At 70.1% G+C, this 915,149-nt stretch carries 823 protein-coding genes, 20 tRNA genes, 3 rRNA genes, 1 other RNA gene, 7 pseudogenes and 3 riboswitches (2 of these 857 cut by a window edge); of the genes and pseudogenes, 403 read left to right on the forward strand and 451 right to left on the reverse strand.

The features are described from left to right. On the reverse strand, positions 1-1,272 hold the 5' portion of the coding sequence (gene dnaK, locus ACN20J_RS23410; RefSeq protein ID WP_055615524.1) for a molecular chaperone DnaK. The gene continues 594 nt to the left of window position 1, outside the view; only the first 1,272 of its 1,866 coding nucleotides appear in the window; its start codon is at positions 1,270-1,272; the stop codon falls past the left edge of the window. Positions 1,273-1,641: 369 nt separating this feature from the next. Here dnaK and ACN20J_RS23415 point away from each other — a divergent pair, with 369 nt between their 5' ends. After that, a complete protein-coding gene (locus tag ACN20J_RS23415; RefSeq protein WP_419666690.1) occupies positions 1,642-3,933 on the forward strand; it encodes a heterodisulfide reductase-related iron-sulfur binding cluster in 2,292 nt (763 codons plus the stop codon). A gap of 74 nt (positions 3,934-4,007) precedes the next feature. Here ACN20J_RS23415 and ACN20J_RS23420 read toward each other — a convergent pair whose 3' ends face one another. Beyond that, positions 4,008-4,415 (reverse strand): SgcJ/EcaC family oxidoreductase, encoded by a 408-nt coding sequence (locus ACN20J_RS23420; RefSeq protein ID WP_189844060.1) that lies wholly within the window; start codon positions 4,413-4,415, stop codon positions 4,008-4,010. A gap of 143 nt (positions 4,416-4,558) precedes the next feature. Between ACN20J_RS23420 and ACN20J_RS23425 the strand changes: the two genes are divergently transcribed. From ACN20J_RS23425 to ACN20J_RS23440, 4 genes are all read left to right on the forward strand, one after another. Then, positions 4,559-4,981, forward strand: coding sequence for a GntR family transcriptional regulator (locus ACN20J_RS23425; RefSeq protein WP_189844059.1), 423 nt, complete (start codon positions 4,559-4,561; stop codon positions 4,979-4,981). After that, positions 4,981-5,961: an ABC transporter ATP-binding protein gene (locus tag ACN20J_RS23430; protein ID WP_419668936.1), complete on the forward strand. Its 981-nt coding sequence runs from the start codon at positions 4,981-4,983 to the stop codon at positions 5,959-5,961. The genes ACN20J_RS23425 and ACN20J_RS23430 overlap by 1 nt, the downstream gene beginning before the upstream one ends. Further along, complete coding sequence (locus ACN20J_RS23435) at positions 5,958-6,980, forward strand: ABC transporter (protein ID WP_419666691.1); 1,023 nt, start codon at positions 5,958-5,960, stop codon at positions 6,978-6,980. Before ACN20J_RS23430 ends, ACN20J_RS23435 begins: the two co-directional genes overlap by 4 nt. Before the next feature lie 73 nt (positions 6,981-7,053). Beyond that, on the forward strand, positions 7,054-10,434 hold the full coding sequence (locus ACN20J_RS23440; protein ID WP_419666692.1) for a S8 family peptidase: 3,381 nt from the start codon (positions 7,054-7,056) through the stop codon (positions 10,432-10,434). 11 nt (positions 10,435-10,445) lie between these two features. Here ACN20J_RS23440 and ACN20J_RS23445 read toward each other — a convergent pair whose 3' ends face one another. Then, positions 10,446-13,457, reverse strand: coding sequence for an AAA family ATPase (locus ACN20J_RS23445; RefSeq protein ID WP_419666693.1), 3,012 nt, complete (start codon positions 13,455-13,457; stop codon positions 10,446-10,448). 228 nt (positions 13,458-13,685) lie between these two features. Between ACN20J_RS23445 and ACN20J_RS23450 the strand changes: the two genes are divergently transcribed. From ACN20J_RS23450 to ACN20J_RS23460, 3 genes are all read left to right on the forward strand, one after another. Next, positions 13,686-14,354, forward strand: a complete 669-nt coding sequence (locus ACN20J_RS23450) for a helix-turn-helix transcriptional regulator (protein ID WP_055615532.1) — start codon at positions 13,686-13,688, stop codon at positions 14,352-14,354. Positions 14,355-14,622: 268 nt separating this feature from the next. Beyond that, positions 14,623-15,291, forward strand: coding sequence for a DUF4255 domain-containing protein (locus ACN20J_RS23455; protein WP_189844054.1), 669 nt, complete (start codon positions 14,623-14,625; stop codon positions 15,289-15,291). Then, positions 15,288-17,363 (forward strand): ATP-binding protein, encoded by a 2,076-nt coding sequence (locus tag ACN20J_RS23460; RefSeq protein WP_419666694.1) that lies wholly within the window; start codon positions 15,288-15,290, stop codon positions 17,361-17,363. The genes ACN20J_RS23455 and ACN20J_RS23460 overlap by 4 nt, the downstream gene beginning before the upstream one ends. A 40-nt stretch (positions 17,364-17,403) precedes the next feature. On the opposite strand, the gene ACN20J_RS23465 is transcribed toward ACN20J_RS23460, so the two are convergent. Continuing rightward, entirely contained in the window at positions 17,404-18,837 is a 1,434-nt protein-coding gene (locus tag ACN20J_RS23465; RefSeq protein WP_190230507.1) for a hydrolase, read from the reverse strand. A gap of 2 nt (positions 18,838-18,839) precedes the next feature. Beyond that, complete coding sequence (locus ACN20J_RS23470; RefSeq protein WP_189844051.1) at positions 18,840-20,249, reverse strand: RICIN domain-containing protein; 1,410 nt, start codon at positions 20,247-20,249, stop codon at positions 18,840-18,842. 305 nt (positions 20,250-20,554) lie between these two features. On the opposite strand from ACN20J_RS23470, the gene ACN20J_RS23475 reads away from it, so the two are divergent. The 5 genes from ACN20J_RS23475 (at position 20,555) to ACN20J_RS23495 (ending at position 25,159) form a co-directional block, all read left to right on the forward strand. Continuing rightward, positions 20,555-22,225 carry a DUF4157 domain-containing protein gene (locus ACN20J_RS23475; RefSeq protein ID WP_189844050.1) on the forward strand — a complete coding sequence of 557 codons (1,671 nt, stop codon included), beginning with the start codon at positions 20,555-20,557 and terminating at the stop codon, positions 22,223-22,225. Positions 22,226-22,363: 138 nt separating this feature from the next. Continuing rightward, complete coding sequence (locus ACN20J_RS23480) at positions 22,364-23,941, forward strand: phage tail sheath subtilisin-like domain-containing protein (RefSeq protein ID WP_361991710.1); 1,578 nt, start codon at positions 22,364-22,366, stop codon at positions 23,939-23,941. Between the two features lie 107 nt (positions 23,942-24,048). Next, positions 24,049-24,492 carry a phage tail protein gene (locus tag ACN20J_RS23485; protein WP_143640089.1) on the forward strand — a complete coding sequence of 148 codons (444 nt, stop codon included), beginning with the start codon at positions 24,049-24,051 and terminating at the stop codon, positions 24,490-24,492. Continuing rightward, on the forward strand, positions 24,492-25,004 hold the full coding sequence (locus ACN20J_RS23490; protein WP_419666695.1) for a hypothetical protein: 513 nt from the start codon (positions 24,492-24,494) through the stop codon (positions 25,002-25,004). The genes ACN20J_RS23485 and ACN20J_RS23490 overlap by 1 nt, the downstream gene beginning before the upstream one ends. Then, positions 25,001-25,159, forward strand: coding sequence for a DUF6760 family protein (locus tag ACN20J_RS23495; RefSeq protein WP_186001281.1), 159 nt, complete (start codon positions 25,001-25,003; stop codon positions 25,157-25,159). The genes ACN20J_RS23490 and ACN20J_RS23495 overlap by 4 nt, the downstream gene beginning before the upstream one ends. Positions 25,160-26,436: 1,277 nt before the next feature. On the opposite strand, the gene ACN20J_RS23500 is transcribed toward ACN20J_RS23495, so the two are convergent. Then, positions 26,437-27,342, reverse strand: coding sequence for a hypothetical protein (locus ACN20J_RS23500; protein ID WP_419669106.1), 906 nt, complete (start codon positions 27,340-27,342; stop codon positions 26,437-26,439). 835 nt (positions 27,343-28,177) lie between these two features. On the opposite strand from ACN20J_RS23500, the gene ACN20J_RS23505 reads away from it, so the two are divergent. The 8 genes from ACN20J_RS23505 to ACN20J_RS23540 all read left to right on the forward strand — a co-directional run bounded on the left by ACN20J_RS23505 (position 28,178) and on the right by ACN20J_RS23540 (position 37,108). Continuing rightward, positions 28,178-28,891 carry an extensin gene (locus ACN20J_RS23505; RefSeq protein WP_419668937.1) on the forward strand — a complete coding sequence of 238 codons (714 nt, stop codon included), beginning with the start codon at positions 28,178-28,180 and terminating at the stop codon, positions 28,889-28,891. 57 nt (positions 28,892-28,948) lie between these two features. Continuing rightward, entirely contained in the window at positions 28,949-29,374 is a 426-nt protein-coding gene (locus ACN20J_RS23510; RefSeq protein ID WP_143640083.1) for a phage tail protein, read from the forward strand. A gap of 16 nt (positions 29,375-29,390) precedes the next feature. Continuing rightward, positions 29,391-30,113, forward strand: a complete 723-nt coding sequence (locus ACN20J_RS23515; RefSeq protein ID WP_190230504.1) for a LysM peptidoglycan-binding domain-containing protein — start codon at positions 29,391-29,393, stop codon at positions 30,111-30,113. After that, a complete protein-coding gene (locus tag ACN20J_RS23520) occupies positions 30,113-31,990 on the forward strand; it encodes a VgrG-related protein (RefSeq protein ID WP_362300182.1) in 1,878 nt (625 codons plus the stop codon). The genes ACN20J_RS23515 and ACN20J_RS23520 overlap by 1 nt, the downstream gene beginning before the upstream one ends. Before the next feature lie 85 nt (positions 31,991-32,075). Beyond that, a complete protein-coding gene (locus ACN20J_RS23525; RefSeq protein ID WP_143640485.1) occupies positions 32,076-32,507 on the forward strand; it encodes a GPW/gp25 family protein in 432 nt (143 codons plus the stop codon). Beyond that, entirely contained in the window at positions 32,507-34,465 is a 1,959-nt protein-coding gene (locus tag ACN20J_RS23530; RefSeq protein ID WP_419666696.1) for a putative baseplate assembly protein, read from the forward strand. The genes ACN20J_RS23525 and ACN20J_RS23530 overlap by 1 nt, the downstream gene beginning before the upstream one ends. Positions 34,466-34,514: 49 nt before the next feature. Further along, positions 34,515-35,072, forward strand: coding sequence for a phage tail protein (locus ACN20J_RS23535; RefSeq protein ID WP_055618562.1), 558 nt, complete (start codon positions 34,515-34,517; stop codon positions 35,070-35,072). After that, positions 35,069-37,108, forward strand: a complete 2,040-nt coding sequence (locus ACN20J_RS23540) for an NADase-type glycan-binding domain-containing protein (protein ID WP_419666697.1) — start codon at positions 35,069-35,071, stop codon at positions 37,106-37,108. Before ACN20J_RS23535 ends, ACN20J_RS23540 begins: the two co-directional genes overlap by 4 nt. 109 nt (positions 37,109-37,217) lie before the next feature. Here ACN20J_RS23540 and ACN20J_RS23545 read toward each other — a convergent pair whose 3' ends face one another. From ACN20J_RS23545 to ACN20J_RS23555, 3 genes are read right to left on the reverse strand one after another with little or no spacing between them, the layout of a single operon-like run. Beyond that, positions 37,218-37,931, reverse strand: a complete 714-nt coding sequence (locus ACN20J_RS23545) for a twin-arginine translocation signal domain-containing protein (protein ID WP_259334019.1) — start codon at positions 37,929-37,931, stop codon at positions 37,218-37,220. Between the two features lie 7 nt (positions 37,932-37,938). After that, positions 37,939-38,259, reverse strand: coding sequence for a hypothetical protein (locus tag ACN20J_RS23550; RefSeq protein ID WP_190230502.1), 321 nt, complete (start codon positions 38,257-38,259; stop codon positions 37,939-37,941). Positions 38,260-38,288: 29 nt separating this feature from the next. Further along, positions 38,289-40,487 (reverse strand): glycoside hydrolase domain-containing protein, encoded by a 2,199-nt coding sequence (locus tag ACN20J_RS23555; protein WP_189844042.1) that lies wholly within the window; start codon positions 40,485-40,487, stop codon positions 38,289-38,291. A 523-nt stretch (positions 40,488-41,010) separates the two neighbouring features. Here ACN20J_RS23555 and ACN20J_RS23560 point away from each other — a divergent pair. From ACN20J_RS23560 to ACN20J_RS23590, 7 genes are all read left to right on the forward strand, one after another. After that, complete coding sequence (locus tag ACN20J_RS23560) at positions 41,011-42,315, forward strand: FG-GAP repeat domain-containing protein (protein ID WP_419668938.1); 1,305 nt, start codon at positions 41,011-41,013, stop codon at positions 42,313-42,315. Next, entirely contained in the window at positions 42,315-43,784 is a 1,470-nt protein-coding gene (locus tag ACN20J_RS23565) for an FG-GAP and VCBS repeat-containing protein (protein ID WP_419666698.1), read from the forward strand. The genes ACN20J_RS23560 and ACN20J_RS23565 overlap by 1 nt, the downstream gene beginning before the upstream one ends. Positions 43,785-44,114: 330 nt before the next feature. Continuing rightward, entirely contained in the window at positions 44,115-45,593 is a 1,479-nt protein-coding gene (locus tag ACN20J_RS23570; RefSeq protein ID WP_419666699.1) for a VCBS repeat-containing protein, read from the forward strand. A 98-nt stretch (positions 45,594-45,691) separates the two neighbouring features. Then, positions 45,692-47,149 carry a VCBS repeat-containing protein gene (locus ACN20J_RS23575; RefSeq protein ID WP_419666700.1) on the forward strand — a complete coding sequence of 486 codons (1,458 nt, stop codon included), beginning with the start codon at positions 45,692-45,694 and terminating at the stop codon, positions 47,147-47,149. A gap of 185 nt (positions 47,150-47,334) precedes the next feature. After that, the gene (locus tag ACN20J_RS23580) at positions 47,335-48,795 is read left to right on the forward strand and encodes an FG-GAP-like repeat-containing protein (RefSeq protein ID WP_419666701.1); all 1,461 of its coding nucleotides are present in this window, start codon (positions 47,335-47,337) and stop codon (positions 48,793-48,795) included. A gap of 67 nt (positions 48,796-48,862) precedes the next feature. After that, positions 48,863-50,236, forward strand: a complete 1,374-nt coding sequence (locus ACN20J_RS23585; protein WP_419666702.1) for an FG-GAP and VCBS repeat-containing protein — start codon at positions 48,863-48,865, stop codon at positions 50,234-50,236. A gap of 62 nt (positions 50,237-50,298) precedes the next feature. Beyond that, entirely contained in the window at positions 50,299-51,054 is a 756-nt protein-coding gene (locus tag ACN20J_RS23590; RefSeq protein ID WP_419666703.1) for a VOC family protein, read from the forward strand. Here the strand turns inward: ACN20J_RS23590 and ACN20J_RS23595 are convergent. Next, positions 51,032-51,271: a DUF397 domain-containing protein gene (locus ACN20J_RS23595; RefSeq protein ID WP_419666704.1), complete on the reverse strand. Its 240-nt coding sequence runs from the start codon at positions 51,269-51,271 to the stop codon at positions 51,032-51,034. The two genes, ACN20J_RS23590 and ACN20J_RS23595, sit on opposite strands and share 23 nt — an antisense overlap. 11 nt (positions 51,272-51,282) lie before the next feature. Next, positions 51,283-52,125, reverse strand: a complete 843-nt coding sequence (locus tag ACN20J_RS23600) for a helix-turn-helix domain-containing protein (protein WP_419666705.1) — start codon at positions 52,123-52,125, stop codon at positions 51,283-51,285. Between the two features lie 198 nt (positions 52,126-52,323). Between ACN20J_RS23600 and ACN20J_RS23605 the strand changes: the two genes are divergently transcribed. The 4 genes from ACN20J_RS23605 to ACN20J_RS23620 all read left to right on the forward strand — a co-directional run bounded on the left by ACN20J_RS23605 (position 52,324) and on the right by ACN20J_RS23620 (position 55,869). After that, positions 52,324-52,716 carry an ATP-binding protein gene (locus ACN20J_RS23605; RefSeq protein WP_361890375.1) on the forward strand — a complete coding sequence of 131 codons (393 nt, stop codon included), beginning with the start codon at positions 52,324-52,326 and terminating at the stop codon, positions 52,714-52,716. Between the two features lie 59 nt (positions 52,717-52,775). Next, the gene (locus ACN20J_RS23610; RefSeq protein ID WP_419666706.1) at positions 52,776-53,171 is read left to right on the forward strand and encodes a nuclear transport factor 2 family protein; all 396 of its coding nucleotides are present in this window, start codon (positions 52,776-52,778) and stop codon (positions 53,169-53,171) included. A gap of 166 nt (positions 53,172-53,337) precedes the next feature. Beyond that, positions 53,338-54,792, forward strand: a complete 1,455-nt coding sequence (locus tag ACN20J_RS23615; RefSeq protein WP_419666707.1) for an integrin-like protein — start codon at positions 53,338-53,340, stop codon at positions 54,790-54,792. 60 nt (positions 54,793-54,852) lie between these two features. Next, positions 54,853-55,869 carry a Yip1 family protein gene (locus ACN20J_RS23620; protein ID WP_419666708.1) on the forward strand — a complete coding sequence of 339 codons (1,017 nt, stop codon included), beginning with the start codon at positions 54,853-54,855 and terminating at the stop codon, positions 55,867-55,869. Between the two features lie 17 nt (positions 55,870-55,886). On the opposite strand, the gene ACN20J_RS23625 is transcribed toward ACN20J_RS23620, so the two are convergent. Then, positions 55,887-57,329 carry an FAD-binding oxidoreductase gene (locus ACN20J_RS23625; RefSeq protein ID WP_419666709.1) on the reverse strand — a complete coding sequence of 481 codons (1,443 nt, stop codon included), beginning with the start codon at positions 57,327-57,329 and terminating at the stop codon, positions 55,887-55,889. Positions 57,330-57,486: 157 nt separating this feature from the next. On the opposite strand from ACN20J_RS23625, the gene ACN20J_RS23630 reads away from it, so the two are divergent. Next, on the forward strand, positions 57,487-58,716 hold the full coding sequence (locus tag ACN20J_RS23630; protein ID WP_419666710.1) for a sulfite oxidase: 1,230 nt from the start codon (positions 57,487-57,489) through the stop codon (positions 58,714-58,716). Here ACN20J_RS23630 and ACN20J_RS23635 read toward each other — a convergent pair. The 4 genes from ACN20J_RS23635 to dcd form a co-directional block, all read right to left on the reverse strand. Continuing rightward, the gene (locus ACN20J_RS23635) at positions 58,607-59,380 is read right to left on the reverse strand and encodes a hypothetical protein (RefSeq protein WP_419666711.1); all 774 of its coding nucleotides are present in this window, start codon (positions 59,378-59,380) and stop codon (positions 58,607-58,609) included. The two genes, ACN20J_RS23630 and ACN20J_RS23635, sit on opposite strands and share 110 nt — an antisense overlap. Positions 59,381-59,414: 34 nt before the next feature. Further along, complete coding sequence (locus ACN20J_RS23640) at positions 59,415-60,386, reverse strand: hypothetical protein (RefSeq protein WP_419666712.1); 972 nt, start codon at positions 60,384-60,386, stop codon at positions 59,415-59,417. 252 nt (positions 60,387-60,638) lie between these two features. Continuing rightward, positions 60,639-61,136 (reverse strand): phosphoribosyltransferase, encoded by a 498-nt coding sequence (locus ACN20J_RS23645; RefSeq protein WP_190230676.1) that lies wholly within the window; start codon positions 61,134-61,136, stop codon positions 60,639-60,641. A 53-nt stretch (positions 61,137-61,189) separates the two neighbouring features. Further along, entirely contained in the window at positions 61,190-61,765 is a 576-nt protein-coding gene (dcd, locus tag ACN20J_RS23650) for a dCTP deaminase (RefSeq protein WP_189844028.1), read from the reverse strand. Positions 61,766-62,321: 556 nt separating this feature from the next. On the opposite strand from dcd, the gene ACN20J_RS23655 reads away from it, so the two are divergent. Beyond that, positions 62,322-62,395: transfer RNA gene (locus ACN20J_RS23655), tRNA-Gly, on the forward strand. 78 nt (positions 62,396-62,473) lie between these two features. Here ACN20J_RS23655 and ACN20J_RS23660 read toward each other — a convergent pair. The 3 genes from ACN20J_RS23660 to ACN20J_RS23670 form a co-directional block, all read right to left on the reverse strand. After that, positions 62,474-62,929, reverse strand: a complete 456-nt coding sequence (locus tag ACN20J_RS23660) for a hypothetical protein (protein ID WP_419666713.1) — start codon at positions 62,927-62,929, stop codon at positions 62,474-62,476. A 213-nt stretch (positions 62,930-63,142) separates the two neighbouring features. Then, positions 63,143-63,463, reverse strand: a complete 321-nt coding sequence (locus ACN20J_RS23665) for a carboxymuconolactone decarboxylase family protein (protein ID WP_055611039.1) — start codon at positions 63,461-63,463, stop codon at positions 63,143-63,145. Positions 63,464-63,620: 157 nt separating this feature from the next. Continuing rightward, the gene (locus ACN20J_RS23670) at positions 63,621-64,088 is read right to left on the reverse strand and encodes a DUF1877 family protein (protein WP_419666714.1); all 468 of its coding nucleotides are present in this window, start codon (positions 64,086-64,088) and stop codon (positions 63,621-63,623) included. 423 nt (positions 64,089-64,511) lie between these two features. Here ACN20J_RS23670 and ACN20J_RS23675 point away from each other — a divergent pair, with 423 nt between their 5' ends. Both ACN20J_RS23675 and ACN20J_RS23680 read left to right on the forward strand, forming a co-directional pair. Further along, positions 64,512-65,144, forward strand: a complete 633-nt coding sequence (locus tag ACN20J_RS23675) for an RNA polymerase sigma factor (RefSeq protein WP_190230486.1) — start codon at positions 64,512-64,514, stop codon at positions 65,142-65,144. 89 nt (positions 65,145-65,233) lie between these two features. Beyond that, positions 65,234-66,031 (forward strand): hypothetical protein, encoded by a 798-nt coding sequence (locus ACN20J_RS23680; RefSeq protein WP_419666715.1) that lies wholly within the window; start codon positions 65,234-65,236, stop codon positions 66,029-66,031. Between the two features lie 146 nt (positions 66,032-66,177). On the opposite strand, the gene ACN20J_RS23685 is transcribed toward ACN20J_RS23680, so the two are convergent. The 4 genes from ACN20J_RS23685 to ACN20J_RS23700 form a co-directional block, all read right to left on the reverse strand. Further along, positions 66,178-67,281 carry an aldose 1-epimerase gene (locus tag ACN20J_RS23685; protein ID WP_419666716.1) on the reverse strand — a complete coding sequence of 368 codons (1,104 nt, stop codon included), beginning with the start codon at positions 67,279-67,281 and terminating at the stop codon, positions 66,178-66,180. A gap of 14 nt (positions 67,282-67,295) precedes the next feature. Then, positions 67,296-68,090, reverse strand: a complete 795-nt coding sequence (locus tag ACN20J_RS23690) for an ATP-binding cassette domain-containing protein (protein ID WP_189844021.1) — start codon at positions 68,088-68,090, stop codon at positions 67,296-67,298. Beyond that, the gene (locus ACN20J_RS23695) at positions 68,087-69,124 is read right to left on the reverse strand and encodes an ABC transporter permease (protein ID WP_189844020.1); all 1,038 of its coding nucleotides are present in this window, start codon (positions 69,122-69,124) and stop codon (positions 68,087-68,089) included. The genes ACN20J_RS23690 and ACN20J_RS23695 overlap by 4 nt, the downstream gene beginning before the upstream one ends. 144 nt (positions 69,125-69,268) lie before the next feature. Next, positions 69,269-70,387, reverse strand: a complete 1,119-nt coding sequence (locus ACN20J_RS23700) for a substrate-binding domain-containing protein (protein ID WP_190230483.1) — start codon at positions 70,385-70,387, stop codon at positions 69,269-69,271. Between the two features lie 148 nt (positions 70,388-70,535). Between ACN20J_RS23700 and ACN20J_RS23705 the strand changes: the two genes are divergently transcribed. Beyond that, positions 70,536-71,618 (forward strand): LacI family DNA-binding transcriptional regulator, encoded by a 1,083-nt coding sequence (locus ACN20J_RS23705; protein ID WP_419666717.1) that lies wholly within the window; start codon positions 70,536-70,538, stop codon positions 71,616-71,618. A gap of 94 nt (positions 71,619-71,712) precedes the next feature. Here the strand turns inward: ACN20J_RS23705 and ACN20J_RS23710 are convergent, their stop codons facing one another. After that, on the reverse strand, positions 71,713-72,579 hold the full coding sequence (locus ACN20J_RS23710; RefSeq protein WP_361992002.1) for a helix-turn-helix transcriptional regulator: 867 nt from the start codon (positions 72,577-72,579) through the stop codon (positions 71,713-71,715). Positions 72,580-72,730: 151 nt separating this feature from the next. Here ACN20J_RS23710 and ACN20J_RS23715 point away from each other — a divergent pair, with 151 nt between their 5' ends. Continuing rightward, complete coding sequence (locus ACN20J_RS23715; protein ID WP_419666718.1) at positions 72,731-73,690, forward strand: NADP-dependent oxidoreductase; 960 nt, start codon at positions 72,731-72,733, stop codon at positions 73,688-73,690. Positions 73,691-73,726: 36 nt separating this feature from the next. On the opposite strand, the gene ACN20J_RS23720 is transcribed toward ACN20J_RS23715, so the two are convergent. Beyond that, entirely contained in the window at positions 73,727-74,881 is a 1,155-nt protein-coding gene (locus tag ACN20J_RS23720; protein ID WP_419666719.1) for a hypothetical protein, read from the reverse strand. A 101-nt stretch (positions 74,882-74,982) separates the two neighbouring features. Between ACN20J_RS23720 and ACN20J_RS23725 the strand changes: the two genes are divergently transcribed. After that, complete coding sequence (locus tag ACN20J_RS23725; protein WP_419666720.1) at positions 74,983-76,578, forward strand: fused MFS/spermidine synthase; 1,596 nt, start codon at positions 74,983-74,985, stop codon at positions 76,576-76,578. Positions 76,579-76,609: 31 nt separating this feature from the next. On the opposite strand, the gene ACN20J_RS23730 is transcribed toward ACN20J_RS23725, so the two are convergent. Then, entirely contained in the window at positions 76,610-77,371 is a 762-nt protein-coding gene (locus ACN20J_RS23730; protein WP_419666721.1) for a DeoR/GlpR family DNA-binding transcription regulator, read from the reverse strand. An 89-nt stretch (positions 77,372-77,460) separates the two neighbouring features. On the opposite strand from ACN20J_RS23730, the gene ACN20J_RS23735 reads away from it, so the two are divergent. Both ACN20J_RS23735 and ACN20J_RS23740 read left to right on the forward strand, forming a co-directional pair. Further along, positions 77,461-78,735: an MFS transporter gene (locus tag ACN20J_RS23735; RefSeq protein ID WP_419666722.1), complete on the forward strand. Its 1,275-nt coding sequence runs from the start codon at positions 77,461-77,463 to the stop codon at positions 78,733-78,735. 82 nt (positions 78,736-78,817) lie between these two features. Next, positions 78,818-79,456, forward strand: a complete 639-nt coding sequence (locus ACN20J_RS23740; protein WP_419666723.1) for an HAD-IA family hydrolase — start codon at positions 78,818-78,820, stop codon at positions 79,454-79,456. A 38-nt stretch (positions 79,457-79,494) separates the two neighbouring features. Here ACN20J_RS23740 and ACN20J_RS23745 read toward each other — a convergent pair whose 3' ends face one another. Both ACN20J_RS23745 and ACN20J_RS23750 read right to left on the reverse strand, forming a co-directional pair. Then, positions 79,495-80,277, reverse strand: a complete 783-nt coding sequence (locus ACN20J_RS23745) for an FHA domain-containing protein (protein ID WP_213089924.1) — start codon at positions 80,275-80,277, stop codon at positions 79,495-79,497. A gap of 76 nt (positions 80,278-80,353) precedes the next feature. Further along, a complete protein-coding gene (locus ACN20J_RS23750) occupies positions 80,354-82,312 on the reverse strand; it encodes a serine/threonine-protein kinase (protein ID WP_361917393.1) in 1,959 nt (652 codons plus the stop codon). A 422-nt stretch (positions 82,313-82,734) separates the two neighbouring features. Between ACN20J_RS23750 and ACN20J_RS23755 the strand changes: the two genes are divergently transcribed. Beyond that, a complete protein-coding gene (locus ACN20J_RS23755) occupies positions 82,735-83,565 on the forward strand; it encodes a hypothetical protein (RefSeq protein ID WP_190230474.1) in 831 nt (276 codons plus the stop codon). A 279-nt stretch (positions 83,566-83,844) separates the two neighbouring features. On the opposite strand, the gene ACN20J_RS23760 is transcribed toward ACN20J_RS23755, so the two are convergent. The 5 genes from ACN20J_RS23760 to ACN20J_RS23780 are packed head-to-tail and all read right to left on the reverse strand — an operon-like array spanning position 83,845 to position 89,582. Further along, on the reverse strand, positions 83,845-84,501 hold the full coding sequence (locus tag ACN20J_RS23760) for a hypothetical protein (protein ID WP_419666724.1): 657 nt from the start codon (positions 84,499-84,501) through the stop codon (positions 83,845-83,847). Then, positions 84,498-85,970 carry an ATP-binding protein gene (locus ACN20J_RS23765; protein WP_419666725.1) on the reverse strand — a complete coding sequence of 491 codons (1,473 nt, stop codon included), beginning with the start codon at positions 85,968-85,970 and terminating at the stop codon, positions 84,498-84,500. Before ACN20J_RS23765 ends, ACN20J_RS23760 begins: the two co-directional genes overlap by 4 nt. Next, positions 85,967-86,650: a response regulator transcription factor gene (locus ACN20J_RS23770; protein ID WP_055611447.1), complete on the reverse strand. Its 684-nt coding sequence runs from the start codon at positions 86,648-86,650 to the stop codon at positions 85,967-85,969. Before ACN20J_RS23770 ends, ACN20J_RS23765 begins: the two co-directional genes overlap by 4 nt. Before the next feature lie 47 nt (positions 86,651-86,697). Continuing rightward, positions 86,698-88,311 (reverse strand): murein biosynthesis integral membrane protein MurJ, encoded by a 1,614-nt coding sequence (gene murJ / locus ACN20J_RS23775; RefSeq protein ID WP_419666726.1) that lies wholly within the window; start codon positions 88,309-88,311, stop codon positions 86,698-86,700. A gap of 59 nt (positions 88,312-88,370) precedes the next feature. Beyond that, positions 88,371-89,582, reverse strand: a complete 1,212-nt coding sequence (locus tag ACN20J_RS23780) for a lipid II:glycine glycyltransferase FemX (protein WP_419666727.1) — start codon at positions 89,580-89,582, stop codon at positions 88,371-88,373. 254 nt (positions 89,583-89,836) lie between these two features. Here ACN20J_RS23780 and ACN20J_RS23785 point away from each other — a divergent pair, with 254 nt between their 5' ends. Beyond that, on the forward strand, positions 89,837-91,063 hold the full coding sequence (locus ACN20J_RS23785; RefSeq protein ID WP_419668939.1) for a L,D-transpeptidase: 1,227 nt from the start codon (positions 89,837-89,839) through the stop codon (positions 91,061-91,063). 111 nt (positions 91,064-91,174) lie between these two features. Here the strand turns inward: ACN20J_RS23785 and ACN20J_RS23790 are convergent, their stop codons facing one another. After that, a complete protein-coding gene (locus tag ACN20J_RS23790; RefSeq protein WP_189844002.1) occupies positions 91,175-91,732 on the reverse strand; it encodes a hypothetical protein in 558 nt (185 codons plus the stop codon). A gap of 35 nt (positions 91,733-91,767) precedes the next feature. Then, the gene (locus tag ACN20J_RS23795; protein WP_419666728.1) at positions 91,768-92,247 is read right to left on the reverse strand and encodes a hypothetical protein; all 480 of its coding nucleotides are present in this window, start codon (positions 92,245-92,247) and stop codon (positions 91,768-91,770) included. Between the two features lie 191 nt (positions 92,248-92,438). Here ACN20J_RS23795 and ACN20J_RS23800 point away from each other — a divergent pair, with 191 nt between their 5' ends. Further along, complete coding sequence (locus tag ACN20J_RS23800; protein ID WP_419666729.1) at positions 92,439-93,212, forward strand: polysaccharide deacetylase family protein; 774 nt, start codon at positions 92,439-92,441, stop codon at positions 93,210-93,212. Positions 93,213-93,296: 84 nt separating this feature from the next. Here the strand turns inward: ACN20J_RS23800 and ACN20J_RS23805 are convergent, their stop codons facing one another. Next, positions 93,297-94,067 (reverse strand): SDR family NAD(P)-dependent oxidoreductase, encoded by a 771-nt coding sequence (locus tag ACN20J_RS23805; protein ID WP_419666730.1) that lies wholly within the window; start codon positions 94,065-94,067, stop codon positions 93,297-93,299. Positions 94,068-94,175: 108 nt separating this feature from the next. On the opposite strand from ACN20J_RS23805, the gene ACN20J_RS23810 reads away from it, so the two are divergent. The 9 genes from ACN20J_RS23810 (at position 94,176) to ACN20J_RS23850 (ending at position 106,764) form a co-directional block, all read left to right on the forward strand. After that, positions 94,176-94,790 carry a TetR/AcrR family transcriptional regulator gene (locus ACN20J_RS23810; protein ID WP_419666731.1) on the forward strand — a complete coding sequence of 205 codons (615 nt, stop codon included), beginning with the start codon at positions 94,176-94,178 and terminating at the stop codon, positions 94,788-94,790. 289 nt (positions 94,791-95,079) lie between these two features. Next, the gene (locus ACN20J_RS23815; RefSeq protein WP_419666732.1) at positions 95,080-100,704 is read left to right on the forward strand and encodes a glutamate synthase-related protein; all 5,625 of its coding nucleotides are present in this window, start codon (positions 95,080-95,082) and stop codon (positions 100,702-100,704) included. Continuing rightward, positions 100,701-102,431, forward strand: a complete 1,731-nt coding sequence (locus tag ACN20J_RS23820; RefSeq protein ID WP_419666733.1) for a diflavin oxidoreductase — start codon at positions 100,701-100,703, stop codon at positions 102,429-102,431. Before ACN20J_RS23815 ends, ACN20J_RS23820 begins: the two co-directional genes overlap by 4 nt. Before the next feature lie 2 nt (positions 102,432-102,433). Next, on the forward strand, positions 102,434-103,336 hold the full coding sequence (locus ACN20J_RS23825) for a hypothetical protein (RefSeq protein WP_419666734.1): 903 nt from the start codon (positions 102,434-102,436) through the stop codon (positions 103,334-103,336). Positions 103,337-103,606: 270 nt separating this feature from the next. Beyond that, positions 103,607-104,527: a helix-turn-helix domain-containing protein gene (locus ACN20J_RS23830; protein WP_419666735.1), complete on the forward strand. Its 921-nt coding sequence runs from the start codon at positions 103,607-103,609 to the stop codon at positions 104,525-104,527. A 265-nt stretch (positions 104,528-104,792) separates the two neighbouring features. After that, on the forward strand, positions 104,793-105,260 hold the full coding sequence (locus ACN20J_RS23835; protein WP_419666736.1) for a hypothetical protein: 468 nt from the start codon (positions 104,793-104,795) through the stop codon (positions 105,258-105,260). A gap of 236 nt (positions 105,261-105,496) precedes the next feature. After that, positions 105,497-105,880, forward strand: a complete 384-nt coding sequence (locus ACN20J_RS23840; protein WP_419666737.1) for a hypothetical protein — start codon at positions 105,497-105,499, stop codon at positions 105,878-105,880. Positions 105,881-105,921: 41 nt separating this feature from the next. Further along, complete coding sequence (locus ACN20J_RS23845; protein ID WP_419666738.1) at positions 105,922-106,314, forward strand: DUF3883 domain-containing protein; 393 nt, start codon at positions 105,922-105,924, stop codon at positions 106,312-106,314. A 183-nt stretch (positions 106,315-106,497) separates the two neighbouring features. Further along, a complete protein-coding gene (locus tag ACN20J_RS23850; RefSeq protein WP_189843992.1) occupies positions 106,498-106,764 on the forward strand; it encodes a hypothetical protein in 267 nt (88 codons plus the stop codon). Here the strand turns inward: ACN20J_RS23850 and ACN20J_RS23855 are convergent. Together ACN20J_RS23855 and ACN20J_RS23860 are read right to left on the reverse strand one after the other, a co-directional pair. After that, positions 106,747-107,382, reverse strand: coding sequence for a flavodoxin (locus ACN20J_RS23855; protein WP_419666739.1), 636 nt, complete (start codon positions 107,380-107,382; stop codon positions 106,747-106,749). The genes ACN20J_RS23850 and ACN20J_RS23855 overlap by 18 nt on opposite strands. A gap of 80 nt (positions 107,383-107,462) precedes the next feature. Beyond that, positions 107,463-108,314 (reverse strand): aldo/keto reductase, encoded by an 852-nt coding sequence (locus ACN20J_RS23860; RefSeq protein WP_419666740.1) that lies wholly within the window; start codon positions 108,312-108,314, stop codon positions 107,463-107,465. A 183-nt stretch (positions 108,315-108,497) separates the two neighbouring features. Between ACN20J_RS23860 and ACN20J_RS23865 the strand changes: the two genes are divergently transcribed. Then, the gene (locus tag ACN20J_RS23865) at positions 108,498-109,436 is read left to right on the forward strand and encodes a helix-turn-helix transcriptional regulator (protein WP_419666741.1); all 939 of its coding nucleotides are present in this window, start codon (positions 108,498-108,500) and stop codon (positions 109,434-109,436) included. A gap of 71 nt (positions 109,437-109,507) precedes the next feature. Then, a complete protein-coding gene (locus ACN20J_RS23870; protein ID WP_419666742.1) occupies positions 109,508-110,641 on the forward strand; it encodes a helix-turn-helix transcriptional regulator in 1,134 nt (377 codons plus the stop codon). On the opposite strand, the gene ACN20J_RS23875 is transcribed toward ACN20J_RS23870, so the two are convergent. After that, positions 110,590-111,624 (reverse strand): zinc-dependent alcohol dehydrogenase family protein, encoded by a 1,035-nt coding sequence (locus tag ACN20J_RS23875; protein WP_190230463.1) that lies wholly within the window; start codon positions 111,622-111,624, stop codon positions 110,590-110,592. The genes ACN20J_RS23870 and ACN20J_RS23875 overlap by 52 nt on opposite strands. 52 nt (positions 111,625-111,676) lie before the next feature. Then, positions 111,677-112,093, reverse strand: a complete 417-nt coding sequence (locus tag ACN20J_RS23880; protein WP_189843986.1) for a cupin domain-containing protein — start codon at positions 112,091-112,093, stop codon at positions 111,677-111,679. A gap of 402 nt (positions 112,094-112,495) precedes the next feature. On the opposite strand from ACN20J_RS23880, the gene ACN20J_RS23885 reads away from it, so the two are divergent. The 6 genes from ACN20J_RS23885 to ACN20J_RS23910 all read left to right on the forward strand — a co-directional run bounded on the left by ACN20J_RS23885 (position 112,496) and on the right by ACN20J_RS23910 (position 118,541). After that, positions 112,496-113,092 (forward strand): SigE family RNA polymerase sigma factor, encoded by a 597-nt coding sequence (locus ACN20J_RS23885; RefSeq protein ID WP_259334030.1) that lies wholly within the window; start codon positions 112,496-112,498, stop codon positions 113,090-113,092. Positions 113,093-113,094: 2 nt separating this feature from the next. Then, a complete protein-coding gene (locus ACN20J_RS23890) occupies positions 113,095-113,919 on the forward strand; it encodes a hypothetical protein (protein WP_419666743.1) in 825 nt (274 codons plus the stop codon). A gap of 74 nt (positions 113,920-113,993) precedes the next feature. After that, entirely contained in the window at positions 113,994-114,950 is a 957-nt protein-coding gene (locus ACN20J_RS23895; protein ID WP_361991861.1) for a hypothetical protein, read from the forward strand. Beyond that, entirely contained in the window at positions 114,947-116,509 is a 1,563-nt protein-coding gene (locus tag ACN20J_RS23900) for a peptidoglycan-binding protein (protein WP_419666744.1), read from the forward strand. The genes ACN20J_RS23895 and ACN20J_RS23900 overlap by 4 nt, the downstream gene beginning before the upstream one ends. Further along, a complete protein-coding gene (locus tag ACN20J_RS23905) occupies positions 116,506-117,276 on the forward strand; it encodes an ABC transporter ATP-binding protein (protein ID WP_419666745.1) in 771 nt (256 codons plus the stop codon). Before ACN20J_RS23900 ends, ACN20J_RS23905 begins: the two co-directional genes overlap by 4 nt. Further along, positions 117,273-118,541, forward strand: coding sequence for an ABC transporter permease (locus ACN20J_RS23910; RefSeq protein ID WP_419666746.1), 1,269 nt, complete (start codon positions 117,273-117,275; stop codon positions 118,539-118,541). Before ACN20J_RS23905 ends, ACN20J_RS23910 begins: the two co-directional genes overlap by 4 nt. Positions 118,542-118,697: 156 nt before the next feature. On the opposite strand, the gene ACN20J_RS23915 is transcribed toward ACN20J_RS23910, so the two are convergent. From ACN20J_RS23915 to ACN20J_RS23925, 3 genes are all read right to left on the reverse strand, one after another. After that, entirely contained in the window at positions 118,698-120,650 is a 1,953-nt protein-coding gene (locus ACN20J_RS23915; RefSeq protein WP_419666747.1) for a glycoside hydrolase family 5 protein, read from the reverse strand. Between the two features lie 111 nt (positions 120,651-120,761). Beyond that, positions 120,762-123,494 carry a SpoIIE family protein phosphatase gene (locus ACN20J_RS23920; RefSeq protein ID WP_419666748.1) on the reverse strand — a complete coding sequence of 911 codons (2,733 nt, stop codon included), beginning with the start codon at positions 123,492-123,494 and terminating at the stop codon, positions 120,762-120,764. Between the two features lie 224 nt (positions 123,495-123,718). Next, positions 123,719-127,117 carry a S8 family peptidase gene (locus ACN20J_RS23925; RefSeq protein ID WP_419666749.1) on the reverse strand — a complete coding sequence of 1,133 codons (3,399 nt, stop codon included), beginning with the start codon at positions 127,115-127,117 and terminating at the stop codon, positions 123,719-123,721. Between the two features lie 337 nt (positions 127,118-127,454). Between ACN20J_RS23925 and ACN20J_RS23930 the strand changes: the two genes are divergently transcribed. After that, positions 127,455-127,784 (forward strand): antibiotic biosynthesis monooxygenase family protein, encoded by a 330-nt coding sequence (locus tag ACN20J_RS23930; protein WP_361890237.1) that lies wholly within the window; start codon positions 127,455-127,457, stop codon positions 127,782-127,784. A 417-nt stretch (positions 127,785-128,201) separates the two neighbouring features. Here the strand turns inward: ACN20J_RS23930 and ACN20J_RS23935 are convergent, their stop codons facing one another. Further along, a complete protein-coding gene (locus ACN20J_RS23935; protein WP_419666750.1) occupies positions 128,202-128,813 on the reverse strand; it encodes a phosphoribosylanthranilate isomerase in 612 nt (203 codons plus the stop codon). A 321-nt stretch (positions 128,814-129,134) separates the two neighbouring features. On the opposite strand from ACN20J_RS23935, the gene ACN20J_RS23940 reads away from it, so the two are divergent. The 4 genes from ACN20J_RS23940 to ACN20J_RS23955 all read left to right on the forward strand — a co-directional run bounded on the left by ACN20J_RS23940 (position 129,135) and on the right by ACN20J_RS23955 (position 133,693). Next, positions 129,135-130,763, forward strand: coding sequence for an alpha/beta hydrolase (locus tag ACN20J_RS23940; protein ID WP_419666751.1), 1,629 nt, complete (start codon positions 129,135-129,137; stop codon positions 130,761-130,763). 338 nt (positions 130,764-131,101) lie between these two features. Next, entirely contained in the window at positions 131,102-131,305 is a 204-nt protein-coding gene (locus ACN20J_RS23945; RefSeq protein WP_055611897.1) for a cold-shock protein, read from the forward strand. Positions 131,306-131,624: 319 nt separating this feature from the next. Beyond that, positions 131,625-133,154, forward strand: a complete 1,530-nt coding sequence (locus ACN20J_RS23950) for a DEAD/DEAH box helicase (RefSeq protein ID WP_189843974.1) — start codon at positions 131,625-131,627, stop codon at positions 133,152-133,154. 203 nt (positions 133,155-133,357) lie between these two features. Continuing rightward, entirely contained in the window at positions 133,358-133,693 is a 336-nt protein-coding gene (locus ACN20J_RS23955) for an SCO5918 family protein (protein ID WP_189843973.1), read from the forward strand. A gap of 170 nt (positions 133,694-133,863) precedes the next feature. On the opposite strand, the gene ACN20J_RS23960 is transcribed toward ACN20J_RS23955, so the two are convergent. Next, positions 133,864-134,256 carry a hypothetical protein gene (locus ACN20J_RS23960; RefSeq protein WP_189843972.1) on the reverse strand — a complete coding sequence of 131 codons (393 nt, stop codon included), beginning with the start codon at positions 134,254-134,256 and terminating at the stop codon, positions 133,864-133,866. Positions 134,257-134,791: 535 nt separating this feature from the next. Between ACN20J_RS23960 and ACN20J_RS23965 the strand changes: the two genes are divergently transcribed. Then, positions 134,792-135,130 carry a MerR family transcriptional regulator gene (locus ACN20J_RS23965; protein WP_055618087.1) on the forward strand — a complete coding sequence of 113 codons (339 nt, stop codon included), beginning with the start codon at positions 134,792-134,794 and terminating at the stop codon, positions 135,128-135,130. On the opposite strand, the gene ACN20J_RS23970 is transcribed toward ACN20J_RS23965, so the two are convergent. Beyond that, entirely contained in the window at positions 135,078-136,739 is a 1,662-nt protein-coding gene (locus tag ACN20J_RS23970) for a PH domain-containing protein (protein WP_419666752.1), read from the reverse strand. The genes ACN20J_RS23965 and ACN20J_RS23970 overlap by 53 nt on opposite strands. 281 nt (positions 136,740-137,020) lie before the next feature. On the opposite strand from ACN20J_RS23970, the gene ACN20J_RS23975 reads away from it, so the two are divergent. Continuing rightward, complete coding sequence (locus ACN20J_RS23975; RefSeq protein ID WP_419666753.1) at positions 137,021-138,412, forward strand: S41 family peptidase; 1,392 nt, start codon at positions 137,021-137,023, stop codon at positions 138,410-138,412. A 69-nt stretch (positions 138,413-138,481) separates the two neighbouring features. Here the strand turns inward: ACN20J_RS23975 and ACN20J_RS23980 are convergent, their stop codons facing one another. After that, positions 138,482-139,864: an MFS transporter gene (locus ACN20J_RS23980; RefSeq protein WP_419666754.1), complete on the reverse strand. Its 1,383-nt coding sequence runs from the start codon at positions 139,862-139,864 to the stop codon at positions 138,482-138,484. A gap of 546 nt (positions 139,865-140,410) precedes the next feature. Here ACN20J_RS23980 and ACN20J_RS23985 point away from each other — a divergent pair. The 14 genes from ACN20J_RS23985 (at position 140,411) to fabG (ending at position 155,660) form a co-directional block, all read left to right on the forward strand. Next, positions 140,411-141,232: a 2-amino-3,7-dideoxy-D-threo-hept-6-ulosonate synthase gene (locus tag ACN20J_RS23985; RefSeq protein WP_364187728.1), complete on the forward strand. Its 822-nt coding sequence runs from the start codon at positions 140,411-140,413 to the stop codon at positions 141,230-141,232. Beyond that, on the forward strand, positions 141,229-142,479 hold the full coding sequence (locus tag ACN20J_RS23990; protein ID WP_419666755.1) for a 3-dehydroquinate synthase II family protein: 1,251 nt from the start codon (positions 141,229-141,231) through the stop codon (positions 142,477-142,479). The genes ACN20J_RS23985 and ACN20J_RS23990 overlap by 4 nt, the downstream gene beginning before the upstream one ends. Positions 142,480-142,547: 68 nt before the next feature. Further along, positions 142,548-143,912 carry a class I adenylate-forming enzyme family protein gene (locus ACN20J_RS23995; RefSeq protein WP_419668940.1) on the forward strand — a complete coding sequence of 455 codons (1,365 nt, stop codon included), beginning with the start codon at positions 142,548-142,550 and terminating at the stop codon, positions 143,910-143,912. Between the two features lie 105 nt (positions 143,913-144,017). After that, positions 144,018-144,293, forward strand: coding sequence for an acyl carrier protein (locus tag ACN20J_RS24000; protein WP_189843965.1), 276 nt, complete (start codon positions 144,018-144,020; stop codon positions 144,291-144,293). Next, a complete protein-coding gene (locus ACN20J_RS24005; protein ID WP_419666756.1) occupies positions 144,290-144,613 on the forward strand; it encodes an acyl carrier protein in 324 nt (107 codons plus the stop codon). Before ACN20J_RS24000 ends, ACN20J_RS24005 begins: the two co-directional genes overlap by 4 nt. Beyond that, positions 144,603-145,847 (forward strand): beta-ketoacyl-[acyl-carrier-protein] synthase family protein, encoded by a 1,245-nt coding sequence (locus tag ACN20J_RS24010; RefSeq protein WP_419666757.1) that lies wholly within the window; start codon positions 144,603-144,605, stop codon positions 145,845-145,847. Before ACN20J_RS24005 ends, ACN20J_RS24010 begins: the two co-directional genes overlap by 11 nt. Then, entirely contained in the window at positions 145,844-146,728 is an 885-nt protein-coding gene (locus tag ACN20J_RS24015) for a hypothetical protein (protein WP_419666758.1), read from the forward strand. The genes ACN20J_RS24010 and ACN20J_RS24015 overlap by 4 nt, the downstream gene beginning before the upstream one ends. Then, the gene (locus ACN20J_RS24020) at positions 146,715-148,430 is read left to right on the forward strand and encodes a class I adenylate-forming enzyme family protein (protein WP_361991921.1); all 1,716 of its coding nucleotides are present in this window, start codon (positions 146,715-146,717) and stop codon (positions 148,428-148,430) included. Before ACN20J_RS24015 ends, ACN20J_RS24020 begins: the two co-directional genes overlap by 14 nt. Next, positions 148,427-149,032: a hypothetical protein gene (locus tag ACN20J_RS24025; protein ID WP_419666759.1), complete on the forward strand. Its 606-nt coding sequence runs from the start codon at positions 148,427-148,429 to the stop codon at positions 149,030-149,032. The genes ACN20J_RS24020 and ACN20J_RS24025 overlap by 4 nt, the downstream gene beginning before the upstream one ends. A gap of 3 nt (positions 149,033-149,035) precedes the next feature. Then, positions 149,036-149,962, forward strand: coding sequence for an NAD-dependent epimerase/dehydratase family protein (locus ACN20J_RS24030; RefSeq protein ID WP_419666760.1), 927 nt, complete (start codon positions 149,036-149,038; stop codon positions 149,960-149,962). Next, a complete protein-coding gene (locus ACN20J_RS24035) occupies positions 149,959-151,863 on the forward strand; it encodes an FAD/NAD(P)-binding protein (protein ID WP_419666761.1) in 1,905 nt (634 codons plus the stop codon). The genes ACN20J_RS24030 and ACN20J_RS24035 overlap by 4 nt, the downstream gene beginning before the upstream one ends. Positions 151,864-151,868: 5 nt before the next feature. Next, positions 151,869-153,356 (forward strand): class-II fumarase/aspartase family protein, encoded by a 1,488-nt coding sequence (locus ACN20J_RS24040; protein WP_419666762.1) that lies wholly within the window; start codon positions 151,869-151,871, stop codon positions 153,354-153,356. Next, positions 153,353-155,059: an MFS transporter gene (locus tag ACN20J_RS24045; RefSeq protein ID WP_419666763.1), complete on the forward strand. Its 1,707-nt coding sequence runs from the start codon at positions 153,353-153,355 to the stop codon at positions 155,057-155,059. The genes ACN20J_RS24040 and ACN20J_RS24045 overlap by 4 nt, the downstream gene beginning before the upstream one ends. Continuing rightward, positions 154,941-155,660 (forward strand): 3-oxoacyl-ACP reductase FabG, encoded by a 720-nt coding sequence (gene fabG / locus ACN20J_RS24050; protein ID WP_189843956.1) that lies wholly within the window; start codon positions 154,941-154,943, stop codon positions 155,658-155,660. Before ACN20J_RS24045 ends, fabG begins: the two co-directional genes overlap by 119 nt. A 77-nt stretch (positions 155,661-155,737) precedes the next feature. Here fabG and ACN20J_RS24055 read toward each other — a convergent pair whose 3' ends face one another. The 3 genes from ACN20J_RS24055 to ACN20J_RS24065 form a co-directional block, all read right to left on the reverse strand. Continuing rightward, positions 155,738-157,567, reverse strand: a complete 1,830-nt coding sequence (locus tag ACN20J_RS24055) for a lysyl oxidase family protein (protein WP_419666764.1) — start codon at positions 157,565-157,567, stop codon at positions 155,738-155,740. 276 nt (positions 157,568-157,843) lie between these two features. Then, positions 157,844-158,662, reverse strand: a complete 819-nt coding sequence (locus ACN20J_RS24060) for a polysaccharide deacetylase family protein (protein ID WP_373310845.1) — start codon at positions 158,660-158,662, stop codon at positions 157,844-157,846. Next, complete coding sequence (locus ACN20J_RS24065) at positions 158,659-158,943, reverse strand: hypothetical protein (protein ID WP_189843954.1); 285 nt, start codon at positions 158,941-158,943, stop codon at positions 158,659-158,661. Before ACN20J_RS24065 ends, ACN20J_RS24060 begins: the two co-directional genes overlap by 4 nt. 170 nt (positions 158,944-159,113) lie before the next feature. Between ACN20J_RS24065 and ACN20J_RS24070 the strand changes: the two genes are divergently transcribed. The 9 genes from ACN20J_RS24070 to ACN20J_RS24110 all read left to right on the forward strand — a co-directional run bounded on the left by ACN20J_RS24070 (position 159,114) and on the right by ACN20J_RS24110 (position 170,615). Continuing rightward, entirely contained in the window at positions 159,114-160,502 is a 1,389-nt protein-coding gene (locus tag ACN20J_RS24070; RefSeq protein WP_419666765.1) for a sensor histidine kinase, read from the forward strand. Then, on the forward strand, positions 160,490-161,281 hold the full coding sequence (locus tag ACN20J_RS24075) for a response regulator transcription factor (RefSeq protein ID WP_419666766.1): 792 nt from the start codon (positions 160,490-160,492) through the stop codon (positions 161,279-161,281). Before ACN20J_RS24070 ends, ACN20J_RS24075 begins: the two co-directional genes overlap by 13 nt. 550 nt (positions 161,282-161,831) lie before the next feature. Further along, positions 161,832-162,479 (forward strand): DUF5994 family protein, encoded by a 648-nt coding sequence (locus tag ACN20J_RS24080; RefSeq protein ID WP_419666767.1) that lies wholly within the window; start codon positions 161,832-161,834, stop codon positions 162,477-162,479. A 296-nt stretch (positions 162,480-162,775) separates the two neighbouring features. Next, positions 162,776-164,212 carry a PP2C family protein-serine/threonine phosphatase gene (locus tag ACN20J_RS24085; protein ID WP_419666768.1) on the forward strand — a complete coding sequence of 479 codons (1,437 nt, stop codon included), beginning with the start codon at positions 162,776-162,778 and terminating at the stop codon, positions 164,210-164,212. Between the two features lie 124 nt (positions 164,213-164,336). Continuing rightward, a complete protein-coding gene (locus ACN20J_RS24090; RefSeq protein WP_419666769.1) occupies positions 164,337-164,891 on the forward strand; it encodes a hypothetical protein in 555 nt (184 codons plus the stop codon). Between the two features lie 84 nt (positions 164,892-164,975). Then, complete coding sequence (locus ACN20J_RS24095) at positions 164,976-165,518, forward strand: barstar family protein (protein WP_419666770.1); 543 nt, start codon at positions 164,976-164,978, stop codon at positions 165,516-165,518. A 73-nt stretch (positions 165,519-165,591) separates the two neighbouring features. Continuing rightward, positions 165,592-166,143 (forward strand): GNAT family N-acetyltransferase, encoded by a 552-nt coding sequence (locus ACN20J_RS24100; RefSeq protein WP_189843951.1) that lies wholly within the window; start codon positions 165,592-165,594, stop codon positions 166,141-166,143. A 200-nt stretch (positions 166,144-166,343) separates the two neighbouring features. Next, positions 166,344-169,454, forward strand: coding sequence for a beta-N-acetylglucosaminidase domain-containing protein (locus ACN20J_RS24105; RefSeq protein WP_419668941.1), 3,111 nt, complete (start codon positions 166,344-166,346; stop codon positions 169,452-169,454). A gap of 576 nt (positions 169,455-170,030) precedes the next feature. Continuing rightward, entirely contained in the window at positions 170,031-170,615 is a 585-nt protein-coding gene (locus ACN20J_RS24110) for a hypothetical protein (protein ID WP_362300393.1), read from the forward strand. A gap of 5 nt (positions 170,616-170,620) precedes the next feature. Here ACN20J_RS24110 and ACN20J_RS24115 read toward each other — a convergent pair whose 3' ends face one another. Beyond that, positions 170,621-171,031 carry a DUF5994 family protein gene (locus ACN20J_RS24115; protein ID WP_189843948.1) on the reverse strand — a complete coding sequence of 137 codons (411 nt, stop codon included), beginning with the start codon at positions 171,029-171,031 and terminating at the stop codon, positions 170,621-170,623. Positions 171,032-171,807: 776 nt separating this feature from the next. On the opposite strand from ACN20J_RS24115, the gene ACN20J_RS24120 reads away from it, so the two are divergent. The 3 genes from ACN20J_RS24120 to ACN20J_RS24130 all read left to right on the forward strand — a co-directional run bounded on the left by ACN20J_RS24120 (position 171,808) and on the right by ACN20J_RS24130 (position 173,889). Then, positions 171,808-172,191, forward strand: coding sequence for an STAS domain-containing protein (locus ACN20J_RS24120; RefSeq protein WP_189843947.1), 384 nt, complete (start codon positions 171,808-171,810; stop codon positions 172,189-172,191). A 79-nt stretch (positions 172,192-172,270) separates the two neighbouring features. Continuing rightward, the gene (locus ACN20J_RS24125) at positions 172,271-173,086 is read left to right on the forward strand and encodes an ANTAR domain-containing protein (protein WP_419666771.1); all 816 of its coding nucleotides are present in this window, start codon (positions 172,271-172,273) and stop codon (positions 173,084-173,086) included. After that, positions 173,083-173,889 carry a GAF domain-containing protein gene (locus ACN20J_RS24130; protein WP_419666772.1) on the forward strand — a complete coding sequence of 269 codons (807 nt, stop codon included), beginning with the start codon at positions 173,083-173,085 and terminating at the stop codon, positions 173,887-173,889. The genes ACN20J_RS24125 and ACN20J_RS24130 overlap by 4 nt, the downstream gene beginning before the upstream one ends. A gap of 15 nt (positions 173,890-173,904) precedes the next feature. On the opposite strand, the gene ACN20J_RS24135 is transcribed toward ACN20J_RS24130, so the two are convergent. From ACN20J_RS24135 to ACN20J_RS24145, 3 genes are all read right to left on the reverse strand, one after another. Then, the gene (locus ACN20J_RS24135) at positions 173,905-175,554 is read right to left on the reverse strand and encodes a protein kinase domain-containing protein (RefSeq protein ID WP_419666773.1); all 1,650 of its coding nucleotides are present in this window, start codon (positions 175,552-175,554) and stop codon (positions 173,905-173,907) included. A gap of 214 nt (positions 175,555-175,768) precedes the next feature. After that, positions 175,769-176,791, reverse strand: coding sequence for a hemolysin family protein (locus ACN20J_RS24140; protein ID WP_190230667.1), 1,023 nt, complete (start codon positions 176,789-176,791; stop codon positions 175,769-175,771). A gap of 5 nt (positions 176,792-176,796) precedes the next feature. Beyond that, positions 176,797-178,161, reverse strand: a complete 1,365-nt coding sequence (locus tag ACN20J_RS24145) for a hemolysin family protein (RefSeq protein ID WP_361890130.1) — start codon at positions 178,159-178,161, stop codon at positions 176,797-176,799. Positions 178,162-178,429: 268 nt separating this feature from the next. On the opposite strand from ACN20J_RS24145, the gene ACN20J_RS24150 reads away from it, so the two are divergent. Next, a complete protein-coding gene (locus ACN20J_RS24150; protein ID WP_419666774.1) occupies positions 178,430-178,909 on the forward strand; it encodes a hypothetical protein in 480 nt (159 codons plus the stop codon). On the opposite strand, the gene ACN20J_RS24155 is transcribed toward ACN20J_RS24150, so the two are convergent. From ACN20J_RS24155 to ACN20J_RS24180, 6 genes are all read right to left on the reverse strand, one after another. Further along, complete coding sequence (locus tag ACN20J_RS24155; protein WP_189843942.1) at positions 178,906-180,306, reverse strand: hypothetical protein; 1,401 nt, start codon at positions 180,304-180,306, stop codon at positions 178,906-178,908. The genes ACN20J_RS24150 and ACN20J_RS24155 overlap by 4 nt on opposite strands. A 51-nt stretch (positions 180,307-180,357) precedes the next feature. Then, a complete protein-coding gene (locus ACN20J_RS24160) occupies positions 180,358-181,428 on the reverse strand; it encodes a hypothetical protein (protein WP_189843941.1) in 1,071 nt (356 codons plus the stop codon). Positions 181,429-181,434: 6 nt separating this feature from the next. Continuing rightward, positions 181,435-182,316 (reverse strand): hypothetical protein, encoded by an 882-nt coding sequence (locus tag ACN20J_RS24165; protein WP_189843940.1) that lies wholly within the window; start codon positions 182,314-182,316, stop codon positions 181,435-181,437. Positions 182,317-182,422: 106 nt separating this feature from the next. Continuing rightward, positions 182,423-186,370 carry an FxSxx-COOH system tetratricopeptide repeat protein gene (fxsT, locus tag ACN20J_RS24170; protein WP_189843939.1) on the reverse strand — a complete coding sequence of 1,316 codons (3,948 nt, stop codon included), beginning with the start codon at positions 186,368-186,370 and terminating at the stop codon, positions 182,423-182,425. Positions 186,371-186,393: 23 nt separating this feature from the next. After that, positions 186,394-187,164, reverse strand: a complete 771-nt coding sequence (locus ACN20J_RS24175) for a hypothetical protein (protein ID WP_419666775.1) — start codon at positions 187,162-187,164, stop codon at positions 186,394-186,396. Between the two features lie 46 nt (positions 187,165-187,210). Beyond that, positions 187,211-188,497 carry an FxsB family cyclophane-forming radical SAM/SPASM peptide maturase gene (locus ACN20J_RS24180; protein ID WP_246575395.1) on the reverse strand — a complete coding sequence of 429 codons (1,287 nt, stop codon included), beginning with the start codon at positions 188,495-188,497 and terminating at the stop codon, positions 187,211-187,213. A gap of 489 nt (positions 188,498-188,986) precedes the next feature. On the opposite strand from ACN20J_RS24180, the gene ACN20J_RS24185 reads away from it, so the two are divergent. The 3 genes from ACN20J_RS24185 to ACN20J_RS24195 are packed head-to-tail and all read left to right on the forward strand — an operon-like array spanning position 188,987 to position 192,217. After that, positions 188,987-190,102: a TIR domain-containing protein gene (locus ACN20J_RS24185; RefSeq protein ID WP_419666776.1), complete on the forward strand. Its 1,116-nt coding sequence runs from the start codon at positions 188,987-188,989 to the stop codon at positions 190,100-190,102. Beyond that, the gene (locus ACN20J_RS24190; RefSeq protein WP_361917592.1) at positions 190,099-191,178 is read left to right on the forward strand and encodes a hypothetical protein; all 1,080 of its coding nucleotides are present in this window, start codon (positions 190,099-190,101) and stop codon (positions 191,176-191,178) included. Before ACN20J_RS24185 ends, ACN20J_RS24190 begins: the two co-directional genes overlap by 4 nt. A gap of 31 nt (positions 191,179-191,209) precedes the next feature. Next, the gene (locus ACN20J_RS24195; RefSeq protein ID WP_419666777.1) at positions 191,210-192,217 is read left to right on the forward strand and encodes a TIR domain-containing protein; all 1,008 of its coding nucleotides are present in this window, start codon (positions 191,210-191,212) and stop codon (positions 192,215-192,217) included. Positions 192,218-192,578: 361 nt separating this feature from the next. On the opposite strand, the gene ACN20J_RS24200 is transcribed toward ACN20J_RS24195, so the two are convergent. The 4 genes from ACN20J_RS24200 to ACN20J_RS24215 all read right to left on the reverse strand — a co-directional run bounded on the left by ACN20J_RS24200 (position 192,579) and on the right by ACN20J_RS24215 (position 196,601). Further along, on the reverse strand, positions 192,579-193,820 hold the full coding sequence (locus ACN20J_RS24200) for a cation:proton antiporter (protein WP_419668942.1): 1,242 nt from the start codon (positions 193,818-193,820) through the stop codon (positions 192,579-192,581). A gap of 5 nt (positions 193,821-193,825) precedes the next feature. Then, positions 193,826-194,311, reverse strand: coding sequence for a cation:proton antiporter regulatory subunit (locus ACN20J_RS24205; protein ID WP_189841378.1), 486 nt, complete (start codon positions 194,309-194,311; stop codon positions 193,826-193,828). A gap of 250 nt (positions 194,312-194,561) precedes the next feature. Continuing rightward, positions 194,562-195,980: a flotillin family protein gene (locus tag ACN20J_RS24210; protein ID WP_190230706.1), complete on the reverse strand. Its 1,419-nt coding sequence runs from the start codon at positions 195,978-195,980 to the stop codon at positions 194,562-194,564. A 105-nt stretch (positions 195,981-196,085) separates the two neighbouring features. Continuing rightward, positions 196,086-196,601, reverse strand: coding sequence for a hypothetical protein (locus tag ACN20J_RS24215; protein WP_361988800.1), 516 nt, complete (start codon positions 196,599-196,601; stop codon positions 196,086-196,088). A gap of 479 nt (positions 196,602-197,080) precedes the next feature. On the opposite strand from ACN20J_RS24215, the gene ACN20J_RS24220 reads away from it, so the two are divergent. Next, positions 197,081-198,172 carry a PucR family transcriptional regulator gene (locus ACN20J_RS24220; protein WP_259333690.1) on the forward strand — a complete coding sequence of 364 codons (1,092 nt, stop codon included), beginning with the start codon at positions 197,081-197,083 and terminating at the stop codon, positions 198,170-198,172. A 14-nt stretch (positions 198,173-198,186) separates the two neighbouring features. Here the strand turns inward: ACN20J_RS24220 and ACN20J_RS24225 are convergent, their stop codons facing one another. The 3 genes from ACN20J_RS24225 to ACN20J_RS24235 all read right to left on the reverse strand — a co-directional run bounded on the left by ACN20J_RS24225 (position 198,187) and on the right by ACN20J_RS24235 (position 202,806). Further along, positions 198,187-199,686, reverse strand: a complete 1,500-nt coding sequence (locus ACN20J_RS24225; protein WP_419668943.1) for a serine/threonine-protein kinase — start codon at positions 199,684-199,686, stop codon at positions 198,187-198,189. Positions 199,687-199,933: 247 nt separating this feature from the next. Further along, positions 199,934-200,929, reverse strand: coding sequence for an FkbM family methyltransferase (locus ACN20J_RS24230; RefSeq protein WP_189841382.1), 996 nt, complete (start codon positions 200,927-200,929; stop codon positions 199,934-199,936). Between the two features lie 41 nt (positions 200,930-200,970). Then, positions 200,971-202,806: a glycoside hydrolase family 15 protein gene (locus ACN20J_RS24235; RefSeq protein ID WP_419666778.1), complete on the reverse strand. Its 1,836-nt coding sequence runs from the start codon at positions 202,804-202,806 to the stop codon at positions 200,971-200,973. 151 nt (positions 202,807-202,957) lie between these two features. Here ACN20J_RS24235 and ACN20J_RS24240 point away from each other — a divergent pair, with 151 nt between their 5' ends. Continuing rightward, on the forward strand, positions 202,958-203,833 hold the full coding sequence (locus ACN20J_RS24240; RefSeq protein ID WP_419666779.1) for a hypothetical protein: 876 nt from the start codon (positions 202,958-202,960) through the stop codon (positions 203,831-203,833). Positions 203,834-203,863: 30 nt separating this feature from the next. Here the strand turns inward: ACN20J_RS24240 and ACN20J_RS24245 are convergent, their stop codons facing one another. Continuing rightward, a complete protein-coding gene (locus tag ACN20J_RS24245) occupies positions 203,864-205,987 on the reverse strand; it encodes a BTAD domain-containing putative transcriptional regulator (RefSeq protein ID WP_419668944.1) in 2,124 nt (707 codons plus the stop codon). A gap of 279 nt (positions 205,988-206,266) precedes the next feature. On the opposite strand from ACN20J_RS24245, the gene ACN20J_RS24250 reads away from it, so the two are divergent. From ACN20J_RS24250 to ACN20J_RS24260, 3 genes are all read left to right on the forward strand, one after another. After that, positions 206,267-207,154 (forward strand): alpha/beta fold hydrolase, encoded by an 888-nt coding sequence (locus tag ACN20J_RS24250; protein WP_419666780.1) that lies wholly within the window; start codon positions 206,267-206,269, stop codon positions 207,152-207,154. An 82-nt stretch (positions 207,155-207,236) separates the two neighbouring features. After that, the gene (locus ACN20J_RS24255; protein ID WP_419666781.1) at positions 207,237-208,298 is read left to right on the forward strand and encodes an ABC transporter substrate-binding protein; all 1,062 of its coding nucleotides are present in this window, start codon (positions 207,237-207,239) and stop codon (positions 208,296-208,298) included. A gap of 67 nt (positions 208,299-208,365) precedes the next feature. Continuing rightward, the gene (locus ACN20J_RS24260) at positions 208,366-209,199 is read left to right on the forward strand and encodes a class I SAM-dependent methyltransferase (RefSeq protein ID WP_419666782.1); all 834 of its coding nucleotides are present in this window, start codon (positions 208,366-208,368) and stop codon (positions 209,197-209,199) included. 61 nt (positions 209,200-209,260) lie between these two features. On the opposite strand, the gene ACN20J_RS24265 is transcribed toward ACN20J_RS24260, so the two are convergent. From ACN20J_RS24265 to ACN20J_RS24285, 5 genes are all read right to left on the reverse strand, one after another. After that, positions 209,261-209,617 carry a hypothetical protein gene (locus tag ACN20J_RS24265; protein WP_361911669.1) on the reverse strand — a complete coding sequence of 119 codons (357 nt, stop codon included), beginning with the start codon at positions 209,615-209,617 and terminating at the stop codon, positions 209,261-209,263. A 28-nt stretch (positions 209,618-209,645) separates the two neighbouring features. After that, positions 209,646-210,389 carry a SigE family RNA polymerase sigma factor gene (locus ACN20J_RS24270; protein WP_419666783.1) on the reverse strand — a complete coding sequence of 248 codons (744 nt, stop codon included), beginning with the start codon at positions 210,387-210,389 and terminating at the stop codon, positions 209,646-209,648. A gap of 155 nt (positions 210,390-210,544) precedes the next feature. Next, positions 210,545-210,985: a hypothetical protein gene (locus ACN20J_RS24275; protein WP_419666784.1), complete on the reverse strand. Its 441-nt coding sequence runs from the start codon at positions 210,983-210,985 to the stop codon at positions 210,545-210,547. Positions 210,986-211,251: 266 nt separating this feature from the next. Beyond that, positions 211,252-212,442 (reverse strand): PP2C family protein-serine/threonine phosphatase, encoded by a 1,191-nt coding sequence (locus ACN20J_RS24280; RefSeq protein ID WP_419668945.1) that lies wholly within the window; start codon positions 212,440-212,442, stop codon positions 211,252-211,254. Positions 212,443-212,634: 192 nt separating this feature from the next. Further along, positions 212,635-213,039 carry a YybH family protein gene (locus tag ACN20J_RS24285; RefSeq protein ID WP_361888730.1) on the reverse strand — a complete coding sequence of 135 codons (405 nt, stop codon included), beginning with the start codon at positions 213,037-213,039 and terminating at the stop codon, positions 212,635-212,637. A gap of 259 nt (positions 213,040-213,298) precedes the next feature. On the opposite strand from ACN20J_RS24285, the gene ACN20J_RS24290 reads away from it, so the two are divergent. Further along, the gene (locus ACN20J_RS24290; protein ID WP_189841391.1) at positions 213,299-213,724 is read left to right on the forward strand and encodes a luciferase family protein; all 426 of its coding nucleotides are present in this window, start codon (positions 213,299-213,301) and stop codon (positions 213,722-213,724) included. Here the strand turns inward: ACN20J_RS24290 and ACN20J_RS24295 are convergent. The 3 genes from ACN20J_RS24295 to ACN20J_RS24305 all read right to left on the reverse strand — a co-directional run bounded on the left by ACN20J_RS24295 (position 213,718) and on the right by ACN20J_RS24305 (position 216,454). Continuing rightward, positions 213,718-214,848, reverse strand: a complete 1,131-nt coding sequence (locus tag ACN20J_RS24295; protein ID WP_190230717.1) for a HoxN/HupN/NixA family nickel/cobalt transporter — start codon at positions 214,846-214,848, stop codon at positions 213,718-213,720. The two genes, ACN20J_RS24290 and ACN20J_RS24295, sit on opposite strands and share 7 nt — an antisense overlap. 198 nt (positions 214,849-215,046) lie before the next feature. Next, on the reverse strand, positions 215,047-215,955 hold the full coding sequence (locus tag ACN20J_RS24300) for a L,D-transpeptidase (protein ID WP_419666785.1): 909 nt from the start codon (positions 215,953-215,955) through the stop codon (positions 215,047-215,049). After that, positions 215,945-216,454, reverse strand: a complete 510-nt coding sequence (locus tag ACN20J_RS24305; RefSeq protein ID WP_189841394.1) for a SigE family RNA polymerase sigma factor — start codon at positions 216,452-216,454, stop codon at positions 215,945-215,947. The genes ACN20J_RS24300 and ACN20J_RS24305 overlap by 11 nt, the downstream gene beginning before the upstream one ends. Before the next feature lie 287 nt (positions 216,455-216,741). Here ACN20J_RS24305 and ACN20J_RS24310 point away from each other — a divergent pair, with 287 nt between their 5' ends. The 3 genes from ACN20J_RS24310 to ACN20J_RS24320 all read left to right on the forward strand — a co-directional run bounded on the left by ACN20J_RS24310 (position 216,742) and on the right by ACN20J_RS24320 (position 221,659). Then, on the forward strand, positions 216,742-217,809 hold the full coding sequence (locus tag ACN20J_RS24310) for a sigma factor-like helix-turn-helix DNA-binding protein (protein ID WP_419666786.1): 1,068 nt from the start codon (positions 216,742-216,744) through the stop codon (positions 217,807-217,809). Next, entirely contained in the window at positions 217,809-219,620 is a 1,812-nt protein-coding gene (locus tag ACN20J_RS24315) for a transglycosylase domain-containing protein (protein WP_419666787.1), read from the forward strand. Before ACN20J_RS24310 ends, ACN20J_RS24315 begins: the two co-directional genes overlap by 1 nt. A 191-nt stretch (positions 219,621-219,811) precedes the next feature. Next, positions 219,812-221,659 (forward strand): SpoIIE family protein phosphatase, encoded by a 1,848-nt coding sequence (locus ACN20J_RS24320; RefSeq protein WP_419666788.1) that lies wholly within the window; start codon positions 219,812-219,814, stop codon positions 221,657-221,659. An 18-nt stretch (positions 221,660-221,677) separates the two neighbouring features. Here the strand turns inward: ACN20J_RS24320 and ACN20J_RS24325 are convergent, their stop codons facing one another. The 3 genes from ACN20J_RS24325 to ACN20J_RS24335 all read right to left on the reverse strand — a co-directional run bounded on the left by ACN20J_RS24325 (position 221,678) and on the right by ACN20J_RS24335 (position 225,783). Further along, entirely contained in the window at positions 221,678-223,771 is a 2,094-nt protein-coding gene (locus ACN20J_RS24325) for a TerD family protein (RefSeq protein WP_190230912.1), read from the reverse strand. A 198-nt stretch (positions 223,772-223,969) separates the two neighbouring features. Continuing rightward, entirely contained in the window at positions 223,970-224,734 is a 765-nt protein-coding gene (locus ACN20J_RS24330; RefSeq protein WP_419668946.1) for a TIGR03943 family putative permease subunit, read from the reverse strand. Between the two features lie 20 nt (positions 224,735-224,754). Continuing rightward, a complete protein-coding gene (locus ACN20J_RS24335; RefSeq protein ID WP_419666789.1) occupies positions 224,755-225,783 on the reverse strand; it encodes a permease in 1,029 nt (342 codons plus the stop codon). A gap of 173 nt (positions 225,784-225,956) precedes the next feature. Here ACN20J_RS24335 and ACN20J_RS24340 point away from each other — a divergent pair, with 173 nt between their 5' ends. Then, positions 225,957-227,057, forward strand: coding sequence for a MerR family transcriptional regulator (locus ACN20J_RS24340; protein WP_419666790.1), 1,101 nt, complete (start codon positions 225,957-225,959; stop codon positions 227,055-227,057). A 55-nt stretch (positions 227,058-227,112) separates the two neighbouring features. Here ACN20J_RS24340 and ACN20J_RS24345 read toward each other — a convergent pair whose 3' ends face one another. Next, positions 227,113-228,084: a winged helix-turn-helix domain-containing protein gene (locus ACN20J_RS24345; RefSeq protein ID WP_419666791.1), complete on the reverse strand. Its 972-nt coding sequence runs from the start codon at positions 228,082-228,084 to the stop codon at positions 227,113-227,115. Positions 228,085-228,377: 293 nt separating this feature from the next. Here ACN20J_RS24345 and ACN20J_RS24350 point away from each other — a divergent pair, with 293 nt between their 5' ends. The 3 genes from ACN20J_RS24350 (at position 228,378) to ACN20J_RS24360 (ending at position 231,116) form a co-directional block, all read left to right on the forward strand. Then, the gene (locus ACN20J_RS24350) at positions 228,378-228,755 is read left to right on the forward strand and encodes a peptidase inhibitor family I36 protein (protein WP_055617145.1); all 378 of its coding nucleotides are present in this window, start codon (positions 228,378-228,380) and stop codon (positions 228,753-228,755) included. Positions 228,756-228,852: 97 nt separating this feature from the next. Next, complete coding sequence (locus ACN20J_RS24355; RefSeq protein ID WP_189841400.1) at positions 228,853-229,239, forward strand: peptidase inhibitor family I36 protein; 387 nt, start codon at positions 228,853-228,855, stop codon at positions 229,237-229,239. A gap of 533 nt (positions 229,240-229,772) precedes the next feature. Beyond that, on the forward strand, positions 229,773-231,116 hold the full coding sequence (locus ACN20J_RS24360) for a helix-turn-helix domain-containing protein (protein ID WP_055617147.1): 1,344 nt from the start codon (positions 229,773-229,775) through the stop codon (positions 231,114-231,116). 158 nt (positions 231,117-231,274) lie between these two features. Here the strand turns inward: ACN20J_RS24360 and ACN20J_RS24365 are convergent, their stop codons facing one another. Beyond that, positions 231,275-231,844, reverse strand: a complete 570-nt coding sequence (locus tag ACN20J_RS24365) for a TIGR03086 family metal-binding protein (protein WP_419666792.1) — start codon at positions 231,842-231,844, stop codon at positions 231,275-231,277. 169 nt (positions 231,845-232,013) lie between these two features. Between ACN20J_RS24365 and ACN20J_RS24370 the strand changes: the two genes are divergently transcribed. Further along, positions 232,014-233,261, forward strand: coding sequence for an amidohydrolase (locus ACN20J_RS24370; RefSeq protein ID WP_419666793.1), 1,248 nt, complete (start codon positions 232,014-232,016; stop codon positions 233,259-233,261). 105 nt (positions 233,262-233,366) lie between these two features. Then, positions 233,367-234,065 (forward strand): response regulator transcription factor, encoded by a 699-nt coding sequence (locus ACN20J_RS24375; protein WP_190230728.1) that lies wholly within the window; start codon positions 233,367-233,369, stop codon positions 234,063-234,065. Between the two features lie 207 nt (positions 234,066-234,272). Here the strand turns inward: ACN20J_RS24375 and ACN20J_RS24380 are convergent, their stop codons facing one another. Next, on the reverse strand, positions 234,273-235,511 hold the full coding sequence (locus ACN20J_RS24380) for a hypothetical protein (RefSeq protein ID WP_419666794.1): 1,239 nt from the start codon (positions 235,509-235,511) through the stop codon (positions 234,273-234,275). Between the two features lie 127 nt (positions 235,512-235,638). Next, entirely contained in the window at positions 235,639-236,802 is a 1,164-nt protein-coding gene (locus ACN20J_RS24385) for a PP2C family protein-serine/threonine phosphatase (RefSeq protein WP_419666795.1), read from the reverse strand. Positions 236,803-237,169: 367 nt separating this feature from the next. Between ACN20J_RS24385 and ACN20J_RS24390 the strand changes: the two genes are divergently transcribed. Next, positions 237,170-237,568, forward strand: a complete 399-nt coding sequence (locus ACN20J_RS24390; RefSeq protein ID WP_419666796.1) for a hypothetical protein — start codon at positions 237,170-237,172, stop codon at positions 237,566-237,568. A 124-nt stretch (positions 237,569-237,692) separates the two neighbouring features. Here the strand turns inward: ACN20J_RS24390 and ACN20J_RS24395 are convergent, their stop codons facing one another. Continuing rightward, complete coding sequence (locus ACN20J_RS24395) at positions 237,693-238,286, reverse strand: SH3 domain-containing protein (RefSeq protein WP_419666797.1); 594 nt, start codon at positions 238,284-238,286, stop codon at positions 237,693-237,695. Positions 238,287-238,626: 340 nt separating this feature from the next. Here ACN20J_RS24395 and ACN20J_RS24400 point away from each other — a divergent pair, with 340 nt between their 5' ends. The 3 genes from ACN20J_RS24400 to ACN20J_RS24410 all read left to right on the forward strand — a co-directional run bounded on the left by ACN20J_RS24400 (position 238,627) and on the right by ACN20J_RS24410 (position 241,545). Then, positions 238,627-239,673 (forward strand): ATP-binding cassette domain-containing protein, encoded by a 1,047-nt coding sequence (locus tag ACN20J_RS24400; RefSeq protein WP_419666798.1) that lies wholly within the window; start codon positions 238,627-238,629, stop codon positions 239,671-239,673. Continuing rightward, positions 239,670-240,530 (forward strand): ABC transporter permease, encoded by an 861-nt coding sequence (locus tag ACN20J_RS24405; protein WP_419666799.1) that lies wholly within the window; start codon positions 239,670-239,672, stop codon positions 240,528-240,530. Before ACN20J_RS24400 ends, ACN20J_RS24405 begins: the two co-directional genes overlap by 4 nt. Before the next feature lie 130 nt (positions 240,531-240,660). Further along, complete coding sequence (locus ACN20J_RS24410; protein ID WP_419666800.1) at positions 240,661-241,545, forward strand: hypothetical protein; 885 nt, start codon at positions 240,661-240,663, stop codon at positions 241,543-241,545. Here the strand turns inward: ACN20J_RS24410 and ACN20J_RS24415 are convergent. Continuing rightward, a complete protein-coding gene (locus tag ACN20J_RS24415) occupies positions 241,460-242,782 on the reverse strand; it encodes a PLP-dependent aminotransferase family protein (protein ID WP_189841409.1) in 1,323 nt (440 codons plus the stop codon). The genes ACN20J_RS24410 and ACN20J_RS24415 overlap by 86 nt on opposite strands. A 77-nt stretch (positions 242,783-242,859) precedes the next feature. Between ACN20J_RS24415 and ACN20J_RS24420 the strand changes: the two genes are divergently transcribed. Then, positions 242,860-243,636 carry an alpha/beta fold hydrolase gene (locus ACN20J_RS24420; RefSeq protein ID WP_419666801.1) on the forward strand — a complete coding sequence of 259 codons (777 nt, stop codon included), beginning with the start codon at positions 242,860-242,862 and terminating at the stop codon, positions 243,634-243,636. A gap of 145 nt (positions 243,637-243,781) precedes the next feature. Next, a complete protein-coding gene (locus tag ACN20J_RS24425) occupies positions 243,782-244,813 on the forward strand; it encodes an endonuclease/exonuclease/phosphatase family protein (protein ID WP_419666803.1) in 1,032 nt (343 codons plus the stop codon). A 113-nt stretch (positions 244,814-244,926) separates the two neighbouring features. Here ACN20J_RS24425 and snpA read toward each other — a convergent pair whose 3' ends face one another. Continuing rightward, the gene (gene snpA / locus ACN20J_RS24430) at positions 244,927-245,595 is read right to left on the reverse strand and encodes a snapalysin (protein ID WP_055614209.1); all 669 of its coding nucleotides are present in this window, start codon (positions 245,593-245,595) and stop codon (positions 244,927-244,929) included. A 227-nt stretch (positions 245,596-245,822) separates the two neighbouring features. Between snpA and ACN20J_RS24435 the strand changes: the two genes are divergently transcribed. Next, a complete protein-coding gene (locus tag ACN20J_RS24435) occupies positions 245,823-246,746 on the forward strand; it encodes a LysR family transcriptional regulator (RefSeq protein WP_362296940.1) in 924 nt (307 codons plus the stop codon). Between the two features lie 110 nt (positions 246,747-246,856). On the opposite strand, the gene ACN20J_RS24440 is transcribed toward ACN20J_RS24435, so the two are convergent. Next, positions 246,857-248,929, reverse strand: a complete 2,073-nt coding sequence (locus ACN20J_RS24440) for a PhoX family protein (RefSeq protein ID WP_419666804.1) — start codon at positions 248,927-248,929, stop codon at positions 246,857-246,859. Positions 248,930-249,175: 246 nt separating this feature from the next. Here ACN20J_RS24440 and ACN20J_RS24445 point away from each other — a divergent pair, with 246 nt between their 5' ends. After that, positions 249,176-250,870, forward strand: coding sequence for a VWA domain-containing protein (locus ACN20J_RS24445; RefSeq protein WP_419666805.1), 1,695 nt, complete (start codon positions 249,176-249,178; stop codon positions 250,868-250,870). Between the two features lie 163 nt (positions 250,871-251,033). Further along, positions 251,034-252,758: a methionine--tRNA ligase gene (gene metG / locus ACN20J_RS24450; RefSeq protein WP_419666806.1), complete on the forward strand. Its 1,725-nt coding sequence runs from the start codon at positions 251,034-251,036 to the stop codon at positions 252,756-252,758. A 90-nt stretch (positions 252,759-252,848) separates the two neighbouring features. Here metG and ACN20J_RS24455 read toward each other — a convergent pair whose 3' ends face one another. Continuing rightward, positions 252,849-253,568 carry a sortase domain-bontaining protein gene (locus ACN20J_RS24455; protein ID WP_419666807.1) on the reverse strand — a complete coding sequence of 240 codons (720 nt, stop codon included), beginning with the start codon at positions 253,566-253,568 and terminating at the stop codon, positions 252,849-252,851. Positions 253,569-253,713: 145 nt separating this feature from the next. Next, positions 253,714-254,760: a saccharopine dehydrogenase family protein gene (locus tag ACN20J_RS24460; RefSeq protein WP_190230740.1), complete on the reverse strand. Its 1,047-nt coding sequence runs from the start codon at positions 254,758-254,760 to the stop codon at positions 253,714-253,716. Positions 254,761-254,890: 130 nt separating this feature from the next. On the opposite strand from ACN20J_RS24460, the gene ACN20J_RS24465 reads away from it, so the two are divergent. Next, complete coding sequence (locus ACN20J_RS24465) at positions 254,891-255,841, forward strand: helix-turn-helix domain-containing protein (RefSeq protein ID WP_190230915.1); 951 nt, start codon at positions 254,891-254,893, stop codon at positions 255,839-255,841. A gap of 94 nt (positions 255,842-255,935) precedes the next feature. Next, the gene (gene map, locus ACN20J_RS24470) at positions 255,936-256,703 is read left to right on the forward strand and encodes a type I methionyl aminopeptidase (protein WP_361911742.1); all 768 of its coding nucleotides are present in this window, start codon (positions 255,936-255,938) and stop codon (positions 256,701-256,703) included. Between the two features lie 84 nt (positions 256,704-256,787). On the opposite strand, the gene ACN20J_RS24475 is transcribed toward map, so the two are convergent. Beyond that, a complete protein-coding gene (locus tag ACN20J_RS24475; RefSeq protein ID WP_419666808.1) occupies positions 256,788-258,131 on the reverse strand; it encodes a pectate lyase family protein in 1,344 nt (447 codons plus the stop codon). Between the two features lie 122 nt (positions 258,132-258,253). Next, a complete protein-coding gene (locus ACN20J_RS24480) occupies positions 258,254-259,063 on the reverse strand; it encodes a DUF3152 domain-containing protein (protein WP_259333698.1) in 810 nt (269 codons plus the stop codon). Between the two features lie 351 nt (positions 259,064-259,414). Here ACN20J_RS24480 and ACN20J_RS24485 point away from each other — a divergent pair, with 351 nt between their 5' ends. The 3 genes from ACN20J_RS24485 to ACN20J_RS24495 all read left to right on the forward strand — a co-directional run bounded on the left by ACN20J_RS24485 (position 259,415) and on the right by ACN20J_RS24495 (position 262,255). Then, positions 259,415-260,113, forward strand: coding sequence for a response regulator transcription factor (locus ACN20J_RS24485; RefSeq protein WP_189841428.1), 699 nt, complete (start codon positions 259,415-259,417; stop codon positions 260,111-260,113). A 76-nt stretch (positions 260,114-260,189) separates the two neighbouring features. Next, complete coding sequence (locus ACN20J_RS24490; protein WP_419666809.1) at positions 260,190-261,719, forward strand: sensor histidine kinase; 1,530 nt, start codon at positions 260,190-260,192, stop codon at positions 261,717-261,719. Further along, positions 261,716-262,255: a hypothetical protein gene (locus ACN20J_RS24495; RefSeq protein WP_361911757.1), complete on the forward strand. Its 540-nt coding sequence runs from the start codon at positions 261,716-261,718 to the stop codon at positions 262,253-262,255. Before ACN20J_RS24490 ends, ACN20J_RS24495 begins: the two co-directional genes overlap by 4 nt. Positions 262,256-262,312: 57 nt before the next feature. Here the strand turns inward: ACN20J_RS24495 and ACN20J_RS24500 are convergent, their stop codons facing one another. Next, complete coding sequence (locus ACN20J_RS24500) at positions 262,313-262,999, reverse strand: hypothetical protein (protein WP_190230748.1); 687 nt, start codon at positions 262,997-262,999, stop codon at positions 262,313-262,315. Between the two features lie 444 nt (positions 263,000-263,443). Between ACN20J_RS24500 and ACN20J_RS24505 the strand changes: the two genes are divergently transcribed. Then, positions 263,444-263,920 (forward strand): hypothetical protein, encoded by a 477-nt coding sequence (locus ACN20J_RS24505; protein WP_190230749.1) that lies wholly within the window; start codon positions 263,444-263,446, stop codon positions 263,918-263,920. 63 nt (positions 263,921-263,983) lie between these two features. Here the strand turns inward: ACN20J_RS24505 and ACN20J_RS24510 are convergent, their stop codons facing one another. The 4 genes from ACN20J_RS24510 to ACN20J_RS24525 all read right to left on the reverse strand — a co-directional run bounded on the left by ACN20J_RS24510 (position 263,984) and on the right by ACN20J_RS24525 (position 267,787). Continuing rightward, entirely contained in the window at positions 263,984-264,349 is a 366-nt protein-coding gene (locus ACN20J_RS24510) for a hypothetical protein (protein ID WP_189841433.1), read from the reverse strand. Between the two features lie 137 nt (positions 264,350-264,486). Next, positions 264,487-266,361, reverse strand: coding sequence for a carbohydrate-binding domain-containing protein (locus tag ACN20J_RS24515; protein ID WP_419666810.1), 1,875 nt, complete (start codon positions 266,359-266,361; stop codon positions 264,487-264,489). After that, entirely contained in the window at positions 266,358-267,164 is an 807-nt protein-coding gene (locus ACN20J_RS24520; RefSeq protein WP_419666811.1) for a polyphosphate polymerase domain-containing protein, read from the reverse strand. Before ACN20J_RS24520 ends, ACN20J_RS24515 begins: the two co-directional genes overlap by 4 nt. Next, entirely contained in the window at positions 267,161-267,787 is a 627-nt protein-coding gene (locus ACN20J_RS24525) for a DUF4956 domain-containing protein (protein ID WP_419666812.1), read from the reverse strand. Before ACN20J_RS24525 ends, ACN20J_RS24520 begins: the two co-directional genes overlap by 4 nt. 307 nt (positions 267,788-268,094) lie before the next feature. Here ACN20J_RS24525 and ACN20J_RS24530 point away from each other — a divergent pair, with 307 nt between their 5' ends. Together ACN20J_RS24530 and ACN20J_RS24535 are read left to right on the forward strand one after the other, a co-directional pair. Continuing rightward, positions 268,095-271,904, forward strand: a complete 3,810-nt coding sequence (locus ACN20J_RS24530; protein WP_419666813.1) for a tetratricopeptide repeat protein — start codon at positions 268,095-268,097, stop codon at positions 271,902-271,904. Positions 271,905-271,924: 20 nt separating this feature from the next. Further along, entirely contained in the window at positions 271,925-272,302 is a 378-nt protein-coding gene (locus ACN20J_RS24535) for a hypothetical protein (RefSeq protein ID WP_419666814.1), read from the forward strand. Here the strand turns inward: ACN20J_RS24535 and ACN20J_RS24540 are convergent, their stop codons facing one another. From ACN20J_RS24540 to ACN20J_RS24550, 3 genes are read right to left on the reverse strand one after another with little or no spacing between them, the layout of a single operon-like run. Beyond that, positions 272,303-272,779 (reverse strand): hypothetical protein, encoded by a 477-nt coding sequence (locus tag ACN20J_RS24540; RefSeq protein WP_419666815.1) that lies wholly within the window; start codon positions 272,777-272,779, stop codon positions 272,303-272,305. A 2-nt stretch (positions 272,780-272,781) separates the two neighbouring features. Further along, positions 272,782-272,970 carry a DUF397 domain-containing protein gene (locus ACN20J_RS24545; protein ID WP_419666816.1) on the reverse strand — a complete coding sequence of 63 codons (189 nt, stop codon included), beginning with the start codon at positions 272,968-272,970 and terminating at the stop codon, positions 272,782-272,784. An 8-nt stretch (positions 272,971-272,978) separates the two neighbouring features. Next, the gene (locus ACN20J_RS24550; protein ID WP_419668947.1) at positions 272,979-273,830 is read right to left on the reverse strand and encodes a helix-turn-helix domain-containing protein; all 852 of its coding nucleotides are present in this window, start codon (positions 273,828-273,830) and stop codon (positions 272,979-272,981) included. Positions 273,831-274,064: 234 nt separating this feature from the next. On the opposite strand from ACN20J_RS24550, the gene ACN20J_RS24555 reads away from it, so the two are divergent. Then, positions 274,065-274,505 (forward strand): ATP-binding protein, encoded by a 441-nt coding sequence (locus tag ACN20J_RS24555; protein ID WP_419666817.1) that lies wholly within the window; start codon positions 274,065-274,067, stop codon positions 274,503-274,505. 141 nt (positions 274,506-274,646) lie between these two features. Here the strand turns inward: ACN20J_RS24555 and ACN20J_RS24560 are convergent, their stop codons facing one another. The 10 genes from ACN20J_RS24560 to ACN20J_RS24605 form a co-directional block, all read right to left on the reverse strand. Next, complete coding sequence (locus ACN20J_RS24560) at positions 274,647-275,069, reverse strand: hypothetical protein (protein ID WP_419666818.1); 423 nt, start codon at positions 275,067-275,069, stop codon at positions 274,647-274,649. Positions 275,070-275,332: 263 nt separating this feature from the next. Continuing rightward, positions 275,333-276,310 (reverse strand): intradiol ring-cleavage dioxygenase, encoded by a 978-nt coding sequence (locus ACN20J_RS24565; protein ID WP_361988673.1) that lies wholly within the window; start codon positions 276,308-276,310, stop codon positions 275,333-275,335. A 173-nt stretch (positions 276,311-276,483) separates the two neighbouring features. Then, the gene (locus ACN20J_RS24570) at positions 276,484-277,431 is read right to left on the reverse strand and encodes a JmjC domain-containing protein (RefSeq protein ID WP_419666819.1); all 948 of its coding nucleotides are present in this window, start codon (positions 277,429-277,431) and stop codon (positions 276,484-276,486) included. Further along, positions 277,428-278,882, reverse strand: a complete 1,455-nt coding sequence (locus ACN20J_RS24575) for a hypothetical protein (RefSeq protein WP_419666820.1) — start codon at positions 278,880-278,882, stop codon at positions 277,428-277,430. Before ACN20J_RS24575 ends, ACN20J_RS24570 begins: the two co-directional genes overlap by 4 nt. Continuing rightward, positions 278,879-280,270: an MFS transporter gene (locus tag ACN20J_RS24580; RefSeq protein ID WP_419666821.1), complete on the reverse strand. Its 1,392-nt coding sequence runs from the start codon at positions 280,268-280,270 to the stop codon at positions 278,879-278,881. Before ACN20J_RS24580 ends, ACN20J_RS24575 begins: the two co-directional genes overlap by 4 nt. Then, on the reverse strand, positions 280,267-281,109 hold the full coding sequence (locus tag ACN20J_RS24585) for a hypothetical protein (protein ID WP_419666822.1): 843 nt from the start codon (positions 281,107-281,109) through the stop codon (positions 280,267-280,269). The genes ACN20J_RS24580 and ACN20J_RS24585 overlap by 4 nt, the downstream gene beginning before the upstream one ends. After that, on the reverse strand, positions 281,106-282,017 hold the full coding sequence (locus ACN20J_RS24590) for a DUF692 family multinuclear iron-containing protein (protein WP_419666823.1): 912 nt from the start codon (positions 282,015-282,017) through the stop codon (positions 281,106-281,108). The genes ACN20J_RS24585 and ACN20J_RS24590 overlap by 4 nt, the downstream gene beginning before the upstream one ends. 3 nt (positions 282,018-282,020) lie before the next feature. Then, positions 282,021-283,805, reverse strand: a complete 1,785-nt coding sequence (locus ACN20J_RS24595) for a B12-binding domain-containing radical SAM protein (RefSeq protein ID WP_419666824.1) — start codon at positions 283,803-283,805, stop codon at positions 282,021-282,023. 1 nt (position 283,806) lies between these two features. Further along, positions 283,807-284,097 (reverse strand): hypothetical protein, encoded by a 291-nt coding sequence (locus ACN20J_RS24600; protein WP_419666825.1) that lies wholly within the window; start codon positions 284,095-284,097, stop codon positions 283,807-283,809. A gap of 77 nt (positions 284,098-284,174) precedes the next feature. Continuing rightward, a complete protein-coding gene (locus tag ACN20J_RS24605; RefSeq protein ID WP_160147698.1) occupies positions 284,175-284,345 on the reverse strand; it encodes a hypothetical protein in 171 nt (56 codons plus the stop codon). Between the two features lie 370 nt (positions 284,346-284,715). On the opposite strand from ACN20J_RS24605, the gene ACN20J_RS24610 reads away from it, so the two are divergent. Then, positions 284,716-285,006: a hypothetical protein gene (locus ACN20J_RS24610; RefSeq protein WP_419666826.1), complete on the forward strand. Its 291-nt coding sequence runs from the start codon at positions 284,716-284,718 to the stop codon at positions 285,004-285,006. A 162-nt stretch (positions 285,007-285,168) separates the two neighbouring features. Here ACN20J_RS24610 and aspS read toward each other — a convergent pair whose 3' ends face one another. Then, entirely contained in the window at positions 285,169-286,932 is a 1,764-nt protein-coding gene (gene aspS, locus ACN20J_RS24615; RefSeq protein WP_419666827.1) for an aspartate--tRNA ligase, read from the reverse strand. A 179-nt stretch (positions 286,933-287,111) separates the two neighbouring features. Between aspS and ACN20J_RS24620 the strand changes: the two genes are divergently transcribed. Next, positions 287,112-289,319, forward strand: coding sequence for a SpoIIE family protein phosphatase (locus tag ACN20J_RS24620; RefSeq protein ID WP_419666828.1), 2,208 nt, complete (start codon positions 287,112-287,114; stop codon positions 289,317-289,319). Here ACN20J_RS24620 and ACN20J_RS24625 read toward each other — a convergent pair. Beyond that, positions 289,229-290,359, reverse strand: a complete 1,131-nt coding sequence (locus ACN20J_RS24625) for an AI-2E family transporter (RefSeq protein ID WP_419666829.1) — start codon at positions 290,357-290,359, stop codon at positions 289,229-289,231. The genes ACN20J_RS24620 and ACN20J_RS24625 overlap by 91 nt on opposite strands. A 91-nt stretch (positions 290,360-290,450) precedes the next feature. Here ACN20J_RS24625 and ACN20J_RS24630 point away from each other — a divergent pair, with 91 nt between their 5' ends. Next, on the forward strand, positions 290,451-291,857 hold the full coding sequence (locus ACN20J_RS24630; protein ID WP_419666830.1) for a cytochrome P450: 1,407 nt from the start codon (positions 290,451-290,453) through the stop codon (positions 291,855-291,857). A 123-nt stretch (positions 291,858-291,980) separates the two neighbouring features. Here ACN20J_RS24630 and ACN20J_RS24635 read toward each other — a convergent pair whose 3' ends face one another. Next, a complete protein-coding gene (locus ACN20J_RS24635; protein ID WP_361888557.1) occupies positions 291,981-292,952 on the reverse strand; it encodes a pirin family protein in 972 nt (323 codons plus the stop codon). A gap of 258 nt (positions 292,953-293,210) precedes the next feature. Then, positions 293,211-293,708 (reverse strand): SseB family protein, encoded by a 498-nt coding sequence (locus ACN20J_RS24640; protein WP_055615632.1) that lies wholly within the window; start codon positions 293,706-293,708, stop codon positions 293,211-293,213. Between the two features lie 275 nt (positions 293,709-293,983). Here ACN20J_RS24640 and ACN20J_RS24645 point away from each other — a divergent pair, with 275 nt between their 5' ends. The 4 genes from ACN20J_RS24645 to ACN20J_RS24660 all read left to right on the forward strand — a co-directional run bounded on the left by ACN20J_RS24645 (position 293,984) and on the right by ACN20J_RS24660 (position 299,179). Next, the gene (locus ACN20J_RS24645) at positions 293,984-295,810 is read left to right on the forward strand and encodes an acyl-CoA dehydrogenase (RefSeq protein ID WP_419666831.1); all 1,827 of its coding nucleotides are present in this window, start codon (positions 293,984-293,986) and stop codon (positions 295,808-295,810) included. Positions 295,811-296,014: 204 nt separating this feature from the next. After that, on the forward strand, positions 296,015-297,313 hold the full coding sequence (locus tag ACN20J_RS24650) for a M18 family aminopeptidase (RefSeq protein WP_419666832.1): 1,299 nt from the start codon (positions 296,015-296,017) through the stop codon (positions 297,311-297,313). 138 nt (positions 297,314-297,451) lie between these two features. Further along, the gene (locus ACN20J_RS24655) at positions 297,452-298,774 is read left to right on the forward strand and encodes a hypothetical protein (protein ID WP_419666833.1); all 1,323 of its coding nucleotides are present in this window, start codon (positions 297,452-297,454) and stop codon (positions 298,772-298,774) included. Between the two features lie 159 nt (positions 298,775-298,933). Further along, positions 298,934-299,179, forward strand: coding sequence for a DUF6458 family protein (locus tag ACN20J_RS24660; protein ID WP_189841457.1), 246 nt, complete (start codon positions 298,934-298,936; stop codon positions 299,177-299,179). A 48-nt stretch (positions 299,180-299,227) separates the two neighbouring features. On the opposite strand, the gene ACN20J_RS24665 is transcribed toward ACN20J_RS24660, so the two are convergent. Continuing rightward, positions 299,228-299,659, reverse strand: coding sequence for a cupin domain-containing protein (locus ACN20J_RS24665; RefSeq protein ID WP_419666834.1), 432 nt, complete (start codon positions 299,657-299,659; stop codon positions 299,228-299,230). Between the two features lie 52 nt (positions 299,660-299,711). Between ACN20J_RS24665 and ACN20J_RS24670 the strand changes: the two genes are divergently transcribed. Next, complete coding sequence (locus tag ACN20J_RS24670) at positions 299,712-300,749, forward strand: GlxA family transcriptional regulator (RefSeq protein ID WP_419666835.1); 1,038 nt, start codon at positions 299,712-299,714, stop codon at positions 300,747-300,749. Beyond that, positions 300,746-301,240 carry an LURP-one-related/scramblase family protein gene (locus tag ACN20J_RS24675; protein ID WP_361888535.1) on the forward strand — a complete coding sequence of 165 codons (495 nt, stop codon included), beginning with the start codon at positions 300,746-300,748 and terminating at the stop codon, positions 301,238-301,240. The genes ACN20J_RS24670 and ACN20J_RS24675 overlap by 4 nt, the downstream gene beginning before the upstream one ends. Before the next feature lie 275 nt (positions 301,241-301,515). Here ACN20J_RS24675 and ACN20J_RS24680 read toward each other — a convergent pair whose 3' ends face one another. Then, positions 301,516-302,310 (reverse strand): carbon-nitrogen family hydrolase, encoded by a 795-nt coding sequence (locus ACN20J_RS24680; RefSeq protein WP_361911828.1) that lies wholly within the window; start codon positions 302,308-302,310, stop codon positions 301,516-301,518. 154 nt (positions 302,311-302,464) lie between these two features. Here ACN20J_RS24680 and ACN20J_RS24685 point away from each other — a divergent pair, with 154 nt between their 5' ends. Beyond that, positions 302,465-303,289 carry a maleylpyruvate isomerase family mycothiol-dependent enzyme gene (locus ACN20J_RS24685; protein WP_189841461.1) on the forward strand — a complete coding sequence of 275 codons (825 nt, stop codon included), beginning with the start codon at positions 302,465-302,467 and terminating at the stop codon, positions 303,287-303,289. Positions 303,290-303,443: 154 nt separating this feature from the next. On the opposite strand, the gene ACN20J_RS24690 is transcribed toward ACN20J_RS24685, so the two are convergent. Further along, positions 303,444-304,754 (reverse strand): MFS transporter, encoded by a 1,311-nt coding sequence (locus ACN20J_RS24690; RefSeq protein WP_419666836.1) that lies wholly within the window; start codon positions 304,752-304,754, stop codon positions 303,444-303,446. Continuing rightward, a complete protein-coding gene (locus ACN20J_RS24695) occupies positions 304,751-305,401 on the reverse strand; it encodes a GntR family transcriptional regulator (protein ID WP_189841463.1) in 651 nt (216 codons plus the stop codon). Before ACN20J_RS24695 ends, ACN20J_RS24690 begins: the two co-directional genes overlap by 4 nt. 282 nt (positions 305,402-305,683) lie before the next feature. Between ACN20J_RS24695 and ACN20J_RS24700 the strand changes: the two genes are divergently transcribed. After that, on the forward strand, positions 305,684-306,580 hold the full coding sequence (locus tag ACN20J_RS24700) for a D-alanyl-D-alanine carboxypeptidase family protein (protein ID WP_189841464.1): 897 nt from the start codon (positions 305,684-305,686) through the stop codon (positions 306,578-306,580). Positions 306,581-307,048: 468 nt separating this feature from the next. Next, positions 307,049-309,940: a hypothetical protein gene (locus tag ACN20J_RS24705; protein ID WP_419666837.1), complete on the forward strand. Its 2,892-nt coding sequence runs from the start codon at positions 307,049-307,051 to the stop codon at positions 309,938-309,940. Between the two features lie 156 nt (positions 309,941-310,096). Here the strand turns inward: ACN20J_RS24705 and ACN20J_RS24710 are convergent, their stop codons facing one another. Genes ACN20J_RS24710 through pdhA (ACN20J_RS24720) form a run of 3 tightly spaced genes read right to left on the reverse strand, consistent with a single transcriptional unit; the run spans position 310,097 to position 313,762 of the window. After that, positions 310,097-311,602: a dihydrolipoamide acetyltransferase family protein gene (locus ACN20J_RS24710; protein ID WP_190230778.1), complete on the reverse strand. Its 1,506-nt coding sequence runs from the start codon at positions 311,600-311,602 to the stop codon at positions 310,097-310,099. Between the two features lie 10 nt (positions 311,603-311,612). Next, on the reverse strand, positions 311,613-312,593 hold the full coding sequence (locus tag ACN20J_RS24715; protein ID WP_143641408.1) for an alpha-ketoacid dehydrogenase subunit beta: 981 nt from the start codon (positions 312,591-312,593) through the stop codon (positions 311,613-311,615). Between the two features lie 2 nt (positions 312,594-312,595). Beyond that, positions 312,596-313,762, reverse strand: a complete 1,167-nt coding sequence (gene pdhA, locus ACN20J_RS24720; RefSeq protein WP_055613033.1) for a pyruvate dehydrogenase (acetyl-transferring) E1 component subunit alpha — start codon at positions 313,760-313,762, stop codon at positions 312,596-312,598. A 380-nt stretch (positions 313,763-314,142) separates the two neighbouring features. Between pdhA (ACN20J_RS24720) and ACN20J_RS24725 the strand changes: the two genes are divergently transcribed. From ACN20J_RS24725 to ACN20J_RS24735, 3 genes are all read left to right on the forward strand, one after another. Beyond that, positions 314,143-314,808 carry a response regulator gene (locus ACN20J_RS24725; protein ID WP_190230779.1) on the forward strand — a complete coding sequence of 222 codons (666 nt, stop codon included), beginning with the start codon at positions 314,143-314,145 and terminating at the stop codon, positions 314,806-314,808. 240 nt (positions 314,809-315,048) lie between these two features. After that, a complete protein-coding gene (locus ACN20J_RS24730; protein WP_190230780.1) occupies positions 315,049-315,477 on the forward strand; it encodes a pyridoxamine 5'-phosphate oxidase family protein in 429 nt (142 codons plus the stop codon). Between the two features lie 45 nt (positions 315,478-315,522). Further along, positions 315,523-316,548 carry a phosphotransferase gene (locus ACN20J_RS24735; protein WP_190230781.1) on the forward strand — a complete coding sequence of 342 codons (1,026 nt, stop codon included), beginning with the start codon at positions 315,523-315,525 and terminating at the stop codon, positions 316,546-316,548. A 137-nt stretch (positions 316,549-316,685) separates the two neighbouring features. On the opposite strand, the gene ACN20J_RS24740 is transcribed toward ACN20J_RS24735, so the two are convergent. Beyond that, entirely contained in the window at positions 316,686-318,230 is a 1,545-nt protein-coding gene (locus tag ACN20J_RS24740; RefSeq protein WP_361912083.1) for a protein kinase domain-containing protein, read from the reverse strand. Between the two features lie 346 nt (positions 318,231-318,576). On the opposite strand from ACN20J_RS24740, the gene ACN20J_RS24745 reads away from it, so the two are divergent. Then, positions 318,577-320,220: a protein kinase domain-containing protein gene (locus tag ACN20J_RS24745; protein WP_419666838.1), complete on the forward strand. Its 1,644-nt coding sequence runs from the start codon at positions 318,577-318,579 to the stop codon at positions 320,218-320,220. A gap of 135 nt (positions 320,221-320,355) precedes the next feature. Here the strand turns inward: ACN20J_RS24745 and ACN20J_RS24750 are convergent, their stop codons facing one another. Next, entirely contained in the window at positions 320,356-320,898 is a 543-nt protein-coding gene (locus ACN20J_RS24750; protein ID WP_055613039.1) for a bacterial proteasome activator family protein, read from the reverse strand. Between the two features lie 86 nt (positions 320,899-320,984). Beyond that, positions 320,985-321,572 (reverse strand): PadR family transcriptional regulator, encoded by a 588-nt coding sequence (locus tag ACN20J_RS24755; RefSeq protein ID WP_189841473.1) that lies wholly within the window; start codon positions 321,570-321,572, stop codon positions 320,985-320,987. Positions 321,573-321,736: 164 nt separating this feature from the next. Between ACN20J_RS24755 and ACN20J_RS24760 the strand changes: the two genes are divergently transcribed. Further along, positions 321,737-322,246 (forward strand): hypothetical protein, encoded by a 510-nt coding sequence (locus ACN20J_RS24760; protein WP_419666839.1) that lies wholly within the window; start codon positions 321,737-321,739, stop codon positions 322,244-322,246. A 49-nt stretch (positions 322,247-322,295) separates the two neighbouring features. Here ACN20J_RS24760 and ACN20J_RS24765 read toward each other — a convergent pair whose 3' ends face one another. After that, positions 322,296-323,276 (reverse strand): NAD(P)H-quinone oxidoreductase, encoded by a 981-nt coding sequence (locus tag ACN20J_RS24765; RefSeq protein WP_361911857.1) that lies wholly within the window; start codon positions 323,274-323,276, stop codon positions 322,296-322,298. Positions 323,277-323,430: 154 nt separating this feature from the next. On the opposite strand from ACN20J_RS24765, the pseudogene ACN20J_RS24770 reads away from it, so the two are divergent. After that, positions 323,431-324,141: pseudogene (locus tag ACN20J_RS24770) on the forward strand (phosphatase PAP2 family protein); the annotation flags it as partial. Positions 324,142-324,153: 12 nt separating this feature from the next. Here ACN20J_RS24770 and ACN20J_RS24775 read toward each other — a convergent pair. The 8 genes from ACN20J_RS24775 to pdhA (ACN20J_RS24810) form a co-directional block, all read right to left on the reverse strand. Further along, on the reverse strand, positions 324,154-324,834 hold the full coding sequence (locus ACN20J_RS24775) for a response regulator (protein ID WP_419666840.1): 681 nt from the start codon (positions 324,832-324,834) through the stop codon (positions 324,154-324,156). Between the two features lie 7 nt (positions 324,835-324,841). Further along, positions 324,842-326,314, reverse strand: coding sequence for a sensor histidine kinase (locus ACN20J_RS24780; protein ID WP_419666841.1), 1,473 nt, complete (start codon positions 326,312-326,314; stop codon positions 324,842-324,844). An 85-nt stretch (positions 326,315-326,399) separates the two neighbouring features. Further along, a complete protein-coding gene (locus ACN20J_RS24785; RefSeq protein ID WP_189841478.1) occupies positions 326,400-327,497 on the reverse strand; it encodes a potassium channel family protein in 1,098 nt (365 codons plus the stop codon). Further along, the gene (locus ACN20J_RS24790; protein ID WP_419666842.1) at positions 327,494-328,933 is read right to left on the reverse strand and encodes a molybdopterin molybdotransferase MoeA; all 1,440 of its coding nucleotides are present in this window, start codon (positions 328,931-328,933) and stop codon (positions 327,494-327,496) included. The genes ACN20J_RS24785 and ACN20J_RS24790 overlap by 4 nt, the downstream gene beginning before the upstream one ends. Further along, the gene (locus tag ACN20J_RS24795; RefSeq protein ID WP_419666843.1) at positions 328,930-329,997 is read right to left on the reverse strand and encodes an NTP transferase domain-containing protein; all 1,068 of its coding nucleotides are present in this window, start codon (positions 329,995-329,997) and stop codon (positions 328,930-328,932) included. Before ACN20J_RS24795 ends, ACN20J_RS24790 begins: the two co-directional genes overlap by 4 nt. An 89-nt stretch (positions 329,998-330,086) precedes the next feature. Continuing rightward, entirely contained in the window at positions 330,087-331,643 is a 1,557-nt protein-coding gene (locus ACN20J_RS24800) for a dihydrolipoamide acetyltransferase family protein (protein ID WP_419666844.1), read from the reverse strand. Next, complete coding sequence (locus ACN20J_RS24805; RefSeq protein ID WP_189841482.1) at positions 331,643-332,647, reverse strand: alpha-ketoacid dehydrogenase subunit beta; 1,005 nt, start codon at positions 332,645-332,647, stop codon at positions 331,643-331,645. Before ACN20J_RS24805 ends, ACN20J_RS24800 begins: the two co-directional genes overlap by 1 nt. Continuing rightward, positions 332,644-333,807 carry a pyruvate dehydrogenase (acetyl-transferring) E1 component subunit alpha gene (pdhA, locus tag ACN20J_RS24810; RefSeq protein ID WP_189841483.1) on the reverse strand — a complete coding sequence of 388 codons (1,164 nt, stop codon included), beginning with the start codon at positions 333,805-333,807 and terminating at the stop codon, positions 332,644-332,646. Before pdhA (ACN20J_RS24810) ends, ACN20J_RS24805 begins: the two co-directional genes overlap by 4 nt. Before the next feature lie 173 nt (positions 333,808-333,980). Here pdhA (ACN20J_RS24810) and ACN20J_RS24815 point away from each other — a divergent pair, with 173 nt between their 5' ends. Further along, a complete protein-coding gene (locus tag ACN20J_RS24815) occupies positions 333,981-334,481 on the forward strand; it encodes an Lrp/AsnC family transcriptional regulator (RefSeq protein WP_372505488.1) in 501 nt (166 codons plus the stop codon). 92 nt (positions 334,482-334,573) lie between these two features. On the opposite strand, the gene ACN20J_RS24820 is transcribed toward ACN20J_RS24815, so the two are convergent. After that, positions 334,574-335,164, reverse strand: a complete 591-nt coding sequence (locus ACN20J_RS24820) for a TetR/AcrR family transcriptional regulator (RefSeq protein ID WP_055613049.1) — start codon at positions 335,162-335,164, stop codon at positions 334,574-334,576. Next, positions 335,161-336,675, reverse strand: coding sequence for a 3-hydroxyacyl-CoA dehydrogenase (locus tag ACN20J_RS24825; RefSeq protein ID WP_419666845.1), 1,515 nt, complete (start codon positions 336,673-336,675; stop codon positions 335,161-335,163). The genes ACN20J_RS24820 and ACN20J_RS24825 overlap by 4 nt, the downstream gene beginning before the upstream one ends. A gap of 148 nt (positions 336,676-336,823) precedes the next feature. Between ACN20J_RS24825 and paaN the strand changes: the two genes are divergently transcribed. Then, complete coding sequence (gene paaN / locus ACN20J_RS24830; RefSeq protein ID WP_361988602.1) at positions 336,824-338,515, forward strand: phenylacetic acid degradation protein PaaN; 1,692 nt, start codon at positions 336,824-336,826, stop codon at positions 338,513-338,515. 90 nt (positions 338,516-338,605) lie between these two features. On the opposite strand, the gene ACN20J_RS24835 is transcribed toward paaN, so the two are convergent. Genes ACN20J_RS24835 through ACN20J_RS24845 form a run of 3 tightly spaced genes read right to left on the reverse strand, consistent with a single transcriptional unit; the run spans position 338,606 to position 341,855 of the window. After that, positions 338,606-339,382, reverse strand: a complete 777-nt coding sequence (locus ACN20J_RS24835) for a TrmH family RNA methyltransferase (protein WP_419666846.1) — start codon at positions 339,380-339,382, stop codon at positions 338,606-338,608. Further along, the gene (locus ACN20J_RS24840; RefSeq protein ID WP_419666847.1) at positions 339,379-340,803 is read right to left on the reverse strand and encodes an HTTM domain-containing protein; all 1,425 of its coding nucleotides are present in this window, start codon (positions 340,801-340,803) and stop codon (positions 339,379-339,381) included. The genes ACN20J_RS24835 and ACN20J_RS24840 overlap by 4 nt, the downstream gene beginning before the upstream one ends. Beyond that, positions 340,800-341,855 carry a DUF5819 family protein gene (locus ACN20J_RS24845; RefSeq protein ID WP_419666848.1) on the reverse strand — a complete coding sequence of 352 codons (1,056 nt, stop codon included), beginning with the start codon at positions 341,853-341,855 and terminating at the stop codon, positions 340,800-340,802. The genes ACN20J_RS24840 and ACN20J_RS24845 overlap by 4 nt, the downstream gene beginning before the upstream one ends. Before the next feature lie 315 nt (positions 341,856-342,170). Between ACN20J_RS24845 and ACN20J_RS24850 the strand changes: the two genes are divergently transcribed. Then, a complete protein-coding gene (locus ACN20J_RS24850; protein ID WP_361888477.1) occupies positions 342,171-343,307 on the forward strand; it encodes an acyl-CoA dehydrogenase family protein in 1,137 nt (378 codons plus the stop codon). A gap of 133 nt (positions 343,308-343,440) precedes the next feature. On the opposite strand, the gene ACN20J_RS24855 is transcribed toward ACN20J_RS24850, so the two are convergent. The 4 genes from ACN20J_RS24855 to ACN20J_RS24870 all read right to left on the reverse strand — a co-directional run bounded on the left by ACN20J_RS24855 (position 343,441) and on the right by ACN20J_RS24870 (position 347,289). Further along, positions 343,441-343,770 (reverse strand): rhodanese-like domain-containing protein, encoded by a 330-nt coding sequence (locus ACN20J_RS24855; protein ID WP_189841689.1) that lies wholly within the window; start codon positions 343,768-343,770, stop codon positions 343,441-343,443. 184 nt (positions 343,771-343,954) lie between these two features. After that, on the reverse strand, positions 343,955-344,830 hold the full coding sequence (locus ACN20J_RS24860; RefSeq protein ID WP_419668948.1) for a J domain-containing protein: 876 nt from the start codon (positions 344,828-344,830) through the stop codon (positions 343,955-343,957). Positions 344,831-345,330: 500 nt separating this feature from the next. Beyond that, positions 345,331-346,764, reverse strand: coding sequence for a DUF2252 domain-containing protein (locus ACN20J_RS24865; protein ID WP_190230796.1), 1,434 nt, complete (start codon positions 346,762-346,764; stop codon positions 345,331-345,333). A gap of 153 nt (positions 346,765-346,917) precedes the next feature. Beyond that, complete coding sequence (locus ACN20J_RS24870; RefSeq protein WP_055613058.1) at positions 346,918-347,289, reverse strand: winged helix-turn-helix transcriptional regulator; 372 nt, start codon at positions 347,287-347,289, stop codon at positions 346,918-346,920. A 225-nt stretch (positions 347,290-347,514) separates the two neighbouring features. Between ACN20J_RS24870 and ACN20J_RS24875 the strand changes: the two genes are divergently transcribed. Continuing rightward, a complete protein-coding gene (locus ACN20J_RS24875; protein WP_419666849.1) occupies positions 347,515-348,174 on the forward strand; it encodes an FMN-dependent NADH-azoreductase in 660 nt (219 codons plus the stop codon). Between the two features lie 160 nt (positions 348,175-348,334). Here the strand turns inward: ACN20J_RS24875 and ACN20J_RS24880 are convergent, their stop codons facing one another. Next, positions 348,335-349,006: an NAD(P)H-binding protein gene (locus tag ACN20J_RS24880; RefSeq protein ID WP_189841491.1), complete on the reverse strand. Its 672-nt coding sequence runs from the start codon at positions 349,004-349,006 to the stop codon at positions 348,335-348,337. Between the two features lie 469 nt (positions 349,007-349,475). Continuing rightward, a tRNA-Leu gene (locus ACN20J_RS24885) sits at positions 349,476-349,562 on the reverse strand. A 512-nt stretch (positions 349,563-350,074) separates the two neighbouring features. Between ACN20J_RS24885 and ACN20J_RS24890 the strand changes: the two genes are divergently transcribed. The 6 genes from ACN20J_RS24890 (at position 350,075) to pknB (ending at position 358,239) form a co-directional block, all read left to right on the forward strand. Next, on the forward strand, positions 350,075-350,920 hold the full coding sequence (locus tag ACN20J_RS24890; RefSeq protein WP_190230799.1) for an FhaA domain-containing protein: 846 nt from the start codon (positions 350,075-350,077) through the stop codon (positions 350,918-350,920). 10 nt (positions 350,921-350,930) lie between these two features. Then, complete coding sequence (locus ACN20J_RS24895) at positions 350,931-351,455, forward strand: FHA domain-containing protein FhaB/FipA (protein WP_055613061.1); 525 nt, start codon at positions 350,931-350,933, stop codon at positions 351,453-351,455. A 98-nt stretch (positions 351,456-351,553) separates the two neighbouring features. Next, complete coding sequence (locus ACN20J_RS24900) at positions 351,554-353,128, forward strand: Stp1/IreP family PP2C-type Ser/Thr phosphatase (RefSeq protein WP_190230918.1); 1,575 nt, start codon at positions 351,554-351,556, stop codon at positions 353,126-353,128. A 26-nt stretch (positions 353,129-353,154) separates the two neighbouring features. Continuing rightward, on the forward strand, positions 353,155-354,594 hold the full coding sequence (locus tag ACN20J_RS24905; protein WP_189841493.1) for an FtsW/RodA/SpoVE family cell cycle protein: 1,440 nt from the start codon (positions 353,155-353,157) through the stop codon (positions 354,592-354,594). Next, the gene (locus tag ACN20J_RS24910; RefSeq protein WP_189841494.1) at positions 354,591-356,081 is read left to right on the forward strand and encodes a peptidoglycan D,D-transpeptidase FtsI family protein; all 1,491 of its coding nucleotides are present in this window, start codon (positions 354,591-354,593) and stop codon (positions 356,079-356,081) included. The genes ACN20J_RS24905 and ACN20J_RS24910 overlap by 4 nt, the downstream gene beginning before the upstream one ends. Positions 356,082-356,250: 169 nt before the next feature. Beyond that, the gene (gene pknB, locus ACN20J_RS24915) at positions 356,251-358,239 is read left to right on the forward strand and encodes a Stk1 family PASTA domain-containing Ser/Thr kinase (protein WP_189841495.1); all 1,989 of its coding nucleotides are present in this window, start codon (positions 356,251-356,253) and stop codon (positions 358,237-358,239) included. 292 nt (positions 358,240-358,531) lie between these two features. Here the strand turns inward: pknB and ACN20J_RS24920 are convergent, their stop codons facing one another. The 6 genes from ACN20J_RS24920 to ACN20J_RS24945 all read right to left on the reverse strand — a co-directional run bounded on the left by ACN20J_RS24920 (position 358,532) and on the right by ACN20J_RS24945 (position 363,396). Beyond that, positions 358,532-359,272 carry a class E sortase gene (locus tag ACN20J_RS24920; protein WP_189841496.1) on the reverse strand — a complete coding sequence of 247 codons (741 nt, stop codon included), beginning with the start codon at positions 359,270-359,272 and terminating at the stop codon, positions 358,532-358,534. 119 nt (positions 359,273-359,391) lie between these two features. Continuing rightward, on the reverse strand, positions 359,392-360,606 hold the full coding sequence (locus tag ACN20J_RS24925) for a class E sortase (protein ID WP_190230919.1): 1,215 nt from the start codon (positions 360,604-360,606) through the stop codon (positions 359,392-359,394). A gap of 392 nt (positions 360,607-360,998) precedes the next feature. Next, positions 360,999-361,637, reverse strand: a complete 639-nt coding sequence (locus ACN20J_RS24930) for an aminodeoxychorismate/anthranilate synthase component II (protein WP_189841497.1) — start codon at positions 361,635-361,637, stop codon at positions 360,999-361,001. Then, positions 361,634-361,831 (reverse strand): hypothetical protein, encoded by a 198-nt coding sequence (locus ACN20J_RS24935; RefSeq protein ID WP_186001365.1) that lies wholly within the window; start codon positions 361,829-361,831, stop codon positions 361,634-361,636. Before ACN20J_RS24935 ends, ACN20J_RS24930 begins: the two co-directional genes overlap by 4 nt. A 16-nt stretch (positions 361,832-361,847) precedes the next feature. After that, a complete protein-coding gene (locus ACN20J_RS24940) occupies positions 361,848-362,555 on the reverse strand; it encodes a class E sortase (RefSeq protein WP_190230800.1) in 708 nt (235 codons plus the stop codon). A 61-nt stretch (positions 362,556-362,616) separates the two neighbouring features. Continuing rightward, positions 362,617-363,396 carry a DUF881 domain-containing protein gene (locus ACN20J_RS24945; protein WP_189841499.1) on the reverse strand — a complete coding sequence of 260 codons (780 nt, stop codon included), beginning with the start codon at positions 363,394-363,396 and terminating at the stop codon, positions 362,617-362,619. Between the two features lie 142 nt (positions 363,397-363,538). Between ACN20J_RS24945 and crgA the strand changes: the two genes are divergently transcribed. Then, entirely contained in the window at positions 363,539-363,793 is a 255-nt protein-coding gene (gene crgA, locus ACN20J_RS24950) for a cell division protein CrgA (protein ID WP_189841500.1), read from the forward strand. Positions 363,794-364,163: 370 nt separating this feature from the next. On the opposite strand, the gene ACN20J_RS24955 is transcribed toward crgA, so the two are convergent. Continuing rightward, positions 364,164-365,060 carry a rhomboid family intramembrane serine protease gene (locus ACN20J_RS24955; RefSeq protein ID WP_190230801.1) on the reverse strand — a complete coding sequence of 299 codons (897 nt, stop codon included), beginning with the start codon at positions 365,058-365,060 and terminating at the stop codon, positions 364,164-364,166. 144 nt (positions 365,061-365,204) lie between these two features. Next, positions 365,205-365,732: a peptidylprolyl isomerase gene (locus ACN20J_RS24960; RefSeq protein ID WP_189841502.1), complete on the reverse strand. Its 528-nt coding sequence runs from the start codon at positions 365,730-365,732 to the stop codon at positions 365,205-365,207. A gap of 338 nt (positions 365,733-366,070) precedes the next feature. On the opposite strand from ACN20J_RS24960, the gene ACN20J_RS24965 reads away from it, so the two are divergent. Then, a complete protein-coding gene (locus tag ACN20J_RS24965; protein ID WP_189841503.1) occupies positions 366,071-366,790 on the forward strand; it encodes a DUF5324 family protein in 720 nt (239 codons plus the stop codon). A 189-nt stretch (positions 366,791-366,979) separates the two neighbouring features. Here ACN20J_RS24965 and ACN20J_RS24970 read toward each other — a convergent pair whose 3' ends face one another. From ACN20J_RS24970 to ACN20J_RS24985, 4 genes are all read right to left on the reverse strand, one after another. Continuing rightward, positions 366,980-367,966, reverse strand: coding sequence for a hypothetical protein (locus ACN20J_RS24970; RefSeq protein ID WP_190230802.1), 987 nt, complete (start codon positions 367,964-367,966; stop codon positions 366,980-366,982). After that, positions 367,950-368,618, reverse strand: coding sequence for a sigma-70 family RNA polymerase sigma factor (locus tag ACN20J_RS24975; RefSeq protein WP_361988574.1), 669 nt, complete (start codon positions 368,616-368,618; stop codon positions 367,950-367,952). The genes ACN20J_RS24970 and ACN20J_RS24975 overlap by 17 nt, the downstream gene beginning before the upstream one ends. Beyond that, entirely contained in the window at positions 368,615-368,773 is a 159-nt protein-coding gene (locus ACN20J_RS24980) for a hypothetical protein (protein ID WP_189841505.1), read from the reverse strand. The genes ACN20J_RS24975 and ACN20J_RS24980 overlap by 4 nt, the downstream gene beginning before the upstream one ends. A gap of 653 nt (positions 368,774-369,426) precedes the next feature. After that, positions 369,427-369,499, reverse strand: a tRNA-Ala gene (locus tag ACN20J_RS24985). 182 nt (positions 369,500-369,681) lie between these two features. Between ACN20J_RS24985 and ACN20J_RS24990 the strand changes: the two genes are divergently transcribed. Both ACN20J_RS24990 and ACN20J_RS24995 read left to right on the forward strand, forming a co-directional pair. Next, entirely contained in the window at positions 369,682-370,233 is a 552-nt protein-coding gene (locus tag ACN20J_RS24990; RefSeq protein ID WP_055613072.1) for a helix-turn-helix domain-containing protein, read from the forward strand. Positions 370,234-370,363: 130 nt separating this feature from the next. Continuing rightward, positions 370,364-372,037 (forward strand): protein kinase domain-containing protein, encoded by a 1,674-nt coding sequence (locus ACN20J_RS24995; protein WP_419666850.1) that lies wholly within the window; start codon positions 370,364-370,366, stop codon positions 372,035-372,037. Between the two features lie 67 nt (positions 372,038-372,104). Here ACN20J_RS24995 and ACN20J_RS25000 read toward each other — a convergent pair whose 3' ends face one another. Beyond that, the gene (locus ACN20J_RS25000) at positions 372,105-373,511 is read right to left on the reverse strand and encodes a hypothetical protein (RefSeq protein ID WP_419666851.1); all 1,407 of its coding nucleotides are present in this window, start codon (positions 373,509-373,511) and stop codon (positions 372,105-372,107) included. 283 nt (positions 373,512-373,794) lie between these two features. After that, the gene (locus tag ACN20J_RS25005) at positions 373,795-373,923 is read right to left on the reverse strand and encodes a DLW-39 family protein (protein ID WP_003999697.1); all 129 of its coding nucleotides are present in this window, start codon (positions 373,921-373,923) and stop codon (positions 373,795-373,797) included. 327 nt (positions 373,924-374,250) lie between these two features. Between ACN20J_RS25005 and ACN20J_RS25010 the strand changes: the two are divergent. Further along, positions 374,251-374,550: pseudogene (locus tag ACN20J_RS25010) on the forward strand (DUF6344 domain-containing protein); the annotation flags it as partial. Between the two features lie 476 nt (positions 374,551-375,026). Here ACN20J_RS25010 and ACN20J_RS25015 read toward each other — a convergent pair. Together ACN20J_RS25015 and ACN20J_RS25020 are read right to left on the reverse strand one after the other, a co-directional pair. Further along, on the reverse strand, positions 375,027-375,263 hold the full coding sequence (locus ACN20J_RS25015) for a hypothetical protein (protein WP_246575460.1): 237 nt from the start codon (positions 375,261-375,263) through the stop codon (positions 375,027-375,029). 219 nt (positions 375,264-375,482) lie between these two features. Continuing rightward, a complete protein-coding gene (locus ACN20J_RS25020; RefSeq protein ID WP_246575461.1) occupies positions 375,483-375,890 on the reverse strand; it encodes a helix-turn-helix domain-containing protein in 408 nt (135 codons plus the stop codon). Positions 375,891-376,552: 662 nt separating this feature from the next. Between ACN20J_RS25020 and ACN20J_RS25025 the strand changes: the two genes are divergently transcribed. From ACN20J_RS25025 to ACN20J_RS25040, 4 genes are all read left to right on the forward strand, one after another. Continuing rightward, positions 376,553-377,185 (forward strand): RNA polymerase sigma factor, encoded by a 633-nt coding sequence (locus ACN20J_RS25025; RefSeq protein WP_259333706.1) that lies wholly within the window; start codon positions 376,553-376,555, stop codon positions 377,183-377,185. Further along, positions 377,182-378,333, forward strand: a complete 1,152-nt coding sequence (locus ACN20J_RS25030) for a BN159_2729 family protein (RefSeq protein WP_419666852.1) — start codon at positions 377,182-377,184, stop codon at positions 378,331-378,333. The genes ACN20J_RS25025 and ACN20J_RS25030 overlap by 4 nt, the downstream gene beginning before the upstream one ends. 4 nt (positions 378,334-378,337) lie before the next feature. Beyond that, positions 378,338-378,865, forward strand: coding sequence for a WhiB family transcriptional regulator (locus ACN20J_RS25035; protein WP_361911924.1), 528 nt, complete (start codon positions 378,338-378,340; stop codon positions 378,863-378,865). A gap of 85 nt (positions 378,866-378,950) precedes the next feature. Further along, positions 378,951-379,616, forward strand: coding sequence for a hypothetical protein (locus tag ACN20J_RS25040; protein WP_419666853.1), 666 nt, complete (start codon positions 378,951-378,953; stop codon positions 379,614-379,616). Positions 379,617-379,886: 270 nt separating this feature from the next. Here ACN20J_RS25040 and ACN20J_RS25045 read toward each other — a convergent pair. The 10 genes and pseudogenes from ACN20J_RS25045 to dnaA all read right to left on the reverse strand — a co-directional run. Next, a pseudogene (locus ACN20J_RS25045) lies at positions 379,887-380,021 on the reverse strand (VOC family protein); the annotation flags it as partial. Positions 380,022-380,160: 139 nt separating this feature from the next. Next, positions 380,161-380,237: transfer RNA gene (locus ACN20J_RS25050), tRNA-Ile, on the reverse strand. A 190-nt stretch (positions 380,238-380,427) separates the two neighbouring features. After that, a complete protein-coding gene (locus tag ACN20J_RS25055; protein WP_419666854.1) occupies positions 380,428-381,228 on the reverse strand; it encodes a DUF3566 domain-containing protein in 801 nt (266 codons plus the stop codon). A gap of 16 nt (positions 381,229-381,244) precedes the next feature. After that, positions 381,245-383,845 carry a DNA gyrase subunit A gene (gene gyrA, locus ACN20J_RS25060; RefSeq protein WP_189841515.1) on the reverse strand — a complete coding sequence of 867 codons (2,601 nt, stop codon included), beginning with the start codon at positions 383,843-383,845 and terminating at the stop codon, positions 381,245-381,247. A 42-nt stretch (positions 383,846-383,887) separates the two neighbouring features. Continuing rightward, entirely contained in the window at positions 383,888-385,972 is a 2,085-nt protein-coding gene (gene gyrB / locus ACN20J_RS25065; RefSeq protein WP_281402188.1) for a DNA topoisomerase (ATP-hydrolyzing) subunit B, read from the reverse strand. Positions 385,973-386,258: 286 nt separating this feature from the next. Further along, entirely contained in the window at positions 386,259-386,804 is a 546-nt protein-coding gene (locus tag ACN20J_RS25070; RefSeq protein ID WP_419666855.1) for a DUF721 domain-containing protein, read from the reverse strand. Further along, the gene (gene recF, locus ACN20J_RS25075) at positions 386,801-387,925 is read right to left on the reverse strand and encodes a DNA replication/repair protein RecF (RefSeq protein WP_190230809.1); all 1,125 of its coding nucleotides are present in this window, start codon (positions 387,923-387,925) and stop codon (positions 386,801-386,803) included. The genes ACN20J_RS25070 and recF overlap by 4 nt, the downstream gene beginning before the upstream one ends. 104 nt (positions 387,926-388,029) lie before the next feature. Further along, complete coding sequence (gnd, locus tag ACN20J_RS25080) at positions 388,030-388,911, reverse strand: phosphogluconate dehydrogenase (NAD(+)-dependent, decarboxylating) (protein WP_419666856.1); 882 nt, start codon at positions 388,909-388,911, stop codon at positions 388,030-388,032. A 128-nt stretch (positions 388,912-389,039) separates the two neighbouring features. Continuing rightward, the gene (gene dnaN, locus ACN20J_RS25085; protein WP_055611472.1) at positions 389,040-390,170 is read right to left on the reverse strand and encodes a DNA polymerase III subunit beta; all 1,131 of its coding nucleotides are present in this window, start codon (positions 390,168-390,170) and stop codon (positions 389,040-389,042) included. A 1,019-nt stretch (positions 390,171-391,189) separates the two neighbouring features. After that, positions 391,190-393,082, reverse strand: coding sequence for a chromosomal replication initiator protein DnaA (dnaA, locus tag ACN20J_RS25090; RefSeq protein WP_419666857.1), 1,893 nt, complete (start codon positions 393,080-393,082; stop codon positions 391,190-391,192). A gap of 397 nt (positions 393,083-393,479) precedes the next feature. On the opposite strand from dnaA, the gene rpmH reads away from it, so the two are divergent. The 9 genes from rpmH (at position 393,480) to ACN20J_RS25135 (ending at position 400,550) form a co-directional block, all read left to right on the forward strand. Continuing rightward, positions 393,480-393,617: a 50S ribosomal protein L34 gene (gene rpmH, locus ACN20J_RS25095; protein ID WP_006381191.1), complete on the forward strand. Its 138-nt coding sequence runs from the start codon at positions 393,480-393,482 to the stop codon at positions 393,615-393,617. 18 nt (positions 393,618-393,635) lie between these two features. Beyond that, a complete protein-coding gene (gene rnpA / locus ACN20J_RS25100; protein ID WP_079052841.1) occupies positions 393,636-394,007 on the forward strand; it encodes a ribonuclease P protein component in 372 nt (123 codons plus the stop codon). Continuing rightward, the gene (yidD, locus tag ACN20J_RS25105; protein ID WP_055611475.1) at positions 394,004-394,369 is read left to right on the forward strand and encodes a membrane protein insertion efficiency factor YidD; all 366 of its coding nucleotides are present in this window, start codon (positions 394,004-394,006) and stop codon (positions 394,367-394,369) included. Before rnpA ends, yidD begins: the two co-directional genes overlap by 4 nt. 3 nt (positions 394,370-394,372) lie before the next feature. Beyond that, complete coding sequence (gene yidC, locus ACN20J_RS25110; protein WP_189841522.1) at positions 394,373-395,662, forward strand: membrane protein insertase YidC; 1,290 nt, start codon at positions 394,373-394,375, stop codon at positions 395,660-395,662. A gap of 15 nt (positions 395,663-395,677) precedes the next feature. Then, positions 395,678-396,190, forward strand: a complete 513-nt coding sequence (locus ACN20J_RS25115) for a protein jag (protein WP_055611477.1) — start codon at positions 395,678-395,680, stop codon at positions 396,188-396,190. A 138-nt stretch (positions 396,191-396,328) separates the two neighbouring features. Then, positions 396,329-397,045, forward strand: a complete 717-nt coding sequence (rsmG, locus tag ACN20J_RS25120; protein WP_189841523.1) for a 16S rRNA (guanine(527)-N(7))-methyltransferase RsmG — start codon at positions 396,329-396,331, stop codon at positions 397,043-397,045. 386 nt (positions 397,046-397,431) lie between these two features. Beyond that, positions 397,432-398,505, forward strand: coding sequence for a ParA family protein (locus ACN20J_RS25125; protein WP_079052842.1), 1,074 nt, complete (start codon positions 397,432-397,434; stop codon positions 398,503-398,505). Then, entirely contained in the window at positions 398,502-399,605 is a 1,104-nt protein-coding gene (locus ACN20J_RS25130; protein ID WP_359844670.1) for a ParB/RepB/Spo0J family partition protein, read from the forward strand. The genes ACN20J_RS25125 and ACN20J_RS25130 overlap by 4 nt, the downstream gene beginning before the upstream one ends. Before the next feature lie 327 nt (positions 399,606-399,932). Then, positions 399,933-400,550, forward strand: coding sequence for a GNAT family N-acetyltransferase (locus tag ACN20J_RS25135; protein ID WP_189841525.1), 618 nt, complete (start codon positions 399,933-399,935; stop codon positions 400,548-400,550). Positions 400,551-400,708: 158 nt separating this feature from the next. On the opposite strand, the gene trxA is transcribed toward ACN20J_RS25135, so the two are convergent. The 7 genes from trxA to ACN20J_RS25170 all read right to left on the reverse strand — a co-directional run bounded on the left by trxA (position 400,709) and on the right by ACN20J_RS25170 (position 410,417). Beyond that, positions 400,709-401,041 (reverse strand): thioredoxin, encoded by a 333-nt coding sequence (trxA, locus tag ACN20J_RS25140; protein ID WP_143641354.1) that lies wholly within the window; start codon positions 401,039-401,041, stop codon positions 400,709-400,711. Between the two features lie 43 nt (positions 401,042-401,084). Beyond that, positions 401,085-402,056, reverse strand: coding sequence for a thioredoxin-disulfide reductase (gene trxB / locus ACN20J_RS25145; protein ID WP_419666858.1), 972 nt, complete (start codon positions 402,054-402,056; stop codon positions 401,085-401,087). Between the two features lie 194 nt (positions 402,057-402,250). Then, positions 402,251-403,192, reverse strand: a complete 942-nt coding sequence (locus ACN20J_RS25150) for an anti-sigma factor family protein (protein ID WP_419666859.1) — start codon at positions 403,190-403,192, stop codon at positions 402,251-402,253. Then, entirely contained in the window at positions 403,189-403,902 is a 714-nt protein-coding gene (sigM, locus tag ACN20J_RS25155) for an RNA polymerase sigma factor SigM (protein WP_189841528.1), read from the reverse strand. The genes ACN20J_RS25150 and sigM overlap by 4 nt, the downstream gene beginning before the upstream one ends. Before the next feature lie 27 nt (positions 403,903-403,929). Further along, positions 403,930-405,657, reverse strand: coding sequence for a protein kinase family protein (locus tag ACN20J_RS25160; RefSeq protein ID WP_189841529.1), 1,728 nt, complete (start codon positions 405,655-405,657; stop codon positions 403,930-403,932). Positions 405,658-405,775: 118 nt separating this feature from the next. Next, entirely contained in the window at positions 405,776-408,004 is a 2,229-nt protein-coding gene (gene murJ, locus ACN20J_RS25165; protein WP_189841530.1) for a murein biosynthesis integral membrane protein MurJ, read from the reverse strand. A 46-nt stretch (positions 408,005-408,050) separates the two neighbouring features. Beyond that, a complete protein-coding gene (locus ACN20J_RS25170; RefSeq protein WP_419666860.1) occupies positions 408,051-410,417 on the reverse strand; it encodes a DUF6049 family protein in 2,367 nt (788 codons plus the stop codon). Positions 410,418-410,651: 234 nt separating this feature from the next. On the opposite strand from ACN20J_RS25170, the gene ACN20J_RS25175 reads away from it, so the two are divergent. After that, positions 410,652-412,118, forward strand: a complete 1,467-nt coding sequence (locus tag ACN20J_RS25175; protein WP_189841532.1) for a CCA tRNA nucleotidyltransferase — start codon at positions 410,652-410,654, stop codon at positions 412,116-412,118. Between the two features lie 111 nt (positions 412,119-412,229). On the opposite strand, the gene ACN20J_RS25180 is transcribed toward ACN20J_RS25175, so the two are convergent. The 4 genes from ACN20J_RS25180 to ACN20J_RS25195 all read right to left on the reverse strand — a co-directional run bounded on the left by ACN20J_RS25180 (position 412,230) and on the right by ACN20J_RS25195 (position 415,996). Next, positions 412,230-412,727, reverse strand: coding sequence for an LppU/SCO3897 family protein (locus tag ACN20J_RS25180; RefSeq protein ID WP_189841533.1), 498 nt, complete (start codon positions 412,725-412,727; stop codon positions 412,230-412,232). A 114-nt stretch (positions 412,728-412,841) separates the two neighbouring features. Next, positions 412,842-414,107 (reverse strand): MFS transporter, encoded by a 1,266-nt coding sequence (locus ACN20J_RS25185; protein WP_361888388.1) that lies wholly within the window; start codon positions 414,105-414,107, stop codon positions 412,842-412,844. Between the two features lie 78 nt (positions 414,108-414,185). Further along, positions 414,186-415,268, reverse strand: coding sequence for an inositol-3-phosphate synthase (locus ACN20J_RS25190; protein ID WP_055610611.1), 1,083 nt, complete (start codon positions 415,266-415,268; stop codon positions 414,186-414,188). A gap of 44 nt (positions 415,269-415,312) precedes the next feature. After that, complete coding sequence (locus ACN20J_RS25195) at positions 415,313-415,996, reverse strand: PadR family transcriptional regulator (RefSeq protein WP_189841535.1); 684 nt, start codon at positions 415,994-415,996, stop codon at positions 415,313-415,315. Positions 415,997-416,370: 374 nt separating this feature from the next. Between ACN20J_RS25195 and ACN20J_RS25200 the strand changes: the two genes are divergently transcribed. Next, positions 416,371-419,064, forward strand: a complete 2,694-nt coding sequence (locus ACN20J_RS25200; RefSeq protein ID WP_190230816.1) for a transglycosylase domain-containing protein — start codon at positions 416,371-416,373, stop codon at positions 419,062-419,064. A gap of 131 nt (positions 419,065-419,195) precedes the next feature. Next, positions 419,196-420,710: a glycosyltransferase family 87 protein gene (locus ACN20J_RS25205; RefSeq protein WP_361988820.1), complete on the forward strand. Its 1,515-nt coding sequence runs from the start codon at positions 419,196-419,198 to the stop codon at positions 420,708-420,710. Positions 420,711-420,803: 93 nt separating this feature from the next. Here ACN20J_RS25205 and ACN20J_RS25210 read toward each other — a convergent pair whose 3' ends face one another. From ACN20J_RS25210 to ACN20J_RS25220, 3 genes are all read right to left on the reverse strand, one after another. Beyond that, on the reverse strand, positions 420,804-421,835 hold the full coding sequence (locus ACN20J_RS25210) for an alanine racemase (protein WP_189841537.1): 1,032 nt from the start codon (positions 421,833-421,835) through the stop codon (positions 420,804-420,806). Positions 421,836-421,900: 65 nt separating this feature from the next. After that, complete coding sequence (locus ACN20J_RS25215; RefSeq protein ID WP_189841538.1) at positions 421,901-423,022, reverse strand: lipid II:glycine glycyltransferase FemX; 1,122 nt, start codon at positions 423,020-423,022, stop codon at positions 421,901-421,903. Positions 423,023-423,234: 212 nt separating this feature from the next. After that, complete coding sequence (locus ACN20J_RS25220; RefSeq protein ID WP_189841539.1) at positions 423,235-423,555, reverse strand: hypothetical protein; 321 nt, start codon at positions 423,553-423,555, stop codon at positions 423,235-423,237. A gap of 276 nt (positions 423,556-423,831) precedes the next feature. On the opposite strand from ACN20J_RS25220, the gene rpsF reads away from it, so the two are divergent. The 4 genes from rpsF (at position 423,832) to rplI (ending at position 425,577) form a co-directional block, all read left to right on the forward strand. Further along, positions 423,832-424,122 carry a 30S ribosomal protein S6 gene (gene rpsF, locus ACN20J_RS25225; protein ID WP_055610618.1) on the forward strand — a complete coding sequence of 97 codons (291 nt, stop codon included), beginning with the start codon at positions 423,832-423,834 and terminating at the stop codon, positions 424,120-424,122. Between the two features lie 72 nt (positions 424,123-424,194). Further along, a complete protein-coding gene (locus ACN20J_RS25230) occupies positions 424,195-424,818 on the forward strand; it encodes a single-stranded DNA-binding protein (protein ID WP_189841540.1) in 624 nt (207 codons plus the stop codon). Positions 424,819-424,875: 57 nt separating this feature from the next. Continuing rightward, positions 424,876-425,112, forward strand: a complete 237-nt coding sequence (gene rpsR / locus ACN20J_RS25235; RefSeq protein WP_003949403.1) for a 30S ribosomal protein S18 — start codon at positions 424,876-424,878, stop codon at positions 425,110-425,112. An 18-nt stretch (positions 425,113-425,130) separates the two neighbouring features. Then, the gene (gene rplI, locus ACN20J_RS25240; RefSeq protein ID WP_055610620.1) at positions 425,131-425,577 is read left to right on the forward strand and encodes a 50S ribosomal protein L9; all 447 of its coding nucleotides are present in this window, start codon (positions 425,131-425,133) and stop codon (positions 425,575-425,577) included. A gap of 223 nt (positions 425,578-425,800) precedes the next feature. Here rplI and ACN20J_RS25245 read toward each other — a convergent pair whose 3' ends face one another. After that, positions 425,801-427,138, reverse strand: a complete 1,338-nt coding sequence (locus ACN20J_RS25245; protein WP_419666861.1) for an MATE family efflux transporter — start codon at positions 427,136-427,138, stop codon at positions 425,801-425,803. 459 nt (positions 427,139-427,597) lie between these two features. Between ACN20J_RS25245 and dnaB the strand changes: the two genes are divergently transcribed. Continuing rightward, on the forward strand, positions 427,598-429,073 hold the full coding sequence (dnaB, locus tag ACN20J_RS25250; protein WP_189841542.1) for a replicative DNA helicase: 1,476 nt from the start codon (positions 427,598-427,600) through the stop codon (positions 429,071-429,073). A 92-nt stretch (positions 429,074-429,165) separates the two neighbouring features. On the opposite strand, the gene ACN20J_RS25255 is transcribed toward dnaB, so the two are convergent. Beyond that, positions 429,166-429,729 carry a dihydrofolate reductase family protein gene (locus tag ACN20J_RS25255; protein ID WP_362296772.1) on the reverse strand — a complete coding sequence of 188 codons (564 nt, stop codon included), beginning with the start codon at positions 429,727-429,729 and terminating at the stop codon, positions 429,166-429,168. Between the two features lie 180 nt (positions 429,730-429,909). Further along, positions 429,910-430,494 (reverse strand): helix-turn-helix domain-containing protein, encoded by a 585-nt coding sequence (locus ACN20J_RS25260; RefSeq protein WP_189841544.1) that lies wholly within the window; start codon positions 430,492-430,494, stop codon positions 429,910-429,912. A 131-nt stretch (positions 430,495-430,625) separates the two neighbouring features. On the opposite strand from ACN20J_RS25260, the gene ACN20J_RS25265 reads away from it, so the two are divergent. Both ACN20J_RS25265 and ACN20J_RS25270 read left to right on the forward strand, forming a co-directional pair. Continuing rightward, the gene (locus tag ACN20J_RS25265; RefSeq protein ID WP_419666862.1) at positions 430,626-431,228 is read left to right on the forward strand and encodes a class I SAM-dependent methyltransferase; all 603 of its coding nucleotides are present in this window, start codon (positions 430,626-430,628) and stop codon (positions 431,226-431,228) included. Between the two features lie 130 nt (positions 431,229-431,358). After that, on the forward strand, positions 431,359-432,744 hold the full coding sequence (locus tag ACN20J_RS25270; RefSeq protein WP_419666863.1) for a serine hydrolase domain-containing protein: 1,386 nt from the start codon (positions 431,359-431,361) through the stop codon (positions 432,742-432,744). Positions 432,745-432,858: 114 nt separating this feature from the next. Here ACN20J_RS25270 and ACN20J_RS25275 read toward each other — a convergent pair whose 3' ends face one another. Together ACN20J_RS25275 and ACN20J_RS25280 are read right to left on the reverse strand one after the other, a co-directional pair. Then, positions 432,859-433,311, reverse strand: a complete 453-nt coding sequence (locus ACN20J_RS25275) for a GNAT family N-acetyltransferase (protein WP_189841547.1) — start codon at positions 433,309-433,311, stop codon at positions 432,859-432,861. A 131-nt stretch (positions 433,312-433,442) separates the two neighbouring features. Further along, on the reverse strand, positions 433,443-433,907 hold the full coding sequence (locus ACN20J_RS25280; protein ID WP_189841548.1) for a MarR family winged helix-turn-helix transcriptional regulator: 465 nt from the start codon (positions 433,905-433,907) through the stop codon (positions 433,443-433,445). A gap of 140 nt (positions 433,908-434,047) precedes the next feature. Here ACN20J_RS25280 and ACN20J_RS25285 point away from each other — a divergent pair, with 140 nt between their 5' ends. Together ACN20J_RS25285 and ACN20J_RS25290 are read left to right on the forward strand one after the other, a co-directional pair. Then, on the forward strand, positions 434,048-435,283 hold the full coding sequence (locus ACN20J_RS25285) for an MFS transporter (protein WP_189841549.1): 1,236 nt from the start codon (positions 434,048-434,050) through the stop codon (positions 435,281-435,283). 184 nt (positions 435,284-435,467) lie between these two features. Further along, positions 435,468-435,887, forward strand: a complete 420-nt coding sequence (locus ACN20J_RS25290) for a GlcG/HbpS family heme-binding protein (RefSeq protein ID WP_055610628.1) — start codon at positions 435,468-435,470, stop codon at positions 435,885-435,887. Between the two features lie 191 nt (positions 435,888-436,078). Here ACN20J_RS25290 and ACN20J_RS25295 read toward each other — a convergent pair whose 3' ends face one another. Beyond that, on the reverse strand, positions 436,079-436,945 hold the full coding sequence (locus ACN20J_RS25295) for a GNAT family N-acetyltransferase (protein ID WP_419666864.1): 867 nt from the start codon (positions 436,943-436,945) through the stop codon (positions 436,079-436,081). Positions 436,946-436,950: 5 nt separating this feature from the next. Next, on the reverse strand, positions 436,951-437,577 hold the full coding sequence (locus ACN20J_RS25300; RefSeq protein WP_259333708.1) for a DUF2269 domain-containing protein: 627 nt from the start codon (positions 437,575-437,577) through the stop codon (positions 436,951-436,953). Between the two features lie 76 nt (positions 437,578-437,653). Between ACN20J_RS25300 and ACN20J_RS25305 the strand changes: the two genes are divergently transcribed. Next, positions 437,654-438,286, forward strand: coding sequence for an HAD family hydrolase (locus tag ACN20J_RS25305; RefSeq protein WP_189841551.1), 633 nt, complete (start codon positions 437,654-437,656; stop codon positions 438,284-438,286). 417 nt (positions 438,287-438,703) lie between these two features. Beyond that, the gene (locus tag ACN20J_RS25310) at positions 438,704-440,440 is read left to right on the forward strand and encodes a globin domain-containing protein (protein ID WP_419666865.1); all 1,737 of its coding nucleotides are present in this window, start codon (positions 438,704-438,706) and stop codon (positions 440,438-440,440) included. 29 nt (positions 440,441-440,469) lie between these two features. On the opposite strand, the gene ACN20J_RS25315 is transcribed toward ACN20J_RS25310, so the two are convergent. The 5 genes from ACN20J_RS25315 to ACN20J_RS25335 form a co-directional block, all read right to left on the reverse strand. After that, positions 440,470-440,952 carry an NUDIX domain-containing protein gene (locus ACN20J_RS25315; RefSeq protein ID WP_189841553.1) on the reverse strand — a complete coding sequence of 161 codons (483 nt, stop codon included), beginning with the start codon at positions 440,950-440,952 and terminating at the stop codon, positions 440,470-440,472. 66 nt (positions 440,953-441,018) lie between these two features. Then, positions 441,019-441,924 carry a LysR family transcriptional regulator gene (locus ACN20J_RS25320; RefSeq protein ID WP_189841554.1) on the reverse strand — a complete coding sequence of 302 codons (906 nt, stop codon included), beginning with the start codon at positions 441,922-441,924 and terminating at the stop codon, positions 441,019-441,021. A 198-nt stretch (positions 441,925-442,122) separates the two neighbouring features. Further along, a complete protein-coding gene (locus tag ACN20J_RS25325) occupies positions 442,123-443,277 on the reverse strand; it encodes a cystathionine gamma-lyase (protein WP_189841555.1) in 1,155 nt (384 codons plus the stop codon). Beyond that, entirely contained in the window at positions 443,274-443,777 is a 504-nt protein-coding gene (locus ACN20J_RS25330) for a low molecular weight protein-tyrosine-phosphatase (RefSeq protein ID WP_419666866.1), read from the reverse strand. Before ACN20J_RS25330 ends, ACN20J_RS25325 begins: the two co-directional genes overlap by 4 nt. A gap of 8 nt (positions 443,778-443,785) precedes the next feature. Next, positions 443,786-444,163, reverse strand: a complete 378-nt coding sequence (locus ACN20J_RS25335) for a phage holin family protein (protein WP_189841557.1) — start codon at positions 444,161-444,163, stop codon at positions 443,786-443,788. A 60-nt stretch (positions 444,164-444,223) separates the two neighbouring features. Between ACN20J_RS25335 and ACN20J_RS25340 the strand changes: the two genes are divergently transcribed. The 4 genes from ACN20J_RS25340 to ACN20J_RS25355 all read left to right on the forward strand — a co-directional run bounded on the left by ACN20J_RS25340 (position 444,224) and on the right by ACN20J_RS25355 (position 446,485). Then, positions 444,224-444,541: a cupin domain-containing protein gene (locus ACN20J_RS25340; RefSeq protein WP_055610299.1), complete on the forward strand. Its 318-nt coding sequence runs from the start codon at positions 444,224-444,226 to the stop codon at positions 444,539-444,541. A 174-nt stretch (positions 444,542-444,715) separates the two neighbouring features. Next, a complete protein-coding gene (locus tag ACN20J_RS25345) occupies positions 444,716-444,928 on the forward strand; it encodes a DUF5326 family protein (protein ID WP_055610300.1) in 213 nt (70 codons plus the stop codon). A gap of 213 nt (positions 444,929-445,141) precedes the next feature. Continuing rightward, positions 445,142-445,945, forward strand: a complete 804-nt coding sequence (locus ACN20J_RS25350; RefSeq protein WP_257678060.1) for an IclR family transcriptional regulator — start codon at positions 445,142-445,144, stop codon at positions 445,943-445,945. A 99-nt stretch (positions 445,946-446,044) separates the two neighbouring features. Continuing rightward, positions 446,045-446,485, forward strand: a complete 441-nt coding sequence (locus ACN20J_RS25355) for an SsgA family sporulation/cell division regulator (RefSeq protein WP_055610301.1) — start codon at positions 446,045-446,047, stop codon at positions 446,483-446,485. A 240-nt stretch (positions 446,486-446,725) separates the two neighbouring features. Here ACN20J_RS25355 and ACN20J_RS25360 read toward each other — a convergent pair whose 3' ends face one another. Beyond that, positions 446,726-448,006 (reverse strand): YibE/F family protein, encoded by a 1,281-nt coding sequence (locus tag ACN20J_RS25360; protein ID WP_419666867.1) that lies wholly within the window; start codon positions 448,004-448,006, stop codon positions 446,726-446,728. Between the two features lie 21 nt (positions 448,007-448,027). On the opposite strand from ACN20J_RS25360, the gene ACN20J_RS25365 reads away from it, so the two are divergent. The 3 genes from ACN20J_RS25365 (at position 448,028) to ACN20J_RS25375 (ending at position 451,531) form a co-directional block, all read left to right on the forward strand. Then, a complete protein-coding gene (locus tag ACN20J_RS25365; RefSeq protein WP_307887691.1) occupies positions 448,028-448,270 on the forward strand; it encodes a hypothetical protein in 243 nt (80 codons plus the stop codon). A 17-nt stretch (positions 448,271-448,287) separates the two neighbouring features. Continuing rightward, positions 448,288-448,444, forward strand: a riboswitch (TPP riboswitch). Next, positions 448,437-450,284, forward strand: a complete 1,848-nt coding sequence (gene thiC / locus ACN20J_RS25370) for a phosphomethylpyrimidine synthase ThiC (protein WP_419666868.1) — start codon at positions 448,437-448,439, stop codon at positions 450,282-450,284. Its footprint overlaps the riboswitch before it by 8 nt. A gap of 143 nt (positions 450,285-450,427) precedes the next feature. Then, complete coding sequence (locus tag ACN20J_RS25375; protein ID WP_419666869.1) at positions 450,428-451,531, forward strand: hypothetical protein; 1,104 nt, start codon at positions 450,428-450,430, stop codon at positions 451,529-451,531. Between the two features lie 193 nt (positions 451,532-451,724). On the opposite strand, the gene ACN20J_RS25380 is transcribed toward ACN20J_RS25375, so the two are convergent. The 3 genes from ACN20J_RS25380 to ACN20J_RS25390 all read right to left on the reverse strand — a co-directional run bounded on the left by ACN20J_RS25380 (position 451,725) and on the right by ACN20J_RS25390 (position 455,308). Next, the gene (locus ACN20J_RS25380; protein WP_189841560.1) at positions 451,725-452,597 is read right to left on the reverse strand and encodes a hypothetical protein; all 873 of its coding nucleotides are present in this window, start codon (positions 452,595-452,597) and stop codon (positions 451,725-451,727) included. Between the two features lie 183 nt (positions 452,598-452,780). Beyond that, positions 452,781-453,983: a metallophosphoesterase gene (locus ACN20J_RS25385; RefSeq protein WP_190230829.1), complete on the reverse strand. Its 1,203-nt coding sequence runs from the start codon at positions 453,981-453,983 to the stop codon at positions 452,781-452,783. A gap of 212 nt (positions 453,984-454,195) precedes the next feature. Next, positions 454,196-455,308, reverse strand: a complete 1,113-nt coding sequence (locus ACN20J_RS25390) for a LacI family DNA-binding transcriptional regulator (protein WP_079052719.1) — start codon at positions 455,306-455,308, stop codon at positions 454,196-454,198. A gap of 432 nt (positions 455,309-455,740) precedes the next feature. On the opposite strand from ACN20J_RS25390, the gene hisC reads away from it, so the two are divergent. The 6 genes from hisC to ACN20J_RS25420 all read left to right on the forward strand — a co-directional run bounded on the left by hisC (position 455,741) and on the right by ACN20J_RS25420 (position 466,190). Further along, on the forward strand, positions 455,741-456,823 hold the full coding sequence (hisC, locus tag ACN20J_RS25395) for a histidinol-phosphate transaminase (RefSeq protein ID WP_189841562.1): 1,083 nt from the start codon (positions 455,741-455,743) through the stop codon (positions 456,821-456,823). 257 nt (positions 456,824-457,080) lie between these two features. Continuing rightward, complete coding sequence (locus ACN20J_RS25400) at positions 457,081-458,589, forward strand: cytochrome ubiquinol oxidase subunit I (RefSeq protein WP_189841563.1); 1,509 nt, start codon at positions 457,081-457,083, stop codon at positions 458,587-458,589. Between the two features lie 20 nt (positions 458,590-458,609). Continuing rightward, positions 458,610-459,614: a cytochrome d ubiquinol oxidase subunit II gene (cydB, locus tag ACN20J_RS25405; protein ID WP_189841564.1), complete on the forward strand. Its 1,005-nt coding sequence runs from the start codon at positions 458,610-458,612 to the stop codon at positions 459,612-459,614. A gap of 101 nt (positions 459,615-459,715) precedes the next feature. Beyond that, positions 459,716-463,216, forward strand: a complete 3,501-nt coding sequence (gene cydD, locus ACN20J_RS25410) for a thiol reductant ABC exporter subunit CydD (protein ID WP_419666870.1) — start codon at positions 459,716-459,718, stop codon at positions 463,214-463,216. A gap of 85 nt (positions 463,217-463,301) precedes the next feature. Beyond that, on the forward strand, positions 463,302-464,963 hold the full coding sequence (locus ACN20J_RS25415; RefSeq protein WP_189841566.1) for a GAF domain-containing sensor histidine kinase: 1,662 nt from the start codon (positions 463,302-463,304) through the stop codon (positions 464,961-464,963). Positions 464,964-465,143: 180 nt separating this feature from the next. Then, entirely contained in the window at positions 465,144-466,190 is a 1,047-nt protein-coding gene (locus ACN20J_RS25420; protein WP_419666871.1) for a M23 family metallopeptidase, read from the forward strand. A 148-nt stretch (positions 466,191-466,338) separates the two neighbouring features. Here ACN20J_RS25420 and ACN20J_RS25425 read toward each other — a convergent pair whose 3' ends face one another. From ACN20J_RS25425 to ACN20J_RS25455, 7 genes are all read right to left on the reverse strand, one after another. Further along, positions 466,339-467,226 (reverse strand): Cof-type HAD-IIB family hydrolase, encoded by an 888-nt coding sequence (locus tag ACN20J_RS25425; RefSeq protein ID WP_189841568.1) that lies wholly within the window; start codon positions 467,224-467,226, stop codon positions 466,339-466,341. A 215-nt stretch (positions 467,227-467,441) separates the two neighbouring features. Continuing rightward, positions 467,442-468,356, reverse strand: coding sequence for an LLM class flavin-dependent oxidoreductase (locus tag ACN20J_RS25430; protein ID WP_419666872.1), 915 nt, complete (start codon positions 468,354-468,356; stop codon positions 467,442-467,444). A 207-nt stretch (positions 468,357-468,563) separates the two neighbouring features. After that, a complete protein-coding gene (locus ACN20J_RS25435) occupies positions 468,564-469,112 on the reverse strand; it encodes an RNA 2'-phosphotransferase (RefSeq protein ID WP_419666873.1) in 549 nt (182 codons plus the stop codon). Between the two features lie 122 nt (positions 469,113-469,234). Beyond that, positions 469,235-470,179: a MerR family transcriptional regulator gene (locus ACN20J_RS25440; RefSeq protein WP_189841571.1), complete on the reverse strand. Its 945-nt coding sequence runs from the start codon at positions 470,177-470,179 to the stop codon at positions 469,235-469,237. A gap of 66 nt (positions 470,180-470,245) precedes the next feature. Continuing rightward, positions 470,246-471,169, reverse strand: coding sequence for a metal-dependent hydrolase (locus ACN20J_RS25445; RefSeq protein ID WP_364188015.1), 924 nt, complete (start codon positions 471,167-471,169; stop codon positions 470,246-470,248). Further along, positions 471,166-472,920, reverse strand: a complete 1,755-nt coding sequence (locus tag ACN20J_RS25450; RefSeq protein ID WP_419666874.1) for an SDR family oxidoreductase — start codon at positions 472,918-472,920, stop codon at positions 471,166-471,168. The genes ACN20J_RS25445 and ACN20J_RS25450 overlap by 4 nt, the downstream gene beginning before the upstream one ends. Further along, positions 472,917-473,798, reverse strand: coding sequence for a M24 family metallopeptidase (locus ACN20J_RS25455; RefSeq protein ID WP_362296715.1), 882 nt, complete (start codon positions 473,796-473,798; stop codon positions 472,917-472,919). Before ACN20J_RS25455 ends, ACN20J_RS25450 begins: the two co-directional genes overlap by 4 nt. A 364-nt stretch (positions 473,799-474,162) precedes the next feature. Here ACN20J_RS25455 and ACN20J_RS25460 point away from each other — a divergent pair, with 364 nt between their 5' ends. The 6 genes from ACN20J_RS25460 to ACN20J_RS25485 all read left to right on the forward strand — a co-directional run bounded on the left by ACN20J_RS25460 (position 474,163) and on the right by ACN20J_RS25485 (position 478,533). Continuing rightward, complete coding sequence (locus tag ACN20J_RS25460; RefSeq protein ID WP_361888286.1) at positions 474,163-475,158, forward strand: ABC transporter ATP-binding protein; 996 nt, start codon at positions 474,163-474,165, stop codon at positions 475,156-475,158. Further along, entirely contained in the window at positions 475,148-476,089 is a 942-nt protein-coding gene (locus tag ACN20J_RS25465) for an ABC transporter permease (RefSeq protein ID WP_419666875.1), read from the forward strand. Before ACN20J_RS25460 ends, ACN20J_RS25465 begins: the two co-directional genes overlap by 11 nt. Continuing rightward, the gene (locus tag ACN20J_RS25470; RefSeq protein WP_189841576.1) at positions 476,086-476,997 is read left to right on the forward strand and encodes an ABC transporter ATP-binding protein; all 912 of its coding nucleotides are present in this window, start codon (positions 476,086-476,088) and stop codon (positions 476,995-476,997) included. Before ACN20J_RS25465 ends, ACN20J_RS25470 begins: the two co-directional genes overlap by 4 nt. A 9-nt stretch (positions 476,998-477,006) precedes the next feature. Then, a complete protein-coding gene (locus ACN20J_RS25475; RefSeq protein WP_189841577.1) occupies positions 477,007-477,726 on the forward strand; it encodes an ABC transporter permease in 720 nt (239 codons plus the stop codon). A gap of 147 nt (positions 477,727-477,873) precedes the next feature. After that, positions 477,874-478,137 carry a hypothetical protein gene (locus ACN20J_RS25480; RefSeq protein WP_189841578.1) on the forward strand — a complete coding sequence of 88 codons (264 nt, stop codon included), beginning with the start codon at positions 477,874-477,876 and terminating at the stop codon, positions 478,135-478,137. 309 nt (positions 478,138-478,446) lie between these two features. Then, positions 478,447-478,533: transfer RNA gene (locus tag ACN20J_RS25485), tRNA-Ser, on the forward strand. A gap of 188 nt (positions 478,534-478,721) precedes the next feature. Here the strand turns inward: ACN20J_RS25485 and ACN20J_RS25490 are convergent. The 9 genes from ACN20J_RS25490 to ACN20J_RS25530 form a co-directional block, all read right to left on the reverse strand. Continuing rightward, the gene (locus ACN20J_RS25490) at positions 478,722-479,585 is read right to left on the reverse strand and encodes an HAD family hydrolase (protein ID WP_419668949.1); all 864 of its coding nucleotides are present in this window, start codon (positions 479,583-479,585) and stop codon (positions 478,722-478,724) included. Between the two features lie 17 nt (positions 479,586-479,602). Beyond that, the gene (gene serS / locus ACN20J_RS25495; RefSeq protein WP_189841580.1) at positions 479,603-480,880 is read right to left on the reverse strand and encodes a serine--tRNA ligase; all 1,278 of its coding nucleotides are present in this window, start codon (positions 480,878-480,880) and stop codon (positions 479,603-479,605) included. Positions 480,881-481,731: 851 nt separating this feature from the next. After that, on the reverse strand, positions 481,732-482,664 hold the full coding sequence (pheA, locus tag ACN20J_RS25500; protein ID WP_055613968.1) for a prephenate dehydratase: 933 nt from the start codon (positions 482,662-482,664) through the stop codon (positions 481,732-481,734). A gap of 133 nt (positions 482,665-482,797) precedes the next feature. After that, a complete protein-coding gene (gene efeB, locus ACN20J_RS25505) occupies positions 482,798-484,201 on the reverse strand; it encodes an iron uptake transporter deferrochelatase/peroxidase subunit (RefSeq protein WP_419666876.1) in 1,404 nt (467 codons plus the stop codon). Positions 484,202-484,209: 8 nt separating this feature from the next. After that, a complete protein-coding gene (locus tag ACN20J_RS25510; protein ID WP_419666877.1) occupies positions 484,210-486,231 on the reverse strand; it encodes a copper resistance CopC/CopD family protein in 2,022 nt (673 codons plus the stop codon). 14 nt (positions 486,232-486,245) lie between these two features. Continuing rightward, positions 486,246-486,788, reverse strand: a complete 543-nt coding sequence (locus ACN20J_RS25515) for a copper chaperone PCu(A)C (protein WP_419666878.1) — start codon at positions 486,786-486,788, stop codon at positions 486,246-486,248. Further along, on the reverse strand, positions 486,785-487,456 hold the full coding sequence (locus ACN20J_RS25520; RefSeq protein WP_189841584.1) for an SCO family protein: 672 nt from the start codon (positions 487,454-487,456) through the stop codon (positions 486,785-486,787). The genes ACN20J_RS25515 and ACN20J_RS25520 overlap by 4 nt, the downstream gene beginning before the upstream one ends. 127 nt (positions 487,457-487,583) lie before the next feature. After that, a complete protein-coding gene (locus tag ACN20J_RS25525; RefSeq protein ID WP_189841585.1) occupies positions 487,584-488,330 on the reverse strand; it encodes a YcnI family protein in 747 nt (248 codons plus the stop codon). Positions 488,331-488,457: 127 nt separating this feature from the next. Next, on the reverse strand, positions 488,458-489,288 hold the full coding sequence (locus ACN20J_RS25530; protein WP_419666879.1) for a hypothetical protein: 831 nt from the start codon (positions 489,286-489,288) through the stop codon (positions 488,458-488,460). A 224-nt stretch (positions 489,289-489,512) separates the two neighbouring features. Between ACN20J_RS25530 and ACN20J_RS25535 the strand changes: the two genes are divergently transcribed. The 3 genes from ACN20J_RS25535 to ACN20J_RS25545 all read left to right on the forward strand — a co-directional run bounded on the left by ACN20J_RS25535 (position 489,513) and on the right by ACN20J_RS25545 (position 491,177). Beyond that, positions 489,513-489,968: an ATP-binding protein gene (locus ACN20J_RS25535; protein WP_189841587.1), complete on the forward strand. Its 456-nt coding sequence runs from the start codon at positions 489,513-489,515 to the stop codon at positions 489,966-489,968. Positions 489,969-490,121: 153 nt separating this feature from the next. After that, positions 490,122-490,304, forward strand: a complete 183-nt coding sequence (locus tag ACN20J_RS25540; protein ID WP_419666880.1) for a hypothetical protein — start codon at positions 490,122-490,124, stop codon at positions 490,302-490,304. Positions 490,305-490,337: 33 nt separating this feature from the next. Next, on the forward strand, positions 490,338-491,177 hold the full coding sequence (locus ACN20J_RS25545; RefSeq protein ID WP_419666881.1) for a triphosphoribosyl-dephospho-CoA synthase: 840 nt from the start codon (positions 490,338-490,340) through the stop codon (positions 491,175-491,177). Here ACN20J_RS25545 and ACN20J_RS25550 read toward each other — a convergent pair. From ACN20J_RS25550 to ACN20J_RS25565, 4 genes are all read right to left on the reverse strand, one after another. After that, positions 491,152-492,441 carry an MFS transporter gene (locus ACN20J_RS25550; RefSeq protein WP_419666882.1) on the reverse strand — a complete coding sequence of 430 codons (1,290 nt, stop codon included), beginning with the start codon at positions 492,439-492,441 and terminating at the stop codon, positions 491,152-491,154. The genes ACN20J_RS25545 and ACN20J_RS25550 overlap by 26 nt on opposite strands. Before the next feature lie 113 nt (positions 492,442-492,554). Next, entirely contained in the window at positions 492,555-493,922 is a 1,368-nt protein-coding gene (locus ACN20J_RS25555) for a PLP-dependent aminotransferase family protein (RefSeq protein WP_419666883.1), read from the reverse strand. Between the two features lie 188 nt (positions 493,923-494,110). Beyond that, complete coding sequence (locus ACN20J_RS25560) at positions 494,111-495,598, reverse strand: aminopeptidase P family protein (RefSeq protein ID WP_419666884.1); 1,488 nt, start codon at positions 495,596-495,598, stop codon at positions 494,111-494,113. Between the two features lie 111 nt (positions 495,599-495,709). After that, on the reverse strand, positions 495,710-497,221 hold the full coding sequence (locus tag ACN20J_RS25565; RefSeq protein ID WP_189841590.1) for a PP2C family protein-serine/threonine phosphatase: 1,512 nt from the start codon (positions 497,219-497,221) through the stop codon (positions 495,710-495,712). Positions 497,222-497,693: 472 nt separating this feature from the next. On the opposite strand from ACN20J_RS25565, the gene ACN20J_RS25570 reads away from it, so the two are divergent. Both ACN20J_RS25570 and ACN20J_RS25575 read left to right on the forward strand, forming a co-directional pair. Continuing rightward, positions 497,694-498,359: a bifunctional DNA primase/polymerase gene (locus ACN20J_RS25570; protein ID WP_190230846.1), complete on the forward strand. Its 666-nt coding sequence runs from the start codon at positions 497,694-497,696 to the stop codon at positions 498,357-498,359. 55 nt (positions 498,360-498,414) lie between these two features. Next, complete coding sequence (locus tag ACN20J_RS25575) at positions 498,415-499,071, forward strand: hypothetical protein (RefSeq protein ID WP_361888240.1); 657 nt, start codon at positions 498,415-498,417, stop codon at positions 499,069-499,071. A gap of 243 nt (positions 499,072-499,314) precedes the next feature. Here ACN20J_RS25575 and ACN20J_RS25580 read toward each other — a convergent pair whose 3' ends face one another. From ACN20J_RS25580 to ACN20J_RS25590, 3 genes are all read right to left on the reverse strand, one after another. Beyond that, positions 499,315-500,280, reverse strand: a complete 966-nt coding sequence (locus ACN20J_RS25580) for a DUF5926 family protein (RefSeq protein ID WP_189841593.1) — start codon at positions 500,278-500,280, stop codon at positions 499,315-499,317. 214 nt (positions 500,281-500,494) lie between these two features. Beyond that, positions 500,495-501,124, reverse strand: coding sequence for an ATP-binding protein (locus tag ACN20J_RS25585; RefSeq protein ID WP_189841594.1), 630 nt, complete (start codon positions 501,122-501,124; stop codon positions 500,495-500,497). Between the two features lie 121 nt (positions 501,125-501,245). Beyond that, complete coding sequence (locus ACN20J_RS25590; RefSeq protein WP_189841595.1) at positions 501,246-502,058, reverse strand: glycerophosphodiester phosphodiesterase; 813 nt, start codon at positions 502,056-502,058, stop codon at positions 501,246-501,248. 279 nt (positions 502,059-502,337) lie between these two features. Here ACN20J_RS25590 and ACN20J_RS25595 point away from each other — a divergent pair, with 279 nt between their 5' ends. Then, positions 502,338-503,867, forward strand: coding sequence for a S1C family serine protease (locus ACN20J_RS25595; RefSeq protein ID WP_419666885.1), 1,530 nt, complete (start codon positions 502,338-502,340; stop codon positions 503,865-503,867). 41 nt (positions 503,868-503,908) lie between these two features. Next, a tRNA-Ser gene (locus ACN20J_RS25600) sits at positions 503,909-503,995 on the forward strand. 129 nt (positions 503,996-504,124) lie between these two features. Here ACN20J_RS25600 and ACN20J_RS25605 read toward each other — a convergent pair. Then, on the reverse strand, positions 504,125-504,994 hold the full coding sequence (locus tag ACN20J_RS25605; RefSeq protein ID WP_190230850.1) for a bifunctional DNA primase/polymerase: 870 nt from the start codon (positions 504,992-504,994) through the stop codon (positions 504,125-504,127). 383 nt (positions 504,995-505,377) lie between these two features. Between ACN20J_RS25605 and ACN20J_RS25610 the strand changes: the two genes are divergently transcribed. From ACN20J_RS25610 to ACN20J_RS25645, 8 genes and pseudogenes are all read left to right on the forward strand, one after another. After that, entirely contained in the window at positions 505,378-505,689 is a 312-nt protein-coding gene (locus ACN20J_RS25610; protein ID WP_055613949.1) for a hypothetical protein, read from the forward strand. A gap of 249 nt (positions 505,690-505,938) precedes the next feature. Next, the gene (locus ACN20J_RS25615) at positions 505,939-507,123 is read left to right on the forward strand and encodes an acyl-CoA dehydrogenase family protein (RefSeq protein WP_419666886.1); all 1,185 of its coding nucleotides are present in this window, start codon (positions 505,939-505,941) and stop codon (positions 507,121-507,123) included. Positions 507,124-507,161: 38 nt separating this feature from the next. Further along, positions 507,162-508,175: a bifunctional MaoC family dehydratase N-terminal/OB-fold nucleic acid binding domain-containing protein gene (locus tag ACN20J_RS25620; protein WP_419668950.1), complete on the forward strand. Its 1,014-nt coding sequence runs from the start codon at positions 507,162-507,164 to the stop codon at positions 508,173-508,175. A gap of 1 nt (position 508,176) precedes the next feature. Next, the gene (locus ACN20J_RS25625; protein ID WP_419666887.1) at positions 508,177-509,256 is read left to right on the forward strand and encodes an acyl-CoA dehydrogenase family protein; all 1,080 of its coding nucleotides are present in this window, start codon (positions 508,177-508,179) and stop codon (positions 509,254-509,256) included. A gap of 17 nt (positions 509,257-509,273) precedes the next feature. After that, the gene (locus ACN20J_RS25630; RefSeq protein WP_189841702.1) at positions 509,274-509,753 is read left to right on the forward strand and encodes a MaoC family dehydratase; all 480 of its coding nucleotides are present in this window, start codon (positions 509,274-509,276) and stop codon (positions 509,751-509,753) included. Further along, complete coding sequence (locus ACN20J_RS25635; RefSeq protein ID WP_189841603.1) at positions 509,750-510,922, forward strand: lipid-transfer protein; 1,173 nt, start codon at positions 509,750-509,752, stop codon at positions 510,920-510,922. The genes ACN20J_RS25630 and ACN20J_RS25635 overlap by 4 nt, the downstream gene beginning before the upstream one ends. 354 nt (positions 510,923-511,276) lie before the next feature. Then, entirely contained in the window at positions 511,277-511,822 is a 546-nt protein-coding gene (locus ACN20J_RS25640; protein ID WP_189841604.1) for a SigE family RNA polymerase sigma factor, read from the forward strand. A 217-nt stretch (positions 511,823-512,039) separates the two neighbouring features. Continuing rightward, a pseudogene (locus ACN20J_RS25645) lies at positions 512,040-512,294 on the forward strand (fatty acid--CoA ligase); the annotation flags it as partial. A 174-nt stretch (positions 512,295-512,468) separates the two neighbouring features. Here ACN20J_RS25645 and ACN20J_RS25650 read toward each other — a convergent pair. From ACN20J_RS25650 to ACN20J_RS25660, 3 genes are read right to left on the reverse strand one after another with little or no spacing between them, the layout of a single operon-like run. Further along, positions 512,469-512,783, reverse strand: coding sequence for a hypothetical protein (locus tag ACN20J_RS25650; RefSeq protein WP_147286251.1), 315 nt, complete (start codon positions 512,781-512,783; stop codon positions 512,469-512,471). Beyond that, on the reverse strand, positions 512,783-513,268 hold the full coding sequence (locus ACN20J_RS25655) for a hypothetical protein (protein WP_114528239.1): 486 nt from the start codon (positions 513,266-513,268) through the stop codon (positions 512,783-512,785). The genes ACN20J_RS25650 and ACN20J_RS25655 overlap by 1 nt, the downstream gene beginning before the upstream one ends. After that, positions 513,265-513,699 (reverse strand): ATP-binding protein, encoded by a 435-nt coding sequence (locus ACN20J_RS25660; protein ID WP_258565880.1) that lies wholly within the window; start codon positions 513,697-513,699, stop codon positions 513,265-513,267. Before ACN20J_RS25660 ends, ACN20J_RS25655 begins: the two co-directional genes overlap by 4 nt. Positions 513,700-513,837: 138 nt before the next feature. On the opposite strand from ACN20J_RS25660, the gene ACN20J_RS25665 reads away from it, so the two are divergent. After that, a complete protein-coding gene (locus ACN20J_RS25665; RefSeq protein WP_419666888.1) occupies positions 513,838-515,190 on the forward strand; it encodes a transcriptional regulator in 1,353 nt (450 codons plus the stop codon). 59 nt (positions 515,191-515,249) lie between these two features. Here the strand turns inward: ACN20J_RS25665 and ACN20J_RS25670 are convergent, their stop codons facing one another. From ACN20J_RS25670 to ACN20J_RS25885, 44 genes are all read right to left on the reverse strand, one after another. Then, positions 515,250-515,594, reverse strand: a complete 345-nt coding sequence (locus tag ACN20J_RS25670) for a hypothetical protein (RefSeq protein WP_114528236.1) — start codon at positions 515,592-515,594, stop codon at positions 515,250-515,252. After that, on the reverse strand, positions 515,591-515,854 hold the full coding sequence (locus ACN20J_RS25675; protein WP_114528235.1) for a hypothetical protein: 264 nt from the start codon (positions 515,852-515,854) through the stop codon (positions 515,591-515,593). The genes ACN20J_RS25670 and ACN20J_RS25675 overlap by 4 nt, the downstream gene beginning before the upstream one ends. Positions 515,855-515,914: 60 nt before the next feature. Continuing rightward, positions 515,915-516,973, reverse strand: a complete 1,059-nt coding sequence (locus ACN20J_RS25680) for a peptidoglycan-binding protein (RefSeq protein WP_114528234.1) — start codon at positions 516,971-516,973, stop codon at positions 515,915-515,917. A gap of 67 nt (positions 516,974-517,040) precedes the next feature. Continuing rightward, positions 517,041-518,642: a collagen-like protein gene (locus ACN20J_RS25685; RefSeq protein WP_114528233.1), complete on the reverse strand. Its 1,602-nt coding sequence runs from the start codon at positions 518,640-518,642 to the stop codon at positions 517,041-517,043. Next, positions 518,642-519,478 (reverse strand): hypothetical protein, encoded by an 837-nt coding sequence (locus ACN20J_RS25690; protein WP_114528232.1) that lies wholly within the window; start codon positions 519,476-519,478, stop codon positions 518,642-518,644. The genes ACN20J_RS25685 and ACN20J_RS25690 overlap by 1 nt, the downstream gene beginning before the upstream one ends. Then, entirely contained in the window at positions 519,478-520,575 is a 1,098-nt protein-coding gene (locus ACN20J_RS25695; RefSeq protein WP_114528231.1) for a hypothetical protein, read from the reverse strand. The genes ACN20J_RS25690 and ACN20J_RS25695 overlap by 1 nt, the downstream gene beginning before the upstream one ends. A 10-nt stretch (positions 520,576-520,585) precedes the next feature. Next, complete coding sequence (locus ACN20J_RS25700) at positions 520,586-521,593, reverse strand: hypothetical protein (RefSeq protein WP_147286250.1); 1,008 nt, start codon at positions 521,591-521,593, stop codon at positions 520,586-520,588. Between the two features lie 12 nt (positions 521,594-521,605). Next, positions 521,606-522,940, reverse strand: a complete 1,335-nt coding sequence (locus ACN20J_RS25705; protein WP_181849205.1) for a phage distal tail protein — start codon at positions 522,938-522,940, stop codon at positions 521,606-521,608. Between the two features lie 2 nt (positions 522,941-522,942). Then, on the reverse strand, positions 522,943-524,994 hold the full coding sequence (locus ACN20J_RS25710; RefSeq protein WP_031017681.1) for a phage tail protein: 2,052 nt from the start codon (positions 524,992-524,994) through the stop codon (positions 522,943-522,945). Positions 524,995-525,254: 260 nt separating this feature from the next. After that, positions 525,255-525,731: a hypothetical protein gene (locus ACN20J_RS25715; RefSeq protein WP_114528228.1), complete on the reverse strand. Its 477-nt coding sequence runs from the start codon at positions 525,729-525,731 to the stop codon at positions 525,255-525,257. A gap of 2 nt (positions 525,732-525,733) precedes the next feature. After that, positions 525,734-526,204, reverse strand: coding sequence for a phage tail tube protein (locus ACN20J_RS25720; RefSeq protein WP_114528227.1), 471 nt, complete (start codon positions 526,202-526,204; stop codon positions 525,734-525,736). Between the two features lie 11 nt (positions 526,205-526,215). Beyond that, the gene (locus ACN20J_RS25725; protein WP_114528226.1) at positions 526,216-526,638 is read right to left on the reverse strand and encodes a minor capsid protein; all 423 of its coding nucleotides are present in this window, start codon (positions 526,636-526,638) and stop codon (positions 526,216-526,218) included. Then, positions 526,631-526,984: a minor capsid protein gene (locus ACN20J_RS25730; protein WP_419666890.1), complete on the reverse strand. Its 354-nt coding sequence runs from the start codon at positions 526,982-526,984 to the stop codon at positions 526,631-526,633. The genes ACN20J_RS25725 and ACN20J_RS25730 overlap by 8 nt, the downstream gene beginning before the upstream one ends. Beyond that, complete coding sequence (locus tag ACN20J_RS25735; protein ID WP_234310881.1) at positions 526,981-527,199, reverse strand: hypothetical protein; 219 nt, start codon at positions 527,197-527,199, stop codon at positions 526,981-526,983. The genes ACN20J_RS25730 and ACN20J_RS25735 overlap by 4 nt, the downstream gene beginning before the upstream one ends. Positions 527,200-527,291: 92 nt before the next feature. Beyond that, positions 527,292-527,681, reverse strand: coding sequence for a hypothetical protein (locus tag ACN20J_RS25740; RefSeq protein WP_114528224.1), 390 nt, complete (start codon positions 527,679-527,681; stop codon positions 527,292-527,294). Between the two features lie 4 nt (positions 527,682-527,685). Beyond that, on the reverse strand, positions 527,686-527,874 hold the full coding sequence (locus tag ACN20J_RS25745; RefSeq protein WP_147286249.1) for a hypothetical protein: 189 nt from the start codon (positions 527,872-527,874) through the stop codon (positions 527,686-527,688). 3 nt (positions 527,875-527,877) lie between these two features. Continuing rightward, on the reverse strand, positions 527,878-528,885 hold the full coding sequence (locus tag ACN20J_RS25750; RefSeq protein WP_114528223.1) for a major capsid protein: 1,008 nt from the start codon (positions 528,883-528,885) through the stop codon (positions 527,878-527,880). Between the two features lie 17 nt (positions 528,886-528,902). Continuing rightward, positions 528,903-529,514 (reverse strand): hypothetical protein, encoded by a 612-nt coding sequence (locus ACN20J_RS25755; protein ID WP_114528222.1) that lies wholly within the window; start codon positions 529,512-529,514, stop codon positions 528,903-528,905. Between the two features lie 100 nt (positions 529,515-529,614). Then, a complete protein-coding gene (locus tag ACN20J_RS25760) occupies positions 529,615-529,800 on the reverse strand; it encodes an Rmf/CrpP fold protein (protein WP_114528221.1) in 186 nt (61 codons plus the stop codon). 2 nt (positions 529,801-529,802) lie between these two features. Continuing rightward, entirely contained in the window at positions 529,803-532,169 is a 2,367-nt protein-coding gene (locus ACN20J_RS25765) for a phage minor capsid protein (protein WP_419666891.1), read from the reverse strand. A gap of 18 nt (positions 532,170-532,187) precedes the next feature. After that, the gene (locus tag ACN20J_RS25770) at positions 532,188-533,666 is read right to left on the reverse strand and encodes a phage portal protein (protein WP_114528219.1); all 1,479 of its coding nucleotides are present in this window, start codon (positions 533,664-533,666) and stop codon (positions 532,188-532,190) included. A gap of 4 nt (positions 533,667-533,670) precedes the next feature. Continuing rightward, on the reverse strand, positions 533,671-534,927 hold the full coding sequence (locus ACN20J_RS25775) for a PBSX family phage terminase large subunit (protein ID WP_114528218.1): 1,257 nt from the start codon (positions 534,925-534,927) through the stop codon (positions 533,671-533,673). A 6-nt stretch (positions 534,928-534,933) separates the two neighbouring features. Beyond that, entirely contained in the window at positions 534,934-535,467 is a 534-nt protein-coding gene (locus ACN20J_RS25780; RefSeq protein WP_114528217.1) for a helix-turn-helix domain-containing protein, read from the reverse strand. A gap of 252 nt (positions 535,468-535,719) precedes the next feature. Next, complete coding sequence (locus ACN20J_RS25785) at positions 535,720-536,157, reverse strand: hypothetical protein (RefSeq protein WP_114528216.1); 438 nt, start codon at positions 536,155-536,157, stop codon at positions 535,720-535,722. A gap of 85 nt (positions 536,158-536,242) precedes the next feature. Next, positions 536,243-536,983: a hypothetical protein gene (locus ACN20J_RS25790; protein WP_419666892.1), complete on the reverse strand. Its 741-nt coding sequence runs from the start codon at positions 536,981-536,983 to the stop codon at positions 536,243-536,245. A gap of 64 nt (positions 536,984-537,047) precedes the next feature. Then, the gene (locus ACN20J_RS25795; protein ID WP_419666893.1) at positions 537,048-538,838 is read right to left on the reverse strand and encodes a hypothetical protein; all 1,791 of its coding nucleotides are present in this window, start codon (positions 538,836-538,838) and stop codon (positions 537,048-537,050) included. Between the two features lie 211 nt (positions 538,839-539,049). After that, a complete protein-coding gene (locus tag ACN20J_RS25800; RefSeq protein ID WP_114528214.1) occupies positions 539,050-539,877 on the reverse strand; it encodes a hypothetical protein in 828 nt (275 codons plus the stop codon). 19 nt (positions 539,878-539,896) lie between these two features. Beyond that, entirely contained in the window at positions 539,897-540,142 is a 246-nt protein-coding gene (locus ACN20J_RS25805) for a hypothetical protein (protein ID WP_114528213.1), read from the reverse strand. Next, positions 540,139-540,375, reverse strand: coding sequence for a hypothetical protein (locus tag ACN20J_RS25810; protein WP_147286248.1), 237 nt, complete (start codon positions 540,373-540,375; stop codon positions 540,139-540,141). Before ACN20J_RS25810 ends, ACN20J_RS25805 begins: the two co-directional genes overlap by 4 nt. Next, a complete protein-coding gene (locus ACN20J_RS25815) occupies positions 540,372-541,292 on the reverse strand; it encodes a hypothetical protein (protein WP_147286247.1) in 921 nt (306 codons plus the stop codon). The genes ACN20J_RS25810 and ACN20J_RS25815 overlap by 4 nt, the downstream gene beginning before the upstream one ends. Next, positions 541,289-541,438, reverse strand: a complete 150-nt coding sequence (locus ACN20J_RS25820) for a hypothetical protein (RefSeq protein ID WP_158718805.1) — start codon at positions 541,436-541,438, stop codon at positions 541,289-541,291. The genes ACN20J_RS25815 and ACN20J_RS25820 overlap by 4 nt, the downstream gene beginning before the upstream one ends. Beyond that, positions 541,435-542,103: a hypothetical protein gene (locus ACN20J_RS25825; RefSeq protein ID WP_114528212.1), complete on the reverse strand. Its 669-nt coding sequence runs from the start codon at positions 542,101-542,103 to the stop codon at positions 541,435-541,437. The genes ACN20J_RS25820 and ACN20J_RS25825 overlap by 4 nt, the downstream gene beginning before the upstream one ends. Before the next feature lie 86 nt (positions 542,104-542,189). Further along, positions 542,190-542,696, reverse strand: a complete 507-nt coding sequence (locus ACN20J_RS25830; RefSeq protein WP_114528211.1) for a single-stranded DNA-binding protein — start codon at positions 542,694-542,696, stop codon at positions 542,190-542,192. Further along, complete coding sequence (locus tag ACN20J_RS25835; RefSeq protein ID WP_114528210.1) at positions 542,696-543,217, reverse strand: HNH endonuclease signature motif containing protein; 522 nt, start codon at positions 543,215-543,217, stop codon at positions 542,696-542,698. The genes ACN20J_RS25830 and ACN20J_RS25835 overlap by 1 nt, the downstream gene beginning before the upstream one ends. Before the next feature lie 131 nt (positions 543,218-543,348). Beyond that, positions 543,349-543,510: a hypothetical protein gene (locus ACN20J_RS25840; RefSeq protein ID WP_181849203.1), complete on the reverse strand. Its 162-nt coding sequence runs from the start codon at positions 543,508-543,510 to the stop codon at positions 543,349-543,351. Then, positions 543,507-544,067 carry a hypothetical protein gene (locus ACN20J_RS25845; protein WP_114528209.1) on the reverse strand — a complete coding sequence of 187 codons (561 nt, stop codon included), beginning with the start codon at positions 544,065-544,067 and terminating at the stop codon, positions 543,507-543,509. The genes ACN20J_RS25840 and ACN20J_RS25845 overlap by 4 nt, the downstream gene beginning before the upstream one ends. Then, positions 544,064-544,762, reverse strand: coding sequence for a cell surface glycoprotein (locus ACN20J_RS25850; RefSeq protein ID WP_419666894.1), 699 nt, complete (start codon positions 544,760-544,762; stop codon positions 544,064-544,066). Before ACN20J_RS25850 ends, ACN20J_RS25845 begins: the two co-directional genes overlap by 4 nt. Next, positions 544,759-545,661 carry a hypothetical protein gene (locus ACN20J_RS25855; protein ID WP_114528208.1) on the reverse strand — a complete coding sequence of 301 codons (903 nt, stop codon included), beginning with the start codon at positions 545,659-545,661 and terminating at the stop codon, positions 544,759-544,761. Before ACN20J_RS25855 ends, ACN20J_RS25850 begins: the two co-directional genes overlap by 4 nt. 63 nt (positions 545,662-545,724) lie before the next feature. After that, positions 545,725-545,967 (reverse strand): aromatic ring-opening dioxygenase LigA, encoded by a 243-nt coding sequence (locus ACN20J_RS25860; RefSeq protein WP_114528207.1) that lies wholly within the window; start codon positions 545,965-545,967, stop codon positions 545,725-545,727. Then, entirely contained in the window at positions 545,964-546,620 is a 657-nt protein-coding gene (locus ACN20J_RS25865; protein WP_114528206.1) for a hypothetical protein, read from the reverse strand. Before ACN20J_RS25865 ends, ACN20J_RS25860 begins: the two co-directional genes overlap by 4 nt. Continuing rightward, entirely contained in the window at positions 546,617-547,873 is a 1,257-nt protein-coding gene (locus ACN20J_RS25870) for a recombinase RecT (protein WP_114528205.1), read from the reverse strand. The genes ACN20J_RS25865 and ACN20J_RS25870 overlap by 4 nt, the downstream gene beginning before the upstream one ends. Then, on the reverse strand, positions 547,870-548,250 hold the full coding sequence (locus ACN20J_RS25875; protein ID WP_114528204.1) for a hypothetical protein: 381 nt from the start codon (positions 548,248-548,250) through the stop codon (positions 547,870-547,872). Before ACN20J_RS25875 ends, ACN20J_RS25870 begins: the two co-directional genes overlap by 4 nt. Next, entirely contained in the window at positions 548,247-548,621 is a 375-nt protein-coding gene (locus ACN20J_RS25880; RefSeq protein ID WP_250748282.1) for a hypothetical protein, read from the reverse strand. Before ACN20J_RS25880 ends, ACN20J_RS25875 begins: the two co-directional genes overlap by 4 nt. A gap of 68 nt (positions 548,622-548,689) precedes the next feature. Continuing rightward, positions 548,690-548,884 (reverse strand): hypothetical protein, encoded by a 195-nt coding sequence (locus ACN20J_RS25885; RefSeq protein ID WP_181849202.1) that lies wholly within the window; start codon positions 548,882-548,884, stop codon positions 548,690-548,692. A 465-nt stretch (positions 548,885-549,349) separates the two neighbouring features. Here ACN20J_RS25885 and ACN20J_RS25890 point away from each other — a divergent pair, with 465 nt between their 5' ends. The 4 genes from ACN20J_RS25890 to ACN20J_RS25905 all read left to right on the forward strand — a co-directional run bounded on the left by ACN20J_RS25890 (position 549,350) and on the right by ACN20J_RS25905 (position 553,643). Next, positions 549,350-549,802, forward strand: coding sequence for a helix-turn-helix domain-containing protein (locus ACN20J_RS25890; protein ID WP_114528202.1), 453 nt, complete (start codon positions 549,350-549,352; stop codon positions 549,800-549,802). Between the two features lie 32 nt (positions 549,803-549,834). After that, positions 549,835-550,185: a hypothetical protein gene (locus ACN20J_RS25895; protein WP_181849200.1), complete on the forward strand. Its 351-nt coding sequence runs from the start codon at positions 549,835-549,837 to the stop codon at positions 550,183-550,185. After that, the gene (locus ACN20J_RS25900; protein WP_181849199.1) at positions 550,182-551,912 is read left to right on the forward strand and encodes a recombinase family protein; all 1,731 of its coding nucleotides are present in this window, start codon (positions 550,182-550,184) and stop codon (positions 551,910-551,912) included. Before ACN20J_RS25895 ends, ACN20J_RS25900 begins: the two co-directional genes overlap by 4 nt. Positions 551,913-551,999: 87 nt before the next feature. Then, positions 552,000-553,643 (forward strand): long-chain fatty acid--CoA ligase, encoded by a 1,644-nt coding sequence (locus ACN20J_RS25905; RefSeq protein ID WP_419666895.1) that lies wholly within the window; start codon positions 552,000-552,002, stop codon positions 553,641-553,643. Between the two features lie 145 nt (positions 553,644-553,788). Here the strand turns inward: ACN20J_RS25905 and ACN20J_RS25910 are convergent, their stop codons facing one another. Both ACN20J_RS25910 and ACN20J_RS25915 read right to left on the reverse strand, forming a co-directional pair. Continuing rightward, on the reverse strand, positions 553,789-558,483 hold the full coding sequence (locus ACN20J_RS25910; protein ID WP_419666896.1) for a PAS domain-containing protein: 4,695 nt from the start codon (positions 558,481-558,483) through the stop codon (positions 553,789-553,791). 300 nt (positions 558,484-558,783) lie between these two features. Next, complete coding sequence (locus tag ACN20J_RS25915) at positions 558,784-559,242, reverse strand: SSI family serine proteinase inhibitor (RefSeq protein WP_190230852.1); 459 nt, start codon at positions 559,240-559,242, stop codon at positions 558,784-558,786. Positions 559,243-559,619: 377 nt separating this feature from the next. Between ACN20J_RS25915 and ACN20J_RS25920 the strand changes: the two genes are divergently transcribed. Together ACN20J_RS25920 and ACN20J_RS25925 are read left to right on the forward strand one after the other, a co-directional pair. Beyond that, positions 559,620-559,710 (forward strand) — tRNA-Ser (locus tag ACN20J_RS25920). A gap of 231 nt (positions 559,711-559,941) precedes the next feature. Continuing rightward, positions 559,942-560,014: transfer RNA gene (locus ACN20J_RS25925), tRNA-Arg, on the forward strand. A gap of 136 nt (positions 560,015-560,150) precedes the next feature. On the opposite strand, the gene ACN20J_RS25930 is transcribed toward ACN20J_RS25925, so the two are convergent. The 13 genes and pseudogenes from ACN20J_RS25930 to ACN20J_RS25990 form a co-directional block, all read right to left on the reverse strand. After that, on the reverse strand, positions 560,151-560,291 hold the full coding sequence (locus ACN20J_RS25930; protein WP_361912849.1) for a hypothetical protein: 141 nt from the start codon (positions 560,289-560,291) through the stop codon (positions 560,151-560,153). Positions 560,292-560,597: 306 nt separating this feature from the next. Continuing rightward, positions 560,598-561,825 (reverse strand): annotated as a pseudogene (locus ACN20J_RS25935) (site-specific integrase). Beyond that, positions 561,822-562,028: an excisionase family DNA-binding protein gene (locus tag ACN20J_RS25940; protein WP_419666897.1), complete on the reverse strand. Its 207-nt coding sequence runs from the start codon at positions 562,026-562,028 to the stop codon at positions 561,822-561,824. The pseudogene ACN20J_RS25935 and the gene ACN20J_RS25940 overlap by 4 nt, the downstream one beginning before the upstream one ends. Then, positions 562,025-563,404, reverse strand: a complete 1,380-nt coding sequence (repSA, locus tag ACN20J_RS25945) for a replication initiator protein RepSA (protein ID WP_419666898.1) — start codon at positions 563,402-563,404, stop codon at positions 562,025-562,027. Before repSA ends, ACN20J_RS25940 begins: the two co-directional genes overlap by 4 nt. Continuing rightward, positions 563,397-563,588: a hypothetical protein gene (locus ACN20J_RS25950; protein WP_419666899.1), complete on the reverse strand. Its 192-nt coding sequence runs from the start codon at positions 563,586-563,588 to the stop codon at positions 563,397-563,399. Before ACN20J_RS25950 ends, repSA begins: the two co-directional genes overlap by 8 nt. Before the next feature lie 88 nt (positions 563,589-563,676). Beyond that, positions 563,677-563,991 carry a SpdD-like protein gene (locus ACN20J_RS25955; RefSeq protein ID WP_419666900.1) on the reverse strand — a complete coding sequence of 105 codons (315 nt, stop codon included), beginning with the start codon at positions 563,989-563,991 and terminating at the stop codon, positions 563,677-563,679. Between the two features lie 23 nt (positions 563,992-564,014). Further along, positions 564,015-564,170, reverse strand: a complete 156-nt coding sequence (locus ACN20J_RS25960) for a hypothetical protein (RefSeq protein WP_419666901.1) — start codon at positions 564,168-564,170, stop codon at positions 564,015-564,017. Positions 564,171-564,182: 12 nt separating this feature from the next. Next, complete coding sequence (locus tag ACN20J_RS25965; RefSeq protein ID WP_200396913.1) at positions 564,183-564,374, reverse strand: mobile element transfer protein; 192 nt, start codon at positions 564,372-564,374, stop codon at positions 564,183-564,185. 17 nt (positions 564,375-564,391) lie between these two features. Continuing rightward, positions 564,392-565,063 carry a DUF2637 domain-containing protein gene (locus ACN20J_RS25970; RefSeq protein WP_419666902.1) on the reverse strand — a complete coding sequence of 224 codons (672 nt, stop codon included), beginning with the start codon at positions 565,061-565,063 and terminating at the stop codon, positions 564,392-564,394. Between the two features lie 6 nt (positions 565,064-565,069). Continuing rightward, positions 565,070-565,237: a hypothetical protein gene (locus tag ACN20J_RS25975; protein ID WP_419666903.1), complete on the reverse strand. Its 168-nt coding sequence runs from the start codon at positions 565,235-565,237 to the stop codon at positions 565,070-565,072. 79 nt (positions 565,238-565,316) lie between these two features. Continuing rightward, positions 565,317-566,672, reverse strand: a complete 1,356-nt coding sequence (locus ACN20J_RS25980) for an FtsK/SpoIIIE domain-containing protein (RefSeq protein WP_419666904.1) — start codon at positions 566,670-566,672, stop codon at positions 565,317-565,319. A 2-nt stretch (positions 566,673-566,674) separates the two neighbouring features. Next, on the reverse strand, positions 566,675-567,028 hold the full coding sequence (locus ACN20J_RS25985; RefSeq protein ID WP_200396910.1) for a hypothetical protein: 354 nt from the start codon (positions 567,026-567,028) through the stop codon (positions 566,675-566,677). Positions 567,029-567,167: 139 nt separating this feature from the next. Continuing rightward, entirely contained in the window at positions 567,168-567,947 is a 780-nt protein-coding gene (locus ACN20J_RS25990) for a GntR family transcriptional regulator (protein WP_419666905.1), read from the reverse strand. Between the two features lie 18 nt (positions 567,948-567,965). Here ACN20J_RS25990 and ACN20J_RS25995 point away from each other — a divergent pair, with 18 nt between their 5' ends. The 3 genes from ACN20J_RS25995 (at position 567,966) to ACN20J_RS26005 (ending at position 570,851) form a co-directional block, all read left to right on the forward strand. Further along, positions 567,966-568,430, forward strand: coding sequence for an NUDIX hydrolase (locus tag ACN20J_RS25995; protein WP_266500074.1), 465 nt, complete (start codon positions 567,966-567,968; stop codon positions 568,428-568,430). A gap of 438 nt (positions 568,431-568,868) precedes the next feature. Continuing rightward, on the forward strand, positions 568,869-569,639 hold the full coding sequence (locus ACN20J_RS26000; RefSeq protein WP_419666906.1) for an AAA family ATPase: 771 nt from the start codon (positions 568,869-568,871) through the stop codon (positions 569,637-569,639). A gap of 18 nt (positions 569,640-569,657) precedes the next feature. Then, positions 569,658-570,851: a hypothetical protein gene (locus ACN20J_RS26005; RefSeq protein ID WP_419666907.1), complete on the forward strand. Its 1,194-nt coding sequence runs from the start codon at positions 569,658-569,660 to the stop codon at positions 570,849-570,851. Between the two features lie 114 nt (positions 570,852-570,965). On the opposite strand, the gene ACN20J_RS26010 is transcribed toward ACN20J_RS26005, so the two are convergent. Further along, a complete protein-coding gene (locus tag ACN20J_RS26010; protein ID WP_359718204.1) occupies positions 570,966-572,177 on the reverse strand; it encodes an AAA family ATPase in 1,212 nt (403 codons plus the stop codon). A gap of 1,337 nt (positions 572,178-573,514) precedes the next feature. Between ACN20J_RS26010 and ACN20J_RS26015 the strand changes: the two genes are divergently transcribed. Continuing rightward, positions 573,515-573,724 carry a hypothetical protein gene (locus ACN20J_RS26015; RefSeq protein ID WP_419666908.1) on the forward strand — a complete coding sequence of 70 codons (210 nt, stop codon included), beginning with the start codon at positions 573,515-573,517 and terminating at the stop codon, positions 573,722-573,724. Positions 573,725-573,896: 172 nt separating this feature from the next. Here ACN20J_RS26015 and ACN20J_RS26020 read toward each other — a convergent pair whose 3' ends face one another. Further along, entirely contained in the window at positions 573,897-574,211 is a 315-nt protein-coding gene (locus ACN20J_RS26020) for a hypothetical protein (protein WP_419666909.1), read from the reverse strand. A gap of 706 nt (positions 574,212-574,917) precedes the next feature. On the opposite strand from ACN20J_RS26020, the gene ACN20J_RS26025 reads away from it, so the two are divergent. Beyond that, entirely contained in the window at positions 574,918-575,382 is a 465-nt protein-coding gene (locus ACN20J_RS26025) for a hypothetical protein (RefSeq protein ID WP_419666910.1), read from the forward strand. Positions 575,383-575,574: 192 nt separating this feature from the next. On the opposite strand, the gene ACN20J_RS26030 is transcribed toward ACN20J_RS26025, so the two are convergent. Further along, complete coding sequence (locus tag ACN20J_RS26030; RefSeq protein WP_419666911.1) at positions 575,575-575,874, reverse strand: DUF6959 family protein; 300 nt, start codon at positions 575,872-575,874, stop codon at positions 575,575-575,577. A 595-nt stretch (positions 575,875-576,469) separates the two neighbouring features. On the opposite strand from ACN20J_RS26030, the gene ACN20J_RS26035 reads away from it, so the two are divergent. Further along, positions 576,470-577,117, forward strand: coding sequence for a DUF6082 family protein (locus ACN20J_RS26035; protein ID WP_419666912.1), 648 nt, complete (start codon positions 576,470-576,472; stop codon positions 577,115-577,117). Positions 577,118-577,983: 866 nt separating this feature from the next. Further along, complete coding sequence (locus ACN20J_RS26040) at positions 577,984-578,310, forward strand: hypothetical protein (RefSeq protein WP_419666913.1); 327 nt, start codon at positions 577,984-577,986, stop codon at positions 578,308-578,310. 318 nt (positions 578,311-578,628) lie between these two features. Here ACN20J_RS26040 and ACN20J_RS26045 read toward each other — a convergent pair whose 3' ends face one another. Next, positions 578,629-579,252, reverse strand: a complete 624-nt coding sequence (locus ACN20J_RS26045; protein ID WP_419666914.1) for a DUF6000 family protein — start codon at positions 579,250-579,252, stop codon at positions 578,629-578,631. Between the two features lie 247 nt (positions 579,253-579,499). Between ACN20J_RS26045 and ACN20J_RS26050 the strand changes: the two genes are divergently transcribed. After that, complete coding sequence (locus tag ACN20J_RS26050; protein WP_405568494.1) at positions 579,500-579,946, forward strand: hypothetical protein; 447 nt, start codon at positions 579,500-579,502, stop codon at positions 579,944-579,946. A gap of 180 nt (positions 579,947-580,126) precedes the next feature. On the opposite strand, the gene ACN20J_RS26055 is transcribed toward ACN20J_RS26050, so the two are convergent. From ACN20J_RS26055 to ACN20J_RS26080, 6 genes are all read right to left on the reverse strand, one after another. After that, a complete protein-coding gene (locus ACN20J_RS26055) occupies positions 580,127-580,522 on the reverse strand; it encodes a DUF6188 family protein (RefSeq protein ID WP_419666915.1) in 396 nt (131 codons plus the stop codon). Continuing rightward, positions 580,519-580,806 (reverse strand): hypothetical protein, encoded by a 288-nt coding sequence (locus ACN20J_RS26060; RefSeq protein WP_419666916.1) that lies wholly within the window; start codon positions 580,804-580,806, stop codon positions 580,519-580,521. Before ACN20J_RS26060 ends, ACN20J_RS26055 begins: the two co-directional genes overlap by 4 nt. Before the next feature lie 360 nt (positions 580,807-581,166). Then, complete coding sequence (locus tag ACN20J_RS26065) at positions 581,167-581,466, reverse strand: hypothetical protein (RefSeq protein ID WP_419666917.1); 300 nt, start codon at positions 581,464-581,466, stop codon at positions 581,167-581,169. Then, entirely contained in the window at positions 581,463-582,194 is a 732-nt protein-coding gene (locus ACN20J_RS26070; RefSeq protein ID WP_419668951.1) for a GntR family transcriptional regulator, read from the reverse strand. Before ACN20J_RS26070 ends, ACN20J_RS26065 begins: the two co-directional genes overlap by 4 nt. Before the next feature lie 8 nt (positions 582,195-582,202). After that, positions 582,203-582,427: a hypothetical protein gene (locus tag ACN20J_RS26075; RefSeq protein ID WP_419666918.1), complete on the reverse strand. Its 225-nt coding sequence runs from the start codon at positions 582,425-582,427 to the stop codon at positions 582,203-582,205. Between the two features lie 501 nt (positions 582,428-582,928). Further along, the gene (locus tag ACN20J_RS26080) at positions 582,929-583,207 is read right to left on the reverse strand and encodes a hypothetical protein (RefSeq protein ID WP_419668952.1); all 279 of its coding nucleotides are present in this window, start codon (positions 583,205-583,207) and stop codon (positions 582,929-582,931) included. Between the two features lie 71 nt (positions 583,208-583,278). Between ACN20J_RS26080 and ACN20J_RS26085 the strand changes: the two genes are divergently transcribed. After that, positions 583,279-584,034: a GntR family transcriptional regulator gene (locus ACN20J_RS26085; protein ID WP_419666919.1), complete on the forward strand. Its 756-nt coding sequence runs from the start codon at positions 583,279-583,281 to the stop codon at positions 584,032-584,034. A gap of 432 nt (positions 584,035-584,466) precedes the next feature. Here ACN20J_RS26085 and ACN20J_RS26090 read toward each other — a convergent pair whose 3' ends face one another. The 3 genes from ACN20J_RS26090 to ACN20J_RS26100 all read right to left on the reverse strand — a co-directional run bounded on the left by ACN20J_RS26090 (position 584,467) and on the right by ACN20J_RS26100 (position 587,591). Next, positions 584,467-585,039, reverse strand: a complete 573-nt coding sequence (locus ACN20J_RS26090; protein WP_419668953.1) for a HEPN domain-containing protein — start codon at positions 585,037-585,039, stop codon at positions 584,467-584,469. A 38-nt stretch (positions 585,040-585,077) separates the two neighbouring features. Then, positions 585,078-586,202, reverse strand: a complete 1,125-nt coding sequence (locus tag ACN20J_RS26095; RefSeq protein WP_419666920.1) for a ParA family protein — start codon at positions 586,200-586,202, stop codon at positions 585,078-585,080. 966 nt (positions 586,203-587,168) lie between these two features. Beyond that, positions 587,169-587,591, reverse strand: a complete 423-nt coding sequence (locus ACN20J_RS26100; RefSeq protein ID WP_419668954.1) for a MarR family winged helix-turn-helix transcriptional regulator — start codon at positions 587,589-587,591, stop codon at positions 587,169-587,171. Between the two features lie 241 nt (positions 587,592-587,832). Here ACN20J_RS26100 and ACN20J_RS26105 point away from each other — a divergent pair, with 241 nt between their 5' ends. From ACN20J_RS26105 to ACN20J_RS26120, 4 genes are all read left to right on the forward strand, one after another. Beyond that, positions 587,833-588,243 carry an HGxxPAAW family protein gene (locus ACN20J_RS26105; RefSeq protein WP_419666921.1) on the forward strand — a complete coding sequence of 137 codons (411 nt, stop codon included), beginning with the start codon at positions 587,833-587,835 and terminating at the stop codon, positions 588,241-588,243. Between the two features lie 117 nt (positions 588,244-588,360). Next, entirely contained in the window at positions 588,361-589,257 is an 897-nt protein-coding gene (locus tag ACN20J_RS26110; protein ID WP_364187907.1) for a DUF2797 domain-containing protein, read from the forward strand. A 105-nt stretch (positions 589,258-589,362) separates the two neighbouring features. Further along, positions 589,363-589,749 carry an antibiotic biosynthesis monooxygenase family protein gene (locus tag ACN20J_RS26115; protein WP_189841608.1) on the forward strand — a complete coding sequence of 129 codons (387 nt, stop codon included), beginning with the start codon at positions 589,363-589,365 and terminating at the stop codon, positions 589,747-589,749. 166 nt (positions 589,750-589,915) lie between these two features. Then, positions 589,916-590,773: an amidohydrolase family protein gene (locus tag ACN20J_RS26120; RefSeq protein ID WP_361920600.1), complete on the forward strand. Its 858-nt coding sequence runs from the start codon at positions 589,916-589,918 to the stop codon at positions 590,771-590,773. Between the two features lie 71 nt (positions 590,774-590,844). Here the strand turns inward: ACN20J_RS26120 and ACN20J_RS26125 are convergent, their stop codons facing one another. After that, positions 590,845-592,134 (reverse strand): PQQ-binding-like beta-propeller repeat protein, encoded by a 1,290-nt coding sequence (locus ACN20J_RS26125; RefSeq protein WP_419666922.1) that lies wholly within the window; start codon positions 592,132-592,134, stop codon positions 590,845-590,847. Positions 592,135-592,354: 220 nt separating this feature from the next. Here ACN20J_RS26125 and ACN20J_RS26130 point away from each other — a divergent pair, with 220 nt between their 5' ends. The 6 genes from ACN20J_RS26130 (at position 592,355) to ACN20J_RS26155 (ending at position 601,025) form a co-directional block, all read left to right on the forward strand. After that, on the forward strand, positions 592,355-593,095 hold the full coding sequence (locus ACN20J_RS26130) for a response regulator transcription factor (RefSeq protein WP_055616400.1): 741 nt from the start codon (positions 592,355-592,357) through the stop codon (positions 593,093-593,095). Continuing rightward, positions 593,092-594,726, forward strand: a complete 1,635-nt coding sequence (locus ACN20J_RS26135; RefSeq protein ID WP_419666923.1) for a sensor histidine kinase — start codon at positions 593,092-593,094, stop codon at positions 594,724-594,726. Before ACN20J_RS26130 ends, ACN20J_RS26135 begins: the two co-directional genes overlap by 4 nt. A gap of 14 nt (positions 594,727-594,740) precedes the next feature. Continuing rightward, positions 594,741-596,243, forward strand: coding sequence for a glycosyltransferase (locus ACN20J_RS26140; RefSeq protein WP_419666924.1), 1,503 nt, complete (start codon positions 594,741-594,743; stop codon positions 596,241-596,243). Then, positions 596,240-598,486: an ArnT family glycosyltransferase gene (locus ACN20J_RS26145; protein WP_419666925.1), complete on the forward strand. Its 2,247-nt coding sequence runs from the start codon at positions 596,240-596,242 to the stop codon at positions 598,484-598,486. The genes ACN20J_RS26140 and ACN20J_RS26145 overlap by 4 nt, the downstream gene beginning before the upstream one ends. Before the next feature lie 137 nt (positions 598,487-598,623). Continuing rightward, the gene (locus ACN20J_RS26150) at positions 598,624-600,165 is read left to right on the forward strand and encodes an MFS transporter (RefSeq protein WP_419666926.1); all 1,542 of its coding nucleotides are present in this window, start codon (positions 598,624-598,626) and stop codon (positions 600,163-600,165) included. Positions 600,166-600,245: 80 nt separating this feature from the next. Then, the gene (locus tag ACN20J_RS26155; RefSeq protein ID WP_361920565.1) at positions 600,246-601,025 is read left to right on the forward strand and encodes a TetR/AcrR family transcriptional regulator; all 780 of its coding nucleotides are present in this window, start codon (positions 600,246-600,248) and stop codon (positions 601,023-601,025) included. Positions 601,026-601,150: 125 nt separating this feature from the next. Here the strand turns inward: ACN20J_RS26155 and ACN20J_RS26160 are convergent, their stop codons facing one another. Beyond that, the gene (locus tag ACN20J_RS26160) at positions 601,151-601,621 is read right to left on the reverse strand and encodes a PPOX class F420-dependent oxidoreductase (protein WP_189841615.1); all 471 of its coding nucleotides are present in this window, start codon (positions 601,619-601,621) and stop codon (positions 601,151-601,153) included. Positions 601,622-601,658: 37 nt separating this feature from the next. Then, positions 601,659-602,003, reverse strand: coding sequence for an STAS domain-containing protein (locus ACN20J_RS26165; RefSeq protein ID WP_419668955.1), 345 nt, complete (start codon positions 602,001-602,003; stop codon positions 601,659-601,661). A gap of 241 nt (positions 602,004-602,244) precedes the next feature. Between ACN20J_RS26165 and ACN20J_RS26170 the strand changes: the two genes are divergently transcribed. Continuing rightward, positions 602,245-602,970 (forward strand): GAF and ANTAR domain-containing protein, encoded by a 726-nt coding sequence (locus ACN20J_RS26170; RefSeq protein ID WP_190230860.1) that lies wholly within the window; start codon positions 602,245-602,247, stop codon positions 602,968-602,970. Between the two features lie 7 nt (positions 602,971-602,977). On the opposite strand, the gene ACN20J_RS26175 is transcribed toward ACN20J_RS26170, so the two are convergent. From ACN20J_RS26175 to ACN20J_RS26185, 3 genes are all read right to left on the reverse strand, one after another. Further along, positions 602,978-603,802: a YceI family protein gene (locus tag ACN20J_RS26175; protein ID WP_419666927.1), complete on the reverse strand. Its 825-nt coding sequence runs from the start codon at positions 603,800-603,802 to the stop codon at positions 602,978-602,980. 102 nt (positions 603,803-603,904) lie between these two features. Further along, a complete protein-coding gene (locus tag ACN20J_RS26180) occupies positions 603,905-606,514 on the reverse strand; it encodes an MFS transporter (protein ID WP_419666928.1) in 2,610 nt (869 codons plus the stop codon). Positions 606,515-606,537: 23 nt separating this feature from the next. Further along, positions 606,538-607,017 (reverse strand): MarR family winged helix-turn-helix transcriptional regulator, encoded by a 480-nt coding sequence (locus ACN20J_RS26185; protein ID WP_419666929.1) that lies wholly within the window; start codon positions 607,015-607,017, stop codon positions 606,538-606,540. Positions 607,018-607,449: 432 nt separating this feature from the next. Here ACN20J_RS26185 and ACN20J_RS26190 point away from each other — a divergent pair, with 432 nt between their 5' ends. Next, the gene (locus tag ACN20J_RS26190) at positions 607,450-607,641 is read left to right on the forward strand and encodes a hypothetical protein (protein ID WP_055618259.1); all 192 of its coding nucleotides are present in this window, start codon (positions 607,450-607,452) and stop codon (positions 607,639-607,641) included. A 55-nt stretch (positions 607,642-607,696) separates the two neighbouring features. Here the strand turns inward: ACN20J_RS26190 and ACN20J_RS26195 are convergent, their stop codons facing one another. Continuing rightward, positions 607,697-607,996 (reverse strand): hypothetical protein, encoded by a 300-nt coding sequence (locus ACN20J_RS26195; protein ID WP_307887696.1) that lies wholly within the window; start codon positions 607,994-607,996, stop codon positions 607,697-607,699. 58 nt (positions 607,997-608,054) lie between these two features. On the opposite strand from ACN20J_RS26195, the gene ACN20J_RS26200 reads away from it, so the two are divergent. Next, a complete protein-coding gene (locus ACN20J_RS26200) occupies positions 608,055-608,372 on the forward strand; it encodes a hypothetical protein (RefSeq protein ID WP_419666930.1) in 318 nt (105 codons plus the stop codon). Between the two features lie 212 nt (positions 608,373-608,584). On the opposite strand, the gene ACN20J_RS26205 is transcribed toward ACN20J_RS26200, so the two are convergent. From ACN20J_RS26205 to ACN20J_RS26240, 8 genes are all read right to left on the reverse strand, one after another. Then, entirely contained in the window at positions 608,585-609,484 is a 900-nt protein-coding gene (locus ACN20J_RS26205) for an RNA polymerase sigma factor SigF (protein ID WP_055618261.1), read from the reverse strand. A gap of 244 nt (positions 609,485-609,728) precedes the next feature. Next, positions 609,729-610,628: an RNA polymerase sigma factor SigF gene (locus tag ACN20J_RS26210; RefSeq protein WP_055618262.1), complete on the reverse strand. Its 900-nt coding sequence runs from the start codon at positions 610,626-610,628 to the stop codon at positions 609,729-609,731. Between the two features lie 193 nt (positions 610,629-610,821). Then, positions 610,822-611,115 carry a Dabb family protein gene (locus ACN20J_RS26215; protein WP_190230866.1) on the reverse strand — a complete coding sequence of 98 codons (294 nt, stop codon included), beginning with the start codon at positions 611,113-611,115 and terminating at the stop codon, positions 610,822-610,824. Positions 611,116-611,123: 8 nt separating this feature from the next. After that, the gene (locus tag ACN20J_RS26220) at positions 611,124-611,303 is read right to left on the reverse strand and encodes a hypothetical protein (protein ID WP_055618264.1); all 180 of its coding nucleotides are present in this window, start codon (positions 611,301-611,303) and stop codon (positions 611,124-611,126) included. 206 nt (positions 611,304-611,509) lie between these two features. Next, positions 611,510-611,594, reverse strand: a tRNA-Ser gene (locus ACN20J_RS26225). Between the two features lie 81 nt (positions 611,595-611,675). Further along, complete coding sequence (tadA, locus tag ACN20J_RS26230) at positions 611,676-612,107, reverse strand: tRNA adenosine(34) deaminase TadA (RefSeq protein ID WP_190230867.1); 432 nt, start codon at positions 612,105-612,107, stop codon at positions 611,676-611,678. 56 nt (positions 612,108-612,163) lie between these two features. Further along, the gene (locus ACN20J_RS26235; protein WP_055618266.1) at positions 612,164-612,718 is read right to left on the reverse strand and encodes a hypothetical protein; all 555 of its coding nucleotides are present in this window, start codon (positions 612,716-612,718) and stop codon (positions 612,164-612,166) included. Between the two features lie 380 nt (positions 612,719-613,098). Further along, the gene (locus ACN20J_RS26240; protein WP_189841622.1) at positions 613,099-613,290 is read right to left on the reverse strand and encodes a hypothetical protein; all 192 of its coding nucleotides are present in this window, start codon (positions 613,288-613,290) and stop codon (positions 613,099-613,101) included. 154 nt (positions 613,291-613,444) lie between these two features. Between ACN20J_RS26240 and upp the strand changes: the two genes are divergently transcribed. Beyond that, positions 613,445-614,080 carry a uracil phosphoribosyltransferase gene (gene upp / locus ACN20J_RS26245; protein WP_055618267.1) on the forward strand — a complete coding sequence of 212 codons (636 nt, stop codon included), beginning with the start codon at positions 613,445-613,447 and terminating at the stop codon, positions 614,078-614,080. A gap of 42 nt (positions 614,081-614,122) precedes the next feature. Here the strand turns inward: upp and ACN20J_RS26250 are convergent, their stop codons facing one another. After that, entirely contained in the window at positions 614,123-614,764 is a 642-nt protein-coding gene (locus ACN20J_RS26250) for a LytR C-terminal domain-containing protein (RefSeq protein ID WP_246575471.1), read from the reverse strand. 265 nt (positions 614,765-615,029) lie between these two features. After that, positions 615,030-615,326, reverse strand: a complete 297-nt coding sequence (locus ACN20J_RS26255) for a type II toxin-antitoxin system VapB family antitoxin (RefSeq protein ID WP_003999914.1) — start codon at positions 615,324-615,326, stop codon at positions 615,030-615,032. A 173-nt stretch (positions 615,327-615,499) separates the two neighbouring features. On the opposite strand from ACN20J_RS26255, the gene ACN20J_RS26260 reads away from it, so the two are divergent. Next, positions 615,500-617,107, forward strand: coding sequence for a helicase HerA-like domain-containing protein (locus ACN20J_RS26260; RefSeq protein ID WP_419666931.1), 1,608 nt, complete (start codon positions 615,500-615,502; stop codon positions 617,105-617,107). Between the two features lie 58 nt (positions 617,108-617,165). On the opposite strand, the gene ACN20J_RS26265 is transcribed toward ACN20J_RS26260, so the two are convergent. The 5 genes from ACN20J_RS26265 to ACN20J_RS26285 form a co-directional block, all read right to left on the reverse strand. Beyond that, complete coding sequence (locus tag ACN20J_RS26265; protein ID WP_190230869.1) at positions 617,166-617,321, reverse strand: hypothetical protein; 156 nt, start codon at positions 617,319-617,321, stop codon at positions 617,166-617,168. A gap of 50 nt (positions 617,322-617,371) precedes the next feature. After that, on the reverse strand, positions 617,372-617,737 hold the full coding sequence (locus ACN20J_RS26270; RefSeq protein WP_419666932.1) for a hypothetical protein: 366 nt from the start codon (positions 617,735-617,737) through the stop codon (positions 617,372-617,374). Positions 617,738-618,011: 274 nt separating this feature from the next. Continuing rightward, positions 618,012-618,722, reverse strand: coding sequence for an HdeD family acid-resistance protein (locus tag ACN20J_RS26275; RefSeq protein ID WP_362305044.1), 711 nt, complete (start codon positions 618,720-618,722; stop codon positions 618,012-618,014). Positions 618,723-618,814: 92 nt separating this feature from the next. After that, positions 618,815-619,417 carry an HhH-GPD-type base excision DNA repair protein gene (locus tag ACN20J_RS26280; RefSeq protein ID WP_366769542.1) on the reverse strand — a complete coding sequence of 201 codons (603 nt, stop codon included), beginning with the start codon at positions 619,415-619,417 and terminating at the stop codon, positions 618,815-618,817. A 109-nt stretch (positions 619,418-619,526) separates the two neighbouring features. Beyond that, on the reverse strand, positions 619,527-620,255 hold the full coding sequence (locus ACN20J_RS26285) for a siderophore-interacting protein (RefSeq protein ID WP_190230873.1): 729 nt from the start codon (positions 620,253-620,255) through the stop codon (positions 619,527-619,529). A gap of 78 nt (positions 620,256-620,333) precedes the next feature. On the opposite strand from ACN20J_RS26285, the gene ACN20J_RS26290 reads away from it, so the two are divergent. From ACN20J_RS26290 to ACN20J_RS26305, 4 genes are all read left to right on the forward strand, one after another. Beyond that, positions 620,334-623,126 carry a GNAT family N-acetyltransferase gene (locus tag ACN20J_RS26290; RefSeq protein ID WP_419666933.1) on the forward strand — a complete coding sequence of 931 codons (2,793 nt, stop codon included), beginning with the start codon at positions 620,334-620,336 and terminating at the stop codon, positions 623,124-623,126. Between the two features lie 158 nt (positions 623,127-623,284). Continuing rightward, on the forward strand, positions 623,285-623,764 hold the full coding sequence (locus ACN20J_RS26295; RefSeq protein ID WP_189841709.1) for a cupin domain-containing protein: 480 nt from the start codon (positions 623,285-623,287) through the stop codon (positions 623,762-623,764). After that, complete coding sequence (locus tag ACN20J_RS26300) at positions 623,761-624,693, forward strand: SDR family NAD(P)-dependent oxidoreductase (protein WP_419666934.1); 933 nt, start codon at positions 623,761-623,763, stop codon at positions 624,691-624,693. The genes ACN20J_RS26295 and ACN20J_RS26300 overlap by 4 nt, the downstream gene beginning before the upstream one ends. A 213-nt stretch (positions 624,694-624,906) precedes the next feature. Further along, complete coding sequence (locus tag ACN20J_RS26305; RefSeq protein ID WP_419666935.1) at positions 624,907-626,802, forward strand: copper resistance CopC/CopD family protein; 1,896 nt, start codon at positions 624,907-624,909, stop codon at positions 626,800-626,802. A 41-nt stretch (positions 626,803-626,843) separates the two neighbouring features. Here the strand turns inward: ACN20J_RS26305 and ACN20J_RS26310 are convergent, their stop codons facing one another. Beyond that, a complete protein-coding gene (locus tag ACN20J_RS26310; protein WP_419666936.1) occupies positions 626,844-628,262 on the reverse strand; it encodes a DUF2079 domain-containing protein in 1,419 nt (472 codons plus the stop codon). A 750-nt stretch (positions 628,263-629,012) separates the two neighbouring features. Here ACN20J_RS26310 and ACN20J_RS26315 point away from each other — a divergent pair. The 4 genes from ACN20J_RS26315 to ACN20J_RS26330 all read left to right on the forward strand — a co-directional run bounded on the left by ACN20J_RS26315 (position 629,013) and on the right by ACN20J_RS26330 (position 632,371). Continuing rightward, positions 629,013-629,531 carry a toxin-antitoxin system HicB family antitoxin gene (locus ACN20J_RS26315; RefSeq protein WP_189841632.1) on the forward strand — a complete coding sequence of 173 codons (519 nt, stop codon included), beginning with the start codon at positions 629,013-629,015 and terminating at the stop codon, positions 629,529-629,531. A 96-nt stretch (positions 629,532-629,627) separates the two neighbouring features. After that, entirely contained in the window at positions 629,628-630,470 is an 843-nt protein-coding gene (locus ACN20J_RS26320; RefSeq protein ID WP_190230877.1) for a DUF4097 family beta strand repeat-containing protein, read from the forward strand. 102 nt (positions 630,471-630,572) lie between these two features. After that, entirely contained in the window at positions 630,573-631,583 is a 1,011-nt protein-coding gene (locus tag ACN20J_RS26325) for an ATP-binding cassette domain-containing protein (RefSeq protein WP_419666937.1), read from the forward strand. Further along, positions 631,580-632,371 carry an ABC transporter permease gene (locus ACN20J_RS26330; protein ID WP_361988363.1) on the forward strand — a complete coding sequence of 264 codons (792 nt, stop codon included), beginning with the start codon at positions 631,580-631,582 and terminating at the stop codon, positions 632,369-632,371. Before ACN20J_RS26325 ends, ACN20J_RS26330 begins: the two co-directional genes overlap by 4 nt. A gap of 116 nt (positions 632,372-632,487) precedes the next feature. On the opposite strand, the gene ACN20J_RS26335 is transcribed toward ACN20J_RS26330, so the two are convergent. The 4 genes from ACN20J_RS26335 to ACN20J_RS26350 all read right to left on the reverse strand — a co-directional run bounded on the left by ACN20J_RS26335 (position 632,488) and on the right by ACN20J_RS26350 (position 636,091). Continuing rightward, positions 632,488-633,387, reverse strand: coding sequence for an alpha/beta fold hydrolase (locus tag ACN20J_RS26335; RefSeq protein WP_419668956.1), 900 nt, complete (start codon positions 633,385-633,387; stop codon positions 632,488-632,490). 302 nt (positions 633,388-633,689) lie between these two features. Next, positions 633,690-634,310: a disulfide bond formation protein DsbA gene (locus ACN20J_RS26340; protein ID WP_419666938.1), complete on the reverse strand. Its 621-nt coding sequence runs from the start codon at positions 634,308-634,310 to the stop codon at positions 633,690-633,692. A gap of 149 nt (positions 634,311-634,459) precedes the next feature. Then, positions 634,460-635,563 carry a M23 family metallopeptidase gene (locus tag ACN20J_RS26345; protein WP_419666939.1) on the reverse strand — a complete coding sequence of 368 codons (1,104 nt, stop codon included), beginning with the start codon at positions 635,561-635,563 and terminating at the stop codon, positions 634,460-634,462. Between the two features lie 440 nt (positions 635,564-636,003). Further along, positions 636,004-636,091: transfer RNA gene (locus tag ACN20J_RS26350), tRNA-Ser, on the reverse strand. Positions 636,092-636,162: 71 nt separating this feature from the next. Between ACN20J_RS26350 and ffs the strand changes: the two genes are divergently transcribed. The 6 genes from ffs to ACN20J_RS26380 all read left to right on the forward strand — a co-directional run bounded on the left by ffs (position 636,163) and on the right by ACN20J_RS26380 (position 645,258). Next, positions 636,163-636,261: signal recognition particle sRNA small type (gene ffs, locus ACN20J_RS26355), an RNA gene on the forward strand. A gap of 151 nt (positions 636,262-636,412) precedes the next feature. Next, a complete protein-coding gene (locus ACN20J_RS26360; protein ID WP_419666940.1) occupies positions 636,413-638,725 on the forward strand; it encodes a DNA polymerase III subunit gamma and tau in 2,313 nt (770 codons plus the stop codon). A 126-nt stretch (positions 638,726-638,851) separates the two neighbouring features. Beyond that, a complete protein-coding gene (purD, locus tag ACN20J_RS26365) occupies positions 638,852-640,111 on the forward strand; it encodes a phosphoribosylamine--glycine ligase (RefSeq protein WP_190230882.1) in 1,260 nt (419 codons plus the stop codon). A gap of 325 nt (positions 640,112-640,436) precedes the next feature. Further along, complete coding sequence (locus ACN20J_RS26370) at positions 640,437-642,254, forward strand: hypothetical protein (protein WP_419668957.1); 1,818 nt, start codon at positions 640,437-640,439, stop codon at positions 642,252-642,254. A 402-nt stretch (positions 642,255-642,656) separates the two neighbouring features. Beyond that, positions 642,657-644,210 (forward strand): N,N-dimethylformamidase beta subunit family domain-containing protein, encoded by a 1,554-nt coding sequence (locus tag ACN20J_RS26375; RefSeq protein WP_419666941.1) that lies wholly within the window; start codon positions 642,657-642,659, stop codon positions 644,208-644,210. A 148-nt stretch (positions 644,211-644,358) separates the two neighbouring features. Further along, positions 644,359-645,258: a phosphoribosylaminoimidazolesuccinocarboxamide synthase gene (locus tag ACN20J_RS26380; protein WP_189841640.1), complete on the forward strand. Its 900-nt coding sequence runs from the start codon at positions 644,359-644,361 to the stop codon at positions 645,256-645,258. A gap of 60 nt (positions 645,259-645,318) precedes the next feature. On the opposite strand, the gene ACN20J_RS26385 is transcribed toward ACN20J_RS26380, so the two are convergent. From ACN20J_RS26385 to ACN20J_RS26420, 8 genes are all read right to left on the reverse strand, one after another. Next, positions 645,319-645,391: transfer RNA gene (locus tag ACN20J_RS26385), tRNA-Gly, on the reverse strand. Positions 645,392-645,414: 23 nt separating this feature from the next. Then, positions 645,415-646,035: a response regulator transcription factor gene (locus ACN20J_RS26390; protein ID WP_189841641.1), complete on the reverse strand. Its 621-nt coding sequence runs from the start codon at positions 646,033-646,035 to the stop codon at positions 645,415-645,417. Beyond that, positions 646,032-647,354: a sensor histidine kinase gene (locus ACN20J_RS26395; RefSeq protein ID WP_419668958.1), complete on the reverse strand. Its 1,323-nt coding sequence runs from the start codon at positions 647,352-647,354 to the stop codon at positions 646,032-646,034. Before ACN20J_RS26395 ends, ACN20J_RS26390 begins: the two co-directional genes overlap by 4 nt. A 23-nt stretch (positions 647,355-647,377) precedes the next feature. Further along, positions 647,378-648,184 (reverse strand): ABC transporter permease, encoded by an 807-nt coding sequence (locus ACN20J_RS26400; protein WP_190230884.1) that lies wholly within the window; start codon positions 648,182-648,184, stop codon positions 647,378-647,380. Then, entirely contained in the window at positions 648,181-649,143 is a 963-nt protein-coding gene (locus ACN20J_RS26405) for an ABC transporter ATP-binding protein (RefSeq protein WP_419666942.1), read from the reverse strand. Before ACN20J_RS26405 ends, ACN20J_RS26400 begins: the two co-directional genes overlap by 4 nt. A 163-nt stretch (positions 649,144-649,306) precedes the next feature. Further along, positions 649,307-649,382, reverse strand: a tRNA-Gly gene (locus ACN20J_RS26410). 81 nt (positions 649,383-649,463) lie between these two features. After that, a tRNA-Gly gene (locus ACN20J_RS26415) sits at positions 649,464-649,535 on the reverse strand. 145 nt (positions 649,536-649,680) lie between these two features. Beyond that, complete coding sequence (locus ACN20J_RS26420) at positions 649,681-649,998, reverse strand: histone-like nucleoid-structuring protein Lsr2 (protein WP_189841644.1); 318 nt, start codon at positions 649,996-649,998, stop codon at positions 649,681-649,683. A gap of 370 nt (positions 649,999-650,368) precedes the next feature. On the opposite strand from ACN20J_RS26420, the gene purS reads away from it, so the two are divergent. The 9 genes from purS (at position 650,369) to purM (ending at position 659,712) form a co-directional block, all read left to right on the forward strand. Further along, a complete protein-coding gene (gene purS / locus ACN20J_RS26425) occupies positions 650,369-650,632 on the forward strand; it encodes a phosphoribosylformylglycinamidine synthase subunit PurS (RefSeq protein WP_055613836.1) in 264 nt (87 codons plus the stop codon). Beyond that, the gene (gene purQ / locus ACN20J_RS26430) at positions 650,629-651,309 is read left to right on the forward strand and encodes a phosphoribosylformylglycinamidine synthase subunit PurQ (protein ID WP_055613835.1); all 681 of its coding nucleotides are present in this window, start codon (positions 650,629-650,631) and stop codon (positions 651,307-651,309) included. The genes purS and purQ overlap by 4 nt, the downstream gene beginning before the upstream one ends. Continuing rightward, positions 651,306-653,564: a phosphoribosylformylglycinamidine synthase subunit PurL gene (gene purL, locus ACN20J_RS26435; protein WP_419666943.1), complete on the forward strand. Its 2,259-nt coding sequence runs from the start codon at positions 651,306-651,308 to the stop codon at positions 653,562-653,564. The genes purQ and purL overlap by 4 nt, the downstream gene beginning before the upstream one ends. A 200-nt stretch (positions 653,565-653,764) precedes the next feature. After that, positions 653,765-654,259 (forward strand): ArsR/SmtB family transcription factor, encoded by a 495-nt coding sequence (locus ACN20J_RS26440; protein ID WP_189841646.1) that lies wholly within the window; start codon positions 653,765-653,767, stop codon positions 654,257-654,259. A gap of 53 nt (positions 654,260-654,312) precedes the next feature. Further along, entirely contained in the window at positions 654,313-655,248 is a 936-nt protein-coding gene (locus ACN20J_RS26445; protein ID WP_419666944.1) for a M23 family metallopeptidase, read from the forward strand. Between the two features lie 10 nt (positions 655,249-655,258). Next, positions 655,259-656,056 (forward strand): sterol carrier family protein, encoded by a 798-nt coding sequence (locus ACN20J_RS26450; protein WP_419666945.1) that lies wholly within the window; start codon positions 655,259-655,261, stop codon positions 656,054-656,056. Between the two features lie 86 nt (positions 656,057-656,142). Next, on the forward strand, positions 656,143-657,003 hold the full coding sequence (locus ACN20J_RS26455; protein WP_189841649.1) for an META domain-containing protein: 861 nt from the start codon (positions 656,143-656,145) through the stop codon (positions 657,001-657,003). A 62-nt stretch (positions 657,004-657,065) separates the two neighbouring features. Then, positions 657,066-658,592 carry an amidophosphoribosyltransferase gene (gene purF / locus ACN20J_RS26460; protein ID WP_055613829.1) on the forward strand — a complete coding sequence of 509 codons (1,527 nt, stop codon included), beginning with the start codon at positions 657,066-657,068 and terminating at the stop codon, positions 658,590-658,592. Positions 658,593-658,644: 52 nt separating this feature from the next. Next, entirely contained in the window at positions 658,645-659,712 is a 1,068-nt protein-coding gene (gene purM, locus ACN20J_RS26465) for a phosphoribosylformylglycinamidine cyclo-ligase (protein WP_189841650.1), read from the forward strand. Between the two features lie 212 nt (positions 659,713-659,924). Here purM and ACN20J_RS26470 read toward each other — a convergent pair whose 3' ends face one another. Continuing rightward, entirely contained in the window at positions 659,925-660,176 is a 252-nt protein-coding gene (locus tag ACN20J_RS26470) for a DUF3073 domain-containing protein (RefSeq protein ID WP_055613827.1), read from the reverse strand. A gap of 302 nt (positions 660,177-660,478) precedes the next feature. Beyond that, positions 660,479-661,576, reverse strand: coding sequence for a Leu/Phe/Val dehydrogenase (locus ACN20J_RS26475; RefSeq protein ID WP_361901622.1), 1,098 nt, complete (start codon positions 661,574-661,576; stop codon positions 660,479-660,481). Positions 661,577-661,809: 233 nt separating this feature from the next. Between ACN20J_RS26475 and ACN20J_RS26480 the strand changes: the two genes are divergently transcribed. After that, a complete protein-coding gene (locus ACN20J_RS26480; RefSeq protein ID WP_361988324.1) occupies positions 661,810-662,685 on the forward strand; it encodes a hypothetical protein in 876 nt (291 codons plus the stop codon). 626 nt (positions 662,686-663,311) lie between these two features. After that, positions 663,312-663,518, forward strand: a complete 207-nt coding sequence (gene bldC / locus ACN20J_RS26485) for a developmental transcriptional regulator BldC (RefSeq protein WP_027749187.1) — start codon at positions 663,312-663,314, stop codon at positions 663,516-663,518. A 508-nt stretch (positions 663,519-664,026) separates the two neighbouring features. Here bldC and ACN20J_RS26490 read toward each other — a convergent pair. The 7 genes from ACN20J_RS26490 to ACN20J_RS26520 form a co-directional block, all read right to left on the reverse strand. Continuing rightward, positions 664,027-664,227, reverse strand: a complete 201-nt coding sequence (locus tag ACN20J_RS26490) for a DUF6274 family protein (protein WP_189841653.1) — start codon at positions 664,225-664,227, stop codon at positions 664,027-664,029. Positions 664,228-664,545: 318 nt separating this feature from the next. After that, positions 664,546-664,620, reverse strand: a tRNA-Asp gene (locus tag ACN20J_RS26495). Positions 664,621-664,714: 94 nt separating this feature from the next. Continuing rightward, on the reverse strand, positions 664,715-668,683 hold the full coding sequence (gene hrpA / locus ACN20J_RS26500; RefSeq protein ID WP_419666946.1) for an ATP-dependent RNA helicase HrpA: 3,969 nt from the start codon (positions 668,681-668,683) through the stop codon (positions 664,715-664,717). A 107-nt stretch (positions 668,684-668,790) separates the two neighbouring features. After that, a tRNA-Phe gene (locus ACN20J_RS26505) sits at positions 668,791-668,864 on the reverse strand. A 23-nt stretch (positions 668,865-668,887) separates the two neighbouring features. Further along, positions 668,888-668,962: transfer RNA gene (locus ACN20J_RS26510), tRNA-Asp, on the reverse strand. 39 nt (positions 668,963-669,001) lie between these two features. Then, a tRNA-Glu gene (locus ACN20J_RS26515) sits at positions 669,002-669,074 on the reverse strand. An 80-nt stretch (positions 669,075-669,154) separates the two neighbouring features. Continuing rightward, positions 669,155-670,732, reverse strand: a complete 1,578-nt coding sequence (locus tag ACN20J_RS26520; protein WP_419666947.1) for a metallophosphoesterase family protein — start codon at positions 670,730-670,732, stop codon at positions 669,155-669,157. Positions 670,733-670,858: 126 nt separating this feature from the next. On the opposite strand from ACN20J_RS26520, the gene ACN20J_RS26525 reads away from it, so the two are divergent. The 6 genes from ACN20J_RS26525 to ACN20J_RS26550 all read left to right on the forward strand — a co-directional run bounded on the left by ACN20J_RS26525 (position 670,859) and on the right by ACN20J_RS26550 (position 678,346). After that, positions 670,859-671,209, forward strand: a complete 351-nt coding sequence (locus ACN20J_RS26525) for a metallopeptidase family protein (protein WP_055613650.1) — start codon at positions 670,859-670,861, stop codon at positions 671,207-671,209. Between the two features lie 271 nt (positions 671,210-671,480). Next, positions 671,481-672,002 (forward strand): hypothetical protein, encoded by a 522-nt coding sequence (locus tag ACN20J_RS26530; RefSeq protein WP_190230892.1) that lies wholly within the window; start codon positions 671,481-671,483, stop codon positions 672,000-672,002. Positions 672,003-672,314: 312 nt separating this feature from the next. After that, positions 672,315-674,507: a DEAD/DEAH box helicase gene (locus ACN20J_RS26535; protein ID WP_190230893.1), complete on the forward strand. Its 2,193-nt coding sequence runs from the start codon at positions 672,315-672,317 to the stop codon at positions 674,505-674,507. A gap of 205 nt (positions 674,508-674,712) precedes the next feature. Next, positions 674,713-676,248 (forward strand): amino acid permease, encoded by a 1,536-nt coding sequence (locus tag ACN20J_RS26540; protein ID WP_362304979.1) that lies wholly within the window; start codon positions 674,713-674,715, stop codon positions 676,246-676,248. A gap of 299 nt (positions 676,249-676,547) precedes the next feature. Next, positions 676,548-676,620: transfer RNA gene (locus ACN20J_RS26545), tRNA-Lys, on the forward strand. A 271-nt stretch (positions 676,621-676,891) separates the two neighbouring features. Beyond that, complete coding sequence (locus ACN20J_RS26550) at positions 676,892-678,346, forward strand: hypothetical protein (protein WP_419666948.1); 1,455 nt, start codon at positions 676,892-676,894, stop codon at positions 678,344-678,346. A gap of 129 nt (positions 678,347-678,475) precedes the next feature. Here ACN20J_RS26550 and ACN20J_RS26555 read toward each other — a convergent pair whose 3' ends face one another. From ACN20J_RS26555 to ACN20J_RS26570, 4 genes are all read right to left on the reverse strand, one after another. Beyond that, positions 678,476-679,051, reverse strand: a complete 576-nt coding sequence (locus ACN20J_RS26555) for an HAD domain-containing protein (RefSeq protein WP_419666949.1) — start codon at positions 679,049-679,051, stop codon at positions 678,476-678,478. 31 nt (positions 679,052-679,082) lie between these two features. Then, the gene (locus ACN20J_RS26560; RefSeq protein WP_419666950.1) at positions 679,083-679,781 is read right to left on the reverse strand and encodes a class I SAM-dependent methyltransferase; all 699 of its coding nucleotides are present in this window, start codon (positions 679,779-679,781) and stop codon (positions 679,083-679,085) included. Next, a complete protein-coding gene (locus tag ACN20J_RS26565) occupies positions 679,782-680,693 on the reverse strand; it encodes an aminoglycoside phosphotransferase family protein (RefSeq protein WP_419666951.1) in 912 nt (303 codons plus the stop codon). A 75-nt stretch (positions 680,694-680,768) separates the two neighbouring features. Further along, positions 680,769-681,536, reverse strand: coding sequence for a hypothetical protein (locus ACN20J_RS26570; RefSeq protein WP_419666952.1), 768 nt, complete (start codon positions 681,534-681,536; stop codon positions 680,769-680,771). A 223-nt stretch (positions 681,537-681,759) separates the two neighbouring features. Between ACN20J_RS26570 and ACN20J_RS26575 the strand changes: the two genes are divergently transcribed. The 3 genes from ACN20J_RS26575 to ACN20J_RS26585 all read left to right on the forward strand — a co-directional run bounded on the left by ACN20J_RS26575 (position 681,760) and on the right by ACN20J_RS26585 (position 685,494). Then, complete coding sequence (locus tag ACN20J_RS26575) at positions 681,760-683,115, forward strand: tetratricopeptide repeat protein (RefSeq protein ID WP_419666953.1); 1,356 nt, start codon at positions 681,760-681,762, stop codon at positions 683,113-683,115. A gap of 36 nt (positions 683,116-683,151) precedes the next feature. Further along, complete coding sequence (locus ACN20J_RS26580; protein WP_419666954.1) at positions 683,152-683,652, forward strand: NUDIX domain-containing protein; 501 nt, start codon at positions 683,152-683,154, stop codon at positions 683,650-683,652. A 1,440-nt stretch (positions 683,653-685,092) separates the two neighbouring features. Continuing rightward, entirely contained in the window at positions 685,093-685,494 is a 402-nt protein-coding gene (locus tag ACN20J_RS26585; protein WP_419666955.1) for a mCpol domain-containing protein, read from the forward strand. 212 nt (positions 685,495-685,706) lie between these two features. Here the strand turns inward: ACN20J_RS26585 and ACN20J_RS26590 are convergent, their stop codons facing one another. From ACN20J_RS26590 to ACN20J_RS26615, 6 genes are all read right to left on the reverse strand, one after another. After that, positions 685,707-686,066 (reverse strand): hypothetical protein, encoded by a 360-nt coding sequence (locus ACN20J_RS26590; protein WP_419666956.1) that lies wholly within the window; start codon positions 686,064-686,066, stop codon positions 685,707-685,709. A gap of 310 nt (positions 686,067-686,376) precedes the next feature. After that, complete coding sequence (locus tag ACN20J_RS26595) at positions 686,377-687,558, reverse strand: hypothetical protein (protein ID WP_419666957.1); 1,182 nt, start codon at positions 687,556-687,558, stop codon at positions 686,377-686,379. 370 nt (positions 687,559-687,928) lie between these two features. After that, positions 687,929-688,093, reverse strand: a complete 165-nt coding sequence (locus ACN20J_RS26600) for a hypothetical protein (RefSeq protein ID WP_419666958.1) — start codon at positions 688,091-688,093, stop codon at positions 687,929-687,931. Between the two features lie 1,198 nt (positions 688,094-689,291). Next, positions 689,292-689,795 (reverse strand): hypothetical protein, encoded by a 504-nt coding sequence (locus tag ACN20J_RS26605; protein WP_419666959.1) that lies wholly within the window; start codon positions 689,793-689,795, stop codon positions 689,292-689,294. Positions 689,796-690,115: 320 nt separating this feature from the next. Beyond that, positions 690,116-690,457 carry a hypothetical protein gene (locus tag ACN20J_RS26610; protein WP_362304974.1) on the reverse strand — a complete coding sequence of 114 codons (342 nt, stop codon included), beginning with the start codon at positions 690,455-690,457 and terminating at the stop codon, positions 690,116-690,118. 212 nt (positions 690,458-690,669) lie between these two features. After that, positions 690,670-690,939 carry a GntR family transcriptional regulator gene (locus tag ACN20J_RS26615; RefSeq protein ID WP_362304971.1) on the reverse strand — a complete coding sequence of 90 codons (270 nt, stop codon included), beginning with the start codon at positions 690,937-690,939 and terminating at the stop codon, positions 690,670-690,672. 182 nt (positions 690,940-691,121) lie between these two features. Between ACN20J_RS26615 and ACN20J_RS26620 the strand changes: the two genes are divergently transcribed. Next, positions 691,122-691,472 (forward strand): hypothetical protein, encoded by a 351-nt coding sequence (locus ACN20J_RS26620; RefSeq protein WP_419666960.1) that lies wholly within the window; start codon positions 691,122-691,124, stop codon positions 691,470-691,472. Further along, positions 691,472-691,855 carry a hypothetical protein gene (locus tag ACN20J_RS26625; RefSeq protein ID WP_362304966.1) on the forward strand — a complete coding sequence of 128 codons (384 nt, stop codon included), beginning with the start codon at positions 691,472-691,474 and terminating at the stop codon, positions 691,853-691,855. Before ACN20J_RS26620 ends, ACN20J_RS26625 begins: the two co-directional genes overlap by 1 nt. Positions 691,856-691,956: 101 nt before the next feature. On the opposite strand, the gene ACN20J_RS26630 is transcribed toward ACN20J_RS26625, so the two are convergent. From ACN20J_RS26630 to ACN20J_RS26640, 3 genes are all read right to left on the reverse strand, one after another. Then, entirely contained in the window at positions 691,957-692,364 is a 408-nt protein-coding gene (locus tag ACN20J_RS26630) for a hypothetical protein (protein ID WP_419666961.1), read from the reverse strand. A 58-nt stretch (positions 692,365-692,422) separates the two neighbouring features. Continuing rightward, complete coding sequence (locus ACN20J_RS26635) at positions 692,423-693,049, reverse strand: GTP cyclohydrolase II (RefSeq protein ID WP_419666962.1); 627 nt, start codon at positions 693,047-693,049, stop codon at positions 692,423-692,425. A 152-nt stretch (positions 693,050-693,201) separates the two neighbouring features. Further along, positions 693,202-693,738 carry a MarR family winged helix-turn-helix transcriptional regulator gene (locus ACN20J_RS26640; RefSeq protein ID WP_190230895.1) on the reverse strand — a complete coding sequence of 179 codons (537 nt, stop codon included), beginning with the start codon at positions 693,736-693,738 and terminating at the stop codon, positions 693,202-693,204. A 149-nt stretch (positions 693,739-693,887) separates the two neighbouring features. Between ACN20J_RS26640 and ACN20J_RS26645 the strand changes: the two genes are divergently transcribed. From ACN20J_RS26645 to ACN20J_RS26665, 5 genes are all read left to right on the forward strand, one after another. Continuing rightward, positions 693,888-695,027: a dihydrofolate reductase family protein gene (locus ACN20J_RS26645; RefSeq protein ID WP_364198062.1), complete on the forward strand. Its 1,140-nt coding sequence runs from the start codon at positions 693,888-693,890 to the stop codon at positions 695,025-695,027. A 157-nt stretch (positions 695,028-695,184) separates the two neighbouring features. Beyond that, positions 695,185-695,258 (forward strand) — tRNA-Met (locus ACN20J_RS26650). A gap of 147 nt (positions 695,259-695,405) precedes the next feature. Next, positions 695,406-696,524, forward strand: coding sequence for a PP2C family protein-serine/threonine phosphatase (locus tag ACN20J_RS26655; protein WP_419666963.1), 1,119 nt, complete (start codon positions 695,406-695,408; stop codon positions 696,522-696,524). Between the two features lie 289 nt (positions 696,525-696,813). Continuing rightward, positions 696,814-696,969, forward strand: a riboswitch (cyclic di-AMP (ydaO/yuaA leader). A gap of 11 nt (positions 696,970-696,980) precedes the next feature. After that, positions 696,981-698,030, forward strand: a complete 1,050-nt coding sequence (locus ACN20J_RS26660) for a M23 family metallopeptidase (RefSeq protein ID WP_361988306.1) — start codon at positions 696,981-696,983, stop codon at positions 698,028-698,030. A 130-nt stretch (positions 698,031-698,160) separates the two neighbouring features. Continuing rightward, the gene (locus ACN20J_RS26665) at positions 698,161-699,105 is read left to right on the forward strand and encodes an aldo/keto reductase (protein ID WP_419666964.1); all 945 of its coding nucleotides are present in this window, start codon (positions 698,161-698,163) and stop codon (positions 699,103-699,105) included. A gap of 99 nt (positions 699,106-699,204) precedes the next feature. On the opposite strand, the gene ACN20J_RS26670 is transcribed toward ACN20J_RS26665, so the two are convergent. The 4 genes from ACN20J_RS26670 to ACN20J_RS26685 form a co-directional block, all read right to left on the reverse strand. Beyond that, a complete protein-coding gene (locus tag ACN20J_RS26670) occupies positions 699,205-700,503 on the reverse strand; it encodes a PrsW family intramembrane metalloprotease (protein ID WP_190230900.1) in 1,299 nt (432 codons plus the stop codon). Positions 700,504-700,653: 150 nt separating this feature from the next. Further along, positions 700,654-701,460 carry a tRNA (guanosine(46)-N7)-methyltransferase TrmB gene (gene trmB / locus ACN20J_RS26675; RefSeq protein ID WP_190230901.1) on the reverse strand — a complete coding sequence of 269 codons (807 nt, stop codon included), beginning with the start codon at positions 701,458-701,460 and terminating at the stop codon, positions 700,654-700,656. A 299-nt stretch (positions 701,461-701,759) separates the two neighbouring features. Next, positions 701,760-702,971, reverse strand: coding sequence for an L-2-hydroxyglutarate oxidase (lhgO, locus tag ACN20J_RS26680; RefSeq protein ID WP_419666965.1), 1,212 nt, complete (start codon positions 702,969-702,971; stop codon positions 701,760-701,762). A gap of 367 nt (positions 702,972-703,338) precedes the next feature. Beyond that, complete coding sequence (locus ACN20J_RS26685) at positions 703,339-704,763, reverse strand: MFS transporter (RefSeq protein ID WP_143643663.1); 1,425 nt, start codon at positions 704,761-704,763, stop codon at positions 703,339-703,341. A 775-nt stretch (positions 704,764-705,538) separates the two neighbouring features. Between ACN20J_RS26685 and ACN20J_RS26690 the strand changes: the two genes are divergently transcribed. Then, positions 705,539-707,632 (forward strand): asparagine synthase-related protein, encoded by a 2,094-nt coding sequence (locus ACN20J_RS26690; protein ID WP_189841669.1) that lies wholly within the window; start codon positions 705,539-705,541, stop codon positions 707,630-707,632. A 456-nt stretch (positions 707,633-708,088) separates the two neighbouring features. Continuing rightward, positions 708,089-711,496 carry a BTAD domain-containing putative transcriptional regulator gene (locus tag ACN20J_RS26695; RefSeq protein WP_419666966.1) on the forward strand — a complete coding sequence of 1,136 codons (3,408 nt, stop codon included), beginning with the start codon at positions 708,089-708,091 and terminating at the stop codon, positions 711,494-711,496. A gap of 76 nt (positions 711,497-711,572) precedes the next feature. On the opposite strand, the gene ACN20J_RS26700 is transcribed toward ACN20J_RS26695, so the two are convergent. Both ACN20J_RS26700 and ACN20J_RS26705 read right to left on the reverse strand, forming a co-directional pair. Beyond that, positions 711,573-713,519 carry a sigma-70 family RNA polymerase sigma factor gene (locus tag ACN20J_RS26700; protein WP_419666967.1) on the reverse strand — a complete coding sequence of 649 codons (1,947 nt, stop codon included), beginning with the start codon at positions 713,517-713,519 and terminating at the stop codon, positions 711,573-711,575. Positions 713,520-713,818: 299 nt separating this feature from the next. Further along, the gene (locus ACN20J_RS26705) at positions 713,819-714,613 is read right to left on the reverse strand and encodes a TetR/AcrR family transcriptional regulator (protein ID WP_055618114.1); all 795 of its coding nucleotides are present in this window, start codon (positions 714,611-714,613) and stop codon (positions 713,819-713,821) included. A gap of 378 nt (positions 714,614-714,991) precedes the next feature. On the opposite strand from ACN20J_RS26705, the gene ACN20J_RS26710 reads away from it, so the two are divergent. The 3 genes from ACN20J_RS26710 (at position 714,992) to ACN20J_RS26720 (ending at position 719,013) form a co-directional block, all read left to right on the forward strand. After that, positions 714,992-716,356, forward strand: a complete 1,365-nt coding sequence (locus tag ACN20J_RS26710) for an NAD(P)/FAD-dependent oxidoreductase (protein WP_190230905.1) — start codon at positions 714,992-714,994, stop codon at positions 716,354-716,356. Positions 716,357-716,479: 123 nt separating this feature from the next. Next, entirely contained in the window at positions 716,480-718,126 is a 1,647-nt protein-coding gene (locus ACN20J_RS26715) for an ATP-binding SpoIIE family protein phosphatase (RefSeq protein ID WP_190230906.1), read from the forward strand. A 56-nt stretch (positions 718,127-718,182) separates the two neighbouring features. Continuing rightward, entirely contained in the window at positions 718,183-719,013 is an 831-nt protein-coding gene (locus ACN20J_RS26720; RefSeq protein ID WP_190230907.1) for a class I SAM-dependent methyltransferase, read from the forward strand. An 83-nt stretch (positions 719,014-719,096) separates the two neighbouring features. Here the strand turns inward: ACN20J_RS26720 and ACN20J_RS26725 are convergent, their stop codons facing one another. Then, positions 719,097-720,368: an MFS transporter gene (locus tag ACN20J_RS26725; RefSeq protein WP_419666968.1), complete on the reverse strand. Its 1,272-nt coding sequence runs from the start codon at positions 720,366-720,368 to the stop codon at positions 719,097-719,099. 148 nt (positions 720,369-720,516) lie between these two features. On the opposite strand from ACN20J_RS26725, the gene ACN20J_RS26730 reads away from it, so the two are divergent. The 4 genes from ACN20J_RS26730 to rrf all read left to right on the forward strand — a co-directional run bounded on the left by ACN20J_RS26730 (position 720,517) and on the right by rrf (position 726,938). Further along, on the forward strand, positions 720,517-721,065 hold the full coding sequence (locus ACN20J_RS26730) for a MarR family winged helix-turn-helix transcriptional regulator (protein WP_189841676.1): 549 nt from the start codon (positions 720,517-720,519) through the stop codon (positions 721,063-721,065). Between the two features lie 701 nt (positions 721,066-721,766). After that, positions 721,767-723,294, forward strand: a 16S ribosomal RNA gene (locus tag ACN20J_RS26735). Between the two features lie 317 nt (positions 723,295-723,611). Then, positions 723,612-726,733, forward strand: a 23S ribosomal RNA gene (locus tag ACN20J_RS26740). 88 nt (positions 726,734-726,821) lie between these two features. Beyond that, positions 726,822-726,938: ribosomal RNA gene (rrf, locus tag ACN20J_RS26745) — 5S ribosomal RNA — on the forward strand. The 16S, 23S and 5S rRNA genes sit together here, the layout of an rRNA operon. A 73-nt stretch (positions 726,939-727,011) precedes the next feature. Here the strand turns inward: rrf and ACN20J_RS26750 are convergent. From ACN20J_RS26750 to ACN20J_RS26765, 4 genes are all read right to left on the reverse strand, one after another. Further along, positions 727,012-727,680, reverse strand: coding sequence for a response regulator (locus tag ACN20J_RS26750; protein ID WP_190228844.1), 669 nt, complete (start codon positions 727,678-727,680; stop codon positions 727,012-727,014). Further along, positions 727,677-728,930, reverse strand: coding sequence for a sensor histidine kinase (locus tag ACN20J_RS26755; protein WP_419668959.1), 1,254 nt, complete (start codon positions 728,928-728,930; stop codon positions 727,677-727,679). The genes ACN20J_RS26750 and ACN20J_RS26755 overlap by 4 nt, the downstream gene beginning before the upstream one ends. 232 nt (positions 728,931-729,162) lie before the next feature. Beyond that, the gene (locus tag ACN20J_RS26760; RefSeq protein WP_190228845.1) at positions 729,163-729,936 is read right to left on the reverse strand and encodes an ABC transporter permease; all 774 of its coding nucleotides are present in this window, start codon (positions 729,934-729,936) and stop codon (positions 729,163-729,165) included. Then, positions 729,933-730,847, reverse strand: a complete 915-nt coding sequence (locus ACN20J_RS26765; protein ID WP_190228846.1) for an ABC transporter ATP-binding protein — start codon at positions 730,845-730,847, stop codon at positions 729,933-729,935. Before ACN20J_RS26765 ends, ACN20J_RS26760 begins: the two co-directional genes overlap by 4 nt. Positions 730,848-730,941: 94 nt before the next feature. Between ACN20J_RS26765 and ACN20J_RS26770 the strand changes: the two genes are divergently transcribed. Further along, positions 730,942-731,532 (forward strand): GNAT family N-acetyltransferase, encoded by a 591-nt coding sequence (locus ACN20J_RS26770; protein WP_190228847.1) that lies wholly within the window; start codon positions 730,942-730,944, stop codon positions 731,530-731,532. A gap of 54 nt (positions 731,533-731,586) precedes the next feature. Here ACN20J_RS26770 and ACN20J_RS26775 read toward each other — a convergent pair whose 3' ends face one another. The 7 genes from ACN20J_RS26775 to ACN20J_RS26805 form a co-directional block, all read right to left on the reverse strand. Continuing rightward, positions 731,587-733,182, reverse strand: coding sequence for a type IV secretory system conjugative DNA transfer family protein (locus tag ACN20J_RS26775; protein ID WP_419666969.1), 1,596 nt, complete (start codon positions 733,180-733,182; stop codon positions 731,587-731,589). Between the two features lie 14 nt (positions 733,183-733,196). Further along, positions 733,197-734,621 (reverse strand): ATP-binding protein, encoded by a 1,425-nt coding sequence (locus ACN20J_RS26780; RefSeq protein ID WP_055613372.1) that lies wholly within the window; start codon positions 734,619-734,621, stop codon positions 733,197-733,199. A gap of 12 nt (positions 734,622-734,633) precedes the next feature. Beyond that, positions 734,634-736,193, reverse strand: a complete 1,560-nt coding sequence (locus ACN20J_RS26785) for an SCO6880 family protein (RefSeq protein ID WP_189836695.1) — start codon at positions 736,191-736,193, stop codon at positions 734,634-734,636. Continuing rightward, positions 736,190-737,518, reverse strand: a complete 1,329-nt coding sequence (locus ACN20J_RS26790) for a hypothetical protein (protein WP_055613374.1) — start codon at positions 737,516-737,518, stop codon at positions 736,190-736,192. The genes ACN20J_RS26785 and ACN20J_RS26790 overlap by 4 nt, the downstream gene beginning before the upstream one ends. Next, on the reverse strand, positions 737,508-738,347 hold the full coding sequence (locus ACN20J_RS26795; RefSeq protein WP_419666970.1) for a hypothetical protein: 840 nt from the start codon (positions 738,345-738,347) through the stop codon (positions 737,508-737,510). The genes ACN20J_RS26790 and ACN20J_RS26795 overlap by 11 nt, the downstream gene beginning before the upstream one ends. Before the next feature lie 191 nt (positions 738,348-738,538). Continuing rightward, on the reverse strand, positions 738,539-738,847 hold the full coding sequence (locus ACN20J_RS26800) for a hypothetical protein (protein ID WP_055613376.1): 309 nt from the start codon (positions 738,845-738,847) through the stop codon (positions 738,539-738,541). Positions 738,848-739,427: 580 nt separating this feature from the next. After that, positions 739,428-740,780 (reverse strand): S53 family peptidase, encoded by a 1,353-nt coding sequence (locus tag ACN20J_RS26805; RefSeq protein ID WP_419668960.1) that lies wholly within the window; start codon positions 740,778-740,780, stop codon positions 739,428-739,430. A 356-nt stretch (positions 740,781-741,136) separates the two neighbouring features. Here ACN20J_RS26805 and ACN20J_RS26810 point away from each other — a divergent pair, with 356 nt between their 5' ends. Together ACN20J_RS26810 and ACN20J_RS26815 are read left to right on the forward strand one after the other, a co-directional pair. Beyond that, positions 741,137-741,523, forward strand: coding sequence for an ArsR/SmtB family transcription factor (locus ACN20J_RS26810; RefSeq protein ID WP_190228851.1), 387 nt, complete (start codon positions 741,137-741,139; stop codon positions 741,521-741,523). Next, positions 741,520-742,158, forward strand: coding sequence for an SRPBCC domain-containing protein (locus ACN20J_RS26815; RefSeq protein ID WP_419666971.1), 639 nt, complete (start codon positions 741,520-741,522; stop codon positions 742,156-742,158). Before ACN20J_RS26810 ends, ACN20J_RS26815 begins: the two co-directional genes overlap by 4 nt. An 8-nt stretch (positions 742,159-742,166) precedes the next feature. Here the strand turns inward: ACN20J_RS26815 and ACN20J_RS26820 are convergent, their stop codons facing one another. The 3 genes from ACN20J_RS26820 to ACN20J_RS26830 are packed head-to-tail and all read right to left on the reverse strand — an operon-like array spanning position 742,167 to position 743,453. Then, the gene (locus ACN20J_RS26820) at positions 742,167-742,412 is read right to left on the reverse strand and encodes a DUF397 domain-containing protein (RefSeq protein WP_269650197.1); all 246 of its coding nucleotides are present in this window, start codon (positions 742,410-742,412) and stop codon (positions 742,167-742,169) included. Further along, the gene (locus ACN20J_RS26825) at positions 742,405-742,596 is read right to left on the reverse strand and encodes a DUF397 domain-containing protein (RefSeq protein WP_419666972.1); all 192 of its coding nucleotides are present in this window, start codon (positions 742,594-742,596) and stop codon (positions 742,405-742,407) included. The genes ACN20J_RS26820 and ACN20J_RS26825 overlap by 8 nt, the downstream gene beginning before the upstream one ends. Positions 742,597-742,607: 11 nt before the next feature. After that, positions 742,608-743,453: a helix-turn-helix domain-containing protein gene (locus tag ACN20J_RS26830; protein WP_189836702.1), complete on the reverse strand. Its 846-nt coding sequence runs from the start codon at positions 743,451-743,453 to the stop codon at positions 742,608-742,610. Between the two features lie 186 nt (positions 743,454-743,639). On the opposite strand from ACN20J_RS26830, the gene ACN20J_RS26835 reads away from it, so the two are divergent. The 6 genes from ACN20J_RS26835 (at position 743,640) to ACN20J_RS26860 (ending at position 749,387) form a co-directional block, all read left to right on the forward strand. Further along, positions 743,640-744,065 (forward strand): ATP-binding protein, encoded by a 426-nt coding sequence (locus ACN20J_RS26835; protein WP_419666973.1) that lies wholly within the window; start codon positions 743,640-743,642, stop codon positions 744,063-744,065. A 207-nt stretch (positions 744,066-744,272) separates the two neighbouring features. Further along, positions 744,273-744,878, forward strand: coding sequence for a Uma2 family endonuclease (locus ACN20J_RS26840; RefSeq protein WP_362309412.1), 606 nt, complete (start codon positions 744,273-744,275; stop codon positions 744,876-744,878). A 91-nt stretch (positions 744,879-744,969) separates the two neighbouring features. Further along, positions 744,970-745,713, forward strand: coding sequence for a trypsin-like serine peptidase (locus ACN20J_RS26845; RefSeq protein WP_419666974.1), 744 nt, complete (start codon positions 744,970-744,972; stop codon positions 745,711-745,713). Between the two features lie 22 nt (positions 745,714-745,735). Then, positions 745,736-747,445 (forward strand): serine/threonine-protein kinase, encoded by a 1,710-nt coding sequence (locus tag ACN20J_RS26850; protein WP_362001601.1) that lies wholly within the window; start codon positions 745,736-745,738, stop codon positions 747,443-747,445. A gap of 112 nt (positions 747,446-747,557) precedes the next feature. Next, positions 747,558-748,502 carry a bifunctional lytic transglycosylase/C40 family peptidase gene (locus ACN20J_RS26855; RefSeq protein ID WP_362001622.1) on the forward strand — a complete coding sequence of 315 codons (945 nt, stop codon included), beginning with the start codon at positions 747,558-747,560 and terminating at the stop codon, positions 748,500-748,502. Between the two features lie 183 nt (positions 748,503-748,685). Beyond that, positions 748,686-749,387, forward strand: a complete 702-nt coding sequence (locus ACN20J_RS26860) for a phosphatase PAP2 family protein (protein ID WP_190228857.1) — start codon at positions 748,686-748,688, stop codon at positions 749,385-749,387. A gap of 170 nt (positions 749,388-749,557) precedes the next feature. Here ACN20J_RS26860 and ACN20J_RS26865 read toward each other — a convergent pair whose 3' ends face one another. Beyond that, a complete protein-coding gene (locus ACN20J_RS26865; protein WP_419666975.1) occupies positions 749,558-751,123 on the reverse strand; it encodes an FAD-binding oxidoreductase in 1,566 nt (521 codons plus the stop codon). 497 nt (positions 751,124-751,620) lie between these two features. On the opposite strand from ACN20J_RS26865, the gene pstS reads away from it, so the two are divergent. From pstS to pstB, 4 genes are all read left to right on the forward strand, one after another. Then, positions 751,621-752,745, forward strand: coding sequence for a phosphate ABC transporter substrate-binding protein PstS (gene pstS / locus ACN20J_RS26870; protein ID WP_189836707.1), 1,125 nt, complete (start codon positions 751,621-751,623; stop codon positions 752,743-752,745). A 104-nt stretch (positions 752,746-752,849) separates the two neighbouring features. After that, a complete protein-coding gene (gene pstC / locus ACN20J_RS26875) occupies positions 752,850-753,851 on the forward strand; it encodes a phosphate ABC transporter permease subunit PstC (protein WP_189836708.1) in 1,002 nt (333 codons plus the stop codon). Continuing rightward, complete coding sequence (gene pstA, locus ACN20J_RS26880) at positions 753,848-754,918, forward strand: phosphate ABC transporter permease PstA (RefSeq protein WP_419666976.1); 1,071 nt, start codon at positions 753,848-753,850, stop codon at positions 754,916-754,918. The genes pstC and pstA overlap by 4 nt, the downstream gene beginning before the upstream one ends. A 48-nt stretch (positions 754,919-754,966) precedes the next feature. Next, positions 754,967-755,743 carry a phosphate ABC transporter ATP-binding protein PstB gene (gene pstB / locus ACN20J_RS26885; protein ID WP_055612687.1) on the forward strand — a complete coding sequence of 259 codons (777 nt, stop codon included), beginning with the start codon at positions 754,967-754,969 and terminating at the stop codon, positions 755,741-755,743. Positions 755,744-756,091: 348 nt separating this feature from the next. Here pstB and ACN20J_RS26890 read toward each other — a convergent pair whose 3' ends face one another. Next, positions 756,092-757,090, reverse strand: coding sequence for an inorganic phosphate transporter (locus ACN20J_RS26890; protein WP_189836710.1), 999 nt, complete (start codon positions 757,088-757,090; stop codon positions 756,092-756,094). A 7-nt stretch (positions 757,091-757,097) separates the two neighbouring features. Beyond that, a complete protein-coding gene (locus tag ACN20J_RS26895) occupies positions 757,098-757,718 on the reverse strand; it encodes a DUF47 domain-containing protein (RefSeq protein WP_055614694.1) in 621 nt (206 codons plus the stop codon). 203 nt (positions 757,719-757,921) lie between these two features. On the opposite strand from ACN20J_RS26895, the gene ACN20J_RS26900 reads away from it, so the two are divergent. Next, on the forward strand, positions 757,922-758,293 hold the full coding sequence (locus tag ACN20J_RS26900) for a metal-sensitive transcriptional regulator (RefSeq protein ID WP_189836711.1): 372 nt from the start codon (positions 757,922-757,924) through the stop codon (positions 758,291-758,293). Positions 758,294-758,404: 111 nt separating this feature from the next. Here the strand turns inward: ACN20J_RS26900 and ACN20J_RS26905 are convergent, their stop codons facing one another. From ACN20J_RS26905 to ACN20J_RS26945, 9 genes are all read right to left on the reverse strand, one after another. Beyond that, the gene (locus ACN20J_RS26905; protein ID WP_189836712.1) at positions 758,405-758,599 is read right to left on the reverse strand and encodes a hypothetical protein; all 195 of its coding nucleotides are present in this window, start codon (positions 758,597-758,599) and stop codon (positions 758,405-758,407) included. A 100-nt stretch (positions 758,600-758,699) separates the two neighbouring features. Continuing rightward, entirely contained in the window at positions 758,700-759,539 is an 840-nt protein-coding gene (locus tag ACN20J_RS26910) for a hypothetical protein (RefSeq protein ID WP_189836713.1), read from the reverse strand. A gap of 492 nt (positions 759,540-760,031) precedes the next feature. Then, positions 760,032-760,466 (reverse strand): NUDIX hydrolase, encoded by a 435-nt coding sequence (locus tag ACN20J_RS26915; RefSeq protein ID WP_419666977.1) that lies wholly within the window; start codon positions 760,464-760,466, stop codon positions 760,032-760,034. 23 nt (positions 760,467-760,489) lie between these two features. Further along, entirely contained in the window at positions 760,490-761,551 is a 1,062-nt protein-coding gene (locus ACN20J_RS26920) for a CHAD domain-containing protein (protein WP_419666978.1), read from the reverse strand. Next, entirely contained in the window at positions 761,532-763,763 is a 2,232-nt protein-coding gene (locus ACN20J_RS26925; protein ID WP_055614689.1) for an RNA degradosome polyphosphate kinase, read from the reverse strand. Before ACN20J_RS26925 ends, ACN20J_RS26920 begins: the two co-directional genes overlap by 20 nt. A gap of 326 nt (positions 763,764-764,089) precedes the next feature. Beyond that, the gene (locus ACN20J_RS26930; RefSeq protein WP_419666979.1) at positions 764,090-764,974 is read right to left on the reverse strand and encodes a hypothetical protein; all 885 of its coding nucleotides are present in this window, start codon (positions 764,972-764,974) and stop codon (positions 764,090-764,092) included. After that, complete coding sequence (locus ACN20J_RS26935) at positions 764,971-765,987, reverse strand: hypothetical protein (RefSeq protein ID WP_419666980.1); 1,017 nt, start codon at positions 765,985-765,987, stop codon at positions 764,971-764,973. Before ACN20J_RS26935 ends, ACN20J_RS26930 begins: the two co-directional genes overlap by 4 nt. After that, positions 765,984-767,009 (reverse strand): ABC transporter ATP-binding protein, encoded by a 1,026-nt coding sequence (locus ACN20J_RS26940; RefSeq protein WP_361996414.1) that lies wholly within the window; start codon positions 767,007-767,009, stop codon positions 765,984-765,986. The genes ACN20J_RS26935 and ACN20J_RS26940 overlap by 4 nt, the downstream gene beginning before the upstream one ends. Beyond that, positions 767,006-767,395 carry a GntR family transcriptional regulator gene (locus ACN20J_RS26945; RefSeq protein WP_189836718.1) on the reverse strand — a complete coding sequence of 130 codons (390 nt, stop codon included), beginning with the start codon at positions 767,393-767,395 and terminating at the stop codon, positions 767,006-767,008. The genes ACN20J_RS26940 and ACN20J_RS26945 overlap by 4 nt, the downstream gene beginning before the upstream one ends. Positions 767,396-767,532: 137 nt before the next feature. Between ACN20J_RS26945 and ACN20J_RS26950 the strand changes: the two genes are divergently transcribed. The 6 genes from ACN20J_RS26950 (at position 767,533) to ACN20J_RS26975 (ending at position 772,298) form a co-directional block, all read left to right on the forward strand. Next, positions 767,533-768,075, forward strand: coding sequence for an RNA polymerase sigma factor (locus ACN20J_RS26950; protein ID WP_189836719.1), 543 nt, complete (start codon positions 767,533-767,535; stop codon positions 768,073-768,075). Between the two features lie 53 nt (positions 768,076-768,128). Next, positions 768,129-768,986, forward strand: coding sequence for a zf-HC2 domain-containing protein (locus ACN20J_RS26955; protein ID WP_419668961.1), 858 nt, complete (start codon positions 768,129-768,131; stop codon positions 768,984-768,986). Then, positions 768,986-769,147: a hypothetical protein gene (locus tag ACN20J_RS26960; protein ID WP_361893160.1), complete on the forward strand. Its 162-nt coding sequence runs from the start codon at positions 768,986-768,988 to the stop codon at positions 769,145-769,147. The genes ACN20J_RS26955 and ACN20J_RS26960 overlap by 1 nt, the downstream gene beginning before the upstream one ends. Before the next feature lie 90 nt (positions 769,148-769,237). After that, positions 769,238-770,116, forward strand: a complete 879-nt coding sequence (locus tag ACN20J_RS26965; protein WP_360763532.1) for an ABC transporter ATP-binding protein — start codon at positions 769,238-769,240, stop codon at positions 770,114-770,116. Next, entirely contained in the window at positions 770,113-771,657 is a 1,545-nt protein-coding gene (locus tag ACN20J_RS26970) for an ABC transporter permease (RefSeq protein WP_419666981.1), read from the forward strand. The genes ACN20J_RS26965 and ACN20J_RS26970 overlap by 4 nt, the downstream gene beginning before the upstream one ends. Continuing rightward, on the forward strand, positions 771,654-772,298 hold the full coding sequence (locus ACN20J_RS26975) for an ABC transporter (RefSeq protein ID WP_419666982.1): 645 nt from the start codon (positions 771,654-771,656) through the stop codon (positions 772,296-772,298). Before ACN20J_RS26970 ends, ACN20J_RS26975 begins: the two co-directional genes overlap by 4 nt. 221 nt (positions 772,299-772,519) lie before the next feature. On the opposite strand, the gene mshD is transcribed toward ACN20J_RS26975, so the two are convergent. Beyond that, complete coding sequence (gene mshD / locus ACN20J_RS26980; RefSeq protein WP_419666983.1) at positions 772,520-773,446, reverse strand: mycothiol synthase; 927 nt, start codon at positions 773,444-773,446, stop codon at positions 772,520-772,522. A 226-nt stretch (positions 773,447-773,672) separates the two neighbouring features. Here mshD and ACN20J_RS26985 point away from each other — a divergent pair, with 226 nt between their 5' ends. The 4 genes from ACN20J_RS26985 (at position 773,673) to ACN20J_RS27000 (ending at position 779,143) form a co-directional block, all read left to right on the forward strand. Further along, positions 773,673-775,481, forward strand: a complete 1,809-nt coding sequence (locus tag ACN20J_RS26985) for a bifunctional metallophosphatase/5'-nucleotidase (RefSeq protein ID WP_419666984.1) — start codon at positions 773,673-773,675, stop codon at positions 775,479-775,481. 91 nt (positions 775,482-775,572) lie between these two features. Then, positions 775,573-776,820 (forward strand): DUF2993 domain-containing protein, encoded by a 1,248-nt coding sequence (locus tag ACN20J_RS26990; RefSeq protein WP_419666985.1) that lies wholly within the window; start codon positions 775,573-775,575, stop codon positions 776,818-776,820. A gap of 241 nt (positions 776,821-777,061) precedes the next feature. Then, complete coding sequence (locus ACN20J_RS26995) at positions 777,062-777,190, forward strand: hypothetical protein (protein ID WP_257678082.1); 129 nt, start codon at positions 777,062-777,064, stop codon at positions 777,188-777,190. A 153-nt stretch (positions 777,191-777,343) separates the two neighbouring features. After that, on the forward strand, positions 777,344-779,143 hold the full coding sequence (locus tag ACN20J_RS27000; protein ID WP_419666986.1) for an ABC transporter ATP-binding protein: 1,800 nt from the start codon (positions 777,344-777,346) through the stop codon (positions 779,141-779,143). Positions 779,144-779,235: 92 nt separating this feature from the next. Here the strand turns inward: ACN20J_RS27000 and ACN20J_RS27005 are convergent, their stop codons facing one another. The 3 genes from ACN20J_RS27005 to ACN20J_RS27015 form a co-directional block, all read right to left on the reverse strand. Continuing rightward, positions 779,236-781,356: a pectinesterase family protein gene (locus tag ACN20J_RS27005; protein ID WP_419666987.1), complete on the reverse strand. Its 2,121-nt coding sequence runs from the start codon at positions 781,354-781,356 to the stop codon at positions 779,236-779,238. An 84-nt stretch (positions 781,357-781,440) separates the two neighbouring features. Beyond that, on the reverse strand, positions 781,441-782,292 hold the full coding sequence (locus ACN20J_RS27010; protein ID WP_361920807.1) for a hypothetical protein: 852 nt from the start codon (positions 782,290-782,292) through the stop codon (positions 781,441-781,443). A 165-nt stretch (positions 782,293-782,457) separates the two neighbouring features. Further along, positions 782,458-783,288, reverse strand: a complete 831-nt coding sequence (locus tag ACN20J_RS27015; RefSeq protein WP_419666988.1) for an intradiol ring-cleavage dioxygenase — start codon at positions 783,286-783,288, stop codon at positions 782,458-782,460. A gap of 293 nt (positions 783,289-783,581) precedes the next feature. On the opposite strand from ACN20J_RS27015, the gene ACN20J_RS27020 reads away from it, so the two are divergent. From ACN20J_RS27020 to ACN20J_RS27030, 3 genes are all read left to right on the forward strand, one after another. Next, positions 783,582-786,584, forward strand: coding sequence for an NACHT domain-containing protein (locus ACN20J_RS27020; protein ID WP_419666989.1), 3,003 nt, complete (start codon positions 783,582-783,584; stop codon positions 786,582-786,584). Further along, entirely contained in the window at positions 786,581-786,964 is a 384-nt protein-coding gene (locus ACN20J_RS27025) for a hypothetical protein (protein WP_190228875.1), read from the forward strand. The genes ACN20J_RS27020 and ACN20J_RS27025 overlap by 4 nt, the downstream gene beginning before the upstream one ends. A 271-nt stretch (positions 786,965-787,235) precedes the next feature. Further along, positions 787,236-787,454, forward strand: coding sequence for a DUF397 domain-containing protein (locus ACN20J_RS27030; RefSeq protein ID WP_190228876.1), 219 nt, complete (start codon positions 787,236-787,238; stop codon positions 787,452-787,454). On the opposite strand, the gene ACN20J_RS27035 is transcribed toward ACN20J_RS27030, so the two are convergent. Further along, positions 787,423-788,601, reverse strand: a complete 1,179-nt coding sequence (locus ACN20J_RS27035) for a methyltransferase (protein ID WP_372505585.1) — start codon at positions 788,599-788,601, stop codon at positions 787,423-787,425. The two genes, ACN20J_RS27030 and ACN20J_RS27035, sit on opposite strands and share 32 nt — an antisense overlap. Before the next feature lie 359 nt (positions 788,602-788,960). Between ACN20J_RS27035 and ACN20J_RS27040 the strand changes: the two genes are divergently transcribed. After that, a complete protein-coding gene (locus tag ACN20J_RS27040; RefSeq protein WP_190228877.1) occupies positions 788,961-789,653 on the forward strand; it encodes an RNA polymerase sigma factor in 693 nt (230 codons plus the stop codon). Beyond that, the gene (locus ACN20J_RS27045; RefSeq protein WP_190228878.1) at positions 789,650-790,768 is read left to right on the forward strand and encodes a CU044_5270 family protein; all 1,119 of its coding nucleotides are present in this window, start codon (positions 789,650-789,652) and stop codon (positions 790,766-790,768) included. The genes ACN20J_RS27040 and ACN20J_RS27045 overlap by 4 nt, the downstream gene beginning before the upstream one ends. A gap of 25 nt (positions 790,769-790,793) precedes the next feature. Here ACN20J_RS27045 and ACN20J_RS27050 read toward each other — a convergent pair whose 3' ends face one another. From ACN20J_RS27050 to ACN20J_RS27065, 4 genes are all read right to left on the reverse strand, one after another. Then, entirely contained in the window at positions 790,794-792,254 is a 1,461-nt protein-coding gene (locus ACN20J_RS27050) for a sensor histidine kinase (RefSeq protein WP_419666990.1), read from the reverse strand. After that, positions 792,251-792,982 (reverse strand): response regulator transcription factor, encoded by a 732-nt coding sequence (locus ACN20J_RS27055; protein ID WP_189836736.1) that lies wholly within the window; start codon positions 792,980-792,982, stop codon positions 792,251-792,253. Before ACN20J_RS27055 ends, ACN20J_RS27050 begins: the two co-directional genes overlap by 4 nt. A 126-nt stretch (positions 792,983-793,108) precedes the next feature. Continuing rightward, the gene (locus tag ACN20J_RS27060; protein ID WP_189836737.1) at positions 793,109-793,294 is read right to left on the reverse strand and encodes a hypothetical protein; all 186 of its coding nucleotides are present in this window, start codon (positions 793,292-793,294) and stop codon (positions 793,109-793,111) included. Positions 793,295-793,368: 74 nt separating this feature from the next. Beyond that, positions 793,369-794,526: a S1C family serine protease gene (locus ACN20J_RS27065; RefSeq protein ID WP_361893115.1), complete on the reverse strand. Its 1,158-nt coding sequence runs from the start codon at positions 794,524-794,526 to the stop codon at positions 793,369-793,371. 272 nt (positions 794,527-794,798) lie between these two features. Between ACN20J_RS27065 and ACN20J_RS27070 the strand changes: the two genes are divergently transcribed. Next, positions 794,799-796,556 (forward strand): trypsin-like serine protease, encoded by a 1,758-nt coding sequence (locus ACN20J_RS27070; protein ID WP_419666991.1) that lies wholly within the window; start codon positions 794,799-794,801, stop codon positions 796,554-796,556. Positions 796,557-796,736: 180 nt separating this feature from the next. Here ACN20J_RS27070 and ACN20J_RS27075 read toward each other — a convergent pair whose 3' ends face one another. After that, a complete protein-coding gene (locus tag ACN20J_RS27075) occupies positions 796,737-797,747 on the reverse strand; it encodes a hypothetical protein (RefSeq protein ID WP_190229175.1) in 1,011 nt (336 codons plus the stop codon). A gap of 155 nt (positions 797,748-797,902) precedes the next feature. On the opposite strand from ACN20J_RS27075, the gene ACN20J_RS27080 reads away from it, so the two are divergent. Then, entirely contained in the window at positions 797,903-798,565 is a 663-nt protein-coding gene (locus ACN20J_RS27080; RefSeq protein WP_190228882.1) for a TetR/AcrR family transcriptional regulator, read from the forward strand. A 229-nt stretch (positions 798,566-798,794) separates the two neighbouring features. Here ACN20J_RS27080 and ACN20J_RS27085 read toward each other — a convergent pair whose 3' ends face one another. Together ACN20J_RS27085 and ACN20J_RS27090 are read right to left on the reverse strand one after the other, a co-directional pair. Further along, a complete protein-coding gene (locus ACN20J_RS27085) occupies positions 798,795-799,817 on the reverse strand; it encodes a LacI family DNA-binding transcriptional regulator (RefSeq protein WP_055614665.1) in 1,023 nt (340 codons plus the stop codon). A gap of 23 nt (positions 799,818-799,840) precedes the next feature. Then, the gene (locus ACN20J_RS27090) at positions 799,841-800,668 is read right to left on the reverse strand and encodes a winged helix-turn-helix transcriptional regulator (protein ID WP_189836741.1); all 828 of its coding nucleotides are present in this window, start codon (positions 800,666-800,668) and stop codon (positions 799,841-799,843) included. Between the two features lie 277 nt (positions 800,669-800,945). Here ACN20J_RS27090 and ACN20J_RS27095 point away from each other — a divergent pair, with 277 nt between their 5' ends. From ACN20J_RS27095 to ACN20J_RS27130, 8 genes are all read left to right on the forward strand, one after another. Further along, the gene (locus ACN20J_RS27095) at positions 800,946-801,848 is read left to right on the forward strand and encodes an alpha/beta hydrolase (protein ID WP_419666992.1); all 903 of its coding nucleotides are present in this window, start codon (positions 800,946-800,948) and stop codon (positions 801,846-801,848) included. A gap of 95 nt (positions 801,849-801,943) precedes the next feature. Next, entirely contained in the window at positions 801,944-802,198 is a 255-nt protein-coding gene (locus ACN20J_RS27100) for a MoaD/ThiS family protein (protein ID WP_055614662.1), read from the forward strand. 7 nt (positions 802,199-802,205) lie between these two features. Next, positions 802,206-803,486 (forward strand): hypothetical protein, encoded by a 1,281-nt coding sequence (locus ACN20J_RS27105; protein WP_419666993.1) that lies wholly within the window; start codon positions 802,206-802,208, stop codon positions 803,484-803,486. Between the two features lie 562 nt (positions 803,487-804,048). Further along, positions 804,049-804,816, forward strand: a complete 768-nt coding sequence (locus ACN20J_RS27110) for a DUF2993 domain-containing protein (protein WP_189836744.1) — start codon at positions 804,049-804,051, stop codon at positions 804,814-804,816. A 310-nt stretch (positions 804,817-805,126) separates the two neighbouring features. Continuing rightward, complete coding sequence (locus ACN20J_RS27115; RefSeq protein ID WP_350310325.1) at positions 805,127-805,207, forward strand: putative leader peptide; 81 nt, start codon at positions 805,127-805,129, stop codon at positions 805,205-805,207. Positions 805,208-805,352: 145 nt separating this feature from the next. Next, the gene (locus tag ACN20J_RS27120) at positions 805,353-806,192 is read left to right on the forward strand and encodes a sulfurtransferase (protein WP_055617550.1); all 840 of its coding nucleotides are present in this window, start codon (positions 805,353-805,355) and stop codon (positions 806,190-806,192) included. Between the two features lie 36 nt (positions 806,193-806,228). Then, complete coding sequence (locus ACN20J_RS27125; protein WP_055617549.1) at positions 806,229-806,516, forward strand: DUF1416 domain-containing protein; 288 nt, start codon at positions 806,229-806,231, stop codon at positions 806,514-806,516. Between the two features lie 193 nt (positions 806,517-806,709). Beyond that, positions 806,710-806,970: a DUF3099 domain-containing protein gene (locus ACN20J_RS27130; protein WP_189836745.1), complete on the forward strand. Its 261-nt coding sequence runs from the start codon at positions 806,710-806,712 to the stop codon at positions 806,968-806,970. A 31-nt stretch (positions 806,971-807,001) separates the two neighbouring features. On the opposite strand, the gene ACN20J_RS27135 is transcribed toward ACN20J_RS27130, so the two are convergent. Continuing rightward, entirely contained in the window at positions 807,002-807,364 is a 363-nt protein-coding gene (locus tag ACN20J_RS27135; protein ID WP_189836746.1) for a DsrE family protein, read from the reverse strand. A 254-nt stretch (positions 807,365-807,618) separates the two neighbouring features. On the opposite strand from ACN20J_RS27135, the gene ACN20J_RS27140 reads away from it, so the two are divergent. The 6 genes from ACN20J_RS27140 (at position 807,619) to ACN20J_RS27165 (ending at position 812,435) form a co-directional block, all read left to right on the forward strand. Then, on the forward strand, positions 807,619-808,323 hold the full coding sequence (locus tag ACN20J_RS27140) for a hypothetical protein (protein ID WP_419668962.1): 705 nt from the start codon (positions 807,619-807,621) through the stop codon (positions 808,321-808,323). Then, complete coding sequence (locus tag ACN20J_RS27145; protein WP_419666994.1) at positions 808,320-809,234, forward strand: hypothetical protein; 915 nt, start codon at positions 808,320-808,322, stop codon at positions 809,232-809,234. Before ACN20J_RS27140 ends, ACN20J_RS27145 begins: the two co-directional genes overlap by 4 nt. Further along, a complete protein-coding gene (locus ACN20J_RS27150) occupies positions 809,231-810,082 on the forward strand; it encodes a hypothetical protein (RefSeq protein WP_419666995.1) in 852 nt (283 codons plus the stop codon). Before ACN20J_RS27145 ends, ACN20J_RS27150 begins: the two co-directional genes overlap by 4 nt. 223 nt (positions 810,083-810,305) lie before the next feature. Further along, positions 810,306-810,881 carry an FABP family protein gene (locus tag ACN20J_RS27155; RefSeq protein ID WP_055617545.1) on the forward strand — a complete coding sequence of 192 codons (576 nt, stop codon included), beginning with the start codon at positions 810,306-810,308 and terminating at the stop codon, positions 810,879-810,881. Positions 810,882-810,908: 27 nt separating this feature from the next. Further along, positions 810,909-811,373 carry a Fur family transcriptional regulator gene (locus tag ACN20J_RS27160; RefSeq protein ID WP_259333275.1) on the forward strand — a complete coding sequence of 155 codons (465 nt, stop codon included), beginning with the start codon at positions 810,909-810,911 and terminating at the stop codon, positions 811,371-811,373. 87 nt (positions 811,374-811,460) lie between these two features. Further along, complete coding sequence (locus tag ACN20J_RS27165; protein ID WP_190228888.1) at positions 811,461-812,435, forward strand: YgfZ/GcvT domain-containing protein; 975 nt, start codon at positions 811,461-811,463, stop codon at positions 812,433-812,435. Positions 812,436-812,473: 38 nt separating this feature from the next. On the opposite strand, the gene dtd is transcribed toward ACN20J_RS27165, so the two are convergent. Next, the gene (dtd, locus tag ACN20J_RS27170) at positions 812,474-812,899 is read right to left on the reverse strand and encodes a D-aminoacyl-tRNA deacylase (protein ID WP_189836750.1); all 426 of its coding nucleotides are present in this window, start codon (positions 812,897-812,899) and stop codon (positions 812,474-812,476) included. A gap of 183 nt (positions 812,900-813,082) precedes the next feature. On the opposite strand from dtd, the gene ACN20J_RS27175 reads away from it, so the two are divergent. Next, positions 813,083-813,793 carry a hypothetical protein gene (locus tag ACN20J_RS27175; protein WP_419666996.1) on the forward strand — a complete coding sequence of 237 codons (711 nt, stop codon included), beginning with the start codon at positions 813,083-813,085 and terminating at the stop codon, positions 813,791-813,793. Positions 813,794-814,147: 354 nt separating this feature from the next. Then, positions 814,148-815,410, forward strand: a complete 1,263-nt coding sequence (locus tag ACN20J_RS27180) for a GNAT family N-acetyltransferase (protein ID WP_419666997.1) — start codon at positions 814,148-814,150, stop codon at positions 815,408-815,410. A 249-nt stretch (positions 815,411-815,659) separates the two neighbouring features. On the opposite strand, the gene ACN20J_RS27185 is transcribed toward ACN20J_RS27180, so the two are convergent. After that, positions 815,660-815,845 carry a hypothetical protein gene (locus ACN20J_RS27185; protein WP_189836753.1) on the reverse strand — a complete coding sequence of 62 codons (186 nt, stop codon included), beginning with the start codon at positions 815,843-815,845 and terminating at the stop codon, positions 815,660-815,662. 204 nt (positions 815,846-816,049) lie between these two features. Here ACN20J_RS27185 and ACN20J_RS27190 point away from each other — a divergent pair, with 204 nt between their 5' ends. Beyond that, positions 816,050-816,958 carry a winged helix-turn-helix domain-containing protein gene (locus ACN20J_RS27190; RefSeq protein WP_189836754.1) on the forward strand — a complete coding sequence of 303 codons (909 nt, stop codon included), beginning with the start codon at positions 816,050-816,052 and terminating at the stop codon, positions 816,956-816,958. A gap of 73 nt (positions 816,959-817,031) precedes the next feature. Here the strand turns inward: ACN20J_RS27190 and ACN20J_RS27195 are convergent, their stop codons facing one another. Beyond that, positions 817,032-817,220 carry a hypothetical protein gene (locus ACN20J_RS27195; RefSeq protein ID WP_055618439.1) on the reverse strand — a complete coding sequence of 63 codons (189 nt, stop codon included), beginning with the start codon at positions 817,218-817,220 and terminating at the stop codon, positions 817,032-817,034. A gap of 216 nt (positions 817,221-817,436) precedes the next feature. On the opposite strand from ACN20J_RS27195, the gene ACN20J_RS27200 reads away from it, so the two are divergent. From ACN20J_RS27200 to ACN20J_RS27215, 4 genes and pseudogenes are all read left to right on the forward strand, one after another. Continuing rightward, positions 817,437-818,318 carry a winged helix-turn-helix domain-containing protein gene (locus ACN20J_RS27200; RefSeq protein WP_189836755.1) on the forward strand — a complete coding sequence of 294 codons (882 nt, stop codon included), beginning with the start codon at positions 817,437-817,439 and terminating at the stop codon, positions 818,316-818,318. Beyond that, positions 818,267-819,067: an HAD family hydrolase gene (locus ACN20J_RS27205; RefSeq protein WP_419666998.1), complete on the forward strand. Its 801-nt coding sequence runs from the start codon at positions 818,267-818,269 to the stop codon at positions 819,065-819,067. Before ACN20J_RS27200 ends, ACN20J_RS27205 begins: the two co-directional genes overlap by 52 nt. Positions 819,068-819,321: 254 nt before the next feature. Further along, on the forward strand, positions 819,322-820,413 hold the full coding sequence (locus tag ACN20J_RS27210) for a phosphotransferase (protein ID WP_419666999.1): 1,092 nt from the start codon (positions 819,322-819,324) through the stop codon (positions 820,411-820,413). Between the two features lie 81 nt (positions 820,414-820,494). Then, positions 820,495-821,250 (forward strand): annotated as a pseudogene (locus ACN20J_RS27215) (phosphotransferase family protein); the annotation flags it as partial. Between the two features lie 289 nt (positions 821,251-821,539). Here ACN20J_RS27215 and ACN20J_RS27220 read toward each other — a convergent pair. Beyond that, on the reverse strand, positions 821,540-822,511 hold the full coding sequence (locus ACN20J_RS27220) for a zinc-binding dehydrogenase (RefSeq protein ID WP_419667000.1): 972 nt from the start codon (positions 822,509-822,511) through the stop codon (positions 821,540-821,542). Between the two features lie 305 nt (positions 822,512-822,816). Between ACN20J_RS27220 and ACN20J_RS27225 the strand changes: the two genes are divergently transcribed. Both ACN20J_RS27225 and ACN20J_RS27230 read left to right on the forward strand, forming a co-directional pair. Continuing rightward, on the forward strand, positions 822,817-823,422 hold the full coding sequence (locus tag ACN20J_RS27225; protein WP_419668963.1) for a TetR/AcrR family transcriptional regulator: 606 nt from the start codon (positions 822,817-822,819) through the stop codon (positions 823,420-823,422). Between the two features lie 84 nt (positions 823,423-823,506). Beyond that, entirely contained in the window at positions 823,507-825,639 is a 2,133-nt protein-coding gene (locus ACN20J_RS27230; RefSeq protein WP_419667001.1) for a HelD family protein, read from the forward strand. A gap of 254 nt (positions 825,640-825,893) precedes the next feature. On the opposite strand, the gene ACN20J_RS27235 is transcribed toward ACN20J_RS27230, so the two are convergent. Next, positions 825,894-826,751: a nitroreductase/quinone reductase family protein gene (locus ACN20J_RS27235; protein ID WP_419667002.1), complete on the reverse strand. Its 858-nt coding sequence runs from the start codon at positions 826,749-826,751 to the stop codon at positions 825,894-825,896. A gap of 655 nt (positions 826,752-827,406) precedes the next feature. On the opposite strand from ACN20J_RS27235, the gene ACN20J_RS27240 reads away from it, so the two are divergent. Beyond that, positions 827,407-827,802 (forward strand): hypothetical protein, encoded by a 396-nt coding sequence (locus ACN20J_RS27240; protein ID WP_419667003.1) that lies wholly within the window; start codon positions 827,407-827,409, stop codon positions 827,800-827,802. A 79-nt stretch (positions 827,803-827,881) separates the two neighbouring features. Here ACN20J_RS27240 and ACN20J_RS27245 read toward each other — a convergent pair whose 3' ends face one another. The 3 genes from ACN20J_RS27245 to ACN20J_RS27255 all read right to left on the reverse strand — a co-directional run bounded on the left by ACN20J_RS27245 (position 827,882) and on the right by ACN20J_RS27255 (position 830,002). Continuing rightward, the gene (locus ACN20J_RS27245; RefSeq protein ID WP_189836762.1) at positions 827,882-828,298 is read right to left on the reverse strand and encodes a VOC family protein; all 417 of its coding nucleotides are present in this window, start codon (positions 828,296-828,298) and stop codon (positions 827,882-827,884) included. 41 nt (positions 828,299-828,339) lie between these two features. Beyond that, complete coding sequence (locus tag ACN20J_RS27250) at positions 828,340-829,212, reverse strand: GNAT family N-acetyltransferase (RefSeq protein WP_419667004.1); 873 nt, start codon at positions 829,210-829,212, stop codon at positions 828,340-828,342. A 250-nt stretch (positions 829,213-829,462) separates the two neighbouring features. Beyond that, the gene (locus ACN20J_RS27255; RefSeq protein WP_190228902.1) at positions 829,463-830,002 is read right to left on the reverse strand and encodes an ATP-binding protein; all 540 of its coding nucleotides are present in this window, start codon (positions 830,000-830,002) and stop codon (positions 829,463-829,465) included. Between the two features lie 190 nt (positions 830,003-830,192). On the opposite strand from ACN20J_RS27255, the gene ACN20J_RS27260 reads away from it, so the two are divergent. The 3 genes from ACN20J_RS27260 (at position 830,193) to gap (ending at position 833,029) form a co-directional block, all read left to right on the forward strand. Beyond that, on the forward strand, positions 830,193-830,756 hold the full coding sequence (locus tag ACN20J_RS27260) for an isochorismatase family protein (protein WP_419667005.1): 564 nt from the start codon (positions 830,193-830,195) through the stop codon (positions 830,754-830,756). 153 nt (positions 830,757-830,909) lie between these two features. After that, positions 830,910-831,866 (forward strand): GlxA family transcriptional regulator, encoded by a 957-nt coding sequence (locus ACN20J_RS27265; protein WP_419667006.1) that lies wholly within the window; start codon positions 830,910-830,912, stop codon positions 831,864-831,866. Positions 831,867-832,030: 164 nt separating this feature from the next. Beyond that, a complete protein-coding gene (gene gap, locus ACN20J_RS27270; RefSeq protein WP_419667007.1) occupies positions 832,031-833,029 on the forward strand; it encodes a type I glyceraldehyde-3-phosphate dehydrogenase in 999 nt (332 codons plus the stop codon). Positions 833,030-833,166: 137 nt separating this feature from the next. Here the strand turns inward: gap and ACN20J_RS27275 are convergent, their stop codons facing one another. Then, positions 833,167-833,361 (reverse strand): hypothetical protein, encoded by a 195-nt coding sequence (locus ACN20J_RS27275; RefSeq protein WP_419667008.1) that lies wholly within the window; start codon positions 833,359-833,361, stop codon positions 833,167-833,169. Between the two features lie 156 nt (positions 833,362-833,517). Here ACN20J_RS27275 and ACN20J_RS27280 point away from each other — a divergent pair, with 156 nt between their 5' ends. The 3 genes from ACN20J_RS27280 to ACN20J_RS27290 all read left to right on the forward strand — a co-directional run bounded on the left by ACN20J_RS27280 (position 833,518) and on the right by ACN20J_RS27290 (position 835,345). Continuing rightward, positions 833,518-834,135 (forward strand): helix-turn-helix domain-containing protein, encoded by a 618-nt coding sequence (locus ACN20J_RS27280; protein WP_246575141.1) that lies wholly within the window; start codon positions 833,518-833,520, stop codon positions 834,133-834,135. A 138-nt stretch (positions 834,136-834,273) separates the two neighbouring features. Beyond that, positions 834,274-834,864 carry a hypothetical protein gene (locus ACN20J_RS27285; RefSeq protein WP_189836769.1) on the forward strand — a complete coding sequence of 197 codons (591 nt, stop codon included), beginning with the start codon at positions 834,274-834,276 and terminating at the stop codon, positions 834,862-834,864. Positions 834,865-835,006: 142 nt separating this feature from the next. Further along, positions 835,007-835,345, forward strand: coding sequence for a DUF2516 family protein (locus tag ACN20J_RS27290; RefSeq protein ID WP_143639534.1), 339 nt, complete (start codon positions 835,007-835,009; stop codon positions 835,343-835,345). 190 nt (positions 835,346-835,535) lie between these two features. Here ACN20J_RS27290 and ACN20J_RS27295 read toward each other — a convergent pair whose 3' ends face one another. From ACN20J_RS27295 to ACN20J_RS27305, 3 genes are all read right to left on the reverse strand, one after another. Then, positions 835,536-836,990, reverse strand: a complete 1,455-nt coding sequence (locus ACN20J_RS27295; protein WP_419667009.1) for a PP2C family protein-serine/threonine phosphatase — start codon at positions 836,988-836,990, stop codon at positions 835,536-835,538. A 560-nt stretch (positions 836,991-837,550) separates the two neighbouring features. Beyond that, positions 837,551-838,636, reverse strand: a complete 1,086-nt coding sequence (locus tag ACN20J_RS27300; RefSeq protein WP_419667010.1) for an NlpC/P60 family protein — start codon at positions 838,634-838,636, stop codon at positions 837,551-837,553. 258 nt (positions 838,637-838,894) lie between these two features. After that, a complete protein-coding gene (locus tag ACN20J_RS27305) occupies positions 838,895-839,704 on the reverse strand; it encodes a class I SAM-dependent methyltransferase (protein WP_419667011.1) in 810 nt (269 codons plus the stop codon). A 407-nt stretch (positions 839,705-840,111) separates the two neighbouring features. Here ACN20J_RS27305 and mshA point away from each other — a divergent pair, with 407 nt between their 5' ends. The 4 genes and pseudogenes from mshA to ACN20J_RS27325 all read left to right on the forward strand — a co-directional run. Then, positions 840,112-841,449 (forward strand): D-inositol-3-phosphate glycosyltransferase, encoded by a 1,338-nt coding sequence (gene mshA / locus ACN20J_RS27310; protein ID WP_189836773.1) that lies wholly within the window; start codon positions 840,112-840,114, stop codon positions 841,447-841,449. Next, positions 841,442-841,942 (forward strand): YbjN domain-containing protein, encoded by a 501-nt coding sequence (locus ACN20J_RS27315; protein WP_189836774.1) that lies wholly within the window; start codon positions 841,442-841,444, stop codon positions 841,940-841,942. The genes mshA and ACN20J_RS27315 overlap by 8 nt, the downstream gene beginning before the upstream one ends. A gap of 365 nt (positions 841,943-842,307) precedes the next feature. Next, entirely contained in the window at positions 842,308-843,465 is a 1,158-nt protein-coding gene (locus ACN20J_RS27320) for an RNA-guided endonuclease InsQ/TnpB family protein (RefSeq protein WP_419667012.1), read from the forward strand. 117 nt (positions 843,466-843,582) lie between these two features. Continuing rightward, positions 843,583-843,831 (forward strand): annotated as a pseudogene (locus ACN20J_RS27325) (hypothetical protein); the annotation flags it as partial. Here the strand turns inward: ACN20J_RS27325 and ACN20J_RS27330 are convergent. Further along, a complete protein-coding gene (locus tag ACN20J_RS27330; RefSeq protein WP_190228909.1) occupies positions 843,818-844,618 on the reverse strand; it encodes a helix-turn-helix transcriptional regulator in 801 nt (266 codons plus the stop codon). The pseudogene ACN20J_RS27325 and the gene ACN20J_RS27330 sit on opposite strands and share 14 nt — an antisense overlap. A gap of 49 nt (positions 844,619-844,667) precedes the next feature. Here ACN20J_RS27330 and ACN20J_RS27335 point away from each other — a divergent pair, with 49 nt between their 5' ends. Next, a complete protein-coding gene (locus tag ACN20J_RS27335; protein WP_419667013.1) occupies positions 844,668-845,165 on the forward strand; it encodes a DUF2000 family protein in 498 nt (165 codons plus the stop codon). Positions 845,166-845,197: 32 nt separating this feature from the next. On the opposite strand, the gene ACN20J_RS27340 is transcribed toward ACN20J_RS27335, so the two are convergent. After that, complete coding sequence (locus ACN20J_RS27340; protein ID WP_419667014.1) at positions 845,198-846,514, reverse strand: MDR family MFS transporter; 1,317 nt, start codon at positions 846,512-846,514, stop codon at positions 845,198-845,200. 175 nt (positions 846,515-846,689) lie between these two features. On the opposite strand from ACN20J_RS27340, the gene ACN20J_RS27345 reads away from it, so the two are divergent. Beyond that, positions 846,690-847,451, forward strand: a complete 762-nt coding sequence (locus tag ACN20J_RS27345) for a phosphoglyceromutase (RefSeq protein WP_361893017.1) — start codon at positions 846,690-846,692, stop codon at positions 847,449-847,451. A gap of 98 nt (positions 847,452-847,549) precedes the next feature. On the opposite strand, the gene ACN20J_RS27350 is transcribed toward ACN20J_RS27345, so the two are convergent. The 6 genes from ACN20J_RS27350 to phoU all read right to left on the reverse strand — a co-directional run bounded on the left by ACN20J_RS27350 (position 847,550) and on the right by phoU (position 851,523). Further along, on the reverse strand, positions 847,550-847,999 hold the full coding sequence (locus ACN20J_RS27350) for a DUF7144 family membrane protein (RefSeq protein ID WP_419667015.1): 450 nt from the start codon (positions 847,997-847,999) through the stop codon (positions 847,550-847,552). A gap of 398 nt (positions 848,000-848,397) precedes the next feature. After that, positions 848,398-848,880, reverse strand: coding sequence for an SLATT domain-containing protein (locus ACN20J_RS27355; protein ID WP_189836781.1), 483 nt, complete (start codon positions 848,878-848,880; stop codon positions 848,398-848,400). A gap of 178 nt (positions 848,881-849,058) precedes the next feature. Next, a complete protein-coding gene (locus ACN20J_RS27360) occupies positions 849,059-849,295 on the reverse strand; it encodes a hypothetical protein (protein WP_189836782.1) in 237 nt (78 codons plus the stop codon). A gap of 201 nt (positions 849,296-849,496) precedes the next feature. Continuing rightward, positions 849,497-850,057: a DUF6082 family protein gene (locus ACN20J_RS27365; RefSeq protein WP_281402051.1), complete on the reverse strand. Its 561-nt coding sequence runs from the start codon at positions 850,055-850,057 to the stop codon at positions 849,497-849,499. 412 nt (positions 850,058-850,469) lie between these two features. Then, entirely contained in the window at positions 850,470-850,622 is a 153-nt protein-coding gene (locus ACN20J_RS27370) for a hypothetical protein (RefSeq protein WP_165450230.1), read from the reverse strand. A 223-nt stretch (positions 850,623-850,845) separates the two neighbouring features. Further along, positions 850,846-851,523 carry a phosphate signaling complex protein PhoU gene (phoU, locus tag ACN20J_RS27375; protein ID WP_189836784.1) on the reverse strand — a complete coding sequence of 226 codons (678 nt, stop codon included), beginning with the start codon at positions 851,521-851,523 and terminating at the stop codon, positions 850,846-850,848. 288 nt (positions 851,524-851,811) lie between these two features. Between phoU and ACN20J_RS27380 the strand changes: the two genes are divergently transcribed. Continuing rightward, the gene (locus ACN20J_RS27380; RefSeq protein ID WP_189836785.1) at positions 851,812-853,089 is read left to right on the forward strand and encodes a sensor histidine kinase; all 1,278 of its coding nucleotides are present in this window, start codon (positions 851,812-851,814) and stop codon (positions 853,087-853,089) included. Continuing rightward, positions 853,086-853,766 (forward strand): response regulator transcription factor, encoded by a 681-nt coding sequence (locus ACN20J_RS27385; protein WP_033322296.1) that lies wholly within the window; start codon positions 853,086-853,088, stop codon positions 853,764-853,766. Before ACN20J_RS27380 ends, ACN20J_RS27385 begins: the two co-directional genes overlap by 4 nt. A 101-nt stretch (positions 853,767-853,867) precedes the next feature. Here the strand turns inward: ACN20J_RS27385 and ACN20J_RS27390 are convergent, their stop codons facing one another. Continuing rightward, complete coding sequence (locus tag ACN20J_RS27390; protein WP_189836786.1) at positions 853,868-854,563, reverse strand: DUF461 domain-containing protein; 696 nt, start codon at positions 854,561-854,563, stop codon at positions 853,868-853,870. Between the two features lie 781 nt (positions 854,564-855,344). On the opposite strand from ACN20J_RS27390, the gene ACN20J_RS27395 reads away from it, so the two are divergent. The 6 genes from ACN20J_RS27395 to ACN20J_RS27420 all read left to right on the forward strand — a co-directional run bounded on the left by ACN20J_RS27395 (position 855,345) and on the right by ACN20J_RS27420 (position 862,122). Then, entirely contained in the window at positions 855,345-855,827 is a 483-nt protein-coding gene (locus ACN20J_RS27395) for a CarD family transcriptional regulator (RefSeq protein ID WP_003953493.1), read from the forward strand. 342 nt (positions 855,828-856,169) lie between these two features. Further along, on the forward strand, positions 856,170-856,922 hold the full coding sequence (gene ispD, locus ACN20J_RS27400) for a 2-C-methyl-D-erythritol 4-phosphate cytidylyltransferase (protein ID WP_189836787.1): 753 nt from the start codon (positions 856,170-856,172) through the stop codon (positions 856,920-856,922). Then, on the forward strand, positions 856,912-857,436 hold the full coding sequence (ispF, locus tag ACN20J_RS27405; RefSeq protein WP_419667016.1) for a 2-C-methyl-D-erythritol 2,4-cyclodiphosphate synthase: 525 nt from the start codon (positions 856,912-856,914) through the stop codon (positions 857,434-857,436). The genes ispD and ispF overlap by 11 nt, the downstream gene beginning before the upstream one ends. A 370-nt stretch (positions 857,437-857,806) precedes the next feature. Then, positions 857,807-859,204, forward strand: coding sequence for a cysteine--tRNA ligase (cysS, locus tag ACN20J_RS27410; protein WP_189836789.1), 1,398 nt, complete (start codon positions 857,807-857,809; stop codon positions 859,202-859,204). A 122-nt stretch (positions 859,205-859,326) separates the two neighbouring features. Beyond that, a complete protein-coding gene (rlmB, locus tag ACN20J_RS27415) occupies positions 859,327-860,283 on the forward strand; it encodes a 23S rRNA (guanosine(2251)-2'-O)-methyltransferase RlmB (protein WP_190228915.1) in 957 nt (318 codons plus the stop codon). A 171-nt stretch (positions 860,284-860,454) separates the two neighbouring features. Further along, a complete protein-coding gene (locus tag ACN20J_RS27420) occupies positions 860,455-862,122 on the forward strand; it encodes a DoxX family protein (protein ID WP_246575142.1) in 1,668 nt (555 codons plus the stop codon). A 132-nt stretch (positions 862,123-862,254) separates the two neighbouring features. Here ACN20J_RS27420 and ACN20J_RS27425 read toward each other — a convergent pair whose 3' ends face one another. From ACN20J_RS27425 to ACN20J_RS27435, 3 genes are all read right to left on the reverse strand, one after another. Beyond that, the gene (locus tag ACN20J_RS27425; protein WP_143639575.1) at positions 862,255-862,986 is read right to left on the reverse strand and encodes a nucleotidyltransferase family protein; all 732 of its coding nucleotides are present in this window, start codon (positions 862,984-862,986) and stop codon (positions 862,255-862,257) included. Between the two features lie 132 nt (positions 862,987-863,118). Further along, entirely contained in the window at positions 863,119-863,601 is a 483-nt protein-coding gene (locus ACN20J_RS27430; RefSeq protein WP_189836791.1) for a hypothetical protein, read from the reverse strand. A 197-nt stretch (positions 863,602-863,798) separates the two neighbouring features. Next, positions 863,799-864,935 carry an ABC transporter ATP-binding protein gene (locus ACN20J_RS27435; protein WP_189836792.1) on the reverse strand — a complete coding sequence of 379 codons (1,137 nt, stop codon included), beginning with the start codon at positions 864,933-864,935 and terminating at the stop codon, positions 863,799-863,801. A gap of 259 nt (positions 864,936-865,194) precedes the next feature. Between ACN20J_RS27435 and ACN20J_RS27440 the strand changes: the two genes are divergently transcribed. Continuing rightward, positions 865,195-865,271, forward strand: a tRNA-Thr gene (locus tag ACN20J_RS27440). Between the two features lie 24 nt (positions 865,272-865,295). Here the strand turns inward: ACN20J_RS27440 and ACN20J_RS27445 are convergent. Continuing rightward, entirely contained in the window at positions 865,296-865,937 is a 642-nt protein-coding gene (locus tag ACN20J_RS27445; RefSeq protein ID WP_189836802.1) for a helix-turn-helix transcriptional regulator, read from the reverse strand. Positions 865,938-866,083: 146 nt separating this feature from the next. Continuing rightward, positions 866,084-869,053 (reverse strand): AAA family ATPase, encoded by a 2,970-nt coding sequence (locus ACN20J_RS27450; RefSeq protein WP_419667017.1) that lies wholly within the window; start codon positions 869,051-869,053, stop codon positions 866,084-866,086. 197 nt (positions 869,054-869,250) lie between these two features. Between ACN20J_RS27450 and ACN20J_RS27455 the strand changes: the two genes are divergently transcribed. Beyond that, on the forward strand, positions 869,251-872,211 hold the full coding sequence (locus ACN20J_RS27455) for an AAA family ATPase (protein ID WP_419667018.1): 2,961 nt from the start codon (positions 869,251-869,253) through the stop codon (positions 872,209-872,211). Here ACN20J_RS27455 and ACN20J_RS27460 read toward each other — a convergent pair. Further along, on the reverse strand, positions 872,208-873,626 hold the full coding sequence (locus ACN20J_RS27460; protein WP_419667019.1) for a DMT family transporter: 1,419 nt from the start codon (positions 873,624-873,626) through the stop codon (positions 872,208-872,210). The genes ACN20J_RS27455 and ACN20J_RS27460 overlap by 4 nt on opposite strands. Positions 873,627-874,472: 846 nt before the next feature. Here ACN20J_RS27460 and ACN20J_RS27465 point away from each other — a divergent pair. After that, complete coding sequence (locus ACN20J_RS27465; protein WP_190228919.1) at positions 874,473-874,685, forward strand: hypothetical protein; 213 nt, start codon at positions 874,473-874,475, stop codon at positions 874,683-874,685. On the opposite strand, the gene ACN20J_RS27470 is transcribed toward ACN20J_RS27465, so the two are convergent. Both ACN20J_RS27470 and ACN20J_RS27475 read right to left on the reverse strand, forming a co-directional pair. Continuing rightward, positions 874,675-875,406, reverse strand: a complete 732-nt coding sequence (locus tag ACN20J_RS27470) for an alpha/beta hydrolase (protein ID WP_190228920.1) — start codon at positions 875,404-875,406, stop codon at positions 874,675-874,677. The two genes, ACN20J_RS27465 and ACN20J_RS27470, sit on opposite strands and share 11 nt — an antisense overlap. Before the next feature lie 15 nt (positions 875,407-875,421). Continuing rightward, the gene (locus tag ACN20J_RS27475; protein ID WP_190228921.1) at positions 875,422-876,888 is read right to left on the reverse strand and encodes an NAD(P)/FAD-dependent oxidoreductase; all 1,467 of its coding nucleotides are present in this window, start codon (positions 876,886-876,888) and stop codon (positions 875,422-875,424) included. Between the two features lie 70 nt (positions 876,889-876,958). Between ACN20J_RS27475 and ACN20J_RS27480 the strand changes: the two genes are divergently transcribed. Both ACN20J_RS27480 and ACN20J_RS27485 read left to right on the forward strand, forming a co-directional pair. Beyond that, complete coding sequence (locus ACN20J_RS27480; protein ID WP_419667020.1) at positions 876,959-877,792, forward strand: aminoglycoside phosphotransferase family protein; 834 nt, start codon at positions 876,959-876,961, stop codon at positions 877,790-877,792. 70 nt (positions 877,793-877,862) lie between these two features. Beyond that, a complete protein-coding gene (locus ACN20J_RS27485; RefSeq protein WP_190228923.1) occupies positions 877,863-878,345 on the forward strand; it encodes a GNAT family N-acetyltransferase in 483 nt (160 codons plus the stop codon). A gap of 49 nt (positions 878,346-878,394) precedes the next feature. Here the strand turns inward: ACN20J_RS27485 and ACN20J_RS27490 are convergent, their stop codons facing one another. Together ACN20J_RS27490 and ACN20J_RS27495 are read right to left on the reverse strand one after the other, a co-directional pair. Then, positions 878,395-879,378 carry a zinc-binding dehydrogenase gene (locus ACN20J_RS27490; protein WP_190228924.1) on the reverse strand — a complete coding sequence of 328 codons (984 nt, stop codon included), beginning with the start codon at positions 879,376-879,378 and terminating at the stop codon, positions 878,395-878,397. An 88-nt stretch (positions 879,379-879,466) separates the two neighbouring features. After that, positions 879,467-880,639, reverse strand: a complete 1,173-nt coding sequence (locus tag ACN20J_RS27495) for an FAD-dependent oxidoreductase (RefSeq protein ID WP_190228925.1) — start codon at positions 880,637-880,639, stop codon at positions 879,467-879,469. 169 nt (positions 880,640-880,808) lie between these two features. Between ACN20J_RS27495 and ACN20J_RS27500 the strand changes: the two genes are divergently transcribed. Then, the gene (locus ACN20J_RS27500) at positions 880,809-881,528 is read left to right on the forward strand and encodes a pentapeptide repeat-containing protein (protein ID WP_372505593.1); all 720 of its coding nucleotides are present in this window, start codon (positions 880,809-880,811) and stop codon (positions 881,526-881,528) included. 382 nt (positions 881,529-881,910) lie between these two features. Here ACN20J_RS27500 and ACN20J_RS27505 read toward each other — a convergent pair whose 3' ends face one another. Then, a complete protein-coding gene (locus tag ACN20J_RS27505; protein WP_143639596.1) occupies positions 881,911-882,411 on the reverse strand; it encodes a hypothetical protein in 501 nt (166 codons plus the stop codon). Positions 882,412-882,448: 37 nt separating this feature from the next. Between ACN20J_RS27505 and ACN20J_RS27510 the strand changes: the two genes are divergently transcribed. Continuing rightward, positions 882,449-883,861, forward strand: a complete 1,413-nt coding sequence (locus tag ACN20J_RS27510; RefSeq protein WP_246575144.1) for a M1 family metallopeptidase — start codon at positions 882,449-882,451, stop codon at positions 883,859-883,861. A 14-nt stretch (positions 883,862-883,875) separates the two neighbouring features. Here the strand turns inward: ACN20J_RS27510 and ACN20J_RS27515 are convergent, their stop codons facing one another. From ACN20J_RS27515 to ACN20J_RS27525, 3 genes are all read right to left on the reverse strand, one after another. Continuing rightward, the gene (locus ACN20J_RS27515) at positions 883,876-884,073 is read right to left on the reverse strand and encodes a DUF5708 family protein (protein ID WP_190228927.1); all 198 of its coding nucleotides are present in this window, start codon (positions 884,071-884,073) and stop codon (positions 883,876-883,878) included. Between the two features lie 168 nt (positions 884,074-884,241). Continuing rightward, positions 884,242-884,757, reverse strand: coding sequence for a GNAT family N-acetyltransferase (locus ACN20J_RS27520; RefSeq protein ID WP_190228928.1), 516 nt, complete (start codon positions 884,755-884,757; stop codon positions 884,242-884,244). Between the two features lie 117 nt (positions 884,758-884,874). After that, complete coding sequence (locus ACN20J_RS27525; RefSeq protein ID WP_189836814.1) at positions 884,875-885,450, reverse strand: TerD family protein; 576 nt, start codon at positions 885,448-885,450, stop codon at positions 884,875-884,877. A gap of 241 nt (positions 885,451-885,691) precedes the next feature. Here ACN20J_RS27525 and arfB point away from each other — a divergent pair, with 241 nt between their 5' ends. Beyond that, positions 885,692-886,120: an alternative ribosome rescue aminoacyl-tRNA hydrolase ArfB gene (gene arfB / locus ACN20J_RS27530; RefSeq protein WP_055617568.1), complete on the forward strand. Its 429-nt coding sequence runs from the start codon at positions 885,692-885,694 to the stop codon at positions 886,118-886,120. 145 nt (positions 886,121-886,265) lie between these two features. Further along, positions 886,266-887,276: a sigma-70 family RNA polymerase sigma factor gene (locus ACN20J_RS27535; RefSeq protein WP_419667021.1), complete on the forward strand. Its 1,011-nt coding sequence runs from the start codon at positions 886,266-886,268 to the stop codon at positions 887,274-887,276. A gap of 3 nt (positions 887,277-887,279) precedes the next feature. On the opposite strand, the gene ACN20J_RS27540 is transcribed toward ACN20J_RS27535, so the two are convergent. After that, a complete protein-coding gene (locus ACN20J_RS27540; RefSeq protein WP_189836816.1) occupies positions 887,280-887,843 on the reverse strand; it encodes a flavin reductase family protein in 564 nt (187 codons plus the stop codon). Between the two features lie 434 nt (positions 887,844-888,277). Here ACN20J_RS27540 and cdgB point away from each other — a divergent pair, with 434 nt between their 5' ends. Together cdgB and ACN20J_RS27550 are read left to right on the forward strand one after the other, a co-directional pair. Next, positions 888,278-889,960 (forward strand): diguanylate cyclase CdgB, encoded by a 1,683-nt coding sequence (gene cdgB, locus ACN20J_RS27545; RefSeq protein WP_189836817.1) that lies wholly within the window; start codon positions 888,278-888,280, stop codon positions 889,958-889,960. Between the two features lie 118 nt (positions 889,961-890,078). Beyond that, a complete protein-coding gene (locus ACN20J_RS27550) occupies positions 890,079-891,050 on the forward strand; it encodes a carbohydrate-binding protein (protein WP_189836818.1) in 972 nt (323 codons plus the stop codon). Between the two features lie 87 nt (positions 891,051-891,137). Here ACN20J_RS27550 and ACN20J_RS27555 read toward each other — a convergent pair whose 3' ends face one another. The 4 genes from ACN20J_RS27555 to ACN20J_RS27570 all read right to left on the reverse strand — a co-directional run bounded on the left by ACN20J_RS27555 (position 891,138) and on the right by ACN20J_RS27570 (position 894,931). Then, on the reverse strand, positions 891,138-891,488 hold the full coding sequence (locus ACN20J_RS27555) for a peptidase inhibitor family I36 protein (protein ID WP_189836819.1): 351 nt from the start codon (positions 891,486-891,488) through the stop codon (positions 891,138-891,140). A gap of 150 nt (positions 891,489-891,638) precedes the next feature. Continuing rightward, positions 891,639-892,577: a 1-phosphofructokinase family hexose kinase gene (locus ACN20J_RS27560; RefSeq protein WP_189836820.1), complete on the reverse strand. Its 939-nt coding sequence runs from the start codon at positions 892,575-892,577 to the stop codon at positions 891,639-891,641. 144 nt (positions 892,578-892,721) lie between these two features. Then, the gene (gene nagA, locus ACN20J_RS27565; protein WP_189836821.1) at positions 892,722-893,951 is read right to left on the reverse strand and encodes an N-acetylglucosamine-6-phosphate deacetylase; all 1,230 of its coding nucleotides are present in this window, start codon (positions 893,949-893,951) and stop codon (positions 892,722-892,724) included. Beyond that, positions 893,951-894,931, reverse strand: coding sequence for an ROK family protein (locus tag ACN20J_RS27570; protein ID WP_419667022.1), 981 nt, complete (start codon positions 894,929-894,931; stop codon positions 893,951-893,953). Before ACN20J_RS27570 ends, nagA begins: the two co-directional genes overlap by 1 nt. A gap of 187 nt (positions 894,932-895,118) precedes the next feature. On the opposite strand from ACN20J_RS27570, the gene ACN20J_RS27575 reads away from it, so the two are divergent. From ACN20J_RS27575 to otsB, 3 genes are all read left to right on the forward strand, one after another. Continuing rightward, positions 895,119-896,336 carry an extracellular solute-binding protein gene (locus tag ACN20J_RS27575; RefSeq protein ID WP_419668964.1) on the forward strand — a complete coding sequence of 406 codons (1,218 nt, stop codon included), beginning with the start codon at positions 895,119-895,121 and terminating at the stop codon, positions 896,334-896,336. A 32-nt stretch (positions 896,337-896,368) separates the two neighbouring features. Further along, on the forward strand, positions 896,369-896,608 hold the full coding sequence (locus ACN20J_RS27580) for a DUF3263 domain-containing protein (protein ID WP_189836823.1): 240 nt from the start codon (positions 896,369-896,371) through the stop codon (positions 896,606-896,608). 252 nt (positions 896,609-896,860) lie between these two features. Continuing rightward, positions 896,861-897,715, forward strand: coding sequence for a trehalose-phosphatase (gene otsB, locus ACN20J_RS27585; protein WP_361997866.1), 855 nt, complete (start codon positions 896,861-896,863; stop codon positions 897,713-897,715). Between the two features lie 40 nt (positions 897,716-897,755). On the opposite strand, the gene ACN20J_RS27590 is transcribed toward otsB, so the two are convergent. Together ACN20J_RS27590 and ACN20J_RS27595 are read right to left on the reverse strand one after the other, a co-directional pair. Beyond that, a complete protein-coding gene (locus ACN20J_RS27590; protein ID WP_419667023.1) occupies positions 897,756-899,177 on the reverse strand; it encodes an alpha,alpha-trehalose-phosphate synthase (UDP-forming) in 1,422 nt (473 codons plus the stop codon). Positions 899,178-899,334: 157 nt separating this feature from the next. Continuing rightward, complete coding sequence (locus ACN20J_RS27595; RefSeq protein WP_419667024.1) at positions 899,335-900,282, reverse strand: glucosyl-3-phosphoglycerate synthase; 948 nt, start codon at positions 900,280-900,282, stop codon at positions 899,335-899,337. Between the two features lie 202 nt (positions 900,283-900,484). Further along, a riboswitch (SAM riboswitch) is annotated at positions 900,485-900,642 on the forward strand. 17 nt (positions 900,643-900,659) lie between these two features. On the opposite strand from ACN20J_RS27595, the gene thrC reads away from it, so the two are divergent. The 4 genes from thrC to groL all read left to right on the forward strand — a co-directional run bounded on the left by thrC (position 900,660) and on the right by groL (position 904,950). Continuing rightward, positions 900,660-901,964 carry a threonine synthase gene (thrC, locus tag ACN20J_RS27600; protein WP_055617456.1) on the forward strand — a complete coding sequence of 435 codons (1,305 nt, stop codon included), beginning with the start codon at positions 900,660-900,662 and terminating at the stop codon, positions 901,962-901,964. A 74-nt stretch (positions 901,965-902,038) separates the two neighbouring features. Beyond that, positions 902,039-902,314: a MoaD/ThiS family protein gene (locus tag ACN20J_RS27605; RefSeq protein ID WP_189836828.1), complete on the forward strand. Its 276-nt coding sequence runs from the start codon at positions 902,039-902,041 to the stop codon at positions 902,312-902,314. 456 nt (positions 902,315-902,770) lie between these two features. Then, a complete protein-coding gene (locus ACN20J_RS27610) occupies positions 902,771-902,977 on the forward strand; it encodes a cold-shock protein (protein ID WP_007493268.1) in 207 nt (68 codons plus the stop codon). 347 nt (positions 902,978-903,324) lie between these two features. After that, on the forward strand, positions 903,325-904,950 hold the full coding sequence (gene groL / locus ACN20J_RS27615; RefSeq protein WP_189836829.1) for a chaperonin GroEL: 1,626 nt from the start codon (positions 903,325-903,327) through the stop codon (positions 904,948-904,950). 172 nt (positions 904,951-905,122) lie between these two features. Here the strand turns inward: groL and ACN20J_RS27620 are convergent, their stop codons facing one another. Continuing rightward, positions 905,123-907,615 (reverse strand): phospholipase D-like domain-containing protein, encoded by a 2,493-nt coding sequence (locus ACN20J_RS27620; protein ID WP_419667025.1) that lies wholly within the window; start codon positions 907,613-907,615, stop codon positions 905,123-905,125. Between the two features lie 278 nt (positions 907,616-907,893). Between ACN20J_RS27620 and ACN20J_RS27625 the strand changes: the two genes are divergently transcribed. Continuing rightward, positions 907,894-909,018: an NADH:flavin oxidoreductase gene (locus ACN20J_RS27625; RefSeq protein WP_419667026.1), complete on the forward strand. Its 1,125-nt coding sequence runs from the start codon at positions 907,894-907,896 to the stop codon at positions 909,016-909,018. A 169-nt stretch (positions 909,019-909,187) separates the two neighbouring features. Here the strand turns inward: ACN20J_RS27625 and ACN20J_RS27630 are convergent, their stop codons facing one another. The 3 genes from ACN20J_RS27630 to ACN20J_RS27640 all read right to left on the reverse strand — a co-directional run bounded on the left by ACN20J_RS27630 (position 909,188) and on the right by ACN20J_RS27640 (position 911,322). Next, on the reverse strand, positions 909,188-910,084 hold the full coding sequence (locus ACN20J_RS27630) for a hypothetical protein (protein WP_419667027.1): 897 nt from the start codon (positions 910,082-910,084) through the stop codon (positions 909,188-909,190). Between the two features lie 226 nt (positions 910,085-910,310). Further along, positions 910,311-910,499 carry a DUF397 domain-containing protein gene (locus tag ACN20J_RS27635; RefSeq protein ID WP_419667028.1) on the reverse strand — a complete coding sequence of 63 codons (189 nt, stop codon included), beginning with the start codon at positions 910,497-910,499 and terminating at the stop codon, positions 910,311-910,313. Then, a complete protein-coding gene (locus ACN20J_RS27640) occupies positions 910,483-911,322 on the reverse strand; it encodes a helix-turn-helix domain-containing protein (protein ID WP_419667029.1) in 840 nt (279 codons plus the stop codon). The genes ACN20J_RS27635 and ACN20J_RS27640 overlap by 17 nt, the downstream gene beginning before the upstream one ends. A gap of 115 nt (positions 911,323-911,437) precedes the next feature. Between ACN20J_RS27640 and ACN20J_RS27645 the strand changes: the two genes are divergently transcribed. Together ACN20J_RS27645 and ACN20J_RS27650 are read left to right on the forward strand one after the other, a co-directional pair. After that, positions 911,438-911,662: a hypothetical protein gene (locus ACN20J_RS27645; protein WP_189836838.1), complete on the forward strand. Its 225-nt coding sequence runs from the start codon at positions 911,438-911,440 to the stop codon at positions 911,660-911,662. Continuing rightward, on the forward strand, positions 911,659-911,859 hold the full coding sequence (locus ACN20J_RS27650; protein WP_055616380.1) for a hypothetical protein: 201 nt from the start codon (positions 911,659-911,661) through the stop codon (positions 911,857-911,859). Before ACN20J_RS27645 ends, ACN20J_RS27650 begins: the two co-directional genes overlap by 4 nt. An 8-nt stretch (positions 911,860-911,867) precedes the next feature. Here the strand turns inward: ACN20J_RS27650 and ACN20J_RS27655 are convergent, their stop codons facing one another. The 3 genes from ACN20J_RS27655 to ACN20J_RS27665 all read right to left on the reverse strand — a co-directional run bounded on the left by ACN20J_RS27655 (position 911,868) and on the right by ACN20J_RS27665 (position 914,131). Continuing rightward, complete coding sequence (locus tag ACN20J_RS27655; RefSeq protein WP_419667030.1) at positions 911,868-912,518, reverse strand: uridine kinase family protein; 651 nt, start codon at positions 912,516-912,518, stop codon at positions 911,868-911,870. A 78-nt stretch (positions 912,519-912,596) separates the two neighbouring features. Beyond that, a complete protein-coding gene (locus ACN20J_RS27660) occupies positions 912,597-913,394 on the reverse strand; it encodes a DUF899 domain-containing protein (RefSeq protein WP_419667031.1) in 798 nt (265 codons plus the stop codon). A gap of 71 nt (positions 913,395-913,465) precedes the next feature. Then, positions 913,466-914,131, reverse strand: a complete 666-nt coding sequence (locus tag ACN20J_RS27665; protein ID WP_361918289.1) for a nitroreductase — start codon at positions 914,129-914,131, stop codon at positions 913,466-913,468. Between the two features lie 159 nt (positions 914,132-914,290). Between ACN20J_RS27665 and ACN20J_RS27670 the strand changes: the two genes are divergently transcribed. Continuing rightward, positions 914,291-914,941, forward strand: coding sequence for an FMN-dependent NADH-azoreductase (locus tag ACN20J_RS27670; RefSeq protein ID WP_190228942.1), 651 nt, complete (start codon positions 914,291-914,293; stop codon positions 914,939-914,941). Between the two features lie 30 nt (positions 914,942-914,971). Here ACN20J_RS27670 and ACN20J_RS27675 read toward each other — a convergent pair whose 3' ends face one another. Then, positions 914,972-915,149, reverse strand: the 3' portion of a protein-coding gene (locus ACN20J_RS27675; RefSeq protein WP_419667032.1) for a MarR family winged helix-turn-helix transcriptional regulator. Its footprint extends 332 nt past the window's final position; only the last 178 of its 510 coding nucleotides appear in the window; its start codon lies off the right edge, out of view; its stop codon occupies positions 914,972-914,974.

Consider the following 915,149-nt stretch of genomic DNA (forward strand, 5'->3'; position numbering starts at 1 on the left):
CTTCTTGTTGTACGCCGCGATCTCGCGCTCGCCCTGGTAGACCTGGATCTGCACGGACGGCTGGTTGTCCTCGGCCGTCGTGAAGATCTCGGACCGCTTGGTCGGGATCGTGGTGTTGCGCTCGATGAGCTTGGTCATGATCCCTCCCTTGGTCTCGATACCGAGGGACAGCGGGGTCACGTCGAGGAGCAGGACGTCCTTGACCTCGCCCTTGAGGACACCGGCCTGGAGGGCGGCGCCGATGGCGACGACCTCGTCCGGGTTCACACCCTTGTTGGCGTCCTGGCCGCCGGTCAGCTCCTTGACGAGCTCGGCCACGGCGGGCATACGGGTGGAGCCACCGACGAGAACGACGTGGTCGATCTCGCTGAGCTGGATGCCGGCGTCCTTGATGACGTTGTGGAACGGCGTCTTGCAGCGCTCCAGCAGGTCGGCCGTCAGCTGCTGGAACTGGGCGCGCGTGAGCTTCTCGTCCAGGTGCAGCGGGCCTTCGGCGGACGCGGTGATGTAGGGCAGGTTGATCGAGGTCTCGGTGGACGAGGACAGCTCGATCTTGGCCTTCTCGGCGGCCTCGCGGAGGCGCTGGAGGGCCATCTTGTCCTTGCCCAGGTCCACGCCGTGGCCCGCGGAGAACTGCTTGACCAGGTAGTCCATGACGCGCTGGTCCCAGTCGTCACCACCGAGGTGGTTGTCGCCGTTCGTGGCCTTCACCTCGACGACGCCGTCACCGATCTCAAGGAGGGACACGTCGAAGGTGCCGCCACCGAGGTCGAAGACGAGGATCGTCTGGTCGTCCTTGTCGAGGCCGTACGCGAGAGCCGCCGCGGTGGGCTCGTTCACGATGCGCAGGACGTTCAGGCCCGCGATCTCGCCGGCCTCCTTCGTCGCCTGACGCTCGGAGTCGTTGAAGTACGCCGGGACGGTGATGACCGCGTCCGCGACCTTCTCGCCCAGGTACGCCTCGGCGTCGCGCTTCAGCTTCTGCAGGATGAAGGCGCTCATCTGCTGCGGGTTGAAGTTCTTACCGTCGAGCTCGATGGACCAGTCCGTGCCCATGTGACGCTTCACCGAGCGGATGGTCCGGTCCACGTTCGTGACCGCCTGGCGCTTGGCGACCTCTCCGACGAGCACCTCACCGTTCTTGGCGAAGGCGACGACGGACGGCGTGGTCCTGGCGCCCTCGGCGTTGGTGATGACGGTGGGCTCACCGCCCTCCAGAACGCTGACGACGGAGTTAGTCGTGCCCAGGTCGATGCCGACCGCACGTGCCATTTCAATTCCTCCAGCAATGACTTGAGTGGAACAGGCTCAAGTGTGCATGACGCTCGCCGCTCGGTCAACAGAGGTGAGTCGTGGGGGCTCAACTCTTATCTTGCCCTTACGCGCAATTAGGCCCTGACCTGCGGGTCGGATGGTAGGTGCGGGCCTGCTGGTGCCGGCCGCGCAGTTCCCCGCGCCCCTAAAGGGGCACGACTCACTCAGGCAAGCCTCAGCGACGCAGATCACCGCACCCCTGACTACAGTGCGGACACAGGAGTGGGTAGTCTCAGAGGACTGCATAAGTTACCGCTTAGTAATCAATCTTCGGGGAACCGGGAGACCCACCCCGAAGAGAACCTCGCAGGCCCGAGGAGTCCCGAAATGCAACTCGCCGCGATCATCGTGTCGCTGGTCCTGACCGTGGTCGGCGTTGCGCTCATCGCCCGAGCCGTCGCGCAGATCTACCGGTTCGTGAAGCTGGGCCAGCCGGTGCCGGCGGGCAGCCGCACCGACAATCCCAAGGCTCGCACGATCACCCTGGTGAAGGAATTCCTGGGTCACACCCGGATGAACCGCTGGGGCATCGTCGGCTTCGCCCACTGGTTCGTCGCGATCGGCTTCCTGACGCTGCCGCCGACCCTCGCGCAGGCCTACGGCCAGCTCTTCGAGGCGGACTGGACGCTGCCCGTCATCGGCGGCTTCCTGCCGTTCGAGATGTACACCGAGTTCATCGGCGTGATGACGATCATCGGCATCGTCGTGCTCATCGCGATCCGGCTGCTGAACCTGCCCTCCCGGGCCGGCCGCAAGTCCCGTTTCGCGGGCTCCAAGGCCTGGCAGGCGTACTTCGTCGAGTACGTCATCCTCACCATCGGCCTCGCCATCTACACGCTGCGCGGGCTTGAGGGCGCGATCCACCACGTCGAGCACTACGAGGCCGCGTACTTCGCCTCGTACCCCCTGGTCCTCGCCTTCAAGGGGCTCTCCCTCGGCGTGCTCCAGAACCTCGTCTACCTCGTCGCGATGATCAAGATCGGCACCTCGCTGATCTGGATGATCACCGTCGCGCTGAACACCAACATGGGTGTCGCCTGGCACCGCTTCCTGGGCTTCCCGAACATCTGGTTCAAGCGGAACGCCGAGGGCGGCACCGCGCTGGGCGCCCTGCTGCCGATGACGTCGGGCGGCGAGCCGATCGACTTCACCGATCCGGGCGACGACGACGTGTTCGGTGTCTCCCAGGTCGAGCAGTTCTCCTGGAAGGGCATCCTCGACTTCTCCACGTGCACCGAGTGCGGGCGCTGCCAGTCGCAGTGCCCCGCCTGGAACACCGGGAAGCCCCTCTCCCCGAAGCTGCTGATCATGTCGCTGCGGGACCACGCCCACGCCAAGGCCCCCTACCTTCTCGCCGGTGGCGGCAAGGACATGGAGGGCAACGAGAAGGCGACCGAGGAGCAGCTCAAGGACGTGCCCGCCGCCGCCCTCGCCGAGGCCGAGCGGCCCCTCATCGGGACGCTCGAAGAGAACGGCGTCATCGACCCCGACGTGCTGTGGTCCTGCACCACCTGCGGCGCCTGTGTCGAGCAGTGCCCCGTCGACATCGAGCACATCGACCACATCGTCGACATGCGCCGCTACCAGGTGATGATCGAGAGCGCGTTCCCGTCCGAGGCGGGCACGATGCTCAAGAACCTGGAGAAGAAGGGCAACCCCTGGGGTCTGGCGAAGAAGCAGCGCCTGGAGTGGACCAAGGAGGTCGACTTCGAGATCCCGGTCGTCGGCAAGGACATCGAGGACCTGTCCGAGGTCGACTACCTGTACTGGGTCGGCTGTGCGGGTGCCCTTGAGGACCGCGCCAAGAAGACCACCAAGGCCTTCGCCGAGCTGCTGCACATCGCGGGCGTCAAGTTCGCGATCATGGGCGGCGACGAGAAGTGCACCGGTGACTCCGCCCGCCGGCTGGGCAACGAGCCCCTCTTCCAGGAGCTCGGCATGGAGAACGTCTCCGCGCTGAACATGGCGTTCGGCGAGGAGATGGACGACGAGGGCAACTTCACCGCCGAGTCGAAGAAGCCCAAGTCCGCGAAGAAGATCGTCGCGACCTGCCCGCACTGCCTCAACACCCTCGGCAACGAGTACCCGCAGCTCGGCGGCGACTACGAGGTCATCCACCACACCCAGCTGCTCCAGCACCTGATCGACGAGGGCAAGCTGATCCCGGTGACCCCGGTCGAGGGCCTCATCACCTACCACGACCCCTGCTACCTGGGCCGTCACAACAAGATCTACACGCCTCCGCGCGAGATCATGTCGGCCGTCCCGGGCCTGCGCCAGCAGGAGATGCACCGCCACAAGGAGCGCGGCTTCTGCTGCGGTGCCGGTGGCGCGCGGATGTGGATGGAGGAGCGGATCGGCAAGCGCATCAACAACGAGCGTGTTGACGAAGCTCTCAGCCTCAACCCCGACATCGTCTCCACCGCCTGCCCGTTCTGCCTCGTCATGCTGACCGACTCGGTCAACGGCAAGAAGAACGACGGCAAGGCGAAGGAGTCCATCACGGTCGTCGACGTGGCCCAGCTGCTGCTCGACTCCGTGAAGACCCCGGTCGACGACGAGCCCCCGGCGGGCGAGTCCGAGTCGGAGAGCGCACCGGAGCCACAGCCCGTGAAGTGACCTGAGCGTCATCCCCGTAACGAAGCACCCCATGTCCTGGTAGCCCCGGGACATGGGGTGTTGTCGTGCCGGGCTCAGGCGATCGGTGTCGTCTGTGCCAGGGCTATGCGCCAGTTGTCGTCCTCGTCGCGGGTCGCTACGTAGGTCATCGCGCCGCGCGCGGGGAAGTCGGACGGGCCCTGTCCCTGTGTGTCCGGGCGTTCGTCGTGGACCGTCTTGGTCAGGCTCACGATGGCCACATCGGGACGTACGAACCTGATGTCGTCGACCTCCAGCGTGGTCCTGACGTCCTTGAGCGGGGAGGCGAGCGCCGCGGTCATGGCCGACTCGAAGGCCTCCCGTCCGAAGACGCGCCGGCCCGCGAGGTTGATGAGCACCAGGTCGGAGGTGTGCAGGGCCGGGAGCACCTCCGGATCGGTCTGGGCCTCCTGGCTGCGTGCGACGAGCTCTCGGATGGCGTGCGTGGCGTTCGTCGTGTCCATACGGGAAACGTAGAACCTCAACTTTGGTTCAGGTCAAGGGCGTTCATGTCGCAGACCTGGGGTCTTTGACAGGTACGCGAACCGTCCTCCATCATCACCATCATCAATCCACTAGTTCATTAGCTAAAGGGTGGTGACGGAAGTTGGAGTTCCGGATCGACAGGCGGAGCGGGGTGGCCGCCTATCAGCAGATCGTCCAGCAGACCAAGCAGGCCCTGCGCCTCGGCGTACTCGTGCCCGGCGACCAGTTGCCCACGGCCAAGGAGGTCGCGGCGACCTCCGCGGTCAACCCGAACACCACGCTCAAGGCCTACCGCGAGCTGGACCGGGAGGGCCTGGTCGAACTGCGGCCGGGTCTTGGCACCTTCGTCCGTCAGTCGCTGGCCCGTCCCCAGGCGGGGGCGGACTCACCGCTGCGGGGTGAGCTGGAGGCGTGGATGGACCGGGCCCACGAAGCGGGTCTGGAGCAGGAGGACGTGACAGCGCTCGTCACGTCGGTCATGGAGGAGCGGTACGCCGCGACCAGGGCGACCGCCGGGCATGGGGGACACGGGGGACACGGATGATGAGCAACGGGGCGGGTCACGGGGGACACGAAGGACACGACAGGCACGAGATATACGGGGGTCTCGCGGGCGAGTCCGCGATAGAGGCCCACTCTGTCGGCAGGAAGTACCGCAGGGGCTGGGCCCTGCGGGACTGCTCCTTCCGGCTGCCGGCCGGGCGGATCTGCGGTCTGGTGGGCCCCAACGGCGCCGGCAAGACCACGCTGATGTCCATCGCCGCCAACCTGCTGGAGCCGACCTCCGGCACGCTGCGGGTGTTCGGCGCGGCACCGGAGTCCGCGGAGGCCGGCCGGCGTACGGCGTTCCTCGCCCAGGAGAAGCCGCTGTTCAAGCGCTTCACCGTCGCCGAGACCCTGCGCCTGGGCCGTGAACTGAACCCCGGCTGGGACCAGCGGGCCGCCGAGAACATCGTCCGCGCGGGCAACGTGCCCTTCGGGGCGAGGATCGGCACCCTCTCCGGCGGCCAGCGCACCCGGGTGGCCTTCGCCGTCGCCTTCGGCAAGCGCCCCGACCTGCTGCTCCTCGACGAGCCGATGTCCGACCTCGACCCGCTGGTGCGCCACGAGTTGATGAGCACCCTGCTGGCCGAGGCCGCCGAGCGCGGCACCACCGTGCTGATGTCCACCCACATGATCGCCGAGCTGGAGAACACCTGCGACTACTTGCTGGTCATCGCCGAAGGAGGGCTGCGGCTCGCCGGAGAGGTCGACGAACTCCGCACCGCCCACGCCGTGTTGACCGGGGTCCACTCCGACGGGCGGACGCCCCCTGAGGTGGCGTACCACACGGTCGTCGAAACCCGCACCAGCGGACGGCAGTTCACCGCGCTGGTCCGCCCCGACGGGCCGGTCAGCGGCGGTCCCTGGCAGGCGAGCACCCCGAACCTGGAGGAACTCCTGCTCGCCTATCTGCGCTCCCCCGAGGCACCGCCCCTGATCAGCCCCAGTTCCTACGTCGCCCCGCAGGCGGTGGCGGCATGAGCACGATGACCAGCACGGGCAGTACCGGCGGCCCGGCCCCGGCCCCCTCCGACCCCGCTCGTACCAAGGCCGGCCGCGGCCCCCGGCTCAGCGGTATGAACTGGCTCGTCTGGCGTCAGCACCGCGCCGCCTACTGGACGCTCCTGGCCGCCACCGCGATCACCGTCGCGGTGATCGCCTACCAGCGCGGGCAGATGGTGACGTACCTCGAAGGCTACGGCTGGCCCGACCTCAAGTCCGGCTGGCAGGAGCGGTTCGACCAGGGGCCGCTCAACATGACCGCCCAACTGCTCGGTTACGCGCCCCTCCTGATCGGTGTCTTCATGGGCGCGCCCCTGCTCGCCGGGGACCTGGAGAGCGGCACCGCCAAGCTGGTCAACACGCAGTCCGCCGGCCGGGTCCGCTGGCTCGCCACCAAGCTCGGGGTGACCGCGCTCGTGGTCACGGTGTGCACCACGGCGGCCTCCGTCGCGTTCACCTGGTGGTGGTCACCGGTCAAGTCGTCGTCGTACGTGATGAGTTGGTCCGACGCTCTCGCCTTCGACAGCAGCGGGCCCGTGCCCGTGGCGCTCACCCTGCTGACCGTCGTCGGTGGCGTGGCGATCGGCATGCTGCTGCGCCGGACCCTGCTGTCCATGGCCGTCACCTTCGGCTTCGCCGTCGCCGTGCAGATGGTCTGGTCGCGCGTGCGGCTGTTCTTCGGGGACGTCGTCACCGTCACGACCGGCAACGGTGTCGGGGACGGGTCCTTCCCGAAGCTGCCCGACAGCGCCAACGTCCTGGACCAGTCCTACCTCACCGCGTCCGGCGACCTCATCGGCTGGGGCAGCTGCAACGAGGCGACGGACAAGGCCGCCGCCGCCTGCCTGGACAAGGCACAGGTCGTCGGCTGGCACATCGAGTACCTCCCGCTCTCCCAGATGTCCGCCATGCAGTGGCTCGGCTCCTCGATCCTGCTGGCGCTGACCGCCGGCATCGCGGCGTTCGTCATCCTCTGGGGCCACAAGCGCCTCTTCTGAGCCGCCGCCCCTTCTCTCCCTCTCCTCACCAGTACGCGGCCGAGCGGCCACAGCGTCGCTCCGCCGCGCCCCGATGCTGCCCCGAGCCGGTGATCACACCGCCATGAACCATGTCGAAAGGCCCGAGTTGAAGTCGCACAAGCACAGGAAACGAACGGTCATGACGGTCCCGTCGGCTGCCGCTCTCGCGGCGGCGCTCGGCGCCGGACTGCTGGTGAGCACGTCCGGCGGCGCCCAGGCCGCCCCCGCCGAAGCCCCCCTCCCCGCCTCCGCCAGGACGGTCACGCTCGTGACCGGCGACAAGGTGGCCCTGGACGCCAAGGGCAAGGTCACCGGTGTGGTGGCCGCCGAGGGCCGCAAGGGGATCGGCTTCCGCGTCCAGCAGGCCGCCGGTCACGCCTATGTCGTGCCGCGCGACGCCGAGCCGCTGATCGCGAACGGCACGGTCGACCGGCGGCTGTTCGACGTGAAGCGGCTGGTCGGCGGGCACTACGACGACGCCCGCCGCTCCGACGTGCCGCTGATCGTCACGTACGACAAGGGCACGTCCCTGTCGGCCGGTACGTTCCGGAGTTCGGGCGCGACCGTCCGCCGGGACCTGCCGAGCATCAACGGCGACGCCGTACGCGCCCGTAAGTCCGAGGGCTCCGCCCTGTGGGAGACGCTCACCAGTGGCACCGGCTCCGCGAAGGTCAGGAAGATCTGGCTGGACGGCAAGGTGAAGGCCACCCTGGACAGGAGTGTGCCGCAGATCGGCGCGCCCGCGGCCCACTCGGCGGGGTACGACGGCAAGGGCGTCAAGGTCGCCGTCCTCGACACCGGCATCGACGCCACGCACCCGGACCTGAAGGACCGTATCGACGCGGCGAAGAACTTCTCCGCCGCCTCGGACACCGTCGACCGCGCGGGCCACGGCACGCATGTGGCCTCGACGATCGCGGGCTCCGGGGCCGCTTCTCCCGCGGGCACCAAGTACGCGGGGGTCGCGCCCGGCGCCCGGCTCCTGGTCGGCAAGGTGCTCGACGACGAGGGCTCGGGCGAGGACTCCGGTGTCATCGCCGGTATGCAGTGGGCCGTCGAGCAGGGCGCCGAGGTCGTCAACATGAGCCTGGGCGGCGAGGACAGGCCCGGTATCGACCCCGTGGAACAGGCCGTCAACGACCTGTCGGCCAGTTCCGGCGCCCTGTTCGTGATAGCCGCCGGCAACGAGGGGCCCAAGGAGGGCACCGTCGGCACGCCCGGCAGCGCCGCCGCCGCGCTCACCGTCGGCGCGGTCGACCGGCAGGACGCCATCGCCGAGTTCTCCAGCCGCGGCCCCACGGCCGACGGCTCCCTCAAGCCCGACCTCACCGCGCCGGGCGTGGACATCGTCGCCGCCAAGGCCGCCGAGGGCTTCATGGGCGACCCCGCCGCCGACGGCTACGTCTCCATGAGCGGTACGTCGATGGCGACCCCGCATGTGGCGGGCGCCGCCGCGATCCTGGCCCAGCAGCACCCGGACTGGACCGGCCCGCGGATCAAGGCCGCACTCACCGCCTCCGCGAAGCCGGCCGCCGCCACCTCCGCGTACACGCAGGGCACCGGCCGGGTGGACGTCGCCGGGGCGATCACCCAGCAGCTCACCAGCAGCCCGGCCTCGCTGGGCTTCGGGACACAGGAGTTCCCCCACACCGACGACCGGCCGGTCACCAAGGACGTCACGTACCGCAACGCGGGTACCGGGCCGCTCACCCTCGACCTGGCCACCGAGGCCTACGGCGACGACGGAAAGCCCGCGGCCGAGGGCCTGTTCACCGTCTCGCCGCGGCAACTCACCGTCCCCGCGGGCGGGGAGGCGACCGCCACCGTGACCGCCGACACCCGTGCGGGAACGGCCGACGGCAGCTTCGGCGGCTCGGTGACCGCCACCACCGCCGACGGCACCACCACCGCGCGCACCTCCCTCGGCGTCGTCCGCGAGGTCGAGTCGTACGACCTGACCATCAAGCACCTCGACCTCGAGGGCAAGGTCCCCGACGACGCGGCGACGGACATCTACGGCCTGGACAACGACATCTGGACGGAAGTCTCCGACAAGAGGGACGGCGAGGTCACCATCCGTCTGCCTAAGGGCCGTTACGCCCTCCAAGGAATGTTCTTCACCGGCGACGGACGGTCCGTGCTGCTGCACCCGAAGTTCGCGCTGACCAAGGACACGACCCTGGTCATGGACGCCCGGAAGACGAAGCCCGTCAAGGTCACCGTGCCGGACGGCGCGGCCAGGCCCGCGGGCGCGATGTTCTTCTTCCACGTCGACGTCAACAACAAGCGGTACACGTCTCTGTACGACGCCCCCTCCTTCGGCAGCATGCGCGTCGGACAGCTCGGCGCCCCGGTGCCGGCCGCCGAGGCGTCCGCGATGTACCACGGCATCTGGACCCACAAGGCCGTCAACTACCGGCTGGCCTGGAACCGTACGGGCGACCTGTCCGGCTTCACCAAGAACGTCAGGCGCTCGCAGCTCACCAAGGTCAAGGTCGTCGCCGGGGCGCCGGTGAAGGGCAAGACGGCGACCGTCTGGGCGGCGCCGCTGATGCCCGGCGGCTACTTCAACCTCTTCCAGACGCCGGGCCGTCTGCCGCTGACCGGCACCGACTACGTACTGCCCAACGGGATCAAGTGGTTCTACCAGGTCAGCCAGTACGGCGCCCCCGACGAGGAGGGCGAGCCGACGTGGGAGAACACCCAGGTCGGCGCGCCCAGGGCGTACGCGGCGGGCAGGGACTACACGCAGCGTTTCAACATCGGCGTCTTCGGCCCGTCCCTCCCCTCGGGTGCTCTCGCGCACGGCTTCGACCGGCCGGGCGCGGTCCGCTCCGGCGACACCTTCTCGGCGTACCTGCCGCTGTTCTCCGACAGCGGCGGCAACGTGGGCAACTCCGCCTACACGAAGGCCAGGAGCTCGCTCCACGCCGACGGCGAGGAGATCTTCGCGGTGGACGAGCCGCTGGACGGCGAGTCCCACACGGTCCCCGCCGGCCGGCGCAGCTACCAGCTCGACGTGGACGTCTCCCGCTCCCCGGCGCAGTCCGCCGTCAGCACCCGGGTCGCCGCGACCTGGACCTTCGCCTCGGCGCACGTCGCCGGTGAGGCGCCCGAGCGGCTGCCGCTGACGGTCGTCCGCTTCACTCCGAAGCTGACGACGGCCAGTACCGCCAAGGCCAGGACGACCCTCACCGTGCCCTTCGCCCTCCAGGGCGCGGCCACCGAGGTCGGCTCGCTGCGCAAGCTCGCCTTCGCCGTCTCCTACGACAACGGCGAGACCTGGAAGAAGGCCCAGGCAGTGGACGGCAAGGTCCTCAAGCTGCGCAGCCCGGCCAAGCCCGGCGCGGTCTCACTGCGGGCCACGCTCACCGACGCCGACGGCAACACCCTGAAGCAGACGGTCTACGGGGCCTACCGCACGACCAAGTAGGCCCGCGCGCCCTACGCCTGAGTGCCTCGCCGGTGCCGGTCCCGGTCCCGATCAGGGCCGGGGCCGGGGCCGGTCGGGCCGGAGCGGGACCCGGCGTCCGTGAGCGCGGCGCCGAGTTCCGCCCTGCGGCGGATGCCCAACTTGCGGTAGGCACTGGTCAGATGGGTCTCGACGGTACGCCGGGCCAGGTGCAGCAGCTCCGCTATCTCCATGTTCGTACGGCTCTGCGCGGCGAGTTCCGCGATCCGGCGCTCGCTGGCGGTGAGCGACCCGGACCCCGTCCGTGCCGTCGCCGCGCGGCGGGCGCCGCCCTCGCGCAGGGCCGCTTCCGCGGAAGCCCGCATCCGGACCGCACCGAGGCGTTCGGCGCGTTCGGCCGCCTCCCGGAGCGCCTCGCGGGCCCGTGCCCGGTCCCCGACGGCGGTGAGCCCGCGCCCCTGGGCGATCAGCGCGGGTATCAGCTCCGTTTCGACCGGCTCGCCGCCCGGGGCCGCGCTGCCGTCACCGTCGGCGGTCGCCTCCGGGGCCGCCTCGGGCGTCACATCAGGTGTTCCGGCCGACACCCCGCCGGCCCCCTCCCGCAGGACCCGTACCGCCCGGTCCGTCAGATCGAGGCCGCGGCGGCCGCCGGTCGCCGTGCCCAGGACGCGCAGGGCCCGGCCCAGCACGCGGGGCGTGTTCCACACCGTGGCGAGGCGGAGTTCCTCCTCGGCCAGGGCGAGGGCCTGGCGGGGTCGGCCGAGCGCGAGGTGGCACTCCGCCGACGCGGTCCGCCAGGGGGTGACGACCGGGCTCACCACGTCCCGTGCCGACTGGTGACGCCCGCACTCCAGGAAGTCGCCGAGCGCGCCCGCCGGATCGCCGGTGGCCGCGCGCAGGACGCCGCGCGCGTACAGGAAGCGGTTCAACTCCCATGAGTCGTACGGGTTCTGGAGGTCGAAGCCGTCCGCGAGAGCTGTGGCCTCCTCCGTGCGGCCCGTCTCGACGAGCGCGATCAGCGCGTGGGCCTGCGCGTTGGCGGGATCCAGCCGGCCCACGACGGGACTCAACACCACTGGATCGTCGAGCAGTTCGGCGTACGCGCCACGGGCGGCGGCGATGTCGACCCGTACGTTCAGCAGCGCCAGGTGCATCGGGTGCAGCAGGGACGTGCGCTGCCCGGCCAGGCCTCGCCGTACGAGCCGTTCGGCCTCGTCGAGCTGGTCGGCCCACTGGGCGACCGCGGCGGCCGTGCCCAGCAGGAACCCCTCCGCGAGCGGGTCGGCCGGCTGCGCCAGCAGGGCGCGGATCCGGCGCATCGCCGACGCCGCCGAGGTCAGGCCGGCCGTCGACTCGTACCGTACGAGCAGCGCCTGCCCTGCCGTGCCGACGAGTTGGGGCGAGCGTTCGGCGGTCTCACGCAGCCAGCGGTACACCTCCCGCCGGGTCCCCGGATCGTGGTCGGACAGCAGCGCCGAGGCGGTCTGCACCGTGCGGACAAGGTCCGGATGGCCCGTCAGATGCTCGTTCTCCAGACCGCGCAGCACGTCGATCGCGACGCGCGCCTCGCCCTGCCGGGCCAGCGCCGTGCCCAGCGCGACCGCCGCGCGCACCCGGTCGCGCGGCAGACCCGGCAGTCGCATCGCCTCGGCGAGCCGCGGTATCCCGGCCGTCGACCGTACGGTGGCGTACTCCAGCGAGCCGAGCTCGGTGAGGACCACGCTCCGGCGGGCGTCCGGCATCGGCTCGTCCAGGGCGCGGCGCAGGAACGCCAGGGCGTCGTCGCTGCGGTCGTCCCGGACGGCCAGGTCAGCGGCGTCCAGCAGGACACCCGTCGCCCATGCCTCGCCGACCGGGGCGGACCGCAGCAACTGCCCGGCCACCGCCTCGGCGCGGTCGCCGCGGCGCAGCATCGCCTCGGCCGCCCGGTGGTGCGCCGCCTGCCGCAGGGCACCCGACCAGCTGCTCAGCACCGCGTCCCGCAGCAGCGGATGGGCATAGCGGGGCCGTCCGCCGGGGCCGGGGCGCAGCAGCCCGAGGCCGGTCATCGCGGTGAGCCAGCCCGGTACGCGGGCGGGGTCGGCGCCCGCCGTCCTGGCGAGCAGCTCGGCGTCGGCGTCCCCGTGTCCGCCCCCGCCGCTCGCGCTGTCCCCGTCCTTCTCGCCGGCTTTCTCGTCGGCCTTCTCGTCGGCCTTCTCGTCGTCGTCCAGGGCGGCGAGCGCGCGGGCGACCTCCGTGGTCGTGGGCCCGGCGCTGTCCAGCCACCAGGACACGGCGGCCGCGTACGAACCGGGGTAGAGCGCCGCGCAGTTGTCGGGCAGGGCCGCCGGGGCGTCCTCCGCGGCGGTGCCCCCGAGGTCGTCCAGCAGGGCACGCAGCAGCAGCGGGCTGCCCGCGCCCGCCCGTACGCAGTCGTCCACCAACTCGGCCGGGACGGGACGGCCGAGGGCCGAACGGACCAGCTCCTCGGCGGAGCCGGCGCTCAGCGGGGCCAGCGTGCGGGTGCGGACGAGGGCGGGGGAGAGCGCGTGCACCAGCCCGTCGGCCGGGGGATCGATGTCGTACTGGCTGCGTTCGGTCACCACCATCAGTACGGGTAATCGGTCGATCCGCCGCACCGCCTCGACCAGCCAGCGGCGCGAGGACTCGTCGGCGAGGTGCACGTCGTCCACGGCCACGAGGAGCGGCACGTCATCCGCGTACGAACGCAGCAGACGCCACAGCCGCGCGGGCCTGCCCCGGTGGGACGGGGTGCCGGGCGGGTCCGGCTCCTCCCCCGCGGCCGAGTCGAACCCCGGTCCGTGTGCGAGGAGTTGGAAGACGGCGCCGAACGGCACGGAGGTGTGGTCCGGCGAGCAGCGGGCCCGCAGTACGCGCATGCCGGCCGCCTCCGCCTGCTCGGCGACGGCCTCCAGCAGCGCGGTACGGCCGGTGCCGGTGGCGCCGCGCAGCAGGACGAGACGGCCGGCTCCGGCCCGGGCCCGCTCGGCCTCGGCGGCCACCAGCTCCAGTTCCTCCCGGCGTTCGCGCAGCGCTACGGACATGCCTGCCTCCCTCGTGGCCGTGGTTCGTTCCGCTCTGTGTGACGGCCCGGAGCGGGACCCTCGTTGCGTGACAAGACCCACGAGCCGAGAAAGCGGTGCCGCCGATCTCGTGGTGCGTCTCGTGGTGCTCCACGATTGCGCCGGCCACACGCGTCACAGAAGTGTGGTGTGCGCACGCCTGTCACGGACCTCACAGTGGTGACGGGCCCGCGGACATAGGGGAAACGGTTGCGCAGCTCATACGGGACCTCGGCTCCCGGCACGGACGGATCCGAGCCCCGGATACCGGTGTCGGTGCACGCGTGGGACCCGATCTCCCGGGAGGGAGTGCTCGGGCAGCTTCGGCAGCACCCGGTGATCGACCTCCGCGAGGAGACCGAGACCGGGCCGGACACCATCGCCCTGCTGGTCAACGACACGCTGGACGAGGCCACCCTCTCCCGGCTGCGCAGACTCGTGCGCAGCGAGGGCGCCCGTGCCGTCCTCGTGGTGAGCGCGATCCGCGAGAGCGAACTCCTCGACGCCATCGACTCCGGCGCCGGGGCCATCGTGTGGCGCCACGAGGCCACCGCGCACCGGCTCGTGCAGGCCGTCCTCGCGGCCTCCCGCGGCGACGGCGATCTGCCCGCCGATCTGCTCGGCCGGCTGATCAGCCAGGTGAGGTCGCTGCACCGCACCGCGACCGGCCATCCCGGCGCTCCCCCTTCGGGGCTCGCACCGCGCGAGGTGGACGTACTGAGGCTGGTCGCCGAGGGGCTCGACACCGGGGAGATCGCCAGCAAGCTGTCCTACTCCGAACGGACCGTCAAGAACGTGATGCATGGGCTCACCACCCGGCTGCATCTGCGCAACCGGGCGCATGCCGTGGCCCATGCCCTTCGGGAAGGCTACATCTGACCGAACGGGCAATCGGATGTGGACAATTGGGCAAACCTGTCTGCCCGGTGACCGTCCCCGGCGTGCCTGCGGAGCCGAAGGCTCCGCGGGGCACCATCGGTAGGGCACGATCGTCACGACGGCGGTACCCGTAGCGGCAGGGGCAGCGGCAGCGGCAGGAGCAGCGGTGTCGGCACGGGCCGGTCCGGCTTCCGGCTTCCGGCTTCCGGCTTCCGGCTTCCGGCGGCGACACTGCACAGGCAAGGCACGGCAGGGCAGGAGCACGACGGTGATCCACGAGGTGGACGAGGTCCTCAAGCGGCTGCTCGGGGGCGGCGCGCTCGCCGGTTCCGGCATCGAGATCGCCTTCGAGGCGCCGACCCGCGACTGGGCGGCCCGGCGCAACGCGCCCGCCGTCAACGCCTACTTGTACGACATCCGGGAGGACGTCTCCCGGCGCCAGCGCGGCCAGGTCTCCGTCCGTGACGAACGCGACGTGATCGTGCGCCGCCGCCAGCCGCCCCGCTGGTTCCGGCTGTCGTACCTGGTCACCGCCTGGACCAAGCAGCCCCAGGACGAACACCGGCTGCTCTCCGCGGTACTGACCACGATGCTGCCGCACGAACTCCTGTCCGCCGACGAACTCCCGGGCGCACTCGGCGCGTTGGGCCTGTCCGTCCCGCTCACGGTGGCGGGGCTGCACACCGAGTCCCGGTCCCTCGCCGAGATCTGGTCGGCCCTAGGCGGCGAACTCAAGCCGTCCCTCGACCTCGTGGTCACAGCGCCCTTCCCGGCCTTCCCCGAGTACGACGTCGGCCCCCCGGTCACGGAGGGCGTGGTCCGCGTCCGCGGCATGGACGGCACGCTGGACGGCTCGCAGGAGCGCACCCACCGCCAACGGCAGCCGGCACCCGTGCAGGACACGCCCGCGCAGGACACCGGAGAGCCGCAGCGGTGACCACGTACGCCTCCGCCGCCTCTCCCACGTCCGGCGCGCTTCTTGTCCGCCTCGCCCGACTGCGCGACCGGGTCGCCGAGTTGGTCGCGAGCCGCAGTGCCGTCGACCCCACGGCGGACGATCCGCTGCGGGGGCTGTACATCTCCGACGAGGCCGTACGGCATCTGCTGGCGCCCACGGCGGTGTCGTACGCCGACGTGTTCGAGAACGCGGCCGGCTCCGAGGACGGGTCCGGCCCCGGAAGCCCCGAGTCCGCCGCCCCGGACACCCGGCTGGAGCGGCTCGCGGTGCGGCTCGGGCTGACCGAGCTGGACACCCGGATCCTGCTCATCGCCCTCGCGCCGGACCTGGACCGCTCCTTCGAGCCGCTGTACGGGTACCTCAACGACGACGTCAGCAGGCGCCGGGCTACCGCCGGACTGGCGCTCGACCTGTGCGGGCTGCCCGCGCACCTCGCCGAGGCGCGGGCCCGGTTCCACCCCTCGGCGCCGCTGACCGCGCTCGGGCTGCTGACCGTCGAGGAACCCGAACGCCCCTTCCTCAGCCGCGCGTTGAACGTACCGGACCGGCTCGTCGCCCATCTGCTCGGCGACGACACCCCGGACGCCGCGCTCGCCGGCAGCGTCCACCCGCTCGACTCACCCTCGTCAGTGCCTCTGCCCCCGCCCTCGGCCTCGCACGACGAGTTCACCACCAGGCTGGCCGCCCGGCTGGCCGTCGGCCCCCGCACCGTCTATCTCCGCGAGCACCGCGAGGGCGACGGGCTCGTGTCCGCCGTGGCCGCTCTGCGCGCGGCGGGTGTCGGGGCGCTGCACTTCACGCCCGCGGCAGCCGGGGAGCCGGTCCCCGAGCTCCTCTCCGATGTCCTCCCCCGGGTGCTGCGCGAAGCCCGGCTGCGCGACCGGGCGATCGTCGTGTCACCGCTGCCGGAGAAGCCGGGCCCGCTGCTGCGGGCGATGACGGAGGCCGGCGTACCCGTGGTGCTCGTCGGGCACCGGCCGTACGACCCCCAGTGGTGCGACCGCGACCCGCTGGTGCTCGACGCGCCCCGGCCGCACGCGGGTGCCGTGGACGCCTGGGCGGCCGCGCTCGGCGCCGGGGCGGACGGTCCGGGTTTCGACCTGGCCGCCACCGTCGCCCCGTACCGGCTCGGCGGGGACCGTATCGAGCGGGCGGCCCGCGCGGCCCTGGACCTCGCGATATTCGACGGCACCGCGGTGACCGCCGCCCATCTGCGGCTGGCCGCGCGGCAGCAGTCCGCGTCCGGGCTCGAGCGGCATGCCCGCAGGATCCGGCCGGACGTCGGCTGGAACGACCTGGTCCTGCCGGACAGGCCCCTGGCCCAGCTGCACGAACTCGCCCTGCGCGCCCGCCACCGCGACCAGGTCCTCGGCGACTGGCGGCTCAGCGCCGGAGGCGGCCGGGGCCACGGTGTCCTCGGGCTCTTCGCGGGCGAGTCGGGCACCGGCAAGACGCTGTCCGCCGAGGTCGTGGCCGCCGAACTCGGCCTGGACCTCTATGTCGTCCAGCTCTCCTCGATCGTCGACAAGTACGTGGGCGAGACCGAGAAGAACCTCGAACGGATCTTCACCGAGGCCGACCGCACGGACGCCGTGCTGCTCTTCGACGAGGCGGACGCCGTGTTCGGCAAGCGCTCGGAGGTCAAGGACTCCCACGACAAGCACGCCAACATGGAGAGCGCGTACCTGCTCCAGCGCCTGGAGTCCTTCGACGGCATCGCCCTGCTCACCACCAACCTGCGGGCCAACATCGACGAGGCGTTCACCCGGCGGCTCGACCTGGTGGTCGACTTCCCGTTCCCGGACGCCGAGCAGCGCCGGGCCCTGTGGCGGCACAGCCTCGCCCACGTCCCGTGCGTCGAGGACATCGAACCGGCGGCGGTCGCCCGCGACTTCGAGATGGCCGGCGGCTCGATCCGCAGCGCGGTCGTCACGGCCGCCTACACCGCGGCGGGGCGCGGCGGGCCGGTCACGACGGACGACCTGCTGGAGGGCGCCCGGCGCGAGTACCGCAAGGCGGGCCGGCTGGTGCCGGGAGAGGGCGGCTGGTAGTCGCCGGCGTCCCCCTCCCGGGACCAATTTCGGCTCACCCTCACACGGTGAACTTCACGGCTTCGAGCCAGAGGTCGTTGCTGAGGGTGCCGCCGAAGATGTAGCCCTCCCCTTCGCCGGGCTTGTCGCACCCCATGCCGTGCCAGCCCTCGTTGCGGACGTGGGTGGTCTGGCAGACGGAGCCGCCGCCGTCGTCGACGTTGATGGTGAAGCCCAGCATGTTCGGGGCGTCCGCCTTGGTGCTGCCGAAGTAGTTGTCGATGCCGTCGGGCGCGAACGACCACGGCTTCCCGTTGTAGTCGCCCTTGCCATTGGTCGACCCCGGGTCGTGGACGAAGGCGGCGCTGCCCGTGCGCTTGGCGCCGGACACCGCGACGTTGATGGCCTTGAGCGCTTTGTTCTCGCCCACCGTGCCGGCCGTTTCGCCGTCGCACACGGCGTCCGTCCAGCCCTTGCCCGTGACGAAGACCCGGTAGCAGATGTGCCGCCCGCCCGGGTCGTCCGCGGCCAGTGCCTGGACGGCGGTGGCCGCGGTCTTCTCCGGAGCCTTCTTCTTCTCCTCCTCGGAACCGCCTCCACCGCCACCGCCGCCGCCACCGGCGGCCGGTGACTGCGCCGCGGGCGGGGGTGTCGAGGCGGGAGCGGTGGGAGTGGGCGGGGGAGGCGGTGTCGCCGAGGCACTGGGCGCCAGTGTGCTGACGCCGGCCTCGTCGAGCCTCTCCTTGGCCTCGCTGCGGACCTGGGGCTTGTAGGCGATCCACAGCATCACGAAGGTGATCGCGAGCGCCATGAAGACACCGAGGAAAGTGGCCAGCCAGCGCGGCAGGAACCCGCGCTGCACGTACGTTCCCTCGACATCCAGCGGAGCGACTCCCGACCGCTGTACGGCGAACTTGTACGGCCGCTCCTCCTTCGACCCGAACCAGATGATCTGCCGCGGCTTCAGCGTCGCCTTGACGAAGGCGGCCCGACCGGGCTCGATCTGCACATTGCTCGGATGAAGGTCGTACGAGAGCTGATCACCGTTGTCGCTCCCGCTGACCGAGGCGGTGAGCCTGGTGTTGCCGAGGTTGTCGACGGCGAGCTTGGGCCGCCCGCGGAAACGCCCCTTCACCGTCGGCGGCACGAGCTCGGCCCGCACCTCAGTGAAGGGGGTGATGGTGAGGTTGCCCTCGGGGACCGTAACCGCCTCGGGGTGTTCGGTCGGGGTGATGCGCACCGCGTAAGGGTTCGGCCCCGCCGTCGCGTCCGGCGTACGCGGCGGCGCGAACGTCAGCTCCACCGTGCCCGTCGTCCCGGGATACAGCCGGAGCGTCTGCGGCTCAACCACCGTCCAGGGAGCGACATCACCGACCGCCTCGAAGCGGTACTCGTCGACCACATCACCGGTGTTGCGCAAACGCAGCCGCACGGTCGTGCTGCCACCCGGGTCCACGGTCGCGGAGGCGGGCTCCAGGGAGGTCCAAAGGCTCACGATCAGTCCTCATTGGGTTGGATGATCTGCCACTCCTGGTCGTCGGTGACGGTGCAGTTGAAGATCATCAGGGTTACTTCGTTGCGGACGTCGTCGCTGCCCGCGACTTCGAGGCACTTGTTGTCGCTCTTGAAGTTGCGGATCCAGTAGGCGCCGCTCTCCTGCTTCGCGAGCCACCACAACTGGTTGTCGCTGTTCGTGCCGTCACAGGTGAACTCCGTGACCTTCGTGTGAATGGGAGCCGCCCCGTAGTTCGGCAGATCCATGCACAACTTGTCCTTGACGTTGCGGATCTGGAAGAGGTCCGTGCCGCCGGGGCCGCCCTTCTCGACCTTCACCTCAAGGTTCCAGAGCTGGTTGTCGGCGGCGGTCGGATCGCAGGAGTACTGCTGGACCCGGCCGTCCCTCTTGCCCACGCCCTCGCCGGGGACGTCGGCACACAGCTTGGTGGACAGGTTCTTCAGGACGATGTTGTTCGCGGGCAGGAGGCTCTTGGGCTTCTCCTTGGTCGGCGCGGGCGCGGGCTGCTCGTCCCCGCCTCCGCCGTTGTCCGCAGGGGCGGACGCGACCGGTGCGGAGGCCGACGGCGGTGCCGAGGGGGCCACCGGTGTCGGCGAGGCCGAGGGCGCCAACGTGCTGGCACCGGCCTCCTGAAGTTCCTTGGCCTCGCTGCGGACCTGGGGCTTGTAGGCGATCCACAGCATCACGAAGGTGATCGCGAGCGCCATGAAGATGCCCAGGAAGGTGGCCAGCCAGCGCGGCAGGAACCCCCGCTGCACATAGGTCCCCTCGACATCCAGCGGAGCGACTCCCGACCGCTGCACGGCGAACTTGTACGGCCGCTCCTCCTTCGACCCGAACCAGATGATCTGCCGCGGCTTGAGCGTCGCCTTCACGAAGGCGGCCCGACCGGGCTCGATCTGCACATTGCTCGGATGAAGGTCGTACGAGAGCTGATCGCCGTTGTCACTGCCACTGACCGAGGCGGTGACCTTCGTGTTCCCGACATTGTCAACAGCGAGCTTGGGCCGCCCCCGGAACCGCCCCTTCACGGTCGGCGGCACCAACTCCGCACGCACCTCCGTGAAAGGGGTGATCGTCAGGTTCCCCTCCGGAACGGTGACCGCCTCCGGATGCTCGGTCGGCGTGATCCGCACCGCGTACGGGTTCGGCCCCGCCGTCGCGTCCGGCGTACGCGGCGGCGCGAACGTCAGCTCCACCGTGCCCGTCGTCCCGGGATACAGCCGGAGCGTCTGCGGCTCCACGACCGTCCAGGGCGCGAGGTCGCCGACCGGCTCGAAGCGGTACTCGTCGACCACGTCACCGGTGTTGCGCAGACGCAGGCGCACGCGCGTGCTGCCGCCCGGATCCACCGTGGCCGACGCGGGTTCCAGGGATGTCCAAAGGCTCACCCTCGGACGCTACTCGCGGGGCCGACGCCGGGTCAGGAAGCCTCGGGGCATGATGCGTGCCCGAAGAGGCGGGCCCGACTGCCCCGGCTCGCGATCCTGCGACCGTGGACGATCTGCCACCGCTGGTTGTCGTCGGTCATTACCTCGCACCGGAGCCGTGCCGCAGGAATGAGGGCAGGGTTGACTGCCCGAAGGAGCAGACCAGTTGGCCCCCCGACCAGCGCACAGTGAGCCGGGAGTGCCCCTCCGGCTCTTCTGCCACAGGCGGGGCACCGGTACAACGGCGTGAGGAGAGAGGACGGTACATGCACGCATACGAGCGCCTCGGCACGGGTCTCGACGCGGGCCGCGACCGGGGGCGCGCTCCCCGGACGTCCGCCCCGCGGCCGACGACTGCGGCCCACTTTGCCCACCTCCAGAGCATGGCCGGAAACGCGGCGGTCGCCCGTGCCGTCCAGCGGGACCGGCACCAGCACGCGCCCGGCTGCGGGCACGGCGAGGACCAGGCGGTGGTCCAGCGGGACACGGTCGCCGACGCGGTGCGCTCGTCGTGGCGTCCGCTGGAGCCGCGCATCCGGGAGCGCGCCGAAAGCGGGCTCGGCATGGACCTCGGCGACGTCCGCGTGCACACCGACGCCGTCGCCCAGCGCTCGGCGGTGCAGTACGGCGCCCGCGCCTACACCAGCGGCAGGGACATCGTCGTAGGTCCACAGGGTGTGGACGACGAGACGATGTTCCATGAACTCACCCACGTCAGGCAGCAGGCGTCGGGCCCGGTGGCGGGCACCGACAACGGGGCCGGCGTGAAGGTCTCCCACCCGAACGACCCCTTCGAGAAGCACGCGGCCGAGAGCGGCCGCAGACTCGCCCAGGGCGTTGCCCCGAACCTCACGGTGCCGGGGACCGGCGGCGGCCCGAGTACGGACGGCGGCGCCGCCCCGGTGCAGCGGTACCACGTGTTCGAGCCGGGCCAGGAGGACTACCCGACCAAGCACCCGGACGCGGACGACCAGCAGTTCTTCGTCGGGCAGGACAAGAACGAACAGGGCAGCTGGTACGACCAGACCGACCCGCCCCTGCCTCACTACGTCTACGAGGACAGCGTCCGGCTGGCCGTCTCCGACGACTTCAAGCTCGCCGTGCAGCACGGCGCCGGCGAGCCGAAGACCTTCTTCGCCACGGAGGCGAAGATCAAGTCCGCCAACGACAAGCTGCCGGACCTCACCAAGGGCAGGGGCGTCTCGCTGGAGAAGACCGGCCGGCATCTGACCTTCGAGGGCTCCGGCCGCAAGGAGGTGCTGTACGAGGTACAGCCCAAGGGACGGCCGAGGGCGACCGCGACGGAGGAACAGCACGGGCTCGACGTGCGCGTCCCGCAGCGCTGCAACGCGATGACGGAGTTCGTGACCGGGCAGCGTTCCGTGGACCTCAAGGGCGGCGACGCGTACTGGGAGTCCCTGGCCAAGGCGCTCGACAAAATGGACCCGGGCAACAAGTACGAGAAGCGGATCAAGGCGTCCATCAAGGAACCCGAGTCCGGCGTCTTCCAGACCCTGACGCTCCAGATGAGCGGGCTGTTCCAGCGACTGTTCCAGGAGAAGCCGGACGACATGGAACGCGTGCTGAAGCGGCTGGAGCTCAACGAGCACGCGAAACTCCCGAAGGTCGGGGACGCGATGATGGTCAAGTCGGAGCCCGACGAGGAGCAGCTGCAGAGTATGAGGAGCGGCGAGATCACCGGTGTCGTGCCGTACCACTTCGGCGGTGTGGTGGCGAAGGCCGGCAACGACTACGTCACCATGGAGAACTACGCGCGCGGCGAACAGCCGCCCCGCTCCACGCTCGACGGGGGCGATCCCCTCTGGTACTTCGCGATGTACAGCAGTAGTCAGCCGGGGCGGACCTGGCACGAGTGCTGGGCCACGCCGAGCACCGGTCTGGTGGGCGCGGCACTGACCATCACCCTGCGGGGCTGACCGCACGCCGGACGGGTGGCAGTTGCCCTTGAGGGCAGAGGGACTGCCCCCGATCGGGCCCCGCAGGACGTTTCGGGGGACGCGCTTCGCGCGTGAGGGTGAGAGGCGTCCTGTCTCGTACCCCGAGGAGAGCAGAGCATGCCGTCCTACCTGTCGCCCGGCGTATACGTCGAGGAGGTGGCCAGCGGCTCGCGTCCCATCGAGGGAGTGGGCACATCGGTGGCGGCCTTCGTCGGACTCGCGCCGACCGGGCCGCTGAACGAGCCGACGCTGGTGACCAACTGGTCCCAGTACGTCGCGGCCTTTGGTGACTTCACCGACGGTTACTACCTCGCGCACTCGGTGTACGGGTTCTTCAACAACGGCGGCAGCGCCGCGTACGTAGTCCGCGTCGGCGGCACCGCCGAGGGCGCGGCGGGAAGCGGCGCCCCGGCGTCCGTCTCCGGCTCCGCCGCCCCGGCCGCGCTCCCGGCGGGCGAGCCGAAGCAGCTCGGCACGTTCAGCGTGACCGCCGTCGCGGGCGGCTCGATCAGCGTCGAGGTCGCCGACGCCGAGGGCGAGGGCCCCGCCGAGCGCTTCAAGCTGATCGTCAAGGAGGGCGACAAGCCCGTCGAGACGTTCGACGTGACCGCCAAGAAGGGCGGCCGCAACTACGTCGTCACGCAGGTGAAGGAGCGCTCCAAGCTCATCACCGTGCAGGAGTCGGCGCCCGCCGCGCAGCTCGCGCGCCCCGACAACCAGACCGTGGCCCTGGCGGCCCCCGCCGCCCCCGCGCCCGTCACCCCCGCCAAGGCGAGCGACTCCCACCCCGGCCCGGCGCACTACCTCGGCGACTCCGCCGACCGCACCGGCTTCGGCGGTCTGGAGGCCGTGGACGAGATCTCCATGGTCGCCGTCCCCGACCTGATGGCCGCCTACCAGCGCGGCGCGATCGACCTGGAAGCCGTGAAGGCCGTCCAGCTCGGCCTCATCGCGCACTGCGAGTTGATGGGCGACCGGGTCGCCGTCATCGACCCGCCGCCGGGCCTGAACGCCCGCCAGATCCGCGTCTGGCGCCAGGAGACCGCGGGCTACGACTCCAAGTACGCGGCCCTGTACTACCCCTGGGTCAAGGTCTTCGACCCGGCGACCGGCCAGTCCCGGGTGATCCCGCCGAGCGGCCACGTCTCCGGCATCTGGGCCCGCAACGACTTCGAGCGCGGTGTGCACAAGGCACCCGCCAACGAGGTCGTACGGGGAGCGGTGGACCTGGAGCTCCAGATCACCCGCGGCGAGCAGGACCTGCTCAACCCCATCGGCGTCAACTGCATCCGCGCCTTCCCGGGCCGCGGCATCCGCGTCTGGGGCGCCCGCACCATGTCCTCCGACCCGGCCTGGCGCTACCTCAACATCCGCCGGTACTTCAACTACCTGGAGGAGTCGATCCTGCTCGGCACCCAGTGGGTGGTGTTCGAGCCGAACGACCACAACCTGTGGGCCAGGATCCGGCGCAACGTCTCGGCGTTCCTCGTCAACGAGTGGCGCAGCGGCGCCCTCTTCGGCCAGCGGCCCGAGGAGGCGTTCTACGTCAAGTGCGACGAGGAGACCAACCCGCCGGAGTCGGTCGACGTCGGCCGCGTGATCTGCGAGATCGGCATCGCCCCCGTCAAGCCCGCCGAGTTCGTGATCTTCCGGCTGGCCCAGTTCTCCAGCGGCAGCGGGGAGTTGGAGGAGTAGGCCCGTCCGCCTGCGCCCCCCCCCAGCCCTAGCAAGCCTCTTCGTACGCCGGCCCGTACGTCGCGTCGTACGCAATCGCCAAGAACCCTCAGAAGGACAGAGAACAGATGAGTCTCAGCCCGGGTGACGCCCTTACCTCACATAATTTCGGTCTGCAGATCGACGGCGTGATGGTCGAGTACCTCGCGGAGGTCAACGGCCTCAGCATCGAACAGGACGTCATCAAGCACCTGTCGAACTCGGCGCAGGGCAGGCCCGAGGTCAGCCTGATGCCGGGTGTGCAGAAGGACGGGCAGTGCACCGTGGTGCGCGGAATGACCCAGTCCCCGGCGTTCACGACGTGGATCAACGACTCGATCGCCGGCCAGATGAGCACGGCCCGCAAGAACGCCTCCATCATCATGATGGATTACCAGAACAACCCGGTGAAGCGGTACAACATGCGCAACGCCTGGTGCAGCAAGATCGACGCCAGTGCCCTGAAGGCCGGCGAGGCCTCCGCGCTCACCGAGACCGTGACCATCGTCTTCGAAGAACTGGTCATCGAGTAATGCGGCGTACGGCTGCCAGGGCGGGCGCGGGCCCGGTCGTGGACGCACCACCGGCGCCGGGGCCGATGGCGGGGCCGGAGCAGACCGCTGCGCCGGCCCCGGCGCCCGCGCCTGCTCCCGCTCCCGTATCGGTGCCGCAGCAGTTGCGGACGGAGTTCCCCTTCGAGCTGCCGCGGGGGTACGTCGACGCGTCGGGCACGGTCCACCGGGACGGTGTGATGCGCCTCGCCACGGCCCGGGACGAGCTGATCCCGCTGCGGGACGTCCGCGTCCAGGAGAACCCGGCCTATCTGTCGGTCGTCCTGCTGGGCCGGGTCATCACCAGCCTCGGCACGCTGCCTTCGGTACACGACGGGGTGGTGGAGAACATGTTCGCCTCCGACCTCGCGTTCCTCCAGGACTTCTACCGCCAGGTCAACGCCGAGGGCCACACCCGCGCCGCCGTGGAGTGCCCCCACTGCTCGGAACCCTTCGAGGTCGAACTCGGCGGGAGCCGCCTGGGGGAATCGTGACGTACGCGACCGACCGGCTGCACGAGGAGATCGCGTACGTCGCCTACCACTTCCACTGGAGCCTGGAGGAGATCCTGGATCTCGAACACCAGGACCGCCGGCGCTTTACGGAACAGATCGCGTCCCTGGTGACGCGGGGCGGGGCGGAGGGCTGAGGAGTGGGGTTCTTCGACCGGCTCAGGGGCAACGGTTCGGCGACGTCTGCGGCTTCGACGTCTGCGGCTTCTGCAGCGTCGGGTTCGGCGGCTTCAGCCGCGGGGCGCGGGGCTGGGGCGGAAACGGTCGCCGGGGCGAACTCGGCTTCCGGGGACGGCAGTTCCGTCCACACGGATGGGAGTGCGGGTACGGACATGGGGGCCGGGTCGGCCTCCGTGGGCGGCTGGGTGGGGTTGCCGCCGATCCAGCGGGCCGCTGTCGGGCGGACCGGTGTCGCGGACTCCGGCTTCGGCGGGCGGCTGAGCACCTGGCAGAACCCCTCCTTCACCGGGACCCTGTCCCACGCCGTCCTCGACGGAGCACCGGGCGGGCTCGTCAGGAACGCGCTCACCACGTCGGCGAGGTCCGTCTCCGGACTCGAACCGCCCTCGCACACGCTTCTGCCGGTGCGGTCCGAGGAGCCCGAGGCTCCGGGCGGCGTACGCGACGACGCAGCGTCGGCACCGGCACCCGTAGCGGTACAGCGCGCTCCTCGTCCGGTCACGGCGTCCCGCCCGGCGGGGCCCCGGGTGACACCTGTTCCGCCCCGGACCCACCGGCCGAACTCGCTGACCAGGGCGTCCGCCACGCCTGCGGTGCAGCGACGGGCGCTGCCCGCTGCCCGACGGGAGGCCACCGGCGCGCCCTCCGCGCAGGCGGCGGCCGATGGCGAGCGGTCCACAGAGGTCGGCCCGGTCGGCACACCGGCCGCCTCCGGCAACCCGACTCCGACCGGTCCGGGGAGCGGCCCGACGACCCGCTCCGGCGGCGCGACCGTCAATGTCCAGCGGGCGGCGGCCAGTTCAGGCGGCACGGCCGTCTCACCGGCCACCACCGGATCCGCCGGTACGGCGAGCGGTGCCGGGAGCCCGGCGGCTCGCGCCGGTGGCGGGGCCGTCAACGTCCAACGGGCGGCGGCCAGTTCCAGCGTCACAGCTGCCGCTCCGGCCACGACGGGTCCCGGCAACCCGGCGCCCGGGCCTGTCCGCCCGACGGCCGATCCCGGCGCCCGGGCCACTCGCCCGGGTGGACCGGCGGCCAACCCTGCCGACAGGGCGGCGGCCGGTTCCACCAGTACGACACCCCACATCGGCACCGAGGCGGCGACCTCCTCCGCCGGTACGGCGAGCAGCGCGGCGCCCGCCGTCCCTGACGCCACGCCCACCACCACCGGGCTCGGCAAGGCAGTGGCCGACGTCCAGCGAGCGGCTGCCGCTCCCCGTGGCGCGGCCCCCGGTCAGGCCGGAGCAACCACCGGTCCTGGCCCCGCTCCCGCCAGGCCCGGCAACGCTGCGGTCAACGTCCAACGGGCGACGACCAATCCCAGCGGCACGACGTCCGATCCCGCCGCGACGACCACCGGTCCTGCGACGACGGCCGCCGGTACCGACAACGCGGCGGCCCGCGTCCAGAGGGCGGCGGCCGACCACAGCAGCATGCCGACCCGACCTGCCACGACGCCCACAGGCTCCAGCGGAACCGGGGACAACCTCAGCCGCCCGGCGGCCGGTCCCAGCCGCACGGCGAACGGCCCGCGCCGCGCGGCGCCCGGACCGAGCAGCGCGGCGACGCGGCCCGGCGATGCGGCGACGGGCATCCAGCGAGCTCCCGCCGCCCCCGGCGGCACGCCAACTTCCGCCGTTGGAACGGCAACCGGCCCCAGGGGCGCGGTGCCCGACTCCGGCGGCCCGGCGACCAACTCCGGCAACGCGAACGTCAACACGACTGCCAACGTGCAACGGGCGACGAGCGGCTCCAGCAGCTCGCCAACCTCCTCCGCCGGAACGGCAAACAGCCCCAAGAGCGCGGTCAACAACTCCGGTGACCCGGCGGCCCGTTCCAGCAGCGCAGCGGTCAACGTCCAACGGGCGACCACCGACTCCAGCAGCTCGCCCACCTCCTCCGCCGGAACGGCAAACAGCCCCAAGGGTGCGGACACTAACTCCGGCCCCACGGCGGCCCGTTCCAGCAACACAGCCGCCAACATCCAACGCGCGACGACCAGTTCCAGCAGCACGCCAACTACCTCCGCCGGAACGGCAAACAGTCCCGGGAATGCAGCAGCCAACTCCGGTGACACCGGGTCCCGTTCCGGCATCCCGGCCGTCAACGTCCAACGGGCGACGCCCAGTTCGAGCGGCACCTCCGCCACACCGCCCACAACCGGCTCCGCCGGTACGACACCCGGCCCCGTCCGTCCCACGGCCGGCCCCACCCACGACGGCCCGGCGGCAACTCACCCGGCCGGTCCGGCAACCGGGACCCCCGCCGAAGGCCGGACGCCCATCCCCGGCAGCCCGATAGCCCCGGGCCCCCAGGCAGGGCAGGCCCCCTCCGCCAACCCGCCTGCTCCCGGCCCGAGTCGGGGTGGACCCACCACCCCCACCACCTCCACCATCAAGCCGGTGCAGCGGAGCGCCTCCGCCCCGGCCCGGCGCCTGGGTCTCGGTGCGCCGACCTCGGGGAACGTGTCCACCACCGGCCCGACGGTCGCACGCCCGGGACCGGCGACCCAGCCCCCCGTCACCTCGGCCACCCCCGCACCCGCACCCGCGAGCACGCCGGACCAGCTCCCCGCCTCACCAACCGTCGCCCCGGTCCAGCGCGCCACCACGCCAACCCCCCGGCAGCGCCCCCTGCTCGGTGCACCCCTCTCCGCCCCGCCCCAGAACGCGGAACCCCTCTCCGGGCGTACCTCTCCCGGCAGTTCGGGCGTTGCCGGGCCGCCGACCGTCCGGCGTGCGGCGACCGCGCTCCAGGGAAAGGCACCGGACCGTACCCCCGGACCACCGGCCACCCGGATCCACGGAACCCCAGTTCCCGCACAGGCGGCACCGCCCCACCGCCCCCCGGCCGTACCTCTACGGACCCCGGCCGCCAACGCCCCTGCCGTACAACGCGCCACGGCGATCCCCTCCGGCGCGGGGCCCACGGCCAAAAGCGCCAGCCCCGCACCGGCACCCGCCGCAGGCACGCCCATGCGCAGCCTGACCCCCGCCCGCGCCCTCACCCCCGCCCTCGCTCCCGCCCCGACACCCGCAGCGGCCCCCGCCGCCCTGCGCCGGGCAACCCCCGCCGCGATCCCGCTGCGCCGGTCCTCGTCCTCGGGCACCGGACCTTCGGTACAGCGGGCCGTCGCCCCCAGCACTCCCGTCGGCCGTGCCGTGCCGCTTCTCTCGGCCGCCAAGTCCGGTTCCGGTACCGCGGCGCCCGTCGTTACCCCCGGGACGGCCCCGCAGACGCCGTCGCGGCCAACCACCTTTCCCGCCGCGCCAGTTGTCCAACGGCTCCCCGCTGCCGCCCCCAGGGCACCCGGCAGCGCGGCCGGAAACACCATCGCCACATCAGCGGCTCCCGCCCCCGTCTCCGTACAACGGGCCGGCGGTGGGCCGCCCCAGCCGACGCCCGCCAGGACCACCACGGCCGTCTCGGCGGTCACGGCGCACGGCTCGTCCGCGTCCGGCTCCGCGAGTGACCCGCACAAGACGGACAAGACGCAGAAGACGCCCGACCCCGACGAGCTGCCCGACTACACCCCGGTCGCCAAGGGCCAGTTCGACCCCCGTTCCCTGACCGACTTCCAGCTCGACGAGCTGACGCACAGGCTGATCGGCCGGATCACCCGGCTGGTCCGCACCGAACTGCGGCTCGACCGGGAGCGGATCGGCAAACTCCGCGACCCCCGCCGCTGACCACCCACCACCCCGCACGACCCCGCGCCACCGACGTCCGCAGAAAGGCCGCCCCCGATGTCCCGCGATCTCGACCCGGGCTCCACCATCTTCTTCACCCTGACCATCGACGGCGAGAGCCTCGGTTACTTCAACGGGTGCGAAGGGCTCTCGTCCGCGGTGGAGATCGAACAGCACCAGGAGGGCGGCAACAACGGGTTCGTGTGGCAGCTTCCGTCGCGCGTCACGTTCTCCAACATCAGGCTGACCCGCCCGCTGACTCCGGACACCACCAAGGTCGCGGCCTGGATCTCCTCGGTGACCACCGGGGTGAAGCGGCCGACCGCGCAGATCGCCGCGTTGCGGGCGGACGGTTCGGAGGTGGCCCGCTGGGGGCTGATCGACGTACTGCCGGTCAGCTGGCAGGGCCCCTCCCTGGACCCGGCCAGCCCGGCCGTCGCCACGGAGGTCCTGGAAATCACCCACCACGGGTTCACGGACTGAGGGGGCGGCACCACACATGGCAAAGGGAAGCAAGGGCGCGGGCAAGAGCCTCGTACGCGCCACGCTGGCCATCCACGAGCCGCCGGTCGGCACCAGCACCACCCCGGGCGCTCTGATCAAGACGTTCAAGCTGGACTTCAACCCGGCGCAGCTGACGCTGAGCCGCCGCGCCCAGTGGAAGACGACGCCGACCGCGGCCGTACGAGACGGCAACGTCCCGGAGTTCATGGGTCCCGAGCCCCGGGAGATGACGGTCGAGATCTTCCTGGACTCGTCCCTCGATCCGAACAGCAGCTCCGTGCTGAAGAAGGTGGAGTCGCTGATGGCCTGCTGCGAGACGACGACGAAGAGCATCGCCGCCAAGCAGCCCTCGCCGCCCTGGGTGGTGTTCCAGTGGGGGTCGTTCTCCACGGCCCGCTTCACGGCGTACGTGAGTTCCGTGCAGGCGAACTACTCGCTGTTCGGCACGACCGGTGTGCCGATCCGGGCCACCTGCCAGGTGACGCTGCACGAGATCCCCAGCAAGGCCAAGGGGCAGAACCCGACCTCGGGCGCGCTCACCGCGCAGCGTGTGCACCGCGTCGTCGCGGGCGACTCGCTGCAGTCGCTGGCCTGGCGCGAGTACGGCGACGCCGCGGCCTGGCGCGCCATCGCCGAGGTCAACGGCATCGACAACCCGGCCGATCTGCCGTCGGGCAGGGAACTCCTGATGCCCTCGGCCGAGGAGGTGCGTTCCTGATGGTGCAGCCCGCGTACTCCACGCTCATCCAGGTGACGATCGACGGCAAACCGCTGCCGCCCGACTACGCCCCGATGCTCGTCGACGGCTGGGTCGACCAGGGCGCCGGGGTGCCCGCCGCGTTCCGGCTCACCTTCCGGGACCCGGACCGCGAGGTCCTCGCCAAGCTGGGCATCAGGTTCGGGTCCGAGGTCGTGCTCACCCCTATCGCCGACGGCCAGGGTGCCGCCGATCCGCTGCTGACCGGCGAGGTCACCGGTCTGGAGGCGGACTACGACGGCACCGGCACCTTCACCGTCGTCCGCGGCTACGACGCCGGGCACCGCCTGGTGCGCCGGCGCCGGGTGGCCGCGTACAAGAACCAGAGCGCCTCCGACATCGCCCGCAAGCTGGCCAAGGAGGACGGTCTCCAGCTCGGTGTGATCGGTTCGACGAAGACCGTGTACGAGTTCATCAGCCAGGCCAACGTCACCGACTGGGACTTCCTCTCCCGGCTCGCCGACGAGAACGGCATGGTCATGTCGGTGAACGCGAAGGGGAAGTTCGAGTTCGCCAAGCCCAAGCCGGCCTCGGGGGCGCCCGGGGTCGGTACGGACGGGGACAAGAGTCCGTTCGTCCTTCAGGCCCGCCACGACATCCTGCGGCTGCGGGCCGCCGTCACCGCCGCCGACCAGGTCGGCAAGGTCCAGGCGCGCGGCTGGGACATCACCACGAAGAAGAAGCTGACCTCGATGTCGCTGGCGACCAAGAACCCCGGGGTCAGCATCGGCACCGCCCCGGGCGAGGCCGCCAAGAAGTTCAAGACCTCCACGCTGGTCGAGACGGGCACGCCCTACGACAAGCAGGCCGAGGTCAAGTTCGCCGCGGAGTCCCTCTCCGACGACGTGACCTCCTCGTTCGCCGAGCTGGAGGTCGCCGTGCGCGGAAACCCCAAGCTGCGGCCCGGCGTTCCGGTCACGCTGTCCGATGTCGGGGAGCCCTTCCAGGGCAAGTACACCGCCACGTCCGTACGGCACGTCTTCGGCGACGGGCAGCACTACGAGAGCTGGGTGACCTTCAGCGGACGCCAGTGGCGCTCGCTGTACGGGCTCGCCTCCGGGGGCGGGTCGGCCGTCGAACCCCGGATGCCCGGCGTGGCCAACGCCATCGTCACCAACGTCCAGGACCCGGACAAGCAGGGGCGGGTCAAGCTCCAGTTCCCGTGGCTGGACGACCAGTACGAGAGCGACTGGACGCGGGTGACGCAGTTGGGCGGCAAGGGCGGCGGCGGGATCTTCCCGCTGGACGTGGACGACGAGGTCCTCGTCGCCTTCGACCGGGGCGCGCTGGACCATCCGTTCGTCATCGGCGGCCTCTACAACGGCAGGGACAAGCCGACCCCCGTCACGGACGTCCCGCTGCACGACGGACTGCGGAACAAGGCGATCCGGCACACCCTGTCCGACCGGAAGGGCAACCGCATCGACCTGCTCAGCCAGACCACCGGCGCCCGCAGTCAGGGCGTGCGGGTCGCCAGCGGTGACGGCCGTCTGACCATCAACCTCGACCGCACCAAGACCGAGATCACCGTGGACAGCAAGGGCACGGTCAGCATCACGGGCAGCAGATCGGTGTCGGTGGAGGCCGGCACCGACCTCACCCTGAGCGCGCGGCGCAGGCTGACCATCAAGAGCGGCGGGCTGCTCAACATCACGGGCAGGAACGTCAACGTCAAGTCGCTCGGCGGGGCCGTGGCGGTGGACGCGGTGGGTGCCCTCAGCCTCAAGGCGGTCGGAACCGTCCAGGTCAGCTCCGTCGGCCAGGTGGGCATCCGGGCCGTCAACGTCGACCTCATGGGCATCGTGACGGTCAACAAGAAGCCGTATCCGATCCCGTGACGGCCGAGACGTACGCCCCACCCGCACAACGCGGAAACACCCGAAGCAGGACCGAGACGACCAGGAGAAGGCGGGTGGCCCACTGATGGCCGAGCAGTTCGTCGGATCCGGCTGGGCCTTCCCGCTGCGCATCGGCCCCACCGGGGGCATCGCCCTGGTCAGCGGGGAGCGCGAGATCGAGGAGGCCATCCGGCTCGTACTGGCCACCGCGCCGGGCGAGCGGCCGATGCGCCCGGAGTTCGGCTGCGCCATCCACGACCTGGTGTTCGCCCCGGTCAACGAGGCCACCGCGGGCCGCATCCAGCACGAGGTCTACACGAGTCTGGACCGCTGGGAGCCGCGCATCGAGGTGAGCGACGTCGAGGTGACCGCCGGCCGCGAGACCGAACAGGGCGTGCTCTTCATCGACGTCCGCTACTCGATCCGCGGCACCAACAACCCGCGCAGCCTGGTCTTCCCGTTCTACGTCATCCCCTCCCACGACGAGCCGGACCCGGCTCCCGAAAGCGACCGCTGATGGCCCTGCCCTCCCCGAACCTCGACGACCGCCGCTTCCAGCAGTTCGTCGACGACGCCAAGCGCTACATCCAGCAGCGCGCCCCGGAGTGGACCGACCACAACGTCTCCGACCCGGGCGTCACCCTGGTGGAGACGGTCGCCCACATGGCCGACCAGATCGTCTACCGGCTCAACCGGGTGCCCGAGAAGAACCACCTGGCGTTCCTGGATCTGGTGGGCATCACGCTGTTCCCGCCCTCCGCGGCCCGTACGGACGTCACGTTCTGGCTCTCCGCGCCGCAGGAGGAGCCGATCCTGCTGCCGGAGGGCACCGAGGTCGCCACCACGCGCACCGAGAGCGAGGAGGCCGCGGTCTTCGCGACCGAGCACGAACTGACCGTCGTGCCCTGCGAGTTGAGGCACCTCGTGGTCCAGAAGAACGGTGAGCCCGTCGCCGACCGGACCGCCGACCTCGCCGAGGGCAAGGACGTCATGTGCTTCTCCGAGGCCCCGCGGCCCGGCGACTGCATGCTGCTCGGGCTCAGCGCCGCCGTGCCGCACTGCGCGGTCGGGATGGAGCTGGACAGCCGGGTCGACGGCGTCGGCGTGGACCCGCGGCAGCCGCCGCTGGTCTGGGAGGCGTGGACCGAGGACGGCTGGACCGAGTGCGAGGTCGACCGGGACGGCACCGGCGGCCTGAACCGGCCCGGCGAGGTCGTCCTGCACATCCCCGGCGGGCACACGCTGTCCCGCACCGGCGGTCAGGAGGCCGGCTGGCTGCGCTGCCGGGTCACCGAACCGCTGCCCGACCAGCCCTTCTACACCACCTCCCCGACCGTCCGCTCCGCGGAGGCGTTCACCCTCGGCGGCACCACCACGGCCGTGCACGCCGAGACGGTGTACGACGAGGCGCTCGGCGAGTCCACGGGGCTGCCCGGGCAGCGGCTGCGCCTGGCCCACGCCCCCGTGGTCGGCGACACCCCTCCGGTGCTGCTGCAGACCGCCGAGCACGAGGGCTGGTCCGACTGGGACGTCGTCCCGTCGTTCGCCGCCTCCACCCCGCACGACCGGCACATCACCCTGGACGCCGCCACCGGTGACATCGCCTTCGGCCCGGCGGTACGGGAACCCGACGGCACCCTGCGCCAGTACGGGGCGGTGGCCCCCAAGGGCGCCGTCATCCGCGCCCTGCGCTACCGCACCGGCGGCGGCAGGACCGGGAACGTGGCCCGCGGCGCCGTCCAGGTGCTGCGCACGTCCGTCCCGTACGTGGCCGAGGTCGTCAACCGGGAGGCCGCGCGCGGCGGGGTCGACGGCGAGACGGTGGAGGAGGCGAAGACCAGGGCGCCCATCACCCTGCGCGCCCAGGAGCGGGCGGTGACCCTGCGCGACTACGAGGAGCTCGCCCGCCGGGCCGCCCCCGAGACCGCCCGGATCACCTGCCTTGAGGGCGACGAGGGCGAGCACGGGGCGTACGCGGTACGGGTGTTGGTGGTTCCGCAGGCCGTGCCCGACCCCGGCGGCCGGCTGCGCTTCGAGCAACTGGTGCCCGGCGACGCGCTGTTGCGCCGCATCACCCACTACCTGGACGAACGCCGCCTGATCGGTACGCGGTTGGCGGTGGGCCCGCCCTTCTACCAGGGCGTCACGGTGGTCGCCACGGTGCACGCGTTCCGCGGTACCGACACGGACCGGGTACGCCGTCAGGCGCACGACGCCCTCTACCGCCACCTCGACCCGCTGACCGGCGGCGCCGACGGGCGGGGCTGGCCCTTCGGCCGGCCCGTGCAGTCCGGCGAGGTCTTCGCCGTGCTCCAGCGCGTACCCGGCGTCGAACTGGTCGACGAGGTCCAGCTCCACCCGGCCGACCCGCTGACCGGCAAACGCGGCGACGCGACCAACCGCATCGACCTCCAACCCCCGTCCCTGGTCTTCTCCTTCGACCACCGGGTGCGCGTGATCGGGGACCGGCCGTGAGGGCCACGCCCCCGAAGGGGCGCGGTGCCGTGTCGAGAGGCGGCCACCCATGAGGGGCTCCGTCGACGGGCTGGGCTCGTCCGCGCCGATCGGCATGATGCTGCCCGCCGTGTTCGCCGACGACGATCTGGCACAGCGGTTCGTCGGAGGCCTCGACGACGTGCTCGCGCCGATCCTGGCCGTCCTGGACTGCCTGGACTCCTACTTCACCCCGGCCCTGGCCCCGGTGGACTTCACCCGGTGGCTGGCGGGCTGGGTCGGTGCGGAGACCGACGGCACCGAGCCCGACGACCGGCTGCGCGCGGCCGTCGCCGCCGCCGCGTATCTGCACCGGGTACGGGGCACCAGCCGAGGTCTGTCCGAGGCGATACGCCTGGTCTTCGGGGTGACCCCGGAGATCACCGAGAGCGGCGGTGCCGCCTGGAACGCCCGGCCCCTCGGTCCCGTTCCCGGCGACCGCAGCCCGCGCCTGCACGTCACGCTCCGCCTGCCCGACCCGACCCGCGCGGACGAGCACCGCCTCGACAGCCTCGTGGCGGCGGCCCGCCCCGCCCACATGCCCTACACGGTCCAGGTGACCGCCGCCGAAAGGACTCCCGAGAGATGACCAGCCAGAACTCCGGCACAGGACGGGAGCCCGCCCGCAGCTGCGCCGAATGCGGCACCCGGGCGGAGCCCGGCCAGTCCTTCTGCGACTCCTGCGGTGCGGTACTCGGCTGGTCCGGCGCCCCGGACCGGTCCGACGCGGCCCGCAGGGACCCCGTACGCGCGGAGGCCGCGGCACCGGCGCGGGACTCCGCGGCCGGGGGTGGCGCCGGGGGTACCGGCGGCTCCGGCAGCACCGGCAGGTCCGGCAGGTCCGGCGGCTCCGGCGGCAACGGTGATCAGCCAGGGTGGGACGCGTTCGCAACCCCCGGGGCCGGAACGGGTACGGCCCGTACGGGCCACGGCCCGGCCGTCGCGGCGACGCCCGGGCCGGACAGTGGCCGACGGGGAGAGGACGAGACCGGGTGGCCGCAGGCCGGAGCCGCCGGGCCGAGTACGGGTGTCCGCCTGGCGCGGAACGCTGGTCCGCGGCCGGGCGACGAGGACGCCGACCGCTCCACCGGCCGGTCCGGTGACGGCGAGGCGAGCGCCCGTTGGTCCGGTGACGGCGAGGCCGCCGCCGGCTGGTCCGGGGCGCGGCGCACGGACACGGCGCCCGACTCCGAGTCGGCGGCCGGGCAGCGGCGGTCGGGCAGCGCGGACGGTTCCGGACCGGCTGCCGGACACCGGCAGTCGGGCAGCGCCGACAGCTCCGGATCGGCCGCCGGACACGGGCACTCGGACGGCGCAGACGGCTCCGGGCGGGCCGGGGCACGGCAGTCGCCCGCCGCCGCGTCCGTGGGCTCCGGCGCCGCGCCGGACTCCCCGCCGCGGCACGACCACCCCGCCACCGCGCCGGACTCCCCCTCCGCGGCGTCCGCAGGCGCTGGTCCGGCGGGACTCCGGGAATGGGACACGAACTCCCCCGCCGCTCCGGCCTCCCACAGCTCCCTCGACCTCTCCCCCGGCGCGCGGGACAACGCCCGCCCCGAATCCGGCGGGGACACCCACCCGGGCATCCACCCCGACGACGACGCCGACACCGAGCCGGTGCCGACGACCACGAGCCGGGGCCACCACCCGTCCACCGACTCCGCCCCCTCCACTCACTCCAGCCGCGCCACAGGCTTCTCCGGGTCCACGGACTCCTCCGACTCCACCGCCGAACGGGCCAGGTCCCTCCTCATCCCGGTGAGCGATCCCGAGCCCCGCGCGCCCGCGTCCCCCGCCGTCGCGCCCGTACTGCCCGGCCGCCCGGTCGCGAACCGTCCCCAAGTCCGCGCCCCGGGCCCGGAGTTCGGCCCGCAGGGCGGCACCCCCTGTCCCTGGTGCGCCACCCCCAACCTCCCCGACCGGCACTACTGCGCCCGCTGCGCCATGCCGATGGCGGGCGGCGGGCCGTCGGCACCGGGCCGGCAGCCCTGGTGGCGCCGGATACCCGGCTTCGGCGTCGCGCAGACCCCGTGGGCCGGCGACCGCCCCCGGCTGCGCCGCGGCTTCGGGGCCGTCATGAACTGGGTGGTCGGCGGCCTCGTACTCGCCCTGATCATCACGCTCGTGCTCAACATCGGCGACGGGGTGAACGCGACCCGCGACCACTTCGCCAAGCGCGCCGCGGTGGGCCCGGACAGTGTCAAGGCGTCGCGCTCCTACCCCGGTCACCCCGCGCAACGCGCCTTCGACAAGCTCAGCAACACCTGGTGGGGGCCGGGTGTCTCGGGGACCGGCGAGGGGCAGTGGCTGGAGGCCCGGTTCGCCCAGCCGACCCGGCTGCTGGACCTGGTCATCACCTCCGGTGTGTCGACCCAGCCGGACAAGCTCTCGCAGTCGGCCCTGCCGCACCGCATCGAGGCCGTGATCACCACCGCCGACGGCAAGAAGAAGTCCCGGATCATCAACCTGGACCAGAGCGCGGGCGGCCAGCGGCGCAAGTTCCGGGTCGGGGAGGTCTCCTCGGTGCGCTTCATCGTGCGGTCGTCCTACGCCACCGACGCCAAGAAGCAGGTGTCCATCGCGGAGATCGAGTTCTTCACCCGGTCGAACAGCAACAGCTCCTGACGGACGGGCCCCGAACCACCCGCCACAGCACAGCACAGCAGGACACGACACGGCACTGGGCCGCCGAGCATGCCCGGCGGCCCAGTGCGGCAAGGCTGATGAGGCCAGGTCACTCCTCGCGCTGGGCGCGGGCCAGCCGGTCCGCACGGTCGCGCCGCGACGGGGACAGAACGTTCACCGTGACACCGGCGCCCTCGCCGGGCGTCGCGTCCCAGCCGCGGAGCTTGTCGGCGACCTTCGTCACGCGTACGTCGTCCGGTCCGGCGTCGATGTAGAACAGCGACTCGTTCACCTCGTCGTCGTCACCGCCCCAGCGCACCACGCCCTCGCAGTCGGCGAGGATGTCCCGCAGCGTCAGCTCCTGGAGAGGGAAGAGCCCGCCCTTCGCACTGGCGCCCGGCCGGATCCGTACCGCGGTGCCGGAGGCGAGGTTCGACTCGGGAAGAGCTTTGCGGAGCTTGCCGATCCCCTGCCAGCCCGCCAGGTCGATCCGCCGGATCTGCTCGACCTCGTAGTGGAAGCGGCGGATCACGTGGACGAGGATCAGCTCCACGTCTCCGATGCGGACGTCGACCTCAAGACCCGTACCGGCGACGGGGCGAGTCCACACCGTCGAGACATGGTTCGCCTCCTTCTCCAGGGTCCATCCGTTCGCGGACACCGGAAGCTTCTTCGGCGCGCCCAGTGGCCCGCTCTGCGGTGTCTCCTTCGGCGCGGCGACAGCGGTGCCCGGTACGACGGAGCCCAGGGCGGCCGCGGCACCGATCACCGTGGCACTCTTCACCACGGCACGCCTCGTCATGTCGTTCTGCACGTGTTTCATCCCTCTCTCATAGAACGATCATGAGCGCGAACGACGGCACCAGGGTCATCAGGACACTGACCGGCCAGTACACGCGGGGTTCCAGGGCCGACCTGCGCCGCAGCGGGCGGTTGGCGAGCCACCAGACCAGGCCGAACACCAGCAGCACCGGCCCGCCGACCAGCAGCCAGGGCAGCATGCCGTCGTTCTCCGTGGGCTCGCCGACGGTCCAGCCGAGCGCCTTGAGCGGCCAGTTCACCGCGAAGTACGACAGCAGCCACACCGGAACGACACCGGGGACTCCGAGCAACAGGTTCACGCCCAGGACGGCCGGCAAGGACTTCCGCATGCTCCCAGTATTCACGCCCATGATCGGGGTCACTTGCTGCGGGACAGCTGGTTGTAGCTCTCGAGAACGTTGTAGAGACCGATCAGTTCGCGGCCGTACTGGGCGGCGTCGTCGCCGGTCCCGTTGTAGCGGGCCAGCAGGGCCTGGGTGTCGGCCAGGCCGGTGGTCAGGCTCGGCCGCGGCTTGTTGAGCTGGTGCGCGTTGTAGACCGTCAGATAGGCGACCGACCGGATGTTGTACGTCGGGTCCCCGTTGAGGTCCTTCCACACCCCCGGGATGTCGTCGTCGGTCAGCGGGCTGCCGTTGATGATGCCCTGCTGCATGCAGTAGTTGCGGGCGTCGATGGTCACCCAGGCGAAGATCTGGCCCCAGCCGGTGCTGCAGTCGTCGTCCAGACCGGCCTTGACCGCCTCGTCGGCGGCGACGTCCAGGGGGTTCATCTTGCGCAGCTCCCACAGGACGGGAGCCTGGATCAGCGCCTTGCGGAGCTTGAGCTGCCGCGCCAGCGACGTGAACAGCCAGTCCGCGCTCAGCACGAGTTCGTACGCCTTGGTGGTGGAGATGCCGCCGAGCGTGGCCCAGTCCGAGTCGGTCCAGCCGTCGCCGCCGGTCTCCGGGACTCCGATCGACTCCAGGTAGGTCTTGACGTCGGTCAGCATCGGGGCCTGGTAGGCGTCCTTGTCGAGGTCGACGTCCACGCCGTCGGTGTAGCCGCCGGGGTCGAAGTCGCCCTGGCCGGTGTCACGGCCCGAGGCGATGTTCTTGTCGATCTCGATCGAGCCGCTGCCCGAGCCGACGGTGAGGGTGGCGATCTGGTCGAACGCCCAGTTCGTCGGCATCGGGTAGCCGAGGTTGCCGGAGAAGCCGCTCGACATGTCCGACACGAAGCTCGTCGCCGAGTATCCGGCGTCCGCGATGCGCTGGCACACATTGCGCGGTCCGTAGACACCCACGCCGTAGCTGGAGTTCTCGCCGATGGTGCGCATCACGCCGCGGAAGTGCGGAACGATGTACTCGGTGACCTCGCCGTCCATCGCGTCGTAGTCGACCGCGAAGTAGATGATCGTGCCCGGCTTGAAGCCGTGGTACTGCGCCCAGTCGATCGCCTTGAACGCGTCGCTGGTGCCCTGGTTGTAGCTGAAGTAGTCCGCCGACCGGCTCCACGTCTGGAAGATCGGGAAGCAGCGCAGCCCGGCCTCCTTGATCGTGGCCAGCTCGCCGGGCTGGATCTGCTTCTCCGGCAGGCTCGTGGTCGACGGATTGAAGAGATACCGGCCGATGTACTGGTATCCGGCGTCCTTCAGGGCCTGCGCACGCGGCGGCGTGATCATCGTGACGCCGTCGCACGCCGTGCCGGGGCGGGACTGGTCGCCGTAGGAGACGAGCAGCGAGGCCCACGTCGGGAAGTCGCCGTTGCCGGTGACCGGGAGCTTCACGAACGACTGGAAGCTCTCCACTCCGGACTGCACGGTCGAGGTGAAGTTCCCGAAGGGCACATTGCGCTTGTTCAGGATCATGGCGGCGGTGAACAACTGCGCCCATACGCCGGTGGTTCCGTTGGAGACCGTGTGGGACTTCAGGCCCGACTGGGTGCCGGGTCCGAACACGCCGTTCGCGGTGCCGTCGGCCATGCCCAGCTCGTACTGGATCGCGAACAGCATCGACTTGGCGACGTCGCGGGAGTGGTATCCGTCGCAGGGGATGACGTAGAAGTCCTTGCGGAGGATGTAACGGCCGTTCAGCCACTGCTGGATGGACCGGATGGTGTCCGAGCCGCCGCCGATGGTGACGTAGGCGTCCATGTTGAACAGGCCCTTGACGACTTTCGGCCACAGGGAGCTGCCCGGGTAGGTGGCGCTCACACCCATGTTCTGGTTGAGCTTCTCGACGGCCGCCTTGACCCGGGCGTTGTACGTGCCGTCGATCTCGCCGCCGTCATAGCCCTTGCAGTAAAGAGCGGACTGAAGGATGCGGGCGAAATTCGCCGAGGGGACCGTCGTCTCGTCCAGCTTGCCGTACTTCGAGCCGATCGTGGCGAGCGTGGTCGGACCGAAGGAGTCCGACAGGGCGGTGATGCCCATCTCGTACTGGAGCGCTCTGGTCAGGGCGTACATCACGGGCCAGCCGGTGACCCCGTTCTCGTCCAGTTTGGATATGCCGAGTGTCGCGCCGTTGTTGTACGTCGTGTTCACGAACCGCTGGGCGAGACGGACCATCTCGTCGGCCATGAGCTGTCTCCTGACTTCTGGTGCGGGCGGAAAGTGGCAGGCAGAAGGGGGTCGGCAGGGAAGGTGAGTTGGCAAAAAAAATAGGGCGCCGGAGGAACCGACAGGAATGTTCATTGGCGCCGCCAATTTCTGCAAGCCATTACATCGGCGCGCCCAACTGCGGGTTGTTGCCAGACCTTTACCCGAATCGCTACAACCGTGACAGGTGACACACGGCCGGCCGGCGCCCCGATGTTTCACCCTTCACGGATCTCCGAGGACCTTCGAAGAAAACCCAGCAATGCCACCAATTCAGGCATGTGCACAATTTGCCTCTTCGGGCCGCAGCGCTCTCAATTCAGGGCGGATCCTCACGATCATCCGGAAGACCACATTCCGCATGTCCGAAGGTCACGAATTCAGCACGAACACCTCAACGTGTTACCACCATTTACCCTCGGCTCGAACAAGTGCATGATGACCGGCGTTGTTGTTTCCGGGTCGGATGAGGTTCGCGGTGAGTGGGCGAAGAGTGAGTGCGCGGATGGTGGCGGCCCTGACCGTGTGCATCCTCGGCGGCGGACTCGCCGTCGGATGCGGCCCGACCGCAGACAGCGGCGACGGGGGCTCGGCGGGCAAGCGTGAGCCCCTCACCGTCGCCAAGGCCCCCGCTCAGCTCCCCGTGCCGCTCGGCAAGGGCAGCAAGGCAGCTGACGACTTCAACGGGGACGGGCACCCGGACCTCGTCCTCAACGATCTCGTGAAGCGCGACAGCCACGGCGACGACGCCGGGATCGGCGTCGTCTACGGATCGGCGCGCGGGCTTGCCCCCGGCGCCCGGCAGTTGCTGAGTGCCGCCCGCAACGCGGCCGCCACCAAGGGGCAGTTGCCCGCCGTCTTCGACGCCGAGGCGAGCTGCGACCTCGACCGGGACGGCTACACGGACCTCGTCGTCTCGACGGACCCGCCGTTCGACGGGCAGGGTCAGCCGCCGGTCCCGCTGCAGATCCTCTTCGGCTCGGCCCGGGGGCTGGTCGGCAAGGCCGTGAAGCTGGCGATTCCCCCGCAGGCACGTTTCGGCAACGACTGGCCGGACCAGCCGGTGTGCGGGGACTTCAACAACGACAAGGCCGACGATCTCGTCGTGCACGCCTCCGACGGGCGGCTCAGCTATCTGCGCGGGCCCTTCACGCGCAAGGGCGCCCCGAAGGCGGCCGGTGCGCCGCTCGCCTCGCCGGGGAACGTGCCCACGCCACCGGCCGTGGACGTCGACGGTGACGGGTACGACGACCTGCTCGTCCGTACCGCCGAGGGTTCCGCCGCCTCCGCGTCCACCTCCTCCCTCGTGCCGGGCGGACCGACCGGGCCCGCCGGGACCGCGGTGGCCCTCCCCAGCGGTGTCGACGTCGCGTTCGGCCGGTTCGGGAAGGGCAAGGGGCTCGACGCGGCGATCGGCTCGATGACCGGGACCGCGCTGCGCTACGACGTTCCGGGCACCCTGCGCGGCAAGCTCGACGTCGCCGGAACCGTCCTGGACTCCGGGGACTTCGACGGGGACGGGCTGAGCGAACTCGTCTCCAGCGGTACGGAGTTGCGGGTCCTGAAGGGCCGTACGACGGGTCTGTCCAAGGCCGGGATGGTGACCGTGCCGCCGCCCGCCCGGGGGACCACCCGCGTGCTGAAGGTCGCCGACTTCGACGGGGACGGGCGCGCCGATCTGGCCGTGCGCACCTACCGCGGGGACACGAAGGACACGATCGCCGTGTACCGGGGCTCGAAGCAGGGCCTGCTCGCGCGGGAGCCCGAACTCACCTTCTCCACCTCGGAGTTCCTGGGCATGGAGAGCTGATGCCGCCCCGCACTTCCAGGACCGGTCCTGCGGCGGTGGTCGTCGCCCTGGTCGCGAGCCTTGCCGTGGCGTGCGGCGGTGACGGCTCCACGGACCGCCCCGAAAGCGGACCGAAGAGGCCCGCCGCCGGAAAGCCGTCCGACAATCCGGACCCCGGGGACTTCAACGGCGACGGCTACGACGACTTCGCGACCTTCGTGTACTCCCAGTCCAAGGACAAGAAGCGGTACACCGAGACGCTCGCGGTGGTCTACGGCTCCTCCGACGGCCTCAACAAGGCCTCGGCCCAACGGACTTCGGCGGGCGGGAAGGGCTCGGGCTTCGTCTCGGCCCCGCTGCGCACCGACCTCGACGGCGACGGCTTCACCGACCTGGTCGTCGCCCGCGGGAAGGCCGGCACCCCGCTCGGGACCTTCGCCCTCTTCGGCGGCGCCCGCGGTCTGGGCAAGGCCACCGAACTGGCCCTGCCCGACGGCTTCCAGCCGCGCGCCGCCGCCGACTTCGACGGCGACGGTTCCGTGGACCTGCTCGACGGCGGACACGGCGGCACGGGCGACCCCAGCGCGACCGGGCCTGGCTCCGACGGGCTGCTGCTGTACGGCCCCTTCGACCGCACCGGCACCCCGAAGCGGCGGGCCGCCCTCGACCTCGACCAGCAGGGGTACGCGACGCCCGAATCGGCCACCACCGGCGACTTCGACGCCGACGGGAAGGCGGAGGTGGTGTTCACGTACGACTTCGACGCGGAGGAGGACGAGAGCGCGCCCGAGAGCCTGTACATGGTCGGCTACTACGAGGGCGGCGCGGACGGACTCGTACGCGACACCTCGCTCGAACCGCGCATCAGCAAGGCGGTGGGCACCTTCGAGGGGCCGCGTACGCCCGCCGTCGGTGACGCGGACGGCGACGGCGTCGACGACCTGCTGCTGCCCACGCAGCTCACCGTGGCGCCCGCCGACATGCCCGCGGAGGGCGGTGCGCTGACCATCCTGTACGGGGCCAAGTCCGGGCTGGGGAGCGGGCGTTCGGAGTCCGTCATCGAGGGCGAGGGCGGGGAGAAGCGGCGGATCGACTTCGGGTCGTCGCCGGCCGTCGGGGACGTCAACGGCGACGGGAAGCCGGACGTCGTCGTGAACACGCCGGGCTATCGGGGGCACGACGGGAAGGTGACGTTGTTGCCCGGCGGGGCGTCGGGGGTGCCGTCCGCGGACGGGGAGCAGGCCGTCGATCCCCTGACCGACTGGTTGCCGGGGACGCCCAACCCGTACAAGTGGAACGAGTTCGGCCATCAGCCGCCGTTGCTGGACGTGGATGGTGACGGGCATGACGACGCGGTGGCGTTCGGGCCGTTGTGGGAGAAGCGGGCGGGGGCGTTTCTGGTGTTGCGGGGGAGTGGGGAAGGGTTCGGCCCGGGGAAGGTGCAGCTCCTTACGCCCGGGGATCTTGGGGTGCCGCTGCGGTTGAAGTGAGCGGAGGGGACCACGGCGGGGGATGTGTGTTGGTGCGGGTCGGACGTGGCTGGTCGCGCCCACGCGGCGGAGCCGCACAATGTCACAGCCCCGCGCCCCTGAAAGCCAAGGCCGCCGCAAGAGGCCCCGTATGCCCCAGTTAGCCCTCTGACCTCGGAAGTCGTCCTCAAAAACTTCCGCCCCCCGTACAACCCTGCCCCCTCCCCGTGGGTCTTCTGATCGCCAACCGCCCGTAAAGCCCAGGAGAACTCCGGGCGAATGCGGGTGGTACGCACCCCATTGACTGCGGGCGCCCGCCAGGCGTCCCCGCATGCAGCAGGAGAATCCCGCATGCACAAGCATCTGCGACTCACCCTCGCGACGGCGTCCGTTGCCGCGCTGACGGGGGGTCTGCTCACCTTCTCGGCGGTGACGGCAACGGCCGCCGACTCGACGACCGTGCCGCACGCCGACTTCAACGGCGACGGCGTCGGCGACGTGGCCTTCTCGGCCGCGGGCGCCTACGTGAACGGCCGCGCGACCGCCGGCCAGCTCGTCACCTTCTACGGCACCGCCACCGGAGTGTCCTCCGCCAAGCGGTCCACGCTCAGCCAGGACAGCGCCGGGGTCCCCGGCACCGCGGAGGCCGGTGACGCCTTCAGCGCGGAGACCGCGTACGCCGACTTCAACGGCGACGGGTACGACGACCTCGCCGTGTCCGCCCCGCGGGAGAAGGTCGGCAGCGACACCAACGGCGGCACTCTCGCCGTGCTGTGGGGCTCCGCGAGCGGCCTGACCGGCAAGGGCGTCACCGTCGCCGACCCGGCCGTCTCCGCGCACGACTACTGGGGCAAGAACCTCGCCGCCGGCGACTTCGACGGCGACGGCACGGCCGACCTGGCCGTCGGCAACTCCTCCAGCACGGTCTACGTCTACAAGGGCGGCATCAGCGCGTCCGGCACCGCCGTCGGCGGCCGGTACACGCTCAAGCCCCCGATCCAGTCGGGCGGCGACGCCAGTGGCCCGATCAACCTCACCGCGGGCGACGTCAACGGCGACAAGAAGACCGACCTGGTCATCGACGGCTTCGAGACCGGGACCGACTACGGCTGGGCCAGGAACTACTTCGTGCCCGGCGCCGCGAGCGGCCTCTCGATCTCCTCGGCGCAGATCGTGAAGCCGGGCGCGATCACCGCGATCGGCGACGTCAACGGCGACGGTTTCGGCGACATCGTCTCCGGCGCGTACTGGCACAACACGTTGAGCGACGGCACGACGGTCCCGGACTCGGCCTTCGGCGGCAAGGTGAACGTCACCTACGGCACCGCGGACGGCCCGGGCGCGACCACGGGCATCACCCAGAACACCGGCAACGTCCCCGGCTCCTCGGAGAAGAACGACTACTTCGGCTACGAGCTGGACCTCGGCGACATCAACGGCGACGGGTTCCAGGACATCGTCGTCACCTCCGCCGGCGAGGACCTGAACTCCATCACGGACACGGGCGCGGTCACCGTCCTGTACGGCTCGGCGAACGGCCTCAACACCGCTTCCGGCACTCAGTACTTCGCGCAGAGCACGGCGGGTGTGCCCGGCAGCGACGAGAAGAACGACGCGTTCGGCGCGGACGCGAAGCTCGACGACGTCAACGGCGACGGCCGGGCCGACCTGCTGGTCGGCTCGTACGAGAACGCGGGCAACGGCGCGGTGCTGTACATGCCCTCGAACGGCACGAAGATCACCACGACCGGCTCGCGGTCCGTCTCGCCGAGCAGCGCGGGTGTGTCGACGAGCGGCACGCCGTCGTTCGGCGTCAACTTCGCCGACTGAGTTCGCCGACCGAGCACGTCCCGTCCCTCTTTCACCATCCGGCGGGCCCCGCACCGAACTGGTGCGGGGCCCGCCGTCCCCCCTACCGGAGACCTCTCTTGCGCAAGCGCACGCTCCTCCTCGCCACGACGCTCACCACCGCCCTCACCACCGGGCTCCTGATCGCCCTCCCCGTCACCGCCTCCGCCGCCCCCGCGGGCCTGAAGGGCGACTTCAACGGCGACGGCTTCGGTGACGTGGCCTTCGCCGCGCCGTACGCCAAGGTCGGCGACCAGGGCATGGCCGGGTACGTGGCCGTCGTCTACGGCAGCGCGACAGGCCTGGACCCGGCCAACCACACGGTGATCGACCAGAGTTCGGCCGGTGTGCCCGGCACGCCGGAGGCCGAGGACGCCTTCGGTTCGGCGCTCGCGGTCGCGGACTTCGACGGTGACGGCTACGCGGACCTCGCGGTCGGCGCGTCCGGCGAGGACGTCGAGAGCGATGTCGACGGCGGCACGGTCGCGGTCCTGTGGGGCGGCGCGAGCGGCGTCGCGGGCGGTACGACGGTGAAGGACCCGGCGGCCGGCACGCACGACGAGTTCGGCCGCGTCCTGACGGCGGGCGACTTCGACGGCGACGGCAAGGCCGACCTGGCCGCGGGCACGACCGCCTCGCACGCGTACGTCGTCAAGGGCGGCTTCACCCGCTCGGGCACGACCGGCGCGGCGCAGCGGATCGCACTGCCCGAGACCACCCCGTACGGCGTCGACGCGATCAAGGCCGGCGACACGAACGGCGACGGGAAGGCCGACCTCGTACTGACGTACCGGACCGAGCTGACCGGGGACGGCCCCAACAGCTGGTCCAAGGGGGTCGCCTACCTCGGCATGTCCACCGGCCTGGAGACCTCCGTGCCGCGCGGCCTCGGCGGCGGCACGACCATCGCGATCGGCGACATCGACGGCGACGGCTACGGCGAGATCGCCCTCGGCAACGTCTTCACCGCGGAGGACGACCACTCCGGCAGCCTCGGCGGCAAGGTGACGGTGGTCCGCGGTTCGGCGGGCGGCCCGGTCAACGGCGACGCGCCCATGGCCGAACTCACCCAGGACTCCCCGGGCGTGCCCGGCGCGGACGAGGAGCGCGACGGCTTCGGCAGCGCGCTCTCCATCGGTGACGTGAACGGCGACGGCTACGGCGAACTGGCCATCGGCGTCATCTTCGAGGACATCGAGACCATCGAGGACACCGGCTCCACGGTCCTCCTCCAGGGCTCGGCGGACGGCGTCTCCGAGACCGGCGGCCGCACCCTCTCCCAGGCGTCCTCGGGCGTCCCGGGCAGCGCGGAAGCCATGGACTACTTCGGCTCCGACGTCCTCCTCACCGACGTCACGGCCGACGGCAAGGCCGACTACACGGTCTCCGCGAGCTTCGAGGGCGAGGGCGTCGGCGCGGTCACCGCGATGCTCTCCGACGGCACGGGCATCTCCTCCGCCGGCGACCGCGGCTTCGGCCCCGGCGCGTTCAACCTGCCTTACACGTACGGGGCCTTCGGCGCCGGCCTCACCAACTGATCCGGAGCACTCCCTCACCGTCGAACCGGGCCCGGCACCTCCCAGGCGCCGGGCCCGGTTTGCGCGTGTACGTCCCCTTGGCCACACCGAAAACACCAGCCACGGAAATTCACCAAACTTCCGTACAACCGTTCCCCCAGCTCCAAAGGTCTCCTTTGAGCCAACCGACCACTTTGGGAGATCTCTTGCGAAAGCGCACCTGCCTCCTGGCCGCCGCCATGCTCGTCTCGGGCCTGAGCCCGCTCGCCCTGGCCGCTCCGGCCTCCGCGGCCGCCGCCAAGTACGTCGACGACTTCAACGGCGACGGATACCGCGACCTCGCCGTCGGCGACCGCGGTGCCAAGGTCGGCGAGGCGCAGAACGCGGGTGCGGTCGTCGTCATATGGGGCACGGCCAGGGGGCTGGACCCCTCCAGACGTACGGTCGTCACCCAGGACAGCCCGGGCATCCCCGGCGCGGCGGAGTCGGACGACTACTTCGGTACGGACGTGACGACGGCCGACCTGAACAAGGACGGGTACGCGGACGTCGTCGCCACCGCGATCGGCGAGACCAACGACGGCCGCTCCGGCGCGTTCACCGTGCTGTGGGGCTCCAAGTCGGGCCTCACCCACGGCAGTTCGTACATGAACCCCCTCTACAAGGACCGCGCCTTCGCCAAGGACATCGCGGTCGGCGACTTCAACGCGGACGGCAGGCCGGACGTGGTCGCCGTCGACTCCGAGAACATCCTGTTCATGCGCGGCCCGTTCACCACGTCCGGCTCCCACGGCAAGGTGACCGACTTCGACCCGCGCGGCGGCGAGGAGATCACTCCGGAGACGGTGGTCGCCGGAAAGGTCACCAAGGACGGAACCGTCGACTTCGCGGTCCTCGGCAGTGAATGGGACACGGCCGTCGGGGCGTTCAGGGACACCGTCTGGTTCTACAAGGGCGGCTCCGGCGCCCCGAAGCGCACCAAGACGGTCAAGCTCCCGTCCTCCACGACCCTCGTGTCGAGCGGCGCGGCGATCGCCGACTTCGACAAGAACGGATACGGCGACCTGGCCATCGGTGCCGAACGCGCGGGCACCGGCGGCGCCGTGTACGTCCTGCCCGGCACCTCGACGGGCCCCAGCGGCTCGGTGAAGACCATCACCCAGGCCACGTCCGGCGTACCCGGCACCCCGGAGACCGGCGACGACTTCGGCGGCGACGTCTCGGCCGCCGACACCAACGGCGACGGCTACGCCGACCTCGCCGTGGGCACCCCGGGCGAGATCATCGCCGCGGAGACGTCCGCCGACACGGGCATGTCCGTCAAGGCGGGCGGCCCGCCGCCCCGCATGGCCGCCGGCGCGGTCACCGTCCTGCGCGGCAGCGCGTCCGGCCTCACCGGCAAGAACTCCCGCGCCTACGACTACAACACCGCGGGCATCGAGGGCGAACCCGGCGAGCGGGCCGCGTTCGGATACTCGGTCAGCCTCCGCGACTACACCCGCGACGGCCGCGCCGAACTGCTCGCCGCCGCCCCGTCGACGCCCCAGCGCCTGCACCTCCTCACGGGCACCTCGTCGGGCCCGACAGGCACCGGCTCCCAGGTCCTCACGCTCGCGAGCCTGGGCCAGACCGCTCTCACCAACTTCTGGGCCGAGCTGGCGGATTGACCGCGGACCGGTCCCGGACGGACCGGCTCCCCTCCCCCTCACACACTCCTCTGGAGACCTCCACCCGATGAAGCGCTCGTTGCGCACCACCACCGCCCTCGCCGCGATCCTGGCGGCGGGCGTAGCCCCACTGACCCTCACCACCCCCGCCTCCGCCGCCGCGGCCAAGTACGCCGACGACTTCAACGGCGACGGATTCCGCGACTACGCCGTCTACTCGGGCGGCGACAGCAAGGGCGGTGGTGTCGAGGTCACCTTCGGCACGGCCAACGGCCCCGGTACGCGGACCCAGTTCATCGACCAGGCGAGCTCCGGTGTGCCCGGCGCCGACGAGACGGACGACCAGTTCGGCGAGGTCCGCACCGCCGCCGACTTCGACAAGGACGGATACGGCGACCTCGCCGTGGCCGCCATCGGCGAGGACGTCGACGGCCGCAAGGACCAGGGCGCGGTCACCGTTCTCTGGGGCGGCCCGAACGGCCTCTCCGGAGGCACGACCGTCCCGGACAAGGCACCCAAGGACTCCTACAACCGGATGGGTTCCGACCTCGCCACCGGCGACTTCAACGGCGACGGCAAGACCGACCTCGCCCTCGTCAACGACGACAAGACGTACGTCTACCGCGGGGCCATCAACCGATCCGGCGTCCACGGCTCGGTCACGACCCTCGACAAGACGACGTCCTTCTACTCCACCGCCCTCATCGCCGGAAAGGTGAACGGCGACGGCAAGACCGACCTCGTCGTCATCGGCGACGTCGTCACCGACTCGTACATCGCCTCCGACGCCTGGTTCGTGAAGGGCGGCACCACCCTGACCTCCGGCAAGACCCTGCGCCTGGAGTCCCTGTCGGGCAACGGCGGAAGCACGGACCGCGGCGGCGACGGCGTCATCGCCGACTTCGACAAGGACGGCTACGGCGACATCGCGGTCGGCACCGCCGTCCATTCCAAGTCCAAGGGCCGGGTCTCGGTCTGGTACGGCTCGTCGTCCGGCCCCTCCACGAGCACCCGCATCACCCAGGCGACGAGTGGGGTGGCGGGCACCCCGGAGACGTACGACGAGTTCGGCTGGTCCGTCTCCGCCGGTGACGCCAACGGGGACGGCTACAAGGACCTGGCGGTCGGCGTGATCGGCGAGGCCATCAACGGCAAGGAGTACGCGGGCGGCGTCCACGTGCTGTACGGCCGCGCGTCGGGGCTGTCCGGCACGCGCTCACAGTGGTTCGCCCGCAACTCGGCAGGCGTACCGGGCGCGTTGGAGGAGGGCGAGCACTTCGGCTACGCGGTCCGCCTCCGCGACACGAACGCCGACGGCCGCGCCGACCTGTACGTACGCGGCAGCGTGAACACGCTGCGCCTGCCTGGTTCCCCGACGGGTGTCACCACGACGGGGGCGGCGTCCGCGGAGGAAAAGCTCATCGAGGGCACGCTCCAGTAGGACTCGCGGTTACCCTCGGGGAGTCATCAAGTTTGACTACCGCGACTGCCCGAGGGAGCCGCATGGCCAACGAGGTAACCATCCCCCTGCTGCCCTGCCGGTCGATCGACGAGATCACCGAGTTCTACGGCAAGTTGGGCTTCACCACGACCTATCGGCAAACCCGCCCGAACCCCTACGTCAGCGTCCAACGCGAGGACCTCCAACTGCACTTCGCCGGGATCGAGGGCTTCGACCCCGAGCAGTCGTACGGCTCGTGCGTGGTGATCGTCCCCGACACCGGGGCCATCCACCAGGCCTTCGCCGAGGCCATGCGGGCCGCCTACGGCAAGGTCCTCGTGTCCGGCATCCCGCGGATGACCAGCCCTCGCCGCCGCAAGAACACCGGCAAGCGGTCCGGCTTCAGCGTCGTCGACCCCGGCGGCAACTGGATCCGCTTCTTCCCGGCGACGGAGGACGAGGACGTACCGGACGAGTCCTCGTACCCCACGGGCAGGCTCACCAAGGCCCTGGAGAACGCCATCGTCCTCGGCGACTCCAAGGGCGACGCCCACCAGGCGGCCCGCATCCTGGATGCGACCCTGACGCGCGAGCGCGCCTCCGCCCACCCTGTCGAGCTGGTCGAGACCCTCGTCTACCGCGCGGAACTCGCCCTCCGCCTGGACGACGCACCCCGCGCCCGCGCCCTCCTGACCGAGGCCGACGGTGTCCCGCTGGGGGACGACGAGCGCGCCCGCCTCACCAACACCCTTGCGGTGGCGAGGGAGTTGGAGGGAGCACTGCCGCCTACGGGCCTTACGAACGAAGGTGCCGTATGAGGGCGGCGAGCCCGGCGCCGGTGGCGGCTATGACGGTGTCGGGCTCGTCGCTTTCGCGGAGGAGGAGGGTGTCTTGGCGTGCGGCGAGCTCCACGCAGTCGTCGCTGTCACCCCCGCCGGAGAAGGAGGACTTCTGCCAGGCGCCAATCTCAACGCAGTTGGGCGCATCCTCTCCGTCAGAGAAGGAAGACTTCTGCCACTGTATGACCGGTGTCATTGCGAGGCCCCTCAGGTGAACTGAGCAAGTCGGTGGATGAGGTCCCTCGACTCTACGACTCCCAGTGCCGCGCCCTCCACGGAGTTGATCACCCTGCGGTACACGTTGAGCTGCTCCTCCGCGTCGATGAACGTCCCGGCGTGCGGAGAGTCCAGCAGGACGGTGTCCAGTTGAGGGACAGGGCCGCCCGCAAGGAGCACCGGCGTGCCGATCAGCGTGAATCCGTCCACGTCGAACGGGACCACGCGCACGGTGACTTGGGGCCGCTCGGACTGCTCCAGGATGTGCAGCAGCTGACGCTGGGCCACCTTGCGGTCGGCCAACCTGACACGCAGGGCCGCCTCGTGGACCACCACCTCGTAGTCGGCCTCTTCGAGGACCTCCTGCCGCCGCAGGCGAAACGCAACACGCGTCTCGACCTGTTCCTCGCCGAGCGTGGACACGGGCAAGGCGTACGTCGCCCGCACCTGTTCCTCGGTCTGCAGCAGCCCGGGGATCCGCACATTCTCGAACGACTTCAAGTACGGGGCACGCTGCTCCAGTTCAGCCAGGTCGAGGAAGCCGGGCGGCAGCAGATCCCGGTACTTCTCCCACCAGCCACGCCCTCGCTCGGTCGCCATGCCCACCAGCGCCTCCACAAGCGCGGCGTCATCACACGCGTACTGGTCGGCCAGATGCCGCACACGCTCCGCGCTCACCCCGACCCGGCCCGCCTCGGTCATGGAGATCTTGCTCTCGGCGATGCCCGACGCCTGGGCCGCCTCCCTCGCGGTCAGCCCCGCCCGCTCCCGGAGCTTTCGCAGCTCCGCGCCGAGCCGTTGCTGGCGCGCGGTGACGATGCTCCTTGCAGGCATACAGCCCTTCCTTCCCGGCAGTTGGGACTACGAGTATTCCAGTTCACCTTGACCGGGGTGATACACCACCCCTACCGTAAGTGATGCAACGAACACTCTTCGGAGCGGAAGTGCATCCCCCCGTCATGCCACGCCATGCCGGGCCAGACAGAGCCACCGCCCCGACGACCCCCCACCCACTCCCCACCAGGAGACCGCATGCCCATGCCCACCCCCTGGGAGTACACCCTCTACATCCCCCACGACCCCCGAGCCGTAGGCATCTGCCGCCGCGCACTCCGCGACATCCTCACCAGCCACCACCTCCCCGCCCTCGTCGAACCGGCGGAGCTACTCGCCTCCGAGCTCCTCGGGAACGCCATCCGGCACACCGAGGGCCCCGCCGCCCTGAAGCTCAGACGGTCGGGGAACTCGTTCCGGCTGGGCGCGTGGGACACGGACCCCGCGCCGCCGACGACGAAGCCGGAGGACGACGAGACGGGCCGCGGCCTGCGGATCGTGCGCGCGTACGCCGACGACTGGGGCTGGTTCCAGGTCAACGGGACGGCGGGCAAGTACGTGTGGTGTGAACTCGGCACAAAAACCCAATAACGCGGGATAATCAGAATGTCGGCCATGAGACGCCAAGCAACAGAAAGGCGGCGATCACGATGGCTGAACACCCGAACGCAATGCTCGTCCGCAAGGGCTACGACGCTTTCACCAGGGGTGACATGGACACCCTGCGCGGCATGATGGCATCGGACTGTACGCACCACGTACCCGGTAGTCACATGCTCTCCGGCGACTACAAAGGGCAGGACGCGGTCATGGAGCTGTACGGCCGGCTCTTCGCGGAGACCAACGGGACCTTCCAGGTCGAGCTGAGCCACATCCTCGTCGACGGCCGGGGCCACGCCGTCTCCATGCACCGCTACACGGCCGAGCGCAACGGCAAGCGGATCGAGCAGAACGGCTGCCTCATCTTCCGGATCGTCGGGGACAAGTTCACCGACATCGACGAATGCCAGGAGGACATGGAGAAGGAGGCCGAGTTCTGGGCCTGACGCCCAACGGAAGGCGCATGCGCCAAGGAACCCGCACGCCCCACCGAACGCGCACGCCCCAGCGAACGCGCACGCGGCAAGGAATGCGCCCGGGGCCACAACCCCTGGCATCCTCCAGGTGTCACACAGGTGAACCACAGTCCCCGGTCACCACCCTGGAGCCCCCGTGCAGATACGGACGTACGCAATCGCCGCCACCGTCGCCGCGGCGGTCACCGCGGGCCTGACACTCGCGCCCACCGCGGCCGCGGCCCAACCCTCCCCCACCACGAGCGACTTCAACGCCGACGGCTACGCGGACCTCGCCGTCGGCGTCCCCGACGGAGCCGTCGACGGCAAGGCGAAGGCCGGATACGTCAACGTCGTGTGGGGCGGCCCGAAGGGGCTCGGCTCCCGCGGCAGTATCCGGGTCAGCCAGGCCACCGCCGAGGTGCCCGGCTCTCCGGAGGCGGGCGACCGGTTCGGCGCCTCCGCGGTTCTGGAGGACCTCAACGGCGACGGCATCGCGGAGCTGCTCGCCGGCGCCCCCGGCGAGGACGTCACCGACCGTGGCGTGGACGCGGGCATGGTCACCGTCGTGGGCGGCGCGAGGGGCGGCCCGAGCCACGGTTCCACGGCTCTCACCGGCCCGGCGGCGTCGGCGGCGTACGGCGGGTCGGTCGCGGCGGCCGATCTGACCGGGGACGGCAGCAGGGACATCGTGATCGGCGGCCGGGACAAGGTCGTGCTGCGCACGGCCGACGGCATCCTCACCACCGTCCTCACCGCCCCCATGGGCGGTCGCGCGCCCGTCCTCGCCACCGGCGACTTCACCGCCGACGGCACGGCGGACCTGGCGCTGGCGTACTGGACGGTCGACGCCCCGTTCACGCAGTCGCACGTACGGCTGTGGGCCTGGGACGCGGCGGAGCAGGGCATGGCCAACACCTGGAACACCGACAACGCCGGTGTCTCGGCCCTCGCCGCCGGGGACTTCGACGGCGACGGCAACGACGACCTGGCCCTCGGCGAGTGCCGCGAGATCGCCGACGAGAACATCGACGACCCGTGCGGTCCGGAGGAGTTCGCGAAGGGCGGCGGCATCCATGTCCACTACGGCAGCGGCCCGGACGGCTCGTTCGGCTATCGCGCGCAGACCATCGGCCAGGACACGGTCGGCGTGCCGGGCGTGGCCGAGACCGGCGACCGCTTCGGCGCCTCCCTGGCCGTCGCGGACGTGAACCGCGACGGCCGCGACGACCTGGTCGCGGGCGCCCCCGGCGAGGCGATCGGCACGCGGGCGGGTGCGGGCGCCGCGACCCTCCTCTTCGGCGGCGCGACCGGCCTGGTCGACGCCGATGGCGAAGGCCACTCCGTCGCGTACAACCAGGGCACCCCGCGCGTCCCCGGCGCCGCGGAGGCGGGCGACGCCTTCGGTGCCGCCGTCGCGACCGGTGACTACGATCACGACGGCAGGCCGGACATCGCGGTCGGCTCCCCCGGCGAGAACGCGAAGTCCGGCGGCGTGTGGGTCCTCCCCCGCGCGAGCGCCGACGGCTCCTACACGGTCACGCCCACCAAGCTCGGCCTCCCGGCCGCGTCCAGCGCGCTCGCGTACGGCCAAACCCTGAGCAGCCACTGAAAAGACCCCGAGAATCTCCCCGGAGAACCCATGTCGGTCCCCTGGGAAGTCCCTTAGGGGATGTCACAGCTCGGCAGCAAAGCCGGGCCCGTTGCCCCGGGCCCGGCACGTCACTGTGCGGGACCAGGTACGTTCGATTACGTGGCTGGATTCAGGATCGGACGCGGCCGGGACAACCGCACGCAGCAGGCGCACCCGCAACAACAGGCGCGGCAGCAGCCTTACGGACAGCAGGCCCCCCAGGGCGGCCCGTCGTACGGCTATCCCCCCGCGCCCCAGCCGTACCCGCAGCAGCATCAGCAGCGGTACGGCAATGGCGGCGGTGGCGGTGGCAACGGGCCGCAGCAGTGGCCCCAGACGAACGGGCACGGTGAGCCGGAGTACTTCGGCGACCACGACCATCATGGTCAGGGCCAGGGCCAGGACCCGTACGCGGCGAACCAGCCGGGTCACACCACGGCGTTCTCCGTCGGCGAGGACCCGTACAACCCGGGCGGCACGTACCGCGCGGGCCAGACGACCGCACCCCCGGTGGGCCCGCGGCTGCACTGGAAGGAACTGCTGACCGGCGTCATCATGCGCCCGAACCAGACCTTCCTGCAGATGCGCGACTACACGATGTGGGCCCCCGCCCTCATCGTGTCGTTCCTCTACGGCCTGCTGGCGGTCTTCGGCTTCGACGGCGCCCGCGCGGACGTCATAAACGCCACCCTGTCGAACGCGGTGCCGATCGTCCTGACGACGTCGATCGCGATCGTCCTCAGCGCGTTCATCCTGGGCGTGGTCACGCACACCCTCGCCCGCCAGCTCGGCGGCGACGGCGCCTGGCAGCCCACGGTCGGCCTCTCCATGCTGATCATGTCGCTGACGGACGCGCCGCGACTGGTCGTCGCGATGTTCGCGGGCGGCGACGCGCCGTTCGTGCAGCTGCTGGGCTGGGCGACCTGGGTCGGGGCCGGCGTGCTCTTCACGCTGATGGTCAAGAAGTCGCACGACCTGCCGTGGCCCAAGGCCCTGGGAGCGTCGGCGATCCAACTGATCGCCCTGCTGTCGATCATCAAGCTCGGTACGTTCTAGCGCCTGTCCGACGGGCCCTAGGCGTCGCCCTGGGGCCAGTGCGCCGGCTCGATGTTCTGGTTGGCGTGGAAGAGGTTGTGCGGGTCGTAGGTCCGCTTCACCTCCGCGAGCCGGTCGTAGTGGTCGCGGTAGGTGGCCCTGACCCGCTCCTGGCCCTCACCCGGCCCGATGAAGTTCACGTACGCGCCGCCCATCGAGTACGGGTGCAGCTCCTCCCGGTAGTCCGTGCACCACTGCTTGATGAGCCCGGCGTTGTCCGGGTCCGGGTCGATGCCCGCGAAGACGCCCGACCAGACGGCGTCGCGGTAGGCCCACGCCGTGTCGAAGGAGCCGACCCGGGAGGCGGCCCCGTCGACCGGGTAGAGGTGCATGGTCGACAGGTCGGTCGGCAGGTTCTCGCCGTACTTGAGGTGGATGTCGACCGCCTCGTCGGTGATCCGGTCGAAGAAGTCACCGCTCCAGTACCACTGCAGGCCCTTGGGGATCAGCTCGTCGAACATGCTCTGCAGCGCCGGGTACGGCATCGGGCTGGTGAAGTGGAAGGCCGGGCGCCCGGCGTCGTTCACCACCGCGAGCGTCTCGTCCAGCAGCGCCAGGTCACCGGTCCAGCACCACACGACGGCACACATCCTGTGCCCGTGCAGCTCCTCGGGGAACGGCGGCCCGGGCGGCACGGAGAGCACCGCGTAGAAGCCGTTCAGGTCCTCGGGCGCCTGCGGCAGGAACTCCCGGTACCAGCGCAGCACTTCACGCGTGTGATCCACCGGCCAGACCGTGATGCCGACGCCCACGGAGTGCTGCGGGTGCAGCCGGTAGGTGAAGGACGTGACGATCCCGAAGTTCCCGCCTCCGCCGCGCAGCGCCCAGAAGAGGTCCGGGTACGAGGTCTCGCTCGCCGTGACGAAGCTGCCGTCGGCGAGGACGACGTCCGCGGAGATCAGGTTGTCCACCGTGAGCCCGTACTTGCGGGTGAGGTGACCGTGTCCGCCGCCGAGGGTCAGGCCGCCGACGCCCGTCGTCGACATGATCCCGGCGGGGGTGGCGAGACCGAAGGCGTGCGCGGCGTGGTCCAGGTCGCCGAGCGTGCTGCCGCCGCCGACCTGCGCGGTCTTCGCGACCGGGTCGACCCGCACCCAGCGCATCGGCGACAGGTCGAGGGTGACTCCGCCGTCCACCAGGCACAGTCCCGGGCCGCTGTGCCCGCCGCCGAGCACGGCGAGTTCGAGCCCGTGGTCGCGGACGAAGTCCACCGCGTTCATCACGTCCCCGGCGTCCGCACACCGCACGAAGGCGGCCGGCCGCCGGTCGATCATCGCGTTGTAGATCGACCGGGCCTCGTCGTACGCGCCGTCCTCGGGCGCGATGACCGGCCCGCGCAGTCCGGTCCGCATCGCCTCAAGGGTCGTACCGTCCAAACCGCCGCCGCTGTTGCCGGTGGTGCTGTCCGTGCTGCCGCCCATGACGATCGCTCTCCTCGCGAGGCCCGGTAGGTACGGTCCGTCCGCGATCGCACGTTTCATCCGCCCCAGGGCCGATATGTCAAGGGTCTCGCCGCTCGGCAGGACTGGCAATCGCGAGCGGGGTGCCCGGGCGGGGCGGGGGGAGCACCATGGAGCCATGGACGGCGACACGGACGGCGACACAGGCGGCGGCACGGACGGACGTGGACCTACGCGCGGGGCCGGCGGCTCACTGGCCGAGGTCAGCGCACCGGGCCGCGTGGCCGGGCCCGACGAGGGCATCAGCCAGGAGGAGCTGGGCCTCGCGGCCCGCAACCACGGCCTCCTCCTGGAGGCGCTGCGCCACGACGTGACCCCGCCCGGCCTGCACTACGTACTGGTCCACTACGACATCCCGTACGTCCCGCCCGCCGAGGCCGACACCTGGACGCTCACGGTGGGCGGCCTGGTCCGGGAGCCCCTGGTCCTGGACCTGTCCGCCCTGTACTCCCTGCCGCCCGTCACCCACCGCGTGACCATGGAGTGCGCGGGCAACGGGCGGGCCCGCCTCACCCCGCGCCCCGTGAGCCAGCCCTGGCTGGTCGAGGCGGTCGGCACGGCCGACTGGACCGGCGTACCCCTGCGGACGCTGCTCGCCGAGGCCGGGGTCGAGCCGGACGCCGTCGAGGCGGTCTTCACGGGAGCCGACCACGGCGTGGAACGCGGCGTCGAGCAGGACTACCGCCGCAGCCTGACGCTGGCCGACGCCACGGCCGCCGACCGGGAGGTCCTGGTGGCGTACGAGATGAACGGCGCCCCGCTCCCGCCGCAGCACGGCCACCCGCTGCGGCTGGTGGCCCCCGGCTGGTACGGCATGGCGCATGTGAAGTGGCTGCGGGACATCACACTCACCGACACCCCGTTCACGGGCTTCCAGCAGTCGGTGGCGTACCGCTACCGCCAGGACCCCGACGAGCCCGGCGCCCCGGTCACCCGTATCGCGCCGCGCGCGCTGATGGTCCCGCCCGGCTTCCCGGACTTCATGTCCCGCACGAGGGTCGTACGCCCCGGTCCACTGCAGCTGGAGGGCCGCGCCTGGTCGGGCCACGCGCCGGTGACGAAGGTCGAGGTCAGCACGGACGACGGCGGCTCCTGGCAGGAGGCGGAACTCGACCCGCCGGACGGCCGCCCGGGCCACGCCTGGTCGTGGCGCCACTGGCAGGCGCCCTGGACGGCGGCCCCCGGCACCCACGTGCTGACGGCCCGGGCCACGGACGCCGCGGGCAACACCCAGCCGGTCACGCAGCCCTGGAACCGGGGAGGCTTCGGAAACAACCTGGTGCAACGGATTCCCGTGCTGTGCGCACCGGTTGACGGGTCGTCATCCACACACTCCCGCCCGGCGTGAGGCAGACCGCACGCGGCCGGCGGAACCCGAGGGGCCGCAGCTGGTCCCCGTGCCGGGCGGAGAGCGTGACCGCGACGGCGGTGCCGCCCTCCTCGTCGACGGCACCCAGCCCGGGCGCCAGCAGGTCGGCGGCCACGGTGTGGTCCCAGGCGCTGGTGTCGTCCAGCGTGCCGACGACGACCACCTTCCAGTGGGACTCGTCGGGCTTCCAGCGGTCCGCGTCGGGCCCGGCCGACAGGAACAGGCGGTCCGGGCCGTCCGAGCGGTCCGAGCGGGCCGGGCAGTCCTGCGGGCCGAGGCCGAGCTCGCGGGAGAGCAGGCTGCTGAAGCGCCGGTCGGGCGGCTCGGCACCGGGGTTGGGAGGCAGCCAGACGGCCGCCGCGAGCAGCGTGCCGTCCTCACGCTCGGCCACCCACACCTGACCGTCCTCAAGGGCGTGATGGGCCAGCATCAGCCGCATGGCACGGCGGGCCCGGTCCCAGTCGACGGGGGCGGCGTCCGGGTGCGGCGGGACGTGCGGAACGGCTCCGGCGTCGGCCGGGGCGATGAGACGCGCCACGGCCGGTACGTCCACGAGTCCCGCGGCGCGCACGGTGGTCCGGGGCCGCAGCGAGAGAGGCGCCGCCATGGTCGAGGCGGAGACGGGGGTCAAGGCGGTGGTCATGTGTTGGTGTTCTCCTTCTCGGATTCTCGGATTCTCAGACGGCCCGGCTCGTGCCGGTGAGTTCGACGGTGACGGGGCGTACGCGCGCGGCGGACGGGAGCCCGGCGCGGAGGAGGCGGGTGGGGCGCGGTAGCCGGGGCTGATCGCGGGTGGCGGCGGGGGCGGAGGCGCGTCGGCCGGTCCGGTCCTGGTGGGACTGAGGACGACTGAGCAGGACCACGCCCCGGGCGGCCGCCACCGCACCGGCGAGGGCGATCAGGGTGCCGGTCGTGCCGTACTGGAAGCCCTCGCCGAGCAGACCGATGCCGATGACGGACGCGGTGACCGGGTTGACGAGGGTGAGCAGGGCCAGCGGTCCGCCGAGGCCGCTGCGGTACGCCTTCTGGGAGAGCAGCAGCCCGCCCGAGGCGAACGCGACGGTGAGCACCGCGACCACCGCCACGCTCCACGACAGCGTCGGCCCGACGGCGAGCTTCTGCGCCAGCGTGGAGCCGACCCCGGAAGCGATACCGGAGGCCGCGGCGAAGGCGAGCCCGCCGAGGGCCGAACCGCCCGAGGCGAAGCGGACGAGCACCGCGATGACGCCGAGGGCGACGAGCGCGACCGCGAGGACCTCGCCGGTCCCGAGGGTGTCGGCCGGCGCGCTCCCGGAGGCGGTGGCCGCCAGCAGCGCGGTAAGCCCCACAAGAGTCAGGGCCACCCCGCGCCACTGCGTACCGGAGGTCCGCCGCCGGGCAACCAGCGCCCCCAACGGCACCGCCACCACAAGGGTCAGCGCCCCGAGCGGCTGCACGAGGGTCAGCGGCCCGTACCGCAGCGCGACCACATGCAGCAGCGCACCGGAGGCGTTGAGCCCGACGGCCCCCCACCACGAGCCGCGCGCCAGCGTGCCCCGCAGATCAGCCGTACCGGCCGCGGTCCGCTCCTGAACCACGGCAGCCGCCGCATAACAGAACGCGGAGACCAGAGAGAGCGCGAGCGCGAGAACCACCGGACTGCTCATCATCGTGACCCGCCCTCCCTGCACCCGCGATCGATACGAAACGGTTTCGTACACGAACGCTACGGGGGCCACTAGCGAAACGCAAGCGTTTTTTTAAGGGCACGAAAAAACCGCCCAGGGCGACGGGGCCCTGAGCGGTTCATGGGTGCCGAGTGGAATGGGCGCCCCCTCAAGGGGCGCGGGGAACTGCGCAACCAGCCACAGCAACGGGGCCGTAGCCAAAAATCGGCCCCAGCGGAGCGCGAACGTGAAATGTCAGGCGTCGAGAACCTGGCCGGCCCGCTTCACCACAGGCGGCTCGACACTCCACGGGAAGTTGATCCACTCATCGGTCCGCTTCCACACGTACTCGCACTTCACGAGGGACTGCGACTTCTCGTAGATGACGGCGGACCGCACCTCCGCGACGGCGTCGACGCAGAAGTCGTACACGAGCTTCAGCGTCTTGCCGGTGTCGGCGACGTCGTCCGTGATCAGCACCTTCTTGTCGGAGAAGTCGATCGTGTTGGGCACGGGCGCGAGCATGACCGGCATGTCGAGAGTGGTCCCGACCCCCGTGTAGAACTCCACGTTCACGAGGTGGATGTTCTTGCAGTCGAGGGCGTACGCGAGCCCGCCGGCGACGAAGACACCGCCGCGGGCGATGCTGAGCACGATGTCGGGCTCGTACCCGTCGTCGGCGATGGTCTGGGCGAGCTCGCGGACGGCGAGACCGAATCGTTCGTAGGTGAGGTTCTCGCGCACGCCGCTCACGTCGCTCGGATCACTCATATCTCCACCCATGTCTCCACCCATGTCTCCGCCACTCACACCTGGGTCCGATGGAAGTTGAGGAAGGAGCGTGAGGCGGTCGGCCCGCGCTGCCCCTGGTAGCGGGACCCGTACCGGTCGCTCCCGTACGGGAACTCGGCCGACGAGCTGAGCTGGAACATGCACAGCTGCCCGATCTTCATGCCCGGCCAGAGCTTGATGGGGAGGGTCGCGAGGTTGGACAGCTCAAGGGTCACGTGCCCGGAGAAGCCGGGGTCGATGAACCCGGCGGTGGAGTGCGTGACAAGCCCGAGCCGCCCGAGCGAACTCTTGCCTTCGAGCCGGGACGCCAGATCGTCGGGAAGGGTGATGACCTCGTACGTCGACGCGAGGACGAACTCCCCGGGATGGAGGATGAACGGCTCGTCCCCCTCGGGCTCGACGAGCCGAGTGAGATCCGCCTGCTCGATGGACGGATCGATGTGCGGATAGCGGTGGTTCTCGAACACCCGGAAGTAGCGGTCGAGCCGCACGTCGACGCTCGACGGCTGCACCATGGATTCGTCGTAGGGATCGATCCGCACGCGCCCGGCGTCGATCTCGGCCCGGATGTCCTTGTCAGAGAGAAGCACGCCCCGAGGATACGCAGAGCGCCCGGGCCCACCACAATCCGGTGATCGTGGCGGACCCGGGCGACTACGAACAAGGCGAACGCGCGGCACCCGGCACTGCGTACCGCGCGCTTCGCGCACTCAGTGCTTCTGATACTCCACAGGTACGACATTGCGGAGCCGGGCACAGCGTGGGCAACGGATCAGCCGGCCGGGGCCGAGCCGATCGGCCTGCTGCATCGGAAGCGAGGCGGTGCTGAACACGTGCCCTTCGGCACAACGGACGACGGTGCTGCGTTCCATCAAGTCCCCAGAGTCCCTTCCCCAAGAGCCAAGTCTGCCTGACGAGGAAGCGTCACATTACGGGACGAAGCGGACGACCCTCCAGGCGGCACTCCGATCCCGCGCAGCCCCTCTTCAACCCCTCCACCGTACGCCCCAACTCCCGCGCCCCGCAGCCCCGTCCACCCCCCGAAACAGCACCGGGCCCCACGGCTTCAGCGCCGGGGGCCTGGCATGAGGTATGGTGATTCCGCGTTTCCGACACCGGTCCAAACCGTCCGAACCGGCGTCTTTCGCGGGTGTAGTTTAGTGGTAGAACATCAGCTTCCCAAGCTGAGAGTGCGAGTTCGATTCTCGTCACCCGCTCCACGCAAAACCCCCAGGTCATTGACCCGGGGGTTCTTTGTTGTCCAGGCCATTCAATTCAATGGATGGAGGATGCCGGCACTAGTACCGCACCGCCCGCGCCACTTCCGTCTTCACCTCGCCCGACAGTTCGCGGTTGCTGCGGGCCGTCGCCGTGCCGGTCTTGTCTGCGGCCACGCCAGACACGGTGACGACGACCACGTCGAGCCGGTTGCCGCTGGTGTCGGTGAAGTCGACCTGGACCGCGAAGGACTTGGAGGAATTCGTGGTGTTGGCGGCGGTGATCTCGACGGTCGCCCGGCCGTCGTTGTCCTTGCCCGGTTCGGCAAGCTTCACATCGGACTTCACGTCCACGCCGCTCTTGATCTCGTCCAGCTCGCGGCCCGCTTTCGCCGTCGCCGACGCGAAAGCCGACGAGGCGGCCTCGCCGGCGGCCGACGACACCGAAGAGGGAGTGCCGTCGTCCGAGCAACCGGTGAGCACGGCGGCGCAGCAACCCACCGCCGTCAACAGCAGCAGGCCCTTGGGGCGGGGCATTTTGCCCTCCTGGTGGTTCAGCGGGCAGAGGCCGACGACTCCAGTGAAGGGATGATCGCGTCCGTCCGCATTCCGGGTAACCCGCACGAGTCAGTCGCTGCGGGTGCCGCGCTCACCAGGACCGACCGGGCCGCCGACGCGCCCCGTCGCTGCGCCGCGGCTGTGGACGGCGGGACATCGGACGCGCGGTGACCGCTGGGTGTCTGTCCCTTCTCAGCCCCTGGCCTCGGCGTCGGCGACCGCGATCGCGACACCCAGCGCCTCGGCGATGTTGCCCGCCGCCGTCATCACTCGCGCTGTGCCCACGATGGGGGCGATGGCAACCAGGACATCCTGCAGCTGAGCGGCGGTCAGGTCGGCCCTGAGGGCTGGGTCGATGTGGGCGAGGTAGGAGATGGGGGGCGCGTCCGAGGCCGCGAGCGCGGCAATGCGAGTGAGGATGAGGGTGTCCGGGGGGAGACCGCAGCGCTCAAGAGAGTCGACGGTCATGGCGGCGAGGGTGTCCAGGACAGGGGTGTCGGATGCTGTGGACATGCCGGGTGGCCTCCTTCAGGCGCTGACGGCGCCAGGACGGGGTGTGGCCGAGGCGGACAGAACGGGCATCCGCCGGCGCCACGCTCTGCTTCAACCGTAGAAGCGTTCCGGGCAGGACGCGCGGGGAGCCGGACCGCATCCACCGAGCCCGCGTGCTTCAGGTCGGCAGCCACTTCACCACCGCATCCCCGCGCGCGGCCGTCCGCGTGTAGAACTCCGTCAGCTCCCGATGCGCCGCCGCGAAAACGCCCCGCGTGTCGGGCTCCGCGGTGACGCCGCCGTAGCGCGGCAGCAGTTCGTCGCGGGCGAAGACCCACAGCGCGTCGAAGTCGGCCATCGTCAGGAACCTGGCCACCCGGTGCGCCTGGCCCGCCGTCAGCACCAGGAACGGCGGTTTGTACCGATCGGGGTGGAACACCGGCCGACCGCCGAGCACCACCTGGGCCTGAGGTCGGTCCTCCGCGCGGTGCGGGGGATCGCCGGTGTAGAGGCGTTCCTGGTCCAGATATCGCTTGTCCAGCACATCCCCGCGGTGCCGGTCGACGCGGTGCCGGACGGTGTCCGAGTCGTCCCCGAACAGCCGTTCCAGCCAGGTCGCGCTGTTGCGCAGTGCCGGGGGCGGCACCGCTCGCAAAGGAAAGTAGAGGCTCATCACAGAGGGAGCGCACGGGGACGCCGGAGCGTCACTCCGCCCGGCGCACGCCGCGTTCCGGGAGTGGTCTTGGCACCGATGTCCGGCCTGGCGATCACCCATCACCGATCACCGGATTCGCCGGGCGTCGCTGAGCCGCAACGCCGTCCGGCCCGGCGTACGGATCGGCGTACGGATCGGCTCAACGTCCTTACGTCGCCGTTTCCTTGGGGCCGGCGACGGCCCTCGCGGCTTCGCCACCCACGCGGCAGGCGCTCCGACGACCACGTGAGGGACGCGTGATGCGTTGTGACACTTCCGTGAGAACGCGCGCTGGTCTCAATGGGGCCGTCGATGCCAACGGGGCTCGTCGGACGGAACGGACTCGCTTTGAACCAGGTGCGAACGAGGACAGTCTTGGGCCAGGCACGGCAATCCCGCCGCGTACAGACGTACGACGGGGAATTGGGCGCGGCAGTCGCGCGGGCCCAGGACGGGGACGAGACCGCCTTCGCGGTCGCCTACCGGATCGTGCAGCCGGGCCTGCTCGGGTATCTGCGCGGATTCGTCGGCGAGGACGCGGAGGACGTGGCGTCCGACGCCTGGCTGGAGATCGCCCGTGACCTCGCACGGTTCAAGGGTGACGGGGCCGGTTTCCGCGGCTGGACGGCGACCATCGCCCGGCACCGGGCACTGGACCATCTGCGCCGCCAGCGCGTGCGGCCCCGGTCGGGAGGGACCGAACAGGACGTACTGAACCTGCCCGGCCCGCACACCACCCATGACGAGGCACTGGAGACCCTCTCCACCGAGCGGGCCCTGGAACTGGTCCGCGGACTGCCGAAGGACCAGGCCGAGGCCGTGCTCCTTCGAGTCGTCGTCGGCCTGGACGGTACTGCCGCCGCGCGCGTCCTCGGCAAGCGCCCCGGAGCGGTGCGCACCGCCGCCCACCGGGGTCTGAAACGCCTCGCCCATCAGTTGGGCGTCGGGTTCCAGGCGGCAGAGGGTGTGACGGATGAGGCGTCCCGGACGCTGGGGGAGTCGAAGTGAACGACGCCCGCGGCAGTGGGCCGGCGGACAGGCAGCAGGGCCCGGAACGCCAGGTGAATCGAACATGTCGGACAGGAACGGAAGCGGACATGGGTGAACGGCTGAGCGGCGACGGAGTGCCGGGCCGTCGATGTGTGCACCCTGACGACGCGGTGTCCGCCCCGTGGGACGTGTGTGACGACACGGCGCTGGAGACGGTACTGGCCGCCGTCCTGCGCGGAGGCGATGTCGCCCCCGAAGCCGAGCGGCGGGCCGTGGCCGCCTTCCGGGCCGCCCGCGGCGCGGGCGGGCATCGGGAGCGTACCCGGCGCCGGGACGACTGGCGGCTGCCCGCGGAGCGGCGAACCGGGCGCCCTGTGAAGACGACGTTCGCCGCCGTGTTCGCCAGCCTCGCCCTGGGCGGTGTCGCGGTCGCGGCCATCGGGTCGGCCGGCTCGTCCACGGGCGGCGCCGGTGCCGACCGGAAGACCGCGCACCCCTCGGTGTCCGCCCCGGCCCGGCCGAGTGGTGAGACCTCGTCGGCTTCCTCGGGCGGCGGACCGAAGGACGGCCCGGCCGCCGCCCAGGACACCGAGGCCCACTGCCGCGCCTACGAGCACGTCAAGGACCGCGGCAAGGCGCTCGACTCGACGGCCTGGCAGCAACTCGTCGCGGCGGCGGGCGGCGAGGGCAAGGTCGCCGCGTACTGCGCCGAGCGGCTGGCGCGGGCGACAGCCGCACCGGGCAGGTCCGGCGGCACGGGCAAACCCGGCGAGGGCGCCGCGGACGCCGGCACGGGCACGGCGGGCAACACCGGCACGTCGGGCAACGGGAATCCCGGCAACGACGCCGGTGGCGCGGAAAACGGGGCCGGCAACGGCAAGGCAAGCGGCGGGAAGGGCGAATAGCCGCCGCGTACGGAAGCTGAGAGTGCGAGTTCGATTCTCGTCACCCGCTCCAACACGAACCCCCAGGCCATGGGCCCGGGGGTTGTTTGTTGTCCGGGCGTGGCAGCGACCACCCGGATGCGGTTCGGCCTTGCGGCCGAGCCGTGTCAGGGCCGGTACGTGACGCCGAAGCGGAATTCACGTTGGCGGCCGGGCTCCAGGGAGAGGGCGGTGGCAAGTTCGGGGCGGTTGAAGGCGTCGGTCGTCGTCTCGACCGGTTCCAGGGCGATGGAGGCGCGCCGGTCGCGGGCCAGGGTGTCGCCGGTGAAGACGTGCAGGTAGCCGCCGTGCTGCCAGATCCGTAGTTCGGCACCGGTCGCGGGGTCGCTCAGTACCGTCTCGGTCCGGCCGTCGGGGCCGGGTGCCAGGTCCGCGAAGCAGGCATCGATGACGGCGTCGCCGAGCTTCCTGGGCGTCCGGAAGTCCAGGTCGGGGCAGCGGTCCAGGGGCAGCAGGGCCTCCTTTCCGGGCAGGGGGATGAGGGAGGCGTCGGTGCGGATCAGGGTGTGGGCGGGGATCTGGAGGACCAGGTCGTCGATGGGGCGGGAGAGGGTGAAGTAGGGGTGCCAGCCCGACGCGTAGGGGGCGGTGGTCTCGCCCACGTTCGTCGCCCGGATCTCGATGGCGAGTTCGCGGTGGCCGATCGCGTACTCCACGTCGAGGTCGAGCGCGAACGGGTAGCCGGCGTAACGGCCCGGTCTGATGCTCGTGCTGCGCAGCCGCAGGCGCGCCGAGTCGGCCGTCATGGTGGCACCGACCAGCCGGAACGGCGCTTCGCGCGCGAAGCCGTGGTAGATCGTGCGGTCCCCGACGCCGCCGGGCAGCAGGTCGTGGTCGCGGCCGTCGTGGTGGTAGCGGCCGTCTGCGACGCGGTTGGGGAACGGGGCGAGCAGGCCCGCCCGTACGCCGTCCTGTGACAGCAGCTCCGTCTCGTCGCGGTAGCCGTCCGTCAGCTCCGTCAGCTCCGTCAGTTCCGTTGGTTCGGCCAGTTCGGCCAGCTCCGGCGGCTCCGGCGGCTCCGGCGGCTCTGTTCGCTCCGCCGGTTCCGTTCGTTCCCTCCGTTGTCCGGTCGTTCCCCGTGTGACCTGCCAGCTCAGCAGTGTCGCCCCGCGCAGGGCGAGGACGGCGCGGGTTCGGCCGTCCGGTGCGGAGACGGTCACGGTGGGTTCCTCGCCCAGGAGGCCTTCTGCGATCTCGTACGTGTCGGCCATCCCGTCCCTGCCTCTCAGCCGGCTTCCGGGACGAGCTTCTTCGCGCCGGTCATGATGGCCACCGCGTCCTCCATGGAGTGCGACCGCGGGGTGATGACCCCGGCGCAGCCGCCCAGGCGCTGGATGTGGATGCGGTCGGCGACATCGAAGACGTTGGGCATGTTGTGGCTGATCAGGATGATGCCGAGGCCCTGGTCGCGCAGGTCTCGTACGAGCTTGAGCACCTGGCCGGTCTCGCGGACGCCGAGGGCGGCGGTGGGTTCGTCGAGGATGACGACCCGGCCGCCGAAGATCGCCGTCCGGGCGACGGCCACCGACTGCCGCTGGCCGCCGGAGAGCGTCTCCACCGCCTGGTTGATGTTCTGCAGGGTGCCGATGCCCAGCCGCTTGATGTGGTCGGACGCCTGACGCTTCATCTCGCCGGTGTCGAGCATGCGGAACACCGAGCCGAGCACACCCTTGCGGCGGATCTCGCGCGCGAGGAACAGGTTGCTGGCGATGTCCAGCGCCGGGGCCACGGCGAGGGTCTGGTAGACCGTCTCGATGCCGGCCTCGCGGGCGTCCTGCGGGCGCTTGAAGTTCACCTCGGAGCCGTCGACCAGGATGCTGCCCCGGTCCGGGACAAGGGCTCCGGAGAGGCACTTGATCAGGGTGGACTTGCCGGCGCCGTTGTCGCCGATGACGGCGAGGACCTCGCCGGGGTAGAGGGTGAGGTCGACGTCGTTCAGGCCGATGACCCGGCCGAAGACCTTGACCAGGCCCTTGGCCTCGAGAACGGGGGCGGTGGCAGGGGTGCTGGCGGGCGTCACGACTTCACACTCCGGATCCACTGGTCGACGGAGACAGCGGCGATGACCAGGACGCCGACTGCGAGGACTTGGTAGTTGGGGTCGATCCCGGCCAGTGCCAGACCGTTGACGAAGACCTGCACGATGAGCGCGCCGATCAGCGAGCCGATCACCACGCCGCGTCCGCCGAACAGGCTGGTGCCGCCGATGACGACGGCGGTGATGGACTGCAGGTTGGCGTTGAGGCCGCTGTTGGGGTCACCGCCGCCGACCCGGCCGACCAGGATCCAGGCGCCCACCGCGATGGCGAACCCGCCGACCACGTAGGCGCTCAGCAGCACCCGGTTGACGGAGATGCCGGCCAGCCGGGAGGCCTCGATGTCGTCACCGACGGCGTACAGGTGACGGCCCCAGGCGGTGTAGCGCAGCGCGTAGCCGATCACCACGTACAGGGCGATCATCAGCAGGACGCCGTTGGTCAGGTTCAACTGCCCGATGGACACGGTCTCGCCGCTCCACATGAGAATGTTGCCCGGCTGCAGGGAGACGGTCTGGCCCTTGGCGTAGATGAGCGTGATCGCGGTGAAGATGCTGAGGGTGCCGAGCGTGACGATGAACGGTGGCAGCTTGATCCTGGTCACCAGCAGCCCGTTGACGGCCTGTGCGGCAACGGCGACGGCCGCCCCCGCGAGCAGGGCCAGCACGCCCGGCAGACCGTTGTCCGCGACGAGCTTCGACATCAGCAGCGAGGAGAGCACCATGACCGCGCCGATGGACAGGTCGATGCCGGCCGTGAGGATGATGACGGTCTGGCCGACCGCCAACGAGCCGATGACGGCCGTCTGCTGCGCGACCAACGACAGGTTCTGCAACGCGTAGAAGCGGTCGTTGACCAGGGAGAACACGATGGCGGCGAGCACCAGCACGATCGCCGGGCTGAGCGCCGGCTGACGGTGCAGCACCGACTGGATGCGCTGGGCCGGTGTGGCGGGCCGGTTGAGGAACTCCTCCGCCGGTGCCGGTGTTGCCTGACTACTGTCCACGTGGGTGGTCACAGGGGGTGGTCCTTCCGGTTCTTTCCCTAGTGCGGACCTTCGTACGGGCCTTCGCGCAGGCCGTCGTACGGGCTCAGGGGCTCATGGCCATGTGGTGCGGGTGTGCCGCCGGTGCCGTACCTGCGGCACACCCGGCCGGCCGGGTCAGCTGCCCCAGCAGGCGGAAGCGGCCTGCGACGGGGACTGGACCTTCAGACCCCCGATGGACTTGGCGGCGACCAGCGCGGTGCCGGTGTCGTAGAACGACTTCCCGTTGGTCACGCTGGGCTTGCTGCCGCCGCGGGCCAGCTTCGCGATGGAGCTGACGCCGAGCGCCGCCATCTTGCCCGGGTACTGCACGGCGTCGGCGGCGAACTTGCCGCTGGTGACGTTCTTCAGGCCCGAGCAGCTGCCGTCGATCGCGTAGATCGCGACGCCCTTCTCCTTGCCCGCCGCCTTCAGCGCGTTGTACGCGCCCTCGCCCGCCGGCTCGTTGATGGCGTAGACCACGTTGATGTCCGGGTTGGCCGACAGACAGTTCTCCATCGCGGTGCGTCCGCCGTCGATGGCGCCCTGGGTCGGCTGGTGGCAGGCGATCGTGTACGTACCGCCCTTGCCGCCGGTGTACTTCCCGGTCTTGGCCTCCTTGCCGTTCTCGGTCTTGCTGCCCGGGTCGATGCCCATGCCCTTCAGGAAGCCGTGGTCGCGGTCGATGTCCACGGAGACGACCTGGTTGTTGAACAGGTCGAGCATGGCGATGACCGCGGGCTTGCCGTCCAGGGCCGCCGCCGCGTACTCGCCGTCGAGCCTGCCCGCCTGCTCGTTGTCGGTGGCGTAGGTGATGTCCGCGACGCTCGCGGGGTTGGGCGCGGTGTCCAGGGCGATCACGAAGAGGCCGGCCTGCTTGGCGCGCTTCAGCGCGGTGTTCACCGCGTCGCCGTTGGTGGTGATCAGGATGCCCTTGTCGCCGCGCGAGACGGCGTTGTCGATGGCGGTGATCTGGGTCTGGGTGTCGCCGTCCGACGTGCCCGCCGCCACGGTGAGGCTCACCTTGTCCTTGGCGGCCTGCGTCTTGGCGTCCTTCTCCATGCTCACGAAGTACGGGTTGCTCAGTGTCTTCAGGATCAGTGACACACCCACCTTCTCGCTGCCGGACGAGGTGGAGCTTCCGTCGGAGGAGCCGCAGGCCGCGAGAGTGACGCCGAGGCACATGGTGATGGCGATCGCTGCCGCCCGGGTGCGCCGACCGTGAAGGCCCGACGCCTGGCTGGAGGAGAGGTTCATGACGTGATCCCTTTCGAGCCGTCCCTTGGTCGACGCTGAGACAACGTTGACTCGACGGGATACTGGGCCCGTATGGACGAGCGCGTCAAGACACTGGTAGACATGCTTGGGCAACGAGTAGGTAACGCGTAAACAAGTGGAGACAACGATGACTCTGGGCGAGCCGCCGCCCCGGTCCCCCCGCAACCGCCCCACCATGCGTGAGGTGGCGGCACTGGCCGGCGTCGCCATCAAGACGGTCTCGCGCGTGGTCAACGAGGTGCCCACCGTCGATCCGGCCATCGCCGCCCGGGTGCGTGACGCGGCCGACAAACTGGGCTACCGGCCCAACCTGACCGCCAGCAGCCTGCGCCGCGGGGACGGCCGGACGGCCACGATCGGGATGCTCGTCGAGGACTCGGCGAACCCCTTCTCGGCGGCCCTGACCCGCACCGTCGAGAACGTGGCACGCGAGCGCGGAGTGCTCGTGCTGGTCGGAAGCCTCGACGAGGACCCGGCCCGGGAGCGGGAGCTGGCCCGGGCCCTCATCGACCGGCGGGTCGACGGCCTGGTGATCGTACCGGCCGGCCGCGACCACAGCTATCTGATCAGCGAGCAGCGCTCGGGCACCTGCATGGTCTTCGTCGACCGCGAGCCCAGCCTGCTCGACGCGGACACCGTCGTCTCCGACAACCGGCAGGGCGCCCTCACCGCCGTCAACCACCTGCTGAAGGCGGGCCACCGCCGCATCGCCTACCTCGGCGACCGGGCGACCATCCCCACCGCCGCCCAGCGCTTCGACGGTTACCGGCACGCCCTGGAGGTCGCGCACCTCGAGTACGACGACGAGATCGTCCGGCACACAGGGGCCAGCGAGGAATCCGCCATCGCCGCGACCGAGCGGCTGCTGGCGCTGCCGAACCCGCCCACCGCGCTGTTCACCAGCCAGAACCTGGTCACCATCGGGGCCGTACGGGCGCTGCGCGCACTCGGTCTGCAGGACACCGTCGCCCACCTGGGCTTCGACGACTTCCCCCTGGCCGACCTCCTCAGCCCGGGGATCTCCGTCATCGCGCAGGACGTCGAGCAGTTGGGCAGGACGGCCGCCGAGATGCTCTTCCGCAGACTGGACGGCGACCAGTCACCCACCCGCACGGTCACCATTGCGACCCGGCTGGTCGAGCGGGGATCCGGCGAGATCGTGACCGGGGTATCCGGCGACGTCACGACCGGGGGACCTCGCCAGGGCTGAGGCATACCCCCTGGTCAACGAGGAACAGGTGTCTGCCGGCCCGGGCGTACTTCATGGTCACCGAAGAACAGGCGTCTGCGGGCCCGGGCGTACTTCATGGCCGTCGCGCGGCGCCCAGCCGGTCGGCGAGCAGTTGGTCGGCGAGCAGTTGGAGTCTCTCGGCATCGGGGCTGTCCTCGGCGGCGGTGCAGACCATGAGGACGGGGCCGGGGTTGCCCGGTATCGGGTAGGCGTCCCAGTCCAGGTTCAGTTCGCCGACCTGGGGGTGGTCGAGGCGCATCTGGCCGCGGGTCGGTTCCTCGACGTCGTGGAGGGCCCACAGCGCCGCGAACTCGTCGCTGCGGACGGCGAGTCCACCCACCAGCTCGACCGCGCGCGGATGGCCGGGATCGGCGGCGACCTGCGTCCGCAGCATCCCGATCAGCTCCGCGACGGTGGCCGCCCGGTTCGGGCACGCCCGGTCGGCCTCGGGGCTCAGGAACAGCGCCAGCAGGTTCCGCTCCCGCTGCGGCTGCCGGGTGAACTCCCCCAACAGGGCGCCGCCGAGCGGGTTCCAGGCCAGCACGTCCAGGAAACGGCCGACGACCAGAGCGGGCGAGGGCATCGTACGCAGCAGTCGCAGCGTGGTGTCCGGTACCTCCTCCGGCTCGTACGAACGCGGCAGGCGGGTGGGGGTACGTGCGGCGGCGGCGAGGCTGTGCAGGTGGCGGGTCTCCTCGGCGGAGAAGTTGAGGGCGCGGGCGACGGCGTCGAGGACCTGTTCGGAAGGCCGTACGTCGCGTCCCTGCTCCATGCGCTGGTAGTAGTCCGAACTCACCCCGGCCAGCAGCGCCAGTTCCTCCCGCCGCAGCCCGGCGACGCGCCGCCGCGGGCCGGGCTCCAGGCCGACGTCCTGCGGGCGCAGCCGAGTTCGGCGGGTGCGCAGGAACTCGGCGAGTTCGCGTCGGGGGTCGTCGCCCATGGCGTGGGAGGGGTCGGTCACTGCGCCAGTATGCGGCCGGCGCGGCCCGCGAGGGTGGGTCTGCCGGACCCAGGAAAAGGAGAACGACCGTGATGCCGCGTGCGGGGTCCAGCATCGGACACGCCACAGCCGGTCACGGAAGGACAGCGACATGAAGGCCGTTCAGATCATGAGTTTCGGTACGGCGGACGTACTGCGGATCAATGACGTGGACCGTCCCGCTCCCGGTGCGGGTGAGGTGCTGGTGTCGGTGGAGGCGACCAGCGTGAACGGACACGATGTGATCGTCCGCGCGGGCGAATTGAAGATGGTGTCGGGACGCCGCTTCCCCATCGGTGTGGGACTGGACTTCGCGGGCACCGTCGCCGCGACCGGCGCCGGTGTCGAGGGCCACCGGGTCGGGGACCGGGTGTGGGGCATGGTGCATCCCCGGCAGAGGCACTCCGTCGCCGGGGCGGCCGAGTACGTCGTGGTCTCCGCGAACCGGATCGCGCAGGCCCCGGCGGATCTCTCGTCGGTCGACGCGGCCTCCCTGGTGGTCGCGGGCGCCACGGCGCTGATCGCGCTGCGCGACAGCGTGCGCCTCACGGACGGGGAACGGGTCCTCGTGCGGGGCGCGGCCGGCGGAGTCGGCACGGCCGCGGTCCAGTTGGCGCACGCCATGGGCGGCCATGTGACCGCCCTGGCCCGCGACCGGCACGCCGAGCTCCTGACCGACCTCGGCGCCGACGAGGTCCTGGACCACGGCTCCACCACCTCGGACGGGATCGGCCCCTTCGACGTCATCGTGGACACCGTCGGCTCGGAACTGAACTGCTACCGGAGCCGGTTGGCCAAGGGCGGCCGGATGGTCACCGTCGGACTGTCCGCGTCGGCGCTGGCCGCAATCGCCGCGTCGAGCGTCCACGGCTCCCGCCGCATCCGCACCTTCAGCGCCAACCCCGAAACCCCCCTGCTGCGCGACGTGGCCGACCTCGTCACATCGGGCTCGCTGCGCCCGGTGGTCGACAGCGTGTACCCACTCGCGGACATCGCCGCGGCACACCAGGCGTTCGAGCGGGGCGGCGTCGCGGGCAAGCATGTGGTGACGGTGCCGTGCGGCTCCGTCTGACGGGGGACGGTGGGCGGGGTGTGGTGGGCACCAGGTTTACTGGCGGCCGTGACCGCCGACGAGTTGCTGAATCGCCGACAGAATCCCCTCCACGGCAGTGGGCTCGGAGGCGAGGGCGGCCAGGGAGACGGACGGCCAGCCGTTGTAGCCCTTCGCAGGCAGAGCCTCCAGCCTCTCCGCCAGGCCGGGGAGAGTTGGCAGGGAGGCCGCGAACGCCGCTGCCCGCTCGTGGCCGAGGTGATAGGTGATCGAGCCGAAGGCGAAGGAGAGGTCGTCCTTCGCCGGGTCGTCGCGCAGGGAGAGCGTCGCGACCGGTACGTCCCGTCCGGAGGCGCGGTAGTACATGCGCATGCTCCGGTACTTGGCCGTCCCGCACTCGAGCCGCCCCTCGGCCGCAGCGTGATCGAGCAGCGCGGTCGCGGTTCGCCGTACGTCCAGGTCGGGGCGCGACGCGATCGCCGCGTCCATGTCGGCCCGGGTCGTCCGCTGCGCAGCGCGGTGGCCCGAGGGGGACTTCGCCACGGTGGCGACCTCGCCGTGCACGCGGGGGACGAGGACACGGAGGTCCCCGCCGCCGCGGTACTGGGTCAACTCGACCGCGTACACCTCGGTCTGACGCAACTGGCGGTTCAGGAACTCGACGATCGCCCGCAGCTCCAGCGGAATCTGGTCGGCGACGAACAGCAGCCGCATCTGCCCGGCGGCCAACCGCTCCTCGACCGTCGTCCAGAACTCCTCCGCGGACCGGTCGCCCTGGTCGCCAAGGAGTTCGCCGTACGCCTCTTCCAGCGATCGGCCGTCCTTGACACAGGTGTCCTCGAAGGAACGCCGCAGCAGTGCGGCCGGCCAGTAACGGGCGGCGTTCGCCGCGTAGTCCAGCATCTGGCCGACGACCTCACGCCGGATCCGGGTGTCCGTGGCCCGCTTGACCTCCACCAGCGTCGGCACGCCGTCGGCGTCGACGAAGAGATGGTCAAGCCAGTACGCCGGGGCACTCTCCGTGCTCGTCGGCACCCCCATCTCCCGTGCCACCAGCACCAGTCGCAGCGGCCGGCCATCGGCCAGCGAGCCGAAGTCCAGCACCCGAGGATGACGCGCGAGCAGTTCCTGGAACTCCGCCTCGGTCTCGAACCCGGCCCGCTCCAGGGCCTGCAGTTCCTCGCCGAGGACGAACACCGGCTGGTTCGTCATGTGATCCCACCCCCGTGATCCGACTCCCACGATGATTGCAGCTTCCTGCTGCCGTTCCACCATGCCGTTCGGTCGGTGGGGCGCGTGCGAGGATGTCGTTCGTGACCGGATCGTCGTCCTCGTCTGTTGCCGAGGGACCGTCTCGTAGTCAGGGTCTGGGTCCCCGTGCCGCTGCCGCGCTCGTGTTCGGGTCCTCGGCCGCGGTTCTGGTGGTGGAGATCGTCGCTCTGCGGCTGCTGGCTCCCTATCTCGGGCTCACTCTTGAGACCAGCACGATGGTGATCGGTATCGCCCTCACGGCGATCGCCCTCGGGTCGTGGCTGGGTGGGGTCGTTGCCGACCAGGTCGATCCGCGTCGGCTCATAGGGCCCTCGCTCGGGGTGTCGGGAGCGGTCGTGGCGCTCACCCCCGCCGTGCTGCGCACCAGTGCGGAGTGGGCACCGGCGGTGCTCCTGCTGATCGCGGCGCTGACCATACTCGTGCCGGGCGCGCTGCTCTCCGCGGTGACGCCGATCGTGACGAAGCTGCGGCTCACCAGCCTCGCCGAGACCGGAACCGTGGTCGGCCGGCTGTCCGGTGTCGGTACCGTCGGCGCCATCTTCGGGACCGTCCTCACCGGCTTCGTCCTCGTGTCGCGGTTGTCGGTCAGCGGCATTCTGATCGGCCTCGGAACACTGCTGGTGGCCGGCGCGGCGCTGGTCGAGTGGCGGGCGCGCGGGTGGAGCGGCACCCCTGCCCTCACCCTCGTGGTCGTCGCCGGCGGCCTCGCCACCACGGTCGCGCCCGGTGCCTGCGACACGGAGACCAAGTACCACTGCGCCCGGGTCGTCGCCGACCCCGACCGGGACGGCGGCCGGACCCTCGTTCTGGACGGCCTGCGGCACTCGTACGTCGACATCGACGACCCGACCTTCCTGGAGTTCGCGTACGTACGCGCCATCGCGTCGGTGGTCGATGCCGCCTTTCCCGAGGGTGAGCCACTCGTCGCCCACCACCTGGGCGGCGGCGGGCTCACCTTTCCCCGCTACCTCGCCGCCACCCGGCCCGGGACGCGCAGCCTTGTGTCCGAGATCGACAGCGGGGTCGTACGCATCAACCGCGAGCGACTCGGTCTGGGACCGGGCGCCGGTATCGACGTACGCGCCGAGGACGGCAGGCTCGGTCTGCGGCGGCTGGACGACGGCAGTCGTGACCTCGTCGTCGGCGACGCCTTCGGGGGCGTCAGCGTGCCGTGGCACCTCACCACGGCGGAGGCGATGACGGACGTACGGCGGGTGCTCGACGAGGACGGCCTGTACGTCGCCAACCTCATCGACCACGGCGGTATGGACTTCGCCCGTGCCGAAGTGGCCACCCTCAGCGAGACGTTCGAGCATGTGGCCGTCGTCGGCGAACCCGCCGACATCGGCCTCGCCCCGGCCCCCGGCACGTCCGAGGGCGGCAATCTGGTGGTGCTCGCCTCCGACCGGCCGGTCGACCTGCGCGCGGCCCAGGAAGCGCTGGACTCCCGGCAGACCGGCTGGAAGACCTCCACCGGCAACGACCTCGCCTCCTGGATCGGCGATGCCCAACTGCTCACCGACGACTACGCACCCGTCGACCAGCTCCTCCAGCCCTCCAGCACACGCGACACACGGAGCGGCCGCAGCAGCAGCCGCAGTCTGAACTCCCCTACTTCGCGGGTCGGTTCGCGGTAGGCGTCGAGGCGCCGGTTGCGTCCACGTCCTGTCAGACGGTTCTGACGACCATGCCAGTGCCTTCGAGGGCCGTGATCTCGTCGGCCGGGGCCGCCGTGTCGGTGACGAGCGTGTGCAGGAGGGTGGCGGGGCCGACGTGGGCGTAGGCGGTGTGGCCGAGTTTGGTGCCGTCGGCGGCGACGATGACGCGGCGGGTGGAGGCGATGGCGGCCTTCTTCACGGCCGCGTCGTCGAGGTCGTACGCGGTCAGGCCGTCGGCCGCGCTCAGGCCGCAGCAGCCCATGACGGCGGTGTCGAAGCGCAGAGCCGACAGGGACGTGAGGGTGAGAGGGCCGGTGAGGGCTCCCTCGGCGGCCCGCGGCTGACCGCCGGGGACCATGAGCGTGGCCGTGCGCGGGGCCTCGCCCAGTACGTGGATGGCCTGCAAGGACAGGGGCATCACCGTGACCGGGCGCCGGCGCAGCAGGTGGGCGAGCTCCAGGCAGGTGGTGCCGCTGTCGAGGAGGACCGTCTCGCCGTCGGCGATGAGTGAGGACACCTCGGCCGCGATGCGGCGCTTGGCCTCGACGCCCTCGTGGGCACGCAGCGCGAAAGGCGGCTCCTGACCTCTGAGCAGCAGGGTGCGCGCGCCGCCGCGGACGCGCTCGAGGACGCCTTGCGCGGCGAGCGCGTCGAGGTCGCGCCGGATGGTCATCTCGGAGGCGCCGGTCAGGTCGACGAGTTCCTGGACCGTGATCCTTCCCGACTCCCTGACGGCCTGCGCGATCATCCCGTGCCGGTCTGTGCTGCTCATGACGCGATTGAACACCACCCGAAACGAACATTCAATGTGTGCGAAGCGACAGTGTTCAATCGAGCCAGATGTTCGTTACGGTTGGTTTCATGAACGCACCGCTTCGAGCCGCCCGCGTAGCGACCTTCGTCTACTTCAGTCTCTGCGGCACCCTGATGGGCACCTGGGTGGTGAACATCCCCGCCATCGAGGAGCGCGTGGGCATCAGTCACGCGACGCTCGGGGGGCTGCTGGTGCTGCTGGGGCTGGGGGCCTTCGTCGGTATGCAGGTGGCCGGGCGTCTGACCGACTCTCTCGGGGCGCGCGTCGTCGTCCCCACCACCGGCGTGCTGTGCAGCGCGGCCCTGGTGCTGCCCGGCCTTCCCCAGGACCCGTGGACGCTCGCAGCTGCCCTGATGGTCTTCGGGTTCTGCAACGGCTGCCTGGACGTGAGCATGAACGCCCACGCCGTGCACGTGGAGAAGGCGTACGGCCGGCCCGTCATGTCCGCCTTCCACGCCACGTTCTCGGTCGGCGGCGTCCTCGCCGCGCTCGTCGGAGCGGCTGCGGCGAGCGCCGCCCTGAGCCCTGCGGCGGGCATGGCCGCGATGGGAGCGCTGGGTGTCGTGGTTGCCCTGGTGTCGGCACGGGCGCTGCTGCCGGCGGGGCCCGCCGCTGCCGACGCCGACTCTGCGAGGGATGCCTACTCCGCTGGGGAGGCCCACTCGGCTGAGGATGCCTACTCCGCTGAGGAGGCGGCTCCTACGGGGAAGGCCGGGCAGGCATCGGCCGCCGCGCGCCGCGGCACCAGCGGGCGCATCTGGATCCTCGCCGCCCTCGCCCTGATGGTCATGCTCTGCGAGGGAGCCGCCAACGACTGGAGCGCGCTGCACCTGAAGGACGTCCTCGGCGCGCCCGCGAGCACCGCCGCCTTCGCGTACGGCACCTTCGCGGCGACCATGACCATCGGCAGGCTGCTCGCCGACCGCCTAGTCGCCCGGTTCGGGTCCATGGCGATCCTGCGCCACGGCGCGGCGACGGCCGCCGTCGGCATCGCGATCGTGACCGTCTCACCGTGGATGTGGGCCGCGTTCGCGGGGTGGGCGCTGTTCGGACTGGGGCTGTCCGGCTGTGTCCCGCAGCTGTTCAGCGCGGCCGGGCACGCCGACCCCGCCGCCGCGGGGGCCAATGTCTCCCGCGTCGCCGGGCTCGGCTACGTCGGCATGCTCGCCGGCCCCGCCGTCATCGGCTGGCTGACCCACTTCACCGCCCTGAACCACACCTTCGTACTGCTGATCCTGCTGTGCGCGATCACCGCGGTGGCCGCCGGGATCCTGCGCACCGATTCCGACCGCACGCGCGAGCCGGCCCACGGCAGCCTCTGACCGCCTGTGCGGCACGGCTCACTCCGTGCCGCACAGGCTCTCCCTCTCGCCCCGGCCGTCAGAACCCGGAGGAACCCTCACCATGCCCACCGACCGACACATCGTGCTGTTCGACCTCTTCGGGGTCATCGCCCGCCACCAACGCCCGGGCGCCCTGGCCAAGATGGCCGCCCGCTGTCACGCACCCACCGAAGCCTTCACCACGGCCTACTGGGCCTGCCGCCCGCCCTACGACGCCGGCCGGCAGTCCGCGCCCGAGTACTGGACCGCCGTACTGCGATCGCTCTCCGTCGACGCCGACGCCGACGCCGACACGATCGAGGAACTGCGCCTGGCCGACATCGACAGCTGGTCGCGCGTCGACAACCGGATGGTCGCCTACGTCCAGTCCCTCCACGCCGTCACCGAGGTCGCCCTGCTGTCCAACATCCCCTCGGACCACGCGGACGCCTTCCTCGCCGCCCAGCCCTGGCTGCACACGCTGGACCACGTCGCCTTCTCCGGAAAGATCAAGGCGGCCAAGCCGTCCCCGGCGGCCTTCCATCACTGCGCCATCGCCATGCAAGCCGCCCCGGCCGACTTCCTCTTCGTCGACGACCGCGAGGAGAACGTACGCGCCGCACAGGCCGTGGGCATGAACGGCCACGTCTTCACCGACCGCGACGAACTGGCGGCCGCCATCGACACCTGGTTGCCCGCTCGACGGCCCACGTGGAAATGACGGAAACGACACCTGACATGAGACACCGTGAGCACGCGTCACGCGGCGTCGATCAGCGCCAGGTCCATCGGTACGAGCGTCGTCGACGTCAGCAGTGCCCGGATCAGGTTGTCGTTGAGTGCGTTGCCCACCGGCTCGCCGAGTTCCTCGCGGGTCAGCCAGGGGACTCCGTCGCGGGACAGGCGGGTGCGTACGCCGTTGACCAGGTGTTCGACGCGTTTGTCGGTCCAGCCCGCGTGCGGCTGGGACTCGGCAAGTTCGGCGGCGGTCTGTCGCCAGGTCAGGGGCTGCGGCCGGGGCTCGTGGAGAAGGTACCGCCGGCCCAGGACGACGAGGGCGAGCTTCTCCTGCTCAGTCAGGATCCACACCCGGGGCGGGCGGGTGACGTCACCGTGCCGCGGCTGTGGCCGTTCGCCCTCGGGGCCGGTGACGAAGACCTCCAGCAGGTGCTCGCGGCCACGTGAACCGCCCACGAACAGCGGGGTGTAGCCGGTGTCGAGCGGCAACGGCTCCTCGCCCCGGAACAGCAGGCGGGCCCCGGCGCAGCGGATCGGCAGCCGCCCGGCGTTGCTCACCCACCAGCGGCCGTCCCGGTGGGTGAGCGTGCCCTGGTGGCGGCTGAGCTGGGGGTCGTCCTCGCCGAGACAGACATGCACCTCGGGCCGGTTGCGGCCGAACAGGACCTCGCGCCCGTCCCCGGGGCCCAGCGTCATGCCGCCGGTCAGCGCGAGCGCGAAGAGGGTGCCGGGCAGCGGCGCGGACGCGCCCCGGGCGAGGCTCCCGTGGGTGGCGGGCAGGAACCGGCCGCCCGGAGCGGGCATTCCCCGCCCGCCCGGGTGTCGCTCCCCCGGCCGTCGGTCGCCCGGCCGTCTCCGTGCCATTCCCGGCTCGGTCATGTCACGCCCCCGGCAGTCGCTTCGCGATGTTCCGTACGACGACTCCCGCGAACTCCGTTGCGCTGTCGCACAGTTGGCCGGACGACTGCGGGGCGTACACGGTCAGCTGGAAGTGTTCGGTGGTGGGGTCGCCGACCGAGTTCCGGTACGTGCGGTGCGGAGTCCGTACGGTGCAGCTGTCGTCCTCGGCCTCGTCCGCGATGACGTAGCTCTTCGTGCCGGCGACGTTCACCGGCTTTCCGTCGTCGGCGTCCAGGGAGTTGTCCCGGCTGAACTGGATCTCCACCGCACGTTCGCCGTCGTCGCTCGACCAGTCGCAGCTCCAGGAACCGAAGCCGCCGTCGCGGTTGTCCACCTTGACGCCGGGAAGCCGCTTGAGCTCCTTGGCGTCGAGCAGCGCGCAGGCGTCGAGCCGGGCCAGGGAGTTCTTGGCCGGCGGCGACGAACGGCGGGGGACCGGGCCCTCGGCCAGCACGCCGACGACACGGTCGGAGGCGGCGTCGGCCAGCTGGCACGGGTCGGGTGCCACCTTGTTGAGCTGCTTCCCGATGACGCGGATCTGCTTGCCGTCGGTGGTCAGGACGGCCCGTTCGCAGGCGTTGCCGTCACGCTTGAGCGTCACGACCGTGAGGCTGCCGACCAGGCGGGTGGAGAGGACGTCGTCGAAATCGTCCCGGTCCGAGTCGAGGTTCACCTCGACGTCCGCGTTGTCGTCACCGCTGTTGTTGCGCACCAGGACGTCGCAGCGGTCGATCTCCCCGTAGTCGGGGTCCAGTTCCGTACCGCCGAAGCGGCTCAGCGAGGCCGCGCCGAGCAGCCCGCAGGGGTCCGCCGTCCGCTCGTCGCCGATGGCACCGGCCCGCGCCGCGACCGGCGGTTTCGCATCGGTACGACCGTCCTTGTCACCCTCGTCCCACGGGCCGAAGAGTACGAGCCCGGCCGTGATCGCGCCCGCCGCGACCAGTGCCACCGCCGCGATCACCAGAGGGCGGTGACGGCGTCGGCGTACGGGCCGTGGCGGCTGAAGCATGAACGGCGTGAAGTCCCCCGGGCGGCGCAGGAGTCGCGGCAGCCGGAGCGTGCGGGACGCGAGATCCCCGCGACCGCCCTCCGTACCGCTGTCGTGCAACTGCTCCTGTATGTGCGGGGGCGGGGGTGCCGCGCGTGTCAGCAGCTGCTGCGCCCTGGCGGCGTCGGGCCGGCGCCGCGGCTCCACCTCAAGGAGGGCGGTGAGCGGCTCGTCGAGCGGGCCGGCCCGGTGCGCGGGCTCGATGTGTCCCTCGACGGCCCGGGCCAGGTACGCCATGAGGTGTTCGGCCTCCCCGTACGGCGACCGGCCCTCGACCGCCGCGAACAGGGAGGCGCCCAGGGAGAACACGTCGGACTTCTCGCCCGCGGGCTGCCCCTTGGCCAACTCCGGGGCCAGATAACGGGGTTTGCCCCGCACGATGCCCGTCGTGCTGTGGGTGACGTCGCTCCACAGGGCCCGCGAGATCCCGAAGTCGGTCAGTCTCGCGATGCCCTCGTCGGTGACGAGGATGTTCTCCGGCGTCACATCGCCGTGCACCACACCCTCGTTGTGGGACTTCGCCAGCGCCGCCGCGATCTGGCAGCCGATCGATCCGGCCTCCTCGGGCGTGAGCGGGCCGCTCTCCGTCACGATCTGGGCGAGGCTGCGCGAGGGGACGTACTCCATGATGATCCAGCAGGTGGCGCCCTCGTCGACGAAGTCGAAGACGCCCACGATGTTCGGGTGGTGCAGCCGCCCGGCGTTGCGCGCCTCGCCCATGAGCCGGCGCGTGGCCCGGTCGTCGTCCAGGCGGGCGCACTTGACGGCGACCCGCCGCTCCAGCCGCTCGTCCCAGGCCAGCCAGACGACGCCCATCCCGCCTCTGCCGATGGGCTCCCGCAAGAGATACCGGTCGGCGATCCTGTCCCCGGCCTCCGGCGTCACCAGCACCGCGCCACCCCTCGCCCCACCCACAACTGTCCGCCCTGCCAGGTCACGGAGTGTACTCAGCCCGAACTTGGCAGTGATCCGCTTCACCGGACTTCGCGCGGACCCGCCCAGAATCCCCACAGCGCGCCGGGTTCACGGACCGGCGGGGGGAGCACACGGCCGCTCGCCCCGGTCCTCACCGGCGCCCGTCACCAGCCCGCCGTCGACCGCCACCGGTCGCCACCAGCCGCCGCCACCAACAGCTCCAACTCGCTTTCGCAGCCTGTGTGTTGCTGTGTCACGACTGTGTGACCGCGCTGTTCTGAAGCGAGGACAGGCGTGACCTGTGGGGCCCGGGAGGCCTCATATTGATCACAGAGCGGGAAACGGCGGATGCGCCACCGGCTCCCAGCTGCCCCCGCCTCCGGAAGGAACCCCCCGTGATGAACCGCCGCCTGCGCCAGGCCATCGTCGCCACCGCCGCCCTCACCGCCGGTCTGCTGATGACGGCATGCCAGAACGGGACCGACAGCAGCTCGTCCGGCAAGAGCCCCAAGGGCTCCGCGAGCCCGGTGGCCGCGGACAAGGCCTCGGACTCCAAGAACGCCAAGAACTCCAAGGGCGTCAGCGGCTCGTTCAAGAACGGCAAGGTCACCTATCTCGCCCCGGGCAAGTACATCGTGTCCGTACCGGGCAAGGAGGACCAGCAGTTCTGGGTCGCCGACGACACCGAGGTCTACGGCGTCGGCACGATATGCGGCGAGGCCGGTTCCAAGGTGGACGCGCCGTGCACCCTGGACCAGTTGGAGGCGGCCCTCAAGAAGGGTGCCGTGAACGCCGACGTGGAGATGAAGAACGGCGTCGCGACCCTGGTGAGCGAGCGCCGTGCCGCCCAGCAGGACACCGGCTCCGGTTCGGATTCCGGCTCCTCCGGGTCGGACTCCGACTCGTCCTCCGGCCGCGACGAGTCGGTCGTCGAGGGCGTCAACAAGGGCAAGGGCGTCAACGGAACCTGGTTCGGCAACGTCTCCTACCTGGCGCCGGGCAAGTACACCGTCTCCGACATGAAGGGCACCGAGCAGCAGTTCCTCGTCGCCGACGACACCAAGATCATGGGCTACGACGACATCTGCGACGCCGTGAACACCGGGCCCGGCGGCGAGGGCGGCGTCGAGTGCACCGAGGCCCAGCTGGAGGCTGCCGCCAAGAAGGGCTTCTCCGCCGAGGTCGAGATCAGCAACGGCATCGCGACCACCATCACCGACGACCACTGAGCCGCGGGCGCCGACCGGAACCCACCGGCACCGAGTGACGAGGTCGCCGGTCGCCGGTCGCCGGTCGCCGGCCCACCCCGGTTCGGGACGAAGAGGTTCAACCCTCCTTGTCCGTACAGACGTGCCAGACTTCCGCGGGTGCCCTGCTCGTCGCATGGGGCGGGTTCGAGCGTCCATCGTTGACAGCGGTCGGAATCGGGCTTGTCGCCTTGGGCCACGTGGTGAAGCCGACCTCGTGACCGGTGGGGAGCCCGTCGACCGGCCCCGTGTGACACGTCCTCAGCCGGTCGCGGCCGACGGCGTGGGCCGTGCCCCGGTCTCAGTCCCCGTGGGTACGTCGCCGGTGTCGGCGGTGCTGCCGGGAGCGAGTCCGCAGGTGCCGGATTTCGATGCGCCGTCCTGGCCCGTCAGTTCCACGACGACCTGGCCTTCGGCGTCCTGGCTGTAGGCGATCGTGCAGGTCAGCTGGCGTAGAGCGGTGGTGTCCAGTCCCTCCAGAAAGAAGGGCAGGAGGGTCGCTACCCTGCCGCCCGGGAGGAGTTCGACCTTGACGGACCCGCCGGGGAGGGCGGCGGGGAGGGACGTGCTCAGGCCGGCGGCCCGGTCTTCCTTCGCCGGACCGCCGAGCAGCGCCAGAACGGCCTTCTCCGTCGGAATCGGCTCAGCCGTGTCATCGGTGTTCTCCTCTCCGGCGCCCTCGACGTATCCGTCGAACACGGACGAGTCCGCGGGTGTCCGGATCACGGGGCTCAGCCCGCCGTCGGGGGAACGGAAGAACAGCAGTATTTCCTGGTTGCGGTCGAAGAAGGCCTGGAAGCTGGCAGGACCGCCCGCCTCGATGGCATCGGTCTCCTGGATACCGCAGCCACCGAGCAGGGGTACGACCGCCGCGAAGGCGACGCCCGCCGCACGTCGGCGCGTCCGCGCACGCCTCATCCGCAGGCCCCCTCCACGTGAAGCGGTATCTCGACGGCGAAGACGGCGCCGCCCTCGGGACGGTTCCCCGCATGGATCGTCCCGCCGTGCAGTTTCACGTTCTCCAGGGTGATCGCCAGTCCCAGGCCGCTGCCCGCCGAGCGGGTGCGGGCCGCGTCGGCCTTGTAGAAGCGGTCGAAGATGTGCGGGAGCACCGCGGGCTGAATGCCCGGCCCACTGTCCGCGACCTCCGTGATCAGCAGCACGGGTGAGCCCGGGGCGCCCGCCTCGGTGCGCAGGCGTACTGTCACAGGCGCTTCGCCGTGCTTCAGGGCGTTGCCGACGAGGTTGGCGATCACGACGTCGAAACGGCGCGGGTCGAGCCGGGCGCGGATGCCGTCGGGCAGTTCGGTGCGGACCCGGTCGTCGGTCCAGTGCCGGTTCTGCAGGGTGTTGCGGATGGCCTCGGCGACATCGACCTCGTCGGCGTTCAGCTCGGCCGCGCGGGCGTCGAAGCGGGAGATCTCCATCAGGTCCTCGACGAGCACGGCGAGCTTTCCGGTCTCCGCGCTGACCAGCCGGACCGCCCGGGCGGTGTCGGCGTCCAGGCCGTCCGCGTCCTCGTCGAGGACCTCGGTGACAGCGAGCATTCCGGCGAGGGGGGTACGCAGTTCGTGCGAGACGTCGGAGGCGAAGCGTCGGGCGCGTTCCTCGGCCTCGCGCAGTTCACGTACGGACCGCTCCAGTTGGCCCGTCGACTCGTTGAAGGTGCGCGCCAGGTCCGCCAGTTCGTCGCTGCCGCGCACCGCGATCCGGGTGTCGAGTCTGCCGCTGCCCATGCTCCGGGCCGCCTGGCGGAGTTCCCGCACCGGGCGCAGCACACTGCGCGCGGCGAGCAGGCCGGGTATCAGCGCGACGGCGAGGCCGGGCAGGGCGCCGTCCCGGGCGGCCATGAGGAGGGCGTCGATGGTGATCTGCTCGTCGGTCATCCGCATGACGGCGTAGAGGACGAGTCCGCTGGGCAGCACGCTGTCGGGGCTCGTCTTGAAGACGGTGGGCATGGCGATGGTCAGGTAGGGAACGCCGTCCTTGACGACCCGCTCGAAGGCGCCGCGGGGGTTGGCCCGCGCGGCGCTGCGCAGTTCGGGTGTGATGACGGTGGAGACGGGGTTCTCGCCCGAGGAGGCGCGGAGCGAACCGTACTCGGCGAACACCACCCAGGGGTGCGGCTTGCTCTTGCGGGCGAGGTCACGCAGGACGTCCTCCAAGCCCTCCCCCCGCACGGGCAGGCTGAAGCCCGTCAGCTGGACCTGCTCACGGAACGACGTGACCGCCGTGTCCTGGGCGGTCTTCAGCACCGCGGTGCGGGCCTCACGGTAGGTCAGGGCGGCCGTCGTACCGGCGCTGACGGCGGCGACCAGCAGGAAGGCGAACAACAGCCGCGTACGCAGCCCGAACACCCTGACCCGCGACCGCTCACCGCCGCTCACAGCGGCCCGAAGCGGTAGCCGAAGCCCCGCAGCGTCTGGACGTACCGGGGGCTGCCGACCTCGTCCTCGATCTTGCCGCGCAGCCGGGCGACACACGCGTCGACGAGTCGGGCGTCGGCGTGGAAGGTGTGCTCCCAGACGTGCTCCAGGAGTTGCTGCCTGCTGAACACCTGCTCGGGGGCGCCGGACAGGTGCAGCAGGAGCTTGAGCTCCGAGGGGGCGAGCGCGAGCCGCCGGCCGGCTTTGGTGACGGTCAGCCCGACCCGGTCGACGGTGAGTTCGCCGTACACCTCGATGGCCGGGCGGCCCGATCCGCTGTCGTCGATGCGGCGCAGTACGGCACGGATGCGGGCCTCGATCACCTCGGGGCGGGCGGGCTTGACGATGTAGTCGTCGGCACCGGCCTCCAGCCCGATGACCACGTCGAAGTCGTCGCCGCGCGCGGTGAGCATGATGATCGGCAGCTGGCTGTGGTCGCGGACCTGCCGGCAGACCTGTACGCCGTTCATGCCGGGCAGCATCAGGTCGAGGAGCAGCAGGTCGGGGCGGAACTCGGCCATCGCGGCGAGGCCCGCCTCGCCGGTCGCCGCCGCCCGTACCTCGTGGCCGCGGCGGCGCAGACCGAGTTCGACCCCCTCGCGTACGGAGGGGTCGTCCTCGATGAGGAGCACGCGGGGCATCGGCGGTTCTCCCTAGGTGATGTCAGGGGTGGTGGTCAGGGGGGTGGTCAGGTCCGGGTTCGTCTGCCGCGTACGCCGGAGAGCAGCGCGTCGAGTTCCGTGAGCCGCAGGGGGCGGGTGAGCAGGGCGAAGGTGAGGACGACGACAGCCGCCCCGGCAGTTGCAGCGGCCAGGGCCCCGGCCCGTACGGCACTCACGGCCGCGAGGTGGGCGAGCGCGGTGGCGGGGACCGCGGCGAGCAGCAGCCGCGCGTGCGCGCCGACGGCGGACGAGCGCAGGGGGCGGGCGACGGCGAGCCGGCGGCTCAGGACGAGGCCGGTCACCGCCCAGCCCACGCACAGCGCCAGGGAGTACGCCGCTGCCATGCCCGTCACCGCCCAGCGGGCCGGCAGCAGGTGTGCGGCGGCCAGGGACAGGCCCGCGTTGAGGGTGACGATCACGAGGTTGAGCAGGAACGGCGTACGGGTGTCGGAGAGCGCGTAGAAGGCGCGGGACAGGACGTACTGGCCGGACAGGGCGACGAGTCCCGGCGCGAAGGCCATCAGGATCCCGGCCATGGCGGCGGTGTCGTCGGCGCCGGTCCTGCCGTATCCGAAGACGAGGGCCATCACCGGCTGGGCGAGCGCGAACAGCGCGCAGGCGGCGGGGACGACGGCGGACGCGCAGACGCGCAGGGCGTGGGAGACGTCCCGGCGCACGGCGGCGGTGTCGCCGTCGGCGGCGGACGCGCTCATCCGGGGCATCAGCGCGGTCACCACGGAGACCGTGATGATGCCGTGCGGTACGACCCACAGGGCATAGGCGTTGTTGTACGCGCCGTATCCGGGGCCGCCGTCGAGGCCCGCGGTGGTGGCGAGGCGGGTGGTGACCCAGTACGCGGCCTGGTTGGCCAGGACCAGCAGCACCAGCCAGCCGGCCGCTCGCAGCGGGCGGGTCAGTCCGCTGCCGCGCCAGTCGAAGCGGGGCCGCCAGCGGAAACGGGCGGCGCGCAGCGCGGGGAGGAGGGCGAGGGCCTGGACGGCGATACCGGCGGTCGTGCCCCAGCCGAGGACAGCGGTCTCGGTCGCGGTGAGCGTGTCGCCGCCGCCCATGGCCAGCGCCAGATACAGCCCGAACACGGTCATGACGACAAGGTTGTTGAGGACCGGCGCCCACATCATCGCGCCGAACTTGCCGCGTGCGTTGAGGACTTGGCCAAGCAGTGTGAACAGGCCGAGGAAAAAGATCTGCGGCAGGCAGTAGCGGGCGAGTGCGGTGGTCATGGCCGCCTGCGGGCCGGTGTAGTCGGTGTACGCGTCGACGATCGCGGGGGCCGCCCACACCGCGGTCGCGGTGATCGCCAGCAGGGCGAGGACGCAGACGGTGACGAGCCGGTCGGTGTACGCGACACCCCCGTCGTCGTGCTCCTTGGCGGCCTTGACCAGCTCGGGCACGAAGACCGCGTTCAGCGCGCCGCCGAGGAGCAGCATGTAGACGATGGTGGGCAGGGCGTTGCCGACCGCGTACCCGTCGGCGGTCGGCCCGATGGTGCCGATCGCCGCCGCGACCACGGCGGAGCGGGCGAAGCCGGTGGCCCGCGAGACGATGGATCCGGCGGCCATGACGGCACTGCCGCGGGCCGTGGAGGCTGTTTTCGTCGGTCCCGCCGTCGCTTCCGCCATCGGTTCCGCTGTCGGTCCCGTGCTGCCCGCGCTGCCCGTGCCGGCCGGTGTCGTATGGGTCATCGGCGGTTCAGGTACGCCTGGAAGGCGCGGTGAAGCGCGTGGTTGGCGCTGCCGCCCAATGCCCTCTCCCATTCCCCCAACGTCTCGACGACCTGCCCGCCGGTGCCGAGCTTCCACCGCAGCAGTCCGTACGTACGTTCCTCAGGATCGAGAGTGGAGGGTACCCCGCGCATGTCGTAGACGTCCGCGCCCAGCGCATGGGCGTCCAACAGCATCCGCCACTGCAGGGCGTTGGAGGGCCGGACCTCGCGGCGGTGGTCGGCGGAGGCGCCGGTCTGGTACCAGGCCCGGCGGCCCACAGTGATCATCGTGTGGGCGGCCAGGATCTCTCCCCGGTGCCGGGCGAGGTAGAGCTTCATCCGGCCCGGTTCCTCGGCGTTGAGCACCGCGTACTGACGCTCGTAGTACGCGAGGGAGCGGCCGAGCCGGAACCCGTCGCGTCGCTCGGTGATGCCCAACAGCCGGTAGAACTCCGGGAGTTCGGCCGCGCTGCCGACCACCACCTCCACGCCCTCCTTCCGGGCCCGGCGCACATTGCGTCGCCACTCCTGGTTGAGCCCGGACCACAGGTCCTCCGGGGTGCGTCCGGCGAGCGGCACCTGGAAGACGTGCCGGGGCTGTGCGTCCCCGTCCCCGCCGGTGCCGTTCGCTCCGGTGCCCTCACCGCCGCAGCGGCGCCAGCCCCGGGCCCGCAGCCGTTCGGCGACGGCGGTGCCGAGCGGGTCGACCTCACTGGCGAGTACGTCGCCGAGGCGTCGGCCGGGGCCGGCGAGCGGCTTGAGCAGGGCGGCGTCCCAGCGCCGGTAGGCGGGCGACGGGCCGATGCGTACGGCGAACGCGCCCGCGCGGCGCAGGTGTTCGAGGAGCGGACCGAGCCAGTCGTCGACGTCGGGGTCGTTCCAGTCGGCGACGGGCCCTTCGGGAAGGTAGGCGAAGTACTTGCGGGTGCCGGGGAACTGGCGCAGCAACACGAGGGCCACGCCGGTCAGTTGACCCGCCTCCGGATCCGGCCCCCAGCCGAGGAGTTGGGCGCGCCAGCCCTCCTTGACGTCGGCCCAGGAGGGGCACTGGAGGAAACCGGCGCCGAGGGCGGCGCCGGCGGGGGACGCGAGGAAGGCGCGGTAGGTCTCCGCGGTGATGGTTCGCAGGGCCATGCCCGGGTTCCGTGGCTGGGGCACGCGGCTGGGCGGCACGAGCAGCGCTGACACAGTCCGTTCCTCTCCTTCTCCCCGGGCCTTCTCGCGGACCATTTCGCGGGCCTTTTTGCGGGGTCGCAAAGGATGCTCACAGCGGACCATGACCGCTCCGTCCGGTGAATGTGACCGGACCATGACCGTTCCTCACCAGTCGCCGTCACATTGCTCCACAGCGGCTGACCTCGGGTTTTCCGGCTCTACAGTCACGATATCGCCGACTCTGGCCCACCTCGTTCTCGCCCTTCCCGGAGGTTCCGTTGTCCCGGTTGCCCCGCACCCGCGTACTCGCCCATGCCCGTGTCCGGGCCGCCGTCGTGGCCGCCGCCACGGCCGCCCTGCTGGCACCGCTCGCCGCCTGCACGTCGAGCGGCTCCGCCGACAGTCCGGGCGCCGGGGCGGACAACAAGGTGAAGCCGGGCGCCGACGACCGCCCGGTCGAGGTCACCGTCACGCCCAAGGGAGAGCGGGTCCCGGCGGGCGAGCCCGTGCGGGTCACGGCCGCGGGCGGCAGGCTCACCTCGGTGACCGTCACCGACGGCAAGGGCCACAAGCTCGCCGGGAAGGCCGCCTCCGACGGCCGGTCATGGGTCTCCGACCGCAAGGCCGCACCCGGCGCGGCCTACACGGTGACGGCGGCGACCAAGTCCGAGGGCGGAACCGCCAGGAGTACCAAGGCCACCTTCACCACGGCCGAGGCGGACAAGGTCAACAAGGTCGACTGGCGACCGGGCACCGCCTCCACCGTCGGCGTCGCCCAGCCGGTCTCCCTGGTCTTCGACAACCCGGTCAAGAACAAGGCCGAGGTCGAGAAGCAGCTCAGGATCACCACCTCGAACGACACCGAGGGCTCCTGGGGCTGGCTGACCGACTGGTCGGGCCGGGACCGGGTGGACTGGCGGCCCAAGGAGTACTGGAAGCCGGGCACCGAGGTCACGCTCGACGCCGACCTGAACGGCACCGACTCGGGCACGGCCGGCGGCTGGTTCGTACGCGACTACTCGACCACCTTCACCATCGGCGCCCGGCAGATCGCCAAGGTCGACCTCGACAACCACCAACTCACGCTCGTACGCGACGGCAAGACCGTCCGGCGCATACCGGTCTCCGGCGGCACGCCCGGCGGTGACAAGCGCTCCTGGCGCGGGACCGCCGTGCTCATGGCCAAGGAGGGCACGATCAACATGAACTCCGAGACCGTGGGCCTGGGCAACGCCTACGACAAGATGGTCAAGCACTCGATGCGGCTGACCTGGTCGGGCATGTACGCGCACGCCGCCCCGTGGAACGCCCGCTACTTCGGCAACTCCAACCAGAGTTCCGGGTGCATAGGGATGAGCGACGCGAACGCGGCCTGGTTCTACGGGCAGGTGCGGGCCGGCGACCCGTTCGAGATCACCGGCAAGGACACCAAGGGCGTGGTCGCACCCGGCAACGGCTTCGGCGCGTGGAACCTCTCGTGGAGCGAGTGGCAGGAGAAGAGCGCGCTGCGCTGAGGGGGGCGGGGGGCCGGGTGCCGGGTGCCGGAAGTCTTCCAACCGGCCCCCGACCACCCGGGGTTACTTCTCCCCGGGGTTAGTTCTTCCCGGGGGTACCTCTTCCCGCAGTTACTTCTTGACGTCCTTCACCGACGTCGGCCCCAACTGCTTGGCGCTGGCGTACTCCGGCATCGTCATGGGCTTGTCGAACAGGAAGAACGACTGGTTCGTGCCGACCGTGAACTCCATGTACGCGCCCGTCGTGGCGTCGAAGCCGTAGTACGCGTTGCAGGTGGACCCCGTCGTGTACGTGCCGTCCATGCCGGGCTGCGCGAGGACCGCGACGCCGCTGTCGGAGTGCTCCACCTTCTCCGTCGGGGTGAGCATCTTGCAGCGCGGCACGGGCAGGCCCTTCATGATGAAGTACCCGTACTCACCCTTGGCGTTCTGGATGTAGACGTACGAGAGTTTGCCCCGCTTCCCCCATGTCTTGACCCACTGGTTGATCGCCTCGCGGGTCGGCGAGTACTCCATGCGGCCCGCGGGCTGCTGGGCCACCAGGTGGTCGTAGCCCTTCTGCTTGGCCTTGTTCTCCTTGTCCTGGCTGGAGTCGGTGCAGGACGTCAGGGCGAGGCCCACGACGAGTGCGACGACGGGGGCCAGGGCCGTGCGTGCGAACTTCTTCATGAGGTGCTGCCCTCTTTCCCGGGATGAGACGGGGATCAGTTGGTGCACGTCGTGCGCTCGGCTTCGACACTCAGCCGGTACGGCAGGTCCTTGTCACGGAAGGGCGCGCGGTGCTCCTGGGCGGCCTTCGAGTTGTATTCGTTGACCGACTCGATCCGCGTGGCCTTCAGCGCGGTGACCGACTGGTCGATCTGCGTCGTGCGGGTCTCCGAAGCGGCCTTCCGCTCCTCCTGGAGCACCTGGATGGTCCCTTCGGCGTTCTGTACGGCCTCGCACAGATCGAAGAACTCCTCGTAGGTGGTCTGCCGGAACTCGCCCGAGCCGACCGTGTTGTTGCGCTCGTCCGCCTCACCGCGGAACGGGGCGGTGATCCACCCCGCGCCGCCGAAGGCGAACACCCCGATCACGTAGACCACCGCCAGGCCGATGACTCCGACGACGGCCCAAGCCCCTAACCGTGCTCCCTCACGCACTTGCCCCATGGCCAGCCCCCTCAACAGGTGGATCCGCGGCATGGAACCACCCTCCGCGGAGGAGGACACGGCACCTGGTGAAACGGTTCCGCCGGCCCGGTTGTCCGGGAACCACTCCGGGATTGTCCTTGATCGGTAACGGGCGGATCCGATCGCCGCCGCGCCTCGTCCTTCTTGGTGGTCGCGCGTCGGCCGGGGAATTCGGCGAGTAACTGCGGGAAAGCGGGGCGGACATGGCACGACACGGCGGCGGGCGGGGCTGGTACGGCAAGGTGCTCGGCGCGGCGCTCGGGGTGGCGCTGGCCGCCGGGGGTGCGTCGGCGTGGTCCGCGCAGGCCGGTTCCGTGGGCACCTCGTCGCCGAACGCGTCCTCGTCGGCCAAGCCGGGCAGTGACGCCAAGCCGGTCGCGGTGACCATCGCGCACGCCTCGGACAAGGGGGCACGCGGCGTCAACATCACCATCGACGACGGCCCCGACCCCGTGTGGACGCCCCAAGTCCTCGACGTACTGCGGGAGTACGGGGTGAAGGCCACGTTCTGCATGGTGGGGACGCAGGCGCAGGCCCACCCGGACCTCGTAAAGAAGGTCGTCGCGGCCGGGCACCGGCTGTGCGACCACTCGGTGTCGCACGACACGACCATGGACAAGAACTCCAAGGCCTACCAGTCGAAGCAGATCCTCGACGCCGAACGCATGATCACCAAGGCGTCCGGGGGCGTACGCCCGATGTACTACCGGGCGCCCGGCGGGGCCTTCACCCCGTACAGCCGCAAGCTCGCCGCCTCGCGCGGCATGCGTCCGCTGGGCTGGAACGTGGACAGCAAGGACTTCGAGCGGCCGGGCACGGACGCGATCGTCGCCACCGTCGAGCGCGAGGTGCCGAACGGGCCGACGCTCCTCTTCCACGACGCGGGCGGCGACCGCTCCCAGACCGTCGAGGCCCTGGACCGGATCCTCCCCCGGCTCAAGGAGCAGGGGTACTCCTTCGGCTTCCCGGTGTGCTGACGTCTCGTGGCGTTCGGTCGGCGGCCCTGACGAACTCGGGCGTCCAGGGGGTCGCGGGCGTCCGGGCTCCAGAGGTCCGGCGCCCTACGCCGCGATGACCGCGACGCCCGTCCTGCCCCCGTCGACGTCGACCACGGTTCCGTGCACGAAGGCCGCTTCGTCGCCGGCCAGCCAGACCACGGCATGCGCGATGGCGTCCGGCGTGCCGATGCCGCCGGCCGGGGTGCCCTTCATCATGATCTCGCCGGGGTGGGGCTCGCCGCCTTCCGGGGCCGGGGGCAGGATCACTCCCGGTGAGACGGCGTTCACGCGCACGCCCATGGGGCCGAACTCCGCGGCCCATGCCCGCGTGAGCGTCTCCATGGCGCCCTTGGTGGAGCTGTAGAGCGCGCCGACGGGAACGCCCAGGCGCGCGATCCACGAGCCGAGATTGATGATCGCCCCGCCACCGGACTCCGCCATGCCTGGGACGACGGCCGCGGTGAGGAAGAACGGCGCCTTCACGTTCACTCCGAAGACCCGGTCGAACGTCTTCTCGTCGGTGTCGACGGTTCCGGAGCCCGGGTAGATGCCGGCGTTGTTCACCAGGATGTCGATCCGCCCGCCCAAGGTCTCACGGGCCCGATCGGCCAGGCTCTGGGAGGCCTCCTTGCTGCCGTCGAGGTCCGCCACCAGGAAATCCGCCCGGCCGCCGGATGCGCGAATACCCTCGACGACCCGTGTCCCCCGTTCCCGGCTGCGCCCGGACACGATGACGTGGGCCCTCTCGGCGGCGAACGCTTCCGCGATCGCCTGCCCGATGTTGCTGGTCGACCCTGTGACCAGCGCCGTCTTGTTCCGCAGTCGTTCACCCATGACGTGATCTCCCTCTTCTCGCAGTGTGCGGACCACTGTGCGTCGCAGAAAATGGACCAGCAAGTCCAGAATGGACCTACATTGAGACGGCCGAGGAGAGGAGACCGAATGCCGCCCGCACCGACCGCGAAGGGCCGCGCCACACGGGCCCGCATCGTCGAGGGCGCGGCCGAGGTGCTGCGCGAGCAGGGTGTTGCCTTCGCGACGCTCGACGACATCCGTGCCCGTACCGGCACGAGCAAGAGCCAGCTGTTCCACTACTTCCCCGACGGCAAGGACGAACTGCTGCTGGCGGTGGCCCAGTTCGAGGCGGACCGCGTCCTGGAGGACCAGCAGCCGCACCTGGGACATCTGGACTCGTGGGAGTCCTGGCAGCGGTGGCGGGTCGCGGTGGTGGAACGCTACGAACGCCAGGGCGACCACTGCCCGTTGGGGTCGCTGTTCCTCCAGGTCGGACGATCGCGCCCGGGTGCCCGGGCGATCGTGACCGAGCTGATGCGCCAGTGGCAGGAGCAGCTCGCCCACGGCATGCGCGCCCTCCAGACGAAGGGCCTGGTGTCACCGGCCCTCGATGTGGACCGGTCGGCCGCTGCGCTGCTGGCGGGCATCCAGGGAGGCGTGGCCATCATGATGTCCACGGGCGACTCGGCTCACCTCAGGGCCGCGCTCGACACCGGCATCGAGCATCTCCGCGCGACGGCGGACGAGCCGGTGCGGACCTGACGGGGTACGGGTGCACCGCGTGTCGCATCCCAGCAGGTGAGACGCGCGCCAGGGCCGAGCGGTCCGTACGGCCGAGAACACGCACGTCCCGGCAGTGCGGAAGCAAGGCGCACACTTGCGGTGGAAGTTAGGTAAGCCTTACCGTACCCATTCGCACCACTCAGGGACCCGGCCGTCACGCCGGTCCGCCCGCGGCGAGCGCTTCACCGACGCAGCCTGGCCGTCCTCCCCCAGTGCATCAAGGGCCTGGGAGGTACCCCCAGCCGGAACCCGCTCAGAGGACCCGCACTTGAAGCGCCCCACCTTCGGTCTGTACGACCCTGCCCGCGAACACAGCGCCTGTGGCGTCGGCTTCATCACCCGCCTCGACGGGGCACCGAGCCACGACGTCATCCGCAAGGGCGACGAGGCGCTCCGTGCCATCCCGCACCGTGGCGGCACCTCCGCCGAGGGTGTCGGCGACGGCGGAGGCGTGAGCGTCGACCTGTCGGTGGAGTTCTTCGGCGCGATCACCGGCGAGGAACTGCGCGCCGGGCACTTCGGCGTCGCCAACTGCTTCGTACCGACCGACGCCGAGGCGACGAACGCAACCGACGTGACTTACGCGGCCCACGACGCCGGGCGGCGACGCGACGCCGCCGTCGAGCTCGTCGGCCGGAGCATCGCCGTCCAGGGCTTCGACGTACTGCTCGTACGGGACGTACCCGTGGACCACAGCGTCGCCCGGCCCGCCGCCGAGCGGCACCAACTGCCCATCGTGCAGTGGGTGTTCCGGGCCCCGGCGGACTGGACGCGTGCCGACGTCGACGCCGCCGCCAACCGCGCCCTGCTCGCCGTCGAAGCCGTCGCCTACGCCGACGACACGGACCGGTACGCCGGGCTGTACGTGTTGTCGCTGAGCGCGCGGACCCAGGTGCTCAAGGGACGGCTCAACTCCGGTGAGGTCATCGGGTACTTCCGCGACCTCGGCGACCCCCGGCACTCCGTGCGGTCGCTGTACTTCCACACCCGGTTCTCCACCAACACCGAGCCGCACCCGACCATGGCCCAGCCGTTCCGCCTCATGGCGCACAACGGCGAGCTGAACACCGACCGCAAGAACCGGCTGAGCGACGAGGCCCTCGCGCGGGCCCGCACCCGGAGCATCGTGCGCCCGCCCGGGCAGTCCGACTCCAGCCGCCTCGACCAGACCCTGCAGAGCCGGGTGTTCGACGACGGCCTGGACCTCGTCGAGGCCGTCGTGTCGCTCATGCCGCCCGCCTGGGAGAACGACCGGACGCTGCCCGACGCCGTCCGGGACATGCTGGAGTACTTCTCCCTCTACGAGGAGAAGAACGACGGCCCCGCCGCCGTCATCTTCAGCGACGGGGACGTCATCGGCGCCCGCCTCGACCGGCTCGGTCTGCGCCCGCTGCGTACCGTCGAGACCGCCGAGTACCTCATGGTGGCGTCGGAGGCCGGGCAGGTCGCCTTCCCCGACGAGGAGGTCGTGCACCGGGGACGTATCGAAGCCGGCGGCATGCTCGTCGTCGACCATCGAACCGGCCGCCGGATGCGTACGCGCGAGGTGCTCGACGCCCTTGCCGCGCGGCGGCCGTACTCCGAACTGCTCGACGCGGCCCGGGTGAACCTCGACGACCTGCCCGCCCCCGACTACTACCGCGGCACCACCACGCTCGGATACGACGGCGACCTGAGCCTCTCGGGCCGGTACGTGGCCTACGCGCTGAACCAGGAGAGCTTCCGGTTCATGCTCGACCCGATGCTCGCCAACGGGTCGGAGCGGATCTCCGCGATGGGGTACGGCAACGCCATCAACGCGCTCAGCGACACCGAGGGCGGCATGGCGAAGTACTTCTCGCAGCGCTTCGCGCAGGTGACCAACCCGCCGCTGGACAGCATCCGCGAGGCCGACGGCATGAGCATGCGGGTCGCCCTCGGACCCAAGCCGGACGGCACGGGGAGCGTCGGCGGGCGTCAACTCGTCGTCTCCTCACCCGTGTTGGGGCACCTCGACATGGTGCGGCTGCGCGACCAGCGGATCGTTCCGCTCGATCGGTTCGACATGCTCTACGACCCGGTGTCCGGGGACGAGACCGCGAACGCCGACGCGCTCCGGGCGGCCCTTGAGCGGCTCTGCGACGACGTCGAGCGGTTCGCCACGGAAGGGGGCGGCATCGCGGTCCTCACCGACCGGGGGATCTCCTCCACGCGCGCGCCGCTGCCGGTGATCCTCGCCGTCGCGGCGGCGAACCAGCGGCTCATCGAGACCGGGCTGCGGCTGCGCGTCTCGATCGTCGCGGAGAGCGGGCAGCTGCCGTCGTCGCACCACGTCGCCACCGCGCTCGGCTTCGGCGCCGCCGCCGTCTACAGCCTCAGCGCGCGGCTGCGGGCCGAGGAGAAGCACCCGAGCGCACCGGCGCCCGCGGGTGAAGTCACCGAGACCGACCGGGCGTTGGCGCGGTTCCGCAAGGCGGCCGAGAAGGCGCTCGCCAAGACCATGGGGCGGGTCGGGCTGTGCACCGCCGAGAGCTACATCGGCGGTGCCTTCTTCGAACCCAACTATCTCGACACCCGCGACGAAGTGTTCGCGCGGGCCTTCCCGCACATGGAGGCCCCGGTCGGCGGGGTCGGCTTCGCCCGTATCGCGCAGGCCGCGACCGAGTGGCACGAGCGGGCCCGTGCCGTGGAGACCGATCAGCAGATCCCGCTGCTCGGCCTGTTCAAGGAGCGGTCGGACGGCGCCGGGCACTCCTTCGGTGTCACGGCCGTACGCGGATTCGGCGACATGACCGAGGAGCGGCCGGAGTTCGGCCGACAGGACCGAAAGGGCGGGCAGGGCGCACAAGACAAGCCAGGCGGGCCGGGCGGGCAAGGCGGCGACTCGGACGCGCTCCGCCTCCTCACCCTCGGCCAGCTCGACGACGCGTTCGGCATCACCGACGCCGCGTACCGCAACACCGGGTACGACGCCCTCAGCGACGCCGAGATCGACGCGTTCCGGATCACCCCCGGGTACCGCGCCTTCCTGCGGACCACGCACGAGGAACGGTCGCGCCGGCCGGCCGCGCTGCGGGATGTGCTCGCGCTGCCCGCCGACGTCACCGGGCTGCGCACGCCGGAGGACTTCGCCCGTGAGCTGGGCCGGTTCTCCACGAGCGGCAACGCGAGCGTCACGGTCCGGGGCGTGGTCGCGACCGTCGTGGACCGGTCCCCGGGAACGGTGACTGTCCGGCTGAGCCTCGACGGTGACGCCGAACGCCACACCGCCCTCGCCGACGGCCTCGCGCTGGCGCACCCCGGCGAGGTCGAGACGGTCGCCGTGGGTGCCGACGGCATAGAGGTCACCGCCACCGGCACCGCCGCCCGCCTCCTCACCCTCCTCGACAGCGCCCCCGACAGCGTCCAACTCACCGACGTACAACCGGCCCACGAGATCACCCGGGCGCTCGCCTCCGGCGCGATGAGCCACGGCGCGCTCGTGGCGACCGCGCACGAGGCCGTCGCGCACGGCACGAACATGGTCGGCGCGATGTCGAACAGCGGCGAGGGCGGCGAGCACCACACCCGCTACGGGACCATCCGCGGCTCCCGGATCAAGCAGTTCGCGTCGGGACGGTTCGGCATCTGGGCGGGCTATCTCGCCGACCCGATGCTGGAGGAGCTGGAGATCAAGATCGGGCAGGGCGCGAAGCCCGGCGAGGGCGGCCAGCTGCCCGCGCCGAAGGTGACGGTCGACATCGCGGCGGCCCGCGGCGGCACTCCCGGCATCGAGCTCATCTCGCCTCCCCCGCACCACGACACGTACTCCATCGAGGACTTGGCCCAGCTCATCCACGACTGCAAGGCCGCACGGGTACGGGTGATCGTGAAGCTCGTGTCCTCGGAGGGCATCGGCACCATCGCGGTCGGTGTCGCCAAGGCCGGTGCGGATGTCATCAACGTGGCCGGGAACACCGGCGGTACGGGCGCCGCGGCCGTCACCAGCCTCAAGTACGCGGGCCGTTCGGCCGAGATCGGCGTGGCCGAGGTGCACCAGGCCCTCGTCGCGAACGGGCTCCGCCAGAAGGTCGTCCTGCGCTGCTCGGGCGCGCACCAGACCGGCGGCGACGTGGTGACGTCGGCACTGCTCGGCGGCGACAGCTTCGAGTTCGGGACGACCGCGCTCATGATGCTCGGCTGCGTCATGGCGAAGAACTGCAACGTGAAGTGCCCCGCCGGGCTCACCACCAACTCCGAGGCGTTCGAGGGCGATCCGCGCGCACTCGCCCAGTACCTCCTCAACATCGCGCACGACGTCCGGCAGATCCTCGCCCGGCTCGGCCTGCGGTCGCTGCGCGAGGCCCGGGGGCGTACGGATCTGCTGCAACTCCTCGACCACCCGGCGAGCGTGGGGCGCCTCGACGTCCGGCGCCTGCTGGCGGGCGTGCCCGAGAAGGTCGTCGAGGACCCGGAGTACCTGGAGAAGGACTTCACCACCGACGACGCCCTCATCGAGCGCGTCCGTGCGGCGCTCGTCGACCGGCGCGAGCCGTCCCTGCTTGTCGAGGGCATCCACCTCGGCAACAGCGACAAGTCGGTCGGCGGCCAGCTCGGCATCGACGTCGAGCGGCTGCTCAATCACGAGTTCAACGGCGTCGTTCCCGCGGTCACGACCGACGACCGCGGGCGCCGCCGTCTGGTCGACGACGCCGTACGGATCCGTACCACCGGGTCCGCCGGTCAGTCGTACGGCGTGTTCTGCAACGACGGCATCACCCTCGAACACACCGGCACCGCGAACGACGGCGTCGGCAAGAGCCAGAGCGGCGGCCGGATCGTGGTCCGCGCCCCGGGCGGCGGCAGCTCCGAGCGCGGCGGGAACGTGCTCGTCGGGAACTTCGCGCTGTTCGGCGCGACCGGCGGGCGGACGTTCGTGCAGGGGGAGGCCGGTGACCGGTTCGCCGTGCGCAACTCCGGCGCGACGGCGGTCGTCGAAGGGCTCGGTGACTTCGGCTGCGAGTACATGACCGGCGGCACGGTCCTCAACCTCGGCGGCTTCGGCAAGGGCCTCGGCAACGGTATGAGCGGCGGGTTCGTCTACCAGTACGACCCCTCGGGCGAGTTGGCCGGCCGGGTGAGCGCGGACTCGCTGCTCGTGTTCCCGGTGACCGACACCGCGCACGGCGACTTCCACGAGTCGGCCGTACGACTGCTGCTGACCTGGCATGTGGAGGCCACCAACTCCCCACTTGCAGCAAGACTGTTGGAGGACTGGGAGAGCGAACGGCGGCACGTGTACTGCGGGATGCCCCGCGCACTGCTCCTCTACCAGGACGCCGGAGAGATCCTCGCCGCGGCCACCCGTGGTGAGCTGTTGGACGAGCTGGCGACCTCGATCGCGACGGACAAGCTCCGCGCGTTCAAGGTGGACTACCGCGACCGCCGAACCGTGCTCGGCGGCCGGGCCCCGGCGTTCGGCGACCAGGGCAGCGACGACATGTTCTCGCTGCTGTCGTCGTACACGGTGCTCGGCGTGGCACAGGACCTGGCGGTGCAACGGGTGCCGGGCGCCACCGGCCCGGACGATCCCCGAGTCTCCGAGGCCGTCCGCAACCTCGTTCTCACCGAGGACTTCTTCGTCAAGCAGCGGGTGGTGAAGTACCTGCGCGGCACGCTGGAGCGGTTCGACGACGGCGAGTTGGCGACCCTCATCGCGAGCAAGCGCCTCGACGACTACAAGCGGGCGCTGAAGCAGCGCAACAACCTCAGCGTGGACGCCCCCGGCACGTACGGCTGGATCGTCCACCAGACCACGAAGAACGCCGGCCGCGTACGCGCCGCCCGCTTCGACGAGTTGCTCGCGACGGCGGCCCTCGAAGACATCGCCACGCGCCGCGCCCCGCAGGCCCCGACCGAGACGGTGACCACGTGACGCTCTTGCCCCCGACCGGGTCCCTGATCCCGGCCGACGCGCCGTTCTCCGCCGAACAGGAGGCCTGGCTCGCCGGTTTCATCGCCGGTGTCGCGGCTGCCGGGCGCCGGGAGGGTGGGGCGGGTGACGCGCCCGCCGTGACGATCGACGTGCTGTTCGGCACGCAGACCGGGAACTCCGAGTTCGTGGCGGGTGAGTTGGCCGCCGGGGCCCGGGCCCGCGGCCTCGGCGGAAAGGCCACCGCGCTCGACGACATCACACCCGAGCAACTCGCTGCCATGTCCCATGTGTTGGTCGTCACCTCGACGTACGGCGAGGGCGAACTGCCCGACAACGCAGGGCTGTTCTGGGAGGCACTCCAGGCCGAGACGGCGCCGAGGCTGGAGGGTCTGCGCTACGCGGTCCTCGGGCTCGGCGACCGCGGCTACGACGACTTCTGCCAGGCGGCGAAGCTCATCGACACCCGCCTTGAACAGCTCGGCGCGGGTCGGCTCCACGAACGCGTCGACTGTGACGTCGACTTCGAGGACCCGGCGGCGGAGTGGACGACGGTGGTGCTGGAGCGGCTGGTGGCGGAGACCGGCGCGACCGGCGGTACGGGTGCGGCCCCGAGCCGGGCGCCCCGCTCCCCCTGGAACAAGCGCACCCCGTACCGTTCCCGGCTCGCGGTGAACAGGCTGCTGTCCTCTCCCCGCAGCGCGAAGGAGATCCGCCACTACGAGTTCGACCTCGGCGACAGCGGCATCACGTACGAGGCGGGGGACGCGCTGGCCGTCGTACCGCTGAATGACGACGGGCTGGTCGGAGCGCTCCTGGAGCACCTGGGCGCGAGCGGCGACGAGGAGGCGGCCGCGTTGCTGCGCGCGGAGCGCGAAATCCGCACCCCCTCCAAGGAGTTGATCGCGGAGCTCGTCGAACGGGCGCCGTCGAGCGAACTGGCGGCGGTCGTCGCACACGGCGACCGCTCCGATCTCGACTCCTGGCTCTGGGGCCGGGACGTACTGGACCTGCTCCGGGACGCGGGCCCCGCCGCCGCACCGACCCTGCCCGAACTGCTCCCCCTCCTGAGGCCGTTGCAGGCACGCCAGTACTCGATCTCGTCGAGCCCGCTCGCCCACCCGGACCGTATCCACCTCACGGTCGCGTCCGTCCGGTACGGCTCCGGGAAGCGGTCGTACGAGGGTGTCGCGTCGACGTACCTCGCGGACCGGGTCGGCGAGGACGCGGCCGTCGGGGTGTTCGTGCAGCCGAACGCCTCCTTCGGCGTCCCGGTGGACGACGACGCCCCGATGGTCATGATCGGCCCCGGCACGGGCATCGCCCCGTTCCGCGGCTTCCTGCACGAGCGTGCCGCACGGGGCGCCACCGGCCGCAACTGGCTGTTCTTCGGAGACCGGCACCGCGAGAGCGACTTCGTGTACGAGGACGAGCTGGCCGAGTTGCGGGGGCAGGGCGTACTCACCGAACTGGACCTCGCGTTCTCGCGCGACCAGGCCGAGAAGGTGTACGTGCAGACGCGGATGCGGGAGCGGTCGCGCGAGCTGTACGGGTGGCTGGAGGAGGGCGCGCACGTCTACGTCTGCGGCGACGCCTCCCGGATGGCGAAGGACGTCGAGGCGGCCCTGCTGGGCGTCATCGCCGAGCAGCGCGGACGCGGGGACGACGACGCGGCGGAGTACCTGGCGGATCTGCGCCGGGCCAAGCGCTACGTACGGGACGTGTACTGAGCATGGCGAACCACGACAGCTGGTGTTCGTTCGAGGGCTGCTGCGGCAGGCGCGACGGCACCGCACGGCTGATCGACGCGCGGATGCCGGAGCTGGCGCGTTGCCTGACTCTCTTCCAGTACGTCCAGGCGGTCACGGGAGGTCCGGTCGCCCGGATCGACCAGGCCGGCAGCTACGCGGTCCCGAGCCTGCGCGGCGAGGCGTTCGCCGTACGGCCGGGCTCGATCGCGCTGCGCATCGACGGTGCCGGGGTGGATACGGCGGTCGTCGCGCGGGACGAGGACACCGGCTCGGTCGCCCTGCGTCTGCTGGACGCGGAGGGCCGGACCGTGCACCAGGGGCGGCTGCTGTCCGAGGGGGACCGGCTGCTGTCCGGGCTCGCGAGCACGGTCGACGCGGGGGCGTCGGCCGCCGGGCCGCCCGTGGTTCCCGATGTACCGGAGTGGGAGAACGGCGATCAACTGGCCCAGCTGGACGCGGTGTTGGCGGACGGCGGGGCGGCCCGGCGCGAGGCGTTCCACCGCTACCGCGGCGAGCACCGGCCGATCGAGGTCGACGTCGTCCCCGCCGTCCTCGACCACGTCTGCTCCGTCGGACTGCCGATCGGCGTCGCGGTGTTCGCCCCGGCGGCCATGCAGGCGTGCGGCGGCCGTGTGCACGTCACCGACCGGACCGTCGGCGGGCGGGTGTTCGCGGCGGTCGCGGAGAGCTCGGTGGAGATCGACCTCGCGGGCGTACGGGCCTGCCACCTCGTCCGCTCCACGGCGGCCCATGGCCCGACGTCGGCGCTCGAACTCGACGACGAGGACGGGCGGTGCGTCGCGGTCATCACGCAGTTCGGGATGGTCGGGGAGGACGTGCACGAGGCGTGGGAGCATCTGGCGGCGTCGCTGCCTGATGCGTAGTCCTTCGTTTGTCGCCCGTCGCAGCATCGGCCCGGGACGCTCATCGGCCCGGGACGCTCATCGGCCGGGGCGGTCGCAGGCCATCCACTGTCCCCGCATCTCAACTTCACGTCCTGGCACGTGAGTTCGGTGCTGCGACATGGGTACTGTGAAACACGCGGAACGATCGGCTGCTACACCGGACAGCGGGACCGGAGAGCGGACGAGGGTACTGCGGAGCTGCCAGGCGGTTTGCTCAGGGCGGGGCCCTCGGGGTGAGGGGAGCCTTTGGTGCTTCAAGGTGCACGGGGCGGCACGTTGCGTACGGGTGCGGTCGACGTCGCGCGGATCGGTGGACTGTGGCGGGTCACGCGGCCCTGGCATCCGGGGTTGCGGCCGTTCCTGCGCAGTTATGTCGGCTACTGGGAAGCGATGACGTCGCCGTACGAGGCACGGTTGGTGCCGACCGGTCGTGCGACCCTGTTGATCAGCCTTGCGGAGCCGTTTACCCAGGTCAGACGGTTGGGCGTACCGGGCGGGGACAGCGGGCGCATCGGGTCGCTGGTGGTGGGGATGGAAGACCGGCCGGCGATCTGTGTGCATCCCGGGGGCCAGGAGGCGATCCGGGTCGAGTTCACACCGCTGGGCGCCTACCGGCTGTTCGGCATGCCGATGAGCGAGTTGACGAACCTGGCGATCGAGATCCGGGACGTGCTGGGGCCCGAGGCCCGGGTGCTGGTGGAACGGCTGGCGTCCACCCCGGACTGGGCGGCCAGGTTCGACCTGCTGGACGAGGCGTTGCTGGACCGGCTCGGGTTCGGCCCGGAGCCCTCGCCCGAGGTGGGCCATGCCTGGCGGCTGCTCTCGGGCAGCGCGGGGGCGATCCCGATCGCCCGTATAGCGGCGGAAGTGGGCTGGAGCCAGGGGTACTTGGTCCGCAGGTTCACCCAGCAGATCGGGCTGGCACCGAAGGCGTCCGCCCGGGTGCTGCGTTTCCGCCACGCCGTCGCGATGCTCAACCGCGGGACCGCGAGCCTCACCGAGATCTCAACGGCCTGCGGCTTCTACGACCAGGCCCACCTCAACCGCGAGTTCCGCGCCATCGCCGGCACCACCCCCGGCCAGATGGTGGCCGCCCGCCGGGTGGAAGGAGCCCTCGCCCTCTCCAAGAGGTCAAATTCGTCCAAGACCCGCCCGACCACCGCCCGATAACGTCCCGGTTCGTACAACCGATGGCCGGTCGGATGGCACGGGGGACTGTCCGGCCGGCCGCGTCGGCGTGTGGCCGCGCCGCTGCGTGCGGGGACGCCGCGTAACGGTGCGTCGTCGCGTCGTCCGGATCCCGCTGATCCGGGCGAATGGCCGAGGCGCGGCCGGCGGGCTTCTGCGTGAATCGAGGTGCGGGAGGACGGATTCCTCAGGGCTAGAGTGCAGCGATGATGACGCAGGCCTTCTCGTGGGCCCAGGAGGCCAAGCGGTGACTCGACAGGTCAGCCTGGTGGATCTGCCGGTGGCTTTCGCGCGGCCCCTCCGGTTGTTCACGTACATCATCGGACACAGTCAGCTGTTGCTCAGAGGACAGCAGGACAGCGATCAAGGCCACTCGACAACGCTGGAAGTGCTTTTCAAGGACGTAAGTGCCCTGTCGGTCCGCGACCACTACCCCTCACTGACCATCCGCGCAGCATCCAGCGAGGAAGAAGAGGAACTGCGCGGAGCGGTACCCGGCCCCTGGTACGACGCGCGGGCCTTCGTCCTGGGCGAGCGGTTGTTGGGCGGTTTCGTAGTCGCCGGCACCGTGTTCTGGGGCGAGTCCTCTGCTCCGGAGACGTACAGCAGCTTCCTCGTCCCTGAGTACGACCTGCCGCGATTCGATCCGGACCAGCCGTTCCCGCCCGAGCCCCAGACGATCTACACCCCCTACCCTCAACGCCGGAAGCCATGACAGGCAGTTGTACGCCGCGGTGCCGGGGGCAGGCCGCCGCCACCATCGACCGATGAACGGCGGCCCCGGAAGCACATGAGCTTCCCAGGCTGAGGTCCCACTGGGGCACAAAATTGGCAGTGGCGTACGTCGGCGTGGCCGCTAGCATCGGCCCATGACGTCACATCAGGCGGATGCCGCGTAGGTCCCCGCGCGAGGTGAGGGCCGCTGTGCCCGGTGGGCAGAGCGATGGTGCGGTGAGCACGCTGCTCATCAGCGCGTGTCCTGGGCCGCCGGCGTGTACTGCCGTTCACACGTACCTCTTCGTCGACGGCCTCGACGTGATCACTCGCAGCGACAGCAGAATGGCCGGCCTCGATCCGAGGCGACTGCTCCGCCCGGGCGGACCGCTCTATCCGACGGACATGCCGTGCACAGTGGATGTGGCAACCCAGGAGCATCCCGAGCCAGGTCCGGACAGGCTGACCATCCTGGTCCGGCTCCGGGGCGAGACGGTCACCTGGTCGGACCTGATGTACCCGGGCCCCGATGACAGGCCCATCGAGGAGGTTCGCTTCCGTCTGAAGCAGTACCTGGGCGAAGTCGAACGAGCATTCGCGGCGTTGAAGGACGGCCCGTAACGGCTGGACCGCAACGCCCGTCTCAGTGACCAAGGGGTGTCATGGGAAACAGAGAGACAGAACAGGCTGCGATCACACATGTGATGGCCCTGGAACGAGCCGCCGGCCGCGCCCCGAAGGATGTCCACGCCTCGGGGCTCCCGTACGACATCGACAGTTCGCCTCGCATGATCGAGGTCAAGGCATTCAGCCGCTCGGCGCGCAGCGAACCGCTGCCGCTGGAAGACCGGCAAGTGACTGCTGCCAAGGAGAACCCCGAGCGCTACTACGTCTACGTGGTCGACAACCTCGCGGGCCTTGATGGGGCGGAGGTCGGCGTGCGCATCCTGCACGGAGAGACGCTGCTGACGATGATCAAGCGCAGCCGGCCTCAAATCACGTACTGGCCCACTTTCAAGGCCGCCGAGTACGACCAAGCCGAGCGCCTGGGCTGAAGTCTGCGGTACGGCGACCGCTGGAACCATCTCCACGGCAAGCACACCTGACACGTAACGCATCCGGATCGGCACTAAGAGTTGCCCCCGCCCCGCACGACCCCTTCGGTGGCGGGTCCCGTCATGGAAGAGGAGGCTGGATGGAGGGGTGCGTGCGTGCGTGATGGAGAGGCGGCCGGCCCCATGGCTGAGACGAGTACAGATCACAAGGCTCATACGCCGTTCTTCTCGCGGCCAGGCGTGCGGCGTCTCGTGCCGTTCGTTCTGATCAGTGCGATCGCGCTGGTGTTCATCTTCGAGAACCGTCAGAGCGTCGAGATCCGCCTTCTCGTCCCGGAGGTGACCATGCCGCTCTGGGGTGCCCTCCTGATCGCCTGGGGTCTCGGGATGCTTGCCTGTGCCTTCACTCTGCGTCGACGCCGGAACCGGCACTCACGACGGACGCGGTGAGGGCTGCGGCTGCTTCGATGGCTCCTTTGCGGTGCTGAGCGCGCCTATGCGCCGTAGCCATGACCTGACCTCGGCTTCGGCCCCCAGGACCTCCTCGCCGCGCACCGCCAGGCCCTCACCGATGGTCGCGCCCCGGCAGGAGGCCGCGTAGTCGCGCTCGGTGGTGCCCAGGCCGCTCATCGCATGGGTGGTGAACGGGAAGACCGTCTTGCCGCGGAAGTCGAGCCGCTCCGTGAAGGTCGACATGATCATGGGGGCTCGGACGTTCCAGATCGGGCTGCCCAGCAGGATCGTGTCGTAACGGGCCATCGAGGGGAGGGCGTTGGCGATGGGCGGTCGGGCGTCGTCCTGCTGTTCACGGGTGTTGCGGGCGACCGTTTCGTCGTAGTCCTCGGGGTAGGGGGCGGCTGCTTCGATGCGGTGTACGTCGCACTCGACGCGGGCGCCGATCATCCCTGCGAGCACTTCGGTGTTGCCGATGTCGAGAGTGGTGCGGCCGCCGTAGGAGTAGTTCTCGCCCGGTCGGGAGAAGTACGCGAGAAGGATCCGGGCCCCCGGCGGAGTGCTCGTGGCGGCAGGCTTCGACGCCGAACACGCGGTGAGTTGTACGCCTGTCATGGCGGTGGCTCCTCCCAGGAGTACGGCCCGAAGCAGCGCACGCCGACCCGCCCCGCTCCCGACCGCCATCGGTCGGCCCATCAGTCGGTGTCACGGCGAAAGCCCGCGAACCGGGTCACGACCTCCGGGTCCCGGTGGTCGAAGAACAGTGAGCTGCCCGTGTCCAGGGTGGCGACGGCCGACATCTGGTCTTCGGTGAGTTCGAAGTCGAAGATGTCGATGTTCTCCGTCATCCGGTCCGCGCGGACCGACTTGGGGATCGCGACGACGTCACGCTGGGTCAGCCAGCGGAGCACGACCTGTGCCACGGACTTGCCGTGCTTCTCGGCGATCTCGCTGAGGAGCGGGTTGGTGAAGAGGTTGCCGCGGCCTTCGGCGAACCCGCCCCACGACTGGAGCTGGACGCCGTGCTCGCGCATGACCTCCTGGTCGGCGGTGCGCTGGAAGAACGGGTGGGTCTCGATCTGGTTGACCGCGGGGGTGACCTCGTTGAAGGAGGCGAGGTCGACGAGCCGGTCGGGGTGGAAGTTGGCCACGCCGATGGCCCTGATCGCGCCTTCGCGGTGCAGCCGCTCCATGGCGCGCCAGGAGCCGTAGACGTCGTTGAAGGGCTGGTGGATCAGGTACAGGTCCAGGTGGTCGAGGCCCAGCTTGCGCAGCGACGTGTCGAAGGCGCGCTTCGTCTTCTCCTCGCCCGCGTCCTGCAGCCACAGCTTGGTCGTGACGAAGAGTTCGTCGCGCGGGATGCCGGCCGCCTTGATCGCCCGGCCCACGGCCTCCTCGTTGCCGTACGCCGCGGCCGTGTCCAGCAGCCGGTAGCCGGCGGCCAGGGCGTCGGTCACGGCCCGTTCCGTCTGCTCCGGCGGGATCTGGTAGACGCCGAACCCGAGGATCGGCATCTCGACGCCGTTGTTGAGGGTGACGTGCCGCATGGGATTTCCTCTCGCAGGTGATTCGCACGTGATTCACACGGGATTCGCACGTGACTGGAATCCAGCCTCGCCTCTGTCCGTCCGCCGTGGCAGGCCGAGAGGCGCCGGGGAGTGGTGTTCGGGGGTATGACAGGGCCTCCCACGCGCCTGCCGTGCAGGTCAGCGCGGTGTGACACTGGCCGTATGGCATCGGAGCGGAGCGGCAGCGGTGGCAGCAACAGCAGCCCCAGTAGTGGTGGCGGTGGCATGGAGCTGGGGCAGTTTCTGCGTGCCCGGCGTACCCAGACGCGGCCCGAGCAGGTCGGGCTCACCGTCGGCACCGGCCTGCGCCGCACCCCCGGTCTGCGCCGCGAGGAGCTGGCCACGCTCGCCGGCATCAGCATCGACTACTACGTACGACTGGAGCGCGGCAAGGAGACCCGCCCCAGCCCCGCCGTCCTCGACGCCCTCGCCCGCGCCCTGCGCCTGGACGACACCGAGCACCAGCACCTGCGCGAGCTCGCCGCCCGCGCCGCCCGGTATGCACCCGAGCCTCCGCCGCCGCCCAGCCGGACGGTCCGCCCGCATCTGAAGCTGGTGCTGGAGACGCTGCGGCCGAGCCCCGCGTACGTCATCAGCCGCAGCATGGATCTGCTGGCCTGGAACCCCGGCGGCCTCGCCCTGTACGCGGGCCTCGACGACTGGCCCGCCGGGCAGCGCAACCTCGCCCGCTACTTCTTCCTCCACCCCACCGCCCGCGTCCTCTTCCGGGACGACTGGGACGAGCTGGTGCGCGGCTGCGTCGCCCGGCTCCGAGGGCTGGCCGGGACCGCCCCGGACGCCCCCGACCTCACGCACCTCGTGGGCGAACTCCTGCTCAAGAGCCCGGACTTCGCCAGGCTCTGGGAGCGGTACGACGTCATCGGGCGCAAGCGGATCCAGAAGACCTTCCACCACCCCCAGGTCGGCGTCCTCACCCTCAGCGGCCAGAGCATGCACCTCGACGACACCCCCGGCCAACGCCTCGGCGTCTACACCGCGGAACCAGGCTCCCCCGACCACGACGCCATGTGCCTCCTCGACCTCACCGCGCCCCGGCCGGGCGGCGGCGGCACCGCGGGGCGGCGGGCAGACACTCGGTGACCGGCCCAGGGGGTGTGACAGGGCCCCCACGCGGCTGTCCCGCTGGTCACACGGCTGCGAGACTGGAACGCATGGCACGTGAGCAGCACACCGGCAGCGGCACGGGCACGGGCGCCGGTCGCAGAGGTAGCGGTCGCAGCGGCGGCGGTGGCAACAGCGCTGGCAGTGGCAGCGAGCTTGGGCGGTTCCTCAAAGCCCGGCGGGCCCGGGTCACGCCCGCCGACGTCGGGCTCCCTGCCGGTCCCGGGCTGCGCCGCACGCCCGGTCTGCGCCGCGAGGAGCTGGCGACCCTCGCCGGGGTCAGCATCGACTACTACACGCGGATGGAACGCGGCAGGGAGACCAACCCCAGCCCGTCCGTCGTCGACGCCCTCGCCACCGCGCTGCTGCTGGAGGAGCCGGAGCGCCGGCACCTGCGCGACCTCGCCGCCTGCGCCGCCCGCGGTGCAGCCCGCAGTGCAGCCCCGTTCCGGACGGCCGAGGAACCACCCCCCACCAGCGTCGACCCCGGCATGGAACTGCTCCTGGAGAGCCTGCGCCCCAACCCCGCCCACGTCGTCAGCCGCACCATGGACGTGCTGGCCGTCAATCCCGGCGGGCTGCGGCTGATGGCCGGGCTCGTGGACTGGCCGGAGGGGCAGCGCAACATCGTGCGGTACGTCTTCCTGCACCCGACCGCCCGCGTGCTCTTCGAGGACTGGGAGAACCAGATCCGCGGCTGCGTCGCCCGCCTCCGTACCCTCGCCGGCGTCGAACCGGACGCACCCGACCTCATCGGCCTGGTCGACGAACTGCTCGCGAAGAGCCCGGACTTCGCCGCCCTCTGGGAGCACTACGACGTCACGGGCCACAGCCGCGGCCGCAAGACCTTCCACCACCCCGACGCCGGCACCTTCACCCTCGGCTACCACTCCCTCCAGCTGGACGGCGGCTCCGGCCAGCGTCTGGTGGCATACCACGCCGTCCCCGGAACTCCGGAGTACGACGTGATGGTCCGCCTCGACCGGGACGGGGACCGGAACCGGGAGCCGGCCGAGGCCGGGGCGGAGGCCGGAGCCGAGGCCGAGGCCGCCGGGCGGGCGGGCGCCCCAGCGTCACTGACGCGCCCTAGCCCACGCCCACGCCCGCACCCACGCCTGCGTCACCCGTCCACTCACGGCTCGATCAAGACCTTCAGCGCCTCGCGGTCCGCCATCGCGCGATAACCGTCCGGTACGCCGTCCATGTCGACCGTACGGTCGAAGACGCGGCCCGGATCGATGCGGCCCTCCAGTACGTCGGGGAGCAGCTCCTCGATGTACGCGCGGGCCGGGGCCATCCCGCCGGTGAGGGTGAGGTTGCTGGCGAACTCCGGGAAGCCGAAGGGGACTTCGGGGTACTGAGGGGCGCCGACGCGGCTGATCGTGCCGCCCGCTCGGACCGCACCGATCGACATCTGCAGGGCGGGCAGTGTGCCGACGCACTCCAGGACGGCGTGCGTGCCGTCACCGCCGGTCAGTTCCCGTACGCGCTCGATGCCTTCCTCACCGCGCTCGGCGACGACGTCGGTGGCACCGAAGTCGCGGCCCAGGTCGGTGCGGCCCTTGTGCCGGCCCATCAGGATGATCCGCTCCGCACCGAGCCGCCGCGCGGCCAGCACCGCGGAGAGGCCGACCGCTCCGTCGCCGACGACCGTGACCGTCGTACGGGGGCCGACCCCGGCGGTGACCGCGCAGTGGTGGCCGGTGCAGAACACGTCGGACAGGGTGAGCAGGGACGGCAGCAGAGCCGAGTCCTCGGCCACCGGCAGCTTGACGAGCGTGCCCTGGGCCTGCGGGACGCGTACCGCCTCGCCCTGGCCGCCGTCCACGTCCTCCGAGGCCCAGAAGCCGCCGTGCCGGCAGGAGGTCTGCAGGCCCTCCACGCAGAAGTCGCAGGTGTTGTCCGCCCAGACGAAGGGGGCGACGACCAGGTCGCCCCGCTTCAGGCCGGACACGTCGGAGCCGAGTTCCTCGACGACGCCGAGGAACTCGTGGCCGATGCGGTCCCCGTGCTCGGTGGCCTCCCGCGACCCGTACGGCCACAGGTCGCTGCCGCAGATACAGGAGCGCAGCACCCGGACGACCGCGTCGGTGGGCCGGTGGATCTTCGGGTCGGGGACGTTCTCGACGCGGATGTCGCCGGCGCCGTAGATCAGTGTTGCTCGCATGAGTGCTTTCCGATCGGGGTGACTTGGTTCGGCCCGTGCCGCTGCGCGGGGTTCAGCGGGTGCTGCTGCGGGGTGCGCCGTACTCGGCGTCGTCGACCTTCTCCAGCCAGGTGGTCTCGGGGCCGCCGTCCGGGCCGGGGCCCTCCCACATCGCGAGGTGGGTCATGAAGTGGTCGGCGGTGGCGCCGTGCCAGTGCTCCTCGCCCGGCGGGGTGTGGATCGTGTCGCCGGGATGGGCCTCGATGACGGTGCCGTCGCGGGTGCCGATCAGGGCGGTGCCGGAGACGATGTGCAGGGTCTGGCCCAGGGCGTGGGAGTGCCAGTCTGTACGGGCGCACGGCGAGAAACGCACCATGTTGGCGCGCATCCGGGACGGCTCCTGACCGGCGAGGATGACGTCGAACCAGACGTCACCCGTGAACCATTCGGCGGGCGCCTTCACCGTGGCCTGCTTCTTGAGGATTTCCATGGGATGCCGCTCCTCTGCGCCCAGGCACTCGTCCGTGACCGGGCCTCGTCCATGCCTGCGCCTCGTCCATGCCTGGGCCTCGTTCCGACGATGTCCTTCAGGCAGGTGATCGCGCTCATCGCACTGGGCCGACCGGCGTAGCGGGCGAGGCGACTGATGACTCCAGGCTGCCCCCGGACCAGCCCGCGCGGCAGGCCGCCTCGCGCCGGGGAGTGGCGTTCAGGGGAGTGACAGGGCCCCGCGCCCCCGGTGGGGCCCCGCACGGCTCGCGGGTGCGCGGGTTCACGAACTCGTCGAGATTTCTCGGATCCATGACAACCTTCCGGGTCACCCGGTCCGTAAGTACGGCATGAAGCACTTCTCACCGCGCGCCGCCGCGGTGCCGGGCGGAGGGGGCCTGTGATCCGGACGCCGGACGAACAGGACGTCTCCGACACCGGCGGCGCGGTCGAAGTCGGGCTCGACTTCGACGAGTTCGCGCGCAGCCGCCAGGCGCAGCTGCGCCGTACGGCGTATCTGCTGTGCGGTGACTGGCACCTGGCCGAGGACCTGACGCAGACGGCGCTCGCGAAGCTCTACGCGGCGTGGCGTCGGGTACGGCTGGACAGCCCCGACGGCTACGCCCGCAAGGTGCTGTTCCGGACCTTCGTGGACGAGACCCGGCGGCGGCGCTGGTGGGAGCGGCCGAGAGCGTACGAGTTCGACATCGCGGCACCGGCGCGGGACCCGGAGCTCCGGCTGACACTGCTGGCCGCGCTGCGGCAGGTGCCCGCGCGCAGCCGGGCGGTGCTGGTGCTGCGGTTCTGGGAGGACCAGAGCGTGGAGGCGACCGCGGCGGCGCTGGGGTGCAGTGTCGGCACGGTCAAGAGCCAGACCTCCCGGGGGCTGGCCGCACTGCGCCGGATCCTGGGCGACACACCGCTCGCGCCGTCGCCACCCGGCAGCGGTGGCGGCAGCGGTATGGACTCGGGCAGCGGATATCTGAGGGCGGGGTGGTGAGCATGGCTGGGGAGTCCGGCGCCGGCGGGCGCGGGAGCGGGAACGGGAGCGGGAGCGAGGACGCGTACGAGTTCGCCCTCGTCGACGCGTTGGGCAGGCTGAGTCCTGACGCGGAGCCGCCGATGCCGGATCTGGTGCCGGGCGCGACCGTGCGCGGCAGGCGGATCCGCCGTCGGCGCCGGATCGGGGTGGCGCTGAGCGCCGTGGCGGCGGTCGCGGCCGTGTTCGTCGGGGGGTCCGCCGTGATCCCGTCGCCGGTGGAACGCGCGCCCGCGCCGCCGGCCGCGGAACCGTCGGTCTGGTACCCCTCGCTGGGCCTGCTGCGATCGGTCGTCACGGCGAAGGCCGGCACGGTCGAGCCGGCGGACCCGAAGCGTCCGGACGGGGATCGGCGCTACTTCCGATGGGTCGACGCGTCCGGTCGTCCGAGCTATCTGTACGTGTCGGTCGAGCGGTCCGCGACCGGTCAGTCCCTGCTCCCGTCGGGCTCGGTGGGGTGCCGGGACGGCGTCGGCCGCACCCTCATGACCCCATGGGGCGGCCGGCTGACGAAGTGCAACGTCGTCCCGAGGAAAGAGGGGGACAACCTGCTGGAGTACTACGTGCGCCAGCAGGAGCTGCCCGAACCGAAGAGCGAAGCGAGCGACGACTACGCGATGGGCGTCGCCTACGTGACCTCGGGCGGCTGGACCGTGCAGGTGATCGCGAGCGAGAGCGGCGAGAACCGCAGGCGCGGCCAGGAGTACTCGGACTCGGTCCGCCAGACGCTGTACCGGCTGGCCACCGACCCCCGGCTCTTCGACGCCGTCAAGGAGACCGGCGGCTGACAGGCCCGTAACCGACGGGCAGGAACAGAACCCGACCAGGCAAGAACAGAACCCGACCTGAATGGAGAGGTGTCATGGGCATGCCCAAAAACACCCTGCGCAGTCACCTGATCACGGCCCTCGCGGTCGGCATGCTCCCCCTGCTGGCCGCCTGTGGCGGCGGTTCGGGCGACGACGACGGCAAGAACAGCGGGAGTTCCACGGCGGGCGGCGGCACGAAGAACGTCGACGGTGCCGCGCAGCTCAACATCCCGGAGGGCGTCAACGCCGAAGCCAAGAAGGAGTACATCCGGGAGAACGCCATCGCGGCCTGCATGAAGAAGGAGGGGTTCACCTACACACCGCACGTGGCGACGGCATCCTCGGACAACCCCAACCATGACGGCGACGGCGAGGACTACGCGGCGGCGAAGAAGTACCGCCAGAAGTACGGCTTCGGGACCTACGCGGCGGCCGCCTACCCCGACGACCCGAACGTCCCCTTCAGCAACGCGGGCGGCAAGGTCGGCGGAAAGGAACTCGACCCCGTGGACGACGACACCAAGGGGCTGACCCCGGCACAGGTGAAGGCGTACGAGGCCGCGCTGTACGGTCCCCCGGCCAGGACCAAGGCGGAGGAGAAGGACGCCGGCTGCACCCTTGAGGGGAACACCGCGGCGTACGGGGCTCCGTTGAGTGCCGCGGCGGAGAAGAAGAAGCAGAACGCCAGGACCGAGGAGAACCGCCAGAACGGGCTGGCGCTCAACGGCGACACCCAACTGGTGCAGCTCGCCCAGCAGTACGCCACCTGTCTGAAGGGGCAGGGCATCCCGGTCTCCACCACCCAGCCGACCGGCATGGCCTACATGGTGCGGATCGACCTCGCCGGCAAGCTCCCGGAGGACGGGAGCAAGTGGACCAAGGAGCAGGCGATGCCGCTGCTCACCGCGGACATCGACATCGCTCTGAAGGACCTGGAGTGCGGCAAGAAGTTCCGCGCGGCGTACTTCCCCAAGGAGAAGGCCAACCCGTACTGGGGTGACGGCGCGTGAAGCGGCTCGGCAGCCGCCGACAGCTGGGCGCCCTGGTCGGCGCGGTGGTGCTGGTCGGCGCCGGGGGCTGGTTCGCCGGTACGCAGGTGCGCTCGCCCGCCGACGCAGCCGCCTCGCACAACGCGCCGAAGGCCGGCCCGGTGACCGTGGAGGTGGAGCGGCGGTCGCTCACCGCGACCGTGGTGGCGACCGGGACGGTGGCGTTCACCTCGCCCCGGCCGCTCTCGCTGGCCGGCTCGGTCGGCACCGGGGCGGTCACGAGCCCGGCCGGCGAGGGCGCGGAGCAGCGGGTCACCAAGGCACCGGTCGCCGGTACGAAGGTCAAGGAGGGCGACGTACTGATGACGGTCAACGGCCGCCCGGTGCTCGCGCTCGCCGGATCCGTACCGATGTACCGCCCGATGGGCCCCGGAGCCACCGGCGACGACGTGAAGCAGCTCCAGAAGGCGTTGCGGCGGCTCGGGTTCGACCCCGGGTCGGCCGGCGGCACCTTCGGCCGGGGCACGGCCACGGCGGTCACCGACTGGTACCGGAACAAGGGGTACGAGGCCCAGCAGCCGAGCGCGGAGGACCAGCAGCAGCTGGGCGCGCTCCAGCAGGCGGTGTCCGGCGCGCAGGAGGCGCTGCTCACGACGCGGAGCGGGAACGCGGGCGACGGTGCCGACACGGGCGACGGCTCCGGCACCAGAGCGGGGACCGGGTCCGAGGCCGGTTCGGGGACCCGTACGGACGCGCAGTCCAGCACCGACCGGCAGGTCCAGGAGATACAGCTCAAGTCCGCGCAGAAGTCCCTGGACATGGCGAACAGCGCCCTCAGCAACTTCCAGGCCACCTACGGGACGAAGGTCCCGGCCGGCGAGGTCGTCTTCTTCCCCGAGCTGCCCGTACGGCTGGACAAGGTGACCGTGAAGACCGGCGACGCCCCCTCGGGCCCGGTCGGCACCGTGACCGGCTCCGAGCTGCTCGTGGAGGCGGCGGTGCCGGGTGCGGACGCCGAACTGCTGAGGCGGGGTATGCCCGTCGAGGTGACGACGACGGGCGGGGAGAAGGTGAAGGGCAAGGTGGAGGCGATCGGTTCCGCCGCCGACGCGTCCGGTACGCAGGGCGGCGACGGCGAGGCGGCCACCGGGGCGACGTCGGAGGGCAGCGGCACGGGAGCCGCCGACGCGTCCGACGGCGCGGCCGACGCCGGCGCCACCGGCACGTCAGGTACTTCCGGTACTTCCAGTACTTCAGGTACGGACGCCGTCTCCGGGGCGAGCGGGCCGGGTCCGGTCCAGTTGCGGATCTCCATCCCCGATCCCGGACCGCTGGCCGGGCAGGCCGAGGCCTCGGTGAAGGTGACCATCGAGGTCGGCGCCTCGGACGGGAAGGTGCTGACGGTGCCGCTCGCCGCGATCCGTACCTCGGCCGACGGGAAGGCCCGGGTGCAGGTCGAGCGCGACGGCGGGGTGCGCGACGTCTCCGTGACCGTCGGGCTCTCCGCGGCCGGCCTCGTAGAGGTGAAGCCGGCCGGCGGCAAACTCGAGCAGCGCGACAAGGTGGTGGTGGGCAAGTGACTCCCGGCCTCTCCCATGACCATGACCCCTCCTACGGCCCCTCCCCTGCCCCCTCCGACACCCTCGACTCGTCCGATGCCGCCGCCGTCATCGAACTCACCGGCGTGCGGCGGACCTTCGACTCCGAGCCGCCCGTGCACGCCCTGCGGCAGGTGGATCTGACCGTACGGCGCGGGGAGCACCTGGCCGTCGTCGGGCCGTCCGGCTCGGGCAAGTCGACGCTGCTCAACACCCTCGGCCTGCTGGACCGGCCCACTTCGGGCTCGTACCGGCTGGACGGGGTGGAGACCACCGGGCTCGGCGACCTCGAACGGACCGCGCTGCGCGGCAGCCGGATCGGGTTCGTGTTCCAGGCCTTCCATCTGCTGCCGTACCGGACGGTGGACGAGAACGTGATGCTGTCGGAGGCCTATCGCAGGCCGCGCCCCGGTCGCGGGCGCGGCAGTCGGCTCGCCCGGGCCCGTGAGGCGCTGGAGCGGGTGGGGCTGGGTCACCGTTCGGGTTTCCGGCCCGACCGGTTGTCCGGCGGCGAGCGCCAACGGGTCGCCATCGCACGGGCGTTGCTCGGTGACCCGGCGCTGCTGCTCTGCGACGAGCCCACCGGCAACCTGGACAGCGAGAACACGGTGTCCGTGCTGGAACTGTTCGAGGAGTTGTGCGCCCAGGGGGTGACCCTGGTCGTCATCACCCACGACGAGGCGGTCAGCCGCCGGGCCGGCCGCCGCGTCCGGATCACCGACGGACGCCTCACCGAGGAGACCGGGTGATACGCGCGGGGGCGGGCAGAGGGCGGTCGGCCGGGCCGACGCGCGTCGGGCGGCCCTGGCTGGACCCCCGTGACCTGTGGACGGAGTCCCTCGCCGGCGTTCTCGCCCGGCCGGTGCGGTCCGCGCTCACCACGCTCGGCACCGTGCTCGGGATCACCACGCTCGTCATCACGATCGGCGTGGCCTCCACCGCGGGCAACCAGATCGTCGGCCGGTTCGACGCGCTCACCGCGACCTCGGTGACCGTGACGGTGCCGCAGGCCCTTCCCGGCCAGGACGACTCCGGCCCCCTGGTGGACTGGTCGGGAACAGGCGCGGTCCGGCGGCTGGCCGGGGTGGAGTCGGTCGCGGCCCTGGCCGATTCCGCCACGACCAACAGCGTCCAGGTGCGGTCCAACGACGTGAGCGCGCCCGGCGACACCTCGGGCCAGACCCTCGGTGTGGTCGCCACCTCGGCCGGTCTGCCGGACGCCGTACGGGGTGCGATGACCACCGGGCGGTTCTTCGACGCGGGTGACATCGCCCGGCACGACCAGGTGGCGGTGCTCGGCGACCAGGCGGCTCGACTGCTCGGCATCCGGCGGGTGGAGGACGCCCCGGCGGTCTTCCTCCGGGGCCAGTCGTACACGGTCATCGGCATCCTCGGCGGCATCCGGCGCGAGCGGCAGCTGTCCACGGCCGTACTGCTCCCGCCCACGACCGCCGCGGACCGGCTCGGTCTGCGCGACGTCACGCGCGTCCTGGTCAACACCTCGCTCGGCGCGGCCCGGCAGGTGGCGCGCCAGGCGCCGATCGCCCTGGCGCCCGGGCACGAGGACGCGCTCACCGTCGTGGCGCCGCCCGATCTGTCCAAGTCCCGCGACGGCGTCCAGAACGACGTCAACGGTCTCTTCCTCGTCCTCGGTCTGGTCTCGCTCGTGGTGGGCGCGATCGGCATCGCCAACGTGACCCTGGTGACGGTGATGGAGCGGGTCGGGGAGATCGGGCTGCGACGGGCGCTGGGCGCCTCACGGCGGCAGGTCGCGGCCCAGTTCCTCCTGGAGTCGACGACCATCGGCCTGCTGGGCGGCGTCATCGGGGCGTCCCTGGGCATCGCCGTCGTGGTGTGCGTCGCCGTCGTCAAGGACTGGACCCCGGTCCTCGACCTGCGCCTCGCCCTCGGCGCCCCGCTCGCCGGAGCCCTGGTCGGCCTGCTCGCCGGCCTCTACCCGTCCCTGCGCGCCGCCCGCCTGGAACCGGCCGACGCCCTCCGCGCACCGTCGTAGCCCCGCGCCGCCGAAGTCCCGGTGGAGGCGGCCTCACGGCCCGTTGAGGCTGGGTCGCGACGCGGGAGGCCGTCGGAGGCCCGGCCGGCCTTCGGCCGAGCAGTCGGCCAGGAGTACGGCCTGGCCGCGTCGGTGGAGACGAGCGCCCAACGCGCCTCAGCTCAGCTTCCGGCAGTACAGCGCATCCGGTGTCCGTGCCGAGCCGACGCGGCCGGTGTAGGCGATTCCGGCGGCGTACTCGTCGGCCGCGCACTGGCCCTTGTAGTGGCCGCTCGCGAAGTCGCCGCCCTTGGGGTTCTGGCCCCTGTCGTCGCCGCGGTCGAACCAGAGCGTGCGGCCGGCCGTGCCGAGCCTCCCCGCCGGGGCCGCCGCGCACAGGGCGGCCGAGACGGCGGAGCCGCGGACGCTGTAGCCGGTGAGGAAGTGGCCGGCGGGGCACTGGAGTTTGGTGTATCCGGAGGCCCAGTCGCCGCCCGGCGGGACATGCCGCTCGTCCCTGACCACCTCGTGTCCGCCCGCCGGGGCCCACAGGGAACCGGCGGTCACGTCCGAGCACAGGCCCCGGTTGCCCGTGTGGCTGAGGCCGAGGAGGCGCTGTCCGTCGGGGCAGGCGGCCTTGCGGGCGCCGGAGTCCCAGTCGGGGAGGGCGCGCATACGGCGCGAGGCGACGAAGTCGCCGTGGTCGGGGCTGAGCATCGACCACTCCGTCACGGGGGCGACCTGGCCCGTACGGCCCGAGGCCTGTACGAGCCGGGTCCACGCCGCGGCCCGCCAGTCGTCGCCGTCGTACACGCCCATGCGGTGGCCCGACGAGTCCCAGTGCAGCAGGGCCCAGCCGTTGCCCCTGCGGTTCTCGTGCCAGCCGACGAGCGGCCAGTACGCGAAGTCGGCGTCGGTACGGACCAGTTGGTCGACGAAGTTCTCGAACCAGGCACGCTGCTTGGCGCCCGTCTCCTCGCGTCCGCCGACGCCGAACTCGCTGATCCAGACGGGTGCCGTGAAGTGCTGGTCCTGTTCCGCGGTGACGTAGAACGCCTGGCGGTTGAGCACGGCGGTCAGTTCGGCGGGGCTGAAGTCGCGGTAGCGGGGGTCGGTCGTCTCGCCCGTTCCCGTGGCGCCGCTGTGGTTGGGGCCCGTGTAGTCGTAGAAGTGGGCGGAGTACACGAGCTTGCCGGAGTCGACGAGGGTGTGCGAGAGGCGGCGTACGGGCTCCAGGGTGGGGCGTTCGTGTGCGAAGCCGTCGATGGGGATGCCGGTCCAGTTGATGCCCTCGACGATGATGAGGAGGTCCGCGTTGGCCTCCGTCAGGATGCGGTCGCCGACGCGCTGGGAGGCGGCGAACCAGTCGTGGTCGTCGCCGAGGCCCCAGTTGGGGTCGTCCAGGATGTTGCGTCGGACCTCGTTGTAGAGGTCGGCGCCGACGACACGCTTGTTGTCCTTGTAGCGGCGGGCCATGAACAGCCAGTCGTTCTCCCAGGCCGCGGTCGACCGGCTCGCGTTCCAGCGTTCGTTGCCGTCGACTCCGCAGCACCAACGGGTCGTGTTGGTGTGGTTGTTGAGGATCACGGCGAGGCCCGCGGCGGTGAGTTCGCGTACCACCGCGTCGTAGACCTGGAGCGGGGTCATGCCGCGCAGGGACGGGTTCGCGGCGACCGCGTCGTCCTTGACGGGCACGCCGTCGTGGATCATCTCGTTGGAGAACGGCAGCCGGATGCTGTTGATCCCGATCTCCTGGAAACCGGCGATGATCTCGGCCATGGGGGCCCGGTCCAGGCCGAGGGGGGTCCGGCCGGAGTTCTCGCCCGCGTGGTGGTTGGCGTCCTCGTCCACGCTTCCGGAACCGTTCCAAGTACCGCTGGCTCCATGCCAGTTGCCGGACCGCAGCTTGAAACGGTCGCCGTCCGCGTCGACGATCCAGCGGCCCCGCGTGCTGAGCGGCGCCGTCCAGTCCGCGGCGGCAGTCGTGACGGGCGTCGCGGTTTCGGAGCTCGGCGCGCTCTTGGGCGCGGAACCCTGTGGTGCCGCGGCCGCCGGAACGGGCGTCAGTGGTGCCAGCACGAGTACGGCGGTCAGAGCCGCCCCGACGAAGGATCCGCGCACGGTCACCATCCAGAGGACGACGTCACCATGCCATGACAGGCATTTGTCATGGCAGCGTCATCATGAGGGATGGGGCGGTATTGGTCCAGGCCTACGGATGCGACTGTCGGGCCTCGCGGGTCACAGCTCCGGCTCCAGGCTCTGTTCCGCCCAAATCGTCTTGCCCGTGGGGGTGGGGCGGGTGCCCCAGCGCTGGGTCAGCTGGGCGACCAGGAGCAGGCCCCGGCCGCCCTCGTCGTACGTACGGGCGCGGCGCATGTGGGGTGCCGTGCTACTGGCGTCCGAGACCTCGCAGATGAGGGTCCGGTCGTGGATGAGGCGCAGCTGGATGGGCGGCGTCGCGTGCCGGATGGCGTTGGTGACCAGTTCGCTGACGACCAGCTCGGTGACGAAGGCGGCGTCGGACAGACCCCAGTCCGTCAGCCGGCGCAGGGCGTTCTTGCGGACTTCGGAGACGGCGGACGGTTCCGGGGGCACGTCCCAGGCCGCGACCCGGTCGGCGTCGAGTGCCCGGGTGCGGGCGATGAGCAGGGCCACGTCGTCGGTGGGCCGCCGGGGGAGCACGGCCGCCAGGACCGAGTCGCACAGCGCGTCGAGGGAGGCCGCGGGAGCGGCGAGGGCGTGGCGCAGGCGTGAGGTGCCCTCGTCGAGGTCGCTGTCGCGGGACTCGATCAGGCCGTCGGTGTAGAGCGCGAGCAGACTGCCTTCCCGCAGTTCGATGTCGAGGGACTCGAAGGGCAGGCCGCCCAGGCCCAGCGGAGGCCCCGCGGGAAGGTCGAGCAGCTCCACCGTGCCGTCCGGGCTCACCACGGCCGGCGGGGGATGCCCGGCCCTGGCGAGGGTGCACCGGCGCGAGACGGGGTCGTAGACGGCGTACAGACAGGTCGCTCCGACGTCCCCCGAGCTCTCCCCCTCGGCGGCGGATCTCCCCCGGGTTCTCGGCCTCGCCCGGTCAGGGGGGACCTCCACCGCCTCCTCCGCCTCCGTGGCCAGGCGGCCGACCAGGTCGTCGAGGTGGGTGAGCAGTTCGTCGGGAGGCAGATCGATGTCCGCGAGCGTGCGTACGGCGGTACGCAGCCTGCCCATGGTCGCCGAGGCGTGGATGCCGTGGCCCACGACGTCGCCCACGACCAGCGCCACCCTGGTTCCGGACAGCGGGATCACGTCGAACCAGTCCCCGCCCACCCCGGCCCGGGCGCCGGCCGGGAGGTAGCGGGAGGCGACCTCCACCGCGGCCTGCTCGGGCAGGCCCTGCGGCAGCAGGCTGCGCTGCAGGGTGACCGCCGTGGCGCGTTCGCGGGTGTAGCGCAGGGCGTTGTCGATGCAGACCGCGGCCCGGGCCGCCAGTTCCTCGGCCAGTACGAGGTCGTCCTGCTTGAACGGGTCGGGGTGCCGGTGCCGGGCGAAGGCGACGACGCCCAGGGTGGTGCCGCGCGCCGAAAGGGGCACGGTCATCGCCGAGTGGAAGCCGAACTCGCGGATCCGGGCGGACCGGCGCGGGTCCTCGGCCACCCAGTCGGCGACCGCATCCTCGGTCACCCGGTGCAGCACGGCCCGTCCCGTCCGCAGACTCTCCGCAGGCGGGGAGCCCTCCGGGTACGTGTCCACCTCGCCCAGGGCGACGACCGCCTCCGGCACGTCCGGGAACACGGACTCGTGGGCGATGCGCCGCAGCGCGAGGGAGTCGCCCGCCGCCAGCGGTCCCGGGGGCTGCTCGGGGGCGTCGTCGAGGGACGCCAGGAGGTCGACGCTGACGAAGTCGGCGAGGTCCGGGACCGCCACGTTCGCCAGCTCCTGGGCCGTCCGCGTCACGTCGAGCGTGCTGCCGATCCGGGTGCCGGCCCCCGCGATCAGCTGGAGCCGCTTCCGGGCCCAGTACTGCTCCGTCATGTCGTGCCCGGTGGTCGCCACGCCCAGGACACGGCCGTCCGCGTCCTCCAGGCGGTAGACGTGGACCGACCACGCGTGGTCCCGGCCCTCGCCGGGGGCGAGCGCGTGGTTCTCCAGATACTGCGTCTCCCCGGTCTCCAGGGCCCGCCGCATCGCCCCCTCGACCTTCTCCGCCACCGGTGCGTCGAGCACGTCCGTCAGCCTGAGCCCCCGCAGGTAGTCGTCGCTCATGCCCAGCACGCCCCGCCCGGACTGCGTGGACCGTCGGAAGCGCAGATCCGTGTCGTACACGGATGTCGAGCAACACGGGGAGTCGAGAAAACCCCGCCTCACGAGCACGTCGTCGTCGGTCCGGGCCGACGCCGGCCCGAACACCGCGGAGACGAGAAGCCAGCCGGGCGTCCCGCTGTCCGACGCCGCGTCCGAGGCGCGGTGCGCCACCGGGGTGGGTGTTCCGTGGGTGGTTCCGTCCGGCGTTCCGTGGGTGGTTCCGTCCGGCATTACGGGGGCCGTTCCGATCGGCGCTCCGCCCGGCATCCCGCCCGGCATCCCGCCCGGTGTGCTGCCGCCAGGCACCCCGTCCGGTGTGCTGCCGTCCGGTGTCCTGCCCGGCGCCCCGTCCCCTGTCCCGCCCGGTGTCCTGTGGTGTGCGATGACCCTGGCCTCCACTCGGTGGCCGTCGAGGTGCCGGAGGGCCAGCGTGCCGTGCCACCTCGGCAGGTCCTGCAGCTCCTGCGGCTCCGGGAGGGGCGGGAGATCGCCCGCCCCGGGCTCCTCGGCGAGCAGTGAGGCCGCCGCCCGGCCGAGGATCTGCGCCGCCGAGTAACCGAGCAGCCGTTCCGCACCGGCGCTCCAGCCGGTCACGACGCCGTGTTCGTCGACGGTGGCGCGCGCAGTGAGGGCCCCGCCCGCGCCGTCGGGGCCCGGACTCGATTCCTGGTCGTCGACGGCACGCCGCTCCATGACCACTCATCTCGCTCTCGTTGCGCTCTCCACCTCGCGTGACTCTCAGCGCGTGGGCACGCTTCGCCTCGATGTCCGAGACTCCACACCTCTGGGTCTGCCCTGTATTTTCACATTTCATCTTATTTACGCCAGTCGACGTACACCTCACGAACAGCCTCGCCCGGGGCAGTGTCACCACCACCCCGGGCAAGGCCGAGTACATGAACCAGAGGACTAGAGGGCTACCGGGTCGTGTTGTAGGCCCGTTCGATCGTCTGGACCAGGGTGTTGCCGGCGCGGTCCGTCAGATTGGCTCGGAGGGAGACCGAGCCCGCCTTCGCCGGGTGGTTCAGGGAGAGGTGGGTGCCTCCGACGGCCTTTGCGGGCTGCCAGGTGGTGCCTTCGTCGTACGAGACCTCGAAGGCGAGCTTGGCGGGGCGTTTGCCGGTGGCCGCGCCCTCGACGGTGAAGGGGACCTCGAACCGCTTGCCCGCCTTCGCCGTGCTGGACAGGGTCAGGTCGGGGGAGAAGCGGACCACCGACAGAGGGAGCGCGGTCGTGCCATCCTCGGGGGTGGTGGCGGAGCGGAAGGTCCACTCCGTGCGGACCCGGGTGCTGACCGGGAACACCGCGGGATCACGTGAGGCGTCCACGGTCAGTCTGTACGCGCTGTCCTTGGCGGGGACGGTGTACTCGGTGAGGTCGATCGGGGAGTAACCGTAGTCGTCGGGTATCTCCTTGCCGTCCGCCTGGAGCGAGCTCGTCACCGAGGTGTAGTCGCTGAGGCCCCAGTGGCCGGAGCCGTCGCCGAACAGCGGCGTGAAGGCCCTGATGACGTTCCCGTACCGCACGACTCCGGGGAGTCCCCGCTCCGGTCCCTGGTCACCCGCGGCGGGCACGGTCGGGCCGAAGACGCCGACGTTGAACCGCTCGGTGTAGCTCCGTCCGGCCTTCCAGGTCCTCGGCATCCGCATCAGGAAGCTCTCCGAGACCCTGTCGCGGCCCTCGCCGAACATCTGCCAGGTACGGAAGGACCACTTGACGTCGTTGTCGAGGACGTACTCCGTGGTGCTCAGCGGCAGGTCGCCGCGCAGGTCGGAGTAGCTGAGGATCAGGCGCCCGTCGGGTGTGTGCGCGGACGCCTCCATCTGGACGCCCCTGCCCTCGACGGGCACGCCCACCTGGAGGTTCACCTTGGCGAGCTGGTCCTGCCGGACGTCGGCGGTGAAGCCGTCCAGCCGGCCGGCGCGGTTCCAGGCCAGGTGGTAGGCGACCGGCCGGCCCGTGTCGTCCGTGCGGGTCCAGTCGCCGGAGAACACGGCGGACATGTCACCCGCGGACTCGTCGGGTCCGAGCTGCCCGAACCGCGTGCCCTGGAAGGTCGGCACCAGGAACTCGAGGTTGCCCGGGCTCAGTTCACCGCCCCGGTCATAGGTGTAGACGACCGTGGCCTCGGTGTTCTTCGCCGCCGCGTCGGGCACGGTGATGTCCACCGGTCGCGCCTGCCGGGCGTCGACGACGACGGTGGTGTCCTTGTCCACGTTCAGCATCGGCTGCACCAGCACGGCGTGCGTGGCGGCGTCGTACGAGGGATGGATCACGCCGCTCAGGGTGTAGACGCCCTTGGGCACCCGTACGGTGAGCTCGCCGTCCTGCTCGTCGGCGAGTTCGGCGTAGAAATCACTGTGAATGGCGCTGAGTTGGGTGGCGGCGTCGCCGATCGGCTCGCCGTTCTCGTCGAGGTGCCTGACCGTCAGGTCGTACGACTCGACCTCGCGCTCCACGCCGACGGCGGAACGCACCTGGACCTTGCCGTCGGTGGAGGTGGCCTGCACCGAGCCGCCGAAGGTGCCGTCGGCACTGCCGGCGCGGGTGTCGGCGGTCACGTCGGCGGTCGCCTCGCCGCCCGCCGGGACGGTGAGCTGCCGCGGCGACACGGCGAACATGCCCTCGGCCGCGGGCTTGCCGTCCACCGAGAACGCGTCGACGGACAGGTCCAGGGTGACCGGCTCCGTACCGAGGTTGCGGTACGTCAGCTTCTTGGTCGCCGGATCGTCGTCGTTGTGCGGCCACTGCTGCTTGCCGAAGTCGATCGGCCCCTGCTCGGTGACGACGCCCTGCTCGATCGCCCGCACCACGTCGGTACGGCCGGTGCCCTGCTGGAAGGAGCTGTACGAGCCCGGCTTCGCGGAGCCCGTGAGGACCGCCTTGAGGCGCTCACCGGTCCAGTCGGGGTGCTGCTGGGCGAGGATCGCGGCGGCGCCCGCGACGTGCGGGGACGCCATGGAGGTGCCGTCGATCGTGAGGTAGCCGGGTATGTCGGAGGGGTACTCGCCCTCCAGGATGCTCCCGGCTGCGGCGGCGGCCGTGATGGCCACACCGGGTGCGGTCAGGTCGGGCTTGACCCCGCCGTCGCCGACGCGCGGGCCGCGGCTGGAGAAGTCGGCGAGTTGGTCGGCCTTGTCGACCGCGCCGACGGTGAGCGCGGCGTCTGCGCTGCCGGGCGAGCCGACGGTCCCCTCGCCGAACTCTCCGGAGTTGCCGGCCGAGATGACGAAGAGCGTGTCCGACTCGGCGGAGAGCCGGTTGACCGCCTCCTCCATCGGGTCGATGCCGGGCGTGTCCTCGCCGCCGAGGCTGAGGTTCGCGACGTCCGCGCCCTGGGCCACCGCCCACTCCATGCCCGCGATGATGCCGGAGTCCGAGCCGAAGCCGGTGTCGTCCAGGACCTTGCCGTTGAGGATCTTGGCCCCCGGGGCGACGCCCTTGAACTTGCCGCCGGACCTGGCACCCGTACCGGCCACGGTGGACGCCACATGGGTGCCGTGGCCGAACTTGTCACCCGTGCCGGAGGAGTCGGAGAAGTCCTGCTCCTCGATCACCTGGCTCGCCAGGTCGGCGTGGGTGGTGTCGATCCCGGTGTCCAGGACGGCGACCTTGGTGCCGGTGCCGTCGAAGCCGGCGGCCCAGGCCGTGGGCGCGCCGATCTGCGGGACGCTCTTGTCGAGGCTGGCCTTGCGTCGGCCGTCGAGCCACAGCTTCTCGACGCCGGTCGATCCGGCGAACCGGGTCGCTCCGTCGCCTGCGGCTCCGGTGCCGGTCACGGCCTCCCAGAACTCGGCGCCACGCTGCTTCACGGGCCGCATCGACTTGCCGTTGACGACCGGCAGCGCCCGGCCCATCTTCGCCCCGGCCCCGGTGAACGGGCTCATCGAGGGCGCCTTCTTGCCCCGGAACGTGACAATCAGCGGCAGGTCGGAGCGGCGGGCGTCGTCGTAGCCGTCCGCCAACAGCTGGGTCACGTCGAACAGCCGGGTGTCCAGCTTGCCCTGGGCGAGCAGCAACTGGGCGTCGCCCGGAACCACTTGGGTGTGTCCGTCGACCACCCGGACCGAGAACGGAACCCGCTCCCGGCCCTTCCCTCGCTCCACCCCGATGACCTGGCCGGCACCGTCAAGACGGACCCGGTCGCCGGTGACCAGCGTCACCGTCCTCGCCTTCTTGCCCTTGCCGACGCCGCTCGCGCTCCCGGCCACCGACCCGGTACGCCCGTCGGCCGGGTCCCCCGCGGGCGCGGCCTGGGCCGTCCCGCCCGGGACACCGGCCAGCAGAAGGACCGTCGAAACGGCCCCTGCCGCCACGACGGAACGTAAGGGTCTCGCACGTAACTCCACCTGAACTCCTGACACTTGGACCATCGGACAGGAGTCGCCCGCGACGCCGGAAACCCCGACGCCCCACCCGTACGCCCAACGACTCGCCATAGAGACGGGGCGGGTTGTCGTCAGGTTGTCAAGACATCGGATTTATTTCTGACGGGACGTCAGGGGGGTCCAGGGGGAACGCCGAGAGGACGCCGAAGGGGTGTCGAAGGGATGCCGAGGGTGGGCGCGGCGGTCGGGCACCGGGGCCGGCTGGGTGCCGGGGTTGGGCGCGGCCCGCCATCGGCCGCCGTGGTGGCTGCTGGAGAATGGGGGCATGAGCATCGTCAAGATCAACGTACTCACGGTTCCCGAAGAGCAGCGCGAGACGCTGGAGAAGCGGTTCGCCTCCCGTGCCGGCACGGTGGACAGCTCGGACGGGTTCGAGTGGTTCGAGCTGCTGCGTCCCGTGGAGGGCACCGACTCCTACCTCGTCTACACGCGCTGGCGCGCCGAGGAGGACTTCCAGAACTGGATGTCCGGCCGCGGCCAGGCCGCCCACCGCGACAACGCCGCCGCCGGCGGCGAGCGCCCGAAGCCCGCCGCGACGGACTCGACCCTGTGGACCTTCGAGGTGGTCCAGCAGGCCGCACCCAAGCAGGGCTGACGCGGACGGGGGCGCGCGGGTCGGGCGCTTGCGGGCGGCGCGGTTCAGGGCCGGTCACGGGCCGCCCGGTTGAGGACGGGTCGCGCGGCGACGCGAGCCGGGACCAATTGCAGGCGCCCGGCTCAGCACCGGTCGCGCGGCAACACGAGGCAGGACCTATCGCGGGCACGGCACCCAACCAGACCCGACCCGGAGGTGGCGCGCTTCGGGGCCACTTTGCGGGCGGCGCGAGTCAGGCCCAGTCACGAGCCGCACAGCTCAGGACCGGTCGCACAGCGGCCCGGTTCGGTACCGGCTACACGGCCGCGTGTTCCAAGACCGGTCATGGGCCGCCCGGCTCAGGACCAGGCTCGCGGCAACGCAAGTCACGCCCGGTCGCAGGCAGTCCGAGTCAGGACCACTGCCGGGCAACGCGAGTCACGGCCGGCCCCGGGCCGCCCCGATGAACGCCGTGATGAGGGCGGGGTCCTTGACCCCCCGGCTTTGCTCCACGCCGCTGGAGACGTCGATGCCCCAGGGTGAGGTGACGGTGACGGCCGCGCGTACGTTGTCCGGGGTCAGGCCGCCGGCGAGGAGCCACTTTTCTCCCGGAGCGGCCAGGGGTTTGGTCGACCAGTCCCAGGCGACTCCGGAGCCGGGGACGGGGGCGTCGAGGAGGAGGATGTCCTCGCCCATGTCGCCGTGGCGTGGGGCGGGTTCGCCGAAGGCTGTGGCGCGGATCAGTGTCCAGCCGGCCGTCGCTAGGTCGTCGTAGTAGGCGCGGTCCTCGGGGCCGTGCAGTTGGACGGCCCGGATCCCCGAGTCGGTGGCCAGGGACCGTACGTCCCGGAGGGGCTCGTCGCGGAAGACGCCGACCGTCAGGACGTTCTCCGGCACACGGGCGCACAGCCGCGCCGCCGTGGCCGCGTCGATGCGGCGCGGGCTGGCCGAGAAGACGAAGCCGATGGCGTCGGCACCCGCCTCGACGGCCGTGTCGACGTCCCGTTCGGTCTTCAGGCCACAGATCTTGATGAAGAGGGAGCTGCTCACCCCCTCAGCCTGCCGTATCCCGGGTCGGTTGCGCGGCGCCGGGTGCCGTCCCGTACCGGCGCAGCCACCACCGGTTGTGGAGATCCGGCCGAACGGCGGCGACATGATCCGCTTTTCTGGCCATTCCCCGTCCCGTTGAGCTAGAAATTCTCCGAACTCACATTGACCAGTGGGTTCTTGGTGTCACACCAGCCCGAGGGGAACCACGCAGTGACAACGCACGATCATGTCTTGCCCGGCCGGGACGGCCGCTCGACGCACCGGCTCAGATTCAGGTCCGCTTCCGGTTCCGGTTCCGGGGCACGGAAAGGCCTCAGCCGCTTGAGGATCACCGCCGCCGCCGTGACCGCACTCGTCGTCGCCGGGTCGGGGGCCCAGGCGACGGCCGCCCAGGCGGACCCGACGGCGGCGGCGAAGGCGACCGCCTCGACGGTCCCGCTGCCGGCCCCGCCGGTGCCGTCCCTCTCCTGGACCGACTGCCAGGGCGGCTTCGAATGCGCGAACGCCGACGTGCCGCTGGACTACCGGGCACCCGAGGGCCGCAAGATCACCCTCGCGGTGATCCGCAAGAAGGCCGCCGACCAGACGAAGCGCAAGGGCACGCTCTTCATGCAGCCCGGCGGACCGGGCAACTCCGGCGTGGACTTCGTCCGCGGCAACTACGACGACCTGCCGGCCGCCCTGCGCGACTCGTTCGACGTCTTCGGATACGACGTACGAGGCGTCGCGCGCAGCTCGGCGCTCGAGTGCTGGGACGACGCGCGCTACACCAAGGCCGTCACCGACGCGAAGGGCGCCCCGGGCCCCGACGCCTTCGGCCCGGCCCTGCGCGAGGCCGCCGAGTTCAACCAGGCCTGCACGGACAAGTCGGCCGACCTCCTGCCGTTCGTCGGCACCGAGTACGTCGCCCGTGACATCGACCTGCTCCGCCAGGCCCTGGGCGAGGAGCAACTCACCTATTACGGACGGTCGTTCGGCACGTACATCGGTACGGTCTACGCCGCCCTGTTCCCGAAGCGGGTGCGCGCCCTGGCCCTCGACGGTGCGTACGACCCGGTGCACTACGCCAACCAGCCGTACTCCTACGACAAGCCCCAGTACCTGGCCCTGGACGGCGCGATGAGCCGCTTCCTCGACTGGTGCAAGGCCGACCAGGCCACCTGCGGGTTCGGGGACGGCGACCCCCGGGCGGCGTTCGAGAAGCTCAAGCGCGACCTGGACGCCAACCCGGTGCCGACCGCGAGCGGCGGGCTGGCCAACGGCTACACCCTGGTCTACCGGCTGATGTTCAACATCAACGAGGGCAAGGTCATCTGGCCCGCGTTCGGCGAGGCCCTGCGCAAGGCCCAGCAGCGCGACAACACCTCGTTCCTGCTGCGCCCGCCGTCCCCGGGCAGCTTCGACTTCCTGGTCCCGAACGTGGTCGTCGAGTGCGTCGACAGGGACTACCCGCGCGACCAGGCCCTGCTGAAGCGGAACGTCACGGCCTACGCCAAGGCGGCACCGCTGCTCGGCCCGGCCATGGCCTTCGGCCCGCCGACGTACGACCACCAGCACGCCACGGCCTGCACCCAGTGGCCCGGCGAGCGCGTCAGCCGCTACGACGGCTCCTACCGTGCCAAGGGCTCCAAGCCGATCCTGGTCCTCGGCACCACCGGCGACCCGGACACCCCCTACCAGGACGCGGTGGCACTGTCCCTGCAGCTCGACAACGCCTCGCTGCTCACGTTCAAGGCAGAGGGCCACACCGCCTTCGGCCGGAGCGCCTGCGCGACGGACGCGGTCACGGGCTACCTGGTGGACCTGAAGGTCCCGGCCAAGGGCGCGACCTGCGCGGACGAGACCCAGCCGCCGACCGTCACGCCCAAGGTGGCCCCGCCCGGCACGACGCTCGGCGAGCTCCGCAACGGCGTCAACGAGCGCCTCGACCGGCTCGGCTCGCTGCGCTGACCCACCAGCCGGACCGACACTGACCGGCCGACACTGACCGACATCGGCCGACGTCGACCGACACCGATCGACGCCAGGGGCGTCGGGCCCTTCCCGGCCCGGCGCCCCTGGCGCGTCAATATCTGTGCCCGCGAAGTAAGAAATGAACACGACGCGCGATGAACATTCCTTCCTCGACAGGCAGAGCAGAATTATCCTCCGCACACGCCCGACCGCAGCGTGCTACTCTCGATCTCAGTTGCAGTTGTGGTTCCCGAAATCTTGAAGACGGGGCGATCATCACGCGACTCGGATTTCACAAGTTGTGGATTCCGACGCACCCCCGAAGGAGATTTGACATGGCTGCAGGCACCGTGAAGTGGTTCAACGCGGAAAAGGGCTTCGGCTTCATCGAGCAGGACGGCGGCGGCGCCGACGTCTTCGCCCACTACTCGAACATCGCCGCCCAGGGCTTCCGCGAGCTGCAGGAGGGCCAGAAGGTCACCTTCGACATCGCCCAGGGCCAGAAGGGCCCGACGGCCGAGAACATCGTTCCCGCCTGACGCTGACGCGTACTTCGCAGCTGGGGCCCGCACCTTGGGGTGCGGGCCCCAGCTCGCTGCATTCCAGAAAACCCGCACCCTCCCGCTCATCGGGAATGCTCGGACCGACGCTCCGGTTGACATACTGCCGGACCCTCCCGAACGGAATACCCGGCCACACCGCCGGAATATCGCCCCGCACTTCAGCGACGTATCCCGCGAGCATTCCCCGCCGATCCGATTCGGCCCCCCATTCTCTTCGGCTCGTTCTTGCAATTCTCTGCGCTGCTCATTTGCTGCGGGAATTCCTTGATACGCGCCTCATCAAGGAAGGTTCCGCATGAACCGCACACGCACGAACGACCGCTTCTCCCGCACCCGTTCGGGAGGATCCACCCGCACGGGCGGCTCGGGCTCCGGAAGGGGCGGCAGCTACTCCGGCGGCTACTCCGGTGGCTCGCGCCGCTCCGAGGGCGGCTACAGCCGTCAACGGTCGGCCCCGCAGGGCGAGTTCGCACTGCCGGTGACGACCACCCCCGCGCTGCCCGCCGTCGAGGCGTTCGCCGAGCTCGACATGCCGGCGCAGCTACTGGCCGCGCTCGGCCGGGAGGGCGTGACCGTGCCCTTCCCGATCCAGGCGGCGACCCTGCCGAACTCCCTCGCGGGCCGTGACGTACTCGGCCGTGGCCGCACCGGCTCCGGCAAGACCCTCGCGTTCGGTCTCGCGCTCCTCGCCCGTACGGCGGGACTGCGCGCCGAGCCGAGGCAGCCGCTGGCGCTCGTCCTCGTACCCACCCGCGAGCTGGCGCAGCAGGTCACCGACGCGCTCACCCCGTACGCCCGTTCCGTGTCGCTGCGGCTCGCCACCGTGGTCGGCGGGATGCCGATCGGGCGACAGGCCGGTGCGCTGCGCGCCGGTGCCGAGGTCGTCGTCGCCACGCCGGGCCGGCTCAAGGACCTCATCGAGCGCGGCGACTGCCGCCTCAACCAGGTCGCCATCACCGTCCTCGACGAGGCCGACCAGATGGCCGACATGGGCTTCATGCCGCAGGTGACCGAACTGCTCAACCAGGTGCGGCCCGAGGGCCAGCGGATGCTGTTCTCGGCCACGCTCGACCGCAACGTCGACCTGCTGGTCCGCCGCTACCTGGCCGACCCGGTGGTCCACTCCGTCGACCCGTCCCAGGGCGCGGTCACCACGATGGAGCACCACGTCCTCCACGTGCACGGCGCGGACAAGCACCGGACGACCACCGAGATCGCGGCGCGCGACGGCCGGGTCCTCATGTTCCTGGACACCAAGCACGCGGTGGACCGGCTGACCGAGCACCTGCTGAACAGCGGTGTCCGGGCCGCGGCCCTGCACGGCGGCAAGTCCCAGCCGCAGCGCACGCGGACGCTGACCCAGTTCAAGACCGGGCACGTCACGGTGCTGGTGGCGACCAACGTCGCGGCCCGCGGCATCCACGTCGACAACCTCGACCTGGTCGTGAACGTCGACCCGCCCAGCGACCACAAGGACTACCTGCACCGCGGAGGCCGTACGGCCCGCGCGGGCGAGTCCGGCAGCGTCGTCACGCTGGTGACCCCCAACCAGCGCCGTGAGATGAGCCGGCTGATGGCCGCCGCGGGCATCACCCCGCAGACCACTCAAGTGCGTTCGGGCGAGGCGGAGTTGAACCGCATCACCGGCGCCCAGGCTCCCTCGGGCGTGCCGGTCGTCATCACCGCTCCGGTCGTGGACCGCCCGCGGCGCGGCGCCTCCACGTCGTCCCGGGGCCGTCGGGGCCGTACGGGCGGCAAGGGCCGCTCGACCGGCGAGGCCCGCCGCACTCCGCAGCGACCGTCCGCCGCCGGCGCGGCGGCCTAGGTCCTGGCACCGCGTTCCCGTCGTTCGCCGGAAGGCGGCCCGGGCCGCGTCCGGTACGTACTCCCGGCGGACACCGGGAGAGCGTGCCGGGCGTTGCCCGGCGTTCTCGCGCTCTCCCGCCGATCGGCCCCCGGCCGGCCCGTGCCGGTCCCCCTGGTCTTTCCTCTCCTCCCTCCCCACCCCTCCCTTCCCTGTGAGGCATCATGCGCTGCGTCATCGCCCGGTTCCCGTTCGACCTCGACAAGAGCGGGGTCCTGGACTCGATGAAGGGCGTCAAGCCCGAGGCCATCACGGGCGAGTCCGTGATCATCGGCCGCCGCCACTACCCCGTCAAGCAGGTGGGCGAGGTCATCACCCGGCAGGACCGCCGTGACTTCACCAGCGGCGAGGTCGTACGGGCCATGACCCGGCTCGGCTTCACCTGCCAGGCCGGCCCCGCGCCCGAGCCCGCCCCGGTCGCCGCCACACCGCTCCAGACCGCGTCGGCGCTGCTCGGCAGCCCGGCCCCGGCCCCCGCTCCGGCCCCCCTGGGCCTGTGACGGCCGACGCGAGCCGACACCGGCACGCAGCACCCCCCGGCTGACGCCGGGAACATCGATGAGGGCCCTGCCGACGCGCGTCGGCAGGGCCCTCATCGTCTTTTGCGGAACGTGTCGCTTCTGTTGAGCGTGTCGGATACGGCTCTGTTGAGCGTGTCGGATTCGGCGGTTCAGTGGTCGGAGTAGCTGACGTCGCCCACGGTCCAGGCGCTGACGTCCTCGATCGCGACGCGGTACATCCCGCCCGTCTCGGGAATCCCGATGTTGCCCTGGAGGATCCGGGCGAGGTGGAAGTGCAGATACGCGGGTGGCTCGCCGGGGCCGCCACGGTCGCCGCCCTCCTGACCGCCATCTGTCGGCTCGGCGCCGAAAACCGCGGAGAACGGGCCCAGGCGGTCCGAGTCGTTCAGGACCTCCGACACCCGCTCCCTCCACACGGCCTCCGGAGCGAGCCGGCCGGTGATGACGGCACCGCCGACCACCACGGTCAGCGACATCTGATTGCTCTGCCCGGACTCCACGAGGGCGGAGATGTCCACGAGGAGCCGGTCGGGGTTCGTCATGGAAGCCGAGTCTATTCAGCGGCGCGCCCGGCCTCACCCGCACGGCCCCGCCCCGGCCCCGCCCGGTAACACCCGCCTCGGCCCCGGCGTCACCGGGTGTTACCGGCCGTCACTGCGGACCGCAGAATACCTACGCCTCAAGCGAACCGAAATCTACTCTCGCCAGAGTAGACATTGGCCCGCGTCGTGGTTAGTGTTTCTCTCGTAGACAAGGTCGAGAGAGACCCGGCAGACACGAACTGGCGGGTAGAAGACGACAGTTCCACCACAGGTCCCGAGAAAGAACGGAAGGAGCAGACGCCATCAGGATCGCCCGGCCAGGGCAACATCCGGCCGGGTACCGCAAGACCCCGGAATGGAAGGTGGTCCCCGGTCACGCATTCGCGATCCCCGCATACCCGCCCGTCTCCCGGGCCGGACTGCGGAAACAGAAGGTCGGCGCAGCAGTAGAGCCGACAGATGGTGTTCAATTTCCTTCGGGGCCCTGGTGCCGTACGGCACCAGGGCCCCTCGACGCGTTGGTCAACGAGGTGACATGACAGCAGATACTCCGCTCAGCGGTCGTCTGGACGACGACGACTACCCCGCGTACACGATGGGCCGGGCAGCAGAAATGCTCGGCACCACCCCGGGTTTCCTCCGGGCCATCGGCGAGGCACGGCTGATCACTCCGCTCCGCTCCGAAGGCGGACACCGGCGGTACTCCCGCTACCAGCTACGGATCGCCGCGCGCGCCCGCGAACTCGTCGACCAGGGGACCCCTGTCGAAGCCGCCTGCCGCATCGTCATCCTTGAGGACCAGCTCGAGGAAGCACAGCGCATCAACGCCGAGTACCGCCGCGCCGCGAACGAGACACCCGAGACTCCCGCCTGAGTGGGTCGGAGGCCAGCTCGCGGAGAATGCGGCTCAGGTCGTCCGGAGCCGCCGCGAGACGGACGGGGGTGCCCGCGTCGTCGAGTTCGGCGATGTGCCAGCCGCTCGGGACGGTGTCGCCGTCGCCGCCCCGGACGCGCCGCACTTCCTTGACGGCAAGCCGCTCCACCGGCACCGGCTTCGCCGCGAACCTCCCCGGTCCGGGGTGGGGCGTCACCGCGAGCGGCCCGCCGCCGAGGACGACATGGGTGCCGAAGCCGTACGGGTTGTAGTCGGTGTGCTCCAGAAAGCGGGCGGCCAGGAACACGTCGTCCTCGGCCTCGCCCGCCTCCTCCTCGGCGAACCAGCCGGCCTCGCCCGTACCTCTCGCCACTCCCGTCGCTTCCGACACTCCCGTCACTTCCATCACTTCCGTGACTCCGGTCGCGTCGATCTCTCCGGGTGTACGGACACGGGTGGCGCGCCACGCCCATACGAGGAAGGCCAGGGTGGCCGCCGATCCCGTAGCCGCCCAGGTGATCGCCACGGGATCGGTGAGCAGGGTCGTGGGGTGGAGGTGGGCGAGCGGCAGCAGCCACAGGGCCGTGCCGACGAGCGCGCCCGCGAACGGCACGGCCGAGGGGAGGACCTCGTCGTCGGGCAGCCGGCGCCCGCGCAGTCGGAGCAGCACCCGGGCGGCGGGGTAGCCCGCGGCCAGCAGGCACACGGCCGCGACGACGGCCAGGTCTCCGGAGGCGGGAACGTGCAGGCGGTACACCTGACGCTCGCCGACGACCTCCCGCACCTCACCGCGCCAGACGGTGAGTTCGACGCTGTCGCCGGGCCCGAACATCCTGGCGCCGTCCGACGAGACCGCGAGCCGCTCCATCGGCCGGCCGTCGACGAAGTACAGCCAACTGCCCTTGCTCCTGGACCGGGTGGCCTCGGTCCGTGCGATCACGGCGGTCAGGGTGGTCAGGCACTCGTCGCGCTCCGCGGCGGGCGTCCCGGCGGTGCACGGGGTGGCTGAGCGCCACGCCCGCTCCCCCGACGCGGTGCTCGGCACGAACGAGGCGGCCAGGCCCGCGCCCCCGAGCAGCAGCAGGCACAGGGCCAGTGACCCGGCCCAGCCGCGCCCGGCGGTGCGGTACGAGACGACGGGGACGTGGTCCGACTCCGGCGTTCCGTGGAGCCGGTGCAGCGCACGGAACGCGTCCAGTTTCGCGTCGAAGTCCGGATCGTCGTAGGACCAGCTCCGCGGCAGCGGAAGGAGCAGCTTGCGTCCGTCGCGCAGCAACAGGCTGACGCCACGGGTGTCCTGGACCCGGGGAGTGTTCGCGTACTTCAGGCGTACGCGCAGGTCGGCGATGTCGCTCCAGCGCAGGCTCCGGCGGCGCAGCAGCGTCCAGGAGTGCACGCCGTACGAGTCGGCGCGTACCCGGGCGGTCGCCTTGTACAACGCCCAGCCGCCCACCGGCACGAGAAGCAGGCCGATGCCCAGCACCACGCCCGGGCCCCCGTACGCCAGACGCACCACGGCCGCGCCCGCACCGGCCGCCCCCAGCCCGGCGAAGAACCACAGGACGCGTCTTCCGAAGGGGCGGCAGATCACTTCCCGCACATCGGTCATGCCCGACACCCTGTCACCGCCCGTCCGGCGCCCGCCTGTGCCGGATGCGGCAGTGTTCGGGCCGGTGACGCTGCCGACCGGGGCCGCCCGCCGTGTGCTGGGGCCAGCACCACCGCCGGTCCGCAAGCCAGCCCCATCGTGCGGTCCGCGCCCCGCCGACATCCTGGGAACAGCAGAGCGGCGGGGCGGAAGGACGAGGTGGGCGGCCGTGGCCGCGGCCCCTGCGCCTCCATCGCGCGAGGCCGCGCAGCGTCGATTCGTACGACCAGGGGGAACCGACCATGCACTCACGCATCCTGACCGTCGCACTCGCGGCGTCCGCCTTACTCACCCTGACCGGTGTCGCCACGCCCGCGAGCGCCACCGCCGGGAGGGGCACACCGTCGCTGGAGGGCGTCTGGCAGATGGACGGTTACGGCACGGCGGTCGCCGTGAACGGCCGCCGCCTGACGACGTACGACACCACCGCCGTCAGCTGTCTGCCGGGCACCATGAAGGGCGAGCAGCGGGGGCACACGGCCGCGGACGGCAGTCGCCGCTTCCCCGTGTTCGGCGGGGCGGTCGACGTCACCGTCACTCCGCGGGGCGATGAGACCGCGCGGCTGCGGATCGCCTCCAGCGCGGGGGTCCGTACGCTGCACCGGGTGGCCGCGCTCCCCGACCGGTGCGCGAAGAAGCCCGCCGCCGATCCCCGCGCGGTCTTCGACGTCTTCTGGCGGACCTACGCCGAGAACTACCCCTTCTTCGCCGCCAAGCACATCGACTGGCAGGCCGTCCGCGACCGCTACCGGCCCCGTGTCGGCAAGGACACGACCGACGACGAACTCTTCGCCGTCCTGCGGGAGATGATCGAGCCCCTCCACGACGCGCACACCTCGCTGTCGGACGGGAAGGACCGGGAGTTCGGAGGCCTGCGGCCCGACACACCGCCGCACGGACCCGAGGACCTCGCCCGGATCGACACGGCCGTCGCGAAGGCGGTCGGGGTACCGCTGCGGCAGTACGCGGGCGGGGCACTGTCGTTCGCCCGCCTCCCGGAGGGCACCGGATATCTGCGCATCACCCGCTTCGTGGGCTACACCGAAGAGGAGTCGTACGCGAAGTGGGAGGCGGAGCTGGACGCGGCTCTGGACAGGATTCCGTGGAAGAGGCTGACCGGGCTGGTCCTGGACGTCCGGCTGAACGGCGGCGGCGCCGACCCGCTGGCGCTGCGCGTCATCTCCCGGCTGACGGACCGTCCGTACACCGCGTACACCAAGTACGCCCGTAACGACCCCCGGGACCCGACCCGGTTCACGCCCGGGCAGCCGATCACGGTACGGCCGCACCACGGGCTCCGCTTCACCGGACCGGTCGCGGTCCTCACCGGCCCGCTGGCGGTCAGCGCGGCCGAGACCTTCACCCAGGCGCTGATGGCACGCAGCCCGGAGCCCGTACGGATCGGGCAGAACACCCAGGGCGTCTTCTCCGACACCATGGACCGCACCCTGCCGAACGGCTGGAGCTTCGCAGTGCCCAACGAGGAGTTCCGTACGGCCGACGGCACCACCTTCGACGGGCCCGGCATCCCACCGCACCACCGCACCCCGGTCTTCACCGAGGAGGAGTTCGAACAGGGCCGCGACAGCGCCCTGACAAAGGCACGGGAACTGCTGCGCCACCGGGACCGGTAGGGCGTGACGGACCGGTGGGCCGTCCTCGGTCCCACCGGTCCGTGCCGCGGTACGTGAATTGGGTGCCCGTCAGATGTCGAACTCCTCGTCGCGGGTCTCCGGGAGGGCCAGCAGGCACAGGAGGCTCAGCAGGCAGAGGGTGCCGGTGTAGAAGCCGAGGACCAGTGGTGATTCCCAGTGGCTGTTCAGCCAGGTGGCGACGAGCGGGGCGAAGCCGCCGCCGAGGGTGTTGGCGAGGATGAAGGCCGCGGAGGCGCCGGTGTAGCGCAGCCGGGCGGGGAACAGTTCGGGGAGGAAGGCCGCCACCGGGGAGAACATCAGCGCCAGGAACATCAGGCCGACCGTGTACGCGCCGGTGATGACCAGCCCGTTGCGCGAACTCAGGGAGGCGTACATGGGCACCGCCCACACCACGCAGCCGACGGCTCCGGTCAGCATCACCGGGCGCCGGCCGATCCGGTCGGACAGCCTGGCGACCGGGAGGGTGATGGCGATTCCGGCCGCCGCGCCGATGCTCGCGGCCGTCAGCATCGTGTTCTGGGGGATGCCGAGTTCCTTCGGCCCGTACGAGATGCTGTAGACGATCGTCAGGTAGTAGACGGCCGAGCCGCCGATCGCCGCGCCCGTGCCGAGCAGCAGTCGGCGGGGGTACCGCTTGAGAAGCACGCCCAGCGGAAAGCGGGATCCCGACTCCGGCGTCGATTCCGGTGCCTTTGACCGCGGTCGCGTCGTGCGGTCCGCCGTCGCGCTGAACACCGGCGACTCCGAGACCGTCGTACGCACCCACAGGCCGATCACGACGAGCACGGTGCTGAGCAGGAACGGGATGCGCCAGGCCCACTCGACGAATCCGTCCCGGCCCACGATGTTCAGGGTGGGCAGGATGACGGCGGTGGAGAGCAGGAAGCCGAGCGAGGGGCCGGCCTGCGGGATGGACGCGTACAGCGCGCGGCGGCCGGGCGGTGCGTGTTCCGCGGCGAGGAGCACCGCGCCGCCCCACTCGCCGCCCATGCTGATGCCCTGGAGCAGACGGAGCGTCACCAGCAGTACGGGGGCGAGGAGCCCGGCGGTCTCGTACGTGGGCAGCAGTCCTACGCCGACCGTGGCCACGCCCATCAGGAGGAGCGAGGCGACCAGGGCCCGTCGGCGGCCCAGCCGGTCACCGATCGTGCCGAACAGGACGACGCCCAGGGGGCGGGAGAGGAAGGCCGCGGCGAACGTGAGGAACGCGGCCAAGGAGGAGACGGTGGCGTTGCCCGAGGGGAAGAAGGCGGGGCCGAGGACGAGTGCGCTCGCGGTGCCGTACACCGCGAAGTCGTAGTACTCGATCGTGGTGCCGACCAGGCTGGCGACGGCGACCCGTGGGGCCTCGGTCCTCGCCGCCGGCGGAGGGGACGCGGCCGGTCTTGGGCCGACGGTCACGGGAGCGGTCTTGGACGGTAAATCAGGCATGGGGAGTCACTTCCGGTACGCCCGGGCCACACGGTCCGGGTGCAGATGGGGGGACGGCCTCGCATGAAACACGTTCCGGAGCGCGCCTGTCACCCTAAGCCCGGAAATTCAATTTCGACAAGGAAGCCCGAAAGAAAAACCACACGTCCGAATAGCCGAACGCGCGCGAGAATTGTCTGCCATTTACACGTGACATCCGTAGTAAAGCGTCCGATGCGGCCATGCGCGGGGGCAGACCTCCTCAATGCGCATAGAGCACACCACACGCGCCACCTCGCCATTTGCCGCCCAACACCCCACGAACAGCACCCTCCTGCGGCGTCAACCCCGCCATACCTGTCAAATCACTGTCAATATTCATTCCCGAACCCGCATAAAAATTTGCCGGTGATCACGCCTTGCCAACGGCCGATTACGCGTGAATGCTGATGGCCGACTGAACTTGAAAGTTCTACGACCATCGTTTTTCGGACATGGAGACCGCAACAGGATGTCGCGGTTCGGCTTTCTTAAATGCGGCCTCCGGGCTGGGAAGGCGCATTACCCATGCTGAAAACTGGCAAGCTATTACGCTTGAGAAGACTTTCGCTCGCGGGTGACGACCGGCACCTGCTCGTACCGCTCGACCACAGCGTTTCGGACGGCCCGATCGTCCCCGCCGACAAGTGGGACGACCTGCTGCGCGCACTGGTGGCCGGCGGGGCCGACGGGATCATCGTCCACAAAGGGCGGGCGAGCGCCCTCCCGCCGGACATCCTGAAGAGTTGCGCCCTGGTGGTGCACCTGAGCGCCAGCACCGCCCGCTCCGCCGACGTCCACGCCAAGGTGCTGGTCGCCGATGTCGAGGAGGCGCTGCGGCTCGGCGCCGACGCGGTCAGCGTCCACGTGAACATCGGCTCGGACACCGAGGCCCAGCAGCTCGCCGACCTGGGGGCGGTGGCCCGTTCCTGCGACGTGTGGGGCATGCCCCTGATCGCGATGGTCTACCCCCGCGGCCCCCGCATCGAGGATCCGCGCGACCCCGCTCTCCTCGCCCATCTCGCCAACGTCGCCGCCGACCTGGGCGCGGACATGGTGAAGACCTCCGTCGCGCTGCCGATCGACCGGATGGCCGAGGTGGTGGCCAACAGCCCGATCCCCGTGCTCGCGGCCGGCGGTCCGCCGGACGGCTCCGACCTGGTCGAGTACGGGGCCGCCGTGATGGCCACCGGCTGCGGGGGGCTGGCCATCGGTCGCCGGATCTTCTCGGCCCCCTCGCCCGCCGCGCTGGTCTCCCGGCTCTCCGCGGTCGTGCACGGCGGCGGCAACACCCTCTCGGATGACATGAGCATGACTAACTACTCGACGATCGTGGCAGGAGTCGCATGAGGTTCGCATGGATCGATCTCCGTGAGGTCCCCCGTCCGCAGCTCCAGGCGGTGGTGGACGCGGCCGTCCACAGCCGGATGGCCGGAGTCGTGGCCACCGACGCCGAGTTACTCGGGACGCTGCCGCCGACGGTCACCAGGGTGCTGGTGACGGGCGCTTCGGGCCCTGCCGCCGCGAAGAAGCCCGGAGACAGGCCCGAGGCCAAGCCCGGCGACAAGGAGGTGAAGGGTTCCGGGGGTGCGAAGGATGCCAACCTCCCCTCCGGAAAGGGCAGTTCTCCTGCCGGCACCGGAATCGACCTCCTGCTGCGGAAGTTCGGCACCCAGGAGGAGCTGGACGCCCTCGCCGCCGACAACCGTGCGGCCGGCGGCACCGGCAACACCGGTGGTCCCGATGGCACGCCCGCCGCCGGGTTCATCGACGTACGGGACGACCGCACCCTGACGCTGTCCTGCGCGGGCGCAATGGCGTTGCCGTACACCGTCATCCACTTCGCCGATCCGACCAAGATCCCGCTGGAGATCGTGCTCGCCGCGGCGGAGTCCGCCGAGGGCAAGCTGGTGACCGTCGTCGACGGTCTGGAGGAGGCGGCCATCGTCTTCGACGTCCTCGAACGCGGCTCGGACGGCATCCTGTTCACGCCCCGCAGTGCAGACGAAGTGTTCGCGCTGGCACGGCTGTTGGAGGCGACGACCCCCCAACTGGAGCTGTCCACCCTGACCGTGGAGAGCATCCGGCACGTCGGGCTCGGCGACCGGGTCTGCGTGGACACCTGCTCGCACTTCGAGGAGGACGAGGGCATCCTCGTCGGCTCGTACTCCTCCGGGTTCGTGCTGTGCTGCAGCGAGACGCACCCCCTGCCGTACATGCCGACCAGGCCGTTCCGGGTCAACGCCGGTGCCCTGCACTCGTACACGCTCGGGCCCGACAACCGCACCAGCTACCTCAGCGAGGTCGGTTCCGGCAGTGTCCTGCTCGGGGTCGGCGCCGACGGCCGCACCCGGCGGGTCGTGGTCGGCCGCGCCAAGCTGGAGTCCCGGCCGCTGCTTGAGATCCGTACCCACGCCGAGGACGGACGGCTGGTCAGTCTGACCGTGCAGGACGACTGGCACGTACGGGTGCTCGGCCCGGGCGGGAAGGTCCTCAACGTCACCGAACTGCGGACCGGCGACGAACTGCTCGGCTATCTGGCCACGGACAAGCGCCATGTGGGCCTGCCCATCGGCGAGTTCTGCAAGGAGGTCTGATGGGCGGCGGCCTGAGAGACCCCCTGAGAGAAAGCGACCTGTCCGGTGGTCCCGTGGACGTCGACGGGATGGGTTCCCTGGTCCGGCGGCTGCTCGATGCGCGGGACGACGCTCTGCCGTATCTGACGCATCAACAGGAGACCGTTACGCGGGGCGAGTTACGGGAACGGGTGGCCAAGCAGGCCGCCGTGTTCGCCGGGTTCGGTATCGGGCCGGGCAGCGCCGTCGGTCTGCGCACTCCCCCCAGCTTCACCCAGGTCGAGGTGCTGCTCGCGCTGTGGCGGCTGGGCGCCCAGGTGATGCTCTTCGACTTCCGGCTCAAACCGGCCGAGGTGGCGGCGCTCTGCGCGTCCTGCCGGCCGCAGTTCATGGTCCGGGCGGGCTCCAACGTCCAGGCGACCTTCGGCTTCCGGCCCGAGTACGAGGTCGTCACCGAGTGCCGCGGAACGGGGCGGCCCGCTGCCACCGGGCACCGGCTGGTCCAGTTCAGCTCCGGCTCCACCGGGCGGCCCAAGGTGATCGGCAGGACCGCCGCCTCGCTCGCCGCCGAGGTGGACCGGTTCGCCGGGATCGGCGGGATGCCGGGCGAGGGCGACCGCGTACTGCTGCTCAGTTCGACGGCGCACAGTTTCGGCCTCGTCGCCGGGCTGCTGCACTCCCTGGCGGCCGGCGTCTCCGTCGTCTTCGCGCCCCGGATATCCGCCCGCGACCTCCTGCGCACCGCCGTGGACCACCGGGTCACCGCCGTGTTCGGGGTGCCGATGCACTACGAACTGCTCGCCGCCGCCGTCGATCCCCCCGAACTGCCCGACCTGCGGGTCGCGGTGTCGGGCGGCGAGCTGATGCCGCCGGACGTCGCCGCCCGGTTCACCGAGCGGTACGGGGTGCCGGTCGGCGAGTCCTACGGCACCACCGAGAGCGGGGTGGTCGCCATGGACGTCGGCGGCACGCTGCGGCCGTCGGTCGGCCCGGCCGCACCGGGCATGGTCGTACAGGTGCGGCGGGGCGAACTGGACGTCGCCCTCGACGAGTCGCCGTACCTCTTCGACTCCGGCGGTACGCAGTACGCGGACGGCTGGCTGCGTACGCGGGACCGGGCCTCGGTCGACGGCACCGGGGCCGTGCGGGTGTACGGCCGTGCCGACTCCCTCGTCGTGATCGGCGGTCTCAAGGTGGATCTCACCGAGGTCGAGAACGTGTTGCGGGAGCATCCCGCGGTTGAGCAGGCGGTTGTCGTTCACGACGGGGTGACCGAGGCGTATGTCGTGACGGGCGCCGCCACTTCCTCCGAGGAGTTGCTGCGGTGGTCTCGGGAGCGGTTGGCCGACTACAAGTTGCCCCGGGTGGTCCGGCTGTTGGATGCGTTGCCGCGTACTTCCAACGGGAAGTTGGTGCGCCAGCCTGCGATGTTGCGTGAACGCTCCGCTGGGTGAGGCGGGGTATGGACGGTCGTTTGTCGGCTGCTGGCCCGTTGTGGCTTGTCGCGCAGTTCCCCGCGCCCCTTTGGGGCGCTCTACCCCTCACTGGAGATTTTGATCATGAGTACGTCTGTCCTGGAAGACGAGATCCGTGAGTTCGTGCTCGGCACCGTAATCGACGAGATGAACATCCTGATGAGCCGTGACGGCATCACCGACGAGAGTCCCGTGACCGTCGGTGGGTTGGATCTGGACTCGTTGAGTCTGATCGAGCTCACGTTGCGGCTGGAGACGCGGTTCGGTGTGGAGATACCGGACACCGACATCGAGCCGCTGGCCTCGCTGACCCTCGGCTCCCTCGTCGCCGAGATCGTCCGACGCGGTGCGAAGGCATGAGTACGGGGGCCACGGCGCGCGACGCACGTGAGGGGGAGCCCGTGCCCGCGCTCTCGCCTCTCACCACCGACACCGTCCGTGAGCTGCTGGCGGATCGCAAGATCTTTCCCGGTGTACCCGACGAGCTCGGTGAGGACACCGAACTCATCCTGGATTCCCTGGGGTTGGTGTGGCTGCTTCACGTGGTGGAGGAGCGGTTCGGGGTGGTCGTGGAGCCCACCTATGAGGACATCGCCGGGTTCACCTCGCTGCGGCGGCTCACCGAGTATCTGAGCGCGGCGCAGGCGGGCCGCCTGGAAGGGGGTCCCGATGAGCGGTGAGGTGACCGTTACCGGGTTCGGTGTGCGTACCGCGTTCGGTGTGGGGGCCGATGCCTTGCGGCGGGGGGTTTTTGCGGGGGTTCCTTCGTTCACGGCTACGACCCGGTTCGATACCGGGCCTTATCGTACGGCGGTGGCGGGGGCGGCGGTTGACGGTCCCGGGGGTGTTGAGGGCTGGGCCCTTCGGCACGCCCTTGCCGAGTGTGGCGCCGAGGCCCTGTCCATGGCGGGGCTTGCCCCAGGGGCTGAGGCTGCCGTGTTGCTCGGTGTGGCCGGGGATCATACGAGTGTTACTCGGTATTGGCGGGGCGCCGGGTCGGATGTGGGGTGCGGGTCGGTCGTGGATGGGTGCGCGGTTCCTCGCGCCCCTGAAAAGACACCGGTGCGCGGGAGCTCCACGGAAGTGGAGCAAGTTGCCGATGCCGTTCCCGCTCGGTTGACCGAACTCCTCGCCGGGGAGCTCGGGTTGGTCGGGCCCCGGCTCACCTTCACCAATGCCTGTGTCGCCTCCGCTGCCGCGGTCATTCATGGCTGTCGGCTGATCTCCTCCGGGCGGATCGACGTGGCCGTCTGTGGGGGTGGCTATCTGGTGGAGGAGGAGACGTTCGGGAAGTTCGATTCCGGGCGGGCGCTGTCGCGGGACGGGATGGTGCGGCCGTTCAGTGCGGACCGGAGTGGGCTGTTGCTCGGCGACGGTGTGGCGGTCGTCGTGCTGGAGTCCGCCGAGCACGCCCGGCGTCGCGGGGCCCGGTCGCTGGCCGGCGTCGTGGGCTGGGGGGCGGCCTCCGACGCCCACCACATCGCCCAGCCGCACCCGGAAGGTGTCGGACTCGCCCGCGCGGCCCGGCAGGCGATGCGGCTCGCCGGCGACCCGGACGGGACCACCCTCGACTACGTCAACGCCCATGGCACCGGCACCAAGTACAACGACGGCGCCGAGACCCGCGGGCTCCGGGCCGCCTTCCCCGAGCGGGCCGAGTCGATACCGGTCAGCTCCACCAAGAGCACGACCGGCCATCTCCTGGAGGCGGCGGGCGTCGTGGAGTTCGTGATCACGATGCTGGCCCTGACGGACGGCGTGCTGCCGCCGACCGCCGGATACACCGCGCCCGACCCGGAGTGCGACCTCGACTACGTGCCGAACGAGCCGCGCGGGACCGATGCCCGCCGGGCCCTCACCATCAACGCCGCCTTCGGAGGCGCCAACACCGCACTCGTCCTGGAGCGGCCGTGACCCCGACCGAGAGCACCACGACCACGGCCGAGAACACCCGCAAGACCGTGCTGCGTTCGTCCCTCGGCATCCTTTCCACGGCCACCGCCACCCACGGCACCGGGCGGGACGGCGACATCCCGCTGCCGAGACTCCCCGGCTTCGTGGAGTCGGCCTTCAGCCCGCTCGCCTACGAGGCCGCCCGGCTGTGCCTCGCCGAACGGCCCGGGGACGGTTCGCGTACCGCGGTCGCACTGGCCAGTACGGCCGGCGATACCACCACCGCGGATCTCGCCAGTCGGCGCATGGTCTCGGGGCGGGTCCACAACCCGCTGCTGTTCATGCAGGCCACCCCCAACTCCGTACTGGGCTATCTGAGCCGGGAGTTCGGGATCACCGGTCAGATGTTCAGCCTCTCCACCCTCGACGACCCTGTGACCGAACTGCTCTCCATGGCCGACCTCCTCCTGGAGGACCCGGAGGTGGACCGGGTCCTGGTGCTGGGCGTTGAGCTGGGCGGCAGCGAGCGGCTGACCGCCATGTACGAGGAACTGGCCGACAGCCACGGTCATCCGGCCCCAGCCCCGACCTCGGCCCTTCCTGCGGACGCCGGACTCGCGGCGGCGGTCCTGCTCGGCCGTCCCGGCACCGGAACACCGGTCTCGGTCCGGTCGGCAGAGGCGTACGAAGGCGACGGCGGGACCGGCGCCGACGGAACCGGCACACGTGTGCAACCCGGCAGCATCCAGAGCCTGTTCGACCTGGTCGGGCTCCACCGGCGGCTGCTGCGGGAGGGCGGCAGCCATGTCCTGGTGACCGACCCGCGGGCGCCCGCATTCACCCTCACCGTCACCGCCGACACCGACGCAAGGAACGAGACGGAGACCCATGCTCATCAGTAGACAGGAGCGGGCGCGGATCTGCTCCGACACCGAACTCGGCGCCGGCAACATACTGGAGCGCCTGACCGCGTACGGCCGACCGCTCGACGAACCCGTGCTCTGGACGGACGGCGGCTGGCGGGCGCCGGACGGCAGTCGGCCCGAGGTGCTGACGCTCGGGCAGCTGAACGAGGCGGTCGAGACGTACGCGGGCTGGTACGCCGCCCAGGGTGTGCGGCCCCGCGACCCGGTCGCCGTGCACTCCTACTCCAGCACCGAGTTCGCGGTGAACTTCCTGGCGCTGACGGCTCTCGGAGCCGTTCCGTCGTTCGTCAACGGCAATCTGCCTCCCGAGACCGCCCGGGAGTACGTACGACGGCAGGGTGCGGTCGGCGCCTTCACCGACCGCGAGCACCACGACGTGCTGTCGGCGGCGAAGGGGGCAGAGGGAGCGGACGGAGCGGAGGCTACGGAAGGGCTCGGCTTCTGCGTGACCGCCGACGACATCCGCCCGGAGCACCGCGAGTTGCTCCCCTCCTCCTATCCGTACCGGCACGACCCCACCGATCCGGTGCTCATCTCGCACTCCTCCGGAACCACCGGGATGCCAAAGGGAGTTCCGCACACCCACCGGACACTGATGTACGCGCAGGTGCACCGGCTGCGCTACTCCACCGGCACCGACATGGCACGCACGCTGGTGGGGCTGCCGGGCGCGCACAACGCCATGGTGGCGACGCTGCTGTACTGCCTCCTGCTGCGCACGGACATCAAGCTGCTCTCCAGCCAGCGGGGCGCCCAAGTGCTGGACGCCATCGAGGAGTTCGGGCCCACCACCGTGCTGGCCTTCGCCGGGACCTTCGGCGAGATGGCCGCCGAGACGCTGGAGGACCGTGATCTGTCGAGCGTGCAGGTGTGGTTCAACACCGGGGACGCGGCCCACGAGGCGCACATCCGGGCCCTCGTCCGGCACGGCAGCCACCAGACGATGGGCAAGGACCTGCGGCGCGTACGGGTCGAGGGGTCCGTCTTCGTGGACGGGCTCGGCTCGTCGGAGGCCGGCTACTCCGTCTTCCACAACCGGCACACCAAGGACACCTCGGCGTACTCGCGCTGTGTCGGCAAGCCCATCAGCTTCGCCGAGGCCGCCGTGCTCGCCGAGGACGGCACCCCGCTGCCGCCCGGCCGGATCGGCCGCCTCGGCCTCAAGTCGCCCACTCTCACGCCCGGTTACTGGAACGACTCGCTGACCTGGAACCGTATGCGGCTGGGCGGCTACTGGCTCACGGGGGACCTCGCCCAGCAGGACGAGGAGGGCAACTTCTACCACCTGGACCGGGCCCCGGACGCCGTCCGCACCCGCGACGGCATCCTCTTCAGCACCCGCACCGAGGAACTCCTGCTGCGGGAGCTGCCCGAGCTGGCCGACTGCACGGTCGTCGGGGTCGCCCCCGAGGGCGTACGGGCCGACTGGGACGGCGACGGCGAGGCCGAGGCGTACGCGCTGCTCCAACTCGCGGACGAGACCACGGAGAACGAGACCGCCGAGGACAGCGGCGACGAGGTGTGGACCGCGCGGGTCAACGCCGTTCTCGTACGCGCCGGATTCCCCCCGGTCACCCGCGCCCTGCGCATGAAGCCCGACGACGTGGCCAAGGGTGCCACCGGCAAGGTCCTGAAACGCGTGATGCGCGACCGGTTCGCCGCCAGGGGGCAGCTGTGAGTGCCGACGAGGTCAACCAGCGTGCGCAGACGGTGGAGGCGTACCGGCTGTGGTGGCAGCACGACGCCCACTGGTACCAGGGGGTGGCGAGCCGGTTCGGGCAGCAGGTCGCCAATGAGATCAACGCGGAGGCGCTGCGCAAGGTCGCCGTCCACGTCGGGCAGCGCGTCGGCCGCCGGTCCGGGCCGCTCCCCGACAGCGGTGACAACGGCAAGGACCTGGAGGAGCTGCGCCGCCGCTACGACGAGTGCGGCGACCGGATGTTCCCCCGGGAGCTGCGCAACGCCTCCACCGAGGTCGAGGACGCGGGCGGGAGCGGGAGCAACAACAAGGACGGTGGCGAGGGCGAGGGCCTGATCGTGCTCACGCTGCGGCGGAACTTCGCCATCACCATGGTCCGGATGGCCGGTTCGCTGGAGGGCTACCGGTGCCCGTGCACCGACATCCACGCGGGCTGGTCCGAGGGGCTCGGCGTGACCCTGACGGAGAACCGGGCCGAGAGCTGTCTGCGCGACGGCGACAAGGCATGCCGACTGCTGATGCGAGTCGCCACTCCTGTCGCTGCCCCTGCTCCCGCCTCCTCCCCCGCCACGGAGGGCTGAGCCGTGCGCGTACTTGTCGCCGGGGCCACCGGAGTGGTCGGACATCCGCTGGTGGGCGCGTTGCGGGCGCGAGGGCATGAAGTCAGCGCGCTGGTACGGGAGGAGTCGCGGGCCCGGGCTCCGGAGGCGGACGCGGTCGTGGTCGCCGACGCCCTGGACCGGGAGGGCCTGCTGTCCGCGGTGTCGGCCGCCCGGCCCGAGGTGGTCGTCCACCAGATGACGGCGTTGCGGCTGCTGACCGCCGACCCCGTGGAGGCCTTCGCGCTGACCGCGCGGCTGCGGACCGAGGGGACCGCCCATCTCGTCGCGGCGGCCCGTGCGGCCGGTGCGCGGCGGCTGATCGCGCAGTCCGTCGCCTTCGCCGCCGCCCCGGTCGGGGACCCCGTCCTCGACGAGGACGCGCCGCTGTACGTGGACGCCCCGGACGCCGGCTGGGCCGCCACCGTACGGGCCGTCGCCGAGCTGGAGCGGCAGGTCCTGGGCGGAGGACCGGATCTCGCGGGCGTGGTGCTGCGCTACGGCACCTTGTACGGACCCGGAACCGGGTACGCCCGTATCGGCGGGACCGGCCAACGGGTGTTGACCGGGAAGTTTCCGCTGCCCGAGGGCGGATCCGGGATCACCTCGTTCGTGCATGTGGTGGACGCCGTGGGGGCGGCCGTGGCGGCGGTCGAGTCGGAGGCCACCGGCGTCTTCCACGTGACCGACGACGATCCGGCCCCGGCCGCGCAGTGGCTGCCGCACTTCGCCCGCACGCTGGGCGGCCCGCCCCCGCGGACGATTCCGGCGGCCCTCGCGCCCCGGCTCCTCGGCTGGTTCATGACCCACCAGCTCACCGCGGCGCGGGGCGCGGCGAACGACCGGGCCCGTACGGAACTGGGCTGGAAGCCGCTGCGGCCGAGCTGGCGCGACGGGCTGGGCCGGGAATGACCGGCCCCGGTGACGCCATCAGCCTGTGCGTGATCGGCGCCGGTCCGCGCGGCCTCTCGGTCCTGGAGCGGATCTGCGCCAACGCGGACCGGGCCGCCCGCCCGGTCGCCGTCCACCTCGTCGACCCGTACCCGCCCGGCGCGGGCGCGGTGTGGCGTACCGACCAGCCGGGCGAGCTGCTGATGAACACGGTCGCCTCCCAGGTGACCCTGTTCACCGACGACAGCGTGGACTGCGCGGGGCCGTCGGTGCCGGGCCCGAGCCTGTACGAGTGGGCGCGCACCCTGGGGCCCGAGGCGTACCCGGACCGGGTCCTGGCGGAGGCGCGGCGGCTCGGCCCGGACACCTATCCGACCCGTGCCTTCCACGGCCACTACCTGGAGTGGGTCTTCCGGCATCTCTTACGCACCGCCCCTCCCGGGGTGACGGTCCACACGCACCGGGCGACCGCGGTCGCGCTGGCGGACACCCCGGACGGGCGGCAGACGGTGACGCTGGCGGGTGGCGGTCAACTGGCCGGGCTGGACTCGGTGGTGCTGGCGCTCGGCCACGGCGACCTGACCCCGAGCCCGGAGGAGCAGGCGTTGACCGCCTTCGCCGACCGGCACGGCTCGCTCTACGTGCGGCCCGCCAACCCTGCCGACGCCGACCTGAGCGGAATCGCGCCGGGAGCATCCGTTGCCCTGCGCGGCCTGGGGCTGAACTTCTTCGACTGCGTGGCGCTGCTCACCGAGGGCCGCGGCGGCACCTTCAAGGAGAGCCAGTCCGGCCTGGTGTACCTCCCGAGCGGCAACGAGCCTGTGCTGTACGCCGGTTCGCGCCGCGGAGTCCCGTACCACGCACGCGGTGAGAACGAGAAGGGCGCGCTCGGCCGCCATCACCCCCGCTTCCTGACCCCCGAGGTCATCGCCGGGCTGCGGCGACGCGCGGACGACGGTCGCCCCGTCTCCTTCCGCGACGACATCTGGCCGCTGATCGACCGCGAGGTGCGGACCGTCTACGACGAGGCCTGGACCGACCGGTACGGGGTGCCGCCCGCCGAGCCGTGGGACTGGCGGCGGATCGAACGGCCCTACAGCGAGCGGGACTTCACCGGTCGGGACGACTTCCGGCACTGGCTGCTCGAGTATCTGCGGCGGGATGTCGCCGAGGCCCGGCTGGGCAATGTGAGCGGGCCGACGAAGGCCGCGCTGGACGCCCTGCGGGATCTGCGCAACGAGATACGGCTCGTGGTCGACCACGGCGGGGTGTCCGGCGCGTCGTACCGGGCCGAACTGGACGGCTGGTACACGCCGTTGAACGCTTACACCTCGATCGGCCCGCCCGCCTTCCGCATCGAGCAGCTCATCGCGCTCATCGAGGCCGAGGTGGTGCATGTGCTCGGCCCGGGGATGCGCGTACGGCCCTCCGCGCGCGACGGCGGCTTCCTCGTGGACGCCGAGCAGGTGCCCGAACCCCCGGTGCTGGTCAGCGCGCTCGTCGAGGCGCGGCTGCCCGTCGTCGATCTGCGACGGAGTGCCGATCCCCTGCTGCGGGGGCTGCTGGCGGCCGGTGACTGCGTCCCGTACCGGCTGGACGGCCGGGAGACGGGCGGCCTCGCGGTGACGAGGAACCCGCCTCGGCTGGTGGACGCGGCCGGCCGGGCACACCCGCGCCGGTTCGCCTTCGGGGTGCCGACGGAGGGGGTGCGCTGGGTGACGGCGGTCGGCATCCGGCCGGGCGTCGGCTCGGTGACGCTGGAGGACTCGGACGCGATCGCGCGGGCGGCGCTGATGCTGCCGGAGGCGAGCGAGGTTCCCATGTCGGAAGCCCCGCCGCCGGACGTGACTTTGACAGTCCGTCAGATACATCGGGCACATCTGGCACACCAGCCATCAGACGAAGAAAGCCGAGGAGCGTGAACGTGATGTCCGTGGGTACCGACGCGGGCCTGCTCGCCCCCACCTGGGCGGGTACGCCCGCCGCCGCCGAGGTGACCGACGAGGCGTGGCTGCAGGCCATGCTGGACGCCGAAGTGGCCCTGGCCCGGGCCCAGTGCGCGGTCGGGCTGACACCCGCCGACGCGGTACGGGCGATCGCCTCGGTGGCCCGCGCGGAGCGGCTCGACCTGGTCGCCCTGGCCCACGCGGCGCGGGCCGCGGCCAACCCGGTGGTCGCGCTGGTGACGGCGTTCACCGAGGTGGTCGCCGCGAAGGACCCGGCCGCCGCCGAGTACGTACACCGGGGGTCGACCAGCCAGGACATCCTCGACTCGGCGGCCATGCTGGTCGCCCGCCGGGTGCTCGGCCTGATCGCCGCCGACCTGGAACGCACCGGCGCCGCCCTGGCCACGCTGGCCGACACCCACCGCCACACCGTGCTCGCCGGTCGCACCCTGGCCCAGCACGCGGTGCCCACCACCTTCGGTCTCAAGGCGGCGGGCTGGCTCCAGTTGGTCGGCGACGCGCTGGTGCGGGTGCGGGCGGTCGCTTCCTCGCTCCCGGCCCAGTTGGGAGGAGCGGCCGGGACGCTCGCGGCGTATCGCGAGTACGCCCTGCTGGACCGAGGAGATCACGAGGAGGGCGGGGAGGACGGGGACGGGGACGGGGGCCGGGACCCGGTCGGTGACGAGGGCGGAGTCGAGTTGCTCCGTCCCTTCGCCGAGGCGCTGGGGCTGGCCGAGCCCGTGCTGCCGTGGCACACCGTGCGTACGCCCGTCGCGGAGGTGGGGGCGGTGCTCCAGCTGGTCACGGGCGCGCTCGGCAAGTTCGCGCTCGACGTGCAGACACTGTCCCGTACGGAGATCGGTGAGGTGTCCGAGCCCGCGGCCACCGGACGCGGGGCCTCCTCGGCGATGCCGCAGAAGCGCAACCCCGCGCTGGCCACGCTGATCGTGTCGGCCGCCCGTCAGGTGCCCGCCCATTCCCTCGTACTGGCCCAGTGTCTGCTGGCCGAGGACGAGCGGCCCGCCGGGGCGTGGCACGCCGAATGGCAGCCGCTGCGGGAGGCGTTGCGGCTGGCGGGCGGGGCCGCGCACACCACCGTCGAGCTCGCCGAGGGGCTGGTCGTCCACCCGGAGCGGATGCTGGCCAACCTCGGACTGACCGGGGGTGCCCTCGTCACCGAGCGGCTGACGGTGGTGCTGGCCCCGGCGTTCGGCAAGGTGCGGGCGAAGAAGCTGCTGACCGCCGCGTCGGCCGAGGCCGCCGGCAGCGGGCGCCCGCTGGCCGAGGTGCTGTCCCAACACCCCGAACTCTCGGCCCTGTTCACCCCCGCCCGGCTGTCGGAACTGCTCGACCCGGCCCACTACACGGGCGCGGCCGACGCACTGGTCGACCGGGCGCTGAGCAGGTACGCGGACTACGCGGATCTCGACGACAGCGGCGACACCGCAGACGACGGAGGCAGCCGATGACCACCGCGAACCGGGCGGAGGAGGCGGAGGAGAAGGCCGTCCCGTCCCGGTCCTGGCCCGTTCTTCTGGTCGTGGTGTGCGCCCAGATGCTGATCTGGCTGGACACCTCGGTCCTGAACGTCGCCGTCACCACGCTCGCCGACCCGGTCGACGGCCTGGGCGCGACCCCCGCCGAACTGGAGTGGGTGGCGAGCGCCTACACCCTGGTCTTCGCCGGCACGCTCTTCGCGGGCGGCGCGCTGGCCGACCGTTTCGGCCCCCAGAACACACTCGTCGCGGGGCTCGCGCTGTTCGGCGCGGCCTCCGGCGCGGGCGCCTTCGCGACCGGTCCCGCCTGGCTGATCGTGGCGCGTGCCGTCATGGGCGCGGGCAGCGCGCTGCTGATGCCCGCGACCCTGTCGGTCATCGTGCAGAGCACCCCGGAGGAGAAACGCACCCGGGCGATCGCGATCTGGAGCTCGTCCAGCGGTCTCGGGGTGGCCGTCGGCCCGGTCGTGGGCGGGGCGCTGCTCAGCCACTTCTGGTGGGGCTCGGTGTTCCTGGTCAACGTGCCGATCGTGGCCCTGTGTCTGGCCGGAGTGGTCGCCGTCGTACCGGAGTTGAAGGGCCCCCGGCGCAGGGTGCTCGATCTGCCGGGTCTCGCCCTGTCGGTGCTCGGTCTCGGCGGAGTGGTCCTCGGGATCATCGAACTCGGCAGCGGGCAGACCTGGTACGGCCCGTACGTGCTGCTCCCGCTCCTCCTCGGCTGCGCGCTGCTCGCCCTCTTCGTCGCCGGTCAGCGCAGGTCACCGGCGCCCAGCCTGGATCTGCGGCTGTTCCGGCAGCCCGGGTTCACGGCCGGGAGCGTGGTGCTGCTGATCGCGTTCATGGCGCTGGCCGGGCATCTCTTCTACGCGGCCTTCTACTTGCAGGGGCCGCGCGGGCTCTCCCCGGCCGACGCCGGAACGGTCATGATCGCCGCGGCGATCGGCATCGTCCTGGGCAGTCAGGCGTCGCCCGCGCTGAGCCGGCTGCTCTCGGCCCGGTGGACCGTCGCGGCCGGGGTGCTGGCCACGGCGGCCACGTACGTCGGTTATCTGTGGTTCGACGGCCGGACCCCGATCCTGACGGTCGCCGCGCTGCTGTGGGTGCAGGGGTTCGGGATGGGCCTGGTCGGTACGCCGGTCACGGCCGTGATGATGAGCAGGGTGCCGCCGCATCTCGCGGGCGCCGGGTCGGCCGTCAACAGCGTCACCCGGCAGGTGGGCGGGACGCTCGGCGTGGCGATGACCGGTTCGTTCCTCTCCGGGGTGTACCGGGAGCGGATGGCGGACGCCGAACTGCCGGGCGGGGCACGGGGGTTGACGCCGGACGCCGAGGAGCAGGCCCGCACCTCCGCCGAGGCGGCCCGTTCACTGGCCGGTTCGCTGCGGCTGCCGGAACTGGCGGCCACCGCCGACCGCGCCTTCCTCGACGCCATGTACGCGGCCACGTTCTGGACCGCCGTACTGGCCCTCGTCGGATTCGCCGTGGGCGTGGTGGGACTGCGGACACGGAACGTCAGCACCGGAAGTGACGGAGGCAGGAAGGGAAGTGGGGACGACGATGGAACAGGCAACGGGCCGGTCGGTCTTCGTGACCGGGGGGAACCGGGGGATCGGGCTGGCCACGGCCCGCCGCTTCGCGGCGGCGGGGGACCGGGTCACGGTGACGTACCGCGGTGAGGAGCCGCCGCCCGCGACCGCCGGATTCCTCGCCGTACGCTGCGATGTGACGGACAGTCAGCAGGTGGACCTGGCCTTCAAGGTGGCCGAGGCGGCCCACGGCCCGGTCACCGTCCTGGTCGCCAACGCGGGCACCACCAAGGACCGGCTGCTGATGCGGATGACCGAGGAGGACTTCACCTCCGTCGTCGACACCAACCTCACGGGGGCCTTCCGGGTCGCCCGGCGGGCGATGCGCGGAATGCTGGGCGGGGGCCACGGACGTATCGTGCTGATCTCCTCCACGGCGGCGCTGCACGGCGCCGCCGGACAGACCAACTACGCCGCTTCGAAGGCGGGTCTGGTCGGTTTCGCCCGGTCACTGACCCACGAACTCGGGCCCCGGGACATCACCTGCAACGTGGTGGCGCCCGGTCTGACCGAGACGGACATGAGCCGCGCGCTCACCGAGGAGCAGCGCGACAGCCTGCTCCGGCAGACCCCGGCCGGCCGGCTCGCCCGCCCCGAGGAGGTCGCCGACGCGGTGGCTTTCCTGGTCGGCGCCGGGTATGTGCGCGGGGCGGTGATCCCGGTGGACGGGGGTGCGGGGCTGGGGCACTGAGTACCGCCCGGCCGTTGGTCCCGGAGCCGGAGCCGCGGGACCAACGGCCCGTTCTAGGTGGGCAGTTGGGCAGTCAGCTACGGAGCGTTGATCAGGTCGTGCGGCGGGACCGTCACGGTGCGGGCGCCCGGCTCACCGGCCAGGACGACCTTGCGCAGCGCGACGTTGTTCTTGGTGTTCGTCTCCTGGAGGCGGTTCTCCGGGTTGGCGATCACCTGGATGTAGTACGTGCCGTTCGGCAGGTCGGTGATGTCGAAGGACTGGCCGGGACGGTACTGGGTGTACGTGTCGCCGGAGCCGACGTCGAGGACCTCACGGACGGAGATCGAGTTCTGCTGGCCGCAGGCGGTCGACAGGTCGGTGTTCTCCGGGTGCCAGTTGGCGTTCTTCACCGTGTAGTCGACGGCGTCGGTGTTGGCCAGGCAGAACGCCTCCTTGCCGCTGCGCACCTCCTTGGTCTGGTCCTCGCTCAGCAGCCGGTAGCTGGCGAAGTCCGTGAAGTGCCAGTGCTCGTGGCCCTCCCGCGGGTCCCACTCCATGGTGCCGCTGGGGGTGTACCCGACCTGCTTGCCCGCGGCGTCGTAGAAGTACTGGTAGGAGTCCATCAGGTCCTTGCCCGGGCTGCGGAAGCCGTCCACGACGAGTGGCGCGGGACCCGCGTTCCAGACGTTGGCGCTGAAGGCGAGGTAGTCCTTGCCCGGGGCGTCGCCGTCCTCGCCGTCGGTGACGGCGATGTCCCAGGCGGGCAGCGAACGCAGGTCGGGCTTGGGCACGTTGGCCGGGACACCGGCACGGCCGCTGGGCCGCTTGGCGGCCGGCTTCAGCGCGGGCGCGATGCGCGAGCCGTCCGTGTGGCCGGGCCCGTCGCCCAAGTGGTGGGCCAGGCCGCGGTCTTCGAGCGCGTGGGAGAGCGCGGGAGGGGTGGGTGCGTCGGCGCCGCGGGGGCCGTAGTGGTGGGCGGCGGCAGCGGCAGCCGCGGCGGGATCCTTGGCGGACTGTGTGCCCTGCCCGCCGTGCCCGGCTCCGTGGTGGGCGGACGACGCGGAGGACCGTGAGGCGGCCACTCCCGCTCCCTCCCCGCCTTCGCCGGAGCGGACCGTCAGCTTGATGGTGTGCTGGTCGTCGGGGATACCGAAGAGGTCGCGGTACTGCTTGGCCACCCCGACCTGGGCGGTGTACTCACCCACCGGCAGGTCCACCGGCTTGTCGTAGTCGATCGAGCTGGTGTTGGACGCCCAGCCCTTCTCGACGCCCCACACCGAGCCCAGCGTGAAGGGATTGGTGGGGCAGCTCTGCGGATACTTCGAGGTCGCCGGGGCGTCCGGCCGGATCCGCCCCGAGGCGTTGTTCGGACAGAAGGTCCCCTTGGTGGCCGACACCTCCTCGCCCGCCGCGTTCTTGATCGACACGTCGATGAAGCCGGGCAGCCCGGTGAAGTCCTTCACCAGCCCGGTCGGCAGCGCCTTCGTCTTCGTACTCGTTCCGTCGCGGAGTATCTGCTGGGCGACGACCGGGTCCTTGTACGACTTGCGGGTCACCTTGAATTCCAAGGGCGCGTCGTCGACCGAGAGGTACGTGCCGAGGTCCAGGAAGACACCGGAGGCGCCGTCCCACTCGTAGCGGTCCAGCGTCACGGAGTTCGACGCGGCGATCAGCTTGAGCTTCGGCTTGCCCGCCGTACTCTCCTGCGCGGCCCCGGCGCCCGGAGCGGCCCCGGCCCCCGCGACGACGACGGTGAGCGCGGCTCCCGCGGCGAGCGTCGCACGCTGTAAACGGGTACGGCTTCCCTGGCCTGCCTGGTTTCCCTGGCTTGTCTGACTTCCCTGACCGCTCTGGCCTGTCTGGCTGTTCTGGCTTGTCTGGCTGCTCTGGCTTGTCGGACTGCTCTGGCTTCTCTTGCTGGTCATTGATTCCTCGTCTGCGAGTGCCATGGTCAGTGGCATCGGACTGGGCTGCCCACAGCCGACCGGGCCGGTGCCGGGGCATGAACTGCGCGGGCACGGGCCGTACGGTCCGGACGCACCCCCGCGCGCCCGGCGCCGATCTGTGATCAAGCTGCTGTGAGCAACCTGTGAGAGAGGCAAATGCGGTGCGTGGGTTGCCTGTTGGGGCCGAGCTCGGGAAATGGCCGTCAGGGCCGGCATGTCAGGGCACGTCGGGGCCGGTATGGCTGGGGCGGAATGTCAGGGCCGGTACACGGTCCCGGGCTCCGGTGACGCGGGCGCCAGGAGCTGGGAGACCGTGACGATGGTGTAGCCGCGCCGGCGCAGGGAGTCGATGATGCCCGGCACGGCCGGAACGGTCCCCTTGTAGCGGTCGTGCAGCAGGATGATCCCGTCGCGCCGCGTCTGGCCCAGCACCCGCCGGGTGATCAGGGCGGTGTCCGTCGTGGCGTAGTCCTTGGCCGTGACGCTCCACAGGATCTGGGCCAGGCCAAGTTTCCTCATCACGGCCGACACGTCGTCGCTGGTCCGCCCCTGCGGGGGCCGCATCAGGACCGGGGCGCGGCCCGTGATGCGCCGCACATCGTCCTGCACGGGCTTCATTTCCGCCTCGATCTCCTCGGCGCTCAATTCCGTGAGCACTTTGTGGGACCAGGTGTGGTTCGCTATCTCGTGGCCTTCCTCGGACATCCGCAGGACCGTGTCCGGATAGGTGTCCGTGTGACCCTTTCCCTGAAGAAAGAAAGTCGCGTGTACTTTCTTCTCCTTCAGGATGTCGAGGAGTTTCGGGGTGGGTTTGCTCGGGCCGCCGTCAAAGGTGAGCGCGACGCACTTCGCGACCGTGCAGTCCGGGCTGCCGGGGCTGTCGGGGCCGCCGGCGCTCTTCTGCGCTCCGGATTCCTCGGCGGCTGCCTCACGGGCGTCGTGCGGGGCCTTCACGCCGTGGAGGGTGGCGCAACCGCCGGTCAGGAGGAGGGAGGCGCCGGTCGCGAGCGTGACCGCGGCACGGAAGGCCGGCTTTCGGAGCCGCTGCCCGAGCCGTGTCCGGGACCGCTTCACCGCACATCAGCGGCTTGCGCGGCCTGCGTGTCCTGCGAGGCCCGCGCGTTCCGCCGCCCGCGCCGGTGGGCGGTGACGGCGAAGGTCACGAGGACCGCGCCGACGACCACCGAGAGCACGTCACGCGCTCCGGGAAAGGCCCAGAACATGGTGCCCAGCAGGGCCCACACCCGGTCCAGCAGCGGGAGTCCGCCGAGCGCCAGGAGCAGCACTCCCCCGACACCGCACAACAGCGTCGTCGAATTCAGGTTCCCGGTCGAGTTCTTTGTTTCCGTTCCCATGCCGTCGACCGTAGAAATCGACAGGGAAAAGGTAATCGGCAAAAAGAATGCGACGCACCTGGCCAAATGAACAGAGCGCACCGATACCAACGGCCAAGGCGCACCTATACTTTGGTATAGGAATTCGCCGCAGGTTCCCGCCCGCGGGGATCCATGGGTACGGTTTCTCCGTGATCGACGTGCGACAGGCCTGGCGTGGCCACCCCGGGCTCACGGAACCGGCCGTGGCCATGGCAGCCGTTGCCCTGACCGTGCTCGTGGCCAGGGCTCAGCAGTCGGGCCTGTCCGTCTATCCGCAGATCGGCGGAGGCGCTCCGGCAAGCCTGCTGGAGGAGGTACTGCCGTTTCACTGGGTCCTCACGGGAATCAGCGGCATCCAGCCCTTCGCCTGGGCGCACACGGGATCCGACAGCCTCGTACCCCTGCTGGCCTGCGCCGCACTGGGGCTGCGGCGGCGCCACCCCACCGGGCTCGCGGTGGCCCTGATCGTCCTCAGCACCGGCTGGCCGGTGGTGGTGCCCCTGCTGATCGCCCTGTTCACCGTCGCCACGATGCGCCCGGCGCGTACGACCTGGGCGGTCACCGCAGGCGCGCTCGTCCCGGTGCCCGTGGCCCTGCTGCTCGCCCCGTATCCCCCCGGGCCGCTCAACCTGGCGACCACGGTGTCGGCCGTCACCCTGGTCGCGGGTGCCGTCGGCTGGGGCCTGGTCGTCGTGGGCCTGCGGGAACGGGCGGACCGCGCGGAGACGGAGGCGACGCTGCGGACCGAGCAGGCGCGGCAGCACGCCCGCGAGGAGATCGCCCGGGAGATGCACGACGTGCTCGCGCACCGGCTTTCGCTGCTGTCCATGCACGCGGGCGCGCTGGAGTACGCCCCGGGGGCGCCGCCGGAACAGCTCGCCGAGGCCGTGGGCGTGATCCGGCACAGCGCCACCCGGGCCCTGGAGGACCTCCAGGACGTACTGAAGGTCCTGCGGGCCCCCGTCGTGGGCGACCACACCGAACCGCCCCAGCCCACGCACGCGGATGTGGCCCAGCTGATCGAGGAGTCCCGCGCCGCGGGCGTCGAGCTCCACCTGCGACAGCGGCTCGACGACCCGGCCACCATGTCGCCGGCGCTCGCCCGCACGGCCTACCGGTTGCTGCAGGAGGCCCTGACCAACCACCGCAAGCACGCGCCCGGGGCCCCGGTGACCCTCACCCTCGAGGGCGGCCCGGAGACCGGACTGACCATCCAGGTGACGAACCCGCTGGAGCGGGTGGCGCCTGCCGGCCCGGTACGGGACTCGGCGCGGGATCCGGGGCAGGGTCCGACACAGGGCTCCGTACCGAACGCGATAACGGACTCGATACCGAACTCGACACCGGACTCTGTACCGGGCCCTGTAGGCGCCCCCGCGCCGACCTCTGTGCCGGGCCCCGCACCAAACCTCGTACCGGGCTCCGGTCAGGGGCTCATCGGCATGCGGGAACGCGTCGACCTCGCAGGTGGCCGCCTGCGCCACCGCACCACACCCACCGACTTCCACCTCGACGTCTGGCTCCCATGGACGGCCTGACTCCCCGCCCGGACGGCCTGGCACCGCAGCCGGACGGCCCGACCTCCGGGACGGGCCGCCCAACCCCCGAGACGGGCGGCCCAACCCCTGGGACGGACGGCCCGTTCCCCCGGATCCGTCTGCTCGTCGTCGACGACGACCCCCTCGTACGCGCCGGGCTGCGCCTCATGCTGTCGGCGGCCGACGACATCGACGTCGTGGCGGAGGCGGCCGACGGGACCGACGTGCGCGCGCTCGTGGACGAGTACCGGCCGGATCTCGTCCTCATGGACATCCGCATGCCGAGGATGGACGGTCTCGCGGCCACGGCGGCGCTCCGGCAGCGGCCTCGGCCTCCGCAGGTGCTGATCCTGACCACCTTCACCACCGACAGCTACGTGCTGCAGGCCCTGCGCGCCGGAGCGGCGGGGTACGTCCTCAAGCACACGCCCCCGGCTCAGATCGTGGCGGCCGTGCGCAACGTCATGGCGGGAGAGCCCGTACTGTCCTCGGCCGCGGTGAGGCAGCTGATCGACACCGTGACCGACCCCGCGGGCGTGCCCGGCCCGTCCCGCCACGAGGAACGGGAGAAGGCCCAGGCGATGCTGGACCGGCTCGGCGCCCGGGAGCGGGAGGTCGCCCTCGCCGTCGCCGAGGGCAGGACCAACGCGGAGATCGCCACGGCATGCCACATGAGCCTGCCCACGGTGAAGGCCCATGTCTCCCACATCCTGACCAGGCTCGACCTCAACAACCGCGTACAGATCGCGCTGTTGGTCTACCGGGCGGGGCTCGTCTGAGGGTTGCGCTTCGGGGGTGTGGTGGGAGGCGGTGGCGGGGCGGCGGGTGGTCGTGAAACCGGGGGATGGCTGTCGGGCCACGGGGGTGGCGTCGGGCCACGAGACCGGCCGGCGGGCCGTGGGGCCGGGCGCCGGACCATGACCAGACCGGGCCGGGCCGGGCCGGGCGCGGACCACGACCAGGCTGGACCGGGCCAAGCAGGGCCAGGCCGTCCCAGGCCGGGACGGGCGCCGGACCATGACCAGACCGGGCCGGACCGGGTGCCGGACCGCGACCAGACCGGACCGGACCAAGCAGGGCCAAGCCGTGCCAGGCCAGGCCCCGGACCGCGAAGCCGCCCCGCCACGGCACACGTTCGACACGGAACGCGCCCGGCGCAGGCTCCGGCACGTTTTCGGCGGCTCGCGCCGGTCCGCCGGGCACCGGTGCGGAGTAACCTGAGGTCACCGAGGGCATTTCGTGCGCCGGCCTTCATGCCTACGTCGTTCTCGGTGAGCGTCGACACCGGACGGCTGCCCGCGGGCCGCTGTCCGGAGACAGGTTCGCGCGATGTCCGCGACCACCGATCGTCCCCCGCTGCGGATCGTCCCCTTCAGGGCCCCGACCGCCCGCCTCGCGCTGAAACCCGCGAACACCCCCACAGGACTTCCGGGGCTTCCAGGACTGCCTGGACTGCCAGACCTTCTGGACGGCGCCTGGTGGCCCCGCTCCCGCGACCTGGCCCACGAACTCTCCGCCCTGGCCGACGTCCTGGACCCCCTCGGCGGCCGGATCACCCGGATCGCCGTCAACTCCCGTTACTGGCCGGTCGTCCCCCGCCGGATCCCCGTGAACGGCCATGCGGTGAAGGTGGGTTGGTTCACCACGGAGCTGGACCCCCACAAGATCCTGCTGCTCTCCCACACCACGGGCCGCTGGAACCTCCTGGTGATCCCTCCGGAGGCCGACGCCTCCACGGCAGCCCGCCTCATGGCAGCCGCGAGCGACAGCACAGGCCCGTCCACGACCGCCACGGAACTCATCGCCGCGGAACACGCCCTGCACGGCGCCCCGGCGATCGACGGGGCACAGGATCCCGCGAAAGCGGAAGCGGAAGCCTGGGAGGACAACGAGATCGCCCCTCCACTGAACCCACTGCTCCCGCTGGTCAAGGAGGCCGCGCTCGCCCGGCCCGTTCACCCGGTCACGGGGCGGTGACCGGCATGACCGGCGCCCTGGCGGCCAGTGTGCTGCTGATCCTGACCGCCGTGGCGACCCGCCTGCACCCGCGCCGTCGCCGGAACACACGCCACTAGGGGTACCGGGGGATACCGGGCGGGCGGGTCGGTCGGGCATGCCTGGCGGACAGTGGGCCAATGCGGGTGCCGGACGGACAGCGGCCCGACGCGTTACGCGCCGGTCGAATCGCACACCTGCGCGCCTAGGGCCCGCACGCAGGGGGCCCTTCCGGGACCGGGTCGCACGGAGCCGGGGGAGGGAGTAGACATGGTGGCATGAGCGACAGTGATGCGCCTGGTGGGAGAGAGAGCCCGGGCATCAGGACGGACCCCGACGCCGATGCGGACGCCGAAGTAAAAACCGATGCGGACCCGGACCCGAACCCGGAATTCACCCACACCCGCTCCTCCTCTCTCAAATCCGAAGTCGAGGCTCAGGCTGAAGCAGCAGCTGGCATCGACATCGACTTCGCGAAGGTCTTCCAGGCCCTGCCCAGCCCGACCATGCTGCTCGCGCCCGACCTGACGATCATCAGCGCGAACCGGGCCTATGTGCAGATCTCAGGCCGTGGCCTGGACGAGCTGGTCGGCCGGTTCCTCTTCGACGTGTTTCCCGACAGCCCCACCGAGGAGGCCAGCGGCGCCCGGACCCTGCGTACATCGCTCGAACGGCTGCTGGCCACCGGCGAGCGGGACACCATGGCGCTGCAGAAGTACGACGTGGAGGTGCCCGACCGGCCGGGCGTGTTCGAGGAGCGCTACTGGAGCACGGTCAACATCCCGATCCTCGACGCGGACGGGCGGGTGTCGCTCATCGCCCACCGGGTCGAGGAGGTCACGGCCCTGGTCCGCGCCCGCAAGGCCGCCGCCCGGACGCCGGGCGCCCAGCACGCCTCTCTCACCACGCTCAGTCACGAGGACGCGATGACCGCCGACCTCCTGACCCGCTCCCAGGAACTGCAGGAACTCAACGAGGAGCTGCGCAAAGCCCACGCCCGCACGCACGAGGTCGCCGTCACGCTGCAGCGCGCCATGCTGCCCGGCACCGCGCTGCCGCGGCACGACTTCGCCGCGGTGCGCTACCAGCCGGCGGCCAGCTTCCTCAACGTATGCGGCGACTGGTACGACCTGATCGACCTCGACGGGGACCGGCTGGCCGCGGCGGTCGGCGACGTCGTCGGGCACGGGCTTGAGGCGGCCGGTGTCATGGGCCAGCTGCGCAGCGCCCTGAGCGCGGCTATCCGCGCGACCGGCCGGCCCGCGGACGCGCTCACGACCCTCGCGCAGCACGCGCACACCGTCGAGGGCGCGCTGGCCACGACAGCCGTCCAGGCGGTGATCGACCGGGCCGCACACACGGTCACGTACAGCTGCGCAGGCCACCCGCCCCCACTCCTGGCCCACCCCGACGGAACGGTCGAACTGCTCGACACGGCCACGGACCCGCCCCTGGCAGCCTCCGACGACACCATCCCCCGCACCCAGGCGACGGTCTCCTACACCCCCGGCGCCACCCTCGTCCTCTACACCGACGGCCTCATCGAACGCCGCGGCGAAGACATCGACCAAGGCCTAAACCGCCTCACCCACAGCCTCAAACACCACCACACCCTGCCCCCCGAACCCCTGGCAGACGCAATCCTCACGGACCTGGTCCCGGCCCCCCGCCGGGGCCCGGACGACGACACGGCACTGGTGGTGATCCGGCTGTGACGGGTCACTACGCCGAGCTGTCGCACGAACCACGCCGGATCATGGCATCTGGCCTGTCCGAGGCTCAGAGATCGGCGCAGCTACGCTTTCTCGGCGCAGCCGATGCTGCCTGACGGGGGAGACCGTGAACCGACCGCTGCTGTTCCTCGATGTGGACGGGCCACTCAATCCCTATGCGGCTGAGTCCGAGAAATGCCCCTCTGGATACACCACGCTCATAGTGCCGCAGGACGATGGAGCCCACGGGGAACGCGGCGAGCTCTCGGCTCGACGGCGGCCTCTGCTGGTCTGGCTCAACCCAGAGCACGGGAAGGCCCTGCTCGGACTTGGCTACGAGCTTTGCTGGGCCACGACATGGATGGACGACGCCAACCGGTGGATCGCCCCGGTGCTCGGCCTTCCCGAACTCCCCTTCGTCGATTTCGGCGGCGCCTTGTTCCGAGACCGCCCCGACGGCGTCCATTGGAAGACGGTCCCCTTGATCGACTATGCCGACGGTCGGCCCTTTGCATGGGTGGACGACGAACAGAGTGACCTGGACCAGGCATACGTCACCGCTCACCACCGTGGCCCCGGGCTCCTGCACCATGTCAACCCACGGATCGGGATGCGTAAGAGCGACTTTCGCACGCTCACCGGCTTCGCCCGTTCACTGGATACTTCACAGCCCATCAGCTGAGTACCTCCAGCCAACAGGCAGCTCCGTCCACGGACCACAACGGAACCTTCTACTACGTCGGCCGATTCACGGGGTGATCCAGAAATGACCGGTTTCGACATCACAGGGACCTCGGCCCCCTGGGTCGTCTTCGTTCCCCAAGGGGCGGCCGAGGTCCGTCGGCAGCTGGCTGGGCTGGAGGCGAAGGGAGGACAGGTCCACCACTTCGACTCTCGTGAGTTGATGACCGAGCAGGGAATCCACCGTTCGTTCGCGCAAGTCCTGCAGTTCCCTGATTACTTCGGACGGAACTGGGACGCCTTGGTGGACTGCCTGGACGACTTGTGTGGCGCGGTCACGAGTGGGGTGGGGATCGCGGGCGTTGTTCACGATGCGGATCGGCTGTTTGAAGCGGAGCACTTCCGCCTGTTCGTATCGGTCCTCTGCCAAGCAGCGGACCGTGCCAATTCGGCGGTGGATCTGGATGGATTCCCCTTGGATCGGCCGGCCATCGCCGAACACTTCGTTCTTGAGTTCCGTAAGTTCGATCGCGAGAAGGTCGCGCTCCGGGTTGAGCAACCCGATCTGACGGTCACCACGGGGGACGGGTTCGTCGCGGCCGCTCTCAGTCCCGAGGAATGGCATTGAAGTCTTCTCGGTAGAGCACGGTTCGGCCTGGTTCGGCCTGGACTCCCGGTGTCCCCCCTTGATCCAATGGTGGATGACATCGTTCTGGACAGGTACGCGGATACGGCTGCGCGGGATCGAGCCCGACGACTGGGCCGCGTTCATGCGGTTCGCTGTGGATGAGGAGCGGTTGGGGGATGCGGTGTGTCCGCCCCGTTCTGGCGAGGGGCATCGCGCCTGGGCCAAGGAGCAGGCCGTGGCCGAGCCCGACGGGGACTGCTTCCGGCTGGCCATCGAGGCTCTCGACACCGGGGAGATGGTCGGTGCCGTCTCCTCCAACCATGCCGATCCGCAGGCGGGGCGGTTCGAGTACGGCGTCACGGTCGGTGCGGAGCATCGGCGCAAGGGTTACGCGGCGGAAGCCGTGGTGATGCTGCTGCGGTACATGTTCGCCGAGCGGCGCTATCACAAGTGCGAAGCACGCGTCTTCGCCTACAACCAGGGGTCGTTGGCGCTCCATCAGCGGCTCGGATTCGTCGAGGAGGGGCGACTCCGCGATCACGTGTTCCTCGCCGGCCGGCACCACGACCTCGTCCTCCTGGGCATCCTCGCCGACGAGTTCGCCCAACTGCACCCGCCGGCCTAGCCGCCCTTCGGCACCTCGGCACCTCGGCACCTCAGCACCTCTCAGCCACGCGGTCTTGCCCTCGGTGAATCCATCCACCACCTTTTTCATCTATGGATAAAATAGTGAACCGGAGTGGGAGTCAGGAGCGGACGCCGAAGCCGAAGAAGTGGAAGCCGAAGCGGAGATCCAGGGCCGTCGCGGTCTCGCTCCTCGGCGCCCTGGCCCTCGGCGCACTGGGCCTAGCCCCGGCCGCCCCCGCCGGAACAGTCACCCTCGCCGGGGCCGCCGACCGTGCCCCCGCAGCCGGCGCCCGCCTTCCCCACGTCCACCCAACCCCCCAAGAGTTGCGCCCCGGCCACGCCTCCCAACCCGTGCCCGAGCAAGTCGTCGAAGTCGTCGGGCGTCGGACCGACCCCGCCGCTCGCAAGCTCGTTGAGAAGGTGCTGCGGGGCGCCGGGGCCCGGGTCATCCGGACCGTCGTCGCGGGGCAGCCCGTGCCGGATGCCGAGCTCACCGTCTATGTCGGCGGGCCCGGTGAAAACCCCGCCACCGCACGGGTGTTGGAGCGGCTCGGGGGCGAGTCGCCCCGTGGGCTGCCGGGCGGTGGGTATGCGGTTGCCGTCGGGCGGGGGCAGGTCGCGCTGTCCGGGGTCGACGGCACCGGTACGTACTACGCCGCGCAGACCTTCCGGCAGCTGGTCGGCCGAGGGAAGGCCGTACCAGACGTCACCGTCCGCGACTGGCCCGCCGCCGCGCTCCGCGGTGTGGTCGAGGGGTTCTACGGAGCGCCCTGGTCGCAGCAGGACCGGCTGTCCCAGCTGGACTTCTACGGGCGTACCAAGCAGAACGTGTACGTCTACTCCCCCAAGGACGACCCGTATCTGCGGGCGAAGTGGCGGGACCAGTACCCCGTCGAACAGCTCGCGCGGCTCAAGGAGCTCGTCGACCGCGCCGCCGCGAACCATGTCCGCTTCACCTACGCCCTCTCGCCCGGCCTGTCCGTCTGCTACTCCTCGGCCGCCGACGCGAAGGCACTCGTCGCGAAGTTCGAGTCGCTGTACGCCATCGGGGTGCGGTCGTTCGCCGTGCCGCTGGACGACATCAGCTACACCGACTGGAACTGTGCCGAGGACGGCGACGCGTACGGCAGTGGGGGCCAAGCGGCGGGAACCGCCCAGGGCTCGCTGCTCAACACCGTCGTCAACGACTTCATCGACGCGCACTCCGACCTCGCGCCGCTGGAGATGGTGCCGACCGAGTACTCCGACCTCGCCGACTCCCCGTACAAAACCGCCCTGCGGGAGAAGCTGGACCCGTCGGTCGTCGTCGAGTGGACCGGTGACGGTGTCATCGCGCCCACCATCAGTGCCGAACAGGCGAGGCAGGCAAGGGAGTTGTTCGGGCATCCGGTGCTGCTCTGGGACAACTACCCCGTCAACGACTACACCACCAGCCGACTGCTGCTCGGCCCGTACACGGGGCGGGAGGCGGGCGTGGCCGATGTCGTCACCGGTATCACCGCCAACCCCATGGTCCAGGCCGAGGCCAGCAAGCTCGCTCTCTTCACCTCCGCAGACTTCGCCTGGAACCCGGACGCGTACGACCCGAGGGCCTCCTTCCTCGCCTCGGTCGCCGACCTCGCCGGCCTCTCCGACCTCAGCGGGCGCGCGGCCCCAGCCCTTCGGATCTTCGCCGAGAACAACTACTCCTCCCCGCTGAACTCCACCGAGTCCCCCACCCTCACCCCACTCATCAAGGCGTTCACCAAGGCCCTGGACAGCGGGGACGGGCTGACAACCGCCGCCCGGAAGCTCCGCGCCTACTTCACCTCCATGGCCGCCGCGCCCGGCCAACTCCGCGCCCACCTCGCCAACTCCGGCTTCCTGAAGGAGACTTCGGCCTGGCTGGACAAGCTCGGCGCGTATGGCACCGCAGGCGACACGGCCGTACGGCTGATGCTGGCGCAGGCCGCCGGCGACGACGACTCCGTACGGACCCTCTACGGTCAACTCCAAGCCCAGCGAAAGCAGTTGGACTCCATTCCGCAGCAGGTCGCGCCCGGTGTCATGGAGCAGTTCCTGTACGACGCCACGCTGCGGGCAGCCCCCGATCCCGGCCCGGACGCCTCCTTCCGGCCGTCGTCGCTGTCACTGGCCCCGGGCGCGAGCGGCACGAGCACCCTCACCGTCGCCGACAGCCGCTCGACGGCCGCCCGTACCGTCACCTGGAAGATCGCGGCCCCGGACGGTCTCACCGTCTCTCCCTCCTCGGGGTCCGTCACCGTCCCGGCGGGCGGCGAGGCGGCCGTCACCGTGACCTTCACGGCGGCCAGCGGGGCGGAGAACGGCGTACGGTCCGTCGTCGTCGGCGGGGACGGGCTCGTCGGTCGGGCCATTCCCGTGCGGGTGACGGACGGCGTCGGCAGCGAGCGTGCCCTGACCGCCAACTTCAGTGGGGCGTCGGTCAGTTCAGTGGATCTGGCTTCGGGAGCGTCGGCCGAGATCGCCGTCGGTAAGAATCCCGGCGAGGTCGTCGTCAGTCCGGACGGCAGGACCGCGTACGCCGCCAACCAGGGGTCCGACTCGGTGAGCGTCATCGACGTGCCTACGGGCAAGGTGACCGCCACCATCGCGGTCGGTGACGTGCCCGCCGGGCTCGCGCTCACCCCGGACGGGAAGACCCTCTGGGTCGCCGACTACTCCGACGACGCCGTCCAGCCCGTGGACCTCGCGACCGGCGCGGCGGGCGCGAAGATCGCGGTGGGCGACGGCCCTGAGAACATGGCGATCACGCCGGACGGGTCGGCGCTGTACGTGGCGAACATCCACGACAGCACGGTCACGCCCGTAACTCTCCCCGCGGGAAAAGCCGGTACGGCGATCCCCGTCGGACCGAACCCCTTCAACGTCGTCGCGGCCCCGGACGGGCAGACCGTCTACGTCTCCAACTCCGGTGGCTCCACGGTCACTCCGATCGACACCGCAACCAACGACACCCGCCCGACGCTCCTGGTCAACGGCCAGCAGGCGTACGGGCTCGCCCTCTCCCCGGACGGGCGCACCCTGTGGGTCAGCGCGAGCACGGGCGACCGGGTCACCCCCGTCGACACGGTCACCGGCGCACCCGGCACCCCGGTCACCGTCGGCAGGTCCGCGTTCGACGTCGCGCTCGACTGGAACGGGAGCACGGCGTACGTCACCACCGCCGACGCCGGTGAACTCGTGCCGGTCACGACGGCGAGCGGCACGGTCGGCACCGCGCTCCGGACGGGCGCGTATCCGCTGGCCGCGGTGCTGACCCCGGTGCCGGTGCCGGTCCCGGTCGGCTAGTCCTCGTACGACTGCATACAACTGCATGCAACTGCGTACGACCGTGGAGGGCCGCGTACGACCGTCCTCCGTGGTGTGGTGGTCGCCGCCGGTGGTGTACCGGCGGCGACCACACCGCCCTGGCGCGCCACCCCCCGGTCAGCGGGTTGCAGGGCATGCGATCCCTCATGGGTCGCGCCGCGGCACGCGGGAGTGCGCCATGGCGGGGTCCGCAAGGGACACGTGGTCGAGGGCCCGGCCGCGAAGGGGCGGCGGGGATACGGAAGTTGTGTCGGTGGTGGAGACCGGCTCGTCCGAGCGCCCGGGGACAAGGGGCGCGCGCGAAGCCGGTGAACACGGCCTCGATGCTGTGACGGCTCCCGAAGAGCCTCACTCATCACTCGGGTCCGAGCCTAGGCCCGACCGCCTGTTCTGGATAGCCCCGCGTCCGTACGTCCCATATGCCCGTACGGGCACCGCCACCTGCGGGGCGGGCGGCACGCGGTTGATCCCGACGCCCCGTTTACCCCGGCGGCTCCTGCTGTGATGATGCCGAGTCGGGGGATGACCATCCCGCGCGGCCGGGGGAGGACCCGTATGACCGAGGTGTACCTGCGCAGACTGTCCCGGTGGCAGGCCGAGCAGCAGCGGGCCGCCGTCGCGGACGTGCACGTCACGGCGTACCGGGGCGAGGCGGGGGCCGAATACCGCGACCGCCAGGGCTTCCTGGACCGGTTCGAGCAGCATGTGCAGCGCCTCGGCTTCGACATGATGGTCGCCGACGCGGGCGGGCTGGTCGGCTGCGCGTACGGGTTCCGGGTGGAGCGGACCGGCGAGTGGTGGTCCGACTTCCGTGGCGAACTGCCCACCGACATCGAGGAACTCACCGCCTCGGGCCGCACCTTCCTGCTCGCCGAACTGATGGTGCTGCCGGCCCACCGGAGGAACGGCGTCGCGACCCTCATGGGCGAACGGCTGCTGGCCCGGCTCGACACCGATCTGGTCGTCGCGGCCGTGGACCTGGAGCGACCCGAGGGCGAAGAGGACGGCGACGGCGGCGGTCGTCCGGCGAACGCCGCCCAGGCGACCGTGCGCGCCTGGGGCTGGTCGAAGCTGGGCCTCCTCGCCCCTCACTCCCCGTCGGCCGTCCGAGAGGTATGGATCCGCAGGCCACTGCGGTGATCCCGTCAGTTGGACGGCCGCACGCCAGCCGCCGCGGCCTCCATCAGCGGTTCCGCGTCCGCCGCGTCGACCTCGGGGGGCACGACCAGCAGGTCCCAGCGGCCCCGGCCCGGACTGACCAGGCAGACGGTGTGCCGGCCGTGCGCCCCGGCGGACCGGCTGAGCCGTACGACGTGGTTGGCGATGAGCATCCGGCCGGGCGACGCCGCCCACATCGCCGTGTTCACGGTGACGCCGGTGATCTGTCCCCACGTACGGGGCAAGGCGCCGATCAGCAGCGGAAGTTCGGCCAGCAGATCGCGCGAGTGGGGCCACCAGGCCCCGTCGATCCGGCGCGGCAGGGTGCTGTGCGGGGCCAGGCGGAGGCGGGCGAGGGGCTGCGAAGGCAGGGGTTCGAGGACGGGGACGGTGGTCATGGAGCGCTCCTGTCTGGGGCACGACTACGGCGTGCCGGTGGTTCGTTCGCGACGGACGCGGCGGACACGGCGGACCGCGCGACGGAACGGGCTCTCTTCTCCTGCGGCTCGATCGAGCTTCTCCTGCGGCTCGGTCGAGCCGGACGACAGGTGGCTCCTTGGCCTCGATGCCCCGGTGCCCGGTACCTTCGTGCTTCCCTGAGCCCACGAACGGGTGACTCAGTGGTTCGACGGCTCAGTGGTTCGACGGCTCAATGGTTCGACGGCTCAGCGGTTCGGTGACTCGCCGGCGCGGAGCGTGCGGTCAGGATCGTGTGCCGCCCCGGGCGCCGATCGGCCCGGCGTCGTCGTGCGCCGAGGACGAGACCGGCTCGAACACCGGTGTACGACATGCCCTCGGTTCCCCCACCGTACCCTGGCCGTCGGTGAACGAGACTGCCGAGACCGTACGGTTTGCGAGGTCTCGGCCCGCGTCAACTTCCGGGCGGACCCTGCCCCTTTGGTACCGAGCAGTCAGGAACCGGTCGGGTACCGGCCAAGTAAGGCCTCTTCGAGCGCCCACCCGACGGATACCGGAAGGAGCGCTGTGGGCACCTCCTCCCCGGCAGTACGCTCGCCGTACGGCAGCCCGTGCCCCCGGCCCTCACCGTGAGTTCCCGTTCCGCGCAACCGAGGCTCTGCGCAAGGCGAAAGCCACCCCGGAGGTGCCGTTCCGCAGCGGCCACTCCACGGAGCGACTCCACCGGTCGGCTCCACAGCCAGAGGAGATGGGGCACATGGGCCCGCATCCGAGCCTGTTCGACGAGTGCCGTGTGGTCGGGGCGAGCGGCGAGCTGGACCTTTCGACGGCCCCGGGCTTCATCCGTGACCTGGAGGACGTGCGGCGCGGCACCGGGCGACTCTTCCTCATCGTCGATCTGAGCGGTGTGACGTTCATGGACGGCAGCGCCCTGGACCCGCTGTGCGCGGCCTGGGACGACTGCCGGTCGCGGCGCGGCTGGACCCGGGTCGTCTACGCGCGCCCGTGCATCGGTCTGGTGTTCCGGGCCGGGGCCGTCGTGGAACGCTTCCCCCGGTACGCGAGTGCCCTGGACGCCTGGCGGGGCATACCCGCCGACGACCCGGAACAGTGGAACGCGACGGAGAACCGATCCGCGTAGGGTTACGACGCAAGCCGGCCGGTGCCTCGCTCAGAGGCTCCCGGCCGCGGCTGAACGGATACCGGTGATCAGCGACGGCATGGCCGACGTTCTCCGGTCGCTGCGCCTCGGCGGGCGCGGCGATCCGGCCCGGGCGTGCGCGCTCGCACTGGGCGCCGAGGGCGTCGCGCTGTCGCTGCTCGTGGGCAACGGTCGCATGGCCGAGCCCCTCTGGTGCCATCCCGAGGTGAGCGCCCGTTTCGAGGAACTCCAGTTCACGCTGGGCGAGGGCCCGGGCCCGGACGCGGTGCGCACCGGGTCCCCCGTCATGGAACCGGACCTGGACCGCGTACGCCCGGACCGGTGGCCGGCGCTGCTGCCGCCCGCGCGGGACCTGGGCGTCCACGGGGTGTGCTGCTTCCCGCTGGGCATCGGCGCCATCCGTCTCGGCGTACTGACCGTGCTCTGCGACGGCGACCGGACGATGTCCGTCCAGCAGAGCGCGGACGCGACGGCCCTGGCAGCCGCGCTGACCGGCGCGCTCCTGAACGGGGACGGGCGCGGGCAGCGGGGCGAGGACGGGAACGGCAATGGGGACCGGGGCGGGAGCGGCAACGGCGGCCCGGTGCTCGGCCTGTTCCTGGACCGGCCGACGGGACTGCATCGCGCGGCGGTGCACCAGGCCACGGGAATGATCAGCGTCCAGCTCGGTGTGACGATGGAAGAGGCCCTCCTGCGCCTGCGGGCCCACGCCTACGGCAGCGAGCGCCCCCTCGGTGAGGTCGCGGACGACGTGGTCGCCCGCAGACTCCGCTTCAACGACAGCGACGACACCACCAACAACGCCTCCGACAACGGCGACGGCTTCGACGACGACATGAACGGGCCGTATTCGCCCGGCGACGGAAAGGGATGATCGGCATGGCCCGCGAACAACGTCTGGCCGAGATCTTCGTGGAGGTCGCGGACTCTCTCGTCGAGGACTTCGACGTCATCGACCTGCTGCAACGGCTGTCCACACGCTGCGTCGAACTGCTGGACGTCTCGGCGGCGGGCATCCTGCTCGTGGACGCCCACGGCGAGCTGCAGATCATCGCCGCGTCGGACGAGCACGCCCGGCTGCTGGAGCTGTTCGCGCTCCAGCACGACCAGGGTCCGTGCGTGGAGTGCTACCGCACCGGCACGGCCCGTACGAACATCGACCTGATGCGGCCGGAGACGGCGGCGGCCTGGCCGCACTTCGCCGACCGGGCCCGCGAGACGGGTTACGTGACCACGCACGCGCTCCCGCTGCGCCTGCGCAACCGGGTCGTCGGCGCGCTCAACCTCTTCCAGAGCGCGCCGCACCGCCTCGGCGACGCCGACATCGCGCTCGCCCAGGCACTCGCCGACGTGGCCACGATCGCGATCCTCCAGCAGCGCACGCTGGAGCAGTCACACATCGAGAACAGCCAGCTGGCGACCGCGCTCACCAGCCGCATCCTGATCGAACAGGTCAAGGGAGTGCTGGCGGAGCGCTGGAACACCTCGGTGGACGACGCCTTCGCCGCGTTCCGCTCGTACGCGCGAGCCCATCGGCTGCGCCTCGCGGACCTCGCCACGCAGATCATCGCGGGGGGCTTCGACACCGCGTCCATCCCCGCCCCGTCCCCCGCCGCCTCCGCCGCCGAAACGACACCGGCACCAGCACCGGCCACGCCGGAGGACCGCACCCGATAACGGCACGGCGAGTCGTCAGTCGACGCGGAAGCCCGACTTGACCGTGTCGAACACCGGGCGGTGCGTGTCCCATTGGGCTTCGGGCGCCGAGAGGTAGATGTCGTACTCCGTGCCGCCCTCCTCGCCGAAGCCGAAGTCGATGGCACGGAAGGCACGGGCCTTGCCCTGGAAGGTGAACTCCCACACCGCCGCGGGCTGTCCCTGGAAGGTGGTGCGCTGCATGCGCAGTTTCCGGTACGTCGGGTAGTTGCGCTTGGTGTTCGCCTCGATGGTCGTGAAGTGCGACTCGGGGTTCGCGCCCGCGGGGTTCACGGTTCCGATGGTGAGCCCGACCAGGCCCGAGGGGTCGGTGTAGGTGACCTGTTCGGTGCTCGCCTTGTCGACGCGCTTCCAGCCGTCCGGGACGGGGAAGGTGGCTCCCAGTGCCTTCTCCCTGACCAGACGGAACCCGGCGGGGACGGGGGGCTGCTCGGACGCGGTGGGCGAGGTCGCCGTCGCGGAACCCTTCCCGCCGTTGCCGCCGTGGCCACCGTTGTCGGACGTCATCGCGTAGAGCCCGCCCGCCACGGCCGCCGCGGCGAGCGTCACGGCTGCCGCGCTCCAGATGAGGGGGCGCCGCTTGCGACCCGGGCGGCCGGTGCCGTCGCCGCTGCCGCTGCCACTCCTGCTGCCGCCGGTGGGAGCGGGCGGCACCGACCCCACCCGCGAGCCCGAGTCGGCGAGCGTGGCCCCGGCCGAAGTCGTCGGCCCCGTCGCCGCCACGGTCGCCGTCGCCCTGCTCGGCGCGGCCGACGCCCACACGGCCCCCGTCACCCCGCCCGCCGTAGCAGCCGTCCTCGCGCCCGGTGCCTCCGACGCCACGACCCGCAGCGCCCGTTCCGTCTCCTCCGCCGACGGACGTTCGTCCGGGTCCTTGGCGAGCAGCATCTCGATGAGGGGTTCGAGCGGTCCGGCCTGCTTCATGGGGGCGAGCGGATCGACGGCGATGGCGTACGCGGTCTCCATCGCCGTGGCCCTGCGGAACGGGGGCCGGCCCTCGACGGACTGGAAGAGGGTGGCGCCGAGTGCCCAGAGGTCGGCGGTGGGGCCGGGCTTGTGGCCCTTCATGCGCTCGGGCGCGATGTAGTCGATCGAGCCGATGATCTCGCCGGTCTTGGTGAGCGTCGAGGTGCCGGTCGCCATGGCGATGCCGAAGTCGGTGAGGACGACACGGCCGTTCCCGCCCAGCAGGACGTTGCCCGGCTTCACATCGCGGTGCAGTACTCCGGCGGCGTGGGCGGCACGCAGCGCGGCGACCATGCCGAGGCCCACCCGGGCGGCCTCACCGGGCGGCAGGGCCCCGCCGCCCTTGAGGAGCGCGCCGAGGGTGGTGCCGTGCACGTACTCCATGACGATGCACGGCAACCCCTCGTCATCCAGGACGTCATGGACGACGACCACGTTCGGGTGAGTGATCCGGGCGGCGCTGCGGGCTTCCCTGCGGGTGCGTTCGTAGACGGTGGCGAGTTCGTCCTCGGAGAGGTGCTGCTGGGCGTGGAGCCGCTTGAGCGCGATCTCCCGGCCGAGGACCTCGTCCTCGGCACGCCACACGGTGCCCATGCCGCCGCGGCCGATCCGCTCGATCAACCGGTACCGCCCGGCGATCAACCGCCCCTCGTCCGACACAGCGCGCCTTTCGCCGACCCGACCCGGCCCAGTCCGACCGACCACCGACGCGATCCGATCCGACCCGGTCCCTGTGAACCGCTCCACGTTCGATTCGGATCGCCACGATAGTCGCCGCGGTCGCGGGGCACTGTGGCGGAGGCCATGCCGCCGTTCCGGAACCGGTCGGCCCCCGCCGGGGCAGACCGGTCGGACCCCCGCCGGGGCCGGCGGGTCAGACCCCCGCCGGTGCCGGTCCCACCAGTTCCGACAGCACGTCCTCCATCGTGACGAAGCCGAGGACCTTGCCCGACTCGCCGGTGACCGCGGCCAGGTGGCTGTCGTTGGCGCGCAGGGCGGTGAGGGTGTCGTCGAGCGGGGTGTCGATACGGACGCGCGTGACCGCGTGCAGCGCCGTGCGCGGGAAGGGGCGGTCCCGGTCGGTGACGCCGAGGGTGTCCTTGATGTGGAGGTAGCCGAGCACCGTACCGTCCTCGCCGGTCACCGGGAACCGGGAGAAGCCGGCCTCGGCGGCGGCGCGCTCCAGCCGGGCCGGGGTGACGGTGTGTTCGACCGTACGCATCCGCTGGGCCGGCACGAGGATCTCGCCGACCGGGCGGGTGCCCAGCTCCAGGGCGTCCCGCAGCCGCTCGCCGTCCGCGGAGGACAGCAGCCCGGCCTGGCTGGAGTCGACGACCATGCGGGCGAGCTGGTCGTCGGTGAAGACCGACTCCACCTCGTCCCTGGCCTCGACCCGCAGCAGCTTCAGCAGGACGTTGGCGAAGGCGTTGATACCGAAGACGACCGGCTTCAGCGCGCGGGTGAGGGCCACCAGGGGCGGGCCGAGCAGCAGCGCGGCGGGCACCGGCGCGGCGAGCGCGAGGTTCTTCGGGATCATCTCGCCGATCAGCATGTGCAGATACGTCGCCACGGTGAGCGCGATCACGAAGGCGATCGGGTGGACGAGGGCGTCCGGGACGCTGGCCGCCTCGAAGGCCGGCTCCAGCAGATGCGCGATGGCCGGCTCGGCGACCGCGCCCAGCACCAACGACGAGACGGTGATGCCGAGTTGGGCCGTCGCCATCATCGCGGAGATGTGCTTGAGGCCCCACAGGGTCATCCGGGCCCGCTTGTTGCCCTCCTGGGCGCGCGGTTCGATCTGGCTCCGGCGTACGGAGATCAGCGCGAACTCGGCGCCGACGAAGAACGCGTTGGTCACCAACGTGAGGGCACCGATGGCCAGTTGGAGGGTGGTCATCGTGCTCATCGGGACTCCTCCACGGTCTGACGGGCCGCGTCACGAGCGGACTCGGCGGCCGGCTCGTCGGCGGCCGGTTCGGTGATGCGGACGCGGTCGGCTCGGTGGTGCTCCACGTCCAGGACGTCCAGGCGCCAGCCGTCGAGGTCCAGCGCGTCGCCCTCGGCCGGGATCCGGGCGAGCCGGGTGGCGACAAGGCCGGCGACGGTCTCGTACGGACCCTCCGGCGCCCGCAGGCCTATCCCGGCGAGCTCGTCGATCCGTACGCTGCCGTCCGCCTCCCAGACCGCGCGGCCGTCCGGCGACGCGGGGGCGGGCAGCAGGTCGGGCACCTCGACGGGGTCGTGCTCGTCGCGGACCTCGCCGACGACCTCCTCGACGATGTCCTCGACGGTCGCCACGCCCGCCGTGCCGCCGTACTCGTCGATGACGACGGCCATGGTGCGGCTCGCCCGCATCCGCTCCAGGAGGCGGTCGGCGGGCAGGCTGTCGGGCACAAGGAGCGGGGCCGTGGCCAGCTCGGTGACAGGGGTGACGGCCCGCTTCTCCGGCTCCAGGGCCAGTACGTCACGGATGTGGACCGAGCCGACGACCTCGTCCAGGCTGTCGCGGTAGACCGGGAAGCGGGACAGGCCGGTCGCGTGGGTGAGGTTGGCGGCGTCGGCTGCCGTGGCGCGCGACTCCAGCGCGCGTACGTCGACGCGCGGGGTCATCACGTTCTCCGCGGTCAGCTCGCTCAGGTGCAGCGTGCGGACGAAGAGCTCCGCAGAGTCCGGCTCGAGGGCGCCCTGCGCGGCCGAGTGCTGGGCCAGTGCGACGAGCTCCTCGGGGCCGCGGGCGGAGGCCAGCTCCTCGGCGGGCTCCAGGCCCATGCGGCGTACGAAACGGTTCGCGGAGTTGTTGAGGTGATGGATGAACGGGCCGAACGCGGCCGTGAACCCGCGCTGCGGGCCCGCGACGACCTTGGCGACGGCCAGCGGGCGCGAGATCGCCCAGTTCTTCGGCACCAGCTCGCCGATCACCATCAGGACGACGGTGGAGACGACGACACCGAGCACGGTCGCCACGGTCGAGGCGGCGCCGCCCAGGCCGGCGGATTCCAGCGGCCCCTTCAGCAGCGAGGCGAGCGACGGCTCGGCGAGCATGCCGATCACCAGCGAGGTGACGGTGATGCCCAGCTGGGCCCCGGACAGCTGGAGTGTCAGCCGCCGGACGGCCTTCAGCGCGCCTTCGGCACCCCGCTCACCCGCCTCGGCGGCCCGCTCCAGGTCACCGCGCTCGACGGTGGTCAGCGAGAACTCGGCCGCCACGAACACGGCACAGGCGAGCGTGAGCAGCAGGGCGAGCAGGAGCAGCAGGATCTCGGTCACCGTGCCACCCCCGCCCCGTCACGCACATGTCTCGGGCCGGGGATGGCACGGCTGGTACTGGGAGGTTCACCCATCGCGGAACCTTCGCTCCTTCTCGCACTAAAGGTCGTATGACGCGCCCTGACCGGACACGTCCCACCCAGTGTAAAGGAATCGCAAAGTAGCGCGTCGGGAGCGACTGTGGGCGGCGCGGGCGGGTGGCCGGGGACCGGGCCCGCTCCCGGAAAACGCCTGTCGCGGCAGGGGCCCGGGTGCCTACGGTGAGGCCGTGCACCAGCACCGAAGGCGCGACCGCAGACCCTCCCCCCGCCGGCGCCCCCGGCCGGCCGGGACCTCGGCGAGCCCTCCCGGCCCGGATCTCGCGGGGGCCGATGTCCTGCTCGTGGGGTACTTCTCCGCCAGGCAGAAGGACTTCGCCGTACGCATGGACGCGGCTGCCACCGGTCTGTCGGCACGCGGCGCCCGGGTCGTGGGCCGCGTCGTGCAGCGCCGCGGCGTCTCGGACGGCGGGGCGAGGAAGATGACCCTCCCGTACTCCTCCCGGACCCTGCTGAGCTCCGGGAAGACCCGAGAAGTGGCCGCTCTCCGCGAGGAGACGGGAGCGGCCGCGGTGATCTTCCTCAACGCCCTCACGGAACACCAGCGCCGGGTGCTGACGGAGGCGTTCGGGTGCCCGGCTGTGAGCCTCGCGGAAGCCCCGGCGCCCGCGATCGCACCCGCACCCGCACCCGGCGACCGTGCGGGCTAGTCGGTCTCCCCCACTGCGTCCAGCGCGACCGCGTCCACGACCGGGACGTTTCTGAGGAGGTGGGCGAGGGCCGGACGCGGCGGTCCTCCGTCCCCTCCGTCTCCTCCGGGGTCCTGGGGCGCGGGCCCGGCGGCGGGTTCCTTCCAGTGCGGGTCGGCCGCACCGTCCAGGTCCTTCCAGAGGGCGACCGTGCCGGGGCCTGCGGACAGGTCCGGCTGAACCGGCCGGGCGTGCGGGAGCGGTGGACGGTCCGGCGCCGGGCGCGGGTCGTCGGGGTCCGGCCGGCGGCGCCCCCACAGGGAATTGGCCGCGAAGTGCAGGCAGTTGACGGTCACGATGGCCGGGGCGACGATCGCGACCGCCTCCGGGAACATCGGCTGGAGGGAGAGGGCCAGGATGACGGCGGTCACCCCGTTCTGCTGGCCGAGTGCCAGGGAGACCCGGTCCACCCGGTCCAGTTTCCGGGCCAGCACCGAACCCACGACGATCTGGGCGCCGTAGGCCGCCGCGCCCAGCACCAGGCCGTACACCAGGTCGACGCCCGCCACCAGGAGCAGTCCCAGCGTGAACGCCGCCGTCACGTAGGCGCCCCGGGAGATCCGTCCGAGGTGGCGGGTGAGCGCGGGCGGCCGGAAGAACAGGCCCACGAAGGCGACGCCGAGCATCAGCGTGTAGCCACCCGCCGTCACGACCAGCGCGAGCAGCAGGAGCACGGCGACGGCCTGTGTCGCGGGGGACCAGTGGGCGGGGTCCTTGCCCCGCGTGCGCCGCAGCAGCAGCCAGAGCGCCGCGGCCACGGCCACCAGGACCGCGTTCCAGCCCAGTTGGGCCGCGTAGTCCAGCAGGTCGTCACCGACGGCGCCCGCGATGCCCTCGGTGGAGGAGGTGGCGGACGTGCCGGCGGAGTCGTCCAGGGCGCGCAGCGCGAAGGGGGCCGTGTAGGCGGTCAGGAGCACCGTCACGGGGTCGTCGAAGGAGGCCCAGACGGACAGGACCGTCCTGCCGCGCGGTGAGAGCCGGGAGGAGTCCCGCAGCGCGGCGACGGACAGCGGGTCGATCTGGGCGACGGCGACCGCCAGGACGAGGTAGGCGGGATCGTCCAGCACCAGCCAGAGCACCAGCGCGATCAGCGCGGCCTTGGCGACCACTCCGACCGTGACGGCGAGAACCAGCAGTTTCAGGTCCCGCCTCGCCTCGCGCAGCGAGATCTCCGAGGTGGAGCCGTACAGCCCGACGGCGAGCAGGAGGGTCGTGAAGAAGAGGTAGAGCGAGGAGCCGCTGAGGTCTCCGGTCCCCGCGCCGGCACCGACGGCCCAGCCGACGCCGATGATCCCCACCAGCGTCCACAGATGCCTCGTGGCACCGAGAAGGCCCCGCCCGGCGACACCGGAGGCCATCGGAATCACCCCCCGTCCGATTCTCGTGCCACCGGAATCCAATTTAGGGCGTCAATTACTGTTCCAGTCTCGTTCCTTGATGATTTCCTGGACAGAATTGGCCAGCATATTCATGCGGAGATCCGCATGGAATACCCGGTCCTGGTGGAGAGTCGAACCCAGCAGGAATGCACCGTTCCCCATGGCGACGTAATAGAGGGCCCCTTCGTCCACGTCGAGCACGGTCCGGGTCAGCCGGCCCGGCAGCACCGCCTTCAGCGAGTGGTTCATCCGGGCCACGACGAAGGGCAGCCGGCCCGCGATGTCCTGGTAGCGCTCGCGGCGCCCCGGCCGGGTGATGTTGCGGAAGTAGGGCGCCAGCTCGGCGAGTTCCAGCACGTCCGTGGAGATGAGCCCGGCGCGCGGGTCCACGTACGCCGCGTAATGCAGGTCGTCCGAAGACAGCGCCTCGACGCACAGCTCACGGATCCGGTCCGCCTCCGGCCCGAGGAGCCCGAGCCGGTCGGTGTGCAGGGCCTCCTCCTTCCCGGTCGATCCCGGGGCCGCGGTGCGGGTGGGCCGGTCGCTCTCGGACGGCTTCGGCTCCTCCTCGAACCCGCCGTAGTTCAGGCCGCGTTGGCGCAGCACGGCGGCGAAGCGGGTGGCGAGCCTGGCCATCGCCCGGTCGCCCGGCTCCTCGTTCTCGCGGCCCAGCGAGACACCGGTCAGATACTCGCCCGGCCGGACGTGGTAGTGGAAGACGGACGCCTCGCCGAGGCGCAGCACGGTGCGGATCAGCCGGCCGCTCTCCACCGGCCGCAGCGCCCGGTCCATGCGGTCCAGCAGGAAGTTGAGCTGGCGTCCCACCCGGATGTAGAGGTCGCGGCAGAACCGGGTCTCCAGGCCCGCGGGCAGACAGCCGGAGCTGTCGAGGGCGTCGAGGATGTCCACCGAGTAGTTGAAGACCCCCCGGTGGTACGCGGCCACATGGTGCAGCCCGGCCGGGTCCAGGGCGCCGGCGCACAGTTCCACGAACTGGCGGCTGTCCTCGGTGACATGGGCGGCGAGCCGTCGTGCGGGTTCGGCGACCGAGGAGTTCCCGGCCGAGATGTCGGAGCGGTTGGATTCCGCGGTGTCCACCATGCCTCCTCAGTAGATGTCGAAGCCGGTGCGGAACAGATCGGGTTCGAGCGCGTCCATGCCCCGCCGCAGTGCGGTCTCGAAGGCGCTCCCGGGCCCGGACAGCGAACCCTGTGCGAGCGCCTGGGCGGCCCGCGGGTCGTACGGCAGGTCGATGACGGTTCTCAGAGGCAGTGTGTCCTCTACGGCCCTTGGTCCACCGGCGGATTGCGGACCGTGCCGGTTCTCGACGTTCTCGGGCTGGTTCGCGATGTGTCCGATGGTCTTCGGGAGCAGTCCGGACTCCTCCAGCCGCTCCGCCAGCCGCAGTGTGTCGGGGTGGGTCCGGTCTCCTGCCCGGCCCACCACGAAGACGAAGTCGACGCTCTCGCAGACGGCCCGGGTCCGCGCGTTCCAGCCGGGGCCGCAGTCCACGAGCAGGCAGCCGGCGAGTTCCGCGAGCCGCTGCGCCGCGCGCGCCATGATCCGCGGCAGCCCGGCCAGGCCCGCCAGGGCGGAGAGCCCGGGTCTGTCCAGTGCGAGCAGCGCCATGTCGCCGGTCCGGCCGTCGGGTGAGCGCAGGTCCTGGAGCCGCTCCTGGACCGAGCGGTCCCGGAGGTCCACGCGCCGGTCAAGGGCGTAGCCGACCAGCCCGCGGCCGTCGCCGGCCGCCGGTCCCGCGCCGTACTCGTCCCCCGTGCCCGTCGCCTGCCAGGCCCGCAGCAGCCGGGACAGTCCCGCGGTCGCCAGGTCCGCGTCCATCAGGATCACGTTCTGGCCCTTGTGCCCGGTCTCCGCGTCTATGAGTGCCGCGGCGGCGGTCGCCACCAGGGTCGCCCCCTCCCCGGGCCTGGCCGAGAGGACCGCGGCCGACCATGACCTGCCCAACTCCCGCTCCCCCGACTCCGCCACAGCCGCCTCCTCGCCCAGGACCCGCTCCGGCGCGCCCGCCGCGTGCCGCGGCCCGCGCGCCCTTTCCGACCTCCGCCCCACGACCCGCGCACGTCTCGCGCGCGGGTCAGATGTACGGCACGTCGATGTCGATCTCGATCCGCTCACCGCCCGGCCCCACCGCGTCCCGCACCCTCGCCTCGCTGTCCTGGAGGTTCGTCGCGGCGAAGCCGGTCAGCGGGTGCTCGGCCCCGCAGCGGACGCGCAGCCGCTCGTAGGTGTCCCGGTCGAGCTCCAGCGCGGCGGCCGACTCCCCGGTGAACACCAGGGCGTTGGCGTGGTCGAGGGCCGCGATCAGGGTCAGCGGATGGTCAGGACCGAGCGTCCCGCACAGGCCCTGCCAGCCCTCCTCGCTCAGCTCCGCCATACCGTCGACGAGCCCCGCCGAGCGCCTGCACAGCGCCAGGTTCACCTGGGCCATCCGCAGGAACGGATGTCCCTGCGGCCAGGTCCCGTACCGCTCGACGCACTCCTCGGCGAGTTCGCAGGCGCGCGGGTACTCCCCCATCAGCCGCAGATCCGCGGCCAGCGACAACCGGGCGGCCAGCGTCGCGTGGTGGTCGGGGCCCACGTACTCCAGCCAGCCCTCCATCGCGTCCTCGTCGTACTTGCGGGCCGCGCTGATCAGGTCGTCCTGTTCCGTGCCGCCCATCCGGCGCAGGGTCGCGGCGAGGCCCCGGCTCGCGTGCAGCGTCGCCGGATCGCTCTCCCCCAGGCGGCGCTCCGCCTCGTTGAAGGCGTACTGCAGCTGCCGCTGCGAGGTCGGATAGTCCCCGGACTCCCGGTAACGGTTGCCCAGTTGGGCCGCCGCGCTCCACGTCAGTTCATGGTCCTCGCCCAGGACGCGCCGACAGCGCTCGTACGTCTCCCGGTGCAGGTCCAGGGCCTCCGCGGTCATGCCGACCATGGTCAGCGACAGCGCGAGGTTCGCCGAGGCCATCAAGGTGTACGGGTTGTCGGGCCCGAACACCTCGGTGAGGATGTCGGCGGTCGACTGGTCCTCGGCGAAGGCCTCCTGGACATGGCCGAGGGCCCGCAGATCGGCACCCCTGCCGAGCGCGCTGCGCAGGGTGACCGGATGGTCGAGGCCCAGGGTGGCGCGCAGCCGGTCCAGCGCCCCGCGGTTGATCTCCTCGGACTCCACGAACCGGCCCGCGTCCCGGTGGATGTTGCCCAGTTCCACGACGAGCCGCAGCAGGAAGATGTCGTCGGTGCTCTCCACGGACCCGTACCGCCCGGTCCACTCCTCGAACAGCAGGGCGGCGAGTTCCTGGGCGCGGTCCAGGCGGCGGGCCAGGCGCCGGTAGCGCACCTGGTTGACCAGCCAGCGGCGCACCTCGTCGTCCGTGCTCTGCACGGCACCCGAGGCGACGACGTGCTGGTCGAGTTCGGCGAAGACGGAGAGGAACCGCGGTTCGTGGGCCTCGGTGTCGAGCGGCGCAAGGGAGGCCAGGATCCGCTGGACCGCCGTGCGCGACTCCTCGTACTCCTCCTCCGGCAGGGCCGCCCGCAGGAAGGTCAGCCCCATCGGGTCGCCGACCACCCGCCCGCTGCCCTGGTTGATACGGGCCAGCGCACGCTCGTCGAGCGCGTTGAAGGCCAGCCCCGCGGTCTGGGCGGTGAGCGGGCCCCCGTCCGGCGGCGTCAGCCACTCCAGGGCGGCACGGCAGCGCAGTACGTCCATGGAGACGCCGCTCGGGGACATGTGCGCCATCAGCCGGAGGAACTTCTCCGCGACCGGGTAGGCCGCCCGCAGTGACTCCATGGACATCGACCAGGTGGTGTGCGCCTCCTCCGGATAGCCGCTCTCCGGTCCGGCGACATGGGTGCTCATCGCGTCCCGGTAGCGGCCGATGGCCTCCTCGACCGGCACACCGGTGCCCTTGATCCAGGCCGCCGCCAGTTCGACGGTCTGCGGGAGGCGGCCGGACACCTCCAGGATCTCGGCGGCCGGTTCGGGGAGGAGCCCGGGGAAGTGCAGGCGCAGTTGGTCGCACGCCTCGTCATGGGTCGGTAGGCCGACCTCGAACTCCTGGCCGACGCTCGCCCAGTCGCCGCTCTCCGAGGTGACCAGCACATGGGTGCAACCACCGCCGGGGCGCAGGCTGTTCAGATCCCAGGGGCCGCGCACGTTGTCGTACACCAGCAGGAACCGCCGGTACTTTTCGGTGCCGCCGGCCAGCGCGCTCAGGGTCCGGTCCACGGCGTCCGGGGCGGTGCTCTTGGTGACCCCCAACTTCTCGCCCAGTGCGGCGAGTTGCTCACGGACACTGAGCGCGTCGGTGGCCTCGATCCACCAGATGACGTCGTAGTCCGGCGAGAAGCGGTAGGCGAACTCCAGGGCGATCCGGGTCTTGCCCACGCCGAGGGGGCCTGTGAGGATCGCGGGCGCCGCCTGGCGGTCCGGCTGGAACTGGTCGCGCAGCCGCGCGAGGAACGTCTCGCGGCCCTGGAAGGTCGCGGGGCGCGGGTCGCTCTTCCAGATGGCGGGCTTCCGGCCGGGGAAGCGCGCCCCGCTCGACGAGTGGTGGTCACTGCCCTCGGCGGGCTCGGCGTGCTGTCCGCGGTCGGAGAAGAAGGCGAGCAGCAGCTCCTGGGCCGCCTGCTCGCCCAGGGTCTGCAGATGCGGTCCGGCCATGTCCGCGATGGGCGGCCGGACATACGCCTCCTCGACGCGCACCGCGACGATGGACGCCCCGCGGTCGCCGGACCCGAGCCGTCCCACGCCCCTCAACTGCTGGTAGACGAAGGCGTTGAGGTCACGGTCGGACGGCAGCGCGGGAGAGACCACCAGGATCGTGTACGTCGGTTTGGCGCCCGTGCTGCCGGACTCGGCCCGCCAGTCGTCCGTCGTCTGGCAGCTGATGCCGATGCGCGCCAGCACGCCGCGGATCCAGTCGGCCCACTGGCGGTCGGGCGCCGCGTGGACGATCCGCGCGGTGCGCTGTCCGGGCGGCTTCACATCGGCGAAGCGGCGCTCGATCTCCTGCCGGACGACCTCCTTCACCGGGCGGCTGCGGGACACCTTGCCTCGGCTGATCTCCTCGGCGATCCGCACATAGGCCGTGAGCTGCGACGAGGACTTGCCCGGCAGCAGGGTGAAGGGGACGAGGATCTCCTCGTAGGCGAAGGCCGGGTGGTGCTCCACCTCGACCTGCCCCCAGTACTCCTCCACGCTGCCGGCGACCAGGGGGCCCACCAGTCCGCCGAAGCGGCTCTCGATGTAGGCGCGCCGCCGGGACGCCTTCTCCCGGTCGGTGTGCTCGACGCGCATGGGCACCGGGAGGATGCGGATGTCCCGCCCGGTCTCGTGGGCCCGCTCGTGGATCTGGCGGGCGACGGCCGCCGTACCCTCTATCGACTGATTGCTGAGGTTGAAGCCGGCCACGACGACGTCCGGCAGCCAGAGCGTGCAGATGCTCGCGTTGTCCGAGTGCCCGGTGCGGCTGTCGATGAGGACGAAGTCGTAGTCGCCCTGCCGCAGCCGCTCGCGCAGGGTGTCGACGAACCGCTTGCCCCGGTCGTGCTTGTAGAACGACGCCCAGTCGAACAGCGCCACGTTCTCGCTGTACGCCTCGTGCTGCCGGCCGGGGCCGAGGAACTCGATGGTCCCCGGCGGCTGGAAGCGGTCCCAGCGCAGGGTGTCGCGGTGCGGCCGCACATCGGCGTGCTCGTCGAGCAGTTCCCGCAGCCGCCGCTCGTACTCCGTCCCGTCCAGGCCCTGTCCGGCCAGCGCCTCGGCGTCCCGTCCGTAGCCCTGCACCATCTCCGCCACACCGGTGGTGTCGGCGAGTTCGGGGTCGTTGAGGAAGGGCCTCAGGAAGCGGTGCAGGCCCGGGGACTCCAGGTCCCAGTCGACGACGAGCACTCTGGAGCCCTCGGTCGCCAGGATCCAGGCCACGTTGGCGAGGGCCATCGTTCGGCCCACCCCGCCCTTGTACGAGTAGAAGGTGACAATGGTCGCCGGTTCATGGGCGGCCTCGGCGCCGGAGGGTTCCGGCTCCACGCTGCTCATTGATGCTGCTCCACGTGTTCGCGTCAGCCATGCGGTCCACGGAGGATGGGACGCTCGCCTTCCCCCGGGGATGAGAACCACGATCTGGTGCGGGGAGGCGAATCCGGCAGTCCGAGCGCCGCCCCCATCGGGGCCGGATCCTGTGACGCGCCGGCGCGCCTGCTGTGCCACGGTACCGGCAGGGGAGCAAGGTGCACATCCCATGAGACGGCCGACGTACGGGACATAGCCCTGAATGGGGTGAGGTAGCCGACATCACGCGCGGTCATGGTGGGCGGTGAGCGGTCCGCGGCCACCAGCACCCGGTCGGCCACACTGCGCAGTATCTTGATGTATCCCCCTCGCGCGAGGGGATCGCGGATCAGCTGGCCGACGCTGTGCCGGGGGTAGTCGCTCCCCGTCGGGCCCGATTGCCGGGCGGTCTCCTCGGCCAGCCGGGCGGGTAACCCCGCGGCTTCCCACACCACCCCGACCGGGGCCACCGACGTGTCACCGGTGCGGTGCACCCGCCAGCTCATGCGCTCGTCGAACACGGACAGGTCGTACGTACAGCGCGGGCTGCGGAAGTACTCCTGCGAGTAGAGCACCACCAGGGAACGGCAGTTCATGGCCGGGGTGGTGGGCGGTGGGCCCGCGCGGAGGTCCAGCCCCCGGTGGTCCGCGAGCACTCCGTCGAATCTCGGCTCACGGCCCAGTCGGGCACGGATCTCGGCCTGGAGATCGGCATGGAAATGCTCGACGTCCCGTCTGCCACTGCCGCTCACGGCATGGCTGACAAAGAAATACGGAACCATGCATCCCCCCGTTTCCCGCCCGTCTCCGAACCGGGGTCGTCCCCGATCATTCCCTTACGCGGTGCAACGGTTCTACATCGGCAGGCATCCCCATGTTAGGGAGATTCCCACCGCCTGTAACCGCCTTGTGACAGTCCTTTGCAAGAGCGTGAAGACTGCGGGTGACCCGGTCGCGCACATGCTCGATCAATGCGCGTAAGTCCGCGCAATAGCACGAGGGATTGTCGAATCCGTTCTCCGGCCGGTACCGGTGCGCGCGCAGACCACCGCCGCAGACGCCCACGACCGGACAGGCCCGGCACTGCGCGCTCAGTCCCTCGGCGCCGGCCCGGTCCGCGGCGAACCCCGGATGGACCGCCGCGTCGTCGAAGCCGTGCGCCTCGATGTGGTAGCCCGTGTGGGCGGCGTTGTCGTGCACCGACTTGAGGATGTCGTTCTGCTCGATGCTCCCGTCCGGCTGCACCACCACGACGTCGGAACCGACAGCTCCCCACACCTCGCTGGTGCCGGCCCCGCCCAGATGCCGGTCGACCAGCGAGTCGAAGAGCCGCAGGGGAACCTCCCGCACCGGGGCGTCGAACCACCGGTCGAAGGCGGTGGCGAGCCAGCGGGCGTACGGGACACCGGGCTCCCCGGGCGGCCCCGGGGGCGCGGACTGCCAGGTGCCGAGCGGCATCAGGAAGTCCAGCGCGGGAGGTTCGTGCGCCAGCAGGGCCTCGTAGGTGTCCACCGGATCGTCCGCGAGGTCCACCGTGCACAGCAGACCGCCGTACAACGAGCGGTAGCCGGGCGTGCGCAACAGATCCAGGCCCCGTACGACGTCCGCGTGGGTCCCCTTGCCGGAGTGGTAGCGGCGCCTGCGGTCGTGTCCCTCGTCGGTCCCGTCCAGGCTGACACCGACGGTGATGCCCCACCGGCGGAACAGATCGAGGTAACTCCGGTTCAGCAGGGCGCCGTTGGTCTGCACGACGAGTTCCAGGGACGTGTCCAGACCGGTCCACGCCGAGCGCAGCGTCTCGGCGAAGTGACCGATGCGGCGCGGTCCGGCGAGCAGCGGCTCACCCCCGTGCAGCATCACCCGCGCCTCGGAGGGCCGATGGCGCCACACGTGCTCCACGATCCGCTGCGCCGTACGGTCCAGGACCGCGGTGGACATCACCCGGGGCTGGGCGGCCCAGCCGCTGTCGCGCAGGCCGTAGACATAGCAGTCCGGGCAGGCGAAGTTGCATCTGCTGTGCAGCTTGACGACGAACTGGGAGAAGGAAACGGCCTGTTGACCCGCCGTCAGTCCCTTTTCCGGTGCGAGAGGTTGTGAGCCCTTCTCACACCGCACTGTGCCACCTCGGAGCGCCGGCGCTCCCCGGTGACGCGCCCGGGTCCGCGCGCTGCCTGAGCAGTGCCTCGACCACCGCGGACCGTGGCATGCCCGCGAGCCGTTCGACGGACAGCAGGTCCGCCAACTTCCGTAATTCGCCCAGCTTTTCGGGAGCACCGCTCCCGGCCCCGCTCTTCATGGCTCCGGCCCCCATTCCCCCCGCGTCCCCTGGCCCCACAACGGTTCGAAGCGGTCCGCCGACCCTGCTAGAGTCCCGGATTCGTGAGCCGTCGGCGAATATCCACCCCGTACGCCTGACGTGTGCCCGTACGCCTGACGAGTGCGCCCGTCAGGCTCTCTTCACTGTACCCAGCGCGGTCAAGGAAGCCTATCCTTGGTAACAGGGGGGTCACCGGACCGACTGGAGCTACGACGTTGTTCGGCCCATGTCCAAGCCAGTGAGAGTTTCGCCCTGCCGGACTACCGGCGGCAGTCTGCGAGGGGCGCGTGGATCCATCCGTCAACTACTTCTACACCAGTTGCACCCGCAGTGACGGCTGGCCTGCCATCAGCCGCTTCCACGCGGATCTCGAGTACCGGCTGAGGGCGCAGGAGGGGCTGTGGGTGAGTGGCGCCCTGGGCCCCCAGGCGGCTCCCGGCCAGCGCCTCGCCGGCGCTGTGGCCGAGATCGCCGAGGTCGGAGTGATGATCGCGCTGTGCTCGCCGCAGTACTTCCAGAGCCAGTACTGCGGTATGGAGTGGGCGGTCTTCGAGACCCGGATCAGCCGCCACCGCGTGCTGACCCAGAAGGACGCGTCGACCTGCCTCATCCCCATACTGTGGGAACCCGTTCCGCCGGACGCCATGCCCCCGCCGACCGGCGACGGCCGGAGGTCGCCGGCCGAGATCCAGTGGGAGGACGGATTCGGCGGCAACGGACTGCACCAGCTGATGCAGTCGGACAGCCGGGAGGCGGAGGACGCCTACTTCGCCCTGCTGGAACGGCTGTCCAGGCGGATCGCGGAGGCGCGGCGCATACGCCTCTCCACGCTCGACGCCGACGAACTGCCCCGCGTCCGTTCCGCGTTCGGAAGGCTGCCCCTCACCCGGCAGACCACCTCGCCGCGGACACCCGTGTACACAGGCTCGTACACCGAACCGGGTGGCGGCTACGGCTCCCGGGCCCCGTCCCCTCCCGTTTCCATCGCCATCAGTTACGTGGGCGCCGACCAGCCCTGGGCGGACTGGATGGCGGAGGTCCTCGAACGGGACGGGCACCCCTCGGTCACCCAGGTGCGCTGGGAGACCGAGCGCGAGTCGCTGTCCGAGACCGTGGACAGGGCCCATCGAGTGGCGGAGCGCGTGATCGCCCTGTTCTCCCGCACCTACTTCACGGCCGGCGAGACCGAACCCCTCGACTGGGAAGGCGCGTTCGTCGGCGCGGACAGACAGTGGCTGATTCCGGTGCAGATCGATGCGGAACCCCGTCCGCTGCTGGTTCGCCGCGGGGTGCCGGTCACCCAGCTCAAAGGCTCCGACGAGAACGAGGCGCAACGTCTGTGTGAGCTGGTGCGCGACCCCAACCCACGGATCCCGGGTCAGCGCGAGGGGGACACCCGGTGACGTTTCCGCCCCCGCGTTCGTCCCGTTCGGCCACCGCACCGCCCCCTATATCGAACATTCCTCCGCTCGACCTTCCCTTCCAGGGGCGCGACGACCAGATCGCCAGGCTGCTGGAGCTCTTCGAGCAGTACGGTCACGTCCTGCTGCACGACGGCGTCGCACCGGTCCAGGGTTTCGGCAAGACCCAGGTCGCCATCGCCTACTGCCGTGCCTATACCCGCCGCTACGACGTGGCGTGGTGGTTCTCCTGCCGGGGCGAGACGGACGACGACCGACTGTGCGGACTCCTCGAAGAGCAGTATCAGGCGCTGCGGGAGGAGCGTGCCCGGGCCTTTGGCGCGAAGGTCGAACACCGGCCCGACAACCGCTGGCTCTTCGTCTACGACGACGTGTCCAACCCCGACCGCGTCTACGAACACTTCGTCCCGGGGACGGGGCACCGGCTCGTCACCTCTCGTTCCTGCGGCGAGACCTGGGGCAGCAACCGGCTGGAACTCGGCGGAATGACGGTCGAGCAGTCCTCGCGGCTGCTCCTGGACCAGGCGGAGAACCTCGGGTCCAAGCAGGCCAAACACCTGGCGTCACTCATGAACGGCCACCCCGCGCAACTGCTCGCCGTCGCCGAGGAGGTACGCCGGACCAGCTACGAGCGGTGCGCCAGGATACTGACTCCCGCCCCGCCGACCGACCCGGACACCCCGCCCGGCGGCATCGTGGTGATCCCGCAGCCCCGTGACGACTCGTCCGGCGCGCCCCTCAGCGGGGTGGAGCGACGCACTCTCGTACAGGCCCTGGCCCGCTCGCCGGTGGGGCGCACCAGGGAATCGTGGGACATCTGGCTGGTGTCCGTGCGGCAGATGATCGAGCCGACGCAACTGGCCGGTGTGAGCGACGGCGGACAGCTCAGGGACCGCATTATCTCGGTCGTCAACTTCGCCCTCGCCCAGCGGAATCCGAAGGTGATGCAAGCCCTCGCGGACGCCCTGGATCTCTGGGGTGACGAGGAGGGCATCGCCGACGTCCGGCGCCTCGTCGACAAGGCCGTGGACGCCTGGAACGGCGATCAGGGACGATGAGTCCTTGCCTGGCCGACACGGGGGAGTGCCGATGACACAGCCGCCGTTCTTCTTCACCAGTTACGCGGGGCGGGACGCGGACAGTGAACTCGTACGACAGTTCCACGCGCGCCTCCAGCAGGAAGTGGCGATCAAGCGGGGCGTGTCCGCCTCCCATGACGGATTCCTCGACACGGACTCGCTGGAGCACGGGGCCCGGTGGCGGCGGGATCTCTCCCAAGCGCTGGGAACCACCCGCTTCCTGATCGCGCTGCTCTCCGACGACTTCTTCGAGCGCAAGTGGTGCGGGCGGGAGTGGGCGGTCATGGAGGAGCGGATGCGCCTGGCCGGCGATCCCGAACCGATCGCCGTACTGCCGCTGTTCTGGGTGCCCGTCGCCCGGGAACTGCCCCCGAGCGTCGCCGAGATCCAGCACCGGACGCCACGGTTCGGGAAGGCCTACCGGCACAGCTGCGTCGTCGATCTCATGCGCGGTGACCGGCCGGCGTACGAGAAGCTGGTCATCGCACTCGTCGACCACATGGTGCGGAAGGCCACGGCTCCCCTTCCGGAGATGGACGCCACGACCGCGGCGGAATTCCCACCGACCTTCGGACTGTCCGCCAAGCCGGAGCCCGCCGATTGGGAAACCGCTGCCCCGGTGCACCAGTCCAAGGCGGACCTCTACACCCCGCGCGGCGGCCCCTTCGTGAGCCCGCCCGCCCGTGCCAACGGGTCCGGCGCACCACTCAGCGGGGCCGAGCGGCTGACCCTCGTACAGGCCCTGGTCCGCTCACCGGTGGGCCTCGACAGGGACACGTGGAACGTCTGGCTGGTGTCCGTACGGCAGATGATCGAGCCGAAGCAGTTGTCCATGGTGAGCGATGACGGACAACTCAGGAACCGCGTCGTCTCGGTCGTCAATTTCGCCCTCGCTCAGAAGTCTCCGAAGGTGATGCAGGCCCTTGCGGACGCCCTGGACTTCTGGGGGGACGAGGAGGGGGTCGCCGAGGTGAGGCTGCTGGTCGACAAGGCCGTGGAGAACTGGCCCGCGCGCTGACCGTCGCCGGACCGGGCCTCAGCCGACCCTGTTCGCCGGGCCGATCTGCAGCGTGCCGGACGAGCTGCCGTCCGGGGCGCCCGACGGGGTGTCACCGGCCAGGAAACGGGTGGACGACGGAGGCTCGGGTGTGTCGTCGGGTGCGGGTGGGTGATGGCTGAGTGCGCGGTTCCCCGCGCCCCTAAAAGCTAAGGGCGGGGCCGCACCTCCAGGCCTCTGCCTCTCAAGGGGCGCGAGGAACCGCGCACGAAGCCACACACCAACCGAACTTCACAACCCACCGAACCCCCACACACCTCCAGGGGCGCGAGGAACCGCGCACTCGGCCCTGACCCACCTGCACGTGTCGACCAACCCGCGGCTACTTCTCGACAGGCGCGTCCGGGCTGGGGACGAGGTCCCGGTCAGGGGGCGTCGGGGCGCCCGTGGCGGCGGGCTCACGGCGCAGGCGGCCGGTCAGACGGGTGGCTACCGGTTCGGTGAAGCGGGCGGTGAGGGGCCCGATGATCACCAGGATCAGGACGTAGGCCGTGGCCAGCGGCCCGAGTCTCGGCTCGATGCCGGAGGTGACGGCGAGTCCGGCAATGACGATGGAGAACTCGCCGCGGGCGACGAGGGTGCCGCCGGCCCGCCAGCGGCCCTTGGCGGAGATCCCGGCCCGCTTGGCGGCCCAGTACCCGGTGGCGATCTTCGTGCCGGCGGTGACCAGGGCCAGTGCGAGGGCGGGGAGCAGGACGGGCGGGATGCTGGCGGGGTCGGTGTGCAGGCCGAAGAAGACGAAGAACACCGCGGCGAACAGGTCGCGCAGCGGGGAGAGCAGCCCGTGGGCGCCCTCGGCGACCTCGCCGGACAGCGCGATCCCCACCAGGAACGCGCCCACCGCCGCGGACACCTGCAACTGCTGGGCCACGCCCGCGACCAGCAGCGTCAGCCCCAGCACCACCAGCAACAGCTTCTCGGGGTCGTCGCTGGAGACGAAGCGGGAGAGGTGGCGTCCGTAGCGGACCGCGACGACCAGGACGAGGCCGGCGACACCGAGCGCGATGGCCAGGGTGGCGCTGCCCGCCGCGATCCCCGCGCCGGCGAGGAGGGCGGTGATGATGGGCAGGTAGACGGCCATCGAGAGGTCTTCGAGGACGAGGATGCTCAGGATGACCGGGGTTTCGCGGTTGCCGAGGCGGCCGAGGTCGCCCAGGACCTTGGCGATGACGCCGGAGGAGGAGATCCAGGTGACGCCGGCCAGGACGACGGCGGCGACCGGGCCCCAGCCCAGCAGCAGGGCCATCGCGGCGCCGGGCAGGGCGTTGAGGGCGGCGTCGACCAGTCCTGCGGGGTACTGGGTCTTGAGGTTGGAGACCAGGTCGGTGGCGGTGTATTCGAGGCCGAGCATGAGCAGCAGCAGGATGACGCCGATCTCGGCGCCGATCGCGACGAACTCCTCGCTGGTGCCCAGGGGCAGCAGCCCGCCCTCGCCGAACGCGAGCCCGGCCAGCAGGTAGAGGGGTATGGGCGAGAACTGGAACCGTCCCGCGAACCGGCCCAGCAGCCCCAGGCCCAGGATGATCGCACCGAACTCGATCAGGAACGTCGCGGACGAGTGCACTGTGCTCACTCCCTTCCGAGTATCGTCGCCGCCGTCTCGACGCCCTCGCGGGTGCCGATCACGATGAGGGTGTCGCCGCCCGCCAGGCGGAAGTCCGGCGTGGGGGAGGGGATCGCCTCGGCCCGCCGCAGCACGGCCACGATCGAGGCACCGGTCTCGGTGCGCATCCGGGTCTCGCCGAGGACGCGCCCGTTCCAGTGCGAGACCGACGACAGCTCGATCCGCTCGGCCACCAGGCCCAGTTCGGTGGTGGAGAGCAGGTTCGGGCTGTGGTGGGCGGGCATCAGCGCGTCGATGAGCGCCGCCGATTCTCCCGCGGAGAGCCGCACGGAGAGGGCGCAGGCGTCCGGGTCGTCCGTCCGGTACGCGCTCAGTGTCCGGCCGCCGTCCCGGTGCGCGACCACCGACAGGCGGCGCTGTTCTCGCGTCGTCAGGTCGTACCGCACACCGATCCCTGGCAACGGCGTACTGCTCAGGCGTGGAGTGCCCATGACTGGTCCCCTGTCCGGTGTCCGGCGTCGATCTGGTGTGCGTTCACCCTACGGCGACCTGCGGATCGACTTCGGCCGCGGCCCGGTGGGGGGAGGCGGTCGCGCGGTTCCCCGCACCCCTGAAAGCGGGGCTGCGCCCCTGGCTTTCGTCTTTTAGGGGCGCGGGGAACCGCGCACTCGGCCCCCACCCACCCGCACCCGAAACTCAACCCGAACCGTCAGTCACTCAGTCAGCCAGTCACTCAGTAAGTCACTCACTCACCTCGATCTTCCCGTTGGCCTCCACCGCGACAGCACCCCGCTTCGGCGCGGTGATCGTCTTGAGGAGCTCGGCAAGGTCAACCCCCGTGGTGGAGCTGAGGAGTTCGACCCCCTGGGCGACGTTGTCCGCGACAGTGCGCGACAACTGACTGGCCCCGTCCGTCGAGATGACCGTCATCTTGTCGATGGCACTGAGCGGCTCGGACGCCTTGGCGACCACCTGCGGCAGCACCTCGACCAGCATCTGCAGTACGGCCGCATCGCCGTACTGCGCGAACGCGTCGGCCTTCTTGCGCATGGCCTCGGCCTCGGCCGCCCCCTTCGCACCGATGGCCGCGGCCTCCGCCTCACCCTCGATGCGTACGGCGTCGGCGAGCGCCGCGCGGTGTGCCTTCTCGCCCTCACCGGTCAGCCTGGAGCGCTGGGCGTCCGCCTCGGCCTCCTTGACCTGGGCGATACGCCGGGCCTCGGCCTCCTGCTCGGCCTGGTAGCGGGCGGCGTCGGCGGGCTTGCGGACCTTGGTGTCCAGTTCGCGGTCGGTCAGCGCGGCCTGCCGCTGGGCGACCTTCTCCTGCTCGGCGAGGACCTCCTGCGAGCGGGCGGCCTCGGCCAGCGGGCCGGCCGCCGCGGCACGGGCCGCCGCCTCGTCCGTCTCGGCCTTGATCTCCGCCGTCTTGAGGGCGAACGTCCGCTGGGCGATCGCGATCTCCTCCTCGGCCTTCAGCCGGGCCTGCTCGGCGGCACGCCGGGCCACCGCCTCGGCGATGTCGGCCTCCTGCTTGGCGCGGGCGGCCTCGGGCCGGCCGAGGTCCTCCAGGTAGGAGCCCTCGGTGGTGATGTCCTGGATCTGGAAGGCGTCGAGCACCAGGCCCTGCCCGGACAGGCTCGCCTCGGCCTCTTCGGCGACCTGCCCGGCGAACGCGGCACGGTCCCGGATGATGTCCTCCACCGACATCCGGCCCACGATGGAACGCAGCGCGCCGGACAGCACCTCCTGGGTGAAGCCGACGATGCCGTCCTGCTGCATCAGGAACCGCTGGGCCGCGGCGCGGATGGAGTCCTCGGTGCCGCCGACCTTGACGATGGCGACGCCTTCGAGGTTCGCCTTGACGCCGCGCAGCGTGACCGCGCCGCGCACCGAGATCGGGATATGCCGCGAGGACAGGTCCAGGGTGAACTTCTGCTGGACGAACGGCACGACGAAGACACCGCCGCCGACCACGACCTTCTGGCCGCTGTTGTCGGTGAACACCCGGCCGGTGTCCGGGTCGGTGGACTTCTTGCCGCGCCGGCCGGTGACGATGAACGCCTGGCTGGGCCCGGCCACCTTGTAACGGGTGACGACGACGAGCGCGAGCAGCACGAGGAGTACGACGACTCCCACGACCGCAACGAGAACTGGACTCATGGTGGATCCCCCCTGCCACCCCCGGGCGGCAGATCAGTACGAGTGGTACGAGCGTTACGAGCGTTACGAGCGGTACGGGTTACGGACTACCGGCCGGACAGGGCCTCAGCGCTGGACCGGCCTGACCGCCACCGACGTCGGTGACAGCGACTCCTCGACCCAGATCTCGGCGCCCCGGGCCACCGGCTCGGGGCTCTTGGCCGCCAGCTTCACCGGCTGGCCCGCGAGATACACGAGCACCTCGCCGTAGCCCTCGGCCGGGATCGGTGTGACGACCGAGCCCGAACTGCCCACGAGGTCGGTGCCGCGCGGGGTCGCGGACGGCTCGTCCCGCATCAGGGCCCGGCTGAACCGCCAGGTCAGCCAGCCCGCCCCGGCCCCGGCGCCGATGCCCACCGCGGTGGCGGGTCCGGCGCCGAGCCCGGTCGTGCCGAGGACGAGCGCCCCGCCGAAGCCGAGCATCGAGACGAACCCGGCGATGACCGGCAGGGAGAGGAGGCCGTCGAAGAGCCCGTCCAGGAAGCTGGTGCCGCCGAACAGTCCCTCGAGTACGCCGTCGAAGACCAGCGTCAGGACCAGCAGGACGAGCCCCGCGATGCCGAGACCGAGAAACAGAGTCACCGGTCCACCTCCCCCACCTGCGCCGGTCACCTCGATCAACGGGCATTGTGCCAGCTTCGTACATGTGTGCACATTGCCGTGATCTGGCAGTCTTTATGCGTTCTTGACGCCGTGCCGACACCGTACGTGGCACTCGCGTTCGAGCGCTTCGCCGCCCTCCGGCATCAAGAACGCGTAAAGATTGCCGGAACCCGGCAATGCGCCGGACTCCCGTCCCGGGTCACGATGGTCCGGCAGAAACGGGGAGCACGGGGGACGGATAAGGGCCCCGGTGCCGGACACATCGTCGTGAGACGACCGGCACCGGGGCCTCATCTCTTGCCGAGCCCCCGAAGTCCCTCCGAACTTCCCCCGAACTCCCCCGAGCATCCTCCGAACGTCCTCCGTGGTGAGGGGAACCGAGAGCACGCATGGACCTGCCGTCTTCCGGCAGTGAGCACCTCCCCCACGGGACCGCGCTCCGCCCGTATGCGCTAGAAATGCGTCAACGGCTCATCAGGAAGACGGGGGTGCGGATGGCGGCGGGGCGGGACATACCCGAGGAGTATCTGGAGGGGTATGGGCGCATCCTCACGGACGCCTCCGCGACCGGCCGCCGGCTGACCCGCGACGAACTCGACTCCCGCCGGGCCCTGGGTGAGCGGGCCGCCGAGGCGGGATACGGACTGCGCGCCCTCGTCGGCGCCCACCTGGCCGCCGCCCGCGTCCACTGGCCCGCCACGGCGGGCGAGAGCACACTCGCCGCCGTCGAGCAGGCCGTCGACGCCTTCGCCGAGGGCTACGAGCGGGCCCAACTCCTCGCCGTACGCCAGGAGGAGGCCGCGCGCCGGGAGTTCATCGACGACCTGCTGCACGGCCGCAGCGACCTCGGTCTGCTGGCCGAACGCGCCGAACGCTTCGGGCTGCGCCTCTCGCACGCGCACGCCGTCGCGGTGGCACAGGGCAGGACGGCGTACGACGAGGGGGACGCCGTGCCCCGCGATGTGGAGCGCTCCCTGATCAGCCGGTTCGGCGACCGCAGCATCCTCGTGACCACCAAGGACGGTCGTCTGGTGTGCATCGCGCCCGGCGACCAGGACGACGTGCTCGACTTCTTCGCCAAGCAGGCGTACGCGGCCACCGACGGCGGGCGCGTCGCCATCGGCCGCTCCCAGCCGGGGCCCGGCGGGGTCGTCCACTCGTACGAGGAGGCGCTGAACGCCCTCGACCTGGCCGACCGCCTGGAGTTCGACACCCCCGTGCTGCGCGCCGCCGACCTGCTGGTCTACCCCGTGCTCACCCGGGACCGGCAGGCCATGGCCGACCTGGTCCTCAGCGCGCTCGGACCGTTGCGCCAGGCCCGCGGCGGGGCGGAGCCGCTTCTCGACACCCTCACCGCGTACTTCGACTCCGGCTGCGTCGCCGCGGAGGCCGCCCGGCGGCTGTCGCTCAGCGTCCGCGCGCTCACCTACCGGCTGGACCGCATCCACACGCTCACCGGGGCGAATCCGGCCGATCCCGTGCACCGGTACACGCTGCAGACGGCGGTCATCGGGGCGCGGCTGCTCGACTGGCCGGAGAAGGACTTCTAGCCGATGCGGTACTTCTAGTCGTCGCCGTATCCGGCGTCGTCGTCATCGTCGTCCCCGTCGCCGTACTGCGGCGGCTGCTCCTGTTCCTGCTGCTCCGGCGGGGCCTGCTCCTGCTCCTCCTTCGGCTTCTCCTCCTCGGTCTCGGCCGGGGTCGGTGTGTCGGCCGCGGTTTCCGTGAAGGAGGGGGACGCGGGAGGCTCCTCGTTGACACCGGGCTCGGGGGCGGAGTCGGGCGCCCCGGTGCGGGCCACGGTTCCGGCGGCCGGCACGCCGCTCTTCTCGGGGCCGGTGGACGACGAACCGCCCTTCAGGTCGTTCCCGGTCTCCGTCGAGGTGGTGTCAGGCGAGAACATCTTCATGCCGGCGAGCACGGCCAGCACGAACAGCACCGCGCCGGCGAGGATGCCGAACACCCGGGGCCGACGACGGGCCATCGCACCGACCCCGCCGCCCGATCTCGCAGCCCCGTTCGACCGTGTCCCGCCCGATCTCGCGCGGCGCGACGGTGTGGAGGGCGCGGAGTGCGAGGAGTGCGAGGAGTGCGCGGAGTTGGCCGCGTGACCGGCGTGAGTGGCACGGGTCTGCTGAGCGGAACGGGCGGGCTGCGACTGCTGAGCCGCGGTCGGCGGCAGCCGGTACATCGTCGGGGGCCCCGTCTCGGCGGACCCCGACTGCGGCGGCCGGGAGGCGTACGACGGCGAGGCGGAGCGCGATGTGTGCCTCGTGTCCGACGCCACGGGCAGCGGCTCGGCGAGCCCCCGCCAGGCCCCCGTGCCGAACCAGTCCGCGACCTCCTGGGCCGAGGGCCGGTCCTCGGGCTGCTTGGCGAGGAGGCCGAGGAGGTAGTTCTCGAAGGCGGGCGGCAGTTGGACACCGTGCTCGCGGGGCGGCACCGGGGCCATGTCGATGTGCTGGTGCAGGGTGACCGTGGCGCTCTCGGCGTGGAACGGCGGTCGCCCGGTGAGGAGTTGGTACAGCACGCAGCCCAGTGAGTAGACGTCGGAGGCGGCCGACGCCGGTCTGCCCAGGGCGCGTTCGGGGGCGAGATAGAGGCTGGTGCCGACGATCTGGCCGGCCGTGGTGAGCGCCGAGGCCGGGTCGTCGACGAAGCGGGCGATGCCGAAGTCACCGATCTTCACGGTCCCTTGGGCGTCCGAGAGGAGGTTTCCGGGCTTGATGTCCCGGTGCACGATCCCTTCCCGGTGCGCGGCGGCGAGCCCGGCCGCGGCCTGGGCGGCGACGGTGGCGACCCGCTCGGTCCCCAGGCTGCCCGCCGCGGTCAGCTCCTGCGCGAGGCTCTGGCCCTCGACGAGTTCCATGACCAGGTAGAAGCGGTCGTCCCAGGCGCCGAAGTCGAACACGGCGACGACGTAGGGGTGGCTCAGCCGGGCCGCGGTCTGCGCCTCCAGCCGGAACCGGGCGGCCGCCGCGCTGTCGGCCTCGTCCCCGAGCAGCAGCTTGACCGCCACCTCACGCCCGAGAATCTCGTCGGTGGCCTGCCACACCTCCCCCATACCGCCGCGGCCAATGGATCCGTGCAACCGATACCGCTCCGCGACGAGCACCAGCGAATCATCCTCAACAACGCAGAAGGCCAACACGACGACCGCGAACGGCACTTCATGCGATGCAGAAGCGCGCAGGTGGGGGGATCCGCAGCAGGGGTCAGCCTACCGACTCGCAACCACCCCCGACGCCCCGTCAGGTGCGCGGGGCCGTGGACGTCCGCGGCTCCGCCGCGTGGGCGCGCTCAGCCCGAACTCAACCCGTCACAGAGCCACTTGCCCCGGCCCGGACCATCACACAGTCGAACTCCACGACCCGCCCGGTGGCAGGCTCCCGGGTGACGGGGTACATCCCGGTGACACCGAACCCCGCGGCCTCGTACGCGGCGATGGCCTCCCCCATCAAGGGGCTCCCCTCGTACAACCGCAACGCGGCGACCTCGGACTGCATCCCCACGAACTCGGAGATCCGGTCCCCGGCCCCGGCGAACACCTCCATGTCGAAGCCCTGCGTGTCCATCTTCAGATACGGCCGGGGGTCCTCGATCCCCTCCAACGCCTTCTGCATCACGTCGTCGAGCCGCCGGATCTCGATCTCCTCGGTACGCCCCTTGGAGAACCGCTTGTACCGCTCCTTGCCGTACTCGCTCGGCGGCAGCAGGGAGTTCATGGACTTCCAGTCGATGTGGATGGACTGCACGGCCTCCTCGCGCCCGAGCGCGAAGTTGTAGACCTGCCAGTCGGGGTCGTTCTCGGCGGCCTGCCGCAGCTTCTCGAAGGTGACGGAAACCGGTTCGAAGGAGACGATGCGCCCCTTGTAGCCGAACCGCCGGAGCCCCTTCCCGTACTGCCCGATATTGGCCCCCACGTCGAACACGCAGTTCACGCGGTTCAGCTCCAGGAGCGCGGCCACATGCTGGGCACCGAGATAGTGGGCGGCCCCGAGCTGGAACTCCCGTTCCGCTTCCGCCGACACGGCCTCGTCCAGGAGGAGCCGCGCCCCGGTGGCGCCGAAGGGGACGCTCGTCGCCTTCCGCCCCTTGGTCCCGCGCGCCACCAGCCACGCATCGGAACCCACGGAGGTGACGGCGTACCGTCCCTTCCCCTGAGCCACCAGATGCGCGCCCTGTCCCACAGGGACGCCGGTCCGGTCACCCCGCCGGAACACGACGGCGGCGCCGGGGCCGAGATCGAGGACCTTCACACCTATACGGGGAAGGAACGTGAGCAGTCTTCTGTAAAGGGTCTGCATCCCGCCAGCCTCGCAGAAGACGCCTTGGATTCACCGGTACTTTACTGAACAAGTTTTCGTGCGCTCTGGGTCGCGTGCCCGTCCAGTTCGTACGCCACGCGGATCAGCGGGACGTGCGTGAACGCCTGGGGGAAATTGCCCAGCTGGCGGCGGGCGAGGGGGTCGTACTCCTCGGCCAGGAGGCCCACGTCGTTGCGCAGGAGCAGAAGGCGTTCGAAGAGGCGGCGGGCGTCGTCCTCCCGGCCGGTCAGGAGCAGGGCGTCCGCGAGCCAGAAGGAGCAGGCGAGGAAGGCGCCCTCCCCGCCGGTGAGGCCGTCGGGGGCTGCGGCCCCGCCGGTGGTCGTGGCTCCTCCCGCGCCCGTCGAGTAGCGGCTGACCAGGCCGTCGTCGGTCGCAAGCTCGCGTTCGACGGCGGCGACCGTACCGATCACCCGCGGATCGTCCGGCGGCAGGAAGCCGGTTCCCGGGATGAGCAGCAGCGCGGCGTCGAGCGCGCGGGAGCCGTAGGACTGGGTGAAGGTGGCGCGGGCCGGGTCGTAGCCCCGCTCGCAGACCTCGCGGTGGATACGGTCCCGGACCTCGCGCCAGTGGGCGACCGGCCCCGGGCGCCCGTGCTCCTCGACCAGGCGGACAGCCCGGTCGAAGGCCACCCAGCACATGATCTTGGAGTGGACGTGGTGGCGGGGTTCGCCGCGCGTCTCCCACAGGCCCTGGTCGGGGCGGGACCACACCTCCTCCAGATGGTCGAGCAGGGCCTGCTGGAGCGAGAGGAGATGCCGTTCGGGACGCAGTCCGGAGCGCAGGGTGAGGGCGAGGGTCTCCATCAACTCGCCCGGTACGTCGAGCTGTTGCTGGGCCGCGGCGCCGTTGCCGATCCGTACCGGGCGGGAGTTCTCGTACCCGGCGAGCCAGTCGGCCGTCCACTCGGTCAGCCGGCGTTCGCCGCCGATGCCGTACATGATCTGGATGTCCTTGGGGCGGCCCGCCACCGCCCGTTCCAGCCAGCCGCGCCAGGCCTGTGCCTCGGCGGTGAACCCGCTGCGCAGCAGGGCCTCCAGGGTCATTCCGGCGTCGCGCAGCCAGCAGTAGCGGTAGTCCCAGTTGCGGACGCCGCCGGGCTGTTCGGGGAGGGAGGTGGTGGGGGCGGCGACGATGCCACCGGTCGGCTCGTAGGTGAGGGCCTTGAGGGTGATGAGGGAACGGACGACCGCGTCACGGTAGGTGCCGTCGTACGAGAAGGGGCGCAGCCACTCCTTCCAGTACTCCTCGGTGCGGCGCAGCGCGTCGAAGGGGTCCACCGGGTCGGGGGCGGGCAGGTGGGAGGGCTGCCAGGTCAGGACGGAGGGGATCCGTTCGCCCGCGGTGACCGTGAAGTCGGCGATGTGGGCCTCGCCCTGTCCGGTCAGCGCGACGGGCGTGGTCAGCCACACCGACTCCGGGCCCGCGATGCCCGTCAGCCGTCCGTCCTCGCGGTGCATCCAGGGCACGACGCTGCCGTACTCGAAGCGCAGCCGCAGATCCATGTGCAGGTCGACCGTGCCGGAGTGGCCCTCGACGATGCGTACGACGCTGGGGGCGCCGTCGCGGCGCGGCATGAAGTCGACGACGGTGGCCCGGCCGGTGGCGGTCTCCCACTCGGTCTCCAGCACGAGGGAGTCCCCGCGGTAGCGGCGGCGGACCGTCACCCCCTCGTCGGTGTCCGCGTCCACCGGGGCGATCAGCCATCGGCCGTTGTTCTCGTCGCCCAGCAGCGCGGCGAAGCAGGCGGGCGAGTCGAAGCGCGGCAGGCACAGCCAGTCGAGGCTGCCGTCGCACCCGACGAGGGCGGCGGTGAGCAGGTCTCCGACGAGGGCGTAGTCCTCGATCCTTCCCGGCATGCTGCAAGTGTCCGCGCGGCGGGGGACGGAGGCATCTCGAACGGGCGGAATGCCTCACCCGGTCGGACCGGTGCGCTGGTGGGCGGTGGCGGCGGGTGGTGCGGTGAGGTGGAGATCTCTCGCCCGCAGGAGCCGTAGGAGGCATTCCGCGATGACCCGTCCGCCCGGCCCGTCCGCCCCACCGAGCCCGCTCCGCCCCGCCCGTCGCCGTACGGTCCTCGCTCTCGTCCCGGCCCTGGCAGCGGCCTCGCTGCTGACGACGGCCGGGTGCTCGGCCGTCGACGGTGCCGGTTCCGGGGCGGCGCCGAAGGCCGACGCGGCGGCCTCCGCCTCGCCCGTGGCCGGGCAGCTCCCGTCGCCGTCCCCCTCCGTCACGGTCGCCCCCACGCTCACCGAGGCGCAGGTGAAGTCGGCGCTGATCTCCAACAAGGACCTGGGCAAGGGCTGGAAGCCGACCCAGGGCGGGGCGACCTGGCGGGACGCGCTGCTCAAGGGCAGGACGGACATCCCCGACTGCCAGCGGCTGCTCGACGGCCTGTACGCGGAGGACCTGCTGGGCGAACCGGCCGGGGCCCGCGCGGTGAAGGGCCTGGACGACACCGACGACGGGGCGCAGGTGCGCTACCAGGTCGGGGCGTACGACCGGGCGGCGCTCGACGCCTCGCTGGCCTGGCTGAAGGAGGTGCCGGGCAAGTGCGGCCAGTTCACGGCCGCGGATGTCAGGGGCGGGGAGCTGACCGTCCTGGTCACCGCCACGCCCCTGCCCGGCGTGGGCGAGGCCCGCGAGAGCCTGCGCATGAAGGTGTACGGCGAGTCGGGCGGCTCGTCCGCCGTACTCACCCTGGACTTCGCCGCCGTACGGGTCGGCGACAGTGCCCTCTCCCTCACCAACGGCGGCCTCGACGGCGTCTCCGCCAACTCCACCCGGCAGGCGGCCCAGCTCGGCACGCAGCGCCTCCAGGACGTACTCGCCGGGAAGAAGCCGGCGGCTCGGCCGGCGAGCAAGGAGGCTGACGCGGAGGGCTGAGCCTTCGAGCCCGCTCGGCGCCCGTCGTCCCTAGTCGGCGAGGTAGCGCTCGACCGGTCCCAGGGTGAGCAGTCCGCTGCCCGCGCCCGCGAGTTCGGCGGCGGCCGGGCGCAGGCGGGTGCGGGCGCGTTCCAGTACGGTCCGGTCGTCGAGGCGGAGCGCGGCTTCGGCCTCCAGGGCGCAGTAGGCCTCGTGCAGGAGGTCGTGCGGAGGCTCCGGTAGGGCGTGCAGGGCGGTACGGGCCTCGGTGTGGCGGCCCTCGGCGATCAGGGTGAACGGCTCGGCCCAAGGGCGGTGCGGGCCCCAGTCCGCCCGGGGGTCCGGGTCCGGCGGGAGCCCGTGGGTCAGGCGCAGGCAGAGGAGCGCGAGGGGGAGGAGGCCGCGTTCCAGGCCGGGCATGCCGGCGCCGTCGAGGCGGGCCGCGGCGGCACGGCAGGCGGTCTCGGCGCGGGCCGGCTCTCCGGTCGCGCTGAGCCGCAGGGCTCCGTACCACTCGGTGAATACGCCGACCAGCGGCAGCTCGTGGCGTTCGGCGAGGCGGTCCGCGGTGGCCGCGTGGGTGTCCGCGGCGGCGAAGTCGGCGAGGGCCGCGCGGGCCTGGAGGCGGATGAGGTGGCCGAGGATCTCGTAGGTCACCAGGCCGTGGCGTACGGCCAGTTCGACGAGTTCCGCGCCGATCGCGTCCCGTTGTGGCGCGAGGCCGGCCCGGGTGAAGGACTGCATGAACGTGCCGTTGAGGGCGAAGGCCAGCAGTGCGGGGTCGTCGAGGCGGCGGGCGAGCGCCTCGGCCTCGCGGGCGGCCTCGGGGCCTCGCGGGCCGGGCGCTCCGCGGGTCTCCAGGGCGATGGTGGCGAGCAGGCGGCAGCGGGCCGTGTCGTGCGGGCCGGTCGGCAGCGCGGCGAGCGTGCGTTCCGCCACGGCGACGATGTGCTCGGCCGCCGGCGGGTCGTCCGCGCGGGTCCAGATCGCCGGGACGTCGTACGCGCCGATGACTCGGGCCGTCAGTTCCGGGTCCGCGAACTCCTCGGCGGCGGTGATCGCCGCCGTGCGGTGGTGGCGGGCTTCCGCCAGGCCTTCGCCGCCTGTGACTGCGAGGTTTCTGATGAGGCCGATGGTGGATTCGAGCCGGGCTCGGGTGCCTTTGGCGACTGTGCGGTTGTAGGTCTTGGCGGCTCTTGTCCATAGGTCGGCTGGGGGTTGGGTTGTGGGTGGGGGTGGGGTGTTGGGTTCGGGTGGGATTGGGCTGGGTGCGCGGTTCCTCGCGCCCCTAGGTGGGTGAGGTGGGCCGGGGGTTTTGGGTGCGGGTTCGTATGGGCCGAGTGCGCGGTTCCTCGCGCCCCTGGGTGGGTGGGGTGGGGCGGGGGTGTTGGGTGGCAGGTCTGTGTCGGGGGGTAGGTCCAGTGTTGGGGTTTGGGTGAGGATGTCTGATTGGAGGTGGCGGAGGCGGGGGCCCGGGTCCAGGCCCAGTTGGTTGGTCAGGACTTCTCTGGCTCGGCGGAGTACGGCCAGGGCGTCACCCTGGCGGTGTTGGCGGTAGAGGGCCAGGGCGAGCAGGCGCCAGGCGTCCTCGCGCCAGGGATGTTCGGTGAGGTGGGCGTCGAGGTCGGGGACCGCGTCGGCGGGGCGGCCGAGGGCCAGGTGGGCCTCGGCGCGCCGTTCCACGGCCTGGAGGCGCAGTTCGGCGAGGCGGGCGCGTTCACCGCGGGACCAGTCCTCGTCCGCGAACTCGGCGTAGGCGGGGCCCCGCCACCACCCGAGGGCCTCCTCCAGGGTGGCCAGGGCCTGCTGGGCGGGCAGGTCGGCCGCAGTGGCGAGGGCGGTCTCGAAGCGCCACGCGTCCACCGTGTCCGGCTCGGTCCGCAGGGCGTATCCGGGACCGTCGGTGACCAGCAGCCGGGCCGGTGCCCGCGGCGGACGCTCCGGCTCCAGTACTCGGCGCAGCGCGGCCACGAACGTCTGGACGGCCCCCACGGCGCCGGGCGGCGGATCCTCCCACAGATCCTCGACCAGCCGGGCCACGGGCACGACCCGACGACGGGCCACGATCAGCCGCGCCAGCACGGCCCGATGCCGCGGCCCCTTCAACGCGAGCGCGCCCCCACTGTCACCGGCGGCAACCGTAGGCCCGAGCACCCCGAACACAACCCGCACCATCCCGACCACCACCCTCTCCGCCACCCCACTGCTGACCACACGCTGATTCACCCCCACCAGACTCAATAGCCAGGCCCAAGGCCCAACACCCACCCAACACCCCCGGCCCACCCCACCCACCCAGGGGCGCGAGGAACCGCGCACTCAGCCCATACAAACCCGCACCCAACACCCACGCCCACCGCACATACCTAGGGGCGCGGGGAACTGCGCACTCAGCCGAATCCCACCCGCACACACAACACACCGGCCCACCCACAAACCCACCAAGAGGCCCCCATGCCCCACACACCCCCAGCAATCCCCGGCTTCACCGAACACCGCATCCCGGTCACGGACAACATCACCCTGAACACCGCCATAGGCGGCACCGGAACCCCCGTAATCCTCCTGCACGGCTTCCCCCAAACCCACCTGATGTGGCGCCACGTAGCACCCGAACTCGCCGCGAACCACACCGTCATCTGCCCAGACCTCCGCGGCTACGGAGCCAGCGACAAACCCACCGACCCCGACGAATCGACGTACTCGAAGCGCACGATGGCCGCGGACGTGATCGCGCTCGCCAAGGCCCTGGGACACGACCGATTCGCCCTCGTCGGCCACGACCGCGGCGCCCTCGTGGCGATCCGCGCCGGCCTCGACCACCCGGACAAGGTCACCCACCTCGCCTCCCTGGACGTCCTGCCGACGCTGGACATGTGGGAGGTGATGCGCGGAACGTCGGCCGCGGTCGGCTTCCACCTCTATCTCATGGCCCAACCACCCGGCCTGCCGGAGCAGTTGATCGAGGCGAGCGCGGACGCCTTCTTCGGCCACTTCCTCGACATCTGGACGCGCGACCCGGCGGCCATGCCGCCGGAGATCCGCGCCGCCTACCTGGCGGCGTCCCGCGCGGCCGTCCCCTCGATCGTCGCCGACTACCGCGCCTCCGCAGGCATCGACGTCACGCACGACCGGGCCGACCGCGAGGCCGACCGCCGACTGCGGATGCCGGTGACGGTCCTCCAGCAGGACTGGGGCACGGCCCTCGGTTTCGACGCCGCCGGACTGTGGTCCGCATGGGCACCCGACCTGCGTCATACGACCGTCTCCTGCGGCCACTTCATGGCGGAGGAGGCCCCCGACGAGGTGGTCAAGGCCGTACGGGACCTGCTGACCCGGTGAGATCGGGCGCGCCCCGCGAGGGCCGCCGCCGCGGTGGGCGCAGGGGCTGTCGACAGCGCGGAAGTTAGGTTAGCCTGCCCTAATGAAGCCGGTCCCCACTGTCCCGAACCGCGTCTCCCGTCGCCGTCTGCTCGCGGCCGGCGGCGCCCTCGCCCTCGGCCCCCTGCTCGCCGCCTGCGGTGACGGCACCGACGACGGCGAGGCCGGCGACAAGTCCGCACGGTCGGCCGGGGACGCGGCAGGCGACGGCGGCCCCTGGTCCTTCAAGGACGACCGCGGGCGGACCGTCAGGACCGACAGCGAGCCGAAGACACTCGTCGCGTTCGTGAGCACGGCCGCGGCGCTCCACGACTACGGCATCGAGTGCAAGGGCGTCTTCGGCCCCACCGAGCCGATCGGCGGAAAGCCCAACCCCCAGGCCGGCGACCTGGACGTGTCGGAACTGACCAGCCTCGGCACGGCATGGGGCCAGTTCAACGTCGAGAAGTACGCGGCCCTCGAACCCGACCTCCTGATCAGCAACATGTTCCCGGCGCCCGATCTCTGGTACGTCCCCGAGGAGAGCCGTAAGAAGATCGAGGCGCTCGCGCCCTCCGTCGGCATCAGCATCGCCCGGACCTCGCTCCTCAACCCCCTGCGCCGGACCGCCGAACTCGCCGAGTCCCTCGGCGCGGACCTGGGCGCCAAGAAGGTCACCGACGCGAAGGCGCGCTTCGACAATGCCTCCGAGACCCTCCGCGAGGCCGCCGGGGCGAGCGGCGGACTGAAGGTCATGGCGATGACGGGGGACGCCGACCAGATGTACGTGGCCGTCCCCGACTCGTACAGCGACCTCAACTACTTCAAGGACCTGGGCGTGGAGTTCGTCGAGGGCAAGAAGTCCGACGAGTGGGGCTTCTGGGAGTTCCTCAGCTGGGAGAACGCCGACAGGCACCACGCCGACCTCATCATGATCGACAACCGCTCCACCGCCCTCCCGCCCAAGGACCTGGCCAAGAAGCCCACCTGGCGGCAACTGCCCGCGGTGAAGGCGGCGCAGACCACGCCGTGGTCGATGGAGGAGCGGTTCAGCTACGCCGGTTTCGCCCCGGTGATCGAACAGCTCGCGGCGGCGGTGAAGAAGTCGAAGCGGCTGGACACGTAAGCACTCCGCAGCACTCGGTCGTACTCCGTCGTACTCCGTCGTACCCCGCGGGAAGGGAGCAGCCGTCATGGACAAGCGCACGCCCCAACTCGGCGACGTCCAGGAGACGTTGCTCATCCCCCTCTACGCCCGTGCGGTCGAGACGCGTAAACCGCGCGGCATGCTCAGGGATCCGCGGGCCGTGGAGATGGTCGACGCACTGGACTACGACTTCTCCCGTTTCGACGGCGCGAAGAGTCTCCTCGGCGCGAACCTGCGCACGCTGCTCTTCGACCTATGGGTACGGGACTTCCTGGAACGGCATCCCTCGGGCACGGTCGTGGAGATCGGCACCGGCCTCAACACCCGGTTCGAGCGACTCGACAACGGCACGGTCCACTGGTTCGACCTCGATCTGCCCGATGTGATCGCGCTGCGGCGGGGCTTCTTCGAGGACACGGACCGCCGGCGCATGATCGCCGCCTCGGTCACCGACCCGGGCTGGATGGAGGAGGTGCGGCGCACGAGCCCCGGGCCGTACTTCCTGGCCGCCGAGGCGGTGTTGATCTATCTGGAGGAGGAGCTGGTCCGTTCGGTCTTCCGGCAGATCGCCGAGCGGCTGCCCGGGGCCCGCCTCGCCCTGGAGACCGCGGCGTCCCGCATGGTCGACACCCAGGACAGCCACGACGTACTCGCCAAGGTGGCCGCCCGGATGCGCTGGAGCTGCGACGACCCCGGCACCCTCGAACACTGGCAGCCCGGCCTCACCCTCACGGACTCCCTCACCCTGGCCCACCTGCCGGCCGAGGTCTCGCACCGGCTCTCCTTGCCCTACCGCGCCCTGCTCCGGCTCATGGCCACGATCCGCCGCCGCGACATCGAGGCGTACCGCTTCAATCTCTTCCGGTTCCCGGCGGAGTGACACCGTGTCGAGGCCGGGGATGGCGGTCGGCAATCGCCGCCCTCCCCGGCCTCGGCAGCGGTCAGGGATTGGGCACCGCGTCGACCCCGTCGTCCTCAGGGAAATAGGGGACGGCGTCAGTGGCGTCGGGGGTGGGTGACACCGACGGGACGTTCGCGGGCCTGACCGGGGTCTCCCGTTCCCAGCGCGCCGCCACGAACAGGAGGCCTGCCACCACGGCCGCCAGCATCAGCAGCGCCAGGACGGAGCGGCGGACGGGTCGTACGACGGGGAGCCGGAACCGGGCGTGCCGGGTCGGTGGGGCTGCGGGGCGCAGGTCGGGCAGGTCGACGGAGTCGGCCCGGGCCCTCAGGGCGTCGTGCAGCCGCTCTTCGAGGGGATCCGGGTGGAGGCCGGGACCGGGGTCCTGTTCGATCATCGGGACGCCTCCGGGGTCGCGCCGGGCTTCATCTGGGGTCCTCCAGCTGTCGGCGCAGGGCGGCCAGGGCCCGGCTCGCGGTGGACTTGACCGCCCCGCGGGACAGGCCGAGGGTATCGGCGATCTGGGCCTCGCTGAGGTGGGACCAGTAGCGCAGGACCAGCACTTCTCGCTGCCGCCGGGTCAGCCGGTGCAGGGCGGCGATCACTTCTCCGTGCTCCTCTCGCAGCAGCACGGGTTCCTCCGCCGACGGGGCGTGCCCCTGCCGTTCGGGGACATGGGCCCGTACCGTGCGGCGGCGGCGCAGGACCGAGCGCGAGGTGTTGACCACGCTCGTACGCAGATAGGCGTCGGGGTTGTCCAGGCCGGTCAGCCGCTCGCCGTGGCGGCGGTAGAGCGCCGCGAAGACGTCCTGCACGACGTCCTCCGCCGTGGGCAGGTCGTCCACCAGGAGCAGGGCCAGCCGGACCAGGTCCAGGCGGCGGTGGGAGTAGAGCTCGTCGATACCGGGCTCATCGATGCCGGGCTCGTCGATACCGGGCCTGACGAGGTCGGGCCTCGCGAGGTCGGTGTGGACGGCCGGTGTGCCCGGGACCGACCGCGGCCGGCCCGCCGGGATCTCCTCGCGCCGTTGCGACACCCCGCGCACCAGGCGCCATGCCCGGTGCAGCGCGTCCGCCCAGGCACGGGACGGGAAAGGCACGGGTCTGTACCCGCCCGCCGGCCCACCGTCGGTCTGGGCCGGGGCGGCCAGGATCGTCGCTGCCTTCATGGATCTCCCGGAAATCATGGTCCTCACGCCCTCCGCCCGGAACCGCCGGAGGGGCGGTGGAGCCGCCGGGCAGAAATCCGGCAGCTCCACCTCGGCCCGGGCCGCCGGCCGGCCAGGAGCCGGTCAGCGGCGCGGGGCCGCCCGTTTCTCGTCCGTCACCGCTCGGCGGGGGCGAGCTCGCCCTCGACCCTGACGTCCTTGGCGCCGCGGGCCGGGGTGGAGTCGTACCCGCCAGGCACCGCCTCGACCGGGTCGTCGCCCGGGGCCGGCTCGGCGCACTCGTCACCGTCGCCGGGCACCGCGTCGATGGGGCCCTCGCCGGTGTACTCGTAGTCGACCGGGGCGTCCTTGGCGTCGCGGCCCGGGGTGGCGTCGCTGCCGCCCGGCACCGCGTCGACCGGGTCCGGCTCCGCGCACTCGTCGGTGGTGGTCCGCACCTGTTCGGTCGAGAGCTTGGGAGCGGGCGCGGAGTCGTTGTCGGCGTGGGCGGTGAACGCGCCTCCGAGGGCGAGCACGGCGGCGGCAGCGGTGGCCCCCAGGACGAGCCGCACTCGGGCCGGGCGGAGGCTGCTTCGGAGGGTCTGACCTGCGGACATGTGATTCCTCGAATCGTCGGTGGTGACTGGTCTGTCGCGGCGACCACCACGGGTGGTGTCCCGTGGCGAAGGCCGTGGCTCGGAGGCGCCTCCACCCGGACAGACGTTCCGACGACTCGGAGGTTGCAGGTCGGACGAACCTTTTCCGCCCTCTTCCGCGCGCCCGATCCCGACGCCCCTCTTCCGCGCGCCAGATCCAGGCGACAGCCCGGAGACCGACGACGGGTTGCGGTATTACGGCTCAGCGAACCGGCTCAGCGTCCTGCTCAGCGATCCGGATCCGGGCGCTGTCGTGCTCCCTTGGGGCGGATCCGCGCGGCCAGGACCGCGACGTCGTCCTGGGCTCGGTGGGTGTCGAGGCGGTCGAGGACCTGTTCCAGGAAGGATTCGATGTCGGCGTCCGGGCGCAGCCGCAGTGCGGCCAGCCGGGCCAGGGAGGCGTCGATGTCCTCCTCGCGCCGCTCGACCAGACCGTCCGTGAACATCAACAGGGTCTCGTCCGGGGCGAGTTCATGGTTGCCCAGTTCGTAGCCGCCGACGCCGGTGCCCAGCGGGGGTCCCACCGGCACGTCGATCAGGGTTCCGGTGCCGTCACCCGCGAACACGGCCGGAGGCAGATGGCCCGCGCCGGCGAGCGCGACCGTCCCGCGGGCCGGGTCGATACGGGCGAGCAGACAGGTGGCGGGCCGACGCGTGCCGTCCTCGGAGACCGCGGCGTCGAGCTGGCGCAGCACGCGGTGCGGGGGCAGATCGGCGGAGGCGACGTACCGGAGCATCGAGCGGTACGCGTTCATGTCGACCGCGGCGTCCAGGCCGTGCCCCATGACGTCGCCCATGACCAGCAGGGTGCGGCCGTAGTGCAGCCGTACGGTCTCGAACCAGTCGCCGCCGACGAGGGTGCCGCCGCCGACGGGCAGATAGCGGGTGGCGAGGTCGAGGTTCGGATGCGGGCGGCCGGGCTCGGCGAGGAGGGCGCGCTGGAGCTTCATCGCGGTGCTGTGGACGGCGGTGTGACGGCGGGCGTGCCCGATGTGGACGGCGGCGAGGCGGACCGCGTAGTGCATCGCGGCGGTCTCGTGGTCGGCGAAGGGGCGGCCGGTGCGGACCGCCAGCAGCACCCCGTACAGGCGGCCGTGCGCGAGCATCGGCACCGAGATCGAGCGGCGGGGCACACCGCCCGACACGTCGTCCGTCGTGGTGATCGGGTGCCCCTCGTCCAGGGCCCGTACGGTCAGGGACGGCTCCCCGTCGTGGGCCTCGAGCAGTTCCCTGGGCCCCACCGTCGCGGCCCGGGTCAGCGCCGGATCGCTCGCGGGCCGCGTCGCCGGCACGTCCTCGCCCAGCAGGTCCACGGCGACGGCCTCACAGCCGTGCCGCCCCAGGAACTCGACCAGTTCGGCGCAGGTGGTCCGCTCGTCGAGGGTGGTCCCGATCGACTCGACGGCCTCCTCGACCATCCCGACCGGTGCCGGCACCCCCTCACCAGGCCACTCCACCAACCCACCTCCGCCGCGCTGTACCCGTACCCGTACGTCGGTACGCCCGTCGACGCACCCCAGGCAGCCATACCACCAGCTTTCTGGACGAGTCGGCCGCTGGCGCGCGGCGGCGGGGCTCACCGGGACGGCGGCCCCGGTTCCGGCCCTGCCCTACTGCTCGTCCCCGAGCGGGAACGAGTGGTGCTCGTGCGCCACGGTCCAGCGGCCGTTCTCCTTGCGCAGGCCGAGGGTGAGGCGCAGGCGGGTGCCGGGCGCGGCGGCGAGCTCCTCCGGGGTGCCGCAGCGCAGCAGGGCGTGCGCGAAGGCGACGTCCGCGCCCGCGGTGACGTCCAGGGAGACGATGTCGAAGCAGGCCCCCTTGGCCTGCCACTCGAAGAACGGCGGCCAGGTCGCGCGGTACGCGTCCAGGCCACGGACGCCGTCCTGCGGGGGCGGTACGTCGAACATCACGATGTCCTCGGCGTGGTCGGCCAGGACCGTGTCCAGGTCGCCGGCGTGCACCGCCGCGGCCCACCGCTCGATCAGCTCCCGGATCAGCGCTTGGTCGTCCTTCATGGCGGCCTCCTTCTGGCGGCTTCCTCGATCGTGGCCGCCTTCTCTGCGGACTGTTTCCCCGCGGACCGTTTCTCCGCGGCCCGCCGCCCGCCGTTCTGCGGGCGCCCTCTCCGGTGAGGACTGCCCCGTGCCCGGAAACTCATCGCACCCGGCCCGTTCGACCCCGGGCCCTGATCATCGGGTGACCGGGCGTGCGGGGGGAGTAGTCGCAAGTGGCTGGGGGTGGTCCTTCAGGTGAAGCGTGCGCAAGTATGGGGTTATGACCGCGGCCCATCGCGCCATGGCTCTCCTGGAGACCTGGCCGAACCTGGTAAGTGGCCCGCCCCGGTGCGCCGTTGGGCAAGCCTTCGCTACGGCGGGACACGAGATCGTCCACTTCCACTCCGACGACTCCGCCGACCTCTACCTCACGCGCACGGCTGTCGAGCGCCTGCTCCCCCAGCTCGGGCACGCCAGCGCGATCAGGGTCCGCCCCGGCGCCTCCTGGATCACCGTGCTCCTCGACTGCGACGCCGACGTCCAGCTCCTGCTGGGCCTCGTGAGCGTCGCGCTGAAGGAGCACGGCGCGGTCACGCCCCGCCGTCCGTCACCACCGTGCGACTGGGAGCGGCCACCGGTGGTCCCCGGACCACGCCCGGGAGCGGCCCGCCGCATGGTGGACCGCCTCATGCCGCACGCTCACTGACCGGTAGCCAGGGCCTCTTGCCCGGCCGGCTGTTCCGTCGGTGCGCGCAGCCCCGCCGTCCACTTCTCCTCGATGCGGCCGACCCGCCACACCACCAGCGCGAGCGCCCAGGTGGCGACAAAGAGCCCCACGATCACGAACCCGACGACGTTCAGGTCGATTCCGGCCACCCTGTCCCAGAACACGCCGTGCAGGGAGAACCGTTCGGCGAGCAGCCCGAGGAGTTCCACGGTCCCGATGAGGAGCGCGACCGCGACCGACAGACCCGTGACGGTGAGGTTGTAGTAGACCTTCCGTACGGGCTTGGAGAACGCCCAGCCGTACGCGAAGTTCATGAACGAGCCGTCGATCGTGTCGAGCAGCGACATGCCCGCCGCGAACAGCACGGGCAGGCACAGGATCGCGTACCACGGCAGGCCGGAGGCGGCCCCGGAGCCGGCGAGGACCAGCAGCGCGACCTCCGTGGCGGTGTCGAAGCCGAGCCCGAACAGCAGCCCCAGCGGGTACATCTGCCACGGCCTGGTGATCGACTTCGTGACGCGGCCCAGCAGCCGGTTCATGAATCCGCGGTTGTTGAGCTGGTCCTCCAGCGCCGCCTCGTCGAAGTGGCCGTGCCGCATCCGCCGGAAGACCTTCCAGATCCCGGCGAGGACGACGAGGTTGACGGCGGCGATGACGTACAGGAAGACCCCGGAGACCGTCGTGCCGATGAGCCCCGTGACGCTGTGGAGCGTGGAGCCGTCGTCCCGCACCGGCCCGGCGACCGCCTTCACGCCCAGCGACAGCAGGAACGCGAGCGCGAACACCACGCTGGAGTGGCCGAGCGAGAACCAGAAGCCGACCGACAGCGGGCGCTGCCCCTCGGCCATCAGCTTGCGGGTGGTGTTGTCGATCGCGGCGATGTGGTCCGCGTCGAAGGCGTGCCGCATGCCCAGCGTGTACGCGGTGACGCCGATGCCGATCCCGAAGGACTTCGTACCGACGCTGTAGTGCTCGGGCGCCACGATCACGACGAGGGTGAACCAGCCGATGACGTGCAGCGCCACGATGAAGGCGGCCATCCCGCCGACCCGGACCCACTCCTCCCGGTTCAGGGAGGCACGCCAGGAGGAGAGGGTGGTCATGGGGTTCGCCTTGCCTTACGTCCGGTGGAGCTGCCTCCCCACCCTCACCGCGGGGCCACCGCACCTGCAACTAATGCGCAGTAAAGGGCGGGCCAGGTCTTGCCCCGCAAACGACCGGCAACAGGGAAAGCCCGCGGGCCCCGGGACCTCGTGCGAGGACCGCATGCCTCAAGACCGCGGGTCTCAGGACCGCATGCGTCAGGGCGCCATGCCGCCGCGCACGCTCGGGGTCGCCTCCAAGGCGCCCGCCCCCGTCGGTGTCGTCGCCACAGCCCCCGGATCCGCACCCGCACCCGCACCCGTACCCGTCCCTTCGGACATCTCCGCCGGGGCCGCGCCCACCACCTCCACCACCGATCCCGGCTTCAGCGCCTCGTACAGCCACATCGCGTCGTCGCGCCGCAGGCCGATCACACCGCCGGTGCGGTCGTAGTTGCCGGGCGCCTTCTCGTCCCAGGTGAGGGCGAGGAGGTAGTTCGTACGGTCGTCGGGGGTGCGGAGCCTCATCACCCAGGTCCCCTTGACGTCGTACCCGTTCCAGCCCGCGGAGTCGCCGGGCACCGTCGCCGCCCGGTACTTGGCGGTGACCGTCATCAGGCCGGTCGGCGTCGGTGTCTTGAGCGACCCGGAGGAGATCGGCAGGGTCCGCCCCTCGACGGACATCTCACGCCGGCCGAGATCGACGGTTGCGGCGACGGCCACCGGACTGGCCTCGCCCTCGGCGGTGGCCGGGGGAGTACGCGCGGTGTAACTCGCGGCGGGCGGTGTCGCTCCGGCGTCCCGCCCGCCGGTGAGGGCCACGGTCAGGACCAGCGCGAGGGCCCCGGCTGCCGTGGCACCGGCCGCGGCGAAGGAGACCTGCCGCCTGCGTCGGCGGCGCCCCGCGCGACGGCGGATCTCCGTGCCCGGAACCGGTACGGGCGTCTCGTGGTCGTGGGCCAACTCGCGCAGCGCGGTGGCCAGTTCGGTGCCACCGAAACCGAGATCGGAACCGAGGTCGGGACCGGAGCGCGGACGGGAGTGAGGACCGGAGCGGGGACCGAAGGCGGGGCCGGAGTCGAGGCCGTCGAAGCCGTGCGTGGTGCCGGGCGTGAGCTCATCGGACACGGTCGTCCTCCCTCTCACCCAGTTCGTCGGCCTCGCCGAGCCGCCGCGCCAGCGCCGCCCGGCCACGGGACAGCCGGGCCTTGACCGTCCCCACGGGCGCACCGGTCTCGGAGGCTACCTGCTCGACACTCAAGTCGCACAGATGGTGCAGAACGACAGCCATGCGCTGCGCTTCCGGCAGTTCCTTCAACGCCCCGACGAGCGCGGTCCGTTCGGGCCCGGGACCGGGTGTGTGCTCGGGCGGCGGATTGCGGCGGACCAGTTCCAGCCAGCGCCTGGCCCGCCGCCACCGGCTCACGGCGAGCCGCATCGCGACCGTACGGACCCATGCCTCGGGCGCCCCCTCGGCGAGGAACTCCCGCCGCCGGTCCCAGGCGCGGACGAACGCCTCCTGGACGACGTCCTGCGCCTCGCCGTGGTCCCCGGTGAAGGCGTAGAGCTGTCCGGTCAGCCGGGGGAACGCCGCGGCGTAGAACCCGTCGAACTCCTCCTCGGTCATACCCCCCGCCCCGCCCCCTGCCGTTTTCGTCGCCGCTGTCGTCGCGGCTGTCGTCGCAGTCGTCTCAGTTGTTCTCGCCGCTGTCCTCGCCGTTGTCCTCGCCACTGCCTTCGCCGCTGTCTTCGGATGGCTGTGCAACCCGGTGGCCTCCCCGGTGCGTACAGGTCCCGTACGTCACAGACGTCTCAGAAGGCACGGAGGTTACGGGCGCCGCGTACATCGAAGCACAAGCACCACGCAGGGCTGAGCCGGAGGGAGTGGCGCGCGGACAGCGCGCTCGACTGACCATGGACGACGAATTCACCGCCCGTGCCGGGGAGTACTGGCCCCGGCTGACACGTACTGCCCGGCTGCTCACGGGGAACTCCGCCGGCGCGGAGAGACTCGCGAGAGCGGCGCTGGCGGAGGTGTACGCGCGGCGCAGAACTCCGCGCGACGACGCGGAGTTCTACGTCCGGCGGGCTCTGGTACGGGGCTTTCTGCGGAGCCGTACCCGGCCGTTCATCGGCACCCGGCGTGCCCCGGAGCCGTACGCGGCCGGTCGACTCGACCCGCTCACCGAGGTGTTGGCGGCTCTCCCGCCCCGCCGCCGGGCCGTCGCCGTCCTGCACCACTGGGACGGCATGTCCCATCGCGAGATCGCCGCGCTGCTCAACTCCTCGCCGGGGGCGGTCAAGGCGCACGCCCGCCGGGCGCTGAAGGCCCTGCGCGCCCACCCTGCGTACGGCGCCAGAAGCCAAGTCACGCCCGGCCCCGTTCCACACCCCGGCATCCCGGCCGCCGTTCTCCCGGCCGTCGAGGAGGCGGGCCGCACCCGTCGGCGGAACCGCCGCCGTACGACGGCCGTGCTCACCACCGTCTGCGCCCTGCTGCTCGTGCCGCTGGCACTGGGGGCCGTGCGCGGCACCGGCTCCGGCGGCGGTGGGGACACAACTCCCGTCGCCAGGACGGCGGTTCGGGTCGTGACCGCCGGTGAGCGGGTTGCCGCCGCGCCCGGTGCCGAGGTCTGGCTCACCAAGGACGGCAAGCACTGGTCGACGCCGAAGGCGCCGAACCGGTTCCGGCCGGCAGGCAAGGGAGCGGGCACCGCCATCACCCTGGACTCCGACTCCGTCTCGGGGACACGCCTCTTCCACTCCGGCGTCCTCCAGGGCGTCCGCGAACCGTCCCGCGTCGAACTCACCACGCCCGAAGGCACGTTCAGGGCCACGATCCTCACCCTGGCGGGCAGCCCCGGCTGGTCCGTCTGGTACGCGGACACCCGACTCCCGGACGGCAAGGGCTGGTTGAGCGAGATCACCGTGAAGGCGTACGACTCCGCCGGCAAGCTCCTCGCACAGACGGGCACCTCCTGATGACCACCCGCCGGCGCGCCCTGCGCACCCCGCGCCCCCTGCGGACCCGCCTCCGCACCCTGCGGACCTACCTCCGCCGCACCCGCACCCGCCGTCTGCGGCGCGTCCTGGCCGCTCTGCTCGTCCTGTTCCTCACGGCCTGCGCCGGGCTCGTCGTCGCGTACCGCATGACCGGGATCCCCGACCCGCACCCGGAGACGGTCAGCCAGAGCACGGTCTTCGTGGACGCGGAGGGCGAGTACCTGGGCCGGCGCGGGCCGGTCGACCGCCAGGACATCTCCCTCAAGCAGGTGCCCCGGCACGTCCAGGAGGCCGTGATCGCCGCGGAGAACCGCTCCTTCCGTACGGACTCGGGGGTCGCCCCGACCGCCATCCTGCGGGCGGCGATCGCGACCGTGACGGGCGGCGAGCGACAGGGCGGCTCCACGATCACGCAGCAGTACGTGAAGAACGCCCTGCTGACCCCGGAGCAGTCGCTGGGCCGCAAGGCGCGCGAGGCGCTGATCGCCGTGAAGCTCGACCGCACGCACTCCAAGGACGACATCCTGGAGGGCTACCTCAACACGGTGTACTTCGGCCGAGGCGCGGCCGGTGTCGAATCGGCGGCGCGGAACTACTTCGGCGTGGGCGCGAAGGACCTGACGGTCTCCCAGGGCGCCGCCCTCGCCGGGATCGTCAACCTCCCCTCGTACTACGAACGGGCCGGCGCCGACGCGAAGGTGACCGGGACGCTGGAGCGCCGCTGGGCCTGGGTGCTGGACGCCATGGCGGACTCGGGCGCGATCAGCGCCCGCGAGCGGACGGCCGCCCGCTTCCCGGCGTTCCGCTTCTATCCGCCGGGCGACACGGACGGCGGGCGCCAGTACCTGATCGACGCGGCGTCCGCCGAGGCCGCCGACCGGCTCGGCATCACCGAGGACCAGTTGGCGCGCGGCGGCTACAAGGTGCACACCACCTTCGACCTCGGCCTCCAGGACGAGACGGCGGAGCTGGTCCGTGACCGTACGCCCAAGGACGCGAAGGGGGTGCGGCTGCACACCGCGGTCGTCGCGACCGTGCCCGGTGACGGCGCGGTCCGTGTGCTGTACGGCGGCGCGGACTACGCGCACCAGCCGTTCAACGACGCCGTCGACGGGGCGGTCGAGGCGGGCACGGCCACCGAGCCGTTCACGTACGCGGGCATCCGGCTGGGCGAGCCGCTGACCGGCCTGCCGAAGGAGGCGGCTCCGACGCCGATGCGCCTGAACTCCGCGTACGCGACCGTGGCCGCCGGGGGTGAGTACGCGACCCCGTACACGGTCACGAAGATCACCCGTGGGGGTCGTACGGTGCACACCGCGCGCCCGAAGATGCGTACCGCGATGGGTGAGAAGGAGGCCGCGGTGGTCACCGAGCTGATGCACGGTTCGCTCGGTCCGGACTCTCCGGGCTCTCCGGACTCTCCGGGCGCTTTGGGCACCGCGGTCAAGCCGGTCGCGACGGGGGTCGGGGCCGCGTTCCTGCCGGTGACCAGCCATGCGGCGGGCGCGGGCAGCGGGCCGGGGGCGCGGACGGTGTGGCAGAGCGTGTACTCACCGCGGCTCGCCCTCACCGTCGCCCTGTTCGCCGAGCGCGGGGGCAAGCCGGTCCGGGTCGCGGGGCTGACCGGCGAGTACCCGCCCGCGGAGCACGCGGCGCTGCAGGCGGGGGAGGTGTGGCGGCTGGCGGGTTCGCCCGGGACGGAGGGGCCGGCGGCGGAGGCCTTGCCGGGGGCCGAAGCCGGGGCCGATGCCGAAGCCAGGGCCGGAGCCGGGGCCAAGGCCGGGCCGTAGCCGGGACCGAGGGCAAGGGGGCGGGCGAGGGCAAGGGGACAGGCGAAGGCACGGGCGAGAGCTCGGCCTCGAACTCAAACTCGGACTCGGACTCGGACTCGGCCTCGCTCCCGGTCCCGGTCCCGGTCCCGGCGTCACCCGGACGGGCCCGCCCGTTGGTGGGCGGGGCGACGGCGTGGTGCCGTGGGAGGGTGCCCGGTGACCAGGTCCAGCCCACCCCGCGCATCCTGCTCACCCAGGAGGAACTGGCGGCGATCGCGAACGCGGTGGACCGCGCCGAAGGGGTGGGGGAGCACGCGGAGCGGCTGCTGGCGGAACTGACCCTGGCCCGGCGGATCCTCGACGGCTGCCCGGCCGGGATCGCCGTCCTGGACCGGAGCCTGCGCTACCTGTACATCAACGACGCGCTGGCCCTCCTCAACGGCATCCCTGCCACCGACCACATCGGCCGCCGGCTGCCGGACCTCCTGCCGGACCTGGAATCGTCGGAGCAGCTCCTCGAACAGGTTCTGCGCACGGGAGAGCCGCAGATCGTCACGGTGGGCGGGCAGACCCCGGCCGACGGGACGGGCGACAACCGGTGGTGGCTGGGCGCGTACCACCGGCTGTCGACGTCGTCCGGCGAGATCCTCGGGGTGGCGGCCGTCGTCCTGGAGGTCACCGACGCGCTGCGGGGCCGCGAGCACCTCGTACGGGCCGGCAACCGGATGGCCCTGCTCGACGAGGCGAACCGCACCACCGGCGCGACACTCGACCTCCGCCAGGCCTGCCAGGCGCTCGCCGACCTGCTGGTCCCGCGGTTCGCGGACTACGCGGCGGTGGACGTGGTCGACCCGGAGGGCACGCCCCGGGTGCCGTCGGAGAACTACCCGCTGCGCCTGCGCCGCATCGCGCTGGCCACCACCCCGGACCTGGCGGAGGTGTCGTCCCCGCTCGGCCGACTCGACGAGTTCGTGGTGCACCGGGCGGGCTCCCCGATGGCCCATGTCCTGGCCGACCGGCGACCGCTGGTGCTCAGCCACCCCGACGACGAGGCGATGCGCCAGTTCTCGCCGTCGCCCGAACGCAAGGAGCACCTCCTGCGGATGGGCGCGCACTCGGGGATCTACCTCCCGCTCGCGGTCCACGAGGAGCTGGTGGGCGCGGTGATGGTGTTCCGCTCCGGCGAATCGCCCCAACTGACGGACACGGACACCGAGTTGCTGGGGGACCTCACCGACCGGGCCGCCACCGGCATCGCCCACGCGGTCCGCTACACACGTGAACACGAGACGGCCCTGGAGATGCAGCGCGCCTTCCTGAACGCGCCCACGGTCACGGGCCCCGGCGTCGAAACCCTGGGCCGCTACCTTCCGGCGGGCTCGGGGGCGGAGGTGGGCGGCGACTGGTTCGACACACTCGCGCTCCCCCACGACCGCACGCTGCTGGTGGTGGGCGACGTCATGGGCCACGGAGTCCGAGCGGCGGCAGCGATGAGCGAGTACCGCTCGGTCCTCCGCACCCTCGCGATCCAGGGCAGCAGCCCCGACTTCATCCTCCTCCAGGCCGAACGCACCGCGCTGACCCTGGAGTTGGACCGGGTGGCGACCTGCCTGCTCGCTCTCCTCGACCCCCGCCGGGAACGCGCCACCTTCTCCAACGCGGGCCACATCCCCCCACTCCTCGTCACCCCCGACGGCACCCGCACCCTCCTCAGCCTCCCCGTCGCCCCACCCCTGGGCGTAGGCCTCGGCTCCTTCGCGGCCACCACGGTCCCCCTCCCCCCGGGCTCCGTCCTCCTCCTGTGCACCGACGGCCTGGTCGAACGCCGCGACCGCGACATCGAAACAGGCCTCCACACCCTCGCCACCCTCCCCATCACCCCGACCGACCCCCTCCCCACCCTCCTGGACACCGTCATCACCCACCTCGACCCCACCGCCTCGGAAGACGACGTAGCCATCCTCCTGGCCCGCACAAAGCCCACCCCACAGGAACCGGACCGCCTGGGGTGGTTACCTCCGGGGTGGACGAAGGGGCCGGGTTCGGCAGCGCGTTGAGCCGGGAAGGGGCCGGGTTCAGCGGCGCGTTGAGCCAGGTCGGTCCAGGTGCACGACCACGTGGTCGTGGAAGCGGTCCACGGCCTCGTCGACACTGCGGATGAACCCGGACTCGGCAGAGCCCCGGGTGTTGCCCATGCTCCGGAAGAGGGACAGCCGGAAGCCGGTGATCTCGGCGTTGTTCTTGGGGAGGATGTCGCCCGGTTCCGGGCGCAGCCGCTCCAACGTGCCGCGCGGGCCGCCCACATGCCCGTCGAGCAGGGTCTCGACATGCAAGTCGGCCGGTGCGTCGGAGAGTTGCCGGATGAGCCGCTTGGCCCAGGTGAGGGGGTAGCCCTGCTCGGGCACGGCGATCTCGATGGACGTCCGCAGCTTGCCCGTCCGCAGGTCCGCGGAGAGCGCGAGGATGCCGGGCGTGCCCTCGATACGGAGTTCGGAGTCCAGGCGGCCGGCCAGACAGAGCTGGTCGGCGAGGGCCGCGCGGCGGACGCGGGGGTCGGTGCCGCGCTTCGCCCGCTGCACGGGAAGCACCTTCTGCCCGAGTTCGCCGCCCAGGCGCAGACACACCTGCCGTACGAGCCGTTCCCAGCTCTCGACGACCTCCACAGCACGTCGATCGCCCTGGCAGAGGGTTTCGTCGTCGATCCCGTTGCGCACGGGCACCCAGGCCGGGCCCATGTTCTGGAAGCCGTGGCAGCCGGAGTTCTCGTGCTGGAGGTAGTGCAGGAGTTCCTGGAGCAGCCAGGCGTGCGCCGCGTTGCCGACGCCTTCGTGGCGGATCAGCATCTGGGCCTGGTGGGCGACGTCGGCCCACGACAGGTGCCGCAGCGCCACCTTGTGCTTACGCCGGCCGTCCGTCTTCACGTCGACCAGCGGACTGCCGTCCAGCTCCACGTCGTTGGAGAGGGTGATCACGGCCTCGTAGCCGCGGCGGGCGGCGATCTCGGTGTACGCCTGCACCTGGTCCGGCTTGAGGGCGTTGCCGTTGGTCTTCGTCTCGACCAGCGCCGTCCACAGCTTGCCCGCCCGCTCGACCCGGATCACGCCGTCCGGCCGCCGCGGGGAGTCGCCGTTGGGCAGCGATACCTCGGTGAACATCTCCATCCGCCCGGCGGGCGCCCCGAAACCGGCGGTGAGCCGCCTGCCGAACTCCGGCACCTGCGCCATCACCGACAGCAGCACGGAGGTCGCCCGGGTCTCCCTGTCCCGGTCGCTCTTGAGAGCGGAGACCGGGAAGAGCCGGGCGGCCCGCCAGGAGTCGTTCTCAGCGAGCGACTTCTTGGCCACCTTGGGCAGCGTGACCTTCTTCTTCGCCGTACGGGGCCGGGGGACCGACTTGGCCGGTGCCTCGACGGACTCGGTCACGATCTGTTCCACCACAGGAACGGGACTTGGGGCTGGCACGGCGGCCAACGGCACCGCCGTCCCCACGGCCTGGACCTCGACCGCGGTCGCGGCCTCGGGCCCCGCTTCCGTCGCGACGGGCTCGGCCGCCGCCTCCGCGGGGATCTCCTCCGGCGGGACGTCCTCGGCGACGGCAGCCCCGGTCTCTTCGGCCGCCTCCGCCTCCTCCGCATCGTCGTCGACATCGACGCCATAGTCCTGGGCGAGGCCCGCGAGACCGGACTCGTATCCCTGCCCGATGGCGCGGAACTTCCAGTCGCCGGCCCGCCGGTAGAGCTCGCCGAAGAGCAGCGCGCCGACCGCACCGGCGTCCTCGATGGAGAACCTCAGCAGCCCCTCGCCCGAGCCGTCGGCCAGGGTCACCCGTACGTCGTCCAGATCCCCGAACCGGCCTCCGTTGTAGCGGCTCGCCGCCACGACGACCTGCTCGACGTCCGCCGGGATCGCGGTCAGATCGAAGGTGATGCGGTCCTCGTTGCCGTCGGAGGTGGGCGTCTTGCCCAGCAACTGCACGGACCCGTCGGCCGCCACGGGGTTGTTGTAGAAGTAGAAGTCAGCGTCACTGCGGACCTTGCCGTCCGCCGTCAGCAACAGCACGGACACGTCCGCGTCGCCCTCACCCGTCGGACTGCTCCAGCCCAGGCTCACCATCACCGAGCCCACGTCTTCGCTCAACGCCGCCAGGCCGACATTGGCACCCTTGACCATCTCGTGCACGAGGCCCCCCAAATGCACCGCCGCACAGGTACTACCCGTCGGCTCATTTCGTCGCGATGTGTGACGCGCCCCACACCCAGCGCATCAGTGACGAACTGTAGCGCCGGAATCATGCACATAGACCCCGAATGAACGACTCGGGTAATAAAGCAGAGAGGGCCCCCCTTTATTCAGGGGCGCGGGGCTCGGTCAACGCTTCTCGTACGGATCCGATGGCGCCGGGACCCGTTTCACGGACGCGGCATCCAGCACGGGACGTGCGGCGTCCGAACCCGGCTTGCCCGTCGGGTGCCACGTCCCCGTGACCGTCACCCACGCGTCGGCCGCCGGGGCGTCCGCGTCGCGGATCTGGACCTTCAGTGCCTGCGCGTCGGCGGCGCAGCAGGTGACGAGGAGGCGGGCGATGTACCAGGTGCCGTCGTCGTCGCGGGTCACGAAGCCGGTGAGGCGAACCGTGCGGTTCTTCATGGAGGCCCCGGTGTCCCACTCCGCGCGGGAGGCGAAGGCGCCGAGGGTCAGGTCGACGGGGTCCCCGGCGGGCAGTTCGGGGAAGGTGCCGGTGCCCTGGGCGGCGACCCTGGCCTCCTCGCGGCCCGCGCTGTACGAGCCGAGCGCGGGCGGCGGGAAGAGGAGGAGGGCCAGGGCGGGGGCGGTGAGGAGCCAGGCTATGCGGGGGTTGCGGGTGTGGTCGTGGTCGTGCCCGGCGTGGGCCTCCCGGCCATGTCCGGCGTCGGTCGGAGCGGCGCCTTCGTCGTGGACCGCATGCTCGTCCTCGCCCTCGTCGCGGCCGATCATGCCCACCAGGCCCAGCGCGATCAGTGCCACGCCCGAGATCACCAGGTACGGGCGCAGGCCCTCCTTCACATAGCGCAGGTACAGCTCGCTGAAGAGGGCGATCCGCAGGAGGGCGGCGCCGCACAGGATGAGGAGCACTCCCTGGGGGCGCGGCCTCAGGCGCGTACGCGGTCGGGTCGTCACAGCAGCCACCAGCCCACCACTCCACTGCTCACCACGGCCACCACCCATGTGACGGCCGAGAACCGGACCGCGAACGCCCGCCCGAAGGTCCCCGCCTGGAGGGCGATGAGCTTCAGGTCGACCATCGGGCCGACGACCATGAAGGCGAGCCGGGCCGTCGGCGAGAACCCGGTCAGTGAGGCGGCCACGAAGGCGTCCGCCTCGCTGCACACGCACAGCACCACGGCGAGGACGGCGAGCAGCAGGACCGAGAGCCAGGGCGATCCTGTGAACACGTCCAGCAGGGATCGCGGCACCAGGATGTTGAACGTCGCCGCGGCTGCCGCGCCCAGCACCAGAAAGCCTCCGGCGTGCAGGAAGTCGTGCTGCAGGCCGTCCCGGAAGCCCCGCCAGCCGGCGGTGGCCGCTCCGGCTCCCGCCTCCGGCGTACGCCGCGTCGGCAGCCACTCCTCCTTCCCGAACCGCACCCACAGCCACCCCATCACCACGGCGGTGGCGAGCGAGGCGACGAGGCGGGCGCCGACCATGGCCGGGTTGCCCGGGAAGGCGATGGAGGTGGCGACGAGTACCACCGGGTTGATCGCGGGGGCCGACAACAGGAATGCCAGCGCCGCCGCCGGTGCGACTCCTCGTCGCATCAGGCTGTCGGCCACGGGGACCGACGCGCACTCGCACCCGGGCAGTACGACGCCAGCTGCTCCCGCGACGGGCACGGCGAGCGCCGGGTTCTTCGGCAGTACGCGTCTGAAGACCCGCTCCGGCACGAACGCCCCGATCGCCGCCGACACCACCGTGCCAAGGAGAAGGAAGGGGATGCCCTGCACGGCGACCGCCGTGAACACGGTCCACCAGGCCGCCATGGCAGGCGTCGCGATGTCGAGCGCGACCATCGGCCCGAGTACGGACCCGACGGTGGCGATGACGACCAGCGCGACCCCGCCGACCACCACGTACACCAGCGCCCGGACCACCAGCCGTGCCCCGTCGGCCACCCGCCGCCGGTTCCCGGCACCACTCGTGTCCACGCCCCTTGTCTCCACGCGCCTTGCTTCCCGCCCCCGCCTCACCCGTCGTACGTTCGCGCAGGCTAACCGGTGGTTCTGTGCGGGGTCTGCGTTTTCGCCCGGTGCGGGCTGTCAGTGGGGTTGTTGACCCTCGACCTTGTGCAGGGCCCAGAGTTCCGGATGTGGAGAGCGAGATGCGCAGTATCGGGGAGATGGCCCGGGACAGCGGGCTGAGTGTGAGTGCGCTGCGGTTCTACGACCGTGCCGGGGTGCTGGTCCCCGCCTGGGTGGATCCGGTGAGCGGCTACCGCTGGTATGGCCCCGAGCAGTGCGAGGAGGCGCGCCTGCTGACGCGGCTGCGCCGGGCCGGTATGCCCCTGCCGGACATCCGGCTGGTGCTGGCCGGCTGGTCCGGCGCGGACACCGACCTCGTACGGAAGCTGCTTGAGGCGCATCTGCGCCGGCTCGAACTGGGGCTGTCCGATGCCCGCAGCGAGTTCTCCGCGGTCCGAGCACTACTCGAAGGCAGGGAGAAACCCATGACATCGCAGCGCACCGCCGCCGTCCGGCTGACCGTTCCCGCGGCCGAACTGGCCGCCGCGCTGGACGCCGTCCGCTTCGCCGCCGGTACCGACCCGGAGCTGCCGATGCTCGGCGGCGTCCTGTTCGACATCGAGGGCGAGGCACTTCGGGTCGTGGCCACCGACCGGTACCGGATGGCCGTCGCGCGGGCCCGCGCCACCGGGCACGACGGGGCCCGTGAACAGGTCATCGTGCCCGCCCCGCTCGCCGACGCGATGCGGGCGCTGCTGAGCGGTGAGGACGGGGACGGACCCGTCCGGCTCTCCGTGGACGGTGACCGCGTGACGCTGGAGGCCGGGGACCGGCAGGCGGCCGGGCAGTGCCTGGACCACGACTTCCCCGACTACCGCCGTCTCGTCCGCCTGCCCGCCGGGCGCCGCGCGGTCGTCGACGTGCCCGCCTTCCGCGAAGCGCTGGAGACCGGGCCCGTCCGTACGAGCGAGACGCCCGGGCCGGACGGCAAGCCCTGCGACCTCAGCGTGCTCAGGCCCGCGGCCGACGGCACGGTGACCGTCTGCGCCGACGGCGAGGGGGACGCGGACGATCAGAACCACGTCGCCGTCAATCGTGAGTTCCTGCTGCACGCGCTCGACGCCGGAGCCCGCGACCGGCTGGTGCTGGAGTTCGGCGCTCCCACGGCTCCCCTGGCCGTCCGACGGCCCGACGCCGAGGACACCTTCTCGCTCCTGATGCCGGTGCGCCTGGAGAACTGAGCGCTCCGCGGGGGCCCTTCGGGGCGCGGCCGCACCTCGATTCACGTCCGCCGGTTCACGTCCGCCGGTTCGCCGTCAGCAGGCTGAGGCCCAGAGGAGTGGGGACGTGCAGCACGGTGTTCCGGTCGCGGACCGACGCGGTCAGGCCGGCCTCCCGCAGGATCCTGACGTGTTCGCTGACCGTCGCGGAGGTCACGCCCGCGCGCCGGGCCACCTCGCTCGTCGTGCCGCCGTCCTCCAGCGCCTGGAGGACGGCTGCCCGCCCCTGCCCGATGAGCCTGCCGAGCGTGCGGGGCCCGGCACCCGACTGCTGGGGCAGCCACCAGTGGTGGGTCCGGGCGACCGGATAGACCAGTACGGGCGGCAGGTTCGGGTCGGTGAGCGTGATCGGTGCCTGCCAGCAGAAGACGGACGGCACCAGGAGCAACCCCCTTCCGTCGAGCCGCAGTTCACGGTCGAGCGGGTACTCCGCCTCCAGATGGGGCGGTCGCCAGCGCAGTGCCGGACCCAGGCTCGACAGCAGCGCCTCGACTCCGCCGCTCAGCATCTCCCGCGCCCGCACGGCCCGGTCGGCCTCGATCTGCGCCCGCACCGCGGACCAGTACGGAGTCAGGGCCGCGTGGAAGTAACCGTGCAGCGCCTGCCCGAGGTTCTCCAGCGCCGCGGGCTCACCGTCCGCGAGGGGGCGCAGCCACGACGGTGCCTCGGTGAGTACGTTCATCTCCTCGGCCAGCCGTCGGCGAGGCGTGGACAGGATCGCCCGCACACCCTCCGACAGCCCCTGGGCGGCCTCCGCCGGATTGAGGAAGTCGGGAAAGCTGCCCCGGGGCGGTGCCAAAGTCCTTACCAGGTGCAGCTGGTGACGGGGCAGCCGTCGCAGCCCGGCCCGTGCCTGCGCACGCCACGCGCCGAAGACGGCCCGGCCCTGACGCGTCGCCAGCAGGTTCGCGCTGAGCACGGTCTCCCACAACGGGTCCGGCGCGGCGGCCACTCGGGTTCTGAGCAGGTCTTCGCACGTGAAATGCACTCGGAGCACGGCAAACTCTCACGGTCGGTGGTGCGATCGGCTGAGGCATCGGCGTGAAATGTTCCCTTGGATTCGAAGATCACGAAATGTCTTTTCGCGCCAACTCGCCCTCACCATTCCCCGGATCGCCGCACGCCACACGGCCGCGTGAACCGTCGCGCGCACCACCGTTCCAGCGCTCCACCAGCCCTTTTCGGCGCGCGCCGAAACACCTGGCAGGAACAGTCGGCACCGGGCAGCCTGAAGGGCGTACGCGACCAAGATCTTCACAACGGCCAAGGGGGAAGAACGACATGCGCAAACGTGCCGCTTTCGGAGCGGTGGCAGCCGCGGCTTTCACTGCCGTGCTGGCCACCGCGCCGAGTGCTTCGGCCGAAGCCAATCCGCCCGGGTGCGCGAAGGAGTACTTCTGCGCCTACAGCGGAGAGAACCAGACCGGCCAGCTCGTCCTCAAGACCAAGGGGAACTGGTCCGGGAACGTCGCCATCCGCTCGGTGTTCAACAACGGGGTCGCCTTCCCGGGCGCCGACCACGTCGACGTGACGTACACGTCGCCCGGCGGCGGCGGGGAGACGGCCTGTCTGCACTACAACCCGGGCCCCGGCGCCTACAAGGTGAACGCGGTCGCCGGCGTCCACATCACCAAGGTCGTATGGCGCGGCGAGTGCTGACAACGCGAGTGCTGACCACACGAGCAACGGGCATGCCGACCACACGAGCAACGCACGTGCTGACCACACGAGCGCCGGCTACGGAGGAGTCCTCATCATGCTGACCGGAAAGCGACTCGTCACCCTGGGCGCCGGAACCGTCGCGGCCGCCTTCCTCGGTGTCCTCGCCGTGTCCCCGACCGCGTCGGCGGAGGCGAACCCGCCCGGCTGCGGGAAGGGCAACTTCTGCGCCTACAGCGGCCCCAACCAGACCGGCAGGCTCGTCCTCAAGGTCGCGGGCAACTGGTCGGGCAACCTGTCCGTCGGCTCCATCTTCAACAACGGAACCGTCTTCCCGGGCGCGGACCACGTGGACGTGACGTCGCTCCTGGGCGGCCAGCCCTCGACCGACTGCTTCCACTACAACCCGGGCCCGGGCAAGTACAAGGCCAACGCCGAGGCAGGCCTCACCATCACCCGAGTGGTCTGGCGAGGCGAATGCTGACCGGCTGATACGGCGGGCCGGTGGGGGTACGGAGGACAGGGGCACAGCCCCGTCTCTTCAGCCTCGGGAGCGCAGCCTCTGGATTCTTTCAGGGGCGCGGGGAACTGCGCGACCGGCCCCACCGGCCCGCACCCAACCAAGCAACCAGCAACCAGCAACCAGCAACCAGCAACCAGCAACCAGCAACCAGCAAAACACAAGGCGGGACGCTAGTGCGGGCCCGCCTCCGCCGCACTGATCAGCGCTGCGAAAGCGATCACGGCGGCCCCCAGCGCGGTCACGAACCGGGCGGGGAAGAAGCGAGTGGCAATGCGTCGGAACACGGCGACAACCTCGCATCGTCAACGTAGGCCAGCGTATTAAGTCTGCGTCATCGTGCGCTTAACGCGCCGCTTAACCTAGGGCGTGTTCGCCTCCGGGGCAAGGGCCTCATTGAGCCGATCGGCTGCCTGTCCGCCCGTCCTAACTGCCCTCTTGCAACGGGAAGTTGAATAGCGTGCGGGTGTAAGTCGACTTACTGGCATGCTTACGCCATGGCCGAGCGCGACGACCCGGGAATCATCGGGCGCAGAGTGCAGCAGCTGCGTACGGAACGCGGGCTGACACAGAAGCAGTTGGCGGAACCCGCCTACACACCCGCGTACGTCTCCACGCTGGAGGCGGGCCGCGTACGGCCCTCCGAAGAGGCGCTGCGGCACATCGCGGAGCGGCTCGGGGTCGCCTACGAGGAGCTCGCCACCGGGCGGCCCGCGCACCTCGCCACCGACCTGCGGCTGCGGCTCACCGACGCCCAGCGGACGCTGGCGACCGGCGAGGCGGAGGTGGCCGCCGAGCAGTACACCGCACTGCTCGCCGAGGCGGAGTCGCACGGGCTGAACGCCGAGTGCGCCGCCGCGCTCCTCGGCCTCGGCGAATGCGCCCTGTCCACAGGGGATCTGGGAACGGCCCGGCTGCGTTTCGAGGAGTCGGAGAAGCGGCTCGCGGACGCCCCGCTGCCCGTCCGGGTCCCGGCCCTGCGCGGCCGGGCGGTCTCGCACTACCTCGCGGGTGAACTCCGGTACTCCTGCTACCTGCTGGAATCCACGATCGACGAGCTGAACCGTGGCGGGCTGCACGATCCGGACGCCCTGCTGCTGCTCTACGCGGCCGTCATCGCCCCGTACATGGACATGGGAGCGCACGCACGGGCCGCGCAGGCGGCGGAGTACGCGCTCGCGCTGGCCCCGCAGGTCGGCGACCCCGCGCTGCTGGCCCGAATGCACCGGTCCGTCGCCCGCACGATGATCGCCGAGGGCCGTATCGCCGAGGCGGACGCCTCCCTGGGCAAGGCGGCGGAGCTGTACCGCCAGCTCCAGATCCGTACGGAACTCGCCAACTGCCACTGGATGCGCGGGTACATGCACGCGCAGAACGGCGACATGGAGCGCGCGGAGGGCGAGTTGCGCGAGGCGCAGGCCATGCACTCCGCGCAGCGCGCCACGCTCTACACCAGCCAGGTCGCCGTGGAACTGGCGGACGTACTGCACCGGCGCGGGAAGTCGGACGAGGCGGCGGCCCTGCTCCACGACGTGCTCGGGGACCTGAGTTCGGAGCGCGGGGCCGTCCACTCCGCGGCCGCGCACCGGCTGCTCGGCATCATCGCGGAGGACGCCCGGGACACGGAGACCGCCGAGGAGCACTACGTGCGTGCGCTCAGCCTTCTCGAACGGGCCGGTGCGGCGGGCGACTTGGCCGACCTGTGCCGGTTGTTGGGGGATCTGCTGCGGCGTACGGGGCGGATCGAGGCGGCTTTGGATGCGTACCGCACGGGGCTCGGCCACCGCACGGCGCCGGGCACGACCACGCTTGGTCCGGCGCCGGCGCACCCGCCGCTGTGACGAGAGCCTGATCCGCTCCGCGGGGGAGCAAGTTTTGACGTGCGGGTCAGTCGTGGCTAGGTGCGCCCACGCGGCGGAGCCGCAAATCGATACAGCCTCGCGCCCCTAAAAGCGTGCTGGGTCTCGGTTAAAAGCGTGCTGGGTCTCGGCCCAGGACGCTAAAAGCGTGCTGGGTCTCGGCCCAGGAAGCCTGCCAGGCGGTCCGTGGACGGGGCGGTGTCCGGCACCGGGACGATGTCGCCGAAAGGCATGCCCTCGCCCCGGAACTGGGGTGGGAGGGTGGCCTCCGCTCGGGTCAGGATCTCGGCCGCCTCCTCCTCCGTGTACGGGACCGGCTGCCCCGTGGCCACCGCCAGGTCCCAGCCGTGGACCGTGAACTCCATGAGGGTCATGTTGAGGACCATGGCGGCGGGCAGCTTGCCGTCGCCGGTCACGCCCACCTCGCGGTCGAAGCCGTACTTCTGCCATCCGGCGACCAGTCCGGCCGCCGCGGCCCGGAACTCACCGGCGGGGTCCGCCCCGGACCGGTACCGCGCGGGCTCGGCGTCGTACGCGCGGCCGTGGCAGCGGGCCTCGAACAGCAGCAGCCAGCCGACGAGGTGGTTGACCAGCGTCTCGACGTCGTAGTCCTCGCAGGGCGTCGGAGCACCCAGCCGCCCGGGCTCGACGCCCTCGATGAGGTCACCGGTCTTGGACAGAACACCCGAAAGCAGCTCGATCTCATCCATGTCCGGAGTCTAGGAGCGCCCGCGCACGCCGGTCTTGAAGAAACGCGTCAGGACAGCGGCCTCACGACGACGGCCTCACGGCGATGGCATCGCACCGACGGCATCGCGCCGACCGCGCGGACGTTCCCATCCCGGCCCGCGGGACGGCGTACGGCCATACGCTGGCCCGGTGACCTCACCCGCCGCACGCACCGCGCTGGACCTCACCGCCGACCTGCCGGTCCCCGCCCTCGAGGACCTCTACCGGGACCTGCACCGCCATCCCGAACTGTCGGGGCAGGAGCGCCGGACGGCCGCGAGACTCTCCGAGCGCCTCGCCGGGGCCGGGTTCGAGACGGTGGACGGCATCGGGGGCACCGGAGTCGTCGGGATGCTGCGCAACGGCGACGGGCCGACCGTCCTGCTGCGCGGCGACATGGACGCTCTGCCGGTCACCGAGGAGACCGGACTGCCGTACGCCTCCGAGACCTCCGGGGCCATGCACGCCTGCGGTCACGACCTGCACGTCACCTGGCTGACCGGCGCCGCCGACGCGCTCGCCGCCGGGCGCGACACCTGGAACGGCACGCTGCTGGTCGTCGGCCAGCCCGCCGAGGAGACCGGCGAGGGCGCCGCCGCGATGGTGAACGACGGCCTGTACGAACGTTTTCCGCGCCCCGACGTCCTGCTCGCCCAGCACGCGGCCCCCGGCCCCACCGGGCTGTACGCGCACTCGCCCGGACTGATCATGTCGGCCTCGACGGACGTCGACATCGTCGTGCACGGGGTGGGCGGGCACGGCTCGCGGCCGGAGGCGACCGTGGACCCGGTGGTGACGGCCGCGTACATCGTGACGAGGCTCCAGACGGTCGTCTCGCGGGAGATAGCCGCCCGCGAATCCGCCGTGCTGACGGTCGGCCGGATCGAGGCGGGCACACGGCACAACATCATCCCGTCCGAGGCACACATCGCTCTCAACCTCCGTACGCAGTCCGCCGAGGTGCGGGAGCGGATGCTGGCCGCGATCCGGCGGATCGCAGCGGGTGAGTGCATCGCGGCGGGCTGCCGGCGCGAGCCCACGGTGACGGTCGGCGGCAGCTTCCCGGTCACCGTGAACGACGCCGACACCGACCGCCGGGTGGCCGCCGTGCACGGTGAGGTGTTCGGCGTGGGCACAGTCCTCGACTTCGGCCCGGTGATGGGCAGCGAGGACTTCCCGCTCCTCGCCGAGGGCGGACTCCCGTACGCGTACTGGTTCGTGACGAGCACGCCCGCCGAGGTGTGGGACGCGGCGGGGAAGGCGGCCGGGGGCGACCTGATGGAACAGCTCGCGGCCGTGCCCAGCAACCACAGCCCGCACTTCGCACCCGACCTGGCGACGGTGGGGCCGGGCGTACGGACGCTGGTGTCGGGGGCGTTGGAGATGTTTGCTCGGTAACACCTGTTACCCGCTACCGAGCAGTACGTGTGACGATTGGGGCCCCTGAGGTTGAATCCTCAATAACCCCCCACCTTCACGGTCGGCACAGCGAAGGAACAGGACATGACCACCCCTGTCTCCCCTGCCCCCGCCCATCTCCTCGTCGTGGACGACGAGGAGTGCGTGCGCGCCATGCTCACCACGGCGATGGAGTTCCTCGGCTTCCGGGTGACCGGCGCCGCCACGGGCCGCCAGGCGCTGGAGGCGCTCTCCCGCCACAGCCCCGATCTCGTCCTGCTCGACGTCGGCCTCCCCGGCCTCGACGGCTTCGAGGTCTGCCGGACGATGCGTACCCGGGGGCACACCATGCCGGTGATGTTCCTCACCGGCCACGACACGGTCGACGAGCGCGTCCGCGGACTCGACCTGGGCGGCGACGACTTCGTCACCAAGCCCTTCGAGCTCAGGGAACTCGCGGCCCGGGTCCGGGCGCTCCTGCGCCGCACCTCGGTCCGCTCCGCCGAACGCCGCAGCCTGCTCGCCGGCGACGTACGGCTGGACGCCGACACCTACGAAGTCTGGTCCGGCGGACGCCCGGTGAGCCTGACGACCACCGAATTCGCCCTGCTGCGCTACCTGATGGAGAACCCCGGCCGAGTGCTGACCCGCGCCCAGATCCAGGAGCGCGTCTGGAACCACCGCGCCGAGGGCTCGGGCAGCGTCGACACGTACGTCTACTACCTGCGCCGCAAACTGGGCGGCCCCGGCCAGGCGCTGATACGGACCGTGCGCGGCGCGGGCTATCTGCTGTGCGCGGACTGAATCCGGCCGCCGGATCCCGAACCGTCCCCACCCGGGGCCTGGTTCAGGGTGCGGCTGACCGCCGCGTGACCAGGCGTCTACCCGCATAGGGATTTCTGAGGGAACTCTGATCAGGCCAAGACCGATTCGTGATCTTGGCTTGATTCACTTGCCTCTTGGAAGCGCGCTCCCCGGCGCCTTCCGGTGACGAGGAAAGGCTCAGCCTCGTCAGACCTGTGCCTGAAGCCGGCTGAGGTTGCGCTGGACATCGTCCAACGCGCCCTGCCGACGCCCCGGAACGCGCAGGCGCAGGTCGGCCAGCGCGGGCCCGAGCTCACGGGCCCGCGCGGAGTCCTCGATACGGCCCCACTGGTGATGCGCCCGGTCCACGGCCGCCTCGACACCGGGGGCGCCCGGCTCCTGCCCCGCGGCCAGCCGTACGTCGGCCACCGCCAGCCAGATCCGGCAGCTGAGCTCCGCGTCGCCCGCGAACATGGCCAGATCCGCCCGTACTTCCATCCAGTGCACGACCTCGTCGGCCCCGGGCCCGTGCGCCCGCAGCGCTTCCTGTTCCTGCCGCCCGGCCAGCTCCGCGGCCTCGGCATGCCTGCCGCTCTCGACGGCGGCGGTGATCTCGGCGTGCGGGTCGGAGGGCGGGGACGGGGGCGGAGGTGTCATGGGGGAGGCGGGGCCCGGCACGGGCGCCGGTAGGGACACCGGGACTGGCTCGGGCACGGGTACTGGAGGCGGCGCGGGCTGGAAACCGGGTACGGGGTGCATCGGTGGCTGTGCGGGATGCGTCGGCTGTGCGGGGCGTGTGGGCTGCGTGGGGTCGATCGCCAGCACGATGTCCCGGCGGGCGGCCTCCGGGTCCTCGCCCGACGACCGTGTCAGCGCCTGCTGGTGGAGGTACGCGATCGGGGGACGGTGGCCGCTGCGGAGGATCGTGGCCACGGACTTCATGTACGTGGGCGACGCCACCGCGCGTCGCGGGGGAGGCGGGGCGACACGGCCGTACAGCAGGGCGCCCGGTCCCACGGTGAGCGGCTGAGTGGCCAGGTGCTGCCAGGTCTCCGCGTCCGTGTGCAGGTCGACGAGGACCGTCGTACTGCCCGGTGTACGCAGCCGGAGTTCCTCGCGGATCCAGTGCCAGGGGAAGCCGGTGTAGCGGACGGTCGCGGGGGTCGTCCGGGCCAGCGCGAGATGCGGGAGCCGTTGGCGGCGGTCGAGTTGGAGCTGGCCGGTGAGGAAGACCGTGAGCGGGCCTGGGGCCGTCGCGGCGGCGCGCAGGCGGGTGAGGACGGCCTGCGGTTCCAGGGGGTCGGCCAGCTCGACGACGTTCGCCGTGTCCGTGCCGGAGAGCACGTCGGGGCCGACGGCGGCGAGTATCGGGAGTACGGACGCGGCGTCCACGAGGCAGCTCTTGCCCGTCGGCGACGCCGCGAGCAGCAATACGGTTCCTGGCATCGCCGTTGTCTCCTGCCCTTGGATCACCACGGTCAGCACGGTAACCGGTGCGGGTGCAAAGGGTGTTGGGGTGGGGGCGATAGGGGGTGGCTGGTGGGGGTTTGTTCGGCCTCTGCGGGCCGCTCCCCTACGGGGCCTGCCTCACCGCGAAGATCGTCGTGTCGTCCGCGACGTGGGCCGTGTGATGGAGGGTGCCGTCGTGGACCAGTTCCACCAGGCGGTGGGGGTCGGCGGCCCTGGGGTCGGTGGAGACGGCGAGGGTCACTCGTTCGAGGAGGGGGAAGAAGACGCCGTCGGCGTCGCGGGCCTCGGTGACGCCGTCGGTGACGAGGAGGAGGGTCTCGTCGGCGGCCAGGGGGACCGTGCGGACGGGCGGGACGCCCGCGCCGGAGCCCGCCAGAGCGGAGAGGCCGAGCGGGAGTCCGTCACCCGGCGGCAGGACGCGTACGCCGCGCGGGCCCGCCACCAGCGGGGGTTCGTGGCCGAAGTTGACGACCTCGATGTGGCCCGTGGGGGAGCCCGGGGGCGGGAAGGCGACCAGGACCGCGGTCGCGAAGCGCTCCACGCCCCGTGCGGGGTCGCCGTCCAGGTCCTCGCCGAGGTCGGTGACGTACTGGCGGTGGCGGCCCATCCGTACCTCCAGCCGTTCGGCGACGACGGTCAGGGAGGCCTCGTGGTACGCGGACTCGCGGAACGTGCCCAGCAGGGCGGCGGCTGCCGCGACCGCGGGCAGGCCCTTGCCCTGGACGTCCCCGAGGAGGACCCGGGTGCCGTGCGGGCCGGGCTGGATGTCGTAGAAGTCGCCGCCGACGCGGGCCTCGCTGTCGGCGGCGAGGTACACGGCCGCGTGGTCGAGGCCGCCCCACGGGGCGGGGAGGGGGCGCAGCACGGTGCGGCGGGTCGTGTCGGCCACGTCCCGCATGTGCAGCATCCGCCGCTCCTCCCGGACGCGTACGGCACACGCCAGGGTCGCCAGGGCGCCGCCCATGGCGACCAGGATGAAGTCCGGCAGGCCGGTCTGGTCCTGGTGCGGCCAGGAGGCGTCCACCTCGATGTACGTGAGGAGCGCGAGGACGGCGAAGGCGGCGGTTCCCCTGACGCCGCAGATCGCCGCCGCGATGCCGGGGACGAGGACGATCCAGGAGATGACCCTGAACTCGCCCGAGGTGTTCCAGTCGACCACCGCGATGGCGATGAGCAGGAGGAGGGGCGGTATCCAGGCCACACTGCGGCCGCGTACCCGGAGAAGCTGCTGCCGCCGGGCGCGGCCGGCCGGATCCGCGCCGCTCATCCGCCCAGCGAAGCACGACCGGGTGCTCGGCGCACGCCGACTTCCTGACTTGGCCACACCTTGGCCTGCGGCTTGGCCTGCGGCCGGCTCGCTATTGGGTGCGGGTGGGCGTGGTGTGTTGGGTGGAGGTGAGTTTTGGCCGAGTGCGCGGTTCCTCGCGCCCCTAAAAGATTGCGCAGTTCCCCGCGCCCCTGGAAGGCAAAAGCCAGGGGCGCAGCCCCGCTTTTAGGGGCGCGGGGAACTGCGCGGGCAACTCACACCCACCCGCACCCACAAGCAAGCCGGCGGCAGCCACCCCGTACACGACTTGCCACCGCGCTCCCCCAGGTGTGCTCTGGAAGGCAGGGGCGAAAGAGAGGAGTGCCCGATGACTCACGCGGCACCCGCACCACGCACACGCACCGCCACCACAAAAACGATGGCGGCCCCCGCGAAACTCGCGATCCCGGCGCTCGGCGGCATCGTCTACGGCTTCTGGACGTCCGGCATCGACCGCCACTCGGGCCCGATCACCGGCTTTAACGTCCTCCTGGGCGTGGTCACCGCGGTCCTGTTCGCCGTGGTCGCCCAGGGCATCCACACCGTCGCCCCACGCCTCCCCCGGGAGGGCCGGGCCCTCGCGTGGGCGGTGTTCGCGGGCATCTCGTTCGGCTTCCTCTACAGCCTCACGGACGCCAGCGTCCTCAAGTCCTCGGGCATCTCCCTCGTGATCGCCGCGGGCGTGTTCGCGGTGGTGTTCTACCGCTACTACACGACCGAGGACTGAACCGGAGTACGACGAACAACACGTACAGCGGCCTGTGCCCGTCGGGCACAGGCCGCTGTACGTGTGCGGGTGGCCCGGGCCTCACCCACAGCTCCCCGTCCCGGGCCACCCGTTCTCCTCGGACTCACCGCCCGCCGGGCACCCACTCCCAGCCCGAGCCCGAGGCGTCCCAGGAGCCGGAGAAGCTCCAGCTCCACGAACCGGACGCGCTCCAGGAGCCGGAGGAGCTCCAGGAACCGTCGTCGCAGCCGTTGCAGCCCCCCGAACCGTCGTGCCACCGGTCCTTCCAGGCCCCCTCGCAGGGGTCGGAGCACCGCGGCACCCCCGCCCCGCCGATGTCCACGAACGCGGCGCTCGCCCAGGCACGGGCCCCGACGAGCCAGTACCAGTGCGGGTTGCCGAAGACGTGCGAGCCCCGCGCCACACAGGCGACCCGGTCCTGGCTGCCGGGCGAGAGCCGCCCGAGCACGGCCGAGCCGGTGTCGGGATGGGCCCGCACTTTGAGGTCGCCGCGGGAGACGACGGTGCCCCACACCGGATCCTCGGAGCCGCCGTGGCCGGAACTGCCCGCCGCCAACCCGCCGGACGTCGTATCGCCCGCCGTCGCCGCACCGGCAGAAGCCGTACCGGCAGAAGCGGTGCCGACGGCGGCCACCGTCAGCACACCGCCGCTGACCAGGGCGATCGCAAGAGTTCGCAGGGCCGGAGTGATGCCCATGATCGGCCTCCTTCTCCCCGCCTCCGTCCCCAGAACCAGGAAACACCCGTTCGGGTGAACCCTCCACCGGAGCCCCGGGAGAGCGACGGAGAAATCTCCTGCCTCCCCGCCGATGAGTTTTCGGACGCCCCAGGGTCTGCATCTCGAGACCGATCGAGGACTGCGTCGACAGACCGATGCTCTTCGGGCCACGCGGACGCACCCTGAGAGCTACGGAAGCGGCGCGAAAGCACTCGAAGAGTCGAATACGACTCAAATTCGACTCACGACTCGAAGACGACTCGAAGACCTCGAAACACCACGATCAAGCCGAGAGAACGACGCGGATGGGCGGACCGACATGACGAGCAAGAACCGCACCGACCAATGGGCCGGGCCGGCCATCGAGACCGCGGGTCTGGTGAAGACCTTCGGCGACAACCGCGCCGTCGACGGCGTGGACCTGCGCATCGAGGCCGGCACGGTGTACGGCCTGCTCGGTCCCAACGGGGCAGGCAAGACGACGACCGTGCGCATGCTGGCCACCCTGCTGCGCCCCGACGGCGGCGAGGCCCACGTCTTCGGCCACGACGTCGTACGGGAGGCGGACGCCGTACGGACCAGGGTGAGCCTGACCGGGCAGTACGCCTCGGTGGACGAGGACCTGACCGGCACGGAGAACCTCGTGCTGCTGGCCAGGCTGACGGGCCACAGCAAGAAGGCCTCGTACGACCGGGCGGCCCAGCTCCTGGACGCCTTCGGGCTGTCGGACGCGGCGGCCCGCCAGGTGAAGAACTACTCGGGCGGTATGCGGCGCCGTATCGACATCGCCGCTTCCATCCTCAACACCCCCGACCTGCTGTTCCTGGACGAGCCGACGACGGGCCTGGACCCGCGCAGCCGCAACCAGGTGTGGGAGATCGTGCGGGCGGTCGTCGCCCAGGGGACCACGGTCCTGCTCACGACCCAGTACCTGGACGAGGCCGACCAGTTGGCGGCCCGGATCGCCGTCATCGACAAGGGCAAGGTCATCGCCGAGGGCACCAAGGGCGAGCTGAAGGCGTCGGTCGGCGCGGGAGCCGTGCACGTACGGCTGCGGGACGCGCACCAGCGCCCGGACGCCGAGCGGCTGCTGAGGCAGGCCCTCGACGCGGACGTACAGCTGGAGCCGGACCCGGTGGCACTGACGGCCCGGGTCGGAAACGGCTCGTCGAACGGCTCCGGGGCCGCCGAGAAGGCGTCCCGTGCCCTCGCCGAGCTGGCCCACGCGGGCATCACCGTCGACAACTTCTCCCTGGGCCAGCCGAGTCTCGACGAGGTGTTCCTCGCCCTCACCGGCAAGTCCGACCACGCGGAGACCTCACCCCAGCCGCAGACGCAGCAGCAGACGAAAGAGGCCACGGCATGAGCACCGCGACCAAGCCCACCAACGGCACAGACACCGCCGACCTCGCGCCGGTCAGTACCGAGAGCCTGGCCGCGCTGCTCGTCGCCACCGAGCGCCCGCCCCGGCCGAACGCGATCCAGACGTCCTTCACCTTCGGCTGGCGCGCGATGCTCAAGATCAAGCACGTGCCCGAGCAGCTCTTCGACGTGACGGCGTTCCCGATCATGCTGGTGCTGATGTACACGTACCTGTTCGGCGGGGCCCTGGCGGGCTCCCCGCGCGAGTACATCCAGTACCTGCTGCCCGGCATCCTCGTCATGTCCGTCACCATGATCACGATGTACACGGGCCTCGCGGTCAACATCGACATCGAGAAGGGTGTCTTCGACCGCTTCCGCTCACTGCCCATCTGGCGTCCGTCGACGCTGGTCGGCTATCTGCTCGGAGACGCCCTGCGCTATGCGATGGCGTCGGTCGTGATGCTGTCGGTAGGCCTGATCATGGGCTTCCGGCCGGACGGCGGCTTCCAGGGAGTGCTCGCAGGGGTGGTCCTCCTGCTGATCTTCTCCTTCGCCTTCTCCTGGGTGTGGACCATGTTCGGCCTGCTGCTGCGCACGGAGAAGTCGGTGATGGGCGTCAGCATGATGATCCTGTTCCCGCTGACCTTCCTGAGCGACATCTTCGTCCGCCCCGAGACGATGCCGGGCTGGCTGCAGGCCTTCGTCAACAACAACCCGATCACTCATCTGTCCTCGGCGGTGCGCGGCCTGATGGAGGGCTCCTGGCCGAGCTCGGAGATCATGTGGTCGCTGGGCTGGGCGGGACTGCTCGTCGCGGTCTTCGGCCCGGTGACGATGCGGCTCTACAACCGCAAGTAGCGCGGTTGCAGCGGCTCACGCGCTCCCAGGGGGCCCGATGTCCCCCGGAAGAACGCAATCCAGGCCCGGATGCAGTCACCCCGGCCGTGCTCCGATGGCGGAGGTCACGGCCGGGGTTCTTCCTTGAGAGGTGCGGAAAGTCCTCTCGGCGCTGCTGATCGTGCTCGCCTGCGTCCTCGTGCCGCTGGGCGGGCTCTCGGCATGGGCGAAGTACGAGATCGGCGACACCGGACGGTACGTCGACACAATGGCACCGCTCGCCGCCGGGCCCGACGTGCAGAAGGCGATCGCCGACTCGGTCACCGACGGGGTCATGAACCAGATCGAGGTCGGACCGCTGGAGGGCGAGGTCCGCGCGTACGTGCGCAGGGCGGTGCGGTCCTTCACCGGTACGGAGGCCTTCCGCGCCGCCTGGAACACGGCGAACCGGGCCGCGCACGACGCCGTCCTGCGGGCCCTGCGCAGCGGCCGGGAGGGCGCCGTCACGCTCGACCTGGCCCCCGTCACCGAGCAGCTGAAGTCCCAGCTGTCCTACGACCGGGTGCCGCTGGCGAACCGCATCCCCGTCGAACACACCGAGGTCACGGTCCTCGAGGCCCAGGAACTGGGCACGCTCCGAAAGGGGTTCCACGTGCTGGAGATCGCGGGCTTCTGGCTGCCTCTCGCGGCGGTCGCCCTGGCCGTCGGCGGCATCCTGCTGGCCGTACGCCGCCGCCAGGCCGTCACGGCCACGGCACTCGGCATGGCCCTGGGCGCGGCCCTGCTGGCCCTCGCCACAGTCATCGGCCGCGCCCTGACACTCTCCGACCTCCCCACCCATGTGTCCCGGGCGGCGGCGGGCACGGTCTACGACGCCCTGACCTCGACCCTTCGCACGGCCACCTGGTTCATCCTCGCCCTCGGCCTCACCGTCGCCGCCGTGACCTGGGTCATGGACCACCACGTGCGACGTCGCGCAGCGTCCGCAGCGCCTGCCCCAGCACCGGCACCGGAACCGACGCGAGCCCGAGCCTGACCGCGTCCGGCGCCGCCCGCACCCCCACCGCGAAGGCGGGCCCCGGCGTGACCGCGATCCCGCGCGCCGCCGCTGCCGCCGTGAAGGTGTCCGCGCGCCACGGCGGCGGCAGCTCCCACCAGGCGTAGTACGCACACGGGTCGGCGCGTACGGCGAATCCGTCGAGCAGTTCCGCGACGACCCGCTGCCGCCGGGCGGCGTCCGCCCGCCGGTCGGCGACCAGCCGGTCCACGACCCCGTCCTGGATCCACCGCGTCCCCGCCTCCAGCGCGAACCGTCCCGCAGTCCACCCGCCCGACCGAAGCGCCCCCGCCGCCTCCTCGACGCGCCCCTCGGGCACGACGAGGAACCCGACGGTCAGCCCAGGCGCGACCCGCTTGGACAGCCCGTCGACGACATGGACGCGCTCGGGGGCGTACGCGGCGAACGGCACACCCTCCTCGTGCAGGAACGACCAGATCCGGTCCTCCACGACCGGCAGCCCCAACTCCCGCACCACCTCGGCGAGTTCACGCTTGCGCGCGTCCCCCATGGTGGCCGAGGTGGGATTGTGCAGGGTCGGCTGGACGTACAGCGCGGAGAGCGGCGCGGAGTGGTGGGCGGCGGCGACGGCCTCGGGCAGCAGCCCTTCCCCGTCCGTCTCCAGCGGTACGAGCACGCACCCGATCCGCGCCGCGATCTCCTTGACCAGCGGATACGTCAGCGCCTCGACCCCCACCCGCCCGCCGGGCCGTACCAGCGAGGCGAGCGCGCCCGCGATGGCCTGCCGGGCGTTCCCGGCGAAGAGGAGCTGCTCCGGGTGGGGCCGCCACCCCGATCCGGCCAGCAGCCCGGCGACGGCCTCGCGCGCCGCGGCGGTCCCGGTGGCGGGAACCGTACAGGTCACCTCCCCCAGCACATCGGCCCGCAGCAGCGGCACGAGTCCGCCGGCCAGCAGCTCCGACTGCCCTTCCACGGACGGGTAGTTGAGCTCCAGATTGACGACCGTCGCGGTCGCCGGCTCGGCCAGCGCCCGCCCCGACGGCACCGGCGCCGCGCGTACGAACGTGCCGCGCCCGACCTCCCCGACGACCAGGCCCCGCCGCACCAACTCCCCGTACACGCGCCCGGCGGTGGACCCCGCGATGCGCCGCCGCTTCGCGAACACCCTTTGCGGCGGCAGCCGTTCACCGGCCTTCAGCCGTCCCGTGAGGATCTCCTCGGCCAGCCGGTCGGCGATCCGCCGATAGTCCTCCACGCCCACCCCTTCCTGGATTGCACCGAGGGCAAAGATCTTATTGCACCGAGGAGTTCCCGGAATCTATGGTCCTGAACATGGCTCCCTTTCTTCTGTACGAGGACAAAGGCGCGCATGCCTCAACCTCCGTGCCCCTCGTCCTGATCCACGGCCACCCCTTCGACCGCACCATGTGGGCCCCGCAGGTGGCCGCCTTCTCCCCGGACCGCCGGGTGATCGCCCCTGACCTGCGCGGTTACGGCAAGTCCCCGGTGGTCCCCGGGCTGACCCCGCTCGCCACCTTCGCCGAGGACATCGCGGCCCTCCTCGACGACCTGGGCGTACGCGAGTTCGCGCTGGCCGGTCTTTCCATGGGCGGCCAGATCGTCATGGAGTGCTACCGGCAGTTCCCCGAGCGCGTCCGGGCACTGGTCCTGGCGGACACGTTCCCGGCGGCCGAGACCCCGGCCGGCCGGAAGTCCCGCAACGACATGGCCGACCGCCTGCTCCGCGAGGGCATGGGGCCGTACGCCGACGAGGTCCTGCACAGGATGGTGGCCCCGTACGCCCACCCGGACGTGGCGGCCCACGTCCACCGCATGATGACGGCCACCTCCCCCGAGGGCGCGGCTGCCGCCCTGCGGGGGCGTGCGGAACGCCCCGACTATCGCGAACTGCTGACCCGCGTCACCGTTCCGACGCTGGTGGTGGTCGGCGAGGACGACGAGTACACGCCCGTGGCGGACGCGCAGGCCATGCACGCGGCGATCCCGGACTCCGACCTTCGGATCATCCCGCGATCGGCCCACATGCCGAACCTGGAACAGCCGGAACAGTTCAACGCGGCTCTGGCTGCGCTTCTGCGTCGTCTCTGAGTACGGCCCGGTGGGGCTGCGCCCTTTGGGGGCGCGGGGAACTGCGCGACCAGCACAAGCGGACCCTCACCCGGCAGCAGCCCTCAACCGTCCCCCCACATCCCCCGTCTTTAAGAGAGGATCCAGCAAACGGAAGGGGGCGAATTTGCGCAGCGCAACGGCTGAGACGGACGAGTGGACGGACGACGCCCCGGCGTCCCGCCACGGCGGAAGCCGGGCCGGCGCCTGGTTCGCCGCACTCCTGCTCGCCGGTGTGAGCACAGTCGTCGGGTGCCGCATCGCGGACACCGACGGCATCACTCCCGCACCGCAACTGCTCGCGTTCCTGCCCTGGCTCCTCGCCCCCGCAGCCGTCGCCCTCCTCTTCGCCGCCCTCACCCGCTGGCGCCTCGGCCTCGTCTGGAGCCTGGCCGTGCTCGCCGCGCTCGCCTGGTACATCGAGCCGTACGGAAAGACGTCGCAGCCCAAGGGCGCCCCGGTCGCCGAACTCCGCGTCCTCACCTCGAACGTCGAGTTCGGCCAGGCCACGGACGAACTGATCGACGCGATCAGGGAGCAGCGCCCCGACCTCGTCTTCGTCCAGGAATGCGAGTACGGCTGCGAGGAGAAGTTGCAGCAGGCCTTCGGGAAGGACAAGAACAGCAAAGGGGACAAGGGCGCCTACCCCTACCGGCAGGCGGTCGAGGGCGCGGGCTCCGACGGTTCGGTGATCCTCAGCCGCCATCCCCTCAAGCCGGCCGCGGGCATCCCGGCCACCATGGGCATGCCCGGTGCCACGGCCGATGTGAAGGGCCACGAGATCCGGCTCCAGCTGGCCCATCCCATGCCTCCGCTGCCGACACAGCTGTCCACCTGGCGCGGGGAACTGTCCGACCTCCGCGACTACGCGGCCACGAACCGCACGCGGCCGACCGTGCTCGCGGGCGACTTCAACGCCTCCCAGGACCACGCGGCCTTCCGCCGCATCCTGGACGCCGGGTTCGCGGACGCCGCCCGCCTCACCGGCGACGCCCGCACACCGAGCTGGCCGGCCAGAACGGCCCCGCCCCTCGGTGCCCAGATCGACCACGTCCTGGTGTCCCGGGACTTCTCGGCGAACAGGGCCCGCTTCCTGGACCTCGGAAACACGGACCACCGGACGCTCGTCGTGGACCTGACCCTCTTCAAGAACTCGTAGATCAGGGGCAGAGGCGGCGGGGGCAGCGGGGGGCTGAAAAGGCGACGCGGGCCGCCCCTGTGCAGGAGGGACGGCCCACGTCAGTGGGGGGTGGGTGGTACATCCAGGGGGACCTACCGGTCCTGGTTCACCTTCGCCAGTGCCTTCGCGAGTCCGTTGACCCACAGCTGGTCGACGCGGGCCCGCTCGGCCGCGTTCGGGTTCGCGTTCGTGCAGGACGTGCCGGGGCCGCCGCCGGACATCAGCTCGCTGCAGGGCCCGGTGTAGTGGTCGGGGAGCCCAAGCACGTGCCCGGTCTCGTGGGCGGTCACGCGCGTGGAGTCGTACTGCTCGTTCTGCGCGTAGTCGAGGAAGATGTAGCCGCTGCCGTGCCCGTCCGTGGAGGCGTACGAACCACGGGAGTCGTTGCCCTCGCGGTACGTGAAGTCGGCGTTGGAGCCGGACTGGAGCTTCACGTTCGAGACGGAGCTGTTCCAGATCTGGGTGCTGCGGGCTATCTCGGCGCTGAAGGAGGGCGCGGAGGAGGCGTTGTAGACGACGGTGACGGCGGCGGCCTTCGGGTTCGCGGCGCGCTTCTCGGCCACGGACTTCAGCACCGCGTCGAAGAACGCCTTGTTGGCCTTGGTCTCCTCGCCGGAACCGTTGTAGCCCGCGAAGGGGGCGGCCGGGGCGACGGGCGCGGGCGCCGCGGAGGCCGGTACGGCCCCGAGCACGGCGGCCGTGAGGCCGAGCCCGACCGCGGCCGAGAGAACGGGTGTGGACAGACGGGTGGACAGTCGCATCGATGACTCCTTGAGTGGGGGGTGAAGTCGTCATCGGTGAGTGTCTGCGTCTGTGAGGCGGCTGTGATGATGGCAATCGGAGATAGGACGCAGCTATCACCCGGTCAGAAACGATCACCAGTAGTCCACTACTGATCATTTAGCGATCCACATCCAACCCAACTCGCCCCCTTCAGTCGGGGTTTGTGCGTCTGGTGCGGCCCGTGTGACCGTCCTAGGCTCACCGCATGGAGCTCGAGGTGAGGCACCTCCGCGCACTGTGCGCCATCGCCGACACCGGCAGCCTGCACCGGGCGGCCCGGCAACTCGGCGTGGCCCAGCCCTCGTTGAGCACCCAGCTCAAGCGCATCGAGCAGGAGCTCGGCGGCCCGCTCTTCCTCCGCGAACGCACCGGCTGCCGGCCGACCCCGCTCGGCCGTATCGTCCTGGGCCGCGCCCGCCCGCTGGTGGCCGAAATGCGCGCCCTGGTCGCGGAGGCGCGGGCCGCCGCGAAGGACGACGACGGTCCCCAGCTCCGCATCGGCTCCACCGCGAGCCGCGCCCTCGCGGGCTGGCTGCGGCGGCTGCGCGCGCGGCAGCGGGAGCCGGTCCTCCAGATGGACGTCTCCCCGAACGCGCTGCTGCGCATGCTCGCCGACGGCCGGCTCGACGTCGCCTATGTGCACGAGGTGGAGGGCTGTCCGCTGCGGGTGCCGGAGGGGCTCGCGCTGCGCGTCCTGGTCGAACGCGAACCGCAGTTCGTCTCCCTGCCCGCCGACCATCCGGCCGCCGCACACACCGAGGTCCAGCTCTCCGACCTGGCCGAGGACCGCTGGATGATCGATCCCACGGTGGACGGCGAGTGGGACGCGGTGCATCGGATGCTGCGGGCGGCGGGGCTCAATCCCCGTGTGCTGCACGGGGATTACCACACGGCCGCGTCACTCGTCTCGACCGGCGAGGTCGTCACCGTGTGCCAGCCGACGTGTCAGCCCGGGCCGGCGATGGCCGTTCGGCGGATCCAGGGGGATCCGCTGGGTGTACGGCTGTTGCTCGCGGCGCGTACGGAGGGGGAGTTGGACTCCGTGTTCCCCGGGCTGTGGGAGGCGTACTCGGAGGTTGCCCGGGAGGCGCCGGGGTATCGGGAGTGGCTGGATCGGGTGGGTGTGTAGGTGCGGGTCGTGTGTCGGGTGCGGGTTGGTCGGGGCTGGGTGCGCAGTTCCCCGCGCCCCTAGGTGGCTAGGGGGCGCCCTATCTCGGATAGGGCGCCCCATCCCTCGTATCAGACGCCGATGTCGCAGCCGTCCTTGCGCCAGACCGCCACCACCGACGGGCGGACGATCTTGCCGGGGCCGTCGGGCCAGATGCTCGCCGGGTTCTCGACGGTCGCGCCGGTGATCTCGCCCGGGTGCTGGACCGCGACGAGGACGCGGCGGTCCTGGACGATGGGGCCGCAGGTCTCGGCGCCCTTCGGCACGGTGAGGAACTGCTTCAGCTCACCGCGGCGGTCGCCCTTCGTCGCCACGCCGAACAGGCCGTCGTGGGAGCCGAGCTGGGCGCCGTCGGTGGAGATCCACAGGTTGCCGTGCGGGTCGAAGGCCACGTTGTCCGGGCAGGAGATCTGGCTGACCTTGTCCTTCGGGAAGCCCGCGAAGTACGTGGCCGGGTCCTTCGGGTCGCCCGCGACGAGGAACAGCGACCAGGCGAACGTCAGGGCGTCGGCCCGGTTGCGGCGCTCGGTGAGCTCCAGGACGTGCCCGTGCTTGTTGGCGTTGCGCGGGTTGGCCTCGTCCGCCTTGGCGTTGGAGCCGACACCGCGGTTGGTGTTGTTGGTGAGGGCGACATAGACCTTGCCGCTGTGCGGCGAGGGCTGGATGTCCTCGGGGCGGTCCATCTTCGTGGCGCCCACCTTGTCACCGGCGAGGCGCGTGAAGACGTACACCTCCTCGGCGGTCATGCCCTCGACGTGCGAGACGGCGCCCTTGGCGGTGGCGGTGGCCAGCGGGATCCACGTACCGCTGCCGTCGAACTCGCCGTCCGCCGGGAGCTTGCCCGTGCCGTCGATCTCGGTCGCCGGGGAGTCGCCGGTGAGCTTGGCGACGTACAGGGTGCCCTCGTCGAGGAGGGTCAGGTTGTGCTCGCGGGCGGAGCGGCTGTTGCCGTGGCGCATCCGCTTGCTGCCGACGAACTTGTACATGTAGTCGAAGCGCTCGTCGTCACCGGAGTAGGCGACCGGGCGGCCGTCCTCCGTGAGACGGATGGTCGCGCCCTCGTGCTTGAACCGGCCGAGCGCGGTGCGCTTGCGGGGCGTCGACGTGGGGTCGTACGGGTCCAGCTCGACGATGTAGCCGAAGCGGTGCACCTCGTTCGGCTCCTGGGAGACGTCGAAGCGCTTGTCGAAACGCTCCCACTTGCGCTCGGTGGCGCCGGTGCCGATGCCGTAGCGGGCGTCCGTGGGACGGCTCGCGTTGGCGAAGTACTGGTTGAAGTTCTCCTCGCCGTGCAGCGTCGTGCCCCAGGGGGTCTCGCCGCCGGCGCAGTTGTTGAGCGTGCCGAGGACCTTCTTGCCGGTCGGGTCGGCGGAGGTCTTGAGGAGGTTCGAGCCGGCGGCCGGGCCGGTGACCCGGAACTCGGTGGTCGCGGTGACGCGGCGGTTGAGGTGGTGGCGGGGTACGGCGGTGAGCCTGCCGCTCTTCCGGTCCTCCTCGACCACGACGACACCCAGACCGTGGGCGGCCCAGGCGATCTCGGCCTGCTCGCGGGTGGGGTTGGCGGGGTCGTATCCCTTGAACATCAGGATTTCGTCCGTGTACTCGTGGTTCGCCACGAGCAGCTGACGGCCGCGCTCGCCCGGCAGCGGGAGCAGGGCGAGGAAGTCGCAGTTGTAGCCGAACTGGCCCGCCTGTGCCTTGGCCGTCTGCCTGTCCGGGTCGAAGGCCGGGGCGCCGCGCAGGATGGGCTCGCCCCAGCGGATGACGACGTTCTGGCCGTAGCCCTCGGGGACGGTCACGGCGTCGGCGGTGTTCGGCGCGACGGGCGTGAAGCGGAGGCCGCGGGCGGCCTTGCCGCCCGTGAAGGCGGCGGGCGTGCCCTCGGGCGCCTGGGCGGCGGCCGGGATCGCGCCCGCGCCGACGACCGCGCCCCCGGCGGCGGCGGTCACGGTCACGGCGGCTGCCGCGCGCATCATGGAACGGCGGCTCAGCGCTCCGGCGATGACGTCGCCGACGTATTCGTTGGCGCTGGTGTTGGGCGCCGGGTGAAAGCAGGCGTCACCACAGCGGTACCGACAGGTCATCTCGGAACGGCCGCCCGGGTGTGAGCCGGTCGAGCCGATCAACGGCAGCAGGTTGCGCACGTTCCCTCCCCTATGTCTGTGTCCGGCGTGACGCTATGGGCACGCCCGTGCGGGGGCGCAGCCATGAGGTGAACGAGGGGTGAACCCCCGGAGTCCGCAGGGGTGTCGAGGCAAAGGGAAGGTAAGGGGAACCTAACTTGGAGGCCATAATCGACCCTGCCCAAGATCTCCAAATCCTGCGGCTAACCTTACGTGTCCGTCCTGGCCAGGGATTGACGGAACCAACTCATGCGAAGGGTTGCGCACATGGGCATTCTCACCCGCCTGCGGAATGCGTTCGGAAAGTCACGCAAGGGGGACACTGCCGCTGTTGCAGCCACCCCTGCCGCCGAGCCGAGCGTGCCGGCGGCCCGACAGGAGACGGCTCCCGAGCCGGTGCCTGCGGCGGCGGCCGAGCCGGAGGCCACCGTGCCGGCCCCGGCCACCGAGCCCAAGGCATCAGTGGTGGACGAACTGGTTTCGGCGGCCTTCGACAATGTGACGGTCCCGAAGCAGGCGTCTCCGACGGCTGAGCAGGAAACCAAGGCCGAGCCGTCGGAAAAGGCCAAGGCCGAGCCGGTGATTGAGGCGGAGCCGACGGCTGAGGCTGAGCCGGTCGCCGAGCCGGTGGCCAAGGCCGAGCCGGTCATCGAGACGGAAGCGGCGGCAGAGGCCGAGCCGGTCGTCGAAGCCGAGCCTGAGCCGGAGACGAAGGTCGAGCCGGTCGTGGCAGCCGAGGCTGAGCCGGTTGTCGAGGCCAAGGCCGAGTCCGTCGTCGAGGCCGAGCCGGTGATGGCAGCCGAGGCCGAGCCCGTCGCCGAGCCCGAGCCGGTCGTGGACGCCAAGGCCGAGGCCGAGCCCGTAGTCGAACCCGAGCCGGTCGTCGAGCCCGAGGCCGAGGTGAAGCCCGAGCCCGTCGTAGAGGCGGAAGCGGAAGCGGAGACGGAAGCGGAGGTCAAGGCCGAACCCGTGGTCGACGCCGAGCCGAAGGCCAAGGTCGAGGCCAAGCCCGCCGCCGAGGCTGAGCCCGTCGCCGAGCCCAAGCCGGTTGTCGAGCCCGAGCCGGTTGTCGAAGCCGAGCCCGCCGCCAAGGCTGAGCCCGTCGTCGAAGCCGAGCCGGTCGTCGAGCCCGAGCCCGAGCCCGTCGTCGCCGATGTGACCCCGGAGCCCGAGCCCGTCGTCGAGCCCGAACCCGAGCCCGTGGTTGCCGAGGCCGAGCCCGAACCCGAGCTCGTGGTTGCCGAGGCCGAGCCCGTCACGGGCTCGAACGAAGGCGAAGCCGAGTCCGAGGGGACGGCCCCCGCCACCACCCTCGCCCAGGTCAAGGACCACGCCCCCGGCCTGCTCACCGCCTACGACGCCGCCACCGCCACCCTCGAGAAGCACAACCTCACCGGCACCCGGGCGAAGGTCTACCTCGTCCTGGACCGCTCCGCGAGCATGCGCCCGTACTACAAGGACGGCTCCGCGCAGGCCCTCGGCGAGCAGACCCTCGCCCTGGCCGCCCACCTGGATCCCACCGCCACGGTCCACGTCGTCTTCTTCTCCACCGAGCTGGACGGCACCGGCGAACTCGCCCTCGCCGACCACGAGAACAAGATCGACGAACTCCACGCCGGCCTCGGCCGCATGGGACGTACGAGCTACCACGTCGCCGTACAGGAAGTCCTCACCCACCACGAGAAGTCGGACGCCCCCTCGGCCCCGGCCCTCGTGATCTTCCAGACGGACGGCGCCCCGGACGCCAAGACCCCCGCGACCCAGTCCCTCACGGACGCGGCGAAGAACCACCCCGGCGTCTTCTTCTCGTTCGTCGCGTTCGGCGAGCAGGACAACAAGGCCTTCGACTACCTCCGCAAGCTCAAGACGGACAACACCGCGTTCTTCCACGCGGGCCCGACCCCGCGCGAGCTCACGGACACGGAGGTCTACGAGGGCGTACTGGCGAACTGGCGCCCGTAACCCCAGAGGAAGCACCACCGGGCCGCCCGCCTCCCACCCCTTAAAAGGGGGAGCGGGCGGCCCACCCATGTCGGCTACGATTTCAAGGTTCGTAAGACGGTCGACGATCGAAGCATCACTCACCGAACCGTCACCCCACGTAACGACCCGGGAGCAGCCCGCAATGGCTCGACACCTCATCACCAGCGCCCTTCCGTACATCAACGGGATCAAGCACCTGGGCAACATGGTGGGGTCCATGCTCCCGGCGGACGTGTACGCCAGGTACCTCCGCCAGCGCGGCCACGACGTCCTCTACATCTGCGCGACGGACGAGCACGGCACCCCGGCCGAACTGGCGGCGAAGGAGCGGGGCCTCCCGGTCGACGAATTCTGCGCCCAGGCCCATGACGCCCAGAAGGCGGTCTACGACGGCTTCGAGCTGGCCTTCGACTACTTCGGCCGCAGCTCGTCCCCCCAGAACCGCGAGATCACGCAGCACTTCGCCCGCCGCCTGAACGAGAACGGCTTCATCGAGGAGCGCGCGATCCGCCAGGTGTACTCCCCGGTGGACGGCCGCTTCCTCCCGGACCGTTACGTGGAGGGCACCTGCCCCCACTGCGGCTACGACAAGGCCCGCGGCGACCAGTGCGAGAACTGCACCCGCGTGCTCGACCCCACCGACCTGATCAACCCCCGCTCGGCGATCTCCGGTTCGACGGAGCTGGAGGTCCGGGAGACGAAGCACCTCTTCCTCCTCCAGTCGAAGCTCCAGCACGAGGTCGAGGAGTGGGTGGCGCGGCACGAGGACGAGTGGCCGCAGCTGGCCTCCTCCATCGCCCGCAAGTGGCTGACCGAGGGTCTGCACGACCGCGCGATCACCCGTGACCTCGACTGGGGCGTCCCGGTCCCGGCCGACACCTGGCCGGAGCTGGCCGCCGAGGGCAAGGTCTTCTACGTCTGGTTCGACGCCCCGATCGAGTACATCGGCGCGACGAAGGAATGGTCGGACAAGGACCCGGAGAACCGCGACTGGAAGTCCTGGTGGTACGAGGCGGACACGGGCGAGAACCCGGTCCGCTACACGGAGTTCATGGCGAAGGACAACGTCCCGTTCCACACGGTGATGTTCCCCGCCACGGAGCTGGGCGTCCGCGAGCCGTGGAAGAAGGTCGACTACGTCAAGGCCTTCAACTGGCTGACGTACTACGGCGGAAAGTTCTCCACGTCCCAGAAGCGCGGCGTCTTCACCGACCACGCCCTGGAGATCCTCCCCGCGGACTACTGGCGCTACTTCCTGATCGCCAACGCCCCGGAGTCGGACGACTCGTCCTTCACCTGGGAGCACTTCACGTCCACGGTGAACAAGGACCTGGCCGACACCCTCGGCAACTTCGTCAACCGAGTCCTGTCCTTCTCCAAGAAGCGCTTCGGCGAGGAGGTCCCGGCGGGCGCGGAGGCGGGCGGCCCCGAGACGAAGCTGGGCGAGGAGATCGCGGCCCTGCTCTCGGAGTACGAGACCCAGATGGAGGCCCTCCAGTTCCGCAAGGCCGCGGCAGCCCTGCGCGCCCTGTGGTCGGCGGGCAACTCCTACCTGGAGGAGAAGGCCCCCTGGCTGGAGATCAAGACCAACCCGGACGGCGCGGCCCTCACCCTCCGCGTCGCGATGAACCTCATCCACCTCTACTCGGTCATCTCCGAACCCTTCATCCCGGCCTCCTCCAAGGCGATGCGCTCGGCATTCGCCCTGCCGGACGACACGGCGACCTGGGTGACGGCGGCCGAAGCCAAGTCCCTCACCTTCCTCCCCGCCGGCATCCCCTTCACGGTCCCCCCGGTCCTCTTCGCCAAGATCACGGACGAGGACCTGGAGACGTACAAGGAGCGCTTCGGCGGCGCACCGGAGTAGCCGCGGAGGGCACGCGCGCGACAGGAGGCGGGGAGGGCGTCACAGGACGCCCTCCCCGCCTCCTACGTTGTCGACGTCAGTACGCCGACGTCAGTGGGCCGACGTCAGTACGCCGATCTTGTCGATGCGGTGTTCGGGGTTGCCGCGGTCGTCGCGCCAGAAGTTTCCGGCCGCGTTGTCCTCGGGTGTCGCGCACGTCGAGATGGTGATCATGGCCTGGGTGGGGGTCCGGCCCGGGAAACCCGGGACCTCCGCCCGCTGTTCGGCGAGCGAACGCTCGGAGCGGAAGGAGGTCTCCCTGGTGCCGGTGATCTCGTACTCGTACACCCTGCCGCCGGACGTGACGACGACCAAGTCGCCCTTGACGAGGGACGGGAGGTCGCGCAGCGGGCCGCCGGCGGAGAGCCGGTGGGCCGTGACGAGGTAGTTGCCGACCTCACCGGGCCCGACCCCGCCCTCGCTCCCGTACGGACTGGCTCCGACGCCACCGTTCTGGATCCGGGTGCCCGGCCAGTCGTCGGTCGTCCCCTCGTACGGGACGACGCGCAGGCCCTTGAGCCCGATCGCCGGGATGGCGAGTCGGGCGGTCCGGGTCCGGGTGTCGCTCTCCGTCGGAGGTGCCGGGCTCGCGGAGGACGGGGTGGGGGCCGGAGCCGAGGTGGCGGGGGCCGTCGGTACTGGGGCCGTCGTGGACGTGTCCCGTGGAGGCTTCGCGGAGGTGCCCGTCGGCACGGTCTCGTTGGAACAGGCCACGAGCAGCGCGACGACAGCGCCCATGAGCGCGCCGGAGAGTATTCGGGAACGGGACATGGCACTCGGGATCGGTAGCCGGTTCCGGGTCGCGCCACCACACACGGCAGCCGCCGGACTCAAAGACAAGAACGGCGAGGCCGGCCCAGGCGTTCCCGCGCAGCAGCAGAACGCCGCGGACCGACCACCGAGCCACCCAGGTCCGCTACTGACCCACTTCCACGGAGATGTGCGGCGCCAGCGCGCGCAGAAGCTCCGAGGCGTCGAAGATCTCCCCCGCCGAGGCGACGCCGACCGTGCGGGTCCGGCCGGTGAGGATGCGGTGGACCGCTTCCACCGCGAGGGGCGCGGTGACGGCGTAGATGTCCTGGCCCCGCGCCACGGCGTGCCGTTCGGTGTCGCCGGAGCGGACGACGACGTCGACGAGGAAGGTCTGGTCGGAGCGGCCGTGCTCGTCGACCGCGGACGGTGCCGGGGTGTCCGGGGCGGCCAGGTCCCCGGCCGCCTCGACCGTCATGTAGGTGCGTACCTCGGGGATGGTCAGATGGCTGGGGATCGTGACGACGTCGGCCATCGTGAACTCCCCGATGACGGCCCGGGTGCCCATCGGGTCGGGGAAGGGCCACTTCAGGGTGGGCAGGGCGTCGCTGTGGTACTGCAGTTGCCCGTTGGTGTAGCGGACGCGTCGGCCGTTGCGCCGCTCCCCGGAGATCCTGCCCGCCTCGCGGGTCCCGGGCGTGGGGTGCCAGCTGTTCAGGCCGTACGCGATGTGCGCCTCGTCGGCCGTCGTCCAGTCGCCCATCGCCGCGGTGACCAGCAGGTCGCCGAGGCCGCCGTAGAAGGCCATCGCGGGGACGATCACCGCTCCGGCGGCGCGGGCGCGGTCCGAGAAGTGGGCGAACGTGTCGGCGTTGGCCTCGATCTCGGCCGCGACGTCCACGTACGGGATCCCGGCGCGCAGGGCCGCCTCGATCACGGGCGCGGCGGTCGTGGCGAAGGGCCCGGCGCAGTTGATCACCGCCGCCGTACCGGCCAGGGCCCGGTCGAGCGAGGCCGCGTCGTCGACCGACGCCGGCCGGACGTCGAGCCCGGGGCCGTAGGCCGCCGCCAGCTCCCCCAGCCGGCCGGCGTCACGGCCGGAGAGCACCGGCACGAACCCGCGCTCCAGCAACCGCGCCACCACGAACCGCCCGGTGTGCCCGTACGCACCGAACACCGCCACCATCTGCCCCGACCCCGCTTCGATTCCCATACGGACATCCTGCCGAGGCCGGGCACTCCACCGTGAGTGTCCGGAACGACACGCCCCATACAATTACGGACATGAGCAGGAGCTGGAGCAGGAGCAGCAACACGGCCGCGGACCCGGCATGAGTGCAGACATGGGCACTGTCGCGCTGGCCGTCACCGACGGGATGCTGCACTTCGAACTGTCCGTGGCGTACGAGGTGTTCGACTCCGCGCCGGTGGGCGTGGCGGGCCCCTGGTACGACGTGGCCGTCTGCGGGTCGGCCGCCGTGCAGGTCGGACGGTTCCGCCTCGACCCCGACCACGGGCTCGACCGGCTCCGCAGCGCCGACACCGTGATCGTCCCGGCCTGGGCGGACGTGGACGAGGACCCGCCCGCCGACCTGGTCGACGCGGTACGGGCCGCCCACGAGGCGGGCGCGCGGGTGGCCTCCCTCTGCACGGGCGCGTTCGTGCTGGCCGCGGCCGGTCTGCTGGACGGGCGGCGCGCGACCACGCACTGGGCACACACCGACGTCCTGGCCGCCCGTTACCCGAAGGTGGAGGTCGATCCGGACGTGCTCTACGTGGACAACGGCAGCGTGCTCACCTCCGCGGGCAAGGCCGCCGCGCTGGACCTGTGCCTGCACCTGGTGCGCCTCGACCGCGGCTCGTCGGTGGCCAACGCCGTCGCCCGGCGCTTGGTCGTGCCGCCCCACCGGGCGGGCGGCCAGGCCCAGTTCGTCGCCGCCCCGGTGCCCGCGCGGGACGACCACCCGCTCGCCGATCTGCTCCCCTGGGCCGTCGACCGCCTCGACCAGCCACTGACCGTGGAGGACCTGGCCCGCCAGGCACGCATGAGCTCCCGCAACCTGGGCCGCCACTTCAGAGCGGCAACCGGCACCACCCCGCTCCAGTGGCTCCTCACCCAGCGCATCCGCCGCGCCCAGGAACTCCTGGAGACCACCGACACCGGCATCGACGCCATCGCCACGGCCACCGGCATGGGCACCGCCACCACCCTGCGCCGCCACTTCAACCGCACGATCGGCGTCCCCCCGGACACGTACCGCCGCACGTTCCGCTCGGGATCCCCGCGACCGTGATACTAATACCGGTATAAGTATTGGGCAGCGCTGTATGGCGCCGCAGGACATCACATTGCGTTGCATTGCGTCGCACGGCAGGGAGTCACGACACATGGTGGAGATCAAGACGGACACGGCACTGGAGGCGATGCGGGAGGCGGGGCGCGTCGTGGCCCACGCACTCGCGGCCGCCCGCGCGGCGGCGGCTGTGGGAGTTCGCCTGCGCGAGCTAGACGAAGCCGCCCGCACCGTTCTCAGCGAGGCCGGAGCGAGCTCTCCGTTCCTGGGCTACCAGCCCTCCTTCGCCCCGGTCCCCTTCCCCGCCGTGCTCTGCGTGTCCGTGAACGACGCCGTCTCGCACGGCATCCCCGGCGACTACCGCCTGCGCGACGGCGACCTGGTCAGCGTCGACTGCGGAGCCGAACTCGACGGCTGGACCGGCGACGCCGCGATCAGCTTCATCGTCGGCACCCCGCGCCCCGCCGACCTCGAACTCATCGCCGCCACCCAGCAGGCCCTGGACGCGGGCATCGCCGCCGCCACCGTCGGTCATCGCATCGGCGACATCTCCCATGCCATCAGCACGGTCGCCCGCAAGGCCGCCTGCGGCATGCCGTCCGACTTCGGCGGCCACGGCATCGGCCGCCAGATGCACGAGGACCCCCACGTCCCCAACCACGGACGCCCGGGCCGCGGCTTCCCCCTGCGCCACGGACTCGCCCTCGCCATCGAGCCCATGCTCATGGCCGGAGGCCACAACGACTACCTCACCGACCCCGACGGATGGACCCTGCGCACGATCGACGGCAGCCAGGCCGCCCACTTCGAACACACCATCGCCATCACGGAGTCCGGCCCCCGCATCCTCACCCTGCCCTGACAAGGGGCGGCAGCCTCGGCGGCGTACGAAAGGGGCCCGGGACGCCAAGTCCCGGGCCACCCTCGCGTCTTCAGTGGGGCGAGGTCAGGAAAGAACCCCGGCCCCCGTCGTGCCCGACAGCTCCGCAGGCAGGCTGTTCGCCGAGGTCTGGAGGCCCGCTGTCAGGGTCGGCGTCCAGTTCACCGTCGTCTTCAGCTTCTTCGAGTTCGCCGCGTTGTACGCGGCGACGAGGTCCGTGGACTTGCCGTTGACGAGGTTGCCGGTACCGGCGACCGAGCCCGTGCCGTCGCCGCTCAGGAGCTTGGCGACGTTCGCGCCGGACGGGACGGTCCAGGAGTTGCGCTCGGCGACGACCTGGGCCTTGGCCCGGGAGTCGAGGCTGTACTTGGGGGCGTAGCCGTTGAGGGTCGTCGTGTCGTACACGTTGTTGTAGAGGTGGATCTGGCCGATGCGAGCCAGCGGGGCGCGCTGGGTGATGCCCTTCCACACGTTGTGGTGGATGGAGACGCGCAGCTTGCCGACACTGTCGGTGTCGCTGCTGCCGATCAGCATCGTCTTGTCGTGGTTGGTGAACTGGTTGCGCTCGACGGTCACCAGGTCCGAGCCGTTGGTGATGTCGAGGGCGCCGTCGTGGATCTGGTACTTGCGGCCGAAGTGGGTCGGCTCGGACTTGTCGAAGAACGGCGCGTCGCTGAACGTGTTGTGGTCCGCCCAGACGTGGGTCGCGCCGCGCAGCGTCACCGAGTCGTAGTTGGAGTTCCACTCGCCCGAGGAACCGTCCGTCGGGTCCCACTGCGGGAAGCAGTCCTCGGTGGCGGTGAGCGAGAGGTTGCGGATGATGACGTTGTCGACGTCCTGCACCTGCAGACTCCCGCCGGTGATACCGGCCTTGGTGCCCGGGACGCCCACGACGGTGGTGTTGGCCGGGACCCGGAAAACGATGTTCTTCTTCTGCTTGGCCTGGGCTGCCGCGCGGGCCTTCTCCTGCGTGCCCGCGGGCGCCTTCTTGCCGTACGTGGCCGGGTCGAACGCCTTCAGGTACGCGGACAGCGAGTACCCCGTGCCGGAGGCGTAGTCGGCGCAGGTCAGCTTCTTGCCCGCGTCGTCCGTGTTGGCGTCGATCGTGCCCTTGACCTGGATGATCCTCGGCGTGGTGTCGGTCGCCGAGCCGAGCGCCTTCACCAGCTGGGCGCGGGTGCTGACGGTGAAGGTGTGCGCGGAGTCGGCCTTCGAACCGCCGGTCGTGCCCGAACCGGACGCCGCCCAGCCGTCCTTGGCGGGCAGGGCCTGGTGCGCCAGGTCGACCACACCCGCGTTCGCGTTCATCACGAAGGGGACGGCGCCGAGACCCGCGGCCGCCACGGCGGCGACGGAGAGGAGCACGGTGCGCCGCTTGCGGAGGGACCTGCGGTGGGAGGGGGATGCCACGGATGAGTCCTTACGTGGTTCTTGTGGGGCTCGTGCGTTGTGTGGAGCCCCTGTGAACGGGGTTCCGACTCATCTGTGGTCGCGGCGACCGGAAAGGTTGCCCTCTTCTTTCAGACCACCCCCTAGGACACAGCCGGCCCCGTGACGAACCGTCCATTCGCGTCGTACGGCCAGACATTGGGCTTGCAGCCGAGCATCCCCTTGATCTGCTGCATCATCGCCGGGGCCGGCTTCCCCGCTCCCGGGCACGTCACATGGCCGTGGCCGAGGAAGTGGCCGACCTCGTGGTTGATGATCAGCGCGCGGTACGCGTCCACGTCGGCGGCGTAGACCGGCGTCGCCAGCAGCCACCGCTTGAGGTTGACCACAACGTCCTTGCCCACGTTGCAGTTGACCTCGCCCCGCGTGTTCAGGCCGTACTTGCCGCAGATGGCGTCCACCGTCCCCGGCGTGGCGAGCCGTACGACGAAGTCGGCCGTACCGCTGGAGACACGACGGAAGCCCGAGCGGCCGTCGGCCGTCCAGCCGCGCGGGTCGGCGAGGATGCCCTCCACCTGCTCGGCGACATCGGCGGCCGACTGCGTGAGGCCGTCCTCGACGACGACCTTGTAGCTCAGGACCCGGCCACCCTTCCCCCCGACGGTCCCGCTCGTGCCGCCGGCGGTGGCGAACGTGCCGGGACCCGAGGCCGGGATCTCGGGCGCGGAGGAGGACGAGGAGGCGGAGGGGCTGCCCTTTCCGGACGGCTCGGCGTCGGCCTTCCCGCCGGCCTTCTCGTCGGGCTTCCCACTCGCCTCGGCCGACTCCGTTGCGCCGCTCGGTTCCGGTGTCGGGTCCGGCGACGGAACGGACGGCGAGGAGGAGGCGGATCCGTCGGCGGCGTCGGAGGACGAGGACGTCGTCCAGTTCACGGCCACAGCGGCGGCGATCACCAACGCGACCAGCGCCGCCAGGCCGCCGAGTAACGGACCCTTGCTCTTCCGGCCGCGCCCGCCCGAACCCCCGCCGGACCGCCCGCGTCCATCGGATTGCGCGGAGCCTCCGCGACGACGCCGGGACGGTCGGGAGGCGGAGGATCCCCTGGTCGAGGACGGCTTCGCGCTACGGGCAGTCGTGTTCATGGTCATCAAGAGTGAGTACGGCATGTAATGGGATATCGCTCAGCCGATAACGAAGAGATAACGGTCGATCATCTGTCCGACCTATGTGATCGTCCCGTAACAGTTCCCCCGCCGACGCCGGTAGCTGCCTCAACTCCCCAGAGCCGTACGGATACTGAGCACATGCCACGCGTCCTGCTGATCGAAGACGACCGCGCCGTACGGGAGGGCGTCCGGCTCGCACTGCGCCGCCAGGGGCACGACGTCACCGCCGCCGGAACCGGCGAGGAGGGGCTGGCCCTGCTGCGGACCTTCCGGCCGGACGTCGTCGTGCTCGACCTGATGCTGCCCGGCCTCAGCGGTCTCGAGGTGTGCCGCCGGATCCGTACCGAGGACCAGGTGCCGATCGTCATGGCGACCGCCCGGGGCGACGACACGGACATCGTGGTCGGTCTTGAGGCCGGGGCGGACGACTACGTCGTCAAGCCGGTGCAGGCACGCGTGCTCGACGCCCGTATCCGCGCGGTCCTGCGCCGGGTCGGCGCCGCGCCCAACCCCGACGGCATACCGAAGATCGAGTCCCACGGCGACGACGGCGAACTGACCATCGACCGGGCCGGGTTGGCCATCACCCGGCGGGGCGTGCCCGTCGCCCTCGCCCCGTCCGAACTGCGGCTCCTGCTGACCCTCTCCGCCTCGCCCGGCCAGGTGTTCTCCCGGCAGCAGCTGCTGGAGGCGGTCTGGGAGCACAGCTACCACGGCGACTCCCGGCTGGTGGACGCGTGCGTCAAGCGGCTGCGCACCAAGATGGGCGAGCCCGCGGGCCGCCCGCGCTACATCCAGACCGTCCGCGGCTTCGGCTACCGGTTCCAGTCCCGGTGAGCGGTACCTGGATACGTACCTGTACCTGGGTACGTACCTGGATGCGCGGGTCGGCCGGACGCGGACCGGTGACCCGGTGAAGCGACCGCTGCGCGGGCTGCGCGGCCGGCTGCTCATCGCCTTCGTGCTGCTCACCGCCGTCGCCACCCTCACCACCGGCGCCCTCACCTTGCGCGAGGCCCGTATCGCCGTGCTCCAGCAGAGCCAGGACACCGTCATCAAACGGCTGCGGGCACACGTCGACGGCCTGGCACCCGGCATCGCCTACCCACCGACCCAGAGCGACCTGGCGTGGGTCGCCCAGGAGGTCGCCGCCGCCGAACCGGCCCAGAACTGGCGGGTGTTGGCCACCTACCGCGGCCTGCGGGCCACCTCCAGACCACAGGACACGTTCACCGAGCTGACGGCCGACATGCGGTCGGCCGTGGGCTCCCGGCGGGCCGCCGTGTTCCAGCGGGTGAGGGCGGACGGCCGCTCCTCGCTCGTCGTCGGCCTGCCGGTCACCTTCGCCGAGCCCGCCGAACGCCCCGCGTCCGGGGTCGCGGTCTTCCTGACCGTGCCCCAGACCGGCGAACAGGGGTACGTGGACGCCCTGGTGACCGCCATCGGACGCGCCGTCGTGCCCGCCCTCGGCCTCGCCGTCCTGCTCGCCCTGCTGGCCGCCCGCGGGGTGCTGCGCCCGGTTCGCGAACTGCGCCGGGCCACCCGGAGCATCGCCGAGGGCCACCTGGACACCCGGCTCGCCGTCAACGGCTCCGACGAACTCGCCGATCTGTCGCACACGTTCAACGAGACCGCCGCCGCGCTCGAGGAGTCCGTGGCCGAGCTGCGCCGCATGGAGGCCCGTGCCCGCCGTTTCGTCGCGGACGTCTCGCACGAACTGCGCACCCCGCTGGCCGCGATGTCGGCCGTCACCGACGTCCTGGACGAGGACGCGGACCGGCTCGACCCGGACACCGCGATGGCCGTACGCCTCATCAGCGGGGAGACCGTGAAGCTGGCCCGGCTCGTGGGCGACCTGATGGAGATCTCCCGCTTCGACGCGGGCGCGGCCGGCCTGCAACTGGACGACCTCGACCTCGCGGAGTCCCTGCGGCGCACCCTCGCCGCCCGCGGCTGGCAGGACACGGTGGACACCCTGCTGCCCGGGCCCGGCGAACTGCGCGGCCGGGTCGACCCCCGCCGCCTCGACGTGGCCGTCGCCAACCTGGTCGGCAACGCGCTGCGGCACGGCGCATGCCCCGTACAACTGCGCCTGTACGCAAGGGAGATGCCGGACCCAGCCGCCGACGACGACGGCACGGTGTGGGCCGTCATCGAGGTGACGGACAGCGGTCCCGGCATTCCGGCGGACGTCCTGCCGCATGTCTTCGACCGCTTCTACAAGTCGGACACCGCCAGGACCCGGTCGGAGGGCAGCGGCCTCGGACTCTCGATCACGGCGGAGAACGTCCGGCTGCACGGCGGTACGGTCCGGGCGGCGAACCGGGCGGAGGGTGACGGGGCGGAGACCGGCGGCGCGGTGTTCACGGTCGAGATCCCCCTGGGCCGGGAGGAGCCGGAGGAGAAGGAAGAGCCGGAGGAGAAGGAGGTACGGGAGACATGAGTTGGCGCATCGGACGTGGGCAGCGGGCGGTGCGGGCCGGGCTTTCGCTCACGGCCGCCGCGTTGCTGCTCTCATCCTGCGGGATTCCCTCGACCGGTGTGGTGGAGGCGGGCGAGGCGGCCACCGGCATACGGCCGGCCTACGTCCTCTACTTCGTCAGGCAGGACACCCTGCTCGGCGTACGCAGCCAGGTCCCCGGCACCTTCGACATCGGGACGGCGGTGGAACTGCTGTTCCGGGGGCCGGACGCCCTGCTCGCCCGCAAGGGCCTGACCACGGAACTTCCGCGGCGGGCGGCCCCGGTGAAGGTCAGGGCGGACGGGGCGCGGGTGTCGGTCGAACTGCCCCGGGGCACCGAGCCCCTGACCAGAACGGCCCTCGCCCAGCTGACGTGCACGATCGCCGCCGCCCGCGTCGTCGTGGACGCGGGCTCCAGGTCCAGTTCCGGCTCGACACAGGTGACCGTGACGATCCCCGGCGTCAGGCAGGCCGAGGGCTCCGGCGAGACGTGCCCCGGGTCCGCGACCGCGGAGTGACCGGGGTGCCGCGCGCGCCCGGCGGTAGCCCTGCGCGCGCGGCGAACCAGGCAGGTGTCAGGAACCCTGCGAAACGCTGTTCGGGTCAACCGGGGCCACCAGTTCACCCTTCTCGCGGGTGGTGTTCGCGAGGTTGTCGTCGTCCGGAGTGGTCAGCTTGTTCCACTCCTCGTCCCAGATGAACTCGTCGTCGTCCCTGTTGCCGTGCGTCTCGTAGACGCGGCCCTTCGTGGTCAGCACCTTGATCCAGGCGTCGTTCCCGACGGTCGAGACGCTGATGGTGATGGAGCAGGCGTTCTTGGGGAAGTTGTCCTCGTCACTGATCTCTTCCCAGCTGTACTCGCCGAACGGGGACTGGTCCCGAATTCCGGCGTATGCCTTGCCGTCACTCAGCACCGCGCTGAGCTCCATGCCCCGCAGGGGGTTCATGATCGAGTCGATGTCCGAGCACTCCTGCTTGTCGCGGTCCCGGTCCTCGCACTTCTCGTGGAGCGGTCCGCCGGGGGTCTGGGCCTTCCCCTCCGGCTGGTACTTCTCGTGGTGCCCGTTCTCCTTCTCCTTCTTGCAGTCGTCGGTCGACGGGTCCGCCACGACGCTGCCGGCGGACGGGGTGACCGAGGCCGACGCGGGAGTCGCGACGCCGGCGAAGACGAGAGCGAGCGAGGCAACAGCCCCGCCGGTCAGCCACACGCCACGGGCGGCGAAGGGGCTCAGGGAGGACCTTGTCCTGAGTTCAGGACTCATGCATTGCTCCTTTGATCCGAAGGTACAGATGTGCGAGTGCACCGGAAGCGAGTTCGAGCTTCCTCTGCAAACATCGGGTCGCGGACGCAACGACTGAAGGACTTCTCCGTACGATCAACACATCAGCCGACACGCGAAACTCCAATGGGTTCCTGCGCGAAAGCGAATCGGAAACCGGACACTCGGCAAGCCGCAGCAAGGCGGACGGGGTCGCGTACGGACGGTCTCCCGGGTCGAGCCGCCAGGAGTGGTGTTGCCGTGAAGCCGCCGATCTGCCTCGGCACGATCGTGAGGCATGACCGTGAGGACGACCGTCGGAAACGAGTCGAACAAGGCGAACGTCTCGAACACACCTTGCGTCCGCCCGACGTCCGACCCGAGTCCGAGGGCTGTTACGGTGGCCCCGCCTGTGGCATGTCCACGATTCATCCGTATGGTTTCGCCATGGCAGTCCCCGAGGTCATCCCGATCGCCTACGAGCCGCGCCACCGCACCGAGGCCATCGGTCACTACGCGGAGGGGCAGTTCCTGGGGTCGATCACGTACGCGTTCCCCGAGGGGTACCGTCCCGACGACGGCTGGGAAGAGCACAAACGTCTCTACGCGGTGCTCCACACCTTCGACGCCGAGGGCCGGTACCGGGACTCGGACATCTGGTGTGCCGGCACGTGGGCGGAGCAGCAGCGCGCCCCGGAGGGCCAGGACTCGGTTCTCGCCCGGGCCCAGGCCCACCTGGCCAAACTCCTCAGGAGCCTCCCCCGGCGCCGCTACACGGACATCGCGATCCGCCCTTTCCGGCTCACCGTCGACGGCGTGCTGTTCGGCATGCTGACCGGCGAGGACGAAGGGGAGCCCTGGGCCGAGCTCTACCCGGACCGGCTGGGCTTCGGCCCACCTTGGGACGGGCTGTACGAGACCTGATCCGGCGCCGCCGCGCCGCCGCGGGTTCGACCGGTCCGCCGGACGGGGTGCCCCGACCCGGCCCTAGCTCATCTGTGCCTTGACGTGGTCGATGACCTCGTTGAACTCCTTAGTCGGCGAGAAGTCGACGTACTCGCAGTCCTCGAGCGCCTCCGGTACGTGGCCGGGCGCCCAGTAGAAGGCCTGCCCCGCCTCGTAGATCTCGCTGCCCGCGCTGGTGCGCATCCTGAGCCGCCCCTTGAGGAGATATCCCCAGTGGGGGCACTGGCACTGGTCGTCGGGCAGGCCCTTCACCGCCGGCGCCATGTCCGTCCCCTCGGGGAGGCTCGCGAAGGCGACGCTCATGCCTCCGCCGACTTCCTGCATGCGCAGTTCCACACCATTGCCTTCGATGGCGACGGGTGTGTCGTTCCGCGTGGTTGCCGTCATGATTCCTCCATGGCCGGTCCGCTGCGGGGTCTCGGGATCCGCGTCTCGGGAATCTCCGCTCATGGGATTCCCGGCGTCTCGGGAATCTCCGCCTCCTTCCAGTCTCGCCCCGGGGGCCACGGAGTGCGACAGCTCGCCTATCGCCGCCCGCCCCCGAAGCCTCCCTCCGGTGCCTCGCCCGCCGTCACCGTGGCGATCCGCTCGGCCGAGCCCAGGGTGCCCGAGGCGGCCAGACCTCCCGTACCGGTACCGGACTTCGTGCCGCCCGAGTGGATCTCGTACTCCTCTCCGCTCTTCACCGCGGAGGACGAGTACACGACGTTCTGGATCGACTTCGAGGTGACGTACGTGGCGACGACCTTGCCGCCGGAGTCGACGACGTGGAGGGTCGTGCCGGCCGGGACCGACGAGTCGAGGGTGGCGGAGAGCCAGCCCTGCTCGGAGTCGGTGGACGGGGCGACGGCCATGCCCGCGCTGCCGGCGGCCAGCAGGACTCCGCCGCTGATGCCGAAGTCGCCGTTGACATCGAGGGCACCGTTGCCACCTTGCTGCGGGCCGTTGACGACGACCGTGCCGCCGGTGATCTCGGCGGTGCCGTTGGAGTCGAGCCCGTCGCCCTCGGAGTCGACGACCAGGGTGCCGCCGCTGACGGTGAGCTTGTAGTCACCGACGCTCTCACCGCCACCGCCGCCACCCGGGCCTCCGCCGAAGCCGCCACCGCCCCCTCCGCCCGAGGAGCTGGTACCGCCCGCCGCGTTGATCCCGTCGTCGCTGGACCGGATGTCCACCGTGCCGCCGTTCACGGAGATGTCGGCGCCCTCGACGCCCTCGACGGCGGACGTGACCTTCAACGTCCCCTTGTCGACGGTCAGATCACCCTCCGCGTGGACCCCGTCGTCGCCGCTCGCGGCAGTCACCTTCGCCCCGTTGACGTGAACAGCACCATCACTGTGGACGGCGTCGTCGGAGGCGTCCACAGCGACGGTTCCGCCCTCCAGGACGTTGATCACGCCCGCCTTCAGCCCCTTCGTGGACGCGTCGTCCGAGGGCTGCGTACCGCTGCCGCCGCCGCTCTCGACGGTCAGCGTGCCGCCGGTCGCCACCAGGTCGGTGGCCGCGTCGACCCCGTCGCCCTTGGCGGTCACCTTCACCGTGCCGTCGCCGACGGCGACGTAACCGGAGTCCTTGTCCTCGGAGTTGTCGGCCTTGAGCCCGTCGCCACCGGCCGTGACGGTCACCGAACCGCCCTCGACGATCAGGTAGTCCTTGCCGCGGATGCCGTCGTCCGCGGCATCGACCACGATCGTGCCGGAGGCGATCACCAGACCGTCCGTGCTCGCGATCCCGTCGTTGCCGTTGCCGCGCACGGTGAGCTTCCCGTCGCCCGTGAGGGTGAGGTCGGCGGCGCTGTGAAGCGCGGCATCGGCTTCGACATCATCGGCGTACGAGTCGGCGTCACCGAGGGTGTTCTCGCTGCCGTCGGCGAGGATCACGACGGCCTCGTCCGCCTCGGTGACGTCGATCGCCGCGCCGGAGGAGTGGGAGATCTTCGCCCCGTCGAGCACCAACTTCACGTCCTGATCAGGGGCGTTGACGACGATCTGCCCGTCGGAGAGGGTGCCGCTGATGCGGTAGGTACCACCGGCGGTGATGGTCACGGTGGCCCCCTTGGCGGTCGCCCCGTCCCCGTCCACGGAGGCCGAGTCGCCCTTGAGCCGGACCGCGACGGCGTCCGACTCGTCCCACTCGGCGTCGGAGTCCCCGGCGTGCGACTCCTTGTTGTCGGCGAGCACGGCGGCGGCGTCCTGGCCCCCGTCCACGGCGGCCGCGGACCCGCTGGAACCTGATCCGGCGGACGAGGAGCCGTCGGAGTCGGATTCGCTGCCGGAAGAACACCCGGCGAGCGCGGCCGTGGCGAGCGCCATCGAGGCGAGGGCACCGGCGGCCTTCGTACGAAACCGTCGTGCCCTCTTCGGAGGCGTGCTCGGCTGGGTGTTGAGGTAGGGCTTCATGCTGGTCTCCCGTCGAGCGCGGTCGGAAAGTGGCGCCGCAGTACGGGCAGCCAGCGGTTGGAGGGCAGGTCGGGGCGCAGGGCGGCGAGCCCGGTGCCGTACTTCGACACGGGACAGGGCCGGTGCTTCAGCGACCAGAGCAGCCGGTCGGCCCCCGAGCCCGCCCGGCCCGCCTTCGTCTCGACGATGGCCCGGTCCGGAGTACGCAGCGCGGTCCCGTCGGGCAGTGCCCAGGTCAGATCGGTGTCGATGGTCAGCCGGCTCCCGGTGGCCGGGAGGAAGAGGGTCGTACGCCGGTAGTACGTGGTCAGCGCCGGTACGAAGCGCAGGCGCCCGGAGTTGATCCCGACCTCGGCGAGCACGGTGTCGGCGTAGGCCCGGGCGCCCGGGCCGAGTCTCCGAACATCCCCCTCGTACGGGATGCGCTGTTTGACGGTGGTGCCGCGCGGGCCACGCGTCTTGACCTCGAAGAAGTGCTGACCGGAGTCGATGTAGGTACGAATCCGGAGCTTGAACCGCCGCCGCCGATGCCGGGCCGCGCCCAGATACCCGTCCATCTCCGGGGTGTCGAAGTAGACGGACCGGTACGCGAACTCCCGCGCGCCGTCCACGTCCAGGACCCGCGTGTCCTCGTCGAGGCCGCCGAGCACGAGGGGCAGATCGGCGACCGGCAGCATGTACTTGCGGTCCAGCCGGGTCAGCAGCGAGGCCTGCGCGACGAGTTCGTCGAGCCCGATGGCCGGCAGCGCGCCGACCACGCGCCCAACCGACTCGGACTCGGACTCGAACCCGAGGGCTGTCATGCCCGTACTCCGCGCCCGCGGGGGGAGTCGTCGGTACGGGGGCTGCCCTCCCGGGGCTTGGTCACTGCGGCCCGGGAGGCGTTGGGGACCACATACCGGACCTCGACGAGCGTCGTGTCGTTGACGAGGTCGATGCCCTTGACGGACAGGTTCAACACCCGCCCGCCCAGGAGGACTTCGAGGTGGGAGCTCAGGGCCTCCTCGTCGGTATACGCGGAGTCCAGGCGCAGCTCCCGCTGCCGGTGGCGCGGGAACAGCCGGGGATGGTCACCGGCGTACAGCGTGGTCACGACGAGCACCATCAGCCCGGTGTGCAGAAGGTCGAGGGACTCGGACAGCCCGGTCAGCAGCCCGAGCGCCAACGCCGAGAAGTAGTAGGCGATCTCGTGCTGCGCGATCTCGTACGACCGCAGCCTGATGATCGACAGAACCCCGAAGAGCCCCATCCCCATCCCGATCCCGACCGAAGTCGACCCGAGCACCATCGCCACGGCGAGCACCCCGACATTGACCCCGAGAAACGCGGCGACCAGGTCCCGCCGGTGATGCCGCGGGAAGTAGACCGCGAAGGTGAGGAGGGAGATGGCGACGAGATCGGCGCCAACGAGAAGCAACCGGTCCATGTCAGCGGTCTCCCTGGGATCTGCCGTCGACTGCGACGAATGCGATGACTTCGATGGCTGCGCTCATGGTGACGACGATCGGGGGTCTGCCTGTGGGATCCCTTTGGGTTTCCTTAAGCAGGGTTGAGAAGTACGCCCGGGAAACCAGGGGTGAACTCAACGCCAAGGACGGCGTGTTGTGTACGAATTCCGCCCTGATCCGATCACTTGGGGCGTTGCCCTGTTGATGACACAGAGTGGTGGCTAAAGTCGCTGGTGCGAGCGGCCGAGAGGCCGTTGAACGGCAGCCGTCACGGGGGCGATGGGCATGGCGGAGCGGCTTCTGCTGGATGTGGACGAAGACGGCCGGGTGAGCGTGTCCGCGTGGCGGGCCGGTGAGGCGCTTCCCAATCGGGCTGGAGATCCGGTCCCGCTGGTGTGGCCGCTGGACGGACCGGCGCTGGAGGAGTTGCGCTGGTATCTGGAGGACTACCTGCGGGCACCGTTCGGCGTGTACGGCGAGCGCGGGCCACGGGTGGAGGCCCAGTTCCCGAAGTGGGGCGCCCAGGTCTTCGAGGCGGTGTTCGGTTCCGGTCCGGCGCGTGATGCGTACACGCGGGCGCGGGCACGGGGTGGCCCGGTCGAGATCGTCGTCCGGTCGGGAACGGCCAAGCACCTGGGGCTGCCATGGGAACTGATGGCCGACCCGGAGCGGCCCACACCGATCGCGCTCGACGACCAGGTGGTCGTGTCCCGCAGCCTGCCGACCGCGGCGCTGGGTGATGTGTTCACGGTCGGAGGCTCCCGGCTGCGCGTGTTGATGGTCATCTCACGGCCGTCCGGTACCGCCGACGTGGGCTACCAGATGATCGCCCGGCCGCTGCTGCGCCGCCTGGAGGCGGTACGGGGGCAGGTGGACCTGGTGGTACTGCGGCCACCGACGCTGGAGCACCTGGAGAGCGTGCTCGAAGAGGCGCGGGAGGCGGGGGAACCCTTCCAGATCGTGCACTTCGACGGGCATGGGGTGTTCGGACAGGCGCCGGGTGGTGGGGGTGCCGGGGGCGGGTGGCCGTCGTCGGTCATGTTCAACGGGCCCGGCCCGCAGGGAATGCTGGCGTTCGAGAAGGCGACGGGCGGCTCGGACCTGGTACCCGCCGGGCGCGTGGCGCAGGTGCTGAAGAAGTCCCAGGTGCCGGTGGTCGTCCTCAACGCCTGCCAGTCGGCGGTGCTGGGCTCACAGCTCGAAGCGGCGGTCGCGACGCGGTTGCTTCAGGAGGGCGCCGGTGCGGTGGTGGCGATGGCGTACAGCGTGTACGCGGTCGCGGCGGCGGAGTTCATGACGGCGTTCTACGAGCGGTTGTTCGCCGGGGATCTGCTGTCTGCGGCGGTGTCGGCGGGGCGCCAGCGTTTGGACCGGCATCCGCTGCGGCCGTCTCCGAAAGGGTTGATGCGGCTGGCGGACTGGGTAGTGCCGGTCGTTTATACGCGGACTGACGTGCACTTTGCCGGGTTGCGCACCGGTCGCGGTCAACAGGAGTCTTTGGATCAGCTGTTGGACCGGATGCGGGAACAGCCTGCTGCCGATACCGCCGACGCCGGGGAAGTGGACTCGGAATCAGCACTGACAGCCGTGGGCGAGTTCACCGGCCGGGATGCGCTGCTCTACACGCTGGATACGGCGGCCCGACTGGACCGTGTTGTGGTGCTGTACGGGCCCGGGGGGACCGGCAAGACGGAGTTGGCCAAAGCGTTCGGGCGGTGGTGGCGCGACACCGGTGCGCTGGACGATGGGCGCGGGGTGATCTGGCACTCGTTCGAGCCCGGAGTGGCGAGCTTCGGCCTGGATGGGGTGATCAACAGCATCGGACTGGGGCTGTTCGGAGCGCAGTTCGCCCTCTTGGACCAGGAAAAGCGCCAAAGCCTCGTGGAGAAGACACTTGTCACTCATCGCCTACTGCTGATCTGGGACAACTTCGAATCCGTCCACACCCTCCCCGATCCCACCCACGCCACCCAGCCTCTGACCGAACCTGAGCGCGAGGAACTGCGCGGCTTCTTGGACCGAATCGCCGCCAAAGGCAAGAGCGCGATCATCGTGACCAGCCGCACCCCGGAGAACTGGCTCGGCGCCGAGCGACGGCGGATCGAGGTGGGCGGCCTGGAAACCGACGAGGCCAACGAATACGCGGAACAGCTTCTGTCCTCCTATCCGGACACCAAGCCGCACCGGGAGTCGAAGGCGTTCGGTGAGCTGATGCAGTGGCTCGACGGACACCCGCTCAGCATGCGGCTGATCCTTCCTCGCCTGGACAGCACGGCTCCGCGGGACCTGCTGGCCGGCCTCCAGGGCACCACACCGTTGGCTGACACCGACGGCGGCGACCGCACCACGTCGCTATCCGCCAGCATCGCGTATTCCTTCACACACCTGTCGGCCGCGGACCAGCACGCTCTTACTGTGGTCAGCCTCTTCCATGGGGTTGTTGATGCTGACGTGTTGAGCCAATTCTCGACACTGCCCGATGTTCCGGAGTGGTATCAGGGCCGCACCCCCTCCGAGTGGGCGCAGGTCTTGGAGCGGGCGACGGAGGTGGGGCTGCTGACATCTCTGGGCGCGGGTATGTACCGCATTCATCCGGCCCTGCCCGCCTATCTGACCTCTTTCTGGCAGACCCTGGCTCTTGGCCGCCACCAAGAGCTGCGCAGAGCTGCCGAACTCGCCCTCCTCGACGCATACGCCTCCTTCGGCGGATGGCTGCTCCGGCAGATTCAGAGCGGGGACGCCCAGTTGGCCATGGTGGTGATCCACCTCCAACGGAGGACTCTGGGGAGCCTGCTTGGTTACGCGCTCGACCACGGCCTGTGGGGCCAGGCACAGGGCATTGCCCAGCCGCTGGACGAGTACTGGGACGCGCGAGGACTCGTGGAGGAGGCCCGTGCATGGGTCAACCGCGCGCGAGTGGCCGTGGAAGACTCCGAGGGCAACGCGCCCGACCTGAACTCCTCCGTCGGCGCGCTGTGGCTGTTCCTAACGGGCTCTCAAGCGAACCGACAAGTCAGGGCCGGCCAACTCGGCCAAGCCGAACGCACACACAGAGACATCCTCCACGCCCTACAGCTACAACCGGCCACCTCGAAACAGCGCAGCCGTCTTGCCGTCGTCTATCACCAGCTCGGTGAGATCGCCCAGGAACGAGGTCGACTGGACGAAGCCGAAGACTGGTACCGCCAATCCCTCACCATCAAAGAAGACCTCGGCAACCGATCCGGCATGGCCACCACCTACCACCAGCTCGGCAGGGTCGCCCAAGGACGAGGTCGACTGGACGAAGCCGAAGACTGGTACCGCCAATCCCTCACCATCAACGAAGACCTCGGCAACCGACCCAGCATGGCCATGACCTACCACCAACTCGGCACAGTCGCCCAAGAACGAGGCCGACTCGACGAAGCCGAAGACCGGTACCGCCAATCCCTCACCATCAAAGAAGACCTCGGCAACCGACCCGGCATGGCCACCACCTACCACCAGCTCGGCAGGGTCGCCCAAGGACGAGGTCGACTGGACGAAGCCGAAGACTGGTACCGCCAATCCCTCACCATCAACGAAGACCTCGGCAACCGACCCAGCATGGCCGTCATCTACCACCAGCTCGGCAGGGTCGCCCAAGAACGAGGTCGACTGGACGAAGCCGAAGACTGGTACCGCCAATCCCTCACCATCAAAGAAGACCTCGGCAACCGACCCGGCATGGCCAGCTCCTACCACCAGCTCGGCAGGGTCGCCCAAGAACGAGGTCAACTGGACGAAGCCGAAGACCGGTACCGCCAATCCCTCACCATCGAAGAAAGCCTCGGCAACCGACCCGGCATGGCCATGACTTACGGGCAATTCAGTCTTCTGGCCGAGGAGCAGCAACAATCGGAGGAAGCTCTCAAGTGGATGGTCCAATGCGTCACCCAGTTTGAGCAGTTCCCTCATCCATCGACCGGCCCCGGCCCAGCCCACCTGAAGCGCATGACCAATTCCCTGGGAATCCGCGCCCTCGAACAGACCTGGCAGTCAGTCACCGGCAGCCCCCTGCCCATGCCCGTGCGCGACTTCGTCCTCGCAGAAGACCCACCCGCCACCGACTGAGCACCGCAAGGAGACCACCCATGGCCGACCCGGTCGAACTCGGCGCCCGAGCCGCGGCGAAGCGGCTGATCACGCCGCATGCCCCGGCGCTCACCACGGACGTGGAAGTCGCCCTCCACACCCGCGACACCACCACCCGCCCCGACCAGTACGTCGACCCCATCTCCCTCGGCGCCCTCATCGTGAGCATCGCCAGCCTCACCTGGACCGTCTACAACGACCTCAGGAAGAGCAGCCCCACGCCACCACCCGAGGCAGTCACCCGCCGCGTCCGCGTGCAGCTCGACCGGCTCGACACACCCCAGGCGGGGGTCAGCCCGGCAGAGCGCGAGCGCTGCATCGACATCACCATCGAGGAAACACTCAACAGCGCCCAGAACGGCGACGGGTCGACCTGATCAGCGGCCTCGCCGTGAGCGTTTTCGTCCGCCTCGACCTCGGCGAAACGCTCGGCCGCTCACCCCTTCACCCGATTCCGACACAGGCAGTTCGCCGATGAGGGCCGCGGTGTCGCCGGTACTCGGGCAGACCCAGACCGCGTAATCCCCGTCCCCCTCTTCCCCGGCTTCCACGGTCGCGGCCAGCGGGTGCTTGTCCGGGTGACTCGGGCACTGGGGCCAGACCGCCGGCTCGCCCTGCCCCCACAGTGCCTCCACCGCCCATTCCTGAACCTGGTCCGCGACATGGGCGAGCAGCATGGCGGGCCTGCCGTCCGGCTCCGCGTACACGCCCTGGCCGGAGCCGTCGGGAGCGTAGAGCATGACCCCGCGAAAGTCGTCGTCGTCCTTACGGATGCCCGGCTGTACGGGGCATTGCGCGCGCAGGTCTCGCAGGACGGTTTTCAGGGCGTACGTGAACTCCTCGTCGTCGTCCACGGTCAGGGGCGGTTCACCTGGAGGTGGTGGAGGAGGGCGGCGAGGCCGTGATGGGTGACGGGGAGTATTCGGTCGGGTTCGTCACTCTCGCGGAGGAGTGGCTCGCCGTTCACGGCGGCGAGTTCCACGCACTCGTTGCCGGGGCCACCACCGGAGAACGATGACTTCTGCCAGTTGAGGGGCTGCGCCATCGAGTGCCTCACAGTTCCTTCGCCAAACGGTGGATGAAGTCCCGGGACTTCACGGGGTCAAGCGATGCCGCCTCCACCTTACGAAAGAGCGTTCGCATGGCAAGGAGTTGGGAGGAGTCGTCCAGGAACGCGGTGCCGTAAGGGGTGTCCCGTTGCACCGTGTCCAGCGCGGGCACCTCACCGCCCGCGTAGAGCAGTGCCGTGCTCGCACCAGCGAAGCCATTGGTGTCGAAGGGAATCACGCGCACGGTGACGTTCGGTCGCTCCGACTGCCGCAGCACTTCTTCCAGTTGGTCCAGGGCCACGCGGCGGTCGGCAACTCGTGTACGCAGAACAGCTTCGTGAACCACAGCCTCATACTCGACCCCCCGGTCAGCGGCGAGTACCTGCCTACGTCGCATGCGGTGCTCAACCTGCGCTTCCAACTCGCTCTCCGGAGGCTCCGGGACCCAGTATGCGAACACTGCGCGCGCGTAGTCCTCGGTCTGCAGAAGCCCCGGCACATGCGCGGTGCCGATGACCTGCAGGAACCGAGCATGATGCTCCAACTCCGCCAGATCCAGGAACTCAGTGAGCAGCACTCCCCGATACTCCTCCCACCAGCCTCGCGTGCGATCGGTCGCCATCGCCACCAGGGCATCGATCAACGCCCCGTCCCCGCACTCGTAGAGAGCTGCGAGCCTGCGTAGGCGCTCTTCACTGACCCCCGACAACCCGGCCTCGACCTGGCTCATCTGCGCCGAGGTCGACGAGAGGACGCCCACGACCTCGCGGGCCGACATCCCCGCCGCGTCCCGCAGCTTGCGCAGCTCAGCCCCCAGTCGCACCTGCCGGGCGGTGGGCTGACTCCTCGGCGCCATGCGGCTCATCTCCTCAACAGCACTGCTCACAGGACTTCTTGAGCCCCTCGTTCGGGTGCCAGGTTACGCGAGGAGCTTGCGTAAGGAGAAAATCCTCCTCTACCGTCAGTGACGCGACGCACACACTGCGGAACCCCGGGACCCCGGAAGCGCACCGCCCCGCCATGCCACGACGGGAGCGACACAGCCACCGCCCGACGACCGTAACCCTCCCTCCCTGACCAGGAGTTCTGCATGCCCGCACTCAAAGAACCCTTCGGTGAACCGTGGCAGTACACCCTCTCCCTGCCCAACGACCCCCGGGCCGTCACGATCTGTCGCCGCACCCTCCGCCTGATCCTCACCCTCCACGGCCTGCCCCACCTCACGGACGTGGCCGAGCTGGTCGCGACGGAGCTCGTGGCCAACGCCGTACAGCACACGAAGGGCCCGGCGGCCATAAGGCTTCGCTGGGTGGCGCCGGTCCTCCGGATCGGCGTATGGGACACGGACCCCAGACCTCCCGCGCCCCCGGCCATGACGGCTACGCCGAATCCGGCCCTCGAATCGGGCCGCGGCCTCACCCTCGTGGAGGAGTGCACGGACAAGTGGGGTTGGTACTCCCTGGGCGCCGCGGCCCAACTACCCCACACCAACGGCAAGTTCGTGTGGTGCGAACTGGCTCAGACGGCGTGAAGGCCCCGCTCACCCCGACAAACGACTATCGGCGCGTACTTCTGTAGATGGCATCTACGTAGATTGAATCTACGTAGATGCCATCAACGTACTCAGGTGTCGCCTCACCGGGTCCGGACGGGATCTCGTTACGGGGTCTCGTTACGTCCGGACGTGATCTCTTTGGTTCCGGCGTTGGCCCGAGGGCGGAAGCCCCACGGACGGCAGGCCCGGGGGCGGGGCGATGCCCAGAGCCGTGCGGGCCGCTCGGACGTGGTGCATGCCCTCCAGGGCCGTGCGGGTCACCACCGCGTACTCGGCGGGGGTGCGGGCGGTGGCCAGCTGGTGGCGGGCGGTGCGGTGGCGTTCGGCGGCGGCCGAGAGTTCGCGGGCCGCGGTTCGGTCGGCGCGCGCCCCCGCGGTGAAGGCGGACAGGCTGCCGCCCAGCCGGACCACCCAGCGGTTGGCCTCGGCCTCCGCGTCCAGGTCGGACATGGCGCCCCCGCCGTTCGACCGCCGCTGTACGACGACCGCGGCCACCGCCCCGACGATCAGCAGCAGTGCGAGCAGCACGGCGAATCCCATGATCTCCTCCGGTGGTCTCCTCCGGCTCTGCCGGTCTTCTGCGGGAGGTTCTCATCCCGCATGACCCATGAGACTCCCTGCCGCTGTGCGTCTCCGACGAGAATCCTGTGCGCCACCTGATCAGGTGCCCGCTGATTCCCGATCCATTACCGCCGGGCGGACCTCAGCATGCCGCGCCCGTCGCCACCTGGCCCTTCACCGAGGCGGGCCCGGGGTCCCACTCCCCGGGCCCGCCTGTGATCAGTTCGCCTCGCCGAAGCGGACTACGAGGCCGAGGCGGAGGCGGACGTGGTCGCCGACGCGCCCGGCTGCACCGCGGCGTCCGTGCCCTCGTGGGTCGCGTCCGGGTCGACGCCCATGGTGATCGTGCCGAGGACGCCCTTCGCGATGCCGTTCTTCTTGTACTTGAGCTTGAGGAGACCACCGGCCGTGCCGGTCTGGTCGTAGATGGTGTCCTCGGTGAGCGTCGTGCGCTCGGTCGTCGACGTGGAGTACGGCTCGACCTCCGCCGAGGCGAGCACCGACTCCTCGTCGAAGAAGAACTGGCCGGTGTGGCAGGTGTTCCCGCCCTCGTAGCCGGCGTCCGTCCAGGTGCCGCTGACGTGCACCTTGGTGTGGATGTGGACGCAGCGGCCCTGGTACCAGCCCGGGAAGACCGTCTTGAAGGTGACGAAGCCCTGCTTGTCCGTCTTCCACGTGCCGCGCAGGTAGCGCTTGTCGTCGGTGGGCTCCTGGTGGCCGCCACCGCCGCCACCCGGCGGGGCACCGGTCGGCGTACCGGACGGAACGTCCGTGGGCGTTCCGCTGGGCGGCGTGCCCCCGCCACCACCGGAGGAGGAGTCCTCGTACCCGGAGTACAGACCCAGCGCGTCGCAGTGCCAGATGTCGACGGCGGCGTTTCTGATCGGCTTGCAGGTCTCGTTGTCGATCACCTTGAGACGCAGGGTGAGCGGGATGCCCTCCCGGTCCTCGGTGATGTCCTGGCGGAGCTTGTCCGCGTCGATGTAGTACGGGCCCTCGGTGGTCTCCGACGTGAGCTTGTAGCACGTCTCCGAGGAGGTGGAGGAGGCGGTCGGCGAGGCGCCCTTCGTCGTCTGACCGGCGTTCGCGGTCGCGGCGATCGTGCCGCCCACGCCCACCGCGGCGACTGCCGCGCCACCTGCCACGACGACCTTGCGGCGCGTCACGTTCCGCTTGTGTTTCGGACCCTGAGCTGTTTGGTTTCCTTGGATTCCCGTCATGGACAGGGAAGTTAGGTAAGAAGCCTGTCAAGGGCGTGGGCACGGACTGTGGGTTGCTGTGTCCATGAAGAACGTGGCGCGAATCGATCGCAGACGTATCTCTCACGGCCTTGGCCCCGCGGCTCACGACCGGAGCCCTGCATCTCAGCGGCTCACGACCCGAGCCCTGCGCCTCAGCGGCTGCCGCGGGTCTCCGCCGCGCGGCGCGACAGGTCACGTACCAGGGCGGCCCGGTCCACCCGCCCGAGCGCTTCGGCGAGCCGGGTGAGCAGCTCGTCCGCGGTCTCCTCCCGCTCGGCTCCGGTCCCCGACAGGGTCGCGTGGTCCGGGATGCGCGCGAGGCAGGCGCGTACGGCCAGTTCGACCGTGTCCCGCAGCCGGGGTTCCCTGATCGCGACGGTGACGTGCACGGACTCCGTGTCGAGGGTGCGGGTGTGGTGGGCGATGCCCTCGGGCAGATACAGCACCTGGCCGGGCCGCAGGTCGACGGTCTGGGCGCTCGCCAGGTCCTCGACGTATCCGGGGCTCCAGTCCGCCGCGTCGCGCGGGGTGTCGTACAGATACCAGCGCTTGGTCCCGGAGATCTGCACCACGAACAGATGGCCGTCGTCTCGGTGGACCCGCAGGCCGTCCTCCCCCGCCCGCGTCCAGAACGCCACGGCTCCCGCTTTGGCCGAGAACAGCTGTGCCAGGCGACGGCACAGCTGCTGGGCTGGGCGATGCCACTCGTGCAGGTTCTGCACGACCACGGTGGCCCCGGCCGCCAGCTGGAAGCGGACCTTCGCCCCGTCCACGTAACCGGCCCGGGGGTCGCCGGACACGTGCATGACCCTGGTCAGCGCCTCGGGCGGCACGGGGGTGCCGCCGCGCATCGCGTTCAGCACCGGGTAGTGGAGCAGGCTGCAGTCCAGCCAGTCCTCCAGGTCCTGCCGGGACACGATCGCGGCGACCTCCTGCGCGGCGTCGAGGACGGCGTGCGCCTCGCCCCAGGGCAGGTCGTCGGCTGTACGGGGGTCACGGCAGAGCAGCCGGAGCCCGTCCCGCAGGCCGGCGGTCGCCCTGTCCACTGGGACGGTCGCCGGTCCGCCGACCGTCCCGCTCTCTGCCTCGGTCGTCGTCATCGGGCCTCCTCATGGGGTCGGGGGCGTGCGGTACGTGCAGGTGCGTGCGGTGGTGTCGGCCCGGGATGCCGAAGTGCGTCCAGGAATCCCGCGGCGGATCCTGCGGGGCCGGTTCGGGCCAGCGCGCTCCGGAGCAGCGCCCAGGCCTCGTCCCGGTCCGCCCAGCTATCGCCTCCACCACAGCCGTTGCCGTCACCGTCGCCGAAGCGGGCATCGAGTTCGGCGCGGACGGTGTCCCGCCAGGCGTAACCCGCGAGGTAGGAGCGCCAGTGCAGGACGCGGGTCTGCCGCAGCAGGAGGAGTTCGGGAGCCCACTCCAGCCCGGTGGCGGCGGCCACGGCCGACGCGGCCTCCAGCGCCTCGGCCGACGTACGGCAGCCCGCGAGGTCCGTGTCGAGCGCCAGGTCTGCCGCCATCAGGCCGCGGCTGAAGCACTCCTCCTCGGCGTAGAAACGGGCGAGGACCACGGCGATCTCCTCGTCGATCCCCAGCCGGGCGAGAAACGCGGTCGATCCCGCCAGGTGCTCCAGCAGCAGGGCCCACCCCTCCGACCGCAGCGGATCGAACGTCCACCGTTCGACGAGCGGGGCGTCGGCCGGACGCAGCGCGTGCTCGGCGAGGTGGGCCAGCTCGTGCTGCAGGTACTGGACCGTCACCGGAGTGACCGCGGTCGGCAGGGACAGCAGCGAGGAACCGGGCAGCCGTACGGGCATCACCATGGACGGGGTGTTCGGGCGCCGCAGCACCTTCACCTGGTGGCCGAGCGGCAGCAGTCCGCACCGCCGCGCCTGACCGACGAGCAGGGTGATCAGCTCGTTGAGCTGGGGCAACGGCCCCTCACCAGGCACCCCACCGGACACCCCTTCGGACGGCCCGAGCACCCCCTTGCCCAGCAGCAGCCAGCGCCAGTTGTACTCGGCTGTCGCGCTGCCATGCAGTCCGGCCGGGCGGGCCCAGGCGGCGGCGATCTCTGACAAGTCCCGCACCGGGGCCGTCACCTCGGCGAGCCGCCGTACGGAGTCGTGGGGCAGCGGGAGCGCCGACTCCCCGCACCACCAGGGGAGTTGACCGGCGGCCCGGCGCCGCTCGGTCAGCCACCGCCAGACCTCGTCGGTCAGCTCGCGGGCCTCGGCACACCAGACCTCGTACGAGGCCCTTCGGCCGTCCTCGTCCGCCTCCAGGTCGAGTACCGCCGAGGGGGCGGGCACGGCTGCCGTCTCGCCCAAGAGCTCGGCTACGAACCGGGAGAGTCCCAGGTCGGCCAGCTCACCGGCGGCCTGCCGGGCACGCCGGGCCGCCGGGACCGGGTCGCGGCCGGGGAGCCCGGCACGCTCCAGCTGGAGGTCCGCGATCAGATCCTCGACGTATACGACCTGTACGGCGTCGGATCCTGCGGGGTGCACGGCGTCTGGCACGCCGGGGTGTACTGCGTCAGGTACGGCGGCGGTCATGGAGCGCGCACCTCCTGGGGCCCGGTCGATCCGGTCGTAGAGGTGGTGGTCGGTGCCGTCCCCGGGCGTACTGCCAGGGACGCCACCCACAGGCCAGCGACACCGAACCCGGCGGCGGCGAGCGGCCAGGCCAGGGCCGTACTGCCGAGATCGCCGACGGCAAGGCCGGTCAGGATCAGGCCGCCACCGGTGAACAGGCTGTTGAAGAGCGAGGCCACGGACAGGACGGTGGCGCGGTGGCCGCTGTCGATCCGTTCGTTCATGGCAGCCCTCACACCGGGCATGCACAGGCCGAACGCCGTGGAGAAGCACACGTAGCAGACGATCGAGAGGGCCGGTTCCTTCACCGCGGCGGCGCAGACGAGTGCGAGGGCGCCGGCCGTGGACGCGGTGACGATGACGGTCCGGCGCGCGGACGCCCGGCGTTTCTGCAGGCTCAGGGTCCAGCCGAGGAGCGGGATCTCCAGCAGGGAGCCGACGCTGCGCATCGCGCCGAGCACCAGCAGGTTTCCGCCGACGAGTCCCTCGTACACGACCGTCCACTGCACGCCGGGGATACCCCGGAACAGCCACAGGAGTGCGGCGGCGAGGATCAGGGCGATCAGCACCTTGTCGCCCCGCAGGGTGAGCCGGGTCCCGGTCATGACCTCGCCGAACGACTCCCGCAGCCGTGGCGCGAAGGCTTCCCGGCGACCCGGGGCGGCCGGGGGACGGTCCGGATCCGGGCGTCCGGTCATGAGCCGCAGCGACAGTACGGCCGCCAGTGCGCAGGTCAGGCCCGCGACGATCTGGGGCAACGCCAGGTCGAGCGTGCCCAGGGCGGCGCCGGTCAGGGTGCCGAGGACGAGGCCCGCGTTCTCGGCGATCTTTCCCTGGGCGAAGAGCCGGTCCAGGCCGCTCGGGTCCTTGGCCCCGGTCTCGTCGACGGCCCAGGCCTCCAGGGCGCCGGACGCGAAGGTGCCGCCCAGCGCGGAGAGCAGGACTCCGGCGGCGGCGATGTACACACTGCCGCTGAAGAACAGGACGCTGTAGCCGACCGCCCGCAGTACGAAGCTGATCGCGACCGAGGTGCGCCGGCCGAGCAGGTCGGCCAGGACGCCGGTGGGGATCTCGGAGACCCCTTCGACGATCCACACCGCGGCGATCAGGGCGAACACCGCGCCCGATCCCATGCCCAGCGACTGCAGCAGCAGGACCGACGTGACGGTGAGGAGCATGTCGGCGAAGTAGTCGAGACCGGAGACCAGCAGATAGCCGCGGCGGACGCGGTCGACGTGACCGGCATGGCTGACGCGGTCGGCCGGGTCCTGGTCGGCGGGCCACGGTGGACCGGGGCTCGCGGGGCTCGTGCTCTCGTCTTCCGGGCCGCGAGAGGTCCCAGAGGTCACTGAGCGGCCCTGTCCACAGGTCCGGCCTCGTCCACCAGTCCGGCGCCGACCGCCTTGGCGTAGGTGGGTGTCCCGGTGACGTCCTCGGGCACCGGCACGTCGGCGTCCCACAGCCAGCGCAGCGCGGCGACGGTGTCGCCCGTGAGCCGTACCCGGCGGACGCGTTCGCCGGCCGGGGCCAGGATCGGGACGGAGACGACGGCGAGCGGCGCGGGACGGCGTTTGACCAGCAGCAGCGCCTCGGGCCACGGGTCCACGGTGCCCCGCTCGCGCAGCAGCCTGCCGTACGCGGGAACGTCGAACGTGGCCTCGGCGGTCCAGGCGCCGGGCACCAGGCGGGGGCGGCTGGAGGAGTCCCCGCGGCTCGGGCGCGTGTCGACCGTGGCGCGGCCGAAGAGGTACGCGTCCTCGAAGGCGAAGGCCTCGCCGACCCAGTCCTCCTGGCGGGTGATCCAGTCGGTGGACCGCAGGAACCCGCCGAAGGCGGCCGACGCGGTGGCCGCGGGCGGGAACACCGATCCGGGCTGGGCGGGCCGCCGCTGCCAGAACTCGCTGTCCAGGAAGGCGTGCAGGCCCTCCGCGCCGGTCCGGCCGTAGTACGCGAAGAAGGTGACCGGGAAGCTGACGTTCAGCACGTTGGCGACGGTCTTGCGGCGCCGGGCCTGCTCCATGTCGAAGCCCGGTCCCCTGGTGCCCTCGGCGACGACGACACGCTCGGCCGCGGGCAGTTCGGCGAGCAGTTGGGCTCGCCGCCTCGCGGTCGCGTTGAGGACGCGCCAGGTCGTGTCGGTCACCCTGACGTAGTCGAGGGCGACTCCTGAGATGGCATCGAGGGTCATGAGGCGCTCCACCAGTGGTCGGTCCGGCGGGCGAAGCGCCGCACGCTGTCGGTCAGTTCGTCGGCGGTCATGCCCTCCGCCTCGGCCATCACCGACCGCAGATGGGGTGCGCGGGGGAGCAGCGCGTCGGCCAGTTCCCACACCTCGTCGCTGACCGGCCAGTCGTGCTTGTCGTCGACCAGGCGTACGCCGCCCTCGAAGCGGCGGACGAACGTACCGCTCATGTGCGCCTCGACGACCCGGTCCCAGGCGATGTCGTCGTCACTCGGCAGCACCGGTGACAGGCCCCGCTGGACCCGCAGCCCGTAGAGGTGGCCGACGTCGATGGTCATCAGACAGTCGGCCCGCTCGGCGATCCGCGTCATCAGGGTGAGGATGTCCCGGTCGCCGACCACGAACGGATAGGGCGCGTTCTCGATGGTCAGCGGGCGGCCGATGACGTCCTGGGCGTGCTTGATCCGGTCCACCGCCCAGTCCACGGCCTCGTCGACGAGCGGCATGGGCACCAGGGACTCCAGCAGGGTCTCCCCCTCGCGGACCCACATCGCGAGGTCGATGTTGAGCCAGGGCGAGTTCAGTTCGTCGGCCCGCTGCCCGAGCAGACGCAGCAGCCGGTCGTCGAGCGGGTCGGTGCCGCAGACGTCCAGGTCCAGCGGGTGGAACAGCGCGTGCAGCCCGTGCCGACGGCAGAACTCCGCGCAGCGCAGGGCGAGTTCCTGGTCCGTGGCGAGGACTCCGACGCTGTACCAGGTGGCGGTGGAGCCGAGCCTGGTCGCCGTCTCCTCGGCGATGTCCATGTCCTTGATCGAGTCACAGCTGAAGCAGATCCCGTGGACACCGGGCGGACCCAGTTCGGGGATCGGGGACCCCGTGCGTACTGCTGTCGGCATGTGGTCGGTCCCTGCCATGCGCTAGTCCCTCCCGTGCGGAGCGGCGGCGCCCGGGGCCTGCGCGAAGCCTGCTTCCCGCGCGGCGGCCTCGGTGCGTTCGATCAGGTCGTGCAGATGGACATGGTCGTGTCCGAGGCGGGGCAGCAGCGCGTCGAGCCCTCCTCCCGCGCCTCCGACCTCGTCCAGGAGTGGAAATCCGGCCTCGGCGTCCTCCAGCAGCCGTTCCATGAAGAGGTTGGGCGCGTGCCGCAGCGACACGACGTCGAGTTGCAGCCGGGCGTGCGACTCACGGGAGAGGCCCGAACCTTCCGAACCATCCAAGCCATCCAACCCGTCCGAGCCGTCCGAGCCGTCCGAGCCGTCGGCCATGGAGGCGAGCGCGAGTTCGCCCTGTGCCAGGGCGTCGTCGATCCGGTCCTGCCACCGTTTGCGGAAGGCCCGCAGTGTGTCGCTGAACCGCTGTACCTCGGGCAGTTCGAAGAGCGTGAAGGGGCTGGGCAGATCGTCCGGGTCGAAGACGACGCCGAACCGCCGGGCGTAGAAGTCCCGGATCGGCGTGCCCTCGTAGAGCACGAGCGCGGTGTAGAGGTGGTCGTGCGGCACGTAGTCGTAGAACCCGGCCTCGCGCAGGAACTCCAGGTTGGCGCGGATGTCGGGCAGGGTGGTGGCCGGGTCCAGCATGATGAAGTCGAGCGAGATCTCGATGCCCAGGCGCTTCAGCAGGCGTACGGCCGCGACGTTGACCTCGGGTTTCACATGCTTGGCGAGCCGTTCGAGGACCGGTTCCGAGGCGGACTCGATGCCGAGTTCGATGAACCGCAGCCCGCACTCCTTGAGCCGGGGCAGCACCTCGGCGGCCTTGAGGATCTGGTTGACCCGGGTGCCGAAACTGAAGGTGACCTGCGGATCGGCCTCGTACAGCGCCTCGGCGACCTCCAGCGCACGGGTCGGCGAGACGAAGAAGTTGGCGTCGCTGAAGTACACGTGCTCGTAGTTGACGCCGTGCCGCGCACGGAAGTGGAGCAGCTCGGCGACGACCCGTTCCGCCTCGCGCGAGCGGTACTTGCGGCCGATGGTGAGCACACCGCAGAACGAGCAGTTGTACGGGCAGCTGCGGCTGCTGCAGATCGTCAGCGCGGCCTTCAGCCGGCCCTGCACCTCGTCGTAGTACGTGAGGTCGGGGTAGCCGGAGTGCGAGGTGAACTCGGCGTCGGGGAACGGGATCTGGTCGAGTTCGGGCACGAAGTCCCGGTCCTCGTTGACCAGGAGGCCGGCCCCGTCGGGCGCCCGCCAGGTGGTGCCCTTGATCCCGGTCAGCCCTGCCCGGTCGTCCACGCCCCCATCCACATCCGCGCCCACGTCCACGCTCACGCTCACGTCCGCGTCCGCGCCCAGGCCGCGTACGAGATCGAGCATCGCCTCCTCCCCCTCGCGCCGGACCACGACGTCGACGCAGGAGTAGCGGCGCAGGATGTGCTCGTGGACGGCGGTGGCGTGCGGGCCGCCGAGGACGATCAGGCACTCCGGTCTGCGGTTCTTGATCCACTCGGCCATGGCGATCGCCGCGCGGAACGACTCGTTGTAGACGGAGAATCCGACGACGTCGAAGCGGTCGAGGCCGTAGTGCGCGGCTAGTTCGACGGCGTCGTCCTCGGAGTCCCCGAAGTCGAAGCCCGAGCTGGGGAATCCGGATTTCTCCAGGTAGGCCATGATGTAGGCCAGCCCGATCGGCTTGGACTTGCGGCGGTCCGAGAAGCCGACCGAGGGGTTCACGAAGGCGATGGCCGGCCGTGTCAGCGTGCCCATCTCACACTCCCTCGGACGAGGACGCGGGCGCGGGTACCGGGGCTGACGCCGGCCCCGACACGGACGTCGACGCGGGTGCGGTGCGCAGGACGCCGTTCCGGGTGAGGCCGAGGAGGAAGTCCCGGTCGAGCTCGGGCAGGGTGTCGAGGTCCACCGGGCGGCGCAGGGCCTCGCGCCAGATGCGGGAGGCGTGACGGTTGAGCTTCAGACAGGACCGTGCCGGTCCGGCGAGCGGCACGTAGACGTGACCTGCCTGGTCCAAGTAGGGCAGTTCCGAGGTGATGCGCAGCATCGACGGGCTCTCCGGGGTCCGGCGCGACGGATCTCGGGCCCCGGCGCATCGCACGCCGGAGCCGCGAGGGGGAGCGGTCAGGCGTAGATCTTGCCGAGCATCTTGGTGTAGCTGGCGCCGCCGAGGCTGACGATGTCTGCCTCGGGGGTCTCGACCTCGTCGAACCCTGCGATCTCCAGCTCGTCGTGGGTGCGCTCGGTCAGCGACTTGCGGACCGGCTTCTGCTGCTTCTCCGCGCTACGGGCCATCGTTGGTCTTCCTCTCGTCCGGCCCCGGGCAGCCTGGGGCCCATCCGGAGTCACCCTGAGCAACAGGGAGACCGCGTGCCAAAGGAGCGTGTGGGCCGGGACGGTTTGTCGTCAAACAGGCAAATGGCCAGTAAATGACGTCGCGCGAGGGAGAGTTGAGGAGCGTGAAACGGGGGCGCGTTCTCCGCGCGAGCAAGCCGCGCAAGGTGGCTCCGACCAGGGAGGAAGCACGACACTCCCGGGAAGATCACGGCCGTGGCACACCCGCGCTGTCCGGATCTCTACGGCGCGGGAAGGATCTTCGTCACCCACATGGCAGCATCCGGGAATTCACTCTCCGTGACTGCCGCTTCGTGCCACTCTGGGTCACATGACAGATGAATCCGGCGGGAGCCGGGACGACCCGGAGGACGTCACTCCCGGGGAGGCGGCGGCCGCCCAGGAGCGCTCGTTCTGGGAGACCCGCCGACGGTACAACGAACTGGACGACGACGAAGCCGGCCGCCGCGAGCGCCGCCGTCTCAGCAAGGAGTCCCGGCGCATGAACCTCCAGGTACGCATACACCGCTACGCCCGAGCCCACGACGACGAGGGCCCGGTACCGGGCGACCTACGACTCCCGCCCCTCCCGGACCCCGAGGACGATCACAAACCAGGCTGAGCAGGCAAGTTCCGGCGCGCCCCGAAGGGGCGCGAGGAACCGCGCACCCAGCCACAACCAACCCGCAGAAAAAGCGAGGCCTCCCAGCGGAGCGCCCCCGCGGGCCCGGCCCAAGAGCCGGACCCGCAAGCCGCACCTGAGGAGAGCGGGGCCCGAAGGGCCCTACTTCGGCTGCGGCTTGCGCACCGAGAGGTGCAGCTCACGCAGTCGCGTCTCGTCCAGTTCCGTCGGCGCGCCCATCATCAGGTCCTGCGCGTTGCCGTTCAGCGGGAACGCGATGGTCTCCCGGATGTTCGGCTCGTCGGCGAGGAGCATGACGATGCGGTCGACGCCCGGGGCGATACCGCCGTGCGGCGGGGCGCCGAAGCGGAAGGCGCGGAGCATGCCCGCGAACTGCTCCTCGACGGTCTCCCGGTCGTAGCCCGCGATCTCGAAGGCCTTGAGCATGATGTCGGGCTCGTGGTTCCGGATGGCGCCGGAGGACAGCTCGACGCCGTTGCAGACGATGTCGTACTGCCAGCCCAGGATGTCCAGCGGGTCCTGGGTCTCCAGGGCCTCCAGACCGCCCTGCGGCATGGAGAACGGGTTGTGCGAGAAGTCGATCTTCCCGGTCTCCTCGTCCTTCTCGTACATCGGGAAGTCGACGATCCAGCAGAACCGGAAGACGCCCTCCTCGAAGTGCCCGGCGCGCTTGGCGGCCTCGACGCGGACCGCGCCCATGATCTTCGAGACCTCGTCGAACTCGCCCGCACCGAAGAAGACGGCGTGGCCGGCCGTGAGCGACAGGCGCTTCGTCAGCTCGGCGACGTTCTCCTCGGTCAGGAACTTCGCGATCGGGCCCGTCAGCGAACCGTCCTCGGCCACCCGCACCCAGGCCAGGCCCTTCGCGCCCTGCGAGACCGCGTAGTCACCGAGCTGGTCGAAGAACTTGCGGGACTGCGCGGCCACGTCCGGCACCGGCAGGGCCCGTACGTGCTTGCCCGCGAAGGCCTTGAACTCCGAGCCCTCGAAGACGTCGGTGATGTCTACGAGCTCCAGCTGGGCCCGCAGGTCCGGCTTGTCCGAGCCGTACTTCAGCATCGACTCGCGGAACGGGATCCGCGGGAAGGGGGAGGTGACGTGCCGACCCTTGCCGAACTCCTCGAACAGCTCGGTCATGAGCTTCTCGATGGGCTGGAACACGTCCTCCTGCTCGACGAAGGACATCTCCACGTCGAGCTGGTAGAACTCGCCCGGCGAACGGTCCGCACGCGCGTCCTCGTCACGGAAACAGGGCGCGATCTGGAAGTACCGGTCGAAGCCCGAGATCATCAGCAGCTGCTTGAACTGCTGCGGCGCCTGGGGGAGGGCGTAGAACTTGCCCGGGTTCAGACGGGACGGGACCACGAAGTCACGCGCGCCCTCGGGGGAGGTGGCGCTGAGGATCGGGGTCGCCATCTCGTTGAAGCCCAGCGCCGTCATCTTGTGACGGATGGCAGAGATGACCGACGTACGCAGCAGGATGTTGCGGTGCATGCGCTCGCGGCGCAGGTCGAGGAAGCGGTATTCCAGACGCCGCTCCTCGTTCACACCGTCCTCGGCGTTGATCGTGAAGGGCAGCGGGGCGGCCGCGCCGAGCAGCTCGACCTCGCCCACCTCGACCTCGATCTCGCCGGTCGGCAGCTCCGCGTTCACGTTCTCCGTGCCACGCGAGACGACCTTGCCGTCGATGCGGACCGTGGACTCCTTGGAGAGCTTGTCCAGGGCCTCGTACGCGGGGGTGCCGGGGCGGGCGACGAGCTGCGTGATGCCGTAGTGGTCGCGCAGATCGATGAAGAGGATGCCGCCCAGGTCTCGGCGATTGTGCAGCCAGCCGCTCAGCCGGACGTCGCTGCCGACGTCAGAGGCGCGGAGCTCGCCGCAGGTGTGGGACCTGTACCGATGCATCGTCGTTTCATCCAGTCTTCGCGGTCGGGGGCGTTGTTTCACGTGAAACACCGCAAGCCTACCGGCCGCCCCAAGATCGCCGTTCGCAATAGTTCCGCCACCCTGCCGGCCCTGGGTGCCCACCCGCGTCTCACCTGCCTCGGTGGCAGCTTTCGTTCACCTCTTCATACAGTGGGGCAATGCGCATCGGTGATCCCCTTCCCTCAGTGGGGGACGTCCTCGCCACCCTCGCCACCGGCCTGTGGAGGTGGGACGACGCCGCCGGGAAGGTCACCCTCGACGCCGAGGCCGCCCGGCTCCTCGGCCTGCCCGCGGAGCCGACCGTGCTCACGGAGGCAGGTGTACGCGCCCGTTTCCACCCCGTCGACTGGAACGAGGTCAACGGGGTCGTCCAGCTCGCCGTCGTCGAGGGCACGCTCGCCGAGCTGCGGCTGAGGGTCATGGACGAGCAGGGCCATGTGATCCGGACCGTACGCAGCCGCTCCAAGCCGTCGATCGACCCGGGCACCGGGTCGTACCAGCTGATCGGCACCATGCAGGAGGTCACCGAGCCGCAGCCGGGCTCCGCCGCGCGTACGCCGGTCACGGGTGACTGGAGACGCTCGCGCGAGGCGTTTCTGCTGGACGCGGGGCGGGCGCTGGCCGAGGCGCGGTCCACGGCGGAGGTGCTGCGGGTCGCGGCGGGCCTGTCGATGCCTGGTTTCTCGCCGGACGGGCTCGCGGTCTTCGGCGCGCAGGGCGACCGGCTGACGGTCATCGGCCACCACGGGCACAACCCCGGGGACGAGGAGCCGTTCACCCAGATGCCGCTGGACACGGACTATCCGGCCGCGGAGGTCGTCCGCACCGGCCGTGCCGTCTATCTCTCCTCGCCCGACCACTACCGCGACCGCTATCCGGCCTCCTGGCCGCTCGCCCAGCACTTCGACCGCCAGTCCTGGGCGTTCCTGCCGCTCACCTTCGCGGGCCGCACGATGGGCGCGTGGATGGCGGCCTTCACGTACCCCGTCACGTTCACGCCCGACGAGCGTTCCGTGCTGACGACGGTGGCGCGGATGCTGGCGCAGGCCCTCTCGCGGGCCGGGGTCGCCGAGTCCGAGCGGGAGCTCACGGACGGCCTCCAGCGCTCGATGCTGCCCACCCTGGGGCCGCAGATCCCGGGCATGAGCGTCGCGGCCCGGTATGTGCCCACCGGCGGCGGGCTCCAGGTGGGCGGCGACTGGTACGACATGATCCCGCTGCCCGGCGGCACCTCCCGCAACAGCCCCGAGGGTGGCCGCTTCGCCCTGGTCATCGGCGACGTCCAGGGACATGACGTACGCGCCGCCGGGCTGATGGGCCAGCTCCGGATCGCGCTGCGGGCGTACGCCTCCGAAGGGCACCGCCCGGACGCGGTCCTCTCGCGCGCCTCACGCTTCCTGTACGGGATCACGTACGACGAGGAGATCGCGGACCTGCGCTTCGCGACCTGCCTGTACGTGGAGGTCGATCCGGAGAGCGGGGTCCTGGAGATAGCCAGGGCCGGTCATCCGGACCCGGCGATACGCATGGCCGACGGGACCGTGCTGACCCGGCCGACCGCGGGCGGGCTGCCGCTCGGCATCGACCCGGACGCCGACTATCCGACGACGCGGCTCGTCCTGGAGCCCGGCGAGACCATGCTGATCTGCACGGACGGGCTCATCGAGACCGGCGGGCACGACCTGGACACCGGCTGGCGGCGGATCCGCAAGATCCTGGAGAGCCACGACGGCGACATGGAGGAGCTCGCCGACGCACTGGTCCAGGCCGTGCACGGGCCCTCCTCGCACCACACGACCGGGCCGCTGGTGGACCGCCGCGAGGACGACATAGCGGTGCTGCTGCTGAGCAGGGCGGGGGAGCACGGCGGCCTCGGCGGCACCCTCACCGAGCGGCCCTCCGCACGCCGGACCATGGTGACCGTCGCGCAGGCCGAGCACGAGCGGGTCGCGGGGGCACGGCAGCAGCTGCGGGAGTTCCTGCACGACTGGGCCTCCGCCGACCAGGTCGACTCGGCGGTCCTGCTGGTCTCCGAGATGATCACGAACGTCCTCGTCCACACCGACGCGGACGCGCTGCTCGTCGCCGAGATGACGGGCGCGGCCGGGACCCGTCGGATACGGATCCAGGTGTCGGACGGGAGCGACGACCTGCCCCACAAGCGGCATCCCGGCGAACTGGCCTCCTCCGGGCGGGGCTTGATGCTGATGGAGCTGCTCGCGGACGCGTGGGGCGTGGACCCGCGGGGCCAGGGCAAGAGCATCTGGTTCGAGCTCTACGAGGAGGGGCCTGGCGGCGAGGCCGAGCCCGGGGTGCCCGGCTTCTCCGGGGTCACCGACGTCTCCGAGCTCTCCAAGGACGCGTAACGCCCCCGCAGTTCCGCGATCACCCCGAACGCCGCCGCCGTCAGGGGCACCGCCAGCAGCATGCCGAGGATGCCCGCCACCGACGCGCCCGCGGTGATCGCCAGCATGACGACGGCGGGGTGCATCTGCACGGTCCGGCTCTGGATCATCGGCTGGAGCACATGCCCTTCGAGGACCTGCACGGCCAGGACGACGCCCAGCGCCCACAGCGCGATCACGAAACCGCGGTCCGCCAGGGCCACCAGGATCGCCACCGCGCCGGACAGAAAAGCGCCCAGGTAGGGGATGTACGCGCCGACGAACACGAGCGCGCCGAGCCCGACGGCCCCCGGCACCCGCAGCACGAGCAGGCCCACGGTGATGCAGATCGCGTCGATGAGCGCGATGAACGTCGTCCCGCGCATGAAGCCCTCGACGGCCCGGTACGCCCGCCGCGCCATCGCCTCGGTCATGTCGCCCGAGCCCTGCGGCACCAGCGAGCGCAGGGTGCCGGCCGCCCGGTGCGAGTCCCGCAGGAAGAAGAAGACGAGCAGCAGCGCGAGGACGGCCATGGCGATGGCCTGGCCCACGACGCTGATCCCGCTGATCACCCCGGACGCCGCCGTCCCGCCGAACTTGCCGAGCAGTTCCTTGGCGTTGGAGGCGAGGTCGTCGAGCGAGGTCCCGGCCGCCCCGAAGTGCTCGGACAGCGACTCGGCGGCCTGCTTGAGCGAGGCGGTGATCTCGTCACCGGTGTCGATCAGCGCGGCCACCACGATGTACGTGGCCCCGCCGACGACGGCGAGCACGGCGGCGCAGGTCACGCCGGCCGCGATCGACCGGTTCACCTTCGCCCGCACCAGCCGCCCGTACAGCGGCCGGAGCAGCGCCGTCCCGAGCAGCGCGAGCAGCACCGGCACCACCGCGGTCTTGAACTCGACGCACAGCCGCACCCCGACCACCACGACCCCGGTCACCAGCAGAGCGACGACGCACCAGGCGGCCACGCGGCGCACGGGTTCGGGCAGGAGCCGGGCGGACTCCGGAAGCAGGGGCTGCACGCCTCCACCTGACCATGCGTCAGTCGGGGCGGCGCTCCGGGAGGGCTGAAAGGGGGACCGGGCGCGGGACCGGTGCGCGATGATGCGAACCATGGCCGCCATCACTGAGATACCAGGGCCCAAAGGCCTCCCCCTGCTCGGCTCGGCACTCGACCTCCGGCGCGATTCGCTGGAGCTCTTCCTCCGCGCCCGGCGGGACCACGGCGACGTGGTGCGTCTCTCGGCGGGCCCACCTGGAGTCCGTTCGGTGCTGCACTGCGTCTTCTCCGCGGAGGGCGTGCAGCAGATCCTGGCCTCGCAGGCGGCCAACTTCCGCAAGGACAACCAGTTCTACGAGGAGCTGAGGCAGTCCGCCGGCAACGGCCTGCTCACCGCGCAGGACGCCGACTACCGGCGCCAACGCCGTCTGATCCAGCCGCTGTTCACGAAACGGCAGGTGGACACCTATGCCGCGGCCGTGACGCTGGAGGCCGACGGCACGGTCGAGCGCTGGCGGGACGCGGCCGAAGGCGTCGTCGACGTGGTCCGCGAGATGGACCGGCTCGCGCTGCGCACGGTCTCGCGCATCCTGTTCGGCGCGGACGTCGAAGCCGCGGTCGACGTCATCCACGACAACTTCCCCGTGGTCAGCGAGTACGTCATGCGGCGCGGCTTCTCCCCCGTCAACCCGCCGCGCTCCTGGCCCCTCCCGTCCAACCGCCGGGCCGAGGCCGCGTCCCGGGCGGTGTACGCGGTCTGCGACCGGATCATCGCGGAACGCAGGGCGGCAGATGCGACGGCCGGAGCCGCCTCAGCCGGATCCGCTTCCACCGCAACCGCCTCCGCCGAGGGCGACGACCTGCTCTCCCTTCTCTCCCGGGCGAGCAGCGAGGAGGACGGCAGCCTCGACGCCGCCGAACTCCGCGACCAGGTGCTGGTCTTCCTGGTCGCGGGCCACGAGACGACCGCGACGTCCATGGCCTTCGCCCTCCATCTCCTGGCCCGTCACCCGGAGGTCCAGAAGCGGGCACACGAGGAGGCCGACCGGCTGCCGTCGGGGCGGGCGCCCTCGGCCGCCGACCTCGACGAACTCCCGTACCTGACAAGGGTGCTGAAGGAGTCCATGCGGCTGTATCCGGCCGCTCCGGTGGTCGGCCGCCGGTCCGTCGAGGCCGCGGAGATCGACGGGCACCTGATCCCGGCGGGCGCGGACGTCCTGGTCCTGCCCTGGGTCACCCACCGCCACCCGGACCTGTGGGACGACCCGGAGCGCTTCGACCCCGACCGCTTCACCCCCGAGCGGGAGGCCGCCCGCCACCGCTACGCCTGGTTCCCCTTCGGCGGCGGCCCGCGCGCCTGCATCGGCCAGTACTTCTCGATGCTGGAGTCCGTGCTGGCCGTGGCTGCCCTGCTGCGCTCGTACGAACTGGAGGCCGTGGACACGGAGGTCCCGCTGGCAGCGGGAATCACCCTCCAGGCGACGGGTCCGGCGCGGGTACGGCTACGGGCCCGAGGCTGACCGCACACAACAGAACAGGCCCGAAGCCGCAGGACGAACCTGCGGCTTCGGGCCTGTCCCATGCTCTACCGGACCCTGCGGGCCGACCGCGGACCGGGCATCGAACGGGCGTGGAACGGGCGACTACAGCCCGCCCTCCGTCATCCCGTGCACGGCGGGAATGGTTCCCAGCCGGCCCTTCTGGAAGTCGTCGAAGGCCTGCTGGAGCTCCTCGCGGGTGTTCATCACGAAGGGGCCGTAGTGGGCCATCGGCTCCCGGATCGGCTGGCCGCCGAGGATGACGACCTCCAGGTCCGGGGTGTTGGCGTCCTGCTTCTCGTCCGCGCGGACGGTCAGCGAGGAACCCGCGCCGAAGACGGTGGTCTGCCCGGTGTGGACCGGGCGACGGTCCGCACCGACACTGCCGCGACCCGCCATCACGTACGCGAGGGCGTTGAAGTCCTCGCGCCACGGGAGCGTGAGCTCGGCGCCGGGTGTCACCGTCGCGTGGATCATGGTGATCGGCGTGTGCGTGATGCCGGGACCCTGGTGGCCGTCCAGCTCACCGGCGATGACGCGCAGGAGCGCGCCGCCGTCGGGCGTGCTGAGCAGCTGGACCGAGCCGCCGCGGATGTCCTGGTAGCGCGGCGCCATCATCTTGTCCTTGGCCGGCAGGTTCACCCACAGCTGGAGCCCGTGGAAGAGACCGCCCGACACGACGAGCGCCTCCGGCGGGGCCTCGATGTGCAGGAGGCCCGAGCCCGCGGTCATCCACTGGGTGTCGCCGTTGGTGATGGTGCCGCCGCCACCGTTCGAGTCCTGGTGGTCGAAGACGCCGTCGATGATGTAGGTCACGGTCTCGAAGCCGCGGTGGGGGTGCCAGGGGGTGCCCTTGGGCTCGCCCGGCGCGTACTCCACCTCACCCATCTGGTCCATCATGATGAACGGGTCGAGATGGCGGTAGTTGATCCCGGCGAACGCACGGCGGACCGGGAAGCCCTCACCCTCGAATCCGCTCGGCGCGGTACTCACGGCGAGCACAGGACGTGCCACGGCCTCGGTCGACGCGGCCACACGGGGCAGGGTCAGCGGGTTCTCGACGGTCACTGCAGGCATGTCGGTACCTCCTTGTGCTCGAAGTTTAGTTGAATGTCGAACTTTCTGCCACCTGGAACGCAGAACGCCCGGAGGGCATTCCCTCCGGGCGTTCTGGTGTGGATCGGTTCGTGTGGAGCGGTTCGTGCGGGCCGGTTGTACGGGCCGGTTGTACGGGCCGGCCATGCGAACCGGCCGTGCGGGCCGTTCCTACCGGGCAGTACGCGCTTGCAGTCTGCGTATGGCGGTGTCTGTCGGGCGCCTGTGGAGCAGCCGCGGTCAGCCGTACATCCGGCGCATGGCGAAGTCCACCATCTGCTCGACCGCCTTCGCGTCGAAGACGATGCGGTGCTCGCCCTCCATGTCGAGGACGAATCCGTAGCCGGTGGGGAGCAGGTCGATCACCTCGGCGCCGATGACCACGAAGTACTTGGACTCCTTGCCGGCGTACCGGCGCAGCTCCTTGAGCGAGGTGAACATCGGGATCACGGGCTGCTGGGTGTTGTGCAGCGCAAGGAACCCGGGGTTGTCACCGCGCGGGCAGTAGACCTTGGAGGTGGCGAAGACCTGCTGGAAGTCCTCGGGGGTCAGCGACCCCGTGGTGAACGCGCGCACCGCGTCGGCGAGCGACGGCGGCGACGGCTCGGGGTAGAGCGGCGGCTGCTGGCCGTATCCGCCGACCCCGCCGACACCACCGGGCATCTGCTGCTGCGGCGGCGGCTGGGACTGCGCGTACTGCTGCTGCCCCGGTCCCACGTTCTGGTCGTAGCCGTACATGGGGGCAAGAGTACTGGCGGGGCGGCCCGCCCGGTCGTCCCCGGCGGATTTCCTCGAACAGGTGGCGGAGTCGTGCACTCCCACCCGAAGGTGGACCCCGAAATGTAGACCCTGCTCACACTTGGGCAATCAGGGGTTGATTCTTATTACCGACGGGTAGCATCATCGTAGCTACTAGTTGGTACGTGAACCAGATGCGCACCAGACTCGAACCAGGTACGAGGCCTCGTCACCGAGGACTCACCCACCTCCCCGATCTTTACGGAGCCGTCGCCATGGGGCACTACAAGTCGAATCTCCGCGACATCGAGTTCAACCTCTTCGAGGTGCTCGGGCGCGACAAGCTGTACGGCACCGGCCCGTTCGCGGAGATGGACACCGAGACCGCCAAGAGCATCCTCGAAGAGCTGACCCGCCTCTCGGAGAACGAGCTGGCGGAGTCCTTCGCGGACGCCGACCGCAACCCCCCGGTCTTCGACCCGGAGACCAACACGGCGCCCGTCCCGGCGTCCTTCAAGAAGTCCTACCAGGCCTTCATGGACTCCGAGTACTGGCGGCTCGGCCTCCCCGAGGAGATCGGCGGCACCACCGCCCCCCGCTCCCTGATCTGGGCGTACGCGGAGCTGATCCTCGGCGCGAACCCGGCGGTCTGGATGTACTGCTCGGGCCCCGCGTTCGCGGGCATCCTCTTCGAAGAGGGCAACGAGGTCCAGAAGCACATCGCGAAGATCGCCGTGGACAAGCAGTGGGGCTCCACCATGGTGCTCACCGAGCCGGACGCCGGCTCGGACGTGGGCGCGGGGCGCACGAAGGCGGTCGAGCAGGAGGACGGCTCCTGGCACATCGAGGGCGTCAAGCGCTTCATCACGTCCGGCGAGCACGACATGTCGGAGAACATCCTTCACTACGTGCTCGCGCGTCCCGAGGGTGCCGGCCCCGGCACCAAGGGCCTGTCCCTCTTCCTCGTCCCGAAGTACGAGTTCGACTTCGAGACCGGCGAGCTGGGCGAGCGCAACGGCGCCTACGCGACGAACGTCGAGCACAAGATGGGCCTCAAGGCCTCCAACACCTGCGAGATGACGTTCGGCGACCGCCACCCCGCCAAGGGCTGGCTCATCGGCGACAAGCACGACGGCATCCGCCAGATGTTCCGCATCATCGAGTTCGCCCGCATGATGGTCGGCACGAAGGCCATCTCGACGCTGTCGACGGGCTACCTGAACGCCCTTGAGTACGCCAAGGAGCGCGTCCAGGGCCCCGACCTCGCGCAGTTCATGGACAAGACCGCGCCCAAGGTCACCATCACGCACCACCCGGACGTGCGCCGCGCGCTGATGACGCAGAAGGCGTACGCGGAGGGCATGCGCGCCCTGGTGCTGCACACCGCCGCGCTCCAGGACGAGATCCAGGTCAAGGAGGCCGAGGGCGAGGACGCGTCCGCCCTTGAGGCCCTCAACGACCTGCTCCTGCCGATCGTGAAGGGCTACGGCTCCGAGAAGGGCTACGAGCAGCTCGCCCAGTCGCTCCAGACGTTCGGCGGCTCCGGGTTCCTCCAGGAGTACCCGATCGAGCAGTACATCCGTGACGCCAAGATCGACACCCTGTACGAGGGCACGACCGCGATCCAGGGCCAGGACTTCTTCTTCCGGAAGATCGTCCGCAACCAGGGCGCGGCCCTCAACTCCCTCGCCGAGGACATCAAGAAGTTCCTGGCGCTCGGCACCGGCGGCGAGGAGCTGTCCGGCGCCCGCGAGCACCTCGCCAAGGCGGCCGTCGAGCTGGAGGCCATCGTCGGCCTGATGCTCACCGACCTCGCGGCGACCGAGCAGGACGTCAAGAACATCTACAAGGTCGGGCTGAACAGCACCCGCCTGCTGATGGCCTCCGGTGACGTCGTCGTCGGCTACCTGCTCCTGAAGGGTGCCGCCGTCGCCGCCGAGAAGCTGGAGACGGCCTCGGCGAAGGACCGGCCGTTCTACACCGGCAAGATCGCCGCGGCGAAGTTCTTCGCGGCGAACGTCCTGCCCGGCGTCACCGGTGCGCGCAAGCTCGCCGAGGGCGTGGAGCTGGACCTGATGGAGCTGGACGAGGCGGCCTTCTAGACGGCCCGCTCTCCTTGGTCACGCGCCTGCCCCTTTGAAGGCGCGTGACCGGCACCCGGCAGGCACCCGCGGGACGACGATCCGCCGTCTTCGGGGCGGATCATCCCCACCCGTCCCGACCCGTCCCGGCGTCTGTACAGACCCCTCACGAGGGCCCGTTCCCATCCCAGGGAACGGGCCTTCTCACGTCGTTAAGGTGAACCCATGCGCACACCGCCCCGCTTCGACCGCGGACACACCGACGACCTCATGTCCTTCCTGGCGGCGAGCCCGTCCCCGTACCACGCCGTGGCGAACGCCGCCGAGCGGCTGGAGAAGGCGGGCTTCCGGCAGGTCGCGGAGACCGACGCGTGGGACGGGACGAGCGGTGGAAAGTACGTGCTGCGCGGGGGCGCGATCGTCGCCTGGTACGTGCCGGAGGGAGCCGAGCCGCACACCCCCTTCCGCATCGTCGGGGCGCACACCGACTCCCCCAACCTGCGGGTGAAACCGCGCCCGGACAGCGGTGCGCACGGCTGGCGCCAGGTCGCGGTCGAGGTCTACGGCGGCCCGCTCCTCAACTCCTGGCTCGACCGGGACCTGGGCCTCGCCGGACGGCTGTCGCTCCGGGACGGCTCGACGCGCCTGGTGAACATCGACCGGCCGCTGCTGCGCGTGCCCCAACTCGCCATCCACCTGGACCGGTCCGTCACCTCGGACGGCCTCAAGCTCGACAAGCAGCGGCATCTGCAGCCCATCTGGGGTCTGGGCAACGACGTGCGCGACGGCGACCTGATCCGCTTCCTGGAGGAGGAGTCGGGGCTGGCCGAGGGCGAGACCACCGGCTGGGACCTGATGGTGCACTCCATCGAACCGCCCGCCTACCTGGGCCGCAACAAGGAACTGCTCGCGGGCCCGCGCATGGACAACCTGCTGTCCGTGCACGCCGGTACGGCGGCGCTGGCGGGCGTGGCGACGGCCGACGAGACCCTCTCCTACATCCCGGTCCTCGCGGCGTTCGACCACGAGGAGAACGGCTCGCAGTCGGACACGGGAGCGGACGGGCCGCTGCTGGGCAGCGTGCTGGAGCGTTCGGTGTTCGCGCGCGGCGGCTCGTACGAGGACAGGGCCCGCGCCTTCGCCGGCACGGTCTGCCTCTCCTCCGACACCGGTCACGCCGTGCACCCGAACTACGCCGAGCGGCACGACCCGACGCACCACCCGCGCGCGGGCGGCGGCCCGATCCTCAAGGTGAACGTCAACAACCGCTACGCGACGGACGGTTCGGGCCGCGCCGTCTGGGCCGCCGCCTGTGAGAAGGCCGACGTGCCCTTCCAGACCTTCGTCTCCAACAACTCCATGCCCTGCGGCACCACCATCGGCCCCATCACCGCGGCCCGCCACGGCATCAAGACGGTCGACATCGGCGTGGCCATCCTCTCGATGCACAGCGCCCGCGAACTCTGCGGCGCCACCGACCCGTTCCTGCTGGCGAACTCGCTGGTGGGGTTCCTGGAGGGATAGGGCTGCCTCAGACGCGCCCAGTTTTGAACCTGTTCATGACAGACCCCTCCGGCATACGATGCCGTCTTGATCAATCACCGTGGTCAATCACCCGGTGAAACACCTTGGTCGAACATCTTGCCCACGGGGGGACTTGATATGAGACGGCGTTCCATGCTGCTCGCCTGCGCGTCGGTCGCGGCCGGACTGCTGCTGGGGCCGGTTCCGACGGCTTCCGCCGCGACGACCGCACCCGAGCTGGTGGTAGCGGGCGGCACCGGTGAACAGTCCACCGGCCTGGTCTCGGTGACCGCACGCTCGGACACCGCCATCACCTCGATCACCGCCCGTCTGTATGCCGAGGGAAGCTCCGAAGAGGTCGCCACCGTCGGCGAGTTCGCCCTCGGCTCGGGCAGCGAGTCGGACGGCCGCTGGACGGCGACCACCCCGCTGCGTCTCGCCGAGCTGGGCACCTACCGCATCGTCGTCGACCTGACCGACGCCGACGGGGACACCTCCACGACACAGAGCGCCGCCGGATTCGACTATTGGCGCACGGCCGACCTGCACGACTTCGAGGTCACGCCGGAGCACCCCGACCACAGCCACCAGCAGGTGTCCGTCTCCGGCCGGTACACGATCACGGACCCGCGTACCGGGGAGACGACTCCCGCCGCGGACGGCGCCGTCGAGATCGCGACCTCGAACACGGGCGAGACCGTCTCGGCGAGCACGGACGCCGACGGCCGGTTCTCCACCGCGTACACGCACACGTACGACGGCGGGGGCAGCGTCTCCCCGTGGCTCCAACTGGCCGCACCGGGGTCGCAGGACGGCGCGACGGTCTACGTGTCGCCGGTCAGGTCGGACACCCGGGTACTGCTCGACACCGACGAGCTGAGCACCGTCGAGGGCGAGCCCGTGACGGTCTCGGGCCGCGCCGAGGTGTGGATCGACGACGACTGGCGGCCGCTTGCCGGGGCCACGGTCCGCGCGCTGTGGAGCACCGAATCGGGAGCCGCCGCGGTGCGCCCCGTCACCGACACCGAGGGCCGGTTCTCGGGGGAGCTGCTGATGCCGCGCTCCGGCACCGTGCAGGTCAACGTCCTCCCGGGCACGTACCTCAACGCGAGCGCGGAGGAGCCCCTGAGGGTCGAGGTCGCCCGCGCCACCTCCATCGGTTCCTTCTCCGTGACCGCCGGCACGAACTCCCGGCTCACCGCCCAGGGACGCCTCTACACCGGCGAGAGCACGCCCTCGGAGGCCGACAACAAGGTGCGGATCCAGTACTCGGCCGACGGCGCCACCGACTGGACGACGGTGACGACGGTCGTACCCGGCTTCGGTGACCCGGAAGAAGGCTCCCTGTTCCAGGGCACGTTCACCGCGCCCGCCGGACAGGGCCACTACCGGGCGTACTTCGAGGGAAGCGCCAACTGGCAGGCCGCGTACAGCGAACCGGTCTTCGTCCAGCTCCCCTGACGCGTCTCCCTGTCCGATCTCCCTGGTCCGTCCCGCCTCATCCGCCCGCGGAGATCTCCCCTGCATGGAGGGACCGGGTCCGGGTACTCGCCCCGGACCCGGGAACCGTACGGTCTCCGGGCCCGGAACGAACTGTGTTTCAAACAGGAGGCGACACCCATGGGCCTGGGCGGGTGCATCATTCTGATCGCCACAGGAGCGATCCTCACGTTCGCGACCGACTGGGACATGCAGGGGGTCAACCTCGACCTGGTCGGCATCATCTTCATGATCGTCGGGCTGATCGGTGTGGCGACGTTCAGCAGCATCGCCAAGCGGCGCCGGGTCGTGGTGCGGCCGACCGCCCCGGTCGACGAGGACCAGCACCACAACCGCAGCGGCTACAGCGACGGTTACGGCGTCTGACCGCCGTACGTAGTACGTAGGTAGCACGTACGTGGTTCGCGGTACGAATCAGCTGTTCAGCACGTGCCCGGTGGTGGCGTCCACATGGTCGGGGACCTCCTCGTGGCGGTCCCCGACCGACAGCGTGCCGGTGGGCTCGATGACGATGATCGCCGCGCCGGAGGGTGAACTCGGCTTGTGCTCGGTGCCGCGCGGGACCGTGAAGAGCGACCCCTTGGGCAGGACCACCGTGCGCTCACCGCCGGTCTCGCGCAGGGCGATGCGCAGTTCGCCCTCCACGACCAGGAAGAACTCGTCGGTGTGGTCGTGGGTGTGCCAGACGTGCTCGCCCTCGACCTTCGCGAGGCGTACGTCGTAGTCGTTGACGGCGGTGACGATGCGCGGGCTCCACAGATCGTCGAAGGAGGCGAGCGCGGCGGCGAGGGAGACGGGTTCGTTGTTCTGGGCGGCTTGGGGCTGGGGCACTCGGGTCTGGGCCATGGGTTCATCGTGCGGCGGGACGGCCCGGGCGTACGAGTGCTAGAAATCGCACATGCCGCAAGGATCCTCGCAGCACCCGGCTCCGACTGCTCCACCCTCTGCTCCGGGGCGTCGGCCGCATCGCGTCGCCGTGATCGTCGACGAGGGCACCAACCCCTTCGAAGTGGGCGTCGCGACCGAGCTGTTCGGGCTGCCGAGGCCCGAACTGGGCCTCCCTGAGCCGCTGTACGAGCTGACGCTGTGCACCCCCACCCCCGGGGTCCGGATGAACCACGGCTTCTTCACGCTGAGCGGGGTGCCCGGGCTCGACGCGGTGGACGACGCGGACACCCTCGTCGTCCCCGGCCGCCCGGACAACGTCGTGCCGCGCGGTGAGGCCGTACTCGACGCCGTCCGGCGTACCCACGCCCGCGGGGCCCGAGTCGTGAGCCTGTGCACCGGGAGCTTCGCGCTCGCCGAGGCCGGAATCCTGGACGGGCGCCGGGCCACCACCCACTGGCGCTGGGCCGACCTCTTCCGGGAGCTCCACCCGAAGGTCCTCCTGGAGCCGGACGTGCTCTTCGTCGACGAGGGGGACGTGCTGACAGCCGCAGGCAGCGCGGCCGCTCTCGACCTCGGCCTGTACGTCATTCGCCGCGACCACGGCGCCGAGATCGCGAACGCCGTGTCCCGGCGGCTCGTCTTCGCCGCCCATCGCGACGGCGGGCAGCGGCAGTTCGTCGAACGCCCCCTGCCCGACGTACGGGACGAGTCGCTGGCGCCGCTGCTGGCCTGGGCGCAGGCCCGGATCGGCGAACCGCTGACGGTCGCGGACCTCGCGACACACGCGGCCGTGTCGCCCGCCACGCTCCACCGCCGCTTCCGTGCCCAGCTGGGCACGACCCCACTGGCGTGGCTGACCGGCGAACGGGTGGCACTGGCCTGCCGGCTCATCGAACGCGGCGAGGAACGACTGGACGTCGTCGCGGCACGCAGCGGTCTCGGCACCGCCGCCAACCTGCGGGCGCGGCTGCGACGCGAGACCGGGCTCAGCCCGTCGGCCTACCGGCGGCGTTTCGGACCTGCTGCGGGGGAACCGCTAAGAGCATGAAATTCCTCGTACGCGACCGGCTCCTGGGCATCGGTGACGACTACTGGATCGAGGACGAGCACGGCCGGAAGGCCTTCCTCGTCGACGGCAAGGCGATGCGGCTGCGGGACACCTTCGAGCTGAAGGACGCGCAGGGGCAGGTGCTGATCGACATCCACAAGAAGATGCTCGCCCTGCGGGACACGATGGTCATCGAGCGGGGCGGTGAGCCGCTGGCGACCATCCGCCGCAAGCGGCTGTCCCTCCTCCGCAACCACTACCGCGTGGCCCTCGCCGACGGGACCGAGCTCGACGTCAGCGGCAAGATCCTCGACCGGGAGTTCGTCGTCGAGTACGACGACGAACTCCTCGCCCACATCTCCCGCCGCTGGCTGCGGGTCCGGGAAACCTACGGCGTCGAGGTCGTACGCGACGACGCGGATCCCGCCCTCCTGATCGCGGTGGCGGTATGCGTGATCCACCTGGCGGAGAGGGAACGGGACTCGGACTGAAGCGATTCCTTCGCCCCCGCCGCCCCTACCCATTCCCGTCCCTTTTCGGGGGCCAGCCCCCGAACCCCCGCTCCTCAAACGCCGGAGGGGCTAAAGATTGCCTGGACTGGGCTGAACTTCTATGGCCCGGTCCAGGCACATCTCAGCCCGTCCGGCGTTTGAGGACGAGGCCGTTCAGGCCGATGCGGGGGTCTGGGGGCGGCAGCCCCCAGGGACGGGACGGGTAGGGGCGGCGGGGGCGAAAAAGGCCCCGTCGCCAACCCCCGCCAGCCACCTCACCCCCGAGAACGCTCAACCCCCAGCACCCGATCCCTCAGCACAGGAAACTGCCCCCGAGTCACCCCGACCTTCGCGGGATCGAACTCCACGGAGAGCACCTCCTCACCCGCACCCGCCTCCGCAAGCACCTCACCCCAAGGATCAACCACGATCGAGTGCCCGGCCTGCGGAACCCCCGCATGCGCCCCAGCCGTCCCACACGCAAGCACGAACGCCTGGTTCTCGACCGCCCGCGCCTGAGCCAACAGCGTCCAGTGCGCCCGGCGGCGCTCCGGCCAGCCCGCCGGAATCACCAAGGCCTCGGCCCCCGCATCCACCAGCCCACGGAACAACTCGGGAAAACGAAGGTCGTAACAAGTGGCGAGACCGAGCACGGTCTCGGGCAACCGAACGGTGACCAGCTCCGCCCCCGCCCCCATCAACACGGCCTCACCCTTGTCGAAGCCGAACCGATGGATCTTCCGATAGGCGGCGGCCAGTTCACCGGCGGGGGAGAAGACGAGGGAGGTGTTGTAGAGCGGCCCCTCAGGATCCCGCTCGGGAATCGAACCCGCGTGCAACCACACACCCGCGTCGCTCGCGGCCTTGGCCATCACCTCGTACGTGGGCCCTTGGAGCGGCTCCGCCTCGGCACTGAACGACTCGAAGGCGAAGGCCCCCGTCGTCCACAGTTCGGGCAGCACGACCAGGTCGGCACCCGCCTGTTCCCGTACCAGCGAGGCGACACGCTCCCTGCGGGAGCCGATCGATTCGCCCTCGTCCACAGCGATCTGGAGCAGGGAGGCGCGCACACTACCACCGTCCTGGCATTCGAGCCTTTGATACGGGCCTACGATCGTCACACGAAAGCACTGCCGGGGTGCCTCACAGCAGCGTAACTTAGCGTCCCAAGACACCCGCTGACTGTGCACTGCCCGCGTCCAACCGCCCGAGGGGTCCCGTTCCGTGAGTCTGCATCCCAGCCTTCAGTCCTACGCCGACGCCTGGACCCACTCCATCGACGCGATATCCGAACTGGTGTCGCCGCTGGTGGAGGGGGAATGGAACCGGCGGACTCCCTGCCCAGGCTGGTCGGTGCGCGACCTCGTCTCGCATGTCATCGGCCTCGACTGCGAGATGCTGGGCGACCCCCGGCCGATCCACACGCTCCCCCGCGACCTGTACCACGTGACGAACGAACACCAGCGGTACATGGAGATGCAGGTCGACGTACGCCGTCACCACACCGCCCCGGAGATGACCTCCGAGCTGGAGTACACGATCATCCGCCGCAACCGCCAGCTGCGGAACGAGTCACGGCAGCCGGACGCCCTCGTCCGCGGCCCGCTCAGCACCGAGGTCACGCTCGAAGAGTCCATGCGCAACCGGTCGTTCGACCTCTGGGTGCACGAGCAGGACCTGCGCACCACCCTCGGCCGGCCGGGCAACCTCGACTCCCCCGGCGCGTACGTCGCCCGCGACGTGCTGCTCAGCAGGCTCCCGAAGGTCGTCGCCAAGGACGCCGGCGCCCCGCCGAACTCGGCGGTCGTCTTCGACGTACACGGCCCCCTCGAATTCCTGCGCACGGTCCGCGTCGACGCGGAGGGCGTCGGTTCAATAGACGGCGCCCCCTCCCTCGGCCCGGCCGCCACCCTCACCCTCGACTGGGAAACCTACTTCCGCCTGGCCTGCGGCCGAGTAACCCCGGAAGCGGTGGCAGACCGCCTCAAGACAGAGGGCGACCCGGAACTGACAGCGGCAATCCTGAGGAACTTCGCGGTCACACCGTGACCCTTGTCATTCCCAGCCCCTCCGGCGTTTGAGGAGCGGGGTCTGGGGCGGAGCCCCAGGTTCGGGACGGGAAGGGGCGGCGGGGGCGAAAAAACCCACCCCGCCCCGCCCCCGCCGAGCCTGGCCAGACAAGACCAGACCAGACCAGACCGGCCTACGCCGGAACGTGCACCGTCTCAACCCGGCTCGCCACGAGCCTCTCCCGCTCCCGCCGAGCCGCCTGCTTCCGCAACCGCAATATCTGACTCACCCCGAGCGCCTGCAGAACGAACACCACGGAGAAGGCAACCGAGTAGTCGCCCCCGGTCGCATCCAGCAGCACCCCGACCGCGAACAACGTCGTCATGGAAGCGACGAAACCGCCCATGTTGGTGATCCCGGAGGCCGTCCCCTGACGCTCAGGCGGATTCGCGGGCCGCGCGAAATCGAACCCGAGCATCGACGCCGGCCCGCACGCACCGAGAACCACGCACAGCACGATCAGCAGCCACATCGGCGCATGGTCGGCGGGATAGCCGAGCGTCGCGCCCCACACGACGGCCGTCGACAGCACCGTACCGAGCGCCAGCGGCAGCCGCGCCGCATGGTGCCGGGCGACGATCTGCCCGTACACGAGGCCGACGAACATGTTGGAGAGCACGACCAGCGTGAGGAGTTCGCCGGCCGCCGCCCGGGACAGTCCCTGCGCCTCGACGAGGAACGGCAGCCCCCACAGCAGCAGGAACACCATCGCCGGGAACTGCGTGGTGAAGTGCACCCACAGCCCGAGCCGGGTGCCGGGCTCCCGCCAGGACGCCGCGATCTGACGGCGTACGTACGCGGCTCCGTGGTGCGGGAACGGCTCCGGCTCGTGCCCCTCGGGGTGGTCTTTCAGGAACAGCAGCATCAGGACGAGGACGACCACGCCGGCGACCGAGCTGCCCGCGAAGGCGGCCGTCCAGCCGACGCCGTGCAGCAGCCGGGCGATGACGAGCGTCGAGACGAGGTTGCCCGCCATGCCCACCAGGCCGGCGAGCTGCGCGACCATCGGCCCGCGCCGGGCCGGGAACCAGCGCGAGCCGAGACGCAGCACGCTGATGAACGTCATCGCGTCACCGCACCCGAGCAGCGCGCGCGAGGCCAGCGCCATCCCGTACGAGGGCGAGAGCGCGAAACCCAGCTGCCCGATCGTGAACAGGACGACGCCGAGGGTCAGCACCTTCTTGGTGCCGAGCCGGTCGACCATCAGGCCGACGGGTATCTGCATGCCCGCGTAGACGAGGAGCTGCAGGATCGAGAAGGTCGAGAGCGCGGAGGCGTTGACGTGGAAGCGGTCGGCGGCGTCGAGGCCGGCCACCCCCAGCGACGTACGGAAGATGACCGCGACGAAGTAGACGGAGACGCCGACCGACCAGACGGTGACCGCGCGACGGCCGCCGGGCGGATCACCGGGGAGGGTGAGCGCCGAGGAGGAGGACGAGCTCATCGGACGTCCCCCCGCGCCAGGTTGGAGAACCAGCTGACGTGGCGGTGGACCAGGGCGACGGCCGCCTCCGCGTCGCCGGAGCGCAGCGCGTCGAGGATCTCCTGGTGCTCGGTGAGCGTCTTGGTGATCCGGTCGGGGTGGGCGTGCATCACGGCGACGCCCATCCTCAACTGGCGGTCGCGCAGCTGGTCGTAGAGGCGGGAGAGGATCTCGTTGCCCCCGCTGCGGACGATCTCGGCGTGGAAGCAGCGGTCGGTGACGGCGGCTCCGGACAGATCGCCGGCGGCGGCCTGCTCCTTCTGCTTCGCCAGGAGTTCGGTCAGGCGCTCGATCAGCGCGGGGGAGGCCGGGACCGCCTTGCGGATAGCGTGCTCCTCGACGAGCTGCCGGGTCTCCACCACGTCCGCGATCTCCTGAGCGGAGACGGGCAGCACCAGGGCGCCCTTCTTCGGGTAGAGCCGGATCAGTCCCTCGACCTCCAGCTTGAGCAGCGCCTCGCGCACCGGAGTGCGTGAGACCCCTACCGCGTCGGCCAGTTCGCCCTCGGTGAGCAGGGTCCCGCCCTCGTAACGACGCTCCAGCACAGCCTGCTTGACGTGCGCGTAGACGCGTTCGGCGGCGGGGGGTTGCTTCACTGCCAAAGACATGGCGACATCATAGATACAACACGTACACATGGTCGCGGGCCGTCCAGGATTCGGACGAGCGGGAAGTCGGGCGAGGGGCCAAATGGGGGCTGAGCGAGGGGCCATGTGGCGGGCCGGACGAGTGGCAGGGCAAGCGGCCGGTAAAAAAGGGCACCCCAGTTCAGGAACCGCACATCCTTTTGTGCTACTCACATGTCACACAAGAAGGCGCCACTCCCAAGTGGCCGCCGTCCTGGGGCATTTGGCACCTTCGGTGCCTTCAACCTAATCGGGGTAATCGACTTGATAACCGTCATAAAGGGCGCACGAATTCGCAGAGCTGCCGCAGTGGTCGTCACCACCGGAGCCGTGCTCGCGACCGGGGCCCTCACAGCGGCGCCCGCGCAGGCCCTCGCGACCCCCACGGTCGTCGCCAAGGGCGGCTACGTGATGAACAACGGCACGGCCAAGACGCTCTACACCAAGGCCGCGGACACCCGCCGTTCCACCGGCTCGACGACGAAGATCATGACCGCGAAGGTCGTGCTGTCGCAGCCGAACCTCAACCTGGACGCCAAGGTCACCATCCAGAAGGCGTACAGCGACTACATCGTCTCCAAGAACGCCTCGTCGGCCCGGCTGATCGTCGGCGACAAGGTCACCGTCCGCCAGCTGCTGTACGGGCTGATGCTGCCGTCCGGCTGCGACGCCGCGTACGCCCTCGCCGACAAGTTCGGCTCCGGCTCGACGCGTGCCGCCCGCGTGAAGTCGTTCATCGGCAAGATGAACAAGCAGGCCAAGGACCTCGGTCTGACGAACACCAAGTTCGACTCGTTCGACGGGATCGGCAACGGCTCGAACTACTCCACCCCGCGCGACCTGACGAAGATCGCCAGCAGCGCGATGAAGAGCGCCAACTTCCGCGCGATCGTGAAGACGAAGAAGTACACGGCGAAGACGATCACGAAGACCGGTGGCACCCGCACGATGGCGGCGTGGACCAACACCAACGGTCTGCTCAACAGCTACAGCGGCACCATCGGCGTGAAGACCGGCTCCGGCCCCGAGGCCAAGTACTGCCTGGTCTTCGCCGCGACCCGCAACGGGAAGACGGTGATCGGCACCGTGCTCGCCTCGTCGTCGATCTCGGCCCGCGAGTCCGACGCGAAGAAGCTGATGAACTACGCCTTCGCCCGCTGAGTCCCCCCGGGGTGCGAAGGGGGCCGACCGCGCACAAGCGGTAGGCCCCCTTCGCCGTATGCCTACCGTGTCCTCAGTGACGCGTGTGATCCAACAGCCACGAAACGAGGGCCCTGGCGGCTCCGCAGGCGAGTCCGGCGAGCCACGCACGCACGAGGGCAAGGCGGTCGCGGCGCGTGATTCGGGTACGGGGCATCGTTCCTCCGTGAAGGGCGGTGGATCAGTGTCGACGACCGGCAGCGAGCCGGCCGACCGGGCGCCAACCACTCTCGGCCCCGCTCACGATCCGATTCCCGGTTGCGACGAGAGGCCGGACGTGAACCGTCTCGCCCCAGTTGGGCCCCACGAACAAGCTCGGTGCGCAACGATGTTGCGATGAGTCGCGATGAGTGGGGCGGTCCGGTGCGCCGACCCCGACCACTGGCACGAGCGCGGGTGCCGGTGGGTCCATTACGCGATTTCAAGGACATGTTGTACGAGGTGTACGAGGCTGCCGGCGCACCGACTCTGGACGAGATCGTCGTTGAGATCGCCGCCGACGACAGCCTCGCCGCCCGGCCGAACCGCGACACCGTACGTCGTTGCATCGGTTCACCGCAGTTGCCGGCGCAACAGTCCGTCGCGGTGGCCGTGATGGCGGTGTTGGCGCGCAGGGCCGCTTGGGACATGCACGACATGACGCGCCGGGTGGTTGATCTGTGGCTGCGGGCACGGGCGTACCAGCCTCCGGGACAGCCGATCGCGGACTGCGTGGATCCGTCGGCCCTGGAGGTGCATCGGGCGATCGAGGCCGACGACGAGAACATCAGCCTGCCGATGCTGCCGGCCTATGTCGTCCGTCCCCACGACACGAGGCTGCGTTCATTGGCCGAAGAAGCCGTGTCGGGACAGAGCCGAATCGCGGTGCTGGTCGGCGGCTCGTCCACGGGCAAGACAAGAGCGTGCTGGGAGGCGGTCCAACTCCTTCCGCCGGAATGGCGCTTGTGGATCGTGCAGGGCATCTCGGCCGCCCTCGAAGAGCTGCCCTCGATCGCCCCGTGCACAGTGGTCTGGTTCGACGAGACGCACAACCGTTGTCTTCACACACCCGCCGGGGAAGTCCTCGCCGACGGGCTGCGCGCGTTGCTGCACGATCCCGATCGCACGCCCGTCCTCGTATTGGGGACGATGTGGGAGGAGACGTGGCACACCCTCACAGCCGTGCCCGCCGACCGGGACGAGGACCGGCACAAGCGGGCCCGGGCACTCCTCACGGGCTGCGCGGTGGCGGTCCCGTCAGCCTTCACCACTGTTGCCGACCGGACCGCGCTTCGGGAGCAGGCCGCAATCGACCCTCGCCTGAACAGGGCCCTCGCGAATGCGCGGGATGGCGAGGTGACCCAGTACCTGGCGGGCACGCCGGTCCTGGTCGAGCGGTATCGGAACGCGCCACCGGCGGCGAAGGCGCTGATCGATGCGGCGATGGACGTCCGCCTCCTCGGCCACGGACCCGATCTCCCGCTGCCGCTGCTGGAGGCCGCCGCTCCCGCGTATCTCACGAACGCCCAGTGGCAGCGGCTGGCGCGGCTCCCGGACTGGCTGGAGCGGGCCCTTGCCTACACGGAGGCGGAGTGCAGAGGCGTGCCCGGTCCACTCGCGCGCATGCATCCCCGGCCCGGCGAGCCCCGACCCGGCGAACCTTCGTATCGACTGGCCGACTTCCTCGAACAAGAAGGTCGCCGCGCTCGAAAGGCCGTACGGAGTCCAGCGGGAGCATGGGACGCGCTCATCGGCTTCGCCCATCGTGGTGACCTTGTCACCCTGGCGCGATCCGCCCAGCACCGGGGGCTGCTGCGCATCGCGATGGACCTGTGCTCCGCCGCGGCCGTTGCCGGCGACAGCGCGGCCTTCCCCACGGCCGGGAAACTCCTGGAGCATGCGGGCCACATCGACGCGGCGACCGCCTGGTACGAGCGGAATGTGTTGCTCGGCGACTGCTTGTCGTTGTCCTCGGTCACGGACATGCTGCTTGCGACGGACCGCGGCTCCGAGGCACGTGCCCTGCTGCTGCGTGCCCTGCACTCCGAGCACGACAACGTCAGGCAACACGCGGCCGACCGGCTGTCGGAAGTCGGCGAGGGCCACCACGGAGAACTCACTCGGGAGTCGGCAGCCGAATGGCTGCGGCCCGCCGCCGACGTCGGCCACACCACCGCCCGTTGGCAACTCGCCGTCATCGCTCAGGAGTCGGGAGAACTGGAACAGGCGATCTCGGGTTTCCAGCGCATCGCGGAGGACGATCGCTGGTGGGTGCACGAGGCGGCGGGTCGTGCGATCGCGCTCATGCGGGAGAACGGACGCGTCGCGGAGGGGCTGGCATGGATATGCGGACTGGCCGAGTCCGGGGACGCCACCGCTATGCGCCTGGCAGCCGAAACCCTCGATGCGGAAGGCCGTGTCGAGGAGTCACTCCGGTGGTATGCGGCGGCAGCCCGCGCGGGCACGCTCGTCTCCTTGCCGAAAGCAGTCGAGAGGCTCCTTGACGCGAACCGCGCTCGGGACGCTCTCGCCTTGATCGACGAGTGTGTGTCGATGGGCACGGCCCATGTTCTGCCGGTCGCCGCGGAACTGCTGTGGCACCGGCTGGGCCGCACGGAGGAAGCGCTCGCCCTGTACGGGCGGGCGGCGCGGCTCGGTGACGCGCATGCCATGAGATGCGCTGCCGAGAACCTGCTGCGGGCAGGACGCGCGAAAGAGGCGCGGGACTGGTATCAGCGTGCGGCTTCGGCCGGTACCGGAGATGCGACGCGCCACGCCAGCGGCCGGCTGTGGGGTACGGCTCAGCAGGAGACGGCGCTCTCGTGGTCCCGTCAGGCCGTACGGACCGGCCATGAGGAAACAACCGGTCATGGGGAAGCCCTGACGACGGCCGAGGGTGATGCTCCCGTCGCCCTTGAACACGCGAACCGGCCTCTGCCCATGACACGGCCTGCGCAGGAGGCGACCGCGCCGCCGCGGGGACTCGCGCAGGGCGGCGAGCGCCCGGCCTCTTTCGAGTCGTCGCGGGTACCAGCGGCAACCACCTCCGAGGACAGCCTGAGGGCCCTTCTGAAACAGGCCGAGGAGGGGGACATCCACGCGGCGGAGCAGGCTGTGGATGCCCTGGAGAGGGCCGGCCGCGACGAAGAGGCACTCGTCCTGTGGGAACGGATCGCTCCGTTCACTGACGTCTGGGGTCACTCCCACGTGGTGCGGCTGCTGAGGCGGACCGGCAGACACGGGGAGGCCGAGTCCCTGACCCGGTACGGCTGGGAGCCCGACGCCACGATCGCCCGGCCCTGGGACGCGCCTGCACCACCCCCGCTCGCGAACGGCCACTGACCGGCCAGTGAGCTGCCCGCTGCCCGGCGCATGCCGCGTCGAACAGAAGGTCGAACAGAAGAGGGGCACCGCGATCCAAGCCTGCGGCGCCCCCTTCCTGCTTCTTGAGAGCCTGCCCCGGCCTTGCTTCTTGGGAGCTGCCCCGACCAAGACCCGTCAGGCCCAAGTAATCAGCCGCTTGGGCTGCTCCAGAATCGCGGCCACATCCGCCAGCACCTTGGAGCCGAGCTCCCCGTCCACCAGGCGGTGGTCGAAGGAGAGCGCAAGGGTGGTGACCTGACGAGGCTTGACCTTGCCCTTGTGGACCCACGGCTGGAGCTTGATCGAGCCGACGGCGAGGATCGCGGACTCACCCGGGTTGAGAATCGGCGTACCGGTGTCGACGCCGAACACACCGACGTTCGTGATCGTCACCGTGCCGCCCTGCATCGCCGCCGGTGACGTCTTGCCGTCGCGGGCGGTGGCGACCAGCTCCCCGAGCGATTCGGCGAGCTGGGGCAGGGTCTTGGCGTGGGCGTCCTTGATGTTCGGGACGATCAGGCCGCGGGGCGTGGCGGCGGCGATGCCCAGGTTCACATAGTGCTTCTGGACGATCTCCTGGTTGGCCTCGTCCCACGAGGCGTTGACCTCCGGGTGGCGCTTGATGGCGACCAGCAGGGCCTTGGCGATCAGCAGCAGCGGATTGACCCGCAGCCCCTGGAGCCCGTACGTGTCGGGGGCCCTCTTGATCTCCTCGACCAGCTTCATCGTGCGCGTCACGTCCACCGTCACGAACTCGGTGACGTGCGGCGCGGTGAACGCCGAGCCGACCATCGCGGCGGCGGTCGCCTTGCGGACGCCCTTGACCGGGATACGGGTCTCCCGGGCGCCGTCGTACGTGGCGACCGGGGCCGGAGCCGGAGCCCGGACGGGAGCCGGCGCCGACGCGGGCACTGCCGCGGCCGGAGTCTCCTGGACGGGAGTGGCCGGGGCCACCGCCGCGTGCACATCCTCGCGCGTGATGATCCCGTCAGGCCCGGACGGTGTGACCGTCGCCAGGTCGACGCCGAGATCCTTGGCGAGCTTGCGCACCGGAGGCTTGGCGAGCGGGCGTGCCGCCGGAGCCGCGTGACCGTGCCCGTTCAGCTCGCTCTGGACGGCCACCTTCGCCGCGGCGGCCTCGGGCTGCTGGGCCGGAACCCCCCTGCGGGGGCGGCGCTTCGTGGAGGACTCCGAGACCCCGTAGCCGACGAGGACCGGCGTGCGGCCCGCGGGCTTGGGCTTCTCGTCGGAAGCCGCGGGCTTCTCCGGAGGAGCTTCGGTCCGCTCGGCGGGAGCCGCCGGAGCGGAGGCGGCTGCCGGAGCGGACGCGGCCGGGGCCTGTGCCTCGGCCGGCGGGGCGGCCGGAGCGGCTCCGCCGTTCACGTCCACCGCGATGATCACCTGGCCGACGTCCACCGTCGTCCCCTCGGGGAAGCGCAGCTCGTGCACCACCCCGTCGAAGGGGATCGGCAGCTCGACGGCGGCCTTGGCGGTCTCGACCTCGCAGACCACCTGGCCATCGGTGACCGTGTCACCGGCCTTGACGTACCACTTGAGGATCTCGGCCTCGGTCAGGCCCTCGCCCACGTCGGGCATCTTGAACTCGCGAAGTCCCGAGGCAGTCTCAGTCATCGTCGTCACGACCCTCTCCTCAGTACGCCAGCGAGCGGTCGACGGCGTCGAGCACCCGGTCCAGGCCAGGCAGGTACTCCTCCTCCAGCCGTGCCGGCGGGTACGGGGCGTGATAGCCGCCGACCCTCAGCACGGGTGCCTCCAGGTGGTAGAAGCACCGCTCCGTGATCCGGGCCGCGATCTCCGCGCCCGTCCCCAGGAACACCGGTGCCTCGTGGACCACGACCAGGCGGCGGGTCTTCTCGACCGAGGCCTGGATGGAGTCGAAGTCGATGGGGGACATGGACCGCAGGTCCACCACTTCGAGGGACTTGCCCTCTTCCTGGGCGGCGGCCGCGACCTCCTGGCAGACCTTCACCATCGGGCCGTACGCGGCCAGCGTGAGGTCGCTGCCCTCGCGCACCACGCGCGCCTTGTGCAGTGGGCCGGGGATCGCCTCGCGGTTGACCTCGGACTTGTCCCAGTAGCGCCGCTTCGGCTCGAAGAAGATCACCGGGTCGTCGCTCTGGATGGCCTGCTGCATCATCCAGTACGCGTCGGAGGCGTTCGACGGGGAGACGACCTTGAGGCCCGCGACGTGCGCGAACAGGGCCTCCGGGGACTCGGAGTGGTGCTCGACCGCGCCGATGCCGCCGCCGTACGGAATGCGGATCACGACGGGGAGCTTGATCTTGCCGAGCGCCCGCGCGTGCATCTTCGCGAGCTGCGTGACGATCTGGTCGTACGCCGGGAAGACGAAGCCGTCGAACTGGATCTCCACCACCGGGCGGTAGCCGCGCAGGGCGAGGCCGATCGCCGTGCCGACGATGCCCGACTCGGCGAGCGGGGTGTCGATGACCCGCTCCTCGCCGAAGTCCTTCTGCAGACCGTCCGTCACCCGGAACACACCGCCGAGCTTGCCGACGTCCTCGCCCATGATCAGGACCTTGGGGTCGGCGTCGAGGGCCGTGCGCAGCGATTCGTTGATCGCCTTGGCCAATGCCATCTTTTCCGCGGTCATCGCTACTTGCCCTCCCCTTCATCGGCGAACGACGCCTGGTAGGCGGCGAACTGGGCCCGCTCCTCGTCGACGAGCGCGTGCCCGTCCGCGTACACGTTCTCGAAGATGGCGAAGTGGTCCGGGTCGGGCATGGCGCGGACCGCTTCGCGCACTCGCCTTCCCAACGCCTCGCTCTCGGCCTCGAGTTCCGCGAAGAATCCCTCGTCCGCGTGGTTTGAAGCCTCCAGGTACGTGCGCAGGCGCTGGATCGGGTCCTTCGCCTCCCACGCCTCGCGCTCCTCGTCGGCCCGGTACTTGGTCGGGTCGTCCGAGGTGGTGTGGGCGCCCATGCGGTACGTGTACGCCTCGACGAGGGTGGGGCCCTCGCCCCGGCGGGCGCGCTCCAGGGCCCACTTGGTGACGGCGAGGCACGCGAGGACGTCGTTGCCGTCGACGCGGACGCCCGGGAAGCCGTAGCCCTGCGCGCGCTGGTAGAGCGGAACGCGGCTCTGGCGCTCGGTGGGCTCGGAGATGGCCCACTGGTTGTTCTGGCAGAAGAACACGACGGGGGCGTTGTAGACCGCGGAGAAGGTGAACGATTCAGCGACGTCGCCCTGGCTGGAGGCGCCGTCTCCGAAGTACGCGATCACGGCCGAGTCGGCGCCGTCCTTGGCCACACCCATGGCGTAGCCGGTGGCGTGCAGCGTCTGCGAGCCGATGACGATCGTGTAGAGGTGGAAGTTGTTGCTGTTCGGGTCCCAGCCGCCGTTGTTCACGCCGCGGAACATGCCGAGGAGGTTGGTCGGGTCGACCCCGCGGCACCAGGCCACGCCGTGCTCACGGTAGGTCGGGAAGACGTAGTCGTCCTCGCGGGTGGCCCGTCCGGAGCCGATCTGGGCGGCCTCCTGGCCGAGCAGCGAGGCCCACAGGCCCAGCTCGCCCTGGCGCTGCAGGGAGGTGGCCTCGGCGTCGAAGCGGCGGGTGAGCACCATGTCGCGGTACAGGCCGCGGAGCTCTTCGGGGGTGATGTCGGCTACGTACGCGTCATATTCGCCATTCTTGACGCGCTTGCCCTCGGGCGTCAGCAGCTGTACGAGCTCGGGCTGGGCGCCCGGCGGCTTCTTCGCAGCGGTGCGCTTGGTACCGGCGCTGCGTCGCGGCTTGCGCGCGGCAGTGCTCTCCACGGTCACGTGTGCTCCTCCGTCGGTCCGGTCCCCGGGGTTGCCGGGTGACCAGTGCGGCTCGCCTGATCTCCGTACCCGCGCACGGGGTGGGTGCGCTCGGCCGGGAACAGGCGTGACAGGTGCCCCGGCGAGCGCCCTGCACATAGCACGTTACCCAGTGCTCCACATTTCTGTGAAACCCCTCCTGACCTGCGTTTTTGCTTGGATTTCCGAGTACTTTCCACTCGGACTTCCAAGTACTTCGCGCCGATCGGGAACAGTCGCTGGTCAGAGCACTGGTTACAGCCTGGCAGGGGGCCGGAACACCGGCACGTTATCCCGGTCACCCCGGGGACGGGAAGAGTCCGACCGGGGCGGCCGGAAAGATCGTGTGTGAGACTGACTCCGTGCGCGAAGAAGGAAAAATCACTGTATTTCTTCTCGACGACCATGAGGTGGTCCGCCGGGGTGTGCACGAGTTGCTCTCGGCGGAGGACGACTTCGAAGTGGTCGGCGAGGCGGGCACGGCGGCCGACGCGCTGGCGCGAATTCCGGCCAGCCACCCGGACGTCGCCGTCCTCGACGTACGCCTGCCGGACGGCAGCGGGGTCGAGGTGTGCCGCGAGATCCGCTCCCGGGACGAGAGCATCAAATGCCTGATGCTGACGTCCTACGCCGACGACGAGGCCCTCTTCGACGCGATCATGGCGGGCGCCTCGGGCTACGTCCTCAAGGCGATCCGCGGCGAGGAGCTGCTCTCTGCGGTCCGTGACGTCGCCGCCGGCAAGTCCCTGCTCGACCCGGAGGCCACCGCCCGCGTGCTGGAGCGGCTGCGCGACGGAGGCAGCGCCAAGGGCGACACCCGGCTCGCGAGCCTCACCGACCAGGAGCGCAGGATCCTCGACCTGATCGGCGAGGGGCTCACCAATCGCGTGATCGGCGAGCGGCTCCATCTCGCCGAGAAGACGATCAAGAACTACGTCTCCAGTCTGCTGTCCAAACTCGGCATGGAGCGACGTGCGCAGGCCGCCGCCTATGTGGCCCGGATGCAGGCGGAGAAGCAGCAGCGCTGAGTTTCCGCGCCCCACGTGCCCTGCGTGTCCCACGCGCCTCACGCGCCTCACGCGCCTCACGCACCTCACGCGCTCTACGGAGGGCCGTGTCCAGTTGTCCGCGCTCTCCGTAGAGGCCGATCAGCGCTGCGCGGACGCCGTCCCGCACTCCGTAGAGGCCGCTTATTCAGGACTTATGTCCCTGCGCGGAAGGTCGGGCGGCCCTTTCTCCGGCTCCCGCGGTGCCGCACATTGAGAGGCATGCCGACCGACGAACAGCTCGCCGCCGGACTGCTCGGCCGCGTCCAGCACGGCCGCCTGGCGGCCAGCATGCGCGCGCTGCCCTTCCTGGCCACGGCCCGCCACATCGTGGTGGGCGGCCGTGTCCTGCTGCGGATCCACAAGGGGTACGGCCACCACCGGGCGTGCGCGGGAAGCGTCGTCGCGTACGGCGCGGACAACCTGGGCTCCCCGCGCGCGGGCGAGGGCGAGGGCCACTGGTCCGTCCAGGTCGTCGGCGTGTGCGAGACCGTCGAGCCGACCTCCGCCCAGCTCGCGCTCTTCGGCCCGGCCCCGCGCCGCGTGGACGACGCGCCCTTCGAGCCCGTGTACCTGGAGGTCACACCGGAGTTCGTCACCGTGCACTCGACGGACGGTGGCCTGGAGCTTGCACACCAGCACTGTCCGTGACAAGCCCGAGGTCAACGGCCTCTCCGGTGCCCTAACATCTGGCGCGTGCCGCGCTCATCTGTTTCGCCCGCCCTCTCCCCCGCACCCCCGCTGGGCGCCCTGCTGCGGCGATACGCCGCCGGGGCCCCGCTGGCCTGCGAACCCGTCGACCAGGGGCTGCTCAACCGCGGCTACCGCCTCGCCACCACCCGGGGCCGGTACTTCCTCAAGCACCATTTCGACCCCGAGACCGCCGACCCCGCCGCGATCGCCCGCCAGCACCGCGCGACCCAGCGCCTCGCCGACCTCGGCGTCCCGGTGGCCCCGCCGCTGACCGGCACCGACGGCCGCACGGTCGCCGTCGTCGGCGGCCACGCGTACGCGCTGCACCCCTGGATCGACGGACGCCACCGCAGCGGGGCCCAGCTCACCACGGAGCAGTGCCGGCGCCTGGGGGCGCTCCTGGGCGTCGTACACGCCTCCCTGGAGCAGGTGATGCCGCCGCGGCGGGCCGAGGAGCGTGCGGAGAGCGCCGACCCCTCCGACACCTTCGCCCTCATCGACGACCTGCTCGCCCGGGTACGCCGCCACCACCCGGCCGACGCCTTCGACGAACTGGCCCGCCACCGCCTCCTGGAGCGGCGCGCCCTGCTGGAACGGCACGCGGACCGACGGCCCCCGCAGGGCGGCTCGGTGGGCTGGGTGCACGGGGACTTCCACCCCTTCAACGTGCTCTACCGGGGAGACACCCCCGCCGCGATCGTCGACTGGGACCGGCTCGGCGTCCAGCCGCAGGCCGAGGAGGCGGTGCGCTCCGCGGTGATCTTCTTCGTACGCCCGGCCGGCACACTCGACCTGACGAAGGTACAGGCCTACGCGCGCGCGTACCGGCGCTCCGCGCGGGCCACCCCCTCCGAGCTCTCGGCCGCCGTGCACCGCGTGTGGTGGGAGCGGCTCAACGACTTCTGGATACTGCGCTGGCACTACGAGCGCGGGGACACCCGCGCCGACCCGCAGTTCCCCGCGGCCTCCGCGCTGGCGGTGTGGTGGACGCGGGAGTACGACGCGGTGTGCGAGGCGTTCGTGGGGTGAGGCCGAAACGGATCGACCGCCGCAGCCATCTCACTCGGCTCGGCCGCCTCGGCCGTGGGGCTCGTGAAACGGCACGCGCGCGTGGAGCCCGATTCCGGGTTCCACGCGCGCGTGAAGGGTGTTACGGAGGGGCCGGGTCAGCCTTCGGCGCCTTCCACGTCACCGACTTCGCCCGTCGGCTCGCCCGACGGCGTCTCTTCATCCGTCGGAGTCGTCTCCGGGTCCGTCGGCGTCTCTTCGTCCGTCGGAGTCGTCTCCGGGTCCGTCGGCTCGCTCTTCGTGGGAGATGGGCTGTTGCTCGGCGATGTCGTGTACGACGGCGTGAAGTCCGGGTCGCCGCCCGTGCCGGTGTCCTGGTCCGTGGGCTCGTCCGTGGGCTCGTCGGACGTGCTCTCGCTCGGAGTCGTTTCCTTCTCGGTCTGCGAGGTGGTCGGCGACTGCGTCGTGCTGCCCCCGCCGCCGTCGCCGTTGCCGTTCTGCAGCGCCAGCGCGACCCCCGCCGCGATCGCGACCACCGCGAGGACCGCCAGGATCCACAGCTTGCCGCGGCCGCTGCCCCGGTTGCCGTGTCCCTCGAAGCCCCCGTCGTCGCCTCCGCCACGGCCGGGCGGCAGCATCGGTGACGGGATCTGGGTGGTGCCCGAGTCGCCGGGGTGCGGCAGCCCGGCGGAGCCCGCGAGGCCCATCGCCGGGGTGTTCACAGCCTCGTGCATCTCCACGGGACCGGTGTTCCAGGTCCCGGTGTGGCCGCCCTGGTCGTACAGCATCTGCAGCCCGTACTGGGTGAGCCCGCGCATCTCCTCCGCGGTCTGGAACCGGTCGTCCGGCTCCTTCGCGAGCGAGCGCATGACCAGGCCGTCCAGCTCCGGCGGCGCCGCGTCCGAGACCTCGGAAGGGGGCACCGGGATGTCCTGGACGTGCTGGTAGACCACCGAGAGCGGGGTCTCACCGGTGAACGGCGGCCTCAGCGCGAGGAGTTCGTACAGGAGGCAGCCCGTCGCGTACAGGTCGCTGCGGTGGTCGACCGCCTTGCCGAGCGCCTGCTCCGGCGAGAGGTACTGGGGCGTGCCCATGACCATGCCGGTTTGAGTCATTGTCGACTGGGCGCCGTGCAGGGCGCGGGCGATGCCGAAGTCCATCACCTTGACCGCACCGGTGTTGGTGATGATCACGTTCGCGGGCTTGATGTCGCGGTGCACGATGCCGTGCTGATGCGAATAAGCGAGCGCTTCCAGCACTCCGGAGACGATGATGAGCGCCTGCTCGGGCCCGGGCGCCTCGGCGTTGAGCAGCAGGTCACGGATCGTGCGGCCCTCGACGAGCTCCATCACGATGTACGGGACGACCTGGTGTCCGACCACGTCCTCGCCGGAGTCGTAGACCGCCACCACCGCATGGTGGTTGAGCCCGGCCACCGACTGTGCCTCGCGCGTGAACCGCGCCTTGGACACGGGGTCTTCCGCCAGGTCGGAGCGGAGCAGCTTGACCGCGACGGTGCGCCCCAGCCGGACATCCTCGGCGGCGAACACCTCGGCCATGCCGCCCCGGCCGAGTCTGTGGGTCATCCGATACCGGCCGTCGCCGACCAGCCCGCCGTTACCCCAAAACTCCGGCGCATCTGACATACCGCCGCCAGTCGCCTCGGGGTCGGACGGGCCCTGAGCGCGCTGCTGTGCCATCAGTCCTCGCCGTCGTTTCTGTCCGCACCGGTCGAAGGTACGCGCGGTGGTTGTTACGGTCTCCGTCGGGCCACGCTACAGCCTCCGCGTGAGAGGCCGACCCGGGATGGACCGGCCATGAAACCCACAGCCGGTCCGCGCGTGCAAATTCTGTGTACCGGGCGTACGGCACCTGTAACGCTTCCGCGACTCTTCTTTCGCGTACGGTCACGGAACGGGCACCGAGCTTGACGTGTCAGTGCCCTCCGGCAGACTTGGCCGGGAATAACACTATGGATCACCGCCACGGGGGCCACATCAGCAGCTTCGGCCCGCGTGATCGGGGCACGCCGATGGGGGACGCAGAGACATGAGCCAGGACGGCGGACACGGCCGGTACGCGGGGCGTTCGGTCGCCGGCGGGCGCTACCAACTGCGCGACCTGCTCGGCGAGGGCGGCATGGCCTCGGTCCATCTCGCGTACGACTCGGTTCTCGACCGACAGGTCGCGATCAAGACACTGCACACCGAGCTCGGCCGTGAGCAGGCCTTCCGCGAGCGCTTCCGCCGCGAGGCCCAGTCCGTGGCCAAGCTCACGCACACGAACATCGTCTCGGTCTTCGACACCGGCGAGGACGACCTGGACGGGGCGACGACTCCGTACATCGTCATGGAGTACGTCGAGGGCCGCCCGCTCGGCTCGGTCCTCGACCAGGACATCGCCCAGTTCGGCGCCATGCCCGCCGACAAGGCCCTGAAGATCACCGCGGACGTGCTGGCGGCCCTGGAGATCAGCCACGAGATGGGCCTGGTCCACCGCGACATCAAGCCGGGCAACGTGATGATGACGAAGCGGAACGTCGTCAAGGTGATGGACTTCGGCATCGCCCGCGCCATGCAGTCCGGTGTCACGTCGATGACGCAGACCGGCATGGTCGTCGGCACCCCGCAGTACCTCTCCCCGGAGCAGGCCCTCGGCCGGGGCGTGGACGCCCGCTCGGACCTGTACTCGGTCGGCATCATGCTGTTCCAGCTGGTCACCGGACGGCTGCCGTTCGAGGCGGACTCGCCGCTGGCCATAGCGTATGCGCACGTCCAGGAGGAGCCCGTCCTGGCCTCCTCGGTCAACCGCTCGCTGCCACCGGCCGTGGACGCGCTGATCACCCGCGCCCTGAAGAAGAACCCGAACGAGCGTTTCGTCAGCGCCGAGTCGATGCGCGACGAGTGCCTGCGCGTGGCCCAGTCGTTCCAGGCCGCACCGCCGAGCATCGTGCCGGGCGCCCAGACGTCGAGCGGCGCCGGTGTCGGCTCCGCGGTGTTCCCCCCGGTCGACCAGTCGGCCCAGGCCCCGCAGGGGAACGTACAGACGCCGTACCAGCCGGGCGCCTACGGCCCGCCGACCCCGGCGCACTCGTCCACACCCGCCCCTTCGTACGGCTATCCGCAGCAGGGCGGCTACCCGACGCCGGCCCAGACCGCCGCTTACTCCCCGCAGCAGGGCTTCTCCACCCCGCCGCCGTACACGATCACGCCGCAGCAGTCCTCGGCGCCCGCCTCCGGGGGTGGCCGCAAGAGCAACATGCCGGTGATCGTGGGCTCGATCGTGGTCGCGCTGGCCGCCGTCGGCGGGCTGATCGCCGCGCTGCAGCTGGGCGGCGGGGGCGACGACGACAAGGGCGGCGGCGGTACCGAATCCAGCGCGTCGGCGTCCGAGGTGGCCGGGCACAAGGGGCCGGACACCACGAAGAAGATCGAGAAGACCGAGTGCACGGAGCCCGACGAGTCGTACAACGACGCCGACAAGATCAAGGTCCCGGACTTCAAGTTCAAGAACATGGACTCTGTGAAGGCGTGTCTGCAGGCGGCGGGCTGGCAGTACGAGAGCCAGCCGGTCGACGAGAACGCCTACGGCCAGGACACGGTGATGAGCCAGATCCCCGCGGCGGACGCGGACGTCGACCCCGAGAGCATGCCCAAGATCCAGCTCTATGTGTCGACGGGCAACCCCGCCTGATTCCTTGACCGTTCGGACACGCGAAGGGGCCCGGCATTTCTGCCGGGCCCCTTTCGTCCGCGCGCTGTTCGGAGTGATGGGAGTCGTCGGAATTACGGGTGCAGGTTCGGATACGGGTACTGGTACGGCCCGCAGTTACAGGTACGGACCCCCGACACGGCCGCCCGCACGCGGGTCGTCGTCCTCCTCGCCGCCGCCCACACCCGGCGGAAGCGCCCGGCGCATCGACTCCAGCTGGGCGCGGGCCGCCATCTGCTGGGCGAACAGGGTGGTCTGGATCCCGTGGAAGAGCCCCTCCAGCCACCCGACCAACTGGGCCTGCGCGATCCGCAGTTCGGCGTCGGAAGGGATGCCCTCGTCCGTGAACGGCAGGGACAGCCGCTCCAGCTCGTCAACGAGATCGGGAGCGAGCCCGTCCTCCAGCTCCTTGACCGAGCTGGCGTGGATCTCCTTGAGCCGGACCCGGCTCGCCTCGTCCAGAGGTGCCGCACGCACCTCCTCCAGCAGCTGCTTGATCATGCTCCCGATGCGCATGACCTTGGCGGGCTGCTCCACCATCTCCGTCACCGGGACCTCACGGGAGTCCTCGTCTCCTCCGCCGCCGAGAGCCATCCCGTCCTGGCCAACGACCAGGATCTGGGGGTTCTCCGGCGACCTTTCGTTCCTCGGCATCTCCATGCCGCCATTCTCTCGCACCCGCACACTTCATCACCCTGGTGCCCCCTCCCGGGCGTGATCCACCATGTACGCACCGGCGTCGCGCGTCAGACCGACGGCATCGGCGGCGTCGGCGGCTGCTGCGGTGGATCCGTGGCCGCCGCCTCCGCGAGCCGCAGCAGCCGGGCCTCGCAGTGGTCGAGCCACCGCATCTCGGCCTCCGCACGGAAGACCAGGTGCTCCAGGACGAGCAGCCGGGCCACCTCGTCCCGGTGCCCGGGGCCCTCCGCGAGCGCCTGCGCCCGCAGCCGGGTGTACGTGTGCATCGCCTCCGAGAGATACCGCCGCTGTGTCTCGACGATCGCCCGAATGTCGGCCCCCGGCGCCCCGACCGCCATGGCCAGCTTGATCGCCAGCTCGTCACGCGGCAGGTTCGTACGCTCCACGGGACGTGTGAACCAGGACCGCAGTTCGGCCCGGCCCGCGTCCGTCAGCGCGTACAGCACGTGTCCGGCCTCGTCGACGCCCTGCTGAACGACCAGACCGTCCCGCTCCAGCCGGCCCAGCGTCGTGTAGACCTGCCCGATGTTCAGCGGCCAGGTGGAGCCGGTGCGCGTCTCGAACTCGGTGCGCAGCCGCGAACCGTAGCGGGGCCCACGCTCCAGAAGTGCCAGCAGACCGTGACGTATCGACATAACCGGTATCTCTACCCCGTACATCTGTTCACGCCAAGAGTGTCACTGAGGGTGATCGCGTCGACCGCGTCGGCACCCGGACGGTCGGGATGCCGGTGTGGGCGCCCCGTGTGACTCTGGTGCCGTCGATCTTGGTTCCTTCGCACCAGGAGGGGGTCACCGACGTGACTCCATGGCTCCGCCCCCTGCACGTGACCGGCCTGCTGCTGGTCCTGCTGGCGGGCCCCGCTCCGATCTCGTACGCCGTCCCCCACGTCTCCTCCTACGAACCCGCACCCGGCGAGTCACGGGCCGGGAGCCGGGCCGGAGAGGGACGCGAGCGGCCGGGCCGGCCACCCGCGCCGACGGAGGAGTCAGAGGAAGAGCAACAGGAAGAGCAGGACGAAGAGGCAGCTCCGGACGAGGGGCAGGAAGAAGCACCGGAGGAGGACGGCGGGGCCGGTCACCCGGACGGGCCAGCGGACGGCGAGCAGTCGGAGGGCGCTGTCGCCCCCGAGACGCCCGGGAACACCGCGCCCCGGTCCCACCCGCCGTTCGACGCCGAGCAGGCCGCCGGCCGCCAGGTACACGCCTCGGAACCCGTCCTGCGGGTCCTGCCCCTCGGCAGCGGACTCGTCCTCATCGGCCTGGGCCTCGGCCTCGCGTTCGTCGCACTGCGCGTGCGGCGGGGCTGAGACGGGGCGGGCCACAATCTGCCGCGGCCCCCGCCCCAGGCGTCGAGTCCTACGGGAGCGTGAGCAGCACCTTGCCGATGTTCCCGCTCTCCTCCAGGACCCGGTGCGCCGCTGCCGCGTCGCTCATGGGCAGCTCGCGGTCGACCACCGGACGTACGTGACCGGCGGAGATCAACGGCCAGACGTGCTCCTGTACGGCCGCGACGATCGCCGCCTTCTCCCCGGCGGGACGGGCCCGCAGCGAGGTCGCGGTGACGGCGCCGCGCTTGCCCAGAAGCATCGCGATGTTCAACTCGCCCTTGATGCCGCCCTGCATGCCGATGATCGCGAGCCGTCCGTTGACCGCGAGGGCCTGGACGTTGCGGTCCAGGTACTTGGCGCCCATGTTGTCGAGGATGACGTCGGCGCCCGCCCCGTCGGTGGCGGCCTTGATCTCCTCGACGAAGTCCTGCTCGCGGTAGTTGATCAGCACGTCCGCGCCGAGGTCGGCGCAGAAGTCCAGCTTCTCCTTGCTGCCCGCGGTGACGGCGACCTTCGCGCCGACGGCCTTGGCCAGCTGGATCGCCATGGTGCCGATGCCGCTCGCCCCGCCGTGCACCAGCAGCGTCTCGCCGGGGCGGAGGTGGGCGATCATGAAGACGTTGGACCAGACCGTGCAGGTCACCTCGGGCAGCGCGGCCGCCTTGTCGAGCCCGATCCCCTCGGGCACGGGCAGCAGCTGCCCGGCCGGCACCACCACCTTCTCGGCGTACCCGCCGCCGGAGAGCAGCGCGCACACCTCGTCCCCGACGGCCCACCCCGAGACACCGGCGCCGACCGCCACGATCCGCCCGGAACATTCGAGGCCGGGGTACGGGGACGAGCCCGGCGGCGGATCGTAGAACCCCTGCCGCTGCAGCAGATCGGCACGGTTCACCGCGCTCGCCGCCACCTGGATGAGGACTTCCCCGTCGCTGGGAACGGGGTCCGGCGCCTCCGCCCACTTGAGCACTTCGGGGCCGCCGGGCTGGGTGATGGTCACTGCCTTCATGGGGCCGACGCTACTCCTGTCACAGAGCGTGTCCCTGCCAGGTACCCGGCAACACTCGCCCGTGCCCGATCACGTCAACCCTGACGATCGTCAAGGTCGGGGGTTGACGTTCGGCCGAGGTTCGCGGCTGCCCCCGCTCCTACGTTCAGGCCGTATGGAAAAAGCGTCGCGAGAGAAGACCAGGGCCGGTCGGCTGCCGGCCGCGCTGGGCCTCCTGGGCATGGGTGCGGGAGGGGTCGTCGCGCTCTCCCCGGGCGGCTCCTGGCTGTCCCCGGGCGGGCTGGGCGAGGCCGGAGCGATCGAGGTCACCGACGGAACCTCGGCGTCGGCCTACCGCTCGGTGACCGGGTGGACGGCGGACGGACCGTCCTGGCTGGGGCCGTTCCTGGAAGTGGCCACCGAGGGCACTCTGGTGATCCTCGGGCTGCTGCTGGCCTGGGTGGGCTGGACGGCCCTCCGCCGCGGAAGCGCCCGAGGGGTTGCAGGAGCCATGTTGACCGGCCTCGGCACCGTCGTCGCCTACGCGATCAGCGAGGCCGTGAAACTGGTGGTGGACGAGGAACGGCCCTGCCGTGCACTGCCGTTGACGGCCGACGTGATCGCGGAGTGTCCCGCGGCGGGTGACTGGTCGTTCCCGAGCAACCACGCCACCCTGGCCGCCGGGCTGGCGGTCGGCCTGGCCCTGCTGCGGCCCCTCCTCGCCGCGGTCACGCTGCCGCTGGCGGGGGCCGCCGCGCTGCTACGGGTCCTCGTGGGGGTTCACTACCCGCACGACGTACTCGCCGGTGCGGTGCTCGGCGGAACCGTGGTGGCGGCTGTGCTGCTCGCGTTCATGCCGCTCGCACAGCGGTCGGCGTCAGCACTGGGGCTGCGGGCGTCACGACCGGGGAGCCTGAGGAGGAAGGACTCCGGCTTCATGGGCCACGACAGCGGCAGCGGCCCGGTTGTCCACACCGAGCCTCGCCAGGATGGAACTCACATGGGCCTTGACCGTTCCCTCCACCACATGCAGCCGCCGGGCGATCTGACCGTTGGACAGCCCGCTGCCGAGGAGGGCCAGCACGTCCCGCTCCCGAACGGTGAGAGCGGCGACCCGGTCCCGGGCGGCGGAGCGCCGGCCGGCCAGGGTGCCCGCGCCCGTCACGGCGAGGTGCGTGACGACCCGGGCCGCGACCTTCGGTGACAGATAGGCGGCGCCCTCGGCCACCGCGCGAACGCCCCTGATCAGTTCCTCGGGCTCGCCCGACTTGATCAGGAAGCCGGCCGCGCCACCGCCGAGCGCCTGGAGGATGTAGTCGTCCTCACCGAACGTCGTCAGCATGACGATGCCCGTGGCCGGCACCGTGCTCCGGATCTCCGCCGCCGCCTCGATGCCGTTGATCCCCGGCATACGGATGTCGAGTACGGCCACCGCCGGTCGGTGGCGCCGGGCCAGTTCCACCGCGTCGTGCCCGTCGACGGCCTCGGCGACGACCTCGATGTCCGGATCCGTGGCGAGAACGGCGCGCACCCCGGCGCGGATCATCGGCTCGTCGTCGGCGATCAGCACCCGGATCACCGGGCGCTCACGGGGTGAGCGCGGCCAGGGACACGAGCGTGTCCTCCCGGAAGCAGAGCCGGTAGGCGTCCCCGGACCGGTCGTCGAACCGGTCGGCCGTCATCGCGTAGTACTCGCACGTCGTACCGGGTCCCCTTGGTTCGGCGGCCGACGGCCGGTGGTTCGTCTGACGGTCCGGCAGGACACGCTCCACTTCGACGCGATCCTGCCCCACGCGCAGACGGGCGTAGTCGCCCGGGTCCAGGACCGACCTCGACGCCGAGAGCATCTCCCACCCCACCAGTGCTCCGCCCAGCAGCGCCCCGGTCAGCAGAGGCACCATGAGCGCGGCCACGAAGGCCCGGCCGACACGGCGGCGGGCACGCAGATGTTCCCGCGGCAGCTCGCGGTCGGGCCTCGACGCCGTGGAGAACGTCGACTCCGTGGAGCTGGGGGGTCGTGACGGCTGCGCCGGGGGTGCGTGCGGAATCCGTGCGACGACGGCGAACCCCTCGCCACGCGGGCCGTGATCGCACGAGCCACCGGCCAGCCGCACACGCTCTTCTATGCCGACGAGGCCACGCCCGCCGCCCCGCGGCCGGGCACCGGTCGCGGACGAGGGCGGGCCGTTCTCCACCACCACCCTTGTCTCCGTGGCCGCATGCGTCACGTGGACGGTCGCCGTCGCGTCGGGCGCGTGCTTGGCGACGTTGGTCAGTGCCTCCTGCACGACGCGGTGAGCGGCCCGTTCGACCACCGGCGGCAGCCCGTCCGCCTCGCCCTCGATACGCAACTCGACCATGAGCCCGGCCGCCGAAGCCTCCGCGGTCAGCTCGGTGAGGTCGGCGCCGACCGGGCGCAGCGGTGCGTCGTCGGTCTCCTCCCGCAGGACACCGATCACCTCTCCGAGCCGTTCCACCGCGGCCCCCGCCCTGACCCTGATGTCGCCCGCGGCCCTTCGGTGGTGTTCTTCGAGACCCGGCGCGAGTTTCAGAGCACCGGCCGACAGCGCGATCAGGCTCAGCTCGTGGCCAAGTACGTCATGCATGTCCTGCGCGATGCGCGCCCGCTCCCGCAGCCGTGCCTGATCGGCGACCAACCGCTGCTCGCGCTGCAACTGCTCGGCGCGCTCCCAGCCGGCCCGTGCCAGCTCCTGGTACTGGCGCCAGAACCGGCCCGCGAACCAGGGAAGCATCGCGGCGACGACCACCACCGCCACGAACTGGCTCCCCCATGGGAGCCAGGCCGGCACGACGGACACCGCCACCACGCCGGTCGCGAGAATCGCGACGAGGGCGAGCACGGTCGCTCCCGTCGGCCCGGGCCGACGGCCCGCCAGGAACGCGACGACGCCGGTCGGGACGGTCCACCACAGGTTCACCATGCTGAGACCCGCGGCCAGCACGGCGCCCGCCGTCAGAAGACCGCCCGGATCGAGAACCGGCCGGGAACCAGCCCTCCCGGCCTCCAGGGCCACACCGTTGATCGCCACGCTGTCCATGCACGCGACGGTACGGACGTCGAGGGCGGTCCGACACTGCCGAAAGTCCAATGCCCGCGCCTGCGGCGCCCCCGGTGGGCGAAGTTCAGTCCTGCCGCAGTGGCCTCATGTCCGGTGCGACCTGGGTGTGCGGGGTGACGCGGACGATGGTGATCAGACGGTCCGTCAACTGCAGCTTGCCGATGGCGGGATCGTCGTAGCCGAGGACGCGGTGTCCTCGTACGACGCTGACCACCAGGTCCTCGGTCTCGCGGACGCCCTTGCCGACCTCGGCCTTTATGACGGGCCGTTCGACGATGTCGAGGCCGCTGCCCTGCTGGATGAGGTCCTCCATGACCATGCCGGCGCTGGGGCTGAGCACGGAGAGACCGAGGAGGCGGCCGGCCGCGCTGGCGCTGGTGATGACGGCGTCGGCGCCGGACTGCTTGAGCAGCGGCGCGTTCTCCTCCTCGCGCACGGCGGCCACGATCTTCGCCCCGCGGTTGAGCTGCCGGGCCGTCAGCGTGACGAGCACGGCGGTGTCGTCGCGCTGGGTCGCGATGATGATCTGGCGGGCCCGTTGGACCTCGGCGCGGATCAGCACGTCACTGCGGGTGGCGTCGCCGACCACGCCCGCGTACCCGTCCGCCGTCGCCGCGTCGATCACCTTGAAGTTGGGATCGACGACCACGACCTGCTCCTTCTTCAGCCCCGTCGCGCACACGGTCTGAATCGCGGAGCGACCTTTCGTGCCGAACCCGATGACAACGGTGTGCTCCCTCAAAGCGGTCCTCCAGCGGTTCAGTCGCCACTCCTCCCGGGTGCGTTCGGTGAGGACCTCGAGAGTGGTGCCGACCAGGATGATCAGGAACATCACGCGCAAGGGCGTGATCACGAAGATATTGGTGAACCGGGCGGCGTCACTGACGGGGGTGATGTCGCCGTATCCGGTGGTGGAGAGCGTGACGGTCGCGTAGTAGAAGGCGTCGAGCAGGTCGACCGAGCCGTCCGAGTTGTCGTTGTAGCCGTCGTGGTCGGCGTAGACGATGAGGGCGGTGCCGACCAGCACGAGCAGCGCGATGGTGACCCGTTTGGCGACCTGCCTCAGCGGATGTTCCACCCGTCGGCGAGGCAGTCTCACCCGGCGGGTGACGACGCGTTCCTCCGCGTGACGGGCGATCGCGTCCTGGCCCGGAAGTTTCACGTGAAACACACCCCGATCCCGGCCGTCGCCCAGGGCAGGTCGAGAATCTCCAGCTCCTGGCCGGGGCGCGCCCCGCCGGGCGGCACGACCGCGAGCGCGTCGGCCACGGCGATGCCCCGCAGCATGGCCGGTCCGTTGTAGTGCAGCGGTACGGCCCGGTCCTCGCGCAGGACGACGGGGATCAGCCGGGTGTCGTACGGATGGCCGTGCACGGTCTCCTTCAGGGGCAGCGTGTAGGTCTCCGGGGCCGCGCGGCCCGCGAGGGTGCGCAACAGGGGTTCGGCGAGCGTGAGCAGGCCGGAGACGGCGGCGAGGGGGTTGCCGGGGAGGCCGACGAGGTGCTGGTTCTCCTTGGTGCGGGCCAAGAGCATGGGGTGGCCGGGGCGCACCTTGACGCCGTCCACCAGGAGTTCGGCGTCGATGCGGCGCAGGGTGGGGTGCACATGGTCGACCGGGCCCGCGGCGGTGCCGCCGGTCGTGACGACGAGGTCGGCGTCGGAGTTCTTCAGGGCCTTGCGAAGGGCTTCGGCGTCGTCGCCGAGCCTGCGTACGGCGATGACGTCCGCGCCGAGCGCGCGCAGCCAGGACGGCAGCATCGGGCCGAGCGCGTCGCGGATCAGCCCGTCGTGGGGCAGGCCCTCGGTGAGCAACTCGTCCCCGAGGACGAGGACTTCGGCGCGGGGCCGGGGGAGGGCCGAGACGGTGTCGTATCCGGCGGCGGCGGCCAGCCCGAGCACGGCCGGGGTGACCACCGTGCCGCGCTGCAGCAGGGGATCGCCGGAGCGGCACTCCTGGCCACGGGGACGAATGTCCTGACCGGGTACGACCTCCCGGGTCGCGTGGAGCCGTTCCTTCTCATCGGTGCGGCCGTGCTCGCTGCGGATCACCGCGGTGACGTCCTGCGGGATCCGTGCGCCGGTCGCGATACGGACGGCCTCGCCGTCGGTGAGGCGCTCGGGCTCGGCGTGGCCCGCGAGGACCCCCTCGGCCCGGACGTGCCAGGGTCCCGGCCCGGCGACGGCCCAGCCGTCCATCGCGGAGGTGTCGAACGACGGGAGGTCCGTGAGGGCGGCGAGGGGAGCGGCGAGTACGAGGCCCAGCGCGGCGTCGAGGGACACGGAGACGGGGGCGTCCGGCCGACGGGGGGCTCGGCCGGCGAGGGCGCGGGCCTCGGGCCAGGGGGTTGCTTTGTGGTGGCCGTGCTCGGCCGTGCGGGCCCGGGAGGTTCCGTCGGCGGTGCCGGCGTCGGTCCCGGCGGTGTGTTGCCCGGGCTCCCGGTTTCCGCCCCTCGGCGACGGCGGGGGCACGGCGGGAGAGCCTCCAGTGGCTCCGGAGCCGTCGGGCACCTGGGCACCGCCTTCCTTGGCCAGGGCGAGGGCCTCCTCCACGTCGAGGTCGTCGAGGTCGACCTCCTCGTACTGCCCCGGGGCGGTCATCCGGCGTCCGGGCGGGCTTCGGGAGCGGCGGTATCGGAGCCGGTGCCGGTACTGGTGCCGGTGGCGGTCTCGGTGCCGGTCCCGGTGCTGGTGCCGGACGGGCCCGTCGGGGGTGGTGCGGTGCCGTCGTCGGCCTCCGCCTCCGCCGCCCAGCGCAGCGCCAGTGCCGTCGCCTTGCGGGCGGCTTCCGCGACCGCCTCGGGGCCCCCCTTGGCCTGCGCCGCCGCGTACCCCACGAGGAACGTGGTCAGCGGTGCCGCCGGGCGGGCCACGCCGTGCGCGGCGTCGCGGGCGAGGTCGAGCAGGGTGCCGGTGTCGACGTCCAGGTCGATGCCGAGCTCGTCCTTGACTGCGGTGATCCATTCATCCAACACGTGCCCATGCTCCCTGATACGTGCCCGGGCGGCGGCGATGTCGTCCCAGGTGTCGCAGTCGAAGGACGCGACGGGGTCGGTGATACGGGTGAGTTCGAGCGCATTGGTGAGCCGGCGCAGCGGCAGCCCGGTCAGTTCGCCGTGCTCGCCACGGAGGGCCGCCAGCTCGCGGCGCAGCGCCGCACTCCGGTACGCGGCCACCAGCGGCTGGTCCCGACCGCCGGAGTCGGTGAGCAACACGCCCTCCGTGTCTGCCTCTTGAAGAGCGGTCAGCAGCCGCTCGACCGTCTTCTCGTCCAGGAACGGCAGGTCGGCGGAGAGCACCACGACGTACGCGGCGGCGGTGTGCCGGAGTCCGGCGTCGAGGGCGGCCAGCGGACCCCCGCCGGGCGGGTCCTCGCGCGCCCACTCCACCGGACGCGCGGTGGGCCGGGGCTCCGCGACGACCACGGTGACTGCCGCGCCCGAACAGGCGGCCAGGACGCGGTCGAGCAGGGCGCGGCCACCCACGTGAACGCCGGGCTTGTCCGCCCCGCCGAGGCGGCGGGCGGCACCGCCGGCGAGCACGACGGCGTCATGGCCGTCCGTGTCCCGGCCGTCCACACCGGGTGCGCCGGAGGAACCGGGCCCGATGGAGGAACCGGGTGCGCCGACGGAACCGGGTGCGCTGGGACGCTCGTACGCGGTCACCCCCCGAGTATGGGCGCCCGATGGATCATTTCCACCCCCGCGCACAGCATGTGGACGGGGGTGGTGACGAGGTCGTACGGGCCGCGGGGCTACAAGGTCCGCAGCAGGACCGCGGGCTGTTCCACACAGTCCGCCACATACCGGAGGAATCCGCCCGCCGTGCCGCCGTCGCACACCCGGTGGTCGAAGGTGAGCGAGAGCTGCACGACCTGCCGCACCGCCAGCTCGCCCTCGTGCACCCAGGGCTTGGGGACGATCCGGCCGACGCCGAGCATGGCCGCCTCGGGGTGGTTGATGATCGGCGTGGAGCCGTCGACGCCGAACACCCCGTAGTTGTTCAACGTGAAGGTCCCGCCGGTGAGTTCCGCCGGTGTGAGCGTCCCGGTGCGTGCGGCCTCGGTGAGCCGGGCGAACTCCGCGCTCAGGGACTCCGCGCCCCGGGTGTGCGCGTCCTTCACCACCGGCACGACGAGCCCGCGCTCGGTCTGCGCGGCGAACCCGAGGTGCACCGCATCGAGCCGGACGACCTCCCTGGCCTCCATGTCGACCGTCGAGTTGAGCTCGGGGAAACGGGCCAGCGCGGCGGTGCAGATCCGGGCGAGGAGTGCGAGGAGGGAGATCTTCGACCCGCCGGCCTCGTTCATCCGCACGCGCGCGTGCATCAGTTCCGTGGCATCGGCGTCGACCCAGCAGGTCGCGTCCGGGATCTCGCGCCGACTCCGGGAGAGCTTGTCGGCGACGGCACCTCGGACACCCTTGAGAGGGATGCGGGTGCCACGCGCGTGCGTGGCTGACGTCGACTGCGCCGGTGCGGGCGCCGCGGCCTGGGGTGGCCGCACGACGGTCGGGGCCGACGCGGCGGCCCGCGCGGCGTGCTCGACGTCCGCGCGCGTGATCAGCCCGTCGGGACCCGAACCCGCCAGCTCCCGCAGGTCGAGCCCGTTCTCCCGGGCCAGCCGGCGCACGAGCGGGGAGATCACCGGCACGGGACCGTCGGCCCGGCGCCCGGCATCGACACCGGTCCCGTCCGCGACCGGCTCCTCGTCCTGTGCGGGACGACGGGTGGCCGTGCCGGACCCGGCGGACCCGAGGAGCGCGGTGGGCGCCGCCGCGACGGCCGGGTCGGCGTCCGGGAGCCCAGCACGACTGCTTCCCGCCGATCCGGCTCCGGCACCCGCGCCGACAGCGCTGCCATGCCGTCCCGAGCCCGGCCCGCCGTCGGACGAACCCGGTGACCGCCGCCCCGGAGCCGCCCCGGCCCCCGGCGGCCGCAGCCGTCCGCGCCGCGCCGGAGGCGCCTGCGTGCCGTAGCCCACGAGTACGTTCCCGGAGCCCTCGTCCTTGCTCTCGTCCCCGGAGTCGGGTGCAAGCGGGCCGGAAGCCAGTGCGCCGGAGGCCGGTGCCCCCACCGCCACCGTCAACAGCGGGGAGCCGACGGGCAGTTCGGTGCCCTCTTCGCCGTAGCGGGCCGTGACCACGCCGCCGTACGGGCAGGGGACCTCGACCATCGCCTTGGCCGTCTCGACCTCGACGACGGGCTGGTCGACGGCGACGACATCGCCGACCTGGACGAGCCAGCGGACGATCTCGGCCTCGGTGAGCCCCTCACCGAGGTCGGGCAGCTTGAATTCCAGGACCTGGGCCATCAGCTCTGTGCCTCCCACTGCAGCCGGGCCACCGCGTCCAGGATCCGGTCGACGCCCGGCAGGTGGTGGCGCTCCAGCATCGGCGGCGGATACGGGATGTCGAACCCGGCCACGCGCAGCACCGGCGCCTCCAGGTGGTGGAAGCACCGCTCGGTGACCCGCGCGGCGATCTCCCCGCCGGGCCCGCCGAAGCCGCCCGACTCGTGTACGACCACGGCCCGCCCGGTGCGTCGTACGGACGCGGAGACCGTCTCGTCGTCGAACGGCACCAGGGAGCGCAGGTCGACGACTTCGAGGTCCCATCCCTCGGCCCGCGCCGCCTCGGCGGCCTCCATGCAGACGGGCACCGACGGCCCGTAGGTGATGAGCGTGGCGCTGCGGCCGTGGCGCCGGACGACCGCGCGGCCGATCGGGTCCACGGCCTGCGGCTCGTCGGGGTTCCAGGTGTCCTTCGACCAGTACAGGCGCTTGGGTTCGAGGAAGACGACCGGGTCGTCGGAGGCGATGGCGGCGCGCAGCAGCCCGTAGGCGTCGGCGACCGTCGCGGGGGTGACGACATGGAGGCCCGGGGTCGCGATGTAGTACGCCTCGGAGGAGTCGCTGTGGTGCTCGACGCCGCCGATGCCGCCCCCGTAGGGCACGCGCACGGTGATGGGCAGCGGCATCGCCCCGCGCGTGCGGTTGCGCATGCGGGCCACGTGCGAGATCAGCTGCTCGAAGGCCGGGTAGGCGAAGGCGTCGAACTGCATCTCCACGACCGGCCTGAGCCCGTACATGGCCATGCCGACGGCCGTGCCGAGGATGCCCGCCTCGGCGAGGGGCGTGTCCGTGACGCGGTCCTCGCCGAACTCCTTGGCGAGCCCGTCGGTGACGCGGAAGACGCCTCCGAGGGTGCCGACGTCCTCGCCCATGACGTGCACGGTCGGGTCGTCGGCCATGGCGTCCCGCAGGGCGCGCCCGAGGGCCTGCGCCATGGTGGCCGGCTTCACCGCGACGGTGGTCATCGGGCCGTTCCTTCCGACTCGTGCTCGTTCTCGTGGTGGCGCGCCTCGGCGTCCAGCTCGGCCCGCAACTGTGCCTCCTGTTCCAGGAGTTGTGTCGTGGGCTGGGCGTAGACGTGCGCGAAGAGGTCCATCGGGTCGAGCGCCGGGTCCTGGTTCATGCGCTCGCGCAGGTCCGCGGCCATCACCTCGGCGTCCTCGCGCGCGGCGCGCATCCCGGCCTCGTCGAGCAGCCCGCGCTCGGTCAGCTCGCGCTCCAGGAGGGCGATCGGATCGTGCGCGCGCCAGGCCTCGACCTCGGAGTCGCCGCGGTAGCGCTTGTCGTCGTCGGCGTTGGTGTGCGCCTCCATGCGGTACGTGACCGCCTCCACGAGCGTGGGACCACCACCCGCGCGCGCGTGGGCGACGGCGTCGCTGAGGACCTCGTGCACGGCGGCGGCGTCGTTGCCGTCGACCAGGCGGCCGGGCATCCCGTATCCGACGGCCTTGTGGGCCAGCGACGGGGCCGCGGTCTGCTTGGCGAGCGGGACGGAGATCGCGAAGCCGTTGTTCTGTACGAGGAAGACGACCGGGGCCTGCCAGACGGCGGCGAAGTTCAGCGCCTCGTGGAAGTCGCCCTCGCTGGTGCCGCCGTCGCCGACCAGGGCGAGCGCGACCACGTCGTCGCCCTTGAGGCGGGCGGCGTGCGCAAGGCCCACGGCATGCGGGAGCTGGGTGGCGAGCGGCGTGCACAGGGGCGCGATCCGGTGCTCGTGCGGGTCGTAGCCGGTGTGCCAGTCGCCGCGCAGCAGGGTCAGCGCCTGGACGGGGTCGAGGCCGCGGGCCACGGCGGCGAGCGTGTCGCGGTAGCTGGGGAAGAGCCAGTCGCGCTCTTCGAGGACGAGCGCGGCGGCGACCTCGCAGGCCTCCTGGCCGGTGGAGGAGGGGTAGACGGCGAGGCGGCCCTGCTTGGTGAGGGCCGTGGCCTGCGCGTTGTAACGGCGGCCTCGCACCAGCTGCGCGTACAGCCTGCGCAGGAGCTCCGGGTCGACCCGCTCGGCCGCCTCGGTGCCGAGGACGCGGTGGGGCAGCGCGTCGGGCAGCAGCGGCGCGGGGTCGGTGCGGGGCTGCCAGGCGGGCGGCGGGGTCGGCCGGTATGCGCCTCGCTGCTCCATGACCGTCATGTCGGCACCTCCTCATGGGCGGCTTCGAGAGACGTGCCGAGAGTGACGCGCCTCACCTACCGATTGTTCGGTCGTCGGCACATTTTGGCTACAGGCACCTCCAGGCTGTGGACAAACGGTTCTCCACAGCCTGAGATGGACGCAGTACGTCCATGGTAGGGAGGCGGGGGGACATGGCACCTGAACAAATGGCCGAGGGGCCGGAGGCCGGATCCTCCCTGCCGCCGCCGCGCCCGCTGGACGCCATCGATCAGGACATCCTCCAGATGCTCCAGGCGGACGGCCGCGCCTCGATACGGTCCGTGGCCGAGCGCGTCCACGTGTCGCGCGCGAACGCCTACGCGCGCATCAACCGCCTCATCGAGGACGGCGTGATCCGCGGCTTCGGCGCCCGCGTCAACCACGAGCGCGCGGGGCACAGCACCTCGGCATACATCACCCTCAAGATCGTGCAGAACTCCTGGCGCACCGTGCGCGAGCAGCTGAGGGCGCTCCCGGGGGCCTCCCACATCGCGCTGGTGGGCGGGGACTTCGACGTCCTGCTCCTTGTGCACACGCCCGACAACAGGGCGCTGCGCGAGCTGGTGCTCACCCGGCTCCAGGCCATCCCCGAGGTGCTCAGCACCCGGACCCTGCTGGTCTTCGAGGAGGAGGACCTGGAGCCGCAGGGGTGACCTGAGGCCCTGGGGGCTGCCCTGACGGCCCAGGGCAGCGCTCGGCCTGCCCCAAGGGCCTCAGATGCCCCGGCGGAGCCCTTGGAGCACCGTCAGTCCTCCTGCCGGAGCCCCCCGAAGACCAGCCGCACCACCGCGTCGGCGACCTCGCGCTCGCCCATGCCCCGCCCGTCGGGGCGGTACCACTCCACGATCGAGTTGATCATCCCGAAGACCAGCCGCGTCGCGAGCCGGAACTCCACGTCGACGCGTACGTCCCCGTCGGCCGCGGCGGCCCGAAGGAGCTCGGCCACCCGGTGGTCGAAGTCCCGGCGCCGCTCCAGGGCCCACCGCTCGGCGTCGGTGTTGCCGCGCACGCGCAGCAGCAGCGTCACGTACGGCAGCTCCGCGGTGAGGACCTCGACCATGCGCCGGGTGACGTACTCCAGGCGCTCCACGGCACGCCCCACGCGCGCGTGCTCCTCGTCGAGGATCCCGAAGAGGCCGTCCAGCGCCCGGCTGACGGCCCGGCGCAGCAGCTCCTCCTTGCCCGTGACGTGGTGGTAGATCGACGACTTGGAGATGCCCGCCGCCTTGGAGAGGTGCTCCATGGAGGTGCCGTCGTAGCCGCGCTCGTTGAAGACCCGCACGGCCACGGAGAGCAGCGTCTCCGGGGTGTAGGTGTCGCGCTTGGCGGTGGTCATGGGGTGCCCTCCCGCTTCTCGGAGGCGTACGCGTGGCGGTAGAGCGCGAGGGACGGCGCGTAACGCCCCGAGGGGTCGCGCATGTGCAGGTCGTCCAGGACGTCGTAGGCCCAGCTCCGGCCCAGCCTGCGGCTCCATTCGAAGGGCCCCAGGGGGTAGTTGACGCCCAGGCGCATCGCCGTGTCGATGTCCTCCTCGGTGGCCACTCCCTTGGCGACGGCGTCGTGCGCCAGGTCGACGATGCGGGCCACCGTGCGGGCGACGATCAGGCCGGGCACGTCCCCGATGACGCTGACGTCCTTGCCGAGCGCCTGGAAGAGTCCGGTGGCCTCGGCGAGCGTCTGGGTCTGGGTGTCCTGCGAGTGGGACAGGGCGATCCGGGTCGCCCGGCGGTAGTCGAGCGCGAGGTCGAAGTAGACGACGTCACGGAACTCGACGGCGGTCTGGCCGTCCGCGAGGGCCAGCTGGCCGCCGCTCGGCAGCACCAGCCGGGTGCCGTGGTCCTCCTCGTCCTCGCGGACCTGGATGCCCGCCTCGCGGATCAGCGCGATCAGCTCGGCCGCGGGGCCCAGATCGCCCTCGGCGACCACGTAGGCGGGCGGCTGGACCTTCTCCGCGGTGTGCGGCTCTGGACGCTCGCCCTCGTCCCCGTAGTCGTACCAGCCGTGCCCCGACTTGCGGCCGTGGCGGCCCGACTCGACGAGCCTGCGCTGGGCCAGCGAGGGCGTGAACCGCACGTCCTGGAAGAAGGCCTCCCACACGGAGCGTGTGACGGACTCGTTGACGTCCTGGCCGATGAGGTCGGTCAGTTCGAAGGCGCCCATCCGGAAGCCGCCCGACTCGCGCAGGACCGCGTCGATCGTGGCGGGGTCGGCGGCCTGGGCCTCGTAGACCGCGAAGGCCTCGGCGTAGAAGGGCCGCGCGATGCGGTTGACGATGAAGCCCGGGGTGTCGGCGCAGGCGACCGGGGCCTTCCCCCAGGCGCGGGCCATCTCGTACGCGCGCGTGGCCGACGTTACGTCGGTCGCGAACCCGGAGACGACCTCCACCAGAGGCAGCAGCGGCGCGGGGTTGAAGAAGTGCAGCCCCACGAAACGGCCGGGGTTGCGCAGGGCGCCGCCGATCGCGGTCACCGACAGGGAGGAGGTGTTGGTGGCGAGCAGGCAGTCGTCGTCGACGACGTCCTCCAGCTCGCGCAGCAGCTGCTGTTTGACGTCCAGGCGCTCCAGGACGGCTTCGACGACCAGGCCCGAATCGGCGAGGTCGGCGAGGCTCTCCGCGGGGCGCAGACGGGCGCGGGCGGCGTCCCGTTCGGCGCCGGTCAGCCGGTCCTTCTCGACGAGCCGGTCGAGGCGGGCGGCGATCGCGTCGGCCGCGGCCTGCGCACGGCCCGGCACGGCGTCGTACAGCCGTACGGGGTGGCCCGCGACGAGCGCGACCTGAGCGATGCCCTGGCCCATGGTGCCGGTACCGACGACGGCCACGGGGCCGGCGAGGTCGAGTGCTGTCATGCTCGCGATCCTCCCGCACGGGGTTGTCCACAGGTTCAGCGGACCCCCTTGTCCCGACCGATCGTTCGGTTACTCTAACTCTGTCCGCCCGTTTCTGCCCAGGTCGTGAGCTCGACGGAGAGCTCATGAGACGAGGAGTTGGTCCCTCATGGCCGCCGAACTCACCGCGCACCAGCTGATCGAACAGCACCGGCCCACCCTCGACCAGGCGCTGGAAGCGATCCGCACGCGCGCGTACTGGTCGCCACACCCCGAACACCCCAAGGCGTACGGGGAGAACGGCAGTCTGGACGCGGCGGCGGGCAAGGCCGCCTTCGACGCCCTCCTCGGCAGCCGTCTCGACCTCGGCCAGCCCGGCACCGACGATTGGGTGGGCGGCGAGACCTCGCCGTACGGAATCGAGCTGGGCGTCACCTACCCGCACGCCGACGTCGACACGCTGCTGCCCGCCATGCGCGCGGGGCAGCGCGCGTGGCGCGACGCGGGCGCGGAGATGCGCGCGGTGGTGTGTCTGGAGATCCTCAAGCGGATCAGCGACCGCACCCACGAGTTCGCGCACGCGGTCATGCACACCAGCGGCCAGGCCTTCATGATGGCGTTCCAGGCGGGCGGCCCGCACGCGCAGGACCGCGGCCTGGAGGCGGTGGCGTACGCGTACGTGGAGCAGGTCCGCACCCCCGACGACGCCGAGTGGACGAAGCCCCAGGGCAAGCGCGACCCGCTCGCGCTGACCAAGCGGTTCACGCCGGTGCCGCGCGGTGTCGCGCTGGTGATCGGCTGCAACACCTTCCCGACGTGGAACGGCTACCCGGGCCTGTTCGCCTCCCTGGCCACGGGCAACGCGGTGCTCGTGAAGCCCCACCCGCGCGCGGTGCTGCCGCTCGCGCTCACCGTCCAGGTGGCCCGCGAGGTGCTCGCCGAGGCCGGCTTCGACCCGAACCTGGTGGCGCTGGCCGCCGAGCGGGCGGGCGAGGGCATCGCCAAGACCCTGGCGACACGCCCGGAGATCCGGATCATCGACTACACGGGCTCGACGGCGTTCGGCGACTGGCTGGAGGCCAACGCCCGCCAGGCGCAGGTCTACACGGAGAAGGCCGGCGTCAACACGGTGCTCGTGGAGTCGACCGACAACTACAAGGGGATGCTGTCGAACCTCGCATTCTCCCTGTCCCTCTACAGCGGCCAGATGTGCACGACCCCGCAGAACCTCCTCATCCCTCGCGACGGCATCCGTACGGAGGAGGGCCCCCGGTCGTACGACGAGGTGGTCGCCGACCTCGCGAAGTCGGTCGGCGGACTCCTCGGGGACGACGCCCGGGCGAACGGGCTGCTCGGCGCGATCGTGAACCCTGACGTGAAGGCCCGCCTGGAGTCGGCCGCCGGTCTCGGTGAAGTCGCCCTCGCCTCACGGGAGATCGCCAACCCCGAGTTCCCGGACGCGGTCGTGCGCACCCCGGTGATCGTGAAGCTGGACGGCGCCAAGCCGGACGACCAGGCCGCGTTCATGAACGAGTGCTTCGGCCCCGTCTCCTTCGCGGTCGCGGTCGACTCGGCGGCGGACGCCGTGGCGCTGCTGCGGCGGACCATCAGCAGCAAGGGCGCGATGACGGTGGGCGCGTACACGACCTCGGAGGAGGTCGAGGAGGCCGTCCAGGAGGCCTGCCTGGAGGAGTGCGCCCAGCTCTCGCTCAACCTGACCGGCGGGGTCTACGTCAACCAGACCGCCGCGTTCTCGGACTTCCACGGCTCGGGCGGCAACCCGGCGGCGAACGCCGCGCTGTGCGACGGGGCGTTCGTGGCGAACCGGTTCCGTGTGGTGGAGGTACGCCGGGAGGCGTGAAATTCGCCCGGGGGGCGCGGGACATCTTGCGACTGCGGACCGTTGTGCTGGTCGCGCAGTTCCCCGCGCCCCTGATGGGGCGCCCCGTGCTTACGAGGCACTCCAGTGGAACAACGTCATCGCCACGCTGGTGGCGAGGTTGTAGCTGGAGACCTGGGGCCGCATCGGCAGTGAGACCAAGTGGTCGGTGCGGGCACGCAGTTCGCCCGACAACCCGCTGCGCTCGGAGCCGAAGGCGAGGACGGCATCGTCCGGGAGCTTCAGCGACCGGATGTCCTCGCCCTCGGGGTCGAGGGCGAACACCGGCCCGGCGGGCAGCTCGTCCACGGTCAGCCGCTCGACGGCCGTGGCGAAGTGCAGGCCCGCCCCGGCGCGCACGACCGTCGGATGCCACGGATCGAGCGTGCCGGTCGTGACGACCCCCGTCGCGCCGAAACCGGCCGCGAGCCGGATCACCGCGCCCGCGTTGCCGAGGTTGCGCGGCTGGTCGAGGACGACCACCGGCGCGATGCGAGGCGTGCGGGCCAGCACGCGCAGATTGGCGTCGCGCTCGGGACGTACCGCCAGGGCGGCCACGGCGGTGGGATGCGGGCGCGGGACGAGGGCTTCGTACGCGGCCCGCGGGACCTCCGTCAGGAGGGCGTCCAGTGTGGCCCGTACGTCCGGGGCCAGGTCGTCGGCGAGGGCGAGCGCGGCCCGTCGATCGGCGGTGACCGCCACCGGGATCTCGGCCCGGAAGCGGACGGCGTGCTTGAGGGCATGGAAGCCGTCGAGCAGCACGGACGTGCCGGCGAGCCGACGCCAAGCGCTCACGGGATCCGGGTCGCGGGGGTCGACGGGATCGAGGTCGCGGGGATCGTCCGTCATGCGGTGAAGCCTACGTGCGGGGGCTCGGCCGTCTCTGCCGTACCGGCCGTCTCCGGGGTGCGCGGGGGCTCCTTGCGGAGCCCCCGGACCGTACGCGCACGGCCCAGACGCGTAAACAGCCCTCCACGCGCGCGTGCCGCCCATCCGCCCAGGCGGCGCAGGAACGACGTCGGCAGGAACACGGCGTCGGCGGCGATCATCGCGAGCGAGAAGAACGGCAGGCCCAGCACGACGGCGATCACGGCGTGCTCGGTCATCATGGCCGCCAGCAGGACGTTCTTCACCCGCCGGTTGAACAGCGTGAAGGGGAAGGCGACCTGCACGATCACCGTCCCGTACGTCACGAGCAGCATCAGCGTGCCGCTCGCGGACAGCAGATCGGAGAGGGCCGGCCAGGGGGAGAAGTAGTCCAGGTGGAGGGGGTAGTAGACGGCGGTGCCGTCCTGCCAGCGCGAGCCCTGGATCTTGTACCAGCCGGCGGTCGCGTAGATCAGACACGCCTCGGCCATGATCACGAACAGGGCGGCGTTGTGGACGAGGTTGGCGACCACGTCGAGGAGGATGCGGGGCTGGACGCTCCGGCCGTACCGTCCGGCCAGCCACCACAGGCCCTGTACGGCCCACAGCCCCCAGTAGATCGTCCGCCAGCCGCCGAGGAAGCCGCCGTCGATCTTCCCCGCGAGCGTGGCCGCGGCAAGGACCAGGCCGAGCACCGTCCAGAGAGCGGGACCGGCCCTGTCCGGGCCCACCCACTCTCCACGCGCGCGTGCGTCCCGGGCTCGGCGCTCCCGCCGCTCGTCCAGCGACCAGACCTGTCCGCAGCGCGTGAGCACGAGGTAGATCGCCATGAGGTGGATGACGTTGTCGCCGCCGTCCCCCATGAAGATGCTGCGGTTCTGCAGGGAGAGCACGCCGATCATGAAGAGCACGGACATGGTCCGGGTGCGCCAGCCGAGCATCAGCAGGAGGCTGGACAGGACGGCGAACGCGTAGACGATCCCGAACCAGACCTGGCCGTCGGCCCACATCAGGGCCGTGAAGGCGTGGTTGCTCGCGATGAGCTGCTGGGCGAGATCCCAGCTCCAGGGGCCGTCGGGCCCGTACATCTCCTCGCGGTGCGGGAACTCCCGCAGCAGGAACAGCAGCCAGGTCCCGGCGAAACCTATGCGGATCATGGCGCTCTGGTACGGGCCGAGGGCCTCGCCGGTGACGCGTGTGATGGCGTGCGCGAGGGTCCGGTCGACGCGGTGCCTGCGGTCGAACCGGCTTATCCGGCCGGCGAGCCGCTCCCGCCCGAGGGTGCGCGTCCGGTCCCGGCTGAGGCTGCTCGCGTGGTGGTGGTCGGGGGCGCTCGCCTGGTGGTGACCGGGGGTGCGCGTCGGTTCGTGGTTGCCCGTCGGGTCGTGGCCGAGGTCGCTCATCGGGCGCTCGCCTCCGTCCCCGTGGGCTCCCCGGGCCGTGTCCCGGCCGCCCGGTCGGCCTCCGAGACCGGCCACCAGGGCAGCTGGCGGACGATGGGCTTGTCGGACACCTGCTCCTGGCTCCACTTCGGAGGCGGCACATTGGTCGTACGGGAGCGGACCTGGACCTGTTGCACGACCGCGCCCCGGCCGCCTGCCTGCTCGCGGTCGAGGCGCAGGACGACGATGCGGCGCAGGTACTTCTCGGAGAGGGCGCCGCGCAGGCCGTTCGGCCGGTTCGCGTTGTCGTGCGTGGCCACGAAGAAGTCCCAGGCCCGGCGCAGCTCGTTCTGCTGGGTGTGGCTGGGCAGCAGATTGCCGTCGATGGCGACACCGTCCAGCGCGGAGAGGTCGTACCAGCGGGTCGTCCTTATCTCACCGTCCGCGGCCCGCACGTCGGCGCGGACCTGGACCGCGATGTTCTGCTGCAGCGGGTTGGGCGCGAAGAGCTTCCAGTTCTGCTCGAACTCGGGGTAGATCCACTCGTCGATCGCCTGCCCGTGCTGCTTGGTGACCGTGTTCGACGGCGCGACATGCAGGAAGACCATGCCGACGTGCACACAGGCGGCGACCGCGACGACGGCGAGCGCGAGCGCGGCGGCGATCTGGTACGGGAGGGAGAGGGCGGCGATGCCGGCGGGGGGAGGAGGGAGCGGGGGACCGGCGAGGGCGGTGTCGTCGTACCGCTCGTCGTCGTGCTGCCCGTCGTATTGCTGGCCGCCGTACTGCTGGCCCTCGTACGGCTGCTCCTGCTGGTCGCCGTACTGCTGGGGGATCCGGGCGGGAGCCTCGCCGGAGGGCTTCTGCCCGACCGGGGCCCCATGACTGTCCGGGGACTCAGGGCTGTCCGGGGTGCCGCGGCCCTCCGAGGTCTCGTGATCGCCTGCGGTTGCGGTCTCGCGGACGTCCGAGGTTTCGTGGCCCTCCGGCGGAGAGCCGGCGGGGGCAGGGACGGCCGCCGCGGGCTCGCCCGGCACGGGCCGGGCGTTCGAGCCCTTGTCGTACGCGTCCATTCCGCCCCGTTCCCGAAGTGTGTCCGATTCCCGTCGCCCGTCCCGCGACAGTCGCACCGGCACGGTACTCAGGCCCGGCCGCCGAGCACAGTCCCATGGGTCACAGAGGCCACGAGGTTATCCACAGCGGTTGACACCTTACGACCCTCGCTCCTCCCCGAATCGAACACACCGACCGATCGATCGGCCTGCCGGTCGGCAGCCCTCCGGTGATCGGCCGGACCGGACCGACCCGCCCGCACCGTTCCCTTCTTCTAGAACCTGTTCTATCTTGACGCTCCGCCAGATCAACGGATCCGCCGGAAGGACAAGGCCGTGGACTTCACCTTCACCGAGGAGCAGCAGGCGGCCGTGGAGGCGGCGAGGGCGGTGTTCGCGGGGGTCGCGCCGGACGGCGTGCAGAGTCCCGCGCTCACCGCCGGTGCCGTCGCGGACGACTTCGACCGCGCCCTGTGGGCGAAACTCGCCGATGCGGACCTGCTGAGCCTGCTGCTCGACGCCCGCCACGGTGGCGCGGGCCTGGACGCCGTCGCGCTCTGCCTGGTGCTGCGCGAGTCAGCGAAGGTGCTCGCGCGAGTCCCGTTGCTGGAAAGCACCGCTGCCGCGCTGACCGTGCAGACGTACGGCGGCGAGGAGTTGAAGGCGGACCTGCTCGCCCGGGCCGGCCGGGGTGAACTGGTCCTGACGGTCGCCGCGAACGGACGCACCGGCCACGACGGCGCCGAACTCGCCGTGACCGCGCGGCCGGAGGGCGACCTGTGGGTGCTGGACGGGATGCAGACGGCCGTCCCCTGGGCGCAGAACGCCGACTTCGTCCTCGTACCCGCGCTGAGCAGCGACTCGGGCCGCTCCGTGCTCGCCCTGGTCCCCCGCGTCCACGAAGGCGTGCTGCTCGCCGAGCAGTTCTCGACATCGGGCGAGCGGCTCGGCGAACTCCGGCTGGATTCCGTACGCGTTCCCGCCCGTGACGTCATCGACGCCGACGGAGCCTGGGAGTCGCTGCGTGACCTGCTCGCCACCGGGACGTGCGCGCTGGCGCTCGGACTGGGCGAAGGGGTGCTGGGGATGACGAGCGAATACACCAGCAAACGGGAGCAGTTCGGGTTCCCGGTCGCCACGTTCCAGGCCGTGGCCGTGCAGGCCGCCGACCGCTACATCGACCTGCGCGCGATGGAGGCGACCCTCTGGCAGGCCGCGTGGCGGATCAGCTCGGGGGCGGGCGGGGCGCTCCCCGCGTCGGGCGACATCGCCGTCGCCAAGATCTGGGCCTCCGAGGGCGTACGCCGTGTCGTGCAGACCGCGCAGCATCTGCACGGCGGTATAGGCGCGGACACCGACTATCCCCTGCACCGGTACCACGCCTGGGCCAAGCACCTGGAACTCTCACTCGGCCCGGCGGCGGCACACGAGGAGGCCTTGGGCGACCTGCTGGCGGCGCATCCTTTGGGCTGAGCGCGAGGCTCTGCGGTGAGCGAGGCGCCTTGAGACAGGCGCGGTGCCTTGAGACAAGCGAGGCAGCTTGAGGTGGGCGAGACGCCTTGAGACAGGCGGGCGGCCGGGAAACCCGGCCGCCCCGGGTCGGCTGCTAGAGCACGAACCCCGACTGCCCCTCCGCGTTCACCACAGGGCGGCCCGCAGCCGCCCAGACCTGCATGCCGCCGTCGACGTTCACCGCGTCGACACCCTGCTGGACCAGGTACATCGCAACCTGTGCCGAACGGCCCCCGGAGCGGCAGATCACATGGACCCTGCCGTCCTGCGGCGCCGCCTCGGTCAGCTCGCCGTAGCGTGCGACGAAGTCACTGATGGGAATGTGCAGCGCCCCTTCGGCGTGACCCGCCTGCCACTCGTCGTCCTCCCGGACGTCCAGCAGAAAGTCACCGTCCGCGAGATCCGAGACCTCGACCGTGGGCACACCAGCTCCGAAACTCATGCCCCGACGCTACCCGACCCGACCGGACGTCCCGCAGCTCGGCCCGATGCACGCGAACGAACGCCACCGGCCCCAGAGGCCGACGGGTCCAGGGGCCGACGGGTCCAGGGGCCGACGGGTCCAGGGGCCGACGGGTCCAGGGGCCGACGTCACCGGAAGCCTGCCGTCAGGCCCCGCTGCCGAGCAGGCCCGCCAGCTCGGCCTCCCGCTCGCTGACCTGCGCCAGCAGCTGCTCGGCGATCTCCTCCAGCAGCCGGTCGGGGTCGTCCGGCGCGATCTTGAGCATCGCGCCGATCGCGCTCTCCTCCAGGTCGCGGGCGACGAGGGCGAGCAACTCCTTGCGCTGGGCGAGCCATTCGAGACGGGCGTAGAGCTCCTCGCTACGGCTCGGGCGCCACTCCTCGGCCACGGGACCGGCGGCCCACTCCTCGGACAGCTCCCGGAGCAGGGGCTCGTCCCCACGGCCGTACGCCGCGTTGACCCGGGAGATGAACTCGTCGCGCCGCGCGCGCTCCGTGTCGTCCTGCGCCAGGTCGGGGTGCGCCTTGCGGACCAGCTCCCGGTAGAGCTTGCGCGCCTCGTCGCTCGGCCGGACCCGCTGCGGTGGCCGCACCGGCTGATCGGTCAGCATGGCCGAGGCCTCCGGGGACAGCCCGTCCGAGTCGAGCCAGTCGTGGAACAACTCCTCGATCCCCGGCATCGGCATGACGCGGGCCCGGGCCTCCTTCGCCTTGCGCACGTCCTCCGGGTCACCGGTGCTCGCGGCCCGCGCTTCGGCGATCTGCGCGTCCAGCTCGTCGAGCCGCGAGTACATCGGCCCGAGCTTCTGGTGGTGCAGCCGGGAGAAGTTCTCCACCTCGACCCGGAACGTCTCCACCGCGATCTCGAACTCGATCAACGCCTGCTCGGCCGCCCGAACGGCCCGCTCCAGCCGCGCCTCGGGCCGAGTCTGCTCTTCGCCTCCAGCATCACCGGCGGACGAGGCACCGGCCGCCGAGCCACCTACCGTCCCGTCCCCGTCGCCGGCGGTCGAGCCATCCACTGACCCTGCGCCCGCGGTCGAGCCACCTACCGACTCGTCGTCCGCTGTGTCGTTGGCCACCGACTCGTCGCCCACCGCTGGGGCGTCCGCCGCCCGGTCACCCGCGATGGAACCATCCGCGGACTCGCCGCCCTCGGCTCCACCACCTCCGACCGCGTCCGACAACGGCGGCACGTCGGCGCCCGACCCGGCAGACGCCTCAACCGACGGCTCGGCGCCCGACTCGGAGCCCGGCTTGGCGGCTGCCGCAGCAGATGCCTCAGCGGAAGGCTCGGCCGACGGCTCAGCAGACGCCGCATCGGGCTTCTCGGTGTCCGACTCGGCAGACGGCACCTTCTCGGCGCGCGGCTCATCGGAGCCCGGTTCCGCGAGGGGCTCGGACGGGGGCTGATCAGCTTCCGGGGTCGTCACCCGCCCAGCCTAGGCCACGGCTCAGCCACCTATTCGAACTGCCTGGCCAGGGGCCTTCCCCGGACGCCGTCCCAGGCTTCGCCGCCCCGTCAAACCCCCAGCTCTCCCTCGATCCGCCCCGCCCGCACGGCCGCCACCAGCTCCGCGTGGTCGGCCTCGGTCCGGTCCGCGTAGGCCACCGAGAAGGTCGCGACCGCCTCGTCCAGCTCCTCGCTCTTGCCGCAGTACCCGGCGACGAGCCGCGGATCGGCGCTGTGTGAGTGCGCCCGGGCCAGCAGGGCCCCTGTCATCCGGGCGTAGTCGTCTATCTGGTCCGCGGCCAGCGCCGCGGGATCGACGCTGCCCTTGCGGTTGCGGAACTGCCGCACCTGGAAGGGGCGCCCCTCGACCGACGTCCAGCCGAGGAGGATGTCGCTGACGACCTGCATCCGCTTCTGGCCGAGGACGACCCGGCGGCCCTCGTGCTCGACCTCGGGCACCACCAGGCCGGCCGTCGCCAGATGGGGCACGAGGACGGACGTACGGGCCTCCTTCACCTGGAGGACGAGGGCCTCACCGCGGTGGTCGAGGAGCAGCACCACGTACGAGCGCGTGCCCACGCTGCCCGTGCCGACCACGCGGAACGCGACGTCGTGCACCGCGTACCGCGCGAGGAGCGGGAGACGGTCCTCGGAGAGCGTGGCCAGATACTCCTCCAGCGACCGCGCGACCGCGGCGGCCTCCTCGTCCGGCACGCGCCGCAGCACCGGCGGGGCGTCGACGAAGCGGCGCCCGCCGCCCTCCACGACCTCCGTCGACTTGGCCGCGAACCGCCCACTGGTGTTGCCACGCGCCTTCTCCGAGACCCGCTCCAGCGTGCCGAGCAGGTCGTGGGCGTCGGTGTGCGAGACCAGTTCCTCGTCCGCGATGGCGTTCCACGCGTCCAGGACCGGGAGCTTGGCGAGCAGCCGCATGGTGCGCCGGTACGAACCGGTCGCGAAGTACGCCGCCTTGCGGCAGGTGTCCTCGTCCGCCCCCGCCTCCCGGGCGGCGAGCACGAGCGAGGTCGTGAGCCGCTTGAGGTCCCACTCCCACGGCCCGTGGACGGTTTCGTCGAAGTCGTTGAGGTCTATGACGAGGCCGCCGCGCGCGTCCCCGTACAGACCGAAGTTCGCCGCGTGCGCGTCGCCGCAGATCTGGGCGCCGATGCCGGTCAGCGGTGTACGCGCCAGGTCGTAGGCCATCAGTCCGGCCGAACCGCGTAGGAAGGCGAAGGGGGTGGCTGCCATCCGGCCGACCCGTATCGGCGTGAGCCCGGGGATCCGGCCGTGGTTGGACGTGTCGACCGCGGTCACCGCGTCCGGGCGGTCGCCGTTCGTGTCGATGGAGGCGTGCGCACTGCGCGGGACGCTGCCTCGCAGCGCCTTGCCCTTCTCCTTGGGCGAGCCCTGCTCCTTGGCCGAGCCCTCGCCGGACGGCCGCGCGAACCCGCGCACCGCCGGAACCCTTGCCGCCCCGGCCACCACACCACCGGTCTCGCTCACCCGAACCGCCTCCCCCGCGCACGAACATCAATCGCGAACATCAATTTCGAGACGACCGTACCGCCGGGCGGCGATCCGCGTGAGCCCCTGTGGACAACTCCGCACCTGTGGAAAACACCCCAGCTCAGCGCCGACGACGGCCGGCAGGCGGTGCTAGCGCCGGAACTGCTCCTGACAGCGCCCGTCCTCCGCGAGATACGTCTTCGCCCACGCGCCCAGCTCCCCCAGCGCGGGCTCCAGCGCCGCCCCCGCCTCCGTCAGCCGGTAGGAGACCCGCAGCGGCGGCCCGTCGTCGACCTCGCGCACCACCAGCCCGACCGTCGCCAGCTCGGTGAGCCGGTCGGAGAGCATGCGCTCGCTGATGCCGGGGATGGCACGGCGCAGGTCGGCGAAGTGCACGGGGGCGGGCAGGAGCACGGCCACGATCGGGCCCGTCCAGCGCTTTCCGAGCACCTGGAAGACCTGGGTGATGCCGTTGTCCACCCGCCTGCACGACGCAGCGTCGTGGTTTTCCTGGACCGCCATGCCTTCAGGGTACTGGTCTCTCGTGAGGGGATGAAAAAAAGTAAGTGACTGTGTTATTCATAGTTACGAACAGAAACGCAGCCCATGGCGACGGGCCACACCCATGCCCGGGCTGCCAAGAGCAGAGCGCCCCCAGGCGCGCCCGCCGGACACGCTCCGCCGGACAACGCTCCGGCGAACCACATCGCCGGACCACATCGCCGAACCACCCTCACTGGAGAACTCATGGCCACCCTGTTGCAGCTGGACTCGTCCGTCTTCCCGGGTCCCGCCTCGGCGTCCCGCGCCGTCACGGACGCCTTCCGCAAGACCTGGCAGGAGCAGCACCCCGAGGGCACGGTGATCTACCGCGACCTCTCCGTGAATCCCGTGCCGCACATCACCGCCGACGCACACAGCGCCGGCTTCGCCGATCCGTCGGAGCACACCCCGGAGCAGGCCGCCGCCTTCGCCGCGCGCGTGAAGTTCATCGAGGAGCTGGAGCAGGCGGACGCCGTGCTGATCGGCGCGCCCATGTACAACTTCTCGATCCCGTCGACCCTCAAGGCATGGCTGGACAACGTGATCCTCGTCGGCCGCACCGCGGGCGAGACCCCGTCCGCCAAGGGCACCCCGGTCACCGTCGTGGCCAGCCGTGGCGGCTCCTACGCGCCGGGCACCCCGCGCGAGGGCTACGAGTACGTGCAGAACTACCTGGAGGCCATCCTCAAGGACATGCTCGGCATGGACGTGGAATTCATCGTCCCGGAGCTCACGATGGCCCCGCACATGCCGGCGATGTCCGAGCTGGTCCCGCTCTTCGAGGCCTCCCGCGCCAAGGCCCTGCAGGAAGCGGCCGACAAGGCCAGGACCCTCGCCGGACAGCTCACGTCCAAGGCGGCCTGACGCTTCACCGCGTGAGCACGCACCACGTGACCACGCACCGCGGTCGTACGGCGCCCAAGGTGCCCGAAGGCGGCGCCGCACGACCGTTTTCCACCCTCTACGGAGAGGGCACTTTCACTGATGGGCATCCCTAGGAGCCCCATCACGGCGGAAGGCACGCCTACGTGGCCGCCGCCGCCCGGTTGATCCCGTCCGTCTCCAGCACCCGCTCGGCCGCCCCGTCCCGGGCCACCGCGATCATCGCCAGGCCCACCTGCTCGGTCGTGGTGATCCGCCGGGGCGCCAGCTTCCGCAGGACGGGCAGCAGGGGCCCGGTCAACGCGTACATCGCCCGGTACACCCGGGTCTTCGACCGGATTCCGTGCAGCGGCTGGATGAGCCCCGGCCGGAACATGTACGCCTCCACGCCGTCCAGGGCAAGCAGCGCGTTCTCCGTCTCCCCCTTGACCCGCGCCCACATCACGCGCCCCCGCCCGGAGCCGTCGGTCCCCTGTCCGGACACGTAACAGAAGGTCAGCCCCGGATTCCAGCGGCCCAGCGAACGCGCCGCCTCAAGCGTGAGGTCGTACGTGACCTTCCGGTACGCGTCCTCCTTCATACCCGCCGACGAGACCCCGAGGCAGAAGAAGCAGGCGTCGTACCCGGAGAGCTCGCTCTCGAGCCCGCCGAGATCCATGAGATCGGCCCGCACGACCTCCCGCAGCTTCGGATGCGAGACCCCCACCGCCGACCGCCCGACCACCAACACACTCTCGACGCCCGGGTCCCGCAGACACTCCCGCAAAACCCCTTGCCCGACCATCCCGGTCGCCCCAAAGAGGATCACCTTCACAGAGCCCACTCCCACCACTCAGCCGGACCGGCACCCTAGGCCCTGCCCGCACGAGCCGCACGCAGCAGGGCCGAAGGGACTCAATCCCGCCAAGGATGCTGCTGCTTCACCGACTCTTGCCGCCCTGTTTCTTCTTCATCCAGCCCTGACAAACCCACCGGACGAGCCCCCCGACGAGAACGGCGACGACGATCGCCCGTGACGTGGTGGCACTGACTCACCCGGCGCACCCCGTTGACGTACAGATGCGCACACGCCTTTCCACAACGAGGCGGCGTCAGCCCAGGTGCTGCTCCAGCGAAGACTCAGCCCTCACACAAAGCAGGCCCCCGACCGTGAGATACCTCACCGCCAGGGGCCTGCCCGGTCACGTCGTCTGTCGGGACGCACGGGCTGTTCGTGCATGTTCCGGGGAACGAAGAACGGGCCCCCACCGGAACTTTCGTTCTGGTGGAGACCCGGTCTCCTGTGGTGCGCGAGGGGGGAGTTGAACCCCCACGCCCTTGCGGGCACTGGAACCTGAATCCAGCGCGTCTGCCTATTCCGCCACCCGCGCATTGGGTGTGTCGTCCGTCTCTCACCGAGTGGGTGAGCGCCTGCCGACATGCAGAAGATTAGCACGCTGGATGGGGTGGATTCACATCCGTTTCCGAGGGGCGGCGGTGGGGCGGCGGACCTCCGCGGCGGCCCCCATCAGCCCCGCTTCACCCCCGGATCACCTGCGGGACCGCCTCGGACGGCACCCCGGATCCCTCCATTCCCACCCTCCACGTATCAACGAGAACCGGTTCACGTATCAACCTCGTACCGGTCCAGGCCATCTCCCCAGGAGGGGGCCAGGGTCCACAGTCGGGTGCGGGACACTGTGGGGACGCCACCTCTACGATCCTTCTCATACGGAGTGCCCGGGGGGAGTTCGAAGAGGGGCTTCCGCGGGAACCTCGGGAGGGGACTTCAGTGGGCGTCGACTTCTGTCGACCGGGCCGACAGGGGGAACCAGCCGATTTCCCGGCGCGTGGATACGATCAGTAAGCAGTACCAGGGCAACGACGAAGGAGGAGGTGCCCCATGGGAGTCCTGAAGAAGTTCGAGCAACGTCTCGAAGGTCTGGTCAACGGCACCTTCGCCAAGGTGTTCAAGTCCGAGGTCCAGCCCGTGGAGATCGCGGGAGCGCTCCAGCGCGAGTGCGACAACAACGCCACGATCTGGAACCGCGACCGGACCGTCGTCCCGAACGACTTCATCGTGGAGCTGAGTACGCCCGACTTCGAGCGGCTCAGCCCCTACTCCGGTCAGCTCGGCGACGAGCTCGCCGGCATGGTGCGCGACTACGCCAAGCAGCAGCGCTACACCTTCATGGGCACCATCAAGGTGCATCTGGAGAAGGCGGACGACCTGGACACGGGCCTGTACCGGGTCCGCAGCCGTACGCTCGCCTCCTCCGCGAACCAGCAGGCCACTCCCGAGCGCGCACCCGCGGGCCCGCCCCCGGCGGCAGCCCGCGGCCAGGCAGGTGGCTACGGCTACCCGCCCGCGGCCGCTCCTCCCATGCCTGCCGCGCCGCCCCCCGGCGGCCGTCCGGGCGCCGCACCCGCGGGCCAGCGGCCCGCCGCGGCCCCGCAGCCGGGTGGACGTACGCGGCACTGGATCGAGATCAACGGCACCCGCCATCAGATCTCCCGCCCGACGCTGGTGCTGGGCCGCAGCACCGAAGCCGACGTGCGGATCGACGACCCCGGCGTCTCGCGCCGGCACTGTGAGATCCGGACCGGAACGCCCTCGACTGTCCAGGATCTCGGGTCCACCAACGGCATCGTGGTGGACGGGCAGCACACCACCCGCGCTACGCTCCGCGACGGCTCGCGGATCGTCGTGGGCAGCACCACCATCATTTACCGGCAAGCCGAAGGGTGAAGCGGGGGCAATGTCAGAGCTGACCCTCACGGTCATGCGGCTGGGTTTCCTGGCCGTACTGTGGCTGTTCGTGATCGTGGCCGTGCAGGTCATCCGCAGCGACCTGTTCGGAACGCGCGTCACACAGCGCGGCTCGCGCAGGGACGCCAACCGACCGCAGCAGGCCGCGCGCCAAGCCGCGCCGCCGCAGCAGCGCCAGCAGGCGGCACCGCCGAGCGGCGGCGGCCGTCAGCGCCGCGGCGCCCCCACCAAGCTGGTCGTCTCCGAGGGCATCCTCACGGGCACGACGGTCGCCCTGCAGGGGCAGACCATCACCCTGGGACGTGCACACGACAGCACCATCGTGCTGGACGACGACTACGCGTCCAGCAGGCATGCCAGGATCTACCCGGACCGTGACGGCCAGTGGATCGTCGAAGACCTCGGGTCCACCAACGGCACGTATCTCGACCGGAACCGACTGACGACTCCCACGCCGATCCCGCTGGGCGCGCCGATCCGCATCGGCAAGACCGTCATCGAGCTGCGGAAGTAGTGCTACGTCATGAATGAGCGCGAGCGGAGCGAGCGGGCAGCGGCGGTCCACACGACGGACCCCGGCGCGCTCCCGACCGGAGGGTGGGCACCGTGCGGATGTACCCGGAGCCGACGGGCGAGGTGCGCATGAGTCTGTCACTGCGCTTCGCCGCCGGATCGCACAAAGGCATGATCCGCGAGGGCAACGAGGACTCGGGTTACGCCGGTCCGCGGCTGCTCGCGATCGCGGACGGAATGGGCGGCCAGGCCGCCGGCGAGGTGGCCTCCTCCGAGGTCATCTCCACCATCGTCGCGCTCGACGACGACGTGCCGGGCTCGGACATCCTCACCTCGCTCGGGACGGCCGTTCAGCGCGCCAACGACCAGCTCAGGATGATGGTCGAGGAGGACCCCCAGCTCGAAGGCATGGGGACCACCCTCACCGCGCTCCTGTGGACCGGGCAGCGGCTCGGCCTCGTACACGTCGGTGACTCCCGCGCGTATCTGCTGCGGGACGGCGTGCTGACGCAGATCACGCAGGACCACACGTGGGTGCAGCGCCTCGTCGACGAGGGCCGCATCACGGAGGAAGAGGCCACCACCCACCCGCAGCGCTCCCTGCTGATGCGCGCGCTGGGCAGTGGCGACCATGTCGAGCCGGACCTCTCCATCCGTGAGGTCCGCGCCGGCGACCGGTACCTGATCTGCTCCGACGGGCTCTCCGGGGTCGTCTCCCATCAGACGATGGAGGACACCCTCGCCAGCTACCAGGGCCCGCAGGAGACCGTGCAGCAGCTGATCGAGCTGGCGCTGCGCGGCGGCGGCCCCGACAACATCACGGTCATCGTGGCCGACGTCCTCGACATCGACGGCGGGGACACCCTCGCGGGGCAGCTCTCCGACACCCCCGTCGTCGTGGGCGCGGTCGCCGAGAACCAGCACCAGCTGCACGACAACGGCGCCATGCAGACGCCCGCCGGCCGCGCCTCCAGCCTCGGCCGGCAGGTGCCCGGGCAGGGCGGCGGCGGAGAGTTCGGCCCGCCCGGCAGCGGCGACACCACCGGCTACGTACCCACCGGCGGTTTCGGCGGCTACTCGGACGACGACTTCGTCAAGCCGCGCTCCGGGCGGAAGTGGCTGAAGAGATCTCTCTACATCGCGCTCGCGCTCGGCGTCATCGGCGGCGGACTGTACGGCGGCTACCGCTGGACGCAGACGCAGTACTACGTCGGCGCCAACGACGAGCACGTCGCGCTGTACCAGGGAATCAGCCAGGACCTGGCCTGGGTCTCGCTCTCGAAGGTGGAGAAGGATCACCCCGAGATCGAACTCAAGTACCTGCCGCCGTACCAGCAGAAGCAGGTCAAGGCCACGATCGCCGAGGGCGGCCTCACCGACGCCCGCTCGAAGATCGACGAGCTGGCCACCCAGGCGTCCGCGTGCAAGAAGGACGCCGAGCGCCGCGAGGCGGACAGCAAGGAGAACGCGAAGACCGGTGAGGGCGAGGCCGGCGGTGTCACGGGAACCACACGGACCTCTGCCGCGTCCAAGGCGACACCTACGCCGACCCCGTCGGGGTCCGGTTCAGCATCGCCCGACCCGTCCAAGTCCACGACCGCACCCACTCCCACACCCGGCCCCAGCCTCTCCGACGAAGAGCAGAAGCTGGTCTCGCTGTGCGGTAAGCAGTAAGCAGCCGTGAGGGGCCCTGTCACACGATGAGCAGTACTTCCAACCCGTCGACGCATCACACGTCCACGATCGGCTCGATCGGAGCACCGAGCCGACGTAACACCGAGCTCGCGCTGCTGGTGTTCGCCGTGGTCATCGCGGTGTTCGCCTACGCCAACGTCGGTCTGGCCATGAACGACTCGGTGCCGCCCGGGCTGCTGAGCTACGGCCTCGGCCTCGGCCTGCTCGCGGGCGTCGGCCATCTCGTCGTCCGGAAGTTCGCGCCCTACGCGGACCCGCTGCTGCTGCCGCTGGCCACGCTGCTCAACGGCATCGGCCTGGCGGTCGTGTGGCGCCTGGACCAGTCGCAGCGGCTGCAGCAGAGCCCCAACTTCTTCGAGGCGGCCCCCCGCCAGCTGCTGAACTCCGCGCTGGGCGTCGCCCTGTTCGTGGTCGTGCTGATCTTCCTCAAGGACCACCGCGTCCTGCAGCGGTACACCTACATCTCCATGGTCGCCGCGGTGATCCTGCTGCTCCTCCCGCTGGTCCCGGGCCTCGGCGTGAACGTCTTCGGCGCGAGGATCTGGATCAAGATTCCCGGCCTCGGCACCATCCAGCCCGGTGAGTTCGCGAAAATCGCCCTGGCGGTCTTCTTCGCCGGCTATCTGATGGTGAAACGCGACGCCCTGGCCCTGGCCAGCCGCCGCTTCATGGGGCTCTACCTGCCGCGCGGGCGGGACCTCGGCCCGATCGTCGTCATCTGGGCGCTCTCCATCCTGATCCTGATCTTCGAGACCGACCTCGGTACCTCGCTGCTGTTCTTCGGCATGTTCGTGATCATGCTGTACGTCGCCACCGAGCGGACCAGCTGGATCGTGTTCGGTCTGCTGATGTCCGCGGCCGGCGCCGTCGGTGTCGCCTCCTTCGAGTCGCACGTCCAGCAGCGCGTCCAGGCCTGGCTCGACCCGATGCGCGAGTACGAGCTGAGCCAGCAAGGCGTCCTGGGCCACACCGAGCAGTCGATGCAGGCCCTGTGGGCCTTCGGCTCCGGCGGCACCCTCGGCACCGGGCTCGGCCAGGGCAACTCCGACCTCATCGGCTTCGCCGCCAACTCCGACTTCATCCTCGCCACCTTCGGCGAGGAGCTGGGTCTGGCCGGCGTGATGGCGATCCTGCTGATGTACGGCCTGATCGTGGAGCGCGGCGTCCGTACGGCGCTCGCGGCCCGCGACCCGTTCGGCAAGCTCCTCGCCATCGGCCTCTCCGGCGCCTTCGCCCTCCAGGTCTTCGTCGTCGCCGGCGGCGTCATGGGCCTGATCCCGCTGACCGGTATGACGATGCCCTTCCTGGCGTACGGCGGTTCCTCCGTCATCGCCAACTGGGCCCTCATCGGCATCCTGATCAGAATCAGCGACACCGCCCGCCGCCCCGCCCCGGCCCCCGCGCCCAACCCCGACGCCGAGATGACCCAGGTGGTCCGACCGTGAACAAGCCCCTGCGCCGGATCGCGATCTTCTGCGGGCTCCTCGTCCTCGCGCTGCTCATCCGCGACAACTGGATCCAGTACGTCCAGGCCGACTCGCTGAAGAAGGACACGAAGAACCGCCGCGTCGCCATAGCGCGCTATGCCACACCGCGCGGCGACATCATCGTCGACGGCGAGCCGATCACCGGGTCCACGAAGACCAGCGGCGACGACTTCAACGACTTCGAGTACAAGCGCACGTACAAGGACGGCGCGATGTGGGCCCCCGTCACGGGCTACGCCTCGCAGGCGTTCGGCGCCACGCAGCTGGAGAGCATCGAGGACGGCATCCTCACCGGCAACGACGACCGGCTCTTCTTCCGCCGCACCCTCGACATGATCACCGGCAAGAAGCAGGAGGGCGGCAATGTCGTCACCACGCTCAACGCCGCCGCGCAGAAGGCCGCGTACAAGGGTCTGCTGAAGCAGGGCAAGGGTGCCGTCGCCGCGATCGACCCCGAGACCGGCGCGATCCTGGCGCTGGCCTCCACTCCCTCGTACGACCCCTCGTCGTTCGCCGGGAACTCCACCAAGGTCGACGGCAAGGCCTGGACCGGGCTGCAGAAGAAGAACAACCCCGACGACCCGATGCAGAACCGGGCGCTGCGCGAGATCTACCCGCCCGGGTCGACCTTCAAGGTGGTCACGGCCGCGGCGGCGCTGGAGCACGGCATCGTCGACAGCGCCGATGAGAAGACGGACTCGCCGCTTCCGTACACCCTGCCGGACAGCACCACCGAGCTGAAGAACGAGGGGAACATCCCCTGCAAGAACGCGACGCTGCGCGAGGCGCTGCGCGTCTCCTGCAACACCGTCTTCGGCAAGCTGGGCGTCGACGTCGGCAAGGAGGACATGCTGGAGACGGCCAAGAAGTTCGGCTTCAACGAGGAGCAGTTCGTTCCGATCCGCTCCAGCGCCTCCAACTTCCCCGAGAAGATGGACAGGCCGCAGACCGCGCTCAGCTCGATCGGCCAGTTCGAGACGGCCACGACGCCGCTGCAGATGGCCATGGTGGCCTCGGCCATCGCCAACGACGGCACGCTCATGAAGCCGTACATGGTCGACAAGCTCCAGGCGCCGGGCCTCGACGTCATCGAGCAGACCGAGCCCTCGAAGATGAGCGAGCCGCTGTCCGAGAAGAACGCCCAGATCCTTCAGTCGATGATGGAGACGGTCGTCAAGGAGGGCACCGGCACCAAGGGCCAGATCAACGAGGACGGCGTCACCGTCGGCGGCAAGACCGGTACCGCCCAGCGTGGTGTCGACAACAGCGAGAACCCGTACGCCTGGTTCATCTCGTACGCGAAGCTCGACGACGGCAGCTCCCCGGTCGCCGTCGCCGTGGTCGTCGAGGACGAGAGCGCCAACCGTGACGACATCTCCGGCGGCGGTCTCGCGGCACCGATTGCGAAGGACGTGATGAAGGCAGTCATCGACAGCAAGAAGTGACCCCGCTCACGTCCCCTTCACATCGGTGCACGTTGCGATACCGGTCCTGTATCGGGTGACGGTTGTGGCCAGGTCAGTCAAGGCGAGCCGGGTACGGTATGCCCGGACAGCACACCGCCGGACCACACGTGGTGTGGTCAGGACCGTCGGAGAGGGCTGGTAGGTAGCTATGGAAGAGCCGCGTCGCCTCGGCGGCCGGTACGAGCTGGGCCACGTGCTCGGCCGTGGTGGCATGGCGGAGGTACATCTCGCCCATGACACCCGGCTCGGCCGCACGGTGGCGGTGAAGACGCTGCGAGCGGACCTCGCGCGCGACCCGTCATTCCAGGCCCGGTTCCGCCGGGAGGCCCAGTCGGCCGCCTCGCTCAACCATCCCGCGATCGTCGCCGTGTACGACACGGGTGAGGACTACATCGAGGGCATCTCCATCCCGTACATCGTGATGGAGTACGTCGACGGGTCCACGCTGAGAGAGCTGCTGCACTCAGGGCGCAAGCTGCTGCCCGAGCGCGCCATGGAGATGACCATCGGCATCCTCCAGGCGCTCGAGTACTCGCACCGCAACGGAATCGTGCACCGCGACATCAAGCCGGCGAACGTCATGCTGACGCGCAACGGCCAGGTCAAGGTCATGGACTTCGGCATCGCCCGCGCCATGGGCGACTCCGGCATGACGATGACGCAGACCGCGGCGGTCATAGGAACCGCGCAGTATCTGTCGCCGGAGCAGGCGAAGGGCGAGCAGGTCGACGCCCGCTCCGACCTGTACTCCGCGGGCTGTCTGCTGTACGAGCTCCTGACGGTCCGCCCCCCGTTCATCGGGGACTCCCCGGTCGCGGTCGCGTACCAGCACGTGCGCGAGGAGCCGCAGGCGCCCAGCGTCTTCGACCCCGAGATCACGCCCGAGATGGACGCCATCGTCCTGAAGGCGCTCACCAAGGACCCGGACTACCGCTACCAGTCCGCCGACGAGATGCGCGTGGACATCGAGGCCTGCCTCGACGGCCAGCCCGTCGCGGCCACGGCGGCCATGGGCTCCGTGGGCTACGGCGGCTACCCGGACGACCGGCCCACCACCGCTCTGCGCTCCACTGACGCGCAGGCCACGTCGATGCTGCCCCCGATGAACCCGGACGACGGCGGCTTCGGCTACGACGACCGTGCCGGGCGCCGACGCCAGCAGAAGAAGAACAACACCTCGACGATCCTGCTGGTCGTCGCGGGTCTGCTCGTGCTGGTCGGCGCGATCCTCATCGGCAAGTGGGCGTTCACCGGACAGGGCGGGTCGGGCGACGACGCGTTCCCGGCGCCGAACTTCGTGAACCGGACCCAGTCCGAGGCCGAGAAGATGGCGACCAACCGCGAGCTGGAACTGAAGATCGACCCCAAGGCCTGCGAGAACACCCCGAAGGGCAGTGTCTGCGCCCAGAACCCGAAGGCGGAGACCCAGGTCAAGAAGGGCGACACGATCACGCTGACCGTGTCGACCGGAGCGCCGAAGGTCGCGGTGCCGGGCGTAGTCGGGGATTCCCTTGAGGACGCCCAGAAGGAGCTGGAGGGCGACGACTACCAGTTCAAGGTCGATACCAAGTCCAAGGAGTCGGACGAGGAGCCGGGCACAGTCCTGAATCAGGACCCGAAGCTCGGCACTGAGGTGGAGAAGGGTTCCACGATCACCCTCACCGTCGCCAAGGAGAAGGAGCAGTCCACCGTTCCGGACGTCAGCGGCCTCAGCTGTGACGACGCCAAGGCGCGGATGGATCAGAACGACCTCAAGGGCAACTGCACCGACGTGGAGACCGACGACGCCAACCTCGTCGGCAAGGTCGTCGCCACATCGCCCACGGCCAACTCCTCGGCCGACCCGGGCTCCACGGTGAACATCCAGATCGGCAAGGCGGCGGAGGAGAAGAAGTTCGCCATGCCGAAGGTGACCCAGATGACCCTCGCCCAGGCCAAGCAGGTTCTCGCGCAGAACCAGCTCCAGCTCGGCAACATCCAGGGGTCGCAGGACGACAACGCCATCGTCTTCGCCAGCAACCCGCAGGAGGGTCAGCAGGTGAAGGCCGGCGACAGGGTCAACCTCGGAACGATCGACGCCGGGCAGCAGAACAACGGCGGCAACGGCAACGGCGGCCTCATCGGAGGCGGCGGCTGAGCAGCCCTCCGAAGAGGACTGACCCGGGCGACCGGACGCTGACCGCTGGTCGACGTCAATGGGGGCCTGTACTGCTCGGTCGAGCAGTACAGGCCCCCATTTGCATGGCCCGGGCGAGTTGCACGGCCCGTGCTGCATGGCCTGTGCGAGGTCAGGTGCGGGATCGCGCCCCTACAGGGTGCGGGTCTGCGTCGATGTGCGGCTCTGCCGCGTGGGTACGGCCGGCCCGAAGCCGAATGACCCGCGGGGCTCGCGAGGCTCGCGGGCCATCACCGCGCATCCCGCGGAGCGCTCAGCGCAGCTCCGGCGGCGGGGTCCGCTCGTCGTTGACCTTCTCCACGCGGTCCAGTTCGCCCCAGACGACGTACCGGTAGCGGGACGTGTAGACGGGCGTGCAGGTCGTGAGCGTGATGTAGCGGCCGGCCTTCTTCTTGCCCGATTCCCGAGGGACGGGCCCGAGGACCTTGACGTTGAACTTCGAGGTCTCGGGAAGGGTCGCGTAGACCTTGTAGACGTACCAGTCGTCCTTGGTCTCGAAGACGATCGCGTCGCCCTTCTTGAGCTTGTCGATGTTGTGGAACTTGGCGCCGTGGCCGTCGCGGTGGGCGGCCAGCGAGAAGTTGCCCTTCTTGTCCTGCGGGAGGGCGGACTTGACGGGGTCGGTGTAGTAGCCGGCGATGCCGTTGTTGAGGGACTTCGTGGAGGTGCCCTTCTTGACCAGCACCTCGCCGTTCTTCATCGCCGGGACGTGCAAGAAGCCGATGCCGTCCTTGGTGTCCAGACCGACCGGGCCGCGGTCCTCCGCCCAGTGGTCGCGCACCTTGTCGCCCTGCTTGTCGGCCTCGCGGTCCGCGACGACGTTCGTCCACCACAGCGAGTAGGCGACGAACAGGCCGAGGATCAGACCCGCCGTGATGAGGAGTTCACCGAAGACGCTGACGGCCGCCGCGATCCGGCCGCCGCCGCGGCGCCGCGGCGCGGGCGAGGACGCCCGGGCGTCCGTGTGCTCTTCGTGGTCGGTCGTCGCTGCCACTGCGTTGCCCCGTCTGGTCTCTCAGGAATCTTGGAATGTCGTGAAGCTCGGGATGAAGCTTGGGACGTTGTGAAGCTTGGGACGTCGTAAAGCGAGGGGTCGCCGGTCGCCCCGGTGTCTCAGTCGACGAGAGCGTCCGGTTTGCCCTTGTCGCGCGATCGTTCCTCGACCATCGTGCCCCAGACGATCATCCGGTACTTGCTGGTGAATTCCGGGGTGCAGGTGGTGAGAGTGATGTAGCGGCCCGCCTTGGTGAAGCCCGCGCCCTTGGGGATCGCGTCCAGGACGGCCGTGTTGCTCGGCGACGTCACCGGCAGGATCGACGCCATCTTGTACACGAAGTACTTGTCCTGCGTCTCCACGACGATCGGGTCGCCCGGCTTCAGCCGGTTGATGTACCGGAACGGTTCGCCATGGGTGTTGCGGTGCCCGGCCAGACCGAAGTTGCCGGTCTTGGCGTCCGGCATCGCCGTCTTCACGCCCTCCTCGGCGTAGTGACCGACCATGCCGCGGTCCAGCACCCGCTTCTTGTCGGTGCCCTCGGCTATCGGCACGACCACGTCGAGCTTCGGGATGTGCAGGAGGGCGAAGCCCTGGCCCGGCTCGAACACCCCCGGGTTCCCCTTGCCCTTGGCCCAGTCGTCCTGGAGGCTGCTCGCCTCGTTGCCCGCCTGCGCGTGCGCCCGGACGTTCGTCCACCACAGCTGGTACGTCACAAACAGCAGCATCAGTACGCCGGTGGTGATGAACACCTCGCCGATCGCCCGGCTGGCCATCACGGCCGCGCCCGGCTTCCGCTCCCGCGCCGCACGCCGCGCCTCCATACGGGAGAGAGGCGCGCCGGACGCCGCCCGGCTCTCCTGGGCCTCCTGCCCCTCCTGCGCCCCACCGGCCCCACCATGCCGCCCATGGCGCCTGGAGGCCTTACGACGGGCCGCACGGCCACCACCCGGGGCTCCCACGCCCCCTGCGCCCCCTGCGGGCGCTACGGCGCGCCCAGCGGGCCCGGCGGCCGGCGTCGGAATCCCCGGTATGGACTCGACGACATCAGCTATGCGCAGCCCGACCGTCTCGTCGTCGGCGAGAGGCGGCTGCTCGTACGGAGCGGAGTACGCCGGAGCCGGGGAACCCGCCGGGCTCATCGGGCCGGTCGCGCTCAGCGGGCCTGTAGAGCTCAAGGGGCTCGTCGAACTCAGCGGGTCGGGCTGGGCGTATGCCCCGTCGTACGAGGTCTGCGGCGCCCCTCCATAGGACGGTCGCTGCTGCTCCCCGTACGGAGGTTGCGGCTCGTACGGCTGCTGGGGCTGTTGAGGCTGCGGCTGCGGCTGCGGCACGGCATACGACGACGGCTGCCCAGGTTCGGCGTACCCGTGCGTGGGGTCCGTGTGCGCGCGGCGGACCGGGTCCGCGTACGAGGAGGCGGTCTGCCCGACACTCCAGTCCTGCGAATAGCCCTGCGGGTTCTGGGGGTCGTACCACTCCTGCTCGGGCGCCGCGGGCGGCCGCTGCCCCGGCAGGGGGTCGCTGAGCGGGTCGGCGAGCCCGTCGACGGCGGCCCGCATCGCACCGTTCGGCCGGGCGTCACCGCTCGGCCGGGCATCGGCATTCGGGGCCCCGAAGTCGCGGGACGGCTCGAAGGCACCCGGCGCCTCGAACGCCTCAGCGCCCCCGTACAAGGCGTCCTCGCCGTACGGGGCGGCACTGTCGCGCTCGGGGCGCAGGGCGGTCACGCCGTGGCCCTGCCCACCACCGGGGCGAGCCCGACCGATCTGGCGACGGCTCCCTGGTCTCCGCACTCCGCCAGCCAGTTGGCCAACATGCGGTGACCGTGCTCGGTCAGCACGGACTCGGGGTGGAACTGCACACCCTCGACCAGGAGTTCACGGTGCCTGAGCCCCATGATGATCCCGTCGTGCGTACGGGCCGTGACCTCCAGCTCGACGGGGACGGTCTTCGGCTCGGCGGCCAGCGAGTGGTAGCGGGTGGCGGTGAAGGGCGACGGAAGGCCCGCGAACACCCCCCTGCCCTCGTGCTCGACGAGCGAGGTCTTGCCGTGCAGCAGCTCGGGCGCGCGGTCCACGACCCCGCCGTACGCCACCTGCATCGACTGCATCCCGAGGCAGACCCCGAAGACGGGGATGCCGGTCTCGGCGCAGTGCCGGACCATCTCGACGCAGACGCCGGCCTCTTCGGGCGTGCCGGGACCGGGCGACAGCAGTACGCCGTCGAAGCCGTCCTGTGCGTGCAGCGCCGACACCTCGTCGTTGCGCAGGACCTCGCACTGGGCGCCCAGCTGGTACAGGTACTGGACCAGGTTGAAGACGAAGCTGTCGTAATTGTCGACGACGAGAATCCGCGCGCTCACTGGTTGTCCACCGTCACATCGTTGAAGGGCAGCAGCGGTTCGGCCCACGGGAAGACGTACTGGAAGAGCACGTAGACCGCCGCGAGGACCAGCACGAGGGAGATCAGTGCCTTGATCCACGTGTTCCCCGGCAGATGCCGCCAGATAAAGCCGTACATGCCGTCCCTTCCGTCGCGCCACGGCACCAGACTCACGCCGTACCGGACCAGACTAACGGCGTAGGGCCTCCGGTTTCCCAGCCTCTACAGGCTGGGTCGAGTCAAGATGTGCCCAGACGATCAGCCGGTGGCTGTGGCCCCATTCCGGCTCGCAGGTCGTCAGCGTCAGATAGCGGCCCGCACGCGTGTACCCCGACTTCTTCGGTACGGGGTCAATGACCGCTATGTCACTGGGCAATGTTTTGTAGGGCTTTGTGTCGATGCGGTACGTGAACCAGGTCGTCCCGTCGGTCAGCACCACCGAGTCACCCGGCCGCAGCCTGGGGAAATCCTTGAACGGGTCCCCGTACGTGCGCCGGTGGCCGGCGACGGCGAAGTTCCCCGGCTGTCCGAGCTGTGCGGTGCTCGCGTAGTGGCCGAGCCCCTTCTTGAGGGTGCTCGTCCTCGTGCCTTCGAGCACGGGCTTGTTCCACGTGAAACCAAGCCGCGGGATGTACATCACAGCGAAGGGCTTGCCGTTCTTGTACGGGGCAGGCTCGTCGGGGGTCGTACCGGGAGCGCCCGTCCCCGTGGACCTCGGCTCCTTGGGCCCGGCCGCCACGGAACCCTTCGACCACTGTTCCTGGAGCTGCGCGATCTGGTCGTCCATCGCGGTGTCGGCCTTCACACCCGTCCAGAACAGCACGTACACCACGAAGAGCACGATCACGGTGCCGACGGTGATGCACAGCTCGCTGAACGTCCTGACGACCACTCGCACCGACACAAGTCCCCCAGCGGCAGCGGCTCCATTGCTCCATGGGCTCTTACCCCACGGGCTGTTACTCCACAGGCTTCGCGTAGTGGAGATCCACCGTGCCCGAGTAGCCGGGCAGAGTCACGGTCCCGTCCTCGTCGACTTTCCAGCCGAGCCCGTAGACGTTGACGTACACCATGTAGTTCTGGATCGCCTTGGACGCCGAGAGGGCCTTCTGCAGCTTCTCCGGGTCACCGACCGCCTGGATCTTGTACGGGGGCGAGTAGACGCGGCCCTGGAGGATCAGGGTGTTGCCCACACAGCGGACGGCGGAGGTGGAGATCAGCCGCTGGTCCATGACCTTGATGCCCTTGGCGCCGCCCTGCCACAGGGCGTTCACCACGGCCTGGAGGTCCTGCTGGTGGATGACCAGGTAGTCGGGCTGCGGCTCGGGGTAGCCGGGGAGCTTGGCGGTGGCGTTCGGGGGCGCGTCGTTGAGGGTGACAGTGAGGGCCTCGCCCTTGAGCTTCTGGGTGCCCGCGTTCTTCTCCAGGGCGGCGAGCTTGGCCTCCTCCGCCTTCGTACTGCCGTTGTCCCGCTCGGCGAGCGTCTCCACGTCCTCACGCAGCGATCCGTTGCTCTCGTCGAGCTGCCCGTTCTTGTGGCTGCGCTCCTGAATCAGGTCGGAGAGCTTCAGCAGCGAGGCATCCGTACGGATATTGGTGCCCTTGGCCGTGTTGAAGCTGGTGAAGAAGATCAGCCCGGCCAGGGCGAACACGGCCACGGTCAGCACCCGCACCGGCCGGAAACGCCGGATTGTGCCAGGGCTGGAACCCGGCTGGGGGGAGTCGGCAGAATTGCTCAACGTACCCTTATCTCCTTCGGCGCCGCGGAAGCACTACGCTAACGGACGCCCGGGGGAGCGCTAAGAGTCCCCTTGTACGCTGCCCCGGAGCCAGCCCACGTTCCCTGCGCGGCCACGCAGCGCATCGACAGGAGAGACCCTCGTGCCGAAGTCACGTATCCGCAAGAAGGCCGACTACACGCCGCCCCCGGCGAAGCAGGCGACCAACATCAAGCTGAACAGCCGTGCCTGGGTCGCCCCGGTCATGCTGGCCATGTTCCTCATCGGCCTCGCCTGGATCGTCGTGTTCTACGTGACGGACGGTTCGCTGCCGGTCGACGCGTTGGGCAACTGGAACATCGTGGTGGGCTTCGGCTTCATCGCGGCGGGATTCGGCGTTTCCACGCAGTGGAAGTAACGCGGCCATAGGGTGTCGGGAGCCTGTACCGGGGCTTCCCCATGCCTGTGTCCGCAAGCCGTGGCCCAAGTTGTCCACTGAGTTATCCACAAGGGTTTCCACAGTGTGGATAGGTCTGAAGATCTGTGGATAACCCATCCGGTGTTGACGCCGGTGTGACTGACCTACCGGTATCCGCAAGTGCGTTCGCCCCCTGTCCCGCCTGGGGAAACCCAGGTCAGGGACAGGGGGCACACTTGTTCTTACACAGCATGCACAAGATCCGCCACGGTCTGTGGACAACGTGGGCTCGCACGGGATTCTCAGGCGGGTCGGACTTGACTTTCGGAGGGGCCCAGCGGCTCGGCTCAGGCGGGCTCGGCGGCTCGGCTCAGGTGAGCTGGCCGGTCCTCACCAGTGTCATGACCACAACCGCGAGTAGCACCAGCGCGCATACGCCGTACTGGACCAGAGCGCGCCGCTCGCGGGGCGCGTGCACCATGGCGTAGCCGATCACCACACCGCCGACGAGGCCGCCGATGTGGGCCTCCCAGGCGATGTTGCTCCACCCGAAGGTGAAGATCAGATTGATCACCAGCAGGGCGATCACCGGGCGCATGTCGTAGTTGAGGCGCCGCATGAGGATGGCGGTCGCACCGAACAGGCCGAAGATCGCGCCGGAGGCGCCGAGCGAGGGCTGGTTCGGCTCGGCGATCAGATACGTGAGCGCGCTGCCGGCGAGGCCGGACACCGCGTACAGGGCGATAAAGCGGGCGCGGCCGAGAGCCTGCTCCAGAGGGCCGCCGATCCACCACAGGCTGAGCATGTTGAAGGCGATGTGGATATAGCTGCCGTGCAGGAACATCGCCGTGACCATCCGGTACCACTGGCCCTCCGCGACGCCCTCGACGCTTCCGAGGATCGGTACGAAGGCCCGGCCGATGAGGTCGAAGCTGTCGGTGAAGCGGTCGCCCACGGAGAGCTGGACCAGGAAGACGGCGAGATTGAGCCCGACGAGGATCTTGGTGATCAGCCGGGGATCCGAGGTGACCGTGCCGCCCGCGAGGGTGCGGGGCTGAGCGGCGTTGGGGGCATGGCCCGTCCCGGAACCGTTCCGCACGCATTCCGGGCACTGGAAGCCGACCGAGGCGCTGATCATGCACTCGGGGCAGATGGGGCGCTCGCAGCGCGTACAGCGGACGCCGGTCTCCCGGTCCGGATGCCGGTAACAGGTGGGCAGGCTCGCGGCACCCTGTGGTTCCTGCGGGCTGCCTGGCGCCTGGTCCATCGGGATCCCCTCATCCTCTGTACGCATTTGGTACGCAACGCACCGCCCCGCTCATCCTTACGGATGGGCGGGGCGTTTGGTTCCCTGCGGGAGACCTCTCTCGGTTTCGTCCGAGGGGTCCCGGTTCCCTCCAGGGGCCTCGGTTCAGCGGGTCTCGATGACGACCGACTCGATGACCACGTCGCTGACCGGGCGGTCGGTGCGCGGGTTGGTCTGCGCGGAGGCGATGGCGTCCACGACCTTCTGGCTGGCCCCGTCGCTCACCTCACCGAAGATGGTGTGCTTGCGGGTCAGCCAGGCCGTCGGGGAGACGGTGATGAAGAACTGGGAGCCGTTGGTACCCGGGCCGGCGTTCGCCATGGCCAGCAGGTACGGCTTGTCGAAGCCGAGGTCGGGGTGGAACTCGTCCTCGAACTCGTAGCCGGGACCGCCGGTGCCGTTGCCCAGGGGGTCACCGCCCTGGATCATGAATCCGCTGATCACCCGGTGGAAGACCGTGCCGTCGTAGAGCTTGTCCGTGGACTTCGCACCCGTGGACGGGTTGGTCCACTCACGCTCACCCTTGGCGAGCTCGACGAAGTTCCGGACCGTCTTGGGCGCGTGGTTCGGCAGGAGCCGCACTTCGATGTCGCCGTGATTGGTCTTCAGGGTGGCGTAAAGCTGCTCAGCCACGATCTGCCTTCCGTTGTCCTTTGTGACTCCCCGATCCTCGCACGGACCGCGGCCCTCGTCTTGCGTCACCGCCGCTCCGGACCGCTTCAACCGCTTCGCACCAAAGCGGCGCACAGTACGGGGATCCATGACATTGTCGTGGCAAGCTCCCGTTGCACCGTATTGATCAGTTATTGCCCCGAGTACGCCCGGAGTCGGCTCTCATGACCCGGATGCCCGCCCTCGCATGCCCCGGAGCTCTCCGGCAGGCATGATCCGGATAAGGGTGGAAAGGTGAACTGTGACTTGCTGGGGGATGGCCCCAAGCCCCCATGTACGCCACCGAGGAGGAGGATCCCGTGACCCGCAAGGACAGCGTGCGCGCAGCGGCCGAGTCGGCAAAGGACAGCGTGCGGCACGCCGCGGAAGTGGTGGCGCCCTACGCCGACACGACCAGGGACCGCGCCACGCAGTACGCGAACGAAGCACGTGCCAAGCTCGCGCCGAAGGTGTCGGCCGCAGCTCTCCAGGCCGCCGAACAAGCACGCACGCAGTACGACGCCCATCTCGCCCCGCGTCTTGAGCAGGCCCGGACGCATGTGCCGCCGAAGGTCGACCAGGCCGCCCACGAGGCAGCTGTCCGCACCCGCAAGGCCGCGCGACAGGCGGCGGACTACTCCCGTCCGAGGATCGAGCAGGCCAGGGTCGCGGCCGGCCCCGTTCGCGAGGAAGCCACGTCCCGCAGTGTTGCGGCGCTGGCCGCGCTGCGCGGTCAGGTCTCGGCCAAGCAGGTGGAGAAGCTGGTCCGTAAGCAGGAGCGGCGGGCCAGGGTCGGCCGCCTCGCCAAGGGCCTCGCCGTGCTGGGCATCCTGGCCGGTGGCGCTTTCGCCGCGTGGAAGTGGTGGGACAAGCAGGCCAACCCCGACTGGCTGGTCGAACCGCCCGCCGCCACGGAGGTCCCGGAGGGCGGCCACCTGACCTCGGTCGACGGCAACGCTCAGGACGAACTCGACCCCGAGGTCCAGGCCAAGCAGGCCGAGGCCGAGGCGGAGGCGGCGGAACAGAAGGACCGCGGCTGACGCGGCGGCAGGACATCACAGCGCCGCACGACATCACATCGTGGGGGCAGGAGGCCCGGTGCCTCCTGCCCCCACGATGTTTCACGTGGAACCAGCCCGGTCCCGTTTCACGTGAAACCGGCTTTGGGTGAAACCGTCCTTACGTGGAGCCGGCCTTACGTGGAGCGGGGCCATTTGCGGAGCCGGGCTCTACGTGGAGCCGGTCGCGGTGCGGCGCGGGCGCCTGCGTTCCGGCAGGGGCTTGCGCTTGCGTGCGCGGCGCGGGACTTCCGCCGAACCGCCGGCCACCGGTGCGGTCGAAGCGGTCGGGGTCGAAGGGGCGGGGGCCGTGGACGTGAGGGCCGTGAGAGCCCTGATGCGGTCGGTGAAGTCGGGGTCGGGGAGGGGAAGGTCCAGGTCGTCGTCCACAAAGGCGACGGCCACGGGCACGTAGTGCAGGACTGCGTTGACCGGTTCGGGCACGGGCGAGTCGTCCGGCTTGAGTGCGCGGAGGATGCGCAGCGTGGTGGTGATCTCGACCTCGGGCCCGGTCTCCGCGTCGGCCACGACGTCGGTCTGGGTGTGCTGGGTGTGCCACCAGTCGGCTGCTCCGTGCTCGCCCAGGGCCCGGTGGTGCAGATAGAGGCAGTAGCTGGCGGCGGGATCGCCGGCCCCGGCGGCGTACTGCCACCAGAAACGGGCCGACTCCTCGCGCTCGGAGAGCTGCAACATGCACCCCAGCACGCGAGCCCCGGACGGTTCGGGCAGTGCCCGGGCGAGAAAGATCCGGAGATCGGTGAGGGCTCCGGTGTGGGTGATCACGGTCTCGCAGAGGGTCTGGAGATCGTCGGCGGCGGAGCTCTCGTCCACCGATCCCTCGCGGGCCTGCCCTCTGTTTTGAGGGCATTCATCGGCCGGGAGTTCGTCGGACGCCTTCCTCGTGCCCGGATCACCGCCAACGGCGCCCTCGCCGACCCCATCTGCGTCAGCGGCCGACTCTGCGTCAACCGCACTTGCGTCGGCCGACCCGCAGGCATTGCGGGTATGGGGCATGAGGTCACAGGGTTCCTCGGATGCGTCCCGCCGAACCGCCGCTCGGGCGGCCAGGCGAGCGAGGGCCGCGTCGATGTCGGCCCGGGTGTAGGGCTCGCGGCGCAGCCTGGCGCGGGCGAGCAGTTCGTCAATGGGCGATGTCATCGGCATGCCCTTCCTCGCTCTCGCTCAGCGCGACGCCATCGCATCCGCCCTCGCTCTCGCCTTCGCCCTCGCTCAGTGCGGCACTCTCATACCGCGTGGCCTCAAGTCGCCTCTTGACCCCGTACGCGTGCTCCAGCCGTCGTCTGGCGTGGCGGACCGTGGAGCGTACGCCGGCCGGGGTGATCCCGAGCGCGGCCGCCACCTCCTCCACGGTGAAGCCCTGGCCGAACTGCAGGAGCATGACGTCCATCTGACGCGGCGGCAGCTGTCCGATCGCCTCATAGAGGCTGAGGCTCTCCTCGAACTGGCCTATGGGGTCCACCGCCTGACTGAGCGCCACCGTCTCGAAGGCGGCCTCGCCGATGAGGGCGGGACGGCGGTCGCGGGCCCTGGAGAAGTCGATGGTGGTGTGCCTGAGCACGCGCCAGGCGTACGCGGTCGGGTTCTCCTTGGTCAGGACAGTGGACCAGGCCCTGAGTAATTTCTCGAAGGCCGCGTCGACGGCCTCCTCGGCATCGGCCCGGCTGCCCAGCCGGATCTCCGCCCAGTGGACGTAGATCGGCCGGTACATCCGGTGGAATGCCTCGAAGTCCAGCGGCAGTTTCCTCATCGGCCGGGCGCCGGTCGCGGTTCGGGGAAGTTCCTGGCTCACGTCTGTCCCTCCGTACCGCGCTCGCGCCGCATCTCGCTGATGCCGGCCCGAACTCCGGCCGCGGCCACACGGCGCAGCAGACCGAGCACGTCACGACCGAACACCCGCAGGGCGAGCACCGCCAGGATCACATCGTCGGCAACGTCCAGATTCACGTGCGGTTTTGCCTCTCCTTACAGAGGGCGAGGCCTCGTGGCGTTTCTGGCGGCCTCGGAAGGGCGCCTGTTTTACGCCCTCCGTTCACGATGACGTTTGCAACGGGCCAGGTGTGCAACAACCGCACAGACTTTCTTAACGGAGCGCAGTGTTCTGATTACGTATCTTCGTTCACAGCAGCTCACGCAAGCCTTCACGACTTCTGCGCGCCACCCCCACGCCACGTCGGCCACCTGCGAAGCGACCGCAGCACCCCCGAATCGGTCATCTCTTTGCGCAAACAATCGCAAACATCGCCACTCTCATCCTGTGACGCACGTCACCGCGCACACCCCCTGTGGCGCTCCGGCGCCCGAGGGGAGCAGAGCCCACGGGCTTGACGAGGCCACGTCACTACAGGACAGACGGGCAATTCCCGGCCGCCTCACACCCGTTGATGAGCCCGTCCCGGCGTGGAACCGCCCCTGAAGACGGGAGGCTGAATGACTCGACGAGCGAGGGCAGGCGGCGCCTGATACCGCCACCGCTGGACGGCCCGGACGCCCCAGAAATCCCCCGAGACGCGGATCCGCACCTCCCCGCCCGCAGGCCCCACGACACAAGAAAACCCCCGCTGACCTGTGATTAAGCAGATCAGAGGGGGTTCATCGTGTGGAGCCTAGGGGAGTCGAACCCCTGACATCTGCCATGCAAAGACAGCGCTCTACCAACTGAGCTAAGGCCCCGGAAGGGTGGCATCCGCCAGAAGGATCCCCTTCTGAGCAGCGCCGCAGACCAGAGTACCGGGTCACCCCGGGTATCCCGCAAAAAGATTGGGGGTCCCCGCGAACGACCACTCTCCGTAAGATGCTCGACGTGGTTCGCTACAGCGAACCACGGTACTTGGGGAAGCGATGGGGAGACGCGAATGGACGCCGCACAGCAGGAAGCAACCGCAAGAGCCCGGGAGCTGCAGCGGAACTGGTACGGGGAGCCGCTGGGGGCGCTCTTCCGTAGGCTCATAGATGACCTGGGGCTCAATCAGGCCCGCCTCGCGGGAGTGCTCGGCCTGTCGGCGCCCATGCTGTCGCAGCTGATGAGCGGCCAGCGCGCCAAGATCGGGAACCCCGCGGTGGTCCAGCGCGTACAACTGCTGCAGGACCTCGCGGGACAGGTGGCCGACGGCAGTGTGAGCGCCGCCGAGGCCACCGAGCGCATGGACGAGATCAAGAAGTCGCAAGGGGGCTCGGTGCTCAGCAACACCACGCAGTCGACGACCAGTTCGGGGGGTGCGCCCACGGTCAAGCGTGTGGTGCGCGAGATCCAGTCACTGCTGCGTTCGGTCGCTGCCGCGGGGGACATCATCGAGGCGGCCGACACTCTCGCCCCGACCCACCCGGAACTGGCAGAGTTCCTCCGGGTGTACGGAGCCGGCCGCACCTCGGACGCGGTCGCCCACTACCAGTCCCACCAGAGCTGAGCACAACGCCCGGCCGCCGAACACCCGGTAGCCGCAGTCCTGTTGGGCCTGCCGGTCACCGGAGTCCAGGCAGCCGGGCACCTCGGAAAGGCAGCCGTACCGACCGCCGAAGGGGGAGCGACGCACGACCATGGGTGAGGTCTTCGCCGGCCGGTACGAACTGGTCGACCCGATCGGACGCGGGGGAGTCGGTGCGGTCTGGCGCGCCTGGGACCACCGGCGGCGCCGGTATGTGGCCGCCAAGGTGCTCCAGCAGAGCGACGCGCACTCGCTGCTGCGCTTCGTGCGGGAGCAGGCACTGCGGATCGACCACCCCCATGTGCTCGCGCCCGCCAGCTGGGCCGCCGATGACGACAAGGTCCTGTTCACCATGGACCTCGTCGGTGGCGGTTCGCTGGTCCACCTGATCGGTGACTACGGGCCCCTGCCCCCGGCGTTCGTCTGCACCCTGCTCGACCAGCTCCTGGCGGGGCTCGCCGCGGTGCACGCGGAGGGGGTCGTGCACCGTGACATCAAGCCCGCCAACATCCTCCTGGAGGCGACCGGAACGGGCCGTCCGCGGCTGCGGCTGTCCGACTTCGGCATCTCGATGCGGCTGGGCGAACCCCGTCTGACGGAGACCAACTACGTGGTGGGGACGCCCGGTTACTTCGCGCCCGAGCAGCTGCTCGGTGCGGAGCCCGACTTCCCCGCAGACCTCTTCGCGGTGGGTCTGGTCGCCCTCTATCTCCTGGAGGGGGCCAAGCCCGATGCCAAGGCGCTGGTCGACCACTTCACGGCCCACGGCACACCGGGCGCCCCGAAGGGCATTCCCGAGCCGCTGTGGCAGATCGTGGCCACTCTGCTCCAACCGGACCCACAGGCGCGGTTCCGCACCGCCACAGGGGCGCGCAAGGCGCTCGCCGCGGCCAGGGAGCTCCTCCCCGAGCCCGGCCCCGACGACGAGCTGATCGAGATCTTCGACCAACTCGGCCCGCTTCCGGCCGAGTTCGGCCCACAGGGCCCTCTGACGGCCACTGCCTCGTCCGGAGGCACCCAGGCTCACGACACGACGCCTCAGCGGCAGGACCCGGGCACCGCGACGCCGTCGCAGCGGTCCGGGGTCGGGCCTGCGAGCGCCCGGACAGCCACGGAGAGCCGTGCGGCGCAATCCAGGAGCACCGCTCCGTCCGAGGCCCCCGCAGGCGCCGTATCCCCCCAGCCGAGCACGTCTCCTGAGGCCCACCCCGGTGGCGTGTCTCCAGACGCTCACACAGATACGGCCTGGCCCCAGACGCACACGGGCGCCGCCCCACCGATGCCTCCGGCAGGCGCTGTTCCTCCCCACCCCCACACCAGCACCGGCGCCATACCGTCCGGCTCCACCCCCGGCGCCGTACCACCACCGCCCTCGACCGCGCCCGTCTCCCAGCAGTCCCCCGCGGTGTCGGACACCGAGGGCTTCCCCTTGCAGCCCCCCACTCCCCCCACATCGCTCGCGCTCCCGAACCCCGCGTACTCCCCACACTCCCCGTCGTTGCCGTACGAACCCACTCACGTGCTCTCCCCCCAGGCTCCGCACCCCTCGACCGGTCACCCCTCGGCCACGACCCCCGTGTCGCCGCCCCGGCCGCGCGAATTCGCCTCTACTGCTTCATACACCGCTCAAGACGTTCGGGTTCCACCTCAGCCGCAGCCCGTTGCGCGGCATCGCGCCAGGCGGGCGCAGCGGCGGCCGGGGCCGCCCGCGATGGTGGCGGTTCCGGTGCTCCTGCTCGCGCTGGCCTGCTTCGCGGTCGGATTCTGGGCACTGACACAGATCTGAGCCGGCCCGGGAAGCACAGGTGGCGGCCGGGCCGGGAACCGCCCGTGGACCACCCCGACCACCCCGACTACCAGGCTCGCGGCGGCCCGTACTCCCGCGACCGCGCGTCCGGACCCTCGACGGACGGCGCAGGCACTGTCCCCTCTCTGTGCCCTCCGCCTCCGGCCGCCGCCGCCCGCCTCCGTGCGACCACGGTCCACACGGCGAGCCCCAGCACGAGCGCGGTCCCCGCGCCGATCCCGCCCACGGCGACCGCCTTCATCGCGGTGTTCCCGTCCGGTCCCCCGTCACCGCCGGCCGCCGCGGCGCCGTTCGACGCCGCGGCCTTGTCCCCCGCGGTCACGTCGAACACGTCCGGCGGCGCGGCGGTTCCGTCGTACGCCGCCGGTGTCCCGGCCGTACCGCTCACCCGCACACGCAGGGTCAGGTCGAACGGCCCGTCGCCGAACTTGCCGGCCATCTCCGTACTGACGTGCACGGCCAGGTAGTACCAGCCCGCGAACCGCATTCCGCTCACCTGGTCGTCGACGTCGTACCGGTTCTCGTAGGCGACCGGGGGCAGCGGCTCCAGGGTGGCCGACTTCGCCTTGCCGTCGTACCCGGTGCCGGCGTCGTCCACGAAGGCGCGCACCGGGTTGTAGAGCGACAGGCCGAGGGCGTTGCCCAGGAACCCGTCGCCGCTCGCCGGGCCCAGTTCGGCCGTGGCGTAGAGCTGTTGCCCCCAGTCGACGGGAACGCGGTAGAAGAGCGTCTGCCCGGCCTGGATCCCGTCCTTCCAGACGCCCTGTTCCAGGGAACGCGCCTCGTTGAAGCTCGTACCGCCCCTACGAGTCCTGGCGAGGCCGTCGACCGCTTGCGGCGAGGCGGAGTCCCACACCTCGGGGGCGGTCGTCGAAGCGGCCTTCTTCAGTGCGGGCTCCGACACGTACCGAAGCTCCAGCTCCCAGTCGTCCGGCGAGGACCCGGCACCGCTGATGCGCTCGACGAGCACGGAGTACGCCCCCGCGCTCTTGCAGGTGTACGTGCCGGGGCCGGCCCGGCGCGACGCCCAGGCGGTGATCGGCCGCGGGCTCTCGGTGGGCCCGAACCTGGCGGCACCGGCGTCCCCGGAGAAGCACTTGTTGCCGTTGGGGTCCTGCAGGGACACCTTGATGCCGTCCGAGTACACGGCCTTCGTGCCTGCCCTGGGGACGGCGGTGACCGACACATAGGCGGTGGACACGGCGTCGAGCCGCAGCCCGTAGTAGAGCTTCCCCTTGTCGCCGACGGAGCTCCGATAGGTCGTGCCGGGTGTCAGCCGTACGGCATCCGCAGGCGCCGTCGCACCCTCGACCTGCTCGGCGCCGACGGCGAAGCGGTACGGAGGGGGAGTGCCGGCCGCCGTCGCCTGTCCCGCCGAGGCCACGGCCGCGAAGAGCGCCGCCGCCCCGGCCAGGACCGTACGGCCGCGCCACCGTCCCGTGCGCCGCCCCATCACGCGCCACCCCTCGCCGTAGCACCGGATCGTCAGTCACCAGGCGTACGCGGACCGGTGTCGGCGCTGTCCCGACGCTGCCCCGGACGTCCGTGAAGCCTCGACCATCCTGCCCCTCCGGCCGCCGCGCCACCCCTTGTTCAGCCACGCAAGCGCTTCCTGTGACGTCCACGACGCCTGACGTCCACAACGCGCCGTCCCGGCCCTGCCCCGACCCCGCTCCGGCAACACAAAACCCCGACCGCGAGGCGGCCGGGGTCTGCACTAAGGCTGTCGTCGATACTCACGAACCCGTGGGCACGGAGTCGGTCGCCTCCGTCCACAGATCCTGCTCGGCGCGATCCGCCTGGATCTGGCGGTACACGAGGAGCCCGCCGATGGCGGCCAGTGCGACCAGGAGAAGCTTCTTCACCGCGCGACCTCGTCTTTCCTTGGCGTAGGGGACTTCTGCCGCCCGACTATACACACCGGCCGATACCGATCAGTGACCTGCGTCGGCCGCCAACTCCCGCACGGCACACAGCAGTAGAACCGGACGACAGCGCTCCTTTCGGAGCGTGAGAAGTCACCACACACAGTGACTTTTACTGCTCTTTCTCGCTTTTCTGGCTTCTTGGGTCCATCCGGGTGGTGTTCATCGGAAGATCGACGCGCCACGGGCGTCGGTCCGTCACTTCGCAACCGACATACACATCATGAGGAAAGTATGCAAATCCACCCACCCGAAAGGAGAGGGACCATGACTCGCAACACGGTCGTGAACCTGTGGACCGCGGTTGTCACCGCCTTCCTCGCGCTGTGCACGTCACTCGGACTGATCACGACGAGCGCCGTCGCCGCCGTACCCGCGACGGAGGCAGCGCGCAACACCGTCACCCCACAGGACGCGACGGCGCAGGAGGAGCCCATCCGGACCCGCCCACGGGCGAGTTCCCTGCCACCCACGATGAAACAGCGCATCCACGCGGAGGCGCACGGTTCCTCACCGTCCTGCCGGCACCGCCCGCCGACAGACGCCATGGACACGGACGCCACCGGCACACGGGACAGTGCCGAGGCACCAGCGGTCGTCGCCGCCGTGAGCGCCGCAGTACCTACTGCCGTCGACACGACGGACTTCGGCGTGAGGGAACCCGTCACGAGGGATGTCGTCGCGGCACCCGCCCGTCCCTGCGGCACCACCCACCTGACGACCGGCACCGTCGACGTACCCGCGGTACAGGCCGTGCGGGCAGCACCACCGGCAACTCCGGCAGGTCAGACGGGTCCGGCAGCACCCGCCATGGATGCCGCGCCCATCAGAGCCGTCATGCTCCCCTCACAGTCCTCGGCACCGGTCCAACTCCCGGCGCCGGCTCACGCTCCCGTCCTGGCCGCCGTCGGCTCGGCAACTCGGGGATGACCTCGTACCCCCCCAGCATCGCCACAGGCATATGCCATCGCCTTCAGCCGACCGTTTCGCCGGCCGAGTCGCAGGCGTCCCGCGACGGCCCGGGAGGGATGGACGAACTCCGGTCAGACGGGCTCCCAGGACGAGTCGACGGCGACCAGGGCTGTCAGTTCACCCGGCAACTCCACCAGAGCGCCGCAGAAGCAGACGAAACGATCGTCCACCGAGGCCGGCGCACCGAGGTCGATCGTCAGAATCGCCGCGACCTCGCGCAGTAACTCACCGGTGGCCGTACCGCGCGCCACCAGGATGCTTACTTCGTCAGGGTCCCAGATGGCGGTCTTCGGTAGGTCGTCCACCACAGAAATCACGATGCACACAGGTATCTCCCCAGGGATGCATGAGGGCATGCAGATATCCCGCTCCGGGAGGCCAGCGGCCTACCGATCGTACCCGCACGTGTTCTCTGGGTAAGAGCTGTTGGGGTATTCCATGGAGAGTTGCCAGACCGAAAGTGCCACTCCGCCGCTCCGGCGGCAGGACATGCGCTCCGGCAGAAGGACCCGCCCACGTACGGGCCGTCAGATCGTGCGACTGAGCTGGAGCATCGCTTCGGCGTTCTTGACCAGTGCGCGCTGTCTCGATTCGGGCAACTGCCGGTACAGCTTGAGCAGTTGCGCCTCGCGTTCGTCCCCGCTGGGTCCGGGCACCGGCCGACCGACGGAGGCGAAGAACTCCCGCGGCGTGGTTCTCACGCCCCAGCGACGGAACACCTCGACCATCGCACGCAGCCGCTCCGGATCGATACGGGACGTCCCACGCGTCCGGTTCATCCAGGCGTTGAGTGTCGGATAGGAGATACCGGCCTCCGCGGCCAGGTCCTTCTGGGTCCTGCCCTGCGACTCTCCGAGAAGACGCTCAAGCAGTACGGGCAAATCCTCGCCCTCGAAGACGAAGTCCTGGTCTTGGTCCAGGTCCGGCTCGTCCACGTCGGACGCCCCATTCGGCTGAAAGTTCCTGGTCACAAGCTCAAGCATCAACCATCGGCATCTACAAGTGCAAGTAGATCGCAGATCGATCGGTTGAGTTTCCGTAAACAGAAAGCATCGTGCCGCACCCAAGTGCTACGACACGCCCGCGTCTCCACACCTTCACATCTTCAGTCGCATGATTAACGCCGTCCGCCAGAGTTTGCCGAGTGCACCGTCAGCTGTCGCGCTTGACGTATCTACATCTACATGCATAGTGTAGATACGTCGATCAAGCGCGCCCGGCAGCCCCGCATCGCCCGCACGGAGGAACATTCACGTGCGAGACGGGCGGATCAACCACCAGCGGATCGAGCACAGCACACCCGCCCCCCTTTGCCCCCTGCGACCCGCGGCCACCGCTGACCACCATCAGCCCGCCTTTCCATCCACACCCCTGCACCCCGGAACTCCGGCATCCGCTCAGAGAATCTACATCTACATGCATATCGAGTATTGCAGCCGAAGAACATCCCGGACCCCGGCAGAGCCCTCGTTCCCGGGCACGTCCCAGGACCCGCCCAGGACCCCAGGACGAACCCCACAAACACTCGCGCAGAAGGAGCACCCAGCCCGTGTCCGCACAGATCAGACGAGAGAACAGACCGTGTCGGCAGACGGCCTTGACGAACGGCGGGAACGACGTGATCGCCAAGGTCGCCAATGTCGACGTGGTCGATAGGGTCGCCGAGGTGGACGGGGCCGGAGCCGACATGGTCGACCGGGCCCGGGCCGGCGACCGCGAGGCATTCGCGGCTCTCTACGCCGATCACCAGCACTTCGTATACCGGTATCTCCTCTTCCGCACCCGGAACCGGCATCTGGCCGAGGACCTCACCCAGGAGGTCTTCATCAAGGCGCTGCGCCACATCGAGAGCTTCACCTGGCAGGGCACGGCCTTCACGGCATGGCTGCTCACCATCGCCAGAAACCTGCACCTGGACGAGGTGAGGACCAAGCGCTCCCGGCTGGAAACCCTGGTCTCCGAAGTAGGGGACGGCGACACGCACGACCGCAGTGCCGAGTCCGGCGCGCTGCACACGCTGGAGACGATCGAGACCCGTGAAGCCGTGTGGAACGCCCTGCGCACGCTGAACAGCCATCAGCGACAGTGCATGGAACTGCGGTTCATCGGCGAGATGTCGCCCGAGGAGACCGCCTGCGCCATGGGACGTACCGTCGGCGCGGTCAAGGCACTCACCTTCCGGGCCAGGCAGAAACTGCGTGCGGCGTCGGAGAGGGAGGCCGCGGCATGAACAGGAACCTGCCCCACGCAGAGCGCGTGATCCGTACGGCGCTCTCAGTGAGCACCTCGAACCAGGCCAGGGCCGTCGCCCACGCCCTCGATGTGGCCCGCCTGCTGGTGGACCCGGAGCGGACGTTCGGACTCGTTCTGCACCGCACGCCGAGCGGCACCTGGGCCCGGGTACCCGGGCAGCTGACGGAACTGGAGAGGCAGGCTCTCGCCTGGGACCACTCGTGCGAGCGGGCCAGACTGGTCGCGGCCACCATCGAGCAGCACATCGGCGGGCACCCGGATGTCGACAGCATCCGGGCCGACGGGGACTGCGTACGCGTCGAAATCCGCGTCCCCGACCAGGAGCAGTGGCGGCAGTGGCGCGCGCACTTCGGGATCAGACGCGACGCGGAGGCACCCCTGGGGCACGCGGTCGTCGGCGAGAGCCGTCATGCCGGCGTCCGCGTGTCGGTGCTCGCGCACAAGCCGCAGCAGACGCCTTGGCCCCGGCCCGTCTCTGCTCCCGCGAGCACTGGTCCTGGTCACGGACGCGACCACGCCACGCAGATCGAACCCGCCCCACAGATGTACGAGTACGAGGGGATCGTTTACAACCTGGCGTTGCCACAGCGGGACGCACACGGGGACGTCTGGTACTTCCACGGCGGACGGACGCCGAGCGGCATGCCCCTGCTGTCACTGGACGGCCGTTCCGAGCGGTGCACACTCGCCAATGTGACATCCCTGATGGGGCCCTTGGTGGCACTGGAGCCAGAAACCTCCTCCGCGGCGTCCGACAAGGCCGTGACAGCCCGGCCGGACGCCTCGGCGGGTGCTCCGTCTCTGCCCAAGGCGCGCCGGTCCCGGGCCGTCCAGCTCACCACGGCCCGGCTCACGGTCGTTCGGACACCGACACCGGCCCCGGCACCCACCTCGGCCCCGGCACCAATGCCGACGCCAACGCCGTCGAGGCCAAGGCCCACCCCCGCGCCGGCGTCCGTGCCCACCCTCCCGTCCTCGGCGGCCCTGTCGTACGCGGCGAGCGGACCACCCGTACCGAACACCCGGCACGTTGGACTCGTACGCACAGGACCGGACACCTGGGAGGCCGCGGACCGCACTGCGGACCGGGCCACCGATCGGGCCGCGGCGCGGGGCGAGAAGTGATCGAGTGAGAACACCGATCACCGGAGGCGCCGGCCCCGCCCACGACCAGGACCGCCGCCTGGACCATGACCGGAACCAGAACGGGCGCGACAGCCGCAGCAGGGCTTGGGAGTTGAACGCCCTGTGCCGGAACGAGGACCCCGAGCTGTGGTTCTCCGGCAGAACCCGTGCGACAGCAAGAGCCCTGTGTCATTCCTGCGAGGTCCTTGAGGAGTGCCGGGCGGCCGTCATGCGACGCGAGGCCGGTCTGCCGAAGTGTGATCGAGGGGGAATAGTCGCGGGCCTGACCGGTCCTCAGCGCCACGCGCTGGAGAAGCGGCTCAAGCGGGGCCCCGTACTCCCGCCCGAGTCACCGCCCCCGCCCAGAGCGCCCCTGCTCCGCAGCGAGCCGGCGCCCTGCGGCACGCGCTCGGCGTACCAGCGGCACGTACGCAGGGGTGAGCCCGTGGACGACGCCTGCCGGGCCGCCAACGCGCAGGGCGCCAGCCAGTACCGGCGAACGGGCACCACCCGCCTCCGCCCGACCGGATAGGCCCCGCCCCGGCCTTCCCAGCGCCCGCACGAATCCCCCCGGGCGACCTCACACCCCTCCTCAGCCCCCTTGCCTCGGAGTACCCATGTCCCTTTCACCGCCCTCGCCCCCTCCGCCCCCACCGTTCCCCCCGTCCCCGCCGCTGCCGCCCCTCCCGGCTGGGCCCGAGCCCCGCCCGAAGCGGTTCGGCCGACGCGGATCCCCCGCATCCGCAGGCCGGTCACGTCGCCCACGCAGCTCACGCAGGTTCTTCGGCAGCCTCCTGCGGACTCCCGTCGCAGCCCCCGCCGCGGCCCTCGACACGGCAGACCGGTGGGCAGACCTCCTCCAGCGCCTCGGGAACGACCTGAGTACGTCCAGGGCTCGGACGGCCCGCTGGAAGCGGCACGCCGACGCGTACGCGCGCGAGCGCGACGTCGTGGCGCGCGAGCGGGCACATCTCCTCTCCTGGCTTGCCGCGCTGCACCCGGCGTCCGCCGTCGTGTCGCAGGCACCGACACCCGACGGCACGGCAGGCGGCTGGCACGTCCTGAGCCTCGTCGCAGGGGGCCGGCCGCTCTCCTGGACCCTGGCACCCCGGGAGGTCCCGCTCTTCCAGCACGTGCGCCGGGCCGGGGACGCCGACACGCACGCGTGGAGGGACGCCCAGGAGATAGAGGCGCAGTACGCCCATATCCACCGCCACACAAGCATGCTGGCGCTGGAGGACAGCCTGACCCGGGTCGTCGAGGAACTCCGAGGCAGCGACTGACCTGGATCAGGCTCCTCGCTCCGCCCCTATCCCCCCCGGACTCCGGCCGACAAGCTCGGGAGGCACGTCGACCGGACTGTGAGCGCCCCCCCTGCACATCGCAGCAGGGGGGCGCCGCACGTTCCCTGACGGCCAATCAGCAGCGGGACGCGGAGGTCCCCGGCCACCCCGGGCAGACGCGCTCTCAGGGATTCCCAGGGCTCCTGAGACTCCCGGGAGAGGACTCGCAGAGATCTCAATGACCGCAGATACCCAAGGGATCACAAGGCTCTACGGGATTCGCTGTTGCCGTTGCCCAAGGACACAGAACTCATTGCCTTCGGGGTCTGCCATGACAACCCACGACTGCTCACCCTGGCCGATGTCGACGCGCTTCGCGCCATGCGCCTCAAGGCGGGCCACCTCGTCGACCCCACCCGCCGGACCCGCGACCTGGTCCGCCGGCTCAAGGCCCTTGGCCACGACGTCACCCTCGCACCGGCAGCCCGATACGAGCCGTGCATGCCAAAGACCCCCAGGCATAATGGCCTGAGGGTCTTTGAACTGGTGGGGCTAACAGGATTTGAACCTGTGGCCTCATCCTTATCAGGGATGCGCTCTAACCAACTGAGCTATAGCCCCGCCGCGCTCTGCGGTGTATGTCCCGCGCGCTGACCTCTGAAGATTAGCGCACGACGGGGTCAGTCCCAAAATCGGTATCCGAGCCCCGCTCCAGCCTGCCCGGACAGCGTCGGAACGCATCCCCGGACAGCGTGAGAGCGCATCCCCCACAAGGGATGCGCTCCAAGCAGGAAGCGGTTACGACAACGTTTTACTCGTCTTCGGCGAGCGTCAGCTCGATACCTCCGACGAAGCCCGCGGAGAGGTTGTAGATGAACGCTCCGAGGGTGGCGAGCGCGGTGGCGAGGACGACGTCGATGACCGCGATGATCGACGTGAAGATGAGCACACGCGGCAGCGACAGGAAGGACTGCAGGTCGAAGCCGTTGGACTCGTTCGAGCCGGTGGCCTCGGAGATCGTGCCGCCCACCGTGGAGAAGACGCCCATGGCGTCCATGACCATCCACAGGACCGCTGCCGCGACGATCGTGCAGATGCCGAGCGCGATGGAGAGCAGGAAGCTGACCTTCATCACCGACCACGGGTCGGCCTTGGCAACCCGCAGACGCGCCTTGCGCGTGCGCGGAGTCGTACGGGCCCCGGTGCGCGGCCTGCGGACCGCGCCGGTGGCCGCCTGCTGAGCCGGGTACGCCTGCGGCGGGTGGTACGGCTGAGAAGTCTGCTGCGGCTGCCGTTCCCCCGGCAGCGGCGATCCCGGAGGCGGCGGTGCCGCGCCCACGGGAGCAGGCTGGCCCGCGGGAGGCGTGTGGCCCCCCACCGGAGCCGCCGGGCCCGGGGCTGGTCCCGGCCCCGGGGAAGGCGCCGGGCCCGGAGGCACCGGCGAGCCTGGGGCCGCGCCCGCCGCATATTGCGGCGTCTGCGGGCCTCTGGTGTCCGTCACAGTTCCCCCCTGGGATCCATGAGAGTCATGGGAGTCAGTCGCCTCCGTGGCGGGGCCACGGCCGCCGTCCTTTTCCGTACCGGTAGAACCGGCGCCCGTGGCTCCGCTCACGATGACTCACTCCTCGCTACTCGTCCGAGGACGGCTCGCCCTCGTCCGTACCGGCGACCGTTTCGACCTCGTCCGAGTCGTCGACCGCGCCGTCGACTTCCTCGGCCTCGCGACCGGCCTCGGCGTTTCGAGCGATGCCGACAACGGCATCGCGCTTGCCCAGGTTGATCAGTTGGACGCCCATGGTGTCACGGCCCGTCTCCCTGACCTCGTTGACTCGCGTACGAATCACACCGCCCGACAGCGTGATGGCGAGGATCTCGTCGGTCCCCTCGACCACCAGCGCGCCGACGAGCGAGCCGCGGTCCTCGACGATCTTGGCGGCCTTGATACCCAGGCCACCGCGACCCTGGACGCGGTACTCGTCGACGTTGGTCCGCTTCGCGTACCCGCCGTCTGTGGCAGTGAACACGAACGTACCGGGTCGAACAACATTCATCGAGAGCAGCTGGTCTCCCTCACGGAAGCTCATGCCCTTTACGCCCGAGGTCGCACGGCCCATGGGACGCAATGCGTCATCCGTCGCCGTGAACCTGATCGATTGGGCCTTCCTGCTGATCAGAAGCAGATCGTCCTCTGCCGAAACGAGCTCGGCACCGATCAGTTCGTCGTCGGAACCGTCCTCTGTTTCACGGAGGTTGATCGCGATGACGCCGCCCGAACGCGGTGAATCGTAATCCTTCAAGGGCGTCTTCTTCACAAGTCCGCCCTTCGTGGCCAGCACCAGATAGGGCGCCGCCTCGTAGTCACGGATCGCGAGGATCTCGGCGATCGCCTCGTCCGGCTGGAACGCCAGCAGGTTGGCGACGTGCTGTCCACGCGCGTCACGCCCGGCGTCCGGGAGTTCGTACGCCTTGGCGCGGTAGACGCGGCCCTTGTTGGTGAAGAACAGCAGCCAGTGGTGCGTCGTCGACACGAAGAAGTGGTCGACGATGTCGTCTTCCTTGAGCTTCGTGCCGCGTACGCCCTTGCCGCCGCGCTTCTGGGAGCGGTAGTCGTCCGTCTTGGTGCGCTTGACGTAGCCGCCGCGCGAGATGGTGACGACGATGTCCTCTTCGGCGATCAGGTCCTCCATGGACATGTCGCCGTCGAAGGGGACCAGCTTGGAGCGGCGGTCGTCGCCGAACTTCTCGACGATCGCGGCCAGTTCCTCGCTGATGATGCCGCGCTGACGCACGGGCGAGGCCAGGATCGCGTTGTACTCGCGGATCTTCGCCTGGAGCTCGTCGTGCTCCGAGACGATCTTCTGACGCTCAAGAGCGGCCAGCCGGCGCAGCTGCATCTCGAGGATCGCGTTGGCCTGGATCTCGTCGATCTCCAGGAGGCCCATGAGGCCCTCTCGCGCGATCTCCACGGTGTCACTGCGCCGGATCAGCGCGATGACCTCGTCGATGGCGTCCAGGGCCTTCAGGAGGCCACGCAGGATGTGCGCGCGCTCCTCGGCCTTGCGCAGCCTGAAGCGCGTACGGCGGACGATGACCTCGACCTGGTGCGCCACCCAGTGGCGGATGAACGCGTCGAGCGACAGCGTGCGCGGCACTCCGTCGACCAGCGCCAGCATGTTCGCGCCGAAGTTCGTCTGCAGGTCGGTGTGCTTGTAGAGGTTGTTCAGCACGACCTTGGCGACCGCGTCCCGCTTCAGGACGATGACGAGGCGCTGGCCCGTACGGGACGAGGTCTCGTCGCGGACGTCCGCGATGCCGCCGACCTTGCCGTCCTTCACCAGGTCGGCGATCTTCTGCGCGAGGTTGTCGGGGTTGACCTGGTAGGGGAGTTCGGTGACCACCAGGCACTGGCGGTTCTGGATCTCCTCGACGTCGACGACCGCGCGCATCGTGATGGAGCCACGGCCCGTGCGGTACGCCTCCTCGATGCCCTTACGGCCCACCACGAGGGCGCCACTGGGGAAGTCGGGGCCCTTGATGCGCTCGATCAGGGCGTCCAGAAGCTCCTCGTGCGTGGCTTCCGGGTTCTCCAGGTACCACTGGGCGCCGGACGCGACCTCGCGCAGGTTGTGCGGCGGGATGTTCGTCGCCATGCCGACCGCGATGCCCGCCGAGCCGTTGATCAGCAGGTTCGGGAAGCGCGCCGGCAGAACCGTCGGCTCCTGGTTACGGCCGTCGTAGTTGTCCGTGAAGTCGACGGTCTCCTCGTCGATGTCGCGGACCATCTCCATGGACAGCGGCTTCAGCTTGCACTCGGTGTACCGCATGGCGGCGGCCGGGTCGTTGCCGGGAGAACCGAAGTTGCCGTTGGAGTCCACCAGCGGCATCCGCATCGACCACGGCTGCGCGAGGCGGACCAGCGCGTCGTAGATCGAGGAGTCGCCGTGCGGGTGGTAGGTGCCCATGACGTCGCCGACGACGCGCGCGCACTTGTAGAAGCCCTTCTCGGGCCGGTAGCCGCCGTCGTACATGGCGTACAGGACGCGGCGGTGGACGGGCTTGAGACCGTCCCGTACGTCGGGCAACGCGCGCGACACGATGACGGACATCGCGTAGTCGAGGTACGAGCGCTGCATCTCGGTCTCGAGCCCGACGGGCTCGACACGCAGGGCGATCTCGCCCTCTTCAGGGGTGATCGGACCAGTGGGAGGAAGAGGTGTCTCGTCGGTCATTGCTGGTGAAGATCCTTTCTGGCGCGGTCAGCTGAGACCGACTCAGATGTCGAGGAAGCGGACGTCCTTGGCGTTGCGCTGGATGAACGCGCGGCGTGCCTCGACGTCCTCGCCCATCAGGACCGAGAACAGGTCGTCGGCCTGGGCGGCGTCGTCGAGCGTGACCTGACCGAGAACGCGGTGCTCCTGGTCCATCGTCGTGATGCGCAGCTCCTCGGCGTTCATCTCACCGAGACCCTTGAAGCGCTGGATCGAGTCTTCCCTGACGCGCTTGCCCGACTGGCGGCCGAGCTCGATCAGGGCGTCGCGCTCACGGTCCGAGTACGCGTACTCGAAGTCGTCCCGGCCCCACTTGATCTTGTAGAGCGGCGGGCGGGACAGGAACACGTGACCGGCCTCGACCAGCGGCCGCATGAAGCGGAACAGGAAGGTCAGCAGCAGGGTGTTGATGTGCTGTCCGTCGACGTCGGCGTCCGCCATCAGGATGATCTTGTGATAGCGGAGCTTGGCGATGTCGAAGTCCTCGTGGACTCCGGTGCCGAAGGCGGAGATCAGTGCCTGGATCTCCTGGTTCTGCAGGATCTTGTCGATCCGCGCCTTCTCGACGTTGAGGATCTTTCCCCGGATCGGGAGGATCGCCTGGTACTCCGGGTTCCGGCCGGACTTGGCCGAGCCGCCGGCGGAGTCACCCTCGACGATGAAGATCTCGCACTTGGTGGGGTCGTTCGACTGGCAGTCGCTCAGCTTGCCCGGCAGCGACGCCGTCTCCAGGAGCCCCTTGCGACGGGTGAGGTCACGGGCCTTGCGGGCCGCCACGCGCGCGGTGGCTGCCTGGATGGACTTGCGGATGATGTCCGCGGCCTCGTTCGGGTTGCGGTCCAGCCAGTCGCTGATGTGCTCGTGGACGACCTTCTGGACGAAGGTCTTCGCCTCGGTGTTGCCCAGCTTGGTCTTGGTCTGGCCCTCGAACTGCGGCTCGCCCAGCTTGATCGAGATGATCGCCGTCAGACCCTCGCGGATGTCGTCGCCCGTGAGGTTGTCGTCCTTCTCGCGGAGCAGCTTCTTGTCGCGCGCGTACCGGTTGATGAGACCGGTGAGCGCCGCACGGAAGCCTTCCTCGTGCGTACCGCCCTCGTGGGTGTGGATGGTGTTGGCGAAGGAGTACACACCCTCGCTGTAACCGCCGTTCCACTGCATCGCGACCTCGAGGGAGAGCATGCGCTCCTTGTCCTCGGCCTCGATGTCGATCACCGTGGGGTGGATGACCTCGCCCTTGCGGGAGTTGAGGTACTTCACGAAGTCGACGATGCCGCCTTCGTAGTGGTACGTGACGGTCTTGACCTCGTCGTTCTCGTCCGCACCCGCCTCGTCCGCACCCGTCACGGCCTTCGCCGAGTCGCGCTCATCAGTGAGTTTGATCGTCAAACCCTTGTTGAGGAACGCCATCTCCTGGAAGCGCCGCGAGAGCGTCTCGAAGGAGTAGTCGGTGGTCTCGAAGATGTCCCCGTCGGCCCAGAAGGTGACCGAGGTGCCGGTCTCCTCGATGGCCTCGTGCTGGGCGAGCGGGGCGGTCGGGACGCCCAGCTTGTAGTCCTGCGTCCAGCGGTGCCCGTCGGTCCTGACCTCAACGGCCACCTTCGTGGACAGCGCGTTCACTACGGAGACACCCACGCCGTGCAGACCGCCGGAGACCGCGTAGCCGCCGCCACCGAACTTTCCGCCCGCGTGCAGGACGGTCAGGACGACCTCGACGGCGGGCTTGCCCTCGGACGGGACGATGCCCACCGGGATGCCGCGGCCGTTGTCGACGACACGCACGCCGCCGTCGGCGAGGATCGTGACGTCGATCGTGTCCGCGTGCCCGGCCAGCGCCTCGTCGACGGAGTTGTCGACCACCTCGTAGACAAGGTGATGAAGACCACGCTCACCGGTCGAGCCGATGTACATGCCGGGTCGCTTGCGGACCGCGTCCAGACCCTCGAGGACGGTGATGGCGCTGGCGTCGTACGAGGCGGTGACCTCGCCGTTCGAGGTGGTGGCCCCGCCGTTCGCGCCGGCGTCGGTGGACGGGATGTTCTCGTTGGGGTTGCCGGAATCGGCCACGAAGCGCCCTTTCTGGCACAGCACAAGCCAAGCTCCCGGCGGGTGGCCGGAGCGGCTGCGGCGTGTTGCGTTGGTAAGCCTTAGTCAGCGTTGCTCGGTGCGTCCCACAAGTGGGGCGGGATTAGCCTCCAGTCTACCGGTAGCGCCGACAGTGATGGGGGTTTGCCGGTACCTGAGTCCGCATGTGCCGCCCTGAACCGGTCTCCACCGACTCCCCATATGCGGACCCGGGCTCAAAGAGGCGCAGAGCGGCACTCAGCGCTTCGAGGTGTCAACCCCCCGCTACGAACGGCATACCGTCCGGTCTGGCTCACCCGTAGGTGTCACCGGGGCCCGTGCTGCCAGGCGCGCGCAAGGGGCCGAATCGCTGGACGGGACCACCGGGGCCGAGCACCTTGATCAGCCTGACCGTGCCGTGCCCGAGGTCCTCGTTCAGGCGTGCGACCAGCTGCGGAGCGAGCAGCCGCAGGTTGGTCGCCCAGGCCGTCGAGTCGCACCGCACGATCAGCACGCGCTCGTCCTCGTCGTACTTCTCCGGAACGCAGTGGTTGGCCAGGTCGTCGCCGACGATCTCCGGCCAGCGGCCCATGACACCGCCGACGGCGGCCGGGGCCTCCCAGCCGCGCTCGGTGATGAGCCGGTTGATGGCGGAACCGAGCGCCATCGGGTCGCGCCCGTCGGCATGCGCGCCCGAGCGCAGACCGCCGCGCCGCGCCTGCTTCTTCTGCCGCACCGCGTCCCCACGCGCGCGTGCCTGTTCCTTCGCGGCGCGCAGTGCCACGCGCGCGAGGTCGACGCCGGAGGTTTCGGGGCCCTTCGCCGGCTCGGGCTTCGGCTCTGGTGTGTTCTCGCTCATACGCGCTCCACCGTGCCCCCGGACACGGTGAACCGCGTCCCCGTCAGTACGCCCGGTACGTCGTCGTCGACCGCGGCCGTCACCAGCACCTGCTCGCCCGGGGCCACCAGCTCGGCGAGGCGTTCGCGGCGACGGGTGTCCAGCTCGGCGAACACGTCGTCGAGGACCAGCACCGGCTCGTTGCCCTCGGCCCGCAGCAGGTCGTACGAGGCCAGGCGCAGGGCCAGCGCATACGACCAGGACTCGCCGTGTGACGCGTATCCCTTCGCGGGCAGCTCGCCAAGTTTGAGCAGTAGTTCGTCGCGATGCGGTCCGACCAGGGTGACGCCCCGCTCGATCTCCGACTTGCGCGTCTCCACCATCGCGGCCATCAGCTGCTCGTACAGCTCCTCGCGCGCGTGGCCGGTGATCTCGGGCGAGGAGGGCTTGTACTCCAGGGCCACGGGACCGCCGCCCGGCGCCAGTTGCTCGTACGCCTTGTCCGCCAGCGGCTGGATCGCGGCGACCAGGTCGAGGCGCTGGGCGAGCAGTTCGGCGCCCACGCGCGCGAGGTGCTGGTCCCAGACGTCGAGCGTGGACAGGTCCATCGTGCGGCCGCCGTGGCGTCGGGCGAGCGCGGCCGACTTCAGGAGCGTGTTGCGCTGCCGCAGGACGCGGTCGTAGTCCGAGCGCACGCCCGCCATGCGCGGGGAGCGCGCGGTGATCAGCTCGTCGAGGAAGCGCCGGCGCTCACCCGGATCGCCCTTGACCAGCGCGAGATCCTCGGGCGCGAACAGCACGGTCCGTACGATGCCCAGCACGTCACGGGGTCTGACCTGCGAGGACCTGTTGATGCGGGCGCGGTTGGCCTTGCCGGGGTTCAGCTCCAGCTCGACGAGCTGCTGACGCTCGCCCTGCCGGACGTTGGCCCGGATGATCGCCCGGTCGGCGCCCATCCGCACGAGGGGCGCGTCGGACGAGACGCGGTGACTGCCCAGGGTGGCGAGATAGCCGACCGCCTCGACGAGGTTGGTCTTGCCCTGTCCGTTGGGCCCCACGAACGCGGTGACGCCCGGGTCGAGCGGGACCTCGACCCGGGCGTACGAGCGGAAGTCGGCCAGCGACAGATGCGTGACGTGCATGGTCGTTCGCCGACCTCCCCCAGGGCTGTGGATCCGTGGTGCGGACCTGTGGACTACTTCTTCCGGCTACCCGACCGATTCACTTCGACCTCACTTCGGCGGGTTCACTTCTTCTCGACCGCGTGGCCGCCGAACTGGTTCCGCAGCGCCGCGACCATCTTCATCTGCGGGGAGTCGTCCTGCCGGGACGAGAACCGCGCGAACAGCGACGCGGTGATCGCGGGCAGCGGCACCGCGTGGTCGATGGCGGCCTCCACGGTCCACCGGCCCTCGCCGGAGTCCTGTGCGTAACCGCGCAGCTTCTCGAGGTGCTCGTCCTCGTCCAGCGCGTTGACCGCGAGGTCGAGCAGCCAGGAGCGGATGACGGTGCCCTCCTGCCAGGAGCGGAAGACCTCGCGCACGTCGGTGACCGAGTCGACCTTCTCCAGGAGCTCCCAGCCCTCGGCGTAGGCCTGCATCATCGCGTACTCGATGCCGTTGTGGACCATCTTCGAGAAGTGGCCCGCGCCCACCTTGCCGGCGTGGACGGCGCCGACGCCGGCGTCCCCTTCGGGCTTGAGGGCGTCGAAGATCGGCTGGACCTTGGCGATGTTCTCGGCGTCGCCGCCGTACATCAGGGCGTAGCCGTTCTGCAGGCCCCAGACACCGCCCGAGACGCCGCAGTCGACGAAGCCGATGCCCTTGGCCGCCAGCTCCTCGGCGTGCTTCTCGTCGTCCGTCCACCGCGAGTTGCCGCCGTCCACGACGACGTCACCGGGCTCCAGGAGCTCGGCGAGCTCGTCGACCGTCGACTGGGTCGCCGCACCGGCCGGGACCATCACCCACACCACACGCGGACCCTTGAGCTTGCCCACAAGCTCCTCGAGGCTGTGGACATCGGCGACGGCCGGATTGCGGTCGTATCCGATGACGGTGTGGCCTGCGCGGCGAATGCGCTCGTGCATGTTGCCGCCCATCTTGCCGAGGCCGACGAGACCGAGCTCCATCAGGTTGTTCCTTCACTAGCGATGTGACAGGAGGGCACTTTCGTACCTGCGTCCGAGCCTAAACCCGGACGCTCCCGCACATCTGTGGGCATAGCCGCTCAGACGTACGCCCCCACCTGCGGCCTTCCTCAGCCGCTGAGCCGCACCGGCATGATCAGGTACTTGTAGGCCTCGTCCGCCTCGGCGTCCAGCGCCGGCTTGCCGCTGAGCAGCGCGGGCTTCGTGGACGTCGTGAACGACAGCTGCGCGACCGGGGAGTCGATGGCGCTCAGGCCGTCGAGCAGGAACGTGGGGTTGAAGGCGATCGAGACGTCGTCGCCCTCCAGCTGGGCGTCGACCCTTTCCACAGCCTGTGCGTCGTCGCTGGAACCGGCCTCCAGGATCAGCACGCCCTGCTCGAAGCTCAGCCGCACCGGGGTGTTGCGCTCGGCGACCAGGGCCACGCGCTTGACGGCCTCCACGAAGGGGGCGGTCTCGATCACGGCGATGGAGTTGAACTCCGTCGGGAACAGCGAGCGGTACTTCGGGAGGTCGCCCTCCAGCAGACGCGTGGTCGTCCGCCGTCCCGCGCCCTCGAAACCGATCAGACCCTCGCCGGCGCCGGAGCCGGACAGCGCCAGGATGACGCTGTCGCCGCTCGTGAGGGCCTTGGCGGTGTCCAGGAGCGTCTTGGCGGGGACCAGGGCCACCGCGGACGCCTCGGGGTTCTCCGGCTTCCACAGGAACTCGCGGACGGCGAAGCGGTAGCGGTCGGTGGACGCCAGCGTGACCGTGTCGCCCTCGATCTCGATGCGCACACCGGTGAGGACGGGCAGCGTGTCGTCACGGCCCGCGGCGATGGCCACCTGGGCCGCGGCGGAGGCGAAGACCTCACCGGGGACCGTGCCGGTCGCCGACGGCATCTGCGGCAGCGCCGGGTACTCCTCCACAGGCAGTGTGTGCAGGGTGAAGCGCGAGGAGCCGCACACCACGGTCGCCCGTACACCGTCTGTGGAAATCTCCACCGGCCGGTTGGGCAGTGCGCGGCAGATGTCGGCGAGCAGGCGGCCGGAGACGAGCACCGTGCCTTCCTCGTCGATCTCTGCGTCCACCGAGACCCGTGCCGAGACCTCGTAGTCGAAGCTGGAGAGGCTCAGCGCGCCCTCTTCGGCCTTCAGCAGAAGGCCGGCGAGCACAGGCGCCGGTGGACGGGCCGGGAGGCTGCGTGCCGCCCAGGCCACTGCCTCCGCGAGTACGTCGCGTTCCACCCGGATCTTCACCGTTGCCGCCTCCGTCTGTTGCCGGCGCTCTCGCCCTGCTGCCTCGTCGTCTGACTCGGTGTCGCTCAGCCCGGTCATGGGAAGGACACCGGGGAACAGTCTGACGCACCGCACTGACAGTCGGTGCCCCTCGGGGTCAAGTCGTTCCGAGCGGCAGCTGAGGCTCCGAGCGCGAGTTGTGCACAGCCCCCACTTCGAATCGATTCCCTGACACTTTCTAGTTGGGAGTAGTAGTAGGGGCTGTGGATACCGTGGATAACCCCGTATTCGCAGGTCAGGGTCGGTTTTTTGTCCACCGGCCCTGTGGGTGGAGGCGGTGGAAAACTGGCGTCTTCTGTGGACGGGGAAAAGTTCTGCACACCCGATGCACAGGCGGGGGCCACTTCTCCCCAGCGCCGTCCCCAGCTTTACCCACGTTCCCCACAGCCCAACCCGGCACCTTCGTGTGACGCCTTTCACTCGACACGGTGAGGAGGCGCGTCACGTTGCCGAACAGTGGACAGCGGTGTGGAGAAGCCGAGGATCGCTGGGGACAACCGTCCCCAGCCTGTGGGCTGCCGGTGGACAACTTTCTGCACACCCTGTGGATCATCTCGTCGTCCACAGTCTGTGGAGATCGTTCGTCCACGAATCCACAACCTGCTGACCTGGTCTGATGCTCTTTCAGCAGCACACCCTGTGGACACGATCTGGACAACTTCGCAGTCCCCAGGATGTGGACGCGAGAAAGTCCCCAAATCTGTGGAGGGCGGCCGTAACCAGGGCGCGTATTCGAACAGCGGATGGTCTTCGGGTGTCGGCGGAGCGACTCCAGACGCGTCCGGAAGGGTCGTACGAGGGCGGTTGAGGGCTGAACGAGGACAGTGAGAGGGCCCTCAGGAGGCCTGTGAGAGCGGCGGAAGCAGCCTTCGGAGGCGTGTGAGGGCGGCTTGAGGCGCCTTCGGAGGCGTGCCGGAACGACGAAAGGCGCCCTCGGGAACGTGTCCCGGGGCGCCCTCAGCGACGTACGGCCGCTGCTGTCAGCCGTTCTTGATGCGGTTCGTGAGTTCGGTGACCTGGTTGTAGATGGAGCGGCGCTCGGCCATCAGCGCGCGGATCTTCCGGTCGGCGTGCATGACGGTCGTGTGGTCGCGGCCGCCGAACTGGGCGCCGATCTTCGGCAGCGAGAGGTCGGTCAGCTCGCGGCACAGATACATGGCGATCTGGCGTGCGGTGACCAGGACGCGGCTGCGCGAGGAGCCGCACAGGTCGTCCACCGTGAGGCCGAAGTAGTCGGCGGTGGCCGCCATGATGGCCGGCGCGGTGATCTCCGGGGACGAGTCCTCGCCGCCGGGGATCAGGTCCTTCAGGACGATCTCGGTCAGACCGAGGTCCACCGGCTGCCGGTTGAGCGACGCGAACGCCGTCACCCGGATCAGCGCGCCCTCCAGCTCACGGATGTTCCGCGAGATCCGGGACGCGATGAACTCCAGCACCTCGGGCGGGGCGTTGAGCTGCTCCTGCACCGCCTTCTTACGGAGGATCGCGATACGCGTCTCCAGCTCGGGCGGCTGGACGTCGGTGATCAGACCCCACTCGAAACGGTTCCGCAGCCGGTCCTCCAGCGTCACCAGCTGCTTGGGCGGCCGGTCGCTGGAGAGCACGATCTGCTTGTTCGCGTTGTGGAGCGTGTTGAAGGTGTGGAAGAACTCCTCCTGCGTCGACTCCTTGTCCGCCAGGAACTGGATGTCGTCGACAAGAAGGATGTCCATCTCGCGGTACCGCTTGCGGAAGCTGTCGCCCTTGCCGTCGCGGATCGAGTTGATGAACTCGTTGGTGAACTCCTCCGAGCTCACGTACCGCACACGCGTGCCCGGGTAGAGGCTGCGCGCGTAGTGCCCGATCGCGTGCAGCAGGTGCGTCTTGCCGAGTCCCGACTCTCCGTAGATGAAGAGGGGGTTGTACGCCTTCGCGGGTGCCTCGGCGACGGCGACCGCGGCGGCGTGCGCGAAACGGTTCGAGGCGCCGATGACGAACGTGTCGAAGAGGTACTTCGGGTTGAGGCGCGCGGTGGGCTCTCCGGGACCGGCCGCGGGAGCCGGCTGCGCGGCCAGCGGACCCGGGGCGCCACTGGAGGCGGGCAGATTCGAGCCGACGGGTCCGCCGCGGTGGACATGCCCGGTCCCGGGCTGCGACGGCGGCTCGGGACGGCGGTCGCGGCGGTCCGGGCGCTGGTCGTAGTCGGAGCGGGGCTGGTCGTACCCGGACCGCTGCTGCTCGTAGTCGGACCGCTGCTGGTCGTAGGGGGAGCGGTCCGGTGGCTGCTGCCGGTAGTCCTGCGAGGGCGACGCGTACGGATCCCGGTCCGGGAAGCCGAGCCGCTGCTGCTGCCAGCCGTAGTCGTCCTGCGAGGGCCGCGGCCAGGCGCCGGGATCGGGGCGCTGATAGTCGGGGTACGCGGGACGGGCGGTCGGGAGCTGGTCCCCGCGGGGCTGCTGCTGGTCGGGGCGGCCCTGCGGGTGGTCGTCCATGTGGTCGTTCGCACGGTGGCGGCCGTATCCCCGGTATCCGTCACGGTCCTGCGCGGAGGGGCGCTCGGGCTCCTCGTAGCGCTGCTGCGACTGGGCGGGCGGCGCCGGCGGGGCCGGGGACTCGCCGACCGAGTCGTCGACGGTGATCGCGATACGGATCGGGCGGCCGCACTCTCGGCTCAGGGACTCACTGACGATCGGCGCCAGGCGCCCTTCCAGGACCCCCTTCGCGAACTCGTTGGGCACCGCGAGCAGCGCGGTGTCCGCTACGAGTGCCAGCGGCTGGCAGCGCTTGATCCAGTGCTCGTCCTTCGTCTCGACACCCTGCCCACGCCCCTCACCGAGAAGTTGCTCCAATACTCGTGGCCACACTGCGGCAAGATCGGCAGGTACGTCAGCCACAGGGCACGCTCTCTCACGGGTCCCACGAACGTGTGATTCCTGGGACGGATTGGGTTGGAACTGAGGGTGGGGCGGGTGGCACGAATGAGATGGAGCAGGGAGAAGGGAACGAACCGGAGTCCAGCCACGGTAGTCAGGGCGACCCATGCGGTTCAAGTTGTTGTCCCCAGGCTGTGGATAGTGTCTCCCGGGCAGCGCTGGTTTGACCGGATGGCGTAGCCGCGCGTACCGTAACCAGGTCGAGTTGTCGATGGCTGCTGCCGCCTGCCTCCGATGGGCACAGATCGCGAAGAGTGATCGGGAAGCGGTGCACTCGGGCGTAAGCGAGCTACTCGTGGGCGCACGGTGACAGCCAAGACGGCACCCCGAAACTACCGATTTCTTCTGGAGCCCCCGAGTGAGCAAGCGCACCTTCCAGCCGAACAACCGTCGTCGTGCCAAGACCCACGGCTTCCGCCTGCGGATGCGCACCCGTGCCGGCCGAGCGATTCTCGCGAACCGTCGTGGCAAGGGTCGCGCCAGCCTGTCCGCCTGATCACCAACAGGTCATGACGTGCTGCCTACCGAGCATCGGCTGAGGCGGCGCGAGGACTTCGCGACCGCAGTACGCCGAGGACGCCGGGCCGGACGCCCGCTTCTCGTCGTTCATCTACGTAGCGGTGCAACCGACCCGCACGCGCCTGGGGAGAGCGCTCCCCCGACGCGTGCGGGTTTCGTTGTCAGCAAAGCCGTGGGCGGGGCTGTCGTACGCAACAAGGTGAAGCGTCGGCTTCGCCATCTGATGCGTGACCGAGTGGCTCTGCTGACCCCCGGTAGCCTGGTAGTCGTACGAGCGCTGCCCGGTGCGGGTGACGCCGACCATGCACAGCTGGCCCGAGACCTGGACGCCGCCCTGGAGCGGCTACTGGGAGGGGGCGCGCGATGAAGTACCCGCTGCTGGCTCTCATCAAGCTGTACCAGTGGACCATCAGCCCGTTGCTCGGGCCGGTGTGCAAGTACTACCCGTCGTGTTCCCACTACGGGTACCAAGCCATCGACCGTCACGGTGCGATCAAGGGAACGGCACTCACCGCCTGGCGCATCCTGCGGTGCAATCCGTGGTCGCTGGGCGGTGTGGACCATGTCCCGCCGCGCAAGCGTCCGCGGTGGCACGAAATGCTGCGTAACGCCTGGCGTGCACGCAAGGGCGGGACCTCCGCCGCCGAACCGGCCACCGAGGGGCACGGTATGTCCAACCATCCCTCGAGCCCGGCCGCCGAGACCCCGTCCCATGCTCAAGGAGCCTGATTAGTGGACACGATTGCCAGTATTTTCAGCTTCATCACGACACCCGTTTCCTGGGTCATCGTCCAGTTCCACTCTGTGTACGGCGCCATCTTCGGCCCCGACACGGGCTGGGCCTGGGGCTTGTCCATCGTGTCCCTGGTGATCCTGATCCGTATCTGCCTGATCCCGCTCTTCGTGAAGCAGATCAAGGCGACCCGGGCGATGCAGACGCTCCAGCCCGAGATGAAGAAGATCCAGGAGCGCTACAAGAACGACAAGCAGCGCCAGTCCGAAGAGATGATGAAGCTGTACAAGGAGACGGGCACCAACCCGCTCTCCTCGTGCCTTCCCATCCTGGCGCAGTCCCCGTTCTTCTTCGCCCTGTACCACGTGCTCAACAGCATCGCGTCGAACGACACCATCGGCGTGATCAACGACCGGCTGCTGGAGAGTGCGCAGAAGGCGCACATCTTCGGGGCTCCGCTGGCCGCGAAGTTCACGGACAGCGACGCCAAGGTCCAGGCACTGGGCTCCTCGATCACCGACGTGCGCGTCGTCACGGCGATCATGATCGTCCTGATGTCGTTCTCGCAGTTCTACACGCAGCGCCAGCTGATGACGAAGAACGTCGACACGACGGTGAAGACGCCGTTCATGCAGCAGCAGAAGATGCTGATGTACGTCTTCCCGATCATGTTCGCCGTCTTCGGTATCAACTTCCCCGTCGGTGTCCTCGTCTACTGGCTGACCACCAACGTGTGGACCATGGGCCAGCAGATGTACGTCATCCACAACAACCCGACGCCGGGTTCCAAGGCTCAGGCCTCGTACCTGGAGCGCCTGCACAAGCGCGTCACGCACCACGGCAAGACGCGCGGCCGCGGTGAGAAGGCCATCGTCAAGGCCATCGTGGCCAAGGGCCGCGACCGCAACGACTTCGAGCGCAAGTTCATCAACGGCCTGACCAAGGCGGGCCTGGCGGCCCAGGCCGACGGCACCGTGGTGAAGAGCGAGGCCTCGACGGTGGTCGAGACCGAGGACGGCACCCCGGCGACGGGCGGCGCCGCCCCCAAGCGCCAGCAGCCCAAGCGGCAGAGCAAGTCCCAGCGTCAGTCGGCTGCTCCTCATGGCGGTCCCAAGGCTGCGGACGAGTCCGCGCCGAAGACCTCGCTCAGCAAGTCCGACGAACCTGAGGACGCCAAGCCCGGCCCGAAGCCGGCGGGCGGCAAGTCCGCGTCCGGTGGCACCCGCAGCAAGGCCCAGTCCGGACAGCGCAAGGGCCCGCAGCGGCCCAAGTCCCCGTCCAAGAAGTAAGAAGGAGTCCATCCCGTGACGGAAGGCACCACCTCCGCTGCCCCTGAGGGTGGCGACACCCTGACCCGCCTGGAGCAGGAGGGCGAGATCGCGGCCGACTACCTCGAGGGTCTGCTGGACATCGCCGATCTCGACGGCGACATCGACATGGATGTCGAGGCCGATCGCGCGGCGGTCTCGATCATCAGCGACTCCAGCGGCCGTGACCTGCAGAAGCTGGTCGGCCGCGACGGTGAGGTGCTGGAGGCCCTCCAGGAGCTCACACGGCTGGCCGTGCACCGGGAGACCGGGGACCGCAGCCGGCTGATGCTGGACATCGCGGGTTACCGCGCCAAGAAGCGCGAGGAACTCTCCGAGCTGGGCGCGAAGGCCGCGGCCGAGGTCAGGAGCTCCGGTGAGCCCGTGAAGATGAAGGCGATGACCCCCTTCGAGCGCAAGGTGGTGCACGACGCGGTCAAGGCCGCGGGCCTGCGCAGTGAGTCCGAGGGCGAGGAGCCGCAGCGCTTCGTCGTCGTGCTCCCAGCCTGATCCAGCACGTCGTTCTCCGGCCCCGTCTGTGTTCGCAGGCGGGGCCGAACTTTGTCAGCCTGATAGTCCCCGATGGTTCCTGATAGTCCTGGTAGTCAGCGCGCAGTGCGCTCAAGCGGTACGGAAGGACGGTTCCCCGTGACGGAGGCAGCGGAGCTTCCCCCTGCGCCCGAGCAGGCCCGGGCGGTATTCGGCGATCGCTTCGCGGACGCGGTCCGCTACGCGGAACTGCTGGCGGACGCCGGAGTGAAGCGAGGTCTGATCGGCCCCCGTGAAGTGCCTCGCCTCTGGGAACGGCACCTGTTGAACTGCGCGGTGCTCTCGGAGGTCGTTCCCGAGAACGTGACGGTGTGCGATGTCGGTTCCGGTGCCGGACTGCCCGGTATCCCGCTCGCCCTCGTCCGCCCGGACCTGAAGATCACGCTCCTCGAACCTCTGCTGCGCCGGACGAACTTTCTCACCGAGGTCGTCGAGCTGCTCGGTCTCGACCACGTCACCGTCGTCCGTGGGCGCGCCGAGGAGGTCCTTGGCAAGCTGCCTCCGGTCCACGTGGTGACGGCGCGGGCCGTGGCGCCGCTGGACCGCCTCGCGGCCTGGGGAGTGCCTCTCCTGCGTCCGTACGGCGAGATGCTCCTCCTCAAGGGCGACACCGCGGAGGAAGAGGTCAAGAACGCCGGGGCTGCCCTGAGCAAGCTGGGTGCGGTGGACATCTCCGTGCTTCACGTCGGTGAAGGTGTGGTGGATCCTCTCGCCACGGTGGTACGCGTCGAGGTCGGGGAGAGCCCCGGCGGCGTGCGCTTCGCGGCCAAGCGGGCGAAGGCGGCACGGACGGGGCGGACCCGGAGGCGTCGCTGACCGATTCCCGAGGAGAGCGACTCATTCGGGATGTGTGTCGTCGGGGCGGAGGCTTGTTGACGGACTCGTTGACTGATCCGTCCTGACGACGAGACGTACTCCACACAAGCTGCCAAACCTACGCATGCCGGAGTGTCGCGCGGTCGTGGTCGCGCGCGCTGTGCATCGTGTTTCACGTGAAACGTCGCTCACTGCTGCACGGCATCATCAGTCGCGGACGCGCCGCGGCCGAACCCCGCGACCGAAACCCTCTGGGATCCCTGGGATCCTTCGGCAAAAGACCCTCTCGTGGCGGCCATGCGTCCCCCGGAGAGGGCACGGAGTTGTCCACAGAGGTGGATTTCTCCACAGAACCACGGGCCTCGCTGGTTCACGACCCCGAAGACATGGGAGGCTCTGTTCATTGCGAGCCTGAAGTCGAGGAGAGTGAATCCTTGCGGTCCGACGCCAACATCGCGGGACCGATGACCGATCCGGTCCCCGGTCCCCGTACCGAGTCGATGGGGGAGGATGTTTCACGTGAAACACCGCCCCCGATGGACGACACTCCCATCGGTCGTGCTGCCCAACTGGCGGTGGAGGCTCTCGGCCGCGCCGGCGAGGGCCTCCCACGGCCTGACCAAACCCGCGTGATGGTGGTCGCCAACCAGAAGGGCGGGGTGGGCAAGACCACGACCACGGTCAACCTTGCCGCTTCGCTTGCTCTGCACGGTGGACGCGTCCTGGTGGTCGACCTCGACCCTCAGGGCAATGCCTCCACTGCGCTGGGCATTGACCATCACGCCGAAGTTCCTTCGATCTACGACGTGCTGATCGACAGCAAGCCACTCTCCGAGGTAGTTCAGCCAGTACCTGATGTCGAGGGTCTCTTCTGTGCACCTGCCACGATCGATCTCGCCGGTGCGGAGATCGAGCTGGTGTCCCTGGTGGCACGAGAGAGCCGGCTGGAGCGGGCGATCCAGGCGTACGAGCAGCCGCTGGACTACATCCTCATCGACTGCCCGCCCTCGCTGGGCCTCCTGACGGTCAACGCTCTCGTAGCCGGCGCAGAGGTGCTCATCCCGATTCAGTGCGAGTACTACGCACTGGAGGGCCTGGGCCAGCTGCTGCGCAACGTCGATCTGGTGCGGGGGCACCTCAACCCCAACCTGCATGTCTCGACGATCCTGCTCACCATGTACGACGGCCGGACCCGCCTCGCGTCCCAGGTCGCCGACGAGGTGCGCAGTCACTTCGGCGATGAGGTGCTGCGGACGAGCATTCCGCGCTCGGTCCGTATCTCCGAGGCCCCCAGCTACGGTCAGACGGTTCTGACCTATGACCCGGGGTCGAGCGGTGCCCTCTCCTACTTGGAGGCGGCACGAGAGATCGCGCTGCGCGGAGTCGGAGTGGCCTACGACGCGCAGCATGCCCACATGGGCGCACACAACGAACAGAGCATGGTGGAGGGGATCCAGTGAGCGAGCGACGGAGGGGGTTGGGCCGTGGTCTCGGCGCACTGATCCCGGCTGCACCGACAGGAGAGAAGGCGGCACCGCCCGCGATGGGCGGAGCGTCCACATCGCCGGGAGCCGTGCCCGTGCTCACCGCAGAGCGCGGGGTGGCGGCGGCCAAGGTGGCCGCACTTCCGGCGGCCCATGTTTCACATGAAACAGAGGAGCCGTCGGCGAGCGTTTTCGGCGAGGCTCCGTCGGCGCCGGTCGGTGCGTACTTTGCCGAGCTGCCTCTCGACTCCATCACCGCGAACCCGCGCCAGCCCCGTGAGGTCTTCGACGAGGACGCTCTCGCGGAACTGGTCACCTCCATCAAGGAGGTCGGCCTTCTCCAGCCGGTCGTCGTACGGCAGATGGGTCCGGCGCGCTACGAGCTCATCATGGGCGAGCGGCGCTGGCGGGCCTGCCGTGAGGCAGGGCTCGACGCGATCCCGGCGATCGTGCGGGCCACGGATGACGAGAAGCTTCTCCTGGACGCGCTCCTGGAGAACCTGCACCGTGCTCAGCTGAACCCGCTGGAAGAGGCTGCCGCCTACGACCAGCTGCTCAAGGACTTCAACTGCACGCACGACCAGCTGGCCGACCGGATCGGCCGGTCGCGCCCTCAGGTCTCCAACACCCTGCGTCTGCTGAAGCTGTCGCCGTCGGTCCAGCGCCGCGTGGCCGCCGGGGTGCTCTCCGCCGGACATGCGCGAGCCCTGCTCTCCGTGGACGACTCGGAGGAGCAGGACCGCCTGGCTCACCGGATCGTGGCCGAGGGGCTCTCGGTGCGAGCGGTCGAGGAGATCGTCACGCTCATGGGCTCGCGGCCGCAGTCGGCCGCCCGCTCCAAGGGGCCGCGGGCCGGCACACGGCTCTCCCCGGCGCTGAGCGATCTCGCGACCCGTCTCTCGGACCGCTTCGAGACTCGGGTGAAGGTCGACCTCGGCCAGAAGAAGGGCAAGATCACCGTCGAGTTCGCCTCGATGGACGACCTTGAGCGCATCCTCGGTTCGCTCGCCCCGGGTGAGGGACCGGTTCTGCAGAAGAGCCTCCTGGACGACGACTCCGAGGAGACGGAAGCCTGAGGCCTGGGTCGGCCGGTCGATTTCGACCGGCCGGCCAGCGGAGCGGGCCGTGTCCGGTGTGTACCGGAACACGGCCCGCTCTTTGCTTTCAGGCGGTATCGATGGAATCTCATCGTGGATACGATGCGTTCGGGTATGGCGCATTCACCTGGCAGCACCTTTTGTGGGGAGGCGAGGGGCCATGCGAACGGTGAGCCGGACCGGACTGGTGGGCGCGGGCCTGGGGCTCGGCGCGGTCGGCGGGTTCGTCGGCAGCCTGCTCAGGGAACGGAGCGCTCTGACAGCCGCTCGCGACGCTGCGGGCGAGGAAAGTGAGGAACTGCCTTCATGGGGCGCCGGCTCGCACCGCTCACGCTGGACAACCTTCAGGACCTTCCCAAGCGCTGTCGCGCGTGTGTCTTCTGGGAACTGGACCCAGTCAGCGGTCAGGCCGCGGTAAAGGCAGGAACACCCGAGCTGGAGAAAGAGGCGTGGATCTCCGCCGTCCTGCTCGAATGGGGTTCCTGCGGCCGGGTCGTGTACGTGGACGACGTACCGGCGGGCTTCGTGCTCTACGCACCGCCCGCCTATGTGCCGCGGGCGACGGCCTTCCCCACGAGTCCGGTCTCCCCTGACGCGGTCCAGCTGATGACGGCCTTCATCACACCGGGCTTTCAGGGGCAGGGACTTGGACGTGTGATGGTCCAGACGGTCGCCAAGGATCTGCTCCGGCGGGGCTTCAAGGCGATCGAGGCCTTCGGGGACGCCCGCTGGAAGGAGCCGGCCTGCGTCCTGCCCGCCGACCATCTCCTGGCCGTGGGATTCAAGACCGTCCGGCCGCACCCGACGTACCCGCGACTGCGCCTGGAGCTGCGTACGACGCTCTCCTGGAAGGAAGACGTGGAGTTGGCGCTCGACCGGCTGCTGGGGGCAGTACAGAAGGAGCCGGTGCTGCGTCCGCTGTAGGCGCGTGCTCTCGGGTCCGTCGGCAAGGCGCCTGCGCCAGTGGCCGTACACAAGGCGTATGCGCCAGCTGCCGTACATGCGGATGGGCCAGCCCTTCCGGGCTGGCCCATCCGTGTTTCACGTGAAACATCGCCGCCTGCTGTGGGCGGCTTGCCGAACTACTCGGCGATGAAGTCCTCGAGGTCCCGCACGATCGCGGCCTTCGGCTTGGCACCGACGATGGTCTTGGCGACCTCGCCACCCTGGTAGACGTTCAGGGTCGGGATGGACATGACGCCGTACTTGGCGGCCGTACCCGGGTTCTCGTCGATGTTGAGCTTGACGACCTCGATCTTGTCGCCGTACTCGGCGGCGATCGCCTCGAGGGACGGAGCGATCTGGCGGCACGGACCGCACCAAGCGGCCCAGAAGTCCACCAGGACGGGCTTGTCGCTCTTGAGAACGTCCTGCTCGAAGGAATCGTCGGTCACGTGCTTGAGGGTGCCGGCCACGGCGGGCTCCTTAACTGGTTGGTGCGGTGGGGCGGGAAGGGGGTCAGACAGCGGTCTTCTCGGGCTCCGCGGCGGCCTCGCCGTCCGCGAGGGCGGAGAGGAAGCGCTCGGCGTCGAGAGCGGCGGAGCAGCCGGTGCCGGCCGCGGTGATCGCCTGGCGGTAGGTGTGGTCGACGACGTCGCCGGCGCCGAAGACACCCGTCAGGTTGGTGCGGGTCGAGGGTGCCTCGACCTTGAGGTAGCCCTCCCCATCCAGGTCGAGCTGGCCCTTGAAGAGCTCGGTGCGCGGGTCGTGGCCGATCGCGATGAACAGGCCGGTGACGGGCAGCTCGGATGTCTCGCCGGTCTTCAGGTTCCGCAGCTGCAGACCGGAGAGCTTCTGGTCGCCCTGGATCTCGGCGACCTCGCTGTCCCAGACGAACTTGATCTTCGGGTCGGCGAAGGCACGCTCCTGCATCGCCTTGGAGGCGCGCAGGGTGTCGCGGCGGTGGACGATCGTCACGGACTTGGCGAACCGGGAGAGGAAGGTCGCTTCCTCCATGGCGGTGTCGCCGCCGCCGATCACGGCGATGTCTTGGTCCTTGAAGAAGAAGCCGTCACAGGTCGCGCACCAGGAGACGCCACGTCCGGAGAGGGCGTCCTCCTTGGGCAGACCCAGCTTGCGGTGCTGCGAGCCCGTGGTGACGATGATCGTCTTCGCGCGGTGCACGGCGCCCGCCGTGTCCGTGACGGTCTTGATCTCACCGCTGAGGTCGACCGCGACGATGTCGTCCGGTACCAGCTCGGCACCGAAGCGCTCGGCCTGCGCACGCATGTTGTCCATGAGCTCGGGGCCCATGACGCCGTCCTGGAAGCCGGGGAAGTTCTCCACCTCAGTGGTGTTCATCAGCGCACCGCCTGCGGTGACGGCGCCCTCGAACACCAGCGGCTTAAGCGACGCGCGCGCGGTGTAGAGCGCCGCCGTGTAGCCGGCGGGCCCGGAGCCGATGATGATCACGTTACGGACGTCGCTCACGGAATGATTCCTCGTCTCTGGAGACTGCTTCGTACGACTGGTGGGAGCCTCTCTCAGAACTCTCACCCCACCCAACGGATCCTAAGGGGCGCGCATTCCCGCTGTGTCCGGGCACACGAAGACGCGTCACCGCGCGGGGACGCCAGGGGTGGCACAGAGGTGCTCAGGACGGTCCGCGGAGGAGCCGGGCTCGCTCAGCTCCGCGCGTAGGAGTGCTCCAGCAGAACCTTGCCGGCGGAGATCGACGGCTTGTCCACACAGGCGGAGTCCACGACGTAGGCCGTGACGCGTGTGGTGTCGGAGACGTCGGGCAGCACCACGAGATACGCGTCCTTGCCCTCGTAGGAGCCTTCCTTGAAGGCGAGCGGTTCTGCGTCTCGATCGATTCCCTGTGTGATGCACCCGGGAACCGGGACTGAGGGCGTATTAAGGATGTGCGGCCCCTCAGTGGACTGGGTGCCGTACGGGTTGGAGGTGCGAGGGCCGCCGTCCTTCTTCTTGTCGGCCTTGTTCAGAAGATCCGCGACCTGGCCCTTGAGCTTGCCCTCGGCGAAGGTATTCGCGGAGTCGCTCTGCTGGGGAGACGCCGACGGGGAGTCATTGTCCGAGGCGTTGTTGCCCAGCGACTGGAACAGGAGACCGCCGAGTCCCAGCGCGGCGGCAGTGAACATGGCGCTCAGGACCGCAGTCCTACGGCGGACACGACGCGGGCGGTTCGCGCGGCCCGGGCCGGTGGCGGCGCGGGGGCGTCCGGCGGGACGGTCTGCCGCAGTCGATGTTTCACGTGAAACATGCCCGCCGTCGCCGTCGCTCTCATCGGCCAGGGGGCGCGAAGCGCCGACGGACGCGAGGGCGCCTGTGACGTCGTCTTCGGGAACCGTGGCATTCAGCAGTGCCTCGGCGGCGAGAGCGGCGTCGATACGTCCCGCGACATCGTCGGGCATGCGGAGCGGACCCGGCAGCGTGCCGAGCAGGCCCCGGATCTCCTCCAGCGAGTCGTAGACGTCGGCGCAGAGCGCGCAGTCGTCCAGATGCCGTCGCACGTCCGCCGTGCGGGTGGGAGGGAGCAGACCTTCGGTGAGGTCGGAGATCTCCTCGACGTCCGGGTGCCCGGCTTTGTCGGTCGTGGATGTCACGCTCGCCCACCTCCGCCCTTCACAGCAGCTGAATCGCTTGGTCCATCGTGTTCTCCCGCTGCGGGTGGGACGGATGCCCCCTGCGTGCGGTTCCGTCCCTCACCCGACTTCTTGCTCGCTCTGTCGCTCCCGCTGTCCGTACGCAGGTGTTTGAGCAGCGGGAGAAGTCTGGCTCTGCCACGCGCGCAGCGGCTCTTGACCGTGCCGGTCGGCACATCGAGCAGGCTGGCGGCCTCCGCCACGGGGTAGCCCTGCATGTCCACCAGGACGAGGGCTGCCCGCTGATCGGGAGGCAGAGTGCCCAGCGCCTCCAGCAGTTCACGGTGCAGATCGTTGCGCTCGGCAGGAGCGGAGGCCGACTCGTGCGGCTCCAGGAGCTGTTCGAGCCGTTCCGTGTCGTCCACGGGGGACGTCCTCCTGGAAGCCGCCTTGCGCGCGCGGTCCAGGCAGGCGTTCACCGTGATCCGGTGCAGCCACGTTGTGACGGCCGACTGGCCACGGAAGGTGTGGGCGGCCCGGTAGGCGGAGACGAGGGCGTCCTGGACGGCGTCAGCGGCCTCCTCGCGGTCGCCCAGCGTCCGCAGCGCCACCGCCCAGAGCCGATCACGGTGACGCCGCACTATCTCGCCGAAGGCGTCGGGATCGCCCTCCACATGACGGGCGAGGAGGTCCTGATCGCTCACTTCGCTGAACCCGGCGCCGTCCGCCATCGAACCCCCTCCCCCTCCGGTGGATACTCAGCCGGTGAACTTCACGTCGGTGACGGCCTGCTTGTACCCGGCGTCGCTGAACTGGTCACCGGGCGCGTACGGCAGCGCAGTGAACCACACCAGCACGTACTGGGTCTTCACTTTCTTGTCGGCCTTCACCTTCGCGGTGGTTCCGCTCGTTGTCAGGGTCCCGAGCTTCTGCATCGAGCTCAGCGACGTCGAGGAGCTCATGGAATCCGTCGCGTACAGCGAAACCGTCGTGTGGTTACCGCCGAACCGGAGACCTATCGAGGCAGCCGAGATCTCCTGCTTCGAGCCGAGGTCGTAGACGATGCCGACGCCCGGCTTGTAGGCCGGGTTCATCTCCGGACCGTCCAGGAAGCTCTTGCTCCGCCAGTACGTCGAGCTGTCGCCGTCGTAGGTCTTGGCCACGTCCCCCGCCGCCTGGGCCGAACCCTTCGCGACGTACTCCTCGGCGCCCTCGATGGTGATCGGCTTGACCGGCTTCACCTTGTCGCCGCTCTTGTCGTTCCCGTCCGTCGTCTGGGTGTCGCCGGTGTCGTCGGACTTCCCGCGGTCCATGAGCGCGTCCGCGAGCTGCCAGCTGCCGAGACCGAGTGCGGCGATCAGAAGGGCGGACACCGCCCACTTGAGTGCCTTGCCGGTACGGGTCTGCAGCGGAGGCAGGGGAGTCGGTACCGGCTGGGTGGCCCCCGGGTGGGACGAGGGGCGGCCGTAGTTGCCCTGCTGGTACGTCGTGCGCTGGTAGTCCGGCGGCGCCGTGAACGCGGGCTCCGGCGGCCGGATGCGAGGCATCTCGCCGACCGCCTTCACCAGCTCCTCCGGCGTGGTGCACGGAGGCTCCTGGCGGGAAGCGGTCGCGCCGTCGTTGACGAGTGCGCGCATCGCGAGCTCCGAAAGGCCCCGGTGCACACCTGCCCGTACCTGGTCGGGGGCGATGAGGCCCACGCCCTTGGGCAGCCCGGAGAGGCCGTACGCGTCGTCCTCGTACGGCCAGCGCTGGGTGAGCGTGGCGTACAGCAGCGCGCCGATCGCCTCCGTGTCCGTGCGCTGCGGAGTGTCCGAGCTGATGCCGCGCAGCGCCGCGTTCACGGCGAGGCCGCGGATGCGCCACTGTCCGGACGAGGTGCGCAGCACGGCGCCAGGGGTCAGCTTCAGATGCGCCAGCCCCTCACGGTGTGCGGCGGCCATCGCCTGGGAGACCTGGCTGACCATCTGGTACGCCTCGTGCACCTCCAGCGGGCCGGAAGCCAGGAGCGCTGTCAGCTCCGTGGCATCAGGCAGCCACTCGTGCACCACATAGACGAGGTCGTTCTCCTCGACCGCGTCCAGGACCTGGACGAACCGGGGATCACCCAGGAGGGCGGAAGAACGGGCCGCCGCCAGGACGGAGCGCGCTCGTGGATGGTCGGCGGGCAGCAAGTGCACACCGACGGCGCGGCGGAGTTTCTCGTCCACCGCACGCCAACTGCTGAAACCGTCCACACGGGTGACGCACTCTTCCAGGCGGTAGCGTCTGGCGAGTTTGTGACCGCTGTGCAGCTCGGGCGGCGAGGTCCTGCCAGGGCTCTCGTTCCCCCCGCTCCCCTGTTCCTCTTCGCTCTCCGAGCTGTCCGTGTCCCGCTCCCGGTTCTGGGCCACCCCGTCGGCCGTGGACTGGTCCGCCTTCGCGGTCAGCGGCTCGTCGCCGCTGTTGTCTGCCACGTCGACGGCAGCCGTGCTCCGTTCCACCACCGTCGTTCCTGCCTCCCCATCCATTGCGCGCTGTCCGACGCCAAAGCCAATTGTGCCCACAGTCCGCCCCTATGCACGACACGCGGTCGCGCACGATGGTTGTGCGCCTACCCCGGTCTCAGCGCCCAAGGCGCCCGCGGACCATGCCGACCATTCCGTTCAGCTCCTCGATGCGCATCCGCCGCGCCGCGACGTAGAAGACACCGAGCAGTACGACACCACCGCCGAGCAGGGAGGCGAACGAGCCGCCGACGCCCTGTCCCAGTGTGTGGCCGATTCCGTAGCAGGCCGCACCACTGAGCAGTGCGGCCGGCACCGACGCGATACCGAGCCGTGCGTATGTGCGCAGGACCCGGCCACCGTCCAGGTCGCCGCCCAGCCGCTTGCGCAGCCGACTCCACGCGACCCCGACGCCGATCGCGTAGGCAAGACCGTACGACGCGGCCATGCCCGCCACCGCCCAACGCGGGGGAAGCAGGAAGAAACAGAGCGCCGAGGCCCCGGCGTTGACGGCGGCCACGATGACCGTGTTGTAGAAGGGGGTCCGGGTGTCCTCGTACGCGTAGAAGGCGCGCAGCACGACGTACTGCACGGAGTACGGGATCAGGCCCAGGCCGAAGGCCATCAGCATGTAGCCCATGTTCGTCGCCTCGCTGGTCCCGGAGGAGCCGAACATCAGCGTGCACATCGGGATGCCGAGCGCGACGAAGCCGAAGGAGATCGGCACGATCGCCACGGCGGTCGTACGCAGACCCTGGGAGATGTCGTCGCGCACCGCGCCGCTGTCGCCCTCATGGGCCGAACGCGAGAGCCGCGGCAGCAGGGCGGCCATCAGGGAGACCGTGATGATGGCCTGCGGCAGACCCCAGATGAGCTGGGCGTTGGCGTAGGCCGCGAAGCCGGTGCCGTCGACCGGTGAGTCCTTGCCCGCCGCGGTGGACAGCTGGGTCACGACGATCGCGCCGGCCTGGTTGGCGAGGACGAAGAGCACGGTCCACTTGGCGAGCATCGCCGCCTTGCCGAGCCCGTGGCCCTTCCAGTCGAAGCGCAGCCGCAGCCGGAAACCGGTCTCACGGAGGTACGGGATCATCGCGAGTGCCTGGACGACGAGGCCGAGCAGAACACCGATGCCGAGAAGCCGCTCGCCCTCCGGCGGAATCGTCGCGGCTTCCATGCCGGAGTTCTCCGCGGTGCCGTACACCCAGATGAACAGTCCGAGCGTCACGATGATGACGACGTTGTTGAGGACCGGGGTCCACATCATCGCGCCGAACCGTCCGCGCGCGTTCAGGATCTGGCCCATCACCACGTGGATGCCCATGAAGAAGATCGTGGGCAGGAAGTAGCGGGCGAAGGTGACAGCCACGTCGTTGGCCGCCGCGTCCCTGGCGACCGGCGTCGACAGCACGCGGACCAGGAACGGAGCGGCGAGCACCGCGAGCGCGGTGAGCGCGCCGAGAACCACGACGACGAGGGTCAGCAGCCGGTTGGCGAATGCCTCACCACCGTCCTCGTCGTCCTTCATGGCGCGCACCAGCTGCGGTACGAAGACGGAGTTGAGGCCGCCGCCGACGGTCAGGATGTAGATCATCGTCGGCAGCTGGTAGGCGACCTGGAAGGTGTCGCCGAGGAGGCCGACGCCCAGCGCCGCGACGATCAGCGCGGAGCGGATGAAGCCGGTGAGGCGGGACACCATGGTGCCCGCCGCCATGACCGCGCTGGACTTCAGCAGGCCGGACGCCCGGCCACCGGACTTCTTCGCGGCCGCCGGCGCGGGTGCGGGCGGGGGCGTCGAAGGCGGCTCAGCAGCCGGAGCGGGTTCCGGCGTAGGAGAAGGCACGCTGGGCGGACCTCCCGCGGGCGGGTACGCGCCGCCCTGCTGCTGGTCCCGGAAGAGATGAGCGAAGGCGTCCGGCTCGTGTCGCTGCTCGCCGGCCTGGGTCACCAGGTCGTCGACGCCCACGAACTGGGTCGTACGGGGGTCGTCGCCGTACGGCAGGTACTGGGTGGGGCCCTCCGGCTCGGGGGCCGGGGTCTGGGCCCACACGCGCGGGTCGGGGGCGTACGGGGACTGGGGCGGCTGAGCGTAGAGCGGGGGCTGGGGCTGGTAGGTGCCGGGCGGCGGCGGGGGATGCGCGGCGCGGTCGTAGAGGGCCTCGGTGACAGGGTCCTGGGCGGCGAGATCCTGGGCCCGGTAGGGATCCTGGGCGTAGGCATCCTGGAGGTACACGTCGGGTGCGGGTTGCTGAGGCACCTCGCCGGGCTCCGGCGGGCCCTGCGGCGGGTCGTCGGGGTGGCCGGAGCCGCCCGCGCCCTGACCGCGGTCACCGTCGTACGGCGCGTTCATGGTTACCCCACCTCATCGTCCCCGGGCCCACCGGCCGCGACATCGCTCAACGGTCCACTCTCTCACCAGTGCCGGACGGGTCCGTGATTTCCGCTGCGGTGTCCGGTGAAGGGTCACTCGGGTGCTCGGGCTCGTGTGCCCTCGACTCGGCTTCGGATGCTTCGGGAGCGTCCGCGTCCTCGTCCTCGCCGTCCGCCTGGGCGTTCTCGGATTCCTGCGTGGTCTGGCGGGCAGCCGCGCGCTTGCGCTGGGTGTACATCCGGAATCCGGCGAGCACGAGCAGCAGAACACCACCGGCGATGACCAGCATCACCGTGGCGGTGATCTCGGTGACTTTCACGTCGAAGGCGACTTCGGGACCGTACGGCCGGCCGTCCTCCGTGAACAGCTGGGCGACGACTCCCGCCCGGCCGTTGGCGTGCGCGTTGGTGGTGAACTTCACCGACTGGCTGTGCCCGCCCGAGACCGTGACCGGCTGTTCGTCGTAGGCGCCGTCGCCGATGCTGAGGCGGCTCGGCTGGGTCGAGGTCAGGCGCAGCGTCAGGTGATCGACACCCTGGACGAGGTTGTTCTGCACCGTCACGGGGATCGTGGCGCTGCGGCCCGACAGCTTCGCCTCGGACTTCTCGATCAGTCCGACGCTCTCGGTGAGCAGGGTGAGGTACGCCTCCACACCGTCGCGGTAGAGCGTCGCGTCGGTGCTGCGGCCGCGCCAGGACGTGGACACCGACCGGTCCATGGCCCGTCCGAAGGGGGTGGCCACGCGGGACTTGTCCGCGAGGATCACCTGGAAGCTGTCGAGGTCGTCCTGCGTGCGCTCGATCTGCTCGAAGGCCGTCTGCGGCAGCTCCTGCTTGCGCAGCGAGGAGGGGTACGACCCCGCCGACGGGACCCGCGTGGTGGCGCCCGCGTCCGGCTTGGCCTTGGTGGCCGCGGACAGATCCGCCGACTGGGACCAGTTTCCGTCCTGGAGCGCCGTCAGCGCCTGTGCCATCGCCTGGGCCTGGCTGGAGGTCGGCATGCGCTGGGGGGCGACCACGACGCTGCGCTGCTTGTCCGGGACCTGGAGCGAGAACATCAGGCTCTGAGCGAGAAACTTCTGCACGGCGAGGGTGGAGTTGTCCGCCACCGTCATGTCGCCCTGGAACGCCGTCGACAGACGGGCGTCCGCGACCACCGCCGTGGTGCCGCCGCCGATCGGACGCGCCGCGGAAGGCGTGTACGGAAGGCTTCCGGCCTCCTTGAGGCTGTCGCTGCGGGCGATCACCGTGTCGGCTCCGGCCGAGGTGGCGACCTTGACGATCGAGGGGTCGATCGCGCCGTTCGCGGGCCAGGCGTAGTCCGTGCTGGGGGTCACATGGAGGATCGACTCCACCGTCGTCGCGGCCACTGTGGTGGCGTCCTTGAGGCGGCTGAGCGACCCGGTGGCGGTCTTTCCGTTGTGGGCCAGCGACGCCAGATCCGGGTCGGCGAACGGGAGAGCGACGACTTCCTCGTTCTCGACCGTTTTCTCCAGCTCGGCGAGCCACTGCTTGGCCACCGCCTGGTGCGTGCCCGCCGTGGTCGCCGTGCTGGAGCCGTTCACCTGGACGCGGTAGCTGCGGGTCATCGCGTCGACGGAAGCCAGCAGATCCGGGTCGACGACCCATGTGACGTCGAGGTTCTTGCCGAGCGAGAGGAGCTGCTGCAGGCGCCCGCCGGGGGCGAGCTCCGCGGCCAGGTCGTCGTCCTTGAAGACGGGGGTCTGCTGCTCGTTCGAACCCGTCTCGGCCGTCATGTGGGAGGTGGAGATGAGCGGCCAGAGGTAGGTGGTCCGGGTCTTCGTGTCTGCGGCTTCGGGCTGCCACGGAATGAAGGTCCGCTCGATGCCAAGGATCTGGTCGTACGCGGCGGCGGCGGTCCGGCCGGTGAGCGTGACACCGAGCTGGTAGACGCCGTCGGAGGAGAGGGGCAGCTTGTCGACGGGGACGGAGATGCTGAAGGTCTGCGGGACACCCGGCGCCAGCTTGGCGAACTTCGCGACGTACTTGCCGCCGACGTCCGTACCGGCGTACGGGTTGCTCTGCGCGGCGTCGTCGATCGCCGAGCGACCGCCCATCGTCGGGCCCACCCGGAGACCGACGTGCGCGCCGGTGATCGTCTGCTTGCCCTTGTTGACGATCCGGCCGGACACGGTGAGCGTGTCCCCTTCGGAGGGCACGCGAGGGCTGAGCGTGTCCAGGGAGACACCGACCGTACGGGAACCGGAGACCTCCGCTGCGGCGCTGCGCTCGGCCGCGTGCGCGGACGGCGCCACGGGCAGCTGGCAGAAGCCGGCCAGCAGGGGGGCCGCGGCCAGCAGCGCCCCGGTGCGCCGCAGCCAGCGGCGGGCAGGTGAGGGAGTCATCCCCTGGAAGTCTGCCGCCTCGGCCACGCGCTCGCCCGTCCCTCGTCGTCGTCAGTGGTCGTCGGAATGTGCGTCCACGCATGGTAACGATGCGCGCTGAGGGTAAGTGCCGCGGTCCGGTCCACAAGATCGGGGACGAGACCGTGCTGTCCCACTATGTCCGCCTATCAGTGGCGAGGCCTCCGCAGGGACGAGGGAAGGTGTCCGTGCACGTTTAATGGAGGCGCCCGCGGGGGTCCGGGCCACGTACCCTTTTCTGTTGTGCCGAACGCCAACGAAGACAATCCCAGTGCCCTGAATCAGGTGCAGAGCCGCGCGGTGAGCGAACTGCTGCGGGTGTCCCCCGTCGCCGATGAGCTCGCCCGCCGTTTCCAGGAGGCCGGGTTCTCCCTCGCCCTGGTCGGCGGCTCGGTCCGGGATGCCCTCCTCGGCCGGCTCGGCAACGACCTCGACTTCACGACCGACGCCCGGCCCGAGGACGTACTGAAGATCATGCGGCCCTGGGCGGACGCCGTGTGGGAGGTCGGGATCGCCTTCGGCACGGTCGGCGGGCAGAAGGACGCCCGCGTCGGAGACGTCAGCCAGAGCTTCCAGATCGAGGTGACGACCTACCGCTCGGAGGCGTACGACCGGACCTCGCGCAAGCCCGAGGTCTCGTACGGCGACTCGATCGAGCAGGACCTGGTGCGCCGTGACTTCACGGTGAACGCGATGGCCGTGGCGCTCCCCGAGAAGGAGTTCATCGATCCGCACGGCGGGCTCGACGATCTTGCCGCGCGCGTTCTGCGGACTCCGAGCACTCCTGAAGCCTCCTTCTCCGACGACCCGCTGCGGATGATGCGGGCCGCGCGGTTCGCCGCACAGCTCGACTTCGAGGTGGCACCGGACGTCGTCGCGGCCATGAAGGCCATGTCCGAGCGCATCGAGATCGTCTCCTCCGAGCGCGTGCGCGACGAGCTGAACAAGCTGGTCCTGTCCGCGCACCCGAGGAAGGGACTGACACTGCTCGTCGACACCGGGCTCGCCGACCGGGTGCTGCCCGAGCTGCCCGCGCTGCGCCTGGAGCGGGACGAGCACCATCGGCACAAGGACGTCTACGACCACACGCTGATCGTCCTGGAGCAGGCGATGGCGCTGGAGGAGGACGGTCCCGACCTGACGCTGCGCCTGGCCGCACTGCTGCATGACATCGGCAAGCCGCGGACGCGTCGTTTCGAGGACGACGGTCGGGTCTCCTTCCACCACCACGAGGTGGTGGGCGCCAAGATGACCAAGAAGCGGATGACCGAGCTCAAGTACTCCAATGAGCTCGTGAAGGACGTCTCGCGTCTGGTCGAGCTGCACCTGCGCTTCCACGGCTACGGCACCGGGGAGTGGACGGACTCCGCGGTCCGCCGGTACGTGCGTGATGCGGGCCCGCTCCTCGACCGCCTCCACAAGCTGACCCGCTCGGACTGCACGACGCGCAACAAGCGCAAGGCCACCACGCTCTCCCGTGCGTACGACGGCCTGGAGGAGCGCATCGCCCAGCTTCAGGAGCAGGAGGAGCTGGACGCGATCCGGCCCGACCTCGACGGCAACCAGATCATGGAGATCCTGGGTGTCGCGCCCGGCCCGGTCATCGGGCAGGCCTACAAGTTCCTCATGGAACTGCGTCTGGAGAACGGGCCGATGGAGTACGACGCAGCGGTGTCGGCGCTCAAGGAGTGGTGGGCCGCACAGAACTGAGGATGCGAGGCGGGGTCATGTTTCACGTGAAACATGACTCGCTTCCCGGACCAGAACGTGCCGAGGGGCGTTGTTTCACGTGAAACAACGCCCCTCGCGTCTGCACCGCTCCTACTTGTTGTCCGCCAGGCAGAGCACGAAGGAGTCGGACCCTTCCTGCCAGGAGAGAGCGGCAGTGGTGCCCTGGACGGACTGGCAGGCGAGCTGCGCCAGGCTGGAGCCGTCCTTCTTCGCCAGAACCTTGTGGGTGGCCTTCGAGTCACTGCAGTCGAGCTTCTCGACTGTGGCGTTGGAGTCGGAGCCCGTGTTGCGCAGGCAGTCGCCCGCCTGGAGCTTCGTGGCGTCGTCGCCACCGAAGAAGTAGGTGCCGGCGGCTATGGACAGCGCGGCCACGGGGATGATGAACCGCAGGTACTTCTTGAAGCCGCTACGCGCCGGAGCGGGCGGCGGAACCGGCGCGCCCTGGTTGAAGTACGGGGACTGCTGGGGGTCTCCGGGCTGCGGCTGGCCGTACGGGTTCCCGCTCGGAGGCTGCCCGTAGGGGTTCTGGCCCTGAGGCGGCTGCCCCTGTGCGAACGGGTTCTGGCCTTGGGGCGGCGGAGTGGTCACTTTGAGGGTCCCCCTCGGACGTAGGCGCGTGGCGCGAAATAAGACGCACGTAAGCTACCGGCCGCCACTGACAACTCTGTAGCCCACAGTGGCTCTGTGTCATTGATGTGACACTTACTGCCGCTCAAAGCGGGCCATAGTCACAGCAACTGCCCCGTAGATAACGGCCACCGTGACCACCAGCGGGACCGAGCGGCCGTCAGGAGGCAGCATCAGCGCGGCCATCGCGGCGGCGGCGACGAAGGCCACATTGAACAGAACGTCGTAGACGGCGAAGATCCGGCCACGGAAGCCGTCGTCGACGGACGACTGGACCACGGTGTCCGTGGCGATCTTCGCGCCCTGGGTGGTCAGGCCGAGGACGAAGGCCGCGACCAGTATGGGGACTTCGGCGAACGGCAGCCCGAGTGCCGGTTCCAGGACCGCGGCGGATCCGGCACAGGCGATGATCCAGCCGCTCGGCCCCAGTCGGCCGACCGCCGCCGGGGTCAGCACTGCCGCGGCGAAGAAGCCCGCTCCGGAGATCCCCACGGCCAGGCCCAGGAGGGCGAGCCCGTCGTCGTCCGAGCCCGACGACCAGGCGTACCGGCAGAGCATCAGCACCATGACCGTCAGGGCGCCGTAGCAGAACCGCATCAGCGTCATCGCGGCCAGGGCCCGGGCGGCCTCCCGTCGTGGGGGCTGGGCCAGATGACGTACGCCTGACGTCAGGCCGTGCGCCGTGCCGACCAGGGCCGCCTTCAACCGTGGATGCACCAACTCCCGGTCGGGTCCCAGAAGTTCCGGCGCCAGGCGCAGCGAGGCAAGCGCTGAGCACACGTAGAGGGCCGCTCCGACGAGGACGACCGCCGCGTCGGAGTCCGAGGCGACCAGACGGACGACGAAGGCGAGACCGCCGCCCAGGGTCGCGGCGAGCGTTCCGGCCGTGGGTGAAAGGGAGTTGGCCATCACCAGGCGCTCGGAGTCGACGACGCGGGGCAGTGCGGCGGACAGGCCGGCCAGGACGAACCGGTTGACCGCGGTCACGCACAGGGCGGACGCGTAGAAGAGCCAGTCCGGCACGCCGCTCAGCATGAGGACGGCCGTCAGGGCGGCCAGCACCGCCCGCAGCAGATTCCCGTACAGGAAGACCTGGCGGCGCCGCCAGCGGTCCAGCAGGACGCCGGCGAAGGGGCCGACGAGGGAGTACGGGAGCAGCAGGACCGCCATTGCCGAGGCGATCGCCGCCGCCGAGGTCTGCTTCTCCGGTGAGAAGACGACGTATGTGGCGAGCGCGACCTGATAGACGCCGTCGGCACCCTGCGACAACAGCCGGACGGCGAGCAGACGCCGGAAGTTCCCGAAGCGCAGGAGGACGCGCAGGTCACGCACGACAGCCATGGGGCACAGCCTCACATACGAGGAGGGTCCCCGGGCTTGCGACCCGGGGACCCTCAACAGAGCGGCACATCAAGCGGTTTAGCGCTCGACCTCGCCCTTGATGAACTTCTCGACGTTGTCGTAGGCCTCGTCGTCGAAGTACTGGACCGGCGGCGACTTCATGAAGTAGCTCGACGCGGAGAGGATCGGGCCGCCGATGCCGCGGTCCTTGGCGATCTTCGCGGCGCGCAGGGCGTCGATGATGACACCAGCGGAGTTCGGGGAGTCCCAGACCTCGAGCTTGTACTCCAGGTTCAGCGGGACGTCACCGAAGGCACGGCCCTCGAGGCGGACGTACGCCCACTTGCGGTCGTCCAGCCAGGCCACGTAGTCCGAGGGACCGATGTGGACGTTCTTCGCGCCCATGTCGCGGTCGGGGATCTGCGAGGTGACGGCCTGCGTCTTCGAGATCTTCTTCGACTCGAGGCGGTCGCGCTCCAGCATGTTCTTGAAGTCCATGTTGCCGCCGACGTTGAGCTGCATCGTGCGCTCGAGGCGGACACCGCGGTCCTCGAACAGCTTCGCCATCACGCGGTGCGTGATGGTGGCGCCGACCTGCGACTTGATGTCGTCGCCGACGATCGGGACGCCCGCCTCGGTGAACTTGTCCGCCCACTCCTTGGTGCCGGCGATGAAGACCGGCAGGGCGTTGACGAAGGCGACCTTGGCGTCGATGGCGGCCTGGGCGTAGAACTTCGCCGCGTCCTCGGAACCGACGGGCAGGTAGCAGACGAGGACGTCGACCTGCTTGTCCTTGAGGATCTGGACGATGTCGACCGGGGCCTCGGCGGACTCCTCGATCGTCTCGCGGTAGTACTTGCCGAGACCGTCGTAGGTGTGACCGCGCTGGACCGTGACGCCCTTGCTCGGGACGTCGCAGATCTTGATGGTGTTGTTCTCGCTGGCACCGATGGCGTCCGAGAGGTCGAGGCCGACCTTCTTCGCGTCGACATCGAAGGCGGCGACGAACTCGACGTCACCCACGTGGTAGTCGCCGAACTGGACATGCATCAGGCCGGGCACCTTGGACGCCGGGTCGGCGTCCTTGTAGTACTCGACTCCCTGGACCAGCGACGCGGCGCAGTTGCCCACGCCGACGATGGCTACGCGCACCGAACCCATTCCGGTTGCTCCCTGTGTGTACTCGGTGAAGCCCTGAGAGGACTTCACGTGGCAGTGTCATCGGACGGATCCGGCCCGGGAGTGTCCCCGGGCCGGGGCAGGCCGCCCGACTCCCCAGATGTGCTGTTCTGCTGAGCGGAGCCGTCCGGTCCGGGACGCTGCTGGTCCCGTCCGGCCCGCTCGCTCTCGATGAGCTCGTTCAGCCAGCGCACTTCGCGCTCCACGGACTCCATTCCGTGGCGCTGGAGCTCAAGGGTGTAGTCGTCGAGGCGCTCCCGGGTGCGCGCCAGAGAGGCACGCATCTTCTCCAGGCGCTCCTCCAGACGGCTGCGGCGGCCTTCGAGGACCCGCATCCGTACATCCCGTGACGTCTGGCCGAAGAAGGCGAAGCGAGCCGCGAAGTGCTCGTCCTCGTACGCGTCGGGACCCGTCTGTGAGAGCAGGTCCTCGAAATGCTCCTTACCTTCGGCCGTCAACCGATAGACGATCTTGGCGCGACGCCCTGAGAGTGGCGCCGCGAGCGCGTCCTCGGGGGTGTTCCCCGGCTCCTCGATCAACCAGCCGCTGGCGACCAGCGTCTTGAGGCAGGGGTAGAGCGTCCCGTAGCTGAACGCACGGAACACACCCAGTGACGTATTGAGACGTTTGCGCAGCTCATAGCCGTGCATCGGGGACTCGCGGAGCAGGCCGAGGACGGCGAACTCGAGGATCCCGGAACGCCGGCTCATCGTCGCCTCCTCTCTGCCGCGGTCTTGCCGTGACGGTCTTTATGCCGAGCTGATGTATCGACTCGATACATCAGAACGATAGATCGGTCCGTCGCATGCGACAAGAGGGGGCATCGTGAACGGGGTCACATCACCAATTCGTAGGAAGCAAGTTGCCTGATTTGGGGTGAACTTCGGTGCTAGGCAGGTTTTGACGGTGCGTAGTCTGTGCGCCATGCAAACCACCGGGAACCGAGTGACGCATGGGGACGTCCTCGTCCTCGGTGCAGTACGGATGAATGTAAGAACGACCGCATCCGTACTTCGGGGGGACCGGAAACCAGCCGCCGTTTCCAGGCGCGCTCAGGTGCGCCTGCCCGAGGAGTAATCGTTCGATGAGCGAGCACCGTCGCAAACCGCCGCAGCCGCAAGGCGGCGGACGTGCCGCGGCCCGACGCGGCCAGACCGGGTCGTCCTCCGGCCGCCGTGCGGCGCCGCGGAGCGCCACCGGGTCTCCTTCCGACTCCTATGACTCGGGAGGTGAGGAGCGCCCGTTCGGCAGCCGTGCAGAGGCCCGGCGGGCAGCACAGAGAAGCAGCACCAGCGGTGGCAGGCGCAGAGCCGCCGACGGGGCGGGGAACGGCGGCCACGGTGGTGGCGGCCGGCGTGGTGGTCCCGGCGGGCCCAACGGCCCTGGGCGGGGCAGAGGGCGCGAGCCCGACCCCTACAAGAAGCGGATCATCGACTATCCGCGCGCGGGCAAGTACGGATGGGCACGTTGGATGCCCTCGTGGAAGCTCGTGACGGGTACGTTCATCGGCTTCTGCGGCAGCCTGATGGCCGTGGCGGGCATCGCGTACGCCATGGTGGGCGTGCCGGACGTCGCTGCCGCCGCGAAGGCGCAGAACAACGTCTACTACTGGGCCAACAACAAGCCGATGGTGTCCACGGGCGGTGAGACCAACCGCCAGAACATCAAGTACGAGCAGATCCCCGAGGCGATGCGGTACGCCGTCATGTCGGCCGAGAACAAGAAGTTCGAGACCGACAAGGGCATCGACCCCGTGGGTATCGGCCGCGCGCTCTTCAACATGGCCAAGGGCGGCGAGACGCAGGGCGGCTCGACCATCACCCAGCAGTACGTGAAGAACGCGATGCTGAACGACCAGTCACAGACGGTGTCCCGGAAGTTCAAGGAACTGCTTGTCTCCATCAAGGTGGGCCGCACCGAGCCCAAGGAGGAGGTCATGGCGGGGTACCTGAACACCGCCTACTACGGCCGCACCTCCTACGGCCTTCAGGCGGCCGCTCGTTCGTATTTCGGCAAGGACGCGACCGAGATGGACGAGAGCGAGTGCGCCCTTCTCGCTGCTGTTCTGAAGGGCGCCACGTACTACGACCCCGCGGGAGCGACGGCGATCGACCCCGGGGCCACGCAAGAGGCCAACACCAGGCGGGCCACGGAACGATGGAGCTGGATCCTCGACGAGATGGTCAAGGACGGGCACCTGTCGGCCACGAAGCGGGCCGAGTTCAAGGAACTCCCCAAGCTCCAGAACCCGCGGTCCAGCTCCGAGCTGGGCGGTCAGATCGGCTACCTCGTCGATCTCGCCAAGGGCTATGTGATCAACAACACCGACATCACCGAGGAACAGCTCCGGCAGGGCGGCTACGAGATCCACACGACCTTCGACAAGAAGAAGGTCGCCGACCTCGAGAAGGCCGTGAAGAAGGTTCGCAAGGAGAACCTCGACGTGAAGCGTCGGCCGAAGACCGATACACACGTCCAGTTCGGCGGGGCCTCCGTGGACCCGAAGGACGGAGCCATCGTCGCCATCTACGGCGGTGAGTCCGCGACCAAGCACTTCACCAACAACGCCGATGAGACCGGTGCCGCGGTCGGCTCGACGTTCAAGCCGTTCGTCCTGGCGGCCGCCATGCAGGACGGCAAGCGCGACCCCGACCTCGGGGAGTCCCAGGCACAGGACGAACGCACCAAGGTCTCGCCGGACAGCTTCTACAGCGGCAAGAACAAACTCAAGATCAAGACCTACGACGGCAGTGTCTGGAAGAACGACAAGGGCAAGGAGTGGCTCCAGACCAACGACGACGACGCGTCGTACGGCTCTCCGCCGAACTACCGGATCGATCTGCGTGAGGCCATGAGGGTCTCGGCGAACTCCGCCTTCGTGCAGCTCGGCATGGATGTGGGTCTGGACAAGGTGAAGAAGGCGGCGGAAAACGCCGGCCTCAGGCCGAACAGTCTGACGGGTACCACCTTCCCGTCCTTCTCCATCGGTATCTCCGACCCCAGCGCGATCCGCATGGCCGGCTCGTACGCGACGTTCGCGACCAGCGGGCAGCAGAACGACCCGTTCTCGGTCAAGGAGGTCGAGTACGAGGGGGGCAGCGTGTGGAAGCACAAGTCCGCGGCCAAGGAAGCCTTCACTGAGCAGGTCGCCGACAACGTCACCGACGTCCTGAAGACCGTCGTCGAGGACGGAACGGGTACCTCGGCCCAGCTCGACGGCCGCGAGGTGGCCGGTAAGACCGGTACGACGGACGGCAACAAGTCCGCCTGGTTCGTCGGGTACACGCCGCAGCTGTCGACGGCGGTCAGCATGTACCGCATGGACGACGACGAGACCAAGAAGAGTCGTCCGTTCCTGGAGATGTACGGCACGGGTGGCCAGGAGACCATCCACGGTGCCTCGTTCCCGGCCGAGGTCTGGCACGACTACATGGAGCAGGCGCTCAAGGGCGAGCCGGCTGAGGACTTCCCGGAGGCCGAGCCCATCGGCGAGGTCGTCAACGATATTCCGACCCCGAGCGCGACTCCCACGCCCACCGAGTCCGAAGAGGAGCAGCCCGAGCCCAGTACGGAGCCCAGCGAGACGGAGACCACTCCCTCGCCCTCCGCGAGCGAGACCTGTGGCCCCTTCGGCACCTTCGAATGCGAGGACACCGGCGGGACCGAAACCGGTGGCACCGAGACCGGTGGCACAGACGGCGGGGTGACGTCCTCACCCACGGAATCCGAAGATCCAGGCAATACCAGAGGTAATGGCAATGGCGGCATCTTCGGATGATCAACCGGATAGCTGCCTCCACGGGGTGTTTCACGTGAAACATCCGCAGTGAGGTGTTTCACGTGAAACGAGGGCCGTCACACCGACTCGGTGTGACGGCCCTCGGCGTATTCCTAGGCGCGTACGGCAGGATGTGCGGCATGCCCAGCGCAGAAACGACGCGAGCGAGCGTGGACGAGCCAGATCTGGTGCGGCCGACCAAGGAGGACCCGGTTGCCGCGACCGGCAGTGAACTGTTCGGTGGTCCTCTCGGGCGGCGTGCGCTGCTCGGGACGTCCTGGTGGACTCCCGTGCGGATCATCGCGCTCGTCGCGATCGGCATGTTCGCCCTCGGCATGGTGCAGAAGCTGCCCTGCTATGACGGCGCCTGGTTCTTCGGGGCCAGCTCGCAGTACACACATGCCTGCTACTCGGACATCCCGCACCTCTACCAGGGGCGGGGCTTCGCCGACGGGCTGGTGCCGTACTTCGACAAGCTCGAAGGCGATATGGAGTACCTCGAATACCCGGTGCTGACCGGTGTGTTCATGGAGGTCGCCTCGTGGCTGACGCCGGGCAGCGGCAGCATCCAGGACCAGGAGCAGGTCTACTGGATGGTCAACGCCGGGATGCTGATGGCGTGTGCGGCCGTCATCGCCGTCTGCGTGACCCGCACCCACCGGAGGCGCCCCTGGGACGGCCTGCTGGTCGCTCTGGCGCCTGCCTTCGCGCTGACCGCCACGATCAACTGGGACCTGCTGGCCGTCGCTCTGACGGCCGCGGCGATGCTGATGTGGGCACGGAGCCGCCCGCTTGCCTTCGGAGTCCTGCTGGGGCTCGCCACGGCCGCCAAGCTCTATCCTGCGCTGCTGCTCGGGCCACTGCTCGTACTGTGCTGGCGCGCGGGCAGGTGGCGGGAGTTCGGTACGGCGCTGCTCGGTGCCGTCGGCTCCTGGCTGGTCGTGAACCTTCCGGTCATGCTGCTGGCACCCGAGGGCTGGTCGAAGTTCTACACGTTCAGCCAGGAACGCGGCGTCGACTTCGGCTCCTTCTGGCTGATCCTGTCCCAGCGCATGGAGACCCCGTTCGACACCGACACGGTCAACACGTTCGCCACGGTGCTGATGCTTATCTCCTGCGTGGGTGTCGCGGCTCTCGCGCTGACCGCTCCGCGCCGGCCGCGCTTCGCCCAGCTGGCGTTCCTGATCGTCGCGGCCTTCATCCTCACCAACAAGGTCTACTCGCCGCAGTACGTGCTGTGGCTGGTGCCCCTCGCCGTGCTGGCCCGTCCGAAGTGGCGGGACTTCCTGATCTGGCAGGCGTGCGAGGTGGCGTACTTCCTCGGCATCTGGATGTACCTCGCGTACACGACCAGCGGGGACGCCCACAAGGGACTGCCGCAGGAGGGGTACCAACTGGCCATCGCCGTGCACCTGTTGGGGACGCTGTATCTGTGCGCGGTGATCGTGCGCGACATCCTCATGCCGGAGCGGGACGTGGTGCGCCGGTCCGGTGACGACGACCCGTCCGGTGGCGTGCTCGACGGCGCGCAGGACGTCTTCGTCCTGGGAGCCGCGGCCCACCCGCCGCGGCACGCCGCACACTTCGACGGGCCGTACGTGGAGTGGGGCGCCGACGACGAACCGACGAAGCGGCGTTCGCCCTGAGCGAACAGGGCGCGGGCGAGTCACGTAAAAGGCCGTACACGGATTCCGTGTACGGCCTTTCGTCTGTGTGCGGGGCTTGGTGTCTCCCCGCTGTCAGCGTTCGACGATGCGGTCGAACTGCGTGGTGGTGTGCCGCAGATGGGCCACCAGCTCCTCGCCGACCTTCGGCTCCGGGGCGTCCGAGGGCACGAAGAGGATCGAGACCTGCATGTGCGGGGGCTCCGCGAACCAGCGCTGCTTGGCGCCCCAGACGAACGGTGAGAGGTTCCGGTTGACCGTGGCGAGACCGGCCCTGGCGACGCCCTTGGCGCGCGGCATGACGCCGTGCAGGGCCTTCGGGGCTTCCAGACCCACTCCGTGCGACGTACCGCCCGCCACGACCACCAGCCAGCCGTCCGAGGCGACCTTCTGCTGGCGGTAGCCGAAACGGTCGCCCTTGGAGACAGGGGTGACGTCCAGGACGGCTCCGCGGTACTCGGTGGCGTCGTGGTCCCCCAGCCACAGCCGCGTGCCGATGCGGGCACGGAAGCGGGTCTGCGGGAACTGCTGCTGCAGCCGGGCGAGTTCCTCGGCCTTGAGGTGGCTGACGAACATGGTGTGCAGCGGCAGCCGGGCCGCGCGCAGCCGGTCCATCCAGCCGATGACCTCCTCGACGGCGTCCGAGCCGTCGGTGCGGTCCAGGGGCAGGTGGATCGCGAAGCCCTCAAGGCGCACGTTCTCTATGGCGGCGTGGAGCTGGGGCAGGTCCTGCTCGCTCACACCGTGCCGCTTCATGGAGGACATGACCTCGATGACGACACGGGCGCCCACAAGGCCGTAGACGCCGTCGACCGACGACACCGAGCGGATGACCCGGTCAGGCAGTGGTACGGGCTCCTCGCCCCGTCTGAACGGCGTCAGCACGAGGAGGTCGCCGCCGAACCAGTCCTTGATCCGTGCGGCCTCGTACGTCGTGCCCACGGCCAGGACGTCGGAGCCCATGCGAGTGGCCTCGTCCGCGAGCCGCTCGTGGCCGAAGCCGTAGCCGTTGCCCTTGCAGACCGGGACGAGCCCCGGGAACTGCTCGGACACGTGCTTGTGGTGCGCCCGCCAGCGTGCGGTGTCGACGTAGAGCGTGAGCGCCATGGCCGGACCTGGAACCTTTCTCGTGGCAGCGGTGTATCAGAGGTGTGAAGGCGAATTCTGGTACGTCAGCGGCGCGACATGTAGATGTCGAGCGCCTTGTGGAGCAGTTTGTTGAGCGGGAAGTCCCACTCACCGAGGTATTCGGCGGCCTGCCCACCGGTGCCCACCTTGAACTGGATGAGGCCGAAGAGGTGATCGGTCTCGTCCAGCGAGTCGGAGATGCCGCGCAGGTCGTAGACGGTGGCGCCGAGCGCGTAGGCGTCGCGCAGCATCCGCCACTGCATCGCGTTCGAGGGCCGGACCTCGCGCCCGATGTTGTCGGAGGCTCCGTAGGAGTACCAGACGTGCCCGCCGACGACCAGCATCGTCGCGGCGGAGAGGTTCACACCCTCGTGCCGGGCGAAGTACAGCCGCATGCGGTTGGGGTCCTCGGTGTTGAGGGCCGTCCACATGCGCTGGAAGTACGCGAGCGGTCGGGGCCGGAAGTGGTCGCGCAGGGCCGTGATCTCGTAGAGGCGCTGCCACTCCTCCAGGTCCTGGTAGCCGCCCTGGACGACCTCGACGCCGGCCTTCTCGGCCTTCTTGATGTTGCGCCGCCAGAGCTGGTTGAAGCCCTTGTGGACGTCCTCCAGCGACCGGTTGGCCAGCGGCACCTGGTAGACGTAGCGGGGCTGTACGTCGCCGAAGCCCGCCCCGCCGTCCTCGCCCTGCTGCCAGCCCATGCGCCGCAGCTTGTCGGCGACCTCGAAGGCGCGCGGCTCGATGAAGTCCGCCTCGATGTCGCGCAGGCGCTTCACGTCCGGGTCCTGGATGCCCTTCTTGATCGAAGCGGCCTCCCAGCGCCGGATGATCACAGGCGGGCCCATCTTCACGGAGAAGGCGCCCTGCTGCTTGAGGTGCGCGAGCATCGGATCCAGCCAGTCGGTCAGATTCGGCGTGAACCAGTTGATGACCGGGCCCTCGGGCAGATAGGCGAGGTAGCGCTTGATCTTGGGCAGCTGGCGGTACAGGACGAGACCCGCCCCGACCATCTCGCCGGACCTGTTGTCGAACCATCCGAGGCTCTCGGAGCGCCACTCGGCCTTCACGTCTGCCCAGGCCGGGACCTGCATGTGGCTAGCCGCGGGCAGACTCTGGATGTACGCCAGATGCTGCTCTCGGCTGATGGTCCTCAGGGTCAGGCTCATTCGGGGCGCTCCTCGGGCTGGTGTGTCCCCATGGGTACAGGGGCTCCGGCTCTCGCGCCGAAGCCTACTGCGCCCTGCGAGCGCCTCGTCTGGCCGTATGGAACCTGTGCCCCGACCAATACGTGGCCGGGGCACCCGGAGGTGTTGTCCGGCCGTGGGGCCGGAGGTTGTGGAGACCGCGGGCCGGCGGCTCCCGAGGGCCGGGGCGCCGGTCAGCCGATGACGCCGCCGAAGAGGCCGCCGTGTGCCATGCCGAGGAAGAAGCCGACGGCGGAGGCACCGAGACCCAGGATCAGCCCGAAGCGCTCCCGGGTCGTCACGGAGACGAACTGTCCGGCCGCCCCGGTCAGGATGCCCACCAGTCCCGTCCACGAGCTGAGCAGATGGAGGCTGTGGAACATCGCGGTGACGAAGGCCGTCACTCCGAGGACCAGCGTCACGGCGAGCAGGGTGTCCTGGAGCGGATGGGGCTTGTGGTCGGTGGCGAAGAGGGAACCGACGGTCTTGGAGTTGGGTCGCAATGCCTGTGCCATGTGGCACCTCCTGCGGAAGGCGGCGCATCGTAGCGCCATACACACCCGATGTGTACAGATTGACGGTCTCGGGCCCCGGATTTCAACCGCAAGCCGGTGTGCAGGTAGTCTGTACCCTCTGCACCGGTGTCTGCCCGGGCCACGGCACGATCCCCCGCTCAGTTCGCTGATCGGTGGGCCCGATTGTCAGTGGCGGCCGATACCGTTGCGTACGCATCACAACCCTCCTGCCACGGAACGACCGTGGCCGTTGAGTCCAAAGGAGGTGGGTTCCACATGCGTCACTACGAAATGATGGTCATCCTCGACCCCGATCTCGAGGAGCGCGCTGTCGCCCCCCTGATCGAGAACTTCCTCTCCGTCGTCCGTGAGGGCAACGGAAAGGTCGAGAAGGTCGACACCTGGGGCCGTCGTCGTCTCTCGTACGAGATCAAGAAGAAGCCCGAGGGCATCTACTCGGTCATCGACCTGCAGGCCGAGCCTGCGGTCGTCAAGGAGCTCGACCGCCAGATGAACCTGAACGAGTCGGTCCTCCGGACCAAGGTCCTCCGTCCCGAGACCCACTGAACTTCCTAGTTCAGCGGTTCCTGGGATTCGAGTAGCAGCAAGCCCGCAGCAAAACCGCCGAGAGGTTCCCCCATGGCAGGCGAGACCGTCATCACCGTCGTCGGAAACCTAACCGACGACCCCGAGCTGCGCTTCACCCCGTCCGGTGCGGCCGTCGCGAACTTCACGATCGCGTCGACGCCTCGAACGTTCGACCGCCAGACCAACGAGTGGAAGGACGGCGACGCGCTGTTCCTCCGTGCGTCGATCTGGCGTCAGGCCGCAGAGAACGTCGCCGAATCGCTGACGCGCGGTATGCGTGTCGTCGCCCAGGGGCGACTGCGGCAGCGTTCGTACGAGACGCAGCAGGGCGAGAAGCGGACAGTCGTGGAGCTCGAGGTTGACGAGATCGGCCCCTCGCTGCGCTATGCCACTGCCAAGGTCACCAAGACCCCCGGTGGTCGTGGTGGCGGTCAGGGTGGCGGTGGCTTCGGCGGCGGCCAGCAGGGCGGCGGCGGTGGCGGCGGCTGGGGCGGAGGCCCCGGCGGCGGTCAGCAGCAGGGTGGCGGCGGGGCTCCCGCCGACGACCCCTGGGCGACCGGCGCTCCTGCAGGCGGCGGCCAGCAGGGCGGCGGCGGTGGCGGCGGCTGGGGCGGAAGCTCCGGCGGCGCTGCCGGCGGCTCCGGCGGCGGCTACTCGGACGAGCCCCCCTTCTAGCCCACGGGCTGAGGGTGGGCCGTACCCACACTTCTTGATCACACAGGAGAAACACACATGGCGAAGCCGCCTGTGCGCAAGCCTAAGAAGAAGGTCTGCGCATTCTGCAAGGACAAGGTCACGTACGTGGACTACAAGGACACGAACATGCTGCGGAAGTTCATTTCCGACCGCGGCAAGATCCGTGCCCGCCGCGTGACCGGCAACTGCACGCAGCACCAGCGTGACGTCGCCACGGCTGTGAAGAACAGCCGTGAGATGGCGCTGCTGCCCTACACCTCCACCGCGCGATAAGGGAAGGGTGACCGACTAATGAAGATCATCCTCACCCACGAGGTCTCCGGCCTCGGCGCCGCGGGCGACGTCGTCGACGTCAAGGACGGCTACGCTCGCAACTACCTGATCCCGCGGAACTTCGCGATCCGTTGGACCAAGGGTGGCGAGAAGGACGTCGAGCAGATCCGTCGTGCTCGCAAGATCCACGAGATCCAGACCATCGAGCAGGCCAACGAGATCAAGGCCCGCCTCGAAGGTGTGAAGGTCCGTCTGGCCGTTCGCTCCGGCGACGCCGGTCGTCTCTTCGGTTCCGTCACCCCGGCCGACGTCGCCTCGGCGATCAAGGCTTCCGGTGGCCCCGACGTCGACAAGCGCCGCATCGAGCTGGGCTCGCCGATCAAGACGCTGGGCGCTCACGAGACGTCCGTGCGTCTGCACCCCGAGGTTGCCGCCAAGGTCAACATCGAGGTCGTCGCCGCGTAAGCGGTGCACTAGCAGTACATGTGAGGGCCGCACCCCAAGGGTGCGGCCCTCACTGTTTTGCTGGGCCTGCGGGAAGGAGCGCGCCTCCGGCAGGACCCACGGGCGGCTGGTGTTTCACGTGAAACGAAGCGAATCCGTCGTCGCGGAACGGGGGCGGAATGCTCGTTGTTTCACGTGAAACCGAGCGGCCCCACGTACCTCCTCGGCGCCGGAGCGGGTTTGCTCAGCGCGTGGCGCCTGTGACGATCCAGCGGCCCGACCGTGTGCGCAGCCACAGGGTCAGCATTCGCACGGTCATCATGAGAGTCATCGCTCCCCAGACGGCGGTCAGCCCGCCGCCGAATACGGGCACGAGCAGTGCCACCGGAGCGAAGACCGCCAGGGTGAGGATCATGGCCCATGCGAGATACGGGCCGTCCCCCGCGCCCATCAGTACGCCGTCCAGGACGAAGACGATCCCGCAGATCGGCTGGGAGAGCGCCACCATGAGCAGCGCGGGCAGTGCGGTGTCGTGGACCACCGAGTCGCTGGTGAAGAGCGGCAGGAACAGGGGACGGCTGAGGATCACCAGGCCGCCCAGGACGACGCCGACGGCGATGCCCCACTCCACCATGCGGCGGCAGGCCTCACGGGCTCCCTTGGCGTCTCCGGCGCCGAGATAGCGGCCGATGATGGCCTGCCCCGCGATGGCGATGGCGTCGAGGGCGAAGGCGAGCAGGCTCCACAGCGACAGGATGATCTGGTGCGCGGCGACATCGGCGTCTCCGAGGCGAGCGGCGACGGCGGTGGCGATCATCAGGATCGCGCGCAGCGACAGGGTGCGGACCAGGAGAGGTGCGCCAGCCTGGGCGCAGGCGCGTATCCCGGCGGCGTCCGGCCGTAGGGATGCCCCGTGCTTCCGCGCTCCGCGGACCACCACGACGAGGTACACGGCGGCCATGCCGTACTGGGCGATGACGGTTCCCCAGGCGGAGCCGGCGATACCGAGGTCCGCGCCGTAGACGAGGCCCGTGTTGAGGGCGCCGTTGGCGACGAAGCCCGCGATGGCGACGTAGAGGGGTGTCTTGGTGTCCTGCAGGCCGCGGAGGACGCCGGTGGCGGCGAGGACGACGAGCATCGCGGGGATGCCGAGGGCCGAGATGCGCAGATAGGTGGTGGCGTAGGGAGCGGCGGTGTCAGAGGCGCCGAAGAGTTCCACCAGAGCGGGTGCGGTGGGCAGCACTACGGCGATGACGGCGGCGCCGAGCAGCAGGGCCAGCCAGATGCCGTCCATGCCCTGGCGGATCGCGGCCTGGAGGTCGCCCGCCCCGACCCGTCGGGCGACGGCGGCCGTGGTGGCGTACGCGAGGAAGACGAAGATGCTCACGGCTGTGACGAGGAGAGCCGAGGCGATGCCGAGACCGGCGAGTTGCGCGGTGCCGAGATGGCCGACGATCGCGGTGTCGACCATGAGGAAGAGAGGCTCGGCTATGAGTGCGCCGAAGGCCGGAACGGCCAGCGCGACGATCTCTCGGTCGTGCCGTCGCCGGGCGGCCTTGGGTGCCGCGGGAGCCTGTGTCATGTGCATCAATCTAATCTTCCACAGGTAAGAGATGCAAGTATCCTATGACCCTTACCTTCAATCTCGTGAGATGCGCTGCGGGGCGCCATTAGCGTCGATCTTGATCCGACCGGGAAAGTTTTTCTTCTGCACAGCCGGTGGACGGGATATTCGCAGGTCAGAATGGGTGCGGAAATGATGCTGAGTGCTTGTTCACAGGCCTGTCCACCGGGTCGTGCACAGGTTTTGGCGGGTTCTCCACAGCATCGGGGCCGTCGTCCACATGGCCTGTGGATAACCAGATTGGCTGACGGTGCCCGCGGGCCTACCGTGGTGCGGCACCCGCTCGCTTCTCCGTCCTCGGAAACCTCACAAAACCGACGCGTCAGAACCGGAGTTGGGCATCTCATTTGTCAGTGTCGTGCCGTAGGAATGAGGGGCACGGCGAGGTCCGCTCGGCGGACGGGAGGAGGTGGCCCGGTGAGTATTTCCGAGCCCTTGGACGATCCGTGGGCCGACAGCGGTCCCAGTGATCGTCTGCCCGCCTCCCGCCAGCGCCGCGACGGTGGCCGGGGCAGGGACGACCAGCACGACCGCGGTTCGGACAACGGAGCCTGGGACGGCGGAGGTTCGGCATTCGAGCGAGTGCCGCCGCAGGATCTGGACGCCGAGCAGTCCGTTCTCGGCGGCATGCTGCTCTCGAAGGACGCCATCGCCGACGTCGTCGAGGTCCTCAAGGGCCACGACTTCTACCGGCCGGCGCACGAGACCATCTACGGCTCGATCCTCGACCTCTACGCGAAGGGCGAACCGGCCGACCCGATCACGGTCGCCGCCGAGCTCACCAAGCGCGGCGAGATCACCAAGGTCGGCGGCGCTTCCTATCTGCACACCCTGGTCCAGACGGTCCCTACGGCGGCGAACGCCGAGTACTACGCGGAGATCGTCCACGAGCGGGCTGTGCTGCGCCGCCTGGTCGAAGCCGGTACCCGCATCACGCAGATGGGGTACGCGGCCGACGGTGACGTGGACGAGATCGTCAACAGCGCCCAGGCGGAGATCTACGCGGTCACGGAGCAGCGCACCACCGAGGACTATCTGCCGCTCGGCGACATCATGGAGGGCGCGCTCGACGAGATCGAGGCGATCGGTTCGCGGTCGGGGGAGATGACCGGTGTGCCGACGGGCTTCACCGACCTCGATCAGCTCACCAACGGTCTCCACCCGGGCCAGATGATCATCATCGCCGCCCGTCCCGCCATGGGTAAGTCGACGCTGGCGCTGGACTTCGCACGGGCCTGCTCGATCAAGCACAACATGCCGAGCGTGATCTTCTCGCTCGAAATGGGCCGCAACGAGATCGCGATGCGTCTGCTGTCCGCCGAGGCGCGCGTGGCCCTGCACCATATGCGTTCCGGGACGATGACCGACGAGGACTGGACCCGGCTCGCGCGCCGGATGCCGGACGTCTCGGCCGCCCCGCTCTACATCGACGACTCTCCGAACCTGTCGATGATGGAGATCCGCGCCAAGTGCCGTCGCCTCAAGCAGCGTGCCGATCTGAAGCTCGTGGTCATCGACTATCTGCAGCTGATGCAGTCGGGCGGCAAGCGGTCCGAGAGCCGACAGCAGGAGGTCTCCGACATGTCGCGAAACCTCAAGCTGCTGGCCAAGGAGCTTGAGCTGCCGGTGATCGCGCTGTCGCAGCTGAACCGTGGCCCCGAGCAGCGCACGGACAAGAAGCCCATGGTCTCCGACCTGCGTGAATCAGGGTCGATCGAGCAGGACGCGGACATGGTGATCCTGCTGCACCGCGAGGACGCGTACGAGAAGGAGTCGCCGCGCGCCGGCGAGGCGGACATCATCGTGGGCAAGCACCGTAACGGCCCGACGGCCACGATCACGGTCGCCTTCCAGGGCCACTACTCCCGCTTCGTGGACATGGCACAGACCTGATCGTCGTCCTTGCAGGGGCTCAGATTTCGCGTCCCAGTGGTGGCGTTCACGTTCGCGTGGACCGGTAGGCGGTCGAGTCGGGTGACGGGCGCTCAGCGCCTCGTCTCGTACCTGGTCAGGATCACGCCACAGGGAAGCGTCCGCGTCTCCACCAGGTTCAGGTTCACCCAGCTGTCCAGCGCGGTGAAGAACGGCGTGCCGCCGCCCACCAGGACGGGCGCGGTGGCCAGTACGTACTCGTCGATCAGCCCGGCCCGCATGGCCGCCCCGGCGAGCGTCGCGCCGGCGATGTCCATCGGGCCGCCGTCCTCGGCCTTGAGCCGGGTGATCTCGGCGACCGCGTCGCCGGTGACCAGGCGGGTGTTCCAGTCGACCTTGTCGATCGTCGAGGAGAACACCACCTTCGACATGTCCCGCCAGCGGCGCGCGTACTCGATCTCCGCCGGGGTGGCGCCCGGCTGCTGGTCGGCGGTCGGCCAGTGGGAGCTCATCATCTGCCACAACTTGCGCCCGTACAGCGTCAGCTCGGTCGCCTGCAACTGGTCGGACCAGAACTGGAACAGCTCGTCGCTCGGCACGCTCCAGCCGATGTCGTCGCCGGGAGCGGCGATGTAGCCGTCCAGGGACAGGTTCATGCCGTAGATCAGTTTCCGCATGGCGCCAGCCTTCCGTGAGTCGGTCTCGCGCGTACAGACCGACGCGGCGCGGGAAACTAATCGGCGCGTGATCTGAGCTCGCATGTGGTCCTCGTGCTCGGTGGCTCAGCCGCAGACTCATCACGTCATCGGCGGCGAGACCCTACACGTCCGTTCGGACAGTGATGAGGGCGCGGCCGGTCAGTCGCGTCGGTAGCGGGCCCTGATGTGGAAGCGCTCGCCCTGGGGGCCGAGGATGCTCAGGAACTCCACCGGACGTTCGTCGGCGTTGCCGAACCAGTGAGGGAGGTGGGTGTCGAATTCGGCGACCTCGCCCGTGGTGAGGACCAGGTCCTGGTCGGCGAGTACGAGGCGCAGTCGTCCGTTGAGGACGTACAGCCAGTGATACCCCTCGTGCGAGCGGGGATCGGGTTCGCGGTCGGTCGGGCCCGCGGGGAGGATCTGTTTGAACGCCTGCAGTCCGCCGGGTTTGCGGGTCAGCGGGATGACGGTCATGCCGTTGCGGGTGAACGGCTGCGGGTATACCCGGGGGTCGAGGCCGGGCGGGGAGCCGACGAGTTCGTCGAGCGGCATCTGATAGGCCTTGGCCAGGGGCAACAGCAGTTCCAGGCCCGGCTTGCGGTGCCCGGACTCCAGCCGGGACAGGGTGCTGACCGGAATGCCGGTGGTCTCCGACAGGGCGGTCAGGGTGGCCCCGCTGCGGCGACGCAACTCGCGCAACCGTGGCCCGACCGCGGCCAGCACGGTGTCGAACTCGTCGCTCATGCGTTCACTGTGCCCACGCTTTGCAGTTTTCGCAAAGAACTTTGTCGGTTCGTCATGGGCGGGGCCACGTTGACGGCAGGCCATGGGCGACCGGCGCCATGGCATCCGACCCACCAGGCGAGGTACGGGCAATGGACGCACAGTTCTGGGACGAGATGTATCGCAGCCGCGACCAGGTCTTCAGCGGCGACCCCAACGGAGTGCTCGTCACCGAGGTCACCGGCCTGCCGCCGGGCCAGGCGCTCGACGTCGGATGCGGTGAAGGCGCCGACGCCCTCTGGCTGGCCCGGCACGGCTGGCAGGTCACCGCGGTCGACATCTCGACGACCGCCCTGCAGCGCGCGGCAGCCGCTGCCGTGGACAGCGAGGGCCGGGTGGCCTGGACACGGGCCGACCTGACCATCACGCCACCTCCGGCTGACGCGTTCGACCTGGTGTCCGTCCAGTACTTCCCGCTCTCACTCCAGCCGGATCACGCCGCCCTGCGCGGCCTGCTGAACGCCGTCGCACCCGGCGGCACCCTGCTCTTCGCCAGTCACGACCTCGCCGACCTGCCCCCACGCCCGGAGCAGGGCTTTGACCCCGGCGACTACTACCAGTCGGACGACATCGCCAAGCTCCTCGACCACGACTGGACCGTCCTGATCAACGAAACCCGCCCACGAACCGCCCCCGCACCCGCCGGCACCCACCACACCCACGACACCGTCCTGCGTGCGCAACGCTTGCGGTGACCCGTGACCCGTGACCCGTGACCCCTGACCCGTGACCCCTGACGCCTGACCTCTGATTCGTGGGCTGCGAGATCCCGCGGCGGGCTCAAATGCGCTCGACGCGGGACGCCGGGGCAGATGGACTTGGGCCATGACGACACCTGCGGAAGAACTGTTCCCCGCCACGCGCCGGGCCCTGTTGCACCGAATCTCCACCGCTCAGGCCGAAGGGCGGGCGCCGTCGCTGGTGGCGGCGGTCGTCCGGGGCGGAGAGACGGTCTGGCACGGTTCCCGCACCTCGGTGGACGGGCACGGGCCGGACGAGAACGTGCAGTACAGGATCGGTTCGATCACCAAGACGTTCACCGCTGTCCTGGTGCTGCGGCTGCGCGACGAAGGCGTCCTGGACCTGGGGGATCCGCTGGAGAAGTACCTTCCCGGTACCGGCGCGGGGGAGGCGACGATCGCCGAACTCCTCGCGCACACAAGCGGATTGGCGGCCGAATCGCCCGCCCCCTGGTGGGAGCGCACCCCCGGATCACTGCGTCCCGAGCTCGCCGACGTGCTGGGCGAGCAGCCGCACCGGCATCCCGTCGGACGGCGGTTCCACTACTCGAACCCCGGCTACACGCTGCTGGGCGCGCTGGTGGAGGAACTGAGGGGCGTCCCGTGGGAGGAAGCCCTACGGAACGAGGTGCTCGAACCGCTGGGGCTGCACCGCACGGGTGCGGAACCTCAAGCACCGCACGCGGGCGGCTGGGCCGTGCATCCCTGGGCGGACGTGATGCTGCCGGAGCCCGTCGAGGACCTCGGCCGGATGGCACCGGCAGGCCAAATCTGGTCGACCACGGGCGACTTGGCTCGCTTCGCAGCCTTCCTGGCCAAGGGCGACGACCGGGTGCTGAGCGAGGCCTCCGTACGGGAGATGCGTACGCCCGCCGCGCCGGCCGAAGCCGAGGAGGTGGCGGCCGGCAGCGCGTACGGCCTCGGTATGCAGGTCCAGTACCGGGACGGCCGGATGCTTGCAGGGCACTCCGGTTCCCTTCCGGGCTTCGTCGCCGGTCTCATGATCAGCGTTGAGGACGACCTGGCCGCCGTCGTGCTCGCCAACTGCACGTCCGGCCCGCCGGTGTTCACGGTCGCCGCCGATCTCGTACGTATCGTCGCCGAGGCCGAGCCCCGGATCCCCGAGCCGTGGCGGCCGTTGCCCGAGGTCGACCGTTCAGTACTGCAGTTGGCAGGACCCTGGTACTGGGGGACGCACGCCTTCGCGCTGCGCCTCACGGCCGATGGGGGTGTCTCGTTCGGGCCGCTGTCCGGCAACGGCCGGCGTTCGCGCTTCCGGGCCAACGGAGACGGGACCTGGACGGGACTCGACGGCTATTACGCGGGCGAGGCCCTGAGGGCCGTACAGCGCCCCGACGGATCGGTGGACCACCTGGACCTCGGGTCGTTCGTGTTCACCCGGCAGCCGTACGAGGAGGGGGCTTCCGTGCCGGGTGGCGTGGATCCTGAGGGGTGGCGCGGGATCCGTTAGCCGCCCTGCGATGGGTGAGCTGCGTGGGCGGGGGCGTGATGTTTCACGTGAAACAGGGCGCTCCTCGCCGCGCGCGGACCTGTGCACCGACTCGGCGGCCGGGATCCGCCTACTTCAGAGCTGCAGCTTGAACCCGACGTGGGATGCCGTGAAGCCGATCCGTTCGTAGAACCGGCGGGCGTCGGTGCGGCTGACGTCGGAGGTCAGCTGCACCAACTGGCAGCCCTCGCTTCGGGAACGGTCGATCGCCCACTCGATGAAACGGGTGCCCAGGCCGCTGCCACGCTCGTCGGCATGGATGCGTACGCCTTCGATGATCGAGCGGGTCGCGCCCTTGCGGGACAGGCCCGGAATGATCGTGAGTTGGAGCGTGCCGACGACACGGCCCTCGCGCACGGCGACGACCAGGTGCTGGTTCGGATCGTTGCTCAGGCGCTCCAGAGCGGCCAGATAGGGGCTCAGGTCGTCCGGTGACTCGCGCTGCGCTCCCAGAGGGTCGTCGGCGAGCATCGCGACGATGGCAGGGACGTCGTCCGGGACAGCCGGTCGTATCTCAAGATCTCCCATGGCAGCACCCTACGCAGGCGTGCCCCTGTGCTGACGTGCCCCTACGTAGACGTGCCCTTACGCGGACGTGACCCTACGGGGACGTGCCCCGACGCCGATGCGTCCCAGCGGGCGCAGCGCAGCCGCCCTCGCTAAGCGAGCGTCGGCGCGCTAGCCGACTCGACGACGCGGACCAGCGGCGCCAGCTCGGGGTTCATGGCCGCCGCGTCGAGTGCCTCGCGCAGGGCGGCGTCGTTGGTGGGCCGGGCTTCGTCGAGGAGCTTGAGGCCCGCCTCGCTGACGTTCGTGTAGATGCCGCGGCGATCGGTCGGGCACAGGTAGCGCAAGAGCAGCCCGCGGTCCTCCAGGCGGGTCACCAGTCGCGTGGTGGCGCTCTGGCTGAGGACGACCGCGTCGGCGACCTGCTTCATCTGGAGATGGCCGCCGTCGCCGTCGTGCTGACGGCTGAGGACGTCGAGGAGCGAGTACTCGCGCACGCTCAGGTCGTGCTTGGTCTGCAGGGCCCGTTCGATGTGCGCCTCGATCCTCCCGTGCAACAGGGAGAGGGCGCACCAGCCCTGGGCGAGGGCGGTGAGCGCGGGGTCCGTCGCTGTCATGGCGTTCTCCTCCGTACCGGAGCGGCTGTCACCAGGATAGAGCACTCCCGCAATAGTCCGCGCTTGCAATTAGTCGGCGTCTGCAAGTATTGTCAACGCACGTAAAGCGCTCCTGCAATCGTCTGGGAAGGTTCTCCCCCATGCCTCTCGCGCTTCTTGCCCTCGCGATCGGGGCCTTCGGAATCGGAACCACCGAGTTCGTGATCATGGGCTTGCTGCCCGACGTCGCGGGTGACTTCGGTGTCTCCATCCCCACCGCGGGCTTCCTCGTGACCGGCTACGCGCTGGGCGTCATGTTCGGTGCGCCGCTCATGACGGTCCTCGGCACCAAGGTGTCCCGCAAGCGGATGCTGATGCTCCTGATGGGGCTCTTCATCGTCGGCAACCTGCTCTCCGCCGTCGCTCCCAACTTCACCGTGATGCTGATCGGCCGCGTGGTCGCCTCGCTCGCACACGGTGCCTTCTTCGGCATCGGCGCCGTCGTCGCCGCGGACCTCGTCGCGCCCGACAAGAAGGCCGGTGCCATCTCGATGATGTTCACGGGCCTGACCGTCGCCAACGTCGTCGGCGTACCGCTGGGCACCCTCATCGGCCAGTCCGCCGGCTGGCGCGTGACGTTCACGATCGTCGCGGCCCTGGGTGTCCTCGGCCTGGCGGGCATCGCCAAGCTCGTCCCCGACATGCCCAAGCAGGAAGGCGTGCGCCTGCGCCACGAGCTGGCCGCGTTCAAGAACGTCCAGGTGCTGCTCGCCATGGCGATGACCGTCCTCGGCTTCGGCGGAGTCTTCGCGGCGATCACCTACATCGCGCCGATGATGACGAACGTGGGCGGCTTCGCGGACGGCTCCGTCACCTGGCTGCTCGTTCTCTTCGGCCTCGGCATGGTCGGCGGCAACCTCGTCGGCGGCAAGTTCGCCGACCGCGCCCTGATGCCGATGCTGTACGTCTCCCTGGGCGCCCTCGCGGTCGTACTCGCGCTCTTCACGCTCACCGCGCACAACAAGATCGCGGCAGCCGTGACCATCGCGCTGATCGGTGCCCTCGGGTTCGCCACCGTGCCGCCGCTCCAGAAGCGGGTGCTCGACCAGGCGCACGGCGCCCCGACGCTCGCCTCCGCCGTGAACATCGGCGCCTTCAACCTCGGCAACGCCCTCTCCGCCTGGCTCGGCGGCCTCGTCATCGCGGCCGGCCTCGGCTACACCGCCCCGAACTGGGTCGGCGCGATCCTCGCCGCCGCCGCTCTCGTGCTCGCCGTCCTCTCGGCCGCTCTGGAGCGCCGGGCCGACGCCGCCAACACCGCCGACGGCCTGGTCGTCAGCGGGGCCGGGGCAGCGTCGGTCGAGTCCGGTCAGCAGAAGGCCGCTGTTCACCACTGACCCACTGCCTGGGCGGTCGCATCCGCCCTGGCGTGGTCGGCCGCCGGGCCAGGGCCGTCCCGGCGGCCGACCGAAGCCCCGAGCAAGCCTTCACCCGCACCTCAGCGGATCGCTGCCCCCACAAGCCACCACCCGGCAAACCGCCACCCCCACACAGCACCACCCATCAAGGAGAAACAAGCTCATGAGCACCACCACCGTTACCCCGCTGACCATCCAGGACGCCGAGGCTCTCGTCACGGCCGCCCGTCGCGCCGCGGAAGCCGCCGACGTGAAGGTCAGCGTCACCGTCCTCGACGCCGGCGGTCACCTGCTCGCCTTCCGGCGCGACGACCGGGCCGTACTGATCTCCGGTGAGACCAGCACCCGCAAGGCCTACACGGCACTGCAGCTGGACACCCCCACCGCCGACCTCGTCGACGCCGTTCAGCCGGGTGGCCTCTTCCACACCCTGCCCACCGCCCTCGACCGCCCGCTGCTCTTCATCGCGGGCGGGGTCCCGGTCCACCGCGACGGCCGTCTGATCGGCGCGATCGGCGTCGGTGGCGGCGCGCCGGAGCAGGACCACGGCTTCGCCACCGCCGCGCTGAAGACGCTCGCCTAGGAGCGCTCGAAAGCGCCTGGCGCCAGGAAACACCGAAACGCCTGCCCCATCCGGGGCAGGCGTTTCGGTGTTTCCTGGCGCCAGCTCCCGACCGCCGAGCTCAACCGCGGAGTTCTCGGAGCCTCAGCTCTCGGACGCCGAGCTCTCAGGCGTCGAGCTCTCGGACGTCGGCCGAGCTCACCCTCGGCCCTTCAGCCCGCCGCCACCGTGAGCGGAGCGAACCGCCGCGTCCAGTCACCCGGCAACTCCGCGATGCCGTACGTCATGACCGCGTTGAAACTCGTGGGGGCGAGCCCGCGCTCCTTCACCCACGCCAGCAACTCCTCGTGCCGTACGTCGATGTCGGTGCGCAGAGGCCCGTCGACGTGGGCGGCCAGCGAGGCGATGAGCGCCTTGGCCGCCTCCGTGTCCCGGGCGATCAACGGGCCCACGACATGGTTGTCCAGGTTGGGCCAGGCAGCCGCGTAGCCGATGATCCGTCCGTCCTCCTCGGCGACACGCAGCTGGTCGGCGAAGGCGGGCAGTCGCGTGATCATGTGCGTGCGGTCGGTACCGAAGACCTCTTCGTCGAGCCGGAGGATCGCGGTCAGGTCCTCGGCGGTGGCCGCCCGCGTGGCGACCTCGGGCTCCGGGCCTCCCGGCACGAAGTGGCCACGGACCATCTCGGCCCGTCCGGTGGTCTTGAACCCCAGCTCCTCGTAGAGAGGGCGCCCGTACGGCGTCGCGTGCAGCGTCACCGGTGTGGTGCCCAGCTCGGCGACGACATGCCGCATCAGCCTGCGTCCGACGCCCTGGCGGGCATGCCGCTCGGCGACCAGCACCATGCCGATGGCGGCCAGGGTGGGACGGTCCTGGGGTCCGTACGAGGTCACGACGCAGGCGGTGACGAGGCCCCCGTCGGGGTCGTCGATGCCGTAACCCGTGCCGGCCGTGAGTAGGAGGCCCCACTTGTGCTCCTCGCGGGGCCAGCCGCGGTTCTCGGAGAGATCGGCGCAGGCGGTGAGATCGCGTGGCGTCAGACGGCGGATGGGCTGGAAGGCGGAGGAAGGAGTCGACACGCAGGTCAGGCTGTCTGAGATGCCCGCTCGGCGTCCACCGGTTTCCGGGCAGGCGCACTGATCTTTTGCCCACGCGACTTCTGCCCGACCGACTTCTGCCTGACCGACTTCTGGCCGGCTGACTTCCGTCCTGCCGACTTCTGCTCACGCAGCCTCCGTCCACGCCGGGTCAGTCCCCAGGGCTTGAGGACCGAGATCACCGTCATGAAGAGATAGGCGGACAGCGAGACGATCGGTCCGAACAGAACGTCACCGGCGTCAGGAAGCGGGCCACCCGCGGAAACAGCTGTGACGGCGGCACCGACTCCGGGGCGCAGCGCGAAGACAGTGGCGGTGATCGTGGCGAGGGTCAGCCAGAACTTGATGTAGACCCAGCGGTGCCTCGCGAGCCCCCACGGCGTGCCCAGGGACAGAACCAGACCGCTCACGAGCGTGAGGAACGCGAGGGGGAGCAGGAGCCAGTCGGCGAACAGCTTCATGGCGCGGACGGAGGCCTCCACGGTCACCGCGGACCCTGTGGTGGTCGCGGTGATCCCCAGAGCGAGCAGCCCGAGCGTGAGCCCGAGCCAGCCCGCGGAGGCGGCTACATGGACGACGAGGGTGGCCCGGCGTGCGGGGCGGCTTAGTTTCACGTGAAACACCGTGCCGGGCGGAAGCGCGGAGTACGTCTGACGGAGGGAGTAACCCCACGTACTAGCCTCGGCGTACATGGCGAGACTTCATCTCTTCGATCTGGACGGGACCTTGCTGCACGGCACCTCGGCGCCCGTGGAGATCTCCCGACAGCTCGGCCTGGAAGCCGAGACCGTGGCGCTCGACGAGGCGATCGGCGCGGGTCTCATAGGCCCGCCGGAGTACGCGACGCAGGTACACGCTCTTTGGAGGGATCTCACCGAGGCGCATGTGGCGACCGCTTTCGCGAGTGCGCCATGGCTGGAGGGCATCCAGGACGTCTGGGCGGAGATCAGGGGGAGCGGCGACTACTGCGCCGTCGTCTCGCTCTCACCCTCGTTCTTCGTCGAGCGGCTGACGGGCTGGGGCGCGCACGCGGCGTACGGATCGCGCTTCCCCGCGGTGCCGTTCACCGAGCCGGTGAACCCTGCCGGGCTCCTGAGTGCGGCGGCCAAGGTACGGATCGCGGACCGGCTCTGCGCGGAGTTCGGAGTGACGAGGGCCGACTGCGTCGCGTACGGCGACTCGATGTCGGACAGGGACCTGTTCGGGGTGGTTCCGGTATCCGTCGCCGTCAATGCGGATCTGCACCTGGAAGGTCTCGCCACCCACTCCTACATGGGGCGGGATCTGCGGGATGCCTATGAATTGGTGCGTGCTGCCCGGTAATTGAAGGAATCGACGGTCCGGTCCCCCTTCAATTCCCGACGTGGGGAAGAGGGGACTTGTGTGCCGGACGGCGGCCGGTATGGTCGACTCCGGTTCGTGTCCGGTGTGATGTCCGTACATCCCGCCGGGGCGAACAAAGGGCAATGCAGCCTAACGGGACAGAGAGATCGAAGACCCGCATTTCCGGTTACATGGCCGGGGTGTTGGCACAGGGTGAGATGCTGCGATGGCGGTAGTGCGGCCAATGTCACACTCTCGGCTTACTTGTCCGTAGGGTGCGGGATTCCGAGTTCAATGTGGCCGCCATGGGGCGACGGGGCGGAACGGGGAAGGCAAGCAGTCTGCGGGGGAAAGCAGGCATCTTCCGATCGAGGAAGTGCGCAGACCGACCGAAAGATGTTCGAGGCGAGGCACAACATGGACGCTCCGACCACCACGTCGGCCGACAACGGCACTTCAGGGGGTAGTGGCGCGGGCGGCTGGTTCACGCCGCACAAGCCGCCGGAGCCGCCCGCGGGCGGCGAGCAGGAGGCGCCCGAGGGACCCGAGGGCCACCGCCTGGCCGCGTTGCGCCCCGTCGGCAGGCCCGCGCAGGGCGCCGACGCCACGACGCGGCAACGAATACCCCCGACCGACGAGACCGTCTCCGACACCGAACGAGCCGACACCGGAGCCACGGACACGCTCGGCCGCCACGCGGCCTCCCCCGTCGACGGCCACGCCTACGGCGACCCCACCGACGCCAGGCCCGCGCCTGCCGACGCTCCCCATGCCAACGCTCCCCGTGCCGACGCCCGCCATGCCAGGGCCACTCATACCGAGGCTGCCCATGCCGGACCCGCTCCTGTCGGGCCGACCCCGGCGCCGGCCATGACGTACGAGGCGATACCCGCACCCCAGGCCCACACCGGTCCCCCCGTCCCACCTGGACCCGGCCACGCCTCCCACGTTGCCGACCACGCATCCCGCGTCCCCGACCAGCACTCCGCCCCGGCCCCTGCCTCTGCCGCGGTAGCCGTTGCAGCCCCCGCACAGGCCGCCTCCCCCGACGCCGTCCTCATCCGCCGGACCATGGCCGAGGTGGGCCCCGTCGCCGACAAGGTCACCTCGTACTTCTACGCGCTGCTCTTCGTACGGCACCCGGAGCTGCGCCAGCTCTTCCCCGCCGCGATGGACACTCAGCGGGACCGGCTCCTGCGGGCACTGCTGACCGCGGCCGAGCACATCGACAACCCCGAGGTCCTCGTCGCGTATCTGAAGAACCTCGGTCGTGGCCACCGCAAGTACGGCACCCGTCCCGAGCACTACCCGGCCGTCGGCGAGTGCCTGATCGGCTCGCTCAGCCGGTTCGCCTCGTCGGTCTGGGACGGGGAGACCGAGGCCGCCTGGGTCCGGGCGTACACGACGATCTCGCAGGTCATGATCGACGCCGCGGCAGCGGACGAGCTGCGGGCCCCGCCCTGGTGGCACGGCGAGGTGATCTCGCACGACCTCAGGACTCCGGACGTCGCCGTCATCACGATCCGCCCGGATCAGCCGTACCCCTTCCTCGCGGGGCAGTACGCAAGCGTGGAGACCCCTTGGTGGCCGCGGATCTGGCGGCACTACTCGTTCGCCTCGGCGCCCCGCTCCGACGGGCTGCTGTCGTTCCATGTGAAGGCGATTCCGGCGGGCTGGGTCTCCAACGCGCTGGTGCACCGCGCCCGCCCGGGCGACGTCGTCCGGCTCGGCCCTCCGGCCGGCTCGATGACCGTCGACCACACCACCGACAGCGGCCTGCTCTGCCTGGGCGGCGGTACCGGCATAGCGCCGATAAAGGCTCTCGTGGAGGACGTCGCCGAGCACGGCGAGCGGCGCCCGGTCGAGGTGTTCTACGGAGCCCGCACCGATCACGACCTGTACGACATCGACACGATGCTCCGGCTCCAGCAGAGCCACCCCTGGCTCGCGGTGCGCCCGATAGTCGACCAGCACGGGCATCTGCACCTCCCCGACGCCGTACGCGAGTACGGGCCGTGGGACGAGTACGACGCGTACCTGTCGGGCCCGCCCGGCATGATCCGCAGCGGTGTCGACGCGCTCAGGGACATCGGCATCCCGTCGGAGAGGATCCGCCACGACGCGGTGGAAGAACTCGTCGTGACCGGATACTGACTCCGAGTCGGCCGTCAGCCCAGATCGCCTCAGCCCAGATCGGGTGCGTGCATCGCCAGTACGCCCTCGATGTTCCCGTCGAGATAGTGCCGCAGCGACAGCGGTACGAGATGGACGGAAGCGATGCCCACGCGGGTGAAGGGGATCCGCACGATCTCGTACTCCCCGCAGGGCTCGTCGATCTCGGGGCCATGGCGCAGCGACGGGTCCATGGATTCCAGGCGGCAGACGAAGAAGTGCTGGACCTTCACGCCGGTCGTTCTGGCGTTGTCGCCGATGTGCTCGACGGTGTCGACGAAGCAGGGCACCACATCGGTGATCTTGGCGCCGAGTTCCTCGTGCACCTCACGATGGAGTGCGTCGACGACGGTCGTGTCCTCCGGTTCGACCCCGCCGCCGGGCGTCAGCCAGTAGGGATCGACGCCGGGCTTGGTCCGCTTGATGAGGACCAGGTCATTGCCGTCCAGTAGGACGGCCCGGGCGGTGCGCTTGACCACGGGTCGGACGGTCATGGGAGAAATGTGGCCCAGTTGGTTCCACGTGAAACATCGCCCTCTTGACGAGGTGATGCATCTTGGTCACGACCAGTCTATGGCGGCGCGCATGAGCCACTCGTGCGCCCGCGCGATATGCGGCATGGCCAGTGTGCCGGTGCGCACCACCAGGAAGTACGTACGAAGCGGGGGCACCGCCGGTTCGGTCAGCGCGACCACGTCTCCCCGCGCCAGAGCCGGTGCGCACAGATAGCGCGGCAGCACCGCGAGCCCGGCGCCGGTGGTCGCGCAGGCGAGGACAGCGCGCAGGTCGGGGACGATGACGGTGCCCGAGGTGGCCGGGCGGGAGTCGAAGACGGAGGCCCAGTAGCGGGCGACGAACGGCAAGGACTCGTGCACCTCGACCACGGGGAAGTTCTCCAGGGAGGGCTCGCCCTGGTGACGTAACGAGCCGGAGTCGAGGCGGTCGGCCCAGCGCGGGGCGGCGACCAGGACGTGCTCCTCGTCGCAGAGCGGAGTCGCGGTGAGCAGGGAGCCGCGCGGGCGGGCCGTACTGATGGCCAGATCGTGATGCCCGGCAGCAAGCCCTTCCAGGGTCTCCTCGGCATTTCCGAAGGAGGCGCGCAGCGCGAAGCCCTGGCCGTCGTCCCCGGTCAGCTCGGTGAGCGCGGGCAGGGCGCGTTCGGCGGTGAACTCCGGCGGGCCGGCGAGATGGAGTGTGCGTACGGAGGAGTCCTCGTCGAGGCCGGTCTCGGCGATCTCCACCAGGGCGTCGAGATGGGGTGCCGCCTTGTGGGCCAGTTCGTCGCCCATGGTCGTAGGGGTCACTCCACGGGCCTGACGGAGGAAGAGAGGGCGTCCCAGCTGTCGTTCGAGGGTCCGGATCTGGGAGGTGACGGCAGGCTGCGAGAGGCCCAGCAGGGCGGCCGCGCGGGTGAAGGAGCCGGCCCGGTGCACGGTCACGAAGGTCCGCAGCAAGGCCAGATCCATGGCGTCCCTTCTCTCTCCAGCTCCCCGGAAGCCCCCAACTATAAATATGTCGATAGGTCTCTGTCGCTACTGTGATTGGACACTGACACAGAGTCAACTAGCCTTGTTCGCGCGGTTCTTCGCGCGCAGAACCGGGACGGTCCGAGCCACGAGGGGGGAGGCTCGGACCGTCCGCCGTACGTGCCCGCTACTGACGGATCACTCAGAAGCCGCTGGCCGCGAGGATTCGTCGAGCGCGCGCAGTACATCGGCCACGAGGTCCTGCGGATCCTCGGCACCGGCCGAGAAACGGATGAAGCCCTCCGGCACCGCGTCACCGCCCCAGCGGCCGCGGCGCTCGGCCGTCGACCGCACACCGCCGAAGCTGGTCGCGTCGTCCACCAGCCTCAGCGCGTCGAGAAAACGGTCGGCACGCGCGCGCGTGGGCAGCGTGAACGACACCACGCACCCGAAGCGCCGCATCTGCTGCGAGGCGATCTTGTGCGACGGGTCGCCGGGCAGCCCCGGATAACGGACCCCGAGGTCCTCGTGCCGGTCGCGCAGCGCCTCGGCGATCACCAGCGCATTGGCGTTCTGCCGGTCCACGCGCAGTTGGAGCGTCGCGATGGAGCGGTGCGCGAGCCACGCCTCCATGGGCCCCGGAATCGCCCCGACGATCTTGCGCCAGCGCCGTACGGAGGCCATCGCCGCGGCGTCGCCACCGGTGACGTACCCCAGGAGGATGTCGCCGTGCCCGGTGAGCTGCTTGGTGCCGCTGGCCACGGAGAAGTCGGCGCCCAGCTCCAGCGGGCGCTGCCCGAGCGGGGTCGCCAGGGTGTTGTCGACGGCGACCAGAGCGCCGCGCGCGTGCGCCGCCTCGGCGAGCCGCCGTACGTCGCACACGTCGAGCCCCGGGTTCGAGGGGGTCTCGATCCACAGCAGTTTCGCGCCGTCGAGGACGTCGAGCTGGGCGTCGCCGCCGGTCGGGGCGGTGCGTACCTCGACTCCGTACGCCTCCAGCTGCGCGCGGACGAGAGGCAGCACCTGGTAGCCGTCGTCGGGCAGCACGACCGTGTCGCCGGCGCTCAGCTGGGAGAAGAGGACGGCCGAGATGGCTGCCATGCCGGAGGCGAAGACGAGCGTCTCGACGTCATCCCGTCCCGGCGCCTCCAGCTCGCCGATGGCGCGCTCCAGGTGGGTCCAGGTCGGGTTCTCGTCGCGGCCGTAGGTGTACGGGCCCGTGGGGTCGCCCGGCAGATGGAAGTGGGCGGCGAAGACCGGCCCCGGGAGGGTCGGCTCGTGCTTGACGGGCTCGGGCAGCCCCGCCCGCACCGCGCGTGTGCCGTCACCGGCTCCCGTAACGGAATCTGTCATGCCGCCCGTCCCTCCACTTGCTCCCGTACCGCGGCGAGCAGTCCGGGGCTCGCCGCCTCCACCATCTCAAGACACTCCTCGAAGCCGTCCAGGCCCCCGTAGTAGGGGTCCGGCACGTCGAGGTCGGCCCCCGAGGCCGACGCGACGGCAGGGTCGTACGAGCGCAGTAGCCGCACCTTCGCGGCGTCCGCCTCGGTGGGGGCGAGGCGGCGCAGGTCCCGCAGGTGGCCGGCGTCGAGGGCTATGACCAGGTCGAGTTGGGTGAACCAGTCGGCGTGGAACTGGCGGGCCGCATGGCCGCCCTCGTAACCGCCTGCCTCCAGGACGGAGACGGTGCGCGGGTCGGCGCCGTCGCCCTCGTGCCAGCCGCCGGTGCCGGCGCTGTCAACCTCGACCAGGCCGTCCAGCCCGGCCTCAGCCACGCGCGCGCGGAAGACGGATTCGGCCATCGGGGAGCGGCAGATGTTGCCGGTGCAGACGAAGCACACGCGATAGGGCATCGGATCGCTCAGTCCTTGTCGGGGAGGACGACGTTCAGCGCCCACGAGACGATGGAAATGATCAGGCCACCCAGGACGGCGGTCCAGAAGCCCTCGACGTGGAAGCTCAGGTCGAGAACGTCCGCCAGCCACGAGGTGAGCAGCAGCATCAGGGCGTTGATCACCAGCGTGATCAGGCCGAGCGTCAGAATGAACAGCGGGAACGTGAGCACCTGCACGATCGGCTTGACCAGGAAGTTGACCAGGCCGAAGACAAGGGCGACCAGCAGCAGCGTGCCTATCTCCTTGCCCGTGCTGTCACCGGACAGGGTGATCTTGTCGAGCAGCCACACGGCGACGGCCAGGGCGCCGGCGTTGGCGATCGTCTTGACTACGAAATTCTTCATGTGTCTGATCGTGACAGACGAGATCGACTACGAGCAGCGGGGCAAGGGCGGACAAGGGCGATGAAGGCATTCCGGCTGGACGAACTGGAGGCGGAGCGCGCCGCCAACGACGGCGCGTACCTCCAGTTCCTGCGTGAGAAGAACATGTCCGTCGGCCTGTACGCGCTGGACGCGGGCACCCAGGACCCTCAGCAGCCCCACCGTCAGGACGAGGTGTACTTCGTCGTCAGCGGCCGTGCGGCGATCACGGTCGGCATGGAGACGACCCAGGTGGCACGCGGCAGCGTCGTCTACGTGCCCGCGGGGGTGGCCCACAAGTTCCACCACATCAGCGAGGATCTGCGGGTTGTGGTGGTCTTCTCTCCGCCCGAGAGCTGACCTCCGCCTCAGGGTTCCCTAGGGGAACGTTCAGGGGAGGACAAGGGGTGCGAGGCCCCCGTCGGCACCCCTGCCGCGCCTAGCATCGAGGGCAGGACATTCAAGACCCGTCATCCTTCGGGAGCGGGCTCGGACAGCACTCGGAAACGGGCAGAGAGACAAGGAACAAGGGCGATGCGAGAGATCTTCGCGGGTATGCCGTGGTGGATTAAGTGGGTCGCGGTGCCGGTCATCGCCCTGGTCGTGTTCGGCGGCCTGATAGCGAGCGTCGTCGGTTTCGTGATCGGCCTGCTCTTCAAGCTGCTGGTCTTCGTGGCGCTGGTCGGCGGACTGATCTACGTCGTACGGAAGTTCATGTCGAGCTCCTCGTCGAGGAGCGACTGGTAGGCAGGGGGAGACCCGCCGGTCGGCAACCGGCCGGCGGTAACAGGAATCGCCAGTTCCCTCGGGCGAGGGAAGTTTCGGCGCAGGCCGTCTGCGAGCGGTGGCAGACGGTTAAAGTCCGGAATTCGACGCGGGGTTGATTCCCGCGAGCGGCGCTCTGATCCCTCCCGTGTTACCCCCGCACGGGCGGCCCCCCTCGCGCTTCGGGAGTAACCCTTGGCCACGGTTGACACCGCACCCGCAGGACCGCACGTCCCTTCCTCCGAACCGCATCCCACGACCCTCATCGGATCCGTGCAGCGTGCGATGCGCCTGTTGGAGTCCGTCGCCCGCCATGAGCACGGGGCGCCCGCCAAGCAGCTCGCCCGGGAGGCCGGGCTCGCCCTGCCCACGGCGTATCACCTGCTGCGCACGCTGGCCCACGAGGGCTATCTGCGCCGGGAGAAGGGCCTGTTCTTCCTCGGCGAGGCGGTCGAGCGGTTGACCAACAGCGGTGCCCAGCAGAAACGTCGCAGCATGGTCGCCGACGCTCTCGCGCAGTGCCGCGACTCGATCGGCGCGCCCGTGTACTACGCGCTCTACCGCGACGGTGAGATCGAGGTCCAGTGCGTCGCTGACACCCCGGCCAATCCAGCCGTCGAGGAGTGGGCCGACTTCCGCGAGACGGGTCACGCGCACGCGATCGGACAGTGTCTGCTGTCCCAGCTCGACGACGATGCCCGTCGGGACCACGTCGACCGTTACTCCGTCCGGTCCATCACGCCATATACGGTGCGTGACGATCGAACTCTGTTGCGACGCCTCGAATCGGCACGACGCATGCAGCCCGTGATCGAGCGTCAGGAGTACGCGCTGGGCACCGTCTGCGCCGCGATTCCGATCACTGTGGGCAGTACTGCGGCCACAATTGCCATTTCCCTGCCGGCCCACCAGGCCGACCGACTGCTGCCGGCGGCACGCCGATTGCAGAGCGAGATCGGCAGGCTGCTGGGGTCACTCTCGCTCTCTATCAGCATCTGAAAACTCACTCCTTGTGATCTGGTGTGTACGTTCAGCAAGATGCCAGCAGTGTCAGGTGGATGATTCCCGGCCAGGCGAAGGCGAACGACGGGGTAGGCGATGCGCGAGTCGGTAGTACAGGCAGAGGTCATGATGAGCTTCGTCGTCTCGGAGGAGCTCTCCTTTCGCATCCCGGTGGAGCTGCGCTACGAGACCTGTGATCCCTATGCCGTGCGGCTGACCTTCCACCTGCCCGGTGACGCCCCGGTCACCTGGGCCTTCGGCAGGGAGCTGCTGATCGACGGGGTGGGCCGGGCGTGCGGGGACGGTGATGTGCACATCGCTCCCGCCGACACCGAGGGGTTCGGCGATGTGCTGATCCGGCTTCAGGTGGGCGGCGACCACGCGTTGTTCCGCTGTGGGACGGCGCCGCTGCTGGCGTTCCTCGACCGTACGGACCGGCTGGTGCCGCTGGGCCAGGAGCGGTCCCTCGCGGACTTCGACACGCACCTCGACGAGGCGCTCAACCGCATCCTGGCGGAGGAACAGAGCGCCGGATGAGGCGATACGGGTCTGGGGCAGGCGTGCCGCCGCCTCGCTGTGCGTCGGCCCGTACGGGTGTGACGCGTGCTCATACCGCCTGGCGCCGGCCGTACGGCATACGGCTTGTTGCTCGGCGGCCGTGCGGGCTGCCGTAACGCTTCTTCTCAGCCGTCAGCCGTCAGCCGTCAGCCGTCAGCCGTCAGCCGTCAGCCGTCAGCCGTCAGCTCTCGGCAACCGGATCCGGCACGGGTGTCGGCTTCAGTGCTTGCGGCGGCGGCCGCTCCCCCCGCGCAGAGGCGCCCTGGCGCCCGACTGGGGCTGCGGCTGCGGCTGTTCCTGTGGTGCCGGGGCGGTGAGGCCCGGGCGGTCCGCCGAGACCACCAGGGCGGCGAGGACCGTGGTCACCGGCACGGAGGCGACCAGTCCGATCGAGCCGACGAGCGTGCGCACGATCTCCTCGGCGACCAGCTCGCTGTTGGCCACCGTCCCCACACTGCTCTGCGCGATGGAGAAGAGCAGCAACAGCGGTAGAGCGGCGCCCGCATAGGCCAGGACGAGTGTGTTGACGACCGACGCGATGTGGTCGCGGCCGATGCGGATGCCCGCGCGGTACAGCCCGCGCCAGCCCATCGTCGGATTGGCCTCGTGCAGCTCCCAGACCGCCGACGTCTGCGTCACCGTCACGTCGTCGAGCACACCCAGCGAACCGATGATGATGCCCGCGAGCAGCAGGCCGCTCATGTCGATGGACGGGTACAGCCCGTGGATCAGACCGGTGTTGTCGTCCGTGTTGCCGGTCAGCGAGGCCCAGTCGATGAACAGCGAGCCGAGCAGCCCGATCAGCAACAGGGAGAGCAGGGTGCCGAGCACCGCCACCGACGTACGGGCCGACAGGCCATGGCACAGATAGAGCGCGATCAGCATGATGGCGCTCGCGCCGACCACCGCCACGACCAGGGGGTTCGAGCCCTGCAGGATCGCGGGGAGGATGAAGAACGTCAGGATGAGGAAGCTGGCGGCCAGTGCGACCAGCGCCATGACACCGCGCATCCGGCCCACCAGGACCACGGCGACGGCGAAGATGCCGGCGAGCACCGTCATCGGGAGCTTGCGGTTCACGTCGGTGACCGAGTACTGGAGCTCCTTGGGGGCGTCCGGCGCATACGCGACGATCACCTCCTGGCCCTGCTCCAGCTGCCGCGAGGAGTCCGGCTGGACGATCTCCGTGAACGTACGGCCCTTGTCCTTGCCGGTGTCGACCCGGACCGTCGCCTTCTTGCAGCTGCCGGACGCCTGTTGCTGAGCCGACGAGCCCTCTGCGGTCGACGTGTCGCCGGTCGGCGTCTCCCCCGAGGCGTTCACCGACTTGCAGTCGACCTTGTCGACCTTGGTCACCGTGGCCTGCTGGGTCTGCCGGTCGAAGCCGACACCGGTGCGCTCGTGCCCCGGGGCGCCGCCGGGCCAGAGCACCACGAGGCCGACGACGACCGCCGCCGCGAAGGGGATCAGCACGGCCGCGATGACCTTGCGCAGGTGCATCGAGACAGGTGCTGCGGGTCCGTGACTGTGCGAATGGCCGTGCCCGCCGCCACCCGGTCCGCCACCGTCACCACCGCCGGGCCGGTCTCCGCCGCCCCCTCCGGGGCCGTGGGATCCGTGCCCTGGGCCGCCGCCGTGCCCATGGCCGTCGTGGCCGTGTCCGTGGGGCGGCTCGGACGGCGGGAGTGGGGGCTGCTGCGTCGTGGTCACCGACCGATCATCGCAAGAACGGCCCGGGCCCACTGTTCACCGCGCCACATCTGACGCTAGCGTGGGGGCACCTTTGCAAACGCGGGAGCTCGGAGCACCGGGCTGAGAGGGCGCTGACCTCCGTAGACGCGATGTTTCACGTGGAACATCGCCGGACGGAAATCGCTGCGTCGACCGCCGAACCTGTTACCGGGTAATGCCGGCGTAGGGAGTAGGTCTCATGACCAACAAGGACGTACGCACGCCTGCCTCCAGTCCGACGGGCGGGGCGTTCGCCTCGGCCGAGAGCGGTGAAGTGACCGCTTCGCCCGAGAACGGCGAGGCCGGGAAGTCCATCGGCTGGCACAAGGCGTATGTCGAGGGTTCGCGCCCCGACCTGCGGGTGCCGGTCCGTCAGGTGCACCTCACCAACGGGCAGTCGGTCACTCTGTACGACACCTCCGGCCCGTACACCGATCCGACCGTCGACACCGACGTACGCAGGGGCCTCGGGGCTCTTCGGGCCAACTGGATCATCGCGCGCGGTGACACCGAGGAGTACGCGGGCCGCCCCGTCCGCCCCGAGGACGACGGGATCAAGCACACCTCGCCGCGCGGCGGACTGCGCAACCTCGACGCGGTCTTCCCGGGGCGTCCGCGCCAGCCCCGGCGCAGCCGTGACGGACAGGCGGTGACTCAACTCGCGTACGCCAGGCGGGGCGAGGTCACGCCGGAGATGGAGTACGTGGCCATCCGGGAGAACGTTTCTCCCGAGGTCGTCCGCGAGGAGATCGCGGCGGGCCGGGCCGTGCTGCCGGCCAACGTCAACCACCCGGAGATCGAGCCGATGATCATCGGCAAGCGGTTCCTGGTGAAGGTCAACGCCAACATCGGCAACTCCGCGGTCACCTCCTCCATCGAGGAGGAGGTCGAGAAGATGACCTGGGCGACCCGTTGGGGCGCCGACACGGTCATGGACCTGTCCACCGGCCGCAACATCCACACCACGCGGGAATGGGTGCTGCGGAACTCCCCCGTCCCCATCGGCACGGTCCCGCTCTACCAAGCGCTGGAGAAGGTCGACGGGCGGGCCGAGGAGCTGACCTGGGAGATCTACAAGGACACGGTCGTCGAGCAGGCCGAGCAGGGCGTGGACTACATGACCGTCCACGCGGGCGTGCGGCTGCCGTTCGTCCCGCTGACCGCGAACCGCAAGACCGGCATCGTCTCGCGCGGCGGCTCGATCATGGCGGCCTGGTGCCTGGCGCACCACAAGGAGTCGTTCCTGTACGAGAACTTCGAGGAGCTGTGCGAGATCCTCGCGGCGTACGACGTCACGTACTCGCTCGGCGACGGGCTGCGGCCAGGGTCGATCGCGGACGCCAACGACGCAGCACAGTTCGCGGAGTTGAGGACGCTCGGGGAACTCAACAGGGTCGCGAAGCGTTTCAACGTACAGACCATGATCGAGGGCCCGGGGCATGTCCCGATGCACAAGATCAAGGAGAACATCGACCTTCAGCAGGAGATCTGTGATGAAGCTCCGTTCTATACGCTTGGCCCGCTGACGACGGACGTCGCGCCGGCGTACGACCACATCACCTCCGGCATCGGTGCCGCGATGATCGCCTGGTGGGGCACGGCCATGCTCTGCTACGTCACGCCCAAGGAGCACTTGGGCCTGCCCAACCGTGACGACGTCAAGACGGGCGTCATCACCTACAAGATCGCGGCCCATGCGGCGGACCTCGCCAAGGGACACCCTGGCGCACAGGAGTGGGACGACGCGTTGTCGGACGCCCGCTTCGAGTTCCGCTGGGAGGACCAGTTCAACCTGGCCCTCGACCCCGACACGGCCCGGGAGTTCCACGACGAGACCCTCCCGGCCGAGCCCGCCAAGACAGCGCACTTCTGCTCCATGTGCGGGCCGAAGTTCTGCTCGATGAAGATCAGCCACAGCATCACCGAGCAGTTCGGTGGCACCGCGGCTGCGGGAGCGACGGCCGAGGAGGTCGCCGAGGGGATGCTCCAGAAGTCGAAGGAGTTCGCGGCGAGCGGGAACAGGGTGTACCTGCCCATGGCCGACTGACTCCGGCGCACTGTCCGACTCTTTCTCCCAGGTCCCGGCCTGCCAGGCCGGGACCTTGCGGAAAAGCACGACGCCTTGCTCCAAGTCGTAACGGTAGAGAGAAGATCGCGCATGACGTGATCAACTTCCCTACCCTGCCTGGCATGGGCGGGATCGATGTGGCCAACGGAGTTGTCGGCGCTGTGCTGGGGATGCTGTTCGCAGTGCTGTTCCAGCAACCCCTGCAGAACGGCTGGTACAGGCTGCGAACCCGCTCGACCCGTGCCGTACGCACCCTGCGGCAGCGGGAAGAGTCCAGCCCGGCGTGGAGAACCTTCTCCCTGGGGCCACTTCACACCTCGGCCCTGATCGTCGAAGGGGACGGGGAGTCGTCCATATCCCCTGAATCCGTCTATATCCAGGTGCTCGACGAGGAGATCGAGCTGCCTTCGGACATGGCCGGCTGGCGGGCCGAACTCGAGGAGGAGAACGCCCGTGGGCGGACAGAGGGCCGGGCACCGATGTGGAACGGCCCTCGCTACGCGGTCGAATCGCTCGACGTGTCCCGAACCGCGCTCGACGAGCACCCCGAAGTCCATCTGCGGCTGCGTCCGACGGACTACTTCACCTTCCTGGCGGCTCAGCAGCTCGACCGCCGTCTGCCCGACGGAACAAGCCCGCGGTCCCGCTATCTCGACCCGGACGACCCGCTGTCGGCACCCGCGTTCCTGCAGTGCAGCTTCGCCGTGAACGTCGCGGTGGTGACCGCCGACGACATGGTGGTCGTGAGCCGGCGAAGCGACCGGGTCCGTATGGCGCCCGGTGTCTGGAACTCCTCCGTCAACGAGGGCATGTCACGGCACATCGACTCGTCCGGAAGGAGCGCCCCCGACCTGCACGCGGTGGCCCGGCGGGGCATGCGCGAGGAACTGTCCCTGGAACCTCACGAGTACTCACTGGAACTGCTCGCCTTCGTCCTCGACACCGACAAGCGCCACTGGAGCGCCCACTTCTACGCAAGGCTGAAGGACCTGACCCGCGAGGGCCTGCAAACGCGTATGAGCAGGGGAGTCGCGGACCGGTGGGAGCACCAGACCATCGACTACGTGCCCTTCCGCCCCGCGACCGTGGTCAAGTACATGCTGCGTGCCGACCGCGTCCACCGGTGGGCACCACTCGCACCGGCGCTCTTCCACCTCGCCCTGGTGCATGTCTACAACCGCACACCGGTCGAACGAGCGACCGCGCAGATTGTTCGACGCATGTAGAAAACGGAATGAAGGCACAACATGAAGGCACGGCATGAAGGCGCGCCATAAGAGCACGGCACGATGGCAGCGTCCGGCGGAACGCGGCCGTCGCGGGCCCGGTGCCCGCGACGCTGCGGCCGGTCGGTCTCGCTCCGCCTGGCCGCGCCCGGTTGCCCGCCCCATACGGGGCCGGGCCCGGGCGAGGGCGGGGCTACTCCGGCTGGTGCTCCGGCCCCCCGAAGTCGGGGCTGCTGAAGTCCGGGCTGGAGTAGCTGGGGCGGGGGCCCGCCGTCGGGCCGCCGTCCGGGCTGCTGAAGCCTGGCCGGTTGTAGCCGAGCTGGGGCATCCGGCTGATCGGCGCCGACGGCTTCGTACGGCCGAGGGCGGCCGTACCCGGGTCGGCGAGGGCCTCCCTGAGGAACGGCATGATGCCGCGCTCCAGGAGGGCGTCGTGCCAGGCTTCCCTGGCCCGGTTCACCTCTTCGCTGCGTTCGCCGTGCGCGCCGGCCTGGAGCGAACTGGCGCCGTTGCGCAGGGCGGCGAGCAGGAGACCGACCGCGGCCACCAGGATCGTGACGGCCGTGATGGCTCCGAAGACCCACCCGGTGGTGAGGAGGGTCTGGGCGATGCCCGGCTGGGGGTCGAGCATCTTCAGGATGTAGCCGACGAGCAGGAAGATCGCCGCGGCGGTGCCGGCGAGGACGGGGGCGAGCACAGCGACGACCGCCGCGGCACCTGCCCCGGCGGTCTCGGCGACCTCCCCCACGGTCGTGGCGAGCCCCGCCGCGCCCGTGGCCGGATCCGTGGTGCTGGTGGACCCTTCGCGGACCGGAGGGGTGGACGGCGCCGGCTGGCGCAGTTCCTCGCGGACCTTCACATAGTGCTGGTACTCGGTCGCCGCGGCTGCCGTGATGAGAGCGGTGGCGTTGAGGGCCATCGTGCGCAGTTGTTCGGGGTTGAGCCGCTGACCGACAGCGGCGAGTTCCGGACGGTGTGGTGCGGAGCGCAGCGCCTCATCGAGGATCCGCTCGTACTCTTGGCGGTCCTCGCTCAGCAGGTGCTGCGGAACGCTGTTCATGTGCATCCCCCGATGCTCCGTAGGGCTTGGGGCTCGGCATGCTGACGAGCCGTCGGGCAGAAACGGAGGGGAGCCTGCTACGGATAAGCCGATGGTAGAGCGGTGACGGCACACGGTGACAGGGGGTTTCCAGAATTTGCCCCCGTGTTGTGTTTGTCCTCCGTCGGGGGACGTCTGCCCGATGAACGCTCAGCTATCCAGGGGAAGTTGCTGGACCAGCAGCTTTCCGGCCATGGTCACTCCGCCGTCCATCGCGATGGCGAGCCCGTCGGCGTACACATGCGGCTTCTCGACGACGGGGTTCGGGGAATCCTCCCCCTCCTCCGAGCCGACCTCTCCCAGGAGATACGGAATGGGGCTGTGACCATGGACGATGCGTGAACCGCCGTACATGTCCAGCAAGGAGCGCACCGCCTGCGCACCACCGTCGTCGCGGAACGCGAAGCGCTTGGTGAACTTGCGGAAGACGTCCCAGCACTCGTCCGCGTCATTGCGGGTGAGTGTTTCGCGGACGGTGTCGTTGACCGCTTCGATGGAGTCGCCGTAGTCGAGATAGGCGGTGGTGTCGGAGTGCACCAGAAGGTGCCCGTCGGCCATCTCCATGGCGTCGAGGCGGGCCATCCACTGCAGATGGTGGTCCTGGAGGCGCTCCATGTCGGTCTTCTGGCCGCCGTTCAGCAGCCAGGCGGCCTGGAAGGTGGCCGTTCCCGCCCCGGAGTTGACGGGGGTGTCCCCGAACCGCTTGGCACCGAGCAGGAGCAGCTCGTGGTTGCCCATCAGCGCCTTGCAGTAGCCCCCGGCCGCGGCAGCCTCCGCGGACAGCCGCATCACGAGGTCGATGACGCCGATGCCGTCGGGCCCGCGGTCGGTGAAGTCACCGAGGAACCACAGCCGCGAGGTCCCCGCGGCCCAGCTGCCGTCGATGTCGATGAGGCCCTTCTCGCGCAGCGCGGCGACGAGTTCGTCGAGATAGCCGTGGACGTCACCGACGACGTACAGCGGTCCCGGCCCTTCGGCGGGCTGGACGACCGGGCCGGCTGCGGGCTCGACCGGTACCTGAAGAGTGTCACCGCGGTTGATGACGGGCAGATCGCGCTGAGTCGGTGTGTAGCCCGCCGGCTCGCCGGCCGGTCCTGCGCCCTCGCCGGGAGGCGTCTGCTGCGCATAGGGGCCGGGCTGGCCGTACTGCTGGGATGCCCCGTCGTAGGCACCCGCGGCCTGGTCCCGAGCCTGGTCGTACGGCTCGGCGGCCTGGTCGTACACCTCGCCGGACTGCGGGTACGGGCCGGGGGACTGCGTGTACGGACCGGCCTCGTGGACGTACGCCGGCACGCGGAAGTCGCGCACCGTCGGCGTACGCATCTCGGGTCCCTGACCGGCCCCCTGAGTCATCGACCCCTCCACCACCATCGCGCCGCATCTGCACCGCGTCGGACTGCCTGGTCGCAGCGGCCCGCGGTGTCGTCCGCCCATCATAGGAATGCGGATCGCGCCATGTGATGACCCAGGGGTGGTGAATCGGAGCAGAACCCCAGTTCACCGTGGTTTTCTCCCGAATTGGGAGGGGCTTTCCGCGCCGGTTTTACCCGTAGGTCATCCGGAGGTCATCCCTCCTCCGGTGATCGGGGCGGGCTGACGGTCGTCCGGGGCGGCCGTCGCTGCGAGGACGTCCGCACGATCAGCTCGGTCGGTATCACCTGCTCGACCGGTTGGTCCGATTCGACCCCCTCGATCGCGTCGATGAGGAGCTGGACCACGGCCGTGCCGATTCGACGCGGTTTGAGCGAGAGTGTCGTGACGGGCGGCTCGGTGTTGGCGTACACGGTGGACTCGCTGCAGCACACGAGCAGCAGGTCCTCCGGTACGCGCAGTCCGTAGCGGCGGGCCGCCGCGAGGAGGTCGGTGCCGTTCGGGTCGAACAGCCCGTAGACGGCGTCCGGCCGGTCGGGCCGGGCGAGGAGCCGGTCGGCGGCGACGGCCCCCGCGCACGGATCGTGCGCGGGATAGGCCTCGTACACCGGATCCTGGCCCACGCGCTCGCACCAGCGCAGGTACGCGGTCGTGGACAGATGTGTGTACGTGTCCGTGGTCGTCCCCGTGAGGAGGCCGATCCGGCGGGCGCCGGCGTCGGCCAGGTGGTCGAGGATGCCCAGGACCGCGGCCTCGTGGTCGTTGTCCACCCAGGCGGTCACCGGCAGCGAGCCGGCCGGGCGGCCGTCGGAGACGACCGGTAAGCCCTGGCGGACCAGTTCGCTGACGACCGGGTCCTGGTCGGAGGGGTCGATGACGACCGTCCCGTCCAGGGCCACGTTCGACCACACGTCGTGGCGCGAGGTCGCGGGGAGGATGACCAGGGCGTAGCCCCGGGCGAGCGCGGCCGAGGTGGCGGCTCTGGCCATCTCCGCGAAGTACGCGAACTCCGTGAAGGTGAAAGGTTCATCCCCGTAGGTCGTCACAGTCAGGCCGATGAGGCCGGACTTTCCGGTACGGAGGGTTCGGGCCGCGGCCGAGGGGCGATAGCCCAGCCGGTCGGCGACCTCGCGGACATGGCGTCGGGTGGCGTCCGGGAGCCGCCCCTTGCCGTTGAGCGCGTCGGACACGGTCGTGATCGACACTCCCGCGGCTGCGGCCACGTCTCTGATGCCCGCCCGGCCCGGCCGGCTTCCTCGGCGGGAGGTATCCGACCGGCTCACCTGGTGCTTCCCTGCTGCTGTCATGGCGAGCCGATAGTAGGGCTCATGAGGTGGGGTAGTGCGGACGCATATGCACGCGTTGACAGGCACGTTTCTGCATGGTCATCAGCAGGCAAGTCCCTTGGAAGGGAAGGGAGTTGACCGTTTCAATGGCAGGACGTCACTTGTCGGCGCGCATGGGCCTGCCAAATGGGCCATGTTTCGAAGAGGTCTCAACTCACCTTCACGAGGGATGCGCGCCACGGCGCGAGCCACCGGCGCGTGCTCCGGTGGGCGGCGCGCCCCCTCTTTCGTACGCCTTCGGGCGGTGATGCCCGGGAGTGTGTACGCGGCTGCCGCGCGCCGCCGATGCGGTCGGTCCCCGGCCATACGCAGCGGAGCCGAATCCTCTTAAGGTGAGGAGTATTGGTAGCCGGTGATGGTCATGAGCCGGAGACGGTCACGAGGAGGAGTGCGGTGAGCGAGACGAGCCCGAAGCTGCGTGCCGAGCTGGAGGGTATCCCCACCTACAAGCCGGGGAAGCCCGCCGCGGCCGCGGACGGCCCGGTGGCGTACAAGCTGTCCTCCAACGAGAACCCCTACCCGCCGCTGCCCGGCGTTCTGGAGAGCGTGGCCTCGGCGGCCGGTGCCTTCAACCGCTACCCCGACATGGCGTGCACGGGGCTGATGAACGAGCTGTCGGACCGTTTCGGTGTGCCGCTCGCGCATCTGGCCACGGGCACCGGTTCGGTCGGTGTCGCCCAGCAGCTGCTGCAGGCGACCTCGGGTCCTGGCGACGAGGTGATCTACGCCTGGCGGTCCTTCGAGGCGTACCCGATCATCACCCAGATCAGCGGGGCGACGTCGGTGAAGGTGCCGCTGACGCCCGGGGACGTGCACGACCTCGACGCGATGGCGGACGCGATCACCGAGCGGACTCGGCTGATTTTCGTCTGCAACCCCAACAACCCCACGGGCACGGTGGTGCGCCGGGCCGAGCTGGAACGGTTCCTCGACCGGGTGCCGGGCGATGTCCTCGTGGTCCTCGACGAGGCGTACCGGGAGTTCATCCGCGATTCCGAGGTGCCGGACGGCGTCGAGCTCTACCGCGAGCGCCCGAACGTGTGCGTGCTGCGCACGTTCTCCAAGGCGTACGGGCTGGCCGGGCTGCGGGTCGGCTTCGCGATCGCCCATGAGCCGGTGGCGGCGGCGCTGCGCAAGACGGCCGTGCCCTTCGGCGTGAGCCAGCTCGCGCAGGACGCGGCGGTCGCCTCGCTGCGGGCCGAGGACGAACTGCTCGGCCGGGTGGGTTCGCTGGTGTCCGAGCGTGCCCGTGTGGTCGAGACGCTGCGCGGGCAGGGCTGGACCGTGCCGGAGACCCAGGCCAACTTCGTGTGGCTGCGGCTCGGTGAGCGCACGCTCGAATTCGCCTCGGCCTGCGAGCAGGCCGGGGTCGTCGTGCGGCCGTTCGCCGGCGAAGGGGTCCGGGTCACGGTGGGCGAGACCGAGGCGAACGACATCTTCCTGAAGACGACCGAGGCGTTCCGCAAGGAGCTGTAGCCGGATGGTGGGGTGCCGGAGCTGGTCGGTGGGGGTGCTGACCGGCGGTCGAGCCTGTCCGCCGAGTCGGTCCCGTCGGTCCGAAAGCCGGTGTGACCGATCCGGCACCCCCCTCGTGTCAACCCTCGAACTGCCATGCGTCATAATTGCTTGTGAATGTGAACGCGTTCACAAGCGTGTCCCAGTTGATCCCGTGATGTCTGCGACAAACGGGACAAACTGACGCCGATACCTCGGCGATGTAAGGAGATGACGACGTGGAAATGGCTTTGGCGCCGGAGACGCTGGCGCGATGGCAGTTCGGCATCACCACCGTCTACCACTTCCTCTTCGTCCCGCTCACGATCTCGCTCGCCGCGCTCACCGCCGGCCTGCAGACCGCCTGGGTGCGGACGGAGAACGAGAAGTACCTCAAGGCCACCAAGTTCTGGGGCAAGCTCTTCCTGATCAACATCGCGATGGGCGTCGTCACGGGCATCGTGCAGGAGTTCCAGTTCGGTATGAACTGGTCCGACTACTCGCGCTTCGTCGGTGACGTATTCGGTGCCCCCCTCGCCTTCGAGGCGCTGATCGCCTTCTTCTTCGAGTCCACCTTCATCGGACTGTGGATCTTCGGCTGGGACAAGCTGCCCAAGAAGATCCACCTCGCCTGCATCTGGATGGTCTCGATCGGCACGATCCTGTCGGCGTACTTCATCCTCGCGGCCAACTCGTGGATGCAGCACCCCGTCGGCTACCGGATCAACGAGCAGAAGGGCCGTGCCGAACTCACCGACTTCTGGCTGGTCCTGACCCAGAACACCGCGCTCGCGCAGGCCTTCCACACCCTCTCCGCGGCCTTCCTCACGGGTGGCGCCTTCATGGTCGGCATCGCCGCCTTCCACCTGGTCCGCAAGAAGCACATCCCCGTGATGAAGACCTCGCTGCGCCTCGGCCTGGTCACCGTCGTCGCCGGCGGCATGCTCACCGCGCTCAGCGGCGACACTCTCGGCAAGATCATGTACGAGCAGCAGCCGATGAAGATGGCCGCGGCCGAGGCGCTGTGGGACGGCGAGGCCCCCGCTCCCTTCTCCGTCTTCGCCTACGGGGACGTCGAGGCCGGCCACAACAAGGTCGCCATAGAGATTCCGGGACTGCTGTCCTTCCTGGCCAAGGACGACTTCACCTCGTACGTCCCCGGCATCAACGACGTCAACAAGTCCGAGCAGGAGCGGTTCGGGCCCGGCGACTACCGGCCCAACATCCCTGTCGCCTACTGGGGATTCCGCTGGATGATCGGCTTCGGCATGACGTCCTTCGCGATCGGTCTGGTCGGACTCTGGCTGACCAGGAAGAAGTTCATGCTGGGGCAGCATCTGCGGGTCGGCGACGACGAAGTGCCGCACGTGGTGCTCTTCAAGAACAAGGCTCTCGGCCCGACGCTCACCAAGTGGTACTGGCGCATCGCGATCCTCACCCTGGGATTCCCGCTGATCGCCAACTCGTGGGGCTGGATCTTCACCGAGATGGGCCGTCAGCCGTGGGTCGTCTACGGCGTGCTCCAGACCCGCGACGCGGTCTCCCCCGGTGTTTCGCAGGGCGAGATCCTCACCTCGATGATCGTCTTCACCACGCTCTACGCGATCCTCGCCGTGATCGAGGTCAAGCTGCTCGTGAAGTACGTCAAGGCCGGTCCGCCCGAGCTCACGGAGGCCGACCTCAATCCGCCCACGAAGATCGGCGGCGACCCCAAGGACGCCGACAAGCCGATGGCCTTCTCGTACTAGGCCCAGGGAGCTGCTGAGTCATGGAACTTCACGACGTCTGGTTCGTCCTCATCGCCGTCCTGTGGACCGGCTACTTCTTCCTGGAGGGCTTCGACTTCGGGATCGGCGTCCTCACCAAGCTGCTCGCCCGGGACCGGACCGAGAAGCGGGTGCTGATCAACACCATCGGGCCGGTCTGGGACGGCAACGAGGTGTGGCTGCTCTCGGCGGGCGGTGCGACCTTCGCCGCCTTCCCCGAGTGGTACGCCACGCTCTTCTCCGGCTTCTACCTGCCGCTGCTGCTCATCCTGGTCTGCCTGATCGTGCGCGGTGTCGCCTTCGAGTACCGGGCGAAGCGGCCCGAGGAGCAGTGGCAGCGCAACTGGGAGAACGCGATCTTCTGGACCTCGCTGCTCCCGGCGTTCCTGTGGGGCGTGGCCTTCGGCAACATCGTCCGGGGCGTGAAGATCGACCAGGACTTCGAGTACGTGGGCAACCTCTGGGACCTGCTCAACCCGTACGCCATCCTGGGCGGCCTGGTGACGCTGTCGCTGTTCACCTTCCACGGGGCGGTGTTCGCCGCGCTCAAGACCCTGGGCGACATCCGGGAGCGGGCCAGGAAGCTGGCGCTCGGGCTCGGTCTGGTGACGGCCGTACTCGCGCTGGCCTTCCTGCTCTGGACCCAGGCCGACAACGGTGACGGCAAGAGCCTGGTCGCGCTGGTTGTGGCCGTCGTCGCCCTGGTCGCGGCGATCGGGGCGAACCAGATGGGGCGCGAGGGCTGGGCGTTCGCCCTGTCGGGCCTCACCATCATCGCGGCCGTTGCGATGCTCTTCCTGTCGCTCTTCCCGAACGTCATGCCGTCCTCGCTCAATGACGAGTGGAGCCTGACGGTCACCAACGCCTCGTCGAGCCCGTACACGCTGAAGATCATGACCTGGTGTGCGGTCATCGCGACGCCGGTGGTGATGCTCTACCAGGGCTGGACGTACTGGGTGTTCCGCAAGCGGATCGGTACGCAGCACATCGCCGAGGCCGCGCACTAGCACCGATGAATCCATGGGCCTGTTTCACGTGAAACAGGCCCAATGAGAAGAGGGTGTGTTTCACGTGAAACATGCCTGCTTGACCCAAGGGTGTGTTTCACGTGAAACCGATCGACCCGCGACTGCTGCGCTACGCCCGCGCCACCCGCCTGTTCCTGATCGCGGTTGTCGGTCTGGGAGTTGTGGGTGCGGGGCTGGTCATCGCCCAGGCGATGCTCATCGCCGAGGTGGTGGTCGGTGCCTTCCAGCACGAACTGTCGGTTGCCGAACTGCGCACGCCGCTCCTGCTGTTGGCGGCGGTCGCGGTCGGTAGGGCGTGTGTCTCCTGGCTCACCGAACTCGCCGCACACCGGGCGAGCGCGGCGGTCAAGTCGGAGCTGCGGAGGCGGTTGCTGGAACGTGCCGGTGCCCTCGGCCCCGGCTGGCTCAGCGGGCAGCGGACCGGTTCGCTGGTCGCGCTCGCCACCCGCGGGGTCGATGCGCTGGACGACTATTTCTCGCGCTATCTCCCGCAGTTGGGCCTCGCGGTGGTCGTGCCGGTGGCGGTGCTCGCGCGGATCGTCACCGAGGACTGGGTGTCGGCGGCGATCATCGTCGGCACCCTGCCGCTCATCCCGGTCTTCATGATGCTCATCGGTTGGGTCACCCAGTCCCAGATGGACCGTCAGTGGCGGTTGCTGTCACGGCTCTCGGGCCACTTCCTGGACGTGGTCGCGGGACTGCCCACACTCAAGGTGTTCGGCCGGGCCAAGGCACAGGCCGACTCGATCCGCCGGATCACCGGGGACTACCGGCAGGCGACCATGCGCACCCTGCGGATCGCCTTCATCTCGTCCTTCGCGCTGGAACTGCTCGCCACGATCTCGGTCGCCCTGGTCGCGGTGACCATCGGAATGCGGCTCGTCCACGGCGAGATGTCGCTCTACGACGGCCTGGTCGTCCTCATCCTCGCGCCCGAGGCCTATCTGCCGCTGCGGCAGGTGGGGGCGCAGTATCACGCGGCGGCAGAGGGGCTGTCCGCCGCCGAGGAGATCTTCGAGGTACTGGAGACACCGGAGCCGACGTCCGGGACCGGCGCGGTGCCGCCCTCGGGAGGGGTGCGCTTCGATGGAGTGAAGGTCCGGTTCCCGGGGCGGTCCTCGGACGCGGTGTCGGACGTGTCGTTCGCGGTCGACCCCGGGGAGACGGTGGCACTCGTCGGGCCCAGCGGAGTGGGCAAGTCGACGCTGTTGAACGTGCTGTTGGGATTCGTGGAACCCACGTCGGGGCGGGTGCTTGTCGGGGGAGCCGATCTCACCGAGACCTCCCTGGAGGAGTGGCGCTCACAGGTCGCTTGGGTGCCGCAGCGGCCCCATTTGTATGCCGGGTCCGTCGCCGAGAACGTACGGCTGGCGCGGCCGGACGCCGACGACTCCGCGGTGCGGCGGGCGCTGTCCGATGCCGGGGCTCTTGAATTCGTGGACGCGCTGCCCGAGGGCGTACGGACGGTACTGGGTGAGGAAGGTGCCGGGCTCTCCGCCGGGCAGCGTCAACGGCTCGCCCTGGCAAGGGCGTTCCTCGCGGACCGGCCGGTGCTGCTGCTCGACGAGCCGACGGCTTCGCTGGACGGGGCGACCGAGGCCGAGGTCGTGGAGGCGGTCAGGCGTCTGGCCGTGGGGCGGACCGTGCTGCTCGTCGTCCACCGGCCCGCGCTGCTGGACGTGGCGGACCGGGTCGTGCGACTGGAGCCGGAGACGCCCGTCGCGGTGGACGGCTCCATGGGCCCCGGCAGCGGCAAGGAGCTTCGGACCGACGTGGTGGGCGCGCTGCCCGCGGGCGGTGAGGAAGAGGCGACTCTGCTCCCAGAGGGGCGGGAAGGCGTACTGGCGCGGGTGCGTGCCATGGCCGGGCCTCGGCGCGGGCGGCTGGTGCTTGCCGTCCTGCTCGCGAGTCTCGCGCTCGGCAGTGCCGTCGGCCTCATGGCCACCTCCGGCTGGCTGATCTCCAGGGCCTCCCAGCAGCCGCCCGTGCTCTATCTGATGGTCGCCGTGACGGCGACGCGGGCGTTCGGAATCGGGCGGGCCGTCTTCCGCTATGCCGAGCGGCTCGTGTCGCACGACGCGGTGCTGCGGATGCTCGCCGACACCCGGGTCGCCGTCTACCGGCGCCTCGAACGGCTCGCGCCCGCCGGGCTGCGTACCGCTCGCCGCGGTGATCTGCTCTCGCGACTCGTCGCCGACGTCGACGCGTTGCAGGACTACTGGCTCCGCTGGCTGCTGCCCGCCGCGGCTGCCGCTGCCGTGTCCGCCGGATCGGTCGGGTTCACGGCCTGGCTGCTGCCGGAGGCAGGGGCCGCCCTCGCGCTCGGGCTGCTCGCCGCCGGGGTGGGCGTCCCGCTGGTGACCGGTGCCGTCGCACGCCGTGCGGAGCGCCGGCTGGCCCCGGCACGCGGGGTGCTGGCGACCCGGGTGGCCGATCTGCTCACGGGCACGGCCGAGTTGACGGTCGCGGGTGCGCTGCCCGCGCGCACCGCCGAGGCGCGACGGGCCGACGGCGAGCTGACCCGTATCGCCTCGCGCGCCGCCACCGCCACCGCGCTCGGCGACGGGCTCATCGCGCTGGTCTCCGGACTCACCGTCGCGGCCACCTCCCTCGTCGGCGCCCAGGCGGTCCTGGACGGGCGGCTCAGCGGCGTGGCGATGGCCGTCGTCGTCCTCACCCCGCTCGCCGCCTTCGAGGCCGTCCTGGGGCTGCCGCTCGCGGTCCAGTACCGCCAGCGGGTGCGCAAGAGCGCGGAGCGCGTCTACGAGGTGCTCGACGCGCCCGAGCCCGTACGTGAACCGGAGAAGCCGTTGGAGGCGCCCGGGTCGCCGTTCCCCGTCGTGGTGAAGGGCCTGGCCGCCCGGCACGCCGGACAGGAGCGGGATGCCCTTGCCGGGGTCGACCTGACCCTCGAACGCGGACGTCGCACTGCTGTGGTGGGGACGTCCGGGGCGGGCAAGACGACCCTCGCCCAGGTGTTGCTGCGGTTCCTGGATGCGGATGCCGGGACGTACACGCTGGGCGGCGTCGACGCGTACGGCATGGACGGTGACGACGTACGGCGGCTGGTCGGGCTGTGCGCGCAGGACGCCCATCTCTTCGACAGTTCGGTACGGGAGAACCTGCTGCTCGCTCGCAAGGACGCCACCGAATCCGCGCTGCGGGACGTGCTGGGGCGAGTCCGGTTGCTCGACTGGGTCGACGGGCTGCCCGACGGGCTGGACACGTTGATCGGGGAGCACGGGGCGCGGATGTCAGGGGGGCAGCGGCAGCGGCTCGCTCTGGCGCGGGCGTTGCTCGCGGACTTTCCCGTGCTCGTTCTCGACGAGCCCGCGGAGCATCTCGATCTGGCGACCGCCGATGCGCTCACCGCCGATCTGCTCGCCGCGACCGAGGGGCGTACGACGTTGTTGATCACGCATCGGCTGGCGGGTCTTGAGGCGGTCGACGAGGTGATCGTGCTGGACGACGGGTGTGTGGTGCAGCGGGGGGCGTACGGGGAGTTGGTGCGTGGGGAGGGGGCGTTGCGGGGGATGTTCGAGCGGGAGAGCCGGACGGAGTTGCTGGCCGCTGTGCGGTGAGCGCCACCAAGAAAGCCGGGCAGCCGTGCGCTCGGTGAGGAGGGTTCGGCTTTCCTTCACAAAAGGGACTAATTAGGCTCTGTGTATGCCAGTCGTGTCGAGCCCCGGTGGTGCCCCGGATTCTGATGACGTGCCGCGGTTGCTGGAGGCGATGCGGGCGGTGGGGAGTGGGCTTGAGCTGCGGTCCACGTTGGAGCGGATCTGTGGGACCGCGGCGGAGCTGGCGGACGCGCGGTACGCGGCGATCGGGGTGGCGGCGGAGGACGGGGGCGGGCTCGCCGAGTTCGTGTACCAGGGGGTCGACGGGGAGACGGCCCGGCTGATCGGGCGGCTCCCGGACGGGCACGAGGGTCTCCTCGGGGCGCTCCTCCGCGACCCCGAACCCGTGCGGCTCGCAGAGCTGACGGAGGATCCCCGGTCGTGCGGGTTTCCGGAGCACCATCCGCGGATGCGCGGTTTCCTGGGGGTCCCCATTCACGTGCAGGGGGAGATCTTCGGCAACCTCTACCTGGCCGAGAAGCGCGGCGGAGAGCCGTTCGACGACCACGACCTCGACATGGTGCGCGTGCTGGCCGGGGAGGCGGGCATCGCCATCGGGAACGCGCGTCTGTACGAGGCCGCCAAGCAGCGCGAGCGCTGGATCGACGGATCCGTGGCCGTCACGACCGCGCTCCTGTCCGGCGGGGACGCCGACGAAGCCCTTCAGGTGGTCGCCGAACAGGCCCGCCGGCTCTCCGACTCGGCCGCCGGACTCGTACTGCTGCCCGCCGCCGAGGGCGGTCTGGAGATCGTCGCCGTGGCGTCCGAGCGGCCGTCGAAGGCGCTGGGTCTCGTCGTGCCGGCCGAGAACGAGGTCGTGGGCGAACTCCTCGCGGGAGAAGCCGTGTTCGTCGAGGACGCGGCAACCGACCCACGCATGCTCAGCGACCTCTCCGGCGGCTACGGCCCGACGATGCTGCTGCCCCTCCAGAGCGGCGGCCGAGTCCTGGGAACCCTCGTCATGGCGCGCGCCGAGGGTGCACGGGCGTTCTCGGAGACCGAGCGCAACCTGGCGACGCAGTTCGCCTCGCAGGCCGCTCTGGCGCTGATGATGGCGGAGGTGCAGCGCGACCGGGAGCGGCTCGCGGTCTACGAGGACCGCGACCGGATCGCCCGCGACCTGCACGACCTCGTCATCCAGCGGCTGTTCGCCACCGGGATGATGCTGGAGAGCGCCCAGCGGAGGTCCGCGGTGCCGGAGGTGCGGCAGGGCGTCGGCAAGGCGGTCGACGAACTCGACGTCACCATCCAGGAGATCCGCACCGCCATCTTCGCGCTCCAGCAGGAGCCGGCCGAGGTGACGACAGGGCTGCGGACACGCGTGCTGCGCGAGATCAACATGGCCGCCGTGCCGCTCGGCTTCAAGCCGTCGCACCACTTCGTCGGTCCCGTCGACCTGGTGGTCGGCGAACTCACGGCCAAGAACCTCATCGCGGCCCTCCGCGAGGCCCTGTCCAACGCCTTCCGGCACGCGGGGGCGTCCCGTATCGACGTCACCGTGGACGCGACCGTACAACTGCCGGACGGACGGCCCGGCGTACGGCTGACCGTCACGGACGACGGCGTCGGCATCCCCGAGGGCGGGCGGCGCAGCGGGCTCAAGAACCTGGCGCGACGGGCGGAGTCGTTGGGCGGGGACAGTTGGTACGGGCCGGGCAGCGGTGAGAACGGCGGTGGCGCCTCGGTGGTGTGGGAGGCGCCGTACTGAATGACCCCGGGTGCGGTCGGCCGGTCCGCGGTGCGGGCAGCCGCGGCAAGGCGGCCCGCCGAAGTTCCCTGAGCCAGGCCCCTGTTCGGCTCAGTGGAATGGTCCATCCGTGACAACCGGTCCCCCAGGTGTACGACTTGAACAGGACCGGAGCCGCTTGAGCGCGACACGATCGATGGCATGCGCTCACGTCGTCACCATCCCCTGCTCGTCCCCGTGCTGCTGTGCGCGCTGGCCGTCCTGATCGCCCGGCCCACCTCGGCCACGGGAGCCTCCGACACCCCGGGCGGCCTGAGCGCCGAGGTGGTGCGGCTGTACGACGAGGCGTCCCTGGCGACGCAGCAGTACGAGTCGGGCCGCCGGGAGGCGAACGTGCAGCGGGGCCGGGCGCAGCGCCTGGAGCGGCTCCTCGCGCGTGAGCGGCAGGACATCGCCGCGCTGCACGGAGACCTCGGCCGGATCGCGCGCGCCCAGTACCGCAGCGGCGGCGGACTCCCGCACACCGTGCAGATACTGCTCGCGGACAGTCCCGACGAGCTGATGCGCGGTCAGCGTGCGGTCTGGCAGGCGGATCTGGCGGTCAACAACGCCGTCACCAAGAGCCGCAGGGCCGAGGCACGGCTCGCCGCCGACGAGGAGAAGGCGGCGTCGGCCTGGCAGACGCTGGAGCGGCGCAACGGCGAACTCGCCAAGATCAAGCGGGGGATCGAGAAGAAGCTGGAAGAGGCCCAGTGGACGCTCCAGGGGCAGGCGGATGCCTCGGTCGCCGCCGGTGCGTGCCGGGGCGCGGTCCGTCTCGACCAGCCGCGAACGCGCTTCATCCAGCCGTGGGTCGCGCCGGTGGAGACGTACGAACTCTCCTCGGGCTTCGGCAGCGGCGGTGATCGCTGGGCGAGCCGGCACACCGGGCAGGACTTCGCGGTGGACATCGGCACGCCGGTGCGGTCGGTGGGCGCGGGCCGGGTGGTGAAGGTGTCGTGCGGCGGGGCGTTCGGGATCGAGGTCGTGGTGAAACACGCGGGGGGCTATTACACGCAGTACGCCCACCTGGCCGCCGTCACCGTGGAACAGGGACAGCGGGTCGCCGCGGGGCAGTGGGTCGGCCAGTCGGGCACGACCGGCAACTCGACCGGGCCGCATCTGCACTTCGAGGTACGTCTGACGCCTCAGCTGGGATCGGGAGTCGATCCGCGGGAGTGGCTGGCCACGCGTGGGGTTCGGCTGTAGATCGAGGTCCAGGAGAGGGCCGGTAGAGCGAGCTGGTCAAGTGAGCTAGTTAAGAAGGCTAGTAAGGGGCGGGCGCCTGGATGCCGTCCCTTACCGACGTTCCGCGAGTGCCCGCTCGACTGTTGCCGCTCGGCGAGTGTCCGGTCGACTACTGGCGTTCCGCGAGTATCCGCTCGATCACGACGGCCACCCCGTCCTCGTTGTTGGCGACCGTACGACCGGAGGCTGCCGCGATCACGTCGGGGTGGGCGTTGCCCATCGCGTAGGACGTGCCGGCCCAGGTGAGCATCTCCACGTCGTTGGGCATGTCACCGAAGGCGACGACCTCCTCGTGCGAGATGCCGCGCTCGGCGCAGCACAGCGCGAGCGTGCTGGCCTTGGAGACGCCGGGGCCGCTGATCTCCAGGAGCGCGCTCGGGCTGGAACGGGTGACGTTGGCCCGGTCGCCGATGGCCAGGCGGGCCGTCATGAGGAAGTCGTCCGGGGCGATCTCGTGGTGGAAGGCGAGGATCTTGAGCACGGGCTCGTCGGCACCGGGCGCGTCCGGCGCCAGGAGCTTCTCGGCGGGCGCGAGGGTGTCCGGGGTCTCCATGTGCAGCTTCGGATACGCCGGCTCCTGGTAGAAGCCGTACGTCTGCTCGATGGCGAACACGGTCCCCGGCGCGGCGTCGCGGAGCAGTCGCACCGCGTCGAGCGCGTTCTCCCGCGCCAGCTCGCGGACCTTGACGAAGCGGTGAGCGCCCGGGCCGCCGTGCAGGTCGACCACGGCGGCGCCGTTCCCGCAGATGGCGAGGCCGTGACCGTGGACATGGTCGCTGACGACGTCCATCCAGCGGGCGGGGCGTCCGGTCACGAAGAAGACCTCGATGCCGGCCTCCTCGGCGGCGGCCAGGGCGGCGATCGTGCGCGGCGAGACGGACTTGTCGTCGCGCAGCAGGGTGCCGTCGAGATCCGTGGCGATCAGCCGGGGCGGGAGAGTGGAGGCCGGGTTCCCGGGCCGTCGGGTCGCTGAGGTCACTTCCTCATTCTCCCGCATATGCGTGCACGGGCGTGCGGCGGTCCGCACATGTGAGTGAGGAGTGCCCTCACCTGCAGCTTTGCCAACCCGGGGCTGAGGCGGGGCCTCCTTGAGGGAGGCCTGCGGAGGACCGCCGAAGCGGCCGCCGCGTGAGTCACCGGAGCTGGCCCAAGCCGTCCGCCGGAGCCGGCCCAGCGGTGTCCGTCCACCCGAGCCAGGCGTCGGACAGCGCTTCAGCCGAGCTGCCCCACCGCCTCCATCGCGATCTGCTCGAACACCTTCTCGTCCGCGGCGAAGTCCGGGTAGTCCGGGACGGGCCAGTGGATCACGATGTCGGTGAAGCCCAGCTCCATGTGCCGACCCGCGAAGTCGACGAACGCGTCGAGGGACTCCAGCGGACGTGCGCGGTCCGGGGTGAAGCCGGTGAGCAGGACCTTGTCGAGCTCGTTCACGTCACGGCCGACCGTCTCGCACGCGGTGGCCAGCTTCTCGACCTGTCCGCGAATGGCCTGAACCGACTGCTCGGGCGTGCCCGTCTCGAACAGCTTCGGGTCGCCCGTCGTCACCCACGCCTGCCCGTACCCGGCGGCGAGCTTCAGCCCGCGCGGCCCGGTGGCGGCCACCGCGAAGGGCAGCCGGGGGCGCTGGACGCATCCGGGGATGTTGTACGCCTCGCGCGCCGAGTAGAAGGTGCCGTCGTAGGAAACGGAGTCCTCGGTGAGCAGCCGGTCGAGCAGCGGTACGAACTCGCCGAAGCGGTCGGCCCGCTCGCGCGGCGTCCACGGCTCCTCGCCGCTCTTCAGCAGCGTCGTGGCGTCGAAGCCGGAGCCGCCCGCGCCGATGCCCAGCGTGATCCGGCCACCGGAGATGTCGTCGAGCGCGATCAGTTCCTTGGCGAGGGTCACCGGATGCCGGAAGTTCGGGGAGGTCACCAGCGTGCCGAGGCGCAGCCGGTCGGTGGCTCCCGCGGCGGCGGTGAGCGTCGGAACCGCCCCGTACCAGGGCCCCTCGCGGAACGTCCGCCACGACAGATGGTCGTACGTGAAAGCGGTGTGGAACCCGAGCTGCTCGGCGCGCTGCCATGCGGAACGCCCTCCCTCGTGCCAGCGGAGGTACGGCAGGATCACGGTGCTCAGGCGCAGACTCATGCCTCAGAGCCTAAGCGGAGCCGCGGGGCGCACCCCAAACGGCCGGTGAGCGGGGCCGGGCCCGGACAAGCCCGCGGGGGATGGGGCCGGACCAGCCCGCGGCGGTGGGGCCGGGCAAGCCCACAGAGCCGGGCAAGCCCACGGAGCCGGGCCGGACTAACCCGCGGCGACGGGCCCGGACAAGCCCGCGGGGACAGCCCCCGCCGATCAGTGCGCGCCCGGAAACCGCAGGTAGCGCGCGGGCACGGCCGCCGTGAGCCAGACCCCGTTGGCGCTCACCCGGAACTCGTGGCCGTCGCGGTGCATGGCGGCGGCGTCCACGGAGAGCACGACGGGACGGCCGCGGCGGGCGCCGACACGGGTCGCGGTCTCGCGGTCGGGCGAGAGGTGCACGTCGTGCCGGTTCATCGGCCGCAGCCCCTCGGCGCGGATCGCGTCCAGGCTGCGGCCGACGGTCCCGTGGTAAAGGTGCGCGGGCGGGGTCGCCGCCGCCAGGCCCAGGTCGACCTCGACGGAGTGGCCCTGGCTGGCGCGGATCCGCGAGCCCTCGATCGCGAAGCGCCGCTTGTCGTTGTTCGCGACCACGTGGTCGAGCTCGTCCCGGGTGAACCGGAAGCCGTGCGCCTCCGCCGCGGCCATGAGCGTCTCGATCTCGACCCAGCCGCCCTCGTCGAGCGTCAGCCCGATCCGCTCGGGCTGATGCCGCAGATGCTTCGAGAGGTACTTCGACACCTTCACGGTGCGTCTTTCGTCCATCCCGCCAGAGTGCCTGGCGAGACGCTCGTCACGCATTTGATTTTGACCCGGAGGTTTGATCCACAGCCAAATGCGTTATCCACAGGGCTAGTTGGAGAATCTGTGGACAACTCGCCGACGCTTTACGACGGTTCGTCAACTTTCCCGGGCTCAGCATGATTTGCGGCGAGCGCGTCCAAGGCACGGGCCCTGACCTCCCGTTCGGCGGCCACGGCGATGAACTCGGCCGCCTTGTCCGAGCCGACGAGCCGTTCCACAGCGGCCATTGTGTCCGCGGGGACGGCCACGGATCGCGTCTCGTCCGCAGCAATCGGGGGCTGCTCCGCACCGAGGTGCCGGCGCAGATGCCGGTTGGCGAACATCCGCATGGCCCGGGCGAGTTCGGCGTCCACGGTCTGGCGTGCGAGCGGTCGCAGGCGTCGTACGAGCGCGGCTGCTTCGGCGGCATCCGCGTCGGTCGGCGGGTGCTCGCCGAGATAACGGGCGAAGACGTGCTCGCTGGTGAACTCCAGGAAGCGGGAGGCGATGTGCTCGACCTGGCCCCTCAACTCCCGCAGATGGCCCGAGATCGCGGACAGCGGAACGCCCGCCTCGTACAACTCCGCTGCCACGGCCAGCTCTTGGGGGCTCGGAACGAGGAACGTGTCCTCGTCCCCCGGAACGCGTTCGAGCACCCCGAGCTCGACGGCGTCGGCCACCGCCGTGTCGTCCGGGTGGCCGCCGAACCGCTCGTCCAGCTCGGCCCGGGAGATACGGACCGCCTCCTCGTCCGTCCACGGCCCGTCGACCTCCGCGACCAGGCCGAGCACGCCGCCGAGACCCCGGCCCGCGTCCCAGGCCTCCAGGAGCTCCTTGATCGAGGCCAGCGTGTAGCCGCGGTCCAGGAGGTCGGCGATCTGCCGCAGCCGGGCCAGATGGGCGTCCGAGTACACGTTGGCGCGGCCACGCCTCTCGGGCCGGGGGAGCAGCCCGCGGTCCTGGTAGGCACGGATCGTCCGGACCGTGGCACCGCTGTGGTGCGCCAGGTCCTCGATCCGGTACGCGACGCCGGCCGGCTCGTCGTCCACGGTCCCTGCCCTCCCGAGTCCTCGTCGCCACCCGACACCGCTGCCCGATGCCGCCACCCGCTGCCACTACCCGATCGCGGCTCTGCCGATCGCCCCCGCCGCCGTCCGGGCCGCGGGTGACCGCGCCAGATACTCGACCGCCCTGCGCATCGAACCCTCCTGCGAGGGATGGTACGAGCGCCGCAGATAGCGCGGCACGGCGGAGCCGAGCTCCTTCCACGTGGGCAACAGCCCCTTGCGCACCGCCCGGTTGTGCGCGCCGAGCGAGTAGCGCAGCCGCCCGGCCAGCCGCGGGTCGTGACGTATCAGGTAGGCGGCGCCCCACGCCCACATGTACAGCATCACGGGGGCCGTGACGGCCATGCCGGCGACCCTGCGTGCGTACCGGGGAAGGCCCTCGCCGCCGCAGTGCTGGTACATGTCGAAGGCGACCGCGCGGTGCTCCACCTCCTCCGCGCCGTGCCAGCGCAGCAGGTCGAGCATGACCTCGTCGGCCCCGGCGCGGTCGAGCCCTTCGGCGGCCAGCACCCAGTCGCCCAGGACGGCCGTGAACTGCTCGATCGCCGCGATCACCGAGAGCCGGAAGCGCAGCCACTCCGGTTCAGGTATCGGTGCGCCGAGCGGTGGGGTCTCGCCGAGGATCTTCTGGAAGAGGTAGTCGACGTGCTTCGTGTAGGCGGATGTGTCGAGGTCCTGTGCGGCGAGGTGGTCCAGCACGTACGAGTGCTGCACGCTGTGCGTCGCCTCCTGGCCCATGAACCCCTTGACGTCCTTGAGGAGTTCGGGGTCGCGGACCAGCGGGAGGCCCTCCTTGAAGACCTTCACGAACCACCGCTCCCCCGCCGGCAGCAGCAGGTGCAGCACGTTGATGACATGGGTCGCGGTCGGCTCGTCCGGTATCCAGTGGAGCGGGGTCTCCTCCCAGTCGAAGGACACCCGCCGCGGCGTGATCGGGTAGTGGTCGCTCACGGTGGTGCCTTCATCGGTCACAGGGGTGGCTCCATTCGTGCGATCGCGCGCAGCGCTCTCGGCGCGAAGCGGGACATGAGGCGGCCCCCGCGTGCCTCCGCGGTGACGGGCACCACGGCCTGGTTGCGGACGACCGAGCGCAGCACGGCCTCGGCGACCTTCTCCGGCGGGTAGTTGCGCAGCCCGTACAGCCGCGCGGACTTCTTCTGGCGCCGCTTCTCCTCGACGGCGTCGACGCCCGTGAAACGTGCGGTCGACGTGATGTTCGTGTTGATGAAGCCCGGGCAGATCGCCGTGACTCCGATGCCCTGCCCGGCCAGCTCGGCGCGTAGGCACTCGCTGAGCATGAGCACCGCCGCCTTCGAGGTGCTGTAGGCGGGCAGCGTCCGGGAGGGCAGATACGCGGCTGCCGACGCGGTGTTGACGATGTGGCCGCCCTGTCCGCGCTCGGCCATCTGCTTCCCGAAGAGCCGGCAGCCGTGGATCACGCCCCACAGGTTGACGTCGAGGACGTTCCGCCAGTCCTCCGCGGTGGTGTCGAGGAAGGAGCCGGACAGCCCGATCCCGGCGTTGTTCACCAGGACGTCGACCACCCCGTACTCCGCGGCGACCTTCTCGGCGAGCTTCTCCATGGCCTGCTCGTCGGAGACGTCGACCGTCTCGGCCCAGGCCTGGGGGGCGCCGATGAGCCGGGACAGCTCCGCGGTGCGGGCCGCGCTCTCCGCGTCCCGGTCGACGGCCACCACGCGCGCGCCGGCCTCGGCGAACGCGAAGACGGTGGCCCGCCCGATCCCGCTGCCCGCACCGGTGACCAGCACCAACTGCCCGCCGAAACGGTCGGCGTACGGGCCGGTCGCCGCCGGTGCGGTCCTCCCGCCCTCGGTGACGGTCACGAACTCGGTGATCCAGGCGGCCAGTTGGTCCGGCCGGGTACGCGGGACCCAGTGCTTGGCCGGGAGCGTGCGGCGCGTCAACTGCGGGGCCCACAGCTCCAACTCGTCGTAGAGCTTCTCCGAGAGGAACACATCCCCGAGCGGCGTGATGAGCTGCACGGGCGCGTGCGCGTACGCGTCGGCGCGCGGCCTGCACATTCGGGCCCGTACGTTGTCCCGGTACAGCCAGGCGCCGTGCGCGGCGTCCGTGGGCAGCGACGGGGTCGGATAGTCGCCCCCGGGGACCTTCTCCAGCCGCCGCAGGATCTTGGGCCACTGCTTGCCGAGGGGGCCGCGCCAGGCGAGTTCGGGCAGCACCGGGGTGTGCAGCAGGTACACGTACCAGGACTTGGCGCCCTGGCCGAGCAGTTGACCGACCCTGCGGGGCGTCGGGCGGGAGACACGCTTCTTGATCCAGTGCCCGAAGTGGTCGAGGGACGGTCCCGACATCGACGTGAAGGAGGCGATCCGCCCCTCGGTGCGCTTGACCGTGGTGAACTCCCAGGCCTGGACCGAGCCCCAGTCGTGACCCACCAGGTGGACCGGGCGGTCCGGGCTGACCGCGGCCGCGACGGCCAGGAAGTCGTCCGTCAGCTTCTCCAGCGTGAACCCGCCGCGCAGCGGTCGCGGCGCCGACGACCTGCCGTGGCCGCGCACGTCGTACAGCACGACATGGAAGTGCCCGGCCAGGCGCGCGGCGACCTCGGACCACACCTCCTTGGAATCCGGATAGCCGTGCACGAGCACCACCGTGGGCTGCGCAGGGTCGCCCAGCTCGGCGACACACAGCTCTACCCCGCCCGTACGAACCCAGCGCTCGCGCGCACCCTCAAGCGTCACTTGTCCTCCGCCCAGCGCCGCACGTGCGGCAGATCGTCATCCAGCCAGAAGGCGCCCTGCTCGGGGTCCTTGGAGTCGGTGACCACGAGGATCTCCTCGAACTTCGCGCCCGTACCCCGGAATCCGAGGTGCGGCTCGACCGCCCACAGGCCGGGCCGGGGAGGGTGGTCGGAGAACCTGTACGGCGACCACAGCGGGGACCAGCCGTCCCGGTGGCCGTGGATCGCGTCGCTCGCCAGGCCCTTGAGCGACTGCGTGCCGAACCCGAACAGATGCGGTGACCAGCGCCGCTCCCTGACCCGGTCGACCTTGTGCGCGATCACCCCGAAGGGATACGCCCGGTGCCGGTTCGCGTAGCCCTGACGGACCATGAGGCGGTCCACGTCCTGGTAGATCTCGCGCAGCGGGCGCCGCTCGCGCACCTCGCGCAGGATCAGCTCGCGGTGGGCCTCCAGGTCGGCGAGGAGCTTGTCCTGCAGGGGGTTGGGCCCCAGCGAGCCCGAGTACCCGATGTCCGCGGTGAAGCCCTTGTGGACCGGCGCCATGTCGAGGATGAACGGCATCCCCGCCTCCAGGCGCCGGTTGGTGGGGAAGAACTGCAGCGGGATCCGGAAGTCCACGAACGCCGTACGGTCCCCGAACCAGGCGAAGGGCAGATGGAACCAGTCCCGTACGCCGCGCTCGCGCAGCCACTCGCGCTGCATCCGCGCCGCCTCGCGCTCGGTCACGCCCGGCTTCAGCTGCGCCGCGACCGCCTCCGCGCATTCGTACGCGAGCCGCTGTACCTCTCTGAACCCCCGCAGTTCCGCGGTGAGTCCGCCGCCCTTCCCCGAAGAAGTCCCTGGTGAAGCCGCTGCCGCTGCCACTGCCGAGGTCATGCCACCGTCCGTCCCACGCCGACTGCCGTACACGCCCGCAACTTGACACTGATGAATGTGACAATTGTTGGAGGCTGCGTCAATAGGCGTGCACGCGACCTGTGGACAACCGGGCCGCTGTGGACAACCGGCCCCGACGGCCGACCCGACGGCCGATCCGATGGCGGGTCCGACGGCCGGTTCGATGACCGGCTCCATATGGACAATCGGGCCGAGACGGGCCCCGCGTGATGCCGTCCGTCCGCCGCCGGTTGTTCGACCTCAGGGGGACCCCTACGGGCCCGTAATACCCGAGAGGGACGCCGATACAGCTCCCAGGGTTGACGACCAGTGTGGTCTGCGCCACTACCTTCGAATTGTGACTGTGATCGCGACCGAAAGCCTGAGCAAGCGGTTCCCGAGGGTGACCGCTCTTGACCGGCTCTCCGTGGACGTCGGGCCCGGTGTGACCGGACTCGTCGGAGCCAACGGAGCCGGCAAGTCCACACTGATCAAGATCCTGCTGGGTCTGTCCCCCGCCACCGAGGGCCGCGCCGAAGTGCTCGGACTCGATGTCGCCACCAAGGGCGGTGACATCCGTGAGCGCGTCGGCTACATGCCGGAGCACGACTGTCTGCCGCCCGACGTCTCGGCCACCGAGTTCGTCGTCCACATGGCGCGCATGTCCGGCCTGCCCCCGACGGCGGCCCGCGAGCGCACCGCGGACACGCTGCGCCACGTCGGCCTCTACGAGGAGCGCTACCGCCCCATCGGCGGTTACTCGACGGGCATGAAGCAGCGCGTGAAACTCGCCCAGGCGCTGGTCCACGACCCGCAGCTGGTCTTCCTGGACGAGCCGACGAACGGCCTGGACCCGGTCGGCCGTGACGAGATGCTCGGCCTGATCCGGCGTATCCACACCGACTTCGGCATCTCCGTCCTGGTCACCTCGCACCTCCTCGGCGAGCTGGAGCGCACCTGCGACCACGTCGTGGTCGTCGACGGCGGCAAGCTCCTGCGGTCCAGCTCCACCACGGACTTCACGCAGAGCACGGCGATCCTCGCGATCGAGGTCACCGACACCGACGAGCACCCGGACGGCACCCACGCGGTGCGCGACGTGCTCCACGCGCGCGGGATCGAGACCCACGACGGCAGCGGACTGCCCGGCGCGGGCCACATCCTCCTGCTCACGGCGGAGGGCGAGGAGACGTACGACGTCGTACGGGACGTAGTCGCCGACCTGGGCCTCGGTCTGGTGCGCATGGAGCAGCGCAGGCACCACATCTCGGAGGTCTTCACGGACAGCGACGAGCAGGCCGAGAAGGCTCTCCAAGGCGGCGACGAACAGCGGAAGGAGGCGGTCGGCCATGGCGGTTGAGCAGCCCCCGGCACAGACCTCGGCCCAGGCCACGGCTCCGGCCCCGGCCCGTCCGGGCGAGCAGACCCGGATCCACAACATCGGCTACCGCAACTACGACGGCCCGCGCCTGGGCCGCGCGTACGCCCGCCGTTCGCTCTACTCGCAGTCCCTGCGCGGCGCCTACGGCCTCGGCCGCTCGGTGAAGTCCAAGGTGCTGCCGATGCTGCTCTTCGTGGTGATGTGCGTCCCCGCGCTGATCATGGTTGCGGTCGCCGTCGCCACCAAGGCGAAGGACCTGCCCGTCGACTACACGAGCTACGCGGTCATCATGCAGGCCGTCATCGGCCTGTACGTCGCCTCCCAGGGACCGCAGTCCGTCTCCCGGGACCTGCGCTTCAAGACCGTTCCGCTGTACTTCTCCCGCCCCATCGAGACCGCCGACTACGTCCGCGCCAAGTACGCGGCGCTGGCCTCGGCGCTGTTCATGCTCACCGCCGCACCGCTGCTCGTGCTGTACGTGGGCGCGCTGCTGGCCAAGCTCGACTTCACCGACCAGACCAAGGGTTTCGCACAAGGGCTCGTCTCCGTGGCACTGCTCTCTCTCCTCTTCGCCGGCATCGGCCTGGTCATCTCGGCGGTCACGCCCCGGCGCGGCTTCGGCATCGCCGCCGTCATCGCCGTACTGACCATCTCCTACGGAGCCGTCTCCACGGTCCAGGCCATCGCCCAGTCGCAGGACAGCACCTCGGCGATCCCATGGCTCGGCCTGTTCTCACCCATCACGCTCATCGACGGCGTGCAGACCGCCTTCCTCGGCGCGTCGTCCTCGTACCCCGGCGAGGTGGGGCCCTCGTCCGGACAGGGCGTCGTCTTCCTCCTCGTCACCCTGGGACTCATCGCCGGTTGCTACGGCCTGCTGATGCGCCGCTACCGAAAGGTCGGACTGTGACCACGCTCACCATCGACCACGTGTCGCGCTGGTTCGGCAACGTGGTGGCCGTCAACGACGTCACCATGACGATCGGCCCCGGCGTCACCGGCCTGCTCGGTCCGAACGGCGCGGGAAAGTCCACCCTCATCAACATGATGGGCGGCTTCCTGGCACCCTCCACGGGCAGCGTCACGCTCGACGGCCAGGCGACCTGGCGCAACGAACAGATCTACAAGCAGATCGGCATCGTCCCCGAGCGCGAGGCGATGTACGACTTCCTCACGGGCCGCGAATTCGTCGTCGCCAACGCCGAGTTGCACGGCCTCGGCGACAAGGCCGCCCAGCGGGCCCTCGCCACGGTCCAGATGGAGTACGCGCAGGACCGCAAGATCTCCACGTACTCAAAGGGCATGCGCCAGCGCGTGAAGATGGCCTCGGCGCTCGTCCACAACCCGTCCCTGCTGCTCCTGGACGAGCCCTTCAACGGCATGGACCCGCGCCAGCGCATGCAGCTGATGGACCTGCTGCGGCGCATGGGCGACGAGGGCCGTACGGTCCTCTTCTCGTCCCACATCCTCGAAGAGGTCGAGCAGCTCGCCTCGCACATCGAGGTGATCGTCGCCGGACGGCACGCGGCGAGCGGCGACTTCCGCCGGATCCGCCGCCTGATGACGGACCGCCCGCACCGCTACCTCGTGCGTTCCAGCGACGACCGAGCCCTCGCGGCAGCGCTCATCGCCGACCCGTCGACGTCCGGCATCGAAGTGGACCTCCAGGAGGGCGCGCTGCGCATCCAGGCGGTCGACTTCCCACGCTTCACGGCACTGCTGCCGCGGGTGGCCCGTGACCACGGCATCCGGCTGCTCACGGTCTCGCCGTCCGACGAGTCCCTCGAGTCCGTCTTCTCGTATCTCGTCGCGGCGTAGGAGGCCAAGATGTACGACCCCACAGTCGCCCGGCTCACCTACCGCGGCCTGCTCGGCCGCCGCCGGGCCCTCATCCTGGGCGCCCTGCCCGCCCTGCTGATCGTCATCTCGGTGGCCGTACGAGGCTTCACGGGCGCCGACGACCAAGTGGCCTCGGACGTCCTCGGCGGGTTCGCGCTCGCCACGATGGTGCCCATCATCGGCGTCATCGCGGGCACCGGCGCCATCGGCCCCGAGATCGACGACGGATCGGTCGTCTATCTGCTCGCCAAGCCGGTCAAGCGCCCCACGATCATCTTCACGAAGCTGATCGTCGCCATCGCCGTCACCATGGCGTTCTCGGCGATCCCGACGTTCCTCGCGGGAATGATCCTCAACGGCAACGGCCAGCAGATCGCCGTCGCCTACACGGTGGCCGCACTGGTCGCCTCCATCGCGTACGCCGCGATGTTCCTGCTCCTGGGCACCATCACGCGGCACGCGGTCGTCTTCGGACTCGTCTACGCCCTCGTGTGGGAGACCCTCTTCGGGTCGCTGGTCTCCGGGGCACGCACGCTCAGCGTCCAGCAGTGGTCCCTCGCCGTCGCCCAGAAGGTGTCCGGCGGCGACCTCGTCACGTCGGACGTCGGGCTGACCACGGGGACGGTGCTGCTGGTCGTGGTGACCGTCGCCGCCACCTGGTTCGCCGGGCAGAAGCTGCGGACGCTGACGCTGGCCGGCGAGGAGTAACCGCTCCGGGGAGTCGGGGCGGCTCCGCGCGCGCGTGACCGGCTTTCCGGGGGCACGCGCGCGTGGAGCCTCTTTTGATCTTGAGATCGGCTTTACACGCGGAACGGCACACTTGCTCAAGGGGATGCACAGCGAGGAGGAACGGGGATGGCAGCGCAGGCACCGAGGAGCGAAGGACAGGGCCCCGGCGACGGCCAGGGCCAGGAGGCGTCCGAGGACGTCTGGGACGAGCTGGTCCTGGACGACGACTTCATACGGTCCGCCGACACGGCCGAGCCGTCCGCGCGCGCCCGGATGCTCGCCGCCCGCTGGCGCGACGGCGGGCCCGACCCGCAGCCCTGGCGCTCCGACGAGCCGCCCGCGGGCTGGTTCTTCAGCAAGGCACGGCGCCGCAGGTGGCGTCGCCGGTAGCCCCGCCTCCTGGTCGCCCTCCCGTCGCCCCGGGCCGCCTTCCGCCAAGGGCCGCGCCCGGCCGGTGATTTATTCGGTGGCGTCCAACTCGGCGTACGGGCACAGTGGTTATGTCCGAGTCGCCGGGTTCCTTCGGCGCCACGATCTGGGAGAGGAGCGCGACGATGCCCGTCAGTAGCAGTTCGTCGAGCTCCCAGCAGGGCAGCCGGCGGGCTCCGGAGTAGTTACCCCTCCGTCGAGTCCGCCCCACACGGGGAGCTGCCCGGGGCGGCCGCTTCGAGCGCGCACATTGGCGCGGGCCGCCCACCCGGAGGATTGGCCGAGCGGTAAGGCACCGGCTTGCTAAGCCGTGGTCGGGGTTGACCCCCCGCGCGTGTTCGATCCACGCATCCTCCGCGAGACGCTGTCGCTGTGACTCGGCGGCGTTCGAGACACCGCTCCGCGACGAGATTCCCCGCCGCTCGCCGCTCGCCTCTTTCGCCCCTTCGGGGCGAGGCCCATCGCGTGCTGTCGCGTGCGCAGCCGGATTCTCCCGCAGCGCCGGGAGCGGTCTGGCAGCGGCGTCGGCGGCGTCGGCGCCGGCGTCAGCCGAGCAACCTCTCCAGCACCACCGCGATGCCGTCGTCCTCGTTCGACAACGTCATCTCGTCCGCGACGGCCTTGAGCTCCTCATGGGCGTTGGCCATCGCCACGCCATGGGCCGACCACGCGAACATCGGGATGTCGTTCGGCATGTCGCCGAAGGCGATCGTCTCGGCGGCCTTCACGCCCAGGCGGCGGGCCGCCAGGGAGAGGCCCGTGGCCTTGGACAGGCCGAGGGGGAGGATCTCGACGATGCCCTCGCCCGCCATCACGACGCTCACCAGGCCCCCGGCCGCCGCTCGTGCCGCAGCCGCCAGCTCGTCGTCGGTGAGTTCGGGATGCTGGATGTACATCTTGGTCAGCGGTGCGGCCCAGAGCTCCGCGACATCGGTGAACGGGACGGCCTTCAGCTGGCCCAGCACCCGGTAGCCGGGGCCGATCAGGACGTCCCCGTCGATGCCGTCGCGGCTCGCGGCGAGGGCCAGCGGGCCGACCTCCGCCTCGATCTTGGCCAGCGCGAGACCGGCCACCTGCCGGTCGAGGGTCACCGACGTGAGCAGGCGGTGCGCCCCGGCGTCGTACAGCTGCGCGCCCTGACCGCACACCGCGAGTCCCTCGTATCCGAGTTCGTCGAGGATGTGGCGTGTCCAGGGCACCGCGCGGCCGGTGACGACGAGGTGCGCTGCGCCCGCCGCGGTGGCCGCGGCGAGCGCCTCACGCGTGCGCTCCGAGACCGTGTCGTCGGAGCGCAGCAACGTTCCGTCGAGATCGGTCGCGACGAGCTTGTAGGGGAACGCCCCGGTCTCCCCGGTCGACGCGGTCGATCCGGTCGAGGCGGTCGATCCGGTCGATCCGGTCGAGGCCATGGACCCAGTGGTGCCGGTCACTTGGAGATCGGCTCCAGCACCTCACGGCCGCCCAGATACGGACGCAGCACCTCGGGAACCCGTACGGAACCGTCGGCCAGCTGGTGGTTCTCCAGGATCGCCACGATCGTGCGCGGGACGGCGCACAGCGTGCCGTTCAGCGTCGCGAGCGGCTGCACCTTCTTGCCGTCGCGCATGCGCACCGACAGTCGGCGGGCCTGGAAACCGTCGCAGTTCGAGGCCGACGTCAGTTCGCGGTACTTGCCCTGGGTCGGGATCCACGCCTCGCAGTCGAACTTGCGCGAGGCGGACGAGCCCAGGTCGGCCGACGCCACGTCGATGACCTGGAAGGGCAGTTCAAGCCCGGTCAGCCACTGCTTCTCCCACTCCAGGAGCCGCTGGTGCTCGTTCTCGGCGTCCTCGGGGTTGACGTACGAGAACATCTCGACCTTGTCGAACTGGTGCACGCGGAAGATGCCCCGCGTGTCCTTGCCGTACGTGCCGGCCTCGCGGCGGAAGCACGGCGAGAAGCCCGCGTAGCGCATGGGCAGCTTGTCGGCGTCGAGGATCTCGTCCATGTGGTACGCCGCGAGCGGGACCTCGGAGGTGCCGACCAGGTAGTAGTCGTCCTTCTCCAGGTGGTACACGTTCTCCGCGGCCTGGCCGAGGAAGCCGGTGCCCTCCATGGCGCGCGGGCGGACCAGCGCGGGGGTCAGCATCGGGATGAAGCCGGCCTCGGTGGCCTGCGCGATCGCCGCGTTGACGAGGGCGAGCTCGAGGAGCGCGCCGACACCCGTCAGGTAGTAGAAGCGCGAGCCGGACACCTTGGCGCCGCGCTCGACGTCGATGGCACCCAGCGCCTCGCCGAGCTCCAGGTGGTCCTTGGGCTCGAAGCCCTCGGCGCCGAAGTCGCGGATGGTGCCGTGCGTCTCCAGGACGACGAAGTCCTCCTCGCCGCCGACCGGGACGTCGGGGTGCACGAGGTTGCCGAGCTGGAGCAGGAGGCGCTTGGTCTCCTCGTCCGCCTCGTGCTGCTCGGCGTCGGCAGCCTTGACGTCGGCGGCGAGCTGGCCCGTCTTCTTGAGCAGCTCGGCCTTCTCGTCGGCGGACGCCTTGGAGATGAGCTTGCCGATGCTCTTCTGCTCGGAACGCAGCTCGTCGAAGCGGACGCCGGACGACCTGCGCCGCTCGTCGGCGGAGAGGAGGGCGTCGACAAGGGCGACGTCCTCTCCACGGGCGCGCTGGGAGGCGCGAACACGGTCGGGGTCCTCACGAAGCAGGCGAAGGTCAATCACCCCACAAGGCTACCGGTGCGGGGTTCCGACTCACGACCCGGTATTCCGTTCTGTCGCTTCTGTCATGTTTTGCGGGAATTGGTAAGGCGCTTCAATAGGCGTCAATGAAAGGGGCCCGCTCCCTGGAACGGGGCAGGTGGGATTCGGTCGGTTGACTCGATTCCCTTGTGGAGAACGGGACTTGAGAACTGGGTTGTCCACAGAAATCCACACCCCGGAAAAGTTATCCACAGGCTGTGCGAAAGATCTGTGGACATCGGAAGTGATCGTTCTCAAACCTGTGCGCAGGGCCAAGAATTCCCGGACCAAACCCTCCCTACACGCACTTTCGAGTGGAAATGGTTCGCTCTATGGGATTGGTCAACAGAAACGGGTGGACGAAGGGTGACTGATGGGGCTGTGGACGGACTTGTGGGCTGTAGGCCGATTTGTCGACTGAGTCGCGCTTCGTTGTCGACTTGTCCCCAGGTCGAGAAGCGCGCCTGTGGATAACTTCTGTGGACAGAGACAATCTGCAGGTAGGACTGGCCGGAACGGGCGGGGGGAGCCGCCGGCTCCGCCCAGGAAGCCGCCCGGAGGACGGTCGGTGGCTGCCGGGTTGCCAACGGGTTGCCGCCCCGCAGCCGTGAGAAAAGCCCGCTCGGAAACCGGCGCTGAGCGAACCCGCGCCAAGCGAACCCCACTCGGCAAGCCGCGCTAGGCGTCCCGCTCAGCAAGCCGTTTCTCAGCAAGCCGCGCCTCAGCAAGGCCCGCTCGGCAAGTCCTGCTCAGCGAACCCCGCTCGGCAGAGCCGCCCGGCAAGCCCCGCTCCGCGAACCCCGCCGCTGAGTAACCCGCTCACCAAAGCCCGCTCAGAACCGGCCGTCCTGGCAGCGTGCCAGCCAGTCCGAGGCCGCCGCGAACTCGCTCTCCGACGTACCGGCCCGCGGCGGGCGTACGTCCTTGGGGTCGACGTCGGCCTGCGGATAGGAACCGAGGAACCGCACCTGGGGACAGATCCGCTTGAGGCCCATCAGCGCCTCGCCGACACGGCGGTCCGCGATGTGGCCCTCGGCGTCGATGGCGAAGCAGTAGTTGCCGATGCCCTCGCCGGTCGGCCGGGACTGCAGCAGCATCAGGTTGACCCCGCGGACGGCGAACTCCTGGAGGAGTTCGAGCAGGGCACCGGGGTGGTCGTCGCGCTGCCAGATGACCACGGACGTCTTGTCCGCGCCGGTCGGCGCCGCGGGCCGGGCGGGCTTGCCCACCAGGACGAACCGGGTCTGCGCGTTCTCCGCGTCGTGGATCCCGGTCTCCAGGGCCACCAGGCCGTACCGCTCCGCAGCGAACTCGCCCGCGAAGGCCGCGTCGTAGCGCCCCTCCTGCACCAGGCGGGCGCCGTCCGCGTTGGAGGCCGCGGACTCCCAGATGACGTCCGGGAGGTTGTTCTTCATCCAGTTGCGGACCTGCGGCTGTGCGGCCGGGTGCGCGCTGACCGTCTTGATCTCCGAGAGCTTCGTGCCCGGGCGGACCAGCAGCGCGAAGGTGATCGAGAGAAGGACCTCGCGGTAGATCATCAGCGGTTCGCCGACGGCCAGTTCGTCGACCGTGGTGGTGATGCCGCCCTCGACGGAGTTCTCGATCGGTACGAACGCGGCCTCGGCCTCGCCGGCCCGGACCGCGTCGAGCGCGGCGGGCACGGACACCATCGGGATGAGCTGCCGGGTGGCCGACTCCGGAAGAGTCCGCAGAGCGACTTCGGTGAAGGTGCCCTCGGGGCCGAGATACGCGTAGCTGGCTGGCATGGCCTCACCCTAATGGGCCTTGCGCGGCCGGGCTCCCGCTTCCGGCCCCAGCCGTTCCGGCCGTTCCAGCCGTCCGGGCTGCCTCAGCGGCCTCGGTCGCCTCAGCCGTCCCAGCAGCCTCAGCGAGCGGAACTCACCCCTCCAGCAACTTCTGCCCCACGTACTCCCCCTCCGCCGCTCCGCCCGGCACCGCGAACAGACCGCTCGACTCGTGCCGGATGTACGTGGACAGCGCGTCACCGCGGTCGAGCTTGCGCTGCACCGGTACGAAGCCGCGCAGTGGGTCGGCCTGCCAGCAGACGAAGAGCAGCCCCGCGTCCGGGACGCCCTCGGCGTCGATGCCGTCGTGGAAGGAGAACGGCCTGCGGAGCATCGCGGCGCCGCCGTTCTCGTCGGGCCGGGTGATACGGGAATGGGCGTTGATGGGGACGACGAGCCCGCCGTCGGCGTCGGTCTTCTCCAGGTCCATCTCGGTCGTCTCGGTCCCGCCGGAGAGCGGTGCCCCGGTGGCCTTCCGCCGCCCGATCACGTCCTCCTGCGCCTTGACGGAGAGCTGCTCCCAGTCGTCGAGAAGCATGCGGATACGGCGTACGACGGCGTACGAGCCGCCCGCCATCCACGACGGATCGCCCGCGTCGGGCACGAAGATCCGCCGGTCGAAGTCGGACTCCGACGGCTTGGGATTGCGCGTGCCGTCGATCTGCCCCATCAGGTTGCGGGCCGTCATGGGCTGGGAAGTGGCTCCCGGCGTGCGGTTGAAGCCGTTCATCTGCCAGCGCACCTTGGCCGCCTGCCCCGCGTCCTTCTGGATCGCGCGCAGGGCATGGAAGGCGACGAGGGAGTCGTTCGAGCCGATCTGGACCCACAGGTCGCCGTTGCTGCGCGCCTTGTCCAGGTGGTCCGAGGAGAAGTCGGGCAGCGGGTCGAGGGCGATCGGCCGCTGCTTCTCCAGTCCCGTACGGGCGAAGAAGCTGTGGCCGAAGCCGAAGGTGACCGTGAGGGACGAGGGTCCGGCGTCGCGCGCCACGTCCGTGTCGGCGCTCGCGGACGCCTCGCCCGCCATCAGCCGCTGGGCCGTCGTCGACCAGCGCCGCAGCAGGGCGGATGCCTCCTTGCGGCCCGCGCCCGCCGCCAGATCGAAGGCGACCAGGTGGCCGCGGGCCTGTAGCGCGGTCGTGATGCCGGGCTGATGTTTCCCGTGAAACATCACCTCGTCCGCGCCGAGCGAGCTGAGGAGCGCGGTCCGGTCGGCGGAGGGCGCGGCGGCGTATCCGGCGGCCCCGCCCGCGGCGCCGAGCGCGAGCCCGGTGGCACCGGCGGTCCCGAGCAGGCGACGCCGCGAAATGACGCCCTTGGAGGGGGCCTTTTCGGAAACGGCCTCCCCAGGAAGGGCATTTTCGGAAGAGGCCCCTTTGGCAGCGGCTCCCTTGGGAGCGGCCTTCGGGGCAGCGGCCTTCTGGGAGACGCCTCCCTGACCGGGTGCCCCTTCGACGGGGGTACCCGGGGAGGACGTCTCCGGAGTGGACTGTTCAGCCATGGTGTCGTTCAGCCGATCTGCGCGTTCTTGTCCACGGTCACCTGGTCGATGTCGGAGGTCCGGACCGTCACCGCGATCGCCCAGTTGCCCGCCATCGGGATCTGTACCCCGCTCGCCGTCCAGTGTCCGGTGGCGATCCGGTCCGGTACCACGGGCAACGGCCCGATGTCCTTCGCCTTGAGGGTGAAGGAGACCTTGACCTCGGGGATGTCGAAGGCCTTGCCGTTCGGCCGCTGTACGTAGACGTGCATGTCGTTGCCGCCGACGCGGGCCGGGTCGATCTCGACACGCGCGAGGCCCTTGCCGTCCTTGCCGCCGGTGTCGAACGGGATGTCCACGGCCAGTGCCCCGGTGGCCTCCTGCGAGCTGGCGGCGGTGGCGGCCTCGGCCTCCTCCACCGTGCGCCCGGGCTCGGTGGACGTCAGCACCGTGGTGACGGCCAGCAGGACCACCGCGACGCCCGCCTCGGCGAGCACCGATCGGCGCAGGCCCGAGCGGAGCGGATCGGCGTCCCGCACGCGCTTCTCGCGCGCGGTGGCCACCGCGGCCCGCTGCCGGGCCAGTTGGGTGGCCCGCTTGCCGTCACCCCCGCCCGCGGGAGTGGTGGCCGGCTCCTTCTCGTCCCCGGTCTCGCGGTCCTCGTCCTCCGGCTTCTCCGAGGTCGCCGCAGTCGCGGAGGCCTTCGCCGAGGCCGCTGCGGAGGTCTTGGCCGAGGCCTTGGCAGGGGTCTTGGCCGAGGTCTTCGTGGTGGCCTTCACCGGCGTGGCCGCCGAGGTCTTCGCGGCCTTCACGGTCTTCGCGGCCGGCGCCTGCGACAGCCGCGCCGTCCAGCGCCGCGATATCCACGCGATACCGACGAGGACGACCACCAGGCCGATCTTGACGAGCAGCAGCTGCCCGTACGACGTCCCGGTGAACGCGGACCAGGAGCCGAGCTGTCGCCACGACTGGTAGATGCCCGTCGCGGCCAGCACGGCCACGCTGCCGAACGCGATGCGGGAGAAGCGGCGTACGGCGGCCGGCTCGATGGACGGCGCGCGGTAGAGCGCCACGAGCAGCGTCGACAGGCCGCCCAGCCACACGGCGACGGCGAGCAGGTGCAGCACGTCGACGGGCATCGAGATCCCGGTCTGGATACCGGTCGAGGCGTGCTCGGCCATGGCCCAGGTCGCGGCCAGACCCGCCGCCACGACGAACCCGCCGATGGCGAGCCCGAAGGTCAGATCGCCCTTCTCCTCGTCGTCCTCGCGCTTTTCGTACGCTCCGAAGAGCACGGCGATGAACAGGGCGCCCGCGGCGAGCAGCAGCAGGCGCGAGACCAGCGCCGCGCCCGTCTTGGTCTGCAGCACATCGCTGAGCAGGCTCAGGTCGAAGATGTCCCCGACCTTCCCGGAGCCGGTGTACGAGCCGCGCAGCAGCAGCATGGCGAGCGTGGCCCCGGTCAGCGCGAGCCACCCGGAGACGACCAGCCGCTGCACCGACCGCTCCCCGGTGCCCCGCTGCCAGCAGGCCAGCACGAAGGCCGCGCCGCCGACGAGCAGGATGAAGCCCGCGTACGAGAGATAGCGCGCGAAGCCGTAGAGCCCGCCCACCACTCCGCCGCCGGCCTCCTGGTCGGACACGGAGACGGAGGTCGTCGAGGGGGCCCCGATGGAGAAGGTGAAGGCGCCGGAGACGGGGTGGCTGTCCGCCGAAACCACCTGGTAGGTGACGGTGAACGTGCCGTCCGGCAGGCCCGAGTGCAGCTTCACGGAGTACGTGTTGGTGCCCTGCTCGCTGCTCTTTCCGGTGTCGACGCGCTTGCCCTTGGGGTCGAGCACGCGCACCGAGCCGTCGGACATCGCGACACCCTCGGAGAAGGTGAGCGACACCTGGGCCGGCGCCTCCTTGACCACCGATCCCTGCTGGGGGTCGCTCGCCGTCAGGGCGGCGTGCGCGGAGACGGGCGCGGACCCGGCGAGGAGCGCGCCGGTGACGGCGAGGAGCAGCAACAGCAGCGTCCGGACGCGGGGAGCGATGGTCTGGCTCACGGTTGGTCCCTCCCTCAGTGGTGAGACGTCGAGGACGACTGCATGGACGAGTGCATGGACGACTTGGTGGTCGTGGCCGGCCGGTAGGTGGGGGACTTCACCGGCATCTCGACCTTCATCGGCCCGGACTTGGTGAAGTGCAGCTCCAGGGACACCTTGTCGCCCTCCTTCGGCTTGCGCTTCAGCTTCTCGAACATGAGGTGGTTGCCGCCGCTCTCCAGGACGAGCTTCCCGTGACCGGGGACGTCGAGGTTCTTGACCTCGGTCATCGACTGCCCGGACGTCGTGTGGAGGGTGACCTCGCCGGCGATGTCGCTGGTGACGGAGGACAGCCTGTCGTCGGTCCCTCCGGCGTTGGCGACGACCAGGAAACCGGCCGCCATGGAGTCCGAGACCGGCTGCGGCATGTAGAGGGAACCGACGGACAGTTCGGGTTCCGAGGAGCCCGAGTCCGAGTCGCCGCAGCCCGCCAGGGCCAGGGCGGCGGCCACGACGAGGGCAGCCGCCGAGGCTCCCGTGGACGTGGACACCCTCCTGGCCGCCGTACGACGCGTCACGGCTTCTCGCCCTTGATCAGCTTGGGGAGGTCCTTGGTGTAGTCGTCGACGGTGGCGTCCTCGCCGTACAGCACGTAACCGCCGTCGGTCTTCGGGGAGAAGGCGATGACCTGGGTGCCGTGCATCGAGACGACCTTGCCGGTCTTGTCCTTCTTCGGCGCCTCGATGGAGATGCCGAGCGTCCGGGCACCGCCCTGGATCGTGGCGAAGGAGCCGGTCAGGCCGACGACGTCCGGGTCGATGCCCTTGAGCCACTTGCCGAGCGCGGCGGAGGTGTCCCGCTCCGGGTCGGTGGTGACGAACACGATGCGGAGCGAGTCCTTCTCGGCCTGCGTCACCTGCTTGTTCTGGGCCAGCTGCTTCTCGGCGACGGCGATGTTGTTCATCGTCAGCGGGCAGACGTCGGGGCAGTTGGTGTAGCCGAAGTAGATCAGCGTCGGCTTGCCCTTGGTCTCCTTGCGGAGGTCGTACTGCTTGCCGTGCGTGTCGGTGAGGACGAGGTCCGGCTTCTCGAACGGCTTGTCGAGGACCGTCGCGGCCTTGTCCGAGCCCGCCTCCTCGGAGACCTCGGCGACCGCGTTGTCGGCGTCGTCACCGCTGCCGCAGGCGGAAAGGGTCAGGGCGGCCGCGGCGAACAGCGCGGCAGCGGCGTACGTCTTCTTGCGCATAGTGCATTCTCCGGGGGGACGCCTCACCCGGTCGCCGCTGTGCGGCGGGCCGGACCCCCGGCCGGAAAACGGATTCGGCCGGGGATCCCGATGGGGCGTCCCTGGGTTTCGATGGGTGGGACTTGGCTTACGCGGTGGTACGCCGACGACCGGCGAGCACGCCGAACGCCACGCCCGCCACGCCGACGACGATGCCCACGACACCCAGTACACGGGCCGTGGTGTCGCTGCTGTCGGAGGAGGCGGCCTCGGTGGTCGAGGTGTTGGCGGCGGCCTTCGCGTCGTCGGCCTCCGCGGAGTCGTCGGAGGCGGCGGACGCGGAACCGTGGTGGTCGCCCTCGGCGGCGGACAGGGCGAGCACCGGAGCCGGCGTCTCGGGCTCCTCCGCACCCTTCGTCGGGGTCTCGATCCAGCGCACGACCTCCTTGTTGGAGTACGTCTGGATCGCCTTGAACACCAGCTCGTCGGTGTCCTCGGGCAGCGCACCGATGGAGAGCGGGAACTTCTGGAAGTAGCCGGGCTGGATGCCCTTGCCGTCGGCGGTCCAGGTGACCTTGGTGACGGCCTCGTTGATCTTCTCGCCGTGCAGTTCGAGCGGCTTGTCGAGCTTGGACTTGGTGACCTTGACGGTCCAGCCGTCGACGGCCTGCGGCATCACCGAGGCGAGCGGGTGGTCGGCCGGGAAGTTCACTTCGAGCTTGGTGGTCGAGGCCTTGTCGCGCTCGTTCGGCACCTTGAAGTTGACGGTCGCGTAGCCACCCTTGGCGGCCGTGCCCTCGGGCTGCACGCTGACGTGCGCGAACGCGGGGCCGGACAGGACGAGGACGGCGGAGGCGGCGACGGCGCCGGTCGCGGCGATACGGGAAGCCTTCATGGCAGGACACTCCACTTTCAGCACTGGTTCGGTGGCAGAACGGGGTTGCGCGTGCGAAAGAGCGGGCACGCGCGCGTGCCGCACGACGGCACCCCGGGAGTGATACGTCCAGAAGTGGTGCGTCGCGTCAGGCGGCGAGGGTGAGAACCCCGTGGGCCGGCGGACCGCGCCGGACGACCGAGTGCTGAAGAGCGGTCGCGGGCACGGCCGGTGGCACGTACTCCGTGGCCCGCGGTACGCGCGGCGCCTCGGGGGACGTGCCCGGGAGACCCGCCAGCAGGGCGCGTGCGAGCGCCAGGGCCCCGCGCAGGGAGACGAGCGCCCCTTCGGCCACTCCGTGTGCGGAGAGGCGCAGGAGGCGCCGCAGCGCGATGTCCCCGCGGCGCAGCAGCCATCCGGTGGCGGCGGCAGCGAGGACGTGGCCAAGGAACATGGACAGCGACGGCAGCGCCGACATCGGCGTTCCGGTGGCGGCCGACGCCATGGCGCCCGCCTGTTCGTGAGCCGCGTGAGCCGTCCCCGACCCGCCCGTTCCGCCCGTCCCGACCGTGTCCAGCCGGGCGTCGGCGAGGATCCGCTGCGCCTGGGCGGGGCTGAGCGTCGCGACGGACGCGCCGCACACCAGCCGGGCGGCCCGGGCCACGAGCGAGGCGTCCACGCCCGCGGACGCCGTCGCCGTCGTGCCGTGCTGGCCGAGTCCGAAGAGTGTGTGCAGTGCGGTCTGGCCGACCGCGAGCAGTACGGCGATGCCCGGCAGGGAGCGCTCACGCCCGGCGAGCGGTGCCGCGACGGCGAAGACGGCGAGGAATCCGGCGCCCAGCGACCACAGGGGAACCGTGGCGCAGGAGACGATCGCATGACCGGCCGCGGCCAACACGACACAGACCGCGGTGAACACCGCGGCCCTCAGGACCCGGAGATCACCTCCGGTGCACGCGCGCTGGTGGGGGGCAGTCATGGCGGGCTCATCATCGCACTGGCCTCACCGGCTCCACACGGCAGGTCCGCAAGGTGACGTACGTTCCGGAAGGTCACGTTCTGACACCGGTAGTACGCACATACACCGGCGGATGGCGCCGGCACATCCCCCGAATGGGCGGCATCACGTCAACGGCACGCTTACACCGGGCCCTGTGCGGCAATACGTATCGGTATGTCGAGCCGCGGCCAGGAGGCTGGAGCATGAGCATCTGGTGGTCCCTCCATCTCCGGCGTGAAGCGGCGAGCGTGCCGCTCGCCAGGCGCCTGCTGCTCGGCACGATGGAGTCGGCAGGGGTGGATCCCGACATCTCCTACGACCTCTCCGTCGCGCTGAGCGAGGCCTGCGCCAACGCCGTCGAGCACGGTGGCGAGTCCGTCCATGGGGAGTCCGGTGAGGCCTACCGGGTCACGGCCTACCTGGACGGCGAGACGTGCCGTATCGAAGTGGCCGACTCCGGACCCGGGTTCCCCTCGGGACGGGGACGCGCCCCGGTCCGCCCCGCCCACAGCGACGCCGAGAACGGCCGGGGCCTCTGTCTGATCCAGGAACTCGCCGACCACGTCCACATCGGCAACGAGCCGGGCCGGGGCGGCGCGGTGGTCAGCTTCGACAAGATGCTCAAGTGGCGCGAGGACGCACCGCTGGTGGCGACGTAAAGGGTCTCCCGACGGGTCGCCCGGGGAGGGCGTTTTCCTGATCGCCCTCCAGGAGAGGTGTTTTCCCGCCGACTTCGGCCTCTCCGGCATTTCTCAGGGTCCTCACAGCCGACCCCCATGTCCCTGACGGACGGCGTCCCTAGCTTTCCCGGCATGACGGGAACACACAAAGCCACGACCATCACCCGGCGCCGCGCGATCGCGGTCACCGGCGGCACGGTCGCGGGCGGCGGCAGCGGCGGTGGCGACGGTACGCCCCCGAGCGGCGCGCCGCTCTGCGATGCCCCCAGAGATGCCCCGAGCGTGTCGGCGTCCTCCACCGACGCCTCCTCGTAAGCGTTTACGTCGATGAGAGGCCGTGATGTTTCGATGAGCAGCCGTGCGGACGAGACGCTGGCCCACGCCGCCGTGACCGCGCTGACCGGGCACCTGGCGCTGGCCCCCAAGCCCGGACTGCCCGACCCGCGTGACCTCGCCGCCCGTGCGACCGGCGAGGACCACTGTTCCCTGCGCTGGTCGGCCAAGGCGCTGGCCCCCGGCCTCGCGGCCATGGCGGCGGCGGCCCGCCGCACCGGCGCGGCGACGCCGGAACTGAGGGCGGAGCTCGGCGCGATCGGGCGCTCAACCGAGCACTCGGTGGCCCTGGCGGGCGGTGGCCACCGCGGAGCCCTGTGGGTGCTCGGCCTGCTGGTCGCCGCGGCGGCCCTGGAACCCCGCGCCACCGGGCGCGACCTGGCCGCGACCGCCAAGCGGATCGCCGCGCACCCCGACCGGCGGGCGCCGCGCAGGCCTTCCCGCGGCTCGTCGGTCTCCGCGCAGTACGGCGCGGCCGGAGCGAGGGGCGAGGCCAGAGCCGGATTCCCGCACGTACGGAGGGCGTTGGATGCCCTGGCCACGGCCCGCTCGGCCGGCGTCCCCGAGCCGTACGCCCGGCTCGACGCCCTGATGACCGTGATGTCGACGCTCCAGGACACGGAGTTGCTCTACACGGTCGGCCCGCACGGCCTGCGGCACGTCCAGGCGGGCGCCCGCGGGGTCCTGGCAGCGGGCAGTACGTCCGCCGAGGCGGGCCGCGCGGCGCTTGCCGCCTTCGACGACGACCTCCACGCGCGCGCGTGGAGCCCCCGCGGAAGCAGCGGACTGCTCGCGGGGGCCCTGTTCGTGGACTCGCTGCCGCTGACGGTCAGTTCACCGGTACTGGCCGCCTGACCACCGGTGCGGCGGCGGACCGGCTGTCCGTCGCCCACCGCACGGCAGGACCCATCGCGTACGAGGCCGCCAGCATCAGGCCCCCCAGGAGCAGCCACCCGGGCGTCCCCCACCCCACGAGCAGCGACGTCAGCACCAGTGGCCCCGCGGTCCGCGCCACCGTCACGCCCGTACCGAAGAAGCCCTGGTACTCGCCCACCCGGTCGGCGGGGGCGAGGTCGAACGACAGCTGCCAGGAACCCGCCGACTGCTGCATCTCGGCGACGACCTGGAGCACCGCGCCGGCCGTCAGCACGCCCACCGCCACCCAGGGCGAAACCCCCGCCGACAGCGCGAACACCGCGCACGACGCCAGCATCACGAGCCCCGAGCGCCGCACCGCGCGCGTGGCCGACACCGGCCCCCGCACCCCGCGTGCCATCCGTACCTGGAAGAGCATCACCGCACCGGTGTTGAGCACGAACAGCGCGGACACCAGCCAGGTCGGCGCCTCGGTCCGCTCGGAGATCCACAGCGGGATGCCCAGGCTCAGCAGCGGCATCCGCAGCAACAGCACGGTGTTGAGCAGCGTCACCAGGGCGTACGGGCGGTCGCGCAGCACCCCGAGGGCGTCGCCGCGTCCCTTTTCGTCGGCCACGCGCGCGTGCACCGGCTTCACGACGGGCAGCCGCAGCAGCACCGCCGCGCACAGCAGGAAGCTCACCGCGTCCAGCGCGAACACCCCGAGGTAGGCCTCTCGCGTTCCCATGTGCAGCGCGAGTCCGCCGAGCCCCGCCCCCACCGCGAGACCGGCGTTGAGCGTCGACTGGAGGTGCGCCAGCAGCCCTGTCCGCTCCTCCCGGGACACCAGCCCTGCCAGCAGCGCCTGCCGGGCCGCCGCCAGCCCCGACTGCGCCGAGGCGTACACGCACGCCGCGAGCACGAACGGCACGAAGCCGCGTACGACGAGGAAGGACGCCACCGCGACACTCGTCGCGAGCGCCAGCAGCACCGCCGTGCCGCGCGGCCCACGCCGGTCGGCGAGCCGCCCAAGGGGCACGCCCACCAGCGAACCGACCGCCCACGCGACCGTGAGTCCGAGCCCCACGCGCGCGGGGGCGAGCCCGACGACATGGGTGAAGTAGAGGGCGGACGTGACGTAGTAGGCGCCGTCCCCGACGGAGTTGCTCAACTGCGCCAGGGCCAGAACACGCTGCGGACCCGCGGGCGGGATCACGCGGCTCGTCTTCGCGGGGGCTCCGGCGGGTGCGACTCGGTTCGTCATGACTACGACGCTACGGGCGCAATGGAGCCCTAAACAGGCCCAATAGTCGTGTGCTTTCCTGGCCCAATTAGGCCGGCTCCCGAGCCGTCGCCCAGCGCGCCCGGCTCCGGCCCTCAGACCCCCTCCAGCACCCGCCCCAACACCTCCAACGCCTCCGGATAGATCCGCTCCCGAGGCGTGCCGTACCCGACCACGAGCCCTTGCGGCCGTCCGGCGTCCGCCGTGTGCCAGTGCTCCCCGAGGTGTCCCACCGCGAGCCCTTCCTCCGCGGCCCGCGCCAGCACCGCGGCCTCGTCGCTCACGTCGATCAGCGCGTGCAGCCCCGCCGCGATGCCCCGTACCCCGCGCCGCGTCCCCACCCGTTCCAGCAACTGGTCCCGTCGCCGCCGGTACCGCAGGCGGCACGCGCGTACGTGCCGGTCGTAGGCGTGGCTGGTGATCATTTCGGCGAGGGCAAGCTGGCCGATGGACTCCGTGTGGTGGTCGGTGTGCAGCTTGGCGTCGGCGATCGCGTCCACCAGGTGCGGCGGCAGCACCATCCAGCCGAGCCGCAGCGCCGGCCCGAGCGTCTTGGACGCCGTCCCCAGGTAGGCGACATGGCCGGGTGCCATCCCCTGGAGGGCGCCCACGGGCTGACGGTCGTAGCGGAACTCCCCGTCGTAGTCGTCCTCGACGATCAGCCCTCCACGCGCGCGTGCCCAGTCGGTGAGGGCCCGCCGGCGCTCCGGGTGCAGCGTCACCCCGGTCGGGTACTGGTGCGCGGGCGTGAGGACGACGGCCGCCGCGTCGTCCAACCCCCGTACCGAAGCACCCCGTTCGTCGACCTCCACAGGGACCACGGTTCCGCCGTTGTGCCGCACCACGTCCCGGTGGAAGGGGAGGCCGGGGTCCTCCATGGCGATCACACCGGCGTCCAGCACGCGGGTGAGGAGCGCGAGCCCCTGCACGTACCCGGAGGTGACGACGATCCGCTCGGGCGGCGCGATCACCCCGCGCGCCCGCCCCAGGTACCCCGACAACGCCGTCCGCAGCTCGATCCGGCCGCGCGGGTCCCCGTAGTCGTAGGCCGGGGAGGGCGCGCTCGCGATGGCCCGGCGCAGCGCGCGCAGCCAGGCCGCCGCCGGGAACGCACCGACGTCGGGGCTGCCGGGCCGCAGATCGAAACGGGGTGCCCGCGCGCGCGTGGTTGCCTCCGGCGCGTCCGCGGCCGGGGAAGGCAGCGGGGCGACCTGTGTGCCGGACCCCTGCCGCGCGGTCAGATACCCCTCGGCGATCAGCTGGTCGTACGCCGACTTGGCCGTCCCGCGCGAGATCCCGAGCTCGGCCGCGAGCCGGCGCGTCGCGGGCAACCGTGTCCCGGGCGCCAGCCGCCCTTCCCGTACGGCATCGCGCAACGCCCGTTCGAGCCCGGCCCGGCGCCCGTCCGCGGCGTCGGGTTCGAGGTGCAGATCCACACCGACGCCGGACCAGAACGCGTCCACAGGCAAGTCCCCCTCGGTGAAACGCGTCCCTTCTCCAGGGGCGCGGGGCCGTGACATCGTGCGGCTGCGCCGCGGGGCCCGAGCGACCACCGGCCGCCGGAGCGCGACCGGCCACCGACCGTGCGCAGACGTATGGCCGGGCACCACACTGGTACCCGGCCATTCATGTCATGTCAGCCCATGTCGTGTCAGCCCTTGAGGGACGCCATCCACGCCTCGACCTCGTCCGACCGGCGAGGCAGCCCGGCGGACAGGTTCCGGTTCCCGTTCTCCGTGACGAGGATGTCGTCCTCGATGCGGACGCCGATGCCCCGGTACTCCTCGGGCACGGTCAGGTCGTCCGCCTGGAAGTACAGCCCCGGCTCGACGGTCAGGCACATGCCCGGCTCCAGCGTGCCGTCCACGTACGTCTCCGTCCGCGCGGCCGCGCAGTCGTGGACGTCCATGCCGAGCATGTGACCGGTGCCGTGCAGCGTCCAGCGACGCTGCAGCCCCAGCTCCAGAACGCGCTCCACGGGGCCCTCGACGAGCCCCCACTCGACCAGCTTCCGGGCCAGCACGCGCTGCGAGGCGTCGTGGAAGTCGCGGTACTTGCCGCCCGGCTGCACGGCCGCGATACCGGCCTCCTGGGCCTCGTACACGGCGTCGTAGACCTTCTTCTGGATCTCGCTGTACGTGCCGTTGATCGGCAGCGTGCGCGTGACGTCGGCGGTGTAGAGCGTGTGGGTCTCCACACCCGCGTCGAGCAGGAGCAGGTCGCCGGAGCGGACGGGGCCGTCGTTGCGCACCCAGTGCAGCGTGCACGCGTGCGGCCCGGCGGCGCAGATGGAGCCGTAACCGACGTCGTTGCCCTCGACCCGCGCGCGCAGGAAGAACGTGCCCTCGATGTAGCGCTCGGACGTGGCCTCCGCCTTGTCGAGGACCTTCACCACGTCCTCGAAACCGCGGACCGTCGAGTCGACGGCCTTCTGCAGCTCGCCGGCCTCGAACTCGTCCTTGACCAGCCGCGCCTCGGAAAGGAAGACGCGCAGCTCCTCGTCGCGCTCGGCGGTCACCTTGTCGGTGAGAGCAGCCTCGACGCCGGCGTCGTAGCCGCGCACGACCCGCACCGGGCCGGTCGCCTCGCGCAGCGCGTCGGCGATCTCGCGGACATCGGAGGCCGGGATGCCGTACAGCTGCTCGGCCTCGGTCAGGGAGTGGCGGCGGCCGACCCACAGCTCGCCCTGGCCGGAGAGCCAGAACTCGCCGTTCTCGCGGTCGGAGCGCGGCAGCAGGTAGATCGTGGCCTTGTGGCCGCCCGACGTCGGCTCCAGGACCAGGACGCCGTCCTCGGTCAGGTTGCCGGTCAGGTACGCGTACTCGACCGAGGCACGGAAGGGGTACTCCGTGTCGTTCGAGCGGGTCTTCAGGTTGCCCGCCGGGATCACCAGGCGCTCGCCCGGGAAGCGCGCGGAGAGCGCGGCACGGCGGGCGGCGGTGTACGCGGCCTGCGGGATCGGCTCCAGGCCGTGCAGCTCGGTGTCGGCCCAGCCGGACTTCATGCTCTCGGCCAGCTCGTCGGACACGCCCGGGTACAGGCCGTTCTTGCGCTGCTTGAGCGGCTTCTCTTCATCCGCCTGGTCGGCGTCATCGTCAAGCACAGCTTCCGGGGTCTCCGGGTTGAGCGCCTCCGACACGGTCTGCCTCCTCGATACGACTCTGGACGCCCTCCATCGTACGGTCGTACGGAAGGACGCCCAGGGCCGGAAGACCTGTTCACGAGGGGCTCGCCCGAAGGGGCGCGACACTCACTCGAAGCGTGCCGCCAGGAGCACCACGTCCTCGTCGCTGTCGGCGACGTCGAGTCCGTCCGGCAGCACACTCCGAAGGACGTGATCGGCGACCGCGCCCGGGTCGGCGCGCAGCGCCCTGGGCACGGACGCGGCGGCCGCGTGCAGCCGCGAGAAGGCACGGTCCATCGGGTCGCCGGTGCGGTGCAGCAGCCCGTCCGTGTAGAGCAGAACCGTCTCTCCGGCCTCGGCCTGGAACTCCACGCTCGGCGCCTCCCAGCAGGCGAGCATCCCCAGGGGCGCCGACAGGGACGTCTCCACGTACTCCGTGCGCCGCTCGCCGATCACCAGCGGCGGGCTGTGCCCGGCCCCGGCGAGCGTGATCTTGCGCAACGCGGGCTCGCAGTACGCGAACAGGGCGGTGGCGGAACGGGCGGGCTCGGTCAGCCGCAGCAGCAGTTCGAGGTCGGACAGGACGGCGACCGGGTCCTCGCCCTCCATCACCGCGTACGCCCGCAGAGAGGCCCTCAGCCGGCCCATCGCGGCGACCGCGCTGGGCCCCGACCCGGTGACGGACCCGACCGCGAGGCCGAGCGCGGCGTCGGGCAGCGGCAGCGCGTCGTACCAGTCGCCGCCGCCGCGCGGACCCGTGCGGTGCCGGGCGGCGAGCTGGACGCCGGAGACCCGGGGCAGCCGCGAGGGGAGCAGCTCCTCGGAGATGGTCGCCATGCACGCGCGCGTGCGGTCCAGTTCCACCAGCCGGGCCAGGTGCTCGGCCGCGTAGCGCGCGTACAGGCCCACCAGGTGCCGCTGGCGCTCGACGGGCTCGGCGGGTTCGTCGTACAGCCAAACGGCCGCGCCCAGCCGGCCCGCATCCTCCGTGGACAGCGGGAGCGCGTAGCTCGCGGCGTAGCCGAGGCGGGCGGCGACCTCGCGGTGGCGCGGGTCGAGGCCGTCCTCGGAGAGGAGGTCGGGCTGGGCGATCTCGCCCTCGCCCCCGGGGAGTCCGTCGAGGATCTTGCCGTACGACATGGCGCTGCGCGGGACGGTCTCGATGTGCCCGAGATCGGCGCGGGCCAACCCCAGGCCGATGGTGGTGTCGGGGCCGAGTCCGTCGCCCGGTTCCAGGACCACGAGGCCGCGCCGGGCGCCCACGAGGGCGGCTCCGGCGCGCAGCAGCTCCTGCAGCGCGTCCGGCAGTGCGGCGGTGCGCGCCAGGCGCTCGGTCAGTTCGTGCAGAGTGGTGAGATCAGAGACCCAACCTGCGAGTCTGTCCTGGAGAACGGCCCCGGGAGCGTGTGGAGAAGTGGTCGAGGAGGTACCCGGGGCGGCAGGCGCGGGCGCGACAGTGTGTGTGGGCGATGGAACCGTTGAATCGATTCCGGCCACTTTCGGGAGGTGAGGGGCGTTCATGGCGTCCGGCTTTCCGACCGGTGCGTATTGCTCAATAGCATCGCAAACCCCCATGTCATTCTGCGCCGCTAGCAGTGTCTCCACATGTACACGCACTCGTGAGGGGATGTCCAGCATTGTCCTGCCGGGATTCCTGGTGTCCGTGGGACCGTTGCGGAATTGCAAAGTTGGCTTAAAACTGACTCGAGTCTCGGCGTATTGAGGTCGACTGGCCTTGTTCGACGGAGCGTCACAGCGGTCGTGATGGGTACGTACTCGGTGAAGGCCAGGGGTGGTTGGGATCGTCCCGGAACCTGGCGACGGACCCGGGCGTCTTAACCACCGACGACCGTGCCCCATCCTCCCGTGGCGGAGGCGGCGAGAAATACGCGCGACGGCAAACGCCAGGCGCCGCCACCCCACGCCATGCCCATGCTTTTGCCAGACGCAGTATGGACGCGGACGCAGCCCAACGCTCGGCCCATAGGGGTTCCCCTTGTCTCGGACGGGGGTGTGATGCGCCAGCAGGTACGCACAGTGAAGTGATCGACACATGGTGTGATGTGGTCCTCGGTGTTGCCAGGCGTGCAACGGAAAGGAACGAGCGCTCATGCGCGAGATCCTCGGAAAGCGACGCAGGCTCCTGTCCAAGCGAAACGGCGGACAGCCTGAGATGCTCGGCGCGGCCCTGACCTTCGCGACCGCATGGCAGTGGCCCGTACTCCCGGGAGTGGCGGCGGACCCGCAGGGGCGGGCCCGATGCGCGTGCCCCGACCCGGAATGCACAGTGCCCGGTGCCCATCCCTTCGACCCCGGCCTTCTTGCGGCCACCACCGATGAGCGGATGGTGCGCTGGTGGTGGACGAACCGGCCTACGGCGCCGATCATCCTGGCCACCGGGGACAAGGCCCCCTGCGCGGTGAGCCTGCCGGCGCTCGCCGCGTCCCGCGCGCTCCTCGCGCTCGACCACATGGGGATGCGCCTCGGCCCCGTGATCGCGACCCCGACGCGCTGGGCGCTGCTCGTGAAGCCGTACTCCCTGGAGCAGCTCGGCGAGTTGCTCTACGCCCAGGACCATGTCCCGGGTTCGCTGCGGTTCCACGGCGAGGGTGGCTATGTGGCGCTGCCCCCGTCCGAGACCGGTCAGGGCCAGCTGCGCTGGGAGCGGGCTCCGCTGCCCGGTTCGGCCGCCCCCTGGGTGCCCGATGTCGAGGCGGTCGTGGACGCCGTGGTGGAGGCCCTCACCCGTACGGGTGTGAGCGCCCCCGAGTTGTAGGGAAACCGGGCGCGCGGCGAGCCGCGCGCCCGCCCTCGCTCGTTATGTTCCTTTCATGCTGCGTCACTCCCGGGGACGACGAGCCCCAGGCCCTCGAAGAGTCCGCCCGATCGCGTTGGCGGGCGCGGTAGCGCTCATTGCCGCGCTGCCACTGGCCGTGGCCTCCGCGGGACCTGTGGGTGACCTGGATTCCGCGACCCGGACCTCCGACGACGGCTCACGCGCCTCCGACGACTCCGTTCGCGCCTCGGGCGCACGTGTCTCCGACGACGCGCCTGCTGCCGCCGCCGGTCGCGCCGGCGCACCACGGGCGCCCGAACCCCGTTCCGCGCCCTCCGAGAGCCCCCTGACGCTCGGCCTGGGCCTCGCCACCGCCGCCCGCTGCGGTCCCGAACTCGCCTCCCCCGACGGCATCGAGGCACAGACCTGCGTGCTGACCCAGGGGCGGGACACCTGGGCGCGGACGTACTACCGCAACGCGACCGGCGACGATCTCACGTCCGTACTGACCCTCATGGGGCCCGCCGGCCGCACCGTACGGATGCACTGCGCCGTGGGCGCGGACGACGAGCCGGGGGTGTGCGAGACACCGCGGGAGCGCACGGCGGGGGACGCGGGTGCGTACACGGCGGTGGTGGAGTTCGCGGAGGGGGCCGAGGGGCCGCTGTTGTTGCGCTCGGGGAGCAACTCGCCTGCGCAGACCGCGCGTTGAGGCTTCCGCCGGCAGGGCGTCCGAATCCGGAAATGAGAAGACCCGGTTGCTGGCGACGGGGGATGCACCAGCAACCGGGCTAATGGAACGGTAACAAGAGATCGGCGGTTCGCAAATTCGATCTCGGCTATTCGGACACCGACTTCCCTGCCACAACGGGGAGTTGTGACAGGAGTCACCCGGTCGACGACCCTGTCGGCCGACTGACCGGTCGGCCAGTCCCACCTGGGCGTCTGCTGTGTCTCAGCTGAGCGTGACCTGCCGGTTGGTGAGACCGCCGCGCGCCCGGCGCTCGTCCGCGGTGAGCGGTGCGTCCGAGGCCAGCGCGCCGGCGAGCCGCTCGGCGAATTCGGCGGCCGGCTTCTCGACATCCTCCGCCGTGACGCCCGTCGGCAGGTCCCAGACCGGCACCGTGAGGCCGTGGGCACGGAAGGAGCCCACGAGACGGGTGCCGTCGCCGAGGCTCGACCGGCCCGCGGCGTGCAGCCGGGCGAGCGCGTCCAGAAGCTGCTCCTCCGGGTGGGGCATGACCCAGCGCAGGTGGTTCTTGTCGGGCGTCTCGCACCAGTACGCGGCGTCGACACCCGCGAGCTTCACGGTCGGGATGGCGGCGGCGTTGGCCCGCTCCAGGGAGGCGGTCACCTCCGTGGTCGCGTTCTGCGCGTCCGGAACCCAGAATTCGAAGCCCGGGTGCACAACTGGCTCGAACGCGCCTTCGGGGTCGAGGAGGTCCTGCAGCCGCGGTCCGTCGGCCGGGGCGCGACGGCCCTGGACCGGAGTGCCGGGCTCCGCGGTGAGCGCGCGCTGGAGGGTGTCGGCCAGGTCGCGGCTGATGTCACCGGACGCGGTGTCGTTCTGCAGGCCGATCAGGACCGAGCCGTCCTCGCGGCGCAGCGCGGGCCACGCCATCGGCAGCACCGTCGCGAGCGTGACCGACGGGACGCCCTCCGGGAGCGCCTCCTTCAGATGCAGCTCGACGGTGGCCGCGGGCACCAGCTCGCGCAGCGCGATCCAGTCGGCCTCGCCCGCCAGCGCTTCGAAGGGGCGGTGCACCAGCTCGGTCACGGCATGCGCGGCGGCCCGGCCGTGACAGGCCTTGTATCGGCGGCCGCTGTTGCATGGGCAGGGCTCGCGCGCCCCGACGACCGGGATCTCTCCATCCGTCAGCTGAGGCTGCTTGGCCTTCGTCTGGGGTCGCTTCTTGGCCATCGTGGATGTCTCCCGGTTACGGCTCGACTCGTACGGGCGCGAGCCTAGCCGCTCGTACGGGGAGCCACGGGACCCTGTGGACAACGTGCCGAGTCGTCCCGGAAGCGATGATTCGGTTCGTCCTTGAACCAATGCTTCCGTCTGCTTCGGGTTGCTTCGGCCCAGGTCGTCCTGGGTTCGGGCCGCCATCGGCTCAGGTCGTTCCCGGTCCAGCTCAGTCCAGGCTGTCGAACGCGTTCCCGAAGTCGAGGTCGGGTATCGCGGACACCGACGGGGCGGTGACGCGCGCGGCGAAGTCGTCGCGACGGTGTCCCGCGTGTGCGTCCTTGTGCACGACCACCCACACCGTGACCTCACCGCGGGCGTCGTCCCGGACGCCCCAGTCGTCGGCCAGCGCCGTGATGATGTTCAGCCCGCGACCGCCACGCGCGGTGACCGAGGGTGTGGCCGGAACCGGACGGGTCGGACCGCCGCCGTCCGTCACCTCCACGGTGAGCCTGCCGGTCGGTTCGACGCGCCACGCGCACCGGACGTCGCCGTCCCCTGCCAGGGCGTCACCCAACGGCCTGCCGTGTCGGCAGGCGTTGCTCAATAGTTCGGAAAGGATCAATACGGCATCGTCGATGACCGTTTCCGCCACACCGCCGGTGCGCAGCTGAGCCCGCATCCGGTGTCTTGCTTCCCCCACGCCCGCAGGGCCATGGGGTACGGCCATGCTCGACGACGTGGGCACCTCCTGTGCCACCACCAACGCCACCCCCGAGACCTCCTTTGCCCCACGCCACGGTGTGAATGCCCCCCTGGACTGGACCGGAAACCGGCCAATGCACGTGCAGTGACGCACTCCTAACGATCGAATACGGACCGAACGCGCCGGAGCACTCCCTGTAATCGCGTGGCCTGAATTCGACGGAGTGGCCGAGGTGTGGGGGTAGCCCGCGCGAGGGATCCGGCTGGGCCCCAGGTCAGCGGCCCAGCTGGTGGAGCACCGCGCGTGGGCGGTTGGTGATGATGGCGTCGACGCCCAGCCCGACACAGAGATCGACATCCTCGGGCTCGTTCACCGTCCACACGTGAACGTGATGTCCGGCACGTTTCAGGCGCTCGATGTAGGCCGGGTGATTGCGGACGATGCGCATTGAGGGACCCGCGATCCGCACCCCCGCGGGCAGCCGTCCGTCACGCAGCCGGGGCGAGACGAACTGCATGAGATAGACGGTCGGCAGCGTCGGGGACGCGGCGTGGACGCGGTGCAGCGAGCGCGCCGAGAAACTCATGACGCGTACGGGCGACTCGTCGGCCGAGGGCGGAGCGTCCAGACCGAAGCGCTTGAGCAGTACGAGCAGGCGCTCCTCGACCTGGCCCGCCCAGCGCGTGGGGTGCTTCGTCTCGATGGCGAGCTGTACGGGGCGGCCGGCGTCGGCGACGAGTTCGAGCAGCCGCTCCAGGGTGAGGACGGACTGCTGCTCCCAGGAAGGGGGCCGTTGCTGTTCCCAGTCGGGCGCTTCGTCGCGGTTCTTCCAGGAGCCGAAGTCCAGCGTGGCGAGGTCGGCGAGTTCCAGGGCGGAGACGGCGCCGCGGCCGTTGGAGGTGCGGTTGACGCGGCGGTCGTGGACGCAGACGAGGTGTCCGTCCGCGGTCAGCCGTACATCGCACTCCAGGGCGTCCGCCCCGTCCTCGATCGCCTTCTCGTACGCGGCCAGGGTGTGCTCCGGGGCCTCTTCGGAGGCCCCGCGGTGGGCGACGACCTGGTTCAGGTGCTGTCGTGCGTGGGTCACCGCGTCATGGTGCCATCGCGAGTGGGTAGGCGTGACGTCGATGGCGTGGTGCATGCGATGGTTTTGTCAGACCTGTCCGATATAAATGAAGATCCCGGAGTCACAGGCACCGCTTATGGTGCCCTGACGGCCCATGGGAAAAGCTGACGGCATACAAAAGCACATGCACAGCTGAATCGCGCCGGTTCCTGAGCACTCGCGGGTGGAGTCATGAACACACGTGAGTGATCGTGACCGAGCGCGACCTGACTGAACAGCCGTGGATCGAGAGGAAGAGCTGTGAGCACCGAGAACGAGGGCACTGCGGTACCCCCGGCCCCGTCTGCACCTCCCGTGCCGGTGGACACTCCTGCTGCTTCCGTGCCGCCGGAGCAGGGGGTGTCACGGGCAACGGACCCTGTGGACCCCCACCAGGGCGTGGACCCCTATCAGGGCACGGCTCCGTCCCAGGGTCCGGCCTACTCCCAGGATTCGGCCTACTCCCGGGATTCGGGCGCTTCCCAAGACGGTGCGCCGACGGCCGCGTTGCCCCCGGTTCCCTCCGGGGCGCCCGAGGCTGCTGGCCCGGCACCGGAAGCGGGTGCCTGGCCGCCTCCGCCGCCGGCCACGCCGTCGTACGCGAGCGGGGGCGAGGGCGGCTCGGGGGACTCCTGGGGCTCCTCGTACCAACAGCCCGCGCCCAAGCCCAAGTCGGGCGGGCGGGGCGGTCTGGTCGCCGCGGTCCTGGTGGCCGCGCTGGTCGCGGGCGGCGTGGGCGGTGGCATCGGCTACTGGGCGGCCGACCGGAACGACGACTCCACGGGCTCCACTACGGTCGCCGCCTCCCAGAGCGGCGGCGACCTCAAGCGTGACCCGGGCACGGTCGCGAACGTGGCTGCCACGGCGCTGCCGAGCACGGTCACCATCGAGGCCGAGGGGAGCAACGGCGAGGGCGGCACCGGCACCGGCTTCGTCTTCGACACCCAGGGCCACATCCTCACCAACAACCACGTGGTGGCGGAGGCGGTCGACAGCGGCAAGCTCTCTGCGACCTTCTCGAACGGCAAGAAGTACGACGCCGAGGTGGTCGGCCACGCCCAGGGCTACGACGTCGCGGTCATCAAGCTCAAGAACGCACCGAACGACCTCAAGCCGTTGCACCTCGGCAACTCCGACAAGATCGCCGTCGGCGACTCGACGATCGCGATCGGCGCGCCCTTCGGCCTGTCGAACACGGTGACCACGGGCATCATCAGCGCCAAGAACCGCCCGGTGGCCTCCAGCGACGGCAGCGCCCAGAGCAAGGCCTCGTACATGAGCGCCCTGCAGACCGACGCCTCGATCAACCCGGGCAACTCCGGTGGTCCGCTGCTGGACGCGAACGGTGCGGTCATCGGCATCAACTCCGCCATCCAGTCCTCCAGCGGGGGCCTGGGCGGCACGAGCCAGTCCGGTTCCATCGGCCTGGGCTTCGCGATCCCGATCAACCAGGCGAAGACCGTCGCCCAGCAGCTGATCAAGACCGGCAAGCCCGTCTACCCGGTGATCGGCGCCTCGGTCTCCCTTGAGGAGGGCACCGGCGCGAAGATCACAGAGCAGGGCGCCAGCGGCTCGGACGCGGTCACGCCGAACGGCCCCGCCGCCAAGGCCGGCCTCAAGCCCGGCGACGTCATCACCAAGCTCGACGACCGGGTGATCGACAGCGGCCCCACCCTCATCGGCGAGATCTGGACCCACAAGCCCGGCGACACGGTCAAACTCACCTACACCCGCGACGGCAAGCAGCAGACCGCCGAAGTCACCCTGGGCCAGCGCGAGGGCGACAGCTGACCCGTTAGTCTTGTCCCCGCGCCGATCTCTCAGCGGCGCGGGGTGGGTTGCCCGAGCGGCCTAAGGGAACGGTCTTGAAAACCGTCGTCGCAGCGATGTGACCGTGGGTTCAAATCCCACACCCACCGCAGTGCGAGAAGCAGGGGCGTCCAGAACCGAGAGGTTCTGGACGCCCCTGCTGTTCTTGGGGGTGGTGCGTTGCGTGGTGTTTTCGGGGTGCACGCGCGCGTGGGTGGTTGTTTTCGGTTGTGGCGGGGCTAGGGGCGGTGTCTTGTCATGCGGGATGCCGAGGTGATGGTCGAGCGGGCCTCGCGTTCGGTGAGGCCGGTGTGGATGGCGGCTTCGACGAGGGCCTCGGTGAGATCCGGGCCGAGGCCGTTCTCGTAGGCGCGGCAGGCCGCCCAGAAGAGGCGGGTGTTGCGCTGGCCCTCGTGGGCGGCGAGTACGAACTGGACGAGGCCCTGGCCGTGTTGGCCCGCCGAGGCAGGGCCGGCGTGGCGGCCGGTGCGGGGCGGGGGCAGGAGGAGTTGCAGAAGGGACGGCGGGCAGGCGGCGGGCGCCAGGTGGGCGGTGCCCGGGGCCGTGCTGTACGCGCCGTGTTCTGTGCGTGAGCCGGGTCCTACGAGGTAGCCGCCCGCGCCGCGGATGTCGATTCCGGGGGCCAGGCGGCCCGCCGAGTTGGGGACGACGACGTCGGGCGGACCGCTCAGCCAGACATGACGGCCGCCGCTGGGGGTCAGCACGACGACCGTCTCCGGGATCGTGAACAGGTGGCGCAGGGCCAGTTCCCGGAGCGCCGCGGAGGAGTCCGTACCCGATTTGGTGTCGAGGTCGACGCCGATCAGGTGGTGGGGGTCCAGCCCGCAGGCGATGCCGTAGCCGGTGGCCCAGGGGGCGGCGGCGAAGAGCTCTCGGATGCGTATGGGGTCGATCGAGGCGTCGTACACCCCGTGTCCGAAGCGGCCGCACTCGCCGTGGCAGAGCGGGGCCGTGGGGTCGTCGCGGTGGGGGGAGCGCAGTGCCGGAAGTTTGGTTCGGGACAGCGGGATGACGGACAGTCCGCGTTCGGCGGCTGACAGGGCGTGTGCGAGGGCCAGCGTCGTGGCCTGCCGGTCGATGGTGGCCATGACTCCATGTTCGTACGAGTGTTCGAAAAAAGGAAGAGGCGCTCCGGGGGTTGGGTGAAGGAACGCGGGGCCGGGAGGGGCGGAAACCGGCCCCGTGGGATTGGCTGAAAACGTGCCGGAACGCTTCGTCCCTTGCGGCGTATGGGATTGAGTCGCACGCACCGCCCTGATCTGCGGTTTTGGTCGCGTGAAGGGGGTTTATCGACATGTCCTCACGCTTGCGAGCGAATAGTGCCTTCCGGGGTGGTTCGCCGGGGATTCGGTGGGCAATTCTGGTCTCGCGACGTTGTGACAGACGCCGAGGCGGTCGGCCAACTGCCTTGGAACAAGCCGTACTCAGCCGGTCCTGGCCGGTGCGAACTTCCGCTTCTGGAGGAAAAGACATGGCAAGCATCCGTACCGCCCGCCTTCTCGCCGCCGCGGCAGCCCTGCCGCTTGCAGCCGCCCTCTTCACGGGCGTTGCGGCGGCCGACAACGGCGCCTTCGCGGACAACGGATCGAACGCGGCCGTGGCGAACGTCGTCGGCAGTGGCGTCGGTGGCGACAACTACGGAACCTCGTCCACGACGCAGCAGCAGGCCGTCGGCTCCGGTGCCTCGAACCAGAGCAACACGGCCCAGGTGAACGGTTCCGCGTTCACGGCCATCGACCAGTCGAACGAGAACACCGCCGTCAACTTCACCGAGCTCTGGTGAACCGGCGGCTGTCGGGGACTGGAGACCCCCGGCGGTCGTACGCCTCCTGAGTGGGGTGCTTTGTGGGGTGGTAACACGTCTGCGCGGCGGCACTTGGGTGCCGCCGCGCAGACGTTTCCGCATGTGTGCCGGGCGTGCCGGGCGGGCGATCGTGACCCCGGCGGCCGAGGTCCGTGACCTTGACAGTCACACGCATCTGACGGACAGTCAGAAACCCTTGTTCGTACGAGGTCCGGGAGGGCCGTCGTCGTGCATCTCGCCCCCACCGAGCGCCAGCGACGACTGCGCGCCGAACTCCGCACGTACTTCCGGGACCTGATGCCGGACGGACCGCCGTCGCCCGGGGACCTTGTTGCGCCGGGTGTCCCGGAACAGCAGCGGGCGTTGTTGCGCCGGATCGGTTCCGACGGGTGGCTGGGGCTCGGCTGGCCCGTCGCCTACGGGGGCCAGGGGCGCGGCGCCGACGAGCAGTTCGTCTTCTTCGACGAGGCCTACCGGGCGGGCGCTCCGGTCTCCATGGTCACGCTCAACACGGTCGGGCCGACGCTCATGAAGTACGGGACCGAGGAGCAGAAGGACTACTTCCTGCCGCGGATCCTGCGCGGGGAACTCATGTTCGCGATCGGGTACAGCGAGCCGTCCGCGGGGACGGACCTGGCGTCGCTGCGGACCCGGGCCGTGCGCCATGGTGGTAGTGAGTGGCTTGTCGACGGGCAGAAGGTGTTCACCTCCAACGCCCAGCAGGCCGACTGGATCTGGCTCGCCTGCCGTACGGACCCCGACGCGCCGAAGCACAAGGGGATCTCGATTCTGCTCGTGCCCACCGACGCCCCCGGGTTCTCGTGGACGCCGATCGCGACGGTGGGCGGGCTGACCACGACAGCCACGTACTACGACGGCATCCGGGTCCCGGCGGCCAACCTCGTCGGTGAGGAGAACGGCGGCTGGGGGCTCATCACCAACCAGCTCAACCATGAACGGGTCGCCCTCGCGGCGATCGGCATGCAGGCCGAGGACTTCTACGCGGCCGCGCTGGCCGCCGCCCGTACCCCTGATCCGGTGACTGGGCGGCGCAGGGTTGACGAGCCGTGGGTGCGGTCGAGGCTGGCCGAAGTACATGCCCGGCTGGCGGCAACACGCCTGCTCAACTGGCGTTTGGTGGGTGATGTGGGGGCCGGCCGGCTGGCACCCGGCGACGCGAGCGGCGTGAAAGTCGTGGGAACCGAATCGGCGGTCGCGGTGTACCGCATGTGTCAGGAAATCGTCGGATCGGATGCGCTGGTCCGTTCCGGATCGCCGGGTGTGTTCGGGGACGGCGAGCTGGAGCGGATGAACAGGGCGGCTCAGATCAACACGTTCGGGGGCGGGGTGAGCGAGGTGCAGCGGGAGATCGTGGCGACGATGCGGCTCGGGATGACCAGGGGGCGTCGGTGAGCGAGCGGGAGGTTCCGGGCGGAGAGGGGGCGGCGGCCTTGGGCGAGGGCGGCGAGTACGAGGACGTGTTCGAGCGGGCGAAGGCATACGAGGGGCAGGCTGCCGCTGTTGGCGGTGTGGGCAAGGACCTGGTCAACGAGCCAATGATCCGGCACTGGTGCGAGGCGATGGGCGACACGCATCCGGCGTACGTGGGAGTGGACGCCACGGCGCCGCCCACCATGCTCCAGGCGTGGACGATGGGGGGCCTCTCCGGGCACGCGGGGCGTTCCGAGGCGTACGACGAACTGCTCGGGCTGCTCGACGACGCCGGGTACACCTCGGTGGTCGCCACCGACTGCGAGCAGGAGTATCTGCGGCCACTGCGGCCCGGGGACGCGATCACCTTCGACGCGATGATCGAGTCGGTCTCCGAACGCAAGACGACCAAGCTGGGCACGGGGTACTTCGTCACGACTCGGATGGATGTCCGGGTGGCCGGCCGGCCGGTGGGCACACATCGGTTCCGGATCCTGAAGTACGTGCCCGCGGTTCGGAGAAGGGGTGCTTCGCGGGCGGAGGGAGCGGCTGCGGTTCCGAAGACCGCGATGGCCGCCGAGGTCTCACGGCCCGAGCGATCCGAGCGATCCGAGCGGCCTGAGCGGTCCAAGCGGCCCCGCCCCGTCGTCAATCGCGACAACGCCGGCTTCTGGGAGGGCGTGTCCCGGCACCGGCTGCTCATACAGCGCTGCGACGGATGCAGGACGCTCCGTTTCCCCTGGCTGCCGGGGTGCAACGCGTGCGGTTGCCCGGACTGGGACACGGTCGAGGCGGGCGGCGACGGGACCGTCTACTCGTACGTGGTGATGCACCACCCGCCCTTCCCGGCCTTCGACCCGCCGTACGCGGTGGGGCTGATCGAGCTCGCGGAGGGCGTCCGGATGATCAGCAACGTGGTGGGGGTGCCGCACGACCGGGTGCGGATCGGGATGCCGGTCCGGCTGGAGTTCGAGCAGGTGGACGAGGAGTTGGAGCTGCCGGTCTTCCGGGCCGTCGAGAGGAGCGGGGTCTGACATGGACTTCACGCCCACGGAAGAGCAGGCTGCGGCCCGCGATCTGGCCGCGCGGATCTTCGGCGACCTGTCCACCCACGAGCGGCTGACAGCGGCGGGCACCGGCAGCGACGCCGAGCTGTGGAAGGCGTTGTGCGAGGCCGGGTTGCCGACCGCTGTCGAGGACATAGGGCTCCTCGGCCTGGTGCTCCTGCTGGAGGAACAGGGGCGGACCACGGCCCAGGTCCCGTTCGCGGCGAGCTGTGTGTACGGGCTGCTGGCGGTGTCGGCCCATGGCTCGGCGGAGCAGCGGAAGCGGCTGCTGCCCGCGATCGGGGACGGCACGGTGGTCGTGACCGGCGCCCTGCCCGAGGCTGCCGTACGGGTGGGCGGATCAGGGGAGTTGAGCGGTGTGGCCCCCGTGGTGCCGTGGCTCCGCGACGCCACGCATGTCCTCGTCGCCGACGAGGAGCACGGCCTGTGGCTCGTACGGACCGTCGACGCGCGGTGCGAGCCCGTCGAGCTGACAGCGCCCTGGTCGGCGGGACGGCTGACGCTGGACGGGACACCGGGCGAGCCGCTGGGCGAGCGCGAGCGGCCGGGCGAGCGGCTGGGCGGTTCCGACGCGGACGTGGCGGGCCAGGGGGCGTACGACGACGTGCTGGCCACCGCGCGTACCGCCTTCGCGGGGTTGCAGGCCGGGGTGTGCGCGGGTTCGGTGGCCCGGGCGGTCGACTACACCAACACGCGCGAGCAGTTCGGGAGACCGCTCGCGACCAAGCAGGGGGTCCAACTCCGGGCGGCCGACGCGTACATGGACACCGAGGCGATACGGGTCACGGCCTACGAAGCGGCCTGGCGGCGGGACGAGGGGCTGGACTACGCGACGCACGCGCTGACCGCGGCCTGGTGGGCGTCGGAGGCGGGGTCCCGCGTGGTGCACGCGGGACAGCATCTGCACGGCGGTATGGGGGCCGACCTCGACCACCCCGTGCACCGGCACTTTCTGTGGGGGCGGCAGCTGGACGCGTATCTGGGGTGCGGGAGCGAAGTGCTCCAGGAATTGGGGGCGTTGATCGTGGACGGAGAGGGGGACGCGTGAACACCGAGGTCGGGCCGGTGCGGGTCGGGGACGTCCTGCCGCCGCTGGAGATCGAGATCACCCGCACGCTCATCGTCGCCGGGGCGATCGCGTCGCGGGACTACCAGGACGTGCACCATGACGCGGAGCTCGCGCGGCAGAAGGGTTCGCCGGACATCTTCATGAACATCCTGACGACCAACGGGCTGGTCGGGCGTTACATCACGGACCGGTTCGGACCCCGGTCCGTACTGCGGAGAGTCGCGATCAGGCTGGGTGCGCCCAACTACCCGGGCGACACGATGGTGTTGACCGGCACGGTGGAGGCGGTCGAGGGCGATACGGCGACGGTCAGGGTGGTGGGGGCGAACGGGATCGGCAGACATGTCACCGGGACGGTCACGGTCACTGTCCCCGGAGCCGATGGAGCGGAAGGAGCCGAAGGCGCTGCGGGCGCTGAGGGCATTGCGGGAGCCGAGGGCGCCGCAGTCCACGAGGCGGCGGGGAGTCGGCCATGAGCGTACGGACCAGGGACACGCTCGGCGGGCGGGCGGCGATCGTCGGGATCGGGGCCACCGAGTTCTCCAAGGACTCGGGGCGCAGTGAGCTGCGGCTGGCCGTCGAGGCGGTGCGGGCCGCGCTCGACGACGCGGGGCTCACACCGGCCGACGTGGACGGGATGGTGACGTTCACGATGGACACCAGCCCGGAGATCACAGTCGCCCAGGCGGCCGGCATGGGCGAGCTGTCCTTCTTCTCGCGGATCCACTACGGCGGAGGCGCGGCCTGCGCGACCGTCCAGCAGGCGGCTCTCGCCGTGGCCACGGGCGTGGCCGAGGTGGTGGTCTGCTACCGGGCGTTCAACGAGCGGTCGGGACGCAGATTCGGTTCGGGGGTGCAGCGGCGAGAGCCGTCGGCCGAGGGCGCGGCGCTCGGCTGGGCACTGCCTTTCGGGCTGCTCACGCCCGCGTCCTGGGTGGCGATGGCGGCCCAGCGCTATCTGCACACGTACGGACTGACGCCCGAGGCGTTCGGGCAGGTCGCGGTCGTCGACCGGAAGTACGCGGCGACCAACCCGGCGGCGTACTTCCACGGCAGACCGATCACCCTCGCCGACCACGCCGCCTCGCGGTGGATCGTCGAACCGCTGCGGCTGCTGGACTGCTGTCAGGAGACCGACGGCGGCCAGGCCCTGGTCGTCACCTCAGTGGAGCGGGCGCGGGACCTGCCGCATCCGCCCGCCGTGATCACCGCGGCAGCCCAGGGCGCGGGCCGCGCGCAGGAGCAGATGACCAGCTTCTACCGGGACGACCTGACGGGGCTGCCGGAGATGGGCGTGGTGGCACGCCAGTTGTGGCGTACGTCCGGGCTGACGCCGGCCGGAATAGACGTGGGGATCCTGTACGACCACTTCACACCGTTCGTGCTGACGCAGCTGGAGGAGTTCGGGTTCTGCAAGCCGGGCGAGGCCGCGGACTTCGTCGCCGAGGAGCGATTGCCGTTGAACACGCACGGGGGGCAGCTCGGGGAGGCGTATCTGCACGGGATGAACGGCGTGGCGGAAGGCGTACGACAGCTCCGCGGCACGTCCGTGAACCAGATACCCGGGGCCGGCCGGGTGCTGGTGACTGCGGGTACGGGGGTCCCCACGTCGGGGTTGATCCTGGGCTCGGACGATCGGGGTTGATGCCGAGGGCGGGGCGTCGGGCGGGCCTCAGTGCGGTGTCGGCGGCGGCGTCGGCCGTGTCAGCGCGGCCTCGGCCGGGTCGGCGGAGCTCAAGGCGCTCGGTTTCGCGCTCGGTGAGCGCCCCGGCGTACCCTCCGGGAGTGCTCATGGAGCGCGGACGTACTACTCCCGCACGATTCCCGGGTCCGGGCTACTGCCGGGGGAGCCGTCCTCAGGGGTGAACCCTCAGGGGGCCGGGGCCCGGCGTCCACCTTCAGTAGGTGGGGCCAGCCCCCCTCCTACAACCTGAGGCGGACAAGGCTTCGGGACCTGCGGCCGATCCGCTGGAGTAGGGGGCGCTCCTAGCGTGGAGCCATGACCACAACCGTCTGCACCAGCGCTTCGAATGCGGCGACGCGGACCCTTGCGTACCCGTCGTTCTCCTCGTACGTCAAGGCCCGCCAACCAGTGCTGCTGCGTACCGCTCGCTCGCTGACTGCGAACCCGAGCGACGCGGAGGACCTGCTGCAGACCGCACTCACGAAGACGTATGTCGCGTGGGAGCGGATCGAGGACCACCGGGCCCTCGACGGTTATGTACGGCGCGCGTTGCTGAACACGCGGACGTCGCAGTGGCGGAAGCGGAAGGTCGACGAGTTCGCGTGCGACGAGCTGCCGGAGCCGCAGGCTCCGCCGGCCGGGGACCCGGCGGAACAGCAGGCGCTGCACGACGCCATGTGGCGCGCGATCATGAAGTTGCCTGCGCGGCAGCGGGCGATGGTCGTCCTCAGGTACTACGAGGACCTGAGCGAGGCGCAGACGGCGGACGTGCTGGGAGTGTCGATCGGTACGGTCAAGTCGGCCGTGTCGCGTGCGCTGGGCAAGCTTCGTGAGGACCCCGAGCTGGGTCCCGTGCGCTGATCGTTGTGACCGATCGTTGTGACCGATTGGTGTGACGGTCGGTGTGGCCGACCAGCGCCCGGCAAGCACACTGCTCACGCCGGGGCAAGGAATCCCGTCGTGACGTGATCGATCACCCCGGAGTAGTGACATACCGCGCGGTATGTGAGCAGAATCAGCCCAACCCTTACTACCGCGTAGGCAATGTCGCCCCCGGGAGGACGCCGTGCTGAGCACGATGCAGGACGTACCGCTGCTGATCTCGAGGATCCTGACCCACGGGTCGACGATCCACGGTTCATCTCAGGTGATCACCTGGACCGGTGAGGGCGAGCCGCAGAGGCGCTCGTTCGCCGAGATCGGGGGCCGGGCGGCACGGCTGGCGCACGCGCTGCGTGACGACCTCGGAGTCCGGGACGACGACCGGGTCGCGACGCTGATGTGGAACAGAGTGCCCAAAACATCCGGTGGGTCATCACCCCCTGACCAGGGGGAACAGCGAACGGCCCCGGTACCTGCCTGATCAGGTGCCGGGGCCGTTCTGTGTGACCTACCGCGCCGCACGGGGGATGACGGCGGCGGTGGGTCCTTCCCTCCCCCGTTGCTGTCACAGCAGGGGAGGGGCGGCGAGGGCGCACGCGTCGGCGCGGGCGCGCACCCCTGTGGCTTACAACAGGCGGGCGATTCCGGGCGGCATGAACAGGTCCCGGGTCCGGTGCTCCGCCCACACCCCGCCCGGATCGTCGGCGTCGTGGCGAGCGTACGACGGGCACAGCTCGCAGTCGTCGAGATGCGGCGGGGGGACCGCTTCGGGGTGCGCCTCGGCTATGTGGCGGGCGACCTGGAGTTGTTCCCAGAGGCACCCCTCGGGGGCGGCCCACATCTCGGCGAGCCGCCGCAGCCGCACTGTGCACTCAGCGCATGCCCACATGAAGGACGGGGGAATGGGCCGTTCGCCGACCTCGCCGGGGTCCTCGACCATCACCGGACGCGGCGGGTCGTGGCGCCCATGTAGGCGCGATTTGTGGCGGCGACGCGGTCGAGGTACGCCCCGATGGCATCGGGGCCCGCGCCGGGCGGTAGAGGGTCGAGGCCGATCGTCAGGCAGACGGGGCCGCCGGCGAGGACGTGCCGACGCCAGTCGGCGCCGGGCGCGGGAAGCCGCATAACGAATGTGGGGTGTCCGTAGTCGAGGGCGGCGAAGCGCTCGCGGATCAGCAGCCGCGCGCCGACGATTGGTACGCGGGCGGCGGCTGGCTGTAAGCGCATCGCGTCAACCATGCCCATCAGGCCGGCCTCGATCGACTCGGCCGATTCCCTCGGGCGCCACGGGGGCGCGTGGCCGATCAGGACGTAGCCGACCGGGGTCGAGAGGCCGCCTACGTCGAGCCACGTCGACACGGTGCACCCGGCGGCGAAGGCGGGGCCGGGCACGGCCCGGAAGGACAGGGCGGGTTCTGTTGTCATCGCTTCACCTCTGCCCATACGGCTTTACCGAATGGCCGGTCGTCGGTTCCCCATCGGGCCGCGAGGCTGTCGACGATGTGCAGGCCGCGCCCGCGGGCGCGCTCCCCTGACTCGTTGCGCATGTGAGGGCGGGTGCGCCGTGGGTCGTGCACCTCGACGCGCACGCGCTCGGCGGTTGTCAGGACGGCGACGAGTACGGATTCTTCGGGTTCGGTGCCGTACCGGTAGGCGTTGGTGACCAGCTCGGAGACGATCAGTAAGACGTCGTCGAGGCGTTCGTCGTCGAGCGGTGCGTCGTCGTGCGCCAGGAGGTCGCGCACGTATGCGCGAGCCTGTGCGGGTGCCTCGTTGCTCTTGGGGAACATGGCCTGTGCTGGGGGCCCGGAGGGCGGCGCGCAGCAGGGCGCCGGGGCCTGCCGTCGTTCGTTCATGCCAACCCCTTCGGAGCTGCGGTCACGAGCGGATGGGTTTCGTCGTACAGGCAACACCCCTTGCGAAAGGGCGGGTACCGTCGAGGGGGGTGTCGAAGGGTGTCGCTTTCGACGCCCACGGTCGCGGAGGGTGCGGGGATGAATTCACCGAATGATCAACTGAGTTACTGGCTGGGCCGCTCCGGAATCAGCCGTAAGGAACTTGCCCGACGCGTGCAATCGAAGGCGCAGCAGTGGGGGCAACCGAACGTCGCGCCCAACGCGACGCGTGTACGTCGGTGGTTGGAAGGCGAAACGCCCCGTGCACCGATCCCCGACATTCTCGCGGGAGTCTTCTCGGATCACTTCGGGTGGCGCATCACGACGTACGACCTCGGCCTCGGCGAGGGCAATTCGACCGAGGCAGCGCTCACTTATGACCCCTCTTTCGCGGCTACGGTGGAAGTCGTCGCCGACCTGGGGAGAGCTGACGTGGATCGTCGAATGTTCCTTGCAGCCGCACCGTTCGCGGCCGTTGCCGGTGTCGGTCCCTCGCGGGACTGGCTGTTGGCCACCCTCGACCAGGAGCCGGAACCGGGCCCGCGGGTGCGCCTCGAAGATGTGCTCTCAGTGAAGAACATGTTCGCGTCGTTCCAACGGATGGACGTGCTACAGGGCGGCGGGTCCGGGCGCCTGGTCCTCGCGGAGTACATGAACCACCACGTCTACCCGCTGTTGCGGCGGTCGCACGACGACACGGTGCGGCGTGCGCTGTGCGAGGCCGCGGCCGAACAGACCTACCTACTCGGCTGGATGGCGTACGACAACGGCGAGCACAGCACCGCGCAGCGTTACTTGATCCAGTCGCTACGCCTCGCCGAGGAATCGCAGAACGCCCCGTTGGGTGCGCACGTTCTCGCGGGCATGGCCGACCAGGCGACGCTACTCGGCAACCCTGCCGAGGGCCGGCGCCTGGCACAGGCGGGCCGACAGGGGCTGTCGAGGGCGGACTCGCCGGCGTGCCTTGCGGACCTGTGGTGTCTGGAGGCGCGGGCGCTCGCCCTGCTCGACGACAAGGTCGCCGCGGCGCGAGCGGTCACGCAGTCGGAACGGGCTTACGCGCGGGCCGACCTCGCGGAAGAACCGGACTGGGCGGAGTTCATCGACCCCGCGTATCTGCACGGCGAGCACGCAAACACCATGCGGGACCTGGGCGACGCCAAGGCGGCCGAGGAACACGCGAACCGGTCGATCGAACACGCCAAGATGCAGAACCGGGCCCGCCGTGGCGCCATGTCGCACGCTGCTCTTGCCGTGTCCCACCTGCAACGGCGGGACCTCGACGCGGCGTACTCGGCCGGCATGCGGACGCTGAAACTGTCGGGACAGGTGAAGTCCTCGCGCGCGGTCGAGGCCGTGCAGGATCTACAGCGGCGCATGCAGCCCTTCGGCAGCGACCGCCTGGTCGCCGACTTCAACGAGCACGCGCGCGAGCTGGTCGCCGCGGCGTAGGCGCCGAAACGACAGAACGCCCCCCGCGCGGCCGTACGTGGCCGGGCGGGGGGCGTTGCTCATGCTCGGGTGGCGAACTGCCACAGGGACAGCAGCAGGCCGCACAGAGCGACCAGGGCGGCCACACTGGGGAGCGGCCAACGGGCCCGTTCGAGGGCGTCGACGCGGGTGTCGTTGCGCTTCTGGCGTTCGGTCTCGCCTCGTTCGAGGACGTCGAGGCGGGCGTCGTGGTCGTCGAGTCGGCGAGTGTGCTCCTTGAGTGCTTCGTCCGTCTGGTCGTGGCGCTGAACGAGCAGGGCGAGCGATCCGTCGATCCGGGCGTGCCCGACCTCGATCGTCCGCCGGATGCGTTCGAGTTCCAGCGCGACCGCGGCCGGATCGGACGGCGAGGGCTGGGTCGTCACGGCGCGGTCGGCCCCTTACCGTCGTCGACCAGGCCGAGGCCGAACCGGTCGAGCAGGGCCTCGACGGTGGGGTGCGCCATGGCGCGGGCGACGACGCCGGCGACCGCGGCGGCCGTGGCGGCGGCGCCGACCAGCCACGGGGCGGCGACGGCGAGGTCGCCGGAGTCGGCGACGACCGCGGCGAGGGCGGGCACGACCGCGACGACCGCGGCGAACGTCTGGAGCGCGGTACGGACGGCGCGGGTGTTCTTCGGGTTCATGGGTTCCTCTCGGGGGGTGGGCCCGCCCGGCGCGGTACCGGGCGGGCGGGGTGGGGTGGTTCAGGCGACCAGACGGCGCCACGTCTCCGGGCCGGGGTAGCCGTCGGCGTCGGCGCCGGTCCACCCCTGCGCGCGCTGGAACGCGCGGGTCGCGTTGCGGTCGGCGTCGGACCAGGACGGGCCGGGGCCGACCTTGTAGAAGCGGCGGTATCCCTTGGCGACCAGGGCCTCGCCGAGGCGCGTCACGTACGTGTTGCGCTTGCCGGGGCCGAACTTGTCGCGGCCGGGGAACGCCGGCGGCTTGGGCTTCGGCTTGGTCGTGGTCTTGCCGGGGAGGGTGCCGAGCAGGGACCGGAGCGAGGATTCCCCCGGCACGCCGTCGGCGTCGTCGCCGGTGAAACCGAGGCTGCGCTGATAGGCCGCGTACGCCTCGGTGTCGGCGTCGGTCCACTTGGGCCCGGGGCCGACCTTGTACGCGTCGCCGTGTCCCTTGGCGACCAGGGCCTCGCCGACGCGGGTCACGTGGGCGCCCTCGGCGCCGTAGCCGTATTCAAGTCCGTTGATCGTCACGCGGTAGCGGGCGACGCTCGGCGAGGTCCCGCCCGTGGGCGGGGTGTAGCCCTTGGCGGGCATGCCGTCGCGCACCCACGCGTACAGGATGTCGCCGGGGCACTGGGTGGCGATGCCGTCGCGGTGGCCTCGCTTGGCGAGGGTGTGGCCGGTGCGCCGGCACGCCTCGTCGTACAGGGCGCGGCACGCGGCGAGGGCGGCCTCGCTCGGCTTCTGGTCGCCACCGACGGCGATCTGTACGCCGAGGCCGCTCACGTTGTGCCCGGGGCAGTGCGCCCCGGTGCGGGTCCACCCGCGGCCCTCGTAGATGTTGCCGGCCTGGTCGACGACGAAGTGATACCCGACGCCGGCCCACCCCTGCGCGAGGTGCTGCGCCTCGATCGCGCGCGGGACGGCGGGGCCGGTCGCGGTGATGTGGTGTGCTCCGTCGTAGTGGACGAAGAATTCCGTACGGCTGGACAGGGGGACGTACGCGGGCCCGTCGCTCCTCGGGTCGTTGTCCCACGGCTTGGCGCCCCACGCGGCGCGGCTGATGATCTTGACGGTCATGGGGGTGTCTCCAGACATGAAAAAACGCCCTCGGCGCGGTGCGCGGGGCGTGCGGGTCGAGCAGGGGTCAGACGTTGGCGAGCGCCATGATCGGGATGTCGTGGTCGGCGAGGACGCCGGCGGCGGTCTGGCTGACGGTGGCCGGTAGTGCCGCGTTGGTCTGGCCTTCCGTGTACCAGGCGCGCGCGAACGGCGTTCCGGGCATCCAGAAATTCGCCGTTGCGATGGGCGATTCGTTCTGGACGTGGAAGAACGCGAAGTCGGCGGTACCGCCGGTCACCAGGGACCAGGCGGCCCAATACCGGCCGGGGGCGAGCGAGGTCGAGGCGATCGTGAGCGGCACGGCCCCGACGTGGTTGGTCTCCATGGCGGGCAGGCTTCCGGCTTCCTGGCCGGCCATGGTGAGGGCGACGCCCCCCGACTCGACGACCTTCGCGCCCGTGTCCCGGTAGATCGCCCCGCGGTATCGGTTCGTGCTCACTCCGCCGTACCCGCGGGCGAACATCACGATCCGGTTGACCGTGGTGGTCTCCGTGATGTTGAAACCGACGAAGAACAGGCGTTGCGGTTTCAGGTACTTGGGGACGGGGTTCGCCACGGTGTACGGGTCGCACGACCAGGCGGCGAATCCCAATGCTTGCGGGGTCCACATGTTCCGGCCGGCGGCGGCCGGGAGCTGGGCGATCGGGACGCGCGTCGAGGCGTCGAGACTGGCGACGCCGTTCGCCGCGGCGCGGGCCGTGGTGGCGAGGGCGCCGACCTGCGCGGCCGTGTGCGTGTGCGCGGCCGTCGCTGCTCCGACGTCGGCCGGGACCAGGGCGACGTTTCCGTTCGCGTCCGGACTCACGCCCGCGACGGTCTGCACGGTCCCCCCGCCACTGAGCGCGGGGAGCTGGGCGGCCGGGACCTTGCCGGTCTCGTCGAGCTGGGCGACGCCCCCGGCCGCGCCCGGCGCGGTGTCGGGGACGGCGCCGACGTCGGCGGCGTCGAGGACGACCGCGGCGGTCGACTGCCCGTTGACGGACTGCACGACGCCCGGGGCTCCGTCGGCTCCGTTCGTTCCGGGCGGGCCCTGCTCGCCGGTCTCGCCGGTCGCCCCGCGGGGGCCGACCAGGGAAGCGAGCCATGCGGCGCGGTCGCCGACGAATCCGGCCGCGACGGCGACCTCGTACGCGTCGTCGCCGGCCGGGCCGGTCTGCCCGGTGGCGCCCGTGTCGCCGCGGGGGCCGATCAGGGACGCGAGCCACTGCTCGACGGTGCCGACGAATCCGGCCTCGACGGCGACCTCGTACGCGCTGTCGCCGCGTACCGCGACGTAGTTCGGCGTGGTGGGGTCGGTCGGGGCGATGTCGGCGAGGTCGACGGCCGGGGTCTCGGCGGGCAAGAGCACTTGATAGGTGCGGTTCATGGGCACGCCGGCGAGCTGTTCGGCGACCGCGTACGACCAGTCGGTCGGGATCATGCCGGGGGCGTCGGTGGCCGGTAGCACGACCTCGAAAGCGCCGGTCGAGTCGAGCGGCGCGGCGACGGGTCCGCCGAGGATCACGTCGAACTCGCCGAAGGTGACCATTCCCGGGGCCCGGAAGATGACTTGCCCAGCGAGGGGCTTGCCCTCGGGGGTGAGGAATCGCCCGGTGACTCGGACGGTCGGGATTCCCTCGGGCAGCACTACGCCTCCTGGCGGTCGTTGTTGGGGTCGCCTGGGATGGCGCGGGCCTCGGCGGTCGGCTCGGTGGTCGCCGCGGCGGCGAGGCTGGCCGGCGGGTCGGGGACCTCGCCGGCGTTGAAGGTGTTGCGGGTGTAGCAGGCGAACACGCGGGTCTCGATCGCGCCCGCGGTGCTGTTGCGGTGCTCGATCTGGATCGTGACTTCCTCGCCGAAGTCGGCGCCGTCGAGCGGCTGCACGATGGTTCGGTCGACCCACGTCGAGCCGCTGGGGATCGTCCACGTGCCGAGGGTCCGCGAGTCGCTGCCGCGTACGTAGTTCACGCGGACCTGTCCGCCGTTCGAGCTGATCGTCGAGAACTTGAGGACCAGGACGGCGTTTTGTGCCGGGCCTCGGCCGACCCACGCGAAACCCCACCCGGTCCCGCCCTCGTATCCCTGTATGGCGGTCGGGTACATCGGAAAGGGCATCCACGGGCGGCCGAGCATCCAGTCGCACCACGCGTCATCCATCATGATCACTTCGCCGGACCGCGACCATGTGCGGATCATCTGGCCGGCGCCCGACCCGTTGTACTCGTCGCCGACGGTGAGGGCGGCCGTACCCGACACGGACCTCGCCATGCCGACGGCCCAATCGCCCTCGGCGTCCTGGCCGGTCATGAAGACGCGGTTCCCGGTGGCGGCCTCGGCGATCAACCGTCCGCCCTCGCCGATCCGGACGTCGCCGTTCAAGATCGTGTTAAGGGCGGGGCGCATCTGCGCCCGGCCGCGGAGGGTGCGCACCTCGCGTTCGAGGGCGCTCACGCGGTCGAGCAGGTCTTGCGGGACGTACGCCATTACGCGGCTACCTCCAAGTAGAGCTTGGCCGTTTCGGGGCGGCCTCGTTCGGGCGGGTTGATGGACAGGCCGACGACGCGATACCGGGCGTCGAGGACGTCGGGGTGCCACAGGTCCCGGATGCGGACGCGGACGGTCGCGCCGAGCAGGGCGGGCGAGACGTTGTCGCCGAGCAACACCTCGACCTCGGGGATCTGGACGGGCCGGCGGGCGGCGGTCCAGTCGGCGCGGGCGTGCGCGTCGAGGGTGGCCTGTTGCTCGACCGTGGTGTGATCGGACGATCCGTCGAGGCGCGGCCACCCGGCGGTTATGTCCTCGTCTGCGACCAGGCGCTCGGACATGAGCGGAACGGAGTCAACGGCCTGGTTGGTGTTGATGCTGGCGCCGCGGGACTGCCACCCGTTGGCGAGGGTCGACGCGTCGTGCGGCCACGTGTACGTGAGGATGCGCCCGGGGTGGTCGAGAACGATCTCGGTCGTTCCGGCCCGGATGATGGGGTGCCCCAGCATCAGGCGCTTGACGCGCCGGCCGTTGCTGTCGCGGTAGCTGGCGACGCGCCACTCGAAACCGCGCTCGACGGCGGCGAGCTGGTCGATCAGATCGCCGATCGACGGGAGGTCGTAGCGGGAGAACTCGCGGTCGCGGGTGACCCCGGACGGCTCGCCGTCGTAGGTGATCCCGATATCGCCCCCGGGCGTCGACTGCGCGTAGTCGACCAGGCCGCGCACGATGTCGAACTGGTCGACGTCGTCGGCGACCTGGGTGTCGAGCAACAGGCGCCGGTACAGGTAGCTTTCCCACCCTCCGCACTGGATTTGTGCGGTGAGGTATCCGCGGGCGCTGGAGGCGAGTTGCAGCGTCCACAGGATGCCGCCCCACCAAATCTCGGTCCCGCGCTCGACCCATACGCCCGTACGGCCGGGCTGCAACGCCCGGCGGGCCCGCTCGGCGATCTGCCGGTTCGGGATGGGCACGTTGCCCGTGAGCCGGCCCGTCTTGCCTATGAAGTCGTCGAGGCCGACCCCCTGCACGGGCAGGGTGTCGAGCACCTGGTCGGACCGTAGATCGGTGAACACGAACCGGTAAGGGGACTGCACGCGGCGCCCCCTACTGCACGAACGTCGCGGAGATCCGCACGTTCGTGTTCTTCTCGATCCCGCTCGTGTTGAGGTCGGGCCCGCCACCTGCCCACGAACGAACGGTCATCTTCCCGTCGCCACCGATGGCGACGGCGCCGAGGCCGTAGCCGTTCGATGCGAGGGCTTCGAGCAGGACGATCGGGCGCCACCCGGCGGGGAGCGTGGCGACCAGGGTGTCGCCGAGGTTGGGGGTTGCGGGGATGTTCGCGCCGGTCCTCACGAAGTAGCCGAGGAACTGCACGACACCCCCGCGGCGGCGCGCGCCGAAGCTACTCAGGGACCAGCCGGCGGCCATGGACACGCCCCCGTTGATCGTCTCGACGGGGGGCTCGGGCGCCCGGTAGGTCTCCCACGCCCCATCGGTCGCGTTCCATCGTTCGAGGACGCCCCCGGCGTCGCGGTACTGCCCGTCGTACGCGCCGTTGAAGCTGAGTCCCCACCCGCGCGGGATGATCCCGCCCACGGCGGCCGTGTACCGGCGGCGGTCGGCGAGGGCGGACGACCAGTCGATACCGCCCACGCCCGCGGACGCGCCCGCGGGCACGGTGACGTCCCACAGGCGCAGCGAGCAGGGCGGGAGGTCCGGCGCGGTCGGCGTCGCGTTGGCCTCGCCCTCGACGACCTCGATCCGGGCGAGGGGCTGCTCGCTCTCGTCGAACAGGCCGTCGTATACCCGCACGATCACGCTGTCGATCCGGTTGAACTGTGCATTCCCGTCGGTGAACGTGACGGTCTCGGGGGCGTCGACGGCGACGGGGTACGCGCCCTGTGCGGTCGTGCCTTGCACGGTGGAGCGGCCGACGCCGATCTGTAGGGACATGGCGCCGGCGCTGGTCGCGGCGAACGGGTTTCCGCCGGGGATCACTCCGTCGCGGGTCCGTATCTCGTCCTCGGGCGACCATGTGCCGATGGGGGCGAGGCGGGTGTCTTCTCTCGTCTGCCCCAAGGGCAGTAGCCATGCGGGGCGCACGGTCACGGCGGGGACTCCTTACCAGTAGGCGGCGCGGTAGCGCACGGCGACCGACGCGGCCGGGTCGTTGCTGCCGGGCGCGGCGCGGAACATCAGGGGGGAAGTGCCGGGCGGGAGCGTGAACGTCTGCTCGGGGACCGACCGGGCCGTCGCGGTGTAGAGCCTCGACGCGGTGTTGTTGAGCGTCACGGTTCCGGCGTGGGTGTCGACGACCAGGACGTCGCCGGCGGCGAGGGGGAGGTCGTATTCGAGGGCGTCGCCGGTCGCGGTGTTGACCAGGCTCGGCGCGGTGACCGGGCCCCGGAACTCGACGACCGGGTGCGTGTCGGCGCTGCCCGGGTTGACGGCGGACAGGCGGCCGGTGCTGCCGGGCTCGCCGAAGTTGAGCGGCCACGCGAGGACGTCGGCGCCCGTGCTGATCCGGAGCGACGACGCGCCCACGGGCACGGGCGCGGGGAGCGCTCCGGGGAACAGGACGACCGGTTGCACGGTGACGGCGCCGGCCGGCGCGGTCCCGGTGAGCGATGCGGCGCCCGGGGTGCTTGTCTCGTCGGCGAGGTGCTGGCCGGCCGCGGCCCACCACCGGAGCGTGATGATCGCGCCCTGTGCAGCGGCGACGTTCGATGCGAACGTGACGGTCTGCCCGGGGCCGGCGGGCCACCCGTAGTCGCTTCCGTCGGCTGCCCAGACAAGCTCTGCGGCCTCGGCGAGCGGCTGCACGGACACGGGGCCGACGTCGTCGCCGGTGATGACCGGGTCGCCGTCGCTCCACCAACGCCAGACCTCGCCGACGCCCGCGGCCTGGTCGACGGGCAACACCTCGGCCTCGGCCGACTCCCACGACAGGCCGGACTCGGACACGGGGAGCGTCGCCGTGGCGACCTGCTCGGCGAGGGCGTAGCGGCGCGGGTCGGTGGCGACGAACTCGATCGCCCCGCCCACGATCGTGCCGAGGCGGTAGCCGGTCGTCGTCGGCACGGCGCGGCGTACGGCGCGGGCGTAGGACACAAGGGGCCCGCGCTCGTCGAGCCACGCAACGAGAGGGATCTCGTCGACGCGCGGCGCGGTCGCGGATTCGAGGCGGCCGACGACCTCGCCGATCTGCGCGCGCGGGGCGCGCACGACCAGGCCGTCGACGCCGATCGTCCTCGACTGCGCGAGCAACTGGCCCGGGTAGGCGCCGTGCGCGTCCGCGCGCTGCACGCTGCCGGAATCCAGCGGCGGAAGGTCGCCCCACCCGGTGAGCGAGCGCCACCGGTACGGGGTGTCGGGGCCGAGCAGTAGGTCGCCGTACTGGACGTGTCCCGGCCGGGTGACCAGGGCGCCGGCGGCGCCCATCGTGGCGACGGTCATCGCTACCCCCTTGCCTTGGCGAGCCATGCGAGCGACCTCGCGTTGTCGTCGGGGGTGCCGTTCTCGGCGGCGTGCCAGTGCTCGATCTGGACGGTCGCGCCCCCGGCGGCCGGGGCGAACGGCGATCCGCCGTAGGCGCCGACGGTGGCGCCCGCGGTGGCGAGCTGCGGGGCGGCGGGTGCGGTGACCAGCGACCGCATGGCGCGGTCGACGGCGCCTTGTCCGCCCTGAATGCCCTTGACGACGCCGGCGGGAATCCAGCGGCCGACGTCGCGCGCCATGACGCGCGAGGGGCTGGCGATACCGAGGGCCTTCGCAATCGGGCCCGGAATCAAGTCCTTGGCCCAAGAGGTCAAGGTCGACTTGAGCCAACTGCCCATGCCCTTAATGCCGTTCCACAGGCCGCGCACGACGTCGCGGCCCTTGTCGACCAGCAGCGAGCCGAGAGATCCGATCGCCGAGGAGATCCGGCCGGGCAGTCCGCGGACCCACGCAATCGCTTCGCCGGCCTTGTTGATCACGGACGTTTTGAAGGACGACAGGGCGGAGCGGGCCCGCTCGGCGAGCTGTCCGGCGAGCGGCGACAGGGCGTTGTACGCCTTGCCGGGGAGTCCCTTGATCCAGTCGACGGCGGCGCCGATGCCCTTACCGACCCACTCGGCGAGCTTGCCGGCGGCCTCGCCGACCAGCTTCGCCGCGTTCTGTACGGCGGTTTTGGCGAGCTGCCACGCCTTGTCGAAGTCGCCTTGCAGCAGCGCGACGACGGCTTGCAGGATCGGCAGGACGACGGACGTGATCACCTGCGCGAGGCCGCCGGCCAGGATCTCGGCGAGCTTGCCGACCAGGCCGATCAACGGCGTGATGATCGGCATGAGCGCGTCGAGCGCGGCCATCAGTAGTTCGCCGATGACCGGGACCAGCGGTTCAACCGCGGTCATGACCTGCGCGAGCGCGCCGCCGAGGGTGACGAGTAGCGGCTGTAGGGCGGTCAGCAGCTCCGCGAAGACGGGCAGGACCGCGCCGATCAACTGCCCCAGTATGGGCAGTATGGGCGAAACGCCCTCCAGGACCAGGCCGAACGTTTCTGCAACGGCGGCCAGGACCGGGCCCAGTTCGCCGACGATCGGCATGAGCGCTTCGCCGAGCGCGCCGATCAGCGTTTGCAGCGGCGGGCCGAGGGCGGCGAGCGCGGGGCCCAGCGCGTCGGCCAGACCCTTGACGACCGGTACCAGGGCTTTGGCGAGGGCCGCGAGGACGGGCCCGCCGGCCTCGGCGAGCGTGCCGATCAGGCCGCCCAGCGCGGGCAGGATCTCGCCGACCGCGCCGAGCAGGCCGCCCAGTCCCTCGGCGGCGCCACCGGCCCCGGTGGCGATGCCCTCGAACAGGCCGCCGACGCCCTCGCCGACCGCGCCGAGGCCGGTCGACAGGGCGTCGATGACCGGGCCCGCGGCCTCGACCGCGGCGACCAGGCCGGGCATGGCGCCCTTGGCCAGGCCGCCGATGCCCTCGACCAGCGGCTCGACCAGCGGGGCGACGCCCTCGAAAAGCTGCCCGATCTGCGGGGCGAGGTCGTCAAAGATCCCCTTGAGCTGCCCGGCCGCGCCGACGAACGGCTCGACCAGCGGCTCGGCAAGGGACTGCATCTGTCCCTTGACGTGCTCGCCGAGGTCGCTAAAAGCGCCCTTGACCTGCTCGTTTTCGGCGAGGACCTTCGCGCCGAGGCCGATTACGGCGAGGGGGACGGCGGCGAGCGCGCCCGCGGCGCCGACGGCGCCCGCGGACAGTAGCTTGGTGCTCGTCGCCGCGGCGCCGAGCAGGGGGCCGATACCCGCGAGGCCGCGCCCCGCTTCCTCGGCGCCCCCGCCGATGCCGTCGCCGAGGGCGCCCCCCATCTCGGAGCCGGCCGCAACGAACCGGCCGCGGAGATCCCGCAACCGGCCGTCGGCGTCCCGCTGGAGACCCGCCATTGCGGCCTCGGTGCGGGCGACTCCCTCGTCGGCCCCGGACGCGTCGAGGTCGATATAGCCGACCAGTTCGCCGATGGTGAGGGCCATGGGTCACCCCCTCATCAGCGCCGGTCAGGCGCGCGCTCTATGTAGTTGTCGTGGTGCTGCTCACCCGCTGGTGAGTCGTGCGATCTCGTCCGGGTCCGTCACGACGCGCGGCGTTGCGCGCCACGTCCGGGCGAACCGGGAGTCGGGAGACAGGCCGCCGAGGCAGACCAGGAACTCGCGCACGGTGAGCCGTGCGACCTCGGCAGCGGTGAGCTTGTACTCGCGGCGTAGGTCAGCCTCGACCGCGCCCCAGTGGCGGACTACCGCCGTCCAGAGTTGTGCCGCTTCCCCTTGTTCTTCTGGCGGTTCTTCGGCCTCGCCGTCGCCGGCCTCTGCGCTTTTCCCGCCTTGGCGGCCTCGCGGCGGTCGTACTCCGCGGCGGCCTGCTCCAAGGTCATGGCGCCCGGGTTGGCGACGTTGGCGGTCGACCACATGAGGACGATGCCGAGCTGTCGATCGTCCATGCCGGCTTCCGCCCAGTGGTTGAGGGCGTCGGGGCCGAACAGGGCGGCGAGCAGGCGGGAAACGTCCTCCGGGTTCGCCGAGTGCATGACGCGGTGAAGCTGGAGAACGTAGAGCGCGGGCAGACGCGCCGGGAGGGTGTAGGTACGTCCGAACAGGCGGAGCGGCAGGCCGCGGGGCGCGGTGGTCTGCTCGGCGAAAAACTGGTCGAAGTCGGTGACGTCGTCGAGCACCTGGTCGCCGTCGTCGAGGGCCTGGTCGTGCTGCTCGATCATGGTCACGCCTCCGGTTCGGTTACGACGTCTGCGGTCGTCGGGAGTCCGCAGCGAGTGAAGGTGGCGCCCCAACCCACCTTGGCGTTGTGCTCGCCCCCCTGCTCGCCGGGCGTGACCGTGGCTTCCCAAATGGTCCACTTGGCCTGGGACTTGTGGCGGTAGCGGACGCGGTTACGCGACTCGCTGCCGAGGCGCCACGCCCACACGTCGTCGATGTACTCCTGTCCGGGGTCGCGGACGGTGCCGGTCTGCGACCACAGGCCGGTGACTTCCAGCGTGGCGCCACGCTGCATGACGTCCTGTTCGTACGCGCCTTCGCTGTCGTTGGTCGTGGTGTCGGCCGTCTCCTCGTTCTCCGACGGGCTGTACGACCAGGAGTTGACGTTGCCGATGCGGTGCCATACGGGCGTGGCCGGGGTCGTTATGTCCTCGACCTCGAATGCCCACCCGCGGGCGTCAATGGGGCGTCCCATGCTGGGGCCTCCTATTCGGTGCGGTGAGTGCTGGGGGACGACACGTCAAGATCGAAATTCACGACGTGCTCGTGACGGCCGAGGGCGTCGGCGCCCATCGGTCCGGGGGTGCCGCGGGCGGCGGCGAGGATGAGCCATGACCCGTCGGGGAGGTCGACGCCGGCGAGGCCGTGCAAGGCGCCGTAGATCGCCCACGCGCGGGCGCGGGACACGCGCGGGTCCGGGCCCCCGCGTACGCGCACCTGTAGCCGTACGACGTCGTACGCGTTGCGGGCGTCGGGGGCGCCCCCGTCGTACAGCGACAGGCACACGGCGGCGTCCGGCGCCGCGGGCATGCGCTCGACGAACGTGTCGCCGGTCTTCCCGGCGGGGTCGTAGTCGAGCAGGCCGAGGCCGTCGAGGTACCGGGCGGCGCCGTCGGTGACGTCAGCCACGGAGCGACCTCCGCACGGCGGCGGCGACGATCTCGGCGACGACGGGGGCCTCGGTCGTCAGAGGCTTTTCGAGGTACTTCGCCGACCTGCCGGCGTCATGCCGATAGGTCATCTCCTCGTGTTGCCTGATCGCGTACGGGGTGTCGTAGGACACGGCGGCCGTCAGGGACGACTCGTCGACGGTCGCCACGCCGGAGCGTTCGAGGGTGGCCTCTTCAATGGGGACGATCCGGCGGGACTCGCCGAGCACGTGCTCGGCGGCGAGGCGTAGGCCGCGGGCGGCGCCGCTCTTGGTGCCGCGGAGCGCTGCGCCACCGTTCCAACGGAGTCGGGTTCGCTGCGTCACTCGCACATCACCTCCGTGGACTGCGGCACCGGTAGGCCGGGCGCGGTGTGGTTGGCGACGCTGAGCGCCTTCGTGATCCGGCCCGACGGGAGGGTGAGGCGGGACTCGGCCGGACAGTCGAGGTCGGGCTCGGTGATGACCTGAGCGGTCGACGTGACCTCGACGCCCTCGCGGTTGCGGGTGAGCTTGGTCGCCTCGGCGACCAGGGCCCGCACCTCGAACGGGGGCCGGTAGGTGGGGCCGTACGCGCTGTCGCCGTCGTACGGCTCGACGACGACGCGGTGCCTGAGCAGGAACCGGGGGACTCTCAGAAGATCACCCCCGGGAGCAGGCCGGCCAGCATGAGGGCGCGGTGTGCGCGGGGGGCGAGGTCGACGTCGCCGGGGGCCCGCGGGTTGTCGCGGCGGTCGCCGAGGGACACGGGGCCGATAGCGACGCTGCCCCACCTGCCGGCGGCGCCGGTCCCGTCGTCGCCGGTCGCTTCCTGGTACTCCACCTGAGCGCAAGTCGCATCGGCGAGGGCCTGCACGACGTGCGGCTCGGTGGGTAGGCCGGCGCTGTTCGTGTCGTAGAACGCGCACAACAGGGCGGCGTCGACGTCGCTCGACGCGCGGGCGAGCTGGCGCTCGGCGTCGGCCGGGGCCGGTTCCCCGGTCCACGCGGCCAGTTGCTCGGGCGTCGCGTAGATCCGGGGCACCGGCCTACTCCTTCGGCGTCTCGGTCTTCGCCGCGGGCTTCCGCTTCGGCGCGGTGTCCTCGACGTCGTAGCCGTGCCGGCGGGCGTAGGCGATCACGCCCTCGTCGTCGGTCTCGGCGCGGCCGTCGACGAAGTGCAGGCCGGCCACGCCGGGCCCGCTGAATCCCTTCACAGGGGTGTGGATAACTGCCATGGGTCAGCCCACCTTGACGTTGCGGAAGACGGACGCGGCCTTGGTGCTCTTGAGCGCGACGCCCACGGGACCGAGTTCGACCTCGCCGAACTTGACGGCGCCCGGGGTGTCGAACGACGGGAGCCACTGGCGGACGACGGTCCCGCCCATGCACGCCACGCCGTGGAAACCGTCGAGGCCGACGCGGTAGGCGTACAGGTCGGTAAGGCCGGTCACGTCGGCCTGTGCGCCGACGGTGCGGGTCTCGACGGGGATGATCGGGTCGTTCGAGCCGGCCTTGTCGCCCGGGTCGGCGAACACGATGTCGCCATACTGCTCGCGGACGATCGGGCGACCGTTCGGGCCGAGCAGGCCGTCGAGGGGGTTCTGTGTGTACATGCCGGCGCGGCGCGCGGCGGCGCGCACGCGGGCAAGCGCACGCTTGTTGCCGAGGATGATCGTCGGCGACCCGTCGAGCAGCGACAGCCACTCGTCGATGGCGTCGAGCGCCTTGTGTTCGGCGCGGGCGTCGGTGTCGAAATCCGACCAGTCGGTGACGACGCCGGCGCGGAACTCCGTCGAGCTGCCCGCGAGGGCCTTGTCGAGGCCGTCGAACGACTCCTCGTCGACGGCGGTGTCGCCGTTGATCACGGTGTCCTGAAACTGGGTCCGGGTCGCCTTGATCTTCTGGGTCATGTTCAGCGTGACGGCGCCGGACGCGGCCGGACCGATCCGGGCGACGACGCGGTCGACGCGGAACGCCCCACCCATCACCTTGAGATCGACGGTGTAGCGCTGCGTCTGGACTTCCGACGCGGTGTACTCGGTGTTGATGGGACGGAACGACGCGGTCGGCTGGGTGATCAGCCGGCGGTATCCGTACGTGAGGGTGTCCCCACCATCGGCAGGGTTGACGACGTCGGCGAACGTGAGCGAGTCGAGAACGGCGGATTCCTTGCGGAACTCGTCGATCACGGCGACGTCGATGTCGTCCTGTGCGTTGTTCTTCGCCTCGGCGAGAGTGACGGGCATGTGCGGTGCTCCTAGGTTCAGGCGCCCAGACGGGCGGCGATGGCGTCGTGCAGCGATCCGGGCTTGCGCTCGGGCGGGGTGGCGCTACCGAAGTCGGCGCCCCCGCGGGCGGGACCGACGGCGGCGGCGAGGTGCGGCTGTGCCTGTACGGCCGTCTTGATCGCCTCGGTCACGGCGGTCTGATCGTTTGTGTCGACCGCGGCGAGCGCGGCCATGGCGGACTGCGAATCGAGCAGGGCCGCGGCGTTGGCGCCGGCGGTCGGCGCGATGCGCAGTACGGCGGCATGGACGGCGGCGGTCCGGGCCTGCTCCTGCGCCTGGCCGAGCTGGTCGCGCGCCCACTTCGGGAGCTTGGACAGGTCGCCCTCGGCGGCCGGCTCGGGCGCGGGCGGGGTCGGCTGCGGCGGGTCGGCCGGGGCCTTCTCCTGCGCCTTCTTGATGAGTTCCTGCGCCCACTCGGGGAGCGCGGACACGTCGCCCTCGGCGGGCTGCTGCGGGTCGCCCTGCGGGGCCGGCGGGTTGGCCGGCGGCGCGGACGGCGCCGGCGGTCCGGCCGGGGGCGCCGGGGGGTTGGCCGGGTCCGTCGAGGGGTCGCCGGACGGGTTCGGGTTCGGGGGCTGCTCGGGCACGGTGGCTCCTCGTGGGACGGGGCGGGGGGTGTGCGGACATGCGAAAGGGGGGCCCGCCGTGGTGGCGGACCCCCCTTCGGGGTGTGGTGCTGGGGTGGTGCTACTCGACGGCCTGGTCGTCGTCGACGACGTCGGCCGGAACGGGGCGGGCCTCGGCGTATGCCTTAATCCACGCGGTCCGGAGTAGGGACGTGGCCGGGTACGGGCAGGCGCTCGCGCGCTTGCCGTCCCGGCCGGCCTTCCGTCCCGCGACGGTCGCCCGGATGATGTCGCCTCGCGCGCCCATGCTCACCTCTTCATCTGCTCGCCCCACCGATTCTCGCTCGCGCCGGTCGCCCAACGCTGCGTCTTGCCGGTGACTTGCGTGATGAACTCGGCTTGCGTGAGGCGCGGGTGGGTCTCCCACCACTCCTTGAGTTCGTCGGACGCGCGGGCGTAGCCGATGCGGTGCGGGCCGGTGAACAACGACTCGTAGCTGTAGCCCTTGGTGGCGTACTTCTTGTTGAACATGTAGCCGTTGGTGGCGGCCTCGGCGTCGGCGATCTGCCGTTGCACCCATTCCCAGTACATCTCTCGGGCCTCGGCCCGGGTGATGCGGTGTTCGGGCACGGCCTCTTCGCCGGCCTCCTCGGCGGCCTTCGCCGCGCGCTCCTCGACGCGCTGCCAGTAGGCGGCGGCGGCCTCGGAGTTGCGGAACTGCGCGAACTCCTCGTCGGGTAGTGCCTCGATCTCCTCGTCGCTGAGCGCTCCCCAATCCCGCGGCGCGGTGGCCTCGCCGTCGCCGGCGAGGGCGCCCCACACGACCGGATCGGGTACGGCGCCCATCGCCTCGGCGAGGGCGTCGCGGTCGGCGAGCATGTCGGCGACGCGGTCGCCCGTGTCGGCCGGCTCGGGGAGCGGCGCGGCGTCGGCTCCGTCGCGGCGGTCGAACTCGTCGGCGATCCGCAACAGCTCGCCGTCGTTGGCGTACTGCATGACCCACGCGAGGTCGTCGTCGCCGAGGGCGGACAGGTCGTCGACCAGGCGCCCGCCGGGGAACATCGCGGCGAGCATGTCGCGGCGGTGTGCCTCGGCGGCGAGCTGGTCGACGTCGTCGGTCCCGTGCTCGATGGCGTGGCGGACGCGTGCGGCGAGTTCGTCGTCGGACAGGCCGACCAGGTCCGGGCGGACGCCCGGGAGTCGGGCGGCGACGTCGCGGCGGTCGAGTTCGGCGGCGATCCGCAGTGCGTCGGCGTCGTCGACGTGGCCGATCACGCGGCCTAGCTCGCGGTCGCTGAACGGCGTGAGGTCGGCGGCGAGGGTGCCACGGGGCGCGGCGCGGTCGAGCAGGGCGTCGAGGTCGCGGCGGTCGGCCTCGGCCTCGATCCGGGCGCGGGCCCGGTCGTCAAGCAGGTTCGAGCGCATGGCGGCGGCGAGCTGGTCGTCGCTCATGGCGCGCACGGACGCGTCGTCGCCCGACCACACGCGGGCGGCGTCGACCTGCTCGGGCGTCGGGTCGGGGTTCTGCCGGCGGGCCTCCTCGCGCTTCTTGGCGGGCTGCTCGGACGGGTCGAGCTGTTCGCGGTGCGGCAGGCGGCGCAAGTCCGGATGCGCCTTCAAGTGGTCGCGCATCGCGGTTTGCCACTGGCGCACCTTGGCGCGGGCGACGCGCTGCCCGACGGGGTCGACGGCGGCGGCCTCGCGGCGCTTCCACTTCCGTATGGTCCGCTCGATCTCGCGCTGTCGCTGCCCGGCGGCGTACCCGTCCGGGTCGCTGGTGGCCTGCTCGATCCGGGTGAGGCCGGGCGAGTAGAGGCTCACGGAGTGGCGGCAATTCGGATGCTGCAACCCACGGGCGCGCGCCTCGTCGAGGCTGCCCGCGACGCGGACGGGCACCATACGGCCGTCCTCGGTGGCGTGCTCGACCTCGACCGTGCGCGCGCCCGCGGGCCCGCTGATCGTCAACACGCGGCCTTCCCACGGGGCGCACAAGGGGCACTCGCGCGGGGCGTCGCTGACGACGACCAGCTCGACGCCGGCGGTCTCCAGAGTCCGCATGTGCGCTTCGGTCGCGGCCCGCGCGGTCGCGGTCCTCACTGCCATTTCGGCGTAAGAGGGGAGCGACCAGCGGCGGCCGGCCTTGTCGACGAACGCCTGTATCCCGCGGTCGGCAAACGCCCGCATCGCGTCCTGTGTGGCCTGCCGGCGGGTGCCGGTGCCGAGTAGGGGCGTGGCGGCCACGGACGCGATGACGGCCCGGAAACCGTCGACGACGGCGCGGAGGATCGACCGGTGCGTCGCGGTGACGACGTCGACGGCCTCTTGCGCCAACCTGTCGACGGCCTGGGCGTTCGGCGTGCGCTCGTCGACCAGGGCGCGGGCCTCGTCGGACAGGGCGCCCAACTCGGCGACGGCCGACCGGTGCCCGACGTTGTACGCCTCGGCGACCGCGTCGAACACGTCGAGGGTGGTCGCCTTCCCCAACTCGTCGACGACGGCCTGAGCGGCGCGGCGTACCTGCTGCACGGCGGCGAGCTTGGCCTCGACCCACCCGGGCGCGTCAAGTCCCTTGGCGAGCTGGCGCGCGATGATGCCGAGTAGCCGTTCCTCGGCCGCGGCGTAGGCGTCACGCGTCGTGGCTGCCAGATCCTCGACCATGCCCGGGTGAATCGGCACGGCGCACCCCCTCGTCGTCTACGCGGCGAGCGGGTACGTGTCGCCGGGGTCCGGGGCGGCGGTGCCGGTCTCCCGAAGGATCGCGGCGGCCTCGGCGGCGACCTCCGTGTCGTTCCATTCCGGGTGCAGGATCTTGACCCGGGTGGCTGTCGACACGGCCTGTGCGCGGTTGAGTAGTTCGAGGGTCGTCGCGGTGTCGAGGGGCGACTCGGCGACTCCGTCGGGGAACTCGACCCGGGGGCGCTCCGCGGGTGCTCCGCTGCCGAAGTGCGCGACGTCGAGTTCGAGCAGGGCGAACAGGGCGTCGGACATGCCCTGTTTCCAGTGGCCGGCCTTCTTCCTGCGCGTGATCGTGCTCTTGTCGTCGTCGCTGTCGACCTCGGTCGCGGTCCGGGCGGCGCCTCCGTCCTGGTCGAGGCCGAACGACCGTGCCGCGTAGCCGGCCGACTGGGCGGCCTGCCTGGTCAGTGCCTCGGCGGTGCGCTGGTGCTCCTCGACCCTGATCTCGAACTGACTCAAGGTGATGCCGCCGTTTTCCGTCGGCGGCATGTTGAGCTGCGCGTATACCTCGGCGTCCTCGTCGAACGACGCTCCGCGGCCGGGCCCGTTGCTCCGTAGGTATCCGTCGGGAACGATCAGGCGCGCGCGGGCGAGGCGAATGTCGCGCATCCAACTCGTCCACACCTCGTCGAGGCTGTCGAGCTGGTCATAGATCGGGGCGGCGTAGTCGCTGCGCCCGATCGGCGACCCGCGGTGCAGCCGGTTCGGGGTCATGTTCGGCACGTACGCGGCGGTGAGTCGCTGGATACCGGTCGTCGTCGACTCGCCGTCCTGCTCGATGCTGCCGACCAGGGCGGCCGTGTCGGGGTGTTCGGTGAGCGGGACGCGCCGGCCGATGTTGTCGCCGCTGCCCTGGTAGAGCGCGTGGGCGATCCGGCCGGGCTCGTGCCGCTCGACGTGGCGCCATACGGCCTGTGTCGTGCTGCCGGACAGTTCCCGCCAGAAGTTCACCGCGGCGAGCATCCCGAAACGCCACTCGGGGATGGCGTTGTCGGGCTGTACGGCGGTGAGTAGCGGACGGTCGACCAACTCGCGGTCCCACGTGGCGCGGAGGTAGACCCCGGACAGGGCGGCGCACTGCTCGGCGGCCGACAAAAGCATCTGCTGTGTGTGCCCGTCGGCGAGCAACTGGTCGAGGCGGGTCTGTGTCCGGGCGTCCTCGACGACGACGCGCGGCATGTCCGCGAACAGCATGTCGGCGCTGGTCTGCGCGATGTCGCCGGCGAGGGGGACGTGTAGGCGGGTGTCCCGGCCGGGACGGTGCGCGCTGCTGCGGCGGGCCCACAGACGGCGGCGCGGTGTCTTCGTCTCGCGGCCGTAGATCCGGGCGAGGCGGCCCCGGTCACCGGAGTACCACGCGTCGTCGACGGCTATCCGGTCGTAGTACGCGGCCCACTCGGGCGGCGGCCACGCTGCGCCGTTCTCGGGCAGTGCCATGGGGTCACCTCCTGGTGGTGTCGGGTGGGCGCGCGGTGAGCAAATGGCGCCACTCGTGCGAGGTGGAGTGGACGGCGTACCGCAGTGCGTCGCAGGAGTGATCGTTGATCTTGAGCGGCGCGTCCTCGCCCCTCTCGGTCGCCTTGGCGTCCCATGCGTAACCGGGGAGTTCGCCGAGCAGGCCGTCGCACGACCGGTGTACGTACAGGCGGCCGGCGGCGAGCAGGGCGGCCACGGACCGGATGCCGTCGGCGACCGTGTTGTCGGCGCGGGCGAGGCCCGGGTGTCCGTCCTGCCATAGCTGGGTGGAAAACGACTTCGCCGAGGGGTCAACGAACGTCCACTCGGGCTCGACGCCCTGGTCGGCAAGCCACGCCCGGACGGCGGCGCTGTACTGGGCGTCGGTCATGGACCGGTGGGCGGTGCGCGAGTCGAATCGCCACTCGGCGCACACGTACAGGCGGTCGTCGACGCCGAGGCCGAGCAAGATCGCCGAGAAAGGGTTCGTCGTGCCGTAGTCGATCCCGACCCAATGGCGACGGATCGCGGGCACTTCGTCGACGACGTGCCGGTCTTCGTCCCACTCGCTGTAGATCGCGCCCTCGGCGACAACCCACGCGCCGTCGATCATGCGCCGGCGCCATAGGCCGGTGTACTCCGCGGCGAGCGATGCGACGTACTCGGCCGACAAGCTGGGGTTGTCGGCGAGCTTGAAATGCCACGCCCGCATGTCGAGTTCGGCGATCCGGTCGAGGTAACCGACCTTGAGCCAATGCCTCGGACTGTCCGGGTTGGTCGTGGCGTACAGGCGGGCGCCCGGGACGCTCAACCGGGCGAGTAGCTGGGTCCAAAACCCCTCGGGAAGTAGCGTCGCCTCGTCGACGTAAGCGAGCTGGGCCGTAAGGCCACGTAGGCGGCCCTCGGCCCGTGCGTCGGCGGCGCCGATCAGGTGGACCGTACGGCCGAGGATCGTCGCCGTCGTGGCGCCCCTGGTGTGCACGACGTGCCGGGCGAGGGGCCCGAACAACGCGTGATCCTGTAGGGGCTCCAACACGTTTCGTTCGATCGTCTGGAGGCTGCGCCCGACGATGATGATCAGGCCGGACGGTCCCGCGGTGGCGACGGCGATTACGAACGCCAGTAGCGAGGCGATCGTCTTTCCGCTGCGGACCGACCCATGCCACAGGTTGATACGGGCGGTCGCTTCTCCGATGCTGCGGAGCTGCTTACGGGACAGGGGCAGACGGTCGAGGTCGAGCACGACGGCTCACCCCCCGGCGTCGCCCCCGTCGTCGTCGAGGGCCTGGTCGTCGTTGGCGGCCTGTGTCAGTGCCTCGCCGAGGGCGCCCAACATGCTGCGCACCTGCTCGGCGTTCTCTCCGCCCTCGGCCGGGGCGAGGCGTAGCGAGGTGCCGACGGCGGTCTGTACCGATGCGACGATCGCCCGTTGGTCGCCGAACCGGGGTTGCGGTAGGTGGGTCTCGTGCCACTCGCCCTCGCGGCCGGCGAACTCGCCGTGCGTGGTCGGTGCCCAGAGTTGGCCGAGTAGGCGCTCGGCGGCGGCCTGTAGGTCGAGGGCGAGGCCGGCGCGGCGCGAGGCGAGGTCGGCGGTACGTACGCGGGTTGCGGCCTCGACCTGCTCGGCGCGGTCGAACGACAGGGGCGGGTCGAGGTTGGCGGCGATCTTCGACACGGTCGAGGGGGAACGTTTCAGCGCGCGGGCGATCTGGTTGCGGGACTTGCCGGCGGCGTGCAGCTCGCGCACGCTGCGGCGGTCGTCGTCGTCGATGGGGCGGGCCATCGGCGGTCGCACCTCCTCGCCGGGCGCATGCGAACGCCCCGCCGGGGGTGGGCCGACGGGGCGTTCGGGTTGTCGGCGCCCCCGGGGGCGGTAGTCGCTCGCGGGGGCGCGGTCTGGGGAGTTCCGGGCACGCCGGAGACGCCCCCAACATTAGGTCACAGATCGATAACGGCGCAAGTCCGTTCGAGGGCGCGCGCGCCTACGCGGGGGCGCGTCCGGTCGCGCGCTGTCGGACGGCCCCCGCGTGCTGTCCTACGGGCGTCGGACGGGCACGCCCGGGAACGGTCCGGAGCGTGCCACCTGGGGCCCGCGGCCGGGGGCCGGTGCCCACGGGCGTGCGACCGGTGCGGCCGGGCGTCCGACGGGGGGCGCCGACGGCTGCCGACGGGCGTCATACGCGCTGGTCGGGGCCGGTGCCGGCGTCGGACGGGGCGGCAACAGGGCGGGGTCCTGCTGGAGCTGGTAGGCGAGCAGGGTCGGCGCTTTGCCCTCGGCGACGACACCCTCGGCCCACGCGGTCTGATACATGCCGGCAAGCTGTCCGACGGCCTTGCGTACGGCGTCGGACAGGTTGACGCCCGTACGCATGACGACGGCGAGGTCGGCGGCGAGTTGGTCGTCGACTCGGAATGACGGACGGGTGCCGGGCTTGGGCGGGGCGGTCTTCTGGTTACGCTTCTCGGTAGCCATCGGGTTGGGTCGCTCCTTCTGCGGTGGTCAGGGCCCGCCCATACGGTCTGTGAGGGACCGGGCGGGCCCGCTTCTGTGTGCGGGCCTACTTGGCGTCGCCGCGGCGCTCGCGCTCCTCGCGGAGGAACTGAGCGATCCGGGACGCGGTGTATCCGGTCTCGTTGGCGATCCGGTCGGGGCCCATGCCTCGCGTACGGGCTTCGAGGGCGATACGGCCCATGGATTCGGCGACGGCGGCGGCGGCCGTGCGCAGTGCCTTGACGTCGTCGAGGTCGAGGTCTTCCGCGAGGTTGTCGAGGAACCGCTCGAACAGGGTCGGGTCGTCGGCCTTGGCCTGCTCGTACTGCTCGGCGAGGTCGTGAACGTCGGCGAACGGTTCGAGGTCGTACGGGTTCGTGTCGCCGTTCAGGGCGCGGTCGGCGGCCGTCTCGCGCTCGAACTTGTTGAACAGCTCGAACATCTCCGTGACGATCTTCCCGTGCGGGGTGTCGGTGGGCACGCCCCGCCGGTTCAGGTCGTCGGCGATCCGCTCGAACGTCCCACGCCGGCGGACCGTGTAGCCGTGGGCGGCGGCCATGCCCTCGACGGCGGCCTCTTGCCCGGCTGGGTGCGTGGGGAGCGTCGACGCGTCGGCGCGGACGTAGTGGGCGACCTTCGGGCCGTCGCTGCGGGCGGCGCGTTCGGCGGTGTAGTCGTCGAGGAACTGCACGATCGACCGCAGCATGTCGGCGGTGGGGTCGTCGGTCGGCGCGTCGGCGATCCGCTGCGCCACTTCGGCGCGGAGTTCGGCGACGGTCGGCTCGGCTTGGCGCTCGTCGTGGTCCACGGGTGGGCTCCTGTCGGTGTGGGCGGGGCCCGCCCTCGGGTGAGGGCGGGCCGGTGGGCGGTGGTCAGTTGGTCGCCGGCCGGTGGGCGAACACGCACGCGGACGACCTGAGCATCTTCTCGACGGTCCACCCGCGGCGCTGCAACCGGTCGGCGAGGCAGTCGAGGGCGGGCCCGTGCGGCATCTGGTCGCGGCGGACGGTGCGGCCACCTTCGAGCCAGTAGACGGCGACGCGGCCTTGCCCGCGGGGGTCGATCAGGTACCCGCGCACGTGCTGTTCGTCCTCGGTCGGCTCGGTCACGTCGTGGTGGTCGGTCATGGTGGCGACGGCGAGGCCGTCGAGGGCGGCGCGGGCGGCGACGACGTCGGGGTGCGAGGCGTTGCTCGGGGTGCTGCCCTCGGCGGTGCCGGCGTGCTGGACGATCACGCCCTCGATCACGCGACGGGCGGGTGCCTGCTCGGCGGCACGGGCGGCGATTCGGTCCCGTACGCCCTGCGACGGGGCCACGCCGTGGGCGGCGCACTCCGCGGCGATCCGGTCGTCGGTCTCGGCACGGTACGCGGCGCGGTCGGCGGCGGCCTTGGACTTGATCCGGTCGAGGTCGGCGCGGTTGAAGCTCGCGCGGGCGACGATCGGCTCGCGGACGGTGGCCGCGGGGGCGAACAGGGCGCCTTGTTCGACCGTGCCCTCGACGGCGAACAGGACGTCGGCGGCCGGCTGCTCGCCGATCCACTCGCCCCGCCACGTGCCCTCGGTGGCCTCGGCCTCGGTGACCAGGGCGGCGGCGTACAGGGCTTCGGCGTCCTCGACGGTCTCGACGGCGGCCTCGACCTGCTCGGCGTGCTCGACGGCGTCGACGGCGCGGGCGGCGCGGCCGAACTGCTCGCCGGCCTCGGCGACGGCCTGGTCGAGGCGGGCCCCGGCCTGGTCGTCCCACCTGATCAACAGGGCCATGACGTCGGGGAGGTACAGCGCGGGGCGCATGCCGAGGGCGGGGAACATGATGTGCACCTCGCGTTCCCCGTGGCGGATGTGGGCGGCGACGGCGGCCCGGACGCGGGCGACGGCGTCGGCGGTGGTGTGCCCGCTGTAGGCGAGGGCGTGCAGGTCCTCGCGGGCGAGGATCGCCTCGGGGCTGCCCTCGACGACGCGGACGCGGAGGGCGCCGGCCTGGGGCATCTCGCGGACGACCTGACGAACGGCGGCGACGGCGAGTTCGTAGGCGTTCGCCCCGCGGGCGTCGGCGAGGTGCTGGCGACGCTCGGCGCGCTCCTCGGCGGCCTGGGCGGCGTCGCTGCTCGACGGGCGCCGAATCCACGTCCACGGGTCAACCAGCGTGCCGGCGGCCGGCGTCGACTCCTCGGCCGGGGGCGCGGCCTGCTCGGCGTCGGCCTGCTCGACGGTCTCGGCGAGGTCGACCGCGGCGGCGGCGAGCGGCGAGGCGGCGGCGAGGGCGCGGGCGTATGCGCGCTTCTCGGCGGCCTTGATGCACGGAGCGCACAGCAGGTCGTGACGCTTGTCGGGGCCGTCGGTGTACTCGGTGACCTCGCGCCCGCACAGGGTGTCGTCGTTGTTCGAGTAGTGCACGCGGCGGCCGGTGCCAACCAGGCAGTACCGGACGCCGGCGCGCTCGGCGAGGGTCGGGCCGTCGAGGTCGCGGTCGGCGACGACCTGCTCGGCCTCGACGCGGTCGCGCTGCTCGCCCTTGGCGCACTGCTGGCACACGCCGGTCACGTCGGCCTCTGTGACGGGCTGCGCCTGCACGGTGCGCCCGCAGTAGCTCGCGGACGTGCCGGGGCGGCGGTAGTGGCCGGCGCCGCGGCTGCGGGGGTTGGCGGGTCGGTACAGGTCCATGGGGTCGCTCCCTTGGTTCGTGTCGGTGCCGGGTGAGGGCCGGCGGTCCTGTCGGGGTGAGGACCCGTCAGGAAGGCCAACACTAACCGTTGCTGTAGTCATTACAGCAACCATTACAGCAACCGTTACAGAACCGTGATCGGGCCGGTTCGGGGACGGCATGCGAACACCCCCGGGGCACGTATCCCGGGGGTGTGGGGGGCGCTGCGCCCTACGCGGCCGGGGCGGTACGCCTCGACTCCAGCGCGGTCAACAGGCCGACCAGGGCGGGCCCCCGCCACGCCCGGCGGCCTCGCTCGGCCTCGACCGGTGCCGGGCACGACGGGCCGGTCGAGCAGGTCGCCACGGCCTGTCGCGGGTCGCCCCCGCCGTTGTGCACGGTGATGCGGCCGGCGCGGCAGAACGGGCACGACTCGTCGAGCGTGATCGTCCGGACGGTGCGGCCGAGGGCACCCTCGACGCGGCGGCGCGCGGTCCGGGCGACCTCGGCGATCTGGTCGACCAGGGTCGCGGGCGTGGGGGCGAACAGGTCGCGGTCGGCCCGGTCGTCGAGGGCGCGGCCCTCCAACCAGACGGCGGCCCAATGGAGGCCGAACACGCGTGATCCGGTCGAGGCGATCGTCGTCGGGCCCGCGTCGCGGTACGTGGGCAGGCTCCACAAGCGCGGGTCGCTCGGGTCGCTGCCGAGGGTCCAACGGCCGTGCCGGTCGCGGGCGGGGAGCTGCACGCGCTCGGCGACGGTGTCGCACATCTCGAACACGTCCTCTTCGACCGCGAGGGCGGCGTCGAGGGCGCGGAGATCGGCCGGCGCGGGGTGCTCGCGGAGGATGAGCGGCAGACGGCCGACGGCGGCCTCGGCGAGGGTCTGGTCGTCGTCGGCGCGGTCGTTGGCGGCGAGCTGGTCGAGGAATCCGCGGCGTTCGTACGGCATCCACTCGGCGGCGCGCGGCGGCTCGGCTATCGCGGCGAGCAGGTCGCCCCACGACTCGCGCACGGCGGCGAGGTCGTCGGCGGCGCGCTGGCCGGGGGTGGTCGTCATGTGCGGTTGCTCCTGGTGCTCAGTGCTGACGGCGGCGGGGCGGCGGGCCGTAAGGGCTCTGCCATGCGGGGCGGTCGCGGCGGGCCGGTCGGCCCTGGTCGTCGACGACGCCGGCCTCGCGTAGCTGCTCGGCGAGGCGGGCGAACTCCTCGGCCATGGCGCGGACGGCGGGGGCGACGGCCTCGGCCCACGCCCGAAGCGCGGCGCGCACCTGCTCGGCGGCTGCGCGCACGCGCTCGGGGTCGATGGTCGGCGGGGTGGTCACCGGTCGCACTGGTCGACGTCGACGACGACGGGTACGGGGACGACGCCCGACGGGGTGCGAGGCTTCGGGGCCTTCGGTGCGCTTGGCGCCTTGGGCACGGTCACGCGCGGTGCGGGGGCCGGGCGCGGGACGGGGGCGGCGCACGCGGTCGAGGCGTCGCACGCGACGACGGCGGCGGCGCTGATCACGACCAGGGCAACGCCGGCGGCAACGGTGGTTCGGGTGGCGCTCATGCGGTGGGGTGCTCCTTGGCGGTGTCGGGCTGTGCGTCGAGGACGTACCGCACGCGTTCGGCGAGGTCGTGCCGGCCGTTGGCGTACGCGAGGTCGGTCGGTAGGCCGAGGCGCGGCCGGGGCTCGTCGGGCAGTGCGGCCCGGACGGCGACGACCTGCTCGCGGTAGTGGTCGACGGTGCGTTGCATGGCGGCGCCGAGGCGGCGGGCCCGCTCCTCGACGGTGGCGAGGGCGACGTCGTGCTCGCGCTTCTGCTCGGCGAGGCGGGCCGTCGTCGAGTCGGCGGCGTCGAGGAAACGGGCACGTATCGCGGTGTCGGGGTCGAGGGCGCGGCGATCGTTGTCGAGGGCCTGCTCGATGCGCTCGGCGTAGATCGCTGCTGCGCCCTGGGGTGAGCCGGCGCGCATCCGTTGGGCGAGGATGCGCACGCGGGATACGGCGTCGCGGGCGGCGCCCTGCTCGGCCTTCCATCGGCGGGCGCGGTCGTCGGCGGTCCGGTGCTCGGCGGGGTCGGCGTCGACGGCGGCCCATACGGCGGTGGCCGGTACGGCGGCGTGACGGCCGACCAGGGCGACGACGCGGGCGACGGCGGCGGCCTGCTCGCCGGCGACGCGCTTCGCTTCCGTGGCGCGCTCCTCGGCCTGGTCGCGGTCGCGCTCGGCCTCGACGATGGCGGCCTCGGCGGCGGCGAGCTGGGCGCGGGCGCGTTCGAGGGCCTGTGTCGTGCCGGCCATGGCACGGCGGGTCTCGTCGGCGAGGTGCTGCTCGGTGCGCACGTGCTCGGCGAGTAGGGCGCCCTCGGCCTGGGACAGGGCGCCGCGGTGTGCGCGGGCGAGCAGGACGTCGACGACGGCTCGCCGGTCGGCGCGGTCGCGGTCGCGTCCCTTGGGTGCGCGCTGCTGGGTGCGGGGGCTCATGCGGGCGGCTGCTCCTGGTCGTCGTGCTGGGGGTGATGTACGCGGCCGGGCTCGCCGGACAGGGCCCACACGATCAGGCGGGCCGAGGCGGCGAGCAGGAAGACGGCGACGGCGAGGTTCGCCGCGGTGGCGACGGCCGGGGTCACTGGCCGGCCTGCTCGTTCGCTGCGCCCTCGGCGAGGGCCTGCTCGTCGGCGAGGCGGTCGGCGTACGTCCGGATGGTGCGGCGGGCGCTGCTGTACCCGGTGAGCACTCCGCGGGTTGAGCGGTTGAGTCCCCATCGGGTGTGGGTCTCGGTGCGCTCGGCCTCGACCAGGGCGGCGAGCTGCTGGGCGTGCGCGGCGAGGATGATGCGGGCGGCGCCGAGGGCCTGCTCGGGGGTGCGCGGCGCGGTGGTGTCGAGCAGGACGTCGCGGAGCGTGGCGAGCACCTGGTCGCGCTCGTCGGCGTTGAACGCGAGGGCGTCGCGCACGTCGCCCGGGGTGAGCGGCGCCGGCTGCTCGGCGGCCTGCTCCTCGTCGGCCATGCTCGCGGCGACGTAGCCGAGCAGGGCGTCGAGGCCGGCCGGTCGCGGGGTCTCGGACGGCGAGGCGGGGGCGTCATGGACGGGGCACGGGCGGCCGGTTATGAGCGCGGTCTCGCACTGGCCGGCCGGGCTGTCGAGGCCGTCGGCGAGCTGTCGCAGTACGGACGCGGCGACCGGGCGCGGAAGGTTGCACGACACCTCCGCGGGGCCGTGGTTCGGGACGGCGACGATCAGACGATGGGTGTCGAGCGAGGCGACGGCGACGGAATCGGGGATGCGGGTCATGCTGGGTTCGCTCCTGTGTCAGTGGTGGGTGGTAGACGCGCGCACGCCCGCGCACGGGGCGGCCCGCGACCGGTCGCGGCGAGGGCCTAGAACGGCGGCTCGTCGGTGTATCCCTGGCGGGGCTGCTGGGTGCTCCACTGGTCGGCCTGGGGCGCTCCGTAACCCTGCTGGGGGGCCTGCTGGCCGTATCCCTGGCCGTATCCCTGGGGGCGCTGCTGCTGGCCGTTCTGCTGGCCGTTCTTGGCGACCTGGGCGGTCGCGTTCTTGAGTGCGGGGCCGACGTCCTCGGCCTGTACCTCGTACGACGACTTGCGCTCGCCGTCCTTCTCGTACTGGCGCTGTCCGAGGCGGCCGACGACGATCACGCGGTCGCCGCGCTTGATGGACTCGGCGACGTTCTCGGCCTGCTGGCGCCACACGCTGACGGACAGAAACAGGGTGTCGCCGTCTTTCCACTCGTTCGTGACGCGGTCGAACGTGCGGGGCGTCGAGGCGATCCGGAAGTTCGCCACGGCGGCGCCGGCGGGGGTGAATCGCAACTCGGGGTCGGCGACGACGTTTCCGACGACGGTGATCGGGGTCTCTCCAGCCATTACGCGGCGGTCCTCTCGGGGGTGGTGCGGGTGGGAAGGGTGGCGACGGGGGCGAGCTGGGGCTCGCGGGCACGGCGGGCGCGGTCGCGGGCGCACGCGCGGCACTTGCGCATCCCGTTGGGGTGCGACGGGGGGTAGCTCACGCGGACGTTGTCCGGGTCGGTGAGGTCGTGGCCGTTCACGCACTTCGTGCGGCGGGCGTTGATCGCCGAGGGGCCGGTCGAGCGGAGCACGTTGGTTCGGTGGTCGACGGGGTCGAGGTGGTCGTCGGCGACGCATCGGCGGACGCTGCACGTGTGGTCGAGTTCGAGGCCGGCGGGTATGGGCCCGCGCTTCTGCTCGTACGACCAGCGGTGGGCGGGGACGACTCGGCCGTCGATCCAGAAGCGGCCGTATCCGTCGCGGTCGAGGCTGCCCTCGGGCCACAACAGGCACGGGGTGTCGGGGGTGTTGGGGCCGTCGGGGGTGGTCCCGGGGGTCGTCTTGGCGGCGAATCGCTCGGCGGCTGTGGGCCGGCTCATGGACGTACCTCCGCGGGATGTATGGCGACGACTGGACGTGCTTTCTCGGATGGCTCAAACCATCCATGGATGGAAGATACAGCACGGGGGCGGCCCTTGTTCGATCGGTTTCGCCCCCGTGTGCTGCGGCGTCAGGCTGCGTACGGCTCGGGCTGTTCGAGCGGGGCGAGCGTCCAACCCTGGTGGCGTAGCTCCGTGGCGATCCGCTCGACGACGTCGGCCGGCTGCTCGACGTGGTCGCGCTGGGCGTCCTCGACGGCGGCCCGGACAACGGCGAGGGCGGCCGGGGTCATCGCTGCGCCCCGGTGATGTGCCGGGCGCGCTGCCGGTTCTCGGGCCGGACGATCGCGGGCGGCGACATGAGGGCGCGGGCGTCGCGGTGCGCCTCGGCGGCGAGGCGACGGCGACGGGCGCCGGCCTCGGCCTGCTCGCGGGCGGCCTGCTCGGCGGCGCGGCGGTCGGCCTCGGCGCGGGCGCTCATCCATGCGAGCCACGTGCGGTGTCGGTCGTCGGCGTCCGGCCGGTACGCGGGCGGGGCCGGCGGGTGCCCGGCGGCGGCGAGCTGCTGCTCGGCGTCGCGCTCGGCGAGCAGGGCGGCGCCGTCGACCTCGCGCACGGTGCGCCACCGGTCCCACCCCTCGTGTTCCTGGAAGATCACGTACGCGCCCTTGTCGGCGAGGTCGGCCACCTTGCGGCGGGCCTGCCTCTTGTCCGACGTCCGGATGACGACCGGTGCGTCGGGGCGGTGGTCCCAACTCGCCTCGACGCGCCACGACGTGACGTTCTTCGTCCGGTCGCCGGTCGCGGCCTTGCGGCGGTGGGTGCGGGCCTGCTTCGGGGTCGGGCTCATGCTGCGGTCTCCTGCTCCTGGCGGCGGGCCTGGTGGGCGGTGGCGCGGTCGAGGCGGGTCGGGTGGGGCTTGGCGCGGACCTGGCGGCGGGCGTTGCGGCACGGCTCGCCGACGGGGGCGAGGCAGTGCTCGTAGACGCACGACACGTCGAGGGGGTCGGGGCGGCCCTCGACGGCGGCGCGCTCGCGTTCGGTCCGGCGCGGCCGGTGCTCGGCAAGTACCTGCTTGACGCTGCGGGGCATGTACTCGCCGAGGGCGGCGAGGCGGCGCTCGACCTCGGCGGCGGCCGGGCCCGCGGTGATGGCGCGGAGCGTGACGGGTGCGATCCGCCCCGCGGCGACGGCCTCGCGCTCGTGGCGCAGTGCGGCGACATACGCGTCGCCGGTCTCGTCGTCCGGGTCGATCTCCGGGTGCGCGGTGGGCTCGAACGTGCCCACGTGCCGGCCTATCTGGTCGGCCTTGTGGGTGTGCCACGGCCGGGACACGTCCGACGGCTGGATGCGGTACGGGTTGCGGGCGATGTAGTCGCGGGCGACGCGGGCGGCGTCCCACCCGTGCGCCTGGGCGGGAACGTCGCTGAGCAGGTCGCACCACTGGGCGAGCCGTTCGGCGGCGGCGGCCTGGTCGTCGAGGGCGAGGCGCGGGTCGAGCTTGACGACGTAGGCGATCAGGGCGGCAACTTCACGGGGGGTCACGGCTGGGCCTCCATGGCGGCGAGGGCTTCGGCGAGGTAGTCGGCGGACTGGGCGACGCGTCCGCGGGGCTGGGCGCGGTCGAGGGGGATCACGTTCGAGGCGTGGGCGGCCGGGGCGGCGGCCGGGACGGTGCCGGGCGCGGGGGCAGGCGGTAGCGACTGCCACGCCCGCAGGAAGTAGCGGGCGTGCGATACGCCCTTGCGGTTGCGGGCGGCGGCCTGCACTGCGGCGGTGGCGAGCATGTCGAGGCCGGAACGTTTCACCAGGGCGTCGACGATGAACCACTCGGCCGGGGCGAGGTTCCACGCGACCAGGACGCCGGCGGCGGTGATCTGGTCGACCAGGGGGCGGGCGAACTCGGGGATCACTGCGACCGCGTCGCGTGCACGCTCGCTCCCTCCTTCACTCAATCCCTCTATGGGTGGGTGATGGGGGCCGAAATCCGGTCCCCAAAGGGGCCGAGATTCGGCCCGGTAAGGGGTCTCCGGCGTATCTGCGAGGGGACCGGACTCCGGCCCGGTAAAGGGGCCGAGATCCGGCCCGGTAGCCGGTAGGGGGCCGGATTCCGGCCCGGGGGTCTCCGGGGCTATGGGGCCGGATTCCGGCCCGGTAGCGCGTGCGGTCCGGCGGTACCCGACGGCTCCGGGGAGCTTGTACCGGGTCGCGCGGCTGCCCTTGGCGGGCTCGTCCTCGACCAGTTCGCCACTGGCGAGGGCGGCGTCGACGGCGGCGCGCGCGGTCGAGCGGGACGCGGCGAGCCGGCGCATGAACTCGGCCGTACCCATGCGCGCGGTGGCCTCGGGGCCGGTCGCGGCGTCGGCGACGGCGAGCAGGACTAGGCGGGCGTTCCCGCGCGCCTTCGCGCGGGTCCACACCCAATCCATGGCGTCGAGGGTCACGGGGTGGCGCTCCTGTCGTGCTGGGGGCCCGGGGGCGAGGGCGGCCTCGCCCCCGGGGGCCGGTCAAGGCGAGGGAGTGAAATACGGGCGGGTCTTGCTCGGCTGGTGCTCCTCGCACCGGTGGCCGCACGGGTAGAACCGAACGGGCCGGGCGCCGCACTGGGGGTTCCCGTGGCCGCACGCGGGCGGCGGCTTGTCCTCGCCGGCCGGGACCTCGACGGCGAGCTGACCGGGCACGTTCTCGGGCGGCGGCTCGTCGAGGCGGCGACGCATGGCGGCGAGGCTCGCGGCGGTCGCCCGGGTCACTGCTCGGGCTCCTCGGCCGGCGCCGTGGCCGCGGCCGTCGGCGCGGCCGGGGCGAGGGCGGGCAGGAACTCGACCAGGACGCCCGCACGCCACGCGGCGGCGACCAGGTCGCGCCCACTCGTCGGCTGCGCCTTACTCCCCCGGGTGTAGGTGAGGCGGTGCGAGGCGGCCCTCGACGGCCTCAACTCGACGCCGGGCACGTCGTGCACGACACCGGACGTCCCGTCGACGAACTGGGAGGTACCGGCCGCGGTCGCCTCGGCGAGCACCTTGCCGGCAAATCCGGGGCGCACGCTGGTGAGCACCTGGGCGGGCACGAACTCGACGACGTGCTCGGTCGGGTAGTTGTCCCGGACCCACCCGCGAAACGCCTCGGCGTCGACGACCTGGGCCTCGCGCTCGCCCCCCGAACGGGACGACGAACCGACCTTCGTCCCGTCGGGCAACAGGGCGTCGACCTGAGTCGTCCCGCCGGCCTTGTGCGACTTGTCGAGCAGGTCGTCGGCGGCCTTCTTGGCGTCCTTGTACGCGCTCTTGACCTCGTCGAGCAGGGCGCCGAGGACGGCCTGTCGGGTCACGGCGTCGCGGACGACGACGGGGTCGGGCGCGGTCGGCTTGGCTTCGGCCTGCTCGGTCTGGGGCTGCTCGGTCACTGGGCGCCCCCGTTCTCGATCATGGCGCGGAACGCGTCGAGGGCGGCGGCCGGGGCGTGCTCGATCGGCAAGCCGTGCACGCGCTCGAACGCCTCGTCGAGGTTGGCGAGCTGGGCGCGGCTCGCGGCGAGCCTGAGCCGGTTCTCGGCCTCGGCGGCGGCCTGCTCGGCGTTGGCGACGCCGGCCGGTATGGCGGCCTCGGCGGCGACCGCGTCGGATACCGAGTGCGGCGCCGGTCCGGCCGGGGTGCCCTGCTCCTCGGGCGCCTGGCGCTCCTCGTTCCCCCCGGCCTGCTGCTTGGCGCCCGGCTTGGTGGCGCCGATGGCGGCGAGGCGTGCGAGGTGGTCGGGGTGAACGCCCCGGGCCTGGGCGGCGGCGTGCAGCTCGCGGACGGGGCCGACGGCCTCGGCGGCGTGCGCGTCGCGGAGTTCGCCGAGGCACACCATGTAGTCCGCGGGGGCGCCGTTCGCTTCGGCGTCGGCGAGGATCGCGGCGAGCTGGTCGGCGTCGGCCGTCTCGGCGGCCTCGGCGAGGTAGTCGCGCGTCGGCGCGGTCGCGGCCGGGGGGCCGTTCGGCGTCGACTGCACGACGGTCGCCGTCTGCTGCATGGGCGGGGCGTCGGTCCGCTCGACGGCGACCGGGTTTCCCTCCTGGTCGACGACGGCGCCCAACTCCTCGGGCGTGTAGATCGCCCCGTGCAGCACTTCGGGGCACGCGATACGCACGGCCTCGGCGATGCATCGGGCCCGCAGCATGGCGCGCGGGAACTTCTCCCACGGGGTGGGGTCGCCGTGCTTGTCGCGGGCGTACGGGCGGTCGTTCTTGAGCGTGCACAGACCAGCGGTCACGGCGTCGTCGAGGGTCCACTCGACGACCGTTTCGTCGTCGGTGTCGTCGTGCCGCTGGATCGACACAACGCACCGGGTGCGCTCGGACTTGATCCGCACGCGGTGCCCGGCGGAGCGGGCGCGGCCGAGCATGAGGTCGGCGGACTGGCACGGCTTGCCCTTGATCACGTGAATCGTCGTGATGGTGGTGACGACGTCGAGGCCGAGGGCGCGGCCGTACTCCAGTGCCCACAGAACGGATGCGGGGTTCTTGCGGTAGACGTCGGGCAGTAGAGGCGTGTTGGCCAGGGACTCGCAGAACTGCCACGCCTCGTAAGGGCTCATCTGGGAGAGGGACAGGGCGCCCCCGCGGGCGGGCGCGACCGCGACCGGGGCGTGAGCGGTGGGCAGGGTGGTGACGGTCACGGGTGGGTCTTCCTGTTCTGTGCGGGGGTGTGGCGGATACGGCCGGCGAGCCTGGTGATCCGGCCGGCGAGGGTGATCGCCGAGTCGGGGTCGAGCAGGTCGTCGAGGTCGGCGGCGATCGGCGCCTCGGCGGCCAGGGCCTCGCGGCTTCCGTCCGCGGCGGCGGCCCTCATGGCGCGCTCGTACTCGGGCATGTCGTGCGCATAGATCGCGTGGTCGAGGGCACGCACGTTGTCGCCGTGGTGGGTGAGCAGGGCGCCGACGGTGTCGGGGTCCTCGGCGTACGCGAGGGCGAGGTCGTCGAGGATGGACTCGGCGCGGGCGGCGATCGGCAGGCGGACGGCGAGGCCGTCGGCGCTGAGCTGGGGGCGGATCACTGGTGCAGCTCCTCGGGCAGGGTCGGCGCGTCGAGGGCGAGGTCGCCGGCCGCGACGTCGTAGGCGTGCGCGCGGGTCCAGTCGGCGGCGGGGAACGCCCGGCGGAGCAGGCCGCGGGCGGCGCGGTGCGCGGCGCGGTCGGCCTTGAGCGGCAGGCCGAGGGCGTCGTCGAGGCTGACCCACGTTGCGATGCGCGGTTCGCCGTCGCGGTCGGTGGTCACGGGGACGATCCGCACGCGGGCGGTGCCGGGGGCGATCTGGTCGAGCTGTCGGGCGATCACGCCCGTGAGGGCGAGGCGCTTGCGGGCGGCGAGGGCGCCGGCGACGGCCTCGGCGGCGCGGGGGGCGGCGGTAGGCTGGGTGGTGTTCACGATCGGTACCTCTCGGGGTTCGGTCGGGCGGGGCCGTCCGGGTCGCTTCCGGGCGGCCCTCGCGCGTTTCAGGCGGCGGCGCGGTGCTCGACGGCGGGCGCCTGCTCGGCGCGCTGCTGCCGTTCGAGGCGGCGCAAGATGAGTTCGGCCTCGGGGTCGAGGCGGCCGGCGGCGCGGTCGCTGTCGCGGCGGTCGCGGGCGGCGTCGAGGACCCGGCGGGCGTTGGCGAACGCCTGGTCGCGGGAGATCACGGGGCCGGTCATGCGGCGGCTCGCTTGATCAGTTGACCAGCGGTAACGCCGTAGTGCTCCTCAACTGCCGCGGCAATGGCGGCACTTGGGGCGGTGTGTCCGTTCCACAGGCGCCATGCGGTATTACGTGCAACCTTCAACCGTCTTGCGGTGTCTGACGGGTTGCGGTCGCCTGCTGCTTGGGCGGCTGTGACCAGAGTGGCGCGGTCGTACATAGCGGCATCGTCCTTCCGTGGATGGTTTGTTCTATCCACGGATGGAACGTTAGCACGACGTACGGGCGTTCGACGTGGCATATGCGAGCGGACTTGGGAGTTCCGAACTCTGTTGACACGTGGCATATGCGCGGCAACAATCGGTCACCTGTTCGACTGCATGGCGGCAGCTCAGGGGGGTGGACTGTGCCAAACGTGCTTATTCCGGGCGGCTTCAAACGATCATGTGGTAGTAGCGCCCCACGCGCGGTATGTTCCATCCATGGATCGAACGAATCCCCCACGGAAGAACGACCGGGCCACGCCCGCGGAGTTCGCAGACTGGCTGAGAGACCAACTCGAACGCCGCGGCTACGACCTACGACCTAGGGGCGGCGGGCAAACGCGCTTCGCCGCCGACTCGGGTATCGGGCAAGCGTCCATCAGCCGCATGTTGCGCGGTCAAGGCGCCCCGGAAACGCGCGTCCTGGAAGCGCTCTCCGAAACCCTCGACCTCCCGCTCGCCGAGGTCCTGGTCGCCGCCGGCATCCTCACCCGCGACGTCCTGCTCGCCATCCGGCAGCAAACCCCCCGCACCGACCCACTGACACCCGAGGCAGCAGCCAACGAACTGGGGATCACCGACCCCCAAGGCGTCGAACTGTTCGTCTCCTTCACAGAAACCCTGCGCAAGCAGCGAGCCGCAAACGGCGGGGATCACGCCGCCGAGAACTAACGCACGGAGGCACAGCAGTGACGCACCGGTACATGCCCGTTTTCGCAGTCGCCCTGCTCATGGCGGGACTGTCCTTCGGCGTCCTCGGACTACTCGGCAACAACGACGACTTGTGGCGAGCCGGGCTGTTCCTCGTGCTCACCGCCGTACCCCTGCTCATCATCCGCACCGTGCACAACTCGCAACGCGTCTCGGCCGACCAGCTCACCAACGCCGACAACGCCGGCTACATGCGCGCCCTCGACCACGTCGCGCGCGGCCTGCTCGACGTACCCCCCGCACCGCGCCGCGGTGGCAACCGGGACCGCGACGAGCAGGTCGCGGGCAACGTGATCACACTGCGCCCGCACAACACCCACCAATCCGAACGGAAGGCACTGTGACAACAGCGCAGATACCTGCCACGTTCAAACGTACGAAGCTGGCTCCGTACGTCGGATACATCCGGGTCTCGACCTGGAAAGAGGAGAAGATCAGTCCGGAGATCCAGCGCGCGGCCATCCTCGAATGGGCCAAGCGCCACGGAGCCGAGATCACCGAATGGATCGAAGACCTCGACACAACCGGCCGCAACTTCAAGCGCAAGATCATGCGGGCAATCGAGATCGTCGAGAAGGGGAAAGAGAAGGGCATCGCCGTATGGCGATACTCGCGCTTCGGACGCGACCGCGCCGGCAACGCGATTAACCTCGCGCGCGTCGAATCCATCGGCGGACAGTTGGTCAGTGCGACCGAACCGGTCGACGCCACGACCGCTATCGGTCGGTTCCAACGCGGCATGATCCTTGAGTTCGCAGCGTTCGAAAGCGACCGCATCGGCGAGGCATGGAGCGAAACGCACCAGCACCGCCGGGCACAGGGACTCCCGGCCACCGGGCGCCCCCGATTCGGGTACATCTGGCACCGCCGATGGGATGCCCGAACCGAGAAGCTGCAAGACGAGAAGTACGAGCCTCACCCCGAGGTCGGCCCGATCGTCGCCGAGCTGTATCGCATGTACACGCACCCCACGAAGCCGAAGGGGTTCGCCTCGCTTTGCGGGTGGCTCAACAACAGCGGGCACCGCACCACCCGCGGCACCCTGTGGACGACGCAGACCCTCACCCGCTACATGGACGGCGGATTCCCCGCCGGTCTGCTCCGCATCCATGACGACGACTGCAAGTGCAACGGAAGGAGGACCAACGGCAGTTGCCCGAACTACTTCTTCGCACAGGGCGCACACGAGGAACTGATCGACTACGACCTGTGGCAGAAGTACCGCGCCAGGCGCACGGAGGTCCAGAACACCCCGCCACGGGCCCGGAACGCCATCTACGAACTGACGGGCATCGTCCGTCATGACGCGTGCCGCGGCGGTACCAGCATGACCACCAACAGGTGGAGGAACGCCGCCGGTGAGGTGATCAACCTCAACGGTCACGCCTACCGCTGTTCGCAGCGTGCAGCGTCCGGCGGCACCAAGTGCGAAGGCATCTGGATTCAGCGCGTCCCCGTCGAGAAGGAGGTCGAGAAGTGGCTCATGCGCGAGGCGGCGCCGGGCGTCGACACCGCGCCGCCGACCGAGAAGGACGAGCCGAAAGTCGACGAGCGGGCCCTCGCCAAGCTCGCCCGCGCCAAGCTCACGGCGGAGTACGAGACGGCCGAGGCCGCCCTCACTCGCCTGATCATGGACCAGGCCGAGCACCCCGAGAAGTACCCGGCGGGGGCGTTCGAGCGGGCGCGCGACACCTACGTGCAGCGTCAGGAGCGGATCAAGCGCGAGCTTGAGAAGCAGGCCGACGTAGCCGAGGCGCCGCGACGCTCAGATTTCGACCGGCTGGTCGTGAGCATCGCGGCCGAGTGGAAGACGTTCAACACGTCCGAGCGGAACGCCATGATCAAGCAACTGGTACGGCGCGTCGTGCTGTCCCGTAAGAAGGACGAGAACGGCGAACCGATCCCGGGTGGCGAGGGCGTTGCGGTGACGGTGCACCCCCTGTGGGAGCCGGACCCGTGGGAGCGGGCCCGTATCTGTCGAGGGCCGTTCGGGACCGCTACGGCCGGCCTGTGGCTGTCCGCCGAACTCTGGACACGTCCAGACACCTGGGAACAGATTCCCCCGAGGTAGTGACATACCGCGTGGTATGCCCCGAGAATCGCGGACAGGCGCTACCGCCGCGTAACTCAATGGGGAGGCCCACCGGTGTACGGCACGATGCAAGATGTACCGCTGCTTGTCTCGCGGATTCTGGAACACGGCCGGAAGATCCACGGTTCGTCTCAGGTCACCACATGGACCGGCGAGCCTGAACCGCACCGCCGCAGTTTCGCCGAGATCGGCAACCGCGCCGCACAACTGGCGAACGCGCTCCGCGACGAACTGGGAGTGAGCGAGTCGGATGTTTTGGGCACTCTCATGTGGAACAACGCCGAGCACGTCGAGGCGTACTACGCCATCCCCGCCATGGGTGCGATCCTCCACACGCTCAACCTCCGGCTGCCTCCCGAGCAGCTCGTCTGGATCGTCAACCACGCCGCCGACCGCGTGGTCGTCGCCAACGGTTCGCTGCTCCCGCTGCTCGCGCCGCTGCTGCCCCACCTCAAGACCATCGAGCACGTGGTGGTCTCCGGCCCCGGTGACCGTTCGCTGCTGGACGGGGCGTCGGTCCAGGTGCACGAGTACGAGGACCTGATCGCCGACAAGCCGGAGAGCTACGACTGGCCCGAGCTGGACGAGCGCCAGGCCGCGGCCATGTGCTACACCTCCGGCACGACCGGCGACCCCAAGGGCGTGATCTACTCCCACCGGTCGATCTACCTGCACTCGATGCAGGTCAACATGGCGCAGTCCATGGGCCTCACCGACGCGGACACCTCCCTCGTCGTCGTCCCGCAGTTCCATGTGAACGCCTGGGGCCTGCCGCACGCGATGTTCATGACCGGCGTGAACGTGCTGATGCCGGACCGGTTCCTCCAGCCCGCCCCGCTCGCCGAGATGATCGAGAGCCAGCGTCCGACGCACGCGGCAGCCGTCCCGACGATCTGGCAGGGCCTGCTGGCGGAGCTCAAGGCCAAGCCCCGTGACGTGAGTTCGCTGACCCAGGTCACCATCGGCGGCTCCGCGTGTCCGCCCGCCCTGATGAAGGCCTTCGACGAGCTCGGCATGCGCGTCTGCCACGCCTGGGGCATGACGGAGACCTCTCCGCTCGGCACGATCGCGCGTCCCCCGGCCCAGGTGGTGGGCACGGACGAGGAGTTCGCGTACCGCCTCACGCAGGGCCGTTTCCCGGCGAGTGTCGAGGCCCGGCTGACCGGTCCCGGCGGCGAGCGGCTGCCGTGGGACGGCGAGTCGGCCGGCGAACTCGAGGTCCGTGGTCCCTGGATCGCGGGCGCGTACTACGGCGGTCAGGGCGCCGAAGTCCTGCGCCCCGCCGACAAGTTCAGCGAGGACGGCTGGCTCAAGACCGGCGACGTCGGCACGATCAGCCCCGACGGCTTCCTGACCCTCACCGACCGCGCCAAGGACGTCATCAAGTCCGGCGGAGAGTGGATCTCATCGGTGGACCTGGAGAACGCGCTCATGGCCCACCCCGACGTCGCCGAGGCCGCGGTCGTCGCCGTCCCGGACGACAAGTGGGGCGAACGCCCGCTCGCCACCGTCGTGTTGAAGGAAGGCTCCGGCGCCGACTTCGAGTCCCTCCGGTCCTTCCTCGCCGGTGAGGGAAAGATCGCCAAGTGGCAGCTTCCCGAGCGCTGGACGATCATCGAGTCGGTACCGAAGACGAGCGTGGGCAAGTTCGACAAGAAGGTGCTGCGCAGGCAGTACGCGGCGGGTGAGCTGGACGTCACCCAGATCTGAGGTCATCGAGGGCTGGCGAAAGCCCTATGACCGCATTTAGGCCGATACGTGAGTTGGGGCGTTGTTTCACGTGAAACAACGCCCCAACTCACGTATGAGCACGTGAACTTCTTACGGAATCACCGGCGCTGGGCAGGAAGGGCGCTCAGTTCGTGCCGATGCGTGCCAGCAGGTCCACGATCCGGCCCTGCACCTCGGTGCTCGTCGACCGCTCCGCGAGGAACAGCACCGTCTCCCCCGCCGCCAGGCGCGGCAGTTCGGTCGGGTCGACGGCGGCGGTGTAGACGACGAGCGGGGTGCGGTTGAGCTGGCCGTTCGCCCGCAGCCAGTCGACGATTCCGGCGCGTCGGCGGCGTACCTGCATCAGGTCCATCACGACCAGGTTCGGCCGCATCTGCGAGGCCAGCGTGACGGCGTCCTCGTCCGACGAGGCGCGTGCGACCTGCATTCCGCGCCGTTCCAGCGTCGAGGTCAGCGCCAGCGCGATCTCCGCGTGCTCCTCGATGAGCAGGACGCGCGGCGGGTGCTGTTCGCTGTCGCGCGGGGCGAGGGCCTTGAGGAGTACGGCCGGGTCGGCGCCGTACGCCGCCTCGCGCGTCGCCTGGCCGAGCCCCGCCGTCACCAGGACCGGGACCTCGGCGGCGACGGCGGCCTGACGCAGCGACTGGAGTGCGGTGCGCGTGATCGGGCCGGTGAGCGGGTCCACGAAGAGCGCGGCCGGGAAGGCGGCGATCTGTGCGTCGACCTCCTCGCGCGAGTGCACGATGACGGGCCGGTAGCCGCGGTCGCTCAGCGCCTGCTGGGTGGTGATGTCCGGCGCGGGCCAGACCAGCAGCCGACGCGGGTTGTCGAGCGGCTCCGGGGGCAGCTCGTCGTCCATCGGCTGCGGATGGGGCTGGTTCGCGACCTCGACCGCACCGCCGGGGCCGTCGAGCGGTTCGGGGCCCTCGTCGGCGTTTTCGTCAGGGGCTCCTATGGCGTACGAACGGCCGGTGCCCTCGGTGGTGTTGGCCAGCCGGGACTGGGGTCCACTGCCCTGCGGGTGCGGGCGGGCCGCCGTGTCCGTCTGCTCGGCGACGTCGGCGACGGGCTCGGGTCGGGTGCCGAGCTTACGACGCCGCCCGGAGCCGTTGGTCGCGTGCGGCGGAGGCGTGGGCGCCTGGGGCTGCGGAGCGGTCTGAGCCTGGGCTTGGGCCTGGACCGGGGCTTGAGCCTGCGCCTGGGCCTGAGCCTGCTGAGGAAGTGGCTGGGGCGTCTGGGACGCGGGTCGGCTCTGCCGGGGTTGCTGCGCGTCCGTCATGCGGCGGCCGAACGGAACGCCCTGCCCCAGCGTGCGGACGCTGAACGCGCGGCCCTGCGTCGAGTTGGGGTCGACGGGAGCTGCTGCAGGCGCAGCGGCCTCGGCGGGGAGCGGCTGGGCGGCACGGGGCTGCTCCGTGACGGGAGCAGGCGCAGGCGCGGACTCCGGGTCCGCCGGTCCGTCGGCCGTACCCGGCCAGGGCTGACCCGCCGCACCGGCCTCCTGCTGTACGGGGATCCCGGCGCCGGAGGTATCGGCGGCACCGGGCCAGGGCTGCTGTGCCGCAGCCGCAGCCGCACCTGCACCCGCAGCCGCGTCCGCGGGGGTCTGGGGCGGCTGCTGCTGGGCGTTCTGCGCGGGGGCCTGGGCGCCCTGGGCGGGCGCAGCGGCCACCGGCACTCCGCCGGGGCTGACGGCTCCCGCAGGACCAGCCGCACCCGCCTGCGCGACCTGGCCCGGCACGGCCTGCGGCGGTAGAGCCTGTCCCGGGGCACCCGGTTGGGGCATGCCCTGCGGAGGAACGGCCTGTCCGGGAACGGGACCGGCCTGGGCGGGGGCGCCCTGACCGGGATCTCCCTGGGCGGGTACGGCGACGGGCAGAGGCTGCCCGGAAGCAGCCTGCGGCGCCATGCCCTCAGCGGACACGCCCTGCGCCTGGGGCAGCTGCCCGGGCAGGGGCATTGCCTGCCCGGGAACGCCCTGTACGGGGCCCAGTTGCGCGGGCATCCCCTGTCCAGGAGCTCCTAGTCCAGCAACCGCCTGCCCAGGAACCCCCTGACCCGGAACCGCAACGGCCTGCCCGGGCGCGACGGGCGCACCCTGCACACCCGGTGCCTGGGGAGCACCCTGCGCCGGAGCCATCTGCCCGGGAACTCCCGGCGCCCCGGTGGCGGGGGCCGCATCGAGCTCGCCCGCCGCCTGCCGGGCCCGTCGACGCCCGCTGGGCGCCTGCAAGGGATGAGGCTGGGGCGGTGTGTGATCGTCGCCCGCGTTGTGCGAGGCCACGTCGTGGCGCCCGTCGTCGGCCTGGGCGGGAGCATGCCCGAGCGCTGCCTGACTGAGAGCCGGCTGACCGACTGGTGCCTGGGCGAGGGCTGCCTGGCCGTGGGCTTCGGCCTGCTGGGCGGCGGCGTACTCGGGAGAACGGTCCGCCTCGGCCGGCGGGAGCGCGAACACCGCGCGCGGTCCCGCCTCCTGCGCCGCCGCACGCTCGGCCGCGGCGGCCAGCGCACGCCGACGCCGTCCCGTCGGCTGAGGCGCGCCACCACTGGCGTCCGCGGCGGCACCCGCGTCAGGAGCGGGAGAAGGCGCCGCGGGCAAGGCCGCCGGCAGCGCCTGCCGTTCGCCGTCCCGTCGCGCTCGCCGTCCACCGGCGGGCACGGGCACGCCCTGCGGAGGCACGGTCTCCCCGAGCCCCGTGGCAGCGGCACCGGCGGCGTGCTCGGCGGCGGTCACGACCGCGCCCTCGGAGACGCCGTCGCCCTCGGCCGGACTGGGCCGCCCTCGCCGACGTCCGGTCCCGCCGGAACCCTCGGCGCCGCCCTCGTCGGTAGAAGCCTGAGCCGGCAGCGCAAGCTGAGCCCCGCCCCCGCCGCTCCCGTCCCCGGCGGCGCGCCTGCGACGCCCGGTGGGCACGGCCGTCTCCGTAGAGGGCCCGACCTCGCTCTCCAGGAAGGCGTCGACGGAAGCCCGCCGGGCCCGCCGTCGCCCCCCGCCCTGCGGCGAGGCCTGCTCGGGCAGCGCGACCGCGGAACCGACGCCGCCACCGCCACCGTTCGGATCCGAGCCCGGACCCACACCGGCGTCCGCACCCGCACCCGTACCCGCAGTCACTGCCAGGGCCGTACCGGCGTCCGTCCCGGGAGCCGGAACCGCCCCGGCCCCGCCCCCGATCGGCACCTCGAGAACGAACGCGCTGCCGCTCATCCCGGGAACCTCGTGCGTCTGCAGCACGCCGCCGTGCGCGCGCACGATGCCCCGCACGATCGGCTCGTGCACCGGGTCTCCCCCGGTGTACGGCCCGCGCACCTCGATCCGTACGACCTCGCCGCGCTGCGCGGCAGCCACGACGACCGTGTTGTCCATGTAGCCGCCGGCCGAGACCGGTGCGTTGCCCGTGGAGTCGACGCCCGCGACGTCCGCGACGAGATGCGCGAGTGCGGTCGCGAGCCGCTGTGGGTCGACCTCTGCCTCGATGGGCGGCGCGTGCACGGCGAACTGCACGCGCCCGGGCCCGATCAGCTCGACCGCCCCGTCGACACCGGCCGCGACGACCGCGTCCAGCATCACTTTCGTACGGGTGACCTCTTCGGTCCCGGAGTCGAGGCGCTGGTAGGCGAGCACGTTGTCGACGAGCGTGGTGATGCGCGAGTAGCCGGCCGAGAGGTGGTGCAGCACCTGGTTGGCCTCGGGCCACAACTGCCCGGCGTCGTCCGCGGCGAGGACCGACAGCTCCGTCCGCAGCTGGTCGAGCGGCCCGCGCAGGGAACGTCCGAGCACGGCGAGCAGCTGCTCGTGCCGCGCGGACAGCGCCTCGTACCGGTCCTTCTCGCGCTCGGCGAGTGCCGCGTACCGGTCGTCGCCGGCGGCCAGCTCCTCCTCGTGCCGCTCGCTCAGCTCGGCGAGCTGAGTGCCGTGCTCCTCCCGGAGTGCCGCCAGCTCCTTCGTGTGCTGCTCGGCGGCCTGTTCGAGCTCTTCCTGGTGCCGCTGGGCCTCGGCGTCCTTCTCCTCGGCGAGCGAGTCGTACGGCCGGCGGTCCGTGAAGGTCATCACGGCTCCGACGAGCTGGTCGCCGTCCCGTACGGGCGCGGTGGTCAGGTCGACCGGCACCTTGTCACCGCTCTTGGACCACAGGACCTGCCCGCGCACCCGGTGCTTGCGCCCGGAGCGCAGGGTGTCGGCGAGCGGCGACTCCTCGTACGGGAAGGGCTCGCCGTCGGCACGCGAGTGCAGCATCAGCGGGTGCAGTTCCTGCCCGCCCAGGTCGCTGGCCCGGAATCCCAGTATCTGCGCGGCGGCCGGGTTGACGAGAACGACCCGTCCCTCGGTGTCCGTTCCCACGACACCCTCGGCGGCGGCCCGCAGGATCATCTCCGTCTGCCGCTGCGAACGGGCGAGCTCCGCCTCGGTGTCGACGGTGCCGGAGAGGTCGCGTACGACGAGCATCAGCAGCTCATCGCTGGTGTAGCCGTAACCGTCGTAGGCCTGCTGGCCGTTCTCCAGGTTCGCGCTGGTGACCTCGACCGGGAACTCGCTGCCGTCGGTGCGGCGGGCGATCATCCGGGTGGGCCTGGTGCGGCCGCTCTCGTCGACGGTGTCGGGCCGCCGCATCGTGCCGGGGATGAGCCGGGAGTCGAACTGCGGCAGCAGATCCAGCAGGCCGCGACCGACGAGCGCCGTGCCCGGGGCCTCGAAGGCCTCCAGGGCGATGGTGTTGGCGTTGACGACCGTTCCGTTGGCGTTGACCAGCACCAACGCATCGGGAAGCGCGTCGAGTATGGCTGCGAGGCGAGCAGCGCCTCGGGATGGCCTGCTGCTCACGAGACGCTTCCTCCCTGTTACCGCACCTTGCCGACCGCGGGTGCCATCTTGCCAACCGGTCCGCGACGTGTCACGCGAGGGAGTCTACGGGCAGTGGTTGCGCTCGCGGCGCCGGATGAGAGGGAGGTCGCACGTAGAGGGGACGCAGAACGGACGCAGAAGACACGGAGAACCTGTGACCGTGAGTTTCGCCCCCTCGACCCATGAGCCCGCTGTGCGAATCCTGTCCGCTCGGCCTTTCGTTCCCCACGCACCGAAGTCCTCGAAGACGGGCGCTCCTGAGACAAAAGACCGACATTCCTACGATCCGAACCCCGGAAGCACCGGCACGAGGGCGTCCCAGCGCGCGATCTCGCACCCGTCGGAGCGCGCGTACGTCGCGTCGACGGGCCGCCCGGCCCAGGTCCCCGTGACGTGCGCGGTGGCCGGACCGCCGTACTGCATCGTGCACATCCCACCCGGGGCGGCCGGCGCGAACGGGTCCTTGCCCCAGGTGGTCTTCCGGTCCAACTGATCGCAGGCGGCCCGGGCGTCGGGGTGGCTGCCGCCCACCGGATGACAGTCCAGCTCGAACGTCCCGTCCATGCCACCGCCCGCCTTGCTCACCGTCACGGTGAGCCGGTCACCGTCGTCCGCACCACTCACCGGCAGCGGCATGACAGGAAGCGACGCGGCGTACGCGGCCGGCGGCGCCGCGGACAGCGCGGCGAGCGACGCGGCGGCGGAGGTGGCGACGGTGAGGGCGAGGCGGCGCAGCATGAGGGCTCCTGTGGGTGAGGCGAGGCGAATCGGCGGGGACCTGCCGACGGGGATCTGAGGGACGACCCCGGACGGGGACGACCCCCGGACCTGAGGGACGACCTCCGCGTCGGCTCCGGTGTCTCGCAGATCTCGCAGATCTTGTGGGTCTCGCAGATCTCGCAGATCTCGTGGGTCTCGTCGTCCGGCGCCGGTCGGCGTCGCCGGGGGGCGTGAGCCCCACTCCTCTAACGCCGTCCACGCCGTGACGTTGCGCCGCGGGATGGGCTTTGCCCTCTGACCTTTCCGCCTAGTACCGTGGGGGGCGATTGGTGACAGCCCGCTCGGCTGTGTCATCATCTGCACGCACCATTCGCGCTCGCGCGGACGGTTGTGCTGGAGGCGTCGCCTAGTCCGGTCTATGGCGCCGCACTGCTAATGCGGTTTGGGACTTCAATCCCATCGAGGGTTCAAATCCCTCCGCCTCCGCCGAAGATCCCGAAAGCCCCGGTCATCACTGACCGGGGCTTCGGCCGTTCCTTGATCGTTTGAGGGCGTCCCGTGGGCCTCGCCGAGGGCCGCTTCGGGGTCGTTTGCGCAGGTCAGACCGGGTCCGACAAACGGATTTCGCCTCACGCCGCCAGTCATGTAATGTTGTTCCCGCAACGCCGACCGGGAAGAAAAACCCGGAAGGAAGAGCGAACACAACAGAACACACAAGCACTCGTAGCTTAACGGATAGAGCATCTGACTACGGATCAGAAGGTTGCAGGTTCGAATCCTGCCGAGTGCACACAGGTCAAAGACCCCGGAGAGATCCGGGGCCTTTGGCGTTTTCGGGGCGTACAGCAGCGAAGTACAGCAACGGGCTCAGGATGGAGCCCGTTGCTGGTTGGTCCCGAGACCGACCGATCCGTCTCGGCCGTCCTCTAGGTGAGCATCACCGCCGCGATCACGGCAGCGACCGCCGCCGCGAGGGTCAACGCCGGCACCACGGTCGGGTGCTCCTTGGCGACGTACGCCACGAAGGCCGCGCAGAGCAGGGTGATGATGAGCTGGTCGGTGGTCACTCACGTGCCTTTCGACGTGGGACCCGCCCGGAGGCCTGGCAGCTGGTGGGCGGGTCCCGTTCATTGGACCCGCCCTGACATGCGGAAGGCCCCTGGTCCCTTTCTTGGGACGAGGGGCCGCCGACAGCCTCGGCTGCTGACCTACCTGTCCCTAAAAGGGGTAGGGAGGTCATTCATGTGCAACGCGCTGCGCCGGGGGAGGTTACGCCCTGTGCGAAGAAGTGCACCGCATCCAACAGATCGAGGGACAGATATATGGCAGGGCGGACCTCGCTTAGCAGATCCGCTGGGCGTGCCGCGGCATTCTCAACCGATGCCGCCCATCGTCACTGACAGCTTGTCCAGCGCCTCGCGCACCGCTTCCTCGCTTGCTTCGGCGTAGACCTCCATCGTCATGGCGATCTGCGAGTGCCGGAGGATGCGCTGAGCCACCTTCGGATGGACCTTCAGGGCCACCAGGAGTGAGCTGCACGTGTGCCGGGTGTTCCGGAGCGGGATCAATCGAAGACCAGCACGGCGGGCCCTCAGTGCGAACATGCGAGTCAGGTTGCCCGGCTCGATCGGGGTTCCGTACTTCGTGGTGAAGATCAGCCCGCGACTGTCCTGCCAGACCTCCCCGGCAGCTTTCCGGTCGGCCGGTCTGCTGAGCACGGCGCAGCCGCAGCGCCTTGAGGCAGAGCGCCGGCAGAGGCAGGAAGTCGTCGGAGTCCTCGGTCTTGGTCTCACGGTGCAGGATCTGCCGCCCCGCACGCTGGATCTGGTGGTCGACGTACAGCTCTCCCCTCTCGAAGTCGACGGACTTCCACGTCAGGCCCAGGACCTCACCACGGCGGAGCCCGAGGCACAGCACGAGAACCCAGGCCGCGAAGAGGCGATCGTCCCGAGCGGCGGCATCGGCAAGGAACCGACCCGCCTCAGCAACGGACCACGGCTTGATCCGGCGACGACGAGGCTTGGGCACCTTCACGAACGACGCCACGTTCCTGCTGATCTCCTCTTCGGTGACCGCATGGGTGAGCGCGGCCCGCAGAGCGTCGCGGGAACCCTGGATCACTCGCCGGGACGGGTACGACTCGCAGCAGTCACCGACCGCGCAGCACTTCCGGCGGGGAGCTTCCCGTTTGGCGTCCTTCCCCTGCGCGCAGCACTGACAGACGGTCGCCAGCTTGGTCAGCCACTCGCGTACGTCCCGCACGGTCAGCTTGTCCAGCCGCTTCGAACCCAGGTGCGGGGCGATGTAGAGGCGCACGTACCCCTCGTACGAGACGTACGACAAGGGGGCGAGATTGGGCTTCACGATCGAGTCGAGCCAGTACGCGAGGAAGGCGGAGAGCGTCCGGTGACGGGTGGCGACCGGGCCCTTCTTCGCTTCCGCATGGAGCGCGAGCCACTTCTCGTGGACCTCTTCGCGGGTCTTGCCGTACGCGTACTTGCGAGCCCGCTTGCCGTCCGGCTTGGTCACCCAGACGTAGGCCGCGTACCCGTTCTTGTACGGGTAGATGGAGCCTTCGCCGTTGCCACGCTTGCCGCTCATGACGCCCACCTTTCGGCGTCGGCGGTGACCCGCTGGACGTACTCGTCCACCCAGGCCGGGAGGATGCGCCGGTTGCGGCCGACCTTCACGGAGCGGATCTCCCCGGTGAGCACCAGCATCTTGGTCTTGGACAGGCCGAAACCAAGCATGTCGGCGACCTCGGCAGTGGTGTGCCACTTCCGCTCGATCATGGTGGTCGTCATGCGGCCACTCCTTCCATGGCCAGTTGGTCGCGTAGGGCTTCACGGGCGGTTTCGCGGTTGTGCTGGAGGTCGCGGGCGATGGTGGCGGCGAGGGCGGATTCGCCGGGGGTGTGACCGTGTCCGGCGTACTGCCAGTCGGTGAGGACGAGGACGGTGTCCGGCTCGCGGTCCTCCAGGCCGAGGGCTTCGCGTTCCTGGGCAGCGCGGAAGTCGGCGCGGGCCTGGCGGAGTTCCCCGAGGGTGGTCGAGTACCGGCGGGACTTCGAGGAGAAGTGGCCCCGGAAGCCGAGCATGTGAGCCCACGCCCAGAGCCGCCGGTCCGGGTACAAGGGGTCGAGTTCCTTGCAAGCCTTGATGAGTCGGCGGGTGTGGTCGGGGACCTGGTGGCGGTCGAGTTCGGAGAGTTCGCCGATGCGGCGGTCGAGGGTTCCCGTGTTCTCGGCGGCCTTGGTGGCGTACTTGGCGACGTAGGAGGCCACGGCCTGTTCGGTGATGTCCGAGCCGTCACCGAAGGCCTTGACCGGGCGGACGTCGAGCTGTGTGCCCCACCGGAAGGTTCGGGCGGGCTGGTCGTCGGCGGCGGGCACGGAGACCGAGGTGTAGGAGTGCGCGGCAGCGGCGCGGATCGCGTCGGCGAGAAGGTCGACCGTTGCCCAGGACGGGGGCGGGGTGTCGGGACCCTCCGGTCCGTCCAGGCGGATCACCGCATGGAAGTGCAGTGCGCCGCGCTTCTGGAACTCGGCGACCTTGCCGTACGAGAGCCGGACGTGTTCGGCGAGTTCGCGGCGGGTGAGTCCGGCTCGGGCGGCGATCTCGCGGCGTAGGCGGGTGGTGAAGCGCTGCCACAGGTCGCCTGCGTGGTTGTTGAAGAGGACGGCAGCGGCGTAGTCGTACGTCTCCGGATCAAGGGCAGTGCCGAGTGCCTGATCGTCGGAGGGGTGGCGGGTGCCGCAGTGGCAGGTGCCTCGGTCGGGTCGGTTGTGGACCGGGCCGAAGGAGGGGGCGGTGAGGGTGGCGAAGACGCGGGGGTGTTCGCGGACGGTGGCGGGGATGTCGCGGCGGTCGTCTCCGGCCAGGCCCGCGCGGATGAGGTGGTAGGTGTCTCCGGCGTACGTCCAGGCGCAGGAGGGGCAGCGGGAGGCGCGGCGGTTGCCGCAGGCGAGGCGGAGGCGTCCGCCGGGCTCGTTCTCGGTTGAGTAGTGGTGCAGGGTCTCGCCGGTCGTCTTGTCCTTCGCGAGGGCCCAGCCGGTCAGGTGGATCGGATCGGAGCAGCCGCCGGTACGGCGGATCTGGTCCTGCCAGCGGTCGAAGTCGTCGGCCGAAGCCACCCTCAGCAGGTCGCCGAGGGTGATCGGGTCGAGCAGGATGTCAGGCACGGGCGCCCTCCCGGACGGGCGAGCGTCGGGTGGTGCCGGTGCCGGTGCCGTGGCAGGCCGGGCAGTTGGCGGTGATGGTCCGCAGGCGGCCGTGCCGGTCGCGTCCGCCGAGGGTGATGGCGGCGGAGGCGAAGCCGTTGCAGTTCGGGCAGATGCAGGACGGAGGTCGGGTGCGGGGGGTCATGCTGGGTGTTCCTTCCGGTTGCGAGATCGGAGAGGGGCACGGCTCCCGGGCGGCGGAGACTTGGCGGTTGAGGCCGCCTGGGGGCCGGTCAGTGGCGCTTTGCCTCGCTGGTGATGAGTGAGCGGATGACCAGGGCGCAGATGGCGACGGATGCACCGGTGATGGCGACCGCGAGGAGCATCGAGACGAGGACGGCGCCGACGACCAAGACCACGGCCGTGCCACCGCCGACGAGGGCGACGACGGCGCCGGGAGTGAGCTGGATGGTGGGCCGAGTCGGAGCCGGGGCCGACACTGCGGGGGCCGCCGGAGCGTGCCGGACCACTGCGGTCGGTTCGACGGCGGCGGGCGGCGTGACGAGGCCGGTGGGCTGGGGCATGGTCGGAACCTTGGGGTGGAACATGGTGGATCTCCCTTCGCTGGTGGTTACTTGACGGCGGTGTCGATGACCGGGGAGAGCAGGCTGTCGGCGAGGAGGTAGCCGCCGAGGAGGAGCACGGCCACGAGCCACCAGGGCGGGCGGATGAGCTTGATGCCGAGGTAGCCGATGGCGGCGAGGGCGAGCCAGAGCGGGACGTCCATGGCGATGGCCTCCTAGCGGACCTTGCAGCGGTGGGTGCGGGCCGCGAGCTGGGCGGCGGTCTGGCTCGTGAAGTCGGATGACCAGCCGCAGCGGTCGGCGGTGCACACGGCGGCGTGTTTGGTCTGACCGTGGCGGTCGCGGTGGGTGCCGATCTGCACCGGGCCGATCTGCATCAACGAGTGGAAGTGGTCGCGGGCAGGCATGTGGATCTCCTTCCTGATCAGGTGAGTTGGGCGGCGATGGCGTCGGCGAGCTGGCGCGGGACGCCAAGACGGGCTTGCAGGGTGTCGACGTCGATCCGGGACCCGGTTCGGGCTTGGTGGTCGTCGGCGACCTTGCGGGCGTGGTCGACCAGGGCGGCCGGGACAGCCGGAGCCGTCGGGGTCGGGTCGGCGGCGGGCAGGGCCGGGGTGTCTTCAGCCGCGGGGATCTCGGCAGGCTCCGGGTCCGGGGTGGAGGCCGCAGGTTCCGGGAGCTGCGGAGCGGACTCGGGGGCTGCGGGTGCCGGCGGATCCGGCACCCGGTCTTCGGCCGTGGCCGAGTGGGCGAGGAGCGTGCCGCCCATGAAGGCCAGCGCGGGCCAGGCGGCGACCAGGATGCGCAGCCAGTCCGGAACGTCGTTCAGGTTGAGCAGTCCGGCGGTGGCGACGTTGGCGCCGAGCGAGGCCACGAGCGCGATGAGGAACCAGGACCAGGCCAGCCGCGACGGGCCATCGGTACGCAGCCGACGCCACGCGGCGACCAGTAGCAGGTCAACGCTGATCGGGTAGGCCCAGGCCTTCCAGCCGTCCTGTCCGGCAGCGGCGGCCAAGTCGTGCAGGTGGGCGAAGGACAGTGCTCCGGCGATCACGGCTTGCACGAGGACGGCGTCCGGGCGGATCGAGCGGGGCATGACCTGTCACCTTCCTTCGGGTTCGTGACCGGGGTCGGTGACCTCGTCGGGCTCGGTGTCGCGGTAGTCGTCCATGACGTCCGGCGAGTTGTTCCAGGCGGACAGCAGGGCGGATTCCAGCGGGTCGACCGGGCCGGGAGGCGGGGTGCGCTTCGGGAACGGGACGACGGTCACGGGGACGACTCCGTTTCGGGCATGGAGGGGGTAGGGACCTGGCGCGACGCGATCGCGCCGACCGGTGGAGCGGGAGTGGTCAGGCGGTGGCGGGCGCTGTCTTGGACAGCGGCACGCGGGCCGAGGGTAGCGGGGCGACGGCGGGCCGGAAGGGCTCCAGGGCGGGCAGGTCCGGGGTGCGGTCGGCGTGCTTGTTGCAGATGTTCACGGCTTGGCGCAGCGAGGTGTGCGGGGCGCGGATGCGGGCCCAGCCTCCGGAGGAGTCGCCGGTGACGGCGATGCCGGGGGTCTCGGTGGGGATCTGGATGGCGGCGAGGACGGCGTCCGGGGCGATGTCGCTGAAGGCCATGTTCGCGGAGGCTTCGTCGTTGACGCGGTGGGCGGTGCGGCCGGTGAGCTGGGCGCGGAGCATGGTGATGCCCTTGCCGAGTTCGGAACCGAAGCGCTGTCCGCAGATCTCCAGGTAGATCCCAGAAGCACGGCCGAGCTGGGCGAGGCGGACCAGGGCGGTGATGATGCGGTCCCGGCGCTTCTCCTCGTCCTTGGTGGCGAACAGGGCGAGTTCGGCGACCTCGTCGACCATGACGACGACCGGGACCGGGCGCATGTCGGCGGGCAGGTCCCAGATGTCGGCGGCGATCTCCGCGTCAGGGACGTTGACGCTGATGCGCTGCTGGGCGCGGATGAGTTGGTAGACGTCCTGCATGTGGGAGACGAGTGCGTCGAGGAGTTCGAGGGCGGTGTCGGGGTTGTCGGCGAGGGCGGAGAAACGGCGGGCGAGCGGGAAGAGTTCGACGCCCTGCTTGCAGTCGATGCCGACCAGGGCGACGTCATGCTCGGCGAGTCCGGCGACCAGGTTGCGCTGATACACGGACTTGCCCGACTCGGTGGCGCCGAGCGTGAGCCCGTGCGGAACGGTTCGGTAGTCGCGGTAGTGGATCGCACCGTCTTCGCGCAGCGCGACCGGGATGCGCATCGGGGCGCGGTCGACCTTGGCGGGCATCTGTACCCGCTGGAGGACGTCATAGCCGGTCATCCTCAACTCGACGACGCCGGACCGCAGTTCACGCGAAGTGACGCCGTACATCCCGAAGGAGTGGCGCAGCCGATCGGTGGCGGCCGAGACATCGAAGGCGTCCTGTCCGGGGCGGAGCTTGAGCCGCAGCACCAGGCCGGTCCGGGTGGGACGCAGTCGCAGGATGCGCGGTGCGCGGGACTCGGGAACCGGTCGGTTGGCCACCCGGGCGAGGGCGAGACGCCAGCGCGAGGGCGGGACGGTCAGCCCGCAGGCATCCATGACGGAGGCGTAGCGGAAGGCGACCCGCAGCGTGGCGAGGGTGACGCCGAAGGTCAGCCAGTACCAGGCGGGGCGCCGCCACCGCAGAAGACCTGCGGCAGCGACGACCAGCACCAGAGCGACCGTGAAGGCGGTCATGATCAGGCCGCCTTGGCGTTCGAGGCAGCGGCGGCGAGGGAGGTGACAGCGACCGCACGGAACGCGATCCCGTGGCGCTTCTGCCCGTTGAACTCGTTCTCCCACGCCGAGGCGACCAGACCGGTCAGGGCGACCGGGGTGCCCATCGTCAGGTCCTCGGAGACGCCGGGCTGCGGAACGGTGAGCTTGAGGATCTCCACCTCCTCGGGCGTGGAGAACATGACCTCCACGGTCATCAGGGTCACGCCGTCCTTGTCGAGGGCGATCTCGCCGGTACGACGGTCCTTCACCTTGGGCTGCGGGGCCTTGGCGACCATCACGGTGGCGTTGGCGGTGTCGACGGGAATCTGACGCACAGCAGTTCACTCCTCTATAGGGGCTGGACTCCGTCACTCATGTATATGAGTGACAGGAAGAAGAGTGCCTGACTCCTATACATGAGTCAACCCGCCGCGAAGAAGAACTCACGACGGGCTGAGGGGAGTTGAGCGTGCGTCAGTCGGCGGCAGGGATCCGGTACTCGAAAACGAACTGGTCAGCGGCCATGAGCGTGTCGCAGACCTCGACGACACGGCCCTCGGTTGTACGCGCTTCCCGGACCAGGTGAACCACCGGGGCACCGGGGCTGAGCGCCAGCTCGGACGACTCCGCCTTGGAGGCCGGGCGCGCTTGCAGCGTCTCGACGAACTCCGTGAACTCGTGCCCGTGGTCTTCGAGTCGGGCGTAGATGCCACCGCCGCCGGGGTTCTCGGCGAACAGTTCGGGGATCTCCTTCACGACGTCCCAAGGGAGGTATGAGGACGCGGTTTCGACCGGGGTGCCGTTACGGAAGTAGAGACGCCGCCGGGCGAGCACCTGAGTGCCGGCGGGGACGCCCAACCGCCGGGCGGCATCCTCGGGAGCCTCCATCGGGCCGATGTAGAGGACGCTCACCTTGGCCGTGGCGCCGGACTGCGAGGACTCGGCGAGGTACGCGGCTTGGCCGCCCTGCCGGAGCGAGCGCCGGAAGCGATCGGAGGAGCGATGCCGTACGGGCGGCCGATCCTTCACGATCGAGCCCTTGCCGTGCCGGGTCTCGACGAGCCCGCTCGCGCGCACCTCGGCCATGGCCTTGCGGATCGTCCCGCCCGAGACGCCGTAGCGCTCGACGAGTTCGGACTCACTCGGCACCATGTCACCAGGCTTGAGGATGCCTGCCCGAATCTGCTGAACGATCTCTTCGGCGATCTGCACGTACCGAGGTACGGACCTCTCCCCTCCCACCGTTGTTTCCATAGTCCTTCTCTTCCTCCTATGCTCCTGTACATGAGTCAATCACAGGAAGCAACGTCGCCACCGCTGCACTCCGTATCTGTAGCCGGAGTAGTGGTGCGCGAAGATGGCCGCCTCCTGGCGATCCGCCGCGCCGACAACGGCACTTGGGAGCTCCCGGGCGGCGTACTCGAACTCAGCGAGGCCCCAGAGACGGGCGTAGCCCGCGAGGTCTTCGAGGAGACGGGTATCCACGTCGAGGTGGACGAGCTGACCGGGGTCTACAAGAACACGACCCGGGGGATCGTTGCCCTGGTCTTCCGCTGCAAGCCGTCAGGCGGCATGGAGCGCACGTCGAGCGAGTCGACCGCGGTTGCGTGGCTCACGCCTGATGAAGTGTCGGAGTGCATGGCGGAGGTCTACTCGATCCGGCTCTTGGATGCCCTGGACGGCAACGGCCCTCACGTGCGGAGCCACGACGGCAAGCGCCTCATCCCAGCGGGATAGAACTTTCCCTACTTCATCAAGGCGGCTCGCTCCGCTCCCCGCGCGCGCGGCCCGGCCCCCGGCCGGGCCTGCGCTCCTGTCTCCGCCCCGCTCCAGCCCGGCCGGCGCCCGTGCCGCGCGCAGAGCAATCAGCCGCCAGAGGCGAGAGAAGGAGTACGTCGTGGCTGGGGCGGTCGGCTCCACGGCTTTACGGAGCCACTTTGGCGCGAGCCTCGAAGATCATGGCCCCAACGTCGTGCTTTACCGGGCAGGTCCACAGACTGCCCGACGCGCCGGAAGCTTACGGGGCCATGATCACTCACGCCAAAGCAGCGCCACCCCAAAGCCGCTCCACCGACCTATTTTCCTGTCGGCAGCCGCCTGGCTTGCTCCGAACCGTACGCTATCGCTCTCAGCCCAACGCCTCGCTAGGCTCTTACCTCAGAGGACATAGCCCAGATGGCCATCCGAAGCTTCGACGTACAAAACCTCCGAGGCCTTCGCCGCGCGGCGGCAGATAATCTACCAAACCTTGTAGCAATCGCAGGACCCAACGGATCCGGAAAATCCAGCCTTCTGGAGCAGCTTAAAAGCCAAGCACAATTCCTCGAAGCCAGCACCGAATTGCTCTATGTCGGTCCGCACCGCACATGGCGATCTTCACAGCTGAATGAAGTTGCCGTAGTAAGCCTGAACACGACCTACGAAAATATCCTCAAGCAAGACACCATGCCGAGCATTCAATACCCTTTCGCTAACCTGCATCAATTCGCTGGGTTGTCCCGAAAGGGGACAGGCGGTGATGATGCACAGGCTTTCGTTAAGTCATCAATTCTACGCATTCGCAACAAACAGCAAACCCTTCTCGGGAGGCAGTTCAAAGAGCAAGGTGGAAAAATTGACCCTGATACTGTTCCAGACCTTTTTGGGCCGTTTGCCGAACTAGTTTCCACCCTTCTCCCTCACTTGGAGTGGGTCGGCATCAACGATGCAAACCTCAATGACATGCGATGCGAATTCCGCAGCACTGGAATTGCTGCAGATGGCCGCACATTCGATATTGACGAAATGTCATCCGGCGAGAAGGCTGCCATCTCCCTATTCTTGCCGTTTATCGAGCGGCAGGTCGCTCAGCTTTCAGGAGAGTCTGCTCAACTCCCACCTACTGGCGTAGTCCCTCTCACCGTACTGCTTGATGAGCCTGAACTGCACCTACACCCTCTTCTCTAAATTAACGTATTGGAGTACATGCGAACACTCGCCCGAGAAGAGCGCGCACAATTCATCTTCACCGTTCACTCACCCTCACTTCTGGATGCCTTGACCAAAGATGAACTTTTTCTTCTGAGCCCGGCAGACTTGGCAGCCGATAATCAATTGAGTCGGCTTGTGGATAGCACGGAACGCCTTGAGGCCGTTCGTTCCATTACCGGCTCCACTCACATGCTTACTCGATGCAAGCCCATTGTCTTTATCGAAGGTGAACCAGACGATGGAGCTAAAGCCACTGACGAGCGGCTTATTAGACTGCTTCTTCCTGAAACTTCTCACTGGGCACTGGTGCCCAGTAAGGGAAAGAGCCAAGTCATCAAGTCTACCAGTGAGATGCGCCACTCAGAGCTCCACTTGCCGGGAATTCCTGTCTTCGGATTGGTGGACGATGACCAAGGCGGCGTGCCTCTTCCTGACTTTGTGGTCGCATGGCCAGTCACCATGGTGGAGAACCTTCTTCTTGACGCAGAAGCTCTCTATGAGGTAATTAAACCCTACGTAGAAATGGTTGGCTTGCGATCAAGTTCTGATGTCCAATCTTCTTTGCTGCATGTTGCGACGCGGCAGGTGGAAGAAGAGAAGCGTCTTCGTCTCAAGGAAGTTCTCCCGCGCGAAACCCTGACAATTGACACCAGTGACCTCTCTGTCGCTCAAGGCCATATCCAAGAATCTGCAGCTCGTTTTCTCGCAAAGATCACAAATATTGATCTGCGTAGCCTTGCAGAGAAAATTGATGTCAAGGTACAAGAAATCGTTGAAAGGGGTGAGCAGCTAGAACGTTTCCATGGCAAAAAGCTACTCCGCACCTGGTATGATATTTATTTTTCCAAAGTTGGAATTGGCTGGAATCCATTTCTGATTGAAGTTTCTCGCTACGCGTCGGGCGGATCACGAATCAATCGACTTGGCACCCCTGCAATCAATCGTATCCGTCTCTATTTTCCTCCCGCCCTTACTGAACTCCTAGGTGACTGTCCAGAAGGAGAGGCACGGGACATATTGATCTCGGAGTGTCTTCAGGAACGTGAAAATTGGGAAAAAGGATCTCCTGCTGACGCGGGACGCGATGCGCTCAGGCAACGCATCATTCAATACACCCGAGAACACCCCATCGAAGAAGGGACCAGGAATCAGTTGCTGCAGACCGCAACGGGCATTGGAACTCCATAGTTGGCCACTCATAGCCGTAGATACTGCGTCGAAAACATTGCAGCGCTGAATTACAACCGCGATTGGGTCAGTCTGCACGGGCGCCAGCATAATGCCACTCTGTGCACTTCGCGCTCAACGGATCGGCATAATTACGTGCGCATGCTCCAACGAGGCTAACGTCATACTGTGGGTCGCTATAATGAATTGACACCCGTCTTCGACGCGATCATTCATCCAGGAAATGAATTCCTCGGTGAGGGACCGGTCAAGCCCGACTTCCGGCTCATCCAGAAGGTACAGCACACCCGGCTTGGGACTCATCCCTTCCAACCTAGTGCGAAAGACTTCCCCAGCGCTGAGTCGCGGGTTGCGGCTCTCTCGGAGACTCAGGTAGGACGAGTACCAAACATCCTGTGGTCTCGGGCAATGGTGGAAAGCGATCTCCAGCGCAGCAGAGAGCCGTCGGCTCAGAGGACGGTAGTCGGACGTTCTGCGTGCTCTGTCTCCCTGTAAAGTGTGCGAGAGAGCTTCAAGTACAACGCTTTTACCCACCCCATTAGGGCCGGCCAGAATGGTGATTCCAGGCGCAATGGTGATGCCCTCACGCATGTGCCCGACCATGGGGATAGTCAGCACGCGATCGGTGCCCGGCTCTAGGACGTAGTCGGTCATGTCGTCTGGGAGGAAGCGCTCCGGCGTCAGGCGCTCTACATCCAAGCGCACGGCTCGCAAGAAGCCACCTCCGGTGTATTCGGGGTCTGGCTCGGTGAGCTCATTGCTGGAGCCGGACGCTACAGGGCCACTCAGTTGACGAGCGGCCTGGGCGAGGTCTGTGTCGAGCTCCCGCAAGGTCGTTTCGATCGCCTCAGAGAGACCCAGGCTGTTGCCAGATGATGCCGTTGCGGTGGCTTCTAGGCGCACGAGTTCTTGGGCAAATCGCGTGATCCGTTTCGCCCACTCAGAAAGCAACTGCGAGGTCTGATCACTGGCTTCCGCCCACGTCAACACCTGTGGCCCGGGTCGATACGACCACGACGGCTCTGCGGGAATCTCGCGAGACACCTCCTGTCCTCGGTTCGCGCGCAGAGTCGCGATATGGGCGCGCATCTGTTCGCAAGTCATAACTAGTGCCCAGGCGAGGCTTTGGTTCTGGGCTCTGAGATCTGTTAGGTGATGCTGGGCTTCTCGGAGCTGTTGGGACAGATCCACCATCTCGCGCATGGTGGCGACGATGTCCGTGGTCTGGCTCGAATCGGTTCGTTCGTCGTTGGCGAGGACCCGTTCCCACAGAGGTCGTGCTGTCGTGAGCAATTGCTGATTCTCGACTGCGGTCGCTGTGATCACGTCTGCGACGGCATCGACAAACTCCCAGTTGAGGCCCTCTCCAGCGAGCCTCGTGTAGGTCGCAGTACGTCCAGGCGGCGATTGTCCAGAGAAGTGATCCGGTGTGAAACGGCTGATCACCGCGCTGACCGATAGCTCTCGATCGTCCAGCCACTTGCGGATTAGGGTGGCGAGCTCGTTTTCTTCCTCGGATCCCCGCAGTGGTCCCCAGCGTCTCCGGGCTCCCCTACCCATGGCCACGCTGCTCCTCTCTCTTAGGCGTTTCCGGAGCCATCCTGCCGTGCCGACTGGTCGTCCGGGGCCGTCCGGCGAACGAGACGGACATCTGGCCCAACTCGGTTCCGCCGCGTCAATGTTGTCGGCATCGCAGTCATCCGAGCACGAGTCAATAACGTTGCAGTTGGCTGAGGTGGCCTGCGTACAGGGACTGGGGGTGCTCTGCCCGCCAGGTTCACATCTGATCCGAAGGACGTCCATGTCTGAACCAAGCACCCATCAGGGATCTCAGCAGCCGCCGTCGACAGCCATTCCGCCTGCCCTACTTCCTCTGCTGGCCCTGAGCTTCGTCCTACTCGTCCTCATCTTGGGCAGCGGGCTGGTGTATGTGACCTACACACATCCGTCCATTGCGGTACCTCTGACCGTCGCTACTGCTGGCGTCACTCTGGTGTTCACCATCGCTGGCATCCTCGTCACTCTCCTTGCGGCCCATCGGCAGTAATGCCGGATCAAGGCAGACGCGTGATCCGTCCAGTCCGGCTGTGGCGACCTCCCGGCGGACACTCCGGACGGACACGTACGGACGGTCCGCTCATTTAAGGCGAGCGATAGTGGTTGCTGTACGGCAGCGGAGTACAGCAACCACCAAGACCGCAGGCATGACCTTGCAGTTCGGGACGAAGAAGCCATCACTCAAGGTCTCATCGCCACGCTCCCGCCGGCACCGCTTGCTTTGGTCGACGACATGGCAGCGCGGCTGAGGCCGGTGGGGTCAGCAAGGCATACGCGTGCGTGATCGGGCGACGCGCCCGCCGTCGTGGCTGACTATCGTCGATGGACGCTCAGACGCTCCAAGGCCCAGCCTCCGCGCGCGCTCCGGAGCGGAGATGCCGTGCCATTCGCGTGCCAGATCCTGCGGGGAACTACGGGGAACAGCGGGGACCGGCCACGGTGCGGCCAAGGCCCGACATCGCCCCGACCGCAGGTCAGCGCAGTAGCAACCCCCAGGAGACCCGAGCTTCCCAAGCTGAGAGTGCGAAGGACATACAAGTCCTGTTCCGAACCCCCGGCTCTGGCTACCGTTGAATCCTCAGGCCCAGCTCACCTCAGGAGCACTCGTGTCCATCGTGAAGCACACCTACGACGCGACGCTGCACAGCAAGGGCACGGTGGGAAGGCGAGGCGGCTGTTCGTGGCATGGCGAGAAGGACTGTGCGGAACAGCCGACCAGCAGCTATGAGACACCGAACGGGATGATGGCAGCATGCCCCCGCGCCGAGCGTCAGATTGAGGATCGGTACGGGTACCCGGCAAGTCGTGAGCACTAGCGTCGCCAGGCTCAGCAAGTGCAGGGCCGCGTGCCACGTCGTGCCAGATACAGCGGCCACCTAGGGTCAATGGCGGTGCCGGGCGGGCAAGTTCGCAGTAGTCAGGCCATGCGACAACCCGCAGGTCACTCGTGCTACGTCTCAGTCTCCCTCCTACATGGTGCTCCGGCGTTCATCGGGCCCACAGCCGTTGGAACTCCTCGGCTGTTATGGACTCCAGTTGGTCTTCCTTGGGATCGAGCGCCTGGTCCGTCAGGAAGCCGTGTTCGTCCTCCAGGTGCTCCCAGCTGTATCGGTAGAGCGCACCGTCCGGCGCGAACTCGGCCTGCTTTACGACAGTCAACTCGCTGCCGTCGGGCACAGCCTCGAAGTACCACAAGCCGCCTTCCTCGTCGGTATGCCGGAAGTGATGCCGCAGGGTGGCTTCCTCATCGAGTGCTCGGAAGTACGCCACGGTCTCTGCCTTGATGCGCGCGAGGTCAACCACGTGCGCATGGTGCCAGCAGGCGCACTCCAGCCGCACCCTCCTGACATCACCAGGTGACATCAACAGCGGTGGACGGCAGCGAGCCAAGTCACCTGCGGTGCTCACTCTCTACACCGCTCAGGGACGAGGGCGTGAAGCCGGCGGCCTGGTCGAGGTGGAAGGCGGAGCCCGGAACCGTCGGAGTCCAACCCTCACGCTGGGCAAGCCGAACAGCCGCAGCAACACCGGACGGCAGTACAGACTCAGCCGGGCGCCCTATCCAGTTGCTCGGATGCGGCTGATCGGTGGTGACCACGAGCGTCATGCCCGGGGTGTCCGCATGCTCGACTGCGAACGTGCACGGCGACCAGGCCAGCCCCTGGAAGTAGGTCGGTCTGCCTCGCGGCCGCCAGCGGTAGGCCGTGCCGTCGACAACGATCCGTCGCGATCCCTTGCGGACCAGTGCCATCACTCCCCCTTCAACAGCGAAGATGCTAGCGATCGCGGCCCCACCGTCCGTCTCAGTTTCCGTCTCATTCAGTGCCGTTCACGGCCGTTCAGGCGAGACCCGGGGCCGTCCCAGCGCTGACAGCCAACCGCCCATGAACGCGGGTGAACGCACCTGCACAGAGCCCAAACCCCCACCAACACAGTTGGAAAGCGTGTTGGTAGAGATCGGATTGCTGTGTGCTACCCAGCCAGCAAGTCAACATGGTGGGCTGGTGCAGTGGAAGCCATCATCGCCAGTGCCATAGCCGTCCTTGGGACCCTACTTGGCTCCGGCATCACCCTGCTGTTTCAGCAACGCGCAGTAGACAAGAGCCACGACTTCGCACAGAAGGAAAGGCTGAGGCAGGAGCGTCTGGACGCATATTCTGCCTATGCCGGTGCACTGATCAACTACCGCCGCTGCCTGGTGCACTTGTGGTTCTGCTTACACGAGCAGACGCCTCCAGAGGACGCCGAGGAAGTGCGGGCCCGATCCTACGATCTTCGCACTCGCGCTCAGGAGGCCATGCTGCGCGTCGTGCTGCTCACTGATGACGAGTCTCTCAGCGAAGCAGCAAGAGCCATCCTTGACGACGTCGCAAGCCTGTACAAGGCGGATAACCGAGCGGAGTTCGACCACCGGAGGAGTTACACCGGGAACAGTATCGGCCGCTTGATCGGCATCTCCAAGCGACACCTCTGAGATCCGAATCAGAGCAATGGCACAGTCGCCGCGGCCATTCCCCTTCGCGCCGCACCACGAGCGCACCAGATCGAGCGGGGAACTACGGGGAAAGGGGCCGATCCCGATGAGGCCGCGCTTCGTCCAGACGCCCAGGCCAGCCCCCGAACCGCCACCAATGCCCGCAGCTTCCCAAGCTGAGAGTTCCGCCCCTCAGTAGGGCCGCTGAATCTGGTGCTCTTCCAACGCCGTGGAGTAGCGGTTCAGCAGTGCGTCGAGATGCTCCAGTAGAAGGCCGGCGGACTGCCCCGCGTCAGCCAGGTCGCCACGTTCGCAGGCCTCCGCCAACTCGGCCACGTCGCTGCGAAGGATGTGAAGTGAGTCGCCCTGGACCAGCACACCGGGGAAGCGGCGACCGGGCAGGCGAACCACAGCATCGTTCCCGCCGTCAGTGAACAGCTCTGCCTCAACACGCTCCATCGGGCCATCCAACCTGACATCACCAGCTGACATCAACGACGGGGTACACAGGCGGCCTTGGGCAGTCCTGCATGGCGCAGCCGCACCCGCAGAAGGGCTCCATGGAGACGGCTCGATCGAACTCCTAAAGCGGTTGTCACAGGCTCTAATCGTGCGGGGAGCACCGGAAGGGAGGCCACCTACCGGGCTTGATAGGTGACCTCTGGTCTTGGCCAGTGTGAGAAGAGCGTCGGCTTGTCGGATGGGTGACACGGTAGCTTCGCCCGCAGAAGGCAAGGGCGCACAAGGGGGCGCACGGTCACATAGGAGGCGCATATTCCGAAAAATGCAGCCCCCACCGGACGCCGTCTGACTGATCAGTGGGTTCTATCCGAAAGGCGCATGTGTACAGGGTTTTTGCGGCCTTTGATTCTTGCGATGCTGAATCGCTTCAGGGTGGCGTCAAATGTAGCCGATCAATCCGCTTGGGCCGGCAGCAGGGTGCATATCTGCATGCGCCCTCTGTGCACCCAGCAAGCAGTTTTCGGCATATGCCTTGGGGTAATTATTCCTTCGAGAAGCATGAGGAGCGTTTGGATAAACTGGGGGCACAATGGCCATGTCATCTCGCAGGCGGGAGACATTCATATTGGCGACCATAACTCTGGCCTCGTGTATTGGATCTCTGGGGATCACGCTCGCGCTCACATGGCTTCCCTTTATCCAATCGGCTGAGACCGGAAATGCCGGGCAGGCTTATGGGGCAGCCGCAGCCGCCACGTCGGTCGTGGTACTCGTTTATATCGCTCGCACATTTCAACAGCAGGGCGAAGAAGCTCGTATGCATCGCGAGGTACTCGAATCCCAGACATCGGAACTGTGCATGCAGCGCGAAATGGTAGAGAGCCAGCACAAGACCGTGCAGCGATCCGCCGAGGCGGCTGTTCGCGCTCGCCACATAAAGCTGCTGGAAATGGCGATCAACGATCCTGCGCTGATGCACTGTTGGTCGGGCTACGGACCCAACATCTCCGACGACCGCAGGAAGCAGTATCTCTACTGCAACTTGATAATTTCCCACCAGTGCATGTGTTATGAACTGGGGTACTACACCGACGAAGAAGTCGTGAACTCTCTCCGCGGAATTTTTAACAACGAAGTAATGCGCGGCTTCTGGCAAGCGACCCAGGTCGCACGAGACCAAATAGCTCAGCATGGCGGCACGATGCACAAGTTCTATGACCTGGCGGAACTTGCGCACTCACATCGACTGAACAATTACGGTGGACATCAGTAGGTGCTGGGCCACCTGGATCGCATGCCCGAAGAGCCTCAGGCTGGCGGAGTCCAACCTGCGCTGATTAGGACCTCTCGCGGAACCACCACGAGGTCCTCGCCAACGCCTACGCCGGAGCCAACGGGAATCGTGCTCCGAAGTTCAGGTGAGGCTGTACGGCCGATGAAGGCTACGTCACCCGTGGACAGTGAAAACACTCCCGGGCACGTCGAGTCATCGATACAGCTTCCCATTGGGATGTCCAGTCGTTTCAGAATTCGCATAATTGTGCCATCCTTCTCTCAGAGAAGGGGCACCCTCCTTTCCGCGCGCAGAGAAAGCGCTAGATTATTAACAGCCTGACGGAATCCCCTAATCCGCCGACGATTTATCCCACATCGCGAGACGAGAGGTGAGTCAATAAGTCGATTCGACTATACGAGTCTATCGATAGGTAGTCTGACCTTCACTCCGCCCCCACCCTGCGATCAATTATCCGGAACTGAATTTCTGACACAGCGACACGGACTGGATCACGACGAGGGTGCGAGACAGTGTCTTCCAGTTCACCCTGCGGTTCGCTCGCCCTCGGTGCCGTCCTGCGCCTCTCTGCTACTGGCCACCCGGGTCGGCCAGTAGTCGGCCCCTATGGCACACGAACAGCCCGGGCCCCGTCTCAGTTTCCGCCTCATTCAGCTACGTTCACGGCCGTTCAGCCGAGTTCCGCCAGAGTGACAATGCCGTCCCCTGCTCCATCAGGAACCCAGGTGAACGGCCGTGAGCGCACCCCTCACCCCCACCAACAGACTTGGAAGGCGTAGGGGCCGGGCGGATCCGAGGCGGACACGCCGGTGAGGACGTCAGACCCCAATGACAGTGTGTGCGGCATGGAGACACCCACTGCCCCTGACAGCGGGGATGAGGAGCATGCCGTCATCGCACACTTCAGGCTTGCCAGTGACGGTTTCGGCGATGTCGACCAGCGCGAGCAGATCTACGAAGCTGAACAGGCGATGGAGGCAGCGACCGAGAAGGCAGGCGTCGGGGAGGTCGACGGGAACGAGTTCGGAGGAGGCGAAGCCGTCGTGTACGCCTACGGACCCGATGCCGATGCTCTGTTCGAGGTCCTGGAGCCGACTCTGCGCAGTCTGCCGTTCCGGCCTGCACACGTCGTTCTCCGGCGGGGTGACGCCACGACACGTGTTGATCTGTAGGTTTCCCGCGTTAGGGCGACGAACGCACCACTAGCACACCAGATATGGCGGGAAGCAGCGGGGAACCACGGTGAAAGCAGCCAAGCCCCACGAGGCCACACCGCAGGCTTTCGCCCAGGTCGGCGCCCGAACCAGCCCCAAATAGCCGCAGCTCCCCAAGCTGAGGGCGCCGCACTGTCGTCAGGGGCCGGTTGTCGTGGCTTGCTCTGGTCGACGGTCCCAGCAGCGTGGTTGAGGCTGGTGGGGGTACAGCGAGGCATACGCGCGCAGAGTCCGTCGGCTAACCCGCCATCGTGGCGTGCTGTCGTCGGCTGAGGATCAGATCGAACAGTGTTTGGCAGCTTCATCAGCGAAAGCGCAGAGCATCCCGATGAACTCCCGGTACTCGTCGGGGTCTTTGGGGTCCTCGCGTGCCTTGCTGGCCGGCCCGTCGATCCACTGCTGCCAGAGTCCGCCCGGGACGAGGAACCGGGCCGTGCGGTCGGTACCGAGCTTGGCGTCGAGCAACAAGAGCGCACCAAGGGCATCCGTCTGGTCGTAGTAGAGGTCAAGGCGAGGCAGGTAGCGATCGAGGTAAGCAACCAGGAGGTCAGCGTCGGCAGAGGTGCCGAAGGCGGCCAGAGCGACGCAGTACGCCTGCCCCGCGAAGGGCCCCGCGCTGGCGAGCAGGAGTTCGCCGAGACGTTCCCGGAACTCGGTTCTGCCGGCAACGGCGACGAGCCAGGCGGCCGTTCCCCTCTCGCGCCATCCTCGGTCGAGCAGCACGCCCAGTTCACGAGGACTGATCTCACCGGCAGCCTTGCCCAGCTTCCGCATGAACTTGGCTCGGTCGCGCCCACTCATACCGCGAAGTGCGCCGCCGAGCTTGAGATACCGACGGTCGCGCGTGACATAGCGGCGAGTCAACTTGAGTATCTCGTACTCATCACGGGTCCAGCGCATGCCAGCATCCTTGTACGGACGAAGCTGTCAGACCAGCAATCCCGCCGCTCAGGCGTTTCAGCCCCGCGCGTCTCTCCGTCTCAGTTTCCGTCTCGTTCAACCCAGTTCACGGCCGTTCAGGAAGGACCGCACGCAGGGCTCGTCGCGCGGTCCAACCGCCCATGAACCCAGCTGAACGCCCCTGTACGGGGCCCCCGGTGACACCACCACAGTTGGAAAGCGTGTTGGTGAGGGAAGTCTTCTTGGCATGGACGCATGGGGGACGCTTCTGGCAACCATTACCGGCGCGGCGATCGCTCTGCTGGGACAGCACCTGAACAAACGCAGTGAGGCACGCGCCAAGACTGTCGAGCTGCTGATGGATGCCTGCGCCCAAATCGCGGCTTCGAGCGGAGATTTCCTCAACCGCGTCTGGGAAGAGCAGGTACTGAACCTTGAGGGCCGCGTGATCGAGTGGGATCTGGCAAGTCATCGTCTGGCATCCGCACGGCTGCAGATCCTGTCCCACGATGCTGGGCTGTTGGCCGCGCTACGCGAGGTCAATGACGCTGGTCAGGCTCTGGGAGCCTACTGGCGACGGGGTGACACGGAAGAGCCCGAGTACCGAGCCCGGCGAGACCGATGCCGTGCAGCCATGCACTCGTTTATTGAGCAGAGCAGCCGTGTGATCGGCAAGCGCCTGGAGCGCCCCTGACGGACCGCTGCACCACAACCGCACCAGTCAGGGCGGGGAACAGCGGGGAATCACGGGACACTCAGGTGTCGCCGAGGACGCCGCAACTCGGCCGTTCGCCGAGGTCAGCGCCCAAACCGGCCACGAATGATCGCGGCTTCCCAAGCTGAGAGCGCGACTGCGCTTGTGGGTTGGCCAGCGTCAGCTTTCCCAGTGCTCCTCGCCGCCAGGCCCGACGGTGACAGGGGTGATGCCGCGTCCGATCAAGTTCCATGACTCAAACTGAGGGTCGGGGTCAACACGCAAGCCGGCACCGTCGCGAAAGTCGATGGTCAGGGTGCCACGGCCTTGGACGTCAACGGCTGTGATCAACTGCCCGAAGAGATCGAGCACCGGGGCAAGATGTATGCCCGTCCCCGGCTTCAGTCCGCGCCATTCGCCGCCTGCATCGCGGAGCAGAAACGGTGTCTCCACGATCAACTCCGCATCCACACTGCGCCCCTCGCCCTCAACGGACGTCCGCAAGCTGAGCCGCACCTGGTGATCGAACGCCGTGCGCTCCACGACAGACCCAATCAGGGACGTGGGCACCTTCACTCCGCCTCCCGGGCGACAGCGCCCAGTTCGGCCAGCCGCTGACTGGCATACGCCTTCAGATCGTTTTTGATGGCCATGACGTCTTCGACGGGTATCCGTATCGGTGCGCAGTACTGTGCGTCGCACGAGTGCGGGAAGGTACCGTCAATCAGCGAGATGCCGCTGAGGACCACGCCGCCGTCATCGTCGATCTCTGTGCACAGGACCGGGTGGAAGGAACAGTCCTCGTAGATGTCTCCCACCCGGATCCCGGCAGGGTTGCGTGGGTCCGTCGCGTTGTCCATGCGACCCAACATGCCACGGAAGATCGAATGGCGCCGCTGCGATTCCGGTGGCTGCCGTGTCGCTTTCCGTCTCATTCAGCCGCGTTCACCGTCGTTCAGGCGGGACCCGACCCACGGTCCGTCTCGCCAATGCCGCTGTAGCGAACCCAGGTGCACGCCCCCGCGGACCGCCCAACGCTCCACCAACAGACTTGGACAGCGTGTCGGCGGTGCAGAGCTTCGGCAGGTGTCTGGTCGTGGCGGACCCAGTTGGGTCTGCCGGACGCTGGTGCATGCCACCAGCGTGATGCCGTCCTGGTCGAGGAACAGCATGAAGACCCACGGTCTGTCGGCAGTCGCGGCTTCTCGGTTCCCTTCCTCTCAACAGTGAGATTCGGGAGGCGCCAGGCGACCACCGCGGCTGGTCGCTACGCGGAGCGCGTCCCGCAAGGCTCCAGTCAGCTTCGTCGTCAGAAGCCGCAGCTCCTCCGTCTCCGTATCCCTGTCCTTGAGTAGCTTTTGAGCCTGCTCCAGCAGTTCAGCAGCCATCCCGAGTTGGACCGCTTCCATGTTGTCCGCCAGGCGGGACATGTAGCCGTCGCTGTCGTCCGTGCTGAGGTAGCAGGGCTTGCCATCTGGCCCCGACCACGGGAGAAGCCTCAACTCGTTTTGGGCTTTCATCCTTGCGTCCCGCTTTCGTCGATCACGTGGTGGGTGGTGAATACCGCGTCGGCACGGTCCCCGGGGAACACCAGGAGCGCGGCCTCGACCACGCGCTCGGTGATGTCTGCCGTCACGCGTGTAATGGCGAGAACCGCCAAGGTCGAACTGATCCGAAGGGCCGAGACTTCGTCCGGTGTCGGGAGGCGAACGCTGACGGTCTCCCGGACTTTGGCGGATGGAGGGCGCAGCACTGTGAATCTCGCCGCGGTCTCCTCGCCAGTAGGCAACTCGCCGAGCGCGTCGGCCGGCACCAGGTCGCGGGGGACGTAGATACGAGCCAGGCTGTGTGGCGACTCCCCCTCATGGCTGAGGCAGAGGAACTCGGTCAGTGGACTGCTGGTCGGCACCTTCAGCAGAGCCGTCAGATGTCCGCGCGCCTGGATCTTGGCGGTTCGGACAGTGACGCGGAGAGGTGCCTCAGCCGCGGTCCGGGTATCCAGCGTGCCCCGTCCGCCGACGTACGTGATTTTGCGGAGGGGGTGGCGAACGAAGTTCCCCTTCCCGTGGATCTTTTCGACGAGGCCTTCCCTTTGAAGCACTGCGAGAGCACTCCGCAGTGTCGGCGTGCTCACCACGTATTGAGCGGCTAACTGGGCCTCAGAGGGCAGGCGTTCGCCAGCCTTGATCCGACCGGTGGCGATCTGGTTCCGGAGGTCATCGGCAATGCCGTGTCGGCGAGAAGGCATGGTCTGGATCACCGCCCTCTCAGGACACGCATGGCGACGAGACGGGTCCGTGTGTGCATGGTCAGGAGTTCGCCGGACTCGAACAGAAGTTGCTTGGCGCCGTGGGGTAGTTGGACGAGGTCGGTCACCCGGCAGGGTTGGCCGCCTACCTGGATGACGTCGCCGCACTGCACGCTGGTCGAGGTGATCTCGACAGTGGAAGCCGACGCGCCCCTGGGTGCCCATCCGCTCACCGCGCCACCTCCGCAGACGGGTCCCGATTCACGGCCGTGTGACAGGCGCAATCACATGCTTCGTAGATCACCGGAACGACGGCCGACGCCGCAGCCGGGGAGGACTCCGTGCATGCGTGATGCGTACCGATCCGGCACGAGCCCGACCGGTAGGAGACGGCCTCCACACGCGTGACGCGAGGCTGCTGGTGAAGAGGCATCAGCGAGCTCCCACCGTGTCGAACCAGGTGTCAGCAGGGAGCGGGTGAGGCCCTGCCGTCGAGAGCTGTCGCGTGCGTTCCTCGCTGGCCAGTACATACGGACGGACGAGCGCCGTCTCCTCAGCCACGAGAACGTCCGCGCGTTCTCGATGCTGTCCCAGGAACGGCATTGGCTCGTCGGACAATCCTGGGGGAGTGGCCATCGGCCGGGCGGACGTTAAGGGGCGGCGATGCCTGCCCTTGCGAAGGTACCGCTCGTTGGTGTGCGAGACGGCACGACGGATACGGTTGAGCACGCTGCTCAGCTCCGATCGCTGGTAGCGGGTCCCCCGACATCGCCCGTCGCGGGGACCCTTTTGCGTACGACCGCCCAGAGGGTGCGGCCGTTCAAGTTGGTGGCGATGAGCCCGAATCGATCGGCCTCAGCCACCACCTCCAGGACCTCCCGCCATGACTCGGCGGAGAGCGTTTCCGGCACCTCCGCTTCGATCGACGTGCAGTGGCCGTGCTCCTCCACACGTGTGGTGAGCCCGGCGGCGGATAACCGTCCGCGCGTACCTCCGAAGCAGGCACAGGGCAGCCTCCGTCACCAGTGATCACTTTGAGTAAAGCTAGTTAACTAGATTAGAGCTAGTGGACTAGATTTTCTACATGCCTGAGCAACCGCCCTATCTCCGCATCGCCGACGAACTCCGGCGGCGGATCTCGGAGCACGAGTGGACACCGGGAGACCGGCTCCCCTCCCGCGCCCAGATTGGCCAGGAGTACGGCGTGGGCGAGAACGTGGTGCGCCGAGCACAGGAGCTGCTGATCTCCCAAGGTGTGCTGGAGGGGCGTGCCGGTTCTGGCACCTACGTCGCTGAGCCCCGGCGGCGTGTACGGGTTGTTCGTTCGTCGGCGCGCGAGCAGCCCGAGGGCTCTCCGTTTCGCGCGGACATGAAGGCGGTGGGCAGGCAGGGTGACTGGGAAAGCCGGACCGACGCCAAAGTGCCGGCGCCTGCGGAGATCGCGGCGCGTCTCGGTATTCCCGAGGGCGACCTATGCGTCCGTACCGCGTACGAGTTCCTCGCCGACGGCAAGCCGGTGCAACTGTCGACGAGTTGGGAGCCGTATGACCTCACCGGCGGCACTCTCGTCGTCCTCCCCGAGGGTGGGCCACATGCCGGGGCAGGTGTCGTAAACCGTATGGCCGAGATCGACGTCACCGTCAGCCACACCGTGGAGCAGCCGGAGCCACGGCAAGCGACCGCCGAGGAGGCGTCACTTCTCGGCATCCAGAAAACCTCGCTGGTCACGCACATTCGCCGGACGTACTACAGCGACGAGGGGCGGCCCGTGGAGACGGCGGACATTGTGGTGCCCGCGGCTCTCTGCGAGATCGTCTACGAGGTCCCGATCGGTCGTTAGTCGGCAGCACCTGAAGCGCCAAAAGGGGCGATCGCCAGGTCGAGGCGCTGAGTGTCTATCTGCGTGACAACGCCAACGCACAGCGGCGGACAACCGCGCATACCTACGGACCATCACAGCAGGTGAGAGACACACCAGCCCAAGGTCGAGCCCTCACCCAGGTTGCTTCGGGACGAAGAAGTCATGGCCTCAAGGTCTCATCACCACGCCTCCCGTCGCGGCTTGCTCTGGCGGACGACAGCGGTCTGCACGGCTGAGGCCCGGTAGTGGTTCCTGTGGCACACGCGCGCCTGATCGTTCGGCGCACCCGCCATCGTGGCTGACTTTCGTTGGCTGAGGAACAGACGAACCTGACGGCGCTGTCCTCACTGGTGGAGGGTGACCGATGAGCGTGACTCGGTCATTGAAACTCCACCGACCTCGAATCTTGGTTCACGCTGTTCTATTAAGGAAAGAATGGATCGCTGACACCAAACCGTCCACGAACTCTAGTGTGCCAGTTACATCCTCAATTTTGATGTCGTTCTGATCATACGGCGGAACTGGGCTGATATCAGATTCATGGGCAATCGCGTTTCGACGTGCCACGATCAGCTTAAGCTCCTGCTTAAGATCCTTTACTGGGCGACCCATTGTTTGGGCGACTTCATTCCACAATTCGCCATCACTGACAAGGCGAATCGCGTCTGCTATCTTATCGGGAGCCTGGAACGAGAGAAACGAATGGCGCGACCGGACAATCTCGTCAAGCCACGCCAAGCCCCCTTCGTCTCTAAACCTCAAGACCGCTGAAAGCGGAACTTGAAACCTAAGCATCGCACTTGGAGCGCTATCATCGCTGAAGTGCTGCAGGAGTCTTACGCGGACTTCCTCATGTACATATCTGTCCAAGGCGCTAACGGCCTGAACGAGTGACCCTCGCAGCAAATCATCAACTTGTAGGGCACTCGTTACCTGCGCACTCAAGGCTGTTGCAGTACCCGAAGTATGCCGAGCTGCCCGCATGTGTCTAAGAAACTCATCATACGCAGCGCTTGGCACGATTATTCTCCGCCCACCTCGGTCGGAGCCTCTACAGGATCAAGGGTTCCAACCGACTCGCCACGGCCAGAAGCCACTAGGTTCTCAATGCGAAGGGCCAGCTCAGAAAATTCCTCGTGGAACCTCTCGGTGGACTCGATATTCGTCTCCAATACGACGCCGACATTGGGGATTTGATCGGCCGTGAGTGCAAAAACCGGAGTACTGTGCTCCTGAGAAACGCCAATGAGGCTGTTAAAGTCGGCAATGTATGCAAGCGCCATATCTTGACCAATTCCAGCGGCGATGTACGCCTCACGCGACAGTGCTTGGCCGCTCTTTTCCAAAGCTGGTCGCAAGTTTGCTTTAAACGCTGTGCCGATTTCATCAATCCAGCGCTGAAAAGCTGCCGCAGGCTTTCCGGCGCGCGGCCGAAATCGCTGAACGATCGTACCAAGCACCTTAGCCTGTCGGTTCGGAAATGGATAAGCAGCTTCCGAAAGAATCTCCATCGCGGCAGCCTGTGAAGCCCACCTCCTCCATCGCGGCAGCACCCGCGCCAGGGAGTCGATAGCCATAACAGAAAAGAAATCTGGAGCAACGGGAACAATCACATAGTCGCTGATACCTACCAAGTTTTGATTGATCGCCCCCAACCCCGGACTCATGTCAATCAGTACATAGTCAGCACCGATTGACTGTGCCGTAATATCAATGGCGTAGGAAAGGCTCCCTGGGACATTCTGTAGCGCCTGAATTGAGCCTGAGAGTTCCTGGGCAATGCCAAGTGTTACTTCGTACTCTGCGAGTCGAATGTCGCCAGCCATCAGGTGGAGTCCGGTACGGCCCGGCACCTGCACCGTCTCGACTGCTTCGATAGGCCGCGGGCGCCCCTCAAATGCAGGGGCTACAGCAGAGCGAATAGTTGAGTCACCGTGATTCTCGTAAAAAGCTTCGAGTTCCCCCGAGCCTCTGAAGCCCATAACCATGCCCGTGAGATTGCACTGGGGGTCGGTATCAACCATGAGGACTGTATGGCCTTGCTCTGCAAGCATCCAACCGATATGGAATACGCTAGTTGTCTTACTGACCCCACCCTTGTGATTGAATACAGCGATTCTAGTCAAGCTCTTCTGCTCATCAGTCATGGAGAACACCATGCCAGAACCCGTGCCAGCTTGCACCGATAAAGCAACTAGAAAGCGGCAATTGAGTGGGCCCGACTGAGGGGAAACCCATATAGTACGAAATAGGTATATACGGGAAATTTCCTCACGGGATCTGTGTATCCATCGAGGAGAGGGGCGGCTCAGGGCGCCATGCCCACCCACCACCTGTGTGGCAACGCTGAGGCACAACCGCGGACAAGTGCATCAGGTGCGAGGGGAACCAGTGCCCTTCGCGGGCTGTCGGCCACCCATGAACCGAGGAGAACGCCCCCGTACGCGCCCCAACCACAGTCGGGAAGCGAGGTGGCGGTGCGAGTCAGCGAGTGGCTGGTTGTGCCGGGCCCGGCCGCGTTTGCCGAACGTCAGTGCACGCCACCAGCGCGCTGCCGTTCGCGTCGAGAAACAGTATGAAGATCCACGATCTGTCGGCAGTCCTTATCTGGCCCAGTCGAACCGGTCAGCCGTATACGTCCAGGCGTTACACCGCCCGTGGCAAGCCGGAGGAATCGATGCGCTTCCGAAGGGAGTGCCGGAGACGGCACCCGCAGGCTGTCGCGAGCGACTCGGCTGATGTCGTTCCGTCCCAGACGATGTAAGAGGCACCCACACGGAGAGCAGATAGTGCGGCCAACGACGTCTCATCGGCAGCACCCAGCAGCTGTTCGAGCTATTCCCGCCCCACGACCTCACCCCCGATGGGGATCCTGCTGTACAGCAACGAAGTACAGCAACCTCAGCGATCGGCATCGCCCGACAGCGGCCCTCGCTGCTGTCTCCGCAGCCTGAATGACCTCCGATGACCGATCTATACAGAGCTACGGATCAGAAGGTTGCAGGTTCGAATCCTGCCGAGTGCACACAGGTAAGAGGCCCCGGACGTCGAGTCCGGGGCCTCTTACGTTGGAGTGGGCGGTTGTTGGGGTGTGTGGCGGAGAAGCGTGGCGGTCAGGTTCCGCGGACCTCTTCGAGGTAGTCGCTCATCAGCTTGCCGGTTCGGGTGAACCAGTCGTTCAGGACGGCGATTTCGGCGGGGGAGTAGTCGTTGAACTGTTCGGTCAGGCGGGCGTAGTACGGGCCGTAGAGGGCGGTGACGCGGTCGACCGCGGCCTGGACCGGGGCGATGCGTACGCGGCGGCGGTCGGAGGGGTCGGGTTGGCGGGTCACATAGCCCGCGCGTTCCAGGCGGTTGACGATGCCGGTGACCGCGCCGGTGGTGACGTGGGCGCGGGTGGCCAGGTCGCCTGCCGTGAGCAGGTTTTCGCCCGCTTCCAGGATGAAGCCGAAGCAGGTCAGGTCCGAGGCGTTCATGCCCAGGCGCTGGGCCATCTCTTGCTGGGCGACCATGCTCGTGGCGATGACGTGGTCCATCGCCGAGAGGGTCTCCGTCGGGGTGGCCGACGGGCGCTCACGCGGGCCCGAGCCGCTCTCGCTCGCCCTCTTCTCACTCACCCGCTGCTCCTTCTCCTTCTTCTCTCGCTCCGTCATTCTCCCCTCCGCCGGATTCTCTCCCTGCTGGCATCTGGAAGATCTCTTAGTTCGTAAGGTAAATTTCTTACTTGCTAAGAGGATCTGGCGGATCCTGGTCATGCGTCGGTCAGGAGGTATGTACATGAGCGGGAATCACCATGATGAGGGGCACACCGTCGCCGGGTGGACCGGTTGCGCTGTGGCCGTCGTGGGCACGTCGGTGGCCGGGGTCGGGATGTGTCTGGGGTCCACGGCCTGGATCTGGCTGGGTCTCGGCGTCGTGGGGCTCAGTGTGCTGGTGACCTGGGGGCTGCATCTGGCTGGGTGGGGCAAGCCGCCCGGGATCCGGCCGGTGGCGGAACGGGGTATGCGGGTGCGGGACCGGGGCGCGAGGGCCGGGCATCCCGCTTGTGTCGGGTGCCGGCTGGCCGGGCGGGGGCGGGGGCGTTCGGTGAGTACCGTCGTGGCTGTTTCCGCCCAGGGAGTTCAGGGGCCGGATGCCGCCTCGGGATCGGCTCCCTCTGAGCCTGCTTCCTCCGAGTCCGCGGTCTGACGGTCGTCTCATTGTCCGAGGGTCGTGGCATTGCCCGACGGACGTCGCGTTGACCGAAGGGCGTCCCGTTGCCGACAGGCGTCCCGTTGTCAGTGGTGCCCTCTACGCTCGTGAGTGATGGCACAGCTGTGGAAATGCACGGGGCTTCGGTGGGGCGGCGAAGGGCCCGTGCTGACGTGGGATGGGGGGCGTCGAAGTGCGTTGCCGTGGGGGAAGCGGGTTGCGTTCGCCGTTGCCGGTGAGAGCGGGCGGACATGTGTGGGGGCGCGGGGGAACAGCTGTCCTTCCCGGGCCGCGGTGTCCGGGCGGAGTGTCGGGGCCCGGTGCGAGGAGTGCGGGCGGCTGGACCGGGCCCACTCCGTTGCCGCGGACACCATCGCCGACGATCCACGGCCCTACTCCGTCTATCTGGCGTGGTTCGGACCCGGGTTGGTCAAGGTCGGGATCACCGCAGTCGAGCGCGGGTCCGCCCGGTTGCTGGAGCAGGGCGCTGTCGCCTTCACCTGGCTCGGGCGCGGACCGCTGATGGCCGCCCGGCGGAGCGAGGAGTTGCTGCGTACGGCGCTGGGGGTGCCGGACCGGATTCCGTACGACGCCAAGCGGGCCGTGCGGAGCGAGTTGCCGGACGCGGGGGCGCGGGTGGCGGAGGTCCGGGAGCTGCATGCCCGGGCCGTGGGACTGGGCGGGTGGCCCGAGGCGTTGGCGCGGATGCCCTTCGTGGCCGTCGATCATGCGGAGGTCTTCGGGCTCGGCGGGTTGCCGCCCGCCGCCGGTGTCGTCGGCGAGCTCGTGGCGGGCGGGGTCGTGAGCGGGGAGCTCGTCGCCGCCGCCGGGCCCGATCTGCACCTGCGGACCGGGCGCGGGGTCGTCGTGCTCGACACGCGGCTCATGACCGGCTGGGAACTGACCGGGGCCGGCCGGGGTGAGCAGGACGGGCGGGACGGGCGGGATGCGCGACTTGAAGTCACCGTCCCTGTAAGGGAGTTCGGTGGTGTTCAGGGCGGGCTCTTCTGAGGGAGGGGGGAGGCGGGGAGGAATGGTCAAGAGATCGATCCCTCTGGGATCCCCTTCGGCAAAGGCCCTGGACGTGGCGCGACGGCGGGGCCGAGAGTGGACGACATGAGCGATCACCCAATTGCACCTGTCGCCGCCTACGAGCCGCCGTACTACGCCGTCGTCTTCACCTCGGTGAAGACCGATGAGGGCGGACGGGACGGAGTCGCCGGAGGGTACGGCGAGACCAACGAGCGGATGGAGGAGCTGGTGGAGAAGATCCCGGGATACCTCGGGATGGACTACGCGGGTTCCCCCGGCGGGCTGTCCATCACCGTGGGGTACTTCCGTGACGCGGACGCCGTCGAGGAGTGGCGGACCAATGCCGAGCATCGGGCGGCGCAGCAGCGCGGGCGTGCCGAGTGGTACGAGCGCTACACCCTGCATGTCGCCAAGGTCGAGCGAAGCCATGGGTTCGAGCGAAGGCATGGGTCCGAGCGTGAGCACGGCTGACGGGGTGGCCGGGGACGCCGGGGAGTCCGGGACAGGCCAACCGGACGCGTACGACCACCCGGACGGGCACGACCACCCGGACGGGCACGACCACCGGGATGGGCACGACGGGCCGGACGGGCCCGACCGGCCGAACGGGTACGACTGGACCGACGAGGCCCGTGAAGTGCGGCTGTTCTGGGAAGGGCTCGGGCTTCCCGGGCTCGTCGATGTCCATACCCACTTCATGCCCGAGCGGGTTCTGAAGAAGGTCTGGGAGTACTTCGACGCGCTCGGGCCGCTGACCGGTGGCGTCGAGTGGCCCATCACCTACCGGGCCGAGGAGCGTGAACGGGTCGGTCTGCTGCGGGAGTTCGGTGTGCGGGCGTTCACCGCCATGCTCTACCCGCACAAGCCCGGCATGGCCGAGTGGCTGAACCAGTGGGCTGTCGAGTTCGCCGGACGCACCCCCGACTGTCTGCACACGGCGACCCTCTTCCCGGAGCCGGGCGTGGCGGCGTACGTCCAGAAGGCGGTGGACGAGGGCGCGCGGGTCTTCAAGGCGCACGTCCAGGTGGGGGCGTACGACCCGGCCGACGAACTCCTCGATCCGGCATGGGGGTTGCTCGCCGAGGCCGGGATGCCTGTCGTGATCCACTGCGGTTCGGGGCCCTCGCCGGGCAAGCACACCGGGCCCGATCCGATCGGGCGGGTGCTGGCGCGGCATCCGCGGCTGCGGCTGGTGTTCGCGCATATGGGGATGCCGGAGTACGAGGACTTTCTCGGCCTCGCCGAGCGGTTCGGCGAGGTGCGGCTGGACACGACGATGGCGTTCACGGACTTCAGCGAGCGGTTCGCCCCGTTCCCCCGGCGGGCGCTCCCCCGGCTCGCCGACCTCGGTGACCGGATCCTGCTCGGGACCGACTTCCCCAACATCCCCTATCCGTACGTCCATCAGCTGCGCGTGCTGGAGGGGCTGGGTCTCGGGGACGAGTGGCTCCGGGCGGTCTGTCATGACAACGGGGCGCGGCTGTTCGGGATTTGAGGAGCTGTGAGGAGAGCCATGGGCGGAGGAGTGGAGAGCCGTAGGCGGAGGAAAGGTACAGGTGGCGGGGGTCAGTCGGTGATGATGAGTTGCTCGTCCGTCCCCAGCTCCCGCCAGGAGAGGCTCAGCGCTCCGTCGGTGACCTGGTGGACGTCGAGCTTCATGAAGTAGACGTCGTCGTCGGGCGCGGTCATGGCAGGCAGGCGCAGCGTGTGGAGCGTGCGCCCGGTGTCCGCGTCGAGGACGAGCAACTCGGCGTCCCGGACACGGCGCTTGGCGTCCGCCTTGGTGAGGAGGGGCTGGCGCACGAGGTACACCCGGCCGTCGGCGATCACGCCCGAGCCGTACTCCTGGCCGGCCGGTGCCTTCAGCCGCCAGGCGAGGCGGCCGTCCTCGGTGTCGTAGGCGTGCAGGACGGTGTCATGGTTGCTGTCGCCGTCGCCCTGGGCATCGGTGGCCAACAGCACCGTGCCGCTGCCCGCGCCGACCGGATTCCACGCGGTGGTGTCCAGGTCGGCTCGCGGAGTGGCTCCTTCCCGGCTCATGTCGAGCAGTTGGACGGCCAGTGAGTCGTCCGTGTCAGGGTTCGGGCCGGCCAGAGTGTGTGCGTCGCCCATGACCACCCCCCTGGGATGGCTGATCCGCCGCTGCCAGAGGGCCTTCCCCGTCCGGTTGTCGACGCCGAGCAGGAGGTAGTACTGCTCGTTGTCCGTGTCGAGACTCGCCACGTTGCACAGCAGCGGGACCGCGCTCACGTGGTCCGGCAGGGCATACACGGCGTAGACGCCCACTTCGGGGCAGGACTTGGGCGTCTTCGCCGTCCACAGGCTCCGGCCGTCGCGCTCGTCGAAGGCGCGCACGGCGCCGGCCGCCGCGGTCAGGGCCTGACCGGCGCCGAGGCTGACGTTCCGGAAGGCCTCGCCGTCCCCGAGGTCCTCACGCCACAGCCGCTTGCCGGTGCGCAGATCGACACCGACCAGGGTTTCCCGGTAGGCGATCACCACGGTGCGCTCCGAGACGTCGAACGACATCGCGACGGAGCTCTCGTCCTGTCGCTCGTAGCGCCAGTACTCCTTGCCGGTCCGCAGGTTCACCGCCCGTGCGCCGTTGGTCGTCGACTCCACGGACAGACCGTGCACCAGGACTCTGTCCCCCGTCTTACGGCGCATGACGTGCTCGGGTGCGACCGGTGCCTCAGCGCCGAACGCGGCGGGGAAAGGGCCCTGCGCGCCGGTGACCAGGTCGCTCTCCCCGGAAGGCTGGAGCCACTGGGCCAACGGCACGAGCAGGAGGCAGACCGCGACGGCGGCCATGATGATCCACAGGGACCTGCGACCCTCCCGAAGGCTGAGTTCCTCCATCGAAGGCATAGGTCCGTCAGCTCTGTCCCCACCCACCACAACAGCCCCCCACAGGCCACCCCCTGATCACCATGACCGGCGGATGACGGATCCTCCCCCGCCGCCGTCCGCGGAGGCAAGGAGTTCCCAGGGTGTTCCCTGAGAGGTGCCTGTGCGTTTCTCAGGGAATTCACAGGTTCCAGAAAGCGTGTTCTCAGAGGAGCCCAGCAATGTGTTCGCTATGACCACGACCTCGCCCCAGGGGCGCACCGAACTGCTGAGGCCGGACGGGAGCCCCGTCCGAGTGCTTGTGGTGGACGACGAGCTGTCGATCACCGAGCTGTTGTCCATGGCCCTTCGTTACGAAGGCTGGCAGATACGCAGCGCGGGTGACGGGACCGGTGCGGTGCAGACCGCGCGCGAGTTCCGGCCCGACGCCGTGGTGCTCGACATGATGCTGCCCGACATGGACGGTCTCGCCGTCCTCGGCCGGCTGCGGCGCGAGCTGCCCGACGTGCCCGTTCTCTTCCTGACCGCCAAGGACGCGGTCGAGGACCGGATCGCGGGCCTGACGGCCGGCGGCGACGACTACGTCACCAAGCCCTTCAGCCTCGAAGAGGTCGTGGCACGCCTGCGCGGGCTCATCCGCCGCTCCGGTGCCGCCGACCGCCGTTCCGACTCGGTGCTCGTCGTCGGTGACCTCACCCTGGACGAGGACAGCCACGAGGTGTCGCGGGCCGGCGAGGGCATCCACCTCACCGCGACCGAGTTCGAGCTGCTGCGCTTCCTGATGCGCAACCCGCGCCGGGTGCTCAGCAAGGCGCAGATCCTCGACCGCGTGTGGTCCTACGACTTCGGCGGCCAGGCCAACGTCGTCGAGCTCTACATCTCCTATCTGCGCCGCAAGATAGACGCCGGACGTGAGCCGATGATCCACACCCGGCGTGGTGCGGGGTATCTGATCAAGCCCGCGGTGTCATGAGCGGGCGACGACAGCTGCGGAAGCAGCGGCGCCGACAGCCTCGGACGCTGCGGACGCGGCTCGTCGTCTCGGCGGTCGCGCTCATCGCGGTGGTGTGTGCGGTGATCGGTACGGTCACGACCGTCGCGTTGAGCCAGCACCTGTACAAGCAGTTGGACACACAGGTGACCGAGGCCGCCAGGCGTGCCGGTGGTCCGCCGCCGGACCAGTTGCCCGAGAACCCGAACGGCGGCGTGTCGTCGAGGCCCGGGGGTTCCTCGACTGACGACCAGCTCACCGAGTTCGTCACCAAGGGCGGGACGCAGAAGGACACCATCGCCGCCGAGGTCGACGCCGACGGCGGGATCACCAAGGCGGTCGTCGCCGTGGAGAAGTCCACCGGCGGCGCCTTCGACGGCATGGACTCAGACGAGCTCGGCGAGGCGGCGAAGTCCGCGCTCGCTTCCGTGTCCAAGACCGGCATGCACACCGTCGACATCCCGGGCATGGGCGAGTACCGCGTCACGTACGTGACCGGAGTCAAGGGCGACTTCTACGTCGCCCTCCCCACCGAGTCCGTAACCAGCACCATCAACACCCTCGTCATCGTCGAGGTGAGCGTCACGGTGGCCGGCCTCGTCGCCGCCGGGATCGCCGGGTCCGTCCTTGTCACGGTCGCCCTCCGTCCCCTCCGCAAGGTCGCCTCCACCGCCACCCGCGTCTCCGAACTGCCGCTCCACACCGGCGAGGTGACCCTCAACGAACGCGTCCCCGAGTCCGAGACCGACCCCCACACGGAGGTCGGACAGGTCGGTGCCGCGCTCAACCGCATGCTCGACCACGTCCACGGGGCCCTGCACGCGCGTCAGGAGAGCGAGACGCGCGTACGGCAGTTCGTCGCGGACGCGAGCCATGAGCTGCGTACTCCGCTGGCGTCCATCCGCGGTTACGCCGAGCTGACCAGACGCGGACGGGAAGAGACCGGGCCCGACACCAGACACGCGCTCGGCCGGATCGAGTCCGAGGCCGGGCGGATGACCGGGCTCGTCGAGGACCTGCTGCTGCTCGCGCGCCTCGACGCCGGGCGGCCACTCAGTTACGAGCACACCGACCTCTCCCCGCTGGTCGTGGACGCCGTGAGCGACGCCCGCGCCGCCGGTCGCGAACACAACTGGCGCCTCGAGCTGCCCGACGAACCCGCGCTCGTGCTGGCGGACGCCGCGCGCGTCCAGCAGGTCATGGTGAATCTGTTTGCGAATGCGCGAACGCACACGCCACCGGGAACGACGGTGACCGCCCGCGTGCGCCGTCAGGGAGCCTGGGTGTGCGTGGACGTCCAGGACGACGGTCAGGGCATTCCGCCGGACCTGCTCCCGCATGTCTTCGAGCGGTTCGCGCGGGGCGACTCGTCCCGGTCACGTGCCTCCGGGTCCACCGGACTCGGGCTCGCCATCGTGCAGGCCGTCGCGGCCGCGCACGGCGGCGCGGTGACGGTCGACAGTGTGCCGGGACGCACGGTCTTTACCGTGCATCTGCCCGCGCTGGAGACCGAAGCCTCGCATTCTCATGAGGCCTTCATTTCCTCATCGAATTCGCAATCGTACTCACAGGCACAGCACAGCACGACCACATGGGTGCAACAGGGCGCTTGACGAGAGTCGTCGTCATGCGAACCGAACCTTCTCCCGGCAACCTGCCGGCGCGGGAGCACCTCCCGGCCGGAAATGCCGGTACGCCTGTCCTGGACGTAGTGATCCCCGTCTACAACGAGGAGAAGGACCTCCAGCCGTGTGTGCTCAGACTGCATGAGCACCTTGCCCGCACCTTCCCGTACGCGTTCCGCATCACCATCGCGGACAACGCGTCCACGGACACCACTCCCCTGGTGGCGGCGCGGCTGGAGGCGGAGATACCCGAGGTCAGGGCGTTCCGGCTGGAGCAGAAGGGGCGCGGCCGAGCACTGCGCACCGTCTGGTCCGCCTCGGACGCCCCGGTCCTCGCCTATATGGACGTGGACCTCTCCACCGACCTCAACGCGCTTCTCCCGCTGGTCGCCCCGCTGATCTCCGGTCACTCGGACCTGGCGATCGGCTCGCGGCTCGCCCGCAGCTCGCGGGTGGTGCGGGGCGCCAAGCGGGAGTTCATCTCCCGTACGTACAACCTGATCCTGCGGGGCTCGTTGCAGGCCCGCTTCTCCGACGCCCAGTGCGGTTTCAAGGCGATCCGGCGCGATGTCGCGCAGGTGCTGCTGCCGCTCGTCGAGGACACCGGATGGTTCTTCGACACCGAGATGCTGGTGCTCGCCGAGCGGGCCGGGCTGCGGATCCACGAGGTGCCGGTCGACTGGGTCGACGACCCGGACTCGACCGTGCACATCGTGAAGACCGCGACCGACGACCTCAAGGGTGTCTGGCGGGTGGGGCGCGCCCTGGCCACCGGTTCGCTGGCCCTCGACCGGCTCGCCCGTCCCTTCGGCGACGATCCCCGCGACCGCGAGATCAGCGGCGTACCGAAGGGCCTGGCCCGCCAGCTCGTCGGGTTCTGTGTCGTGGGCGGTCTGTCCACGCTGTTCTATCTGCTGCTCTACAGCGGCTTCCGTACGTTCTCGGGTTCGCAGGTCGCCAACGCGCTCGCCCTGCTCGTCTCGGCGGTCGCCAACACCGCGGCCAATCGGCGCCTGACCTTCGGGGTGCGCGGCCGGGGCGGCGCGGTGAAGCACCAGGCGCAGGGTCTGGTCGTCTTCGGTATCGGGCTCGCCCTGACCAGTGGTTCGCTCGCCGCCCTGAACGCGGCGACGAACGACCCCGCGCACTCCACCGAACTGGCGGTGCTCATCGCCGCCAACCTCGCGGCCACCGTGCTGCGGTTCCTGCTCTTCCGGGCCTGGGTGTTCCCGGACCGGCGCGACGAGTCACCGTCGACCGTCGTCGCCTCGCACACACCCGCCGTGCCGGTCGGACCGGCCTCGCCCGTCTACACGACGGCGACGCAGTCCCCGTACGGATCGGCTCCCGCGCCTCACGAGACGACCTCGTACGGGACGACCTCGTACGGGACGACCGCGTACGGCACGACCCACTCTCCGCACGACCACCAGACCTGGGGGGACGCGACCATGCAGCTCCAGCCGGTGCGTCCGAACGATCACGATCCGAGGGACGCACGATGACGACGACTCAGCCCGACACGACCTATCAGGGGGGCGTCGGTCCCTCCGGGGGCGCGAGCCCCGACTGGGGACCGCCAGGCCCGACCGGGGCGACCGCCGTGCAGGAGCCGTTTGTCGCTCCGCCGGCCGCCCCCGAGGACGGCAGCCCCAAGCAGCCGTTCGTGCGCCGGCTGTGGCGCGGGCGGCCCGAGGACCACCGCTGGGTGCGCCCGGCGTTCCTCGGCACGCTGCTGCTGATCGGCGCGCTCTACACCTGGAACCTCACGGCCTCCGGGTACGCCAACTCCTTCTACTCCGCGGCGGCCCAGGCCGGCAGCCAGTCGTGGAAGGCCTTCTTCTTCGGCTCGCTCGACTCGGCCAACGCCATCACCGTCGACAAGCCCCCGGCCTCCCTGTGGCCGATGGCGCTGTCGGTGCGGCTGTTCGGCCTGAACTCCTTCGCGATCCTGTTCCCGCAGGTCCTCATGGCCGTCGCCACGGCCGGAGTTCTGTACGGGGCCCTGCGCCGCCGGTTCAGCGCCGCGGCCGGCTTCGTCGCGATGGCGGTCCTCGCGCTCACGCCCGTCGCCGCCCTGATGTTCCGCTTCAACAACCCGGACGCGGCCCTCGCGCTCCTGATGGCCGTCACGGTCTACTGCGTCCTGCGCGCCATGGAGAAGGCCCAGACGAAGTGGCTGGTGTGGGCGGGTGCGGCCGTCGGTCTCGCCTTCCTGGTGAAGACCCTCCAGGCCTTCCTGATCCTGCCTCCGCTGGCCCTGATCTACGTGGTCTTCGCGCCGACGACCCTGCGCAAGCGCATCGGCCAGGTGCTCCTCGCGGGCCTGTCGATGATCGTCGCGGGCGGCTGGTGGGTGGCCATCGTCGAACTGTGGCCCGCGTCCTCCCGCCCGTACATCGGCGGTTCGCAGAACAACTCCTTCCTTGAACTGACCTTCGGCTACAACGGACTCGGCCGAATCAACGGCGAGGAGACCGGCAGCGTCGGAGGCGGCGGCGGGGGCGGCGGCTGGGGCGAGACCGGCTGGGACCGGATGTTCAGCTCCTCCATCGGCGGCCAGATCTCCTGGCTGATCCCGGCCGCGCTGATCGTGCTCGCCGCGGGCATCGCCCTCACCTGGAAGGCCCGTCGGACCGACACGGCCCGCGCCGCGTTCCTCGCCTGGGGCGGCTCGCTGCTGATCACCATGGTGATCTTCAGCTTCATGCAGGGCATCTTCCACGAGTACTACACCGTGGCCCTCGCCCCGTACGTCGCCGCCGTGATCGGCATGGGCGCGAGCGTGCTGTGGGAAGAGCGCGGCAAAATGTGGGTCTCGCTCACCATGGCGGCCGGGGTGACGGCCACCGCGGTCTGGGGGTACGTCCTCCTGAACCGCTCCTCCGACTACCTGCCCTGGCTGAAGTGGCTGGTCCTGGTGGGCGGCCTGGTCGCCGCGCTCGGCCTGGTCTTCGTCTCGCGGCTCGGGCGCCGACTGGCCCTCGGCGTCGTCGGGCTGAGCTTCGTCGCGGCCCTCGCGGGTCCGACGGCGTACACCCTCACCACGCTGAACGAGGGCCACACCGGTTCGATCGTGACGGCCGGTCCGGCGGTCTCGGGCGGCAGGGGCGGACCCGGCGGCGGTGGCGGCATGGGCGGCGGCCCCGGTGGCGGCGGCGGTATGCCGGGCCAGAACCAGCAGGGCGGCACCGGCCAGAACCAGCAGAACGGCAACGGTCAGATGGGCCAGCCCCCGACCGGCGGCTTCCCGGGCGGCGGCCAGAACCAGCAGGGCGGCAACGGTCAGACGGGCCAGAACGGTCAGAACGGCCAGACCCAGCGCGGTGGCGGCACCGGCGACGGCGGCGGTATGGGTGGCGGTGGCGGCGTGGGCGGTCTGCTCAACGGCGCGAGCGTCAGCTCCGAGGCCAAGGCACTCCTGGAGAAGAACTCCGGCGACTACACCTGGGTCGCGGCGGCCATTGGCGCCCAGAACGCCGCGAGTTACCAGCTCTCCACAGGTGACCCGGTCATGGCGATCGGCGGCTTCAACGGCAGCGACCCGTCGCCGACGCTGGCCCAGTTCAAGAAGTACGTGGAGGACGGGAAGATCCACTACTTCATCTCCTCCGGCTCCATGGGCGGCGGTGGCGGCGGCAGCAGCTCCGGCACCGGAACCCAGATCAGCGAGTGGGTGCAGGACAACTTCAAGGAGGTGACGGTGGGTTCGTCCACCTTCTACGACCTGACGCAGCCGACCAGCTAGTCCGGAGGACAGCGCTACAAGGACGGCGGCTCAAGGGCGGCAGCAGAGGGGCGGTGGCCGAGGCGAAAGTGCCTCGGCCACCGCCCCTCGTTTTTTTGTGTTGTACAGCGTATGGGAGTTGTTCTACGGTGTATGGCATGTCAACCTCGCAGGGCGAAAGCCCAAGCCAAGGCCTGGGGCAGAGCCACAGCCAAAGCCAAGGTCAAGGCCACCCCCAGCGCTGGCTGATCCTCGGTGTGATCCTGCTCGCCACGCTCACCGTGCTGATCGACAACACCGTCCTCAATGTCGCGATCCCCTCCCTCACCGAGGAGTTGGACGCGTCCACGGCGGACATCCAGTGGATGATCAACGCGTACTCGCTGGTCCAGTCGGGCCTGCTGCTCACCGCCGGCAGCGCGGCCGACCGCTACGGCCGCAAGAAGATGCTCGCCACGGGCCTGGTCCTCTTCGGCGTCGGCTCGGTCACCGCGGGGCTCGCCCAGAGCGCGACCCAGCTGATCGCGGCCCGCGCGGGCATGGGTGTCGGCGGCGCGCTCCTGATGACCACGACCCTCGCCGTCGTCGTGCAGATCTTCGACGAGACCGAGCGGGTCAAGGCGATCGGACTCTGGTCGACGGTCAACTCGCTCGGCTTCGCGGCGGGCCCGCTGCTCGGCGGCGTCATGCTCGAACACTTCTGGTGGGGCGCGATCTTCCTGATCAACCTCCCCGTGGCCGTCCTCGCCCTGGTCGCCGTGCTCAAGCTGGTTCCCGAGTCCAAGAACCCCCAGGGCGACCGCCCCGACCTCCTGGGTGCCGTCCTCTCCACGATCGGCATGACCGCCGTCGTCTACGCGATCATCTCGGGCCCCGAGCACGGCTGGACGTCGCTCCAGGTCCTGGGGTCGGGCGCGGTCGGCATCGCCGTCCTCGCGGCCTTCGTCCGCTGGGAGCTGAGCATCGAGCACCCCATGCTGGACATGCATTTCTTTCGCAACGAGCGCTTCGTCGGTGCCGTCGCGGGCGCGATCCTGGTCGCCTTCGGCATGGGCGGTTCCCTCTTCCTGCTCACCCAGCACCTCCAGTTCGTCCTCGGGTACGAGCCGTTGGAGGCGGGCCTGCGCATCGCCCCGATGGCCCTTTCCGTGGTGGCCCTCAACCTCGTCGGCGTGGGCGCCCGGATCGTCGGCAAGGTGGGCACCCCGGCCGCCATCGCCCTCGGTATGACGATGCTGTCGGCGGGCCTCGCCGCGATAGCCCTGTTCGGCGGCGGCACGGACGGCGGCTACGGCGGCATGCTGCTGGGCCTGGTCGTCATGGGCGCGGGCATCGCGGTCGCCATGCCCGCCATGGCCAACGCCATCATGAGCGCGATCCCCCCGGAGAAGGCGGGCGTGGGCGCGGGCGTCAACGGCACGCTCAGCGAATTCGGCCTCGGGCTCGGTGTGGCGGTCCTCGGCGCGGTTCTCAACTCCCGCTTCGCCGCGCTGGTTTCGGTCGCGGCGGCCTCGTTGCCCGCGGCGCTGGCCTCCGCGGAGTCGGCGGACGAGCGCGCGCGGATCACGGACGCGTTCGCCTCCGGCCTGGAGACGAGTCAACTGGTGGGAGCGATCGCCGTCCTCCTCGGTGGACTGCTGGCCGCGGCGTTGCTCCGGCGGGCCGAACGGGCAGACTCCGCGGTGACGGTGGCGGCGTAGGGCCCGCTTAGCATCAGGGAGGGGGCGGACCTCGGTGTTCCGGGGCGCCCCCTCCGTAAGAGTTCCGAGGAAGGTGCGCCATGGTGAGGGCAGCCGACCGGGCCAAGCGTCCGGCGCGGACCAGCGTCTGGTTGGAGGGCAAGGCCCCGCGGGGCGGCAGTGCCCGGGGCGGGCAGCCGTCGTCCCTCGACCGGGACCGGATCACCGAGGTCACGGTACGGCTGCTCGACGCGGAGGGGCTGGCCAAGTTCTCCATGCGCCGGCTGGCCGCCGAGCTGAACGTGACCGCGATGTCCGTCTACTGGTACGTGGACACCAAGGACGATCTTCTCGAGCTCGCCCTCGACGCGGTGTTCGGCGAACTGGAGCTGCCCGACCCGGAGTCGGGCGAGGACTGGCGCGAGCAGCTCCGGGCGCTGGCCGTCGGCTACCGGGGCCTGCTCGTACGGCATCCCTGGGTGTCGCCGCTCGTCGGCACGTTCCTCAACATCGGGCCGCACTCCATGGCGTTCTCGCTGCGGGTGCAGGAGGTCGTGCGCAACACGGGTCTTTCGTTGCGGCGGCAGAGCGGGGCGATCTCCGCCGTCTTCCAGTGGGTGTACGGGTTCGGGACGATCGAGGGGCACTTCGTGCAGCGGTGCGCGTCCGCGGGGATGACGCAGGACGAGTACTTCCACCAGGCCATGAGTACGTTCAGCGGGCATCCTCAGTTCGCCGAGAACTATGAGAGTGCGGCGGGGCTCATGGAGGCGCGTGGGGGTGACACGGTCGAGGAGATGCGGGAGCGGGACTTCTCTGTGGCGTTCGAGTTGTTGGTGGCGGGGATCGAGACGATGGTCGCCCGCGAAGCCGGTGGCTGAGGCCGGTGGATGAGTGCGGGTGGGTGGGGTGCTGGTCGCGCAGTTCCCCGCGCCCTAAAAGATTGCGCAGTTCCCCGCGCCCCTGAAGGACTGCGCCGTTCCCCGCGCCCCTGAAAGCAAAAGGGCTACTCCTGTGGGGCCAGCCTTGCCGGGAAGCCGCCCGTTGCCACCGGGCCCCACCTCTCCGGGGTGATCCTGATGATGGACTTGGCCTGCTTGAGCATGGCCTCTCGGTACTCGTTCCAGTCGGGGTGTTCGCCCGCGATGTTGCGGTAGTACTCGACGAGGGGCTCGACGGAGTCGGGGGAGTCGATCACCTCGGCCGTGCCGTCGATCTGGACCCAGGGGCCGTTCCACTCGTCGCTCAGGACGATCAGGCTGACGCGGTCGTCGCGCTTGGCGTTGCGGGTCTTCGCGCGCTCCGGGTAGGTCGAGACGACGATCCGGCCCGAGTCGTCCACTCCGCAGGTCAGCGGGGAACCCTGGGGACCGCCGTCCGACCTGCGCGTCAGCAGGATGGCGCGGTGGCGGGGGCGTACGAAGTCCAGCAGATCGTCGAGGGAGACAGAGGTGTTCGTCGCGATGTTCGATGCCATGGCCCCAGCCTAGAACTCGCTCCACCCCGGACGCGGCCTAGGACTCGATCGCCTCCGCGAGGTTGTCGTACACAGGCACGTCCCGGCGCATCCCCGTCAGCTCCAGGACACGGCTCGCCACCCCGTCCGGCCGTGCCGCCACGCGCAGTTGGGCGGGCCGGGGCAGCCGCCCGCGGACACCGGCGACCACACGGACGCCCTGGGAGTCCATGAAGTGCGTACGGGTGAGGTCCAGGACCAGCAGCCGCAGCCGGTCCCTCCTGGCGTCCACGACGTCCAGGGCGCCGACGAGGACGACATCGGCGTTGCTCAGATCGATCTCCGAGGGAAGCCTGAGCAGGGTGCATTCCGGCAGGTCAAAGGGGTTCGGGAAGAAGGTCATCGTACTCACCTGGCAGACGTTCGTCCGGATTCCGACGAGGCCGCTTCCTGACCCGCACGCCCATTGCACCACGCGTGCGGGCGAGATCGGAAGCACGTACGAAGAGCCGCGCCCTCACTCCAACAGAGCAGCTAAAGTGGCTCTTCGTCCTGTGCTCGCAGTCGGGAATGTGCTGCGGAGCTCTCCTGCGCACAGCCGCCGGGGTCTGTCGTCGAACCGACGACGGGATCCGGGGCCGTGCATGCCGAAGAGGTTCGTGGTGGCTGCGTCTGAGTTTTCCGAATTGCCCCGTTTTTCCGGGGGTCTTGAGCTGGCCGAGACACTGACGGTCGCGGCTCAGCAGCTGCACGAGACGTCCAGTCCCCGCGGCACCCTGCGGACCGCCGTCCGGCTGGCCGTGCACATCCTTCCCGGCGCCGAGCACGCCGGTATCTCCGTCATCGAGCGCAAGGCCCACCGCCAGACCCTCGCCTGGACCGACGAGATCGTCCGCTCCGCCGAGGCCCTGGCCTCGGGCGGGGACCACCAGCACTGGACCCGGCTGTGGACCTCCCCGGTCGCCCGTATCGAGGACAGCGCCTCCGGCGACGACGACGGCGAACCCGCGCTCTCCGACCTCGGGCTGCGCTCGGTCCTCTCGCTCCGGCTGCGCGCCGAACGCCAGCGGCTCACCGTCCTCACGGCGTACGCGACCAAGCCGCGGGCCTTCGACGACTCGGCCACCCGGATCGGCCGGCTGTTCACCGCGCACGTCAGCATCGCGTTCGACTCGGCGACCGCCCGCGAACAGCTCACCGAGGCCATGCGCACCCGGGACCTGATCGGCCAGGCCACGGGCATCCTCATGGAACGCCTCGACATCGACGCGGCGGAGGCCTTCGACAGCCTCGTACGCACTTCCCAGCGGGAGAACGTCAAGCTCCGCGACCTGGCCAGACGAATCGTCGACGCCAGGAGCAGCGAGTGACCGGGCGTCACAGCGACGGCAGCGTCCCGCCCTGCACCGCCTGGATGTCCAGCTCCACCTTCAGCGTCGTACCGATCGCCGCGATGCCCGCCTGGAGCACCTGGTTGTAGTTCATGGCGAAGTCCTCGCGGCGCAGTTCAGTGGTGGCGCGGAAGGCCGCGCGCGTGCCGCCCCAGGGGTCGGCGCCGGTGCCCAGGTAGGCCAGGTCGAGGTCGACCGGGCGTACGACCCCGTGCATGGTCAGTTCGCCGTGGACCGTCCAGCGGTCGGTGCCGGTGGCCGGGGTCAGGCTCGTCGAGACGTACGTGATCTGCGGGTGGCGCTCGACGTCCAGGAAGTCCGCGGACTTCAGGTGGCCGTCGCGCATGGCGTTGCCGGTGTCGATGGAGGCCGCTGAAATCACCGCCTCCACCCGGGACTTGGCCACCTCGTCCGGTGCGATGTCGATCGAGCCCGCGAACTCCGTGAACCGCCCGTGCACGCTGGAGATGCCCAGGTGCTGGGCGACCGCGCCCACGGAGGAGTGGGCCGGGTCGACGGTCCAGGGTCCGGGCGGCGGCAGTTCGGTGCCGCCCTGCCGGGCCAGCGTCACCGTGCCGATGGCGGCCCGGCCGCTCGCCGTCACGATCGCGCTGGACGCGGCGGGCGCGTACCCGACGGCCGTGACGATCACGGTGTACGCCCCGGGCGCGAGCTCCGTCGCATCCCGTACTCCGCCCTCCTCGTCCGCCTCGGCGCGCACCACCTGCGTGCCCGTCCCGTCGGTCACCGTGACGACCGCGTGCGACACGGCCCAGCCGTCCCTCGTACGGATCCGCGCGGTCAGTCCCATGGCAAGCAACCTCTCGTAAATGAAACCGGCCCGTGGTGCGTGCCTCCGCAAGAGCACGCGCCACGGGCCGGGGTCCTCAACTGGCTCTCAACTGGTTCTCGACTACTCGCCGGGGTGGGCGAGTTCGATGTCGTGGCCGTCCACGCCGCCGCCGTTCACGGTCAGCGCCGTGGCCACCGGCGGGTAGCCGGTCGCGATGACCGTGTACTCGCCGCTGTCCAGGTCGGCGAAGGCGTACGCCCCGTCGGCCCCGGTGGTGGCGGTGCCGACCACGTTGCCCGCCGCGTCGACGAGCGTGACGCGGGCGTCGCCCAGCGGTCCGCCGGGTGCCCGCACGACGCCCTGGAGCTGGGCTCCGGCGGTGAGGGCGACCTCGATCCGGGTGACCCCGGTGCCGCCGACCTCGACGGGCAGGGCCCGCGGCCGGTGTCCGGCGGCGTTCACCGCGACGGTCACGGCGCCCGGCACCAGCTCGGCGAAGGCGAACTCGCCCTGCTCACCGGTGGTCCCGGTGGCCAGCACGTCACCGCGCACATCGGTCACGATCACCATCGCGCCCACGACCGGCTTCCCGCCCTCGGCGGCCTTCACCGTGCCGGACAGCCCGCTCGTCCCGCTCAGCAGGATGTCGTACGCGAGCGGCTCACCGTTCACGACGACCGTCGAGGCCTGCGGCTGGAACCCGTCCGCCGAGGCGATCAGCACGTACGAACCCGTGCCGGGCGCGTCCACCGCGTAGGCGCCGTCGGCCTGCGCGACCGAGCGGCCCAGCTGACGGCCCGCGAGCGAGATCAGCGTGACGGCGGCCCGGGGGACGGGCGCGCTCTCGGCCCCGCGGACGTATCCGCGCACCGCGACCCCGCCCGAGCCGTTGCCGGAGGCACCGCCGGCCCCGGCCGCCACGGTGGCGACGGCGGCGAGCCGCTGGGTGCCCTCGGTACCGGTACCGGTACCGGTACCGGTACCGCTTCCGTTGCCGGTTCCGGTGTCCGCGACGGCCCAGCTGGGGACGCGCTCGTCGGCCTCGGTCGAGACGGCCTCGGTCGCGACAGCCGTGGTGTCAGCCGTGGCGACAGCACTCGCCGGGGTGGCCTCGGCGACGGCCGTGACATCCGGCTGCGCCTCGGCGGCCTGCGCCAGCGCACCCGACGTACGCAGCGGGACCTCCTTGATGAACAGCGTGACGAGGAAGGCGAGCAGTGCCAGCGCGCCCGCGATCAGGAAGACGTCCGCGATGCCGTGCCCGTACGCGCTCTCCATGACCGTGCGCAGCGGCGCGGGCAGCGCGTCCATGTCCGGGATGCTGCCGCCGGTGCTCGAACCGGCCGCGGCGGCCGCGTCCTTCGGGTCGAGGCCGGTCAGACCGTCCTTGACGTAGTCGGTGATCCGGTTGGCCATCACCGCACCCAGAGCTGAGACGCCGATCGCGCCGCCGAGGGAGCGGAAGAAGGTCACCGTGGAGCTGGCCGAGCCGAGGTCCTCCGGCGCCACCTGGTTCTGCGTGGACAGCACCAGGTTCTGCATCATCATGCCGATGCCGAGACCCAGCAGCGCCATGAAGACGGCGACCCGCCAGTAGTCCGTGTCGTACCGGATGGTGCCCAGCAGACCGAGCCCCGCGGTGATCAGGACACCGCCGCTGACCAGCCAGACCTTCCACTTGCCCGTCTTGGTGATGATCTGCCCGGAGACGGTGGAGGAGATGAACAGGCCACCGATCATGGGGATCGTCATGACACCCGACATGGTCGGGGACTTGTCCCGCGCCAGCTGGAAGTACTGGCTGAAGAAGACGGTGCCGGAGAACATCGCGACACCCACGAAGAGCGAGGCGAGAGAGGAGAGGGTGATGGTCCGGTTGCGGAAGAGCCGCAGCGGGATGATCGGTTCCCTGGCCTTCGACTCGACGAGCACGAACAGCAGCCCCAGGGCGACGGCACCACCGACCATGGCGTACGTCTGCCACGACACCCACTCGTACTTGTCACCCGCGAAGGTGACCCAGACCAGCAGCAGCGAGACCGCGGCGGAGATGAGGAACGCGCCGCCCCAGTCGACCTTCACGTCCCGCTTCACGACGGGCAGGTGCAGGGTCTTCTGCAGCACGATCAGCGCGATGACCGCGAACGGCACACCGACGTAGAAGCACCAGCGCCAGCCGAGCCAGCTGGTGTCGGTGATGACACCGCCGAGCAGCGGGCCGCCGACGGTCGCGACTGCGAACGTGGCGCCGAGGTAGCCGGAGTACCGGCCGCGCTCGCGCGGGGAGATCATCGCCGCCATCACGATCTGCGCGAGGGCGGACAGACCGCCCACGCCGATGCCCTGCACCACGCGGCAGGCGATCAGCATGCCGGGGTTCTGCGACAGGCCCGCGGCGGCCGATCCCAGGACGTAGATGACGAGGGCTATCTGGACGAGCGCCTTCTTGCTGTACAGGTCGGCGAGCTTGCCCCACAGGGGTGTCGCGGCGGTCATCGACAGCAGTGCGGCGGTGACGACCCAGGTGTAGGCGGACTGGCCACCGCCCAGGTCGCCGATGATCTCGGGCAGGGCGTTGGTGACGATCGTCGACGACAGGATCGCGACGAACATGCCGAGCAGCAGTCCGGAGAGGGCCTCCATGATCTGCCGGTGCGTCATCGGGGCGCCGTCGGCACCTCCGTGCTTGGCGTGTGAGCCCCGCACACCGGTTGGTGTGGTCGTTGCCATGGGCTTCCTTTTCTTGTGATGCGTCATACGGGTGTACGGGTTGTCTGCTCGACGAGGGGTACCGCCGGTACGGGCCTGCAGTCGCCGAAGCTGGTGCGCAGGCGGCCGAGCAGGGTGTTGAGCTGGTCGACCTCGTCGTCCGACCAGTCCGCCAGGTAGTGGACGAGTGCGTTCATGTAGCGCTCGGAGAGTTCGGCGAGCATGTCCTGGCCTGCTGGGGTGAGGCGCAGGATGCGTGAGCGTTTGTCGGCGGGGTCGGGGGACCGGTCGATCCAGCCGCGCTCCGCCACGTGCGCCACGTGCCGGCTCGTCACCGACATGTCGATGGCGAGCAGCTCCGCGAGCCGGCTCATCCGCATCTCGCCGTGCCGGTCCAGCAGGGTGAGCACGGCGGCGGACCCCGCCGGGCACTCGTGCGGGAGGACTCTGCCGAGACCCCGCTTCACAGCACCGATGGCACTGAGTTGCCGGGCCAGCTCCTCGTACTGACGCCGAGCAGCCATCGCACCTCCCTGATTTGTTGCTTCAGGCAACCATAAGAACGGTTGGTTGCTGCAGGCAAATGAAAGCGGCTTCGCCGGCCTAAAACCTTGGCAAAGGCAAGTATTGCCAAACGTAAACGCGCAGGTGGGGTGGCTTTTGTGGGTGGAGGCCCATCGTCGGGTGCGGGTGGGTGGGCGCTGGCTGCGCGGTTCCCCGCGCCCCTGGGTGGGTGGGGCTGAGGCTCGCCCACCCAGGGGCGCGGGGAACTGCGCGAGCAACCAAGGCGAACCGTCACCTGACGAACCGACCTCACCCACCGGTGCCTTCAGAGGCGCAACCAACCACGACGCCCCGAGGCCAACGAATCACCCCACCCCACACCCACACCGGAGCCGCCCCAAAGGGGCACCCGGGTGGACGTTCACCCGAACCGCCACCTAGAGTCCAGCCCCATGGCAAACACCCAGGGCCCCGAGGGCAACTACGACCCCGCGGGTAGCACCCAGATGTTCCGAGCGTTCGTCGACGACCCGCAGAGCACCCGCCAGCAGGCGGCCCCCGCGGGCCCCCGCATCGGCCTGATCGTCGGCGTGATCGTGGCCGTCGCGGTCGTGGCAGTCGTCGCCTGGCTCGCGCTCAAGTAGGCCTCGCGCAGCTCTTCACGTAGGCCGGGGCACCGCAAGGCGCCCCCGCCCGCTCCTACTCGAACCGGACGGACACGTCCCGCGTCTCGACGTGCATGCCCAGCGGTACGCGCCACGCGTCGACGCACACCGTCCAGGTCTTCTCTTTCCGCGCGCCCGGAGCGATCGGCGCGGGAAGCTTCTCGGCCGACTCGACGGTCGCCCAGTCGATCCCGAGCGCCCCGATGATGTGCGTCCCCAGGGTCACCGTGCCCGAACGCACCGCGGTGCCCCCGGTGTTGTGGAACCCGACGGTGACCTTCTCGCACCAGCGCTTGTCGGCGGGCTCCCGCTCGGGGTCACCGATGCTGAGCACGGCGGGCCCGGGCTTCGCGGGGCTCCCGGAACTCTCCGCACCGCCACCAGGCGCTCCAGTGCCAGAGCCGGAACTCCCGCTCGCGGAACCGGAGTCGGAACCGGAGTCGGATCCGGAACCCGAGTTACCCCCGCCCGCCGACGGAGTCGTACGCCCGCCGCCGTCGGACCCCGAAGCGGAGGCCGCCCCGGACACCGCCGAGCCGCCACCGCCCGCGCTCCCGCTTCCCGGACTGCCCGGAGACCCCGAACTCCCGGCCCCCGACCTGCCCATCGCCCCCTCGGGCGCCGCAGCGCCCTCCAACGGCACCAACTCCACATCCCCCGTGGGCGCCACCGCCTCGCCGGAGGACGCGGGCCGCTGCACGGCCACGTAACCCTCACTGCCGCCGCCGGTCCCGCAGGCGGCGAGGACCGTCCCCAGACAGACGAAAGCCGCCGAGGCACCCACAAGGGCACCTCGGCGACCGCGAATCGACTCGTGACCCATCCGTCGGCGCATCGCGCCAGTGTGGCTGACGGGTCGTCAATTATGAACCCTTGGTAGGGATCCCAGTCGGAGACCAGGCCCTTCCGTCCGGCTCCGGCCTCAGTCGGAGATCAGGCCTTCCCGCAGCTGCGACAGCGTCCGCGTGAGCAGTCGGGAGACGTGCATCTGCGAGATGCCGACCTCCTCGCCGATCTGCGACTGCGTCATGTTCGCGAAGAAGCGGAGCATGATGATCCGCCGCTCGCGGGGCGGGAGTTTGGCGAGCAGGGGCTTCAGGGACTCGCGGTACTCGACGCCCTCCAGCGCCGTGTCCTCGTAGCCGAGGCGGTCCGCGAGGGAGCCTTCTCCGCCGTCGTCCTCGGGGGCCGGCGAGTCGAGCGACGACGCCGTGTACGCGTTGCCGACCGCGAGGCCGTCGACCACGTCCTCCTCGGACACGCCGAGGACGGTGGCGAGTTCGGCCACGGTCGGCGAGCGGTCCAGCTTCTGGGAGAGCTCGTCACTGGCCTTGGTGAGGGCCAGCCGCAGCTCCTGGAGGCGGCGCGGCACCCGCACCGACCACGAGGTGTCCCGGAAGAAGCGCTTGATCTCGCCCACGACCGTCGGCATCGCGAACGTCGGGAACTCGACCCCGCGTTCGCAGTCGAAGCGGTCGATCGCCTTGATCAGGCCGATCGTGCCGACCTGGACGATGTCCTCCATCGGCTCGTTGCGCGACCGGAAACGCGCGGCGGCGTAACGCACCAGCGGGAGGTTGAGCTCGATGAGCGTGTCCCGTACGTAGGCACGCTCGGGGCTGTTCTCGTCCAGTGCGGCGAGCCGCAGGAACAGGGAGCGGGACAGGGTGCGGGTGTCGATGGCTTCCGAGGTCGGGGGAAAGGCCGGGGCTTCCACGGCCGGGACGGCCGGAACATCGGCAACGACACTGTGAAGCGCGTCTGGCGCCGGTTCGCTCTTCGTGAGCGTGAGCACCTTCGAGCTGCCCTGGTCTGCGGACATGCCACCCCCTTTGGGTCGCGGACGGTCGCGGCGGACGCTCCCGTCGAAGGAACGCAGCCTCCACCTGAATACCGGAGGTGGGGCTGCGGCAAACGCGTCACCGGAAGAATGTCACATGTCGGCAACACGCTGTAGTGACATGTCGACACAGGAGGGGTGAATAGGCCCTGGAAAAGGGGGGTCTGACGCTTTTTGGACGCAGAAATGTCAGGAAAAGGCCTTGAGGGCGATTCGCTCTTGCGGGTTACGCCTCGATCCTGTTTGCGGATCGCAGTCTGGCGAAGCTGCGTGCGAGCAGCCTTGACACATGCATCTGCGAAACGCCCAGTTCGGCACTGATCTGTGACTGCGTCAGATTGCTGTAGTAGCGCAGCAGAAGGATCCGCTGCTCCCGCTCGGGGAGCTGGACGAGGAGGTGCCGTACGAGGTCGCGGTGTTCGACCCCGTCGAGCGCGGGGTCCTCGTAGCCGAGCCGGTCGAGGAGTCCCGGCAGCCCGTCGCCCTCCTGGGCGGCCTCCAGCGAGGTCGCGTGGTACGAGCGTCCGGCCTCGATGCAGGCCAGGACCTCGTCCTCGGTGATCCGCAGCCGCTCGGCGATCTCACCGGTCGTGGGCGTGCGCCCGAAGGCCGTCGTGAGGTCCTCGGTCGCGCTGTTCACCTGCACCCACAGCTCGTGCAGCCGGCGCGGTACGTGGACCGTGCGGACGTTGTCGCGGAAGTACCGCTTGATCTCGCCGACCACCGTGGGCATCGCGAAGGTCGGGAACTGCACGCCCCGGTCGGGGTCGAAACGGTCGATGGCGTTGATCAGGCCGATGGTGCCGACCTGGACGACGTCCTCCATGGGCTCGTTGCGCGACCGGAACCGGGCGGCGGCGTACCGCACCAGCGGAAGGTTCGCCTCGATCAGCGCGGCCCGCACCCGGCCGTGTTCGGTGCTGCCCGGCTCAAGGTTCTTGAGCTCGCCGAAGAGAACCTGGGTGAGGGCCCGGGTGTCGGCCCCGCGGCGGCGCTGCGGGCCTTCCTCGGTGTCGGGAAGGCGCTCCTGGGCTGGGGCCGAGGGTGGAGCCGGGGGCTCATGGGGCGGTGCTTGAGGCGCAGTACTGGCCGGCACGGTCAACTCCACCTCTGGGTCGGTCAACATCCGTCAACTCATCCGTCAAAAGCGGTCATAGCATCACAAGACATGTGCACTGTGTGCAAGCACCGCATAACTCCGTGTTGAGCGTCAGTTGGGGCCCGGGGAGGTGGCCTGGCGGGTTCCCGAGCGGGGCCGGAGACGCGAAACGGCCCCCCGCCGTTCAGGCGAGGGGCCGGGGGCGTGCGCCGGGCGCGCGTCAGAACTCGTAGTCGGCGATCACCCACGTGGCGAACTCCCGCCACAGTGCGACGCCCGCCTGGTGCGCGGGGTGCTCGATGTACCGCCTGAGCGCGTCCGTGTCCTCGACCGCCGAGTTGATCGCGAAGTCGTACGCGATGGGCCGGTCGGTGATGTTCCACTCGCACTCCCAGAACTTCAGTTCGGGGATCTGTCCGCCGAGGGCGCGGAAGGCGGCGACGCCCTCGACGACGCGCGGGTCGTCGCGCTCCACACCCTCGTTGAGCTTGAAGAGGACCAGATGGCGGATCACGGGGACTCCTAGTTCTTGGCCCCGTCGGCGATCCACGTCATGAAGTCCCCGACGGCCTGAGCGGCATTCGAAATGCCCTCGAACCCTATCTGGACGTAGTCGGCGGCCTTGGCAGGGTCGGTGATGATCACGTACAGCGCGAACACGATGAGCACGTAGACGGCGATCTTCTTCGAATTCACCGCCATCGCGGCCTCCCCGTGTGCCTGCTGCCTGCTGTCTTGTCGGCTGCGCCTGTCGGGCTGCGCCTGTCGGGCTGCGCCTGTTGGGACCCCTGTTGCCGGCGGTGAGTGTAACCCGGACAGTTGATATGACGATCTTTCAAACCGTGCCGAGTGTTGTGCGAGTTATGAACGCACGAAGGGCCCCGTCTTTCGACGGGGCCCTTCAGAAGCGGTAGCGGAGGGATTTGAACCCTCGGTGACTTGCGCCACACTCGCTTTCGAGGCGAGCTCCTTCGGCCGCTCGGACACGCTACCGAGAGAGATCCTAGCCCACGTTGGGCCGTGCTCCGAAATCGGTATTCGGCCCCCGACCGGGCAGCCGCGCCGACGGCCGGATCAGCGGTCGCGGAAGAAGTCGGTGAGCAGCCGGGCGCACTCCTCGTCGAGTACGCCGGCGATCACTTCGGGCCGGTGGTTGAGCCGCCGGTCGCGTACGACGTCCCAGAGGGAGCCGGCCGCGCCCGCCTTCTCGTCGCGGGCGCCGTAGACCACGCGGTCCAGGCGGGACTGCACGATCGCGCCCGCGCACATCGTGCAGGGTTCGAGGGTCACGACGAGCGTGCAGCCGGTGAGCCGCCACTCCCCGAGCTTCGCCGCGGCCCGCCGGACGGCGAGCACCTCGGCGTGGGCGGTCGGATCGCCGGTCGCCTCACGTTCGTTGTGGCCGGTGGCGAGGACCGTCGTGCCGTCCGGGGACAGCACGACGGCGCCGACGGGGACGTCCCCGCCCCGGACGGCCGACCCGGCCTCGTCCAGGGCGAGCCGCATCGCCGCCCGCCAGCGGTCGCGTACGGGGTCCTGTTCGCTCTGAGCGCTCGGGGGAGTCAGCGGACGGTCTCCAGGACCTCCGCCGCGCCGAGCCGCTCGGCGATCTCACCGAGCGCGTCCGTGCTGTCCAGGGCCAGCAGCTCCTTCTCGTTCACGCCGAGGTCCGTGAGGACCTCGCGGTCTCCGATGGGTCCGGACGGCACGGTCTCACCCTTGGCCGTGACGCCGACGTCGTCCTCATCGTCGTCGTCGGCCTCGCTGTCGGGCTCACCGTCCTCCGTACCGTCGAGGTCGAGGGAGTCCAGGTCGGCGACATCGTCGTCGCCGGGATCCCTTCCGAGCAGTTCGTCGGTGAGGAGGATCTCGCCGTACGAACTACGGGCAGCGGCCGCTGCGTCCGAGACGTAGATACGAGGGTCCTCCTCGCCGTCCACGCGGACGACTCCGAACCACGCGTCCTCCTGCTCGATGTAGACGAGCACCGTGTCGTCGTCGACCGAGGCTTCGCGGGCCAGGTCGCTCAGATCCGACAGGGTCTCCACATCGTCGAGCTCTGTGTCGCTCGCTTCCCACCCGTCTTCGGTGCGCGCGAGCAGTGCGGCGAAGTACACCGTGACTCTCCCACTGGTCATAGACGTGCCGGTTGGGGGTCCCCCCGGCGGAGGCTGTGGGCGGGGAGCGCGTGTGCCGAGCCCCGCCCACTCGGAATCGTGGCAGAAACGGAGCGTTCAGGAGAGGTCTTCGGCTCGCTGTGTCCCGGTCGCGTCTCAGCGCCCGTTCCCGTGTCGCGTGCGTCACGCCGCCGTACGGCCTCACCTGGGCGCCCAGCACCCACCGACAGCGGGATCGTACGCCGACACGGCCTCCGCCTCGCACGCGGCTTCCCGAGTGATCGTCGGGCGGGTCGCCGGCGGACGGTCCCGGGGCGGGCGGTTCGCCCGCACCGCGGCGGGACCTGCGCGGGCGTGGCCCCCGTCGGCCTACCTGCCGGCTACCAGCGGAATGTGCGCATGCGCATGGCGTGGCGCAGCCGGGCCGTCTTGGCCCGCCGGGGCTGCACCCGGTCGCGCAGCTCGCGCGCCTCCGTGAGCTCTCGCAGGAACTGGGCGCGGCGCCTTCGTCGCGCGGCCTCGCTCAACGGGTCCTCGCGGTCCTCACGGCTCCGCTGCTCCGGGTCGGACATGGGCAACACCCCCAGTCGGTCCTTCCCACTTTCCCTCCGACGGGCGGTTTGATGCCAGCGGAGGTTTGGAGGTGGTTCGAGGTCGGGGCGAGGTATCGGAAGAGTCGGTGGAGAGCGAGGGGCGGGCGGCGGGCGCCCGGATACCCTTGTGGGCATGCGTCTCCACGTCGTCGACCACCCTCTGGTCGCTCACAAGCTCACCACGCTGCGCGACCGTCGCACCGATTCCCCGACCTTCCGGCGACTCGCCGACGAGCTGGTCACCCTGCTCGCCTACGAGGCCACCCGGGACGTGCGCACCGAGCAGGTCGACATCGTGACCCCGGTGTCCCCGACCACGGGCGTCAAGCTGTCCCACCCGCGCCCGCTCGTCGTCCCGATCCTGCGAGCCGGCCTCGGCATGCTCGACGGCATGGTGCGGCTGCTGCCGACCGCCGAGGTGGGCTTCCTGGGCATGGTGCGCGACGAGGAGACGCTCCAGGCGTCCACGTACGCGACCCGCATGCCGGACGACCTCTCCGGCCGCCAGGTGTACGTCCTCGACCCGATGCTCGCCACCGGCGGCACGCTCGTCGCGGCGATCCAGGAGCTCATGAAGCGCGGCGCCGACGATGTGACGGCCGTGGTCCTCCTCGCCGCCCCCGAGGGCGTCGAGGTCATGGAGCGCGAGCTGGCCGGCTCGCCCGTGACGGTCGTGACCGCGTCGGTCGACGAGCGCCTGAACGAGCACGGCTACATCGTCCCGGGCCTGGGCGACGCGGGCGACCGGATGTACGGCGCGGCCGAATAGCGGGCCCGGGCTCATGCAGGGCGCGGGCCCGTACGGGGCCTGTTAGCAGCTCTTCTTCGTCGCCGAGGGCGTCGGTGCGGGCTTGGCCAGTGTGGTCAGGGCCTTGTCGGCGTCCTCTTTCTTCGTCAGGGACTTGAAGGCCGTGCCGAGGATCAGGTCGACCTCCGCGGGCTTCGCGCGGGTGTCGGTCCTCAGCTCGGCGCCGGTGAGCTGCGTCGCGAGGACGGGGAGCGCGGCGTCGGAGGCCGCCTTGGCACCGAGGACTATCCCGGCGCCCTTGACCTTCTTGTCGTACGTCTTCGTCGCGTTGCCGACGTCACCGATCTTGAAGCCGCGTTTCTTCAGCTCGTCGGCGGTGTCCTTGGCGAGGCCGCCGCGGGGGGTGGCGTTGAAGACGTTCACGGTGATCTGGGCGGGCTTGGGGAGGGCCTTGACCGGGCTCGGGGAGGGCGAGGGGGATGCCGTGCAGTCGGCGGCCGGTCCTGCCGCGGAAGCCTCGTCGCCGCCGCCTGTGAAGACGTCGATGAGCTGCAGCGTTCCCCAGCCGATCAGTCCGAGCGCGGCGACGGAGGCGACTACCGCGAGCGCGATTCTGCGGCGCCCTCGGTTTCTGCGCATCCGCGGGTACTTGTCCCCCGTGATCTTGTACTGGCCGCCCATGCCAGGGGGAGTCAGCATGCTCATGGGCGCAGCGTAGTGCGCGTTGGCGGGGATGCCTACTAGATGATCATTGACCGGGGGTCAGTCCAACCCGAAAGGGCCAATTCGCTCCGCGGGGGGCGGGGTTTTGGGTGCGGGCCGACCGTGGCCGGGTGCGCGGTTCCTCGCGCCCCTTTGAGGTGGGTCGGGGCTGCGGTGGACTGCGATGTGCGGGCATGCCGTGGTTGAGCGCGCAGTTCCCCGCGCCCCTGACGGGGCGCTCCTGCTGAGCCGGGCCTGAAGGTCCCGCTCAGTCCAGTTCCAGGACTCGGGCGTGGAGGACCTGGCGTTGTTGGAGGGCGGCTCGGACGGCTCGGTGGAGGCCGTCTTCGAGGTAGAGGTCGCCCTGCCACTTCACGACGTGCGCGAAGAGGTCGCCGTAGAACGTGGAGTCCTCGGCGAGCAGGGTTTCCAGGTCGAGCTGGCCCTTGGTCGTCACCAGTTGGTCGAGGCGGACCGGGCGTGGCGCGACGTCCGCCCACTGCCGGGTGCTTTCCCGGCCGTGGTCGGGGTACGGCCGGCCGTTTCCGATGCGCTTGAAGATCACACGGAAAGCCTACCGGTCAAGAGCTTCCGGGCGCAGCCATGGTGGCGGAGTGCGACGCTGGAAATGACGCCGTAAATCGGGGCAAACCGGTAATTCTCCTAGATCACCCTTTCAAGATCGGTTCGGATGCGGGCCGAGGACAGCCTTGGGCAAACCGGGAACAGGGGTCTGAAATGACTGACAGTGAAGCGCCGCCGGCAAAGGCACCCGAAGGCGTGAGCGGTGCTCCCGCGCTTCCGCAGCCGGTCCTCGAAATCGCCTCCGGGTACGCCTTCACGGGCCCCGCCCTCGATCTGGGCGCCCTGCTGTGGGACGGGCGGTGCCTGCCGGACGTACAGATCCGGATCCCGCTGCCGATGCTCAACCGGCACGGGCTGGTCGCCGGGGCCACCGGTACCGGCAAGACGAAGACCCTGCAGCTCATCGCCGAGCAGCTGTCCGCGCAGGGCGTGCCGGTGTTCCTCGCCGATGTGAAGGGTGACGTCTCCGGGATCTCGGCGCCGGGGCAGGAGAACGACAAGGTGCGGACGCGGGCCGGGGAGGTCCGCCAGGAGTGGACGCCGGCCGGGTTCCCCTGCGAGTTCTACGCCCTCGGGGGCATGGGCCACGGCATCCCCGTACGCGCGACCATCACCGGCTTCGGGCCGGTCCTGCTGTCCAAGGTGCTCCAGCTCAACCAGACCCAGGAGCAGTCGCTCGGCCTGATTTTCCACTACGCCGACCAGAAGGGCCTGGAGCTGGTCGACCTGAAGGATCTGCGGGCCGTGGTGACCTTCCTGACCTCCGACGAGGGGAAGTCCGAGCTCAAGGGCATCGGCGGGCTCTCCACGGCCACGGCCGGGGTGATCCTGCGCTCGCTGACGGCGTTCGAGGCGCAGGGGATGAGCCCGTTCTTCGGGGAGCCGGAGTTCGACACGAGCGAGCTGTCGCGGGTGGCGGGGGACGGGCGGGGCACGGTCTCCGTCCTGGAGCTGCCCGCCGTGCAGGACAAGCCGCAGCTCTTCTCCACGTTCCTGATGTGGCTGCTCGCCGACCTGTTCCACGATCTGCCGGAGGTCGGTGACGTGGACAGGCCGAAGCTCGTCTTCTTCTTCGACGAGGCGCACCTGCTCTTCAACGACGCGTCGAAGGCCTTCCTGGACGCCATCACCCAGACCGTCCGGCTGATTCGCTCGAAAGGGGTCGGCGTCTTCTTCGTCACCCAGACGCCCAAGGACGTGCCCGGGGACGTCCTCGCCCAGCTCGGCAACCGGGTGCAGCACGCGCTGCGCGCCTTCACGCCCGACGACCAGAAGGCCCTCAGGGCCACCGTGAAGACCTTCCCCAACTCCCCGTACGACCTGGAGGAGGTCCTCACCGCGCTCGGGACCGGCGAGGCCGTGGTCACCGTCCTCAGCGAGAAGGGCGCGCCGACGCCGGTCGCGGCGACACGACTGCGGGCGCCGGAGTCCCTGATGGGTCCCGTCGATCCGGCCGCCCTCGACCGGGCGGTCGAGCAGTCGCCGCTGTACGGGCGTTACGCGGAGGCGGTCGACCGGGAGTCGGCGTACGAGAAGCTGACGGCGAGGGAGGCGCAGGCCGCGGCTTCATCGGCCCCCTCCGCGCCCTCGGAGCCGGCTTCGTCGCGGGGGCGCGGGCGGAAGGGCGACGACCAGGACTCCTCCGTCGTCCAGCAGGTCGTCGGCAGCGGTGTGTTCAAGTCCCTTGCCCGGAGCCTGGGTACGCAGGTCGGCCGCGAGATCACCCGGTCGATCTTCGGAACGGCCCGGCGGAGGCGGTAGTCCCGCGCCGAAGGGCCCGGGGAGGCGGTACAGGTCCACCTCCCCGGGCGGGGGCGGCTCAGTCGCGCTTGAGGTCCTTCGGCGGGGACTGCTGCTCCGGCGCGGGTTCCGGGGTGACGGCGTGGGTGTCACGCGTCGGCGTCGGCTTCGGGGCGTTGCGGAGGGATTCGGCGCGTACGAGGGCACGCAGGATCGCGTACGGGTCCTTCGACATGGGGGTCCTCTCGTGCTGCTGGGGAAGGTGGGCGGTCCGGAGCGGGACCGTCAGCAGCGGAGGACCATGCAGCGCTGGGCGCGCGGGGTGGGGGCGTACGGAGGTACGGGGTGGGCGTGCCGCCTCGGGCGCGGGTGTGCGGGGGCGGGAGGTCGTGCGGGGCGCTGGGGTACGAGGTGGCGGTGGCCCTGGCGGGCCGGTGGGCGCAGGGCCGTGTCCAGGAGGTCGTGGGGGTGTTCCAGACCGGACTCGGTGGAGACGGCGGCCGGTGGTGCGGTGCGGGTTCCGGTGTGGCCGCCCACGGCACTCACCGTGCAGGTCGCGCACAGGAGGGCCGCGAGCGCCATGAGGAACCGTGGCCAGGCGGGCCGACGGTTCCGGCGCTCGCGCCGTGGGGTGAACCGGTCGGGGGTCATGAGTGGTCATGTCCCCGGGACGGGTGGGTGGTTCATCGGCCGGGTCCCGAGAACCGCCCTCTTGGCGTAGGGGTTCGCCTGTGGGTGGGTGGGGGCGGCGTGGTTCGTTGGGTGCGGGTGGGTATTGGCCGAGTGCGCGGTTCCCCGCGCCCCTGAAAGACAAAAGCCGGGGCGCAGCCCCACTTTCAGGGGCGCGGGGAACTGCGCGGGCAACCCCGACCGGCCCGCACGGCTGAACGAACCCTCAGGACCGAACCCCCAAGACCGAGGCCCCTCAAAATGCCCGCGGTGCATACCGCGCCCGCTTGCGCAGCTGTACCGCCGTGATGGTCTCCGTGATGCCGAGGGCGAGGAGCCAGCAGCCGCCGACCACCGTGAGGACGGCGACCGACTCGAAGGGGGAGACGATCAGGACGACGCCGGCGAGAAAGCTGAGGACGCCGAGGAGGATCTGCCAGCCGCGGGCGGGGACGGACGGGTCGGACACCGCGGCCAGGGTCTGCGTCACGCCCCGGAAGAGCCAGCCGATGCCGATCCACAGCGCGAGCAGCAGGATCGACTGCATCGCCCCGCGGAAGCAGAACAGGCCGAGCAGGATCGACAGGGCGCCGCTGATGAAAGCCATGACCCGCAGGGAGGTCGCCGCGTGCGTACCGAAGGCGGAGACCAGTTGGAGCACGCCGCTGAAGAGCAGGTAGAGCCCGAAGAGCACCCCCGCCGCGAACAGCGTCGCCTCGGGCCACACCAGGATCATGACCCCGAGCGCCAGTGTCGCGATCCCGGCGGCCAGTACGGCCTGCCAGGCGGTGCGGGTGAGGAGGAAGAGCGGATTCTCAGGTCCGGGGCGACCCAGTGCTCCGGGTCCGCCTCCGGGTCCGCCACTCGATCCGCCGGGCCTCTCCGGCCGGTGCGGGTCGCGGGCCGCGTGGACCCGCCGGTCGTCGTTGTCCGACCCCCAGGGCGCTCCACTCGGTACCTCGGCCATGCTCCATGCTCGGACCGCCGACCAGCACCCCGCCACCTGGGACGGCCGACCGACTGACCTCCCCCTCCGGCCCTGCTACTCCCCGCAGGCCCTCACTTGCCGGAGGACTTCGCCGCCTTCTCCGCCTTCGCCGCCGCCTTCATCTCCTGCTTGTGCGCACGTACCTTCGTCAGCGACTCCGGCCCCGTGATGTCGGCGACCGAGCGGAAGGACTTGTCCTCGCCGTACGCACCGGCCGCCTCGCGCCAGCCCTTCGGGCGTACGCCGAGCTGCTTGCCCAGCAGCGCGAGGAAGATCTGTGCCTTCTGGGCGCCGAAGCCGGGCAGCTCCTTGAGGCGGCGGAGGAGTTCCTCGCCGGTCTTCACGCCCTCCCAGACCTTCGCCGCGTCCCCTTCGTAGTGCTCCACGAGGTACTGGCACAGCTGCTGGATCCGCTTGGCCATCGAGCCGGGGTAGCGGTGCACGGCCGGCTTCTCGGACAGCAGCGCTGCGAAGGCCTCGGGGTCGTGCGCCGCGATCTCGTGCGCGTCGAGATCGTCCGTGCCGAGGCGCTGCGCGATCGTGTACGGGCCCGCGAAGGCCCACTCCATCGGAACCTGCTGGTCGAGGAGCATGCCGACGAGCGCGGCGAGCGGGCTGCGGCCGAGCAGTTCGTCGGCCTCGGGCTGCTGGGCTAGATGAAGCGTGGCGTCCATGCTCCGATCATCGCAAGTGAGCGCTCGGGCCGCGCGTCATCGCGGGGCCGTGCCAAGCAGGTGCCCCGCCCAAGCAGGCGCCCCGTCCAAGCGGGTGCTCCGTGGCCGCTCAGGCCGCGCGCCAGTACCCCAGCGCGTTCACCCGCTGTTTCGGTAGCGCCAGCTCCTTGCGGAAGTAGGCCGCCAGCGCCCGCGTCGTCGCCGTGTCGCAGGCGATCCAGACGTACGGGTCGGCCGCGTTCTTCAGAAGGTCCGGCACGGCCTCCTTTACCTGGGCCACCAGGTGCGCGCCCTTGTCGAGCCGGGGAACCGTACGGACGTCGTGGCGGTCGGGGTCCGCCTGGAGGGGCAGACCGTCCAGGCCCTCCGCCGACTCGAACCAGATCGTCGTGGGCGCCGAACCCACGGCCCCGAGCAGGGAGTTGAGCGCGGGGAGGGATGCCGTGTCCCCGATGGCCAGGACGTGGGAGGGCGCCGGGTCCGGGTCCGTGAACCCCGTGCCCTGGACGGTCGCCTCGATAGTGTCCCCCGGCTTCGCGGCCCGGGCCCAGTCGCTCGCGCACCCCTCGTGCAGCGCGAACTCCAGGCTGAAGGTCCCCGCGGCCGGATCGGGGTCCACGAGTGTGTACGCCCGCTGGTGCGGCTTGCCCGCGTTGTCGAACCACAGCCGCACCCACATCGTCGGGTGCACCCCGGTCGCCGCGAGCATGCCGCCGTCGGTGAGACGCACCCGGCGGTAGTGCTCGGTGACGTCCTCCGCACCCGTGACCGTGAACACGAAGTCCTTGCCCCGGAACAGTTTGAGGACCGCGCCCTCCCAGCCGTGACCCTGCCCCATGACTTCTTCACCCCTCGCGTACGATTCCGGCGCACCTTACTTAGGTGAGCCTAACCTAATCCACATGGGAGACGCAGGGTGACTGTCGAGATCTACCGTGATGCCTGGGGTGTCCCGCATCTGCGCGCGGGCGACGCGCGTGAACTCGCCCACGCCCAGGGACTGGTCACCGCCCACGACCGCGCCTGGCAGCTGGAGGTCGAACGGCACCGGGCGCGCGGCACCTCGGCCGCGTTCCTCGGCGCGGACGCGCTCGGCTGGGACCGGTTCGCGAGACAGGCCCGGCTCGACGACACGGCGAGACGCTGCTTCACCGCCCTGGAGAGACGGGACCCCGAGACGGCCGCCTGGGTCCGGGCGTACGTCGACGGGGTCAACCAGGGCCTGCCCGAAGGCGCCCGCCGCGCCCCCGAGTTCACGGCCGTCGGTCTCGCCCCCGGCCGCTGGGAGCCCTGGACCCCGCTCGGCGTCTGGCTCGCCACACACATCCTCTTCGCCGGGTTCCCGGCCAAGCTCTGGCGCGAGGAGGTCGTACGCCATCTCGGTCCGGACGCGGTCGCTCTGTTCGCCACCGACGGGCCCGGCACCTCCGGCAGCAACGGCTGGCTCGTCACCGGCGAGCGCACCGCCACCGGCGGGCCGGTCGTCGCGGGCGACCCCCACCGCTACATCGAGGCCCCTGGCGTCTACCAGCAGATCCGCCTGTCCTGCCCGGAGTTCGACGTCATCGGCCTCGCCGTGCCGGGCGTCCCGGGCATCGCCCACTTCGGCCACACGGGCACGGTCGCCTGGTCGATCACCAACGCGATGGCCGACTACCAGGACCTTTACCGGGAGCGGCTCCGCCGGACCGGGGACGGAGGCGGAGGCGGAGTTGGAGTCGGAGACCGGGTGGAGGCCCTCGGCCCGGACGGGCTGTGGCACCCCGCCTCCCGCCACACCGAGATCATCGAGGTGGCCGACGGCGACCCCGTCGAGGTGGAGGTGATCGAGACCGACCGCGGCCCGGTGGTCATCAATGGCGACACGGACCCATACGGCGACGGCGACACCGACCCGTACAGCGACGGCGGCGACGACACGGACGTTGGCAGCGGCCGGGATCGCGGCGGCGACGCCTGGACCGCCCCCCTCAGCCTCCGTCACCCGCCCCGAGTCACCGAGGACCTCGGCTTCTCCTCCCTCCTCCCCCTCCTCCGCGCCCGCCGGGTCGCCGACGTGGACCGTGCCTTCGACGACTGGGCCGAACCCGTCAACGTCGTCCAGGCCGCCGACATCGAGGGCGGTCTGCTGCACCGGGTCGCGGGCAGGGTCCCGGTCCGGAGCGAGGACAATCGCACGCGGATCGTCAACGCCTGGGAGCCCGGGCACGAGTGGCGCGGCTGGTACGCCCCCATGCCGCGCGGCACGGTCGACGACGGCATCGCGGTGATGGCGAACCAGCGCGGCCCGGCGACCCCGCTCGGCGTCGAGTTCGCCCCGCCCCACCGGGCCACCCGGCTGCGCGCACTCCTCGGCACCCGGCGGGACTGGTCCGCCGCCGACATGGCCGCCCTCCACATGGACACCCATCTCGCCTCCGCCGCCCCGCTGTTGGACCACCTCGCCGCCCTCGACGACCTCACTCCCGAGGCCGTCTCCCTGCGCGACCGGCTCCTCCAATGGGACCGCCACATGGCAGCGGACAGCACGGAGGCGGCCACCTACGCGGCGGTCCGGGGCGCGGTCGTACGCCGTCTCGCGGCCCACCCCGCCCTGGCCCGCCTCACCGAACCCCGGCCGTACCCCGAGGTCTTCCGCCCCTGGCTCGCACTCGTTCCGCGAGTCGCCTTCGCCCTCGAAAGCCTGCTCAGGGCCGAGGAGTTGTACGGGATCGACCGTGCCGAGGTCGTCAGGGCGGCCGTCGAGGAGGTGGCCGGAGACCCGCCGAAGGGCACCTGGGGCGACACCCACCGCCTCGCTCCCTGGCGGGCGTTGCCGGATCCCTCGTACGACGAGCGGGAACCCGGACTCTCCGGCGACCACGACTGCGTGCTGTGCACCTCCGCCGTGCCGGGGCTCACCGACCGGGCCGCTCGCGGTCCCGCCGCCCGCTATGTGTGGGATGTCGCGCGGCGCGAGAACAGCCTCTGGGTGGTGCCGTTCGGTGCCTCGGGCGTCCCGGATTCACCCCACCACCGCGATCAACTCCCCTTGTGGGTCAGGGGAGAGCTGGTCCCCGTCGTGACCGACTGGACCGAGCTCATGGAGGACAGAACGATGACAGCCGAGCCGTACGCCGCGAGCCGCGAGGCCGTCCACGAGCAGGCCGTCGACGGTCTCGGCACGGTCCGCGTCCTGCGCGTGGACCCGGACGCCGACCTGGACGTGCTCCACGCCTGGGTGACGGCCGAACGCGCCCGGTTCTGGGGCATGGGCGGCTTCGGCAGGGAGCAGGTGCTGGAGACGTACCGGCACCTCGACTCCCTCGACACCCACCACGCCTTCCTCGCCGTCCTGGACGGCAGACCGGCCGCGCTCTTCCAGACGTACGAGCCCGCCGCCGACCGGGTCAGCGAGTGCTACGAGGTGGAGCCCGGCGACATCGGCGTCCACCTGCTGATCGCGCCCGCGGGGGCGGGCGACGAGCGGCCGGGGTACAGCTCGGCGCTGCTCACCGCGTTCACCGTGTACGTGTTGGGCGTCCTCGACAAGCGCCGGGTCGTGGTCGAACCCGACCCCCGCAACGAGAAGGCGATCGCCCGTCTGATCCGCCAGGGCTTCGTACTCGGGCCGCCGGTCGTGCTCCCGGAGATAGACCTGCCGGAGGTGCACCTGCCCGCGAAGAAGGCCCAACTGGCGTTCCTGACAAGGGAAGCCGCGGGCTTCTAGAGGCGCGGAGCGCAAAGCGCGAGGGGTGCGGAGCGCGGGTGTGGGGCGTGAGGGGTGCGGAGCGTGAGGCGTGCGGGGCGGCCGAAGTTCCGCGCGTCGGGAGCCGGTTGGTGCATCGACAACTCCCTTTGGGGCATGGTCGACAGGTGGTCCATGACATCACTCCCGAAGCCCTGGTCGCCCACTACAAGCTGGAGCCCATCCCCAAGGAGGGCGGTCTCTTCCGCCGTACCTGGGCGGGTCCCGAACGGCCCGACGGCCGCCCCGAGGGGTCCGCGATAGTGGTCCTCCTGACCGCGGAACCCGACGACTTCTCCGCGCTCCACCGGCTCCCCGCCGACGAGACCTGGCACTTCTACCTGGGGGATCCCCTGGAGATGCTGCTCCTGTCCCCCGACGGCACGTCCCGTACGGTTCTGCTCGGCCCCGACGTCCTCCGCGGCCAGCACCTCCAGTACACCGTGCCCGCACGCACCTGGATGGGCGCGCGGGTCGCGACCGCCACCGGCTGGTCGTTCTTCGGATGCACGATGGCGCCCGGTTTCACCTACGAGGGGTACGAGCACGGGGACGCGGCGCAACTCACCGCCCGCTACCCGGACCGGGCCGCGCGGATCGCCGCGCTGAGCCGCCCGTGAGCGGCCCGGACGACGGACATCGCGACGGACATCGGCACCCACATCGCGATGGACGCCGGGACGGACACCTCCGCGGACTTCTCGACGGGCAGGTCGCCCTCGTCACCGGGGCGTCGGGCGGCATCGGCCGGGGCATCGCGCTGCGGTTCGCCGAGGCGGGGGCGGCCGTGGCCGTCCACTTCCGTACGAACGCGGAGGCCGCCGGTGAAGTCGTCGACCTCATCGTCGGCTCGGGCGGACACGCGGTCGCCCTGCGGGCCGATCTGACCGTCGAGGACGAGTGCCACCGCCTGGTCCGCGAGGCGGCCGACCGGTGTGGCGGCCGGCTGACGGCCCTGGTCAACAACGCCGGCGTACAGCCGGTCCAGGAGCTGTCCGGGATGACGGCGGGGGACTGGCGGGCGGTGGTCGACGCCAACGTGTCGAGCGTGTTCGCGTGTACGCAGGCGGCGGTGGAGGTGATGCGCGAGGGCGAGGGGAGGGGGCACGGCGACCGGCGTGACCCGAGCGACGTAAGCGACGTACGCGCCTTGAGCGCCCTGAGCGACCGGCGGGGCTCGGCCGTCGGGCCTGTGGGCAGCATCACGCACATCGCGTCCATCGAGGCCACACACCCCGCTCCCCTGCACGCCCACTACTCCGCGTCCAAGGCGGCCGTCCTCGCGCACGCGCGCTCGGCGGCCCTGGAGTACGGTCCCTACGGAATCCGCGTGAACACCGTCTCGCCGGGGCTGATCGACCGCGCGGGCCTCGCGGAGGCGTGGCCCGACGGTGTACGGCGCTGGCAACAGGCGGTGCCCACCGGGAGGCTGGGGCGTCCCGAGGACGTGGGCGACGCCTGCGTGTTCCTCGCCTCGCCGATGGCCTCCTGGATCACCGGGCACGACCTGGTCGTGGACGGTGGGGTCTCGGCGCGGCCGACGTGGTGAGGGCACGGCGCCGAGCGACACCTTGAACAAGGTGTCGCGTACATCCGTACTCCCACCGAGGCCGAGGCCGAGGCGAGGCCGTGGCCGCGGACAGCCGCAGACGTACATGGACGTGCAGTGCGAGCAGGACGAGCAGTAGGGAGAGGCGACGTGGGCCGAGTGCGCCGCATACACCGAGTGCGCCGCATACACCGAGTGCTACGGGTACTACGGGTGTCGGCGCCACGCCGGGCAGTGGCCCTCGTCGCCCTGCTGGGCACGCTGTTCCTGCTGGGCGGCGCGGGCTCGGTGTCCGCCCACTCGGCCGTGCGCGAGACGACCCCCGGCGAGGGCACCGTCCTCAAGTCCGCGCCGAAGCAGGTCACCATGACCTTCACCGAGTCGGTCGGCATCACCGACGACTCGCTGCGCGTCCTCAGCCCCGAGAACCGCCGGGTGAACGCGGGCGACACCGAGCACGCGTCCGGCCGGTCCGACAGCGTCCGGGTGCCGCTCGACGACGGTCTGGCCGACGGCACGTACACCGTGGCCTGGCGGGTGGTGTCGGCGGACAGCCACCCCATCTCCGGCGCCTTCACCTTCTCCATCGGCAAACCGTCCGAGACCACGGCGTCCGTCTCCGCGGAGCCGGCCGTGAATCCCGCCTCGGGCGCGCTCTACGACATCGCCCGCTACGGCGCGTACGCCGCCGTCGCCCTGCTCATCGGCGCGGCGACCTTCGTCCTGGTCTGCCGCCCGGCCTCCGCCGAGCCGCTGCGCGGACTCGTCCGGGCCGGCTGGTGGGTCCTCGTCGCCACGACGGCCGCGCTCCTGCTGTTCCGCGGCCCGTACGAGCGCGGCACCGGCCCCTCCACCCTCCTCGACCCCGAACTCGTCGAGAACACCCTGACCAGCAGGCCGGGCTGGGCCCTGCTGGCCCGTCTCGCGCTTCTCGCGGGGGCGGCGGTCTTCCTCGTACGGCTCGGTCGGGGCGCGGCAGCGGAGACGGAGGGTCCGGAGAAGGAACAGGTGCGGCCGAAGCCTGTGGTGCTCGCGGTCGGCGGGGTTCTCGCCGTCGGTCTGGCGGGCACTTGGGCCGCCGCCGAGCACGCGTCCGCCGGGATCCAGGTCCCGCTGGCGATGACCTCCTCCATGCTGCACCTGCTGGCGATGGCGGTCTGGCTGGGCGGTCTCGCGGCGCTCCTCACCACGCTCCACCGCTCGGAGGCGCTGCTGTCGGCGGCCTCCGTGGCCCGTTTCTCGCGCCTCGCGTTCGCCTCGGTCGCCGTCCTGGTGCTGACCGGCGTCTACCAGTCCTGGCGGGGGCTCGGCTCGTGGGACGCGGTGTTCGACACGTCGTACGGCCGGATCCTGGTCGTCAAGGTGTGCGCGGTGGTCCTGCTGCTGGCGGCGGCGGGCTTCTCGCGCCGCTGGACGGGCCGGCTGACGGACGCCGAGGAGCCGCTGCGGGTCCCGGTGCTGGAGACGGTGGGGGCGCGTGCGGGCGGGAGTGCCGACTCCGGCGCCGGGGCGAGCAGTTCGAGTGGGGACGCCGGGGAGTCCACGTCGGCCGCGGCCGGAGACGGATCCGACGAGAAGCCCGAGAACGAGTCCGAGCCGACCTCTGTGCCCGGCGCCCGCCGCGGTGCCCTGCGCCGGTCGGTCCTGGCCGAAGTCGTCGTGGGTGTGGTCGTGCTGGTCATCACGACGGTTCTCACCGGTACGCAGCCTGGGCGCGCCGAGATCGAGACGGCGGCGGCCGAGGAGACCGCGGCGGCCGGTCAGCGGACCGCGTCGACGACCCTGATCCCCTTCGACGTCGGCACCCCGGGTGGCCAGGGCAAGGTCCAGATCGTCCTGGAACCGGGCCGCGTCGGCGAGAACACGGTCGAGGCGGTCGTCATCGGCCCCGACGGAGGCATCGCCACGGTCCCCGAGATCCGCCTCTCCTTCACCCTCGCGTCCCAGAAGATCGGCCCGATCGACGCCGGCCTCACCAACAAGGGTGGCTACTGGGGCACGTCGTCCCTCAACCTCCCGATCCCGGGCACCTGGACGATGAAGGTCACCATCCGCACGTCGGACATCGACCAGGTGTCGGAGTCGCGCCGGGTGAAGATCCTCCGCTGACGCGCGGGGCGCGGGGCACGGGCGCAGGGCGTGGGGCGTGGTCAGGAGTCAAGCTTGAGGACGACGTACCCCTCGACGGTCCCGACGAGCGAGTAGTCGGCGCGGGGGTGGAGCTGCCGCGCGCGGGCCTCGATGTCGCGGATCCGGTCGCGGCGGTTCTGCAGGGCGATGTAGTCGGGGGTGATCCCGCCGGTGTCGCCCACCCACAGGACACGGCAGCGTGAGGTGAGGCGGCTGCTGGGGCGGATGTCGGCCTCGACGGTCGCGCCGTCCGGGATCCGGTCCAGGAGGCGCTCGACCGCGGTGACGCGCGCCGGCTTGCGGTAGGCGGCGGGATCGGCCAGCACGGCCATCGGGAGCGTGGTCGTCAGCGACAGCGCGGCGGCGACGACGGCCGCGGGCAGATGGTGCGCGTACGTACGCAGCCAGGGCCGCGGGCTGTACCGGGCACCGGCGAGAGCGTCGACGAGGGCGAGCGCGACGACGGGCATCAGGACCGCGCTGTAGTGCCAGTCGGTCCCCCAGTAGTGGTCGTCGGACGAGAGGAACCGCCACCCGAGCGTGGGCAGCGCGACGACGGACAGCGTGGAGCGCAGCGCCAGCAGCCCGGTGGTCGGCACCAACAGCCAGGCGAGGGTGCGGAGTTTGTCGCCCGTACCGTCGAGGAGGGTCGAGCCGCCGTCGACCTTGGCCCAGTAGTCGTAGCCGCCGGTCGTGTTGAAGGCCGGGATGACGAGGACGAGTACGACCAGGGTGGCGGCGATGCCGAGCGCCGCCACGGCGAGGGCGTACAGGATCGTGCGCCGGGAGTCGCGGCGGCACCGCAGGGCGACGACGAGGGCGATGGCCGCCACCGTCACCCCGAGGTCCTCCTTGACCAGCACCAGCGGCAGCGCCCACAGCAGCGCCGCGCGCCACCGCCGGGCGAGGATCGCCTCCAGGCCGAACGCGATCAGGGGTACGGCGAAGCAGATCTCGTGGAAGTCGAAGTCGACGGCACGCTGGATGCCCCAGGACAGGCCGTACGCGATGCCGAGCGCGAGCCCGCGCGGACGCCCCAGCAGCCGGGCGGCCGCACGGGTCACCGGTACCGCCGACAGCGCGAACAGCGCGGCCTGCGCGACGAGCAGGGTGACCGGGGAGGGGAAGACCCGGTAGACGGGGGCGAGGAGAGCGGTGACCGGGCTGAAGTGGTCGCCCAGGACATTGGCCCCGGGCCCCTTCAGATCGACGACGGGCGCCTGGAGGTGCGCGTACGCGCGGACGGCCTGCTCGAAGATGCCGAGGTCCCAGGAACGGGTGGCCAGGTTCCGGTAGCGGCCGAGGGAGAGAGCCGTGTAGGCGGCGAAGAGGACGAGGGAGAGGAGATACGGGTCGAGTCGGCCGGGTGGGCCGGTTCGGCGGGGGCGCCGGTCACGCGGGGGGAGCGTGGCCGGCCCGGGTATCGCGGACCCGGGCACCGCGGACCGAGGTGAGGCCCGCGTCGGTGGCGGCACTTGTACCGGTGTCTGGGCCGGTATTCGTATCGGTGGGGAGGCCGGTGGGGAGGCCGGTGGGGAGGTCGGTGCGGTTGTCGGTGACGTCTGCGCGGCCCGGGCGTCCTGCGGCGGGCCGGGGAGAGCCTTGGTCACGAGCGGTCCTTACGAGCCGTCGGCACACCGGGCGACCAGGAAGTCATCGGTAGGTCATCGGTCGGGTGTCGATGTCGGCACGGCACTGGGCTTCCGAGGGACTGGAGGGGACTGGAGTGAGGCCGGAGCGGGACTGGAGCGGGACTGGAATGGAGACCAGAGCATGACACGGACCTCGATTCCGACGCGATGGAGACCCGTGTTTCCGCAGTTCAGGGGCGGTGGAGGAACGGGATCCGAACTCGTTCCTGGCAAGGGCCGACTGTCGGGACGTCCCTGGCCGCGCTCGTCGTCGGCGGCACCCCGCAGTTCGACCCGCGCTCCCTGCCCCTCCCCCCCCCGCGATCTCGCGTGGCACCCGGGCGGCACCACCCGGCACCGCAAGGCGCCGGGTGGTGCCATTTGGTGCCGCGCGGCGCCATTCCCTTTCTCTCAGGGTGCGTGAGCGTGACTGGTGTCATAATTGCTCAGCCGGGTGCCAGTGTGTTTCTGCAGGTAGGAGCGTTCTGGTCGACTGTCGACCGCGAGATGTCACCTCGTGGCTTGCATGTGGCGCCAATGTGGTGCCATGATGGCGCCATGGACCTCACCCCGTATGTCGACAGCCTCCGCCGCGAACTCGCGGTGGCCGCCGAAGCCGGCGGCGACGAAGCCCGCGAGCTGGCGGAGAGGCTGACGGCTCCCCTGGAGTCGGCGACCCGGCTGATCATGCTCAACGTGCTCTCCGCCGCGACGGACGAGATCACCCGTGAACTCGCCCCCGGCTCGGTCGACGTACGGCTGCGCGGACTCGACCCCGACTTCGTCGTGACACCGCCGCCCACCGACGGCGGCGCCTCCGCGGAGCCGGCCGAGCCCGTCGAACCGCTCAGGGCTCCGGCCCCGACGGACGGCGACGAGAGCGGCACCGCCCGCGTCAACCTTCGTATGCCGGCCCACCTCAAGGCCCGAGCCGAGGAGGCCGCGACCCGCGAGGGCCTGTCGGTCAACGCGTGGCTGGTGCGCGCGGTGTCGGCCGCGGTCGACGGCAGCACCCGGCCGCGCACGACGGAGAGGACCCAGACCATCGGCCAGAGCATCACGGGCTGGGTGCGCTAACCGCGCCTCCGCCCGCGCCACGTAACGCAGACCACTTCACTCACACCACGTCCCACCAGCGGGGACGGCCCAAGGACTCAAGAGGACGGGACAGCCATGCCTTCTTTCGAAACGCCCGAACCGATCTCGGCCACCGCCTACGTCTACGCCGGTTCCATCCGGTTCGCCACGGGCGACCGCCTCGACACCGTCGTCGACGTACGGCCCCGCGACCCGAAGAAGGACATGGACGTACGGACGGCCGACCAGACCGAGGTCTCCTACGCGAGCGGCACCCTGACCGTCACCACGCCCAAGGCCAACCTGCTCGGGCGCAGCGGCACCGTCGACGTGTCGGTGGAACTGCCCACGGGCTCGAACATCGACATGACCGGCGCCGGGACCCAGATGATCGGCGAGGGCCGGCTCGGCGAGGTCCGGGTGAAGATCACGGCGGGTGACGTCCGCCTCGACACCACCGGCCCACTGCAGCTGAAGGTCTCGCACGGCTCCAGCACCGTCGACCGGGTCGAAGGCATGGCCGAGATCACCACCAGCACCGGCAACGTGCGCGTCGGCATCGTCGACGGTCCCGCCGTCCTGAAGAACTCGCACGGCAGCACGACCGTCGGCGCCGTGACCGGCGAGCTGCGGATGAGCGGCGCCAACGGCGCCATCGACATCACGCGCGCCGAGGCATCGGTCGTCGGCACCACGACCAACGGCTCCCTGCGCGTCGCCGAAGTCGTCCGCGGCAACGTCCAGTTGGAGACCTCCAACGGCGCCATCGAGGTCGGCATCCGCGAGGGCACCGCCGCCTGGCTCGACGTCAGCTCCAACCGCGGGCACGTACGCAACACGCTCGCCGCGTCCGAGGCCCCGGAGCAGACCGAGGAGACCGTCAAGGTCCGCGCACGCTCCAACTGGGGAAACATCGACGTCCTCCGCGCGAAGGCCTGAGCACCCTCGCCCCGCCGGGCCTCACCCCGCCCGGCCCCGCACCAGCCTCACCTCACCTCTTCCGATCCCCCAACCCCTTCAGCCTTCTAACGGGAGGGCTCCATGCCTTCATCTGTCATGCCCACGTCCAAGCAGCGCGACGGCCACACGTCGCCGGCCGCCGTCTCCACCGTCGGTCTGCGCAAGTCGTTCGGCGACAAGACCGTCCTCGACGGCATCGATCTGCGCATCCCGACCGGGTCGGTCTTCGCCCTGCTCGGCCCGAACGGCGCCGGCAAGACCACCGCCGTGAAGATCCTCTCCACGCTGATCTCCGCCGACGGCGGCCAGGCCCAGGTCGCGGGCCACGACATCACCACGTCACCGGACGGGGTGCGGGCCGCGATCGGTGTCACGGGCCAGTTCTCCGCGGTGGACGGCCTGATCACCGGCGAGGAGAACATGCTCCTCATGGCGGACCTGCACCACCTGTCGAAGCAGGAGGGCCGCCGGGTCACCGCCGAACTCCTGGAACGCTTCGACCTGGTGGAAGCGGCGAAGAAGCCCGCCTCCACCTACTCCGGCGGCATGAAACGCCGCCTGGACATCGCCATGACCCTGGTCGGCAACCCGCGGATCATCTTCCTCGACGAGCCGACCACCGGCCTGGACCCGCGCTCCCGCCACAACATGTGGGGCATCATCCGGGAACTGGTCACGGGCGGGGTGACGGTCTTCCTCACTACCCAGTACCTGGAAGAGGCCGACGAACTCGCCGACCGCATCGCGGTGCTGAACGACGGCAGGATCGCCGCCGAGGGCACCGCCGAAGAGCTCAAGCGCCTCATCCCCGGCGGGCACGTACGACTGCGCTTCGAAGACCCGGCCACGTACGAGACGGCCGCCGTCGCGATCAGCGAGGCCACCCGGAACGACGAGGCACTCTCCCTCCAGATCCCCAGCGACGGCAGCCAGCGCGAACTGCGCTCCATCCTCGACTGGCTGGACGCGGCCGGCATCGAGGCCGACGAACTCACCGTGCACACCCCCGACCTCGACGACGTGTTCTTCGCCCTCACCGGCAGCACCAAGGTCCCCACTCAGCCCAGCCAGTCCAAGGAGGATGCCCGATGAGCTCCCTCGCCCTCGCCGTCCGCGACTCGTCCACGATGCTGCGCCGCAACCTCCTGCACGCCCGGCGCTACCCGTCCCTCACTCTGAACCTGCTGCTCACGCCGGTCGTGCTGCTGTTGCTCTTCGTCTACATCTTCGGCGACGTGATGAGCGCGGGCATCGGTGGCGGTGGCGCGGATCGCTCCGACTACATCGCGTATCTCGTGCCGGGCCTGCTGCTGATGACCATCGGCGGCACCACGATCGGTACCGCGGTGTCCGTCTCCATGGATATGACCGAGGGCATCATCGCCCGCTTCCGCACGATGGCGATCCACCGCCCTTCAGTGCTCATCGGACACGTCGTCGGCAGCGTCCTGCAGTGCGTGATGACCGTGATCCTCGTCGGGGCCGTCGCCGTGGCCATCGGCTTCCGGTCCACGGACGCGACAGTTCTGGAGTGGCTGGCGGCGTTCGGGCTCCTCGTGCTCTTCGCCCTGGCGCTCACCTGGATCGCGGTCGGCATGGGCCTGATCAGCCCGAACCCCGAGGCAGCCAGCAACAACGCGATGCCGCTGATCTTCCTGCCGTTCATCTCCAGCGCCTTCGTCCCGGTCGACGCGATGCCGGGCTGGTTCCAGCCGGTCGCCGAGTACCAGCCCTTCACCCCGGCCATCGAAACCCTGCGCGGCCTGCTGCTCGGCACCGAGATCGGCCACAACGGCTGGCTCGCCATCGTCTGGTCCCTGGCGCTGACCGCACTGGGCTACTTCTGGTCGAAGGCATCGTTCAGCCGCGACCCGAAGTAACCGCCGCCGAAGGGCCCCACCGCGAAGGGTGGGGCCCTTCCGGAGTTCCTCGGTGACTCCGAGCTCGGTGACTCCGAGCTGGATGCCTCCGAGCTGGATGACTTTGAGCTTGGTGACTACGAGTGGGCCGTGATCTGCGCGGTGACCCGCTGGATGGCCTTGACGGCTATGTCGGGGCGGTCGACGTGTATGTAGTGGCCGCTTCCGGCGGCGACGCTGATCCGGCTGCGGCCGGAGAGCGCACGCCACTGCGCCTGGCCCTCGGCCCACATCTCTTCCAGGGCGGGCCCGTAGTCGGGGACCTCGGCGTACTGGGACTCGTGCCTGATGATCTGCACCGGTATGTTCCCCGCGGAGCGGACCTCGGCGTCGGCGATGATGAACTTCTCCGGGTTCTGGCCCTCGTTCACCGCGATGGTCTGATCGCGCAGTTCGGCCGCCATGCCGGTGGCCGACTCGGGGATCGCCTGCGAGACGCCCGCAGTGAGGGCCGGGATCGTGGCGTCCATCAGGACCAGGCCCTTAACCCTGTCCCGGTGGTCGGGGGCGTACCGGGCGGCGATCAGTCCGCCCAGCGAGTGGCCGGCCAGCACGACCGGACGGTCACCGGTGACCCGGTCGAGCACGCCCGTAAGGATCCTGGAGCTGTCGTTGATGGTCTGGGTGCCGTTCGGCTGGTCGCTCTCGCCCTCGCCGAGCCGGTCGTAGGAACAGACCCTGGCCTTCTTGCTCAAGGTCTTCTGCAGGCCGGCCATCGTGTCCAGCCCGTCGCCCCCTCCGGCCATCAGGACGACCACCGGCTTACGGCCCGCCGAGCGGCCGGAGCAAGAGACGTTGACCGAGTAACCGCCGACGCGGATCTTCTTGGTCCCCGAGAACGAGTCCCCGTGGTCGTACCCGTGCCACGCGGTCGTGCTGGATGCCGACTGGGCCTGGGCGGCCGTCTCCCCGTAACCGACAATGCCCGCACCGGCCACGGCACAGAACGTCGCGGCCACGGCGGTTGTCTTGAGCATGCGGTTCACGAGGACCTCCAAGAAGCCAGGGGAGAACAGGGGAAGAAGGGGAAGACAAGAGGGAGACAGGGGAGACGAGGGCCGGGCCGGTACCGGGTCGGTCGGCCGCAGTCCGTCGGCGACAACTCAGACGCTACGGATCCGGCGACCCCAAATCGTCACCCCGCAGGGCTCACTCACGCGTAGCTCTCCAGAGGGACAACGACTACGCCCCGGCGGGATGGGCGCGAGCCTCCGCCGGATGCGCCGCGTCAGTCGCCCATGTCAGTCCCCCATGTCAGCCCCCATGCCAATCGCCTGGGTCAGTCCCCCATGCCGTACCGAGGCTCTTCGGTACGGGTCCGCTTGACCTCGTAGAAGCCCGGAACGTCGGCCAGCAGCAGAAAGCCGTCCCACAACCGTCCGGCCGTCTCCCCGGTCGGCGCGGGGGAGACAACGGGACCGAAGAAGCCGACCCGTTCGCCACCGGGCCCGGCGACCGACACGACCGGCGTGCCGATGTCGTCGCCGGCCAGGGCGACGGCCTGCGCGTGCGAGGACCGGATCGCCTCGTCGTACGCGGTGGACTCGGCGACCTCGGCGATCCCCTCCGGCAGCCCGGCGTCCGCCAGGGCCGCCGGGAGGTTCCCCCACTCACCTCGGAGATGGAATCGGGTGCCCATCGCGGTGAAGAGATCACTGAGCGCCCGCTGACCGAACTGCTTCTCCACGGCGGCACACACGCGCACCGGGGCCCACATGTAGTCGCCCCACTCGCCCTCGGGGTTGTCGTCCCGGTGCTCGTTGAGCACCGACAGACTCATCACCCGCCAGCGGACGGCCACCGGCCGCACCTTGGTGACCTCCACCATCCACCGCGAGGTGATCCACGTGTACGGGCAGACGGGGTCGAACCAGAAGTCCACAGTCCGCTGTTCGCTCATCCGATCGCTCCTGAGACGGAAGACGTCGAAGGACACAACGTTGAAGGGCCCCACCGCGAACGGTGGGGCCCTTCAACGTTAGTGCCCGGTGAGGCACTGGCGGAGGATACGAGATCAGAGACCAGGACAACGGCCCGCCCGGAGTCCGGTCAGAACTCCAGCACCTCGCGGTCGAGCGGATACCGCGCCCGGTGAGGACCCTCGTTCGGCGAGGACGTGATCGGCAGCACGCCGGTCGGCTGCAGGCCCAGGTTGTCGTCCCAGATCCGGGGTTCGACCTGTCCGACGACGCGGAACTGCCGGAAGGTGAACGGCGGGCTGTCGGTCGGGAAGAACTCGGCTGTGGTCATCACCTGGAAGTGCAGGTGCGGCGTGGTCGAGTTTCCGCTGTTGCCGATCAGCCCGAGGACCTGGCCGGATTCGACCCGGTCGCCCTCCCGGACTTTGAGCGAGCCGGGTTTCAGGTGGGCGTAGAGCAGATAGCGGCCCGGCGCGACTTCCACGGTGACGTGGTTGCCGACGGTGTCCTCGATCGGCGGGACGGGCGGTGTGACGGGCGGCTGGTTGTCCGCGATGCCGTCCTGGACCTCCACCACTCTGCCGCCGGCCGAGGCCACGACCGGCTGACGGTAGCTCAGATAGCTGGTCAGCCGTGCGGGGTCGCCTTCCCAGGTCTGCCCTTGCCCGCCGACCCGGTACCAGTCGATCGCGAAGCGCTGCGGCACATAGAAGCGACCGTTGATCGGGCCGAGGCCGCGCCGGTGGTGGGTGTTGCCGCAGCACGACTCGCTGGAGTACCAGGTGCCGGGGCGAACCGGCGCGCGCAGGTTCAACGGCGGGATGCCGGAGGTCCGGGTGGCCTGCACCGTCTCCTCGAAAGCGGAGGGGCCGGAGGGGGCCAGGACGGCACCCGAGAGATGGTGTTCGAGGACCTTGGGCGCCCGCTGACCGCGGTCGAGGGTCAGGTCGAGCCAGATGATCCACTTCTGGGAGCCCTGGATGACGGTCGGCGTCGGCGCCGGTGGCGGCGGGGTGTACCCGTCCGCACCCGGCAGGGGGTCGCCCACCGGATTGGCGGCCTCGGCCAGCTCCTGCCCGCTCAGCGAGCCGACGACCCGGTGCGTGCGGGCGTCTCGGACGTCGACACGGTCGAGCCGCAACGGCGTGCTGCTGGGCAGTGAGCTCGTGGTGAGCAGTTCGTACGAGAGGTGCGTCCTGCCGTCCGTGGCGACGAACGGCGTCGGTTCGGTCATCACTGCCGCTGTCAACGGCGTGAACTGTGCGCCGGGCGCCGGAGGGGTCGCACCGGTTCCGTAACCGGTTCCCGCTGAGACCATCAGCATGCCGGCCGCGAGCACGGCAGCGGCGAGCCCGCGAAGTAGCGGGCTGCGGCCAGTGCGGTGGCGAGGGTCGCGCTCTGCCATTGCGCTCTTTCGTTCGTCGGACCCGGGCCGTGAAGGACGCCGGCACGCCCCGCACCGAGGCGCAGGCCCATGTAATCCGGCGGTGCGTCACTCCGGGCGAACGGCGCCGGAGCCAGGTGCCGAACTGCACCCGTCCAGCCGCATCGACCACGCGGTCCCCGCTCACGGCAGCTTCGAGGCGCTGCACGGATGGACAACGAGGCCCGAGAACCGTCGAAGGGCCCCACCGCGAACGGTGGGGCCCTTCGACATCGTGCCCGGTGAGGCACTGGCGGAGGATACGAGATTCGAACTCGTGAGGGGTTGCCCCCAACACGCTTTCCAAGCGTGCGCCCTAGGCCACTAGGCGAATCCTCCGCCGCAAACAATACAAGACGTTGAGGAGTGCTCGCGAACTCGTTCCCCCCGTTCAGATCGGGTACTGTGTGCGCAGCCCCTCACGTGGCGCTATCTGACTGAACTCCCCCAGGGCCGGAAGGCAGCAAGGGTAGGTTGGCTCTGGCGGGTGCGTGGGGGGCGCTTGCGTTTGCGGGGCCGGCGGAGCCGAGGGTGTGGCCCTGGTGGAGCTGGGAGTGCGGCCCTCGTGGAGCCGAGGGTCTGGCCCGGTGCCGGTGGGGCGGAGCGGGGAAGTCCGGCGGGCGGTGCTCGTTGTCAGTGGGCGCCTATAACCTCGTACGCGTGTCGTCTCTCGCGCTGTACCGCCGTTATCGCCCGGAGTCGTTCGCCGAGGTCATCGGGCAGGAGCATGTCACCGACCCGTTGCAGCAGGCGCTGCGGAACAACCGGGTCAATCACGCGTACCTGTTCAGCGGGCCGCGTGGGTGCGGGAAGACGACCAGTGCGCGGATCCTGGCGCGGTGTCTGAACTGCGAGCAGGGGCCCACACCGACACCCTGCGGGGAGTGCCAGTCCTGCCGGGACCTCGCGAGGAACGGGCCGGGTTCCATCGACGTCATCGAGATCGACGCCGCCTCGCACGGTGGCGTGGACGATGCCCGTGACCTGCGCGAGAAGGCGTTCTTCGGGCCGGCGAGCAGCCGGTACAAGATCTACATCATCGACGAGGCCCACATGGTCACGTCGGCCGGGTTCAACGCGCTGCTGAAGGTCGTCGAAGAGCCGCCCGAGCACCTCAAGTTCATCTTCGCGACCACCGAGCCCGAGAAGGTCATCGGGACCATCCGGTCGCGTACGCATCACTATCCGTTCCGGCTCGTGCCGCCCGGGACCCTGCGGGAGTACCTGGGCGAGGTGTGCGGGCGCGAGGGCAGTCCCGTCGAGGACGGGGTGCTTCCGCTGGTCGTGCGCGCCGGCGCCGGGTCCGTGCGTGACTCCATGTCCGTCATGGACCAGCTGCTGGCCGGTGCCGGGGACGACGGCGTCACGTATGCCATGGCCACCTCGCTGCTCGGTTATACGGACGGGTCGCTGCTCGATTCCGTGGTCGAGGCCTTCGCCGCGGGGGACGGCGCCGCCGCTTTCGAGGTCGTCGACCGGATCATCGAGGGCGGAAACGATCCTCGGCGGTTCGTCGCCGATCTGCTGGAGCGGTTGCGCGATCTCGTCATCCTCGCGGCCGTGCCCGACGCCGGGGAGAAGGGGCTCATCGACGCCCCCACCGACGTCGTCGAGCGGATGACGGCCCAGGCCGGAGTGTTCGGCGCCGCCGAGCTCAGCCGGGCCGCCGACCTCGTCAACGAAGGGCTGACGGAGATGCGCGGGGCCACCTCCCCCCGCCTCCAGCTCGAACTGATCTGCGCGCGCGTGCTCCTGCCCGCGGCCTACGGCGACGAGCGGTCCCTCATGGCCCGGCTCGACCGGATCGAACGCGGGGTGAACTTCACGGGGGCGGCGGCTGCCGGAGCGCCCGCGATGGGGTACGTGCCTGGGCCCGACGCGCATGCCGGGATGCCGACCGGGGGGCCGGGGGGCGGCATGGCCGCTTCCGCTCCTCCCGCTTCTCCTTCCGCTCCTCCCGGTCCCTCCGTCCCGCCGGGCGGCGGGCCCGCCGCGGCTCGCGCTGCGGTACGGGGAGCGGGGGGCCCCGGCGGAGATACGGCTCCTGGTGGCGATACGGGTCCGGGGGCGCCCCAAGCCCCCATCTCGGCCCAGGTCCCCACGCCGGCCCCCGCCCCCGCCGTGCCCACACCCACTCCGGAACAGGCGCCCGCTCAGGCTCCCCCCTCCGCCCCCGCGGCCGGCGCCTGGCCCGCCGCGACCGCCGCGGGCAGTGGCAGGCGACCTGGGGGATGGCCGACCGCCACACCCGCGGGCGGGGGACAGCCACCGGCCGCGGCACCCGGTCCGCCCGCGGCCCAGGTCGCCCAGCCCCAGTCCCAGGCTCAAGCCCCGGCTCCGGCGGCCGCGTACGCCTCCCCTCCGCCCAGTGGTGGCCCCGACCCCCGCATGCTGTGGCCGAACATCCTGGAGGCGGTGAAGAACCGTCGCCGCTTCACCTGGATCCTGCTCAGCCAGAACGCGCAGGTGACCGGCTTCGACGGCACGACCCTCCAGATCGGTTTCGTCAACGCGGGCGCTCGGGACAACTTCGCGAGCAGCGGCAGCGAAGAGGTGCTGAAGCAGGCGCTGACCGAGCTGTTCAACGTGCACTGGAAGGTCGACGCGGTCGTCGACCCGTCCGGTGGTTCGGCACCGCCGCCCGCGCCCGGCCCCGGGTCGGGTTACGGCGGGGGTTACGGGACAGGGGGTGCTCCGGCTCCGTCGGCGCCGCGCCCTGCCCCGCAGCAGCAGCAGCCGGCTCCGGCTCCCCGGCCTGCCTCCTCGGCACCTCAGTCCCAGTCCCAATCGGCGCCCGCATCCAGTCCTGCGCCCGCTCCCCGCCCCCCTGCTCCGGAGCCGCCCCCCATCTCCCCCGAGGACGACACCCCGGAGGACGACGATCCGGACCTCGACGAGTCCGCCCTGTCGGGCCACGAACTGATCGTGAGAGAGCTGGGAGCGACGGTGGTGGAGGAGTTCTCGAACGAGTAGTAGGGAGGTAATGAGCAGTACCGACCAGTAGTGAGTGATCGCGAGGGGTCGCGAGTGGAACGACCGGGCAAGCCCGCCCAACCCACGCCGACCCGCCCCCGAAACACGACAGCTAGTCTGACCCCCGTGAAGGTCCTAGTTATCGGCGGCGGTGCCCGCGAACACGCCCTGTGCCGTTCTCTCTCCCTCGACCCCGACGTCACCGCGCTGCACTGTGCCCCAGGCAACGCGGGTATCGCCGAGGTGGCCGAGCTGCACCAGGTCGACGCCCTCGACGGCAAGGCCGTGGCCGCGCTGGCCACCGAGCTCGGCGCCGAGCTGGTGGTCGTCGGCCCGGAGGCGCCCCTCGTCGCCGGGGTCGCCGACGCCGTGCGCGAGGCGGGCATCCCGGTGTTCGGCCCCTCCAAGGAGGCCGCCGAGCTGGAGGGCTCCAAGGCCTTCGCCAAGGACGTGATGGCGGGCGCGGGCGTACCCACGGCCCGCTCGTACGTCTGCACGAACCCCGACGAGGTCGAGGAGGCGCTCGACGCCTTCGGAGCCCCGTACGTCGTGAAGGACGACGGTCTCGCGGCCGGCAAGGGCGTCGTCGTGACCGCCGACCTCGACAAGGCCCGCGAACACGCCAACGCCTGCGACCGTGTGGTCATCGAGGAGTTCCTCGACGGCCCCGAGGTCTCGCTGTTCGCGATCACGGACGGCGTGACGGTCGTCCCGCTGCAGCCCGCGCAGGACTTCAAGCGCGCGCTCGACGGCGACGAGGGTCCGAACACCGGCGGCATGGGCGCGTACTCGCCCCTCCCGTGGGCCGACCCGAAGCTGGTCGAGGAGGTCATGCAGACCGTTCTGCAGCCGACCGTCGACGAGATGCGCCGCCGCGGCACCCCCTTCTCCGGGCTCCTCTACGCCGGTCTCGCGATCACCTCGCGCGGCGTGCGGGTCATCGAGTTCAACGCCCGCTTCGGCGACCCCGAGACCCAGGTCGTCCTCGCCCGCCTGAAGACCCCTCTCTCCGGCATCCTCCTCGCGGCGGCGGACGGCACCCTGGTCGACCTCGAACCCCTCCGCTGGAGCGACGACGCGGCCGTCACCGTGGTCATCGCCTCGCACAACTACCCGGACACCCCGCGCACCGGCGACCCCATCGAGGGCCTCGACGAGGTGGCGGCACAGGACGCCCCGCACGCGTACGTCCTGCACGCGGGCACCAGGCGCGACGGTGACGCCATCGTGAGCGCGGGCGGCCGGGTGCTCTCCGTCACGGCCAGCGGCAAGGACCTCACCCAGGCGCGCGCACGCGCGTACGAAGCGGTCAACCGAATCCACCTCGACGGCGGCCAGCACCGTACGGACATCGCGGCGAAGGTGGCGGGGGCGACCGAGGCGTAACCGACAGTTACGCCACTTCACCTGCGTCAACGCGTATCGAAGAACGATCCCGGGCCCCGGATCCTGCACAGGATCCGGGGCCCTTTCGTCAGCCACCTCTGCCCAAAGCCATTCCATCGGGTGACCGATGCTCCATCCGGCTGACGAGGGCCGGGGCCCCAACTAGGGTGCGGCGCAAGCGTTCCGGCACTTGGCCCACCGGCATTGCGATGTCGGTCGTGGGTGCCACAGTGGGGGAGTGAGCAACGCCATGGACGTCCGCCGGCAGTGGCTGGGTATGCACGCGCCGGGCGGGCAGTAGGGGGTGACACCGGTCGTGTCCGGTATGGGTGTGGAGGTGGGCGCGCAGGCCGCGCGCTCACGGGCTCTCGCCGTGCTGCGGGTCCGCAGCCGGGCGCTGGCCGTCGCCCTGCTGCCCGCGGCCGTCGCCGTCGTGCTGCTCGTCGGCGGGTCGACGGGCCACATCGACGGCCCCGGCTGGGCGGTCACGCGCTGGATCGTGTCGGGGTTCGCCCTGTTCGTTCTCCTCGCCGCGGCGGGCATCGCGCTGGTCGTGGCCCGTTCCCGGCCCGCCGTGAGCCCCACGGTCACCATCGCCGAGGAGTCGGCGCCCGATCTCTACCGCATGGTGCGCGACCTGGCCGACCGCCTCGAAGTGCCCGCGCCCTCCGCGATAGCGCTCACCCCGGACTGCGACAGCTGGCTGGAGGACCGCACCCACCGGGCCCACGGCACGCCCCGGCCGGAGGCCCGCGACGAGATCGAGGGCGTACCGGCGGTCCGGGGCCTCCCGTCGGCCCACCGCCGTCCGCCGGCCGCGCCCGTCCTCGTCATCGGCTCGCCCTTCCTGTGGTGGATGCGGGTCGGCGAACTGCGCGCCGTCCTCGCACCGGTCGTCGCCGGTACGGGACCGTCGGCGCACCCCGACATAGCCGCGGCCCGGCGTTTCGTCCGGGGGCTGGACGCGGCGGTGGCCGTGACCTCGGAGCCCCGCGGACCCCTGTCCCGGACGGTGCTCGGCGGGGTCGGCTGGGTGGTGCGGCTGCTGCTGCGGAGCTGCCGCGGGCATGCCGCCGAGATGGAGCGGGGCGTCGCCGCAGCGGCGGCGGAGCGTGCACAGGCTGTGGATTACGGTCTGCGGATCGTCGCCCAGGAGCAGGTGGGGCTGGCGTACGCGGGCTGGGACCGACTGCTGACGCGGGTCGCGCTGCCCGCCTGGCGGATGGGGCGCTGGCCGTCCCGGCTCGACGCGGGCGTGGTCGCGGCCCTCACCGAGCTCTCGCGGCGCGACCGTCTCGCCGAGGGGTTCGCCTCCCGGCTCGGCGAGCGGCCCGCCTGCGACCTGCTGGAGGAGCCTGGCGCGATCGACGAGGCGGCGTCCCTGCTGGCCGCGCGCCTCTTCCACGGCGGACCGGCCGAGACCGGGCCCGACTGGGCGCCGGTCGACTGGGACGAGTATCCGGACGAGGTCGTGGACCGGAAGTGGCGTACGGACGCGGCGCGATTGCATCGGGTGCTGGATGCGCTCGGCGTGAGCCGGTCCTCCGGGGCCGGGGCCGGCGCCTCGGATCCGGAGGGGCCGACGCTGGCCCGGGTCATGGATCACCTGAGTGACCGGGAGCCGGGGGAGTCGCGGGAGTCCGGGGGCCTTGGGGAGCTTGGGGATCCGGTGGTCGTGGAGCGGCCCGAGACCGCGGCGTACGAGGACGAGGACGAGGACGGTGGGCCGGAGAACGAGCGGAGTTCGGCGCTCGCGGCGGGGCTGAGTGCGGAGGTGGCGCGGGAGGAGGCCGCGGTGTCGGCCGCCTCCGCTCCCTCCGGGGCCGCCGGGCAGGTCGGTCCGGACATGCCCCTGTGGGACGACGGGTCGTTGCCGCTCTTTCCTCTGCAACCGCCTCGGACGGGGCGGGAGTTGCTCGCCGACCATGTCACCGCGATGGTGTGCTGTGCGGCGATGGACACGGCCGGGGCCGCTCCGGGGCTCGACTGGCTCGACGGGCCGTCGTTGCTCATCAACGGCGAGCGGTCCGTGGACCTCGGCCCCCGAGTCCTGAGCCTCATCGAGGAGGGCGACCCCGCCCCCCTCCGCACCTGGCTCCTCCACCTGGGCATACGCCCCGAGAAACCGGTCCGCCTGGTCTGACCTCAACCCGTTTTCCGCCCCCGCCGCCCCTACCCATTCCCGTCCCTTTCCGGGGGCTGCCGCCCCCAGGCCCCCGCATCGGCCTGAACGGCCTCGTCCTCAAACGCCGGACGGGCTGAAAGACCTCAGGGGCGCGGGGAACTGCGCGCCCAGCCCCCACTCACCCGCACACACCACCCACCCCCACTCCAGCCCCACCCGCACCCCACTCCCCCTGACCTCCTGCCCCACCCGCACCCACTCCCCCTGACCCCCTGCCCCCTCGCCAACCGCCGGAGGCAATTCGCAACGAACGGTGACGGTGTGCGTGCGTAATGTGATGTGCTGGGACCGCTCATTGACAAGGCAAGGGCCTGCACAGGCCGACAGGGGCTGACGGGGGCACGAGGGAGGGAACGCGGTATGGGGTCGGAGCAGATTCGCCGGTGGGAGTCGGGAGCGATGGCGCACGCCGTCACGGATCCCTTCGGACAGGGCCCCGTCCCCTGGCTCCGCGGCAGTGAGAACTACTTCGACGACACGGGGCACGTCGTCCCCTGGTACGTGGACCAGGCCCCACCCCCCGGCACGGCATCACCCGGCGACGGCGACGGCGACCGAAACCGCAGCCGCAGCAACCACCGCGGAACCACCGGCCCACGCGTCCCCACTCCCCGCCAGACCGCCGGCGGCCCCCGCACGGCGGACGACGTCCACCGGCAGATCAAGGGCTTCGCCTCCACCGGCGCCGCCGCCCCCGGCGAGGCCATCGACTTCCACATCACGGTCGACCCGCCGCAGCAGTTCAGCGTGGACATCTACCGCATCGGCCACTACGGCGGCGACGGCGCCAGCAAGATCACCACCAGCCCCCGCCTCCCCGGCATCGTCCAGCCGGCCCCGCTCACCGCGGACCGTACGGTCTCCTGCCACCACTGGTGGCTCTCCTGGCGGCTGCAGATCCCGACCTACTGGAGCATCGGCGCGTACGTGGCCGTGCTGACCACCGACGACGGCTACCGCTCCCACATCCCGTTCACGGTCCGCGACAACCACCCCGCCGACCTGCTGCTCCTCCTCCCGGACATCACCTGGCAGGCGTACAACCTCTATCCGGAGGACGGCCACACCGGCGCGAGCCTCTACCACGCGTGGGACGAGCACGGCCGGCTGCTCGGCGAGGCCGAAGCCGCCACGACGGTGTCGTTCGACCGCCCGTACGCGGGCGCGGGCCTCCCCCTCCACGTCGGTCACGCCTACGACTTCATCCGCTGGGCCGAGCGCTACGGCTACGACCTCGCCTACGCCGACGCCCGCGACCTGCACGCCGGCCGCGTCGACCCCACCCGCTACCGGGGCCTGGTCTTCCCGGGCCACGACGAGTACTGGTCGACGACCATGCGCCGCACCGTGGAGGTCGCCCGCGAGCACGGCACGTCCCTCGTCTTCCTCTCCGCCAACACCATGTACTGGCAGGCGGAGCTGGGCCCGTCCCCGTCCGGTGTCCCCGACCGCCTGCTGACCTGCCGAAAACGCCGCGGCCCCGGCAAACCCGTCCTGTGGCGTGAGGTCGACCGCCCCGAGCAGGAACTCCTGGGCGTCCAGTACGCGGGCCGGGTCCCCGAGGCGCACCCCCTGGTCGTCCGCAACGCCGACCACTGGCTGTGGGAGGCGACCGGCGCCCACGAGGGCGACGAGCTGGAAGGCATGGTCGCCGGCGAGGCCGACCGCTACTTCCCGCGCATCACGCTCCCCGAGCACCAGGGCCGCATCCTCCTCTCCCACTCCCCGTACCGGGACACCGAGGGAGCCATCCGCCACCAGGAGACCTCCCTCTACCGCGCCCCCTCCGGCGCCCTCGTCTTCGCGGCCGGCACCTTCGCCTGGTCCCCGGCCCTGGACCGCCCGGGCCACATCGACACCCGGGTCCAGCGCGCCACGGCCAACCTCCTGGACCGCATCTGCAAACGCGACTGAGCCCGTTGACCCTGTCGACCCTGTGGAAAACCTTCAGAACTGAACCCGTGGAGAGCTCGCGGAAGCCCCTCACACTCGACCCCTGGCAGGACCGGTTCCTCCCGTACGGGAGAATCGACCCAGTTGGCCAGAACGACGGGGAGGAACCGTGTCCGGATTCGTAGAAAAGCCCGAGCCCGTCGAGGTGCCGGGTCTGGTGCATCTGCACACCGGCAAGGTGCGCGACCTGTACCAGAACGAGGCGGGCGACCTCGTGATGGTCGCCAGCGACCGCATCTCCGCGTTCGACTGGGTGCTGCCCACGGAGATCCCCGACAAGGGCAGCGTCCTGACGCAGCTCTCGCTGTGGTGGTTCGACCAGATCGGCGACCTGATGCCGAACCACGTCATCGGCACCGAACTCCCGCCCGGCGCCCCGGCCGACTGGGCGGGCCGCACCCTGGTCTGCAAGTCGCTGCGGATGGCCCCGGTCGAGTGCGTGGCCCGCGGCTACCTCACCGGCTCGGGTCTCGTCGAGTACAACCAGACCCGTACCGTCTGCGGTCTCGCCCTCCCCGAGGGCCTGAGCGACGGCTCGGAGCTGCCCGCCCCGATCTTCACCCCGGCCACCAAGGCCGCCGTCGGCGAGCACGACGAGAACGTCTCGTACGAGGAGGTCGCCCGCCAGGTCGGCGCGGAGACCGCGGCCCAGCTGCGCCAGGCGACGCTCGCCGTCTACGGCCGCGGCCGTGACATCGCGCGCGAGCGCGGGATCCTCCTCGCGGACACGAAGTTCGAGTTCGGCTTCGACGGAGAGACGCTCGTCGTCGCCGACGAGGTGCTCACCCCGGACTCCTCCCGCTTCTGGCCCGCGGACCAGTGGGAGCCGGGCCGCGCGCAGCCCTCGTTCGACAAGCAGTTCGTGCGCGACTGGCTGACCTCCGCCGAGTCCGGCTGGGACCGCAAGAGCGAGCAGCCGCCGCCCGCCCTGCCCCAGCAGGTCGTGGACGCGACCCGCGCCAAGTACGTGGAGGCGTACGAGCGCCTCACGGGCACCACCTGGAGCTGAGCGCCCTCGGTCAGCACGAAGAAGCCCCCGGTCGCGATGACCGGGGGCTTCTTCCTGCTGAGCGGACGACCAGGTTCGAACTGGCGACCTCAACCTTGGCAAGGTTGCGCTCTACCAACTGAGCTACGTCCGCGTTGCGCCGTGGCGCGAGAGCAACTATACCCAACCTCGCTCCCGCGCGAGACGCACCGCCGAGTGCCGGTTCTCCACCCCGAGCTTGGAGACGGCCGACGACAGATAGTTCCGTACGGTCCCCTGCGACAGCGCGGCCCGCTCGGCGATCTCCGCGACGGGCGCCCCGTCGCCGGCCAGTTCCAGCACCTCCGCCTCGCGCGCGGTCAGCGGCGAGTCCCCGGAGGAGATCGCGTCGGCGGCCAACTCCGGGTCGACGTAACGGTTTCCGGCATGGACGGTACGGATGATCTCCGCGAGCCGTTGCGCGCTGACGGTCTTCGGGACGAACCCGCGCACACCCGCCGCAAGCGCCCGCTTCAGATGCCCCGGCCGCCCGTGACTGGTCACGATCAGCACCCGGCACGCGGGCAGTTCGGTCCGCAGCGATGTGGCCACCCTCACACCGTCCGCCCCGGGCATCTGGAGATCCAGTACCGCCACGTCGGGTTCGTGGGCCCTGGCCATCGCCAGCGCCTCGGGCCCGCTGGCCGCCTCCGCCACCACGAGCAGGTCCTCCTCGAGCCCGAGCAGCGCGGCGAGCGCCCCCCGGATGAGGTGCTCGTCGTCGGCGAGCAGCAGCCGGATGGGGCGTACGGGCGTCATGGGGCGACCTCTTCGTTCACTGTGCGCGGGGCGGGAGACGGGGAAGAGGACGGCGGTGGTGGTGGTGGCGTGGACGGCGGCCCTGACGCGGACGACGAGGAGGTGGGCGCCGCCGGCAGCGGAACCTCGGCCACCACCCGGAACAGGTCACCGTCGACCGGACCCGCCTCCAGCGTCCCGTCCACCGCCGACAACCGCTCCCGCAGCCCGGCGAGGCCGGACCCCTTGCTGGTGGGCGTACTCGGCACCGTGTCCTTCTCCACCCCGTCGTTCTCCACGGTCAGGACCACGCGGGTCCCCTTCACCCGCAGGGAGACCCGGCAGTGCCCGGCGTCCCCGTGCCGCAGCACGTTCGTGGTCGCCTCCCGTACGACCCAGCCGAGCGCCGACTGGACCGCAGAGGGCAGTTCCGACGCGGACCCGGTCACCGTGCACTCGACTCCGGCGGCGGTCAGCACGCCCTGCGCGCCCAGGAGTTCGACGCCGAGGTCGACCTCGCGGTAGCCGCGTACGACCTCGCGGACCTCCTTCTGCGACTCGCGGGCGATCCGCTGCACCTCGATCATCTGCTCCACGGCCTCGGGCCGTTCGCGCCGGGCGAGCTGGACGGCCAGCTCGCTCTTCAGGGCGATCACCGCGAGGTTGCGGCCCATCACGTCGTGCAGGTCCCGCCCGAAGCGCAGCCGCTCCTCGGCGACGGCGAGACGGGTACGGGTCTCGCGGGCCGCGTCGAGTTCGAGCACGGCTTTCAGCAGCCACACCGAGAAGAGGGAGGCGAGGCAGATGAACCCGCCGATCAGCAGTACCCCGGCCATCGTGGCCAGTGCGCTGTAGGTGGGCATCCCGACCAGGAACGCCGCGGCCCCGGTACCCGCGGTGAAGCCGCCCAGAAGTGCCAGGACGTGCTGTCGGGACAGCCCGAGCGTCATGAGGCCGAGTCCGTAGGGCACCACCACGATGAAGAACACGCCCATGGTGCTGTCGATCTCGTCGCCGCCCGGCCCGTGCACGGTGAGTGCGAGTGCCCCGATCCCGAGCAGCGCGGTGAGGACGGCGAGCGCCGCTATCAGCCGCACGGGCTGCTCACGGCGGCCGCACGTCCAGTCGAGCGCCCGTGACGAGGTCACCAACCCCAGCAGGGCGTGCCCGCACAGCGGCAGGAACATCCAGAGGGCGAGTGGCATCCCCACCTCTCCGAAGACCGGCAGCCCGACCACGCTCACCTCGACCAGCGCGAAGCTGTAGAAGGACCACCGGGTGTACGTCTCGACCTTCGCCGGCGTGGTCTTCCCGTGCCACCAGGCCCCCGGCCCGCGCATACCCGCTCCCGCCTCGTCGCCGTTCAGTGCCGTGGCTCCCACCGGAACCACCGCTGTACAGCAAACACCGAGAGTACGAGCCAGGCCACCGCGGTGGCGATGGCGCCCAGGGCCTCGTACCCGCCGAGGTCTCCGGTCCAGCCACCGCGTATGAGCGTGATCACCGGGGAGAGCGGCAGCAGTTCGCAGACGGCCGCGATCCGGTCGGGCATGAGCTCGAACGGTATGAAGGTGCCGGAGCCCATCATGGACACGAGCAGCAACGGCATCGCCGCGACCTGGGCGCCCTCCAGGCTCCTGCTGAAGCTCGCGACGACGGCCGCGATGGCGGGCCACATGACGAGTCCCAGCAGCAGGCCGAGGACGGCGAGGTGCGGTGCCTCGGGCGCTCCCACGTCCAGGAGTGCCGCGCACGCGATCGTCAGGACCACGCACTGCACGAGCCCGATCAGGACCGACGGCAGCGCGGCTCCGGCCAGGATCTCCACGTCCCGCAGCTCCCCGGTGCGCAGCCGCTTGAGCACCAGCTCCTCACGCCGGGCGGCGTAGACGCTCACCAGCGCGCTGTAGACGGCGAAGAGCAGGGAGAAGCCGATGGCGGAAGGCAGGATGACCGAGCCGACCGACAGCCCGGCCTCCTTCAGGTCCATGTCCTCGACCGCCGTGCGAAGGCTGAGCGGCATGATCAGCGGCACGAACAGGGCCGCGAAGAACGTGGCCTTGCTGCGTCCGAGCAGCGTCAGTTCGGCCCGTGCGAGAGCCGTCATCCGCCGGGCGGCGGTCGCGGTCGTACCGGCCTGTGCGGCCTTGGTCACAGTCTCCGCGCTCATGCCACGTGCTCCTTCTCCGCTGTCATCTCCGACGTCTGCGACGCCTCACGGGCTATCCGCAGGAACGCCTCCTCCAGCGACCCCGACCGGATGTCGAGCCCCCGCAGCTCGACCCCTGCCCGCTGTGCCCACACGAGGAGCTCGGTGGCGGCCCGCTGCAGTTCGAGCGTATGCAGCCGGAGCATCCGGCCCTCCAGCTCGTGGCCGGTGATCCCGAGCGAGGCGAGCGGCGGCAGATCGCCGGGGAAGTAGCCGGCGGGCAGCTCGAAGGAGATCCGGGACGGCTGGGAGGCGGTCACCTCGGCCGGGGTACCGGTGACGGCGATGCGCCCGGCGTGCAGGATCGCGAGCCGGTCGGCGAGCTCTTCCGCCTCTTCCAGGTAGTGCGTGGTCAGCACCACGGTGGTGCCGTTCTCGCGCAGTTCGCGCACCAACTCCCAGGTCTCCTGGCGCCCTTCGGCGTCGAGTCCGGTCGTCGGCTCGTCCAGGAAGAGCACCTCGGGCCGCCCGAGAATCGCGCACGCCAGGTCCAGTCGCCGCTTCTCGCCCCCGGACAGCTGCTTCACGCGTACGCCGGCCCGCCGCGACAGGCCGACCAGCGCCAGCGCCTCGCGCTCGGGCCGGGCCCCGCTCGTGCAGCCCGCCCACATCCGTACGGTCTCCCCGACGGTCAGCTCGGACGAGAAGCCGCCCTCCTGGAGCATGACGCCGATGTGCGGGCGCACCTTGGCGCGTTCGGTGTACGGATCGTGTCCGAGGACGCGCACCTGGCCGCCGGACGGCGGTGCGAGCCCTTCGAGCAGTTCGACGGTGGAGGTCTTGCCCGCGCCGTTGGTCCCGAGGAGCGCGAACAGCTCCCCGCGGCCGACGGAGAAGGACACCCCCCGGACCGCCTCGAACTCTCCCCCGTACACACGTCGTAGATCCGTGACCTCAATCACGTGCTCGTTCGTGTTCATGAGACCAGCCTCCCCGCCGCGGACGGGCGGGAGCAGTGCGCGCTGTCACCGCTGCACATGACAAATGTCAGACGGTTCCGGTCATACGGACGGCCTCGGTCTTGGGGAGCACAGGCAGGCATACGAGAAAGGCCCCGATCGTGATGACCGGGGCCTTACTTGCTGGAGCGGACGACCAGGTTCGAACTGGCGACCTCAACCTTGGCAAGGTTGCGCTCTACCAACTGAGCTACGTCCGCATTTGCCTCCGACCGGCTCTCACCGATCGGCGCAGGCACCAGCCTACCTGATCGAAAACGCTGACCAGACCGGCAGTGCAGAGCGGGTGACAGGAATTGCACACTGCGCCTTCCCCCTGGAAGGGGGATGTTCTACTACTGAACTACACCCGCGTGACTCCGGGGCCGGGCCTTTCGGCCTTGCCCCTCGGCGTGCTCCAGACTCTAGCTGATCAGCAGGGGTACTACGCAAGTCGGCTGCTCCCAGGGCCGGATGGCGACGCCGGCCGGCCCACGGAAGCCACGCCTCCCCCCGGGGTCACTGCGCCGCAGTGAACGCCTCATAGACCCGCTTGGGGATCCGCCCCCGAGCCGGCACCTCCATCTTGTGCGACTGGGCCCATGCCCGAACGGCCGCCGGATCGGGTGCCACGGCCGTCTGCCGGTACGCCTTGCCGGACCGGGACCGCTTGCGCCCGGCCTCCAGGTACGGCTCCAACGCCTTACGCAGTTTCTTGGCATTGGCTTGATTCAGGTCGATCTCGTACGACTTGCCGTCCAGACCGAACGCGATCGTTTCCGCCGCTTCCGAGCCGTCGATGTCGTCGAAGAGAGTGACTACGACACGCTGCGCCACGAATATCGGTCCCTTCGTGCGGCACCTCTCCAGCGACACGTGATGACGTGCGGAGATGCCGACTGTCCGGCTGTTTTTATGGGCGATTGGGCAAAGTATCGGTTATTGCCAATTCCTTTGTACAGTGCCCGGCAATCCAATGTGAAGCTCGACTAAATCTCTTGGCGTGTCTCAAGGCAATAGGGGACCGGGTCCTGATCCGGATCTTTCCCAGGATTTTTCGTGAAGGTAGCCCCTTCATCCCCGGTCGATAGCGTCTCGATGCGGAATCGTGATGGCCATCACGTAGATTCCTACGAATCTACCCGCGTAGAAATTTTGTACGGGTAGTCTGAACGAACCTGCTCAGCACCACACACCGGGAGTGCCAGTGGCACGCGTCGTAGTCGACGTCATGCTCAAGCCGGAGATCCTCGACCCCCAGGGCCAGGCGGTGCAGCGTGCACTGCCGCGTCTCGGTTTCGAAGGCATCGCCGACGTACGTCAGGGAAAGCGATTCGAACTGGAAGTGGACGGACCGGTGGACGAAGCCGCCCTCGCCCGCATCCATGAACTCGCCGAATCCTTCCTCGCCAACACCGTGATCGAGGACTTCACCGTCAAGGTCGAGGAAGTCGCGGAGGCAGGAAAGTGACCGCTCGTATTGGCGTCGTCACTTTCCCGGGAAGCCTCGACGACCGGGACACCCAGCGCGCGATCAAGCTCGCCGGTGCCGAACCCGTCGCTCTCTGGCACAAGGACAAGGACCTCAAGCAGGTCGACGCCGTGGTGCTGCCCGGCGGTTTCTCGTACGGCGACTATCTGCGCGCGGGAGCCATCTCGCGCTTCTCGCCGGTGATGGAGACCGTGATTGAGCAGGCGAAGTCGGGAATGCCGGTGCTCGGCATCTGCAACGGCTTCCAGATCCTCACCGAGGCCCATCTCCTCCCGGGCGGGATGCTCGGCAACGACCATCTGCACTTCATCTGCCGTGACCAGAAGTTGCGGGTGGAGAACGCGGAGACGTCCTGGACCGCCGACTACGAGTCCGGCCAGGAGATCCACATCCCGCTGAAGAACATGGACGGGCGGTACGTCGCCGACGAGCACACGCTCGACATGCTGGAGGCGGAGGGCCGGGTCGCGTTCCGGTACGTCGACTTCAACCCGAACGGCTCGCTCCGGGACATCGCCGGCATCACGAACGAGGCCGGCAACGTCGTGGGCCTCATGCCGCACCCCGAGCACGCCGTCGAGCCCCTCATCGGGTCCGGCCGCACCGACGGCCTCCCCTTCTTCACCTCGATCCTCAAGAAGCTGGTCAACGCATGAGCCGGACGCCTCTGGACACGGTCGAGCACGCGGCCGAGACCCCCGACGTCGAGCTGCCCTGGGCCGAACTGGGCCTGAAGAAGGACGAGTACGAGCGGGTCGTCGAGATCCTCGGCCGCCGGCCCACCGGTGCCGAGCTCGCCATGTACTCCGTCATGTGGTCCGAGCACTGCTCGTACAAGTCATCCAAGGTGCACCTGCGCCAGTTCGGCGAGAAGGCCCCGCAGTCGGACGCCCTCCTCGTAGGCATCGGCGAGAACGCCGGTGTCGTCGACGTCGGCCAGGGCTACGCGGTCACCTTCAAGGTCGAGTCGCACAACCACCCGTCGTACGTCGAGCCCTACCAGGGCGCGGCCACCGGCGTCGGCGGCATCGTGCGCGACATCATCGCGATGGGCGCCCGCCCGGTCGCCGTCGTGGACCCCCTCCGTTTCGGCGCGGCGGACCACCCGGACACCAAGCGCGTACTCCCCGGTGTCGTCGCCGGCATCGGCGGCTACGGCAACTGCCTGGGCCTGCCGAACATCGGCGGCGAGGTCGTCTTCGACGCCTGCTACCAGGGCAACCCTCTGGTCAACGCCGGTGCCATCGGCGTCATGCGGCACGAGGACATCCACCTCGCGAAGGCGTCCGGTTCGGGCAACAAGGTCATCCTGTACGGGGCCCGCACGGGCGGTGACGGCATCGGCGGCGCGTCGATCCTCGCCTCCGAGACCTTCGACGACGCCAAGCCGTCGAAGCGTCCCGCCGTCCAGGTCGGCGACCCCTTCCAGGAGAAGCTCCTCATCGAGTGCACCCTGGAGGCCTTCGCCGAGAAGCTGGTCGTCGGCATCCAGGACCTCGGCGCGGCCGGACTGTCCTGCGCCACCAGCGAGTTGGCGTCCAACGGCTCCGGCGGCATGCGCGTCACCCTGGACGACGTACCGCTGCGCGACTCCACGCTCTCGCCCGAGGAAATCCTCATGAGCGAGTCGCAGGAGCGCATGTGCGCGGTCGTCGAGCCGGAGAAGGTGGACCGGTTCCTGGAGATCTGCGACAAGTGGGACGTCATCGCCACGGTGATCGGTGAGGTCACCGACGGCGACCGCCTGGAGATCTTCTGGCACGGCGGCAAGATCGTCGACGTCGACCCGCGCACGGTCGCGCACGACGGCCCGGTCTACGAGCGTCCGTACGCCCGCCCGGAGTGGCAGGACGCCCTTCAGGCGGACGACGCCAACAAGCTGGCCAGGCCCGCCACTTCGGAGGAGCTGAGGGACCAGGTCCTCCAGCTGGTCTCCTCCCCGAACCAGGCCTCCAAGTCCTGGATCACCTCCCAGTACGACCATTTCGTGCAGGGCAACACCGTGCTGGCGCAGCCCGAGGACTCGGGCATGATCCGCATCGACGAGGAGTCCGGCCTCGGCGTCGCGATCGCCACGGACGGCAACGGCCGCTACACCAAGCTGGACCCGTACCACGGCGCCCAGTTGGCCCTGGCCGAGGCGTACCGGAACGTGGCGACCACGGGCGCGAAGCCGCTCGCGGTGTCGGACTGCCTGAACTTCGGTTCGCCCGAGGACCCGGCGGTGATGTGGCAGTTCGCGGAGGCCATCCGCGGACTGGCCGACGCCTGCCAGCAGTTGGGCACCCCGGTGACCGGCGGCAACGTCTCGCTCTACAACCAGACGGGCGAGGTGGCGATCCACCCGACGCCGGTCGTGGCCGTGCTCGGTGTCATCGACGATGTCGCCCGCCGCACGCCGGTCGCCTTCAAGGAGGAGGGGCAGCTGCTCTACCTCCTCGGTGACACCCGCGAGGAGTTCGGCGGTTCGGCCTGGTCGCAGGTCGTCCACGACCACCTCGGCGGACTGCCCCCGCAGGTCGACCTGGAGCGCGAACGCCTCCTCGCCGAGATCCTGATCTCCGCCTCCCGCGACGGCATGATCGACGCCGCGCACGACCTGTCCGACGGCGGTCTGATCCAGGCCGTGGTCGAGTCGGCGCTGCTCGGCGGCAAGGGCGCGCGTCTCGTCGTACCGGACGGGCTCGACGCGTTCACGTTCCTCTTCTCCGAGTCCGCGGGCCGCGCGATCGTCGCGATCCCGCGCTCCGAGGAGCTCCGCTTCAACGACATGTGCGGGGCGCGCGGTCTGCCCGTCACCCGCATCGGTGTCGTGGACGGCGACGAGGTCGAGGTCCAGGGCGAGTTCACCCTCCCCCTGACCGAACTGCGCACGGCCCACGAGGGAACGATCCCGGCGCTGCTCGCGTAGACGCTCCGCTGGGGGCGGGGGCGGGGGATTCGGCTGCGGGTCCGTCGTGGCTGGTCGCGCAGTTCCCCGCGCCCCTGTCGGGCGCTGTTGTTGACGTATGCCGAAGGCCTCGTCCGGAATCCGGGCGGGGCCTTCGGCATGCCCGCGGGCCAGTGCTCCCCTCCCTTGACCGCATATACGTAATTACGTAATCTCGTCTCATGGATCTGGAGCAGCGCGTCGCGGAGCTGGAGCGGCGTCTCGACGCCCTGGAGAGCAGTGAGCCCGCTCCGCGGGCGGGCGACGGCGACTTCTGGGCCCTCGAAGGGCTCAAGGCGCAGCTGGCCGATGTCGAGGGCGGCGGTGTGCTGTTCACGGGTTCGGTGCGGCTGCCGACCGAGGAGCGGTACGAGTGGCAGTACGGCATGACCACCGACCAGCTGCTCGACGCCGACTGGAGCGAGATGGCCGAGGTGTTCGCCGCGCTCGGGCACCCCATGCGGCTGCGGCTGCTGCGCGAGATCGTCGGCGGCCGGCGCACGGCCACCGAACTGGCCGGGCTCGACGACGTGGGAACGAGCGGCCAGATCTACCACCACCTGCGGCAGTTGACGGCCGCGGGCTGGCTCAGGCAGGCCGGGCGGGGCCGTTACGAGATCCCGGGGAGCCGCGTCGTACCGCTCCTCGTGGCCCTCACCACGGCTCAACCGGTCTGAGACCTCGACGACTTCCGGTTTCCTGCTTCGGGATCCGGTCCACTGGGGGAACCATGTCCAACCGCAAGACCGCGATGATTCTGTTCCGGATACTTCAACTGGCCTTCCTGGCCATGGTCCTGGCCGAGCTCCTCGTCCCCGGCTACCCGATCGCCTGGGCGTGGGCGTTCCTGCCGCTGCTGCTGTCCGTCGTCATCGGGCTGGCCGTGAGCCGCAGCGGACCCGGGCCCGAGTCTGCGGACCGCCCGCCGGTCGAGGTGGATCCGCCGGTCAGGGGCCGTTGGTCCGCGATGAACAGCCCGGCCACGAAGGTGCCGAGCCACGGCACGCACGCGTACGGGCAGACGTACGCGATCGATATCGTCGCCGAGCCCGCCGAGCCCGCCGAGCCCGCCGAGCCCGCCGAGCCTTCCGCATCCGAGAACAGCCGTCCCGCCTTCGCCAAGCTCTGGCCGGTTGTCCGCCGCAGCCGCGCCTTTCCCGCCTACGACGAGCCGCTGTTCGCCGTGGCCGACGCCACAGTCGTGCACGCGAGCGACTGGATGCGCGACCACCTCAGCCGCAACTCCTTGCCCGCGCTCGCCTACTTGATGCTGATCGAAGGCGCGGTCCGGGAAATCAGCGGTGCGCGCTGGATCGTCGGCAACCACGTCGTCCTCGACCTCGGCGACGGGGTGTACGCGATGTACGCCCACGTGAGGCGGGGCTCGCTCAAGATCAAGCCGGGCGACCGCGTACGCGCGGGCCAGCAGATCGCCCGCTGCGGCAACTCCGGCAACTCCACCGAGCCCCACGTGCACTTCCAGCTGATGGACGGCCCGGACCTGGACGCGGCAAGTGGCATCCCGTTCAGCTGGCGGGACGTCGGAGTCCCAGCCAACAACGAAACGTTCACAGCAGCGCCCCAAAGGGGCGCGGGGAACGGCGCGACCAGCACCGACCGACCCGCACACGAAGTCCCCCCTCCCAGCGGAGCGCACAGCGCATAGGCTCGCCGCCATGCCCCCGGCCAAGAAGCGCACCCGCACCTACGACCCGGCGAAGACCCGCGCGGCGGTGCTCGCCCAGTTCGGGAACGTACGGGAGGCGGTGCGCGGCCTGACCCCCGAGCAGCTGGCCGGGCCGACGCGGCTCGGCGACTGGACCGTACGGGAGCTGGCCGCGCACGTCACGATGGCCGCCGAGACGGTCAGTCGGAACCTGGACCGGGAGGAACCGGCGAAGGCGGAACTGACCCTGCTGGAGTGGCCGTTCGCGACCGGCGCCAGGGCGGACGACATCGCCGAGGGCACCCGCGAGCTGGCCCGGGCGAACCCGGACCTCGACGCGCTCTATGCCCACACGGAGCAGCGCCTCGTCGAGCACCTGGCGGCGGCCCCCGGCGCTCGCCTGCTCGCCGCCCGCACGGGCTCCATGACCCTCGCCGACTACCTCGTCACCCGCACGGTGGAGCTGGTCGTCCACACCGACGACCTCAACGCGGCCGTCCCCGGCCTCGACGTCCCGTACGACCGCCAGGCCCTCGCCGCCTGCACCCGCCTCCTCGCCGACGCGCTCGCCGCGAAGGCGCCCGGGGCCTCCACCGAGGTGCGCGTACCGCCGTACGCGGTCGTGCAGTGCGTGGAGGGTCCGCGCCACACCCGCGGCACTCCGCCGAACGTCGTCGAGACCGATCCGCTGACGTGGATCCGGCTCGCGACCGGGCGCCTGGAGTGGAAGGCGGCCCTCGACGGGGCGAAGGCCAGTGCGAGCGGGGAACGCGCCGACCTGGGCGGACTGCTTCCCCTTATGCGCTGACGCCGGCACCGGGGTCAGCGGCCGGGCGTTGCGCGGCCGTTATCCGGTGAGGGAACCAAGCACCCCACCCGCCCCGTCAAAGCGGCATGCACACGCAGCGTCTCAACCTCAGCGCCCTCAGCCCGCGGGTCGGCCTCAGCGCCCTGGCCGTCACCGGACTCCTCGCCACCGCCGCCTGCGGAACGGAGAGCGGCAGCGACGATTCCGGTTCCGGTTCCGTCGGCACCCGCCAGGCCACCGGGATCACCGGCAAGCAGTGGAACGTCGAGAGTGTGACGGCCGACGGCAAGACGCGGGACGCCCCGGCCGGCGCCCACATCGAGTTCGGCAAGGACGGCAAGGTGGGCGGCAACTACGGCTGCAACTCCTTCGGGGCCACCGCGAAGATCAAGGGCGACACCATCACGATCGGCGACGACGCCATCAAGACCAAGAAGGCCTGCACGGCCGAGGGGGCGATGGACTTCGAGTCGCAGCTCGGCGGCGCGATCTCCGGCAGCACCGCCAAGGTCGTGGTCGACGACGACAAGCTGACGCTCACCACCGAGGACGGGTACACCGTGAAACTCACCGCCGACAAGCCGGCCGAGCTCCACGGCACCAAGTGGAACGTCACCGCGATGACGAAGGGTGCGACGAAGGGCGAATCGGGCGTGGCCCTGGCCTCCGAGGCCGAGGGCAAGGTCCACCTGACCTTCGACGAGGACGGCACCGTCCGCGGTCAGCTCGGCTGCAACAAGGTGACCGCGAAGGCGACGGTCGGCGACGGCACTATCACTCTGGGCGCGGCGGGCACCACCCGGAAGATGTGCTCCGCCTCACTCATGGACACCGAGAAGACCCTCCTGAAGCTCTTCGGCGGCACCGTGAAATACCAGCTGAAGGGCAGCACGCTCACGCTGACCAGCGAAAACGGCCCGGGCGTCGAAGCGGTCGCCGCCAAGTGATCCATTAGGGCCGCTGGATCCCCAATTCGGACCAGTGGTCGATCTCGCCTACACTCGGTGGCGTGCCACGTGGTGACGGTCGACTCAGTCATGATCTGCTCCCCGGCGAGAAAGGACCCCAGGACGCTTGCGGCGTCTTCGGAGTCTGGGCTCCCGGTGAAGAGGTCGCCAAGCTCACTTACTTCGGGCTCTACGCCCTCCAGCATCGAGGCCAGGAATCCGCGGGAATCGCGGTCAGCAACGGCTCCCAGATCCTTGTCTTCAAGGACATGGGGCTCGTCTCCCAGGTCTTCGACGAGGCGTCCCTCGGTTCGCTCCTAGGTCATATCGCGGTCGGTCACGCCCGCTACTCGACCACCGGCGCGTCCACCTGGGAGAACGCCCAGCCCACCTTCCGTGCCACCGCGCACGGCTCCATCGCGCTCGGCCACAACGGCAACCTGGTCAACACGGCCGAGCTCGCCGAGATGGTCGCCGACCTGCCCAAGCAGGAGGGCCGCACCCCGCGTGTGGCGGCGACCAACGACACGGACCTGCTCACGGCCCTGCTGGCCGCCCAGGTCGACGAAGACGGCAAGCCGCTGACCATCGAAGAGGCCTCAGGAAAGGTCCTCCCGCAGGTCAAGGGCGCCTTCTCGCTCGTCTTCATGGACGAGCACACGCTGTACGCGGCCCGTGACCCGCAGGGCATCCGCCCGCTGGTCCTCGGCCGTCTGGAGCGCGGCTGGGTCGTCGCCTCCGAGTCCGCCGCCCTGGACATCTGCGGCGCCGCCTACGTCCGCGAGATCGAGCCGGGCGAGTTCGTCGCCATCGACGAGAACGGCCTGCGGACGTCCCGATTCGCGGAAGCGAAGCCCAAGGGCTGTGTCTTCGAGTACGTGTATCTGGCCCGTCCGGACACGGACATCGCCGGCCGGAACGTGTATCTCTCCCGTGTCGAGATGGGCCGCCGCCTCGCCAAGGAAGCCCCCGCAGAGGCCGATCTGGTCATAGCGACACCGGAGTCGGGCACGCCCGCCGCGATCGGTTACGCGGAGGCGTCCGGCATCCCGTTCGGTGCCGGTCTGGTGAAGAACGCGTACGTGGGACGTACCTTCATCCAGCCTTCACAGACCATCCGCCAGCTGGGCATCCGTCTGAAGCTGAATCCGCTCAAGGAAGTCATCAAGGGCAAGCGCCTGGTCGTCGTCGACGACTCGATCGTGCGCGGCAACACACAGCGCGCGCTGGTCCGGATGCTCCGCGAGGCGGGCGCGGCGGAGGTCCACATCCGGATCTCCTCGCCGCCCGTGAAGTGGCCCTGCTTCTTCGGCATAGATTTCGCCACCCGCGCCGAGCTGATCGCCAACGGCATGACGATCGAGGAGATCGGCACCTCGCTGGGCGCCGACTCCCTCTCGTACATCTCCATCGACGGCATGATCGAGGCCACCACCATCGACAAGCCGAACCTCTGCCGTGCCTGTTTCGACGGCGAGTACCCGATGGCGCTCCCGGACCCCGAGCTGCTCGGCAAGCAGCTCCTGGAGACCGAGCTGGCCGCCGGGCCCGCCGCCACGGCCGCGGCCGACGCGATCCGTCGCCCGTAGACAGCCCGTAATACCTGCTCACCTGCAGTACGACACGAAAGTTCTCACCGTCATGTCTGAGACAACTGGTGCCAGCTACGCAGCGGCGGGCGTCGACATCGAAGCGGGCGACCGCGCCGTCGAACTCATGAAGGAGTGGGTGAAGAAGACGCAGCGCCCCGAGGTCCTCGGCGGCCTCGGCGGCTTCGCCGGCCTCTTCGACGCCTCCGCCCTCAAGCGGTACGAGCGCCCGCTGCTCGCCTCCGCCACGGACGGCGTCGGCACGAAGGTCGACCTCGCCCGGCAGCTCGGCGTGTACGACACCATCGGCCACGACCTGGTCGCGATGGTCATGGACGACATCGTGGTGTGCGGCGCCGAGCCGCTCTTCATGACCGACTACATCTGCGTCGGCAAGGTCCACCCGGAGCGCGTGGCGGCCATCGTGAAGGGCATCGCCGAGGGCTGTGTCCTGGCGGGCTGCGCCCTGGTGGGCGGCGAGACGGCCGAGCACCCCGGTCTCCTCGGCCCGGACGACTTCGACGTCGCGGGCGCCGGTACGGGCGTTGTGGAGGCCGACCGGCTGCTCGGCGCGGATCGCATCCGTACGGGTGACGCCGTGATCGCCATGGCCGCCTCAGGCCTTCACTCGAACGGGTACTCACTCGTCCGGCACGTCCTCTTCGACCGCGCGAAGCTGAAGCTCGACCAGCACGTCGCCGAGTTCGGCCGCACGCTCGGCGAGGAGCTCCTGGAGCCCACCAAGATCTACTCGCTGGACTGCCTGGCGCTGACCCGCACGACCGACGTACACGCCTTCTCACACGTCACGGGCGGCGGTCTCGCGGCCAACCTGGCCCGGGTGATCCCGGACGGCCTCCACGCGATCGTGGACCGCGCCACCTGGACCCCGGCGCCCGTCTTCGACCTCGTGGGCACCACCGGCCAGGTGGACCGCCTGGAGCTGGAGAAGACCCTCAACATGGGCGTCGGCATGATCGCGATCGTCCCCGAGGAGTCCACGGATGTGGCCCTCGCCACACTGGCCGACCGAGGCGTCGAAGCCTGGGTGGCAGGCGAGATCACCGACCGGGGCGACCACGAGACGGGCGCGGCCCTGATCAACGACTACGCCAACTGATCAACACGCCTGAGCTGGGGCGCCCCTTTCAGGGGCGCGGGGAACTGCGCAATCAGCCACAACGAACCCGCAGGTTCACAGTCGGCCAGCAGTTCCGCGAACCGCACCCTTCCTGCGCACCCCGCGGAGCGGACACGCGCAAAACCCGGTCCGGCGAATCCTGCACCCGGACCGGGTAAAGCGCAGCTAGAAAGACAAGCTCAGCTGGAGCGTCAAGCGCCGCGGCGTTGAGACGTGGGACCGGACTCGTCGTCCTCGTCCTCGTCATCGTTGTAGAGATCCGCGTACTGGGCGTACGGGTCGTCTTCCTCGTCGTCGTCCTCGAACGGCTCGCCATTCGGCGGCTGTTGCGAAGTCGAAGCGCCCAGCTCATTGGCCAGACGCGAGAGGTCAGTCCCGCCGCTGCTGTACTTCAGCTGGCGGGCGACCTTCGTCTGCTTGGCCTTTGCCCGGCCGCGCCCCATGGCTCGACCCCCTCGGATACGGGGCTCGACGGCCCCAGAGTCTTGACACGCGTTCATGATCTGGAACGGGCTCTCCGTGGAGAGACCGGTCCGTAGGGCTTCCACGGTACCTGAGCCCACGCCCATACGGTACGTCGCCCGCAGGACGCGCCTGGACCCAGAACCCTCGGGGAGCCCTGTCCCCGCTGGTCAACCGCGATTTTAACCTCTTCTTGGCGAACGACCCGCCGACGAACGTGAGAGTTCTCTCCAACACCCGCCGACGGGTACCCGCCGGACGCCCCGGAGAGGCCCTTGGGGCCTCAGGGGCGGCGTGCCTCCGCCATGCGGTGTTCGGCGATCCGGTCGGCCGCGGCGGCCGGCGGAATCCCGTCCTCCTTCGCACGTGCGAATATGGCCAGCGTGGTGTCGAAGATCTTCGCGGCCTTCGCCCTGCACCGCTCGAAGTCGAATCCGTGGAGCTCGTCGGCGACCTGGATGACACCGCCGGCGTTCACCACGTAGTCCGGCGCGTAGAGGATCCCGCGGTCGGCGAGGTCCTTCTCGACGCCGGCGTGCTCCAGCTGGTTGTTGGCCGCACCGCAGACGATCTTCGCGGTGAGCACCGGCACGGAGTCGTCGTTCAGGGCGCCGCCGAGCGCGCAGGGGGCGTAGATGTCCAGTCCCTCGACCCGGATCAGCGCGTCCGTGTCCGCGACGGCCGTCACGCCGGACGACGGGTGCCTGTCCAGAATTCGCCGTACGGACTCCGCCCTGACGTCCGTGATCACGACCTCGGCGCCGTCCTCCAGCAGATGCTCCACGAGGTGGTGCCCGACCTTGCCCACGCCCGCGACGCCGACCCTGCGGCCGCGCAGCGAGGGGTCGCCCCACAGGTGCTGGGCGGAGGCCCGCATGCCCTGGAAGACACCGAAGGCCGTCAGGACGGACGAGTCGCCCGCGCCGCCGTTCTCGGGGGAGCGCCCGGTCGTCCAGCGGCACTCGCGCGCCACGACGTCCATGTCGGCCACGTACGTACCGACGTCACACGCGGTGACGTAACGGCCGCCGAGTGAAGCCACGAACCGGCCGTAGGCGAGGAGCAGCTCCTCGGTCTTGATCTGCTCGGGATCCCCGATGATCACGGCCTTGCCACCGCCGTGGTCGAGCCCGGCCATGGCGTTCTTGTACGACATCCCGCGGGAGAGGTTCAGCGCGTCGGCGACGGCCTCTTCCTCGGTCGCGTACGGGTAGAAGCGGGTGCCGCCGAGGGCGGGGCCCAGGGCGGTCGAGTGGATGGCGATGACGGCCTTGAGGCCACTGGCTCGGTCCTGGCAGAGCACGACTTGCTCGTGGCCGCCCTGATCCGAGTGGAACAGGGTGTGCAGTACGTCAACAGGGGCGCCGGTTACGTCGGTCACTGTGGTGACTCCCAGTTATGAAGCGGCGGTTGGGGCGGCCTCCGTACGGGTGGCGGAGGTCTGTGTGGCATGAGATTAGAGCCTGGACGCGACCGCCATCCGCGCAGTGGTCAGGATCACCCTCTCGCGGAGTACGGTCACGATGGGGCGTGGGACGATTTGCAGTGTTTTCCCGCACTCCTGTGAGCGGGTTTCACGGGTTTTCCGTCGGGTCGGCGGGGGAGGGAGCAAGCGTGCCCAAGGTGTCCTCGCTGATCGTCCCGTATGCGTCCTATCTGCGCGTGTACGAACCGCTCGCGGCCTTCCCGGAGCCGGAGCGCGGCCATTGGGCCCGCTACGCGCGCCGGCCCGACCGCCCCTCCTATCAGGACGAACTGCGCCGGTCGCTGGCCGACTTGCTGCCCACCCCGCCGATCCCGGTGCCGGTGCACGAGAGCGGCGACGCGTTCGTCGCGGACGTGGACGGCGTGCTGTGCGTGTGCCCCTGGCGGACCCGGCTGCGCGGCTGGCAGGCCCTGGGAGACCTGGCCGAGGAGCTGCCGGCGCCGGTCCTGGAGGCAGTGCTCCCGGCGGTCGTACGCCATCAGGCGACCCAGGACTACGAGCGCTGGCTGAGCCGCAACCCCGACGCCCGGCCGTGGATCCGCACGTCGACCTGGCAAGTCCCGCTGAACTGGTTCGTGCTGGTGTCGGACGAGGAGCGCGAGTACGACAAGGGCACCGGCTCGACCGGCTCCGGGGACGGCCCAGGGGCGGCGGAGGACCCGCCCGTCCTGCGCTACCGGACGCCCATGGTGCAGGCCCGGCGGCGGGTGGCCCGGGGCCTGCGGACGCTGCGGGACGCCCTCGACGAGGGGCCGCTCATCGACGGCCTGGTGGACGTGGGGCGCTGGCTGGAGGAGTTCCACCCGCGCTCGCTGGTGGAGCTCGACTACGGCGGCCTGGTGCACGTCCTGCCCGCCGGCGAGCTCGACGGCGACCATTCGGCGGCCGACGTCGCCGAGGGCATCGAGGCGCTGCGTACGGGCGACGGACCCGGCGCCGGCGAGGCGTACGGCCGGCTCGTGGAGCGGTGGCGCTCGGTACGGGACCGTCGCTCGGCGAACTGAGGCCGAGGAGTCGAGGGGCCGAGGGGCCGAGGGGCCGAGAGATCTTCAGGGGCCCCTGAAGCCGGGACCCTGAAGCGGAGAGTCCGCATACTGGAGGTCCGCATACCGGCGTCGGAGGTCCGCCCGCCGAGGCGGGAGATGACCTGTGGGACCGATGGTCCCTGTGCGTCACGGGTTCTGACAGGACGTAAGTCCCTATCCGGGTCGTACGGGGTAAGCGTGACGGACGGCACTAACGCGGACCTTGCGCCTAACGCCCCTCCTCATGCCAAAATAGGACAAGGAGTCCGGGGAGGGCTCCTTCTGCCCACGTTTGGGTGGAATCTCAGCATTGCACGCTATGGGGGGTCTGTTGACTCCTGATCGCCCTGTGACTGATCGTCACAGCGGCGTGACTGTCCGCTATGGCATGGTCCATTGGCTTCCGTCGCCGATGGACACCTGGGAGGGCAATTCCATCGGTTTGGCCGACGCGGTTGGACAGATGGTGTAGTTGTAGTGCCGAGGACAAGCCGTTCGTCCTATAACCGACTCGACCCGCATCCGCCATTTCGGGCAACGCGGGTCAAGGTGCAGAATTTAGAGGAATGAACCGAGAAGGTTCGGTTCTCCCGAGGAGGCCGCTCATGACCGCTCGCACCCCTGATGCCGAGCCGCTGCTGACCCCCGCTGAGGTTGCCACGATGTTCCGCGTGGACCCGAAGACGGTGACGCGGTGGGCGAAGGCCGGCAAGCTCACTTCGATCCGCACGCTCGGCGGCCATCGCCGTTACCGCGAGGCCGAGGTTCGTGCCCTGCTCGCGGGCATCCCGCAGCAGCGCAGCGAAGTCTGAACAACAACTCCATAGCAGGGCATTTCGGCAGGTCCCCTAACTTGTCGGACTGCCCGAACCCAAGCTCCAAGCGACGCGGATCCTGCCCCAACGGGGTCCACGCCCAAGCGAGAACCACAAGCAACAAGGGTGCGTCGTAGATCGCGCTGGACTCCGCCGGGTCCAGTGCGATCTTTTTTGTGCGCCCATGGTGCGTCGGCGGTGTCCGGTCATGTGCTGGTCATGGCGTACGCACAGGCTGGGCGGCCGGTCTGTGAGCGGCCTTGTCGCAGTCTGGGGAGACCTGTCGGATCAGCTGTGCACGGCCCCGGAGCAGGGTGCAATTGCACATATTAAATTGACCAGTTGTAGGTGGGGGGTAAGTTCCGCAAGTTTGAAAACTTATGCGGTGACACCCGTCACACGTCATGGTCCTTGATGTGGTTGGCATTTCTGCGCTAGAGGAGGCCGTGCGCATCTGGCGTCGCCCGAGGGGCAGTTGGGGTGCGGGGCGCGTCGTGCGGTCCGCTCATGCCGGGGAGGGTGTCTCGTCCTCGTAGGGGCTGTCGGCGCTCTCGGGGCTCTCCTGGTCGTAGGGAGCGCTCTCGGAGGCCAGCCGGAGGAGTCTGTGGCAGATCGGGCAGTGCCGTGTCAGATGGCGGTAGCCGGAGGCGGCCGACAGGTGGGCGCGGAGGAGGGCTCGCGTCTCATGTCGAGCTGTCGCCGCCATGGTCACCTCCGGTGGGGTGTGCGGTGGGGTGTCTTCGGCCCTGGTTTTTAGGTACTGGGGGAATGTGACGGCGTCAAGCCCAGGCTGTGGGGGGTGCGCTGGGCGGGGCTCGTGGGGTTGGTGTGGTGGCCCGTTGCCCGATGCGGGGGGTTTCTTGGGGGTGCGCGCAGGGGGGTGGGGCATGGAGTGGCGTGCGCGGGTGCCGGCCGTGGGGGCTTGTTGCGCAGTTCCCCGCGCCCCTTCGGGGCGCGCCCTGGGCGGCGTGGGAATGACAGTGGGCCCGCATCCGGTTTCGGATGCGGGCCCACTCATCTGATGCGGTCCTGACGGGATTTGAACCCGCGGCCTCCACCTTGACAGGGTGGCGAGCACTCCAAACTGCTCCACAGGACCTGGTTTCGCAGTGCGGATCTTGCGTTGCGCTGCGAGACAGGACTCTACAGGAGGGTGAGCCCCCTGGGCGAACTCACCCACTGTGCAGGCGCCGTTACGGTACGGCGGCGTCGATCGCCTTCACGATCCGCTTGTCGGAGACGGGGTACGCCGTGCCCAGCGCATGGGCGAAATAGCTGACCCGGAGCTCCTCGATCATCCAGCGGATGTCCAGGACGGAGGAGGGCACGGGGCGCCCCTGCGGCATCTGTTCCAGGAGCCAGGCGTACTCGTCCTGCATCTCGTGGACCTTCTCCATGCGGCTGGTGTCCCGCTGGACGTTCGTCGGCATCTGCTGGAGCCGGCGGTCCGCGGCCACCAGATAGCGCATCAGGTCCGGCAGCCGCCGCAGACCCGTCTCCGTGACGAAGCCGGGCTTCACGAGGGCGTCCAGCTGCTTCCGTACGTCCGTGAGGTTCGCGAGCAGCACGGCACTCCGTACGCCCTTCAGACGGCGCTCACAGGCCTGCCAGGCGGCCAGGACCTGCTGGACCTGGTTGACCGTACGGACCGTCGTGTCGACGATCTCCGCGCGCACCTTCTCGTACAGCTTGCGGTACGACTCCTCGTCCCAGGCGGGGCCGCCGAAGTCGGCGATCAGCTTGTCGGCGGCGGCCGTCGCGCAGTCGTCGAAGAGGGCCTGGACGGAGCCGTGCGGGTTCGCGGACAGGGCCAGCTTGTGGGCGTTCGTGAGCTTGTCCGAGGCGAACTTGGCAGGGTTCACGGGGATGTTGCGCAGGATGAGCCGCCGCGTGCCCTTCCACATGGCCTGCTGCTGCTCGGCCTCGGTGTCGAAGAGGCGTACGGAGACGGTGTCGCCGTCGTCGACCAGCGCGGGGAACGCCTTCACCGGCTGGCCGGCCCGGCGCGTCTCGAAGACACGGGAGAGGGAGCCGATGGTCCAGTCCGTGAGGCCCGTCCGCTCGATGGCCCCGCCGCCCTCCCGCTCGGCCGTCGCCGCCGCGGCCTGCGAGATCGCCTGGCGCGCCTTCGGTTTCAGACGCAGCTTCAGGGCCTCCAGGTCCTTGTCCTCGGCCAGCTTGCGCCGCCGCTCGTCGACGATCCGGAAGGTGATCTGCAGGTGGTCGGCGACCCTGGACCAGTCGAAGTCGTCGGCCGTGAGGGGTACGCCGACCATGCGCTTCAGCTCGCGCGCCATCGTGGTCGTCAGTGGCTCCTGCAGGGGCACCGCCCGGTCCAGGAACCGCTGGGCGAAGTTCGGAGCGGGGACGTAGTTCCGGCGGATCGGCTTCGGGAGGGAGCGGATCAGCTCCGTCACGACCTCCTCGCGCAGGCCCGGGATCTGCCAGTCGAAGCCCTCGTCCGTGACCTGGTTCAGCACCTGGAGCGGGACGTGGACGGTCACGCCGTCCGCGTCCGCACCTGGCTCGAATTGATAGGTCACCCGGAACTTGAGCGGGCCCTGACGCCAGGTGTCCGGATAGTCGTCCTTACTGACATCCCCGGCCCGTTCGTTGATGAGCATCGACCGCTCGAAGTCGAGCAGCTCCGGCTCCTCGTGCCGCTTGTGCTTCCACCAGGAGTCGAAGTGCGCCCCCGACACGACGTGCTCGGGCACCCGCTGGTCGTAGAAGTCGAACAGCGTCTCGTCGTCCACGAGGATGTCGCGGCGCCGGGCGCGGTGCTCCAACTCCTCGACCTCGGTGAGGAGTTTGCGGTTGTCCGCGAAGAACTTGTGGTGCGTACGCCAGTCGCCCTCGACCAGTGCGTTGCGAATGAAAAGCTCGCGGCTGGCCTCCTGGTCGATCCGCCCGTAGTTGACCTTCCGCTGGGCGATGATCGGCACGCCGTACAGCGTGACCTTCTCGTACGCCATCACCGCGGCCTGGTCCTTCTCCCAGTGCGGTTCGCTGTACGTGCGCTTCAGCAGGTGTTCCGCGAGCGGCTCGACCCACTCGGGCTCGATCTTCGCGTTGACCCGGGCCCAGAGGCGGGAGGTCTCGACGAGTTCGGCGGACATCACGAAACGCGGGGGCTTCTTGAAGAGGGCCGAGCCGGGGAAGATCGCGAACTTGGCGTTCCGCGCGCCCACGTACTCGTTCTTCCCTGTGTTTCTCCCGCCCTCCCCTCCGGCCTCCTTCACGTCCTTCATGCCGATGTGGGAGAGGAGGCCGGCGAGGAGCGAGAGGTGGACCTGCTGGTCGGGGGCGTCGTCCTCGTTCAGATGGATGCCCATCTGCTTGGCGACGGTCCGCAGCTGGGTGTAGATGTCCTGCCACTCGCGGATCCGCAGGAAGTTCAGGTACTCCTGCTTGCACATTCGGCGGAAGGACGACGAGCCGCGCTCCTTCTGCTGCTCGCGCACGTACCGCCAGAGGTTGAGGTACGCCAGGAAGTCGGACGTCTCGTCCTTGAAGCGGGCGTGCTGCTGGTCGGCCTGTGTCTGTTTGTCGGCCGGGCGCTCGCGCGGGTCCTGGATGGAGAGCGCGGCGGCGATCACCATGACCTCGCGCACACAGCCGTTCTTGTCGGCCTCCAGGACCATCCGGGCCAGCCGCGGGTCCACGGGCAGCTGGGCGAGCTTGCGGCCCCGGTCCGTGAGCCGCTTGCGGGCGTCCTTCTGGGCGGGGTCCAACGCGCCCAGTTCCTGGAGGAGTTGGACGCCGTCGCGGATGTTGCGGTGGTCCGGTGGGTCGATGAACGGGAACTTCTCGATGTCCCCGAGCCCGGCCGCGGTCATCTGGAGGATGACGGACGCCAGGTTCGTACGGAGGATCTCGGCGTCGGTGAACTCCGGCCGGGCGAGGAAGTCGTCCTCGGAGTAGAGACGGATGCAGATGCCGTCGCTGGTCCGGCCGCAGCGGCCCTTGCGCTGGTTGGCGCTGGCCTGCGAGACGGCCTCGATGGGGAGGCGCTGGACCTTCGTGCGGTGGCTGTATCTGGAGATACGGGCGGTGCCCGGGTCGATCACGTACTTGATGCCCGGGACGGTCAGGGAGGTCTCGGCGACGTTGGTCGCCAGAACGATCCTGCGGCCGGTGTGCTGCTGGAAGACGCGGTGCTGCTCGGCGTGCGAGAGGCGTGCGTAGAGGGGGAGCACTTCGGTGAAGCGGTAGTTCCTCTTCGTGATCGCGTCCGCGGTGTCGCGGATCTCCCGCTCGCCGGAGAGGAAGACGAGGATGTCGCCCTTGCCCTCGCCCTGGAGCTCCTCGACGGCGTCGCAGATCGCGGTGATCTGGTCGCGGTCGGCGTCGTCGCCGTCCTCTTCGAGGAGGGGGCGATAGCGGACCTCGACCGGGTACGTACGCCCGCTGACCTCGACGATCGGGGCGTCCCCGAAGTGCCGGGAGAAGCGCTCGGGATCGATGGTCGCGGAGGTGATGACGACCTTGAGGTCCGGCCGTCTGGGCAGCAGCTGGGCGAGGTAGCCCAGCAGGAAGTCGATGTTGAGGGACCGCTCGTGGGCCTCGTCGATGATGATCGTGTCGTACGCGTACAGCTCGCGGTCCGTCTGGATCTCGGCGAGCAGGATGCCGTCCGTCATCAGCTTGACGAAGGTGCCGTCCGGGTTGACCTGGTCGGTGAAGCGCACCTTCCAGCCGACGGCCTCGCCCAGCGTGACGTCGAGCTCGTCCGCCACGCGCTCGGCGACGGTACGGGCAGCGATGCGGCGGGGCTGGGTGTGCCCGATCATGCCGCGCACACCGCGGCCGAGCTCCATGCAGATCTTGGGGATCTGGGTGGTCTTACCGGAACCGGTCTCGCCGGCGACGATGACGACCTGGTGATCGCGGATGGCGGCCGCGATGTCGTCCTTCTTCTGGCTGACCGGGAGCTGCTCGGGATAGGTGATCGCGGGCACGCGGGAGCGGCGCTCGGCCATCCGGGCCTCGCCCTTGGTGACCTCCGCCTCGATCTCGGCGAGGACGGCGGCCCGGGCCTCGGGCTTACGGATCTTGCGCGCGCCTTCGAGCCTGCGCCCGAGCCGCTGCGCGTCACGCAGGGACAGCTCGGTCAGGCGGGGGGCGATGGCGCCGAAGGCGGGGGCAGGAGTCGTTGACATACGCCCTCCAGGATCTCACCTCGGGGAAACGAGGGGCGAACGCTTTTGTGCGGGCAACAACGTGGGCAAACAACAAGGCCCCGATCCGAGGATCGGGGCCTGTGCTGTGGCTGGGGCCGGGGTCGAACCGGCGACCTACCGCTTTTCAGGCGGTCGCTCGTACCAACTGAGCTACCCAGCCGAGAGATTCACGAGGAATCTCAGCGGTCCTGACGGGATTTGAACCCGCGGCCTCCACCTTGACAGGGTGGCGAGCACTCCAAACTGCTCCACAGGACCAAGCTGTTGTGTGCGAACAGTGTCGCACACGGTGTTACGTGCCCCCAACGGGATTCGAACCCGTGCTACCGCCTTGAAAGGGCGGCGTCCTAGGCCGCTAGACGATGAGGGCTATCGGCCCGCCTGGGCGCCTTGCAGCGCGTCGGGGACGTGAGAAGCATATGGGATGTCGGGAGGGATCGCCAAAACGGTTTACGGGGTGGGTGCGGAAGGGGTCGGGGTGGCCGGGGTGGTGACGGCGCCGGGCTGGTTCTCCTTGGGGAGGTGGCGGCTGACCTCGGCGGTGGTGAGGCCGAGACCGCCCAGTTTGATCTCGTCCCAGGCCTGGAGACGGCGGGTGTCGCGGTCGAGGTAGAGGATCGACGTCTCGATCGGGGCGGGGTCCTCGCCTTCCAGCGCGCGCAGACCGCCGCCGCCCGTGGAGCCCTCGATGCGCAGCCGGGTGCCGTACTTCAGGATCTCCATCTCCTGGTGGTGGAGGTGGCCGGCCAGGACCAGGGGCACATCGCCGTCCGTCTGGCGCGCGGCCGTCGGGTTGTGTGCGACGGCGATGTCGACCGGGGTGCCGGCCGCCTTCTGGTCGCGGAGGGAGGAGGCGAGGCGGGCGCCCGCGAGCTCCTCCGACCGGTCGCCGCCCAGCTTGGCCGTGCGGTCGGGGGTGAACTGCGGGTCGCCGACGCCCGCGAAGCGCAGGCCCGCCACCGAGACGGCCCGGCCGTCGTCGAGCACGTGCACGTTCTTCATGCGCTCCAGATAGCTCTGGGTGACCCGGCCGTCGTGGTTGCCGCGCACCCAGACGTACGGGGCGCCGAGGTCGGACGCCGGGTCCAGGAAGCCGTTCTCCGCCGCGGTGCCGTGGTCCATGGTGTCGCCGGAGTCGACGATCACGTCGATCTTGTACTGCTTCACCAGCGAGGCGATGATCTTCCAGCTCGCCGGGTTGAGATGGATGTCGGAGACGTGCAGGACGCGGATCGTGGAGGGGTCGGGCGCGTAGGCGGGGAGCGTGGACGTGACGTCGTACAGCTTCGTCACGTTCGTCACCAGACGGGCCAACTCCTTCTGGTAGACGTCGAATTCGCTGACGATGCTGCGGGCGTTGCCGACGACCGAGGGGGCGGAGGAGAGCAGGCCGGAGAACTTCGGCTCCAGGACCGAGTTGGGGTTCCAGGTCGCGAAGGCCGTCGCTCCCGAGGCCGCCAGCAGGGTCAGGGCCAGGCCGCCCGCCGCCAGGGCCCGGCGTGGGCGGCGGTAGACCGCGAGGCCGAGGGCGGTCGCCCCGGAGACGACGGCGACGACGGACCGTACGGCCAGGTCGAGGGTGCCGTCGCCGACGTCCTGGGCCACCTCGTCCTGGAGGCCGGAGAGGCGTTCGGGGTGGTCGACGAGGGCCTGGGAGCGGACGGGGTCGAGCTGGTCGACGTCCACGTCGAGGCGGAGCGGTGCCGTGTGGCTGCGCAGTTCCAGGGCGCCGAGCGGCGAGACGTTGATCTTCGTGCCGCCCGTGAGGGAGGGGCGCAGCGTCATCGTGGTGTCCATGGGGCCCACCGGCGCCCGGACGTTCCCGACGATCAGCAGGCCCAGCCACGCGCCGAACAGCACCACGGTGACGAGGCCCAGGGCGCGGGCCCAGGGGCGGGGTTGGCGGACGAGTTCGACGACGGGGGCGACGGGGTGTGTGCGGCGGCGTGCGCGGAAGCGGCGTACGAGGGCGCGGGGAGCCCGTCGTACACGGTGCAGAGCGGTGGCGGCAGCGGGGACGCGGGCCATTGGTCCCGTATGCCCAGGGGTGGGGGCGGGTATGCGGCGCGGCTCCCGCTCTCGGGCGTGCCCCGGGGTGTGTTCCCGTACGTCGCGTCCCATGGCGTCCGCGCGTCGGTGCCGGACAATGGCCCTGTGCTGGAGATGACGCGTGAGGAGTTCGAGGAGCAGGTCGCCGAGGCGCTGGACCGGATTCCGCCGGAGCTGACGCGGCTGATGGACAACGTGGCGGTGTTCGTCGAGGACGAACCGCCCGCCGACGACCCCGAGCTGCTCGGGCTCTACGAGGGGACTCCGCTGACCGATCGCGGCGAGTGGTACGCCGGGGTGCTGCCCGACCGGATCACCATCTACCGGGGGCCCACGCTGCGGATGTGCGCGACGCGGGAGGAGGTGGTGGCCGAGACCGAGGTGACCGTGGTCCACGAGATCGCTCATCACTTCGGCATCGACGACGCGCGGCTGCATGCCCTTGGGTACGGGTGACGGATACGCGGGCGGGGCTCCCTCGGGCACGGGTGGCGAGGCGCGGGCGCGGGCCGATGCATACGGGTGACCATGTGCGGCCGCGCGCCCTCGGATGCGCGTCGCTGCTTGCCCTCGGAGGCGGGTGACTCGGGGCGGGTGACATATCTCTCGGCGTCTCTCCCGGCGTCCGCGGGCGGTTCTCCCGTGTCTCTCCGGCGTTCGCGTGTCTTCTTGCGGGCGGCGGGAGTTGGGCAGGGGGACTCCTCACACCGCCCGGAGGTGGCTGCCCGTGCGCGCCAAGTACGTACCCGTCCGTCTGGCCGCCGCCGCCCTGGCCGTCGCCGCGTCCGCCGGCTGCATGAGCGTCGGTGACGACGGGGGCGACCACGCGAAGCCCTCGCACTCGGCCGGGCAGCGGGGCGGTGAGGCGCCCGACGGCGGGTCCGCGGTGAGCGGCGGGGGCCCCGGCTACTACGGGGTGGGTGACGGAAAACACGGTCGGGCGAAGCCCCATGAGTCGGCGTCCGGGTCGGCGTCGCCGTCCGCGGGGGAGAGCGGGTCGGCCGCTCCGCCCAAGCAGGGCAAGGACGGCAAGGACGGGAAGAAGCCCAAGCCGGGGGCCCCTTCACCGACGAAGGCCCAGCCCACGCCGACGCGACCGGCCCCCGAGCCGACGCCCACCAAGGAGGAGCCGCCGCCTCCGTCGCCCGACCCGACCACCGCCGAGCCGTCCTCCTCGGCGCACCCCGAGCCCGAGCCACAGCTCGTGGAGCGGCGCGAGCCGGCACCCCAGGCCGGTGTCGAGGCCTGAACGGGCCCGGTCGCAGTGGGCCTGGTCACAACGAGTCCGGTCGCAACGGGCCTGGTCACAGGGGGTGCGTCCGGGTTCGGTGAGAGGTTCCGGAGGCCGTGTGACCAGGGCATCTCGGAGCCGGTTTGCCTTACCGGGTGGGGGGTGCGTATGGTGGTAGATCGTTTGATCCCATTGCCCGGCGCCAGTTAGAGCGCGCCGTGTGGCGCGTACTCTCCCTTGCCGTGGCTGACCGCATTGAGGCGGTCGTTTGCGAAATCACGGAGTTGACGGGCGCGTGCCGTACGAGACTCCGGAAGGTTTCGCATTCGCATGTCCATTTCCAGTACTGATCACGTCGTCGTGCCCGAGAACGAGAACATCGGGGACGCTGTCGACGAGACTGCCGCGTCCGCGGCCCCCGAGGCTCCCGAGGTCACCTTCAGCGACCTGGGTCTGCCCGAGGGCGTCGTGCGCAAGCTCGCGCAGAACGGCGTGACCGCCCCCTTCCCGATCCAGGCCGCGACCATCCCGGACGCCCTGGCCGGCAAGGACATCCTCGGCCGTGGCCGCACCGGCTCCGGCAAGACCCTCTCGTTCGGCCTGCCGCTGCTGACGCAGCTCTCCGGCGGCCACACCGAGAAGAAGAAGCCCCGCGGCATCATCCTCACGCCGACGCGTGAGCTCGCGATGCAGGTCGCGGACGCCCTCCAGCCGTACGGCGACGTGCTCGGCCTGAAGATGAAGGTCGTCTGCGGCGGTACGTCGATGGGCAACCAGATCTACGCGCTGGAGCGCGGTGTCGACGTCCTCGTCGCCACCCCGGGCCGGCTGCGCGACATCATCAACCGCGGCGCCTGCTCCCTGGAGAACGTCCAGGTCGCGGTCCTCGACGAGGCCGACCAGATGTCCGACCTGGGCTTCCTGCCCGAGGTCACCGAGCTGCTCGACCAGATCCCCGGCGGCGGCCAGCGCATGCTGTTCTCGGCCACCATGGAGAACGAGATCTCCACGCTGGTCAAGCGCTACCTGACCAACCCGGTCACGCACGAGGTCGACAGCGCCCAGGGCAACGTCACGACGATGTCCCACCACATCCTCATCGTGAAGCCCAAGGACAAGGCGCCGGTCACCGCCGCGATCGCCTCCCGCAAGGGCCGCACGATCATCTTCGTCCGTACGCAGCTGGGCGCCGACCGTATCGCCGAGCAGCTCTGCGACTCCGGTGTGAAGGCCGACGCGCTGCACGGCGGTATGACGCAGGGCGCTCGTACCCGCGTCCTCGAGGACTTCAAGAAGGGCTACGTCAACGCGCTCGTCGCGACCGACGTCGCCGCCCGCGGTATCCACGTCGACGGCATCGACCTGGTCCTGAACGTGGACCCGGCCGGCGACCACAAGGACTACCTGCACCGCTCCGGCCGTACGGCCCGCGCGGGCCGCTCCGGCACGGTCGTCTCGCTCTCCCTGCCGCACCAGCGCCGCCAGATCTTCCGGCTGATGGAGGACGCGGGCGTCGACGCCTCGCGCCACATCATCCAGGGCGGCACGAGCTTCGACCCGGAGGTCGCGGAGATCACCGGTGCCCGGTCGATGACCGAGGTCCAGGCCGAGTCCGCGGGCAACGCCGCGCAGCAGGCCGAGCGCGAGGTCACCGACCTCACCAAGCAGCTGGAGCGCGCGCAGCGTCGTGCCGTCGAGCTGCGCGAGGAGTCGGACCGGCTGATCGCCCGTGCCGCGCGTGAGCGTGGCGAGGACCCGGAGGCCGCGCTCGCCGAGGCCGCTGCCGTGGTCGAGGCCGCCGCCGCGGCCGTCGCGGAGCAGGCGGTGGCCGAGGAAGCCGCCGCTGCCGCCGCGCGCGAGGAGCAGCCGCGTCAGCGTCGTGACGAGCGCGGCAACTACGAGCGCCGTGACCGTCGTGACGACCGTCCGTCGGGCGGTTTCCGCCGGGACGACCGTCGTGATGACCGTGGCGGCGACCGCGGTGGTTTCCGTCGCGACGACCGTCCGTCGGGTGGCTTCAACCGTGACCGCCGCGATGACCGCGGTGGTGACCGTGGTGGCTTCCGTCGCGACGACCGTCCGTCGGGCGGTTTCAACCGTGACCGTCGTGACGAGCGTCCCTCCGGTGGTGACCGTGGCGGCTTCCGCCGTGACGACCGTCCGTCGGGCGGTTTCAACCGTGACCGTCGTGACGAGCGTCCCTCCGGTGGTGACCGTGGCGGCTTCCGCCGTGACGACCGTCCCTCGGGTGGCTTCAACCGTGACCGTCGTGACGACCGCGGTGGCGACCGTGGCGGAGACCGTGGTGGCTTCCGCCGCGACGACCGTCCCGCCGGTCACAGGGGCAGCGACCGTCCGTTCAACCGCGACCGGCAGGGCGACCGTCCCTCGGGCGGCGGCTTCCGCTCCGGCGGCCACGACCGTCCCTACGGCCGTCGTGACGACCACCGCGGCGCCGGTTCCGGCTCGGGCCCGTCCTTCGGGCGCCGTGACGACAAGCCGCGCTGGAAGCGCAACGGCTGACGTCGCCCGAGCGGCGCCCGCCTGTCGGCCCGCTGAGCAACTCTGGCTGAGCAACGGAAGCTTGAGTAACTGAAGCTGAGTCACTGAAGGGGCCCTACGACCTCCGTCGTAGGGCCCCTTCGGCGTTCCCGGAGGGGCTCATATTTAGCCAAACGAGCCCTTCCGTGGCGCATGTCACACCTCCGGCAGGGGAATTGCTGGGGGCATGACAGATGACGCCAAGACAAGTGGGCTGTCGGACGAGGAACGTCTCGCGCAGCTCGGCTACACGCAGGTCCTCGCCCGCCGCATGTCGGCGTTCTCCAACTACGCGGTCTCCTTCACGATCATCTCGGTGCTCTCCGGGTGCCTGACGCTCTACCTGTTCGGCATGAACACCGGCGGGCCCGCCGTGATCACCTGGGGCTGGGTGGCGGTCGGACTCATGACGCTCTTCGTCGGGTTGGCGATGGCCGAGATCTGTTCGGCGTACCCGACTTCGGCGGGACTGTATTTCTGGGCCCACCGGCTCGCGCCACCGCGTTCGGCGGCGGCCTGGGCATGGTTCACGGGCTGGTTCAACGTCCTCGGCCAGGTCGCGGTGACCGCGGGCATCGACTTCGGCGCGGCCTCGTTCCTGGGCGCGTACCTGAACCTGCAGTTCGACTTCGAGGTCACACCCGGCCGTACGATCCTGCTCTTCGCCGGAATCCTGGTCCTGCACGGCCTGTTGAACACCTTCGGCGTACGCATAGTCGGCCTGCTCAACAGCGTCAGCGTGTGGTGGCACGTGGTGGGCGTGGCGGTCATCGTGGGCGCGCTGACGTTCGCGCCGGACCAGCACCAGTCGGCGTCCTTCGTGTTCACGGAGTTCGTGAACAACACGGGCTGGGGCAGCAGCTTCTACGTGGTGCTGCTCGGCCTGCTGATGGCCCAGTACACCTTCACCGGCTACGACGCCTCCGCGCACATGACGGAGGAGACGCACGACGCGTCGACGGCCGGCCCGAAGGGCATAGTCCAGTCGATCTGGACATCATGGATAGCGGGCTTCGTCCTGCTCCTGGGCTTCACCTTCGCGATCCAGTCGTACGACGGTGCCCTCGGCTCCCCGACCGGGGTGCCGCCCGCCCAGATCCTCCTGGACGCGCTGGGCGCGACGGCGGGCAAGCTGTTGCTCCTGGTGGTGATCGGCGCCCAGCTGTTCTGCGGCATGGCGTCCGTGACGGCCAACTCCCGCATGATCTACGCCTTCTCGCGCGACGGGGCCCTGCCGTTCTCGCACCTCTGGCACACGGTGAACCCGCGCACACGTACGCCCGTCGCGGCGGTGTGGCTCGCGGCACTGGGCGCGCTGGTGCTCGGCCTGCCCTACCTGATCAACGTGACCGCGTACGCCGCCGTGACGTCCATCGCCGTGATCGGCCTCTACATCGCGTACGTCATCCCGACACTGCTGCGCCTGCGCAAGGGCGAGGCCTTCGACCGCGGCCCGTGGCACCTGGGCCGCTGGTCCCGCCCGATAGGCGTGGTGGCGGTGGCGTGGGTCGCCGTCATCACGGTCCTCTTCATGCTGCCCCAGGTCTCCCCGGTCACCTGGGAAACCTTCAACTACGCCCCCATCGCGGTCCTGGCCGTCCTCGGCTTCGCCGCCGCCTGGTGGTTCGCCTCGGCCCGCCACTGGTTCCTCAACCCGGACCATGAACGCACCCATGCTCGGGAGGCGGCTCGGGCGGGGGCGCCGGATCCGGTTGATCCGTAGGGCTGTGGGGCGCGTGGCGGGGCCGGTTCCGCACTTCACGCGGTCCCGTTCCGTACCTGGCGCGGCGGCGTCCCGCCTCCCGCACGGCGCCGTTCCGTACCTTGTGCGGGGCCGTCTCGCCTCCCGGATGGCCCCGTTGCGCACCTCGTGCGGCGCCGTCCCGCACCTCGCGCGGCGCTCGCGTAGCCTCTTCGGCGCGGCCGGTACACCGATACCCGATCGGAGTCTCGGCCACGTCCGGCTATGCTCGTTCCTGCATCGACACGGGTCGGTGCGTGTGCCGACGTGGTCCGGCGCACGGACCCTTAGCTCAATTGGCAGAGCAGTGGACTTTTAATCCATTGGTTGTGGGTTCGAGTCCCACAGGGTCTACCGGTGGTAGGCGGGGGATATGTCCTCCGACCTGCTAAGCAGCGTCCGGGTCGGCTTCGGCTGGCTCGGGCGCTGCTTCGTTTCCGGGCCCGTCCGTGGGCGATACGTCAGCGGATGTTCGTGGTCGTCGGCCAGGAGAAACCTCCGCGCGGAGCTGAGCAGCGGTCTGCGTGGTCGCCAATACGCCGTTGGCCACCCACTTCCGCAAGGGTCACTGGAACTACGGTATGTGCGCGAGACGCACGCAGCGTCGGCGGCAAGGGGGGCGGTCATGGACGCATCTGAGGAGACACTCGTCGTACTGACTGCGCTGCCCCTGGAGCGCACAGCAATGCGGCGGCTGTTGGAGGGGCTGGAGAGAGTCGACCATGCGGGAACGGTGTTCGAGCGAGGTCGGCTCCCGGGCACGCCCTGGACGGTCTATCTGGCCGCCACCGGGCCGGGGAACGACTCTGCGGCGGTGATCACCGAGCGGGCCATCAATTTCGTACGTCCCCAGGCTGCCTTCTTCGTCGGTATCGCGGGATCGCTCAAGTCCGACGTCTCCCGAGGCGATGTGGTGGTTGCTCTTGAGGTGTACGCGTACCACGGGGGCAAGGAGAGTACGGAGGGGTTCAAGGGACGTCCGCGCAGCTGGGAGACTTCCCATCCGCTCCAGCAGGTGGCCATGTACGTCCACAGCGTGGATGACTGGAGAGGCGCACTGTCGGAGGTGGAACGAGCCACGATCAAGGTGCACTTCAAGCCCATCGCGGCGGGCGACCTCGTGCTGGACGCTTCGGCCGAGTCGCCGTCCCGAGTCCACTTGGACCGGAACTTCAACGACGCCGTAGCTGTGGAGATGGAAGGCGCTGGTTTCGCCAACGCCGCCACTAAGGCGGGGGTTCCCTTCCTTCTGGTTCGCGGGATCAGCGATTTGGCGGACGGAACCAAACAGAACACCGACGATGCCGGCATGCAGGAAACCGCAGCGCAGCACGCTGCTCTCTTCCTGACGGAAGTGATTACCCAGTTCAAACCCGCGAACGCAGATTCCCGCCCGAAGTCGCCTGCTTCCGGACGGCACACCGACGAGTTGATCTGGCAACCCCTCGATCAGTCGACCAGCGTGGCTTGGTACAGGGACCTCGTGCCGTCGAGTGCCTACACAAATGGTCCCTCCTTGCTGGAGATCCACTTGGTACCCATTCCGGTGACGAGCAGGGTTCCTGCGACCCGCATGCGGGAGCTGGCCGATGAACTGGTGAACCTGGGGCGCGCCAAGGGGTTGTTCTCGAACACCGAACAAGTCGCGGTACACAGCAGCGCCGAGATGGCGGTGGCGGCAGTCGTGGGGCGCGGGCGATCAGTAGGGCTGGCGATCACTCGATCCGGCCAGCGGAGTGCTTGGGAGGCCCTGCCGAACCCGGGTCTCGCCTACGTGCTCGACGAGGAGCACGCCCAGGGGCGAATCACCATTCTGCTGTCGTTGCTGGAGGCTGCCGAAGTACCGACTGCTCCCTCCTATGCTCCGGCGGTCGGCATCGAAAAACCGATGATGGTGATGGTTGAGCGACTCAGCGCGGTCAACCCCAACCACGCCACCTTCTCGCATCGGAGTGATACTCCGGTGAGGGTCGATGCGGAGGAAGCCGTCACCGCCGGGATGCTCGCAGGCCGCAGCAGTGAACTGGCAGAGGAGTTGACTGCCCGCTTGCTCCTAGCCTTCCGGGCCCCCGGCCGCTAGCTTGCCCGAGGTTCTGACCTCCAGCACGGCGGTCACGACGGGCCCGAGCGGTAGAGCTGGGCACCGATGCTCGACCGTCGCAGGGGCTCGGTCCCTGCACAGCAGCGCTGATCCTGCGGCTTGTGTCCGCTACGCGGCTTCGCCTTCACGTGGAATGCCTGGGCTATCAGCCTGCGCGACGGCCAATGACGCCGCCCGAGCCAGGATCTCGACCAGGTGCTCGGCCAGTAGCCCGACGTGGGGGGCAGGCTGAACAAGGGCGGTCGTCTGGCCGCGCGTGGTGCGTTCCGCCGCCCATTCGTGATCGAGGCTGGTGAAGTCGTCGTCGACCCAGATGGCGGGTGCGTCGCCGAGCCAGGTTTCGACATGGTCGCGTTTCCAGAGATAGCCGTTGGGGTGGCTGGTCGTGATCTGCGGGCGCGGCAGGTCGACGTACGGCAGATTCGGCAGGCCGAGGAGCGGGCCGATCAGGGTGGCGGCGTCTTGGCGCCAGCTGGTGCACCAGACGGGGGTGACCAGGCCGGTCCGGATCACCTGCTTGAGCAAGGGACCGTGTGCCGGGTTGAGCCAGATGGTCATGGCGGCGGCGTTTCGGCCGGTGGGTACGACGTCATGCCGTGTGTGAGTCGCCGGGCTGGCATCCTCCGCGTCAGGGAAGGGGATGAGGACGCCGTCGACGTCGAGGAGTAGGTAGGGCGGGCGCATCGGTTTCTCCCAGGGGAGCCGGGGTGGGGGGTTAGAGCTTGCGCGCGGTGATCAGCAGGGTGGTGGGCCAGCGGCCACCGTGGCGGGAGTCGTGGAACTCCTGGGCCGATGTGAGCCAGAAGCCCGCGCGGTCGAGGTGTTTCTCCCAGCGGTCGGCGTCGAAGTCCCAGCGGGCGATGGGCAGTCGGGTGCGGTCGGGGACGGTGACGTAGTCGCGTCGGGGCCGGTCGTCGGTGGCGGGGCGTAGGCCGCTGCGCCGGGGGTGCGGGACCGAGAAAGCGAGAGTGTGCCCGGGTTTGAGGTGTTGGGCGATTGCCGGGAGCAGGAGTTCGGGGGCTACGAGGCCAACGGCTCCGAAAACGGAGTAGGTGGCGTCGAAGTGTTCGTCGGCTGCTTGCAGGTAGTGCAGGGCGTGGCCGGCGACGAAGGTGAGGTTGTTCAGTCGGCCGTAGTGCGAGCGGGCTCGGCGGATCTGCAGGCCGACGAGGTCGACGCCGGTGACGTGGGCGCCGTAGCGGGTGGCGAGGTGGGCGGCGTTGTGGCCGGGGCCGCAGCCGAGTTCGAGCAGTCGCTTGTGGCGCAGGTCCGGGCCGAGGATTTCGGCGCCGGGTCCGCTGCCGGGCCGGGTGGTCCATTCCATCCGGGCGGGTACGGACAGTGGTTCGGCGGGAGCAGCCGTCGTGCGCTGGAGGGCGTGGACGTACCAGGGGGAAGCCTGGGCGGCGAGCACCTAGACCTCCAGGAGGTGGAGGACATCGGTGAGGTGACGGCGTACGGCCTTGATGTACGCGGGGTCGGTGGCCGGGTCGTTGATCCAGCGGATGGACTGCTCCATGAACCACTCGACGGCCCACATGCGGTGCCAGCCCAGTGCCCACTTCTCGGCGGGCAGGCCGCCGCGTTTGGCGAGGGCGTCGGGGGTGCCGCCTTCGGCGACGTAGGTGTCCAGGAAGACCCGGAGGCGTACGGGATCGGGGGTGTCGAGGGTGCCGTGCCAGCTGGCGAGGTCGAGGAGGCCAGGACCGGTGAAGGCGCGGGCGAAGTCCAGCAGCCGCCAGCCGTGCCGGCCGATGTGGAGGCTGGTGGGATGGAACTCGGAGTGCACCCAGCCGAACGGCGCCACCGTCGCACCGGCCGAGCGTGCCTCGGCGGCCTGGGCGATCCGGTCGAGCGCGTTTTCGACGTCGTCCGCGTCCTGCCATCGGTCGGCTTTGCGGAGCTGGCCGAGGTGTTCCAGCGCCCGGCTCGGCAGGGCGCGCAGTCGTTCCTGGTCCAGGACAGGCAGGGCTGGGGCGGTGCGGGTGCCGTGCAGGACAACGGCTGCGGCTGCGCCGTCGAGGTCGTCGGCCTCGCGAATCGGAGCGCCGAGGTCTTCCAGCAGCATTCCGAGCCAGCCGTCCAGTACTGCGGAGGCGTGAACGGAGGGCACCGGGACACCGAGGGTGTGGGCCAGCCGAAGGGCTTGGTCCTCGCTGTCGAAGGGCCTCTTGGCGTACTTGAAGATGGCGGTGGTGCCGTCGGGGAAGGTCAGACGCTCGACGCCGGACATGGACCACACGCGCACCTCCTCGCGAACGGCGGTGGTCCGGCCGGCCAGGGTGAGCAGGTTGTCGAGGAGTTCGGTGCTGGGGTTCGCGGTCACGTGGGGCTCCAGGGGGCTGGTGGCGTCCGGGGCGGGCTAGAGGCGCTGGCCCGCCCCGGAGCCGGGATGGTGGTGCTACGCGGCCGGGGCCACGCGGTGGGCGTAGACCTGCTCGATCCAGCCGGACTTGAAGGCCGCGAGGTCGTCGCGGAAGGCGGTCATCGACGCACCGTAGGGCGCCACGACGCCACCGCTCTGGTCCGGCACGGACTGGCAGCCGTGCACGAGCCGTCCGCCGAGTGCGGCGTGGGCCTTGATGGCCTCGATGCGACGGTGCTCGTTGAACCAGCCGCCGTGGTAGACCTCGTCGAGCATGCCGCCCGTCTCGTCGTCCAGGTCGAAGACCACGGAGGTGGCGGCGGGGAAGAACCAGCACGGGCCGACGTTGGAGATGTGCCCGTCCAACTCGACCTTGTTCAGCGCCATCAGCGTGGCCGCCTCGCGCAGCATCCGCAGGTGGTCGGCGGTGAACTGCGGCAGACCGAGGGCGGGGAGGTGCTCGTCTCGGAAGAGGTACGCGTACACCTCGTAGGCAGTGGCGAGCACCATGGAGGCGTCCGAGGTGGACTCGGCGTGAGCCTTGATGAACTCCAGCGCAAGCTGCTCGACCGCGCTCTCGGTCGTCTCCTCCACGTTCAGGAGCTGGGACCTGACCAGCTCCCAGTCGGCGACGAGCCACGTGCTGGACTCGAAGCGGAAGAAGTACTCGGCCGGGTCGATGGTGATGCGCCGGCCGTCGACCTGGATGCCGGGCAGACGGCTCCAGCGCTCGTCGAACGCCTCGGGCAGTACGACCGTGATGGCCGTCGTGTCCGTCGTAGCTGTGGTGTCGATGGTGGTCACCGTGTCTCCGTCTCTGATTGGCCGGGTCCGGGCACAGGAATGCCCGAACCTGGTGTAGGCGTACGGAACTTGGGGGCCGCCCGGCCGAAGGGGGAGCGTGGTCACGGTGTCGGACCGGGGCCGGGCGGCTGATGATTAGTGAACACTCCGTCACGCAGAGTGGGTACGGTGAGAGGCGGTTGAAGCGGTATACGCGGTTTACAGCCCCGGATGGGAGGCGAGCGTGGCAGCGCCGAGAGGCCCCAACTCCCGCCTGCGCGACACCATTTCCGCGACGGGCTGCACCTACGAGGCCCTGGCGAGAGACGTCCGGCGCATCGCGGCCGAGAACGGCGAGATCCTCCAGACGAACAAGTCCGCCGTCTCCCACTGGACCAACGGCACCCGCCAGCCCACAGGCCGGACCGGCCAGTACCTCGCCGAAGCGCTCTCCCGCCGCACGGGCCGCATCATCACCCAGACCGAGATCGGCCTACGCACGCCAGATGGCCAGGAGTCGGCCGAAGGGGATCCCGTCCTGGCCGCAACTGACCTCGGCCGGGCCGATGTTGAGCGCCGCCGCTTCCTCGCGGTGGCCGCCTTCACCACTGCCGGCGTTGCTATGCCGCTCGCCCATGACCACGAGGCCACCACGCGCATGCTCCGAGCCCGCACTGGCACGTCCGTGGTCGGGGTGGAGGACGTGGATGTCGTACGGCAGATCACGGCTGCCTTCAGCGCGGCCGACGAACGCCTCGGCGGCGGCCACGGCCTGACCACGGTCACCGCATACCTCGCCGATACCGCCGCCCCCATGCTCCGGGGCCGCTACCCGAGCGAAGCCTTACGCCGGGCAGCCTTCGGTGCAGTGGCCGAACTCGCCTACCTGGCAGGCTGGAAGCACCACGACCTCGGCCAGGAAGGTGCTGCCCAGCGCTACTACCAAGTCGGCTACCAGCTCGCCTGCGAAGCCGACCCGTGCGGCCACGCATCCTGGATGATGCGGGCCCTCGCCCACCAGGCCCTCAGTCTCAAGCAGCCGCACCACTGCGTCGATCTCGTCGAAGGCGCGCTCACTCGCGGCCGGGGCCACGTCGACGGCCAGACCGAGGCACTGCTGCACATCACCCACGCCCGTGCCTACGCCGCCGTCGGTGAGAGGCCCGCAGCGGCCCGCGCTCTGCTTGCCGCCGAAGACGCTCTCCTGCGTGACGACGTGCCTCAGCCCAGCTACTCACGCGTCAGCGGCCCGGCCGCCGGCACGGTCGCCAGCCACACTGCCCGCACGCTCACTGATCTGGCGGACCACGTCGGCACCGAACAGCAGCACCGAGACGCCCTGATCCGCTGGGACCCCGAGAAGTACAAGCGCGTCCACGCCCTCACCCACGCAGACCTCGGCGACAGCCTCGCAGCCCAGGCCCGTGCCGACGAGGCGGTCGCCGCCTGGTCCCAGGCCCTGACCCTCATGGAGGGCATGACCTCCGACCGCACCCGCAAAGCGATCACCTCGCTCCGCTTCACCCTCTCCATTTACCAGCGCCGCAAAGTGCCCGGAGCCGCCGAACTCGCCCGCCGCGCACGCGAAGCACTGGCCTAAGCTGCCCACCAACCGGCCGACGAAGGGACACCAGCCGTGGCTCAGCGGACAACCGACGACCAGCCCAAAGCCCTACCGCCCGCCCTGGAATCCATGACCCTGCTGGTCGCCGCCGTCATCGTCCACGACCAGGCCACCAACCGGGTCGTGCTCCTCCAGCGGAGCCAGAACGCCAAGTTCGCTCAGGGGATGTGGGATCTTCCCGTCGGTAAGAGTGAGCCCGGCGAGCCTGTCACCGAGACGGCAGTGCGCGAGCTGTACGAAGAGACCGGCCTGACCGTGAAACCGGAGTCCCTGAAGGTCGCCCACATCATCCACAGCGCGTGGGGCGTTGAAGCTCCCAACGGCTTCCTCACCGTCGTCTTCGCTGTTCACGAATGGACCGGAGAACCCGAAAACCGCGAGCCACGAAAGCACGCGCAAGTCCGATGGGTCGATGCCGACGCCATACCCGAAGAGTTCGTGGACACCACCGCGAGCGCGCTCCACCGGTATCTCACCCGTGGGCCCCAGGTGTCACTGGACGGATGGGCATAGGGACGAGTGTTGCGTCACCATGCCCGGACGGGATGGAAGCCGTCCACGTCCTCAGTCCCAGGCACATGTTCATCCACCACATCGCTGGTCCAGGCACACAAGCCCGGTCTTCAGCCCGGACCTCACCCTGGAGATGCCGCAGCCACCGCCGCGGCGGTCTTGCGTGACTCCCCCTGCTCGGCAGGCCATTTCAGCCACCTCACCGAAGACCGCACGTGTGACCTCGGCATCCGTCAGGCAGTGCGCCAGGTGTGAGGCTACGGGCGCATTGATGGCAACGGCTCTGTCACTTACCCCGACGACTTCATGTGCTCAAGGGCGGATGCGATTTCCTGTGGACGGACACAAGACCCGGTAGATTACGGCTGTGGTGCTACTGACTACACGGGTGGGTAAGGGGCGAGATGGCGGGCCGCATTAGGCGAAGCTACCGAAGAGTTAACGAGGATCGAGCGATCTTCGCTGCGCTGGTTGCGGCAATCGGAACTGCCATCGTAGCTTCCACACTCCCCGATTTTCTCGGAATGATTCCCGGCGGCAAGCGAACTGAAATCTGCATTCTGATTGCAGGGTTCCTCATCCTGGCTGCTAGCTGGATTAGCCTCCACGGACGCTCCGGAGTCGGAGTCGCTGTATTCCTGCAGCCAGAACCAACTTCCGGGTGGTCGGATGCGAGACTCCTGGAGTATGCAGCAGAGGCTAAAGCTAAGCATGTTAGCTTTTTCTACGTAAATGCCGACGAACTGTATCCGAGCTCAGGAGTAGATAGAAGGCGGCTGACGCAGAAAGTGATCGAGGCTCGGCTTAAGGAGGAGAATCCTCGAAAGTCGAGTGAAATCTCCTTTTATCTTACTAGTGGCCTTGAGAACTCATTCCAGCTTGGACGGGAGGTGTTTAATAGTGTGCAGGGAGCATCCCTGAGAGTCCACGATTTTCAGGAGATCGCCGTACACCAGGTTTCCAACTCGGGTGCAGTTGGGGCTTTGCCTCCCCTGCAGCTCGTAGGCACGCCCACGGGGCCGCGTACGTCGGAGGTCAATTATCAGCTCCCTAGTACGGTGCAGATACAGACCGTAAATTTGAATCCTGGAAACATAAACAGGCATGCACTAATCGTCTGCATCTCTCAAAATTCCGCAAGTCGCGCCATGGATGCCCAAGCTGCGGCCACTGCGGGTACTCACGCCCGATATCAAGTGAGCGCAGGCGATATCTGCAGCACAGCACTTGTTATCGAGTGCCCAGATTTCCCCAATGATCACCGCGCGTACAATGAACTACTGAAACGCACTCTACAGGGTTGGGCGAGTCACCTTTCCTCCATGAATGCAGTACACGGGTCAGTTCCGGAAGGGCGCCTATTTATTTCGGCCCCAACGTCGCTTGCCTTTGCCCTCGGCTCCCTTTTGCCTCTCAGTCCGAGAACCGAAATTATTTCCTATGTGTAGTTTGACAGCCCCGATAAATGGAGCCGTGTTGTCTTATTTGATCATCGATGGTGACGATGTAGGGGGCAAGGTTGAAGCGCACCTTCTAGCGAACGACGTCGACTCCTTCGTAGCGTCATCCAAGGAGATTTCTGCATCGATTGACGAATTGGTTGATTCACTTAACGAAATCCCAGGCGTCTACGTTGTGTCGGCGGGGGGCGACAGCATCTTGGCGCGGATTGACAACCCTGACATTGGTTCTATATGTGATCGGCTCTCGGACCTCCAGCGCCCGGGGCAATTTACATTCTCGGCCGGGATGGGTGAAACTTTGCGTGAAAGTTTCGTCGCACTGCGAATGGCAAAGGCTGCAGGAAAGCGTCGCGTGATAACTTACTCGCGAGACAGCTAAAATTTCTCCCGATCGAGGATCGACATCAGCTGGGGAACAGCGTCAGTACTTTAGGAGTGGCCGATTTCTGACGAAGAACTAGGCTGATCAGTCGCTATGTATGAGTGGGCTTGCGATTGAGTTCCGCACGGTGTGAACGAAGACCGCCCTATTCTCTTCGGTCACCTGAATATTGCGTTTAAAATCCTCCAGGAAGCGCGCTCTTTCGTTGTTTATTTCGCCCCTAGTTCCCCGAACGCGATCATCCTGCTGAGCCACTCTTCTCCCGCTTTCATGGAGCGATCCGCATTCCCTATGATCCTCTCCAGCTCTTCTATAGAATAGAGTTCCTGTGAGCTCTCTAAGTTGCCAGCGTGGGTGAGTACCTGATTCAGCTGCTCAAATTTGAGGTCGGGCGAGAGCTCACGGACACGCCCTTCCTGCTCCCGCAGACGTGCGACAGTTGCCTCGATGTATTGGCCGAACTTGTATTCTCTTTCGATATTCTCCATAGTCGCATCAGAGATTTTCTGAGCGGCTTGAGCGACTTCTTCAGGGCCAAGAATCGATATGCGCCGTGCACGTTCCAGCATGCGAGTGGCCGCTTGGTGTAGCTCTGTGCTAAGGGGCCTATGTTGACCTTCCTCCGCTGGACGGGCCAGCTCCTTTCGCCTGCGGGTGCACTCGTCCCAATCGTCGGGGAGAGATACGACCTGTAGTAACGCGTTGGGGACAGTGGCCCAGTCTTGGTATGGATGCGGTCGGCACGTACGACGCTTAGCCGTAGCCGATCGACAAGTCCGCGATCCCACGTGAAGTGCAGGAGCATGCGGCCGTCCGGCAGATCGCCCAGTCTTCGGCCACTCTCCGCATGTGGGGCATCCGCCCGTTCGCATCGCGCCCTCAGCTTTCGGTGCTTGGCTGACGCCGGGAGAAAGCGTCCCCGATCGGCCAGCGCTCAGGCAGACTGAGAGACGTGTGGATGGGGCGAGCCGCTGGCTGACGTTCGACGTGAATATCGACCAATCGTGCCGTTGCCCAGACGGGGAGAACGGGGGCCGGGAACGAGCCAGGTGCGGGGCTTTGCCAGAGGACTGGGACCTGCTTCGCCCAGGTCCAAGGTGCCGGGTTGTCGACGGTCAGTACGCCGCTGACCCGGCTATGGACCTGATCTTGCGCGGCAGTCCAGTAGCCGTCGGGATTGCGACCGAAAGTCGATCCGGTGCGGTGGGCGTACTCGACCGAGGTCCCGTACAACGCGCTCTCGGTGTCCTCATCTTCGGGAAAGACGGCCGAATTACCAACCGCCACGATGAATGGCAGCGCCAAGTCGCCGTACCTCCTGCCCTTTTTCCTCACAGCTTTGAGCACCCGATCTGAGTCATCGGCGACCCACACCGAGGGATGGATTCCGATTGTCCTGCTCGTCGGATCGCCTCGCCTGCCGGGGCTGCGGGGGATCGCCTCGAAGCTGAGGTGCCAGCCTGCCTCCTGCCAGGTGTGCTTGGGTAGCGGCACCTTCTGCTCATACTCGGCAGTGACCTGGTCGGGATTCAAGGTTGCCAGCCATCGTGTGAGCTCGTTCTTCAACCGCCTTTGCTGCGGCGTGGTCGAGCCAATGCTGTCAACCTTGTATGCCACGTAGAAGTTTGGGCTCGGAACGCGGTCGATCGCGTCCGCGACCTGAGGCGGGAGCGAGCTACTCCCGGTTCCGTCCAGATTCTCGGCTGTCCAGATCGCCTCGACAATGAATTTTTCGTCGCCACGAGTGGCCAGGAAGTCTGGATATTTGCCTTCTGTGCCTATTTGCTGCTCGATCTCCACCGTGTAACCGGAGCCGAGCAGCATCTCGTGCACGTACAGTTCCCACAACGCGGAGTAGACGTTCGCGTCGGAATTGCGATCCTTTAGTCGACTGCGCAGGCCGGGCTGAGCATCGGGGGGAAAGTGTGACCACCACTCGTTGATCACATCCCGCACCTGGTCCCAGAACGGACCGGCGATCCGTTCGAAGAACTCGGAATTCGACTCTGATGCTCGCTTCGGTGCCGCATCCGTCCGATGCCGGCTTATATACACGCCCATGGTGAACGATCGTAGATTGCTCCGCGCGGCGCTCGCACCCGTTTTCCGCAGCGTTCGGGCGCCCCTTGAGTTGCGTCCGAGGTGTCGCCGTCGTCTACAGACCCTTGATGGCCGTGTGCCGTCACTTGCTGCCGACGGAGATGCAGAGCAAATGATCAGCAGTGCCTGTTCAGAACTGATCAGAACATGTGGCTGTTCCGAACCGGAACGCGCCGACTCGGAGCGTCGGATCGGCTCCGAACGGAGCGCCGCGCCGCCTCTTTTCCAGGCTAGCCGTAGAGATCTAGCCGAGCGGTCGCAGCGATCTCGGCTGCCGAGCGCCTTGGTCTGGTGCCGACCGTCCGCCGCCAAGTCGGAGCGAGTGCATAAGTCAGCTCTGGTGTTCCTCCGGCTCGTCCCGCAAGGCGTCGCGTACGGAGCGCCAGGCGCGGATTGCGTTACCGATGTCCACCAACAGCCCTCGGAGCTGGCGAATCAGAACCCGCGCAACACAAATGGCAGCAACGACTTCGAATTCTATCGCCAGCCCGCTCATCGGCTGCTCCCTACCTCGGGCACCAGCCTCTCCGCCTCGCACCGCGAAGTCAGTACCCAGCCAGGCACATTTCGTGATCACTCTCGGCTTCACCCACGCCATGTGTCGGACACACGGCTGAATCCAACGAGCCGAGTCTCTTGGGGCACCGCGTACAGGATTCGCCACCGCGGAGGCTCGGGGCAGCACCAGAATTGATGCATTTGCTGATCTTGAAAATCCGCGCCACGGGAACGAGACTGAGCCGTACAGCCAGGCTGCCCGTCGCGCGGGCCGGCGTCTGTAGGGTCGAGCCTACTTTTTGTGATCTTGGATAGGTTTGCGAGCGTGACCCGTCCGGGGTGCTCCGTACAGTTCGTGCAATGTGCTCTGCGTGAGCGATGCGTGAGCGGACGGTCCGGCAGGAGCCGTCAGTCAGTAGACCCAGATACACAGCGAAGTCCTCCTGGCCAGGCGGTTCTGGACGCTGAGAGAGCATCCGGCACCACCCGTCATGCTTTGGCCAGGACTTTTAATCCATTGGTTGTGGGTTCGAGTCCCACAGGGGCTACGCGAGAGCCCCCGGCTCAGAGGTGATCTGAGCCGGGGGCTCGTGTCGTTTCTCGGCGCCCGACGCGTTCTGCTGGACCGGTGATGGCCCGAAGTGCCAGACGATCAGGACGGCTCAGTCGTCGTCGGACCGCCACGGCCGGTATGCGCAGCCGGGGACAGGCGTACACCTCGATGTCGAGGACGTGGGCCCCCGAACTGCCGTGGCAGATGCTGACGCTCACCGCGCCACGCCAAAGCGCCTTGTCGCACCGGCAGTAGGCCCGGCCGGAGTACTGCTCGTGGTTGAGGTCTCTGGCAGGCGGGAGCTTCGGAGTCACAGCGGCTGGTCTGCGACCGGTACGAGGCTGTGCTTCGCCCGGCACGGCGCATTCGCGAACTGGCCCCCCTGCTGGAGCAGGCGCCGAGCATGGTGGGATCCGCCGGTCGCCCACTACCGAGTGGCCCGGGGAGTCATACGCAGTCGAGCGCCGGCCAATTGACGGGCGGGCAGTACAGCGGCCACGCAGGCAGATTGCCCGTGCCCTGCTGCTGCGGTCGATTGCGGGCAAGCAGCGCACCGGATGACGAAGGCCCCGCCAACTCGGCGGGGCCTGACCGAACATCGGGCGTCGGCTCAGATACCGCCGACACTGCCGACTACGTGACCTCATCCCCCCTGGGTCACGACGTCCGTGATCTTCACTGAAACCTTCGTGCTCGACGAAGCAGCGCTGACCATAGTCGGCGTGTAGCTCAGGCTCGTCCGGTCCGTCAGTTCAGCAGTCTCGATGACCGGTCCGGACTCGTCGCCTCGGATCTCGTAGGTGATCTCGTACACCGCGTCCGGATCGAGGCTCTCGGCGTCGGCGAGGTAGGTCAGTTCTGGCTCGACCGTCACGTTGCAACCGGCTGACCCGAAGCACTGCCGCGTGGTGGTGCGAAGCTCCATCGTGAAGCTGTCGGTGTCGACTTCGTCGTACGTCGGCTCCAGATCCGGCTCTTGCGCGGCGTCGGTCACGACGTCCCCGTCCGGGACGCTCGACGCGACGGCGGTGGTGGCGGGCTTGCCGTCGTCTGCGGACTGCACGACCACAACGCCGGTTGCGACGACTGCGGCGATGAGTGCGGCCGCGGAGCCGATGATGATCGCGTTGGTGTGGTTCTTCTTCACGGCCGGCGGTGGGGGCGGCGGGAAGTCGGGCATGGGTGGTGGTGTGCTGTCGGTCATGGTCCCCCCAAGGATGTGGTGTGCAGGAGGGCATCATGCGTCCTCATGTGTGCCGTGTGGAGGGGGTATGCCCATGTTGTGCCTACAGATGAGTGAAGGCCCAGGATTCTGCTGGACGATGCGCGACGGATTTCCCTAACCGCCCAGGGAGTGCGGTGTGTTGGCCGTGACGTGCGAGTTTGTGCAGGGGATGGCACCGGTGTGGCACACACGGGAAGCGCCCGCCGACCTTCGAATGCCGGTCGGCGGGCGCTGCGTTGGAGCTACTTCCCGATGCTGATCTTGTCGTTGTCGAGCAGTGCCGCGTGCGTAGCTGCCGTGATGATCAGCAGCACCATGAGGAAGCCCGGGAACGGGTTGCCGTCGTCGCCAGTGGGGCTGATCGCCATGGCAACGGAGAACACGGCGATCTCGGCAACCACGTACACGACCGCCAGCCACGGCTTTACGACGCCTTTCACGGCCGCGACGACGAACGGGACAGCGGCAGCCAGGCCGACGGTGACGATGGGAACCAGCGTCCAGATCACTTTGGCGAGGGTGGTGTTGTACATGTGGGGGCGAGCCGGAGCTAAGGGCTGGTTGAAGTAAGGGTTGCTGGCCATGGCGCTGCTCCCGGTGGTGGTTGGTCACGTGTGGGGCAGTGTGCTCAGGTTGCGGCGGACTGTCACTGGTTTCGCCTGAATTACCACCGGAGAGTGAGGCGGGGCGGGAGGTGGCAGGGAGCACTACCGGGGTGGCAAGCCCGCGCACTGGGGCGGCAAATCCACCGAGGAGACCCGGCTCGACCGGGGTCGCGCGACGCGTGCGCCACCCCTCAGGTGTTCGGTTCGCCCACTTCGGGTGCGTCGCTGGGTGACTCCGGCATTCCGATGACGTACGTCCCCTTCGCGGGCAGGGTTGCGACCAGCCCACGTTTGCGAAGCTCGACGATGGCGCGACGCACGGTGCCGATGCTCACGCTGTGCAGATCCGTCATGGCCCGCTCACCTGGCAGCGCGGCCCCCTGTGGCAACTCGCCGGACGCGATGTCTGCCGCGATTGCATCGGCGAGTTTCACGTACTCGTAGCGCGGAAGCTCACTCATCTCTCCACCGTGCCGCAGCCCAGCGCGTAGCGCAGTACCAGGACGCGTCCTACCGCGTCGGGATGCAGTAGGACGCATAGGGGTGCAGGGGGACGCAGTTACCGGTATGGTCGAAATGACAAGACCCCGGCGAGGTGTCCAGACCTCCCGGGGCATGGCCAACGCTTCAAAGGAGCGTCGACATGCACGACCCTATCCGCCGCACCCTCGAATGGCTGCGTCTCCTCTTCTGCCCGGGCACGGGCAAACGGCGCCGCAGCCGCCACCGCACCTACCTCTGCGTCCACTTCACCGCCGTACGGCACCCCTCGCCCTCCGCGCCCCTATCGCCACGGCTCCCCCACCACCGCTCCCCGTACGGCCTCGTAGCGCCCCTCGACGGCGCCGACTCCGCCCTCGTACGCCCCTACCTCGCCGCCCATGACCAGGAAGCCGCACTTCAGCAGCGCCGCCGCCTCGCCCTCGTGCTCGCCGCCGACTTGGGGATCGACCTCGACCGGCACCTGATCGGCGCGCAGGAGGTGGCCGCCTGATGAAGCACACCGCGAAGCGGACCACTGGCCCCGCGGGGATTTCCGCCGCTCCCCGCCTCCTGCCGTGGCCGTCCCTCGACGGCAAACCCTCTTACCTGGTCACGGAGAACGGCGGCGGATACGTGTCCCGTCTCGCCGACGATCTGGAGGCGGCCCAGCTCGCCACAGGTGCTGACGTCCTCGGCCTGGCCCGCACAGTGCTGGACGACCCGACATCGCCGTACACCGAGGTTCGCTACGCCGGTCTTCGCCTCGCCGAGTGCCTGGCCGACGCCCTGCGCGTCGCCGAGTCCCGGGGCATGCGCCTGCCTGCACCGGATGCCGAGGACGGCGGGCAGGCCAGCCAGGAGGCGAAGAGGCGTCCAACATCCGCTACCAGGTAGGGCGGTTGGAGCCCGGCGGATGACGACACCGTCCGATGCCCTCCGCCTCGGGACCATCCGAGGCGCAGGGCAGGCCGTGTCCCGGGCGGGCGGCCGCCGGCTCAAGTGATCAGCAACAACGCCACCCACATCACCACAGCCAGGCAAGGCAACACGTAAGTGATCAGGGTGATCGACAGTCCCCGTCTGCGGCCCGTCCAAGTCGACCATGTGGCCGCGTAGTCGGGGAGGCGTTCCAGCGCTCTCGCCTGTACGTGGCGGTAGTAGAGGCGGTGGCGGTGGCCGACGTAGAGCCAGGTGAGGGCCAGGACCAGGCCGAAGGCGGTCAGGACGCGGGCTGCCGAGAGGTGTTTCTCCGTGGTGAGGAGTGTCGTGTAGGCCACGGCGAAGAGTGACTGGCCCACCAGGAAGAGGTTGCCTCGCTGGAACAGCATCGTGTTCTCGTGCAGCGTGTGCTGCCAGAGTCTGCCGTCCTCCGCTATGCGCTGAGCCTCGCTGTCGTCCCCCATGTCTGCGTTCTGCCCTGTGGGCGCGCGGAGTCACCCCTTCCGTGTGCGGGGGCCGGGATCAGCCCGCCGTCAGCTTTGCCAGCGGCAGGGTGTGCTGGGTCTGGAGGACCTTCGCGCGGAGGTAGCGGACGTTGTGGGCCGTGGTGAAGACGCCCGTCGGGACGCGGTGGCCGACCGTGATGCCCAGGTCGCGGAGCTGCTCCGCCTTGTCGGGGTTGTTGGAGAGGAGGTCCAGCTCCGTGATGCCGAGGGCTCGCAGCATCTGGGCCGCCGCCGTGTAGTCACGGGCATCCTCGGGAAGGCCCAGGGCCGTGTTCGCGGCGTACGTGTCGAGGCCTTCGTCCTGGAGGGCGTACGCGTCGAGCTTGTTGTAGAGGCCTATGCCCCGGCCCTCCTGGCGGAGGTAGAGGAGCACGCCGCCGCGGGTCGCGATCTGTTCGACCGCCTCGCGGAGCTGGGGGCCGCAGTCGCAGCGGGACGAGCCGAAGACGTCGCCCGTCAGGCACTCGGAGTGGAGGCGGACCAGGGGCGTGGCCGAAGGGGTGCCGAGGATCATCGCCACGTGTTCCTGGCCGTCGGTCAGGCCGTGGAAGGTGACCAGCTCGGCGTCGACGCTGTAGCCGTCGTTGAAACGCAGCGGCACCCGGACGCGCGAGCGCTGGGTGGCGGCGGGGTAGTCGGGCATGCGGTTCTCCCGGTCCGATCTCTCACCTGCTTCAGATTTGAAGCAGATCCTCGAATCGAGACACTACCCCATGCTTTAAAGTTGAAGCAACGGATTTAGGTGATTGTGGTGGTTCCGGTGGTTGCCATGAGGCCCGTGTGTCCCCGCGGGCCTCATGCGTCGCCCGTCGCCGACCCTCCCGCGCACGGGCTCGACCTGCGCCGCCACGGCACGTCGTCCGGGGCCGCCTGCGGGTCGTCCCCCTCCAGGCCCCGTGCGATCACCGTGCAGATCTCCTCCAGCTGCCCCACCTGCTCCGGGGTCAGCTTGTCGAAGAGCGTCGTGCGGACCGTCTCGACGTGGCCGGGGGCCGTGCGCTCCAGCAGGGCCATCCCCTCGTCCGTGAGGATCGCGACGCTGCCCCGCTTGTCCATGGGGCAGTCCTCGCGGCGTACCGCCCCGTCCTTCTCCAGGCGGGTCACCGCGTACGTCAGCCGGCTGCGGGTGATCTTCGTGCTCTCCGCGAGGTCCGTCATGCGCAGGCTGCGGCCCGGTGCCTCGGAGAGGTTGGCGAGGATGGAGTAGTAAAGGTGGGGCATGCCGGCCTCCTGCTGGAGCTGCCGGTCGATCGCGTCCTCCAGGAGATGGGAGGCGGCGATGTACGCGCGCCAGGCGCGCTGCTCCTCGGGGGTGAGCCAGCGGGTCGTCATGCCCCCAGTGTAGGTTTGTTTCAAACTTGAACCAAGCCCCGCCCGAGCCCAGTCCGAGCCCACCCTGAGCCCAGACCGTCGTCGTCCGGGCGACACCGGGCCGCCGCCCGGCCAAGCCCCCTGCTCTGCCTCCGAAAGCGAGCGCGTTCATGCCCCACCCCTACGTCCTGTTGTCCGCCGCCGTCTCCCTCGACGGCTGCCTGGACGACACCGGCCCCGGACGGCTGCTGCTCTCCGGACCGGCCGACTTCGACCGGGTCGACGAGGTACGGGCCGAGTCCGACGCGATCCTCGTCGGCGCGGGCACCCTGCGCGCCGACAACCCCCGGCTCCTCGTCAACTCCGCCGAGCGCCGCGCGGCCCGCGTCGCCGCCGGACGGCCCGAGTACCCGCTGAAGGTCACCGTCAGCGGCAGCGGCGACCTCGACCCCGACGCCAACTTCTGGTCCACGGGCGGCGAGAAGATCGTCTACACGACCGACGAGGGGGCCACCAGGGCCACCGAAGCGCTGCGCGGCCTCGGCGTCGACGTCGCGTCCGTGGGCCCCGACGTCGACTGGCGGGCCGTACTCACCCACCTCCACGACGTACGCGGCGTACGGCGGCTCATGGTCGAGGGCGGCGGACGCGTCCACACCCAGCTCCTCCGCCAGGGCCTCGCCGACGAACTGCAGCTCGCCCTCGCGCCCCTCGTCGTCGGGGAGCCGGACGCGCCCCGCCTGTTCGGGCCCGGCGACTATCCGGGCGGCCCCCGCAACCGGCTGCGGCTGGTCGAGACGCGGCCCGTGGGGGACGTCGTCCTCATGCGGTACGTCCCCACCGCGCCCGGCACCGGGACCGTACCCTCCGCCGCCGACCACCGATGGCTGGCCCTCGCCTGCGAACTGGCCGCCGAGTGCCCGCCCTCGCAGACCGCGTTCAGCGTCGGCGCGGTCGTCGTCGCGGCTGACGGTACGGAGCTGGCCCGCGGGTACTCCCGTGAGTCCGACCCCGTGTCCCACGCCGAGGAGGCCGCCCTCGCCAAGATCGAGCCGGGTGATCCGCGGCTCGCGACCGCCACCGTCTACAGCAGCCTGGAGCCATGCGCCCGCCGCGCGTCCCGGCCCGCGCCCTGCGCCCGGCTGATCCTCGACGCGGGCGTACGCAGGGTCGTGACCGCCTGGCGGGAGCCGGACACCTTCGTGGCGGGCGCGGACGGCAGCGGGCTGCTGGCCGCGGCCGGCGCCGACGTCCTGGTACTCCCGGAGTACGAGGCCGACGCGAAGGCGCCCAACCGTCATCTGACCTGACCTGACCTGACCGGCCCGTTTCCCGTCGGTACGGCCGATGCGCAGGCCGACCCGCACCGCCGATCGGCACGTTTCGTACCAAACCACCCGGTGAAGTGCGGGCGAAGTTAACGCGTGTGCTTTGGGTCCCGCGGATGGCGTACAGTGGTCTTAACGACGCGGGGTGGAGCAGCTCGGTAGCTCGCTGGGCTCATAACCCAGAGGTCGCAGGTTCAAATCCTGTCCCCGCTACTGAAGGCCTGAGGCCGGAATCCGATCAAGGATTCCGGCCTCAGGTGTTTCCCGGGCATCTCCTCGGGTGTTCGGGCGGGCAGGCGTCTTCACCCGCCCGGTCCTCGTCCGCTCGCCCGCCACCCCCGCTCCCGGAAGCCTGGACAGGTGGAGGAGCAGGAGCCGGTGCGGGTCGAGCCCGTGGACGTCGAGCCCGTGGAGAGAACCGCCTCGTACCAGCGCACCCTCGTCCGCGCGCTGCCGGCGCTGCTGATCGTCGCGGGTGTCTGTTACGACCTGCTCACCCCGCAGGACTTCACCGCGGCTCCCTTCTTCACGGCCGCCGTGCTCATCGCCGCACCCCTCTTCTCGCTCGGCGCCACCGTGTGGACGGGCATCGCGGCGACCGTGGGCATGGCCCTCGTGCACCTCAGGTTCGCCTTCGACGCGGGCGCGGTCACCGAGGTCCTCACCGTGGCCACGGCCGCCGTGCTCGCCGTCGGCATCAACCGGCTCGTGGGACGCGGCAACGCGCGCCTCGCCACCGCCCGCGAGATCGCGGAGGCCGCCCAGCGGGCCGTACTGCCCGAACCGGCCGCGCGGATCGGTGGTCTCGAGATCGCGGCACGGTACGAGGCCGCGCAGGAGGGCGCGTTCATCGGGGGCGACCTGTACGCCGTGCAGGACACCCCGCACGGCGTACGGCTCCTCGTGGGCGACGTACGGGGCAAGGGCATGGGAGCGGTCGGCGTCGTCGCCGTACTCATCGGGGCCTTCCGGGAGGCCGCCGAGCAGGAGGCGAGCCTGGAGGCGGTCGCCCAGCGGCTGGAGCGGGCACTCGCACGCGAAGGCGTCCGGCGCGACATCATCGCGGTCTTCGAGGACTTCACCACCGCCGTGCTCGCCGAGATCCCGCACGGCACCCCGGTCGTACGCCTCGTGAACCGCGGCCACCCCGGGCCCCTTCTGCTGTACGGCGACGGAGAGGTACGTACGCTCTCCGCGCCGGAGCCCGCGCTGCCGCTCGGGACGGGGGAGCTGGGGGCCTGGCCCGACCGCGCGCAGGAGGAGGAGTTCCCGGGCGGGGCCATGCTGCTCTTCCACACGGACGGGCTGTCCGAGGCGCGGGACCGGCGGGACGTCTTCTACGATCCGGCGCGGCGGCTGGCCGGGCGGGTCTTCCCCGGGCCCGACGCGTTGCTCACCGCGGTACTGGACGACGTCCTGCGGCACACCGGGGGCGGTGCCGCCGACGACATGGCACTGCTCGCGGTGCGGCGGCCGTGAGGGCACGGCACCACATGTGATGGCGGCGGGCGTGAGATGCGTCGCTCTTTCGGCGGGCCATATCACCGTTCGTAGTCGAACGGCGTCCCTCCGCTCAACAACTGACGCACCATCAACAGGACTGCTATTCCTGAATGTCGATCAACTCGCCCGATTTACCCCGCTCATGACCTGTAAGTCCAGGCCAAGAGCCGTAACGATCATCAGGAACAGCTTGGAATCCGGTGCCCGGGTCTATTAACGTTCGATAACGCAGCGCGGTCGTCCCAGCCGTCACAAGAGTCGGCTCCGTGCGCACGCGCCGAATCCCGCAAGGGAACCGGGGAACCACCACTTGGGGTGAATCGCTCGTCTTCGCGGTGTAGCGCACCGCGGTTGACGCGCGTAGGAGACCTTCCTGCTCCGAACCCGTCAGCTAACCCGGTAGGCGAGAAGGAAGGAAAGGAGTGCGCCTACGTGGCGTCCAACCGGTCTGCCCTCACACCCTCGTTCGTACCGGATGAGTTGACGGGTGAGTCCTCGGGTGAGAAGAAGCCCGACACATTCGCCTACGGCGCTCGTAAGGACGAGGAGACGTGGGAGGTCTGGAACCCCAGCGCGGAGACCGTCCTTCCCGTCCGCGGCCGGCACCGCGTCGCCAAGCAGCGCGGCGGTGGACTCGCCCGTAGCTCGACCGTTCTGGGCGTCGGTGTCATAGCCGCCGTCGGTGCGGGTGGCATGGCCACCGCGCAGACCGGCAAGCCCCCGGTGTCGATCTCGATCCCCGACCTGCCGAACGTCGGCTCGCCGTTCTCGGACGACGACGCCCCCGAGGGCTCCAGCACTCCGATCACCGCCGTCGGCCTCACCGCCGCCGACGCCGAGGAGGGCAACTCGGACGCGGGCGAGGCCCTGCGCGCCCGCATCATGCTCCAGGCCGAGCGGCAGCAGGACCAGGTGGACCGCGAGGCCCAGCGGGCCGCCGAGGCCGCCGCCGCGAAGAAGGCCTCCGACCAGGCCGCCAAGGAGCGGGACGCCGCCGAGGCCAAGGTCGCCGCCGCCAAGAAGAAGGCGGACCAGGAGGCCAAGGAGAAGGCCGAGGCCGCGCGCCTCGCCGAGCTCGCCAAGCAGTTCACGCTGCCCACCTCCTCGTACACGATCACCTCGACCTTCGGGCAGTCCGGTGCGCTGTGGTCGTCCGGTCAGCACACGGGTCTGGACTTCGCCGCTCCTACGGGTACCCCGATCAAGGCCGTTCACAGCGGCACGATCACCGAGGCCGGCTGGAACGGCTCGTACGGCTACCGCACGGTCCTCACGCTCGACGACGGTACGGAGCTCTGGTACGCGCACCAGTCGTCGATCGGTGTCAGCGTCGGGCAGAAGGTGGCCACCGGCGACATCATCGGCCGCGTGGGCGCGACCGGCAACGTCACCGGGGCGCACCTCCACCTGGAGGTCCACACCAGCGGTGGCGACGGCATCGACCCGATGGCGTGGCTGCGTGGCAAGGGGCTCACCCCGTAAGGGCTCACCCGGTAAGGGCTCACTTCGTAAGAGCTCACTTCGTAAGAGCTCAACCGGTACGCCGGTAAGAAGGGCTTGAGAGGTTCCTGGGTGCGGAATACGGCCGTCCGGTACGGCCGTTGACCCACCCATGACCTCTCTCCGCAAGCTGGGTTCGTCCGATCTCGACGTCTTCCCGCTCTCCCTCGGCGGCAACGTCTTCGGCTGGACCGCCGACCGGGCGCAGTCCTTCGCCGTGCTCGACGCGTACACCGCCGCGGGCGGGAACTTCGTCGACACCGCCGACACCTACTCGGCCTGGGTGCCGGGCAACGAGGGCGGTGAGTCGGAGACCGTCCTGGGCGACTGGCTCGCCGCGCGCGGCAACCGCGCCGACGTCGTCGTCGCCACCAAGGTCGGTGCGCACCCCCGGTACAAGGGTCTGTCAGGGGCGAACATCAAGGCCGCGGCCGATGCCTCCCTGCGGCGGCTGAAGACGGACTACATCGACCTGTACTACACCCACTTCGACGACCCGTCCGTGCCGGTCGAGGAGATCATCACCGCCCTGGACGAGCTCGTCCGCGCCGGCAAGGTGCGCGCGATCGCCGCGTCCAACCTCTCCCCCGAGCGGCTCCAGGAGTCCCTCGACCTCTCCGACCGCGAGGGCCTTGCGCGGTACGTCGCGCTGCAGCCCCGGTACAACCTCGTCTCCCGCGACTCGTACGAGGGTCCGCTGCGTGACGTCGCCTCCCGGGCCGGTCTGGCCGTCGTCCCCTACTCCTCGCTCGCCTCGGGCTTCCTCACCGGCAAGTACCGGGCGGGTTCCGTCGTCGACAGCGCGCGGGCCGGGTCCGCGGGGGCGCATCTGGAGTCCGAGCGGGGGCCGCGGGTGCTGGCCGCGCTCGACGAGGTCGCTCGGGAGCGCGGGGTCGAGATCGCCACCGTGGCCCTGGCCTGGCTGGCCTCCCGGCCGACCGTCGTCGCGCCGATCGCCAGCGCTCGTACGGTCGAGCAGCTTCCGGCGTTGCTGGGGGTGGCCGGGCTCGTCCTCACGGAGGGGGAGCTGGGGAGGCTCACCTCGGCTTCTGGCTGAGGGGTGGGGTGGGGTTGGGGGTGGGGATTCGTCTGGGGTTTGGGCTGGGGGGGTGCGGTTGCGTTTTTGGGTTCGCGTTGTGGTTTGGGGTCGCGCCTATTACGAGCGGTACGGGTTGTACGTGTACGGCGTTGGCGCCGGGTAACCGTAGCCCTGCCACTGCGGTGCCACCGGTGCCGGAGCCGTCGCCCGGGCCGCGTACAGGAGGGCCGGGCGGGCCGGTTCGCGGCGTGCCCACAGTTCGTGGAGCAGTTCCCGTTCCCTTACGACGAAGTCGGCGCCCGCTCGGCCCTTGCGGCCCCGGTGGCGCAGGAACGCCAGCGACGTCGCGTACGCCTCGTACTCCGCGACCGCCCTTCCCGCCGCGCGTCCGCCGTGGTGCGTGGCGTACTCGCGGGCCAGCCGCCGTGCCTTCATCGAGCCGAGGACGAACGGCTCGGGGGCCGTCAGCCAGCCCGCCATCGCGTACGCGGGGAGTTCGTCGCGGATCGTGCCCAGTTCGCGCTGGCGGGTCCAGATGACCAGCCAGGTCAGCAGGCCGAACGCCGGGACCATGAACGCCGCGTAGACCGCGAAGAAGCCGTACTCGCCGAACGTCGACGAGCCGTTCCACATCGCGTGCATGCCCATCGCCAGCAGCAGTCCGATGATCGGGAGCAGTACGCGGCGTACCTGGTGGCGGTCCGCCGAGAGCGCCGCGATGCCGAAGCCGATGCCCGTGAGCACGGTGAACAGCGGGTGCGCGAACGGCGACATGATCACGCGTACGAAGAAGGTCGCCGCCGTGACGGACGCGATGCCGCTGCCGCCGCTGAGCTGGTCCGTGCCGAACGCCGTACCGAGGTACAGGATGTTCTCGGTGAACGCGAAGCCGGTCGCCGTGACTCCGGCTATCACCACGCCGTCCAGGATTCCCGTGAACTCCCGCCTGCGGAACAGGAAGACGAGTAAGACGGCTGCTGCCTTCGCCGACTCCTCGACTATCGGTGCTATGACCGTCGCGCCCAGGGTGTCGGCGCTGGACGGGTCCGCCGTCGCCGTCGCTATCCATCTCGTCGCGAAGCTGTTCGCGACGATGGCTATCAGTGCGGCGGCGCAGGCGCCCCAAGCGAAGGAGAAGAGAAGGTTCCGCCAGGGGCCCGGTTCCACTCTGTCCAGCCAGCGGAACGCGGCGACGAGGAGCGGGACCGGCAGTACGGCCAGGCCCAGGCCCACCAGGAAGCCCTCGGTGCCGGTCTGTTTGCGGACCAGGGCCAGGATGACGAGGCCGGAGAGGGCGAGCAGGGTGGTCAGGGCGCTGTAGCGGACCCACTTGCGCTGCCACCAGTGCGGGGCGCCTCCGGCGGGGATGCCGGGAGGGAAGCCGGGGTGCGGTGGGAGCGGGGGACCGGTGGCCATGACAAAGACCCTAACGAGGGAGGGGCGTGGGCCGCGAGAGCGCACTGTCGGGGGCGCGAGGCGCGGGGGGCGGTGCCGGGCGGTGCGTTGTGTGGCTCCGCCTTGTGTGCGTCTTCAGCCCGTACTTCGTGTGTTGTGTGGCGTGCGGCCCTACTCGCTGTCCGCGGTATGCCGTACGCGGCGGAAGAGCAGATCGTTCACCACGTGTCCCTTGTCCAGGCCCTGGCCCTCGAAACGCGTCAGGGGGCGGAAGTCGGGGCGTGGCGCGTAGCCGCCGTCCGGCTGGGTGTTCTCGAAGTCCGGGTGGGCGGTGAGGACTTCGAGCATGACCTCGGCGTACGGTTCCCAGTCCGTCGCGCAGTGCAGCAGTGCGCCCGGCTTGAGGCGGGACGCGGCGAGGGTGAGGAACTCCGGCTGGATCAGGCGGCGCTTGTGGTGGCGCTTCTTCGGCCAGGGGTCCGGGAAATAGACGCGCAGGCCGTCGAGGGAGTCCGGGGTCAGCATCTCGCGGAGCAGGATGATCGCGTCGCCGTTGGCCACGCGGAGGTTGGAGAGGCCGGCTCGGTCCGCGAGGTTCAGGAGGTTGCCCTGGCCCGGGGTGTGGACGTCCACGGCGAGGATGCCGGTGGTGGGGTCGTCGGTGGCCATCTGGGCGGTGGCCTCGCCCATGCCGAAGCCGATCTCCAGGACGACCGGGATGTCGGCGGCGAAGAGATCCTTGAGGTCGAGGGGGTGGCGGCCGTCGATGTCCAGGCCCCACTTGGGCCACAGGCGCTGCAGCGCGTCCGCCTGGCCCTGGGTCACTCGGCTTCTGCGGGGCTGGAAGCTGCGGATTCTTCGTTCGAAGTGGGAGCCGGCGGGGTCGGGGCGGGGGCCGTCGGGGAAGCGGGGTTCGCCCTTTGGGCGGGGCTTCCTGTCGGCGTTCGTCGGGTTGGGGGGTGTGGAGGAGTCAGACACAGTGCGTCGATTTTACGGGGTGGAGGGGTGGGGTGGCTTGGTGGGCTTGGTGGCTCTGGGGGGTGTGCGGGGCGGTGTGGGGCGGGGCGGTGTGGGGCGGGGCCGCGCCGGTACGTCGAGTCCGCCGCGTTCCGGGTGTACGGCCGTCGGTTTGGAGGGAGCCGTCTTTTGGAGGAGCTCTATGCGGCGGACTCGACGTACCGACACGGCCCCTTCGTTCGTGGGGCCCTCACCTGCCGCTGTCCCCACCCGCGTATATAGACACATAAGTATCCATATACGTGTCTATGTGTGTGGGCTCAGGTGGTTGTCATTGATCTGAGGGCTCGGGCTGCGATTTCTCTTCCGATGGGGAGGGAGGCTGTGGCTGCGGGGGAGGGGGCGTTGAGTACGTGGACCGTGCGGGGGGATTCCTGGATCAGGAAGTCGTCCAGGAGGGTGCCGTCGCGTAGGACTGCCTGGGCTCGGACGCCTGCGGCGGCCGGGATCAGGTCGTCGGGGGTGGTGGCGGGGAGCAGGCGGCGGACTGCCTTGGTGAAGGCGTGCTTCGACGCCGAGCGGTGTACTTCGCCGGCTCCGTAGCGCCAGTGGCGGCGGGCTATGCGCCAGGAGCCGGGCCAGGTGAGGGTCTCCGACAGTTCTCGGGGGCGCACGGTCCGCCAGTCGTAGCCCTCTCGGGCCAGGGCCGGGACCGCGTTGGGGCCGATGTGGACGCTTCCGTCGATGCCCCGGGTGAGGTGGACGCCGAGGAAGGGGAAGGCCGGGTCCGGGACGGGATAGACGAGGCCGTTGACCAGGGAGGGCCTGGCCAGGGTGTAGTACTCGCCTCGGAAGGGGACGATCCGCATTTTGGGGTCGTCGCCCGTGAGGCGGGCGATTCTGTCGCAGTGGAGGCCTGCGCAGTTCACCAGGATCCGGGCGCGGGTGATCGTGCCGTCGGTCGTGCGGACCGCCACTCCCAGGTCGGGGCGGCGGTCGATCTGTGTGACCTCGGCGTTGTACTTGATGTGGGCGCCGGACGCGTCTGCGAGCTGGCGGGCCACGCCCACGAAGTCGCATACGCCTGTCGTGGTCACGTGGATCGCGGCGAGGCCCCGCACCTGGGGCTCGTACTCCGCGATCTGGGAGGCGCCGAGCTCGCGGACCGGAATGCCGTTCTCCCGGCCTCGCTGGACCAGTGCGTGCAGGCGGGGCAGCTCTTCGCGCTCCGTGGCGACGATCAGCTTGCCGGTGACCGCGTGGGCGATGCCGTACTCCGCGCAGAACTTGACCATCTCGGCGGCGCCCCGCACGGCGAAACGGGCCTTGAGGGAGCCCGGGCGGTAGTAGATCCCGCTGTGGATGACGCCGCTGTTGCGCCCCGTCTGGTGCCGGGCAGGGCCCGGTTCCTTCTCCAGCACCGTCACCCGCGTGCCCGGCGCGGCACGCGTGATCGCATACGCCGTCGACAGACCGACGATCCCGCCGCCGATCACCAGCACGTCACAGTCGTAAGCGACCTTCCGCCCCATCTGCCCGCCCCACCTCCAGCCTCCGACTCCCACCCCCGATAGTGCACTGCGCCACTGACAACCCGCTCAAACCCACAGAATGACAGGGGTCGCCACCGGGGGCAGGAGACCCCGGTCACGTCACCGGGGGCAGAAGACCCCGGTCACGTTTGTCGGCCGCACGTGATCCCGATCACGACACGCCACCTGAGGCACGAGTCGGCGGAGGCGCGTGGTCCCGGTCACCTTCATGGTGGCCGGCCGTCTCCTGATTGGTCCCGGTCACGCAGACGTGCCCCTTCAGGGGCGCGGGGAACTGCGCAACCAGCCACAGACCAACCGCACCCCCAAGACCATCTCAGCCCCGTAGATGCTCAGGGGGCCTCCACTAGGCCGGTGCCATCAGCAACGGCCTGGCGCGCTCGCGCAGCTCCACCACCCGCGGCTCGTCCCCGTACGGCTCCAGGCGGTGAAGGAGATCCTTCACGTACTCCGTCGTGCGGGCCGACGAGATGCGCCCGGCGACCTCCACCGCTCGCACCCCCTGCTCGCACGCCGCATCGAGGTTGCCCGACTCGAGTTCGGCGACCGCGGACACCACCAGGCGCAGCCCGTGGGAGCGTACGAACTCCTCCGTCGGCTTCGACAGGGCCTGCTCCGTGAAGCGGCGGACCTGGCGCGGGGCCTTCAGGTCGCGGTAGCACTCGGCCGCGTCGGCGGCGAAGCGGTCGTAGCCGTAGAAGCCGAGCCACGACGGGTCGTGGTCGCCGTCCCGGGCCCGCTCCAACCAGCCCTCGGCGGCTTTGAGGGCTCCGCCGGCCGCCTGGGCGTCACCCGCGCGCGCGTGGGCCCGTGCCTCGACGAGGCGGAAGAAGCTCATCGTGCGGGCGGTGGCCAGGCCCCGGTTGCGCTCCAGGGCGGCCTGGGCGAGGTCGACGCCCTCGTCGCCGAAGCCCCGGTAGGTCGCCTGGAGGGACATGGAGGCCAGTACGTAGCCTCCGAGGGGCACGTCGGCCGCGGCGCGGGCCAGGCGCAGGGCCTGGATGTAGTAGCGCTGGGCGGCCTCCTGCTGGCCCGTGTCGAACGCCATCCAGCCGGCCAGGCGGGTGAGTTCGGCGCTGGCTCCGAAGAGGGCGCGGCCGACCTCGTCCGAGTACGAGCCCAGCAGCAGGGGTGCCGCCTCGACCCGTAAGCACTCCGGCACCATGGACGAACGCCAGTCGCCGCCTCCGTACTTGGAGTCCCAGCGCCTGGCGTCCTCGGCGGCCTCCCGCAGTTTCTGTACGTCGCTGTGGCCGACTTTCAGCGGTGCTCCGGAGCCTTCCAGCGGGCTGGCGTCCCGTGCCACCGAGCTGTCGGCCGGGGTTATCAGCCACCGGGAAGCGGGAGTTGCGTATGCGCTCACTGCGAATGATCCGGCGAGCGACTGCCAGATGCCGCCGGAGCCCGCCCGGCGGCCGGCGAGGTCGAGGCGGTACAGGTCCGTGGCGGAGCGCACCGCCTGTCCGACGTCCCTGGGGAAGGCGAGGCCCACCTCGGGTGCGGGATCCGCGTCCGCCAGGCCGATCTCGTGGAGCGGCACCGGGCGGCCGAGCTTCTGGCCGATGGCGGCCGCGATGAGGTGCGGCGCGGCACCCTGCGGCACCATGCCTTTCGACACCCAGCGCGCCACCGACGTCTTGTCGTAGCGAAGAGTCAACCCGCGTTGAGCGCCAAGATCGTTGACGCGTCGGGCGAGTCCTGCGTTGCTGATTCCCGCGAGGGCGAGAACGGCGCCGAGTTTTTCGTTCGGCCCGCGTTGCTCCCTGGACATTGCGCCACCCCTCGACACAGACGGCTGCCGCGCGGGTGGTGGCCCAGCGGCATTCGTGCTGCGTCTTCCCGGGCGCCAACCCCTGGAACCCCACCCGCAAAAGCACGTGGCCGAGCCCTCAGGAATATGCCTCCCGCGAAAACACAGGCAAACACAGGGTAGTTCGCCGCATCCCAAGCGTTAAGGGGCATTGTTCCGGATGGCGGGATTGTGGCCCGTGGGCAAGCACAGAGCGTCGTGTCGTGCTCCCGCTGTGTGGCCGTGCGCCCGTCCGTGCGCTCTTCTCCGGCCATCGGGGGAGCGCTTCCATGGATCGTGCGTGGGTCGGCCCGCTGTACTGGATCCAGTGGGCTGGGGGACACCGCCGCCTACATCCCCGCGGGCGGCGGACCGGTCCGGGAGGCGGACTCCGCCTCCCGGACTGTGCGTTGCGCACAGCATGTACGGAGCGTGTGCACGGGTGTTCGTCCATCACCGATTTGGCTGAATATCGCCCATGCCTTAAGAGGTCAAATAACCCTCCCACCATGGGACTTGAGGGCGCGTTAGGTGTTTTTGGGGAGCGTACCGGGGGCGCATTCACGTCGTCGCTCTTGGGTAAATTCTGCGCGATCGCCGCTCGTCGCGCGTGCGTTCGCTTTTTCGCGGGCATCTCCCAGGGGCGCACTCCGGGGAGCACAAGCGGCCGCACCGGCCCTCCCGGGCGCATTCTTCGTGGCAGCATGGTGACCGGTTCGTACGGTGCACTGGTTGTCCACAGCCTGTGGAGGCGGCGATGCGGTGGTTGGTGGGATGGAGCAGTACCGCCGCTCGTGCGCCCGAGATCGGTTCGGCGGGAGCGACGGGCGGCGACGGCGAGACGGTGCACCCGGTGGGGTCCCAACTCCTGTGGGGCGACCCCGATCCGCTCTGGGCGGTCGGTGACTGGCGCCCCGACGAGGTGCGTGTCGTCAAGGCCGACGAGCAGAACCGCATGGCGGTGCTCGGCACCTGCGGCGCCTCCGACGAGGAACTGCGCGTGGGCCTGTTCGCCGCGCGCGGCGGGGCACTTCGGCATCTGACGGCCTGGTCCGGCAGTTACACCGCCGTCGTCCAGGTGGGCCGCCGCCTCATGGTCTGCGGCGATCTGGCGGGCGTCAGGCCGGTGTTCTACACCCCCTGGGCGGGCGGCACGGCGTACTCGACCGCGGCCCTCCCCCTCGCCGACCTCATCGAGGCCAACCTCGACTTCGGGCACCTGGCGGCTCTGCTCGCCGCTCCCGACGTACCGGCCGCGCTCCAGGACTCGACTCCGTACGAGGGTGTGCGGCGCATTCCGCCGGGGCACGCGCTGATCCTGCGCGCGGGGGCACGGGAGATCGCCGGGTACGAGCAGGTGGCCTCCCTCGCCGTGGCCGCCGCGACCACCGACCCCGACAGTGCGGTGGCCGCCGTACGCGACGCGTTGGTCGAGGCCGTACGCGCACGACTCGCCGCCCCAAGGCACGTACCAGGGGCGGACATTGACCCCGGTCCCGTCCCGGGTATGGGCCCTGCCGAGCGGCGCGCGGCCCGGGGAATGCCCGTGCCCGGCATAGGAGCCGACCTCTCCGGAGGACCGGCCTCCGGCACGCTCGCCCTCCTCGCCGCCGGCCTCCCGGGCGCGCCCGGCACGGTCCTCGGTCATGGCACGGGCGCCGGCGAACGCCTCCTCGCCGTCACGTTCAACGACCTGGCGGTGAAGGGCCGCGAGGCCGAACTGGAGCGGGCGGGCACGCTGGCGGCCAATCCGCGACTGCACCACGTGGTCGTCGCGGGCGGCGAAGAGGTTCTCCCCTACGCCGAGTTGGAGGGCCCGCTGACGGACGAGCCGGGGCCCTCCCTGGTCACGGCCGCCCGGCACCGCGCGCGCCTGGCTTCGGGCAGCGCCGACCACTTCACCGGATACGGCGCGCGTCAGGTCCTCGACGCGCACCCGGCCCGCCTCGCCGACCTGCTGATGGACCGCAAACGACGTCATCTGGTGCGCCCCGTCGCGGCGTTGGCGAAGGCCGACGGTTCCGTCATGGTCCCCGCGCGCGTGTACGGCGCGGCGCGCAAGCTGTCCCGTACGCCGTATCTCGTCGGCATAGAGGGACTCGCCGACCGGCTGCTGCACAAGCGGTTCGAGGAGCCGGGAGGTGCCGTGGGGGCGTCCCTCGCCGCGCTCACGTGGGCCAGACCCGGGCCTGCCGCGCGCTGGCTCACCGGTGAGGCCCTCGCTGAAGTATCGGTTCGCCTGGCGGGGGCGACGACCCGGGGCGGTGTCGGTCCGGGCCAGCGTCCGGGCGACTTCCGCGCGCGTTCCGCCCTCGCGCGGCACGCCTCGGACCTCCGGATCCTGGAGCAGGCCGCGGAGGTCCGCTTCCAGCGGCTGCACGCCCCGTTCCTCGACAACCAGGTCGTACGCGCCTGTCGGGCCCTTCCCGAGGCGCTGCGGGTGCAGCCCGGGGCGCGGGCCGCGATCCTCCGTACGGTCCTGGAGGGCGCCGGGGTGGCCGACCTGCCGCCCGGCTGGGGTGCCCCGTCCCACGCGTCCTCCACGGCGGCGGCCCGCACGGGGCTCCGCGTAGCCGTGGACGACCTGATCTCCCTCTTCGACACGCCTCTCCTCGCCCAGGCGGGCCTGGTCGAGGCCCGAGTCGTCCGCAAGGCCCTCCGGGCGGCGGCCGACGGCGAGGCCCTGCCCCTGGAGGGCCTCGCGGACTTGGTGTCCCTCGAACTCTGGCTCCGCCGACTCCTGGACCGCCGGGGGACGTGCTGGACGGGGACGCCTGCACGGCAGAGGGCCGTCCCTGCGGGGATTCGGCCTCAGCGGGGGGCTTTGGGGGCGGGGGCGAGGAGGGGGTAGGGGGGAGCGGGTGGCGGGGAGTTTTTCGCCCCCGCCGCCCTTACCCATTCCCATCCCTTACTCAGGGGCTCCGCCCCCGAACCCCCGCTCCTCAAACGCCGGAGGGGCTGAACGATTGCGCAGTTCCCCGCGCCCCTAGATTTCTAGGGGCGCGGGGAACTGCGCGACCTAGCCACGACCAACCCGCACGTACACCCCACCCTGACCCCCGCCCACCCACTCAGCCCGTCCGGCGTTTGAGGACAAGGCCGTTGAGGCCGATCCCCACCCGCCCACGGTCCCCCACCCACCCCGCCGGCCCCCGCCCACCCCAGCCCGTCCGGCGTTTGAGGACGAGCGCGTCAGCGCGATGCGGGGGTCTGGGGGCGGAGCCCCCCGGTAAAGGTCGGGAATGGGAAGGGGCGGCGGGGGCGAAAAGGGTCGGCCCCGCCGCGGCGGACCGGTGACAATGGCCCCGTGCGGTACAGAATCCTGGGTGTCACCCAGGCTACGGACGCCCAGGGCAAGGACGTGCCCCTGGGCGGCCCCCGCCTCCGCGCACTCCTGACGGCGATGGCCCTGCGAGCGGGCCGAACGACGTCTCCGGAGACCCTCATCGACGACGTCTGGCCGGACAGCCCCTCACACGCGGCCCCCGCCGCACTCCAGGCCCTCGTCGCCCGCCTCCGCCGAGCCCTCGGCAAGGACGCGATCACATCGGAGCCGGGCGGCTACCGCCTCGCCGCCACCCCCGAGGACGTGGACCTGTTCGTCTTCGAGCGCCTGGTCCGCGAGGGCAGGGCGCAACTGGACGAGGCCCCGGAGACAGCGGCCCGCACCCTCCGCGACGCACTCGCCCTGTGGCACGGCCCCGCCCTGGCCGACCTCCCGGACCGTACGACGGCCGCGACCCGCCCGGAATCCCTCCGCCAGGAGGCGACACGCGCGCGCGTGGAGGCGGACCTGCGCAACGGCCACGCCCACGACGCCGTACCGGAGCTGAGAGAACTCACCGAGACCCATCCGTACGACGAACCCCTGCACGCCCTCCTCATCAGGGCCCTGCGCGACACGGGCCGCACGGCGGACGCCCTGGCCGCGTACGAGACGGCCCGCCGAGCCCTGGCGGACGGCCTCGGCACCGACCCGGGCCCGGAACTCCGAGCCCTGCACAGGGAACTGCTGACACCTCAGCCGACAGTCCTGGCAGCACCGGCAGCACCGGCAGCACCGGTCACCGCTCCGAGCCCGGCCCCGAACCCGTACACCCCCACCACCCCCTCAAGAGCCGACCGCACCGGCAACATCCGCCCCCGCCTGAATTCCTTCGTGGGCCGGGAACCCGAACTCGACGCCATCCGTTCCGAATTGCACAGGGTCCGTCTCGTCACCCTCACGGGACCGGGCGGATCCGGCAAGACCCGCCTCGCCGAGGAAGCCGCCGCCGGGCATCCGCAGGCATGGCTGGCCGAGCTCGCCCCGCTCGACCGGCCGGAGGCGGTGACCAGCGCGGTCGTCAGTGCCCTCGGTCTGCGCGAGACCGTGCTGAAGACCCACGAGATGACGGTGCAGCAGGACGACCCGGTCGCCCTGCTCATCGAGTACTGCGCCCCGCGCAGCCAGCTCCTGATCCTTGACAACTGCGAACATGTGATCGGTGCCGCGGCCGAGCTCGCCGAGACCCTCCTCACCCACTGCCCGGGGCTCACGATCCTCGCCACCAGCCGCGAACCCCTGGGCGTGCCCGGCGAGTCCGTGCGCCCGGTCGAGCCCCTGCTCCCCGACCCGGCGCACCGCCTCTTCACGGAGCGGGCGGTCGCGGCGCACCCGGACGCCGACGTCGGCCACGACCCCGCCGCCGTCGACGAGATCTGCCGCCGCCTCGACGGCCTGCCCCTGGCCATCGAGCTGGCCGCCGCCCGGCTGCGCATGCTCACCCCGCGCCAGATCGCCGACCGCCTCGACGACCGTTTCCGCCTCCTCACCTCCGGAAGCCGCACGGCGCTGCCCCGTCAGCAGACCCTGCGCGCGGTCGTCGACTGGTCCTGGGACCTGCTCGACGAGGCCGAGCGGACCGTCCTGCGCGAGGTCTCCGTCTTCGCGGGCGGCTGGGACCTGGACGCCGCCGAGGCCGTGTGCACCGGACCGGTGGCCGAGATCGTCGGTGCGCTCGTCGACAAGTCCCTGGTCGTCGCGACGCCGGGCACGCGAGGGACCGGCGGCATGCGCTACCGCATGCTGGAGACGATCCACGAGTACGCGGCGGAGCGCGCCGCCGAGACCCCCGAGCTGCGCGCCACGGCCGAGCGCCGGCATCGCGCGTGGGTCCGCGCACTGGTCGAGGAGGCCGATCCGCTCCTGCGGTCCGCCGACCAGCTCCGGTGGATCGGCCGCCTGGAGTCCGACCTGGACAACATCCGCGCGGCACTCCACCGGAGCCTCGTCGCCGCCGACGAGCCGGAGATGGGCGCCATCGCCGTCGCCATGGGCTGGTTCTGGTGGCTGCGCAACTTCCGCCGGGAGGGCGCGACCTGGGCGGACCAGGTCCTGCGCCTGGGCACAGCCCTCGACCAACGCTCCTCCGGCTCCTTCGACGCCTCCGCCCCCTCCGACGTACCGGCATCGCCACCGCCCGGCTGCGGGAGACGTCCCCCGGAGGGGGTGCTCGACCTCGACGCCGTCGATCCCATGGAGGCCTACCTCGCCGACCCCGAGGCCGAGAAGGATCACCCCTCGCACCGGATCCGTATGAAACTGCGCATGCTGGATCTCTTCCTGAGGGCGGAGCTCGGCCAGGTCCCGCTGAAGGACGAGCGGACGCAGGAGTACGCCAGGAGCGTGCGGGCCACCATGGCGCGGGGCGGTCCGGACGCGGCGCGGTTCCCCGGCATCATCTGGCCGCTGATGGCGTTCGTTCTCGGCGACACCGAAGGCATCCGCCACGACATGGAGATGTCACTGGTCAACTGCCGGGAGCACGGCGGTGACTGGGAGATCGGTGCGGCCCTGCTGTTCGGCGTCCATGTGGCCGTGGACAGCCCCGGCGGGATGGAGGGCGTGGACGAGACCCTCGTGGAGCTGCGGGCCGTCGCCCGGCGCACAGGGGACCGCTGGATGCTCGCCCAGGTGAGCAGCGCGGGCGGCGAGACGGCCATGGCCCGCAGCCGTTTCGACGAGGCGAAGAGCGAGTTCGAGGACGCTATGCGGCTCGCGGTCGAGGTGGGGGCGTATGTGGAGACGCCGTTCCTCATCGCCCGCCTCGGCGAGATCGCCTACTACGTGGGGGACCGGGCCACGGCTCTCGCGGCGCTGGACGAGGCGACGGCCGCGGCCGATCGCTACGCGGTGCCGGACTCAAGGGCGTTCGTCCTTCTCATGCGGTCGCAGATGGCCTTCGACGACCAGGACTTCGTACGGGCCCGCGAGCTGCACGAGGCGGCCCGTGTGGAGATGGACCGCGGCACGCCGCCGGCTCAGTTCCTCGCCGCGCTGGACGGCCTCGACGCGCTACTCATCGCGGTCGAGGCGAGCCCCGGGCACGGGCTGCGCAGACTGGCCGACACCATGCGCGAGGCCGTGTCCGCGCGGTGCTCGGAGGTGGTCCTCGCCACGCTGGCCGAGCGGGCGGCGGGAGTCCTCAGCGACATCGACGACCACGCGCGCGTGGTCCGCCTCCTCGCCGCGGGCTCCCGCTGGCGCCAGGGCCACCCCCGTCCGTTGCCCTACAGCCGGGACATCGACCGCATCGAGACCGCCGCCCTGTCCCACCTGGGCCGACCGGCGTACGACACCGAGCGGCGCACCGGCGAGACGTTCACCCCGGACGACGTCCTGCATGAACTGGCCGAGGCCTCGGCCGCCGTCACGCACACCGGCACGCGCTGACGCCGCCACGGGACCCCACGGTTGCCCGATACCCGGCACCGGCGCGTGGACCACGCACTCCGCGTGGACCACGTACTCACTGACACCGGAACCGCGAATCCGCCCAGTCCGCCAACGCCACCGAGTCGAAGGGCGAATGCGGCTCGACGACCAGGCGGATCGTTTTCCTGCCGGTCAGATCCACATGCACGGGCACCGCGCCCTGACCGCCCTGGACCAGCCCCGACTGCCACATCCGGGCCCCGTCCGCGAACACGGAGAACCGCACCCGGCCGAGCCCCATCGTCATGTCGTCGACCCCGACCACCGCGTCGTACGAGGAACACGTGCGGTTGAGATCGATGGTGACCGAGGAGGCGCCGTGGACGGTGACACCGTTCGCGTACGACCTGTCGGCGATCGACATGCCGTACCGCTGCCAGACCCAGCTGCTCTCGCCGAGCCGCATCTCGGGCTTGGTGCCGTCGCCGGTGACGCCGTAGTCCAGCTGGTTCCACTGGAAGACCGCCGGGGGCGCGGGCGGAGGGGGCGGCTTCGGGGCCGGTGCGGGGGGCGGCGTGGGCGTCGGCTTCGGCGGGGGAGTCGGTTTCGGAGTGGGTGTGGGTGTGGGGGTGGGCGTCGGCTTCGGGGTGGGGCTCGGCGTGGGACGCGGCGAGGGTGCCACGATCGGCACCGGCCGGTTCGGCGCGGGCTCCGCCTTCGGGGGCTTCGGCGACGGCGAGGGCACGCGCGGTTCGACGGCGGGCGGGGACGGTTCAGGCTTGGCCACCGGGTCCTTGGGCTTCACCTCGTCACCGGCCAGCGCGAGCGCCACCACGGCGATGGCCGCCGCGACGACACCGGCCGCGATGCCCGCCTTCACGGGCGCCCCGAGCCCCTCGGCGGCGGCCCCGCCACCGGCGCCGGCTCCTCCGGAGCCGCCGCCCGCCGCCGACGCGGCCCCCGCGGCACCGGCCGCACCCACGCCGGCCCCGCCCGCGATGAGTGCCGCCGCCTTCGCGTACCCGGCGGCACCGAACCAGCCGAGGACGGCGATCGGTACGACCGCGGGAATCCCGCTGGCGACTTCCTTGATCTGACCGGCGGCGAGCCGGCACTTGGCGCACTCCTCGAGGTGCTTGCGCAGCCCGCGCTCGGCACGCGTGCGCAACCCGCCGCGCGCGTACGCGCCGAGCCGGTCGGCGTAGCGCGCGCACTCCTCGTCGGAGGTGAGCGTGACACTCACATGGGCCTGGAGATACGCCTGCTTGAGGCCTTCTCGGGCCCGACTGGCAAGGACGCGCGTGCCGTTGGCGTCCAGCCCGAAGAGTGTGGCGACGTCGCTCGGCGACTCGTCCTCGACCTCGGTGTGCCAGAGCACGGCCTGCCACCGCTCGGGCAGCGACCGGAACGCCTGCATGGCCATCGACTGCTCGGCCTCGTGCATCGCCCGTACGTCGGCGCCCAGGTCCAGCGTGTCGTCGTCGGACACCTCGGAGCCGCGCGCGGCCTGCGCCGCGAACACGGCGAAGTCGTCGACCAGGTGCTCGCGCCTCGCCGACTTGGTCCAGCTCGCCGCGACGCGTCGTACGGTCGTCAGCAGATAGGCGCGTACGGCGTGCTCGGGGCCGCGCCCGCCGCGTACGGCCTGGAGCATGCGGGCGAAGACCTCGGCCGTGAGGTCGTCCGCGGTGTGGGCGTCCCGGCAGCAGGTGCGCGCGTACCGGCGGACGGCGTCCGCGTGGCGCCGGAACAGCTCCTCGTACGCGGTGTCGTCGCCCGAGCGCATCCGCTCGATCAGCTCGGCGTCGGCGGGCGGCAACTCGATCGGGGGCGGCAGGACACCGCTGTCGTGCCACTCGCGCCGCTCCCGCTGCGGCGGAACGCCGGCTTCGGGGACGGATCCTTTGGCCGGCACGTCCTCCGGGGTTCCGGCAGGGGTGCCCATGGCCCGGCCCCCCTGGCTCGGCACCTGCGGCGACGGCAGCCCACCGGCCTCCGTGCCACCCTCACCGGGTGACTCGTCCCGCCCGTCAACGCTCATCGCGGAAAGCCCCCGCCTGCACACTCGGACCCGAACACCGGGAAAGAGTGCCACACGGACCCACCGCTGTTACCCGGAGGAACGGACCAACCACTCGTCCGTGGAGACTTGCCGAACCACAGCACTACCGTTCACCCGAACGGGGAAGACTCAACCACCTTGCCCGCTCATCAAGTTGACGCAAGCGCCCGTCAAGGGGCGCGGGGAACTGCGCGAACAGCCCCCACGACCCCGCACCCGACAACGAACCCACACCCGCCCCGCCGAAGACACCCGCAGGCCGCCGGAGGCACCGCGCGTCACGCAGGCCGCGACCGAAGCCCCTCCAGCAGGATGTCCAGCAGCCGGGCCGAAGCCGCAGCCTGCTGAGCCGCATCCGGCAAAGACGGCGCCGCAGTGGCGATCACCAGAAGCACGTCCGCCACCGTGACGTCCGCACGCAGTTCGCCCGCCGCACGCGCCCGGTCCACGAGCCGCCCCACGACCTCCAGCAGCTGCGCCGCACCGGCGTCGTCCTCGATCGACACGACCTCGACGGACTCCTGCAGGGGAGCCGGCCGCTGCTCCACGAGCCGCAGCTCGGGCGAGAGCGGCTGGGACCGCTGCTGCGGCACCCGCGTCTCGTCCAGGACCGTGCCCTCGGACCCCTCGTCGCCGACGCCTACGCGCAGGATCTGCGGAGGCAGCAGCCGCCCGGCGCCCGAGGCCACCGACGTCCGCAGGAAGCGCGAGAGCGCCGACCACGGCTCGTCCTCCTGGCCGAGCGCGGAGCGCGCCTGGTCGGTCAGCCGGGAGGTCTCCTCCTCGGCTATCCGCCGGACCAGGACGTCCTTGCTCGGGAAGCGCCGGTACACCGTGCCGACACCGACGCGGGCGCGCCGCGCCACGTCCTCCATCGGCGCGCCGTAACCCAGCTCGCCGAAGACCTCACGGGCCGCTCGAAGTACGTGCTCCAGATTGCGCTGTGCGTCCACGCGCAGTGGCGTCGTGCGCGACGGGTCCCCCACGCCGCGTCCGTTCGATGCCGCCGCACTGATCGCTCCGCCCGCTCCGATGGCAGACGCGGAAGACCATTGAGAGTCCTGAATGTGCATATGTGTTCCCCCGGTAATGACGTCTCCCCCCGGAGACTCTCCCCGCCATTGACAGCCGGAGCGAGCGGAACAGCCTTCGCCGCGCGGTCTCGCCGCACGAACCCGTCGAGCGCATCCCCCTACACCCCGATGACACACGAACATAGTTGAGTGGGAGTCAATTCAGAAGGGGCAGGTTCCGCACGGAGCGCCCCCCGATCGGACTACGGGCCGCATACGTCCCGGTTGCGCCCCCTACTTCCACCCCGCTCACACCCGCTGACCTGCGAAGCTTCCCCGCACTCCGGCAAATCGGCCAACCGTGCGCGTCTCAGGCGCCCGGTCACACAAATTGACGGGCCTGTGGACAAACTCCCGTAGCCGGTGCGTCATGGGTGAGTGAAGGAACGTGCGCGCATTCTCGTTGTCGGCGGCGGCTACGTCGGGATGTACACCGCTCTCGGGCTCCAGCGGAAGCTGAAACCCGAGCTCAGGCGGGGCGACGTGGAGATCGTCGTGGTGACGCCCGACCCGTACATGACCTATCAGCCGTTCCTGCCCGAGGCCGCCGCGGGCTCGATCTCACCGCGCCATGTCGTCGTGCCGCTGCGCCGCGTCCTCGATCAGTGCCGGGTCGTCATCGGCGAGGCCGCGTCCATCGACCACGCCAAGCGCACCGCGACCCTCACGACCCTCGCCACCGAGGAGGAGGGCACGGGCCCCGAGCAGATCACGTACGACGAACTCGTGCTGGCCCCCGGCTCCGTCTCCCGGACCCTCCCGATCCCCGGGCTCGCCGAGTACGCCATCGGCTTCAAGACCGTCGAAGAGGCCATCGGGCTGCGCAACCACGTCATCGAGCAGATGGACATCGCCTCCTCCACCCGCGACCCCGCGATCCGCGACGCCGCCCTGACCTTCGTCTTCGTGGGCGGCGGTTACGCCGGAGTGGAGGCCCTCGGCGAGCTGGAGGACATGGCCCGCTACGCCGCGCGGTACTACCACAACGTCAAGGCCGACGACATGAAGTGGATCCTCGTCGAGGCCTCGAACCGCATCCTCCCCGAGGTCGGCGAGGACATGGGCAAGTACACGGTCACCCAGCTGCGCCGCCGCAACATCGACGTACGCCTGGAGACCCGCCTCGACTCCTGCGCGGACCGCGTCGCCGTCCTCAGCGACGGGGCGCGCTTCCCGACCCGTACGGTCGTGTGGACCGCCGGCGTGAAACCGCACCCCGTCCTTGCGGCCACCGACCTCCCGCTGAACGAACGCGGCCGACTGAAGTGCACCGCCCAGCTGACCGTCGACGGCACCACGCACGCGTGGGCCGCGGGAGACGCCGCCGCCGTCCCCGACGTCACCGCCGCCGAGCCCGGCACGGAGACCGCCCCCAACGCCCAGCACGCCGTGCGCCAGGCCAAGGTCCTCGCCGACAACATCGCCCGCTCGCTGCACGGCCAGTCCCTGGAGACGTACTCGCACAAGTACGTCGGCTCGGTCGCCTCCCTGGGGCTGCACAAGGGTGTCGCGTTCGTCTACGGGCGCAAGCTGAAGGGCTACCCTGCCTGGTTCATGCACCGCGTCTACCACCTGAGCAGGGTGCCCACCTTCAACCGCAAGGCCCGCGTGCTCGCCGAATGGATCCTGTCGGGGCTCTTCAAGAGGGAGATCGTCTCCCTCGGTTCGCTCGAACATCCCCGTGCGGAGTTCGAACTCGCGGCCGGTGGAAAGCCTCCTCAGAACCCGAAGGGGTCGTCCTGACCGGACCAAGGAACTCCACCGGCCGCGCCCGCGTCTGACGGATGTCGGTCCGGTCGGACACACTGGTCCACACCATGGGCGGGCCGACCGCTCGCCCTTCAAACCCACGAGGCCTGTCCCACTGTGAACTTCACGCGCTGGAGCGCCCGGCTCCCCGGAACGCAGCGCCGCGCGGCAGCGCGGACCGAGGATTCGCCGACGGCGCTCCCTTCGGAGGGCTCCGTGCCCGCGGCACGCGCCGAGCGGATGTCCGACGCGGCGCTCCTGCCCGTCGTCGACGAGCTGCCGGTCCGCGAGGTCCTCGACCGCATCCCGGCCCTCGTCGCCCTGGTCCAGGGCCCGGACCACCGCCTCGCGTACGTGAACGACGCCTATGTGGCGGCCTTCGGCGTCCGCCCGGCAGGCGAGCCCGCCCGCACCGCGCTCCCCGAGCTGGCCGAGATCGGCCTGCTGCCGCTCCTCGACCAGGTCCTGCGCAGCTCAAAGCCCCGTACGGTCAAGTCCCGCAAGGCCCCCGGCGGACGCTCGTACACGTTCACGTGCACACCGGTCGAGGTCTCGGCCACTCCCGAGGGGAGTGGCGTACTGATCTTCGCCGCCGACGTCACCGACCACGCCGAGGCCGCCGAGCGGCTGCGCGCCAGCGAGCGCCGGCAGCGCGAGACCGCTGTCACCCTCCAGCGCTCCCTGCTGCCCCAGGAGCTCGAGGAGCCCGACGACCTGCGCGTCGCCGCCACCTACCACCCGGGCGGCACGGAGGCCGCGGTCGGCGGCGACTGGTACGACGTGATCACCCTCGGCGGGGGCCGCACCGCCCTCGTCATCGGCGACGTCATGGGCCGCGGCGTCCGCGCGGCGGCCGTCATGGGCCAGCTCCGCACGGCCGTCCGGGCGTACGCCCGCCTCGACCTGCCTCCGCACGAGGTCCTCCAGCTCCTGGACGGCCTCGCCATGGAGATCGACGCCAACCAGATCGCCACCTGCGCGTACGCGGTCCACGACCCGAACGAGGGCCGGCTGGTGTACGCCTCCGCCGGCCACCTCCCGATCCTCGTCCGGGACGAGAGCGGCACGGTCCTGCGCGCCGACGAACCCACCGGCCCGCCGCTCGGCACGGGCGGCTGGATGCACGCCTCCGGCTCGATCCCCCTCGGCCCCGGCTCCACCGCCGTGCTCTACACCGACGGCCTGGTCGAGCGCCGCGACGCGGACCTGGACGAGGGCATCGCCTCCCTGGAGCGCGCCCTCGCCGGCGCCACCGGCACCCCGCAGGTCGTCTGCGACCGCCTGGTCCGCTCGGCGGGCGTGACCGCCGACCACGACGACGACGTCGCCGTCCTGGTCCTCCAGCACCCGGCCCGTACGGGACCGGACAGCGAGCTCTTCCGCAACGCCGCCCTGGAGCTGCTCGGCGGCGTCGAGGCGGCCCCACGCGCGCGTGCCTTCGCCTCCGGCGTCCTCACCAGCTGGCGCTTCCCGACCGACCTGCACGACCTCGGCGTACTGGCCGCGAGCGAGCTCGTCGCCAACTCCCTCCAGCACGGCACCCCGCCCATGCGCCTCAGACTCCGCCGCACCGACCGGCGCCTCATCGTCGAGGTCACCGACGGGGACGACCACCTCCCGCGCCGCCGCCGCGCCGAGCCCGCCGACGAGTCCGGCCGGGGCATCGCGATCGTCGCCACCATCGCCTCGAACTGGGGCTCCCGCCGCACCCCGGGCGGCGGCAAGGCGGTCTGGTGCGAGTTCGCACTTCCGCGCACCACCTGACCCAGGAGCCGCGCGGCATCTGGTCGGACCCGCCCCGCGGTGCTAGTAGCTCACCCATGGCTAGCTCACCCCAGGCAGAAGAAACGGGCTTTCAGCTCAAAGGCAGCGCTCCCGAGCGCTACGAGGAGTACGGCGCACCGATCAACGCACCGTTCGTCGAGGCGGTGCTGGACGCCGTGGACCTGTGTCCCGGCCACCAGGTCCTCGACCTCGCCTGTGGCACCGGCTTCGTGGCCCGCGCGGCCGCCGCCCGGGTCGGCCCCACGGGCCATGTCGCGGCCGCCGACTTCAACGAGGGCATGCTCAAGGTTGCCGCCGCCAAGGCACCCCGCATGTACCCGGACATCGAGTTCACGCCGGCCCCCGCCGACCGCCTCCCCTACCCCGACGACACGTTCGACGCCGTCCTCTGCCAGCAGGGCGTCCAGTTCTTCCCCGACCTCGGCGCGGCCCTCGTCGAGGCGTCCAGGGTCCTGCGCGCCGGCGGCCGGTTCGCCGCCACGGCCTGGGCCGCCCGGGACCGCTCCCCGTACTTCGTGGCCCACGACCGCGCCATCACCGAGTACGGCGGCCCGGAGGCCGAGGCGCACTTCGCGATGGCCTTCTCCTGCCCCGCCGAACGCCTGACGGCCGCCTTGACCGACGCGGGCTTCCACGACGTGGTCAGCCATGACGTCACCTTCGGCATCACCCTGCCCCCGCTCGCCGCCTTCGCCCGCGGCCACCTCTCGGCCGTCCCCTGGGGCCAGGCCATCGAGGACGCAGGCGGCCCGGACCGCCTTACCCAGGCCGCCGAGGCGGTGGCCGCGACCCTCACCGACCACACGAACCCCGACGGCACGGCAACGCTCCCGTTCACATCCACCCTGGTGACAGCCATCCACTGAGCACCGCCACGCGAATACACAAGACGGCCGCCACCACATCAGTGGTGACGGCCGTCCTCAGTTCCTCTTGCTCCGTACGCCCGTCAGGCCGCGGTCTGCACGGACTCGGCCGAAGCCCCGCCCCGCGCCACGACCCGGCTCTTCGCCAGCGACGGCTGATTCTGTACGGGAGTGAGCTGCTTCCCCAGCCGCACCGCCAGGAACGTGATCCCCAGCGAGAACAGCAGGAACGTCACGACGTACGGAGCATGCAGCGAGGCCCCCATCGGCCCGCCCACCGCAGGCCCGACCGCGAGCGCCAGCTGCTTCACCAGGGCGAAGGCGGAGTTGTACTGCCCCGCCATCCCGCTCGGTGCCAGATCCGCGACCAGCGGAGCCACGGTCGGCGACAGCATCGCCTCCCCGAGCCCGAACAGCGCGTACGTCGACACGAACGCGGCCGTCGCCATGGTCTGGCTGCCGTGCCCGAGTCCCGCGTACCCGGCGACCACCCAGGCGAAGGCCCAGATCAGGCCGACGGCGCCGATCACCCGGGACCGCTTCCGCCGCTCGACGAACCGCAGCACGGCGAACTGGGCGACCACGATCATCGCCGTGTTCGCGGCGAGGGCGGTCCCGAGCGCGGACGTGGAGATCCCCGCCGCCTCGACGCCGTACGCGCTCAGCCCCGACTCGAACTGCCCGTAGCAGGCGAAGAACAGCACGAAGCCCACCGCGCACAGCTGCACCATGGCCCGGTTGCCGAGCAACTGCTTCCAGCTGCCCCTGGCCCCTCCCGGAGCCCCCTCGACCTTGGGCGCACGCGGCATCCGTACGGTCGACATGATCACGACGAGCAGCAGGAACATCGCTGCCTCGATCGAGAACAGCAGCGTGAACGAGCTCGCCCGCGAGGCGTCGACGAGGTGACCGCCGATGAGCCCGCCGACCCCGAGCCCGAGGTTCTGCAGGAAGAACTGGGTGGCGAAGGCGCGCGACCGCGTCTCGGCCGACGAGAAGTCCACGATCATCGTCGCGAGCACCGGCTGCATCACGGCCTGACCGGCACCGAGCGCGGCAGCGGACAACAGGACGGTCGTCGAACTGCTCGAGAGCCCGAGGCTCAGCGCCCCGACGGAGGCGGTGACCAGAGCGGCGAGCAACACCGGCAGCGGGCCCCGGCGGACGATGGCCCGCCCCGCGAACGGCAGCACCACGAGCGCGGCCACGGCGAAGACGGCGAGCACGAGCCCCGCCGTCATCGCACCAAGATCCCGTACCTGCGCCACATAGACGTACAGATACGGGACGGTAAAGCCGAGCCCGAACGCGCTGAGTGCGTTGCCCACATGGATCCGGCGCATCTCAGCGCCCATCGCCCTGGTCACTTTCACCTGCCTTGGTAGGAGAAGTCTTACGTCTGCCTCAGGAGTTAGAGGTGAAGACTTCGAAGCTAAAGTTAGGATCTAAACAGTACATCCCGAAGGACTTCAACGCCAAGCGGGCGCGTGCCATACTGCGGCCATGGGTGACACCCCCCGCGTCAGCGAGCCGACGATCGAAGAGCAGATCGCCGCCTACCAGCGCGAATTCCAGGACCTCGACCCCCAGGTCGAGAAGATCGTTTCGGCGCTGGGCCGCCTGAACCGCCGCATGAACGTCGCCTACGGCCGCCAGACCGCCACCCTTGGCATCAGCAACGCCGAGTGGGAGGTCCTCAAGGCCCTCGTTCTCTCCGGCGCCCCCTACCGAATGGGCCCGAGCGACCTCGCCAAGCGACTCGGCCTCACTCCGGCCGCCATGACCCACCGCATCGACCGCATGGTCGCGGAGGGTCTGGTCACCCGGGAACGCGACGAGTCCAACCGCGTACGCGTCATCGTCGAGCTCACCGAAGAGGGGCGCTCGAAGTGGCTGGCGGCCATGCGCCTCGCCTCCGTCTTCGAGGAGGAGCTGCTCCAGGACCTCTCCGCGGAGGATCGCGGCGTCCTGGGCGAGGTGCTGACCCGGCTGCTGCGCCGCGTGGAGCACGCCCAGCCGGACGCCGGCGGCAGGCTCACCGACCTTGACTGAGGCCTGAGTTGGGGCTCGGCTCCGGCTCGGACTTCCTGGCCGCCGCTGGTTTGCCGGGTGGCCGCCCGGGGGAGACTTGACACTCCCCTCGCCGATCCGTAAGGTTCTTCGAGTTGCCACGGGGCCGTAACGGTTCTGCGACAGCACCTCCGCCGCAGAAGCGGCACACCAAACCATCAGCACGATCTCCCAACGGGGCGAATTCGGCGTGCCCGAATTCAATTCGATTTGGGGCCGGCAGCCCGATTAGGAACTGCCGAGAGGATCCGCTAAAGTTTTGGACGTCGGAACGGCCCAACAGCCGCAAAGACAAACCCGGTTGACAGGGAGTCAGACCCGAAAGGATCTGATACAGTCAACACCGCCGGAAGGCCGAAAGGCCGGAAAGCACCGAGGAAATCGGATCGGAAAACGGTCTGATAGAGTCGGAAACGCAAGACCGAAGGGAAGCCCGGAGGAAAGCCCGAGAGGGTGAGTACAAAGGAAGCGTCCGTTCCTTGAGAACTCAACAGCGTGCCAAAAATCAACGCCAGATATGTTGATACCCCGTCCACCGCATTATGTGGTGGGTGGAGGTTCCTTTGAAAAAGTCCTGCCGGGCATTGTTCCGGTAGGCGCACAGCGAGGACGCTGTGAATGACCGGGCTTATTCCGCCTGGTTGTTCCGCTCTCGTGGTGTTACGCCGGATTACCGGCAGACATTCACGGAGAGTTTGATCCTGGCTCAGGACGAACGCTGGCGGCGTGCTTAACACATGCAAGTCGAACGATGAAGCCCTTCGGGGTGGATTAGTGGCGAACGGGTGAGTAACACGTGGGCAATCTGCCCTTCACTCTGGGACAAGCCCTGGAAACGGGGTCTAATACCGGATAACACTCCTGCCCGCATGGGTGGGGGTTGAAAGCTCCGGCGGTGAAGGATGAGCCCGCGGCCTATCAGCTTGTTGGTGAGGTAGAAGCTCACCAAGGCGACGACGGGTAGCCGGCCTGAGAGGGCGACCGGCCACACTGGGACTGAGACACGGCCCAGACTCCTACGGGAGGCAGCAGTGGGGAATATTGCACAATGGGCGAAAGCCTGATGCAGCGACGCCGCGTGAGGGATGACGGCCTTCGGGTTGTAAACCTCTTTCAGCAGGGAAGAAGCGAAAGTGACGGTACCTGCAGAAGAAGCGCCGGCTAACTACGTGCCAGCAGCCGCGGTAATACGTAGGGCGCAAGCGTTGTCCGGAATTATTGGGCGTAAAGAGCTCGTAGGCGGTCTGTCACGTCGGATGTGAAAGCCCGGGGCTTAACCCCGGGTCTGCATTCGATACGGGCAGACTAGAGTGTGGTAGGGGAGATCGGAATTCCTGGTGTAGCGGTGAAATGCGCAGATATCAGGAGGAACACCGGTGGCGAAGGCGGATCTCTGGGCCATTACTGACGCTGAGGAGCGAAAGCGTGGGGAGCGAACAGGATTAGATACCCTGGTAGTCCACGCCGTAAACGGTGGGAACTAGGTGTTGGCGACATTCCACGTCGTCGGTGCCGCAGCTAACGCATTAAGTTCCCCGCCTGGGGAGTACGGCCGCAAGGCTAAAACTCAAAGGAATTGACGGGGGCCCGCACAAGCAGCGGAGCATGTGGCTTAATTCGACGCAACGCGAAGAACCTTACCAAGGCTTGACATCGCCCGGAAAGCATCAGAGATGGTGCCCCCCTTGTGGTCGGGTGACAGGTGGTGCATGGCTGTCGTCAGCTCGTGTCGTGAGATGTTGGGTTAAGTCCCGCAACGAGCGCAACCCTTGTTCTGTGTTGCCAGCATGCCCTTCGGGGTGATGGGGACTCACAGGAGACTGCCGGGGTCAACTCGGAGGAAGGTGGGGACGACGTCAAGTCATCATGCCCCTTATGTCTTGGGCTGCACACGTGCTACAATGGCAGGTACAATGAGCTGCGATGTCGCAAGGCGGAGCGAATCTCAAAAAGCCTGTCTCAGTTCGGATTGGGGTCTGCAACTCGACCCCATGAAGTCGGAGTTGCTAGTAATCGCAGATCAGCATTGCTGCGGTGAATACGTTCCCGGGCCTTGTACACACCGCCCGTCACGTCACGAAAGTCGGTAACACCCGAAGCCGGTGGCCCAACCCCCTTGTGGGGAGGGAGCTGTCGAAGGTGGGACTGGCGATTGGGACGAAGTCGTAACAAGGTAGCCGTACCGGAAGGTGCGGCTGGATCACCTCCTTTCTAAGGAGCATCTAGGCCGCCAGACATTGTTTGGTGGTCCAGGGCCATTACGTCGGCACACGTTCGACGGTGGTTGCTCATGGGTGGAACGTTGATTATTCGGCACTCTCAGTCATCTCGGGCTGCAAGTACTGTCCTTCGGGGCGTGGAAAGCTGATCATGAGTGGCGAGGGTGTCGGGCACGCTGTTGGGTGTCTGAGGGTACGGACCTTGTGTCTGGATCTTCAGTGCCGGCCCCAGTGCACTCGGACTACTGGTTCGGGGTGATGGGTGGTTGGTCGTTGTTTGAGAACTGCACAGTGGACGCGAGCATCTGTGGCCAAGTTTTTAAGGGCGCACGGTGGATGCCTTGGTACCAGGAACCGATGAAGGACGTGGGAGGCCACGATAGTCCCCGGGGAGCCGTCAACCAGGCTTTGATCCGGGGGTTTCCGAATGGGGAAACCCGGCAGTCGTCATGGGCTGTCACCCACATCTGAACACATAGGGTGTGTGGAGGGAACGCGGGGAAGTGAAACATCTCAGTACCCGCAGGAAGAGAAAACAACCGTGATTCCGGGAGTAGTGGCGAGCGAAACCGGATGAGGCCAAACCGTATACGTGTGAGACCCGGCAGGGGTTGCGTGTACGGGGTTGTGGGATCTCTCTTTCACAGTCTGCCGGCTGTGAGACGAGTCAGAAACCGTTGGTGTAGGCGAAGGACATGCGAAAGGTCCGGCGTAGAGGGTAAGACCCCCGTAGTCGAAACATCAACGGCTCGTTTGAGAGACACCCAAGTAGCACGGGGCCCGAGAAATCCCGTGTGAATCTGGCGGGACCACCCGCTAAGCCTAAATATTCCCTGGTGACCGATAGCGGATAGTACCGTGAGGGAATGGTGAAAAGTACCGCGGGAGCGGAGTGAAATAGTACCTGAAACCGTGTGCCTACAAGCCGTGGGAGCGTCGCGCAAGGAACTTGTTCCTTGCGTCGTGACTGCGTGCCTTTTGAAGAATGAGCCTGCGAGTTTGCGGTGTGTTGCGAGGTTAACCCGTGTGGGGAAGCCGTAGCGAAAGCGAGTCCGAATAGGGCGGTTTAGTAGCGCGCTCAAGACCCGAAGCGGAGTGATCTAGCCATGGGCAGGTTGAAGCGGCTGTAAGAGGTCGTGGAGGACCGAACCCACCAGGGTTGAAAACCTGGGGGATGACCTGTGGTTAGGGGTGAAAGGCCAATCAAACTCCGTGATAGCTGGTTCTCCCCGAAATGCATTTAGGTGCAGCGTCGTGTGTTTCTTGCCGGAGGTAGAGCACTGGATAGGCGATGGGCCCTACCGGGTTACTGACCTTAGCCAAACTCCGAATGCCGGTAAGTGAGAGCACGGCAGTGAGACTGTGGGGGATAAGCTCCATGGTCGAGAGGGAAACAGCCCAGAGCATCGACTAAGGCCCCTAAGCGTACGCTAAGTGGGAAAGGATGTGGAGTCGCAGAGACAACCAGGAGGTTGGCTTAGAAGCAGCCACCCTTGAAAGAGTGCGTAATAGCTCACTGGTCTAGTGATTCCGCGCCGACAATGTAGCGGGGCTCAAGCGTACCGCCGAAGTCGTGTCATTTCAGCAATAGGGCCAACGCCCGCTGGGATGGGTAGGGGAGCGTCGTGTGCCGGGTGAAGCCGCAGCGGAAGCTAGTGGTGGACGGTTCACGAGTGAGAATGCAGGCATGAGTAGCGATACACACGTGAGAAACGTGTGCGCCGATTGACTAAGGGTTCCTGGGTCAAGCTGATCTGCCCAGGGTAAGTCGGGACCTAAGGCGAGGCCGACAGGCGTAGTCGATGGATAACCGGTTGATATTCCGGTACCCGCTGTGAAGCGTCAAACATTGAACCAGGCGATGCTAAGTCCGTGAAGCCGCCCTGGAGCCTTCGGGCAAAGGGGAGTGGTGGAGCCGACGGACCAGACCTGTAGTAGGTGAGTGATGGGGTGACGCAGGAAGGTAGTCCAGCCCGGGCGGTGGTTGTCCCGGGGTAAGGGTGTAGGCCGTGTGATAGGTAAATCCGTCGCACATTAAGGCTGAGACCTGATGCCGAGCCGATTGTGGTGAAGTGGATGATCCTATGCTGTCGAGAAAAGCCTCTAGCGAGTTTCATGGCGGCCCGTACCCTAAACCGACTCAGGTGGTCAGGTAGAGAATACCGAGGCGTTCGGGTGAACTATGGTTAAGGAACTCGGCAAAATGCCCCCGTAACTTCGGGAGAAGGGGGCCATCACCGGTGATGAGATTTACTCTCTGAGCTGGGGGTGGCCGCAGAGACCAGCGAGAAGCGACTGTTTACTAAAAACACAGGTCCGTGCGAAGCCGTAAGGCGATGTATACGGACTGACGCCTGCCCGGTGCTGGAACGTTAAGGGGACCGGTTAGTGCACTTTCGGGTGTGCGAAGCTGAGAACTTAAGCGCCAGTAAACGGCGGTGGTAACTATAACCATCCTAAGGTAGCGAAATTCCTTGTCGGGTAAGTTCCGACCTGCACGAATGGCGTAACGACTTCTCGACTGTCTCAACCATAGGCCCGGTGAAATTGCACTACGAGTAAAGATGCTCGTTTCGCGCAGCAGGACGGAAAGACCCCGGGACCTTTACTACAGTTTGATATTGGTGTTCGGTTCGGCTTGTGTAGGATAGCTGGGAGACTTTGAAGCGGGCACGCCAGTGTCTGTGGAGTCGTCGTTGAAATACCAGTCTGGTCGTGCTGGATGTCTAACCTGGGTCCGTGATCCGGATCAGGGACAGTGTCTGATGGGTAGTTTAACTGGGGCGGTTGCCTCCTAAAGAGTAACGGAGGCGCCCAAAGGTTCCCTCAGCCTGGTTGGCAATCAGGTGTTGAGTGTAAGTGCACAAGGGAGCTTGACTGTGAGACCGACGGGTCGAGCAGGGACGAAAGTCGGGACTAGTGATCCGGCGGTGGCTTGTGGAAGCGCCGTCGCTCAACGGATAAAAGGTACCCCGGGGATAACAGGCTGATCTTCCCCAAGAGTCCATATCGACGGGATGGTTTGGCACCTCGATGTCGGCTCGTCGCATCCTGGGGCTGGAGTCGGTCCCAAGGGTTGGGCTGTTCGCCCATTAAAGCGGTACGCGAGCTGGGTTTAGAACGTCGTGAGACAGTTCGGTCCCTATCCGCTGTGCGCGTAGGAATATTGAGAAGGGCTGTCCCTAGTACGAGAGGACCGGGACGGACGAACCTCTGGTGTGCCAGTTGTCCTGCCAAGGGCATGGCTGGTTGGCTACGTTCGGGAGGGATAACCGCTGAAAGCATCTAAGCGGGAAGCCTGCTTCGAGATGAGTATTCCCACCAACTAGATTGGTTAAGGCTCCCAGTAGACGACTGGGTTGATAGGCCGGATGTGGAAGCCTCGTAAGGGGTGAAGCTGACTGGTACTAATAGGCCGAGGGCTTGTCCTCAGTTGCTCGCGTCCACTGTGTTGGTTCTGAAACCACGAACAACCGTTGTAGCCATGGTCACGGCTCCGGTTTGTCTGTTTCATAGTGTTTCGGTGGTCATAGCGTGAGGGAAACGCCCGGTTACATTCCGAACCCGGAAGCTAAGCCTCACAGCGCCGATGGTACTGCAGGGGGGACCCTGTGGGAGAGTAGGACACCGCCGAACAAATATTGAAGAAAGCCCCCGCACTTCGGTGCGGGGGCTTTCTTGCGTTTAGGGGTACTTTTCCCGGTCCCTTTCAGGACGGCTCCACCAGTCTTGTGTCGTACGCCAGGATCACCGCTTGGATGCGGTCACGGGAGCCCGTTTTCGCGAGGATTCGGCTCACGTGGGTTTTTACCGTTGATTCGGCGAGATGCAGGCGGGTGGATATCTCTGTGTTCGTCCAGCCCTGGCCGACGACCGTCAGGATTTCGCGTTCGCGGTCCGTGAGGGAAGTCAGACGCGGGTCCTGGGCGGGGGTTGTTTCCGGGCCCGGCGTGGGGAGGTGCTCGGCGTAGGCGTCGAGGAGGCGGCGGGTCAGGCTCGGGGCTACGACCGCGTCGCCCGTGGCCACCGCGCGGATGCCGGCGAGGAGTTCCTCGGGCTGGGCGTCCTTGATGAGGAAGCCGGAGGCGCCCGCACGCAGGCCGGCGTACGCGTACTCGTCCAGGTCGAACGTGGTGAGGATGAGGACGCGGGTGCGGTCTCCGGAGGAGACGATGCGGCGGGTTGCCTCGATGCCGTCGAGGCCGGGCATGCGGATGTCCATCAGGGCGACGTCCGGGTGGAGTTCGGCCGTCATGCGGATCGCCTCGGTGCCGTTGGACGCTTCGCCCACGACCGCCATGTCGTCCTGGCTCTCCAGGAGCATGCGGAAGCCGAAGCGCTGCAGCGGCTGGTCGTCGACGATGAGCACGGTGGTCACTGCGGGGTTTCCTCCGGTAGGTGCAGGTGGACGCGCCAGCCGTGGTCCGGGAGCGGGCCGGACTCAAGTGTGCCGCCGTACAGGGCAGTTCGTTCGCGCATTCCGGTGAGACCGCGGCCCCCGGCGCCGTTGCTCCGGCCTGTGCCTCCGCGGCCGGTGTCGGTCACCGTCGCGGTCACGGCGCCGCCGTCCCCGTACGACACCGAGACCGTCGATGTCGCGTCTGGGCCGCCGTGCTTGAGGGTGTTTGTCAGGGCTTCCTGGATGACTCGGTAGACGGTGAGTTGGCGGCCCGGGGGGAGGGCGGTTGCGTAGCCGTGGATGGTGGTGCGGACCGGGAGGCCGGCGGAACGTACGCCTTCTATGAGGTGGTCGAGGTCGGTGAGGGACGGCTGGGGGGCCATCTCCACTCCCGAGGGTGCAGAGGATTCGAGGGGCTCAAGTCCCAGGGGGGCGGCTCCTGGTGGCTCTGTTTCTGAGGGGTCTGTGCGTAGTACGTCCAGGAGGCGGCGGAGTTCGCCCAGGGCCTGGCGGCTGGTCGTGCCGATGGCGGTGAGGGCCTGGGCGGCGCGTTCGGGGTTCTTGGCGGCTGCGTATGAGCCGCCGTCGGCGAGGCTGGTGATGACCGAGAGGTTGTGGCCGATGATGTCGTGCATCTCGCGGGCTATGCGGGTGCGTTCGGCGGCGGTGGCGAGGCGGGCCTGCTGGTCGCGTTCCACCTCCAGGTGGCGGGCGCGCTCGACGAGGGAGGCGAGGTACTCCTGGCGGGTGCGGTAGGAGACGCCCACGATGGCCACCATGGCGAGGCGGGTCGCCTGCGGCACGATGGACTGGTCGGCGCCCTGCACTTCCGGGTGGCGGAGGGCGTCCACGACGATCGGCCCCAGGGTGAGGGCGTACGACCAGAGCAGGGTGCGCAGGCCGGTGTGCAGCGCGATGTTGAACGTGGCGACGAGCAGGGTCAGGCTCGCCTGGAGGTCCGTGCCGGTCCAGGCGTTGACGACTGCGAGCGGAAGCATCGCCAGGAGGACGGTGACGGGATATGTGCGGCGCCACAGGAGTGGGACCGTGAATCCCAGCGTCAGGATGGTGAGAAGCCAGGTCGGTGCGTCCGGGTTCTCGGTGATGTTCCGCCAGCCTCCCTGCATGTCGTTGACCGCGATGGCCAGGAGAAGACCCGAGACCAGGACGTCCCACACCAGCGGGTGGCGTCGGTCGAAGGCGCGCACCCGGTGGCTGAGGCGGTGTATCTGGCGGGTGGCCGGTTGCTGGCGGGCCCCGTCCGGTGACCAGCCCCGCCAGGACTGGTCGCGCCAGGCCTGGTCCCGGCGGGCGCGGTCACGGCGGCTCTGGTCGCGGGCCCTGCGCAGCCAGTTCCGGTGCCAGTTCCCGTGCCAGTTCCGGGGCCGGTCCCGTGTTTCGGTCACGGTTCCATCCTCGTACGAGAGCCGGTGGTAGGGGAGTTGGTGGTGCGGGAGTCGGTCATACGTCCCGTCGTTTGAGGAGCAGGCCCGCGGTGCCCAGGATCGCGGCCGTCCACAGGGTGAGGGCGAGGAGGGCGGGGCCTGTGGCCGCGTAGTCGGAGGAGTCGTGGAGGGTCATCAGGCCCTCGGCGGCCCTGCCGGGGAAGTACTTGGAGGCGCTGTCCATGACGTCGTACGGGAACATCCTGAGGACCTCGGGGAGGACGGTGACGCCTCCGATGAAGGCGGTGATGCCGCCGGGGACCGAGCGGAGCAGGGCGCCCAGGCCGAGGCCGATGAGGGCCAGGGAGGTCAGGCCCGCCGCGCTGCCGAGGAGGGTGCCGAGGACGCCCGGGTCGGTGAGGGACAGTTCCTTGTCCGTGCCGTCGAGGAAGAGCTGGCCTGCGGAGAAGGTGACCAGGAACGTGGCCAGGGTGGCGGTGAAGACGACCGCGGCGACCACGCCCGCCTTGGACCAGAGGACCGGGAGGCGGCGCGGTACGGCCACCATCGTGGAGCGGATCATCCCCGTGCCGTACTCGCCCGCGATGAACAGGACGGCGACGACGGCCAGGATGATCTGCGAGAACTGCGTGCCGAAGAGCAGGAACTGGACGGGGTCGAAGCGCGCTGTGTCGTCGCCGCCTCCCTCGTACGACGCGCTCATCCCGATGCCGATGGCGAGGGTCACGGCGGTCGCGGCGGTCAGCATGATCCAGGTGGAGCGGACCGTCCACAGCTTGTGCCACTCGGAGCGCAGGATGCGGGCCGGGGTGAGGGCGAGGGTGGTCATGCCGGCTCCAAGTGGGCTGCGTATTCGAGGGAGTCGCGGGTCAGGTCCATGAAGGCCTGCTCCAACGAGGCGGCGTGCGGGGTGAGTTCGAAGAGGGGGATGCCGTGGGCGGCGGCGGTGCGGCCGATGTGTTCGGTGTTCGTACCGCTGATTTCGAGGGTTCCGGGGGTGGAGCTCGACACGTCCACGTCCGGGGCGGCGAGGAGTTGGGTGAGCAGGCCCGCTTCCGGGGTGACCACCTTGATCGTGCCCGCGCCCGATTCGCGTACGAACGTGTCGACCGTCGTGTCGGCCAGCAGGCGGCCCCTGCCGATGATGATCAGGTGCTCGGCGGTCAGGGCCATCTCGCTCATCAGGTGGGAGGAGACGAAGACCGTACGGCCTTCCGTGGCAAGGGACTTGAGGAGGTTGCGGATCCACAGGACGCCCTCGGGGTCGAGGCCGTTGACCGGTTCGTCGAGGATCACGGTGGCCGGGTCGCCGAGCAACGCGGCGGCGATGCCGAGGCGTTGGCCCATGCCGAGGGAGAAACCCTTGACCCGCCGTCCGGCAACGTCGGTCAGGCCGGTGAGGTCCAGGACGTGGTCGACGCGGCTCCGGGGGATGCCGTGGGTGAGGGCGAGGGCGACCAGGTGGTGGTGGGCCGTGCGGCCCGGGTGGACCGAGCGGGCCTCCAGGAGTGCGCCGACCTCGTGGAGGGGTGCGGGGTTGTCGGCGTACGCGTGGTCGCCGACCGTGGCGGTGCCGTGTGTCGGGGCGTCCAGGCCGAGGATCATGCGCATGGTGGTGGACTTGCCGGCGCCGTTGGGGCCGAGGAAGCCGGTGACCGTGCCCGGGCGGACCGTGAAGGTGAGGTCGGAGACGACTGTCTTGTCGCCGTAGCGTTTGGTCAGTTCGGAGGCCGTAATCATGTCTTCGATCGTCGGCCGGGCGAGGGCCGGAGGCGTCGGACGACGGCGGGATATGAGGTGAAGGGTGTAGTACCCCGGTATTACGGTGACCCTCATGAGCCCCGATGTTCGTTCTGATGACCGTTTCGATGCCTCGGCGGGCCATGTGGTGCGTTCGGTACGTGCCGACGAGTGGCCCGCGGCGAAGGAGTTGCGGCTGGCCGCGCTCCGGGATCCGGTGGCGCACCTCGCGTTTCTGGAGACGTACGAGGCTGCCGTGGGCCGGCCCGACAGTTTCTGGCGGGAGCGGGCGGCCGGGGCCGCCGAGGGGGTGCGTGAGCGGCAGCAGGTGGTCGCCGTGGCGCCCGACGGGCGGTGGGTCGGGTCGGTGGTCGTGCTCGTCGAGGAGGCGGGGGCGCCGGGCGCGCTCGGGGATGTGAGCGACGTACGCCAGGGGCATCTCGTGGCCGTGTATGTGCGGCCGGAGGTGCGGGGGCGGGGGCTCACCGAGCGGCTCTTCGCGTACGCCCTGGAGTGGGCGTGGGAGGTCGCCGGGGTGGAGCGGGTGCGGTTGTTCGTGGACGAGCGGAACGGGCGGGCCGAGGCCTTCTACCGGAAGTTCGGGTTCGTGCCCACGGGGGAGAGCGTTCCGGTGCCCGGGGATCCGGGCGCGCGGGAGCTGGAGTTCGTGTTCAAGCGGCCCTAGGGGGCGGTGAGTTGCCCGGACCTGCCCGGTGACCTACACCGGGTGCCTGGTGACCTACACGGGGAGTTCGTGGTGGGGCCAGCGGGAGCGGGCCTGTTCGCGGGAGCGGAGGAGGGCCAGGACGGGGAGGCCTCGGTCCGGGCCCGTGCCTCCGCTCGCGGCCAGCAGGTCCGGGAGCTGGGGGAGCGGGGCCACCGCCGCCACGTCGTCCAGGACGAGGGTGAGTGGTGGGTCGAGGCGACCGGAGGATGACCGTTCGGCCATGCGCCGGCCGCGCTCGACCACGCTTGAGGCGAGGGCCGTCAGCAGGGGCATCGCGCCGGGATTCGCCCTGGGGTCCTCGATGGGTTCACCGACCACATAAAGCGTGCCCCCTTCGTCGACGAAAGAATCCAGGGTGAGGCTGTCGGTTCTGTTCGGGGTGCAGGCTTCGCGGACATTCACCGTGAACAGGGCGGACAGGGCGCGGGCCGTCAACTCCTGGGCGATGTCCCGGCGTTCGGGGTGCGAGGTGAGGGTGGCCTCGAGTTCGCCAGCGGAGCCGGAGGCGGCCTTGGGGTTCGTACGGAGGATGCGTACGGCTTCCTGGACCTGGGTGCCCTGGGCCCAGCGGTGGACGTGGCGGATGGTGCGGCCGTCCACGGCGGCGGCGTGGAGGTAGCTGCGCAGGAGGGTTTCCGCAGTCTCGGCGACCGTCTGGTCGATTTTCGCGGTGGGGCGGACCGGGGCGAGGAGCGCTGCCGCGCGGGCCTTGGCGGTGTCCTTGTTCTCGCAGCCGGTGGAGGGGGACCAGTGGAGGCGGGCCGGGGTGTCGCAGAGGTGGGAGGGGTCGTAGAGGAGGACCGGGCCCAGTTTCGCGCGGGCGTCCTTCGTGTCCGACCAGAGGGTGGGGTTGGAGGTGATGACGAGGGCCGGGCCGTCGGCGTCCCGGATCGCCTGGACGGCGAGGGGGTGGCGGGTCTCTGGGGGGCCGAGGATTACGGGGCCTCGCGGTGTGGGTACACCCACCGACCCCGCGCCTTCGGCGCGGATGCTTTCCCACCCACCCACCCGATTACCGTCGGCCACCGAGGGAACCGACTCCAGCGGCGGCTCCGCCGCATGGACGGGCTCGGCCGCCGTCACCCGCTCCACCGCAGGCCGCGGAGCGACCTCACGAGGCACGGTCTCTGACCGCGTCTCTGACCGCGTCTGAGGCTGCGTCTGTGGCTGGGGCTGCGGCTCTGCCTTTGCCTGCGGCTCGGGAGCGGGCTCGGCCATGCTGGACGCGGCCAGCGCCCTGCGCCTCGCCCTCCCCGCCCGCCACCTCGCCGCCGTCCCCATGACGAACACCGTCAGGACCAGCAGGACCATCAGCTGGCCGATGAAGAGGCCCCAGAAGAGGCCGTATCCGGAGAGTTGGGTGTCCGGGGTTTCCGGCCAGGCTGCTGCGATGTCGTGGGGGGCCGCGACCAGTTGGCGCATGGCCAGGGGCGTACGGCGGAAGGTGACCTCGGAGGGCCAGGAGCCGTGGGTGAAGAGGCCGGCCAGGCCGGTCGCCGTCCACACCATGACGGTCATGCCGAGGACGAAGGCCAGGACACCGACCAGCAGTCCGTCGGGGATGCCGCCTTCGCCGCCGCGGTGGCGGTCGCGTTCGTCCGGTCTCATCTCGGGCCGCTCCTCTACGCCACCGTGGACTCGGACGAGTCGTCGAGATCGCTCAGGTGTTGCTCCATGAACGCCGCCGCGCGTTCCTCGGCCTCCAGTTCGGCGGCCCGCAGGGCGTCGTCCGTCAGGTGGTCGGCCGACGACTGTGTCATGGCGCGGTCGGTGAAGACGAGGGGGCGTTCGGTCTCGGTGATCAGGTGTTTGACCACTTGGACGTTGCCGTTGACGTCCCAGACCGCGATGCCGGGCGTCAGGGTGGGGATGATTTCCACGGCCCACCTGGGCAGGCCCAGCACCCGTCCCGTCGACCTCGCCTCGTCCGCCTTCTGGGCGTAGATCGTCCGTGTGGACGCCATCTTCAGGATCGCGGAGGCCTCCTTCGCCGCCGCACCGTCGACCACGTCGCTCAAGTGGTGGACCACCGCCACGAACGACAGACCGAGGCGGCGTCCGAACTTCAGCAGGCGCTGGAAGAGCTGGGCCACGAACGGACTGTTGATGATGTGCCAGGCCTCCTCGACCAGGAAGATGCGCTTCCTCCGGTCGGGGCGGATCCACGTGTGCTCCAGCCACACGCCGACGATCGCCATGAGGATCGGCATGGCGATGGAGTTGCGGTCGATGTGGGACAGGTCGAAGACGATGAGCGGCGCGTCGAGGTCGATGCCGACGGTCGTCGGGCCGTCGAACATGCCGCGCAGGTCACCGTCGACGAGGCGGTCGATGACGAGGGCGACGTCCAGGCCCCAGGCCCGTACGTCGTCTATGGCGACGTTCATCGCCTCGGCCGACTCCGGTTCGGGGTGGCGCAGTTGTTCGACGATGTCCGTCAGTACGGGCTGGCGCTCGACGATCGTCTCGTTGACGTAGGCGTGCGCGACCTTGAGCGCGAAGCCGGAGCGCTCGTCCAGGCCGTGGCCCATCGCGACCTCGATGATCGTCCGGAGCAGCGCGAGCTGGCCGGTCGTGGTGATCGCGGGGTCGAGCGGGTTGAGCCGGATTCCCATGTCCAGGGCGGCGGTCGGGTCGAGCCGGATGGGGGTTATACCCAGCTCGCGGGCGATGAGGTTCCACTCGCCGTCGCCGTCCTCGCCCTGTGCGTCGAGCACGACGACCTGCCGGTCCTTGAACCTCAACTGCCGCAGGACGTACGTCTTCTCCAGGGCCGACTTGCCGTTGCCGGACTCGCCGAGGACCAGCCAGTGCGGGGCCGGGAGCTGTTGTCCGTACAGCTGGAAGGGGTCGTAGATGTAGCCCTTCCCGGAGTAGACCTCGCGGCCGATGATGACGCCGGAGTCGCCGAGGCCGGGGGCCGCGGTCGGCAGGTAGACGGCCTGGGCCTGGCCGGTGGAGGTGCGCACCGGTGGGCGGGTCGTCTCGACCTTGCCGAAGAGGAAGGACGTGAAGGCCTCGGTGAGGACGGACAGCGGATCCCGCATCGGTACTCAGCCCTACCTTCGGATGCCGGTGGCGAACGGGAGTGTGTTCACGAAGGCGCGGTGGTGCTCTCTGTCGCACCACTCCAGCTTCAGATACGACTTGCCGGCCGAGGCCCTTATGGTCCGCTTGTCGCGGGCGAGGGCTTCGGGGTTGCGGGACGAGACGGTGATGTAGCCGACGATGTTGACGCCGGCCGCGCCGCTCGCGAGGTCCTCGCCGCGCTGGTCCATGCGGTTGTGCGAGGCGACGTCGCGCGGGTCGACGGTGCGGTTCATCTTGGCCTGGCGGCTGGCCTCGGCGTCGTCGTTCGTCTTCTCGGTGAGCATCCGCTCGATGGCGACCTCGGTGGGTTCGAGGTCCATCGTGACGGCGACCGTGCGGATCACGTCGGGGGTGTGGACGAGCAGCGGGGCGAGGAAGTTGACGCCCACCGGGGTCATCGGCCACTCCTTCACCCAGGCCGTGGAGTGGCACCAGGGGGCGCGGGTGGAGGACTCGCGGGTCTTGGCCTGGAGGTAGGTGGGCTCCATGGCGTCCAGCTCGGCCGGCCAGGCGTTGCGCTTGGTCATCGCCTGGATGTGGTCGATGGGGTGGTCCGGGTCGTACATCGAGTGCACGAGGGAGGAGAGGCGGCCCTGTCCGAGGGGCTGGCGCACCCGGATGTCGGCCTCCTGGAGGCGGGAGCAGATGTCGGTGAGCTCGCGGGCCATGACGACGGCGAGTCCGGAGTCGCGGTCGAGCTTCTTGCCGCCCTGCGGGCGCGCGGCGCGGGCCATGGCGTGGCCCTCGGCGGCGAGTTCGCGGGAGTAGTGCATGCAGGCGACGAGGTAGGCGCGGTGCTGTTCGCTGCTCGTCGACACCATGGACTGGAGCTGGTCGTACGACTGCTGGAGCCAGCCGGGGGCCTTCTCGTCGCCGCGGACGACGACGTCCTTGGCGTGGGCGTCCGGGTCGGCGGGGAGCGTACGGGCGAGCATCTGGAGGCGGGTGACGAAGCCGTCGCCGTTCGCGACGTGCTTGAGCAGGGTGCCGAAGCGGTCGACGAGGGTTTCCTGGTCCTCGCTGTCGCGGAGGCCGACGCCGGGGCCCTCGATCTCGATGGCCGCAGTGACGGTTTTCCGGTCGGCGTGCAGGAGGACGGCGATCTCGTCCGGACCGAAGGGCGCGGCGAGCCAGGTGATCCGTCCGATGCCGGGCGGGGGGCCGACCTCGACCTCGCGGCCGTCGATGCGTGTGCCGGACTCCATGACCTTGCTGCGGTAGGCGGTGCCCTGGCGCAGGCTGCGCTTGTAACTGCGGTTGATCTCGAACCACTTGTAGAAGGTCCGCCGCTTGTACGGCACGTACACCGCGGCCAGTGCCAGCATCGGGAAGCCCACGAGGGCCACGATGCGCAGGGAGAGCACGGGGACGATCAGGCCGGACATCATGCCGAGGAACGCGCCCACGATGATCAGCGCGATCTCGCCGGACTCGCGGTTCCGGCCGACGATCGCGTTCGGCCGGGCGCGGCCGATCAGATATGTCCGGCGGGGCGTGACCGCATGGGACACATGGGACTCGGTCGTCAACGCCCTTCACCTCCCGTGCGGTTGTTGCTGCTGTTGCGTGTGTTTCCGGCGTGGGGGGTGTTCACCGGGCTGCTGCGGGGTGGGGGTGCGGCGGAGGGGACAGATCCGCCGCCGCCCCCGCCCGAGCCGCCGCGTGAGCTGTGGGCGGCGACGCCGCCGGAGACGGGGTTGGAGGGGCGGGCTCCGCCGCCTCCGCCTCCGCCGCCGTTGTTGTCGGCCCGGGCGCTGTGGGTCTTGATGCCCTGGGCGACGAGGGTGGCGGGCGAGCTGATGACGGCCGCGGCCTTGCCTTCGGCGCCCTGCATGATGCGGTTGTTGCGGGAGCCGGCGATCTCGTCGCCGAAGCCCGGTACGAAGCGGTAGATCATCGCGCTCGCGAAGATGGCGAGCAGGATGATGGCGAGGCCGGAGACGACGGCGGAGAACGCGTCGGGTCCGTCCTCGGCGGAGAGGGCGCCGGCCAGGCCCAGCACGATCACGATGACCGGTTTGACGAGGATGACGGCGATCATGATGCCCGCCCAGCGGCGGACGTGGCCCCAGAGGTTCTTGTCGACCAGGCCCGCGTAGACGACGGTGCCGAGGAGCGCGCCGACGTAGAGGAGGGCGGCTCGGATCACGAGCTCCAGCCACAGGACGCCCGCGGCGAGGATCGACACGAGTGACACGACGATCAGCATGATCGGGCCGCCGCCGATGTCGGTGCCCTTGTTCAGGGCGCCGGAGAAGTTGCCGAAGAACGTGTCCGTCTGGTTGCCGGTGGTCTTGGCGAGGACCTCGGCGATGCCGTCGGTCGCGGACACGACGGTGTAGAGGATCAGCGGGGTGAAGGCCGACGCCAGCACCGTCAGCCAGAGGAAGCCGATGGCCTCGCCGATGGCCGTGCTGAGGGGGACGCCTCGCACGGCCCGCTTGGCGACCGCGAGCAGCCACAGGAGGAGGGTCAGGATCGTCGACGCGGCGAAGACGACCGCGTACTGCTGCAGGAACGTGGTGTTCGTGAAGTCGACGGTCGCCGTGTTCTGGACGGCGTCACTGAGCTTGTCGATGGTCCAGGAGGCGGCTTTGGCGCAGCCCTTGGCCAGGGAGGCTAGGGGGTCGAGAGCGGTGGCAGGGTCGTCGAGGGAGGGGCCGTTGCGGCTGGAGCCGCCGTCCCGTTCGCAGTAGTCCTTGGCGGGTCCGACGATCAGGTCGCAGTTGTCGTCGGACGGCGAAGGCGTCGGCGTCGGTGCGGCGGCAGCCCGCGTGGCGAGCAGCACGAGCGTGGTCTGTACGGCCGCGACGGCGGCGGTGACCTTTAGTACGCGGCGCGGGCTACCGGGCATACGTGAAGCCTCCGAACTCTTCGACGGCCTTCGAGATCTCGTCGGACGGCGAGACCGTGTTGTCGCCGTTCACCGGCGCCGGTCCATCCTTCTGGGAGAAGCTGTCGACCTTCCAGTCGCCGTCGGCCCACCGCAGTTGGAGCGTCATGGTGAACCAGTCGTTGCTGACCGGATTCTTCGAGTCGTCCCCGGCGGTGCCGAACACACCCGTGCACCAGACCTCGACGGTCGCCTCGTCGGCGGAGTGGTCGGTGACCTTGGTGCCGACCGGCATGGTGCGTGAGACGTAGGTCTGTCCCGCCGCCGCGTTGCCGTTCTCGTCCAGGCCGACGTTGCTCAGGAACTCCTTGGAGTACGCCTTGTCCAGCTTGGCCTGCAGCGCGGCCACCTTGTCGGCGACGAACACCTGCTGGACGATCTCGCCGCGCCGGGCGGGCTTGAGGATGTCGGCCGAAACCAGCACCACCGAGTAGTTGGCGGCAGCCGACTCCGCCCCCTGCTGGTTGTGGGAGAACCCCGACGGGATCCCGCCCGCCTTCGTCTCCACCGGTTGGTCGCCGGTGGCCGCCGTCGGCGCCGATTTCGTCTTGTCGCCGCCCGACTCGTCCGAGCCGGAATCACCGCCACCACGGTTCGCGAAGGCGATGGCGGCAATCAGGAGCACCACGACTCCCACCACCGTGACGAGGCTGCGGGACGACGAACGGCCGCCGCGTCGTGCACCGCCGTAGACGTCACCGGGACTGTCGGGGAGCCGTGTGCGGGTCTGGCCGGTGCCCCCGTATCCGCCGTCGTCGCCGCGCGCTCCGTGCTCGTCGCCGAGACTCATGCCGCGTACGCCCCCTCAACCTCTTGCTGAACCGCGTAATACGACGGTAGCCGCGCTGGCTTCAGCGCGGGCGCGGTGTGGTGACTCGACATCAGGGAAACGCAACCTCAGCCGGTGGGCACGACGGACGGATGGGTAGAGGGAGACCGGGCGTGCCCGGCCGGGTCTGAGGACGCCGAGCCGGCGGCCGCCTAGACGGCCATGCCGTACACGATGGTGAAGACAGTGCCGAGGGAACCGATGATGAAGACTCCGGTGAGACCCGCGACGATGAGGCCCTTGCCTTGTTCGGCACTGAAGGTGTCGCGGAGGGCCGTCGCGCCGATGCGTTGCTTCGCCGCGCCCCAGATCGCGATGCCGAGGCACAGCAGGATGGCGACCGCCATCACGACCTCGATCATTACCCGCGCCTCGTTGCCCAGGCTGCCGAAGGGGCCCCAGTCCGGGGCAATCCCGCCGATGATGGTGTTGATGTCGCCCTTTTCGGCTGCGAAAAGCATGTAAGTCACCGCCCCTTGTGGGTTGTTCTGCACCCCCTGCCACTCTGCGCAGAGGTCAGGGCCATTGTCGCCGACAATGACGCTGTCGCATGTCGACTTGGCGTCATTGATTGGCGGGTTTCGTACGGATCCCTTGTCACCGGCCCTCGCGGGGCCCTGACGGGAGCGGGGGTCGGTATACAGGGAGGCATATCGTCACTCTGTGTATCACGGCAGGTCACGCCGGGCAATGAAGTGGAACCGGAAGTCGAACCGGAACCTGTGGTGTGGTTCCGTCGTTAGCCCCTCTTATCCGGCTCACTCCGGGCGTCGACCCACTCCGCCCGCCCATCGAGCCCGACCCCGTCCCATGTGCGCCGGTCCGTCGTGCCGATGTTCTCCGGGTCGTACGTCTCCTGGTGAGTAGACGCCGCCCGTTTTGCGCTGGGGAGAGGCTATCTCGGCTGGGGGCGTGCGGATGTGGCGGGGTGTCACCCACAGGGCATGGCCATGGGAGCGGCTGCGGCATTGGTAATGGGCATGGCGAAGGGCCGCGGTGGGTGACCACCGCGGCCCTTCGTTCCTGCCGGTTGAGTGACCGTCAGCCGGTGAAGGCCGTAAGTCCCTCGGGTGTGCCCAGGCCCGTCGGGCCGTCGTAGCCCGACTTGGCGGTGCAGAGGTAGCTCGTGGTGCAGGTGCCGTTGCTGCCGCTGGTCACGTCGTTGAGGGCGGACGTGCCGGCTGCCGCGTATGGGAACTTCGCCGGGTAGGAGCTGGTGGAGGGGGTGCCGGCGAGGGCGTACACGCCCGCGATGATCGGGGCCGAGGCGCTCGTGCCGCCGAAGGTGTACCAGCCGGCCGTGACGCCGTAGGAGTCGTAGACCGAGACGCCGGTCGCCGGGTCGGCGACCGCCGAGACGTCCGCGATCGCTCGCTTGGTGCAGCCGGTGTCCGTCTGCCAGGACGGCTTCGTGTCGTACGCGGAGCAGCCCGAGCCGGTGCCTTCGGTGCTGCTGGTCGACCAGACCTTCTCGCTCCAGCCGCGGGAGGAGGAGTCGGAGGAGAGGGCGGTGCCGCCGACCGCGGTCACGTACTGGGAGGCCGCCGGGTACTCGGCGCCGTAGCCGCTGTCGCCCGCGCTGACCGTGATCGCGACGCCCGGGTGCTTGAAGTACGAGGTGTCGTAGGAGGAGTCGGAGGACGACTCGCCGCCGCCGTAGCTGTTGGACACGTACTTCGCGCCGAGTGTGACCGCCCTGTTCACGGCCGTGCCGAGGTTGGCCATGGAGGACGACTTGGCCTCGACCAGCAGGATGCTGCAGTTCGGGCAGGTCGCGCTGGCCATGTCGAGGTCGAGGGAGATCTCCTCGGCCCAGCCGCTGTCGGCGGTGGGGAGGGAGGTCGTGGACCCGGTCTGACTGACCTTCTTGAAGCAGCCGTTGGCCGTGGTGCACGAGGAAAGGCCGTAGTACGAGCGGTACTTGGCGAGGTCCGCCTCGGCGTTCGGGTCGTCGTACGCGTCCACGATCGCGATGGTCTCGCCGGAGCCCTTGGAGGAGGCGGCGGACGTCAGGCCGTACGCGTCCTGGAGGTCGCTCGGGCCGTAGCCGGAGGGGGTGGAGGCGTCCGCGGCCTTCGGCGTGACGCCGTCGGCCTTCGCCTCGGCCTTCTGGAAGGCGGTCGTGCCGCCGGTGACGCGCAGCGCCTTGCAGGCCATCCGGCCCTTCGCGGGTGTGGCGCAGGCCCGGGTCCATGTCACCTTGCCGGCCGAGGACTTGGCGGTGGCGGTGGCGGTGGCGGTGGCGTTGGTGGTGGCGGGGGCTGCGGTTGCCTGGCCGGTCGTGGCCAGTCCGGTGAGGACGAGTGCGGCGGCGGCGACCGCGGCGGATCCGATGCGGCTCCATCTGCCGCGTATGGAGAGCCTGTTGGACGGCTTGTTGGTGGATCTTCTGATGGATTTGATGGGTCTGTCGGACGGGGTGTGGGGGGTCGTGGAACGCAACGGACAGCCTCCTGGGCGTGGTTGACCGGGGCGGTGCGGGTGCGGTGTTCGCCGGTGCGGTGTCCCCGGCGGGGGCCTGGGTCGAAAGGATCAAGCGGCCCGCGGATGACCATCCCTTGTTGAGTACGTGACAACAAGGCGCGTCCCGGAATCCTGACTTCCGCCTTACCGAACCCGGCGCCCGCCTTACTGATCAATGGCTGTGCGATGGCAAGGGGCTGGCTGTGGCTTGACCCGACTCACAGGAATGACGAGCCACGCCTATATTTGCTTGCGCTTATATAAGTGAGTAGTGATACGTTGATGCCGTGCACGCATTCGACGTACTCGGGGATCCCGTACGCCGCCGGATCCTTGAGCTGCTCGCCGACGGTGAGATGAGCTCCGGGGCCGTCTCGGAGGTCATGAAGGAGGAGTTCGGGATATCGCAGCCGGGCGTCTCGCAGCATCTGAAGGTGCTGCGGGAGAACGGCTTCGCCACGGTCCGGCCGGAGGGGACCCGGCGGCTCTACGCCGTCAACTCCGACCCGTTGCGCGACATCGACGCGTGGCTGGCCCGCTTCCGGCATTTCTGGACCCCCCACCTGGACGCCCTGGCCACCGAACTGGCCCGGGGCAAGCGCGAGCGCCGGCTCCGTGAGTCCGCTGACGGCCCCGGCGGCGACGAACCCGTACAGCAGAGGAGCAACCCATGATCGACGTCACCCACCAGATCAACGCCGTGCGGCGCCGGGTCGGCAGCCGTGTCATCGAGGCCGGCGAGGGTCACGTGGTGACCTTGAGCCAGACGTACGACACGACCGTCGAGGACCTCTGGGACGCCTGCACCAACCCCGAGCGCATTCCGCGCTGGTTCCTGCCCGTCACCGGTGACCTCCGCGTCGGCGGCAAGTACCAGCTGCAGGGCAACGCCAACGGCACCGTCGAGAGCTGCGATCCGCCCCGCGGCTTCACCGCGACCTGGGAGTTCGCCGGGGACGTCACCTGGATCGAGCTCCGGCTGACCCCCGAGGCGGACGGCGGTACGCGCTTCGAGCTCGACCACATCGCCCCCGACGACGACGAGAAGTGGGCCCAGTTCGGCCCCGGAGCCGTCGGCGTCGGCTGGGACATGGCCCTCATCGGCCTCACCCTGCACCTGTCCACCGGCGAGGCCGTGAACCCCGAGGAGGCCATGGCCTGGTTCGCCACCGAGGAGGGACTCCGGTTCGTGACCCTGAGCAGCGAGGCCTGGTACGCGGCGAGTGTCTCCGACGGTGAGGCGGAGGAGGTCGCACGGGCGCGGGCCGACCGGACGACCGCGGCGTACACCGGGGCCGAGTCGGGCTGAGGCCGGGTCTAGGGGGACCCGTCCCCCGCACCCTCCACGCCCTCCACGAAGTGGTCGAACTCGCCTGCCTGTACGCCGAGTACGAAGGCGTCCCACTTCTTCTGGGTCGTCGTGACGACCGTCTCCGGGTCGCTGGTCTCGCGGATGTAGACGAGGTCGTTGTCGCCGAAGGCGAGCTCGATCCAGGGGCCCGGGCCGGTCGCCTCCGGCGGGGCGGCGCGTTCCCAGGTGAGGTTCGCGGGGATGTCAGACATGGGCCGGGTTCTCTTTGAGTACGTGGATGAGGGCGGCGAAGGCCTGGGGGGTGGCCCCGAGTATGGAGTGGGCGGGGTCGCCGCTTTCGGTGAGGTGGATGGCGCCGGAGGGCGTGTTGGCTATGTGTACGCAGGAGTTGCCTTGGGCGCAGTAGGACGACTTCTGCCAGGTGGGCTCGGGCATCTTGGGTTTCCTCACAGGTCCTGGACGACTTTGTGGATGAAGTCCCGCGACTCCACGGGTGGGAGCGCGCTCGCCTCCATCCGATCCAGCAGTACGCGGTACTTGTCCAGCTGGGCCTCGGAGTCGAGGAACGCCGGGCCGTGGGACTGGTCGAGGTTCACGGTGTCGAGCTGTGGCACCGGACCGTCGGAGTAGTAGATGGACTGGCCCGACCCCGGGAACGTACCGGCGTCGAACGGGATCACGTGGAGGGTGACGTGGTCCCGCTCGCTCATGTTCAGCAGGTGCTGGAGCTGAGCCCGGGTCACCGCCGCCCCGCCGAACTTCATGCGCAGGGCCGCCTCGTGGATGATCGCCTGGTGCGGGGTGGGGGAGTCCCGGTAGAGCACGGCCTGGCGCTTCACGCGGAAGGACACTCGGTGCTCGATGTCGGGCGGGGACATCTCCGGTACGTCCTGGCGGAAGATCTCGCGGGCGTAGTCCGTGGTCTGGAAGAGGCCGGGGATGTGCACTGTGACGGCCGTGCGCAGTCGGGTGGCGTGGTGCTCGACTTCGGCGAGGTCGAGCAGTACGGCGGGCAGGAGTTCGCGGTACTGCTCCCACCAGCCACGTGCCCGTTCCGCGGCCATGCCGCTGAGTGCCTCGACGAGGGCCTTGTCCCCGCAGTCGTAGTGGCACGCCAGTGTGCGGACCCGCTCCGGGCTGACGCCGGCGCGTCCGGCTTCCACATTGCTGATCTGGTTCTGCTGCACGCCGAGCAGTCGGCTGGCCTGCGTGGACGTAAGGCCTGCACGCTCCCGGAGTTTGCGCAGCTCGGTGCCCAGACGGAGTTGACGACCCGTCGGGTTGCTTCTCACGGGTTGCCCCGCCTCCCTTTCACTCACACGAGTGGTTGATCAGTGCTTTCCCAGGAATCGTGTAAGTACTTAGATTTACGCCGCTACCTTATTGCCCAGGCGCCCCGCTCAGAAGTACCCCGCTCGACGGAGCGACCGCGGTCACTGAGCAACCGTCCAACTCCCCTCCGTGATCGGAGACTTCCGATGGCAACCGTATCCCCGTCCTGGGCCTACACCCTTCAACTCCCGCACGATCCCCGCGCACCGGGCATCGCCCGCGCAACCCTCCGCACGGTCCTCGCCGCGCACGACCTCGCCCGGCTCGCCCCCACGGCGGAGCTGCTCGCCGCCGAGTTGCTCACCAACGCCCATCTCCATACCGACGGCCCGTACGCCCTGCGTCTGCGCGCCGCCGAGGCCGGGCGGCTGCGGATCGGCGTGTGGGACTCCGACCCGACCGTCCCGCGAGGCTTCGACGCCCCCGGTGTCGTACCGCCGGACACCTCCGAGAGCGGGCGCGGGCTGCACCTCGTACGGGCGTGTGCGGACACGTGGGGCGCGTACGCGCTGGGGGGAGACCGGGGCGGGAAGCTGCTGTGGGCCGAGTGTCGGTGTGATGGCCTACGGTGATTGAACGTGATCGGAGAGTGAGGGAGGGGTGGCGTGACACAGCTTGAACAGCGACGCAAAGGGGCCGCGTGCGCACGTACGGGCAGTGAGGCCGAGGCAGCGCCGGAGACCGCACAGTACGGTGGGATCGATGCCGAGCGGGATGTCGGGCCTCCCATCGACCCCGCTCGCGCAGCCACCGAGGTGGAGGGATGGAGGCAGCGAGCAATGGCCGTATCGCCCTATCCACGACCCCGCCCGGGGAATCTGCGCGAGATCGCCGAGAAGATCGAGAACGCGTCGGGTCTGCGGGTGCAGATCGTGGGAGGAAAGCTCGTGATGTCCCCGTCGCCGCGTGGGAAACACGCGGGTGTGGTGGTGCGACTGCGTCGGCAGCTGGAGGCGGTTCTGCCCGAAGGGCTGGGCGCGTACGAGATGTCCTCGATCGCGTTGCCGGAGGAGCCGGACGACTATGTGACGCCGGATCTGATCGTGCTGCCCATCGAGTGGGAGGAAGATGACGACTGGCTGGCCGCTCCTGAGGACGCGGTGCTGGCGATGGAGGTGATCTCCCAGTCCGAGAAGTCCAGGGAGATCAGGGACAAGGCTGACTGGTACGCGGTCGCCCGTGTTCCCGTCCTCCTCGTCGTCGACCCCCGCAAGGGCACCTGGGCCCTGCACACCCGCCCGGACAACGGCGCCTATCAGGACGTGCTGCCCGGCAAGTTCGGCGAATCCGTGCCGCTGCCTGCGCCGCTCGGCTTCGAGGTTGCCACTGATCGGTTCCCCCTGTACGGCGATTCGCCACGTGCCGGGCGACGTACCGGCGCGTAGGAGTCGGGGACCGTTTCGCTGACCCGGTTCATACAGGATTCTCAGGTGAGGCCAGGCGTTTCTCTCACCCCGCCCGGCAAGGCTTCCTCCGATGAAGCGCCCCATCCGTCTCCCCCTCCTCGTCGCCGTTGCGCTGCTGGCCACCGGGTCGGTTCCCGTGGCGGTGGCGCACGGGCGGGTGCGTACGCCCAAACCGCTCGGCGATACGACGACGGCTCCCGTGAGTGCCGAGAACGCGCGGGTGGGAGTGCTCGTCAGGGGTGGGGTGCACTACTGCACCGCCTCCGTCGTGCACAGCGAGGGGCGGGATCTCATCGTCACTGCCGCTCACTGTCTGACTGGGAGTGGGAGTGGGGGCATCGAGTTCGTGCCCGGGTATCGGGACGGGAAGGCGCCGTACGGGGAGTGGGCCGTGACGCGGACGTATGTCGGCGACGGGTGGAAGGGGCGGCAGGACGAGGACAGTGATGTGGCGTTCGCTCGTGTTGTCTCCCGGGGTGGGGAGGAGGTCGAGGACCTGGTCGGGGGTAATCGGCTGGTTGCCGGGCCGGGGCTGAGTTCGGTGGGGGAGGCCGTCACGGTTGTCGGGTATCCCAAGGCGCGGGAGGCGCCCGTGTGGTGCACGAACATCTCCACGGCGTACGGCGACAGTCAGCAGCGAATCGAGTGTCCGGGGTACACCGGGGGTACCAGTGGGAGTCCGTGGATCGATGCGCGGGGGCGGGTCGTCGGGGTGCTGGGTGGGTTCCAGCAGGGCGGTGCCACTGATGACGTGTCGTACAGCGTGGTCCTTGGGGGCGAGGTCGCCGCGTTGTACGGGGAGGCGTCGAAGTGACCTGTGTGAAAAGGTCAGTTGGGTGGAGGCACTCAGAGAACGGGATCCCGCCCACATAGGCGCGTACACGTTGCTCGCCCGGCTGGGGGCGGGCGGGATGGGGCAGGTGTACCTCGGGCGGTCGCCCGGTGGGCGGCTCGTGGCGATCAAGGTCATCCGGGACGAGATCACCGACCATCCCGAGGCGCTGGCACGGTTCCGGCGCGAGGTGGAGACGGCTCGGGCGGTGCGAAGCGCGTACACGGCGAACCTGATCGATGCGTCGCTGGATGCGGCGCCCTACTGGCTCGCCACGGAGTATGTGTCGGGGCCGACACTCGGTGGGGCCGTCGCCGCGCGCGGGGCGCTGCCGCCCGAGACGTGCCGTGGACTGTTCGCCGCCCTCGCGGAAGGCCTGGCGGCCGTGCACGAGCACGGCGTCACGCACCGGGACCTCAAGCCGCAGAACGTCATACTCGCGGCCCAGGGCCCCCAGCTCATCGACTTCGGGATAGCGCGGGGCGCCGGGCAGACGGCGCTCACCGAAGCGGGGTCCGCGCCAGGCACGCCCGGCTTCGCCGCTCCCGAGGTGTTGATACGCAACGAGGTCGGGCCCGCGGCCGACGTGTTCGCACTCGGAGCGACCATCGCGTACGCGGCGACCGGACGGCCCCCGTTCGGCAGGGGCGAGCCCGCCGGGGTGAGTTACCGGGCCGTCCACGAAGCCATCGATCTCGCGGGCGCCGAACCACAGTTGGCGCAGCTGGTAGAGGCGTGCGTCGCCAAGGACCCGGCCGCGCGGCCCGCTCTGGCCGAGGTCATCGCGCGATGCGGGGTGCGGACGGCACTGGTCGAGGACCCGTCGTACGGAGGACTCGCCGGTCTGGGCGAGCCGGTGCCGCAGACGCCTCCGCAGGGCGTTCCGCCGGCCCCGGCCGTCCCGCCCTTGGGGCCGCACGAGTTGCCGACGGCCTCGGCTTCGACTCCGGGCGCCTATGGGTACACACCCACTCAACTCTCCGGACCCGCGCGTCGGCGTACGCGGCCCTGGATGGTCGCCGTGGCGATGGGCCTCGTGGTGGGGGTCGGGGCGGCCTTCGTCCTGCTTCAGCAGGAGCAGGACAAGGGGCGTGAGGGTGGCGAGGGCGGCGGCAAGTCGCCCAGCGGCGCCGCGAGTTCACCGTCTTCCGGCTCGGGTGGGGAGAAGGGCGGGGTGCCCGCCTACGCGGGGGACAAGATCGACCGCAATCTCTGGGACTCGGGCAAGGGCCAGTGCAACCTGCCCTATGAGGAGCGGCCGAGCGAGAAGTTCCTGACGTCCGTCTCCGATCCCGACGATCCGGAGCCCAAGGACCCGGCGACGATCAAGTTCGATGACAAGGTGGAGATCGGCTTCGCCGACATGGCGACGTCCGCCCAAGACACCAAACAGCCGTTCTACGTCACCATCAGCGTCAAGCCGCCCCACGACATCGACCCGAGCACCGGAAAGCCCGTGGAGGGGCTGCTGAGCGCCAACGCGAACGTGGGCTACACCAGCAAGCCGGTCGACCTCTACGGGGGCGACGGCCCGACCGAGTGGAAGTACGTCACGTATCCGGACGACTTTCGCAACTATCCCGAGGGCCTCGAGCCGATCTCTGCCATCCCTCTGCTCAACGACCCGGGAGACTGGACCGTGCAGTTCCACCACATCCGGACTCCCGATGAGTACTCGAGCATCATGTGCACCGGCTTCACAGCATCGAAATGACGCCACCCTCGCCGGAATGGCCTTGAACAGCACCGATGTGGGGGAGAGTTGAGCCGTGCGAAAAGTATGGGTGGCAGGGAGCATCGCGGCCGGGCTCGGGCTCAGCTTCGTGATGCTGCTCGTCGTCGGGGTGTACATGGTGGCCGGGAATCTGGCCAACGGCGTTGGGCAGGGGGCCAAGGGCCTCGCCAAAGGTGCCGTGCCGGCCGCATACCAGACGCTCGTGCAGAAATGGGGCAACCTCTGCCCCGCCATCAGCCCACCGCTGCTCGCCGCCCAGCTCTACCAGGAGAGCGGTTGGGATCCGGACGTCGTCAGCCATGCCGACGCGCGCGGCATCGCCCAGTTCATCCCCGGCACGTGGGCCTCTCACGGAATCGACGGCGACGGTGACGGCGACCGCGACATCTGGGATCCGAATGACGCGATTCCATCGGCCGCCTCGTACGACTGCGAACTCGCAAAGTACGTGAAAGACGTGCCCGGAGACGTCACGAACAACATGCTCGCCGCCTACAACGCGGGCGCTTACCGCGTCATAAGGTCGGGCGGAGTGCCGGCGATCACCGAGACCCAGAACTACGTCAAGCGGATCCGCACGCTGGAGGAGAGTTTCGCCAAGCCGGTCACCCGTGTCGACCCCTCCAAGCAGGCCGCCGGGGCCATTTACTACGCGCAGAAGAAACTCGGGACGCTGTATCTCTGGGGTGGGAACGGTACCGCTGACCAGGGCGGACGTTTCGACTGTTCGGGGCTGACGAAGGCCTCGTACGAGAGTGTGGGGATCACCCTGCCGCGGGTCGCCAACGACCAGTACAACGCCGGGCCGCACCCGAACCGGGACGAGCTGCTGCCCGGGGATCTGGTGTTCTTCTCGGACGACCTCACCAACTCCCGGGCCATCCGGCACGTCGGGATCTACGTGGGCGGCGGGTACATGATCAACGCGCCCCGGGCGGGTGCCGTGATCCGGTTCGACCCGATCGACACCCCCGACTACTTCGGGGCGACCCGGGTCACCGAAGATGGCGCGAAAGCGTTGCCCACCTCTGTGTGAAACCCTCCCCTGAGCTGCGGCTATGTATCTCTCTTCGATAACGTCTGAGTGATCATTCGGTGGAGGGTGGAACGTATGGAAGGGGAGTGTGCGTTCCTGTTCTCGTAGCCGACGACGGGGGTTGATGGCGCGGCGTACCCGATGGGTGCGTCGGGAAGAAGATGACGAAGGGGCCGTTGCACCATGGCTGGACTCGCCGAATCCGGTTCGAACCCTGACGTTGACTTGCTCTACGACATCAATGGTCTCGCCAAAGACGCGCCGCACTGGTTCGACCGCGTCATGGAGTTCGTGGGCGAGTGGGGGCTCCTGCTCGCCATGGTGATGCTGGTGCTCTGGTGCTGGCTCACCGTGCGGAAGCGGGGTGGCGAGGATGCCGCCTCGTCCGTCGCCGCGCTGATCTGGGCACCGCTCGCCGCCGGTGTCGCCGTACTCGTGAATGTGCCGATACGGGGATTTGTGGAGCGCCCCCGGCCTTTTGTCGACCATGACGGGCTGGACGTTCTAATCGGCGGCAAGAGCGACTTTTCGTTCGTGAGCGATCACGCGACTCTCATGATGGCGATGGGGGTCGGGCTGTTCGTCGCGAATCGGAAGTTCGGCATCGTGGGGATAGTGCTGGGTCTGTTCGGCGGGTTCTGCCGGGTTTATATGGGCGTGCACTATCCGACCGATGTCATCGGTGGCTTTGCGCTCGGGACCGCTGTGGTTCTGCTGCTTTCGCCGCTTGCGATGGCTTTGCTCACGCCGGTTGTGGCTGCGGTGGAGAGGTCGCCTCGGGTGGGGTGGCTGGTGAGCGCGCGTGGTGCCTCCGGGAAGCCGGGGAAAGTGATTCCCGGGGCTCGGAGTGAGGTTGAGGCGGAGGAGCGGGATCTCGCGGCGTAGGTGGGTGGGGGCTGGTTGCGCACAGTTCCCCGCGCCCCTGGAAGCCAAGAGGTTGCGCAGTTCCTCGCGCCCCCGAAGACAAAAGACTGCGCCGTTCCCCGCGCCCCCAAAGGCAAAAGACTGCGCCGTTCCCCGCGCCCCTGTAGGGCGCGCCCCGGTCGGCCCGTGCCCTACAGCGACTGCGGGAACTTGAAGAAGGTCTCCGGGTCGTACTTCTTCTTCAGAGACTTGAGGCGGGGGGCCGCCTCGCCGTAGTACGCCTTGCGCCAGTTGGTGAGGGTCGGGTCCGTGTAGTTCTGGTAGGCCGCGCCTGATGCGTACGGCCTCATCGCCGTGTGGGCCTCGGCCAGCCAGGAGTTGGACGTGGTGCCGGAGGTTCCCGGGCGCCAGGCGGCGATGTACTGGGCCAGCATGCGCGAGCGGCGGTGGACGAAGGCCGTTGCCGTGGGGTCGATTCTGTTGATGGCGCCGCCCAGGGCGGTCAGGGCGATGCTGCCCGTGCTGCCCCGGACCCCCGATATCTGGGCGAGCAGCGTCCGGATGCCCGCCGCCGAGATCGAGCGGTCGAAGAAGTCCGAGCGGCCCGCGTACGTCTCGCGGCCCAGGGCGCCCTGGGGGGAGCGGCCCGGTGTCGCGCCCGGGAGGTGGCACTGGGCGTCGTCCGGGAAGGTCGAGCAGCCCGCGTACACCTCCATCGACTCCTCGTAGGAGCGGCGCTTGAGGGAGACGCTGCGGGCGGAGGCGCCGATGCGGTCGGCGAGTCGGTCCACCGCGTTCTGGAGTTCGCCGTACGTGCCCAGGGAGAAGGCCGAGACGGAGACCGTGGGCGTGCCGCCGGCCGCGTTCTCGAAGTGGCACGAGGACCAGATCTCGTCGGGCTGGTCGGGGCCCCACTCCTGCCAGGCCCCGAGGACGGCGGCGGCCCTGGACCACGGCCAGGACATGTACGCCGCGACGCCCTGCGGCGCCGGGTGGGTCTTGAAGCGGAGCTCGGTGACGACGCCGAAGTTGCCGTTGCCCGCGCCGCGCAGGGCCCAGAAGAGGTCCTCGTTCTCCGTCGCGCTCGCGGTGAGCTGCTTTCCGGCCGCCGTGATCAGGGTCGCCTGGGTGAGGCTGTCGCACGTCAGGCCGTAGGCACGGGACACGACGCCGTGGCCGCCGCCCAGGGTCAGGCCCGAGACGCCGACCGTCGGGCAGGAACCGGCCGGGATCGTGACGCCCTTCGCCGCGAGCGCGCGGTAGACGTCGATGAGCTTGGCGCCCGCGCCGACCACGGCCTCGTTGCCGGAGGCCCGGACCTTGGAGAGCTTCGAGATGTCGAGGACCAGCCGGCCGTCGCCCGAGGACCAGCCCGCGTACGAGTGGCCGCCGTTGCGGATCGAGACGGGGACGGCGTGGGACCGGGCGTACGCGAGTGTCGTACGGATGTCCTCGGCGTGAGCGACGTACGCGACGGCCGTCGGCTTCAGCGAGTCGAAGCGGGTGTTGTAGAGCTGGCGGGCCGCCGCCCAGTTCGCCTCGCCCGGGCGGACCAGGGGGCCGTCCAGGTCCCGCGCCAGGGCCTTGAGGTCCGCCGCGGTGCTCGTCTTCCTCACCGGTGTGCCGGACGTACGGGCCTCCTCACCGGCCCGCGGCCCGGAACCCCCGCCGGTGCCGCCGGCGCCGCTGGTGCACGCGGCCGAAACCGCCGTCGCCGCGAGCGCGGCGCCGCCACCTATGAACGTACGCCGTTGCATGTGCGCCTCCCGTTGTTCCCGTGGAACGAGACGGGTCCACGGTCCGCCGGGTTCCACGGGCGGGTCCCGGGAATCGCGTACGCGACTGCTCGGGACCGCCGATTTTCGGCCATGGGGGCGCTGGAGCATGCGGGGTGGGTGCAGGGGTGAGAGGAGGGGCGGGAGCGGTGAGAAGCGGGCGGAAGAGGGGAGTGATGCTTCCGAAGGAGGTGGTTCCGGTAGCCGGGACCCTCACGTGTTCTACCCGTAAGCGTTCCGTGACCTCACCGCACTGACGGCAGGGGTTCACCCTCCGTTCACCCACGGCCATCGGCCGCTTCACCTGATCTGCCTAATTTCGGCCTTACCCGGTACGTCGTGCGAGCAGAAGCCCGCTCACGTACCAATCGATATCAGTTGTCAGCAGCAGTACGACGGCAGTCTCGTGCGGACGAGAGGCTGCACCACGACCTCGCACGCCGCCAGTAGACGGCGGCTCCTGGAAGGAACTCCCGAAAGTGAAGCTTCAGCGCAAGAACCGGCTTCGCGCCCTTTCGCTCGGTGCTGTCGCCGTCTCCGGCGCCCTGGCGCTGACGGCGTGCGGCTCCGACGACACCGGCGGCGGCAGCGGCGACTCCAGCGCGCCCGCGGCCAACAGCGCCATCAAGTGTGACGACGCCAAGGGTGAGCTGCTCGCGGCCGGCTCCTCCGCGCAGAAGAACGCGGTCGACGCCTGGGTCAAGCAGTACACGGCCTCCTGCAAGGACGTTCGGATCAACTACAACCCGAACGGCTCCGGCGCCGGTATCACCAACTTCCTCCAGGGCCAGACCGCCTTCGCCGGCTCGGACTCCCCGCTGGACGCCGAGGAGATCACCAAGTCCGCCGAGGTCTGCAAGGACAGCCAGGCCATCGACCTGCCGATGGTCGGCGGCCCGATCGCCGTGTCGTACAACCTCCCGGGTGTGGACGACCTCGTCCTGGACGCCCCGACCCTGGCCAAGATCTTCGACGACAAGATCAAGACCTGGAACGACGAGGCGATCAAGAAGCTGAACCCCGAGGCGAAGCTGCCGAGCACCAAGATCCTGACGTTCCACCGCTCGGACGACTCCGGCACCACGGACAACTTCACCAAGTACCTGAAGGCCGCGGCCGCCTCGGACTGGAAGTACGAGGGCGGCAAGGCCTGGCAGGCCAAGGGCGGCCAGTCCGCCACGGGTTCGTCCGGTCTCGCCCAGCAGGTGACCCAGACCGCCGGCGCGATCTCCTACATGGAGCTCTCGTACGCCAAGGACGCCCAGACGGTCCACGTCAAGACCGATGCGGCCACGCCCGTCGAGGCCACCGTCGACAACGCCACCAAGGCGATCGCCGAGGCCAAGGTCGTCGGCGAGGGCAAGGACCTCGCCCTTGAGCTGAACTACAAGCCCACCGCCGAGGGCGCGTACCCGATCACCCTCGTGACGTACGAGATCGCGTGCGAGAAGGGCAACAAGGCGGAGACCCTCGCCGCCACGAAGTCCTTCCTCACCTACCTCGCCAGCGAGGAGGGGCAGGCCATCCTCAAGGACGCCAGCTACGCCCCGATGCCCGAAGAGATCATCACGAAGGTCCGCACGACCGTCGCCGGCCTGAGCTGACCCAAGTGTGCGGCCCGCACCGGTAGCAACCGGAGCGGGCCGCACCGTCCGGTGCACCGCCGCCTGGAGCCCGCACCCCGAGGTTCCGCAGACCGGAGAACCCAATGGACATATCTACTCAAGACGCTCCAGTTCCTCCCCCCACCACACAGACCACAGAGCAGAAGCGCGCCGCACGCGGTGCCACCCGCCCCGGAGACCGGGTCTTCCTCGGTCTCTCGCGAGGCTCGGGCATCCTGCTCCTGGTGATCATGGCCGCGATCGCGGTCTTCCTCACCTACCGCGCGGCTCTCGCCATCTCCGAGGACGAGGCCAACTTCCTCACCGCCTTCGAGTGGGAGGCCAACGCCGACCCGCCGAAGTTCGGTATCGCGGTCCTCGCCTACGGCACGATCGTCTCCTCGGTCATCGCCATGGTGATCGCGGTCCCGATCTCCGTGGGCATCGCGCTGTTCATCACGCACTACGCCCCGCGCAGGATCGGCGGGCTGATCAGCTACGTGATCGACCTGCTGGCCGCCGTCCCGTCCATCGTGTACGGCCTCTGGGGCGCCCTCGTCCTCGTACCGCACATGGACGGTCTGTTCGGCTGGCTCGACTCGTACTTCGGCTGGACGGGCATCTTCGACTGGCAGGGCGGCCCCGCGCGCTCCCTGTTCACCGTCGGCATCCTGCTCGCGATCATGATCCTGCCGATCGTGACCAACGTGAGCCGTGAGGTCTTCCGCCAGGCGCCGCAGATGCACCAGGAAGCCGCGCTCGCCCTCGGCGCCACGCGCTGGGAGGTCATCCGGATGTCGGTGCTGCCCTTCGGTCGCTCCGGCGTCATCTCCGCCTCGATGCTGGGCCTCGGCCGCGCGCTCGGCGAGACGATGGCCGTCGCCACGGTGCTCTCGCCGTCCTTCCTCATCGAGACCAGCCTGCTCGACCCGGGCGGCGGCACGTTCGCCCAGAACATCGCCAGCAAGTTCGGTGAGGCCACCGAGACGGGCCGCAACGCCCTGATCGCCTCCGGTCTGGTCCTCTTCGTCATCACCCTGCTGGTCAACGGCGCGGCCCGTGCGATCATCGCCCGCCGCAAGGAGTACTCGGGGGCCAACGCATGAGCAACGTCGTCATGGACAAGCGCCCCGAGCGTCCCAGCAGCAATCTGCAGGGCTCGCGGCTTCCCAAGTGGACCCCGTGGGCGGTCGCCGTGGGCTCCGTGGGCGCCGGCCTCGGCATCAGCGCCGCCGCCGGGCTGGAGAGCAGCATCCAGTGGGCGCTGATCGCCGCGCTGCTGTTCGTCCTGGTCAGCTACGGTCTCGGCGTCAAGGTCGAAGGCAGCCGGCAGGCCAAGGACCGGTTCGCGACCAGCCTCGTCTGGGTCGCGTTCCTCCTCGCCGTCATCCCGCTGGCCTCCCTCATCTGGGAGACCATCAGCCGCGGTGTGAAGGTGCTCGACTTCTACTTCCTGAGCCACTCGATGGGTGTGGTCGCCGACTCGGAGGTCGGCGGTGGTATCAACCACGCCATCATCGGAACCCTGGAGCAGGTCGGCCTCGCCACGGTGATGGCCGTGCCGGTCGGTGTGCTCACGGCGGTCTACCTCGTCGAGTACGGGCGCGGAAAGCTCGCGCAGACGGTCACCTTCTTCGTCGACGTCATGACGGGCATCCCGTCGATCGTCGCGGGTCTGTTCATCCTGGCGATCATGCTTCAGCTGAAACTGGAGCCCTTCGGGTTCGCCGGTTCGCTGGCTCTCGCCATCCTGATGATGCCGGTGGTGGTCCGCTCCACGGAGGAGATGCTCAAGCTCGTACCGAACGAGCTGCGCGAGGCCTCGCTGGCCCTGGGCATCCCGAAGTGGCGCACCATCATCAAGGTGGTTCTGCCGACGTCCATCGGTGGTATCACCACCGGTGTGATGCTCGCCGTCGCGCGCATCGCCGGTGAGACCGCGCCCGTACTGCTTCTGGTGTGGGGCAGCGCCTTCATCAACAACAACCCGTTCGAGGGCGCTCAGGCGTCGCTGCCGCTCTACATCTACCAGCAGTACGCTCAGAGCGCCGGCAACGCCGCAGCCTACGACCGTGCCTGGGCCGCGGCACTCGTGCTGATCATCATCGTCATGATCCTCAACCTCGCGGCCCGCGGCATCGCCCGCTGGAAGGCCCCGAAGACCGGTCGCTGACGCGGCCATACAGCGACCAGACTTACCCCCGCGAAAGAAGTAGATCCCATGGCCAAGCGAATCGACGTAAGCGGACTGACCGCTTACTACAGTGCCCACAAGGCAATCGAAGACATCTCGATGACCGTCGAGCCGCGTTCGGTGACGGCCTTCATCGGTCCGTCCGGCTGCGGCAAGTCCACCTTTCTGCGCACGCTGAACCGTATGCACGAGGTCACGCCCGGCGGGCGGGTCGAGGGCAAGGTGCTCCTGGACGACGAGGACCTGTACGGGCACGGGGTCGACCCCGTGGCCGTGCGCCGCACCATCGGCATGGTCTTCCAGCGGCCGAACCCCTTCCCGACCATGTCGATCTTCGACAACGTGGCGGCCGGGCTCAAGCTCAACGGCTCCTACAAGAAGTCCGAGCTGAGCGATGTCGTCGAGAAGTCGCTCAAGGGCGCGAACCTCTGGAACGAGGTCAAGGACCGGCTGAACAAGCCGGGGTCCGGGCTTTCCGGTGGTCAGCAGCAGCGGCTGTGCATCGCGCGGGCGATCGCCGTCGAGCCGCAGGTGCTGCTGATGGACGAGCCCTGCTCGGCGCTCGACCCCATCTCGACGCTGGCCATCGAGGACCTGATCGGTGAGCTGAAGGAGCGCTTCACGATTGTCATCGTGACGCACAACATGCAGCAGGCGGCGCGGGTGTCCGACCGGACGGCGTTCTTCAACCTCTCCGCGGTCGGTCAGCCCGGGCGGCTCATCGAGATAGACGACACGGAGCGGATCTTCTCCAATCCGTCCGTGCAGGCCACGGAGGACTACATCTCCGGGCGCTTCGGCTGAGCGGTTGCGCTCCGCTTGTTCTCCCGACTCCCCGCGGTGCTGCATGGCGGTGCCACCGCGGGGCCCAATAGGGCCCGCCCCCCGGCTTCCGGGGGGCGGGCCCGTCGGTTTTTCTTTTCGCCCCCGCCGCCCCTACCCTCCCCCACTCTCGGCTTCGCTCGAGCGGGGGGACCCCCATCGTCCCCTGGGGCTCCGCCCCAGACCCCGTGGGGTGTTTGTCGGGTGCGGGTTGGCTGTTGCTGGCCGCGCAGTTCCCCGCGCCCCTGAAAACCTAGGGGCGCGGGGAACTGCGCAGTCTTTTGGGGGTTCGGGGGCGGAGCCCCTGAGCCAGGGATGGCGAGAAAGGCCCTACACGAACGCCAGGTTCACGATCCAGAAGCTGGCCGCTGCCACCAGCGCCGCCGCCGGCATCGTGATGAACCAGCCGAGGATGATGTTCTTGGCGACGCCCCAGCGGACGGCGTTCACGCGCTTGGTGGCGCCGACGCCCATGATGGCGGAGGTGATCACATGCGTGGTGGAGATCGGCGCGTGGAAGAGGAACGCCGAGGTGAACATGATCGAGGCACCGGTCGTCTCCGCGGCGAACCCCTGCGGCGGATCCAGCTCGATGATCTTCCGGCCGAGCGTCCGCATGATGCGCCAGCCACCCGCGTACGTACCGAGTGACAGCATCACCGCACACGCGATCTTGACCCACACCGGGATCGGATCACCCGCGTCCTCGACATCCGCGATGACCAGGGCCATCACCACGATGCCCATCGTCTTCTGGGCGTCCTGAAGACCGTGGCCGAGGGCCATGCCCGCCGCGGACACGGTCTGCGCGATACGGAAACCGCGCTTGGCCTTGTGCGGGTTGGACTTGCGGAACATCCACAGGATCGCGCACATCACCAGATAGCCGGCGACCAGGCCGACGATCGGCGAGACGAACATCGGGATGACGACCTTGTCCAGGACGCCGGACCAGATGACACCGATGCCGCCCGCGAGCGCCGCCCCCACCATGCCGCCGAACAACGCGTGCGAGGAGGAGGACGGGAGGCCGAAGTACCAGGTGACGAGGTTCCACACGATCGCGCCCACCAGCGCGGCGAACAGGATCCACATGCCCTTGTTGCCGTGCGGTGTCTCGATCAGGCCTTCACTGACGGTCTTGGCGACCCCGCTGCCGAGGAACGCGCCGGCGAGGTTCATCACAGCGGCCATCGCGAGCGCGGCCCGCGGCGTCAGCGCGCGCGTGGACACGGAGGTGGCGATGGCGTTGGCCGAGTCGTGGAAGCCGTTGGTATAGGTGAATCCGAGCGCGACACCAATGGTCACGATCAAGGCGAAGGTGTCCATGAAAAGGTCAGGACTCCTTGACCGCGATGGTCTCCACCGTGTTGGCCACGTGCTCGAAGGCGTCGGCGGCCTCTTCCAGCACGTCCACGATCTGCTTGAGTTTCAGTACCTCGATGGCCTCGTACTTGCCGTTGAACAGCATGGCCAGCAGCTTGCGGTGGATCTGGTCGGCCTGGTTCTCCAGACGGTTGACCTCGATCCAGTACTCGGTGAGGTTGTCCATCGTGCGCAGGTTCGGCATGGCCTCGGCGGTCAGCTCGGCCGCCCGGGCCAGCACCTCGATCTGCTGCTCGACGCCCTTCGGGAGATCCTCGACGTTGTAGAGGACGACCAGGTCGACGGCCTCCTCCATGAAGTCCATGATGTCGTCGAGGGACGAGGCGAGGTTGTAGATGTCCTCGCGGTCGAACGGCGTGATGAACGAGGAGTTCAGCTGGTGGAAGATCGCGTGCGTGGCATCGTCACCGGCGTGTTCCGCGGCCCGCATACGCTCGGCGATCTCGGCCCGGCCGGAGGCGTCCGCCCCGAGCAGTTCCATCAGGAGCTTCGAGCCCGTGACGATGTTGTCCGCGGATGCGGCGAACATGTCGTAGAAGCTCGTCTCCCTGGGGGTCAGACGAAATCGCACGTGGGGTCCTCGGATTGCTTGGGTTTCGGTCAGGCTGATGCTAGGCGCATCATCCGGCCACGGCTAACCGGCCGCCCACCAGTGTCGCCCATCGGGCACAGTGATCAGCACGGGGTCCTTCGAGGACGTTGCCCAAGGGCCCTATACCCAGCAAAGTTCGTTACCATATACCCGGTAGGGGTATCAGTCAGCAGGAGGACGCGATGACGACCACCGAGGCCGGCGCCACAGTGCCCTCCGGGGAGTCGCAGGAGGCCGGGGCCCAGGAGATCGTGACCGACCACGACCGCGGGATCCACGGCTACCACAAGCAGAAGGACGAGCACCTCAAGCGGCTGCGGCGCATCGAGGGCCAGATCCGTGGCCTGCAGCGGATGGTCGACGAGGACGTCTACTGCATCGACATACTCACGCAGGTCTCGGCCTCCACCAAGGCCCTCCAGTCGTTCGCCCTCCAGCTCCTGGAGGAGCACCTTCGTCACTGCGTCGCGGACGCGGCCCTCAAGGGCGGCACGGAGATCGACGCGAAGGTGGAAGAGGCCACGAAGGCGATCGGGCGGCTCCTGCGCACGTGATCCCTCCGGGGGGGGAGCCGGTTGTGAGGCCTGCTTGTTGTGTGCGGGACCGTTGTGGCCGAGTGCGCAGTTCCCCGCGCCCCTTACAGGGCGCGAGCTTGCCCGTCAGGCTCAGCCGCCGGTCTTCTCGCCGTGCTCCTCCAGGAAGCGCTCTTCGGCCAGCTTCAGGACCTCGTCGATGCGGTCGGGGCTGAGACGGTCCTCGCGGGCGGCCGAGGCGGCGATGATCAGGTCGCCGCACAGCTCGATCTCGGCGAGGGCCACGTGGTCCTGAACTGCCGTACCGCGCGCCGGAGCCACGTGCATCACCTCTTCCTGCCGTCACCGACTTCCTAGAGTAGGGAGGGGCCCACGGACGGCGCATGGCACCAACGGACCATTTCCGGCCCCGCACATTCCGGCCTCCCTATTCGGCGATCCGTCCGGCGTAGATGTCTTTCGCGTCCGGCAGCCGTACGTCGACGGGGGCTCCGAAGTCGTACAGCAGGGTCGTCGAGGAGACCGCGACCGTACCCTTCTGCTGCCCGTTCACGAAACTGAAGCGGTGGCGGACCTTGCGGATGCGGCCCTCGTCGTCGAGGTAGACGTCGAAGGGGACCGTCGCCGTGGCGAAGCCCTTCGCCGCCGCCCGCAGGGACGCCCGGCTCCCCGGAGAGGCGTCGCGCGCCGCCGCGCCGAGATCGGCCGTACCGCGGTAGTGCCGTACGGCGGTGCCCGCGACCGACGTACGGCCCACGTACGTCGCCTTCCGCGTGCCCCGCAGCAGTTCCGCGGCGGCGAACGGGTCGGTCGCGCCGCCCGTGACCAGGTTCCCGTCGGAGAGCGTGGCCGTGTCGACGCGTACCCACTTGTCGGCCGGGACGCCGGCGCCGCGGTTCTTCATGTAGAGGGCGCCCGGCGCGAGGAGCTCGGTGATCGGGCGGCGCTCGTCGACGCCGGCCGGGTCCTGGGGGAGGAGCACCTTCAGACGGCCCACCTGACCCTTGTAGTCGTAGACGCCCTCGCCGCGGATCGTCACGCGGGTGCCGCCGGTGGCCATCTCCATCGACGTACGCGCCTTGGAACTGCCCGCCCGGACCAGGTTCTCCGCGCTGCGGTGGAGGATCCCGACCGGGTCCTCGGCGGCCCGCGCGTCCTCGGCGGCGGCCCCGGGGCCCGAGCAGCCGGCGGCGCAGACCACCAGCCCCGCCGTCGCGGCGGCCAGGGCGACAGCGCTGCCCCGCAGTCTCAGTTGCCGCTCCACCATCGCCTGCCAACCCCCAGCCGGGCCGTCCTCGCGCGGGCCTCCTGTCGTTCCGCTTAACGACGGGTGGGGGGTGTTGTCACGCGAGGACCCGGGTTGGGGTGCCGTTCACCCGCGGTGGGTACCGTTGTTCCCGTGGCGCAGCAGGAGCAGAGCAACCCTCCGGAACATCACACGACGACGGTCGACCAGGGCCGTTTCTGCCTGGCGCGCTGCACCTGCGGCTGGAGAGGCCCGGCGAGGCGAGCACGCAGCCTGGCCCGCACCGACGCGGAGACCCACTCGACGGCTCCGGCTTGAGCGTGCCCATTCGTCCCTTGAGCGTGCCCCTTCCTCCCTTGAGCCGCGCCCCCTCTTCCAGAGCCGCACCTTCTTCAGGGGCGCACTATCAGGGGCGCGGAGAACTGCGCAGTCTTTTGGCTTTCAGGGTCGCGGGGAAACTGTGCGACAGGCCCCCACCGCACCCACAGTCATAAACGTCCACGCCGCGCAGCGCTACGCGTGCCGCAGCACGGCCAGCAGCTCGTCGACGAGATCCTTGTCGCGGGGCTGGGTGAGGCGGTGGCGGGCTCCCGTCGGGGAGAGCCAGAGGATGCGGTCGACCTCGCGGTTGGGGGCGAAGCGGCCCTCCGTCGCCTCGGCCGCCCAGTAACTGACCTGCTTGGGGCGGTCGTTGGCCATGTAGTGGAGCGTGGCGAGCCGGGGGCCGGTGGCGCAGAGGTAGCCGGTCTCCTCCTCGACCTCGCGCACCGCGCCCGCGAGCGTGGCCTCGTCGCGTTTCAGCTTGCCCTTCGGGTGCGACCAGTCGTCGTACTTCGGCCTGTGGACCAGGCAGATCTCCAGTTCGCCGTCGAACGGCGAGCGGCGCCACAGTACGCAGCCCGCCGCGAGCACGGGGTCTCCGTTCGTCGCGTGCACTGGGCCTCCCATCGCGTGTACGGGGCCTCCGCGGGTCACGGAGTGCCGACCGTCTCCCTCATCCAGGCCCGCTGGAACGCGAACCTGGCCGCTTCCACTTCGTGTCGCTGGTCCGCGTGCAGTACCCCGAGCGCGTACGCCGTCGCCGGGGCGATCCGCGGGGTGCGGGCCGCGGAGGCCGCCGCCGCGGCGGCCTCGGCCGCGTCGCGGTGCCGGTCCAGGGCCTGACCCGCCGTCAACAGGCGTACGTCCACGGGGGCTTCGTCGCCGAACAGGACCTCGCGCGCATAGCGGTGCAGGCGCAGCAGGAGCCGGACCTGGTGCCAGGGGGAGTCCTGGGGCTGCGGGGCCGTGTCGGCGGAGAGGCCGTGGACGAGGGCCTCCGCGTTGTAGGGGTGGCCCGCGGTGATCAGGGGCAGCCCGGCCACCGCGTCGCCGAGGCGTTCCTCCGCTGCGGCGGCCAGGGGCCGCAGGCCGGTGACGGACGCGGACGCGGTCAGCGGGACCTCGCTGGCGAGGACGGCGACGTTGTCGGCGACGGCGTGGAATCGGGAGGAGCCGAGCGCTTGCAACGCGGCGGAGTGGGCGCGCGTCCGGGCCAGGGTCAGCTGGCGCTCCAGAAGGGCGCCCGCCTTGGCCGCTCCGACGGTCAAGGTGCCTTTCTCCGAAGGGAGTTGAGCGCGAGCGCCGGGGTGTGTGCCGGGATGCGCGTCGGGATCGGCGGCCTGGGCCGGGAACGCCGACGAGCCCGACAGGCGGTGCAGGGCCGCCAACAGGCGTTCCAGTCGGGCCCCGTACGCGTGCTCGCGGGCCAACGTCCCCGAAAGCCAGGCCAGTTCGGGGCGCATGCCCTCCGACCAGCCCTCGTCGAGGAAGGGCCGGAACGTGTGCAGCGTGCCGCTGATGCGGCGCGCCGAGCGGCGCAGGGCGCGCGCCGCGTCCACAGCCTCCTCCACGCCGTTCGTCGCCGTCGTACCGCCGGTCTCGCGGTGCTGGCGCAGCGCGCGGAGGAACTCCGTGGCCTGGGCCTGGAGATAGGCCTCCAGGGTGTCCCCGGCCACGGGTCCGGCCGTGGGGTCAAGGTGTTGCTGTGCCACGCCGGCGCCTCCGGGCGTCTATGAGCATCTCCTGGACGTTGCGCAGCGGCTGGCCGTCGGCGTCGGTCGCGTGCCGGGTCCATTCGCCGTCGGGGCCGAGGTGCCAGGAGGAAGTGGAGTCGGACATGCCGGTCTCTAGGAGCCGGTTGAGCGCCGCCCGGTGCGCCGGGTCGGTGACCCGGACCAGGGCTTCGATACGGCGGTCGAGGTTGCGGTGCATCATGTCGGCGCTGCCGATCCACACCTCGGGCTCGCCCCCGTTGCCGAAGCCGAAGACCCGGGAGTGTTCGAGGAAGCGGCCGAGGATGGACCGTACGCGTATGTTCTCGGACAGGCCCGGGACTCCCGGTCGTACGGCGCAGATTCCGCGCACCCACACGTCCACCGGCACGCCTGCCTCGGACGCGCGGTAGAGGGAGTCGATGAGTGCCTCGTCCACCATGGAGTTGACCTTGATGCGGACGTAGGCGGGACGTCCGGCACGGTGGTGCTGGACCTCCTTGTTGATCCGGGCGATCAGGCCGTCGCGCAGGGACTTGGGCGCGACGAGCAGCCGGCGGTAGGTCTCGCGGCGGGAGTAGCCGGAGAGCCGGTTGAAGAGGTCCGAGAGGTCCGCGCCGACCTGTGGGTCCGCGGTCAGAAGTCCCAGGTCCTCGTAGAGCCGGGCGGTCTTGGGGTGGTAGTTGCCCGTGCCGACGTGGCTGTAGCGGCGGAGGGTCTCGCCCTCCTGGCGCACGACGAGGGAGAGCTTGCAGTGGGTCTTGAGGCCGACGAGGCCGTAGACCACGTGGCAGCCCGCCTCCTCCAGCTTCTTCGCCCACTTGATGTTGGCCTGCTCGTCGAAGCGCGCCTTGATCTCGACCAGGACCAGCACCTGCTTGCCGGACTCGGCGGCCTCGATGAGCGCGTCGACTATCGGGGAGTCGCCGGACGTCCGGTACAGGGTCTGCTTGATGGCGAGGACGTCCGGGTCCTCGGCCGCCTGCTCCAGGAAGGCCTGGACGGAGGTGGAGAAGGAGTCGTACGGGTGGTGCAGGAGTACGTCCCGCTCCCGGAGCGCCGCGAAGATGTCCGGCGCCGACGCCGACTCGACCTCCGCGAGGTCGCGGTGGGTGCCCGCGATGAACTTCTGGTACTTCAGCTCGGGCCGGTCGAGCTTGCCGATGCCGAAGAGACCGGTGAGGTCCAGGGGACCCGGCAGCGGGTACACCTCGGCCTCGGTGATCTTCAACTCCCGTACCAGCAGGTCGAGTACGTACCGGTCGATGGACTCCTCGACCTCCAGGCGCACCGGCGGTCCGAAGCGGCGCCGCATGAGCTCCTTCTCCAGGGCCTGGAGCAGGTTCTCGGCGTCGTCCTCCTCGACCTCCAGGTCCTCGTTCCGGGTGACGCGGAACGCGTGGTGCTCGAGGACCTCCATGCCCGGGAAGAGCTCCTCCAGGTGGGCCGCGATGACGTCCTCGATGGGGACGTAGCGGTCCGGGGAGGCCTCCAGGAAGCGGGAGAGCAGCGGCGGGACCTTGACGCGCGCGAAGTGGCGGTGGCCGGAGACCGGGTTCCGTACGACCACGGCCAGGTTCAGCGACAGGCCGGAGATGTACGGGAAGGGGTGCGCGGGGTCGACCGCCAGCGGGGTCAGCACCGGGAAGATCTGGTGGCGGAAGAGCGTGAAGAGGCGGGCCTGCTCCTTCTCGGTCAGCTCGCTCCAGCGGACGAGGTGGATGCCCTCCTCGGCGAGCTGGGGGGCCACGTCCTCCTGGTAGCAGGCGGCATGCCGGGCCATGAGCTCGCGGGAGCGGGCCCAGATCATCTCCAGCACCTCACGGGGCTGCAGGCCCGAGGCGGAGCGGGTGGCCACGCCGGTGTGGATGCGGCGCTTCAGGCCGGCCACGCGGACCATGAAGAACTCGTCCAGGTTGCTGGCGAAGATAGCCAGGAAATTCGCCCGTTCGAGGAGCGGCGTGTTCGGATCCTCGGCGAGTTCGAGGACCCGTTCGTTGAACGCGAGCCAGCTGCGCTCCCGGTCGAGGAACCTGCCCTGGGGAAGCTGGACACCGTCCTGCACCGTGTCCTCGTACGCGTCGAGGTCGGCGTCGAGGTCGGGCTCCAGGTCGGAGACGTTCGCGGCCACCGTGTGCGGGCGGTGCGCGGCTATGGAGCCGACGGACGGCTGCGGGTGCTGGACCTGTGCGCTGGCGTTGGGCTGACTCATGAACCCATTCTTCCGCGCCGGGGCCGAAACGGGCGCGTCGGAGAGGGCGGGCGGGAGCTGTACGGGGATGTGCGGGCTTCCGTTCTCCCTCACGGACGAGGGCTCGTGCTCCGGCGGAGGCGAGGGCTCGGGCGCGGCGGGGTTCATTGCCTGAGCGTCGCAAGCCCGTCTGAATGACCGGTTACGGCGACATGACGTGCGGGATAGCGGGGGGCGGCTCCCCGGCGTCGGGGCCGCGCCCCGCAAGGGGCGCGGGGCAGTGACATATGCGGCTCCGCCGCGTGGGCGCGATCAGTCACAAACGGTCCGCACGTACGACGAACCGCTCAGGCCGTACGGCGCCGAAGCACCCAGAATGCCGCCCCCGTGGCAAGAACGGCGACCCCGAGCACGATCCCGGTCTCCACGAGATGCATCGGCCAGTAGTGGGACCGGGGATGGAAACGACCGGTCCCGTCCCCGATCTGCCACACGTCCTGGGACATCTCGACCCCCTTGGTCGGGGCAGGCGTGACCGCGGGCCAGAGATCCTCGCGGTACTTCTCCAGATTGTGGTTGACCAGGTACATCACCCCGCAGGCGACCCCCAGCGCGGGCAGCGACCGTCGCAGCACGACCCCGGCGAGCGCCCCCACACCCAGCCCGCACAACCCGTACGCCACCAGGGCGGGCCCCCGCGCGGCGAACACGTCGTTGAAGGTCCAGTCGTCGCCCATCAGGTCCCGGTTGGCCGCCCAGGCCCACCGGAAGACGAACACGAACACCGTGCCGCCGGCCACCAGCAGCACCGCCGGCACGGCGAGCGTGACGGCCAGCCACCGCGTCGGCGAGACGGACTGCGTCCAGGCGAGCTGCGCGGTGCCGTTCTCCAGCTCACGCCCGATCAGCGCGCCGGCGGCGAACGCGGCCACGGCGAAGAAGCTGTAGTAGACGAGGGTGGAGGCCCAGCCCATGGACCCGCCGTAGTCGAACACCGCCCTGATACGGCACGGGCCGGGGTCGTGGCCGCAGGCGGCGATCCGGTTCCGTACGGAGTCCGCGTTGATCCCGGCCTCCCACACCAGGGCGCCGAGGGCGGCCAGCATGAAGGTGCCCCACACCACGAGCGCCGCGCGGTGCAGCCGCAGCACGGCCCACGGCAGCCCCTTGACCGGCCCGCCCGGCGGCACTTCGGGGGTCTCGGCTGTTCCCTTCACGGCGAAGGCACTCATACGGCGACTCCTTCTGTGGCGGTACGGCGGCGGAGCAGGACGAACGCGGCGGTGACCGCGAGGGCGGCGACGGCCAGCACGACGCCGGTCTCGGCGAGCTGGAGCGGCCAGAAGTGGGACTTCGGGTGGTAGGTGGCCCAGATGTCGTCGAGGCCGCCGCGGGTCAGACAGCGTTGGAGGTCGGCCGCGCCGTCGGAGACGGTGCAGGCCATGTTGTTGCCGATGCGGGTGCCCTCGTCCGTGATCACGCCCTGGTCGAGCTGGAGGATCTTGTCCGGCGGGCTCAGCACCTCGGCGCCGGTGACCGTGACCGTCGGCCACAGGCTCACGCGGTACTCGTTGCCCAGGTGGAACACGGGCAGCAGGGCGGCGAAGGCGACCCCCAGCGCGGGCAGCGTGCGGCCGACGACCAGGCCCGCCAGGGCGCCGAGCGCCAGGCCGCACAGGGCGTACGCGAGCGTGACGGTTCCGCTCGCGTGGAAGGTGTTCTCGTCGTACCAGTCCGCCCAGAGCAGTTCCGCGCCCCGGTTCCACATCAGGCGGTGCAGCGGGACCAGTACGGCCGTGCCCGCGGTGATGAGCAGCGCGGGCACGGCGAGCTTCGCGGCGAGCCAGCGGGTGGGGGAGACGGACTGGGTCCAGGCGAGGTGGGCGGTGCCGTTCTCCAGTTCGCGGGCGATGAGGGCCGCGCCCGCCCAGGCGGCGACGAGGAAGGGGAAGTACGCCACGGCGAGCGTGGTGAAGGCCACGGTCGTGTCGTACTTGTTCAGCCAGGGGCCGTTGGGGAAGTGGCAGGCCTCGACGCTTTCGCGGCACTGCTCCCGGACGTCGGCGACGGCGGCGTCGTAGCCCGGGCCGTACGCCCAGAGCATCGCCGCCGCGAGGGCCGCGACGAGCAGCAGCCAGAGCCACAGGGCCGACCGGTGCAGGCGCAGCACGGACCGGGCGAGGCCGAGGCCGGTGCGTGGGGAGGTGCCGGTGGACGTGCCGGTGGAGGTGAGGAGGGTCGTCATGCGCGCGCGTTCTCCTCGTTCTCCTGGTCTTCTCCGGTCTCTCCGGGGCCCGTCTCTCCGGGCTTGCCGGTCTCTTCGGCCTCTTCCGCCTCGCTCCCGCTCTTCTCCTCGCCCGGTTCGGTGTCCTCGGTGAACAGGTCGGGTGCCTTCGGGTTGCGCAGGTGGGCCAGGAGCAGCTCCTCCAGGGTGGGCGCGGCGGTCTCCCAGTCGTCGGACGGTGGGCCGCCCGGGCGGATCAGGGCCGTGACCTGGCGGCCCGCGTCACGGGACTCGACGACGGTGTGGCCGGTGAGGTCGCGCGCCGGGCCGGTGACCAGGGTGTGCGCGGCGAGTAGCTCTTCGGGGTCGCCGCCGAGCCGGATCCGGCCGCCGCCCATGAGGAGCAGGTGGTCGCAGACGCCCTCCAGCTCGGCGACGACGTGCGAGGACATCACGATCGTCGTGCCGTGCTCGGCGGCCTCGCCCAGCAGCGCACCGAGGAGTTCGCGCCGGGCCAGCGGGTCGAGGTCGGCCATCGGCTCGTCCAGCAGCATCAGCTCGGGCCGCTTGCCGAAGGCCAGGGCGAGGGCGACTCGGGTGCGCTGGCCGCCGGAGAGGGAACGGATCCTCGCGGTGGGGTCGAGGGCGCCGTCCCGGGCCTGCGGAGTGGGGTGTCCGTACGCGATGCGTTCCGCGGCCGGCCCGTCCCAGCGGGCGCGGTTCAGCTCGGCGCCGAGGCGGAGCGTGGCGGCGACCGTGAGCTGCGGCGGCAGCGGTTTGCCCTGGCCGACGTAGGCGAAGCGTTCGCGGGCCGCGGCGGGGCTGGTGCCGAGGACGGTCAGGGTGCCCTCGGTGGGGCGTATCAGACCGGCCGCCAGTTGCAGGAGCGTCGACTTGCCCGCGCCGTTCGGGCCGACCAGGGCGCAGATCCGCCCGGCCGGCAGCCGGAAGGAGCAGTCCCGCAGCACATGGCCGCGCCGGCGCCGATACCGCTTGCCCAGCCCGACCGCGGTCAGCGCGGTCCCTTCCCCGACCCTGTTCATCGCTCCCCCTCAGGGCATTTCTCGTCCAGTACGGCGGTGAAGAGCGCGCTGATGTCCTCGCGCTCCAGGCCTTCCTTGCGTGCCTCGTCCAGCCAGGCGGTCAGCTTCGAACGCAGGGCGGTGTGGTCGGCGGGTGCGGCGCCCAGCGAGCGCCGTACGAAAGTGCCGAGGCCGCGTCTGGCCTCGACCAGGCCCTCGCGCTCCAGCTCGCGGTAGGCCTTCAGGACGGTGTTCGGATTGATCGCGGTGGCCTCCACGACCTCACGGGCCGTGGGGAGCTTGTCGCCCGGTTCGAGGACGCCCAGCCGCAGGGCCTGCTTGGTCTGCTGGACGATCTGGACGTACGTGGCGACACCGCTGCGCCGGTCGATGCGGTACTCGACCACGACCGACCACCACCCTTTCACTAATTGAGTAGTGAAAGGGTGGTAGATGGTCGGGGGCCTGTCAAGGTGAATGCCGGGTTCCGGAAACTTCTCGCGGAAGCGTGAACCGATCCGTGGGGCTCGTGCGATGAGGGGGTGTGAGGGAAACGAGAAGCGACGGGGATCTGCTGCGGGCCATCGCGGCGGACGGTGACCGACGCGCCTTCGAAGAGCTGTACCGGCGGTACGCGCCGTGGCTCGGAGCACGGCTGCGCGGGCGGTGCGCGGACGCGGGGATCGTCGACGACGTCGTACAGGAGACGTTCCTCGCGGTCTGGCGCGGCAGTGCCCGCTACCGCGAGGAGGGCGACGTGGCCGGCTGGCTGTGGCGCATCGGCTCGCGGCGGCTGATCGACGCGCTGCGGGGCGACGGCGCCCGGGGCCGGCTGCGGCAGGCGCTCTCGCGGCTGCGGCACCGGGACGAGGCGTCCGCGGAGGAGCGCGTGCTCGCGGGGGTGGAGCACGGGGACCTCGCGGGTGCCCTGGTCCGGCTGTCGCCGGAGCTGCGGGCGGTCCTCCAGGCCACGGTCATCGACGGGCTGACCACCAGGGAGGCGTCCGTCCTGCTCGGCATCCCGCCGGGGACGGTCAAGACACGGGCCCTCAGGGCCCGCAAGCAGCTGCGGGAGGAGTTGGCATGAGCAGCGACACGAACGACACGAGCGGTACGAATGGCATGAGCGACGGGGACGGCATGACCTGGCACGTCGCGGAGGACGACCTCCGGGCGTACGCGCGGGGCGAGTTGGCGGCGCCGATGCTCTGGTCGGCCGACACCCACCTCCTCGCCTGCGCGCGCTGCCGGGCCCAGCTCGCCGAGGTGGGCGACCCGGTCGCCCTGGACGCGGGATGGGAACGCCTCGACGCCGAACTGGACGTACCGCGACCGGGGTTCCTGGAGTCGCTGCTCGTCCGGATGGGCGTGGCCGACCACACCGCCCGGCTGCTCGCCGCGACGCCGGTGCTGCGCCGGTCGTGGCTGGGCGCGGTCGTCGCCGTACTGGTCATCACGGTGATCGCCGCCAATGCCGCCCGGACACCCGAGTCCCCGGCGATGTTCCTCGCCCTCGCCCCGCTGCTGCCCCTGGCCGGGGTCGCGCTGTCGTACGGGCCGGTGCTCGACCCGACCTACGAGATGGCCGTGGTGTCGCCGATGCACGGGTTCCGGCTGCTGCTGATCCGCACGGTTCCCGTGCTGGCCGTCGCGCTCGCCCTCAACGGCCTCGCGACCCTCGCGCTTCCCTCGTACGGACTGCGGGCCCTGGCCTGGCTGTTGCCCGCGCTCGCGCTCACCGCGACCGGGCTCGCGCTGACGCCCCGGCTGGGTCCGGTCCTCGCGCCCGGCCTGGTCGGCGGAACGTGGGTTGTCCTGCTGGTGGTCGCGCAACGGACGACCGAGGAGACCCTCGCGCCCTACACCGCGGCGGGGCAGGGCATCGCGGCCGCCGTCGCCGCACTTGCCGCCGGGCTCTTCTATCTCGGCCGCGACCGATTCGACTCGACCTCCGCGCACACACCGTTCGCGGGCTACACGGACGGAGGTACCGCGTGATGTCCGACGCCACGCGCAGGAGGCTGAAGCTCCTCAAGGCCGGGCTGCTGATGACCGCTTCGGTCGTCCTGCGGGTCCTCCACTTCATCGCCGTCCTGCTCCCGAAGAGCTCCGGCAACCGCAGTTCCTCCTCTTCCTCCTACGACGGGGGCGGCGAGTGAGGGTGACCGCCCTCCCTCCGGCGCCGGTGCCGCATCCCGGCCGCCGTCTCTCCCTCCCCCTGCTTCCGCTCTCTTCCACAGGAGTCACGCATGTCTGACCTTCCTACGACGCCGACGGTGTCCGCCTCCGGGCTGACCCTCCGCTACGGCGGAACGGCCGCGCTCGACGACGTGTCGGTGCGGCTCGGCGAGGGCGTCACCGGGCTGCTCGGTCCCAACGGGGCCGGTAAGACGACCCTGTTGAGGGTGCTGGCCACCGCCGTGCCCCCGGACAAGGGGGCGTTCACGGTGCTCGGCAACGACCCGGGCACGACGGCCGGGCGGCAGGAGGTGCGGCGCGCGCTGGGCTATCTGCCGCAGGCGCCCGGTTTCCACCCGGACTTCACGGCCTTCGAGTTCGTCGACTACGTGGCGATCCTCAAGGAGCTGACGGACCGCACCGCCCGCCACGCCGAGGTGCGGCGGGTCCTGGACGACGTCGCGCTGTCCGACGTACGGGGCAAGCGCATCAAGAAGCTCTCCGGCGGGATGCGCCAGCGGGTCGCGCTGGCCGCCGCCCTCGTCGGCGACCCCGGTTTCCTGGTCCTCGACGAGCCGACCGTCGGACTCGACCCCGAACAGCGCATGCGCTTCCGGGAGTTGATCGCCCGGGCGGGGGAGGGGCGGACCGTGCTGCTCTCCACCCACCAGACCGAGGACGTCGCGATGCTCTGCCACCGCGTGATCGTCATGGTCCGCGGCCGGGTCCGCTTCGAGGGCACCCCGGCCGAGCTGACCGCACGGGCGGCGGGCCGGGTGTGGAGCAGCACCGAACGCGACCCGGGAGCGTGGGCCGGATGGCGCACCGGTACGGGCTCCTTCCGCAACGTCGGCGAGCCCCCCGCGGGCGCCGACCTCGTCGAACCGACCCTGGAGGACGGGTACTTGCTCACCCTCGACGGCGAGACCGCGGAGGTGACGACAGCATGAGCACCGTTCTCGAGACACCCGCCAGGGCCGTCGAACCGGCGCACCCGTCCCGCTCCTGGGCACCCGTGTTCGCCCTCGCCCGCTTCGAGGCGCGCGAGCTGCGCATGACCATCCCCCTCTTCGGCCTCTCGATCCTGTACGTCGCCTGGATCGTGTGGGATACCACGCAGCGCCAGGGCGACTATCCGATACTCCAGGACGTCGACCGGGCCACCCCGGGCATGCCGCTACTGATCGGGCTCGCCGTCATGCTGGGCGTCAACCGCGCGGTCCTGCGCTCCCGCCGGTGCGACACGGACCGCCACTTCGACGTGCTGGTGGTCGAGCCGTGGCGGCGCACGGTCGCCCACGCGCTGTCGATCGTCCCGGCCGTCCTGTTCACGGCGGTGTGCGTCCTCGTCCAGTTCATCTGGGCCGCGCTCAAGCCCGGCGCGGCCGGACACGGTTCGCCCGCCGAACTCGCCGTCGGCCCGCTGACGGTCCTGCTGTTCGGCATGCTCGGTGTCCTCCTCGCCCGGCTGTTCCGCTCGGTCTTCGCCGCGCCGGTCATCCTCGTCCTCCTGCTCTTCGGGATGCTCTTCGTGGCGCCCTCGTCCGGCTCCAACTGGACGAGTTGGCTGGGTCCGGTCGTCACCGAGAGCGGCTCCAACCCCCTCCCCTCCGACCTGCTGGAGCGGCCCGCCGCCTGGCACGCCCTGTACCTCGTCGGGCTCGGCCTGTCCCTGGCCGTCCTGGCGGTACTGGTCAGCGGTGGGCGCACGACGGTCGTCAAGGCGGCGATAGCGGGATCGGTCGCGCTGACCGTGGTGGGCGTGGTCGGCCAGTCCGCGGGCACTCCGGCCGGGTCGACACCGGCCCGCGACCGGGCGACCAACGCTCCGGAGAAGGTCCAGACGTGCCTCAAGCGCGGCGGGTCCACGTACTGCGCCTTCCCCGAGTGGACCGGACGCACCGCCGACTGGGCCGAGGTCGTCGACCGGGTCCAGAACCTCGCGGGCGGCAGCGCCGGGGGCGAGCGGCTGACCGTACGGCAGCGCATCGACGCCACCTACGGGCTGACGTCCGACACCCTGATCTCCCCGTCGACCACGCCCGGCCAGGTGACCGTCGGCACCTCCTGGGGCGGCAACCGTGTCCCCGAGTTCGCCGCAGCCGTCGCGTCCGTGCTGGTGGCGGGGAACGAGAAGGCGGGCAGCTCGGTGTGCGACGCCCGCATGGTGACGATCATGTGGCTGGCGCTGGGCGGAGAGTCCGACCCGATGACCGCGCTCCGCAACGTCCGCCTCGACGACAGCGTCTCGGGCTCCGCCATCGTCCTGTCCCCCACGGAATCCATGAGCATGAGCGCCGAACAGACCCGGATCGTGGTGGAACTGCTCAAGAAGCCCCGCTACAGCGTCGCCGGCAAGGTGAAGGCCAAGTGGACGGAGCTCACCTCGCCCAGGACGACCACGGCGAGGGTGGCGGAACTGCTGGGAGTGCCGGCCGCGGACAAGTCGGCGGCCAAGGCGGAAGCGGACGGTGACTCGTGCGCGGAATGACCGTCATGACACGCGCCCTGCTGACCCCCGTACTGCGCACACTGCCCTGGCGGGCGCTCGCGGGCGGCGGTGCCACGGCACTGCTGCTGGCCGGTATCCCGCGCATGCTGTCGGGCGCCCCCGACCCGTGGCTCGGGCTCATCTCGCTGCGGGGCGCCGCGCTCGCCCTCGCCCTCGGCCTGGCGTTCCTGCTGGACGACCCGGCCCGGCACATCACCTCGGCGGTACCGGTCAGGCGCCCGCTGCGCGTCGGCCTGCGCGTGGCACTCGCCCTCCCGGGGGCCGCGCTCTGCTGGACGGCGGCGCTGTTCCTCGTACCCGAGGAGGCCCGGCCGCCGGTCGGCGCCCTCACCCTGGAGGCGATCGCCACCGCCGTGTTCGCCCTCGCCTCGGCGGCCCTGATCATCCAGCGCTCGACCGCCACCGAGCCGGGAGTGGCGGTGTCCACCGGGCTCCTGTCCACCGCGGCAGCCGGGTTCCTCCTCCTGCCCGACGGCTGGGCCCTCCTGGTCTCCCCGGACGACCCCCGCTGGACCGACACCCACGAACGCTGGGCGATGCTCCTGACGGTGGCACTGGCGGTGGGCACGAGGGCGTGCGTGGAACCGCTACGGGCAGGGCTGAGGCTTCGCCCCTTTTAGGGGCGCGGGGCTGTGACATATGCGGCTCCGCCGCGTGGGCGCGCTCAGCCCCTGTACGGGCGTGGCGTCTGGGCGCGTTCGGGGCCAGGGCGCAACGGGCAGCGCTCCGTTAGTCGGCCGCGCCCCTTTAGGGGCGCGGGGAACTGCGCACCCAGCCCCGACCGCCCCGCACCTTCGACCCGGTCCGCCGAATCCCGCCGCCCGTCCGGCGAGGACCCCGCTCAGGACTCCGTCCGATACATCAGATCCGTCTCGTACGTGACGAACCCGAGCCGCTCATAGACAGCCACCGCCGCCTTGTTGTCCCCGTCGACGTACAACATCGCCGTCGGCACCCCCCGATCCGCCAGATACCGAAGCCCGATCGTGGTGAGGGCCTTGCCGAGCCCGCCCCCCTGAGCCCCGGGCCGTACGCCGACCACGTACACCTCGCCGAGGCCCTCCTCCGCATGGACCTTGGTCCAGTGGAACCCGATCAGCTCCTCGTTCCGGAAGGCGAGAAAGAACCCGGCCGGGTCGAACCACGGCTCACCCTTGCGGTCGTCGAGGTCCCGCTGGGCAAGGGAACCCTGCTCGGGGTGGTGCGCGAAGGCGGCGGCGTTCGCGGCGAGCCATGCCGCGTCGTCCTCGCCGGGCACGAACGTCCGTACGTGCACACCGTCCGGAAGCTTCGGCCCGGGCAGGTCCAGGTCCGTCAACGGCCGCCGCATCTGCCGCAGTTCGCGGAAGAGCGTGAGGCCGAGGACCTGGGCCAGATGGCGGGCCGCGAAGTGGCCGCCGTGGGCCCAGACACGCACCCGCTTGCCGGACTCGGCGAGCAGCGCGTTGCCGAGCGCCCGCCCGTGGCCGTGCCCCCGGTGCGCCGGGTGGACGACCAGTTCGGCGGCCGGGGCCTCGATGGGATCGGTGTCCTCCAGTTGCGCGTACCCGACGAGCAGGTCCTGGGAGGTCAGCAGCAGATGCCGGACCCCCTCCCGGGCGCCGCCGCGCAGTTGCAGCCGGCCCTGCTCGGACACCGCCTGCTGTCCGTCGGCCCTGGCGGCCTCGGCGAGGAGGGCTAGCACGGCCTCGGTCTGCTCGGGGCTCAGTGCGGACAGGATGTCGAGGGAGCGGGCCGGGACAGCCGGTGCGGTGTCTTCGCTGGTCATGATTACGAGAGTACGACGTGTCCGGTTCATGGCGAAGTGGCCCAGCAGGTGAGGACGCGTCCGGTGCGCCGCGGGCACGCCGTCGGCCCTCCACCTGTCCGGTTCGTGGTGAATCACCCCGCGCGGCAACCAGTCCGTAACCCTGAACCCCCTGTCGCGCTACGCGCGTTGACTCTAGGCTGCGCCGGGACGGGGCCCACATATCAGCCGACCCACAGGGGGGCACATGTCAGCCACACCTCATCCGTTCCGACGCAGACGCCGCACCACCCGCTTCCTCGCTGCGGCGGCGGGCGTCGCCACCGTCGGCGCCCTCGTCGCCGCGATGCCGGCGTCCGCGGGCGAGACGGGCAAGAAGCCCGGCCACCAGAAGCCGGGCCGCTACCAGGACGTCCAGCTGCTCTCCTTCAACGACCTGCACGGAAACCTGGAGCCGCCGGCCGGCTCCTCGGGACGGGTCACCGAGCTCCAGCCGGACGGCACCAGCAAGACGATCGACGCGGGCGGTGTCGAGTACCTGGCGACGCATTTGCGCCAGGCGCGCGAGGGCAACAAGTACTCGGTCACGGCGGCCGGCGGCGACATGGTCGGTGCCTCCCCGCTGATCTCCGGGCTCTTCCACGACGAGCCCACCATCGAGGCGCTGAACAAGCTCGACCTCGATGTGACGAGCGTCGGCAACCACGAGTTCGACGAGGGTGCCAAGGAGCTGGGCCGTCTGCAGAAGGGTGGCTGCCACCCCACGGACGGCTGTTATGTGGAGGGCAAGAAGTTCAAGGGCGCCGACTTCCCGTACCTCGCGGCGAACGTCCTCGACGAGAAGACCAAGAAGCCGATCCTCAAGCCCTACTGGGTGTGGAAGAAGAACGGCGTCAAGGTCGGCTTCATCGGCGTGACCCTGGAGGACACCCCGGGTGTCGTCTCCGCCGAGGGTGTGAAGGGCCTCAAGTTCAAGGACGAGGTCGAGACGATCAACAAGTACGCCAAGGAGCTGGAGAAGCAGGGCGTCAAGTCGGTCGTCGCGCTGATCCACGAGGGCGGGCTGCCCGCCTCGGCGGCGTACAACTACGACTGCGACTCGCCCGGTGCCGGTGACGGCATATCCGGCCCCATCGTGGACATCGCCAAGAACGTCACGCCGAAGGTCGACGCGCTGGTCACCGGCCACACCCACGCCGCGTACGCGTGCACGATCAACGACCCGTCGGGCAAGCCCCGCATGGTCACCTCGGCCGCGTCCTTCGGGCGGCTCTACACGGACACGACGCTGACGTACGACCGGTGGACCGGCGACATCGCCCGGACCTCCGTCGCCTCCGCGAACCACGTGGTGACGCGTACCGTGCCCAAGGCCACGGACATGACCGAGCTGATCACGAAGTGGAACACGCTCGCCGCGCCGATCGGCAACAAGCCCATCGGCTACATCTCCGGTGACATCTCCAACGTCGGCACCGAGTCCCCGATCGGCGACCTGATCGCCGACGCGCAGCTCGCGTACGGCAAGGAGCTGGACCCCGAGACGGACCTCGCGCTGATGAACCCGGGCGGTATCCGGGCGCCGCTCACCTTCGCGGCCAAGGGCGCCGAGGGCGACGGTGTGGTGACCTACGCCGAGGGCTTCACGGTCCAGCCGTTCGCCAACACGGTGAACCTGCAGAACTTCACCGGCGCCCAGCTCGTCCAGGTGCTCAAGGAACAGGTCACCGGCGTGAACGCGGCCTCCCCGAAGGTGCTCCAGATCTCGAAGGGGCTCACCTACACGCTCGACCTGACGAAGACCGGCGCCGACCGTGTCGTCGCCGACTCGGTCAAGCTCAACGGTGCCGCGATCGACCCGGCCGCCACCTACCGCGTCGCGACGAACAGCTTCCTCGCGGGCGGCGGCGACGGTTTCACCACCCTGGGTCACGGCACGGGCGACCTGGTGGGCGACGACGACCTCGCCGCCCTGGAGAAGTACCTGCTGGCGAACTCCTCGGCCACGAACCCGATCGCGCCGCCCGCGGCCGACCGGATCACCGTCGTGAAGTAGCCACCCGGTAACGGCGATCTGTCCGTGAGGTAGATCGCAAAGGGCCTATTGGAGTTGCGGGTGGGGTTGGTACGCATGGTCGAATCGGTCGATGCGTACCCCCCATCCCATCGCGGCGCATTCCCACTCCCCTCCGAACCCGTACGAGGATCTCGCCGCCCTCGACGACGGACCCCTTGAGGACTTCCTCCAGGTGGAGGAGCCGGCCGCGGCCGAGGGGGCCGAGCGGGAGGCGGAGTGGGCACCGCCCAACCACCGCCGGGGTTCCCGGGACTCCGGGGCCCGCACCCGCCGTCGCACCCGTAGGCGCCGGCGAAGTCCCTTCACCGGACTGTCCCTTGCCGTCAAGGCCGTCATCGCGGTGCTCGTCCTCGCCGCCTTCCTCGCCCTCGGCGACCGCTGGGCGCTCCTGTACGCCGAGCGCACCGCGGCCGAGAAGGTACGGGACCAGCTGAAGCTCAGCGCGTCCCCCGAGGTCGAGATCGAGGGCTTCCCCTTCGTCACCCAGATCCTCGACCAGCGGCTCGACTCCGTGTCGGTCACCGTCCCGGACGTGGCGGCCGACCGGGTCTCCCTCGCGAAGGTCTCCGCCACCGCGACGGGCGTACGGGTCGACGGCGGACCCACCTCCCTGCGAGGCGTCCGGATCCCGGAGCTGAACGGCGAGGTGCTGCTCTCCTTCGACGACCTGAACCGTGAACTCGGCGCGTCCCAGATGACGTTCACCGGTCACGGCGGCGACGAGGTGCGGGCGCGCGGGGTGCTGCCCGTCGCCGGGCACGACCTGCGGATGCGGGCCGACGCGCGGATCAAGCGCGACGGCGAGCGCGGCATCTCGACCGAGGTCGGCGGAATGCGCCTGGACATCGGCGACCTGGCCACCTTCCGGCCCGGCACCCGCGAGTCCCAGGGCCTGCACCTGACCCGCAAGTCCGCCACGCGCCTGGCGAAGGAGAAGAAGAAGGCCAAGGAGCTCCTGTCGGTGCCGTCGATCGCGAAGCGGATCGGGGTGCCGGACTCCGCGGTCCAGGAGGCGCTGAGCGACGACTCCAAGTTCGAGAAGTTCACCGGCTCCCCGCGGTTCGCCGGCCAGCTGATGAAGGTCAACCTCATCGACCTCGCCGTGGAGAACCCCGAGCTCCTCAAGCGCCTCGGCTTCGACCTGGCCCTCCTCGACGGGCTCTCCCGCCTGACCCGCCCCGCCCTCGTCGACCGCCTCTCCATCGGCTTCCGCCTCCCGAAGCCCCCGAAGGGCGAACTGAGCCTGCGGGACGTGCGCGTGCAGAAGGACGGGATCAGGGTGCGGGTCACCGGGCAGGGACTGGCGATCGGCAAGTAGGCCGCCGGGCAGGCCGCGCGGTAAATAAGTTCCGGGTGAGCGGCGTAATAAAGTCTGTGTGAATTGCGGTTCGGTTCCCGCGAGTTCCTGAAATCTGTCTCAGTCGCAATTAATCGAGGTCTCAGCGGATTTGGCGGTTTTCGCTTCTGCGGTCTCGTAGTGTTTTCCATGTCGAAGCCGAACGGGGCTTACGGCAAACGGAAATACACCGAAGCAGCAGCAGAAGAAAGAGGGACTTCCCATGAGCTTCCACAAGATCACCCCGGTCAAGAAGAACCGCAAGCCCGCCGCCCCGAAGAAGCATGCCGCGAAGCCCGCGCCGAAGCCTGGTGCCAAGAAGCCGCAGCGTCGCCCGGTCGGCAAGAAGTAGCCACTGCCACGAGGCGGGGTCTCCGGATTCGTTCCGGAGACCCCGCCTCGGCCATTTATCGGCTGTTTTTTGCGCGAACCAGGGAACCGGAGAACCGGGTGGCCGGGAACCGGTAGCCGGGGACCAGGGAATCAGGAAAGGAAATGTGACGGCATGCGGGAAGTCCGGGAGGCATTCGCGCGGTTCTGGCCGCTGACGCGCGGCGACCGCAAGTGGCTGCTGCTGATCGTCGCGTGCGTGATTGTGTCGGCACTGGCGGAGACGGCCTCGATCCTGCTCTTCGCGGAGCTGACCGACCACGCGCTGAAAGCCGGTTCGCTCGCCGCCTTCTGGGGGCCGGCCGGAGCCTGGCTCGGTGTCGCCGTGCTCGGCGCGATCGTCGGATACCTGGGGAACTCCCTCGCGGTCTGGACGGCCGAGAGATTCGTACTGCGGCTGCGCGCGAACGTCTTCCGCCATGTCCAGGACCTGCCGCCGCACTTCTTCCAGAAGCACCGGCAGGGCGACCTGGTCGAACGGCTCACGGGTGACGTCGAGGCCATCGAGCAGATGGTCGTGTCGGGGGTCGTGGGAACGGTCTCCGCCATCTTCTCGGCGCTCTTCTACTCCGCCGCCGCTCTCTGGCTCCGCTGGGACCTCGCCCTGGTCACCTTCCTCCTCGCCCCCCTCTTCCTCGTCGCGGCCCGCCGCTTCGCGGGCCGGATCAGGACCGCCGCCCAGGACGAGCGCACCGCCGACGGCGCGATCACCTCGGTCGTCGAGGAGTCACTGGGCAACGTCGTACTCACCCAGGCCTACAACCGCCGCCGCGCCGAGGAGAAGCGCCTCGACCGCGAGGCCAGGGCCTGGCTGCGCGCCAGCGTCCGGGGCGCCCGCGCGAGTGAGCTGTACGAGCAGTTCGTCGAGGTCGTCGAGACGGTGTGCGTGCTCGCGGTCATCGGGCTCGGCGCCTGGGAGATCGCCCAAGGACGCATGTCGCTGGGCCAGTTGCTCGCCTTCGCCGCCTTCCTCGGCTACCTCTACCCGCCGATCCGCGACCTCGGCCAGCTCGGCCTGACAGTGACCGCCGCGACGGCCGGCGCCCAGCGGCTCCAGGAGATCCTGGACGCCGAGCCCGCCGTCACCGACCCCGCCGAACCGGTCCGGCCCTGGCCCGTACGCGGCTGGGTCAGCTTCCACGGCGTCTCCTTCCGCTACCCGGGCGGCGGCGGGGAGCGCGACGCCCTGCACGACGTGACGTTCACCGCGCGACCCGGCGAGTTCGTCCTCGTCACCGGCCCGAGCGGCGCCGGAAAGTCGACGCTCTCCAAGCTCCTGACCCGCTTCTACGACCCCACCGCGGGCGTGATCTGCCTGGACGGCGTCCCGCTCACGGACGTACCGCTGGAGTTCCTGCGCGAGAACGTCGCCCTGCTGCCCCAGGAGACGCTGATCCTGCACGGCACGATCCGCGAGAACATCGGCTGCGCGCGGCCGGGCGCGAGCGAGAAGGAGATCGAACGGGCCGCGCGGGACGCCGACGCCCACGCGTTCATCGACGCGCTGCCGGACGCGTACGACACGGAGATCGCCCCCGGCACGGCCACCCTCTCCGGCGGGCAGCTCCAGCGGGTCGCCCTCGCCCGCGCGATCCTGCGGGCCGCCCCCGTCCTCGTACTCGACGAACCGACCACCGGACTCGACGGGCCCGCCGCCCGCCGGGTCGTACAGCCGCTGCGGCGCCTGGTCTCCGGCCGCACGACCGTCATGATCACCCACGATCTGACCCTCGCCCCCGACGCCGACCGGATCCTGGTCGTGGACGGCGGCCGGCTGGTGGAGGAGGGCACGCACGAGGAGTTGATGGCGCGGGGTGGGGTGTACGCGGGGCTCGCGGGGCCGATGCCGACGGGACTCGGCGTGGGCGTGGATGCGGAGACGACCATGAGGCTGTTGCCGCAGCCGGTCCTTTGAGGGCGGGCCGGGTTGGCGGGGCGCCGGCTGGGGAGCGGCTCGTGGCTCGCACTCCCCAGCCGGACGGGTGTCGACCGGCCTGACGTGGGGCGTCAGGCGGTCGGGTTCCAGGTGCCCAGCCAGCCCGCGACCTCCTGGCCGGTGGCCTGGGAGTCGGTCAGCTGCGGGCGGTCACTGGTCGCGGCGCCCGAACCGGGGCCGGTGTTCTTGTACTCCGCGAAGCGATCGTTCTTCCAGGAGAAGCCGCCCATGTCCGACCACGGGGTCGACTTGACCGCGGCGCTGAGCGTGGAGTTGCGGACCGTGGTCTGCGGACGAAGGGTCGCGTCGCCGCCCGCGTGCCAGTTGCGGCCGAGGAAGAAGCTCCCGGCGGACACGTCACCGTTGACGACCGAGCGGTTGATGAGGATGCCCTTGCGGTCGGCCGTGGTGCTGGGCGCGGTGATGTACCCCGCCGACGTGCCGTCCCAGCGCTTCTTCAGGGTGATGACGGACTGGTCGATCACGGAGGTCGCGCGGCCGAAGACGAAGTCGACGTTGCCGCTGACGTAGGAGTTGGTGACGTAGACCCGGCCGAGCCTGTCCTTGGCCGCGGTGTCCAGGAGCAGGGTGTCCTGGTCGCCGTCGACGATGATCCCGTCGAGGAGGACCTGGTCGGCGGCCGTCCGCAGCGCCACGGCCTGGTGGCCGCTCAGGCTCTGGTTCCTCGCCTCGTCGAAGTCGTTGTTGATGGTCAGGTTGCGGGCCTGGAAGTCGTCGGCCTCGACGGCGACGGTCGCGCTGCCGCTCGTGCCGTACGTCCCGCCGCCGGGCTTCGCCGTACCGGCCGCGTTGTTGAAGACGATGACCGTGTCCTTGCGGCTGGCGCCCGCGCCCTGAATGGTCACGTGCGGCTTGTTCGCCGGGACCTTGACCGTCTCGCGGTACGTGCCCGGCTTGACCGAGATCACCACGCGGGAGGGGTTGTTCGCGGGGACGGCGTCGACGGCGGCCTGGACGGTCGCGAACTGGCCCGAGCCGTCCTTGGCCACGGTGAGGGTGGCGGCCGCTGCCTTGGTGCTCGATGTGGTGGCCGTGCCGATCGTCGTACGCGGTCCCGTGCCGGCCGTGAGCAGCGCGGGCACGTCCGCCGTCCTGTCCAGCGTGTAGCCGTAGAACGACTTGGGGTCGAAGGCGGTGCCGCCGCTCTCGTTGCGGCCGCTGGTGCCGGAGAAGGTGTTGCCGCGCTGGACGATGGCGGCCGTGGCGTCCTTGGTGACCGGGTTGTTCATGCCCTGGAAGTAGCTGTTCTCCAGGACCATCTTCGTGCTGCCGCGCGAGTAGTTGCCGTAGGACGACTTGATGGTGGTGCCCGGGTCGTCCTGGAGGTAGTTGTTGTAGAGGTGCGCGTGGGCCGCGTTGTCCGTGGACGGGTTGCGCTGCTCGGTCTCGCGGAACCAGTTGTGGTGGATCGTGATGTCGGTGACGAGGTTCTCGGTCCAGCCGATGCCGAAGGTCTTGTTGTTGTCGCTGAACCTGTTCCAGGACACCGTCACGTTGGTGCTGTCCTTGCGGACGTCGATGAGCCCGTCGGCCATGTGGCGCAGGTCGTTGTGGTCGATCCACACGTGGTGGGCGCCGTCCATCTGGACCGCGTCGAAGTCGTGGTCCTTGTCGTTCCAGACGCCCTGGTAGGAGTCACGGATCGTCAGGTTCCGGATGATCACGTTGTGCACGCCGGTGCCGAGGAAGAAGCCGCCGCCGACGATCTGCCCGGACGTGCCCTGGCCCACGATGGTCTTGTCGGACCTGACCTTGATCTCCTTGCCGACCGGGTTCATGGTGATCGCCGCGGCCACGACGATGACGTACGGCTCCTCGGCGGTCGCGTACTTCTCCAGGTCGGCGAGGGTCTTCACGGTGACGGTCTGGCCGCCCCGGCCGCCGTAAGTGCCGTTCTGGCCCAGCGAGTTGACGGAGGCGAAGCCGTCGGCGGTGTCGGCGGCCCAGGCCGGTGCGGCGGCGGCTGCGGCGGCTGTTGTGGCACTGATGGCGCTGCCGGCGTTCGTGGCGGCGGACGCCGTCTGCTGGGCGCCCTCGCCGAAGACGCCGAGACCTGTGCCGTACGTCGTGGTCATGGCGGCGGTCAGGGCCAGTGGGATGCCGACCGTCAGTGCGGTCCTCCTTCTGCGGTGGCGGGGTCCGGCAGTCGCCTTGCCGCGGGGCTCACTCATGCGGCGTACCTTCCGTGCGGGGGGTGGGGGAGTCGGATCGCTGGTGAGTCGCCGCCCCGCACGGAAAGGTTGCCGGGTTCCCGCCTACTTGGCGCAGGTCTTCGGGTCCAGCTTCTCCTCCATCTTGTCCTCGCGGCCGTCGGGCTGGCCGTTCGGGAGGAGCTTGTCGGAGGTGCCGTCGATGTAGTAGCCGTACGAATAGATGGTCTGGTAGCCCCGGTCGCGCCAACTGTGCACGGTCTTACGGCCGTTGCCCTTGTTCCACTGGTAGTCCTCGACGTAGAAGACCGGGTTCACCCGGACCACGCGCTGGTACGGCGTCCACATCACGGCGACCTGGGTGCACGGCGGGATCGTCTTCTCGCTGCGGCGCTCGAAGGACGAGCTCTTCTCCCAGCCCCACTCGTAGGTGAAGCTGCCGCCCGCGGTGCCCGAGAAGATGCTCTTCGCGGCGGAGAGGCTGATCGAGGCGCCGACGCTCTTCTTGGCGAACGTCTTCGTGCCGTAGCTGCTGACGAAGGTCTCCTTGTCGTCCTTCGACCCGCGGTTGCCGATCCACGGCGAGGTACGGACGGCGGCTCCCTTGGTGGACCAGGTCGAGGCCTGCGCGTACCCGCACCAGCCGCGGAAGAGTTCCCACGGCCCGGCGGGCTCCCACAGCCCGAAGACGTCCCGCAGGTACTCGTCGTGGGTCTTGAACTCGCCGGTGTCGACGTTGAGGGCGCCGTAGACGCCCGTCAGGCTCGTCTCCTGGTTGCAGAGCCGCTCGATCATCGAGTCGGTGTCGCCGGGGTCGACGCCGCGGATGTTCGTGGCACCGCCCGGCCCGGCCGCCTGGGCGGGCCCGGCGACGGTCATCAGACCGGACACGGCGAGCGCGGTGGACGCTGCCACCAGGGCGCTCTTCTTGAGGGCCGACTTGAGTACGGATCGCACGCTGAGCTCTCCTCCGGAGGACGGAACCCGGCGGCGGAGAGGGGGGAGCGACGCCACCGGTGGTCGACAAGAAGCGAACCCGGAGAACGTCACGGGGACGTCGCGGCTGGATCAGAGATGCCTCAGAAAATCCGCGAGGCCCGTAGGGCGCAAGGGGCGCCGCGCCTACACCGGCACGGTGAGCGTGGCCGTGTACCCCTTCTCCACGCTGCCCTTCGTCGTCGCCAGCTGCTGGTCGTAGCCGTCGCTGAAGATGCCGTCGGTCTCCAGGGAGAGCTGGCTCATGTTCTGGACACTGCGGTCGTAGCCGTCCGACGCGTACACGGTGTCGCACACGTCCTTGGCGAAGGCGAGCTGCGAAGTGGCCGTGATGGACGTGGCGTTGGTCGCGTCCTCCAGGCTGCCGTACACCTCGAAGTGGATGTGGGGCCAGCGGCCGGTGTAGCAGGCGGGGAAGATGCTGGTGAACGTGACCTGCCCCTTGGCGTCGGTCTCCTGGACGCCGCGCAGGTAGTTCTCCTCGGTGACGCCCTCGGAGTAGAGGGAGTAGTTGCCGTCCCGGTCGCAGTGCCACAGGTAGACGGCGGCGCCCTCCTTGGGCGTACCGCAGCCGGAGGCGGCATCGACGACGGTGAGGGTGACGGTCAGCGGCACCCCTTCCGCCTTGCCGCTCGCCGACCCGAAGCTGGAGGTGATGTCCTTGCGGACGACACCGCTCTCCTTCAGGACGTTCACCCCGTTGGAACCGTCACCGGGGTACGGGCCGGCCGTTTCACTCGGGATGGTCTCGCACTCGGCGCTCCCGGAGGAGGCGGCGGACGAGGACGAACCGGCCGAGGAGGACGACGAGGAGGCCGAGCTGTCGGAGTCGTCGCTGCTGCATCCCACCAGCGGCACCAGGCCGACACCGGCCAGCAGCCGGATCATCTTCCGCCGCTGAAGCGTGGGCAGGTCGAAGGAGAGACCCCTGTCGTGGTCGTGCAGTTCTTCACTCATGGCTGCTCTCCCTGTGCCTGTACTTGTGCCTGCGTCGTGCCTGTACTTGTGCCTGCGTCTGTCCACGGCGGCTTCCGCGCCCGTGCTACTCGCTGCTTGAAAGTGACAGTAGGCGCATTGTCTGTGGGGCATCCATGGGGCGGCTGTTCGTCGGCTGAGGGGTGAACCGGAAAGCTGAGACCCGCGATGTGCTCCCGGGATGCTCCCGTGCGCCCGCCTCCGCGGCCGGTACATGACCGCCCGGCCCGTCGTTCACCTTTCGGACGGCGGGTCGGGGACACGGGGGTCGGGGCATGCGGGTGCCACTGCGGGAGGCACGGGTACAACGACGGGTCGGGCTGGGCATGGCCGCCGCGGCGCTGCTCGCGCTGGCCGTCGCGCTGGCCCGCGGCGACGGTCCCGACGGGACGTCGATGTGGATCTCCGCCGTCTCGGCGGTCGTCTCGGTCTGCGCCTTCCTGGCCGACCTGCTGCGCGAGCCGGCGGACACCGGCACCGGTACCGACCGACGGCAGCGGGCGGCCGACGAACTCGCCGAGGCGGTACGGGCCCAATGGATGGCGGAAGCCCGGCTGCGCCGGTTGCAGGACCCGGAGCCGCTGAACGTCCACTGGTCCAGGGTCGGTCCGCCGCTCGCCGACCACGGCCACAACATCCGGCCCGGGGCCGTGCTGCCGGAGCCGCGCGACGGCGATCAGCGGCTCGACCGGATCGTCGAGACGTTCCGCGCGCTGCCCTCGGGGCGGCTGGTCGTGCTGGGCGAGCCGGGCGCGGGGAAGACCGTCCTCGCCGTGCGGTTCGTGCTCGGGGCGCTCGACGCCCGGGAGCCGGGCGCCCCGGTGCCGGTGCTGTTCCCCCTGGCGGGCTGGGATCCCGGGTCCGTCGGCCTGCGCGACTGGCTGGCCGAGCGGCTGGCCGCGGAGTACCCACCACTGGCCGCTGTCGCGGGGCGGCACACGATGGCTCGCGAACTGCTGGACGCCGGGCTCCTGTTGCCCGTACTCGACGGGTTCGACGAGCTTCCCGACCCGGCGCACGAGGTGGCGCTGCGGCGCCTCAACGCCGAACTCGACGAACGGCTGCCCGTCCTGCTCACCTGCCGTACCGAGGTCTGGGCCCGAGCCATGCGCGCCGGTGACGTGCTGACCGCCGCCGAGGTCGTACGGCTGCGACCGCTGGACCTCGCCACCGCGCGCCGCTATCTGGAGAGCACCGCGCGACCGGACGGCGGCGGCTCCACCCCCTGGACGCCGGTCCTGCGGGACCCACCCCCGCCCCTGGCCGAGATCCTGGGTTCACCGCTGATGGTGGCGCTGGCCCGCACGGTGTACGGGGACGCCTCCCGTGACCCGGCCGAGCTCGCGCGCTTTCGCACGGCCGGACACATCGAGGAACACCTGCTGGACGCTTTCGTCCCGGCCGCCTTCGGCGGGGCCGACGGCCGCTGGAGTCCGGACTCGGCGCACCGCTGGCTCCGCCTCCTCGCCCGCGACCCCGGTGCCGCCTCCACCGGCCGGCTCGCCTGGTGGGAGTTTCCGGCGGCGATGCCCCGGGCGCTGCGCGTGATCGGTCCCGCCGTACTGGCGCTGGCCGCCTCGGCCGCGCTGCTGGTGCCGCTGGCCGAGTACGGGCCCGGAGTGGTCGCCAACTGGGACAGCCGGCCGTCGACCGTCCTCAACTACGCGGGCATTCTGCTGGGTCTGTGCTTCGGACTCGCCCGGATGCTGCCTCCCACGGCACAAGCCCCGCACGGGCCACGGCAGTTGGCGCGGATGGCCCTGAGGATGGCCGGCGCCGCCACGGTCGTCGCGGTGGCCATGGGCCTGCTCGTCCCGCCCCTGGTCGGTTCCCGGCTCGGAGCCGTGCTCACACCGAGACCCGCCTGGTTCCTCAACGGCTGCTGTTTCGGGCTGGTTCTGTCGATGATGTTCGGCGTCGCCGGTCTGCCCCGGCGCCCCCTCCCGCTGGGCCTGCCGTGGGCGGGCAGTCCGGGAGGTCCACGGGCCGTGCGCGCCCTGGGAGCCCTCGTCTTCTTCGTCGGTCTCGCGATCTTCGGCTACGCGAGGGAGGCGGTCCCCGCCGCCACCTGTCTCGCGGCCGGGCTGCTGCTCTTCCTGGCCGGGCTGCGGCGCGGGGAGCGCACGGCCGCTCCGTACACAGGCCCGGCCGCCGTACTGCGCGGCTTCAGGAGGGGGCTGCTCCGGGGATTCGTCGCCTGCACGCTCATCGGTGTCTGCGTGGGCGCGCTCGTCGGCTGCGTCACCGGTGCCTTCGCCGCGTACCGGATCGACTCGGCCGCCCCGCGCGTGACCGGTGAGGTGATCGAAGGCTGGCGGCTCCAGGAGACGGACGAGGGTGCTCGCTCGGTCCGCTCGACCGTGCCGGAGGAGTTCCTGCTGGTGGGGCGTACGGGACTCGACGAGCCGTTCGTCGTGAAGAGGGGCGCCCGGATCTCCCGGGACGACGAGGTCGGGGAATTCACGGGGACGGTACAGATCGAGGAGAAGCGGGACCAGTGGGTCATCGTCTGGAAGGGCGGCGGCGACTGGAAGGGCAGAGCCGTCGACGCCCACAACCTGGTGGTCGCCCTGCCGTACGAGGCCGAGGTCTGGCTCGTACACCGACCGGTCGGGGCCGTCGTCCTGGACGCGGTGGTGCCCTTCGTGGCCTTCGGCGTGCTCATCGGTGCCATCGGCGGTTGCGCCTCGGGGGTCTACCGCGCCCTGAACACCCCGTCCGACACCATGCGCGCGGCCGGCCCGCGCAGCACCCTGCGCACCGACCGCGACGCCACTCTCGCGAGGAGCGCGATCGCCGCCCTCCTCGCGGGCGGGGTCTGCCTGGCGCTGATCTCGGCGATGCCACCCGGCGGCACGCTGGGCACGATGCACACCGAGGTGTGGGTCCAGGTCGGTACGTCCTCGCTCGCGCTGAGCGCCTGGGGCCGACTCGGCACGGCCAGGATCTGGCTGGCCCTGACGGGGCGGGCGCCTTGGCGGTTGATGGGGTTCCTCGACGAGGCCCACCGCCGGGGAGTACTGCGCCAGTCGGGCGCGCACTACGAGTTCCGCCACCTGCGCCTCCAGCAGAGCCTCGCGGGGGCCCCGCCGGTGGGCGAGCCCGCGAACCGGAGCGGCCCGCGCAGCGGCGAGGCCTTCGTCGCGGGCGTCATCAGCGCGGCCACGTTGCTCCGCCCCCGCTCCACAGTCGTTCCGCCCGACCGGTCGACGAGGGACGAGCTCCTGCACGACGCGTACAACCGACTCGGCCCACCGCCCACGGGAGGCACCCGATGAGCGAGCCCACGCCCTCTCCGGCTCCCTCTCCCACAGCCCCTCCCGGGCCGGAAGCGACCCCGGAGATCAGGAGCAGCTGGCGCGACCTTCCCGTCGAGCAGCAGATCGACTCCTGGGAGACGGCCGTCCCGGGAAGCGCGGAGCGGATGCTGCGCCAGGTCGAGGCGGACTACGAACACCGCCGCTGGCTGGACCGGGTGGAGGTCCGCTTCCGGATGTTCGGCGCGGTGCTGGGAGGCACGGGCATCACCGGCGTCTTCTGGCTCACGAAACACCTGGTGGACCATGACGCCCCGGCCTTCGCGGCGGGCGTCTTCGGCGCGAGCGTGGCCGCGTTCGCGGGGCTGGTACTCAGAGCCGACCGGAGGCGGGGGCCGTGAGGTGGGTGTGGACACCGCCGGGTGACGTGGGAGGGAAACCTGGACGGAAGAGTGTGCGGTCCGGCCACGGTGATGTCATGGCGGAGATCACGACCACAGACCCCTTTGCGGCTGAGCGGCTCACCGCCGATCGACCACGTGAGGGATCTCAACCGCCGTGCGGCAGAAACCGACGACTTCGCCGAGGCCCAGGCACTCCTCGAAGAGGTGTCGAAGGTCCGCTATCGGACTCGCGGACGTTCATCAGGGGCGTTCTGGAGGAGCACCGGTCATGAAGTACACCCCTGACCTCAGCACCGCTGCCTGGCGCAAGTCGAGCTACAGCGACGGGGGAGACAACGACTGCGTCGAGGTCGCCGACGGCTACCCCGGCCTCGTACCCGTCCGCGACAGCAAGATCCCGCAGGGCCCCGCCCTGGTCTTCGGGGCGGAGCCCTGGGCCCTCTTTCTCCGGAACGTCAGTCGGGGATCAAGCGCCAAAGTGAAGTGACTTCGGCGGCTCGGGCGCGGTGGAGTGGGTCCGTGGTGTCCCGGGCCCGGGGGTGGTGGGGGGTCGTGTCGAGGCGGGCCGATACGCGTAGGCCCGCCGTGGTGATGGCGGTCAGTAGGGACTCGCGTGTTCTCAGGCCCAGGTGTTCCGCCAGGTCGGACAGGATGAGCCAGCCCTCGCCTCCTGGGTTGAGGTGGGCGGCCAGGCCGTGCAGGAAGCCGTGGAGCATCGTGCCGTCCGGGTCGTAGACGCCCTGTTCGACGGTCGAGGTCGGACGGGCGGGGAGCCAGGGCGGATTGCAGACCACCAGGTCGGCGCGGCCCTCGGGGTAGAGGGCGGGGCCGGTGACCTCGATGCGGCCGACGAGGCCCAGCCGGTCGGCGTTCTCGTGGGCGCAGGCCAGAGCGCGCGGGCTGATGTCGGTCGCCACGACGTGGGTGAGGCCCCGGCGGGCCAGTACGGCGGCCAGCACCCCCGTTCCCGTACCGAGGTCGAATGCCCGGGCCCTACCGGAGGCGGATGGCAGCGGTGCCTGTGCCACCAGGTCGACGTACTCGCCCCTCACCGGCGAGAACACGCCGTAGTGGGGGTGGATGCGGATGCCCTCCCCGAGGGCCGGTACCTCCACACCCTTCTCGCGCCACTGGTGTGCCCCGATGACACCCAGCAACTCCGTGAGGGAGACCGCCCGGCCGCCCCGCGGTGGGCCGTACGCCTCGGTGCACGCCCGGCGTACGTCGGGCGCCCGGCGCAGGGTCAGGGAGTGGTCGTCCTCCAGCAGGACCAGGAGTTTGCCCAGTACGCGGGCGCGGTGGCCGCGGGCCCGGCGGTGCAGGTGGAAGGACTCGGCCGGGGTGGCGTCGGGCCGGGTGGGGTTCGACTTCCGGTCGATTCGGCGGCCCATCGCCTGGAGCAGCTGGCGCGCGTTGTGGAAGTCGCCCTGCCACAGCAACGCCGTTCCCTCACAGGCCAGTTGGTAGGCCGTACCGGCTTTCGTCCGGTCGTCGGCGACCACGACCCGGCGGGGAGGCGGTGCGCAGCTCTCCGAGTGCCAGTGCGCGGATCGGGTGGATCGGGCAGGTCGGGCAGGCTGCGCGGGGCGGGCGGATTGGTCTTCGGACCAGTTGATCGTGGGCGTCGCAGACACGACGTACTCCTCGTGTTCGAACGTGCGGTGGGCACGAAGAGCACTTCGACGAGGAGCGGGGAAGTGGGGAAGCCGCCGTGCGTGGCAGACGGCCCGTCTCGCGTTGTCGCGCGGTACGACGGGCTCGTGGGTCGGGCAGGAAGGGGGCTACCGCTCCCGCGTCGAAGCGCGGGAGGAGAAGTCGCCGAGGACCAGACCTGGAACCATGCCGGGCATCGCGGTCAGCCTTTCGGAGAGATGATGCCCGGAGACTCGCACGGGCATCGCCTCGCGGGCAAACCCGGCCCCACCTTCCCTGTGACGCAGCTCACGGGAAGGCGGCCCCTCCCGCCGTACAGCTCATAGAGGTGACCACTCATATGCGAACCCGGATACGGGCCGGGGATTCGAGCGCCTTCGCCGAACTCTTCGACGCGTACGCCCGTGCGGTCTACAACCACGCGTTCCGGCTGACCGCGGACTGGTCGACGGCCGAGGACGTGATGGCCGCGACCTTCATGGAGGCGTGGAAGCTGCGCGACAGGGTCGACCCGGAGGGCGGCTCGTTGCGGCCCTGGCTGCTGGGCATCGCCACGAACACCGCGCGCAACCAGTACCGCAGCAACCGGCGCTACCGCCGAGCCGCGAACGCCGCCGCCGCGGCCGAGCTCTCCGTGCCCGACCACGCCGAGGAGGTCGCCGACCGTGTCGACGACCGGCACCGTCTCGCCACGGCCCTCACCGCGCTCGCGAGCCTGCGCAGACCGGAGCGCGAGGTCATCACGCTCTGCCTGGGGGAGGGCCTGGACTACGAGGCCGCCGCGGAGGCGCTCGGCATCCCCGTCGGAACGGTCGCCTCCCGCCTCTCCCGCGCCCGCAAAAAGCTGCGTTCGATCGCCGAGGCCCAGCTCGCCATGCCTCAACTCGCCGTGGAACAAGGGGCGTTGGGCCGTACTGCCTCCGACATCGCGTTCAAGAAAGTTCGCGAGAAACGGGAAGGCACCCGCCCCGTACGACAGACAAGAGGCGATCACGTAAATGCGATCCGGCCCGCACAGGAAGGAAACCGATGAACGCGAACACGTCCCGGCAGCACCCTGCCGAGTGGGACCAGGACGCACAGCTCCTGTCCCAGACGGCGCGTGACCTGCCGACGGGCCGTCACCAGTTCCACAAGGAGCGTCTGATGGCCCAGATCCACGAGCAGGCCCAGCAAGTCCAGCGGGAAGAGCGCACAGCGACGGCGACGGCCCCTCAGAAGGCGCGGCGATTCCGGCTGCCGCGCCCCGCGATCACGCTGCCCGCGATGGCGGCCGCCCTGTCCGCGGTGGTCATCGCCGGAGTGGTAACGGTCGGCGGCGACGGCAGCGGGGTACGGGACAGTGGTGTCGCCACCGGACCGGCCCTGACCACCGACGTCGGTACCGCGTCCACGAAGGGCGTGCCCCAGCTGCTCGACCAGATCTCCCTGGCGGCGGCCGAGGGCGACCATCCGACCGTCAAGCCCGGCCAGTACATCTACATCGAGTCCGTGCTGGCCGACACCTTCGTGAAGACCGTCAACGACAAGTCCAGCCTGGCCAGCCACGAACTGCACCGCCGGCAGATCTGGGAGTCCCCGGACGGCGTCAAGGGCTGGCTGATCGACCCCGCCGTCAACGACGGCCCCGAGGGCGAGACCCTGAGCCTGCCCGACGAGCAGGGCAACACCCCGAAGGCGCATCTGGGCAGCCCGTCGTTCGACTACCTGACCAAGCTGACCACCGACCCGGACGCACTCCTTGCCAAGATCTACAAGGAGACCAAGGGCCAGGGGAACACCCCCGACCAGCAGGCCTTCACCACCATCGGTGACCTCCTCGCCGAGAGCTACCCGCCCGCCGAGCTCTACCCGGCGCTGTTCGAGGCCGCCGCCAAGATCCCGGGTGTCGTCGTCGTCGACGACGCGGTGGACGCGGCCGGCCGGCACGGGGTGGCGGTGGCCCGGCTGGACGAGACCAGCGGGCAGCGCGAGGAGTGGATCTTCGACAAGAAGACCCATGTCTACCTCGGTGCGCGCAATGTCCAGGTGGAGCCGATCAAGGAAGAGGGCATCCTGATCAAGTCCGGCACGGTGAACTTCACCATGGCCGTCAAGAACCGTGCCGTGGTCGACGGAATGAAGCAGACCCCGTCCCAGGCGGGCTGAGACCGGCCCTCGGGAAAGGGCCGTCTCAGTCCAGCGCGGGCGGCGGTGTCGGGGCGCCGGGCAACCGGATCGTCGCCACCGTGCCGCCGCCCTCGGCCGGGCTCAACGCCACGTCGCCGCCCGCCTGTTGGACCGTACGGGCCACGATGGACAGGCCCAGGCCCGAGCCGGGGAGTGCCCTTGCGCTGGGAGAGCGCCAGAAGCGGTCGAAGACGTGCGGGAGTTCGTCGGCGGGGATGCCCGGGCCGTGGTCCCGTACGGTCAGTTCGCCGTCCTTGAGGGTGACGTCGACCGCGCCGCCCTCGGGGCTGAACTTCACCGCGTTGTCGAGGATGTTCACGATGGCCCGCTCCAGCGCGGAGGGCTCCGCCCGTACGAACCAGGGGTCCACGTTCGCCGTGATCGTCAGCTCCGGGCCGCGCAGACGGGCCCTGCGCAGGGCCGCCTCCACGGTGTCCTGCAACGACACCACCTGCACGCGGTCCGCCGGCGTCCCCGCGTCCGACCGCGACAGCGTCTGCAAGTCCCCGATCAGCGCGGCCAGTTCGGTCATCTGAGCCTTCACGGAGGCCAGCAGCGCCTTACGGTCCGCCTCGGGGATGGGCCGCCCCGTCTCCTCACTCCGGGTGAGCAACTCGATGTTCGTACGGAGGGAGGTGAGGGGGGTACGCAGTTCGTGACCGGCGTCGGCGATGAGTTGTTGTTGCAGTTCGCGGGAGTTCGCCAGCGCGGACGTCATCGAGTTGAAGGAGCGGGAGAGACGGGCGACCTCGTCCTCGCTGTCCTCGTCCACCGGGATGCGGATGCCCAAGTCCTCTGTGCGGGCCACGTGTTCGACGGCCTCGGTGAGCTTGTCGACCGGCCGCAGGCCCGCACGGGCGACCGCGAGACCGGCCGCGCCGGCGCCGAGGACTCCGATGCCGGAGACGAGGAGCAGGATCAGAGCCAGGTCGTTGAGGGTGCTCTGGGTGCTCTTGAGGGGCACGCCGATGAGGAGCGCCGTGTCGGCGTACAGCTGCGGCCGGCTCGGGCCCTGAGTGACGGTCAGAGGGACCGTCAGGATGCGTACGGCGTTCCCGTCGGTGTCGGTTCCGTTTCGGAAGATCCCGTTTTTGTCGTCCGCGTTCTTGATCACGTCCGTGTCGTCGCTGGTGACCTTGACCGTGCCTTCGGAGTTCACCGAGACGCAGGGCGTTCCGTCCGCCTTGACCAGTTGCAGGTAGTAGGTGTCCCGGGCGCCGAAGTCCTCATTCTTCGGCAGCGGTGTCTGGGCGCAGTTCTCGAGTGCGGTAACGACCTGTGAGTACGGCTGAGGCGTGGAAGCCGCTTGCAGGTCGTCGTCGACCTGGTCGTACAGCTTCCCCTGGACGATGAACCAGCACGTCACAGAAACGGCCGCCACCGCGAACGCCACCGCCGCCGCAACCAGAAGCGACAACCGGGTCCGGATCGGGAGGGAGGTGAACCGGCGTACTACGCGCTTCACTCCGCCCCACCCGACCGCAACACATACCCCACACCCCGCACCGTGTGCACAAGCCGCGGCTCGCCGCCTGCCTCGGTCTTCCTGCGGAGGTACATCACGTACACATCAAGGGAGTTGGAGCTCGGCTCGAAGTCGAAGCCCCACACCGCCTTCAGGATCTGCTCGCGGGTGAGGACCTGGCGCGGATGGGCGAGGAACATCTCCAGCAGGGTGAACTCCGTGCGGGTCAGCTCGACCGGCCGGCCACTCCGCGTGACCTCGCGCGTCGCGAGGTCCATGCGGAGGTCGCCGAAGGTGAGCGCGTCGTCCGCCGGGGCGCCGACCGCCGCGGCCGCGTAGGAGCTGCGGCGCAGCAACGCCCGTACGCGGGCGAAGAGTTCGTCGAGTTCGAAGGGCTTGACCAGATAGTCGTCGGCGCCGGCGTCGAGGCCGGTGACGCGGTCGCCGACCGTGTCGCGGGCCGTCAGCATGAGGATCGGCGTCATGGTGCCCGCGCCGCGCATCCGGCGGGCGGCGGTCAGGCCGTCCATCCGCGGCATCTGGATGTCGAGGACGACCAGGTCGGGCTGGTACACCGTGGACTTCTCCAGGGCGTCCGCGCCGTCGACGGCGACCTCCGTGTCGTAACCCTCGAAGGCGAGGCTGCGCTGGAGTGCTTCGCGCACGGCCGGCTCGTCGTCGACGATCAGGATGCGCTGGGGTTCACGGTCGCCTTCGGCGGGGCTCATCGCGGTCAGTTCCTCGGGTGCGGTGGGACGTGGTCGGGGCGCTTTCAGCCTCGCACGTTCAGAGCTGTTCAGGGCTGCTCAGGGCTGTTCTTGTCACGCCTGCCGGGCCAGTGAGCCCGGCAGGGATCAGCCTCGTACGGTACGGCCGGCCCGGGCGCCGGCACCCCGGCGGGCGCCGCGCGGAGCGGCAGCGGGGGCCACCTCGGGCGCGCGGGGCGCCGGCGCGTGGAGCTCGTACGCCACTTCGAGGGCCAGGGCGAAGGCGGCCGGGTCGGCGCCCGCGAGGGTGTGGGAGACGTTCCTGATCTTCATGACGAACTCCGGGTGGCTCGGTGCGAAGGGGGTGAGTCGGAGGGAGAGGAGGGGGTCGTGGGCGGCGGACCGCGTCAGCTGTCGGAGCCGCCGGCCCGCAGGGTGTCCAGGTCGGCCTTGACGGTGTTGATCGGGATGGCGAAGCCGAGGCCCACGCTGCCGGCGCTCGACGAGGTGGCGTCCGCGGCGGAGTACATCGCGGAGTTGATGCCGATGATGTTGCCGTTCATGTCGATCAGCGCGCCGCCGGAGTTGCCCGGGTTGAGGGACGCGTCGGTCTGGAGGGCCTTGTACGTGGTCGTGGACGAGCCGGTGTCGCCGTTGAACTCCTGGCCGCCGAACTCGAACGGCCACTGACCGCTGCCGCCGCCCTGCTGTTGCTGCTGCTGGCCCTGGCTCTCGTCCGTGGAGACGGTGACGTCACGGTTGAGCGCGGAGACGATGCCGCTGGTGACCGTGCCGGTCAGGCCTTCGGGGGAGCCGATCGCCACGACCTGGTCGCCGACCTTGACGCCCGCGGAGTCGCCGAGCGTCGCGACGGTCAGACCGGACGGCGCGTTCTCCAGCTTGATCAGCGCGAGGTCCTTCTTGCTGTCGGTGCCGACGACCTTCGCGGTGTACGACTTGCCGTTGCTCAGCTGCACCTTGATCTCGGAGGCGCCCGAGACCACGTGGTTGTTGGTGATGATCTCGCCGCCGCTGGTGATGATCACGCCGGAACCGGTGGACTGGCCGGCGTTCGAGGTGGCGCTGATCTCGACGATGCTCGGGCTGACCGCCTTGGCGACCCCGGCGACGGTGCCCTTCTCGCTGGTGGGCACGACGCTGGTGCTGGTGCTGCTGGACGCCACCGTGTCGCTGCCGGTCAGCTCCTGGAAGGCGTACGCGGTACCGCCGCCCACGGCCGCGGCGGCTATCGCCACGGCGGCCAGCAGCGCCAGCGGACCCTTGGCGCGCTTGCGGGGAGCGGCGGGAGCGGGAGAGACGGGCTCGGTGAGAAGAGCCGTGGGAGCGGCGCCCTGCTGCGCCGGCTCGTACGCCGGCGGGGGCGGCCACTCCGGGTTCACGGAGGAGGCGGAGGGGGTGGAGTAGTCGGAGGAGGAGCTCGCGGGGTGCGCGGAGGCGTACGGCTGCTGGGGGTACGCGGACTGCTGCGCGTCGCCCTGCGTGTACGCGGACTGGTGCTGGTCGCCCTGGGGGTACTCGCCGCTGCGGCGGAAGCTCTCGGTCATGACTCAGACTCTGAACCCCGACCATGAGAGCTCCCTGAGTGCTCCCTGAGAAGCCCGACAGAACCGCGTATGCCCGATATAAAGGCGCCCAGGGCCCGATATGAAGCCGATCGGGGCCCGTTGAGCCCGGTGAAACAGGGGGTTGCCGCACGGTGATGTGCGGGAAGCGGCGGACGAATACTTGTCGGACCCCTGTGGAGAACGTGTGCAACGGGAAACGAGGGGCGCAATCTTGGTGGGTTCACGACACACCACCACCTCAGGAGCCCTGAGTGATACGTGCCCTGCGCGACCGTTGGAGACGCCCCGCCACGGCGTTCCCCGCGGCCGCTCTCACGCTGGCGCTGAGTTGCGCCGGCGTCCTCGCGGCCCAGCCCGCGACCGCGGCGGACGACCCCACCGGGGGTCTGCCCGACGCGAACCTCTCGCAGCCCGCGAAGCCGGCCGCCTCCGCCAAGGAGCTGCGCGACCGGATCGTCGAGGCCGCGAAGGCCACCGGCGAGACCCCGGACGAGGCCTCGCCCAGCAAGTCACCGTTCATCATCGGCGGGGGTGAGACCACCATCGCCAGTGCCCCGTGGATGGTCCAGCTCGGTTACTCCGACCCGGCCACCGGCAACGGCTACTTCTGCGGCGGCACCCTCGTCGCCCCGAACAAGGTCCTCACGGCCGCCCACTGCGTCGCGGGCCTCGACTGGGTGAGCAACGGCGCCGTCCTGGCCGGCACCACCGACCTCGACGACTACGCCACCGGCACCCCCGCGGGCGTCTACCGCCAGTGGACCCACCCCCGCTACAACGAGGCCACCGCCCAGAACGACATCGCGGTGCTCACCCTGGACCGCCCGCTGGAGCAGCAGTGGCTGCGGCTGGCCGCGTCCGACGACAGCGCGCTCTACAAGGCCGGCACCGCGGCCACCGTCTACGGCTGGGGCCTGACCTCCGGCGCCGAGGACGCCACCCTCTCGACGAAGCTGAAGAAGGCGAGCCTGCCGCTGGTCGCCGACTCGACCTGCAACAGCGCCATGCAGGCGGTCCTCGGCGACGACGAGTTCATCGAGGGCTCGATGACCTGCGCGGGCACCCCCGCGACCGGCGCCGACGAGGGCACCAACAGCCCCTGCAACGGCGACTCCGGCGGCCCCCTGGTCGTCGGCAACAAGATCGTCGGCATCGTCTCCTGGGGCGTCGCGGGCTGCACCGGCAAGGGCGCCTACCCGGTCTTCACCAAGGTCAGCTCCTACACCTGGGCGGCCCAGCCGCGCGTCGACGACACCGACCTGACGTACGACGGCCGCGCCGACCTGCTGGCCCGCACGCCCTCGGGCGGCCTCTTCCAGCAGGACAGCAAGGGCACCTCGCTGGCCCAGCGCGCCTACCAGGGCAACGGCTGGCAGACCGCCACCTGGGTCCTCCAGGCCGACCTGGACCGGGACTTCTACCAGGACCTGATCGTCCGCGACAAGACCGACGGCAAGCTGTACCGCAGCTACATGGACCACGCCGTCGGCGACTGGACCTGGATGCAGATCAGTTCGGTCTGGGGCGGCTACAAGTCGTACGCGATCCCCGGCGACATGACGGGCGACGCCCGCCCGGACCTGCTCGCGGTCGACGCCGACGGCTCGGTCTACCTCTACCCGGGACGCGGCAACGGCGAGTTCTACGGCAAGGTCAAGGTCGTCAGCGGCTCCTGGAAGAACGTGAAGATCTTCGGCCACGGCGACCTCTCCGGCGACGGCAAGCCCGACCTCCTCGTCCGCTCCACGGACGGCACCCTCTGGCTCTACCGCGGCACCGGCAAGGAGAAGACCCCCTGGTCGGCCCGCATCAAGGCCCGTACCGGCTGGAACTTCACCTCGTACGTCTCCAACGGCGACGTGACGGGCGACGGCGTGGCCGACATCATGGCCCGCGACTCGGGCGGCACGCTCTGGCTCTACCGGGGCACCAACAAGGCGTCCAGCGACCTCTTCGCCACCCGCACCAGCCTGGGAACGGGCTTCAACCAGTACAACTTGCTGTTCTAGAAGCCCTGTTCTGGAAGTACCTGCTCCAGGAGTCTCTGTCCTGGACGTCCAAGAGCACGCGGCCGGTCCTCGCAACGCGCGGGGGCCGGCCGCTGCCTTTCGCGGCGGCGTCCAGAGCCGTGGTCACCGAGCGCAGGGCCTGTCGCCTCCGATCACCTGATCGCCTTCGATCGCCGTCGATCAGCCCCGATACCGCTGTGCCACCGCCGCGAAGGCGGCCTTGGGTTCCCATTCCATGTCGGGGTACGTCTGCCCCCGGCGCCCTTCGAGGAGTTTGACGATGCCCAGGCCGGCCCGGTCGAGGTCGTCCCTGGGGTCGCCGTCGGGGCGGTGCGGGTAGCCGGGCAGGGCGAACAGGAACACGAACGCGCTGTCCACGCCCTCGGTGTCGAAGATCTCCAGCAGTTCGCTCAGATACGCGGCCTGGCCGGCCTCGTCCCGCTCGTACACACCGTTCAGCCGTACAGGGGCCTTGGTCTCCGGATCGTGCTCGACCACTTCGAGCACCCGCCCGCCCCGGTCTCCCGCGCCGCGGTAGGCAGCGGTGCCGAACCCGGTGATGGCGAGCGGCTTCGGTCCCCGGGCCAGGGTGCGCACCGCCTCCCGGAAGTGGTCGGCGACCTCGGCGGAGCGGATCAGCTCGTACGTCACAAAGTCGAAAGGTGTCCAGTCGACCTGCTCGAACTGGATGGACGAGTAGGTGAGTTGGCCCTGGAAGCGCTCGCGGACCGTGGCCGCGGCGTCGCGGAGGAACGCGTTGATGCGCACGCCGATGTCGCGCATCGCTTCGGCCCGGAGCTCGGGCCGGCTCAGCAGCTGCTCGACCCGCTCCTCGGGGTTCTCTCCGGGCAGGAACCCGCGGCTCATCACGCTCAGCTCGACTCCCGTGACGAACACGACCGTGGCCCCCTGCCGCCGGAGCCGTTCCGCCCGCTCGGCGCAGTCGCGGAAGAGCGTGAGCATCTGCTCCGGGTCCAACTCCAGCGGATAGGGCGAGAACCAGACCTCCAGTCCGAGCTCGGCGGCGGCGCCGGCGGCCAGCTCCAGCCGGTCCGGGTCACCGCCGATGATCTGGACCGCGTTGCAGTGCAGGTCGTCGCGGATGATGGCGAGCTCGCGCCGGACCACCGCGGGGTCGAAGTGCTCGCGCGATATCCGGCCGTGCACGACGAATCCGGTGTCGTAGGTCATGCCTCTGGCCCGCATGGTGAAGCCCTCTCTGTCGGCCCCGGTCGATCCCGGTCGGGTCCGCCGGTCTCGGTGGGTCGAGGCTGACAGAGAAAAGTGCGTGTACGCAAGTTTGCGTGCACGCACTTTTACATGGAACCGTGTGGAACACTGACACCGTGACGACGACACCACCACCGGGGCTGCGCGAGCGGAAGAAGCAGGCCACGCGCGAGGCGCTGCGCGAGGCGGCCCTGCGCCTGGCCGTGGAGCGGGGTCCGGACCAGGTGCGGGTCGAGGACATCGCAGAGGCGGCCGGGGTCTCGCCGCGCACCTACAACAACTACTTCGCCAGCCGCGAGCAGGCGATCGTCGCCGCCGTCACCGCGGACCGGGAGGCACGGATCGCGGCGGCGGTCGCGGCCCGGCCCGCAGAGGTGCGCCTGGCCGACGCCGTCACCGAGGCAGTGGTCGAGCAGTACACGAACACCGGTGAGCGCGAACAACAGGCGCTGCTGCTGATCATCACGCGGCCCGCACTGCGCGACGCGTTCCTCGACACCACCGCCGGCATCGAGCCCCCACTCACAGCGGTGATCGCCGAACGCCTGGGCAACACCGGAGCACACACAGCCCGCGTCCTCGGGGCAAGCGTGGCCGCGGCAGTCCGCATCGCCCTGGAAGCCTGGCTCCACCCAACCGGAAACGCGAACCCCGACACCTTCGGCCCCGGAGGCGGCCTGGTCATCCCCTCCGGCTCCCTCCCCGACCAACTCCGCACAGCACTCTCCCCACTGGCCCCCGCACTGGACGCCGCCGAACACCACACCGACCCGTCTTAGGGGTGCGAGGCACGGCGCACTCCTCAGGGGCGCGGGGAACTGCGCAATCTTTTTGGGGCGCGAGGAACTGCGCAGCCTTCAGGGCGCGGGGAACGTCACGGTCTTCAGGGGCGCGGGGAACAGCGCGGTCTTTTTGGGGGCGCGGGGAACGGCGCAATCTTTTAGGGGCGCGAGGAACTGCGCGACCAGCCACGACACACCCGCAGCCAACCACCAACCACCAGCGGAGCTACCCGCAGCCGCAAGACCGTCGCACAACCAACTGCGACGGAAACAACTTCAACCGCTCCCGCCGAGCGCCAGCGACCCGCAGCCCGTCATCAAGCACAAGATCCACCGCAGCCCGAGCCATCGCAGACCGATCGCTCGCGATCGTGGTCAGCGGCGGATCGGTCAACGCCGCTTCCTTGATGTCGTCGAACCCGGCGACAGCCAACTCCCCCGGCACATCGATCCGAAGCTCACGCGCGGCCCGCAACAGCCCGACCGCCTGGTCGTCCGTGGAACAGAAGATCGCCGGCGGCCGATCCGGCCCGGCCAGCAGCTCGAGCCCCACCTTGTACGCGTCGTACCGGTTGTAGAGCGCCTCGAAGAGGCGACCCTCCGTCGAGCGCCCGGCCTCGTGCATCGCACGCCGCCAGCCCTCCACGTGGTCGGAGACGGGGTCACCGACGGTGGGGGTCTCCGCGACACCGCCCAGACAGGCGACGTACTCGTACCCGTGCTCAAGGAGATGACGCGTGGCGAGCTGGGCGCCGCCCACGTCGTCCGTGACGACGGCGACGTCGTCGATGGCCTCGGGCCGCTCGTGCAGCAGCACCACCCGGGCGTCCCACGCCTCGATCTCGGCGGCGGCCAGATCGTTCAGCGCGTGGCTGACGAGGATGAGCCCCGAGACCCGCATTCCGAGAAAGGCCCGCAGATAGTGGACCTCGCGCTCGCCGACATAGTCGGAATTACCGACGAGCACCATTTTCCCGCGCTCGGACGCGGCCTGTTCGACCGCATGCGCCATCTCCCCGAAGAAAGGCTGGCGCGCGTCCGGCACGATCAGGCCTATGAGGTCCGTACGCCGCGACGCCATGGCCTGGGCAACCCGGTCGGGCCGATACCCCAGCTCCTTGATCGCGGCGAGGACACGCTCGCGCGTGGCCGGGGCAACCGGCCGGGGTCCGTTGTTGATGACGTAACTGACGACGGCAGTCGACGTCCCTGCCAGTCGCGCTACGTCATCCCGAGTCACCTTGGCCACGCGCGGAGTCTACGCGGATGGACCTACCTCTGTGCAGGTCGTACGGGCTCCTGTGCCTCCACCGTGACCTCGGCACTCTCGGTGGCGTCGAGGTGTGCCGACTCGTCCGCATCCTCCGGCTTCGGCTGGGCCGCCTTGGCCTTCGCCTCGTCCGTCGCACGGTCCGTCGCGCGGTCGGCCTTCTCCGGCGTGACGAAGCGGTAGCCGACGTTGCGGACGGTCCCGATCAGCGACTCGTGCTCGGGCCCGAGCTTCGCCCGCAGCCGTCGTACGTGGACGTCGACGGTCCGCGTGCCACCGAAGTAGTCGTAGCCCCAGACCTCCTGGAGGAGCTGGGCGCGGGTGAAGACCCGGCCGGGGTGCTGCGCCAGGTACTTCAGGAGCTCGAACTCCTTGAAGGTCAGGTCGAGGACCCGGCCCTTGAGCTTGGCGGAGTACGTCGCCTCGTCGACCGACAGGTCGCCGTTGCGGATCTCCATCGGGGAGTCGTCGTTGACGATCTGCTGGCGGCCCATGGCCAGCCGCAGCCGTGCCTCGACCTCCGCCGGACCTGCGGTGTCGAGCAGGACGTCGTCGATGCCCCAGTCGGCGGTGACGGCCGCGAGACCGCCCTCCGTGACGACGAGGATGAGCGGACAGCCGGGCCCGGTGGACCTCAGCAGCTGGCAGAGGCTGCGGACCTGAGGCAGGTCGCGGCGCCCGTCGATCAGGATGACGTCGGCACCAGGGGTGTCGACGAGAGCGGGGCCCTCCGCCGGAGCCACGCGCACGTTGTGCAGCAGCAGGCCGAGGGCGGGAAGCACCTCCGTCGACGGCTGGAGAGCATTGGTAAGGAGCAGCAGAGAACTCATCGCACCCCACCTGCCTGGGTCGTCACACGGTCTTGCACGGTTTGCTTGCCCATAACGTCGGTTCCTCCTCGGTCCCTGCGAGGACGTTTGCGGCACTGCTTCGTACTTCTCGCGGCTCCCGCGCCCCTGGGCGCCGCAATTGCGCTCTGACATCGCACTTCCTGTCGCGATATATCCCCGGGGAGTCGTATACAGCGTTCGTATACAACGCTCCAGAAAGCGCAAAAGGACCCGGGGGCTTCGCTGCCCGAGTCCTCTGCCCAGCAGAATAGCCCACATGAACCTAGGTCCGGCAGGTCATGTGACGCGATCTTTGATTCGTCCACGCCTTGAGACAACCCTGCGGCCACCTCTGCGGAGATTTCTGCACACGGTCGACGGGGTCACGATCGATGCCGCGTACGACCCCGGAAGGGGTACGTCCGACACCGCGGACGGCGTCGCCGGCAACGTCCCCGGTGACCTCGCCATCGTCGTCGCGCACGGCTTCACGGGCGACCTGGAGCGGCTGCACGTACGCCGGGCGGCCACCGCTTTCACGCAGTACGGGGCGGTCGTCACGTTCTCCTTCCGGGGCCACGGTGCCTCCGGCGGGCGTTCGACGGTCGGCGACCGCGAGGTGCTCGATCTCGCGGCGGCGGTGGAGTGGGCACGAGAACTCGGTCACACCCGGGTGGCCACGGTCGGCTTCTCGATGGGCGGATCCGTCGTCCTGCGGCACGCGGCGATCAATTCGGCCGGTGGTGAGGAGCACGAGGGGCGCACGGGAGCGCATACGGACGCGGTGGTTTCGGTCAGCGCACCCGCTCGCTGGTACTACCGGGGCACGGCCCCTATGCGCCGCCTGCACTGGCTGGTAACCCGCCCGGTCGGCCGGGCCGTCGGCCGCTACGGCTTGCGCACCCGCATCCACCACCGCGAGTGGGACCCCGTCCCCTCCTCCCCGGTGGAGTCGGTCCCGCTGATCACGCCCACGCCGTTGCTGATCGTCCACGGCGAGCAGGACGGCTACTTCCCGGTGGACCACCCCCGAATGCTGGCCGACGCCTCCGACGGCCACGCCGACCTGTGGCTGGAGCCGGGAATGGGCCACGCGGAGAACGCGGCGGACGACGAGCTGCTGTCCCGCATCGGGCAGTGGGCGGCCGGGGCGACCGGGGCGGCAGCGCCTGCGGGCTAGCCTTGGCGGTGCTTGTCACCCATTCACCGACCGACCGTCGACTTCACGGATTCACGGACCGACCGTCGACCGAGCGATCAGGAATCAGGATTCAGATGGCAAAGGGCACGGTGCGTTACTGGGCCGCCGCCAAGGCCGCAGCGGGCATCGCGGAGGAGCCGTACGAGGCGGAGACCCTCGCGGACGCGCTCGACGCGGCACGCGAGCGACACCCCGGCGAACTCGTCCGCGTCCTGCGGCGATGCTCGTTCCTCATCGACGGTGACCCCGTGGGCACCCGCGGACATGAGACGGTACGGCTGGCCGAGGGCGGCACGGTCGAAGTGCTCCCGCCGTTCGCAGGAGGGTGACGGGACCATGAGCAACCAGCCGTACGAGGGGAACGGGAACGGGCCCTACGAGGGCTACGACCCCTATCAGCAACAACAGCCGCAGCCGGGATGGCCGGGCCGCCAGCAGTACGAGGCCGACGCCGAGCCCGACCAGCAGCAGTACACCCAGCAGTGGGAGGGCCAGACCTGGGAGACCCAGGTCCAGCCCTCGGTCACGCCCCAGCCCACCGCACCGGCCGCGGACACGGCGTACTTCCCGCAGCAGGCTCCGTACGGGCCGGGGGAGCAGCAGTACGCGGCTCAGTACGGGGTGGTGGGGCAGCCGATGCCGGCGGAGACGGCTTGGAACCAGACGGGCCCGCCGGGCCAGGGCGGACAGCCGCAGGGCTACCCGGGCACGCAGGGACCCCAGGGCCACCAGGCCCATCAGGGCTACGGGGGCCAGGCGCACGTGCCTGCGGGTGTGCCTGGCGCACCGGCTTCTTCACCTGCCTCCGGTCCTGAATACGGGCCGCCCACTGTCACGGGTGCCACCGGGAACTCCGGCCTCACCGCGGCGCAGCGGGCCCGTGCGGAGGGGCGTTCGCCGATCATCGAGCCCGGTCTGCAGCCGGCCGCGCTGACGGCGGTCCTCGGGCTGCTGATGGGCGGGGCGGCGGCCGTCGGCGAGTACGCACTGGTCGTACCGCTCGTGATCCTCCAGGCGGTGACCGCGGCGGGCTGGTTCCGGCTGAACGGGATGTGGCCGGCGAGGCAGGGCATCGCGCTCGCCTTCGCGGGCGCGCTCGCCTCGGACGTCGCGCTGCTCGCGGCCGGGCGGGAGAACGCGCCCGCCGCGATCCTCGGCACGCTCGGCGTCTGGGTCCTGCTGACGCTGGTCCTCCAGCTGCGCAGCCATGCGTCGCCGGACGAGCGGATGTACGGGCTGATGGCCACGGTCGTGTCCGCGGCGCTGGCGATCGTCGCGACGGGGCACCTGGCGGCGGAGCCGGATGCGGTGACGGTGGGGGCGGTGGCGGTCGGGGTGGCGGTTCTGGCCCGGGCGGTGCCTCTGCCGACCGTGGTTTCGGTGGCTGTGGCGCTGGTGGCTGGGGCGGGAGCAGGGGCTCTGCTGGGCGGGCTGACCGACTTCGGTACGCCGTCCGGTGCGCTCCTCGGCGCGGGCGCCGCCGCCTGCGCCCTGATCGGCCACCGAGTTGCCAGCTACGACTACCCGTCCCGCTTCGTCCACTTCACCGCGGGAGTGGCCCTCCCGCTGGCGGCATCGGCCCCGGCGATCTACGTACTGGGCCGAGCACTGGCCTGAGGAGCCCGACCTTTTCTTCGCCCCCGCCGCCCCTACCCATTCCCGTCCCTTACTCAGGGGCTCCGCCCCCGAACCCCCGCTCCTCAAACGCCGGAGGGGCTAAAGATTTCGCGGGCTGCGCTTAAGACTTCCGGGGCTGGGCTGAAGACTTCGGGGCTGGGTTGAAGACTTCGAACGCTGGGCCGAGAATTTCGAGGGCTGGGCCGAACCTCTCTAGCCCAGTCCAGGCACATCTCAGCCCGTCCGGCGTTTGAGGACGAGGCCGTTCAGGCCGATCTCCCACCCACCCCCGGTCAACCCACCCACCCACGCCAGCCCCCGCCCACCTCTCAGCCCGTCCGGCGTTTGAGGACGAGCGCGTTCAGCGCGATGCGGGGGTCTGGGGGCGGAGCCCCCAGGAACGGGATGGGACGGGTAGGGGCGGCGGGGGCGAGGAAAAGGCCTGGTCCCGCCGCCACCCCTGTCACAGCTGATCGACAACTCCCCCCGTCCAACCGGCCGGAGGCCCCCGCAGGGTTACCCTCGCGCCAGGAGACCGCCAAGGTGGGGGAACACGTAAACCATGCGAGCACTACGAATACTTCTGATCGTGACCGTCATCCTCGGCGGCCTCTTCATCATCGCCGACCGCGTAGCAGTCGGCTTCGCCGAGGACGAGGCAGCGGACAGGCTGAAGACCAACGAGGGCCTGGCCACCACCCCCAGCGTCTCGATCAAGGGCTTCCCCTTCCTCACCCAGGTGGTCGGCGGCGAACTCGACGAGGTCGAGGTCGGCATCAAGAACTACGAGGCCGACACGAGCGGCGCCACAGGCGGCACGGGCACCGCCGGCGGCACCACCCCGGACAAGATCCGTATCGACGACCTCACCGCCCAGATGCGAGGCGTCGCGTTCTCCGGCGACTACAGCTCCGCGAAGGCCGCCTCGGCGACCGGCACGGCGACGATCTCGTACGACGAACTCCTGAAGGCGGCGAAGGCCGAACCCGTGGACGTCGCGGGCGGAGTCACCGCCAAGGTCGTCGGCCTCTCGGACGGCGGCAACGGCAAGATCAAGGTCGAGGTGGAGGCCACGGTGCTCGGCAACAAGCTCCCGCGCCCGGTCTCCGTGCTCAGCTCGGTCAGCGTCAAGGGCGACACCGTCCAGGTGCAGGCCGACTCCCTCCCCAACCTGGGCATCCAGCTCGCCGAGGACAAGGTCCGCCTGATCACCGACTTCCGGCAGCAGATCGACGGCCTGCCCGGCGGCATCAAGCTCGACAAGGTCGAGGCGGCGCCGAAGGGTGTCGACATCACGGTGAAGGGTTCGGACGTCAGCCTGGTCGGGTAGGTCGAATAGGCCGGGCTGGCCGCCAGGTGGTGGATGGGCCAGGTGGTGGACGAGGCAGAGAGCCAGGGGTGTCAAGGGCTGTCCAGTCAAGGGCTGTCCACCCCCTCACATCACCGTCCGTGTCTGTCCGAAAGGCGAGACACCCCCGTCCGCACAGCAGATGTGCGGAAGATGTGATGAGGGCTACAGCCCCTCCGGGGCGGGATGAAAACGGGCCGGACCCTCTCCTCATCCCACATCGCGGACGATCGCGTCTCAACATACGACACGCCGGTGACATGCCCGCCTGTCCGTCCCTACGATCGACGGCATGAAGCGACAGGCGGATCTCACGAAGCGGCGGGCAGTAGACCTGTGCCGCGTCGCCGCCATGCTCTGTCGCACCTTCTGAGCGGAAGCCTCGTTACTTCCGCGAGCCGGGCCCTTCGACCTCTCGCGTCGGGGCCACCCCTGCGCCGTCCAGCCGCCAACGGCATGACCGCGCACCCCTCTCCACACGCACCGCCCCGCCGCAACTGCCCCGGAGGAGAACGAGCATGAGCCGCAGCGACGTCCTGGTAGACGCCGACTGGGTCCAGGACCACCTGGACGACCCCAGCGTGGCCATCGTCGAGGTCGACGAGGACACGTCCGCGTACGAGAAGAACCACATCCGCAACGCGATCCGGATCGACTGGACCAAGGACCTCCAGGACCCGGTCCGCCGTGACTTCGTCGACCAGGCCGGCTTCGAGAAGCTCCTGTCGGAGAAGGGCATCGGCAACGACACCCTGGTCGTCCTCTACGGCGGCAACAACAACTGGTTCGCGTCCTACGCCTACTGGTACTTCAAGCTGTACGGCCACGAGAACGTGAAGCTCCTCGACGGCGGCCGCAAGAAGTGGGAGCTCGACTCCCGCGACCTGGTCGCCGAGGTGCCCACCCGCGCCACGACCGACTACAAGGCCAAGGCCCAGAACACCGCGATCCGCGCCTTCCGCGACGACGTCGTGGCGGCCATCGGTTCGCAGAACCTGGTCGACGTCCGTTCGCCCGACGAGTTCAGCGGCAAGCTGCTCGCGCCGGCCCACCTTCCGCAGGAGCAGTCGCAGCGTCCGGGCCACGTCCCGTCCGCGCGCAACATCCCGTGGTCGAAGAACGCCAACGACGACGGCACCTTCAAGTCGGACGACGAGCTCAAGGAGCTCTACGCCGAGGAGCAGGTCGACCTGGCGAAGGACACCATCGCGTACTGCCGCATCGGTGAGCGTTCCGCGCTCACCTGGTTCGTGCTGCACGAGCTGCTCGGTGTCGAGAACGTCAAGAACTACGACGGCTCGTGGACCGAGTACGGCTCCCTCGTCGGTGTGCCGATCGAGCTCGGCGCCAACAAGTAACCCAAGGCCCGAAGGACTGAAGGACGGAAACGAAACATGTGTGGAGCGAAGGCCGGCGGCCCGGACGCCTCGACGATCAAGCCCGGTGAGACCACCATCCAGGGTCAGGTGACCAAGGACGGCGAGCCGGTGGTGGGCTATGTCCGCCTCCTGGACTCGACCGGCGAGTTCACCGCCGAGGTCCCGACCTCGGCGACCGGACAGTTCCGCTTCTACGCGGCCGAGGGCACCTGGACCGTACGCGCCCTCGTTCCCGGCGGCACGGCCGACCGCACGGTCGTCGCCCAGACCGGCGGCCTGGCCGAGGTGGCCATCACCGTCTGAACCCGTCTCCGTCTGAACCGCCTGACGGCAGACACCGTATGAACGGCCGAAGGGCCGCACCCCCGGGGGGTTGGACGCTTCCGGTAATGGGGTGCGGCCCTTCGGCTTGCCCACGGACCGACCATTCGGGTCCGCGCGGATGTCCCCGTCTCGCGGGGTGAGCCTTTGCGCCCAGGCGTTCTACGCTGGATGTATGTACGCGCGAAGGCGCCACGTCTATTTCGCCATGATGGGCACGTGTATCGGGCTGTTCGTGCTGGCCTGGGGAGTCGTGCGGCTCTGGTCGGTGCCCGTGGCCGTCGGGATGTGCGTCGTGGCCATGGTGATTCCGCCGCTCGCGGCGATGGCGGCGAATCGGCGCGGCCCGGACGACCGCTGGTGGGACGACCCGTCCGGCGATCCCAAGTCCGACGACTGGTGGGACGAGCTGGACGGCAAGAAGCGCCGGAAGTGACCCGTCCCGGTCAGTCGGTGAACCGTTCCGGTCAGTAGACGAGCGCCTGGGTCCCGTCCGCCATGGCCTCCTGGACGAAGACCTGGGCGCCCGCGATGCGTACGCCCTTGATGACGTCCTTCTCCGTGATGTCCCGGCGGGCGGCGCACTGTGTGCAGAGGGTGAGTCGGCCGCCGGACAGGATCGAGTCGAGGAGGTCGGGGAGCGGGGCCGCGTGCGGCAGTTCGAACTCGGCGGCCCGGCCCGGCAGTGCGAACCACGCGGACTCGCCCGTCAGCCAGAGGGACACGTCCACCCCGCTGGCCACGGCGACCGCCGCCACCGTGAAGGCCTGAGAGCAGCGTTCGGGAGCGTCCGCCCCCGCCGTCACCTTGATCACGAGCTTCTTCGCCATGCTCGAATCGTAATCAACTCCGTTGCAACCCCACGTGCTGATCATGGGTCTCCTGTGCGCGCGGATACGGAATCCGCGCTTCGCGTTCTGTGGGGGACGTCTTGAAAGTCACGGAAGTCACGGAAATACCCGAAGCGCCACCTGAGGTCCAGGAGACCTCTGGAGCCCCGGAAGCCCCGGAAGCCCCGGAAGCCCCGGAAGCCCCGGAGGCTCCGGCGGTCCCGGTGGTCCCGGAGCCGCAGGCCTTGCCGCGTGTGCGCCGGCGTGGGCGTACGACGCTCCTGATCGCCACGGCCGCCGTGCTGGGGGTGGTCGCCGGCACCTGCGCCGGATACCTGATCCAGGCCGACCGTGAGCCCACCGCGCTGCCGTCGCTCTCGCAGCCGTCGATTCCGCAGGCCAAGGGCAAGGGGCCCGAGCCTCTGTCGGCCGCGCAGGACCGCAGGGTGAGGACCGACGGTGACCTGCGCAAGCTGCTGGTCGAGCGGCCGAGCGGGACGCGGGACATCACCTCCACCGAAGGCGTCGACGGCTGGCTGGGTCTCGACGCGTACGCGGAGGGATACGCCGAGCCGGCGACGGCCTACAGCACCCTCATCGACCAGGAGTTCCGGCGCGTGGCCGTCACCGCCTGGCGGACGGGCAGCACGCAGTCGGTCGTGATCCGGCTCGTGCAGTACCGCCAGGAGGAGAGCCTGGCCGCCCGTGAGCGGGTGGCCGATGAGCAGTACGGGGAGGCGGAGTACGACACGGACAGCTGGTCCGTCCCCGGCACCGGCGACGGCATGGCGTACGTACGGAAGCAGCCAGAGAACAAGGCCGGATACCTCCCGATGTACACGGCCGAGGCGCATGCCTGGCGGGGCGACATCGCCATGCAGATCTTCGTGTCCGACACCAGGCCGGTCGCCAAGGCGAAGATCATGAGCCTGGCCGAGCGGCAGATGGAGCGGCTGTGAGCGACAACCGGAGCAGTGCCCCCGCGGAGGAAACCGGGCCGGTCGGGCCGGCCGAGCCGGAAGAGCTGGCCGAGCCGGTCGAGTCGGAAGAGCTAGAAGAGTCGGAAGAGTCGGTGGGCGCCGCCACGCTGGTGGCCGAGCCCGTGGCGCCGGACGCGAAGAAGCCCGTACGCCGTGGCCGGATCGCCGCCCTCGTCGGTGCCGGCCTCCTCGTCGCCGCCGTCGTCGCGGGTACCGGCTACACCGTCGTGACCGTGAACGACGCCGACCGGGACGCGGGCGCGCCCGTCTGGGACTTCCCGAGGGAGAAGACGGACGACAGGAAGCCGCCCGCCGCCACCGGGCTCGCCGGCCTGCTCGTGCCGTACGGGGAGGACGACTGGGGCCGCGGCCCCGACCTCAACGAGTACGGCCACGACGCCCGGCTCAGCGGTGCCCAGGCCACCGCCCTGCGCAAGGAGTCGCTGCGTGACCTGCCCCGCTCCCAGCGACTGCGGCTGGAGAAAGAGATCGACAAGCAGCGCGTCCAGGGCATGGCGATGCGCAGCTACATCAGCACCGCGGGCAACTCCTACGCCGACCCGAAGACGGCTTTCACGGTGAGCGTCGTGCTGTCCCGGATGGAGAACAAGGCGGCCGTCCGGGACATCGCCACGTTCCAGAGCGAGTTCCTCGACGCCATGGACGTCTTCCGCGCGGGCCCCGCCATCAAGGGCCACAAGAACGCCGAGTGCTTTCTGCAGCCGAAGACCACGGACGAGGACATCGAGGCGATGTTCTGCTCCGCGTACGAGGGAGACGTGCTGGTCAGCGCCACCGCGTCCGGGATCGGGCCACTGAACACCGAGGGAGTCGCGTTGCTGCTGCGCACCCAGCTCGACCGCATCACCGACCCGGGGGAGGCGATATGACCGAGCAGACCGAGCGGACCGAGCAGACCGAGCGGACCGAGGAGCGGCAGGCACTTGTGTCTCCTCCTCCGCCCGAGGCGGGGAAGGACCGTCGGGTCCTGCGTGCCGTGCTGCGGTGGACCGCCGTCGCGGTGGTGTTCGCGGCGGTCGGTACGGCCACCGCGTACGGCATCACGCGGCCGGAGCGCACCGACCTGCCGGGACTCGCGACCGTGTCCGACGGGCGCTGGGAGTACCCGGAGATTGTCAGGCCGCCGCTGCCGTCCGGCAGCCCGGCCCCCTTCGCCGAGGCCAACAAGGCCGCCGCCCACCACGCCGACCTGCGCGAGCTCGTACTGCCCGCCCCCGCGGGCGCGAAGGCGGACAAGGCGCTCCGCGGCGAGGGCGGCTGGCTCGCGACGAAGGACTTCCTGGCGGAGTTCGCGTCGAAGGAGGACCGCAAGGCCGCCGGCCAGGTGCTGACCGACTACGGGCTGCGGCACATCGCCGCCCGCGGTTGGACCACGCAGGACGGCACGCACACGCGGATCTATCTGCTGCGCTTCGGCACCGCCGCCGCCGCGGACGAGCTGTTCGCGACGGAACTGATCCACTACGACAGCCCGACGTACGGCGTGCGCGGTGCCGAGGAGTTCGACCGGGACGAGGACTTCCCGGAGAAGACCGAGTTCGCCCACGTCACCCGCTCGCCGTACGCGGAGACCGAGCCGTACGGCGCCGAGCAGGTCCGGCAGGCCTACCTCTCGGCCGGCGACACCGTCGCCCTGATCGTGCAGTCCCGCAAGGGGACCGCCGAGGCGGTGCCGTTCCAGCAGACCGTGGTCCTGCAGAGCCAGCTCCTGAGCTGACCGGCGGACCTCGGAGAGAGAGCCGCTCCCCACCCCTACTAGAGTGGGGAGTGGCTCTGTACTGCCCACCACCGCGTCACCCCCGAGGAGCACCCCGTGCTTGAGTACTTCTTCGAAGCCCTGCTGGTCCTGGTCTGTGTCGGCGTTCTCGCCTTCACCGGGCTGGCCGTGAAGAAGCTGTACCAGGGCCAGCGCTGACCCCCATCAAGGAACTGCCGACCTCATGATCGAGATCCCGTCCGACCTGCACAAGGACCTCGTCCCCCTTGCCTTCCTGCTCGGCAACTGGACCGGCGCGGGCGTCCACGACTTCCCCGGCGACGAGAAGTGCAACTTCGGCCAGGAAGTCAGCTTCACCCACGACGGGCGGGACTTCCTGGAGTACCACTCGCACACCTGGGTCCTCGACGCCGAGGGCAACAAGGTGCGCGCGCTGGAGTCCGAGTCCGGCTTCTGGCGGATCGACCAGAACCGCAAGGTCGAGGTCGTGATGGTCCGCGACGACGGCGTCGTCGAGATCTGGTACGGCGAGATGGCCGACAAGAAGCCCCAGATCGACCTGGTCACGGACGCTGTGGCCCGTACGGCCGCCTCGGGCCCGTACAGCGGCGGCAAGCGTCTGTACGGCTATGTGAAGAGCGATCTCATGTGGGTCGGCGAGAAGCAGACCCCCGAGGTTTCGCTCCGCCCGTACATGTCGGCCCAGCTCAAGAAGGTCGTCAGCCCGGAGGACGTCGAGCGCTGGGCCAAGGCCCTGCCGGACGACATGCCGGACGACGGGATCGCTTTCTTCAAGTAGTTCTACAAGTAGTTCTAGACTTTCGGTGTGGTGAGCACTGGAAGCACCGAAGGAACTGACTGGAAGAGCGATCTGCGGCAGCGCGGTTACCGGCTGACGCCGCAGCGGCAACTTGTGCTCGAAGCCGTGGACACCCTGGAGCACGCGACCCCCGACGACATCCTCATCGAGGTGAGGAAGACGGCGTCGGGGGTCAATATTTCCACGGTGTACCGGACCCTGGAGCTCCTGGAGGAGCTCGGGCTCGTCTCGCACGCGCATCTCGGGCACGGGGCGCCCACGTACCACCTCGCGGACCGGCACCACCATCTCCACCTGGTCTGCCGCGACTGTACGAACGTGATCGAGGCGGACGTCGAGATCGCCGCCGACTTCACCGCCAAGCTCCGCGAGACGTTCGGCTTCTCCACCGACATGAAGCACTTCGCGATCTTCGGCCGCTGCGAGGACTGCACGGCCAGCGCGGCGAAGAAGGCCGCGAAGGCGGAGTAGGCAGCGGAGACGAGGGTTGCCGCGAGTGGGGAGCGGCACTCCGGCGGAAATAAAAACCGCGCCCACTCGGTCGTAGGCTGTGTGGATATGAAGAGCCCTCTGTTGTCCCTGCCCGGTGCCGTGCCCGCCGAGGGTGTGGACGAAGGTGTCGCCGCCCACTACGGGGACCTGTTCCGAGAACAGCGTGCCTTCGCCGGCGGCACCGGTTTCGTGGACCTCTCGCACCGCGGAGTGGTCACCGTCACCGGCGACGACCGGCTCAGCTGGCTGCACCTGCTGCTCACCCAGCACGTCAGCGACCTCCCGGCGGGCCGCGCCACCGAGGCGCTGATCCTCTCCGCGCACGGTCACATCGAGCACGCGCTGTATCTCGTCGACGACGGGACGACCACCTGGGCCCACGTGGAGCCCGACAGCCAGGACGCGCTGATCGCGTACCTGGAGTCGATGAAGTTCTTCTACCGCGTCGAAGTCACCGACCGCACGGCCGAGTTCGCGGTAGTCCATCTTCCGGCCGGCTCCATCGCCGACGTCCCCGAGGGCGTCGTCGTCCGCGAGACGCCGTACGGACGTGATCTGTTCCTGCCGCGCACGGACCTGGAGTCGTACGCCGCCGACACCGAGCAGCACGGCCCGGCGGTCGGGCTGCTCGCGTACGAGGCGCTGCGCGTCGAGAACCACCAGCCGCGGATCGGTTTCGAGACCGACCACCGGACCATTCCGCACGAGCTGGGCTGGATCGGCAGCGCGGTGCATCTGCAGAAGGGCTGCTACCGCGGGCAGGAGACCGTCGCCCGCGTCCAGAACCTGGGCAAGCCCCCGCGCCGGCTCGTCTTCCTGCACCTGGACGGCAGCGAGGTCCATCTCCCGCCGCACGGCGCGGAGCTGCGGCTCGCGGACGAGGGGCCCGACGGGCGCAAGATCGGTTTCGTGACGACGGCCGTACGCCATCACGAGCTCGGGCCGATCGCCCTGGGGCTCGTCAAGCGGAACGTACCGCTGGACGCGCGACTGGTGGCCGACACGACGGCCGCGGCGCAGGAGGTCGTGGTCGAGCCGTAGGCGGCGCCGGGCGGCCAGGTCTCCAGCAGCCCGGCGGTCTACATCTCCAGCAGGACGGTGAACGGGCCGTCGTTCGTCAGGGAGACGCGCATCTGCGCTCCGAAGCGGCCCGTCGCCACCGTCGCTCCCAGCGAGCGGAGCTGGGCCACGACCTCGTCGACGAGGGGCTCCGCGACGTCGCCGGGGGCGGCCGCGTTCCAGGTCGGGCGGCGGCCCTTGCGGGCGTCTCCGTAGAGCGTGAACTGGCTGATGACGAGCAGCGGGGCGTCGATGTCCGAGCACGACCTCTCGTCGGCCAGCATGCGGATCGACCAGAGTTTGCGGGCCAGTTGGGCCGCCTTCTCCTTGGTGTCCTCGTGGGTCACCCCGACCAGGACGCACAGGCCCTCGCCGCTGATCTCCCCGACGGTCTCACCCTCGACGACGACGCTCGCGCCGTCCACTCTCTGCACCACCGCACGCATAAGGACCATCATGCCGTGCGTCGGATTGACGTCGGTGCCGACCTCTGTGCCGACTCCGTACGGGGGCTTTCTTATTGATCCTTAACCCCCCATCTGGGGCCGATCGGGGGCACTCGGTCACATAGCGGCCACTTGGGGTGGCACGATGCTCACACGCGCCGGTCGAGGGGACGGTTGAGGCACATGAGCACACCGAGTACGGGGCAGTCACCCGGGGTCGTATCACTGATTCGGGGGGAGCCGCCGTCATCGCCATCGCCATCGCCGGTGGCGTCCCTGCCGCAGTCTTCGCCGTCGTCGTCAGCGCGCCCGGTCGTGGCGCGTCCGCCCACCCAGCGTACGGACAGCCCCATGTCTGAGTCGGCGCCCGAGCCGGAGCCGGAGCCCGAGCCCGAGCTGAGCGTCCTGCGGCTGCCCGAACTGCGCACCCTGCGGAGGGACGCGCAGCGGGACGAGGCCGATCTGAGCTATGTACGGCGGCTGCTCCAGGGGCGGATCGACATCCTGCGCGCCGAGTTGGGGCGACGGGGTGCCCCGCGGCGTGGGCGCGAGGCGCGGATCGCGGCTTCGGCGTCCGTCGTCGAGCGGCTGTCGGAGATCCTCACGGACGCGCCGGCGCGGCAGCGGTCCTCCGCACGGCACGTCACCGTGGGTACGCCCCACAGCGAGGAGTTCCGTCGGCTGGCCTCGGACATGCTCGCCGAGGTCGAGCTGTCCGACCTGGAGGCACGTACGGACCTGGAACTGAACGCGGCGATGGGGCGGCTCGTGCGCTACGAGCAGCAGGTTTCCCGGCGACGGCAGGAGCTGCAGCGGACTGCGGACGACTGCAGCGCGGAGATCGCCCGCCGCTATCGCGAGGGCGAGGCGCAGGTGGACGACTTGCTGATGTGACGCCGAGGTCGATGCCGACGCCGATGCCGACGTCCTCGGCTGCGGGCCTGCTGGTGCTGGTCGCGCAGTTCCCCGCGCCCCTGGGTGGGTGGGGGGTCACGTCAGTCTTTAGGGGCGCGGGGAACTGCGCGGGCAACTCAGGCCGGCCCGCACGTGGTGAACAGACCTCGGCCAAGGGTCTTCAGGGGCGCGGGGAACTGCGCGAACACCCCAGGCGGGCCCGCACCCGTAACAGTCCCGAGCCCCCACCCACCCGGGGGCCTGGGGGGGGAGCCCCCAGTTTCGGGAAGGGGCGGGTCTGGGGGAGAGGAAAACGGCGCGACACCCCCCACCACGTCTGCCTAGCGTGACCACATGAGCCCCCGCCAGGACACCGACATCGACATACGCCCCATCCGCGAGGACGAGATCCGAGAGTGGACCCGCGCCCTGCACACGGGATTCCAGCTCCCCCCGACCATCTCGGACGCGGACGTAGAGGACCGCAGCACCTACATCGTCCCCGCCCGAACACTGGGCGCATTCGACGGCACCAGATGCGTAGGAACGTTCCGCTCGTTCCCGCAGCAGATCACAGCCGTGGGCGGCACCCCCGTGCAGGCCGACGCGATCTCGAACGTGACCGTCACCGCGACCCACCGCCGCCGAGGCATCCTCACCCGGATGATGGCCAAGGACCTGGCCGCGGCGAAGGAGCGGGGCGACACCGTGGCGACGCTGATCGCCGCGGAGTACCAGATCTACGGCCGGTACGGATTCGGCGCGGCCACGACGGCCGCCGAGTGGACGATCGACGTGCCGAGGGCGGGCCTCGACCCCCGCTGGTCGGGCCCGGAGGACGGCGGCCGTATCGACCTCGTGGACGGCGACGACGTACGGAAGACGGGCCCGGAGCTCCACGAGCGGCTCAGGCGGGCGCAGCCGGGCGTGGTCGACCGTGACGAGCGGTGGTGGCAGGTCCGTACGGGCGCGCTGGTGCTCGACCCGGCCTCGTGGACGGAGCCCTTCCACGCCGTGTACCGCAACGCGGAGGGAGAGGCCGAGGGGCTGCTCACGTACACCGTGGACGACCACTGGGGGGACGTGAAGCAGCCGCTGGAGACCGCGAAGGTCAAGGACATGATCGCGGTCACGCCGGCCGCGGAGCGCGCCCTGTGGCGGTACGTGTGCTCGGTCGACTGGGTCACGAAGGTCAGGACGGGGTGGCGGGCGCCGGACGACCTGCTGCCGCATCTGCTGCCGGATCCGCGCGCGGCACGCATCCTGACGCAGGCCGACCTGCTGTGGGTGCGGGTCCTGGATGTGGTGGCGGCGCTGGAGGCGCGTACGTACGGGGCGGCGGGGACGCTCGTCCTGGAGGTCGTCGACCGGGGAGGGCTGTGCGGGGGCCGGTACCGGCTGGACGCCTCGGCGGCGGGGGCGAGTTGTGCGCGGACCACGGAGGACGCCGAACTCACCCTGGATGTCGGTGAATTGGGGTCGCTGTGGCTCGGGGACGAGTCGGCGGTGCGGCTCGCGGCGCTGGGGCGGGTGCGGGAAGAACGAGCGGGCGCCGCCCTCTTGGCCGACGCCCTGCTGCGAACGTCCAGGCGACCGTGGTGCCCGGACATCTTCTGATTCTCTTGTTCCTGGTCCTGCCTGGTGACTCTGTCCTTCGGGGTCCGGCCTCCTTTCCCTGTCGGTGGTCCGCGTCTGCGGCTTCTCCTCCGTTGTTCGGTGTGACTGTTCAGTTGTGATCCGTAGCGAGCTGTTCAGTTGTTGTTCCGCGGGTCATGGAGCGATCCGCGCTGGTGCGGACCGACCGGGCTCCCAGCTCCCCTCCGGAAGGGAGCCCGGTCGGCCGGACTGCCGGACGGTGGCGCCCGATCAGCCGGACTGGGCGAGCAGCATCACGAGGATGACGGCCCCGATGCCGCCGATCATGGAGTTCTTGGCCTTGATTCCGACGGCGAGGGCGACGAAGGCGATGACGCCCATCGCCCCGAACTTCACCTGGATCAACTGCTCGAAACCGATGGCGAGGGCGGCGACGATGATGGCGATGAGCGGCATGCGGTCCCTCCTTCGGGACGGGGAGGCGAACCCCCGCTGGGACCGTCCACCTGGTCGACAGTTCCGACTCTGGCGGCCAACCCCTGGGAAGCTTGACCATGTTCCTCGAGTTGGTTACCAACTTCACTGAAGTTATCTCCTCTTGGATGCGTCTCATAACCACCTTCTCAATAACTGCCCAAAGATGGCGCGAAGTTGTAGTGTTTGGTTGTGGACCCGGAACACGTCGCCGTCAATGGGCGGAAGAGGTCACAACAGCCACAGCGGTCACACCGCGAGGTGGCCGACGAGCTGCGCACCCGGATCAGGTCCGGTGAGCTGCGGCCTGGGCAACGCATGCCCACACAGGCCCAGTTGGCCGACGAGTTCGGTGTCGAGCGCGGGGCAGTGCGCCAGGCGCTGCGCATCCTCCAGTCGGAGCACCTGCTGTCCAACGTGTCCAAAGGGAGCCCGGCGACCGTCGCGCAGGACGTGGGACCGGCTCTGACCGGGCCCGGAGCCCCGCCGCAGCCCACCATGGTGGCGCTCGCGTCGCGGATCACGGCGGCCTTCTCGGCCCCTCACGTGGAGATCGACGCCCTGTGTCTGACGGCCGTCTCGCTCACACTCGCGATGGGTGAGCCGTTGCGTCTCATCCACGAGGGGCGCATAAAACCAGCCAGGGTGGACGTCCGGGTGCTCCTGCCGTCCAGCGACATAGACCTCGCCTTCCCGGCGCCGGTGGACGACACGGTCGACGACCGGCTGCAGCGCCGCTGGCTGGCCCACCGCAACGCTCAGGGCCAGGTCCTCAAGCACAACCTGCTGGCGTTACGGGCCACGCACGGCATCGACGTACACATCACCTTCCGCGCACTGCCGTTCACCCCGCCCGTGAAGCTCTACCTGCTCAACGGCGCGGAGGCGCTCTTCGCGTACTACACGCTGACGCGGCGCGGCGAGGAGATCGACCACGAGTACCTGGAGATGTACGACGCGGAGGGGACCCAGTCCATGCTGTTCCCCTTCGAACAGGGCGACGGCCTGCGGGACACGACCTTCGTCGAGCAGTCCCATCTGTGGTTCAACGCACTGTGGGAGACCATCAGCTCGGAGCTTGTGCTCACGGGCTGAGGTCTCCCACGGGTGGGTGCCTGATCTTCGGGTGGGTCTTCGGATGGGTCGTCGTCCTCGCAGTTCGCATGGGTCACAGGGCGGGCCCGGAGACCATGAGGGCGAGGACGACGGCGCCGATCGAGCTGCAGGTCGGGCTCTTCGCCTTGATGCCGATGGTGAGCAGCAGCAGTCCCACGACACCGCTGGGACCGTACCGCCACTGGACGAGCTGCTCGAAGGTGACGACGAAGACGGCGGAGAGGAAGGCTATGACGGGCATGGTGGATCCTCCTTCGGGTCTTTCTGGTGCCGGTGGTGCGGGACGATGCCGGAGAGGCGCGGAGCCTTCCCATTTGCCAACTACTTGCGAGAGGAGGCAAACCTTCCGCCATCTTTGCTAAGTTGGTTGCCAACTCTGACTAAGATATCCCCAGTTGGTCCCTACTTCAAAACAACTTTCAAACAACTCCCCTAAGATGGAGCGGAGTTGTAGCGTTTGGTCGTGACCCAGGAGAACGTGGCAGTGAACGGCAGCAGAAAGCTCTCGCCGCAGGAGATCGCCGACATCCTGCGGGACCGCATCCGCGCGGGTGACCTGCGCTCCGGCGACCGCCTGCCCACCCAGGCAGAGCTGGCCGAGGAGTTCGGCGTGGAGCGCGGCACGATCCGCCAGGCCCTGCGGGCACTCCAGGACGAGGGCCGGCTCAGCAACGTCAGCAAGGGCAGCCCCCCGCGTATCGCGGACGTGACCCCCGCGCGGGACGAACCTCAGCCGACGATGGTCGGGTTGGCACCGCAGTTGGTCGAGGCGTTCGCCGTGCCGCACGTCCGGGTGGATGCCGCGTGCCTGACCGCCGAGACGCTGATGCTGGCCCTCGGTGAACCGGTCCGCCTGATCCACGAGGGCAAGCTCCGCCCGGAGTCGATCGACGTCCGCATCCTGCTGCCCTCCCGTGACATCAACCTCGCCTTCCCCGTCTCCGTCGACGCGCAGGGAGCCCAGGACCCGGTCCACCAGCGCTGGCTGGAGATGCGCAACGCCCAGGGCCACGTCCTGCGCCACAACCTGAGGGCGCTGCGCTCCTCCCACGGCATCGACGTCAACGTGACCTTCCGGGCGCTGCCGTTCACCCCGCCGGTGAAGCTGTACCTGCTCAACGGCGTCGAGGCCCTGATCGCGTACTACATGATCACCAGGCGGGAGGAGGAGGCCGGCGACAGGGGCACGCTCGACATGTACGACGCCCTGGGCTCCACTTCCCTCTTGTTCTCCTTCGAGCAAAGGGCAGGCCAACGCGACGCCGCCTTCGTCGAGCAGTCCCAAAAGTGGTTCAACGCCCTCTGGGAAACCATCACGACGGACCTGACACTCTCCTAGTGACTCCTGATACGAAGCAGACTGGTCCGGTGGCAGCAGAGACTGAGAACCTCCAGGAAGTGATCAAGCGCGCCCGCTTCGTCCTCTTCGACTTCGATGGGCCGATCTGTCGGTTGTTCGCGGGCTACTCGGCGGAGAAGGTGGCGCGCCAACTGGTCGCCTGGCTGGAGGGGCAGGGCCTGCGGGGACTGCTGACCGAGGAGGAGCAGATCCACCCCGACCCCCAGGTCCTCCTCGCCGCCGTGAACCGGCGCCGCCCGAACAGCGACCTGGTGACCGAACTGGAGGAGCGGCTCACCCAAGAGGAACTCCGTGCGGTGCCCAGCGCCTGGCCCACCGCGTATGCGGATCCGCTGATACGGACCTGGAGCGCGGTCGGAGCACGGCTGGCCATAGCGACCAACAATTCGGCCCAGACAGCGATCAGTTACCTCGAAGGTCGTGACCTTTCCGGCTGCTTCGCGCCCAATGTCTACGGTCGCACCAAGAAACTGCACCAGCTCAAGCCCGATCCGTACTGTCTTGTCCGAGCCCTGAACGCCATGGGTGCCGCCCCGAACAAGGCCCTCATGATCGGCGACACTCCAACGGACTTCTATGCCGCCCAAGGGGCTGACGTTCCTTTTCTTGGCTACGCGCGTAATGCCGAAAGGGAGAAGGAGTTGAGATCGGCGGGAGCGGCGGTTGTGGTGAGGTCGCTGGAGTCGGTTCTGGAGACAGTTCGGGGTGGCGTCAATCCGCAGGGGTGACGATTTCCGCGTCGAACTCAGTTGCTACGCGCCTGGGAAGAGGCGGAGTTCCTCTGTGCTGTCGTTCGAGGAGACCTGTTGTCGTCAATGTCTCTTGGTGGGTGCGGTGCGTGGAGTGTCCCCGTATGGGTGAGACCATCCACCCGTCGAAGATACGAAGTGCTACTGGATGAAACGGTTCTGACTCGGCACGACTCGTTGGTGCAGTACGTTGCCTCCACTCATCATCGGCTGGTCCCAGAAAGAACGGGGCAATGTCACCCGAACCGTCCGCGACGCGACGGCGTGCCAGTGATCTGAGCGATCACTCGAACGCGGTCGAAGGTCCCCTGCGTGGGTACCACCATGAAACATATGCGTTCTTTTTGTCGGCCGAGGCGGGGGCCGACTTCAAGGGGCGCTGGAAGATCCGCGAGCCCCGAGAGGGGCCGTTGTGGTTCGACCGGCGCTGCTTCAAGTCCGAGTACGAGCTGCTCTACCAACTGCAGCGACGCATCGACGTCATTCCCGAGGTCGCTCCGGTGGGGGGCGTGGACCTGCAGCGATTCGTTGAAGGTGTCACCCTGGGGGAGCGGTATCCGTCCGGCGAAGCTGTGCCCCGAGCGGTGTTCGAACAGATTCTGGAACTGTTCCGCCAGTTGATCGCTGTCACGTCGTCGGACACCCTGCTCGTGAAGCGAAAATGCAAGGCGGCGGATCGTGCCGAGGCGGGGGACAGCAAGGGATTCCTCGAAAGGCTCATCCTTTTCACTCAAGAGCGTGTGTACGACCGGAATCTGCCGCGATATAAAGGCTTGTTCGCTGATCTCGGGCTCGGCCCCAATTCCTTTGAGTACCTCAGGAAGCGTGTGGAGGGACTGAAGGAGCGACCGTTCTGTCTCCTGCACGCGGATCTGCACCGAGAGAACTTCATCCTCGATTCGGAGGGGAAAGTCTGGGCCATCGACTGGGAATTGGCGATGCTCGGCGATCCCCTCTACGACCTCGCAACCCATCTCCACCTGATGCAGTATCCGGTTCAACAGGAGCGGGAGATCATCCAGCGATGGTGCGCGATTGCCGAAGAGGTCAGAGAAGGCAGTTCCCAAGGTTGGGACGAGGATCTGCCGAGGCTGCTCGCCTACAAGAAGGCGCAGTCCCTGTTCACGGACGTCATCCGTGAGACACAGTCCCTCGTCGTCATGGGGAGGTTCGACCGTCGGCGGCTGCGCGTGGCGAGCTGGAAGGTCTGGGACGTGCTCTGGGCGGCGGCCGAGCCGCTGGGACTGACTTCCCCGCCGAGCCTGTTGGAGATCGAGGCGGCGCTCCTGCGATGGGGCAGAGAGGACGCAGCGGCCCGTACGTGACGGGGGAGGCCGTCCTTGTCTTTGGTCGAATCCGACGATCACGCTCTCGCGGACGCCTGCGACGAGTTCGTACGGCACGCGATGCGCGCCGGTGTCAGGCTCCGTGGGCATCACAACCAGAACTTCGTGCTGCCGTTGACGGAGGAACTGGCTCGGCATGTGGAGTGTGAGGTCGGCACGCCCGTGACGGTGCGGATCCGCAGGCCGGAGGCGCTGCCCGTGGTCGTGCGCACCTGGCCGCGAGAAGGGGAAGTCCTGGATGCCGTCGGCAGGGTGTTGCCGCACGAGGTGCCGCGCTGTCTGGCCGCCGGCCGTGAGGCCTCCATCCACAGCTATGTGGATGGAGTTCCACTCTCCGCACCGTGCCCGGACGGCACAGCCGTGCACCGCGATGTCGTCGAGGCGTTGACCGGCCTGATGGCGCGGATGGCTCAGGTCGGCCGGGAGACACTGCCGCCGCTGCCCGCGGACTGGCCCTCCGACGACCGGGACAGTCGAGGGTTTCTGCGGTTGCTGACGGCACAGGTGGACCACCAGGTGCGCGAGCCCAACTGGCCTTTGTTCGGGCGGCTGTTCGTCGCGCTGGGCGTACCCGAGGACGCGATGCGACGGTTCGCCGATCGCCTGCCCGCCATGACCGGGCGGCCGTTCGCGCTGCTGCACGCGGATCTCCACCGGGACAATGTGATCGTGACCCGTTCCGGTGCGCCGCCCCTGGTCTGTGTCGACTGGGAACTCGCGACGTACGGCGACCCGCTGCACGACCTTGCCATCCACCTCGTACGGATGCGGTATCCGAAGGAGCAGCGGGAGCAGGTGGTCGATGCCTGGTGTCGGGCGTTTCGGCGCACCAGCCCCGACTCGGTCGACGGGGTGGCGCAAGATCTGCGGCACTACGTCGAGTTCGAGCGTGCGCAGTCGGTCTACCCGGATGTCGTGCGCGCTGCGCAGTCGCTGACCGACGGCCCCGACCAGCCCGACCGTCCCGACCGCCCTGGTCGGCGGGAGATGGCACGATCGGCAGCCGTGGTTCGCAAGGCGTTGAAAGTTGCGGCCGGACCGTTGGGACTCGACGCCGTACCGGATGTGGCCGACATCGAGCGAGCGCTCAAGAATTGGTGCCAGTTCAGCACTTCAGCACCACCTTCCCCAGCAACTCCCGCCCCTCGACAGCCCGATGCGCCGCCCCCGCCTCCTCCAGCGAGAACACCTCCCCAACAACCGCCCGCAACCGCCCCGCCGCCGCCTCCCCGAGGGCGTGGGCGGTCAGGCGGCTGAGGTCGGTCGGGCTGAACTGGACGTCGCCGATGCCGAAGAGGGTGATGTCGCAGTGTTTGGCCTCCGTCGGGTTCACGAGGGCGAAGCCGCCGGTTGGGGCGCCGTGGGCCGAGAAGCGGCCGCCGTTTGCCGTCAAGGGGAAGGCGGTCGCGCCGAGTTGGCCGCCGACGCCGTCCAGGATCACGTCCGCCGCGCCGTCGGGGCCGCCGAGGGCGTGGCGGGCCTGGGCCGGCCAGTCGGGGGACGTCGAGTCGACGACCGCGTCCGCGCCCAGGTCCCGTACCAGGGCGAGCTTCGCCTCGCCTCGGGCCACGCCCACCACCCGGGCGCCCCGTGCGTGGGCCAGCTGGACCAGGAGGGTGCCCATGCCGCCCGAGGCGCCCAGGATCAGGACCCGGTCCGTCTCGGTCACCGCGGTGAGTTCCAGAAGGCCCGTCGATGTCACTCCGTCGTGGACCAGGGCCGCCGCGTCTAGGAGATCCAAGGAGTCCGGTACGGGCGTCAGGGCCGAGGCCGCTGCCACGGCTCGCTCCGCGTACGCGCCCGTCACGAACGAAGTGACCCGGCGGCCCAGCCACTGTGCGGGGACGTCCGGGCCCAGGGCGCTCACGACTCCTGCGACGCCGCCCCCGGGGACGTACGGAGGGGTCACCGGGAAGTACTCGCCGCCCCAGCCGGACCGTATCTGCGTCTCCACGAAGATCGTGTCCGCGTACGCGACGTCGATCAGTACTTCGCCGGGGGCGGGGACCGGGTCCGGGAGGTCGGTCGTGATCAGGACCGACGGGTCGCCGAAGCGTGTCACCTGGGCTGCTCGCACGGGAATCTCCAAAAGGGCAAAAGGGAGGAGGCGGAGCGCCCAGTCTTCGACCTCAAGTTCGGTTGAGGTCAAGAGGAGCCGGTGGCAGGGGCCGGAACCAGCCAGGAGGGCGAGGAAGTGGTGTCCAAGGGGAGGGCGAGAGTCCGGAAAGTGCGTAGGCTCGGGGCATGGGCGAGACGGGTGCGAGGGGTGCCGCGGGTGCGACCGGCGTCACGCGGGCGGTGAGTGGTGCGAGCGTCGTGGGCGCGCCGCGTGAGGCGGGTGCGGTGAGCGCGGCCGGTGGTGTGGCAGGCGCTGCTGGTGCCATGGGGCTGCGTGAGCGCAAGAAGCTGCGCATGTATCAAGACGTCTCGGACGTCGCCATCACGCTCTTCCTGCAGAAGGGCTTCGAGCGGGTCTCCGTCGCCGAGGTCGCCGCCGCCGCTCAGATCTCGAAACCGACCCTCTTTCGGTACTTCTCGTCGAAGGAGGACCTGGTCCTGCACCGGTTCGCCGATCACGAGGACGAGGCCGCGCGGGTGGTCGCCGCGCGGGCGCCGGGGGAGTCCGCCGTCGACGCGCTGCGGCGGCAGTTCCTGGCCGGGATCGAGCGGAGCGACCCCATCACCGGGGTCAACGGGGACCCGCACATCCTCGCCTTCCACCGGCTGCTCTACGGGACCCCTTCGCTGGTCGCGCGGCTGTACGAGTATCTGGAGCGGTCCGAGGACGCCCTCACCGGGGCGCTCGGTGGCGGCCTTGAGGCCAGGCTCGCCGCCGGGCAGATCGTCGCCGTGCAGCGGATCCTCGCGCAGGAGAACTGGCGGCGGATCGCGGACGGCGAGCCGGTCGCCGACGTGCGGCGGGACGCCGTCGTCGCGGCGGAGAGCGCGTTCGCGCGGCTTGAGGCCGGGCTGCCTCGCTGCGTGTGACGCCCGGCGGGTGCCGAGCGACGTCCATTCCGTAGCCAGGTAAAAAGTTTAACTCGGTTACGTTATTCCGTTACCCTTGCTCGAATGACGTCACCCGACCCCCTTCTCATCACCTCCCTCACCCAGGAACGCGCCTACCACGACACCTGCCGCGCCGCCCTCGCCGCGATGGTCGACGGTGCTCAGGAACATGTCTTCACCGGAGAGGACGTATCCGCGTCCGGCGCCGACGCCGAAGTGCTCGGGTATCGGCTCCGCAGCCGGGCCAAGGAGATGCGGGAACTGCCCGAAGGGCCTTTGTTCTTCGGGCGGTTGGACTTCGGGGGAGAGCGTGGCGGCGCCGGTGATCACGCCGGGCAGAGCTATCACGTCGGGCGGCGGAGGATCACCGAGCACCCCTCCGCGCCGCCCCTCGTCGTGGACTGGCGGGCTCCCGTGTCGCGCGCCTTCTACCAGGCGAGCGCCCGCGATCCACAGGGTGTGCGGGTGCGGCGGCGGTTCGGCTGGGCACCGGGGAGCCGCGGCGACTCCACCGACCTCACGGGGCTGGAGGACGAGCGCCTGGAGGTCGAGCGGCGGGAGGGGGAGTACCTGGAGGACGGGCACCTCCCGGATGGGCGCCGTACCGAGACGCCGGACGACCACCGCGTCGGGCCCCCTGGCGGCAGCCGCATCCTCGCGAGCGAGATCGAACGCCCCCGCGTCGGCCCCATGCGCGACATCGCCGCCACCATCCAGCCCGACCAGGACGAACTCGTACGGGCGGATCTCACCGTCTCCGTCTGTGTGCAGGGTGCGCCCGGCACCGGGAAGACGGCCGTCGGGCTGCACCGGGCCGCGTATCTGCTCTACACGTTCCCGCAGCGCGTCCAGCGCGGCGGGCTGCTGATCCTCGGGCCGAACCGCACCTTCCTCTCCTACATCTCGGAGGTGCTGCCCGCGCTCGGCGAGACCGGCGTACGGCAGTCCACGGTCGGGGAGGAGATCGCGCGGCACCCGGTCACGGGCGAGGACGACGAGGCCGCCGCGGTCGTCAAGCACGACGCCCGTATGGCGGGGGTGCTGCGACGGGCCCTCTACGCGCGGGTGAGCTCGGAAGCGGTTGAGGGCGTCAACGGCCTTGCTGTGCCCGACGGTTCGTACCGGTGGCGAGTGCCCGGTGAGGCGCTCGCGCGGATCGTGGCGGGGGTACGGGCCGAGCAACTGCCGTACGCCGTCGGGCGCGAGCGGGTCCGGACGCGGATCGTGCGGTACGTGCGGGAGCGGGCCGAACGGCGTGCCGGGCCCCAGTCCAACGCCTGGGTGCAGAAGATCTCACGGGCGCGGCCCGTCGGCGCGTACGTCGACGCCGTGTGGCCCAGGGCGCGGCCGGAGGAGGTCGTCGCCGAACTGCTCGCCGATCCGGCCGTGTTGGCCGCGGCGGCGGACGGGGTGCTGGACGCGGACGAACAGAAGGCACTGCTGTGGACGCGCCCGCCCCGGTCGTGGAAGTCCGCGCGATGGTCGGCGGCCGACCTCGTCCTCCTCGACGAGGTCGCCGGTCTCGTCGAACACCCGGAAAGCTATGGGCACTTGGTGATCGACGAGGCGCAGGACCTGTCCCCGATGGAGTGCCGGGCGATCGGCCGACGGGCGGTCTACGGCTCGCTCACCGTCCTCGGCGACCTCGCGCAGGGAACCACCCCGTGGGCCGCGCGCGAGTGGGGCGAACTCCTCGGCCACCTCGGCAGACCGGAGGCGGTGGTCGTACCGCTGACCACCGGCTTCCGCGTGCCACAGGCAGTGGTCGAACTGGCCAACCGGGTACTGGCGAAGCTGGACGTCGGAGTTCCGGCGGGCCAATCCCTGCGCAGGGACGGCGAGTTGAGGTTGCTCCCCACGGACGACGTACCCGGCGAGACCGTCGAGGCCGTGCGTCGCGCCCTCTCGTACGAGGGGTCCGTGGGCGTCATCACGGCCGACTCCGACGTCGTACGGGTCCGGGAGGCGCTGGGCGGCGCCGGTATCGAGGCTGCCGGAGTCGACCAACTCGGCGCGCGAGTCACGGTGTTGGGGGCCGGGCTCGCGAAGGGCCTGGAGTACGACCATGTCGTCGCCGTGGAGCCCGCGGCGATCGTGGAGGGGGAGACCCGGGGGCTGCATCGGCTGTACGTCGTGCTCACGCGGGCCGTGTCCCGGCTGGACGTGGTGCATGCGCGGCCGTTGCCGTTCGAGTGAGAGTGAGCACCTTCGGGGGCGCCGGGACCGTCAGGGGCTGCCATGGTCCGCCGGAGGGCGTCGTGCCGGAGTCCGCCGCCACGGACTAGGGGCTGCCGGGCGGATCGGGTTGCCCTCCGGCAACTGACTGGCCCCCTGCCGGTCGCCCCCAGCCGGTTGCCGCGCAGACCGAACCAACAGGCCGACCAGCGGGCCGAACTGCCGGGGCCGAGCTAACGGGGCCGAGCTAACGGGGCCGAGCTAACGGGGCCGAACTACCGGGCCGGCTCGGTCTGCGGTGCGTCCAGTGCCGGGATCAACTGCTTCTCCTCGTACGCCAGATGGGTCTCCAGCTCGGCGGTGAGGCGTTCGACCTCTCGGCGTGCGTGCTGGGGGTCCGCCGAGTCGTCGCCGATGATCCGCTTCAGCTCCGCGGTCAGGGCGGCGATGCGCTCGTGTTCCTTGCGCAGGCGGTCCAGGGCCGGGGCGAGTTCGGGGCGGGTGCCGGCCAGGAACGGGAAGATGCCGAGTTCCTCGCCGGTGTGGTGGTTGTGCAGGCCCGCGCAGAGCGTCAGGCAGTTGACGCGGAGCTGGGCGCCGAGGGTGGGCCCGGATGCGGTGAACTCCTTTCGTATCAGGGCGAGTTCACGGCGGAACGCGTCATGGATGACCTTGAGTCCCTCGCCCATCGAGGAGGCGTTGACGTTCGGCGGGCCGTCGGCGGGGATCTCGTGGAGGGCGATCACCGGGATCACCCGTGTGGTCTTCGACTGATAGTCCGCCCAGCCCGGTTCGGCTTCGACCAGACGGGCGAAGGCATTGTCCCGCTCGGGGCCCGCCAGCGCCTCCGCCGTCGCCTCGTACGTGAACACCCCTGTCTCCACGGTGACTTGAGGGTGCGCTAGGAGATTGTGGAACCAGGCCGGGTGCGTCGGGGCGCCGGCCGCCGAGGCGATGACCAGCACGCTCGCGCCGCCGTCGGGGTAGTAGGCGAGCGGGGTCGTGTGCCGCTTGCCCGAGCGCGCTCCCGTGGTGGTCAGCAGGATCAGCCGGGCTCCTTCGAAATAGCCGCCGACCTGGCCCGCGTTGGTGCGGAACTCTTCGATGACCTGCTGGTTGAAATCGTTGGGCATTGTCTTCTTTCTTCTCGTTTCTTCTTGTTGATTTCTGGATCGAGGCATGGGGAATCGCCACGGGGCGAATTCGGGTACGCCCGTGGTAGCAGTGCGCTGATGGCGAGATGAAGGTGCGCGAATTCCCGGCGCGGTGAACACCGGCAGGGCGAATGCGCACGCGGCGAACGTCGACAGGGCGAACGTCCGCTGGGCATGCGCCTGCGGTGGCACAGGCAGGAAGACGTGCGGATACGTGGTGGCACGCGGCATTCGACGCACGGCACGCGATATGTGGAACGGCAATGCGGAGGCTGTGCCCCGGCGTGGTGTGCGTGGCGCGTGCGGCGCGGCATGGCACTCGTACAGGAAACTCCGTACGAGCGCTCGGCGCGCTTGAATCAGAAAGGGCGGCCCTCTGGCCCGCCCGGGCCTCACTCGGAGGCCGGGAACCCTACTCGCTGTTGGCCCAAGGCCGACCCGGCAGTCACGGAGGAAAGGTTAATGGAATGGGCGCGGCGAGGCAATGCGTGTTTTCAGGCATTGTCCGGTGCTCGTCCGAATGACAAGGCAGCGGACTCCGGGGGCCGTTGACGCCTCACCGGTTCGTGGAGAGGCGGGCGCGTGGCCTGGGTGTGGTGGACCGGCGGGGCCCGTCCGTGGTCGACTCCCTGCCATGAGTCTGTCGGTCGATGTGTACGTGCCCAGAGCGGAGGGCGGCATCGAGGTGCTGGACGTTCCGCCCGAGTCCTCCGACGTGGCCGGCTGGGAGCGGTGGCGTACGGAGGTGTGGGGGTCGGAGCCGGTCCGTTCGCTCGGCGCGCGGTTCTTCCCGCGGCTGGCCACCGAGGACCTGACGGTGGCGCCGGACGAGGTGTCCGACTTCCTCGCCGAGTGCGATCTGCTCCGTACGCATTTGGCGCGGATCGCCGATCACATGGCGGCCGAGCCGGGGACGGGGCCGCGGAAGTCCCACGCCGAGCACGCCGACGACGTGAGCCGCCGCCTGGACAACATCGTGAACGCGGCTCGACGGGCGTTGGGGATCGGTGGCGGGGTCATCATCTGGTAGCGAGCAGCAGGCAGTGGCTCGGCGACCGCTTCCCCTGTGGTCGCCGAGCCACTCGCCGCGCCCCCTGCTTCGTGCCGCGCTACTTCTTGCGGGGCTGGAGGAACCGCAGGAGGTTCCCCGCCGGGTCGCGGAAGGCGCAGTCGCGTACTCCGTACGGCTGGTCCATCGGTTCCTGCAGTACGTCGCCGCCCGCGGCGCGGATCCGCTCGAACAGGGCGTCGCAGTCGTCGGTCCGGAAGATGACGCCTCGCAGGAGGCCCTTGGCCATGAGCTCGGCGACCGCCTGCCGGTCGGCGGGTGTGGCGTTCGGGTCCGCGAGCGGCGGCTCCAGGACGATCTCCACGTCCGGCTGCGAGGGCGAGCCGACGGTCACCCAGCGCATCCCCTCGAATCCGACGTCGTTGCGCACTTCGAGACCGAGCACGTCGCGGTAGAAGGCGAGTGCCTTGTCGTGGTCGTCGACGGCGATGAAGCACTGTGCAAGCTTGAGATCCATGCTCATCACGCTAGTGACCGGCGGCGGGTTTGGCTTCTCCGTTACTGACCGGGAGCGGAGAAGTCGTACGCGGACCAGTCGGTGAGGGCGCGATAGCCGAGGCGCTGGTAGAGGGCGTTGCTGGTCGGGTTGGCCACGTCCGCGAACAGCACGACGTCCTTGGCGCCCGCGGCCAGCGCGGCCCGGCTCACCTCCGCCGACACGGCGGCCGCGTAACCGTGACCGCGCAGGTGGGCGGGGGTGTAGACGACGTCCACCTGGATCTGGCCGCCGATCAGCGGGTTCATGCCCGCGATGGATACGGGGGTGCCGTCCGGGGTCTCCCAGAGCGTGTAGCGCTTGTCGGCGTAGCGGGTCCCGGCCCAGGTGTCGGCGTTGATGGTGACGTCCTCGCCGACGGCCCTGGAGAACTCGCCGCACCAGAAAATGGCCTCGTCGAGGTCCTGCTCGCCCAGGACACGGGCCCGGCCGGCCGGTAGCGGATCCGGTGGGGTGAGGGTGCCGAGGCCGTACAGACGGACCTGTGTGGTGTGGAGTTTCGGGGTCGCGCTGGTGTGCCGCTGCCATGCCTCGGCGAAAGCGGTGGCGGTGCTGTGGTCCGCGCTGACGCGGGAAGGGGCGTGCCCGAGGGCGACCAGGTGGGCGGCGAGGGAGTCGGCCTGCTCGGGCGTGAGCGGGGAGAGGCTCAGCGCGCGGGGCGGGAGGCGGTAGAAGGTGCCACTGACCTCGCCCGCTCGCTCCAGTACGCCGAAGACGGGGGCCTCGGTGCCGAACGAGGCGGCCCCGCGCTTTCGCACTCTCTCCGCCCACGTCAGCTGCATGACATGCGGGCCGGGCCGCGAGCGCAGGAAGTCTCCGGCTCGGGCGAGGAATTCGTCGACGTCTTCGGTGAGGTGCCAGTCATCTGGGCGCATGCCTCATGGTTCCCCAGGGTGACGGTGTGCCCCGTGCTTTTCCGCCAGGGAGGGGTGGCCGGACTTCCGCACGGTTGCTCGGCCCTCCCCGCCGGGAACGCGGTGACCGCCGCCGGGATCGTTGTCCTGAAATCGCCAGCGGGGTCGTGGAGCCCGAGTCGAGGTCGATGCTCGTATACCCGGCGACCTGCGGTTTTGGGGCGGGAGGGATGGAAATGGGAGGGGCTGGTTGCCGTCGCTCTTGAGGAGGCTAGCTGCCGTCGCTCTTGACGGCCTCCGCGATCTGCAGGGCGGCCTCGGCCGGTGTGAGGTGCGTGGTGTCGACGACCTCGGCCTCGTCGTGCAGCCAGGTGCGGGCGGCCTCGGCGTAGGGCTCGACGTATCGGAGCCGGAACGGGGAGTCGGGTCCGAGAACGGTGTCGCCCGCGATGCGTCCACGGAGGGTGGCCTGGTCGGCGTGAAGGACGAAGTGCCGTACGGGAATGGCATGTTGGGCGAGGCCCGTGCTGATCTCGCGCCAGTACTCCTCGACCAGCACGGTCATCGGAATCACCAGAGTGCCGCCGGTGTAGTCGAGTACGCGGCGGGCGGTCTCGACCACGAGAGGCCGCCACGGCGGCCAGTGCTGGAAGTTGTCCGTCCCGGGCCAGGGCAGCGCCGGCGTGATGTCCATGAGCGTCTCGCCGACCTTCTCGGCGTCGAACACCCGTGAGTCCGGGATCAGTTGCTGCACGAGCGCACTGGTCGTCGTCTTGCCCGCGCCATGAGTGCCGTTGAGCCATACGATCATGGGATCCGACGCTAGCGCTGCGCGGCGGACCGCGGGAACGGCACGGCGGAATTCCGGTACGGCTTCGGCGACCTCTGCCGGAACAGTGTCGCGGGTGTCGGCCCTCGGGCTCTGCCGGCAGGTGCAGCCGGTGTCGACCCTCCGGTGAAAACCGTCGCCCCACCCGTCCGCGCCCCAATACGGTGCCCTCATGCCCCATGCACCCGCGCTCCTCGTCCTCGACATGCAGAACGCCGCCGTGGCCATCTCCTACCGGCCGAAGGAGACCGTCACCACGATCGCCCTGCTCCGGGAGCGTGCCAGGGCCGCCGGCGTGCCCGTCATCACGGTCCAGCACGACGGTCCCGGGCTGGAGCCCGGCACGGAAGCGTGGCGGATCGTGCCCGAACTGGTTCCAGGTGAGGGAGAGAAGGTCGTCAGGAAGGGCACCGCCGACGCTTTTCTGGACAGCGACCTCGGCCCGTTCCTCACGGCACTCGGCGTCACCGAGGTGGTCGTGACCGGGTTCGCCACCGAGTTCTGCGTGGACACGACCGCACGGCAGGCGCTCAGCCGTGGGTACGACCTCGTGCTCGTTGCCGACGGGCACACCACCTCCGCCCGCCCGGACGTGGACGGGTTCGTCGCGTCCGACCGTGCCGTCATGCACCACAACGCCATCTACCGGCACATCGGTTTCCCGCCGCGCAGCATCCGCGTCCTGCCCGCGGCCGATGTGGACTTCACAGCCCCGCAGGTTCCTGACCCGGCCTGAATCGCTCCGGTCGTGGCTAGGACACGCTTCGGCCGTGGCGAGTACTCGGTCCGGTCGCGGCGAGTATCCGCTCCCGTCTTTGCGAGCACCCGCCCCGTCCGCGCGGTGGGGCGCATCGAAGGCGCGTCCCGCCTCCCCACGTAACCTCTTCCTGTGCCCGCACCCCGCCTGCATCGCGTCGCCGTCCTTGTGCTGGAGGGTGCGAAGCCGCTCGATGTCGGAATTCCCGCGCAGGTCTTCACGACCCGCGCGAGCATGCCGTACGAGGTGAGGGTGTGCGGAGCGACACCGGGTCTCGTGACCGGCGGTGACGGCCTCGCGTACTCCGTCGCCCACGGCCTCGACGCGCTCGCGTGGGCCGACATCGTCTTCGTCCCCGGCTACCGGTTCCCGGACCGCGACGACCCGCCGCGGGCCGTCGTCGAGGCGCTGATCGCCGCCCACGACCGGGGCGCGCGCCTCGCCGCCATCTCGACGGGCGCCTTCGCGCTCGCCGCCACGGGCCTGCTCGACGGCAGGCGCGCCACGACACACTGGCACTACACGCGGGCACTCATGGCCAGGCATCCGCTCGTCCGGGTCGACGAGAACGTGCTGTTCGTCGACGAGGGCAGCGTGCTCACCTCGGCCGGCGCCGCCTCCGGCATCGACCTGTGCCTGCACATCCTGCGCGGCGACCTCGGAGTGGCCGCGTCCAACCACGCGGCCCGGCGGCTGGTCGCGGCGCCCTACCGCAGCGGCGGCCAGGCCCAGTACGTGCCGCACAGCGTGCCCGAGCCGCTCGGTGAGCGGTTCGCCGTCACCCGCGAGTGGGCGCTGCACCGGCTGGGCGAGCCCCTCACCCTCGACACACTGGCGCGGCAGGCGGGGGTCTCGCCGCGTACGTTCTCCCGGCGCTTCGTCGAGGAGACCGGCTACACGCCGATGCAGTGGGTGATGCGCGCCCGTATCGACCTGGCCCGCGAACTGCTCGAACGCTCGCAGCGCAGTGTCGAACAGATCGCCGCCGACATCGGGCTCGGGACCGGCGCGAACCTGCGTCTGCACTTCCAGCGGATCCTCGGCACGACACCGAGCGAGTACCGGCGCACCTTCACGCGGGGCGAGTGACCCGCCTCGCCAGGGACCGTACGGAGGGCGTGGCGGGGGCGTGGGTGGGGTGCGGCCGGGGTGTGGCGGGATCCTTTTGAACCATGGCGATCCCGCCACTGTCAGCGGCGCCGGAGGCGGGCGAGCCTGGTCCCGAACGGTCTGGAATGGAAGGGACACCACTCATGACTCGCATCGCCATCAACGGATTCGGCCGCATCGGACGCAATGTGCTGCGCGCACTGCTGGAGCGCGACAGCGCCCTGGAGGTCGTCGCCGTCAACGACCTGACGGAGCCCGCGACTCTCGCCCGGCTGCTCGCCTTCGACAGCACGGCCGGCCGGCTCGGGCGGCCGGTGACCGTCGACGGGGACGTCCTCGTCGTCGACGGCCGTCGGATCAAGGTGCTGGCCGAGCGCGAGCCGGCGCAGCTGCCGTGGGCCGAGCTGGGCGTCGACATCGTCCTGGAGGCCACCGGCCGCTTCACCTCGGCGAAGGCCGCCCGGGCCCACCTCGACGCGGGCGCGCGCAAGGTGCTCGTCAGCGCGCCGTCGGACGGCGCCGACGTCACCCTCGCGTTCGGGGTCAACACGGACTCCTACGACCCGGACCTGCACACCATCGTCTCGAACGCCTCCTGCACCACCAACGCGCTCGCGCCGCTGGCCAAGGTGCTCGACGACCTCGCCGGTATCGAGCACGGGTTCATGACGACGGTGCACGCCTACACGCAGGAGCAGAACCTCCAGGACGGCCCGCACCGCGACGCCCGCCGCGCCCGGGCCGCCGGCGTCAACATCGTGCCGACCACGACCGGTGCCGCCAAGGCGATCGGCCAGGTACTGCCGAACCTCGACGGCAAGCTGTCGGGCGACTCGATCCGCGTACCGGTGCCGGTGGGCTCGATCGTCGAACTCAACACGACCGTCGCCCGCGACGTGACGCGCGACGACGTGCTGGCGGCGTACCGCACGGCGGCGGAGGGCCCGCTGGCCGGCGTTCTCGAATACTCGGAGGACGCCCTGGTCTCCTCCGACATCGTGGGCAACCCCGCCTCGTCGATCTTCGACTCGGCCCTCACCCGCGTCGAGGGCCGCCACGTCAAGGTCGTCGCCTGGTACGACAACGAGTGGGGCTTCTCGAACCGAGTGATCGACACACTCGAACTCCTCACCACCCGCTGACCGGAGGCGGGGCCGACACCCCGCCTCCAGCACCTCGCCTCCAGCGACCGTGCCGGCCGACACTCCCGACGGAAGTGCCGACCGGCACTTTCTTTGGCGTCCCGTCCCGGCCGACCGCGGGCACCGCGACGCGACGCTCACCCACGGAACCAGGCCAGCAGGCGCCGTGGCATCGGCCACGACGCGGGGGTTGCGGCCATGGCCCTCGGAGCCGACTCGGCCTTCCTGGCCAGTTGGGCCAGTCGGGCAAGCCGGGCCAGCCGGGCCAGCCGGTATTCGTCGGCTTCCCGGATGAGCTCCTGAGAGCGGAGCCGGTGCAACTCGAAGCGCATGCCGATCGCCCCTCCTCACGCCAAGCACGTCACCCGGCCCCACCGATGCTGTGGGCTGACCCAAGGTGAGGGTCAAAAGAAGAGCCGCGAGTGGCGTGGCGCACTTTTGCAAGCATGTGCTTGCAATAGTTAGCGGGGGTGGTGCAGGGTAGGGGCATGGCATCGCTCAACGTCGGCAATCTCGGTGAGTATCTGCGTGAACAGCGGCGCAACGCGCAGCTGTCCCTGCGGCAGCTCGCCGAGGCCGCCGGGGTGTCCAATCCGTATCTGAGCCAGATCGAGCGCGGGCTGCGCAAGCCGAGCGCGGAGGTGTTGCAGCAGGTCGCCAAGGCCCTGCGGATCTCCGCCGAGACGCTGTACGTCCGTGCCGGGATCCTCGACGCCGAGCGGGACCGGGACGAGGTGGAGACGCGTGCCGTCATCCTCGCCGACCCGACGCTCAACGAGCGGCAGAAGCAGGTGCTGCTCCAGATCTACGAGTCCTTCCGCAAGGAGAACGGGTTCGAGATCGAGGTCGGGATCAAGGCGGTCGAGGAGGCTCTGGGCGTCCCCGGTGCGGCACACGCACCGGATGCGACCGGCCCGACCGGCGTAACGGACGTGACGGATGGCCCGGACACCGTCGTTGACAGGGCCCGCACGGCCGACGGCAGTGATGCCGCACCGAAGAACCCGCACGACCGGCAGGACCCGTACGACCCGAACGATCCGAGTGATCCGCAGGACCCGTACGGCAAGAACGACCCTCACGACCAGCAGTCCTCCGCGAGCTGACCGGGCACGTCATGACGAGCACGGCGTGGCCAGTACGGCATGACCGGGCACGACTTGGAACGGCCCGGCCGGCGGCGGAGTACCGCACCACAAAACCCTCACGCTTCAAGCACTAGCGATTCCGGGAGGACCATCGCCATGGCCATCACCGACGACCTGCGCAAGACCTTCAGCGACCCGACCCCGCTCTACTTCGCCGCCGGCACCGCCGACCTGGCCATTCAGCAGGCCAAGAAGGTGCCCGGCATCGTCGAGCAGCTGCGTGCCGAGGCCCCGGCCCGCATCGACGCCGTACGCGGCATCGACCCGAACGAGGTCCAGGAGAAGGCCACCGCCCGCGCCAAGGAGGCGCAGGAGACCATTCAGACCAAGGTGAACGAGTTCATCGGCACCCTGGACACCGACCTGAAGAAGATCGGTGAGACGGCTCAGGACTTCGCCCTCCGCAGCGTCGGCGTGGCCGCCGAGTACGCCGTGAAGGCCCGCGAGACGTACGAGAAGGTCGCCGAGCGCGGCGAGCAGACCGTGAAGACCTGGCGCGGCGAGGCCGCCGAGGAGATCGAGGAACTGGCCGTGGCCGTCGAGCCGAAGCCGGAGCCCGTCGAGGTCAAGGCCGAGAAGCCCGCCGAGGCCAAGGCCGAGGCCGCCCCGGCGAAGAAGACCGCGGCCAAGAAGGCCCCGGCCGCCCGCAAGACCACCGCGAAGAAGACGACGCCGCCCGCCAAGTAGGCGCGGCGCCGCCGCCGGGTCGACGGCGGCGGGGCGTTATGAGAACGGGTCGGGGACTCCGGGCACTATCGGAGTCCCCGACCCGTTCTGCGGGTACGGTGACCGCGTAGGGACGAGGACTCGAATCGGGTAGGTGGGCCAAGTGCTGTTGACCGCGTTCGGCGGCTTCATGTCGCTGATCTTCCTCGGCATGCTGGTGCTCGCGGTGGTGGCGCTGGTGATGGCGGGCCTGGCACGCGACGACGCGTACCGCGCCGCGAACAAGCAGAGCAAGATGTTCTGGCTGATCATCCTGGGCGTCACGGTGGCCGTGAATCTGCTGGTCCCGATGGTCTTCCTGCAGATCGCCGGCCTCATCGCCACGATCGTCTTCTTCGTCGACGTCCGGCCCGCGCTCAAGCAGGTCTCCGGCGGCGGGGGCGGCCGACGAGGCGGAAGCAGCAGCGACGGCCCGTACGGCCCGTACAACGGCGGACGCTGAGCCCCCACACCCTTCTTGCCGCGCCCCTTTTTTCCTTCGGGGCGCGGCGAGCTGCGTTTCAGGGGCGCGGGGAACTGCGCGGCCGGTCACGGATGACCCGCAGATACTCGACGGCACCCCCAGCCAGATACTCAACGGCATCCCGGCGGAGGCGCGGCTGCTAAGCCACCCGATCCAGCAACAGCCCCGATCAAGCCACCCGGTCCAGCAGCAGCACGGCCACGTCGTCCGTCAGCTCGCCGCCATTGAGGTCCCGCACCTCGTTCACAGCGGCCCGCAGCAGCTCCTCGCCCCGCAGCCCCTGCGCCAACTGGCGGCGGACCATGTCCACCATCCCGTCCTGGCCGAGCCGCTCCCGGCCCTCGCCGGTCCGGCCCTCGATCAGGCCGTCCGTGTAGAGCATCAGACTCCACTCGCCGCCCAGCTCCACCTGCTGGCGCGGCCAGCGGGCGTTCGGCAGCAGACCCAGCGCCGGGCCGCCGTTCTCGTACGGCAGCAGCTCGGCGATGGGAGGAGCCGGATCCCCGGCGCCGTCCGCGCCGACGACGGCGGCCCGTGAGCGGGCCGGGCGCGAGATGAGCGGGGCCGGGTGACCGGCGAGGCACAGACCCGCACGGCGGCCGTCCGGTGCGATGTCCACCGTGCAGAGCGTCGCGAAGATCTCGTCGTTGTCGCGCTCGTGCTCCAGGACCTGCTGGAGCGTGGAGAGCAGCTCGTCGCCGCACAGGCCCGCCAGTGTCAGCGCGCGCCAGGCGATCCGCAGCTCGACGCCGAGCGCGGCCTCGTCGGGGCCGTGACCGCAGACGTCGCCGATCATGGCGTGCACGGTGCCGTCCGGGGTGCGGACGGTGTCGTAGAAGTCGCCGCCGAGCAGCGCGCGCGAGCGGCCGGGCCGGTAGCGCGCGGCGAACCGCAGCGAGGAGCCTTCGAGGAGCGGCGTGGGCAGCAGGCCGCGCTCAAGACGCGCGTTCTCCTGCGCGCGCAGCTTGGACTCGGTGAGCCGGCGCTCGGCCGTGTCGGAACGCTTCCGTTCCACCGCGTACCGGATCGCGCGGCTCAGCAGCCGGCTGTCCAGCTCGTCGCGGAAGAGGTAGTCCTGGGCGCCGACGCGCACCGCCTCGGCGCCGTGCTCGGCGTCCTCGGACGCGGTGAGCGCGAGGACGGCGTGCCGCGGCGCGAGCCGCAGTACGTGCTTGAGCGTGGCCAGCTCGTCCTCCGGCCCGACGTCGGCGGCCGTCCGGCCGCCGGTCGTCAGCGCGAGGTCGAGCAGGATGCACTGGACGTCGTCGGTCAGCAGCCGCTCGGCCTCGGTGAGGTTGCGGGCGGTACGGATACGTATGGGCTTGCCGGCCGAGTCCAGGAGTGTGGGCACGTTCAGCGAGCCGGCCGGGTCGTCCTCGATCACGAGCAGCGTCAGCGGGGCCGTGCCGGTGTGGGCACTGCCGTTGTGGAGGCCGCCGTGGTGGGCGTCGCCTCCGTGACCGGTGTCGCCACCGGGTTCGCGGCTCGTCGAGGGCGGCGCCTGGCCGGGCAGGGCGCCGGGTGCGGGCACGGCCTGAGCCGGTCCGACGGTTGAGGACGCGGCGCGAGCCTGACCACCTTCCACGGCGGGGATCGCTCTCTGCCGCGGTACGGGTACGGGCATCGTCTGGGTTCCTTCCCTCCCCCCGAGGGCATGGCGGACCGAGGGGTCTCGGTCCACCGACGGGGACCATAGCGTCAGCCGCCGCCACAAAGGAATGGCGGAGGCCAGGGCACGTCCAAAACAGCCACCGTCATATGCCGCATCCCGTACCGCAATTGGGCAGGATGCGCCCTTGTCCGGGATGACGTACATCACGCCCCAGGGGTTGCCGGGCCACCCGGAACGTGCCGCGCATCACGTGCGACAGGTCACGCCGATGGCGGCACCAAAGCGACCAAGTGTCACTTGTCGGGACGTACGACCCCGGTGGGCTGGTGGGCGCTCCGGGTCGGGTGCCTGGTCGGGAACGTTCACCCGTCGGCCCCGGCCGGATGTCCGGCCAGGGTTGACCGGCGGTGACGTCGGCGGACCAATGACGTCACGTGCGGACCTGCGATGTCACGGGCGGGCCTATGACGTCACCGCTGGACCGACGCAGGCGCCGGCGGACCGAAGGCGTCACCGGCTGACCGGCCGTGTCGCCGCCGGACCAGTGGCACCGCGCCCGCGGCCCGGTGGCGTCACTGCTCGGGGCGTACGACCCCGAGTATCGGCATCGATCCCGCTCCCGCGATCGTCACCGTGCGCCCTGGCCGGGGCGCGTGGATGATCGCGCCGTCGCCTATGTAGAGGGCGACATGGCTCGCGTCGGAGTTGTAGATGATGAGGTCGCCGGGGCGCATGGCCTCGACGGCGACGCGGTCGAGCTGCTTCCACTGCTCCTGGGACGTCCGCGGGATGCCCTGCCCGGCGGCGGCCCACGCCTGTGAGGTCAGGCCCGAGCAGTCGAAGGTGTTGGGCCCCTCGGCGCCCCATTCGTACGCCTTGCCGATCTGCTTCGTCGCGTACTCCACGGCCTTCTTGCCCTGGGCCGACGCCTTGCCGCTGATCTCGTCGAGGACTCCGGAGCCCAGCCAGGCCGACTGCGCCTTGTACGCGGCCTGCTGCTCCAGCTTCGCCAGGCGCTTCTTCTCTTCCTTCTCCAGCTGCGACTCGAGCTTCTCGGCGGCGGCGATCTGCTTCTTGACCTTCTTCTTGGCCTTCTCCTTCGCCTCGCGGTTGGACTCCAGCTTCTTCCACTGGGCCGCCGCGTCGCGCGCGTACTGCTCCAAGTCCTCCTGGGTGCGCTTCATTTCGGCGAGCAGCCCCTTGGTCGCCTGGGCGCCCTCGCGGATCCGGCCCGCGCCGTCCAGGAACTGCGCCGGGTCGTCGCTGAGCATCAGCTTGGCCTCGTCCGGCAGCCCGCCGCTGCGGTACTGGGCGCGGGCCGCGGCGCCCGCGCGGTCCTTCAGGTGATCCAGCCGTGCCTGTCCCTCGACGATCGAGCGGGCCAGCCCGACGATCTGCGTGGACTGCTCCTCGGCCCGCTCCTCCGCGAGGTTGTACGCGTCCGTGGCGACCGCCGCGTCGTGGTAGAGCGTGTCCAGCTTCTTGCGGACCGCTTCAAGGTCCTTGGTGCTCGCGGGCGTTGAGCTCTGAGGCGGAGTCGGCGTCGGCGTGGGGGGCGGTGTCGGGGCCGCGAAGGCCACTCCCGGCGCGGACAGGATGGTTGCCGCGCAGGCCAGGGCCATGGCCGTAGTGGTCAGGCTCCGCTTGCCGGCTCCCATGGACCAACCCCCAAGTTGATTTACCGTCAGTAACTTACGAAGGCCTCGGGGATCGTGCCATGTCGGCGCGCAATGTGACAGAGGCGGGCATGAACTCCCTCCCGCACACCGCCCGTTCCCCACCCCTCACTGCCCACTCGGCGATGATCTCCCGCGCGTTCCCCGCCAATGTGACGAACGACTCACCGAGATCGTTCCCGCCGAGTTACGGCCCCGCCGGCTCATGTCCGCCGATACAAGTCCCTGGGCCCGGGCGGCCTATGCGCGCGGCGCCAACGCCTCCCAGCGCACGGTCACTTCGCCCTGCCGCCAGCGCGCCGCCCCGTCCGTGACCGGCCAGTCCGCCGTCAGATCACGTACGGCCCGGATCCAGCGCTGACGGGCGCCGTACGAGGCGTACGGCGCCGCGGCGGCCCAGGCCCGGTCGAAATCGCGGAGGAAGGCGTGCACCGGTTCGCCCGGGACATTGCGGTGGATGAGGGCCTTGGGGAGGCGTTCGGCCAGGTCGGACGGGCGGTCCAACGAGCCGAGGCGGGTGGCGAACGTGACCGTCCGCGGGCCCTCGGGGCCGAGCGCGACCCATACGTGCCGGCGGCCGATCTCGTCGCACGTGCCCTCGACGAGGAGCCCGCCCCGCGAGTCGGCGCCCACCGGAGCGAGACGGGCGCACAGCCGCGCCCAGACCTCGGCGACCTCCGCCTCCTCGTACTGCCGCAGCACGTTCGCCGCGCGGATCAGCGACGGCCGCTCCGGCAGGGGGATCTCGAATCCGCCGTGCCGGAATTCCAGCCCCTCCCGTTCGTACGGCTTCGCGGCCGTGACCCGGGCCGGGTCGATCTCCACGCCGACCACGCGGGTGCGGGGGGCGGCGGTGCGGAGGCGGTGGAGGAGCTCCACCGCGGTCCAGGGCGCCGCGCCGTATCCGAGGTCCACCGCCATGGGGGCGTCCGACCTGCGCAGTTCGGCGCCGTGGGTCGTCGCGATCCAGCGGTCCATGCGGCGGAGGCGGTTGGGGTTGGTGGTGCCGCGCGTCACCGTCCCGACGGGGGTCGCTGCGCGGGCTTTCATGGGGGTAAGGGTAGGCGGTGTCTGTGCTGGTGGGGGCGCGCTGGTGTGGGCCCCCTGGGGGCTGCCGCCCCCAGACCCCCGCTATCGGCCTGAACGGCCTCGTCCTCAAACGCCGGACGGGCTGACAACCAGCCTCTCCGGCGTTTGAGGAGCGGGGGTTCGGGGGCGGAGCCCCTGAGTCAGGGACGGGAATGGGTAGGGGCGGCGGGGGCGAGGAAAAGCAGCGCCCACCCGCATCCCCCACGCAACACACCATCGAACGGTTGAGCGACCCCCGGCAATGATTCGGCAAAGAGGAAATGGAGCAGAGTGCTCCGGCGTTCAAGGAGCTGGAGGGCGTTTCACGTCCTCCGTCAGGCATGCCCGCAACACGGTCAGAGCAGGTCCGCAGCAAGGAGGAACGCCACGTGAGCCAGTACGTGAGCAGGCTCGGGCGCCGCTCCCCGGCGGCCCCTTCGAGGCTGAGGCTGCACCGCCGCCCCCGCCGCGTCGCGATGCTCTCCGTGCACACCTCACCACTGCACCAGCCGGGCACCGGCGACGCGGGCGGCATGAACGTCTACATCGTGGAGCTCGCCCAGCGCCTCGCCGCGATCAACATCGAGGTCGAGATCTTCACGCGCGCGACGACCGGGGCCCTGCCGCCCAAGGTGGAACTCGCGCCCGGAGTCCTCGTACGACATGTGGACGCGGGCCCGTACGAGGGGCTCGCCAAGGAGGATCTGCCCGCCCAGCTCTGTGCCTTCACGCACGGGGTGATGCAGGCCTGGGCCGGTCACCGGCCCGGCTACTACGACCTGGTCCACTCGCACTACTGGCTCTCCGGCCACGTCGGCTGGCTGGCCGCCGAGCGCTGGGGCGCCCCCCTGGTGCACGCGATGCACACCATGGCGAAGGTCAAGAACGCCGCCCTGGCCGACGGCGACAGCCCCGAGCCGGCCGCCCGGGTCATCGGCGAGACGCAGATCGTGCGCGCCGCCGACCGCCTCATCGCCAACACCTCCGAAGAGGCCGACGAGCTCGTACGGCACTACGAGGCGGAGCCCGGCAAGGTCGCGGTCGTCCACCCGGGCGTGAACCTGGACCGCTTCCGCCCGGCCGACGGACGCGCCGCCGCGCGCGACCGGCTCGGCCTGCCGCAGGACGCCCTGATACCCCTCTTCGCGGGCCGTATCCAGCCCCTGAAGGCGCCCGACGTGCTGCTGCGCGCGGTCGCCGTCCTCCTGGACGAGCGGCCCGAGCTCCGCTCGAACATCGTCGTGCCCATCGTGGGCGGCCCGAGCGGCAGCGGCCTCGCCAAGCCCGAGGGCCTGCAGAAACTCGCCGCCCGGCTCGGCATCGCCGACGTCGTACGGTTCCGGCCGCCGGTCGGCCAGGAACAGCTCGCCGACTGGTTCCGGGCCGCGTCCGTCCTCGTGATGCCCTCCTACAGCGAGTCCTTCGGGCTCGTCGCCATAGAGGCACAGGCGGCGGGGACGCCGGTGCTCGCGGCGGCGGTGGGCGGTCTGCCCGTCGCGGTGCGGCACAAGGAGACCGGCTTCTTGGTCCCGGGCCACAATCCCGTCGACTACGCGCGCGTGCTGCGCGATTTCGCCGACAACCGGGCGCTCCCGGACCGGATGGGCGCGGCTGCCGCCTGGCACGCCAAGTCCTTCGGCTGGGACACGTCCGCCGCCGCCACGGCGGACGTCTACACGGCGGCGATGCACGAGCACAGGCGTCACGTACGCTCCCACCATGGCTGATGTGGAGAGCGCGGCGGGGACCATCGAGGAGGTCCTGAAGGACGCCGAGATCGAGTGGGAGAGCCCGGAGCCCGGCCACTTCGTGGTGAAGCTGCCCGGCACCCGCAAGCTGTCCACGACGGTCTCGCTGATCGTCGGCAGGCACTCCCTGTCGCTCAACGCCTTCGTCATCCGCCACCCGGACGAGAACGAGCCCGGCGTGCACCGCTGGCTCCTCGAACGCAACCTCAAGCTCTACGGCGTGAGTTACGCGGTCGACCCCCTCGGCGACATCTATGTGGCGGGCAAGCTCCCGCTCGCCGCGGTCACCGCCGACGAGATCGACCGGCTGCTCGGCTCGGTCCTGGAGGCCGCCGACGGCAGCTTCAACACCCTCCTGGAGCTCGGTTTCGCCTCCGCGATCCGCAAGGAGTACGCCTGGCGGGTGTCGCGCGGCGAGTCCACGCGCAACCTCGACGCGTTCAGTCATCTGACTCGACGTTCGACCGACTGACCAACCCGTCTGCGTCAACTCTCCATCAATCAACTGTTGCACGCCTCTTCCCCGGTGCAAGGGGTGTCATGTCATGCTCGCGGCTAACGCACATCTGAACATTTTTCACATCCCTGAAAGTGTCGATCCTTGGAAGGCGGTTCGGGCATGGCGAGGGCGCCCTGGCGTTCCTGTCGGGGAGGAATCGCCTCCCGTGATCGCGATGCGGGGCACAGTCACACCTGTTCCATGCTGGCTACGGAGTGCCCGCACGGCTGCCCGACGGAGCCAGGAGATGCGAACAATTGTCCTGCGGGTCGCTGGTAATGGTGACCTGTCGACGGTAGGCGTTCGTGTGTGTGGTGGTCGTACTACGGTCCGATGTCATGAAGCTGGTGGTGCAGGTGAAGCTGTTGCCGTCGCCGGAGCAGGCGGCGGCGCTGTTGGCGACCTTGCGTACCTGCAACCGGGCCGCCGACCATGTCTCGCAGGTTGCGTTCGGGTCGGGTGTGAAGGATCGCAACGGCCTGCAGAAGCTGGTCTACGCGGACATCAAGACCACGTTCGGGCTGTCGGCGCAGCCCGCGGTGCGGGTGGTGAAGAAGGTCGTCGACGCCTACAGCGCGCTCGCGGCCAGCCTGAAAGCCGGGCGGCTGGGCGGTCCGGGGTCCAAGCGTTACCGCAGCGCCGTCGGCGCGCCGGTCGGCTTCCGGCCGGAAGCCGCGCAGCCGTTCGACGACCGGTGCCTGTCCTGGCAGACGGACGCGCGCACGGTGTCCATCTGGACGGTGGACGGGCGGCTGCGGGGCATTCGCTACACCGGCTCACCGGACCAGCTCAAGACCTTGGCCGAATACCGCAGAGGCGAGAGTGACCTGGTCCGGCGGGGCGGGAAGTGGTTTCTGATCGCGACGTGCGACCTGCCCGATCCGGAGGTGTACGAGCCGGTCGACTGGATCGGTGTGGACCGGGGCATCGTCAACCTCGCAACCACCAGCGACGGCAGCAATTACCAGGGCCGCCGTCTGAACCGTTACCGGCGCTGGCAGGCCCGCAAACGTGCCGAACTCCAGGCCAGGCGCACCCGTTCGGCAACCCGCCGTCTGGGTGCTCGTGCGAAGAAGGAGCAGCGTCATGCCACGGATGTGAACCATCGGATCAGCAAGGAGATCGTGTCCGTCGCGCAACGCACCGGTCGCGGGATCGCCGTTGAGCAGCTCGACGGCATCCGCGAGCGGGTACGGCTTCGCCGCGACCAGCGGGGCACGCTCTCCTCCTGGCCGTTCCATCAGCTGGGACAGCATCTCGCCTACAAGGCCCGCCGGGCCGGGGTGCCGTTCCTGGAAGTAGATCCGGCCTACACCTCGCAGCGCTGCCCGCGCTGCGGGCACACCGAGCGGGCCAACCGGTCCACACGGGACCATTTTTCCTGTCGTCGGTGCGGCCTCGCTGGGCCCGCCGATGTCGTCGCCGGGGTCAACGTGCGCAACCGAGCACGCTCGGCGTGGGTGTTTGTCACCACACCCGTCCCCGCACCGGCCTGAACCCGGCCGGACCGTGGGGAGATGCGACCCGTGACCGTCCCGTCGTAGGGGGCAGTCGGGAGCGCGACAAGGCGTGAACGACCGAGTGGACAAGCTCGGCCGTTCACGGCCGAGAAGGTGACCCACTGGAACATCCGCGTCACCAACGCCCGCGCCGGCCTGACGAGGATCGACGGCCTCGCCCCCTACAGCGCCACCGTCGGCATCAACGAGGTGACGGAGTTCGACCAGATCGACGTACCCGACTTCTCCGGAGACCTGCACTCCCGCCTGGAGCTCTACGGGACCTCGGGGACGGTACGCCCGCGGAACCTGTACGAGGCCCAGCGCGAGCTGGGACCCGGCGATCGCCTCAGCGCGCGCTGAGGCGGTAGCGCCCCGGAGCCACTCCGACCAGCCGCTTGAAGTGCCGCGTCAGATGCGACTGGTCGTAGAAGCCGGTCTCCGCTGCCACCTCGCCCGGCGTACGGCCGTCGAGGAGGAGGCGGCGGGCGCGGTCGACGCGGCGGGACATCAGGTACTGGTGCGGGGCGATCCCGAAGGCACCGCTGAACGCCCGCACCAGGTGCGCGGGGTGCGCGTGCACGAGCCGCGCGGCCTCCTCCAGGTTCACCCCCTGGACGAGCCGCTCGTCGAGGAGTTCGCGCAGGTCGTGGGCGAGGGTGCGGTCGGGCCGAGGTGGCAGGTCCGCCCCTGCCCGCGGGCGCAGATGGCCGCGCAGCCGCTCGCCGATCAGCGTCAGCCTGCTCTCCGCCTCCAGCTCGTCACCGGGGTGGGCGAGGGCGCTGTGCAGCTGCCCGACGCGCGTCCGCAGTACGGGGTCGACGAGGTCCGGGGTGTCTACCGCCGGGCCGATATAGGTCTCGTCGAGCCGGCTGAGGTCCAGGTACAGCACCCGCTTGCGGAAGCCGGACGGCGTGACCGGCGAGCCGTTGTGCGGGACATGCGGCGGGAGCAGCGAGACCGTGTCGTGCGGGGTGCCGTGCTCGTGCCGGTCGAGGTCGTACCGCACAGCCCCCGCGTCGACGATCAGCAGCGTCCACGCGTCATGGACATGCATCGGATACGCGTACTCCGTGAAATGGGCGTGGAACACCTCCACGACACCCGGTACGCGCGGGCGCCAGGCGGAGACCTCACGCTGGGCGACCATGCAAAGAACGTACAAGACGAGGGCGTACGTGGCTCGGCAGTCTCATTGCATGAACGCTGAACCCCTTCCCACGGAGCCCGCCCGCGTTTCCACGGAGCCCGCCCACGTTTCCACGGAACCTGCCCTCGTCGAGCCCGTCCGCTTCGACACCAAGATCGCTGTCCTGCTGCGGGAGGACCTGGAGCCGTGGCAGCGGCTGAACGTGACCGCGTTCCTCGTGAGCGGGATCGGGCCGTCGGTCCCCGAGGTGGTCGGGGAGCCGTACGAGGACGCCGACGGGACCGGCTATCTGCCGATGTTCCGCCAGCCGGTCCTGGTGTTCCAGGGCACGAAGGAGACGCTGACGGCGGCCCACGCGCGCGTGCTGTCCAGGGCCCTGCCCCGCGCGGTCTTCACCTCCGACCTGTTCACCACGGGCAACGACCGCGACAACCGGGCGGCGGTACGGGCCGTACCGACGGCGGAGCTGGACCTGGTGGGGCTCGCCGTGTACGGGCCGCGCAACGCGGTGGACAAGGTGCTCAAGGGGGCGCGGATGCACCCCTGAGGCGTACGGGGGATGTGTGGGGCGGGGCCGGCCTACGCCGCGCTGACCTCGGGCTTGGAGGTGGGGGGAAGAGGTGCCCCGGCGGCATCCGGGCCCTCCGGGTCCTCTGCGGCCTCCGGGTCGTGCAGGTCGTGCTGGTCGTGCAGGTCGTGCGTCGGCAGGTTTCGCATCAGGGCCCAGTACCCGCCACCGGCGACCGTGCCGATGACCGCGCACGCGACCCACAGCCACTCCGCCCCGTACCGGTCGATGACGAGACCGGACATCAGGGGTGCGACGAGGGCGGCGACGGACCAGGACATGGTGTACATGCCCTGGTAGCGGCCGCGGCCGTGGGTGGGGGAGAGGCGGACGACGAGGCTGGTCTGGGTGGGCGCGTTGACGATCTCGGCGAGGGTCCAGACGCAGACCGTGAGCGCGAAGACGCCGACCGAGCCGGCGAAGGCGGTGAGCCCGAACCCGTACCCGGCGAGGAGGGACGAGAGGACGAGAAGCCGCCTCGGGTCCCGGTGCTGGATGAAGCGGGTGACGGGGATCTGGAGGACGACGATGAGGACGCCGTTGACCGCGATCGCCATGCCGTAGTCGGCGGGCGTGAACCCGGCCTCGCCCATCGCCACGGGCAGACCCAGATACCCCTGCTGGAAGACGAGCGCGACGAGGAAGGACAGCCCGACGACGCTCATGAAGCGCCCGTCGCGCAGCACGGTCCCGAGCCCGACCTCGGGTTCGTCGACCCCCTTGGAGACCGGCTCGGGCCGGGACTCGGGCAGCTTCGCGAAGACGAGGATCGCGCAGATCATGGTCATCGCGGCCTCGATGAGGAAGCCGGCGAGGTAGCTGTACTCGGCGATGAACCCGGCCGCCATGGCGGAGACGGCGAACCCCAGGTTGATGGCCCAGTAGTTGAGGGAGAAGGCCCGGACGCGGTCCTCGGGCCGGACGATGTCGGCCATCATCGCCTGCACGGCGGGCCGGGAGGCATTGCTGGCCATCCCGACCAGGAAGGCGACGGCGGCGATCGCGACCGGGTGGTGCACGAAGCCGAGCAGCGCGACGGAGACGGCGGTCGACGACTGCGCGACGAGCAGCGTGGGCCGCCGTCCGAGCCGGTCCGTCATGACGCCCGCGCCGAGGGAGGAGATGACCCCGCCGAGCCCGTGGAGTGCGGCGACCAGTCCGGCGTACGAGGCGGAGTAGCCGCGGTCGAGGGTGAGGTAGAGCGCCATGAAGGTGGCGACGAACGCGCCGAGCCGGTTCACGAGTGTGCTGGTCCACAGCCACCAGAACTCGCGGGGAAGACCGGAGAGCGTCTCGCGCGTGACACGTCTCAGGGCGGCGGCGGTCATGGCGGATCCCCCACGGATGTAAGCGGCTGAAGCGGTAGGCACACATTACGAATGCGGCGCGGGGGAGGGCCAGCCATTTAACAGATCCCGTCAACTGTCCGGCTGCCGAGCGGATGCGTGTCCGGTTGCCGGGCGGGCGCGCAACGGATCAAAGCCTTGGATTACGCTCATGCGCATGGCCGACGCACCGTACAAGCTGATCCTCCTCCGCCACGGCGAGAGCGAATGGAACGCGAAGAACCTGTTCACCGGCTGGGTGGACGTCAACCTCAACGAGAAGGGCGAGAAGGAGGCAGTCCGCGGCGGCGAGCTCCTGAAGGACGCCGACCTTCTCCCGGACGTGGTCCACACCTCGCTCCAGAAGCGCGCGATCCGCACCGCCCAGCTGTCGCTGGAGTCGGCGGACCGCCACTGGATCCCGGTCCACCGCTCCTGGCGCCTGAACGAGCGCCACTACGGTGCGCTGCAGGGCAAGGACAAGGCACAGACCCTCGCGGAGTTCGGCGAGGAGCAGTTCATGCTGTGGCGCCGCTCCTACGACACCCCGCCCCCGCCCCTTGAGGACGGCACGGAGTTCTCCCAGTCGGACGACCCGCGCTACGCGACGATCCCCCCGGAGCTCCGCCCCCGCACGGAGTGCCTCAAGGACGTCGTCGTCCGCATGCTCCCGTACTGGTACGACGGCATCGTCCCCGACCTCCTGGCCGGCCGCACGGTCCTGGTCGCGGCCCACGGCAACAGCCTCCGCGCCCTCGTCAAGCACCTCGACGGAGTCTCCGACGCCGACATCGCAGGCCTCAACATCCCCACGGGCATCCCCCTCGCCTACGAACTCGACGCCGACTTCAAGCCGCTGAACCCGGGCGGAACTTACCTGGACCCGGACGCGGCGGCGGCTGCGATCGAGGCCGTTAAGAATCAGGGCAAGAAGAAGTAAGCACACACCTGAAAGCCCCCGCCCCGCGGTTTCTCCGCGGGGCGGGGGCTTTTGGCGTGGGGAAGGTCCCCGCCGGTCAGGCGCGTAGGGCAGCCGTGTCAGGTCACCCGGCCGTCGCCGGCCTCTCGGTGCATGCCCGTGCACAGGGCCCAGACGACGAAGATGTTGACGGCGACCAGGGCGAGGGCCCACAGGGGGTAGTACGGCACCCACAGGAAGTTGGCGAGTGCGCCCAGGCCGGCCACGAACACTCCGAAGAAGCGCGCCCACAGTGCTCCGGTGAGTACGGCGCAACCCGCGAAGACGATGACGATTCCCAGGATGAGATGGACCCAGCCCCAGCCCGTCAGGCTGAAGTCGAACACGTAGTTGCGTGTCGAGATGAACAGGTCGTCCTCGGCGAGAGCCGCGATTCCCTCGAAGATCGCCATTGCTCCACCGAACATCATCAGCACTGCCGCGAAGACGGTCGTACCGGATGTGGGCCCCTGCCAGGGGTGTGGGTTGGCCGCGTCGGCCGAGTTGGATTGCGTGGCGTAACTGGCCATACCGGCCTCCTCGGGTCGCAGAGCCATCCGGTCCAGTTCCGAGACGACCCGGACTGACTCGATCCCCGGTCTCAGCGTGGCACGACGTCACTCGGTCGGCATTCCGAGGCCGGGGAGCGACTTCGTCGATCTTGGGTTACGGATCAGAGGATCGCGCGATGGGGAGGGCTTGGTCGGCCTCGTGCGAGTGGCTATGGCAGCGAGTCCAAGTCCGCTCGCCCCTGTCTTCTGAGTTCCTGGCGGGTGTGGTTGAAGGAGTGTCGGACGCGTTCGAGTTGGGGTGTCTCCGGCCATCGGCGATGCGATCGTCTCGGGGCACCTAATGCCACCGGCTCGCGTGCCACAGCTGTTCCCTGACGGAGACGACGGCGATGCCGCCGCCGATCAGCGCACTCGCATCAGGTCGAAGGAGCGGGACTGCTCGATGGCTCGCTGCGGCCCACGGAAGTCTGGTGTCGTTGTTCGACCCACTGGCGGAGCTCCTCGTCGCCGACCCGCTCGACCGCTGCGAGCAGTTCCTGCCGGGCCCCTTCGCCACGGTCGGCTTCAGGCAGCAGTTGATACCGATTGATGGCTCGCCGGAGGACCTCACGTGACTGTGCTGCCAGTACATAGCGGGGACCGTGCGCGAACACTTGGCGAAAACCGGTGAAGAACAGGGCCCCGCCGGCGATGAGAGCGGTCAGCCATGCCGGGGCGCCGAGTCCTGCCGCCACCACCGTGGACGACGACGTGGCAAGTGCGCCCAGTTCGCTCAGGCGATACCAACGACGGGCCGAGTCCCGCGTCTTCTCGTAGAAGGCCAGGTCGCCCTGAGCCAGGGCAAGTACGGGGTCGGGGGAGTCAAGCCAGGTGTTGGTATCCGGTGTCCTTCGGCGCATTGCTCCATGGTGTCCTCACGAGGACCTGTATGGAACACGTTGTCGCTCGGAGTGCCAGGGGGCACCCACTGTGCGAGGCGATGCGAGGCGTGGCCCCGTCACCCGCCCGGACTGCGAAAGGCGGGTGACGCGACCGGGCTCTGTCTCCGGAGGGCTCGGGACCCACGGAGAGGGCTTGTCAGGCGTCGGGGATGTCTGCCTTGGCGCGGAGCAGAGTGTCGCGGGTGATCACCACGATCCTCTCGTGGCCACCACGTGAGGCATCGGCGGGGAGGCTGCCGTCAAGCAGGTCGGTCTTGTCGGTTCCGATGACGGCGAAGCTGCCATCGGCGAGTTCGAAGATGTCGGGGCAGGCCTGGCCCCCGACACTTCCCCGCTCGACTGGGGACGCCCCAACGCGGCGAACGATCTTCAAAGTGGTTCGGTCCTTGCCATGATCGAATGGATGCTTGGGCGACCAAGTTACCTCTGTGGCAAGGCAGTTGTGACCCAGAGAAATCCGGCGCGCATTCTTCACCCGGAAGGATGCATATATGCATCACTGATGGCACGAGTTGGTCCGATCCCGATGGCACAGGTTGTCAATTCTTGGGGGGGCATCCGTCAGGGGCGTCTCTCAGGGGTGTCTCTCGGGGGCGTCCCCGACTACCCACCAGTCGTCGCCGTCCGCCTCGGCGTCCTCCAGGGCCGCCACGAGAGCGTCGACCATCCTGCCGAGTTCGGCCTCCTCCGAGTCCGCCACCAGGCTCGCCCTGTGATGCCGGGTCGCCTCCCAGTACTCGCGCATGGCGCGGCTCTGGAAGATGTAGCGGAGGTGGCCGTGCAGGTCGGCCAGGCTGAGCACGCCGAGCTGGTACCCCTGATAGGCATGCTGGTAGAGGGCGTTCGCGAACAGATGCCGACGCTGGGTGTCCGGGTGCAGATCTCCCTCGTACGCGTCGAGCACCGGAAGCAGCGACGGATCCTCGGTGCCCCGCCCGATCAGTCGGTGGTGGTCCCGTCGGTACTCGGTCAGCGTGTCCCGTCGCTGCTTCTCCTGAACGAGGGCTTCGAGCCGTCGTAGCGAGACGTGGATACGGAACGCCATGACGAGTACGCCTGCGACGCGTGCGGCCGCCACGACATGCTCCACCGATACGGCGCCTCGATTCCGACCCCCAACCCTGCGTGTGACCATGTGTTTCCCCGCTTCGGCGCTGCCGGCCGCTCTCGCCGTCCGATTGACACGGCACCCAGCGGCACACGTCCCAGGCTGCCCGTTCGACCAACCCGGCGGCAGTGCGGACAGGCAGCGCACGGAGGTAGCAATCCGCGACAAGCCCCGCTGTCGTGCTTTCCCTGTGCCCCCGAGCGCCGTCAGGAAGTGCCGGTGGGGATGCATAACCCCTTGACGGCGCCCGGCGCAGTCCTCACACGGGGACGGCGCTCCACCGTGATGGAGGCCGTACATACGAAAGGGCCCCGCACCTGAAGTGGGGCCCGTTCGCAGTCGTTCCCGGTCGGTTGTTCGCAGTCGTGCGGCGTACGTGGATCGCAGTCGTGCGTCGTACGTGGATCAGCGGCGCCGACGCGTCACCGTACCGGCGCAGTCAGCCGCACTGGCACGGATTGCCGGACTGGCACCCGCAGCCGCAGCCCGAGCCGCAGCCACAGGCGCCGAAGAGTGGCAGGCTCTTGATCTCGGCGGGCTGCTCGGTCTCGCGGTCCTGGGTCGGGTCGGGCGTGGTGGGGGATTCGGCCATGGGTCCCTCCTCGAAGGCTTGTGCCTACACCCATTGCATGCCCACCTGGTCGGGCGCATCAACGGCGCACAGAGGCTCGCGCGCCCTCACGAGCACTCAATGCGCCTGGCACCCGAAGGGACGCGGGGCCGTATCAAGGTGCGGCTCCGCCGCGTGGGCGCGGCCGGCCCGGGATCACCCGCGCCCGCCCGCGCACCTCATCCCTCGCCCCACCGCCGGAGGCCTACGCCCCTTCCACCTGCGGCGCGGACTGGAGCTCGTCCGCGTGCTCGCCCGTCACCAGGTACACCACGCGGTTGGCCACGGACACCGCGTGGTCGGCGAACCGCTCGTAGTAACGGCCGAGCAGCGTGACGTCCACCGCCGTCTCGATGCCGTGCTTCCACCGGTCGTCCAGCAGGTGCTGGAAGAGCGTGCGGTGGAGGAGGTCCATCGCGTCGTCGTCCTGCTCCAGCTGCAGCGCGAGGTCGACGTCCTTGGTGATGATGACCTCCGCGGCCTTCGCCATCAGGCGCTGCGCGAGCTGGCCCATCTCCAGGATCGTGGCGTGCAGGTCGTGCGGGATCGCACGCTCCGGGAAGCGGAGCCGGGCGAGCTTCGCCACATGCTGGGCGAGGTCGCCGGAACGCTCCAGGTCGGCGGACATCCGGAGCGAGGTGACGACGATCCGCAGGTCGGTGGCCACGGGCTGCTGCCGGGCCAGCAGGGCTATCGCCCGCGCCTCCAGCTCGTGCTGGAGATCGTCGACCTTCTGGTCGCCGGCGATCACGGTCTCCGCCAGCTTCAGGTCGGAGTCGAGGATCGCCGTCGTCGCGCGACCGATCGCCGAGCCGACGAGACGGGCCATCTCGACCAGGCCCTCGCCGATCGAGTCAAGTTCCTCGTGGTACGCGTCCCGCATCAGGATGTCCCTCTCTACGTCTGCATTCGGGGGGTTCAGGGGGCTCTCGAACCCCACGCTCCCACGGTCCGGCCTGAACGCGTCGGTTTCCGCCCCGTCAAATGAACCATCACTGGCCCCCAGGTGAACTCTGGGCGACACCGCCTCTTCTCCCTGGTGGGAGGCGTGCCCATCACCCTCGTACGAAGTGAACCAGCATGGTCTCCAGAGTGAACTCTGGGCGACGAGTGTTCGAGTCCACCCTCGGACGGCTGTGACCGGGGCGTACAGCGTGCCTAACCTGGAGACATGGACGTGAACGCGGCGGTCGCCGCAGCGGCAGCGATCGCCGGTGTACTCACCGGTGTCATCGCCATGCTGGCGTTCCGCTGGAGCGAGCGGGAACAGAAACGCCCCACCCGCACCTCCCTGCACACGGACCCGGTGCTTCCGCCGGGCGTGGACACGGTCCTGTCCGTGCTCCGCTCCTCCGCGGTCGTCCTCGACGAGGCCGACGCCGTGGTCAAGGCCAGCTCGGCAGCGTACGCCCTCGGTCTCGTCCGGGGCGGAAAACTGGCCGTCGAGCCGATGCTCCAGATGGCGCGCGACACCCGCAGGGACGGGGAGATACGGCAGGTCGAGCTGGACCTGCCCCGGCGTGGCACCGGCCGCGGCGAGGCACTCGCCGTGTCCGCCCGGGTGGCGCCGCTCGGCTCCCGGCTCGTACTGCTCCTCGTCGAGGACCTCACCGAGGCCCGCCGCATCGAGGCCGTACGACGCGACTTCGTCGCCAACGTCAGCCATGAGCTCAAGACCCCCGTCGGCGCGCTCTCGCTGCTCTCCGAAGCGGTCATGGGCGCCTCCGACGACCCGGAGGCGGTCGAACGCTTCGCCGGGCGGATGCAGATAGAGGCGACCCGCCTCACCAACCTCGTCCAGGAGCTCATCGACCTCTCCCGGGTCCAGAACGACGACCCGCTGGAGGACGCCGAGCCCGTCCGTATCGACGAGCTGGTCGCCGAGGCGATCGACCGCTGCCGCCACCAGGCCGGCGCGAAGCAGATCACCATGGCCGCCGGCGGTACCGCCGATCTGAGTATCTGGGGCAACCGGGGTCAGCTGGCCGCCGCGCTGGGCAACCTCGTGGAGAACGCCGTCAACTACTCGCCCGCCCGCACCCGGGTCGGCATAGCCGCGCGCAGGGTGACCGCGCCCGGCGGAGACCTCATCGAGATCGCCGTGACCGACCAGGGCATCGGCATCTCCGACAAGGACAAGGAGCGCATCTTCGAGCGCTTCTACCGCGTCGACCCGGCCCGCTCCCGCGCAACCGGCGGTACGGGACTGGGGCTCGCGATCGTCAAGCACGTGGCAGCCTCGCACAGCGGGGAGGTCACGGTGTGGAGTTCCGAGGGTCAGGGCTCCACCTTCACCCTGAGGCTGCCGGAGGCGGGCACTGCCCGCGACCGCGCGGCCGACGACCGGACACCCGGACTCGACGAAGACGACGAGACCGGTCAGACCGACGGGACGACCACCGTCTCATCCCCGTACGAACCGTTTTCTGCCCCGGAGGTCCTTCCGTGACCCGAGTGCTCGTCGTCGAGGACGAGGAGTCCTTCAGCGACGCTCTGTCCTACATGCTCCGCAAGGAGGGCTTCGAGGTCGCCATCGCGACCACCGGGCCCGACGGACTCGACGAGTTCGAGCGCAACGGCGCCGACCTCGTCCTCCTCGACCTGATGCTGCCCGGACTGCCCGGCACCGAGGTGTGCCGCCAGCTGCGCAGCCGATCCAACGTCCCGGTGATCATGGTCACCGCCAAGGACAGCGAGATCGACAAGGTCGTGGGGCTCGAAATAGGAGCCGATGACTATGTCACCAAGCCCTTCTCGTCCCGCGAGCTGGTGGCCCGTATCCGGGCCGTCCTGCGCCGCCGCGGCGAGCCCGAGGAGGTCACCCCGGCGGCCCTGGAGGCCGGTCCGGTCCGTATGGACGTGGACCGCCACGTGGTCACCGTCTCCGGCTCCAAGGTCGACCTCCCCCTCAAGGAGTTCGACCTCCTCGAGATGCTCCTGCGCAACGCGGGCCGCGTACTGACCCGTATGCAGCTCATCGACCGGGTCTGGGGCGCCGACTACGTGGGCGACACCAAGACCCTCGACGTCCACGTCAAGCGCCTCCGCGCCAAGATCGAGCCGGACCCCGGTGCGCCTCGCTACCTGGTCACGGTCCGCGGGCTGGGCTACAAGTTCGAGCCGTAAACCGCGTAGGAGGGGTCCAGAGACCCGCGTACGGAGAGTTTCGAGTAACGACGAAGGGCGGGCCCCCTCCACAGGGGGCCCGCCCTTTCGTCGTACGGGTGTCAGTGGCCCGCGGCCGATTCCGAGGCCGTGGCGCTCGACGAGGCGGCGGTGTCGGAGGGCTCGGAGCCCGCCTCGCCGGTCGCGCCCGACGCGGACCCGGACGGGGAGCCCGAGGGCGACCCGCTCGTCGAGCCGGACGGCGAGCCCGAGGTGGAGGGCTTCGCGGACGGCGTCGTGGGGATCTCGGTCGGGCCCCACTTGGAGAAGTAGCTCTCGGCGGGCACCACGAACGCCTTCAGCGTCACGTCACCGGTCTTGCTGAAGGTGAAGGTGACCGGCTGCGCGTCGCCGTCGTCGAAGGCCTCACGGCTGCTCTCCAGCACGGCGGAGGCGTTGCCCTTGCCGCCGAGGATCACCGAACCGCCGGCCGGGATGGTCAGCGCCCCCGAACCCTTGGCAGGCTTGATCGTGGCGGGCTTGGAGATGCCCTCCACGGCGATGGAGTCGAGCGTCTGGGCGGTGGGGCCCTCGTTGAAGAGGGTCGCGGAGACGACGGCGGGGCCGGTCGACTCCAGCTCGGGCTGGGTGACGACGACGGCACTCTGGATCTTGATGTCACCGACGCTGGTGGCAGCGTTGTCCGGCTTGATCTCCAGCGTCTGGGCCTTGTTGCCGGCACCGCATGCGGCGAGCGAGGCGACCGAGAACGCGATGGCGGCGGCGGCGAGTCCGCCGCGTCGAAGGCTGCTGCTCACGGCGGCGGCAACTCCTTGAACGTGGGCGAAGCAGAGCGGCTCCTGCATAAAGCCGCCCTAAGGGTCTGTCAGCGGCCTTAGGTTACCGAGCCGTTCCCGCGCCACCGCACCCGACCCGCCTCTAGCGGCCGGTGGGTGCGCTCGGGCTCGGTCGAGCCTCCCTTGTCACGGGGCCCGTCACTGGCCGCTCAACACACTCGGCGGTTCCATTGGGCGCACATTGGTCTGCCATTCACATAAGAAGCATCGGTAAGCCCCCCGTCCGGCTCTTGCGGATATCGCGTAAGGAATGCGTGGCGATCCCGGAAATCGATCTTCGGCCCGTGTTCCGTCGATCTTCCGCGGATCTTCCATCCATCCGCGGTCCCTCTTTGGTCGATCTTCGGGCGATCTTCGGGCGATCTTCGGGCGGCTCTCGGGTTCGACTCCCGGCCCGACTCTCCGGTTGATCTCCGACGCGCCTTCGGCCGCCGTGATCAATTCCGGATTCCGCCCGCACTCGACTCCGCTCACCGAACGGAGTAGCGGAACGTGGGCTCTCGGAACCCGACAAATATGGACGTTCGGGCACGCGAGCGGGGTCTCGGGGTGTTGTAACGTGCGCGTTTCCCTCCGCGTGGAGAGCCGCTCCGACCTGCGAATACCGTCCTCCGCTGCCCCTCCGCAGCACGTTCATGTCGCGATTGTCAAGCCCCGAGATATGCCCTGACCTGCGAAAACGCCATTCAGAACACGCAGTTTCCGTGTTACCCTGGATAGCCACGGAAGGGGTACCTGTCACATGACGTTCAAGGTTGGCGACACCGTGGTCTATCCCCATCACGGGGCCGCGCTGATCGAGGCCATCGAAACTCGCCAGATCAAAGGCGTGGACAAGACCTACTTGGTGCTGAAGGTCGCCCAGGGCGACCTGACGGTGCGTGTGCCAGCGGACAATGCGGAGTTCGTCGGCGTGCGTGATGTGGTCGGTCAGGACGGGCTGGACCGGGTCTTCGAGGTGCTGCGCGCGCCGTATGCCGAGGAGCCCACGAACTGGTCGCGTCGTTACAAGGCAAATCTCGAGAAGCTCGCCTCCGGCGATGTCATCAAGGTTGCGGAAGTGGTCCGTGACCTGTGGCGTCGTGAGCGCGAGCGTGGACTCTCCGCCGGCGAGAAGCGCATGCTCGCCAAGGCCCGCCAGATCCTGGTGAGCGAGCTCGCCCTCGCGGAGAACACGAACGAGGACAAGGCCGAGGCACTGCTCGACGAGGTCCTCGCGTCCTGACGCCCGTCCGCGCTCTGATCGCTTTCTGACCAGAGGCGAAACGAGCGGTTCGGCGCAATGAAATGCCGCGGTGCCCGATGACGTATCCATTGTCGCCGGGCGCTGCGGCATGTTCGTACCCGGATACCTTGCTCTCGGCGCTCCCGAACATTCATGGCCGATTTCTCGGCGAACATTCACGGCCCCGATACTTGGCGTGCCGGGCCCGGGCAGCGGCTCGACCGAATGTCACGGAAGGGTCCGGTCAAGGCGTCGCGCCCGGCACTCCCCCAACCTTCGGTCGGGGGTACCACGCCCAGGCCATACCCACGTCGGCCGAGCATACAAACCTGACAGGAACCGATGTCTGACGATTCGCGCCCTACGCCGTCCGGGGCACGTACGGCGGCCGTGATTCCGGCCGCCGGCCGGGGCGTACGCCTTGGTCCGGGCGCCCCCAAAGCGCTCCGCACGCTGAATGGCACCCCCATGCTCATCCACGCGGTACGCGCCATGGCTGCGTCCCGTGCCGTCTCCCTGGTCGTCGTGGTGGCTCCGCCCGACGGGGCCGCCGAGGTGAAGACACTTCTCGACGCGCACGCACTGCCCGAGCGGACCGACTTCCTCGTCGTACCCGGGGGAGAGAGCCGGCAGGAGTCCGTACGGATAGGGCTCGACGCGCTGCCGCCCGGGATCGACATCGTGCTCGTGCACGACGCGGCGCGTCCGCTGGTGCCCGTCGACACGGTCGATGCCGTCATCGAGGCCGTACGGGACGGGGCTCCCGCCGTCGTGCCCGCGCTGCCGCTCGCGGACACCGTCAAGCAGGTCGAGCCCGCGGGGGCGCCCGGGGAGCCCGAGCCCGTGGTCGCCACGCCGGAGCGGGCGCGGCTGCGGGCCGTGCAGACTCCGCAGGGGTTCGACCGCGACACGCTCGTGCGCGCGCACGAGACCGTCACCGAGAACGTCACCGATGACGCGAGCATGGTCGAGCAGCTCGGGCTTCGGGTGGTTGTCGTGCCCGGGCACGAGGAGGCGTTCAAGGTGACGCGTCCTCTGGATCTGGTGCTGGCGGAGGCCGTTCTGGCGCGGCGGAGGTTGAACGATGGTTTCTGAGGGGTTGGGGGCTTCCGGGGGTTTCGAGGGGGCTGTCGTGCTGCCGCTCGTCGGTATCGGTACCGACATTCACGCCTTCGAGGATGGGCGTGAGCTGTGGTGTGCGGGGTTGAAGTGGGAGGGGGAGGGGCCAGGGCTGGCCGGGCACTCCGATGCGGATGTCGTCGCGCATGCCGCCTGCAACGCGCTCTTCTCCGCGGCCGGGATGGGGGATCTCGGGCAGCACTTCGGGACCGGGCGGGCCGAGTGGGCCGGGGCTTCGGGGGTTGTGCTGTTGACGGAGGCGGCGCGGATCGTCCGTGCCGGGGGTTTCACCATCGGGAATGTCGCCGTCCAGGTCGTCGGTCCTCGCCCCAAGATCGGCAAGCGGCGGGACGAGGCGCAGAAGATTCTTTCCGCGGCCGTGGGGGCACCGGTGTCGGTGTCCGGCGCGACCACGGACGGGCTGGGGTTTCCCGGGCGGGATGAGGGGCTGATGGCTGTGGCCACGGCGTTGGTGGCTCGGGTGGGGTGAGGGGTTTTCTTTCGCCCCCGCCGCCCCTACCCGTCCCGTTCCTGGGGGCTGCCGCCCCCAGACCCCCGCTTATCGGCCTGAACGGCCTCGTCCTCAAACGCCGGACGGGCTGAGATGTGCCTGGACTGGGCTGTCGATGTTCAGCCCAGTCCCCGAAGTCTTCAGCCCGGGCCGCGAAATCTTCAGCCCCTCCGGCGTTTGAGGAGCGGGGGTTCGGGGGCGGAGCCCCTGAGTAAGGGACGGGAATGGGTAGGGGCGGCGGGGGCGAGAAAAGGCTCGGGCGGGACCGTCGCGGAGCTGATGTCACGAATCGTGAGCCATGTGTCGGAAGGGTCTCGGGGCACTGGTCGTCGCCCACTACCCTGGAGGGGTGACTATTCGCCTGTACGACACCAGTGCCCGGCAGATCCGTGACTTCACCCCGATCACGCCGGGTTGTGTCTCGATCTACCTCTGTGGCGCCACCGTGCAGGCGGCCCCGCACATCGGGCACATCAGGTCCGGCCTCAACTTCGACATCATGCGCCGCTGGTTCGAGCACCGCGGCTACGACGTGACGTTCATCCGGAACGTCACCGACATCGACGACAAGATCATCAGGAAGGCCGCCGAGCAGAACAGGCCCTGGTGGTCGATCGGTTACGAGAACGAGCGGGCGTTCAACGACGGCTACACGGCACTGGGCTGCCTCCCGCCGACGTACGAGCCGCGCGCCACCGGCCACATCACCGAGATGGTCGAGATGATGCGCACGCTCATCGAGCGCGGGCACGCGTACGAGGCCGAGGGGAACGTGTACTTCGACGTGCGCTCCCTGCCCGGCTATCTGTCGCTGTCCAACCAGGACCTGGACGAGCTGCGCCAGCCCGCCGAGGACGGCGAGACCGGGAAGCGGGACCCGCGGGACTTCGCGATGTGGAAGGCCGTCAAGCCCGGCGAGCCGAGCTGGGAGACGCCCTGGGGCCGGGGCCGGCCCGGCTGGCACCTGGAGTGCAGCGCCATGGCCCACAAGTACCTGGGCCCCGTCTTCGACATCCACGGCGGCGGCATCGACCTGATCTTCCCGCACCACGAGAACGAGATCGCCCAGGCCAGGGGCTTCGGCGACGAGTTCGCGCACTACTGGGTGCACAACTCGTGGGTCACCATGAGCGGCGAGAAGATGTCCAAGTCGCTCGGCAACTCCGTACTCGTGAGCGAGATGGTCAAGGCGTGGCGGCCCATCGTGCTGCGCTACTACCTCGGCACCCCGCACTACCGCTCCACCATCGAGTACAGCGAGGAAGCACTGCGCGAGGCCGAGTCCGCGTTCGCGCGGATCGAGGGCTTCGTGCAGCGGGTGGTGGAGAAGACCGGAGCCGTCGAGCCCGCGGCCGAGGTCCCGCCGGCCTTCGCCGAGGCGATGGACGACGACCTGGGCGTCCCGGGGGCCCTCGCCGTCGTGCACACCACGGTCCGCCAGGGCAACAGCGCGCTGGCCGCCGACGACAAGGAAGCGGCGGTCGCACGGCTGGCCGAGGTCCGCGCCATGCTCGGCGTCCTCGGACTCGACCCGCTCGACCCGCACTGGGCGGGCGAGAGCGACCGCGGCGAGGATCTGCACGGAGTCGTCGACACGCTCGTACGGCTGGTGCTGCAGCAGCGCGAGTCCGCCCGCACCCGTAAGGACTGGGCCACCGCCGACGCCATCCGCGACCAGCTCAACCAGTCCGGGCTCGTGATCGAGGACGGCCCCCAGGGACCGCGCTGGACACTCGGCCCGCGCTGAGCATTTCCTTGATCGATTGTGCCGCTCGGGTGTCCGGGCGGCACACTCGTAGACGCACGACATTTCACAGACGCATACACGACAGACGTACGCACGTACGCCTTCACACAGACAGGTAGGTCATGGCCGCTAACAACCGCCGCATGTCCGGCAAGAAGGGCGCGCAGGTCGGCAGTGGCGGCCAGCGACGCCGGGGCCTGGAAGGCAAGGGCCCGACCCCGCCCGCCGAAGCGCGCAAGAAGCACAAGAAGAACCGCATCGCCAACGCCGTCGCCAAGGCCAACGCGAAGCAGACCGTACGCCGCCCGTCGCCGCGCGGCGGCCGGGGCGGCAAGGGCACATCCGAGATGGTCGTCGGACGCAACTCCGTCGTCGAGGCGCTGCGCGAGGGCGTCCCGGCGTCGATGCTCTACGTCCAGCAGTTCATCGACAACGACGAGCGGGTGCGCGAGGCGCTCCAGCTCGCCGCGGACCGCGGCGGCATCCACCTCATGGAGGCCCCCCGCCCCGAGCTCGACCGCATGACCAACGGCCTCAACCACCAGGGGCTCGTCCTCCAGGTCCCGCCGTACGAGTACGCGCACCCGGAGGACCTCGCGTCCGCCGCGTACGACGAGGGCGTGGACCCGCTGATCGTCGCGCTCGACGGCGTGACCGACCCGCGCAACCTCGGTGCCGTCGTCCGGTCCGTCTCCGCGTTCGGCGGTCACGGTGTCGTCGTGCCCGAGCGCCGGGCGGCCGGCATGACCGCCGGTGCGTGGAAGACGTCCGCGGGCGCCGCCGCCCGTACGCCCGTCGCCCGCGCGTCCAACCTGACCCGGGCGCTCGAGGCGTACAAGAAGGCCGGTCTCGTCGTGGTCGGTCTCGCCGCCGACGGGGAGGCCGAGGTCGGTGACCTGGAGGCCCTCGGCGGTCCCGTCGTCATCGTCGTCGGCAGCGAGGGCAAGGGCCTCTCCCGACTCGTCGGTGAGACCTGCGACTTCAGGGTCCGCATCCCCATGCCGGGTGGCACGGAGTCGCTGAACGCGGGTGTGGCCGCAGGAGTTGTGCTGTACGAGGCCTCGCGCAAGCGGGCCTAGTACGGGCTCGGCCGACGCCGGGTCGTCGTGATCCGCGGTGCGCGGGGGCCGGTCGCCCGGCTCCCCGCGCCCCTTGCGGGGCGGCCCTGGACGCGGGCTCGTTGATCTTGACGGGGTCCGGACAGATCGGGCCGGTCAAAGCAGTGTCCTAAACACACGTCACTCGGTTAGATGAGTGTGGACACCAGAACACCCCGCACACCCACGGGGGACCGCTCGTTGGGATTCGACGACGCTCCCGCGCTGAGCATGGTGAAGGTGCCGAGCGATCCGGCGCAGGTCATCGTCAATCATGCGAGCTTCCGCGTGCAGCTGAACGCCGCCCCGCGGGCCCAGTCCCCGCGCGCCGCGCGGCACTTGAGCTCGGGCGAGGACACCGCGCGCATCCCCGTCGTCGGAACCACCGCAGGCACCCGCCGCCGCGCGCCCGTCGTCTGGAGCGGGAAGTCCGCCCCCGACGACACCGGCGCCACCCGGCTGTTGCAGGCGGTGCGGAGCACGAGTCTGCGGCACGGCGCCCAGGCGCCCGCCGGCGACGGCGGCGCGACCCAGGTCATCCCGCGCGTCGGCGAGGGCGGACCCCCCGGGTTCGACGTCGACGCCACCGTCGAGACACCGACCGTTCGCGGCCCCGAGACCCGCCTCCTGCCGCAGATGCGCAGCGCGGGCAGCGCCTACGACGAGATCGACGAACGCCCGTACGCGGACGGCGAGTTCGAGGACGACTCCTACGACGCCGACGAGTACCGGGACGAGGACGACGGCGCGCTCAAGCGGCACGGTGCCGCCCCCGTGCGCCATGGGTACTACCCCGGCCGCCGGATGAACCTCGGCGTCGTCCTGCTCCCGCTGCGCGTCTTCCTCGGCTTCATCTCCATCTACGCCGGCATGGGCAAGCTCTGCGACCCCGTCTACTTCGACGGCGGCAAGCGCGGCTCCATGGTCAAGTGGCTCAACTCCCTGCACCCCTGGGAACTCGCCGAGCCACTGCGCCAGTTCGCCCTCGAGCACCCCGTCGGCGCCGGACTCCTCATCGCCTTCTTCCAGGTCATCGTCGGCGTCCTCACCGTGCTCGGCCTGTGGCAGCGGGTCGCCGCGGTCGTCGGCGCGCTGCTGTCGGCGGCGCTGCTTCTCACCGTCAGCTGGAAGTCCGTCCCCGCCTACGACGCCCCGGACATCATCTACCTCGCCGCCTGGTCCCCGCTGATCATCGCGGGCGCCCCCGTCTACTCCATCGACGGCCGCCTCGCAGGCGAGGCCTGGCGCACGCTCGGGCCGCGCGCCGACATCTGGGAGCTGCGCAGCCGCGTCCTGCGCCGGGGTGCGCTCGTCACGACCATCGTCGTCGGACTCACCCTGCTCATCGGCTCGTTGCTCGGCGGCGCCGTCCGTGACGCCGACCGCGTGGTCGTCCCCGGCCCCGGCGAGGCCCCGCGCAACGAACTGCCCGGCTCCCCGCTCCCGGAGGAGCCCGGCCAGCGCCGCCACAAGGAGAGCCCCTCGGCGGCCAACTCGCCCACCCAGGGCGCCACTTCCGCGAGTCCCTCGGGCGCGGCGACCACACCGGGCGCGGCCCGCGAGACCGCGGGCGCCGGTGCCGGACAGCCCAGCCAGACGCAGGGCTCAGGCCAGGCCCCGCCCCAGCAGTCGGCCCCGCCGCAGGCCCCCAGCACCAGCGCCGGTCCGTCCTCCTCGGGCGGCACCACCGGCGGTACTGGCTCGGGCGGCGGCTCGGGAAGCGGCGGCGGCTCCGGCTCCGGCGGAAGCACGGGCGGCGGCAGCGGTGGCGGCTCCGGCTCCGGCGGCGGCTCCGGACTCGTGGGCGGCCTGCTGGGCTGACACCGCCCGCCGACAGGGCGGCACGGCCGAGCCGGTACGGAGGCGAAGGACCGTACGACGATGGGGCCCGCACCGATCAGGTGCCGGGCCCCATCGTCGTACGTACGGCGTTCGTGGACCGAGGTAAGCGCCTCAACGACCCAGCGCCGCCAGCTCCTTGGCGGCCTCTGTGAGGTCCTTCGCCGTGTCGATGGCGCGCCAGTAGGCGCCCTGCGGGATCGGGTAGCCGGCCAGGCGGCGTTCGCGGGCCAGGCGGGGGAACGTGGAGCGCTCGTGGTCGCCGAGGTCGGGCAGCAGGGCGGCGAACTCGGGGGAGAAGACGTACACACCCGCGTTGATGCCGTACGCGGTCGGCGGGGACTCGATGAAGTCCGTGATGTGGCCGAAGTCGTCGGTCTCGACGGCGCCCCACGGGATGCGGGGGCGGGCCAGCGCGAGGGTGGCCACCGCGTCGCGCTCGGTGTGGAAGTCCGCCATCTCACGCAGCGAGAAACGGGTCCAGATGTCGCCGTTCGTCGCGTACCAGGGGCGGTCCGGGTGGGGCAGGTGCTTGGCGGCGAACTTGAGGCCGCCGCCGCGGCCCAGGGGCTCCGTCTCGACCACGGTGGTCACGGAGACGGGCAGCTCGGCCGAGTCCAGCCACTGCTGGAGCACCTCGGCGAGATGGCCGCACGAGACGACGACGTCGGTGACGCCCTCCTCGGCGAGCCAGGCCAGCTGGTGGCCGATGATCGGGGTCCCGGTGCCGGGAATCTCGACCATCGGCTTGGGACGGTCGTCGGTGTAGGGACGCAGCCGGGAGCCCTGGCCGCCGGCCAGGACGACGGCTTGAACGGGGCGCGACGCGGCGTTCGGATCGGTCATGACCCGAACTGTACGTGGCGCCCCGCGGGTTTTGCGGGTGGGCGGCTGCGGGGTGCGCGGGGTGGGGATCTGCGGGCCCGTGGGGGTTGAGCACGCAGCTCCCCGCGCCCCTTACGGGGCCCCGTGCGGGGCTCAGGTGTGCTGGGCTGCCACGCCCGTGGCGAAGGACGTGTCGCAGACCGGGCGGGCGAACGACTGGGCTCGGGTCGGGCCGTAGGCGCGGACGGCGGCGCGGCCCAGGGCGCGGGCGATGGACGCACAGTGCTGGGCGAGCGACGGACGGCCGTTCACCGCCTCCTGGAGGTGGGTGAGGGCCACGCCCGGGTTCTTCTCCTGGAGTTCGAGGAGGAGCTTGTCGCGCAGCACGTCCTGCGGGGCGCGGGACGGGGCGCGTCGGGAGACGTCCTCGGCGGATGCGGCGAGCACCGATGTCGAGGAGCTGTCTCCCGACCAGTTGACTCGGGTGACCGCGAGCGTCCCGGAGAGCACCAGGACGACGGGCAGAACGAGGGCGAGAGTACGGCCGATCCGGCGGGCCGGACCGCGGCCGTGCCGTGTCGGTCGGCCGGCGGGACCACGGCCGTGTCGCGTCGAGTGGTTAGTGGAGTGCTTCACGCGAGTGAGGGTAGCGCGGGGTGATGATTTGGCGACATTTAGTAATCAATTCGGGGGACGGGTAAACCGTCGTTTTCGAGTTTGATGTTGACGCACGGGTATCGAAATGCCCGTTCTGCCGGGGTATTTGTCGACAACGAAGAAGGCCCCGCAGCAGCCTGCGGGGCCTTCTTCGTCAACCTGGGTGAAATCTCCGGTCAGTCGGAGAGGCGCTCGCCCGTGGACGTCGAGAACACGTGGGTCTCGCCCGGACGCGGCACGACGTGCAGCGTGGCGCCCTTCTCCGGGACCGCACGGCCGCTGACGCGGACGACCAGGTCCTTGAGGTCGTCGCCGACCTTGGCGCTGCCGTAGACGTAGCCGTCGGCGCCGAGTTCCTCGACGACGTTCACGGTGACGGCGAGGCCGGCCGGGGCGTCCTCGGTGTCCTTCGACAGGGAGGCGGCAGCGGCGCCGTTGTGCTCGACGATGTCGAAGTGCTCCGGACGGACACCGACGGTGACCGTGGTGTCACCCTTGTCGGCGGCGGTCTTGAGGGCCTCGCGGTTGACGGGCACCACGCTGTTGCCGAACTTCACGCCGCCGTCGGTGATCGGGACCTCGACGAGGTTCATCGCCGGGGAGCCGATGAAGCCGGCGACGAAGAGGTTCGCCGGGCGGTCGTACATGTTGCGCGGCGAGTCGACCTGCTGGAGCAGACCGTCCTTGAGCACGGCCACGCGGTCGCCCATGGTCATGGCCTCGACCTGGTCGTGGGTGACGTAGACGGTGGTGATGCCGAGACGGCGCTGCAGCGACGCGATCTGCGTACGGGTCGAGACGCGGAGCTTGGCGTCGAGGTTCGACAGCGGCTCGTCCATGAGGAAGACCTGCGGCTCACGCACGATGGCGCGACCCATGGCGACACGCTGGCGCTGACCACCGGAGAGGGCCTTCGGCTTGCGGGCCAGGTAGTCGGTGAGGTCGAGGATCTTCGCCGCGTCCTCCACCTTCTGGCGGATCTCGGCCTTGTTGATGCCGGCGATCTTGAGCGCGAAGCCCATGTTGTCGGCGACCGTCATGTGCGGGTACAGCGCGTAGTTCTGGAACACCATGGCGATGTCCCGGTCCTTGGGCGGCAGGTGCGTGACGTCGCGGTCACCGATGTGGATCGAGCCGGCGTTCACGTCCTCGAGACCCGCGAGCATCCGCAGGGAGGTGGACTTTCCGCAGCCGGAGGGACCGACGAGGACGAGGAACTCGCCATCCGCGACGTCGAGCTCGAGCTGGTCGACGGCGGGCTTGTCGCCACCCGGGTAAATGCGGGTCGCCTTGTTGAACGAGACAGTGGCCATGGGTCGTAGGCCCCCTTCACCGGCAGGAACGTGCCGGACGATCCGTTGTAAAGGTGGTGTGACCGCTACGGAACGGTCCGTAGTGGTGTAGTCCACATGAGCGGACTGGTTCAGGACGCTACCTCGCGTTCACACGTTCTGTCAGTACTCCGCGAGCGATGAAGTTCGAGGAAATTTTCGACAGGGGCCCGCTGTGACGTGGGTACACTGCACGGGCGTGCCTGCGTGCACGCACCCGGCCCGCCCGTGCGCGGGCCCCGCCTCCTTAGCTCAGATGGCCAGAGCAACGCACTTGTAATGCGTAGGTCGTCGGTTCGAATCCGACAGGGGGCTCCATTGGCAGGGCGGTCCGGTGGTGGGTCAGATGATGCCCGCTCGGATTGCGTAGGAGACCGCGTGGGCGCGGTTTCTGAGGTGTAGGCGCTTCATTACGCCGTAGAGGATGTATTTGACGGTGCGTTCCGAGTAGGAGAGCTTTGTCGCTATTTCGGCTAGTTCTGTGCCTTCGGCGACCAGGCGGAGGACGTCGACCTCGCGGGGGCTGATGCCGGATGCGGTGAGGCCTCGGGGGGCGAGGAGTTCGCGTTGGGCCCAGCGGACCTGTTCCATCAGGGTGCCCTGGAGGGTGGGCGGGAGGCTTCCGCCGCCGTCCGCGATGGTGTGCAGGGTTCGGATGAAGGCCGCCTGGCTGAAGGAGTCGCGCCACAGGACGGCGCGGACGCCTCGGTCGACCGCGGCTGAGACGTCGGCGTGCCATCCCTTGCCCACCACCAGGGCGAACCGGGCGTCCGGTCTGTCGCACAGGCTGCGCAGCAGGTCCAGGGTGGAGGAGTCGGCGACGTCCACGGTGACGACGATGACGTCCGCTTCGCGGAGCTTGTCCGGTGGGACCTCGCGGATGCGGCGGTCGTTGTGGAGATAACTGAGCAGTCCGGCGCGGACGATGGCGTCGGGTGCGTGGATCGCCACGCGCACGGTGTCTGTGAGTACCTGCTGAGGCATTCGCCCCCCATTCGGGAACCCAAGTGGTCCATGCCGTTCAGGAGTTGATGGTGGCATGCGGGGTTGCCTCGTTCCGCTTCCACAGGCCCCTCGTCCGTTAAGGAGGGGGAAATCTGGCACGAGTGGGGCGGGCATGACGGGTGGGGTCAGTGGTGGGCCGTCGTCATCGGAGTGCCTGTGAGTACCGCTGTGACCACCTCTGTGCGGGAGCGCATTCCGGTGCGTGCGAACAGCCGGGACAGGCGGTTGGCGACCGCGTCCTCGCTGAGCCGCAGTGCGCCCGCGATCTGGCGGTTGGTGAGTCCCTCGGCGAGCAGGGTGGCCAGCAGGTTTTCGTTCTCCGCCGTGGCCTGTCGGCGGCCGGGTACGGTCAGCCCGGCCTCGCGCATCGCGGTCCTGGTGTGGAAGCGCCACAGCGTGGCACCCAGCTCGCCGAAGTGTTCGTACGCCTCGTGCAGCAGGGTCGCCGGGGCCGCGTTCGCGCGTACGGCGGCAAGGAGCGTGACCGCCGTTTCGAAGGGCTGGCTGCGGGAGCGGGCCAGGTCGACCGCCTCGTGCAGGTGCTTGCGGGCCTCCGGGGCGTCCGGGCCCAGGATCTTTCCCGACGTGAGCAGGTGCAGGAGGCGGGTCCGGCCGCTGTTCATCTGCTCGGCCGTCCGGTCGAGGCGTTCCAGGCAGGCCGTCGCCCGGTCCGGGTGTCCCGCTTCCGCGTGTACCTCGGCGAGTGAGGCCAGCAGTTCGTCGGTGCCGTAGAAGGAGCCGCGTTCGTCCGCCGCTCGCAGGCCGTGCTGGAGGAGTTGCTCGGCCCGGCCGAGGTCGCCGAGGGTTCGCCGCACCTCGGCCTCGGCGTGGTCCAGGACGTGTTCCAGTGGTCCGTTCACCTGCCCGCGCACGCTGCTGATCAGGCGGTCCGCGCTGGTGGGGCGTCCCTGGGCGAGGAGGATGGCCGCCGTGCGGGCGGGGAGCAGATGGTGTCCGGGGACCACGTTCAGGACCCCGCCGTTGACCAGGAGCCGACGTGCCAGCGCGAGCGCCTCGTCCCACTGTCCGTTGAGGTGGTGCCAGAGGAACCGGTTGTGCTGGGGGAGGAGTTCGAGGCGCATCCTCCGGGTGGACAGCAGGTTCGCCGCACTTCGCAGGTCGCCGATGCCGAGCAGTACGTCGAACGTGGCGATGTTGAACGCGAACGCCTTGCTCGGAGGCAGGTCCGGTTCCTCCGGCAGGGCCAGTGCGTGGGTGAACCGGTCCGGGCGGCCCAGTACGTACTCCGCGACCCTGCGGAACAGTTCCAGCAGCGCGCGGCTGCCCGGGGTGGCCTGCCATACGCGTTCGGTCTGCAGCATGAGGGTCAGGGCCTCCTGCCACTTCTCCAGCTGCCACAGTGCCTGGACGCGGCCGGAGACGGTGGCCATGGCGGACAGCGGCAGTCCCTCCCACCAGAGTGCGGTGCCCATGCGGGACAGCGCCTGCCAGTCCTGTTCGGCCGCCGCCGACGCCACCAGCAGGGTGGCGGCCTCGTGGACGGCCTGTGGGTCGAGGCCCTCGGCGGGGCCGCACACCAGCCACTCGGCCGCCGTCCGGGCCGTACGGAAGTCGCCGCAGCCGGCGGCGGCCTGGCCGGTCCGCAGGATGGCGAGGTCGCGGTCGTACTGCTCCTCGATGAGACGGACGGCTGCCAGGTGCCACCGCATCATTCCCCGTCGTTCGAGGTCGGGGTACAGCGAGCGGGCGGCGGCCGTCAGTTCCTCCACCGCGCGGTCGCGGTCGACCAGGAATCCGGCGTCGGCGATCCGGTCGGGGAGGTAGGTCTGCGCGTCCACCTCTTCGAGGAGCGGGATCGGGAGTGGGGCCGGGAGTTGGGTGGGGAGTGGGGTTGGGAGTGGGGTTTGGTTCTGTGGGGCGGGCCCGGCCGCCCACAGCGCCTCCACCGCGGTCGCGGACAGGTGGCTGCGTTTCACCGGCCCGAGTCGCTCCCGGACGGTGTGGGCCAGCAGCGGTACGCGGAACGTCCAGCCGCGTGGCGCGGAAGCGGGGGTACGTGGCCGGTCGGGCAGTTCGTCGAGGATGCCCTCGTCGATCAGGGTGCGGATGCCTTCGGTCACGGAATCGGCGGGCAGCCCGGTCGATGACGCGACCAGGGCCTCGGCCGGCCGGCCGAGCGGCCACAGGATGCTCAGTGCCGTGGCCACGGTCCCGCAGGGTTCCTCCAGCGCCCGCAGCGCCGCTACGTACCGGTCGTGGTCGGGCAGCAGCGGTACCGGCGCACCGGTGCCGAGGAAGGCCTGGCCGTCGGCGGTGCGTATCGCGTCCTGTGCCGTCCATTCGGCGAGGAGGGCGTCCAGGGCGCCGGGGATACCGCGGCTCAACTCGTGGAGGCGCCGCATCAGGTCGGCGTCGGGTGCCGACCGCAGGCGCTGCGCCACCATGGCGGTGGAGTCTTCGAGGCCGAGGCGCGGCAGGGTGATCGTGTGTGCCGCCCGGTTGTGGGCGAGGCGGTCCATGGCCTGGCCGGGGAGGCTGGGGCCGGGGGATGGGGACTGGGACGGGCGGGCCGGTGCGGTGTGTCGGGCCGCCGTGAGCAGCAGTCGGATGCCGGGCGGGACCCGGTCGAAGTCGACCTCGTCGAGCAGGGCGAGGGATTCGGCGTCGGCGTGGTGGGCGTCGTCGACGAGTACGACCGTGGGGGTCGGCCGGGCCAGCGCGGCGGCGAGTGCTTCGGCCATCGCCGTCCGGTCGTCGTGCTTCATCGCGGAGAGCGCCTCCGCGGCCGGCTTGCGTGTCGGCGTGCGCTTCGTCGCGGTGGACCGGTGGTCCTCCAGGGCCATGACCAGTCGCAGCGCCAGCAGTTGAGGGTGTTCGGCGTCGCCGGGTACGCAGTCGACCGGCAGGACCGCGATCCCTCCCGCGCGCAGTCGCTCGGTGGTGGCGTGCGCGAACACGGTGCGTCCGATGCCCCGTTCGCCGCGGACGAGCAACAGGCGTGGCCCGGCCGGATCGCGGAGGTGGTCGTCGGTCTCGTCCGACTCGGCTGTTCGGCCGAGCAGTTGCCCGTCGGGCCCGTGGAACCGTGCGGCCGTGCCGCCGAAGACCAGCTCGGTGTCTGTCCGAGCAGCCACTCTGTTCACCGCGACCTTCGAGGAATCCCGTACCGGCGGGCGGCGCCCGCCTCGGACCGACCCGACGGACGGGCCTCGGTCCAGCGCCTGCAATCATGGCAAATCCGGTACAAGAAGTTGGCTTGTTCGGTCATTTGGACGACTCCAATTCTCATACAGCGGTTCGGCATGGAGAAACGGGAAAACAGGGAGTCGTCGTGCAGCAGCACCCTTCACCTCTCGTCGGCAGACATGGCGAAGTCGAGGACGTGGCCGAGGCGTTACGCACCACCGGAGGCGCCATCGGAGGCAGCACCGGAGGAACCACGGCAGGCGCCACCGGACGCACCGCCGGTGCCGAGGCCCGGACCCTCCTCGTCACCGGCGGTGCCGGAACCGGCAAGACCGCCGTCGTGGAACAGGCGCGGCAGATCGTGGTCCAGGAGGGCGGCAGGGTCCTGCGGTTCGGCTGGGAATCCGGCGAGGACCCGGTGGGCGGTACCGCCGCTCTCACGGATGCCGTCTGCGGCGTACTCGCCAAGGTCCATGACGGCCGGCTCCCGGCGCGCATCGCCGCGGTGCGCCGGGTGCAGGCGCGGGCCACCGGCCCCGGCGGTGAGGTGGCCCTGCTGTCCACCCTGGGCGAGGTGCTGGCGGACGCGGCCCGTGAGGTCCCCTTCGCCCTGATCCTCGACAACGCCGAGCGGATGCCGGCCCGGACTGCCTCCGCGCTCGGCCTGTTGTTGCGTACGTTCCGGCCGGCGGGCGTGCCGGTGGTGATGGCCGGCCGGCCGATGAGCCCGGGGCACGTCACCGCCGCCCAACTGCCCGCCGCGGCCGACCGGGTGCTCGAACTGCCGCCGCTGTCGTCGGCCGAGGTCGGCGAGCTCGTCGTACGGCGGCTGGGCCGTCCCGTCGAGCCCGACCTGGTGACGGCGGTGCTGGCTGCGCTGGGTCCGCTGGCGGGCAGCCCGGCCGCCGTGCTCTCGGTGCTCGCCTCGCTGGAGGAACGCGGCGGCCTGCTCGAACTCGACGGCCAGGTGTGCCTGACCGTGCCGGAGGGCGGGCTGCGGCTGAGGGCGGACGCCGCGGAACTGGGCCGCCTCTGCTGGCCGGACGCGTCACCGGACGCCGGCACGGTCGCGGCGGCGGCCGTGCTCGCGGCTCTGGTCGACCGGGCCGAGGTACGGCTTGAGGACCTGCACCGCGCGCAGTCGCCGGACGGGCCGCTCGAAGCGGTCGGCCGTACGGTGGACAGGCTGGTCGCGGACCGGGTGGTGACGGTCGGCGAGGACGGCCGGATCACCTTCGCCGTTCCGGCGCTCGCGGCGGCGCTGCGGACGCTGCCCGCCCGCGCCGAGGTCCGGTCGCTGCACGCCGCGATCACCAGGCTGGTGACGGATCGGCTGGGCGCCACCGCGGCGGGGACCCGTCGGCCACGGCTGGCCGGCCATGTGGCGGCGGCCGGCGCGACGCTGGACGACACCCTCGCGGTGCCGCTGCTGTTGGCCGCGGCCGGCAGCAGTGTCAGGTTCAACCAGGCCTGGGCGGTGCGTAGTTACCACTCGGTGCTGCGTCATCTGCCGCCGCACGACCCCAGAACACCCGGCGTGCTCCACGAGTCCGCCGGTCTGAGTCTGGGGCACTCCGACCACATCGGCGTACTGGCGCTCGCCGAGCCGCTGCTCGCCTGCCTCGACGTGCCGCACCGCGACGATCGGGGGGACAGGGACGACCGGGGCGAGCGGGAGGGCCGGGGGGACCGGGACGGTCTGGAATGGGTTACCCGGGCGTGCGCCTTGTCGGCGCTGCACGAGCACCGGTCTCCGTACGCCGAGGACGCCGAGGACGCCGACCCTCGATACCGTGCGGCGCTCGAACGGGTGCCCGTCGGCAGGGAGTTGGCGGCACTCGGCGGACGGTACGGGATCGGTCCGAGCGTGCCGATGACATCCCGGCCGGGGTCCGCCGCGAAGGAGTCCAGTTCCAGTACTGGCCCCGGCTCCGGTTCAGGGTCGGTTCCGTCGGCCGCGGAAGTTCGGCTGGTGGCTGCCGCCGTAGGAAGCAGCGCCGAGTTCGAGCGGGCCAGGCAGGACATGCCGACGGACGCCCTCGGTGAGGCGGCCCTGGACCGGCTGCGGAACGCCGCCGCGTACGGTGATCTGGCGGGCGCTCTTGAGGCCGTGCTCGGTGAGCAGCGGTACGTCGCGGCGGGGGAGAGCACCGCCGTCCGGTACCACTCCATGGTGCGCGACTACCTGACGGGGGACTGGGACAGCGCCCTGTCGTGCGCCCGCCGGATCGAGACGCGGGGCAGGTCAGGCGGCGCGGCCGGTGTCGGACAGTCGGCCCGGGCGCTGGCGGCTGAGATCCAGCTGATGCGCGGGGAGTTGGGACGCGCGAGCGAGTGGCTGGACCTGATCCCGGACTCGGTCTGCCATCCGCTGGTGGCCCGTGCGCGGCTGGGCGTCCGGTACTGGTCGGGGCAGGTGGACGGGGCATCGGTGGAAGGGGCCCTGGAAGCGGCCCGGCACGACGTGCGGCGGGCGCGCGGGAGCGGACTGCTCGCGGGCCTCGACCGGGTGCTGCTGCGGATGCTGTCGATCACCGTGCGGGGCGACAGCCCGGAGGCGACGCGGCGGACGCTGGAGGAGTTGGAGGCGCTGTACGAGGAGGCCGCCTCGCCCATGACGTACGAGGCTGTGCTCGTCGCCCGCGGGATGGTGCACGGCGACGCGGACAGCGCGCTGGCCGCGTACCGGTTGGTGCGGCGGCGGGTCGACCTGCCGTTGAGCGTGGACTGTTGCCAGTGCCTGACCGAAGTCGGCGACGACCCCCAGTCGTGGCTGGACGAGGCGATGCGGAGCGGGCATGTGCTGGGCATGGGGCGGCCTGTCCGCAGCCTGCTCGGCGCTGCGGCGCGGCGGCGGAACGTGTCGATCCCCAGGCGCCGTGCGGCCCGGGCGGGGCTGAACGATCGCGAGGTGCGGCTGATCGGCATGGTGAGCGACGGGTCCACCAACCGGCAGATCGCCGCCCGGCTGGCGTGCAGCGAGAAGACCGTGGAGCAGCGGCTTTCGCGGCTGTTCCAGCGGACGGGCTGCCGTTCGCGGGTGGAGCTGGCCGCGGCCTGGCTGGACGGCAGCCTGGCGCGACAGGGCCTGGTGCCGGGCCACTAGCTCCCCTGCGCGCCTTCGAAGCCCGGCCTCGGTTCCTCCGGGTGACGCCTCTGTTCCTCGGGTGCTCGGCCGCCCAGGAACATGGTGTCGAACGCCCCCACCCCGTGATAGCTGAGCTGAATCGTCGGGCTCTCGTCATAGGGACGGCGTGCCCAGTCGACTCTGGGGTCCCTGCGATCCCTGCGTTCCCTGGGGTCCCGTCGGGCGTTGGGCGGGAGCGGTGCGTGCCGTGGTGTCGTCAGCTGGGGCGTTGGCGGTCGTGGTGTTGCCGGTCGTGGTGTTGTCGGCCGGGCGGACTCGAAGGCCGCCCAGGCCTCGACGGCATGGGCCGGTGTGTTGTCCGCCGGTTCTCCGAAGGTGGATCCGCCGACCCCGGGCGGAAGTTGGGACGGGTACGGATGCGGGTACGGCTGCGGATACGGATGCGGGGTGTGGGCCGGGACCGGGGGTGCTCCGGGACCATACGTCTCCTGCCGGCGCTGTTCGTCCTGCTGGCGGAGCTCGTGCGGGCCGCGGACGTCGTTCTCCCGGGGCGCGGGCTTTCCGCCGCTGTCGCTCGTCACCACCACCGTGACGCCGATGATGATCAGCAGGAGCCCGGGGACGGTCGCGGCGGCGACGCCCTGGTCCATCAGCGACCACGCCATGAGCGCGGCCACCGGGGTCTCCAGCAGGAGAAGGACGCTCATCGTCGTCGCCGATGTCCTGCCGAGGACGAAGTTCAGCGCGCCGAGCCCCAGCAGCTGCGGGAGGATGAGCAGCCCGAGCAGGGACAGTTGTGTGGTCCTGTCGAAACCGGTGAGCGAGATGTCGAACAGCCAGCAGGCGGCGAGGAGTTCGAGTCCGCAGACCAGTGAGGTGACCGTCGAGTACAGGGGTGTGCTGACGTCCGCCCGCGACTTCTCGCTGAGGGCGGCGTATCCGGCCTGGGCGACGGCCCCGGCGAGGGCGAGCAGGTCGCCCAGCAGTGCCGTACGGCTGCCGGACTGGATGTCCACACCGGCGGCAGCGGCGGCTCCGACCACGGCGAGCGTCAGCCCCGCCCATGTCCTGCGGGATGCCCGGACGCCCTGACCCGCGGCGATGAGGGCCTGCCAGACGGGCTGGGTGGCGACGAGCGCGGTGGACATGGCGACCGAGGTCAGCTGCGTACTCGTCATGAAGGCCGCGAAATGGAGGGCGAGTGCCGTGGCCGCGAGGAAGCCGAAGACCATGGGGCGCCACTGCTCGCGGCGCAGCAGCCCGCGTTCGCCGCGTACGACGCGCACCACCTCGCGGCGGCGCAGGATCAGCAGGAACGGCCCGAGGGTGGCGAAGCCCAGGGCGTTGCGCCAGAACGCCATGGCGAGCGGCGACGCGGTGGCTGCGGCGGTGAGCGGGGCGGTGGCGGATATGGAAACCACGGCGACCGCCATCGCGGCAATGGAAAGCGGATCGATTCTGGTTTTCACTCGCGGAACTGACTCCGATTCGAGCATGGGGGTCGCGGAACGGACGGCGCTCGTCATGGGGAAGCCATCGGTCCGCCTCTTGGAGCTACGGACTGTAGGGGACGGTCGGCGCGGCGCCCGCCTTGTTCAAATGCCGCTCAAATACCGCTCAAATGCCGCTGAATGGACGCTCAATGGCCGCTTCATGGGCGGCGGAAATGGCTGCCCGGGGCGGTTGTCCGGCCGGAACAGCGGCGGTTCTCCGAGGGGCCGTAATGCCGGTCGCGGCGATGTTTGCGCTGCTCAGGCACTTGTTGCTCGGAGACGGACGGCCGGGGTCGCCGACTCGTCACCAGTGAGGGGAACTGCCGTCGCCGGAGCGGGAATTCAGAGATCGCCCCGGTTCATGCCCCGCACTCGCCGCGATCTGAATTCGGCCCGTCTGTGCAGTGCGCAGCGGACTGGCGGGCAAAGGACATTGCGCGCGGACGTGTTCGGCGGCGATGGTCATCTCCGTAGGCGATTGACCGCCGAGGCCGCCGCTTTGAGCGATGCCCAGGTCGCGTTGGCGTCGATGCCGACACCCCACCGCGCGGCGGACGGAGGGATCGGACATCGCGTAGGACTCCTGGTGTCGGACCGGGGTCGGACCGGAATGCCGGTCGCGCGGCGGGCCGCCGGATGGCGCGATACCGCGATATCGCGCGCGACCCGTCGGGCAATCCTGAAGAGATGCCGTGGCCGCGAGCTGTGGTGCGGGTCCTTCGTTGCCTTCCGATACAGGGCCCTCTGCCTACGTGTGCCGGTCGGCCCTGCCTACGTGTGCCGGTCGTGGAGCTGACGAGGTGTGCCGCCCCTCCCTGGAGGCCCCGGCCGCCCGCACCCGCCGGGGACGTACTGCGCACGCCGGCCGCCGCCGAGGTCGCCGTGTTCACGGCACTCGACGGCGGCTGGGCGGCCGTGCGGTCGGCCGACGGTGAACCGGTGATCCCCGGTCTTCACCTCGCCCGGAGGGGCCGGGACCGGGACCGGGTCACCCGCTGACCTGGTGGTCCTCCCGTGTGCGCAGGCCCGCCGCCTCCGCGATGACGCGGGCCGTGCGCAGGCCCTCGCGGTGGGCGGATCCGGAGTGTGCGGGACGGCAGCGGCCCAGTTCGGAGGCGTACTCGGCCATGACCGCGCCCGAGTGGTCCGTGGTGAGCACCGTGAGCGGCGCCGGACGGCCGCAGGCGGCCAGGACCGCCTGGAACTCCTTGGCGTTGGCGAAGTCGCAGACCCGGTCCGCCGTGCCGTGCACCAGATGGATGGGCAGCGGCGGGGCGGCGGCGCAGACGGCCATCGGGGAGGGCAGGCCCAGCAGCGGCTCGGGCTGGTTGTAGCGGGCGGCGATGCCGACCACGGCGGCCGGGCGCCAGCCCTCCGGCGGGTCGGGGCGCAGGGCCGTGGCCATCGCGGCCCGGCCGCCGAGCGACCAGCCGACGAGGACGACCTTCGCCGGGTCACGTACGAAGTCCCGGGTGAAGCGGAGGGACGCTTCGAGGTGGGGGCGTCCGCCGTCCGCGGCGTCCGGGTGCCAGTCGGGGACTATGACGGTGGCGCCGAGGCGCGCCACCTCCGCGGCCAGGGCGCCCAGGACGTCCCGCTCGGCCGGGCCGCGCCCGTGCCAGAGCAGAACCGTCGGGGCGTCCGCGGCGGCGGCACGATGGATGTCGAGGAGCTGACCGTCGGAGGAGTAACGGACGGTGTCCATGACTGCGGTGCTCATGGGGTTCCCCTTGTCTCAGCGGCCCGCGACCCGGTCGGCGATACGCGCGATCCGGGACGACTGTGCGGCATGGGTGGTGAGTTCGCGGCGGTCGGCGGCTCGATACGTCGCGTACATGCCGTGTACCCCGAGCCAGCGGAAAGGCTCCGGTTCCCACTTGCGGACCTTGTGTTCGACCCAGGGAAGGGTGGTGAGGTCGGTCGCCCCGGATTGGCCGGAATCCCGCTGGATCAGGTCCCGGAGGGTGCGTGCGGCGAGGTTGGCCGTGGCGACGCCCGAGCCCACATAGCCGCCGGCCCAGCCGAGGCCCGTCGAGCGGTCGAGGGTGACCGTGGCGCACCAGTCGCGCGGGACACCGAGGACGCCCGACCAGGCGTGGGCCACGGCGACGTCGGACAGTTGCGGAAAGAAACGCACCAGGACCTCGCGCAGCGCGCGGACCGTCGATGCCTGCGTACGGCCGTCGTTGTCCGTGCGTGAGCCGAAGCGGTACGGGACCCCGCGGCCACCCAGCGCGATGCGGTCGTCGGCGGTGCGCTGCGCGTACATGTACGCGTGCGCCATGTCACCGAGGGTCTCGCGGCCCTCCCAGCCGACCGACTCCCACTGCTCGGAGGTGAGGGGCTCGGTGGCGATCATCGAGGAGTTCATGGGGAGCCAGGTCCGCCGCTGGCCCTTCAGGGAGGCCGTGAAGCCCTCCGTGCAGCGCAGGACGTAGGGGGCGCGGACCGTGCCGTACGGCGTGACGGCGTGCTTGGGTCTGATCTCGGTGACCGGCGTCGACTCGTGGATCGTGACGCCGAGCGCCTCGACGGCCGCGGCCAGCCCCTTGAGCAGCTTGACGGGGTGCAGGCGGGCGCCGTGCGGGGTCCATGTGGAGCCGACGGCGTCCGCGACCTTGATCCGCTCGGCGGTCTCGCGCGCGCCGTACAGCTCGCGGTCCTTCTCCCCGTACGAGAGCTCCGTCTCGTGGAAAGCCTTCAGGCGGGCCAGCTGGGCCGGGGTGTAGGCGACCTCGAGTACGCCGCCCCGGTGCACGTCCGCGTCGATGTGCTCTTCCTCGGTGACCCGCACGACCTCGGCGACCGTGGCGTTCATGGCCTCCTGGAGGCGTACGGCGGCCTCGTGGCCGTGCAGGCGCGCGTACCGGTCGCGGCCCGCGATGCCGTTGTAGAGCCAGCCGCCGTTGCGGCCGGACGCCCCGTAGCCGCAGAACCGCTGCTCCAGGACCGTGATCCGCAGGAAGGGCGCGGCCTTCTTCAGGTAGTACGCGGTCCACAAACCCGTGTAGCCACCACCTACGATCACCACATCGGCACTCGCGTCCCCGGGGAGGGGCTCACGGGGCGCCGGGAGTCCGTCCTGCGCGTACCAGAACGATATGCCGCCGTTGACTACGGTGCGGGGCCCGTCGGCGGTGCGGGGCGCGTGCGCCGCGCGTGCCGTGTCGGTCGCGCGGTCCGCGTTCTCCGTGCTGCTCATGCGCGGGACGTTAGCTTCTCCGGGTGGCGGGTGTCTCCTTCGGATTCCATGGTTACGTGAGGTGATGGTCATGGTTCGGTATGCGCGGCTGCTGGAGCGGGGCGAGGAGTTCCTGGAGCGGTGGGGGCTGCGGCAGGAGGGGACGCCCATGAGCGGGCAGGTCTCGGTCGTGCTGCCGGTGGTGCGCGAGGACGGCACGCGAGCTGCGCTGAAGCTCCAGGACGTGGACGACGAGACCGTCGGCGAGGGCCTCGCGCTGCGGACCTGGGGCGGCGACGGGGTCGTACGGCTGCTGGAGGACGACGCGGAGACGGGCACGCTGCTGCTCGAACGCCTCGACGAGGGACGGCCGTTGGCCGCCGTGACGGATGTGATGGAAGCCACCCGGATCCTCGCGGAACTGCTGGCCCGGCTCACGGCCGTGCCGGCACCGGAGGAGCTGCGGACGCTCGACGGCGTCGTCGCGGGGATGTTCGAGCGGTTGCCTGCCGTCCTCAAGTCCCTTGAGGGGAACGGTGGGGCCGAGAGCGACCGGCGGCTGCTGGAGGACTGCGCGGCGGCCGTGCGGGAGGTCGCGAGCGAGCCTGGGGACCGGCTGCTGCACTGGGATCTGCACTTCGAGAACGTCCTCGCCGCCGAGCGCGAACCGTGGCTCGTCATCGATCCGAAGCCGTTGGCGGGGGACCCGGGGTTCGAGCTGTTGCCCGCGCTGTGGAACCGGTGTGAGGAGGGGCAGTTGGCGCGGCGCTTCGATCTGCTGACGGAGACGCTGGGCCTTGACCGGGAGCGGGCCCGGGCCTGGACGCTCGGGCGGGTGCTGCAGAACTCGTTGTGGCAGGTGGAGGAGGGGGAGGGGCTGGACGACGAGCAGGTCGCCATTGCTCGGGGGTTGCTTGGGCGTTGAGGGGGCGACCTCGGCCGACCGCTCGGGAAATGCTTTTTGGGTGGCGGCAGCGCCGTCGTAGCCTGCCCGCATGATTCGTACCGCGACTCCCGCAGATGTGCCCGTGATCCACTCCCTGGTCCGTGAACTGGCCGAGTACGAGAAGGCGTTGGATGAGGCCAGGGCCACCGAGGAGCAGCTGCGCGAGGCGCTCTTCGGGGAGCTGCCGGCCGCGTTCGCGCACATCGCGGAGTCGGCGGACGGCGAGCCGGTCGGGTTCGCGCTGTGGTTCCTCAACTTCTCGACGTGGCGCGGCGTGCATGGCATCTACCTGGAGGACCTGTACGTACGGCCGCAGGCGCGGGGCGGTGGCCACGGGAAGGCGCTGCTCGGGGAGCTGGCACGGATCTGTGTCGAGCGGGGGTACGAGCGGCTGGAATGGTCCGTGCTCAACTGGAACAAGCCGTCCATCGACTTCTACGAGGCGTTGGGGGCCCGGCCGCAGGACGAGTGGACGGTGTATCGGCTGACGGACGGGGCGCTTGCGGAGTTGGGGCGGGGCGGCGGGGGCTGAGCGTCGGGGGTTGGGGCGCGGGTCGGAGGGGGTGGAGGTCGGGAGCGGCTTACGGCTCCAGGACCACCTTGCCGATCGTGGCGCGGGTTTCCAGGGCCCGGTGCGCGGCTGCCGCCTGTGAGAGCGGGAAGCGTTGGACGGCCGGGGTGAGGCGGCCCTCGGCGGCCTCGGACAGGGCTCGGAGTTCCAGGGTGCGGATGGGGTTGGGGCCGCCCGTCCTCTGCATCATCACGGGGCCCAGGACCGATTCGGATACTCCCTCGACCAGGTACGGGGTGCCGTCGTGCAGGCCCGCGCCCGACCAGCCGAAGACCAGGTGTTTGGCGTTGGAAGCTGTCAGTAGGGCTACCGATTTGCGGGCCGTGTCGCCGCCCACGCCGTCGAAGACGATCGTGGCCCTGCGGTCGCCGAGGAAGTGCCTCACCTGGTCCGGCCAGTTCGGGTCCTTGTAGTCGACGGCCAGGTCCGCGCCGTTCTTCTCGACCCGTGCCACCTTCTCGGGGCCTCCCGCCAGGCCGATCACGGTGGCGCCCGCGTGCTTCGCGTACTGCACGAGGAGCGTGCCGATGCCGCCAGCCGCGGCGGGGACGACGGCCACGGAGTCCGGGGCCAGGTCGGCGAACTGGACGATCCCCATCGTCGTACGGCCCGTGCCGATCATCGCCACGGCCTCTGCGAAGTCCAGGTTCGCGGGGATCTCGTGGACGCGGTCCACGTCCGTGACGGCCAGTTCGGCGTAGCCGCCCGGGTTGAAGCCCAGGTGGGCCACCACGCGCTTGCCCAGCCAGAGGGCCGCGACGCTCTCGCCGAGGGACTCGACCGTGCCGGCCACCTCGCGGCCGGGGATCGTGGGGAGTGCGGGCAGCTCCGGGAGCGGGCCCTTGATGCCCGCCCGGATCGCCGTGTCCAGGAGGTGTACGCCCGCGGCGGCGACCTGGATACGGACCTGGCCGGGGGCGGGGCGGGGGGCGTCCGTTCGCTCGTACGTGAGGTTCTCGGCCGGGCCGAAGGTGTGGAGGCGGATGGCTTGCATGGGGATCCTTGGGTGGGGAGGAGAGGGGAGGGGCTCTGGGGGTGGGGCTCGGTGCGGCTTGGGGGTGCGTTGCCATCAGCTTTCAACCTCAAGCGTGCTTCAGGTCAAGACTCGACCTGGTGTGGTTGCCCAGCGCCAGCGACACCGCTGCCAGCGCGCTGTTGAACGACACCTCGGAGAGCACGCCCGGCGCCGCTACCTGGTCGCCCGCCAGGTAGACGTCGTTTCCCCGGTCGATGCGGGGGCGGTCGCGCCAGCTCGTACCGGGCAGGTCCACCGCGCCGGTGCGGCCGTTCGCGAGCGCCTCGCGGCGGTACGTCACTCGGTCGCGCCAGGCCGGAAAGGCGAGGTCGAGGAGTTCCTCGGCGCGGGCGATGCCGTTCGCGCGGGACTCGTGCGGGGCGATCGGGATCTGGCCCTGGAGGAGTTGTTCGCCGGCCGGGGCGAGCGTGCGGTCCTGGGCCGTGAACCGCTCGATCCAGCCCGGTGCGTCGAGGTCGGAGACGGCGAACGCGTCGCCCCTGCGGGTACGGACCGCCAGGTCGATCAGGGCCGTCCGGCCGCTCGTCCACGTCAGGGAGCTGTCCCTGAGGAGGGTGCGGGCCGCGTCCAGGGAGGTGGCGACGATGACCGGGCCGTGCTCGGTGGGGAGTTCGCTGACGCGGGCCAGGGTTTCCACTCGTACGCCGAGGTTCCAGGCGCGGGCCGCCATCCTGTCGATCACGCTCGCCCAGCCGCCGCGGGGGTAGTGCGCCTCGGGGGGCAGCTTCGTGGCTCGGCGAAGGCGTTCCTGTACGAACGCGGCGGAGAGGGCGCCCGGGTCGTGGTGGAAGAGGGCGACGGCGGAGTAGTGGGCCGCCGCGGTCGCCCCTTCCTCGCCGGCGATGTCCGTGGCCCAGGTCCTGAAATCCTGGTCCACGGGGGCCTGTTGGGCTGTGCGGCGGAGGAGTTTGAGCATCGCGAACGGTGGGGTGCGGCGGAGTGTGCCCTTGTGGCGGAGGCGTAGGCGGGCGGCCTCCAGGGGTGGGAGCGGGGCGAGTTCGCCGATCAGGTTGCGTTGGCTGAGCCAGGTCCAGTGGGGGCCGCCCTTGTAGAGGGCGTGGGGGCCCTCGTTCGTCCTGTACGGGCCCTCGGTGGTGCGGGCTCGGCCGCCGAGGGTGTGGTGGGCTTCGTACACGGTGACCTTGGCGCCTGCCTCTGCGGCGGTGATGGCCGCGGTGAGGCCGGCGAAGCCGCCGCCGACGACTGTGATGCGGTGCATGGGCTTGGGTCTCCTCTGGTCCGGGGCTGTGTTCCGGGTGCCTGGGTTCGTTGGGCGGTTCCTCTTCTTTTTCTTCTTCTCTATGACTCTTCGGAGGGTTCGGAATGTGACATCGGGGGTGTTTTGGCTGGTCAGGGGGATTGTCGGTGGGTGGGGGCAGGATGGGGGGATGGTGAGGAACGTGGCGAAGGCGGGAGCGGGCGCGGGCGCGAAGGCGGCAGCGAAGGCGGGGGTCAAGGGGGCTCGGCGGCCCGAGGTGCGGTTGCCGCCGCTTGAGCCCTTTGGGGGTGGGGGGCTGGAGCCGGACGGGGACTATGACGGGCTGCGGTTCAGTGACGTCGACTTCGTGGGGCAGGACGGTGGGGGTGCGCGGTTCATGGACTGTGCGCTGGTGGGGTGTGCGGTGGATGAGACCCGGCTGCGGGGGGCACGGGTGCTGGACTCCGTGCTGAGCGGGATTCGGGGGGTGGGTACGGATCTTGGGTCTTCGACCTTTCGGGATGTGGAGGTTGTTGATGCTCGGCTGGGTGGGGTCCAGTTGCACGGGGCCGTGCTGGAGCGGGTCGTTGTGCGTGGGGGGAAGATCGACTACCTGAATCTGCGGGAGGCCCGGCTTCGGGATGTCGTGTTCGAGGGGTGTGTGCTCGTCGAGCCGGACTTCGGGCGTGCTCGGCTGGAGCGGGTGGAGTTCGTGGACTGCGTGCTGAAGGGGGCGGACCTCAGTGGGGCGACGCTCGTGGACGTCGATCTGCGGCGGGCTGCCGAGCTTGGGTTCGCGCGGGGGGTCGACCGGTTGGCGGGGGCCGTGATCAGTCCGGCTCAGCTGATGGATCTGGCGGGGGTGTTCGCGGCGGAGCTGGGGGTTCGGGTGGTGGGGGTGGAGGTTTGAGTGTGTGTGCCGGTGGAGGTCGGGAGCGGGTCGCGGGCCGTGCCGGTACGTCGAGTCCGCCGCGTTCCGGGTATACGGCCGTGGGATTGACGTTCGCCCCCTGACGGAGGAGCCCTATGCGGCGAACTTCGACGCACCGACACGACCCGCTCACGTGCGTCCCCGTCCCCGATTCCGTCCCCGATTTCGTCTCCGGGGGCGGATGGGGAGGGCTTGTGTTGTGGTCCGGTCGGCGGCTTTTGTTTTGGATTTGGGTTCGGGTGTCGGTGGGCACGTTTTGGGCATGGGTGCACACCCTCAGCCCGTCCGGCGTTTGAGGACGAGGCCGTTCAGGCCGACGAGGGGGGTCTGGGGGCGCAGCCCCCAGGGGAGGCACGCTGAGTCAGGGCAACCTGGGGAAGCGGGCCTCAAGACTCCAGATCGCCGGGTTTTCGCGGAGCGCCTCGTGGAGGTCGGTCAGGTCCGCCAGGAGGTCGTGGAGGAAGTCGCGGGCCTCGCGGCGGAGTTCGGCGTGGGAGAAGGTGAGCGGGGGCTCGTCGCCGGGCATCCAGTCGGACTCGATGTCGACCCAGCCGAAGCGGCGCTCGAAGAGCATGCGGTCGGTGGACTCGGTGAAGTCGAGTTCGGCGCGCTGGGGGCGGGAGGCGCGGCTGCCGAGGGGGTCCTTGTCGAGCTGCTCGACGATGTCGCACAGGGCCCACGCGAAGTCGAGTACGGGCACCCATCCCCAGCCTGTGGACAGCTCGCGGTCCGCCTTCGTGTCGGCGAGGTAGACGTCCCCGCAGAAGAGGTCGTGGCGGAGGGCGTGGACGTCCGCGCGGCGGTAGTCGGTCTGCGGGGGGTCCGGGAACCGGGCGGAGAGGGCGTAGCCGATGTCGAGCACGTGGGTGATGGTGTCACGTCGTCTTAGGATCACCGTCGTGCCCCGATCTGTGCCCGTTGGTCCAGCGACCGTCGCCGTTCTGCTCGTGCTCGCCCTCGTCGGCTGTGACGGAGGGGTGCGGGGGACCGCGGGTGCGTCCGGGGTGCGGGATCCGTACTTCCCGAAGGCGGGGAACGGCGGCTACGACGTCACCCACTACGGGCTGACCCTCGACTACGACCCCAAGGCGCGGCGGTTGGTGGGGACGGCGGAGATCACCGCTCGGGCCGAGCAGGACCTCAGTGCGTTCGACCTCGATCTCAAGGGGATGAAGGTCGAGTCGGTGGAGGTGGCGGGTGAGGCCGCGCGCTTCAACCGCAGCGGGGGGCAGGAGTTGGTCGTCCGGCCGCGTGATGATCTCCATGAGGGGGTCGCGTTCACCACGGTTGTCCGTTACTCCGGTTCGCCGCAGACGATCACCGATCCGGACGGTTCGGAGGAGGGCTGGCTGCGGACGGAGGACGGGGCCCTCGGGCTGGGGGAGCCGACCGGGTCGATGGCCTGGTTCCCCGGCAATCACCACCCGAGCGACAAGGCCACGTACGACATCACGGTCACCGTGCCCGAGGGGGTGAAAGCCGTGTCGAACGGGGAGTTGCGGAGTGAGGTGACCAAGCGGGGGCGGACCACGTTCGTCTGGCACGTGGGGGAGCCGATGGCTTCGTACGTGGCGACGGTCGCCGTGGGGGAGTACGAGGTGCGGCGGTCGAAGGGGCCGCACGGGCTGCCGGTGTACGTGGCCGTGGATCCCGGTCAGGCCAAGGAGAGCCGTGAGGTGCTCGGCCGGATTCCCGAGGTCATGAAGTGGGCCGAGCTGAATTTCGGGGCGTATCCCTTCTCGTCGGTGGGGGCCATCGTCGAGCGGGAGGACGACGCCGGGTATGCGCTGGAGACGCAGAACCGGCCCGTGTTCCCCGGCGCCCCGAGTGTCGAGCTGCTCGTCCATGAGCTGGCCCACCAGTGGTACGGCAACTCCGTCACCCCGAAGACCTGGCGGGACATGTGGCTCAACGAGGGCTTCGCCACGTACGCCGAGTGGCTGTGGGCGGAGGACCACGGCGGTGACTCGGTCCAGGACGTTTTCGATGCGCTGTATGAGGGCGACTACTTCGACAGCAAGGAAGACAACGACGCCGTCTGGGACTTCCCGCCCGCGAAGCCGACGGGTGCGGATCGCATCTCCGACAGTCCCGTGTACGAGCGGGGCGGGATGGTTCTGCACAAGATCCGGCAGGCGGTCGGTGACGACAGGTTCTACGACATCGTCCAGGGGTGGGCCGCCACCCGTCGGCATGGCAACGCCGACACGGACGACTTCACGGCGTACGTGGAGAAGAAGGCGCCGGACACGGACTTCTCCCGGATCTGGGCGGACTGGCTTTACGGCGACGGCAAGCCGGGCAAGCCCTGAGAGTCGAGCTCGGGTCAGCTTTTTGCTGTGTTCGTGCGTGTTGTCTGGAACAGGCCGAAGAGTGTCTGGACCGCGCCGATGACCATCATGACCATCCCGGCCTTGCCCAGGGAGACGAACGAGATCTCCACTCCGTCGGCGAACAGTTTCAGGGCCAGGCCGGCCAGGAGGGTCGCGGACCCTTCGGCCAGGTTCTTGGTGGCAGGACTCACTGGTGGCTCCCTTCCCGAGGACGCTCCGATGCACCGGTTGCCTGGGCGCAGGCCCGGAGTGGATGCGTCTCATCGTAGGAACGCCTAGGTCAGCGGGTCGTCGGCCGTGTGGACGAGCTGCCGCTACATCGTTCGAGGGAGTCGGGGGGCACGGGAGTTCGCTGGGCGCTAGCGGAGGATTTTGCGCAGTACCGCGCAGGGGCGGCCCAGTTGGCGGTCCTTGCGGTGGCCGATGGTTTCGTAGCCGATGGTCGTCCAGAAGGCGAGGGCCGCGGGGTTGTTGTCGAGGGCGGCCAGGCGTACGGCGTCCCGGCCCGCCTCGCGGAAGCGGTCCTCGATGTGGGTCGCCAGTTGTCGGCCGTATCCCTTGCCCTGTTCTTCCGCGGCCACCAGGAGCAGGCCGATCCACGGGTCGGGGTCCGTCGGGTCGGGGTGGTGGGCGAGGGTGATCGCCACTGCCGTGAGCTGTCCGGCGCTGCGGGCCAGTAAGACGTCCACGTCCGGGTTCGTCAGGTCGTCGGCGAGTGCTGCCGCCACCTGTTCCGGGCGGATGTCGTGCGGGTCCGGGAAGTCGCCGCTCAGGGCGTAGAACTCGTGGTTCGACGCGTAGAGCGCGGTGAGTTCGGTGAGGAGCGGGCCGGGGAGGTCGTGGTCCGGCGTGAGGGCGAGGGGTTCGATGATCACCCCGGGCAGGTTAGCCGGGTGAGGGTGTGTGGGGGAGTGTGCGGACGCGGGGGAGCCCCCGGTCCGGGTGTGCCGGATCGGGGGCTCCTCCGCTGGGGTTCGGGCGGGGTTCGGCTGTCAGACGTTGACGCCGAAGTCCTGGGCGATGCCCGTCAGGCCGGACGCGTAGCCCTGGCCGACCGCGCGGAACTTCCACTCCGCGCCGTTGCGGTACAGCTCGCCGAAGACCATGGCCGTCTCCGTGGCCGCGTCCTCCGAGAGGTCGTAGCGGGCGATCTCGGTGCCGCCGGCCTGGTTGACGATGCGGATGTACGCGTTGCGGACCTGGCCGAAGTTCTGCGAGCGGGTCTCCGCGTCGTAGATCGAGACCGGGAAGACGATCTTGTCGACGTCGGCCGGGAGGCCGGCCAGGTTGACGTTGATCGCCTCGTCGTCGCCGGCGCCCTCACCCGTGCGGTTGTCGCCGGTGTGGACGATCGTCTGGTCCGGGGTCTGCTTGTTGTTGAAGAAGACGAAGTGGCCGTCCGAGTAGACCTTGCCCGCGGGGTTGACCGCGATGGCCGAGGCGTCCAGGTCGAAGTCGGTACCCGTGGTGCTGCGGACGTCCCAGCCGAGGCCCACGGTGACGGCGGTCAGGCCCGGAGCCTCCTTGGTGAGCGAGACGTTGCCACCCTTGGACAGGCTTACAGCCATTGTTGGGAGTCCTTCCCTCGTTTGACGTACGTACGGGTCGTGCGGTCCTGCGATTGTGCGGTCCTGCGGTCCTGCGCGTCGGGCTTCGTACGGGACGAAGCTACCGGCACCCCTAAGAACGCCGAAGGGGGTCCCCAGGGTTCCGCACCTCTTTACTTTCTTTACCTAGCCTCCCGGAGGGGTGTGGCGACGCGCCGAAAAACGGGTGACGTGGACCGGACAGACAAGGGACCATGGGGGCATGTCCGGTCCCTACGTCATCCGTGGCTCCGTCTCGCTGCCCGAGGCCGAGCTCATGTGGCGTTTCTCGCGGTCCTCCGGGCCGGGCGGGCAGCACGTCAACACCTCCGACTCCCAGGTGGAGCTGCGCTTCGACCTGGCGAAGACGGAGGCGCTGCCGCCGGTGTGGAAGGAGCGCGCCCTCGCCAAGCTGGCCGGGCGGCTCGTCGACGGCGTCGTCAGCGTGCGTTCCTCCGAGCACCGCTCCCAGTGGCGCAACCGCGAGACCGCGGCCGTCCGGCTCGCCTCGCTGCTCGCCGAGGCCACCGCCCCGCCGCCCAGGGCCCGCCGCGCCACCCGGATCCCCCGCGGGATCAACGAGCGCCGGCTCCGTGAGAAGAAGCAGCGCGGAGACATGAAGCGCGGGCGCTCCGGGCGCGACTGGACCTAGGTCCGCCCGCCTGCCGGGTGGGCCTGAGGGCCGCCCGCCGAGCTCAACTGCCGCGTCCTTTGTCACATTCGCCTTGCGCGGTCCGTCTACTCGTCGACGGACCGCGCAAGAGTGCGGAACAGCAGTGGCGGAGGAGATGCGGCGCATGAGTGGAGACGAATTCCTGACGCCGGAAGAAAAGGCTGAAGGAAAGTCAGGAGTCGGGCCGCGAGGCGAAAGCAACGGGCCTGAGAGCGACGGCTCGAACAGCCGCCGGAACGGCCTCGGTAGTGCGGGCGGTACCGAAATTCTCGCCCTGCGGTTCGAAACGCACCGGGCCCGTCTGCGGGCCGTCGCCTACCGCATGCTCGGTTCGCTCGCCGAGGCCGACGACGCCGTTCAGGAGGCCTGGCTCAGGCTCAGCCGGTCGGACGCCGGTGAGATCGTGAACCTGGGCGGCTGGCTCACGACCGCCGTCGGCCGGATCTGTCTCGACATGCTGCGCTCCCGCCGGACGCGCCGCGAGGAGCCGCTGGACGAGCAGCCGGGCGGGCAACCGGGCGTACGGATGCCGGAGCCCGTCCTCGCGCCCGTCAGCGGGGCCGACCCCGAGCAGCAGGCGCTGCTCGCCGACTCGGTGGGCCTCGCCCTGCTCGTCGTACTGGAGACCCTGAGTCCGGCCGAGCGGCTCGCCTTCGTGCTGCACGATCTGTTCGCCGTGCCCTTCGACGAGGTCGCGACCGTGGTGGGGCGTTCGCCCGCCGCGGCCCGTCAGCTCGCCAGCCGGGCGCGGCGTCGGGTGCAGGGCGGCGCGCCCGCGCCCGACGGCGATCCCGACCGGCAGCGGGAGGTCGTGGACGCGTTCCTGGCCGCCGCGCGTGACGGTGACTTCGACGGTCTCGTCGCGGTGCTCGACCCGGATGTGGTGGCACGGTCCGGGGCCGGGGTGACGACCGGCGCGGCGGCCGTGGCGTCCGGCGCGATCACGTTCGGGCGGCTCGCCGCGGTGGGGCGGCACGCCCTCGTCAACGGGGCCGTCGGCGTCGTGGGCGTCATGGAGGGGCGCCTGGTCAGCGTGCTGTCCTTCACAGTCGTACACGGCCGGATCGCGGTGATCGACATCGTCCGGGAGCCGGAACGGCTGGCCGGGCTCGACGTCACCTTCCTGGATGCGTGAGGCCTACCCCAACTGCCGGTACCCGCCCCGGAAGTACGTCAGCGGCCCGCCCTGCGTGTTCGGTGCCGAGGACGTCAGGACGCGGCCGATGACCAGCGTGTGGTCCCCGGCCGTCACCCGCTGTTCGGTACGGCACTCCAGGGTCGCCAGGGCGCCGCCGATCAGCGGGGCCCCGGACACCTCACCGCGTACCCACAGGAGATCCTCGAAGAGGAGACGGTCGGAGATACGGCCCTTCATGGCGAAGCGGCCCGCGATCTGGCGCTGGCTCTCGGCGAGGACGGAGACGGCCCACAGGGGCTGTTCGTCGAGCAGGTCGTCCATGCGGGAGCCCTCGCGCAGGCCGACCATGACGAGGGGCGGGTCCAGGGACACGGACATGAAGGAGGTCGCCGTCATGCCGACGTCCTCGCCGCTCGGCCCCTCCGGGTCCGGCTGCGGCTCGTGCGCGGTCACCAGGACCACACCTGCGGCCAGCCGGGACATGGCGGCGCGGAACTCGTCATTGCTCACCCCCTCAGCATGCACGGACGGGGCGGAAGGAGCGGCAGAGGGAGTGTTCAGCACGGGAAGACGCTATTCTCCGGCGTCCGTGCGACACATCGGGCCATGGGCCGAACCGGGTCCTAGGACCGAGGAAGGAGTGTGACTTGTGCCTCCTATCAGGCGCGCGCACATCTCCCACCAATTTGCGTTCAGTAAACGCACCGCGAAAACACAGAAACTCTACTCAATTGTTCATCTTCACCTGTGACTTGAGTCACAGGTGCCATATTTTGTTGACCCTGTGTACCGAGTGGGCAGCGCGCTGTGATTCAGTGGCGGGGACGCTGCGAGCAGTAGGCGATCAGTGGGACCGGCCGGTGAGCGGCCGGTGAGTGACCAGTAGGCGATCAGCGGTCGATCAGTAGTCGATCAACAGTCGATCAGTAGGCGATGAGTACCGACGAGAAGCCTGGATAACTCTGGAGTTGCTGTCGAGCGTCTCGGGGAGAGCGAGCATGGAGACCGAGTCGGAGCCGTACGTCCGTCTTGCGACCCTGCGGCAGCTGCATCAGGTGATGGCGGACATGAACACGGCCCGCAGCCTGGCCGACACGCTGCAGACCGTCGCCGACGGCGTCGTGACCGGCCTCGGCTACGAACTCGCCTGCGTCAACCTCGTACAGCCGGACGGTGACCTCGTGGTCGCCGCGCTCGCCGGGAACTCCGCCGCCGAGGCGCTCATCACCGGACGCGTAGGCTCCCGCACCTCCTGGGAGCGCCGGCTCACCATGGGCGAGGCGTGGGGCGATCTGCGCTTCATACCGCACACGGAGGGCTGGGTCCTCGACGAGGACGACGTCCCGCAGTGGTACACCGACGGGCCCGCACCACGCTTCGAGGACGAGTGGCACCCCGCCGACCGCCTCTTCGCGCCCATGTACACCCCGGGAGTCCCCGGCGGCTCCTGCGGCGAGCTGATCGGCGTCCTGTCCGTGGACCGGCCGCGCAACGGCCGGCACCCCGGCGCCTGGGGCCGCGAGGCCCTGCAGATGTACGCGTTCCAGGCCGCCATCGCCATCAGCAACGCGCGTCTACGAGCCAATATGCAGCGCGCGCTCGTCCGCCTGGAGCGGGAGCAACAGGCACTGCGCGCCAGCGAGGAGAGCTTCCGGCAGGCCTTCGAGTACGCCCCGTCCGGCATGGCCATCGCCGAGATGGGCGGCGACCAGCACGGCCGGATCCTGCGCACGAACGACGCCCTGTGCCGCCTTCTGGGCCGTCCCGCCTCCTCGATGCGCCGCTACTCCTTCTCCGACCTCGTCCACCCCGAGGACATCGGCACCCTACTGCGGACCTCCGCCGAGGGCGGGCGCGCCGAGCTCAGACTCTGTCGCCGCGACGGCACGTACCTCTGGGTGTCGCTGCGCAACAGCGTGGTCGCGGACGCCACCGACGGGCCGCGGTTCCTGCTCACCCACGTCGAGGACATCGAGGACCGCAAGCGCCGCGAGCTGCAGCTCGCCCACCGGGCCTCGCACGACTCGCTCACCGGCCTGCCCAACTCCGCCGAGCTGCGCTCCCGGCTCGGCGCCCGGCTGTGCGCGCGGCCCGCGGCGATCGAGCCCGGCGTGGTCGACACCATCGACGCCGCGTACGGGTACGGGCCGGCCGAGCACACCGCGGTCGGCGTGTACGACGCGAACGGACACGGCTTCGACTACCGGCCGGGCCCCGAGGCGTTCGACGCCTACGACCACCATGTGCACACGGTCGCCCCGGAGGGCGAGCGGGACGACGGGACGAAGGGGCTCGCGGTCCTCTTCTGCGACCTGGACGGCTTCAAGTCGATCAACGACCGCTTCGGGCACAACGCCGGCGACGCGGTGCTGATCGAGGTGGCTCGGCGGCTCGGCGGCGCGGTGCGCGACGGGGACACGGTCGCGCGGCTCGGCGGCGACGAGTTCGTGGTGCTCGCCGACGGCCTCGGCCGCGCCGACGCGCAGGACCTCGCGGTACGCCTGCGGAACGAGATCATCCAGCCCATCAGGGTCGACGGCCGGGCCATGCGGGTCGGTGCCAGCTTCGGTATCGGGTGGGCACACTGCGGCATGACGGCGGACGAAGTCCTGCAGTCCGCCGACGAGCGGATGTACATAGAGAAACGGTCTCGTCCCAAAGCGCACAGGCGTGCGGGCTGATCCCCAGGTCAGCGATGCGATGCGAGCTGAGTCACCCGTTTGGGGCAGCGGGAGCGGGTAGGCTCGCCTTTCGATCCCCCGTACCGCATCTGTACCGCACCCGCTAGGAGACCTAGGGATGACGCCCGGCAACAACGGCGCGAGCACGCCCGAGGACGACGACCCGTTCGGCTATCTGTACGCCGACGGGCAGGCCGCCGGAGCCCAGCCGCCGAGCGGCGGGGGTGGCTACGGCTACCCCGGCTCGGTCAACAGGGTGCGGCCGGTCGGCGAGCGCCAGTACGGCCAGTCCGCCGCGCCGACCGCCCCCACCGCGCAGTACGGGCAGGTGCCCCAGCAGCAGGGGACGTACGGCCAGCCGAACGGGAACCACTCGGGGCCCGAGGCCTTCACCGGCGGTGAGCCCACCACGTACCAGCCGATGCCCGACCACGGCCACGGCCGTGGTGGCGGTGGCGGTCGGGGCCGCGGTCCCAACACCAAGGGTCTGCTGATCGGTGCCGTCGCCGTCGTGGCGGCCGTCGTGATCGGCATCGGCATCGCGATGCTCGGTGGCGACGACTCGGACGGCGACAAGGGCGGCGAGGCGGCGGGCTCGACCCCGTCGTCCGCCGACAGCGCCGAGCCGAGCAAGGAGGCGTCGAAGCCGGCCGCGGAACCGGCGGACCTGCCGGAGATCGACGCGAAGGCCCTGAAGCTGGGCCCCGGCGTGACGACCGCCTCGGACATCAAGGGAGCCGGGGCCGCGGGCGGTATCTACGTGGCGGGCTTCAACCAGGTCGGCGCTTCGGTCACCTGGAACATGAACGACATCCCCAAGAGCGGCAAGTACACGCTGTTCGTCAACTACGGCGTGCCCGGCAAGGACGCCGACGCCACGCTCACGATCAACGGCAAGGCGCAGACCCGCCCGCTCAACCTGGCGAACTTCTCCAAGGCCGCCGAGGGTGACTACGAGAAGGGCTGGACGGAGACGTGGGCCAACATCCAGCTGAACAAGGGCACCAACGTCATCGGGCTTTCCTGTGAGACGGGAAACAAGTGCGATGTCAATCTGGATCAGCTGCGGCTCGAGAGCGGCTGGAAGTAGGGGCCGAAGCGCGGTGCTCCGCCCGGTCACGGGCGAAGCACCGTCGATGCACTCCAGGAGCGGCCCTCGATATGAGGGCTCGCGGCACTACTGCGCGTAGACCGCGATCGAGTTGACGTCACCGGGGTTGTCCGCGTAGGTGTGCGGCTTCAGTGTGGCCAGCTTGGTGCCCTGCTGGCAGCCAGTGGTGGCGTGCCAGAGTTCCACACGGTAGTTCGTCTGGTTCGAGACGGACCGGTTGATCCGGTTGAGGGCGTAGCAGCCGGGTGTCAGAGAGTTGACCTTCCTCTCACCGGTCCTGTTCTTCCCCGACCATCCGCACGCATACCCTTGCGGGCAGGTGTTCGGATCGGCCGCCGCGGCCGGCGTGGCGAGCGAGCCGCCCAGCAGCAGTCCGGCCACAGCCGTCATCGTCAGACCAGCCCTGATCATGCCCATGACATAGTTCCTTTTTCTTGATCGACAGACTTTCGAATGCTAACCCAGGGCCTGCAGTTGCGCGCGTGAATAAAGTGACGTGAGATCAGACGCGCGGCATGGCCGGGCACTTGGCGGAAGAAGCCTGAAGCGACGAAGTCTTCGAGCTGTTCACCGCGTCTCGACCTGACGCTGGAAAAGGTCCACGGTGACGAGATCCAGCAGTTCCTCGTACGCCGACCGGTCGAACTCCCCCGCCACCGGCGCCAGCACACTCGCCGCGGACAGGGCCACCGCACGGGCCAGCCGCTCCGGCCAGGGCAGCCGTTCCACCAGCCCCGACAGCAGCCCCGCCACCACGGAGTCACCCGCACCCGTGGGATTGCCGTGCACGGCCCGCGGCGGAGCGGCATGCCAGTCCCCGTCCGGCGTACGGGCCAGCAGCCCCTCCGCGCCCAGCGACGCCACGACCGAGTGCGCCCCGCGTCGGCGGGCGTCCCGGGTGGCCTGCGAGGGGTCGTGCGAGCCGGTCAGCTCGGCCAGTTCGTCCGCGTTCGGCTTCACGATGTCGGGCCGTGCGGCGATTCCCCTCCGCAACGGCTCCCCGCTCGTGTCGAGCAGCACCGGAACCGCCAACGCCCGAGCGGTGCGCACGAGTTGGGCATACGCCCCGACCGGCACCCCGGGAGGCAGACTGCCGCACAGGGCCACCGCCGAGGCGGAGCGCAGCAGGACCTCGTACGCCTCCTGGAAGGCGGACCACTCGGCCGGGGTGATCGAGGGGCCCGGCTCGTTGAGTTGAGTCGTGTCACCGGTCGCCGTGTCGGCCACCGCGATCGTGCGACGGGTCGCGCCCGCCACCGGGACCAGCGCGTCCACGACGCCCGCTGTGTGCGTGAGCTGCTCCTGGACGGCCCGCCCGGTCGCACCGCCGACGAAGCCCGTCACGGTGACCTCGTGACCGAGGGCGGCGAGCACCCGGGCCACGTTCAGGCCCTTTCCGCCCGGCCGCTCGATCACCTCGGTGACGCGGTGCGAGGTGTGCGGTCGCAGCCCCCGTACGCGATAGGTGATGTCGAGAGCGGTGTTCAGCGTGACCGTGAGGATCACCTGGTCCGGCCTCCCTCGAAGAGATTCGTCAAGTGGACGCGTGGAACGCGCTTGCCGGTTGGTCCGGAGGCCCGATCATGTCAAAGGGAACGGCGGTCGGCCCAGTCCTGAGGGCCAACCGCCGTACGGCAACACGAGTGTGAATCACCCCAGTTGGGGATCCACCACCCATTCGCCCCGGCGCATCACGCCCTTGAGCTCGAAGTCGGCGTCCAGCACCACCAGGTCCGCGTCCTTGCCCGGCTCCAGCGAGCCCACCCGGTCGTACAGGCCCAGTGACCTGGCCGGATTGGCCGCGATGGCCGAGACGACGTCCTCGATCGGCAGCCGGTCCACGGTCACCGCCCGCTTGAAGGCCCGGTCCAGCGTGAGCGTGGAGCCCGCGATCGAACCGCCCTCCACGAGCCGCGCCACACCCTCGCTGACCTCGACCTCCAGCGGACCGAGCATGTACCGCCCGTCGCCGAAGCCCGCCGCGTCCATCGCGTCCGTGATGAACGCCACTCGCCCGCCGCCCGCGTGATGGAACGCCAGCTGCAGGGAGGCCGGGTGGAGATGGACACCGTCGTTGATCAGCTCGACCGTGATCCGCTCGTCCTCCAGGAGGGCGGCGATCGGACCGGGGGAGCGGTGCCCGAGCGTGGGCATCGCGTTGAAGAGGTGCGTCGCCACGGTCGCGCCCGCGTCGATGGCCTCCACCGTCTGCTCGTACGTGGCGTCCGTGTGGCCGATCGCCGCGATGACGCCGTGCTCGGCGAGGAGGCGTACGGAGTCGATGCCGCCCGGCAGTTCGGTGGCGAGCGTGACCATGCTGGCCCGGCCGCGGGCCGCGTCGATCAGCTTGCGGACCTCCGCCGGGTCCGGGTCGCGCAGCAGTTCCTCGGAGTGGGCGCCCTTGCGGCACGGGGAGATGAACGGGCCCTCGAAGTGGATGCCCGCGAGGTCGCCCTGCTCGGCCAGCTCGGAGAGGAGCCCGGCGCGGTGGGCGAGGCCGTCCATGTCGTCGGTGACGGTGGAGGCGACGAGGGTCGTCGTGCCGTGCAGCCGGTGGGTGTGGATGCCCTTGAGGATCTCCTCGACCGTGCCCGAGGTGAAGGAGGCTCCGCCGCCGCCGTGGTTGTGCATGTCGACGAACCCCGGGACCACCCAGTGGTTTCGCAGGTCCACCGTGGGGGCGCCCACGGGAGCGCTCCCGGCGATCCGTGTGCCCTCGACGATGACGCGGCCGCCGGGCACCGTCCCGGTGGGGAGTACGACGTTGGCGCCCGAGAGGACCACTACGTGCGGGTCGGTCGGGGTTGGTCGCGCAGTTCCCCGCGCCCCTGAAGGGGCGCTGTCGTGCACCCCGGCCAGAGAAGTGCGCTCAGTGGTCATCAGGTGGTTACCTCCGAAGCGGGGTTGGAAGGGGAAGGGGTGCCCAGCAGGTCCCAGGCCAGGAGGCCCGCGCCCAGGCAGCCGGCCGTGTCCCCCAGTGCGGCGGGGACGATGGACGGGAGTTTCTGGAAGGTGACGCGTCGTTCGACCGCGGCTCGTAGCGGTGTGAACAAGGTTTCCCCGGCCTCGGCGAGACCGCCACCGATGATCAGGGTGCGCGGGTCCAGCAGGGTGAGCGCGGTGACGAGCCCGTCGGCCAGCGCGTCCACGGCCTCCTGCCAGACCACCAGGGCCCGGGGGTCCCCGGCCTCGACGGCCTTCGCGCAGTCCGCCGCGTCCGCCTCCCGGTCGCCGGACGCCTCGGCCCAGGCCTCGCTGACCGCCGCGGCGGACGCGAACCGCTCCAGACAGCCGCGCTGGCCGCACGGGCAGGGGGTGCCGCCGGGGCGTACGACGATGTGGCCGATCTCGCCCGCGAAGCCGTGCGCGCCGGCCTCCACGCGGCCGTCGATGCCGATCGCGCCCGCGATGCCGGTGCCGAGCGGCACGAACAGGAAGCGGTCGGCGCCCTGGCCCGCGCCGATCCGGCCCTCCGCGAGTCCGCCGGTGCGCACGTCGTGGCCGAGGGCGACCGGGATGCCGTCCAGCCGTTCGCTGAGCAGAGCCCGCAGGGGTACGTCGCGCCAGCCGAGGTTGGCCGAGTACGCGGCGATGCCCCGGTCGGCGTCCACGATGCCTGGCACGGCGACCCCGACGGCCGCCGCGGGCTCGCCGAAGTGGCGCTCGCCGTGCGCGCGCAGATCGGCGGCGAAGTCGAGGATCGACTCGACGACGGCGTCCGGACCGTGCTCCCGGCCCGTGGCGCGACGGGCCCGGTGAAGCACGGGGGGAGTCCCCCCGGAGGGCGCGGCGTCGACCGCCCCCACGAGGGCGGCCTTCATCCCGGTGCCGCCCACGTCGAGGGCGATGACATGTCTCACGCGTACAGTGTCGCCCCTTACCCCGTGAGAGGTCTAGTCCACTCACGTGGTGTAGACCTTAGAGCGAAATTGCGAATCGAAAGCATGAGATCGCACGTGTGAACCAGCCGTGCGGGACGACAAGGGTGGGGCGACAGCGGTGCAGCGGCGAGTGACAGGTCTGATCGCGGTGGTGTCCGCGCTGGGCATGACGGCGGCCCTCGGTGGTTGCGGCGGTTCCTCCGGCTCCGGGGACGTCACGCTGCGACTGGTCGCGGCCGACTACGGCGACTCCAAGGCGAACAGCTCCCAGAAGTACTGGGACGCGCTGACCAAGGCGTACGAGGCGAAGAACCCCGGGGTCAAGGTCGAGGTGAGCGTCTACTCCTGGAACGAGGTGGACGCCAAGGTCAAGAAGATGGTCGCCGACGGTGACGCACCCGACATGGCGCAGATCGGCGCGTACGCCGACTACGCCGCCAAGGGGCAGCTCTACAAGGCCGATGACCTGCTCTCCATCAACACCCAGGCCGACTTCGTGACCCGGTTCACCGAGGCGGGCGAGATAAACCGGACGCAGTACGGCATGCCGTTCGCCTCCTCGACGCGGCTGCTCTTCTACAACAAGAAGCTCTTCAGCGACGCGGGCCTCACCCCGCCGCGGACCTGGAGCCAGCTCGCCTCCGACGCCGAGGTCCTCAAGTCGCGCGGCGTGAAGTACCCGTACGCGCTGCCGCTGGGCCCCGAGGAGGCGCAGGCCGAGACGATGATGTGGCTGCTGAGCGGCGGTGACGGCTACACCGACACGGTCGGGTCGTACGGCCTCGACTCCGAGCAGAACGTCGCGACCTTCACCTGGCTCAAGGAGAAACTGGTCGACAAGGGGCTCACCGGACCCGTCGCGCCCGCGAATCTCAACCGTGCGGAGGCGTTTGCTGCGTTCACTCGCGGCGAGGTCGGGATGTTGAACGGCCATCCGACGCTGATGCGGATGGCCGCTGCGAAGGGCGTGAAGTACGGCATGGTGCCGATGCCCGGGATCAACGGGCGGTCCAAGTCCACGATGGGCGTCGCCGACTGGATGATGGCGTTCCGGCAGCCCGGGCACGCCGAGCAGGTCGGGGACTTCCTCGACTACGTCTACAGCGAGAAGAACGTGCTCGAGTTCTCGCACGAGTACGACCTGCTGCCGGTGACCACGTCGGCGTCCGAGGCCATGTCCGCGGACGAGTCCGACGCGGATCTCGTCGGTTTCCTCGACGAGTTGCCCAACGCCGAGTTGTATCCCGTGGCCAAGACGTCCTGGGCGTCCGTGAGCGCGGACATCAAGCAGCAGATAGGCAAGGCTGTCAGCCCGAAGGGCAGTCCGGCGGCGATCCTGGGGCAGCTGCAGAGGGCGGCTGCGGCGTCTGAGAACGCGTCCTAGCTCTGTCGGTGGCAGCGGCTACCGTGCCTGGCATGGATGACCAGGAGCTGACCTCCGAGGAGGTTGCCGTTCTCGCGTTGGAGCGGCGGGGGTGGGGTTCGCCGGGGGCCAAGGAGCGGGCGATACGCGAGGAACTCGGGCTGGCGCCCGTTCGCTACTACCAGCTCCTGAACGCCCTCCTGGACGCGCCGCGGGCCCTTGCCCATGACCCCGTCACGGTCAATCGGCTGCGGCGGGTGCGGGACGTGCGGCGGGAGGAGAGGGAGGGCTGAGGGCTTTTCCTCGCCCCCGCCGCCCCTACCCGTCCCGTCCCTGGGGGCTGCCGCCCCCAGACCCCCGCTATCGGCCTGAACGGCCTCGTCCTCAAACGCCGGACGGGCTGAAAGTGTCGGCCCGGGCCGCAATGTATTTAGCCCCTCCGGCGTTTGAGGAGCGGGGGTTCGGGGGCTGGCCCCCGAAAAGGGACGGGAATGGGTAGGGGCGGCGGGGGCGAAAGACTTCCCGGCCGCGGATAGGGTCGGAGCATGGCCAGTCACCCCGAGTCATCGTCGATGCCGACCCCCGTGACCCCGGCGGGCCGAGACGGCCTCGAAGCCATCATCACGCGGCCCACCACCGCACTCCTCGCCTTCGACTTCGACGGCACCCTCGCCCCGATCGTCCCGGACCCGGAACAGGCCCGCGCCCACCCCGACGCCGTACCCGCCCTCGCGGCAATCGCCCCGAAGGTCGCCTCAGTCGCAGTCGTCACGGGACGCCCGGCCGGCGTAGCCGTACGCCACGGCGGCTTCGCCGGAGTCCCCGGCCTGGAGCACCTCGTCGTGCTCGGCCACTACGGGGCGGAACGCTGGGACGCCGTCACCGGCACGGTCCAGGCCCCCGCCCCCCACCCCGGCGTCGCCGAGGCCCGCGCCGAACTCCCCGGCTTCCTGGACTCCATCGGCGCCTGGCAGGGCACCTGGATCGAGGAGAAGGGCAGGGCGGTCGCGGTCCACACCCGCCGCGCCCAGGACCCCCAGGCCGCCTTCGAGGCCCTCCGCGAACCCCTCGCCGAACTCGCCACCCGCCACGGCCTGATCGTCGAACCGGGAAGAATGGTGCTGGAACTGCGCCCGCCCGGCATGGACAAGGGCGTCGCCCTCGGCGAGTACGTACGCGACATCGGCGCCGAGTCGGTCATGTACTGCGGCGACGACCTCGGCGACCTCCCCGCCTTCGCCGCCGTCGAAAAACTCCGCTCCGACGGCACCCCCGGCCTCCTCGTCTGCAGCGGCAGCAACGAGGTAACAGAACTCTCCGACCGAGCAGACCTGGTGGTGGACGGCCCGGAGGGGGTGGTTCGCCTGCTGGCAGCTCTGGCGACGAAGCTGGCCCCCTAGGCTTTTCAGGGGCGCGGGGAACTGCGCAATCTTTTGGCTTTCAGGCCTGATCCGCGGAGCGCAACGCCTCAAGCTGGTCCAAGAACCACTGCGCCGGAGGCAAAGCCGTCGCAGCCACAGCCAACCGCTTGGTCCGCTCGGCCCGTTCCCCCACCGGCATCGTCAACGCCTCGTGCAACGCCCGCGCCGTGCCCGAGACGTCGTACGGGTTCACCACAATCGCGTCCTCGCCCAACTCCTCGTACGCCCCCGCCTCCCGCGAAAGCACCAGCACGCACCCGTCGTCCGAGACGACCGGCACCTCCTTGGCGACGAGGTTCATGCCGTCCCGGATGGGGTTGACGAGGGCCACGTCCGCCAGCCGATAGGAGGCCAGGGAACGGGCGAAGTCGTCCTTGAGGTTCAGCAGGACCGGGGTCCAACCGGGCGTCCCGTACTGGGAGTTGATCTCGTCGGCGACCCGCTGCACCTCGGCCGTGTAGTCGCGGTAGACCGCCAGGTCCTGCCGCGACGGGTACGCGAACGCCACGTGCACCACCCGCTCGCGCCACTCCGGCCGCTCCTCCAGGAGCTCCCGGAACGCGAGCAGTCCGCGCACGATGTTCTTGGACAGCTCGGTCCGGTCGACCCGCACGACCGCCTTGCGGGCGCTGCCGTCCGGAGCCGTGCCGATCTGCTCGCGCAGCACTGCCAGCCGCTCGTCCACGTCCGGCCGGTGCGAGCGCTCGCGCAGGAAGTCCGCGTCGGCCCCGAGACCGTGCACCCCGATCCGCGTACCGGAGGGGATCCCGGGACCCAGGACGGCGTGACAGCAGTCCGTGAACGCGTCCGCCCACCGCTGGGTGAGGAACGCGGCCCGGTCCGCGCCGAGGATCCCGCCGAGGACCTTCGCCGCGATGTCGTCCGGCAGCAGCCGGAAGTAGTCCGGCGGAGCCCACGGCGTGTGCGAGAAGTGCCCGATCCGCAGGTCGGGGCGGAGTTCGCGGAGCATCCGCGGGACCAGGACCAGGTGGTAGTCCTGTACTAGGACCGCGGCACCCTCCGCCGCCTCCTCGGCCAGGGCCTCGGCGAAGGCGTGGTTGTACGTCTCGTACGCCGCCCACTGGCGCCGGAACTCCTTGTCGAAGACCGGCTCCAGCGGTGTCTGGTAGAGCAGGTGGTTGACGAACCACAGCACGGAGTTGGCGATGTCGTTGTACGCGGCGGCGTGGGTGTCGGCGTCGATGTCCAGCATCCGCACGCCGTCCTCGCCCACCCCGCGTCGTACGGCCTCGCGGTCGCCGTCGCCGAGGGCCGAGCACACCCACAGGGCGCCCGCGTCCGGGCCGATCGCGGAGAGCCCGGAGACCAGGCCGCCTCCGCCGCGCTTGGCCGTGAGCGTGCCGGTCTCGTCCAGGGTGTACGAGACCGGGCCGCGATTGGAGGCGACCAGGATGTTGTGGGTGCCGCGGGTGGAGACCATGACACGAAATCTAGCCCCCGCTGTAAACGCTCAAACGTTCCCACCCGCCGCGGGGGCTGATCGCGCCCCGCGGCGGAGCCGCAAATGTCACCGCCCCGCGCCCCCAAAGGCCAAAAGATTGCGCAGTTCCCCGCGCCCCTTGAAAGCGGCCCCCTGCCTACGCGGCCTTCCTCTCCACGTACTCCTCGATCTCTGCCATCGGCGGCCTCTCCTCCATGTCCACCGAGTACGTGCGGGGCTCGAAGCCGTTCTCGCCGCGTTCGAACTGGGTGAGGGAGGGGCGGATCATGTGGCCGCGGGCCAGGCGGAGCTGGGCGGTGCGGTAGATCGCGGCGGACATGCGGCCCAGGGCCTGGCCGTCCTGGTGGCGGTGTTTGCGGACGCCGACGTCGACCTGGGCCAGGGCGTCCAGGCCCACCAGGTGCAGCGCGTCGACCAGCATGCCCAGCTCGACGCCGTATCCGACGGGGAACGGGAGCTGTTCGAGGAGGGAGCGGCGGGCCGCGTACTCCCCGCCCAGCGGCTGGACGAAGCCGGCCAGCTGCGGCCAGTGCATGTTGAGGAGCGGACGGGCCATGAGTTCCGTAACCCGACCCCCCTGACCTGCGGCGGAGCCCAGCGGGCGGTCGTACATCGCCTTGACGAGGTCCACGCCCGGGTCGGTGAGGAGCGGGCCGACGATCCCGGAGACGAAGTCCGCCGAGAACTCCTTGAGGTCCGCGTCGACGAAGGCGACGATGTCCCCGCTGGTGACGAGGAGCGAGCGCCACAGCACCTCGCCCTTGCCGGGGACGGCAGGCAGCCGGGGCAGGATCTCGTCCCGGTGCACGACGAGGGCTCCCGCGTCGGCGGCGACCTCGGAGGTGCGGTCCGTCGAACCCGAGTCGATCACCACGATCTCGTCGACGAGCGGCACCTTCCTGGTCATCAGCTCACGGCGGATGATCGCGACGATCTCGCCGACGGTCTCCTCCTCGTTGAGCGCGGGCAGTACGACACTCACCGTGGAGCCGGTGGCACGCTTCGCGGCGATGAGTTTCTTGAGCGGGCGGTCCTCGACGGACCAGGAGCGCGTGCTCAGCCAGCGCTCGACGTCTTCCAGCACGTGCGGCTCTCCCTTGCGTTCATTGGGATGCGTGTGCCCGGCGCGAGGCACTGTCGGGTGCGTCACTGTCATCTCGCGGTTCGGACGGCTCTCTCCACCATCCAGGCCTTCGGTTACAGTCTTGAACAACGCTGATGACCATCGCATGTCGGGGGTCGTTGCGTGCACAACCAAAACCAGAGCCAGAACCACAACTGAATACCGCTCATCCAGAGGGGCAGAGGGATACGGCCCGTTGAAGCCCCGGCAACCCTCCAGCCGGTCTCGTCCTGATCATCGTCGATCAGCGCAGCGAGGCTCCCGGCTAGGGAAGGTGCCAAATCCGTCTCACGGCGAAGTGCGTCGTGAGGAAGATGAGGAGAAAGGGCCTCGCCTCCATGGCTGCGCAGACAGTTGCAAGCACCACGAACTCCACCCCCGCCGCGAACTCCGTCGACCTCGGCCCGGCCGCCGCGCTTTCCTGCCGTGAATGCGGCCACCGCGTCCCGCTCGGTCCGGTCTTCGCCTGCGAGGAGTGTTTCGGCCCGCTGGAGATCGCGTACGACTTCTCGGCCTATGACGCCGAGGAGCTCCGCAAGCGGATCGAGGCGGGCCCCGCGAACATCTGGCGGTACGCGCCGCTGCTGCCCGTCCCCGCGGACGTGGCCGACAAGCCGAACATCAACCCCGGCTGGACCAAGCTCGTCCAGGCCGACAACCTCGCGCGCGAGCTGGGTGTCGACGCCGGCAAGCTCTTCGTGAAGGACGACTCCGGGAACCCGACGCACTCCTTCAAGGACCGTGTCGTCGCCCAGGCCATCGAGGCCGCCCGCGCCTTCAACTTCACGACCCTCTCCTGCTCCTCCACCGGCAACCTCGCCGGCGCGGTGGGCGCCGCCGCCGCGCGCGCCGGCTTCCGGTCCTGCGTGTTCATCCCGCACGACCTGGAGCAGGGCAAGGTCGTCATGGCCGCGGTCTACGGCGGCGAGCTCGTCGGCATCGAGGGCAACTACGACGACGTGAACCGCTTCTGCTCCGAGCTGATCGGCGACCCGGCGGGCGAGGGCTGGGGCTTCGTCAACGTCAACCTGCGGCCGTACTACGCGGAGGGCTCCAAGACCCTCGCGTACGAGATCTGTGAGCAGCTCGGCTGGCAGCTGCCCGACCAGCTCGTCGTGCCCATCGCCTCCGGCTCGCAGCTCACGAAGATCGACAAGGGTCTGCAGGAGCTGATCAAGCTCGGGCTCGTCGAGGACAAGCCGTACAAGATCTTCGGTGCGCAGGCCGAGGGCTGCTCGCCGGTGTCCGTGGCGTACAAGGCCGGGCACGATGTCGTACGGCCGCAGAAGCCGAACACGATCGCGAAGTCGCTGGCGATCGGAAATCCGGCGGACGGTCCTTATGTTCTCGATATCGCCCGGCGTACGGGTGGGGCCGTGGAGGACGTGAACGACGAGCAGGTGGTCGACGCGATCAAGTTGCTGGCGCGTACCGAGGGGATCTTTGCGGAGACCGCCGGTGGTGTGACGGTGGGGGTGGCGAAGAAGCTGATCGAGAACGGTCTGCTGGATCCGAGTCTGACCACGGTTGTCCTCAATACCGGTGATGGTCTGAAGACCCTGGACGCGGTTGCTTCCGACACGGGGCTGACCGCGACGATCCGGCCGAACCTGGATTCCTTCCGTGAGGCCGGGCTCGGCTAGTCGTTGTTCGCCGAAGACCGCGCAGTTCCCCGCGCCCCTGAATGGGCCACCCACTCCGACGGAGGTCTAACCCCATGAGCGTCAACGTTCGTATCCCCACCATCCTGCGCACCTACACGGGCGGCCAGGCCGAGGTTTCCGCCGAGGGTGGGACTCTCGGTGCGGTCATCGCCGATCTGGAGAAGAACCACGCCGGGATCTCAGCCCGGGTCCTGGACGACCAGGGACAGCTGCGGCGGTTCGTCAACGTGTACGTGAACGACGACGACGTCCGCTTCGAGCAGGGGCTGGAGACGGCGACGCCGGACGGGGCCGGGGTGTCGATCATTCCCGCCGTCGCCGGCGGCTGACCCGTCGGGAGCCGTGCCGAGGGCTGATCATTACCTTCGGTAACTGCCGTCACTGAGAGTTCATCGAATTGCCCCCTCCGTGAGAGAAGCGGAGGGGGCAATTCTGTATGGTTGAGCGCGGTACAGTTGGGGAACCTGCTTCGATCCGCACGCCGGGCGCATTGAGATCCCGCCCGAAGCCCGACAAGAAGTAGCCAAAGTGCCCCGCCTTTTTGAGCCTTTTATGGCATTCATGGGGCCCGACTTGCCCTGAATCTTCGTGAATTCTTCACATATTCCCGATCGGTCGTGCCCGGAATTCTCGTCGGATTGACCTGTTGCAGACGGCAGTTGGACGGATACATTCAGCCGCGGTCGACGCGTTCCGGCGCACACCCCCAACCGTTGGGGGGTGAGGTCTGACCCGGATCCGCGAAGTGCGGGTCTGTGCAAGGGCCAGTAATAGGGGAGTTAGGCATGGCTCAGGGCACCGTCAAATGGTTCAACGCGGAGAAGGGGTACGGCTTCATCGCGGTCGACGGTGGTGCGGATGTTTTCGTCCACTACAGCGCGATTCAGATGGACGGCTACCGCACCCTGGAAGAGGGTCAGCGGGTCGATTTTGAGATCTCGCAAGGCCAGAAGGGGCCGCAGGCGGACATGGTCCGACTGGCGACCGGCTGAAGCACGCGCCGACTTACTGCAGCGACGTTCTTCTTCCGAAGGGCTCGTACCCCACGGGGTGCGGGCCCTTCGGCACGCCCGGGCGCCGGTCCGCGCCGTCCGCGCCCCCTCTTCTCACTCTCTTCCCACCTGCTCCCACCTGCGGATCATCCTGAGCCGCTTGCACTCGCATGGGTCGAGTGCTAATCATTGGCGTTAGCACTCTGAAGGTGAGAGTGATAACGAGGACCGGGTCGGTGAGGCCCGCTGGCCAGGTGGGGCAAGGAACCACGAGGTCGGCAGGCCGTCCGTCGCGGGCGCGGGCGCGGTCCTGGAGATTCCACCCCAGTCCGGGAGGACCACTTCACATGGCCAAGATCATCGCGTTCGACGAGGAGGCACGGCGCGGTCTCGAGCGCGGGATGAACCAGCTCGCCGACGCCGTCAAGGTCACCCTTGGTCCCAAGGGTCGCAACGTCGTCCTCGAGAAGAAGTGGGGCGCCCCCACGATCACCAACGATGGTGTTTCCATCGCCAAGGAGATCGAGCTCGAGGACCCGTACGAGAAGATCGGCGCTGAGCTGGTCAAGGAAGTCGCCAAGAAGACGGACGACGTCGCCGGTGACGGTACGACCACCGCGACCGTTCTGGCGCAGGCGCTGGTCCGCGAGGGCCTTCGCAACGTCGCCGCCGGCGCCAACCCGATGGCTCTCAAGCGCGGTATCGAGAAGGCCGTCGAGGCCGTCTCCGGTGCCCTCCTTGAGCAGGCCAAGGATGTCGAGACCAAGGAGCAGATCGCTTCGACGGCCTCCATCTCCGCCGCCGACACCCAGATCGGCGAGCTCATCGCCGAGGCGATGGACAAGGTCGGCAAGGAAGGCGTCATCACGGTCGAGGAGTCCCAGACCTTCGGTCTGGAGCTCGAGCTCACCGAGGGTATGCGCTTCGACAAGGGCTACATCTCGGCGTACTTCGCCACGGACATGGAGCGTATGGAGGCCGTCCTCGACGACCCCTACATCCTGATCGCCAACTCGAAGATCGCCAACGTCAAGGACCTGCTCCCGCTCCTGGAGAAGGTCATGCAGTCGGGCAAGCCGCTGCTGATCATCGCCGAGGACGTCGAGGGCGAGGCCCTGTCGACCCTGGTCGTCAACAAGATCCGTGGCACCTTCAAGTCCGTCGCCGTCAAGGCCCCGGGCTTCGGTGACCGCCGCAAGGCGATGCTGAACGACATCGCCATCCTCACGGGCGGCGAGGTCATCTCCGAGGAGGTCGGCCTCAAGCTCGAGAACACGGGCCTTGAGCTGCTCGGCCGCGCTCGCAAGATCGTCATCACCAAGGACGAGACGACGATCGTCGACGGCTCGGGTTCGGCGGACCAGGTTGCCGGTCGCGTCAACCAGATCCGTGCCGAGATCGAGAACTCCGACTCGGACTACGACCGCGAGAAGCTCCAGGAGCGCCTGGCGAAGCTGGCCGGCGGCGTGGCCGTCATCAAGGCCGGTGCCGCCACCGAGGTCGAGCTCAAGGAGCGCAAGCACCGCATCGAGGACGCCGTTCGCAACGCGAAGGCGGCCGTCGAGGAGGGCATCGTCGCCGGTGGTGGCGTGGCCCTGCTCCAGGCCTCCTCGGTCTTCGAGAAGCTGGACCTGGAGGGTGACGAGGCGACCGGCGCCAACGCCGTGAAGCTCGCCCTGGAGGCCCCGCTCAAGCAGATCGCCGTCAACGGTGGCCTCGAGGGTGGCGTCATCGTCGAGAAGGTCCGCAACCTTCCCGTCGGCCACGGCCTCAACGCCGCGACCGGTGAGTACGTCGACATGATCGCCGAAGGCATCATCGACCCGGCGAAGGTCACGCGCTCTGCCCTGCAGAACGCCGCGTCCATCGCCGCGCTGTTCCTCACCACCGAGGCCGTCATCGCCGACAAGCCGGAGAAGGCCGCCGCCGGCGGCGCTCCGGGCGGCATGCCGGGCGGTGACATGGACTTCTGAGCCCCTGCGCAAGCAGCCAAGGCTCGGTGGTTCATAGCGGTACGCAGTACTTCGCAGTTCGCATTACGCAGTACTTCGCATTACGCGAACGAGGGCGGCACCCCATTCCAGGGGTGCCGCCCTCGGGCGTTTCCGCCGGTGTTCCGCCGACGTTCCGCCGACGGTGCCGTGATCAGGCGTTCTTGAACGCGTCCCGCAGGCGCATCTCGTTGTGGCCGTTGCCGTCGTAGTCGTCCGAGTACGTCAGCGCCAGACGGCCGTTCGCGGCCAGGGCCACGGCCGGGCCGCCCTGGCCCCCGCCGGTCACCACGTTCATCCGGGTGGGCACGAGCCGGTCGGTCGCGGTCCCGTCCGCGTTGAAGCCGCGGGCCCAGACGTCGTCCTGGCCGGCGTACAGGGTCGCGGGGTTGCCGAGGAACACGTCGAAGGCCTCCTTCCACGCCACGACGAAGCTGCCGTCGTCGGCGACCGCCACGTCGGCGTCGGCCTGATCGGAGATCGGCCGCTTGCTGTCGACGTAGGGGCCGCTTCCGGCGTCGTCCTCGGTGGTCCGCCGGTCGGCCGCCGCGGCGGCGCCCGCCGCCGAGAAGATGCGGTGCTGGATCCGCTGGTCCCGGACCAGGGTGCCGGTGCCGGTGGTGTACTCGTCCGTCCACGCCACCACGAACCGGCCGTCACCGGCCGACGCCAGCGCGGGCCTGGTCTGCTGCCCGTCCGTGAGCGAGTTGGCCACCTTGCGCGCCACGGCGAAGCCGCCCGAGGTGTTCAGCTTCGCCACCCCGATGTTGAGGCCGCCGTTGCCGTCCGCGTCCTCTTCCCAGGCGACGACCATGTTCCCGGCGTCGTCGATCGCCGCGTCGGGCCGACGGTTGGACCCGGCCGCACCGGAGTTGATCGTGCTGACCTGGACGTCCTGGTAGCGCGCGGCACCGGTCGGCGACCAGCTGCTCGCGTACACCTGGTTGAGGGTCGAGCCGTCGGCCGTGCTCTCCCAGGCGACACCGTAGGAACCGTCGCCGGCCACCGCGACCGTCGGCCGCAGCTGGTCACCGTCACCCGAGGCGTGCGGGCGCGGCAGGGTGGTGACCGTGCCGGCCGGGGTGATCCGGCGCACGGCGATGTCGGCGTACTTGTTGCCGTCGTCGTCCTTGGCCCAGACGACGATCGCGTTGCCCTGGTCGTCCACGCCGACGTCGGGCTTCTGGTGCGACCAGGTGGTACCGGTCCCGCTGTTGCTCAGCAGTTGCTCGTCCCAGAGGGGTACGCCGTCCTTGTACATGCGGATGTACACGTCGGTGCCCAGCTCGGTGTCCGAGGCGTCGTGCCGGTCGCCCTGCTCGTACACGACCGCCGTGTAGACGGAGGAGGTGCCACCGGAGGCGACGGCGCTGTAGTGCTGGTCGCCGTTGGCGTTCACGTTGACGCGGGAGTAGTGCTGGGACGTCGAGCCGTACTTCGTGGCGTCGACGTCGACCACGAGGGCGCGGGCCTTGTTGAAGTTGGCGACGAACGCCTGGTAGGTGCCCGCGTCGTCGATGCGCAGGATCGTCTCGTCGTTGGTCTTCAGCGAGCCCGCGGTCCAGTTGTGGGAGCCCGTGTACACGTGCTGGACCTGGGTGCCGTCTTCCTTCTTCCACTCCGTCAGCAGGTACTTGGAGTGCACGGTGCCGCGGTTGCAGGACGAGGTCGCCGTGGCCTTGTAGCGGCAGCCGCCCGGGCGGTTGCCGTAGGCCGGGATGTCGAGACCGGCCAGCTCGTTGATGCCGTTGTTGCCGCCGCCGTCGCTGAGGTCGCGGGCGTTCGCGTCGATGGCACAGCCCTGGATCTTCTTGGCCTCCAGGGCCTCGTAGACGGCCGGGCGGGTGGTGCGCTGGTCGAGCTCGGCCGCCGAGATCCTGATCTTGCCGTCGTTCCGGCAGTCGACCTGGTCGATGAAGGAGGCGAGGATGTCGGCGTTGCCGTAGTGCGTGGCGTCCGAGGCCGTGTCACGCGGGGAGAAGTACGCCTCGACCGGTGAGTTCGGATCGCCCGTGGTGTAGTCGTACGTCGTGTGCAGGCTGTCGCCGGCGTGCTCGACCTGGTCGTCGAAGTGGTTGCGGTACCGGGTGGCGAGGGTCGCGTTGTTCGCCACGACGACCGCGTTGTTGATCTCGCCGTCCTGGCCGCCCGCGAGGTTCTGCGAGCTCTGCCAGACGACGTTCTTGCGGCCGTCGGTGAGCGCGTCGAGCACCATGTACTTGTCGTGGTTGATCGCCCGTGTGTCGCCCGAGCCGTTGCCGAGGCAGCCGTTGCTGCACCGTGTGAGGGTCGAGTCGCCCGTCAGCGGCAGCTGGCTCAGGTCGCCGGAGTTCGCGCCCTCCGCGACGATGCGCAGGGTCACACCCCGCGTCTGCGCGGCGGCGAGCTTCTCCCGCAGGGTCGCGCTGCTGAACAGGAACATCCCCATGTAGAGGGTCGAGTCCGGCGCCGCGAGGTCGATCAGTTCACCGGCGCCGGTGCTGATCGAGAAGTCCTGGGCGCCCGTGGGCCTCGGGTAGTTGAAGACCGAGGTGTAGTTCCCGGAGACGACCGTCTCCGCCTGGGCGGTGGTCGTAGGAGCGAGCAGTGCCGCTCCGAGGGCGAGGGGGACGGCGAGAGCGGCCGTCCACCGTATCTGTCTACCCATCTGTTCCCTTGCGTTCGAGTGGTGTTGATGGCCACCACACTTTATAGATCACTTGATCGATCACGCGCGCGAACAGATCGGCCTTGATCGGGTACGGAGGTGTGGCCGGGATCACGGGGGGTCGGAGGCGGGGAAGTGGAATGTCCTGGTCACCGGGGTGGTTAATGGGGGGAGTGATCCATGCGTATGCACATACCAACGGGGATGCGCATACGTACGCACGGATCCGCAGATCGACCGACCCGCTCGACCACTCCACCCCCACAAGGAGCCCCTACGTGACTGTCGCCCCCTCCGCCTCCCGCGCGGCCGAGATCCTTTCCCGGCCCGTCGCCCTCAACGGCCTGACCGTTCCGAACCGGATCGCGATGGCGCCAATGACCCGGCAGTTCTCGACGGGCGGTGTTCCGGGGGAGGACGTGGCGTCGTACTACGCGCGCCGGGCCGCCGCCGGGGTCGGTCTCATCGTCACCGAGGGCACGTACGTGGGCCATGAGTCGGCCGGGCAGAGCGACGACATCCCCCGCTTCCACGGGGACGAGCAGCTGGCCGGGTGGGCGAAGGTCGCCGAGGCCGTGCACGCGGCGGGCGGGAAGATCGTGCCGCAGCTCTGGCACATCGGGAGTGTGCGCAGGGCCGGTGAGCCGCCGTTCGCGGACGCCCCGTCCGTCAGCCCGTCCGGTATCCACACCGAAGGCGCCAAGGTCACCGGTCAGGCCATGACCCAGCAGGACCTGGACGACGTCATCCAGGCCTTCGCCGAGGCCGCTGCCGCCGCCGAGCGCATCGGCTTCGACGGGGTCGAACTGCACGGCGCGCACGGTTACCTGATCGACCAGTTCCTGTGGGCCGGGACCAACCGTCGCACCGACGCGTACGGCGGCGACCTGGTCGCGCGGACGCAGTTCGCCGCGGAGATCGTGGCCGCGGTGCGTGCCGCCGTCTCGCCGGCCTTCCCGATCATCTTCCGCTTCTCGCAGTGGAAGCAGCAGGCGTACGAGGCACGCCTCGCCGAGACGCCGGAGGAGCTGGAGGCGCTGCTGGCCCCGCTCGTGGCGGCCGGTGTGGACGCCTTCCATGCCTCCACCCGCCGCTACTGGCGCCCGGAGTTCGACGGCTCGGACCTGAACCTGGCCGGCTGGACGAAGAAGCTCACGGGCAGGCCGGTCATCACCGTCGGCTCGGTCGGCCTCGACGGCGACTTCCTCAAGGGTTTCCAGGGCGAGGGCGCCCCGGCCAGGGGCATCGACGACCTGCTGGACCGCCTGGAGAGCGACGAGTTCGACATGGTGGCCGTTGGCCGCGCCCTCCTCCAGGACCCCCAGTGGGCGGCGAAGGTCCTCGACGGCCGCTTCGCCGAGCTGGGGGCGTACGACGCGGCGGCACTGGGCTCACTCAGCTGAGCCGACCAACACGGACGGCTGTTGTACGGCGAGGGCGGCACCCCTTCTTGCGGGGGCGCCGCCCTCGGCGTTGCGCGGGTGGGTCACGCGCTGCGGCCGACCTTCAGCACATGGACATCGTCGGCGAGTGCGCGTACCGCCGCGGAGGCGGTTGCGGGCTTCCAGGAGGTCATGTGTGGCTTCCTTGTCTGCGGTTGGCCATCGCGGCGCGGATGTCGGCCGCGTGGGTGCGTACTGCGGAGGCCGTGAGTGGTGTGGAGTCCGGGGTGGGCCCGGCCTCGCCCCGGCACGGGCCACAGGTGCCGCCCGGCAGGGCCTCCGGGCGGCCCGGTGTGCCGCACTTCGCGCACTCCAGTACGCGGAGGGGTGGGCGTCGCGGCGGAGTCGGCCCCGGTTCCCGTTCCGGGGGGAGCTTCGTGGTGAGGCGGGTGCGGATCAGGGCCGCCGGGTGGTGGATCGGGGTCGGTAGGCCTGCCGTCAGGGACCGGAGTACGTGTTCGTCGCTCGCACCCCTCGCGAACCACTCCGTGAGCAGCGGGGCGAGTTCCGCGCAGGCCGCCTTGGAGAGCGACAGCGATGGTGCGGTGCGGCCTAGCGCCGCGAGCAGGATGTACGCGCGTGAGCGGGTCGGGCCCTGTCTGTCCGACGGCTCCTGTGGCTCCTGCGGTACGTCGCCCCTCGTGAACGCCGCCCACCAGTCGTCGTTCCGCGCCGTCCGCGAGAACCACGTTCGGGTGATCCAGCGGCGGCTGCCCGAGTCGGCCAGGTGTTCGCGACCCCGGCGCAAGTGGCCCGCCCGTTGGAGGTTGTTGAGGGCCGTCCGGAGTGCGCACTGGCCGTACGGGAGCGTCTTGGCCAGCGTCTTTACGGAGATGTCGGCGCCGCCGGGAAGCCGGTCGATGTACGCGGCGACGGCCGCCTCGCGGGGTGGGAGGTGGGCGAAGTCCTGTGCCGTTCGGGGGTGTTGGTCCGGTGCGGCGCGTTTTCCGTAACCCGGATTGGCCATCGGGTGGGGTGGGGTCGCGTGCACGGGCAGGAAGGCAGCACTAAGCTTGGCATCAGCCATGGGATCGAACTTGTCCTTCGATCTCGTAGGTCAAGCCCCCGCGGGTGCCTGCAAGCACCGAGCGGGGGCTGTTCGTTATCCGGGCACGCTAGACCCTTGTGACTGTCCGTGGCAAACCGGTCGCGTCGAGTCAACTCGCAGGGAGGGTGGGTGGGTTGAAGCCCACCGCCCAATCCTCAGAAGCAGGGCTCGAAGCTCGGCGCTTGAGCTTCGGGGCGGCTGATGCCTAGTCCTGCTTGAGGTTCTCGACGAACGCCGACCATGCCTCGGCCCGGAACTTGAGCTTCGGGCCGAGGGGGTTCTTGGAGTCGCGCACGGGGACGTGGGTGGGGTGGCCGGGGGCCACTTCCAGGCAGTCGGCTCCGCTCCCGCCGCTGTACGTCGACTTGCGCCAGGTGTCAGGGGTGTTCCTCATGAGCGTAATCCTGCGCCATCGTCCCGATGAGGGCCAGGGAGCTGTCCGGCGACAGCGCGCAGGCCGTGAGCAGTTCGAAGCTGCGCCGCTGTTGCTTGACGGTGAGGGGGTCGTCTTCCAGTCGGCCGGTTCCGACCGCTTCCAGGAAGAGCAGTGGTGGAGCGTCATCGAAGTCCATCAGCTTGATCGAACCCTCCATCGACGCATGCGCACCGGCTCCGAACGGGATGACCTGCACGATGGCCTGGTTGCGGCGCGCCACGGCGACGACGTGGCGTAGGGCTTCCGCCATCACTTGGCGTCCGCCCGTCACGCGGCGCAGTGCGGCCTCGTCGATCACCACCCACAACAACGGTTCTGTTGGACCGCCGAGGATGCGGGCTCGGTCCATCCGGAGCGCCACCATCTCGTCGAGCTTCGCGTCCGATGCCGTCGGTCGGTACGCACGGAACACGGTCCGCGCATACGCAGGAGTCTGGAGCAGGCCGGGGATCAGCAGCGGCGCGTACTGCCGGATCGCCGTGGCCTGCTCCTCCGCTTCCACCGCGTCGGCGAAGTGCTCCGGATGCTTCGACTTGGCTGCCGCCTTGCAGTTCCGTGCGAAGAAGTCCGCCGTCTCAAGGGCGTCGTCAAGCATGCGCGCGTACTCCGCCTGCATACGACGAGTCCCCGCCTCCAACTGGCCGATGAAGGACCCACTTACGAACAGCCTTTGGCCCAACTGTTCCTGGCTCAGCCCCTTCTTCTCGCGCGCGTGTCTCAGTTCCGCGCCCAGCAGCGCACGGGGTGATGAGGACGGGTCGAGATCCTTCGGCCCTGCCATGCGCAACTCCCTGTCCGACAAGTGGGGTTGTTGGGGCGCCGTCTCTGGCCAGGTTAGAGCTGGGACGGCCACTCTGTGTGGTGAACGTGAACACTCAGAGTGGAGGCAGGGCGCGATGGAGATGACGTCGAGTCAGCGGGTGCGGTCGACGGAGGACGCGGTGGCGTGCCTTCGGGCGGCCCTGGAGGGGGCGGGCATCGCGCTGCCGTCGCTCGGCGTCGACCCGGTGACGGCGGCCACCGGCGAACCGTACGCCCTGGTGGAGCTGGGGCGTTGCAACGTACGGACGGCGGTTCGGCTGGCCGACGCGCTGCGCGGGGCGGCGGGTGGGGACGCGTGAGCCGGGAGTACGCGGTCGACCTGCGCGACGGTCGGGTCGGGCAGGTCATGGGGCGCGAGGGCGGCTACGTACAGTTGCGGCCCGTGGGTGGCGGTCGGGAGTGGGACTGTCCGCCGGAGGCGGTGGGTGAGGCTCCGGTGGGGGAGGTGCTGCGGGCGCGGGTGCGGCGGCTCAACTGGGAGGGGCGGCTGCCGTGAGGGGCTGCCTAGGGGTCCGTCGGCGGGGCTACGACCAACTCCGTGTCCGGGTCGTGGGCGGTCCACGGAGGGCCGGCGACGATGAGGGTGGCCCGGGCCCACGGCTGTTCCCGGAGCATGAACGGCAGTTCCTCCCGCAGCCAGTTGGCCACGTGCTCCCGCTGCTCGGGGGAGTCGCCGTCACGGGCGGACAGCAACCGCTCCTGCTCGTCGAGGTCGCCCTGCATCCACACCGAGGCGTCCAGCCACGGGGCGAGCTCCTCGCGGATGATGCCGGTGCCCTCGACCCAGATGACGTCCGCACCGGCGGGGACGGTGATCGACCCGGGCCGGTCGTGCGTGATCCAGGGGGCAGGGCGGAAGTCCACCGGCTCACCCCGGTGCAGGGGGCGCAGGATGTGCTCGGCGAGCGCGGCGCCCCAGTCGAAGCAGGCGTGGTTCCAGGCGATGTCGTCGGTGTGCACGACGGCGGACTCGGGCACCGCCTTGCGCAGGCGCTCGGCCAGGCTCGTCTTGCCGGCGCCTCCCCGGCCGTCGATCGCGATCACGCGCGGACGTCCGGTGACGTGGGGCGATGCCCCGCGCAGCTGCCGGACGGCGTCGAGCACGGTCACCACCCGCCAGCCGACGGCCTCGGTCTCGCCCGGATGCAGCCGCATAGACAACCCGCCTCACATGTCCCGCCTCACGCGTCCCGCTTTACGCGTTCCGCCTCATCCCGCGTCACACGTCCCGTCTCACACGTCGTACTCGTCCGGGATGCGCATCCCGGGGCCGCCGACCTCCATGCCGCGCGGGGCCGCGCGGTCCTTCGGCTCCTCCCAGGCCTCCTGGCGGCCGAGCGCGGTGAGGTCGAGCCAGGGGTAGCCGTTGTGGAACTCCTCGATGCCGCGGCCGAAGGTCGAGTACGTGTGGAACACCTCGTCGCCCACCCGCAGGAACGCGCTCATGCCCGGCCAGTCGCCGCGCATGCTCTCCGACCAGGGCATTCCGGCCTCGGCGAGCTCGGCCTCGGTGCGGTGGAAGACCTGGACCGGCGCGACGCGGTCGTCGACCGTCGCGTGGAAGTCGTAGTTGAAGTCGCCGTCGGCCGAGGAGTACCAGGGGAACGTCCAGCCCATCCGCTCGCGGTAGGCGGCGAGCTTCGCGTAGGGCGCGCGGCTCACCGCGGCCAACGTCGTGTCGCGGGCGTGCAGTTGGCGCAGTCCGGCGATGCCGTCGGCGGCGGAGGAGCAGCTCGGGCAGCCGGTGTCGCGGGGGTGCTCGGTGCCGTCGGCGTCGATGTCGTACGTCCACATGAAGTGGTGCATGACCAGCTGGGGCCGACCCTCGAACAGGTCGAGCAGGGACACGGTCCCGTCCGGGCCCTCGAAGGCGTACGGCTTGTCGACGCGGACCATCGGCAGGCGCCGCCGGTCGGCGTTCACCCGGTCGCGTGCCCGCGTGAGCTCCTTCTCCTTCGTCAGCAGTTCCTTGCGGGCCGCGAGCCACTCCTCGCGTGACACCACCTCGGGCAGGTTCCCCATCGTCGCCATCGCGGGCCGCCTCCCAGCTGCTATCCGCCTATCCGCTGCTTTCCGCTCTCCGCTTTCTGCTTTCGTCGGACTCAAGCCTCGACGAACACGACCGTCTCGTCGAGCGGAGCCCGGCCCGTACGGGTGTATCCCACTGTGGCGTCCTCGAACCCGATCGACATGCCGCAGAAGAGAGTGAGCTCGTCCGGGGGTGCCAGAAACTCCGCGACGGTCCGGTGGTACTTCGCCCACGCCATCTGCGTACAGCTGTGCAGCCCTTCGGCGCGGAGCAGCAGCATGACCGTCTGCAGATACATGCCGACGTCGGACCACTGCGCCGGGCCCAGATCGCGGTCGATGTAGCAGAACAGGGCCGCGGGCGCGCCGAAGCACTCCCAGTTCGCGGCGGCGGCCCGCTGGCGCGCCTCCAGGTCCTCGCGCGGAATGCCGAGCGAGCCGTAGCGCTGCTCGCCGAAGGCGGAACGGCGTTCCCGGTACGGGGACTTGAGCGCGGGCGGGTACATCTCGTACTCCGGCTCGTCCCAGGGGTCGCCCGCGGCCAGGCGCTCACCGGCGCGCTTCTTGAGCCCGGCCAGCGGACCGTCGGTCAGCACGTAGGCGTGCCACGGCTGGAGGTTCGACGCGGACGGCGACCAGGCCGCCGTGGACAGTACGCGCTCAAGTGCCTGCCTCGGGACACGCCGGTCGGTGAATTCGCGCACCGCCCGTCGGCTCGTGACCGCCTCGTAGACGTCCAAGGCCGTCTACCTCCCATCTGCTCGCCGCTGCTCCACGTCACTTTTTCCGTCTCGACCACGACGGTATCATTCGATACCTTCTCGTGTTTAACTGTCGTCGAGTACGAGCCATCTGCCCCGGCTCTCCGCCCGGGCCACCCGCATCCTTGGAGAAAGCGCATGACCACGCTGCTGCACATCGACTCGTCCGTGCTCCCGGGCGAGGCGTCCTCGTCCCGTTCGGTCGCGGACGCCTTCCGCAAGGCATGGGAGGAGCAGCACCCGGAGGGCAGGGTGATCCACCGCGACCTCGCCGCCCACCCGGTCCCGCACATCACCGCCGCCGCCTGGTCCGCCGGGTTCACGGACCCGTCCGAGCGCACGCCGGAGCAGGCCGCCGCGTTCGGCGAGCGCGTGCGGCTCATGGAGGAGCTGGAGCGTGCGGACGCCGTCCTGATCGGCGCGCCCATGCACAACTACTCGATCCCCTCGACCCTCAAGGCGTGGCTGGACAACGTGTTCCTGCTCGGCCGTACGGCGGGCGAGGCGCCGTCCGCGAAGGGCACGCCGGTCGTCGTCGTGGCCAGCCGCGGTGGCTCATACGCGCCGGGCACCCCGCGCGAGGGCTTCGAGTTCGTGCAGAACTACCTGGAGGTCGTCCTCCAGGGTGCCCTCGGCCTGGACCTCGAATTCATCGTCCCGGAACTCACCATGGCCCCCACCAACCCGGCCATGTCCGAGCTGATTCCCCTGTACGAGGTCTCGCGCGAGCGCGCCTTCGCCGACGCGACCGCCAAGGCGAAGGCACTCGCGGAGCGCCTCGCCGCGTAGTCCGCTCCGCGTACGTGCCGGCGCCCGCGCCTACGCCGCGCCGTCCGCCGCGGGATAGGCGAACCGGGTCAGCAGGTCGGTCAGTTGCTCGGGCTCGCCGGGCTTCAGGCCCGCGACCAGGCTCTCGGCCGGCGCCGCCGCCCCCGCGTGGGCCGCGTCGAAGAGCTCGATGCCCTGGGGCGTGATCTCCACCGCCCGCACCCGTCGG

Source organism: Streptomyces sp. 2-1, assembly GCF_048564895.1.
Classification (GTDB): domain Bacteria; phylum Actinomycetota; class Actinomycetes; order Streptomycetales; family Streptomycetaceae; genus Streptomyces; species Streptomyces phaeochromogenes.

Bases quoted from the DNA above. Each gene is read 5' to 3' on its own strand.
- ACN20J_RS23415 (WP_419666690.1), top strand. From the start codon at position 1,642: ATGCAACTCGCCGCGATCATCGTGTCGCTGGTCCTGACCGTGGTCGGC.
- ACN20J_RS23420 (WP_189844060.1), bottom strand. From the start codon at position 4,415: ATGGACACGACGAACGCCACGCACGCCATCCGAGAGCTCGTCGCACGC.
- ACN20J_RS23430 (WP_419668936.1), top strand. From the start codon at position 4,981: ATGAGCAACGGGGCGGGTCACGGGGGACACGAAGGACACGACAGGCAC.
- ACN20J_RS23435 (WP_419666691.1), top strand. From the start codon at position 5,958: ATGAGCACGATGACCAGCACGGGCAGTACCGGCGGCCCGGCCCCGGCC.
- ACN20J_RS23440 (WP_419666692.1), top strand. From the start codon at position 7,054: ATGCTGCCCCGAGCCGGTGATCACACCGCCATGAACCATGTCGAAAGG.
- ACN20J_RS23445 (WP_419666693.1), bottom strand. From the start codon at position 13,457: ATGTCCGTAGCGCTGCGCGAACGCCGGGAGGAACTGGAGCTGGTGGCC.
- ACN20J_RS23475 (WP_189844050.1), top strand. From the start codon at position 20,555: ATGCACGCATACGAGCGCCTCGGCACGGGTCTCGACGCGGGCCGCGAC.
- ACN20J_RS23480 (WP_361991710.1), top strand. From the start codon at position 22,364: ATGCCGTCCTACCTGTCGCCCGGCGTATACGTCGAGGAGGTGGCCAGC.
- ACN20J_RS23485 (WP_143640089.1), top strand. From the start codon at position 24,049: ATGAGTCTCAGCCCGGGTGACGCCCTTACCTCACATAATTTCGGTCTG.
- ACN20J_RS23490 (WP_419666695.1), top strand. From the start codon at position 24,492: ATGCGGCGTACGGCTGCCAGGGCGGGCGCGGGCCCGGTCGTGGACGCA.
- ACN20J_RS23505 (WP_419668937.1), top strand. From the start codon at position 28,178: ATGCGCAGCCTGACCCCCGCCCGCGCCCTCACCCCCGCCCTCGCTCCC.
- ACN20J_RS23510 (WP_143640083.1), top strand. From the start codon at position 28,949: ATGTCCCGCGATCTCGACCCGGGCTCCACCATCTTCTTCACCCTGACC.
- ACN20J_RS23515 (WP_190230504.1), top strand. From the start codon at position 29,391: ATGGCAAAGGGAAGCAAGGGCGCGGGCAAGAGCCTCGTACGCGCCACG.
- ACN20J_RS23520 (WP_362300182.1), top strand. From the start codon at position 30,113: ATGGTGCAGCCCGCGTACTCCACGCTCATCCAGGTGACGATCGACGGC.
- ACN20J_RS23525 (WP_143640485.1), top strand. From the start codon at position 32,076: ATGGCCGAGCAGTTCGTCGGATCCGGCTGGGCCTTCCCGCTGCGCATC.
- ACN20J_RS23530 (WP_419666696.1), top strand. From the start codon at position 32,507: ATGGCCCTGCCCTCCCCGAACCTCGACGACCGCCGCTTCCAGCAGTTC.
- ACN20J_RS23535 (WP_055618562.1), top strand. From the start codon at position 34,515: ATGAGGGGCTCCGTCGACGGGCTGGGCTCGTCCGCGCCGATCGGCATG.
- ACN20J_RS23540 (WP_419666697.1), top strand. From the start codon at position 35,069: ATGACCAGCCAGAACTCCGGCACAGGACGGGAGCCCGCCCGCAGCTGC.
- ACN20J_RS23545 (WP_259334019.1), bottom strand. From the start codon at position 37,931: ATGAAACACGTGCAGAACGACATGACGAGGCGTGCCGTGGTGAAGAGT.
- ACN20J_RS23550 (WP_190230502.1), bottom strand. From the start codon at position 38,259: ATGCGGAAGTCCTTGCCGGCCGTCCTGGGCGTGAACCTGTTGCTCGGA.
- ACN20J_RS23555 (WP_189844042.1), bottom strand. From the start codon at position 40,487: ATGGCCGACGAGATGGTCCGTCTCGCCCAGCGGTTCGTGAACACGACG.
- ACN20J_RS23560 (WP_419668938.1), top strand. From the start codon at position 41,011: ATGGTGGCGGCCCTGACCGTGTGCATCCTCGGCGGCGGACTCGCCGTC.
- ACN20J_RS23565 (WP_419666698.1), top strand. From the start codon at position 42,315: ATGCCGCCCCGCACTTCCAGGACCGGTCCTGCGGCGGTGGTCGTCGCC.
- ACN20J_RS23570 (WP_419666699.1), top strand. From the start codon at position 44,115: ATGCACAAGCATCTGCGACTCACCCTCGCGACGGCGTCCGTTGCCGCG.
- ACN20J_RS23585 (WP_419666702.1), top strand. From the start codon at position 48,863: ATGAAGCGCTCGTTGCGCACCACCACCGCCCTCGCCGCGATCCTGGCG.
- ACN20J_RS23590 (WP_419666703.1), top strand. From the start codon at position 50,299: ATGGCCAACGAGGTAACCATCCCCCTGCTGCCCTGCCGGTCGATCGAC.
- ACN20J_RS23595 (WP_419666704.1), bottom strand. From the start codon at position 51,271: ATGACACCGGTCATACAGTGGCAGAAGTCTTCCTTCTCTGACGGAGAG.
- ACN20J_RS23600 (WP_419666705.1), bottom strand. From the start codon at position 52,125: ATGCCTGCAAGGAGCATCGTCACCGCGCGCCAGCAACGGCTCGGCGCG.
- ACN20J_RS23605 (WP_361890375.1), top strand. From the start codon at position 52,324: ATGCCCATGCCCACCCCCTGGGAGTACACCCTCTACATCCCCCACGAC.
- ACN20J_RS23610 (WP_419666706.1), top strand. From the start codon at position 52,776: ATGGCTGAACACCCGAACGCAATGCTCGTCCGCAAGGGCTACGACGCT.
- ACN20J_RS23620 (WP_419666708.1), top strand. From the start codon at position 54,853: ATGTCACAGCTCGGCAGCAAAGCCGGGCCCGTTGCCCCGGGCCCGGCA.
- ACN20J_RS23625 (WP_419666709.1), bottom strand. From the start codon at position 57,329: ATGGGCGGCAGCACGGACAGCACCACCGGCAACAGCGGCGGCGGTTTG.
- ACN20J_RS23630 (WP_419666710.1), top strand. From the start codon at position 57,487: ATGGACGGCGACACGGACGGCGACACAGGCGGCGGCACGGACGGACGT.
- ACN20J_RS23635 (WP_419666711.1), bottom strand. From the start codon at position 59,380: ATGACCACCGCCTTGACCCCCGTCTCCGCCTCGACCATGGCGGCGCCT.
- ACN20J_RS23640 (WP_419666712.1), bottom strand. From the start codon at position 60,386: ATGATGAGCAGTCCGGTGGTTCTCGCGCTCGCGCTCTCTCTGGTCTCC.
- ACN20J_RS23660 (WP_419666713.1), bottom strand. From the start codon at position 62,929: ATGCCCCGCCCCAAGGGCCTGCTGCTGTTGACGGCGGTGGGTTGCTGC.
- ACN20J_RS23665 (WP_055611039.1), bottom strand. From the start codon at position 63,463: ATGTCCACAGCATCCGACACCCCTGTCCTGGACACCCTCGCCGCCATG.
- ACN20J_RS23680 (WP_419666715.1), top strand. From the start codon at position 65,234: ATGGGTGAACGGCTGAGCGGCGACGGAGTGCCGGGCCGTCGATGTGTG.
- ACN20J_RS23685 (WP_419666716.1), bottom strand. From the start codon at position 67,281: ATGGCCGACACGTACGAGATCGCAGAAGGCCTCCTGGGCGAGGAACCC.
- ACN20J_RS23700 (WP_190230483.1), bottom strand. From the start codon at position 70,387: ATGAACCTCTCCTCCAGCCAGGCGTCGGGCCTTCACGGTCGGCGCACC.
- ACN20J_RS23705 (WP_419666717.1), top strand. From the start codon at position 70,536: ATGACTCTGGGCGAGCCGCCGCCCCGGTCCCCCCGCAACCGCCCCACC.
- ACN20J_RS23710 (WP_361992002.1), bottom strand. From the start codon at position 72,579: ATGGGCGACGACCCCCGACGCGAACTCGCCGAGTTCCTGCGCACCCGC.
- ACN20J_RS23715 (WP_419666718.1), top strand. From the start codon at position 72,731: ATGAAGGCCGTTCAGATCATGAGTTTCGGTACGGCGGACGTACTGCGG.
- ACN20J_RS23720 (WP_419666719.1), bottom strand. From the start codon at position 74,881: ATGACGAACCAGCCGGTGTTCGTCCTCGGCGAGGAACTGCAGGCCCTG.
- ACN20J_RS23730 (WP_419666721.1), bottom strand. From the start codon at position 77,371: ATGAGCAGCACAGACCGGCACGGGATGATCGCGCAGGCCGTCAGGGAG.
- ACN20J_RS23735 (WP_419666722.1), top strand. From the start codon at position 77,461: ATGAACGCACCGCTTCGAGCCGCCCGCGTAGCGACCTTCGTCTACTTC.
- ACN20J_RS23740 (WP_419666723.1), top strand. From the start codon at position 78,818: ATGCCCACCGACCGACACATCGTGCTGTTCGACCTCTTCGGGGTCATC.
- ACN20J_RS23745 (WP_213089924.1), bottom strand. From the start codon at position 80,277: ATGCCCGCTCCGGGCGGCCGGTTCCTGCCCGCCACCCACGGGAGCCTC.
- ACN20J_RS23755 (WP_190230474.1), top strand. From the start codon at position 82,735: ATGAACCGCCGCCTGCGCCAGGCCATCGTCGCCACCGCCGCCCTCACC.
- ACN20J_RS23760 (WP_419666724.1), bottom strand. From the start codon at position 84,501: ATGAGGCGTGCGCGGACGCGCCGACGTGCGGCGGGCGTCGCCTTCGCG.
- ACN20J_RS23770 (WP_055611447.1), bottom strand. From the start codon at position 86,650: ATGCCCCGCGTGCTCCTCATCGAGGACGACCCCTCCGTACGCGAGGGG.
- murJ (WP_419666726.1), bottom strand. From the start codon at position 88,311: ATGGCGGAAGCGACGGCGGGACCGACGAAAACAGCCTCCACGGCCCGC.
- ACN20J_RS23790 (WP_189844002.1), bottom strand. From the start codon at position 91,732: ATGAAGAAGTTCGCACGCACGGCCCTGGCCCCCGTCGTCGCACTCGTC.
- ACN20J_RS23795 (WP_419666728.1), bottom strand. From the start codon at position 92,247: ATGCCGCGGATCCACCTGTTGAGGGGGCTGGCCATGGGGCAAGTGCGT.
- ACN20J_RS23800 (WP_419666729.1), top strand. From the start codon at position 92,439: ATGGCACGACACGGCGGCGGGCGGGGCTGGTACGGCAAGGTGCTCGGC.
- ACN20J_RS23805 (WP_419666730.1), bottom strand. From the start codon at position 94,067: ATGGGTGAACGACTGCGGAACAAGACGGCGCTGGTCACAGGGTCGACC.
- ACN20J_RS23810 (WP_419666731.1), top strand. From the start codon at position 94,176: ATGCCGCCCGCACCGACCGCGAAGGGCCGCGCCACACGGGCCCGCATC.
- ACN20J_RS23825 (WP_419666734.1), top strand. From the start codon at position 102,434: ATGGCGAACCACGACAGCTGGTGTTCGTTCGAGGGCTGCTGCGGCAGG.
- ACN20J_RS23845 (WP_419666738.1), top strand. From the start codon at position 105,922: ATGGGAAACAGAGAGACAGAACAGGCTGCGATCACACATGTGATGGCC.
- ACN20J_RS23850 (WP_189843992.1), top strand. From the start codon at position 106,498: ATGGCTGAGACGAGTACAGATCACAAGGCTCATACGCCGTTCTTCTCG.
- ACN20J_RS23855 (WP_419666739.1), bottom strand. From the start codon at position 107,382: ATGACAGGCGTACAACTCACCGCGTGTTCGGCGTCGAAGCCTGCCGCC.
- ACN20J_RS23860 (WP_419666740.1), bottom strand. From the start codon at position 108,314: ATGCGGCACGTCACCCTCAACAACGGCGTCGAGATGCCGATCCTCGGG.
- ACN20J_RS23865 (WP_419666741.1), top strand. From the start codon at position 108,498: ATGGCATCGGAGCGGAGCGGCAGCGGTGGCAGCAACAGCAGCCCCAGT.
- ACN20J_RS23870 (WP_419666742.1), top strand. From the start codon at position 109,508: ATGGCACGTGAGCAGCACACCGGCAGCGGCACGGGCACGGGCGCCGGT.
- ACN20J_RS23875 (WP_190230463.1), bottom strand. From the start codon at position 111,624: ATGCGAGCAACACTGATCTACGGCGCCGGCGACATCCGCGTCGAGAAC.
- ACN20J_RS23880 (WP_189843986.1), bottom strand. From the start codon at position 112,093: ATGGAAATCCTCAAGAAGCAGGCCACGGTGAAGGCGCCCGCCGAATGG.
- ACN20J_RS23890 (WP_419666743.1), top strand. From the start codon at position 113,095: ATGGCTGGGGAGTCCGGCGCCGGCGGGCGCGGGAGCGGGAACGGGAGC.
- ACN20J_RS23895 (WP_361991861.1), top strand. From the start codon at position 113,994: ATGGGCATGCCCAAAAACACCCTGCGCAGTCACCTGATCACGGCCCTC.
- ACN20J_RS23915 (WP_419666747.1), bottom strand. From the start codon at position 120,650: ATGGTGACCGTGCGCGGATCCTTCGTCGGGGCGGCTCTGACCGCCGTA.
- ACN20J_RS23920 (WP_419666748.1), bottom strand. From the start codon at position 123,494: ATGGAGCGGCGTGCCGTCGACGACCAGGAATCGAGTCCGGGCCCCGAC.
- ACN20J_RS23930 (WP_361890237.1), top strand. From the start codon at position 127,455: ATGAGCATCGTCAAGATCAACGTACTCACGGTTCCCGAAGAGCAGCGC.
- ACN20J_RS23945 (WP_055611897.1), top strand. From the start codon at position 131,102: ATGGCTGCAGGCACCGTGAAGTGGTTCAACGCGGAAAAGGGCTTCGGC.
- ACN20J_RS23950 (WP_189843974.1), top strand. From the start codon at position 131,625: ATGAACCGCACACGCACGAACGACCGCTTCTCCCGCACCCGTTCGGGA.
- ACN20J_RS23955 (WP_189843973.1), top strand. From the start codon at position 133,358: ATGCGCTGCGTCATCGCCCGGTTCCCGTTCGACCTCGACAAGAGCGGG.
- ACN20J_RS23960 (WP_189843972.1), bottom strand. From the start codon at position 134,256: ATGACGAACCCCGACCGGCTCCTCGTGGACATCTCCGCCCTCGTGGAG.
- ACN20J_RS23965 (WP_055618087.1), top strand. From the start codon at position 134,792: ATGACAGCAGATACTCCGCTCAGCGGTCGTCTGGACGACGACGACTAC.
- ACN20J_RS23970 (WP_419666752.1), bottom strand. From the start codon at position 136,739: ATGACCGATGTGCGGGAAGTGATCTGCCGCCCCTTCGGAAGACGCGTC.
- ACN20J_RS23975 (WP_419666753.1), top strand. From the start codon at position 137,021: ATGCACTCACGCATCCTGACCGTCGCACTCGCGGCGTCCGCCTTACTC.
- ACN20J_RS23980 (WP_419666754.1), bottom strand. From the start codon at position 139,864: ATGCCTGATTTACCGTCCAAGACCGCTCCCGTGACCGTCGGCCCAAGA.
- ACN20J_RS23985 (WP_364187728.1), top strand. From the start codon at position 140,411: ATGCTGAAAACTGGCAAGCTATTACGCTTGAGAAGACTTTCGCTCGCG.
- ACN20J_RS23990 (WP_419666755.1), top strand. From the start codon at position 141,229: ATGAGGTTCGCATGGATCGATCTCCGTGAGGTCCCCCGTCCGCAGCTC.
- ACN20J_RS23995 (WP_419668940.1), top strand. From the start codon at position 142,548: ATGGGTTCCCTGGTCCGGCGGCTGCTCGATGCGCGGGACGACGCTCTG.
- ACN20J_RS24000 (WP_189843965.1), top strand. From the start codon at position 144,018: ATGAGTACGTCTGTCCTGGAAGACGAGATCCGTGAGTTCGTGCTCGGC.
- ACN20J_RS24005 (WP_419666756.1), top strand. From the start codon at position 144,290: ATGAGTACGGGGGCCACGGCGCGCGACGCACGTGAGGGGGAGCCCGTG.
- ACN20J_RS24010 (WP_419666757.1), top strand. From the start codon at position 144,603: ATGAGCGGTGAGGTGACCGTTACCGGGTTCGGTGTGCGTACCGCGTTC.
- ACN20J_RS24020 (WP_361991921.1), top strand. From the start codon at position 146,715: ATGCTCATCAGTAGACAGGAGCGGGCGCGGATCTGCTCCGACACCGAA.
- ACN20J_RS24035 (WP_419666761.1), top strand. From the start codon at position 149,959: ATGACCGGCCCCGGTGACGCCATCAGCCTGTGCGTGATCGGCGCCGGT.
- ACN20J_RS24040 (WP_419666762.1), top strand. From the start codon at position 151,869: ATGTCCGTGGGTACCGACGCGGGCCTGCTCGCCCCCACCTGGGCGGGT.
- ACN20J_RS24045 (WP_419666763.1), top strand. From the start codon at position 153,353: ATGACCACCGCGAACCGGGCGGAGGAGGCGGAGGAGAAGGCCGTCCCG.
- fabG (WP_189843956.1), top strand. From the start codon at position 154,941: ATGGAACAGGCAACGGGCCGGTCGGTCTTCGTGACCGGGGGGAACCGG.
- ACN20J_RS24055 (WP_419666764.1), bottom strand. From the start codon at position 157,567: ATGACCAGCAAGAGAAGCCAGAGCAGTCCGACAAGCCAGAGCAGCCAG.
- ACN20J_RS24065 (WP_189843954.1), bottom strand. From the start codon at position 158,943: ATGGGAACGGAAACAAAGAACTCGACCGGGAACCTGAATTCGACGACG.
- ACN20J_RS24075 (WP_419666766.1), top strand. From the start codon at position 160,490: ATGGACGGCCTGACTCCCCGCCCGGACGGCCTGGCACCGCAGCCGGAC.
- ACN20J_RS24080 (WP_419666767.1), top strand. From the start codon at position 161,832: ATGTCCGCGACCACCGATCGTCCCCCGCTGCGGATCGTCCCCTTCAGG.
- ACN20J_RS24085 (WP_419666768.1), top strand. From the start codon at position 162,776: ATGAGCGACAGTGATGCGCCTGGTGGGAGAGAGAGCCCGGGCATCAGG.
- ACN20J_RS24095 (WP_419666770.1), top strand. From the start codon at position 164,976: ATGACCGGTTTCGACATCACAGGGACCTCGGCCCCCTGGGTCGTCTTC.
- ACN20J_RS24100 (WP_189843951.1), top strand. From the start codon at position 165,592: ATGACATCGTTCTGGACAGGTACGCGGATACGGCTGCGCGGGATCGAG.
- ACN20J_RS24110 (WP_362300393.1), top strand. From the start codon at position 170,031: ATGACCGAGGTGTACCTGCGCAGACTGTCCCGGTGGCAGGCCGAGCAG.
- ACN20J_RS24115 (WP_189843948.1), bottom strand. From the start codon at position 171,031: ATGACCACCGTCCCCGTCCTCGAACCCCTGCCTTCGCAGCCCCTCGCC.
- ACN20J_RS24120 (WP_189843947.1), top strand. From the start codon at position 171,808: ATGGGCCCGCATCCGAGCCTGTTCGACGAGTGCCGTGTGGTCGGGGCG.
- ACN20J_RS24125 (WP_419666771.1), top strand. From the start codon at position 172,271: ATGGCCGACGTTCTCCGGTCGCTGCGCCTCGGCGGGCGCGGCGATCCG.
- ACN20J_RS24130 (WP_419666772.1), top strand. From the start codon at position 173,083: ATGATCGGCATGGCCCGCGAACAACGTCTGGCCGAGATCTTCGTGGAG.
- ACN20J_RS24140 (WP_190230667.1), bottom strand. From the start codon at position 176,791: ATGACCACCCTCCAACTGGCCATCGGTGCCCTCACGTTGGTGACCAAC.
- ACN20J_RS24155 (WP_189843942.1), bottom strand. From the start codon at position 180,306: ATGGCCTCCGGTGTCGCCGGGCGGGGCCTTCTCGGTGCCACGAGGCAT.
- ACN20J_RS24160 (WP_189843941.1), bottom strand. From the start codon at position 181,428: ATGGTGGACACCGCGGAATCCAACCGCTCCGACATCTCGGCCGGGAAC.
- fxsT (WP_189843939.1), bottom strand. From the start codon at position 186,370: ATGAGCAGCGTGGAGCCGGAACCCTCCGGCGCCGAGGCCGCCCATGAA.
- ACN20J_RS24175 (WP_419666775.1), bottom strand. From the start codon at position 187,164: ATGGTTCCGTATTTCTTTGTCAGCCATGCCGTGAGCGGCAGTGGCAGA.
- ACN20J_RS24195 (WP_419666777.1), top strand. From the start codon at position 191,210: ATGACACAGCCGCCGTTCTTCTTCACCAGTTACGCGGGGCGGGACGCG.
- ACN20J_RS24205 (WP_189841378.1), bottom strand. From the start codon at position 194,311: ATGGGCACTCCACGCCTGAGCAGTACGCCGTTGCCAGGGATCGGTGTG.
- ACN20J_RS24210 (WP_190230706.1), bottom strand. From the start codon at position 195,980: ATGAGTCCAGTTCTCGTTGCGGTCGTGGGAGTCGTCGTACTCCTCGTG.
- ACN20J_RS24220 (WP_259333690.1), top strand. From the start codon at position 197,081: ATGCGTCAACGGCTCATCAGGAAGACGGGGGTGCGGATGGCGGCGGGG.
- ACN20J_RS24225 (WP_419668943.1), bottom strand. From the start codon at position 199,686: ATGGGGGAGGTGTGGCAGGCCACCGACGAGATTCTCGGGCGTGAGGTG.
- ACN20J_RS24230 (WP_189841382.1), bottom strand. From the start codon at position 200,929: ATGCAGACCCTTTACAGAAGACTGCTCACGTTCCTTCCCCGTATAGGT.
- ACN20J_RS24235 (WP_419666778.1), bottom strand. From the start codon at position 202,806: ATGCCGGGAAGGATCGAGGACTACGCCCTCGTCGGAGACCTGCTCACC.
- ACN20J_RS24240 (WP_419666779.1), top strand. From the start codon at position 202,958: ATGACCCGTCCGCCCGGCCCGTCCGCCCCACCGAGCCCGCTCCGCCCC.
- ACN20J_RS24245 (WP_419668944.1), bottom strand. From the start codon at position 205,987: ATGGTGCGGGTTGTGTTCGGGGTGCTCGGGCCTACGGTTGCCGCCGGT.
- ACN20J_RS24250 (WP_419666780.1), top strand. From the start codon at position 206,267: ATGCCCCACACACCCCCAGCAATCCCCGGCTTCACCGAACACCGCATC.
- ACN20J_RS24255 (WP_419666781.1), top strand. From the start codon at position 207,237: ATGAAGCCGGTCCCCACTGTCCCGAACCGCGTCTCCCGTCGCCGTCTG.
- ACN20J_RS24260 (WP_419666782.1), top strand. From the start codon at position 208,366: ATGGACAAGCGCACGCCCCAACTCGGCGACGTCCAGGAGACGTTGCTC.
- ACN20J_RS24265 (WP_361911669.1), bottom strand. From the start codon at position 209,617: ATGATCGAACAGGACCCCGGTCCCGGCCTCCACCCGGATCCCCTCGAA.
- ACN20J_RS24270 (WP_419666783.1), bottom strand. From the start codon at position 210,389: ATGAAGGCAGCGACGATCCTGGCCGCCCCGGCCCAGACCGACGGTGGG.
- ACN20J_RS24275 (WP_419666784.1), bottom strand. From the start codon at position 210,985: ATGTCCGCAGGTCAGACCCTCCGAAGCAGCCTCCGCCCGGCCCGAGTG.
- ACN20J_RS24280 (WP_419668945.1), bottom strand. From the start codon at position 212,442: ATGGTCGAGGAGGCCGTCGAGTCGATCGGGACCACCCTCGACGAGCGG.
- ACN20J_RS24285 (WP_361888730.1), bottom strand. From the start codon at position 213,039: ATGAAGGACGACCAAGCGCTGATCCGGGAGCTGATCGAGCGGTGGGCC.
- ACN20J_RS24290 (WP_189841391.1), top strand. From the start codon at position 213,299: ATGACCGCGGCCCATCGCGCCATGGCTCTCCTGGAGACCTGGCCGAAC.
- ACN20J_RS24295 (WP_190230717.1), bottom strand. From the start codon at position 214,848: ATGACCACCCTCTCCTCCTGGCGTGCCTCCCTGAACCGGGAGGAGTGG.
- ACN20J_RS24305 (WP_189841394.1), bottom strand. From the start codon at position 216,454: ATGACCGAGGAGGAGTTCGACGGGTTCTACGCCGCGGCGTTCCCCCGG.
- ACN20J_RS24310 (WP_419666786.1), top strand. From the start codon at position 216,742: ATGGACGACGAATTCACCGCCCGTGCCGGGGAGTACTGGCCCCGGCTG.
- ACN20J_RS24315 (WP_419666787.1), top strand. From the start codon at position 217,809: ATGACCACCCGCCGGCGCGCCCTGCGCACCCCGCGCCCCCTGCGGACC.
- ACN20J_RS24325 (WP_190230912.1), bottom strand. From the start codon at position 223,771: ATGGTCAAGGGTGCCAATGTCGGCCTGGCGGCGTTGAGCGAAGACGTG.
- ACN20J_RS24340 (WP_419666790.1), top strand. From the start codon at position 225,957: ATGCGCAGTATCGGGGAGATGGCCCGGGACAGCGGGCTGAGTGTGAGT.
- ACN20J_RS24350 (WP_055617145.1), top strand. From the start codon at position 228,378: ATGCGCAAACGTGCCGCTTTCGGAGCGGTGGCAGCCGCGGCTTTCACT.
- ACN20J_RS24355 (WP_189841400.1), top strand. From the start codon at position 228,853: ATGCTGACCGGAAAGCGACTCGTCACCCTGGGCGCCGGAACCGTCGCG.
- ACN20J_RS24360 (WP_055617147.1), top strand. From the start codon at position 229,773: ATGGCCGAGCGCGACGACCCGGGAATCATCGGGCGCAGAGTGCAGCAG.
- ACN20J_RS24365 (WP_419666792.1), bottom strand. From the start codon at position 231,844: ATGGATGAGATCGAGCTGCTTTCGGGTGTTCTGTCCAAGACCGGTGAC.
- ACN20J_RS24375 (WP_190230728.1), top strand. From the start codon at position 233,367: ATGACCACCCCTGTCTCCCCTGCCCCCGCCCATCTCCTCGTCGTGGAC.
- ACN20J_RS24380 (WP_419666794.1), bottom strand. From the start codon at position 235,511: ATGCCAGGAACCGTATTGCTGCTCGCGGCGTCGCCGACGGGCAAGAGC.
- ACN20J_RS24385 (WP_419666795.1), bottom strand. From the start codon at position 236,802: ATGAGCGGCGCGGATCCGGCCGGCCGCGCCCGGCGGCAGCAGCTTCTC.
- ACN20J_RS24390 (WP_419666796.1), top strand. From the start codon at position 237,170: ATGACTCACGCGGCACCCGCACCACGCACACGCACCGCCACCACAAAA.
- ACN20J_RS24395 (WP_419666797.1), bottom strand. From the start codon at position 238,286: ATGGGCATCACTCCGGCCCTGCGAACTCTTGCGATCGCCCTGGTCAGC.
- ACN20J_RS24400 (WP_419666798.1), top strand. From the start codon at position 238,627: ATGACGAGCAAGAACCGCACCGACCAATGGGCCGGGCCGGCCATCGAG.
- ACN20J_RS24405 (WP_419666799.1), top strand. From the start codon at position 239,670: ATGAGCACCGCGACCAAGCCCACCAACGGCACAGACACCGCCGACCTC.
- ACN20J_RS24420 (WP_419666801.1), top strand. From the start codon at position 242,860: ATGGCTCCCTTTCTTCTGTACGAGGACAAAGGCGCGCATGCCTCAACC.
- snpA (WP_055614209.1), bottom strand. From the start codon at position 245,595: ATGCGACTGTCCACCCGTCTGTCCACACCCGTTCTCTCGGCCGCGGTC.
- ACN20J_RS24435 (WP_362296940.1), top strand. From the start codon at position 245,823: ATGGAGCTCGAGGTGAGGCACCTCCGCGCACTGTGCGCCATCGCCGAC.
- ACN20J_RS24445 (WP_419666805.1), top strand. From the start codon at position 249,176: ATGGGCATTCTCACCCGCCTGCGGAATGCGTTCGGAAAGTCACGCAAG.
- metG (WP_419666806.1), top strand. From the start codon at position 251,034: ATGGCTCGACACCTCATCACCAGCGCCCTTCCGTACATCAACGGGATC.
- ACN20J_RS24455 (WP_419666807.1), bottom strand. From the start codon at position 253,568: ATGTCCCGTTCCCGAATACTCTCCGGCGCGCTCATGGGCGCTGTCGTC.
- ACN20J_RS24460 (WP_190230740.1), bottom strand. From the start codon at position 254,760: ATGGGAATCGAAGCGGGGTCGGGGCAGATGGTGGCGGTGTTCGGTGCG.
- ACN20J_RS24465 (WP_190230915.1), top strand. From the start codon at position 254,891: ATGGGCACTGTCGCGCTGGCCGTCACCGACGGGATGCTGCACTTCGAA.
- map (WP_361911742.1), top strand. From the start codon at position 255,936: ATGGTGGAGATCAAGACGGACACGGCACTGGAGGCGATGCGGGAGGCG.
- ACN20J_RS24485 (WP_189841428.1), top strand. From the start codon at position 259,415: ATGCCACGCGTCCTGCTGATCGAAGACGACCGCGCCGTACGGGAGGGC.
- ACN20J_RS24495 (WP_361911757.1), top strand. From the start codon at position 261,716: ATGAGTTGGCGCATCGGACGTGGGCAGCGGGCGGTGCGGGCCGGGCTT.
- ACN20J_RS24500 (WP_190230748.1), bottom strand. From the start codon at position 262,999: ATGAGTCCTGAACTCAGGACAAGGTCCTCCCTGAGCCCCTTCGCCGCC.
- ACN20J_RS24505 (WP_190230749.1), top strand. From the start codon at position 263,444: ATGGCAGTCCCCGAGGTCATCCCGATCGCCTACGAGCCGCGCCACCGC.
- ACN20J_RS24510 (WP_189841433.1), bottom strand. From the start codon at position 264,349: ATGACGGCAACCACGCGGAACGACACACCCGTCGCCATCGAAGGCAAT.
- ACN20J_RS24515 (WP_419666810.1), bottom strand. From the start codon at position 266,361: ATGAAGCCCTACCTCAACACCCAGCCGAGCACGCCTCCGAAGAGGGCA.
- ACN20J_RS24520 (WP_419666811.1), bottom strand. From the start codon at position 267,164: ATGACAGCCCTCGGGTTCGAGTCCGAGTCCGAGTCGGTTGGGCGCGTG.
- ACN20J_RS24525 (WP_419666812.1), bottom strand. From the start codon at position 267,787: ATGGACCGGTTGCTTCTCGTTGGCGCCGATCTCGTCGCCATCTCCCTC.
- ACN20J_RS24530 (WP_419666813.1), top strand. From the start codon at position 268,095: ATGGCGGAGCGGCTTCTGCTGGATGTGGACGAAGACGGCCGGGTGAGC.
- ACN20J_RS24535 (WP_419666814.1), top strand. From the start codon at position 271,925: ATGGCCGACCCGGTCGAACTCGGCGCCCGAGCCGCGGCGAAGCGGCTG.
- ACN20J_RS24545 (WP_419666816.1), bottom strand. From the start codon at position 272,970: ATGGCGCAGCCCCTCAACTGGCAGAAGTCATCGTTCTCCGGTGGTGGC.
- ACN20J_RS24550 (WP_419668947.1), bottom strand. From the start codon at position 273,830: ATGGCGCCGAGGAGTCAGCCCACCGCCCGGCAGGTGCGACTGGGGGCT.
- ACN20J_RS24555 (WP_419666817.1), top strand. From the start codon at position 274,065: ATGCCCGCACTCAAAGAACCCTTCGGTGAACCGTGGCAGTACACCCTC.
- ACN20J_RS24560 (WP_419666818.1), bottom strand. From the start codon at position 275,069: ATGGGATTCGCCGTGCTGCTCGCACTGCTGCTGATCGTCGGGGCGGTG.
- ACN20J_RS24565 (WP_361988673.1), bottom strand. From the start codon at position 276,310: ATGACGGGAATCCAAGGAAACCAAACAGCTCAGGGTCCGAAACACAAG.
- ACN20J_RS24570 (WP_419666819.1), bottom strand. From the start codon at position 277,431: ATGACGACGACCGAGGCAGAGAGCGGGACGGTCGGCGGACCGGCGACC.
- ACN20J_RS24575 (WP_419666820.1), bottom strand. From the start codon at position 278,882: ATGACCGCCGCCGTACCTGACGCAGTACACCCCGGCGTGCCAGACGCC.
- ACN20J_RS24585 (WP_419666822.1), bottom strand. From the start codon at position 281,109: ATGACCCTCGATGCCATCTCAGGAGTCGCCCTCGACTACGTCAGGGTG.
- ACN20J_RS24590 (WP_419666823.1), bottom strand. From the start codon at position 282,017: ATGGCAGGGACCGACCACATGCCGACAGCAGTACGCACGGGGTCCCCG.
- ACN20J_RS24595 (WP_419666824.1), bottom strand. From the start codon at position 283,805: ATGGGCACGCTGACACGGCCGGCCATCGCCTTCGTGAACCCCTCGGTC.
- ACN20J_RS24600 (WP_419666825.1), bottom strand. From the start codon at position 284,097: ATGCTGCGCATCACCTCGGAACTGCCCTACTTGGACCAGGCAGGTCAC.
- ACN20J_RS24605 (WP_160147698.1), bottom strand. From the start codon at position 284,345: ATGGCCCGTAGCGCGGAGAAGCAGCAGAAGCCGGTCCGCAAGTCGCTG.
- ACN20J_RS24610 (WP_419666826.1), top strand. From the start codon at position 284,716: ATGACAGATGAATCCGGCGGGAGCCGGGACGACCCGGAGGACGTCACT.
- aspS (WP_419666827.1), bottom strand. From the start codon at position 286,932: ATGCATCGGTACAGGTCCCACACCTGCGGCGAGCTCCGCGCCTCTGAC.
- ACN20J_RS24620 (WP_419666828.1), top strand. From the start codon at position 287,112: ATGCGCATCGGTGATCCCCTTCCCTCAGTGGGGGACGTCCTCGCCACC.
- ACN20J_RS24630 (WP_419666830.1), top strand. From the start codon at position 290,451: ATGGCCGCCATCACTGAGATACCAGGGCCCAAAGGCCTCCCCCTGCTC.
- ACN20J_RS24635 (WP_361888557.1), bottom strand. From the start codon at position 292,952: ATGCCTGCAGTGACCGTCGAGAACCCGCTGACCCTGCCCCGTGTGGCC.
- ACN20J_RS24640 (WP_055615632.1), bottom strand. From the start codon at position 293,708: ATGTACGGCTACGACCAGAACGTGGGACCGGGGCAGCAGCAGTACGCG.
- ACN20J_RS24645 (WP_419666831.1), top strand. From the start codon at position 293,984: ATGGGGCACTACAAGTCGAATCTCCGCGACATCGAGTTCAACCTCTTC.
- ACN20J_RS24650 (WP_419666832.1), top strand. From the start codon at position 296,015: ATGCGCACACCGCCCCGCTTCGACCGCGGACACACCGACGACCTCATG.
- ACN20J_RS24655 (WP_419666833.1), top strand. From the start codon at position 297,452: ATGAGACGGCGTTCCATGCTGCTCGCCTGCGCGTCGGTCGCGGCCGGA.
- ACN20J_RS24660 (WP_189841457.1), top strand. From the start codon at position 298,934: ATGGGCCTGGGCGGGTGCATCATTCTGATCGCCACAGGAGCGATCCTC.
- ACN20J_RS24665 (WP_419666834.1), bottom strand. From the start codon at position 299,659: ATGGCCCAGACCCGAGTGCCCCAGCCCCAAGCCGCCCAGAACAACGAA.
- ACN20J_RS24670 (WP_419666835.1), top strand. From the start codon at position 299,712: ATGCCGCAAGGATCCTCGCAGCACCCGGCTCCGACTGCTCCACCCTCT.
- ACN20J_RS24675 (WP_361888535.1), top strand. From the start codon at position 300,746: ATGAAATTCCTCGTACGCGACCGGCTCCTGGGCATCGGTGACGACTAC.
- ACN20J_RS24690 (WP_419666836.1), bottom strand. From the start codon at position 304,754: ATGAGCTCGTCCTCCTCCTCGGCGCTCACCCTCCCCGGTGATCCGCCC.
- ACN20J_RS24695 (WP_189841463.1), bottom strand. From the start codon at position 305,401: ATGTCTTTGGCAGTGAAGCAACCCCCCGCCGCCGAACGCGTCTACGCG.
- ACN20J_RS24705 (WP_419666837.1), top strand. From the start codon at position 307,049: ATGTTGTACGAGGTGTACGAGGCTGCCGGCGCACCGACTCTGGACGAG.
- ACN20J_RS24715 (WP_143641408.1), bottom strand. From the start codon at position 312,593: ATGACCGCGGAAAAGATGGCATTGGCCAAGGCGATCAACGAATCGCTG.
- ACN20J_RS24730 (WP_190230780.1), top strand. From the start codon at position 315,049: ATGCCGACCGACGAACAGCTCGCCGCCGGACTGCTCGGCCGCGTCCAG.
- ACN20J_RS24745 (WP_419666838.1), top strand. From the start codon at position 318,577: ATGAGCCAGGACGGCGGACACGGCCGGTACGCGGGGCGTTCGGTCGCC.
- ACN20J_RS24750 (WP_055613039.1), bottom strand. From the start codon at position 320,898: ATGGAGATGCCGAGGAACGAAAGGTCGCCGGAGAACCCCCAGATCCTG.
- ACN20J_RS24755 (WP_189841473.1), bottom strand. From the start codon at position 321,572: ATGTCGATACGTCACGGTCTGCTGGCACTTCTGGAGCGTGGGCCCCGC.
- ACN20J_RS24765 (WP_361911857.1), bottom strand. From the start codon at position 323,276: ATGAAGGCAGTGACCATCACCCAGCCCGGCGGCCCCGAAGTGCTCAAG.
- ACN20J_RS24780 (WP_419666841.1), bottom strand. From the start codon at position 326,314: ATGGACAGCGTGGCGATCAACGGTGTGGCCCTGGAGGCCGGGAGGGCT.
- ACN20J_RS24790 (WP_419666842.1), bottom strand. From the start codon at position 328,933: ATGACCGCCCCGGGGCAGTACGAGGAGGTCGACCTCGACGACCTCGAC.
- ACN20J_RS24800 (WP_419666844.1), bottom strand. From the start codon at position 331,643: ATGGCCCAGGTCCTGGAATTCAAGCTGCCCGACCTCGGTGAGGGGCTC.
- ACN20J_RS24805 (WP_189841482.1), bottom strand. From the start codon at position 332,647: ATGACCACCGTCGCGGTGAAGCCGGCCACCATGGCGCAGGCCCTCGGG.
- pdhA (WP_189841483.1), bottom strand. From the start codon at position 333,807: ATGACGGTCATGGAGCAGCGAGGCGCATACCGGCCGACCCCGCCGCCC.
- ACN20J_RS24815 (WP_372505488.1), top strand. From the start codon at position 333,981: ATGGCACCTGAACAAATGGCCGAGGGGCCGGAGGCCGGATCCTCCCTG.
- ACN20J_RS24820 (WP_055613049.1), bottom strand. From the start codon at position 335,164: ATGACCACCGCCAAGCGCGACACCTACACCCCGGAGACGCTGCTCTCC.
- ACN20J_RS24825 (WP_419666845.1), bottom strand. From the start codon at position 336,675: ATGACAGCACTCGACCTCGCCGGCCCCGTGGCCGTCGTCGGTACCGGC.
- paaN (WP_361988602.1), top strand. From the start codon at position 336,824: ATGGCCGCCGAACTCACCGCGCACCAGCTGATCGAACAGCACCGGCCC.
- ACN20J_RS24835 (WP_419666846.1), bottom strand. From the start codon at position 339,382: ATGACGGACGATCCCCGCGACCTCGATCCCGTCGACCCCCGCGACCCG.
- ACN20J_RS24840 (WP_419666847.1), bottom strand. From the start codon at position 340,803: ATGAGCGACCTCGGCCACGACCCGACGGGCAACCACGAACCGACGCGC.
- ACN20J_RS24845 (WP_419666848.1), bottom strand. From the start codon at position 341,855: ATGGACGCGTACGACAAGGGCTCGAACGCCCGGCCCGTGCCGGGCGAG.
- ACN20J_RS24870 (WP_055613058.1), bottom strand. From the start codon at position 347,289: ATGGCGGTCCAGGAAAACCACGACGCTGCGTCGTGCAGGCGGGTGGAC.
- ACN20J_RS24875 (WP_419666849.1), top strand. From the start codon at position 347,515: ATGGCCACCCTGTTGCAGCTGGACTCGTCCGTCTTCCCGGGTCCCGCC.
- ACN20J_RS24890 (WP_190230799.1), top strand. From the start codon at position 350,075: ATGGGAGTCCTGAAGAAGTTCGAGCAACGTCTCGAAGGTCTGGTCAAC.
- ACN20J_RS24895 (WP_055613061.1), top strand. From the start codon at position 350,931: ATGTCAGAGCTGACCCTCACGGTCATGCGGCTGGGTTTCCTGGCCGTA.
- ACN20J_RS24900 (WP_190230918.1), top strand. From the start codon at position 351,554: ATGTACCCGGAGCCGACGGGCGAGGTGCGCATGAGTCTGTCACTGCGC.
- ACN20J_RS24905 (WP_189841493.1), top strand. From the start codon at position 353,155: ATGAGCAGTACTTCCAACCCGTCGACGCATCACACGTCCACGATCGGC.
- pknB (WP_189841495.1), top strand. From the start codon at position 356,251: ATGGAAGAGCCGCGTCGCCTCGGCGGCCGGTACGAGCTGGGCCACGTG.
- ACN20J_RS24955 (WP_190230801.1), bottom strand. From the start codon at position 365,060: ATGGACCAGGCGCCAGGCAGCCCGCAGGAACCACAGGGTGCCGCGAGC.
- ACN20J_RS24970 (WP_190230802.1), bottom strand. From the start codon at position 367,966: ATGACATCGCCCATTGACGAACTGCTCGCCCGCGCCAGGCTGCGCCGC.
- ACN20J_RS24990 (WP_055613072.1), top strand. From the start codon at position 369,682: ATGGACGCCGCACAGCAGGAAGCAACCGCAAGAGCCCGGGAGCTGCAG.
- ACN20J_RS24995 (WP_419666850.1), top strand. From the start codon at position 370,364: ATGGGTGAGGTCTTCGCCGGCCGGTACGAACTGGTCGACCCGATCGGA.
- ACN20J_RS25000 (WP_419666851.1), bottom strand. From the start codon at position 373,511: ATGGGGCGGCGCACGGGACGGTGGCGCGGCCGTACGGTCCTGGCCGGG.
- ACN20J_RS25030 (WP_419666852.1), top strand. From the start codon at position 377,182: ATGAACAGGAACCTGCCCCACGCAGAGCGCGTGATCCGTACGGCGCTC.
- ACN20J_RS25040 (WP_419666853.1), top strand. From the start codon at position 378,951: ATGTCCCTTTCACCGCCCTCGCCCCCTCCGCCCCCACCGTTCCCCCCG.
- gyrA (WP_189841515.1), bottom strand. From the start codon at position 383,845: ATGACCGACGAGACACCTCTTCCTCCCACTGGTCCGATCACCCCTGAA.
- ACN20J_RS25070 (WP_419666855.1), bottom strand. From the start codon at position 386,804: ATGAGCGAGAACACACCAGAGCCGAAGCCCGAGCCGGCGAAGGGCCCC.
- recF (WP_190230809.1), bottom strand. From the start codon at position 387,925: ATGCACGTCACGCATCTGTCGCTGGCCGACTTCCGCTCGTACGCCCGG.
- gnd (WP_419666856.1), bottom strand. From the start codon at position 388,911: ATGGAGCTCGGTCTCGTCGGCCTCGGCAAGATGGGCGGCAACATGCAC.
- yidD (WP_055611475.1), top strand. From the start codon at position 394,004: ATGAAGTACCCGCTGCTGGCTCTCATCAAGCTGTACCAGTGGACCATC.
- ACN20J_RS25125 (WP_079052842.1), top strand. From the start codon at position 397,432: ATGGGAGGCTCTGTTCATTGCGAGCCTGAAGTCGAGGAGAGTGAATCC.
- ACN20J_RS25135 (WP_189841525.1), top strand. From the start codon at position 399,933: ATGGGGCGCCGGCTCGCACCGCTCACGCTGGACAACCTTCAGGACCTT.
- sigM (WP_189841528.1), bottom strand. From the start codon at position 403,902: ATGGCGGACGGCGCCGGGTTCAGCGAAGTGAGCGATCAGGACCTCCTC.
- murJ (WP_189841530.1), bottom strand. From the start codon at position 408,004: ATGAACGCGCCGTACGACGGTGACCGCGGTCAGGGCGCGGGCGGCTCC.
- ACN20J_RS25185 (WP_361888388.1), bottom strand. From the start codon at position 414,107: ATGGCTGTCGTGCGTGACCTGCGCGTCCTCCTGCGCTTCGGGAACTTC.
- ACN20J_RS25190 (WP_055610611.1), bottom strand. From the start codon at position 415,268: ATGGGTTCGGTGCGCGTAGCCATCGTCGGCGTGGGCAACTGCGCCGCG.
- ACN20J_RS25195 (WP_189841535.1), bottom strand. From the start codon at position 415,996: ATGAGCCGGCGTTCCGGGATCCTCGAGTTCGCCGTCCTCGGCCTGCTC.
- ACN20J_RS25200 (WP_190230816.1), top strand. From the start codon at position 416,371: ATGAGCGAGCACCGTCGCAAACCGCCGCAGCCGCAAGGCGGCGGACGT.
- ACN20J_RS25205 (WP_361988820.1), top strand. From the start codon at position 419,196: ATGTGCGGCATGCCCAGCGCAGAAACGACGCGAGCGAGCGTGGACGAG.
- ACN20J_RS25210 (WP_189841537.1), bottom strand. From the start codon at position 421,835: ATGGCGCTCACGCTCTACGTCGACACCGCACGCTGGCGGGCGCACCAC.
- ACN20J_RS25215 (WP_189841538.1), bottom strand. From the start codon at position 423,022: ATGAGCCTGACCCTGAGGACCATCAGCCGAGAGCAGCATCTGGCGTAC.
- ACN20J_RS25220 (WP_189841539.1), bottom strand. From the start codon at position 423,555: ATGGCACAGGCATTGCGACCCAACTCCAAGACCGTCGGTTCCCTCTTC.
- rpsF (WP_055610618.1), top strand. From the start codon at position 423,832: ATGCGTCACTACGAAATGATGGTCATCCTCGACCCCGATCTCGAGGAG.
- ACN20J_RS25230 (WP_189841540.1), top strand. From the start codon at position 424,195: ATGGCAGGCGAGACCGTCATCACCGTCGTCGGAAACCTAACCGACGAC.
- rpsR (WP_003949403.1), top strand. From the start codon at position 424,876: ATGGCGAAGCCGCCTGTGCGCAAGCCTAAGAAGAAGGTCTGCGCATTC.
- rplI (WP_055610620.1), top strand. From the start codon at position 425,131: ATGAAGATCATCCTCACCCACGAGGTCTCCGGCCTCGGCGCCGCGGGC.
- ACN20J_RS25245 (WP_419666861.1), bottom strand. From the start codon at position 427,138: ATGACACAGGCTCCCGCGGCACCCAAGGCCGCCCGGCGACGGCACGAC.
- ACN20J_RS25255 (WP_362296772.1), bottom strand. From the start codon at position 429,729: ATGCGGAAACTGATCTACGGCATGAACCTGTCCCTGGACGGCTACATC.
- ACN20J_RS25260 (WP_189841544.1), bottom strand. From the start codon at position 430,494: ATGAGCGACGAGTTCGACACCGTGCTGGCCGCGGTCGGGCCACGGTTG.
- ACN20J_RS25265 (WP_419666862.1), top strand. From the start codon at position 430,626: ATGGACGCACAGTTCTGGGACGAGATGTATCGCAGCCGCGACCAGGTC.
- ACN20J_RS25270 (WP_419666863.1), top strand. From the start codon at position 431,359: ATGACGACACCTGCGGAAGAACTGTTCCCCGCCACGCGCCGGGCCCTG.
- ACN20J_RS25275 (WP_189841547.1), bottom strand. From the start codon at position 433,311: ATGGGAGATCTTGAGATACGACCGGCTGTCCCGGACGACGTCCCTGCC.
- ACN20J_RS25280 (WP_189841548.1), bottom strand. From the start codon at position 433,907: ATGACAGCGACGGACCCCGCGCTCACCGCCCTCGCCCAGGGCTGGTGC.
- ACN20J_RS25285 (WP_189841549.1), top strand. From the start codon at position 434,048: ATGCCTCTCGCGCTTCTTGCCCTCGCGATCGGGGCCTTCGGAATCGGA.
- ACN20J_RS25290 (WP_055610628.1), top strand. From the start codon at position 435,468: ATGAGCACCACCACCGTTACCCCGCTGACCATCCAGGACGCCGAGGCT.
- ACN20J_RS25305 (WP_189841551.1), top strand. From the start codon at position 437,654: ATGGCGAGACTTCATCTCTTCGATCTGGACGGGACCTTGCTGCACGGC.
- ACN20J_RS25310 (WP_419666865.1), top strand. From the start codon at position 438,704: ATGGACGCTCCGACCACCACGTCGGCCGACAACGGCACTTCAGGGGGT.
- ACN20J_RS25315 (WP_189841553.1), bottom strand. From the start codon at position 440,952: ATGACCGTCCGACCCGTGGTCAAGCGCACCGCCCGGGCCGTCCTACTG.
- ACN20J_RS25320 (WP_189841554.1), bottom strand. From the start codon at position 441,924: ATGGATCTGGCCTTGCTGCGGACCTTCGTGACCGTGCACCGGGCCGGC.
- ACN20J_RS25325 (WP_189841555.1), bottom strand. From the start codon at position 443,277: ATGACAGATTCCGTTACGGGAGCCGGTGACGGCACACGCGCGGTGCGG.
- ACN20J_RS25330 (WP_419666866.1), bottom strand. From the start codon at position 443,777: ATGCCCTATCGCGTGTGCTTCGTCTGCACCGGCAACATCTGCCGCTCC.
- ACN20J_RS25335 (WP_189841557.1), bottom strand. From the start codon at position 444,163: ATGAAGAATTTCGTAGTCAAGACGATCGCCAACGCCGGCGCCCTGGCC.
- ACN20J_RS25340 (WP_055610299.1), top strand. From the start codon at position 444,224: ATGAAGGCATTCCGGCTGGACGAACTGGAGGCGGAGCGCGCCGCCAAC.
- ACN20J_RS25345 (WP_055610300.1), top strand. From the start codon at position 444,716: ATGCGAGAGATCTTCGCGGGTATGCCGTGGTGGATTAAGTGGGTCGCG.
- ACN20J_RS25355 (WP_055610301.1), top strand. From the start codon at position 446,045: ATGCGCGAGTCGGTAGTACAGGCAGAGGTCATGATGAGCTTCGTCGTC.
- ACN20J_RS25360 (WP_419666867.1), bottom strand. From the start codon at position 448,006: ATGCACCTGCGCAAGGTCATCGCGGCCGTGCTGATCCCCTTCGCGGCG.
- thiC (WP_419666868.1), top strand. From the start codon at position 448,437: ATGACCAACAAGGACGTACGCACGCCTGCCTCCAGTCCGACGGGCGGG.
- ACN20J_RS25375 (WP_419666869.1), top strand. From the start codon at position 450,428: ATGGGCGGGATCGATGTGGCCAACGGAGTTGTCGGCGCTGTGCTGGGG.
- ACN20J_RS25380 (WP_189841560.1), bottom strand. From the start codon at position 452,597: ATGCACATGAACAGCGTTCCGCAGCACCTGCTGAGCGAGGACCGCCAA.
- ACN20J_RS25385 (WP_190230829.1), bottom strand. From the start codon at position 453,983: ATGACTCAGGGGGCCGGTCAGGGACCCGAGATGCGTACGCCGACGGTG.
- ACN20J_RS25390 (WP_079052719.1), bottom strand. From the start codon at position 455,308: ATGACAGCAGCAGGGAAGCACCAGGTGAGCCGGTCGGATACCTCCCGC.
- cydB (WP_189841564.1), top strand. From the start codon at position 458,610: ATGGAACTTCACGACGTCTGGTTCGTCCTCATCGCCGTCCTGTGGACC.
- ACN20J_RS25415 (WP_189841566.1), top strand. From the start codon at position 463,302: ATGCCAGTCGTGTCGAGCCCCGGTGGTGCCCCGGATTCTGATGACGTG.
- ACN20J_RS25420 (WP_419666871.1), top strand. From the start codon at position 465,144: ATGCGCTCACGTCGTCACCATCCCCTGCTCGTCCCCGTGCTGCTGTGC.
- ACN20J_RS25425 (WP_189841568.1), bottom strand. From the start codon at position 467,226: ATGCGGGAGAATGAGGAAGTGACCTCAGCGACCCGACGGCCCGGGAAC.
- ACN20J_RS25430 (WP_419666872.1), bottom strand. From the start codon at position 468,356: ATGAGTCTGCGCCTGAGCACCGTGATCCTGCCGTACCTCCGCTGGCAC.
- ACN20J_RS25435 (WP_419666873.1), bottom strand. From the start codon at position 469,112: ATGGACGAAAGACGCACCGTGAAGGTGTCGAAGTACCTCTCGAAGCAT.
- ACN20J_RS25455 (WP_362296715.1), bottom strand. From the start codon at position 473,798: ATGACCTCGGCAGTGGCAGCGGCAGCGGCTTCACCAGGGACTTCTTCG.
- ACN20J_RS25465 (WP_419666875.1), top strand. From the start codon at position 475,148: ATGGCGGTTGAGCAGCCCCCGGCACAGACCTCGGCCCAGGCCACGGCT.
- ACN20J_RS25475 (WP_189841577.1), top strand. From the start codon at position 477,007: ATGTACGACCCCACAGTCGCCCGGCTCACCTACCGCGGCCTGCTCGGC.
- ACN20J_RS25480 (WP_189841578.1), top strand. From the start codon at position 477,874: ATGGCAGCGCAGGCACCGAGGAGCGAAGGACAGGGCCCCGGCGACGGC.
- ACN20J_RS25490 (WP_419668949.1), bottom strand. From the start codon at position 479,585: ATGGCCTCGACCGGATCGACCGGATCGACCGCCTCGACCGGATCGACC.
- pheA (WP_055613968.1), bottom strand. From the start codon at position 482,664: ATGCCAGCCAGCTACGCGTATCTCGGCCCCGAGGGCACCTTCACCGAA.
- efeB (WP_419666876.1), bottom strand. From the start codon at position 484,201: ATGGCTGAACAGTCCACTCCGGAGACGTCCTCCCCGGGTACCCCCGTC.
- ACN20J_RS25520 (WP_189841584.1), bottom strand. From the start codon at position 487,456: ATGCGCAAGAAGACGTACGCCGCTGCCGCGCTGTTCGCCGCGGCCGCC.
- ACN20J_RS25525 (WP_189841585.1), bottom strand. From the start codon at position 488,330: ATGAAGGCTTCCCGTATCGCCGCGACCGGCGCCGTCGCCGCCTCCGCC.
- ACN20J_RS25530 (WP_419666879.1), bottom strand. From the start codon at position 489,288: ATGACTGCCCCCCACCAGCGCGCGTGCACCGGAGGTGATCTCCGGGTC.
- ACN20J_RS25535 (WP_189841587.1), top strand. From the start codon at position 489,513: ATGAGCATCTGGTGGTCCCTCCATCTCCGGCGTGAAGCGGCGAGCGTG.
- ACN20J_RS25540 (WP_419666880.1), top strand. From the start codon at position 490,122: ATGACGGGAACACACAAAGCCACGACCATCACCCGGCGCCGCGCGATC.
- ACN20J_RS25545 (WP_419666881.1), top strand. From the start codon at position 490,338: ATGAGCAGCCGTGCGGACGAGACGCTGGCCCACGCCGCCGTGACCGCG.
- ACN20J_RS25550 (WP_419666882.1), bottom strand. From the start codon at position 492,441: ATGACGAACCGAGTCGCACCCGCCGGAGCCCCCGCGAAGACGAGCCGC.
- ACN20J_RS25565 (WP_189841590.1), bottom strand. From the start codon at position 497,221: ATGCTGGACATCCCCTCACGAGTGCGTGTACATGTGGAGACACTGCTA.
- ACN20J_RS25570 (WP_190230846.1), top strand. From the start codon at position 497,694: ATGCGCGAGATCCTCGGAAAGCGACGCAGGCTCCTGTCCAAGCGAAAC.
- ACN20J_RS25575 (WP_361888240.1), top strand. From the start codon at position 498,415: ATGCTGCGTCACTCCCGGGGACGACGAGCCCCAGGCCCTCGAAGAGTC.
- ACN20J_RS25580 (WP_189841593.1), bottom strand. From the start codon at position 500,280: ATGGCCAAGAAGCGACCCCAGACGAAGGCCAAGCAGCCTCAGCTGACG.
- ACN20J_RS25605 (WP_190230850.1), bottom strand. From the start codon at position 504,994: ATGGCCACCATCGACCGGCAGGCCACGACGCTGGCCCTCGCACACGCC.
- ACN20J_RS25610 (WP_055613949.1), top strand. From the start codon at position 505,378: ATGGCAAGCATCCGTACCGCCCGCCTTCTCGCCGCCGCGGCAGCCCTG.
- ACN20J_RS25625 (WP_419666887.1), top strand. From the start codon at position 508,177: ATGGACTTCACGCCCACGGAAGAGCAGGCTGCGGCCCGCGATCTGGCC.
- ACN20J_RS25635 (WP_189841603.1), top strand. From the start codon at position 509,750: ATGAGCGTACGGACCAGGGACACGCTCGGCGGGCGGGCGGCGATCGTC.
- ACN20J_RS25640 (WP_189841604.1), top strand. From the start codon at position 511,277: ATGACCACAACCGTCTGCACCAGCGCTTCGAATGCGGCGACGCGGACC.
- ACN20J_RS25650 (WP_147286251.1), bottom strand. From the start codon at position 512,783: ATGGTCGAGGACCCCGGCGAGGTCGGCGAACGGCCCATTCCCCCGTCC.
- ACN20J_RS25655 (WP_114528239.1), bottom strand. From the start codon at position 513,268: ATGACAACAGAACCCGCCCTGTCCTTCCGGGCCGTGCCCGGCCCCGCC.
- ACN20J_RS25660 (WP_258565880.1), bottom strand. From the start codon at position 513,699: ATGAACGAACGACGGCAGGCCCCGGCGCCCTGCTGCGCGCCGCCCTCC.
- ACN20J_RS25665 (WP_419666888.1), top strand. From the start codon at position 513,838: ATGAATTCACCGAATGATCAACTGAGTTACTGGCTGGGCCGCTCCGGA.
- ACN20J_RS25675 (WP_114528235.1), bottom strand. From the start codon at position 515,854: ATGAACCCGAAGAACACCCGCGCCGTCCGTACCGCGCTCCAGACGTTC.
- ACN20J_RS25680 (WP_114528234.1), bottom strand. From the start codon at position 516,973: ATGACCGTCAAGATCATCAGCCGCGCCGCGTGGGGCGCCAAGCCGTGG.
- ACN20J_RS25690 (WP_114528232.1), bottom strand. From the start codon at position 519,478: ATGGCGTACGTCCCGCAAGACCTGCTCGACCGCGTGAGCGCCCTCGAA.
- ACN20J_RS25705 (WP_181849205.1), bottom strand. From the start codon at position 522,940: ATGACCGTCGCCACGATGGGCGCCGCCGGCGCCCTGGTCACCCGGCCG.
- ACN20J_RS25710 (WP_031017681.1), bottom strand. From the start codon at position 524,994: ATGGCCCTCACCATCGGCGAACTGGTCGGCTATATCGACCTCGACGCG.
- ACN20J_RS25715 (WP_114528228.1), bottom strand. From the start codon at position 525,731: ATGATCGAGCAGCACGACCAGGCCCTCGACGACGGCGACCAGGTGCTC.
- ACN20J_RS25720 (WP_114528227.1), bottom strand. From the start codon at position 526,204: ATGGGACGCCCCATTGACGCCCGCGGGTGGGCATTCGAGGTCGAGGAC.
- ACN20J_RS25745 (WP_147286249.1), bottom strand. From the start codon at position 527,874: ATGGCAGTTATCCACACCCCTGTGAAGGGATTCAGCGGGCCCGGCGTG.
- ACN20J_RS25750 (WP_114528223.1), bottom strand. From the start codon at position 528,885: ATGCCCGTCACTCTCGCCGAGGCGAAGAACAACGCACAGGACGACATC.
- ACN20J_RS25760 (WP_114528221.1), bottom strand. From the start codon at position 529,800: ATGGGCGCGCGAGGCGACATCATCCGGGCGACCGTCGCGGGACGGAAG.
- ACN20J_RS25770 (WP_114528219.1), bottom strand. From the start codon at position 533,666: ATGGCACTGCCCGAGAACGGCGCAGCGTGGCCGCCGCCCGAGTGGGCC.
- ACN20J_RS25780 (WP_114528217.1), bottom strand. From the start codon at position 535,467: ATGGCCCGCCCCATCGACGACGACGACCGCCGCAGCGTGCGCGAGCTG.
- ACN20J_RS25785 (WP_114528216.1), bottom strand. From the start codon at position 536,157: ATGGCTACCGAGAAGCGTAACCAGAAGACCGCCCCGCCCAAGCCCGGC.
- ACN20J_RS25795 (WP_419666893.1), bottom strand. From the start codon at position 538,838: ATGGACCTGTACCGACCCGCCAACCCCCGCAGCCGCGGCGCCGGCCAC.
- ACN20J_RS25800 (WP_114528214.1), bottom strand. From the start codon at position 539,877: ATGACGACCACCCCCGGCCAGCGCGCCGCCGACGACCTCGCCGCCGTG.
- ACN20J_RS25810 (WP_147286248.1), bottom strand. From the start codon at position 540,375: ATGAGCGCCACCCGAACCACCGTTGCCGCCGGCGTTGCCCTGGTCGTG.
- ACN20J_RS25815 (WP_147286247.1), bottom strand. From the start codon at position 541,292: ATGAGCCCCCGCACCCAGCAGCGCGCACCCAAGGGACGCGACCGCGAC.
- ACN20J_RS25825 (WP_114528212.1), bottom strand. From the start codon at position 542,103: ATGACCCGCATCCCCGATTCCGTCGCCGTCGCCTCGCTCGACACCCAT.
- ACN20J_RS25830 (WP_114528211.1), bottom strand. From the start codon at position 542,696: ATGGCTGGAGAGACCCCGATCACCGTCGTCGGAAACGTCGTCGCCGAC.
- ACN20J_RS25835 (WP_114528210.1), bottom strand. From the start codon at position 543,217: ATGAGCCGGCCCACAGCCGCCGAGCGATTCGCCGCCAAGACGACCCCC.
- ACN20J_RS25840 (WP_181849203.1), bottom strand. From the start codon at position 543,510: ATGACCCCGGCCGCCCTCGCCGTTGTCCGGGCCGCCGTCGAGGACGCC.
- ACN20J_RS25845 (WP_114528209.1), bottom strand. From the start codon at position 544,067: ATGAGCCCGACCCCGAAGCAGGCCCGCACCCACCGCCGCAAGGCCGCG.
- ACN20J_RS25885 (WP_181849202.1), bottom strand. From the start codon at position 548,884: ATGACCGGCCCCGTGATCTCCCGCGACCAGGCGTTCGCCAACGCCCGC.
- ACN20J_RS25890 (WP_114528202.1), top strand. From the start codon at position 549,350: ATGGATCGAACGAATCCCCCACGGAAGAACGACCGGGCCACGCCCGCG.
- ACN20J_RS25895 (WP_181849200.1), top strand. From the start codon at position 549,835: ATGCCCGTTTTCGCAGTCGCCCTGCTCATGGCGGGACTGTCCTTCGGC.
- ACN20J_RS25905 (WP_419666895.1), top strand. From the start codon at position 552,000: ATGCAAGATGTACCGCTGCTTGTCTCGCGGATTCTGGAACACGGCCGG.
- ACN20J_RS25915 (WP_190230852.1), bottom strand. From the start codon at position 559,242: ATGCTGCGCCGCCTCGCCCTCACCGTCGCCACCTCCGCCGCCGCGTCG.
- ACN20J_RS25940 (WP_419666897.1), bottom strand. From the start codon at position 562,028: ATGACGACCACCATGATCGAGCGGAAGTGGCACACCACTGCCGAGGTC.
- ACN20J_RS25950 (WP_419666899.1), bottom strand. From the start codon at position 563,588: ATGACCCCCCGCACCCGACCTCCGTCCTGCATCTGCCCGAACTGCAAC.
- ACN20J_RS25955 (WP_419666900.1), bottom strand. From the start codon at position 563,991: ATGTTCCACCCCAAGGTTCCGACCATGCCCCAGCCCACCGGCCTCGTC.
- ACN20J_RS25960 (WP_419666901.1), bottom strand. From the start codon at position 564,170: ATGGACGTCCCGCTCTGGCTCGCCCTCGCCGCCATCGGCTACCTCGGC.
- ACN20J_RS25965 (WP_200396913.1), bottom strand. From the start codon at position 564,374: ATGCCTGCCCGCGACCACTTCCACTCGTTGATGCAGATCGGCCCGGTG.
- ACN20J_RS25970 (WP_419666902.1), bottom strand. From the start codon at position 565,063: ATGCCCCGCTCGATCCGCCCGGACGCCGTCCTCGTGCAAGCCGTGATC.
- ACN20J_RS25980 (WP_419666904.1), bottom strand. From the start codon at position 566,672: ATGACCGCCTTCACGGTCGCTCTGGTGCTGGTCGTCGCTGCCGCAGGT.
- ACN20J_RS25990 (WP_419666905.1), bottom strand. From the start codon at position 567,947: ATGGAAACAACGGTGGGAGGGGAGAGGTCCGTACCTCGGTACGTGCAG.
- ACN20J_RS25995 (WP_266500074.1), top strand. From the start codon at position 567,966: ATGCTCCTGTACATGAGTCAATCACAGGAAGCAACGTCGCCACCGCTG.
- ACN20J_RS26000 (WP_419666906.1), top strand. From the start codon at position 568,869: ATGGCCATCCGAAGCTTCGACGTACAAAACCTCCGAGGCCTTCGCCGC.
- ACN20J_RS26005 (WP_419666907.1), top strand. From the start codon at position 569,658: ATGCGAACACTCGCCCGAGAAGAGCGCGCACAATTCATCTTCACCGTT.
- ACN20J_RS26030 (WP_419666911.1), bottom strand. From the start codon at position 575,874: ATGTCAGCTGGTGATGTCAGGTTGGATGGCCCGATGGAGCGTGTTGAG.
- ACN20J_RS26040 (WP_419666913.1), top strand. From the start codon at position 577,984: ATGGAGACACCCACTGCCCCTGACAGCGGGGATGAGGAGCATGCCGTC.
- ACN20J_RS26045 (WP_419666914.1), bottom strand. From the start codon at position 579,252: ATGCGCTGGACCCGTGATGAGTACGAGATACTCAAGTTGACTCGCCGC.
- ACN20J_RS26050 (WP_405568494.1), top strand. From the start codon at position 579,500: ATGGACGCATGGGGGACGCTTCTGGCAACCATTACCGGCGCGGCGATC.
- ACN20J_RS26060 (WP_419666916.1), bottom strand. From the start codon at position 580,806: ATGGACAACGCGACGGACCCACGCAACCCTGCCGGGATCCGGGTGGGA.
- ACN20J_RS26065 (WP_419666917.1), bottom strand. From the start codon at position 581,466: ATGAAAGCCCAAAACGAGTTGAGGCTTCTCCCGTGGTCGGGGCCAGAT.
- ACN20J_RS26070 (WP_419668951.1), bottom strand. From the start codon at position 582,194: ATGCCTTCTCGCCGACACGGCATTGCCGATGACCTCCGGAACCAGATC.
- ACN20J_RS26085 (WP_419666919.1), top strand. From the start codon at position 583,279: ATGCCTGAGCAACCGCCCTATCTCCGCATCGCCGACGAACTCCGGCGG.
- ACN20J_RS26090 (WP_419668953.1), bottom strand. From the start codon at position 585,039: ATGCGGGCAGCTCGGCATACTTCGGGTACTGCAACAGCCTTGAGTGCG.
- ACN20J_RS26095 (WP_419666920.1), bottom strand. From the start codon at position 586,202: ATGACTGATGAGCAGAAGAGCTTGACTAGAATCGCTGTATTCAATCAC.
- ACN20J_RS26100 (WP_419668954.1), bottom strand. From the start codon at position 587,591: ATGGACCACGTCATCGCCACGAGCATGGTCGCCCAGCAAGAGATGGCC.
- ACN20J_RS26105 (WP_419666921.1), top strand. From the start codon at position 587,833: ATGAGCGGGAATCACCATGATGAGGGGCACACCGTCGCCGGGTGGACC.
- ACN20J_RS26110 (WP_364187907.1), top strand. From the start codon at position 588,361: ATGGCACAGCTGTGGAAATGCACGGGGCTTCGGTGGGGCGGCGAAGGG.
- ACN20J_RS26115 (WP_189841608.1), top strand. From the start codon at position 589,363: ATGAGCGATCACCCAATTGCACCTGTCGCCGCCTACGAGCCGCCGTAC.
- ACN20J_RS26125 (WP_419666922.1), bottom strand. From the start codon at position 592,134: ATGGAGGAACTCAGCCTTCGGGAGGGTCGCAGGTCCCTGTGGATCATC.
- ACN20J_RS26130 (WP_055616400.1), top strand. From the start codon at position 592,355: ATGACCACGACCTCGCCCCAGGGGCGCACCGAACTGCTGAGGCCGGAC.
- ACN20J_RS26135 (WP_419666923.1), top strand. From the start codon at position 593,092: ATGAGCGGGCGACGACAGCTGCGGAAGCAGCGGCGCCGACAGCCTCGG.
- ACN20J_RS26140 (WP_419666924.1), top strand. From the start codon at position 594,741: ATGCGAACCGAACCTTCTCCCGGCAACCTGCCGGCGCGGGAGCACCTC.
- ACN20J_RS26145 (WP_419666925.1), top strand. From the start codon at position 596,240: ATGACGACGACTCAGCCCGACACGACCTATCAGGGGGGCGTCGGTCCC.
- ACN20J_RS26150 (WP_419666926.1), top strand. From the start codon at position 598,624: ATGTCAACCTCGCAGGGCGAAAGCCCAAGCCAAGGCCTGGGGCAGAGC.
- ACN20J_RS26155 (WP_361920565.1), top strand. From the start codon at position 600,246: ATGGTGAGGGCAGCCGACCGGGCCAAGCGTCCGGCGCGGACCAGCGTC.
- ACN20J_RS26160 (WP_189841615.1), bottom strand. From the start codon at position 601,621: ATGGCATCGAACATCGCGACGAACACCTCTGTCTCCCTCGACGATCTG.
- ACN20J_RS26165 (WP_419668955.1), bottom strand. From the start codon at position 602,003: ATGACCTTCTTCCCGAACCCCTTTGACCTGCCGGAATGCACCCTGCTC.
- ACN20J_RS26170 (WP_190230860.1), top strand. From the start codon at position 602,245: ATGCCGAAGAGGTTCGTGGTGGCTGCGTCTGAGTTTTCCGAATTGCCC.
- ACN20J_RS26175 (WP_419666927.1), bottom strand. From the start codon at position 603,802: ATGGGACTGACCGCGCGGATCCGTACGAGGGACGGCTGGGCCGTGTCG.
- ACN20J_RS26180 (WP_419666928.1), bottom strand. From the start codon at position 606,514: ATGGCAACGACCACACCAACCGGTGTGCGGGGCTCACACGCCAAGCAC.
- ACN20J_RS26185 (WP_419666929.1), bottom strand. From the start codon at position 607,017: ATGGCTGCTCGGCGTCAGTACGAGGAGCTGGCCCGGCAACTCAGTGCC.
- ACN20J_RS26190 (WP_055618259.1), top strand. From the start codon at position 607,450: ATGGCAAACACCCAGGGCCCCGAGGGCAACTACGACCCCGCGGGTAGC.
- ACN20J_RS26205 (WP_055618261.1), bottom strand. From the start codon at position 609,484: ATGTCCGCAGACCAGGGCAGCTCGAAGGTGCTCACGCTCACGAAGAGC.
- ACN20J_RS26210 (WP_055618262.1), bottom strand. From the start codon at position 610,628: ATGTTGACCGACCCAGAGGTGGAGTTGACCGTGCCGGCCAGTACTGCG.
- ACN20J_RS26220 (WP_055618264.1), bottom strand. From the start codon at position 611,303: ATGGCGGTGAATTCGAAGAAGATCGCCGTCTACGTGCTCATCGTGTTC.
- tadA (WP_190230867.1), bottom strand. From the start codon at position 612,107: ATGCGGCTCGCCCTGGACGAGGCCGGGTCGGCCGTCCGGGGCGGGGAC.
- ACN20J_RS26240 (WP_189841622.1), bottom strand. From the start codon at position 613,290: ATGTCCGACCCGGAGCAGCGGAGCCGTGAGGACCGCGAGGACCCGTTG.
- upp (WP_055618267.1), top strand. From the start codon at position 613,445: ATGCGTCTCCACGTCGTCGACCACCCTCTGGTCGCTCACAAGCTCACC.
- ACN20J_RS26250 (WP_246575471.1), bottom strand. From the start codon at position 614,764: ATGAGCATGCTGACTCCCCCTGGCATGGGCGGCCAGTACAAGATCACG.
- ACN20J_RS26260 (WP_419666931.1), top strand. From the start codon at position 615,500: ATGACTGACAGTGAAGCGCCGCCGGCAAAGGCACCCGAAGGCGTGAGC.
- ACN20J_RS26265 (WP_190230869.1), bottom strand. From the start codon at position 617,321: ATGTCGAAGGACCCGTACGCGATCCTGCGTGCCCTCGTACGCGCCGAA.
- ACN20J_RS26270 (WP_419666932.1), bottom strand. From the start codon at position 617,737: ATGACCCCCGACCGGTTCACCCCACGGCGCGAGCGCCGGAACCGTCGG.
- ACN20J_RS26275 (WP_362305044.1), bottom strand. From the start codon at position 618,722: ATGGCCGAGGTACCGAGTGGAGCGCCCTGGGGGTCGGACAACGACGAC.
- ACN20J_RS26280 (WP_366769542.1), bottom strand. From the start codon at position 619,417: ATGGACGCCACGCTTCATCTAGCCCAGCAGCCCGAGGCCGACGAACTG.
- ACN20J_RS26285 (WP_190230873.1), bottom strand. From the start codon at position 620,255: ATGGGGCAGGGTCACGGCTGGGAGGGCGCGGTCCTCAAACTGTTCCGG.
- ACN20J_RS26315 (WP_189841632.1), top strand. From the start codon at position 629,013: ATGGACCTCACCCCGTATGTCGACAGCCTCCGCCGCGAACTCGCGGTG.
- ACN20J_RS26320 (WP_190230877.1), top strand. From the start codon at position 629,628: ATGCCTTCTTTCGAAACGCCCGAACCGATCTCGGCCACCGCCTACGTC.
- ACN20J_RS26325 (WP_419666937.1), top strand. From the start codon at position 630,573: ATGCCTTCATCTGTCATGCCCACGTCCAAGCAGCGCGACGGCCACACG.
- ACN20J_RS26330 (WP_361988363.1), top strand. From the start codon at position 631,580: ATGAGCTCCCTCGCCCTCGCCGTCCGCGACTCGTCCACGATGCTGCGC.
- ACN20J_RS26335 (WP_419668956.1), bottom strand. From the start codon at position 633,387: ATGCTCAAGACAACCGCCGTGGCCGCGACGTTCTGTGCCGTGGCCGGT.
- ACN20J_RS26340 (WP_419666938.1), bottom strand. From the start codon at position 634,310: ATGAGCGAACAGCGGACTGTGGACTTCTGGTTCGACCCCGTCTGCCCG.
- ACN20J_RS26345 (WP_419666939.1), bottom strand. From the start codon at position 635,563: ATGACCGAACCGACGCCGTTCGTCGCCACGGACGGCAGGACGCACCTC.
- ACN20J_RS26370 (WP_419668957.1), top strand. From the start codon at position 640,437: ATGGGTGTGGAGGTGGGCGCGCAGGCCGCGCGCTCACGGGCTCTCGCC.
- ACN20J_RS26375 (WP_419666941.1), top strand. From the start codon at position 642,657: ATGGGGTCGGAGCAGATTCGCCGGTGGGAGTCGGGAGCGATGGCGCAC.
- ACN20J_RS26390 (WP_189841641.1), bottom strand. From the start codon at position 646,035: ATGACGCCCGTACGCCCCATCCGGCTGCTGCTCGCCGACGACGAGCAC.
- ACN20J_RS26395 (WP_419668958.1), bottom strand. From the start codon at position 647,354: ATGCGCGGGCCGGGGGCCTGGTGGCACGGGAAGACCACGCCGGCGAAG.
- ACN20J_RS26400 (WP_190230884.1), bottom strand. From the start codon at position 648,184: ATGAGCGCGGAGACTGTGACCAAGGCCGCACAGGCCGGTACGACCGCG.
- ACN20J_RS26405 (WP_419666942.1), bottom strand. From the start codon at position 649,143: ATGAACACGAACGAGCACGTGATTGAGGTCACGGATCTACGACGTGTG.
- purL (WP_419666943.1), top strand. From the start codon at position 651,306: ATGAGCCGGACGCCTCTGGACACGGTCGAGCACGCGGCCGAGACCCCC.
- ACN20J_RS26440 (WP_189841646.1), top strand. From the start codon at position 653,765: ATGGATCTGGAGCAGCGCGTCGCGGAGCTGGAGCGGCGTCTCGACGCC.
- ACN20J_RS26445 (WP_419666944.1), top strand. From the start codon at position 654,313: ATGTCCAACCGCAAGACCGCGATGATTCTGTTCCGGATACTTCAACTG.
- ACN20J_RS26450 (WP_419666945.1), top strand. From the start codon at position 655,259: ATGCCCCCGGCCAAGAAGCGCACCCGCACCTACGACCCGGCGAAGACC.
- ACN20J_RS26455 (WP_189841649.1), top strand. From the start codon at position 656,143: ATGCACACGCAGCGTCTCAACCTCAGCGCCCTCAGCCCGCGGGTCGGC.
- purM (WP_189841650.1), top strand. From the start codon at position 658,645: ATGTCTGAGACAACTGGTGCCAGCTACGCAGCGGCGGGCGTCGACATC.
- ACN20J_RS26470 (WP_055613827.1), bottom strand. From the start codon at position 660,176: ATGGGGCGCGGCCGGGCAAAGGCCAAGCAGACGAAGGTCGCCCGCCAG.
- bldC (WP_027749187.1), top strand. From the start codon at position 663,312: ATGACCGCTCGCACCCCTGATGCCGAGCCGCTGCTGACCCCCGCTGAG.
- ACN20J_RS26490 (WP_189841653.1), bottom strand. From the start codon at position 664,227: ATGGCGGCGACAGCTCGACATGAGACGCGAGCCCTCCTCCGCGCCCAC.
- hrpA (WP_419666946.1), bottom strand. From the start codon at position 668,683: ATGTCAACGACTCCTGCCCCCGCCTTCGGCGCCATCGCCCCCCGCCTG.
- ACN20J_RS26520 (WP_419666947.1), bottom strand. From the start codon at position 670,732: ATGGCCCGCGTCCCCGCTGCCGCCACCGCTCTGCACCGTGTACGACGG.
- ACN20J_RS26535 (WP_190230893.1), top strand. From the start codon at position 672,315: ATGTCCATTTCCAGTACTGATCACGTCGTCGTGCCCGAGAACGAGAAC.
- ACN20J_RS26540 (WP_362304979.1), top strand. From the start codon at position 674,713: ATGACAGATGACGCCAAGACAAGTGGGCTGTCGGACGAGGAACGTCTC.
- ACN20J_RS26550 (WP_419666948.1), top strand. From the start codon at position 676,892: ATGGACGCATCTGAGGAGACACTCGTCGTACTGACTGCGCTGCCCCTG.
- ACN20J_RS26555 (WP_419666949.1), bottom strand. From the start codon at position 679,051: ATGCGCCCGCCCTACCTACTCCTCGACGTCGACGGCGTCCTCATCCCC.
- ACN20J_RS26585 (WP_419666955.1), top strand. From the start codon at position 685,093: ATGTGTAGTTTGACAGCCCCGATAAATGGAGCCGTGTTGTCTTATTTG.
- ACN20J_RS26590 (WP_419666956.1), bottom strand. From the start codon at position 686,066: ATGCTGGAACGTGCACGGCGCATATCGATTCTTGGCCCTGAAGAAGTC.
- ACN20J_RS26595 (WP_419666957.1), bottom strand. From the start codon at position 687,558: ATGGGCGTGTATATAAGCCGGCATCGGACGGATGCGGCACCGAAGCGA.
- ACN20J_RS26600 (WP_419666958.1), bottom strand. From the start codon at position 688,093: ATGAGCGGGCTGGCGATAGAATTCGAAGTCGTTGCTGCCATTTGTGTT.
- ACN20J_RS26610 (WP_362304974.1), bottom strand. From the start codon at position 690,457: ATGGCCAGCAACCCTTACTTCAACCAGCCCTTAGCTCCGGCTCGCCCC.
- ACN20J_RS26615 (WP_362304971.1), bottom strand. From the start codon at position 690,939: ATGAGTGAGCTTCCGCGCTACGAGTACGTGAAACTCGCCGATGCAATC.
- ACN20J_RS26620 (WP_419666960.1), top strand. From the start codon at position 691,122: ATGCACGACCCTATCCGCCGCACCCTCGAATGGCTGCGTCTCCTCTTC.
- ACN20J_RS26625 (WP_362304966.1), top strand. From the start codon at position 691,472: ATGAAGCACACCGCGAAGCGGACCACTGGCCCCGCGGGGATTTCCGCC.
- ACN20J_RS26630 (WP_419666961.1), bottom strand. From the start codon at position 692,364: ATGGGGGACGACAGCGAGGCTCAGCGCATAGCGGAGGACGGCAGACTC.
- ACN20J_RS26635 (WP_419666962.1), bottom strand. From the start codon at position 693,049: ATGCCCGACTACCCCGCCGCCACCCAGCGCTCGCGCGTCCGGGTGCCG.
- ACN20J_RS26640 (WP_190230895.1), bottom strand. From the start codon at position 693,738: ATGACGACCCGCTGGCTCACCCCCGAGGAGCAGCGCGCCTGGCGCGCG.
- ACN20J_RS26645 (WP_364198062.1), top strand. From the start codon at position 693,888: ATGCCCCACCCCTACGTCCTGTTGTCCGCCGCCGTCTCCCTCGACGGC.
- ACN20J_RS26665 (WP_419666964.1), top strand. From the start codon at position 698,161: ATGACCTCTCTCCGCAAGCTGGGTTCGTCCGATCTCGACGTCTTCCCG.
- ACN20J_RS26670 (WP_190230900.1), bottom strand. From the start codon at position 700,503: ATGGCCACCGGTCCCCCGCTCCCACCGCACCCCGGCTTCCCTCCCGGC.
- lhgO (WP_419666965.1), bottom strand. From the start codon at position 702,971: ATGGGGCGGAAGGTCGCTTACGACTGTGACGTGCTGGTGATCGGCGGC.
- ACN20J_RS26685 (WP_143643663.1), bottom strand. From the start codon at position 704,763: ATGTCCAGGGAGCAACGCGGGCCGAACGAAAAACTCGGCGCCGTTCTC.
- ACN20J_RS26690 (WP_189841669.1), top strand. From the start codon at position 705,539: ATGCGGTGGTTGGTGGGATGGAGCAGTACCGCCGCTCGTGCGCCCGAG.
- ACN20J_RS26700 (WP_419666967.1), bottom strand. From the start codon at position 713,519: ATGAGCGTTGACGGGCGGGACGAGTCACCCGGTGAGGGTGGCACGGAG.
- ACN20J_RS26705 (WP_055618114.1), bottom strand. From the start codon at position 714,613: ATGCACATTCAGGACTCTCAATGGTCTTCCGCGTCTGCCATCGGAGCG.
- ACN20J_RS26720 (WP_190230907.1), top strand. From the start codon at position 718,183: ATGGCTAGCTCACCCCAGGCAGAAGAAACGGGCTTTCAGCTCAAAGGC.
- ACN20J_RS26725 (WP_419666968.1), bottom strand. From the start codon at position 720,368: ATGGGCGCTGAGATGCGCCGGATCCATGTGGGCAACGCACTCAGCGCG.
- ACN20J_RS26730 (WP_189841676.1), top strand. From the start codon at position 720,517: ATGGGTGACACCCCCCGCGTCAGCGAGCCGACGATCGAAGAGCAGATC.
- ACN20J_RS26760 (WP_190228845.1), bottom strand. From the start codon at position 729,936: ATGACCACCCTCGCCCTCACCCCGGCCCGCATCCTGCGCTCCGAGTGG.
- ACN20J_RS26765 (WP_190228846.1), bottom strand. From the start codon at position 730,847: ATGATTACGGCCTCCGAACTGACCAAACGCTACGGCGACAAGACAGTC.
- ACN20J_RS26770 (WP_190228847.1), top strand. From the start codon at position 730,942: ATGAGCCCCGATGTTCGTTCTGATGACCGTTTCGATGCCTCGGCGGGC.
- ACN20J_RS26775 (WP_419666969.1), bottom strand. From the start codon at position 733,182: ATGAGACCGGACGAACGCGACCGCCACCGCGGCGGCGAAGGCGGCATC.
- ACN20J_RS26780 (WP_055613372.1), bottom strand. From the start codon at position 734,621: ATGCGGGATCCGCTGTCCGTCCTCACCGAGGCCTTCACGTCCTTCCTC.
- ACN20J_RS26790 (WP_055613374.1), bottom strand. From the start codon at position 737,518: ATGCCCGGTAGCCCGCGCCGCGTACTAAAGGTCACCGCCGCCGTCGCG.
- ACN20J_RS26795 (WP_419666970.1), bottom strand. From the start codon at position 738,347: ATGAGTCTCGGCGACGAGCACGGAGCGCGCGGCGACGACGGCGGATAC.
- ACN20J_RS26800 (WP_055613376.1), bottom strand. From the start codon at position 738,847: ATGCTTTTCGCAGCCGAAAAGGGCGACATCAACACCATCATCGGCGGG.
- ACN20J_RS26815 (WP_419666971.1), top strand. From the start codon at position 741,520: ATGATCGACGTCACCCACCAGATCAACGCCGTGCGGCGCCGGGTCGGC.
- ACN20J_RS26820 (WP_269650197.1), bottom strand. From the start codon at position 742,412: ATGTCTGACATCCCCGCGAACCTCACCTGGGAACGCGCCGCCCCGCCG.
- ACN20J_RS26825 (WP_419666972.1), bottom strand. From the start codon at position 742,596: ATGCCCGAGCCCACCTGGCAGAAGTCGTCCTACTGCGCCCAAGGCAAC.
- ACN20J_RS26835 (WP_419666973.1), top strand. From the start codon at position 743,640: ATGGCAACCGTATCCCCGTCCTGGGCCTACACCCTTCAACTCCCGCAC.
- ACN20J_RS26840 (WP_362309412.1), top strand. From the start codon at position 744,273: ATGGCCGTATCGCCCTATCCACGACCCCGCCCGGGGAATCTGCGCGAG.
- ACN20J_RS26845 (WP_419666974.1), top strand. From the start codon at position 744,970: ATGAAGCGCCCCATCCGTCTCCCCCTCCTCGTCGCCGTTGCGCTGCTG.
- ACN20J_RS26855 (WP_362001622.1), top strand. From the start codon at position 747,558: ATGCTGCTCGTCGTCGGGGTGTACATGGTGGCCGGGAATCTGGCCAAC.
- ACN20J_RS26860 (WP_190228857.1), top strand. From the start codon at position 748,686: ATGGCTGGACTCGCCGAATCCGGTTCGAACCCTGACGTTGACTTGCTC.
- ACN20J_RS26865 (WP_419666975.1), bottom strand. From the start codon at position 751,123: ATGCAACGGCGTACGTTCATAGGTGGCGGCGCCGCGCTCGCGGCGACG.
- pstC (WP_189836708.1), top strand. From the start codon at position 752,850: ATGGACATATCTACTCAAGACGCTCCAGTTCCTCCCCCCACCACACAG.
- pstA (WP_419666976.1), top strand. From the start codon at position 753,848: ATGAGCAACGTCGTCATGGACAAGCGCCCCGAGCGTCCCAGCAGCAAT.
- pstB (WP_055612687.1), top strand. From the start codon at position 754,967: ATGGCCAAGCGAATCGACGTAAGCGGACTGACCGCTTACTACAGTGCC.
- ACN20J_RS26890 (WP_189836710.1), bottom strand. From the start codon at position 757,090: ATGGACACCTTCGCCTTGATCGTGACCATTGGTGTCGCGCTCGGATTC.
- ACN20J_RS26900 (WP_189836711.1), top strand. From the start codon at position 757,922: ATGACGACCACCGAGGCCGGCGCCACAGTGCCCTCCGGGGAGTCGCAG.
- ACN20J_RS26905 (WP_189836712.1), bottom strand. From the start codon at position 758,599: ATGCACGTGGCTCCGGCGCGCGGTACGGCAGTTCAGGACCACGTGGCC.
- ACN20J_RS26910 (WP_189836713.1), bottom strand. From the start codon at position 759,539: ATGGTGGAGCGGCAACTGAGACTGCGGGGCAGCGCTGTCGCCCTGGCC.
- ACN20J_RS26915 (WP_419666977.1), bottom strand. From the start codon at position 760,466: ATGGGAGGCCCAGTGCACGCGACGAACGGAGACCCCGTGCTCGCGGCG.
- ACN20J_RS26925 (WP_055614689.1), bottom strand. From the start codon at position 763,763: ATGAGTCAGCCCAACGCCAGCGCACAGGTCCAGCACCCGCAGCCGTCC.
- ACN20J_RS26930 (WP_419666979.1), bottom strand. From the start codon at position 764,974: ATGAGTGCCTTCGCCGTGAAGGGAACAGCCGAGACCCCCGAAGTGCCG.
- ACN20J_RS26935 (WP_419666980.1), bottom strand. From the start codon at position 765,987: ATGACGACCCTCCTCACCTCCACCGGCACGTCCACCGGCACCTCCCCA.
- ACN20J_RS26940 (WP_361996414.1), bottom strand. From the start codon at position 767,009: ATGAACAGGGTCGGGGAAGGGACCGCGCTGACCGCGGTCGGGCTGGGC.
- ACN20J_RS26955 (WP_419668961.1), top strand. From the start codon at position 768,129: ATGACCTGGCACGTCGCGGAGGACGACCTCCGGGCGTACGCGCGGGGC.
- ACN20J_RS26960 (WP_361893160.1), top strand. From the start codon at position 768,986: ATGTCCGACGCCACGCGCAGGAGGCTGAAGCTCCTCAAGGCCGGGCTG.
- ACN20J_RS26965 (WP_360763532.1), top strand. From the start codon at position 769,238: ATGTCTGACCTTCCTACGACGCCGACGGTGTCCGCCTCCGGGCTGACC.
- ACN20J_RS26970 (WP_419666981.1), top strand. From the start codon at position 770,113: ATGAGCACCGTTCTCGAGACACCCGCCAGGGCCGTCGAACCGGCGCAC.
- ACN20J_RS26975 (WP_419666982.1), top strand. From the start codon at position 771,654: ATGACCGTCATGACACGCGCCCTGCTGACCCCCGTACTGCGCACACTG.
- mshD (WP_419666983.1), bottom strand. From the start codon at position 773,446: ATGACCAGCGAAGACACCGCACCGGCTGTCCCGGCCCGCTCCCTCGAC.
- ACN20J_RS26985 (WP_419666984.1), top strand. From the start codon at position 773,673: ATGTCAGCCACACCTCATCCGTTCCGACGCAGACGCCGCACCACCCGC.
- ACN20J_RS26990 (WP_419666985.1), top strand. From the start codon at position 775,573: ATGCGTACCCCCCATCCCATCGCGGCGCATTCCCACTCCCCTCCGAAC.
- ACN20J_RS26995 (WP_257678082.1), top strand. From the start codon at position 777,062: ATGAGCTTCCACAAGATCACCCCGGTCAAGAAGAACCGCAAGCCCGCC.
- ACN20J_RS27000 (WP_419666986.1), top strand. From the start codon at position 777,344: ATGCGGGAAGTCCGGGAGGCATTCGCGCGGTTCTGGCCGCTGACGCGC.
- ACN20J_RS27005 (WP_419666987.1), bottom strand. From the start codon at position 781,356: ATGAGTGAGCCCCGCGGCAAGGCGACTGCCGGACCCCGCCACCGCAGA.
- ACN20J_RS27015 (WP_419666988.1), bottom strand. From the start codon at position 783,288: ATGAGTGAAGAACTGCACGACCACGACAGGGGTCTCTCCTTCGACCTG.
- ACN20J_RS27020 (WP_419666989.1), top strand. From the start codon at position 783,582: ATGCGGGTGCCACTGCGGGAGGCACGGGTACAACGACGGGTCGGGCTG.
- ACN20J_RS27025 (WP_190228875.1), top strand. From the start codon at position 786,581: ATGAGCGAGCCCACGCCCTCTCCGGCTCCCTCTCCCACAGCCCCTCCC.
- ACN20J_RS27030 (WP_190228876.1), top strand. From the start codon at position 787,236: ATGAAGTACACCCCTGACCTCAGCACCGCTGCCTGGCGCAAGTCGAGC.
- ACN20J_RS27040 (WP_190228877.1), top strand. From the start codon at position 788,961: ATGCGAACCCGGATACGGGCCGGGGATTCGAGCGCCTTCGCCGAACTC.
- ACN20J_RS27045 (WP_190228878.1), top strand. From the start codon at position 789,650: ATGAACGCGAACACGTCCCGGCAGCACCCTGCCGAGTGGGACCAGGAC.
- ACN20J_RS27055 (WP_189836736.1), bottom strand. From the start codon at position 792,982: ATGAGCCCCGCCGAAGGCGACCGTGAACCCCAGCGCATCCTGATCGTC.
- ACN20J_RS27060 (WP_189836737.1), bottom strand. From the start codon at position 793,294: ATGAAGATCAGGAACGTCTCCCACACCCTCGCGGGCGCCGACCCGGCC.
- ACN20J_RS27065 (WP_361893115.1), bottom strand. From the start codon at position 794,526: ATGACCGAGAGCTTCCGCCGCAGCGGCGAGTACCCCCAGGGCGACCAG.
- ACN20J_RS27075 (WP_190229175.1), bottom strand. From the start codon at position 797,747: ATGACCTACGACACCGGATTCGTCGTGCACGGCCGGATATCGCGCGAG.
- ACN20J_RS27090 (WP_189836741.1), bottom strand. From the start codon at position 800,668: ATGAGTTCTCTGCTGCTCCTTACCAATGCTCTCCAGCCGTCGACGGAG.
- ACN20J_RS27095 (WP_419666992.1), top strand. From the start codon at position 800,946: ATGAACCTAGGTCCGGCAGGTCATGTGACGCGATCTTTGATTCGTCCA.
- ACN20J_RS27100 (WP_055614662.1), top strand. From the start codon at position 801,944: ATGGCAAAGGGCACGGTGCGTTACTGGGCCGCCGCCAAGGCCGCAGCG.
- ACN20J_RS27105 (WP_419666993.1), top strand. From the start codon at position 802,206: ATGAGCAACCAGCCGTACGAGGGGAACGGGAACGGGCCCTACGAGGGC.
- ACN20J_RS27110 (WP_189836744.1), top strand. From the start codon at position 804,049: ATGCGAGCACTACGAATACTTCTGATCGTGACCGTCATCCTCGGCGGC.
- ACN20J_RS27115 (WP_350310325.1), top strand. From the start codon at position 805,127: ATGAAGCGACAGGCGGATCTCACGAAGCGGCGGGCAGTAGACCTGTGC.
- ACN20J_RS27120 (WP_055617550.1), top strand. From the start codon at position 805,353: ATGAGCCGCAGCGACGTCCTGGTAGACGCCGACTGGGTCCAGGACCAC.
- ACN20J_RS27125 (WP_055617549.1), top strand. From the start codon at position 806,229: ATGTGTGGAGCGAAGGCCGGCGGCCCGGACGCCTCGACGATCAAGCCC.
- ACN20J_RS27130 (WP_189836745.1), top strand. From the start codon at position 806,710: ATGTACGCGCGAAGGCGCCACGTCTATTTCGCCATGATGGGCACGTGT.
- ACN20J_RS27135 (WP_189836746.1), bottom strand. From the start codon at position 807,364: ATGGCGAAGAAGCTCGTGATCAAGGTGACGGCGGGGGCGGACGCTCCC.
- ACN20J_RS27150 (WP_419666995.1), top strand. From the start codon at position 809,231: ATGACCGAGCAGACCGAGCGGACCGAGCAGACCGAGCGGACCGAGGAG.
- ACN20J_RS27155 (WP_055617545.1), top strand. From the start codon at position 810,306: ATGATCGAGATCCCGTCCGACCTGCACAAGGACCTCGTCCCCCTTGCC.
- ACN20J_RS27165 (WP_190228888.1), top strand. From the start codon at position 811,461: ATGAAGAGCCCTCTGTTGTCCCTGCCCGGTGCCGTGCCCGCCGAGGGT.
- dtd (WP_189836750.1), bottom strand. From the start codon at position 812,899: ATGCGTGCGGTGGTGCAGAGAGTGGACGGCGCGAGCGTCGTCGTCGAG.
- ACN20J_RS27175 (WP_419666996.1), top strand. From the start codon at position 813,083: ATGAGCACACCGAGTACGGGGCAGTCACCCGGGGTCGTATCACTGATT.
- ACN20J_RS27180 (WP_419666997.1), top strand. From the start codon at position 814,148: ATGAGCCCCCGCCAGGACACCGACATCGACATACGCCCCATCCGCGAG.
- ACN20J_RS27185 (WP_189836753.1), bottom strand. From the start codon at position 815,845: ATGCCGCTCATCGCCATCATCGTCGCCGCCCTCGCCATCGGTTTCGAG.
- ACN20J_RS27195 (WP_055618439.1), bottom strand. From the start codon at position 817,220: ATGCCCGTCATAGCCTTCCTCTCCGCCGTCTTCGTCGTCACCTTCGAG.
- ACN20J_RS27210 (WP_419666999.1), top strand. From the start codon at position 819,322: ATGTCACCCGAACCGTCCGCGACGCGACGGCGTGCCAGTGATCTGAGC.
- ACN20J_RS27225 (WP_419668963.1), top strand. From the start codon at position 822,817: ATGGGGCTGCGTGAGCGCAAGAAGCTGCGCATGTATCAAGACGTCTCG.
- ACN20J_RS27230 (WP_419667001.1), top strand. From the start codon at position 823,507: ATGACGTCACCCGACCCCCTTCTCATCACCTCCCTCACCCAGGAACGC.
- ACN20J_RS27235 (WP_419667002.1), bottom strand. From the start codon at position 826,751: ATGCCCAACGATTTCAACCAGCAGGTCATCGAAGAGTTCCGCACCAAC.
- ACN20J_RS27240 (WP_419667003.1), top strand. From the start codon at position 827,407: ATGAGTCTGTCGGTCGATGTGTACGTGCCCAGAGCGGAGGGCGGCATC.
- ACN20J_RS27245 (WP_189836762.1), bottom strand. From the start codon at position 828,298: ATGGATCTCAAGCTTGCACAGTGCTTCATCGCCGTCGACGACCACGAC.
- ACN20J_RS27250 (WP_419667004.1), bottom strand. From the start codon at position 829,212: ATGCGCCCAGATGACTGGCACCTCACCGAAGACGTCGACGAATTCCTC.
- ACN20J_RS27255 (WP_190228902.1), bottom strand. From the start codon at position 830,002: ATGATCGTATGGCTCAACGGCACTCATGGCGCGGGCAAGACGACGACC.
- ACN20J_RS27260 (WP_419667005.1), top strand. From the start codon at position 830,193: ATGCCCCATGCACCCGCGCTCCTCGTCCTCGACATGCAGAACGCCGCC.
- gap (WP_419667007.1), top strand. From the start codon at position 832,031: ATGACTCGCATCGCCATCAACGGATTCGGCCGCATCGGACGCAATGTG.
- ACN20J_RS27275 (WP_419667008.1), bottom strand. From the start codon at position 833,361: ATGCGCTTCGAGTTGCACCGGCTCCGCTCTCAGGAGCTCATCCGGGAA.
- ACN20J_RS27280 (WP_246575141.1), top strand. From the start codon at position 833,518: ATGGCATCGCTCAACGTCGGCAATCTCGGTGAGTATCTGCGTGAACAG.
- ACN20J_RS27285 (WP_189836769.1), top strand. From the start codon at position 834,274: ATGGCCATCACCGACGACCTGCGCAAGACCTTCAGCGACCCGACCCCG.
- ACN20J_RS27295 (WP_419667009.1), bottom strand. From the start codon at position 836,990: ATGCCCGTACCCGTACCGCGGCAGAGAGCGATCCCCGCCGTGGAAGGT.
- ACN20J_RS27300 (WP_419667010.1), bottom strand. From the start codon at position 838,636: ATGGGAGCCGGCAAGCGGAGCCTGACCACTACGGCCATGGCCCTGGCC.
- ACN20J_RS27305 (WP_419667011.1), bottom strand. From the start codon at position 839,704: ATGAAAGCCCGCGCAGCGACCCCCGTCGGGACGGTGACGCGCGGCACC.
- ACN20J_RS27315 (WP_189836774.1), top strand. From the start codon at position 841,442: ATGGCTGATGTGGAGAGCGCGGCGGGGACCATCGAGGAGGTCCTGAAG.
- ACN20J_RS27320 (WP_419667012.1), top strand. From the start codon at position 842,308: ATGAAGCTGGTGGTGCAGGTGAAGCTGTTGCCGTCGCCGGAGCAGGCG.
- ACN20J_RS27330 (WP_190228909.1), bottom strand. From the start codon at position 844,618: ATGGTCGCCCAGCGTGAGGTCTCCGCCTGGCGCCCGCGCGTACCGGGT.
- ACN20J_RS27335 (WP_419667013.1), top strand. From the start codon at position 844,668: ATGAACGCTGAACCCCTTCCCACGGAGCCCGCCCGCGTTTCCACGGAG.
- ACN20J_RS27340 (WP_419667014.1), bottom strand. From the start codon at position 846,514: ATGACCGCCGCCGCCCTGAGACGTGTCACGCGCGAGACGCTCTCCGGT.
- ACN20J_RS27345 (WP_361893017.1), top strand. From the start codon at position 846,690: ATGGCCGACGCACCGTACAAGCTGATCCTCCTCCGCCACGGCGAGAGC.
- ACN20J_RS27350 (WP_419667015.1), bottom strand. From the start codon at position 847,999: ATGGCCAGTTACGCCACGCAATCCAACTCGGCCGACGCGGCCAACCCA.
- ACN20J_RS27355 (WP_189836781.1), bottom strand. From the start codon at position 848,880: ATGCGCCGAAGGACACCGGATACCAACACCTGGCTTGACTCCCCCGAC.
- ACN20J_RS27365 (WP_281402051.1), bottom strand. From the start codon at position 850,057: ATGGTCACACGCAGGGTTGGGGGTCGGAATCGAGGCGCCGTATCGGTG.
- ACN20J_RS27370 (WP_165450230.1), bottom strand. From the start codon at position 850,622: ATGGCCGAATCCCCCACCACGCCCGACCCGACCCAGGACCGCGAGACC.
- phoU (WP_189836784.1), bottom strand. From the start codon at position 851,523: ATGCGGGACGCGTACCACGAGGAACTTGACTCGATCGGCGAGGGCCTG.
- ACN20J_RS27380 (WP_189836785.1), top strand. From the start codon at position 851,812: ATGGACGTGAACGCGGCGGTCGCCGCAGCGGCAGCGATCGCCGGTGTA.
- ACN20J_RS27395 (WP_003953493.1), top strand. From the start codon at position 855,345: ATGACGTTCAAGGTTGGCGACACCGTGGTCTATCCCCATCACGGGGCC.
- ispD (WP_189836787.1), top strand. From the start codon at position 856,170: ATGTCTGACGATTCGCGCCCTACGCCGTCCGGGGCACGTACGGCGGCC.
- ispF (WP_419667016.1), top strand. From the start codon at position 856,912: ATGGTTTCTGAGGGGTTGGGGGCTTCCGGGGGTTTCGAGGGGGCTGTC.
- rlmB (WP_190228915.1), top strand. From the start codon at position 859,327: ATGGCCGCTAACAACCGCCGCATGTCCGGCAAGAAGGGCGCGCAGGTC.
- ACN20J_RS27420 (WP_246575142.1), top strand. From the start codon at position 860,455: ATGAGTGTGGACACCAGAACACCCCGCACACCCACGGGGGACCGCTCG.
- ACN20J_RS27425 (WP_143639575.1), bottom strand. From the start codon at position 862,986: ATGACCGATCCGAACGCCGCGTCGCGCCCCGTTCAAGCCGTCGTCCTG.
- ACN20J_RS27435 (WP_189836792.1), bottom strand. From the start codon at position 864,935: ATGGCCACTGTCTCGTTCAACAAGGCGACCCGCATTTACCCGGGTGGC.
- ACN20J_RS27445 (WP_189836802.1), bottom strand. From the start codon at position 865,937: ATGCCTCAGCAGGTACTCACAGACACCGTGCGCGTGGCGATCCACGCA.
- ACN20J_RS27460 (WP_419667019.1), bottom strand. From the start codon at position 873,626: ATGGCGGTCGCCGTGGTTTCCATATCCGCCACCGCCCCGCTCACCGCC.
- ACN20J_RS27470 (WP_190228920.1), bottom strand. From the start codon at position 875,406: ATGAGCACCGCAGTCATGGACACCGTCCGTTACTCCTCCGACGGTCAG.
- ACN20J_RS27475 (WP_190228921.1), bottom strand. From the start codon at position 876,888: ATGAGCAGCACGGAGAACGCGGACCGCGCGACCGACACGGCACGCGCG.
- ACN20J_RS27480 (WP_419667020.1), top strand. From the start codon at position 876,959: ATGGTTCGGTATGCGCGGCTGCTGGAGCGGGGCGAGGAGTTCCTGGAG.
- ACN20J_RS27485 (WP_190228923.1), top strand. From the start codon at position 877,863: ATGATTCGTACCGCGACTCCCGCAGATGTGCCCGTGATCCACTCCCTG.
- ACN20J_RS27490 (WP_190228924.1), bottom strand. From the start codon at position 879,378: ATGCAAGCCATCCGCCTCCACACCTTCGGCCCGGCCGAGAACCTCACG.
- ACN20J_RS27495 (WP_190228925.1), bottom strand. From the start codon at position 880,639: ATGCACCGCATCACAGTCGTCGGCGGCGGCTTCGCCGGCCTCACCGCG.
- ACN20J_RS27500 (WP_372505593.1), top strand. From the start codon at position 880,809: ATGGTGAGGAACGTGGCGAAGGCGGGAGCGGGCGCGGGCGCGAAGGCG.
- ACN20J_RS27525 (WP_189836814.1), bottom strand. From the start codon at position 885,450: ATGGCTGTAAGCCTGTCCAAGGGTGGCAACGTCTCGCTCACCAAGGAG.
- arfB (WP_055617568.1), top strand. From the start codon at position 885,692: ATGTCCGGTCCCTACGTCATCCGTGGCTCCGTCTCGCTGCCCGAGGCC.
- ACN20J_RS27535 (WP_419667021.1), top strand. From the start codon at position 886,266: ATGAGTGGAGACGAATTCCTGACGCCGGAAGAAAAGGCTGAAGGAAAG.
- cdgB (WP_189836817.1), top strand. From the start codon at position 888,278: ATGGAGACCGAGTCGGAGCCGTACGTCCGTCTTGCGACCCTGCGGCAG.
- ACN20J_RS27550 (WP_189836818.1), top strand. From the start codon at position 890,079: ATGACGCCCGGCAACAACGGCGCGAGCACGCCCGAGGACGACGACCCG.
- ACN20J_RS27555 (WP_189836819.1), bottom strand. From the start codon at position 891,488: ATGGGCATGATCAGGGCTGGTCTGACGATGACGGCTGTGGCCGGACTG.
- nagA (WP_189836821.1), bottom strand. From the start codon at position 893,951: ATGACCACTGAGCGCACTTCTCTGGCCGGGGTGCACGACAGCGCCCCT.
- ACN20J_RS27575 (WP_419668964.1), top strand. From the start codon at position 895,119: ATGACGGCGGCCCTCGGTGGTTGCGGCGGTTCCTCCGGCTCCGGGGAC.
- ACN20J_RS27580 (WP_189836823.1), top strand. From the start codon at position 896,369: ATGGATGACCAGGAGCTGACCTCCGAGGAGGTTGCCGTTCTCGCGTTG.
- otsB (WP_361997866.1), top strand. From the start codon at position 896,861: ATGGCCAGTCACCCCGAGTCATCGTCGATGCCGACCCCCGTGACCCCG.
- ACN20J_RS27590 (WP_419667023.1), bottom strand. From the start codon at position 899,177: ATGGTCTCCACCCGCGGCACCCACAACATCCTGGTCGCCTCCAATCGC.
- thrC (WP_055617456.1), top strand. From the start codon at position 900,660: ATGGCTGCGCAGACAGTTGCAAGCACCACGAACTCCACCCCCGCCGCG.
- ACN20J_RS27605 (WP_189836828.1), top strand. From the start codon at position 902,039: ATGAGCGTCAACGTTCGTATCCCCACCATCCTGCGCACCTACACGGGC.
- ACN20J_RS27610 (WP_007493268.1), top strand. From the start codon at position 902,771: ATGGCTCAGGGCACCGTCAAATGGTTCAACGCGGAGAAGGGGTACGGC.
- groL (WP_189836829.1), top strand. From the start codon at position 903,325: ATGGCCAAGATCATCGCGTTCGACGAGGAGGCACGGCGCGGTCTCGAG.
- ACN20J_RS27620 (WP_419667025.1), bottom strand. From the start codon at position 907,615: ATGGGTAGACAGATACGGTGGACGGCCGCTCTCGCCGTCCCCCTCGCC.
- ACN20J_RS27630 (WP_419667027.1), bottom strand. From the start codon at position 910,084: ATGGCTGATGCCAAGCTTAGTGCTGCCTTCCTGCCCGTGCACGCGACC.
- ACN20J_RS27635 (WP_419667028.1), bottom strand. From the start codon at position 910,499: ATGAGGAACACCCCTGACACCTGGCGCAAGTCGACGTACAGCGGCGGG.
- ACN20J_RS27640 (WP_419667029.1), bottom strand. From the start codon at position 911,322: ATGGCAGGGCCGAAGGATCTCGACCCGTCCTCATCACCCCGTGCGCTG.
- ACN20J_RS27645 (WP_189836838.1), top strand. From the start codon at position 911,438: ATGGAGATGACGTCGAGTCAGCGGGTGCGGTCGACGGAGGACGCGGTG.
- ACN20J_RS27655 (WP_419667030.1), bottom strand. From the start codon at position 912,518: ATGCGGCTGCATCCGGGCGAGACCGAGGCCGTCGGCTGGCGGGTGGTG.
- ACN20J_RS27660 (WP_419667031.1), bottom strand. From the start codon at position 913,394: ATGGCGACGATGGGGAACCTGCCCGAGGTGGTGTCACGCGAGGAGTGG.
- ACN20J_RS27670 (WP_190228942.1), top strand. From the start codon at position 914,291: ATGACCACGCTGCTGCACATCGACTCGTCCGTGCTCCCGGGCGAGGCG.